The organism is Methanoregula formicica SMSP (genome assembly GCF_000327485.1).
Taxonomy (GTDB): Archaea; Halobacteriota; Methanomicrobia; order Methanomicrobiales; family Methanospirillaceae; genus Methanoregula; species Methanoregula formicica.
In genome coordinates this window covers 1,581,516-2,504,261 of the sequence record NC_019943.1, presented here as the reverse complement: position 1 = coordinate 2,504,261, position 922,746 = coordinate 1,581,516, and the positions used below count along the sequence as shown (strand labels likewise).

Here is a 922,746-nt window from a genome sequence, read left to right as displayed (position 1 = left end):
TGTCTTTACGCCTTCGGGAAGATGAAAAGAGAACACCGTACCTTCATTGCAGCCTGCAATGAGGCAGGTTCCGTCCTGCGTAATTGCGCAACAGGATGGCACCCTGTTGTAGAGCGGAATTTCCACGGTTGGATTATCCCCCTCATGCCAGATACGGAGCACATTCGTATTGGTGCCAACAACAACGGTCCGGCATCCCCGGGAGATTGCTGAGCAGGATACTGTGCCGCTGTGCCTGGCAAAGGCCCGGACCAGGCTCCCGTTCTGCCCGGACAGGCAGACCGGAAGAGCGTGACCACGGATCACGAGGATGCCGCCGCTTTCTTCAGAGAAGGCAAGCGCCCGGACCGGGTCGCCCGTTCCCGTGACGGTCCAGAGCATCACCCCCGTCAGCGCATCGAAGCAACAGACCGTTCCGTCGGCATGGCCCGTTGCCAGTGACTGCCCCCCCGCTATCTGGGCGAGTGCTGTTACGGGAGAGGGGTGGCAAGGCGCAGAGAAGCGGACTGCCCCGGTTTTGCACCCCATGCTGAAGAGGTATCCTTCTCTGTCCCCGGCCAGGATCTCCTCGCCACTGGATGAGAGGATCGCACACCCGACGGGATGAGAAGGATCGTCAAAGACCCATACCGGCTCACCGGAGAGGGTGGTTGCATGCAGTGTGCCCCTGTCCCCCCCGGCTATCAGCAGGGTATTGTCGAGCGTGAACGCAAGGAAATGCGGGGATCCGGTACCGGGAGTACAGGAACCAAGGAGCCGGGCAGACGCAACGTTCCAGGTAGCAATGGTGCCATCGCAGGATCCTGCGCCAAGGAGGGTGCCGTCCCGGGAGAACGAGAGACGCAGCACCTGGCTGTCCTGCACCCCGTTGGAACTGAGCGGCTTTTCCGGCAGGGGACTATTCCAGGATTCCGGCAGGTCAGCGATGAGTTCCTCAAAAACCTGCCGTTCATCGCCTTCGAGATGCCAGCCTGCACTGTTCATGGTCTCGAGCGCTGCACGGGAGAAGGCCGGGGGTGCCATGCGTACGAGTCTCCAGAGCAGATCCCAGGATGCATCGCAGGCAAGCGTTTTCATGACAAGTGCCCATTCCCCGTACGACCAGTCCTTCGCAGCACTGTCCTGCTCTCTTCCCAGAAGGGCATGAGCGAGGACATGCCCCCGGCTTGTGCCTGCATTTTCCGTGGCATAGCGGAGTGCGTGCAACCGGATCCGTGCTTGCGCGTTTGCATATCCCTCTGCAAGCCTGGGATGATGGTCCTCCGGATCGAAGCGGAGGAATGTCTCGTCCTGTCCTGAAAGAAACAGGAACAATGCTTTTGCACCAGGGGGATTCGGAGTATACCCCTTTTCGAGAGCAAGATCCCGCAGGAAAGGATCCTCCCGCAACAATGCCTCGTTACAAAGGGCATCGATGGCTTCCTGGCTCATGAGAGACGCAAGGCTCTCCCGGGCAACCTGCCGTGCTCCTTTGTCCTTTGAGGTTGTTTCAATTTCTGCCAGTTTTCCGATTGCGGACAGATCCCCGTTCCGCAGGTTACGGGAGAGCCTCCGTATCTCGCGCCGGAGGAGCAGGGGGCCGAAAACAGGGAGGGTGGCGGCAGACCTCATGCGTTAACTCTCTTACGGGCGCTCGTGTGCAAACGTTTCCAGTGCAATTGTCTTCCCGTGCATCGGCGCACGGGACGTGGTCACCCGGGATGCCGACTGGGCACGTCCTTCGGCAAGCCAGGTGCGAAGCGCTGCAACCGTCTCCCGCTGAGAAACCGAGAGGGGCACCTGTGCCTGCATGCAGGTGAGGATGTCTTCCGTCGTGACCCTGCGCATATTCTCGCTGAATGCCCGGTACATGGCATCAATGATCGTCTGCTCGATCTCCGCACCGACATACCCGTCGCTCTCCCGCGCTAGAGTCTCGAGATCAAACTCTGCCGGGATGCACTTGCGCTTCCGTAAGTGGACCGAGAAGATCTCGCGCCGCTCCTCGAATGTCGGCAGGTCCAAAAAGAAGATCTCGTCGAACCGGCCTTTCCTGAGGAGTTCCGGCGGAAGCGCTGCGATATTGTTTGCCGTTGCAACGACAAAACAGGGAGAGGTCTTGTCCTGCATCCAGGTCAGCAGGTGGGCAAAGACTCGCTGGCTTGTCCCGGCATCCCCGCTGCCGAACGCAAATGCCTTCTCGATCTCGTCCACCCAGAGGATGCACGGGCTGATGGTCTCGGCGAGGGCAAGGGCACGGCGCGTCCGCTCTTCGGATTCTCCGACAAGGCTCCCGAAAAGCGATCCCACGTCAAGCCGGAGGAGCGGGAGATGCCAGATATCGGCGATCATCTTTGCCGTGAGGCTCTTTCCGGTTCCCGGGATGCCGATAAGGGCAATTCCCTTGGGGGCCGGAAGGCCGAAGTTTTTCGCTTCCTGCGTGAACGCCCGCTCGCGCAGGACCAGCCATTCCTTGAGCACCGCAAGGCCCCCGACATTCTCCGGCGTTTCGGTGTAACTGTAGAACTCCAGGGCGTCTGAAGCGCTGAGGATATCCTTCTTTTCGGCGATGATAGCGTCAATGTCACGGTCATCGAGCCTGCCGTGGGCAACGATCGCCTTCGAGAACGCCCGCCGGGCCTGGTTCAGCGTCATGCCAAGCGCGGCCTGGATGATCTTCTCGCGGCCTCCATCGGTGAGTGAGCAGGTGATCCCGCTCGTTGTGATCAGGGTATCGAGATCTGCCGAGAGTTCGGCTGCATTTGGGGGAGGGAAGTGGACGATCACCGCCTCGTCGCGGATCTCGTCCGGGACGCGTGTTGCCGGGGTCAGGATCACGATTGTCCTGCGGTTGTACCGGAATTCCTGGGAGAAGTTGCGGATCCGTCGTTTCACCTGCGGGTTGTTCCAGTACTCGTGGAAGTCCTTTAAGATGACGACCGCGTCTTCCCCGGTCTTGATCATGTCGTCGAGCGCTGCGAGCGGGTCGCGGGACTGGCCGGGGAAGGTTTTTGGGCCGACAAGCACGGAGAAGCCACCCACGCAGTCCCAGGCAATGCACTGGCGGGACGGATCCCAGGATTCGCATACTTCGCGGATCCCGGACACTGCCCGCTCCTCCTCGGGCGTGATGACAACGATCAGGGTCACGCGGGCGCGCAGCGAGATATTGAGCCTGCGGGAGAAGTCAGGTTCAGCGATCTGCATGGATTTACTGCCACCTCCGGACCACGAGCTGCACCGTCCCGTCCTGTTCGTTCTTCTCCGACACCAGCTCGAAGCCCTCCTTTTTTGCCTGTTCCAGCACCATTTTTTTTGCATACTCCTGCTGGATGGCACCTGCCTGCCGCTTCAGATCTTCTGCAATCTTCTGCTCGCTTGTGCCGGAGACACCCCACCAGTCGGCCACGAGATCGTATGCCCCGTCCGCGTTCTTCACGAACCCGAGGGCATATCCTCTGGTCTTCCGTGCAGCGATATCCACGTTGTGAAGGCCATGGTGCCCTTTGATGGTCGTGTCGGTCTCCACCGAATACCCGAGTTCTTGCATGCACTGCACGAGTGCTTCGCGGTGCCGGAATGTTGTCCTGATACGGCTGAAATGCGACATCCCTCTTACTCTCCTCTGCATCGAGCAGCCATCTGCGTCAACAGGCTGTCGGGTGGAAATCCCGTTGTGGTGACCGTTCCGTCAGGCGCGATGGTAAACTCCACAGTTTTTTCCTGATCCTGTTCGGGAAGGACTGATTTCGGCACGATCCTTCCGGAAAGAGAAATGATCTGCTGGTTTGCCGATCCCCGGTACCTGTCCCTGCAGGCAAGGTCCTCGCGGTACGGGCCGGCAATCAGCAGGTCCGTTGCAGCAAGGAGCCGGCAACAATCCGAATCGTGGCATGAGGCGAGCTGTTCAAAGGTATAACCGGAATAGGTGACGACCGTGAGCCCCGCATCCAGGATCCGTTCTGCCACATCCGCAAGGGGTCCGGCCTGGGCAAAAGGCTCCCCTCCGGAGAAGGTGATGCCATCTATTCCCTTTGTCGTAAGAATGCGGGCTGCGAGTTCCTTAGCTGGAACAATATGCGCAGGAGAAAAGGCCCAGAATGCCTGGTTAAAGCAGCCTTTGCATCGGAGAGGACAACCCTGGACCCACACAACGGCCCGGGTGCCGGGACCGTTTACGGTCGAACGCATGAGATAACCTGAGAGGTTGAGTCTGCTCCTGCTTCGGCATCCGGGGTCGCTGTATTCGTGCACCATTTTTTCCGCCGCTTATTTCTGGCTTTGAAAAAATTTCCGGTGTGGGGACCAGTGTATCCTATAGTATTACCCATGGTTTCCCGGAATGGTGTTCATCCGCGGGGACGTGCAAATAAGCATACTTATGAGATACGATTGGACTCTCAAGGTTGGTTTTTCCCCTTTTTATAGACATTGATTCGCATTTTTGTAATGCATAAGGATTTCGCCCGGATATCGTACTGGTGTTCCTGGTCGCTCGTGGCGCGCGTCAGGCGCCCTTAATACCATCCGGGAGAAATAGATCCGGCAGTGAAAGCGATATTCGACGGATCCATCATCCGCACCGGGCGGGAAGGCCGCCCTCTCTACGAGCAGAGCGGGTACGGCAGGCCGGAGGGAGACGGTCTCCGGCTCTCCCCCCAGGAGGCCCTGTATCTTCTCCATCGCCAGAAGATCGAAGTGCCCGGGTACTCGTTTGACACCCTCTTTGCCGAGTTCTCCGATCAGCCCACGGTCATGCGGAGTTTTCTCGTGTACCGCGATCTGCGGGAACGGGGTTACGTGGTCCAGACCGGGCCGCATGACTTCCGGGTCTTCCGGCGGGGGGAAAAGCCCGGTAAAGGCGAGTCGCTCTATCTTGTCCGAGTGCTCTCCGAGCGTGACCCGATCCTGTTCGAACTCCTGATCGAGGAAGTGATCGCCTCGCGCAATATGCGCAAACAGTACATCCTTGCCGTCGTTGACGACGAACAGGAGCTGACCTATTACGAGATCAAGCTCCAGAAACTGGCAGATGCGTCCTGTACGCTGCCGGATCTCACCCCAACGGATGCAATGCTGACCGGCAAATCGGCAATGGTCAGGGTAACGGCAGATTCAAGCCTTGAGAAGGCCGGGTTCGGCAAGCGGCTTGACCCGGAGCGGCTCATGCTCGCTCCCGTTGAACTCCTCTACCTTATGGACCGGGGAACAATCCGGCTCATGCGGGGGGATGCGGGGATGAGTTTTGCCGAGTACCTTGCTCTCGCAAGCGAGAGCGACAGCGAGCTCACCCTGAAACATACCGTGTACACCGAGCTGCGCCGCCACGGGTTCACGCCCCGGACGGGATACAAATTCGGGCACCACTTCCGTGTCTACTGCGGGACTTCCGTCCATTCCGACCTGCTCGTCCATGCCGTGGAGAAGGAAGCCGCTCTTCCCATGAGTGTTATCTCCCGTTCCGTGCGGATGGCCCACAGTGTCAAAAAGAAGATGTTGTTTGGCGCTGTACATTCTTCAGGAATCCAGTTCGTCGAATTCGCACGGATCAAGCTGTGAGCTTTTATCATGCAGGAACCGCAGATCAACCCCTGGTCAAGCACACCGTCCCTTGACATTGAAAAGACATTTGCCGAGTTTGGTATCGATCCCATTGCACCGGTCCTTCCGGAACTTCCGGAGATCCCCTATTTCATGCGCAGGGGGATCGTGGTCGGTCACCGGGATTATCTTCCCATTGCCCGGGCAATCCGGAACAAATCCCCGTTCCATATCCTGACCGGGTTCATGCCAAGCGGCCACCCGCATCTCGGCCACCTGATGGTGATGAAGGAGGTTGTCTGGCATGTTCAGCAGGGGGGCAGCGGGTATATCACGATCGCCGACCGCGAGGCACATGCGGTCCGCGGCCTCTCCTGGGAGAAGTGCGATGAGTACGGGAAAGAGTACCTCGCCTGCCTGTATGCCCTTGGGTTTGAAGGGCAGACCTATTTCCAGAGCAGGAACAACCGGCTCAAGGACCTTGCCTTCGAGGCGGCGACGAAGGTCAATTTCTCGGAACTCTCGGCAATCTACGGTTTTGGGCCTGACACGGACCTTGCACACGCGGACAGCGTGATCACACAGGTCGCCGACATCCTCTATCCGCAGATCGACCGCGAGCCTGCACCCACGGTGGTCCCGGTGGGCGTAGACCAGGACCCGCACATCCGCCTCACCCGCGGGATCGCGCACAAGATGCGGATGTTCACCGTTGAGGAGCGTGACGGGTATATCAGCGTCAGGTCGAAGAATGCCCCCGAGGCTACAATGGAAGCGGTCAAAAAGGCATTCCCGCACGCAAAGAAGTACGAAGGGCATGTTGACATCAAGGGAGCGCAGTGCACCGACGTCAAGGCAAAGGTGCGTGAGATCGAGCGGGCACACGGGGGTTTTGCGTTTTTTACGCCCTCCTCGACATACCATATCTTCATGCCCGGCCTCACGGGAGGGAAGATGTCGAGCAGCATTCCCGAGAGTTTCATCTCCTTCCATGAGCCCGAAGCAATGGTGAGAAAGAAAGTGATGAGCGCTATCACCGGGGGAAGGATGACCCTGGAGGAGCAGAAGCGGCTGGGCGGAGAACCCGACAAGTGCTCGCTTTATCTTCTCAACCTCTTCCACATGGTGACGGACGATGCAGAACTTGCGGAAATCCGGAGAAAGTGCACTGCCGGGGAGATCACCTGTGGCCAATGCAAGAAAGAGACGGCTGAACGGGTTGTTGCGTTCCTGAATGACTTCCGGGAGAAGATGGACGCAGCAAAGGACAGGATAAGGATATAAGATGGCGGAACTGACGCAGAACGAGAAACGGTTGCTTGCAACCCTTGAAACGGAGAAGAGAGCAGATGCAGGGCACCTTGCCGCGGTCATGGACGCTACCCCCGAAGCGGTTGTCCAGTGGGCCCATCTTGCACAGGACAAGGGTTTTGCCACCGTGGAACGGATTGTGTCCACGGAGTTCACGCTCTCCGACGAAGGAAAAGAATATGCCGCAAATGGCCTGCCCGAGACACAACTCCTCCGCAACATCCTGCCGGGCACAATGCTGGACGATCTCAAGAAACAGCCATCATTCCGGATTGGCTTTGGGCAGCTCAGGAAGAAAGGGCTTATCAAAGTCGAAGGGTCAAACGTCATCAAGACTCCCGGCGCTTCAACCGAAGGCGATGAAGCCGCCCTGAAGAACCCATCACTTACCGATCCGAAGACAAAGGAACTCATCAAGCGCGGGATCCTCCAGCTGTCCGAGACCGTAAAGTACCTCATCGCGGCAACCCCGGAGGGACTTGCGCTGGCAAAAAAAGGCCTCGACCTCCGCGAAGAGACCGGTACCCTGACCCGCGAACAGATCATCTCCGGCTCGTGGAAGAATACAAATCTCCGCCGCTACGACGTCACCAAGCTGCCGAAGAAGGCATATCCCGGCAAGATCCACCCCTACCAGAGAATCATCGGCGAGATGCGGGAGATCCTCCTCGAGATGGGCTTTACCGAGCTCTACGGGGAGATCGTCCAGCAGTCCTTCTGGAACTTCGATGCCCTCTTCCAGCCGCAGGACCACCCGGCCCGCGAGATGCAGGACACGTTCTACCTGAAGGAGACGCTTCCTCTTCCGAAAGGGTTTGAGAACGTCAAGGCGATGCATATCTCGGGGGGCGAGACCTCTTCGACCGGCTGGGGCGGTGTGTGGAAGGAGGAGAAGGCGGAGCAGTGCGTGCTCCGGACTCACACGACAAGCCTCTCCATCCAGCACCTTGCACAAAACACCAGACCTCCGGTCAAGGCATTTGCCGTTGGCCGGGTGTACCGGCGCGAGACGATCGACACAACGCACCTTGCCGAGTTCGAACAGCTTGAAGGCATCGTGATGGATGAGAACGTCTCGTTTGCCAACCTGCTCGGAACGCTCCGCGAGTTCTACAACCGCATGGGTTTTGAGAGCGTGCGGTTCAAGCCCTCGTATTACCCCTACACCGAGCCGAGCCTTGATGCCGAAGTCTACATTGATGGGATCGGGTGGATCGAGATGGGCGGCGCCGGAGTCTTCCGTGAAGAAGTCACCGCGCCTCTCGGTATAATGTATCCCGTCCTGGCCTGGGGCCTTGGTGTGAGCCGGATAGCGATGCTCCGGCTTGGATTAAAAGACCTGCGCCTCCTCCACAAGAGCGATGTTGCCTTCCTCCGGGAGACACCATCGTACCGGCAGATGAAGGGAGGGATCTGACGATGGCGGTCATCACCCTACCCTATAAGTATCTCGAGCGGCTCACCCGGACTGACCGGAAGACGATCATCGAGAAGGTCCCCCTGATCGGTTCCGATGTCGAGCGGATCGAGGAGGATCATGTGGATGTGGAGTTCTTCCCCGACCGGCCCGACCTGTTCAGTCCCGAAGGGGTAGCCCGCGCAATGCGGGGGTATCTCGGGATCGAAACCGGTCTGCCGGAATACCCGGTCAAGCCTTCGGGGATCCGGTTCACCATCGATCCCCAGCTTGCAGCCATCCGCCCGGTTCTCGGTGCGGCGGTCATCCGTGGCGTGAAGTTCGACGATGAATCGATCCAGAGCATCATGTCCCTGCAGGAGTCGCTTCACTGGGCCGTAGGCAGGGGCCGGAGTAAGGTTGCCATCGGGATCCATGACATGGACACTGTCAAGCCGCCATTCCACTATATTGCATCAAGGAGGAGCCGTGGTTTTGTCCCGCTCGACTTCACCGGGAAGATGACGATGGAGGAGATCCTCGAGAAGCACCCGAAAGGCAGGGACTATGCGAAGATCGTAAAAGACTTCCCCCTCTTCCCGCTCATTGTGGATGATGACGATCATGTTCTCTCGTTCCCCCCGATCATCAACGGGGAGCGGACGCGTGTCACCATCGACACCAAGAACATCCTCCTCGACACCACCGGCATCGACAAACGGGCAGTCAGCGTTGCGGTTAATATCATCTGCACAGCGATGGCAGAAGCCGGGGCAACCATCGAGAGCGTTGAGATCGGAGGCGTCCAGACCCCGACCCTTGCCCCTGCCGAGCGTGTCATCAGCGTCAGCGAGTGTTCGCGCCTGCTGGGAGCGGACCTGACCTCGGAATCCATGTGCGGGTACCTGAAGATGATGCGCTTTGGTGCAGAACCGGCCGGTGCCGACAAGGTAACAGTACAGGTCCCCTGCTACCGTGCAGATATCATGCATGACTGGGACCTCTTCGAGGATGTGGCGATTGCGTACGGGTATGACAAGCTGGAATCCGTGCCCCCGAAGACCTTCACTGTCGGAAAACCCCACCCGGTGCAGGTCGGCATGGCCCTGGCCCGGCAGGTGTTTTCCGGCCTAGGGTACCTTGAAGTCATGCCGTTCACGCTGACCAATAAGGATGTGCTGTACAAGCGTATGCAGCGGACGGAGACACCCGGTGTCCTCCATGTCATGCACCCTATCAGCATCGAGAATACCGTGGTCCGGACGGAACTCTTACCCCTGCTCATGGAGTTCCTCACCATCAACCGGCACCGTGAACTGCCCCAGCGCCTTTTTACGGTCGGTGATGTGGTGGTCGATTGTAAGACCCACCAGCAGGCATCTGGTGTCAGCACCCATCCCGAGGCAGACTTCTCAGAAGCCTATGCAACCGCCGATGCCGTGCTCCACGAGCTCTCCATTGAGTATATGGTAAAAGAATCCGCAGATCCCGCATTTATCGAAGGGCGCCGGGGCGATATCATCGTGAACGGGAAAAAGGTAGGAGTCTTTGGCGAGATCCACCCCGCCGTGCTGGTGGCATTCGAGCTCGAACACCCTGTTGCAGCGTTCGAGTTCGACCTCAGAGCCGTACCGGGATACCCCGCCCTCTGAGGTATTCCTTCACTTCTTTTACCGTGAACTCGCCGTAGTGGAAAACACTAGCCGCAAGGCAGGCATCCGCCTTCCCGTTTTTGAACCCGTCATAGAAATGCTCAAGGGTCCCAACTCCCCCGCTGGCAACGACCGGAATGCCGACAGCATCGGAAATAGCCGCTGTAATAGGGATATCGAAGCCGTTCTTCGTACCATCGGTCTCCATGCTTGTCAGGAGGATCTCTCCTGCGCCCCGCTCCTCGGCCTCCTTTGCCCAGGCAACGGCATCGATCCCCGTTGGTTTGCTGCCGCCATAGATAACGACTTCATACCAGCACGTTGATCCGTCCGGGAGGCTGACCGGGATCGCCTTCTCGTTCGGGGTGGTGTTCCGCCGCACATCGATCGCACAGACCATGCACTGGGTGCCGAATGCCTCCGCGCCGCGGGTGAGGAGGGACGGGTCATGGACAGCACTGGTGTTGAGGCTGACCTTGTCGGCACCGGCCCTCAGGATTTGCTGGATGTCGTCCAGGGACTTGAGGCCGCCCCCTACCGTGAGCGGCAGGAAGAGCTGGTCTGCGGCACGCTGGATGACATCGATGATGATGCCCCGTTTCTCTTTGGAAGCGGTAATGTCGAGAAAGACGACTTCGTCAGCGCCCTGTTCATTATACCTGCCGGCCAGCTCCACCGGGTCCCCGGCATCCCGGAGCCCGACAAAATTGGTTCCTTTCACAACCCTGCCATCTTTGAGATCAAGGCAGGGGATGATCCTCCGTGTCAGCACCATAGCACTCATAATTGGATGGAAAAACCTATCATCATTTCGAAAGGCACCTGCACCAGCGCGGAGTTTATGTTGCCTGCCGACTCTATGTATAGGATAGTCAGTTACCCGGGCGGGCCGGTCCACTTCCGGTCCCCCGTTGAGGATATCCATGAGTTCCGGAACGCTGAAGATTGAATGGGCAGGACAGTACATGCCCGTACTTGCTGCCATCAGGAAACAGTTTGTCAAAGAGAGACCGTTCGAGGGCATGACGATCGGCATGGCGCTCCATGTCGAGGCCAAGACCGCGAACCTGGTATCGACCCTCGCCGCAGGTGGTGCAGAGGTGCATATCACCGGCTGCAACCCGCTCTCAACGCAGGATGATGTTGCCGAGGCTCTCGGGAAAGTAAAAAATGTCAACTGCTACGCGAAGCGGTCCTGCACGGTCGATGAGTATTATGCCGCGATCAATGACGTACTGGATGCAAAGCCGGTCATCACCATCGATGACGGCATGGACCTGATCCACTATATCCACACCAAGCGTCGCGACCTCTTAAAGAAGGTCATCGGGGGCTGCGAAGAGACCACCACGGGTATTCACCGGCTCAAGGCAATGGCCGCCGAGGGCAAGCTGGAGTTTCCCGTGGTTGCGGTCAACGATACCCCCATGAAGCATTTCTTCGACAATGTCCACGGCACCGGGGAGAGTGTTCTCTCGTCGATCATGATCACGACGAACACGCTCATTGCCGGGAAATATTTTGTTGTCGCCGGCTACGGCTACTGCGGCCGCGGGCTTGCGCGGAAGGCACATGGGCTTGGTGCAAAGGTCATCGTCACCGAGATCGACCCCCGGCGGGCACTTGAGGCGCACATGGACGGATTCATGGTCATGACCATGGAGGATGCAGCAGTTATCGGGGACATTTTTGTCACCACTACCGGTAACTGTGCTGTCATTGCAAAGAAGCACTTTGCAAAACTCAAGGATGGCGCGATCCTCGCGAACGCTGGCCATTTCAATGTCGAGATCGACCTCGAATATCTTCACAAGAACGCTGCAAAGATCATCCGTCGCGACGGCATCGAGACGTTCGTCCTCGGGAAGAAATCTGTCCATGTGCTTGCAGAAGGCCGGCTCGTGAACCTCGCCACTCCCAAGGGAATGGGACACCCGATTGAGGTCATGGACCTGAGTTTTGCACTCCAGGCGCTCTGCACGCTCCATATCGCAAAGAACGGGAAGAAGATGAAGGGCGGTGTCTATGATGTCCCCAATGAGATTGATGAGCAGGTTGCAAACCTGAAACTCGCGTCTCTCGGGCTATCGATTGATTCGCTCTCCAAAGAACAGAAGAAATATTCCTGCAGCTGGGATATCGGCACGTAAATCCCCCTGCTCTCTTTTTACAGTATCCTTGCCGCGTACAGGTATTCCTGTGCCCAGCCGCAATACTCCCCGAACTGCTCCTTTGCAAACTTCCGTATCCGGTCGTATTCCCTCGTTGTCAGCGGGGCATCCGTAGGAAGATCCGGAAGGTATTGTTCTTTTAAGATCCGACGGATCCAGACATCCACGGGAAACGCATCGTATTTCTGGAACGCAAAGAGGAGGATGCAGTCGGCAGCTTTCGGGCCAACACCCTGTAGTTTCATCAATTCCTTGCGGGCATCCTCGTACGGGAGCCGGCGGATCTTCTTTTCCCACGATCTCACGTCGGTGACGGTGCAGGAGGTGCCGTACACGTATGGCTGGCGGTACCCGAGTTTGCATATCGTGAGGCCTTCGTGCCCCTTACAGGAAATACAGGACGGTTCCGGGAACGTAAAGAAGGTCTGACCCCCGGATTGTATCCGGGTGCCGAACCGCTCTGCAAGCAACCCGATCCTGCGTCGGATGGTCGGGATATTAGAATTCGTCGAGCAGATATAGGAGACGGTGCACTCCCAGGGGAGCTGGCGCACAAGGCGCAGGCCGTTGCACTGTCCGATTGCCCGGTGGATCACGGGATCGTTGTCAATGGACGAAAGAAGAGGGAGCAGGTCGATATCGAGAGAGAAGTATCGGCGGATGAATTCCTCCGGGGCACCCCTGAACCTGAGCCTGGTTCCTTCCTGACGGATACGGATGACGTGGTTATCAACAATCCCCAGCCATGTGCCGTCGGGACTCCGCTCCCAGCGGAAGACCTGGCCGCAGCCGAGTGTCTGGTCGAGCGAGAACGGCTGGCCGGGGGGAAGAGCAATGGAGGGCATGATCGTGATCCAGTAGTGGAGAGCGGGTTATGGAGTACCATTGACCATTCCCCCTCTTATTCGCTGGGGATGGTGCAAACATGACGGGGAGAACCTGGCGTTGTCCCATGCGATTTTTCGCAGCCGGATCGGAACGAATAGCATTTTAATATATAAATGAATAGTTCTTCTTATGGAATTAGCAGAAACCCTCAGGACATTTATCGAAGAAGGCGCGGACTGGGAACGCAAGCAGACATCGGTCAAAGGCGTGTCCATTATCCGGCTTCCCGCAACCAAGAACCGTGCCGCATCCCTTGCTATCGACATCAATCCCCTTGGCCCGAACGGGCTCCCGATGAAGAAGAAGGGCATCATGATCATGAACTCTGCTGAGATTGCCGCTTTCCGGGCAGCGTTCAACAACGAGAAGGTGGACAGTCTCGTAGCCGCGCTGGAAGAGGTGCTCCCGGAGCGGAAGACAGCCGGAACACCGGCGAAATCGGATGTCCTACAGATCTGATTGAACCCGTAAACGCTGTTGCTGATTAGGAGTGACTGCCATCAGAAAAGGGCTTGTACCCCTGCTCATCATCGTTGTCGTTGTCCCGGGAGCTGAACGGAATCACCACATCTTGCAGCACTCCAGACCTTGCCCCGGCATCGCTGGCAAATATGCGAACATAGTCCGGAACGATTCGGTATTACTGTTATCCCTGTGCAGGGGATGATAGGAAAAAAGGTTACTTATTCTCGTACACGCAGGACTGGATGTCGTGGCCGAGCTTGCCGATTGCATCGGCACGGCATCGCTGGCAGTGCCGCATCTGCTTCACGTATTTGCCGCACTCGTCCTGCATCTTCCGCTTCATCTCGGGTGTCGGTGGGGTGATATTGGCGAACTTGTACTGGGCGATGAGCGGGATGAGGTTGAAGGTGTAGACGCCCATCTCTCCCACCTTCTTTGCAATGGCCGGGATGTGGTCCTCGTTGATGCCGGGGATATAGACGGTGTTGATCTTCACGATCATCTTGCGTCTGACTGCCTCTTCGATGCCTTTCATCTGCTGGGAGAGGAGGAGTTTTGCGCCCTCAATGCCTTCGTAGCGTTTTCCCTGGTAATCGACGAACTGGTAGATCTTCGCCCCGATCTCCGGGTCGATGGCGTTCAAGGTGACCGTGATGTTGCCCACGTCATATTTCTGGAGAAGGTCGATCTTGTCCGGAAGGAGGAGGCCGTTGGTGCTGATACACTTGATAACATTCGGGTATTTTTCATGGAGTTGCTTGAGTGTCTCAAAAGTCTCCTCGTTTGCGAGCGGATCCCCGGGCCCCGCGATCCCGACGACCTTGATATAATTGTACTTGTCCACGACTTTCTTGACCATGTCCATGGCCTCGTCCGGCTTGAGCACTTTTGTTGTGACACCGGGGCGGCTCTCGTTGACACAGTCGAAGTCGCGGATGCAGTAGTTGCACTGGATATTGCATTTCGGTGCAACCGGGACGTGGCACCTCCCGAAATTATGGCATGCACCCTCGGAGAAACACGGATGCTCCTTGATCTTGCGCATCTGTGCAGGGTCCCACTGGACTTTACGGCCCTGAACTTCTGCATACTTCACTTCATCCGGCATAATGAACATCACAACATAGGTTCTTGGGGTATTTATACCGTGCAATTGTGATAGCGGGCAGGAATCCGCTGCGTGCATGATGCCTGCCTGAACAACCCGGCTTTTGTTTTCCGGAACAGAATGCAATGCTCTTATGGTCATGAGATCAACGTACTGGAGAGAGCATGAAAAAATCTGAAAAAGTGAAGGGAAAAGAGGCTGTCGCAGCGAAAAAGAAGAAGATGCGGCAGTTTGCGATAGGTGCTATTGTCGCACTCGTTGTTGTTGCCGCTGTTGCGTTCTACTTATTCAATCCGTTCTTTGCAAAGACCGGGGATACGGTATCAGTCTATTACACCGGTTCTCTGGCTGACGGGACTGTCTTTGATTCAAACCGGGACGCATCCCCACTTGTCTTCACCATCGGTCAGGGAAAAGTCATTCCCGGCCTTGAGGAGGCGGTGATCGGAATGGCCCCGAATACCACGAAGACCGTTCACATCCCCATGGTAAAAGCATACGGACCGTACGATTCTTCGCTTGTCTTCACGGTTAACCGGTCGGATATTGCCATCGAGAATCCCGTTGTCGGTGAACGCTATTCAATCCGGAGATCTGCTGATAATGCAGTGGCATATATCAAGATCATCACCATGACTGAAGATACCATTACCATTGACCAGAACCACGATCTTGCGGGAAAAGACCTGGTCTTCACGATCACGCTCGTGAGAATCGCATAACCCTCTTTTTTAAAAAACGATGGGCCCGGCCGGATTCGAACCGGCGACCTCCGCCGTGTAAGGGCGACGTCATAACCGACTAGACCACGAGCCCGACAACCTACTAATGTCATCGCCGGGATTAATAACATTGCTGATTATCGCCCTCTCTCCCTCGCATACCAGCACGCAGGATTCTCCGACGGAGAACCATGGGTTCCCGTTAAACCGGCCATAGCGGCAACCGGTTCGATCCAAACACCCTGCCCCTGGCTAAAACTCGTTTTACCTGCCAATCGGCCAAAAGAATGTGGCAAAAATTTACCTCCCCTCTCCGGCGTAAAAATGAAGACTTTCTCCAGATAATTTCCTCATTTTCCGAAATGTCGAATGCTGAAAGCATGAGACATGAGAAGACGAAGTCTTCGAATTATTCCCGCTGGAGCCGGAAAAGAAGGGAAACGGAGCCCGTAAAGGGCCCGGATTGGCGTATCCCTGAAATGGGGAGCACTCACACCCATTCATAGTGCATGGCTTTTTCATCGTTCGGCTGTGGACTCTGGTTCATGTGCGTTTCAACAGAGCGCCTATGCGGCGAAGCAGCACAGAAAGTTCATGAAAATCATGGGGATTTTCATACCCGCCAAAACATGCCCTCATCCAAAAGAGAATTACCGGCTCGAAAAAAGAAGAGAAGGAATGTTTTTTATTCTTTCCTAGGCGGGAGCTTGATGTCGAGACCGTACTTCTCGGCATTCCGGTCGGCGATGGCCTGGATTGCCGCGATCTCCGCTTCCTGCAGTTTCGGCTTGAAAAGGTGGCGGAACCGTTTCTGGGTCTTTAAGTATTCAGTCACCGGCTTGCGGACAACCTTCTTCACCTTCGTGACCTTGCCATCCACCATCTCGAAGTTCGGCCAGAGCCCGGTCTCGATGGCGAGTTTTGCGATCGCGATGGTCTGCTCGCCCTCGAATCCCCAGCCCGTGCAGCAGGGTGCATGGACCTGCACATAGCACGGCCCCTTGGTGTTGATGGCTTTTTCGACTTTTTGCCGGAGGTCTGCCGGATAGGCGATGGATGCCGTAGCGACATAAGGTGCCCCGTGTGCTGCAAGGATTGCGGGCATGTCCTTCTTGGGCCGCTTGTTGCCAAACGACTGGGAGCCGGCCGGGCTTGTGGTCGTGCTGGCATCGAGGGGTGTGGCACCGGACCGCTGGATGCCGGTGTTCATGTATGCCTCGTTGTCATAGCAGATGTAGGTGAAGTCATGGCCGCGCTCGAATGCGCCGCTGATGCTGATCATACCGATGTCGAAGGTTGCTCCATCGCCTGCCATGATCACGATCTTCTCTTTCCTGCCCTGCTTCTTCAGCGCAGCGTCGATGCCCGATGCAACCGCCGCAGCGTTCTCAAAAAGCGAGTGGATCCACGGGACCTTCCATGCAGTCTCCGGGTACGGGGTGGAGAAAACCTCCATGCACCCGGTGGAGGAGACAACGATCGTCTCGGGCCCAGCCGCTTCCGTCACGAGCCTGGCAGCAAGCGACGCCCCGCAGCCGCCGCAGGCACGGTGGCCGCAGTCGAACAGGTCGCAGGTCTTCTTCTTTTCTGCCATCTCAGATCAACTCCTTGCGCAGCCCGTAGAACTGGTCGCCGATCCCTTTCTCGCAGAGACTCACGATCTCCTTGATGTCCTTCTTGCGGATATCGCGGCCGCCAAGCCCGAGGATGTAGCCTTTTACCGGTATCGTGGAGCCGTACAGTGCATCACGGACCTCGATTGCTGTTGCTCCTCCCCGGGAGCCAAGCGAGACGTTCTTGTCAAGCACTGCAATGCGCTTCACGTGGGTAAGCGCTTTGGCAACCTCTTCAATCGGGAACGGGCGGAAGACCCGGATCCGCAGGAGCCCGACCTTCATACCGTCATCCCGCATCTCGTCAATGGCATCCTTGATCGTCCCGCACATGGAGCCCATCGCTACGATTGCGGTCTCGGCATCATCGAGCCGGTACGATTCGATGAACGCGCTGTAATCCCTGCCAAAGAGCGCACCAAACTCTTTTCCGTACTTTACGATTGCGTCCTTAGCCCGTTTCTGGGCTTCGTTCGTCTCGTAGCGGAATTCGAGATAATATTCCGGTGTCGCATACATGCCGAAACTGATGGGGTCTTTTGCATCCAGCTTCTCGGCCGGAGCAAACGCCGGCAGGAACTTGTCAGCCTGTTCCTGCGTGAGGATGTCCACCGGCTCATAGGTGTGGGAGAGGATGAACCCGTCAAAGCAGACAAAGACCGGCAGCTGGACGGAGGGGTCTTCCGCCACTTTAAAGGCAAGGAAGTGGAGGTCGGTTGCCTCCTGGTTATCCTCAGCATAGAAGTGGAGCCAGCCCGCGTCGCGCAGGGAGATTGAGTCCTGCATGTCGTTCCAGATGGAGAGCGGTGCGCCCATGGCACGGTTCGCGATGGACATGACGATAGGGAGGCGCATGCCCGCAGCATTGAAAACAACCTCGGCCATCAGCATCAGGCCCTGCGATGTTGTTGCCGAGTAGGCACGCGAACCCGCTGCGCTTGCACCAACGCAGGCAGAGAGTGCGGAGAGTTCGTTCTCAACAGTAATGTACTCGGCGTCGAGCTTCCCGTTGGCAACAAAATCCGCGAGAGCTTCGACGATATGGGTCTGGGGGGTGATCGGGTATGCCGAGACCACCTGCGGGCGACAGAGCCGGACTGCTTCAGCCACCGCGTGCGATCCCTCGGTTATCTCCAGCATTTACTTCTCCTCCTGTTTCATGGCAATCGCTTCTTTCGGGCACTCCTCGGCACATATCCCGCATCCTTTGCAGTAATCATAATCGGGATTGAAGAACCCTTCTGCATCTTCGTGGACGCACCCTTCGGGACAGAGGGTCTGGCACATCCCGCATTTCGAGCACTTTTCATGATCGAAGACCGGCTTGAATACCCGCCAGGATCCGGTCTTGTTGTCGCGCGACTTTCCGGGGCGAGCCCTGCATCCTGTCGCAAGCGCCATTAAGCTGCCCCCTTCACGGTGTCATACGCGGTCTTTGCCGCGGCGATGTTCTTCACTGCAAGTTCACCCGGGAAGCGGTGCTTCAGTGCATTTTCGAGTGCCGAGAACTGGATCTCTCCTGATGCAGCGGCAAACGCTCCCATGAGCGTGGTGTTGGTGATGGGGAGGCCGAGCGCCTTGAGGGCGATGGATGTGGCGTCGATGGTTATCAGTTTCACGCCATCAGGCACCTTGAATTCCGGCTTCTTCTCGGTGTTCACGATCACGATCCCGCCGGGCTTTACCCCCAAAAAGACATTCACGTCTTTGATCAGGGTGCTGTCCTGCACGATGATATAGTCGGGTTCGTACACCTGGCTCCTCTTCCGGATTTTCTTGTTGTCAAACCGGACAAATGCCTGGACCGGGGCCCCCCGCCTCTCGACACCGAATGCCGGAAAGGCCTGGGCATAGACGCCGCCCTCGAATGCGGCGACTGCGATCAGTTCGGCAGCAGTGACAGACCCCTGGCCACCCCTGCCGTGGATACGTAGCTCTTTCAAGGAAAAATCCCCAATTATCAGATTTCCATGATAAGGAAGCGACCGGATGTGTAAATTATCATGACTTTACACCCGGCATTCATATGGCGATACCCGAAATTATTGCGCATTAATGTGGTAATTTATCACTATTAATAATGCTGATCCGTTCCCAACGTCGGCCCCGGATCCCCGTTTGTGCTGATAATCCGGTCGTGATGAGGGGGGGGTCTGCTGTGTACCCCCACCCCCTTTTTCTTTTGAATTCAATCATACCCTCCCTGGTGGGGATGGGGGGGTGGTGTCCGGGACACCCCTCCCCGCATTGCCCGATAGAGTCCACCCTCTACAGGATTTGATCAGGGTGGTGCAATCATCTCTCCGCCGGTGCCCGGGTCCGGAAATACCGTGCAACAATGCACGCTTCCCTAACATGAGGTGGGGGGTCTCCAGCAGCATCCCTCCCCCCCTTGTTGCGTTTCAGAGCGATTATACCCCCCCGCCCGGTGCTAGGGGGGTATCATGGAGACCCCCCGCTGCGAACCAAAAGGCTGGTGGCCGGATATTCCCTGCACTATCATGTTACATCGGAAAACAATACGAAATGGCCGGCCGGATGTTGCTCTGGGGGGTGGGGGGTACTTGACACCCCCCCACCGCACGTGGCCTAAGGCAGGGGGGTATGTGGCTGGTTGCGGCCCGGACAAACGAACGGTCGATGCTCCTCGCTGGCGCTTTTTTTGGCTGACCCGGATTTTAGAGATCCGTACCGAGCCCCAGGATTGTTGTTTTGCCGGAAAAGACGTCGCGGGCGATCCGTGCACACCCGCGGGATGCACACCACTCATCGTATACAGCAACCTTCGAGCCGAGCAGCGAACCGACTTCCTGTGCAACTGCCGGTGCAAGGCTGCCCGCGAGCGCAATGGCTGCACCGGGATTGAGGAGCCGGAGTGCCGCACATTCCATGGCAGCGAAGAGGGCAACGGTACGCATCCGTTCCGGTTCCGGCACCGAGAAGTTTGCGCCTGCGTGCTGGAACGCCTCGTTTGCAGTACAGGCCCCTTCATCGATGCGGCGGATCGCGTCGACATCGAGGGCACCGTGGAGTGTCCCCGGGGCAAAGATGCAGGCATCGAATGCCCCGACAATCTTCCCGGCCGAAACAAGGAGCGTCACCGTGTTGGAACTTACGTCGGAGACGATCACATCGTCCCCCAGATCGTGGCAGACCTCGTAGGCAATTCCGATCTTCTCGGGGCTGGTCTGGTGTGAATAGGCTTTGAACCGGGGATCGGTTGGAGACCCGCGGTGAATGCCAGGGATGGCGATTGCCGGGATGCCGCTTGCCGCCACCTCGTCAAAGACCCGCGTACCGCCGCCGATGTGCTTGCCCGCCCCCTCGCGGCTGACCAGCCCCCGGTTCTGTACCTTGTCGATCCGTGTGATCTTCGAGAAGTTGTCGCCCATCGAGTAAGAGACGGCAATACCTTCGATCTCCTCGGGCGGGCAGATGCGGGCAAGGTCGGCGATGACAAAGTCCTTTGCAGCCTCGCGAGAGAGCTTGAATTCCCTTCCCTCTCCGGCGAACCGCATGGCGCTCGTGCCGTGATCGATCCCGATGAACATAGCAGTAATCCTATAGCATGGATGACATATTAGGTATTGATGTTTGATGTGGTGACAGGTGGCGCCGGGTTCATCGGCTCGCATCTGGTGGATGCCCTCGTGGCACAGGGTGACCGCGTTGTGGTGATTGATTCCCTTGTTGCCGGGCGCGAGGAAACGATTGCCGGCCATCTTCGTTCGGGAAACGTACAACTGGTTAAAAAAGACCTTCTTGGTGACGGCTGGCAGGACGCCCTCACAGGAGCGGACCGGGTGTACCATCTTGCAGCTGATCCGGATGTCCGCCAGAGTGCGATGACCCCGGACCCGACCTTCCAGAACAATATCGTCGCCACCTACCGTGTGCTCGAGGCAATGCGGATGCATTCCGTGCCGGAACTGGTCTTCACCTCCACATCAACCGTGTACGGGAATGCATCGGTCATCCCGACACCCGAGACTTACGCCCCCTTCGAACCGGTCTCGGTCTATGGCGCAAGCAAGCTTGCCTGCGAGTCGCTCATCTCGGCATACTGCCACTCGTTCTCGATGCGTTCCTGGCAGTTCCGGTTCGCCAATATCATCGGCTCGCGGAGCGGCCACGGCGTGATCACGGACTTTGTCCGGAAACTTAAAAGAAATCCAAAGGAGCTCGAGATCCTCGGGAACGGCAAGCAGACCAAGTCGTACCTTGAAGTCACGGAATGTATCCGCGCCATGGAGTTTGCCATTGCCCATGCCCGCAATCCGGTGAACACCTTCAACATCGGTTCCGAGGACTGGATCGATGTCGTAGCTATTGCCGATATCGTCACGGAAGCGATGGGCCTGACAGGCGTGCAGTACTGTTTCACGGGAGGGGAACTGGGCTGGGTTGGCGATGTGCCAAAGATGCAGCTCTCCATTGAGAAGCTCAAGGCCCTTGGTTGGAAACCGCAGCTGGGCTCCCGCGAAAGTGTCATGATAGCGGCACAGGCTGCTGTGACGGGGCAGTAAGATGAAGTATATCGTTGTGCTGGGGGATGGCATGGCCGACGAGCCGGTTGCGAAGCTTGGCAATAAGACCCCTCTGGAGTACGCAAAGACCCCGAACATGGACCGGATGGCCCGTGAAGGCGCCTGCGGGATGCTCCATACGATCCCGTACGGCTTTGAGGCCGGCAGCGACATTGCCAACATGGCCGTGCTCGGGTATGCGCCTGAAAATTACTATACCGGCCGCGGCCCGCTCGAAGCACTGAGCATGGGTGTTGAGCTTGCACCGGAGGATGTTGCGTACCGGTGCAACCTCGTGACCGTGGAGCAGGAGACGATGGCTGATTTCTCGGCAGGCCACATCTCAAGCAGCGAGGGAAAAGACCTCTTTGCAGCGCTCGGGCCGGAGATCCCCGGGGTCATGGTCCGGGCCGGTGTTAGTTACCGGAACCTTCTGGTAGTCTCTGGTGGGAACGGATCGACAACAACGCCCCCGCACGATATCGTGGGACAGGGCATCGGACCCTATCTGCCGAAGGGAAAGGACGCGGAGCTTCTCCTGCAGTGTATGGAGAAGAGCCGTGCAGTGTTTGCCGATCATCCGGTGAACCAGGCACGTAGTGCTGCGGGCAAACGCCCGGCAACCCAGATCTGGCCATGGAGCGGCGGTCACAAACCGGCCTTCCCCCCGTTCGAGAAGAAATACGGGATGAAGGGCGGGATCATCTCGGCAGTCGACCTCCTCAATGGCATTGGCCGATGTGCCGGCATGGAGATTATCACGGTACCGGGCGCAACCGGGTATCTCGATACCGATTATGCAGCAAAGGCCCGGTACGCACTGGATGCTATCCAGCGACTTGACTTTGTCTATATCCACATCGAGGCTCCGGACGAAGCGGGGCACCTGGGGAGCATTGAAGAGAAGGTGAAGGCGATCGAGAAGGTCGATGAAGTCGTGGGAACGATCCTGGACGGGTTTGATGGCGTTGTCGCTGTACTGCCCGATCACCCGACGCCGATCCGGGCAAAGACGCATACAAGGGATCCGGTACCGTTCGTTGTCCGGGGCAAAGGAACCGACACAACGACAGAATATTCAGAAAAGGCTGCACGTTCAGGAGGTCTCGGGATGAAAAACGCAGTCGACTTCCTCGACTTCCTGTTTTCCTGAAGCAGTGCGGCATCAGCACCCGTGCATCATCATGGATCAGTGGGGGTAACTTTCATCATCTGCCGCAAAGTAGCACTATTTTTCTCTATGATTGTTTATCAATTCGTCCCTTCCCCGGTTACCAGCATACGAATCCGGATTTTCAAAGGAGAACGAGGAGCCGGAATCTGCCCTCCCTCACACGTACTTCTGGCTGGTATACAGGTTCCGGTCTTTATGATACAGCCATTTCAGCCAAACAATAATAATGTTACAGGTAGCCGGTGAGATCTGGTTATATCAGGGAAAGAGGGACCTGGAGACATGAGTTCCGGAGGAGATTGCCTGTACCGGCCTGTATCGCTGGACGAAGAAAATCTTGCGGCAAAGGGGTTCAGTCGTTATAGTGAACGGTATCCTGAATTATTTTTAAAATCCAGCGATTACGAAAAATCCCTGCTCGATGAACATTTCCGGTCGTATGCAAGGCACCTGCAGGAATCGCTCGCGGTCGATGATGATGCATTCTTCCTTGACTATATCCGCTGGGCCCGGATATTCCGTGAATCGCTTCATTTACCTCCCAGGATCCTTGAAAGAAGCCTTGTTGCGTTCAGCGATGTCCTGCACCAGGAACTACCGGAAGAACAGGGTTCGAAGGCACAGGAGTACATCACGAGAGCCCGCGCCCTCCTCTCTGCCCCCCCGCGGGAAGATCTCTCCTTCATCAGGGATGACAATCCTCTTGGAGCCCAGGCCCGCGCATATCTTTCTGCTCTGGTTGCCGCAAACCGGGAGGATGCCCGGGTCCTCCTCATGGGGATGCTCGATCGGGGTGTTCCTGTCCGCGACCTTTACCGGCATATATTCCAGCCGGTATTGCAGGAGACCGGAAGGCTCTGGCAGATCCACCAGGTCAGTGTGGCGGAGGAACATTATATCACCGATACGACCCGGCTGTTCATTGCACTTCTCTATACCCGGATGAGGGAAGAGAGCAGGAAACAGGCAAGGAAAGGCAGGCGCCTCGTTGCATCGTCCGTCTCCGGCGAATTCCACGATATCGGTATCCGGATGGTTGCAGATTTCTTTGAGATGGACGGGTGGGACACGCTGTATACCGGTGCAAACACCCCCGCGCCCTCGGTTGTTGCGATGATACGGGACCATCATGCGGATGCAATCGCCATTTCAGCCACACTACCCGTCCATGTTTCCCGGGTGTACGAACTGGTCCGGGCAATCAGGGCAGATCCTGGTACTGCGCGAACACCTGTCATCGCAGGCGGGTACCCTTTCAGTCTCGTGCCTAACCTCTGGAAGTGTATTGGAGCTGATGCGGGAGCTGCAAGTGCTGATGAGGCAGTCGGAAAGGCAAACCAGCTTGTCTCTTTGAAATGGGATCCCGGCCGCCCGCCATGAACCGGCCGGGACCCGGATGCGGGAGATGCAGTATGTCCATGATCGAGACAGTCCATTCACGAAACTTTTGTTTTTGCCAGGGACAATAATCAATGCAGTTAATACCGATTGCGTAGAGGTGTAGAGAGATGAAGAAGAACCTGCTGATGTGGGACGAGACGCTGTTCCGGGACCCCGAGGTGCTGGAGATCGATTATGTTCCCGAGCAGTTCGAGTTCCGCGACGACCAGATGCGCGAGCTGGCGTTCCAGATCAAGCCCGGCCTCCGTGGTGGCAGGCCGATGAACAGCGTCTGCAAGGGTCTTCCCGGTACCGGGAAGACCACGAGTATAAGGAAGCTCTTCCAGGAGATCGAGGAGACGACAAAGAAACTGGTGCCGGTCTACATCAACTGCCAGATCGACAATACCAAGTTCGCCATCATCTCCCAGATCTACAAAAAACTCATCGGCCACCTCCCCCCTTCTTCCGGCACCTCGTTCAAGCAGGTCTTCGATGCTGTGGCCCGCCATATCGCAAAAGAAGAGATCGTCCTGCTGGTTGCTCTCGACGATGCAAACTACCTCCTGTACGAGAACGAGATCAACAAGGTTCTCTACACCCTGCTCCGCTCGCACGAGACCTATGAAGGGACCCGCATCGGTGTCATTGTCATCATCAGCGACATGGATGTGGACCTCAGTCGTGCTGTGGATGCCCGGGTTGCCTCGGTATTCCGGCCCACGGAGATCTACTTCGCTCCCTACGGTGATGCCGAAGTGCGGGAGATCATGAAGGCCCGCGTGATGCAGGGCCTCTTCTCGGGCGTCCTTTCCGAGGAACTGCTGGACCTTGTCGTCAGCCAGACCTTGAAGAGCGGTGACCTGCGAGTCGGTATCGACCTCCTCAAGCGTGCAACGCTCTCGGCAGAACGAGCGGCGCGGCGGAGCATCGAGCGGGACGATATCTGCGGTGCGTACGAGATATCCAAGTATCTTCACCTTGCCTTTACGACGAAGACGCTCAAGGGTGAAGAGCGGGAGATCCTGAAACTGATCGCGGAGCGGAGCAACAAGGAGCATGAGATGAATGCCGGGGATGTGTATAAATCCTTCAAGGAGAACGTTCCCATCGGCTATACGCGGTTCTACGAGGTTGTTAAGAAACTGGATGCAATGCGGCTTATCAACCTCCAGTACCGCGAGGGGAAGGGCAGGACCCGGATCATCACGCTCCGGTACGACCCGGCGAAGGTCATCGAATACCTCTCCTGAACCTCACGGTCCCACATTTTCTGCCGTCACGGTGTAAGATTTGAAAAATATTATCTATTTCCAGACCATTGGTAGTATGTACTACAGGGGTTTTCTCTTATGCTGAGTGTTAACGAACTGGCACTGGAAATTTTTGACAATCTGGCAGATCTGGCCGAAGAATTCAACTGCGCCTACCATGAACTTGATAACGGCGCCCGCATCGTCGACTGCGGGGTAAGTGTCCGCGGCGGCTATGCGGCAGGGCGGGCCTTCACCGAGATCTGCATGGGCGGTCTTGGCGAGGTCAACTTCCGCAACGGCGAGATCAAGGGTATCCCGATGCCCTTCATCGATGTGAATACCGACTTCCCGTCTATCTCCTGCCTTGGCGCACAGAAGGCAGGCTGGACTGTCAAGGTCGGCAACTACTTTGCGATGGGCAGCGGCCCGGCCCGGGCGCTCTCCCTCAAGCCGAAGCACACTTTCGAGGTCATCGAGTACGAGGACGACTATGACTGTGCCGTCATCTGCCTTGAGAGCGACCACCTCCCGAACGCTGAGGTCATGAACAAGATCGCCGAGGAGTGCCATGTTGACGTCGCAAACGTCTGCGCTGTTGTCGCACCGACTGCCTCGATGGTCGGATCGATCCAGGTCGCCGGCCGGTGTGTCGAGACCGCAATCTACAAGCTCAACGAGCTCGGGTTCGACACTAGGAAAGTCATTGCAGCAATGGGAACCGCGCCTGTCCCGCCGGTCCGCGGTGCAAAACTCGCCATGGGCGTGACAAACGATGCAACCATTTACCACGGCAGGATATCCCTGACCATGAATGCCCCCGAGATCAAGGACTATCTCGACAAGATCCCCAGCAACAAGTCCAAGGGCTACGGGAAGCCTTTCAATGACATCTTCAAGGAAGCCGGCTATGACTTCTACAAGATCGATACGTCGCTCTTCTCACCGGCTGAGGTCACCATCAATGAGCTTTCCTCGGGTGCTGTCTACCATGTCGGTGCAGTCAACCCGGACGTTGTCATAAAGTCATTCGGGTACGAGTAATTTCACTATACTTTTTTCTCATCAATTTCCGTTACTGCAGGCCTTTCTCATCCTACTTCCCGTTGCCGGGACGGTTTGTGCTCTCCCGCAGGTCGGGAGATCAGTACAAAAAATGAGATGGTGTTTGTATCGCATAAGACCGGGAATGAAAGGTTCATTCCCTGTCTTTTACCAGCCGGATCAGGTTCTCCCTGCCCTTCCTCACCTTCTGGATAATCCCTCTCTGGTGAAGGTCGTTGAGCGTCGTACTTACCGTCGATTTCGGGAGTCCCAAAACTTTGACAATCTCTGACTGGAACACCTCCCCGTTGTGTGATATGAGCAGCTGGAGGATCTTCTCCTCAAGTGTCTCAAGGTCGACTTTTGAAAGGGATATTGGCGGCTCTTCCGCATCATCCGCCTCTGGAAACTCCTCTTCAGGACGGCTCCCTGCATTCCTCCTGCGGTAAAGAATGATTGCGGTCATGATAATGATCACAAGGACCGCTATCCCTCCCATCACCGGGAGGAACGGAAGGGAGGAATCGTTCAGCACAATGGAAGGCTGCCCGGGCCCGAAGGAACGCAGGCCATACCATGTAAGTGCGTCGCTGGTACGGTCCGGTACTGGACTGACGGATGCCACGGTGTAACCCTCGGGATACCTGATGATCAGGGTATTGTCCCGTGCAAGGTACATTCCCCCGACAAAGGCATCACCGACAACAATTCCGTCGTCAATCTGCGCAAAATGCGTCCATTCGAACGTATATGTGACAACGCCGAACCTGCCGGTCGGGGACGTCTGGACAAGGGCATTGCCGGTGAAACCGGTAACCGTCATGTCCCGGGAAGTGCCAAGAGCTGCCTGCTCAGCGGATCGCTGCATCAGGTCGCGGAGTTCCGGCAGGTAGACCGTATTTATCCCCCGCGAGTAGTTCTCAAAACCTGCCAGGTCTTCTTCGGAAAGAAGCGGGGTACGGTACTCGATCTGCCAGTGTGCAGAACCGTCCTTTGTGATAGAAATAGTATAGGTCGTGGAATAGCCCGTATCGGATGCTGCCTGTACTGACGGCAGGATGCAGAGCAGAAGGAGTGCTCCGGTAACGAGCATCCTTGCCGGGAACGGTCTATTCATGGTGCACCTTTCTGTTGATAGGTATCATGGCTGGAATAAAAATATAACCGGGGGTATCTCTCCGGAATTCATTCAGCAGACAGGACCTGGTTATTACCTGCCGGCAGGCCGGGTATTTCCATTACCATTGCCGTTGGCATTCTTGTTGATGGTTTCCACCGGCTTGGGATTATTGTTGTTGGTCCTGGTGTTCTGGGTCTGATCGGGAGTTATTTGCTGGTTATCTCCCGCAGCGTCTTTGTGGTTCCCGGTATTTGTCTGCTGCCCGTTCTGTCCCTGCTGCTCCCTCCCTGTGGCGCTATCCGCCTGCCGGCGATTCAGGTCTCCGGGTGACTGGTTTATCCCCAGCTCATTCCGGTCCTTATTCTGCGTGGTATTTCCCGTGAATTTGTTCCTGTCTTTCAACGCGTTTTCATCCGCGGGCCCGGGTGTCTGGGGTGTCTGGTTATCCTGAAGGTCCGGGCGTAACGACAGGTTCTGCCTTGCCTGTTGCTGAACTGTCCTGATATTCTGTATCTTGTTTTCGAACTTTTGTTCGAGCCGGACACTATTGTTGTAAGCACGCTCGAGGCCGGTATTATTCGGGTGGCTCTGGATGAGATCTCCCAGGACCCGCTGGTGCTTGGCAATCATCTCCCGTGCATGCAGGAGTCCCGTCTCATCGATCTCCGGTACAGGGCCTGTGCCATTGACCGGCACGGGTTCCAGGATGTCGGCGGTCTGGTTGATTTTCAACCGGTAGTGTTCCAGGGCAATGTCGGCAGTATCTGTTTTGTTCTCTGAGAGTTCACGTTTCAGTTCGGCAAGCCGGAGATCCGCGTGCCGGATCTGTTTTTGCAGTCTCTCGCTCTGGTTAACGGTGAATGATTCATCGAGATCTTCAAATGCAAGTTTCAGTCCGTACAACGAATTACCGGGGCCGATAACACCGTTATAGGGCTGGATGGTATCCGCCTGCCCGGCTTCGGCAGGTGCTGCAGCTGCCACTCCCGCACAGCCCGCGAGGGCGAGCAGTGTAAGGCAGAGTATGAATCCATATCGTGTTCTCATCATTGATTCTCCATTGGTATTCTCATGGTTCGGCTCTGTGTGCCGCAATGAGATATGGGAAATTCCCTGCAATAAGGGCCGCGAGCGTTCAGGTACATTCAGGTTGTCCCCAACAGTATCTTCTGCAATGAAACCGTTCAGGAATGTTCGTTTAGTCATTACGGGGATAAAATGAACGATTTTCAATTCATGGATTTACAGGGATATTTTACCGTGCCAGCAGATCCTGATCCCTGCAGAGCGCGGAAAAATCCACGCTCTCTGAAAGGCTGTGGATATCGATGGTAAGTGGCAGACAATTGTCAGGCAGAATACCTGCTCCTGCCGCAGACCATGGGATTAGCATCCGCTGGTAAGAATAAACACTATCCTGAATATGAAGAAAAAAGGTTTCAGATAAGGGCAGCAGTGATGCCGATGACACCGGACTGGATGATCCAAGCAACGGCGATGATCACACCGCCCATCTCGAGTGCAACTGCGACATTGCCTTTCTTGAGTTCTTCGAATTCCTCAACGCCCGAGGTGAGCTTGTCAAGGATGTTCAGGGCAAGGTAGATTGCACCGACTGCAAGGACGATACCAGCGATGAGCTGGAAGAATGCAAGGCCAATCGTAATCATTCCATCGGCTGAGAAGAGGCCGGCTGCAAGTGCCTTGCTGATGCCGGCGGAGAGGCCACTGACCCCGGACTCGACAACCATAGCGATGGCAACGAAGACTGCTGCAACAATGATACCTACGGCAACATTGCCCTTGGCAAGTTCCTTCTCTTCATCCATTCCCTTGCTGATCTTGCCCAGCACCGAAAAACCGATGTAGAGCGCTACCACGGCAAAGACGATAGCAACGACCAGCTGAACGATTCCAACGATTGCATTTTCAAGAAGCATACATTAACCTCTTTTTCTCTATTTCATTACGCATCGGGCTGTATATACGTTTCTTTTCACGTTGTCGTGCCATGAAAACACCAGAGACAAAAAAGAATTGTGGCGGGATTATTCTCCCCTCTTCGTCGAGAGAAGATAGGGGACGACAACGAGGATGAGGGCAAGGATTGCCATGAACTGGAAGAAGAACCAGAGCATGTTTTCGTGCCATTGGTCATAGAACCGGACATTGAACGCAGTGGTCTTATCCCACCGGACAGAAGTGGCGTTGTCAGCATGATGTGTCACATTTGCACCCTGGCTTATCCCGGCAAGGAGCGGGTTTTGCACGGAAAATTCCCCGGGGATTGTCACTGCAACTGAATAAGGACGGATGAATTGTCCCTGGAGGTTATTGTTGGAGAGCGGGGCGAGATAAGAGACGGTATAATTTCCCTTGTCGAACGTGATGACAGAAGGGGCGCCCCAGGGGCGGCTCCAGGTAAAATTACAGGGAGAGCAGGTGCCATTGAGCGTCACATTCCCCACCTGCAGCGGGACTTTCTCTCCCATAAAGCCGACATCAGCAAATTCATAGCGTGAGGCATCCGCTATTTCAATGGTGGCTTGGTACGCCGTGCCATTTGGCAGGACGACATACTCAGCCGAGAGCGCTCCCGCCGCAGGTATTCCCACAAGGGCAATTACAAGTGCAGCGCAGAGAGCAGCGAGGGCAGGTTTGCATCGATCTCTGTCGGGGGTTCGCATTGTTTGATCACCGTGTCCGGGTCTTTCAAGAGGTGGCCGGTGACAACGCAGACGATCCGCTCGTCCCGGTCAATCATACCCATCTCTGCCAGCTTCCTGATACCGGCAACCGACGCAGCCGATGCCGGCTCGACACCGATGCCCTCCTTGCGGGCGAGGTCGCGCTGCATCCGCAGGATTTCTTCGTCCGTAACGGATTCGGCAAGGCCCCCGGTCTTGCGGATGGCTGTGAGGGCTTTCTCGGCATTGACCGGTGCACCGATCCGGATTGCGGTTGCGACGGTCTCGGGCTGCATTTCGGGAACGACTTCAGGGAGGTTCTCGCGGACTGCACGGACCACCGGGCTCGAACCTGCTGCCTGGATCCCGGTCATCATCGGAAGCCTGTCGATGAACCCGAGTTCCTGGAGTTCCAGGAGCCCCTTGTATACCGCGGATATGTTGCCGGCATTTCCTACTGGGAGAACGAACCGGTCCGGGACACCGCCAAGCTGGTCGACTGCCTCGAATCCGATCGTCTTCTGGCCTTCAAGCCGGTAGGGGTTGATGGAGTTCAGCAGGTACAGCCCGTGGGAAAGGCAGAGATCGTGGACCATCTCGAGGGCCCGGTCAAAGTTCCCGCGTATGGATATGACCTTTGCGCCATGCATCAGTGCCTGGGCCACCTTGCCGACGGCCACCTTGCCGGCAGGGAGGAGGACAACGGCGGGGATCCCGGCCTTCGCTGCGTACACCGCGAGACTGGCGGAGGTGTTGCCGGTGCTTGCGCAGGCAACGCTCTTCTTTCCCAGCTGGAGCGCCATCGAAACCCCCACGGTCATGCCCCGGTCCTTGAAGGAACCGGAGGGGTTCATCCCCTCGTGTTTTGCATAGAGATGAGGGATCCCCATTTCCTCACCCAGTCTCTTGAGGTGGTACATCTGTGTCCCCCCTTCCTGGAGGGTCACCGGCTCCCCGTGCACCGGCAGGAGTTCCTTATAACGCCAGACACCGAGAGGCCGCTTGTCCCAGACCGCCTTGTTGATATTCAATGAATCGAGCGGGTATTTTACCGCAAGAAGGTGGCCGCATTTTGTACAATTATAGAGGATCTCGTCAGCGGGATAGGTGGCTCCACAGTTGACGCACACGAGATGGTACATGGTATAGTGTTGGTTACGTGATCACATATAGGCGTGCGGTTATGGAAAGAAAATCCTTAACGGGCAGTGGGTTAATTGTCCCTGTTATTTCCTGCCGTACAAAACAGGATAGAGCTCGCTTTTGCAGTCCTTTGCAACCGGGAAGGCGGTGCGGACGGATGTAACAAGTGCAGGGTCGAGATCGCAGAAGAGCAGCTGTTCTGCCTCGTTTGCCTGTGCTATGATCGTTCCGTTCGGGTCGACAGTCATGGAACCGCCGGAATAGGAATCAACCGGAGTCGTTCCGGTGGTATTGATGCCGGTCACATACATCTGGTTCTCGCAGGCACGTGCGGTAACGAAGAGTTCCCAGTGTTTCCTGCGGCTGGCCGGCCATGCTGACGGGACAAACATGGCCTGGACGCCGTGCCGGGCATAGATGCGGAAGAGTTCCGGGAACCTGAGGTCATAACAGATGGCAAGGCCGCAGGTAAGTTGCCCCAGCCGGAAAATACCCAGATCAGATCCCGGAGAGAACTGCCGGTCTTCACCCCCGGGGCTGAACAGATGGATCTTTGAATACGTTGCAAGAATCTCCCTGTTGTCCCCGATGACCAGTGCGGTGTTCTTTGGGTGCCCTGCACTCTTTTGCCGGAGTGAGCCAAGAATCGCGATCCTGTTCTCTTGTGCCATTACCCGCAGGGCTGATACGATCGTGCTGTTCAGCTCTTCAGTATGGTTCGTGGAACCGGGGTCCCAGCCGGTTGCAAACTGCTCCGGAAAACAGATCAGGCGGGCACCGGATGCCGCTGCATGGTGAACGAGCGGCCGGATCTTCTCCAGTGTCGCTGCTGGATTGTCCCAGATGCCGGCGATCTGGGCGCTGCATATCCGGACCGGTTGCTGCTCATCCATGCAAGGCCTCGCTCAGATGGGAGGGGGACTCCTTGGAACCTTGTAGATGATGAGAACAGCGCTCATGACGATGAGGACAGTCGTTGTAATGAGCAGGAATGATGCCATCGGGATATTCATACCGATCAGCAGTGCAGCGATGATAATCCCGGCAACCGTGATGCTGCTGCCAATCAGCACATGCCCGACCGATGCAATGTCCCAGTCACTCATTTTCTCTTCCCCGTTTGTTTCATGATATAATCTGAATCAGGCATCATATAACCTGTGGTACACGGGCAGAAATGAGTGGTTTAAAAAACCCGGCAGTTCATCACGGTGATCTCCAGCCACGTATGCTTTTACCGGATCGGCAATCATAAGGCGCGGACCCTGCCGTGGTCCTGCAAATCCGGGTTCTGAATAAACGGAACAAAAAAGGATCAGTATTCGTACAACACGGACTCGTCTATCCGCTTGTAGTCGAATACTTCAGTGGTTTTGAAATGGATCCCGATCTCGCGGGCCGCACTCTCCGGTGAATCGGCGGCATGGATAACATTCCTGCCGATGTCGATACCGAAGTCGCCGCGGATTGTTCCCGGCGCGGCTTCCTGGGGGTTAGTGGAGCCGACCACCTTTCTGACGATCGCTGCCACATTCCTCCCCTCCCACACCATGAGGAAGACCGGGCCGCTCATGATATATTCCTTCATCGAAGGGAAGAAGGGTTTTGAAAGGTGTTCCTTGTAATGTTCTGTCACCCGCTGCTCCGGTAACTTCTCGAAGCGGGCTGCCACGAGCTTGAGGCCTTTTGCCTCGAGCCGGGAGACGATCTCGCCCACGAGGCCGCGCTGGACCCCGTCGGGCTTGACCATCACAAAGGTGCGATCCGGCATGGGGATCACTCCTTGCCGAGTGCTTTCCTGCCGGCGTTTGTCCACTGGACACGGCGCGGGACCCGGCCGAGCTTGTGGTTGTTCTGGCACTTGGTGCTGCAGAAGTAAAAGATGGTACCGTCCCTCTTCACAAACATCTTGCCGGTACCGGGCTCGAGCTGGCTGCCGCAGAAACTGCAGACATGCTGTTCTACCATCGTTTACCGCCTCGAGAGTTTCTTTGCTTCGCGCTCGGTCTCAAGGAGCATGATGATGTCTCCTTCACGGATCGGGCCCACGGTGTTGCGGGTGATGATCCGTCCCTTGTTGTTGCCGTCGAGGATACGGCACTTGACCTGCATTGCCTCACCGTGCATGCCGGTTGAGCCAACGACCTCGATTACTTCTGCCGGCGTTGCATCGTCTGCCATGGTAAGAACCTCACGCCTTCAGCGCGGCAAGCTGCTTGGCAAGGTCGTCGATCGTCTCTTTTGCTTTCCCGGGCTTGACGATTGCTGCCGCGGCAGAGCCTACGTCAAGGCCGCTTGCAGCGCCGATGTCGTTCTGCTTGTTGATGAAGATATAAGGGACCTTCTTCTCGTCGCAGAGCGGTCCAAGGTGCATAACGATCTCTTCAGGCTCTACATCGGCACCGATGACCACGAGGGCGGCGATACCGCGTTCGATGGCTTTTGTTGCCTCGTTGGATCCCTTCTTGATCTTTCCGGTGTCTCTTGCAACTTCAAGGGCTTCGAGCGCCTTGTTCTGGAGCTCCTCGGGAGCTTCTGTCTTAACGTAACCTTTTGCCATAACTCACCTCATTCAGGAGTGTATGCTCCTTCATTACTCATCAGTAAGCAATGATGTAGCCATATCAGTTCGACAGGAACGGAAATAAAGGTTTGTGCCACGACGGGTAATGTGCACGCATAGCGGCCTGCTACCCGGAACGTGTACCTGGGGATTATGCAGAAATCCGATATATTGTGGTCGTTCCTTCCGAATAGACCTTTGTTAATCCGGTTCCGGGAAGGGAGACGTCGTATCGTTCGTATTCAGAATCCCCGACATAGAGCAGGGTTGCATTGTATTTTTTCATGAGCGGAACGGTCAGTTCCGGCCGCTCATAGATCTCCCGGATATCGGATTTTCGTTCAGAGAACCAGCCGCTCTCGTCCCCCCTCCACATGTATTCATGGAATGGCTGGCCGATGATTGCCGGAATCCCCGTGAACGAGGACACCCGGGAGGAATACGAATAGTCCCCGTTTTCTGCCTCGACAAGGATCTCGCCCGGTGGAAGCGTACGGAGGAAGGCAACCGCCCCGGCATCGCCCGGGTGCGAAGCAGTGAGATACTCCAGGCCGTCAAGAGTGTTGGTACCGTATCCGGAATTGTAGGATATCATGAACGGGGCAGCAAGGAGGAAAAGAACGATCCCGAGAGTTGCTGCTGTCGTGAGCCGGGCAGAAAAAACCGGGATGCGCCCCCATCTTCCAAGCCACTGTCCGATCATGACAAGTGCAGCGGTACCGAGCATCAGCCATGCGGGGAGATAGCACTTGAAGACCGTGTTCATGCGGAAGAAGGTCTCCCCCATGTTGTCCTTCATGTACACGAGTTCGCAGATCACGAGGATGGCAAGACCGAATGCCGCAAGAATATCGGGAAAATCGCGGTCGGCTTTGGCAATGAGGTAGACGAGGGGGATGATGGCAATCGCTGCAGCGATGTACCCGGTAAGGGCAAAGGGCAGGCAGGCAATGAGGAGCCATGGCCGTTTCCGGAACTCCGGAACAAGCAGCGCGATAAAGATGGCGATGAAGATGCCATTCACCCAGAGGAACTCGACCGGATCCGATGGTGTCCTGACAAATGCTATCGCCCCGGTCTGTGTCTGCAGCTGGAGATAGAAGGGAAGATATAAGAGAATAGAAAGGGGTGGCACGGTGAACAGGAATGCCCAGGTGTCTCTTCCCGGCGATGCCCGGTTTCTCCAGATAAGGAGAAATGCGACAATAAGCACGAGCGGCGCATAGATGAGGACGTCCCAGGTGTTAAAGAGCGGCATCGAACCAAGACTGAGGGAAACCAGGATCGTTACTATGGCTTTTTGAACCTTGTCCAGGGACTCCCAGTTCCGGTAAACAAAAAAGAGGAGCAGGATAAGGAAGAGCTGGTTGAAGATCGAGACAACATGGGCATGGACATCGCCCCAGACAAAGGAGAAGAGGGGATACTCGTTGATGGTGTTGGTGATGGTCCGTGTTCCCAGCCACGAAAGGGATGCATCATAGGCCGGATTCACCGCTGATCCGGTGACGAGCTGGCAAATGAGTGCCGGGTTGGGGAGGATGAGGACAGTAAGCGGGAGCCAGCGGAAACGATCGAGCAGCAGCGAGCCGATGGCATACAGGCTGATCGCGGATAGGGCGAACACGGTAGGAAGGGACAGGTTGAATGCGATCGCAGAAGGAACCCCGCTGATGATGGCAAGGCAGCCGAGCATCCAGTACCCAAGATAGTAATAGACATTGAGGGTGCCCCCGGCAAACCAGGGATCCAGCGGGGGGACAACCGGGTTCAGGATCACTGAGGCAAGGAACCCGTGGTCCATGAACTTCTCGGCATAGGAGATTGTCGGGTTCACAAACCGGACATCCAGCATGATGAGGAAGGTAACCAGGAAGAGGGCTTCCCAGCGCCACTGTTCTTTCAGGTCAGGGATCTGGTAGTTCCGCTGGTAAAGGTGCCATGCTGCAAGAAAGATGAAGGGAATAAGGGCTGAATGGATGGGGATCCGGACGAGTCCGCAATACCAGGACAGGATAGTAAAGGCAAGAAGCGATGCAGGGAATGCAACAGGAAACGCGAAGCGGCCAAAGGTCTTTTTCAGGGACGGATACAGTGAGAGCTGCAGGAATGTAAGGACCGCAAGCCAGCTGAGTACGGCGATGATCTGCTGTTCAGGAGCCGTCAGGTCTCTTACCCCCGTTGAACTTTGTGTTGATTGCCTCTTTGATACTGGGAATGACCCAGTCCCCGAGATAGTAAATCGAAATTATCCCCCCAATCAGGGTTACAAGGTTCTTGATCAGGTGATCGATGACCGCAATCAGTGTTGCAACAGCCGGGCTCACTCCGGCGAGCCCGAATGTCAGGGCAAGGGCGAGTTCGTACGTCCCCATTCCCCCGGGCGTAAGCGGGACTGCTTTTACGAGGTTCCCGATGACGACAGCAAGCACGACAACAGCAAAGGGGATCTGCTGTTCAAACATCATGACAACCGCATAACAGACAAGGATGTCGAGGAGCCAGATGACAATGGATGAGGACCCGAGCAGCACGATAGACCGGGGGGTGAGCGAGGCCCGTTTGATCTCGTGGAGCATGTTGAGGATGATGGCAATGTACTTATTCCCGGAAGAGAACCTGCCGACAACGACCAGGAACGCGAAGAATGCCACCCCGGCAACAAGCGGGACGATGATGAGTGTCAGGAACCATGACGGTGCATTGATGACAAAGAAGATCGAGATAGCCCCAAGCAGGGCAACGGTGAAAATATCAAAGATCCGTTCCACGACAATCGATGAGACGCCTTCAGAATAGGTCGTGTTGTACTCGTGTTTCAGGATGAAGACGCGGATAAAGTCACCGAGCCGTGCAGGCACGACAAGGTTGACCGTCTGGCTGACGAAGATGCATGCCATGGAAACCGTCATCTTCACGGAGTAGTTCAGGCCGGCAAGGATTTTCCGGTACCTCCACCCGCGAAGGACCCATGCCACAAGGCAGATGGCGATTCCAAGGAGGAGAAACTCCGGTATGATGTGCTGGAGTGCAACAAGCAGATCATCCCACACACTATACAGCATGTACCCGATGATGCCCGCAGCAAACAGTGTCGGGACGACGATGGCGCTAATCTTTCGATACATGGATCTGCCACCATAACCGGAGGATCGCCCTGCCCATCGAAAAAATATCTTTAGCCTTTACGGTTGTCCCTTTGCCTGCCCGCCAGCGGACTGCAAATTCCTTTACGCGGAAACCCTTCCGCTGGCCCCTCACAAGGAGCTCCGTGTCCCAGAACCAGTGGGTGTCACGGACAGTCGGGATGATGGTCAGGATGCGTTCCCGGTTGAATGCCTTGAACCCGCACTGGTGGTCGAAGATTGTGCTGGATAAGAACAACCGCACGAGGAAATTGTAGGAACGGCTCGCGATTTCCCGGCCCCCTGTCCGGACAATGTCACTGTCCGGCATGAGCCTTGATCCTGTTGCCATGTCATAGCCATCGCGTATCGCCCCTATTAGTTCCGGAAGGTGCTGCATATCCGTTGCAAGATCAACATCAAAATAGCAGACAATCGATCCCTGAGCTTCCCGTATTGCACGGTTGAGTGCCCTGCCTCGCCCCTGCCTCTTATCGCTGTGGAGGAGCCGGACCCGTGACTCCGTCCTGCTGAATGCTTCAACGATCGCTGCACTCCCATCGGTGCTCCCGTCCTCCGCCACAATGATCTCAAAAGAGGGGGAAATAGTTGAGAGAATTCCGACAGATGCGGGAAGGGCCCTCTCAAGGGATTCCCGGTCATTGTAGACCGGGATGATTGCTGTGACTTCAGGTGGTGCCATGGGTCCTTCTCCTGATGCACTCCGCAACCTCAAGACCCGCCCGCACCGATCCCTCCATGCTCCGTTCGGGATAGTTCGTCCGGGAAAACATTCCTGCCATGAAGAGCCCTGACTGCTCGTATGCCGGCAGGAGGCTCCGGTACCCCACTGTATAGACTGGCCCGGCCCACGGGTCGACAGCCATCCGGTGCCAGTGGATCTCCCGTTCGGGGACAGCAAATCTCCTGCAGAAGTCTGCGAGCATCCGTTCATCGTGCTGGTGGGGGACTGTCCCGGAGAAATAGGAGGCAAGGTAGACGATGTGCTCTCCGTAGCGTTCTTTCGGGATGAAGTTTGTATGCGAGACGACAGCGCCATACGGCGCTGAATCTTTCATATTGAGCCAGTAGACTCCTTCTGTAACCTGGCGATCCAGGGCAAGGGTCATGCAGGCAGCACCCTGGTAGGGGATATGCGGGAGAGCCGGCCCGCCCATCCGTTCCAGTTCATGAGGGGGTATTGTTGAGACGATCGCATCGAAGGGAATGCCATTAAGCGTCCATCTATCCCCCTGTTTTTCGAGGGATGCAGCCGGAACCTGCTTCTGGATCAGTCCGCCTTTTGCCGTTATGGAAGATTCGAGTGCTGAGATTATCTGGTGGAATCCCCCGTTCAGGTAGCCCAGTCTCTCCCCGGAAATGCCGCGGTTCGATCGGATGGCAATACGGCTGATGAGCCATGCGGCCGAGACCTCGTTTCTCCTGTCGCCGAATTTGCTTTTCAGCAGTGGCTCGAAAAATGACGAATAGAGATTGGAACCCAGGTTCTCGATGATATACTGATCTGCAGGGACAGAGTCCAGCCCGGCAAGATCGATTTTTTTTGCCTTAACGGTAAGCAAGGCCAGTTTTGCCTTATCGATGAGAGTGAGTTCCGGGTAGGTGAGGATCTGCCCTGGCGTGTTGAGCGGAAAAATCCTGCCCCTTGCATAATACCCGCTCGTTCCGGTGATCCATTCCAGCTTTTTTGAAAGGCCGAGCCGATCCATAAGTGAGAACAATGCAGTATCGGTGGCAAAGCAGTGATGATAATACCGCTCGATCCAGTAATCGTTCATGTTATAGGAAGAGAGGCATCCCCCGAGATAGGGCAGTTTCTCGAAAAGATGGATCTCGTGGTCTCCGGCAAGAGCGTCCGCTGCAACAAGGCCGGTCAATCCCCCCCCGATAATGCCGATCTTCATGGCTGGCAATCTATAGTACTTTTGGGGGCGAAATGAAAAAGGCTCCGGATAAAGCGCCGGATTTCGTCCAATTACCTCGTAATCTCATAACAAAGTTTTTGAACTGCCGAAATAAAAGGTTCATATCAGCAAAAGGACTTAAAAGAATTAAAAGAAATTAGTTATCTGTTAGCCCATTGGATGGTGTCACCGGATGCGGGTATTTTTCATAGGATTTGGCCAGGCGGGCGGCAAAATTGTTGATATGTTCATCGAGCAGGACAAGAAGCTCGGTGCAAACAGTTTCAGGGGTATTGCCGTCAATACTGCCAGAACCGACCTGATGGGACTGAAAAATATCGAACTGAGGGACCGGATTCTTATTGGCCAGACGATGGTCAAGGGTCATGGGGTAGGCACCGACAACGTGACCGGGGCCCGGGTTACCGCAGATGAGATCGACAGCATCATCAGCGCCATCGACAGCAGGGGCACTCATGATGTGGATGCCTTTGTCATCGTGGCGGGACTTGGTGGAGGGACGGGCTCCGGGGGTTCCCCGGTCCTCGCACGCCACCTCAAGCGGATTTACCGCGAACCGGTATATGCTCTTGGTATCATCCCTGCACCGGAAGAAGGCAGGCTTTACTCCTACAATGCGGCAAGAAGCCTGACAACTCTTGTGAATGAAGCGGACAATACATTCATTTTCGATAACAGCGCCTGGAAAAACGAGGGCGAGAGTGTCAAGACCGCGTTCCAGCGCCTGAACAACGAGGTTGTGAGAAGGTTTGGTGTCCTCTTCCGTGCCGGAGAAGTCGGCAGGATGGGCGTTGGCGAGATGGTCGTTGATTCCAGCGAGATCATCAACACCCTCCGGGGCGGGGGTATCACCTCTGTCGGTTATGCGATAAGCGAGGTGCAGAGCAAGACCACCAAGGAGAGGAAGGGATTTCTCGGGGGCTTAAAAGACAAGTTCGGGGCAAAGAGGGAAGCAAATGAGGAGGTTCTGCTGGGCGAAGACAGGTCTGCAAAGATCGTCGCCCTGGTCCGGCGGGCAATGCTTGGACGGCTGACTCTTCCCTGCGATTATTCCACTGCCGAGCGGGCGCTGGTCCTCCTTGCCGGCCCTCCGGATGAGATGGACAGAAAGGGCGTGGAGAAAGCGAAGAGCTGGGTGGAAGAGAATATTGCCGGTGTCGAAGTTCGTGGCGGCGACTACCCGGTCAATAGCGAATACGTTGCCGCTGTTGTCATGCTGGCAACCGTTGGCAATGCGCCCAGGATAAAGGAACTCCTTGATATCGCCAAGGAAACAAAAGAAGATGTTATAAAGTCAAAGGAGAAAAAAACGAGTATGTTTGAAGAAGGGATTGATCCCTTGTTTGAGTGAGGTTGATGAGGTTGATGATGAAGGTAACAAAAATAATTATCCTTGCAGTAGTTGCTTTGTTTTTTTGCATTCCCGCGGTATCGGCATTCTCAGTTGAAGGAATGACGATCGAACCTTCCGGTTCGCTTACACCGGGTACAACAGTCACTGCTTCCTTTAAGATCGGGTTTTCAGCATCATCGAGTCTGACATTCCCCGAAGGTAGCGACCTTGTGATGACCACGGATCTTAAAGATCCTTCATGGAGTTACACAATCCTTCTGAACGATGTGGAAAATCCCCGTAATCCTGTCGGGGGAAAGACGCTGGAATTAAGCGGCTTTGAACTATCCTATCCTTCCGATGTGAGTGAGGTTATCCGTGTAACCCTCAAGGGGACTGCCCCGAGTGTTGACGCCACCTCGGAAAAGACCATCCTCAATGTAAAAGAAGTGGACTCGAACGGGAATACCGTGGCAAGTTCCGCTGTTACCAAGACAGCCCTTGTCATAAACACGGGTGATGTATCAAAGCAGGTCTCGGAGAAGAACTCCAACCTTCAGGCACTCCAGGCACAGATCGATGAGAAAAGTGCCATGGGCGTTGACACATCTTCCGCCGAGGCATACTTTAACGATGCACAGTCGAAGATCTCAACCGCATCGTCCCGGCCCGCAACGCAATATACCGAGGCGATTGCAGACCTGACCTCTGCCCAGACATCCATTGATGCAGGTAACACCGCAGTCGAACTTGCGTGGGCTGAGATGGAAGTTGCGAGTGCGCAGGTTCCCATCGACCGGGTTGATGGTGTTATTGCATGGTTCAAGGGCAACCAGAGTACCGCAAGCGATACGCAATTATCAGCAATTGTTGCAAAACGTGAATCGGCGGTAACGTATCTCTCCAATGCGAATGATGCGATCAACAGCGGGAACTACCAGCAGGCCCGGACCAAGGCTGCTGAAGCATTCGCCAAAGCAAATGAGTCCTATACCGATGCCCTGGTACGCCAGAAACAATTGTCATCCGGGTTCCAGTTCCCGAACATTCTGCCGAGTAATATTAAATTACCGGGCGGGATTTTCCTTATCATCGGCATAATTGTGGTAGTCCTTGTTGTTGTCGGGGTAATCATTTACCGCAGGCGTTCCAGCTGGGATGAACTCGGATAATTCCAGATACTTCCTTTTTTCCTGACACTTTTTTTGTAATTGAGCTAATGCCTGCGTCACTAGGACTCTGTGATTCACAAAGTGCTACCGTGAGTGTTCGATCTATTCCTAGAAGAAAAGTATAATTTTCTTATCGAATCTCATCACAGATGAGGTATGAGAAAAAGCTGCAAGTTTCTTCGAACTGGATCTTTCGAAAAATGTCAATGGTTATTCTGGCTCTCTGGAGATATCCTTCTCACAACGCACTCGGTGGAATAACGAATGTGACTCCCACTCTCCTCGAAGAACGCTGATGCGTTCAGGAGAAGGTCACCGACTTTCTCCTGCCGCAGGTCTGATGACCTGTGGCATTCTGCGACCTCCCTACGGTCGATCCCCAGAGGGGGAGTCCGAATGGTCCAACAGGATCCGAGGACGCAGAAGAATCCGAAGGATTCTTCGCGGGGCGAGGGTCGGCAGACCCCGAGCACCCGTGGCTCCATCCCTAACTAACATTATCCCACACAGGTTTTCTCCAGAGTAGTATTCTCATCGTTTTGTTTCTCCTGAACCACAAAGAGGCTCAAGGGGGAATGGATCCTGTTTATGAAACGGTTGTTGTCTTGAGAAAATGGCAGGATCCCTTAAAGGACATTTGAAGAAAATTAACTACACCGAAAAAACGAATTGAGTTTTCAAAAGTTTCGAAGCGTAAACACGTCAATGTTGATACTGCCCATCTTTCCGTCACGGAGGAGATAGTATTCGGGCAGACGCTTGTTGTTGTCATAGATGGAGAACCAATAGGATAACTTGTGGGTTTCCTTCTCGTACCCGCTGATGGAAGGCAGGCTTTCTGCGTCATGGAGGATGATAACCTGGGCGTTGTCTTCGGTCAGTACTGATTCCTCCGGGACTGTACTGTATAAGGTGATCTTATCGTTCCAGGTATCGCGGAAATACCAGGGAAGCGGCCAGTAATCCTTGGACGCAATCACAATCGTATCTGACTGTTCCATGATCCGCATGACATCACGCATTTCTTCGGAATTCTGGACTTGGACAATGGGTTCATTGATATCCGCGGGAACAAAGGCAACATGCCATACCATTAGGCAAAGGAATATGCACCCGACAAGGGCAATAACAGTCTTCTGCCAGTTCAGTTTGTATACGGCAACAAAACACATCGGGAGCAACTGGGGGATGATGAGCCAGGGAACTTTCTCCCCGACATAGGCATAGAATGCCATGGTCAGGATCATCCACCAGACACTAAACCGGAAGAACGTATCGGATTTAGGAGTCGTTGCCTGTGCTGCTTTCAGCTGACGGCTGCTTACCTGGGCAAGATCCTCTACTGTCAGCGTGAACCGGCGCAACCGCAGGACATTTTTCAAGCGCCGGTAAACGACGGACAGGGTCGTGCCGGAAATGAGGATCTGGATCGTGCCGATGAGTGCCAGAATGAAGATCGGCAGTTCATAGAGCAGGTTCAGGGGAATATAATAAAACCAGGGCCCGCCAAGGCGCTGCTGCTTGTGCATGTCTGTCCAGTGCTCAACGGCCTGATACCATCCCGTGGTTTTCATGTCGAAATGGAATCCGGCGGGGGAAAGGACAGTATCCTTCCCGATGATTGTGTCCGGGTGTCCGCCGAATCCCGTATAAAGCGTGCAGCAGAGTGCAATCACGAGTAGAATGCAGATGACAAGATCCTTTTTCCACGGTGCCGGGAGTGAGAAACGCCCCTGCCAGAGTGTGATGAAGAAGAACGATCCGATAATGATCAGAAGGATCGGCATCTCCTCCTTGCAGCAGAGGGCACCCGCTGTTGCTATCGCGGCGATGATGGCAAACCGTGATTGTTTCCGCTCGAAATAATAGAATAATGCGACAACGAGCAGAAAGGTAAAGAACAGCATGAAAATGTCATGCCGGAGGAACCGGGAAAAATAGACCATATCGGGAGATATGGCGATGAACAGGCTGGCGAGCAATGTCTGGTTTTTGCTGATATATCCCAGCCGGTAAATACTGTAAACGAGCGGGATTAACAGGAGACCGAACAATGACGGGAGCAGCCTTGCCACGAGGTCGGAAGCCCCGAAAGCCGAGAACATCCCTGCTGTGACGAAATAGAGGAACGGGCCATGGTAACTCGGATCATATGCCCAGGTACTCTCTGTCAGCAGCTGGTACGAGAACCATGAATGGATTGCCTCGTCATGGTGCAACAGCTTGAAGTCAAGCAGCAAGAACCGGAGAACAAATGCGATAATCAGAAGTAAGAGAAAAATTCGCTCGAAGGTAAAAAGAGTTTTGAGTCTTTGAGAAAAAAGAGCGGCCTGCTGCACGCCGCACCTTCAACTCTCTAAGACAATCTCAATGCCGATATCCTTTGGCACCTGGATGCGCATCAGCTGGCGAAGAGCACGCTCATCCGCATCGATATCAATAAGGCGTTTGTGGACACGCAGCTGCCAGCGGTCCCATGTTGCGGTCCCCTCTCCATCAGGGCTCTTGCGGATTGGTACGACCAGTCTTTTGGTCGGGAGCGGTATCGGGCCGGCCAGATTAACACCTGTGCGTTCTGCGATCTCCCTTATCCTGTCACAGACCATCTCTACTTTCTGAAAGTCGGTTCCTGTCAGGCGAATTCTGGCTTTCTGCATGATCCCCACCAAAAAAATTTATCTCATCTGTTTTGGCTGGATTGCGATGCACATACCGGCGGCGATCGTTGAACCCATATCGCGGACGGCGAACCTGCCGAGCTGCGGGAGTTCCTTGACGTTCTCAATGACCATCGGCTTTGTGGGCTTGATGACGACAATGGCTGCGTCACCGGATTTGAGGAAGGTCGGGTTCTCTTCCTTGGTCTGGCCGGAGCGGGGGTCGAGTTTCTTCTTGAGCTCGATGAATGTGCAGGCTGTCTGGGTGGTGTGGCAGTGGAAGACCGGAGTGTAACCGACGGTCAGTGCGCTCGGGTGCTGGAGCACGACGATCTGTGCAGTGAATTCATCTGCAACGGTCGGGGGTGCTTCAACAGGGCCGCAAACATCGCCGCGGCGGATGTCGCCCTTGCCGATACCGCGGACGTTGAACCCTACGTTGTCGCCAGGGAGTGCCTGCGGGATCTCTTCGTGATGCATCTCGATGGACTTGATTTCCCCATCCTTGTTGGCGGGCATGAAGCTGACCTTCATTCCCTTCTTCATGATACCGGTCTCAACGCGGCCGACCGGAACAGTGCCGATACCGCTGATGCTGTACACATCCTGGATCGGGAGCCGGAAGGGCTTGTCGGTCGGTTTGTCGGGCTCCTTGAAGGTGTCGAGTGCCGGAATGAGTGCCGGGCCCTTGTACCAGGGAGTCTCGGGGCTGTTGGCTTTGAAGTTTACGCCCTGCAGGGAACTGATCGGGATGAAAAGGGTTTCTTCGGGCTTGTAACCGACCATCTTGATGAGATCGGAGAGATCCTTCTTGACTTCGTTGAACCGCTTCTCGTCGTACTTGACAGCGTCCATCTTGTTGACGGCGATGATGATCTGGGTAATGCCAAGGGTTCTTGAGAGGAAAACGTGCTCCTTGGTCTGCTCCATGACACCATCAGGAGCTGCGACAACGAGAACTGCTGCATCAGCCTGAGATGCACCGGTGATCATGTTCTTGACGAAGTCCCTGTGCCCGGGGCAGTCCACAACGGTGAAGTAGTACTTGGGGGTGTCGAACCTCTTGTGAGCGATATCGATGGTGATACCTCTCTCACGCTCTTCCTTGAGGTTGTCCATAACCCATGCAAACTCAAAGGTTGCCTTACCCTTGGTCTCAGCCTCCTTGCGGTACCCTTCAATGATGTGGGCCGGTACAGCGCCGGTCTCGAACATCATCCGTCCGACGGTGGTTGACTTTCCGTGGTCGATGTGGCCGATAACGGCCAGATTCATGTGAGGTTTGTCAGATGCCATTTATGTGATCCTCCAAAACATAGAGACTGTCCGCTTACAGTCTGGTTATGCGAGTATTACTTATATGAGACCCAACTATTTAAAATATTTCGATTGGCCGACCTTATTTACGATGGTGATAATTACATCGGCAGCATCATATCAGATCGAAAAAGATCACTTGTCATGAAGTCATTGCCATTCCAGCGTGATGAGAAAAAAAACCGCGTGACTGTTGCCTGTGCCGATGGAGATCTCTCCGTGTACAGCCGATGCGCGTATTGCCGGCACTGTAAAGGGATAAAGGCGGGGAACCGGATTGTTCCAACACCCCAACAGCAAGCTCTGAGTGATGTCCGCAGGGGAGTTGCATCGGATGACAATCTCATGAACGCTGCAATGATGTTCAATACCCTGGTACGGGATGGTTCGGGGATTGAGTGCGATGATGATGGGAACCATGGTTTTCTGGGAATGTTCTAATCCAAAAATCAATCCATATTCGAAAATCCCTGCATGGATGTTCATCGGTTCTCTTTTTCCGGAATAAGTTCCCCGTTGAATTTTTTTAAAAACCTTTCTGACCATCATAATCTCTCTGTTCAGGAAGTTTATGGATGAGGGAATCCGGGCTCGTAGCGGGCTTCGATATCCTATTTTTTGATCAATTTCTGCAAAAACGGATGCAGTTTTACTCAGCGATCCGGAAACACGCTTGCTCCTTCGAATTCGCGCTGAACGGGACGATTTGCGTGGCGCTGTAAAACGCTAATGTACGCTAATGGGAGGTGAAAGTCAGGGATGTGAGAGGGGTAGGATGGTCCGGATGAAAAGAGTGAGAATTTCGTATCGGGTCCGGATCCCGCATAGGGATTAGATTAGTGCAATCCCAACAACTACCAGTGCCCGCGTGATCTCATTGGACGCACCGACAACATCCCCGTTCACGCCACCGAAAAGCCGGCGGGATACTGCGAGCAGCAGCGCCGGGCAGATGATCATCAGGAGAAACGCTCCGAATATTTTTATCGGATCAACCGGAAGAAGGAGAAGCGGCAGGCAGAGCAGGAAAGAAATTGCCGGGAAATATGGCTGCGAATACCCGTGAAGATAACTCTGCATGCCTTCATGGAACGGTGTGCCGTACGCAGTCAGGAATGCCATAGAGAATTTGCCACAGACCTCCCCGATTATTATCGCGGAGATGAGTGAAGCGGATTCCTGAAGGCCTGCGAAGAGGAGTAGTGTAATGATGAGTGCGAGGGCAACCGCACCGGCACCCACGTTCCTGTCGGTCAGTGCACGGATCCGTTTTTCCTTATCCCCGTGTGCCATCAGTCCGTCGCCAAAATCCATCAGGCCATCGAAATGGTGGGCCCCGGTAACAAGGATGAGAAGTGCGACTGCAACTGCCGCGGCAATCGTGGTATTCGTGATGAAAAACACCGGCAGAGCAACCAGGGCACCGATTATATAACCGGCAATCGGGTAAAGATAAGAGTGTCTGGCGAAATGTTCGAGATCCTGCGGTTTTCCGAGAGGAAGTGTTGTGGTGAACTGGAGCAGGGACCGGAGTGTCTTCATAATGATTCGGAATAGAGCCGTGATGTGCACCCGGCGATCAGGCCGGCGATTGCATCATCAAGGAACGGCCCGAGGTGTGCAAGGATACCCGGCTTTTTCTGGTCGTACCGGGTAAACTCAAACCTCGCATACGTGCCCCCGATGCATTCTGCGATTGCCATGCCAAGGATCTCATCGCTGAGCAGGAAAATGGGGTCGTCAGCGATCTCGGAATTTTTCCGTTTCGTGTACAGTTCGTCCTCAAGAAGGATTGCACCAAGAAGCAGGGACGCAACGTTGGGATCTGCAAGGTATTTTTTTATCTTTTTCTTAATCTCCATGGCTGCCTGGTCATCCGGTATCCCATGGGAGACATACAAACCCATTGCCGCAGAGACCATGTCATCGATAGTGATGCCCAGTTTCTGGAGCCGTTGTTCGATCTCAAACATGTCATTAGGTGTTGTGATGACAAGGGTATTATACCATTGTGGATTATCCCGCCAGCGATAAATTCAATGGTTTTTAATGAGAAATCAGTTGCTCTGAGTATCATGGCGTTTATCTCCGGAACAATTCCCATACGGTTTAAAAAACCATTTTTTTGTGGCATTCTTGCAAACACCTTACTATCCACGGTTCCCGGGGTTTCGGGTGCCGGTCCGAGTCCCGAAAAAACACTCCTGACCCCGGTTCTTGATGCAGAGCTGATAGCAACCGGAAAAGTTTCCAGCCATCCCTTCAAGCCGGATACCCCGACCGGCTGTCCCACTCCATCTACCATAACACGGGCGATGATCTCCCTCTGCAGGCTCCAGCCCTTCTTTGTTAACGCAGGCCTGCGGCATACTCCGACGGTTCCCTGCTACGATCTTTACGGTAAGGTTGGAGATGATCCCCGTATCCGGGATGCCGTTCCGGAAGCGCGGGCGCTCTTCAGCCGCGGAGAGACGCTCGGAAAAATTCTTTCGCAGGCATGCGATCTCCTTGTTGTTGCAGAATGTGTGCCGGGGGGAACCACAACGGCACTCTGTGTTTTGCGGGCATTGGGATATGAGGCATCGGTAAGCAGCAGTTTTGTTGAAAACCCCGTATCGATAAAAGAAGAGATCTGTTCAAAAGCGCTTGCACGGATCTCATCCGATAACATAACAGACCCCCTTGACATTGTCCGGTATACTGGAGATCCCATGATGCCAGTGGCTGCAGGAATGATACAAGCATATACCGGAACCCTCCTCCTTGCGGGTGGTACCCAGATGTTATCGGTAGCAGCACTGGCAAAGGCACTCGGCCAGAAACCCCCGGTCGTTGTCACGACTTCTTATGTTCGAGATGATCCGACTGCGAATGTTACGGATCTTGCTGACCGGATCGGTTGCCCGGTGTATTATGTCGATCCCGGGTTCGGGGATCTTGGACATCCCGGCCTTGCACGGTACTGTATCGGGGAGGTTAAGGAAGGATTTGGTGCCGGGGGAGCAATGTATCTTGCCTATCTTATGGGCCACTCCGAAGAAGTGATCCGGGAAAAAATTTTATCTGCTGCACATGTCTGCAGCTAAGCAGGCTTATACGATTCAAGAAAAAAATGAGTACAGCAATGCTTCCCATTTATGTTGTGAATAACCATGGGCAGTTCAACCACCTTATTCACCGAGGTCTGCGGGATCTTGGCATTGATGTGGCCCTGATCCCCAATACCACTCCGGCTGCCGATGTAGGGGCGGACTGTCGGGGGGTCATCCTTGGTGGGGGACCATCGATCGAACGTGCCGGGAACTGTGAGCAGTATCTCGACCTGGGAATACCGGTACTGGGAATATGTCTTGGGCTTCACATCATTGCCAGGAAATACGGGGGAACCGTGACAACCGGCCAGAGCGGCGGGTACGGCCCGGTCGAGATTGAGGTTTGCCGGGACAGCGAGATCCTCGCGGGATATCCTAAAACGATGAATGTCTGGGCATCCCATGCCGATGAAGTATCCCGGGTGCCGGAGGATTTTTGTGTTCTCGCACAATCGTCTATCTGCAACCACGAGGCGATTGCCCATTTGGAAAAACCGGTTTTCGGGCTCCAGTGGCATCCCGAGGTCAGCCATACCTTTGAAGGGAAACGCGTTTTTGAAAATTTCCTCCGGATCATTGCCGATAACCCATAAACACTTTATCCTTATCCGGCAACCTTTCTCTCTGATGAGAAGAGAGGGATGAAAATGGCGGATAATTCCATAGTAGTGTGTTTCATCATGGTAACCGGGCTTTTCCTGATGTTCTGTCCGGTTTCTGCAGCTGATGCGATCAGCACGATCTCAGCCGGAAATACCGTCTTTATCGGTGAGCAGGGACTGGACATCCGTGCTGCAATGGATGGAGATTCAACGCTGGGATGGTGGGCATCCGGAGCCCCCATTGCGTCCGCTTCACCGGATAAGACGATCTCTGTCCCGAATCCGGGGAGTTTCTCGATCTATCCTTCGGATTTCCAGACACATATCGGAAGTTGGTACCATCTTTCCGGTCCGAGTACGCCGAACGGAACAGCGTTCACGGTTGCCGACCCCTATATTGATATCCGGATCGAGGATACGACAGTCAGCACGGACGTTACGAACAAATGGGTACCCTCGGATGACGAACTCCGGTTCAGGATTGATACCAATTTTGTCCAGATGCTCCAGCGGGCAAACGTGAACTCTGTTCCGGTCACCATCAAGGTGCGTGGCCCTGACGGAACATTGTTCAGCGGACTAACGAGTAAATCTGGACAAACCACATCGCTGGTGGATTACCAGTTGACAACCTCTCCCCAGTATACCAATGCTATCTGGGGCACGAGCAACCGGGCAATGTACCCTCCGGGCACATACTCTGTCTGGGTTGAATGCAATGTCAATTCAATAAAAGACAATTATGGCCAGACCGGAAAAGCCGTGAGTTCAACGGTTACGGTTCTCAACCAGGACCAGAACCCGCTCATCGGCAACAAGGGATATGTCACGAACCCGACGACATCAACGCCAGTGGCGACAACCCGGACTCCGACGCCGACTGTTAGCACGGCAGTTACGACAAGCCCTCCCCCCACCACCGTCTCAACCCCGGCCGCAACAGCAACGGCCGAATCCTCGGCAGCAACGACGCTGCCGGCAACTGCGGCCGTCCCTGCAGTCCCGACCACCCATACCCCTGGTTTCGGGACCGGACTGGTTGTTCTTTCTCTTTGTGCCTGTCTTGCGCTCTTCCTGAAAAAGCACTAATTTTTCCTTCGTAAGTTTTTATTACCCGGGTCTCCCATTCCGGTGCATGAATGTTGTTACCACACTGATAAAGTCCCGTCACAGTGTCCGGAAATACAAACCGGATCCTCTCGATGAGCGGGCAATCCAGGACGCTCTCGAATGCGCCGCCCTTGCACCCACGGCGCGGAATGTCCAGCCATGGCTGTTTGGTGTAGTGCGCGACAAACATGTGCTGAAGACTATTGCCGGGCTTGCAGCGAACGGGCCGTTCATTGCTGATTGTGCAGCATGCTTTTTCGTTTTCTGTGAAAGGAAGGAGCTCTACTACCTGGAGGATGGCTGCGCTGCAACCGAGAACCTGATCCTTGCCCTCCAGGCCTATGGTATCTCGTCATGCTGGGTGGCGGGAGACAAGAAAGAGTACGCAGAGCCTGTCAGGAAATTACTGAATGTGCCGGAAACCTATACCCTCGTCTCCCTTGTTGCGGCCGGTATTCCTGCCGAAGTCACGATTGCACCAAAGAAACCCTTGAAAAAACTTGTGTTCTTTGAACAATACAAAAAGGAATAGCCGGGCATTGTCCTTTATTCCCGCTCTTTTTTTGCACTATTATACACCCATAATTACACCCGTTTTGTTCCTCATTGCAGGAACGGGGAATGCATCCCCGGCATAAAACAATACTGCTACCCTGTTCACTTGCATCCGCCCATGATCGGGTAATGCTTAATCTCCGGCGCATCAGATCATTAGTCATGAACCATGGGATCCTGCAGGTGGCGCTTGACCTTCTCGATCTGGATCGTGCTGTGAAGATTGCGCAGGAAGCTGTCGAAGGCGGTGCTGACTGGATCGAAGCAGGAACCCCGCTCATCAAGAGCGAAGGCATGCACGCTGTCCGGACATTGCGCCAGCAGTTTCCTCATGCAGTCATCGTTGCAGACATGAAAGTGGCCGATACCGGGGCTCTTGAGGTGGAGATGGCGGCAAAAGCCGGCGCAGATGTCATCGGGATCCTTGCGGATGCGGATGACGCGGTGATTGCTGAATCTGTCCGGGCTGCTCGGCTCTATGGCGTGAAGATCATGGCAGACCTGATCAACGTGGCAGATCCTCTCGCCCGCGCTCAGCAACTGGAATCTTTTGGCGTCCACATTATCTGCGCCCATGTGGGCATTGATCAGCAGATGACCGGAAAAGAGTCCTTGAACCTCCTCTCCACACTATCCGGTCAGATTAACATCCCCCTGGCAGTTGCCGGGGGAATCGATGCTTCGGGTGCTGGTGACGCTATCCGGAACGGAGCGGAGATTGTGATCGTTGGTGGCAATATTGTGCGTTCTGCTGATGTGATGGGTTCCACAAAGGAGATCCGGCGCGGAATGAACACAGGGAGGGGGGATGTCCGCCGCAGCAGGTCGAAAGAGGAAGAGACACATGACATTTTTATGCAGGTTTCAGCGCCCAATATCACCGATGCAATGCACCGGAAAGGAGCAATGAACGGGATCGTCTCTATTTGCGGTACCGTGAAACTGGTGGGAAAGGCTGTCACCGTGCAGACATTTGCCGGTGACTGGGCAAAACCCGTGGAGGCTATCGATGTTGGAATGCCCGGGGATGTCATCGTCATCAACAACGATGGGGGGACGCATGTAGCCCCGTGGGGGGAGCTTGCCACCCTGAGTTGCATAAAAAAAGGAATTTCAGGTGTAGTCATCGATGGCGCAGTCAGGGATGTTGATGATATCCGTGCGTTGAAGTATCCGGTCTTTGCAAAATCGACCGTGCCCAATGCCGGAGAGCCCAAAGGAATGGGGGAGATCAATGCCGAGATCCGGTGTTGCGGGCAATGGGTCCGTCCCGGTGACTGGATTGTTGGCGATGAGAGCGGGGTTGTCGTGATCCCTGCAGAGCAGGCATACGAGGTGGCACGGAGGGCACTGGAGATCCGGAAAACCGAAGAACGAATCCGCGAAGAGATCCAGCGGGGAAGCACTCTTGCTCAAATCGCGCATCTGGAAAAGTGGGAAAAAAGATAACAGTGACTGGTCAGTGAAAGACCGATCTCTCGATCAGGGTCGCACCTGACTGCTGGATCTTTTTTATTGCATCCTCAACCTGATCGACACGGAGGATGAGGACTGCGCCATCTTTCCCGGAGTATGCGTACGAATACTCAATGTTGATCCCGGAATCCCCGAGAATCTTCGCGACTTCGTAGAGACCGCCGGGCTGGTCTTTCATCTTTACCGCGATCACGTCAGTGAATGCGATGTTGAATCCGAGCGCCTGCAGCGTATCATGGGCTTTCTGCGGGTGATCCACAAGTGCCCTGACAACACCAAAACCATTTGCCTCAGCAATGCTGAATGCAAGAATGTTCACCTTCTCTTCTCCCAGGGCGTGGGCGATAGCCGCGAGGCGGCCCGGGCGATTTTCCGAGAATATCGAGATCTGTTTGATCAGGTATTTTTTCGCGTCCATGTTATAACGACCTCTTATCAATAACTTTCTTGGATTTTCCTTCAAACCTCGGGAGTGAGCCGGGTTCGACAAGCTCCACATCGGCGTTCACGTTCAGGGAGTTCCTGAGCCGGTGTTCAACATTCTGGCGGATCTTCATCAGGTCCGTTATCTTGTCGCTGAATGACTCCTTTTTCAGTTCAACCCTGACAAGCATATCGTCAAGTGCGCCTTTCCGCTCTACGACGATCTGGAAGTGCTGCCCGACTTCGGGAATCGCCATCAGTGCATGTTCTACCTGCGAGGGGAAGACATTGATCCCCCGGATGATCAGCATGTCATCGACGCGGCCCTGGATCCGGTGAATCCGCGGGTTGGTCCTTCCGCAGGCACAGACGGCATCGTCCATTGCTGCGATATCCCCGATCCGGTAGCGAATCATGGGGAGCGCTTCTTTCTGCAGGATGGTGATGGTGACTTCCCCGCTCTCTCCTGGCTCCAGCGGCTCTTCTGTCTTGGGATCGATAATTTCGACGAGAGCAAGATCGGACCAGACATGGAATCCGTTCTGTTCGCTGCATTCAGTGAACATCGGACCGGACAACTCACTGGTACCATAGATATCATATGCCTTGATCCCGAGCCAGTCCTCAATCCTGACCCGCATCTTCTCGGTCCAGGGTTCTGCCCCAAGAATACCCGTTCGCAGCCGGGTATCTTTCCGGATACTCATGCCCATCTTCTCGGCAACTTCGCCCATATGCAGGAGATACGAGGGAGTGCAGGCTATCGCCGTTGCGCCCAGGTCCTGCATCAGTTCGATCTGGCGCTCGGTATTACCAACACTTGTCGGCAGGACCGTTGCACCGATCCGTTCTGCCCCATAATGCATCCCGAGCCCTCCGGTGAAGAGGCCGTACCCGTAACTGACCTGGATGACATCGCCCCGCCCAAGGCCGATGGATGTCAAGCCCCGTGCAAGCGAGGTAGTCCACAGGTCCAGATCCTTCTGCGTGTACCCGACAACCGTTGGTTTCCCGGTGGTCCCGCTTGAGACATGGTACCGGACCAGTTCGTCCTGCGTTGCGGTAAAGATGCGGTCGGGATAATTATCCCTGAGGTCCCGCTTGAACATGAACGGGAGTTTTTTCACATCGGCAAGCTCGCGGATATCATCCGGATGGACATTCTGCTCTTTCATCCGGTCGTGATAGAACGGGGAAAAACTGTACAATCGGTAAGCAAGACTTTTCAGCAGTTTATACTGCATTTTCCGGAGATCCTCTTGGGGCATCTCTTCAATACGGGGATCCCATAAGGCCATTACAATCCCTCTCTTCGATCAATAACTCTTTTGGCTTTTCCTTCAAACCGTGGCAGGGAACCCGGTTCAACCAGTTTTACTGTTGTACGCAACTCAAGTGCATCCCGAAGCTCCTTGACGACTTTTTTCTGGAGCCGGGCAAGATCGGATAGTTCTCCGCTGAAGTGTTCCCTGTTGATCTCCACGTCGACTGTCATCTCATCCAGATGATTGATTCTGTCGATATAGACCATAAATTGATTGCCTACCTCAGGAATCCCGAGGAGCACATGCTCGATCTGGGACGGGAACACATTAATGCCACGGATAACGAGCATATCGTCGCTTCTCCCGGTGATCCGCGTGATCTTTTTCCCTCTCCTGCAGAGACATCCGTCTTCCATGAGCATGGTGACATCCCCTGTCCGGTACCGGAGTAGCGGCATGGCTTCCTTGACAAGCGGAGTAACCACCAGTTCTCCACGTTCTCCATCGGCAACAGGTTCGCCATTGAGAGGATCAATGATCTCTACCAGATAACTGTCATGCCAGATATGGAGGCCGTCACGTTCGGGGCATTCGAAGGCAACTCCCGGGCCGAACAGTTCACTCATTCCATAAGAGTCATATGCGGTAACGCCCAGTCGGTCCTCGAGGGTCTTTCGTGTGCTTTCCGACCAGGGTTCCGCACCAAAGATCGCCGTCTTCAGGGTTTCAAGACCCGCTCCCATCTCCTCTGCAACTTCAGAGAGGTGCATGGCATAACTGGGCGTGCAGTGTATTGTCGTTACGTTAAAATCCTGGATCATCTCGATCTGGCGTTTCGTGTTGCCGGTTGCACTGGGAATGACGGTCATCCCGATCTTCTCGGCGCCGTAGTGGAAACCAAGGCCTCCTGTGAACATCCCGTAATTCACCATATTCTGGAAAACATCATCCTCGGTTATGCCGACCATTGTCATGTTCCGGGCAATGAGGTCTGACCATGCATCCAGGTCATTGCGGGTATATCCCACAACCGTGGGCTTCCCGGTGGTTCCCGAAGTGGTGTGAATCCGCACGATCTTCTTCATGGGGACAGCAAAAAAACCAAAAGGATACCCGCTTCGGAGATCCTGTTTCTTTGTAAACGGGATTTTTCGTATATCCTCCAATGTCTTTATGGACGCTGGTTTGATCCCGGCTCCGGCAAGGAGGTTTTGGTAAAAACCTACGTTATGTGCCTGGTTCAGTGTCTTTTTCAAGCGTTTGAGCTGGAGTTCTTTGAGTTCCGTTGGTTTCAGCGTCTCGATTTTTTTATCCCAGAACATTGTTCGCACCCTGTTATGCTATAACATGACGAGTGTATGTATATCGGTTTGCTGGGGTTTATATCCACCGAAAATTGTTCTCTGCCCACTTGAAAACGTGTTATTTTCCTCTCTTTTGGGATCTGCAGCACCATGTCATTCAAAACGATGAATTAATCCGTCTCACTGTGGTAGTATTTACACAGTCGGACGCGTATGTCCTGGTGCGGAGTATGGTGGATTATCCTTGGGTTTCTGTCAGCGGCTTTGGAGCCCATATCAAGTCAACCCGGAAGCACCTGATTATCCAGAAGAAAACCAGCACGGAACAATACCCTCTCGAAGATATTTCCCACCTTCTTGTTGTTGGCGGGCATACGATCCATTCTGCAACCATCTCTCAGCTGGTGAGGAATGGGGTATATATCACCTTTTTTGATTCGGACGGAACTCCTGTTGGGACGATACGGCCTTTTTCCGCTGACAATGGTGAAGAGAGTTCTGAACACCAGCGTTCCCTTCCCCGCCAGCGGTATGCGATCCGGATTGCACAGGCCTCGATTAAGTCCCGGCTCTTTGCGATCGAACGAATTCAGGAATCCCGGCAATCCAGCCTGTTTTATGAGGGTGAACTGGATTTGCTCCACAAATCCCTGGATGAACTGGAATATCTGATAAAACTGGACGAAATTCGCCGCCTGCACAAACTCTCTTCCGATATGTATTATGAGATCCTCTCACGGAGTCTTCCACCGGAACTGGGATTTCGGAGGAGGACCCTCCGACCACAGGCCGACCCCGTCAATGCGATGCTCTCTTTTGGGTATGCTATGCTCTTTGGCAATTGTACTGTTGCTGTTATCGGAGCTCTCCTCAATCCGGACGTGGGGCTTCTCCATGAGGGAAAAGGTGGTCTCGTCTACGATCTCATCGAACCATTAAAAGCAGGGACGGTTGATCCCATAGTCCTGAACATGGCAGGGGGATCCCTGACAGATTCTGATTTTGAACTTACGAACGACCGGTGTATGCTGTCAGATACCCTGATAAGCGCTATGATTAAGTCATTTTACGCCGCAAATATCTCCGACCGGGTCAATGAACAGGTGTACAATTTTTCCCGGGCCCTTGTGACCGGAACGGATTTTAAAATTCTGTATTGAACCTGTTCTCCAGTTTCAGAACAGAGAACCCATCGAACACTGTCAAGGGCATCTCCGTGATCTGGAGATCCCGTATTACAGCCCGTGGACAGCTGTAAACCATAGAGGTGAATTTCTCAAGCACTATCGCTTCACCCGTTGCATAAACCTGCACCTTTCCGTCTTCAAGATTAAGAACTGTTCCTGTGATATTCAGGTCTGATGCTATTCTCCGGATGCATGCCCGAAAACCGACCTTCTGAACCCTGCCGGTGATGATTATTTTGAGTGTCTTCATCATTACATCCTCTGCATAATTTTAATGGCAAGGCCCAGTTCATCGAATACCTCCTCTCTCAATGTCGACTGCCGGATATTTGTCGCCGCATCGATTGCATAGTCCAGGATTTCCTGCGCGGAATGCTCACAGCCTGCGGCAGAGATTTTCAACGCGATATCGCACATCACAAAAGCCCTCCGGGATAACGGGCGGATGATTCTTGCCTCCTTGATTGAATTCTGGAGCATCTTCCGGGACAGTTTATCCTGACCTTCTTTCTTGAAATACACAGAAAGGTAACAGAAGAATATCGCCTCCTTCCCCCTGTCTGCCACGGCCCTGACCAGTCTCTCCAGTGTTGCAACGGAGCTCGGGTGAATGCCCTCTTTTATCATTCTCTCGGAAACCGACTTGATCTTCACAAACTGGGGCGTGATCTCATACATCTCGGTATATCCCAGCTGCTCCAGCCGGAAGAGACGCACCTCATCCGCATCGATTGTTTTGATCACCTGGATCGCAAGATCCCGCATTTTTCTATCATGCGACTGTTCATACAGACCGCTGTAGATATCAGCGATATTGTTCCTGATGGTATCTGCAATTGAGGGGATGTTGATCTTTTTTGTGAGCGATTCTGCTTTTTTTAAGAGTTTGAGCGTCAGTTCCCCATCCGCATTCTGGAGGGTTAGCCTGACAATGGAGAGGATTACTGAAGCCTTCTCATACGGGGTAATAACGTTATCTGCAGCTGCTTCCATTGCGCGTATCAGGTCCCTGCGCTTTTCAGGATCCCTGCGGACCATGCGATACACTGAAATCAGGGAGCTGGCATACTCTGCTGGATCTTTGATCTTCTGTGCTATCTGCAATGCGGTGGTGAACCAACGGGAATCCGGGTGAATTGTATTGAACCGGACAATGGTTTTTATGACCTGTCGGCGGGCCTGTGAGTCCTTGTCAAATTCGGTTTCATCCAGTTGTTGGATTGCACGTGCGAGGTTCTTTTCCGCAATCGTCTCATCAACCTGAGTGTATGATGATGCAAGGTATGACTGGACAAGGACTTTATGGTAGCCGGAATTGAGGATGATGTCCAGGTTCTTCTCTACCTCCTGAAGGATGTGGCGGGCATCCTCAGTTTTCTGCAATCGCGAAAAGAGGTCAGCCAAATTGCATAACCCCGTGAGCCTGACGTAGGGATCAAATATCAGAAGGAGAACCTTGTGGATCAGCGCTATGACTTCCGGGCTCGAATGGACGAGTTCATTCCTCCGTAAGAGAAATGCCATCGTCTCGTACGGATCTGTTGAATTGGGATGCGTAATCTCATCATTCAGGTTTGAGACTATCCTTGACAGCATGGCATCGCGTTCAAAGGTGTTCTCTATCTCAGTTGCGAACAGGGCGAGTGGTATGATGTAGTCCAGGCTTGCGCTTGTTTTGGAACAGGACAGGATAATGTCGATTATCCCGGCAATTTTCAGCGACGCCTGCTGGGGTTTTACATGGTTCCTGATGATTTCCCTTCCCCGGACAAACGGTGAATATTTCACCCCGAATTCCTGTGTGGAGGAGACAAACGAGGGATCGTTTAATAGAGCGCATCCTATCTTCACAAAACACTCCGCAATGCGTTCGAACAGCTGACCTTTTAATGAGGGATCGTTTATCTCGCCTGCGATGAGATACGCCTCTTCGAGTGCGTCGCAGGATTGCTTATCAATAGCGTATTTTATTACCCCATCGATGATATTGGCCATTGCATAGGAGACCAGGTCTTTTTCAAGAAGGGAATTGCTCCAGGCTTTCATCCTGAGCAGCAGGTCGAGATCGCCCTGCTGGGCTGCAAGGATTGACGCCTCATCGATGATGCTGCTCAGGGCTGCAGACCGGGTGTTCTGACCTTCAATCTCGCATGTCAGCCCGACCGCTCTCTGAAGGAAGTCCCGGTTTTTGATCTTTACCCCGATCTTTGCAATCTTGATAACGATATTCGATATCGCGCGCTCCTTGAGTGCCTGTTCCCGGATGGACTCTGCAAACCGGATAAGGATCCCCGGATCATGGGAGTCTAAAAATCCCCTGTCTACGAGGATGGTTATACTTTCTAGGATAAGGTGGTCCTGTTTTGGATGGAGCAGGATAAGGTTCCGGATCGAAAGGATGTGAAGGATAAGGTCGTGGTAACTGGATTCCCTGCTCAGTTCGATCGTAGCCCGGTATACCGCAGTGCTGACGACATCAGGGTGCAGTTTTGTGAGGATGTTGTTATGGATCAGGGGGATGCTGTCATTTAACACCCCTTCCTTCAGCAGCTGGGTGAGGCAGTCCGTATATTGCGCTGCATTCTCGATCTCATGGTTGATCTTCCCGAATATTCCCAGGGCATAGCTGAAGTTTCCCGAGGCCAGCATAATCTGCGAGAACTGGAGATAGATCCTCGAAAGAATGTCAGGATTGCAGTGGCGTTCAAGGATCGGGATGAGTTCGGTGAGGACCTGCATGTCATTTGCATTGTTCGCCACGGCAACCCCTGCATGGACCATCTCCCGTATCGGGAAGTTCTCCTTGTCAGAGATGTGTTGCTGAAGATCCATTGCCGTGGATAAGAACCACTGGTCTCCGGAGCGCTCCGCTTTTTTGAGCAGATCGATAACCAGCGTTCCCGTGACTTCCGGTTTGTCATGGCATAACTGCTGGAGAATGGTGATAATCTGTTGTTTGTCCTTGACCCGTTCGAGCAACTGTTCGGTTAACGCGCTCACGATCTCAAGGAATGCATCGGGGGGGACTTCGGAAAAACGCTCGAGGAAGCGGGGAATATCCGCCATATCCTTGCCAAACACCGTCTTTGCGCCTTTTCCGACAATCTCGGAGATACAATTTTGTCTCCTTATTTTCTGGTGGATGCTGGTTGCACTGCGGATGCTGTCTAAAAATAAGGGCCTGTCCTTGTCGAGAATGGCAACGGTAGCCAGAGCTTTAGCAAGCTCCGCATGCAATACCGCCCTTTTGGAGATATCTCCTATCTCTTCGATGAGAAGGAGCGATGTGCGGAGCAGGTTCTGGCTGCGTGTGGTAATCGCCCAGACAATCAGCAGCGGGATGATATCGATCATGATATCTGACCGGTATTTCCGGAAACTGATGCGGTCGAGGAGGAGGAGTCCCTGATCGATCAGGTCCGGGGCAGCGTCAGATACTCCGGCATCGATCAGGTCACGGGCAAGCATGGCAAACACCCGGGACTGGTTGCTTTTTTTGCTGATCTTGTCGGACAGGAGGAAAACAGTCTCCAGCCAGCGACGGTCTTTTGTGAGGATATATTGCCTGATTATCCGCGAGAATAATTCTTCATTGTCACTTCGCTCGATCTCCTGGAGGGCCGCAGGAAGGGAGGGCCTGTTCTCCCGGATTGCGGTATCAAGGATAAGCTTGTTGAGATCTATTACAAGGTTTTTCCGTGCCCGCCGGTTCTGGGGATTATCAAAGACTGCGATAACCGGTTCCAGCACCTTCCAGTCTTCTACGGAAAGGCCTTTTTTGATATTGTGCAGTATATCGATGGTCTGGACCATGGCTCATCACACGAACCAGCGGATGATCGGTGATCTGAATTTGACTAACACCTTTAAAAGAATTTCGAAAATGCATTCGCTTGATTTTTGATTATTTTTGTATTATAGGTTACAAAATTGAGTATTTTGCTTAAAACGAGGTGCCCTGTCATCGATTTGGGAAACTCTGGCACAGGGGGCTGTTTTCCACCGCGATCATGACTATAGATGAAGGGAGGCCTCAAGCCCCCCCGAATCAACAGCCTTGCGAATACAGTTCATGATCTCTGTATGAAACGCCTGTCCATCTTCTGGTAATGGGGAATCAATGATTACTCGGATTATAGGTTCGGTTCCGGAAGCGCGGATGAGCGCCCATGACCCATTCCTGAAGATCTTCACCCCGTCGGTCTCATCTATTTTTTCAGAGGAATAGGCATTCTTCAGCCTCCCGATTATCTCCGCTCCTTTTTGTGTGACAATCTTTTCCTTAATAATGGTGCGGGGTGGAAGTTCGTCAACAAGCTCGGAGAGTTTTTTCCCGGTAGATGCTAGGAGGGAGACCATCATCGCAGCGGTCATTCCGCCATCGCGGCAGAACTGGTGTTCCGGAAAGATCAACCCGCCATTTCCTTCGCCGCCGAAAATGACTGGCTTTCCCTGATCAAGGAGCGAGCGCATGGTCCTTGCAACGTAAATGCTCCCGACCGGTGTATATTCAATGGATGAACGCGCCCTGGTTACAACGTCTTCCGCAACCTGCCCGGTACTCACCGGCGTGACAACGATTCCCTGTTTCCGGCGACAGATGTGACTTGCGATAAGGGCAAACTGCAGATTCTCTTCAACAAACCGTCCTTTCTCGTCGATAAAAACGGCCCGGTCGGCATCTCCGTCATGCGCCACGCCAAATGCCGCACCACTCCCTGTGACCAGCGCAGCACAATTCATCAGGCCTTCCAACGAAGGTTCCGGCAACCTGCCGGGAAATGTCCCGTCCATGATCGCATTGATAGTTAATACCCGGCACCCCAGGTCCGTTAAAATCCTCGGGGTGGTGAGGCTTGCCGGCCCCGAGCCGGGATCCACAACAACAGTCATGCCCTCCCCCGGCTTTCCGGAAAACGATCCTGTTATCGCAGTGATATAATTTGTAAGAAGTTCCGGCCCCTGAGTCTCTTTCCCGGTCCGGTCCCATGGCTCAACGGAGAAAGCCCTGCTAAAAATCTTATCTTCGAGTTTCACCGTTTCCTCGTCTCCCATTTCCGTTCCGTCAGGCTCGATAATTTTTACGCCATTATATTCCGGGGGATTGTGGGATGCGGTTATTATGGCGCCAGCCGCAAATCCCTCTTTCACGATGTACTGGAGTGCTGGTGTCGGGAGGATCCCGCAGTCGACAACATCACAACCTACGGAGAGGAGCCCGGCTTTAAGGGCACGGATAAACATTTCTCCGGATGTCCTCGTGTCACGACCTACTGCAATCCGGCCCTTTCTCATGGACCCGAGGGACTGCCCGATCACCATGACCAGATCCGGGGTGAGATCCTTTCCGACTACCCCTCTCACCCCGTTGGTCCCGAATAACCGCTTCTGCATCTTCTTTACTGGCATAGTCCATACCACATGGTGTCGTACCTTTATTTATAATCGTCAAAAAGGTGGAGTGCCCCTATCACTTCAGTTGGAGTGGGGTCTTTGAGGACACACCGGTCGATCTCCAGGGAGCCGATCACGATCTTTGCGTAGGATCGCTGCTTATATCCCTCGATCACGGCGAAATGGATCCCGTGCCCGGCATACATTTTCAGGGTTGAATCCAGATCGGTATGGTGCAGCGTGCATACGGTCTTTTCACTATCAATCCCTGTTGAAATGTCTGCGCCTGCCTCGTAGAAAAACGTCGTGTCTTTCCCGTCTTCAAGGTGATACTCGTGATCGCCGAGATGCTTGATTACTCCAACAGGACCTATCTTCTTCAGTTCCGGAATAAGTTTTCTGATAAAGGTTGTTTTCCCGGAATTGGACCTGCCGGCAACCTGGATGATCTTCATTGAGTATCACGCTCTGTATTCAGATTTTTATTAACCGGAGAAATGTCAGGGATTGGAACGACAGGTACCACCTTATCGGGATCCTCATGAATAGGTGACTTATCAGGGACTCTTACCTGCAGTGATGAGGTATTTTTCGGGAGATTCTCTTCCTGCACCGGTTCAGGGAGATCTGTTGCAGCTGAGGGCTCGGTGGTCCTTTCATCATTGCGTGCTTTTAAGACCGTCTTTGCCGCTTCGCCGACACTCCGCATCACGTTCGTGATGCGGTCTTCAATATCGATCTCTTCATCAATATCGAGAGTTGTGCCTTCAACCTCGAGGAGAAACCGGGAGACCTCGCTTGCCTCGAAGAGGAGGTCGTCAAGTTCGTCCGTGGTAAAGAAGCCGCACATTGCCCCGTAGAAGAATGTGGCGCTTGCCTTTCTCACCTTGCGCTTGAACGAGTTTCTTGCCTGGTTCACCGCCTGGGGAGTATAGGAGTCCTCCATGAATGGGACGAGTTCCGGGAGGTGCCTGCCGATAAACGTCATCTCGGCACCCCCGGATGTGCGGAAGTCGGTGCACAATCGGGCAAGCGCCCATTCGCGGGCTGTAATGTAGGTTCTCTTCCGCAGAAACTGGTTTACTTTACGGTAGGTTGCACCATCGACCTTTTTGAATTTCTTATACTTGTTGATCTCCTGTTGTTCGCTGGTATCGTCCACTGTCAAACACCTGTTCCTGTGGCTGTAAAGGGAAAAACCTGAAAGAAGTGAAGTAATTCTCGTTCTTCTGTATAGCAGTATGTGGTTTATTGTAAAAAATATTGTGGGGAAAAATACCTGATTTCTCCGACGTAAAATGCAGAAAAACAAAAAATAGGGAACCAATGTCTCTGAAGGAAACCTTCTAACAACAGACTCAGCGGAATTACGAGTGTGACCCGCTGTTTTTATTTTCCTTAAGGCCCGCATACGGTCAAGTTACCCTGTCCGAACAGTCGACAGACCGTGAGGATGAGAAGAATCCGAAGGATTCTTCGCGGTGCGAGGGTCGGAAGATCCCGAGCGCCCATGGCTCCATCCGATCTAACACTATCCCATTCAGGTTTTCTGCAGAGCCAAAACGGTGATGTCTTAAAAAAAGATCATGATGATACACGCGCTACGCGTACCCTGGTGGTGTTTTTGAAGGTGAAACGGTCTGTGGGGATTTATTCTTCCGGTGCCTGCTCACCCATGATGTCCCGGAGATACTGTTTCATCCGGGACTGCGGTGAGGTATCGGTATGTTTCTGGTGATCGGTGATGAGGGTGCTCTGTTTCACGGTTGGTGCAGCCTCTTTTTGATCTGGTAAACTTCCTTGGGAGTCTTTCTGCTGTCGGGATCGGATATTACTGTTATTTGAAAGAAAGGTGTCAAGTGCCGATTGTGGTATTCTCCAGGCACGGTAGGAAATCTTGATTCCTTGGAGCCTTCCGGATCGGAGCCAGAGATGAACAGTTTTCTGGTGAACACCAAGAATCTCAGCGACCTGGCGGGGATTCAGCATCTGGGTTTCTTCTTTCATACTCAAGCATTACCAATGGTTCCCAATGGATATAATTGTTCATACGGAAATCTTGCGGGGATTGCCCTGAGGGGAATCTGATTGATGAGGATGTGCAGGGATCGCGTGCTCATCAACGGGTGTTTCCTACCTCTCTGTCGGGGTGCCATCAGATTCGACGCCGTGGCGGTTGTTTTTCGTATGCACCTGTTTTCCACGGATCAACCTGTCAATTCTCCTTAAATATCCGCTCTTATGTATAGCATTATTTGGTTTATAATAAGGATGAACACTTTTCCCAACAGTATAACGATATTGAAAATATGCTCCTTTTTTTGGAATTGGGGTCTGAAATGGCGATTTTTGTGGTTGCCTTATGGCTTTAAGGTTTTCAGCAAACCAAAGGTGATCGTGATCGAAATCGGTCCGAATAGGCCATCACGGTCTGTTTTTTCAGAGTGGATTGGTTCCCGGAATGCTGCAATTTCCCCGTGGGTGTTTCCTGTCGTCAGGATGTTGGGATAGGCGGGCTTTCACATCAGTAGCATCCGAGTCTGACGAAAGAGTGCCTGGGAGAATATTTGGCCGGGATGGATCCTTGGTTATTTCATAAATGCCTAAATTAATAATATGTGGAAATCCAATTTTCTGGATAAAAACAAATTTTTCGTGATATTTCCAATTTATAATAATTACTTCGTAAAATGAAATCCCCAATTATTTCACATATTAATTACATACGGAAATCCTGTTAAAAACAACATTTTTTGGATATTGGGACTTTCACACCTTCGCCGTTGTGTATCAATGATAACGCATTCTTTTCTTTGCGAAGATGAAGTCCCTGGGATAAAGACGTCCTTCAGATGCTCCGTGGATTCGTCAAATTTCCAATCGAATTTTTTCCAAAATATCACATTGTATGACGATAAAATGACAATTTTTTATTGTTTTATAAGTTTAAAAATTAATCAGAAAATTTTCTAAGAGCAACTTTCTCTCTCTGAAAAATTGAAGAATGGAGATAAGTTTCCCATTATTTCATTCGTTTTGTCATGCGAATTTTCCCGTTCGTACTTGTCGGGGAAAATGGATAATAAAAAAAATATTTGGCCTCTTTTCTCTTTAAAATTGAAATAAAATCGATTTTTTTGGAATCTTTTCCGATCTCACCAATTATCGCCGGAAAATGGTATGGAAAAACCTTGGGATTTCCTGCCAAACAGAATTTTTTACCCTGTTTATGTTTATCCTGTTTATGTGTGGGTGCGTTCAAATTAGAATGGATCGGATGCTGGTGTAAATATATCCGTTTCCCGGCGGTGTTCTGAATCAGCAATCCTGCATATCTTCATTTGAATTGCCTAATTTCTTCCTGCCAGTTACATCAACATGACAGGTGCCAGGCGTAATTACTCCGGCTTCTCGAAAAGCTCCCCCTTCTGGCTGCTCATATACGAAAATCAGCGGAATCACAATCCCACTACCCTGACTCCCGAGGCGGTCTTTCCGCGATGGAAACCCATGTGAAAAAACGGTACGGGATAGTGGGCGCCACGGGCGCTGGATGTTTTCAAACCCTCGCCCCGTAAGGAAGCCTTCGGATTCTTCTCATTTTCACGGTGTGTCGATCATTCGGATCGTGGAACTCGGCCGTATCCGGGCCTTAAAATTGAAAAAGGGGGGTCAAGGGGGCTTTCTTCTATGGGCTGCCTCTCTATCAGGTGGAGATGGGTTCATACTGTAATTCAACTGAGCCTTCTATAACGCCCTGAGGCAAAGATACCTGATGGAAAGCCCGAGGATATTCATGCTATCCAAAAAATTCCGCGACTTCTCATTCTATTCTTTAATTCTGAATTATTTCACAGGATCAGTAGTTTGTCATCCATTGCGCTTGATCTGCCACTTTCTTTTTCATCCCGGTCAGGATCAATTATCTTTTTACCACTCTTATATCGCTCCTCATGCCTCCGTGATCCCTGAAAACAGCCATAGTGCGTTTCTGTGGGCGTTTATCGGCACAAGTGGGTCATCGGATGCGGAAAATGAAAAAAACCCCTGTTTTACCCAACAGTTTTCTTCCGTTTTTGGAAACCAGTGGTCTTGCAGTGCATCGAGAATAGTCAAATTGTACGCTCAATGTCAGACAATACTGTTGCCGTGGCCCAAACAAATCGCCCGAAAAACTGCGGAGATCTCGCGATTTCCGGGTTTCGCAGAACAGTTATTCTGCGCAAACCTTTATTTATTTGAGATAAAATAGAATAGAGCATGGAAAGCGGGTATTTTTCGGAATGGCTCAAGAGCTACCGGAACTACCTGCGGATGCGGAACTATTCCCCGCGGACTCTTGACAGTTACGAACAGGTCATCCGGCATTTCGGGTATTATGTCTGGCTCCGGCGGAATATGGATGTGACAAAGCTCGTCTTCCACTGGAAAGACTTCGAAAATGCCCGTCTTGACACTTCTGTTGATGTCACGCCCGTCATGGTGAATGATTTTCTTGCTTTCGTCTCATCGATGCAGACCTACAAGCCCAAGACCTTTCACCGGATCATCTCTACCCTGAGCTCGTTTTACCGGTTTCTCTCAACGCAGGGAGTGGTCAGTATCAACCCCCTGCTGGGAATCGACCGTCCCCGGATCAAGCAGCAGGAGATAAAATATCTTAAGCACAACCAGGTCCTCCGGCTCATCGACTCCATCGATGATCTCCGCGACAAGCTCATCGTCCGGACCATCTATGCCACCGGTGTCCGTGTCTCCGAGCTCTGCAACATGAACATCGAGGACATTGACTTTGATGAGCATACGATCCGAATACGGGGAAAAGGTGACAAGATCCGCCTTGTTTTCGTTGACGAGGACACACTTGCCGAGATCTTATCGTTCATCGGTACCCGTACCAGTGGTCCCCTCTTTGTCGGTCAGCAGGGCAAGCATATCTCCTCCCGTGCCATCCAGCACATCTTCAAGCACTATGCCCCGTCGGGGATTACTCCCCACAAGATCCGCCACAGCTACGCAAGCGAGCTGTACAAACGCTCAAAGAACCTCCGGGTGGTCCAGGAGAACCTCGGCCATACGTCCATCAAGACAACGGAGATCTACCTGCACACCGATATCGAAGAACGCCGGCAGGTCTATCAGCAGTACTTCCCGCTCTCCGGGTCGAACGAATAAGCCTGATTCGGGCTCCTTTTTTGATTTCATTCTTCTTATAAACCATATATTGCTATACATAAAATGGGTCTTTGAGTTTTCCATTCTGCGGGCAAAAATGACCCTGTGGGGAATATCGGGCGGCATAAACGCGATTGCGGGTTGCCGCTGATGGGATTCATTGGTAAGCTTCCCTATGGGGAAGCTGGCAAATGGGGAATAGTATAATTCCATCCGGCCATATGGGGGCGGAGCACTCTATCCAATGGGTGTCATTTTTGCCTGAGCATTATGCAGGATATCAGCCCGGGATATGGTGTTCCTGCCGACACCTGATGCGGGATAACTGGAAGGAACGGTGGCAGCCCGTATCAAAATTATCATACCTTTCTTGATTCAGTCATCAGAACTACTGTCGATTTTTTTAGAAACCTAATTGCTGTTGTGGCGTGGTTGAATTTTCATTGTTTTCCAATTATGAATATTTTCGATGAGAGTTGAAGATTGGAAATTAATTCGAATAATAATCTACTGTGTGAAAAAAGCAACTTTTTAAATATTCTAATCAATTATGTGCTCTGCAGATCCCGACAGTGGGGACAGTACATCCCCTCCATTCGCCGTACTGCTTCTCGAAATGATTGTTGGTTAACCCCTTTGTTTCCCGTGGAAAAATAGAAAATTATTTTTTTCCAATCATTCATTTTTATCTCTTAAAATGGATACATTGGATATTTGTGGGAGTCTCATTAATGGTTTTCCGGAATGGAATCTGCAATCGAACCAGATTTTTGAAATTTTCGAGACCTCTTTAATTTCTGAATGAAACAGATAATGTCTCAATAAATCGAATCTTTCTTTTTTCTCTCATTATAATTATACATTGGAAAAAAATGGAAATTCAATTATCATCGAAATATTGTGCATTGTTTCATCTTTCGTGATTGGACTTTTTATCAGAATTGTCTGAAAACATAAGTTTCGGCCTTTGTTTTTTATTTGACGGCTATCCTGGCATTTTATATGTCGGGGCACTGAAATGAATTGGATGCCAACCACAATTCTTTTTTAGCATCCCTGACGACATACTACGAGAGTACCATGCCCCGTGTCCAGAAACGAAAATACGAAAAGATTGATGATGCTGAGATCGATCTTGTCATCCAGTGCAGTGACAGCCATGAATTCTACGAGCGGTACCGCGAGACTTTTCCTACCCGGAAGAAAGGCATTGACAGCATCAGCAAGATCTGGAAACGGCGCGGAGAGTTCATCAAGAAACAGCAGGCACTCACCCCGGAGCTTGTGACAGACAGCCCATCAGGTCACGAGCTGGCCGCGGCTCTCCAGGCACAGAACAGCATCCTTGCCGAGCTCAGCTCCCTCATGAAGGAGCAGATCAAGGTGAGCAAAGAGATCCTGGCCCGGCTCCCAAAGCAGATCCAGAAGGCTGAAGAATTGGGCCACGCTATGGCGCCGCAGAATGTTACAGAGACTCCGGTAACAATAGAGCACAAGGAGCCGGCAAAGAAACCCCATGAAAAACCCCGTGCGGATATCATGATCGGGTCCTGACCCGGTCCTGTCGTTTTTAACACGCCGTGCTGACTTTAATATCTCCGGCACCAACATCATTAGCACAAATTTTCCGGGCCGGAAAATTTGCCCAACTTCCACCCCCGTAGTGTAGCGGTCAATCATGCAGGACTTTGGATCCGGCGACACCAGTTCGAATCTGGTCGGGGGTATGTAGACCAAAAGTTGGAATCGCATCATAACTCTTTTAGGTAGTCTTGGTCAACCTTCTTTCATGTCTACCCCAACAGCTACACAGTCAGATGTTTTCTCAACTATCAAACCTGAGTATTCGAGCCATACGATCACAGCCGGTCTTGCTTCCGGTCGTTTAACCCAGGATGATGCGGCCCTGATCTCTGAATTCATCGCAGAGAAGCGGGCCGCTGTAGGTATCTGCATCGGCCGGGCCAACATGCTCACCTTCAATCTGGTCGGCTGGCGCCGGTTCATCAAGCCCTTCCGTGAGCTTACCATGGGCGATGTGTATTCGGGAATCGACGCACTCAAGGCGGGGAAGAGCTACAAAGGGAAGCCATTCAAGCAAAACACACTCGCGGACCATGTCGTGATCCTGAAACGGTTCCTGCTCTGGGCTATAGAAAACGGATATAGCAATCTCCCTGAGAAGAAGGTCCGGGCCCTCAAACCCCCGGCCAAAAATAAAGTAACCAAGAAAGCATCTGACCTGCTGACTCCGGATGAGATTAAAACTATCATCCAATCATGCAAGTCTAGCGCGGACCGGGCCCTCATCATGCTTTTGTATGAAGGCGGGTTCCGGATTGGCGAGGTCTGTCAAATGAAATGGGAAGATCTCACGTTCAGTAATGGCGGCGTCGCAACCAGCATCAAATTCAAGACAGAATTCCCGCGGTATGTGCGGGCATACATGTGCACTCAGTACCTGCAGAACTGGAAAGCGGACTATCCGGGCAAACCGGAAGGGTCAGCACTGGTTTTTGTGAACAGCTGGGGCCAGCCCTTCATCCACGCAACGATCGCGAAGCGGATCCAAAGAATCGTCGAGCGGGCCGGGATCACCAAGCACGTTACACCGCACCTGTTCCGGCACTCAAGGATTACGCACATGATAAATGACGGAGTGAGCGAGAGCGTCATCAAGATGATGATGTGGGGAACCGTCAACACCACAATGTTCGAAACCTATGCGCACCTGACCGGAAAAGATATCGATTCCGAGATTTCGCGTGTCTATGGCATTGTGAAGCCGGATGAGAAAAAGAAGGAGCCACAGGTCGCGCCGCGCCAGTGCCCGCACTGCCAGCACATCAACCCGCCGACCACAACCTGGTGTTTCGGTTGCGGGGAATCACTGAGCCCGGACAGCGTCGCGACCGAGGAGACGATCAAGCGTTTCATCATCCGGCATGGCAAGGAACTGAGTGAATTCTTATCAAAAGCAGACAAAACTTCCGAATCGCTTCAAATTCGGTAAGTATATAACGTTCTGTATATCAGTAAAATTGTGCAAGCCAACTACCGTGGGCTGAGGCTCACATAAATCAATTCTTTTAGAAAAGCCTTGCTTGCACAGAGAGGTGAACTTTTATGGACCAACTTTGCGTTACACGTGAAGCTATCGAAGCCTATGAGCGCCGGACAGGATTTGACGGGCTCGGGCAATTTATGATCGACAAAGGACTGTTCGTACTTGCGGAGGAAAAACAATGCAAAACAGCCTGAACCCCTGCCCGCTTAACATGCAAGTCTACCACAACTACACAATGAGACGAACAGGGGGAGTAGATCGCTCTACTCAGATCATATTTAATTTTTTGACGGTTAACCCTGCCGAAATTGACATGACCTGTTGGTGATTTTTACGACGGTAAATCAGGTCATAATACGCAGAAGTAGCGGAGGCAAGGTTAACATCGAGACCCCCGAAGGATTGTACCCTCTTTCCCAGGAGGATATCCGGAATGTCCTCTTCTACGGGCACCGCGTTTCCGTTTTCCGGGACAATTGTGGTCCTGAAAGCGAAGCAACCATTTACGGAAAGCGACCCGGATTCAACGGCCAGAGGAGGATCATTTTCATCACGGCGACCCAGTCATTCTCGATTGCAGATGTCTCGTTTATCTCTGTCGTGAAGGGGAAGTGGGTTGCGGCTTCGATGATCGCGGATTCCCAACAGGTGGCCAATCATGTGGCATGAGTTGGAGGACCCCCTGGAGATGAGCGAGCGGAAGATCTGCCCGATTATGTCGGACTCGGGAGGCCGGATATTGTGCCAGGGGCGCAATTGTTATTCGGCATATCCCCGGGTCCTGATGGGGGAAACCCTCTGGTTCTGTACCATTATTGACGGCCCCGAACCAAAGCAAGCCGGGAACGGGCCGGTTCAGTTACCGGTACCGGGGGAACATGGGGGATGAGGTCCTTGCTGCCACCTGTATTCTTATCGCGCCCGGTCAGATAGTCGAGGTCCGGGCTATCACCGATGACGGGATAGCCTCCGGATATTTCGATTCGCCGGAAGACCTTGCGGAAAAGGTCGGGGCGCTGGATGTACTGCCCTCAGTACAGGGCATTTACATCACGCTCAACCCGGTCAATCCCGCGTTGCTTTCCCGCCGGGCCAACCGGATCAAGATACGGCTTGGCAAGAAGGATGTTACGACATCGGACGCTGATATCGTAAGACGCCGGTGGCTGCCGGTCGATGTGGACCCGGTCCGGCCCTCGGGAGTCTCCTCGACCGGGACGGAGCACGCGGCAGCGATAGCGAAGGCGAGGCGGATAGCTGAGTACCTGACCGGTATGGGCTGGCCGGCCCCGGTACTGGCTGATTCCGGGAACGGTGCACACCTGCTCTACCTCATCGATCTGTCCAATGATGACAGATCGCGGGACCTGGTGAAACACTGCCTCGAGGTCCTCGCCTCCGTGTTCAATGATGCGGTCGCTCAGGTCGATGTCGCGAACTTCAATGCGGCCCGGATCTGGAAGCTTTACGGTACGATGAGCCGGAAGGGTGACAGCACCGCGGACCGGCCCCACCGTCGGGCCGCTATCATCGAGGCACCGGAGGCTCCGGAAATTGTAGAACAAACCCTGCTCGTGCGGTTGGCCGGTGTACTTCCGGAACCTCCGGCCGCGCCAGCCCCGGCCCGACCCGCCGGTAAAGCCGGGAACCCGCCGGCCCGGGCCCCACTGGATCTCCGGCGCTGGCTTTCGGACCATCACATAGCTGTGCAGACCGAGAAACCCTACCAGGGCGGTACGCTGTTCCTCTTCGATCAATGTCCATTCTCCGGTGCGCACAAGGACGGAGCTTATGCGATCCAGTTCGCAAACGGCGCCATCCATGCCGGGTGCCATCACGAGAGTTGCGGAGGCGGGTCGCAGCGGTGGCAGGAATTGCGGGAGCGGTTCGAGCCGGGAAAGAAGCGGGCTGCCCCGAAGCCGGAGAGCCCGCCCCCGGGGATCCCGCCCGGTCCCGCACCGGGACCCGGGGATACATTTACTGAGGAGGCTCTGCTGGTCCTCCGGTCCGGAGATCCACTCCGGGCCATGCTCCGGACCTTCGCCCTCGATCATGAAGGCGATGACACGGTTGCCGAGTGCCTGATCATGTCGCTTGCCTCCCGCTCTGTCCTCAACACGACAGGATTGCACGTCTCCGTATCGGGAGAGAGCGGGAAGGGGAAGTCACACACGTTCTCGACATTGATCCGGCAGGTCCCGGAGCGCCATCAGCTCTCCGGCTCGATGTCGAACAAGGCCCTGTTCTACATCGACAACCTCCAGCCAGGCACAGTGATTGTCCTCGATGACACAAGCCTCTCGGACGATATGTCTGAGATCCTCAAGGGTGTTACGACCTCCTTCCGGAAACCGTTCATGTACCGGACCGTGAACAAGGACCGGAAAGGTTTCGTCTGCACAATCCCGGAGCGGTGCGTCTGGTGGGTGGCGAAGGTCGAAGGGAGCGGCGACGACCAGGTATTCAACCGGATGCTCACCTGCTGGATCGACGACACGATCGAGCAGGACAACCGGGTCCTCACCCGGATTCTCGAAGACAGCGAGGCCCTGCCGGAGCATGCTGAGGGGGAACGGCCCGATGTCCAGCTCTGCCGGGCCATGTGGGAACTGCTCGGGCGCGAGAGGCTGCATGTCGTTATTCCCTTTGCCAAGCGGATCCGGTTCCAGAGCCAGACTAATCGCCGGAATCCGGAGATGTTGCTGGGCCTGGTGAAAGCCCACACACTTCTCTTTTCGCTCCAGCGTGAGCGGCGAGAGGTAAATGGCGTGCCGTGCATCATGGCGACCCGGGCTGACTTCGACGGCGCGGCCCGGCTCTACAGTCTCCTCAATGGATCGGTGGGCGGCCAGACCACGAAACTGACGAAGATGGAGTCTGACCTGATCAACTCCATCGTTACCCTGCACTGGGTCGAGTTCACGATCCCTATGCTGCAGAAAGCCACGGCGCTCTCGAATGCTGTCCTGCACCGGCTGATCCACGGTTACACGAGCCGGGGTGCGGCATACACCGGGCTGCTGGAAAAATGTCCCGCGATCGCGTACACGGACCGCACGATCATCTCCGAAGATGAGATGACCGGGCACTCCACCCGTCGGAGGACGAACGCCTACACGTTCGATCACGACCTGTACGGGAAGTGGATGGCCGGCGGCGCTGTCTGGCTCGATGATGACCCGGGTCCGGACCCGGACGAGCCGGTGGAATCACGGCAGTCCGGCAGCAGGATTACGGAAGGTTCCGTGAGACAGAAAGCCGCTGATTCCGGCGGGGAATTGGATGTACTTTGTACAAACACACATTTAGCTGTACAAAATGGCAAATCCGGTGGAACTGCGGATCACACAAATGACAATGCCTCAGCTGAGCAGTCCGCAAGTACGTACGACGGTGACTCCGGAACTTCCGTGAGATCGGATCCGGATTCAGCACCGGCCCCGCTGAATTGTGAACCGGACGACCGGTCATCTCCGATTGCCTCACGGAAACCGGTGCCGGCCTCAGCTGGGAAGGAAAACAAGCCGGCGGCCGGAAAAATCACGGAACGCCGGTCCGTCCGGGCCTCGGACTACAAAAAGCTCGAGATCTATGAGGGGCGGAGCATCTGCTACTGCTGTGGACGGAAGGGTGCCTTGTATGTCGAGAAACTGACGGCAGAGCGCAAGGCCCGCCCGAAAGCGGAACGGGATGCCCGGTGTCTCTGCAAAGTCTGTTATCTCGCGGCTGCCGAAAAGCAGCGGGCCGGAGCCCCGCCCCTGCCCGGGACAATTGCCCTGGCAGCGATGGAGCGGATCTCCAGCAGCGTGGGCCGGTGTTCGGTCTGCGATCTGGCCCCGGCCGTGTATCTTGATCGCGGGACCGGTGTCCGGCTCTGCGAAGCCTGCTATTCACGGGAGGCAATGGAGCAGACGCAGAAGAAACGGGTGGGTGAGAAGCCATGACGGTCCCGGCAGCACTTCTCTCTCACGCCAGTACTGAGCATTACACCCCTCAGTACATCCTCGATGCCGTAATTGCCTGCATGGAAGCGATCGATCTTGATCCATGCAGCAACAGCCGGAAGATCCCGAATGTGCCGGCAGCGAGGCACTACACAGTTCAGGACAATGGTCTCCTGCGACCCTGGGTGGGCCGGGTATTCCTCAATCCCCCGTTCGGTTACGAAGTCGAGGATTGGTTCTCGAAGTTATTCCTGGAAACGCTGGAAGGCCGGACCACGGAAGCGATCATTCTCTGGAAGTCAGCGACCGAGACCTCCGCTTGGAAGACGCTCACCCGGCTCTCGTGCCGGGTCTGTTTCCCTTCGGCGCGGGTCCGGTTCGGCGGGCCCGGGAGCGATGAGCGGAAAAGCCCGACGTTCTCCCCTGCATTGTTTTACGTTGGCCCCCGTCCCGAGCGGTTCGAAGAAGCGTTTCGGCATATTGGCGATGTCTGGATCACTCCAAAGTCTGCGGGCCGGGATCCTGAGCGAGGTGTTAGTTGAGCGAAGGAAGCCTCAACCTCGGAGAGGCACTGCGGCTGGCCCGCGAGAAGGCGAACCGGGAACGGAACCGGGCGAAGTGCAGGAAGTATTACCGAAAGAAGGTAGAGAGAGGGAAACAGGATTGATTTTTATCCAATTCTATCCTTCACCCTACTATGGACCCGGCCAAAATCAAATTGCTCGAAGATGATCTCGGACATTCCTTCAAGGATAGAAGAGAATTATTCCGGGCTTTAACACACCCGACATTCGCGAAAGAAGAAAAAGAACGGAAAAACGATGCCCGAGACTGTCCTCATCAAGAAACCTACGCAACATTGGGGGATGCAATTTTAAAGGCGGGTTTTGTCTTACTGTTGATGGAGCTGGGTGTAAAAACCAAGGGGGACATCACCATTATCAAATCCGATCTGGAAAAAAATCTGAAATTAGCTGAAGTCGGAGCCCGTCTGAAACTTCTCGAAAATTATCTGATTTATCATCATATGGGGGAAGGCGATCAGCTAAAAACTGGAGAAAATAAATTGTATTCGGATACTGTCGAAGCATTAATCGGGGCAATTTTTATCGATACGGGTTGTTCTTTTACTGAAACGAAGGTCTGTATCTCGAAAATATTCGGTCCTGAATTACATCGGATGGTACATACGGAAAAATAACCTCAATTTGGCCTCCTTTTCTTGATCCCCTTCCCGGAAAACCCCGTAAAATCGAGATTTTCCAACCTCTTAAAAAATACGCTTTAAATGAACCCCGTTTGCCAAAATACGGCAGAATTGCACTTCATTAAAACGGCACCGGGGCCCTTTCTTTAGCCCTGTTTTTTGGCCCCTACTTTTCCCCATCCGGACCTGAAAAAGGCTGCCGGAACGCGAATACGAAGGCCGGGTTTTCCAACGGATGGTATAAAAAAACAGGCGAATGAGGAATATGGATATAAAACCGCGAGTTTCCTATTCGTTCAATCATACCAGACTCCTCGTTTTCCCGGGTATATCACGAGAGGGAACGAGAGAAAATTCCGCGAAACCGGCCGGTGATTACCAGGAACAGGGACCAGATGACGGTAATAGCAACCGGGTACAGGATTGCCCATCCGGCAAACAGGAATATCGCTACCGTCAGGATCAGCGAGATGATACTGACAAGCACCCCGAGCCGGCTGTCGCTCAAGAGGACTATGCCGGCTGCGCAGCCGCCGATATACGTGAGGATGAAGGTGGCGCTCGGGACCTGGATCAGCATGGAGAGCGAGACGATGCGAGTACTGAAAATAAAGAGCAGGATTGCAAAACAAACGGACAGGAAGATGAGCCCTCCCAGCGGGGTACGGTATTTTTCCGATCTGCGGGCCAGATAGCGTGGTGCGAATCCGTTGGTGGCCAGTGAGCATGCGAGACGGGATGCAGCCCCGATATAAGCGATTGCTGGCGCCATACAGACGAACAGGGCCGCAATACCGGCAACCATTGCACCGGCCGGGCCAAACGATGATTTGATGATAGCAATCAGGGAGACGTCGGAAATGGCTGGGCCATAACTCTGGGTTCCGACAACGACGAAAGCAGTAAGGAAATAGAGAATACTGATAATTCCCGCAGCGATCAGGGTTCCCCGGATAGCGTCCCGCTGCGGATCTTCAAAATCACCGGAAATATGTGCGATGGCTTCCCACCCGATGAAACACCAGAATAATACCGCGGATGCATGACCAATACTTTCCCAGCCATTCGGCATGAAGGGTGTGAAGTTTGCCGGGTCGATCGTGGCAATACTCCCGGCAAAAGTAATAATAAGGATGATAATCGTGGTCAGGACCACAGCTACCTGTACCTGTCCGGTCACCTTCATTCCGCGATAATTTACCAGAATGCCCGCTACAAGGATTGCCGTGGCAATCAGGAGACGCGCCCCGTCACCGAGATCCGCTGCTGCACAGATATACCCCGATCCCGTGAGGGCAAGGACCGGGGCACCGACCACAACCGAAAGGAGGAAGAACCAGCCGATAAGGGAACCAATCTGCGGATTGAAGGCCTTCGAAACAAATGCAGAGACCCCGCCGGCATCCGGGTAACGGGCCGACAGGAATGCCATTGCCAGTGACATCGGCACGACAAGAATTGCCATCAGCCCCCATGCTACAAGAGAAGCTGGCCCTGCAAGTTCGGCGGCCAGGCCAGGAAGGATCAGGATTCCTGAGCCGAGGACAGCGCCGGTATAAAGGGCGACAACATGCGGCAATTTGAGGGGGTGCCCGGGATTCACCGGCTCCTGCATGCCGACCCCCCTGTTTCCTGATCTCCAGCCGGTATTTTTCCTGGTTTCATCATTATACCGGTAGCGGCATATCCGTTGCTGTCATCTCTGCTTCCAACTCCCGGATTGTCTTCAGTTTCGCTTTTGTAGACGGCCCGTTCGGTACCGCCTTACAACCCGATGCAGATGATATGGATTCAGTAAATGTCCCGATCTCCCGGGCAATCCGGATTGCATCCTCCTTGTCGAACCCGATCAGGGGGCGGTGGATCGGGATTTCGGATGCCGCATCGGTGAGGACGACAAGGTTGTCGAGCGTCTGGCTCGCTACCTGACCGAGCGACTCACCGGTCACGATCCCCTGTGCGCCGTGCGCTTGTGCAAAGGCCGTCGCCACCCGGTACATCCGGCGCTTGCAGAAGATACAGGTATACTTCTCCTGGTGCAGTTTCACGAGTTCCTGTTTTGCCTCCGCAAGATAGGAATCCCTGATGACCGTCAGGGCAATCCCCGGCTGGTAACGTTCAAGTTCCCGGACAACACGCTCTGCCCGGGCAAGGGTCGTCTCGTCAAGGAACGTATCGAGTGCCACGTAGAGGGGCAGGATCCGGCAGCCGCGCTTCATCATCATCCATGCTGCAACCGGGGAGTCGATCCCCCCGGACACGAGGGCCACGAGCGTGCCCTCGACACCGAGAGGAAGTCCTCCAACCGCCTTTATGACCGTGTCATAGAGATACGCTTCATTCGCCCGGATCTCGATATGGATCTCCTTATCGGGATGGGCGAGGTTCACCTTGAGATGAGGGAATTCGTTTCGCAGGAGATTGCCGTATTCAATCGCCTTGTCGTTCGAGCTGAACGGGTGCTTGCCGACCCGCTTTACCCTGATTGCGAAGGTCTTTGCTGTCCCGATCCCGTGGCGGTGGCAGTAGCCGGGAAGATGTGTCCCGATCTCGTCAAGCCGGATATGCTCGACTTCCGAGAACGAGACGATGCCGAAGATATTTTTCAGGAGCCCTGGTTTCACATCCCCGTCAAGCCAGATCCTGCCCCGTTCGTTCCGGACGTGGATTTCGGGCATGACCTCGCGGATATTGGCGATCAGGGTATTTTCCCACTGTCTTCGGACAGGATCGGATTTTAAGAATATTTCAGAGTAGCGGACAAGCCACTGGTTCTTCATGCTCCTCTCTCTCCAGAATTTACTTCTTCTTTCTCGCTGTTTTCCGGACACGTGTCGTTTCATCGGCATCCTCTACCGCGAGCAGGTATGTGCCATGGCAGGGTTTTGTGTAAGGAAAAATGATCCTGTTGCCGTCGATACCCAGCGCAATGGGCGGCAGTCCGATAAGGTACTCGTCAAAGATCCGATAGCCGGGGTCGACATACCAGAATTCGGAATAATTCTTCTCCACGTACTCGCGGCACTCCTTAAATGATGCCCCGAGCGGCAGGATCATCTCGTACGGGAGGTTCTCTATACAACCCATCCGAACACCTCGTTGATCTTCTTTCTTAGCTGCATCGGGTTGTGCACCGCCTTGTCGACGATCTTCTCGCAGGGGAAATCGATCAGTGCTGCCAGTGCTTCCGGGTCCTTTCCGAAGATTATCACGATAAGACGGGAAGCCGGCAGGAGATGGCGCATCGTTGCTGCATACGAGATCCCGGCATCGCTGTGCGCAAAGACGATGCAGAGCTTGCAGTCCCGCTTCTTCTCTACGAGTTCTTCGATACATTTTTCGAGGACAATCGTTTCCGGCAGGTACAGTTTTTCCGGATCGGATACCTTCAGGAGGTTCAGGACCGCCGGGTTACCCGTGACCGTGAGTGCCGTACCGCGTTTCCTGAGATTGTGGGAGATGTGGAGTGCGAGCGCCTGCTGCACGGGGACTTCCGGGCAACCGGGGACGAGCAGGGCCGTTGATGCGACGGGTTTTTCAACCGGGTCTGTCCCGGGTCTTCTTCCGAAAGTATCGTCTTTCCGGAGACAGGATCCTGATCCGGGACATACAGGGTTCATGTCGCTCTCCCTGACCGGGTGGTGGCAGTAGGGGCAGGTAAAGTCACACTCCGTTCCCTCGTACGGACAGATGGTCATCGAGAGATCGGCGAGCGGGTGCCCCTTCCCCCGGATCTCGAACTCCTTGTACCAGCCAAAAGGTGCCCGCCTGACACTGATGGATTCAGCCCGGAGACTATTTTCAAGGCCTTTGAGAATGCCGAGTGCACACTCCGGTGAACCGAGTGTGCTCGTCAGGTGCGCATAGGGATAGATCATCACCTGGCTGACTTTCAGCTTTGCCAGTCGTGCCGTCACATTCTTCTTTGCGCTCTCGACGACATGCTCGGGATTTTTCTCATCAAGCTTTTCGACGCAGCAGAAGAGCACTACGCACTCCTCCATCCGGTCCTCCAGAATATCCACTGGTTCGGCCAGCTTCGTTTTTTTCGTGACACGGTACCACATGCAGTCGGCGTGGATAGAGAGGATCCTCATGGATTCGCTCTCCCGACCAGCACGCTGATTGCATCCGCCGTGATGAGCCCGATCACGTGCTGTTCCTCGTCAATTACCGGGAGCGCCGAGATGGCGTGCTCTTCCATCCTCTTTGCTGCTGCTTCTATCGGTTCATCCGGAGTTGTCGTCACCACATCCCGGGACATGATCTCGTCCAGCCAGAGAAAGTTGGATGCAACCGCCTTTGCTATGTCCCATGAGGTGACGATCCCTGCGAGCTGACCATTTGCGGAAAGTACCGGCAGGTGGTTCAGGCCCTGGTTGACCATCCGACGTGCCGTAACAGCAATCGTGGTCCCTTCCTCGATGGTATGGACGTCCGTGATCATGACGTCCCGTACCACGGTGCGGGAGAGAAACCTTCCCACAATATAGTTGAGCTGGCCGGATTCGAGGAGGAATGCGTCGTGGCCGTAATTCGAGCGGATCTCGCAGTAATGGATCTCTGCATCGTTTGCTGTCAGGGCCGAGACTATCTCCTGCGACTGGTAAGGTGGGTAGAGCCAGTCGGACGAGACCGAGATGACGAGGAACGCCGCATTCACGCCGGCAAGGCCGGTCGTGAGCGAACCGTCTTTTGTCAGGTCGAAGTAATCGATGGCCTTGGTGATGTAGAGATAGGAGTTCGCATCGAACCTTCTGGTGAAGGTATCGCCCTGGTGGTGGAGGTAACTCTCGATCTTGAAATCGGTGGAGAAGTCAAACCCGATCCGGTCCTTGCCCTGCAGTGCCCGGCCGAACTTCTCGTGCATGGACTCGTTTGAGAGGTATGTGATATGGCCTACCATCCGGGCGAGTGCCAGACCGTGGGTCGGGAGTGTCTTCCCGTAATAATCGCCGCCGTTCCAGTGAGGATCTGATATGATCGCCTTCCTGCCGACTTCGTTGAACGCGATCTGCTGGGGTGTCGAGTAACCGGTTGCGGCTATGACTACTGCCTTTCTCGTGGCATCCGGGTATGAAACGGTCCACTGCAGGACCTGCATGCCGCCCATTGAACCGCCCACCACTGCGTAGAGCTGGCTGATGCCGAGATGATCGATGAGGAGTTTCTGGGCGTTCACCATGTCCCGGATCGTGATGACGGGGAACTTTGCACCGAACGGTTTACCCGTTTCCGGATTAATGGATGACGGGCCGGTTGAGCCCTTGCATCCCCCGAGTACGTTCGAGCATATCACGAAGTACCGGTCCGTGTCGAGTGCCTTGCCGGGCCCGATAACGGAATCCCACCAACCGGGTTTCGTATCACCTTCGTGGAACCCGGCAACATGGGCATCACCGGAGAGTGCGTGGCAGACGAGGATGGCATTGCTCTTCTCGCGGTTGAGTTTCCCATAGGTCTCATACGCAAGCGTAAGGGATGGAAGGGTCTCCCCGCTTTCCAGCACGATTGGGGAGGAATAGTGGTATTCCTGAGTTTTAACAATTCCTGCGGATCCTTTGATCATCTGTACTCTCCATGTTGTTTCCAGCGTTTGTCCTGCAAAACAATCCCGGATATCCTGAAAGGGAGGTGGTTGGGGGCTCTTCCTTACGAACCAGCTTCCAGTGCCTGCTGCAAGTCCGCGATGATATCTTCGATATCCTCGGTACCGATAGAGAGGCGGACTAATTCCGGCGTTACCCCGGTCTTCTTCTGTTCTTCTGTGGTGAGCTGCTGGTGGGTCGTGGATGATGGGTGGATGACGAGACTTTTACTGTCCCCGATGTTGGCAAGCTGGCTGAAGAGTTTCAGGTTGTCGATGAATTTTCTCGATCCTGCTTCCCCGCCCCTGATGCCAACACCGACAATGGGGCCGTATCCTCCGGTGAGATATTTCTTCGTGAGCTCGTGGTTCGGGTTGTCGGGAAGTCCGGGATAGTTCACCCAGGCAACTTTCGGGTGGTCTTTGAGGAACTGCGCCACAGCTAATGCATTCTCCGAATGGCGGGGAACACGCAGGTGAAGAGTTTCAAGGCCGATTAAGAAGAGCCAGGCATTGAACGGGCTGAGCACGGCGCCGGTGTCCCTCATGAGTGAGACGCGGATCTTGAAGACAAAGGCAACGTTCCCGAGGCCCGGGAAGTTCCCGAACGTATCCCAGTACTTCAGACCATGGTAGCTCGGGTCCGGCTCGGTGAACTCGGGAAACTTCCCGTTGTTCCACGAAAATTTTCCGGAATCGACAATAACCCCACCGAGCGAGTTCCCGTGGCCCCCGATATACTTGGTGGCAGAGTGGACTACGATATCCGCACCAAACTCGATGGGGCGGACAAGCCCGACACCGGTCGTGTTGTCCACGATGAGCGGGATACCGGCATCGTGGGCGATCTTCGCGATCTTCTCAAAGTCCACAACATCCAGTTTCGGGTTGCCGATTGTCTCGGCAAAGATCGCTTTGGTCTTTTGCGTGATCGCCGCTTTGAACGCCTCCGGGTTCGTTGAGTCAACGAATACCACATGCCGCCCGAACTTCGGGAGCGTGTAGTGGAAGAACTCATAGGTGCCACCGTACAGGTTGTCGGCCGAAACGATCTCGTCACCGGGACGGGTGATGTTCAGGATCGCATACGTGATGGCTGCGGCTCCTGACGCGGTGGCGATTGCACCGGTTCCTCCTTCGATAGCAGCGATCCGCTTCTCGAAAACGTCCGTGGTCGGGTTCATGAGCCGGGTGTAGATGTTCCCGAGCTCTTTGAGCCCGAACAGATTGGCTGCGTGTTCCGTATTTTTGAACACGTACGACGATGTCTGGTAGAGCGGTACAACCCGGGACCCGGTTGTCGGATCGGGTACCTGCCCGGCATGGAGGGAGGTTGTTCCAAGATGGAATTTCTTTGTTGTCATGGTGGTTCCTCATTTGGTTTCGTATCGGGATTTTCCTTGAATTTTTCTCGGGTTATTTTTCCACCGCAAGGCCGTGTTTTTCTGCAACTTCACAGAAGGCATCCGCAAGGTAGCGGACTTTCTTATCCGAGAGGCCGTAGGTGTTCAGTTTCCAGGTCCGGGTTGCGCCGGCGAATTCGCCAACGATCCCCCGGGACGAGAGCTCGTCACTGAGGTAAAACCCCCGGCGCTTGTGCGTCTGGGCTACCGTGTCGAAGCTGCCAGTTGTGTCGACTTTTGTGAGGGTGTGTTTTCTCGGGTACTCGGAGAGCACCCGGCTGCCCGCGATCTTCAGCAGCCGTCCGATGAAGTAGTTGGAGCGTTGTACTTCCTCCTCCCACTTAAGGGTCCGCGCTTTTACCGTGGGGAACGATGCCATCATGGACAGCAGCGTCCCGCCCATCAGGGTGCAGCCGAGCATCTCGACTTCCTTGATCCCGAACTTGCGTTTGGTAAGATCTCCGACCATTGATGTGGTGCGGAGGGCTTTGGGCAGCCATTCCTCGGTCATCGCCAGTACTCCGGACGGCGCGACCGATGCCATACTCTTGTGTCCGGAGCCGACCACGAAGTCAGCCCCGATTGCCTTGCCATTGACCGGCATCACACCGACCGTGTAGGCGCCGTTATAGAGGAACGGGATGTCGTACTGGTGGGCGACCTTTCCGATCTCTTTTATCTCGTGCTCGTTGGCGAACTGGTAGTCGAAGTGGTCGATCATGACGAGAACGGGGAATTTTCCGGTCTCTGCTTTGACCTCCTCGATCTTCTGTGCCGTTGCTTCGCCGGTAACGATGTTTTTGTCGTTCAGCGGCACTTCTCTTACGACACCCCCGGCGTTCTCGACTGCGAGGAACTCGGTGTAATGGGCGAGAGCGGAAACGATAACCGTGTCACCCTTGTTGACGAGCGTCCCCGTCACTGCCTGGAACCCGCGGCGTGCTCCGGGCACGACCCGGGCATGGTCCATGCCCACAAACTTTGCAAGGTCTGCGTGAAACTCCGCGATGCCGGGCTTTGAGATCTTGTCGAGCCGGAACGGTTTGCGGCAGGCGTCGCACGTTGAGTACCCGTCACCATAGGAGATGAGGGCCTTCCTCGCTTCCGTTGTCAGTCTTCCAGCAGCCTGGATGGGCTGGATGTTGATTGCCTCTTCCTCCCGGGTGCGGAGATCGATGGAGCCGGCAATCTTCGTCACCTTCGGTGTGCCGGTGCCTGCTTCGAGATCCGCAAGGATGGCTTTCACTTCGGCAATTTTCTGCCGGAATGCGGCCTCCTCAGCCGGGTCGAACCCGGTCGGGAGCGACTCGCGGAAGAGCCCCCGGACCTCTTCAAGCGCGAAGAGTGCTTCGAATGTTTTCTGTATACGGATACTCATACTGTGTCACCTGTTTCTGGTACATAATTAAGCCAGCGCCCGGAATTGAACCGGGATGTAGCTGATCTGCAATCAGCCGCGTAACCACTCTGCCACACTGGCACTCTTGTTCACGATTGTGAATCTTACCATACCAAATAACAATTGTGAATATTTATAGGTTCGGTCATCGGCAGGATTTACCTGCTTCCGGAGTAAAAAACGCAATCAGATGTGAAAATATTAAAAGAGTATTTTTCCTCTGTATCATATCTCAGAAAGAAAGGGATCACACCAGCGGGTCAGGCTGGTTTGCATCCAGGGCCGGGAGTTTTGTGGGTTTTATCAGAACCGGTTCATCGGTCTGCCGTATCTTCTCGATGATGATCTCTTTTCCGCGTTTCGTGATAGCGAAGATCGGAACCGAGACACCTGCCTGGAGCAACGCCTTTGCCCCGGCAACATCCCGCACCGTCCCGGATGCACAGGAGGTCATCAGGTCTGCAGCGGCCACCATTGACTCAGCTTCTTCACGGGTGAGACCGGTGACATGGACACCAAAGATGAGCGTGTCAGGGAACGCAATCCGGATCTTCACTGCCACCTCGGGGCGTGCAACAGTCACGGCGACCTTCGTATACCCCACGTCATATGCCCATTCCACACCGGCGAACTGGTCGAGCGACGCATGCTTCTTATCCACAACTATACCGCCATGTTTCTCGATGCGCCGGATGACCTTCGCGATCGGACTCGTCGAGACAAGGCCCGACATCCTTCCCCCGATACCCTGGATCAGGGCAGGGTCCTTCACAATAACTGTTCCGGCACCATCGCATGCCAGCACTGCTGCATCGATCAGACCCGCACGAGACGCGAAACTGAGCAATTCTGTTGCTCCGAATCCCACGAACTCGCGGGTATCGATGACATCACGGTCGGGTGTGCACATGCCGAATGCCTTTATCCGGTGTTCGATGTTTGCCTTCACTGCATCTATGGTAATCACCGGCACCGGGTATGCAAACCGTTTTGCCAGCGGGCATTTCCTGACCTGTGCTTCGCCGATCTCCACGATAACACCATCCCGGATAACGATCCGGGACCGGCCAATCGCCTCGATGATATGTTCGTCACTAACAGAAGATGATTTCATAACCGTCACTGCCTTGGTAAAATGTTCCCGGGCCCTTCACGTGAACTGTTGTCGGAAACCGGACGCGCTGATATGCACTGGATATCAAGCAACGCCATACCAGCAGTATCGCACGTTCAACCGAGGGAATCCTGACCAAATAAATAACAATTGTGAATGCATAAACATTTTGATATAGGCAGTATCTGCCAGAGTTTTTCCCCCGGGAAGGTAAGCAAGAGACAATCCATTGGGGATTTCCACTATGCTGAATTCAACGGAACTCACAGAGAAGATTCAACAAATAAAACAAGATTCACCCGGAATGCAGACCGGAAGTGATTGACCTCGCGGATCCTGTTGCCAGTACATCGGGAGTCATCAGACATGTCTGTACTTCTGTTGATCCCGAGTTCGTCATCGGTACCGAAGTCGGGATCTTACACCGGCTCAAAAAAGAGTGCCCGGATAAACAGTGTTATCCCCTTTCGGACCACGCAATCTGCCGGAATATGAAAAAGACCGACCTCGCGAAGGTATATGCCGCGCTTATCCAAAACAGCTCCCGCATCACCGTCCCTGATAGTGTTGCCATAAAAGCGCGGGCGGCGATAGATCGGATGCTGGCAATCTGAAATTACCCGATATTGGCAAAAAATGGAAGTTCAGGACATGAAAGAGTATGCCTGAAAAAGGATTCACAGATCCCGCTGGGGAGTCAGATCGCAGCCGGTGCATGGCAGGCACATGGTCTGTGCAACCCGGATATCGAGCCCGTGGCGTTCGAGAGCGGATTTGTTGAGCCGTGCAAGGAGCATGAGGCGGTACCCTGACGGGCGGTCCACGGCGATCTCACCTTTCCTTAAGGGATGCGGCGAGATCGGGCGCAGGTTGGGGATGACTCCCATTGAGGTAAGAGTCTCGATTCCCTCCTGAACGCACGCGTCAGTCTCACCAAGGCCGATGATGAAGTTCGAGGATACCCGGTTCTTCCCGAAAACCCGGACTGCGTTTTCAAGAGAAGACAGGATATAATCCAGCGAGAGCCCGGGACAGACCCGTTCAAAGATTGCACGGTCCATTGTCTCGACATTGTACTTTATCTCAATGGCTCCTGCCGCATGGAGATCTTCGGTAGATGTTGCAGTCGGGTAGACCGAGACGCCGATGGGCAAATCGAATTGTGCTGCAAGATGCCGGACGACCTCGGCCATGTACCCGGCCTCTTTTTCCGGGGATTCTGCGACCCCGCTGGTCAGGGAGATGGCCCGTACCGTCCCCCGCGCCAGTGCAGCATCTACGAGCCCGGTGATCTCAGCAATCGTCTTTACATGCCCGTTCAGTTTCGGCACCGGGCAGAATTTGCAGTCAAAAATGCAGCGCTCACTGACCGTAATATAGGCCTGTTCCGGGCAGTGGCAGAGCGGGAGCTCCAATGTACCGTATGCAATGATCCTGCCCTCCTTCTGTACAGCCACCCCCTCGTTCCAGGGGATCACCTTCAGGGAGGAATCCGGTTTTATTGAGAGCCGGACCCGGTGATCGCCCGAACGAAGGAAAAATGAGACTCCGCCGGCCCCCGGTCCTGCGGTAGCCGTTGTCCTGAAATCGGCTGGCAGCAGGCAGGGGTCGATGTCTGCACTGCCGATGTTGATCAGGAGCGCTTTTGTTTCCGCTGTGAGACCCCGGTGCATTGTGAATTCTCCTTGTTACAAGAATGTAATTCTGATACCATATTCCGGTTCAAAGAACTGCTTCGCAGGTCTTCTCGTCCCCGCTGCACTTCGTCCCTCTTCGGAAAGCCAATGCCCGGATTCGAACCGGGTTGTAGCTGATCTGCAGTCAGCCGCGTAGCCACTCCGCCACATTGGCATTGTTTTTTTATCAGCGCAATTGTGCCATACCATGGTAAGCCAGGGATCTATTTAGGGAATGATTTACGGGCATTTTTTGCCGCAAAGTCCGGGGTCGCGGAATTTCCCGGTGCCTGATGGATCAGTTCCGGCAGGGGAAATCGAAATACTTAACAATTGTGAACTCTTACGTTGTTATGGTGATCCACTATGAGGGATCGTTTTTGTCGTAAACACAAACGGGAATAACAACATCCGAAGAATCGGGCACCTGCCGCCATCGGCAAAGCTCGTGTACAAAGTGCTTGAGAATGGTGGCCAGCTGACACAGAAGGATCTCATCCGCGAGACCTCCCTGCCATCCCGGACTGTGCGGTACGCATTGAACCGGCTCAAGGAAGAACAATTCCTCATCGAGCGTCATTATTTCATTGATGCCCGGCAGAGCCTCTACGGCCTTATCCAGCCATCGAAGGAGGTGGTTACGGTATGACGCGACCCCCCATGTGTCATGCTGGTAAGAAAAACCCGGCCTTCCGGGTGCGGTGCTGATACTGGCATCCCGTCCTCATCTCTCTTTATCCGTATTGAAAAAGGGGGAGATCTGGAACCTTTTTATGAGGATTTGATCACAATGACTGGTCCGTAATCGTAATACCGGCTGCTACCATCTTCTCGCGGATCAGATCGGCCACTTCGAACTGCTTTCTGGCCCGCAGCTCTGCACGGATCTCGTGAAGGACACTTAACGGTGCACTTGTCTCCCGGAGAAAATTGATCCCGAGGATCGCACCGTACTCCCGCAATGCCCCGATATCCCCGTTTCCGGCAAGTCGTTGGATTGCTGCCAGAGCCATCGGAGTATTGAGGTCGGCCTCCATGGCATCAGTGAAGGCTTTCCGGCCTTCCACATCGGGGCCATTGTCGTTCCGTGCAATTGCCCGGATATGCTCAAGCCCTTTGGCCGCATTGGCAAATCCCTCATCGGTTGCCTGGAGCGGGGACCGGTAATGAGAGAGCAGGATGAAATACCGCAGGATATCCTTGTTCCATCTTTTCAGGGCATCGCGGATGGTGGTGAAGTTTCCAAGAGACTTGGACATCTTCTCACCCTTGACCGTGAGGAAACCCGTGTGCATCCAGTACCGGACCATCGGGTGTTTCCCTTCCAGTGATTCCATCTGGGCTATCTCTGCCTCGTGGTGAGGGAAGATGAGATCGAGTCCGCCGCCATGGATATCGTACTGCTGCCCGAAGTACTTCTCGGAGATGGCGGTATCTTCGATATGCCAACCGGGCCGTCCCCTGCCCCAGGGGGAATCCCATGTGTACTCTCCGTACTCCCCGGTCTTCCAGAGCGCAAAGTCGAGCGGGTCCTGTTTTGTTGTATCAGTTACGCGGCTGACACGCTTCGTTTTGTCCTGGCCGGACAGTTCCCCGTTGCGCTCGAAGGAATCCACGTTGAAATAGACCCCGGTCTCCGTAACATAGGCCACGCCACGGGCAACCAGGCGCTCCACCTGACTGATGATCTCGGGAATGTGCGTTGTGGCCCGTGCATAGTAACTGACTGCATCGATACCAAGCGCCTGCATATCGCAGAAGTACTCGGTCTCGAACTTCCGGGCAAGCTCGCTCTGGGAGATATTCTCCTCGCGGGCCCGGTTGATGATCTTATCGTCAACGTCCGTGATGTTCTGAAGATAGAACACTTCTTTTCCGGTCCACCGGAGGTACTTTGTCAGTACATCAAAGGCTACATATGTCCGGGCATGCCCGAGATGCGAGTAGTCATAGACCGTAGGACCGCAGACAAACAGGTACACCCGGTCCGGGTGAAGAGTCTCTAACGGTTCAACGGTTCCTGACAATGTACTGTATAATTCCATTATGGTCTTCCTGGTATTGGACGCCGGCGGGTGGAGTCGAACCCCCAGACATTCGCTTTGCAGGCGAAGGCATTAACCGTTCTGCCACACCGGCTTTTTTTATCGGGACAGAGCCTCTGCATCAAAAATTCTATTGGGGGGATTTTTTATGAAAACCCCGGATATCACAGCGGGTGCGTGCTGTACTGCGTGAGGCGATTGTGATCGTTCGGGTATGGCGCTCCTGCGGCTGTGTGAGACCGCAGGTGCATACCCGGATCATGGATGAGGACGTGAGTTCAGGACGAAAGGTTCAGGGACACATACCATCGGCTGCGAATCGTCCGCGGACCCCGCGGTGTGCAGTCATCTGCGTGCCTGTGCATGTCAGCTCCTCTGGACAACAATACTGTCCGGAGCTCCGGATACCGCTGAACCGTTCGACCGGCCTGACCAGCCTGATGCCGGGACGGGCGCGGCCCGCATCACCGGATGCTTCCGGGACTGCTGCGGTTTTTGCGATATTCGCGTGGTATATGTTCATAGCTTTGTTCCTGTTCACGAGTGTGAACACACAGTATGGAACAGGCATGCTGATATAGCCTGATTTTGCGTCAGGTTTTGCCGCAATCTTTATCGCCGTCACAGGCCGGGTGTAATCGCCATGGTATCAGGAATGGTAATTTTTGCCGAGACCAAGGTATTTATCTTCCAATGATAATTAACAATTGTGAAGTCAGGAATGGTCCAACCGGATCCCACGGTCACCCTGCCACCAGACCGGGATTCTTCAATACCTGATCATTCCTGAAACCAGGAAGTATTCCCATGACAAAAATTTACGAAAATATCCTCGCAACCATCGGCGACACCCCGCTCGTGCGGCTGAACCGCATAACCGCCGGGGCCGGGGCAACCGTGCTTGCCAAGCTCGAGTCCTTCAACCCGGGTAGCAGCGTTAAGGACCGGATTGCCATATCCATGATCGATGCCGCGGAAGCGGGAGGGCTATTCAAAGCTGATACCATCATCCTTGAACCCACAAGCGGTAATACCGGCATCGGGCTTGCCATGGTCGCGGCGGCCCGTGGTTATAAGATTACTCTCGTCATGCCGGAGACCATGAGCATCGAACGGCGGAAACTTGCCAAGGCGTTCGGTGCGAAGATTGTGCTCACCCCCGGGGCCGAGGGGATGAAAGGAGCAGTTGCCAAAGCCGAGAAGATGGCTGCGGAGAACCCGGACTACTTCTATATTCCCCAGCAGTTCAAAAATCTGGCAAATCCCGAGATCCACCGGAAGACAACCGCTGAGGAGATTTGGCGCGATACCGACGGAAAAGTCGATATCCTTGTTGCCGGTGTGGGGACCGGCGGGACAATCACCGGCATCGCGGATGTAATCGGGAAGAAAAAACCCTCGTTCCGTGCCATCGCGGTCGAACCTGACGCATCGCCGGTCCTCTCTGGCGGATCTCCCGGCCCACACCGGATCCAGGGGATAGGTGCTGGTTTTGTACCGGACATCTTCCAGCGCGATCTTATTGATGAGATCATCCGGGTGAAGAACGAGGATGCTTTTGACACCGCACGCAGGCTCGCACGCGAGGAGGGCATCCTTGCCGGGATTTCCGGCGGTGCTGCCCTGTATGCTGCACTTAACGTTGCCTGGCGTCCCGTAAACAAGGGAAAGATCATTGTTGTCATACTCCCCGACACCGGTGAACGCTACCTGAGTATCCCCGATCTTTTCCCGGAGTAAGAGGGACCGTTATGGTGTTTGACCACATCCGTGAAGATATATCCGCAATTTATGGGAAGGATCCCGCGGCCCGATCCACACTGGAGATCCTGTTTTGTTACCCGGGACTCCATGCCCTCTGGTTCCACCGAAGGGCCCACTGGCTCTGGCTCCATAACCTGAAGTTCTTTGCCCGGTTCATCTCGCACATCAGCCGGTTCCTGACCGGGATCGAGATCCATCCCGGAGCAACCATGGGTCGCCGCGTGGTCATCGACCATGGCATGGGTGTTGTCATCGGGGAGACTGCTGAAGTGGGGAACGATGTCCTCATCTACATGGGGGTTGTCCTTGGCGGCACGGCCCTTGAGAATGTCAAACGCCATCCGACTATTGAGGCCGATGTGATCCTTGGTTCCGGTGCTACCATCCTTGGACCCATCCGGATTGGCAAAGGGGCAAAAGTGGGTGCGGGATCGGTAGTGGTCCGCACGGTGCCGCCGGGTGCGACCGTGGTAGGGGTCCCTGGCAGGATTGCCGGGCCGGAACACGGCCGGAAAACAGACGAGCAGACCGAAGAAGTGATGCCCGACCCGATGCTCCGGGTCATCAGCCGGCTGCTTGACCGGCAGAACCAGCTGGAGGAACGGCTTCGTACCATCGAACAGACAAAGCCCGACACGGGCCCGGCTGCACTACCGCAGGAAGTTGTCTGTGAAAACGAGATACGGGAGGCATTGAAGGAGGTAATCGATCCTGAGGTGGGCATTGATATTGTGGACCTCGGGCTTATCAAGGAGATCCGGGTTGCCGGAACCCGTGTAGAGATTGACATGGTCCTCACGTGTAAAACCTGCCCTCTCACCGATCATCTTTGCGATCAGGTCCGGCGGAAGGCGCTGGGGGTGTGCGGCATCGGGCAGGTGACGGTGAATGTGCTTGATGAGCCGTGGAACTGGGACCGGTTCGTGAAACAGCGGGGCAACCTCCGCCAGATCTGAAATCACTCAGATACTACCATTTTTACAAAAATTTTCTTTACAAAAGAAAGGAGAATCCAGATGGAATTATCAGAACTCAGGCATGGTACCGAACTCCTCAAACGGGGATTTGCTGCCATGCAGAAAGGCGGCGTGATCATGGATGTCGTGAACGCCGAACAAGCGAAGATAGCAGAAGAAGCCGGTGCCGTTGCGGTGATGTCGCTCGAACGGGTGCCGTCAGATATCCGCAAGGCCGGCGGCGTTGCACGGATGGCGGATCCGGAAAAAGTGATCGAGATTATCGAGGCCGTCACGATTCCCGTGATGGGCAAGGTCCGGATCGGTCATTTTGTCGAGGCACAGTTACTGGAAGTACTTGGCGTGGATATGATCGATGAAAGCGAAGTCCTGACTCCAGCCGATGAAGAGTTCCACATCGAGAAGACAAAATTCACTGTCCCGTTTGTCTGCGGTGCCCGGAACCTCGGCGAAGCGCTCCGAAGAATCAACGAAGGTGCGGCCATGATCCGCACGAAAGGCGAGGCCGGTACCGGCAACGTTGTCGAGGCGGTCCGCCACATGCGGGCGATCCAGGGAGGGATCCGCACGATCCAAAAACTCGAACCACAGGAACTTGTGGCATATGCCCGCGAGATCGAAGCCCCGGTCGAGCTTCTCATCGAGACCGCAAAACGGGGGCGGCTGCCCGTTGTGAACTTCTCGGCCGGTGGTATTGCCACTCCTGCCGATGCCGCCCTTATGATGCAGCTGGGCGCTGACGGTGTCTTTGTAGGGTCCGGGATCTTCAAGTCAGAGAACCCGGCCCGCCGGGCAAAGGCTATTGTCGAAGCCGTGAACCACTTTACCGATGCCACAGTCATTGCAAACGCGAGCAGGAATCTTGGGGAAGCGATGCCCGGGCTGGATGTGCACCTGCTGACAAAAGAAGAGACGCTTGCGACACGCGGGCGGTAATTTTTATCTGGTGAACGATTGACTGAACAAGAAAAGGGATAAAAAATGTGAAAAGGGAGAACTCATGTTCATTCCCCACTTTATCCTGAAAATTCTGAACTAAATAATGGAGCACAAGAAAAGATGCAGGTCATTTCTTCATAGTATCGCCGATCCGTGCCCGTGCTCGCCCGGCACCCACCTCCCTCCGTCTTTGGTCAGTTCCTTCTTCCAGACAGGAACGCTCTTCTTGATCTCTTCGATGATATACCGGGATCCTGCATATGCATCGGGGCGGTGACCGGCACTCACCACGATGATCAGGATATTCTCGCCGACCGCAAGCCGCCCGATACGGTGGATGATATCGACATGCAGGAGCCGGAACTGTTCCATTGCTGCTGTTGCGATCTTCTCCATCTCGGCGACCGCCACCTCCGCGTAGGCTTCCAGTTCCATCTCGGTGATATCGTCATCCCTGACGATCCCGTCAAAGAGGACGATCGCACCGGTCCCGGGCCTCTTTGCCGCTTCGATGAGGGCGCCGATATCCACATCCTCTTTCTGGACCCTGAACACCATGGACCCTATCCTCCTGCAACGGGCGGGAAGACCGCGATCTCGTCGCCATCGGTAACTGTGATTGTCCCGGCCTCGGCAGTCTCCACACGCTTCTTGTTCCGCATCAGGATCACGAACTCGCGGAACGCTCCCTGTTCATCGAAGATCGCAGCATAGCCGTCCGTGTTCTTTTGGGCAACCTCAGCAACAAGGTCCGCAAGCCGGGTGCCGTCATGGGGCTCAACAATAATATCTGTCCCGAGGAGTTCCCGGAACCGTGCAAAAAATCTCAACGTTACCTTCATCGTATCATCCTCGCAGGCGGTTCTGTACCAGCCCCGCTCCCGCAAACCGGGCAGGCCGGGTTCTTCTCAAGTGCAATTTCCTCGGACGTTGCTGCAAGACCGTCCCAGAGGAAGAGCCGGCCGGCCAGCAGCTCGCCCTGTTTTGTGAGATACTTGACAACCTCGGTTGCCTGTATCGTTCCGATGACCCCGGGCGTTGCCCCTACCACCGGGAAAACCTCCTTTGGGGGAGCCCGGGGGAAGATGCAGGCCAGGCATGGGGTTTTTTCCGGGAGGATGGTCGTCGCCTGCCCGTAGAATCCCCGGATGGCCCCGTGGAAGAACGGGATTTTCTTCTCCAGCGCAACACGGTTGAGCAGATAACGGACCGGGTAGTTATCCATCGCGTCAACGATTCCGTCAGCCTGTCCCACCAGCCCGCGGATATTGTCAGCGGTGATGGTGGTATCGATCGCGTTGATGATGATATCCGGGTTATACTCCCGGAGCTTCGCGATGGCCGAGACCGTCTTCTTTTTCCCGATATCCCGGTCCGTATGGAGGATCTGGCGGTTCAGGTTGCTCTGGTCAACGGTATCCATATCGACAATCGTGATCTCCCCGACCCCGGCAACCGCGAGATAGATGGCTGCGGGCGAGCCAAGACCGCCGGCCCCGGCTATGAAGATGTGCGAAGATTTCAACCGTTCCTGCCCTTCGTTCCCGAAAAGCAGGATTTGACGCTTGTAGCGTTCACGTTCGCGTTCTGATAACATTTCTCACCTGGGGTTTGACAGGAAAACCTGTTCACCGGTAAAACCGTCGCATACCGTGATGCGGATCGGGTTGTCCCATGCTCACCTTTGCCGGGGACAAATAAATGAGATGATGTTTCGGCAATTTTTTCCGCATTGCTGCATGGTCCGGGTGCTGACCGCCGTTAATGCTCGCAGGTCACATCCTCATGTTCATGGGAGTGCGGGTTCTTCTCCTCCCATTCGGGAAGTCCCTGTTTCTTCCGGTAATTATTAATCGCTTTGTGGATACCTTCCTCGGCAAGTACCGAACAGTGCATCTTGATCGGTGGCAGACCTTCGAGTGCATCGGCAACCGCCTTGTTGGATACGTCCCACGCTTCCTCAAGGGTCTTGCCTTTCACCAGTTCCGTTGCCATGCTGCTCGATGCGATGGCAGCGCCGCAGCCGAACGTCTTGAACTTTGCATCGGTGATGATGTTATTCTCAATCTTGAGGTAAATGTTCATGATGTCGCCGCAGACCGGGTTGCCGACCTCGCCAACCCCGTCAGGGTTCTCAATCTCGCCCACGTTACGGGGATTTTTGAAATGGTCCATTACCTTGTCGCTATACATTCCTCTTTTCCTCCTTTTCGCCTTTGTACAGGGGGGACATCGCGCGAAGACGGGATACTACCTTCGGCAGCACCTCCAGCACGAAGTCCACGTCCGCTTCCGTGTTTGCATCGCCCAGTGTCAGCCTGAGGGAGCCATGCGCAACTTCGTGCGGAAGGCCGATTGCCAACAGGACGTGCGAGGGTTCGAGCGACCCCGAGGTGCAGGCACTGCCGGTCGATGCACAGATCCCCTCGTCATCGAGCCAGAGAAGCATGGATTCCCCCTCGATGAATTCGAAGCTGATGTTGATATTGCTCGGCAGCCGTTTCTCCGGGTGACCGTTGAGACGGGCATGCGGGATTTTTTCAAGGATCCCGTTCAGGAGCCGGTCCCGGAGAGTCCGGATTTGCGTATTGTGCCATTCAATATCCGCCGTTGCGAGTCCGATAGCTTTTCCCATCCCGACAATCGCGGCAATGTTCTCGGTGCCTGCCCGGCGCCGGTTTTCCTGGCCCCCGCCGTGGATCAGGTTGTCAATCCTTGTGCCCTTCCGGATGTAGAGCGCCCCGCAGCCCTTTGGCCCGTAGAACTTGTGGGCAGAGAGCGAGAGCAGGTCGATGTTCTGCGTCCGCACATCGATTGGCACATTGCCGATTGCCTGCACGGCATCGGTGTGGAAGGGGATCTTGTGCTTCCGGGCAATCGCGCCAAGTTCTGCAACGGGTTCGATAGTGCCGATCTCATTGTTGGCGTACATAATCGAGATCAGGATTGTCTTGTCGGTAATCGCACGTTCAAGGTCTGCTGGATCGATAAGTCCATAGTGATCGACCGGGAGGTACGTTACGGTGAAACCTTCCTTTTCAAGATACTGGCAGGTATGGAGAACGGCATGATGCTCGATTGCCGATGTTATGATATGGTTTCCCTTTTTCCGATTGGCAAAGGCAACACCTTTGATTGCCCAGTTGTCGGACTCGCTCCCTCCGGAAGTAAAAAAAATCTCGCCGGGTTCAGCTCCGACGGCCTTTGCAACCTGTGCCCGTGATGTCTCGATTGCGTTCCTTGATTCACGGGCAATGCGGTAAATCGATGACGGATTGCCGAAATGAGTATTCATGCAGGACCACATGGTATCCGCGACAGAGGGTTTTACCGGTGTGGTTGCAGCATGATCCAGGTAAATGATGCGTTTCTCTCCCATGATTCCTCCCCTAACGTTTTCGAATGAGCGGGCTGATACAATATATTTTTGTAGTTCCAGAACCAATTCACAATTGTGAATGCAATAAGTAATTTCACCCTTGACAAAATAAAAAGGTTGTGATGTGATGGAAGCCCCTTGTCAGAGAATTGTCTGGGATGTGTTGCCCGCGATCCGTGCGGCGATAGCCGTTGAACTGGTGAAATGCGGCGTGTCCCAGGTTGAGTCGGCGCGGATGCTTGAGATCGCTCCCTCCGCAGTATCCCAGTACCTGTCAGGAAAACGCGGGTACCGCATCGAGTTCGAGAACGAAGTGAAACGGTCGATAGAACTTCTTGCTGAGGATTTGAAAGATGGAAAAAAAGTCAACCTTGTGCAGCGCACCTGCGAGATCTGCCGGCAATTGCGCGAGGGGGATGAACAGTGCGGCGGGCCATCCGGATCGGCGTCGGAACGATGCGGGACATAATACCGGAATTAACGACCTTTTCCCCCGTATCCGGTGTTTCATGGACATAACCGATAAGAAAAGCATCCTTGTACAGAGTATCCGGGAGCGGGGATCGATGCTCGTTGCGTTCTCCGGCGGCGTGGACAGCACGCTCCTTGCAATGCTGGCAAAAGAGGTTCTCGGCAACAGAAGCTGGTGCGTCCTGCTCGACAGTCCGGTCGTACCGCGGAAAGCTGTGGAACAGGCACAGAAAATTGCCGCTGACTATGGACTCCAGCTCGAGACGATCTCTATTCCGCAGATGGACCATGAAAAATTCCGGAAAAATCCCCCGGACCGGTGTTATCACTGTAAAAAAATCTCGGCACAGTACCTGAAACAACGGGCCAAGGAGTTGGGCTTTACCTGCATCGCCGATGGTATCAACGTCTCTGACACCCTTGAGCACCGGCCCGGTCTTATAGCATCAAGCGAAGAGGGAATTGTCCATCCATTTATTGAAGCCGGGATCACCAAGCAGGACATACGGGAGATCGCCCGTGAATGCGGACTTCCCGTCTGGCAAAAACCCTCTGCTGCCTGCCTTTCATCACGGATCCCTTATGGCGAAGAAATAACGTTTGACAAACTCCGAATGATCGAACGGGCGGAAGCGTTCCTTTCAGCCCGGGGTTTTTCCCAGCTCCGTGTACGGCTGCACGGCCATGTTGCCCGGATAGAAGTATTGCCGGAAGATATCCCAAACATTCTCTCAATCCGGAATGACGTTGTCAAATCCCTCAGGTCTATCGGGTTTGCCTATATCACCCTCGACCTTGAAGGATACCGGAGCGGAAGTATGGACGAGGTGCTCAGTTCAGCCAGCTTGTAGCAGGTCCAGATGAAAAGGGAGGATTCCAGCACAGGAACACTGCGATAATCTTCACTTTTTCTTCTTCGGTCCGCACACAATAATTTCATCATCGTTGATCATCGGGATCTTCATGTGCTCGATGGCCCAGTCGCAGAGGGCATTGAGGAGCGGGATGATGCTCTTCCCGAGCGGCGTGAGCGAATATTCGACCTTGGGCGGGACCTGGGTGTATACTTTCCTTTTGATAACCCCGTCCTGCTCCAGCTCGCGCAACTGTTTTGCCAGCATCACATCGGTAATACCGGGGATCGCCCGCTTGATCTCGCTGAACCGGAGCACGCGTTTCCGCAGGAACCAGATTTTCCATTCCCTCGAACATTAAAAAAATCTGCATTGTCCCATGTTCCCGTTCCCTGTTTTCACGTAAAAAAATGGCGTCTCATCATATAAATCGCGGAACCGGATTTCAATAAAAATGGAAATCGACTACAATTATCAGCTATTTTTTCCGATAATGTGGGGTATCAGCACCCATCACAGATCGATTCTCTAAAAAATAATTGATCGCATTATCCCGACAAATTGCGGTAATATCTGCCTCGAGGTTTTTATTTATCACGCATAATCCCCAACACAAAACATTCACAATTGTGAATACGCCGGGCAGACCGATTGATTACAATTTCAAAGGTTGAACACCATGAGTGAAATTCAAACGATTATCGACAGTTGTATTGGGTGTGGTATCTGCACAGAAGACTGTGACTTTCTGTCAAAATACGGTGCAGGTCCCAAAGAACTTGCAGAGCATTTCCGGGAAAACAGTTATAGTGATGATCCGATCATTCCCTATTCCTGTAATCTCTGCGGGTTATGTGAAGTCAGATGCCCTGAAGGCCTGAATGTCGGCAAAATGATATTTGAGATACGCGAAGAGATGGTAAACGCCGGTCGTGCTCCCCTCCCCCGGCACACTCCGATCAAAGAGATCCAGCAGTTCTACATATCCGATGAAATCAGAGTCACACTACCGGCCCCCGGGAAAGAAAAAGCACAGTTTCTCTTCTTCCCGGGTTGTGCCCTTTCTGCATATTCTCCGGACCTCGTCCTGCAAACCTATGAGCATATCTGCAAAAGCCTGCCGGAGACCGGTATTATGCTCGGTTGCTGCGGTGGACCGGTATACCTGCTTGGCGATACAGGTACTGCTACGAAAATCGAGGATGGGATCGCTGAGGACTTCCGGCGGATGGGTGCCACTGGGATCATTACTGCCTGCCCGTACTGCTATCAACTCCTTAAAATGAACCGGCCAGAACTGAACCCCATCTCGCTCTATACGATTCTTGAAGAGATAGGAATTCCCGCACAGAAGTCTGCTCATCATGCGCCCTACACGATTCACGATCCCTGCTCGACCAGGAACGAGCGGGGGATCCAGGAAAGTGCCCGTGTACTCCTCCGGCAGAGCGGACACGAATTTATCGAGACCGGGCATAGTGGCAGGACCACGCACTGTTGCGGCATGGGTGGAATGGTCTATGCCGCAAACGCCGAAGTTGGTGCTGCGAAGACCAGGCGGACGATCGAGGAAGCGAAAGGGGAGATCGTCACCTATTGCGCCACATGCCGTGAGACAATTGCCGGCCAGAAAGGGCAGATCGTTCATTTGCTTGACCTGATCTTCAATCCTGCATGGAAGGCAGCCGGTCAGGTACCCCCAAAAGACCCACAGATCGCGAAAGAAAATCTCCGGTCGCTCAAAAAGAAACTTGTTGCGCTGTCAACAAAAAAAGCAGTTCAAAAGAAAACTCCATCAAAGAAAAAGCCGGGAAAAATTCGAGGTAACCTGACATGACACTCAACCAGCAACCCCTTCGCGGGATCATCCCGATTATCTTTGTACTTATAGCATCTGTCCTCTTCATCCTTATGGGAAAAATTTTCTTCGGCCTGGATGCTGCCATGTTGAGCGTGTATGCCCTCTTCTTTGTATGGACTGCATTCCTGATCTCGATGTGCGACCGCTGGCCGGTTCAGAAACTCCGGCAGCCGGTTGCAGGTTTCATTTTTCTTGCAGTAGCCCTGATTATCGGTATCCTGCACCCGGTCATTATGCAGGTTCTCGGTTTTTCACCTGACTTCTACTGGCCACTCATCTCGAACCTTTTTCTCGGTATTGGCATTCTGATCGCATTTGGCAACAAACTCGTTGATGGATTCACCCAGCCAACGGCAATTGCATTAAACGCACTCTTCTGTTATGTGCTGGCTATCCTGCTCATCCAGGTCTTTGGTATGGTTCCTGCGATCTGGTTTGCAATCTTTGTGTTCGTGGTCTTCTGGCTGGAGTTCTGGCCGGTCAATCAGATCCCCCAGCCGGCAAAAGGTATCCTTGCATTTGTCCTTATCGGGGCAATTACGCTCGTCCTTGAGTATGGATTCAAAGCTGCCGGCACAGACTTTTTCAAACCTGAAGCTGGCCTCTGGTTTGTTCTCTTCGTATGGTGGCTGGTCGCCACCTCCTGGCAACTGGAGACCTGGCCGGTCAAACTGGTTGCACAACCGGTAAAAGCGATCGCAGGTCTGGGTGTATCGATAATCCTGACATTTGCATCGTATTATGCGATCGTGTCAGTGTTCCGGTTCGATCCGGGCACTGTCGGAGGATTTGTCTGGGTCTTTGTCGCGTGGCTCTATACTTGGGAGATCGTGCTGGGCAAGTGGCCAGCTGACCGTTCATCTCCGAAAGAAGATCCTTCGGCCACGAAACAATAATCTTCCTTCACTTTTTCTTCTTCGGGCCGCACACTAAAATCTCATCATCGTCAATCATCGGGATCTTCATGTGCTCGATGGCCCAGTCGCAGAGGGCATTGAGGAGCGGGATGATGCTCTTCCCGAGCGGCGTGAGCGAATATTCGACCTTGGGCGGGACCTGGGTGTATACTTTCCTTTTGATAACCCCGTCCTGCTCCAGCTCGCGCAACTGTTTTGCCAGCATCACATCGGTAATACCGGGGATCGCCCGCTTGATCTCGCTGAACCGGAGCACACGTTTCCGCAGGAACCAGATAATCAGCGGCTTCCATTTCCCGCCGATCACATCGAGCGTACCTTCGACCGGGCAGAAATAACACGAGGGATCTTTCATCATGATGTATCACTATGTTTTTGCATAGTATATTAAATCAGAATTAGTATCCTCTATAAATTTAGTGCTGGCTGACATTTCATCATCATTTTATTCCTGACTGGTGAAACCGTGTTTGAAGAACAGCTGACCCTCGCATTCAATGAATTTGTCCACGTTGCCCTCGTACTCGTGATCCTTATCGCCATTATCTCGGTCCTTACCGGTATCATGCGTGAATATGTCCCGCAGGAAAAGATCCAGAAACGCCTTGGAAGCGGTCTCGGGAGGAAAGGACCCATTGTCGGGGCGCTTTTAGGAATACTTACTCCCTTCTGCAGTGCCTCGATGGTACCGGTTTCCATGGGTATGATAGAATCAAAAGTTCCCTTCTCAACCGTATTGGCATTTTTGTTCTCGGCTCCTGTCTGCAACTTCATGGTCGTGGGGATCATCTTCGGCGTCTTCGGCTGGCAAATCGCTCTCGTGTATTTCGTCATAACGCTTGTCATGGCAATTATCGGCGGGGCGTTCCTGGGCAACACCCGGCTGAAACACGAGGTCAAAGAAGTGATGACCTTCGTGCAATCCTGCGGTTGTGCATCGGTACCTGAGACCCCGTCCGCGTGCGGGTGCTCTGCCACGGTATCGCAGCCGGCATGCCGGCCCATACCCTGTTGCGGGTCCCCTGCACCCGAGCCGGTCCCCACGTGCGGAAGTACGGGTACCGCGACAAAGCAGGAGCCGGCATGCGTCTCTGCACCAGTACCGGATCCCGTCCCGACATCCGGGTGTTGTGGAACCGCGGCGCCAGATGTGGAGTATTCATCGGGAAATTTCTGGGAACGCAACCGGCCCCGGCTCATCCGCAGTATGCCGTTTGCCCGGGCATTGTTTGTGCAGATCATCCCGTACGTGCTCATCGGTGCAGCGATCAGTGGTATCTGTGCAGCGTTCCTCCCGGCATCGATTGTTGAAGCCTACGTAGGGAACTCAAACCTGCTCGCGATTCCCATCGCGGCTGCAATCGGTGTCCCGCTCTATCTGAGAATCGAGATGGCGATCCCGCTGCTTTCGGTCCTCCTCACCAAAGGTATGAGCCTCGGTGCGGCCATGGCCCTCCTCATCGGAGGGACCGGTGCAAGCCTGCCGGAGATTGCGATCCTCGGATCTATGCTCAAACCCAAGGCTATTGCTGCCTATGTCCTCTGGGTGTTCGTCACGGCAACGCTGGGAGGGTTTGTCTTCTATGCAGTGTTTGTCGGGATGGCATAGTCAGGGAGGTCGGTCGGGATGGAGAACAGGGAAAACGGGAAAAAACTGGCAGCCGACCCGGCCTACCTGATGATAGCGTTGAAAAACAGGTGAAAGCAGATCATCCAAAATTCTAAAAAAAAGAAGATACAATCAATGACCAAATTTCAAGAACTTACCGTTTATAATGTATTTTAAAGAATTATATGCCGGGAGGGATTATTCCGGACCGTGGCCAGTACATGATAATAAACACGCCGACCAGCGCGATAGCGGCCCCGATGATATCAAACCGGTCCGGCACAACATGATCGATCTGCCAGCCCCAGAGCAGGGCAAGCACAATAAAGATCCCGCCGTATGCTGCATACACTCTTCCGAAATTTTCCGTTTGCAGGGTCGGGATGATCCCGTACAGGATGAGAATAACAGCACCAAGCGCGGCATATTCGATACCTTTCCCTTCCCGTATCCAGAGCCAGACCAGATATCCCCCACCGATCTCACACAGGCCGGCGAGGATGAAGAGAAAAAGTGACTGGAGAACCATGCAGTCAGTACTGCTTTTCCGGATTGGAAAAAAGTTACCGCTTGACTACCCGCTTCACGGTCCCCGCTGACAACAAATTGGCGGCAAGAATTGCCGACACTCGCTCGTTCTTATCGTGATCGGGAAAACCGGTATAAGGAAATACCCTTATGGATAAAGTCATCAAAATTTCAGCACTGTTGTTTGCAGCGATTATTCTTTGCACCGTACTGGCGTTCGTCTTTCCCGGCATGCCTTCCGGTCAGACAATTCCGGAGAGTGCGGGGTCCGATACTCCCGGTAAGGTAATCGTGTACTTTTTCTATGGCCAGGAATGCCCGCACTGTGAAAAGGTCATGCCGTTCATGCAGTCTCTTCCGCAGAAATATCCGGATGTGGATTTCCGCATGCTGGAGACCTGGCATAATGAGACCAACAATAAGCTCTCCGCATCCCTCAATCAGCAACTGGGTGTCAGCAATCCCGGTGTCCCGGAGGTCATTGTGGGCAAGGTGGTACTCGTTGGCTCGAAGGATATTCCCGAAAAACTGGACCAGGTAATTCTCGCCGAACTAAAAAAGCGCTGACAAAAACCCGCAGTCTATCCATAAGGCAGCGTCGGGATCCCTGGATTGGACCTCCGGGGAGATTCCGGGAGAGAGGTCTATTTATCAACATGATGAGAATATATGAAAATGAACGTTAAGGCCCTGAGCGCACCCCTGGTTGAAGGATCTATCTATGGGCTTATCGTTGTAATCCTGCTGATTGCGTTTCATACACCCATAGCATTTGCCATTGTTGTGGGTATTATTATCGGGGCTATTGCGGTTTTTATTCTGAAGGGATCTTCCCTGGAGAATTAAATCCCTGTTCCAATCTTGTATCTGTCTCTCTTTTTTCGCTTCCTTTTTTTTGAATACAGGATCCCCCGGTCAAACCGGTACCTTTCCTGTGAAAACCAGCAGGAGAAGAATAATAATTGGCTGGTGCACCAGGTAGATCACCAGAGAGTGTTTTCCGGCAAATTCCAGTACCGAACTCCATCCCGGCAACGAAAAAGGTAGAGAAAACCTTCGTGTACCGTCAGGGTACAAGAGGGACCCCACACCCATACCGATCAACACCACGCCGAACCAGGGGAAGAGCGGTGTATAATCAACAGACCAGAATGGTGCCGGGTGGATCCCGAGCGGGAGCAGCCAGGCAGGTCCGGGACTGTTCCCGATCGCGAGTCCAATCAAGATACAGATTCCTCCCATCAGCAGGTTGGATAAACCGAACCGGTAAAAAAAGGGTGCCAGGATGATCGAGATCCCAATGAGGTGCAGGATGCCGAAGATGACGTATCCTTCACCAAGATACCACCAGGTTCCCAGCGTGACCAGGATACCGAGTGCAAAGATCCCCGCACCCCGGTACAGGAACTTTCGGTACAGTTGCCAGCCGGATATCGTTTCAGCGGTCCGGGCATAGCTCAGGGAGAACGACACTCCCACAATTAAGAGGAACAACGATGCCGTTGACAGCCCGAAATACCGCCAGAACCCGCTGCTGGTACTGACCGGGAAGATATCAAAATAACCGAGATCAAAGACGAGATGAAAAATCACCATCATCAGGATCGCGATGCCGCGGACACCATCGATTTCCCGGTACCGCGATCCCTGATCCCGTATCCCGTCAGACATTCCTATCCCGGGTCTCCCTTCAGTCTCTCCTGTATCTGATTAATGCCCGGGCTTCGTTGAGGTAAAGATTCACCAGTTCCCGGGTGAAATCAGCAAGTCCCGGGATAACCCTGAGAAGAGCCAGGGTTATAGCGATAAGAACTCCCAGCGACAGGACCTCGGCAAAGACGTTATGCGCCCAGAAGAAACTCGCATACCCTGCCCCGAACTCGGTAGTGCCGGTCGGGTCGGGGATGAAAGCAAACCACTGGTCCGACCATGCAATGATCACACCTGCAACGCGGAGGAGGTTGAGGATATAGATGGTGGGAACTACGAGGAGGAATGCGTACACTCCCTGTCTGATCGAGAGATCCCGGGAACCTGCCGCGACCCCGAGCAGGATTGCCATCGCGGTGATCCCGGTGCAGGCAAGGATGATCTCGGTTGAAAACCCGTTCCGCATGATGATGTTCCATCCTTCAAGCTGTGCATCCCGGCCAAAGATATGAAGCAGCCAGACAACCTGCTGGACGACGATCGCGATAAGCGCATCCCGGAACACGGAGATAAACGCGAACGGGACATAGATGAGTGTGCCGACGGCAGCGGCATTTGACAACTGCATCACGATCGGACTGTCAGTGAGAAGCTCCCGGATGGTGATTGCCAGAAACGGTACCGACAGGACTGCTATTGCCGGGTACAGGAAATTATCCAGCGTGAGATACCCGGGGACTTCGATCAGGAGATTGACTACGATGAGCGTCCAGCCGGCGATGGCAGCATACTTTTTCCCCCGCCCTGCTACGAGAAAAATGATGAACGCGATAAATGCCAGGAGGATCAGAATTTCTGTCATGCCATTATCCTGGTATTCTTTCCGAGACCCGGGTTATCCGGGCCGGCCCGGTGTACGAAATCCAGGGCACCCCGCGGCTTTGTGTTCATGTTATACCGCCCCGCTCAGCATCAGTGCCCCGAGTGCAACCATGACGATACCCATGACCAGGCGTACCCAGCGTTTGCTTCCCGACCGGAATGTTTCCATCCGTTCCGGAGTCCCGCCCCAGTACATCAGGATGAGGATGAGGATCAGGGGGAGCACGAAGATCAGGTTATACAGCAGCAGGTACGGGATCCCTTCGGCAAGCGTCATGCGGTCGCCCAGGAGCCCAAGGATCGCCAGGTAAATCCCGCCGGTACATGGCAGCTCGACCATGCTGACCAGCGCCCCGAGAACGATGGCGGACGGGACGGATGCCCGCTTGATGTACCGGTCGATAGCACCCTTCTGCGAGACCGGGATCGCGAGCGTGAAGATCTCGCGTTTGAGGAGGACCTCGGCAATGTTGATGAGCCCGGTAATAAGTGCGACAATCGCGGCCAGCGTGAAGACGATGCCGGTCAGGCCGATCTGCTGGACAACGGTGAGGAGCCCCAACCCGGCGACGAAATACACGACAAAGACCGTGGTGATATACGTGCAGCCGACAAGAACGATCCGGCGCCGCTCCCCGAGCGATGACAGGTACGCGAGCAGGAGGATCAGGACTGCAAAGGCGCACGGATTGACGCTGTCGATGACTGCGGCGATCACGATCGAAGGGACAGTCAGGTCAACGGGCTTGGCCGGCGAAATGTCGAACGGGAGTCCGACAGACTTCGTATTGGTTGCCGGGCAGACGCTGGGATTTGCGGTGTACCAGACAATCCGCTCTTCAAGTTCCGTGCGGATGGCTGTTTCACCGACAAGTGCCCGGTCCCCGATGAAGAGAGTTGGGACCCCTTTCTCGGTCACCCCGTACCGCTGCTGGAACTCCGCGAACATGGCCTGGTTCGTGGTATTGAAATATACTTCATACGTTTTCAGCTGCACCTGCGGATATTGTGCGGCAAGCGCTTCGATAACAGGTTTTGCCCGTTCGCAGTGCGGGCATCCCTGCCCATAGAACACGTAGATACAGATGGTGTGCTCCTCCCCGCAGGCCGGGTGCAGAGGGCATGCTCCCTCTCCACCTGACGCAGCCGAGACCGGCAATGCAAGAAGGAGCAGGCTCAGGAATACGATTACGGCTCCTGTCAGCACACTGCAATTCTGTTTCATCTCTTTTCTGACCTGCCACAACGGAATTTACGTGAACAATATCATTCGGACCATGTCCCGCACGCCCGGTGCAAATCCCACAATGATCATAGCAAGCAGGACCAGGTGCCAGAAGACCGGGGCTGCTTCCTTCCGGTACTGCTGGAGAATATAAATCGCAGGGAACAGGATTACCAGTTTTAAGGGGAACATCGAGAATGCCGTCCCGGTCCATGCAATCAGGGCTCCCCCGACAACATGGGCTTCGTTGTATGCCATGGAGTGAAGGTCGATACCATAACTCGTGGCACTTGCATCCAACAACTGCCCGAAGATGAGCACGCAATAGAGCGGATCGCTTACATATTCCCATTTGAGCACATACCGCATGAATCCCCAGACACCGGCAGAGATGACAATTGCCAGACCCATGATGATGAGAAGGACACTCACCGCAACCTGCGAATAGGTCAGCCCCCACCATACCAGGAATGCTGCGGAGATCGTGCAGGCGAGTGTTCCGATCCCGGCATACCCGGTATGGTAGGAGGCGATGATCCCGGCACGCTCCAGGGTCCGCGACAGCAGGAGCGCCGCGACGGTGAAGAAGAACAGGACGAAATAAATCAGCGGCGTGATCAGGAGGAAACGAATGTCGGACGTGATGAAACCGGTGTCTTCCACAACCCGCAGGAGTCCCCCAAGGACAATGAACGGGACGGTAGCAAGGACAAATTTCCTATCCACCGAGATTCCTGTACTGTTCAGCCACCGGTAGATGAGGTACACTGCAATGATGAGGATGATTGCATAGGTCAGGGTGTCCACAACATTGTACGGCTGTCCGTACCGGATGGGATCAATGTAATACTTTGTGATGAATTCGGCAATCATGGTTTCAGGTCCTGGTGTGCCGGCAGGAGCCGGCAGAGAGGGAAGATCAGGTTCCGGAATGATTCACAATTGTTATTTTTTATAGGGTATAGTCCTTGGTATCCGGGATTCGTGCTTGTCAGAGATTTTTGCTTAATGCAGACCGATGAGAGAAGTGGAAATGTGAGAATTGCGAGCGGCAGCTATTACCGCTTCGCAACCCGCAGGCCGTTCCCTACCGCGAGGAGTTCGGACGCCTCGTGGAAGATCACCGCAAGGGTCACTCCGAGAACCCCGAGCAGGGCACCGGGGATAAGGATGGCAAGCACGGCAACCGAGAAGACAATGTTCTGGTTAGAGATGGACAGGGCTTTCTTCCCGAATGCAATGGCCTCCGGCACCTTGGACAGGTCGTCGGCCATGAGCGCCACATCGGCCGCCTCGATTGCCGCATCGGTGCCGATCGTCCCCATTGCCACACCGACCGTGGCTTTGGCAAGGGCCGGGGCATCGTTGATGCCGTCGCCGATCATGACGACCGCCCCATACTTCTCTTTGAGCGACTCGATTGCCGCGGTCTTGTCCTCCGGTTTCAGATCGGCCCGGATATCATCGATACCGAGATCCGCTGCCACTGCTTTTGCCGTAACCCCGTTGTCTCCGGTCAGCATGATGGTTGCAACACCCATGGTGTGGAGCTCATCGATCATGGCCTTTGCATTCGGCCGGACCTGGTCCCGCATGGCAATGAGGCCGATGATCTTCTCCTGCGTTCCTACGAATATGACCGTCTTTCCTTCAGCCCGGAGTTTGTCGATGGTACGCTGGGTTTCTGCATTCCTGGTTGGACCGGTGAAATACTCCGGTCTGCCGGCGAACCATGGGGTCCCGCCGATAATTGCCGTAGCGGCCTGACCGGGAAGGGCGCATTCACCCACCGCCTCGTGTGGCTGGAGGTTATCGGTTTCCGCACGCTTTACTATTGCCCGGGCGATTGGGTGATCGGAGCAGCGCTCAACCGTATACGCAATCCGGAGGACTGCGGTTTCATCTCCATTCAGCGCAACGACATCGGTCACAGCCGGGGTCCCGGTCGTAAGCGTCCCGGTCTTGTCGAATGCGACCGCTTTTGTCTTCCCGAGGTTCTCAAGGTGGATACCTCCCTTGATGAGAATGCCGCGTTTCCCGGCCGATCCAATTCCTGCTGCAACCGCGATCGGAGTAGACATGACCAGTGCACATGGTGCTGCTGCAACAAGGAGCACCACGCCCCGTATTGCCAGATCGTTGAACGGGATGCCAAAGAACGGCGGGACAATGATAAGAACGAGGGATATGAAGAAGATCGCCGGGGTATACTTCCGCCCGAACTTCTCGATGAAGGCCTGCGTCTTTCCCTTCTGCTCCTGCGCCTCCTCGACCATATGGATCATCTTCATCAGGGAGTTGTCCTTAAACGTCGCGGTTGCCCGTACCTCCAGGGCGCCATCGACATTCAGGGTTGCTGCGAAGACCTTCATGCCCTCCTGCTTCTCTGCGGGTACGGATTCGCCGGTGACTGCCGCCTCATTGATACTGGACCGGCCTTTTACAATGATCCCATCCGTGGGAATGCCGGCGCCGGGTTTCACCAGGAACATATCCCCGACTTGCAGCTGTTCGGCCGGGATCACCTGTTCGGTCCCGTTCCGGATCAGGACCGCTTCCTTCGGCGCAAGGTCCAGCAGTTTCCGGATCGATGCACGTGTCCGGGCGTACGTGATATGCTCCACGCCTTCGGCTGCAGCGTACAGGATGACCAGCGTTGCTGCCTCGTCCCAGAGCCCGAGGACGATTGCCCCCAGCGCTGCGGCGATCATCAGCATCTCGATGTCGATCGCGTGCTCGTGGATCAGCTCCTCAAATCCTTCCTTCGCCCAGTGATACGCCCCGATCGGGATAGCGATGAGGAAAAACAGGTTCTCAACCTGTCCCGGGATAATACCCAGGTGACCAAGTATGAGTCCGATTCCTGCAATCACTCCGGCAATCAGCGCGTTGCGGAGCGGGGGAAAACCGTACCATTCCCCGTCATAACCTCCATCATCGTCGCCGTCGCATTTTTTTGAACATGCATGACCCATGATATCCTCTCCCGTTACCGGTAATTTCCTGATAGATAGTATCCGTTTAATAGTTGATAAGCAGAAAAGTAACGCACCAGGTAGGTAGTATCCATGAAGAAACCTCCCGTTGTAAATGATGATATCTGTTTCTGCCCGTTGTCCGGGATCCTCGATGTGATCGCGAAGAAATGGGCGCTCCTGATCATTGCTATCCTTGGTAACGAAGGTGAGAAGGGATTCAATGAACTCAAAAAAGATCTCGGTTGCATCAGTCCGAAGCCGCTCTCGGATACGCTGAAAAACCTTGAGCGGATAGGGCTCGTGAGCAAGAAAGTTCTGAAGACCTCGCCGCCGACCGTGAAGTACTCGCTTACGTCCGATGGCCGGGAATTGCGGGAACATCTGATCCCCATGCTTCTTTGGGTTTCGGAACGGGGCGGGCAGGATATGCCGGGGTGCCCGATACGGGCGCGGAATACTTCCCCTGCAACAAGGGAAACGTCAAGGGGAAAATAAAGAGATTACTTTTTCAGCTCTTCGCTCATCCTCTGGAACTGCTCGCTTGTGATCTCCCCTTTCGCATACCGCTCCTTCAGGATGTCTATCGCAGTCTTCCCTTCCGTGATTTTATTCCCACTGCTTTCCCGGAGAATGACGTACAGTATCAGTGCCAGGATCCCAATCATCGGGATGATGATCAGTATCCACCACAGAAGGCCATTCATGCCGCGTTTGTTTGCATCCTGGTACACGAAGTAACCGATTATGAGGAAGATGATGAACCATACAAGCATCATCCACCACATGCCGAAGAACGGGAAACCCCAGCCGCCATAGCCGCCCATGCAGGCGTCTCCGCTCCCCCACCATGAATCCATCATGTATGCCATGAGGGAGGAATGTTCCATTCGTCATGATAAATGTTGGGTATCAGGCAAAATAAGATCACTACTGTGTACCTGATCCAAAATAACCTCAATTTGGCCTCCTTTTCTTGGTCCCCTTCCCGGAAAACCCCGTAAAATCGAGATTTTCCAACCTCTTAAAAAATACGCTTTAAATGAACCCCGTTTGCCAAAATACGGCAGAATTGCACCTCATTAAAACGGCACCGGGGCCCTTTTTACAGGCCCTTTTTTGCCACGATGTTTACCCCTTCCGGCCCTGAGAAAGGCCGTCAGAACGCGAATATGAGCCCCGGTCTTTCTGACGGTGAGATTATAAAAAACGATGAATAAGAAAAAACGGGAATGAAGGGTCTATTTCAGATATGATCTCTGATTTTCTTTACGAGGGTGAGTTGTTTGTTCACCTCGTTTTTCGTATTCTTCTCGATTGCCGCAATAATATCCTTGACAGGCATTGCCAAGGCATAGATCTTATTCGGTCGTCCTTTCCTCACTGATGGGGTATCCCTTCTCGATATCCACCCCTGTTCGGCCATGTATTTGACTGCCAGGCTGACTTCCGGCTGGCGCAGGCCGATTCCGCGTTCGAGTGCCCAGGATGTCGCCTCTTGTGTATTCACGAGGAATACCAGGACCTTTGCAACATTTTTTTTCAATCCGATATCGATCAGCAGATTGGCGAATTCTTCTTCCGTCTCGGTAAAATACTGAATCACTTCTTCTCTCATTAGATCACCATGCTTCTTTGAATTTCATTAAATTACGTTGACAAATGACTGATTTTATCCCTGAACGATTTGAGGAGTGTCGATTTTTTCTCTACCGGTAATTCTGTTAATAAGAGCAACGAGAATTCGATAGGTCTTGTAGAACCTGTATCCGAGGTAGAACGCGAGAAAAGAGAATAAGGCAGAAAAAAAATACCAGCCCGTCCCAAGTTCGCAGGCGTATTCTCCCCCGGTCTCAATGAACATGCGGTTGCAGCGGTAGGGAGCGATGATGAGCAAAACAATCACCGTGTCGAAAGTGACGATGAACATCAGCCACGTAACGACAGCTTCCCAGGTAGGAGTGGTAGACTCTGCCATATTGTATTTGATATAAAAGTAATTGATATTATACCCTTCTTTTTATTGTTTGGCCGGCACGCGGACGCCCGGTCATGTTCACTCGTCCTCGCTGATGCTCTGGCTCGCTTCACATCACCTCGCTGTTTTTCTTCGGTTGATTGTTGGGATGAGGACGCCCCTGGCTTGTCGCGCTGCTCCGGCGCCAGCGGCTGCAAGGGCCCGCTCCTCGCATACCGCTCCCGCGGAATGCTCGTCGCTGATCATTCCCTCTTCTGAAAAAGAATTGTTTCTATTTTTTCATTCAATAATTTAACAGATTCATCAGAAAGCGGCAAATCAACTTCAATCACCGATTCATCAATTTTTGTCGGATTGATGTAATGATAAGACGTGATTTTGAATTTTAAATTACTGTGATAATTTCTTTTTTGACGAGATTTCAATATCGTTAAAATAAGGTCCACAATGGATTTTACCAAAAGAATTGAAGCTGTTCCTAGTCCGAGATAGACTACTATTTCCGGACCGCTTTCGTGGCATTCTAAAACAAATTGCTCGTTGCTCTTTTCAATTAAAACGGCTCCTTCATTTCGAATAGGTCCACAGGGAGAGATGAATTTATTTACTGCGTTCCATGTTTCAGGCCAATGATTGAAACAACAACATCCGCCATCGTCGGGAGTAATTTTCAAAGAAATGTAGTCCTCAAATTTTTCTGGTGTTTTTAATAGTGGAATTGCTATCTTAAGATCACGTTCGAGAGGAATCATATTCTCACTTATAATTACAGAATAGCTCACGTATGACCTGATTAATTGAACCTATTCCGATATCGATTTTCACCCCATTTTTCCAAAGCGTTAAAAAAATTCCGGAAATACACTGTTTGTGGTTCGTAAAACGAACCAGGAGCTACCACAACTATGGCAGATTTCGTACAGAAAACAGTAGTAAAGTCAGCGGTTCGCAATCTCGCGATACCGATTGCAGACGTGGCGGCGTTCAACACGATCGTCCAGTCGATCATCACCGACAACCCGTTTGCCTGCACAGCCTATGAGAGCGGTGGCGTCAACCACGCACCGGTCGAGAAGAGCAAGGAAGCCTACGTAGCGAAAGTCGTGTATCAGGACAATGATGCAAAGACCGTGGGCACGGACTCATCGAAGTTCAACACGATCGCCGGATTCAATGCCGGCGCAACGGCCCTGCTCGGCAACACCGCTCTGGCCGCAGCCCACGGGGGCTCGCCGGTCCGGGACACCCCGAACGAGACCTATTCGGCAACCCTCAAATGCCACGATGCCAGTGGTGAGATGTACATCGTGAACTTCTCCCGTGACCAGATCACCATCTCGTCCTACGAAGACGACGCGATCCGGACCCGGATTGAGACCTGGGCGGATACCGTCGCAGCTCTGGCCTGATCACTTCAGACGAATTAACCCGGAGGGGAGGCGACCCCCCGGTCCCTCTCTTTTTGGTTCTCTCGTCGCTTGCGGAGGACCGTAATTGGATCTTGATACGTTAGGGATTCTGCTGGGAGTCGTACTCCCGATCTATCCCATGCTGTTTGTCATCCACCAGAAGATTGGCAAATATGATGAGATCGTCGAGGAGTTCAAGAAACTCCGGACGGAACACGAAAGTTACAAGGAGAGATACCATGGAACCTGAAAACGCAATGCAGCCGGTTGCAACTGTGACTGGCCTGTACCGGGGAAAGTTTAGCGGGCTCGAGCCGCTGACCCCGGATAAACCGCTCACTCCGGAAGAAGTGCGCCGTAACCCCATTTTCTATGAACTGGCCCTGCACCCCAAGCAGGGAGATGAGAACCTGATTATTGATGTGATCTATGACAACCTCGCGCCCATCCGGCTGCGGGACCTTTACCGGGGAACGGACATTCCGCGGAATGTCCAGTTCTGGCCGGACTGGTTCGACATTCCCCCCTATCAGGAAATGCGGGATATCGATGGCCGCCGGGTCTATCCCCGGGCCCCAGGAAAGCACACGGTCCAGATACGGACCGGTCGCCGGAAGTGGGCACAGATGGGCCGGGTCCGGGATTTCAGCCCGGAGAATGGCGGGTATACCAGCCCGGTCTTCGAGGTCCTGATCGCCCAGGGCGTGGCTGCCGATGACTGACGGGTCGGCGGTCCGCACATTCTGGTGCGGGGTATTGCACGCGATCGGGGCATTCGACCTGTCCGCTCTCACCGATGCGGAGAAGGCCGATATTGCCGGGCGGACAACCTGGTTCTGGCTTGGCGAAGTGAGCATGGCCGGAGTCCTGGCTGGGATCATTGCGGTCCCTGCGGGGATCTGGTTTGCGGGCCGGACCGAGTTGTCCCTGGCATTCATCGGGGCGGCTGTCCTGTTCCTGCCGCTCTTTGTCTTCCTGCCGAAGCTGATCCAGCGCGGCATGAAGGCGGATACTGATGCGGCGATCGATACGTTCGGGAAGAATGGGCAGGTGAAGAAGGTCTTCTGGGCCCTGTTCGTCGCGATGGCGGGGCTGGTGCTGGCCCGGGTCCTGGACCCTGCGACAGCTCAGCAGATTGTCGGGATTATCACGTCGGGGGTGCCGTAAGGGACCGGGTTTTCACCCGGAAAACGAAACTGGCTTGGGTCGGGACGGCGATATTTTAGTGTCCCTTCGGGGATACTAGGGGTAGAAGGGCGGGGAGAGATCCTCGCCCAATCTGTTTTTTTTTATTACGGTGAAACACAATTTTTATTTCTTATCCATCCCGAACTCCCGCATCGCGGCTTCTATCTCTCTGATTCTGTCCTGACTTATTGCCTTGTTATCGGTGATTGAAAAGTTAATATGAATCCGGATTCCCTTGTCATTCTCAATGTCCTTGAGGATCTTTGTGAAAAATGACATCCATTTCTGTTTTGTCAGTTCTCCCTGCCAAATTACCTGTTCGTCCGCATAGGTGCCGTGTTCTGCAATAGGGAATTCCTCACCAGGGATCTGGGTATGGATTTCTCTGACAGAGATTGTGGTATTTGCACAGATTTTTCCCGAATGTGCAGATATCTGATAAACACCGGCAGCGCCCGGGGATGTAAAATTACCCAGGTCATCAATTTCCCCGCCATTTACTTCCCAAACAATTGCCTCCACGTCAATGGGTTGATCATATTGGTCGTATCCTTTCACACTGAAGGTAAACGACTCATTGGGTTTGCATTCACCCTGATGTGAGACGATTTCCAGAGTTGTAAGGCATGCGGGTTTTCTTGTTCTAACAAGGTATTCTTCAGCTTCCTGTGAGGTGATGATGAATATATCATCAGAAATTTCTATTTCAAGGGGACTGACGGATGTTTTGTAGAGGAACGGATCATACTTGGTACCTGCTTTTCCGACATATGCCAATACGCCGTTAGTGACACCTCGAACGATTGCATCCTTGACACGTTCGGGATGAGTGAGCCGGGGGAAGAGCGGAGATGCATAAAAGACATTCTGCACCGAGCGAGTACTCCATTCCTTAAACGCCGGAGGCCAGTTCCGTATCAGGAAGTTTGGACTTACATCGTCAGTGATATCACCATCATTGCGGAGCCGGTCCAGAATTAGGCGGACCATGGAATCAGCAGAACTTGAATGAACAAGGCCAAGGTCAATAACCCTGAGGGTGTTGTCTTTGCCAAGAACAGCAATTTTTTTGTATGTCCTCCAGACGCTCTCTTTTACATCCCGTGCTGCTTTGCCGACATGTTCATCGAGTTGTTTCTTCTGGGTGTCGTCAAGGCCAAGTTCATCTTTTTCACCTTTGATCTCTTCCCATGCAAGAACCTTTTTCGTATCATCTTTCAGCTGATTGATGTCATCTGCTACGGCCCAGATGAGAGCGTTTTTGAATGTCCGGGCGGAAGAACCAGACTCTTTGGTCATCTTGTCGATGCATTCGAGGGTGCGTGAGTCCGTGGCCGGGTAACCCGGAGAAATTATGATAAGCTTGAGTTGTGCGGAATCCGGGATTTGACCACTCTTCGTCGGGAAATAAATCCTTTCGATACCCCCGCCAACAGTGAAGACTTTCCGGATTTCTTCAAGTAACCGCTCGTCGATCTTTTTGGGATCCACACTTGCTTTCCGGTCAGCGAGAACCTTGGACAGGTTCGGCTTCATGCTGAACCAGTACCGGTTTTTGGAGACATCGAGATAGAAACAGGCTCCGTTTGGTGGAGCGAGTGCTTCAAGTACGGTCTCGATGTTACCGATATCCAGGTCCGGCTCCCCGACCGCGAGTCGTATCTCCGAGAGCGTCGCTTCTGCAGTCCTTGCCTGACCCCCATTGGATTCGAAGAAGATGGTTGTTGCTACTTTGCGGTGGAGCCGGGCTTTCCGGATCGGTTCAGTTGCTTCCGCGTCAAGTCGTGTAGCATTCGAGTCACTCTTACCGCAGATATCGGTTGTTACTGCCGCTTCAAGCCTCGATTCCCCAAGCTGTTCAAAGACTGCAGCACGGAAAAGGGATTCATCAAGAGGGGCGGAACCGATCCCGATAAGGATGTCTTTATGCTTACCGAGATAGCCCTCCCGATAAGCCTGAGAGACCCAAAGAGCAAGCATACGCAATACTCCGCGGGTCTGCTGGAACCGGGGGAGTGCCCGCCATTTTCGTTCAAAGACTGATATAACTAGCGGATGAAAAGGATAGGATGCTTTGAACTCTTCACGGGCCCGGTCAACCGGGAACCATGAAGGTACCTGCTGCCGGTGTTCAACAACCCAGTCCGCATATTCCTGGATGATCTTATTTGCCTCGTTCGGAACACCCTCCCATTCAAAGAGGCGGCGGCGGATGATTTCAGCAGTTTCTTTTTCATGAGAGATCTGGACAGGTTTTCCCACACGGTCAAGGAGTTTCTTGATCCTGTCGTAATCCTCCTGGTCGCTCGGTGTCATCTCAAGCTCAGACGCTGGCACTGAAACGACAAGGACAACGCGATCCATTCCCCGCGCGGCTTCTGAGAGGTTATGGAGGAAAGCATAGAATTGATCGGCAAGCCCGCTCTTGCGGGTGCGGGTCACATAATTCATGAGCTCGTCCATGAGGATGAGGGAGGGCGTGTCTTTTGGCAGGAATTTCCGGATTACGTCCCCGGAAGGAGCGGTCAGTTTTTCCTCGTGCTCCTTGAGAATTTTCAGCGCTTTCTCTCCGCCGAGCTGAAATGCGATTTCACCCCACGGAGTTTTCCGCAGCGGCGTCCCGTCATCGCCACCGCGGCCAGACAAAGAATCGAATTCTTTCCCGTCGAAGATGGCAATGGCGGCGTTGGGCACGGTGTCGATCTCTGCACGGTTGAGAATGGTCATGACCCCGGGCAGGTTATTTGCAGCCGGACCTTCCTTTGCCAGATGGTAGAGGAGCGTGAGGGAGTGTGTTTTTCCCCCGCCGAACTGGGTGGCGAGATTGAAGACGGCAGAGGTCTGTGTGCGTTCACCGGAGAGGCGGCGTATCACTTCGGCAGCGAGACCGGTAAGATTCTCAGTGAGGTACGTTCTTTTGAAAAACTGTTTTGGGTCGAGATAATCCTCGCTTGCCTGACCATTTCGGACCAGATCCAGGTTGACTGCGAATTCCGCTGCATCTAGCGGTCGTCCTTCTTTGAGATCATCACGGGGAGTGACGATTTTGTACCAGGGTTTTAGTGCCATGTGCCGCCTTCTCAGTTGAGGAGTATTTGCGCCCCTTGATTAAAAAAGTTATAAGATATGATCGGCTGCTGCTTCGTTAATGAGCGCTTGGAATAGTCTCAACACTATAAATCCTCTTAATCAAAGGAATCGAATCGAAATGGTCGTCAAAACTGATAATTCTTGGAATATCCTGCTGGTCCATTACAATCAAAGATGTCCCATCAACCAGTCCGATTTTGGGCTTTTTTGTTGAATGGTTACAGGAAGGAAGTAATTTTTGATGAATGGCATTATCGATCATCTCTCTCGTGATATGCTGGAGTTTGCAGCCTTCGATGAGACTGCCGTGGATGTCCTTTGTTTTTTTGAAACCAATTTTATTTTGTAGTGTCTGAAAAACTTCGATGAGGATATAATCCGTTACTAAAAAAGAATTCAACCCATCAATCATCTGCTCTTGGATCAGGTGGTTCCAGATTGCTTCTGCGGCATCGTGGTTGTTATCTTTATCATAATGAAGGCCGATAAAAAAACAACTGTCCGCAAAAAAGAGCATTTGGCATCTCCTAGTGCCGATATTTTAATGCCACCCGTGACTTCGAATTCACCGTCATCTCAGGATAAAGTGCATATATTTTATTTAACAGACCCTCTGTTGAAAGATTATTGAAATTGATTTTAATGTATGAAACAAGCCCCTTCACATCGTCGTCCAATACATCCCAGATACTATCGGAAAGTTCTCTTCCCTTTTGCGTTAATTGTATCTGTCGGGACGACCCGATCGTATCGACTCTGATTAAACCTATCGCATTGAGGTCTTCGAGTGCTGCACTAACCGTTTCATCAAACGGACCAAAATTATCCGGTTCGAAATTTAACTCATCAAGTAATTCGTTTCCCAGCTTCGTATTCTTCAGTGCGAATAATTCCTTCACAACATGGGTCACACCGGGAATCGGAGCATATTCGATGTCCTTCTTATTCTTCGCCTTCAGTAATGACAAAATTGCCAGTTGTGTAGTGGATAAATTCTCAATCATTTTTTAAACCACTTTTTCTTTTTACTTGCCTTTTCATTGGCCATTTCAGGGTTTTTAATGTGACCGGCGATATTCTTGATCTCCAGGATCTCCCCTTTAATTTTCTCTTTATTCGATAGATAGGTAACTAATTTTTCACTCTCAATGAACTTCGGATACGACTGAATTTCCCGAATGCTTTTTTCGATATTGTGTGAGTTGCAGACTTTAAGTTTCACACTTGAGGACAAATTATCGAATTCGCCGAGATCATATTTTTTGAAGATGTTCGTGTTCAGCACTTTGTCGGGATCAACCACTTTTGAGAACGATGAAAATCCATAATCTCCATCATTGAATACGAAAAAATCCTTTATATCAGTGCTCGGGGGGATAAATTTAGGAATTATATGGTTAGAACTGAAGGAGTCAAATCCAAAGCCGGATCCAAGAATACTGTTGATACGGCTTGTGTCTCCCTTACCAGTCTTTAATTTTGAATTAAGAGCGTGAATCGCGTATGATTCCTTCGATTCCTTACTGAATTTATCCAATTCTGTATGTGCCTTTTCAATGACGAAACCGAACGCCCCGTATTTTTTGTTTTCACAGTTGAATGCAAATAACCGGCATCCGATATCCCAGTACTGTTTCAGGAGTGTTGGTGCAACAAGTGCATAGGCTGAAGGAATAATCGGCATGATGGGGAGGGGTTTGCGTCCGTTGCTTGACTCCTGGCGTTCATGCAAAGCATTGATCAGATCGAGGTATTGTTTTTCTTCCGGGAAAATCCCCATCAGAGGAGGAACAATAATTGCATTGTTCTGGGTACCCCATAACAAATTAAAAATCAAGTCGAGGATTTTTTTCTCGGGTAACTGATTGTAAGGATTGCCATTCGAATCGACCACTGAAATAACAAGGTAAGGTATCGTTCCGAGATCTCTCAATTGTTCTAATCGTAAGGAGATACTCTTGCTGAATTCCTCGCCTCTTTCATGTCCTTGCTTGCTATCATCTGCAATCCGGGAAAGATCGTCAAGACTGATTCTTGTATATACCTCCCCGAGGGGGGTATTGTTTTGAGTAATCAATGGTTTTGCAACATCTAGTTCGGTTTTTGTTGACTTCGTTACACTAACCGATCTGCTCGGAGTGGTGAACGATTTTCCATTTACTTTTATTTTGCAGGAACGGATAAGGGTCTCCGGTTCCCTTGACAGCTCCTCGACCTCAATGTAACTCATACAGCATCTCTGCTAATAATTAGTGAGATTTATAAACTATTAATCCATTCCCGCGCAGAGTGAAAATACGAATTCTGGGGATTAAAGATCGGTGGAAGTACTAAAGCCGCCTCTGATTTTTAATCACAACCCCAATCCCTTCTTCCTCGCGAGCACCCCATCAACCCACCGCTTCTCTTCACACGATTTCGGGTACAACGCCGACAGTGCCTGTGCCAGCCGCCAGAACCGGGGATCTTTGCCGGCTCCGTTATCGACAAGGAATGTCTTGAGAGCATCGCTCCGTCCGGCACCGAAGAGGAGCATGCTCTGATGAACACTGTCAAGCACGGTCTTCCCGAGCACGAGGTCAAAATCTCCCTCCATGGAGGCTTTTGCTGAAATGACTGCATCATCAGCTCCGTCCCCGGTTGATTCGCCGAGCGTTAACTGCTTGCCTTTCCTCTTCGCAACTATAGGGATTTTTGTAACACCCTGTTTCCCGAAGAGAAATTGTGCCCGCTCCGAGACCGGCAGGAGCCGGGCTGTATCGCCCTTGACATCAACCAGTGTCTTCATCTCATCCGGATGAGCCCCGAGCCCCTGGGCAATTTTACGAGCTGTATCGTAATCAAGGATAAACCCGCTCTTTGCCCCGCTCTTTTTCCCGGTGCTCTTCTCATCCTCATCTACGGTGTCATCATCGTCTTGCTCTGATGCTGCCACCCCGTTTATTTCCCCACTGTTTGCAAAGAGTGTCCAGAGCCACATTGCCGTGAGCCGGGCATCCTCTTCAAACCCGCTCGTATCGACATCTTTGAAGATAACTGTGAGTGCCTCCCGTGCGACCGTTTCCCAGACTTTCTCCAGATATTCGTGAAGCAACACCTGTTCCCCATTTGGCTTCTCCACTCGGGAATATCGAGAATAAATTTCGAGTGCGGGGCCGAGGCAAGCAAAGATCGCATCTGCACCGACAACCCCTTCTGCAGCAAGCCGGGGCATCCATTCATGGATCCGGATCGGGAGTTCGTGGAGTACATCCCGCCAGTCGCCCACATCATCGCTACGAACGGAACCATCAGGAGTCTCGCGTGGACGACAGACGAGGTGGATAGAGGAGGCGAGAACCGACCGGTTCTGTGCTAATATCCGTTGAGCCATTTCTGTATCGATTGGCCAGGATCCGACAATCACCCAGCCGGATTCAACAAGTGATTGAAGCATCGTCTCCCATCCGGACGTTGATGTATTAGCGAAAACGATAACTCCAATCCCATTAGGAGCAAGAATTCGACGCCCCTCTTCCATCGCCACGTGCATTCGTGATTCATAAAATTTTTTATTTTTTCCTTCTGCAGCAAATTCATGCCCAGGGGATTGAACAATAATCTCATCATTTTTGGGAGTGAACTGAGTGGTAAAAAGTTCTGGATAGAGTGCGCCTAAACTACGATGAAGCCATACATAAAAAAAGTCTGAAAGATCCGCATATTGAACTGAGTAGTAATACGGGGGATCGGTTACAAATCCTTGAACTGAATCGCTGGGTAATGGATGAGAAGTTGCAGAAGCTAGTTCTACATGACCTTGATGATCTAGTGATGAACACCCATGTCGTAGCATCTTTTCAAGCCAAACAACTTCGGAATTAATATCTCCTGTTACATCACCGAAAAGATTTGTCTCGCAAAAATCGAAAACCATTGGCAATGCTTGTCTGCTAAATGTATTTCCCGCCATGTATTCCGCGGATGATTTCCAACGACACAACGAACTACTTTTATCTGCTAATTTATCGACGATAAATGCCAAACAAGTCTGTAGTGGAATCTCCACCCCTTTATTTCCAGTGGAAATACTTTTATTTCGTACTTTATTTACCAAATTAACCAAATATGAAAGAGATAACAACTGTCGAGATGTAAAATAATTATCCCAGGTATTCATTCCATAAATTGATCCCCGATTAACAAAAGTATGATAATGCGTCGTGGATTCACTCGGGACAAGACTCAACTCACCTGTCCACGCCTTCTTCCTTCGCTCCAGTTCTTCCTTCGCTCGCCGTACCACATCAAGATCTCTCTGTGTAGGTAACCGATAGAACCGTCCTTGCTCGGAGGTTTTCGTCGTCACTACACAGAACATTCGGGCGTCTTCAGTCCCGCCATGCCGAGCCTTGAGCTGTTTCCGCACTGACGCCACTGGAGTAGTATATCCGCAGCAGGGGCATGTCGCCGAACCCCGCTTCACTGTGCCACTCTTCACCTCAGCGGCCTTTGCATCGCGGATAATTTCAATATCTACTCGCTTCTCAACAGGATTTGGAATAAGCTGGAGGGCGACGGAACGGTTAGACTTCTTTGCAAGCCAAAGCGAACGGATAAGCGGAACCTCCACCCCGCATCCCGGACCCTCGCAGGTGATCGTCCTCGCCCAGAGGTAGGCAATTGGTGTCGCACCGCCTGGATCTTTTGGATAATACTCCGCGAGTTCTTTTTCCGCTTCTACTTTCATCCACTTGCCCCATTTCGCCACCTCGTCGGGGAGTAACTCCCCGTACTTCGGGATATATTCAAGTAATACCTTATTGAGCAGCACCGCAACCGGGTTGAGATCACTCGCATATGCATCGGCCCCAGTGCGAAGTGCTTCGAGTGGGATTGATCCCCCTCCAGCAAACGGGTCTACAACTAGCGGGCGAGAACCTGGCTTCCCACCCAATGCTTCATGCGCTGATTGCGTTAGTGCCCGTGCCGTATTCAAATACCGCATATCAGTTGAGTTGTCCCAGTTCGCAAAATCAGCAATGAAATCAAGAAGTGCTGTACGGAGTTCAAGTGGATGGTTAATGATTCGGGACTCTGTATCTGCTTGGTTCCAGAACTGCATCATCTGTTTCTTTGCTTCTGCTTTGAATGATTCCGGGCAGAGTTGATCAGCTGGGTCTGGCCAGAGAGCTGCACAGATCACTGCCCGACAGGCTGCAAGCGGACGGCGAGCCCACCAGATATGCAGCGTCGAGATGTGGCCGTGACGGATTGCTTTTTCCCGACGGGCGTGCACACTGATTTTCTTGATCGGGAGATCGACTTCGATGAGGCGTTTGGGGTAAGGGGGTGAGGTCATGAGAATTCCTGTCCGTCGTAATTGTCTACAGAGAAATAATTGATCAGAATCATTGTTTTGCCCCCAGTATTTTATCCGCTCCGATATGATAATGTTCGATCTTCACGAGTGGCTGCCATCCGAGCCGGGCGGGGTCCTGCACGATAGTGATCTCCGGGTTTGTTGCACAATTGAATACCACATAGAGCCAGTAATCATTTTTCAAACGGCTGGCGGTCTTGTATTCATTGGATGAGAGAGCAACCTCACCAATCGATGCCCGTCCTTTCACTTCAATAAACCGCACTTCTATTGCAGTGCTGGGATCTTCAGGGTGGGGCTTACGGGAGATGAGATCGAATCCTCGGTCTTCTGTCTCTACACTCTGAACCTTCCAGCCTCTCGCTTCCTCTTGGCGTATAACGGCTTGCACAGCAATTCGTTCTATCTCGTCATCTCTGACCATCATTACCATGCCAGGGGATTTTCGCTCTGGATGGGGGAGCACCCACGCCCGGCCAAGATGCCGGATCTCACCGATGCTACATGTCCGTTCCTGCTCCAGTTCTTTTCTTCTCCGGTCAAGTCGGTTATTCAGCTCATCGAGACGGTCCTGCGTTGTCTTGATATTTGCAGGAAGTAAGGAATCGGACACCCCACTCTGCTGCCGCGCAAAGAGATCAATCAACCGGGTATTCTGACGATTGATTAATTCCTTTAAGCTGATCTCGATGTGTCGCTCAATGGTTGCTGTCTGTCTCAGCCGTTCCTGTCTCACTTCATTCAGGAATGTCTGGAGATTATTGTCGAGGAGATAGGATTCAATCTGTGCAGGCTGGGGCATGATCGCGATATCTGGTACATCTGCTCCGGTTTCTGCAGGCTGGAGATCCAGAAACATAGTGGGCTGACGGATGTTCATCAAACCGCCTTGGAACGTTTCAACAACGAAAAGGCGTTGGTGAATACTGTTACCCAACCCATCCTTTACGGATGCAGAGAAAACATCGAGGAGTGCAGGAAGAGTGCGATTCAGATCATAATAGACCGCCCCCTCCCGAAGATCTTTCTGGACTTGTTCCTGGAGATCCTCTCGGACACATTCGAACAGCGGATGACCGGGTGTCACCCATTCGACCGTACTATCCTTTTTCAGGATATCTTTGCTAAAGGCAATCTTCTGGTACTCTTTTCCCAGCGTTCCGTACCGGGGTTCCAGCCTCTCACCCACAATCTGCAGGCTTCTGGGAATTTTCCCCAACCGATACATATGCGAACCATGGGAAGTCTCCTTGGGAACAACTCCGCATACTGCTCCTGACTGGATGAAGAAGTCCTCGATAACCTCTGGAACAAGCCGGCGCTCTTTTGCTTCTTCGCGTTTCCCGACAATCACGCTCAGGTTCAGTTCACGTTTTGCCAATCCTTCAAGTGCTGAATCGGTTATATGCTTAAACCGCTGGGTATCCACAACCTCCACGATCCGATCAAGTATCATATCGGGACGCAGGTTCTGTGAGTACATATCCCGAAGCATCTTTTCGAGTGAATTCGCCGGGAAAATATCACCGAGAACGTTGAAGATTTTCCCAGTGCGGCCAGGATCAAGATCGTCTTCAATCTGCCGTATCCGATCAAACAATGTTTGAAGAACTCTCCCCTCGCGTGTATTGGTTGCAACAAAATTGAAGATCAGGCAATCTTTTTCTTGCCCGTACCGGTGGATACGTCCCATCCGCTGCTCAAGCCGGACCGGATTCCATGGTATATCATAATTGACCATGAACCAACAGAATTGGAGATTGATACCTTCTCCTGCTGCCTCCGTCGCAACCATAATCTGACAATTCTCTCGGAAATCCTTCTCTGCACAGAGGCGGGTCCCGGGTTCATTGCGGTTACCTACCTTCATTCCTCCATGGATCTGTGTAACGGTGAGCCCCCAGGCCCGTAGCTTTTCAACGAGATAGTCAAGGGTGTCCTTATGCTCAGTGAAGATAAGGAGTTTCATTGACGGATCTTTAAAGATCCCTTGCGTGGTTATTGCCTCACGAAGTTTGGTAAGTTTAGTTTCGATCTCTTTGTTCTCAAGAACCTTGGCCTGCCCGATTAGGAGACCCAATGTGGTTATCTCACTTCGCAAATCAGCGGGATTGTACGAGATTACAGCATTTTCCAGTTCTGCAAGTACCTCTTGTTGCTCTTCATCGGTAAGATCGTAATAATCCTCGGGGACTCTCTTCTCTATCTGCTTCTTCCGGTACGCTTCTGGATCTTTGAGAATAATTTCCCTTTTTTCTTTCATCCGTTCGAGACTACGTCTCACGGCGTACATACTGGATGCAAACCGCCGCTGCAACATTGCCATAGTGAACCCGAGGGCCCTACCTCGGATAGAATTGTCGGCTGCCGCCTTGATTGACTGGTCTTCGACAAACCGCGTGAGTCCATCGTAAAATTCGAGTTCCTCATCATTGATCTCAAACCCGATTGTCCGGACGTTTCGTTTAGTAAACAGACTGATTGTTTTGCCGGTTTCTGGATCTGGGAAAGAGACGAGAGCTTCTTTGACACGGCGAAGATAAAACGGAGCACTCCGGTTCTCGATTGCTTTCTCAAGGCTCTTGATATCTCCATACACATCCTTGTCAAGCAGTTCAAGGAACAATCGGAAATTATCAGGATCACCCTTATGGGGCGTTGCTGTCATTAGCAGAAAATGATCCGTCATCTCCGACAAGTGTTCGCCCAATTGATAGGCGAGGGTCTTTTTATCTTCATTGTAAGCACTCATCTTGTGCGCTTCATCGACGATGATGAGATCCCAATGACTCCGCAGAAGGCTCTGATTCGCATCTTCAATGCGTGAGACCCATGAAATTGACGTCACGGCCTGATCATACTGTTGCCAGGGATTCTGGCCATACATCGAGCGAAGATCCTCAGCATTAACAATTTTAAAGGATTCGCGGAATTTTTCATGCATCTCACGTTGCCATTGGAATGTGAGGTTTGCCGGTGTCACTAAAAGAATTCGTTTTATAAGGCCCCGTATTTTTAATTCTTTAATCAGAAGTCCGGCCATGATGGTTTTACCAGCACCGGGGTCATCGGCCAGGAGAAACCGTATGCGGGGAAGATTCAGAAAATAATCATACACCGCTTCAAGCTGGTGAGGGAGAGGATCGATACGAGCAATAGAGAGGGTAAAATAGGGGTCGTATTCGTATGCAAGTCCTAGACGTATTGCCTCAACCCCGAGACGGAACTTACGGGCATCGCCGGTAAATGAGTCCTGTTCTCCCAAAAAAATCAGAGACGGCAATTGATCATAAGAAAGAGTCCTGCGGTGAACCGATTTTGTTTGAAGACCTTCCCCGATAATCTCAATTGATTTGTCACCTTTGGGTATCGTAGTAATAATCTGGATAGGTTCAGGAAAAAGGGGCCCTTCCAGGCAGGTATTTGGTTTAAGTTTATTGAGCAAATCCCGGATGCCGGTATTCTGATTAGATTCTGTCGTTAATTTCCCTCCGATTACTAATCATGGTCTTTGAATCGAAAAAGGTTTAGGAATTCGATTTTGAAAAAGATATCATCCCTTCAGCAAAATCTAAGTCCCGCCTCCCACAGAGTATTATTATTCAGCTCAAGAGGCCAAGGGCGGGAGTGAAGTATGGTAAATTTTAGATGTACAGAGCCGGTCGCAGAGCGGTGCGAGCACGGCGAAGCTGTGCGAAGCATGCGACGCGGGCGGCGATCTACGGGTGATTATCCTCCGGACCGCCCACCCTGGAGTCCCGCCCACCCTGGAGTCCCGCCCACCACACCGAGGGCGGGAACCATCGTGTCCGGCTGGTAGGAGATCGGTCGGTCATGTTCACTCGTCCTCGCTGATGCTCCGGCTCGCTTCACATCACCTCCCTTGTTTTCCGGATTGTCCTGTTGGTAGGATGACGCCCCTGGCTTGTCGCGATGCTCCGGCGCCAGCGGCTGCCCCGGCCCGCTCCTCACACCATGCTCCGCATCGTGTTCGTCGCTGTGTACTGAGCAAGTGAATAACGCTCAGTGACTCGCTCGCGCGACGCATCAGGGGCTCGGACTCACCGCTGATGCGGCTCGTTACCTTCGCACCCTGAAGCGGCGCTCCCTCGGGCCGCTGGGCCACTACCCACCTCCCGCTTCGCTCCTCCCGCCCAGGGGCGGGCAGTCATAGCGATAGGACGGAGGTCGGTTTCATGTCGGGGGAGGGAGGACAAAGCGACGGTTACCGGACGCATCAGCGGACGGTCGCTCGCTTTGTCGGGCGGGTCCAACCGGGGCGATCGCGTACCAACAGGAAACCGAGAGGGCGGGTGATGGTCACACGGCGCGGTTACGGGACGCATCAGCGGCCTGTCGCGTTGTGTGCCTGGGCGGGCCTTGCGTAAAAATAAAAATTAAATTCTGCGCAATTGCCTTATTTCTCAAATCGGACAACGCACCGCTTTTACTTTCACCCTGCGCACGGCGGAGAGTTATATGCTCTAACGTCGATGAATGTATGGTGAAAATCACCGTGACGCCAAACACAAAAACAGATGTTAAGTTCGAGCACATAGGGGCGGCTCGCCTCTATAACGGCTCGGTCCGTATCGATGTCAAGACCATGCAGGCGGTTATCCCCGCCGGGGAAGTCTGCAGGCTCGAAGACCACTGGCCCGCGCCGGTCTACGATATATCGGATGTAATGAAGAGTGCAGACGCGGCCCCGGTCGGGAAAGCTTGGATCACCCGGTCCGGTAAAGCCGTGATGATCTCGATCAACGATGTGCAGTACGTCGCCCCGCTCGCACAGGTAAAAGGGATGCTCAAGGGCGAGCGGAAATATGCGAACGTCTCGACTATGCAGCCCGTCGGGGTGACCGCATGAAAGCCGCTGACGTAAAAGCACAGATCAACGAGAGGATCATAAAATCCCTCTCGGAGGGAAAGATCCCCTGGCTGAAACCGTGGACGGAGAACGGCCCGCGTAACCTCTTCAGCGGCAGGGCATACACCGGGCTGAACCGGTTGATCCTCGGACTCAGCTCCTACCCTCTCCCTTTTTGGGCAACCTATCGCCAGTATCTCGCCGCAGGGTTACAGGTCCAGTTCGGAGAACACGGGACCGGGATTATCTACGCAGGCCGGACCGTGAAGACCGACACCAAGACCGATGAAAACGGCAAGGAGACCGAGAACAAAAAACAAATCCGTTTCCTGAAAGCCTTTGTAGTTTTCAATATCGCCCAGACTGATTATCAGGAGAAGGGCTACAAGCTCCCGGACCTGAAAGAGAACGCCCACCTTCTCGGATGCGATGCAGTTATTCAGGACTACACGGACCGGCACTCAATACGGGTTACGGCGGGAAACCGTGCCGCCTACTCCCCGCAGATGGATATCATCACCTGCCCGGAGATCGGCCAGTTCAGAACCTCCGAGTACTATTATGCGACGATGTTTCACGAGTGCATCCACTCCACCGGGCCCCGGCTCGACCGGTTCAAGAGGACCGATCCGGTCTGCTTCGGGTCCGACACCTACGGGCGCGAAGAACTGGTCGCCGAGATCGGGAGTGCATACCTGGCTGCGCTCACCGGCATCGACTCAACGGCGATAATTCAGAATCAGGCGGCATACCTCCAGAACTGGGCCACGGCGATCAAGGCTGATGCCGATCTCGTGATGTATGCAGCCGGCAGGGCAGAGAAGGCAGCGGATTTCATGATCGGGGCTTCTGCCCCGGTCCCCACCGGCGCAATCGGGACAGATGCAGCGGAAGAGGTGACGGCATGACCTCGATTTATGATGCCATGCCGATCAAGGTTCTCGAAGAACTCGAACGCATCGAAACCCGGATACCCGTCATAGAGCGCCGGGCATTCATGCTGCAGGCTGAAGCGCAGGATCTCCGCTACCGGCACGATGAGATTATCGCATCGTGGAAAGCCCGGGCCGCGTGGGAGGGCTTAGATAATCTGGTGGAACAGAGGCACCGGGAGGACGCGATCGCGTGGGCCTGCGATCCGCTGCCGAGTGGGATCCCCACTCAGTGATGAGGTATCCCATGATCAGTCGTAAAAAACTCTGGGAGTACCGGAAAAAACGATCAACTATTTTTGGGCTGGTGAAAAGCCTGCGCTGGTGGCTGCACCGGGTGAAGAAGAGGATCATTTTCTGGTACAGGAAAAAGGTGGCCCGGACAGGGACACCGTGACGCCAATCAAAGAGCCCTGCCGGGTTGGTACATAATCGACGCCCGGCATTATCTTTCTTGGCAAAAGTAGGCCCACCCCGAAGGCTCGCGCGACGGGCCCGCCCTGCGGTCCCGTATCCGGCTCGCCTTCTCCCGCCCCCCGCCGCGCTCCCGTGTGCCTGTTTTGTTGGGCTGCTCTGATCTTCCTGGGCCCGCCCGATGCTCGCGCGACACGGCGAAGGTCGCCGTGTTTCGGCTCGCATCCACCCACCCCCAACCGGAAACCTTCCCCCGTGGTTATCGCATCTGACTGCCCGCCCTTTCAAGGGCGGGAGGAGCGAAGCGGGCGGTGGGTCGTGGCCGCAGTGGCCCGAACGAGCACCGCGACAGGGGCGCGAAGGTAATGAGCCGCATCAGCGGCGAGTCCGAGCCCCCTGTGCGTCGTGCGAGTGAGTCACTGAACGTACAGCATATGCCCGATCAACAGCGACGAACACGATGCGGAGCATGGTGTGAGGAGCGGGCCGGAGCAGCCGCTGGTGCCGGAGCAACGCGACAAGCCAGGGGCGTCATCCTATCAACAGGACAACCCCGGAGAACAGGGAGGTGATGTGAGCGGAACGGGCGCAAGCCCGTGGAGACGAACATGACCGAGCGTCTTCATGCCAGCCGCCCAGGAATAGTTTCACAACGCCCTCGCCATCCTCACATAATCTCGCGAGCTAAATTCAGGGCATGGTATTCCTTTGGTGCGGGTTACATCTCACTGATGAAGAGCGCCAGCAGGATCCGTTTGCAAACCCGTTCCTTATTCCCTGTAAAAATATCGAGTGCAGTTTGTTTCGGGAAGAACTTCCCTTCTGCAGTCATCTGATTACTGCGGAGATACAAAAAAAGTAGTTCATTGCCGTGTGGATCGCCGCCCCGCTCCGCACGCTTCGTGCACCTTCGGCGCACTCGCACCTGCTCCGCGGACCGGCTCAACAATGCGCTCTCCCTCCCCTCGGCGTGGTGGGGAGGGGTAGGGGCGGGGCGGTCCGGAAGACTGTAAAACAGCGCGTCACGGTCCCGGATTGTAAAAGATTCTAACTTATTGTCAGGAATCTGGTCGGGGGTACTCTGTTCATACACTCTTTCACAGGATTTCGCTTTGAAAAAAGCGATTCCCCCTCACTATTTCCTGCAATTCCCTGATTTTGTCATATCCCGTACACCCGGAATATCCAGAACAGCAAAAGGATCATTACCGCAACGCCCGCAACAACCACAACAGGTCGAATCCCGATCAGTTCCGGCACCGTCTCGGCCGGGAAAGCGCCGCGGTTCAGGATGGTACTCGCGAGGATCGGGTAAAGGCGTGCGAAGATCCCGGCCCCGATTGCTATCCCGACGGCCCCGAAGAATGCGTCCAGCGCCCCGGTCCCGACTGCACCTGCGGCCGTGCCGGGACAGTACCCGAGCAGGGCAAAACCGGCCCCGAAGATAAGGCCACCGACTACCGTTGAGCCGATTGATCCACTCCGGCAGTGAAGGTGTGCAATTCTCGCCAACTTCATGGCATAGACTCCGATCATGCCGATGAGCACGGCCGAGAGCATCACCTTGACGACCGTAAAGTCCGTGAGGAGGAGCTGCCCGATGATCATGTCATAATTTGTCACTCCGGCTTTCTGGAGCAGGAAGCCGAACGCGATGCCGGTCAGAAGCCCGAGGAGCACCTGGACATTCCTGTTGTTCCTGATGGTTTCAATGGACATCTCTCCACCTCACGGGAACCGGAACCCGAACAGCAGCCCCGCCACCAGGATCCCTCCGATGAAGAAGCAGGCAGCCGCAACCCAGCTTGAGAGGGCGAGCTGGAGTGTTCCCGAGATGCCGTGCCCGGAGGTGCAGCCCCCGGCCCAGCGTGCCCCAAGGCCGACAAGGATCCCCCCGATGAGTGCAGCAGCGAACCGGAATGCCGCATCCGGCCCAACGGCCGCAGCAAAGAACGGGGGCACCGCTACGATTCCGAACGTGCCGGACAAGAATGACGAGAGGAACGCTCCGATCACAATCCCGATAATGAGCACCCAGTACCAGTCAATGCACGGGACGAACTTTTGGTAATACGGCATCTCCCGTGTCTTCCCGCCCGAGAGCCCCGCCTCTACCATGCCGGCCGTGCTCGAGAAGCCCGTTGAGCACCCAAGCGGGTGGTCGGAGAGCACAAATACTGTCCAGATCAGGACCCCGATCCCCGCGCCGGCAAGGTACGGTGACCAGCTTGCCATGGTGAACCATTCGATCATGGTATTCCTGCATGGAACGGGGCGCTCTCCGCACTTATACCCTTTCACGCTGACATCAGGTTCTCCTGCCCGTACCGAACATTTCTTAACCGGCCGCGACAAGTACCCGATCAGCAATGAAACAGATCTCGTTCCGGTTCCGTGTCTATATCATGGTCTTCCTCTCGGTAGTATGCCTCGGAACTCTCGGCATCAGCCTTGCGGAAGGGATGCATCCCTTTGACGCCTTCTATTTTCTCATCGTAACCGTCGCGACCGTGGGCTACGGTGACATCCATCCCGGACGGTCCCGGGCAAGATCCTCACGCTTGCCATCATCACCGGAGTAGGCTGTTTTGTCGGCGTGGCAGCAAACTCCATCGAGTCCATGATCGATGAAAGGGAACGCAGGAGCCAGTTTGAGAAACTGAACATGATCATCGGGCTCTTCTTCTCGGAGGTCGGCACGAATCTTTTGAAGATCATGAGTTCCAGCGACCCGGCCGCAGCCGAAATCCGCTCGGCCCTGGTCGTCTCAAACAACTGGATCGATGCCGATTTTTCCAAAGCGCGTACCCTGATCGAGAAGCACACCTACACCATCGACAGCTGCGCCGTGCCCATGGACGAACTCTACCAGTTCCTCAAAGAGAAGAAGGGCTTTCTCCTGATGATCCTGGATGATGTAGTCGCGATGTTGAATGCCGCGTTCACTTCGGCGTGCGCGACAAAACCGCAGTACGGGCCTCGAAATGCTTCCGTGTCCTCCGCCCGAAGTGCCCGCAGCGGCTGCACCGCTTGGACATATACTCCGGGTTCACGTAGATGACCGGGATCCCGCGATCGAGCGCCTCGGCAAAGGAAACGATCTGACGGCAGATGGTATGGAGTGCCGACTTGAATTTTTTTCGTTTGCGGGTCTTGGCTTTTTTGAGTTTCCAGTGTTTTCCTTCTTTGTAGTGTTTTGTGCAGTTTTTTGTGGAGTGCGAATGGACATAGTGGATGTTTTTCCCGAGTTTCATTACTTTCCCACTCTTCGGGTCGGCGGCAACGGCAATGTGGCCGGTGGTGTTGAGATCAACGCCGATCCAGTGGGTCGTCAGGGATGTGGATGAATGAAATCTGATCTCCTGTTATACCCAAGTCTGGAGTTCAACCACAGTACAAAACAACATTGACTTCATGAACAGATCTGTTTTGTTAACTCTCCTCCGTTACAGGTGAATACTTCTCTCCTCACGAATATAGGCTGTGGTCCTCAGGGGCCCCGGATTCAAAAAAGGGTGATGATCCATGCAGGATTTAAAAAAAGGCTGCAGGGGAACCCAGTACTCTCTGCAATTTCCATGGGCTCCAAAAAAACAGGTTTTCCCCGTTTGCTCAGACCATCACCGCATAGGCGACAAGCGAGAGGAGGAAGGCAAGGAGCAGCATCGCAAGCGAGAGCGGCGCAACGAATACGAGCATCGCGTTTACCGTGCTTGCAAGCTGCGAGATCCGGTTGGAGCCGAAGACCACGATATGCTCGCAGTGCGCCGTTGCAGCAGCGCTTTCGGCAGGGGTGAGATCGTCGATAGCCACCCGGACGGCCTGCATGATGTGGGGGAGGAACTCTTCGACCTGGACATTCAGCCCTATCGGGTTCTTGCCGGTGATGGTGTTCACGACGTGCGAATCAGTGGTCATCACCTCCGCGTTGTCTACGAGAGTGCGGACTTCCTTCAGGATAACCTCACGGACACCGGCTGCCATGTTGTTGCCGTCAATTAAGATGTAGGCGGTCTTCTGGCCGTCTGCCTCCACAAGCATCACCTGAATGCCGAGGTCCCCGAAGCCCTGCTCCCGGGTGTACGGGACCGTGACCTGCGAGACGCCGATCCGGAACGGGTGGAGGGGAGCAGCGCGGCACACCTCCATCGCATCCATGGCTGCCTTCTGGTACTCCTGTGCGGTCAGCGTGGCGAGGAGGACCGGCGACGAAAGATCGGTCATGCAGTTGTGCGCATCCACGACCGCAACATGGGGGAACCAGCGGTGCCCCTCTGCCATGATGGTGGATCCGATCGAGAAGTCCACGTCTTCGGTCCGGTGCGGGAAGCGGGTCGTGACAAGGAGCACCGAGTCCCCGAACTTCTGGCAGAGCACGGTGACCGTCCCGACCGTTACGATCGCAGACCTGCCCGTCCCGGCCGAATAGGCGAGGTTCGTCCGTGACTCTTTCAAAGCCGCGATCACCTTGTTACTCTCGGACTCGGAGACGAGGTTGAAGTCGTGCGTGGCGCACCCGTGTGCCACCAGGGTCTCGTCCTCCATGCTCTCGTGCAGGATTTTGGGGAGGTTTCCCCCGCCGATCTCGCCCATGGGCCCGGGATGGAGGTTGGGGACCGTGAACATGACCGACTTCTTCTTCCCGCGACGGAAGAAGAAACTCACCTGCGGGACAAAGATCTCTTCGCCAATCTCCCGGAAGAAGTCCTCCATGCCCTTCGAGCCGTCCGTCATGTGGGCGATGAACGCGTTGATGAACGCGAGCCCCCGTATTTTGAATGCTTTTTTCAGCGGGCGCTCGATCATCCAGATGAGGATGGCAAAACCCAGCCCAAAGACAAGGTGGAGGACGAGCGCGAAGATGGCAAACGAGGAGGAGAAAAGGAGCATGCCGGCAAGGATCCCGATTCCACTCTGCGTGATGGCCGGAAGCACCATCCACGGCACGCGGTAGTCCGCGATAGCGACCAGCACGAAGAGTCGGAGCCCGAAGATGAACCCGAGCGAGATGGCATAGAAGAGCGGGAGGTGGGTAATCGAGACAGCTATCGAGGCAAGCGTGATGATGACTGCAAAGACCGTGCAGGCAAGCGCAAGCAGGGCCGAGCGGTTCCAGGTCATGGTCTTGCCGCTCCACTCGATGATCGGTTTTGTCAGCACGAATGCGGCAATGGCGGGGATGGTGAACGCGATCGTACCCGAAAAGAGGAACTTCTCCGGCAGGGGGAAGAGGTCGGAGAGGAGGTCCGGGACGGGGAACGCGATGATCCCCGATGAGGGCAGGCTCAGCCATGCCCGGGCGTTCGCTCCGTCGATGATAAGGCCGAGGAGGATGATTAAGATGAGCGACCGCTGCCACGTGGGTGCGGTGAAGATGTATTTCGTGAGCTGCCCGAGCCGTACATCGTGTCCCTGCGACATTTATGCAAAACCTCCGAGGACCAGTTCGTGGCGGTCGTTTTCCGACCGGACGTGTGCGGTCGCGTAGGTGACCGGGCGGGAGTAGAACGGGGCATTGAGTGTGATGCTCTCGTACTCCCCACCCTCGCCGGCAATGTTGATGCGTCGGGTTGCGGCAATACGTTTGAGCCGGCGGATGAGGGCGTCGTCAAACCGTGCGCCGAGGAAGCTGGCATCGAGCCCTTCCGCTGCCGTGACGATGATCCGGGCGTCCAGCCGCTCTGCCACCTCATGGAGGAGGGCCTCCGGATCCATGTGCCAGAGCGGGGTGAATAGTTCCAACTCGAGCCTGTCAGTGATCGCCTTCACGCGGGCAGCCTGGTACTCCGAGGCCACCGCACCGGCTACCACGCCCTCAACATCGAGCGCTGCAAGGCCTGTTTCCAGGTCCTTGAGTTCCTCCTCCTTGTTCCCCTCGGTGGCAATCTCCACGTACTCAATGCCCGCGACCTTCGCGATGACCGGCACAATGTCGAGGTTTGCCGAGTGGAACATGTAGGAGTCGCGGTTCTTTGGCCGGGCGGTTACGAGATACCGGACATCCTTTCCGCTATCAATGGCCTTCTGGCACGAGAGGATCGAGTCTTTTCCTCCGGATGTCAGCGCCGCCCAGCTCATTCTTCTTCTCCTACTGTTTTGGGGCCGGCAGTTCCCCGAAGTTCTTCTTATACCGGGCTTCCATGGTGTCCCACGTGGGCAGGTGGGTCTGGCATCCCACGTGTTCTACGACATGCGATGCGGTAACAGTCCCGATCTTACAGCAGGTAAGCGGGTCGTACTCCCGCACATACGCGGAGAGGAACCCGGCCCGGTACGAATCGCCGGCACCGGTGGGATCGGCAAGAGTGACCGGAACGACCGGGATGAAGTGCTCCTTTCCCTTCGTGTAGAGCGTGCTCCCATCCCCGCTCATGGTGAAGATGGCCATGCCGACCCGGGCAATGAGGGCATCCCTCGTGATCCCGAGCGTTTCGCACATCTGCTTCACTTCGTGCTGGTTGGCGAAGAGGATGTCCGCATTCGAGATGATCGAATCCAGCTGCTCTTTATTGTACCAGAAGACATCCTGCCCCGGGTCGAATGAGACGAATTCGCCCTTGTCGGCAACTCGGCAGTTGAATTCCGGGTCTGCGGTTGCCATGTGGACGAGCGGGAGGGCCGGTGCCTCGGAGGTCCGGAACGCCCTTGACGCACCCCATTCAAAGAAGGTCATCTGGTCGCCCGTTTCGTCGGTGAACATGAAGGCCGTGGGCGTGTGGGCGTCCGGCACAATAAAGAACTGCTGGCCAACGCCGAGTTTTGTCATCCACCGGTCATAGTCGCTGCCTTTAAAGTCGCTCCCCACGCAGGAGTGGAGCGTTACCTTCTCACCGAGCATGGCGATACCGGCCGCGATATTAGCCGCCCCGCCGCCATAATAGATCTGGCGGTCGGTGATATGGGTCGAGCAGTTCTTCTCCGGTAAGTGGGCTACTTTCGATATGTGGTCGATGGCCGTGTGGCCGACGATATGGATCATAGTTCCTGCACATCCACGAGTTTTAAGGGCACGTCGCGGAGAGCCTTGCCGATGGTCGACTTTGCGATCCGCTCGGCATGCTCCTTACTTTCGGCCCTGAAGACTTTCATCTCCAGGACGAGCCCGACGAGCGCGGTGTCGGCGACAACGATCGCGCTCGAGAGCGTCTCCTCGCAGTACGGGCAGGTCAGGAACCCTTCCTCAACTTCAACGAATTTTGCGGCCGGGTTCAGGCGTTTGCCTGCCTCGCTGATCGCGATCCCGATGGCGTCGTCCAGCGTCTTGACATCGCGGACAAGCCATGCCGCTTCCATAGTAACCAGGTAATCTCCCATACTATTTCCTCACCAGTTCTCGTGATGTACGTGCTCCCCGACAGCCATCCGTGGCGGCGACTGTGCGGGCTCTTTTCCCTTCCCCACGACCAGCAGGGCAACAGGCCGGAGGTGTTGCGGCAGGTCCAGGACCTCGCGTACGCCCTCATCGTCGAACGCACCGGTCCAGCAGCTTTCGAGGCCCCGGGCCCGGGCGGCAAGCATCATATACGTGCAGGCGATCGTTGCGTCTTCCAGCGCATAGAGGATCCCCCTCTCCCCGTACCGCGACATGGAGCGGACATAGTTCGAGCAGACAATAAGGATGAGCGGTGCCTGCCCGACATGCTCCTGGTTAAATGCGGCCTCAGCGAGTGCTTCCCGGGTCTCCTCTTCCGTCACCACAACCACGTCCCACGCCTCCAGGTTCCCAGCGCTCGGGGCGGTGCTTGCGCATTTCAGGAGGTAATCGAGATCCTCTCCCGATACGGGCTCGCCCGTAAAGTCCCGGACCGATGCCCGCCCGGCAAGGAACGCGTAAAAATCAGAGGAGTCCATGTTCCGAGAGTACCTGCCATGCTTCCTGCGCCGGCGTTGTCGCGGCGCTGACAGCCGCCCCGATCTTCAGCGATGCCTGGTCCGGCTGGTCGCTCTCGACAAGGGAGATCGCTTCGCTTAAGGAATTGATTGCCTTCTGGAATGACGAATGACCAGTACTGTGGACCGCAAACTGGAGTTCGGCCCTTGTTGCCTCCATCACCATGATGAGCATGCGGCGGGCCCCGGTCTTTTCCGGGTCCTTGAACCCGGTGAGCGCAACACAGAGCTGGGACACCATGATCAGCTCGGATTTTGCCCGTTCGCCGAACTGGTAATTCTTGACTGCAGTTGGAAGATCCATAGTCACCATAGTCATTGGGATAAAAGATAGTTATCCTTGGCGGAATGAAGCGGGTGGTAAGCCTGCAGGAGAAATGTTCAGGAAAAGATTGTTTGAGGTATTTTTAGGGAACCTCAACCCATGATGGGCCCGTTATAAAAAAAGGATTACCGGGAAGACTTGGCCTTTGCACCGAGCGCGGAGACCTTTGCCCGCTTCATGTGCCGGCGGATCATGGGGTTTGCGGTGGACTCATTCATGCCCGAGCCGCCCGAGCGGTCGCCGCCGCGCCTGCCGCCGCGTCCGCCACGTGCACCGCCGCGGCCTCCCTGTGCCTCGGCGATCATGTCAAGCTGCTGTACTTTTGCTCCTGCCTTGAAGCGCTGGTTTGGACCCGGGGTTTTTGCCTCGCCCTCCTTCTTGGGGACGAGCCGGATCTGGCCCTTTACGCCTTTTACCTGAGCCCAGAGGGTTGTGCCTGTCTTGCCCATAATAAACTCCTTACTTTATTCGTCCGTGCCTGTGATAAACCTTTAGGCTCCGAGTGGTTCGAAGAACCACGAGGAGGAGAAGATTTTCCATGAGGAAAATCTTCGACTTCCGAGTGGCCATCAGGCCAGGAGAGTTACTTGGTTCCTGATGCCCGCTCGATCTCCTTTCTCAGGACCTCGCTGACCAGTTTCCCGTCAACGGAGCCCCGCACCTCTGCCATAACCACGCCCATTAAGGGCCCGAGCGCCCCTTTGCCCTTCTGCGCGACAAAGTCCGAGCGTTCGGCAATAATCTTCCGGACAATCGCTTCGAGTTCTTCGCGCGAGACTGCGGGCGCCAGTTTCTTTAAGGACTCCTCAAAGGAGCTGCCGGCCGCAATGCTCCGGAAGATCTCGGGAATTGCCTCGCGTGCGGCCTTCCCTCCCTCAACGGCATGCCAGGTATCAAGATATGCCTGGTCGGGGATTTTCGCGATGTCGATGCCGTCCCTCCGCAACTCTGTTGCGGTCGAGAGGATAGTGAACGCCGCGAGCTTGGCCCTGATGCCTTCTTTCACTGCCCGCTCGAAGAGCGGGAGCTTCTCGGAGCCGGCCAGCTGGAGGGCGTACGGCAGCTCGATCTCGTACTCCTTTGCGTACCGCTCTGCCCGGGCCGTCAGGAGCTCGGGAATCTTCACCGCATTCCAGCGTGCCTCGCTGATGGTAACCGGGAGCACGTCCGTCTCCGGGTACATCCGGGCAGCGCCCGGCAGCGGGCGCATATATGCGGTGCTTCCCGATTCGAGCATCTTCCGCGTCTCTTCGGGAACCGGCTTGTCGGAGAGCGCGATCTGCGCCCTTGTCACGACCTGGGCAATGGCACAGGAAGCCTGTTTCTCGCTTGTGCCGGACGCAATGATGACGCAGTCCCTCTCTCCGGCCTTCAGGTGCGTACGGATCATTGCGACCTCTTCTGCGGTGACGCCGTAGGCCGGCAGCTCGTCCGTGTGGAAAATCCCGCCCACGCCGCACTTCTTGGCGTAATCGGACATCTCGCTCCCGAGCCTCCGCTCCGGCTGGATCTCGCGGCCGACAAGGCCCGCAAAGCCCGGGAGCACGATGGCGTGGATCTTCTTTGCCTTCTTCAGCACTGCGGACTTCGTCTCTTTGAAGAGCTCCGTCACATCAGTCCCGGTTGTTGCACCGATTGTTGCGCCGCGGCCCTTCAGTTCGTCGCGGATAGCGAGCAGGTTCGTCTGCCGCTGCACCTCGCGCCGGACCACTTCGGCAATCAGGTCCAGTTCCTGCACACCCTTGATCTCCACGCGGGCGCCGGCCGCGATCGAGATGTTGACGTCCTGCCGGATCGTCCCGATGCCGCGCTTGACCTTGCCCGTTGAGCGGAGCACCATGCCGATATACTCCGCCACCTTCTGCACATCCTCGGGAGTGTGCATGCAGGGCGATGTGGTGATCTCGATTAAGGGGATGCCGAGCCGGTCCAGGGAAAAGACCTCGTCCTTCACCCGCTGGCAGGCCTCCTCCTCGAGGCAGATCGTCTCGATCTCCCCGCTGTTCGGCAGTTTCCCGTTCAGGGCAACGAGCGCCGTCCGCTGGAACCCGCTGGTGTTGGAGCCGTCGATGACGAGCTTCCTCATCGTGTGCACCTGCGGGACGGGCGTCATGCCAAACATCTTCCCGATGGTGAGGCAAACCGAGAGTGCCTCATCGTTCATCGGTGCCGGGGGCTCCTCGTCATTCTCTACCAGGCAGGTGGTGTCGTACGCATAGTAGAGGAACTTTCGGTCGCTCTTCATCTCCTCTTTTGCCGCCCGGTCGATCTCGCCCATCTCGGAGACGGTCGCCCGCAGGTAGCGCGAGAACTCGCCGTTATGCTCCGCAATCTCGCGGAGCGTTGTGGGGCAGTGGCAGAAGAGCTTCTCCGCTGTGTCGAGCTGCTGGTGGATCTCGATCCCGGCAACCAGGCCGGCCTTCTTATAATCCATGGCCGCTCCTCCGCGTGCACTCGCCTTTGAGAGCGGTCTGCATCATGGCAGCCGCTTTCGTTTTGTCCTTCTCATTGCCCAGCACCCACATCAGCTTGACGAGTGCCGCCTCGGGAAGCATGTCGCCGCCCTCGATGACGCCGGCAGCAAGCAGGTCGCGGCCGGTGTCGTACACCCGGTCGCAGACCCGGCCGTGCATGCACTGCGAGGTCATGACAATGAGCGTCCCGCCCTCTGCGAGGCGTTTCAGCCCGGGGATGAGCGCTGTGCTCGTATGCCCGAGCCCCGTTCCTGCAATGACGAGCCCGTGGTATCCCTCGTACGCCTTCAGGATATCGGGTGACAATCCCGGGAAGAACTGGATGAGGGCGCAGTGCGGGTCGAGCTGGTCGCGGAGGGCCAGTTTGTGCGTCCCGCGTTTGACCGCATCCGGAGCAAGCGTCACCTTCCGTGAAGAGTACTCAATGCTCCCGATGGCGTCAGCACCGAGGCTCCGGAATGCATCGCGCCGGGAGGTGTGCATCTTGCGGACCCGGGTGCCCCGGTGGATAGCGCAGGTGTCGTCGTTCGTGGTCGCGTGCATCACGACTGCGACCTCGCCGAGATCGCTTGTTGCTGCTGCCGCCGCACAGACCGCGTTCATGGCATTGTCGCTCGAAGGCCGGTCGGCCGAGCGCTGCGAACCGACAAAGACGATCGGCACCGGGGTGTCGAGCATGAAGCTGAGCGCTGCAGCGCTGTACGCCATGGTGTCGGTACCGTGGGTGACGATGATGCCCTTTGCGCCCCTTTTGATCTCCTCGTACACCGCCCGGGCCAGCTGCTGCCAGATGGCGGGCGTCATATTCTCCGAGAGGATGGTGGCGAGCGGGATCGTCCGGTAATTGGCAATCGAGGCAAGTTCCGGGATGGCAACAAGGATGTCGCTTGCATTGAACTGGCTCGTGACCGAGCCGGTGCGGTAGTCGATCCGGCTTGCTATCGTGCCGCCCGTCGAGACGATCGAAAGATTGGGGAGGCTGCTGTTCTGCGTAACCTCGTATGGTTTTACTCTGGCAGGTGCCGGGCGCTCCACGAACGTGCAGGCCTGTGGCGGCACGCCGATATTGTAGCCCGATCCGAGCTTGATGACGGCCATGCCGTCCCGCCCGGTGATGTAAATCCCCTCCAGCAGCTTTCCGCCATAGGCACACTGTACGATATCCCCGGATACGAACTCTGTTGTTATGCTACCAGCCTCCGTGCTGTGTCGGTGAGGTCAGTGGATCTCTTTTTTTGGTTCGTGAACTTTTCCCGGATGAGTTCACTGTCCTTTGCTGCCTGTTTCTTCCGGGCGGCAATTGCCTTCTTTGTCGCCTTCGGCGCCGGTCCGCCGATAATGTCCCGGACAGCAACCGAATAGCCTGCATCAAGGACTTCGGTTATCTCTTTCTGGGTGAGCCCCATCTTCTTCAGTGAAATTCCCGGTGCAACTTCGGTGGCTGCCTTTTCGAGGGTTGCAAGCGTGAGGCTGCCCTTCTGCACCGCCCGGCCTACGATCGAGTGTGCCGTGCGGAACGGGATGTCGTACGAGCGCACGAGCGTGTCGGCAAGTTCCGTTGCCGTGGAGAAGCCCTGTCCTGCCTCCTCCCGCATCCGCTTTGTGTCAAATTTCGCGGTCTCGAGCATGCCAAGGAGGATCCACGTGCTGATCCCCGCGCTGTGCACCCCGCGCCAGAGGTTTGGCGTCAGTTCCTGGAGGTCGCGGTTGTAACTCATCGGCAGGCCCTTTGTGATGGTGAACGCGGCTGCAAGAGAACCAAAGACCGTGCCGGTCTTCGCCCGCATGATCTCGGCGGTGTCCGGGTTCTTCTTCTGGGGCATGATGGACGAGGTGGAGCAGTAGGTGTCGTCCATCTCCACGAACTTCACAAACGAGGTGCTCCAGATCACAAGCTCCTCGCAGAGCCGGCTCGTGTTCGCCATGTGGATGGAGAGATCGGCAAGGGTTTCGAGCGCGAAGTCCCGGGTGGCGACAGCGTCCATGCTGTTCTCGACAAGCCCGTCGAACCCGAGGAGAGATGCGGTGTACTCCCGGTCAATGGGGTAGCCGGTGGAGGCGAACGCGGCTGCGCCCAGCGGGCACAGGTTGACGCGGGCGTACGCGTCCTTCAGCCGGTCGAAGTCCCGGCTGAATGCCTGTTCGTAGGCAAGGAGGTGATGGGCAAGGGTAGTTGGCTGGGCGTGCTGGAGGTGGGTGAACCCCGGCATGATATTCTCCGTGTGCTTCTCTGCAAGCTCAAGGAGGATGTCCCGCAGCCCCGCAATGAGGATCATCTGGAAGAGCAGTTTCTCCCGCAGGGCGATCCGGATGCAGGTCGCGACCTCGTCATTTCTCGACCGGGCCATGTGCATCCGTCCCCCGGCTTCCGGCCCCGCAGCTTCGATGACAAGTGACTCGATCCCCGCGTGCACGTCCTCGAACCGATCGTCGAAGACGTCCTCCGGTATCCCCTTGTCGGCGAGCTTCAGCAGCACCTTAAGGATCTGCTTTGTGGTCTTCCGCTCATTGATCTTCTGCCGGTCGAGCATCAGCACGTGGGCAATGTCCACGAGCAGGTCGGCCTCCGCGAGATAGCGGTCCGCGTCCATCGAGGAGAGGAACTCCTGCATGTCGGAGTCCCGCTCTCCGGAGAGGCGCCCCCGCCTCACAACATCCGTTCGCATCCGTTCACCCTTTTTCATTACCGTTATTATTGGTCATAATGCCATTAAAGCCACGCCTTGCGTGCCGCGAGCTCGATCGCCTGCTGCACGGACTCCCGGGGGATGATGGTCGCAACCGGGACGTGCACGAGCTGCTCGATGATGCTCGAGACGATCGGGGCACAGACGATCGCGATCGCCCCTTCCCGCTCAGCCCGGACCGCGGCAACGATTGCGTCCTCCATCGTGTGGACAGGATACTCCCGCACCCGCATGCGGTGGCCGTCGATCTCCGCCATCCGTTCCTCTACGCTCTCGAGCACCGGGCGTGCAGCGATGAGGCCGATGAAGTCCTCGTTCCCTACGTGGTAGAGCTGCCGCAGGGCCCTGACGATCGCCCGCAGGGTCGAGAGGTTGGGCGACCTCCGCCCGTGCAGGATCTTGTAGAGCGAGCTCTGGGCGATCCCGCTCTTCTCCGAGAGTTCCCGCACGCTGATCCGCAGGTCGTGCCTGAGGAGGTCGTTTAAGGCCGTAACGAACTCCTCGTCCGAGACGAGTGCAGCGCGCATGATCCGGTCAATCGGGTCCACCTGTACCATATGATAGACACAAAAGGGCCAATCAAAGAAAAATATTTTCTTTTTGTCCTAAAATGCGCCGGGTGAAAACCGGGGAAAATGGACAGTAATGCCAAAAAACCTCTCTTATTGTAGAACTTTTGCAGACTTTTAAGACAAAAAGAGAGAAATTATGGCTGAATCGGGTAGTTTTTAATAATCCCCGGACAACACTCCCGTATGAAATCTTCCACAATCATGGCAATCGCCTCCCTTGCGGTTGTCCTCCTCCTGCTTGTGGCCGGCTGCACCCAGCCGGCAGGCACTTCTGACACGAAGACCAGCAAAGCACCTGTCGATGAACTCGTCATCGGTTACCAGCCCAGCACCCACCAGATGGCCTTTATCACTGCCATGGAGAAAAGCTGGTGGCAGCAGGACCTCGCTCCGCTCGGCGTTAAAAAGGTCTCCGACAAGGTCTTCCCGAGCGGCCCCTCCGAGATGCAGGCCATGCAGGCCGGCGATCTCGATGTCGCCTATGTCGGCGCAGCCCCGTTCCTGACCGCGGTCAGCACCGGCCTTGACGCAAAGATCGTTGCCGGTGTCAACACCCAGGGATCAGACCTTGTCGTTGCCAACAACATCGAATATACGGGCCCCGAGAGTTTAAAAGGCAAGACCATCGGCACGTTTGCCGTTGGCAGCATCCAGGACACCATCCTCCGCGACTGGCTCAAGAAGAACAACATCGACCCCGACAAGGACCTGACGATCGCCCCCATGTCCCCGGGTGATGCGGTAACGGCCATCCTGGCCGGCAAAGTCGATGCCGTCTTCCTCCCGACCCCGTCCCCGAGCACCATCGTCAACCAGGGCAAGGGCAAAATCGTTGTCCATTCCGGTGAGATGTACCCCAACCACACCTGCTGTGTCCTTGTGGTCAGTGGCAAACTGATCCGCGAACACCCGGAGATCGTAAAGCAGATCATCGCGACAAACGACAAGGCAGTTGCCTGGAACATCCAGAACCGCGACGAGGCTGCCGTCATCTATGCCAACAAGACCAGCGCAAAACTCGAGGATGTCAAGGTCTCCCTTGCAGAGTGGGACGGCAACTGGGCCTCGGACCCGAACATCATCGTGGACCCGGTCTTAAGCTATGCAAAGATCCAGTACGACCTCGGGTACATCAAGAAACCGCTCACAAAGGACGAGATCTTTGACCTCTCGTTCTACCAGAAGAGCTGAATTAACCAACCCTTTTTTTCCCTTGAACTCCTTTACTATACAGGAAAATCCGCACTCTCTTGAGGACACCCATGGGAAAACATGCGAAGAATGGCAGGGACTGGCGGCTTGGTGTGCTTGCCATCGTGTTAGCACTCATCGCCTGGCAATTCATTGCGTCAGTCATCATCCGCTACCCGTTCATCCTCCCGGCGCCGACCGATGTCGCGTCCGCGTTTGTCAACCTTGTCCAAGACGGCGATATCTTCATCGACCTTGGGACAAGTCTCGTCCACTTCGCCATAGGCCTGTTCCTTGCGCTCATCGTCGGCATCCCGCTTGGGATCATCATGGGGTGGAACCGCCGTATCGAGGCGCTGGTAGACCCGTTGATCGAGCTCCTCCGGCCGATCCCCCCGCTTGCCTGGATCCCGTTTGCCATCATCTGGTTTGGGCTCACCTCGTTCTCGGCCGGTTTTATCATCTTTATCGGGGCGCTCTTTCCCATCATCATCAACACCTACAGCGGCTTCCGCGGCGTGCCCCGCGTCTTTGTCGAAGCGGCAAAGATGCTCGGGTGTACAAAAGACCTCCCGCTGATCCGGTACATCGCGTTTCCGGCAGCCCTTCCCTCTGTTGCCGCCGGGATCCGGATCGCAACGGGTGTTGGCTGGATGTGCCTTGTCGCCGCCGAGCTCTTCGGGGTCTCGAACTACGGCCTTGGCCAGAAACTCTGGTTCTACTACTCCCTCCACCAGATGGACAGCGTTGTCGTGTACATGATCCTGCTTGGCCTCATCGGCCTTGCGTTCGACATGGTCTTCCGGCATTATATCGACAAGAAGTTCCTGAAGTGGCGGACCGGGGAGGTGGCGTGAGATGGGCGACTTGGTGATCCGGAACCTGAACCAGTCGTTCCCCCGCGACGACGGGTCGCGGCTCGTGGTGCTGGATGACCTCAGCCTCACGGTACAGGACAAGGAGTTTGTCTGCATCCTTGGCTCCTCGGGCTGCGGCAAGACAACGCTGCTCCGCATGATCGCCGGCCTCGACACGGCGGAGTCCGGCTCGGTCGTGCTCGACGGCGAGGAGATCCGGGGCCCGAACCCGAAGGTCGGGATGGTCTTCCAGGAGTACTCCCTTTTCCCGTGGCGGACGGTCATCGACAACATCGCCTTCGGCCTTGAGATGCGGGGCATGCCAAAGGGGGAGCGGCACCGGGTTGCAGAAGAGTACCTTGAGCTGGTCAACCTCAGCCAGTTCCGTGACAGTTTCCCCTCGGAACTCTCGGGCGGGATGCGGCAGCGGGTGGCCGTTGCCCGGGCGCTGGCGCTCGACCCGGTCCTCCTTTTGATGGACGAGCCGTTCGGGGCGCTCGACGCCCAGACCCGCAACAAGCTCCAGATCGAGCTCCTCGAGATCTGGGAGAAGACGAAAAAGACGGTGGTCTTTATCACCCATAGCGTGGACGAGGCGGTCTTCCTCGCGGACCGGATTGTCGTCATGACGCCACGGCCGGGCCGGATCTGCCAGGTCTTCGAGATCCGGCTCCCGCGTCCCCGTGACCGGACGGACCGGGAGTTTGCAGAGCTCCGGCGCGAGGTCCTCGACCTTATAAACCAGCACTGTAGTATCCAGTAAGGTTTAATACGGCACATATCCATTTTATACAAGCAGTTTGAGGAGCGTACCGGACCGATATCTGTCTCAATACCTGATATTCCGGACCGCTTTTTGAAAAAGTATCCATTTGGAGTTGGACGCGATGGTTAGAAAACCGGCAAAGATGTACAGGGACGTTGCCAAGAAGGCCTACACACGGCGCGAATACATGGGCGGTGTTCCCGGCAACAAGATCGTGCAGTTCGAGATGGGCAACCTCTCGCAGGAATTCCCGACCGAAGTTGACCTGGTTGTTGAAGAGGCCTGCCAGATCCGGCACAGTTCCTTAGAGGCAGCCCGCATCACTATCAACCGCCGGCTCCTAAAGGATGTCGGCCGTTCCAACTTCCATTTCAAGGTCCGCGTCTTCCCCCACCATGTCCTGCGCGAGAACAAGCAGGCAACCGGCGCCGGTGCCGACCGTGTCTCGGAAGGGATGCGCCTCGCCTTTGGCAAGGCAGTCGGTACCGCGGCCCGCGTCATCCCCGGCCAGGCTGTCATGACGGTCTTCTCCACTGCACAGTACCTCGAGAAGGTCAAGGACGCGATGCGCCACGGCGCCCACAAACTCCCGAGCCCGGCACACCTGAAGGTCAAGACCATCAAGGTCAGCGGCAGAGTCGTTGCAGCACCGAAGCTCGTCGGTGAGAAGGTTGTTGCAGCGCCGGTCGTTACCGAAGAGGCGGCAGCTGAGCCGGCAAAGGACGCCAAGGGTGCAGCACCTGCAAAGGGCGGCAAGGAAGCCGCACCGGCCAAGGACGCGAAGGGCGGTGCCCCGGCCAAGGCCGACGACAAGAAGGGTGCAGCCCCGGCAAAGGGCGGCAAGAAGTAATATTTTTCTTTTCTCTTCACCGTTTTTCGTTCATTTTAACCAGTCTTTCTTCCGGTCGGGAGCGGTTGCTGGTTGTCTCGTTGTGAGCCGGCCAGGGAGCGATGACCGGGTTTTTCCGGTACCAGCCCCTCCCCCGGGCGCCTCACCCGTACCCGATAAACCCGGCAATCCCCCGCTTCCGTGCCCCGAAGTAGATCTCCCGCTCGCTCATGGTGGAGACATCCTCGATGGTGAAATGCACGTCAGGATAGCCGGTCTTCAGCACTTCAAGCAACCTGCCGGCCTCTTTCCTGGGCGCCATGCTGATGAGGACGGCAACTGCAGGTACGAACTGGCCCGAGCCGTTGATCCGCGTTGTCCCGTACCCGAGGTTTCCAAGATGGCTGATGAGCGGCGCGGGATCTTGTGTGCAGAAGATCCGGACAATGACGGTGCCAAGACCGATCCAGGACTCGATGGTCATCCCGAGGAGTGTCCCGATCCCATACCCCAGCATATAGGCGAGAATACCGGGAATATTGTTGAGGTTTGTCAGCACAAGACCGGTGGAGAGTACCCAGATCCCGATCTTGAGTGTCCCGATCGCAGAAGCGAGGTATTTGTGGCCTTTTGTCACGTAGACAAGCCGGACAGTCTCCATTGCTGTCTCGACAATCCGTGCAAGGAGGATGATGAGCGGTAAAGCAAGATCCATTGCGCATCCATGACCTGTGTCCGCAACTCACGTACGGTAATCTAGGCGTATACGTCCGGGAGTATGTATGCTTTGTGGGGGCGCCGGTGGAGATGCAAACAAGAAACATTTTATTATAAAACATATGATATTGTTATTGTGAATATTGTCCCCTGCTGATACTTTGTGCCTACATCCCTCGTCCGCAGGAGCCGTGTTCGCGCGCCTTCAAACATATACTCACCTTTGAGCATGCAAGGAGAAATCCGACCGGGCCCGGTATGCAGGCCCGGCAGTTTTTTTTTATGCCTTGGTGAACACCTCTCTCTGTCAGGAACACCCTCATCTGGCTCCAACCCTGCCCCGAAGAACCATTCCGGTCTTTCCCGTGTCTCACCTTAAAAAAGGTTTGACATTTCCCTGGACACTGGTGGAGCAGGAGGGAGGGATTCATCCTCATAACTGAGGAATTCACCTGTGCACAAATAATTATTATTTATATAATTCCGGCCTCAATTGGATTGTTAAAGAGAATGATCTCATCATGGGATCGCAGGAAGGGAAATCACCGGTTGCCCGGCTGGTGTTGTTCATGGTCTGCCTGTCGGTTGCCGGGGCATTCGTTGCCGGGCTGCATTATTACACGGTTGACCTGCCGCAGCAGAATGCGGTGCAGGCACCGGAGAACATCCTGAGTGATGAATACCAGAGGATCTAGGCTGCCTGCAGAGCATCATGCCAGTGTTATGTCGGGGCTTTGTTGGTCCATATATCCATCACGTGCCTGTATGGTTGCGATGATATCCAGGCAGCCTGCAGCGGCCAGACGGGCTCATAACCGGAGTGCTCCGGCAGGGTTTTTCACCGCAGGTCATCGACAAAGACATGGCAGCCCGAGCACCACCAGCCGACAGGTACATTCTTCAGCTTCCCGGCTGGCCCGCGAACCCGGATGTGTGCCCGGTACAGGTGCAGGCACCGGTTGCTGCCGGATTGTGTACGGCAGCCGTTCGGGCAGGGAGGGCTCGTGCACATACGATGCGGTTTGTCACCGGGCGGTCCGATAAAACCTGCGGGTGAGTGGGCGGACTGCGCCGGCCCGGGGCTTTGCAGGGTATCCCGACAAGATCCCTTTTTTATCCACGGCCTCACACGCATGGGTTTCCCCCGGAACGTGGCATTGCCAACAGACCTGCCTGCCGGTTCTGCCATGCAGAATGCTTTGGCAAATTACTATTATCTCACCCCTGATATGCAAGTATATCCAGTAAGAGACTGGATGAGTGTGGAGAAGATGAATGCTGGTGAATTTGCAGAAATCCATGAAGCGTGGGCGGAAGTGATGGCAGCCTTTGAAGAGGCGGAAGTGCCGTTCGAAGCGGAACAGGTGGCAGGCGCTGGGACGTTTACCGCTGGTGCAACACCGGTTGCGACAGCACGGTGACCGGGCTTGCCGGAAAAACTCTTTTTTCTTTTGTTCTCTTGTTGTGTGGCCCGGGGTTTCGGGAAAATTTTGTTTTATTATCTGCTTTTCTGGAACTGGAACGCGGGCACCTTCCGGAAATTCTCGTAATAATTCCCCAAAAGATCGGCTTCCTGTTCCCTGAGGTTATGCGGGAGGACTTTCTGTCCGATGATCTGGTACGAGAACTGTACCTCGTGCCCCTGCCAGTCTTTCCCGCAAAGTTCGGGCAGGCGCCCCGCGATATCCCCTGACTGGCCGATATACAGGATCTCCCTTGATTTGGCGTCCGCGAGCAGGTAGAGGCCGGCACCTTCACCCGCTTCACGGGCATGTTCCGGGCGGAGGGGTTTGTGCTCTGTCCATTCCATGCCCATCCAGTCACTATCGCCCGGGTTCCCCACGGGTTCCAGCGGGGTGATGCCGGGGAATCCTGCCGGATTGTCCTTCTGGTTATTGGCAAGCCTCCCGCCCCGTCGCCCCTCACTCCGGGTCGTGGACTTCCGGTACCGCGGGTGGAACCGGCCGAAGTTGCAGAGCGGGGATTCGCCGGTCTCCTGCCGGTACCGGTAGAGCAGGAAGTTCTCCATTCCTTTCCGTCCGCTCACCGATGCATCGAGCGGGGCGGAGGAGACTTCAAGCATGACCGGTTCCGTATCGTCAGTTTCACCACCGGAAGATGGACGAGGGGGTGCGTTACTCCCTTTGGATGGTGCCACGGGTGTTCCGGTGTCTTTAGCCAGGCCCCACTCTACCCACCAGCTCCAGAGTCCCGGTGCTTCGGCATACGGGTCGCTCCAGGGCATGAGGTCTCCCCGCCGGAGAGTCTGCCGGAGCCCTGAGAGTCTCTTGTGGAGCGACTGACCGGTCTCGCCGATGTACATCAGGAGGTCCTGGTTATTCGGGCGGATGCGATAGATCCCCGGCGCTTTCTGGATATACCAGAATTCCCGCGGTGCATTGAAGGGCACCCACGGCGACCAGTCAAGCTCGAGCCAGTTCTCTTCCAAAAAATCCATACGCGTTCTCTGGTTATTTCGTAGACGTGCGATCAGATGAATGCTTTCAGGGTGGAGGGGAGCCGAAATTGTTTGCTTTATGAAGCTGTCCGGGATGGCTTACCGTCAGCGGCAGGTGTTAAGTATTCCTTAATAGATGCACCTGTATCAAGTTCACTCCCGAATTCGATAGGTTTATGGTCTATCGTAATCCGGAAATCCTGCACATCAAGTGCGACAGCAAAAAACCTGGTGACCAGAGAATTCAGGAGATCCCCGGCTTCTCCCGGTATGCGCCGGCGGGAACCACGATCTCGAACCGTGCACCCTTCCCCGCCTCCCCGGTCTCCCGGATTCCCATGCCCGTCAGGCTGAGGATCTCCTTTGCGAGGAACATCCCAAAGCCAGTGTTTCTCCCGAAGCCCCGGTCGAAGATACGCTCTTTCTCGCCCGGCGGGATACCGACGCCGTTATCTTCCCAGACGATCGTAAGCCCCCCGCCCGTCCGGTGCGAAGAGACCCGGATCTCCGTTACGTGCTCCCCGTGACGCAGGCAGTTGTCCAGGAGGTTTGAGAAGACCCTGTCGAAGAGCGGGTCAGCGTAGACCTCGATGCCCCCGATGTCCGTGACGAACCGGATCCCCTCGGCCGGCAGGAGTGCCCGGGCCTGGAGGACGACTGCCTCCATGTCCTGCCAGGATGGTTCATTTGTCCCGAGGTCCTGGTACGCGTTCATGAATGCGATCTGGCGTTCGATAGCGGCAATCGCGATCTCCTTCTTCGCGATGAACTCCCGGATCTTCTGTGGGTCGTTTAACATCGCTTTTGTGAGCTCCAGCCAGCCCTTCAGGGCCGAGACCTGGTTCGTGAGATCGTGCCGGGTGACATCGGTGAGGAGGCCGAGGTGCCGGTTGGCCTGCCGGAGTGCATCCTCCGCCCGCTTACGGTCGGTGATCTCTTTTGAGGAACAGATGCAGGTGATAACAGAGCCCGTCTCGTCCCTGATGGGCGTGATGGTGGTGATGTAGTACCGGTCGCCGCCGGGATGCGGGACCCGGACCTCGATGACATCGCCCCTGCCCGTGGCAAAGACGCGGGAGAGCGGGCCAAAGCGCTTGTCCGCCTCATCCCTGTCGAAGACATCCCAGATCTTCTTCCCGATGATCTCGTCCACGGTCTTTAGCACGCCGTCGGCAAAGGCCTTGTTAACGTACCGGTAGGTCCCGTCCGGGTAGAACGAGAAGACGGGGTCGGGGGACTCGTGGAGGAGGATGCGGTACTTCTCCTCGCTCTCGCGGAGCGAGATCTCCGCCTTGCGCTGCTCGGTGAGGTCTCGGTAGATGCCGAGGATGGCGGGCTTGCCGTGGAAGTCGATTAAGTCCACGATGAAGTCCCCCTCCCGGAGTTCGCCGCTCTTTGTCACCAGCCGGGCGGTGAAGGTCGGAGGCACAGCCTCCCCGGCAAACCGCCTCCGCGCTGCATCCTGCAGCCGGCCCCGGTCATCCGGGTGGACCAGGTCCCAGAGGTTGATCTGCATGAGCTCGTCAATGGTGTACCCGGTCACCTCAGCCGATCGCCGGTTGACGAACCAGAGCCGGTTGTCCTTGTGAATGTAGACGGCATCGCGGCTGTTCTCGACCACGAGCCGGTATTTCTCCTCGTTCTCCTGCAGGGACTCTTCGGCCCGCTTCCGTTCGGTGATGTCGGTGAGGAATATCATGACGGCCGGGCGTCCTTCCCACGAGATGAGGATCCCGCTTGCGTCCACCCAGCAGGTGCTCTTGTCCTTGCGGCGAAGCCGGAAGGAGTACCGCGGGTCGGCCTCGCCCCGGAGCCTGCGGTTGTACTGCTCCATGACCACGGCCCGGTCGTCTTCGTGGATCAGGGTGCTGATGGAGACGGACGGGAGTTCCTTTTCCCGATACCCGAGGAGTTCTGCCAGCTGCGGGTTGGCCATCCGCAGGAATTCGTCCTGAACCACGCAGATGGCTTCCGAGGCGTTCCGGATGAGGTTCCGGTAGTCCTGCCTGGTCTTCTTTAAGGCCACTTCTGCCTGGCGCCGCGAGACGGCCTGCCGCACCTTGTGGGCCAGTTCGGCAAACTGGGACTTTGGTTCCCCGCCTTTCTGGAGGTAGAAGTCGGCGCCCTCGTTTAAGGCCTGGATCACCACCTCCTCCCGGCCCCGACCGGTGAAGAGGATGAAGGGGATGGTGTCTCCCGATTTCCGTACCTGTTGTAAGAACGCGATGCCATCCATCTCCGGCATCTGGTAGTCGGAGACGATCGCGTCAAAGGCCTGTTCCTGCAAGAGAACGAGAGCCTCCGGCGCCGAGGTGGCGGTCCCGACAGAGAAGTCCCCGGTCCGCTCAAGGTAGATCTTGGCAATGTCGAGAAGCGGAGCCTCGTCGTCGACGTAGAGTACGGAGATCATCGGGCAGAATCCTGTACTTAACTGGTTTTTTCCACGGTTAATTTTTTTCCGGGATGAGGGTGAGGGTTGCAGGGAATAGCGGGAAAACCGGGACCTATCCCGATTGTACCCCCTGGCTGGAATATTTCCTGGTGGGGGTTGAGGTCTCGCTGCACCGGGTGAAAGAGCGTGTGCTGCTGCTTTCGTCTGACGAGCACCGGAAGATCGCCGGGGGACAGGTTGCGCTGTCTGGTCGCCAGATGAAGATCATTGAGTTCATCCATGCGAACAGTTCGGTAAAAACACGTGATCTTGTAGTGATGTTCAAGGTCTCGCGACAAGCAACATGAAAAATAATTCTGGCAAGCCAGAGTGACCGTGTGCTTGAGGCGATTAAGTCTGGCTTACCAGAATATGGTTCTGGCCTCACCGGGGCATTATTGCCCGTGAGCGAAGCCAACAGCCGGACCCGAATATCTCCATCCTGTATCTATAAAAATAGGGACTGTTTCAGAAACTACGTGCTGCATTCTGCGTCCCCTCATGCAGGCCGTGCCCGGCCCGGTCCCCCGCCCATTTTCCTCCCGCGTCCAAAATGTATTTATTCATATAAAATATGATACATGAAACAGGTGACGCCATGAACAAAAAAGCCCTTTTGACCTTCACGAAAAAGGACGAGGAATTCGTCAGTGCGCTGGTGGCGACCGGCACCCCGCGGACGGTTGCCCGGGTTTTGGTCTATCTCTTCAAGAACACGGAGGGGACGATGCGGGAGATCGAGCACGGGACCGACTTGAACGAGCCGCAGGTGAGCATCGCGCTGAAACACATGGAGGACCACGACTGGATCTCGGTTTCGGCAGTTGCGGGTTCCGGGATGGGACGGCCGAGCAAGAAAGTGGCGCTGAAGATCCCGGTCCGTGAGATCGTGGACATGATCGAGGAAGCGCAGAAGAGCGCAATAGAGAACCGGCTTGCCCTCTTGAAAAAAGCAAAGGGGTATGTGGCGTAACCGGGTGGCCGGCGGGAGCGGACCCGGAGCTGATGGCGGGGATCATGCCGGGGTTGTAGTTTTTTGTCCGGTATAATTTGCCATTAGCGGCAGTTGTTACGTAGTGCTTAATAACTGAACCTGCATTGAGTTCCCCGGCCCCTGCAGGAAACAGGTTACATGCTCCCGGCCATGGGCGCACCGTTTCAGGGTTACTGCCGGACGATCGTTTTTTTGCCCGGGTACCTGCCAGGCCGGCTTGCAATGCAGGGAGCATCCTTCCCGGGGTGATCGTGGGTGTAACGGATCCCGCTTCCGGTCGTGTCGGCAACCGGAAGAGTGGTCTTCTTGGAGTTTTCTCTTTCCGTACTCCGTATTTTTGAAAATTCTTCCGGCCCGAGCATCGACTCGATAAGCGAATTGTCAAAGGCCTCAAGGCGCTTTACTAGCGGTGAATCTTCATTGATGGAATACAGCGGGGTCCTGCCGTTTTTCCGGACCTGTATCATGTCCCGGTCTGAGAACTTCCTTATCGCCTTTGCAATCGATTGCCGAGTCAGGCCGCTCTCTTCCACGAGTTCGGCCATCTCAAATTCAATCCCGTACATCGGCAGGAGGAACTGGAGGAGCCGCGTCTCGCAGGTGTCTCCGAGTAATCCTCCGAATGGCTGGTCCATGTAGATACTCCGTTTTTAATATATGCTTTCCCGGGTTAAAATTATTGTTAAAAAAAGTTAACAGAATTGATCAGTCCAGGTGGTGGGTGCGCCCTCCCCCAAGGGGTGTCACGTTCAGGCCATGTTCGTTCAGGACGGACCAGGTCTTGGCAAGATCGCAGATGTAGTACTTCGGGTCGTCCTTTCTTATTGTTGCGACATATCCCCGGTTTTTCAGGGTTGCAATGGCGTTGCTGTAGTCCTGATCGTATTTTTTCCGGAGAATTTTTTTTAGTTTTTTGCTGTGATAGCCGGCACTTGCCTTGAAATTTTTGTTACGGTAGAGGATGTAAAGGATTTGGATCTCCATGCCGGTCAGATCGCAGGGCATGAATACTAGTATGCAATAAAATTATAAAAAGAGATATTTCTCTCCAGCAAGTATTCATCGCTTTCCCGTGGGTTCATTTTGTTCCCCGTGGAACGGAACGTTCCTGAACGTCTCTTCGGTTCAATCCGCTGTGGGCCAGGCCCTCCATGCAGTGAATTTTTCAGAGAGCATCAATCTTTTTGAAAAACTGGTGCGTTTGTAAAAATTCCAGGACCCCGTTCAGGCCTTTTTCGAGATATAGTGCCCCGATGAGCATCTCGAAACGGTCTGCGAGCATGTCTGTTGATTCCTGGTTCCAGATTTTTTTCATCCGCTGGTCCGATCCCCAGAGAATGTATTCCTGCAGGTGCAGGCAGTCCCGGGCATACCGGTGGAGGGTGGTGTTATTGCCGTACTGCTCCCGGAAATCGTTGATCTTTTGCGGGGTGACTGTTTCATTGACGGGGAAATTTGCGATGATTGCGTAATCCAGGACAAAGTCGCCAAGGGTCGCGAGGCTGTGTTCTTCATGAATTGTTTTGAGTTGTTCGAACGGGATTTTTTCATTCAGGAATGCATTGCTGATGATCGCGCTGATCAGGCGCTCTTTATTCTCAACGGGAAACCTGAGGAGGAATGTTTCTGCGGGATAACAGATCCTGTCGCGATAACAAATCCAGTCGCTCATGTCATCCATACGCGATATTGTCATTCTCGTTATAAAAATCCTGTGAATATTTCTTGGGGGGATTCCCGGGAGGATGGGATGGGGGGGTGGAGGGAACCTGTCTGATACCATTGTTGCCGGATTCTTCGTTTCCGGAAGTTCTGTTCCTGCAGAGCTTCTGTCACGCAGGGACTGGTTTTTTTATCTGTACGGACCCTGTCTACTTTTGCGCAATAATGAAAACCGATCTCCTTGAATAATATGCCTGATTTCAAATTGTCTGTTATCCCGGATTAGCGGGGAAAGTCTTGCTGGAAATATTTCAAAAGGGTATTATATTTCAGAAAGCGATTCTCGTTCCTGTGGTACCTGATGGATTATAAGCAGGTTTGGGTAAAACTCAAGCATTTTTTTAATTTTATCACGATTGATGTATTTTTTGTCTTGTTCGGGTTTGTGGCAAGTGTCGTGGCAATCATTACGTTCATCTTCGGCTCATTGAACACGGTTGTCTCTTCCGGGGCTTTCCCGGTGCTGTCCGTCCTGGCCCTGGTGATATCCGTGGTAATAATGTTTATTGGGGCTTTGTGGATTTATCATGGGCGCACGAACCAGATCCCGATAGTCAGGCGATCGTTTTTTACCGATCACGACCTGGAAAAAAGCATCCTGCAGGCAAACAGGAGTGTCCAGTTTGTTTTTATATTCATGCAGCGGCTTGATTTTATCCTTGAGATACTCACCCGGAAACTCCAGAAAGATTCCCATTTTGTCGTTGAGATCTACATGGTCAAGAGAAAAAGGAAAAACTCAGAAACGAGTTACCTCCGGCTGCGCCAGGCAGATGAATACAGCAACACTGCGTCGGTCAGAGGAATGAACCAGAACCTCTTTGAGATCTTCACCTTCCTCCTTGAACATCACCAGAATGTTTCGATCCCCATCAGAAATTTCCAGATCAAGGAATATGATTTCATGCCATCGATCTGCATGTACATCTTTGACAAGAAGAAGCTGGTCTTTGGCCCCTATATCGCCAAACCCTGCGATGACATTCCTCTCATCACTATCGAGGGGAGCGATGATGACTGCTGGCCGAATACTCCGAACAATGATGTAGTCTCCGCGTATAACAATATCCAGTCCCATTTCAGGATTCTCGGAGGTACAGGGTACCCCTATAACAAACCCAGAAAGAACAAACAGTACCCGCGGCGTTTCTCATTCTGGGATGGTGAATTTAATGTTCCGATCCATACCCTCATCAAAACTTGTTCGTATCAACTGGATCTCCAACTGAATTCCCAGAACCTGGTGGCATTTTCCGAGTTCCTCGATGTGGAAAATGAACTGTTCCGCGACCAGATCATGGATGCACTGGGAAAAGACCGTGACGAAGCACGATTCGATGCCGTGATGAGGCACCTTTCCGATGCACTGACCATTGTCCCTGCTATCGAGACCAGCGATAATATCCAGGAGTGCATTGAGGTTGTGATGCACCTTGCGGTCAGAAGTGCCATACATATCAATGCGAACAAAAACCGTCGTCACAATGTCCTGCGGCTTGAACAGGCACGTGGGCGGATCGAATCGTACCAGTTCTGGCTGCAGACAACCCGTCATGGCGATGGCAGTGAGCTGCTGAAAAAATTCTATACCAGCATCGTGGAATACCAGGACCAGATTGCTTCAAGCAACCTGGATCTCACGATGACTCCATTAGAGATAAAAACGCTGGCCAGGTACGTTGACAAAATGCGCAGGAGCCGCCAGGAAGTCATTCACGTGCTGGATAAGGAGTTTATCCGAAAAAAACTATGAACGCCCCGGATTTCGTTTGCCCGGCAGATATATTACCGAGCAATTCTCCGCGGCTCAATCAGTTAACTTCCCGGTTCTGCCAACCCGGCTGCAATCTGCCCGTAAAATTCGTGTCGAACAGCGTTTCGCGCATTATCAAGCACAAGATATATAACATACTCAATGAAACCATAGCTAATCACAACTGCGGCGAATCATTTCTTCCCCGCACGTGTGGGAACCACAAACGCCCCCTGGCAAAACTCCGGATCTTCCGGGGAACAGCTGAAGGGGCTGCGACGACAGCAGTGCGGGACCGTTACGCTGGTTGAGCGTACGCTCTCCCGCCTCTAAAAAACGTGCCGGCCGTGCACAAAAAAACCGGCCCGGGCAGGAGGGTTCGGGATTACCCCCGTTGAATGGATGTGACTGCCCGGAAGAAAACGAACAAGGTCGTAATACTATTGAACCCGTTCACATCGACAAAAGCAGGGCCGCCGGTACTTTTTCCCGGCTGCCGGATCATTTCAGCAGGAGGATCGCAGGCAGGAACCCGGGCCGGAGCCGGGCCGGGTGGGCCAGCCCCGGAGTATAAATCATTGTGAAATCTCCGGCCCCTGCCGGAAGTACTCGAAATATTTCTCGCAACTGTCATCCTGTACCACATAAACAACATCCAGCGACCGTTTGACGCTGCGAAAATATCCCGGCACGTACTTCAGGATATTTCCGAACTCCACACCGCTCCTCGTGTCGGGCATGATGACGAGGCCGCGAAGGAGCCGGATGGCACACTCTTCGTTGATCGTGACGGTGGAATACGAATACGGGATCTTTCTGCAATCTTCTGAACCTTTCGTGCACCCTTTTTCTTCTTCCGTCCAGTGCAGGATATAGAAGCTGGTCTCTTTGTGCTCGTCAACCTTCAGATAAATGTCCGTTCCTTTCGAGATCCGTTTCATGGTGTACGGTGAAAGCTTTCGCGAGCGGAAGAGGGGGATGCCGGTCGCGGGGTCGGTGCCGGGGGTTTTGTCAGGGGTTGTTGTGTCGGGCATAGTGAGGTCATCTCGCGGCATTACATCCATCAACTTGTATATTGATCTCTTTATTGGATATATTTATCCATTGGTATGATGATTACATACTTGGTATATCTGGGCAGAAAAAGTATGCGATGGGCCTTACAACAATCAAAATCCAGACAGAGACACGGGATAAGTTAGCGGATCTGGGAAAGAAGTCAGAGAGTTATGATACCATTCTCAACCGGCTGATCGATTTTTACCGGGACAACGCGAAGAAGGAGTGAATCTTTTTTGACCCCTTACCTGTCATCCCATTCATGGATCCATGTAAACTGCTGTTCCGGGAAGATCATCCCGACTTCGTTGCTCTGGGGAGAGCCCGAGACACGAAAGACTAGGGTAAACGGCTCATCGGTGTCAAAGAACTGTGGATAACGGTAGTCGAGATCGAAATACTTGAAGAAGAAAAAGCTTTTCTTGCTCTCGCTTGTGGAAGGGGAAGGAAATTCTGACTCGATGGGTTCGAGATGTTTATGATGGAACCAGCGTCGCTTGTCGGCACTCAATACTTCGGGATAGATCAGTGCTTCCTTATAGTCTCCAATTTTCATAAGACGGGTTTCTATCCCCAATGTCTGACCAGGAAAGATTATGCCAGAAATTTTTGTGTAAGAATAATATTTCGGATCAGGGTTGAAGATCTTGCAGTAAATACGGAAGCTGTTGTCTTGGGTAATCTCCGGAGTGATCTTTTGTCTCACGGTGTCTTTGTAATAGTGCAGGTGCTCAAAAGGCGGCGTATCTTTTGGGCCACCATGCGATGCCTCAACCCACTTTTTTTTGGGATAGATTGCAATTCCCAGGACACAGGGCCACGGCCCTTCGACAAACATTGGATCTGACATACGGGAACGTATCATCGCATGGAATAAATATATTTTTTCCATTTTTATTTATCAGAACGGGGGAATTTCTTCGCCATTCTGCCAGTATATTCCCGGTACGGACCTGTGCCCAAAGCAGTCACTTTGGGTTATTTTCCGGAAACAAAGACAAAAATTTATAATCTCATACAATATATTCCCCCGTGTAATACATGAGGTGTGGCGCATTATGGCTGAAGGAACCGTATCAAAGGCTAATGAATCAAATGGTATCAGCGATCTGATCAATACATTTCTGGGGATCATCCCCCCATTTATGATCTCAGCATACACCATACTCGATACCGGTTTTAGATCATTAAGCCCAACAACATCCCTCGTCTATCTGTGGTTTGGTGTTTTTATTGCATTGTTGATCTTTGCTTTCTGTGAGGGATACTTCGCGGCAGGCAATCCCCCCATTTCGCGTATAGATTTCCGACGAATTGTCGCTTCAGTGAAACCCGGTGATATTTCCCGATCGGAAAAAACATTGTTCGATGATCTTAAGGTGGAGTGGTCTAAAAATGCCAAACGGGGAAAACAGGGGACTATCAAATCCCTGGCATTTTTCGGGTATGTTGCAGCAATCGGCGGGCCCTTTACATATATCTCTTATCTCTCTGGATTCTCGTGGGTGGGATTCTACGGTACGGTAATTGCCGTGTTCGCCATGCTCGGTATATATGCAATCTCTAACTGGTGGAAATAATTTTTAAAAATTTTTTCCCGAGTGCACGATGAGATGCATGCATCGTTTCGCAGGGGGAAATATCGCATTCAATCCATGAAGGAGATAAAATATGACAGATGCATCCGGTCCGGACAGCATAGACAAAGATGAAAGCGTGATTGTTGTATCTGATCTCCATCTCGGGGGAGAATTCGGTCACGAAACCTCAGGCAGGTTCTGTAATTTCCTTGAGGCAGTCTCACGATTCTCGGGAAAAGCCCCCTTTTCCCGCGAGCAGCAGTTCCGGATCGGCGGTATCGACAAGGTTTTCAAGCCCCCGAAAAAGATCATCCTGCTCGGCGACATCCTTGAATTCTGGGCCAGCCGCTGCCGGAACCGTGATTATGTCACGCTTGATGCCTTGAAGCCGTTTGCACAATTGCAGGAAATGGACTGCGATGTTGTTTACGTCACCGGAAACCATGATGAAGACGTAGAGGAAATCATCGATGCGGCGAATTTTGAGAACAAAAAAAAGACCTCTCCTGAGAAAGATTCAATCGACCTGTTCACGCAGAACACTAAGAAGTTCTCTCTCCACAAGAAGCACTATATTCCGGGCAGGAACGGGGAGGGTCTGGAGGTCGGGGGTGTCCATTATGCCTTCCTTCACGGCCACCAGTTTGACCAGCAGCAGTTGCCTTATTCCATTGGTGAGTGTATCGGGGCCCGGTTCGATCCGATCAGTTATATTGCCGATATTGCCAATACCCAGGCGGCAAAAAAAGTCACACCGGTGATTGCAGGTGCGCTTGTGGTGATCTGGATCGCTCTTGCCGTAGTGCTTGGCAACCGGGAGAATGGCCCTCTTGTCAGCGCGCTGACGCTGATACTCGGTGGGGTGATTGTCGCAAGCCTCGTGAATACTGTTGTATTGTTCGGGAGCGGATGCCAGAAAAAGATTTCAATACTCCAGGTCAGGCCGATACAGATCCTCCAGGGTGTTGCTGCATTTTTCGCGCTTCTGCTTACCGGATTAATCCTGCTGGGCTTTGTTGTCCCTTGGATCCATAATGTCCTGTTCCTGGTCATCTTTGCTATCTTTTCCCTGCTTGTAGCGTTCACCGCGGTTCCGATACTGGTCGTGTCTTTACAAAAGAAGTTCTATTCCTTCTGGCAGAAAACGACCAGTATCAAAGGCTCGGACGTTGAAAAGATCATCCCGAAGGAAAAATCGAGCGCGAGTGATTTCAACCCGGAAAAGTACTCTCTCACCGCTGACGTCGTTGTGTTCGGTCACACACATTGTGCAAATATGCCCGAAAGTAAGCACTTTGTCAGAAAGAAGTCTCAAGAGTATACCGGTCCGGAACGGGTGTTCTTCTGCAATACTGGAGACTGGGAACGGGATCCGGCCATGCCTTTGACGAAAGAATGCCCGTTCAAGGAAACGTTCGTGTATATCGATCACGACGGGCTGTTCCTGATGCGATGGGATGATAAAGGAAAGGAAAAGATTCAGTTCATTAAGCGTATCCCGGCAGCCATGATAACGCATAATGTGATCCCATAAATCTCTTTGTCATGCCGGAAATAACCGAAGTCTGGGGACAGCTATTATACCATATATGGTCCTCTCATTTTTCATGACCGGTAACATTCAGGACGCAGCTCATCATTTAGCCAGCGATGGATTTTCAGAAATCATCCAGTAATCCCCATTGGTTTTTCTGACCGGTAGACACTTGCGTTAGAAACCGTTTATAGAGCAATTTCCTGTCGATAGTGTGGACAATTGAGATCCCGCCTTAAGCCCGTGAACCGGAATCATCAGTGGGGTCGTTGTTCTCAGCAATCAGTTACCTTCACGGACCCCACTCATTGAAACCATTAAACCAGACGAACCAAAGGGCATGAACAGAAATAACCCGACGAAGTGACGACCCCCCGCCGGTGGGTGCACGGGGAGGGATTCAATATCCGGGGGTCTCCCCGTATTTTTTTTAATTTGCCGGGGATTTTTCACCGGGACTTTTTCCGGCGGATGTTTCTTTTGACAAGAGTTGGTGACTGGTGACATTTCCTGGAATATCCGTATTCGGACATGGCTATTGGTGCCGGGGGCGTCCAAGCGGAAGTGATTTTGATCCGGAAACGAAACGAACATTTGGTCACCAGTGCACCGGTATTGATATTTGCGGGCAGGGAGAAAAATATGTCGACTATAGTCTGCGATAGAAATTACCCTCTTTTCATCCGAATCACACTCAGTGAACATGCGCGAGGAAGAAATTTTTGGCAGAATGCTGCAGGAAGAGCGGAAAGCCAAAAATATTTCCCAGGAGAAGCTTGCAAAACTCGCCGGCCTTGACCGGACGTTTATCAGTCTCATCGAAAATGGAAAGCGGAGCCCGACATTTTCGACTATTCTGAAGATCTGTTCATCTCTTGATATTGCTCCATCGGAACTGTTCTCAATTTACGAGAAGAAGGATCCGGATTACCGGATAAGGAAAGGCGGGAAGCAATAGAGATTTTACGCTCATCGGGGCGGGCCCCGGAGTTTTTTAAAATCATTTTGTAACCCCCATTGGTTTTTCCGACCGGTAGACACTTGCGTTAGAAACCGTTTATAGAGCAATTTCCTGTCGATAGTGTGGACAATTGAGATCCCGCCTTAAACCCGTGAACCGGAATCATCGGCAGGGTCGTTGTTCTCAGCAATCAGTTACCTTCACGGACCCCAATCATTGAGACCATTAAACCTGATAAACAAAAGGGCATGAACAGAAATAACCTGACGAAGTGACGACCCCAGCCGGGGTGTGCACGGGGGGGATTCAGTATCCGGGGGGTCTCCCCGTAATTTTTTTGATTTGCCGGGGATTTTTCACCGGGACTTTTTCCGGCGGATGTTTCTTTTGATAAGAGTTGGTGACTGGTGACATTTCCCGGAATATCCGTATTCGGACATGGCTATTGGTGCCGGGGGCGTCCAAGCGGAAGTGATTTTGATCCGGAACGAAACGAACATTTGGTCACCAGTGCACCGGTGGAATATTTGTCGACGTAAAAAATAAATCTATGCACATAATGTGCGTTAATGCCTAAATGTGCATGAGCCATATTGGGATGTAATGACCGAGAAAGAAAACACCGTCAAGTCCCGGCTTCATTACGGTACTAATTCTCTCGATCTTACTATCCCCACAGATATCGCTAAGTCCAAGAAGATTAATCCCGGTGATGTATTTCGTCTAATCGTCAAGGAAGAAGAAGGCAACCTGATTTTGCAATACGAGCGAGTGTATAAGACGAAAGCGTGAGAGGTTTTGACGCTCATCGGGGCTCCGCCCCTCGCCGCGTGGGCTAGCCCCAATTTTTAAATCCCAATCTTTATCGATCAGCCTGGGCTATTCAATCGTAAGACGAGTAGTGTGTAACTAATGGATCTCAATAATCCTTGTGGCTGGTCAGGTACAATACAAAATTTTCTTCGTATACCAAAACAGGATTGGCTCACCTCTCTTCAGAATCATCACCTCCGCTGCATGAATTCCCCCGCTGATCAGAGCCAGATTCTTGCATGGGATCACTCATTCGATATTCTCCAAAGAGAACTCAAACTCATTGTTCAGCAAAAGCCTACGATTGAAAATTTTTCGATCATCTTTGAGTATGAGTTGCCTCGTGAGCGAGGCCGAAGGCCTGATGTTATCATCTTAGGGCCGAGCATCTTTGTTCTTGAATTCAAAGATTATGCAACGCTCTTAGCAGCTCACAGCGATCAGGTTGCAGCATATGCCCGTGACCTCAAGCACTATCACGCAGCATCACAACACTATCCCGTTCATCCAATTCTTGTTCTCGCTCGTGCGAAGGATCTTCTTCGACATGATGAAGAGGTCTTAGTGGTCTCACCGGATCATATTGCGGATATTTTCAAGACTGAAGAGATTGGAGTGAACTGTTCTCTGATCGATCCTCTTACGTGGATTCATGCGGAATATGCTCCCTTACCCTCCCTGATTCAAGCCGCTCGTACGATTTGGGAGAAACAACCGCTTCCTCAGATCAAACGAGCCCAGAGTGCTGGCATCCCTCAGACAATTGCCGAACTAATTTCCATTGCAAAACAGGCACAGACAAACAATGAATTGCATCTCGCTCTGGTGACGGGAGTTCCCGGTGCGGGAAAGACGCTTGTTGGCATTCAATTAGTCTATGAGAATCATATCGATTCATCACCTTCCAGTTCTGCTTCCACATCTGTTGATTCTTCATATCTTACACCATCACAGAACGGACCGGCTCTTGCTGTTGCTGATTCCGGTTCCCTCGTATATGGTAAACAGAAAAGAAAGCAATCGAATAATCTTCGGAACACAGCCGTCTTTCTTTCCGGCAACGGCCCTCTCGTGAAGGTACTCCAACATGCGCTGAAGTACAAAATCTTCGTTCAGGATGTCCACGGTTTTCTCAAAGAGTATGGTGGTTCGACAGCGAAGATTCCGCATGAACATATTTGGGTGTACGATGAAGCACAACGAGCCTGGGATGCCGAACGTGTAGCAGAGAAGCGGGGTCATGCTACGAGTGAGCCGGAAGATTTCCTTCGTCTTGCAGAGCGGATGAACTCATGGGCCTTGATGGTTGCTCTCATCGGTGAAGGCCAAGAGATCCATCTTGGTGAAGAATCCGGCCTTCCGCAATGGAATGATGCTCTTGCATGGATGCAGAAGTCCTGCATCGTCCATTGCCCGAAGAAGATTGCTGACAAATTTCCCGCAGCAAAAAAAATCGTAACGAATGATGTTCTCGATCTTACAATCACACTGCGTTCCCATATTGCCGAAGATGTGGCCACGTGGGTCTCCGCGATTCTCGAAGGCGATCTTGTCACCGCGAAGGATCTCGCGGAGCGTGTTATCAAACAAGGATTTGACGTGTACATCACGCAGGACATCAACGTTGCAACCAATTATGTCAAGGAGCGATACCGGGGCCAAGAGGACAAACGGTTTGGATTGCTTGCCTCATCGAAAGCCAAGAATCTTCCTCGCTGGGGAATTCACAATGAATTCAATTACACGAAAAACATGCGAGAAGGTCCATGGTATAATGATCCCCCAACGTCGTTTTCTTCGTGTTGTGCTCTTCGCGATGTTGCAACGGAATTCTCGTGTCAGGGTTTAGAGTTGGATTTCCCGATCATTTGCTGGGGTGATGATTTCACGTGGGCTGGGGAGTGGAAGAGTCCGCCGGCGAAACGATCGAAGGCACGGGATCCGCATCGGCTACGGGTGAATAGTTATCGGGTGTTATTGACACGAGGTCGGGATGGGTTCTTCATCTATGTGCCTAATGAGGTTGGGATGAAGACGACGTATGAGGCATTGGTGAGGGCGGGGGTGATGGAAATTGATGCGGTTGGAAGTTTTGGCATGAAAGTAATGATTGATGTGTAAATATTATCAATTCGTTGAGGGAATTAAAATCATTAACATAAATGATGACATGAAAAAATCGAGAATTAGACAGAGACATTGAGATACCGTATTAATAAAAGGATACTTATTATTCAATATGAAAAACCGAACTGAACTTTTTTTAAAATATAGCAATTCTGTTATTCCAATTGGTCATATTTTTAATAAAACTGAAAACATTCCAATTAATTCGAAATATCTTATTCCCTGGTGCAGACGTGGAAAAAAGGTATTCATTTTTCCAGCTGCAACGGCGTTTATTCTTAAAATTGACAAAGATATAACTCAGCTGGTTACAGCTAATCATGCATTTCCCGAGATAGAGAAAAATATTGATATTGCTCTCTTTTTAATCCCTCAGGCAGAAACACCTGCTGATCTTCGTCCTTTTCCAGTGAGCGAAATAAAAATTTATTCCGGATTGAGATCTTATAAACGCCTTCCACGTCAGGATATTTGCGTTTTTGAGATCGATACTCCGGAGGTTCTTTTTCACTTAAAACCCAAACCAATTCCTCTGGGTTTAGATTTTTTAATCGGAGACCCTGTATTTACAATGGGATATCCATTCATCGGATTTGAGGGAACTTATCAAAATGGATTACCCAATTATCATTTTGTAAACCGATTAACAAGTGCTCATTTAAGTTCGATATGGGTTGAGAGCAATGAAACCCTCATTATGGAATTCGATAATTATGTTGGCCCAGGTAATTCTGGTGGGCCATTATTTAGTCTTCGGACGGGACAGGTCATTGGAATCGTAACTTCTGTCCGGACCGAACCAATTCCAAATTTCCCGCAATTACAAAATACAACAACTTTTTCTCATGCGACGTATGTTTCAGAATTAAATCGAGCTTGTCAAAAGTTTCCAAATCTCCCAAAATTTGGAGAATGCTTACACTGTTATTCACAAAAAAAATAGTATTGCAAGATAAAATATCATTTTTCGTTAATCCTTACGAGAACTTTTTCTTTTCGTACTATTGTCTTCGTGTAGAATTGGGTGGTTTATTTCACCAATTCGTCGTGGATTTTTCTGATATATTTCCGTTTCATACCAATTAAAAAAATCCGCGCTGTTCTTATATTTCGATTCGGTCCCTTTAGGCATAGGCATACTAAATAAAAATTGACATAATTTCTTTCGGGGAGATGTATTCTTGTCTTGATGGTAATAAAAAAAATAAGGCCAGCCTACTACAGAAAAAATTTGATTAGTACTATTGGAACCGGCATGTCTCGTCAAAGGCACAGGATACTCAAAAATATGGACCTTCCACATTGGAATTAATAATGCATCATCGATGGATTTCTTCATCCCTTCTGATAATGCACCAAGCCAAAAGTGTGTTTTTGGGGAGAAGATAATTCCGAACCAATCAGCAGAATTATACCAGCTACTTGCATCGAATATAGCAGGACCGAGGATAGTCCTATTATTCTCAGCCCATACGTATTCTCCAACCGAAATACAACCACGGAGTGGAATTTTGCGATCTAAACTATTACCTATCAAAGAACTCAACATCATTACGATTGAAAGCATTAATGAGGAATTATGGATGTCCTCTTTTCTGTCAATCGGCCATGCCATGACTAGTGTATCCCCAAATTGTGAGAACCCTACATTTTTTAGAGAATTTGAAACTACCCTAGCCTTTTCTTTATTTTTATGTGTCTCAACCATTGAAAAAATGCTTTTATTTATTTTCTGGAGGTCTGAAATATTTTCATCGAAATTTTGTATGAATTGTTTACATTCTTCAATAGTAAAATTTGAAACGCCGAGAGCATCGAGCATGACAACAATTCCAAACTTTTCTTCTACCGTCATTTAGTTTTCCTCCTGGGCCTTTTCCCAAAGAGTTTTTAAGATTATACTGTTACCAATTGCATTTTCCATTTTTTCATATTATAAATATTCTTGATATCCATCGATTGTATAAGTGTTAAGCATCGTTCAATTGTTATTTATTTGGTTTGAAAGTTGATATCAGATGGTCAATTTTTTCTATGTCTGATCCCGCGGAAGGTATGATATCTTCTCGTTTATTTTGTTGATCGAAACAGAATTGATATTCTTCTTCAATTTCCTTCTCCATTTGTTTGATGAAACTACCCGGTCGTGCAAGTTTTTCTTTAATAATTTGGATTCCACCGTGAGCATATTCTTGCACAATTTTCACTAATTCCTCATGATTTTGTAAGACGTCGAAATTTTTTGTAACGTTTAATGCAATTGATTTGATTATTATCTCGTCCTCATCTCGTAAGTTGTTGGTCCAAAAAAATTCCTGTTTTTTTACAATATGTGGATGTATCCCTTTCTTAAATCCCGTCGAAAGAGCAAACATGAAGAGATCTTTTTTATTTATTTTTTTGATTTCGAGTTCTTTCTCTAAGTTATCATATATGACTCGGTCATCGTTGTCAATGTATATTTTTTCAACGTCTATTGTCATTCTACCACCGTTATCAGGGTCTGTTTTTCATCAGAGGTCATCTCAAAGATAAATTTTGTACTTACCTCCGGTTCAAGGACTTCCATAATGTCTGGAGAATATTCTGCAGGTGTGAATAAAAGAATAATTTGTTTATCCTGACTAATTTTTGCTAAAACGTCCCCAAAATTTACTCTTTGATCGTCGGATACTCGAGCAACAGGAGTATCAATTAAAATTGGAGCATCAAAACCTGATACTTTGTGGAGTGCTAATGTAAAAGAGAGAGCTAACAATTCATTTTCAGCTTTGCTTAAAGATCCTCTCATAGGTAAATTAGTATCACAACTTGTTATCTGAACGTTGTAATTATCATCGATTGTGATTTGGTTGAAAGTTTCTTTCTTCCAAACTAACTTGAAAAAAATTGTGTTAGTTTCTTCCTGAATTTTTTCCCGAATTTCATTTAACCTCTGATTGATTGTTGTTGTAAGGATTTCTTTTGCTTTATCGCAAAATTCGACCTTTTGCATGAATATTTTTGCTTTTGTATTTTTTTTCCCTTCAACAGCAATCTTATCATTTAAATTTTTAACTTCTTCTTGTATTTTATCAATTTTGGCGGTTAAACGACCGATTCGTTCTTTTTGTGCGAGACTTGCTTCTTCAAAAGCTGCTCGTTTTCGTTCTAAATCTCTAATTTTTTCCGTGTCATAATTGGCTAATTTTGATTTAATATCATTTAATATCTCATCGTCATTTTCGATTGAAACTTCAAATTCTTCAATTTCTTGTGAAATTTCATTTAATTCTTCTTTGTTCTCGCTGATACGTGAAATGAGCATATTAATTGGCTGTTCAAGATTTGACAATGTGGTTGCTATTTTTGTAGAAAATGGCAACTTTTCAATAATTTCTTCAATATGTTTTTTTGAATTGAAATCTAGTTCTCTGCCGCAAATCCCACAAAAATTTTCTTTTAGAATATAGTTCAATTTCTCTTTATCCGTGAACGGGGGTATTTCACCTTTTTTCCGTTTTTCATTAATCATCTGTATTGTCGAATTTAGCGCAGTCAAACTGGTGACTAAAACAAATTGTTTATGAAGAATTGACGTCTTTTTACTTTTTTTCTCTTCAAGTTTTCTTGAATTTTCTTCAATTTTCTGATCTAATGAAATTTTATTTGTTTCTAAGTCTCTTACATTCGGAAATTTAAGAAGACCTTCGCTAATTTTTTGTTTTTCCTTTTTTGATATTTCGTATTGAGTGTTCGTTTCTGTTAATTGATAAGAAATAAGTTTGAGAGAACTATTCTCCTCTTCAAGTTGAGATTGAAGAGTATTAATTTCGGTGCTGACTTTTCCTGCTTCTTTCTTATAACTCTTTGAGATTGTCTCTATCCGCTCTCGCATCTGGAACAAGACATCAATTTTTGATATTTGTTTAATTGCATTTTGGATATTTTCACCAGGTACTTTGAAATAATTGTCTAATCGCTCCCCGTCGAAAAAAAAGTACTCCCTGATCGTTTTTGGAACAAAGTTTTCAATAGCTCTTTCAGATTTTTCTTTATCGAGGATTTTGTTATTCAATTTCTTATCCTGGATTATTACTTTGAATTGTTGTTTTTGTGATTGTATGGTATTTTTTCTTACTAAAAAAGGCTCAATTCGAGAAAAGATTGTTGGATTTCCTTTATCAGTGAGTACAGTTAGCTGGACTTCAACTTCTTCAGGAATATTTTCTTTTGCATTTTGAAATGCAATAGTATTCAAGATTGGTAATGATGTCGATTCATCGGATAAATGCGGTTCATCTCCGTATAGGCACCAATTTATTGCATTCAATATGTTAGTTTTTCCGATCCCATTTTTTCCCAAAAAAACCTGTAAATCTGATTTATCCTTTTTTGAAAAATCAATAGTAACGTCACGATATTGCCTATAATTTTTTATTTTGAGACTTTGGATGCGCATGATATCATCTGGTTTTTGGAGCATATTTTTCAATTAATTTTTTCAGATCGTCAGAAAAATATCCAACATACAATTCTTTTTCGATGAAGTCATCGAAAAAACGAAACATCTCATCGTCATTCTTACAATTTGATTTAATTAACTTTTTAATTCGTTCAAGACCTTGTTCCATTTTAACACTTTCCAGGACTATTCTCTTGGTTAGATTATTCTCTATTTATGTTTATTTAGTCGTGTGACGGATTAAATGAATAAATTTCGCTTAAAGCCTGACTACTATTTAGTGCTAATTTCGAGATATATTCGCACCGTCTTAATTGTTTATCGAAGATTTTTCTCTCGATAACTTGAAGCTCTGGAGGCATATCCTTGTTTGTGGGAACAACAATTAGATCATAAATTACAGCTTCCTGTTTCCCCGGAAATTTTCTAATAACTCGGCCAATTCGTTGGATGTATTCTCTAGGATTTCCGCTGCTAGCCATAAGAATTGCAACTCGTGCAGGAGGCACATCAACTCCTTCATCTAAAATCTTCATCGCCACTAGAATTTGATACGTTCCGTTCGCGAATTCCCTTAAAATATACTCTCTCTCACTAATTCCACCATAATCCTTGTTCACACTCGTTTTTTCCTCCATTGTGAATCTATGGGTGATAAATGAGTATTGAGATAAAATTTTCATTATCGAGTCAATTTGTTGTGGTGTACAGTAAATTATCGTCCATTTTTGAGATTGTGAAAAACCATCAAGAATTTTTCTTAATTGCCCTAATTTCTCATCTGCATTTTTTACGATATTTGCGCGCTTATTCAAGAGTTGAGTAAGTATATGTTTTTCCTCAGCAGGATCTTTGGTTTTTGAATATACTAGTGCAATTTTTTTTGTCTGAGATATGTAATCTTCTAAGTTTTCTCTCGAAAGTCTAACAAATATTGGAAAATAGCGGTATTGAGTTAAATAAAAATCATTTGTTGCCGGGTTGATCTTAGTTAATGCATCTTTCAATGTGAATTCATATACTGTTGGCCCGAAATAGTCAAGTAATAAATTTGTTCCATCGTCATCGAAAAATCGTTCTGGGGTTGCACTTAATCCAAGACGATATTTGTAGTATTCATCTAGGCCTCTTTTTTGAAAATCAGACCCTATCCCATGGACTTCATCAGCAATAAGAAAAGAAATTACATTTGTATCTGACTCCAATTGTACGATATTGCGAAAAGAATCAGATGCGAAAGTTCGATGAGTTGTTAAAACAATTATTATTTTCAATCGTTTTAATTTCTGTTCTATAAGTGCATTTGTTAATTCATCTTTCCAATGACTATTGCTACTATCCGAAATAATCAACTTATCATATCGTAATCCAAATTTTTGAATTTCATGACTCCATTGTTGAATCAAATGCTTATATGGGCATGCAATTACGACAAAAATATATTCATTTTCTTCAATAACATATTTCGCACACCCCAATGCTGTAAAAGTCTTACCCGTTCCTGTGGCCATTTCAAAAATGCCTTTATAATCATTCTTTATCCAATTTTTAATCGCGACAGTTTGGTAATCAAAAAGGTTTATTGAGGACTTTTTAGGACTTTCCCACCGTTCTAATATTTTTGATATCTCGGTTTTTTTCTTTGGTGCAATATCTATGAATCCCTTTTTAATTGCCTGAGGTAATTCAAAGATAATTGTACGAGGAGATTGATCATTCCAAAAGCGATCAAATTTTTCAATATCTGATTTTAAATAATCAATCTGACCTGGTTCCCAACTTCGAAAAACTTTTCCTTCCTCAATATTATTTTGCCATCCACTCGCTGATTCGTTAACTGATCCACTAAATGAAATTCGATTTCCTTCCGCATCAGTAAAAATTGCTACTTTCTGATGAAAAATACTTGAAGGGTCATCATCCTTAGAAATCATTTCTTGAGTACTTTTATCAAAAGGAATTGCCACTCGGATTTCTATTTTCTCATTAGCTAACATCCATCCAAGTGCAAAAAAATGGTCGCGTGTAAATTCGTCCTCAATATTTTCTAAGTATGGTAACATTTTAGCTTCGGCAAATTTTTGTGGATCGTTATTGACGGCTTTCATGATTTCAAAATCTTTATAACTAATTTTTGGAGACATTACCATTTTGATAAAGCCGTCATTTTCAATTAGTCCTCCAAAACCTTCAGCAGCAGCTGCCAAACTGGAAGAGGAAAAAAAGCCGGTTAATCTTTTGTAATCCTTCGATTCTTTTAGTACTGGGATAAAAAAGGTACGTAAGATATCATCTACATCAGATGAATATGTTTTTTTTAAATTTAAATCGATAAAAGCCATAAAACACCAAATATCACTTTTGATATTAACTGAATTTTGATCCCTGCTGTAGATAACGATATTCAAAATCAAATGATAGGATCCTTCAAATAAAAGATCTTAAATAAGGGAGATCACTAAACTATCAGTGATGACCAATCATATTCTTCTCGTTGAACCTGCGTATTATTCCAAATTCCCTCCAATTGGTCTCTTAAAGCTCTCTGCATATCATAAGACAAAAGGCGATACTACTGAATTAATTGCTTTTGAAAAAAAGGATCAAAGAATACCAAAAAAGACTCCTCAAAAAATATACGTCACGAGTCTTTTTTCATGGGCATGGAAACCCGTTTGGGAGGCTGTTTCATTTTACAAAAAAGAATTTCCAAAGTCGGAAGTTTGGCTTGGCGGTATATATTCATCCCTTCTTCCCGATCATGCAAATCTTTCCGGTGCGGATAGGATATATCAAGGTCTCTGTTCTCACGCAGAGAACATTTTACCAGATTATGATTTAGTACCAGAATGGGACGGAAGTATAATTTTCTCGTCAAGAGGTTGCTGCAATAAATGCGATTTTTGTGCGGTTCCTCGACTCGAAGGTAAAATGAATTCTCTGAAAAAAAGCATCCAGCCCTTTGTACTGGATCGGCATTCAAAAATTATTTTCTTTGATAACAATTTCCTCGCGAATAAATATCGAATGGATATATTCAAGGAACTTATCGATTTCGATAAAAAAGTAGATTTTAATCAAGGTATTGATGCAAAACTCATCACTGAACCCGTTGCAAAAATGATTGCATCATTAAAACTTGATTCTACTATTCGACTTGCATATGATTCTCATGATCAACAAAAATTTGTAAAAAGAGCAGTTGAGCGTTTACTCGCCGTCGGTATTAAAAAACGGGATATTTTTGTCTATACTCTTTTCAATTACAGAGAGACACCAGATGAATTTCTTAATCGAGTACGTGAAATTCTTAATTGGGGAACTGTTTGTTATCCGATGAGATATGAGTCTCTTTTTACCATTGAGAAAAATTCGTATGTCTCCCCGAATTGGGATGCGCAGAAAATTGAATTAGTCCAACGTGCACGACGTGTAATCGGATATGGTGGAGCTTTTCCTGCATATCAGGGATTAGTAGATAAATTCAATAATGCATCGGGATTTCAAGAAGCTTTTGAGTTATATGAAGAAAAGAAAAATGGAGCAAAAAAATGATTTGTTCTTCCTGTGGTTTTGAGATTAATGGGGAACGCCACGGCCCCTATGATGGTCGATATGTCTGTGACACTTGTTGGAATAATCCGGCACTTTTTTTCCCGGATAAAATGAATGACACTCTTGAAAAAATTGCTCACCATGAAATTTCAAAAGACTTTAACAAACTCAGTATTGTTGAAATCATAGATATTTACCGGAATTACCCTAAAATTCAATCAAAACATCTCGAAGATGTTTGGAAGAAAATCTCACAGGTATCAGTAAAAATTAAAGTAATGAAAATTGTGCAAAAAGGTATGCCTCTATATATTGGGAAGATCGAGGCAAAAGACCTGTTATTACTCGCTACATCAAATCTCTGGCGAGATGAAACATTGGAAGGTTATCAGAGAGAAAAATTTCGGGATAAAACCAATGAAATTCGTAAATATCTCGAAGGATGTTCGATATCAATAGTGCCGGCACTTTTTGCCAGTTTTAGTGAAGCAATAGTTACCCCAATTAGTGATGATATCGAATTATTGGAGTTGCCATTGAAACCAGGATCAATTACAATTTTGGATGGTCAGCAAAGAACCGGTGGTTTCGAAGAGATTTACAAAGAGATAAAACGCCTTCAATCAAGGCATTCGATGATCGATCGTGATGAACAGATAAAAAAATACACAGAGCTCTTATCATTCGAAGTTCCGATCGTTTTTGTCGATACAAAAGCAATAGTTGAAAAATTGAAAAGAGAATCGAAAGGAGCTTTGAAAATAAAACAATCCGACCTTGAAGGTGCCTTCTTTTTCATTATCAATAAAACCCAAAAACCCGTCAGTTCATCATTAAAAGATGAATTAGCATATAAAACGATAAAGGCCGGAATAACTGGCATACCAATTATCGAAAAAGAAAAATGGCGGACAGAAATTGTTCCCGTTGTGAATGAATTAAATAAAGAGTCATCGCCGTTTAAGGGACTAATCAATCTCGGTGGAATCCTGAACAATGGTCATCCGGTTCCTTTATTCTCCTTTGTATCATCATTAAAACCATTATTCGATAATACCCAGTTCAAAGAATTGAGTTTTGATCAAAAGACGACCTTCTTAGTCAATTATTGGGGATGCATTAGAGAAATGTTTCCTGAAACATTTGATCAACAGACATGGAAACAATACCTGATGCTCCGAACAACCTCGATTTATGCTTTTAATTACCTCGCCAGAGATGTTTATTCCTGGTGTCTTGAGGATGGTATCGATCCATTCGATGTTGAATCTGTAAAAAAATTCATCGAGCCCCTCCAGGATTTTGATTGGGATAAAAATACTTCGCCTTTTGCATTTTTAGGTGGGGGGAAAGGTGTGAGGAAAGCCCATGAAGTATTATTAAAACAACTTAGTGAAAAAGGAAATTCAAGGGCACGAATCTTAATTCAAAAAGAATGAAAGGACAAAAATGATATCTTTAATTTTCACTGTCGATCGTTAATTTCTCTTTAAATAAGTTTTCAAAATGTTGAAAATTTTTTCGCCCATTCTCATCACAATTCGCATAAATCCATAAGTCCATCATCTTTAATGCATCATTTCTTGAGAGAATAGCATTATAGAAACAAATCACTCCAAACATAATTGAGAATAATAAAATTATACTCGTGTAATGTGACCAATTCCATTTCTGACAATACATTACGATTATTGTAAGAATCCATGCAAAAAAAATCGCAACAATCTCAGTCATCCCTGCTGCGAAATGTGTCCATCTTCGCTCTATCCATGCGTTCAAATTTTTTGAAGCGAAATTTTGGAAAAAATACCAATAGTATGTCTCTAATGAATACTGTGCAATTTCAGGTTGTACTTCTCGATTGTTATTAAGCCCAAAATCGACAACTCTTTTTCGCATATGTGTTGAATTAAAGTGCTTTTCTTGCTCTGCAGAATATCCTCGTTCATCACTTTTTTGATAATAACGAGGACGGGTTCGACTCCAGAGGGCAAAGAAAAATGAGTTAAAAATGTATCCAAATCCTTCAGATGAGATATACACAGCTAAAAACCCTGATAATGCAATTATTATCGTTCGTGTCTGATCATCCACCGGATGAAAAATTAGGCTACATCCTTCAGGAGTTGATAATAAAATACCAAATACGAGAATATAGAATATAATCCCGCTAAGTTTGAATCTGTAATCTCGATCCATAGATTTTTGTTTTAACTGCCAAACAGTATTATATTATTTGTTTTAACTTTTAGTGAATAAATATTTTCAATACCCCCTCCTCCTCGGCACAACCCCCCGCACCCCGCCTCTCGGTACCGGCACATCCCCGGCATATCGCGGAATTACGTGGCAGTGACAATGAAACACCGTCTGCCCCCCGGCCTCGCCAACATTAAAACCGACATTGTACCCATCCGGTGAAAAGTTCTCCTCAATCAGGCCACGACAGACAACCACAAGATCGCACACGGCCGCCCGCTCTTCCGGAGTCAAAGAAAAGAAATCCGGCGTATGCCTAAACGGGATGACGAGGGCGTGGCCCTTGTTGACCGGAAAATTGTCCCAGAGGGCAAAGCAGAGATTATTGCGGGCAATTACATCCTCATTAATGGGATGGCAGAACGGGCACACATCCATAGCGCGGATTATCCGTCTGAACGGTCTTAAGGATTCGTGTTTGTGTACAGGCTCCGGCCCACTCAGGCGCCGGAAGCGTCAGACCCACACGGTCCCTCATCCACTTTCACCCCGCCAACCGGTCTCCTTATCCCCGGGCATTCCAATTCCCGGATACGAGATACATCAATGAAACACAAAACAGAAATTACCTCTCCCGGGCGGGACCTCCCGGCAGATTATCCTGAGTTTATCGCAATTTTGAAAAACCGGATTCGATCGGCGCAACTGAAAGCCGCCCTGTCAGTAAACCGGGAACTGATCATCCTTTATTGGCAGATTGGCAGGGATTTGGTAGAGAAACAGGACTTCGGGGGCTGGGGTGCGAAAGTCATCGACACGCTTGCCCGGGATCTCCAGAAGGAATTTCCCGGAACGGGAGGTTTTTCCCGTACCAACCTGTACCGTATGCGGGCTTTTTATTCTGCATATTCCATTCCTTTGGAAATTGTCCCACAGGCTGTGGGACAAAGTATCTGCCCGGTGCCAGAGCCAATTCTGAATATTCCGTGGGGTCACATTGTGATCCTTGTCGAGAAAATGAAAGATCCAATACAGCGGGAATGGTATGCCCGGAACATACTCTGTCACGGATGGAGCCGGAACGTGCTTGTTCACCAGATTGAGAGCGGACTCGTGCACCGGGTCGGGACCTCGGTCACCAACTTCTCTGCAACCCTTCCGGCACCGCAGTCAGATCTTGCCCGTGAAATTGTCAGGGATCCGTATATTTTCGATTTTTTGGGACGGAGTGCGGAAATATCCGAGCGTGAACTCCACATCTCTCTTCTTGAAAAACTCCGCAACTTCCTTGTCGAACTCGGGATCGGATTTGCATTTCTCGGGAGCGAGTATCACCTTGAGATCGGGGGCCAGGATTTTTATCTTGATCTGCTATTCTACCATACCCGGCTGCACTGTTACATCATAATCGAGCTGAAGGTCGGAACATTCGTGCCGGAGTTTGCCGGTAAACTGAACTTCTACCTCTCAGCCGCTGATGACCTTCTCCGTGATCCCTCGATAGATCAGCCGAGCATCGGAATTCTCCTGTGCCGGGAAAAGAACCGGGTCATCGCGGAGTATGCACTACGGGATATGACAAAGCCGATGGCCGTTTCAACGTACCAGCTTGGACAACCACTTCCCCCGGGATTCCAGGATCAATTGCCGGATGCGGACCGTTTGAAGGAAATTATCCTTATGTCAACAGTCGATTAACGGGCTTGCCAGCCCCACGCGGCGCCTGAGCGTCAACACCCCCCACTTCCGCCCCCACAAAATCTATTTATTCATATAAAAATATGATAAATTAAAGGTAATACAATGAAAATGAAAGCAGTCCAGGTTTTTCCAAAAAGGACGAAGAGTTCGTGAACGTATTGATCCATTTCGGCACAAAGAAACCGGTCGCACGGACCCTTGTATATCTCCTGAATATTAAAGAAGGCACGATGCAGGCAATTGAACTCGGCACCGGGCTCTCGCAGCCGCAGGTGAGTACGGCCCTGAAATATATGGAAGAACAGCGATGGGTTTTGGTTTCGGCAGCACAGCATGAAGGAAAAGGCCGGCCGAAGAAAATCATCTCGCTTGTCAAATCGGTCAGGAATGACCTTGAGATAATCGGGAAAGGGAAAAAGATTGAGAGGGAGGACTACCTCGCCCGTGTCCGGAAAGCCCGGGTGTTTGCGGTGTGATACGCTCTGTATCGAATAGTATCCGGTACTTTTTTTAACAAAACACTTATCCCCCATCCCGCTCTACCGAGTGATAAGAGAATATGATAACACGACAGGAAGTCATGGTGCGGCTGAAAAGTCTCAAGGGAGAACTTGCGGCCCGCTATGATGTACGGGAGATCGGCATCTTCGGATCCGTTGCACGCGGCGAAAACGATCCCGGCAGTGACATCGATCTCCTTGTCGAATTCGGGTCCCGTGCAGACCTCCTGACCTACATCGGCCTCTGGCAATATCTCGAAGACAGTTTCGGGATGAAGATCGACCTGGTTTCCAAAGGCGGCCTCCGGAGCGAGATGCGCGACGCAGTCATGCAGGATGTCGTGTATGTATGAGGGACGAACGCCTGCTCCTGAAAGATATTATCGGTGCCCTTGACCGGATCGATTCTTTTACCAAAGGAATGTCCTTTATCAAATCTCGAATGAGATGAGATACGAGAAGAATCTGTAAGGATTCTTCGGGTGAATCCTTCTTTGCCGATGAAAAAACCATGAATGCAGTCACCTACAATTTCCTGATCATCGGCGAAGCCGTCAAGATGCTCCCGGAATCCCTTACCCGTGCATACCCGGAGATCCCATGGCGGCAGATAGCCGGCATGCGGGATAAACTCACACATGTCTACTTCTCCGTTGATTACGAGCTTGTGTGGAAGACTATCACGGAGATCCTCCCGCAGTTCAGAGCGGTCATCGAAGAGATCCAAAAGTCCTGAAATCGTCCCGGTCATCCCGTGTGGGGCCGCCCATCCTTCTTGCGGAATGCTCAGCATCGACAGTTATGTCCTGATAACCATGCAATCGTGTATTTTGTTAATACATCCCTCCTGATTCCCCCTCACTCCCCCGCATCCGAATCAACCTTTAATACCTGCAACCGCCCAATGAAGGTACAGGAACACCGGCATATGCGGAAAAAATATAATATTGTCATCGAACCCGGTGAAGACGGCTGGTACGTAGTTACCGTCCCGGCGCTGCCCGGCTGCATCACGCAGGGAAAAACGGTCGAGGAAGCGGAGTCGAACGCAAAGGAAGCGATTGAAGCATACCTGGAATCCTTTATCCGGCATAACAAAAAGGTGCCCGACCAGGACCATGTCAGTATCCGAAAAATCGCTGTCGAAGTATGACCGGGAACAAAAAGGTCCCGCTTCTTCCGGCCCGGAAACTCAATTAACGCCTTATTAAGGCTCGGCTTCTTTATCGATCACCAGAAAGGGAGCCATATTGTCCTGAAAAATACAGAGGACACCAAAACAATTGTTGTCCCCGACCATCCGGAAATTGACCGGAAAACATTGAAATCGATCCTGAAACAGGCGGGAATAGATATCCAGACACTCCTTGAAGTCCTGGTCCTGCTCAGGTAAATTCCTTGTGCATCATGGGGTTCCGGCAAGGGAAAACAGCTCGCCGGGGAGGCTCCTCCTCTCAATCACTCCGCGGCCGGACAGCGTCTTTCGGCGTTTCGTCTTAATCCCGGTTTTATCCCGTGCATGGGGCGGCAATCCACCCTCAACCAAATAATTATTGAAAAATACAACAATACTTTTTCCTGAGGAGAGATTTTTAGTGCATACGCAGGATTTGGTTAAGATCATACTGGCCGTTGTTGTCTGTGCCGGCCTATTAATTGTTTTAGTCACATTTCCCGGGATCCCGGAATCATCGTCAAGTGTTCAGGAACCCGTTCCGGACAACCAGACACAAACCGGATCTCCTGTCCCGTCTCCCGGCAGCCACATGCCTTATGAGACCCACCTGGAAATTTTTGAACCGGACACCGGCACAACATACCGGATATACCCGGATCAGGTCGGCTACGATCCCCTGCTGGATAACCTCACGGCAGTATTCCATGCTATCAGGTTCCAGGCAAAATGTTCGCTCCCCTACCAGGAATTTCAGGCAATGAAAACAGATTATCTCTTTATTTCTGTTGTATCCCCCGGCTCCCTTTCTGCCCGGTATTGCTATAACAACGAATCAGCCCGGTGCAGGAATATTACTTCGGATGAGATCACGGTGCTGCTGAAGAAAAAGGCCGGGAACAGCACAGGTACCGGATGCGCGGAGACCGGATCCATCTTTACTTACCAGAATCATACAGAGGGCGGAATCTGGAGTCCTGGAGAAGAGAATGCTGCACTCCTGGAGGGTCTCGACCGGAATGTACAGGATATCATTGAACATTCAAACAGGGTACCTGCGTAAAACAGAAATGATCCAGGAAAACCGAAGGTGTATTCCGGCCTGCACGACAATTCTGTATGAACTGTATCCGGGATATATAGAGTTTTAAGGTTCTCCTGCAACACTATCCGGGCCCCCTCACCCACATTTCCAATCCCCTCTCAAAATGTTTTTATCAATATAAAAATAACATTTCCTACTCAGTCCGTGGAGGACCACAATGAGAGTGAAGACCATTCCGGTTTTTTGCGAGGAGGACGACGAGTGTATCAGCATATTGGTTTGTTTCGGCATGACGCGCCCGGTCGCACGGACGCTTGTCTACCTTCTGAATATCAAAGAAGGCACGATGCAGGAGATCGAAGTCAGCACCGGCCTCTACGAATCCGAGGTGAGCAAGGCACTAAAATATCTGGAAGAACAGGGATGGGTAAGGGTTACCGGAAAATCCCCGGAAGGAAAAGGCCGGGTGTTAAAAAATTTCTCGCTTGCTCTTCCGGCAGGAAACATTTTGGAGATCATCGCGGACGGGAAGATAGCCGAGATTGAAAACCAGATCTCCTGTATCCGGAAAATGCGGACGTTTATTGCGTTAGGGGGGATCGCCCACTCAGGCGCCGGAAGTGCCTCCCCGAATATTGCCGGTGATCCGCCGGGTTACCGGCGGCAGCCCCAATGAGCGTCAGACCTCCCATCTCTGCCGGGGCCTGATCCTTCAATTATGCAAGTGCTGCCTGCACAAATCCCCGTGCAATCAGGGAGAAACAACAAATGATATCATTATAACACTTGGGTTACAAATTGTATTGTAGTTACTCGATTTGTAAACTAACGATTGTGGTGTGCGAAATGAGCCTGGGAGAGAGCATAAAGCTGAGACGTGACGTTCTGGGAATTTCCTTACGGGATCTCGCCGACAGGATCGGGGTCTCTCACACAACAGTGAACAAATATGAAAAAAATATTCTTATCCCGGATTCAGAATGCCTGATACGGTTGAGCGATATCCTGCAGATTCCCATATCCTCCCTGATCCGGCCGCAAAATGATCAGATCCGGTTAAACCCGGTGGCCTTCCGCTCCAAAAAACTGAAAAAACGGGAAGAGAAGCAGATCACTGCCAAGACAAAGGAGTGGCTTGCCCGGTATCTCCAGATCGAGAGATTATCCGGCAGTCATCGCACCTTTGTGATGCCCAAAGGATTCAGGAGAAAAATCGCATCGTTCGATGAAGCAGAGAAAGCTGCAAAGGATCTCCGGAAAGTATGGGATTTGGGGAGCGATCCGATCGAGAACCTGACAACCCTGCTGGAGGACAAGGGAATCAAAATCGGGATCATCAGCGGTATCACGAAATTCGATGCCCTGTTCACCGAATGCGATGATAATCCTATCATCGTCTTAAAAAAGGATTTGCCCCGGGCACGCCAGCGTTTTTCCCTTGCCCATGAACTCGGGCACTGCCTGCTTGACGTTGAAGGCGGGCTCGATGAGGAGAAGGCAATGCACCGGTTTGCCGGCGCCTTTTTAGTCCCCTCAGAAAAAGTGATTTTTGAATTGGGCGAAAAGCGGCATAAGCTCTCTCTTAAGGAACTTATGCTGTTGAAAGAAAAATACGGCCTGTCGATGGCTGCATGGGTCTACCGTGCAAAGGATCTCGGGATAATTTCCCCGGCATTGTATGTCGAAGTCCAGAAAATATTTTCCCGGCAGGGCTGGAAGAAGGAAGAGCCCGGGGATACCGTCAGCGGTGAAGTGCCAGTATTCATGTCGACACTCGTATTCAAATCCCATGCAGAAGGACTCATTTCCACTTCAAAGGCTGCCGAACTCTTAAACCAGAATATCAGCACGTTCTGTTCGTTCGAAGGTGAATCTGATTTTGAGCAATCCGCAATGCTATGTGGTTGACACAAATACCATTTTTGACCTGCACTATGGAAAGCTGCTCCAGATTACCTTCCGTTTACCCTGTAAATTTCTCATAACCAACTTCATCATTCATGAATTGCGGGATCCCCCGTTCCATGCATTGTCTTCCATGGGATTACTTGTTGAAAAACTCAATTCGGCGGGGGTCAGCGAAATACAAGCGATGATGGCAAAATACGAAGGTCCGTCCTATGAAGACATCTCGGTACTGGTTCTCGCCAAAGCCAGGAATACGGTGTTGATCACGGGAGATGATGCCTTGCGCCGTGCGGCGGCTGATAACAGCGTGGATTGTCATGGGACCTGCTGGCTGATCGATTATCTCGCAAACCAATCCCTGATTTCTTTTTCCAAAGCAATTACAGCGTACGACCTCATACGAAAAAACCGGCGAAATCCACCATCCGATGAATGCAAAGCTCTCCTTGCCGGATGGAAACAACGACAGAAACTGGAATGATGTTCCCTGTCAACGACAGGGAAAATTTTCTGCATTCCGGGGGTCAGCCTGACTCAGGCGCCCGGGCGTCGATACCCCCTCTTCCCCGGCACAACTCCCCGTATCCCCCCCGTTTGCCACCGGTCCATCCCCTTTCCATCAAGTGATGTTACCCGATCAGCCGGAGCACATCCGCTATCGCGATTCGTGCGGCATCCCGGTCCATCCGGCCATACATCTGAACGGCATCCCGGTCATCGGGGATCATTGCGAGGGTTTCTGGAAGGAAAGGATAACGGTGCATCATTTCCCCAAGAAACATCAGATCGAGGTCTGTTCCGCCGGCCCTTGGATCAATCAGCGACAGGATATCCGCCCGGTCTTTCCTGAGCTTCCCCTTTTCCCAATCTTCATTTTCGGAAGTATGTTCCTGGATCCGGTATGCACGATCCCATGCTGCTTTCAGCTTCATGAGCAGGAGGAGTGATCGTTTTGGAATAGTGACAAAAAATCCCGGCGAAATCTCTCGTGATACTGTTCTTCCGTTCAGGAGGCTCATGGGGCAGGTTGCATCCGAGCCCTCGAAACAGTTCCTCTCATTTCTGGGGATGAAATCGATGATGATCTCGCCGTTTGGCAAAACGATCTTCACTACACTGTTCCTGAATGGGGGGTTGCGCCGCCGGATGAAACCGCGGGCAGAAACCATATGTCGCATGAGATGTTGTCTCACTCCGGCATTGGTCACCAGATCGATATCGATGGAACCGTACCACGGATTATAGCAGTACACTGCCCATCCCCCGATCAGGACCGCGACCGGATCCTCCTGTTTTTCCCGGTCGCCAATCCAGCGGGATAGTGCTGCCAGCTCTGCCAGCGATGCCTCGATCACGGAATGCGGGACTTCATAATCGGGCATAATCCTCCACAAGCTTCAGGGTCAGGTCGCGGCCACTGTACCCGAGTCCCGCCAGATCGAGAAGTGCCTGGGCCGGAGATACCAGCCGGATCTCTTCGGCAAGCTGCGCATCGGAGAACACATCGCGGTCCGGTTTGTACACCCGGACTTTTATGCCATGAGCATCCGCTGAATCAAAGGACCTGACGAATGGGTCGAGATTGTCCTTGCGGATATACACGTATATCGCATCATGACGGAACGCGTATTTGGTATACATGGCCCCGGCAGTAAAACTCGTAAATCCGCAATCGATATTCTGGCGGTCGCACATCCGTGTTATGGTCCGGGCCGCAGACAATGCATCATTCTCCGGGAGGGTCACTTCGTTATAAAACAATTTCTCGAAGGGACGCTCCCATGCAATCCCGTTCAGCAGTTTGGGGATATCCTGGAGCGTGACATAATTCCTGACTTCAGCAACGATCCCTTTCGCCAGCAGGCTTTTTACGGTTGCGTGGGTCCAGCCGTACGAAACGTTCGCTTTCATGGCGATGTGCCGGATTGAACTCTCTTTCTCGGTGAGGAGCGCAATCACGATCTTCCATGATTTTGCGGAACTGATCTTTTCGATGCGGCGCACATCGACTTTCCCGCTGTCCGGTATATCTGACCGGTACGGTAACGGGATGATCCGGATATCGCAGGAATGTGCGATCTTCTCCGTTTCGGGCGAGATGAGTTTGCTTGCTATAACGAATTCCGCGTACCGGTTCCTGGATCCGGAACTCTGCATGAGTTTTTTTAAGACCAGCTGCCGCCCGATAGTATCGATGGTCAACCGTGACTTGATCTCGATGATGTATTTTTTTGTATAATCTTCGATAACCAGATCGGCCATGAAGGGTTGCCCCTCCATGACCGGCACTCCCCATGAAACGGAAGCATTGTCACTGATATCCAGCTCACGTTTTATGTGCTCAAGGATCAAATTCCCTTCACCGGTTATCATGATATTACTATATCTCTATAATGCGATACCTTAATAAAGATATCAGTGATAATTGGAATTTCTCCAATTATCGCATTTTGATGATAGGAAGATAAAGGTATCAGTGATAATTGGAATTCCCGATCAACACGGGTTGCATCCGGAGAATCCCGGTGAGCGGATTCCGGTATCCGGCACGTGACCTCTCTGATGTGGTAGTCTGCCAGTCAGGGATCCGGTAGATGACTTGGTCAGAACCGTTATATCCCCCGCATTGGAACCTCTCCGGGTGAATTGTCAGGCAATATCTGAATGGGGTTCATCCGGCTTTGGATGCTTTGGAACCCCCTAATTTTTTTTGGTTTTGGTGTGTCTCATGAAAATAGCAACATTATTCGCATCACATTTTTCAGGTTGCCTGGAAAAAATAAAGGACCAGCCGGTAAAGGCAGACTTAAGAGATACCGTAATCAGATAACTGTTGAAGTAAAGAATCCCGTTGAATGGCTTATGGAGGTGAACGAACATGGAAGCAAAGACACTGAATGAAATCCACAAACAGGGTATCGATGCACTCGTGAAAGAGCTCGGACCCGTCGATGCGGTCAGGTTCCTTCAGATCTATGATTCGGGAAGCGGTGATTATACCAAAGAACGAAAACAGTGGCTGCAAAACGATCCTGATAAATATCTGGCCGCAGTTCTTGCTCACGGGAAGAAAAAGACCCGTGAATAAATTTTTTTGGATTATCCCTCAGTGAAGGAATAATCGTTAATGATATCGCGTTTTTTGAATTGTTCCAGAAAAACCCTGGGCTTAATCCCGCCGGGCAGCGTCACCCCCGGTGCACGTCAACCCCCCACAGTCTCCCCGGGCACCCCTCTCCTATTCCCGGGTGGATGGTATGGTCGGGCGGCAGGTATTTCCGGACAATCGGAACGGCTTCCGGTTTCAATGTATAGCGCATGAACCTGCCCTCCTTCTGCCGGGAAGTGATCTCATCGTGGATAAGGCGGTACATATGCCACGATACGGTGGGGCCGGTAACACCCAGCGCATCCGAGATCTCAAGGCGCGAACGGGCCGTTGATCCCAGGAGGCTGAAAAGAATTTTCGATCGGCAATCGCTTTTCATGTGCCCGATAACCTTTATCTCCAGTTTTGAAAAGTGCTCGTTGTTTTCATAATACATTATTTTGCCGGATACTACGACATAGGTAATTTTCCCGGCGATCTCAAGCCGGGCCAGGTGATACCGGGCCGTGCCCCGGTTCAGGCGGGAAGCTTCCATGAGAAGAGGGAGCTGGATCCCCGGGTTTTTCCGGATAAGCCCATAAATTATCTTGCGGCTTTTATGATCGAGCAGGTGCTTCTTTGTCAGCCTTCGTATGCCAAGCAGGTAATAGATCCTGATAGTGAAGAGCAGCTCGGCGGGATACACGAGGATGGGCGAAATGACCAGAAGGGAAAATAGTATCATGGACCCTGGCGAAAGTTCCCAGAACGAGATCTTGACAACATCATCCGGGGGATTAACCTGCAAAAAACCATACCCGGGTCTGACAATAATCTCATGGCCGGGAAGCGCAGATGCTGCAACCGGCATGAGAAAAAAAAGGGTGACGATGAGAATAACCCGTGACCGGTGGGTATGATTTTCCATTTATTAAGATTATTGTATCGTCACATGAATAATTTTATCAGTTATCTAATATGCAACAAATGTGTAGTCTTCAACCCCGCTGACGCTGTCGCCATAAACCCTGAACTCCCATGTTCCTGCTGGCAGTGACCCCCCGGATCCTGACATCACGAGCGCGATCCTGCCGTTGGAGGATATCCCATCCGATGAATCGTAATAGGGGCCGTACAATCCAACCGGGGTATTGACCCAGAGAGTCAGTGAATTTGATGGAGTCCCCCAGTTGAGATCGAGAGTAAGCTGGGATGTTCCCGATGATACAGATTTTGTGAAGTAATCCGTCTCACCCTGGGTTATCGTGTCATAAGCGCGGGGAGCAAAGCCCATGGATTTGCTGCTATCGCCGGGTACAACGATGATTGTCTGGTCCAAATCGACCTGCTGTGCAGATACTACCGGTGCAAGCAAGAGCGCGGCACCGATGAGGATTAATAATGCGTTCCGGTATACCGACATGGTATTCACCGGATTTGCATTAAGCCCGGGATTATTTACCTGTTCTGTCCAAACCATCTACACGTTCTCACTAAATGTCCGGACGTGTAGAGACTTTGGACAGAAATCGTTTATGAGGGGATAGTCTATTGCACAGTGTGGACAGCCGGGGGCTGTCCCGAAAAGTGAAGGACGGGTTCACCCCAGTTCGAATTGCGGTGGAACCCGGTCCCGCCCGCAGGCATGAAACAGATTGGATTCTAAACGCAAGAAGGTTTTGTTCGTGCCTCCGAGCAAAGCGTATGGAAAAAAGGAGGAAAAGAATGAACATACACAAAACAGTTGTCGTCCTGCTGGCACTGCTGCTGGCGGGAATGGCGGTGATACCAATGGTGAGCGCGTGTGACGGATCCGCTGGATGCGAATCCAATAGATCATCGCAATCTTACCAGACTCCAGAATTTGATTTATTCGCTGAGTTGGGTGTTGAAAAACCCATGCCCTCGGACGGACCAACATGGCAGACGTATGAATCCTCGAAACAAGTTGTTGACGGGATTATCAGTAAATCCGGAAAACAAAATGATGTCAAGAGAGTTATCGGTTATCTGAAAGGGAATGCGGAAAACATCGTTCTGTACAAAGGACCTGATGGAAACCATTATGTTCTGCTGGAAAAAGACGGAACGATCGTAACGAAGTCTGTGAAAGTGACGGTTCTCGGCTCAATTGAAAAAAAGGATATTAACGTAGTTTCGTCGGATAATGCAGTCAATGCAATTGATAAAATCACTCCAACCACCCGTTACGAGCTTCGCAAGATATCATCGTCCGAATTTGATATGAAAACGATCTATGAAACGCAAATCCGGAGGACAGACAGCTGGGTATCAGCTTTTGATCCGAACAAACGGGCAGATCTTTTTACGGAGGGAACTTTTACGTACGATGGAAGCCAGATCCTCGACATTGAAGATATCACAAATTCAATTCAGGATTTCGGGATAGATCGCTGTGAGTTTACCCATTCACCCCGAACAACCTCTCTCCGGGGATATATTGATTCCCATGTTATCTGGGCACTCCTGCTGTTCAATCCACCAAAGCATTCGGTAGATGCGTGGATCAGCTGCAGTGTAACGGGAGTCCCCGGGGGTGGCTCTCAAGTATCGGAGTGGGTTTCATCCGGTTTTGGTTGTTTTGGAACCCCCTAAAATTTTTTTAGTGTTTACGTGAGTCTCATGAAAACAAAAGCATGGTTCGTTTCAAATTTTTCCGGCTATTTGGAAAAAATAACGAAACAATCAATAAGGGCAGATTTTTATTTATTTACCGCCATCCTTCTCGTCGGTTCACTATTGTATCACGTCTCATATCTTATCCAAAAGGTGCATACCTCCCCGGTGGATGTTCTGAATCCAGGGAGTATGATAGTCCTGACACTGATGACGGTCTTCTTGTTCATATATAATGGAATAATTTTCCTCCTCGCCATCAGTCTCGCAGAGCACTTTTTTGTGTTATTTATCTCCGATAAACCGGACTTTGAAAAAACCATGAAATCGGTCATCTATGCATCCTTCTTACCGGTGTTGTTCCTCTGGATTCCATCGGTGTTTCATATTCCCTGTTCTGCATTGGTTCTCGTCGGTGCATATACGATTATCACATTCTATGGGATTCGAATATTTCATGGAGTTACCGTCGACCGGGCAGCTTTTGTTGCAATTTTCACTACGGGCTGTATTCTCATCTTGCTCTATTTCGGCAACGTGAATTTATTGTGAAATGCCAAAAATCAGGATCGGTAGAATTCCTCGATGAGAACCAGAGACGCTATTATTTTTGAGAGGTTATTGAGGATACCGTTGTTTATAAACCACTTTCAATTGCCGGTACTTGGATTGCACTCTGTCAAATAATCGCTCTGTGTTTTGTATGTGGTATTTTGCCGGAATGATAATCGTAATGATTCAATTCTATCTCAACACAGTACAAGGATTCCTGTTTCATTCATTTCAAAAAAATTGTCAGGAAAGTAATCCGGGCCCTTAGCCCACTCTGGCGCCTGAGCGTCAATACCCCCTCTTCCCCGGGTACTCTCCCTGTTTCTACACATACCAGATATCCGGTGTTGGCACTACATCCGGGCATCTGTATAACAATTACAAGTTCGGCACGCTCTATCTCAGGTTCCAGATGGATATCTGGGTAGGTGTTGACGCCTGGCTGAACGGAAGTGACGCGGGCTCAACCAACCAGTGGGTCTCTCTCTACGGAAATGGTTGTACAGGATAATTCTTTTATTTTTTATAAAGAGTTAAATCTGAAAACACTCAAATAAAAATGAGAGGTAAACATGAAACGAAATGAAATGATACTGTTATTCGTCCTGGGTTGTATCGTCAGCATCATCGGATTTTTCCTTGCCCAGTACCTCCTCACGCTGATTATTATTGCGCTCATTCTCTGTGCGTTTCTCTATTCGGATTTTAAGGAGTGGCGCGAATCAAACAAATCGGACCTCAAAAAGATCGAGAACCGGGTGGAGGCTCTTGAGAGAAAACAATAGAAACAAAATTTTCCCAGAGTATCTTTTTTCAATTACCATTCGATAAAAAAATTTGTTGCAGGACTAATGAGGATCAGGATTGAAAACACCGCAGAAAAACCGGGACGGAACTTCCGGGATGGTTTCCTTCAACCAAAATCCCCGTGATCGGATGGCGTGAGAGCCTGTGAGCTCATGATCCTGCTCTGATATGTGCAGATCTTTTCCGGTAATTGATAGTCGGTTTGTAAACCCGTGTATCCACCGGATTGGTAATGAGTACAAGGTGCGTTACGTTTTCTGTCAATAGTCCACACCAGCTACACGAATTCACCTGTGTCCGGACGTGTAGAGACCGTGGACAGAAATCGTTTATGGGGATATGGTCTATTGCACAGTGTGGACAGCCGGGGGCTGTCCCAGGAGAAAACCAAAAGAAAGGACGGGTTCACCAAGCGACGAACCTGTGTTGAACCCGGTCCCGCCCGCAGGCATGAGATTGTTATCTTCCGATCCTATGAAGGTTTTCCCGTGCCGGCGAGCGAAGCGCATGGAAAATGCGAGGAGATGAAAAAAATGAACATACCTAAAACATGGCTGGTCCTGCTGGCATTGTTGCTGGCGGGGATGGCGATCACACCGGTAGTGAGCGCCGAAGAGAAAATAGATTTGAACAAAATTGAGACACCGTCTTTTCAATTTGATGATTCTCAGAAGAATACTGTTATTACCGGACCATTGAGTACCCAACCGATGAAAGATGTCTATACAATTCCCGAGGGCTCAATTATTTACCATTCAGATGACGGGATAACAAGGATCTTCGATTCGAATGGTAAACAAATTCTCATTGCATCAGATGAATCTGCGGAAAAAGTATCAACGCCAAACGGACTCCAGCCAGCGACTCATGTTCACGCGGTCCCTCAAGGGGCACGTATTCTTGATTCGCCCCTTGATGAAAGCAAGACATATATCCTTACTGAAGACGGAGACCTTATACTGACTGTCATTGATGATTCTTCAAAGATAGAATCTTCAGTCGTTCGGGCATCAACAATTTCTGGAAGTAGGTGGCTTGCATGGGCTGATGCAACAGTCAGTCAGATCAGCTATTTACGTTCCCGATGGTACACTCCGACCCCTCCGTCAACCAGTGGAGGGACTCCGGGTTTTGCGCTGGCCATTTTCAATGGTCTTGAAAATTCTGCCACCATTATGCAACCCGTGTTACAGTGGAATTATGGGCTGAACAACCCGGTTTGGAAGATCTCATCCTGGAGATACACAAGCCCGAGCAATTATTATTACAGCCCGATGTTAAGTGTGACCCAGGGAGACCAGATTGAAGGGACACTTCAGTACACAACGGTTGGCGGTGTAACGGGATGGCAGGTCACAACAAGTGATCTCACTGCGGGAACATCCACCTATTACTTCTCGAACGCAATTCCCTCAAACACCAACCTGGAAATCGTAAACACACTGGAACAGGCCCAGGGACTGAATTCAAATCCGTATCATATGTGCGGGGATATTACATTCAATAATGTTAATATCCCGTCGGTAACTCTGAATTCCGGATCAATATCTGCATCGGGATGGAGCGGACTGTTCAACGTCTGGTTCACCCCGAATCCGACACAGGTTACCTTGGACACTCCGTAGGAGTCCAGAGCCGGAGAAGGATAAGGTGATCCGAAAGGATAACCTTCCATCCTTTTTATGTGAAAAATAGTATTCAGATATGGCAGGACAGGAAGGAATAATTAAATAACCGTATCGAGGGCCTTATTGCATGACACCATGGAAAAAACCCGGGATATTCATCCTCCTCGCACTTCTTCTCATCATAGCTCCCGCAGAAGCGGCGGTGACGGGAAACACTACACCCGAATCCTCCGGGCCATCAGATATCCGGGGGTCGCCGGTTCAGACACCGTACTGGATCACCGTTGACACTCTCCCGGTTGGCACGCATTCCACCGGAGATTCTTTTATCGTCTCGGGAAAGACCAGTTTTCCTTCAGGTTATGAGATAGATTTTTGGGCATATCAATCCCAGTATCTCCCGGGCAGTCCGGATCTTCTTCCGCCCACCTATTCCGGATCAACGCTTGTTACTGATGGATTGAGCGGGGAAAACAAGTGGTCGTTTTTTGTCAATACAACCCAGTTCAGGAAAATCCTGAAGAATGGTACAACAATACAATCTGCTGCCCTTTCAGGAGAGTACACCTTGTCCATCGGACCATCCGGTATGGTCATGTATCCATTCACCCTTGTTGAAAAAAATGCATCCCCCGTGGCAGTTTCCGTCCCTGTCAGCTCCGATCACACGGATAATCCTCCGATGTCTCCGCGAACAACACCGGCACCAATTCCGGTAACGATTCCCGTTACCGCATTGCTCATCGGCATTTCCCTGCTTTTACGAAAGCAAGAATAAACCCGGTCGCGATAATGATCCCCTCATGGTAGGGCACCCGCACCAGCTACACGTTCTCACTAAATGTCCGGACGTGTAGAGACTTTGGACAGAAATCGTTTATGGGGGTATGGTCTATTGCACAGTGTGGACAGCCGGGGGCCGTCCCAGGAGAAAACCAAAAGAAAGGACGGGTTCACCAAGCGACGAACCTGTGTTGAACCCGGTCCCGCCCGCAGGCATGAGGATTTCATCTTCCGATCTTATGAAGGTTGGCTTCGTGCCCCCGAGCATAGTAAAAAACGAACGGAGATGAAGAAAAATGCGACTACGCAAAGTTAACGTCATCCTGCTGGCACTGTTGCTGGCAGCGATGGCGATGGTACCGTACGTATGTGCGGAAACTGAACAGAATAATGCATTTTCCAGTGAAATGGAAAGTGTAAGAGCAAATCTGGCTGAATATCAGTTGCCAGATCTGAAGTTCGATAATTCGCAGGAATATACCTTTGTTTCAGCCGAATTAAGCCCGGTAGAAGGAAAGCATGTCCAATCAATTCCCAAAGGATCCATTATCTATCATTCTCAGGATGGAATAACAAGGGTATTTGATTCAACAGGGAAACAAATTCTCGTTGCAGAAGATAAAAAATCTGCACAAATCAAGGATCCGAATGGGGTAAAACCCGCGACATGGGTTCACGAACTTCCATCTGGTTCAACTGTTGATATTATTGGTGACAGGATGTATGCAACGAAAGACGGGAATGTAATTCTGACAATCGTTGATGAAAATGTTAATGCCGGAACGAAAGCGCCATTCGCCCCTCTGGCAACCTGGAACCATTACTGGTTTGAATACTCTGAAGCATATGTTCCGGGAAATATCCGGTACTTTGATGCTTACTGGAGAATTCCTTCTCAACCGCCATCCCCGGGATCAGGTGTTGTGGATTATTTATTTAATGCAATTTCAACAACGGATGGTAATGGCATTGTTCAGCCGGTCCTGGCATGGAACAGGGCACCCTATACGGGTCAATGGTCTATTGTCTCATTTGCATTGCGAACTGGGAGGGACGACATGATAAGTCCGGCAATAAGCGCGAGCCCGAACCATGTTATCCGCGGTACTCTGGAATATAATGCCGGACAAAGCAAGTGGTATGTAAGGACGGAGGATACGACAACAGCACAGGTCACCAGTATTTACAGCGGTACCGGATACGTACCTGATTCAAGCGTCAATGTCCAGACCGTATTCGAAGGATGGCTGATCAATTCGGCCAATGATATTCCGGGAGACACAACATTCTATAACATGGCTTATAAGGATCAATATAATAATAATGTAGCAATAAGCTACGACGATTACTACGATTCGTCAAGTGCCATCACTCCGCTGGGTCTGTCTGTTGATCTGTCGTCAAGCCCTGGGAGGGTCGTCCTGAATACAGCCAACTGAGGGCATTCATGAAAAGAAATTCATTCTTTATCATTCTTTTTTGCCTGGCCCTCTGTTCAGGATGTGTTTCTGATTATGCGTATGGCAACCATGGGACTGATGAAAAATCCCACAATCTTACGCCACATCCTGCCGTAACCGCAGAGAGCAGTCCCGGTTTTGAACAGTGTTTTCCTGAAGAGGCAAGCGGTCTTGAGGACACGTATATCGAATTCCTTCCGGGCGAGACACAAACAACAACACAGTATACGTTTTCCAATACGCTGGCAACGCCGGCAGAAGTCGTCTATACCCTCATTCCGGTCAGTAACTGGGGTGAAAAAGATCCTGTTGTCCTGCCCGACTGGGTGAATGTATCTGTCGAACCACCATCCCAGATCATACCCCCCTGCAGGAATGGAACTTCAACAGTTCGTATAGGGTTGACCCGGAATGCAACTGGTACTTCCGCGTCATCACTTCCCGCAAGCCGGACCGCCTTCTTTTATCTGAAACCGGCAACCAATTCCCCGGTCCATACCGATGCCGGAGACTGGCTTTGTATCCAGGAAAATAACGATTATCGTACACTCCTCCGTCCCCGTTTGCAGGCATCGGTTGAACAGGCAGATCTCGTTGTCCATCCGGGATCCGGAAATAAGACATCCCTTATCGTTAACACGCAGGGCCAGGGCCTGGACTCCCTCCGTCTCGGGATCCTTGCGGAGGATGCACGCTCGGCTGATGTTTTACAAAAGGGTCTGCTTCAGGTAAGTCTCGATCCTCCAGCGTTTTCAACACGATCATTCCGGCAATACAGCTCTACACTGAAGGTCAATGCCAGCGACAGTCTGCCATCCGGAACGTATCTGTTCACGATTACGGTCCATAGTAAATCATTGGCACAACTGCATATCCGTGTTGAAGCTGACAGTCCCCGTCAGTTCCATGGTGGATTGTACAAGGAAGGCCTGGAGAAGGCAGCAGGGTATTCAGCAGAGGCAACCCCGTGCCCAGACTGTCCCCTCCCCCTTGCCACACCAACTCCATAATATACAGCAGGAAGGTATCCCGATACTGATTTGTGAGGAAGAGTGAACCGTGAAAAAAATGTACTGGCTGCTGGGAGTGACAGTCATTGTCATCGTCGTTATTATCTCCATTGTTATCCTGCCCGGAATACATGACGGATCCGTTTCAAACCTTTATCTTATTCCGGTCGGAACATTCAGCTCATTCCATGATGCCAGTGTCCCGGGAGATCTGGCTGCGACAGGTAATAGTTCCAGAAGTATCCGTGAAAATAAAACAAACATTGAATCATGGAACCAGACACAAACAGGCCCCGGGCCTGGGGAGAGTCCCGCATCCCAATGCAATCCCCTGTTTACCGATTCCCGAGTCCCTGTTCCGGCTGATATTTCCGTCGCGATCCGGGACACGGTGCCCGGCATCCGGTATTCCCTTGGCGAGAACGATTCCGGCAAGACGATTATTCTTGGGAAGGGGGATATTGTTGAGATCAACCTCCGGTGGATCCCGGGGCTTGGCTTCCACTGGGTTATCCCAGTCTCCGGGTGTGGGCTTGAACTGGTGAATGCCGGCACCTTTTCCGATGGTGGCGATTTCTGGAACAACACCGGCCATTACCGGGTCAGGTACCGGGCGGTCAGCCCCGGGACATCGATCATTGATGGAAAGTTTATCCTCAGTCACGAAGGAAAAGGGGATCTCGGGTTCAATCTTACCGTGATCGTGAAGTAGACCCGGCAGAACACGACAATATTCAGAAAAATCTACGGGCATCGACAGGGAATGGCAGATGATGGCTGTAACTATCCCATTATTGCGTGGCAGGAACCAGTCTTGGTCCCGGCCGCTGCACAGCCATATGTCAGCGTTGTTCCCTCATGGGATAGCAATGGGAGACTGATAACAGTATCCTATGCTTACTATCCCTAAATTTTTTTTACAAAGAAGGGATACCATTTGAAAAGATATTCTGGATTAACAATAATATTCATCAGATGAAAAAGATCAATCAGATATCAATCTTGTTAAGTGAGGTTACATGAAATTACTGAAAGAAAATTTCACAATTTTAATTCTAATCGGCCTGTTCATTGTTGCCGGCATCATTCTATATTCCCTGATTCCCGGATCAGTTTTTCAGTCACAACTGGAAAATAGTACGAAACCGGGGAACCTGGCCCCTCTGGCACTGCTGAAAACTGATGCAAGTTTTGACATCCAGGAAGCGGATGTGCGGATAGTCAAGTACATCAACAGCACCCGGGTGACGTACGAAGATCTCCAGATGTACCCGGAACTTGAGAGCTACCTGCATGGCGTGAACAATGACCCGGGTGTCTGGCACAGTGGCTGGAGGTACGTGAACTCGTTCGAGGGCAACATGAGCAGGTATAATGCTTTAGTAAAAAAGATCTGCCGGGGGAAAACAATCTTTGAATGCAACCGTGGCACACTCATCGAATATCACGATCAATTCTATCAAGTGAGCGGCAGGGAGTACGGCACGTTAAGACGCACCCTCGTCGGGATCACGACTCTTTCTACTCCGACAGACGACGGGGCCATGGATAACGGATTATCCAATTCTTCGTTCTCTGTGAACAGGACAGGAAACCTGTCGGGTTACAACAGATCTCCACCGGTTCCCCCTATAGCAACAACACCTCAGCGTGTTTAGTGGATCTGATAATTACTATCTGAAAAATTCGTTCGTGTGTGATTGATGCATGAATTTCTCCGATATAAAACAACACAAAATCGCTCTCTCTCTCGCGCTTGTATTCATCGTATTTGCCGGGTGTCTTATCATTTATATCGCGTACTTACAGCCTGAAGAACCCCGAACTCCCGGAGAGATGTATTCGCAAAAAGCAATTCATCTTCAGGAGGGGATTTCCGATTATTCCGTTACGATTGAAGAACAACTGCAGAATGGCGGACCCACGATAAAAAGGGAGATCCTCATCAAACGGCCCTCCATGTACAGGATAAAAGAAGCCACAAATTGCTACTCGCTCTCGAATGGGTGTGTGCTCTGGTCATATTGTAATGAATCTGACAACCTGCGGGCGTTTAGCGATCCCTCTGTCCGGGGTTTTATCGCAGATGTGGACTACCAACAGATGTTCACATGGATGCTGGGTGCAGGTCCGGTAACCATGGCAGGAAATGATACGATGGATGGCACAAGCGCATGGATTCTGGAGACAACGCCTCCCCGGGAAAATCCCTATCACCTGAGATATGATTACAATACCGTCCGGTTGTGGGTCGATGAAAAAACCGGCATGGTTCTCCGGGCTGAAATGATCCCGGCAAATGCAACGAATACCGGGATTATCCGGTTCTCAAACATCACGATCAACCAGGGATTTCCCGATGAGACATTCATGTTCACTCCCCCTGCCGGGATTGCGGTCAAGAACCAACCGGCACAAGGGCTCTACGCGGAGGAGCTGGACAAAGCTGCGGGATACACCAAGGCGGCAACACCTTGTAAGAATTGTCCACTCCCCACCAGTACACCGCACCCTTGATCTGTGACTGATATCTTCAGAAGACCCAAATCCATAAAATCCCCACAATTATTTGTCAACCCCATGGATATCAGCCGCCATGGTAATCCTATAACTGATACCGATCTTTGCCGAGAGAGGGCAGGGAGCAATAAATGGCACCTGTGTGGGGGGGGTAGTGTTTTTCTCTCAGGCATTTTTCCCGAACGAGAATCCGTGTTGAATTCCGTTAAAGTATCACAAGGGCGATTTTACGACCTGTTCACGTATCTTTTTTGTCCAAACCAGCTACACGTTCCCGCCAACCATCCGGACGTGTAGAGACCGTGGACAGAAATCGTTTATGGGGATATGGTCTATTGCACAGTGTGGACAGCCGGGGGCTGTCCCAGGAGAAAACCAAAAGAAAGGACGGGTTCACCAAGCGACGAATCTGTGTAGAACCCGGTCCCGCCCGCAGGCATGAGGATTTCATCTTCCGATCTTATGAAGATTTTCCCGTGCCTTTCGAGCAGAGCGTATGGAAAAATGGAGGAAAAAGAATGAACCTACGAAAAACAATTGCCGTCCTGCTGGCACTGCTGCTGGCAGCGATGGTGATCGCACCGATCGTGAGCGCCACTGAACATCCTGCAAACGCTGTGGACTGGAGTAAAGTCGCTCCAACAAAACCCGTTGAGGAAAAAGATCTGTTAACGATCATATACTCTCAAAAGGAGTTCTCATCTCAATCCGCAACAAAAGACAATTCGTTCATCAGGATACCGACAGATATTGTGAACCAGAAACGCGATTCCGCAATTCAGAACTCCGAGTATTGTATTCTGGGAAATATTTCTGGTACGGAACAAGTTGTCGTGATTCAGCTGCCACGAAAAATGTATGAAAACCTCCTGCGGGACAGCACTGACGGCATCGTACTCGTCCCAAGAGAATTTGCAGCCACATACCCGAGTATTTCTGTATTCAAAAGAACCAGTAATGAAAACCGGGAAAAGATTGAAAGAAGCTATCAGGGGAATTATACAAATACTCAACCCACCATCGTCAGCGTCGGAGCCGGTACACGTGCCCCCTATACAAGGTACCAGCGATGGCAGGTCTTTTCCGCGGATTCGTCGTCGTACTCGCCACGATATGTTACCGGTAAGATCAACCCGTCAGTATTTTCGCGGACAGGTTCCGGGACCATCTTTTGCGAAGAACGTGAGTTCCACATGAACCGGTATGATTCCGATAATGATGGTATTGATGTTATTGAACTGGTAGTTGGCGCATACACGCCGACATATCCCTCAGGATCAACGAGCAACCTGAATCTCTACCCGGTTATCTATAATGGAGATATCAACGGCGATCCCATTTATCTTGGATACATCCCTGTTTCGACATCATCACTCCCTCACAGTTACAACTATTATGTCCAGCTCAGTCCTTCGGGAAGCTCAACGACTTATGACATCTGGATCCAGGATACTTCGTCCCAGTCATGACTCGCCCACTACACGTACACTGACAGTGTGAATCCCAGCAGTTACATCCGCGATTTGCGAGTTTCCGCTGAGTTCACGACAGTCAATTCAGCAAGCACGTTCAATATCCAGACAAACCCGATTACCGATGAGTGGATCAAGGTAGCTGGCGATTCCAGCTGGCACGCTCCATCCTATGCTTTCGGTAGTACCCCGCGAGTGATCGAGAACCACCCCGGGCAAATGCTTTATGTATACACTTCCGGATCTTTCAACAGTAATGGGCAACTTGTAACCAGTTCGAGTATTCAGGGTACCACACCATAAAGAGATGGAAGTGAAAGAAATTCCCAAAAAAACCGTTTCTTTTTTTTCAGCAATCCTGATATTCGTAGTTATTATCACCATTATCGCACTACAGTCATACTCAGCAGATTCTCTCATCACACTACCATCCGGAAAGAATTCAGATTCCTCACAATCACAAAACAAGACCGGGATACTGCAAAAAGTGTCAATTGTATCCGTGTCCCAACAACCTGACGGCAGGATTATCCGTCTTTCAGGCCAGGCAAATCTTACGACCGGTTCAGCAATCTTGTACGAGATTTGGCCTGCCAATATATCTATGCGGAAAAAAACCGCGAGTGAAATCATGGGTTCCGCCGGAAAAACAACCTGTTATCAACAAAACGGATCTGCAGTCTGGTCGGTAACCATGGACATGGGCTCCTGGGACAGAGGTGGATATGTCATGAATGCATGGCCGGAACAAAATGATCCGCGATACGGGGATCGGAAGATTTTTTTCATCCCCATAAATGACACCATCAGCAATGGTGCCGGGACATCTTCCGGGAATGGCGAGATCCTCCTTACCTCACTGTCACCTTCGGAAACGTCGGGCTATCTGGTGTCCGTGACCCCTCATCTGACGCCGGATCGATCCGATGTTCTCCAGCCCCAGGACCAAAAACTCATGGATGCCGAGGTTATAATCAATGAATAGAACATTAGTATTCCTGACCGGTATAAGCGAGACATCACAATAATCCACGTTTCCGATGAGGATTTTAGAGATTATCCGGAATTGAAGAGAACAATGGTGGGTGTAAGGGATGATCCACGACTGGCAGATAGTGGCCGGTCTCGTATTATTGCCAGATTCCGGGCAAACTTGAGTGATTACAATCACTGGCCCCTGGATTCAATTTGCAGGAGTAAATCGCGGATTGCCCTGCTTGTATTCTTTGCGGTACTCAGTGAATGCATCCAGATGCAAGGATCTCCTGCGGGGAATCTCCCGGTAAATGAAACAGAACGTGCAATTGGTATTGCTCTCAATGACTCTGCGGTCATGGCTTCTTTAACGGAACGGTGGACAATCAAAAAGGTCAATCTCGATGCGGCATCACCCGTTCTCCGTGATGGAAAATATGTGACTTTTCGTACACCGAATGTTATGATTGAAACGCAATCAGGGATTGTAAATATGTATGTGGATCTGGATACCAGATCTGTTGTTAATTGTAGAGTGCCATAATTACTGTCCGTTTTGTTGACAGAGTTTATGTCCGCTGGATAGACATTTTCTGTTTTTATTGAAATTGGTTTTGTTGTTGTAAACGGAAGAAGGCGTCATCCAGTTCAGGATCTCCTGTTTACGCCAGTTGTTGTAGAGCTGGTCAAACCTCCAGAGTTCTTTCCTGAAATGGCCCAGCGAACGGAATTGCTTTAAAGCGATGAGTTCCCGGTAGAGAGTCTTGTGGTACCGTTCGATCTTCCCACGGCCACGGGGGTGATAAGGTCTGCCGAAGATCAGTTTGATGTTATGTTTTTGGGCTTCCGCTTTGAACAGTTTTGAGACGAATTGTTTCCCGTTATCGAGATAGATCTCCCAGGGAATCCTGCCGGCCCGAAGTGCCCATTGAAGGGCATTAACCGCTGAGGCAGCATCCTTGTGCAGGTATACTTTGCTTTTCACACGATAGCGAGAACAATCATCAGTGAATCCGGTGACGTAGACTTTACCAACGCCACGGATCCGGAACTGGAAGGTATCCCCCTGCCACATACTGTCGACATGACGACGCTGGAACCGTTTCCCGGACGGTTGGGGTTTAGCTTTGATCCGGATGAGGAGACCATGTTTCTTGAGGATCCGGTGAACCGTTCTCCAGGAACACGAGAGTTCGAACTGGTGTTTGATCCGTCGGGCTCCCCAAGCCGGATACTTTCCCTTGAGCCGGATGATCCGTTGTTCCAACGATTTCGGAATTGCCCAACGGGTCCGTCTCCGCGGTCCGGTCTTCTTCGGTTTCAACCCGTTCTCGGGATCGTTGCGATGGTTTTGTGCCCATCGTCTCACGGTTCTTTCGGAGATGTTGTACGTCTCTCCAATCTCTTTGGCACTGTGTATCTTCTCTTCGTAAAATACTACTGCCTTTGTCCTGATCTCCATTGTCGCTTTCACCCGCAAGCACCTGCACGGTGCTCTTGAAAGCGGACATAAATTATGTCACTATTTTAGGACAGAAACTCTGGCACGCTACAGTTAATATCGATGAATCTCTAAAGAGGTGATCGATACCAATTCATACCAGCGGGGAGAGTGCCATTATGAGTACTGGAATGGAAATGATCACATTATCCTGAGCAATGGTTTTGACTCTGGAGAAAGTGAGCTCTATTCAACCTTGTCCGGTGCAATGACCGCATATTCCACGAACTTCAGCAATGCCATGAGTGGATACTTTAACGGAGACGGACATGTTTATTATATTTAACCAAATCTTTTTTTTAGGAGAAAGTGAAAAAAATGACTGACTTGAAAAAAATTTTCCCCTATGATCAGTCCAGGTTATTGCTTATTTCGGGTTTTGCATTATTCTGCTGTTTTGTTATCTCACCTCTTTTAGGAACCCTTCTCAATTCATGGAAGATCCCATTTGTTTTTGTATACTTTCTTGTAATATCCTGCACGAACATTCTTCCCCTGATTATCATTGCCTGTAGTTTTCGGAACATTCCCCCGGTTACAGGAATCATCGTTATTGTCCTTGCCACGGGTTTTTTCAGAGTAATTGCCGATATAATCCTCTCACCAGTACCTTTCATTCTGGTAACAACTCCCGGCTATCTGATATCTATCTTATTGTACAGCGTTCTCCTGAGTGTCATTTCAGTAGGAGTGTCTCTTTATACTCAGAGGAGAGCTCTATCCATGGGAATCCTCCTTGTGGGAATCGTGATGTATTGCATTTTCATCCGGAATATTTTCTTTACCATGATCGATTTGCTGTTCAAGGGCTGATTTTTTCTCATTGAGCTGATGTGAAAGTGACAAACAATGATCGTTTCCAAATTTTCCTGACCCTTTATGAGCTGTAATGACTGACAGGAAAAAAGTGATTGATGTATGAAATTTTTCGAGATAAAACAGTACAAAAATTTGATTTCGCCCGATTTAGTTTTCCTGGTATGTGCCGGGAGGGTGTTCTGGTCGTGACCTGTCCCCCCCCCTTTTTTCCGGATATCAGCGGTCCCGGATTGTAATTCTCGTCTTGCCCCTCTGATATCCACTGCCGTCATAACCTTGTACCTGTTCTGTCCACACCAGCTACACGTATTCCCCGGCGCCAGGACATGTAGATACTTTGGACAGAAATCGTTTATGAGGGGATAGTCTATTGCACAGTGTGGACAGCCGGGGGCTGTCCCGAAAAGTGAAGGACGGGTTCACCCCAGTTCGAATTGCGGTGGAACCCGGTCCCGCCCGTAGGCATGAGACAGTGTTCTTCATAAGATGATGAAGATTTGGATTGTGCCTCCATGGGAGAAGTGAAAAATGGAGGAAACCTATGAACCTGCACAAGACCTTTTTTGTCCTGCTGGCTCTTCTGCTGGCAGGGATGGCGATCGTACCGATAACGAGCGCCGAAAGCAGCGAAGCCGGAGTAACCACGCAATATCTTCCCCCGCAAGAGGGAGCAAAATTCACCGGTGCTAACCCGGACAAAGACATTGGCGTTGGTGGGATGCTGAAGACGAGGATCGCAGCTCAGCCTGTGAAATCAGCGTTTGCAGCTACTGCAGATGCCCCTCAGTGGAGCGCATATACGGATCTCTGGAGAAACTGGTGGTCAGCAAGCCCCGTATACTGCGATGCATATTCCCGGTCAAGAACCAGTTCGGGTTCAGCATATGACATCAACAAGATAGCCCTTCGGGAACGTGTCTGGAGGGACGGTGCACTCTACAATGACCAGACGGATACCCGGTATAATTCTGCCGATGCCGTTGTGAATTACCAGTATTCGGCTGTATATACCGGTGGCACATGGACTGCCCAGTCTGATCACACGTTCGAACTTTCAGGGTATACTTCCTGGTATCCGGTTACCACCGATACCCTAACCTGACCTTTTTTTATGGTGTAAATATATGAGTAAAACAATGAATTCAACGAACCTTTTTTTCTTTTTAGCTCTTTTTGGATTCTCCTTCACACTTATTGCACTAGGGATCTCGGGTCTCCCCCATATCGAAGGCTCGCCACTCTGGTCGATGTCAGCAAACACCTCGGGCAACAGCACGGTCTATTCGACGACCTATGACAAAAACAAGGTATCGGAAAGTTTTGGCGTCACAATCCTTACTGGCCCAACGAAACAGGATGAGACCAGCCAGACTGCCCTGCGAAGGATTGGTGCGGGAAAGCCGTTCGAGGGGTACCTGTGGGTAAGCAACCAGATGGCACAGGAAAATGATTTTCTTGTTTTCGGCCTTCTCGATTACCAGCAGATCCCCTTTGAATTCAATAATTCGGGCAGGGGAATTCACCACACGATTCATATGGCCCCGTTTGAGGAGTCAGCCTATCCCTTCAGTATTCCTCCCATGACGGAGGGAAGCCATGATTTTGAAATTTTCCTTGTCATGAAGCCTGATATGCATTCCCTCAACGATTCATTCAGGTTCAGCACAGACCAGGCACTTCTCGGAAGCCGCCGGGTGAATATCATCGTGGGAAATGCGCAATCGTTTTTTGCACCCTCCCTGAAGGAGTATGACGGCCCAGCGATATCCTGCGGTTCCGATTACGTTCTCAATGACGGGTTACTTGTCACGACAAAACCCTGTGACACTAAAGCATTGCTGTCGGCCAACGTCATACCTGACAGTTTGTTTGATTATTCCATCAATATCGGAGCGGATAACAATTACCCGGTCTCTGTCGCTGTTGTCCCCCTGCTTGATTTTTACCAGGTCCCCCTTGCGAAAAATACGAATGACCGTACGGCTTTCTTCACTCTCAATGCCGGAGAGAAATTATCGATTCCTGCAAATGTTGTCATCCCAAAGGATGCGGGCATTCATGAACTCATGGTGCTCTGGATACCCCTGCCGTATCATTCCATTGATGACGATGCACGGAATGTTGCGCAACATCACCAGTGGCCCTGGTCTGAACCAAGTATACGGGTCGGTCTTAATGTGCAGTGAGGTTACGGTACACTCATTTTTCCCAAGCGAGAATCCGTGTTGAAAACCGTTAACGTATCGCAGGGGCGGTTTTACGATCCGGCACTTACCTTTTTTGTCCACACCAGCTGTACGCATTTCCTGGCGCCCGGACGTGTAGAGGCCGTGGACAGAAATCGTTTATTCCGACATGGCCAATGCACAGTGTGGACAGCCGGGGGCTGTCCCGAAGGAAATAGCGGGCTTTAAGCAGGCGACGAACCCTGCTTTTGCCCGGTCCGCCTTCCGGCATGGGATAATTATCGTATATTGTTATGGGAATTATCCATGCCCGGGCTGATAAGAAGGGAAGTGTTAGCATAGAATCAGCATACTCAGGAAACGAAGCCGGTATTTCCGGCAGGAAAAGAAACGACTATTCAAAAAATCATTTCATCGCGGACCGGGGGATGCCTGCTGCACGCGAAAGATCCGGGTGCCGGACCGACACTGCCGACATCCTGGCAGCATCGGTTCTTGCCGAGAAGAATCTCGGAGAACTGCTTGCCTGGTTCAGCGATAACCTGCAGCGGGATGCATCGTACATCAACCGTAAGCTCAACCGGCTGGAGCAGAGGATATGCCGGCTTGAAGGTGAGCAAAGGAAATAACATGCCCCGCAGGGCTGCGATCGTTACGCCCGATGTTCCTCTCTTTATCATCCCGCACGTGATCCAGAACGCGATCCGGATACTTGGCGAAGAACTGGAACGGGTAACGATCAAGAAGACCTTCATGCATGTATACACCATGAGCATCCGGACGCGGAGCATAAAGCGTGAACTGCGGCCGGCAATCCCGCATGCGAAGTATCCCGCCCAGCGATCGAAGGGCATGAGGGATCCCGAATGAGCCGGGGACTGCCATCGAAAAAAGCGCTTGAAGCTGCTCTCCCGCTTGCACAGGTGCGGGGACAGGTGATCTTCTTCCGGCAGGATGCTCTGGCACCCGGGGATTTCATAATCATCGGCCCTGGCGGGATCATCGTTGTCCGGGTAAAGCGGACACGGCAGCTCCGTGTACCGCTTACCGCAGTCGAGATCCAGCAGAGGGAAACACTCGCGCTGCTCCGCTCAGCAGACCTGGTTTCGGAGATCCTCCGGGAACTATGGCTCTGGTGCCCGTTTGGATCGATGCGGTTCTTCCGGCTGGAAAACAAGTGTCTCATAGAGCTTGACCGGCACGGGAGGCCGACAGGGTAATCCAGAGATCTCATCCCGCACTGCGAGAGTCATGTTCACAGGGGGTCTGAAAAAACATCCCCCGGCGATCTTCCTCTCAAACATCCCGAAGGGGGATCTCACTTCTGAAGATCCCTCTCCGGAGGGGAATTCCGGGGGTCTTCCCAAATCTCCCCTGTAAGGGCTCCGTTTGGTCGTTGTGGGAGGTTTTACGTGTCTCATTCGCAAAATCGCATGTCTCTTTTTTCCGGAATCCGGAAATTAAGGCCCGGATTGGTATATTCCCGGGCATTCTGAACCCGGATACGTGTCTCTTTATGTCTCTTTGGACGGGCAAACGAGGAGGTATGAGGGTGATAGTATCCCCTAAAACGGGAATGGATCTGCCTGGACCGGCCAGGATCCTGTTCCGGATACCGGAACCCGGGGAATGTGTATTCCCTGAGTCCCCGTCTGGCGGTATTCCGTCCTTCAACCGGCTCTTCACATGATGAAAGGAACATTTTTGTTCCTTGAAAATTCCTGAAAATTATCTTCCGTTTCGTAAGAATCGCCGAATTTTCCCTCTGTTTCTAAAAAAAACCTCTCCATAATCAAAGCCCATGTGATTATACGACGTATAACTGTATGTCAAAGGAACCCGAGACCTCCGACAGGTTTCACAAAACCTGGAGGATGAGAAGGGCAGTGCAAACTGCCCTTCGACCCGGGAGAACATTCTTCCGGTCCGGGAGGTTTGCGCAGATCTCCCGGGAAATTGAAGGGGACGAGCCGGGGGCTTGCCCCTGCTGAAAAAAACAACGAAAGGAGGAAACATAAAATGGCAGATTTCGTACAGAAAACCGTAGTAAAGTCGGCGGTCCGCAAGCTCGCGGCCCCGATCGAGAATGTGACAGCGTTCAACACGATCGTCTTGTCGGTCGTCACCGACAACCCGTTTGCCTGCACAGCCTACGAGAGCGCTGGTGTCAACCACGCGCCGGTGGAGAAGACCAAAGAGAATTACGTGGCAAAGGTCGTGTACCAGGACAACGATGCCAAGTCCGTAGGAAGCGACTCGGCAAAATTCAACACGGTTGCCGGGTTCAATGCCGGCGCAACCGCACTCCTCGACAACACTACCCTCGCAACCGCTCATGGGGGAACACCGGTCCGGGACACGAACAAAGAGACCTACTCGGCTACCCTGAAGTGCCACGATGCCAGCGGAGAGATTTACATGGTTACGTTCGGCCGCGAATCGGTCAGCATCACCTCGTACTCGGATGATGCAATCCGGACCCGTGTCGAGACCTGGGCGGACACCGTCCCGGCGTTAGCCTGAACATTCTTCAGAATCTGATGGCGGAGAGTCGGAGAGGTTTCAAGAATCCTCTTAGTAACAAGGACAACAGCAACCAATCTTCGAATGCCCGGGAGTCATCAGAGCTGAAGATCTCTGACGCTCTCGGGGCTCCGCCCCGCCGCGTGGGCACCCCCGGTTGCGATGCCTCGGCATTACCTGAGTAAATTCGTAAGTGTATTGCGTTAAGGAAATGCGGAGGAATCACAAACGCCCCCGTCCCCTTGGGGGGTGTTGAGGGTCTTCAGACCCGAGACACGAGAAGAACCTGCAAGGTTCTTCGAGTCAGGGCTGGCGTAAGGGGGGAGTCCATTTCGCGGAAGGAACATCAGAGGAGTGAAGGGAAAAAAGGAGGAGGCAAAATCTCCTCTCATCATATTTGAGGCTACACATCATGAACACAGAAATCATCACCATAACCCTCGGCGCCGTCCTCCCCCTCTACCCGCTGCTCTTTGCCATCCACCAGAAGATCGGCAGGTACGACGAGATCGTGGAGGAGTTCAAGGCCCTCCGCGCCGAGCATGAAGAATTCACGGGGGCACAGCATGCCCGGTGAGACAGGGCCGGCCGCAACCGTGACGGGCCTGTACCGCGGCACGTTCTCCGGTCTTGAGCCGCTCACCAAAGAGACGCCGCTCACGCTCGAAGAAGTGCGGAGAAACCCGGTCTTCTACGAGCTCGACCTGGGCGACACCCCGGGCGAAGCGGACCTGATCGTGGATGTCATCTACGACAACATGCAGCCGCAGCGCCTGCCGGACCTCATGCGGGGAACCGACATCCCCCGCGGCGTCCGGTTCTGGCCGGACTGGTTCGAGGTCCCGCCGTACCGGGAGATGCGGGACGTGACCGGGCGCCGGGTGTATCCCCGGGCCATGGGCACCCACACGGTCCGGTTCCGGACCGCGAAACGAAAGCGGCCCGGTCTTGCCCGGGACTTCAGCCCGGCAAATGGCGGGTACGTGAGCCCGGCGTTTGAGATGGTCATCGGAGGCGAGCGAAGCGATGATTTCTGTTGAGGGTCATCAGACCCGAAACAGGAGAAGATTACAAAGTAATCTTCGACTCGATAAGGGCCGTCAGGCCCTGACCACGAGAAGAACGAAGTTCTTCGCGTTTGCTATCATGGCGGACGGGAGCAGCGAGAGGGAATGAGCGACACCGGCGCACCAGAACAACCGGGCCCCCCCGTCGCCTCATCCATCGCCGCGTTCCGGTGCGGGGTCCTTGCACGCGATCGGCGGGTTTGACGCGAACGAACTCAACGGGGAAGAGCAGGCCATAATCACTGAGAAGAAGAGCTGGTTCTTTTTCAGCGAGGCGTTCATGGCCGGCATGATGGCTGCGACTATCGCGGTGCCGGCCGGGGTCTTCTTCGCACAGAAGACTGCTGCCCCGCTCGCGGTGATCGGCGCCGTCCTCCTCTTCCTGCCGCTTTTTGCCTTCCAGAGGGATCATCAGAACCCGAAGGTTGAGAAGAACGCGTTAGCGTTCTTCGAGTCATCCCGAAGATGATCCGGCTTGCCACCAGGACCGACACGGAAGTGATCGCAGAAACGCTGGGAAAGAAAGAACAGGTAAAAAAGGTCTTCTGGACCCTCTTCCTTGCTATTGCCGGCCTCGTGCTGGAGGAGATCGTGGACCCGGGACAGCGGAGAGGATCGTTGGGATCCTGGCGGGAATTCCCTGGTATGGGCCAGGTACTCTTCCTGAAGCACCTGGTGAGAAAGACCGGGGGATAATTCCCCTTTTTTACCCGTACAACCGGCAGGAGACCGTTTCCTGCGTGTTGTTATCTGGTATAACGAATGGATTGTATTCACCAGCATCAATAAAATAGTACGACAATGTCCTCCTCATCCGGTTCCGTTGAAGATAAAATCCGCACCCTGCCTCCTGACCTGAAGGAAGAAGCGGAGCACTATATCGACGAGCTGGTAAAGCGTTCAAAAAAACGTTCCCCGACACAATCCCCGACACAATTCATGTGTGTTGCCGAAGGCTCGCTTGAGGAGCTTGGATCCCAGTATTCATCGGTCGATCTCCGGCACAAGGCCAATGAATGGCGGGATTGAATGATGTATCTTCTGGATACCAATATTTTCCTCGGATACATACTCCGCCGCTCGCGTGTGGAGGAAGACAAGGCATTTTTTAAACGGGCCGATCTCTCGTCTTTGCATGTTACCGATTTCGCCCTGCATACGCTCGGGGTAATATATCTGCGGGAACGAAAACCAAAGGAATTCCAGAAATTTATTGACGGGGATATCCTTGCCAGCGGGGATTTAAGGGAAAAGAAGATGGAAAAAAAGCGGTGAACCTTTTCCAGCCGGAAAAAGCGATCCTTTACGGGACCTCCGGAAGCGTGCCCGGGTACCGCCCCGGGAGGGTGAACCGGAACGTAGTCCCTTCCCCGGGCCCTTCCGACTCCGCCCGGATCGTTCCGCCATGCACCTCGATGATACGCTTCACGATGGCAAGGCCGACCCCGGTGCCCGGTGTCTCTGCGTCCAGTTTCTCGAAGAGGTTGAAGATCCGGTCCAGGTAGGCGCGGTCGATGCCCGCCCCGTTGTCCCGGACAAAGAAGACCGGGTCACCCCCGTCCCGGTCCACGCCGATGGTGATGACCAAATTCTCCTGGCTTCCGCGGAACTTGACCGCGTTCTCGATCAGGTTGAGGTAGACCTCCCGCAGGCGGGCGGGATCGGCCGTGACGACAGGGAGGTCGGGCGCGATCTCGAGCCGGACGCGGTTCTCAGCGAGGGGCCTGAACAGGAGGGCGGTTGCTTCGTCAATGACCGTGGCGAGCGCAACAGGCACCGGCTGCCAGGCGCTCTGTCCCGCCCGGGAGAGCTTGAGAAGGTCGGAGAGGAGCGATGCCAGCGTCTTCACGGCAGCGGAGATCCGTCTCGTATGCTCGAGGAGCTTGGCGGGTTCCGGGGCGCCCCGGGCAAGCTCGTCCTCGATCAGCCCGGCAAAGCCCTGGATGGTGATGAGGGGGTTTTTGAGCTCGTGGGAGACGGTGTACGTGAACCGGGCAAGCTCGTCGTTCTTGTGTTCGAGCGCCCGGATCACCAGTTCGCGCTGCTGCTCGGCAGTCTTCCGCTCGGCGATCTCGGTCTCGAGCTCCTGGATCTTCTTCTCCAGCTTGCGGAAGAGCACCTCGTTGTACTGCCGCAGCACCTCCATTTCGTCGCCTTCCAGCGGCCCTTGGGCGCCGGGCGTTTTGCCCCCGGTCCCGGCAAGGACTTCCTGGATCGCCCGGAGCAGGGCATCCGGCTTCTGCGGCTTTGTCAGGAACCGGTCCGCTCCCAGGCTCAATGCGAACTTCTCGTCCTTTGGATCGGTGTAGGTGGCCGTATAGAAGATGAACGGGATGGTCTTCAGGACCGCATCCGCTTTCCACTGCCGGCAGAGCTCGAATCCGTCCATCACCGGCATCAGGATATCGGTGACGATCAGGTCCGGGGGTGCCTCCCGTGCACGGTCAAGGGCCTCGGCGCCGTTTTGTGCCGGCACCACCTCGTACCCGTTCCCTTTCAGGATGGCCTCGAGCAGGTAGTTGTTCCGCGGGTTGTCGTCTGCAATGAGGACCCGTCTCATGGCCCCTCACCCCATGGGCTTCCGGGGGACAGGTACCGGCTGACCTGGTCGGTGAAGGTCTTCGGGTTGATGGGCTTCTCGATATACGCGGTGCACCCGGCAGCAAGCGCCTTCTCGCGGTCGCCTGCCATGGCATAGGAGGTGACGGCGATAATGGGCGTCATGGAAAGCCCGGGAAGTTTTCGCAGTTCCCGTGCGGTGGCGTACCCGTCCATCACGGGGAGCAGGATGTCGAGCAGGATTACGTCCGGCACCTCCTTTACTGCCAGGTCGATTCCTTCCCTGCCGTTGTTTGCCCGGATCACCGTCCAGCCCTTTGCAGAGAGGATGAAGTTCACAAGATAGAAGTTCTGGTCATTGTCCTCGATATACAGCACGCGTACCGTCATGATGCACTCCGCTTTCGGGGAAGGGTGAAGGAGAAGGTGCTCCCCCTGCCCGGTTCACTCTCCACCGTGATCTCTCCTCCCATCAGGGCGACAAGCCGCTCTGAGATCGAAAGCCCGAGGCCGGTGCCCTCGTACTTCCGTGAAAGGCCGGTCTCGATCTGCGTGAACGGCCTGAACAGCCGCTCCAGGTATTCTTTCTGAATCCCTCTCCCCGTATCCGTGACACTGATGCGGACCATGGCCCCCTCAGCCGTACAGCGGACGCGGACCGAGCCCTTGTCGGTGAACTTGATGGCATTCGAGAGGAGATTCAGGAGCACCTGCTCGAAGCGCCGGCTGTCCGCGATCACCGTCCCCGCCCCCGGGTCGATCTCCAGGTCCAGCGCGAGGTTTTTTCCTTCGGCAAGCGGCTTCACCGTGCGGACGGCCTTCTCAAGCAGCGGGCGGGCCTCCACGGCCCCGGCTTCGACCTTCAGCTGGCCGGCCTCGATCTTCGAGATGTCCAGGACATCGTTGATCAGGGCAAGCAGGTGCTCTGCGCTGTCGGAGATCATGCCAAGCTGCTTCTTCTGTTCGTCATTGAGGGGCCCGGCCAGCTCCTGCCCGAGCACGCCCGAGAAGCCGATGATCGAGTTGAGGGGTGTCCGGAGCTCGTGGGACATCGTGGCAAGGAACGCGGACTTGAGACGGTCGGCCGACTCGGCGGCCTCCTTGGCCTGTGCCAGCTCGCGGGTCCGTTCCGCAACGATCTCTTCGAGGTGATCGCGGTAGGCCTCCAGCTGGAGGAGGGCCCGCTCCCGTCCCGTCTTCTCGCTGTGGATCTTCTCCACCATTGCCCGGAACGACCGGGACAGGGTCGCGATCTCGCCGGTGCCGGTGACCTCGATCTCCTGCTCCGGGTCGCCGGTCTCGGCGATCCTCCGGCTCACTTCGGTCAGGGCGGTAAGCGGCCGGATCACGGTGTAGCGGAGGGCAAGGATCGTGATGACGCTGAGCAGGACGAGAGCCAGGAGCACGAAGAGGAGGATCCGCTGGATGGATGCATTGATCTCCTCCTCGATCGCGGTGAACGGGACGAACGTCCCGATCTTCCAGCCCAGCTCCGGGGACGTGTAATACATCAGGTAGGATCCGTCGAGGACAAGCACACCGTCCTGCGAGGAGAGGAACGCGGGAGTCTTGTCGCCGAGGACATCGCTCACCGGATGGTAGAGCAGCGCCGGGTCCTGTGCGGCAAGGATCGTCCCTTTCCCATCGGTGAGGATCATCTCCCTGCCTCCCACCCGGCCGACCGAGGTGATGTAACTGGTCAGGTTGACGAGCGTGATGTCCACTCCCACGACGCCATAGACGGTCCCGTCCGGGTGCTGGAGCGGGCTTACGATCCCGATGTTCACGTCATCTGTCGTGACGGCCTTGTAGGGCTCCGTCACCGAGACCTCTCCGGGGTGCTCCTTTGCAAGGATGTACCACGGGCGTTCGCGGGGATCGTAGGCCGTGGGCCGCCGGGGGAAGGACCGCACGAAGGCCCCGTTCTCCCGGCCCATGTACACCGAGCTGACGTACGGGTGGGAGACCTGGTAACCCTTCAGGACAGCGATGATCGCGAGTTCCCTGTCACTGTAGGAATACCGGAAGGTCTCCTCGGAGGCATTCAAAAACTGCGTGAATCCCGCGTCCTCCCTGGTACGGACGTCCTCGTTGAGCGCGAGCTCGGCAACGTCGTGCTTTGCCTCATCGATGAAGGTGGTAAGGGCAAAATCGATGTGCCGGAGCTGGCTGATCGAATCGGCGGAGACCGTGTCAAGGTTCTGCTTGTGCAGGGTTGCCGGGAGCACCCCGCCAATGAGGATGAGTACCAGTACAGCGATGCAGAGGTAGAGGATCAGGACGCGGGACTGGAGGCTCATGGATATGAGGGAATACTAATTTATATATAATAACAGTTTCTGTCGGGCCGTTTTCGTAATGGCGGGCAGCAGCGACGGACAAACGACCGGCATCTGCCTCTTACGCCCCGTTCTTCCGCCAGCATTCGCGGGGAACGAGGATCTCGAAGCGTGCTCCCTTACCGGGTGTCCCTGTCTCCCGTATCGTGATCCCCGTGATCGAGAGGATCTCCCGGACTAAAAAGAGACCAAACCCCGTGTTCTTCCCAAACCCCTTCCCGAAGATCTTCTCCTTCTCGTTATCCGGGATCCCAATCCCGTTGTCCTCCACGACGATGGTGAGTTCATCCCCTTTTCTCTCGCAGCGGACAACCACCTCCGTTGCATGCTCCCCGTGGCGGCAGGCATTGTCAAAGAGGTTAAAAAAGACCTTCTCCAGCATCGGGTCGGCGAAGACCCCGGTTCCGGAACAGAGGTTCCGGCAGGGCAGCTCCCTGATGCAGGCCTTTGAAACGACCGTATCCAGCAGGTACCAGGACGGGGAGTTCACGCCCAGTTCGTGGTAGGTCTTCATGAACTCGATCTGCCCGCGGATCATGGTTGCGCAGGAGTCGATCTTCTCCAGGTACCCGGCAATGGCCGGGTCCTGCTCCTTCTTTTTTGCAAACTGGGTGAACCCCTGTAGCGTGATGAGCTGGTTCCTGATGTCGTGCCGGGTCAGGCTGTTTAAGAGCGCGAGTTTCCGCCAGGCCTCCTGGAGGGCAGTCTCGGCGCGTTTCCGCTCCGTGATATCAGTGAGGAGGTTTAAGGTTGCCGGCTTCTGCTGCCAGGTGATGTTTGCAATCGAGATATGGACCCAGAGCAGCTTCCCTTCCGGCGCGGTCATCCGGAAATCGTAGTTTGTCGGGACGTCCTCGCCTGCCATCCTCCGGGTATAGCGGTCCAGGACGAATGCCCGGTCAGCGGGCCAGACATAATCCAGGAACAAGTGTTCGAGAATGTTCCCCACAGGGACACCGAGCAGCTCGGCCATCCGCGGGTTGGCGTAGATCATGCGCCAGTCCTGGTGGATGAAGATTGCCTCGGTCGCGTTCTCGACAAGGTTCCGGTACTTCTCCTCGCTCTCGCGCAGGGCCGCCTCCATCTTTTTCCGTTCCGTGATATCCCGGAATGCCACAAAGACAGAGGGCAGCCCCTCGTACCGGATTGGTTTTGCCACAACTTCCACCGTGAACGGTTCGCCGTTTGTCGCAAGGAAGGTCTCCTCCTGGAGCGGGATCATTTCGCCGTCATCGGCCATGCGGCGGAACTCCTCGCGTGCTTTTTCATGGTAATCCGGGTGGATGAAGGGCAAAACCTCTTTCCCGATGAGGTCCTCGGCACGCCTGCTCTTCAGGAGCTGTACGGCCTCCGGGTTCACATAGACCACCTTTCCGTTACGGTGCACGGCAACGGCAACAGGAGAGACGTCCATGAGAGACCTGTACTTCACCTCGCTCTCCCGGAGTCTCTCCTCCACCTCTTTCCGTTTGGTGATATCTTCGGAAAAGAGAATGATGCCGCCGATCGTGTCGCCGATATTGTACCACGGGCGCACTTCCCAGGTAAACCACTGGACCGCTCCGCTCTCGTTCACGAAGCGGTACTCGCTCGAAGAGACTACCTCCCCGGCAAGGGCGCGGCGGTAGGCATCTTTGAGGTCGTCGGGAAGGTTGGGAAAGATCTCATAATGGGACCGGCCGGCAATGTCGCGGTCGCTGAGGCTGGCATCGGCTAACCACCGGCGGCTGGCAGCAAGGTAGCGCATCTCGTTGTCGAACATAGCGATTGCCACGGGAGCCTGCTGGATGAAGAGCCGGAGGCGTTCCTCGCTTGAACGCAGTGCCTCCTCGGCCTGCTTGCGCGAGGTGATATCCAGCAGGACTCCCGTGTAATACAGTCCGGATGGCTTCCGCACCGGCCGGGCCATCCCCTGGAACCATATCTTCTCTCCCGAAGGCCTGGTGAACCGGCCTTCATACTCCCAGGGCAGCTCATTCTTTACCGCCTGGCTGATTGAACGGGCCAGCGGCTCCTGGTCGTCTTTATCCACCTGCGCAAAGAACCGTTCTGAAAAGCCGTCGGGATCGGCGCTGATCCCAAAAACCTCGGGTCCACGGCTGCTGATGAACGTGAATTTTTCTTTCTCGTCAGGACGGAAGTGTGACTGGTAGATCACGCCCGGTACCGTGTCTGCTATCTCGGTCATCTGCTGCCGGCTTTCCCGCAGTTCTTCCTGGGCAGAAACAAGTTCCCCGAATTGCTGCCTGAGTTCCTCCTCTGAAGCAGCGAGGTTATCGTACGCCTCGCGGAGCCGATCCTCCGCTGCTTTCTCCTGTGTGACGTCCGTTGTCATGATCCCGAGGCCATCGCCAACGCGGAAACATTTCACGCTCAGCCAGCGCGTCCCGGTAGCCGATTCAGTCATTTTCTCGGTTCCGGTGAGCGGGACACCGGTCTTCATGATCTCGCGGTACCGTTCGATCGAACCCCATTCGCCTTCCCCCGAGAGGAATTCGTTTAAGTTCCTGCCGATGATATCTTCCTTTCGTGTCCCCGGGGGGAGGTAGGAAAGTGCGACCCGGTTCATGTCAACGAGGTTGAGGCGGGCATCCCAGATGGAAAATGAGTCCGTTGCCGAATCCATGAAACTCCGGAGCCTCTCCTCGCTCTCCTGGCGCTCCATCTCGGCTTTCTTTCTCCCGGTGATGTCCAGGAACATTGCGGCCATGGAGCCACGCGCCGGGCGGAAGACCGTGACGGCAAAAGCCCCGTGTATCACGCCCTTTTCGTATACCACCTGCTCGGTCTGCCAGGGAGTCCCGGACTCTGCCACCCCGCGGTACCTCATGGGGATCTCCGTTCCTGCAAGACCGGGGAACGCCTCAAGGATGGTCCTGCCGACCAGTTCTTCGTGGCAGATCCCGAGGATCCGGTCGGCAGCGGGATTCGCCCCGGCAAAGACGAGCCCGCGGACCGGATCCAGCTCGTAGAAATGCATGCCATAGGGTGAGTTCTCGATAACGCTCCGGTACCGTTCCTGGCTCTCCCTCACCCGCCGCTCTCCTGCAGCCAGTTCCTCGTACTGGCCGCGGAGTTCCTCTTCGGAAGCCGTGATCTGCTCGTACGCGGCCTTGAGCTCGTCCTGGCTCCTCTTCCGGCTCACGGCCTGGCGGATCTTGTGCGCCAGCTCCGCGAACTGCGCTGTCGGGTCCCCGCCTTTCTGGAGGTAGAAGTCGGCCCCGTTGTTGATGGCGTCGATCACCACCTCCTCGCGCCCCCTCCCCGTGAAGAGAATGAAAGGGATATCGCCGTACTTCTCCCGGACGGCCTTCAAAAACGCGATCCCGTCCATGCCCGGCATCTGGTAGTCGGAGATGATGGCGTCGCAGGAGGCAATAGCGGGAGATTTGAGGGCAGCTTGTGCAGACTCCGCAGTTTCGACAATGAACTCGGGGGACTGCTCAATGAACAGGCGGGCGACTTCAAGGAGACCGGGCTCATCATCAACATAGAGAGCCCGAATCCTGTCCGGCATAGTTCAACCATGTGCGCTTTCTGATATAGCATTTTCTGTAGTAACGGTATCCGGGGTAGGGGGCTAAAAAGAAACAGTGCCTGAAAATCCAGCCTGCTTCAGGCTCTCCGTTCGCTATATTACCCCCCGCCCCCCAGTATATCTGAATGCAGGTTACGGACCCCGATCGTATCCATGCAGCGCTCGCCTCCGCCACGCTCGCGGCGTACCGTGAGGCCGTCATCCACCTGCCGGTGGATGTACTGAAGGTGATCGGGGATGCAGCCCGTGCCGAGACAAACCCGGTTGCGAGGGCTGAGTTTGCCAACATCCTGCACAACATCAAAATCGCCGGGGAACGTGGCGTACCGCTGTGCCAGGACACCGGTGTCCCCGTCATCTATCTCACCATCCCACCCGCTGTCCCGCTCACGCAGGAGCTGTATGATGCAGTTGCGGAAGGTGTACGGAGGGCAACGGAGGAGATCCCCCTCCGTCCCAACGTGGTGGACCCGCTCACCCGGCACAATACCAACGATAATACCGGCGCAGGAATGCCGGCCATCCATGTGAAGCCCGGGAAGAAGTTCACGGTCACGGTACTCCCGAAGGGTGCCGGCGCGGAGAACATGTCGCGGACGATCATGCTCCTCCCGTCGCAGAAGGACCAGGTAGAAAAGTTCGTGGTCGAGACCATGTACCTTGCGGGGGCACGTCCCTGTCCGCCGGTCATCATCGGTGTCGGGATCGGCGGGACGTTCGACGGCGCAGCAGCCCTCGCTAAGGAGGCGCTGCTCGAACCGGTTGACAAAATGACTGACTTCGAACAGTCGCTTCTCTGCGCAGTCAACAAACTCGGCATCGGGCCTATGGGTCTGGGCGGGGACTTCACGGCGCTCGCGGTAAAGGTAAAAACCGCCGGCTGCCACACGGCCTCGCTGCCGGTTGCAGTCAACATCCAGTGCTGGGCCAACCGGCACGCAACCGTGGAGGTGAGGTTGTGACCGCACAGCCCGTCTGGCTCACGACCCCGCTTGGCGACGAGGTGCTGGAACTCAGGGCTGGCGACCATGTCGAGCTCTCGGGCATCGTGTATACCGCACGCGACGAGGCGCACCTCCGGATGCAGGAGGACGGGATCCCGTTCAACCCGGAGGGTGCGGTCATCTACCATTGCGGCCCGGTGATCCAGGACGGCAACGTCATCGCCGCCGGCCCCACGACCTCTGCCCGGATGAACGAGATGGAAGGATTCCTCATCGACAGGGGAGTCCGGGCGTTCATCGGCAAGGGCGGCATGGGAGCAACCGTGCGCAGCCAGCTGAAAGGAAAGGGTGTATACCTCGCGTTCACCGGGGGGTGCGCAGCCCTCGCCTCGACCCGCATGACACTCAAAGGCGTGTACTACGATGACCTCGGGATGGCCGAGGCGGTCTGGGCGATAGCCCTCGACCGGCTTCCGGTTGTGGTCGGGATCGATTCGCACGGGACCGACATCTTCGAGGCGGCCCGGAAGAAGGCGGACGAGGCGTTCCGGAAGTATGTGCCGGGGTCGTGCAAGCCGGGTAAGTAATGGGAAGGGATTGTGCTGCAAGTTCTCTAACCCTCTTTTCATGCTCTTAGTTTGGTGAGAATCATCAGAACCGAGACACGAAAAGAATCAACAAGGTTCTTCGAGCAAGGGGACATTCGAAGTTTTTGTTCTGTTGAAATCATTTGAAGTAATGATGGGGGCTGATGCCCCCATACCCCCATGAAGATGGTTGCCGCCGCCGACTCAAAGAACCTGATGGTTCTTCTCGACTTCGTGGTTCTGATGAACCACTCAATCCCCGAAGGGCGAAGTCGAAGGTTGAAACCTTCTCCAGTCAATCCTCGCTGATGCGATGATTGACTCCCCGCGGCGGCCTCAATTTCAAATTTCATTTTATGAAAACACCTCTTTGTCAGAGTATCCCTTTTAGGTAATACAGCGGCATCGCATGCGCCCCCGCCCCCCTTTGGGGGGCAGGGATGGCGCAAAGGGGGATCAATTATCTGTAATGATCCGAAAGACAGGTTTTTTGTAACAGTTCCCGTATAAGTACTACGATCAGGACTCCGACCCATGAAGCTCGCCATCGACGAGAACCGGTGCAAGGGATGCAACCTCTGCACGAAAGTCTGCCCGTATAAGATCTTCCGGGAGGGAAAGAAGCTGAACCGCAAAGGGGTTGCCGTTCCCGAGCTGGACCGTCCCGAGCGCTGCACCAACTGCCGGCTCCGCAACCTTTATGGCCGGCAGCTCTGCGGGGTCTGCCAGCTCACCTGCCCCGACCAGGCAATCCACTGGGTCGAGGAAGAACCGTACGAACCCCACAAGGTGGCGATTGAATATTGACGCGGACTGAATTCTGGCAGGGCAATACGGCCTGCGCCGAGGGGGCGCTTGCCGCCGGCTGTAACTTCTTCGGCGGGTACCCCATCACGCCTTCGACCGAGGTCGCCGAGCTGATGGCAGCGAAGCTCCCGAAGAAAGGCGGGGTCTTCATCCAGATGGAGGACGAGATCGCGAGCATGGCCTCGATCATCGGGGCATCCTGGACCGGCGCCCGTGCCATGACGGCCACGAGCGGCCCCGGTTTCTCGCTGATGATGGAGAACATCGGGTTTGCCGCCATGACCGAGACGCCCTGCGTTGTCGTCAATGTCCAGCGGGGCGGCCCCTCCACCGGCCAGCCCACGATGTCAGCGCAGGGGGACATGATGCAGGTACGGTTCGGTTCGCATGGCGATTACGCGGTCATCGCTCTCTCGCCTGCCACCGTGCAGGAGATGTTCGAGCTCACGGCAAAGGCCTTCAACCTCGCGGACAAGTACCGCACGCCAGTATTCCTCATGGCAGACGAGACCGTCGGCCACATGCGGGAAAAGATCCTTGTCCCCGATTCTGTAGAAAAGATCGGCAGGAAACCGTTTGTACCGGGCACCCCCCCGTTTAAAGTCACCGACCCGGACCTCATCCCCGGCTTCCCGACGTTCGGCACCGGCCAGCACGTCCACGTGACCGGCCTGACGCACGACGAGCGGGGCTACCCGGCGGCAACGAACCCCCCGCTGCACGCTGCGCTCGTCAAGCGCCTCGTGGACAAGATCGAGAACGCCCGCGACGAGATGGCGGACTACGATATCGTCAACCCGGACGCGGAGCAGGTCTTCGTTGCCTACGGCGGCCCGGTCCGTACGGTCATGCAGGTGATGCACGATAAAAAGGACACAAACATCGGGTTCCTCCGGATCCGGACGGTCTGGCCGTTCCCGGAGAAAGCGCTTGCGAAATTCAAAAACGCACAGCGCTTCCTCGTTCCCGAGATGAACCTCGGGCAGATCGCCCGCGAGATCCAGCGGCACGTGAAGGTGCCGGTCGTCCCCATCCCGAAACTGGGCGGGGAGCTCCACACGCCTGCGGAACTGGTGAAGGTGCTGGAGGGGAAAGCATGAGCTACGACGAGTGGTTCCGCACGGACCGGCTCCCCCACATCTACTGTGCCGGCTGCGGCAACGGGACGATCATCAACTGCACGCTTGCAGCGGTCGACCAGATGGGCTGGAAGAAGGAGGACACCGTGTTCGTCTCCGGCATTGGCTGCTCCTCGCGGGCCCCTGGCTACATCCTCACCGACTCACTCCACACCACCCACGGGCGGGCGCTCGCGTTCGCTACCGGTGTCAAGATGGCAAAACCCGCGTTCAATGTCGTGGTCTTCACGGGCGACGGCGACCTTGCAGCCATCGGCGGCAACCATTTCATCCACGCCTGCCGCCGGAACATCGACATGACGGTTGTCTGCATGAACAACCAGATCTATGGCATGACCGGCGGGCAGGGGAGCCCGACCACCCCGTTAAAGTGCCTCTCCTCGACAACGCCCTACGGCTGCACCGAGCCGCCCTTCGACCTCTGCGAACTCGCAACCGCAGCAGGGGCGAACTACGTTGCCCGCTGGACCTCCTACCACGTGAAGGAGCTCGAGAAGGCCGTGAAGGTCGGCCTCGAGACCCCGGGCTTCTCGTTCATCGAGGTGCTGGTCCAGTGCCCCACGGCGTTCGGGCGCCGGAACAAGTTCCGGCAGGTCATGGATCATGTCGAGTTCTTAAAGTCCCACTCGCTCCTGAAGGCGAAACGGGACCGCCTGCTCGACCAGGGCCAGCCAATCCCGGAGGAGCTGTTCGTGGTCGGCGAGCTCACGAAGCGGAACCGTCCCGCCATGGGGGTGAAGCCATGAGGCACGAGATCCGGTTCTCGGGCTTTGGCGGCCAGGGGATCATTCTTTCAGCGGTCATCATCGGCCGGGCCGCGGTGATGTACGACAACAAGTTCGCCGTCCAGACGCAGGTGTACGGGCCCGAGGCCCGGGGCGGCGCATCGATGAGCCAGGTGGTCATCGATGACGAGCAGATCCTGTACCCCAAGGTCTCGGTCCCTGACATCTTCGTCATCATGTCGCAGGAGGGCTTCGAGAAGTACGGCGCTTCCGCCCGGGAGTCGGCGATCATGCTCATCGATTCAACCCTTGTCCACTCCCGGCCGAAGTGCCGGTGCATCGGGATCCCGGCAACCAGGGAGGCCAAGCAGAACTTAAAGAAAGATATCGTGGCCAATATCGTGATGCTCGGGGCGCTCGTTGCCGCAACGCATGTCGTGAGCGAGGAGTCGCTTAAATCCGCCATCCTCGACTCCGTGCCGAAAGGGACCGGGGACTTGAACCTGAAAGCCATGCAGCTCGGCCTTGAGCTGGGGAAACAGCCATGAAACTCCGTGAATACGAGGCAAAGAATGTCATCAAAGCGGCCGGGATCCCCGTCCCTGCCGGATTCCTGATCCGATCGCCCGACGAACTCACCCCCCACCTTGACGCACTGGGCACTGCATTCGTCCTGAAGGCGCAGGTGGATGTGGGCGGCCGGGGCAAGGCCGGCGGTATCCTGATGGCCGACAAAGCCACGGGCACAAAGGTGGCAAAGGATCTCTTCGCAAAGCAGATCAAGGGCCTGCCGGTAAAGGAAGTCCTTGCCGAACAGAAACTCGACATAAAACACGAGTACTACCTCTCCATCACGGTCGACCGCTCATCCCGGCAGCCGCTCATCCTCTTCACCGAGGCCGGCGGGGTCGAGATCGAGGTAACCGCAAAGGAGCACCCGGAGCTGATCCGGAAGGTCGTGGCAAACCCGCTCATGAAGGACCTGCCCCCGTTCCTGATCCGCGAACTCCTTGGCAGTGCACCTAAGGAGATCGGGCCGGTCATCAACAAGCTGTACAAGGTCTTCATTGAAAAAGATGCACTCCTTGCCGAGATTAACCCGCTTGTTGCCACTCCGAACGGCATCTTTGCCGCAGACGCGAAGATCATCGTGGACGACAATGCCCTGGGCAGGCAGGGGATCACGGTCAACCGCGATCTCTCCGAGCGGGAGCGGGAGGCGGAGAAGCACGGCTTCTCGTACGTGGAGCTGGACGGGAAGATCGGCGTGATCGGCAACGGCGCCGGGCTCACCATGGCAACGCTTGACCTCATCGAGTACTATGGCGGGAAGGCGGCAAACTTCCTCGACGTGGGCGGCGGGGCAGAGAGCGAGCGCGTGAAGAACGCCGTACGGCTTGTCGCAAGCGTCCCGAGCGTAAAGGTTATTGTCGTCAACCTGCTGGGCGGCATCACCAAGTGCGACGAGGTGGCAAAGGGTATCATCGCTGCGGAGATCCCGCAGAAGGTCATTGTCCGGCTCGCGGGCACCAACGAGGCCGAGGGCCGGCGCCTCCTCTCGGAGAAGGGGTACGAGATGCTGGACACGATGGACCTTGTCGTCAAGAAGGCTGTCGAGGTGACATCAGAACAACCACATCAAAAGAAACCCGGTCCGTGGAAAAAACCAAACGGAGGCCAACATTCAGTAGCCGTAATAACTAAGCCAGAATCACAACCTACTTCCGAGATGTATCAGTTGGGTAAGGGAGGGATGTGATTTTATGATCTACGGCGATAAGAAGACCGGCGTGCTCGTGCAGGGCGCCACCGGCAAGCAGGGTGAGTTCCACATCGGGCTGATGAACGCGTACGCACAGCAGGTCGGCGGCCGGGGCGTCGTGGCCGGTGTCACGCCCGGCAAGGGCGGCCAGCAGGTGCACGGCGTGCCGGTGTACAACACCGTGAAGGACGCCATGAAGGAACACGACATCGGCGCTGCCGTCATCTTCGTTCCTGCAGGAGCGGCCGCCGATGCCATCATGGAGGAAGCGAACGCCGGCATCGACACCATCGTCTGCATCACCGAGCACATCCCCGTGCAGGACACCATGAAGGCAGTTGCCTACGCACGGATGGAGGGCGCAAGCGTGATCGGCCCCAACTGTCCCGGGCTCCTCTCGCCCGGCGAGGTGAAGATGGGGATCATGCCGTCAGCCCTCTTCACCCGCGGCCACGTGGGGGTCATCTCCCGCTCGGGAACGCTCACGTACGAGGTCGTGGACGAACTGACCCGGGCCGGCATCGGCCAGAGCACGGTGGTCGGGATCGGCGGCGACCCGGTCATCGGCCAGACGTTCGTTGACGTGATGCAGCGTTTCGAGAAGGACCCGGAGACAAAGGCCGTTGTCCTGATCGGGGAAGTAGGCGGGAACCTCGAGGAAGAAGGAGCGACCTGCACCGACCTCCCGATCGTCTCCTATATTGCCGGCGTCTCGGCCCCCCCCGACAAGCGGATGGGCCACGCAGGTGCCATTGTCGAGGGTGGCGAGGGCGACGCGAAGTCCAAGATCGCCCGGCTTAAAAAGCACGGCGTGCCGGTGGCGTCCCGCGTATCGGAGATCCCGGAGATGGTGCGGGAACTGTTCCGGTGCGGGTGCTGAAAAAAACTATTTTTCCAGCCCGTCTGCTGTTTTTCGTAACGTTTCGGCAAGCATCCTGCGGAACTCACCGGTATCGATCGCCGAGGCCTCGTGCCGGTCGAGCACCATGATACGGTCGGCACGGGCGATCAGCGTGTCCATGGCGCAGGCGGCAAAGACGAGCGCCGTATCGCCCATCTTCGTACGGTCATGGAAAAGGATCTCGGAGAGCGGGGTGATCTCTTCTTTCTGGAGGCAGCTTTTGACGAGCAGGTTCGGGGCTGCCCGGTCCTCGTCGATGATGAGGAGCGGGGCATGGCGGGCGATGGCGGACTGGACCTGCCAGGCCATGGTCATCGACCCGCTCCCCATGCCGTGCACCGAGCGGACCGTACCGCTCACGCCAGGCGGGAGGGTGGAAAAGAACATGCTGATGTCGGCCCCGGCAAGGCCCATGGTGGTCGATTCTGCCGTGCAGGCACCCCGTGCCGTGACAACCAGCTCCCGTCCGTCATGCGGTGCATGGTCGTCCCTGCCGGCAAGGATACCTTCCAGGAACGTGCTCTTGCCCTGGGCGTTCGAACCCGCAATCGCGAGCACCTCCCGCTGGCGTATCCCGAGGCCGGTCACGGTCCCGCCCGAAGCCGGGAGCCCGAGCTCAACCGGATCGAGTTCCACCGGGCAGCAAAAGGGGATGTTCACGCCGGTCTTGGGGCCGGCGACCCGGAAGAAACAGCGGTGGTGCGTCAGCGTCCGGGCAAGTTTCGAACCATCTGCAACAAATGCAACGAGCCCCCGTTCGCGGAGTCCCCGCCGGAGCCGCTTCTGGTCGAGCGACGCGAGCCATGACGCATCCACAACCCGTGCCGGCGTCTTCTCCACAATTGTTCCGACGGCATCTGCAAGGCCGCCGAGGGCGTCTGCAACCTGCCTCCTCCCGTCTCCGTCCGGGCAGGGCATGGCGCCCCGGAGGATCACGTGGATGCCTTCGCAGTCGCAGAAGTTACGGGCATCGGCTTTCCAGAGATGCGAGGCCAGCGTCTCGTCGGAATGGATGACCGTGTAGGGTTCGATCGTGTCGCGGTACCGCTGCGAGCCGGGCACGCCCTTCCCGTACAGCGGGCCGAGGGCCGGTACGCTCTCCGCCTGCCCCTTCACCCGCTCGATGAGGGTAGCAGCAGCACCGTCCGCGCCGGCCGGATCGAGGGCAATCTCGGCTGGAAGGTTCCGCTGCACAACAACGGGGAAACTGAACTGGAGGGCAGCACCGTCAAAAGAGCGGACCAGAAACGCGGTGATCCCCGGCTGGACCCGGGACGAATCGATCTGCGTCCCGTCCCCGGTGTACGAATGCAGGAACGAACCAATGGCTTCGTCCCACCTGCCGGCATCGTCCATAGGTGTTCATGGGACGAACGGCGCAAATACCCTTGCGATCGCATCTCACCTGCACCACCGGCAGGACGCGGGTGCATCATGAGGGGCCCCGGCCGCCGCCCGCAGGAGCAACATCCCTCTTTCGCAGTGTCGTTACCGGCCCAACCGGCAGCACCCGAACGGTTATGGTGATCCCGTGACAATGGATCTGTCGCAAACACCATGTCCTCCCCCCAGTTTCTTCCCATCCCGCCCGAGTTGTTCGCCCATGCCTGTAGTACCGTGACACAGCGTGTCTCGCAGCTCCCGTTTTTACGGGGCGGCGTGCATGTCACGGGCGAGCTGGTCGGCGTGACCATGGAGTGCCTCAATGCCGAACCGACCCGGGCGCTTGCACTCAGCACGCCCCGCGACACGATTGCCGGGAGCGTAGCACCTGGCCTGGACTCCTGTCTCGAAGAGCGCCTGCGGGTCACGGGAAAAGCGGTCGTCCCGGTGATCGCAGAAGTCCTCTGCAGTGCCGGGATCGCGGAGATGACGGAGATTATCGACCGGCAGATGCACCGGCCACGGCGGGCAATCCGCCTGCTCCCCCCATGGACCTGGCACATCGCGTCAGCGCTCGCCCCCTCGCTCCGTCTCGCGGGAGAAGTGGACGGGTCGTCGTTCTCGTGGATGGACCTCTGCCCGGTCTGCCGGACCGGGGTCCTCACAAAGATCGTGGGAAAGCAGCTCTTCGGGATCCCCCGGACGGACTTCATTATCGAGTGCTCGCACTGCGGCGCAAAGTTCATCCCGGTCGGCCCTGCGTTCCGGCTGGTCTCCATTGCCCATATCCGCGACCCGCTCTGGAAAAAGCACCTCGACACAACGCACTCGGCGGAGGAATGGGCTCTCCTTGCACGGGGCACGGCACCGGGGGGAAAGGTCGCCCCCTCGAAAGCCCCCGTGGCGGAAAAGAGGCCTCCTGCCCCCCTGCCTGCTGCACATGTCACGCTCACTGCTATGAAGGACGGGACGCTTGTGGTCCCGGTCCTGGGAAAGACGATCTACTTCCGGCCGGTCGCCCTGAAGGTTGTCGGGAGCGTGAAAGGCGATGCCTTTTTCCGGGTGCAGAGAACCCTTGGCGAGCTCCTTGAACTGCCGGCGTTTCATCACCTCCGGGAACCGGTCAACGCGAAGTACTCCCGCTACCTCTCTCTGAAAGCCGGCCTCTTCCTCTCACAGCTCAAGGAACGGCACGACCCGTTCTACCGCGAGTTCCTCAACGGGTACGGCGATGAGCGGTACGGCACTCTCATGCCGGGGAATTCCGGAGAGACCGGGAAACGTGGCGTGCTGATCGTTGCCGTAAACCGGGGGTTGTATCACGTCCTTGATTTCCCGGAGCCGGTCTCCGAGACAATCACCGGCCGGTTTGCACGGGTCGGGCCGGACGACTGCCTCCTTTCGGGGGATCCGGAGCGCTGCCGGGTCAATGCCCTGCTCTGCACCAGCCGGGACACGGCCGGGCTGTATGTCTGGCCCGCGGAAAAAGAGGCTGAACGGCGCGAGATCGCCACAGCGATCAGTGCCCTTCTCTCTCCCAAATAGCCCTGCAGTTCCTCCTGACGGACCGATCGCTGATCAGAGAATTTTTCATATCTTATGAGAACATTATAGTTATCCAGTCCGTACGATAAATTTGCGGAGTTTCCTTGATGAAGTGCCCTCACTGCGGGATGAACCTTCGGGATGATATCACCGAATGCGGTTATTGCGGCGGCAAAATTACCCGGAAAAAAGAGCGTGCAGCAGCTGACGCGGCGAGGTTCACCGTACCGCGGGCAGGTGCTGCCCCCAAAGGGACTGCAGCCCGCGCACCGGCAGGGGATCCTGAGTCAGAGGACGAGGAGGAGGGGGGGCTCTCTGCGGTCCTCCAGCCCGGTGAACAGGTGCTGATTGGGGCACTCAATGTTGCTGTCAAGAAATTCTCCTTCCACGCCTACCTGACCAACCAGCGTATCTTTTTGATCGACACGCAGGAAAAGAAGATCAAGGTGACGGCAAAAGACGTTTCCCGGGACACGATCGTGGGAAGCATCGTCGAAGTCTCTGAGAGTTCCGACCCCGTACTCGTCCTCTCCCTCAAGTCCGAAGACGACGAGATCAAGACCATGAAACTGGTCTTTGTCCAGGGCGGCACGGACCGGTCCGCGGAGATCGATGAATGGATCACCCTCCTCCTGGGCGAGGAACCGGTACCGGCAAAGAAACCCGGAAAGCGGCCCGCAGCGCCACGGCCAAGGGAGCCTGTCGTGGAGGAGGAGCCTGAAGAAGAACGCCCTCCGGCACGGAAGCCCCAGCGGAGGCCTGCGCCGGCAAAGGTGCAGGAGCCCATAGCTGATGAGGAATATGGTGAAGTGGAAGAGGAGGAGCCTGCACCGATCCGCGTCCCCGAGCGTGCCCGTCCCCGGCCTGAACTCCAGCCGGCGAGACGGCCGGTCAAGAAGGACCACGAGCGGCAGCCCCCGGTAAAGCGGCTGCTCTCGCCCTACCCGGTTCCCGAAGAAGAATCCATTCCGGAAGAGGTGCCAGCGCCGGAACCTGCGGTGGTGACACCCCCCCGGAAAGTGCCGGTCCGGCAGGTTATCGCCACCACCTACGAGCGGGAACCCCCGGCAACCCGCGAGGCAGAGGAACCGGCCGTAGCAAAGCCTGCCGTGCAGTCTGCGATGCGGGTGGCCATGAAGACAGCCATCCGGCAGACCGGCCCGGTCTCTCCCCGTCCGGAACGGAGAACTGTCATCGAGCCCCCGCCCGCCGTTCCGGAAGAAGGACCCGCCCCGGCACCGGCCCGCCGCCCGGTTGTCCAGGAGAGCAGGGCAGCCCCCATCACCGGGAAACCGGAACGCGATGAGCTGAAAGAGGCAACCCCCCAGTACTGCCACAACTGCGGGAAGAAGCTGCCGCACTCCGCAAACTTCTGCCCGGGGTGCGGGACCAAGCTGAACGTGGGCAGGACACTCCCGCACTCCCGCACCAGCCCGACGCTTACACGGAAGATGACAAGGACCGACCCGCCGGGCCACGAGAACCACCGGCCCGTTCCGGTCGATCAGGAGGACTTCGAGGAGGAGAAGCCCGTCCCGACAAAACCCCCGGTCAAGAAGGCCCCGAAGGGCAGCGAGATGACCATCCTCCACAAGTTCCTGCGGCGGTAATACACCAGACTACGTACGGTCCGCTCGTTCTCTCTTCTTTTTTTTGCTTTCTGCACTGCCCCGGGAATCACCAGTGGTTATATCGTGTTGTATGTACAGTGTTTACGACGATCTGTGCCGGTTTCTCGATTACTAACAGTAATAATTTCCCCCCTGTTTCTTGTATAATTGGAAATTGTTATATCAATACCATTCCCATGTATACTAACGAAGCCCACGAGGACACTCATGAAAAGAAACATCCAGATCGAAGCCTTGGACCAGATCCCCCTTGAAAAGCAGCGCATAGAACTTGCCGAGCGCAAGTGCCTTGGCCACCCTGACAGCCTTGCCGACGGCATTGCAGAGTCCATCAGCCAGGCGCTCTGCAAAACCTACCTTGAGGAGTTCGGCGTTGTCCTCCACCACAACACCGACCAGGGCGAAGTCGTTGCCGGCGAATCCGCACCGAAGTTCGGCGGCGGCCGGATGATCCGCCCGATCTACGTGCTCCTGGACGGCCGTGCGACCAAGGAATGGAACGGCGTCAAGGTCCCCGCGGACGCTGTTGCCGTTGAGGCTGCCAACAAGTACATCCACAAGATCCTCCCCGACCTTGACCTGAACCGCGAGATCATGATCGACTGTCGGCTCGGGACCGGTTCCACCGACCTGCGGGATGTCTTCAAGCCCAACCAGGGCAAGGCCCCGCGGTCCAACGACACCTCGTTTGGTGTCGGCCACGCCCCGTTCTCTGACGTGGAGAACATCATCCTCAACAGCGCGAACTACATCGACACAAAACTCCGGAAGAAGTACCCCGCCATCGGCCAGGACATCAAGATCATGGGCCTCCGCGATGGGAACACCATCACCCTCACGATCGCCTGTGCTATCGTTGACCGGTATTGCAAGGACATCCGCGAGTACAGTGAATACATGGACATCCTCCGGGAGGAGATCACAGCGGTCGCAAAGAAGACCTCCAAGAGAAAAGTCGTTGTCCATGTCAACACGGCCGACGATATCAAGAAGAAGAGCGTCTTTTTGACCGTCACCGGTACCTCGGCCGAGATGGGAGACGACGGCTCGGTAGGTCGCGGCAACCGCTGCAACGGGCTCATCACCCCCAACCGCCCGATGTCCATGGAGGCAACGAGCGGCAAGAACCCGATCAACCACATCGGCAAGATTTACAACCTCCTCTCGACCCAGATCGCACAGGACTGCGTGAAGAAGGTCGACGGCATCGAGGAGATGTACATCCGCCTCCTCTCCCAGATAGGAAAGCCGATCGACCAGCCCCTCGTGGCCAGTGTCCAGGTGCTGCCCGCGTCCGGTGTCAAGTTAAAGGACATCAATGCCGAGATCCTTGGCATTGTTGACGACAAGCTGGCCAATGTAACCGAGGTCACCGAAAAGGTAATCGCCGGCAAGCTCAAGACGTTCTGATTGGAAGAGCGATGGCAAAACCTGCACCTGTCACCAAAAAATCCCGTGACACCCCCTCTTTTTCTGCCGTAGTGCGGCTTGCGATCCCCAACAAGGGAAGGATCGCCGCCCCTATCCTCGATCTTGTGGAGAAGAGCGGGCTCCACCTTGCGGAGAGCGGGGCCGAACGGCGTTTGATCACCCGGACCCTGGACCCCCATGTCGAGATCCTCTTTGCCCGTCCCGTGGATATCCCCGAGTACGTTGCAAACGGGGCGGCCGACCTCGGCATCACCGGCCACGACATGGTGATCGAGCGGGAGTCCGATGTCGAGGAGCTCCTCGACCTCCAGTCCGGCAGGGGGAAACTGGTCCTTGCCGTGCACGAGGACTCCGGCATAACCTCGGCTAAGCAGCTGAAGGGGAAGAAGGTGGCGACCGAGTTCCCGGTTATCACCGGCAGGTACTTTGCAAAGAAGAAGGTGGACGTCGAGATCGTGCAGGTTGGCGGGGCCTGCGAGGCAACCCCGCATCTCGGGATCGCGGACGCGATCATCGACCTGTCAAGCTCGGGCACGACGCTGAAGACCAACCGCCTCCGGGTGATCGATGAGGTTCTCACAACCTCCACCCACCTTATCGCAAACCGCGAGTCCCTGAAGCAAAAGCGGGAGAAGATCGACGAGATCCACCTTGCGCTGGAGAGCGTGATCCGGGCACGGGGACAGTGTTACCTGATGATGAACGCCAAACGGTCCTGCCTTGATGCAGTAAAAAAGGTCCTGCCCGGTCTCTCCGGGCCGACCGTGATGGACGTTGCCTCCTCGGAGGGTCTTGTTGCAGTCCACGCGGTGGTCAGCGAGGAGCGGGTGTACACCCTCATCAACCAGCTCCGGCGTGCCGGAGCCCGGGATATTCTCGTGATGGCCATCCAGCGGATGATCCGGTAGGCTGCTAAATGAACATCTTTCCCGCTGTCGACATCCTTGGGGGGAAGTGCGTCCAGCTCGTGCAGGGGAAACGCGAGAGTGCCACGGCATACGGCGACCCGTTTGCCTGTGCAACCCGCTGGCTGGATCTGGGAGCAACAGCGCTCCACGTTGTCAACCTTGATGGGGCGTTTGGGACGGCCTCGAAGAATGCAGGGCTCATTAAAGACCTGATCAAAAAGACCGGTGTCGAGATCGAGCTGGGCGGGGGCATCCGTTCCGTGGATGATGCCAGGAACTGGCTCGAGACCGGCGTGGACCGGGTCATTATCTCGACCCTTGCAACCCGGGATCCGGGGTGCATCCGGACCCTTTCCCGCGAGTTCGGGAAAGAACGGGTGATGCCCGGGGTTGATGCAAAAGGCGGGCAGATCGCCGTGCATGGCTGGCAGGAGACGGCCGGGGACTATATCGGCTGGGCGAAACGGTTCGAAGAGCTGGGTGCCGGCTCGCTGTTGTACACGAACGTGGATGTCGAGGGATTGCAGCAGGGCATACGGATCGATCCGGTGAAGCAGCTGATCGATGCGGTAACAATCCCCGTTGTTGTTGCCGGTGGTGTCTCGGCCCGTTCCGATGTAGCCGCCCTGAAGGCAGCCGGGGCAGCCGGAGCGGTGCTCGGCTCGGCGTTGTACAGCGGGAAGATCAAACTGAAGGATGCACTGGAGGAATGCAGATGAGAGTTGTGGACGTGAAGCGCGAGACAAAGGAAACGAAGATCGTAGTGAAACTGAACCCCGACGGGAAGGGGATGGTGAAGGTGGACAGCGGGGTCCCGTTTTTCGACCATATGCTGACCGCGATGGCCCGGCACGGGGGGTTCGATCTTACCTGCACGGCAAAGGGCGACCTGCATGTGGACTGCCACCACACCATCGAGGACATCGGCATCGTCCTTGGCGATGCGATAAAGCAGGTTATCGGCGAGGGCCGGGGCATCCGGCGGTTTGCCCATGCGGTCATCCCGATGGATGAGTCTCTCGGTGAAGTTGCCCTCGACTGCGGGGGCCGGGGATACCTTGTCTGGAAGGGAACGTTTGGCAACAAGCTGGTTGGCACCATCCCGGCCGACATCTTCGAGCACTTCTTCTACTCGCTCTGCACCCGCGCCGGCATCACGGCCCACATCTCGTTCTCCGGCAAAAACGACCACCACCAGTGCGAAGCAGCGTTCAAGGCATTCGGCATCGCCCTCGGGCAGGCACTTGCGCTGACCGGGGACAAGAAGGTCCGGAGCACCAAGGGGAAGTTCTGAGAAATCTCATTCGATTAATTGTTATTTTTTTAGTCCGTTGAAAACATTTGAAGTAATGATGGGGGCTGATGCCCCCATACCCCCGGTTGTGATTAACGGCCGCCGCCCCGAAGGGCGCCCCGCGGCGGTATCAATTTCTTTTTGATGAAAACGATTCTTTGTTGGAGTATCCCTTTCAGATAATACAGAGGCATCGTCTGTGCCCCCGCTGATGCGATTCGACACCTCCCGTCTGCTGCCACGGGCAGGCAGGAGTTTAGGCGGGGGTGGAATGCTGTCGGAAAAATGCTTTGTTATCGTCCTCTTTTTCCGTGCAGGTAATGCAGAAGCATCATCAGCGCCCCCTGCCCCTTGGGGGTGTTGAGGGTCTTCAGACCCGAGACACGAGAAGAACCTGCAAGGTTCTTCGAGTCAGGGCTTTCGAAGAACGCATCCGCGTTCTTCTCATCCTCCTGGTTTTTCAAACCAGTCGGAGGCGCAAAGGGGGCGATCGTAACAACGAAACAATGAATCGATCCATGTAATGGCTAAAAACAAGCAACAATTTTCAATTTGATTAATTCGAAGAACGCTGATGCGTTCAGGAGAAGGTCTGTCCTTCTCCTGCCGCAAGTCTGATGACTTACGACATTCTCCTCTCTCAGGTCTGATGACCTTCGACAATTCGAAGAACTGCATCCCGCAGTCCTTCTCAACGTTGATAAAAATAGAGTTTAGTTGGACTTGGACGCCAGGTCCACGTCTTCCTTCTTGATGGTCTTCCTGCCAGCGTGCTCGGCAAGCTTGTTGGCTTCTTTAGTCAGCTGGGCGATGTACTTCTCGGCCTTGGCAACCAGTGCCTCGGCTGCATCGCTTCCCACGCGTTCGGCTCCGTTTTTCTTTGCAATCCTTACAACTGCGGCGATTGGTAAATCTGCCATGTTTTTTACCTCAAAAAGAAATCCACTTGGTATATTTAAATACTTTTTGGGGAAATACTCCAATATAGCCCCGCAATATGATATTTGAGGGCGTGTTGCACGGCAAGAGCGAATCGGGCTTCAGAATTTCGCAAAATATTTTTTATTTTGTTTTATTGATTTTTTTGGGGAAAATAAAGCAAAAACGGGGCCTTAAATTATTCCAGCAAAGATGCTGCGAGCAATAACGCATTGGCATAATTTGGAGAGGCGCGCGAACTATCCACGAAAATTCTGCGGATATTTACCACAGGCGCCCCATGCCCGTACCCGTTTCCTAAAAATGTGAGTGTCCGGAAGATAAGGTTCCCCGAGATCCCGTCCGGAGCTATGATGAGGCCGCAGGTCTGGATCGCATCTTCGATCAGGATCTCGCAGTGCACGGAATCCGAGAGTTTTGCAACCAGTTCGGCCTCGGCCATGCTCGCGTCCACCTGCTTATGGCGCCCGATGTCCCCGAGCCTGCCACCGGAGAGGATGCCGGTCTTCTCCGGCAGGCCGAATTTTTTTGCAATGATCTTCCCTTTCTTGATCAGTTCGAGTTTTTCCGGGACGGTCCAGCCTTCGTCCACGCCGACCGGTGTCAGCAGGAATTTCTTCCCGCCGGCCGTCTCAAGGAGGGCGATCCGCTCAAGGTGGTCGACCCCCTCGGCAATCTTCAGCGCTTTCAGTGTCGCGTTTGCGGGTAACGTTCCCCGTACCGCGGCATCGATCGAACCGTTCATGAGGTCGTCGATCATCGCCTGCTCGGGATGTGCAGACTCAAGGATATGGACCGATCGTTCGGAAGGCTTGTCCTTCACGATGCCGGGCCGGCAATAACAGGAAATTTCCATGGAGGTGCAGACGGCGACCGCACTCTCGATAACCTTCTCCGGATCCTCAAAGATCCCGATCCCGACCCGCTTTACCGCGACTGGCATGCAACGTCCTCTTCGGTCAGGTGCATGATCCCGTTTTTGATGAAGTCAAAGACCTCGGTCTCGCTTCCGTCGTACCGGACGGAGAGGGACTTGCTGTTGTTCACCCTGCCGATCACCTTTGCCGTCATGCCGACACCGGCAAACGTCCTGATGAGCTCGGGGACCTTCTCCTCCTTTGCCGTCAGGATGAATCCCATGCCCGGGTACATCCGGACCCACTGCTCGAACGTCATGCCGTTCTTTGCAAGGTCCGGTTTGGGGATCTGCGAAAGGTCGATCTCGCCGCCCTTGCCGCTGATCTCAAGCAGCATTCCGAGCGTCCCGATGAGGCCGGGGTTGCTGATGTCCTTTCCTGCAGTCACGAGGTGTTTTCTGCCAATCTCCTCGAGAACCGCGATCTGCGCCCGGACTTCGGCTGCGGATTTCATCGTCACCGAGTCCCAGTTGAGGGCACAGGAGGGGTGGACCCGCCCGTTCAGGTCGATGGCCATCACGACAATGTCGCCGTCCTGTGCCGTGTGGCTGTAGATGATCGAGTCGAGCCGTGCCGAGCCCAGGATAGAGACATCAATGACACTGTAGGGGGCGTCCGGGTGGAGGTGCCCCCCGACAATCGGGACGCCGAACTGTGCGGATGCGTCGTGCATCCCTTTCACCACCTGCTCCTGGATCATGCCCTTTGACATGGAAAAGACGTCCACCATCGCGATCGGCCGGCCGCCCATGGCCGCGATGTCGTGGATATTGACAAGCACCGAGCAGTACCCCGCCCAGTAGGGGTCCGCCTCCATCAGTTTCGACCAGATGCCGTCTGCCGCAAGGAGGAGCGCCTCGCCGTTGTGCTCGATCACCGCCGCGTCCTCGCCGAACGCGGCCACGACGTGCGGTGCATCGATCCGCAGCGCCTTGACCATCTCGCCGATGGCATGTTTCCTTTTCACGCCCTCGTATTCCCGGACAACCTTTGCGATCGATTCTGTGGAGCAGTTGCGGACCACGACATCACCTGAAAATACAGTCCGTGCACGGAGCACGGATACTCGTGTTATCCTAATTGCGCCTCATCAGAGATAATTCATTTGTTCTTCTGCTGAAACGCCGGCCTGCCACTCGTACAAAAGCGCTTTTATTGGTAGCCCCGCAAATGTAGACTGATTATGGACTGGGCAGAGAAGTACCGCCCTGCACACCTCGCGGATCTTGTGGGAAACAAGACCCCGGTGATGCAGATCGCGGAATGGGCAAAGACCTGGACGAGGAAGTCCCGGCCGCTCCTCCTCTACGGCAAGCCCGGCATCGGCAAGACCTCGGCGGCCTACGCACTCGCAAACGACATGAACTGGGAAGTCGTCGAGCTGAACGCAAGCGACCAGCGGACGGCAGCGGTGATCGAGCGGATCGCCGGCGCCGGGAGCGTGACCGCGAGCCTGACCGGCGCAACGCGGAAACTGATTGTCCTTGACGAAGCGGACAACCTGCAGGGAAATGCCGACCGGGGTGGGGCAAAGGCAATCCTCGAATGCATCCGGCAGGCGCAGCAGCCGATGATCCTGATCGCAAACGACCTGTACGGGATCTCGCCGGAGATCCGGGCCCGCTGCGAGCCGGTCCAGTTCAAGGCAGTGCCCGCCCGGTCCATTGTCCCGCGCCTCAGGTACCTCTGCTCCGCAGAGAAGATCAGCTGCAGCGACGCCGCCCTCCAGTCTATTGCCGAGAGCGCCGGAGGCGACATCCGCTCCGCGGTCAACATGCTCTATGCCTCAGCCCTTGGAAGAGACAGTCTCGATGACGGACAGGTCCATACCTCCCAGAAAGACGAGCGGGTCTCCATCTTCTCGCTCATCACGGCACTGTTCGGCAAGACCCGCGACGACGAGCTGATGCGGCTCTCGTACGATGTTGACGACACCCCGGATACCATCGTGCAGTGGGTCGAGGGGAGTGTCCCCCATCTCGCGGATCCCCGTTCCGTCGAGCGGGCATACCGGTACCTCTCGCGGGCGGACCAGTACCTCGGCTACACGTACCGCCGCCAGTACCATACGCTCTGGCGGTACGCAACGGCGGTGATGCTGCTTGGCGTTGCGGACGCTGCCGGGGGAAAGGGCATCCATGCCCGGATCATGCCACCCGAGCGCTGGCAGAAGATGGCCGCCGCAAAGAAACAGAAGACAATCCGTATTGCGACCTTAAACAAGGTCTCATCGACAATGCACGTCCCGCAGGACACCCTGCGGGAGCACTATCTCGACACCCTCGCCCTTCTCGTTGGGCAGGACCCGGCGGGATTCGCCCGCGAGCTCTCGTTTGACGCGGACCAGCTCAACTTTTTCCTGAATGACCGGGCACGGGCTGCCGAGATTATCCGGGCGATCGTACAGGAAGAGAAAGAGCGGGAGAAAGAGGCAAAGAAGGAAGCTGCCCCGCCAAAGAAGGAGCAAAAGGCGGAGAAACCGCAGAAGAAAGGGGAGCTCCCGTTACCGGAAGCGGAGAGCCCGAAGGCTGCACCGGCAAAAGTGAAGGAAGAGCCGGCTCCCGCAAAAACCCAGTCAACGCTCTTTGACGGATTCTGAGCAGCGGACGTACCGGTGCAGGAGCACCCCGCAGTCGATCTTCTCCCCGCCGCTCCCGTACGTCTCGAACCCGAGGTGGTACACGAGAAGGTCGCAGCCAAGGTTTTCCGCGAGGGCGATGAGGGGCGGGAGCATCTCGATCGCCGGCCGGATTGCGTATACCACGTCAGCATCCCGGTAAAAGGAGAGATCGGGTTCGAACACGTCATCAATGTGGAAGACCACTCCTTCCGGTACGATCCGCTCACGGATGTCCGTGCACCGGACCGGGACCCCGGCCGCATGGATGATTCCCGCCGCGCCCGGGTTGTTTCCCACGCCCACCTCGACCGGGCTCGTGTAGTGCGCGGCAATGTAGTCCCCGACGCATTTCTCAACATGTTTATACGAGCCCATTCCAACAGAATATAGCGATGCATGTCCATATTTTTTGGGATGCCTTATCTCCTTCCGGCTTCCAGGTGCCGGTCTCCCGCATCATCTCCTCTGTTCTTGGTGTCCGGACCACGGTCTCGGAGAACCCTGTCCGGCTGATGGGCTACAATAATGCCCGCCACCAGGTCGACGCGCAGGCCCTGCTCGACAGTGTCCAGGCATACAAGCACCGTCACGGGATCGATGATCCGGTCCTCCTTGTCGTCCATCAGGACCTCTTCCGGAACGGGAACGATTTTGTCTTCGGCCTTGCCCGCGAGCAGGTCGGGGCGGCGGTTGTCTCGACTGCCCGTCTGGGAAACGAATACTATGGGAGGGAGCACCATGACGACGACCTGATCGACCGGATCACCAAGGAAGGCTCCCACGAGATCGGGCACCTGCTGGGCCTGGGGCACTGCGAAAATCCCGAGTGCATCATGTTCCGGCCCAACACGCTCGACGAGCTCGACCGGAAGAGGAAGATGTTCTGCCCGGACTGCGCAAAGCAGCTCGAAGAGATCACCGCCGGGTTCTGATCCTTCACTCTGGCGGTTCTCCCTGCGTTCTTCTGCTGCATTTTCCCCAACTGGTGGCACAACCTGCATATACCGGCAGCGGTAATAGTCCCCTAATCCCGTCAGCCGCGGGTCACCGGGTGAATGACGGTGCACTGCTCTGTGATCACCAGCCCGGCCGGTACCGGGCATGACTGTCCCGCCCATCCCGAGTGTAACGCCCGTCTCCTCGCGGCGTTATCGGGTGTCCCCCCGGGCACGGCGTTCCGTGCTGCGGATCCGGCAAGGGAAGAGGCCGTGCTCCGGGTCCATGCACCCTGGTACCTTGCATGGCTTAAGGAGCGCTCTGCCGCTGCCACGGTCCCCCTGTTCATTGATGCGGATACCTACGTGACCCCTGCCTCGTACAACGCAGCGCTCGGGGCAGCAGGCGCCGCGATCCTTGCGGCGGAGCGGACCCTGGACGGGGAGCATGCGTTTGCCCTGGCCCGGCCCCCCGGCCATCATGCTGAACACGAGCGGGCAATGGGGTTCTGCCTGCTGAACAATGCTGCGATCGCGGCTGCCCGTCTCCTTGAGGATGTTGACCGGGTTGCGATCGTTGACTGGGACGTCCACCATGGCAACGGGACCCAGCAGGCGTTTTACGGGTCCGATAAGGTACTGTACTGCTCCGTTCACCAGGAATACCTCTTCCCGTATACCGGCAGGACGGGCGATACCGGGATCGGTGACGGGACCGGGTACACGGTCAATGCACCGCTCGCGTGCGGGGCGGGTGCCGCGGATTTTTTCGCGGTCTTTGCTGAAGTCTTCGTGCCCGTGATCGATCGCTTCCGGCCCGATGCCCTGATCGTCTCCGCGGGACAGGACACCCTCTTTGACGATCCTCTTGGCGGTCTTGCCCTCCGTCCCGCCGACTTTTCGAACCTTACTGCATTTCTCATGCAGGCTGCGGACCGGCCGCTGGCGCTCGTCCTCGAAGGGGGCTACGGCCCCTCGCACGGGGAAGCGGTTTCCTGCATCTTCTCGGCACTCCGGTCCGGCAGGGGGTCGGTGGAAGGATGTCCCGGTGAGCCGTCCGACAGCACGAAAGAGACTATCGCGGCGCTCCAGTCCACGCTGCACCGGATCAAAAAAGCCTGACTTCCCTCTTCACGATGAGGGGAGGATCTCGATCTCCATGGTGCTGATCTTCTCGAACACCTTCTTCATCTTGACAATGGGCCAGAGCTGGTAGAGCAGGATCGTGACCGGTTCCCACATGGCAACCCAGCCGATGATCAGGAGGGCGTCGGCAAAGATCTGGGCAAGGAGGTGGTCTGCGGCAAGGTACGCGGCAACGACCTGCCGGGCGAGCAGGGCGATCGTGAGGAAGGTGAGGCCGACAAGAAGCGCCCATCTCCCCTGCCGGAATTTCTCCCGGAACTTCAGGTCCTGGACCAGCATCCGGTACCGGAAATGCGAGCGGATGGCCGCGGGGATCTTACCGGCCTGTTCCTTGCAGTGGATGCAGACCGGCAGGTAGATGACAAGGCGGAAGGGGGTTTTCAGGGGAAAATCATCAACGATATCGACAATGTACTGCGCTGCGTCAGGGTCCAGCTCCTTCTCGTGAAACGGGGCATGGTCAAGCGAGTTGAAAATCTGCTCAACCGATTTGAGATCGATCTCGATTAAGATCTTCCCGTTGACTTTCCGGTACAGCGACTCGATCTCAGGCATGCTGTATTCCCGGTGTCCTGTTCACCGTGCCATCCGATAAATGCTCTTTATTCATCACGTCCCCCTCATCTCCCGGCAGGATCGTCCGGCCCCGTTCCGGCCCTGCTGCGACCAATTGCGGCGATCGCTTCACTGATATCTTCGCGGGCTTCTTCCGACTCCATCCGGTACAGGCGCCGGAGCGGGGGAATCGCGCGGTCATCGCCGATCCGCCCGAGCGCCCAGACCGCCTTTGTCCTCACCCGCGGATCTTCGTCCCATAACGCATCGATGAGGTCACCCGTAGCAGCCGGGTCCCCGATCCGGCCCAGCGCTTCCGCTGCTTTCCACCGCGAGGAGACGTCATCGTCCTGGAGGAGGGCAGTGAAATGCGCGAGTCTCTCTCCGTATTCCGGGGACCGGCCTGCCGGGCCGGTATCCTCCGCAGTTCCTTCTCCGGGGTCAGGGGTATCCATGGATCGCTCCGTGCAGGCAGGCCTGCAGGAAAGGGATGCAGGGCCGGCCCGGTCACTCCTTGTCTTTCACGTACAGGATCCCGGCGGGTTCCTTGTAATCGGTCTTGATCACGATGGTGCCCGAGAGCCGGTTGAAGACCCGGAGCTTGGTCTCCGGCATGGCGATCCATCCGATGAGGCAGTCCAGCGGGAGGAGGAATGCCTTGCCGAAACTCTGGATCGCGGCTTCCTTATAATCGATCCTTGTCCCGTCACGGCTGACAACTTTTAAGTTCATCACCATCTTGCCGATGGACTGCCCCCTGCCCTGGAATCCTTCCATGACCGTCCAGTACAGGAAGAAGAAGAGGGTCTGGAATGCAAACTCGAAGGGTTCCCAGTTCCAGGGATCGATATACAGGGGAATGCTCCACCCGAGCGAATCGACGATGCCCCGGATGATGTTGAGGAAGAGGATGACCATGAAGAAGTCGATGAGCCAGGCCCAGAACCGTGTCGTCCACTTGGCAAGGTAGAGCGTGCGGCCTTGTCCGGTTACGGCAGATGCAGGGATATCCGGGCTTCCCGTGACAGCGGGATCCGTTGCGGGAACGGGAGTGACGATGGCGTCATCAGTCATTTCAGGATACCCGTTATACGCTCATATCCATGAAGGTTACTCTTTTTCTGCCGTGATCCGGCCCGGTTCCGGAACAAACTATTTCTCTGGAGACGGGATAACCGTACATCGGGAGAATACTCATAAGAACGGGGTGAGCTGCTGAGATGACCGATTCTGTCATAACCGAGCATGAAGGCTCCCGCAGAGGGCCGGTGGTGCGCTACTACCAGTACGGGAACGGGGGAGTCCGCGTGCTGGATGCAAAGAAATCCGTGCGGAGACAGTACCGCTTCGACCCCTCGTCGGAGATCATGACGGAATGCGATCCGGCCCGGCCGGACCGGACGCTCCGGCGCTTTGTCTTCGACAAGTACGGCATGGTCGAGGAGGTTTTCGCGTTCGGGACACGGCCCCGGACCTTCCGGTTCGAGAATGGTGTGCAGCGGATCGCCATCCGGGAAGGCGGGGACTATGGTGCGGTCGGGAAACTGATCACGTTCGAAGACGAGGGGATCGCGGAGACGGTCTGGGGACGGAACGGGGAGATCGAGCGGGTCCTCGTCTTCGAGCCCGGCAACGGCGTCATCACCGAGCGGTCCGGGGGATGGTTCGGGGATGTCGCGAAGACCTTCCTCTTTGACCGGATCGATGCATCGGTCTTCCGCGGGCCCGATGCGTTCCTCCAGTTCCTGGTTTTCACAGAGTGGAGCGAGGCGGACCGGAATGCCCATATCGAAGACCAGGTGGCGAAGATCCGGAGTGAGAAGAAGGGCAGCCCGTATGCCTTCACCGGCAAGCGCCCGGCCCCGCGGGGTGCCGTGGCTCCCTCATCAGGACGGAGGCCGTCACGCGGTGATGATGATGGCGGCATTGATTTTATTGCCGATGCGGATGTGCCGGCAGAGGCTGCTCCCCGGGGATTCCCGGCACGCCGCGGCAACCACTATGCAGTAGAAGAGAACCGGCAGCAGCGCGAGCGCACCGTCCAGGGCCGGTACAATGAAGTGAGGAGCAACGAGATAGCGCTCCAGGACCGGTTCGAACGCGCCCGGGGCGAACGTGGGGAACTCAGCAAGGGTGCAAGCGTTGATATCCCCCTTGCCGACCGGTTCGAGTACGCCCGGCAGGCACGCGAACCCCTCTCAAAGGGAAAGAGCGTCGAGATCCCCCTTGAGGAACGGTTCGGGGGATCATCGCGGCACGAGCGCGAGCCCCTGCCCCGGGGCGCGAGCGTGGACATTCCCTTGGAAGATCGCTTTGAGAGTGTCAAGCGCGACCGGAAGAAACCCGGCCGTGGCGAGAGCGCCGAGATCCCCTACGAGGAGCGGCGCCGGGGCCGGGGCGGGGATCTGTAAAAAAATTATCTCTTTTTTGCAAGCACAAACGCCGCTGCCGCGATAACCGGAAGGAGACCGAGGGCTGATTTTTGTGTTGTTACCGGTGCCGGTGCGGGAGTTGACGCGGGCCGGGGAGCCGGTGATTGGGGAGGAGCTGCTGCTGAAGCAGTGGTTGCGGCTGGTGCTGCGATGTCCATCACCTTTGTGAGCGAGGGGCCCTGGCTGCAGGTTGCCGTGACGCGGATGGTGTCGCCCTTGTTCAGCGGGAGGGAGCAGGTGTACGTCACACGGTCTCCCGAAGGCTGGCTCGTGTAGTCCCTGTCAACGGAAACGACATCGTTGACCTTGACTTTCACGTTGCGGATGTAATGGGACTGCGGGTCCGGGACCGGGTGCGTGATCACCACGGTCAGTTCTTTTGCAGCGTCATTGTACGAGAGCTGGATGTCCGAAGGGGCGTGGGCTGATGCGGGGAACACGGTGAGAGCGATTGCCGTAAGCAGGACAAGGGCTGCGAGACCGTACCGGAATGGGTCGGGGCTTTCCATGGAAAGTCTGTTGGCATGAGGGGTTATGAAAGGTATGATCGGTGCTGGAAACGAGTGTGGCCGGGCATGTACTCATGATTATCCGAAGCAATGCAGTCAGGACTGATAAGGTTCTCTGATCTGCGATGCTTATCGGTCGGAGCCTTTGTCGGGAGATCTGGTTCCGCGTATCAAGGCATCCTCTGGAAAGTCGACAGGAGGGAAGTCAACAATTTTCATTTAACATTTTTGCGCAACCGGATCTGCCTGAATATTGTACCGATTGTCCCAAAGCATCGGGAAATTGTCCGGATTTCCCGTTTTGGAATTTATTCAGCCAGACCCATACTCTTTCAGGCACCATGCTGTCTGTGTCAGCGGAAACCCTGCAAAAAACCGGAAGAGGTGAACATTGCTTGAATGCTGATGTGCCTTGGGAACAATTTTGTTCCTACAAAAAGAGCAGGACGGGAAGCCCGGATTGCGGTAAAACCAGCGCATCGCACGCAATTTTCTCTTACAACCGGTCCATAATCAAAGCCCATGGTCTTCTGAAACGGATAATGGGTTGTCACAGGGGCCCCGGATGACATGAGGATATTACATGACAGAAAAGCCTGAAAGGAAAACACAAGATCCGCCTGGTGCAGGCTGCACCGGCGGACCGGGTACCGGCCCGGATAATCCGGAAGCACATGAACAAGGGCTGGCACTGCGCCGGAGCTGTAGAGCACATCCTGCTGAGCGGGTGACTGCCCTGAGAGGGCTGGCCATTGCCCGGCCCAGGGCACCGAAGAGCGCTGTCCGGCGCCAGACCCTGCGGGAACTCTATGGAAAGGATCCCGAGATCCCGTACGTGAAGTTCGAGGCAGCGCTTCGCGATCTTGTCTGTTCCTTCATGGAGCGGCAGGACCGGATGAACGAGGAGATCTTCTACCAGATCAATGATCTCCGGTACCGCATTGAAGGCCTTGAAGCGGACCGGCAGGGACCGGGAGGTGTGCCATGACCAAAGGCAGGCGCCCGAAGAACGCACTCGGTGAGGCGGTGGAGATCGCGGAGAGACGCGGGAGTGTCGAACGGATAGCTGCACAACGGTACAACGCGTTCGATTTCATTATCAACGAACCGGACCGGGTCGTGTACGTGAAAGTGAAACGCTCGCAAACGCTCTTCACGTACGAGTTTGAGATCCTGCACAAGTACCAGCGCGAGCTCGCAAGCCTCCACCGTGTTGCCCTGACTCTTGTTACCGCCCGGGAGTTCTGGGTCCGGGCCCCGAACGGCGACTGGCAGTTCTTTCTGGTCCGGCACGATTCGATCCGGGAGGTCCGGGCGGACGGGATGGTTATCCCGCGAGAGGTCCTGCCGGTGAGAACGGTGGATCTGCGGGATGAGCCGGCGGGGGGAGGTTCGCCGGGAGATGGGGAGTAATCCCCTTTTTTCTTTTGTGATGACGACCGTGCATTTTTTAGGGTGGAGATCCATCATCTTTTATCGGAACCATGAAATCGGCTGATGAAATACGAAAAATCCTGCGGGAGTGCCTCCCCGAGATCCAAAAGAAATACGGTGTTACCTCCATTGGTATTTTCGGGTCCTATGCACGAGGGGAAGCTGCTCCAGCGAGCGATATCGACATCATCGTCGAATTTGACAAGCCGATCGGATGGGAGCTCGTGGACCTTGCCGATTACCTGGAATCCCGCCTCCATCATAATGTCGATCTTGTCATACGGAGATCGCTCCACCCGTTGATCCGGGATACCATCCTTGCTGAGGTACAGTACGCATGACCGCACGGTCTCCAGCCCTGTACCTTTCAGAGATCCTTGCCTCCATGGAGAAGATCGAGCGCTACATTGCCGGGATCTCCTATGAGGATTTTATCAGGAACGAGCAACTGATCGATGCCGTTGAACGGAATGTGGAGAAGATCGGTGAAGCCGCTGCTGCGATCCCGGATGAGATCCGGAAGCAACATCCCGAAGTTCCCTGGAAGACCATCGTGGGATTGAGGAACAAGGTTATCCATCATTATTTTGCGGTTGACCACGAAGTGATCTGGCAGATCGCAACGAAGAACATTCCGGCAACCAAAGGGAAGATCGCTGCGATAGTCCGGGAATACCCCCGGTAACTCCATATTTTGTATCCTGTTTCGGGGGGCTCTCAGAATGAGCAATCCGGCCCCTGTACGGGCTCCGATTTCCAATTTTTTGATCAACTTTTGTAAAAATCGGTGCAGTTTTGCTCAGTGATCCGGAGATATGAGTTTTCCTTGGGATACAAGCGAAACAGGGCATTTTACGTGGCGCTGTAAAACGCTAATGTACGCTTTTGGGAGGTGAAAGTCGGGGGTGCGAGGGGGGCAGGATGGGCCAAGTGAAAGAAGAGGGGATATTGGATCGACCTGAACAGGTTTTCTCCTGACGCTCTCGGGGGCGTTGCCCCCGCCGCGTGGGCACCCCCCAGGTTACGATGACCCTGTATTACCCGTTCGGGAAAATGCACGGAGAAATAACCTGGTTACTGCCGCATGATCTCAACAACGCGATCGACAACCGCAATCATCGCGTCGTCCTTCAGATGCCCGGCGGTATACTGGATTATTTTTGTATCAGCAGTAAAAATCCGGGTTGGCCGCACATTGCTCTTCTGGAACTAATCGATAAAAAAAATTTGACGGTAATTTTTGAGCGAAAAACGCCATGACCTGATTAATCGTGCAACCTTCAAGTAATTTTTTTTAAAATCAGCGTAATTAAAAATTATCAACGGGATTAAAAAACATTATCCATAATAAAAAAAATTTCCCCATTTGAAATAAATATGTATCTCGCATTATTTTCTCTACAAGAATGTCGTCTATTATTAAAAATAAAATACTCCCCGTCATTTTTGCCGGGTTACTCTTCGCACTGATCCTTATCTCTGCGTGTACAGACACATCCCAGCCACCGGTATCCCCGACACCCGGGCAGAGTCCGGACGTGCCGGTGACTCCAAGAACCTCCGAAACTCCCGGTGCTTCTGTCACAACTGAAATTCCAGCGACTACGATTACGGCAGGAAAACCATCATGTCCGTCCGGCCAGACTCTCTGTGACGGGTCCTGTATCGATACGCAGAGCGACAGTCAGCATTGTGGGGCATGCGGGCATATATGTAATACCAGTGAACCCTGTTCGGAGGGAAAATGCCTGTCGTGGACGGGATCCTGGTGGATCGATGACGGGCAGAGGACGTTCGAGCTGACACAGACCGGGACATCAGTGAACGGCTTTGACAGTACTTTTAATCAGATAATAATATCCGGATCAACAAGCGGAAATCCTCCGAAACTTACTGGTATCTGGACTTACCCGAAAAGTGGAGATTCTTCTCCCTGTACGTTTGATATGACCTCTGATGGGAAATCGTTCACTGGCGGGTTGCTTGGAAAAAGAGTCCTGACCTGGATCCGGGTACAGGAGTGACTTGTTATCGGGGGACCTTTTTCCCCTGAACTTTTTATCATGCATCCCTAGAGTACGATTTTGAAAATCAGCGTAATTGAAAATTATCAACGATATTAAAAAACCCTTGTCATAATAAAAAAACCCAGACCATTTGAAATAAATATGCATCTCTCATTAATTTATGTACAATTATGTCATATAACGGGGAAAAATTTTACAAAATATCATCCGTCATTTTTGTCGGTTTGCTCTTCGCGTTGGTCCTTGTCACTGCGTGCACAAATACATCCGAACCACCGGCATCACCGGCTCCCGCTCAGACTTCGGCAGTGCCGGTGACTTCCGGAGCTTCCGTCACAACAAAAATTCCAGCGACCACGATTACGGCAGGAAAACCATCATGTCCGTCCGGTCAGATTCTCTGCGAAGGGTTCTGTATTGATACGCAGAGCAACAGTCAGCACTGCGGGGCATGCGGGAATGTATGTAATACCAGTGAACCCTGTTCGGAGGGAAAGTGCCTGTCGTGGACGGGATCCTGGAAGAGGGATGACGGATGGGTATATATGCTGACACAGACCGGGACATCGGTGAGCGGCACCGACTCTTATCAACAGGTAATAATATCTGGTTCAACAAGCGGGAATCCTCCGAGACTTACCGGTACCTGGACAAAAGGTAAAATGTCTTCACCCTTTACGTACGATATGGCCCCGGATGGGAAATCGTTCTCTGGTGCATTGCTCGGAAAAAATACCTTCACCTATACCCGGGAACAGGACTGACTTGTTAATAGCGCATCTTTGGAACAAGATTATACCGGTGAACAACTCGCATCAGTGGGGAAACAGGATATACATTTCAGATTAATTCCACTCTCATGATCTCGTCTATCATGAAAAATAAAATACCCGCCGTCATTTTTGTCGGATTGCTCTTCGCACTGGTCCTTGTCTCTGCGTGCACAGATACCTCCCAGCCACCGGTATCCCCGGTTGCCACGCAGACTACTGCCGTGCCATTAACTCCGGCAACATCAGGGACTTCCAATACTTCTGTCACAACAGAAATTCCAGCGACCACGATTACGTCAGTAAATCCATCCTGTCCGTCCGGCCAGACCCTCTGTGATGGGTCCTGTATTGATACGCAGAGCAACAGTCAGCACTGTGGGGCATGCGGGCATGTATGTAATACCAGTGAACCCTGTTCGGAGGGAACATGCCTATCGTGGACTGGAACATGGTGGAGCGAATTTGGGTGGTATTACACGCTGACACAGACGGGGACATTCGTAAACGGTACTGATACTTATGGTCAGATGATAATTTCCGGTTCAATAAGCGGGAATCCTCCGAGACTGATTTGTACCTGGTCAAAAGGAAAATTATCTTCCCCATGTACGTACGATATGGCCCCGGATGGAAAATCGTTCACTGGTTCATTGCTCGGATGTAATGTCCTCACCTATACCCGGCAACAGGACTGACTTGTAACCGGGGGCGGATACCTCTATTTTGAAGTTGTGCAACATGAAAACCAAAAAGACTCCCCTCCTTGTGGTCGGATTGCTCTTCGCACTGATCCTTGTTGATCAAATCATCATATGGTGGAGATAATCAGGTTTCCTGTCAGGGATGTGCTTGCTTTCTCCATTTCGGCTGTGCATGGGGGCGGGGCGGGCTTGTTGTGAGCGGGCGGACCCGCGAGCCGGTTTAGTGCCGGACCTGTCGTCAGGTGTCGGGACCGGACGGATCAGGACACAAGCGTGAGGTGGATTAGTCCAAAAAAAGATTGAAAGTATCCGTTTCTTATCGGAATCCCTTCTTGAAATCTTCGGCCTCTATCCCGGCCTGTTTGAGGATCCCGATCAATGTTCCTCTCTTTAATTCGCGATGAAGAGTACAGAAAAAACACGCCATTCTTTCTGCACGACAACGTGACTCGAAGTCCGGCGCTTGATCTCGAATCCCTGCTTTGCAAGGTATTTGACCAGTTCTTCCCCGGAAATGACCGGGAGTTTATATGACATCCGCCACTTCGACCTCCGAGTGTTTCTTCAGAATCCGAGGATGAGAAGTCTGCATCAGCAGACTTCGACTTGTGAGATTTCGCGGTGATGTGCTGGTGATCTCTTGTGAAGTTCTTCCCGCTGGACTTCGAGAACCAGTTCTATTGCTTCCTTGATATTGGCGAGCGCTTCTTCCCGGGTCTCACCCTGGCTGATCGCCCCGGGGATCTCGACGCACTGGACTGTGAAACCGCCTTCTTCCTGTGGTTCGAGCACCACCGTATATTTCATAGGTACAGAATATTCGTGGGAGAGTATACAATTTTTCCCTCTGGGATTTAATGGCCGGAAGCCCCCCTTGCGCCAGCCCTGACTCGAAGAACCTTTCAGGTTCTTCTCATGTCTCACCTCTGAAGAGGTTCGACAAGAGGGATTTTTCAAAATCCCTCTGCTTCATTCCTTCGGAATGAAGCTCCCCCAAGGGGGTGCTGAGGGTCTTACGACTCAGGGGCGCTGGCGATGGTGAGGTATTACCTGTACGGGATATTTGATAGAGTTGTGAAAAGGTAATGCAGGGACGGACTTGGGATTGTTGAGGGTCATTATAAATTGCCAGCACCGGAGCAATGAAAATGGCTAGTACGGATGGGTCAAAAATCTTATTGATTAGGCGTCTTGTGCAGATTGTTCGTCATATTAATATATAAAAACACAATAATGGGAATTATGGTAGTAAAAAAAGTATATGTTTGTCCTGTTGATGGCTGTCCAGGTAAATTTAGTACACCTAATCATGTATGCAAAGGATATGGAAATAAGAGACACCCCCCAACAAAATGTGTCGAGTACGAGCCTAGACCTAAATACCCGGGATTCGGAGTTTGAATTTCATTCTGAAAAATATGAGCCAATTAATAACACCTTATGAAGGATTGCAAATCATCCAAGGTTATGTCTGAGATATGTATGCCCCGGACTTTCTTTGATTAATGGTCTTCTTAATGAGTTGGAGAAATTAATTGATATCCCCGGTCTTAAAGGGAATATGGCATGAAATCGGCTGCTTCCAGTCTACAATCTTTTTTACAAAACTGGACACGTAATGGAAAATATCTGGTGGAGAAATGATTGACGAATATTTTGAGATCAACAAATCACTTCGAGAGATTAGGGAAAAATCCGTTGATGCGCTTGTAAAGATCTTATCGGGGGATACAGCTTCTGCGTCGTTAATCAACATCTACATTAAACGAGATCAAGAAAAATTAGAACGTTTATTGAGGGAGCGAAATTTTACTCTTGATACTGCGAAATTAAATCGCCATATCCGGTTTGGAAAAGAACATGATTATCGAGATATTTTATTAGAAGATATTCCTCAAATTGAAGAGATTCTTGACAAAAAACTTCGCGACGAATTAAAGATAGAGAAGTCTGGATTTAAAAATTTTTTACATCCTATAATCCAACGTCATGCATACGATTTATTTCAAAATGGCGATTATCGTAATGCCGTTCTGAATTCGATCATCGGTATTTTTGATCAGATCCGGGAAAAAACTGGACTTGAGGATGACGGGGATAAGCTTATCACTCAAGCCCTTTCAATTCAAAATCCTTTATTAGTGTTAAGTGATCTTAATACAGATTCTGGTAGGAACGATCAAAAAGGGTTTTTATTAATTTTCCAAGGTGCGTATATTGGCATTCGGAATCCCAAAGCTCATACTTTAGAGCATGATTTAACTGAAAAAAAAGCTGCGCAGTATTTGATTTTCGCGAGTTTACTCGCTCGCAGAATTGATGAAGCAACTCTCGTAAAAAAAGAATAATTCATTTATTCGAATGTCGCCTTCGATACTATCATTGCAGCATCGATACTTGAAAAAAAATTGAATATGGATCTTTGTTAATCATAAAAGCATTAATCGTTCACTTTCATGCCCCGAACCTTACCCCTTTATCCATTGGAGCTGTACCAACTGAGCACAGCATGAAAGATATCATCATCAAAGGTGCCCGCCAGCACAACCTCAAAAATATCAGCGTGGAGATCCCCCGCGACAAGTTAGTCGTCATAACCGGCGTCTCCGGCTCCGGCAAATCCACGCTCGCGTTCGACACGCTCTATGCGGAGGGCCAGCGCCGGTACGTGGAGTCGCTCTCCTCGTACGCCCGGCAGTTCCTCGGCATCATGCAGAAGCCGGACGTTGACCTTATCGAAGGGCTCTCGCCGGCCATCTCCATCGAGCAGAAGACCACATCGAAAAATCCGCGGAGCACGGTGGGGACGACCACCGAGATCTACGATTACCTCCGTCTCCTCTATGCCCGGATCGGGACGCCGTACTGTCCCGGGCACAATATCCCGATCGCGTCGCAGACCCCCGACCGGATCGCGGACCAGGTTGCAGCGGAATATCCCGGCATGGTCACGGTCCTTGCTCCCATTGTCCGGCAGAAGAAGGGGACGTACCAGCAGCTCCTCCGGGACCTGAACGCGGAAGGATACACGCGGGTACGGCTCAACGGGCAGATCATCCGGACCGATGAGGAGATCAAGCTCGACCGGTACAAGAAGCACGACATCGAGATCGTCATCGACCGGCTCGAATCGTCCGACCGGTCGCGGCTCACGGAAGCGGTGGAGAACGCTCTCAAGAAATCCGGTGGTCTTGTCATCGCTGCCGGAGAGCTGGAGAAGGAGACGCTGTACTCCTCGCTGATGGCCTGCCCGGTCTGCGGCCTCACCTTCGAGGAACTCCAGCCCCGGATGTTCTCGTTCAACAGCCCGTTCGGTGCCTGCGAGGAGTGCCACGGTCTTGGCGTGAAGATGGAGTTCGACCCCGACCTCATCATCCCGGACAAGGAACGGTGCATTGCCGATGGCGCCGTGGCCCCGTACCGCAACCCGATGGACGGCTTCCGCGGGCAGTACCTTGCAACGGTCGCAAAGCACTTCGGCTTTTCCGTGATGACGCCGATTAAGGACCTGACTGAAGAGCAGTATAATGCTCTGATGTACGGTTCGGACGAGAAGATGCACTTCTCGATGAGCGCCCGGAACGGGGATGCCCAGTGGTCGCACAACGGCCAGTGGGAAGGGCTCCTTCCGCAGACTGCCCGGCTCTATGCCCAGACCAAGTCCGAGTGGCGGAAGCGGGAACTCGAAGGCTACATGCGGGTCTTCGAGTGCCCCTCCTGCCATGGGAAACGGCTCAAGGACAAGGTGCTTGCCGTCAGGATCGGCGGCAGGTCCATCATCGATCTCACGGACCTTTCCATCTCCGCCCACCTTGCCGCGCTCCGGGAGATCCGGCTGACCGAGAAGGAAGCCGAGATCTCGCGCCAGATCCTCAAGGAGATCACCAGCCGGCTGTTATTTTTGGAGAAGGTGGGACTCGGGTACCTCACGCTCTCGCGGAACGCGGGGACGCTCTCCGGCGGGGAGGCGCAGCGTATCCGGCTCGCCACCCAGATCGGGGCGAACCTGGTGGGCGTGCTCTACGTCCTGGACGAGCCCTCCATCGGCCTCCACCAGCGGGACAACCACAAGCTGATCGAGACCTTGAAGACGCTCCGCGACATCGGCAACACGCTGATCGTGGTCGAGCACGACGAGGACATGATCCGCTCGGCCGACCACGTCATCGACATGGGGCCCGGGGCCGGGATGCATGGCGGAGCGGTCATTGCCGAAGGGACCCCGAAGCAGATCGAGAAGAACAAGAAGTCCCTGACCGGCCAGTATCTTGCCGGGACAAAACAGATCGATGTGCCGGGGAGCCGGAGAAATGCGGAGAAGTTCCTCACCGTGAAAGGCTGCCGCGAGAACAACTTAAAGAACATCGACGCAAAGTTCCCGATCGGTCTCCTGACGGTCATCACCGGCGTCTCGGGGAGCGGGAAGTCCACGCTCGTGTACGAGACGCTCTACAAGGGGATGATGCAGCGGCTCTACAAGTCGCGCGACCCGGTCGGGAAGCACGACAAGATCCTCTTCGATACGGCAATCGACAAGGTGATCGTCATCGACCAGTCCCCCATCGGCCGCACCCCGCGGAGCAACCCGGCGACCTACACGAAGGTCTTCGACGATATCCGGAGTATTTTTGCCGAAACGAAGGAGGCAAAGATGCGGGGTTATGGGCCGGGACGGTTCTCGTTCAACATCAAAGGCGGGCGGTGCGAGGCCTGCCAGGGCGACGGCCTGATCCGGATCGAGATGAACTTCCTCCCCGACGTCTTCATCGAATGCGAGGAGTGCAAGGGCAAGCGGTACAACCGCGAGACGCTCGAGGTGAAGTACAAGGGCAAATCGATCGCCGATGTCCTGGACATGAGCGTTGAGGAAGCCCTGGCGCTGTTCTCGAACATCCCGTCGATACGGGGAAAGCTGGAGATGCTCTCCCGCGTCGGCCTTGACTACATCAAGCTCGGCCAGAGCTCGACAACGCTCTCGGGAGGCGAGGCGCAGCGGATCAAGCTCACCCGCGAGCTGGCAAAACGGGCCACCGGAAGGACGCTCTACCTGCTGGACGAACCGACTACCGGACTCCACTTCGACGATACAAAGAAGCTGATCAAAGTCCTCGACGATCTCGTGGCCAAGGGGAACACGGTCGTTGTCATCGAGCACAACCTTGACGTGATCAAGTCAGCCGATTATATCATCGACATAGGCCCGGAGGGCGGCGATGCCGGCGGGACGATCGTGGCCGCCGGGACACCGGAAGACGTTTCCGCAGTCCCCGGCAGCTATACCGGGCAGTTCCTTAAAGAGATGCTCGCCCGGACACCCCCGGCCAAATCCTGATAGTCCCCTGCTGCACCAGAGCGGGCGGGACGATCAGGCATGGGCCGGCACCCGGGGATCGATATGGGTTGCCCGTTCATATTTTTCCCGCGCCTCGTCAAACCGGCCGAGCCGGGCGCAGCAGTTCCCCATCTCGAAGAACGCCTTTGCGTACCCGGGCGCGATGATCACCGACTGCCGGAGATATTTCAGCGCCTCGTCATCCCTGCCGCGCTGCGAATAGTCCAGTGCCTTCCGGTACAGGTACTGGGCCTCGATGGGTATTCCCTTTGCATAGATCCATTCCATATGTCCTCTCCCCCGTTGTTCCCGTGTGGAACCCTGGACAAAGAGAACATCATCACCAGCCGGCTATTTAGGGATTTGCGCAGCAGGACTGCACTGCAGATCCCGGTGCAGTGACGGCAGCAGGAGCGTCATGCAGAATCCCCGCCGTGCATCCCTTCCGGATCCCTTCCCCATCCCCAGACCTTAATAATCCCAAAAAGAGACGCTAGTACAGCACATGTTTGATACTGCGACCCTTCCCTCCGCCCCCGGCTGTTACCAGTTCTTCGACAAAGGCGGGACGATTATCTATGTCGGAAAGGCCAAGAACCTGAAGAAGCGGGTGAGCAGTTACTTCCAGAAGAAGGATCATGACCGGAAGACGCAGAGCCTTGTTGCCTCGATTGCCCGCATCAGCGTCGTGGTGACCAACACCGAGACCGAGGCGTTTCTTTTAGAAAACAACCTGATCAAGAAGCACCAGCCGAAGTACAATATCGATCTCAAGGATGCCAAGCGGTACGCGTACATCGAGCTGACCCGCGAACCGTTCCCGCGGATCGGGATTGCCCGCCGTACCGGGGCCGGCGAATCGGTGTATTTCGGTCCGTTCGTCTCGGCAGCCGAGCGCGATGAACTGGTCCGCATTGTCCGGAAGATCTTTTTGATCCGGTCCTGCCGCAGGCTCCCGAAGCGTGCGTGCCTCCGGCACCACCTGAATACCTGCAGCGCACCCTGTGTCGGCGCCATCACGCAGGAGGAGTACCAGCGGCAGGTGGACCGGGCTGCAGAACTGCTGAAAGGGAAGAGCACGGAACTCCTCCACATGCTCCGCGAGGAGATGGCAGGGTATTCCGCACGCGAGGAGTACGAGAAGGCGCTTTCGGTGCGGAACCAGATCGGTGCCGTCACCCGGCTCTCCGAGCGCCAGCATGTCGAGCGGCCGAAGGAGACGGACCAGGACGTAATCGGGTACACGATCTCCGATGATACGGTCTACCTCATGGTCTTCTCGGTGGAAAAGGGCCTGCTCATGGGAAAGCAGGAGTACTCGTTCGACAACCGCGAGGACTTCTTCGAGGAGTTCCTGGTCCAGTATTATGCAGACCGTGTCCCGCCCTCCGAACTGATCCTGTCCCACGAGGTTGACGAGGCCCTTGCCGGGTATCTCTCCGAGCGCAAGGGAAAGGCAGTCCATATCACGGTGCCGAAGATCGGCGAGAAGAAAAAACTGCTCGACCTTGTCCAGAAGAACCTCGAATACGCGTTCCTGAAAAACGAGATGAAGACAAAGGACCTGCAGGCAAGCCTCGGCCTTGCCGATTCGCCCGAGGTTATCGAGTGCTTCGATATCTCCCATCTCTCCGGCACCGCGATGGTCGGGTCGATGGTGCAGTTCAGGAACGGTGTTCCTGACAAGAAGAACTACCGGCGGTTCCAGATAAAAACCGTTGAAGGCATTGACGACTTTGCCTCCATCGCCGAGATCGTGAAACGGCGGTACGACCGGCTGATCCGCGAGGACCGCGAACTCCCCGACCTGATTATCATCGACGGCGGGAAAGGGCAGCTCTCCGCGGCCGGGGAATCCCTTCGCGATCTCGACCTCACCATTCCGGTCATCGCCCTTGCCAAGCAGGAGGAGGACGTATACCTCCCCGGCGAGGTGCTGCCCCGGAAACTCGATCCGAAGGGTATGGCGCTCCACTACCTCCAGGAGATCCGCGACGAGGCGCACCGGTTCGCGATAACGTACAACCGGCTGTTGCGGAAGAAGACGGCAGTGGGCAGTTCCGGCTCCTCCGGCAGCAAACGAAAGAAGAAGAATGGTGCGTGAACGCAACCTGGTGCGGGGAAAGATCCGGACCTTTCCAGAATGCACCACCAGTGGTAACCAATATCGTGGGGGGACCTCATTCGCACCGTTGGTCGGATCTGTGAACAGAGAATTTATCTTCAAAAACTTACAACTGTGTAAATGCTTACAGTAATGAAAGTGTTGTAAGCGGCCAGAGAGATGAAATAGTTAGCGGCGAAGTGTCTGCACTGCTGATGGCATTACGCGCAAATGAGGAGACGTGCATGGGCGAAGTTGCAAGTAAGAGAATCCCTGTTACGGAAGAGATCTGGGAGTCACTTTCCGACCTCAAGAGGCCGGGCCAGACGTACGATGCTCTGTTGGCTGAGATGATTGCATTGAAACAGGAACACGATTTCCTTACCCATATGGAGGAGATCGCGAAGAACGGCAAGTTCGTACGTCTCGATGAGGCGGCAAAAGAACTCAACATTCCGTATGAGGAGTAGTGTGTATGATCATCAGCGATGATTATGCCCACAGTATTGAGGCAATTGAGCAGATCTTTGGAGGAAAGTAGTGATCGTTCACATCGAAAAGGGTGTGATCAAAACCCTCTCAAAGTATCCCGAAAAGATTCGGGTGCAGATCTTCCGCCACATCCAGAAATTGGCGGACCCGTATAGTGCACCCGACGTAGAATGTCTGTCCCCAAAGAAACATATCTGGAGAATGCACGTCGGGCGAAGTTACACCATAATCTTCCTGATTCGCAAAGAATCCGATGCTGTATTTGTGCTTGAAGTCCCGACTATCGAGCAGGCACATAAGAGGTATGGCCGCTACTACTGACAGTCGTAACATCCCACTCTTACTATTCTTAAAGTCTTTATCGCTTGTTGTCGGGATAACCGACGTGACAAAGATACCTGTTCAGCAGTTCACATAACTGATTTGGTATCCTGCATAGTTGAAAATTCTTGAAACAACTTCGAGAACTGGCCTGTACCAAAAACCGAAAAACACTGATAACATCGTCGGAGCAAGGAAATTTGAAGATTTTGATGAAAAAATATGCTCTGTAGAAAACCTGTGTGGAATAGTGTTAGATAAGGATGGAGCCACGGGTGCTCGGGGGCTGTCGACCCTCGCCCGCGAAGAATCCTTCGGATTCTTCTCATCCCCACGGTCTGTCGACCATTCGGACCGTGGAACTTGGTCGTATGCGAACCTTGAAAAACAATGAAAACGGGGGGTCAAGGGGGCTTGCCCTCTTGGGCTGCCTTCGCAGTTTCGAACTGCGAGACGAGTGCGCAGCATCTTCTCCGCCCTCGTGGTTCTGTTGGACCATTCGGACTCCCCCGCTGGGGACCGACCGTGGGGAGGTCGAGATGAATACGGAGCATTCTTTGAGAAGAGAGGGGGTCATACTCGTAATTCCACTGAGTGCGTTGTGAATAGGATTTTTCCAGAGCAAAAAATAAGGTTGTCTTCACCCGTGTGAAAACTGGTTAATACGTATGGCTAAACCTTAATCGTACTGGCGCCAGGTGTGATCGCACTCGGTGCACTTGAAGAACCGCACCTCGCTCTCATCGGCAGCCCGGAGCTGGCGGAGCCACCAGAACGCAAGGTTGTTGCCGCACTTGGGGCACTTGATCTGGGTCGTGGGGAGGGTCTTGATCTTTTCGCCCTCGTCATCGACGATCATGATCTCCTTTTCCACGCGTTCCCGTTTCTTTGTCATATTGTCGGTGGACTCGATCTTCCTGATATAGCCGCACTTGCGGCACTTGAGCTGGCCACCGGAGGATATCATAAGAGACTTGCATTCAGGACAAAACATCGGTATACTATGCGTGATGATACAAGATTAACTCTCGGGTACTCACGGTACTCCCTGTCATGGCAAGGGCAGGATGGAGATGCGGGGGATCGATGGGGGGGATCGTAATAGACAGGTTCGTCCGGCCGGGGTCTGCCCTATGAGAATCCTTTTTTTGGTACTGCGTGGATAATTCTATAATGATCGAGTATCTGGTCCTTCTTTCCTGTGCCGGTTTTCTGGCATTCCTGATACCCGGTCGCCACCGCAGGTATGCCGCCATACTTGGATGGGTCTTCATTGTCCTGACGCTGTTCGCGTCGCTTCCCGAGTATTTCCGGGAGAACAATTTCATGTACCCGCTGGTTGCGGCCATGTCCGTGCCGTTTCTCGCGATCACGGTCAAATACCTCCTGAACAACGATGAGCGTGCGATGCACCTCTCCCGGGCGGCAGCGGTGGCGTTTCTCATCTATGCACCGTTCGGGTTCTCCCAGGTGCCGCTCTTTGCCTGGCTCGGGGACCAGCTCATCTCCCTTGTTGTCTCGCAGGTCCTCTGGATTCTCGATGTCCTCAACTTCACCGTTTCGCTCACCTGCATGAACCCGGTGACCGAACGGGCTCTCGATCCGTCGGCCTGCGCTGAGCTGCTGCGGGACACCATCACCCGGAACGGGTACAGCGTCCAGATCATCCTTGGCTGCACCGGCATCCAGAGCATCGCGATCCTGCTCGGGGTCGCAGCGGCAGTCCCGACAACGCTCCGGCAGAAGCTGTACGCGTTCCTCATCGTTGCACCGACGATCTACATCCTCAACCTGATGCGCAATGCCTTCGTCATCATGGCCTACACGGACCAGTGGTTCCCGTACTGGCCCGAGGTGGCAGGCAACGGCGAGATGGGATACGAGAGTTTCTTCTGGGCGCACAACGTGATCGCCGAACTGCTCGCTCTCGTCATCCTGGTCATGATCGCCTACTGGCTCTTCACGCTTATTCCCAGCCTGGGAAAATTCGCGGATGACCTTTACCAGATGTATACCGGGGAGTTCAGGAAAGCGTTCTGCAAAAGTAAGTAGATCGTAAGCCCGATGCACGGCTGGTGAATCCTCGTTTTTCTCTCTGTCACTACAGGCAATGGGCGTTCTTTCCTGCATTGCCAGACGGGCTCAAGCAGTTCATAAAAACGAGCTCCGTAGAAAACCTATGTGGGTTGGTTTTAGATTGGAATGGAGCCACGGGCGCTCGGGGGGTATCAAAATAGGAATTAGGTACTCTATAGAGCTAAAAAAGGATTGAAGCGATCTCTGAAACCATCACTCAGGAGAGCGTTTTGTAGAGGTACGTGATCCGCTGCAGGGCCGAGAGGTTCGTACAGACCGCGATGATGATGACCGCAGCCCAGATGAACCCGGTGATGCCCCCGATGATCAGGACCAGGAAGGTCTCGGGACGGCCGAAGAACCCGACGCCTTCGAGGGGGTCGTCGATCTTGCCCTCGACTTTTTCCTTGTACCCGATCTCCGCGTACACCACCGGTTTGATGAACGTGTTCATCAGCGACCCGATGATAGCAAGCGTTACAACCCCGAAGTCGGCAACAGGGGAAACCGCGACGAACTGGCTGATGATGGTAATCCCGGAGAGCCCGATGCCCAGGAGGGCGAGCGCGTCCACGTACTTGTCGACAATCCAGTCGAAGACAGCGCCAAAGTTCGTGTGGGCGCCGGTCTTCCGGGCAACACTGCCATCGATGAGGTCGAATACTGCCGAAAGGAAGAGAGCGAGAGCGCCCAGCAGGAACTCGCGCTGGAAGAAGAGATATGCACAGAGAATGCCGGCGGCAAGCGAAAGGAGCGATATCTGGTTGGGCGTGATTTTCAGCCGCACAAAGAGATCTGCGACCGGCTCCAGGTACCCGATGAACCGGGGCCGGAGTGCAGTAATATTCATACCGGAAATCATGGGAGGAGGAACCATTAAAAGTTGCTTATGCGAGGCCTTCCTCTTGTCCCCACGCAGGTACCGATGGCCGCCATCGCCACGTTATTTATATTGGCCGCCCAATTATTCCGGAGAAAAGAGGAAAGTTATGATCGATCCTACCGACCGTCCGCACGTTCTGATGATGTCAGAGATAACGGCCGACGGCAAACTCACGCTCAAGAAAGGGGCATCCTCAAAGATCCTGATGAAATACATGTCCCACGAGACCGAGATCCTGCTCCACACCACACGGGCAGAATACGATGCGATCATGGTCGGGGCCAATACCATCCGGATCGACAACTCGTTCCTTACTGTACGGTACGTTACGGGGAAGAGCCCGCTCCGGGTCATCCCCTGCAGCATGGGCGACATCCCCCTGGACGCCAACGTGCTGGGCCCCGATGCCCCGACCGTCATCGCGGTTGCGGAGGCAGCGCCGCAGGACCGCGTGGACGCTATCAAAAAGAAAGGTGTCAATGTGGTTGTGGCCGGCAAAAAGCATGTCGAGCTCCCGCTGCTGATGAAGATCCTGCGCGAGAAGTTTGGCGTGAAGAAACTCATGATCGAGGGCGGGCCGACCCTGAACTGGCACATGCTCCACGACAGGCTCGTGGACGAGATCCGGCTTATCCACCTCCCCTTCATCGTTGGGGGCTCCGACACCCCTTCGCTTGTCGGGGGCATGCACATCAATGACGAGAACGAGATGATCCGGCTCACCCTGAAGAACTACTACCTGTGCGGCACCAACCTCGTCTCGGAATTCGATGTGCTGTACGGGCGTGAATAACAGAGGGATCATGGACGAACACCCTGTCGATGGATCCCCCTCGCCCGCCCCTGCAGTCACGGCCGTACCGGAAATCCGGGTGGAAAAGGCGGCACCCGCCTCGCGGAAGCGTCAGGGCAGCCTCATGTGGCTTGCCGTCCTCATTGCCGGCATCCTTCTCGTGCTCGCGGTCCTTGTCGCAGTCTATGTCCTGACGGACACGGACACCCGCGGGGTGACCGTCATCCGGATAGAAGGATCGCTTGCGACGAGCGATATCTCCGATGGGAATATTGCCGGGAGCGAAGCAATCGGTTCGCAGCTCCGCGAGGCGGCGGACGATCCCCTGGTCGAAGCCATCGTGCTCCGGGTGAACAGCCCGGGCGGAACCCCGTCGTCAGCGCAGGAGATCATCCGCGACCTTGAGTACGCGAAGAGCAAAAAACCGGTGGTTGTTTCCATGGGAGACATTGCTACGTCCGCCGCCTACTATATCAGCGCCCATGCCGACCGGATCTATGCCAATCCCGACACCTTCACGGCCGGTGTTGGCGTTATCTGGGAATTCTCCGATGTCAGTTCCTGGATGGAGAACGAGGGGTACAACCTGAGCGTGTACAAGTCCGGCAGCAAGAAGGACATGGGCTCAACGGCACGGTCCCTTACCGAGGAGGAGCAGGCCTATGCAAAGAAGGTTGTCGAGGACAGTTTCGAGACATTCATCAGCGATGTCACGACCCAGCGGGCGATCAACCGTGCCGATATCGAGGACGGGCGGGTCATACGGGGTGCTGAAGCCGTCAGGATGAACATCGTGGACGAGCTCGGGAACCTCAATGACGCCATCGAGGGCGCAAAGCGGCTTGCCGCGTCCCGGCGTTAGACCATCCGCACGGGATCAGCTTTCATGTACTCGCGGCAGACCGTTGTCGCGTAATGGCCGGGCGGGAGCGTGAACTTCAGCGTCACGTCCGTCTCCCCGGTGGAATACTCAATCTCTGTTTTGAGCGAGATGGGGCGGAACGCCCCCTCAAACTTCGTGCCGACAAAGCGCGAGGCCCGGGCAAAGTCATCCGGCGTGATATTCTTCTCCGCAAGAAGTCCGTCCATGACCGGTTCCTTAAGAACCGGGCCGCTGCTGTTTCCGCGACCGGGCATGAAGAGGGCGATGCTGCACCGGCCGCGCCGGATATGGAGGGCGGCGGCCGCGGCGTTTGTGGCGGTTACCGTATCTGTCCGGCCATTGGCAAAGACCAGGTGGTCGCCCGGCACCGGTTCCGTGAGTGCGACCCCGTCGTCGAACCTCCGGCTCAGGGCACAGTTGAAGATGTACGACTGGAATGCAGAGACGAACATGGAGAGGAGCTTGGGCGGGAGCTCGCGGAGGGCCCCGGCATAGTCGCCCGGGTTATTGTGGAGATGCTGGAGCATGGCCCGTTCGTAATTCATCTGGACGGGAAGGTTGCGGAGCGCCGGTGCCGGGTCGCGGGTTTCGAGAAACGCGGTGCGGACGGCCCGGACGTCTTCGTTCTCAGAAGGGAACGGGAGGCCGATGTACGTGAGGACCGCCTGCTCGTAGTTGTCCCGCAATATCCATTCGCCGACCGCGTGGGTGACCGGGCGGATCGCGCCGAAACGCTGGAGTCCGAAAAAGTTGGGGACAGCTTCGCGGACAGTCCCGGTTATCGCCTCTACCCGCCCGGCAAGGTCATTCGGATCGGTGTCCCGGATCACCAGCGCAAACCGGTTCCCTTCCAGCTGGCCGAGGGCGAGGGCCTCGTTGGCATTCCGCAGCGGTTCAAGGACAATGTCTTTGAGCTGCACGCCCCGCACCTGTTCTTCGGTAACGTCATAGATCGAGATCCATTGTGTTGTTATCGCGTTCCGGTCCTTGGTACCGGCCCACCCGATCCGGCGGTGGCTGATCCCGAGCCGTTTTGCGATCTCCCTGACCGCGTGCTGGAGTTCCCAGTTGGTCTTGGTCAGCCGGCAGATGAGGTATGGGCCTGCAGTGCCGCCCTTTCCCTCGATCGGGATCTCCTCCACGATAAAGTCCGAGGGACTGGAGCGGAGCCTGCCGCCGATCCCGTCGCCATCGCTGGCATACCAGCGCATCCCGAGCTCGCGTTCGAGGGGGAAGGTGCTCTCTCTCATAACAGGGTGAGCGTTCCGGTAATCCGGTCAAGGTCCTCGCTCTTTGCCGGACCAAGGCCGAGCGCCGTGATCGTGCCCGGCGGGATTTCGGTCATGCCGGCGTCCTGGATCAGGGATGTCGAGATGCCGTTCCGCTCGGCAAGCACCTTCAGCTCGTACAGGGTCCGCTCATCGTTTGCCTTCAGGACGACCTTCTTCTGCCCCTCGGAGAGCCATGCCTTCTGGAGCGCCTTGTCCGCGGCATTGTAGGCACCGATGGCGGCATGGCCGGCCTGGGCACACCGCTTGCCGCAGCTCATCTTGACATCGTTCCTGATGATCAGGCACTGCTTGTACCGGAATTCGGGCTCTTTAACCATTGGCGTATACTTGGTTCTGGCACGTCAAATAAGTATAGCAGGAAGGCAAACGATCGATAACCATGACCCCCTCTGCCATGCCGGTGAAAGAGCACTACGACCGTTTCCTGGCCGGGCAGTATGCCTGGATGGCCGGGGGTTTCGACAGTAACCTGGAACGGAACCGCAGGTTTTTCGTTCAGGCGGGCATTGTCCCCCGCTCTACCGGTACCGCCATAGACCTTGGGGCGGGCTGCGGTTTTGCGGCAATTCCCCTTGCGGAAGCGGGATTCCGGGTTACGGCCGTGGATTTCTGCCGGCCGCTCCTCCGGGAGCTGGTGCACCGTGCCCCGGGTATCGCCACCGTTGAAGGGGATATCCTTGATTTCCCGCTCTGGGCCGGCAGGGACCCGGAACTCATCGTCTGCATGGGCGACACGCTGGCGCACCTGCCGGGTGCCGGTTCTGTCCGGGACCTGCTCCGGCAGTGTTATACGGAACTCGTGCCGGGCGGGAAGTTTGTTCTCACGCTCCGGGATTATACTCCGGGAGAGATAGGGGAGACTGTTGTCCTTCCGGTACGCCGGGATGCAGATCGAATCTTCCTGTGCAGGCTGGAGTACGATGAAAAGTGTGTCGGCGTGACTGACATTGTCTACTCGCACCAGTCCGGAACGTGGGAGAGAAGTGCAAGTTCGTACGAGAAGATCCGGATCACACTAGCGTTTCTGCTCCGTGAACTGGAACATGCAGGCCTGCGGATAGATGAGCATATGGCAGGCGAAGGGTTGATTGCGATAATCGCGGAAAAGATCCGGGCGTGAATGAGGCGAGCATTTTTCCCTCTGTCCCGCCTACATCCGGTGAAAACCCATGGCCGGCGACACTCCTGTGCACCGTGAGACGAACACGTTTGACGGCAAGGCTGCAACCTGGGATGACAAACCCCGGAGAGCGAAGCTCGCCCGGGATGCTTGCGGTTCTTGAGGAGAAGGTCAGATCGCAGCATCTCATCAATGTAACAACCCGGTGCATCGACCTGGAACACGGCGACCGGTTGGAGGGACAGTATGATCTGGTGATGAGCAGCATGACGGTTCACCACATACGGGATGTGCGCCCAATCCTTGAGATCCTTCTCCGGGTGCTGAAACGCGGCGGCACCCTTGCCATCGCGGACCTTGACTGCGATAACGGGAAGTTTCATGACACTCCGGAGGGGGTGTTCCATAACGGATTTGACCGGTGCATGATGAAAACCCATTTCGAAGCAGCGGGGCTCGCCCATGTCCGTAACCGGACTGCCGCCATCGTGCAGAAAGAGTCACCTTCCGGGGAGATCCGGCCGTTCACGGTCTTTCTCATGACCGGCAGAAAGGAGCAGGAACAATAGCATCGCAAACTACCCCGATCACTGGGTTTATGGAGATCCACCCGGAATATTCCTGCATGGCAGGACCGGTGCCCGCGGGAGATGCTCCGATCATCCTCGTAGAGGCTCTCGAACATACCTACGGGGGCTTCAAAGCGGTGGACGGGATCAGTTTCTCCGTCAAAAAGGGTGAAATCTTCTCGTTTCTGGGGCCGAACGGTGCCGGGAAGAGTACGGCCATCAATGTCCTGATCACGCTTCTTGCCCTCCAGAACGGGAAGGCAACGATAGCCGGGCACGACGTGAAAACCGACCCGCAGAAGATCCGTGAATCCATCGGGATCGTATTCCAGGATATTACGCTCGACCGGGATATGACCGTCTGGGAGATCCTGGAGTTCCACGGGCGGCTGTATGGCATGCCACTTGCGGAGCGCCGGGAACGGATCGAAGAACTGCTGAACCTGGTCCAGCTCGATGCGAAACGGAACGAACTGACCAAGAAACTCTCCGGCGGGATGAAGCGCCGGCTCGAGATCGCCCGCGGGCTGATGACCCGTCCCCTCGTCCTCTTCCTGGACGAACCGACCATCGGGCTTGACCCGCAGACCCGGATGCGGATGTGGGAGTATATCCGTAGCGTGAACCGCGAGGGCACGACCATCTTTTTGACAACGCATTACATGGACGAGGCAGACCAGCTCTCGGACCGGATCAGCATCATTGACCACGGGAAGATCATCATCACGGGGACTCCCTGGCAGCTGAAGAACACGCTCGGGCAGGACCTGATCTACCTTGAGACTAGCGACAACCCGGCCGCCCGCCGGCTGCTCGAATCCCTCCCCTCCGTGCGGGAGATCACGGAGAAGAAACAGGGGATTGTCCTGATGGTGAACGAGGACGGGACCCGGCTCCTGCCCGGTGTCATCGACACGTTGCGGGAAGCGGGCATTGCGATCACCACCATCAACCTGAAGAAACCGACCATGGACGATGTCTTTGTCTTTTACACGGGAAAAGAGATCCGCGACGAGGGGCAGCAGCCGGCGCGGGGCGGGTTTTTGCGGGCAGCGAGGCACTGAACATGCAGGACGGCTTTTTAACCATCTACTGGCGGGACATGATCCGGTTCGTCCGGTTCAAGTCCCTGCTTGTCTCCTCACTCCTCCAGCCGGCGCTCTGGCTCGCCTTCTTTGGCATTGCCATGGCAAGCAACTTCGACGCGGTGATGGCAGGCATGCCCGTTCCGGAGGGGGCAAAAGCTGTGGGGTACCTCACGTTCATGGGCTGCGGCATCATCGCGATGACCACGCTGTTCACAAGCCTCTTCTCGGGGATCGTGATCCTGTTCGACAAGAACTGGGGCCTCATGCGGGAGATCCTGGCAAGCCCGGTGAGCCGGAACCATATCGTTGCCGGCATCGCCCTTTCCGGCGTGACCAAGTCCTTTATCCAGGCCGTCATCATCATGGGCTTCGGTGTCCTGATCGGCGCTGCGTTCTTTGCCGGCTTCACACCCCTCCGGATCGTGATCGGCATTGCCGGGGTCCTTCTGTTTGTCGCCCTGTTCGCTCTCGGTTTCCTCTTCCTCTCGGCAGCGATTGCCATTTCCATGGAAAGCCCGGAGGGGCTCCAGGGTGTCATGACGCTTCTTACCATGCCGATCTTTTTTGCAAGCAATGCCCTCTACCCGATTGACAACTTCCCCGAAGTGCTCCGGATCGTTTCTGCATACAACCCGATGACCCTGCTCATCAACGGTATCCGTTACTTCGCGATCGGCCCGGATTTTTATGCTCTCGGCCACCACTATGCTTTTACGCAGGCGGATATCCTGCTCTCGTTCCTGGGCCTTGTCCTTTTTACTGCAATCATGTTTGCCCTTGCCTGGTGGAGGTTCCGGAACGCGGTAGTGATCTGAGGGTTACAGTTCTCCTTTGGGGAATGCATCAGGGTTTGCCGCTGCTGCCCGCATCCCAGCACTCCATGCCGGCAGTGTCGTCATGGAGCCGGGAATGGCTGGTACCGTAGGCAAAATACATGATGAGGCCGATTGCGAGCCAGAGGACAAACCGGAGATGGGTCACCAGAGGGAGCATGATGATCAGGACTGAGCAGAAGATGATGCACAGAACGGGAATGAGCGGAACAAGGGGGCACCGGAACGGGCGGTCGATCTCCGGCCGCGTCCTCCTCAGGACGATTATCCCCACGGAGACAATGATGAATGCCGCCAGCGTCCCGATGTTGACCAGTTCCGCAATGGCCTGGAGCGGGAGGAAACCCGCGATGAGGGATGTTGCAATGCCGACAAGCAGGGTTGCCCTGACAGGAGTACGGTACACCGGATGCAGGTTCCGGAACATGCCCGGCAGGAGCCCGTCGCGGGACATGGCAAAGAAGATCCGGGTCTGGCCGTACATCAGGACAATGAGCACCGAAGTGATACCGCAGATGGCCCCGACTGCAACAAGGGCAGAGCCCCAGCTGATCCCGATCTCCCCGAGTGCAAATGCAACGGGAGCCGAGGTTCCGGCAAACTGGTAGTACGGGACAATGCCGGTCAGGACGACAGAGACGGCGAGATAGAGAACCGTGGCGATGAGTAAGGACCCGATGATGCCGATGGGGACGTTCCTCTGCGGGTCTTTCACCTCTTCGGCTGCCGTGGATACGGCATCGAACCCGATATAGGCAAAAAAGACGATTGCAGCACCGGTGATAACGCCGCCCCACCCAAAGGGCATGAACGGGCTCCAGTTGGCCGGGTTGATGTGCGAGAACGCGAGGAACAGGAAGAGGAGGATCACGCTGATCTTGATGATGACAACGGCAGTATTGACACGGGCGCTCTCTTTCACACCAAGCACAAGCAGCCCGGTTATCACAAGGATGATGAGGATCGCCGGGAGGTTGAGGATCCCGCCGTCAGTACCGGGCGGACCGGCCAGTGCGGCCGGCAGGGCGATTCCGGCGCTGGACAGGATGTTCTCCATGTACCCGGACCAGCCGACGGCAACTGCTGCAATTGAGACGGAATACTCGAGGATCAGGTCCCAGCCGATGATCCAGGCCCAGATCTCCCCGAGCGAGGCATAGCCGTAGGTATAGGCGCTTCCGGCAACCGGGACCATTGCGGCGAATTCGGCATAGCAGAGCGCTGCAAAAGCGCAGGCAATGCCGGAGATGATGAAGGAGAGCACCAGCGCCGGCCCGGAGTAGTTCGCGGCAACGACTCCCGTGATGACGAATATCCCGGTGCCGATGATCGCCCCGATCCCAAGGAGCGTGAGCTCGAGTGGCGAGAGGACCTTTTTCAGCCCGCCCGGCCCCCGGGTACATTCCATCAGCTTGCTGATGGGTTTGGTCTCTGAGATCGAAGCAAACCGGGCACGGAGGGAGGGGATGTCCATGGTTCTGAACGATGAGTGATTGCCGTGGAAGGTTAAAAGTGCTGACGCTTTTCCTGCTCCGGGCCCATACCGAATGGGTCCTGTTGGTTTTCCCGGGAAGACCTATACTCTTTTCCGCCCTCCGCTCCAATACTGATGACCAGTACACCAGAGCATGCTCCATGAAGGAAGAGTCGCTGATTTCCCGTGAACGATTAACGGAGATCGCCGGCACCACCGGCCTCTCCTCTGATCGTGTCGAAACGATGCGCACAGAGTACGGCGCAAACATGATGACACCCCCGGTGCGGGATCCGCTCTGGAAGCAGTACCTGGAGAAGTTCGACGACCCCATCATCCGCATCCTGCTCTTTGCCGTTGCCATCTCCACGGTCGTTTCGCTCATCCAGGGGAGCGGTCTCCTTGATACCGTGGGCATCATTGCCGCGATCCTCCTCTCCACCGGAATTGCCTTCTTCAACGAGTACCGGAGCAGCCGGGAGTTCGATGTCTTAAATGCCCACCGGGACGAGATCGCGATCAAGGTAGTCCGCGACGGACATCCCGTCCAGGTCGCGTCCCGTGACATCGTTGTCGGCGACCTCATTCTCCTCGAAGCCGGGGACGCGGTCCCTGCCGACGGCTGGGTCCTTGCATCGGATGGCCTGGTTGTTGACGAATCCGCATTCACCGGAGAGAGCGAGCCGGTAAAAAAAGGCGAACGGGAACGGGTATTAAAGGGCACTTTCGTCACGGCCGGTAAAGGCCGGGTCCTCGCGGGCGCGGTTGGCGACCGGGCCGAGATGGGCGTGATCGCCGCGTCCCTCGGGATCGACCATGCCACCCGGACCCCGCTTGAGATAAAACTCGAGGAGCTTGCCGGCGTGATCAGCAAATTCGGGTACGCGATGGCCATCCTCATCTGTGTCACGCTGTTTGCCCGGGGCGTACTGACCGGTGACGTGAGCGGGTTCAACCTCGATACCGCCAACCATATCCTGCATTACTTCATGCTCGCGGTCGTTATCGTGGTCGCGGCCGTTCCCGAAGGCCTGCCGATGAGCGTGGCCCTCTCGCTCTCCCTTGCCATGCGGAAGATGACCCGGGCCAACTGCCTGGTGCGAAGGCTCATTGCCTGCGAGACGATCGGGTCTTCCACCACCATCTGCACCGACAAGACCGGGACGCTGACAAAGAACCAGATGCTCGTTGCCGAATCCTCTGCCGGCAACCCTGTCAAGCCCGAAGCGCTCCCGAAAACCCCCATCGGGTGGATAACCCTCAACGCGGCCATCAACGGGACCGCGTACCTCGACACCCATGACGGGAAAACCATCGTGATCGGCAACTCCACGGAGGGGGCGCTCCTCCGCTGGCTGAAGGAATACGGCCTTGACTATGCGCAGATCCGGGCAGAGATGCACGAGACAAAGCAGTACCTCTTCGATGGAAACCGGAAACGGATGTCAACGGTTGTGGAGATCAACGGGAAGCAGTTTCTCCTGGTCAAGGGTGCACCGGAGATCCTCGCCGGTCTCTGCGTGGAGGCGCCGGACCTTTCCGGGGTCATGGCGCTTGCGAAGCGTGCGATGCGGACGCTGGCCTTTGCCCACAAGGAGATCGTGAACGGTGACGAGAGCGAGACGAACCTTGTCTGGGACGGGTTCGTGGGGATCCGGGACCAGCTCCGCGACAATATCGGGGACTCGGTTGCAACCTGCCAGAATGCGGGGATCCGTGTCCGGATGGTGACCGGGGACAACCCGGAGACCGCCCGTGCCATTGCCGTGGAGTCCGGTATCCACAAGGGCGGGACCGTTGTGACCGGTCCGGCCTTCCGGGCGCTCTCTCCTGACGAGCAGGTCACGGCTGCCCGGAATCTCGACATCATGGCCCGGGCCCAGCCCATGGACAAGCTGCTCCTTGTCCAGGCGCTCCAGAAGTCCGGGGATGTCGTAGCCGTGACCGGTGACGGGACGAACGATGCACCTGCGCTCAAGCATGCCAATGTCGGCTTTGCCATGGGCATTGCGGGGACTGAGGTAGCCCGCGAAGCAAGCGACATCATCCTGCTCGACGACTCGTTTGCCTCCATCACGCAGGCGGTCTGGTGGGGGAGGTCGCTCTATGAGAACATCCAGCGTTTCCTCCTCTTCCAGCTGACCATCAACTTCTGCGCCTGCCTCCTTGTCTTCATCGCCCCGCTTCTCGGGTATCCCGAGCCCTTCACCATCATCCAGATCCTCTGGATCAACATCATCATGGACACCCTTGCCGCGTTCGCCCTCTGCTCGGAAGCCCCGCATGCAGGGCTGCTGAAACGCCAGCCCGTCCCGCAGGATGCAACAATCATCACGCCGTTCATGTGGCTCTCGATCCTTGTCACGGGAGCCTTCCTGATCATCGGGGGTCTCCTCCAGCTGGCAACCGGTTTCCTTGGCGGATCAACGCCGGAAGAGATCACGACGGTCTTCTTCTCGGCCTTCATTGTGGCCGCGATCTGGAATGGCGTTAACTGCCGCGCCCTTGACGGGAAGATGCCGCCCTTTTTCAAGGGAAATCCCCTGTTCTTCCTGATTATGGGAATGGTCCTGCTCCTCCAGATCGTGCTGGTCCAGTTTGGGGGAAGCGTCTTTGCAACCGTGCCGCTGTCGGCAATGCAGTGGCTGACGATCATCATTGCATCGGCATCGGTTCTTGTTGTCGGGTTTTTGCTCCGGGTGGTTTACCAGTACGTGAAAGCCTCCCGGAATGATACATCTGCGTAACCGGGGAGAGTGTGCGGGCAGAAGGGCCCCTCCCGCACTCTTGTCTGGCAGAAACGATCTGCACGGGATGAAAATGGATGGGCACCTGTGCCCGCACAAAAGAGGATTATGCTTTTTTTCCGGCAACGAATTTGATCAGCCGGTGCAGTTCGGCAAATTCCAGGTCGGGATTGCCGCCACGGTGGAGGTAATGATCGGCCCCGCAGTCCAGCGTTGTCCGGATATCGGAACTGAGGGAATAGCCGGTATACAGGATGATGAACGAGGCGCACCCGTCGCTTCTGAGTTTCCTGATAAGATCGGTGCCATTCATCCCGGGCATGCGCCAGTCAGCAATGATCACGTCGTAGGGGGTCCGGGTGACTTTCGTGATGGCTTCGGCAGCGGTACTTGTGGTATCCACCGCATTCGCCGGGTCATCCTCGAGGTCGAGCCGGATTATATCAAGGATGTCCTTATCATCGTCGACAAGCAGGATTCTGGGCATTGCATTTTCCTGACGTAGTATACAGTACATCAGTTGCAGAAAAGTCGTATTTATGCGTTGTTTTTTTATTGCCGGTCGGTTATACGGGGAAAAGGTGGTGTCCGGGTCGGCCGGTCAGGCAGTGCCGGGAACAAAACGGTAATAGGTTTCCGGGACTTTCACCTCAAACCGGGCTCCCTTCCCGAACTCACCATTCTCGGCAAGGGTGATGCCTGTCAGGGAGAGGATCTCGCGTGCGATAAAGAGTTCGCGGCTCCCGGATCCCTCGCTTTTCAGTTCAAAGATACCTTCTTTCTCCTCGGGCCGGTACCCGGGCCCGTTGTTCTCGAAGATGATGAGAAGCTTTCCCTCGCTGACCCGGTAGCTGACCCGGATCTCCAGGTTTTGGTCTTCATTCTCGAGCGACCGTTCGAGGAGCCGGTCGAGAACATGCTCCAACTTGCTGTCTGCATAGATCTCCACGCGGGGCAGGTCTATCCATATCCGGGCAGGGGTTTCTGCGTACTTGCCGGCTACAGCAGAGATCAATGTGGAGACGTCCTGCCATTCGGGGGGATCGATACCCATGTCCTTGAAGTCCCGCGTCAGGTTGATCTCTGTCCTGATCGCCTTTGCGGCCTGCTCCTGGTGACCGAGATAGTCAAGGAGCCTTGGATCGGTTACCGCTTTTTTTGTCCTGCCAAGGTAGGCAAGAAGGACGGTGATCTTGTTCTGGATATCGTGCCTTGCGATGCTTGAGTAGACATTGAGTTTCTTGTTGGCCTCTTTGAGCGCCTGGTCCATCCGGATCCGTTCTGAAAGGTTGCGGGATGAACAGTACACGAATTCCCTGCCCCGGTATTCGAAATACGTGAGCCGCACATCTGCGGGAACGCGTCCCCCGTCCTTTTTCACCAGGTGCGTCTCGCGGGAGACCTGTCCCCCGCTCTTCAGCTCCTGCCAGAGCCGGTCCCATTCTTCCGGTGAGTATCCCCCGACAATATCGCCAAAGAAATTTTCGATGAGCCCGGACTTTTCATAGAGCAGGTCCGTTGCCGCACCATCGTTCGCGTACCGGATCCGCCCGTTCTGGCCGATCCAGAAGACCATGTCGGTTGCCTTGTCCATGGCGAACTGCGCAAGGAGAAGCTGCTCCTCTATCCGCTCCCGCTCGGCAATCTCTGCATAGAGCTGGCGGTTTATGCCCCGCAGTTCTTCTGTCCGCTGGACGATCGATTCTTCGAGCGTCTCATGGGCTTTTTTCAGTTTCTGGGCTGTTATGGCCTGTTCGGTGATGTCAATGCCAAACGAGCTGATGGTGTCCAGCTCGCCGCGGGAGTTGAAGAGAGCACGGTCCTGCCACCGCTGGTGTCGGAGCTCCCCGTTTGCCATGACAGCCTTGTACTCGATCGTCCCTACGGGATATTTCACGCTAAGACTGGCAAGGTGTTCCTGGATCCGCACATTGTCCTCGGGCGATACGAGAGGCTTGAAGGGGCGGCCGACCAGTTCTTCCCGGCTCTTCCCGACGGCACGGCAGTAGGTCTCGTTCACGTAAAGGGTGATGCCTTCTGCGGTTCGCCGGACAACGTATTCCATCTCATCGTCAATCAGTGCCAGGAGATCATCGGGGGGATGGCTTCTCTTCGGGAGTTCATAGTTCTGATTTTCCGGGTCAGCGATGACGGATACGCCGGGCCTGCCATCCTGGAAGACAACCGGAATCATGACAAGGGTTACTGGTACGATCCGGTCACCCTGCCGGATCTGCGCCCGGGCCCGCTGCTCTGAACCTTTCAGGGCGGTTCTGAAAAGATTCTGGAGCGTGGTCCCGTCCGGCAGATTGAGCGGGACCATTTCCGATGACTGCCGTATCAACTGGTCTGCGGTTATACCGGCAAGGGTGCAGAACTCATGGTTTGCATCATTGATCATCCCGTCCATGTCAACGACAAAATAGGGGTGGGAACAGACTTTCTTCAGCGAGAGTGCAGGGATACGTTCGGTCAGATAGAATACCTTGGAGGTTCCCCGCTTCCGCCCGTCAACTGCCCCCTGGATCTGGAGGATCTCCATGTACTTGGCAACGGTATTTCTGTTGATATCCAGCCTGGTGGATATATCCGTGATGCTCATCCCCTCCCTTTTTGTTGCCAGCAGCTCACGGATTCTATGGATATCCTGTTGAAACTCCTCCATCGCACTCCCCGTTAATTATTCTGTTCTTCAAGGTATCGTATAAATCCTTCGAATCCGCCGTGCGTATATGCTATGCAAATAAGATCCTTTATCAAGGTCTTTTAGCACAAATCCCTGTGTTGCACTAAAACGCATGGCAAAATACCGCCCTTCGGACAGGTGCTGAACAAAGGAGTTACGGAATGGAAGACTCGTCTAGGAATCCATCGGAAACAGGATCGCCGACCACAATTGCCGGGCTGAGAAACGGCCTGGAGGAACAGCAGGAGATACTCAACCGGTTGTCCCAGAAACTGGACGACTACTTTGCACTCAGGGGATTTGGGAAGAACGAGTGAAGGATGCGAGGTGAACAGCCATGATGTCAACGGATATGAAGATGCGGAGCCCCGCGGGGTTCTGGCGTGAAATGCCGATCGTGATCGGCGCAGCGTCGTCTGATGCCAACCGCGCCCGTCTCCTGTACGTCTGGCTGCGCTCAACAGGCATGGATGAGATGGATGAGATCAGGGGAATGTGGTGATTAAGATGGAATCAGATGAAGGGAAACACGAGATAAGGATTATTGACACAACGGGAAACCCGGCGCCGCTGGGGCTCCTGGCATTCGGCATGACCACCGTCATGTTGAACCTGCACAATGCAGGACTCTTCGCACTGGGATCGATGATCTTCGCAATGGGCATCTTCTACGGGGGTATTGCCCAGATCATTGCGGGGATCATGGAATGGAAGAAGAACAATACGTTCGGTACCCTGGCCTTCATATCGTACGGGTTCTTCTGGATATCGCTCGTCGGCCTGATCGTGATGCCGAAACTCGGGATGTCGGATGTCTTTGGCAAGATGGACTTCCTGGCATTCCTCGGGATATGGGGGCTGTTCTCGTTCGTGATGTGGATCATCACCTGGAGGATTGGTATGGCGCTGAACGTGGTATTCGGCCTGCTCGTGCTGCTGTTCCTGCTCCTCATCATCGGGAATGCGACTGGCAACATCCTGATCCTCACGATCGCAGGGATTGAGGGGATCATCTGCGGGCTCTCCGCAATGTATGCCGGCCTCGGGCAGGTCATGAACGAAGTCTACAAGGAGAAGGTTATCAACCTCGGGTGATGGAAATGCTGGAATTAAAAGAACTTATGGAAATGTTTGAAGACAATCCGCTGTCGCAGGTGGTTGTTGATGCCGAATTGCGAATTGTCCTGGTAAACACGGCATTCGAAAAGATGGTCGGGTACAGCAAAGATCGGCTTATTGGGATGAAGTTCACGGATTTCAAGGACAAATCCATGGTCAAGTATCTCAAGAACACCGGGGAATCCGTTGGTGAGGCACTTACTACCCGGAAGCGGACTGTTGGCCAGAGCACTCTTGAGACACCTTCCGGCAGTTATGTTGTTGTCCGGACAAACATGCCGTTCCTTGACGAGAAAGGGAATGTCAAGTACATCTACGTTACCTATAACGATATCACGAAGACGGTGAAAAACGGGGAATACGTGGCCAATGAAGTTAATGAGCTGGCTAAGATCTACGAAATTATGGCGCAGGGCGACCTTACACAACGGTATACTCTCACCAAACCTGATGCTGATACCCAGGAGAACTATGAGCTGCTGGTCAAGCTTCGCGATGCAGTCCGCGGTATTGTCGGGGCACTCCAGAAGAACATCGGCGATGTCAACAAGCAGATGCTGAACCTGACTTCAACGGCTGACAACGCGACGAGGAGCGTAGAGGATGCATCCAAGAGTGTGAACCAGATCGCGAAGAATACCGGCATCGTCTCCGAGAATGCCCAGAAATCTTCGGAAGGCATTGAACAGATGTCGAAGGCTATGCAGGACATGAGCGCCGCGGTGGAAGAGATCACCTCGAGCATGGAGAGCGTCTCGGCACAGGCAAACAATGCAAAGGATTCCGCAAAGAGCGGTGCGATCCTCGCTGAGAACGTCAACAAGGATATGATGGAGATCACAACATCTGCAAGCGCAACCTACGAGGTCATCAAGGACATCGAGAAACAGATGACCGATATCGGCAAGATTATCGTGCTGATCCGCGACCTTGCCAGCCAGACGAACCTGCTGGCCCTCAATGCTGCGATCGAGGCGGCGCGGGCGGGAGAGCATGGAAGAGGATTTGCCGTTGTCGCATCGGAAGTGAAATCCCTGGCCCAGGAGTCCCGTTCGAGTGCCGAGAAGATCGAAGAGATGATCACCCAGCTCAACATTGTGACCAAAAAGGCCGCAGATGGCATGGAAAGTGCCCAGAATCTGGTCAAGAAGGGGGCCGCCGGGGCGCAGCAGGCGCTTGAAGCATTCAGGACGATCCAGAAAGCAGCCGAGACCGTTGCCAACAGTGCCTCCGAAGTTGCCGCTGCCACCGAAGAGCAGGCGGCAACCACAGAGGAGATCACGGCAAGCGTTCACGAGGTGGCAGGCCTCATCGAGCGGACGGCCAAGGAAGCAGGCGATACTGCTGCCGCCACGGAGGAATCAGCTGCGGCTATCGACGAGATCACCAGGATGGTCCATACCGTGAACGAAGTTGCCGTCCAGGCAATGGACGCCAACAAGAAATTCAAGGTGTGAAATGGGGGAATTGCCCATGTCAGCAAAGGCAAGCGAACCTGTTGCAGCGGCAAAAAATCCCGTTTCCCCTGAGAAGAGGTATGACTCGATCCAGGTGGTGGAGTTCGTGCTCGGGAACGAGCATTTCGCCATCGATCTGTTCGATGTAAAAGAGGTCGTGGAATACACGACCATAACAAAGCTTCCCAATGTCCCCTCCTATGTGAAGGGGATCATCGACCTGCGGGGCGAGATCACGATGATCATCGACCTGAAGCACCGGCTGAATATCACCGATGAGAATGCCCAGTCCCTGGAATCCTCACGGATTATCGTGCTCGACGACAAAGTGGCCAAATCGAAGATTGGTATCCTTGTCGATGACGTGACCTCGGTCTCGACGTTCGAGGGTAACCAGGTGGATCATACGTCGGCCTCCGTGAGCAAGGAGGAAACCTCCATCATCGGGATCATCAAACGGAAGGTCAAGGTCAAGGAAAAGGAGATCAACGAGTTGATCATCTGGATCGACATCAAACAGCTGCTCGGGGATATCGACGCAACGCTGTAATGCGCAGAAAAATCCGGGTATGCTCTCCTGGCAATCCAGGAGAGATCTTTTTTTCCGGTTTCAGGCCGGGGATGTCAGGATGAGGACATAGATCATCAGGAACGCGAGGATCACTGCCCCGGCAAGGACGATGATGAGCTTGTAATCCGAATTCTTTTCCCCTGCTTTTTTGTTCTTTTCAAATGTTTTCGGTCGTTTCTTATGTATGGCCATTGCCGCTCCTGAATGAATTGCGTGATCAGGGTAAGCGATTCATCGCCATAAACATACCCGGTCGCGACCTGCTGCACGCGTGAAGGGCGGAGACCGCCCCCGTTCTTTAAAATCCGGGTCCGGTTCAGGAAAACCGGTAGCCCTGTGCCTGGACAAGAGCAAGCATCTCTGTTACCTGCTCTTCCTGTTTCCGGGTGAGTCTCCTGCCTTTCTGGACGAGCCGGCCCATCTTCACGATCTGCATCCGCTGCTCCTGCGTGAGCGTTCCCGAGTGGTGGGCCCACTTCAAAAGGTCAAACCACTGGGCGCGGTTGAAGGCGATTCCCGAAAACGGGATACTCCCTCCGTGGCGGCCCGTGGAGGCGGCTGTCATCTCATCGTCATCGGGCAGATCCTCATCGTCCGGTGTCTGCTCCATGGCCCCCTCCTCTTCATCGTCATCGTACGCTGTATCGTCACCGGGCAGGGGCAAGGCAGGACTCTCGTCTTCGTCCTCCTCAGTCTCCCCCGCAACTTCCTGGATGATGGAGACTTTGGGCAGCTCCTCTTCCTCTCCCTTTTCTTCTGGCTCGTCTTCAAAGAGGTCCTCGACATTTTTGATCTGCGGCCCGGGGGGGGTGGCAGTGCCCGGGATTTTTACTGCGCTCAGGGACTGCGGCTGTTTTCCGATGCTGATCGGCAGGTCAGGACCTTTTACAATCAGTTCCCTCTTCTTTGCCTTCTCGGACTCCAGTTCTCCCTCCTGCCGGGAACCGGATCGGGAGGAGCCTGCCGCCGAGCTGGCAACGAGACGCTCCTGTGCGTCCATGTGGCTTTCCCATTCATCGGCAAGTGCCGTCCGGGCATGGTCGATCTCGCTTTCAAGACTGACCACCTTCTCCTCAGCCACCTCTTTTTCCCGCGACAGCGCTGTCACCTGGCTTTTTAGTTCCCGCACCGTTGCCTGCGTCTGGTCAAGCTCCGCCTTCAGCTCCCGGATGGTGTCGGAGAGAGCGGACTCACGGCTCTTCCCGGTTGCCTCTGCCGACGAAAGCAGCCCGAGAAGACGCTCCCGTTCAGATTCGGCTGTGCGATGCTCCTGCTCCTCGTTTGCCAGGGCAGAAGTAAGGGATTCGCGTTCGGCTGCTGCCTGTTCCCGTTCGGCCGCGATCCGTTGCTTCTCTTCTCTCTCTCCCTTAAGGGACGTTTCCAGGCTGTCACGTTCCCTCAGGAGGGATTCCCGCTCCGCTCTCACCTGCACAAGTTCATCCGAAAGTGTGGCGACCTCTGTCCGGGAACTGGCATGTTCAGCACGTGCCGCGGCAAGTCCCGCCTCCATCCCCTTTGTCCCGGTTTCAGCCTGTTCGAGAGCCGCCCTGAGGGATTCCATCTGCCGTGAAGTTTCTGCACGGAGGGAACCGGCCTGGTCGAGCTCCGCCTCAAGGTCCCGTATGCGCAGGGAGGCCTCCTCAAGGGAGTGCTCTGCTGCGGATCGTGTTGCAAGGGCGGCGTCGCGGTCAGCAAGGATCCGGTCCAGTTCTCTTTTGAGGTTGTCCATCTCCACCCGCAACGCCTCATACCGGCCCTGCGCCTCCTTAACGGCTGCATCCCGCTCCTGTGCCCCTTCTGCTATCTGGTCTTCTGCAGCACGGAGTGCTTCGCCGGCCTGCGACAATGTCTCCTTTTGCCCGGCCAGTTCCTGCGTGAGTGCTGTGCTTTCAGCGACTGCCGTGTCGCGTGCGCTGGTCGCCGCGTCGAGTTCGGTCTTTAACCCTGCAATGTCCAGCTCCCGTGCCTCCAGCGTCGAGGTGACCCGGGCAAGCCTCTCCTTGAGAGCAACGATCTCTGCTGCGGAGGTTTCCCTGCTGGTTTGCAGCTCCTCTTCGGCCTTCTGCTTCCTGGTGCCGAGATCTGATACCTGCTGTTCAAGGGCACTGGCACGGCCTTTCTCCGCCTCCAGTTCATTCTCTCTTGTGGTAATGCATTCTTCGAGATTCCGGATGGCCTCCTCCTGCTCCCGGATTTTCCCTGTCAGCTCCTCACCGCTCTTCCTGTTCACATCGGTGAGTTCGGCTATCTCAATGACCAGGTTCTGCACCCGCTCTCTCTCGGAAAGGAGATCGGCCCGCAACTGCTCTCCCTCAAGGGCGAGTTCATGGGCCATCTTCTCTGCCTCCTCTTTTCTGGCAGTTGTTTCAGAGAGGAGCGTCTCTGCATCGGTCTTCTTTGCGGTTTCGAGGGCAAGCGACTCTTCTGCGGCTTTGAGATCGGCGCTCGTTGCCGCGAGATGCTCCGAGATCATGGCAATCTGCCGGCCCAGGTCACCGGTCTCCTCGGTATAGCGCTGTGCAAGCTCGGCCGCTTCACTGGTGAGCCGGTTTATCTCGCCCTCGGCGTCTGCGATATGGGACTTCCCGGCCTCGATCTCCGCTTCCAGTCGCCGGATCTCATCACGGCTCTCCTGGTTCCTCTGGTCTTTCTCCTCTCCCTCTGTCGTGAGCGTACCAATGGCCTGCTCTTTCTGGCGGAGTGTCGCGTTCAGCGCCTCGATGGATCGGGATTGATCACGGACCCGCTCCTCCAGTCTCGCGAGCGATGCCGAGAGGTTCTCCCTCTCACCGGTGATGCGGATGATGTCGCCGGAACGGTTCACCGCAATCTCGAACGAGGAAAGGAGGAACTCCAGCAGCCTGCGCCGGTCTGCGGTCACAACAAACTGGTGGTCGTCATGCTGGATCTTGAACTGGGTCTTGATCTGATCGGGGGTTGGGCGCTCTACGGGAGTAGAAAGCATTCCCCCGACCAGCGCAGCGAAATAGGATGGATCAAAAGGAGAAGAGATGAAATTGTCTGCATTACAGTCGAGAACGTGGAGGAGATCGGAGAGGTTCGATGCACTGGTCACAATAAGGACCGGGACAACCCAGAGGTCGTAATCGGCCTTTAAGGCCCGGCAGAGCTCGTAGGACTCCTGCTGGAACGTTACCGAATCGCAGATCAGGAGGTTGGGTTTTCCTGACCGCAGCGATTCGAACAATTGTTGCGCGTCGGAAAAGAAGGTTGCCCGGTAACCCAGGTTTTCCAGGTCGCGGGCCTGCAGGGGTGAACCGGTTGTACTGGTACTCAGAACGAAAATATCAATCGTATTCTCGTTCCCATCTGACAGGGAGCCGTTCATTACAATCTCTCACACGTGTGACTGGTATCACATCCAATCAGGATGCCTGATTAATAATAATATATACTGTATTATAGCATTTCTGGTCGATTGGGCCCTGCAACTGTCACGAAAATGAAAAATCCGTGCAAAAATGCAGGCGCATGGGCGGGTACGTGAGGGACGGGGCCAGATTCCTTTTCCGGAACTGTTCTGTCACCGGTTTTTTTGCTGTCCGGAATCCTCGTTCTCCCCTGCAAGCCACCAGTCGATGAGTGCCCGGGCGATACTCATCTTCCGGGGGAGTTCCGGCAGGCTGGCCCGGTCAAACCATCCCGCTGAAACGATCTCGTTGTTGTCGATCACGATCTCCCCGCCGGCATAATCCGCAACAAACCCGATCATCAGGGAGTCCGGGAACGGCCAGGGCTCGCTGCCCAGGTAGCGGATGTTCGCAATTTCGATGCCGACCTCCTCGCGGACTTCTCTTCGTACGGCCTCTTCAAGGGTCTCGCCCGGCGCGACAAAACCGGCGATGACGCTGTGGAATTTGGGAGGGAACCGGGGAGACCGGGCAAGAAGAATCTGGTCATCCTTCCGGATCAGGACGATAATTGCAGGCGACATGCGGGGGTACGTGACCTGGCCGCAGGCAGCGCAGACTTTTGCGCGCTCTTCCTTTGACTGCCGCGTCTCGCTGCCGCACAGCCCGCAGAACCGGGTTGTCCGGTCAAACGCGATGATACGCACGGCAAGGGCAGCGACCGCGAGTTCGTTATCGGGAAGGATTGCATGGAGACCGCGGATATCCGGGTAAAATACAGAGCCGGGGACTGCCGTATCCGCAGCCACTTCCATGGCATACCAGGCAACGCCGTTTTGGTGTCCTAAGTACTGTCTGTGCAGGACATCCGGGATCGCCTCTTTTTTGTCGTGGGTGTATAACAGGACGGGAGGTTCTCCGGATTGCAGGTAAACACCATTCTCCCGGACAATCACCCATTCCGCATTCTCTGGAGGCTCTGCCGGTTCCGGGTAAAGCGGTTCGAGAAATGCCGACGAGAAGACTGCGGTATGGGGAAACGATTGTTGAAAGAATCCTGTTGCCATTGCCAGACCTTCCGGAAGATTTGCCCCGGAACCACAAAAACGATCGCACCGATCTCCCCTGTTCCACTGAGAGGTTATTAACCGTCATCCGCGGATACCTTATCACCGCGATCCCCGGAGGCAGGATACTTTTGGCTTATCAGGTAACGCTCATAACTCCCGAAGAGAAAGACCGGCTGGCTGCCCGGTTCATGCCCACTGTACGGTACGAGATCAAGTCCGAGATCTACGGCTGCTGCATCAAGCTCCTTTCCGACGATCCCGTACTGAAAGACACGTGGCAGGAGAACTTTTACTCCATGTCCCAGAATATCCGGTCGCACGGGAGGATGTTCGTATTCCGCGACCCGGAATCTCCTCCCGATTCGGTCTTCTATGATTCCAAGACCCGGACCGTGTTCCTCTTCAATGTCGGGTATTACGGGTGGGTGAAGTCGCTTGCCCTCAGCCTGGCAGGGGATATTCTCGAAGAACAACATGCCATCTTCTCGATGCATGGGGCGCTTGTTGATATCCGCGGAAGCGGGCTCTGTCTCACGGGAACCTCCGGGGCCGGCAAGACAACGCAGACCTATGGCCTGCTGAAGGATCCCACGACGCGCATCGTATCGGACGACTGGTTCTTCTCCCGGGTTTTCGGCCCCGAGATCCTCTCCTACGGGTCCGAGAAGAACTTCTATATCCGGCAGGACCTGGAGACGGTCTGGAAGGAGTACGGCGGGCTTGTCCGGGCAGATGAATATGACCGGAACGGGCGTGCGGTTGCCGACATCCGCTGGGTGATTGGCAAGGGGCGTCTCCTTCCCATGACAACGCTGAGGACCGTGATCGTTCTCAAGCGCGACCCGGACGACCGGAATACCGTACAGTCCCTGAATCCCGATACCGCGCTTGCTCTTTTCACGGCTAACAGTTTTTTCAACCCCCATCACCTGGACTGCTCTCCCTATAAAACGGCAATCCGGACACAGTACCTGAGGGATCTCCTCGACCGTACAACAGTGTACGAGGTGAATACCACCGGAACACCGGCAGAGACCCAGCGGCTGATCCGGTCGCTTGCCGCGATCCCCCAGGATGACCTTCACTAGTTCTCCTTTGGCAGCCGGTTATTCCCTATCCTTTTTCAGGTAGTACCGTCAACGGGTAAAGGCACGGAACGTGGTATACTCATGAACTTTGGAACCATCAGTGGAATCGGCGGGGCTGCAGTGGCATATCTCCAGACCCCCGAAGGACAGGAAGCGGTCAAGAAATTCCTCGCATCGCCCGAGGGCATCTCGCTGATGCAGGATTTTTTTGCATCTGCGGAAGGAAAGAAGGCACTTTCGGGGGCACTCCCCGGCATCCTCACCGGCCTCAACCTGCCGGCAGGAGCCCCGGAGATGATTATTGCTGCCCTGAACCGGTAGGAATCCTCTTTTTTCTTACTGGTGCTCTGTAGAATACCTTATTCCAATTTGGATTGCCCCCCTTGCGCCAGCCCTGACTCGAAGAACCTTTCAGGTTCTTCTCATGTCTCACCTCTGAAGAGGTTCGACACCCCCAAGGGGGTGCTGAGGGTCTTACGACTCGAAGCAGGAGAAGAACGCCTTGCGTTCTTCGACCCGGGGGTGCAGGTGATGCCTCTGTATTACCAGAAAGGGATACTCCAATAAAGAATTGTTTTTATCAAAAGGATATTGATGCCGCCGCGGGGCGTCCTTCGGGGCGGCGGCCGTTCATCATAAAAGGGGGTATGGGGGCATCAGCCCCCATCATTATACCCTTCGCGTTTTTCATGAGAAATCTTTTTTTCCCATTGGCAGTTCTTGCGATCACACCCGTCTCTCAATACCCGGTCGCGTAGTAATACCCGTCATCCTTCCGGATACTAACCGGGACATCAAAGAGCCGGCTGACCGGGCCGTCCGCCAGCAGTTGCTCCTTGGGGCCGTCGCCCACGATACTCCCGTTCTTCATCAGGATGACCCGCACGATCTCCGGTATGATGTCCTGCAGGTTGTGGGTGACAAGAATAATTGCCGTTCCATTGGAGGCGATCTTCCGTATCGTCTGGCGGAACGCATGAAGTGCATGGAGGTCGAGACTGTTCGTAGGCTCGTCAAGGATAAGGACTTCCGGGTCGTGGACCATTGCCCTCCCGATCAGGAACCGGCGAGCCTCTCCTGATGACAGTTCGGTCATCGGCCGGTTGCAGATATGACCCACTTCAAGAAATGCGCTGATCTTGTCTGCCCGCCTCTCCATCTCCGGTGTGATCTCACGGTTGAAGAGCCCGATGCTGGAGAAGAATCCCGAGAGGATAACCTCCCTCCCGGTGATCTCCCGCGTGAAGGCATACTGGAGATCATTCGAGACGATCCCAAACGCCGATCGCAACGCGAAGACATCCCAGGTATCCCTCCCGCAGATCCGGAAGGTGACCGGGCCACGGTCGAGCACCGGGTAGAACTCCCGCATGATCGTCCGGATGAACGTGGATTTCCCTGCACCGTTGGGCCCGAGAATCGCCACGCTCTCGCCCCGCCGGATTGCGAGCGAAAGGGAATCAAGGACCATCTTCTCTCCGTGAAAGACAGTGACATTTTCGAACTCCAGGAAGGGGGGATCGTGTGCGTTCATGTTCAGGCAGGTTCCCTTGGTTTTTCCCGTGAGCCGGTCTTCCGGATTATACAACCCTGTTTGCCTGGATCGTGTAGGTGTTCCGCGTGTCCTCCCCGTGACTTACCGCGAGTGAGGCACCGGCCCGTTCACAGAGCCCGGCGAGGAACCGGTCCGTTTTCCGTGACTCGCACCCCGCTGAAGATGACGGGGTGGTGCCGGAGATAGCGACTGTTGCATAACTCCCGCTGTCGCATATCGCTATCCGGATGGCAGGGGACCCTTTTCCCACGAGGTCTTCGAGAATATAGGTCAGGAGATCGGTAAAATTTTCGCGGTCAATGGTAACGAACAGCGGATCCGGGGCGTTGTCAATCCCCACGTTCACTTCCTCAAGAAGGGGCCGGGTCCCGATGTTCGAGAGCAGGACACGGGCAAATGCCTTCTCATCATCTGCGGAGGAGAACACCGCATCGCTGGAAAGGGGGGGAATGGTCAGGCCCCCGACAAGGGCCCCGATGAGTGATGACAGGTCCACGACAGTGACCTCGCGCGGGGGCGTGAACCCGCGGAAGATGGTGATATAGTCCGCGAGGAGTCGTTCCGTGCGGCGGACAATGCCAGGGTCGATGATATGTGCCAGTTCGTCAGTCCTGAACGTCCGCTGCAGCTTGCCGATCACCTGCCCGGCTTTGAGGGCCAGGTGGACCGAGACACCTTTTTTCTTATGGTGCTCTTCGGAGAATGTCCGGAACGCATCAAGGAGTTCATCGATGTCATCGCCGTTGATAAGGGTGCCGAGTTCCTCTGCCGTTCCTGACTCCTCCAGCTCATCGAGCACATACGAGACATAATAGAGCCGGCCTGCCATGACCGTGAAGAGCTGGTTCACCTGCTCCATGATGTCTTCGGCATAGGTGGCAATCTCTGCGGCGCGGTCCGGGTTGAATTCAGCAATATCGGCAAGGGTGGCGGCGTCCCGCTTCACGAGCGCGAGCATCTTTTGTGCATCGGCAACGGGGATAAGGCGCCCGTGGCCCGGACAGAGGAGCGAGATCTCCTTGGTTTCCAGCAGGGGGCCAATCCCGTCAAGAGACCGGATGAGGTCCTCCTGCGACCACCCGACCAGACCGGCAATCCCCGGGTTTGCCGCAAAGAGAAGGTCGCCAATGAAGAGCAGTTCGCCCATGTGGATACAGATGCTGTCCCTGCTGTGGCCGGGAGTATGGAAGACCTCAAGCGGGGGGCTGTCAGGCCCGAACACGATGGTTTCCCGGTTGAGGCTCATGGACGTTGCACCTGCAGGGAATGCCGTCACCGTAGCCAGCGCGCCATTCGAGAAACAGAGCTCAACGGGCTCCCCGGGATGTTCCCTGCGGTCGCTGGTGACGAGCTGGAACCCGGCCTTTATCGGGACTATTGTTGTATTGAACATCGCGGCCTGCGTCATCGCCGCATCACCGCGTTCGAGGCAGGCGGCGCCTTCCTCCTGCACCATGAGCACCGCTGCCCCGGCAACTGCGAGTGCCGGCGTGTTCTGGATCGCGATGAAGTGATCGACATGGGCATGCGTCAGAAGGATGAAAAACGGGCGCTCCTTTTCGGCCCGGCACTCCGTCACCACCTGCATGAGCTGTTCTGCCTGCACGGGAAGGCCGCCGGGATCGATCAGGATGATGGCATCCGGTGTCTGGATGAGATACGAGTTGGAGGATACAGTGTCGATCTTCCGGATAAGTGGAAAAATTGTTGCCCCGCCTGCTCCGGGCAGGGGCTGCCATTCAAGAGAAACCAGCTGGTCGTTACCAGCCGGCAAGGGTCTCTCCCTCAGATGCGTAGATAGAAAAGATTGAGGTGAACCCTGCAAGCTTGAGGATCTTCAGGACCTCGGGAGTGAGGGCGCAGATCCCGAATTTGTCCCCGGGGTTTTTCAGTTTCTTTGCTGTGGCAAGGAGCACACGGAGGCCGCCGCTGCTGATATAGGTGACACCGGCAAAGTCCAGCAGGACCTTCCGCTGGCCGCCATCGATAACCTTGTTGATTGCCTGTTCCAGTTCCGGTGCAGTGGCAGTGTCTATCCTGCCGTTAAGGGAAAGGGTGGTTGCATTGTCCTTACTGGTAGTTTTTATTTCCATATTTGTTCCCCAAAAGTATCCTGAATTCTTTTGTTATGTCGGCGCTGGAAAATGATAATCCTATCTCCTTTGCAATGTGCAAGCAGGCTTATGAAGAACCGGGGCACATGGGTAATGATAATTCATGGCAACAACCATCCTCTCATCCCTCATCGTCCTTCTTCAGCTGATGTGCGTCATCATCGTTGCCGCCTACCTGCTTACCAGGAGCCGGTTCTTTCCCGAGGTTCTTGAGGGCAGGCCCTCTGTCAAAGTACAGGCAATCCTCATCATTTTCTTTGGGGCGCTCTCGGTCTATGGCACGGTGGCAGGGTTCGAAGTGAACGGGGCATTCATCAATGTCCGCGATCTCGGCCCGATGCTCGCCGGCCTGCTGGGAGGCCCCGTGATCGGGCTCGGTGCCGGCCTGATCGGAGCAATCCACCGCCTGTCAGTCGGGGGATTTACCGTCTATTCCTGCTCCCTTGCCACCGTCCTTGCCGGTCTCTTCGGGGGTCTTATCTGGCTTGCCCGGAAGCGGAAGTTTGCCGGGATCACGATCGCCGTCATCTTTGCCATTGCCATGGAAACGCTCCACATGCTCATGACGCTTGCCATCTGCAGTCCCTTTGAAAAGGCCTTGTCTGTCGTGGAACTGGTCTCGATCCCCATGATCGCGGCCAATGCCGCGGGGATGTTTGTCTTTGCCTTCATCATCGGGAACCTCCAGAACGAGCGGCGGATGCAAAGAGAGCGCGACACCCTGATCAAGGAGATCCAGAGAAAGGACACCGAGCTATCGATCGCAGCCGAGATCCAGCAGAGTTTCCTTCCCGAAACGATGATCCCGCTCGAAGGATTCGACATTGCGGGGCGGAACGTAATGGCAAAGGAAGTGGGGGGGGACTTTTTCGATGTCATCCCGCTGGAGGTGATCCCGATCTCGCAGCACCGGCTCGGACTGATGATTGCCGATGTGTCCGGAAAAGGGATCCCGGCCGCGCTCTTCATGGCCCTGTCACGGATCGTTGTCCGGGTCAATGCCTCGTGGTACCCGGATCAGCCGGCCGAGGCCATCAACACGGCGAACTCGATCATCTCTGCGGACTCCAAATCCGGCATGTTCGTCACCCTCTTTTACGCAACGCTCAATGCAGAGAACCGGGTCCTGACCTACGTGAACGCCGGTCACAATCCCCCACTCCTGTACCATGCCGATGGCTCGTTTGAAGAACTCGAAGCGACGGGCATGGCAATAGGGGCCCTGAAGGAAGCGGAGTACTTTGCGGGAAAAAAGACCCTTGAGAAGGGGGATATCCTTGTCATGTACACCGATGGCATCACCGAAGCAGAGAACAACCGGCAGGAGATGTTCGGGGAAACGCGGCTGCGCGACGTTATTGCCCGGTCTCAGGGGATGGATTCAAAAACGATGATGGCCAAGATCCTTGGTGAGGTCAAGGCATTCTGCGGAGACCATCCCCAGTCAGACGACATCACGCTGATGATTATCAGGACGGAATAACCATGAGTGAACGGCCGGCTGCACTGTCAATCAGATCCGACATCAACGAGATACCCCGGGTCTCGGACCTGATCGAATCGGTCATGCAGGGCCATCAGTTTCCGGACGAGGACATCCTCGATACGCAGCTTGCCGTAGAGGAAGTGGTGACCAATGTCATCATGCACGGGTACGGGGAGGCCGGGGGGGAGATCCTTGTATCCCTGTCCTACCATGCGGACGAGTCTGCCATGGAGATCCGGGTCGAGGACAGCGCTGAACCCTTCGACCCGCTCTCCCTTCCCGAACCGGATATCTCTGCCAGTATCGACGACCGGAAGATCGGCGGTCTTGGGATCTTCCTGACCCGCCAGGTCATGGACGATATCCGGTACCGGTATGAAGACAACAAAAACGTCCTCATCCTGAAGAAAAAGAGATCGGGATAAGCCGCTTCCTGCGCTTTCAGGGCTCCCGGGCAATGTCCTGGATGTAGGCGATCCCGATCTTCGCCTTCCGGAGCCGCGTCGTATCGAGAAGGTGGCGCATATCCACGAACTCGCCATCGGTTACAATCTTTTTTACCTGCGTATTCAGGTCAAGGGTCGCGTCATAGGGGATGTTCCGGAAGACCACGCCGTGGTTGTGGAGGTACATCTCTTTTCCTGCACCCGTGTTCAGGGGGTTTGCATAATAGAGTGCGTCGAGCGCCTCCGGGCGGAACGACGAGAGATCGGCGGTGAGATCGATCCCCACGCCGAAACTGACGAGCGTGTCGCCCTGGTACGAGGTCCCGGCGTCCGATGCCATCCATTCATGGGCCCGCGAAGGAGAGAGGATAGACTCGCCCTTCGGGAGCGACCCGGCAACCGGCGCCTTTTTCAGCCCGGAACTGGCGAATCCCGAGAGGACGCCCCACATGGTCACGGCAACAACGCCCCGGTAGGTCTTCACCCGCTCTTTTGCCGATGAGAAGATGACGCGGTAGGTGTCGGCAACCGAAACGCCCCTGGGATCAGCAGCGTCAAGGGTGAGGTATTCGTTGAACGGGCCGTCCAGCGTGATATTGTACCCGGTGTAGACCGGCAGGTCTCCCCCGGTTGCCGTCCCCGGCGTCAGGAAATCGGGCGTGCTGTGGCCATCGGTGGGGAGCCAGACCATCGAGCCATAGAGCGTGATCATCTCGCCCAGAAGCGGGATCGCGTCTTTGACATCGGCGCCGAGCGCACCAAGGCCCAGCGAGTACGTCACCTCCGAGAACTTCTTCACCTTCACGTCCGGCTCGGTGATGGTTGCATGGAGCACCTTGTCGAGATCGCCTGTGACGCGGAGGACCGGGTTCTTGGTCATCCACCCGGGTTCGATGGTCAGGCTGACATTGCCCTCGATGATCTTCTTGTAGAAGATCTCGTTGAAGAGCGACGGGTTTTTCCGTTTTTTGCGGATGTCATTGACTGCCTCTTCGGTTGTCGGGTACAGGGTAAAGACCGTGGTGAAGCCGGCCATCTCCAGCACCTTGTAAGGATACTCTCCGACCGCTGCAAGCGCGAACTGGCCGTTCCTCCGCTTCAGCTCGCGTTTCAGCCCGTTGAATGTCCGTATGCCGCCGCTGCTCAGGTAGGCCGATCCCGAGAGATCGATCACCAGTTCCTTGTCATCGTCATTGAGTTCTTCCCGCGCCCACTCATCGAGCTGCCGGGCCCCGTGAGCATCGAGTCTCCCGTTGACAAAAAAAACAAGGATCCCGTCCCTTCGTTCGCTTCTGGCTTCCATGAGATTCGCTTCCGTTTATGGAGTTATTACGTAAAGCCACTTATAATGGTGAGGTACCGGGAAAAAACCGGAGGGAAATATTCCAGCATCACTCCTGAAGCGTTTATATTTCCGCGCACCGGAGTACTTCTATGGATCTCTCCTCAGCCCGGCGCATCGTCACCTTCGTGCTCGTCCTTCTCTGCGCCATCCTTGTTTCCAATACCCTTTCGAATATTCTGCTCGCCGCTCTTGGCCTTTCCGGGATCTTCGGGTTCATCGTCGGCTTTGTTATTTATGCGGTCTTCTTTTTCGGGGTTTTATACTTCTTCGAGCGGTTCTTCGGGATCACGATCTTCCGGTTTGGGGGGAGGTGAGGGAAGGAGAGCAACATTTACCGGAACATTCATTCGATTCGGTGTGTTCAAAACCAAATGGGGTCTTCAAAAGAAGATCCTGCTGAAAAACGTAAAGGACATTCAAGGCCGTTATATCGCTCAGCACATTTCACTTTCAGAACTATCAGATGTTAGAGTCTTTGAGGGATTTTGTCAGAGTGAAGTCCTTCAGTTATCAGCGATTGTCTATTCGTATGTGAAAGGCTATTCCGGGGAAAACATTGATCTCAAACTTGCCCGCCCGTGGTGCATCGATTATGGATTTCATGATGTCCGGGATCTTACCTGCATTTCAAGCCGGTCATATCGAAAAAAGGAAGTTAATGCCTTCCTAATGCAAGAACTGAACATTCGTAAAAAAAATTTTCCTCGGGATTTGTTGAAAATGGAAAATTTTTCGTTTATACGTTGGATGAACAATATTGCGGAAGTGCCTGATGTCCCACAATGAGCGATGCAGGGAATGCAAGGTAAGGGTCCGGCAACTTCTTGAAAAAATCTATGGGACGGTCATTCCCAATTACCGGATACAACTCGGGACGCGACCAGAAGAGTTGCGGGAACATCCGAGGTATTCTGTTCTGAACGACATCTACTCTGCCCTGCAGAACCATCGCGGTTTTTCCAAGTTTGTCAGGGCGGCATATGTCGATGTTGATTTTTTCCTGCCTGAACAGAAAATGATTGTTGAGTTCGACGAATCGCAGCATTTCACCGAACCGCGGAAGATTGCTCTCTCTCAGTATCCCTCCGATATTAATCTCGGATTCTCGCGCAGCACCTGGGTGAGGCATTGCGATGAAATCCGTGCATGCGACAACGATCCTCCCTTTCGTGATGAGCAGCGCGCATGGTATGATACTTTGAGGGATTTTATTCCGGAAGCGAACGGGTTCTGTCCAACGGTCCGGTTATTCGCGAGGGATATGGCATGGTGCAGTCTTGACGTAAATAATGCAAATGACATTCAAAAATTTCAGAATCTGATTGAAGCCCAAAACACGGCCGGAGATACGAGTATGAATGGCATATCTCTCAAAATGCCGAGACAAGACTGGATTGCGACGGTTATTCTGAAATCAAATTTGAAAATTGCTGATGAAAAAGATCCCGGCAATAACCCGATACGAATAGCTGAGCTGGACCAAATTCTCCGTTCAACGATCGATAAAACATCGGGGGACGGAGTGGTCCTCTTTCCCGGTGGTTGGGTTCATACACAACACGAGAGGGCAGATACAATGTATCCGGAGATTGAACGATGCGTGAAGGAAGTCCTCTCCGGAACAAGCCGAAATATCAAAGTCTGCATCGGGGTTGATGGATTCTTCGACCGACCTGTCGCTGAAGATGCATACGATCAGGATCAGATAGCAATCACCATCGACAGGACCGGAATAATTTCCATCTGCAGAAAGTTTTACCCGTCTGATGATACCGAAAGGAACAGTATCATACTTGCTAAAAATCACCATGACGGCGAACTCGGCAAACCCCGTATCTTTGAGCTAAATGGGGTCAGGTTTTTCCCCTTCGTCTGCTATGATGTTTATGGCCCATGGCACGAGCCCCGGAAATATCCGAAACCTGACGCCGACATTGGAGTAAATCTGATTCACCGGTTCCGTCCCAAAGGAGAATTTCTGTGTCAGGAAAATTACTTCCCATTAAATGGCTGGTCCGAGGCATCATGCCAATGGAAGATTCCCCTTTTTGGAACTTCTATCTTTTTCCGACGGTCAATCCCGTCCGACTGGCCAACGGGGATTGTCTGGACCGGAGGAGATGTCTGGAAAAAACCGCGATATCCTGATATAACCCTGCCCTGCGATACACCGGCAATTACGATCCCGCTGACCGAGGGATCTGCTGAAGTACGAATTTTCACCAACATTGCGGGGAAAATTCAATCGATGAAAAGGAATCCTTCAGAGATCATTACAAAAAATAATGCCCGGTCACAGAATCGTTCCCTCGCAGTTGAAAGGACGAACATCAGCAGTATCAATCCGAATGGGATTTATGCAAAACTACGAAAAGAATTGGACTCTTTTTTCGGGAAATCCGTCATTGATCAGAAGACCAAGTTCACATACCGGGCAGAAAATGAGATCGGGTATCCGAACAAGAAAGAGCTTGATATGATCTCGCTTTTCAAGCCAACAATATCCGGATCCAACCAGGTGCGGTTCCGTGTCTATCCCCACATTCTTGCAAGTAATATGGGAATACAAAACGCAGCTGAAATCATCAAGATCCTTCCTGAAGGTTCGATGATAAAACAGGAACGGGAGAATCCGCACCCTGGCGATATTTTTATTGACGGCAATTTTTCCAGCGAGGGGGAAATCGAAGAATTCGTGAAGTGGATCGTGTTCGGGAACAGGATGAAGTAGAGATAACGGTGATCCGAATGGACGATGAAATTACCCAACAGTGGATGACAGAAAGGATTGGCGAATCCAACAAACAGGCAGCGAAAAATCGTAATAAGTATCCGATCCAGGAACACGCTACTCGGACGGAACTTTGGGAATATGTAGACTGTACCTGCGATGAATCCTGTACCTGTAAAAAAGATCTGGGATGCACGGGTCACTGGAAGCTGAAAAAGAATGTTCAGTTCGATGACTTCATGTTCGGATTCCTCAGAATGTTCGTCGATCGTTGTGATCATCTCAATGTTATTACCGCTGTTGATGCGGGAGATCCTTCGAACCTGAGACCCCGGGTCAGGGATGCTTACACCGTCTTACGAAATTTAAAGGGAGAATGGAAAACCCTGTCCGAAAAATCTGCCAATTACAACAAGACACTTTTCTGCGATGGCTGGTTTGACAGCTATTTCAAAGAAAAATTCGAAAGTTTCAAAATTAAGGAAAGTGTGTATTTCGCCAAGCAGTTTTGTATTCTTCTTCCCGATATCTGCGCGCCGTACGACACCAAATCCCGGGACAAAATGACAAGTCATCTCAAAATCCCCCGTAATGCGAATTATTTTGAATTCCTCTCTGAGGTCCGAGTGAACTTCCTGAGTGCCTTCAAAAAACAGGGTATCAGGTTACCGGTAATACGAGCTTTGGATTCCCCGGGCAAGGATCTCCCGTTCGATCCGCGCCTGATCTCGTTGCGACAACCAGCGCAGGATTATGGGAAGAACTACCTGCCTGCCAAAGGGCAGATCAGTTTGGTCTTGGACAAATGCTTCTATTTGCCGACAGAAAAACCCACTGACGAAAAACAATCCAACAGTAAATGAGTGTTGCACAAAACGAGATCGTTCATGGAGCATTCAGAGAAATCAAAAGAAGAGTGGTTCGACCTCGGGCAGAAATATCATGAAAATGAAGAATATCAGAAAGCAGTTGCCGCATATCGTCATGTTGTGAAACTCGACAGGTACAATGTTCACGCATGGCATAATCTGGGATTGGCTCTTCGGTTCCTTGGAAAGTTGGATGATGCGCTCAAGGTGTTCAATACCGCAGAATCTCTCGATCCGGGGAATGGCGAGATCAACATACAACAAGGTTTGATCCTAATTGGGCAGGAAAAAAACGAACAGGCAGTAAAGAAATTTGAGAAGGCTTTTAGATCTGGCTTGGGATCCGATAATCAGATGGTTGCACATATCGGAATGGGGATATCGTACCTCAATCTCGACAAACCTGATGATGCAATCAGCAATTTCGATGCGGCCCTGCGAATTGATAATGAAAATCTGCCTGCATTAACGATGAAAGCCGGAGCCTCTCTTAACACAAGGGGATTTTACATTGGCAAAGAATGTCATCGATGAAGCGTTGAGGATTGATCCGGAAGATGAAGAAGCATTGAGAATTCTTGAAATGGTTAAATCCTCATTGGCCTCCACATGATTGAAACATTTTTGCGGCGCATCCCCCCTCCAAAACTTTCAACCACAATATTAAGCATAGGCTTTTTATTTTCCAAAATACCCGCTGCGCATCACAGTTTGATGCAGTAAAATCAGTCAATTGTCTTGTACTTGTGAACATGTAGTACAACTCACCGAAGAATCAGAGATGGTCTCACCGTGCTGAACACGGGAAATCTGACGGTTTGCTTTGTTAACGCGGATGCTTATCCATGTTTGGCCAGAACTTTGGATTAGGCAACAGGCTCTACAGCCCCCTCTTTCTCAGTGTAAATCCCCACAAAATTAATCTCCCCGTAAATCGCTCCTTTTTCGAATCGGAGCGCATTTTGGAAAACCGATTTTTGGAGAGTCGCACTTTTTCGCGAATTACAGCACACCATTTTGAAAAAACGCCCATTGCGTTGATAGTATCCCCATCCAAGGGCATTATAGTCCAGAAAAATCACCTAATTGGTGCCTTTTGGTTGAATGATCGCCATTATTTCTGGGCGGGAGCACGTGAAATGAACCGGAAGGCGCCGGTGATCCGGGGCACACCGTCGGTGAACGAGATATCCCCGTCGTAGATCGATATCTGAAAACAGGTCTTTCCCCCCATTGCCCCACCCCACAGCCCGATCCGTCAGGAAATCGGCCAAAAGAATGTGGCTAAAATTTACCTCTGGTTTTCAGACGTGAAAATGGTCAATGAAACGTCAATTATTCCCTCATTTTCAGAAATGTCGAATGCTGAAAGCATGAGACACGAGAAGACGAAGTCTTCGAATTGTTCCCTCTGGTGCCGGAAAAGAGGGGAATCCGGGGCCGATACGTCCCCGGATCAGATCACCTCTCCGCGAATGCAAGCGCGGACATTCCTCCTTCAAATCAGTCCAGGCCCATTCACCGGAAGAATCATCCCCCCGTCATCCTTCCCGGGCCGGTTCACCCGCTGCGACACGGCATGCACCTCCAGCACATCGTCTGCACAGGGCACGAGAACTTTCTTCAGCTCATCCGGGGAACATGGACCCTGAGACAGCCACTGCTCTTCCCCTTCCCGCGTCAGGACCACCGGCATACGGTCATGGACTTGTGCCATGAGCTCGTTTGCGCTGGTGGTAATGATCGTGTAACTCGCCAGCGTCTCGCCCGCGGGGGACAGCCAGGTATCATACAGGCCGGCAAACGAGAAGAGTGCATTGTCCGGCCGGTGGAAAAAGAACGGGATCTTCCGCGTTCCCTCTTTCTTCCACTCGTAAAACCCGTTTGCCGCGACAAGGCAGCGTTTCTCCTCCAGCAGCTGCCGGAACATCGGCTTTTCTGACAGGGTCTCGGCCCGTGCATTGACCGGGCGGGGCAGCGTCTGATCATCCGCTGACCAGTGCGGCACGAGCCCCCACTGCATCAGCCGGATCCGGTTCCTGCCGTCCGCTGAAACAACCACCGGGTTTTCAGAACGCGGCGCTATGTTGAAGTGGGACCGGAACCCGATGGTCGGGTCCACGCTGAGGAACCGTCCCCCCAGATCGTCCACGGCCCAGAGAGCGTAGCGGCTGCACATCATCCCTCTCATCGCGCCCCGTGTCACATCAATCTTGCGGAACGCACCGGGCACTTTTGCCTCCCGCCAGCCTGAGCCTTATCACATGATGCACAGCAGCGATCCGGTGCTATGCAGATCGAGATCCGTATGGGAATGAGCCTCTACCCGGGCAGCTGCAACGCGGTGGTTGCACCGGTACACGTGATGGTCTCGGCCATCAACAGCAATGCGGATCTCCAGCGTTTCCTCTTTCTCTACATCGGCGGGAACTACACCCGGGTCCTTTCGGGGATCCCCCGGGACAGCACGAACTTCGAGATCCGCCATGCATTCACGGCCCACCAGCCCCTCTCGGTGCTCCGTGAGGCATCGCACACTATCGTCCTTGTCGAGCACGACCCCACGCTCTTCGAGGGCGCGGAGAAGATGCTTGCACCGGTTGCCAGGGCGCTGAAAGATACCGGTCGCGAGTCGCTGGTTATCCTCTATGCCCCGGCCATTGACCGGACGTTTGCCGCGCTGATGCGCCAGGCAGACCGGATCATCGAGATAGCGGCTGCTGAAGTCCTGTCCCCGCGGGTGTTCCTCCGTGCGATCCGGTTGCAGCGGACCGGTCGGCCCGTGCGCTCAAAAAGGAGGACCAGAAATACGGCAGGAAACTTGCGGACCTGGCAAAGGAGCACTCCAGCGAGGCGTTCGTTGCCTGCAACGACCCGCTGGAGGCGGCGACTTTCTCTGTTCTGGTTGAGATCCTCAAACGCCAGGAGCATCTCGATGCTGAGAGGAATGGCGATGTGGATCATTGACTCCGCGTACCGCAATGGGGGTATCGACCTCTGGACAAATGAGGACGGGGCCGTTACCCGGGTCCACCACCCCTATGACCCGCTGTTCTTTGTCCATTTCGCCGACCCGCATGCCAGCCACGAGATGATCGGTACGCTGGAGGAGCGGTACGGGGCAGAAGAGTGCACGATCCGCACGGTCTTTGACAGCCTTTTGGGGTACCGTGTCTTTGCAGACCGCAGGGTGGCCGAGGCCATTGAGGGACAGGCGCAGTACGATGTGCAGCTCTTCAACGTGGATGTGCACCGGGACCAGCGGTTCATGGCGGAGTATGAGTTCTTCCCGTGCAGCGGAAACGGCACTGACCGATTCTCTCAGGAAGGTTCCCATGATCTTGACTCGATCACAATCCGGATCCACGGTGAACCTGAGCGCTCAGCGGCCCTCCCGGAGATCGAGCTGGTCCACGAGCGCACTGAACGCTTTGCCGGGCCCGAAGGAACGGTCCTTTCAGATCTCTTCTCGCGTGTCTCATCCCTCGATCCGGATGTGATCCTGATGCCAGATGCGGATGCATGGATGCCCCGGCTCCGTCGTCTGGCGCAGAGGCATGGCCTTGTCATGCCGTTTTCCCGGAACGGGAAGTACCGGTCAATGGACTCCCGCTCGTACTGGAGTTACGGGAAGATGGAGCATAAGGATGCGGCTCTTGTCCCGGGCGGGAGGGTGCTGATCGATACCGAACGGTCGTTCGTGTACCGCGAGGGCGGCCTCGAAGGAGTCCTGATGTCAGCCCGGCTCTCGGGACTCTCCCCCAATCTTGCGTCGCGCTTTACCCCGGGGACTCTCATCAGCAGTTACGAGACGTACGAGGCCGTCCGGCGGGGCATCGCGGTCCCGTTCCGGAAGAGTGATAGCGAGACAATCCGGCGGATCAGCACGCTCCAGTCGGCTGACCGGGGCGGGATGATGTTCCAGCCCCGGCCAGGGGTCTTTGAGAATGTCGAGGAGATCGATTTCACGTCCATGTATCCTTCCATCATTGTCCAAGGGAATCTCTCCCCGGAGACCATCGGGTACCCGGAACAACCGGGTTTTCTTCCCGCGGTCCTCAACCCCCTTCTCGACCTCCGGATCAGGACAAAGCAGCTGAAGAAAACCGATCCAGCGTTCGACGGGATCGATTCTATCCTGAAGTGGATGCTGGTCACCTGTTTTGGCTACACGGGCTACAAGAACGCGAAGTTCGGGAGGATTGAGGTGCACAAGGGGATAACAAAGCAGTCATGGGAGATCCTCATCAAAACAAAGGATATCTCCGAGAAGATGGGCTTTACCGTCCTGCACGGGATCGTCGATTGTCTCTGGGTGCAGGGCTCCGGGATCGGCCTCCTGAAGGCTCGGGTTGAGCAGGAGATCGGCTTGCCTCTCGAAGTCGAACACTTTGACTGGATTGTGTTTGACCCTCTTGCGGACGGGTTCGGGGCGCACAACCGGTATTTCGGCAGGCATCCGGATGGCAGCGTGAAGGTACGGGGGATCGCAGCCCGCGCCGTCACGACACGCCGGAGTTCGCCCGCTCCATGCAGCGGGAGATGCTGACAGTAATGAGTTCTGCAGAGACCGTGGCGGAACTGCGAGCTGCGCAGGAGGTGGTCCGCATGATATACCGGAACTATGTTGACCAGCAGTATTACCGAGTCCTCCTCGATAGGGCATGGGAGGAGGTAGCATTCGCATTCCGGCAGGAAAAACCGGAAGATTGCCGGGAAAAACTACCTGTAGGCCTGTGTGTTTCGTGATGGGAAATGGTGCTCTGTAGAATGCCAATCTCCCGGCTGTGGGCTCCCCCCCTTGCGCCTCCGGCTGGTTTGAAAAACCAGGAGGATGAGAAGAACGCGGATGCGTTCTTCGACTCGGGAGCGCAGGTGATGCGTCTGTATTACCCGTAAGAAAAGTTCACACTATCTTGAACAGGTAATTGGGGAACATCGCCATGCGCCCCGTCCCCTTGGGGGGACTGGTGGCGCAAGAGGGGGGTTCATATCAATAACAGAGGATTTCTCCAGAGCAGAAAAAATGAAAAAGAAAAAAGTTACGCAGCCTTCACGGAGTCTGCACACTTCTTTGCCATGAACGAGACAAAGATGGAGCAGAGCCCCATGACGATGGCAAAGCCGCCGGCAACAAAGGGCAGGAGGATCGCTGCGACAAGGGAGTTGACGAGCAGCAGGAGACCGAAGATCAGGCTGATGATCCCGATCACGCCGTTGCCCCAGTCCTTCTTCGTGAATGCCTGGAAGATGTGGGCTGCCCCGACAAAACAGGCCCAGAACCCGATGAAGATGATCACGAGTTCCAGGGTGAACAGCGTGGCATAGAACGGGTAGATGAGGATCAGGATGCCGGCGATGATGTTGATGACTGAAAGGAAGATCTTCCAGCCCATGCTGGTCCTGTCGACAGCAAGGCTGGCGAGCGCGAAGATCCCGCCCACGAGCCAGTAGGCTCCCATGAACGTGATGAGGAGGACCGTGGTCATCCCGGGAGTCATGAGGAGAGCGACACCGAGGAGCAGTGCAAGGATCCCCCAGAGAAGGAGGAGCCACCAGGGGAAGAGATGGAGCTCGACCATGTCCTGGGCGGAAAGCGTTACATCGTCAGCCATAGTTGTATTACCGGTTTAGCATAAACGAGGCAAGTATTTACGCTATTCTCTTTTCACCGGGGCGGGAGAGGTGGCAGCGCCCCTCCCCCGTCCCGGTCTTCCCGGATGTACCCTTTGATCGCCGTGAGCGTGGTCGTGTCCATCATAACGGAAAAGTCCGGGTCCACAATACAGACCGGGAATGCGCCGGCAAGAGTGTTGCGCGTGATACGGTAGATGCGGGATTCAAGAAGCCGGGACGTCATCTCGTACCGGCTCTCGATGTCACCGGTGTCATCTCTTCCTTCCGCAATGTCCCGTGCAAGATTCTTCAGGAGCAGCAGCCGGTAATCCATCAGGCGGCCGGCCATGACCCGGCTCCGCTGGCCGTGCAGGGTGCGGACGATGAAGTACTGGCTGACTGCAAGGACTGCCAGTAGTGAAACCCGGTGCGCAAGTTCCTTTAAGCCAGACTCAGTAAGGAAGGTGTTCAGGGTAATCCCCGGCAGGAGAATAATCGACGTGAGGAAGAGAAAGATTACTGCAAGGAAACCGGTGAGGAACAGGAGCGAGATGATTGCCGGGGGCAGGTCGCGGGAGAGCCGGCTTTTGAACCTGTCGAGGTTCTTGGCAAAGCCCGCCGTGAAGGGTTCCACTTTCCAGACAAGCCCGTAAAACGTGATGATGATGAGGGACTGGGCAATGACAAAGAGGGCCGTGCTCCCGGGAACGAGGCCGGCGTACCAGACGACCAGCGTAAAGACGATGTCGATGGAGAAGAGCAATCCCAGCGGGAAGGTCAGGGTACGGCAGTTCATGAAGAATGCGTTGATGAAGATCCGGGTGAACTGCCGCGTACCGGACCGGATGCCGTTCTCCCAGAGCCAGGTATGGAACCGGATGATCTCCGGCTTCTGCAGGGAGACCGCACCCGGGCTCGTCGGGACAAGGAATGTCAGGAAGTAGAACATGTTGAGGTAGAAACTCGCGGCGATGAAGAGAACGATGTAGTCAGGGCGGGCGAGAAAGAGGACGATATTGGTCAGAAAACAGAGAGCAAGGACGATGTGTTGCAGGCTTTGAGGCTCCTTTTGTTCCTGGAACGTGCGGCACTCCCGTTCGGCGGCTGCCCGTTCACCGGCAATGACGCCGGAAAGCAGGGAGGAATCATGGGGGTGTGCGGGATGGGTTGTCATAGGGAAGTTCCGCTTATGTGTTCTACCGGTTATCGTTTCCGGCCATAAGTACACATCGCCCTGCAATCATTTCTCATGAAAGGTGACGGATCTCCACAACCTGCTCCGCCCATTCCCCCTGCGGTATATTCCCGACAGTATGCATTTTGTAGTTGAATCGACAAATACTGTACACGAAAGAGCGGACAGCGGTACTGCCCGGTGAAACCATGGTTGATAAAAAAACTTCGTGCCTTCTGCGGGGATTTGTAGGGATCATCTTCGGTATCCTCGCTCTCCTGCTGCCGGATCCAACGCTTAATACCTTCAAAGTGCTGTTCTGGCTGTTGATCATCCTGGGGATCGCCATACTGGGATTCCTTGCAATCACGGGGAAAGGCGACGAGTCCGGCATCTGGTTCGGCCTTGCCGCGGCCCTGCTGATCGCGGGTGTAATCTCCATCATCTACGCGGACTTTGTCGCGATCCTCTTCCTCCTGATCATTGCAGGGGTGGCTTTCTACAACGGGTTCACCGATATCACGCTTGCCCTTGAGCACCCGCGGACCAAATACATCTTCATCCCTGCCATGGTCCTCTTCGGGTTTGCGCTTCTCGCGGTGCTGTTTTACTACTACCCGGGATTCGCGAACAACCTGTACCTGTCCATTGTCGGAACGCTGGCCTTTGCATTCGGTCTCTTCTCGATCCTGCTCGGGCTCTACCGTCCCGGTGAACCGGGTGACGAGGCAGTCCCGGTCACCGCCAGCACTACCCACAAGCCCGGCCGCAGGTCATAATTCTCTCAATTTTTTAACGAATTCCCGCCATGATTCCGCTGCAGTCCGCGAGGTACGATGTTGTCGTTGTCGGTGCCGGACCTGCCGGCAGTGCGGCAGCCGGTGCCTGTGCGGCAGCGGGCCTCTCGACCCTCTGTATCGAAGAGCATGGAACTATCGGGTACCCGGTCCAGTGCGCCGGTCTTCTCTCGAATGCAGCGTTTACCGAGTGCCGGGTCTCGGAGCATTCGGTCCACAACAAGGTCTCCGGGGCAAGAGTGATCTCCGGAAAGGGTTCCCGGATCCTCATTGATGCAAAGAAGACCATGGCGGTTGTCGTGGACCGCGGGACGCTTGACCGTGAGATGGCGGAGCATGCGGCCGATGCCGGGGCAGAATACCTGCTCCACGCAGGCGTCTGCGGCCTTGGGATCAATACGGTCACGACACGGGGGCCTGGCGGGAGCGCGGAGATCGGGTACAAGGTCCTGATCGCGGCAGACGGTCCCCGGAGCACGATTGCCCGGATGCTGGGGATGGAGCGAGCCCCGGTCTTCCTTGCCGGCATCCAGGCGGATGTTCCCCACGAGATCGATCCCCGGTTTGTAGAGGTATACCCGGATGCATCTCCGGATTTTTTCGGCTGGGTAATTCCCGCGGGGCCTGGCAGGACGCGGATCGGCCTCTGCTCCCGCACAAATGTCCCGTCGCTGTTTGCAGAGTTCCGGAAGAGGTTTTCCCCCTCCGCAGTCCATCTCGTGACCGGCACCATCCCGCTTGGCGTCATGCCACGGACCTACGGGCACCGCACGCTCTTTACCGGTGATGCTGCCGGCTTTGCCAAACCCACGTCGGGCGGGGGGGTGTACACCGGCATCCGCTCGGCCCGTCATGCTGCCGCTGTCGCGATCGAAGCCTGCGAAAAAGACCGGTATGATGACGAGTTCCTCTCCCGCTACGAGCGCTTGTGGAAAGAGGATTTCGGGAACGAGCTTTCCCTCGGTTTCCGGCTCTTTGGGATGCGGGAGCGGCTGTCCCCGGATGACATGGACGAGCTCGTGCGTGCCCTTGACGATCCGGGACTGATACAAACCATCGAGGAGTACGGCGATATGGACCGGCCATCGGAACTGGTAAAGCGGCTGCTCCTGAATCCCGCGACACTCCGGCTTCTCAAGCCACTCGCCCGCACCGGTCTGAAAGCCCTCTTCTAACCTGCATGAGGATTGCACCGGTCCAATCCCGTGATCTGGATGTGGCAACGGTCGCTTGCCTTGTTTTCAGGATACCGGAAGACTCCCCGCGGGACGAAGAGCTCGAAGTGCGCTCCCTTGCGGTACTCGCCGTTCTCGCAGATAGTGATCCCGCTGATGGAGAGGATCTCCCTCACTAAAAAGAGCCCAAGGCCGGTGTTCCTCCCGAATCCCTTGGAGAAGATCTTCTCCTTGTCGGATGACGGTATCCCGGTGCCGTTGTCCTCAACAATAAGGAGGATGCCGCCTACGTGGGCTTTCTTTGCGGAGATCCGGATGGTGGTCACGCTGCCCCCATGTGTAATGGTATTTTCAGCAAGGTTGAAGAACGCCCGTTCCAGGAGAGGATCTGCAAAAATTTCCAGGTCCCCGGTATCCGACTGGACACAGATCTTGCGGATATCCAGCCGGGTACAGGCATGGAAAAAGACATCGTGGACATTCTGCCATGAGGGGGCAATCATGCCAAGGTTCTGGTAGAGTTTTGTGAACTCGATGTTCTCGCTGATGGTATTGACGATGTCATTGACCTTCTTCATGTACATCGTGTAGTCGGGTTCCCGTGGCTTGTCCCGGAGCAGTTGCAGGTACCCGCCCAGGATGGTCAGCTGGCTCCTGATGTCGTGGCGGGTGATGTCCGAGAGCAGGTTGAGCTTTTTGTTGGCCAGCTGGAGCGCGTCATGGGCCATCTGGATCTCAGAAATATCGTGGAGGATGGCGAGCATGTGCGGCCGACCTCCCAGGTCGATGCGGGTAGTACTGGAGATCACGGAAACGTGCCTGCCCTCACGGTCGATGATCGTCAGGGGAAACGATCCGGTCCCGGTCTTTGCCACCAGAGCGAAATGCTGCATGAAGAGGTTGTGGAATTCCTCAGGGCAGATGTCCGTGTAGCGCATCTCCTTCAGATCATCCGGCGACCTGCCGAGCAGGTCCAGCGCCCTCCTGTTGGCATCGGTGAACCGGCCCGAATCCGCATCGATGATGAAGATGGCATCGATGGCGTGGCTCATCAGCCCCCGGTTCTTCTCGTTCTCTGCACGGAGTTCGTCTTCCATCCTGCGACGGGCGGTGATGTCTGAACCCACGCACAGTACCCCCTGCAATGTGCCGTCCTTGTCGAAAATCGGCTTGTTCCACCAATGGATCCAGACCCGGTTGCCCTCTTTTGTTACATTCTCATTCTCATTACTCGCATACCGCTCGGGATCGCGGACAATGTTCTCCAGCAAGGAGGGGAGATTGCGGTCGGTCCCGGATTCATGCTCCGGGACAATGGTGCCCACAACGCACCGGCCCAGGATCTCGTCGCTGGTGAAACCGAAGAACCGCTGTGCATATTCATTGAAGAAGGTGATGGTGCCCGTCCTGTCCAGTTTCAGGATGATGGTGCTTGCGTTCTCGACAAGTTCGCGGTATTTTGCCTCGCTCTCCCGGAGGGTCTGGTCTACCTTTCTCTGTTCTGTGATGTCACGGATGGACTCAATAGCGCCCGAGATGTTGCCGTCCTTGTCGTACAGGCGACTGGCTTTACCCCAGATGTGCGTCCTGCCGTTTTTTGGGTGTTCCAGGACACTCTCGGCAGTGAGGGTTATGCCGCTGTGGCAGGGGTCAAGGTAGTGCTTTGTCTCAAAGGAGTCGTTCGGGGAAAGGACCAGGTCGATGAGCATGGGCCGGCGATCGGAATAAAAGGGGATTGCATATTCGTACTGGTCCCTGCCCAGCATCTCCGCTGCCTTGACCCCGGTCATTGTCTCGATGGCCTTGTTCCAGGCAATCACCCTGCCATCGGTGTTGATGGCAAAGGTAGCATCGGGAAGAAAATCGATGATGCTTGCGAGTTTCTGCTCGGAGTCCTTCAGTGCGGCAAGGGCCCGGCGCCGCTCGAGTGCCGTCAGGATCTTGTGCCGGAGTTCTGCAAACTGGGGGCGGGCGTCTCCCCCTTTCTGGAGGTAGAAATCGGCCCCATTGTTGATCGCCTCGATGACAACATCCTCGCGCCCTTTCCCGGTGAAGAGGATGAAGGGGATGGTGATGTCCCTCTCCCTGACCTGCTTGAGCAGTTCTATCCCGTCCATTACGGGCATCTGGTAATCCGAGATGATGGCATCGAAGGTATTGGTAGAAAGAAGGTTCAGGACTTCCGGTGAGGATGTGGTGGTTGTTACCATGAATTCTCCCTCCCGTTCGAGAAACAGCTTGCCAAGGGTAAGCAGTTCAGGCTCATCGTCAACATAGAGAAGGGAGATCATCAGGGCCAAACTCTCTTAGTGCAGGTATAGTGTACTGTTGTATAGTGTACTGTTGTAAGGTCTATTTTAATGAAAAATGCTATTTATTCTTTTTCCGGGTGCAGGGGAGTATCAGGATAATCCGTACATCGGGGCTCGTGCCCCTCCGCCTCAAGAGCTGCGCGGATCTCATTCTTGAGCGGTCCGGGCAGGTTGAGGTTGTCAAGTGCTTTTATGAGAAGGAGTTTTGCCATGCCCTGGCCTTCCGGTGTTGCCAGGTATGCATTGATGGCCTCCTGCCCTTCGGGAGATGAAAGGAAGCTTCTGACCATCTCCCTCCCCTGTGGGGATGCGATGTAACCGGCGATCAGTCCCTGGATCCCGCTGAAATGAACCATGTTTTGTACCCCTCCTCCGGTGTAGACCGGGATGGCAGATAAAGGATGGGAACAATGATGGAAAAATACGTATTGCCAAAAGAGATATGAGGCATATCTCCTGTAATTGCAGCCATGTGGGTGGGACCCTCAATCTGGTTACATATCATGCACCAACATCATCCACCATTCGCCGTAATTACAAAAAAGGTAAAAATTGGTAATCAAATCGACACATTCTTAATATCTCAAATGTTACTAAAAATTACAATTGTGTTACCCTGGTGAACCCATGCACATTCCTGATGCGTTTATCCCCATCTGGCAGGGAGCGATCTACTGGATCATTGCCCTGGTTTTCGTAGCGCTGGCTCTGAGATGGGCCAGAAACGAGATGAGCGAGGAAAAACTCCCGCTTGTGGCCGTCCTCGCCGCAGGTATCTTTGCCCTCCAGTCCTTCAACCTCCCTGTCTCCATGGGGACGAGTGGTCATCTCGTGGGCGGGGCGCTCGCAGCAATCATCCTCGGCTCGCCGTTTGCAGCAATCTTCATCCTCACACTGGTTTTGATCGTCCAGGCGATCCTCTTTGGCGATGGCGGTATTACTGTTCTTGGCGCAAACATCATCAACATGGGCGTCATCGGAGGCTTTGTCGGGTTCTATACCTTCAGGGGGCTGATGGGCGTGACAAAGAGCATGCCGGTCTCCGTCTTTTTCGCGGCATGGCTTGCCTGCCTCATTCCGGCCCTTGCCTGTGCAGTCGAGATGGCGTTTGCCGGTACGTTCCCGCTGACCGAGGGTCTTGTTGCGATGGGTATCTACCACGCTATCATCGGTGTTATTGAAGGATTCGTCACCATCGCCGTCATCTACCTCATCACCACCGCTAGGCCTGATCTGGTAGACACCGGGGTTAAGGCCCCGGCAGGAGCGTGAGCAGCATGATGGACAATAAGACGTTCATTATTGCCGGGATTGTTATCGCCCTTCTCATCGGGGGTGTGGCAGTCTTCTTCGCATCCGGGGACCCGGACGGTCTCGAGAGCACGGCGCTGGTTGTACAGGGGCAGAAGGAACTGACCGGATCAACACCGGAAGGTGCCGAAATCCACGAAGACCTGAATGGTAAGTTCTCCTATGAATCACCCATGCCCGATTACTCGCTGGGGGAGGCAATGGGATCAACGGGAGGGATTGTGGCAATCGCTGTCGGTACGATCCTTGCATTTCTCGTTGTGCTTGGCCTTGCCTACGGCCTAAAGATGATCAACAAACCGTCAAAACAGAACCAATAGAACTTTACCTTTTTTCACCCCATCTCCTGTACTTATGCACCTGATCGAGACCCGCGATCTCTGTTACACCTATCCTGGCAAAGTCACCGCGCTGAACAACATTAATTTCATCGCTCCGCGGAACTCCCGCATCGCAGTGATTGGGTCAAACGGTGCAGGAAAGAGTACGCTCTTCAAGCATTTCAACGGTATTTTCAAAGCCACCTCGGGTTCGGTCCTCATCCGGGGCGAGCCCATAACAAAACAGAACATCAAGGAGATCCGGAAGTTCGTGGGTATCGTATTCCAGAACCCCGATGACCAGATCTTCTCACCAACGGTCGAGCAGGACGTTGCGTTCGGTCCAACGAACCTTGGACTCGACCCCGAGACCATCCACCACCGGGTTCACGAGGCGCTCCGTGTCGTGGGGATCGAGCACCTTGCCCACCGGGTCCCCCACCACCTGAGCGGGGGCGAGAAGAAGCGGGTGGCCATTGCCGGGGTCATCGCCATGGAACCGGAGGTCCTGGTGCTGGACGAGCCGAACGCGGGGCTCGATCCCCGGGGAGTAACCGATCTCAACGCGTTCATCAACTCGCTCCCGAAGAAGTACGGGATGACCGTCATCTTCTCCACTCACGATGTCGGGCTCGTGCCTGAGGTTGCCGATTATATCTACGTGATGGATAAGGGAAGGATCGTGGCGCAGGGGACAACGGACGAGATCTTCGTCCAGCCGGACATGCTCAGGTCCGTGCGGCTGGACGTTCCCATCATCCCCCGGCTGCTCAAGTCGCTCAAAGAGCATGGTGTTGATGTTTCCATGGCATACACGTACGCGGATGCGGAAGAGTCACTCCTGAAGGCCTTTGGCAAGCGATCATGATCGAAGAACTCTTCCAGATCGAGCGGGACGCGTACAAGGACAGCCCGATCCACCGCCTGGACGCACGCGTGAAGATCGTTATCGCCTTTGCCGCGATCATCGCCCTTGTTGCCGTACCCTATTCCCCCATGATCTACACGGTGGGCGCTGTCTTCTTCCTCTTCTTTTCCCTGCTCTGGTGTTTCACCGGGCTCTCCCCGATCATCTATGCCCGCCGGGCGCTTGCCATCATCCCGCTCTGGGGTGTCATCATCATCTTCCAGATCTTCCTAAAGAACAAGTACTATACCACCTACGACGTGGTCATGAGCCTTCCCTTCGGGATTAACATCTATGCCCAGTCCATCGAGTTCGCGTTCATCCTGCTCGTCAAGTTCGTGGTCTGCATCTCCTTCATCATCCTGCTTTCCTCCACCACGAAGATGCCCGATATGCTTGAAGGCGGGGCCCGGATGGGCCTCCCCGCGGAGTTCGCCCTTGCCCTCGGGATGATGATCCGGTACCTGTTTGTCTTCGGCTACATGTTCCGGAAGATGAACGAGACCTTGAAGACCAAGTGCTTCGATGCCTTTGACCGGAGACTCTCCTACCGGTACCGGCTCCGCCAGCTGGGGTACACCATGGGGACGATGTTCATCCGCTCGTACGAACAGGGCGAGCGGGTGTACACGAGCATGCTCTGCAGGGGATACGGCAGGGAGAGTTACCTTTTTGTTGAAAGGAAACCATTAAAACGGCCGGAATGGGCCGTCCTTTCGCTGTCGCTTGTGTTCATCATCGCGGTTCCGTTCGTCGTCTGGCTGGGCCGTTTCAGCCTCTTCTGACCGCCCCGACCGGAATCTTTTAGCCGTCCCGCCCCCATCATCTCCCTATGGAGCACCAGTTCGGCCACGGTTTTGTCACGAGCATCATGCTGATCGCCATGCACTTTGCCCTCCCCCCGGAGCAGGCATGGCCGGGGGCAGGGGACCATGTTGCAGGGCTCGTCCTCCCGGAGGAGTTCCGGGGTACGGAAGTCGAGGAACTCACGACCCTGCTGCGCAAGAAGGTGGTCTGGCACCAGCCGGGGAATATGGATCGTGAGGATGCCCGGGATGTCATCTTCACGCTGAACCGGCTCGTGGTTGCAATCGATAAGGAACTCGGGATCGCGGACGCGGAGATCGGGGAATTCCGATAGGAATGGGGAAAAACAGACATTTGTCCGTCGGTTTTGAGTAATCTTGTATTTTCATTTGCGTGAGATATAATTAGTATCATTTAATTAGTCAAGTGACAAAAATTTACAATATAATAAAAAATTCATTTGAGATGACGAACTGATGACAAAACAATTAATGCTCACACTCATTGCGATCGCGCTGGTAGTCCTTATTGCAGGCATACCCGCATCGGCAGACTCCGGCTGGTCGGGACCCGAAGGGCCCACCCCTCCGGGAGGGTTTGTTTCTATCGAGCCACTACTCGACCCGGCGCACCTCCCTCCCGGCTGGGACACCCCCTGCTATGGCGAATGCCCGCCCCTCATCATGACATTTTCCCCCGGTGATACGTTCGAGCTTAAGGGTCAGAATACCGCATCCGACACAACCTACCTGTTTATCATCGGACCCGGGCTCGATGAAAATGGGGCACAGATCCAGAACACGGATCCTGCAAATTCACCGGTCGAAAGTGGTAATTCCGCCACGTTTGCAAAATCCGCTGTCAGGAACGACCATGCCTGGTCTTGGGCATGGGATATGACAGGTTCGTTACTGAAAGACGGGACATATGAGGTTATTGCATCTTCCCACCCCAATGGTCTTGATACCGGCCAGGCAGTAACGGCCAGGGGATATTATAAAATCAAGTTCAAAAATTCCTTAAGAACGACCGGTACATCAACAGCTTCAACAACGGCTGCGACCTCTGCACCCACGACAATAACCAAACCCGTTGTTACAGAGACTGCAATGCCGGGCGAAGTAACCATCCTCGTGCGTGGCAGCCAGGACTGCATACTGGGTGACGAGATTAATTTTACTGGCACCAACACGGCTCCCGGATGGAAGACTTACATCTTCATCACCGGTCCCGGCCTTGCCGAAAACGGCTCGCAGATCCAGAGTACCGATCCCAAAAACGCGCCGGTCGTGAACGATAATCCCGTCACCTTCAAGCAGATGGATGTGCAGGGCGATCACACGTGGTCCTGGAGGTGGGGAACTGCTAGTACAAAACTGGATCCCGGGACGTACACGATCTGGGCTGTTGGCGGGCCAAGGGATGCGGGACATCTAGAAAAAATTCCTCACGGCACCGTTTCCATCACGCTGAAAAAACCGGCAGGATCAAAAGCAGCACCGGTATCTCCGGTTCCCACGACCCACGTCCCGTCAGAAACGGCAACAACAACGGCGCCGTCCCCGGGCTTCGTGCTCCCTGCTGCTCTGGCCGGCCTGGGGGCAGTTGCCCTCTTCATGAACCGCCGGCACTGACTTGGAGAAAGAACGAAGAAATGTCCCGGCACGGGCCGGAAGGCTCGGGGTACCTGCTGGACCGTACAGAAAATCGCACCGGCGGGTAGCCTCCATGAAAAAAAATCCTAAAATATATTTTTCTGTCAATCTCTTCAAATATCCCCGTTTTTTCCTGCCGGGAAATTCCTCTTTTACCGCCTGAAAATCGAGCACAGCGCTTATATGCTCACGGCACTAATAGTATATGTGGAAATTCTGCGCAATTTTGATGGTTTTTTTAACGGAGGTTTTTCTTGACAGACACGTACGATGCATCCCATATCACCGTACTCGAAGGGCTCGCCCCGGTCCGCGAACGCCCGGCGATGTACATTGGCAGCACCGACACCCGCGGCCTGCACCACCTGGTGTACGAGGTCGTGGACAACTCTATTGACGAGGCGCTTGCCGGGTACTGCACCCGGATTGCAGTTGTCATCAACAAGGACGGCTCCCTTTCCGTTGAGGACAATGGCCGGGGTATCCCGGTCGACACCATGGAGAAGAACGGCAAGAGCGCCCTCGAGGTTGTCCTGACCGTCCTCCATGCCGGCGGAAAATTCGACAAGGCAACCTACCAGGTCTCCGGCGGCCTGCACGGTGTCGGTGTCTCGGTTGTCAACGCCCTCTCCAACTGGCTCTCCGCCCGCGTCTATCGTGACGGGAACATCTACGAGATGAGGTTTGCCCAAGGCAAGCCAACGATGGCTGTCACGAAGCGCGAGGAGTCCTTAAAAGAACTCATTGACCGTTACAAGCAGTGGTATGGTCCGTCGGCGCAGTTCACTCCCACTGATGAACCGGTCCCGGCCCCGGGCTCAGGCCAGACGGCATTATCCTCAGCATATGTGGTGGACCCTGGCAGGAGCGAAGAGGAGAACCGGCAGGAATTCCTCTCCCAGTTCGGCCAAAAGATGGCCGGTACCCGGATCCACTTTGTCCCGGATGCCACCATCTTCGAGACCACCACGTTCGATTACGATACTCTTGCCCACCGGCTCCGGGAACTTGCGTTCCTCAACGCGGGGCTCACGATCATCATCACCGATGAGCGGACCGGTGACTCGGCCACCTACTGCTATGCAGGCGGCCTCTCCGAGTTCGTGAAATACTTAAACGAGGGCGCGGAGTGCCTCCACCCGACCCCTATCGACATGACCAAGAAAGATCCCGAGAACAAGCTCGAGATCGAGGTCGCGATGCAGTACACGACCGGGTACGACGAGAAGATCTTCTCCTATGTCAACTCGGTCAATACCCGCGAGGGCGGCACCCATCTCGAAGGGTTCCGTAGCGCCATCACCCGGGCCATCAATACCGTAGCAAAGAAGAACGGCGTCATCAAGGAGAATTCGACCATCACCCTCCGCGGGGAGGATGTGAGGGAAGGTCTCACTTCGGTCGTCTCCGTCAAGATGGCGAACCCCCAGTTCGAGGGCCAGACCAAGATGCGTCTCGGCAACAGCAGTGTCAAGGGGATCGTCGACTCCCTTGTCTATGCAGCCCTCTCGGAATATTTCGACGAGAACCCCAATACCCTCAAGATCATTGTCGAGAAGGCGCTCTCGGCGGCAAAGGCCCGCGAGGCGGCACGAAACGCACGTGAGCTGGCGAGGCGCAAGAGCACGCTCGAAAGCGGCGGCCTCCCGGGAAAACTTGCGGACTGCTCGGAACGCGACCCGGCAAAGTCCGAGATCTATATTGTGGAAGGGGATTCAGCAGGCGGTTCGGCAAAAGGCGGCCGGGACCGGAAGTTCCAGGCCATCCTCCCGCTCAGAGGTAAGATCCTAAACGTAGAGAAAGCGGGCGAGCACCAGATCTTAAAGAACGCCGAGATCCAGACCCTCATATCAGCCATCGGGACCGGTATCGGCGAGAAGTTCGATGCCGAGCGGGCCCGTTACCACCACATCGTGATCATGACCGATGCGGATGTGGACGGCGCCCATATCAGGACCCTCCTTTTGACATTTTTCTACCGCTACATGCCCAAGCTCATCGAGCTGGGGTACGTATACATCGCCCAGCCGCCCCTCTTCCGTGTCTGGAAGGGCAAGGACGAGAAGTACGTGTACAAGGAAGAGGAGATGCAGAAGGTTTCCGCTGCCATGGGAGAGAAGGGCGTCTCCGTACAGCGGTACAAGGGTCTTGGTGAGATGAACGCCCAGCAGCTCTGGGACACGACCATGGACCCCGCCCACCGCATCTTCCTGCAGGTGACCATCGAGGACGCCATGGAAGCAAACGAGATCTTCAAGACGCTGATGGGAAAGGACGTGGAGATACGCAAGAATTTCATCATCCGCCATGCCAAGGAGGTGACCAACCTTGACATCTAAAAAGGAAGCGCCCGTGACCGTGCCCGAGACCCATCGTACAGAGCCGATCAGCATAGAACACGAGATGAAGACCTCGTTCATCAACTACGCGATGTCGGTCATCATCAGCCGTGCCATCCCCGATGTCCGGGACGGCCTGAAGCCGGTCCACCGCCGTTCGCTCTACGGCATGTGGGACATGGGCAACACGAGCGACAAGCCCACCCGGAAGAGCGCGAGGGTTGTCGGTGACGTCATGGGTAAGTACCACCCGCACGGCGATGCCTCCATCTACGACACCATCGTCAAGATGGCCCAGCCCTTCTCCTACCGGCACATGCTCGTGCAGGGGCAGGGGAACTTCGGATCAATCGACGGCGACTCTGCGGCAGCGTCCCGTTACACCGAAGTCCGGCTCTATCCCTACGCCGAAGCGCTCCTCGAGGACCTGGACAAGGAGACCGTGGAATTCAAGCCGAACTACGACGAGTCGCTGCAGGAGCCAACCGTTCTCCCGGCAAAGATCCCGAACCTGCTCGTCAACGGGACGGATGGTATCGCCGTCGGTATGGCGACCAAGATGCCCCCGCACAACTTAAAAGAGGTCTGTTCGGCAGTCGAGGCGTATCTCGATAACCCCGAGGTCTCTGTCGAGGACCTTCTGCGGATCATGCCCGGCCCGGACTTCCCGACCGGGGGCATCCTGATGGGTGTCGAGGGCGTCAAGAACATTTACAGCACCGGCCAGGGTCGTGTCATTGTCCGCGGTGTCGCGGAGATCGAGGAATCGGAAGGCGGCAACCGGGGCGACCGGATCATCGTCACCGAACTCCCGTACCAGGTGAACAAGGCCCAGTGGATCGGCGGGATCGCCGAGATGGTCAAGGACAAGAAAATCGACGGCATCTCCGACATCCGTGACGAATCCGACAAAGAGGGCATACGGGTCGTCTTCGAGCTCCGCAAGGGCACGATGGCGCCGGTCATCTTAAACAACCTGTACAAGAACACGGCGCTCGAGTCCAGTTTCTGGACCTCCAACCTTGCCATTGTCGACGGCCAGCCCAAGGTCCTCAACCTCCACGGCCTCCTCGGGCACTTCGTCCAGCACCGGATCGAGGTGATCCGGCGCAGGTCCGAGTTTGACCTGAAGAAGGCGCAGGAGAAGGTCCACATATTAAACGGGCTTCTCATTGCCCTGTCGAAGATCGACGCGATCATCAAAGCCATCCGTGCATCCGACACTGTCGACAATGCCCGGAATGCCCTCATCGCCCAGTTCGGGCTCGACGAGCCGCAGGCGAACGCGATCCTCCAGATGCAGCTCCGCCGTCTCGCTGCCCTTGAGCAGAAGAAGATCACGGACGAGAAGAACGATCTCGAAGCCGAGATCCGGCGTCTTGAAAAGATCCTCGAGAGCGAGGCGAACATCAAGGACGTTATCCGGCAGGAGACCGCCGCAGTTGCGGAGAAGTTCGGCGATAAGCGCCGGACCCAGATTGCGCTCGACACAAGCGAGCTCTCGACCGAGGACCTCATCGAGGACAAGGCAGTGCTGGTCTCGATCACCTCGGCAAACTACATCAAGCGCATGGACATCGACACCTACCGGAAGCAGCGTCGCGGCGGCCATGGCATCACCGGCATGACCACCAAGGAAGAGGATCTCGTGGACTCGGTCTTCACCGCCAGCATGAAGGACTATCTCCTCTGCTTCACGAACAACGGCCGCGTCTACTGGCTCAAGGTGTACCAGATTCCCGAGAGTTCGAGGATCGCAAAGGGCAAACCGATCGTCAACCTCCTCAACCTCAAGGACGAGGTTGTTACGACCGTCATCCCGATCCGCGAGTTCCGGGCCGACCAGTACCTGATCTTCGCAACCAAGCTCGGCCAGACCATCAAGATCCAGCTCGACGAGTTCTCGAACCCCCGGTCCACCGGGACCAATGCCATCAGACTAAAGGATAACGACCGGCTCGTGGACGTTATCCTCACGGGCGGCAACAACGAGCTGATCCTGACCAGCCGGTTCGGCCAGAGCCTTCGGTTTCACGAGGACTTCATCCGTATTGTCGGCAGGAATGCGCAGGGTGTCCGGGGCATGAAACTGAAGGGTGACGATACCATCGTTGCCATCACGCTCCTTGAGAAGGACCATCTCCTCACCATCTCCGATGTCGGCTTTGGCAAGCGGAGCGAGTTCGACGAGTTCCGCGGGCACGGTCGCGGCACGATGGGTGTCCGGAACATGCTGCTCGAACGCGATGCCGTCGTGATCGAGTCGCGGGCTGTTCTGGACACGGACGAGATCATTGCCATGACCGCTTCGGGCATCGTCATCCGCATCCCGGTCAGCGAGTTCCGGATCATCGGCCGTGGTACCAAGGGTGTCCGCGTCATGAAGCTCGATGAGAAGGACAAGGTCGTGGGCATTGCCGTTGTGTCGGCAGAGATGGCGAGTGGCAACGGGAACGGCGATGGCGAAGCCGGGAAACCGGAAGAATAACCGTTTTACCCGTTCCCTGTTTTTTTGGGTATTCATGGCGGGAGAGCATCCTTTATCTCTCCTGCCCCCGACATCCCTGATTAGGATCGTTCATGTACCGGAAAGAACTGAACGTCACTTCGCGGAGCGAAGGTGACATCATTGATATTACCGAAGAGGTGAGGCGGGCAGTAAAAGAGAGCAGGATAAAGGAAGGACTTGTCCACCTGTTTGCCCGGCACTCGACTGCCGCACTCACGACCATTGAATACGAGCCGGGGGTGCTCGCAGACCTGAAACGGGCATTGTCCGTCCTCGCCCCCGACACCATTCCCTATGCCCACAATACCCGGTGGGGTGACGGGAACGGCCGGTCCCATGTCAAGGCTGCACTGGTCGGCCCCACCCTGACGCTGCCGGTCGGGAACGGCGAACTGCTCTGCGGGACCTGGCAGCAGGTTGTCCTCCTTGAACTGGACGTGAATGCAGGGAGAACACGCTCGGTCACCTGCACCATAACGGGTGAATAAGCGTATGGCCGTTGATGACCTGAAGCAGGAGATCCGGCAGAAATGCGCAGCGCTCGATATCCCCCTCGTCGGGTTTGCCCCGGCCGATCGCTGGGATCAGCCGCTTCTCGACCCTTGGGTGCCTGAAGCATTCCGCCCGCTGTCGATCTACCCGGAAACAAAGACCGTGATTGTGTTCGGCCTGCCGGTCAGCCTGCCCATCGTTGATTCCGCCCCGTCAATCTGGTATCACGAATTATATAAGACGGTCAACAGCCTGCTGGACCAGGACGGGTACCGGATTGCATCGTTCCTTGCATCGCGGGGGTTCCCCTCGGTCTGGATCCCGCGGGATGGGTATGGCTCGCTTGAGATTGTAAAAGAGAAACCGGTTGCCTTCTTCTCCCACCGCCATGCCGCATTCCTTGCAGGTCTCGGCAATTTCGGGGTAAATAATGTCCTTCTCACACCGGAGTTCGGCCCCCGGGTCCGGTTTGCCTCCGTATTCACCGCAGCAGAGATCCCTCCTGATACGGTCAGGGAAGAGCCCCTCTGCACCCGGTGCATGCGGTGTGTTGATGCCTGCCCGGTAAATGCCCTTCCCGGGCAGGAATACCCTGACGGCCTTACCGATAAACTGATCTGCACGGCCCGTTCGGAAGCGTTGAACAAACGGGCTCTCTCTCCCTGCGGGATCTGCATCAGGGTCTGCCCGGTTGGCCGCGACCGGATCCTGTACCAGCGGCAGGATTGTGCGATGTACGATGAGGAGAACCCGGATGCGGCCAGTCTCCAGCGGTCCTGGAAACACGTGCGGTCATACGGGAGCCGGTAGGTTGCCAGAAATACCGGACGATCCCTTGCGGCTCTCCCCTTTCCTCTGGGATCTAATCCCCTGTTTTTATATTTAAGAACGTTCAATTCCTACTTCGGTGTCCCTCAATTGAGGGAATCGGTTCAGGGGTACGACAACAAATTTTATATACGTACTTACTAGTGTATTCACGTATCAGGAAGGCCGGCAGATGGAGTCCCACAGCAGGAGGCAGAAGCGCCTTGCAGATCCCGCGCATGGCACCCATCTCATGCCGGAGAACGATGAGCCCGGCACCGGCCTGCCTATCTCTGTCCTGTACGTTGACGATGAGCCTGCCCTCCTTGAACCGACAAAACTCTCTCTTGAGAAGCAGGGTCGGCTTTCTGTGGATACGACAACGAATGTCCGCTCTGCACGGGAGATGATGGAGAAGAACAACTATGATGTCATCGTCTCCGATTACCAGATGCCCGGTACCGATGGCATCGAATTCCTGCGACAGCTGAGAACGGAAGGCAACACGGTCCCCTTCATCATCTTCACCGGGAAAGGCCGTGAGGATGCCGTCATCGAGGCCTACAATTCCGGCGCTGACTTTTACCTTGCCAAGGGCGGCAACCCAAAGGCAATGTTCCTCGACCTCACGCACAAGATCGAGCAGGTCGTGAACCGCCGCCGGACCGAAGAAGCCCTGAGGAAAAGTGAGGAGAAGTACCGCGCCATCTTCGAGACGTTCGATGACCTGTATTACAAGACCGACATGCAGGGGATTATCCAGGCACTCTCTCCATCCTGCCTGAAACTGACCGGGTATGACCCTGCTGAGCTCATCGGCCATTCCGTCCTGGATCTCTACCCGGACCCGGAACAGAGGCAGCAGCTTGTCGAAGAGCTCCTGCTGAACGGCTCGGTCCACGATTACGAGATCATCCTGCAGAACAAGGACGGTGTTCCCCGGGATGTGTCGGTCACAAGCCATATCCTGCGGGACACCGGGGGAAACCCCGTTGCCATCGAGGGGGTGCTCCATGATGTGACGGACCGGAAGCAGATGGAGTCTGCGCTTCTTGCAAGTGAGGAGAAGTACCGGACCCTTGCGGATTTCCTTCCCATCATGGTATTCGAGACCGACCGCGAGGGCCGGGCCACCTTTGCCAACCGCCTCACCTACCCGACATTCGGGATTACAGCTGCCGATATCGTGAACGGCATCAATATTCTGGACTATATCGTTCCCGAGGAGCGTGAGGCTGCAAAGCAGGGTGTCGTGGAACTCTTCCGCGGCAGGGAACGCAGCCCCCATGAATATACCCTGATGAAAAAAGACGGTTCACGATTCCCTGCCATAATCCGCTCGGCTGCCATCCATGACTGGAAGAGCCAGAGCATCACCGGGATCCGCGGTGTTGTTATCGACCTGACAGAACAGAAAAAGCAGGAATCTGCCTTAAAAGAGGCATACTCCGGCCTTGAGCATAAGGTGAAGGAACGGACACGCGAGCTGAGTGAGCTTACCGAGAGCCTTCAGAAGGAGATTGCCGAGAAGAACCGTGTCATGGAAGCGCTTCTTGCAAGCGAGGAGAAGTACCGTACCCTGGTCGAGCAGATCGGCGATATCGTCTTCCATGTTGATCCGTCCGGCCTGATCACGTACATCAGTCCCCACGCGCTTGAGGAGAGTGGCAGGTTGCAGGATACCATCAATATTATTGATGTAGCACCCGCGGAGTACCGCGACCAGATCCGCAGGCTCCTGGATCCATCTGCCCCCACCCATGACCTGATTGCAGGATTTGAGTTCCCGCTCCTTTCACCGGGAAATAGCAAAACCGTCCTCTATGAGATCAATGCAACACCGACCTTTGATAAGGAGAACGCGTACACCGGTTATTCCGGGATTGCCCGGAACATCACGGAGAGAAAGAACCTGCAGAACGCCGTAGCGGCATCCTTAAAGGAGAAGGAGACGCTTTTAAAAGAGATCCACCACCGTGTCAAGAACAACATGCAGGTGATTTCAAGCCTCTTAAACCTCCAGATCAAACTGCTCAAGGACGAAAAGAGCAGGGAGGCGCTCCTGGAGAGCCAGAACCGGGTCATGTCCATTGCCCTCGTCCACGAGAAACTGTACCAGTCAAAAAGTTTTGCCGAGATCGATTTCCATGATTACCTGAAAAAGATCTCCGAAAACCTGTTGCAGTCATACGGAGTGCCGAGAGGCAAGATCAGGGTGGATATCCAAGGCCAGAATGTCATCCTGCCTCTGGAGAAAGCCATCCCTGTCAGCCTGATCATCAACGAGCTCCTCTCCAATGCATTCAAGTATGCCTATCCCGGGGACCGGACCGGGACCATCCTCGTGAGCCTCGGGCAGGACGGCGACCGGTACACGCTTATCGTCAGGGATGACGGGATCGGCCTTCCGGAGACCATCGGCCTTGACAATATCGAGACGCTGGGCCTCCAGCTGGTTATCTCGCTTGTCGGGCAGCTGGTCGGGACGATAGCACTGGACCGAATCGGGGGAACGGAGTTCCGAATCGAGTTCACAAAAGAGATAGCGGGGGAATAGAGAATGAGTGAAGCCAAGATCCTGATTGTCGAAGACGAGGCCGTTACCGGGATGGATATCAGAAAGAGCCTTGTGGAGATGGGGTATTCCGTTGTTGCCGTTGCCACAACCGGAGAGCTTGCCGTACGCAAGGCTGCGGAGCTGCACCCTGACCTTATCCTGATGGACATCATGCTGGCCGGCAGGATGAACGGCATCGAAGCTGCCGACAAGATCCGCCGGCACTGTCACATTCCGGTCGTGTACCTGACAGCGTACAGCGACGACTCGTTCCTCGCCAAAGCCAAGCTGACCGAGCCGTTTGGGTATATTTTAAAACCGTTCCGGGAGCTGGAGCTCAAGACAACCATTGAGATGGCCCTGTACAAGTACGCCATGGAACATGCCCTCAGGATCAGCGAGGAGACCACCCGCGTGATCCTCGATGCAACCGATGACTTCCTCTTCCTGATCGATCCCCGCGGGAAATTCCTTGCCGTCAACCAGGCCCTTGCAAAAAAAGCCGGCAGGGATGTCCGCGACTTCATCGGGACCGATATCGCCCGGCTGGTCACGCAGGGGATCCTCTCGTCCCGCATGGCTGCATGGAACCTCAACACGAACCAGAAGGAGCCGGTCCGGTTCCAGGAGGAGTTCCACAACCGCTGGTTCGATGCAGCGATCTACCCGGTTACATCCCCCGAGGGAGATGTCGTCCTCTTTGCGATATCGATCCGGGACATTACGGCCCAGAAGACGCTGGAAGAGCAATCCCGGCAGAACGAGGAGTTCTTTCGCTCGCTCATCGAGGACACCTCCGATGTGATTGCGGTCCTGGACCGCGACGGGACCCTCCGGCACGAGAGCCCCTCGATCACGCGGTATCTCGGCTATGACCCGGAATGCATCGTAGGAAAGCCGTTCTCCGTCATCCTCACAGAAGAAAGCCTGCCGGTCTTCCGGCAGGTGCTTGAGGAGGTCTTAACGACCCCGGGCATGGTCCGCGCCGTGAACCTTCCCGTGAAGTGCGAGGACGGGTCCCCCCGGATCCTGGAGGGGATCATCAGCAACCTGTACGGGAACCCGGTCATCGACGGGATCGTTGTCAACGGGTGGGTTAAAAAATAATCTTCGGATCCCGCCCCGGCCCGTGAACGGCACCATCCCCTTACCCCCTGCCTGATATCTTCTCTCTCCCATGCGTGAGCCTGTCGCAGGCAGAGAGCAATGACATGGCCCCCTTCATCCGGGTGGATCCCCTCATGCAGTCTTTGCGATCGCCTTAACCGATTTTACATAGAAGAATCCGACGATACCGAAGGTTATGGCCGGGGAGATCCAGAACGGGATGTGAACGCCGAAACTGTCCAGGATCATGATGATGCCGAGGAAGAAGATCGAGTACATCGCCCCGTTCTTGAGATACAGGTACTTCCTGATATTCTCGACGTTCCTGACGGTCAGTTCCCGGACCACGAAGGCCCCGAGGCCGTTGCCGAGAAGGATGAGGGGGACTGCCATCGTGAAGGCGAACGCCCCGATGACGCCGTCGATCGAGAAGGTCGCATCGATCACTTCAAGGTAGAAGATCTTGGACAGATCCGACATGTCTCCATGCAGCATCTTTTGCTCGGCCTGCTCGGCGTTCTGCCGGAACCCGTGGACAATAAAGAATGCAGTCGACCCGACCACCGCACCAAACGCCAGCATCGTGCTCTTCCCGAGGGCGAACCAGACGAGCCCGGTCAGGAGTAACGAGACGACCGCAAAGAACCAGACGCCCTGCCGGACAAAGAACCGCTCACCCCGGAGGCCGAAGTTCTTGTGCTCTAAAAAGAGCCAGTGGAAGAAGAGGAATATGAGGAATGTCCCGCCGAATATCAGGAGCATGGGGGCGGATTCCTCAATGGCCGCGATCACGGCCGGGTCGCTTGAGAAGGTGGCCATGAACGCCCCGACGGGCCCGAGCGCCGGTGACGAGAGCCAGACGATCAGCCAGGGCAGGAGGCCGCGCACGGCAAAGACGGCGATGATGAGGCCCCAGAGGAGGAACCAGCGCTTCGCCCGCTCGCTCATGGTCGAGAGGACCTCGGCATTGATGATGGCGTTGTCAATGCTCGTTATGGTCTCGAAGAGACAGAGACCTGCCACGATGAGGACGATGGAAAGGAGATCCATGGATCAAGGATCATATGGTGAGCGGGAGGTAAAAAAGGATGCCGGAATATCGTAATGCGGAGGACCGGCCTTGTCCGGAAAAGGGGGATTATCCGAGCGCTGCACCGTTTCTGAACAGGTGTTTCCACACCAGTGCCGCGATGATGGCCCCGATGACCGGCGCGACGATATACAACCAGAGCTGGCCAAGGGCAGTGCCCCCGACAAGGAGGGCGGGACCAAGGCTCCGTGCAGGGTTGGCCGATGCCCCGCTGACCATGATACCGAAGAGATGGATGATGAAGAGGCCAAGACCGATGGCAATGCCGGCAAAGCCCGCTGGTGCGGCCTTGCTGGTGGCGGAGAATATGACCATCAGGAAGATGAAGGTAAGGACCAGTTCGGCAATGAAACAGGATACAACCGAATACCCGCCCAGCGAGGCGCTCCCATACCCGCTCTGCCCGAGGCCGTTGGCGGCAATATTGTACGCGGGGTTCCCGGTCAGGATCAGGAGCAGCAGGGCCGATGCAATCACTGCACCAATACACTGTACTACAATATAGATGACGGCATCCTTTGGGGGGGTCTTCCCGTTGGCGAGCATCGCAATTGTCACAGCGGGATTGATATGGCATCCCGATATCGGACCGATTGCATAGTCCATCATTACAAGTACTGCAACCCCAATGCGAATGCAATGCCCCGGACACCAAGGGTTTTTCCGGTGATAACTGCCGCACCGGTGCCGATGAAAACAAGGATAAACGTTCCCAGGAGTTCTGCCAGATACTTTTGGTATTCTCCCATAGACAAGGCCTCAGAAAAGGTTCGCTGAACCGCTGATGAGCAATTGGCCCCGTACCTGATACGTCTATCGGGCGGGAGTTGGACTGGGGAGACCGGTTTTTTTATGCGGTTGCGGTGTCAATGACTGTACAGAAGAGACAGCAATGACCTCATTCATCTCCGAGGAAGAAGAATACAACACTCCGGATCATGTACGGGTGATCGCAGAACGACTCCGCTCCGCCCGCACCAGGGGGGAACTCGGGGAAATCCTGGCATCCGAAGCAGGGAAGTACTCCCTCTTCGACCTCCAGATCATCGGCGGCCGGCTGAATGCCGAGATCGAGAAGCTCCCGTCGCCGTACCGCGAGGCCGTTGCCCCGTATTTCCGGGACCAGCTCTTCAGTGCCCATCACCGCCTCCTCTCCATGTACCGGAGCGGGGCATTCTGCCGGCTCACCGGCCCGATCCGGGACCGGGAGCGGTTCGAGGCGTTCTGCACCATGCTCCCTTCGGGCCTTTATGCGTGGAACGATGCGGGCGAACGGAACCCTTATTTCCAGAATCCCAAGAACCGGTTCTTCTATTACCTGGTTGCCGCGTTCACGATGTTCGTCCTTGAGGAGCCGGGGCACCCGGTGGGCATGCCCTTCCCCGGCGGTTTTACGGTGGAACAGCGGGGAAGCGACTATTACTGCCTGATCCGGGACAAGGAAAAGGATGTCTTTTACTCTATCTGCAACTTCTGCCCGGCCCGGCAGGCTGAGGAGTCCGTCGTGGAGCGGTAATGTGGTTCATGCGCGGGGGTCCCGTACAGCATTCCGCTTTCCCACGGATTGCCGGCTGCGTAGGGGCACCATGTTACCTTGACAAGAAAGGATTTCTTATCCTGCCAAAAAGAAGTATCCATGACAGAGAATCACGGGCTCCTGTACAACCTGGCACTCTTCAAGCAGCGGTACGTGCGGGGAACATCGTGGACCCAGATCGTGCTTAACTTCGGTATCATCACGGCGAACGCCAAGCTCTTCGAGGACTTCTTCTGGATCCACCTTGGGCTGACCATGCCGGAGGTCATCGCACTCTCGATTCCCGGGTATGTCATCATCTGTTACCTCATCGGGCATTACGACGAGAAGATAGGGTTCTGGCAAGTGGAGAACAACCTGAGTTACCGGTTCTCGCCCTACTCTGACGAGATGCGGCGGGATATCCGCGAGATCAAGGATCAGCTCAGGAAAGAGACCTGAGCGTTCCGTTGTTTTGGTAAAGCCTCCGCTCCCCTGAAAGGACGCGGGAAAAACAGTGATGGGGTGTCAGTCCAGCGGGATGGTCTCGAGCTGGGAGACGAGTTCCCAGATGCGGGTCCGCGCGTGAATGGGCATATTGGGGTCGTTGGAGATCTCGTCAATCTTGGAAATGGCTTCTGCTGCGCGCAGCCCCATTGCCTTGTTGTTGTTTAAGAGCATGGCGCGGGTCTCGTCAGCGACCCGCCGGATATTTCTCGGTATTGAACTGTCTTCCTGGATGTGCTGCAGCATCAGGATACAGTTTTCCATTGTCTTGTCAGCATTTGCCATAGTATCGCCTGCTTACCTGTGTACCTGTAGTTAATATGCGGAACCGGCATATATAGTTTAAATAACGACCAGACGGTGATCCTATGGCTCCACGAAAGGAAGACGAGATTATGGCCGGATACCTCCTCAAAGGGGGTAAGATGCTCGAGAAGACCTGCAAAACCTGCGGGTGCCCGCTCTTCGAGGTGAAGGGAAAGACGCTCTGTGTGGTCTGCGCGGAGAATGAGACAGAGAAGGGCGCAGAAAAGAAGCCCGCTGCTGCTGCCCCTCCTGCTGCCGGGCATGTCCATTCCACTACCTGCGGGTGCGGTGTGGATCACGATGCCGAACCCTGCACCTGCGGGGACGAGGAGGGCGGTCTGCTTTTCGAGGAGCTGGCGATGACCATCCACGCGCTCTGCGAGCGGATCCACAACGAGAAGGATCCTGAAAACGTCCTCTCCCTGATGCAGGCCGTGAAGGCAGGGACCGAGGCGCTCGAGATTTTGTGCCGGCTGTAATTTTTTAAGATACCCAATCTCTCTTTTTCAGAACGTTTCCTGCACATTCCCTCCATTTTCTGATAATGTCCGGTGAATACTCCTGCTGATACCAGAATGGCAGCGCTGTCGGGAAATCCCGGGGGACCTTCTCCAAAAAAATGGCGGGGGGGTCAGCTGCATACCCCCCTCTTCCTTAGCAGATGCCAAATTTTTCCCTTACTCTCTGTTGTTCTCCGTAAGATTCTCTTTCGTTGAACGATGGGCACAGGTATATCAGGAAAAAATCCGGTATCAGCAGGGGGATTATGGTATACCCCCCTGATCCATGGGTGGGGGGTATGATCGATTTAGCCTGCAAAGTGGGAGGGGGGTATGCCGGACACCCCCCTCCCCAAAAATGGGATGTACGTACTATTGCACAGATATCCGGGAGGCTGTTTCTGATATATTGCTGACGGAAAAGGAAGTGGGAACACCTACTCAAAAATGATCAGGGGGGGTCTGATCCGGCCAAAGGGGGGGAGGGGTCTCACGGATACCTCCCCCGTCCCCGGACCGGGGGGTCTCCACAGGTTTTTCCGGAAACGGTGGGGGGTCTGCCGGAGACCCCCCCATTGTTACCTGATGAGGTTTCTCCACATCAGAGATGGTTCAAGAAAAACTTCTGTGGCCTTCGAACCGGTGGCAGGCATCGCAATTTCCATGAAGAAAATGTGGGCGGCCCCTCACTTCCGGTATTCCCTCCGGCACACCTCATAGATCCGGCCCGCCGTCTTCTCCCCAATTCCCTGCACCGCCATCAGTTCTTCTAAAGAAGCATTCACAATACCCTGCACCGAACCAAAATGCGCAAGTAGGAGCCGGGCATTCTTCAGCCCGATCTCCGGGAATGCCGAGACAACATACTCCTGTTCCTCTCTCACCGAGCGGTGGGATTTGTGCGGGTGCAGCTTGCGTTCGCCCCGCTCCCCCTCTTCGCGCTTTGCGATAACGTACAGCATCTGGGCGGTGTCCTGTTCGTCCTTCGTGAAGAGCAGGGTGATCCCGAGGTCGATGGTGATTGCGGAGAGGACGCCCCGGATGGCATTCGGGTTGATATCGCGCTGGGTGAAGATATCGCCGCCCTCGACAATCAGGATTGGGCGGGGCACGGTGTCGGCCATGGCCTTGAGCTGGCCGAGGAGGTCACGGTTGATGAGCGTGTCGGCAAAGTCCTTTGCAGTCTTGCGCTCAACAAGGATCCGGTCACCGATGGCATAGTCTCCCTGCGGGAGCCGTTCGAGCCGGATCGCGGCTCCCATGGTGGAGAGCACCTCGACAACTTTCGAGGAGGTCTCGCGATCGTCGATGACGATCTTTATCCCCTGCGGGGTAAACTCTTCGATGCTTGCCTGTTCCACGGCAAGCGGGATCTTCCGTGGCGGGGAGAGCGCTCGATTGAGGGACCGCATGCTCTTGTGCATCATCTTCTCTTTTGCCGTGCTGACGTGCCGGAAGACTTCGTCGGATGTACCTTTAGTGACCAGGACGACGACTCGCCCTGCTCCCGAGCGGCCGGTCCTCCCTTTGCGCTGGATGGACCGGATCTCGGACGGGACTGCCTCGTAGAATATGACGAGGTCGGTTGAGGGGACATCGAGCCCCTCCTCACCAACCGAAGTGGCGACCAGCACCTTGAACACTCCTTCCCGGAACCGGGTCAGGGCCGCGATCTGCATCTTCTGCGAGAGGCCCTTCTCAGCATCTTTTGTTGCCTGCCCCACGAACCGTTCGCTATCGATCCCGTGCTTTGCCAGGTAGTCAACGAGGAGCTGCACGGTATCGCGGTAGGTTGCAAAGATGATGATCCGGCTGTTGGGGGAATCTGTAAGCTGCTGCCGGACAAGGCCGAGGGCAACCTCAGGCTTCGGGTGAAGCTCGCGGGGCCACTCAACCGAGCGCTCGAAGAGTTCGCGGAACGAGCGATCCTGCACGAGCCGCTGGCTGGCCTTGCTCCCTCCTGCCCCTGTTCCCTCTGCGTAGAGTTTTGCGAGGTATCCTTTGAGCACCTCGCTCCCTTGCGATTCCGCGAGCACGACGGCGTGCTTAAGCTTCATCAGTTCCGCGTACACCGAGGCTGCGGAAAAGGCGGCAGAGTCGCGGTTTGCGATCCTCTGCTGGATCTGGGCGTTGATGGCCGAGAGTTCCCGCATGGAGAGTTTCTCCCGCTTCGGTACGGAGAAGTGGAGCGAAGCAAGGACCCCGAGACGGTCTTCGATGAGGGCGTTGATGGTCTGGATCGCAGCCTTCAGATCAGGAGGAAGGTCGATTGTGACATACTCGAGCTCGCGCTCGAAGACATAGGGCCGGACATCCGGATCGTTCTCTGTCCTTGTCTCGACGTGGGCGATCCCGAGGTTGGCGCAGACTTCCTGTACCTTCTCCTGCGCCCCGCCGGGTGAAGCGGTCATGGCGAGGATGAGGGGCTTATCGGCCGTTGCCATATAGCGCTGTGCAAGGAAGACGTAGGCATAGTTCCCCACAGCACGGTGGCATTCGTCCACCACGAGCAGCGTGACATCGGAGAGCGTGTAGCGCCCGGCGATAATGTCGTTTTTTATCACCTGCGGGGTGGCGAGGATAACCGATGCCCGGTTCCAGTCGGCAGTGCGCTCATCGGGAGGCGCCTCGCCCGTGAACATCGCAAACGGGGAGGCGGAGGCATCGTCTCCGGCCGGGCTCTTGGCCAGCAGGTAGCGTTCGAAGTAGCGGAGGTGCTGCTCCACGAGCGGCTTTGTCGGGGCGAGCATCAGCACTCTCCCGCCTTCGTTGTGGATCCGGGATGCCGCCACGAGCAGCGCGACCGCGGTCTTCCCGAGGCCCGTGGGGAGGATCACCATCGTGTTCCCGTCCAGCGCCCGCATCGCGATGGAGAGCTGGTACTCCCGCGACTCGATCGATTCCGGCTTGATTAACGGATGGCTGATGAATGCCATTGGTTGTGAGAGAGTTGGTGGGCCTGGGTAATAAGGGGATTGTGGAGAGAGGGAAAGTTGGACAGCTGAAAGCAGCCGCTCCCGTCTTTACCGTCTAAGTGCCGGTAACGGGGGCATTCTGAAAACTCTTATATTCCCTTCTACTGAAATAATCAGAAAAATAAAACGGGCACACTCATGAAACCGCAGTACCACCGCAACCTGAAGGATATCGCTATTGATGATTTCACGGAGGACCTGAAACTTGCATCGATGATCCCGAGCCGGAAAAACCTTGGCGAAGACGTCCCCGGCAGGCTCAAGTGCCTCAGGGATCACGGTATCAGAACCCTGGATGTTTTGCTTACCGAACTGAAAACACCGAAAAAACTTGCGGCTTTTGCAGAAAAGACCGGCCTGCCGGAAGAATATCTGGCCAATTTCAGGCGCGAGCTCGGCAGCATCCTGCCAAAGCCGGTCAAGCTTGATACAATCCCATCGCTTGGAAAACAGGATATTGAAAGACTCAGAAGCATTGGAATATCCGATACCATGCAGGTGTTCAATGCAGCAGCAACGGGTGCCTTGCGCACCGAACTTGCTAAAACAACCGGAATCCCGCCCGGCCGGATCCTTGAACTGGCAAAGCTTGCCGATGTGTGCCGGATTAAATGGGTTGGAGCGAACTTTGCGCGGGTACTCGTCGATTCAGGGTACGATACCGCTGGTAAGGTTTCGCGCGCCGATTACCGGGAATTATATACAGCCATCCTCACGGCCAACGAGCGCGGGCATTATTACAAGGGGAAGATCGGCCAGAACGATATGAGACTCTGCGTGCTTGCCGCTGCCAGAGTGCCGCCGGGCATCATCCTTTGAACAACCCGGCTAAAAAATTAGTTCGCGTCCTCAAACTTCACGCTGCCATCGATCAGCAGTGACAGCGTCTCGGGGAGTTTATCGATAGCCACCCGGACCTGCTTCATCGAATCCCGGTCCCTGAGGGTGACGGTGTTGTTCTCTTTCGTATCATAATCGACCGTGACCGCAAACGGCGTGCCGATCTCGTCCTGCCGCCGGTAGCGCCGGCCGATTGCGCCGCTGTCGTCGTACTCCGCCTGGATCCCTTTCCGGTGGAACGCGTGCGTGATGTCCAGGGCGATGGTGTCAAGGCCGTCGCGGGTCATCAGCGGGAAGACCGCGACCTGCACCGGTGCCACGCAGGGGGCAAAGCGCATGACCGTCCGGGTCTCGCCGTCCGCGGTGTCCTCGTCGTACGCCTGTTCGAGCACGGCATAGCACATCCGGTCGATGCCGTAACTGGGCTCGACCACGTGCGGGACGATGTCCTCGCCCCGGATGTCCACGATCTCATCCTTCACTTCGTACAGGTCGGGCGGGATGTGGATGATCTCGCCGTCCACGTCCACATCGACGCCGTCCTTTTCGGGTATCGACTCTGCAAGCGCTGCGAAGATCTTCTTTGCCTTGTCCCGGTACTGCTTCCCGAGCACCCCCATGTTCGGGACGATCCGCCGGCGCGGGACTTTCCTCGGCTCGGCATACTGGATGAAGACTGTCATCGGGGTGCCGCTCTCCTTGGCGTGGGCGTTCAGGTCGTAGTTGGTCCGGTCCGCGAGGCCCACGGTCTCGACCCAGCCGAAGCGGTCGGAGCGGATCTCGGCATCCCAGCAGTCGGTTGCATAGTGCGCCCGCTCTTCGGGGAGGTGCTGGCGGAAGCGGAGCCGCTCGGGTTTGATTCCGATCGTGGTGAGCATCTCGTGCGTTAAGGCCACGTAGTAGGCGAGGTACTGGTTCGCGATCACGCCCTTGTCCACTGCCTCCTGCATGGTCATGGTCACTGCCTCTTCTCCCTTCTGCTGCTGCACGTACGTGAGGAGCGGCATGCTGTAGTCCGCGTACCGTGAAAACCGGGGGTGCTTGTTCTTCTCGTCGGGGTGGACGAAAATCTCGGCCTCGGCCTGCGTGAATTCGCGGAGCCGGATCATGCCCTGCCGGGGGGAGATCTCGTTCCGGTAGGACTTGCCGATCTGGACTGCCCCAAACGGGAGCTTGTCGCGGTAGAACCGGAGGAGCCGGGTAAAGTCCACGAACATCCCCTGCGCCGTCTCGGGCCGGAGGTAGCCGACCCGCTGGGAGCCGGGGCCAATAGAGGTCCTGAACATCAGGTTGAACCCGAAGACCTCGACCTTTCCGAGCACTTCCTCGCAGGCAAGGCACTTACAGGTGGCAAGGGCCGCCGCGAGCTCCTCGTTCTTCATCGTGGATGCGTTCTGGACCCCGCCGCCTTCGGCAACATGGTCTGCCCGGAGGTACTCCTTGCAGTGCGGGCATTGGCACATCTTGTCGGCAAAGCCGGCCACGTGGCCCGAGGCGATGAAGACCGCTTCCTGCGCAATCGTCGGGCACTCGATCTCGTAGTAGCCCTCGCGGATCACGTAAAAATCCCGCCAGATATTCTCGATGCGCCGTTTCATCATCGCCCCAAGCGGGCCGTAGTCGATAAAACCTGCCACGGCGCCGTAACACTCGGAGGTCGGCCAGATGAAACCCCGGCGCTTGGCAAGTTCCATCACGTTCTCGAAAACGTCGCTCATAATGATCACGAATACTTGTCTCCCTTTATGTTGACCGGGCGGCGACAAAAAGACTCTGATACTCTCGTACGGGAGGATAACGTACCGCAATCCATGGGACGGAAGGAGAAAAACCTGCACGGATCCGGGAAATTGTGGCACAAACAGCACTACTGCACCAGACCAAACCGAGTCTGATTTATACGTCTTTTGGTCAAACGGGCCGTAAAGATAGCATTAAATAGTTGACGAAGTATTGTATATCCTAATCCCAATACGGGGTATGCAATGACCGAAGACAAACGAAAGGCACACTTGTTGAAACTCTTCAGTTCCATGTCGGGCAAGACCAAGATTGTCGAGCCCATGAAGAATATCCATGGCACGCTGAGGGACAGCGATGCGATCGAACGCGAGGTCGCTCTCGTGATGAGGGAGATCATCGAGCAGGGGATCTTCAAGACCTCCTTAAAGCCGATCCAGCTCGCAAAGCTTGTCACATCGTTCTATGCAGGCAAGAACGACACCGAGATCGCCCGCGAGCTCGGCGACGAGAAGCTCAGTAAGACGGTTGCCCGGGCCCGGGTCCGGCTCAAGCTCTTCCGGGACCTCGACTTCCGGATGCCCTTTGACAAGGAGCAGATGGAGGTGCTCATCGAGTCCGGCAAGACCATGAAGGAGGTCTCCGAGGAACTCGGCGTCAGCCCCTCGACCCTCCGCGAGTACCGGCACGTAATCGAGGAGCAGGAAGACCCGACCATCGATCCTTACATCGACCGGATCCGGGATGTCATGGAAGACCGCGACCTCTCCGAGCAGATGACCCGGAGCGCCACGGCCGACAGCCTCGGCGAGTCCATCGATATCACGGAAGCGGAACTGATAGACGTTACATAACGACCGGATCCCCGGTAAAAACCTTTTTTGTACTGACGGTTCGCACGCACTCTTTTCAGGATTTTTAAGAGCAAGGTTCATTCGTGAGGAGTCCGATCTGCATATATGCAAATCACCTGGCTTGGCCATTCCTGCGTCCTCCTCACCGGCTCCAAAAAAGTCCTCATTGATCCGTTTATCGAAGGGGGCAGTGTTGCCGGCACCAGCCCCGACCTCGTGGCCGTCACCCACGGGCATGACGACCACATGGGGGAAGCGGTGGCGATGGGGAAAAAGACGGTCGCGATCACGGAGATTGCAAAGTACCTGAAGGGGAAGGGGGTCCCGGTCGAGGGCATGAACATCGGCGGCACCCAGGTTGTTGACGGGGTATCGTTCACGATGACCCCGGCACTCCACTCGACCTTTATCGCGGAGGCCGGCGAGGGTTTCTCGGGTGGTGCACCGGCGGGTTTTGTGATCGGCATGGATGGTGTGAAGGTCTACCATGCCGGGGACACCGGCCTCTTCTCAGACATGAAACTGATCGGGGAGTTGTACCATCCCGATGTTGCACTCCTCCCGATCGGGGGACGGTACACGATGGGCGTTGCCGAGGCCATGATGGCGGCAAACTTCATCGGTGCAAAGACTGTCATCCCCATCCATTACAATACCTGGGACCGGATCAAGGCTGATCCGGTGGTCCTGAAGAATGGCATCGAACGGACAACAGACCTCGCTGTCAGGATTCTGGCCCCGAGCGAGAGCATTGAGATCACTCCTGAATAATTCCTTTTTAAAAACGGGTGCCCCCGCACCGTACCCTGTGTGTGGCAGAAGCGGAGCTATTAATAATACCCATACATACTATGACCTATATTTCCCGGGCCGGGTGAGAGATGTCAAACTGCCCGAAGTGCGGTTCCAAGAATACGGAATGGACTGACTGCAAGACGGTCAATGACAAGACCATTGTCGTCTGCGTCTGCTCAGACTGCGGCCATACTTGGGAGCAGCCGCTCTGATCCCTACTGGGGTAAAATCGCAATTTTTTATACCTCTCCCGTTCCCATCTCAATACGGGTCAGAATCATGGTCCTGCAACTGTTGTCCATCCCGTTTGTTAACCTTGTCCTGTGCATTGTCATCGTTATCCTGGGTTTCCTCTGTTTCAAAAAGAGCGGTGAGCGGCTTCCTGCCTTCATCGGCGCAGCATTCGGGCTTTTTGGGATCTCGCATGCAGCAACGATCGCTGGTCTTGCAGCATCGCTGGAACTTCCCCTGATCGTCATCCGGACGCTTGCCTACGTGCTGGTGATCGTGGCCCTCTGGCTCAACCTCAAGAGCACCCTCATGCAGAAAGAGACGCGCCAGGCATGGGTGGATTATTTCAGGGGCGAAACCGCACCGGACGAGAAAAAGTGAGCGGAAATCCGGGCCTCTCCCCCGGATCCGTTGCCAAATAGTTGTTATTCCTTATGGCGGAATACTCCGGGATATCAGGAGATCTTCCGTATCGCTTCATCACGGTTCGCACAGATCGTGAAGATGCTGGTGAACCCTGCCATCTCAAAGACTTTAAGGACCTGAGGACGGATCCCGGCAAGGGCAACTTTTCCCCCTGCTTTCATCTGGTCGCGGGTGACGACGAGGAGGACGCGGAGGCCGGCGCTGGCGATATAGTCCGTTGCAGAGAAGTCCAGCACGACCTTTGCGGGTTTTCCCGCCAGCAGGGTCTTGATCTCCTTTTCACTATCCGGTGCATTGTTTGCATCAAACCGAGAAGGTATCACGATAATGATGGTTTCATTGTCACGGGAGACTTCCAGGGCCATGGGTATCAACGTTTGAATGTGGATGCAGGAACCATATAATTCCGCCGGGACGGAACTCATAAACGCAAGCAGAGAGAATCCGTAGCCAGGCAATAGTTATGGCAACTGCATGGATCACTCTTATTCTTGCCGGCCTGATGGAGACCGGCTGGGCTATCGGCCTCAAGTACACGGAGGGCTGGACGAAGCTTTATCCCTCCCTCGCCACGCTTGCCCTGATGGCGGGAAGTTTTTATCTTCTCTCAAAATCGCTGGAGGATCTGCCTGTCGGAACAGCATATGCGATCTGGACCGGGATCGGTGCAGTAGGGACGATTATCATCGGCATCCTCGTGCTTGGGGAATCGCGGGATGTCGCGAGGGTGCTCTGCCTTCTTTTGATCGTTGCCGGGATCGTAGGTCTCAAAATCCTGACCCCGGACTAAAAAGGTTATTCAGTGGTGCGGATAAAAAGGATAATATTATGTCGCCCTCACCCCGCAACACCCGGTATTTTTTGCTCCTGCCCGCTCTCCTTCTCCTCACTGCCGTTGTATCCGGCATGGGTATCCAGGCCGTATCCGGGGAGACCATCCCGCTCTCGGGATATTCGCCCACGAGCAACCAGGTGTACCTTTTCCTGACCGGCCCCAACCTTCCGGCCAACGGGGTTGCGCTCAACGACATCACGCAACGTGCCGATGAAGGTCACTTCACGGTCGTCCCGGTGATGGGGGACGACAGCTGGAGTTACAAGTGGAACACGGGCCGTGTCAACGGGCGCCTTGATGACGGCACGTATACGATCTGGGTCGTGAACGGGCCAAACGACCGCTCCAATCTCCGGAATGCCGAGTACGGCACCATCTCGGTCACGCTGGGAAAGCCGGGACTCTCGGCCGGCATCTCCGGCGGCATAACGGCCGGAACTGCATCCCCGTCCTGCTCGCTTGTCATCGTGTCCGATCCCGCTGAGTGTTCCGTTGTCGTGAACGGCGAGTATAAGGGGAAAACACCGCTTACCGTCGGGAACCTCTACCCGGGGACCTACACCATCAATGTCACGAAGTTCGGGTACATGCCGTACTCCGTCGCGGTCGAGCTCACCACTGGCGCGGAGGCTACTGTGACGGCATACCTCCCGCCTGAACGGGGAACGCTTACGGTCAACACGACCCCGGAAGGAGCACAGGTCCTGCTGGACGGTGCGGTTGCCGGGATTGCACCGGTCACGCTCATCAACGTGCTGCCGGGCGGGCATAACCTGACGGTCATAAAAGAAGGATATGTCCCCGTGCAGCAGCAGGTCTCTGTTGAAGCGGGGCTGACCACTCCGGTTTCCCTCACCCTGTCACCGGTCTCCCCGCTGCAGGCCCTTCCGATCAAGACACCGGGGCTTGTGGTAGCAACTCTTGCAGGTCTCTCGTGTGCAGCCCTTGCGGTTGTCCGTCTCCGGTCAAGGAACACCTGAATACATCCCCCTTTTTCCCCTTTGTCGTGTGGCAAAGGGTATCCCGCCCGCGCATGGCTGCAACAGGATTAATATCCGTCAACAGGCAACCGGTAAGGAGAGACCATGGAGACGTTCGTGATCCTGAATATTGTCGCCCTTGGCACGCTTGCCGGCACTATTACCGGCCTCATAATCGGTTATGCGGCGAAGCGGCAGAAGCCGGCCTGGTCGGCAATGACGGCAGAGGACAAGCGCGTCAACCTTGCCCTCGTCCTCTTCTTTGCGCTCGTGTATATCGCGCTTCTCACCTGGTTTGCCCTGCAGCCGCCAGCCCCGGCATTCCCCTGATCCTTTTTGGTCCACCGGCTGCATGGCGGTCTCCGATAGCGGGCAATCGAATAGTGCCCACGCGATACTCCCTCCTGTTCGGGAACGGATTTATAGGGATTCATGCTGAATACCTCCTGACGATGCGGCTCAAGGACCTCCTCAAAGGCCGGGTACCCGATGAAGCACTCCGCCGGTTTTCCGGCCGCTTCGATGTGGTGGGGGACGTTGCCATTGTTTCGGTCCCCATGGAGATGGAAGCATACAAGCATGTTGTGGCCGGAACCATCCTTTCCACCCGGAAGAATGTATACACTGTTCTCAACAAGGTGCAGAAGGCTGCATCGGATTCGCGGACTGCATCGTTTGAGGTGCTTGCCGGGGATACCACTATCACCCGGTACCGCGAGTTCGGCTTCCAGTACCGGTTCGATGTCACGAAGGTCTTCTTCACCAGCCGTATGGCCTATGAGCGGAGACGGGTCACGGAACAGGTGGAGCCCGGCGAGACGGTGCTCGTGCCGTTCTGCGGTGTGGGCCCGTATGTTATACCGGCCGCCGCCCGAGGCGGAAGGGTCACCGCAATCGAGAAGAATCCCGAGGCATATGGCTGGCTCCGGGAGAATATCGTGCTGAACCATGTCGAAGGTCCGGTAACGGCAATCCTTGGCGATGCCCGGGACACGGGGCACCTGCAGGGGAAGCGGTTTGACCGGATCATCATCCCCACGCCGTATGGCATGAAGGACAGCCTGGATCTCTTTGCCCCCTTTGCGGCCCGCGACGGCATGATCCATTTCTACACGTTCGGGGCAAGAAACGAGATACCGGCGCTGGTGGATGTGCTAGTCAGCAAGGGATTCGATCTCACGTTCCAGGACGAGTGCGGGAATGTCGCACCGGGGATCAAGCGCTGGGTCTTCGACCTGGTGAAGACGGGGTGACGGTTACTCCCTTCTCCCGTAATGCAGGGTGAAGAGCGTCATGTACTCATCGGCATAGCACGTGGAATCGGAACAGACGGCAAACTCGGGGCACAGGGAGGAACGGAACAGGTCGTGCCACTGGCTCCGGAGCATGTGGTACTCCGTGCGCTCTCCCCGCGGCCGGGTGAGGAGCGAGACAACCTCGGTCATGAGGAATGAGTCGATGCAGTCCGTGACAACGTCGACCGGCGCGTCGTGGGAATAGACAAAGTCCATGATCCTGCCGTACGACTGGTACACCGAGAGCGCAAGTTCCGGCGTGGAGAGTTCGGGGGTGTCGTTGTCGGCGTCCATCTCGAAGAGGAGGAAATGATCGATCCAGGGCTTGAGCCGCAGGAGATGGAGCCGTTTGTCCTCCACCGGCATATGATGGTAGGCAAGGGAGCTCATCGCAATGTCGTACCGGGTGCGGATGGACGCAGAACAGTCCTGTATCCGGGAGTTCTCGGTCACGATCCGTGCATCCGGGAACTGGTCTTTGACGGTCTTTTTGGCAAGGGCGATCATTGCCGGCGAGGCATCGATGAGGAGCACTTCGCTGATGGCATCGGCCTTACCGGTCTCCAACAGCCGGGAGAGGACCATTGCTGTCAGGGACCCGTCGCCGCAGCCGATGTCGATGAACCGCACCGGGTTGTCAAAGGCAGGGAGGCTGTGGGCGAACTGCTTTGCGAGTTGCTGTCGTGCCGCCTTCATCACCGGGACGCTGGCGAAATGGAGGAACGGGCGCGGGTCCTCGAATGCCGTTGCAGGCGGGATGAGGGCACCGTTGTGCCGCGAGAGGAAACTTAAGAGAAATGCCGCGGAGAAGAGGCCGTCTTCCTCGGCAAGCGTTGCGGCCTCCAGCCATTCCACGGCACGACGGCTCTCGCCCCGGCCGGCAAGGTCGACAGCGATATAGTAATCAAATGCCGGGACCAGATTTTTCCTGATCCACCCTTCATACTGTGCCGGGGCTGCGGAGCTGTGGGCGATCTCCTGTGCGTGCCGGCGCCATTCAGTCTTCTCTGTCTCCGAGAGGAATAACATGGTGGTGTGCGTCCTTTTTAGAACGGTCTCTTTGCCATAGTAAATAGCTGGTGATGCATGGGCATGCCCGGGCCCATCAGGGTAATTTCTGATGCGGGCCATATGCTAAGAAACGAGGTTTCCCTGTGCAGATCATCACCCCTTCGGCAATCCTCCGTGGCTGGTCGGCGGCCGATGTACCCTCCCTGGTGCGGTTCGCGAACAATCCCCTCATTGCCACTACCCTGCGGGATGGTTTTCCTTCCCCCTATACTTCTCGCGATGCGGAGCGCTTCATCGCTCTGGCAACCGCACCCGACAGCCGGAACCTTGTCCTTGCCATTGAAGTTGATGGGCAGGCCTGCGGCGGGATCGGCATCCATCCTCTCGAAGATATCTACCGCAGGACAGCGGAGATCGGGTACTGGCTTGCGGAACCGTACTGGGGCAGGGGAATCATGACCGATGCAGTCCGGGCGATTGTACCGGTGGCATTCGACAGGTATGACCTTGCCCGGATCCAGGCCGGAATCTTTTCGAATAATGCAGCATCCATGCGGGTGCTGGAGAAAAGCGGGTTTATCCGCGAGGCAGTCCACAAGGATGCGGTCACGAAAAACGGCGTGACGATGGATGAAGTGATGTTTGCCCGGTTCCGGTAAAAAGGTCAGACCGGGAGGACCCGGCTCCCGAAGATCTCGTTGATGGTCTGCCCCATGCCCATGTAGAGGGCGAGGCCGCCGGCAATCAGGCCGGAGATGCCACTCAGGGTGAGGATGAGCGGGTTGCCTGTCAGGTGCGCGGTCACGAGAAGGGCAACGAGAATCACCACGAAGGCGAGGGTGACCTGGAGGAGGCGGTGCATCTTCAGCGTGCAAATGAACAGGCCAAGGGCGAAGATCCCCCAGACGGCAAGGAATGCCGCCAGTTCCACCGGTGACGGGGCTTTTGCAAGCGAGAGGGCCGGCAGCATCAGGATCGCGGCAAAGGTGATCCAGAAGATCCCGAAACTGCCAAAGGTCAGCATGCCGAAGGTGTTCTTCTTCTTCCATTCCATGACGCCGACAACGGACTGGGCCACGCCGCCGTACAGGAGCGCCATGGCGACAATCGGGCTCGAGACACCGGTGAACCCTGCATTGTGCAGGCTTAAGAGGATGGTCGTCATACCGAAAGCGCACAGCCCGAGCGGCGCCGGGTTGGCGGTGTTGTCCATCATGAAAATATTGTTCCTGTTTACTTCTTCCAGATGTTGCATGATACCCTCATGTGATGACGGAAAATCCCGGAAATGCACCAGATTGCTGGAATGTATTGAGATTAGTGCACCACACCTTACGAAATATGGTGTATATTGTTAAAAATATCATCATTTTATTGCAATGTGGTGCATCAACTTGCCCCGACCGATCGAGTTCTTCCAGAGAGTATGGAGAAAATAGCATCATCGTGTTCTTAACGTGTCTTTATAGTGCACCAGAATGGAAGGGTGGACAAAAAACGGGGTTTTTTTCCGGCCTGTCAGGTGGATGCTGGAACCGGGCAGGCCTTCTTCAGTCGCTCCGGAGTGCCTCGATCGGGTCGAGGTTCGCTGCCCGCCAGGCCGGGTAGACGCCCGAGAAGATGCAGATGGCAATCCCGATTGCCATTGCCATCGGGACATAGATGAGGCTTTGGATGGTGAAGAAATATTTCGTTGTCCCGACCATGGCGAGCACCACGAGCCAGCCGAGAATGAGGCTCATAATGGCGCCGATGGCGGCACCGACAAGCCCGAGGATCACCGCTTCATAGATGAACATCCGGAGCACCTCGTTTTTCCGCGTGCCGATGCTCCGCAGGATGCCGATCTCCCGGATCCGTTCGGTCACCGACATCATCATCACGTTGAAGATCGATGTTGCGGCAACAAGCAGCGAGATGCCGGCAATCGCCATGACAAACGTGGTCAGGGTACTGACCGTCGAGGTGATGCTCTCCATCATCCTGCTGCTGTCCTGGATCGTGATCACATTGTCCTTGCGGTTGAGCTTGTCCTCAATTGAGGTCTTTGTGGCATCTGCATCATTAATGTCATTGAGGATTACATTGACCTGGTCATACTCTTCCTCGCCTCCGAAAAGCCCGACATAGGCCTTTTCCGGCATAATGATGGCATTGTCCGTGTTCATATCCATGGACATCCCCTTCTCCTTGAGGATTCCCACGACACGGTATTTCGATACGGTCTCATTCTGGGTAGCATCCCCGATGGTGATCCGGCTCCCGATCGTGAGCCCCTGTCGTTCTGCAAAGGTGGGACCGATGACAATGGAACTGGATGTCTTGGGAAGTGCCCCCTCTTCAACGGTCAGGATATCCGCCATATCATCGTCGCGCATACCGTAGATGGTGGCCCGCCCGGTATTGCCCCCCACTTCGATCTTGGTGCTGTCCTGGTAGAGCGGGTAGACCGTCCCATAACTGGCAACGGCACGTTCGATATCCTCAAAGTTTGCCCGTGTGAGATAGTCCTTCGTGCTGGCCGATGAGGATGACTTCCTGGTAGTGGTTGTTCCCCCGCCACCTCCCATGGGGCCAAATCCCCCGCCGCCTCCGCCGGTATCTGCTTTGATCACCAACACATTGGCCATGGCCGAGAGTTCCTCGGTGACCGAGAGGGTCATGTTTGCCCCCATCATGCCCATGGAGGAGATGGCCACAACACCGATCACGATCCCGAGAGCCGCAAGCAGCGAACGGAGGAAATTCAGCCGGATACTCCTGATGGAGAGCTGGAGGATGATATCTTTCGTCATGTTTCGTCCACCCTCCCGTCCTTAATCCGGATGATGCGTTCAGCCTGATCGCCAACAGAGGGGTCGTGGGTGACGATGATGACGGTCCTGCCCTGCCGGTGGAGTGCAGTGAGCATCTCCATGATCTGGGCGCCGGTCTTTGTGTCCAGGTTGCCGGTCGGTTCGTCGCAGAGGAGGATATCGGGGTCGTTGACCAGTGCCCGGGCAATCGCGACCCGCTGCTGCTGCCCCCCGGAGAGTTCGGCCGGTTTGTGTTTGGCCATGCGCTTGTTGATCCCCACGTCATTGAGCAGCCGGCTGACCCGGCCGGTGGTATCATTGCACCGGTGCCTGAGGATGTAGGGGTACTCGACGTTCTCGAACGCGGTGAGGAGCGGGATCAGGTTGAATTTCTGGAAGATGTAGCCGATGGCATTGAGCCGGAGGTCGGTGAGTTCGTCATCCGACATCTTCCGGATGTTCCTGCCGGTGATACGCAGGATCCCGGAGGTCGGGACATCCAGTCCCCCGATCTGGTTGAGGAGGGTGGACTTTCCGGATCCCGACGGGCCCATGATGGCAACGAACTCGCCCCGCTCGATCCGGATCGAGAGGCGGTCGAGCGCCAGCACGTCACCGGAAGGGAGGGGGTAGATCTTCGTGACGTCCCGGAGTTCGATGACCGGTACTGCTGTCATACTGATACCAGGGAAGAGCCGGTCTATTTCTCCACCGGCTCTTCGTCATCATCTTCATCCTTTCCTTTCGGGAGGGGGTCTTTCCTGAACCGGTTTCTTAGGGATGTGAGGTACCCTTTTCTCCATGCATAGGCAAGGAGTGCGATTGCTACGAGGATGATGACAATCTCTGTCACCGGGATCTGGCCGAAGCCGGACCCAAAGGACCCGAACATGCCCCTCCGCTGGACGGAGTTCCCACTCCCGGACTGGGCCGGGGAACCTGCCCCCGGCATTGCCATACCATCCGATGCGGCAATGCTGAATGTCTCCCGGAAGGTGTTTCCTTCCCCGTCCTTATAATCGACAATCAGCGGCACGGACTTGTTCCCGGCATAGACGTACGTGATCTCAAAGCTGGAGAAGTCGTCAGGTTCAAGGTTCCCGACGGCATAGACCGGGTTCGGGTTGACGGGCCGGGCCGGATCGCCGACCGTGACGAGGATGGATTTTGCATCGGTAAGGCCGTTGTTCGTTACATCGCCTTTCAGCGTGGTCGTCATCCCGGAAGACGAACTCTCGATATTGTTGACAACAATCTCGGCCCCCGTCTTGTCTTTTTCCAGGGTGACCGGCAGGACAACCTCCGTGGTGTGCTTTGTGTCCCCGCTTAAGAAACTGACATGGAACGTGACATTCGTCTCCTTGTCCGGTGTGATCGAGAAGGGGACCTGCACGGATTGGCCGGCTGCAAGGGTTCCGACATAGGACTCCTGCGGGAAGACCGTGGCGCCATCGTTTTCCGGGACGATGAGGACATTATCCACACCGGCATCGCGCGGATTGGTGATGCTGATATTCACGGTGTCCTTCTTGGATGCTGAGAAAATGTCCGGTTTCTTCGAGATGCTGGCCCTCACATCCGTTGAATCCACCTTGAGCGTGAGTGTTGCATGGATGGGATAGGTATTGATCACGGGTGAGATGCTGAACAGGGGATAATATTTCCCGTCCATGGCATTGGCCTCGACAACGAACGTGTAGGAGACCGTTTGCCCGGGACCGATTGTTGTCTTGGTATTGTATGCCCTCTCACTCAGGATTTTCAGGTGAGGTTCACTAAGGCTTGGTTCCGACAGCACGACCGAAGCATTGGCCGCGTTCGTTACCCGAACGGTGATGGTCCCGGACTCATAGGGATAAAACACGGCCGGTTCCATATCGTAGCCGGATACGTAGACGAGTGCTGCGGCATCTTCCTTGCTGGTTGCCTGGATGGTGTTTCCGGCTGCGCTTACCGATGAGATGACAACGAGCACGAAAAGGATGCCCGTCATGAGGGGTAATGTTTTCATACGTTCACCTGTACTGGGATTGTGGGTTCTGGCTGGTGCCTGCCCTGATGGAATCAGGGGTAATGAATGGTTATCCAAACAGATTGTAATGTATGTTTAACATTTTGTATATTATTGTTTTCCACAATCTTACAGGAGGCCGGGATTACTCAAACGACGGAGCAGGGGCCGGGAGAAGAGAAAACAGGGCTGTGGCGCGCAGCAAAAATGGGAAGCAAACAGCACTGTTCCGGCCCGGAAAAAAGTATCCGTGCCGACTGTCATGGGTATGGAACAGGAACAACCGGTCAGCTCCGGCCCCCAGCTGCCGGGGGCTCGTCCTCGTACGTGAAGACTTCTTCGATATTCACCGCAAAGTGCCGGGCAATGCGGAATGCAAGGTCAAGCGAGGGTACGTACTTTCCCTTTTCGATGGCGAGGATGGTCTGACGGGTCACCCCAATTGCCTGCGCAAGGTCTTCCTGGGTCATATCGTGCATGGCACGGAAGACCTTGATCTTATTCTTCATCGGTCTCCCAGTCCCCGTACTTGCGGGCATAGTATATCCTGAACCCCACATACAGGAAGATCATCAGGCAGAGGAGGGCGAGCTGGAAATACCCCATCATCCTCGGCGACAGGAGCGCCGGCGGTGGCTGGGTGAAGAATACTTTTGGATTCTGCGGAATGTACAGGATTTGCATAACTGCGCCTATCGAGAATGCACAGAAAACAACCCAGAAGACCTGGAAGGTGCGGAGCACAGCCTGTTCCGTGATCTTCGCGCTCCGCTCATCCTCGACAAGATCGGTGACCTTCTTCCGCGCCACGTAGGCAAGAGCGATGCCAGCGAGGAATGCGATCTCGATGAAGAGGGGGTTGTGTATCTCCACAGAGTACCAGAAGATTGCCAGCAGGATGAGCGCGATGCACCCGCACATGAGATAAAAAGTGTTCTTTTTCATCATGGTTTCCCGTTGTTATTGGATTTTAACATCCGCCCGTGATAAATGTGCTGCACACCGGTATTCATGGATGAACCCGCAGTGGCCCGGATGGATACCCTGATATCCGATCAGGAAAAATCCATACACCACGAGGTGTGTGGAGCTGGAATGTGTAACGCTTGGGCTCATCCAGATGGCGATGGGTCCCGATCCCGGCGGGAACATCGAGAAGGCACGCCGGAAGGTCATTGAGGCGGCAGGACGGGGGGCGCAGATCATCTGTCTCCCCGAGCTCTTTCACGTACGGTACTTTCCGCAGCATAGTGGTGCGGAGACCGGGGATCTTGCCGAGACCATTCCCGGACGGTCGACGATCCTCTTTGCCTCCCTTGCCCGCGAGCACAATGTCGTTATCATCCTCCCGGTGTACGAGAAGGCAGCTGACGGGAAATTCTTCAACGCTGCCGTGGTAATAGACGCTGACGGAAATCTCTCGGAGCCCTACCACAAGGTCCATATCCCGCAGGACCCGGGGTTTTACGAGAAGGGGTACTTCTTTCCGGGGGATTCGTTTCGCGTCTTTCCGACACGGTACGGTACGATTGCGGTGCTCATCTGTTTCGACCAGTGGTTCCCTGAGGCCGCACGCTCTGTAGCCCTTGACGGGGCGGACATCATATTCTACCCGACCGCGATCGGCCACCCCGGGCCTGATACCCCGAAGGAAGGGGGATGGCAGGAGGCATGGGAACTGATCCAGAGGAGCCATGCCGTGGCAAACAGCGTCCATGTCGCAGCAGTCAACCGTGTCGGCACCGAAGGCAGCTGCCGGTTCTTTGGCGGCTCCTTTGTTGCCGATGCGTTCGGGAAGGTGCTTGCCCGGGTCGGGGATTCCGAGGAGATCCTGGTTGTCAAAGTCGACTTCTCGATGAATGCTGAAGTCCAGGATTCATGGGGATTCTTCCGCAACCGCCGGCCGGAGACCTATTCCCGAATAACCGTCCCGTTTGCCGGAAAAGACGGGACATTCCCTGACCTGCGGGAAAAAGACACGCCGAGGAACCGCGGGTTCCATATGCCTGCGGAATGGGAGCCGCATGATGCGGTCTGGATCTCGTGGCCCCACAACACGTATACGTTCCCGGATATCCCTGCCGTGGAGCAGGCATACTACGAGTTCATCGCCCATGTCCATACCTCGGAACGCGTCGAGGTCTTTGTTCCCACCGCCGTGGTGTACCGGAAAGTGCGGGCACGGCTGAAGGAGATGGGCATTGATTCTGACCAGGTGACGCTTCATACCACCGGGTACTCGGATGTCTGGATCCGCGACTACGGCCCGACCTTTGTCGTCAGCCGCGCTTTGAAGAAACTCGCCATGGTCAGGTGGGAATTCAATGCCTGGGGCGGCAAGTACGAGGACCAGTTCCGCGACGGAACTATCTCGCTGCATATGAACCGCCGGTTCAACCTGCCGCTCTTCGAGCCGGGGATTGTCATGGAAGGAGGATCGTTCGACACCAATGGCCGGGGAACCGTCCTCACGACACGGGCATGCCTCCTCAATCCCAACCGCAATCCCTCGCTCTCAAAAGGAGAGATCGAAGGGCTGCTCTGCGAGTATCTCGGTGCAGAAAAGGTCATCTGGCTCAACGAGGGTATCGAAGGGGACGACACCGACGGGCATATCGATGATATCGCACGGTTTGTCGGTCCCTCGACGGTTGTCTGCGCGTACGAGGAGGACACATCCGATGCAAACTATGCGCCGCTCCACGAGAACTACGAGATCCTCTCCCGGTCAACCACCGAGGACGGCACACCCCTCACCGTCATCCGGCTCCCGATGCCGGGACGGGTGGAGGATGCAGACGGGCAGCGCTATCCCGCAAGCTACACGAATTTCTATATCGGCAACACGGTCGTGATCGTGCCGGTCTTCAACGATCCCCGGGATGCCGCTGCTCTGGATATCCTGCGCATGATCTTCCCGGACCGAACGGTGATTGGGATTTTAGCCCGCGCCATGGTTGAAGGGTTTGGCACCTTCCATTGTGCCACCCAGCAGCAGCCCCGGATCTGAAACCGGCTGTCACCCCGCGGTTTTAGGTACTGGGGATGCTTTTTTTTAAAGAGAATACTCATACTATCTGCTTCAACCGGTCATCGTCACCGTACCGCTATAAAAAACCCTCCGACACGAACAGGATCACCCATGGACACCCACTCTGCCGATCTTCTCAAGGACCAGCTCATCCTCTTCCGGCAATCGGTCAGCGAGGCAGCGAAAAATCTCTCAGGATCTTCAGGTCCCGGCTCCTGGCATGCGGGAGCCCCGTTTGCTGAGAAATGCAGGATCTTGGACCTGCTGCATTCGTCTTCGCTTCCACCGGAAGAAAAGACAATTTTCGTGCAGGAATATCAACGGATCGTGGAGGAACTGGATGCCTTGCTCGACAGGCACGGGCAGGTGTACTGCAACCTCCTGCTCGTGGAACTGAGGAACCTGGTGCATGCATACCATGCAGAGACCTGCCTTTCCAGTTACTGGCGCGACACCACGTGCGTCCGTTCCGGGAGGGAGAGACGGGAACTGATCGGGGAACTCCTGGAACACCTCAGCAGCCATTACCCCCTCTCTGCCCTGGAAGCGCTGGTTGCCACGATTGATGACAACGCGGTTTTGGATGAGGTGGTCATGACGGACCATGGCACGTCAGAAGATTTCCGGTCACCGGGACTCCTGAAGGGCAGCAGCCCTGAACGTGACGCATACTGTTGTGGTGAGACGAAGCTTTCTGCACGTCACGTCTGATCCGGCCGTTCTGTGAACTGTGTACCCGGAACTACCGGGTGGGCCGCTTGCTTACCTGACTTTGATGAGAATGAACGTGATGTCGTCAGACTGGGGTGCCGATCCTGCAAACAACCGGATATCCTCAAGGAGGGCCTCTCCGATCTCCCGGGCCGGGCGGGAACGGTTCTTTGTTATGACCGCGGTCATCCGCTCCTCACCGTAATACTCGTCGCGCTCATTGAACGCCTCCGTCACCCCATCCGTGTACAGCACGATGAGGTCCCCGTGGTGGAGGGGAAGCATCGAGGTCTTTGCCCGGGTGTCATCGATCACCCCAAGTGCAATCCCCTTGCCTTCGAGCATCTGCGCAACCGGCAGGTCGCCCCGGATCAGCAGCGGGGGGTTGTGACCGGCGTTCACGTAGGAGAGCATCATCTTCCGGGGATCGAGGACTGCATAGAAGACCGTGATGAACATGTTCGACCTGCCCTCGTCATAGATCAGCCGGTTTGCCGGGTCAATTGCCTCCGCGGGCTCCCCGCTCCCTGCCCCGCAGGTGTGGATCTGAGTCCGGCACAGGGCCATGTACAGGGCAGCACTGACGCCCTTGCCGGAGACGTCACCGATAACCAGGCCCATGCTGCCGTCTTTCTGGGGTATGAAGTCATAGAGGTCTCCCCCGATCTCCATTGCCGGGATCGTTGTTGCAGCGATCTCGAATCCCGGGATGTCGGGTATCGTTTCCGGGAGGAAGGTCTGCTGGATCTCCCGCGCGATCTCCATCTCGCTTGCATACCGCTCCTTTTCGGCAGTGGTGCGCTGGAGATCGTCGATGGTATGGCGGAGATCCCCTGCCATCCGGTTAAAGGAATCCGCAAGTTCCTCGAACTCGTCCCCGGTCCTGAGCTCGACACGGTTTGCAAGATCGCCTTTCCCGATAGCCTGCGTTGCCTGCCGCAGGGTATCGACAGGGCGGGTAATGGCTTTGGACAGGGCTACGGAGAGTACGATGACGATGAGGAGGAGGAGGAAGGAGAGCAGGGAGAAGAGGAGCATAACCCGGTCCGACTGTTCGGCGATCCACTCTTCGGTCTCCCGGCCCGATGCCGTTATCCCGTCGCGGGTCCGGTCGATCGGGGCGGTTACTTCGCTCACCGGCAGGCACACGGCAACACTCCAGTTCTGGGACGGGACCGGTGCATAGGCAACAAAGGTATCCACCCCGTTGAACTGCACCCTCTCAACCCCGGTCCGGCCTTCCGTCATGTTCTTCCCGGCAGCAACGAGGGCAGGATCGGAGCTCTTGAACACGTTATCCTGCGGGAACGGCTGGTCCCAGCGGTGATCACCGGCGGCAAGCTGCGGCCGGCTGATGATATCCCCGCTGTTGTCCATGAGGACAGCATAGCCCCGTCCCCCGAGCGTGGTGTTTAAGAATTCGCTGGTGATCACACCCACTCTAACGTCGCTCCCGATGACCCATGTCCCGTAGGGCGTGGCCACGGCTTTTGACGAAGTGACCACCAGCCCATGGCCGAACGAGTCCACGTAGGGCTTGGACCAATAGACGCCGTTTGTGCCCTTTGCTCCGGTGAACCAGGCACGGGTACGGGGATCATAGTTTTCCGCGTCCGTATTCTCCCAGGGATACGACCGCAGGATGCCGGAGTCGGTTGCGAGAAAAACCGAGACAAGGTCTTCATCGGCGTCGTACATCCCCTTCAAGAGGTCGTCCATGCCTGCGGATTTCCGGAACTCCTCCGAATCCGTGGTTACCGTGCTGCCCGGGCTGAAGAGAAACACGGTCGCATCGCGGGGATCTGCCGGGGGAGTATTTCGGCCAAAGGAACGAATGACCGGTAGTACCGGAGGATTGCCCTGAAGGGTGGCAGCCTGCACGGTGAGGAGATCAAGTTCCGTCTCGGTGTCGTTGAAGAGGGTCCCGGCGATTGCTGCCTGGTCTCCTGCTGCCTGGAGGAGGTACTGTTCGGCAGACTGCTGCAGGGCGACGGTGGCCATATCGACGGCCTGCAGCCCCTGCCGGAAACTGCCGGACTCCGCCGTCTCTGCCAGGCTGCCGATGGTAAAGAGCGCTACGTATCCCGTGACGAGGAGCGTGATGAGGGAGAGTGCCAGGAACACGGCCAGGATCTTTGTCCTGACGCTGCATTGTGGCAGGGTTAACCAAGAAGATGTCATGGTAAATCACGGGGATATCGGGCAGGCAGTACCCGGATGTGCCGGGCTTTTGTGTGTGCGTCCTCCCGATGGAAGATGAGTTCCAGGGCCAGGCTGGTGGTGGCCGGAGGAATGCATTCACATCCATGTGCGCCGGTGAGGCTAATAAACATGAGGCAGGGCGATGGCATGGCTGCCGGGCGCCCGTGGGAAAAATCCGCAATCGTACTGTACGCGCCGTCATGCCTTACCGGTATCTTTATGGGTTTTCCGGTCGTTGAAAAACGTATGAATGACTCACCGGTTTATTCCCGCTGTGCTCTTGCCGCCCTTGTCTTTTTCCTGATTGTCATGCCGGTATCGGCATGGACGTTTTCCGGCTGGACCGGCCCTTCCCCGGGTGCTGAACTCCAGCCCGGCAGTAAAGTGAGTGCGGGATATTCCCTGAGTTTTAGTTCATTCGATACCGGAAAGACCTTTGCCTCTGACAATTCCCTTGTCATGTATACCGATCTTGCGGACCCCCGCTGGGTCGTCGTCAAGACTGAAGAAGTGAACGAGGAGCCGCTGATCACGCGGCTTGCCGACCGGCAGTCAGCCCAGGTGCGGCTTGACGGGTGGGACCTGAGTTTTACCCGGAAGCAGTTCACCGTCGATGTTGCCCTGACCGGTACTGTCCCTGATTTCGACCAGACGGGGGAGATTGTCGTGCTCCGGCTGCAGGAGCTGGATCCCGAGGCAAAGACCGTCAACGGGAAACTGGTGAAGAAGACTGCGATAGTCGTGGTTCCAACAACCGTGCCGACCGCTATCCCTACAACGGCGCCCGAAGAGGTTGTGATTGAGATTACCCCGGTGCCAACAGAGAATCCTGTCACGAAAACGACACCTGCAAAAAAACAGACCTATGCTCCCGGGCCGGACCCCCTGCTGATATGCACCATGCTGGCCGGGGGTATTTGCATTGCCGGTCTCTTCCGTCACCGGCATTAATTACTATATTAACTCTCCCCAGCCCGGGGGACGGAATCCTGTCTTTCTTTTTTCCTGTTTCTTCCATGAAAGAGCCCTGCAATCCCTTGTGAAGAGAATTGCGACCCCATTTTTGCGGGAAATTTCTAATGGGGCAAAAAAAATCGAATATTTTTACGATTATTCGCAATAAAACGAAGAATTTTCAATATTTGAAAAAAACATACTTTTATATAGAAAATAGTAACAATAATAGTTATCAGGACATGGGGCCGTGGAGGATCCGTGGCCTGCATGGTACTCAAAACCAGCACATGACCTGAGTGAAAAGAGACCCCTTCGTTTCATTCGGAACCGTTCCTGGATGCATGATCAGCATTTCACCACTCAAGGGACCCCTGGTGAAATATGCCCAGGAACCTGTTTTCAAACTGTTTCTGAACCAGTACAGGCTGTTCCAAACGATAGATCCGGGTGCGGCAAACAGGTGTCTGGGGAAAACCGGGTCGCGACAACACCCCGTATCAGTCATCCTTTTTTCGCGTATGCTCCTCGAACAGGTGCCCGACGCCCAGGAAATCGTTGATCCAGCGCAGGTCATCGGACAGCTGGAGCACCAGCAGGCAGATGAGGGTGCACGGGATTGCAAAGAGCATCCCGACGATCCCGAGCAGCCATCCCCAGAAGATTACCGACAGGATCACGATGAGTGCCGGGATCTCGTATTTTCTCGACGTGAGGTAAGAAAAGATCGGATTCTCCACGATCAAGTTGAGGATGCAGACAACCACGATCACCGCGACCGCCCCGGGGATCCCGAACTGGAGCCAGGCAAAGAAGATGGCAGGGACTGCTGCCATGATAAGGCCGATGTAGGGGATATACCCAAGGAGGAATGTCAGGAGCCCCCAGAGGAGTGCACCATGGACGCCCATAACCGTGAGGAACCCACCAAAGAGGATCCCGTGGATGAAGTTTGTCTCGGTGCGGACAACGATGAAATCGATGATGTACCCGGACATCCGCCCGAACTGCTTCACGGTCTGTGAGTCTTTTCCATACCGTGCCTCGAAGCGCTCCGTGAGACGCGGGGCTTCAAGGAGCATAAAGAACGAGGTCACCGCAACAAAAAAGAGGAACATGAGCCCCTCGGCAATCGTTGTTACCCCGGCTACACCCGCTGAGAAGATCTCTTTAAGGTCGATAGACCGGATGCTGTCGGTCTCAATGGAGATGCCAAAGGTGGAGAGGATCGTCCTGAGTTCGGCAAGCCGCACGGAGAACTCCTGCTGGAACTGCGGCATGTCGTGAAGCAGCAGCTGGAAGGAGAAGACAGAAATGTACAGGATGGCTGCAATGACCAGACATGCGGCAAGGGTGATGACTGCAACAGAAAGCGTGCCTGAAAGCCCCTTCTTTTTCAGCCAGACGAGGGCCGGTACGGTAAGCAGGGTGATGATGAGGGACATCAGGACGAGCGAGATGATGTACGAGGTCATCTTCACGGCGATGATGATGATGAAGACAAGCGCAATAGCAAGAAGCGTCCGTTCGAAGCGGGAAGTTTCCACAGGAACCATGAGATAGTCTTCTATCTGGCGGGAGATGATACAAAGCTTATTGTGAGCGCAGCTTCCCGTCTGGTTTACGGGAAGGGATTCTTATAATCCCCGGCAATCATGAACGCAGGCAAGCGGGGCTGATCCTGGAGGAAAGGTGATTACAGGAGTGTGGATATCGCATATCCGCGAACTCGGGAAAAACGGAGTTGATCTCCCCCGCATCGTAGGAAGCGGGGGAAGGTACAGATGGTGTCTGTCCCGTAGGGACAATTCCTCGGTGTTCGTGCTGTTTGTCTTCCTGGTGTTCATTATGCGATACTGCAATACCGGTGCGCTGCCGCACGGGTATATGTAAACTATATTTTACATTTTGTTTTATATGCTTTCTGGACGGAAATCGTTCCAAGGAGGTGTCCCTGTCTGTCTTTGTGGGAATCGCTCCCGGGTACCGGGACAGTGGCGTCCCTACCGTTTCCCGCCCGCTGATAAAAAAGGTACGTGTTACCCGGATTGCTGGTACCCGATAGCAGCCCCGAGAAGGTTTGCCGTGATACGGAGGGCTTCGATCTCGTCGGGTGAATGGGTCTTTTCCATCAGGTCGAAGAAGCCGATGAACCCAAAGAGGTTGTCGTGGATAAAGATCGGGATGATGACCCCGGCTTTAGCGCCAAGGAGGCTGAAGAGTTTCTGCTCATCGGGAGGGATCGCCGAAACGACTGCGGAGATCTCCTCGCCTTTTCTTAACAGGCTCTCCCACCGTGAGATCCTCATGGTTGCAAAGGTGAACTGCTTAAGTTCCGGTTTGAAGAGGGATGAATGGTACCCCGGGCATCCCCATTCGTAGAGCATGCTGATGGCAGGTGCCGGGCCGGAGGTCCGGACCTGGAAGATCCCGATTGCCCAGGCGTCCAGAGCAAGGCCGATGGGTTCGAGAATGTTGCGGATGTCGGAGGCTGTAAAGTCCGGTACTTTGTCTGAAACCGGGGCACCCTTGCGGGAGACCCGCAGGAGCCATTCCACTGCCGAACTGACGGCAAAGAGGATGGCATCCCGCTTTTTGATCTCGCGCTCGATACGGTGCTTGTATATGGCCATCTCGATGACAGAGTGAAGTTCGCGTTCATCGTACGGTTTGACGACATACCCGTAGGGCTCGGTCACTTTTGCGCGCTCGAGCAGGACTTTATCCGCATATGCGGTCAGGTAGATGACCGGGATCCCGTAGAGTGCGTGGATTTTCCCCGCCGTGTCAACCCCGTCCATCTCCCCGGCAAGGTGGATGTCCATGAGCACAAGGTCCGGCTGGTTCTGCTGGATCTTCTCAAGGGCAAGCTCCCCGGATTTTGCCGTTCCTGCAACGGTATACCCGAGGCTGATTAAGGTCTCTTTGATGTCGCTTGCAACGATTGCCTCATCTTCGACGATAAAAATTGCAGGGCCGCTCACTCATTCACTCTCTGTTGTAGTCTTTCTGGGAAATAGAATATTAAATGTTGTTCCCTTCCCGTTCTTTTTCTCGATGGTTCCTCCCAGCTGGTCGACAAGACTGTTCACGAGGCGGAAACCAAGGGATGTGCTCCCCCGCCAGTCATACGACGGGCTCATGCCGGCCCCGTCGTCCGTGATGATAAGGGAGATCTGGTCTCCTTCGGGATGGCTGCTGATCGTGATCGTACCGGTGCGAGTGTCCGGGAAGGCATGCCTGAGGGCATTGGAGACCAGTTCGTTTACAATGAGCCCGAGCGGGATGGCTGTCTCGATATCCAGCAGGATCTTTTCCATGTCTGTTGCAAGCGCGACCCTGCGGTGGTCCACGCCATAGAATGCAAAGAGCTGGGTTGCCAGGAACCGCGTATAGTCGGAGATGTCGATGGAAGAGATGCTTTTAGACAGGTAGAGTTTTTCATGGACAAGGGACATAGCCTGCACCCGGTTCCTCATCTCGGAAAGGACCTGCTTCATCTCCGGGTCTTCTACGGTCCGCATCTGGAGTTTTATGAGACTGATGATAATCTGAAGGTTGTTGTTTACCCGGTGGTGGATCTCGCGGAGGAGGAGTACTTTCTCGTCAAGGGAAGCACGAATTGTATCCTCTGCCTGCCGGCGCTGCCGGATCTCCTCGTTCAGGGCATGGGTCCTCTCATCGACAATTTTCTCAAGATTGGCGTTCAGCTGCTCCAGCTCCCTGAGTGCCTTCTTCCGGATGGTGATGTCCTGTCCCTGTGCTATGGTGGCAACGGCCGTCTTCCCGTCATCGTCAAAGATGGTGGCCGAGTTCCAGAGAACGGTCCGGACCTCCCCGGATTTTGTGATAACCGGGATCTCGGCAGTCTCCATCCTTACCCCGGTAAGCGTTGACCGGACCCGGTCGAGGGATGACTGGCGATAGGATTCCGGAAACAGGATCGAGAGGTGTTCTCCCAACACTTCGTTCTCGGTCCTCCCGGTCAGGCGCTCGAATGCGTGGTTGAACCGGGTGATCCGGAACTTCGGGTCCCAGACGATGATCGGGGCGTTGGCATAGTCGAAGAGGCTGTTTAAGTAACTGTTGGTCTCCCGGAGTGCTTCCTCTGCCTGCTTCTGGTGGGTTATGTCAAGAACAATCCCCTCGTAGTGGGTGATACCGCCTGCCGTGTCCTTCCGGATATGGGTATAATCTGAGATCCAGTGCAGGCCGTGGTTCTTGTCGAAGATACGGTATTCCTGGATGAAGTCGTTGATCTGGTGGTTGCTGTTGTACGCGACCTCTCTCGCCACACGTTCACGGTCGTCAGGATGGATTATGGAAGGGAAAGCGATCCGGCCTGAGGTAAAGTCATCCGGGACGTACCCGAACCGGGAGATATTCTCACTTACACTTACTACCGGCCACCCCTCCGTGGCTTTCCAGAGAAAGGAAACCGCCGGGCTGGCGTTGATGATACGGAGCTGCTCCTCTTGGACCCGGAGCAGCGCCTCGATCCGCTCCTGGCTCGCCTTCCGCTCGGTGATGTCTTCGAAGACCGCAACGAAGTAATCCTTCTCCGGGCTGAATGCAGAGACTTTCAGCCACCGCTTCAGGGGCTTGAAATCGATCTCGAACGTTTCCGGAACGCCCGTCAGTGCAACACGCCCGTACATGTCGAAGAGTTCCGGTGTGAGGTTTCGGATATCGGGTATCGCTTCGAGCACCCGCTTCCCTTCGATGCCATAGAGCCCCGTCAACTGCCCGAATGCACGGTTGACGGAAAGGTACACCCAATCCGAAGGCCGGCCCACCCTATCGTAGATCATGCGACAGTAGGCAAACCCTTCGAGCATGTTATCAAAGAGCGTGCGGTATTTCTGTTCGCTCTCCCGCAGCGCGTCCTCGGCCCGGGTGCGCTCCGTGATGTCCACCCCCACGGCGATGAACTGAACCTGTTCATTGCTTTCCGGGGGGAGCATCTTCGTATTCCAGAGAATGGTCTTTGTCGACCCGTCACGGCACGAAATGGTGGTCCGGAAATTTTCCAGGTAATCATTTTTTTCAATGATGCCGGCGATCGTTCTGGTGATCTCCTTCCGGTATCCGCTATCGGGGTACAGTTGTTTCCAGATCGTGTTTTTGCCGATGACTTCTCCGGCAGGGTGGCCGCTGATCTCTTCGGCAGCCCGGTTCCATTCACGGATGACGCCATTCTTGTCGAGCACCATCAGCCAGACATTGGCATTCTGGATGATGCCCTGCCGGATATCCCCGGCCTCCTTCAGGTTGTCCCGGGATTGGGCGACAGCCTCGGAAAGGAATGCGATGAGGGCTGCAACGGCTACGAACAGGCAGGCCCGGATGAGTGCCCCTGCTGCCTCAGTGGCACCGGCCCCGGAACCGATGACGAGGGCGCAATATATCCCGCTCAGCAGGACTGCACCAGCAATCCCTTTCTTCCGATAGTGGTAGGCAAGGAGGGTGATGGGAATGTAGTACAGGTGCATGAAGATGATCGTGATGCCATTTGCCAGGCACCACGCAGTAATGACGATGACTACGGCCGATGCTGCCAGAACCAGTGCCTGCCACCGCCGTTCGGTCATACCGATTCCCTGCACCCGGAGAATTGTCATGGTGGAAATTCCTTATTTCTTCTCATGGAGTACCATCGTGAACTTCGTACCGGATGAGCGGTCGAGCTCGATCGTCCCAAAGAGCTGGTCAACAAGGTTTCCGACAAGCCGGAGGCCCAGGGACGGCGTGTTCTGCCAGTCGATATCCGAAGAGATGCCGATCCCGTTATCCTGGACAACGACTGTCAGGATCTCTCCTTCTTCTGTCATCCGGATAGTAAGCTCACCCTTCCTCCCGTCAGGGAACGCATACTTGATGGCGTTCCCCACTAGTTCGTTGAGGATGAGCCCGAGAGGAATTGCCGTATCGATGTTCAGGAGGATCTTCCCAATATCAATGTTGAGGGCAACCTTCTGCCGATCGACTTTGTAATGACCGAAGATCTGGGTGACGAGATATTGGGTATAATCCGCAATATCGATCGAGGAGAGGTCCTCTGTCTGGTAGAGTTTCTCGTGGACAATGGCCATTGCCCGGACACGGCTCTGCATATCGCTTAAGGCCTGCTTCATTCCCGGATCTTCAAGTGTCCGCAGCTGGAGCTTCGTTAAGCTGATGATGATCTGGAGGTTGTTGTTAACCCGGTGGTGGACCTCCCGCAGGAGCAGCACCTTCTCGTCAAGGGATAACCGTATGGCAGCCTCTGCCTGTTTCCGGACTTCAACTTCCTCTTCGAGAGCTTTTGTCCGCTCCTTCACGATCTTTTCAAGACCGGCATTCAGGCGTGCAAGGTCAGCCTCTGCTTTCTTAACCGAGGTTATGTCCCGCAGTGATTCAATCGCACCGACGGTGTTTCCCTGAGAGTCGATCAAGGGGGACGTGACAAGCGAGATGGGGATCTTCCGGCCGTCTGCCTTTGTAATGACAGTCTGGGCGGTCACGGTCCGGCCGACCCAGTGGATATCCGAATAATCCAGCCGGGCCGAGTCCTTGTCAGGGTCCAGGACAAGATCGATGAGAAGCGGCCGCCGCCTGCCATATGCCCAGAGGCTGTATTCATAATTGCCCATTCCGATGATCTCTTCTGCAGGCACTCCGCTCATCACTTCGAGCGCCCGGTTCCATGCCAGCACGGTACCGGTTTTGTCAATAACAAACGTGGGGTCCGGGAGGAAACTGATAATGTCCATGAAGAGTTGCCGGGACTCCCGGAGTTCCTCCTCGACCTTCTTGCGCTCGGTCATATCGTGCGCAACGCAGACAATCGCGCGGACGGCCCCGGTGCTGTCATGCATGACGGATGAAGAAAGGATGATGGGAATCTTCCGGCCCCCCTTCGTCATAAAGATCCGCTCGATTTCCGTAACTGCCCGTGTCCCGGGCAGCATGCCGGTCGCTGCACCGTCCGGACGGGGACTGTCGGGCGAGAGGAGGTGGGAGAACGAACGGCCGACCAGTTCATCCGACCGGTATCCCAGCACATCGCAGGTCCGCCGGTTCACGGACTGGATGGTGGCATCCGGCTCCAAGACAATCAGCATGTCGAACATGCTCTTTAAGATATCGTCGAAATAATCCCGGGAAACCGTTGTCTGGACCAGGTCCGCAGTCATCCTGTTGAATGAGTCCGCAAGCTCCCCGATCTCGTTCATCGAAGAGATCTCAACCCGCGTATCCAGGTTGCCCTTGCTGATCTCGCGGGTGGCATCACGGAGGAGGATCAGGGGTTTTGTGATGAACCGTGATAGGAGGATGCCGGCAATGGACGCTAAGACGAGGCTTGCGAGCAGGATGATGATAGTGCGGTACAATCCTTTATTGAACTCCCGGTAGACCTCATCCACCGGCATCTCAACGACAACCGCCCAGTCCGGTTCTCCCAATGAGACATAATTGGCAATTACAGCATCTCCTTCCATGCCCTGTGTCACTTCTGCATCGTATACCGTATCCCTGCCACTCACAAACCGGCGGACATCCTCAAGGCCAAGAACATTCTCTCCTTTGAGGATCCGGCTGATATCTCTATAGGCGATGAGGTTCCCCTGTCCATCCACGACATATGCAGTACCCCCCTCGCCAATCTTCAGGTTCCCGACAAGGTCCCACATGAACTTCAGGTTCACCTCAGCAGCCAGGACCCCCTTGTAATCCCCGAAGATATCCGTGACCGGTACTGCCATGACCACCATCGGCTCGCTGGATTTTTCATCGATATAGGCCGGCCCGATGAAGGTTTCTCCCTGAACTGCCCGTGCAAAGATATCCGCCCTGACCGGTTCTGAAATCTGGTTTGATTCGGCCCGCGAGACCCGGGATGACCGTGCCAGTTCCTCACCCGTGACATTGAACAGGATGACCTGACGGAATGCCGGATCGAAGTGCAGGAGTTTATCCAGGGTTGCCTTCTGCTGCTCCGGCGGCGAAGTCGCGATGCTTGACAGGTATGCGGTCTCCCGGAGTTTGTCCATCCTGTCAGTGACCATATTTTTCACGGTGTCGGCTGCGCCCTGGGCAATGAGTTTCTGCTCGTAGGATATGGTCCTCTGCTGGTTCTGGTAATTGGAAAAACCCTGGAGGCCGGTGGTGATGAGGACGATGGCGAGGCTCATGGCAACAAACGCGATTGCCAGCGTTACCGTAAGGCTGCGGAACTTCTTTTTATCCGAGGGGGTCTGTGGTGGCATCGGTGTCATCTCCGTGTTCGTCTCACTCGTTCATCCTGATCATACGGGTGATAAACCATGACTACGGGGCACCCCGCTCCGATGGATGGATCCTGCATCGAAATCGTGTTCATCACACCACAGATTTTCATGGCTTGCCCTTCGTCTCAACGGAGGATCTTGTCTGCCCTGCTCAGCAGGCCTTCGCTGACCGGAAGGCCGAGTTGTTGCGCCTGCCGGTAATTCAGCTGGAAATAGTTCTCAGCGGTGACCACCGGGATCCCGCCTGCTGGTGTACCCCGGAAGATTTTGTCTGCCAGGATTGCTGCCTGCCTGCCCTGCGGGACACTCCGGGGTGCCAGGCCAAAGACCGTCTCATGGCCATTAACGGACATGGACGGGCCCCCTGCCGGGATGGCATGCGCATCCGCGAATTCGCCGATAACGGCAAAACTGTTTGGTGTCACGAAGAGCGGCTCGGCAATGGCTAAAATGGCCGTGTCTTTGCCAGTAATGGATGCAGCCTGTTTGTTGAGTTCCGCCTCAAGCTCGGTTGCATTGTCCACAGGGATCTCAACCAGCGTGATGCCGTCGGCGGACGCTGCGGTTCGCAGTGCAATAAGCTGGCTTGTGGTTGTGGGATATCCCCTCTGGTAAGGAATGAGCATACGCTTTGCGCCCGGCGCCAGTTCGCGCATGACCTCGTACCGCTGGAGGGCTAAGTCAGGACCTCCCCAGCGCACACCCGTGATATCCCCGCCGGGCTGCCGTACGCTCTCGATAAGGCCGGTCTCTTCCGTGAAGACATTGGCAAATACCACGGGGATGCCGGTTCCTTTCATGGCGGCTTTTGCCTCCTGCGATGCTTCCGTGGGGAAGACAAGGACCAGGTCAACCTTGTTGTCCCGGAATTCTTGTAAGGCTGACTGGTATGCCGGCTGGTCAAAACCAACCATTTTCCGGGAATCGTAGACTATGTTTTTCCCTTCGGTATATCCCAGTTCGGCCATCTTCTCGCGGAAACCGTCTTCCGTATCGGCAAAAAATGCCATGCCGCTCAAGACCCCGACATGCCAGACCTTTCCGGAGCTGCTGTTCTTTTCCTGCCCCGTGCCTGAACATCCTGCAACCAGTATCGCTCCCACAAGGAGCGTGAGGGAAAGGATCGTGAATATAAAGAATACATTCCGCGTCATGTTCCTCTGCCTTCCATACCGTTTCATAGGACTGTCTTTGTCATGTCTGTTCTTCACCCCTTCTCGTGCAAAACCATCGTGAACCGTGTCCCTTTCGAGCGGTCGAGTTCAATGGTGCCATCGAGCTGGTCCACGAGGGAGTTGACCAGCCGGAGCCCCAGCGACTGCGTGTTCTTCCAGTCAAAGTCTTCGGGAATCCCCGCCCCGTCGTCGCGGACAATCACGGTGAGTGTCTTCTCTTCACGCGTAACGCTGACAAATACTTCCCCGGACTTTCCCTTGGGAAAAGCGTACTTGAATGCGTTCGATATCAGCTCATTGAGGATGAGCCCGAGTGGGATGGCCGTATTGATATCGACACGGACATCGGGGGATTCAAGACTGAACCGTATCCCCCGGCTCTTTGCATCATAGAACTGCGAGAGGCCGGTTCCCAGGAACCGGATATAGTCGTTGAGGTCGATGTGCGCGATGTCCTCTGCCCGGTAGAGTTTTTCGTGGACAAGGGCCATTGCCTTGACCCGGTTCTGGCTCTCGCGGATCGTGGCAAGGACGCTTTCATCCTTCACATACCGTGACTGGAGGTTCAAGAGACTCACGATGATCTGGAGGTTGTTCTTCACCCGGTGGTGGATCTCCTTTAAGAGCATCGTCTTCTCATTGAGAGATTCCTTGAGCTTCCCTTCGGCATCCAGCCGCTGCATGTTCTCTTCCTCAAGCGCCTCGTTTGCCTTCGAGAGCGCCTCGGTCCGGTCCTTCACCCGCTGCTCCAGGACGACATTCAGGGACCGGACCTCGGACTCAAGCAGTCGCCGGTTCGTAATATCGATATTGACACCGGTTATCCGGATCGGGATACCGTTCTCATCCTTTTCAACAACTTTCCCTCTCCCAAGGATCCAGAGCCAGCTGCCATCTTTTATGCGGATCCGGTACTCGATCTCCAGCTGGGATTCACCTTCCCGGATCTGCCGTTCCAGATCCGCGACAACCCTCTTTTTGTCATCCGGGTGCAACAGCGCAGTCCAGGTATCGATGGTTGCCGGAAACTCCCGGGGCTCGTACCCGAGCATGGTGTAGTACCGGTCGCTGAAGACAGCTGTGCCCGAGGGGAGGTGCCAGTCCCAGAACCCGACATCGGCGCCCTCGAGGGCAAGGCGGAGACGCTGTTCGCTTTCACGAATGGCATCCTCTGCCTCCTTCCTCTGCTGGATCAGCCGGGTGGTGACAACGATCCCGTTCACGCCGGGAACGTCGAGCAGGTTATTTGCTCTGGCTTCGACCCAGATGTATCCCCCGTCAGCTTTCCGGATCCGGAACTCGGTAGGAATGCCTGAATTTGTCTGGTCGAAAACACCCTGGAGATCCTGTCTCACCAGTTCGCGATCATCGGGATGGATGTAATCCATGGGGTCCTTTCCGATGAGGGATCCCCTGGGGTATCCGAGTATCCGTTCAGCAGAATCTGATTCATAAGTGATTTTTCCCTCGCGGTCGAGAACACGGATGATATCCGAGGAGTTCTGGATCAGGGCCGAGAACCGCGTCTCGTTTTGCCGGACTGCCTCTTCTGCCTGCTTCTTCTCAGTTACATCCTCGTAAATTGCGACAATCTCTCCGGATTCGAGCCGGTACACGTAGTTGTCCCGCCACCCGGAGATCCGGTTGTCCTTGTATAGTGAAACGGGAAATGCCTCCGCATATCCGGTTTCTGCAACACGCTGGAAGACTGCAAAAAGACCGAACTCCACAACACCCGGGAAGACCGAAAGCACGCTTTTGCCGACAACATTTTCCTTTCGGACGTTCTCAATCCACTCTACGGCGCGGTTGATATCGCGGATGATGAAGTCCTGTCCTTCGGATACCGGTTCATAGATGACCACGCCGCTGCTCATGGTGTTGAAGAGGTCCCGGAATTTTGCCTCGCTTTTCTGCAGGGCAGCTTCGGCCTGTTTCTGTTCGCTGACATCGAGACAGGTTGACTGGTACCCAATCTTGTTTCCTTTATCGTCAATGGTCTGTGTCGCCGTGCCAAACGCGATAAAGGTTGAACCATCGGCTCGCCGTGCAACGAGCTCGCCGCTCCAGCGCCCGGATGTATCCAGTGTTTTCAGAACCTCTGACGCCGCATCCCCCTCGGTGAAGAAATGCCCGAAAGGTTTTCCAATGACCTCCTTCTTGTCCCGGTATCCCCAGATGGCTAAAAATGCCGGGTTTACATCGGTCATGATGCCTTCGATATCAGAAATGCTGTTGGCAGTGATCGACGCTTCAAATACGATGTTCTTTAAGAGGAGTTGCTTCTCACTCTTCCGCATCTCCGTGACATCAGTCAGGACATTCAGTGAGGCAGGACTCCCTTCGAATTCGATCAGGTTGCCCCGTACAATCACCTGCCGTTCCTGGCCGGTGCTTGTCAGTATCCTGACCTCATAGGGGATCAGAGGCTCACCCTTCAGCCGTTTTTCTATCGAGGTGACAACACGTTCCCGGTCTTCTGGCACGATGAAGTCCAGCATGGATCTCCCGATGAGATCCTCATGGACATACCCTGTGCTCTCGGACGCAGCCCGGTTTACGAACAGGAGTTTTCCGTTGCGGTGCACCAGAATGAAATCAGGCACCTCCTCAACCAGCGAGCGGAATTTCCCCTCGCTTGCCCGGACGATCTCCTCGGTCTTTTTCCGCTCGGTGATGTCCCGGATCACCTCAATCGCACCGACGCGGTTTCCCGAAGTATCATACAGGTGAGTGGCAGTCCCCCAGAGATATGCGCCTTTGCCACCGTAGATTCCTGCAACAAATGTTTCGGACATTATGCGGTCACCATCGCGCTGGACAAACGGATACCGGTTCAGGATCTCGGTATCGGGTTCGAGAACAAGGTCGATCAGGAGCGGTCTTCTCTCACCGTAGAAGGGGATGCTGTACTCATGATCGCCCTTCCCCAGCATATCCGCTGCAGGAACCCCCGTCAGGTTTTCCATGGCATTGTTCCAGGCGATCACGGTGCCTGTTGTATCGATCGCCAGTACCGGATCCGGGAGGAAAGCAAGGATGTCGCCCAGGCGTTTCTGTGTCTCCTGTTCGGCATGCTCGGCCCGCACTCTCTCCTGGATGTTCTCCCAGAACCGGATCGCCCTCCGCGAGATGTTCGGGAGGTCCTCGAACACCGTTGCCGACTTGACGATATAATCAACGGCGCCGGACTTCATGATCTCGACGGCCAGGCGCTCGTCCCCATATCCGGTCATGACAATTACCGGGGTGGTAACCCTGCCATCCTCCCGGCTGATGATGTCAATCCCCCTGCCGTCGGGAAGGTTCCAGTCCGCGATGATCAGGTCAGAGCATTCGTGCGCGATAACCTCCCGCGCCTTTTTGAGGGTTGCCGCAGTATCGATGCGGAACTGCCCGGGATCCTGCCGGAATGCCTGGAGGATGAGTTCGATATGGTCGCGGTCGTCCTCGACGATCAGGATGTGGACGATGCGATCTGATGCCTCTTTGGATTCCGGTGGTGCCGTACCCGTCTCCTCCTGATGGTCAGTCCCTAGCCGGTTTTGCGTTCCAGCTCATCCAGTAAGACCCGAGATCTTTCATCAGCCGCGTGAAGGATTTGAAATCCAGGGGTTTGACGATGTAGCTGTTTGCATGGTAGTCATATGACTGGGCAATATCGCTCTCCGCTTCGGAACTGGTGAGGACGACAACCGGTATGCGGAGGAACTCCGGGGTTGACTTGATGGTTCTCAAAACATCGATCCCGTCGACGCGGGGGAGCCGGAGGTCCAGGAGGACGAGGTTGGGTCGGGGATGTTCTGTATTATCGCTGTAAGGGCCCCTGTTGAAGAGATAGTCAAGAGCCTTCTCGCCATCCGAGACATGGTGGATGGAGTTTGCCACCTGCTGGTCCCGCATCCCGCGGATGACCAGTTCAGCATGGTCCTCGTTGTCCTCAACAAGAAGGATATGGAAGGGCGTCCCGGACATATCAGGCATAAAGTTTTCTCTTTTATCTCACTTGTATTAGTATTTTGGGTGGCCCGGATTGTTCGGGCCGTAACAGCGCGGAGGAAGCAATCCCGCCCTGTCGGATTTTCAGGGATTTTCCTTGTGCCGGAACGACCGCATTTCCTTTCGTTACCGCATTTTTTTATTGAACCGTTGTCCGGTCCCGGCAGCACCCGGCAGCCTGCTTGAAAACAGTAACTTTCCTGCGAAAATGTTTCATAGAATAAAAAAGATAATGCAACAATCCAGAAATATCGCTTGAATATATATGTAAAGATATCATACCGGTTATCATCACGTGCCCCACGGTCCCGGATTATGGGATTGCGGCACGGGAAAACGGGAGCCCGGCGGGTTCTTGGGAGGGAGATGCAAAAGGCACCGGGTGCGGTGGCTTTTGGTGTGATCACCCGTGTGACCCTGCGCACAGTTTCCTCAAGTTATCTGCGTATCGCGATATTTCCTGCGAGGTACTATCATGCATGCACACAATCCAGACAATGACGCAGCACCAGGTCCGGCCGGCGGGGATAATCCCTGTCTTTTGGGCACCGGGAGATCTTCAGCGGATCCCGGGAATATCCCCACGTTGCAGGGCAGAGAGCAGCATCTTCCCGATAAAAACCTCCTGTTCCGGCCGGTGCGCAACGTTCTCCGGAATACCGGGCTTCCTGGAACTTCTCCGCAGACATCACAGGAAACGAGCCGGAAAATGTGGGGCCGCGCTTTCCGGAATGTACCAAATCCCGGCTCTGTGGATCGCTCTCATTCACCTGACAGATCGTTCCGGGCTTTTTTCCGCCCGCGTATCCGGCAGCAGGATTCATTCCGCGACAATCGCATGGTCCACATCGAGGATCCCGGCCTGTGGATCAATGAACCCGGAGGCCGGCCCGGGCAGGGTGAATTGCGGATCGAAAATGTCCGGCGCGTGCAGGTTTTCTGGAGAGCCGATTGGCCGGAGACCTCCTGCAACAGGTGGAATACGCGATGACCCGCGGACCTCCGCCTCTCGTCGCGATCCGGCAGGCCACGAAGAATGCTGTATCACGCGGGCAGGTCATGGATCGCGACCTGCTCAAAGAGTCCCGCACCGATTTCGTCCTGTTCTCCGATTTGCTCACGGGATCTTTGTCCGCATCCGGCGAACCCCCATGCACATCCTGTGCCCGGAGGACTGCGCCGCGAAGTATAAAGCAGATGTCCATTTTTTGCGGCGCATCCCTCTCACGTCCGTTACGGGGCGCGAGCTCTGGCTCCTCACACCGTGGAAGACCTGGGAGTACTTCCGGGTGCTCGATGACCGGCTTGTCGAGATAAGAGCCGACGGGATGCCGATCCTGATCGAAAGGCCCGGGTTATCAGGCATTGCTGCCCTTGGCGGGAACCGTCAGGGGGAACCACATCCCCCGGGGAGTCCTCCGTCGGAGAACGACCTGTGAGTTCGCAGTTTTCCTGCATGGGGGGCACCACCCCCTTTTTTGGGGACAAGGGCAATCCGGGCCCGCAGAAGGCTCCGGTTCCCCTTTTTTTACGTTCATCGACCGGAGAGTTTCGGCTTTTTTAGGGGAGGGTTTTCCGGGAAACCGCGCTATTGAGGTACCTGACGAATCCGGCGGTATTGCGCTGAGAATAACCGGAGAGTACAGAATAGTTACGTTTGAGGATGGGAATCAGCCCCGGACTTCTGGGCCGAAAAGGCCGCAAATGTCATCCTGTACCGGGAATATCATCCCTCATAGGCAGGGTGAACCGGATTGTCGTCCCTTTTCCCGTGCCTTCCGATTCCGCCCAGATCCTCCCGCCGTGCATCTCGATGATCCGCTTTGCGATCGGAAGGCCGATGCCGGTCCCGGGGATCACAGGGTCCAGTTTTTCAAAAAGATTGAAGATCCGTGTAAGGTACCGTGGATCAATCCCGCTGCCATTGTCCCTGACAAAAAAGACCGGGTCCGGCCCTCCCGTGTCAGCACCGATCCAGATCCGGGGATCCGGCTGGTTTCCGGAGAACTTGGCAGCGTTCTCGATCAGGCTTACCAGCAGCTCACGGATCCGTACCCGGTCAACCCGGACCCCGGGCAGTCCGGAATCGATCTCAACCGTAACGCAACGCTCTGACAGCAGTCCTTCAAGGAGACCCGCAGCCTCCTTTGCAATCGTTTCAAAGGAAACTAGTGACGGATGACGGATCGCTCTTCCGACACGCGAGAACTCGAGCACATCGCTTAAGAGTGCCTGCATGGTATCCGCTGCGCTTGTGATCCGCTGGATGTCCCGCTTCAGGATGTCGAAGTTTTCGCTCTGCGAATCATTCTCCAGAAGACTTGCGAAACTCCTTATGGTGATGAGCGGTCCTTTGACATCATGCGAAAGGGTGTGCATGATCCGTTCAAGTTCTGCATTCTTTCGTTCGAGTTCCCGGATCAGGGTCTCGCGCTGTTCTTCCGCACGCAGGCGTTCCGAGATATCAGTCATCGTCCAGAAACCAAACGATTGCAGGCTGGTGTACCGGAATTCGATATCCTTTGTGGTCCCGTCCCTGCAGGTTACCCGGGTAACCCGTGGCCTGCCGGTGAGATTTTTTTCAGCCTCGGAAAAGATCTCGGGAAACATTCCCGTGAGACTACGGCGATATTCCGGGTCAGGGTACGCATGGGTGGCCCCGGTATCAAAGGACGTGATCCCCTCCATCGCGTACCCCGTCATTTCCGTGAATCGTTCGTTGAGATAGAGAAGATCCTTCCCGGTTTCTGTCTTCCTTGTTATGGCAATGCCGACCGGTATCTGGTTGACAAGGGTCCGGAAGCGCAGCTCGCTCTCGCGGAGAGCCTCGTCTGCTTTCTTCCTCCCGGTGATGTCGAGAACAGTCCCGATCATGCCGATCAGGTTCCCGGACGTATCGTACCTTCCTTCGAACGTGGAATAATAATAGCCGACACTCCCGTCCGGCCGGAGGAACCGCTGTTCGTACGATCCCGGTGTATGGGATTGTGTTGCCCTGCGGATCAATTCCTTGTCGCGCTCGTGGTCTTCCGGCCACGGGGAGAGCGCCTGGATGGAATCGATCTGCGGGGAAAACGTTGCAGGGGAGAGCCCGAAGATCCGGTACACTTCGTCCGACCATTCGACCGCGCCGGTCGTTATGTCCCAGTTCCAGAATCCCAGGTGGGCGAGCTCCTGTGCTTCCTTAAGCTTCCGGTTGGACTCCCGGATCTCCTGTTCCGCACCCCTGTATACGGTGATATCCTCGACCTGGGCGAGGAAATACATCAGTTTCCCCGAAGTATCCCGGAGCGGCGTGACCATCAGCCGCCCCCAGAGGATGCTCCCATTCTTCCTGATGTACCGCTTTTCTGTCCGGTAGAACGGAATTGCCCCGGATGCGAGGTGTCTCATCTGTTCAAGGTCCCCGGAAACGTGTTCGGGATGGGTGATGTCTCTTACTGTCTGCTGGAGCAGTTCCTCTTCCGTGTATCCGGTCATGGAAATCCATGAGGGATTGACGGAGATGAACCGGAGATCCGGCGTGGTCAGGGCTATTCCGATGGGGCTGTTGTCGAAGATTTTTTTGAACAGCGTTGTATCCGTGTGGCCCTTTTTTCTGGCCGTCCCGTCTTTACCTGCCATCACACCATCAGGTACCTGCCCGGTAAAGGATGATGAGGAGCTGGTTCATAATAAGCATATGGTGCGATCCCCTGTCCGTTCCGGCACAGGGTTTTTTCCAATTTAAAAAGCCACGAACAAATCCGGGTGGGAAATTACTGGAACGCCCGACCAAAATTTTTCAGGAGGGTGTGAAAAAAACGACCGTCTATGCGGTCATGGCAGTGTGTGGACGATAACGGAGAATTTCAGGTAAACCGGTACCCGTCGGGCGGTACGTGGATCTCAAACCGCGCCCCTTTTCCCGGCTCGCCATTCTCGGTAATTGTTATACCGGTGATCGCGAGGATCTCCCGGGAGAGGAAGAGCCCGAGGCCGGTGTTTTTCCCGAATCCTTTCGTGAACAACCGGATCTTGTCTTCCCCTGCAATGCCGGTTCCGTCATCCTCCACCACAATGACAAGTCCCTCTTTGCTCTCCTGGCAAAAAATCCGGATCTCCGTCATCTTCTCGCCGCCATACCGGAGGGCATTGTCGATGAGATTGTAAAAGACCTTGTCAAAAAGCGGGTCGGTAAAAATTTCCAGGCCGCCGGTCTTGAGCGTAACCTGAATCTCCCTCATCGGCAGGGATCCTACCGTGCCCTCGATACTCCGGGCAACGGACTGCCAGGCCGGGTTCTGCCGCCCGAGGCCCTCGTACTCTTTGGTGAAGCTGATCTGTCGCTCGATGGTATCGACAACCTGCGCACCCTTGAGAATGTACTCGAGCCAGGGTGTCCCTTCGAGTTTGATCATCAATATTCCGAAATACCCGTAGAGCGCCTGGATCTGGTTGCGGATATCGTGCCGCGTGATGCTTGAGAGGAGGTTCAGTTTGTGGTTGGAGAGCCGGAGAGCCTCGGCTGCCATCTTCAGTTCCGTGACATCCACGAAGATCGCGACAACATGATCGGGATCATAGGCGGAAATATGCGCCCGCAACCAGAGGTTCTGGTGTCCCTTGAGCCCGTCGATCGATTCCGGGACCCCGGTCTTTGCAACGCGCCGGCACAGCAGGAGAAACCTGCCGGAAGAGTCGCCGGTTAAAAACGGGATTTGGGAAAACCGTGCCCCGGTAAGCGCCGGAGTTTGTGCCATGGCCTGGAATTCCGGGTTTGCGGTAATGACCTCCAGATTGGTCAGTGTTCCGTCTTCACTGCGGATCATGCGGCAGTAACAGAGCGCGTCGGGGATACAATCAAAAAGCGTCCGGAATTTCTCCTCGCTCTCTTTCAAGCGCTTCTCCATCCCGGATTTGTAGATTGCAACCTCGATAGCAGAGTGGAGTTCGCGTTCCCCGAATGGTTTGATGATGTAGCCAAAGGGCAGCGTCTGTTTTGCCCGTTCAATCAGGGCTTCGTCAGCATACGCAGTGAGGAAGATCACCGGAATATGATACTCAGAATGTATCCGGTCTGCGGTATCGATCCCGTCCATCTCCCCCGCAAGATGGATGTCCATGAGGACAATATCAGGAAGGGAAGCCGGAATCCTCTTCAGTGCATCCTCCCCGGTTTTTGCAATCCCTTCCACACGGTAACCAAAACCGGTCAGGACATCCCGTATGTCCAGGGCGACAACAGATTCGTCTTCGACAATGAAGACCGATGGTTTTCCGTTTCCCGCCATCTTATACCAATCATGGATAATTCAAGCATAATAATTTCCGGTTATTTTTCATGAACGTAAATTTCCGATCTGCCGGAACTTGCGGACCAGTCTTCAGGGCCATTACCTGTGTAATACAATACCTACAATACTTTCCGGAGACACACCTGTTATATAACCATGCCGGGGAAGCAGGACTGCCTGCAGTGCGGAAAGTGCTGCGAGAAGTGGGGGTGGGACCAGAAAGGGATACCGGAGGATCTCGTGCCGTGGATCGCGGAGGGACGGAGCGATATCCTGCGGCATGTGGGGATCACCTTTGCAGATGGACGGCATTCAACTGCAGAGAACCTTGCGGCAGCTGACCTCCCCTGTGTCACCCGAATCGATTACTGGGTCAGCCCCAAAGGAAAGAAACTCACGCACTGTCCGTTCTTCTTCCGGGCCGGTGACGGGAAGGTGTACTGCCGCATCCACATGACAAAACCAGCGGTCTGTATTGGTTTTACTCCGTGGAATGAAGCGATCCGCGACTATGCCCTGAGCTGCCCGGCCTGCCGGAATACTGTGCCGTAACAACGGCGCTCACCCGTCATCCCGCAGTTACACGGTTTTTTGTGGCGGATCTGCGAAACGGTACGCCCCTTTTGGTACCAGCAGCTCAAACCGCACGCCTTTTCCCGCTTCACCGGTCTCCGTGATGGTGATCCCGGTGATGGAGAGGATCTCGCGTGCCAGAAAGAGGCCAAGGCCGCTGCTCTTTCCTCCGCCCTGCTCAAAAATCCTGGATTTCTGTTCACTCTCGATCCCGACACCATTGTCGGTCAGGACAATCGTCATTCCGTTCACGGACTCGCGGTACGTGAGCGCGATCTCGGTAACTCCCTGGCCGTGGACGAAACGGTTCTCAACCAGGTTGAAGAAGACCTTCTCCAAAAGCAGGTCAGCATAGATCTCGAGTCCTTCGACCTCCATGCGGCGCCCGATCTTCAGGGAATCAAGGTGGGAGATCGCGTACAGGAAGACCTGACCAACATTCTGCCACTTGGGGGGCTGCATCCCTAGGTCCTGGTAGTTCTTCGTAAAGTTCAGCGAGCTGACGATCTTGCTGATGAGGAAGGCTTCCTTGTCCAGGTAGGCTGTAACCTTTGACCCGTCGCGGCTGCTTCCCGAGAGCTGGATATAGGCGGAAAGGGCAAAGACGGTTGACTGGATATCCTGAAAGATGACGGTGTTTAAAAGCTTCAGTTTCTTCCGTGCCTGGTCCAGTGCCCGCTCTGCCATCTTGGCCTCGCTGATATCGCGGAGGATTGCAAGAACCCTTGGCTCGATCGTCCCGTCATCGCGCACGTGATCGATCCGGCGGAGCCGGATATCGAGCGGGAACTCCTCGCCGTTCTTTCTTTTCCCCACCCATTCGAACTCCGTCTTACCGGTTTTCAGCGCAGCCTGGAAGTAGCCCAGCGCCATCTCGTTGGTATACCCCTTCCCGCTCATGTCCGATGGTACCGCAGAGAGGAGCTCCTCGCGGGAGACAGCGAAGGCTGAAAGGACATTCTCGTTCACATCGATGATATGGCCATCCGAAGAGTGGACGAAGATCATATCCGGCGATCCCTCGTAGATCGCTTCCAGGTAGTGCTTTGCGCTCCGGATCTCCTGCTCCCTTCGGCTCAGTTCATCATAGTTCTGCCGGAGTTCTTCCTCGTTTGATGCCAGCAGCTCGTAGGCCTCGTGAAGCTCCCTGTTCTTTTTTTCGAGTTCGGCAATTTTTTCCCGCAGTTCGGGATAGTAACTCTTCCGGAGGGATGACTCACCAAGGCCGATGATCCGGTCGCGCTGGACCTGCCAGTCTGTCCTTGAATCAGAGTGCTTCTTCATAGATCCGTTCAATATCTGTCGCAGCGGGTTGTCGCGGGTTGGTTGCCATGCAGGGATCGTGAAGGGCGTTTTTCGCCAGTTGCGGGATGTCCGCCTTTGTCACCCCGAGGTCCCCGAGCGTGTCGGTGATACCCAACGCTTCACGCAGGTTCCTGACCGATCCAATGATCCGATCTTTTCTCTCCGCAGGTGAAGGAGAAGCAAGGTCGAGGCCCATCGCCTTCCCTACCGTCTCGTAGCGTTCCGGGCAGGAGTCGTAGTTGAATGCCATCACGTGTTCGAGCAGCAGGGAATTGCATTCCCCGTGCGGGAGATCCGAGAAGCCGCCGAGGCTGTGCGCCATGGCATGGACTGCGCCGAGGCTCGCGTTCGAGAACGCAAGGCCTGCGCCAAGGCTTCCGAGCATGGTCTGGTAGCGGTATTCGAGATTCTCCGGGTTCTGATATGCTTTCAGGAGAAACCCGGTCATAAGCTGGATGGACTCAAACGCATGGACATCCGTAACCGGGGAACTGGCATTCGAAACAAAGGCCTCCACGCTATGGGTGAACGCGTCCATACCGGTATGGGCAGTAAGTTCCGGTGAGAGGGAGGAGAGCGGTTCGGGATCAACGAGAGCAATGTCCGGGACGATCATCTTGCTGATGATGGCGATCTTCACCTTCCGCTGCGTGTCGTTGATGATGGCGAACTGCGAAACATCCGCACCCGTCCCGGCTGTTGTCGGGATGCAGATCATGGGTGGCGGGGGGACCCGTATCTGGTCCACGCCTTCGAAGTCCAGGATGGTTCTTTTATTGGAGGAGACAATACCGATACCCTTGGCGCAGTCGATCGGGCTGCCCCCGCCCACGGCAACGATGGCATCGCAGCCGGCTTCGTCATAGACGTTTGCCCCCGCCATGACCTCGGAGTCCCGGGGGTTCGGGGTAACCCCGGAAAAGACCGTGAACGCGATATCATCCTCTTCAAGACTTGCCGTTACGTCCTTTACCCAGCCGGCGTCGATGATATGCGGGCCGGTGACGACGAGCACGTTTTGGGCGCCGAAGTTCTTCGCATACCTCCCGGTGAGGAAACGGGCATCGGAGCCGATCACAAACTCCGGTGCAACGAATTTCCTGAGTTCGAATTGTTCTTTCGTCATACCAAATTCCCGGCGCTACACTTCTAATCCAGCAATCATCGTATATTAAAATTTGGACGAATCCGGGCAAACCGGGCAATGGCAGGAAGAGGTTACGATGATCCACTCGTGTTAGCGCCCACAAGCCCTGGCGGGAAGCCGATACCGGCTGATCAGGTACGGTCAGCCGGAAGCGTGAGATACCCAAGGACGCGTTCCATGACCACCGGGTTTCGCGGCAGGTGGATGTGGCAGAACTGTCCGGGCGGCAGGGATTCCTCGTCCGTGCCGGGCCCTGCCGTGATGATGTCGAGCGAGATGCCCGGGAGGGCAGATTCGCTGTGCGTGACAAGCCCGTCGCCATGGAAGGTGGGACGATACCTGCCGCCTTCTTCCCGCTCCCAGGTTGCGCCGTGGAACAGGGGGAAGAAGTCCGGTGATTCCCCCGGATTTCCGGTGACGATGATATGGTAGGCCATGTCCTGGCGGATGCCTGCGTTCCTGAGGTTGTGCATGACCGCACTTCCCGGCCGCACATCGTGCACGATCCGGTCAGAGGAGGGATCGTATCCGGGGGGGACGAATACGCCCGTGAGCCGGTTGATGATCTCTGCGCCCTGTACCGGGTCAAAGAAGAGTTCGGCCATGGCGGAGCCGTTGTTGGGCGGGCCAAGGCCGATGAGCTGCCGGACGTGGGCAGTCATCCTCTCCCCGTCAATCACCTCCAGGTAATAGCGGGCAATGCAGGTCCCGACCGAATGGCAGACAACATCGACGTTCCCGTAATAGCCGGTCTCATCCCGCTTGCCCTGAACAAAATCCCCGATCGCGGCTGCGATCTCCGGTATGCTCCTGTCGGCAAGGCCGGTATGGTCAAACACCCACGCAGGTATCAATGCTTCCTGTAACCGCGGCAAGAGTCGGTTCCAGATCCCCGGGTGGCTGTTCCACCCGTGGACCAGGACTGCCGGAATCCTGCCGGAATGCTCCTCGTTCTTCATGATCCGGAAAACACGGGTGCTGTTCACACCCGCCGTTTGTTATGCTGCGTAACACCGGCCACAAATGCGGTGGCAGGGAATGTTATTCTATTGTACACCTTTTTTAGCCAAGATAACCTTTACTACATTACAGGAACTGCTATGGCGATTGACTGGTACAAGGAATTCGTTGACCTGAAGTACGAACCGGCAAAAGATGACCTCGTCTGCCTCTTCTATTTCGAGCCCGCGGCGGGTGTCAGCGGCAGGGAAGCCGCCGGCCGGATCGCATCAGAGAGTTCGACCGGCACGTGGACAACGCTCTTCTCCATGCCCCCCCGGATGAAGGCCCTGCAGGCAACGGCGTTCCACATTGAGGGAAATGTCGTGAAGATCGCATATCCCATCGAGCTCTGGGAAGAGGGCAACACGGTCCAGCTGATGAGCGGGATCGCGGGCAACATCTTCGGGATGAAAGCGGTGAGGAACCTGCGCCTTATCGATGTCGCGCTTCCCCCGGCATACCTGAAGCATTTCCAGGGCCCGCACTTCGGGAACGACGGGATCCGGAAGATGATGGGGATACAAAAGCGCCCCCTCACCGGCGCTGTGCCCAAGCCGAAGATCGGGTTCTCGGCAAAGGAGCATGCCGATATCGGGTACGAGACCTGGATGGGCGGCTTCGATTTCGTCAAGGATGACGAGAACCTCACCTCCACCTCGTTCAACAAATTCGAGGACCGGGTGAAGTATATGACAAAACTCCGGGACAAGGCGGAAAAAGAGACCGGTGAGAAGAAGTCCGCGTTCTTAAATATAACAGCCGACGTCGAAACAATGAAGAAGCGGGCCGACCTCCTTGCTGCTAATGGCTGGAACTACTGCATGATCGATGTCGTGGTTGCCGGTACCGCGGCTGTCATGACCATGCGGGACTACTGTTCTGATCTCGGCCTTGCCATCCACGCCCACCGCGCCATGCATGCTGCGCTCGACCGGAACCGGAAGCATGGGATCAGCATGCAGTTCCTGGCAAAGATCATGCGGCTTATCGGGGTCTCACAGATCCACACCGGTACCGCGGTCGGGAAGCTGACCGGCTCCCGCAAGGAGTCGCTCGCGCTCGCGAACCTGCTGCGCGAAAAGAAGACCGCGGCAGTTGAGGGAATGCTGCTCGAACAGGACTGGGGCAAGATCAAATCAGCGTTCCCGGTCTCGTCAGGCGGCCTGCATCCGGGCCTGGTGCCGGACGTGATGGATATCTACGGCCCCGAGATGGTCCTGCTCGTCTCCGGCGGGATCCACGGCCACCCGAAGGGGACAAGGGCCGGCGCGAAGGCGACCATGCAGGCAATGGAGGCATGGCAGGAAGGAGTATCCCTTGAGGAGAAGGCAAAGAAGGCAAAAGAGCTCAAAGAGGCCCTCGGCAAGTGGGGCCACTATAAACCCATCTGATTTTTCCGTAATCGTTTCGACGGGTGGCAACATTTTTCACGGTCCGCCCGGTGCCACACCCCTTCATTTTCACATCCTGCATGCCATAGTGATAATACTTGAAAACAGGATTCTCCTGTATGCCAGAAACTGGAAAAGTTGCTATTGTTGAGATACCTCCCATGGATGTCCTGGGGACCGAGAAGTCCGGGACCTATGCCCTTATCCCGGAGCTCCTGATGAAGGTGCTCAGTTACATGATGGAACAGAAGATCCCCATCGCCGGCCCGCCCGTCTTCAACTGCCATGAATGCTCTCCGGAAGCGGTACAAGCGGCAGATGCAAACGGTACTGCCCGGGTTGAGGTTGCCTGGCCAGTGGCCGGCCCTGCGTCCGGAAGCGGGGATATCCGGCGGTACACGTTGCCCGGAGGAACGATGGTTCATGTCACGCACAAGGGCCCCTACGAATCCTGCGAATCCACATACCTTTCCGCATTCGCATGGATAGAAAAAAGAGGACTGACGATCAGCGGCCCGATTCGCGAGATCTATCCCAATGATCCGCAGGAAGTCCCTCCGGAAGAGATCCTGACGGAGATCTACATTCCTGTCGCGTGATCCCTCCAGAAGATCGCAGGTGGCAGGGGTACTGTTGTTGGTAAGGTCGTAACATTCATTACCCGTCCCTTCCATCGCAGTGTATGCCAGACATCGTAGCAAGCAAGAAGGTACCGGAAGGAATCGTGGTCATGTGGGGGGAGGGAAGTTCAATAAAGTCCGAGAACTTCAATTACCAGGATTTGATCGACCAGAAAGTGAATGTACTTGACCTGCTCGACCGGCCGATCGCGTACAAGATCGATCCAAAACTCCACAAGATCAGTCCCAAATACTGATCCCTCTTTTTCTGTTCCGGTATTGCACGAAGACCGCAGGTGCTGCCATGCACAACTGATGCAGAGCTAAAAAGATATAAGTGTATAAGCAAACACTTATACAGATTCTATGGAGCCCTGCAAAAAGTGCGCTGAGTGCAACAATCTCTGCGAGATCGTCCCGCAGATGGCCGGGACATTTAAGGCACTCGGTGACTTAACAAGGCTCCAGATCATTTACATCCTTTCAACGGACACGAGTGGGACGCTCGGTGTCAGCGAACTTGCCGCCCGGCTGAAGATCTCCCAGCCAGCGGTCTCGCAGCATTTAAAGACCCTGAAAGCCGAGGGACTTGTCGGGTCGCGCCGGGACGGGTTCTACGTCTATTACACGGTCAACCGTGAACGGATGATGGAGTTCCGGAACCGTTTCGAGCTGATGTACGCAAGCGTGATGCAGCAGTGCAGCCGCGAGATGGTGCGGAAAGCCACGCCCGGCCGGCCGGTCCGCGCCTGCGTTGTCTTCTACTCATATTCAGGGGTTACAAGGCGGGTTGCCGAAGGGATCCGGAACGCGAGCGGCTGCGATCTTGTCGAGGTGCGGACACGGGCTCCCTACTCTTCCTTCACCGCGTACACAACAGGGGTTGTCCGTTCCCGGAAAGGAGCCTGTGACCCGATCGAGCCGGGCGAGATCGATGTATCCGGGTATGACCTCCTGATCATCGGGACGCCGGTCTGGGCCTGGAAGCCCGCACCGGCCATCAACGCCGCGGTACAGGCACTCCGTGGGTGCGAGGGCAAGATGGCCGTGGTCTTTACCACCTGCATCAACCAGCCCGGGGAGGCTCTTCCCCTCCTCAGGAAATCACTGGAGGAGCGGGATGTGACAGTTATGGCTGAGATCAGCCTTAACCAGGATGACGCGAAGAACCCGGATGCCGGCGGGGAACTGCTCCGGCAGATCATTGCGGCGAACCCGCTCAGGGGCATGGCTGACGGAGAAACAGGTGAAGGAAACAGCGAGAATGCGGACGTGTGAGTATGAACCTGACAATTATCTGTGCATCGTATACGGGAACAACCTATGGAATTGCTGAACAGATCCGGAATGCCTGCGGGGGGGAGATCATCGAGATCCAGTCAAAGGATCTCCTGTCCCGGTTTGTTGCGTTCATGGCCCGCCATTCGCCCGGCATGAACGTGCGGGATACCGGATCTCAGCCGGACAATATCGATCTCTCCGAATCTGATCTTGTCGTGATCGGGACGCCTGTCTGGGGCGGCAAACCCGTCCCGGCAATCAGGAAAGCCCTTGTCGCGCTCACGGGATGCAGGGGAAAACGGGCAGTGATTTTTGCCACCTGCGGGGAAAAAGCCGGCACGACACTTCAGGTCCTTGAAAAGGACCTTGCGGCAAAAGGCATGATCATTACCGGACAGTTCTCCCTGAGCAAAAAGGAGATTGAAGATGGTACACTCGTGGCCGCACTTATCGCAAAAGTACAGGAGGAGGCAGACAAAGCATGAAGACGGTCCTCTATTACTTCACCGGCACCGGCAACTCGCTTGCCGCGGCAAAAAAGATCGCGGCGGCACTGGGAGAGACCGAGCTCGTGCCGATCGCATCGCTTCAGGATACTTCAGGCGAGATCGTACCCGCTGCTGAACGTATTGGTATTGTCGCCCCGGTCTATTTCTACGGTCTGCCCGTCATGGTGACCTCATTTGCCAGGCGCATGGACCTTGCAGCAACACAATACGTCTTCTGTGTCATGACCCATGGTGGGGGCGGGGAGTCAGCCGCACTCCGGCAGCTTGACATCATCCTGCGGGAGCGGCAGGGACGGGGGCTTGACGCGGGATTCGGGCTTGCCATGCCCGGGAATTATATCCTGATGTACGAACCTCTGGCGATTGAGAAACAGCGGGAGATCTTACAAAAAGCGGATGGCGTAATCGGAGACATTGCGGGAGCTGTCGGACGGTGCGAGAAACGCACTCTTCCCTCATCCCTCATCAACCGCGTGCTGTATTCTCTCGCGTATCCTTATTTCAGGTCCCATGTTCGTGAAGGAGATAAAAAATTCACCGTAACGGAAAAGTGTACGGCCTGCGGGACCTGCGTTGCCATCTGCCCCTCGAACAATATCGAACTGGTCAATGACCGGCCAGTCTGGAAACACCGGTGCGAGCTCTGTTGCGGCTGCATCCATACCTGCCCGGTGCAGGCAATCCAGGCAGGGCCAAAGACGGAATCGTGGGGGCGGTACCGGAATCCGGATGTCACGATTGCCGACCTGAAAAACCTGCGGGGAGAATCACCATGAAGACAATCATCTATTACTTCACCGGTACCGGCAACTCGCTTGCCGCTGCAAGAACGATAGCCACAATCCTCGGAGACTGCGAGCTTGTGCCGATTGCATCGCAGAAGGACATCCGTGGGGACATTGTCCCGGCCGCTGACCGTGTCGGCATAGTCGCCCCGGTGTATGACTTCGGTCTTCCCGCGATTGTCGTGGGATTTTTAGGAAGGCTCGACCTCAAAAAGGCAGGCTACACCTTCTGCGTCCTGACCCTGGGCGGGATTGGGGCATCGGCCCTCCTCCAGGCAAACGCTATCGCTGAGAAGAAGAATGGCCGGCCATTCGATGCAGCGTGGGTTGTGCGGATGGTCGGGAACTTTGTCCCACTCTATTCCCCGGCTGAGGGGGGAAAGTTGGAGAAAGCCCTTTCTGCCGCGGATAAAAAGGTTCAGGACATTGCCGGTAAAGTCCAGAAGGGCATCACGGTACGGCCGGGGTTTGCCCCTTTCTCGTCGCTCCTGAAACGGCTGATGTATGACGGGTTCATGCGGCAGCTCCACGAGGCGGACCGGCAGTTCGTCTCCGATGAGAAATGCACGCACTGCGGCACCTGCTCGCGGGTCTGCCCGGTCAGGAACATCGAGATGGTGGACGAGAAACCGCAGTGGCAGCACCACTGCGAGCTCTGCATGGCCTGCCTGAACCTCTGCCCGGCAAAAGCAATCCAATGGACAGAGAAGACAAAGAACCGGGGCAGGTACCGGCACCCTGACCTGAAGATCGCGGATATGAAAGCCCAGCGCGGGGAAGCGCTGGAAAACCAACCCTGACTGAGAAAATTACCATGACGGAAAAACCAGAAACCAAACAAGCATCGTCACGCCAGAACATCCGGAAGTGGATCCTGATCCTGTCCTTTATCTTAATCCCGGTCACTATCTTCTACATCTCGCCCATCATCGTCATGATGGGTGCCGGGGAAGGCGTGGCAACGGGCAGCCTGCTGCTGTACATTGCGCTCTTCCTCCTCTCGCTTGTCGTTGCCCGGCTCTGGTGCGGCTGGCTCTGCCCGATGGGGGCATGGCAGGAGATCTGTTCGCCGGTCATTAAGCATACCGTGAAGGAAGGCTGGCGCAACTGGATCAAGTACGGCATCACCGCCATCTGGCTGGGCATGCTCGCGCTCGCCTTTTTCCAGGCCGGCGGGATCCGTTCGGTGGACCCCATCTACGGCACCGTGAACGGCATCTCGATCTCGTCGGTCCAGGTCCTGATGATGGTGGGTATAATCTTCCTGTTCATCATCATCATCGCGTTCATCACCGGAAAGCGCGGGACCTGCCATGTCTTCTGCCCGATAGCCGGTATCATGGTAGCAGGGCGGAAGATCCGGAACCTGATCCACTGGCCGGCGCTGGGTCTCTCTGCAGACGCATCGCGCTGTATCGACTGCCAGAAGTGCTCGAAGGCATGCCCGATGGGCCTTGACGTGAATGGCATGGTCCGGAAGGATGAGATGGAAAATGCCGACTGTATCCTCTGCGCCAGCTGCGCCGACGCATGCCCAAAAGGCGTCATCTCATACGGATGGAAAACGAATGAACAACGGAGGGATTCGTGATGGACGGAATCGGGAGCGGGAAGAAGATCCTTGACGATCTCTCCGACCGGATCATCGCGCTTTCATCCCCTGGCACCATCCTTCTTTCCCTTGCCGGGGTCCTCATCACCGGCTTCCTTGTCAACGGGAGGCCCTTCGGGGTAGTGGAGCTGAAGTCAATTACCGGCGGGGTGGGCATCCTTGACATGGAAGTGTTCTACACGCCGGAACAGGCGTATGCGTTCCTCGCGGCAATGGGTGATGCGGGGCGGGCATTTGAGCTGACGCATATCGTGCCGCTCGATCTTCTCGTCCCGTTCTTCTATGCACTCTTCCTCTCGACGCTCATCACGGGGTTCCTGAAAAAATGGCTTCCTGAAAAAAGCCGGTGGCACCGGCTCAACGTTATCCCGGTTATCGGGGCCCTCTTCGATTACCTGGAGAACATCGGGATCATCGCGATGCTCCTCGCGTGGCCGATGGAGATGTACAGTATTGCCCAGATCACGATGGCTGCGACACTGCTCAAATTTGGTTTCAGTATTCTCGCCTTTGTCATCGTGCTGGGTGCGATTGCCGGCTGGTTCGTGACTGCGGTGCAGCGGTGGAACAGGAAGAGTCCGGTATTACAACCGGAATAATCGGGAGCAGGACATGGATACCGGGAATTTTCGCGACAGGTTTGATACAACCATCAGTGACACGCTGGCACAGGCACTCCGGATAATCGCTCACGATCCCTCTCTTGCTATTTCCGGTACTGTTATCCTCCACCACCAGAAAAAAGCAGCCGCAATGCGGAAGCGTCACGAGAACAATGGCCTGATCGTTCCACCGGTGATGATTACGAGCATCACCTCGCGCTGCAACCTCGCCTGCGCCGGCTGCTACATGCACGGGCGCCACGAGAAACCGGCACCCGAGATGAGCCGGGAGATCCTTGTTGGCGTTGTCGGCCAGGCAGCAGAACTCGGGGTCTCGGTCATCGTAATTGCCGGCGGCGAACCGCTGGTGAGGCTTGATGAGATCCTTGCTCTGGCACAGAGCCATCCGGAAGTCCTCTTCCCGGTCTTCACGAACGGTCTCTTAATCGATGATGCTGTCGCCGCGACCATCGCACAGCACCGGAACATCGTTCCCGTCATCAGTTTCGAAGGATTCCGGGAGGAGACCGATGCACGCCGGGGGGAGGGGGTTTACGACCGGCTGCTTGCGGTCTGTGCCCGGCTGAAGCAGCGCAGTATCTTCTTCGGTGTCTCAGTCACTACGTCACGTGAAAATTTCCCGCAAGTGACGGGCGAAGCCTTCGCCCGGGAGATGCTTTCCGCCGGGGCACGCGTCCTCGCGTTCGTTGAGTATGTGCCGATGGAACCGGGTACAGAACCTCTCGTGCTCACCCACGAGCAGAAGAAGGTCCTGCAGATCGTTCTTGCAGACTTCAACCGGAAGTTCCCGGGGCTCTTCATCGGATTTCCTGGCGATGAGGATGAGTACGGCGGGTGCCTTGCAGCAGGCCGCGGGTTTGTGCACGTGAGCCCGTCAGGAAATCTCGAACCCTGCCCGGCAGCGCCGTACTCTGATGCGAATCTTGTAAAGGTCCCATTACAAGACGCTCTCAGGTCACGGCTGCTTGCCCGGTTGCGCGAGGAACCGTCTCTCCTTTCTGAATCGGAAGGCGGCTGTGCGCTCCGGGCGAACCGTGCGTGGGTGGAAACACTGCTCGCGTCCGATACGTGACTTCAGGAAACAGGTGGCAGGACCTCCGCGGCATGTCCCGGAACCAATAATAATTCAGCGGGATTATTCCGGTTATGAAAAAAAGCATTTCATCAGTCTGCGTTGCATCTCTCCTCATTGCACTCCTTTTCTGTGCGGGATGCACAACAACACCCGCCTCTCCCCCGGCTTCACCGGCCACGCACACATTGTCATCTGCCGCCAGTTATCCGGACATCACCGGTACCTGGAAATCCACAGACGAGGCCGGCTGGAACCTGAACACCACCATCCAGGATGTCACGATCGGGCAGAACACGTGGGTATTTTCATCGCAGGAAGGTGCCGTTGTCAAAGGCTTCAAGCTCTTTCGGCAGCCCTATGGCCCTGATGTAAACCAGACCGTTCTCGGCATTGTTGATCCGGAGGGGAAATCCCTCACGATCATCGACCAGCCGGGTGGCTGGGCAAAGGGCACGCTGATTGATCCGGATACGATGTTTGTTGTGCTGACGTATTCCAGCGGGAAGGACACCGGTGGAAACTCCTTTGCGCTGACCATGATGCTGCACCGGGTAAAGGGCACGGTCTGACGGCAGGGAAGGGCTCTCCCCGGTTGATATCAGCAGCAGAAAAAGCACATCCTGCACCAACGATGCCTCCCGGCGTCTCATAGCATGTGCCGGATGGCAAAATCATAGTTTTTTATAAAAATTTGTTTTCCGGATTTTCTCACCCTCGGTCTGGGTAAAAATTTCGTTCATGGCGGTCGCCGGTTGGCCTCCGGACTCTGGATCGGAGTGCTGGCTGTGCGATTTTTGCGCATTTTTACAGGCCGCTAAAAAGCACGTTTTATTCCTGATTAAAACGCCCCGATTCTGAAAATACTCAAATATCGGAAAAATTTCCGTGGGTGTTGGCACCGTTTCCACTGCCGAATTTTTTGGCCTGCGGCTCCCTCACATTCTCCGTCGTAGGGAAGTATGCCGGGGAGAGTCTCTTTCTTCCCCCGCCCCCACGGGATCCCGGGATCACTTTCCTGCCGCATCCCCATCCCTTTTAATATCCCGTTCCAAGATCCTAAGCACCGTGACAGAATTCCAGCTCGTCTCCAGTTTCGGCCCGGCCGGCTCGCAGCCGGAAGCTATCAAAGAGCTGACAAAAGGACTGGAAGAGCAAAAGCAGTACCAGACCCTGCTCGGGGTCACCGGCTCCGGCAAGACCTTCACGATGGCAAACGTGATCGCGGCAGCGCAGAAGCCTACGCTCGTCCTCGCCCACAACAAGACGCTTGCCGCCCAGCTCTACTCTGAATTCTGCGACTTCTTCCCGAACAACCGTGTGGAATACTTTGTCTCGTACTACGACTACTACCAGCCCGAGTCCTACATCCCGGCAAAGGACCAGTACATCGAGAAAGACTCTGCTATCAACCCGAAGATCGAGCAGCTCCGGCTGTCTGCAACTGCGTCGCTGTCGTTCCGAAAGGACGTGATCGTGGTCGCATCCGTCTCCTGCATCTACGGCCTCGGCAACCCGGAGAACTTCCGGAACATGGGTTTTGAGCTGACCGTGGGCCAGAAGATCTCGCGGAACGACATCATGAGCCGGCTCATCGACATCCTCTTCGAGCGAAACGATCTTGAACTGATGCCGGGCCGGTTCCGGGTCAAGGGCGACACCATCGACTTCATCCCCGGGTACTTCAACAACATCATCCGTATCGAGCTCTTCGGCAACGAGATCGAGCGGATCCGCGAGGTGGACAAGAACACCGGTGCCGTGAACGAGGAGATGAAGTATTTCTATGTCTATCCTGCCCGCCACTTCGTTACTCCCGAGAGCGCCCGGAAATCTGCCATTGCATCAATCCGGAAGGAGCTTGGCGAAGTGCTCCCCATCCACGGCCTGATCGAGGCCCACCGGCTCGAACAGCGGACCCGGTACGATATCGAGATGATCGAGGAGACCGGTTCCTGCAAGGGCATCGAGAACTATTCCCGGCATTTCGATGGCCGGAACGCGGGCGAGAAACCCTACTGCCTGCTTGACTATTTCCCGGACGATTTCCTGATGATCATCGATGAGAGCCACCAGATGATCCCCCAGCTCCACGGGATGTACAACGGTGACCGTTCGCGCAAGAAAGCGCTGATCGACTACGGGTTCCGGCTCCCGAGCGCGTACGACAACCGGCCCCTGAAGTTCCACGAGTTCGAGCAGTACATGAATTCGGTGATTTTCGTTTCGGCAACACCGGGCGATTATGAGCTGAAGAAATCCGGAAAAGCGGTCGAGCAGATCATCCGGCCCACCGGCCTTGTTGACCCGGAGGTCGAGGTCCGTCCCATCGAGGGGCAGACGGATGACGTGATCCGTGAAGTGGAGAAGACCATTGCGCGGGGCGACCGCGTCCTTATCACCACCCTGACCAAGAAGCTCGCCGAGGAACTCTCCGAGTTCCTCTCGAATCGGAAGATCCGGACACGCTACCTCCACTCCGAGATCCAGACGCTGGAGCGGAGCGAGATCATCCGGCAGCTCCGGCTCGGCAAGTTCGATGTCCTGGTCGGGATCAACCTGCTCCGTGAGGGCCTTGATATCCCTGAGGTCGGATTCATCGCGATTCTTGACGCAGACAAAGAGGGTTTCCTCCGCGATGCCCGGAGCCTGATCCAGATCATCGGCCGTGCAGCCCGGAACGTGAACGCGAAGGTTGTTCTGTACGGTGACAACATGACCGATTCCATGAAGCGGGCGATTGCCGAGACAAAACGCCGGCGCACGCTCCAGGTTGCATTCAACAAAAAGCACAACATCGTCCCGCAGACCATCATCAAGCCGATCAAGGAGAAAGAGGTCGAGGTCACCGACACCAAGCACGTGCCGAAAACCGAGATCCCGAACGTTATCATCGATCTCGAGAAGCAGATGCGGGACGCTGCCGAGGGTCTCGATTTCGAGAAGGCGATTGCGCTGCGGGACCAGATCAAGAAGCTGAACGAGCGGCTGAGCGGGAAGTGAATGTCGAATTTAGTGTTTGTTTTTACGGTGCTGTCAAGTTGGCGAGAAGCAGGTTTTATCAGCACAACCTGTCAAAATTCTGGAGGAATGGAATCCCTGTCTACTGTCGGTACCTACATATTTATGTAATAGTAGTTCATAAGTTAGGGATATGATGAGTCCAAGGCAGACCCCGGTTGCATTGTATGTCGGTGAAGAAGATATCCTAGTTGGCGAAGAAGATATTTTATAGAAAATATTATTAAAATCTCTCTCCTTTTTTATAATATGAATCTTTTTATTCGTAGAGCTTGGAAATGGTTAATTGAAAATTTTTTCGCTTATTTCAGATTCATGATGATTCTGATTCTGACCGCAATAATGGTATACCTATTCTCCCTAATTTCAGATGTTACCCTCAAAATTTATTATGTAATTGGTATTTTTTTGGTTGGCGTAATTATCTTAGCAACATTGTATATCAAAGATTTATCCCAATATGATGAAAAGATTCGTCTGTTTGAAAACATTGCTCAAGACTTAAAACTGCAATATTTGATTAGAGAAGTTATTTTTGATGATGAAACTATTACCGACAATACTGCAACGTCATCAATAACGAGGAAAATCCAAAATAAAATGGAAGAGCGATATCAGAAATACCAGATTGTGGTCAAATCTAACCGGTGGGTTCCATCGTACGAAGATATTAATTTTAAATTTAATGGAAGACCCCCGGCAGATCCAATTAAACCAACAATTGCCGAGCCAATAATAAAAAAGGAGACTCCACTATCTGAAACAGAGATCCGAACGCTCACTTCAAGGCCCCCATTGCATTACAATCATAAAAAGAAGGATGATGATTCTGTATATATTTTGAAATTTTTTGTACCGTTAGATCTACGAACAAACGAGTCTAAAGAATTTGAAGTAAGTTATCGAACCACAGCGTACAATGATGCACTTAGTGGGAAAGTAGACTATGTATCTGTCGATATCAATCATGTATCTGAACGCCTCAGTTTTCAAATATTGTTGGTGGGTAAGGCAAGAGAAAAATATAGAATAAAACAATGTGCCGAAATTGATTCTCTACCTCATATGGGGAGTTTGTGTTTCCAAATTACTGATTCATCAGATCAAAGGATGATTCTGAGCGAAAAAGAGCTACAGGATAATCATATAATTCCGTTTTATTCAGATTATAAAGTAGAATGGACGGTTTTAAATCCAAAAATGGGATATAAATATAGGTTGTATTTCACATTAGATACAAAAAAATAAACAATATTTTAATCTCGCCGCATTTTGGATTAAAGTCATCCACTTGTTATTCCCGTTGACAATAATCCGGCTTGTTTTTTTCTATATAATGAGATAATGTCAACTGTATAATTTTGATATAAATTGACACATTTCAGAATTCTAATGCCCAACAATACGATGAATAGGTACGAGGGCTCCCCGCCTCAGGGCCTCTCCGAGGCACGGCGGGGCAAGGAGGTTTTTTATGCGTTTAGTCACTGAACCGCCGCGGGGGCGCACCGCCGGGGGCGGCGGCATCTATCATGAATGGGGGTATGGGGGCATCAGCCCCCATCATATAGTCGGTTTTTTACATCTCATCTCCAACTGCGATTTGATTATGCGTATCTACCCCCCCCACTGCGCCAGTGTCATCTGCGAGGGGTCGACATCGGCCCAGCTCCAGCCGAGCGATTCGATGATCCGGGATCTCGGCTGCTAGTCGTTGTTAAGGAATCACAAAAAAAGTACGAGGAAGAGTTATCCTCTCATCTTACTGGGAGTAAGGTTGTCGTACACCATAACCTTCTGTTCGAACGGGTTATAACCAACGTATTTTATTTCATTAGCATTGTTCGAGAACTCCCATACCGGCATGAACTCCGACATTGTCTGTTCGCAGGGTTTCCATACAAGGCGTGCATTCTCAAGGTCTCCATAGCCCGCATATTCCAAGGCTTTTCTCGCTTCATCCAGATCAGGTTTTATACTGCTGGCACCCTTCTCCAGTGCTGCACCCGCGCTGAACACAGCTGTATCTCCTTTAAGGTCAACCTTGGAAACTACCACAGGAACTCCATCCTTTTCAAACGGAATCAGATAGTAATCCGGATAATTTTTGTTAAGGGAATGAACGAGCACGGTATTTCCCGGACTACTTCCCTTAAGCTCTTCCTGGAACAGGTTCTGTTTATTCATTTGTTCGCGTGCGAAACCGGCAATGTCAATCTCTGCCGTGATGGGTGTACTTACTTCGGATTCATCCATTAACCGGATGTTTTCAATCTCCTTATCGTAATCAGGAGCGCCGCCGCGGCTTCCCCAGTAACCCTGGACCGTTACCCAGTAATTATCCCAAGTTGAAGAAGGGAAATCGACCTGAGTAAATTCATTCTTCCATGAATTAACAGCATAATATATATTAGCTGACATTGTGTACCAGGGATCCTGCACCCAGACACCGTTGATCTGGTAAATCTGGCCCCCGTACAGGGTATAACTCACACCTTTTACTGCATTCCAATGATACCCCTCATGAATCAACGAGGCTGAAGGGATTCCCCGGTTTACAATATCCACAGCCTGACCCATTATTGCAGCGTCAGCTGAACTCCACTTGTGATCGTCAGTGATAAGATTTGTCACATAGTTTCCCACAACGTCTTCGAGTCCCTGAGGATCGGTGGACCATCCGGATTCGATGTTATGGTTTTGGATATATGTATACAACGTGTTCTGACTTACGAAACTATTGTGGAAATCGATCCACATCTGGGCAACTGCAGAGCCGCAATAATAATCGGTTTCCTGCTGGTAATACGGCACTGCAAGATTGGTATCTGTTGCAAGTACTGGTACTGTCAGAAACGACAGAAGTACCAATAGTAAAACAATACTTCGTAAAGAGTTTTTCATGGTTGTTTGTTCTTCTCCATTCATATGATTTCTTAGGCAGGATCAGAATCCCGGTATTCCTGTGTGGGGTAAGGGAGGTGCAAATCGTAGTATCGCGTTTGTCGGAGGACTTTGTTGTGAAGGTTTCTGAAACATGCCTGACAATGTTTAATCCGGAACCTCTCCGGAAAACGGACTGCTTTATCCGTTATCGGAAATATTCCCTTCCAGCAGAATGTGAAAACATCACTTTCTGGGTACAAGAAAATTTTCTGCAATTCTATTTCAATCCCTGAAAAGCGTTCGGTTTTATCCGAACACAGTGAAATATGAAAAAGTGGAACGGTGTGTGCCCTCCGAAATTCAACTTCACGAATTTACCGGACTATATTACAAAGATATCACAAGAACTGTGAAGGTTGATCCAAGGCCTGCGGACGGAATTACAATGGTCGGATCAGGAGGGCTGGAGGGAATCAGCCTTAAATGATGTTCGGATCCTGAATAGCCGGATGAGAACCAGAATCCCGGCTATGAGAAGAAGAATTCCAATACTGGTTGACAAGAGGTCCGGGTATAAATAACCCGGATAACCTCCACCGTGCATGGGCGTTGAAACGAGCGGTTGCTTCACCGAGAACCAGGCAACGACAAATGCAGTTATGGATCCCGCCAGAAAAAGGAATCCGGTTGTTGTAAGAAGAATGGATATTGGAATTGAATTTTCCGGTGCAAGCAAATTTGCACCATTCTGTGTTATTTCATAATATTTCCACTCATGTTCATCGGGAACGGGGGTGATCAACCCCGCACCAGTCATAAGAGCAAGATGTTCGTGTACTGTTGACTTAGCGATCTTTAACTCGCGTGATAATTCACTGATCGTCCTTCTTCGTTGGGCAAGTTTTTTCAGGATTGTAATGCGAGTATCGGAGGAAAGGACCCGGAACAGTTCTTTTGTGAGGATTATTTTTTCTGAGTTCATTGGATCTTATATTTGAATAATTTATATGTTAAATTTTGCATTCATACGAAACAAATATTATTACACCGGCAATTATGCCCATTCTTGCAGAAAAAGGATCGCTCTGAAAATAATTATGCAGGTGATTGCTTCATCATGAAAATTTTGAGGTGTATCGACAGAAACGTGTACGACAAACACAGGTGCAGAGCGAACTTTTCATTGTACTTGTGTGAAGTGAATTCACCTCATACGGGTCTTTTTTACGGGTGTTATTACCCCAGTCCCCACTGCGCCAGCGTAGTCCGCGACGGATCCACATCCGCCCAGCTCCAGCCGAGCGCCTCGATGATCCGGGAGATCGGTTGTCTGATGGTCTTCTCCAGCATCAGTTCGAGGTCCACCACGAACTCGGGAGGCACCTGGTCGGCGTACTCGAAGCAGAGCACGTCCGTCTTGGGATATTTGGCGGTTACCGTCTTGATGTAAATCCTCTTGGGCTTGCTGCCCTTCCCGAACTCCGTGTGCAGGTACTGGTTGGCATACTTTGCGCCCCGCACCTGTGCATCGTCCGTCTCGTAATCGTCGAGGCTCTTCCCGATCCCGCCGGGGATCCCGATCTCATCCAGCGTGTATTTCCCGGCCCGGTATTTTTTGATCACCTCGCCAAGGAATGCCTTGACCTCGTCGAGCCCCTTGCCGTCCAGGATGAGTTCCATCACGGTTTTTTGCACATGCTTTGTTATCTGCGGTGTGTCGCTTCGCTTGATCTCGAAGCCGACAATGTCCGTTTCCTGTACGTCCTTTCCCTCTTTCCAGACAAGCGATCCTGCGTAGCGCTTCTTCTTGCCTGCCTGGAAGAAGCGGGCATAGATCTTCTCGAATTTGATGGAAAAGAAACTGACATCGGCGTTCAGTTCGGTTTTTGCAAAGACCGGGTAACTCGCGTTGAGCTGTTTTTCAATGCTACGTGCAATCTCGATCGTCTTCTCCCGGTCGAGCGGCGGGAGCTGGATCATGCAGGAGTCCGTGTCGCCGTAGATGACCGTATAGCCCATCTTCTCGATCTCGCGCCGCGTGTGCTCGATGATCGCACGGCCCACGGAGGTGACAGCCGCCCCGATCTCCCGGTCGAAGAGCCGGAACCGGGTGTATCCCGAGACGCCGTAATAGGTGTTCATGATCACTTTCAGCACGTTCTGCTGCATGTCGTACATAATGTACTCGGGAGAGCCGAAGGCGAACGTGTTGCGCAACCGCTTCTTCTCGTCCCGCTCCTTGAGCAGGTCCGCGATGATGCTCCGTGTCAGCCCGTTCGGCTGTTTCCGGAACCGGATCCCGTTGGGTGCCCGGAGTTCGCCGGCAGGGTCTTTTGTCTCCATCGAAGCATTGATGGTCATCATTGCCATCGGATAGAGCGATTTCAGGTCGAGTACCACCACGTTCTCCCGCACGCCTTTGCTCGGCTCGAAGACCGTTGCTCCCTCGAACTCTTCCGCATTGGCAAATCCCTTGGAGGGCAGCACGTAGTTCCCGAACGCTTTCCTGAGCACGTACACGTCAATCACGCTTGACGAGTTCAGGGTCTTGTCAAGCGGGCAGCCCACATACCGGGCGATCTCGCGGTAGAACCCGATGATGTTGTCCTTTTTGTTGATCCCCACGCAGAGCTCCACGTCCTTGAAGTTGTACTCGACAAGGAGCGCCGGCTCCTTTTTCCAGAGATCGGAAATCGTGCCCGTGTACCGGACCTTCTGCTGCCCGAGTTCATCCATTGCAATGGCGTCGAGGCGGTAGGACTCCTTCAGCGTGGAGTGCATCTTCTTGTACGCGGTAAGGAGGTCGAAGAGCGCCCGGCCGCGGAGGGCATTTCTTTCGGTCATACCCGGGATGCGGGCAAGCGAATCGGATTTCAGCCCCAGCCGTTCCATCCTGCCGGTGATGTAGGGCATGTCGAAGTCCACGAAGTTCCAGCCCGAGAGGATGTCCGGGTCGCGGGCAATGATGTATGCCGTGAATGCCCGGAGCATCGCGGGTTCATCGGCATACGAGCAGATCGTATGGGTGCCCTCGCGGAAACACCCATTATCAAGGCCGCCTTCCTTCACCTTCACGGCAACGGCGGCCGGAATCTGGCTTCCGGAGAAGAGGAACGTGGTGTAGTCCTCGTCGAACGAGTCATAGCAGGTGATGCAGATGATGGCATCCCGCTGGGGATCGGGGAATCCCCGCTCGTCCTCGCACTCGATATCGATGATGCAGGTCCGGGCCGGGGCATCGATAGCGATCGGCGTTATTTCCTGCCAGTCGATGTTCTCTTTCGGTGCTGCAACGCCTCCGGTCAGGCCGGTGTCGATCATGAACCGGGTGGCAAACGGGATGTCTGCCTCGAAGTGGCGGTACCGCTCGCGGACATCCCGTACATCCGTGGGCCGCTGGGTGAAGAGTCTCCGGAGCTGCTCGCCGCGGATCGAGCGGTAGGTGTTCCCAGTCTCGAGCGTTGCCTGCGGGGGGATTGGTGTGCTTTCGGCCTGGTCGGCCGGAACATAGAAGTAGGGCCTGAAGCCCGTCACATCCAGCCGGACAGCCTTTCCGCGTGTGTCCCTTCCGAAGATGTGGATGACGGGCCCGCCCGGTGAGTTGCTGTACTCCACCTGGTTGATCGCGATCCGGATGTCGCGGGAATAGGAGTCGAGCGTGCAGGCCGCGTCAAGGCAGCTGCCGGTGGACTGCGAGGCCATAGTTAGGTCACCACCTGAGTACAGAGCGACGCAACGAACTGTCCCGCATCGGCCATCTTGTCGAACTCCCATGCGTCGAGGTCCCACTCCGCGATTTCCCGTATACCCTCTTTGCAGACACGGACGGGGACACCAAGCGAGCACCCCTCCAGCCCGTACTCTCCATCCAGTACGGCAGAACAGATAGCCGCTTCTCCCGTATCCTTCAGGATCATCCGGGCAAGCCGGGCAAGGTGAAGCGCCGGCCCAAACACGGTTCCGCCCTTGCCCTTTATGACATCCATGCTCGAGCCCTGCAGCTCGCGGAGGATCTCCTCACGGGTCTGCGTTTCTACGGGCACGTCGAGCCGTGAGAAGACCGGCACCTGGTGCTCGCCATGCTCCCCCATGACCGAGGGCTGGCCGGGGATGTTCCGCTGACGGAGGGCGAGGTCGAACCTGCTGCTGTCGAGCTGGCCCCCGAAACCAATGCAGCGCTCGCGGGGGATGCCCGTTGATCGACAGAGCGTATAATTATTGATGTCCATTGGATTTGTGACCGTGACAAGGATCCCTTCAAACCCTTTGAGCATCCCGGCGCAGGATCTCGTTGCCGGCAGGTTGGCAAGGAGCAGGTCTGCCCGTGTCTTCACTGAGGGGTCCCGGGGCATCCCGGCCGAGAAAATGCAGAGGTCGGCATCCCGGATCTCGTGTTTGTCAGTGCTGATCGCAATATCAAGGCCCGTATGCTTCAGGTCGAGCACCTGCGCCTTTAAAAGGTCAGGGGCAGTGTCGAACAATACCAGTTCGTCGGCAATACCGAGCGATGCTGCAAGGTACGCGACTTCACCGCCGATCCGTCCTACCCCGATCACTGCTAGGCGTGCCATCTGGTACCAATATGGGTTATGCTAATAATAAATAACGACCATTTCCTGATGAATGGTTACCATCAGGCCGGGCCCGGTGAATGTTGGCGGTGTTGAGTTGCAGAATCATCTTCTCCTCGCGGCCGGCGTCCTCGGGACAACCGGCGCATCGTTATCCCGGATGCTCCTGCTCGGTGCGGGGGGCGTTGTGACCAAGTCCATCGGGCCTCTCCCGAAGGAGGGCCATAGCGGCCCGTGCCTTGTGGCACTCGAAGACGGCCTCCTGAACGCGATGGGGCTCCCCAATCCTTCAAAGGAGTTCGTGGACGAACTGGCACCCTTGGCAAAAAAGCCCGTGGTCGCGAGCATCTTTGGCGGCAACCCGGAGGAGTTTGCCGAGGTTGCCGGGTGGTTCTCCGGCAAGGTCGCGGCAGCCGAGCTCAACCTCTCCTGCCCCCACGCGGAAGGGTACGGGGCGGCCATCGGGAGCGACCCTGCGCTTGTTGAGGCCTGTACCCGCGCCGTTGTCAGGACCGGCCTGCCGGCATGGGTGAAACTGACGCCGAATGTCACGGATATCACCGCGATCGGAAAAGCCGCGGAGAAAGGCGGGGCGAGCGCGATTGTTGCGGTCAATACCGTGAAGGCGATGCGTATCTCTACCGGTCTCCGGCGCCCGGTGCTCGGCAACCGCTACGGGGGCCTCTCGGGCACTGCAATCTTTCCCATCGCTGTCCGGTGCGTGTACGAACTGTACGAGGCCGTGAAGGTCCCCATCATCGGGTGCGGGGGTGTCTCGACTGCCGATAATGTGGTGGAACTGATGATGGCCGGTGCATCTGCCGTTGAGATCGGCAGCGCAGTGCACGGGGATATCCAGGTCTTTGAGAAGATCCGGGCCGCCCTGTATGCAAAGGATGGTGTCATGGCGAGTGAGATCGTGGGGTGCGCCCATGGCTGACGGGACACCGGTAACCGTAACGATCACGCGGATCCTGAACGAGACGCCGAATATCCGCTCGTTCTTCTTTGACCAGCCGTTCGTCTTCAATCCGGGGCAGTTTGTCATGGTCTGGGTCCCGGGTGTGGACGAGATCCCGATGGCCCTCTCCTCCCTGAACAGCATCACCGTGCAGAAAGTGGGTGATGCAACATCTGCCCTCTTTTCCATGAAGCGCGGTGACAAACTCGGGATCCGGGGGCCGTTTGGCAACGGATTCACGCACGGGGAAAAAGTGCTCGCGATAGCAGGCGGGGTCGGTGCGGCACCGCTCCTCCCGCTTGTCAAGGCTGACTGTGTCATGACCATGCTCCTTGGGGCAAAGACGGAGTCCGAGCTGCTCTTTTTGGACCAGCTCGACGAATGCACCGATGTCGTCATTGCAACGGACGACGGTTCGCAGGGCAACAAGGGTTTTGTCACGACCTTGCTGGATGACCTGAACCTTGCCTTGTATGACAGGATTGCTGTCTGCGGCCCGGAAGTGATGATGCGTTCCGTGCTCGCCAAAGTGACAGAAAAGGGCGTCCTTCACAAGACCGAGTTCTCGCTCCACCGGTATATGAAATGCGGCATGGGCGTCTGCGGGTCATGCTGTATCGACCCCTCCGGCCTCCGGGTCTGCCGCGACGGCCCGGTCTTTTCAGGAACGATCCTGCAGAAAAGCGAGTTCGGCCACTATATGCGGGACGCAAGCGGCCGGAAGAAAAGCATCTGAACGGCCCGTGATCAGGTTACCCGGCCTCTTGCGGTGCGCCCTGCTCCAATAATCCGAAGCGGAAGGCCCCCGCCGGCACCCGTATCTCGAATCGTGCGCCGCAGCCCGGTTCACCCGTCTCCACGATGGTAATCCCCGTGGTATCCAAAATCTCCTTTGCAAGGAACATCCCGTATCCCGTGTTCCGGTAATATTCCCGGCGGAAGATTTTCTCTTTTGCGCCGGCTGGTATGCCGATCCCATTGTCCTCGTACAGGAGGACGAGATCATCACCGTCCCTGCGGTGTGTCACCCGGCAGGTCGTGACCTTCATACCATGGCGGAGAGAATTCTCGAAAAGATTGTAGAAGACTTTTTCTAAAAGAAGGTCGGCGTAGATCGCAAGGTCGCCCACCTCCTTCTCCACGTGGATGTCCCCCATGTCCAGGTCTTTTACCGCATCGTCGATAGTAACCGAGAGGACCTGCCAGTGGGGCGACCGTGAGCCGATAAACTGGTAGTTGCGGGTGAACCGGATCTGTTTCTGGATCAGCTGGGTGATCTGTCCGATCTTTTTTAAGTGCCCGATGGCCTCGGGGTCGGAGATCTGCTCCTCCGCAAGCGAGAGGTACATGACAATCGCGGTTATCTGGTTGAGGATGTCGTGACGGGTGATGGAGGAGAGCGTGTTGAGTTTCTTGTTTGCCAGCTGGATTGCCTCCTCGAACTGTTTGCGTTCCTCGATCTCGGCAAGGAGGCTCTCGTTTGCCCGCGTCAGTTCCCGCGTGCGATCGATGATCCGTTCCTCGAGTTCGACCCGGGCCTTGTGGATCACCCGCTCGGCAAGTTTCCGTTCGGTGATATCCATGACAGAACAGATGATGATATCGTTCGGGGAGGTTGATGCCGAGAGGATGAACTGACGGATATCCCCGTCACGGGTGGAAAAGTGCAGCTCGATATCGCCGGTCTGTGGGCGGGCCTGGATCTCGCGGGTGAAGGACTGGTATTGTGCGCTGTCCGTGAAGATCTCCCTGAGGTCTTTTCCCACAAGCTCGTTTCTGTCATACCGGAGCATGCGGGCACATTTCGCATTCAGCTCCCCAATCTTCATGGTGTCAAGACCGAATGTGAAGATCCCTGCCTGGGAGTTCTCGAAGATGTCGCGGTACTTCCGCTCCTCTAAAACAAGTCCCTTGGCAAAGGATGATGTGACTACGCCAATTGTCACGAAGATGACGAACCATGCCGTAGACACCGCGACGATTGCCGGGTTGAAACTGGTGAGGGAATAGACCAGCACCAGGTAGATGGTGCTGACAAGGAGCGTGAAGATGACACCGTGGTCGGGATAGACGTAGACAAAGAGGATGATCGGGAGGAAGTAGAGGAACGGGAAGACTTCGTTGATCCCATGCGTGAGGGAGAAGATCGTCGAGGCGATGGCAACTGCGACGCTTGCCACGATGGCGGTGGACCAGAGGCCCCGTGCCGTGCCGGGCAGGATGCGGGGGGCACCACCGGACGGGATGGCGATCATTCCTCGTCCTCCAGGTCCTTCTTGGACCCGGGTTCCGGTGTGAGGATGGTCTTTGTCACCCTGCGCCGTTCGAGGATCTCGGCCTGAAGCTGCGCGTTTATCTTTTCCAGGTGTTCCGTCCGGGCACGGACCTGCACATCGAGTTCTTCCAGGGTCTTCTTGATCTCCTCGTCAGCGACCTTGCTGCCGGTCATATCGATCGCAGAACAGAGCACGCGGTTCCGTGACACAAGTACAGCCGAGACGATGAACCGGTGCTGGGCCCCGTCCCGTGACTGGAAGACCCCTTCAGTCTCCAGGTTCTGCGGACCGTTCCGGATATCTGCGATGAACTGGTCGCGCTCGGACGACCCGGTCCAGGTCTTTGAGAGGTCCTTTCCCACCAGCTCGCTCCGGTCATAGCGGAGCCATTGCGCGAACTTGGCGTTTGCCCCGAGGACCTGGAGGGTCGTGAGATCGAAACAGAAGATTCCGTCCTGGGAATTCACAAGGATGCTCCGGATCCGCATTTGCTCGTCGATGAGTCGCGTTGCGTAGGACGAGGAGACAACCCCGATGGTGATGAAGATGGCAAACCATGCTGTTGCAATCGCAATGTGTTCGGGGTTGGTGAAGTCGTACAGGTAGATCATCCCGATATAGGTGAGACTGACGCCAAGGGAGAAGAGAACTGCGCGCTTCGGGAAGAAGTACACGGAAAGGATGATGGGAAGGATGTAGAGGAACGGGAATATCTCGAAGATCCCGTGAGTTAAGGAGAATACCGTGGTGATAACAGCGCCAATGGTCGCTGCGGTGATGATGAACAGGTGAAGGACTTCCTCGTTCTCAGGGGAGATCTGTTTCATACTCTTCGTGCACCTGCCTGCAGCTCAGCAGGCTGTTTCCCGGCAAATGGTAATGATCTATCGATTGGTTTCATCACATATATTTTAAGGTATTTGTGCTGCCCGTGGTGTATACGGCGAAAAAGACGGACGGCCCGTTACAATGCAGCATTGTCCCCGTTGATCTGTTCGAGGTCCTCGAGCTTGTTGATATTCGTGAAAGACCGGAGTTCCGGGTCGAACTGCCTGAGGTCGTCCACGGGCACATACAGCGTATCGATGGACCGTATCATCGAGCGCAGTGAGTAGGATTCATGGGTCTTGAGGTACTCCAGGATAGTCTCGCGGCGGTATACGGCCATGAGGGGTTCGAGAAGGTCTGTATTCCAGCTGGGAATGGCTGCCTGGTGTTCACCAATAGCGGAGAAGAGGTACGAGACAACCCCTGCATCAATGCAGGGCATGTCGCAGGCAGAGACGAAGAGCAGGTCTCCCTGTGCAGCAAGGGTGCCGGCATGGAGCCCGCCAATGGGACCGATCCCCTGGCGGATGTCAGTGATACACCGGACGCCCTTCAGGTGGTCAAAACGGCGGCACTGTTCCGGGTCACGTGCAACGAGGATAATCTCATCTACGAGCCCCCGCAGCGTATCAACGAGCCGCTCGATGAACGTCCTGCCCTGGTACCGGAAGAAATACTTCTCCTGCCCGTTGGCACGGCGCGCCTCGCCCCCGACCAGTATCACTGCAGATCTCATCTCTCGTGTGCCGCTCCCGTAGCTGTCCAGAATAGTTTAGATCTTCCCTATGTAGTAGTTTACGGACTAGGTTTCAGCAGGACCTTTCTGCCCTTCTTCTCCATCTCCAGCAGCAGTTCCTTGATCCCGATGTCTGGAGAGAACCCCCCGATCCCCGTTGCCGCAACAACCCGGTGGCAGGGGATGACAAGCGGTGTGGGGTTCCGGGCCATTGCCTGCCCGACCACACGGGGGGATGTACCGACATGGCGGGCGATCTCCCCATAGGTCGCGGTTTTCCCGTACGGGATCTCCCGCACGGCGCGGTAGATGCGGCTGTAGGGTGTCTCGCCCTGCATCGCAACAGAGAAAATCCCCCCCAAGTCAATGGGCTTTCCGGCGCAGTACTGCCGGATCAGGAGCGGGACGCTCCCTTCGATTCCCGTCCGCGAGAACCGGATGCGGCTGACTATGTCGCCGTTCCAGTACACATGGACATGCCAGAGCCCGAGCCGGCAGGAGCCGCTCATGGTTTCCATTGCGCAAGCACCTCGCGGAACCGGTCACAGTCGCATGCGATCATCTCTTCCTGGATCCATGCCGGCAGGGCATCTTTGACCTTCTTTTCCAAAAACCGTTTCTCCCCGAGCACCAGCACGCCCCGGTCCTCCGGGGTTCGCAGCACCCGCCCGAGCGCCTGGAGCGAACGGTTGACGGCCGGCAGGGTGTAGCAGAGGAACTCCCCCTCGGGCCCGAACTTGTGCCGGTAATACTCGATCATCATCTTGCGCACCCGGTTGAACGGGGCGAGCGGGAGACCGATCACCATCGCGCCTGCCATCATCTCGCCCCGGTAATCGAGCCCCTCGCTCCACTTTCCCCCGGCAACGGCAAACATAACACCGGATTCGCGCCTAGACGGGAGAGAGAGGAACTCAGTCAGGGCAGCACCTGCCCCGGCAGCATCGCGGGGCTCGATGAAGACTTTCTTGCCCCGGATATCCCGTGCGGTCAAATCCGCGTAGGTCTCGAGGATCTGGTAACTGGGGAAGTAGATGGCACGGTTGCCTTTCAGGGAGGAGAAAGACCGTATGTATCCTGCGATACGGTTTGTGTTCTCCTTGTTCTGCCGCATCGAGTACGCGGTGGTGATGTCGTTTGCGCAGACAATGAGCCGGTTCTCCTTCGGGAATGCATTGGGGAGGGAGAGCGTGGTCACGTTGCCGTTGCCGAAGTAATACTTCCGGAAGCTCTCGACCGGCGAGAGTGTGCCTGAGATCAGGATGGCGCAGGCATGGGAGCCGCACACTTCAGAAAGCGAAGCTGCGGGATCGATGCTGCGGACTTCGAGCGTGATGCCGGACTCCTCTTTACGATATACGGTGAGGAACGCCGGATCGGTTGCGGAGTTTGAAAGCCGAAGAAGGAATTCCGTCAGCCGCTCGATCGCGGTTTCGCGAAACTCCCCTGACTTCTGGTTCTTCTCGCGGATGGTTTCCGACAGGCCCATGAGGTCGTCCACGATCTCGTCCATATCCTTGTAGAGCGATTCGCGGACAATCATCCGGTCGAAGATCGCGGGATCGAACCAGTCCTCGGCCTCGACCGAATTCTGCAAGCCCCGGATGAACTCCGTGAGCCGGGGCAGCACATGCCGGACCGCCTCTGCCCCCTTGTGCCGCCGGGCCATGCCGGAGAGTTCGCGCGAGGCCTGTTCGAGGTCCCGTTCTTCCATGGTCACGCTCTCGATCCCGGTGATCACGTCCCCGCAGTTGTGCGCTTCGTCAATTAAGAGGAGGATGTCCTGTTCCTCGACCCCCAGGTTCGCATACAATTGTTCGCGGATCTGCCGGTCGAAAAGATGGTGGTAGTTAAGGATAACGACGTTTGTGTTCTTTGCGGCATGCATCATCAGCTCGTACGGGCAGAGGCCGGATGAGTATTCAGTGAGATCCCGCGGGGGGACCGGGTTTTGGATCACGCGGTCGGCTTTGTTACGGAGCTCGGTCGAGGGAACCATCCGCACTCCAACGCCTTCAGCGGGAACGAACATCTTGCTGTTGATATAATAGGGGCAGAGAAGCGGGTGTTCCCTGTCCATCCTGCGGATCTGCTGGATGATGAACGGATCCTTTGCCGGAATCATCGCCCCTTTCTCGGCCCGGTCCCGCATCAGCGAGGTACTGAATGCCTTGACCCCTTCGCAGCGCCGGTATACGTCGCCTTCCCCACCCAGTGGGCACATGCTCTTCTTGCCAACGAGATACACGGTTTTGATCTGCGGGGCTTTCTTCTTCACGAGCTCAAGCTCGCGGATGAATGTCGTGAGCTGGCTGACCGTGCGGACAGCAATCACAACCTTCCGGCCTTTGCGCTCGGCAAGGAGCGAAGCAACCACGCTCGATTTCCCGGAGCCGGTCGGGGCATCGATCATCGCAATACCGCCATCGCGGGCAACCGTGGCTGCGACCTCGAGCATGTGGCGCTGGCCGGGCCGGTACTCGCTGTACGGGAAGAAGGTGTCGATGCTGTTCATTTCTTCAGCTATATTGGCTGCTGGAGGTTTTATGGGTGTGGGGCAGGGCGAAAGTGAGTGCAGGAGGAAGTGCCGAAAGAGTGTAACTATGGACGCACCCTGTATTTACCGGTGACAAAAACTCTCCGCCTCACGGAATCTGCGTATCACGCGCTCAAGGCCCATAAGCGGCCCGGCGAGACTTATTCCGATGTGATCCTCCTCCTCACCGGGGGCGGGGAGAAAAGAGCCTGCGATTTTTTACAGACAATCGATGCCGCGGTCAGGAGCGAGATCGCAGGATTTGTGAAAATGAAAACGTCCGAGCTTGATTATGTAAGACCCCGGAAGGATTGCCAGGCAACCCGGCCTAGATTGCATCGTCATTCTCCAGCAGCCACTTCCAGACCGGCCGGATGATGATTGTCCTCCCTTCGACCCGCAGTTCATCATCCTGATCGCTGGTCAGGATCAGGCCACGGTCCAGCCTGAACTCATCCATCGCTTCAGCGAGGCCTCTAATCTCCCGCTCCCGGTTTTCTTCCGTGAATTCATAACAGACCTGGATTGCGCCGGTAATTTTTTTCCGGTCAACGAGGACGAAGTCGCATTCCCGGTTCTTCGTGAAGTAAAAGATCCTGCTTCCCCGCCGCCTCAGTTCGATATAGACGATATTTTCCAGAAGCCTTCCTTTGTCCGGGGAAAGGGAGAAGCCGCTGATGATACTGAAAGCGGTATCGATACAGTAGATCTTGCGGGGCGAGCTCAGCTGTTTTTTCACCGAGTAGTCGAACCGCGCGAGTTCGAAGAACAGGTATGCCCCGCTGAGATAGGATATGTACTCCTTGACTGTGATGGCATTCATCAGCCCGAGACTTTTTTTCAGCGAGTTGTACGTAAACGGGAGTGTCATGGTGGATGCAAGGATCCCGACCAGCTCCCTCACCAGTCTCTGCCTGCGGATGGAATATCGTGCAATGATATCCCGGTACAGGATGTTGTCGTACAGGGTTTTGATATAATCCGTGTCGCGATTTCTGAGGTATTCGGGCATCCCGCCGCATTCCGTGTAGCGCCCAAAAGCCCGGACAATGGTTGCTTTTTCTTCAGCCAGATACAGCGATTCTTTGCGGACTGCGATGCCCTGTAACCGGAGGTATTCGACAAACGAGAACGGGTATATCTCAAAGAGTTTGTACCGGCCGGTCAGTCGGGTCCCGAATTCCTTGCTGAACAGGGCTGCGTTGGAGCCGGTGAGGATCACTTTCTTGCCGCGGTCCTGGAGCCTTCGGACAAACGTTTCAAACTTTTCCACGTTCTGGATCTCGTCAAAGAAGTACGTAGAGGACGGCCCGTATATTTCCATGAGCACTTCATCGAGGATGGAAAAATCCTCTGCACGGAAACTGAGCAGCCGCTCGTCTTCGAAATTGACATAGCAGTAGTTCTTCTTTGTCTCCATGATTTGTTTTATGAGCGTGGACTTCCCGCATCTCCTGATACCGGCAAGGATGATCACCCGGTCGTCATCCAGTGCGGCGAGGACCAGGGGAAGGATCGAGCGTTCGATAAAATCCCCTGGTTGTTCCATCCGGGCTTTCTGCTGGATGACGAGTTGCCGCAGCAGCTCTTTCGAGACCATACTAATTACTAATTAGCAGAAACGATAAAGGTTACTCATTGGTAATTAGCAGAATGAATTTTGCCGGCGTACCTTATGAGTTCTTCACTCCTCTTCGTACTCATCGGAATCTTTTGGCAATCCGGGCCCTGTACGAGCCTGGATTGTCCCTCCAGGTACCCCTTCTCTGGTGGTATCTGCAAAATCAGGTGCACTTTTGCTCAGTGTTTTCGAAATCCATGGATATTGGTCAATTTTAGGCAAACGGGCGATTTTCCGTGGTTTTGTAAAACGCTTTTGTACGCTTTTGGGAGGCAGAAGTAAGGGGGAGGGGTAGTGCTGTACGGTCCGGATGAAAAGAACGCCTGTTTTCCGGCCAGATTTCGGGCTCCCGAAGTGCGGGTCACATTACCTGTCACAGGTCAGATACAATCGAAGAATGCTTGCGCATTCTTCTCCTCCTCCAGATCGGAGGTCCTGTCGGACTGTGGCGGGTATTTTTGAAGAGGCCGGATCTGCACTATCATTAGAGGGGTTTGGGGGGGTTCTACCTTCGGCCAGTATCACTTTCACACCATCAAATCAGCAAGTATATAGATGGTAAAGGTAAATGGAGGATCGTTGAATAATGCAGGGGAGATAATTAGACACGATAAATTTGTGCAGGAATAATTTTCTTTTTGCAATGGGACGATACGATGATTGAAGCGATACGGGAGATTGGGGAGTACGCAAATAAGGGCGCTGGTGATAATCTCTTAGATAACTTCTCAAAAAAAATCCCCCTTGAAATAAAAAAGAAAAAACAACACGTAATTATTTTTAATTTCGACACAACGAATCAGACAATAACCTGTGATTATGAAGAAGTAAAACCGGATTCGGGAAAAAAATATCTCTGGCTGGGAAACAATCCCAGAAATAAGCCGCAAATTTATTTCACATCAGATGTCTTTCCTTTCATTTTTGGCGATGCAATATCAAATATTTTGGAACGAGTTGATAATCCGCTAAAAAATGAACTGCAAATGGTTCTGGAAAAATTTTTCATTGCTATATCTTATAAAGAAAAAAAGGATGAGAGAAAAATTTGGAGAGTTGATTTCACAAAATTCTCCTTACCTACAGATCTAAGACCTACCTTCTCTGAAAAAAATAAGGAGTTATTAAAAGAATTATCCAGTCCGTCACAAAAAAAGGATCAAGCAAAAAAGAATTCAAAAAAATATCTCGAAGCATTAAGTAAAAATATTCTGACTTCATTAAAATCAAAATTAGCTTCTGATGACGTTTCCATATATACAATAAAACTAAACGGCTCTTCACTTGCAGCGCGACAAGAGTATCGAAAAATGTTATCAAATGAAAAAATCGGGTGCCTCTTCGATCCGAAAGATACAAATTATAAAAAATATCTCAATCGTCAAGGCAATTGTTCCTTATGCAATAAGAAGAATATAGCAACAACAAGCACTGCAACAAATTTGAGTTTTAAATATTATATGACGGATAAATTGGGTTTTTCATCAGACCTTGATGGGAAATTCACAAGAAATTTTAACATCTGCGAAACTTGTTACGGGAACCTACTATCTGGAGAGGCATTCATTAAAAATAATTTGAAAATTAAAATCGGGAAACTCAATGGTTATGTGATTCCAACTTTGCTGTTCAAGAATCTTGAATTGGATTATGCAAGATTCGCCCGGTATATTACTCATAAAAACAATGCTGTATCAAATCTAACGGTACTTCATATCTTTGAAAAAGAACTGAAAAATTTCAGAGATTTTGAAGAGAATGAAAAGAATAATTTTGTGATAAATTATCTCTTTTACCGATCAGAACAGGGAAGAGATTTTAAAATTTTAAGGTTGATTAAGGATGTTCCTCCGAGTCGGCTCGATACAATTCTTGATATACAACAAAAAATTGCATTGAAGATCGATAAAGGCTATCCGGTTCAGCAAGGCTTTCTGAAAATTTCCTTAAAGAGTCTCTATTACACAATTCCAATTCGCATTGGAAACAAAGACCGTACATATTCGACAAAGTTTTTAGACATTATCGATGCTGTCTTTGCTTCCAGATCGATCGATTACTCTTTGTTAATCGATCAGTACACAGAACTATTGCGCATCATCTTCCATAATCGGGGAGGTTACAATGTTTCCTCAGAAAGTCATCTTTGGCGGAAAGTACTGCAACAGAATTTTGCATTAGTATTCTTTAGGGAATTAAACTTATTACGAGGATTTACTATGGAAAAGGTTAGTGATATTGGATCTGTTCCGGTTGAGATCAATAAATTCTGGTCTGATATCGGGGTGTACGATGATCCCCGGAAAACATTATTCCTCCTTGGATACCTGATAGGTGGAATTGGCAATAAACAGTGGAAAGCGGGACATAAAAATAAGCCCATACTTAATAAGATCAATTTTGAGGGAATGAATGTCCAGGCAATTATTCGCTTGACAAATGAAGTATTTGAAAAATTGGTCCAATACAAAATTCTGAAACTTCATGAATCGCTGTTTTACGAGTATAAGAAAATGATTGACATATACAGCCAGAGTTGGAATCTGTCCAATCAGGAAAATGTTTTCTACATACTTTCCGGGTATAGTTTTGCAACATACCAAGCGATATCCAGAGGAGAGCAAGAAGCACCGACTGAACAGGAAACCGAAGAAGATGAAGGAGGAGATACCGATGAGTAAAAAGACAACAGATATGAGTGTAACGGCGGCGAATGTTGCACCGTCAGGAAAAACGATGACAGAAAAAGTGACGATCGCGAACAATCATGAAATATTGTTTGTCTACGATGCGAAGATGTGCAATCCAAATGGCGATCCGGATAATGAGAACAAACCCCGGATGGATCCTGACCGGGAAATCAATCTCGTTTCTGATTTACGACTGAAAAGGTATATCCGCGATTATTTCGAGCAATATCTCGGGGAACCAATTTTTGTCTGTAATATCGATGGTAGATCAGTCACATCTACCGGGCGATTAGAAGAACTTGCTCGGGAAAAAAATATGGATAAAGCAGATCTTCTGAACGATGATAAATTCCTCATGGATAATCTGATGGATGTCCGGTTTTTCGGGGCAACAATGACAATAAAAGGATCCTCGGAAAAAGAAGAAAAAGCCGGGTCAAAATCTACCAAATCCGGATCCAAGAAATTCACCGGTCCCGTTCAGTTCAACTGGGGATATTCGTTGAATAAAGTAAATATCATGGAATCTAGTGGCATTACTTCACATTTCAGCTCTGAAGCTGGGAATAAACAAGGGGCGATGGGTAAAGATTACCGGGTAGATTATTCGCTGATTGCTTTTCACGGTATCATCAGCGCGAAGAGAGCTGAACATACATCCCTGACGGATAAGGATATTGAATTATTCGATCAGGCCATCGTTAACAGTATCCCGCTCATGGCAACGAGAACAAAAATCGGGCAATATCCACGACTCTATCTTCGTATCGAATATAACTCACCGGAGTTTTTCCTTGGAGACTTGAGGAAATACATCTCGATCAGCCACGATCCAAAAATCCCGATTCGTTATGTTTCGGATTACACACTTGACGTATCCAAACTCAAGACACTCTTAGAAGATAACAAAGACAAGATTAAATCAATAAAGTGGTGGGTGAGCCCAGAATTCCACGTAAAAGATGGTGAAATCACCAAGCAGTTCGAAAAATTGGGGATGGAGAAATTACATCAAATAACAATCAAACCAATCGAAAAGAAATCTCCTGCTTGAGGAAGAATCGTGAAAGAGATTCTCATTTTTGATCTCAAAGGTCGCTTGGCACATTTCCGGAAGTATTTTACAAATTCTTCTTCATTGAGTTACACATTCCCCCCCAGGACAGTAATTTCCGGATTGGTTGCAGGATTACTGGGTTATGAACGGGATTCATATTATGAGAAATTGAGCGACTCCCATTGTAAAATTGCCCTCGCTCTGAAAACGCCCGTAAGAAAAATGATGCAAACCATGAATTACCGTAATTCGAATAAAAAGTTTTCAATTGAGGATTTACTATCTGATAATCCAGATATCGAACCCGCCCAGATTCCGCTAGAGATTATTTGCCCGGTTGACGATTCAGAAATCTCGTACCGAATATATATATCGTGCGCATCCATTCACGAGAAATTAAAGAATCGACTGGAACAGAAATTGTTCGTATATCCCGCATACTTGGGGATTACAGAATTTTTAGGGGAAATTGAATTTATTTCCGAAGGGACGGTTAATGAAATTCCTTTTGATAAACCCGTGAACCTGAATTCTGTATGCCGGAAGAGTGCAATCGTTGATCGGGGATTAAAATTTGAAGATATAACTGCACAATATCTCCTAGAAAAAATGCCGGCGGACTTCTCCGGGAAACGTGAAGTTACCCGGTATGAAGAATATCTCTTTGAAAAGAATGGGAAAGCTATTGTTGCGGCCTTAAAAGAACCGGCGTACCAGGTATCCTATCAGGGAAAAACTGAAAATATCATGTTCATGTGATATCATGAATTTTTTTTCACATCGGCATCCTGATATTCTTTTAAAAGATCACCTAAAAACAGTTGGTGAGACCGAGCGCAATATTTTGCTCGAAAAACGCATCAACAATCTGGATAAACAATTCTTGTCTGATGTTGCCTATCTGATTGGGATTTCCCATGATTTTGGAAAATTTACAACATTTTTTCAGGAATACCTTGAGAAAAAACGGCGTAGTGAGGGATTAACACATCACGGTTTGATCTCTGCGTTATTCACCTATGAAGTATTATCTGAATTTATTCGGATAAGAAAATATGAAAACCACGCTCTCTTTAAATATATCCCATTTTTCGGATACATCATTGTAAAACACCATCACGGTAATTTGGATGCGATTGAGAAGGATGTAAATTCAGAGCAATTATTACGGGAATTTTCTAATATACGGGAACAACTATCGGATGTCCGAAGAAATGATCCTGATATAAAAGAGATATATTCTGTTCTTTTTCTCAGTACTGACATCCAAGTTCAAATAATTTTCAACAATCTCTCTCATTATGAAAAAGAATGTCAATCTCCGGAGATATTGGACAATGTTATCAAACATCTACGAAAAGATGCATACTTCTTCAAAAAAGAAAGTTCAAATCAAGCAGAACCCCTCCCATTCTTGATCATCCAACTGTTATACTCGGTACTAATTGATTCCGATAAGAAACATGCCGGTCATGTTGAGGAGATACGTCGACCGACATTGCCATCGGATATTGTTGAAAAATATAAGGCAAATCCTGAATTCCAAAAAGCGAACTCGAGTAATATCAACAGAATCCGCAATGAAATATTCGAATCTGTTATACTGACGATTCAACAATCCACGGATAAAAAAATATTTTCAATAACTGCGCCGACAGGAACCGGTAAAACACTTACTTCGTTTTCCGCTGCACTAAAATTGAAAAACATTTCATCAACACCCCAAAGAATTGTTTATGCTTTACCCTTTACCAGCATCATTGATCAAAACTTCAAGGTGTTGGAAGATGTATTGCAGAAAACATTACCGGATTTCAAGACAAATGAATCGCCGTATTTATTGAAACATCATCATCTGGCTGAATTCAAGTATAGATATGAAGGAGAGAATAAACCGGTTGATGAAAGCCTGGCCTTGATTGAATCCTGGGATTCAGAAATCATTGTAACTACATTCATTCAGTTCTTTTATTCAACCATCGGATACGAGAACAAATTCCTGAAAAAATTTCACAACATTGCGGGATCAATCATTATCCTGGACGAAGTGCAAAATATCCCAATAAAATATTGGAGAGTGATCGGAAGTGTATTAGCTGCACTCTCAAAATATTTTGACTGCACGATTATCCTCCTTACGGCTACTCAACCACTGCTTTTTGAGAAAGATGAATGCACAGAGCTAGTAAAAAATCATGAAAAATATTTTTCAAATGCGGATCTTAACCGGGTGTTACTTCGATATGATGAGAATCAAAAAACAATCGAAGATATGATCTCAGAATTGAAGATTTCCCCTGAAAAATCATATTTGTTTGTTCTGAATACAATCAGATCCTCGATAGATTTCTTTACACAAATATCAGAAAAACTGGGATATGAATCACCATCAAAAAATCCCATTGAATATTTATCAACAAACATTATTCCAAAAGAACGTCATGAGAGGATATCAAGAATAAAAAGTGAATTGGATTCTGGTCAAAAAAAGATTATTGTAACTACCCAGTTAATTGAGGCGGGCGTGGACATCGATGTTGATGTAGTCTATAGAGATATTGGACCTTTGGACTCAATTATTCAGGTTGCCGGGAGGTGTAACCGTAAAAAACGGGTGACCCAAGGGGAAGTCCATATCCTGAATCTTGTTGATGTTAAAAACCGCCCATATTCAAAAATTTATGACAAAGTTTTATTAAATATTGTTCATCAAATCTTCAAGGATCATCCAACTATTGAAGAAACACAATTTATTGAAATTATCAATTTGTATTTTAACAAATCTCAAGAAAAAGTAGTTTCTGATGAAAAAATAATGAGCGCCCTTTTTGAATTGAATTATCATGAAAAAAGAGAAGATGTTGATTTCGAGAAACGAGTACCGATTTCAGAGTTTAAATTAATTGATGATGATCTACCTGATTGTGATGTGTTCATAGAAGTTGATAATATTGCATCGAAAACGTGGAATCAGTACCTTGAGATTCAAACGATTCAGGATACATTCGAGAGGAAAAAGCAATTCCTGACAATTAAGAAGGAATTTTATGAATATGTGATTTCAATTCCATCAAAAGATGCGAAATCTATTGTTGACACACAATATGGTATTAGTCGGATACCATATTCTGACGTTGAAAAATATTATGAGATGAAAATAGGATTCAAAAGAGGTAATCCTGTAATTTCGATCTTTGGATAGGAATAACGATGATCCTCCACACCTTCACCCTGACCCTCGGCTCCACCCGGCCCATCCACGGCTCCGCCCACGAACTCCGGGGCTTCTTCGCCACAAAATTCAACGAATACGCAGAACTCCACCAGCACAACGCAGACAAGTTCATTTACCGCTACCCGGTCGTGCAATACAAGATGAGTGGCAATGTCCCGACCGTGATCGGAATCAACGAGGGCGCGGAAGTCCTCAAACAGATCTTCGATGAATACCAGGAGATCCGACTGGGAGAGAATACATACCAAATCGTTGAGCGCGGCATCTCGTTGAAGGACGAGGAGTTCGGGATCTCGGATAAAATCCACTCGTATGAGTTCGCGACCCCGTGGCTCGCGCTGAACCAGGAGAACTACCGGAAGTTCTACACCCTCAAGGGGAAGCCGGAGCGCGACGAGTTCATGCGGAAAATCCTGACCGGCAATATTCTCTCGATGGCCAAGTCGCTCAACTACGATGTGCCCGGCCAAATCAAGTGTGACGCACAGGTGCACTTCCGCAAGGACCGGCTCAAGGATGTCAGCGTCATGGTTTTTACCGGGAAATTCCAGGCAAATTTCCTGATCCCGGACCTGCTTGGCATCGGCAAATCCGTCTCGCGCGGGTTCGGTGCAGTGAGGCAACTGAAAGGAGAGTATGGAGGCGACAGCGCATGCAGCTCGTCATTAACACACGGGGATCGTACCTGAAGAAATCCAACAACTGTTTTCTCGTGAAGAACGATGAGAAGACCTTCGAGGTCTCGGCCGACAAGGTTGACAGCATCCTCATCACCACGTCCGCAACGATCACCACCGATGCGATCCAGTTCGCCATCGAGCACAACATCGACATCATCTTTCTCGATTATCACGGCAATCCGTATGGGCGCGTGTGGCATTCAAAACTCGGGAGCACCACACTCATCCGCCGCCGCCAGCTTGAAGCGGCGAACGAGGATACCGGCTTTTACCTCGCACGCGAATGGATAGCAAAGAAGATCGAGGACCAGGTCGATCTGCTCAAAGACCTGAAGAAGAACCGGCCCGAACAGAAAGAACCGCTCGAACAGTACATCACCCGGCTTGAAGTCCTGCTCGTATCGCTGAAGGAAATGAAAGGAACGCTTGATTTCAAACGCGGATCAATCATGGGCATCGAGGGCATGGCCTCGCAGGCATATTTCGACGCGATCAGCAGTATCATGCCAGAGAAATGGAAGTTCAAGGGCCGGAGCCGGGACCCGGCGCGCGACGGATTCAACTGCCTGCTGAATTACGGGTACGGGGTTCTTTACTCGCAGGTCGAACGCTCCTGTATCATCGCGGGACTCGATCCGTATGTCGGATTCCTGCACACAGATAACTACAACAAGCGGTCGTTCGTTTTCGATCTTATCGAATTATTCCGGGCCAACATCGACCGGACTGTCGTGAACCTCTTCATGAAGCGGCAGGTCTCGGAGGGGTATTTCGATCCTGTTCCCCACGGCCTGTATCTTAACAGGGAGGGAAAGGCGGCCCTCATCGGCGCGATCAACGAGATGTTCGACAAGGAGATCGAATACCGTGGACGAAATATCAAGACGAGGAATACCATTCAGATGGAGTGCCACCACATTGCAAACAAACTGATCAAATAGGTGACGGCACATGACGATGGTCTGGGTGGTGTACGATATCGCGAAAACGACAACGCGGAACCATGTGGTCCGCATCTGCCTGAACAAAGGCCTGTACCGGGTCCAGAAGAGCGTGTTCCTCGGGAACCTGAATTCCAATGAACGCGACTCCCTCGCGCTGGAATGCGAACAGGAGATCGATCCGGAAGTTGATTCCGTATACGTATTCCCTATGGACGATGCCTCGTTCAAGAAGGTAAAACTGCTCGGCCAGGCTTTCGACAAGAAACTGGTGAGCGACGAACTCCTGACGAAGTTTTTCTGATCATGTCTTCCGAAAGCGACACCATCATCACGATCTCCGATGTGCTCGAATACCTGTTCTGTCCCCGGTTCATTTATCACATGCACTGCCTCGATATCCCCCAGCATGAGGAGAAACGGTTCAAGGTGATGAAAGGGCGCGAGGTTCACGAAGAGAAGATGATTACAAATCCTGATTACTTGAGGAAGAAACTCGGGGTAGTCCAAAAAGAGATTAACGTGTTCATCGCATCCAAGCAGAATCATATCAAAGGAATTGTCGATGAAGTCCTCTTCCTTGATGATGGAACGGCCGCCCCGTTCGAATACAAATTTGCTGAGTTCAAGGACACGATCTTCCAGACCTACAAGTATCAGCTCGTCCTTCACGCCATGATGATCCGGGAGAATTACCAGTGCGATGTGAAACGGGGATTCATCTGCTTTACACGGAGCAATCACCACATTGAAACTATCGAATTCACCGGGCCGGATTTCGAGCGGGGTCGAGAGATCATCGGGGAGATCCTTGAGATCATCGACAAAGGATTTTATCCGAACAAGGGTAAATACAAAAACAAGTGCATCGACTGTTGTTATGCAACAATCTGCACCTGATTCTTATCTTTAAATAGGAATCGATAATTCCGCAGGAAGAAATTCATGCAGGAATTTTAAGTGATTTGGTCGCGATTCAGCGGAAAATACGCAAAATTTCGCGGCCTTCGAGCGAAACATCCACGAGAACAAGGATTGAAACTCTTTGATTTTAGTTACTTCTCATTAGAGACTATTCTTCGAGCGAAACATCCACGAGAACAAGGATTGAAACATATATGCTGCCAATGGTAATGGAATAGCAGACTTCTTCGAGCGAAACATCCACGAGAACAAGGATTGAAACTCTGCTCAGGTGTGCGAAGTGGACTTGTAGGCTCCACTTCGAGCGAAACATCCACGAGAACAAGGATTGAAACCTGATACCTCATCAGGAGATCCGAATATCTGGGTCTGGCTTCGAGCGAAACATCCACGAGAACAAGGATTGAAACATGGGCTGCCAATCTCTGTCCAGGTATATACTCCACCCTTCGAGCGAAACATCCACGAGAACAAGGATTGAAACCATCCACCAGGCTTGCCGGTGTTGTCCCGGGCGAACTTCGAGCGAAACATCCACGAGAACAAGGATTGAAACCAATTGGTCATTCGGTGACGATGGATTCTCAACACTTCGAGCGAAACATCCACGAGAACAAGGATTGAAACGAAGAAAGTATTAGTTCGATCTAAAATGTGGTATCCTTCGAGCGAAACATCCACGAGAACAAGGATTGAAACTCCAGCGCCCGATCCAGTGTGACGGTGCAGAAGTACCTTCGAGCGAAACATCCACGAGAACAAGGATTGAAACTCAGCCAAGCGTATCCACCAGGGTATCCTTTGTACTGGCTTCGAGCGAAACATCCACGAGAACAAGGATTGAAACCTCTCCGCTCGTAATAGATCGTCCCGTGATCAGTCTTCGAGCGAAACATCCACGAGAACAAGGATTGAAACTCGATCAGGTATAAGGGTCGTTCAACTACCACCTGCTTCGAGCGAAACATCCACGAGAACAAGGATTGAAACTCCATATCTCGGGTTCCGTGGTCACTGGTAGGATAACTTCGAGCGAAACATCCACGAGAACAAGGATTGAAACCTATGATAACGCATGGTTGTAGAACTGACCTGTTGGCTTCGAGCGAAACATCCACGAGAACAAGGATTGAAACTATTGGAATGTGAATGCGGTGTCGTGACCAGTCCACTTCGAGCGAAACATCCACGAGAACAAGGATTGAAACAGGGCCATGCCACACAAGCAACAGAAAACCTGATACTTCGAGCGAAACATCCACGAGAACAAGGATTGAAACCACCACCGGGCATACCAATATGACATTGATATGACTTCGAGCGAAACATCCACGAGAACAAGGATTGAAACTGCGGATTAAACTGGTTGTGCCATGCATCCCCTAATACCTTCGAGCGAAACATCCACGAGAACAAGGATTGAAACCCTTGACAAACCGCATGCAAAATTCCGCGCACTTTGCCTTCGAGCGAAACATCCACGAGAACAAGGATTGAAACCCTCTCCACGCGTAGAGGATTTTTGAGGAGATGCCTTCGAGCGAAACATCCACGAGAACAAGGATTGAAACCAATCATGTGACAGTATCTTAAATTCTTCGACTTCTTCGAGCGAAACATCCACGAGAACAAGGATTGAAACCCGTGATTATCTGCCGTACATGAAAGAGTTCCGGCTTCGAGCGAAACATCCACGAGAACAAGGATTGAAACTGTTATGTTATGTTATGCAAGTACTCCGGAAGAGAGCTTCGAGCGAAACATCCACGAGAACAAGGATTGAAACATTCATCCCGGGCCGTGATCAGTTTCCCGCAATACCTTCGAGCGAAACATCCACGAGAACAAGGATTGAAACACACCTATTCCAACTACTACAGGAACACCCGTTCCCTTCGAGCGAAACATCCACGAGAACAAGGATTGAAACAAAATGGTAAAGACTGCCTGAAAAGAAATATTCACTTCGAGCGAAACATCCACGAGAACAAGGATTGAAACTTTGAGCCTAATTGTATATTATTAATTAAGAAATACTTCGAGCGAAACATCCACGAGAACAAGGATTGAAACAAACTTACGAGATGTGGAGATCCGAGAACTACTTCTTCGAGCGAAACATCCACGAGAACAAGGATTGAAACTCCAGGAATGTGCCTCGTTCCCCCGCGGTAAGTATGCTTCGAGCGAAACATCCACGAGAACAAGGATTGAAACTTTTTCTTAACGGGCGCCTTGACCGTTCCGGGCGTTTCTTCGAGCGAAACATCCACGAGAACAAGGATTGAAACTGGTGCGATCAACGGAGCCATGATCGCCTCCGGCTGGCTTCGAGCGAAACATCCACGAGAACAAGGATTGAAACCGTGGACGAAAGAAGGGCCCGATTGGGACCCCACACTTCGAGCGAAACATCCACGAGAACAAGGATTGAAACATCAGGAATGATGGATATACCCAACCGATTGTCACTTCGAGCGAAACATCCACGAGAACAAGGATTGAAACCCCCCTCCCCTCCCCTCTTAAGAGAACAGGAACGGCTTCGAGCGAAACATCCACGAGAACAAGGATTGAAACTTCGTTTGATTGTATCGGGTGCTAACATGGTTTCACCTTCGAGCGAAACATCCACGAGAACAAGGATTGAAACAATATACCCCAAGACAACATTAGATTGTAGCAAAGCTTGCTTCGAGCGAAACATCCACGAGAACAAGGATTGAAACTTCGTTTGATTGTATCGGGTGCTAACATGGTTTCACCTTCGAGCGAAACATCCACGAGAACAAGGATTGAAACTCATAGGAAAAGTGTTCTACACAAGAAAAGAAGCACTTCGAGCGAAACATCCACGAGAACAAGGATTGAAACATTCATCTTCTTCTTCGCCTTCGATCCTACAATCATCTTCGAGCGAAACATCCACGAGAACAAGGATTGAAACAACTCTATGAAGAGTATCAAGCGGTTATGCCAGACTTCGAGCGAAACATCCACGAGAACAAGGATTGAAACTCCACATTGATGAAACACTCTCTGTGTTCATTCCCTTCGAGCGAAACATCCACGAGAACAAGGATTGAAACCTGTTGGTTCCGATGTTGGTTCAACAGACATTAAACTTCGAGCGAAACATCCACGAGAACAAGGATTGAAACCACCATGCGCCCGTGCCATAACCAGCCGGTGTATCTTCGAGCGAAACATCCACGAGAACAAGGATTGAAACTCATTTCCGGTATAGTATAGTCTCCATTGATCCCCCTTCGAGCGAAACATCCACGAGAACAAGGATTGAAACTGAAAACCACGGTATCACCCCTCGACAACCCACACGCTTCGAGCGAAACATCCACGAGAACAAGGATTGAAACTCCCGACGGTGGGAAAATGTCGCAGAATTTCCGTACTTCGAGCGAAACATCCACGAGAACAAGGATTGAAACCGCCGGATCTGCGGTAGTGGACGATGTGACGCTTTCCCTTCGAGCGAAACATCCACGAGAACAAGGATTGAAACTTGATAACACCAGATCGGAATTTGGAACCATTACCTTCGAGCGAAACATCCACGAGAACAAGGATTGAAACAACAACGAATTTCATTTCAACATAGACCTTGCCGCACTTCGAGCGAAACATCCACGAGAACAAGGATTGAAACCAAAAACCACTAAAATACCGCTTACCAGGTGGACCTTCGAGCGAAACATCCACGAGAACAAGGATTGAAACCACCTCACAAAAAGATTGTTGTAAGGTATCATACCCTCTTCGAGCGAAACATCCACGAGAACAAGGATTGAAACAAAGATGGCTGAAAAGAAAGAGCGTAAGCCAGACGACTTCGAGCGAAACATCCACGAGAACAAGGATTGAAACTGATAAGGAACATGGTCTGAGATGATTAATATGTACCTTCGAGCGAAACATCCACGAGAACAAGGATTGAAACCGCAGTGCGTCAATTTCTTTTTTTCCATTTCGTCTCTTCGAGCGAAACATCCACGAGAACAAGGATTGAAACAAATCGTGCAGATGAATAATACACCCGCAATACTGTAAACTTCGAGCGAAACATCCACGAGAACAAGGATTGAAACCACCCTTGACGAGCAACCCGCCGTCCTTCTCGATGCTTCGAGCGAAACATCCACGAGAACAAGGATTGAAACTCACCGGCTACAAATGCATAATACTATATTCTGGCTTCGAGCGAAACATCCACGAGAACAAGGATTGAAACTTTTGCTTCGAGTTCTGCAATCTGTTCATTCAATTCTGCTTCGAGCGAAACATCCACGAGAACAAGGATTGAAACCCAAACACTACGACTATCAATGATTTCGAGTACCCTTCGAGCGAAACATCCACGAGAACAAGGATTGAAACCCTTTTGACCCGGGCGCACCGCTCGGATAAAACACTTCGAGCGAAACATCCACGAGAACAAGGATTGAAACAAACCACTTGGAAAAGAAGCCCAAAATGAGAGTTTCTTCGAGCGAAACATCCACGAGAACAAGGATTGAAACCAAGCCGGGCGACAATTACCTATATTACCTATAGGCTTCGAGCGAAACATCCACGAGAACAAGGATTGAAACAGCCATCGTGCGAATGACTGAATACAAGATAATTCCCTTCGAGCGAAACATCCACGAGAACAAGGATTGAAACCCGTCAACCGTGAGGTGTTTGTTTTCCGCCTCTTGCTTCGAGCGAAACATCCACGAGAACAAGGATTGAAACCCCGAAAGACCACTGTTGCGTGCGATGTTATAGGACTTCGAGCGAAACATCCACGAGAACAAGGATTGAAACTCGGACACACCTGCTTGAACCCAGCAAAGTTACCCCTGCTTCGAGCGAAACATCCACGAGAACAAGGATTGAAACTCAAGAACCGCCAGCGAGCGTTTGCCCTGCTCGGTCTTCGAGCGAAACATCCACGAGAACAAGGATTGAAACATGTAAGACCGCAATGCAGTCCCTTCTCCCCCGTAACCTTCGAGCGAAACATCCACGAGAACAAGGATTGAAACCCTATCCGGCGGTTAAGATTGAACAGAACGCCGTAAATACTTCGAGCGAAACATCCACGAGAACAAGGATTGAAACATCGCTAACTGCCAATCAGCCATTGGGTAAATGTCCTTCGAGCGAAACATCCACGAGAACAAGGATTGAAACCCCGATTCATGAGGTTGATCCACCCCTGTTTTTTCTTCGAGCGAAACATCCACGAGAACAAGGATTGAAATATGATGTACTGCGCGCCCTGGTAAGTGTAAGTAATCTTCGAGTGGCACATTCATCAGAACAAGGACGATTTTACATAATCTCCGCGAAAAAGATTCTTGCATTCCAAACAATCCCCCAATCCCTATATTCCCGGACAACAGATCTGTTCACATGGCAGTCCACCCCATCGAGGAGCGCTACGGCACAAAGGAGATGCGTGCCGTCTGGAGTGAGAAAAACCGGTTCGCCTGCATCGTGGCGGCCGAGGTCGCGCTGGCAAAAGCCGAGGCCTACCACGGCATGATCCCTGCAGCGGCAGCAGGAGAGATCGAGAGCACGGCAAAGAACGCGTCGCTCGAGCGGGCGAAGGCGATCGAGCTCGAGATCAGCCACGACATGATGGCAATCGTCAAGTCGATCTCGGAAGTAACAGGCGAGTCCGGGCGGTGGGTGCACTACGGCGCAACGAGCAACGATATCCTCGATACCGCGACCGGCCTCCAGCTCGGGCAGTCGCTCGGCCTGATCGATACAAAACTCCGGAAACTCCTCGCGGTCCTCCTGAAGCGGGCGGAAGAGAACAAGACGCTGGTCTGTATCGGCAGGACCCATGGCCAGCACGGAGTTCCCACAACCTATGGCCTCCGCTTCGCCATCTGGGCAAGCGAGGTTGGCCGGCACATCGAGCGGCTCGAACAGATGCGCCCCCGTGTCGTTGTCGGCCAGATGACCGGTGCTGTCGGGACACAGGCAGCACTCGGGCCAAAGGGGATGGACGTGCAGGCAACCATGATGGCAAACCTGGGGATCGGATCGGTGGACGTCTCCAACCAGGTGATTGCCCGCGACCGGTACGCGGAGTACTTCATGTTCTGCGCGAATGTTGCGACAACGCTTGACAAGATCGGCGTCGAGATCCGCTCGCTCCAGCGGACCGAGATCGGCGAAGTCGAGGAAGCGTTCGGTAAGAACCAGGTCGGCTCCTCCACGATGCCCCACAAGCGCAACCCGATCAAGAGCGAGCAGGTCTGCGGACTTGCCCGGATCATCCGTTCTGCCGTGGAACCGGCGCTCCAGAACAACACCCTCTGGGACGAGCGTGACCTGACCAACTCCTCGTGCGAGCGGGTGCTCTTTCCGGAGTCCTCAATTCTCACCGACCACTGCCTCCGGCTCATGGCCGTGGTCATCGATGGGCTCGTTATCAGGAAAGACGCGATCCGCAGGAACCTCGCGTTCCTGCACGGGATCAACATGGCCGAATCGGTGATGATCGAGCTGACAAAGAAGGGCATGAGCCGGCAGGACTCCCACGAGAAGATCCGGGTCGCAAGCATGCAGGCCTTTTCCGAAGGAAAACCGCTTGCCGATATCCTTGCACAGGATCCCGACGTTGTCCGCTTCTGTTCAAAGGATGAGATTGCGGCCCTGCTCACACCCGATGCCTACCTCGGCACAGCGGTACAGCAGGTGGAGCGGGTAATACAGAAACTCTCCCCGCTTGCAGCCTGATCCGTGGATCCTGTCCCTGAGTTGAATGGCCTTGCGTGCACCCCGCTGCATGAGGAGAAGCGGGCGTCGGCCGGATAGAATATTTATAACCATTCCCGGATAATACGACACTACTCATGGATCGGTATCTCTCAGTAGCGGGGCATACCATTTCGCACACGGAAATCGTGCGGCTTTTCGTCATTGCCTCGCTCACCCTCTCGTGTATCTTCATCACGTCCATCTCGCTCACCAAGCACGTCGAGACGATCTACTCCCAGCTCTTCTATTTCCCGATCCTCTACGCCACGTACTTTTACCCCCGGCGTGGTCTCTTCCTTGCCGGGTTCTGTGCCGTTGTCTACGAAGTCCTGGCCTACATGTACGTATTCCCGGACACCGCCGGCCTGATTTACACGACCGGGCAGGCAATCCTCTTCATCTGTATCGCTGCCGTTGTCGCGTATTTCACCGAGAAAGTCAACACGAGCGAGACGCGGTACCGCAGCATCTTTGAGACCTCGCTTTTGGGGATCGTCCTCTTTGACCAGAACTCATTTGCCATTCGGATGGCAAACTCCCATTTTTCGGCCATGACCGGTTATCGTCCCGAAGAACTGGCGGGAATGAATTTCTCGCTGTTTTTCCATGCCCAAAAAGAGCAACGCCGCTTCTTCGAGTATCTCGGGTCGAGCGAGGACGTGGTCAACTTCGAGACGCAGTTCCTGAAAAAAAGCCAGGACCCATTCTGGGTGAACCTCTCGTGGAGCCGGATCGACGCGAACCTGGTCAGCTGTTCGGTCATCGACATTAACCAGCGGAAGCTTGCCGAACAGGCCGCAGATGAGAACTTGCAGCAGTACCAGCAGGTGACGGACCATGCCCCGACCAGCATCGTTGTCGTGAACGGGGGAAAGATCAGTTATACCAACCCGACGTTCCGGTCGTTCACCGGCTATGATGCTGAAGAACTGGCGGGAAAAGATTTCCGCGACCTCATCCACCCGGACGATCGCGATGCGTTCCCCGCTCTACCGGAGAGTCCCGATGCCGGCACACCCCTGCCCGGGTTGACCGAGGTGCAGTTCCGGACAAAGACCGGAGAGACACGGCTTGGTACCCTCTTCTTTACCTGGATCCACCAGAAGGGCAGCCCTGCGCTCCTGATCAACCTTGTCGATATCACCGAGTACGAACGGCTCAAAGAGTCGGTCGAGACCGAGAGCATCCGACGCCGGGGCATCATCAGCACAGCCGTCCACGAGCTCCATTCCCCGCTCCAGCCGATCACGGGTTATCTCAGCATGTTAACACAGAACCCGGAAAAGTACGGGGTCACGGAAGAGACAAAGGCTATCCTCGACCGGGTTGCAAAGAGTATCGACCATGAGCGTCAGGTCATCGACCAGATGCTGGAGTTGTCCGTTCTCGAAGCAGAGAAGATCCCGATCGAATACTCTTCTGTGCCGGTGCCGGAGCTCCTCCGCTCCATCATTGAGAGTGGGGGTTATGGTGCGCAGGCGGAGATTGCCATCGAAGTCCCCCCGGATCTTGTCATCGACGCTGACCAGGGGAAGATTGCCACCGTCATCGGTTCGATGCTCTCCAATGCGGTGAACTACTCCAAACCCCCGCGGAAGATCCGGATCGCGTATATCTCATCAGCGCAGGACACGATGCACCGGCTGGCGATACGGGATAACGGGATCGGGATCACCAACACCCAGCTGGACGAGATTTTCCGGACGCAGAACCCCGCAGACCTTGCCGGCAATGGAAAAAAATCCGGGCGGATCGGGCTTTCGCTCTCGATTGCCAAGCGCTATGTCCAACTGCATGGCGGGTTCATCAGCGTTGATTCCGTGGTGAATGTCGGGAGCACCTTCACGATCCATATCCCGAAACAACGGCCGGCGGAAGGTGGTGTCCCGTGACGCAGAAGGTCATGCTCGTGGAGGATGACCGCCCCATTCTCGAGATGATGGACCTTTTGATCCGCCGACTCGGCTATGAACCCGTCCTGATGCCCGATGGCAACGCGGCCCTGGAGACGATTCGGCGCGATCCGCCGGCGCTTATCCTTCTCGATATCATGATGGTTCCGATTGACGGCTGGACGTTCCTGAAACGCCTGCGGGAACTTCCGGGCATGGAAAAGCTTCCGGTTGTTCTTTTCACGGCAGCGCCGGAAGTCGAGGAACGGATGCTGCAGATACGTGATCCGCATGTCAGTGTCCTCAACAAACCGGTCTCGCTGGAAGAGCTGAAGGTGGCGGTTGCAAAACATTTACCGCTATAGTGAACTGGCTTCAGCATTTCAATCAAAATTCGAGAATTTTTCAGTATTTTTGCCTCTTCCAGTGCCGGAGCAAGATAACAAACTATAAGATATTTTTCCAGCAGAAGAGCGCGTTTCCGTACATGATACCGAGAATCTCCGTCGTCCCATCGGTTATGTATGGGCTGAAAAATGGTATGGAATGTTCATAATCTGACGGTACGGGCTCATGCGATTGAATAAAAAAATCAGATCTATATAAAATATTTCCTCTTTTCTTATGAGAAAACAGATGAAATATGATATATTTGAGTCATTTCGCGTAAACGGCGACCAAATCAATGAATTTATCGTTCCCGGGGGCGTTCACCCTAGTACACGATTACCCGGTATTGCCACGTGCTATCAGGATCCGTTTTCCGGAGATGACCCCGCACATTGAATACCGTTCCGAACGGGCTGGTGTCTGTTGTGGACAAACCGACAATTCTTGTGGTTGAGGATGAGGCGATCATCAGCAGGGATATCGTAATGACCCTTGAGGCTATGCATTATCATCCCGTCTGCGCCGTCATGACCGCGGATGACGCCATCACCAAAGCTCGCGAACATACACCGGATGTCATTTTGATGGACATCAATATCCACGGGACCATGGACGGGATTGATGCTGCAAGGATTATCCGGGATGAGTTGCATATTCCGGTCGTTTTTGTTACATCCTGTGGTGATGAGGCAACGATTGCCCGGGCTCAGGAGAGCACCCCGTATGGGTTTGTCCTCAAACCCTTTTCTGACCGTGATCTGAAGGTTGCCGTTGATTGCGCCCTTTCCAAAAAGGCTACCGAAACTCCGGTGATCCAGCACGGTGACTGGTACCGGTTCACGGCGAAAGAATCCTGAAGCCCGGATGTTAAAGACGATTAAACCGGTCTTTTTGTACCTGCTTGTTGATCACGGGACATTTTTTTCGGAATGTTGCCATCCCGCGAATACGGTTTGTAAAAAAAGAACTGGAAAATTCTTAGATATATCTCGCCTTTTGCGAGAGTTTCTTCGGGGTATAGAGCGGACGGAACGGTTTCCCCTCAACATCCGACTTCACCGCAGCGATCAGCGCATCGGCAGTGAGCTGCTCCTTGTGCGGCTTGTTAGGCTGCGACTTTTTCCGGATCGTGACGGTCAGTTTCTCTGAGGCAACTTCATCGTCGCCGACAACGATCACGTACGGCACCCAGTCCATACCAGCCTCCCTGACCTTCTTGCCCATGGTCTCGTTCCGGTCGTCCGTGTCGCACCGGATCTGCGCTGCGTTGATCTGGGCCATCAGTTCTTCTGCATAGGCAAGGTGCTTCTCGGTCACCGGCACGACCCGGACCTGCACGGGCGAGAGCCAGGTGGGGAGCGCGGGCACAGCCTGAGTGGAGACATTCTCCAGGATTGCGCACATCACGCGCTCAACGCTGCCCGTGGGCGAGCAGTGGAGGATTGGCGGATGGACCGGGGTGCCGTCCTCCTTGTGGTACTTGATGTTGAACCGGGTCGAGCTCTCGACATCGATCTGGACGGTCGGGTTCTCGATAGGGCGGAGTTGGCCGTCGATTGCGGCAAGGTCGATCTTTGCTATCCAGTAATGGACGCGGTCGGAGAGGATCTCGATGAGCATCGGGCAGTCGGACTCCTTCACGATCTTCTTGACCCATGCCTCGTGCTCGGCATAGAATCCCTTCGTGCACCGGAACGCTGCAACGAGTTTTGTCTCAAAGTCCCGGCCGGTCTGCCACCCCATCGCGAGCTGCTCCTCAAAACATTTAAGGGCTTGCGGCATGTCGAGGCAGAGCGAGTGCATGTCGGGCATGGTGAAGGAGCGGAGGCGCTTTAAGCCGATGACCTCGCCTTTCTGCTCGTGGCGGAACGAGTAGGTGGAGAGCTCGTACATCTTCATCGGGAGGTGGTTGGGGGAGATGTGCATGTCCCGCATGATCGAGAACATGCCAAAGCATGCAGCGAACCGGAGCATCATGTTCCGGTTGTTGGACTTGAAGCGGTACTGCCGCTCGCCAAACTTGTCTGCGTGCTCGAAGATCGCCTTGTCGCCAAGGTCGTACATGACCGGGGTTTCGACCGGGGTGCCGCCGTATTCGAGCACCATCCGGAGCACGTAATCGGCGAGGAGGTCGCGGATGAGTTTGCCTTTTGGCATCCAGCGGAGGCAGCCGACATCGGATGCGGGCTCGTAGTCCACGAGCTCCTTTCCGCGCATCAGGTCCACGTGCGCCGGCTCGCCGCCGACCGGGGTTGCGATGCCGAGTTCCTTCTTCACGAGGCAACCGAACGGGGAGTCGTCAAGGAACTCCTTGTAGTCGTGTTGCTTGCCGTCGGGAGTGAGCACGAACCAGTCGTGGGTAACTTCTTTCTTTGCCGGCTTGACTGTTGTCTCACCGGGGATAATGGTCTTGGAGAGCTCCGAGAGGGGGTGGCCCTTGCAGGAGAGCTTGAAGGACTTGTACCAGCCGAACGGGGCACGCTTGACGGTGAATCCCTCTTTTTCAAGGCCGGCCTTCAGTGCATTGAGCACCGCGACCGCGGTCTCCGGGGAAGAGAGGTCGCTCGAAAGGTGGGCATACGGGTAGACCACGATCTTGTCTACGTTGACCTGTCCTGCGGTCTTCTTGATCTCCTCGATTCCCTGGAGGATGACTCCCTCAAGGTCTTCCTCATCGATCGATTCAACGGCGCAAAAGACCGTGAGCGCCTCGGTCTCCTTGTCGGCAAGGACGGAAGCCTCCTCCGCCATCTTTGTCTTCTTTTTTGCTTCGTATTCTATGTAATCTGAATGAATGAGAAGAAGTCGCATTGATTCATCTCCGATCCGGTAAGATCATCCGTATACCATGGGTTTTCTTGGTATATTAAAGGCGTAACACTGGACGCGGGAGGACATGCGGATCCCGGGGATGCAGGAGCACACCGCCCGACCCCCTACGGGCCGGATGCCCGGCTGAAAGCCGGTCTCCCGTGATAATTATCCGAAAAATTGTAGGATCGCAGGGTGGGGTGAGGGGGGGTCGGGCGGTGTACTTCGGATGGGATGGGATATCAGAATATTGCATAGTGTGGTTCTTACCGACGTAATTTCTCAATGATCAGCCGTCTTGCGGATGTCCGGATAGTACACCATCAGATCCCTGCCTGCCTTGACCAATAACAAAAAGCGGTGACCGATAATCATGCTGAGCGCGATATGAACCGTGTCGGAGGATTACCATATATCAACCGGGTTGTCCGGCGCTTACCGCTTGTATCCTTGGTACCGTAAGATAGGTTACAGTTCTTCCCATCAATGACAACCATTGCAATGAGATGAGAATGGGTGTTGATTGGAGACGAGAGATCGTGCAGCGTTAAAGGAGACCGGTTTTACTCCAGATGATCATCCTCGTCGGAATCAGGGTCACGGAGGTTTCTGGCGCCCGTTTTGTCCCGGTCCAGCAGTTTCGGGTCGATGTGCCATTCGCTCCGGCGCAGTAACCCGTGGAGCGTGCTCGCTTCCCGTACCGTGAGATTGCACCGGCCGAGAATACGGCGGATGAGGATGAGCGTGTTCTCGCGTTTGAATTTCGGGTGGTGGATGCCGTCGAGATACCGGTCGATGTGCTGGTACAGGTACTCCATGTCCTGCGGGGGGCAGAGGGCATAGCCGGGGAGGGGGAGGTTTGCGAGCTCGTAGCAGACCACGCCGACCGCGTGCGAGAGGTTGAGGATCGGGTACTCCTCGCTCGTAGGGATGGAGCAGATCATGTCGCTCCGTTTCACCTCCTCGTTGTTGAGCCCCCAGTTCTCGCGCCCGAAGAGGATGGCGATCCGGCCTTCAATGTCTTTTATCCGTTCACGGAGCTCCTTGGGGGAATAGAACGGCATCCGCATCGAGTGGCAGACAGACTTGCTCACGGTGCCGGTGGTGGCGATAACGATGTTGCTCCGGGCAAAAATGTCCTCGATCGTGCAGACCTCGGCGTTTCTTAATACGTCCTGCGCATGCGAGGCGCGTGCTTTCGCCTCGTCTCCGAGCGGGCAGGGGTCGATGAGCACGAGGCGGGAGAACCCGAAGTTCTTCATTACGCGGGCGGCAAATCCCACGTTTCCTTCATAGATGGGAGCAACGAGGACGATCTCGATCTCGGGCATAAAAAGAGTTACTGGACTGCATCCACCGTTGCTTTCAGGACAGCCGGGCCCTGGTCATAGACAGCATTGCCGACAACGATCGTGTCAGCGTATTTTCCCATCTGTGCTGCCTTTTCCGCGGAGTTGATCCCGCCGCCATAGTAAAGGACTGCCCTGTCAACAGCCTCGGACGCAGCCTTCACAACGACCGGGTCTCCAAACGTGCCGCTGTACTCGATATAGACAATAGGGAAATGGAAGTAATGATCCGCTACGGAAGTATATGCGGCAACCTCCTCGGGCTTCAGGTCACAGACTGCTTTTGTCACCCTGCCAACCGATGAATTAGGATTGAGCACGATATATGCTTCGGGCACGATAGCGTCTTCCCACGGGATTTTACCCTTGTGCATCTGCACCCAAACCTTGTGTTTCCCCACGATCCAGGTGACCTCGGTCGTGTTCATCACGCTCGGGACAAAGACGTAATCGATCCCCTGCATCAGGACAGCCTCAGGCCCGGCAGGCTCCATGACGAGCGGGAGGTTGTAGGCTTTCACTTCCTTTAAGAGTGCGGAAAGGTTCTCCTGCGTGACGTTGAGGGTGCCCGAGAGCATCAGGGCGTCCGTGCCGCTGGAGGCGATCGCTTCAATATCGCCGGCTTTCAGCTGCTTGTCGGGATCGAGTTTTGTCACGTGGACCCAGTCTTTCCATTTCATGATGATCTGGTGTAGTATTGGCGCTCCATCCTCATATACCGGTATCCCTGCATCCCTGAACAGATCCTCCGGGCACAGAACAGTTTATATGCCACCAATAAAAACGGGAGAATGATTGGACGATCACCATGAAACTCCAGGAAAAGACCAGCGTCATTCTGATAACCCTGCTGATCGTCATCCTCGCGTTGATCGTCCTTTTTGTTGCAAACATCTCGCTTACCAGTTACAGCGCCCTGGAGCAGCGCTATGTGACACAGGATGTTGACATGGCGTTGAGCCGTCTGGATGCCGAGTACAACGCCCTGTCCACGGTAACCACTGACTGGGGGCAGTGGGACGATACCTATGAGTTTGTCAATGGCAGGAACCCGGGGTATGTTTCCACCAATATTGTACCGGGAATATTCCGGAACCTGCAGGTCAGTTTCATTGTCATAACCAATGAGAACGGTGAAGTTGTCTATGCCGGTGCCTACGACACCATGAACCACACTATGATACCGGTGACGGAGTCCCTTTTTCCATACCTGGTGCCGGGAAGTCCGCTCCTTAAGACTTCAGAACCGCTCAAAACCACGTCAGGAATCATAATCCTTGATGACCGGCCGGTCATTGTGGCGTCCTGCCCGATCCTCCACTCCGATCTCTCGGGTAATCCGACGGGCAGTGTTGTGATGGGCAGGTACCTGGATCATTCCGTAACCGTTGTCCCGTTAACGTCTGTACAGCAACAGTTCCGTCTCCTTCCGGCAGATGATCCCGGTATTCCCGCGTCTGTACGGGCGTTGCTTGCAGCAGCGGGGGACAACAACGCCCGAACCACGGAGTTCGTAGGCGACAATGAAATTGCCGGGTATGCCCTCATCCGGGACATCACCGGGCAGGGCAGGCTCATCGTGGAGGTCCGTGAACCCCGCACAATTTACCTGCAGGGTGCCACCACCACGATCCAGTATGTCCTCATCGTTCTTGCCGCCGGCCTGATGCTGGGGATCACGTATCTTCTCCTCCTCGACCGCCTTGTACTTTCGCGGATCACATCCCTCAGCACTCAGGTTCAGGGCATCAGCACGAAGTCTCTTCCCTCACGGAGAGTTCACCTTGAAGGCAACGATGAGTTCGCAGCACTAGCGCGAGAGATCAACGGCATGCTGGACTCCCTTGACGAGGCAAGTAAAGGCCTCATACGGAGCGAGGCGCGGTTCCACGAGCTTGCCGACCTGCTCCCGCTCCCCATTTTTGAGATGGACGCCGATTGCCGGGTCCTCTACACCAACAAGGTCGGTGCAGAATTATTCGGGATCTCCGATGAGATGATCAGGAAGGATATCCGGGTCGGCGATTTCCTTATCGAGGGAGAGGGCGAGCGGATGCGTCGCGGCCTGAACGCGGTTCTTTCGGGTGGAACGTCAACCGGAGAGATTTACACCCTCCGTAAAACCGATGGCACATTGATGCGTGCGATCATTTCTCTCGCACCAATTCATCGCGAAGGCCAGGTTATCGGGTTCCGCGGTGTTCTTATCGATGTGACGGAGAGAGTCAATCTCGAAGAGGCATTAATAGAAAGCCAGGAGTACCTGCAGACCCTCCTGATGTCCGTCAGTATCGGGATCCTTGTTATCGATGCCGGGACCCATACGATCATAGATGTCAATCCCGCCGCCCTGGAAATGATCGGGATAACCCGGGACGAGATTATTGGCAGGTCCTGCCATGATGTTGTCTGCCCGGCCGAAGCCGGCAAGTGTCCGGTCACGGACCTTGGCATTCAGGTGGATAATTCCCAGCGCATCCTGGTGAGATCCGACGGGAGCAGGATCTCCATCATCAAACACGTTGTTCCGGTCATGCTCCATGGGCGTTCATGCCTGCTGGAGACCTTTATCGACAACACAGTGCGCCTCCAGATGCAGGAGGAGCTCCAGAAGAGCCAGGAGCGCCTCTCACACCTCCTCCAGACCTCACCTGTCGGAGTATTCGAGAGCAAAGCGAGCGGAGCCCTCACGTACGTCAACGAGCGGTGGGAGGAGATGACCGGCATGACCTTCCAGGACATGCGAAGCCGCCCGTGGAAAGAGATCCAGGAACCCCTGGACCGCATGCGGATCTCCAAAGAGATGTGGAAGAAGTTCCAGTCGCGTCTCCTTCCGGATGCTGAGACCCGGTTCATGCGACCAGACGGATCAGTCATATGGCTCTACGGGCAGTCGGTCCCGGTCTATGACAGCAAGGGCCAGATCCACGGCTACGTTGGTACAATAACCGATATCACCGACCGGAAACGTATCGAGGATGCCATTCACCTGGCAAACAAGAAACTGAACCTCATGAACGATATTACGAGACACGATATCTTAAACACCATCACTGGGATCTTCGGCCTCATCGATATGGCCGTGGCGTCCGGGAACAAGGAGGAACTGGCCCGGCTGCTGGAACAGATCAAGGAAGAGGGAAGACTCATCCAGCGGCAGATCACGTTCACGAGGGATTACCAAGGGGTAGGTGTACATGCCCCGGTCTGGCAGAATGTACGGGATATCGTCTCCCGTGCGATATCCGGCCTCAACAATCCCGGCGTCTCCATTGAGATCGAACTCGAGGAGACGGAGATCTTTGCCGATCCCCTGCTGGAGAAGGTATTCTATAACCTCGCGGACAATGCGGTCCGGTACGGGGAGCGGCTTACGATGATCCGGTTCTATTACCAGATCTCCGATATCGGGCTGACCCTCATCTGCGAGGATGACGGTGTCGGGATCCCCGATAATGCCAAGGCGAGGATATTTGAGCGCGGCGTCGGGAGAAACACCGGGATGGGGCTTTTCCTGACCCGCGAGATCCTCCGGATCACGGGGATCTCGATCCGGGAGACCGGGGTGTACGGGAAGAGAGCCCGCTTTGAACTTATCATACCAAACGGAACATGGCGGTTCGTGAAAAAAGAGAGGAAAGAGTAAACATAAGGAGCACAATACCGGGAACGTAAAGCGGAGGATACTGCATTGGCACCAAAAAAGATTCTCCTTGTTGAGGATGACGATATCATCGCAAAAGTTGAGGATTGGCGGTTGAAGAACCTGGGGTACGAGGTGGCCGGCAGGGCGATCTCCGGTGCCGAGACTATGGAACTCGTGGTGAAGACAAAACCTGATCTTGTCCTCATGGACATCAACATTCAGGGAGAAGTGGACGGGATTGAAACGGCAAAAATGATCAAGAAGGGATTCTCCATCCCGGTTGTCTATGTCACGTCCCATTCTGACGGTCCGACCCTTGACCGTGCGAAGGCTACGCAGCCGGATGGGTTCATTGTCAAACCGTTCGAGGACAATGACCTGCGGGTTGCGATCGAACTTGCGCTGAAAAAAAAGTAAATTTTGCCTACAGCTGAATGATGGCGGTGTCTTTCTTTCTTTTGAGGACCTTCTGGTAATCGCGGATCTTCTGCTCGGGGATTCCCGTAGCGGCAGCAACGGAGACCGGGTCGGTGGCAAGGAGTGCGTCACCATCAACAATTCCTGCCCTGAACAGTTTTTCCACCTGAAGGGTGGAGAGCCCGCTCACCGCGAGTAATTGTTTCTTTCCGCGTTCGATTTGGAGTTTCGAGAATTTCTTCGGGACCGGCTTTTTGAGGTAGGTGCAGACCTTGTCGACGTGCTTCTGGATGGTCGATAAGGACATGCCCGTCTTTTCGCTGAGCGCGGCGGGTGACTGTGCACAGAATGCTTCCGGCTCGATGATTCCTGCAGCAATGTACTTTTTCAGGCTCACGGCAGGGATCCCGATCTCTTTTAAGACCTGGCTGTGGTACACTATCTTTGCATCGGAGATCAACTGTTCTGTCTCCGCGTCGGTGACCCCGGATTTTTTCAGGGTGGCGGGATCTGCCTGTGCAAGGCGCGAGAGATCCGTAATCCCCGCATCCTTGAGCGCCGTAAGGATCTTTGCATAACTCCGTCCTTTGCGGGGGATGAGACGGTCCCGCATGAACTTGCGGCACTCCGAGCGGCGGCGGAGTTTCTCCAGCACGACAGCAGCATCGCGGGTAAGTTCCGTTGCCTTTTCAAGGGAAACGCCAAGTTTCTTTGCAAGGTCTTCCGGAGTGCTGTGCGCAAGATCGGCAACCGTGTAGATATGGCATGCCTGGATCCGGTCGACCAGCCCCTTGTCGGCAGATGGGATCTCTTCGAGCGACTCGCGGTTGGAATTGATCTGGTGGCAGAGCGGGCACCCGATGTCCCATGGGCGGGCCCCCTTCCGCACGAGCCGGACAAAGTTCAGGCCGTGTTTCTCGCACTTCTCGTCGGTCCTGATGGCAAATCCCCACTGCGCTGTTGGCAGGCCGATGTTGAAGCTGCAGTCCGGGTACCGCGAGCAGCCGATGAACTGCGTATTGCCGCGGAGATGCTTGATGGCAAGCGTTCCGCCGCAGACCGGGCATTTCCCGAGGTTCATCTCCTCGGCGGTCCGGTTCCGGATATCATCGCCGATCACCTGTTCATTGGCTTCGAGCTGGTCGAAGGCACGGTGCAGCATGTCGCGGGACTCCCTGATCACGTCCTCGCGCGTCCGCTGGCTCTGCTTGATCAGCTGCATGTGCGATTCGAGCGTCCGGGTCATATCCGGCTTTGTTATGATGTCGGCATGCTGTTCGAGCGACTCCGTGACGACCCTGCCGACCAGCGTTGGCCGCAGAGGTGCACCCTCCACGTACTTCCGGGAGACGAGTTTTGCAATGACCTCGTGCCGCGTGCTCTTTGTCCCAAGGCCCAGTTCCTCCATCCGCTGGATGAGCTTGCTCTGGGTGTACCGTGCGGGTGGCAGTGTCTCCTTCTCGTCGAGCGTTACCTTCCTGATGGGCAGCTTTTCCCCGGTAGCGAATTCGGGGAGGAGCGTCTCCCGCGCCTCCGAGAACGGGTACACCGCATGCCAGCCCTGTTCCATGAGCTGGCCGCCTGTCGTGGTATACTCCTCGCCATTCGCGTCAAAGAGGATCTTTAAGGTCTTCCACTGAGCGTCCGGCGCAAGGGTGGCGAGGAAGCGGCGGAGCACGAGTTCGTACACCCGGAATGCATCGTCCCCGAGCATCTCCCGTGTCGCCGCTCCGGTGGGGTGGATCGGCGGATGGTCGGTCGAGGACTTCTTGCCCCGCGTCGGGACCGGCCGCCGGTGGGCGATCACCCATTCGACATCCTTTTTGAATGGCGAGGTTTTCAGGGTGTTCAGGATCCCGCTGATGTCGAGAGACGGGGGATATACGGTGTTGTCTGTCCTCGGGTACGAGATGAAACCGTTCATGTACAGGTCTTCGGCAATCCGCATCGCGTTTGCCGCCGAGAGCCCGAGCCGTGCTGCCGCCACGATATAGGTCGTGGTGTCGAATGGTGACGGGGCCCGGTCCTGCTTGGTCCCGGTCCTGACCTCCTTCACGACAAGGGGTGACTGCGTCCGGTCGCGGGCCTGTTCGGCAGCGGCCTTCTCGTGGAACCGGCCATTGGTGTGCCGGGCCTCGATCACCTCGCCGCGTTTCTCGAAGTCGAGAGCAAGCTGCCAGTACTTTTCCGGCACGAACGCCACGATCTCTTTCTCCCGGTCGACAATCATACTAAGGGTCGGGGTCTGGACCCGGCCTACCGAGAGGATGTTCTGGCCTCCGCGGCGTGCGGCAAGCGAGATGAACCGTGTCAGGGACGCCCCCCACATCAGGTCGATGGACTGGCGTGCTTCGCCGGCTGCGGCAAGGGCAAAGTCAAGCTCGGTGGTAGTGGAAAACGCGTGCTTCAGTTCCTGTTCCGTGATGGCGGAGAACCGGGCACGGTCGATCGTGACCTTTTTGTTAGCGGCCCTGACCAGCTCGTACGCTTCCTTGCCGATCAGCTCTCCCTCGGTATCAAAGTCCGTAGCGATGGTGACGCGATCGGCTTTTTTCGCCAGTTTCTGGAGGAGGGAAACGATCTTCTTTTCTGTGGGCACCTTGATCGTCTTTGCATCGATGAGGCTTCTTGGGGTTGCGGTCTCGCTCCGCCAGTTCTGGTATCCCGGCTCGAAGTCGATCTCCACGACATGGCCCCGGAGCCCGACCGTGATCGTGTCGCCGAAATGGTACGTGGATACCCCGGCGTCCTTCTGCTCGGCAACCTTTTTTCCCCCGGCAAGGATCTCCGCGATGCGCCGGGCCGAGATGTTCTTCTCTGCAACGATCAGGTGCACGGGTATTACGCCTCCTTCTTTTTCAGCGCTTCAATGAGCATACGGTTCAGCTCGGCAGGGTCGGCTTTGCCCCGCGTCTTCTTCATGACCTGCCCGACAAGGAAGTTGAGCGCCTTGCCCTCGCCGTTCCGGTAATCCTCGAGGGCTTTTGGGTTCTCGCTGATAGCTTCTTCGATGGCGGCTGCAATCGCCCCCGTGTCGCCGGTCGTCCTGGTCAGGCCAAGACGGGCAACGATCGCGTCGGGCGTCTCCGTCTTCTCCTTCTTCAGCCGCTGGTCAAGCATCACCCGGAGTACCTCGACCCCGCTCTTGTCAGTGATGGTCCCTGCCTTCAGCAGCCATATCAGGGCGGCAACACTTTCCGGGTCAACGGGATCCAGTCCCATGTCGCGGTAATTCAGCTCGCCGATGAGCGTGTCTGCAATCCACGTTGATGCAAGCGGGGCGAGTCCTTTGGGATCGGATGATACGACCTTCTCGAAGAAGTTGGCGAGTTTCAGGTCACCGGTCAGGGTCCGGGCATGATTGAGCGAACAGCCATACTGCGCCATGAATCGTTCGCGTCGGGCATCCGGCAATTCGGGGAGGACGATCCCGTCGACCCAGGATTTCACCCGGAGCGGGCGGAGGTCAGGCTCGGGGAAGTACCGGTAGTCGTGCTCCTGCTCTTTGCTGCGGGCGGACTGGGTGACGCCACGGCCTTCGAGGAAGTGCCGGGTCTCGCGCTCGATCCTCAGCCCGCGCCGGATCAGGTTCTTCTGGCGTGTGACCTCGAACGTAAGCGCCTTTTCTACGCCTTTGTAGGACGTGATGTTCTTGACTTCAACGCGCTCGTGCCCTTTGATCGAGATGTTCGCATCGACACGGAGCGACCCCTCCTTCTCGGAGTCGAATACACTCAGGTATTCGAGCGTGGCGCGGAGCTTGTTCAAGAATTTCCGAGCTTCCTTGGGCGAGCGCATGTCCGGCTCAGAGACGATCTCGATGAGCGGGATGCCGGCACGGTTATAGTCAACAAGCGAGTACTTCCCCCGCTCGACATTACCCATGTGGACGAGCCGGCCGGGATCCTCCTCGACATGAATGCGGGTGAGGCGGACCTTCTTCTCCCCGCCGGCATCGCTCTCGATCTCCAAATAGCCGCCTTCGGCAAGGGGCTTGTCGTACTGGGTGATCTGGTAAGCCTTGTCCAGGTCAGGGTAGAAGTAGTTCTTCCGCGAGAACTCGGACTCGTTCACGATCTCGCAGTTGAGGGCTTTTGCCACCTTCATAGCATACTCGATGGCCCGCTTATTCAGCGCCGGCATAGCGCCGGGCAGGCCGAGGCAGATGGGGCAGAGGTGGGTGTTGGGGCCGTCGCTGCGGTAGTCGGTCGAACACCCGCAGAAGAGTTTGCTCTTCGTGTCCAGCTGGCAGTGTACTTCAAGACCGACAATGACCTGCGTCTCTTCTTCCGCCATATCAGTTCACCGCCTGCTCGTAGGCATAGGCAACATCGATCACGCGTTCATCTTCGAAGTGACGGCCCATGATCTGGAGACCGACCGGCATTCCTTCGGACTTCCCGCACGGGACGGATATTGCCGGGATACCGGCAAGGTTCGCCGGCACCGTCAAAATGTCAGCGAGGTACATCGAGAGCGGGTCGCTCTTTTCCTTCAGTCTGAATGCGATAGTCGGCATGGTAGGGCCGGCGATCACGTCAACATCGCTGAAGATCCGCTGGAAATCGTTCCGGACATTCTCGCGGGCGACCTGCGCCTTGGTATAGTACTTCCCGTAATACCCGCTTGAGAGGGCAAACGTGCCGAGCATGATCCGGCGCCGGACCTCGGTGCCGAACGCGGCGCTCCTTACTTCCTGGTACGCATCGTGCCAGGACTTCTTCGTGTCCGCAGCAGGGCCGTACCGGACGCCGTCGAACCGGGCCAGGTTGGAGCTCGCCTCGCAGGTGCAGGTCACGTAGTATGCTGCAAGGGCGTATTCCATGGAGGGGATGCTGCACAGGACCGTGGATGCCCCGAGTTCCTCCAGCCGGCCAATCGCCTTCTTTACAACAGCGGCGACCTGCGGGTCAACGCCCTTGCCGAAATACTCTGCCGGTATACCGATTTTCAGGCCTTTGATGTCGGCACGGGGGATATGGTCGTACGGCTTGTTCTGCGAGGTGGAGTCATGGCGGTCATAGCCTGCGATGACGCTCATGAGGGTGGAGACATCGGAGACGGTCTTTCCCATCGGCCCGATCTGTTCGAGCGAGTTGGCGTAGGCAATGAGGCCGTACCGCGAGACGCGGCCATAGGTGGGTTTCAGGCCGACAATGCCGCAGAATGCTGCGGGACACCGGATCGAACCGCCGGTGTCCGTCCCGAGGGCCATCCGGACCATGCCGGCAGCAACTGCCGCAGCGCTCCCACCGCTGGAGCCGCCCGGGACACGCCCGGTGTCGCAGGGGTTGAGGGTGGGGCCGAACGCGGAGTTTTCGGTGGTGGTCCCCATACCGAACTCGTCCATGTTGGTCTTGCCGGCAATGGCAGCGCCTGCCTGCTTTAAGAGCCCGACAACGTGGGCATCGTACGGGGGAACATAGCCCTTGAGGATTTTCGAGGCACAGGTGGTCTCGATGCCCTGTGTCGAGATATTGTCCTTGACAGCAACCGTGATACCGGCCAGCTTCCCGTTGGTATGCGACGGTTTGTTGCAGACCTTGAGGAATGCATTGTATTTGTCATCGGGCTCGAAGATGATCGTCTGTGCCGGCACTACATCACCCTCGGGGCCTTGATGAATCCGTCTTCCTGTGCCGGTGCATTGCGGAGCACCTCTTCCTGCGGGAGCGAGGGCTCGACCTCGTCCTCGCGCAGGACATTATAGTGATCGCGCGCTCCCTCGCCCTGCCCCTCGACACGGTCGAGGATATCGAAATATTCGAGAATGGCGTTGAACTGGTGGGTAAAATTCTCCAGTTCTCCGGCGCCGATACCGACATCGGCCAGTTCCGCGATATGTTGTACGTCTTGTTCAGTGACCATGTTCCACCCTGCTGATGTGGTCTATGTAATCTTGCATGGACGTTTTATAACCATTTTTACGGGCAAGCTTCCGGAGGGTTGCCCAGACACCGCTCCCGTATTGCATGGCTTTCTTCTCGTACCCTGCGAGATCCGGGGGAATGTGGCGTTCTGCGACCGTTCTTAAGGGGATCTTACGGCGGCCGCCCTGCACCTTCTCCGCGGCAGGGATGGCCCGGGCGGCGCGCACAACACGGAAGTCCATATACGGCATCGAGAAGTACGCCCCGTGCAGTGCCGCCACTGCCTGATCACGCCGCACCTGTGCTTCAAGACCGGTAAAGTCCCGCACGAGATCTTCTTCCAGTGTCTCCGTGGTAAGGTACCGTGAATATCCGCCGAAGAGTTCGTCTGCGCCCTGCCCGGTGATGATGCGCTGGTAGCCATGCTCCCCGGCCCAGTGCGCGACGAAATACAGGGTGAGAGCGATTCCCGCGTTCACCGGATTCTTCTCCGGGATTGCCCTGACAACGATCGGAAGAGCTGAAGCGATCTCCTCCTCATGGATCGTCACGAAGGTGCAGTCAAGCCCCAGAGAGTCCGCGGCAGCTTTCGCCCGTTTCAGGTCATGCGATCCTTCAAGGCCTACGGCAACGCATTCCCGTCGGGCAAGGGCAGCCACGAGCGCCGAGTCCACCCCTCCCGATAATGCCACGACTCCCTCATCGCTGCGGAGGCGAACGGCAGTCACGATTGCATCTTCGAGGGTCATCTCCGGTGCTGTGGGAGCGATAGTCCCGGTGGCTTTCCCGTTGCAGAGAATAGTGCCTTTCGGGCCGGTTCCCTCCATGATCCCGTACAGGTCGCGGGCGCTGCAGGAGTCCCAGGAAAGGAAGAATTCCCCTCCGCACTGCGACAGTTCATCCGGGCGGTCTATTACCAGTCTCTCGATCCCGGGAATGCTGAGCCGGTGGCCGTCCCGCTCCATCCAGCCGTTCAGCGTCAGGGTACTCATGAAAGTCACGTGCGGTTGTTCACACTCAGTACCCCGGCAATCCTATAAAACATAGCTTTTTCCTGCCACCCTTCATGCAACTGCCATCATCCATCATAATAGCAGAACAATCAGGGAATCTTTTTTTTATATCCAGGGGCTAAGTACTGGAGAGCATACGGCACCCGTATGGCGGGTGGCGCCGCGCTCATTATCCCGACAGGACAATCAGGATATCCGTCTGCGGGAGGATAGGAAAGCTGGCCAACTCCGCCGGACTTAAGATCCGGTCCTTAGTGGTTCTTGGGTTCGAATCCCAATCCTCCCATTCTTTCCCGTGCGGTTCTGTGTTTCAGGGGCTCTGCCGGGCACGTGACTTCAGGTATTCCCTCTCTTCTGCCAGGGCCTGCGTTTCCCATCCACGGAGTGACTCATTATATGACTCAAACCGCGGGTTGAAGATAATGCCCGTCACGCCCTCTCCAAGGCCGGCAGTGACATTTCCTCCGGTGAATTCCCCGTCAAGGGTATCCCTGATGCCAGCAGAAACGACCCGGTCCACCCGTTTCACGGCAGATGCAAGAATGATTTCCGGCCCAAGGGGCGACTGGTCTGAATCCGTGCCGATTACGTACCTGCCCGGGGAGTTTTCCGCTGCGCCAAATACACCTGTGTTGGAGTACCCGGCGCAGGCAAAGATCACATCGGTACCATTGCGGTACATTGCCTCCGCACTCTTTTGGGCAGCCGGGGCATTGGTGAACCCCTCTGTTGAATGATGACGGACATAAGCATGGTCAACGGCAAGGGTTGCATTGACTGCCCGGGCACCATCGGTATACCCGTCAAGGAACGTGTCAAGTACATCCGACTCCGTTCCCATGATGATGCCGACATGCTGTGTTCGCGAAGCCGATGCTGCAAGCACTCCGGCAAGGTAACTGTCCCCGTATGAAGTGATCTCGTATGCCCTGAGGTTGTCCGATCCGATCCCTGCCTGGTCGATGGCAAGGAACCTGATATCCTTGTGGAGGTCCGCAAGCCCCTTTGTGAAGCCGGCATACTGGAAACCGACCGTGATGATGAGGGCAGGCCTGTCCGCTCCCGTACTTGCGTTCAGGAATGCCGGAAGCGTGTCGAAGTCCTGCGGCACGAACTCGCGGATTACAAGGGCCTGTTTCTGCTGCGCTGCCAGAAGACCCTGGTATGCGGCGTCAGTATAGGAGAGATCACCTTTCTCCGAACCGTACACGATCCAGACAACCGGGGTGCCTGCGGGTGCGGGCTGAGAACACCCGGCGACGATGAGCAGAAGTGCCAGCAGGGTAAGGACGGCGAGGATGCAGGATCCCGGTTTCATGTGGAAAAAGGTTCTTCCGGATCGGTATTAAACATAAACGATCCTGTTTTTCGGTCGTGTATCGGTAAGGACGCGATGTCGGTAGATTGGGCAGTTTATTGAGAAAAACAGCCCTCCAAAAAACAGGGGTGAGAATAGCGGATTTACCATTCCACCGCGGTCAGCGTCTTGATGAATGTCTCGGCAAAGGCTTTCGAAGCTGACGGGCCGTTCGCGGTAACGATCCTTGTATCGACAACCACCGGCTGATTGACGAGAACCGCGCCACCCGCTTTCATCTCCCGGAATGCCTGGGGATTTTCATTATATGTGGCCTTCCTCCCCTTCAGGATGCCAGCCCGTGCAAGGACGACCGGTGCAAGACAGATTGCCCCGACCACCTTCCCGGACTCCCGGAAGTACCGCACCAGTACCGGCAGGATCTCGTCGTCCCAGAGATGGGCCGGCGTGCCGTTCCCGCCGACAATGATCAGCCCGTCATAGGGTTTGGGTTCGACTTCCTCGAACGAGAGCGTTGCGGTTGCTTTTGCTCCGAGCATGCCCGTGCAGGTGCCGCGCCGCGTGGATGCGATATCGCAGGCGATTCCTGCTTTTGTCAGGGCGGCAACCGGTTCGGCAAGTTCCTCGTCGCGATATTTTTCCGGAGATATTGCAATGAGCACCTTCATGGTATCACGATCATGTTCTGATTGTCGCAGGATAAGGATATTGCGAAGAGCAGGGCGCACTGTGCCGTGCTTCACCGGCCCTCGGGGGCCCTGACCATCTCGTCAAGGCGGTCCTCGATTCTCTTTAACGTGTTGACTTCGAGGAAGATGAGGATGTTGCCGGCAATATTGTGCTCCACGGATTTTAGTTCGACCCGGAAGAGGATGACGTCATCGACATCGATCGTCATCTGGGCAATCAGCGAGGTTATTGCCGCGTGTGCCATGTCAACGATAAGCACGGGCGGGGAGGGGAGCATGTTGAATCCCAGGAGATCGGAGGTCGCGGAGAGGAACGAGGAGATCATGATGTTGCCGACCTCGACAATCGTGCTCTGGTCCATCTCATCGAAGGTATGAACGGCTCCTGCTGAACCCTGCATGATACCGGCGGTCCTGACGGCAGAATCGCGGGGAAAATGCAGGACCAGAAAACCTCCATGAGGGATGTCCCCCTGGAGCTCGAAGATGACCATCGTCGTCAGTTCGTCACTTAAAAACATCCCTGTCCGGGAAATATCCACGATATTGATCTCGGGCACGCTCATCCCGATCTGGGTTTCGAGCATCTGCGAGAGGGTTGTTGCGGAGTGCGCAGCCCCGATATTTGCCATCTCCTTTAATGCGTCCATCTGCCGGGCGGAAAACTCCATGGAAACCAGTCCTCTGCGAGGATACCGTATCAGTGCACGGCCTTTCCTGTGCCTGCCGGACCGCGTTATTGCCCGTGCTGATCCCGGTTATCCTTGCGGATAGTGAAATGGTGGGAATCCAATGACTTATACCTTTGTCCCATGGTTCGGCTCCCCGCCGGAATACTGCCAGGTTAGTCCTGCTGCGGGTTATCCGGGGATAGGATTGTTACGACTCTCCCGACGCGCCCGTCTGTGAGACGGACTTTAATGCCATGCGGGTGAAACGCGGAGTTCGTCAGGATCTCCTGTACTGCGCCCCGCGTCCTCTTCCCGGTGTGCTGGTCGCACTTCTGGATAATCTCGACAGGAAGGCCGGCTCGTATGGCCGATCTGGTAGGGGGGTTTTGAAGAGTGGTCATAATCAGGAAACTGTGGTGCAGCGCTTTGGAAAATATAGTGAAGGGAGCAAAAGGAAAACAGAATGTCAGGAATCCAGGGCGGGGGCATCATAGGCACCGATCCCCTGCTCCAGGTATCCGGCAACCGGCGTCCATCCTTTCTGTTCCCCGAACATCAGAAGGTAGGCCGAAGTGCGGTACTCGTTTGTCCGGGGCTCGAAGATCGTCCACGAATTCTTCCCGGTAAGGTCTGACCTGAACGTTACTGCAGCATTCGGATCGGTTTCGTACTTCGCGTACAGGGTTGTCAGGTAGGTGAAGCACTGTCCGCCTGCTGCCCCCGCTGCCCTGTCATGGCATGCAACCGGTTTTAGACCCTGGGCTGGGCGGAACAACGGAGTTCCGGCAACCGGGTCCCGGGTGTCAATCAGGCGTTTTGATGGGATGTCGGCTGAAAGGGTAATGGTATATGGATCTTTTGTTGTAGTCCCGGCCGGGGGGATGATCTCCGAGGCCGTCACTTTGACAAATGTCCCTTTTCCCGTCTCGTACAGTTCCGTTCTCCAGGTGTCCGGGATACCGGGGATTTGCTGTGCACTCATGCGTTCAATGACCGGGGAGTTGCCGGTGGGATCTGCCGGCACAGGGAGGAAGAGGGTCACGTTCGTGAGCGGGGAATTAGTTGAGAGGGTGCAGGTATACGAATACGTACTGGAAAGCGTTGACCGGTATGCCTGCCCGACATAGCCATTGTACGCCGTTACTGCAACAAACGATACCAGGAGGATAACAAAAAGGCCGAGCGTGAGTTTTATAATTCTGTCCATAGCCAGTCACATCCCCGGTGCACATGGGCAGCAGGGCACCTCATGGGAACTGTCCGCAGCGTGCAGCCGGATTATCATACGGATTATTGATCCATCCTGATTGAATACTTATTGCCTGATTTCCCTCTCGCCCCAAGGAGATCTGCAATCACGACTGGTGCCATCACTATGCCTTTATGTCCGGAAAATGAAGTCTCTTGTATGGCTGCTCCTGCGCTTGTGCTGCGCAATGTCCTGCTTCCCGGGGGCCGGACCGCTGATATCACGATGCAGGAGGGAAAGGTCCTGCATGCCGGGGCAGGAGCCGGCGGGAAGGCCGACAGGACGATCGACTGCACCGGCCTGTATGTCCTTCCGGCAGCCGTTGATATGCATGTCCACATGCGGGGTGGTCCCCAGTCGGCCAAGGAGGACTGGGCAACCGGGAGCAGGAGCGCCCTCGCGGGGGGTGTGACGGTTGTCCTCGACCAGCCCAACACAATCCCGCCTATCATCAGGCCCGACGCACTCAGGGCCCGCGTCCTTGAAGCAAAAACACACTCCCTCTGCAGTTTTGCCATCAACAGCGGGGTTACGCAGGACACGCCGATCCGTTCGATGTGGGATGCCGGGGCGATGGCGTTTGGCGAGACATTCTTTGCCCCGTCAAGCAATGGAGAGGCGATAACACCGGGCGATCTTGAGTCTGCGCTCCGGGAGATATCTGCCTGCGGCGCGCTCGCGACTATCCATGCCGAGGAGGTCGGGCCGGGCGATGACAATGATCTGGCCTCCCATAACCGGATCCGGTCGGTGGAAGGTGAACTCAGGGCAGTCCGCGAGGTGGGCCGGTGCAATACGGCCGGATGCCGGCTTCACTTCTGCCATATGAGCACGCGTAACTCGGTGATTGCGGCCTCCGCTCTCGGGAGTGTTGAGGTGACCCCCCATCATCTTTTCCTCTCACGCGAGCGCTTTGCTGACACCGATGCGCTGGGAAAGGTGAACCCCCCCCTGCGGTCAGGAAAGGAGCAGAATGACCTGTGGGAAGCGTGGGATAAAATCACGGTCATTGCCTCTGACCATGCACCCCATACGCCCGCGGAAAAACGGGCGGCTTTTCCGGATGCCCCCGCCGGCATCCCGGGTGTTGAGACGATGGTTCCCCTTCTAATGGCCGCTGTCCTTGAGAAGAGAGTTACGCTCCCCGATGTGATCCGGAAGACCTCACAGGCACCGGCTGAGATCCTCGGTATCCCGTGCGCGGGATTGGATCCGGGCGACCGGGCGGATGTTGCACTCTACCCGAAGAAGGCGGTCGCGATCGATCCCGATTCCCTTCACAGCCGGTGCGGATTCTCACCCTTTTCCGGCCTGCCTGCGGTCTTCCCGCGCATGGTGATCCTTGGAGGGGAAGTAGTCTGTGAAGAGGGTGAGTTCACCTGCGGTTCTCCGCAATGGTTTGCCGGGAAAGGGTATTGCCCGTAGCGCCATCTCCTTTCCTTTCCACTCCGCCCGGTCTTCATCCCAAACCCTCATTATCCCGCAATGCCGATGTACTGGTGCCGATACCTGCGCATCCATAGGTCCCCGGGTGATCGATTGACAAGCGTCTGGAAGTGATCCATGGGACAACCCGGATGCGCGACAGGCAAACAGCCCGGCATGGGTTTAAACACCGGTGAAGGACGGCAGCAGCCACTGGTGATCCGCGTGCGTTAATGCCGGGCAACATTTCTTCTCAAGACAGGTGTACGGATATGCCGGGGATTACCGATGCCCTCTCTTTAGAAAAGAACGGGATTGTCATTGCCATTGAGGTGACAGCAGGGGGGAAGAAAGATGCGTTTCCTGCCGGTTATAACGAATGGCGGAAGATGATCGGGTGCCGCGTCTCTGCCCCGGCGCTGGAAGGCAGGGCAAACAAGGCCGTGATCGAACTTGTTGCCCGGACTTTTGAACGGCCGGTTGCCGCGGTCAGTCTTTTGTCAGGAGCCACATCGCCCCAGAAACGGATCCGGGTTGAAGGGATATCGGTAAACGAGGCGCTCGCGCTGCTGGAAAAGAGTGGATAACCGGATATATGACATAATAGCTGGTAAATTCCTGGTGTCTTTTCAACCGCACTATACCGGTGCCTGGTGAAAAACGGCCTGATTTCAGGTTTTGTGTACAACCTTAACTTTAAGTAATTAAGCGTGATATATATAATTTATACCTATGATCACGCGTTACATGCAGTGCATGATACATGGGGGTGCGTTTACTTGTATTCACCGGATACTACCAAGTACCTTATTCACATCAGCCTCACCGCAGAGGGGGTGGTCGAGAAACCTGACGTAGTCGGTGCCATATTCGGCCAGACTGAAGGGTTGCTCGGCGAAGACCTTGACCTGCGGGATCTCCAGAGGACAGGGCGTGTCGGACGCATCGACGTCCAGATAGCAAGCAAAAAAGGCGAGACCTCGGGAGAGATCCTGATATCTTCTTCACTCGACCGTGCAGAGACGGCCATCCTTGCCGCTTCCCTTGAGACCATCGACCGCGTAGGCCCGTGCGTTGCCCGCGTGAAGGTGGACACTATAGAGGACATCCGCGTCAGCAAGCGGAAGAAGATCGTTGAACGGGCAAAGGAGATCCTGATCGAACGTTTCGATGACGGGACCATTGATTCCGATGAACTGCTGGACGATGTCCGGCAGACGCTCCGCGTGGAGAAGATCGGGTCCATTGGCGAAGAACGTGTGCCTGCCGGCCCGAACGTCCTGGAATCGGACGCCATCATCATCGTTGAGGGGCGGGCGGATGTCTTGAACCTCCTGCGTTATGGCATCAAGAACGCGGTTGCTGTCGAGGGGACGAACATCCCCGGGAGTGTCGTAGACCTCTGCGCGAAGAAGACCACGACTGCTTTTTTCGATGGCGACCGTGGCGGGGAACTGATCCTGCGGGAACTCATGCAGGTGGCTGACATTGATTTCGTTGCATTCTCCCCCAAGGGAAAGAGCGTCGAAGATATGACCAGAAAAGAGGTCATCAAGACTCTCAGGAACAAGGTGCCGGTCGAGTATGTGCGGGACCAGTACTTTGAGAGTTCCGCAGAACTCCCCCCGGAGTTGCGGATTGGCCGCCCGGTCCCAGACACGGATGAGGGGGCCGAGAAAAAACGGGGGTCGGCAGCGACAAAACGCCCTCGTGATGCTTCCAGTGGCTCCTTAAGCCTCCGGGAGCACATCGAAGATGTGAAAGGGCAGAACACGGCGCGGTTCTTAAGTGATGACCTCTCGGTTGTCCGCGAGACAAGGTCGGACGAGGTGGAGAAGGTGATCGAGACTCTCGATGCTTCGGCAACCGGCCTTGTCCTCGACCGTCCTGTGGACCAGAAACTCCTTGACCGGCTGGTCTGGAAGGGCCTCTCCTGGGTGGCTGCGCGGGACTTCCGGGGGATCATCAAGCGTCCGATCTCCATCCGGCTCCTGAAGATGGGAGCGTGATTTAGAGCAGGTATTTGCGGTAATTTTCCTTTGAATGGGAAATTGGTGCATACCAGCTTCATACAAATTTATTTATCCTGCATAGATCCATTGTTGTGTCTGGAGTGGTAGCATGCACAAAGAGGAACTGATCCATCTCCACCAGATGCTCTCAGAGGTCAAGCAATATTTTGAGGAGATCAATCCCGATCTCAAATTCACCCAGTACAATGCCCTCAAGATAACGCCCTCCCAGCAGCACAAGAGCAAGATGGAGCACAAGTATGCAATCTTCGTGCTCGGTACCGAGATTGCTAACGCCATGAAGGACGTGGACTACAATTCGTCCAGCCGCATTTCAGCCCGGATGAAGGAACTTGCCGACAAGGCATTGAAAGAGATCGATTACCAGTAAACTGTTTTTTCTACTGTGCTGATCCCGGTCCGCACAAGCCTGCTTTCCGCATCCCAACCTTAACGTATTTACGGAGTTCATCTCCGTTCATGGAGTACCTCACCGATACCGATCAGGATCTGGATATCGGGCTCGTCAACCGGGCTGTTGAAGCGGCGTTTGCGGACCATGGAAGAGGGGAGGTTCAGATGCCCCCCAAGGTCTACGTGACCCTTCCCACAGGCGATTTCCGAACCATGCCGGCCTATCTTCCCTCGCTTTCGATTGCCGGCGTGAAGATTGTGAACGTACACCCGGGAAATCCGGAAAATGGCCTCCCGACCGTGATGGCTTTAACAATCATCCTCGACATTGATACCGGTCGTCCGGTTGCCATCCTCAATGCAACGCGTCTTACCGATATGCGCACCGGTTCGGCCGGTGCCGTGGCCGCAAAATACCTGTTCCCGAAACCCGAGGTTGTCCTCGGGGTTGTGGGGACCGGGAGGCAGGCGGAAGCGCAGGTCCTGGCAACCGCGCGGGAACTGAAGATCCGGCAGCTAAAGGTCTGGAGCCGCGATCCCACCCATGCAGAACGGTTCGCGGAACGGTTCAGGGAATTTGACTGCACAGTCAAGAGCCTCGAACGGGTGTGTGACTGCGATGTGCTTGTTACCACAACACCTTCGAGGACTCCGCTCATCAGAAACGAATGGGTCCATGAGGGTATGCACATCAACGCGATCGGTGCCGATGCTCCCGGCAAACAGGAGTTGGATCCAGCCATCTTAGTGAGGGCGCAGGTCTTCGTGGACGACCCTGCCCAGGCAGTCCATTCCGGGGAGATCAACGTGCCGATCAGGAACGGGCTCTTTTTCATGCAGGATATTTCCGGCACAATCGGTGAGGTCGTAATCGGAAGGAAGAAACGCAGGGACAGAAACGCAGTCACGGTCTTCGATTCCACGGGGCTTGCCATCCAGGATCTTGCCATTGCAAAGATTGCCCTGCAGCACGGGAAACGGATCGACCTCTCCTTCCCGTGAATGGTACGCACCCCGGGGGATACGGGCTGGTTTCATGCACGGGATCTGTCGTATACCCCCTGCCCCATGATGGGGAGGTGTCCGGGATACCCCTCCCCACATTTGGCCGGAACAGACCCCCCCATATCATTTTTGGGTAGATACGTGCAACCGTTGCCCGACGGAGACTCCATAGAAAACCGTGAAGGATCCTGTGTGCAGCAGTGTGTACATCCTGGAAGTGGACAGGGGGGTATCCGGCATACCCCCTCCCCCCTCCGCGTTTCACATCGATCATACCCCCCTGCATGCATCCGGGGGGGTATACCTGACACCTCCCTATGACAACGGATGTATGGTGACAGTATGGAAGCTCTGCCATTCAGCAGGAGAACATTCTTCGTCGTGATTGTCAGAGTATGACAAAACGGGCAGGGGCCCGGATGGGGAGGGGGAGTATGCAGCAGACCCCGCACCGCCCGGGTTTCCGGGCGGGGGCCCGCCTCGCAAGAAAAGTTACTGCCAGTTCCGGCCTGATGAAACGACAAGCATCAGGACACCGAATGCGCAGAGGCTGACAAGAACACCTTCCACCTCAGAATAAGTCCTGCTGACGACTACTCCCAAAAACCAGGAAAGGGCAAGGCCGGCGGTAATCAGTGTCAGGCTTAAGAACAGTTCACTCAGTGCAGATGACCTGACAACGCGCAGGGTGAACGGGGCGGTCCACCCCCGGAAGCGGGCATCGAAATAGAGCAGGATGAAGAGGACCACGAGTGCGATGATAACCGCCCAGTGGCCGCCGATGCCCTGGAGCAGCGAGCCGGCAAGAAGGGCAATGAGGATTGAGAGGAGGATAAGAATGCAGTCCGGAATGTGTTCTTTGAATCCCATAAAAACCTGTGATGGGGATATCCAGATAAACGTATGGATGAAAAATGGCAGTCCTTTGTGGTCTGCTGATCACGAAACTGCCGGAGAAAAGAGAATTACTACTCAGGCTGTTTCGCGTACTTCTTCCAGACCTGCTCGCGATAAACCGGCCCGCTGTTGTACGTACAGAACGGGATCAGTTTTCCGTCAGGTGTGGCATAGTGGATACAGCACCGCTGGACCCGTTCGATATCGTAGTTGTAATTGTCCATGAAATGCATAGTCCCGATGAAGAGGGCATTCCAGTGGAACTCGCGGAGTGCATCGAAGTTCTGCCCGATTAAGGACTTGCTGATCAGCTTCCAGAATTCCGTGGTATTGGAATGCTCGCTCTTCTTTACGGAATTGTGCATGTTCTTCACGCCTTCAAGGAGCGCCTTGTACTTGTTGATCGCGCCGCCTTTTTTCAGCGTCTCTGCCATGTGCTGGACAGACTCAAAGAATGCGTCCACGTCCACCATGCGGTTGACCGGGACGATCCCCTCCGGCCGGACAAAGATATACGTCGCTGCCCCGCAGTGCTGGTGGGCGGTGAACCGGACCTGCGGGCGGCCGGTATACGCCTCGACCAGGTCCGAGAATGGCAGGACGCACGGGACCGGGTAGAAGTCGTCCTTCTTTAAGATCCCGCCCATCTGCTGCTCGATCTCTTTGAGGAGGTCGGGAATGGTGATCCGCGATTTCTGGAGGTCCTCGTCGCTTGCCGCACCCGTGAAGGCAACGGGCTGGAAATTGACCCCGCGGACCACGGCGATGTTGTCGATGGCAAACCGGATGATGTCGCCGACCTCCTTGTCATTCCGCCCGCGGATCACGGTCGGCACAAGGACCGTCCCGAGCCCGACTTTTTTCAGGTTCGCGAGCGCCTTCTCGTGGATGGCAAGGAACGGGTTTGTCTCCTTGCTGACACCGTCGAAATGGAGGTAGACCGTGTTCAGCCCGGCGTCCTTGAGCTGCTGGGCAAGGGTCGGGTCTTTTGCCAGCTTGACACCGTTTGTCGCAATCTGGACCTGCGGGAAGCCCATGGACTTGGCTTTTTTGATGATCTCGATGAGGTCGTCCCGCATCGTGGGCTCGCCGCCGGAGAACTGGACTGCCGGTGCCGGCACCGGTTTCTCGTCGCGGAGTACTTGGAGCATCTTCACGACATCATCGAAGCCAGGCTCGTACACGAACCCGCATGCCCGGGCATTGGCAAAGCAGAAGTCGCAGTCCAGGTTGCAGCGGTTGGTGAGGTCGATATTCGCCAGCAGTGTCTGGGAGTGGTGGTTGTTGCAGAGTCCGCATGCCGTCGGGCAGCTTTCTGCTGGTGCAGTGTTCTGGGGATTTGCTATCCCGTTTCCAACAGCATCATACTCCTGGAACCGGTGATACATTTGTGCATCGGACCAGTAGAGGTGCCGGGAACTCCCGTGGGAAGGGCAGGTCCTTTTCAGCCAGACCTTCCCCTCCTCCTCAACGATCTCCGCGTCCACAACAGTTCTGCATGTGGGACAGAGACCCCGTGTCTTCTTTATCAGCATTATTTTCCACCTGAGGATGCTATCGAAAGGTTCCGAAAAGGAATTCCGGTTTTAGTAACCTTAATCTTTCTATCTGCTCTTTATTACAGGTATTGGAGTGCTACATTATTAGCGTTGATTCCTTCATAATACCATTGCTGTCAGCCCTGTGGATCATGCTGCCGGCATACCTCCCGAATCCCGTTGCTGCGCTGTGCGGGGGAGGTGCGCCCATCGATGCCGGCAGGCAGTACCGTGACGGCAGGCGGTTTTTTGGCGATGGGAAGACCTGGAGGGGGCTGTTTGCCGGTATCATGGCCGGGGTCGCGGTGGGAGTCCTCCAGATCTGGGCTTCTGGGGCCTATGATATCAGCATGCTTCCACAGCAGACATTCCTATCAGTGGCACTTCTTTCGGTCGGTGCCCTGCTCGGCGACCTTGCCAAGAGTTTCTTCAAGCGCCGGCTCGGGAAGGAGCGGGGAGCGAAGTGGCCAATTGCCGACCAGTATGACCTTGTTGCAGGTGCATTCCTGCTCCTCCTGGTGTTCAGCCCGGCGTGGCTCTTTTCCGAGGTCACGCTCCTCTCGTTCATCTGCATCCTCATCCTTACGCCGCTGCTTCACCGTGCCACCAATATCATCGGCTATGTTCTGAAAGTCAAGGAGGTTCCATGGTAAACAACGCCCTTGCAGAGATGCTCATCCGGTTCAAGGCGATCGAGTTCGGTGACTTTACCCTCGCGTCCGGTGCAAAGAGCACGTATTATGTTGATGTAAAGACCGCAGTCACCCGGCCAGAACTCCTCTCTGCGGTTGCCGAATCCGTCGCATCTGCATACGATTTCGATGTTGTTGCCGGGGTGGCGGTCGGCGGTGTCCCGCTCTGTGTTGCAACGTCCATTGCCAAAAAGAAACCCTACGCAATCATCCGTGCAGCGGAGAAGGACCACGGGAAGAAGAGCCTTGTCATTGGCGACGTGAAGGATAAGAACGTCCTCCTTGTCGAGGATGTGACCACCTCCGGTGGATCTGCCCTGCACGGGATCAACGTCCTGCGTGCCGCCGGGGCGAGAGCAGACCGCGTGGTGACGGTGGTTGACCGTGAACAGGGTGCCGGGGCCCTGCTTGCCGCGCATGGCGTAACAATCCTCCCTCTTGTCCGGATCTCCGAACTCCTGAACAGATGAAAGAGAAGACATTTTTATTCCGGGCGTAAACTAGGAAGGTACTATGAAGATCCTTGTTGTAGGCGGGGGTGGAAGGGAGCATGCGATAGCTGCTGCCCTTGCCCGCAACACGACCACCGAAGTCTTCTCGGTCATGGCAAAACGCAATCCCGGCATTGAAGCCATTGCAAAGGACATCCTCCCTGCAAAGGAGACCGATGTCGGGCGGATCGTCTCCTATGCACGGGAGAAGGGGCTGGAGTATGCCTTCATCGGCCCCGAGGCACCCCTGGAAGCCGGGATTGTGGACGCTCTCGAAGAGGTGGGGATTCCCTGCGTGGGGCCGGTGAAGTCCGCTGCCCGGATCGAGACGGACAAGGCCTTCTGCCGTGAGATGATGGAACGCAATGCCATCGACGGGTGCCCGAAATACCGGGTTTTCCATAATACGGATGAAGCCGTGGAATTCATCCAGTCCTTCGAAGGCGATCTCGTTGTCAAACCCATCGGGCTGACCGGTGGCAAGGGCGTCCGGATCATGGGAGAACAGGTTGACCGGGACGGCGCCATCGGGTACGTGAAGTCCCTGAATGGCGAGGCCGTGCTGGAGGAACGCCTCCTTGGCGAGGAATTTACCCTCCAGGCATTTGTCGACGGCACCCACCTCGTCCCGATGCCGCTCGTGCAGGATCACAAGCGGGCATTCGAGGGAGACATCGGCCTGAATACCGGGGGCATGGGTTCGTACTCGATGCCGGGCCACATGCTGCCTTTCGTCACGGACACGGACTACCGGAAGGCCATCGGGATCATGAAATCCGCTGTTGCCGCCATGGCACGCACGGGCCGGCCCTACAAGGGGATCCTGTACGGCCAGTTCATGAACACCCGTGACGGCCCCAAGGTGATCGAGTTCAATGCCCGGTTTGGCGATCCCGAGGCGATGAACGTCCTCTCCCTCCTGACATCGGACCTCACGGAGATCGTGCACCACATTGCCGATGGCACCCTTCTCCCCTCGCACGTAACATTCGACCGGCAGGCAACAGTCTGCAAGTACCTTGTCCCGGAAGGATATCCCGAGGCTCCCCAAGCCGGGGATGCCATCACGCTTGAATCCCATGACAATGCCCTCCTCTATTATGCCAATGTCGAGAAGCGGGATGGCGAGCTCGTCACCCTGACCTCCCGTACCCTTGCCTTTGTCGGCATCGGCGAGACCCTGGAACAGGCAGAACAGGCCGCTGAGCAGGCTGCATCAGGTGTCAAAGGTAAAGTCCGGCACCGCAGGGACATCGGGACAAAGGAACTGCTGGAGAAACGCATTGCCCACATGAGGGAACTTCGATGAACAAGGACTTCATATCCATCCTCGATATCAGCGAGCCCGAGCTTGAGCAGCTGCTCTCTGAAGCACACCAGCTCAAGCGCCAGAAGAAGGCCGGCACCACCCACCCCCTTCTTGCGGGAAAGACCCTCGCGATGATCTTCGAGAAGTCCTCGACCCGGACCCATATTTCGTTCGAGGTCGGGATGAACGAACTGGGCGGCCATGCCCTGTTTTTAAATGCCCGCGACATGCAGATCTGGCGGGGCGAGGAGATCCGCGATACTGCACGGGCGGCTTCCCGCTATGTTTCCGCCCTGATGATCCGGGCCTACAAACACAGCACCATCGAAGAGTTCGCACGGTTTGCGACGATCCCGGTCATCAACGGCCTCTCGGATATGGAACACCCATGCCAGCTCCTTGCCGATATCATGACCATGCAGGAGCACTTCGGCTCTACCCGCGACCTGCGGGTCACCTGGGTGGGCGACGGGAACAATGTCTGCCACTCCCTGATCCTCTCAACGGTCCTTACGGGCCTCGAGGTAACGGTATCGACTCCGGTCGGGTACGAACCTGTTCCGGAATACGTGAAAAAAGCACAGGAACTCGGCGGAAAGGTGACACTCATTCGCGAGCCGGAGAAGGCCGTGAAGGATGCAGAGGTCATTGTCACGGATACCTGGGTCTCGATGGGTGACGAGGATGAGCGCGATGAGCGCCTGAAGCTCTTTGGCGATTACACGGTCGACGCCGACCTGATGAAACTGGCATCTCCCGATGCCCGCGTCCTCCACTGCCTTCCCGCCCACCGGGGGGAGGAGATCACGGACGAAGTGATGGAAGGTGGCCAGAGCCTGGTATGGGATGAGGCGGAAAACCGCCTCCATGCGCAGAAAGCGCTGCTGGTTCGGCTGCTGAAAAAATAACCTGCCCTTTCACCATACGCGATACCGATAATGCCTGATATCCATTAATGATACAAGTGCCTGCACTTAAATGCTGCTGCTTCTTTAAGACTGAAAAAGTAAGGCCGAAAAAACAATCGAAATACAAGGTATAAGCGTGTTCTGTTTAACTGGATAAATGAATTTTCAGAAATAGAAAATTATTTTTCAATATATGCCATGAGCTGGTCTTTCATATATTTTTCAACTTCCTGGACAACATCGAGCTTTCCCCGAAACGCCAGAAGATTGCGTTCATCCCCCTCCATGTTTGCAAAGGACAGTCTCTCTTTGCGTTCCACGACCTTTACATCAAACTTTCTCGAAATTTCGATGATAAGTTTTTGCGGTACGCCGGGAGGTACGAGGACATCATACAGTTGTTCGGTGGTATCGTTCTCGGCAGTCATAATGCACCAGTGTTACTTTCCTATTTTGATTCGGCGGCTCATAATACATGGGCCTCCACGGACCCCACCTATTGGGTTTTTGGGCTTTCCGAGTGAGTTCATGCACCTGCCCATGAGGGCCGCGCCCCGGGCAAGACCGTCATCGACAAAGACAACGTGGTCATTCGGTTTATAAAAAAGGTTCCGCTCCGTGATCCCTTCAAGGATATATTCCGGTTTCCTGCCGGAGATGGCAGCCCGGCCGGTAAACCCGATCGAGGAGTTCTTCAAAACCAGCCCCTGCTCAACGGCAACATCGATCAGGCGCAGGGCCATCCGGGTGCAGACCCGGTCCACCACCTCGTTTAAGGTTGCAAGCGAGTGATTCTTGTGGATCTCGGCCCCGATCTCAACCAGTTTTGGGAGGTCGCTGGAATTCTCCCCGCAGTCACAGCCAATCATGGCAACTCCCGATTCATAGGCAACCCGTGCATTGACCGGCACACGCCCGAAACGGTTCCGTTCTGGTGGCACGATGCGGATATCGATGTGCTCGTGGCAGCGGTCCACCAGTTCGTCCACGATCCTGCGGTTGCTCCGGGAGAACAGGCCCCCGGTGATGCTGTGCTCGCCGAAGACGTCAAGCGCCGTGCCCGTGCGCTGGTGGACAAGGCCGGTACCCCGGACGATAGCATCCGGGATCGCCCCGGCAAGGCCGCAGAAGTTCCCCACTGTCTTGGCAAAGGGATTCTCCGCATCAGGGGCGACATCGCTTGTGATCCTCCCGTCCAGGGTTGTCCCAAAGTCTATCGTTACGCAGGGATTGCGGAAGTCGACCGGGGTCCATTTCGCACCTTCCTTGATCCCCGCCATTGCAAGCTCCCCTTCCATCTCGTTTGCCACCATCTCGACACCGGTCGAGCCAACCGGGGGGATAACACCGGCCACTGCCCCGACAAAGACCACCTTGTCGGCAAAACTGTACGGCTGGAGTTTTGGTGCCTGGTTCTCTTTTGACATCGGGGGTGTCATCTTTCGGGGCGGGACGCCGGCAACAAGGCAGCCGTTTGCAAGGGAGATGACAAAGTCCCCGACCTGGTCCGGGGAATCCATCTCAGCAACGACCCCTGTGCTCCTGACAACAAAATCCAGTTCGTTTTTGATATCCAGGTGTGCGTCCCTGTGGCACTTGAGGAGCGTGTCCCGTACGAGTTCCGTCACCGCTTCGCGGGTCAGCTCGGTGCCGTCAAGCGTTGCGCCAAAGATCGCCTCACCGGGTTTCGGGGGACGGATATCCCGGCTCATGCTGACAGTCTTGTTGATCACGTACGACATGCCGGTATCGAGGCTCACGCCGGTGAGGATACATTTTGTCGTGGTATTGCCCATCTCCACGGAGCCGACGATGAAGTAGGGTTTGTTCTTGTATTCAGGGACGTTCATCCCGGCGCCATGGGTGATTGACGGCGGAGGCGGGTTCTCGACAATGTGGGGTTTGGGTCTTGTGAAACGGGAGAAAAAACCGGCGCTCATATACTCCGATTCTTGTCTGTATCTCCATATACATTTCGCTTTTTCCATGCGGGAAGCACCCTCGGGAGAGAGCTGAAAAGAGGGAACGGTTTGTTGCCGATAGCGGAAAAAAGGGTTATCGCTTTTTGTTCTGCATCTGCCTGACCATCCGGGCCTGTATGCCGAAATACTGGGAGACGCCGATCGCATGGCACTGGTCAATCGAGTCGCTGTCAAACGAGACCATATCGCTTGAGTAGAGCGCATCCGGTGACGACCTCCCGAGGATTCTCACGCTGCCCTTGTACAGTTCCAGATCAACGGTTCCGTTGACCCTTTTCTGCGTGGTCTCTACGAACGCATTGAGGGCATGGTACAGGGGTTCGTAGACAAGTCCCTTGTAGGCGAGCTCCGACCACTTGTCGTCCACCATCCGCTTGAAGACGAGCTCCTGGCGTGTCAGGGTCAGGCCTTCGAGATCGCGGTGGGCTGTAAGGATGACCGTTGCTGCCGGGTGCTCATAATTCTCGCGGGCCTTGAGGCCAAGGATGCGGTCCTCAATCATATCATTGCGCCCGATCCCGTGTTTTCCGGCGAGAACGTTGAGTTTCTGGATCAGGTCATACCCGGAGAGTTTCTTCTTGTTCAGGGCGACCGGGACTCCGTTTTTAAAGCTCAGCGTGATCTTCTCTGGTTTAGCCGGAGCCTTTTCCGGTGAGACTGTCCAGAGGTAGATCTCCTCGGGCGGGTGGAATGCCGGGTCTTCGAGGCGGCCCCCTTCAATACTCCTGCTCCAGCAGTTCTCGTCCATGCTCCAGGGCTTGTCTTTCTTCACCGGTACGGGAATGTTATGCTTCTTTGCATAGTCGATCTCCCAGTCCCGGGTAAGATTGAGCTCCCGGATCGGGGCAACGACCTCGAGGCCTGCACTGCGGATAATGAAGTCAAACCGGAGCTGGTCGTTGCCCTTCCCGGTGCACCCGTGGCCGATGGCGGTTGCCTTCTCTTTCTTTGCGATCCGGACAACCTCTTCGGCAATGAGCGGCCGTGCAAGGGACGTCCCCATGGGGTATCCCTCGTAGGAACCATTGGCCCGTATTGCCGGGAAGATGTGGTCGGCAACGAACTTTTCCCGGACATCAATGGTATAGTGGCGGTCGGCGAGTTTTTTGCCCTTTTCTGTGGCAACGTCGATCTCCTCGTCCCGCTGGCCGACATTCACGGCAACCGTGACCACGCGGTCATAGTCATACTTCTCTTTTAGGAGCGGGATGCAGATCGAGGTGTCGAGCCCGCCGGAATATGCAAGGACAATCGTGCCTTTCCCCATTTTACACCTGTTTTCTCATTGATGCTGTACTACTTGGAAGTACCAGAATATATGTTCAGGGGGCAGGCCTGCGGGAATATGCGGGTGCCGTGTGATAAAAAGAGATCACCTAAAGAAGAACAAAAAAGTTGTTCAGGCTGGAATTCCTGAACCCGGGTATCGTGGTTACGCAGTGACTACGATCTTTGCTTCAGTCTGGGGCTGGAAGGGTCCGGTCGTGTAGTCGTAGGAGCCGGCCTTGTCGAAGACTACCGAGTAGCTGCCGCCGTACGGGATCTCGATGGGGTTGGTGCTGCCAAAGTACTGGCCGGTAATTACATCATTTGCCTGGATGGTGTGGGGCTTGTAGGGGTCGGTGTTCTGCCAGATGACCTTCGTGCCTGCCTTGATATAGGCTGTTCCATCGGGGATAATGGTCAGGTCCTGGGTGAATGTGATCGTGTAGGTCGGGACCGGGGCAGGGGTGGCTGTCGCGGTTGCCTCGGGGGTCTTGTTGACAACGACAACAACGACTTCCTTGGTGGGTTCAGCGGTCGGGACTGCAGTTGCAACTACCGTGGGGACGGGCGTGGGGGTCGGGGTGGCGGTCGCAGGTGCTGCCTGCTGGGATGTGCATCCCGCAAGCAGAATCCCGATAAACAGGATCGCAAGAACAACGAATAATTTCTTCATGCATCTTTTTTTGTTATTTCGGTATATAAGGATATTCAATTTTTATGGTTGAAAAATTTCAGGACAGCAAGCCTGCTCCCGGGCAGGTGAAAGAACCGGAAATCGGTAAAATCTTTAAATAATGACGATTTTTCCGATTCAGGCCCAATTATTTGAGATAATGGCTGATGGGTTCAAGCGTTACTTTCTCGCGCTTGATAGCATCGATGGCAAGGGCTGCTGCCCGCGCTGCCTGGAGGGTCGTGATATAGGGGATCTGGAAGTCCACTGCCGCCCGCATGATCTGGTAGTGGTCCTGGCGCGACTGCTTGTCCTGCGGGGTGTTGATGATGAGCCGGATCTCCCCGTGCCGCATCATGTCAAGGACATTGGGTGACCCTTCCTGGACTTTCCGCACAAGGTGTGCCTCAATGCCCGCGTCATGCAGGTAATCGACGGTGCCCTCGGTCCCGTACAACGTAAGGCCGAGTTCCTGCAGTTTACGGGCAATGGGAATAACCTCGTCTTTCTGCTCCATGTTGACCGAGATGAAGATGTTCCCCTTGAGCGGCAGCTCGTTGTCGGCCGAGATGCAGGCCTTGTAGAACGCGAGGCCGAAATCGTAGTCGATGCCCATGACCTCCCCCGTGCTCTTCATCTCGGGCCCGAGCATGGTGTCGACACCGTTGAGCTTGTTGAAGGGGAGCAGTACCTCTTTCACTGCCACATGCCCGATCTCCCTCTCCTTATACCCGAGGTCACGCAGCTTCCTGCCGATCATGACTTTTGCGGCAATCTTGGCAATCGGGATGCCCGTTGCTTTTGACACGAACGGGACGGTCCTGCTCGCGCGGGGGTTTGCTTCGAGAATGTATACCGTATTGTCTTTTACGGCCATCTGGAGGTTGACAAGCCCCACGACCCCAAGGCCGATGGCAAGTTTCCTCGTGTAGTCCCTCACGGTGTTAATGACTTCCGGGGGAAGTGACTGGGTTGGGATTACGCAGGCGGAGTCGCCGGAGTGGATACCGGCCTGTTCGATGTGCTCCATGATACCGCCGATTAGGACATCCTCGCCATCGCAGACAGCGTCGACATCCAGCTCTACGGCATTCTGAAGGTATGAGTCGATGAGGACCGGGTGGTTCCGGCTGACCCGGACCGCCTCCTTCATGTACGTATCGAGTTCCCGCTCATCGTGGACAATCTCCATTGCCCGGCCCCCGAGGACATAGGACGGCCGGACGAGCACCGGGTACCCGATCTGCGCTGCTTTTGCTTTTGCCTCCGCCTCAGAATAGGCTGAGGAATTGGGCGGGCAGGGGATGCTGAGTTTCTTTAAGAGCACGCTGAACCGGTCGCGGTCCTCGGCGATATCCATGGCATCCGGGCTCGTCCCGAGGATCCGTGTGGAGAGGCCCAGCCTGCGGATTTCGTTTTCGATCGGCACGGCAAGGTTGACGGCATTCTGCCCGCCGAATTGGACCATGACGCCATAATAGGTGTCGGATTTGAGGATGTTTGCCACGTCCTCGAGCTGCATGGGTTCGAAGAAGAGCCGGTCCGAGGTATCGAAGTCTGTCGACACGGTCTCCGGGTTGTTGTTGACGATATGGACCCTAACTCCCTCTTCCTCCCGCAGGGCCTGCACGGCATGGACCGTGCAGTAATCGAACTCGATTCCCTGGCCGATACGGATTGGCCCGGATCCGAGGATGAGGACTTTTTTGCCTTCGGTTGGTATGATCTCGGACTGTGGTTCGTACGTTGAGTAGAAATAGGGCGTGTTTGCCGGAAATTCGGCAGCGCACGTGTCCACCATCTTGTAGGCCGGGGGGGCAACAAGGGAATCGATCTCGGCAGGGGACTTTCCACAGATCTGGGCGATCTCGGTATTGGAGAATCCGTACTTCTTGGCTTGGATGATGTCCTCCTTTGCGCAGGCCTTTTCCGCAAGGCGTTTTTCCACGTCAACGATATTCTTGATCTTTTCCAGAAAGAATGGGGTGATGGAGGTCAGCTGGAGGATCTCATCGACCGTGAAGCCCTGACGGAACGCGTCAAAGAGGCAGTGGAACCTCTCATCGGTGGGGCGGGTGAGGATCATCCGGATCTCGCTTGGGCTCGTGTGGCTCTGGACATCGGTATCGAGCGAGCGCTTCGCCTTCATGAGCGCCTCCTCTATCGTCCTCCCGATGGCCATGACCTCTCCGGTGCTCTTCATTGCGGTGGAGAGCGTCCTGTCGGCGCCCTTGAACTTGTCGAACGGCCAGCGAGGCACTTTCACGACGATGTAATCGATAGCGGGTTCAAACGATGCGGGTGTGCAGCCGGTGACGGTGTTGGTGATCTCGTCCAGCCGGAGCCCGATCGCGATCTTTGCCGAAACCCGTGCTATCGGGTAGCCCGTTGCCTTGGATGCCAGGGCAGAGGATCGGGAAACCCTCGGGTTCACTTCGATGACGCGGTAGTCCCCGTTCCGGAACGCGAACTGGATGTTGCAGCCGCCCTGGACATCGAGCGCCCGGATGATCTTGATCGCCGCACTGCGCATCATCTGGAACTCGTCGTCGCGAAGGGTAAGGATGGGGGCAACGACAACGCTCTCCCCGGTGTGGATGCCCATCGGGTCTACGTTCTCCATGCCGCAGATGATGATACACGTGTCGGCAGAGTCCCGCATCACCTCGAACTCGATCTCCTTCCAGCCAAGCACGCTCTCCTCGATCAGGACCTGGTGGATCCGCGAGCGCGAGAGCCCCAGTTCCACGATCCTCGTGAGTTCTTCGCGGGTATGGGCAATGCCACCGCCGGCGCCACCGAGCGTATAAGCCGGCCGGACAACTGCCGGAAGGCCGATGGCGGAGATGGCCTCGTCGATCTGGTTGAGCCCGGTAAGGATGACACTTTTTGGCACCGGCTCGCCGATCTCCTGCATGAGGGACCGGAACTTCTCCCGGTCCTCGCCTTTGTAGATCGCTTCGAGAGGCGTCCCCAGAACTTCGACATCCTTCAGCGCCCCCTTCTCGGCAAGCTCCGCGGTCATGTTGAGCCCGGTCTGCCCGCCCATGCCGGAGAGGATGCCGTCCGGCTTCTCCTTCTCGATGATCTTTGCAATGATGTCGGCGCGGAGCGGTTCGATGTAGATGGCATCGGCCATCCCCGGGTCGGTCTGGATAGTGGCGGGATTGGAGTTGACGAGGACGACCTTGACGCCCTCCTCCTTCATTGCCCGGCAGGCCTGGCTCCCCGAAAAGTCGAACTCTGCGGCCTGCCCGATCTGGATGGGGCCCGACCCGATGATCAGGACTTTTTTGATATGCTGTTTCCGGGGCATTATCCGAGCCTCCTGAAGACCCCGTCAAAATAGTGACATTCCGTGTCCTGGGGACCGGCATGGGCCTCGGGATGGAACTGGACGCAGTTGATCCGCAGGTCCTGGTTTTCGAACCCTTCAACGGAGCCGTCGTTGGCATTGACGAAGGTGACTGCACATCCCTCCGGCAGCGAGTCTGCATCGACAGCGAACCCGTGGTTCTGGGTGGTGATGAAGATCCTGCCGTCATGGTACCGGACCGGCTGGTTGGCCCCGCGGTGCCCGAACTTCATCTTGTAGGTGTCGCCGCCAAGGGCGAGCGCAGAGATCTGGTTGCCCATGCAGATCCCGAAGATGGGGAGTTCCCCGATGCATTTCTTGACAGTGGCAATCGTCTTGGTTGCAACTTTAGGATCACCGGGGCCGTTTGTTATGAAGAGGCAGTCCGGCTCGCACCCGAAGATATCGTCGTAGGAAGCATCATGGGGGAAGATATAGAGATCGCCTTTTCTCCGCGTAAGGCTGGTGAGGATATTGGTCTTGAGGCCAAGATCGATAATGGCTACGCGTTTCCCTTTTCCGGGAATGCGGTACGGAGCCTTGCAGGAGACCTCGGGGATCGGAACACAATCTGATATGGAGGGGGATTTTTGTGCGAGTTTCACAGCATATGTGCCATCATCGCTGCCCACGACCAGTGCGGCACGCATTGTCCCGTGAACGCGGGTCTTGATGGTGAGGCTGCGGGTATCGACACCTGCTATGCCGAGCAGCTTCTTCTGTTCAAAGTATTCGCGGATTGTCGGCCGTGAATCCGGGACATCGCAGATCTCCCGGCAGACAGCCCCAAGGACCTTCGTACTCTGGCTCTGCATGTTCTGCACATCGACACCGTAATTCCCGATTGTCGGGAACGTGAACATCAGGATCTGGCCAAAATAGCTGGGATCGGAGAGCGCCTCCATGTATCCCGTCATAAGGGTGTTGAAGACGAGTTCACCGGAACATTCGCCCTCAACACCGAATCCATCTCCGACAACGAACTGACCATCCTCAAGACCCAGAACTGCCTTCATGTTTTCCCCACCAGGATTTCCATAGTAGATATGCCTGAATGGTTATTAACGATAGTGCAGTGGCAGGCTGTTTCCGGGATCTTATATCTTCCCTGTTACCCCCGGGCAGGAGCCGGCTTCTGGGCTCGTATCATGCCGGTTCGGATACCCATTTAAAGGATGGCTTCCGATATTGGATCGTTACCGCAAAGGAACAGAGGTGAAAGAATATGGGAACACTAGGACAGAAGATTGTCGGAAGCGACGTAAAGGAGATCGTGAACCTGCTCAACAAGGCCTATTGCGATGAATGGCTCGCCTACTACCAGTACTGGATCGGCTCCAAGGTTGTCAAGGGTCCCAACAAGGAAGCGGTCATCAGCGAACTCACGCTCCATGCAACCGAAGAACTGAACCACGCGACACTGCTGACGACCCGCATCATCCAGCTTGGCGGAACACCCATAACCAAGCCGCAGGACTGGTACAAGTTCACCAACTGCGGGTACGATGCCCCGGATGACCCGTTCATCGTGAAGATTTTAGAACAGAACATCAAGGGCGAGCAGTGCGCCATCAAGACGTACAATTCCCTGATGAAGAAGACAAAAGACAAAGACCCGGTCACCTACAATATCCTCCTCACGATCCTCTCGCAGGAAGTCGAACATGAGGAAGACCTTCAGGCACTTCTCGAAGACGTCGAGATCATCATGAAGAAGAAGTGAAGACAGAACCTCAATCATCCACAACTCTTTTTTCCCGGATATCTCTGCGCACTATCCCCGGGTATAAATACTATCTGCCGCAACTTCCCATCATACAACAGAGGGAGACCCGGTTTCATGGAACACGTTGACGGAAAGGACAAGGGAAACGTCGTGCTGTACGCGCTCTCCACATGCGGGTGGTGTGCAAAGACCAAGGATCTCCTCCGCGAGATCGGAGTGGCATTCGATTATACCTTTGTCGATCTTCTGGATGGCAAAGAGCAGGAGGATGCGATTACGCTGGTCGAGAAGTTTAATCCCAGCGGCTCATTCCCCACGCTTGTGATCAACAATAACAAGGTCATCATCGGGTTCCGTGAGCAGGAGATCCGGGAGGCCCTAGCACCATGACGTTTACCGGCATCAGCGAGCAGGACGTTGACCGGGCATATGATGCTCTCAGGAAGGATGCCCTGGACGGGGGATACCTCCTCAACCCGGATGCAGAGTTTGTGAAAAACCTTATCCGAGGTCTCCTGAAGAACGAACAGCGGTACGGGTACCGGGCCTGCCCCTGCCGGCTGGCTTCCGGGAAAAAAGAAGAGGATCTTGACATCATCTGTCCCTGCGATTACCGCGATTCGGACATTGAGGAGCATGGCGCCTGTTACTGCGCCCTGTACGTCAGCGAGGCGATCGCAGACGGTACGCGGAAGGTCGCGCCCGTTCCCGAACGCCGCCCGCCCCGCTCCCAGCGGGGAACGATGAAGGAGCGTGCTGTCCAGACGGTCGCAGTCGGTGGAGGGGCAACCTTCGGGAGCCTCCCGTTCCCGGTCTGGCGCTGCAAGGTATGCGGCTATCTCTGCGCACGCGATCAGCCCCCGGGCATCTGCCCGGTCTGCAAGGCAAAAAAGGACCGGTTCGAGCGGTTCCTGTAATTTTTTTCAGGATTGTTGATACCCTCTTTTTCGGGCGATTGAACAATTGTGTGTTATGGTGAATGCCTATTCCCTGTAATAATCCCCCCTTTGCGCCAGCAAGGATACACTATGCCATTTTGAACATTCTCTTATACTTTTCCCGCAAAGATCATGGGCATGGCTGGAACCGTAACGGTCGAAGTTGTCGGCCTGAAGACCTCGGAGTGCTCCCCTTTTCCCTGTGACGATGACCGTACCTGCGGTCTTGAAGAATGCTTCCATTCCGGAAAACTGGTCGCTGCCTTCCAGGCGCTCACAAATGCCCTGAAAGCAGCGTATGGCGACCGCGTGGAAACGAAACTGACCCTTCTCGATGAGGGAACTCCAAATTATATCAAGGAAATTATCGAGCACGAGCACCCGCCCATCCCCATGATCCTGGTCAATGGCAGGGTAACCAAGATCGGCCGGATCGTCCTTGACCGGACAAAGGCGGAGATTGAGAAAGCGCTGGTATGAAAATCCCCGGGATTTTCATCAGTTTCCTCTGCTGCTTCGCATCATAGCGCGCTCTGATCCCGTCGGTGCCATGGCGCGCACCTGGTAAGATAACTCCACTTTTCCCAGATTTTCGCAATCGGGGCACAATCTTTCATTTTTGTTGTAATTTCCGGTTACCCTGATCTCCCGTACCCTGTCAAATCAGCGTGGTTTTCCTGCCCGGTAACCCCCCAGTTATTTAATGTTTAAGCAATAATCGTGTTAAATTCATATCTGCGATGAGTCATATCCGCGATGATCTCAATGGATCGGTATCAGCAACTTCTTAAAATGTCGGGCGTTTTTTCTGGATCGTGCCTTGCTGTTCACGGCGGGAACGCCACAGCTTCCGGGGTCCCGGTGATCGTATCATGATCGCAGGGCTCTTCATCATCTCCCTCGGTATCTTTGTTGTCGGGGTCTTCCTGCCCCTTGCCGGCGCATGGCAGGACCGCCGTATCTTCCGGGCCGGATCGCAGCTCTGCACCATCGCCGGATCTGTTCTCCTCGGGGCCCTCTCGCTCTTCCTCCTCCTTACCGGCAACGATATTGCCTGGACTGCGTACCAGCCGGTTGCCGGCTTTTCCCTCTCGTTTGCCATCGACCGGCTCTCCGCCTTCTTCCTGCTCCTGATTTCCGTGGTGTCGGTATGCGTTGCCCTCTATGCGGCAGAATACAACGAGCATCTTGAAGGGGGCTTGCGCAGGAATCTCCTCTCTGCCTGCACGAACCTGTTCATCCTCTCCATGGTGCTCGTGGTGGCTTCAGCCAACACCTTCTCCTTCCTGGTCTTCTGGGAACTCATGGCAGGGTGCTCGTTCCTTCTCGTGATGTACGACTATTCCCGTGCCGCGACGCGGAAGGCCGGGCTCTTCTATTTCGTGATGACCCATCTCTCGACGCTCTTTGTCCTGCTGGGTATCGTCCTCCTCGTCCTCTCGACAGGATCCTTTGCCCTGGCACCAGCTGGCGTCTCGCCCGTTTCGGCCATTGCTTTAGTAGCCCTCCTTATCGGTTTCTCCATCAAGGCCGGCATCATCCCGTTCCACAAGTGGCTTCCCTATGCCCATCCCGCGAGCCCGACGCCGATATCGGCCCTCATGTCCGGCGTGATGCTCAAGATCGCGGTGTACGGGCTTCTCCGTTTCCTGCTGGATGTGTTCTCACCGGAACTCTGGTGGGGGCTCCTCATCCTTGTCATGGGCACGGCAACGGCTGTCCTCGGGATCATCTACGCTTTAAAGGAGTACGATATCAAGGCCATGCTCGCGTACAGCAGCATCGAGAATACCGGCATCATCTTCATGGGTATCGGCCTGTATGTAATCTTCTCCAGTTACCAGCTTTTTGATCTTGCCCTGATCAGCCTGCTCTCCGCCCTCTTCCATGCCCTCAACCACGCCATGTTCAAGAGCCTCCTCTTCCTGACGGCCGGTTCCGTTGTCCATGCCACGCATACCCGGGACATCGAGAAGATGGGCGGACTCATCCACCGGATGCCGTTCACTGCCGGGCTGTTCTTTGTCGGTGCGCTTGCCATCGCGGCCCTCCCCCCGCTGAACGGGTTTGCGAGCGAAGTGTTGCTGTTCATCTCGTTCTTCTCTTCCATTGCGGTGGCAGACCCGCTCTTCAAGGTGCTGCTCTTCCTCTGCCTTGGCCTTTTTGCCCTGACAAGCGCGCTCTCGGCAGCCTGTTTTGTCAAGGCGTTCGGATCGGTCTTTTTAGCGCTCCCCCGCTCTCCGGAGAGTGGCAGGGCAGAAGAGGTTCCTTTCCTGATGCTGTTTGGCCCTGCGCTGCTTGCATCGGCCTGTATCCTCCTTGGTCTCTTTGCCGCCCAGATCTTCCTCCTCACCGGTTTCACCGTGCCGATGCCCGACCTGTTCCTTGTCGGCCTGCTCCTGCTCGCCATGCTCGTCCTTACGTTTGCGGCCCTCTTCTTTACAGCATCCCGGGACGTGCGGGTTACCGGAACCTGGGGGTGCGGTACGCTCTCGCAGCAGCCGGCGATGGAGTACTCCGGTCACGGGTTCTCGGAACCCATCGACATCATCTTCTCCACCGTGTACCGGACAAAGATGAAGAACGAACGCATGTTCTTTGACCAGAAGAACTGCATCTTTGCCGGAGGCAATGCCGGGATCCGGCTCATCAAAGTATTCGAGGAATACCTGTACCTGCCCGTTGCGCGGGCCTCGTATGCGACCGCGGAGACGGTCTCCCGGTTCCAGAGCGGGTGCCTTGACACGTACCTTCTCTATGTCTTCTGCGCCGTGATCGCGGTCATCGTCTTCCTGGGGTGGCTGGCATGAACCTTTCCTTTGGCCTGTACCTGGTGCTCAACACATCAGCCGTGCTGCTCGTTGCACCGCTGTTTGTCAGCCTTATCAAAAAAGTGAAAGCCCGGGCACAGGGGAGGAGCGGGCCGTCCGTCTTCCAGACCTACTTCACCCTTGCAAAACTGCTGAAGAAGGAGACGGTGTACTCGTCACACTCCTCGTGGATCATGCGGCTGACGCCCTATGTGAGCATTGCTGCGGTACTGGTCGCCGCACTCTTCGTCCCGCTCGTCTTCGTTCCCGAGCCGGTTGGGGGGATAGGCAATATCATCCTGTTGCTCTACCTCCTCGCGCTTGCCCGGTTCTTCATGGCGCTCGCCGGCCTTGACGCAGGCAGTTCGTTTGGCGGCATGGGCAGCTCACGGGAGATGAGCATCTCGGCCATCATCGAGCCAACGACCATCATCGTCTTTGCCGCGCTGGTCTTTGTCTTCAAATCCTTAAATGTCTTCGACATGTTTGCCGCATCCGCTGCCGCCGGCGCACCCGCCACCCCCACCCTCATCCTGCTGGGGATCTCGCTCTTCATCATCCTCGTGGTCGAGACTTCACGGATCCCGGTCGACAACCCGGAGACCCACCTGGAACTGACCATGATCCACGAGGGGATGATCCTTGAGCAGTCCGGCAAGAACCTGGCGCTCATGGAACTCTCGGCAGCCGTGAAACTCACGCTCCTGATGGCGCTTTTAATCAACCTCATCGTCCCCTTCGGTCTCACCACGACGCTTGCAATCGGCACGATCGCGGTGGCGGCAGTCCTCTTTGTTCTCAAGGCCACGGTCCTTGCCGCGATCATCGGCCTCTTTGAGTCTTCGATGGCGAAGATGCGGTTCTTCCGCCTCCCGAGCCTCTTTGCCATGGCGTTCTTCTTCTCCACGCTCATCATCATCATCGAGGTGTTCGCATGATCGATCCCGCGCTCATCCAGTCAGTAATCCGGATCCTCTTTGCGGTTGTCATAGTCACGGCAGCCTACATCATCTCGACAAGGAACCTCATCTCGTTGGTATCGGTCTACGCCCTCCAGTCGCTCACTCTTGTCCTTATGGCGCTCGCCCTCTGGTCGCTTGAGGGCGCGACCGTCCTCCTTGCCATCGCCGCGGTAACGTTCGTGAGCAAGGTGATCGTCATCCCCTACTTCATCGCCAGCATCCAGGAACGGATCCGGATCCGGCGCGACATCGAGTTCCATTTCCTGAGCCCCACGACCTCGCTCCTCCTCTCCATGGCCCTGATTCTCTTCATCTACATAGCGCTGGCAAATATCCTTGAAGGGACTCCTGCCCGGGAGAGCCTCTTCTTCTTCGGCGCCGTCATCGGCCTCTCCCTGATGCTCATGGGGATGATGGTCACGTTCTCGCGGAAACGGGCTATAACAAAGGTCCTTGGCTACCTCTCAATGGAGAATGGCGTGCTGCTCTTTGGGATGTTTGTCACCGAGCTCCCGTTCATCATCGAGTTCCTGATCATCATCGACCTCATCATCCTCGTGATACTGACTACGATCTTAACCGTCGGCCTCGACTCCACGCTCGAAGAGTACCACCAGCGCCTCCACCGCTTCCATCTTGTGGGTGACACGGAGGACGGGCCATGATCCTCGCAGCTTTTGTCCTCGTCGCGGCAGCGGCGCTTGCCGCCATTGCACTGGGCCGGACCCACCGGCAGATGAACTCGGCCTGTATCGCAGAAGCCGCCATCTTCCTCTGCATCTCGGCCTGGCTCATCCTTTCCGGGCAGATCCCCATGACCTTGCTTACGGTCGGGAACGAATTCTTCTTCATCGACCATCTGGGCATCTACGAAGTGCTCATTGCCACCGTCATCTTCCTTCTCGCCGCGGTCTATGCGAGAGGGTATGTCGAGAACCTGATCGAGGCGCGGGAACTTTCCCGGGGGAGCCTGAAGCTCTTCTATGGTTCCTGGGCCTTCCTCCTGCTGGTCATCGTCCTTGCGTTCTTCTCGGACAACCTTGCCCTCTTCTGGATCTTCACCGAGCTGACAACGGTCATCTCCGCCATGCTGGTCGCGATCCTGTACGCACGGGACAACATCGATGCAGCTATCAAGTACATCTTCATCGCGTCGGTCTCCATGCTCTTCTCGTTCGTCGGCCTCATATTCCTCTTCGAGATCTCGCGGAGCGTCGTGGGTACCGGCACCCTCAACTGGACCGTCCTGATGCAGCAGGCCGGATCCTTCCCGCCCGGCATGGTGATCGCGGCATTCGCCCTCATCTTCATCGGCTTTGCCGCAAAGTCGGGTATATTCCCCTTCCATACCTGGCTTCCCGAAGCCCATGTACGGGCGCCGTCAGCAGTGAGTGCGATCCTATCCGGGGTCCTCCTGAATGTGGGGATCTATGGCATCATCCGCGTCTTTGCCATCGTCCACCAGACAACCGCAGTCTCCACGGTCTCGCTCCTGCTCCTGATCTTCGGCCTCCTGACGGTCTTCATCGCGGCCCTGTCCATGCTTCCCCAGAAGAAACTCAAGAAGCTGATCGCGTTCTCCAGTATCGAGAACATGGGGATCCTTCTCATCGGGCTCGCGGTTGCAACCCCCCTTGCCATCTTCTGGGTGCTCTTCCATGTGATGGCCCATGCGTTCACGAAAGCCGGCCTCTTCTTCTCTGCCGGTATCCTCCACCGCCAGTACCACAGCACACTCTCCCCGGATGCGGTGGACGATATGCGGGATGTCTTCGCCCTCCAGCCGGTTGCGGCATGGGGGATCGTCCTTGGCGGCCTTGCCATCACCGGGATGCCGCTCTTCCCGGTCTTCCTCTCGAAGTTCTTCCTCCTCGTGCAGCTGGCGGGCTTCTCACCTGTTGCCCTGGTCATCCTTCTCGTCCTGCTCTTCATCGCTGCCGGGGCATTCGGGTACTTCGTGCTCCGCACGTTCACGCAGGTATCCGGCCCCGGGGCACACGCAGAGATTGTCCGTTACCAGACCCCCGCCGGTATGAACCTTCCTGTCATTGTCCTCCTTGTCCTGACCCTTATCCTCGGGACGGTCATCACGTCGGGAGAGGTGGCGTTCCTGGATCAGGTCGTTGCGGAGCTGATGTTCTGATGGTTGCAGAGAAGAGCAGGGGGAAAGAGGCGGTACGCGAACTGCTGGGACCGGGTGCGCTTTCAGAACGGATCACGGAAGGATGCAATGGCGAATGGTATCTCCGGCTGAGCGAACCGGAGTTCCTGCCGCTTGTCACATCCCTTGCTGCCCGCGAGTGTGCGCTCATCGGCCTTTTCTGCGCCGAGCACTTCTCGTCCGGCACACCGTTCTCGCTCCTGTATGTTTTTGAAAAGAAAGGTGTCCTCCTTGTCGTTGTCCTGGATACGGAGAACTCTGCCCCATCCATTGCCCGGCTCCTGCCCTCGGCCTGCTGGCCCGAACGGGAATGCCGGGACGGGTTTGGCATTGCATTTGAGGGGTCGTTCGATGAACGAAGGCTCCTTCTCCACGAGACCTATCCTGATGATTACCATCCCTTGAAAAAGAGTGTCGGGAACATTCCTCCCATGATGAAACCTTCCGTGGAACCGTCCAAGGAGTATCCCTTCCGTGGCGTGCAGGGTGATGGCGTGTACCAGATTCCGGTCGGCCCGGTCCATGCCGGTATCATCGAGCCGGGGCATTTCCGGTTCAGCGTTATCGGCGAGAAGATCTTCAATCTCGAGGTCCGGATGTTCTATAAGCACCGCGGGGTCGAGAAGCTGGCGGAAGGAAGACTACCCGTGGACGTAGTCCGCATTGCCGAAGCGGTCAGCGGGGACGAGTCCGTGGCAAACACCGTTGCCTTCTGTATCGCCGTGGAGAGGATTGCAGGAACACACGTGCCGGAACGGGCCTGGGCCCTGCGGACCATCCTCATGGAGCTGGAACGGATCGGTTCGCACCTCGGGGACCAGGCCGGCATGCTCGTGGACGTGGCCTTCCCGCTCGGGGCCAGCCAGTTTGCGGTGATCCGCGAGGAAGTGTTCCGGATGAACGCCCACCTGACCGGCTCGCGGTTCCTGCGGGGGATGATTGTGCCCGGAGGGATCTCCCGCGATATCCGCACCGAAGATCTTGAGGCGCTCGGGCAGTTTGTCCGGCAGGTCCGGAAACGGTACCGTACAGGCCTGAAGATCGTGCTCTCGACCGCATCTGTCATCGACCGGTTCTCGCCGACAGGAGTGGTCCGGAGATCGATCCTCCGGCCGCTCAACATCACCGGGCCGACGGCCCGGGCTTCCGGCGGGAACGGAGATGTCCGGGTCGACCACCCCTATGGCATCTACTCCCGCCATCCCCCGTCCGTCAGGACGCTGCATGACGGCGACGTGCTCTCCCGGTTTACCGTCCGGGCATCCGAGATCCTGGACTCGCTCGACCTGATCGAGCGGCTGCTTGACTCCCTGCCGGAAGGGCCGGTACGGGTGGCATGGGAAGCAAAGGACGGTTATGCTCTCACCCTCGTGGAATCTGCACGGGGCCAGAGCCTCTGCTGGGTCTGGATCCGGAACGGGGTTGTCGAACGCTACAAGGTACGGACCGCCTCGTACTGCAACTGGCTGGCCATCGAACATGCAGTCCAGGGGGAGATTGTTCCGGATTTCCCGCTCATCAACAAGAGCCTGAACCTGTCCTACGCGGGGACAGACCTGTGAGGTGACGTAACAATGGTGAACGTACTATCCTGCCTGCTGAAGAGGAAAGTAACAGCTGACATTCCGGCACGGGATGAAGAGATCGAGACACTGGGCCGGGAGATCCGGCGCGAGGTCGACGCCGTGTTTGGCGGGAGTCTCGCGATCCGCGAACTTGATACGGGGAGCGACAATGCAGCCGAGATCGAGATCAACAATCTCACGAATCCGTATTACGATGTCGAGCGGTTCGGCATCACGTTCGTGGCTTCTCCCCGCCATGCGGACGTGCTCCTGGTGACCGGAGCGGTGACCCACAACATGGCGGCAGCGGCACAAAAGACCTACGATGCCATGCCGTCGCCGAAGTTCGTGGTGGCCGTGGGCGACGATGCCTGCACCGGCGGGATCTTTGCCGGTTCTTACGCCGTGCTCGGCGGGGCAGAGAAGATTGTTCCAGTCGATCTGAAGATCCCGGGCAACCCGCCGGCCCCAAAGGAGATCCTTTCCGGCCTGCTCGCGCTGATGAGACATGCCGGCAGGACACGCTGACCCCCCGCTTTTTTGCATCCCCAAGGACATTTTATTACACCCGCACGATAACCGGTACGTGCAATGAAGCCGGTACGGAAATGGGGGCCCGGGCCCTATACCGTGGCAGTGATCCACGGCGGGCCGGGAGCACCGGGGGAGATGGCACCGGTTGCCCGCGAGCTGTCATCGGTAACGGGGGTGCTCGAACCCTTCCAGACAGAGACAACGCTCGAAGGACAGGTGCAGGAGCTCCGGTCGGTCCTGTCGCAGCATGGCATGCTCCCCGTCACCCTGATCGGCTTCTCGTGGGGTGCGTTCCTCTCGTGGATGCTTGCTGCCCGGTATCCCGATCAGGTGAAGAAACTGATCCTTGTGGGATGCCCCCCGTTTGAGGAGGGGCATGCCGCGTCCATCACCCGGACACGGATGGCCCGCCTCAAAAAAACGGACCGCGACCGGGTGAATATGCTTATCGAAGGGCTTGACGGCACCACCGAAGCCGGCAAGAACGCGCTCCTCGCGGAACTCGGCACCCTCCTTGCCCGTGCCGACGCCTACGACCCGGCCAATGTGCCGGAGGAGGGCTTCCACTGCCAGTACGATGTCTTCCGGGGTGTCTGGGACGAGGCAGCCGAACTGCGGAGGAAGCAGGCGATCCTCCACATGTCCCGGGAGATCCGGTGCCCGGTTGTTGCGATTCACGGCGACTGGGATCCTCACCCTGCCGATGGCGTGAATGGTCCGCTGTCAAAGGCTCTTCCGGATTTCGAGTTCATCCTTTTGGAGAAGTGCGGCCACCGTCCGTGGATCGAGCGGGGCGCCTCCGAGAAGTTCTACAAGGTGCTGGTTGAAGCGATCTGAGGCCTGCGCATTCAGGGTAGATTATTGGATTCTTCGTTTCTTTCTGTCCCGATCCTTGTTTCCAGCTGCTTTCCGTGCGAGCCGTTCCAGTACAGCTTGTGGCACTGCTCGCACCAGTAGAACCTTGTGCTCCTCCAGTCGCGGGGGGCGTAACCGGTCCGTTCGATCTCGCAGGTGTTTGCTTCCCGGAGTTTCGTGTTGCAGAGCGAGCACCGGCTCAGGGTCAGCCGGCGCTCGATGACCCGGTAATCGATCAGCTGCTGGACCTGGTCCATAACATCCTCTGACCGGAGATAAATGGCCTGCCCCTGTGCTCGCCGTGCAAGTTCCGCGTCCCGGGTCAGGAGGATGCGGTGCTGCTCTTTTGCCATCCCGAGAAGGAGGGTGTCCTCTTTTGTATTCCCTTCCTCAAGGGAGTTTGCGCTCTCGGTGTCATAGCCCATGAACCGGAGGTAGCGCGTCAGGGTGCCAAGCATCCTGTCTGCAATGAACCGTGTATCGTTCTGACATTCAACCGGCATGGGTCACGACCGCAATTGTCTCCCCGCAGTTCCTGCACCGGGTCCCGTCAAGGCCGATGGGCTGGCTGGAGAATCCCCGCCGCTCGATAAGCGTGGCCCCGCAGGACGGACAAAAGGTGTTTTCGTACCGGTGATGATAAACATTGCCGAGATACGGGTAGTGGAGCCCAAGCGCTTTTGCCTTCTCGTAGATCTTCTCCAGGGTGGCAACCGGTGTCCCGGCCCGGTCGGTCATCTGGTAGTCCGGGTGGAAGGCCGAGAAGTGCATGGGGGTGTCGGGGCCGAGATGTTCGATCACCCAGCGGATGAGTGCCTCCTGCTCTTCCATGCTGTCGTTCAGGCCCGGGATGACAAGCGTCACGGTCTCGAGATGCATGCCCAGTTCGCGGGCGAGCACTGCCGAATCGAGCACCGGCTGGAGGTGCGCCCCGCAGACCTTTTTGTAAAAATCTTCGGTGAATGCCTTGAGGTCGACCCGGTATGCCCCAAGCATGGGCGCGAGTTCCCGCAGGGCCTCTTCCGTGATGTAGCCGTTGGTGACGTACACCGTGCCCAGCCCCCGGGCACGGGCGAGCGTACCCATGTCGAGCGCGTACTCGTGCCAGATGGTGGGTTCGTTGTAGGTCCAGGAGATGCTTGCACAACCACTGCCAACAGCCCGGCTCACGCCCTCTTCCGGTGACAGGGTGCGGAGGCGTGCCGTCTCAAGGTCAGCACGGGAAATGTGCCAGTTCTGGCAGTGCCTGCAGTGGAAGTTGCAGCCGATGCTCCCGAGGGAATAGGATGTCGTGCCCGGGAAGTAGTGGAAGAGCGGCTTCTTCTCGATCGGGTCGACTGCTTCAGCGCTGATCTTCCCGTAGGTTGCGGCATACAGCGTCCCCTTTTCATTGATCCTGACCCCGCAGATCCCATGCTTCCCTTCGTTGATCGAGCACCGGTGGTTGCAGAGCGAGCACTTCACGGCATTGGTATCGCGTTTTTCATACTGGCGTGCTTCATGCATACCCTGTTATCCTTCTTTTGTGTGTGAGCGAACGGGCTTTTTATGCTTCCGTTCCTCCCTTTCAACATCCTTAATGCCTTCCGGCGAATCGACTTCAAGCACGAACGACCCGCGGTACCCGCAATCCTTGCAGATGTAGATTGAACCGATATACCCTCCTGTTTCCGGGAACACTTCCCGGCTTTTGCAGCGGGGACAGTACAACATAGCAAATAACTCTTTATGAGCACCCGGTACAAAAACTAGTGCAATGAAGAAGGTTGTCATCTCGCTGGGAGGCTCGATCCTCATCCCGTCGCTGGAAAACCACACGATCCGTGAATATGTCCCGGTGCTGCAGAAGATCGCAAAGAAGAGCCGGCTTTTCGTTGTGGTTGGTGGCGGCGGCGAGGCCCGGCGGTACATTGGTATCGCCCGCGAGCTGGGGATCGATGAGGGCACCTCTGACGAGATAGGCATCCTGATCACCCGGCTCAATGCCACCATGCTCATCGCGGCGCTGGGCGATGCTGCGTACCCGAAGGTTGCCGAGAGCCACGCTGAGGCGAAGAAATTTTCCGAGCACGGCAAGATCGTGGTGATGGGGGGCATCACCCCGGGCCAGACCACCGATGCCGTTGCAGCCGTCCTTGCCGAGCGGGTGGGCGCAACGGCGTTTATCAACGCTACTTCCGTTGACGGGATCTATTCCGAAGACCCGAAGAAGAACCCGAAGGCAACCCGGTTCGATGCGATCACGCCACAGAAACTGCTGGAGATCGTGGGCAAGACCGCACTTGGCGCCGGCTCCAACAACGTGCTCGACATTGTAGCGGCCCGCGTAGTGGAGAGGAGCGGGATCCCGCTCATCGTCATCGACGGCCGCAAACCCGAGAATCTTGCCGAGGCGATCCTGAAAGGGAAGTTCCGGGGCACGGTAGTCTCGGACGCAAAGAAGAAGGCGCTGCCGGTGTAATATCCTTTTTAAAAGCGATCTTCAGGTCCCTATTCCTCTTCTGATGCGGGCCCGTCTTTCTCCTCTTCGTACGTGAACACTTCGTTGATGTCCACGTTGAAGATACGGGCGATCCGGTAGCCAAGTTTCAACGAAGGACAGTACTTGTCCTTTTCGATAGAGATGATGGTATTGCGGGTGACCCCGACAAGCTCGGCGAGCTGCTCCTGGGTCATCTCGTGTTCGGCCCGCAGTACCCTGATCCGGTTCTTCATGACAAGCCTTGTGGTTAGTACTTTCTGCCGTAATAAAGATAAAACGCTCCGAAGACTGCGAGCATCACCGCAAGGGTGAAACCAAGCGTCAGTCCGGCAAGACCGCGCTCCTCATTCTCCCGAAATCCTTCCCGTACGTACGTGCAATAGGTTCTTGCCTCGCTCTCGTTCATGGAGTTCAGGTCATCAATGGTTGTTGACCGGACCAGGGTATCCGGGCCCGGGACGCTCCCCGGCTGGTACTCGGCGATGGTCATGGATTGTCTGCCATCGTCATGGATAACCAGTTTTCCGGTAATAACCGGGGCGAGCGGGACGCTTACTACATAGGAATAAAGGATGACCGCGGCGATGGCCCCGCCAATCGTGAGGACCTCAAGCGTGCGGAGTGCGGCTTTGCTCCGGATCCTTGTCTCCCGTTCGTCTGCCATGACAACATCGACTTGGGCCCGGCAGGCAAGAACGACAATAATACCAAGCGGGATGGCGATGACCACAACAAGGAAATTGCCGGCAGCCATCGACCACCCGACCATCGCGGCAACCATGCTGGCCACGATGAGGGATGCGGCAAGATAGGTGGTGCGTTTCATGATGATCGCTCCGTTACGGTGAATACCCGGGAAGAGGAGAGTCCACCGGCAGGTTTTGTCATGTTCGCCTGATTATACTCATTGTTACTGACCTTCATGATGTACTGTCCCGGTGCCAGCAGGTAAGTCTCCAGCTCGAATGTCCAGTAGTCCGGGCCATAACTCCCGTCCGAAACGGACACCATGCCGACTACCGATGAAAAGATCCCGGTCATCTGGGACTGGCTTTTTGGGTCGATGACAAGATCGATTCCCGCGCCGGAAACATACGGCAGGACCTCGACCATCAGTTCCTCGCCCGGCGGGAGACTGGTTGTCCCGGAGAGGGTGTAGACATCATCGGTCTGAATTTCAGGAAAGGTATCGATGGTGATGTAATCCTGCGTTCCCTGATATTCTGTTGCATTGGGTGTATTGATCCGTTTGAAGGGAATATCTGCAATGACGTTCTTTCGCAGGCTCCCGGGACCGGCTCTTTCATCTCCCAGGGTGAACGGGAGCGTGGCGAGAGGTTCGCTCTCCGTCCGTTTCGTGAAGTTTTCCGAATACGTGACTGTCACAAACGTGATGAGATAGTCTCCCGGGTCCAGCGATGAGATATCGGCATATCCCTTCCAGGGATTTCGTTCCCCGGTATCTGACAGCAACCGGGCAAATCCCCGCACTTCTGTAGCCGGTGACCCGGCACCCTGCACCGGCCCCGGGGACCTGCGGACGATAGTGAGGTGAATCTGGTTCATGTCGGACAGGGTGGTCGTGCCCGTCAGGACCAGCCGGTTGTGAGTGTCGATATTTGCGTTCGTTACCGGGTCGATTGCAATGGCCGGCAGAAAGAGCGACGGGAAGAATGCGGTCACGATGATGACAAGGAACATGCCGGTCAGGATAATTGCCGACAGGACCCCGGCAAATAAAAGATACTTCTTTTTGATCATGCGGTGTCTCCCGTGATGGTGATTCGCCGGGAACAGTATGCGTTCCCGTACCGGGTCTCATAGGTCCGGGAATCGATCCGGTCGTTGCTGACATTCACGAGATATTCGTTTGGTGGGAGCCGGGATGGATCCATCTCCAGGGACCAGGTGTTGTTCCCGCCGGATCCCGGAACCACCTCCGTAGTGCCCATCGCCCCGTTCAGTGCCCCTGAAATATTCCCGGTCGCCGGGTTTATACCAATATCAAATTCAACGGGAAGGACCTGCATCAGCAGTTCCGTTCCGGGCTGCAGGCTTGTGGTTCCCGTTATTGTCCAGATCTTGCCGGTCGGAACATTAGGGATGGGATCGATCCTGATGATCTGGCAGGAGCCGGCTGCAGGCCCCGGCAAGGGTGGAAGACTGAGATCCGCTTCCAACACGGTCATGGATGTCGTTCTAAAAGTTCCTTCCTTGCCGATCTTGTCCGAGCTGACCGAGTCCGTTGTTACGATAATCTCGTACTCGTCCTGGATGAACTCCGTGGTGTCGATGGCAAACGACCAGTGGTTGCCTTCGTACGCTCCTGCCAGGACCGGTGTCAGGCCTGATCGTGTGAAACCCTGCTGGACCTCCCGCATTCCGGTCTTCGGGTCGATCTTCAGGACAGAGGTATTGGATCGCGGGATCACGATATACAATAATTCAGTCTCTGCCGGGAGGTTCGTTGTCCCGGTAACAAGGATCTTCTCTCCGCGGAAGATGGTTCCGATATGATCGATTTTTATGAACTCAATCTCATGCTGCTCACCCCGTCGTGTGATCCTGTCCGGATCCGGTGTGGCGTTTGTCAGCGTGAAGCGGGATGTTGCGAGAAGGTCCCCCCTGCTGTAAGAGACATTGACGGTATTCAGGGGATAGGCTTTCACCCGGTATTCCCCCGGCGGGATCGCCGAAGTATCGAGCGCACCCGACCAGGTATTCGTCATCCCGCCGCTCCTGACGATATATGCGTCCGTAGCCCCAACACGCGATTCTCTTTCGGGAAGGGGAGACGCAGAAGTGATCTCCAGTTCCAGCCGGGTATTTTCCTTCAGGTTTGTTGTCCCCGTGATGATGACAAGATCCCCCGCTGCATGGTCCGGAATGGGATCGACAGTTACGGCAGGAAAGATAGTGAAGGATCCGGTCATGAGGATACCTGCGAACATGATCGCCAGTATGATAGCAGAAACAATGCCGGCATATTTCAGGTAACTCTTCCTCATTCGGATCACATGTAATGTTTTTTGTGCATCGGGTTAAAAATTTTTATCATTGTCAATAGATATTGGAAAAGTCCCGTGCCAAGGAAGTCGTTCCCTATCCCCAGCCTCGTAATTCATACGTGAAAAGCAATCCTTCCCCGGGATCATCGATCACAATTTTTACCGGTTCAGGAACAGCTGGGTCAATCCAGTACGTGAGGAGCGTCTCTTTTCCCGGGAAGGACTCATCGATATCCTTCCGGGTATATTTCATTGCGTCCGGGTAGTGCCCTGCCGGGACGGTAACCGGATCCTTCCCTACGAACGTGTACCGGAGAGCGAAGACAGTTCCGGAACAGTCCGGTGTCCCCCTGCTCATATTCACCGGAGGTCTGTCTGCATCTTCAAGAAACTCTCCGTTCCTGATAACCCGACGGTGCATGGAAATCATATTTCCGTACTCATCATAGTACATGTCATCCATCGTTGTATCGGCAAGCTCTTCTGACATGCCTTCTATTAGAAGGAAATACGTATGATTTTCATGGATTGCGGGCCGGCCCTGATGCATCTTTCGGGTTTTTTCCATTCTCGATATTCCCTGTGAATCGGGAAGGCTGCGGATCTTCTGGAAATATGCATATTCTTCCCATTTAAGGGACGGCGTACCGAAAAGGTCTGCCTTGCTGACCATTGCACCGGGTTCAGGTGGAATCTTCGTTGTTGTCACCGGCTCGTACGATTCCGGCACCCACGTCCAGGGGTTCAGCGGAGGGTAGGCGCAGCCGGGCATTGTTGGTACGGGAGTTACTAATATAGTCTGGCGTATTGTAGCCTGGGTCACCTGCTGTGTTGCGGCCATACTTCCTGACCCGGTAATTGGGGGATTCTCACCTGTACACCCGGAGATAAGAACCGTGATAAGGATCGCGATTATTGCAACGATGTTAAATACATCAGGTTTCATTCCCTGGGACTCCTGTTACTTGAGGGCGAATTGTGCTTTTCCGACAATCTCGCGGATCGTAAAATCCTCACTGACCGTTGTGATGTTCACGACATAATCCGTCTTCTCGAACGCACGGGTGTCCAGGGCAAACGACCACGTGTTGAGCCCTCCCGTTCCCCGGACCACGATGGTGTCTCCGGCAGTACCCGAAGGGCCGTTATACACTGTTGCGGGTCTCTTTGATGCGTCGTCAAAGTAGACCGGATGGATGTCGCACAACAGGAGCGTTCCTTCTTCAAGGCCGGACGTGCCGGTGATGAGGAAGATGTCGCCCTGCATATGGTCTGCGATGGGATTCACCGTGATCGCGGGCGTGCCGGTTGATGACTTCTTTGTCCCGGAATAATATATCACGCTCTCTGGGCGGAGCGATGTCCCCGACAGGGTGAACTGTGCGGATCCTTTCACGTCTTTTTCTCCGGTCGTGACCGTCACGGAATACAAGCCCGGATCAAACCCGCTGGAATCGGAAACAAACCTCCACCGGTTAGTTCCGTCCGGTCCGGCAAAGACTTCGCGGTTGGAGACCAGTTTCTCTTCTCCCGTACTCCCGAAGGTCCGGTACAGGTACACTGCGGTCTTCTCCGGCAGGTTCGTTGTGCCGGAGAAGACCAGCAGGTCGCCAATGTTCTTTCCGCTGATGGGATCGAAGGTGATGTACGGGGCGGAAGCATCCGGTGCAGGTGTGTGCTGAACCGTTGTTGCGTGAACCGGAACACCGGCCGCAGTTCCGGTGGTTCCGGCAGCAGCCGTACTCTCCTGCGGTGTTTCTCCGGGAGCCCCGGCCGGGTAAACGGTATCCCGGGAAGCATCCGTGCAACCGGAAATTCCGAGGGCTGCAATCAAAAGGAGAAGGACAAGGGATGCCAGTACGACAGATCTTCGCGATGGTGTGGTCATGGTTTTTCCTGCATCTGGCATTCTCATTCCTGGTTTTCCTGCACAGAGGAGATGCCGGGCAATTCTTTCGCTGCCGGGTTTATTTCAGCGTGAAGTATGCGTACCCGTAATCCTTGTCTATCTCAAAGACCGGCGCGGATCCCGGATCCCCTTTCATCTTTCCCACGATTGCAACATAGTTCCCCGGGATCAGCTGGCCAAGGTCAACTGACAGGGCAATCCGGTTCATGGTCCCCTCCCCTTTCGTTACCCGGTAATTACCCCCGACACTCATCATCGAGTCCGGATCGAGACCCGTTGGCGGTGTTCCGGTGTCCGGCATAATCTGCAGAAATATGTTTGTCTCTTCGGGAAGGCTGGTTGTTCCCGTGAGAGTAAATTTTTCACCGGTGGTTTTCCCGCTGATGGCATCGATCCGTATGACACCGGTGGATGAACCCGGTGTCGGCATCGGCTGAGCGGTTTTCTGCGCTGACGGTGTTTTTACGGTGATGGCTTCTGTCACGGCATGATGATTATCATTCACCCCGGTTGTTGCCGGCGTCCCCTGACCTCCCTGTTCGCCCGCGGAATCCGTGCATCCGGCGAATGCGATGAGTGCGATAACAATAAGCAGCACAAGGCAGGCAATGGACCTGGCGTTCGGAGCCGGGCTCATAACCTCTCCTTTCTGGTTTGCCGGGGATCTTTCTTTCCCGGAGCAGAGAACAACTGCCGGATCCTGTCCCGGATTATGACAAACAGGTACTTTTTCGATGAATCGGTTCCCGCACGCTGCGGATTTTTCGGTGTTTTCCTGCACCCGGCAAAAATTGACGGATGTCTTCGCGTTGTATGCATGATGACCTACTTCACGCTGAACAGGGCAGACCCGGTGATCTCGTAGTTCTCAGCGGAGACAAACAGGATGTACTGTCCCGGTGAGAGGTTTTTTGTCGCTACCTTCACGGAAAAGATACTTGAATCCGTCGAACCCTTGACGGCAGATACCGTTGCGCTGAATTTCGGGTTAGCGATATTCTGCTGTACGGTCGCCTCGTCCAATGATTCCGGAATGACGCTGACAAGGAACTTCGTTCCCGGAGGAACGTTAGTGGTTCCGGAGACCACCATGCCGTCACCCGCCATAACGTCGCCGATGGGATTGATGAAGATACCCGGCGTACTGGCGGGGGAACCGGTGCCCGCCGGAGCTGCGAGGATGTTGAAGATCGCTGAGCTGGTGAGACTTCCGTTCTCCGGGCCGGTGCCGGTTGTCCTGCCTTCTGCCGGGGCAATGATAACGATATGTTCAGCAGGGGAGAGGAGCCGCGTGTCAAGCGATACCGAGAAGAGGTTATTCTCGCCGGTCCCTCTGGTCACGGCTGTCACGGCTGAATTCTCCGTTCTCTGGAAATCGCCGGTCATCTGCCCGCCGGCCATGGAGGCCGGGACGATTCGTACCAGGAGATCCGTACCGGCTGAGAGATTGGTCTTTCCGGAGACTGCAAGGAGCGACCCCCGGGGCGTATCACGGATGGGATCGATAAGGATCCCTCCTGCAACCGCACGGGCCGGGCCCGGGGATGCCGACGTTGCTGGTGCCGGGTGGAGCATGAAGGTTGTCCTGCCGACCGGGCCGCTCGTGGAGAAATCACCTTTGCTTACATCTCCCGTGAATACGGATACGTTCACGAGATATTCCATGGGTACAAATGACGTTGTGTCAAGGTCCATGGACCAGGTATTGATCCCCCCGGTCCCGGCAACAACGTCAACTCCCCCGACAGCGCCGCTGAACTCCCCGGTATCGCTCATATGGCTCTCGAAGGATGAGGCGTAGACCTCCACCTGGAGCTCTTTTCCTGCCGGGAGGCTGGTCGTACCGGTGATGGTGAACTTGTCTCCCTGGTTTTTATCGCTGACCGGGTCAACGCTGATGTACTCCATACCATTTCCGGTCCCCGCGCCTGCGTTCAGGGTGAAGAACCGGGAGGCAGAGAGTTCGCCCGGCCGGAAATCCCCTGCATCGAGATCGCCGGCACTGATCGAAACGGAGACATTGTACTCCGCCGGCTGGAGCGCATAGCTGTCCATGGCAAAGGTGACCCGGTTCGCCATGCCCTGGCCCCGTGTCACCTGAGAATTCGCCATCATGCCCGAGAACGTCCCGGTCTGGTTGGGATCAGTCGAGAGGGCCGTTGGTGTCACCTGCCAGAGGACCTCCGTTCCGACCGGAAGGCTCGTTGTCCCGGTGACAAGGAACAGGTTCCCGGCCGAGCGGTTGACGATTTTGTCCAGGTGGATATAATCGTCCTGCGAGAGTGCCGGCTTCACCGGGGTTTCCGAACCAAGGTAATTGCCCGACAACGTGAAATTCGTGGTTGCCGTGACATCTCCCGGGTGATAGGTTCCCTGAGCCGGATCACCGGTCATCTGGGTGATCGAGATCGTCTTCTTTCCGGGTTTTATGATGGATGTATCAACCGGCACAAAGAACTGGTTGGTGCCATTGCTGCCCCTGCGGACCATGGCATCCCCCGCAGATCCCTGCGTCCGCACCATCAGGATGGTCCCTTCCGGAAGATCGGTCGATCCCGTGATGATCAGGAGGTTCCCGGTTGTCATATCGGCAATGGGGTCGATCCGGATATACTGTCCGGTCCCTGCGGCACTCTTATGCATGACAAACTGCGTTTCCGCGGAAAGACCGCCGGGTTTCCCATTCGCGATGGCTGTTGCCACGACCTTATAATCCCCGCGTACGAATGGCGTGGTGTTGACCGGAAATGACCATGCTGCAATGCCGGTGGGATTGTTTCCTACGGTTAGCACTCCTGTCGTTTCAGCAGTTCCCACCATTGACGCAACGCCGGTCTCCTGATCGAAGATGATACCGATGCTGCGGTCCAGCGAAGCAGGATAGATTTCAATCATTATCTCGCTGCCGGCCGGAAGGCTGGTGTTCCCTGTTATGACGAACTGGTCGCCGATGTTCCTGTCGCTCACCGTGTCAACGGAAATGAACGGCTTTTCAGCCGGGGATCCGGAGACCATGCCGACACAGATGATGACGGCGATTATCCCGACAGCAAGGCTGCTGCCGATGACAAGGGTTTTCTGTTTCATGCTATCACATGCACAATATATTGTGCATTATGTATAAACTTTTTGGCTTATTGCTAAAATATTTTAACCAACATGCAGATGTGCCATGGCCTGCATCTCTCAATGCCGGTATCGGCAGACGCTGTTTGCAGCACAAACAGATCCGGACGCATGCCGGGCAGTGCGCGTGAGCGACCGCATCCCCACCCTTTTTGTACTCCCCCGCCCCATCTATGATGGCACGGGGTAGTAGGGTAGCCTGGTCCATCCTAGAGCGTTTGGGACGCTTTGACGGCGGTTCGAATCCGCCCTACCCCATTTGTCATGAGAAAGCAGGATGCAGCCCGGATCTATGCCGCTCTTTTAAAACGCTATCCGGATGCCCGCGAACCTGCCGGCAAGATCTGTCGCGGCTCCCCGTTCGAGGTCATCGTCCTCACCATCCTCTCGGCCCAGACAACAGACAAGGCTGTCCTGAAGGTAAAGCCCGCCCTCTTCTCACAGTACCCGACGCCCGCGAAACTCGCAAAGGCGAAGGCCGGAGACGTGGAGACGATCATCCACAGCCTCGGGTACTATCACGCGAAAGCAAAGAATATCATCGCCGCATCGCAGACGCTGATCGACCAGTTCGGCGGCAGCGTGCCGGAGACGATGGACGAACTGCTTACGATTCCGGGTGTTGGGCGGAAAACCGCAAACATCGTGCTCTACCATGCGCTGGGGAAGAACGAGGGGATCGCGGTCGACACCCACGTCCGAAGGCTGGCGCAGCGGATTGGGTTTTCAGATACGGACAATGTCGAAGTCATCGAGCGCGATCTCATGGCGATCTTCCCAAAGAAGGACTGGGGCGACCTCACCGATGTCCTGATTGCGCACGGGCGGGTGACCTGCGATGCGAAAAAGCCGCTGTGCGGGGAATGTGTGATCCGGGGGATGTGCCGGTGGAACCGGAATTCTTCATGAGAATTTGCCCGGATATCAATTTTTTTCTGTGATTCATTTTTCAGATCTGGTTAACTTTTTTCAGATCCGGTTTTGATCGGGAAAAAAATGTTCAAACCCAATCATGATCGGACCTATGAAAAGTTAAGTATGTTCCAGAAAAAACCCGGGAAAATACTATTCCTGTGGCAGATTTTCCTTTTTAAAAATATGTTTCCCGGTAACGAAATCTGAAGGGTGACGATAGAGTTTCTTTTATTGTACGTTTACCCGCCGCAGCGTAAACCGTATCGCCGCACCATACCGGCGGCAGCCCCATGATACCCCGCCGCTGTCCGCCTCCACCAGGATCGCGCCTTGGGACGACCATGCAGACCGTTGGGTATCTGTGTGTGCCTTACTGAGTTTGGTTCCCTGCTTACAGCAGCTTCGTCTCTTCCGTGGGCTTGGGCACTTTCACGACCAGCACGCGGAAGACCGCGTTGCTCTCGTTCGTCCATTTGTGCGGGATCTTTGCCGGGCTCTCGACCAGCATGTCTTTTCCCACGCTCTGCTTCTCGCTCCCGATCTCGACAACACCAGTCCCTTCCAGCACGTAGAAGAAGACATCGACAGGGGTGATGTGTTTTTTGAGTGCCTCGCCGGGCTTGAGCGTGATGACGACGGCCATCGCGTGGGGGGAGTCGTATACTTTTCGTGCATCCACATGGTGCGGGTTCGGGCCCGACACGACCTTTGCTACATCCGTGATCTTCATCTCATCTCACCATTTCACCTGGTATACAGGGAAGTAATGATAACAGCTCGGATTTCAGTGTTTCCCTGCCAATGCGTTCCATGAACCGGGCAGTCCGCTCGTTCGGTTGCGCAGTGCGCCGGTAATACTCAGGGAACCGGCCCGCACAGTCCATGGCCTCAGCGGCAATCAGGTCGCCTGTCACGAGATCGCCTGTCCGCGGCAGCAGAATGGAAACGGAAATTACTTCCCGGCACGGGACTTGTGCGGGCCATGCTCGTGCTCGACCAGCAGGTTGATGACCGTTTCCGAGATGTCCCCGGCATATTCCCCTGAACGCCGGATGCTCTCTGCGATATAGCCAAGGTTGATCGCGACCGGCGTGTCCAGTTTCAGGACCATGTTGTTGATGTCCCCGCAGATCTTTTCGAGCGCACTGATGGATTCGATATTCCGGTGAGCCTCTTTCATGTCGGCCTCGAAGAACGAAACAATGCTCCGGTCGAAGGTTTCAAGCGACATGGCGCTGGCCTTGCGGATTGCCGCGAGGACTTTTTTATCAACGTCGGCATCGATGATCGGGAGCGCGTGTTCGGCAATGCGGACCGCGTGGTCGCCGACCCGCTCGATGATCCGGCTCAGCATATAGTAATGCATCACCATGGAGGGCGAGATTGCCATCTTCCGCGAGAGCAACGCGTTCTGCATGATCATGTTTGTCTGCCGGGCAACAAGCCAGTTGAGCCGGTCGGCATCCGTGTCCCGGTTGATAACATCATGGGCAAGGGTCTTGTTCTGTGTCTCAAGCGCCGTGATGGCATCCTCGTGCATGGCTCGTGCAACAACGTACATCCTCCTGATGGTATTCTCAAACGGCATCTCGGCCGGGTTGAGGAGGTCCTTGATGGCGATCGAAGTTGCCGTCTCTTCAACGACCTCCTGGCCGATTGTCATCTGGGTGAAGTCCCGGACAACGGTGCGGACAAAGGGGGGGAACCTGTCCTTTGTGGTGAGCCGGATCGTCGTAAATCCGGTGATGTAGGCGCCAATCAGCATCCGGAAGAGAAATGCCGGGTCCGAGAAAGATTTGCTGTCGATAACCTTCACCCGCTGGACCGGCTCGTCCGTGATCTTCTTTGTTACGAGAAGCGCCCCGTCCGGCTGAACCTCGAGCCCGACCGGATCGTTCTTTTTGATTTTCTGTTCATCAGCCCATGCCTTCGGCAGGGTGACGACAAATGATGCCCCGCCGGTTACCTGCACTCTCCTGATCTCCATTGTTCCCCCCTTTGCGTCCCGGATAATCCGAGTCACCTATATGTCTCTATCTTCCTCTTTAGTGTATATATATCTTTATAGTTTATGTCGAAAATCAGTATATATGCTCCCGTGAAATTGCTGATAGAACATCCATGAATGCGAATCGGAGTTCCATCCTGATTGTTGCCGTAAGCCTCATTGCACTCGTCATGTTTGCAATGGCTGCCGGTTGTACCGCTCCCCGTACTGGTGCGGAAGCAAAGACCGTTGACCCCACCGCAGTTCCTGCTGCGGCCATGGACCAGATCCCGGCAGCGGCCCCTGCTTCGCCCGAAGCAACCGTTGCCGAAACACCGGCAGAAAAGCCCCTCTCTGCCCCCACCGGCCAGAAGCAGACTCTCAGGATCAGCGGCTCGACCACGGTCCTCCCGATCGTCCAGAAGGCTGCCGACCAGTACATGGCAAGCCACCCGGACGCGGACATCCAGATATCCGGCGGCGGATCCGGCGTTGGTATCCAGGCCATCGGTGCAAAGACCGTTGACATCGGCATGTCCTCGCGTGACATCACCAGTGCCGAGATGACCAAGTACCCCTCGTTCGTTGTGACCACGGTTGCACAGGATGGTATCGCCGTTGTCGTCAATCCGGCCAACACGATCGATTACATCACGCTCGACCAGATCAAGAATATCTACCTGGGCAAGACCACCAAGTGGACCGAGATCACCGGAGCCGGTGTCCCCGGCACCAACAACCAGATCGTTGTGATCGGCCGTGACAGCGCCTCGGGCACCCGCGCCTTCTTCGATGAACACCTGCTGGCAAAGAAGACCCCGACGGCAAAGATGCTTGAGAAGAACTCCAACGGCGCCGTTCTCCAGACCGTTGCCCAGACACCCGGTTCAATCGGCTATGTCTCGATTGGTTTCGTGAGCAAGGATGTCACGGCACTTCCGATCTGGTATAATGCCGACAAGGTCATTGCGCCGAACCTTGAGAATGTCAAGTCCCGCGATTACCCGGTCTCCCGTAACCTCTATGTCATAACAAATGGCCAGCCCTCCGGGCTTACCGGCGACTTCATCACCTACATCCTCAGCGCAGACGGCCAGAAGATCGTGGCTGACGAAGGATACGTGACCGTCGGTTGATGTGCGAGGGAAGAAACAACACATTTTCTTGAACGGGGGCTGGTTGCCTTGGACTTCACGGGAAAAACAAACGGTGTCACCCCACGATCCGGGAACACTGTACGCCTCTTTGTTCTTAAGGAACGTTCTGTTAAAACCGTCTTCTTCTTCACCGCCGCTTTTGCCGTAATAGTCGTATCATTCATCCTGCTCTTCTTGTTCCGGGACGCATACCCGATCTTTGCTGACGTTGGTATCGCGAATTTCCTCTTCGGGCCTGTCTGGGCCCCGACCGCAGCAGAGCCGTTGTACGGCATCTGGCCGCTCATTGTCGGGACGCTCCTCGTCACCCTGGGCGCGATGATCTTCTCCGTCCCGCTTTCCCTTGGCTGTGCTATTTACATCTCCGAACTCGCCTCCCCGAAAGTCAGGGCAGTCCTCAAGCCCGCGGTTGAACTTCTGGCCGGGATCCCCTCGGTCGTGTACGGGTTCTTCGGGCTCATCGTTCTCACGAATGTTATCCGGATAACCTTTGACATTCCATCGGGCGAGACCTGGCTTGCCGCATCGGTCCTGCTCGGGATCATGGCCCTCCCCACGATCATCAGCGTCTCGGAGGACGCGATCAGCTCCGTCCCCCACGAGTACAAGGAGGGGTCGCTTGCCATCGGGGCAACCCGGTGGCAGACCATCAGCCAGGTCCTCGTGCCGGCCGCGCTCTCCGGCATCGCCGCCGCGATCATCCTCGGCATCGGCCGGGTGGTCGGCGAGACCATGGCCGTGCTGATGGTTGCCGGGAATGCGGCCATCATCCCGGACCCGATCTGGAACATCCTCTCGCCGCTCCGGACCCTGACCGCAACGCTCGGGATCGAGATGGGTGAGGTCCCGGTGGGCAGCGAACACTACAGCGCCCTCTTCGGGATCGCCGTTGTCCTGCTTGTCATCACGCTCATCATCAACCTCTCTGCGGTCGCGATCCTCCACCGGCTGAAAGAACGGCGGACAACCACGGCCGGGAAACAACCCTTCCTCGCACCGGAGACCCGGCGGAAGGTTGTTTTCATCGCGGAGATGCTCGCGCTCGCGGTGCTGCTGGTCTTCCTGACATCGGTCTCCTGGTGGCTGGCACCGGTCATCCTCATGGCCGGCTGCCTGTGGCTGGCCGGAAGACCGTATCTTTCGGAGAAAAGGATCCAGACCCTGGCTTTCTGCCTGGTCGGCCTTGCAACGATCATCGTGCTTGCCATCCTCTTCATCATCCTCTCCGACATCGTTGTCCACGGTCTGCCGGCCCTTAACTGGGATTTCCTCACCCAGACGCCACGGGACCTGGGCCGCGAAGGCGGGATCTTCCCGGCCATTATCGGGACGCTGTATCTCGTTGCCGGCGCGATCGCCATTGCCCTGCCTTTTGGCGTAGGGGCGGCAGTCTACCTTGTCGAATACACCCGGGAAGGGAAGATCACGAAAGTCATCCGGACCGGTGTCGACCTGCTCAACGGCACGCCCTCCATCGTTTTCGGCCTCTTCGGGTTTGCCTTCATCGTCCTCTACCTGGGCGTCGGGGTCTCGCTCCTGGCCGGGCAGATCACGCTTGCCCTGATGGTCCTGCCGACCGTCATCCGGACAACAGAGGAATCGTTAAAAAACATCCCGCAGTCGCTCCGCGAGGGAAGCCTTGCGCTCGGGGCAACCAAGTGGCAGACCATCAGCCAGGTCGTCATACCCCCGGCCGTGCCGGGGATCGTGACCGGCGCCATCCTCTCCATCGGCCGGGCTGCCGGGGAGACCGCACCGATCATGTTCACGGCGGTTGTCTTCTCAAGCCGGTTCCTGCCCGACTCGGTCTTCGACCCGGTCATGGCGCTGCCGTACCACCTCTTCATCCTGGCAACCAACGTGCCCGGATCGTCGATGAACAAATACGGGACCGCACTCGTCCTGCTCCTGCTCGTTATCGGGTTCTATGCAGTCGCGATCCTGGCAAGAACTCATTTCCAGAACAAAGCACGGGGATAACCCATGTCCGAATCCGCAATTATCACCACAAACAACCTCAACCTCTGGTATAACGGGAAGCACGCCCTCGAGTCTGTCTCGATGAAGATGCCGAAGAACCGGGTCACCGCCCTGATCGGCCCCTCGGGCTGCGGGAAATCGACCCTGCTCCGGTGCTTCAACCGGCTGAACGACCTCATCGACCACGTGAAGATCACGGGCGAGATCACGCTCGATGACGAGAACATCCATGCTCCGTCCACCGATGTCGTGACCCTCCGGAAGAAGGTCGGCATGGTCTTCCAGAAGCCCAACCCGTTCCCGAAGACCATCTACGACAACATCGCGTACGGCCCCCGGGTCCACGGGATCCGCGACAAGTGCGAGCTCGACCGGATCGTGGAGCAGAGCCTCCGCCATGCCGCACTCTGGGATGAAGTGAAGGACCGGCTGAACGACTCGGCTCTCGGCCTCTCGGGCGGCCAGCAGCAGCGGCTCTGCATTGCGCGGACGCTTGCTGTAGAGCCGGAAGTGATCCTGATGGACGAGCCCTGCTCGGCGCTCGACCCGATCGCGACCGCGAAGATCGAGAACCTCATCGAGATGCTCAAGGCGGACTACACGGTCATCATCGTGACCCACAACATGCAGCAGGCAGCGCGGGTCAGCGATTACACGGGGTTCATGTACCTCGGCAAACTGATCGAGTGCGGAAAGACGAAACAGATCTTCGAGCACCCGGCCGAAGAGCTGACCGAGAATTACATTACCGGGCGGTTCGGGTAGGTGAACCATGGCAGAAAAATTCCACACGGAGCTTTCAGAACTCAGGAAGGAAGCAGTGGAGATGGCACACTTCGGGAGGTCCATGCTGCGGGATGCCGTGGATGCCCTCATCCGGCAGGATGAGGACCTTGCCGTCTCCGTTGTCGACAGGAAGGAGGAGATCCACAAAATGGAAGTCCGGCTCGAAGAGCGCTGCTACCAGCTCATTGCGCTCAACCAGCCGATGGCAAAGGACATGCGGATCATTGCCTGCACCCTCAAGGTGATCACGGCATCGCTCCGCATCGGGCGCTACGGGAAGGTGATCGCAAACATTGTCCGGGACCTCTCCGACAACCCGCATATCGCAAACCTCATGAGCCTCCCCCACATGGCCGAGCTCGTCATCGATATGGTAGACGACGCGATCGAGGCCTACGATACCGACAATCTCCGGCTCATCGAGGCATTCACGCAGCGGGACGACACCATCGACGCCCTCCGTCACTCGATCTTCCGCCAGGGGATCACCTACATGATGGAAGATCCGCGGACCATCTCGCGGTGCACGCACTACATCATGGTTGCCCGGTACCTCGAACGCTGCGCCGACCATGCCTGCAAGATCGCCGAGAACGTCCAGTACATGGAGACCGGGGAGAGGGTGGAGATCCACTGAGGGGCGGCAGGGAGGATTTCGGGGAGACTCTTTGCCATAGAATTATCTCTTTAATTTGAGGTTATTTTTAGGATCGGAGGCCATTTTGGAAAACGGGTTTCCGGATAGTCGCGGTTTTTGGCGAATTACAGAGTACCTTTTTGGAAATATCGCTGCATAGGGGAGATTTTGTGGATCGGGTTGGAAAATAGACGCCAAAATCGGATTAATTGTTGCCCTTCTGATCGATCGCGAGGGGGGAATTCGGGGAAGTGTGGGGCTGAAGGAACCGGCAGGGGGAGCCGGACCTCCGGATAACGGATCATCGTTCGTGGAACTTATCAGGATTTTCGACGGAGGTCTTATTAGGGCCCAATAATGCCGGGATTGCCGGAAGGTGACGATAGAGTTCAGTACCCTATCATTATCCGTGTCACCGCAAACGCAACAAACCCGATCAGGGCACTGATAGGGATCGTGAGGATCCACGCCCACATGATGGTCCGTGCAACGCCCCACTTCACCGTGCTCGTCCCCATGGTTGTCCCGACACCCATGATGGAGGTGCAGATGATGTGCGTGGTGCTGACCGGGATGCCGGCAACCGATGCACCGATGATGGTCGAAGCCCCGGCAGTCTCTGCAGCAAACCCGTGGACCGGGCGGAGCTTGGTGATCTTGTAACCCATGGTCCTGACGATCCGCCAGCCGCCCGAGAGCGTGCCAAGCGCAATGGCCGTATGGGCGATGAGGATCACCCAGAGAGGGACCGGAAGGTGGTTCGGGTCGGCGGCTGCCCCGAAGTACCCGATAGAGAAGAGAAGCGGGACGATGATCCCCATGGTCTTCTGCGCATCGTTCGTGCCATGGCTGAAACTGTAGGCGGCCGCGGAAAAGAGCTGGAGCCGCCTGAAATGGGTCTCTGCGGAAAGTTTGTTTGCCGTCTTCGTGATGTTGAGGATGGCTGCCATAAAGAGGAATCCGCAGGCAAGGCCAATCAGGGGTGAGATGATCATGAACAGGGCAACTTCCCCGACCGTTGACCATTTAATCGCGGCAATCCCGGCCGCGGACAGGCCCGCACCGGTCATCCCCCCGATGAGCGCGTGGGACGACGAGGTGGGAATCCCGAAGAACCAGGTGATCAGGTTCCAGGATATGGCGCCGACAAGAGCACAGAGAATGATGTACGGGACGGCAGCAGTATCGACAATATTCAACCGGATGATCTTGCTGATGGTGCTCGCCACCGCGACACCAAAGCCGAATGCGGCAATAAAGTTGAAGAAGGCTGCAAAGAGCACGGCACTCCGGGGAGAGAGGACCTTGGTTGATACAACCGTGGAGATGGAGTTTGCCGAGTCGTGGAAGCCGTTGGTAAAGTCAAAGACCAGTGCAACGCCGATGATGAAGACGATCAGGCCCCACGAAGCTTCGATCATACCATAGTATCCCTTATCACGGGAAGATCTCGTTAAGCTGTCGGTGGGGCGGTTTTTCTACAGGGAATGGTTCTGCTTGACCGTCGTGAGAAAACCCTGAAAGGCTCTTTTAGTCTGGTACTGTTCGAAGAACGCTGAAGCTTCTTCTCTTCCTCAATGTTCTGCTGGACGTTTCAGAGGCGCAAGGTGGGCGATCCTAACAGGATGATTGGTATTCTGCCAAGCAGAAAAATGATGTTAGTACCCAATCACGACCCGGATCACCAAGAACGCGGCAAACCCTATCACGGCGCTGATCGGGATAGTGAGAATCCATGCCCACATTATGGTCCGGGCAACCCCCCACTTCACGGAGTTCGAACCCATAGTTGTCCCTACGCCCATGATGGACGAGCAGATGACATGGGTGGTGCTCACAGGGATGCCGGCAATGGATGCCCCGATGATGGTGGATGCGCTCGCGGCATTGGCGGCAAATCCGTGGACCGGCCGCATTTTGATGATGTTGTAACCCATTGTCTTGACAATCCTCCATCCCCCGGCAAGTGTCCCGAGTGCGATTGCAGTATAAGCAAGTATGATGACCCAGAATGGCACCGGGAGATGGTTTGGATCCACGGATACGCCGTAATATCCGATGGCAAAGAGGAGGGGGAGGATGATCCCGATGGTCTTCTGCGCATCGTTTGTGCCATGGCTGAAACAGTTAGCCGCTGCCGAGACGAGCTGGAGGTTCCGGAAGTTCTTCTCGGCCGACTGTTTGTTTGACTTCCGGGTGAGCCAGAGAACGGCCGCCATGAACAAAAAACCGCAGATGAGCCCGATTATGGGCGAGAGGATCATGAAAGCAACAACCACTTCGACCGTCGACCACTTGATTGCGGCAAGCCCCGCTGCGGAGATGCCGGCACCTGCAAGCCCCCCAATCAGGGCATGGGACGAAGATGTTGGCAGGCCGAAGAACCACGTGATGATATTCCAGGAGATTGCCCCGATGAGTGCCGCAAGGATGATGTAGGGGACGACCGCGGTCTCGACAACGTCGAGGTGGATGATCTTGCTGATGGTGCTTGCAACGGCAACGCCAAAGCCGAACGCCGCGATGAAGTTGAAGAAGGCTGCAAAGACTACGGCTTTCCTAGGGGAGAGGACCTTTGTAGATACAACCGTTGAGATGGAATTTGCTGAATCGTGGAACCCGTTCGTGAAGTCAAAGATCAGTGCAATACCGATGATGATCAGGATCAGTTCCCATGTTGCCTCGATCAATCTGCCGCCACCTCACGTCTCCCGCTACCGTCTCATGAGTGACGGATCGCAATATCGGACAGGACGTTTGCCACGTCCTCGCACCGGTCGGTCGCGGTCTCGAGATGCTCGTAGATGTCCTTGAACTTGATGATCATGATCGCGTCATTGGTCTTGAAAAGGTCCGTGACCGCATGGGCGAGCACGTCGTCGGCAAGGTTCTCGAGCCGGTTGACCTCGATGCAGCGCTCCTCGACATAGCGGGGGTCCTTGATCGACCGGATGCCCTTGACCGCACTCTCGATCTCGAGCGTGGACATATGGATCAGCTTTGCGAGCTCGACCATGTGGGAGTCGGCTGCATCGATCCCGTAATACTGCATCTTCTCCGTCGCACCGTCAATAAAGTCCAGAACGTCATCAAGGCTCGCGGCAAGCCGGGAGATCTCCTCGGGATCGAGCGGCGTGATGAAAGTGGTGTTCAACTGGTTGTAGATATCGTGCGTTAAAAGATCGCCCTTGTGCTCCAGTTTCTCAATGGCGTGGCGCTTATCCTTGACATTCGTGAAATCTTCCGTGAGGGCAACGAGCTGCCATGCAGCCTCCTTCACGATCCCTGCCTGTTTCTCGAACAGGTCGAAAAAAACCTTGTCCTGGGGTATCAGCAATTCCCGCAAACCCATAACAAACCCGTTGGTAAATCGGCCGGAGATGATAAAAATTTAGCGAAACGGGCCGTGTCCTAAAAAAGCCCGGTGACAAACGCGACAACGAAGTATCCGGCCCATGCAATGGCAAGTGCGAGGGGTATCGTAATGATCCACGCGGTCATCATCTCGCGGACCACCTTCCACTGGACCGCACTTTTGCCCCGGGTTGCCCCGACCCCGATGATTGCCCCGTTGATCGCGTGCGTTGAGGAGACCGGGATACCCGCGTGAGTGACCGAGACGAGGATCGCACTGCTCGCGGTTGCCGCACAGAACCCCTGGTACGGCCGGATCTTCGTGATCTCCCTTGCCATCTTGTCCACTACCTGCCAGCCCCCAAAGCAGGTGCCAAGGCCGATAGCAAGGGCGGAGGTGGCGACCACCCAGAACGGGACATCGAAGCTCAGGAGGATCCCGGACGAGACGAGCAGGGCCGTGATGACACCGATGGCATGCTGCCCGTCGTTACCCCCATGGGCAGTCGCCTGGACCAGGCAGGCAAGGACGTGAAGCGGCTGGAAGATCCGTCTCATCCGGTTCCGGCGGGAGTGCCGGAAGAGGTGGATGACCAGCAGGTCGAAGAAGAACGCACCGGTGATCCCAATGATAGGGGAGATGAAGATGAAGAGGACGATGGCAAAGAGGCCGGAGAGTTTCAGGATGCCAATGAACATCAAAAACGGGATGGCGAGCGCTGCCCCGCAGATCGCCCCGAGCAGCGCGCCGAGCCGTACATCCTCGTGGAAGGACGCAACAAAGAGGCCGAGGAGGACTCCCCCGACCGCACCACCGATGAGGGCAGCGCCTATGACCTCCTCAACCTCAAGCGCTGACGGCAGGAGCACCGCAGCCGGCCCCATGACTGCAATGCCGGCACCGAGAAGTCCCCCGACCATGGCATGGCTGCTCGAGATGGGGATACCGGAACGGGTGGCAACGAAGACGAGGATGATCGCTGCTCCCATGGCGACTACGATCGAGAGCGGGGTAAGCCCGTCTGCGTGGACGATGGCCGTCCCGATGGTGGCTGCGACTGCAGTCGTGAAGACGAATGGCCCTGCGATATTACAGAGCCCGGTATAGATGACGGCCTTGAACGGTGAGAGGGCTTTTGTGGCCACAACTGTTGCAATGGAATGCGAAGCATCGTTGAGCCCGTTGACAAAATTGAGAGCCAGGGCCAGGATGATGCCGAAGAGGACGAGGGGCTCCATGACCGTCACGCGTGGGCCATCGCGATGTCGTGGATCACGTGGCCGACATCGTTGCATTTCTCCATGACCTTCGCCATGCCCTCGTAGATATCCTTAAGCTTGATGATCATCAGGAGATCCTGCGTCTTGAAGAGCTCGAGGATTGCCCGCGAGAGGAGCTCGGTCGAGAGGTTGTAGAGCCGGCTGATCTCGCGGGTATGGGTCTTTACCTCCTCGGCGTTCTTCAGCGTCGAGAGGCTCTTTGTTGCATGCCCAATCTCGGTGCCCGCGAGCAGGATAAGGTAGGAGTATTCCTTGAGTACATCATTTGTCGCCGGGATCTCGTAGTTGCAGAGCTGGTGGGTGACCCAGTCGAGCCGGTCAAGGACATCATCAAGCACCGGGGCGAGGCGGGCGATCTCCTCGGGTTCGAGCGGAGTGATGAGCGATTCGTCCAGCTGCTCGAAGATCTTCCGGGTGATCTCGTCCCCGTGGTGCTCGATCTGCCGCACCTTGTGGGCTTTCTCGGTCCCGCCCGGGAGCTCGTGGGTGATCTCGTTGAACGTTGACGCGGCCTCGCCGATCTTCTCGGCCATCTCTAAAAAGAGCGTGAAGAAGACCTTGTCTTCCGGCAGGATCAGGTCACGGATGCGCATAATCTCCGGTCGTACCCTTATTGCCGGACTATAAAAAAGTGAGTTCTCAGGAAGTCTGCGTACCGGCAGCGGTTTGCCGTACAGGATTGTTTCCTACCGTCAGCTGGCCCGGCAGGGATGGAGCCTCTTACTGCGAACCGGCTTTCCTTACTTCTTCCGGCGGGACCGTGATCTCGAACAGGGCACCCTTTCCGGGTACGCCGTTCTCCCGGATCGAGATCCCGGTGAACTCGAGGATCTCCCGCGAAAGGAAGAGACCAAGGCCGGTGTTCCTGCCGAATCCTTTCTCGAAGATTTTTGTCTTTTCGGCTTCGTCCACCCCTCCTCCGTCATCTTCGTACATGATGAGCAGCCCGCCATCGAGGGACCGCTCTGCGGAGATGGTGATCCGTCGGACTTGCTTCCCGTGGCGGATGGAGTTATCAGCCAGGTTCTCGAAGACCCGGGAAAAGAGCGGGTCGGCATAGATCTCGTAGTGGAGATCGCGGGTTACGAGCTCGATGGACTCGCCGACGAGGGTCTGCCGGAGCGGATCGATCGCCGTGGCGAGGTCCTGCCAGCGGGGGGCCTTAACCCCGATGTCCTCGTACTGCTTGGTGAACGCGATCTGCCGCTGGATCTTCTGTGCGGCTGCCTTCGCTTTCCCGATGTATTCAATGACTTTTGCGTCCTGGACCTCCATCTCCGCAAGCTCGATGTAACCATGGAGCGAGAGGATCTGGTTGTTGATGTCGTGCCGGGTTACGCTCGTCATGAGATTGAGCTTCCGGTTGGCATTGGCAAGCGCCCTCTCCACCCGCCCCCGCTCGGCATTCTCCGTTGAAAGGTTCCGGTTTGCCTGCTGGAGGTCCTCGACTGCCGCCATCAGTTCCTCGTTTAAGGCGGTCATGTGCTCGTGTGCCTCCTGCAGCTCGGTGTTCTTTTTGATAGCAAACTCGTACGTGGAGAGAAGGACGTCGAGGATCCGTGATCGGCTGAACGTGATGGTATACAGCTGCCCGTCAAGGATGTACTCAAACGCATCCCGCTGCCCATCCGGGTCGGGTGTATTTTTCGCGTCAAATGCAGAGGCAATCCGGGAATGGACCTGCTCCGGATCATAGGGTTTGACAATGAAGTTCTCTGCTCCGGCCACAAGTCCCTTCAGCACGTCAGAAGGATCATGGAGCTGGGTGACGAGGATGACCGGTATCCCTGCCGTTGTGGGATCAGACTTGATTGTATGACAGAGCTCGTACCCGTCCATGCCCGGCATCACGATGTCGGTGAGTACGATATCGGGAGGATTGTTCCGGATCGCTGCCAGCGCTTCCTCTCCCGCGGATGCTGCTACGACCAGAGCCCCTTCCAGTTCCAGGAGATGGCAGAGGTACTCGGCCTGGGTGCGGCTGTCCTCGACAACAACGATCCTCCTGCCGGAGAACCGGTTCAATCCGACCATACGGGTAACTTCCCTCCTTACGGGTGTATCGTTCCGCACCCATCCCGGAAAAAACGCGGTTGGCGGGGATGTGGTGCAGCTGATGCGACTGTTTCGCCTTCACCTTTCTTATGTATTCCGAAATCGATTCCGGGAGAATCTGCCGGAACGGGGAAAAACCGCAGGAACTGTCTGGCATAATACAAAAAAACGGGAGAAATGGAGAGATTGCGGGAGAAGAAATGGACCGGGCGGGAATTGAACCCGCGGCCTCTTCCATGCCAAGGAAGCGATCTACCACTGATCTACCGGCCCGCTCCTATCTAGTAGGTTGGCATAGGATAAAAGAATTGTTCGTCAACTCCCGGCCCGGGCCCTGGTGCCCGCGTCAGTTCCTCCCCATAATTCGGTATGTATTAGTGCATCGCCGCCAACCTTTCCTTAAGGAAGGAAAGAATTCCATGGCTGTTAGAACTCTTCTGCCACCCGGTATCCCTCCCGGGAGGGGCTGATGCTCGGGATCATCGGGGGCACGAGCCTGCTCTTCTCCACGCTCCCGCAGTTAGCAAAGAAGACGGTGGCAACGCCGTTTGGCCCTGCCGACCTGCTCTGCGGCAGGGATCTCGTCATGCTGATGCGCCACCAGAACAACCGCCCCCCGCACCGGATCAACTACCGGGCGAACCTTGCGGCCATGGCAATCGCGGGCGTTACACGGATCGTGGCATTCGGGTCAACGGGTTCGCTGAAACAGGAGATCGCGCCCGGTTCTCTGCTTATCCCCACAGACTATGTGAGCATGACGGACATCCCCTCCATCCACGACCACGCAATCGAGCACGTCCGCCCCGAGCTCTCGGAACGTCTGGCAAAAAAACTGAAAGAACTGGTCCCTTCGGCCCGGTACGGCGGTGTTTACGTCCAGACGCGGGGTCCGCGGATCGAAACCATTGCGGAGGTGGAAGCGCTCGCGAAGATCGCAGATGTTGTCGGCATGACGGTCGCATCCGAAGCTACCCTTGCCCGCGAACTGGGGATTGAGTTTGCCGCACTCTGCACCATCGAGAACTATGCGAACGGCCTTGGAAAGGAAGTCCTGACGTACGAGCATATGGTCAGCGTTTCGCGGCAGCACAAGGACAGGACAGAAGAGATTATGAACACGATCATTGCACACATGAGCTGAATGGAGCGGGAAGATCAATGACTTCAGATGATATGGACGGGATATTCGGGAAGAATCACTCCCTGCTGATAACAAATGTTGTGGTGGATACCAAAAAGGTCGACATCGTCATCGATGAAAAGGGGATCATCACCTCAGTCGGGGAGATGGCAGGAAAGGCGTGGAAGGGCGACGAGGACTTCCTGATTGACGGGAACGGGGCGCTTGCCCTCCCGGGACTTGTCAACACGCACACCCATGCGGCGATGACCCTCCTGCGGGGCTATGCCGACGACATGATCCTGCAGGACTGGCTTTCCCAGAAGATCTGGCCCTTGGAGGCCCACCTGAAACCCGAGGATATCTACTGGGCGACGAAGCTTGCCTGCATCGAGATGATCCGGTCCGGCACGACTGCGTTCAACGACATGTACTTCATGATGGACCAGGCAGCGAAGGCCGTGAACGAGACCGGCATCCGGGCCGTCCTCTCGTACGGGTTCATCGACCTCTTCAACGCGGAGAAACGGGAGGCCGAGTGCAAGGCAACCGAGAATCTCGCAGCGCACATCAAATCCCTGGACAACCCCCGGATCACCGCAGCCGTCGGGCCGCACGCGATCTACACGGTCTCCCCGGAAGGCCTGAAGTGGTGCGCCGAGTTTGCACAGCAGCAGAAGATCGGCATCCACATCCACCTGTCCGAGACCGAGAAGGAGGTGACCGACTGCGTTGCAACCCATGGGAAACGACCGGCCGCCCATCTCGACTCCTGCGGCATCTTAACACCCCGTACCGTCGCCGCCCACTGCTGCTGGCTGGACGATGCAGAGTGCCGGCTGCTGGGCGAACGCGGCGTCTCGGCTGCCCACAACCCGGTCAGCAACATGAAGCTTGCCACCAACCGGGCCATGCCGTATGCTGACCTGAAGGCAGCCGGTGCGAACACCTGCCTTGGCACGGACGGGTGCGCTTCGAACAACAACCTCGACATGCTCGAAGAGATGAAGGTCGCAGCCATCCTCCAGAAGTTCTTCTGGAACAATCCCACCGTGCTTCCGGCGCCGGAGGCCCTTGCCATGGCCTCAGCAAACGGCGCAAAGGCGCTCGGCCTCCCCACCGGACGGCTCGTTGCCGGTGTACCGGCCGACATCATCCTTGTCAGCAACCGCGATGCCTGCAACATCCCGCTCCACAACGCGACCTCGAATCTCGTCTACTCCACGAACGGCGGTTCGGTCGAGACCACGATCTGCAATGGCCGCGTGCTGATGCTCGACCGCGGTATCCCCGACGAGGCATATGTGCTGAACGGGGCCGCGGAAGCGGCTGTTGCTCTTGTCGAACGGGCACAATCGGGATAAGGAAACCTATGCGGGTGTCTTCTCCGTTTCAACTGCGGGCCGGTGCCTGCCTCACCCTCATCCTTGTTTTTGCACTCCTTCTTGCCGGATGCACCTCCTCGGGCACGCACTCCGGCCCGGTTCTCAACCAGAGCACCACGGGCGACCTCAAGGTATATTTCCTGGATGCCGGGCAGGGCGACTCGTCGGTCATTCTCTTCCGGGACGCGGTGATCCTGATCGATGCCGGTGACACGGACCGGGGCGACACGGTTGTTCGTGCCCTGCAGGATCTTGGTGTCAGGAAGATCGATCTCCTCGTGGCAACGCACCCGCACGCTGACCATATTGGCGGGATGCAGGACGTGCTTGCGAATTTCGAGGTCGGCAAAGTTCTCGACTCCGGTCTCCCCTCCTCATCGTCCCTGTACGAGAAGTTCCTTCTTACGATCGACCGGAAACAGATCCCCTACATTGTCGCGGAACGGGGCCAGACCATCGGGATCGATCCCGCGCTCCGCCTCCTCGTGCTCTCGCCCCCCAAAGAGCGGAATAGCGACGATCTCAACACCAACAGCATCGTCCTCCGGGTCTCGTACGGCACCGTGAACCTGCTTTATATGGGTGATGCGACGATTCCTGCGGAAGAGTCACTGGCGAAATCCGGCTACCCGCTGGACGCACAGGTGCTGAAGGTCGGCCACCACGGGAGTTCCGGCGCAAGCTCGGCAGCGTTCCTTTCCCGTGTTAATCCGCAGGTTGCCATCCTGTCCCTGGGGAAAGGAAATGATTACGGGCATCCCCACAGGGAGACGCTCGAACGGCTGAACGCTGCAGGTCCCACGGTCTTCCGCACGGATACGGACGGGACGATCCGCGTGGAGAGCGACGGGAATACGATCTCGGTTACAACAGAGAACGGGGATGCGGGTTTCTGGAATGCGGCAGTCACGGCAACGCATCCGGTTCCGGCAACCAGCAGTCCGGTACCATCCCAGCCGACAATCTCCCTGGATATGGCTGATCTTGCATCGTCCCTCCCCGCGAATGTCACGATGCCGGTAACGCTCCCTCTGGTCCAGCTCGGGAACGCTTCCGGCGTTTACATCAGCAGGGTGCAGTTCGATGCACCGGGCGATGACCGGGAAAACCTGAACGGGGAATGGGTCACGGTCACGAACCGCGGAGACGAGGCGGTCCTGATCCCCGGCTGGACGCTCTCCGATAAAACCGGCTCGGGCACCTTCACCTTCCCGGCCGTCCTCCTTCTCCCATCATCGTCGGTCACGGTCTTTTCCGGGAGCGGCAGCATGAACGATACGGCGCTCTACATGGGCAGGTCATCCCCTCTCTGGGGCAACAGCGGCGACCTCGCGATCCTGCGGGACGGCACCGGGACGATTATCGACACGCGGGCAGATGAGGCAGAGGCATGAAGGCAACCATCGACCGGATCGAGAATGGGATTGCCATCCTTATCGACCGTGAAGACGGTACCCGGCACATCAGCATCCCGGCGCTGCTCCTCCCCCCGGGCAGCCGGGAGGGGGACGTGATCACCGTCATGCTGGAGCGGGACGAAGAAGCAACTGCCGCGGCAAAGGCCCGGGTATCCGGCCTGGTGGAGAAACTCAGGAAGCGTTCCTGACCGTGCAAAGAACGTATTTTTCGCCGGAAAAGGTCGACAGCGTTTTACCCTTTTACCGACAAATGACGGTACTATGACCCATCATCACGAGGCATTCAATCATCACGATCACTCAGGGCACGGTGAGAATTCGCGGGCATGCCGCATCTGTTCGGAATCGTACGATCAGGGGAAGAATCCCTCGTTCCTCGGTATCTGCGAGACCTGCGGGTACAAGATCCTGATCGTGCTCCTCGTCATTATGATCTCGACGTCGTATATTGCGTTGTTCGGCGTCCTCTGATCCATTTTTCTTATCCTGGAGAAATTTCCCATGAAGATCGCGTTTGTTGTGTACGATAATCTCACCCTGCTCGATTTTGCCGGTGCCTATGATCCCCTGACCCGGCTGAAGACCATGGGATTTGTTCCCGATCTTACGTACGATATCTGCTCCCGCACGGGAGATGTCCGGTCATCGGAAGGGGCCCGGCTTGCAGCCGACAGGGCAGCACCCGATCTCTCAGAATATGATTATGTCATCGTTCCGGGCGGCGACGGGATCCAGCCGCTCATGAAGGACCCGGAATTCCTGCGCTGGATCGCGGTGGCCTCTCCTAGAACAACGGTTGCAGCCCTTTGCGGCGGATCGCTCCTGCTCGGGGCTGCCGGTTTGCTGAAAGGGAAAGCGGGCGACAACGCACCCGCAGTTTGCGGGATTCCTGAATCACTTCGCGGGCGAAGTCCTGCCGGACCGGATCGTTGATGAAGGGAACATCATCACGGCCGGCGGGGTGACAGCAGGCATCGATCTCGGCCTGTACCTGTGCGAAACCATCGCCGGGCCTGAAGTGCGAAAAAAGATTGCGGCGCAGATGGACTACACCGGTTACCGCGTGGGCTAAACGGGAGAGCGCTCTTCCCGGTTACCGGAGAAATACCGGTTCCAGGGTGTACCTGAACGCACCGGCGTCCGAGGGAATATCTGCCGTGAGCGTGAATGGCACGATCTCGTGGTACCCGACACGCCCGGCATACCCGTCGGCCGAAGCGAGTCGTTTTCCGGTAGTGTCATAGAATGTTGCCCGCACCGTGAGCTTGTCCATCGGGATGCTGCAGATGTTGCTGACATGACCGGTGATCGTGATCTCCCGCACCGGCCCGTAATTCATGCTGTGCGCAGAATCATCGACCTGGAAGAAGCAGTCGTTTGCATTGAAGTTCTGCGGTATCGAGGTGATGGTCTCCGGCACCGTTGTCTCAGTCTTCGGCGATATACATCCCGCCATGGTAGATGCAGCAAGGATAATAAGCACAAAGCCAAGAACCGGCATGAGACGATCACCGTTCATATGATGCAGAATGAGTTGTTCTGGAGAAATAGTTTTTCCCTTTGAATCCAAAAAAGAGGTTCTGCTTTATCTGTTTCGGCAGGAAAAAGTCCAAAAGAGAAAACATACTATACTATTCGAAGGATTCCTCCCTCGTGTCTCCCGTTCTATAATTAAAAAATTATCTTGAATTATCAAATAATGTAGGGTTCTGACGGCGCACCGACCGCCGGTGAACAAGGAATGCCCCCATGATGATTGCCGCGACCCCAAGTATTCCGGTTACAACCATTATCGAAATGGGCGTCCCTTCAACAGGTGGCGACAACAGGGATGATGATGCAACCGTTGTTTGTGTTGTTGTGATCGATGCCACCGTTATCCTTGGGGTCGTAGGGTTCATGCCGGAGGACATCTTATCCGAAGACATAGTAACTACTGCAGTGGTAGCTGATGATGTTGATACTGCCGACATGTTTGTGCCATTCTGCTGGTAAGCGATTGCAAAGTAGGAGAAACTCGGGGAGATTGCCTCATACCTCACGGAGTCTGCGTTTTCTGAGATAAACCGGGTCTCGAGTGCTTGCCACTGTCCGTTGACATAGTGCATCATGACGATATCCCCTTTCGTGAGCGCGTTAGCAGAGAGCCATGATTTTGGTACATTGAATGAGAGAATTGCCTGGCTGAGTGTACCGGGGATAGTACTAGTCGTGATTGAGATATATTGGTAAACGGGTGTTGAAAGTGATTTGATGGTCGAGGGCAGGGGGCTCACCGGTCGGGCGGTGATGACAAGATTTTTCCCAAGGTTAGTACCAACTGCCTCCACGCTTGTCACGGCCGAACCGCCTCCGACATTAACCACATCCTTTGTCTTTGAAACTGAGGTCATTCCAGGGGGATCGGAACTGCCGCCATTCCCGCTCGTGGATGATCCGCTGCTGGATCCGCTGCCGGATGACCCCTCGCCGAAATCATATTTGCTGAAGTGTTGGACCGGGAGTCGGATCCAGCCGGAGCCGATCGTTACATCGTCGCCAGTGGCAACAAATCCAGCTTTATCAAGCCATATGCCTTTGTTATAAAGGACATAGGATGTACCAGCATCCGTTGTGGCAGTGATCTTGATGTCATTTCCTGATGCAAAGTTAAATCCCGTTGGGTAGACGGTTAAGATTGCTTTCTTGTTGAATGCTGACATTCCTGCAGAAGATACAATAAGGTCTATGCTGTTTCCCGCAGAAGCGATGTTCAGGTTATTACCGAGGTTTTGAAGGGCGGAACCGGTTGTCGGATCTGTCAGATCAAGGATGTCTGAGAAACTCAGGTTACCGCGGAGTGTGTGTGTTGCTGCATCTTCGGCAACAAAGCGAAGGTTGGATGCGGCAGTGAAGTCCGGGATAGTCGACCAGTTGGTGGTCTGCGTCTCATTGAACTGCATCCCGCTGGGCATGGTGACAGAATGTACAGGATCGAAGTTCAGGACTACAACAGTACCGATTTTGAATTCCTGGTATGAGCTCCCGAATGAGTTGTCACCAAATGTTATATTGACAGGGATCTCTGCAGGGAACTTGTAAAAAACAGTATTCTTGGTATAATTGAACAGGAGTCCTCCGGAATAGCCATTGACCACATCAAGGGATGTATTCGTGTGCTGATCTGTGACAGTGCCCGACATATTGGTGAAATTTGCAGATATTCCCACATTCCCGGCAAGGGGGAGACAATGAGTGACGTTGATAGTCATATTCTGGTTTAATCCGGAGGGTGACCAGCTTTCGTTAAAGAAATACCATGCATATGTGTTTTTTACCGCAGTCCCGTTGTATATGTATACTACCGGCACAAACCCGGTATCTGACAAAGTATTTCCAGATGCAGTGGATTCAAGCCATACTTTCCCCCCGGCTGCCGTGATGTTTGTGGTGTTAAAGGAGATTGTGTTGGAATCTCCGACAAGGTTTATCCCCTTTGCCGCTGCCAGCGAGGATGCTACCGTTGAAGAAGATGAGAGGGTGATCTGGTTCTGGGAACCGGAAACATTGACAATCGGGGAGATTGACGAGCCGGAAATTTCCCAGGCACCGAGATTGTTGCTGTTCCCGCTGACATTAATCCCCGTTTTGCTGAACGATCCGGCTGAAAGGACTGGATTCCCATTAGTGGTAATGGTCATGCTAGTGCCATCCAGCTTAATCAGGCTTGCATCGAGGAACCGATCATTGGTACCATCCGGATCGTACTGGAAGCGTGCAGCATCCGCAAATGTGACTGTTTTACCGACACCGTTGAACCGGAGGGTATTGTTGAGAAGGATCGTATGGCCATTGGATTGGAGGGTAAACGTCTTATCGAATGAGGTTACATTCCCCAATGTCTTCGTTGAATTGACATCGGCGTTCAGGGAACAGTACGTCTTCCCTTCCATGAGTGGGACATCAAGTTCATCATAAGTATAAACACCATCACATGTTATTTTCGTTGCCGCCATAACGGCGGACGGTACCAGGCACAACCCGATCAGAAAAACAAAGCAGATTATCCGTAATTCAAATTTCATCCTCTCTCTCCGGAGTTAACGATTGTACATTAATTTATCGGATACTTAAGTATATGCACCACTTTTCCCCGTTTTCTACCGATGAAAACCAAAATTTTTATATGGATGTAAATCGCGTTGTATAAAATGTCCCGTTTTTTTTACAAAATTATTGGAAAACCCCTGCGCTGGCATGCCCGAACCGGCTTTTCTGCCAAGCCGGAGCCTTTATGAAAAACCCGCGGTGTAAGTTTTCGGTATGATTGTATGTCATCCGTAACTCCGCAACGATTGGGATAAAAAAGGAAAATCCTGATGGATCCGCCATCTCGATGTCCGCAGCTTCTTCAGGTTCCAAGAGGCCATCGGGCCTCGGGGATGAGAAGAACGTACCAGCGATCTCTGATTTCGTGAATGATGAATATCACGAAAAAAAGTTACGCTGTCTGGATATGCGCAGCCTCTTCCAGGCCGAGCACCTTGATTGATTCTTCGCGCATCTTGAACTTCTGGATCTTTCCCGAGATTGTGATCGGGAACTCCTGCACGAACAGCACGTACCGGGGGATCTTGTACCGGGCGATCTTCCCTTTGCAATAGTCCTTGACCTCCTGCTCGGTCATGGTCACGCCCGGTTTCAGTTTCACCCAGGCGCAAAGCTCCTCTCCGTACTTGACATCCGGCACCCCTGTGATGTAGACATCGGAGATCTTCTCGTGGTGGTGCAGGAACTCTTCGATCTCGCGGGGATAGATGTTCTCGCCGCCCCGGATCACCATGTCCTTGAGCCGGCCAACGATCTTGAAATATCCCTCATCGTCCATGGTGCCGAGGTCTCCCGTATGGTTCCAGCGATCCTTGTCGAGCGTTGCATGGGTGGCCGCGGGATTGTTGTAGTAGCACTTCATCACGCAGTAGCCACGAGCGCAGATCTCGCCAATCGCTCCCGTGGGGACGATCTTGCCGGTATTGGGGTCGATGATCTTGAGCTCGGTGTGCGGGAATGCCCGGCCAACGGTCGTGACCCGGCGGTCGAGCGGGTCCTTTGTCGTGGTCATGGTGACGCCGGGAGCAGTCTCGGTCTGGCCGTACACGATCACGATCTCGCTCATATTCATCCGGGTGTTGACTTCTTTCATCACTTCAATGGGGCAGGGAGAACCGGCCATGATGCCGGTCCGGAGGGAACGGAGGTCGTACTTCGCGAAGTTCGGGTGGGCGAGCTCGGCGATGAACATGGTCGGGACGCCGTGGAGAGCCGTGCAGTGCTCCTTCTCGACGGTCTTGAGGACTTCCTCGGCGTCGAAGGTCGGTGCGGGCAGGACCATGGTCGAGCCATGGGTGACGCAGGCGAGGTTGGAGAGGACCATGCCGAAACAGTGGTAGAACGGGACGGGAATGCAGAGCCGGTCCTTGTCGGAAAAGCCCATGCCTTCTCCGATGATGTACCCGTTGTTGAGGACATTGTGGTGCGTCAGGACAACACCTTTCGGGAATCCCGTGGTGCCGCTCGTGTACTGGATGTTGATGGGATCGTCAAAGGTGAGTCCCTCGCCACGCTCTTTCAGTTCGTCAACAGAGATCTCCTCGGATTTTTTCAGGAAATCCCCCCACGTGAACATGCCGTTATAGGGGATGTCACCAAGGAAGATCGCGTGCTTTAAGAACGGGAACTTCTCGCTTGCGATCTTGCCGGGCTTGCATTCATACACCTCGGGGCAGGCCTCGTAGAACATTCCCACGTAGTCCGAGGTCTTGAACCGGCCCTGGACGATCAGGGTCTGGATCTCGGCCTGCTTGAGCACGTACTCGAGCTCGTAGGTCCGGTACGCCGGGTTGATGTTCACCATGATGGCGCCGATCTTGGAGGTGGCAAACTGCACCACGACCCACTCGGCATAGTTCATCGCCCAGATGCCGACGCGGTTGCCCTTCTCTACGCCAAGGCCCATCAGTGCCCGGGCAACGGTGTCCACCTGTTCGAGGAATTCCTTGTAGGTCCACCGGATATTCTGGTGCATGGACACGACCGCATCGGTGTCCGGGTATTTTGCCGCAATACTATCGACCATCTCGCCGATGGTCATGCCCAGCAGGGGGACTGCTGATGTTCCGCACGTGTAACTGCCCTCGACCATTGCACCAGTACTGGGGCATGGGATTTTATATGCGTGATGATCCGTGGCGGAAGTGGTGCACCTGCCCTCTTGCCCGGGCCGGCACGGGAACAAAACTCTTAAGTTTATACAGTGCGATTTTATTGAGTCAGTATGGGAATACCGTCCCTGCTGGCGTGAGGGGTTGTGGCCTAGCCCGGTATGGCGACGGGCTCCAGCGGTCTTTGCGTTCTTTCGTGCTCGCAGATGATGAACAATGGGTCTACTGAGAAACATTCTATGATGACCCGTTGGAGCACTGATGCGCATGTCGGAGAGACCCGTCGATCGTGAGTTCAAATCTCACCAACCCCACGTTTTCTCTTAAGATTTTCTTTTCCCGTGCCCTCTCCCGATCCTTTATTTCCCCCGGCACGCAACCTCTCTTCCATGGAAGCAGAACTGCACCTCGTTGACGCCTTCACGAGTTCACCGTTCCGCGGGAACACGGCGGGTGTCTGTATCCCGGACGGCCCGGCTGACGATACATGGATGCAGCAGGTGGCCGCCGAGCTGAAGCACTCCGAGACCGCGTTCCTCTCCCCTGAGGGGCAGGGCTGGCGGCTGCGGTGGTTCACGCCCGCAAAGGAGATCGAGCTGTGCGGGCATGCAACACTTGCGGCAGCGTCAGTTCTCTACGAGACCCGCCGCGTTCCAGAAGACCGGGAGATCGTTTTCGAAACGCTCTCCGGCAGGCTGACAGCCCGAAAGGACGGCGACTGGATCAGCATGGACTTCCCGGCCGAACCCCCGAAGACCTCCATGGCGATCCCCGGCCTCGGTCAGGCGCTTGGGATCGAGCCGCTCTACACCGGCCGGAACCGGTTCGACATCCTTGTCGAGCTTCCCCTTGCCGATGATGTATGCAGCCTGGAACCGGACATGGAGGCACTCGCCCTCATCAAGGCGCGGGGCATCATTGTTACGGCGGTATCCGATCTGCCGCATTTTGACTTTGTCTCACGGTTCTTTGCGCCGGCCGTTGGCGTGCCCGAGGACCCGGTGACCGGCTCGGCCCACTGCTGCCTTGCGCCGTACTGGGGAGAGAAGCTGAACAAGACGGAGATGACCGGGTTCCAGTGCTCAGTACGGGGAGGATCGGTACGAGTGAGACTTGCGGGCGACCGGATCATCCTTTCGGGCAATGCGGTGCAGGTCTTCTCGGGAAAACTCCTCGTATAATCGTTCATCTGAATAATCGTGGAGCGTCCAGTGCCCTTATTTCCCCCGGCTCGAACAATTAACAAATCCATGGACCTCGTCACCCCCGTTCTCATTGGCATCGCGCTTGCAATGGACTGCCTGGCAGTCTCTCTTGCCATCGGGACATCGACAAAGGCAAATCTTTTGAAAACAGCGCTCATCATTGCGCTCTGCTTTGGGAGTTTCCAGGCCGGCATGACGCTGGTTGGATGGGCTGCCGGCACCGGATTAACGGTGTTTATTGCCGGGTTCGATCACTGGGTGGCGTTCATCCTGCTCGCGGTCATTGGCGCAAAGATGATCCATGAAGGGCTGGAAACCGGGGAAGAAGAAGAGAAGATCAGCAACCTTGCCTTTGTTCCGGTGATGCTTCTCTCTTTTGCAACAAGCATCGATGCTCTTGCGGTGGGTGTGTCCTTTGCATTCCTCCACATGGATGTGCTTATGCCCGCTCTCATCATTGGGATCGTGGCCTTCATTTTTTCGTGTGCGGGTGTTTTATCGGGAATACAGCTCAAGTCCGTTCTCGGGAAACGGATCGAGATCGCGGGTGGCCTTATCCTGATCGCGATCGGGCTGAATATCCTTCTCTCGCACATGATCGCAGGATAGGCACGGCAACGGCCGCCTGCAACGAGTCACAGCCTCGGTGCCTCTCCTCGGTGCCTCTTTGAGCCCGGCGCGGGCCTCATATATTATACCAAACTGTGTGCGGGATGGTGCGATCGTCCCTACGGTTCAGAGCCCGGCTCGTAACTTTATCATAGATAAACGGCAGATAATTAGCAACACGGAGTATTCCATGTATCTTGTCGGAGAAGCACTGATTGGCGATGGCGCGGAACTGGCGCACATCGACCTCCTTATGGGAGATAAGGAAGGCCCGGTCGGGAACGCGTTCGCAAACGCGATCTCGCAGCTTTCCCAGGGGCACACGCCCCTTCTTGCCGTAGTACGCCCGAACCTGCTGACCAAGCCTGCGACTGTCATCATCCCGAAGGTCACCTTGAAGGACATGGACCAGGTCAACGAGATGTTCGGCCCGGTGCAGGCCGCGGTTGCGAAGGCTGTAGCCGACTGCGTTGAGGAGAACGCCTTTGCCGGTCTCGACATCGAGAACACCGTTATCATCTGCTCGGCGTTTGTCCACCCGGATGCAAAGGACTACAACAAGATCTACCGCTACAACTACGGGGCGACGAAGCTTGCGATCCACCGGGCGCTCGAGAAGTTCCCGGACACCAAGACGCTTGTTTTCGAGAAGGACCGTGCAGCCCATGCCATCATGGGCTTCAAGGTTACCCGGCTCTGGGACCCGCCGTACCTGCAGGTGGCAATGGATCTCGTGGACATGGGCAAGGTTGCCCAGGTCCTGAAGAGCGTGCCCGACAACGACCACGTGATCATCGAGGCCGGCACCCCGCTCATCAAGAAGTTCGGCCTCTCGGTGCTTGGCGAGATCCGGAAACTCCGCCCGAACGCGTTCATCATCGCGGACATGAAGATCCTCGACACCGGCAATCTCGAAGCCCGCATGGCGGCCGATGCAACGGCCGACGCGGTCGTGGTCTCGGGCCTTGCCCCGACCTCCACCATCGAGAAGGCGATCTCCGAGGCCCGGAAGGTCGGCATCTACTCGATCATCGATATGCTGAACGTCACGAACCCGGCAAAACTGATCGCGAGCCTGAAAGTAAAACCTGACATCGTGGAGCTCCACCGCGCAATCGATGTGGAAGAGACCGCCCATGCCTGGGGCGACATCCCGGCCATCAAGAAGGCGGCAGGCGGCAAGCTGCTGGTCGCAACCGCCGGCGGTATCCGCGTGGATGTTGTGAAGGAAGCGCTGAAGTCCGGCGCCGACATCCTCGTGGTCGGCCGTGCTATCACTGCGAGCAAGGACATCGGCCATGCTGCCGACGAGTTCTTAGAGCAGCTCAACCGTGATGAGATTGACCAGTTCAGGGTTATGACGGATTTCTAAATCCGCAATCTTTTTTCCAAACGATCTCCTTATTATTTCCCGGGAAGCTTTCATTGAGGCATTTGAAAAGATCTGATGTGGAGTGCGGACCTCTTAAGCAGCGGGTTTTAGTCCACCACTACCTGTCGCGGCAGCCATCCGCCAAAGCATTTTGCCGTGTTAATCTTCCCCGTGAAGGGATGGTCGAAAACCCGGAGTAATATTTGAGATCCCCCCGCCTAGCGGTCGCTCGGGGGGGTCGTCGCTCCCTCGTCGGGCAACGGCCTGTACGCAAGTTCTCGTACAGGTAAGTGAGTTGCGTAATGTCGAGACACGAGATGAACGCCAGTGTGTTCTTCGAGCCGGTGAAGGTTTTCAAACCTGAACTGCGAGAAGTGAGTATCAACACTCTTGGAGTAGTCGGCAGACCTTTCGCGCGTAGGGCATCGCATCGTTTGCGTGAGCTTTACAGTTCATACCTATAGTCCGGCAAAAAATATTCAATCAATGTCTGATTGATCCAAAACACATTCTCAATCGCGATCCCGATCGCGTTTGAAAAATTGTGAGCAGGGTCCGGCAAAAAAAATTCAAGCAGAGTCTGCTGCAAAAATTTTGAGCAAGGACTGCCCGGAAAAAATTGCGCAGGGTCTGCACGAAAATCCGGAAGTCTCCTCGTCGATGATGCACCATGCAGGTTTTCCGTTCATACAGATCCATGGAATATTTCGCAGGCAGGGTCTGCTGAAATTTTTTTGATAAGGGGCCGCTCAAAAATGTTTCACCAGGGTCCGGTTGATCCGGATCAGCAAATCAATCGCAATCGTGGTCGCGCTGAAAGATTTTTGGGCAGGGTCCGGCACAAAAATTTCCGACAGGATTTGCTCAATGCATCATAGCACGTGCATACCCACAAACTCTCCCTACGGGTCCGGTCCACGGAAAACCGGCCTGTCGCAGGTGAGCTCCCTTCCGTACCCCTCGTTGTACGATGCCCGGCTGCCGGAAACAAATCTGCCCGTATAGAGATTCTTTTTCGAATCCGGGCTCATTTTGAAAAACCGACTTTTGGAGGTTCGCACTTTTTACCGAATTACAGTACACCATTTTGAAAAGTCCCATAAATTATCGTTTTTTTGCCCAATAGAGACTGGATTATACGTAAAAAAATGCCAGTATATTCCCTCCCTGTTCATCGATCCTTGTTTTTTCTGGATATGAGCACACAAAACGAACCGGGAGGGGGTTTTAAGCGGGATCGTACCGACGGAGGAGCAATTCTTTTCGTCGGAAATTTCCCGGGAGAGTCACCCTCACACTGGATCCACCGTGATATTCCGTGCCCCTGCTCATCATTCAGCAGACTGCTTCACAATAAAACTGGCACTCATAGTAATTGTATTTCGACGTTGCGTCCAGCCTCCAGCAATGGACCTGTTCATGCAAGAGCCGGTCAACAAATTTTTTAAGCATATTCCTTGTTGTCGTCAAAGGTGAGGACAAATCTGCGTTCGTGGTTTCCCGCACGATTTCTTATGCAGCAAGGACAACCGGTATTGCATGAGCACGGAGATCCCCTGGGCCGAATCGCGGAAGGAGTGGAAACCGGTTGACATGATTGTTACGTACACCGGCAATGGTGCGTTCACTGCCCGCACAGTCTCCGGTGACATTACCTTTCCGATGGAGGCCCCGGTCGGTATGGGCGGGCATGGGAATGCCCCGAATCCCATCCAGTACCTTATCGGCTCGCTCGGGGGATGCATTGGCGTGAAGATCCTGCTGGCTCTTGGAGATAACGGCATCGTACCGTCAGAGATGAAGATTGCGATCCACGGGACGCGGAAGAAGACGATGCCGGCATTTTTCGATCATGTTCATCTGGTGATCACGCTGCGGGCGGATGTGGATGACGCGATGATGAAGCACATTATCGATGAGACGCTTGCCCGGCTCTGCCCGATCGCTGCGATGTTTGCTGAAGTCGGCGAAGTGGCGGCAGAGTGCCGGATCGAAAAGCCCTGATCCGGGCCGGAACCCCCGACTCCGGGTTTTTTACAACCGGGTCGTTTTTGCTGTACGTATCCTGCCGCTCCTGGCAACTCTTATTCGTGTTGACTGAGTATGGGTACTCATTGTGAAACGCTTGCTCCTGATCGTATCGCTTATTGCCTGTCTCGCTGCTGCCGGGTGCACCACCCCCATTGGTACCGGGGCGGGACATCCGGTGAGCGCAACGCCGGCTCCCCAGCCGTGGTACACGCTGAATGAATCCATCCGGCCGGGTGACGACTTTTATACCCATGTGAATGACGCCTGGCAGCGGGAGAATCCGATTCCTGCCGACAAGAAGTATGTCGGGACCCTTACCCTGTTGCGCGACAAGGCTGACGAAGATCTCCATGCCCTCATGAGCCGGGCCGCGAACGCGACCGTAACGACGACAGACCGGAACACCGCCCTCATCGGGCAGTTCTACCGCTCGGGAATGGACACGCAGGCGATCGATGCCGAAGGGCTCGAAACGCTTTCCGCGGACCTTGCTGCGATCGATGCGATTGGTTCCCGGGAGGACCTGGCGAACGTCACCGTCGTCCTGCTGGAGCGCGGGGCAACCCCGCTCTATTTCTACCTGGGCGAGGTCAATACACGGAATACTACCGAAGTGATCGCGACGCTCTGGCAGGGTGGGCTCGGCATGCCCGACCGCGACTATTACACGCGGACGGACAATAAGAGCGTGGCAACGCAGGAGGCCTACCAGGACCACATCAGGAAGGTACTGGTCCTCTCCGGAGAATCCGGGGCACAGGCCGCCGCGGATGCAAAGACGATCTATGCCATGGAGAAGACCCTTGCCCTCGGCCAGTTCACGAACGAGGAGAACCGCGACCCGCAGCGGACAACCAATGTCTACACCCTTGCGGAACTGAAGGAGCGCTGGCCGTCGATCGGATGGGACCGGCTCACGTCCATTCCGGGATCCGGGCAGGTGACGAAGGTGAACGTGTACCAGCCGAAGTACCTGGACACCCTGGAGAAGGAGATCTCGACTGCACCGCTCGCGGACTGGAAACTCTATCTCCGGTACCGGCTGATCGATGAAACCTCACCGTACCTCGGCGCATCCTTCGAGGAGGAACATTTTGCTTTCTATGACCGGACCCTCAACGGCGTGACCGAGATGCTGCCCCGATGGAAACGGGTCGTGCACACCGGCGACTCCCAGCTGGGCGACCTTGTGGGAAAACAGTACGTTGCCGAATACGTCGACCCCCGTACCCACGGCATGGTGACCGGGATGTTCCAAACGATCCGGCAGACGTTCGATGCACGGATGGGGAACCTCACCTGGATGGGCAGCGCCACAAAAGAACGGGCCCGGGAGAAACTCGCTGCCATGCGCCAGAAGATCGCATACCCGGACACATGGATGGATTACGCGGGCCTGGAACTCACCGGCTCCTACAGCGGGAATGTCCGTGCTGCCTCGGCATACAACCTGATCCACGGGCCCTATGGACTCGGACGGATTGGCCGGCCGGTTGACCCGGATGTCTGGTTCATGTCGCCGCAGACCGTGAATGCGTATTACAACCCGTCGACAAACGAGATTGTCTTCCCCGCGGCGATCCTCCAGCCGCCGTTCTTTGACCCGGATGCGGACGCCGCAAGGAACTACGGCGCTCTCGGGGCGGTGGTTGCCCACGAGATGACGCACGGGTTCGATGATCAGGGCCGGCAGTATGACAAGGACGGGAACCTTGCAGACTGGTGGACGGAAGAGGATAGAGCGCAGTTCACCGGCCGCACTGCCCTCCTCGTGAGCGAGTATAACCAGTTCGAGGTCCTTCCCGGCCTCCCCCTCAATGGCAACCTGACCCTGGGGGAGAACATCGCGGACCTCGGGGGCGTAACGATTGCCTACCATGCCTGGAGGAGTGCCGCAGGACCGGCATCCGATCCGGTAAATGAGCGGGAGTTCTTCTATGCATATGCCCAGGTCTGGCGGGAGAACGCCCGGGAGGAGGCGGAGCGGAACTGGGTATACACCGACCCGCATTCGGCATCGAAATACCGGGTCAACGGCGTTGTCTTCAACATCCCCGAGTTCTATGAGACATTCCCGGAGATCCAACCGGGCGATGCCCTGTACCGGAACGAGAGCGAGCGGGCGGTGATCTGGTGATTTTTTTGACATCCTCCTCGGTATGGAAGCACTTAAAAATTGCGATGGCTCCCTCTCCTCGCTATGCTCGGCGTTGCCCGGAGGGCATGTCGTCAAGGGGAAAAGCCCGGGCTTTTGCTACCGGTGTCCTGACCCTCCGGTTGCCGGGCCCTGCATTCCGTAAAGAACAATACCCTGCGGCGCACATTTCCCGGGCAGGAATGTGAATCCTGCATGGACCCGATCAGCAAGGTGAACCTCGAACGGATCACGAACGGCATCTACGCGTTCACGATGACCCTGATGGTAAGGAACATCACGACACCCGTGGCAGGGTCGATAACAACAGACACCTCCTTTGTTCTTTACCTTGTCTCGGTCATCCTGGAGATCATCGACTTTGCCGGCGCATTTCTGATCCTCGGCATGTTCTGGCTTTTTTACTTCCAGATGTTTCACCGGATGAAGACCTTTGATTTCCGGTTCATCTACCTCCACCTGCTCTCGCTGATGATCGTGGTCTTTGTCCCTTTCACCCAGAGTTTCGCTTCCATGAGCGACGAGGTCCCGGCCTCGAACATCCTTTTCCAGGTCAACTATCTCGCCCTCTCCCTTGTCCTTGTCTGGCAGTGGCACCATGCCCGCACGCACATAGAACTCCTTGAGCCGGCGCTTGAGGAGACCGAGGCATCGTTCCTGGCAAAAAAATTCCTCGTGCCGCTTGGCGTGGCGGTGCTCGGGGTTGCTTTCATCTGGGCGGGAATCGGGTACATCGATATTCTGTACCTTGCGCCGTTTGTTGTGCTGGGCCTGTTCTTCCGGAGCGGGCCGGTGAAGGCAGGTTGACCTGCGTTTTCACAAAAACAGGGATAGTGTCGGGCAAGGGAATTTCCTGATCCTGCGATGGTTCAGCACCGTACAATCTTATCCGGCCATGCCCTCCCGGATCTCGTCAATGAATGAGATCAACCGGGCATGGTAATCCTCTGCCAGGATGAGGGCCTGCATCGAGGCATTGCAGGAGCAGTTGAAGAGGGCGAGGGTCCGGAGTTCCTCTACGCGGGGGTCATCAGCCCCGTAGATCCCCTCGACGGTCTGCCAGGTCTTCGAGCACCAGCGGACGAAGTCGTAATAGTCAAGGCCGGCCCCGTCTTTCTTCACCGCGTTCAGTGCCTTGATCCGCTCCTCTAGTAAGAGCACGGCATCTTCCGGTGAACCGTGTATCGTCACCATGCGATCAAAAAATCAGGCAGTCTTGCACTTCTGTTCAAGCCGCATGATGTGGTAGACAACGGCAAGCATGATGAAGCCGATTGCCATCAGGGCGATTCCCTGGATTTCGTCGCCAACGGGCGGCGTAACGATGACCCAGATGCTGGCAACGATGACGCAGAGGGCAAGGATTATCGATCCGTACCTGACAAGCTGGTTTGTTTCCATGGATGATCCTGAAATGTACGAATGATATCCGGTTTAATAAAGAGATCCATTTTTTCTCTCATTCGCCCCCATCCGCTCCTTACCCGAAGGCATGTCCGTGCAGGTACCAGAGCCCGGGCCAAACGTCCCTGAAGCAAATGATTATGTACCACGGCACGCCTTCACTGTTCATTGGGTGTGCACCTTGAACAGCCGATACTACCGCGAGAAGATCGAGACCCTGCCACGGTCCGAGCTCGATGCCCTGATCGATGAGCGGGTCCGTTATACTGTGAAGTATGCGAACGATCACTCACCGTTCTACCGCACCTGGTTCCGCGAACACAAGATCGATCCGGCGAGTATCCGGGAGCACGAAGATCTCCAGGAGCTCCCGATCATCTCCGGCAGCGATGTCCGGGCCAACCAACCCCCGAACCGCCCGGACTTTGGTTTCCTCTCCGTTGCACCGCAGGATATCTTCACCATCCACGAGACGAGCGGGACGAGCGGAGTGCCCAAGAGTTTTTTCCTCTGCTGGGAAGAATGGGAGCGGCTGGCCGAGAAATATGCCCGCATCTTCACATCGCAGGGATTCACCCGGGGCGACCGGGTGGTGATCTGCGCCTCGTATGGCATGAACGTGGGGGCGAACACGATGACGCTTGCCGCCCGGGACCTCGGGATCACGGTCGTTCCGTACGGTAAGTGCACCTTCCCGCTCCGCGTCATCACGAACTACCGGCCGACCGGGATCGTGGGCAGTGTCTTCAAGCTGATCCGGCTTGCACGGCAGATGGAGGCCGAGGGCCTGAACCCGAAGGAGTCCGGGGTGACAAAACTCATCGCGGGCGGCGAGGCCTTTGCGGACGAGTCGCGGGAATACCTTGCCGAACTCTGGGGCTGCGATGTCTTCAACACGTACGGCAGCACCGAGGGATCGATGTGCGGGGAGTGCACGGCAAAACAGGGCCTCCATGTGCCCGAAGACCTCGTCCACATGGACCTCTACGATCCGCAGCTGAAGGATTTCGTGAAGGAAGGCGAGTGCGGGCGGATCGTGCTCACGACACTGCTCCCGGTCGGGGCAAAGTGCGGGATGCTCCTCATCAACTACGACACCGATGACACGACCGTTGTCACCAGCCGGGAGAAGTGCGCCTGCGGCCGGACGCACATGCGGATTTACACGCCCCAGCGGGAGGCCGAGACGTTCTGGGCCCACGGCACGCCCATGAACCGGGTGGATGTGGAACGCGGCGTGTTCCAGCGCGAGAACATGGAATATCTCACGGGGGAGTACGAGGCGTTCCTGTACGCGGGCGACGACCAGGAGAAGACCCTGCTCCGGGTGAGCGTGGAATGCAAAGATCTGTCCTCCTGCGACCGCGAGGGGATTGCAGAACGGTTCAGGCGCTCATTCTACTCGTGGAAACCGACGCTCCAGAAGAAGCAGGAGGAGAACCTGTTCGAGATCGGGTTCAACGTTGTTCCGCCCAAGGGCCTTGAGCTCTCCCGGCTGCCCGGCCGGCCGAAACGGTTTGTCGACCGGAGATAGGGGGACGGCCTCATCACCCCGCCCCTCTTTTGGATGATGACAGGACCTCAATGATTAAGAATGAAAACAAACGGAGAATGAACATGGAATTTTCTTCGCACCTGAAAGGACCGGCGCTACTGAGACTCGTCGCTGCGATCCTCTTCTGTGAAATTGCCGGAAGCCTCGGCTCGGTGGTGACCACACCCGCGCCGGGCTCCTGGTACTCAAGCCTGATCAAGCCCTTCTTTGCCCCGCCGGCCTGGGTCTTTGCGCCGGTCTGGGTCACGCTCTTTGCGCTGATGGGTATTGCACTCTTCCTTGTCTGGGAACTCGGGATTGAGAAGCCAGATGTCCGGTTCGCGGTGGGCATTTTCGGGGTCCAGTTTTTCTTGAACGTCATCTGGTCGTTTCTCTTCTTTGGGCTCCGGTCGCCCCTTCTCGGTCTGATTGACATCATCATCCTGTGGTGGCTGATCCTTGCAACCATCGTGGTTTTTTACCGGGTGCGGAAGGGTGCAGCATATCTCCTCATCCCCTATATCGCCTGGGTGAGCATCGCAACGGTGCTGAATGCATCCATCTACCTGCTGAATCCCTGAGTAAAATACGGCCGGTGCATGATGGCCAAAATTCATCGCGGTGTCTGAATGCGGATCGGGTATCCCTGTATCAACCGGGGGATCGGGTGCAGCGCCAACAAGACCTTCCGTCTTGCCTCGTACTCGGAGGAGCGGCTGGTCGAAACCGTTGCGGGGAACCTTGCATGCCTGAAAAAAATCCTTGTTTGGAACCGGCAAAACGGTATTCTTTTCTTCCGGATCACGTCCGACCTGGTGCCCTTCGCGTCCCACCCGGTCTGCACGTTTCCCTGGCAGGAACATTTCAAAAATGAGCTTGCAGAGACCGGAGAATTCATCCGGAAGGCCGGAATCCGGATATCGATGCACCCGGACCAGTTTATTGTCCTGAATGCGCCGGATATGGAGGTCGCGGGCCGAAGCATCGCCGAGCTTGCGTACCACGCGGGCGTGCTGGACGCGATGGGTCTTGACAGGACAGCGAAGATCCAGCTCCATATTGGAGGTGTGTATGGTGACAAGGAGGCGAGCCTCGCCCGGTTTGCCAGGACCTATGAACAACTCGACCCGGCAATCCGCCGGCGTCTTGTCATCGAGAATGACGACCTGCGGTTCACTGCGGCAGATTGCCTGAATGTCCATGAAGAAACCGGCGTTCCAGTCCTGTTCGATGTCTTCCATCATGCCTGCAACAACGCGGGTGAAGAGATGGCAAAGGCCCTGCTCCTGACGGGAGAGACCTGGAAGAAGTCTGACGGGATCCCGATGATAGATTACAGTTCGCAGCACCCGGGCAAACGCCCGGGAAGCCATGCCGACCATATCGACCCGGCCGGTTTTTCCGCGTTTCTTGATCACTCCCGTCCCTGTGACCGTGACATCATGCTGGAGATCAAGGACAAGGAAGTGAGCGCCCTCGTTGCCTGCGATCTCGCCCGGAACGATCCGCGGTTCTTTCTCCAGCGGGACGATTGAAAGACAAACGCTGTCCGGATCGCGTTTTCGCAACGGCGGACAGTGCGCAACGCTTGTGGGTTCGCGAAGGGAGAATGCGAAAAAACAAACCGGAAAAAAGGTGTAGTGTTGTGTACCAAGATTACTTCTTCTTAGCTGCCGCCTTCTTTGCTGGGGCCTTCTTTGCCGGCGTCTTCTTAGCTGCCGCCTTCTTTGCTGCTGCCATGTTGGTATCCACCTCCTACCGGAAAGGGTTATATTTTCTGTTATTTTGTCCATTAATAAATATTTTGGTCGCAATGGCTTTTTGGGGCATAGAAACAGCATAAACCAGCACTTTTACCCAAAAAAAATTGCTCATTTCTCCAAAAAAAGAGCATATCAGTGTAATACATCAGAAATTGCGCAAACCTTTGCATCGGGCTTCGTTTTCCAATCCGCGGGATTATGAACGATTCGGGGGGCCGGGAAACGGCCGGTTTCCCGGGGAGGAACGCGCATTTTATGGGTGTGGGGTGCCGCATTTTTGAAACGGGAGCCGCATGGCGCCCGCAAAAATACACTTGGGGGCAACCTTTATTCAGCTCAAGAGCAAGGCTACTCCTATGAAGAAACAGTTCATCCTGGGTCTCATCGGGGGAATTTGTGGCATCCTGATCGCCGTGTACGTGATCCTATCAGCGATGAGCAGCGAGCAGACCCTCTCAGGAGTCCAGACCGCATTGTTTTCCAGCCTCGGCCTGATGGGTGCCGCCATCGCCAACAAGGAGACGCGGTTTGCCGGGTGGATGCTCGTATTCGCCGCGGTGTTCATCACCCTTTCCGTCCCGATCGCCGGGTCGTTAAACCTCCTCTTCCTATACATGCCGGCAGTAATCATTCTCGGTATTGCTGGCGTACTCTGTTTCCTTGAACCAGAAGAGATCCGGGAAGAAGAACCGGAATAATCCTTTTTTGCTGAATATCGCAACCCGGCACAATCCGGGCATGCTGTTTTTATTAATCTGGAAAAAACCGGAAAAAATATCTGCAATTTTTTACTGAAAGCTCATTTCTATGCTTCAAGCGGGGGAATTGTCTCAACAATCCTGCGCTTCAGGATCCGCGTCACCACAACGGTGCCGGCACAGAGAACGATGGCGAGGAGGGCCATATGGGCAAGAAGTGTGAAGTAGATTCCCTCACCGGTCTCCCCGTAGACATTGATGCCGTAGATGAAGACGGACGCGATCACGAGCCCCGCAGCGATCAGGCTTGCCCGCAATGCCGTGAACATCCGGCTCCGGATATCCGGGAAGATTAAAAGCCCGAAAAACCCGAGCACACCGAACACGAACGCTCCAAAAAGGAGGATCCAGATGGCGATATCAACCAGGAATGAACTCATGCTCCTGCACCCCCGGTGAACCGTGCTGCCGCAATGAGCAGGGCAAAGCAGAAGATCGAGAGGGTGATCGCGATGTCGAGGACAAGGAGCGTACCCTGCGAGATGCTGAGCGTGAGACCGGCTGCGGATCCGATCGTTATTGCGACCAGCGCTGCAAGGAACCGGTCGTTCCTGCTCTTTGTACGAATAACGCGGAAAACCGCCCCCAGCAGGAGGAGGACAAGGCAGGCTGAGGCAAGGAGCCAGGTATCGATCATATCTGCTGTAAAGATGGGAAAGGAGGGTATTTATCGGTACTCCCTTGCCTCCGCCTCGTGGATTTTTATTCCCAAAAGACGTATGATGAGAGAGAAATGCGTCCATCCTATCTTGGCAGGATCCTGCTCCGCTGGTGCGATACCTGCCACACGCCGGTCATGGCAAAACAGTGCGCCTGCGGTGCCGCAACCCGCGAGGTTCCGGTCACCCCGCCGGGCGATGCTCGGCCGGCGTTTCCGGAAGATGTTGTGCTTATCAACAGGATCTATACCGATCATTTCGGCGCCCCGCTCATTCCCGAAGGACACCTCGCGCTCTTAAACAAGGTTCCCGATCAGGACCGTATGGAAGAGGTGATCGCTGGCGGCGGTGTTGCGGGTATCATCCGGTACTTCCCGGATAAACGTACATGGGAGCCGGTGCCCCGGCCCGAGGCCTGCAATCTCTTCACACCAAAAAAACGCGTTGTCGTAGTGAGCGACGATGCCGTGCCGTTCATCCGCGACCAGGGCATGAGCGTGCTCCGGCCGGGGATGGTCTCGATCGATGACTCAGTCCGGGCCGGGGATGAGGTCTTCATCATGGCCTGCAATGGTACCTGTATCGGGGTCGGGCGGGCAAAAGTGGACGCGGCAACGGCCCGGGCCATGGAGAAAGGCTCCATTGTCCGGACACGGCGGAACATCGCGTCGCAGATCGTGCCCGGCAGGGCCGGCTGGGACGATGCGGTGCGGGCCAATGCCCGGGTGCTTGCGGATGCAGAGGCAGAAGCAGTCGCATTTGTGAAGTCCGTGACGGAGAGGAACCCCGGCCTCGTGGCGAACGTCTCCTACTCCGGGGGGAAAGACAGCCTCGCGACCCTGCTCGTGGTGACAAAGGCGATCGGCAAGATCCCGATGCTCTTTGCCGACACGGGCCTCGAGTTCCCGGAAACCTACGAGAATGTCCGCGAAGTGTCAGAGAAGTACGGCCTTGAAGTGATACGGACTGATGGCAACAACACATTCTGGGAGACCTTTACGAAACAGGGCCCTCCGGCGGTCAATGCCCGCTGGTGCTGCAGGGTCTGCAAGCTGACACCCGTGCTGGACCTTGTCCGGGAGAGGTGGGGCGAATGCCTCTCGTTCATCGGCCAGCGGCGGTACGAGTCTGCGACACGGGCGCAGAGCGACCGGGTCTGGCGGAACCGGAACGTAAAAGTCCAGCTCTCGGCAGCCCCGATCCACAACTGGACCGCAATGCATGTCTGGCTCTACATCTGGCGTGAGGAGGCGCCGTACAATGCCCTGTACGGACACCGGCTGGACCGGATCGGTTGCTTCATGTGTCCGTCAAGCGATATGGCATTACTGCATATGATCGCCGGGGATTACCCGGATCTCTGGAGGGGCTGGACGGAAAAGCTCAGCGAATGGCAGCAGGCACAGGGCCTTCCGGCAGCATGGGTTGCGGACGGGCGATGGAGAATAAAAGAAGGCAGGGCGGAGGACAATGACGCAGATAGCCATTATTGATTATGGTGTGGGAAACCTCCGGAGTGTCATGCGGGGGCTGGAGAAGGCCGGGGCGGCTATTGTTGTTACGTGCGATCCGGAGGAGATCGCGGCTTCGGATGGCATCGTCCTCCCGGGCGTCGGGGCCTTCCGCGAGGCAATGGATAAACTCGGCACGCTGCAGGAGGTCGTGATCCAATCCTCCCGGGAAGTCCCTCTGCTGGGGATCTGCCTTGGCATGCAGATGCTCCTTGAGACCAGTGAGGAGCATGGTTTCCACAAGGGGCTCGGGCTCATCCCGGGCAACGTAAAGCGGTTCCCGAAGATGGCCGGGTTCAAGGTGCCCCACATGGGCTGGAACTCGCTTACACTGGAGAAGCCGGACAACCCGCTCCTTGCCGGAGTCCGGCCGGATGAGAGCGTCTATTTCGTCCATTCCTATTACGCGGACACAACTCCGGAGTACACCCTGACAACGACTGAATACATCTGCCCGTTTGCATCGGCCGTCTTCCGGGGTAATGTCTATGGCGTCCAGTTCCATCCCGAGAAGAGCGGGGCCGCGGGCCTGAAGATGCTTGAAAATTTCACCGGCATGGTCTGAACCCGGGCATTTGGGGCCGCTGCCCGCATACGGTTCATACAGATAAGCATTTAACGCCACACAAAAGATCCTGTAGGCATGAAAAGGATCCTTCTCATCGCACTTTTTCTTCTGGCAATGGCGGGCCCGGTCTCCGCGTACGGGCTCTATCTGAAGTGCAGTGAAGAGGTCGCGGCGGGGGCCTCCCTCAAGTGCAGCGTAGACAGCGACTTCCCGCCCGGGACAACCTTCAACCTTGTCCTGTACCAGTCCGGGTATACCACGACCCAGATCCGGAAACAACCGGTTACCATCCAGTCCGACCAGCGGACGCAGTACGTGATCGTCGATACGACCGGCCTGCCGGGCGGCACGTACAAGGCCGAGATGCAGTACACCGGTGCCGATGAAGCCCGGCTCCGGTCCGACTCAACGACCATGCAGCTGATCAAGGTCATCGACCGGTCGGACGAGATCGAGATCACCTCTCCCGTAACGCAGGACTTAAAGGACGCGCTTCGTATCGAGGGGGAACTCAAGAATGGCGGCAATGATGGCATCGAGCTCGAGGTTAACGGCCCTGACGGACGGATCTACGGGCCCCAGTGGATCCAGACAAAGAACAATATCAAGAACGGCGCCGGTATCTTCACCCAGAAAGTTGCGGTGACAAGCGGCGGCGATTACACGGTCGAGTTCTCGGATGCCGACGGGTATATCGGGAGCAAGTCCTTCACTGTTGTTGCCCCGACCGTTGCCACCACCGTGCCGACAACCACGGTGCCTGTGGTGAAAACCACCCGTACGACTGTCACAACCGTGCCGACCCCGTGGCCCACGGCCACACAGTCCCCGCTCTCCCCGCTGACAGTTGCAGCCGGTATCGCGGCTGCGGGCATTGCTGTGGTGCTCGCTGCACGACGGGTGCAGTAATAAAAGAATTTTTTTTGGCTGCTTTACCCTGTCTGCAGACTGTTTGTGGATTTGGGGTCTCTGTAGAAAACCTGTATTGGATTATATCAGATAGGGATGGAGCCACGGGCGCTCGGGGTCTTCCGACCCTCGCCTCGTGGATCTTAGCCGTTTGCAGGCCTGAAAAAAGTTGAAAATAGGGAGTCAAGGGGGCTTGCTCCCTTGGGCTGTCTTCGCAGCCATCGGACCGCGAGACGAGAAGGTGCGCGGCATCTTCTCGCCCTCGAAGAACCATTCGGGTTCTTCTCTTTCCTCATGGTCCTGATGGACCATTCGGACTCCCCCTTTGGGGGCCGACCGAAGGGAGGTCGAGAAGTGTACATCAGCACTCCTCGAATGAGGGAGGGAGTCACACTCGTAGTTCCACTGAGTGCATTGTAAGAAGGATTTCTACAGAGCAGATATTAAAAAGTAATAAGATTGTCCCGGGCTTTCGCTATCACCGCGTCTTCTTCCAGAGCCATGCTTCGTAGCAGAGCAGAATTACGATGACGAATATGCCCCCGATGAAGAACGCAAGGGCCGGGTCCAGCGTTGCCGGAGCAGTTACTGATGCCGTGTCGAACGTTGCCTGAAGCGCAACAGCCCCCGCTTCCCGTCCCGCCCCGGTAGCAGTGTCAACCGCAGGTGCCGGCGCCGCCTTGAGCGAGACCATCTCGGCGTTCATTACCGGAGCGGAGAACATCGGAAGGATTGTTGAGATTGCCAGTGTCGATACTGCCACAATCCCGAAGAGCGAGGCATATTTCAGGAGCAGAGAACGCACGTCCACCCGGCGCGGGGCAACGATGAGGAGCTGGTCGGTCAGGGAGTAGAGCTTGACCTCCCTCCCCTTGATGCTGTATTTTGTGTCGGCAATCGCGATGACACCTGCATCAAGGAGGTTCTCCACATGGTACTTTGCCGTATTCATCGGGATCTGGAGCTTCTCGGTGATCGCAGTCAGGCTTTTTGGCCCGTCTGCGAGAAACTGGAGGATGTCGCCTGCAAGGGAACTGGCCATTGCTTTGGCTATTTTCTGTGCCCGCTCATCGCCCGGTTCCAGGACAAGGACATTATCAGCCATTCAGCGCCGCAAGGATCCGTTCACGTCCTACTTTCAGGGCAAGGTCGAGTTTGCCGGTTTCGGGGCCGCCGCCCTGCGCAAGGTTGGGTTTTCCCCCGCCCTTGCCCCCGAGGAGCTCGCAGACCTGCCCGATGATCTCACCGGCATTGACCCGGAGGTCACCGGAAGCAAGGACGACCCGCGCGGTGTCGCCGGCACCCCCGACGAGTGCCACTCCGCCCCGTGCTGCAACGGATGAGGCAAGCGCCGAGAGTTCCTTCTGCGGCAGGTCAACCCGCTTGATGACAACGTTGACTCCTCCCACGACCTCTGCGATCAGCGCCTGTGTCTCCAGGTCTACCATCTTCGAGTTCATCCGCTCGACCTCTTTCTTGAGGTCCTTCCACTCGGTAAAGAACCGTGTCACGGTCGCCGGCAGGTTCTCGTACTGGACGGAGAGGGTGTCGGCCGCAGAAGCGACGATCTGCTCGAGGTGCTGCATGTAGTAGACCGCGGCAACGCCAGCAGCAAACTCGATCCGTTCGATGCCATCCTGGATATGCTCGACCCTGATGATCTTGATTACGCCTACCTCTCCGGTGCTCCGGCAGTGGGTGCCGGCGCAGGCTTCGATATCCCCGGCAACCTTCACGATACGGATGTCACGGCCCGGCGGGACGCCGCCCTGGTACAGGCCAAACCCGTATTTTTGCTCTGCCTTGCCGCGGTCCTCAACGGAAATCTCGACCGGCTGGCTTGTCATGATCATCCGGTTTGCGGCGATCTCGATCCTCCGAAGTTCATCACCAGTGATATGCTTGAAGTGCCGGATATCAACGCGGGAACTATCCGCGCCTTTCTGGGCACCGGCCTGGTGGATGTGTGCGCCAAGCACCTCTTTTGCGGCATGGAGGATGATGTGGGTCGCCGTGTGGTGGCGCATTAAGGACCAGCGCCGTTCCTCGTCCACCATGCCCTTCACCCGCTCTCCGCGGCGGAGGACGCCACCCGCGATATGGTGGAGGACGACTTCACCAACCTTGACAACGCCGTCGACCTGGACCATACTGTCAGAGCTGACAAGCGTGCCGGTATCGGCTGGCTGGCCTCCACCCTCCGGGTAGAAGAGGGTCTGGTCGAGCACGGCATATCCGTCAAAGAAGTCGAGCACGACCGCCTCGAACTCGATGTCCGAGGGCTGCTCGTAATAGAGTTTCTTTGTGGGTGGGAGGGCACGGACGCGCTCTGCGTAGTGTGCAGTCTTGTCCTCTTCTTCTACCGGTTTTGACTCGGAGTGCATGTCCGCAACAATGGAGTAGAAGTTGTCGGGGAGGTCCACGACGGCGCCTTCCATTGCCGCGATCTCCTTGACCATTTCCGGCTGGATGCCGTGCGAGTCGTAGAGGGTCATGACCTCGGCAAGGGGCACCCGCTGGCTCTTGGCCTTGTAGGTCTTTGCCACCTTCTGGACGATCCGCGTGCCACGTTCGAGGGTTGCCGCATACTTCTCGGTCTCGCGGTCTAAAATCTCGCGAACCACCGCGATGTCCTGCTCGAACCTCCGGTTGCTCATGATCCGGGTCTGCTGCTCGATCAGGTCCGCAAGAGGTTCTGTGATCTTCAGGTCGTTCATCAGCCGCAGGGTCCGCCGGATGACGAGCCGGGCAAGGTAACCTTCCCGGACGTTCGAGGGCACGATGCAGTCGCCGAGCATGTAGGCAAGGCAGCGGGTGTGGTCACAGATCGCGTAGGCCTTCTCGACCGGGGTGATCATCTTGTCCAGCTTGTCGGGGGAGATATCGATGGCCGCGGCCACTTTCTTTCGTAAGTTGAAGAGGTTCGTGCCCGAGATGTCCATGAGGCCGGCATATTTTGCATTGAGCGCAAGGATCTTGGCATAGTCCTTGTTGCCGAGCATGTGGTCAAGCCCGGCAAGTCCCATGACATGGCTGACCATCTCCGGGAATACTGCGTCGTAGATGGTCGGGGAGCCCTTCGATGCCCAGACAAAGCGTTCGAGGCCGTAGCCGGTGTCGACGATCCGGAGTTTCATCGGGTAATACATCTCGCCGTTGAGCTCGTACCCTTTCTCCTGTGTCTTCTGCCGGCTGAGGCTCATGAATACAAGCGTCGCGACTTCGAGGCCGCCGATTAAGACCTCCACGCTCGGGCCCGCGTTGCCGCCGCCGATCCAGGGGTTTTCCTTGTAGGTGACTTTATTGATGTCCCCGCCAATCGAGGCGATGAACTGGTCGCAGAGCTCGACCGTCCGGTCCTTCCAGTAGATCTCCTCGGTGGGCGTGTTGAAGGCGTGGTGGGCCATCATCTCGAAGGTGGTCAGGTGCCGGCCGGATTTGCCCACGGAGTCCAGGTCGTTCAACCGGATGCAGGGCTGCGAGATGGTGAGCGGGTTTGCCGGAGGGGGGACGACGCCGCTGGTCACGAACGGCTGGAAATCGGCAATGGACGCGATCGTTAAGTAAATGTCGTCCCGCCATCGGGCGGCAACCGGGTACCGGTCGATCCTGGTGTGCCCCTGCCTCTCAAAAAACGAGAGGTACGCCTCGCGCATGGTGTCGAGGGTATGGGGCTTAAAGATCGGGTTGCCGATGAAGGTATAGGGTTCGCAGGGGGCGTCACCGCAGACTTCCCGCGAGGGATCGCGGGTCCAGAACGCCGAGCCGCAGGCCTTGCAGACCTTGCGGATCATCCCCTGGGACTTGAAATAATCGAGCTGGTATTCCTCTTCGAGCATGTCAAAACCACGTATCGTCTGTACTGTTGCTGTTGAACGCTAATCTAGGTTTTGCTCGGGGCGGGTTTATTCTATGATTTTCTTGTTTTCTTGTTTTTCTTGCTCGCGGTCCCTGTGCGCGAATAGGATCCTTTGGGAATATGCATCTCGAACCGGGCACCGTTCCCGGGTTCTCCGGTCTCTGTTATAGTAATTCCGGTGATGGCGAGGATCTCCCGTGCAAGGAAGAGCCCGAGGCCGGTGTTCTTTCCCATGTCCCGTTCAAAGATGATCTCTTTCTCGTTCTCCGGAATACCGATGCCGTTGTCCTCGTACAGGATGATCAACCGGTCAGCGTTTTCAACGGTACTGATCCGGATCTCTGTCACGTTCCCTCCGTGGCGAAGGGAATTGTCAAAGAGGTTATAGAAGACTTTCTCTATGAGCGGATCGGCGAACACGGTATAATCATCATCCGGAAGATGGAGGGCGACCTGTCCAAGGTTCGCTGTCTCTTTCATTCTCCTCGACGTTTCTTCAACACTGATCCAGTCCGGGGGCTTGATTCCGATATCCTTGTAATCCCGGGTAAACGTAATGAGGTTCGCTATTGTATCAGCGATCTCGTCTTCTTTTTTCAGGATCTCTTGTAATGCATCGCTGGTTTCCAGTTGCTTCATACGACCGATATACCCTCTCAGCAGGGTTATCTTGTTCAGGATGTCATGGCGCGTGACACTTGTTAAGAGTGCAACCTGGTTGCTTGCCTGTCGCAATGCATCAGCAGCCCGTTTCCGTTCGGTGATATCGACGATTGTTGCGGTAACCCCGGAGGAGGAATCGTCCGGATTGAACGGGCTTAAGTTAATGATAACATCAATGACTGATCCGTCTTTCCTTAGGATTCGTGATTCTACTATCCTGACGTTTTTCTGACCGGCTTTATTGTATAACTCTTGATTTATGCGGTGATACTCTTCGTCATCAGGGTACAGGATCCTGACACTCTGGCCGGTCAGTTCTGCCTTCGTGTAACCGGTAAGATCGCACATGGAATTATTCACCTTTTGAATAACCCGGTCAACGAGAAGGCCCACTCCGACCGGAGTTGCATTAAGCATGCTTTTGAGGACGGCATCGTTCTCGCGGAGCGCTTTCTCCGTTCTCTTGTGCCGCTCGATCTCGATCTCCAGGTTTTTGGTCCTCTCTTTGATCCGCTCCTCAAGTTCGAGCTGGTACTGCTTCATCTCCGTGATATCTTCCAGAAGTATTCCGACAGCATGGCTTCCATTTTCAAACACCAGGGGGATCAGCTTGATCTTGAAGTACCGGTCATCATTATCAATGTGGAGATGAACTTCAGATGAGAGTTCGGTTCCCTCGACAGCCTTTGTTAGGGAATCAACAAAGTCCTCGGGAAAATACTGTGCAAGGGCTGAATGATCGATCCGTATTCCTTTCAGCTCGTCTTTTGTTACGTGGAAGAAGGAGAGGAACGGATCATTAACTTCCTGGATGAAGAGTTCCCGGTCGAGAATAAGGATGAAGTCTGAAGACAGGCTTAACAGGTTGGTCAGGGGGAGCCGCTGGGAGAGGTAGAAGACTTTTGCACGGCCAAGCTCGCGGAGCTCAGCCTGCCCTGATATCATCATTGAATTGAGGTATTTTGCAGCCGTTGCACGGTTGAGCGAGAGCTTCTTTGAGACATCTTCGATGGTCAGCCCCTTGGGATTGTCCCTGAGCAGGTTCCTGATCCGTGTCTGTTCGTTCACGGGTTCCATGCAACATCAATTATTACCAGAATTTTGTCGGCTAACGATATTTATCATTATTGGTGGTCATTAATAATCAATATCAATAATCATCATTAAACAAAATATTTAAATATTTTATGAGAAAATCGTGATATTGCACTATGTGTGGGTGTTTCAAACATGGTAAACCTGAAAGATTATGAGGCAATATTTGAACAGACGCCTATCGCCCAGTTGCTGGTTGATAAGGACTACAAAAATATCCTGGCAAACCAGGAACTGTGCCGGATTACTGGTGTTTCAAAGGACATCATTCTCTCCATCAAGATTACCGACTTCAAGGACCGGGGAATCCTGAAATACCTCAAGGATACCGGAGAAACATTCGAGGACGCTGTTTCCCGGAAACGCACCGTCCACGGGCAGTCCACTATCGAGACCCCGAAGGGGAAAATTGAAGTACTCCGTACCATCACTCCCCTGCTGGACGAAAAAGGTGAGATCGAGTATGTATACATCGCCTACAATGATGTCACCAAGATGGTCAAGGCCCAGGACTATGTGGTAAACGAAGTCAATGAGATGGCCAGGATATACGGTATCATGGCGCAGGGAGACCTGACGCAACGGTATACTATAACCGAACCCGATGCCGATACAAGAGAAAATTACGAGATACTCACGAAACTTCGGGACGCGGTCCGGGGCATCCTCGTCAGCCTGGAGAACAATATCGGCGATGTCAACAAGCGGATGCAGAACCTGACCACGACGTCCGACAGCGCAACGAGAAGCGTTGAGGATGCATCAAAGAGCGTCAACCAGACTGCAAGGAATGCCGGTCTTGTCTCTGAAAATGCTCAAAAGTCCTCCGAGGGTATTGAACAGATGGCGAAAGCCATGCAAGATATGAGTGCGGCAGTGGAAGAAATTACGTCCAGCATGGAAAGTGTCTCAACACAGGCAAACAATGCAAAGGATTCGGCAAAGACTGGGGCAGGTCTTGCAGAGAATGTCAATAAAGACATGACTGAAATCACAACCTCAGCAGGTACTACCTATGAGGTAATCCAGAACATTGAGAAACAGATGACCGATATCGGCAAGATCATCGTGCTCATCCGCGATATCGCGAGCCAGACAAACTTGCTTGCACTCAATGCCGCGATTGAGGCGGCCCGTGCCGGTGAACACGGGCGGGGTTTTGCCGTTGTGGCCGCTGAGGTCAAGTCGCTTGCGCAGGAGTCCCGTTCGAGCGCAGAGAAGATCGAAGAGATGATCATCCAGCTGAACGTTGCCACCAAGAAGGCCGCGGATGGGATGGAAGGTGCACAGGCTCTTGTCAAGAAAGGTGTAATCGAGGCACAGCAGGCGCTCGAGGCATTCAAGACGATTCAGAAAGCCGCCGAGATGGTCGCAAATAGTGCCAGTGAAGTCGCTGCTGCGACTCAGGAACAGGCTGCAACAACCGAAGAGATCACAGCGAGTGTCAACGAAGTTGCCCATCTCATCGAGCGGACAGCAAAGGAAGCCGGTGATGCAGCTGCGGCAACGGAAGAGTCTGCTGCTGCCATTGATGAGATCTCCCATATGATCAAGACTGTGAACGATGTTGCACTCGGTGCAATGGAAGCGAACCGCAGGTTTAAGGTGGACTAAACCGGGTGGTGGAGCCCATGAGTGCCAAGGCAAGCCAACCGGTAGCAAAGGGTTCGGATCTCCCGGGCCAGCAAAAAGAGCCAGAATCCATCCAAGTCGTTGAGTTCCTGCTCGGGAGCGAGAACTTCGCGATCAACCTCTTCGATGTAAAGGAGGTTGTGGAATATACGACAATTACCAAACTACCCAATGTCCCCTCCCATGTGCGGGGCATCATCGATCTCCGTGGCGAAATCACCATGATTGTTGACCTCAAGCAGCGGCTGAACATCAGGGAAGAAAGCACCAAGTCGATTGAGGCTTCGAGGATCATCGTTCTCGATGACAAGATTGCAGCCTCAAAGATCGGCATCCTTGTCGACGACGTGACTTCTGTCTCGACCTTTGAGGGAAACCAGGTCGATTATACCTCAGCCTCAGTCAATACGCAGGATACTGCCATCATCGGGATCATCAAGCGCAAGGTAAAGGTGAAAGACAAGGAAAAGAACGAGCTGATCATCTGGATTGACTTAAAACAACTCCTGACGGACATCGATACGGCAGTCTGAAGTATCCCCCTGATCATCTCCCGTGGGTACGGAACACCTCCCCATCCCCCACTCTTTTTCATAGCCCATCTTTCCTGAAATAACGGCGGTATTTGGGTGAATACATTCTCGGCGTTATCGGGAAGAATCTCTCATCTGGTCTTGGTACCACCGGTCAACGGACCGGTACGTGCCGGTTGCAAGAGCGATCCGGACCGCCAGCAGGTGCCAGCAGGTCCGGCCCCGGTACAGGAAATCACTGCACGTGCAGAAGTCGTCCTCTACGATATAGCTGGACGTCCGGCCTTCGACGACAAAAAAGTCCAGGTATTTCACGACTTTCCCATCGTCAATCGCGGCCAGTGCCTTTGCTCCCCGGGAACCAAACTGCTCCCGGATTTCCTCCTGCAGATCCGGTTCAAGTTCCTTCTTCTCTGTGAGCCGCTGCCAGATCCCGTTCTCGTTCATAGCACCGTTTTCAGACGGGGTTCGTCCTCGATATAGTGCCAGCCGCGCCGGGCGGCAAGCCGCCGCATGGCCGGGGCCTCAAGCGCATAGTGCGTTGCCTCGATGCAGGGAAGCGGGGCGGAGCGCATGACGGAATGCTTCAGTTCAGCCGAGAGGACAGTATCCGCCCCTTTTTCTTTAGCCTCGCGGAGGAACTCCGGATCGAATCCGCTGCCGGCAATGACCGCGAGACGCCGGAACGATCCGGGATCCCCCCAGATCCGGAGCGGGCAACCGAGGCGCCGGGATATCTCAGCGGGGGTGATGGTACAGGTTCCGACAAGGCCGAGAGTGAGCGGGATGGTATCTGTCAGCGACAACAGTTCTGCCAGCGCATCGTTCACCCCCTCTTCTGCATGGTCGAAGTTGGTGTGCATGACCCAGACGTTCATTCGTGCAGAAAGGATCTCCCGCATCAGGGATGCTGTGGGCCCGGTCAGCGATGTGACTGGCGACCAGAGTGGCGTATGGTGCACAACGAGCATCCCGACCTTCAGCCGTATTGCCTCGTTCACGACAGCAGGCGTTGCGTCGAGCGCACAGCAAATCGTGTCGAACTCCGGTGCTCCTTCGACGATGAGCCCGATCTTTCCTGCATCGAAGTCCTCGGCAATGTCGGGCGGTGCAAGCCGGTCCATCTCCTGAATGAAGGCCTTCACATCCATACAGGATCATCGCCGTTCCGGGATTAAAGAACATTTATTACTAATGGTAATAGCAATCAGTTTAAATATGCATTAAAACATATTTTGAAGCATGTACAAGACTATCGGCCAGATCAATGAACGCATCCGCGAGGGCAGTGCCCGGGTCGTCACCGCTGAGGAGATGCCCGGCATTGTCGCCGAACTCGGGGAGGAAGGGGCACTGAGAGAGGTTGACGTTGTCACAACGGGGACCTTTGGGGCCATGTGCTCATCCGGCGCGTTCCTCAACTTCGGCCATGCCGAACCGCCCATCCGGATGGAGCGGATCTGGCTGAACAATGTCGAAGCGTACGGCGGGCTTGCGGCCGTGGACACCTACATTGGCGCAACGCAGCAGTCCGACACCCTCCAGGCCGAGTACGGCGGGGCGCATGTCATAGAGGATCTGGTTGCCGGAAAAACCGTGGAGCTTCGTGCAAGCTCGCACGGCACGGACTGTTACCCGCGGCGGACGATCACGACCGAGCTGCTGCTCGAGAACCTGAACCAGGCCATCATGTGCAATCCGCGGAACGCGTACCAGCGCTACAACGCGGCTACCAACACCACTGACCGCGTCCTCCATACCTACATGGGAACGCTCCTCCCGGGCTCCGGCAATGTCACGTACTCGGGTGCCGGTGTTTTAAACCCGCTCTCAAACGACCCGAATCTCCGGCTGATCGGCAGCGGCGTTCCGATCTTCCTCTGCGGTGCGCCGGGCATGGTTATCGGGGAAGGTACCCAGCACTCCCCAACGGGGGGGTTCGGGACTCTGATGGTGACCGGAGATATGAAGCAGATGTCGCAGGAATATCTCCGGGCAGCGACGATGACCGGGTACGGCGTGACCCTCTACGTGGGTCTTGGCATCCCGCTCCCGGTGCTCGATCTCGATGTTGTCCGGGCAACTGCCGTCCGCGACGAGGACATCTCGGTCGATATCCAAGATTATGGAGTCCCGAGCCGGTCTCGCCCGACTGTCCGCAAGGCAACATACGCAGAGCTCCGCTCCGGCTCGGTGGAGATCAACGGTGAGGAGATCCGCACTTCCTCTCTTTCGAGTTTCCGCAGGGCACGGGGGGTGGCACTTGAACTGAAAAAGTGGGTCGAGTCCGGAACGATGCAACTGACCCTGCCGACCCGTGCCATTGATCCGAAAAAGCAGAACAAGCCCATGCACCAGTCGAAGAAAGGCCCTCGCGTGCTTGACATCATGGATCGCTCTGTCATCACGATTGGCGAGGATGAGGCGATCCAGACCGCGGCAAAGAAACTTCTCAAGGGAGAGACCAACCACCTGCCGGTAGTCAACGGTCAGGGGATCCTTGTCGGGATCATCACAACCTTCGATGTCTCCAAGGCAGTGGCAAACCCCGGCAAAGCGCATCTTGTCCGGGACATCATGAAGACAAAAGTGATTACGACCGCCCCGGAAGAGTCGGTAGACATCGCCATCCAGAAACTGGAGCAGAACAATATCAGCGCCCTGCCGGTCATTGACCGGGATCGCCGCGTCATCGCGCTCCTCACTGCCATGAACCTTGGGAAGCTGCTGGGCGGGAGGTGGCTGAAATGAAGCTGCTGGTAACATTTTCCCGCGGAAAGGGCAGGAAGCCCATCATCGCCCAGGTGGTCAGGGACACCGGTGTCTTAATCAACGTGGAGCGGGCGAACATCGACTCGTCCGAAGGCGAAGCGCTCATCGACGTTCCGGATGACCAGTGCCAGCTTGTCCGTGATTCGATGTCGGGGCTCGGGGCGAAGGTGCATATCCTCGAGCACGGTATCATCTATAACGAGAGCGAGTGCGTGGACTGCGGAGCGTGCATCAGCATCTGCCCCCGCGAGGTCTTCAGTTTCGATGCGGAATGGAAGCTGCAGTACGCTGACGAGAAATGCATTCTCTGCGGCAAATGCATTGACGCCTGCCCGCACCGGGCGCTGACCCTTCCGCTATGATCCGGGTCCCGTTCCGGTTCCGGCAGACGTTCGCAACAATCCTCGCGGATGATCCGGCTCATGCAGAAGCGGCGAAGGCCGGGATCCTTGCGGCCAGGCAGGATCTTGAGGCATACATTGCCCGCGATCCTTTTTTTACAGCAACATTCGATCCTTATACTCCTGACTGCGAAGACCTGATTATCGTGCGGATGGCAGAGGCCGCCCGAAAAGCCGGTGTCGGCCCGATGGCAGCGGTCGCCGGCGCGATTGCGTGGGCCGGAGTTGAGGCAATGCAGGAAGCCGGAGCCTCCTTTGGCGTGATCGACAATGGCGGTGATATTGCTTTGCTGGCCGACCGGCCGGTCCGCGTTGGCGTCCATGCGGGTGGAGCTGCGCTGTCGAACCGGATTGCATTTGTTGTCCCCCCTCAGGAAACGATCCTCGGGATTTGTACATCTTCTGCAACGGTGGGCCCGTCGATCTCGTTTGGGATGGCTGATGCAGTGACAATTTTCTCGCATGATGTTGCACTGGCGGATGCATGGGCAACATCGGTCTGCAACCAGATCCGGCCGGATGACACATCCGTGCTCAACCGTGTTGAGCCGGCAGAGGTCAGCGGGGTCTTTGCCATCATGGGGGAGAAAACCGTAACGTGGGGGAAGGTGCCCCCCGTTGTGCGGGCCGTGGTGGACGAACAGCTGATCAGTGCGGGGGACCGGTAGGAAAGAAGCGGACAGGAAACCCTTATTGATACTCTGGCCGCAGCATCACGTCCCGCCCCTGTTCGTACGCCGTCTTCCCGGTGAACGTGGCAACCGCCTTATCTCCGTCATGGATAATAATCACCGGCACGGATTCATGAACGACAAAGTACATCTCCAGCAGGTCGGTCTCCTCGATCAACAGGCCGGTTTTCAGCGATGAGGCTGGTTCCAGGTCCATCCGTTCCTTTGTAAGGATATCCGGTTCGGTGTGGAAAAACCAGTAAAAAGCCTGGTATGCATTGAGCAGATCGGAGACGAGCAGCTCATTGCGGCTCGCTTCATCAACCGCGTCCAGTTTTTCTGCAATGCAGGGCACGTCATCGTCACACTCGTCAAGGATTGCATCGACAATATCGACAAGCTCCTCATACGGGCGGCAGGTACCTGCGGGTTCCATGCAGCTCTATTGGTGTGAGGAATTGAAAAAAACGCCGGCGCAGAAAACCCGTCACCTGGCCGTAATCCTTATTCCGATATGGGGTGATGAATACAGGTGAAACAAGAGGACGCCGATTGGCTGGTCTACCACCAGATTCCGCCATCGGAACCGATCACCGTCGCTGATCTGACCGCCCGGTGCGGGCTTGAACTTTCGGTAACGGAGGACTGCCTTGTCCGTCTCGAGCGCTACTGCCTGATTGAACGGGCCGGGCCGGAGGTCAGGATGCTCACGTTTGGCGAAGCCCTTGTCAAGAACCAGTTCAAGTATGAAGAAGATCTCCCGTTTGTCATCGAGAATGGCATTATAAAGGAAAGGAGAATGTAACATGCCGGAAAAAGATGTCGTCATCCTCAGGATCGGCCACCGTCCCGAACGCGACCAGAGGGTCACCACCCATGTCGGCCTCACCGGCCGGGCGCTGGGGGCCCGGGGCATGTATCTTGCAGCATCCGACAAGGGCGTTGTGCAAAGCATCGCGGACGTGACCGAACGCTGGGGCGGGGAGTACTTCTGCGAGGACAACGTGAAGTGGCGCTCGTGCATCAGGGAGTGGAAGGCTGAAGGGGGGATTGTCGTCCACCTCACGATGTACGGCCTGAACCTGCCGGATGTCATCGGAGAGATCCGGCCGAAAAGGAAGATCCTCGTGATCGTCGGGGCCGAGAAGGTGCCGGGTGAGATCTACGGCCTTGCCGATTACAATGTGGCAGTGACCGGCCAGCCCCATTCGGAGATATCGAGCCTTGCCCTCTTCCTCGATCATCTCTTTGCCGGAACGGAACTGCGAAACGAGTTCCCTGGGGCACAGATACGTATCATCCCCTCAAAAGCCGGCAAGCAAACGGAGGAGTTGTGAAAGGGCGGGTGCTTATTGCCGGGTTCGCAACGCGCCACGTCGCCCAGTCCGCGTCCCGTGCAGGGTATGAGGTCTGTACTGTCGACCATTTCTGCGACCAGGACCTCACCTTGTACACGAAAGACCGGGAGAAGTTCGAGGACCTTGCCGATCTCCCGGATGCGATCGACCGGATCTGCCAGCGGAATTCCTTTGACTTTTTTGTTCCCACGTCCGGTGCGGAGACCCTGCCTGTTCCCGTACCGCTGATGGGGACGCCGCATACGGTTATCCGGCGCCTGATGGACAAGCTCGATATACAGCACTTTTTCGAGTCGCTTAACGTTCCGGTACCCCGGATCCTGCCCGATGGTGAATACCCGGCCATGGTCAAGCCCCGGTCCGGTGCCGGCGGCTGGAGGAATGCTGTCATCCGCAATGACACAGAGATGGCCGCGTGGCGGGAGCTGTACGAAGATGTCCCGCACATCCGGCAGGAGATCGTGAAGGGGGATGCTGCAAGCGTCTGCTGCGTTGCCACCGGTTCCGCCGCAATGGCCGTGACCACCAACGAACAGATCCTCCGGGGCGGAGACGGAGAGTCCATGTTCGGGTTCTCCGGGTCTGTCACACCCTGCAACCACCCGCGTGCGGGAGAGATGGCCGCACTTGCGGAGCGCATTGCAGCGGCAAGCGGCGGTGTCGGGACGATTGGGGTTGATTTCGTTATCGGTGATAACGGGCCGGTGGCGATTGAAGTGAATCCCCGGTTCCAGGGAACCGTCGACACCGTGGAGATGGCCTGTGGATGCAGCCTCTTCAACCTCCACATGGACGCCTGCCGGGGCATCCTCCCTCGAGTCCGGTCACAGGCACGGCGGGTGGCCGTCCGGAAGATCCTGTTTGCAGACCGGAATATGACTGTCCGTGCGGACCTTTCCCTCCTGAAGGAATTTGTCTCCGACATACCCTGGCCCGGTACCTTTTTCGAAGAAGAGCAGGCAGTTGTCAGCGTACATGGCTGGGGCCCGGATCGGGAAGCGGCGCTTTCCCTGCTGGATAAACATATTACCACCGTCCGACAATATATGCGCTGATGGATCCAACCGAAGAAACGCTGAACGACCCGGCTGTCCGCGCTTACCTCCACCGTCTTGTCGGCGACGAGGGCCTCGATCTTCTCGAACGATTCCCCTCTGAAGGCGAGCACAGCGACGAGGACCTTGCTGCAAGCACGGGGATCAACTTAAACTCGGTCCGCCACACCCTCTATACCCTGTACGAGCGTAGGCTCGCCGAGTACCACCGGATCAAGAACAATGAAACCGGCTGGCTCACCTATCTCTGGCAGCTCCGGACCGATCATATTTATGATGCAATCCGGGAAGACATGGAAGTCGTGCTGGACAAGCTCTCGCGCCGTGAGAGGTACGAGGAGGAGAACGACTTTTACATCTGCAAGGACTCTCACCAGATCATGACGTTCCCGCAGGCAATGAACACCGATTTCACGTGCCCGGACTGCGATCAGCCGCTGGGGCATTTCGACAACGAAGTCCTCCTCAAGTCGTTAAAGGAACGCATTGATGCGATAAAAAAATCGCTGGGTCATGCCTGACCGGACAAACATACCGCCGGAAGAACTGCTGCGGGAGGCAGGCTGCAGCAGAAAAGTCATTGACCACTGCCGGGCGGTCCGCGATTGCGCGTGCGAATACGCTGCCCGCTGCCCGGATGCAGACTATTCTCTTGTCGAGACCGGTGCATGGCTCCATGACATCGGAAGGAGCATCGATCACTCGGTCCGGCATGCCCAGGCAGGCGCCGACCTGCTCCGCTCATGGGGATTTCCCGAACCCGTTGTCCGGATCGTTGAGTGCCACCTGGGCGCCGGCCTCACGGCCGAAGAGTGCGTTGCTCTCGGCCTCGACGCCCGCGACTGCATGCCCCGGACAATTGAGGAGAAGATCGTGACGCATGCCGACAACCTTATCGCTGGCACCACCCGCGTGACCATTGAAGAGAGCCTCGCATCAGCCATCCACCTTCCTGAGGAAATCCGCCAGCGGATGTACCGGCTTTCGCAGGAAGTAGAGCGGTTGTGTAATACGCAAAAACAACCATGAACCGGCAAGGTGCCGGATTCTTCTCTTTTTTCAGATGATGACCTGCTTCACCTGCGGGAGCGCACGGATCGCCTCTATCGTCCCTACGGGAAGAACATCCTCGATGATGATGACCAGTTTGGGTTCCTCTGAGAACCGGGGATCGGTGACAAAGATCTGCCGGATCGAGAGGTTGTGTTCGGTGAGTACACGGACTGCTGCACCGATAATGCCCTTCTCGTTTGCGTCCCGGGGGAGCACCGTGATGACGGTAAACCCAAGTTTCTCGGCAACCCGGGAGAGGTCCGGTGTTGCCCGCATGTTCAGGAAGATCTCGCGAAGCATCGGCCGGTCGAGAATATGGCGTGCCGTCGAATCAACGACCCGGCGGTCCGAGCCAATAGCTTTAGCCACGGCGGTTGCCGGCACCTCGATCCCGTTGCAGCTGATCCTGCCGTCCTCCCGTACCCCGAACCCGTTCTCGAGCAGGAACCGCACTACGCGGCTCTGCGAGGGTGAGTCTGAAAACTCGTGGATGATATCAGACCACATACGTTAGGACTGGGAACGGCGCGTATAAATATACAGCGATGCTTTTTCTGCGGCACTGGTGAATAGCGCCGGTTACCGGTTTTTCTGCAGGGCATCATCGCACCGGATCCGGCCCGTGGCGCCTGCGTGCTGTTCCTGCGCTTCCCTGCATCATTGGCCGGAAAGAACCGAACTTGCACAAGTTTTTATTAGATAGACAACCTCTTTGTTATGGCACGAGCGAGGGTAGCCAAGCCAGGTCAAAGGCGTTAGGTTGAGGGCCTTGGACAAGGGTTGTTCGCTGCATCGCTGCCAGCAAGATCCCTCAGAGATTTTACCCCCATGCGAGGGTAGCCAAGCCAGGTCAAAGGCGTTAGGTTGAGGGCCTAATCTCGTAGGAGTTCTTGGGTTCGAATCCCATCCCTCGCATACGTTTCTTGGGTAATAGTTATCCCGAAAAAATGCCACTCTTGTAAAACTGGTTCACTCAACAGCGAAGGCTCCGCAAGTGCGGCGCGCTCTTTTTAAAATTGTTGATAATTACAAATTGGTATTATCGGTTTTTAATTATCAAATTCTTGCGTTGATCCACAATCAAGACAAGTTAGAGTCCCATGATTACCTAATTCTCTTTCTGCTAATTCTGCTTCCCCGGCGCCTTCCCAGTCCTCGGCATTGTATTCATCGATAATAAGATTCGAACTTCCACATTCAAAACAGGTATATTCCGGTGTGTTCTGTTTGATTTTCTTCTTCACGTTGATCCTCTTCTAAGCGATTAAATATTAATCGCCTAATCTTAGGTCAACCCACTCCACAATATCAACTTTTCGCCCCCCACTCACCATTTTGAGCTTTTTTCATCTTTTTAATGCATGTACATCTCTTAAACTACTAAACGCGCGATGATTATCGTTTATTGTTAATTTTACACTGTATAATTATGCCATTTCTGAAAATAAGTAAGATTTACAGATTCAAAGATTTTGATTATAACACAGAATTTTTCCTCTCTCAATTTTTGTAATAATGTTTGAATATAGGTATCCCAAAAAAAATGCCACTCTTGTAAAATCGCTTTTATCATCCTATTATACTGCCCGCATAACTGATACCAATTTCTTGAAAATTCGTCATTAATCTCATTCAAACCGGTCTTAATTTTTTAACAAAATTATTCCACAAAAGAAGAGAGAATTATATTATAAACTATTCTTGAGTTTGAGTACGACTAGGGGGAATTTGCATAATCGTTATACATGAAATTTTCTGGATGTGATTTAGGCAATTTTTTCCAAATCCCTTTCACACCTTCCCATAATGTTCTTAATTTAACTGCTGGTGAACCTACAGTTACATTGTAAGATACAAAGGGTAGAATTGGGATGCTAACGAGTATTTGATGTTTTACCGCATAATCAGCAGGGTTATTCTGTAGTTCAATAAATTGTTCAATTCTATCTGAAAATCCTTGCTGATTCTCATGAACATCATTCTTGATTTCGATAAGAATCTCATTAGTTTTTTTCACGATTTGTTTTAATTCAGTCAGATCCTTTTGACTTAATTTCTGCTCTTCAAGGGCAACAAAAATATCATTGGTAATTTGCTTATCGGTCTTACTGAGTTCAGAGATTATTCCTCCGATAATCTTTTGTTCAGTTTTATCAAATCGTGCGAGTATTGTATGTTCGAGTTCATCGATATGCGAATCGACCTTCAGAATAAGTTGTTTGAGTTCATCTAACGAATTGCGAATTTGTTGATGATCTTCCTTAACAATGGAGTCTTGAATAATTGAAAGAAGTGCTTTAATCGCTTTCCCGAGTTCTGGTTGGAGGACGCTTGGGGGTATAAGAGAGATCTTATCATTTATTCCTTGAATTGTCTCTCGTGTCACATTCTTAACATCATTATTTTCTTTAATTTGTTTCACTAGACGGTGAATATCAACACCCAGTTCTTTTATCGGGGGAGATTTTTTTCTTGTAAGTTGACAAATCTCCTCTGCTTGTGCATAAATTTCTGCATTAATTTCATCGATGTCACGTCGGACAATCTGCGCCCCTTTTCTCATTATCCCTGCAGCATACGGTCTTTCGTTTTCAACAGATTCGATCAGTGCCTCTGCCTCGGAACAATATTGACTGCATGCAGATAAACGGGTATTAAGTGTGGGATCATGGATATGTAGACCTTCCACTTCCGTGAGAGCATTCGCAAGTTTTTCGATGATTATGATAAGTTGCTCACGGGCATCTGAACGGATAATGGCATTTTGCGCCTCTAAAATGAATTTTTCTACAGTTTCATTTAATGTTTTTTTCTGAAAAGTAACCGCGTAAAATGCTTTGTATAAAGGATAACAAATTTGAGCGGGATTTTTATCCATTTTTTCTTGTTCAGAGAGTAATTCAGATTCCTGATACGATTGCTCAAAAAAACGCATTGCATTTTCAAGTTCTGATCGAAATAAATTATCATTATCAAGATCGCACGCTATCTGAATAGAAATTGTACCTGCGGTGTGGAATGCGAAAATTCTGACGGTGGGATCAATATCTTGTGTTAACTGTAGAATTGTTTCTTTTGCTAGTTCCTTATTCACTAGGAAGGGATATGCAGATCTTATCGCGTGTAATGCTTCTATTCGAACATGTCCGTTTTTATCCTTGGAAAATTTTTTAAGAGTATTCCAAGCTACTCCTGTTTCTGGAGCATGGGCATAGATTTTCCCAAGTGTTTGTACCACACCTATTCGAACGTTTAAATCCGGATCATGGGATAAGGTTAGAAGAGTATTCCACGCTATTTCCTTGTCAGGGATATCAGCAAAAATCATTCCAAGAGAATGTAATGCTCGCATTTGAATACGTGAGTCTGGATCATTAGTCGATTTCAGGATAGTATCCCATGCTCTTTTCTTGTTGGGGATATCAGAATAGACATTCCCAAGAGCTAGTACTGCCCTCTCTCGAACTCTCGAATCCGAATCACAGGATAAGGTTAGAAGAGTATCCCATGCTGCTTCCTTGTCAGGGATATGCGAAAAGATCTTTCCAAGAGCATCTGCGGTACTCGTTTTAACAAAATAATCCGGAACACTGGATAAGGTTAGAAGAGTATCCCATGCTGCTTCCTTGTCAGGGATATGCGAAAAGATCTTTCCAAGAGCATCTGCGGTACGCATTTTAACAAAATAATCCGGATCATTAGCTAAGGTTAAAAGAATATTCCATGCTGCTTCCTTGTCAGGGATATCCGGATAGATCTTTCCAAGTGACTCTACTAATTTATCTCGTACATCTGAATCTGGATCATTAGACAAGTTCAAGAGAACATTCCACGCAATTGCCTTATCAGGAACATGACGATAGACGCAACCGATATTGTATGCAATAAGTGCTCGTATAGCTGATTCATGATGACTCGATAAGGTTAAAATTGTACTCCATGCAGACTCTTTATCAGGGATATATGCAAAAAATTTTCCAAGAGTATGAAGGGCTACGCTTCCAATAACACTGCCCGGATAGTAGATTATTTTCAAATATGTATTCCATGCTGCTTCCTTGTCAGGAACATGAGCATAGACATCTCCAAGAGCACCAACGGAAATCCATTGTATATTAAAATCCTTATTTTTGCTAAGTCGAACGAATTCATCCCATACCACATTGATATCGGGAAAATAGGAATATGTTAATTTGAGTGCCCTTACTGCATCCTCTCTAACAAATCGATTTTTATCATGAACCAATTTTAAGAGGGTTTTCCACGCTACTTTCTTGTCGGGAATATGTACAAAAGCAAGTCTTATAGCTTTCACGATGCCTTGTCGAACAGGGTACTCTTTATGTTTGCAAATGCGGTGAATATCCTCCCATGCCTTTTTTTTGTTAGGCATATACGCATAGGCAAATCCGAGGGCTTGTGCTGCTCTGCGTCCTATCGCAGAATCCTCATCATTCGTTAAAAGGAGGAGATCATTCCATGCTGCGACCTTATCTGGAAAAATAAAAAAACACGCGGTCAACTGGCCTATTGCGGCTTCTTTGCTTTCTTTTTTCGGACTAAATAATTGCGCATGAAATTCATCTTGGTCAATTGTTGTTAGCATCAATATGTGAAACTTGGTATTAATCTAAATAAATGATTTCTTTTATCATTAACACATCATTACTTTTTTCGTCACACCAAATAGTTTAATATATTTTTAAAAATATAATAACTAACTTGGTACCTAATTGACATAATTCTTTTTTCCACTTCCTTCCATTATTAGCACATCGCCAAGAGCCGCTTAACTGCCCCGGTCTTGATGTTGATCGTCTTTTTATTCTGAATCCGGCTTTTGATCCGCTGAAAGGTCTTACGATCAACACCGGCGTTCTCTGCATCACATTGCCGGATGGTAAGGATCTTCTGGCATATGCTCTTCTTATTCCGGAATATCTGGGCATCGGTCACAAAGAGGGGTTGATCCTCGATCTTGTTGGCTTCCTTACCGATGATCAACACGTCATCCACGTTGATCGACTTCCTGATCAGCAAACCTACATCGCCTTGATATTTGTGCTCGGGATGATCAACGTATTGGAGGATCGTCCTCGATAATGGTTTAAAGAATCGTGATCCCTGCATGATCGTGCCGGTCTCATAGTCAATAAACGGGGCATGAACAATTTTTTGCGGTTCCTTGGAGTATGGTGCAAGGGGCTTAATCCGTTTCCCGTTCTCCTCCCGTGTCTGAAATCCCAGATTGTAGAAATTGAAGGGCTTTATCTGATCACGCCAGTCTTTTTCCGCATTCAGGGACCGGAAGCGATGATAGACATGGTAGGTGCTGATCGTCAACTTCGTGAGGGCGTAGAGACTGCCGTATTTCTGTTCTATATCCATCGGGGATATCTGATCATAGTGCAACATCAGAAGATCTTGCCAGATCTCTTCCTGCCAGTGACCTTTTCGGCGGGGGAATGGGTTGGTGAGATGTCCGAGGCCGTGTAACTTGAAATCAGTAATCGTGATCTTTTCATCCTGATGTTGATACAGAACATAACGTTTGGATGAGACACCATAGAACCAAAGATCAATTTTGTCCTGTTTAAGCAGGGGAATATCAACACGGTACGGATTAAGGGGTTGGAAGAAGTCCGCAATCTCTTTTGCATGCTCGGGCGGGGCAAAAATACTGTCCGTGTCCATATAGGCGTGGTGCGCTCCGAGTCCGAGAGTCCTAGCCTCCGCCATTGCTAAGAACAACCGCGACCCGGCAGTGATGACCACACCCAAGATCGGGTGAAAGTACTGCCCGGGCTCCTCGTAATAACTCTCATCAGTGGAATAGTGATCGAGACCGTAAACCTCGAAGGTGCTTTTGTCGGACTCCTTGTTGAGTTCAATAAATATCCCGTAGCTCATCGCATTAACGAGGATCTTCATCGAATGTTCCCGGCTGGATAACTGAGGGAAGGCGGGGTCGTCCTTTGATGTGCCCTTGAGCTGCTGTTTGATTTTCTGCCGTTCCTCAACGAACACCTGGATGAGATTATCTTTCGCGGGATCGAGGTTGACGCCTAAGATATTAGACGGGATCAAATCATCCTGCACACCCTTTGGGACGAACCGGATTGCCTGAAGGATCTTCGATGCCTTGCCGGTCAGGATCTTTGATGCGATTACGTCCGGGAGGGCATACCATAGCGGGGTCTCGGATGTAATACAATTGATTCCGACGTTGAACATCCGGCCATCGCCTTTGTAATCTGCACGTACCGGGAAAATATCGCCGTCCGGCTGGACTTGCACCAGCACAACCATATCTTTCCAAAGTTCGCGGTCAAGCAACGACGATAAACTGATCTCTGACACCAGAGCGCGGATCTCTTCTGTTACGTCATTCGTCTCAAGGGAGCGGGCGATAATGAACGACCATAACCCCATCAGCATCGTTACGGAGGGGTACATACTGGTAAAATCTAGACCGGTAACGCGAGTTGGGGTCTTTCGGATCTTACATTCCGTCCTCCCGCCATAGTAAGCTGTCATGATGTGGCCGAGGGTTTCCGGGGGGAAATCAGGCTGGCACTCGCAGAACGACCGGATACCTAACTGCCTTAAGACATACTTGCCGAGGGATGCCGAGCTGAAGATCTTAGTCGGCGGAATATCGATCCCGTATCGTTCCAGTTCTGCTATAAGTCGGGTATATGCCTCATAGGTGCAGGCTACATCGCGGATGTTGTACTCGATGTATTTCTCCGTGACATACCCATGCTCCCCGCCATCGATTTTCTTATTTTTGAGGTTCAGGATCTCGCCAAGGCGGGCGAGGGATAGGTGTTCTTCCTTCAGTAAAACCTCGGCAAGGGTCTGCACATCCAAAAAGTACCCGGGGAAATAACCTCGTAGCCTGCTGCCAACCAGTGTTGAGAATTTCATGGTATGGGCGCTGCCGATCTTTTTGATGATAACCGGAGGGTTCCATTGTCGCCAAGACAGGCCGAGAGTAAACCCGCCCTTATTGTTTTTCCGCGACTGCCCCACCTCGAAAGCTAACCGGCTGATATCGAATGGCAGGTTGAACCCGATGCACAACGCCCGGTTCTCGTATACCTCTTTGTAAAATACGCCGTCAATAAACTCGTCCACCTCGAAGAGTTGGATGCGTTCTTTGGCTGCGAAGGTTTCAAGGGTCTGCATCTCTGTATTGTCGAGCGTATAGGGATGGTAGAAAAGGCCGTGGCGCTGTAGATACCCATCCTGATACAGTTTAAAGTAACCAATCTTTAGGTTCTGGTAGTGGTCTGCCGTGGTCTCGGTATCGAACACGAGCACCCTATCATGGGTGATGGGAGTGTAAAGGCGAGAGCCGGTCTTTGGCTTATCACCACCATTGATCCGACGGGTATACCCCCGCAGGGCGATCATGTGGCCACGACTCCGACAATTTCCAGACAAAGATCTTTGAGGTATTTTAGTACCAGTTCGATAAAGTAAATCAGGGTGTAAAGGGCATAGGCCAACCGATCTTTAATGGGTGCCTTGTGACTGCGTGCCCGTGGGGGGAACAGGTTTTGTCCGGCAGTGATCTTGGCGTGGCAATTTTTACAGAGGGGGATAACGTCATCGGAATATGCTTTGCCTAGGGTGTGATGCTCTTCAATGACTAGGGGATCATCCTCGCCACACAGGAAACAGGCAGGGCGGTTAGATCGGATGCTCTGCGGAGTTTTGAGGACTCTTTCATGCGTTGCTTTGTCCATCCCTCTGCCCCCTATGACTGGTAGATCTCCATAAATTCGGGCTCTTCCTGACTCTCTTGCGCTTCGTAGAGGGCTTCGAGATCCGTTTCCGGTTCGTACTGGTCTCCATTAGCACCGGTTATCACGACTTTTTCAAATGGTGCGAGTACTGCCGGATCGCCTGATTTGAGGGCAAGTCCGACCGCTGCCAGATATTTTCCTATCCGGGTCCGGTCTTGTGAGTTGGTTGTGACGATGGTGGTATACCCTTCACCCCGGACAAAGAGGTGCATCTCGGCTTCGATGGTGTCCGAGGGTTTGACCCGCCAGTATCCCCGCACTTTTGCGACATATTTCCCGAGGTGCTGAAGTGCAGTCTCCTTCTTCATGCCGGTGTTGGCAAGAGCGTTTTTCAGTTTTTCCCCCTTCCGCATGACCCTCAGCACCTCTAAAGCAAGGATACGATCACTTTTCTGCTCGGGTGTCAGTGAATCCCATTTTGTGCCACTTATATCGTAATCGCTGACCCGGACCTTCTTCAGCTCCCGCAAATTCATTGATGGGAAGCGTTCGTGCAGTCGGGTTATCCGCTGTGCATACCGTGAACCAGGTGCCTGTCCTTTTAGCCACTGGTTGAAGGTGCGGAAGTCTTTTGAAAAGATTTTTTGGGTCATTGTCACCTCATACCCGCACCGATAAGGCGACATTGACTAGTCTACTGCAATCTAGTGAATACCGCAGGGAATAGAGCCTTTTAATGTCGGTTTCAAATTCCAGCTCGGGATACCCCTCCAAGGAGATTTTTTCGGACTCATACCCCCGAATCCATTCTGGTTTATTATGAGCTAGCGCAAGAACCACGGCTTTCATGTAGTATGCGATTTTCCATCGTGCCTCAGCGGAATTCACAAGGGCGGATACGATCCCCTTACCTTTGACAAAAAGGGTGGTCATTACTTGGATTGTGTCGGTTCCGGTCGAGATCCAGATGTGCCCATTATACCGGATGGCTGATCCAAGGTGGCGGATCGCGCATGATTTTGAGATCCCAGCCTTTTTCACGGCCTTGGTAAAGGGTATGCCCGCTTGCAGGTAATAGAGGGCTTCGAGTGCACGGATGCGGAAATATTTTTCATCGACGGTTAAATCGTCCCAGCGAAGAGCGGATAGGTATACCTCCGGGGGTGTTCGTGCCTTGAGTTCGTCCAAGGTCAGTTCGGGAAACTGTTCATGCAGGGAATTGATCCTCTGAACATACCTCGATTCATATTTCTGGACACTGATCCACTCCCAGAATGTGCGGTATTTCCGAGAGAACCGCTTGCCGTTCATGAATCTGCCTCCACAGCCCGGATAAAAGCATTCCTGAGGACTTCGGCTTGAGAGCAGCCCTGTTTTTCTGCGGTCTGTGCCAGTTTCTCCTTCATGTGAGGAGACATGGTAACGATTGTTCGGGTTTTTTCGGTCATGGTGATAAGTCACCGAAACATTTTCTGACATGCAAAAACGATAGTTAGATTGATATCATAATTGAGAGTATATTTGATAGTATAAACGCTGGAATTTGAGAGTGTGTATGTGATATCATGAGGTTGGAAGATCCGGTAGCTCAAGAAATTACCCGATTCATATCGGAAAATGCACCCGTCCGAACAGGTGTGTTAATTAAAAAAATGCAGGTAGAACATCCAACAACTCCCGGCAAGTATAACGGATACTCCACGGCTCAAATTTACCGTCAGTTGGATTGGTTGAATAAATCCGGGATAGTATCAAAAATTACTGTCGAAGAGGTAAAGGCATACGGCATAAATGAGACCAACCCCAATGCGGTATATCTGGTTCTTACCACGACAGATAAAAGAAAAGTACACCTCGATCATTTATTCAATACATTCGATGAGCAGGACAGTGATGAAAAGAAAGATACCCTCGACGAATTCAACGTCTATGCCTCGTCATTCCTCTTGACCCCGGATCGTCTCGATGCCCTTACTCAATTTTTTACCGATGCTGACGAGGAATTAACGTCCAAGCTGTTGAACATCTTTTACAACCATCAGAGATTCAATAAGATTGAGCCAAGCAACACATGCGATTTTTTGGACATACTCCACGATTTATTGAAAAAATACCCAACAGGATTATCGATAGACCCAAATTTCAGACGTAATCTCATTTTCCTGTTAAGTCACTATCAAGATCCTATCATTATCGAACAAATAAAATTCGACCTGAAACACGGGCTTCTTACACAATACAAAGAGCAATACCTCGAAGCTGCCAGCATCATTGATCAATATAGTGAAGAACTGTTTGAATGTTATCGGGAATTACGACGGAAAGCCAAGCCGGAACAAAGGCAGGCTCTTTTGGAACTCATTAAGTCGGCCGTCAAAAAATCAAGTAATCCCAAAGTACGAGATGATAATTTCGCAGCCCTCAATTCCTCGCCATTACCAAAAAATCTGAAGATTAAGATGCCCAGATTAGGAGGGAGACGATGAGATTCCTTCTCCTGAACGGTCACGGCATCGATATGCACGTTGACGGCGCCAAATTGTTCATAAGAGACGGGCGATTTACGACAAAGGAAGAGCCTAAGCAATATTGTTTCACCCCGCAGCGGATTGACATTAGTAGTATCGTGATTTATGGCCGGAGCGGGAACATCTCGATAGAGGCGATCCGGTGGCTCATCAAACACGGCATCCAGATCACGATCATGAACTGGGACGGGAAATTGCTTACAACAATGCTCCCCCCGGAAAGCGTACAGGTAAAAACCAAGTTCGCTCAGTATCGCGCTTTCGAAGATAAAAAACTCCGTTTGCAGATAGCCCGACAGTTCATCGACGCAAAATTTGAGAGGACGCACCTGGTATTAGACTACTTACACCAGCGATACCCCGACGTTGAAACCGATTTCTCTAGCGAGTCAGCAAAGTTAACTAAGGTAACAACCATCAAGGAATTGATGGGGGTTGAAGGTGTCGTTGCCGTCCATTATTGGGATCAGATCCAGAAGGTAATCCCGGATAGATTGGAGTTTACGAGTCGGTGTGTTGGCAGGACTAATCGCCCTCACGGTGCTGCTGATACTGTCAACTGTATGCTGAATTATGGGTATTCCCTGCTTGAAGCCGAATGTCTGCGAGCGATCAATAGTGTTGGTCTCGATGCTCACGTTGGATACCTTCATGAAATGGCAATTGGGAAAAACAGTCTTGCGTATGACTTCCAAGAGTTATTCCGATTCATTGTTGATCTGGCCGTGATCAATTTGATCGAGGCTGATCGGATGGAGAAGAAGGACTTCATCCGTACTGATAACTACACGTTGAGATTGAGATCAACAGGTGCAAGGAAAATCACCGATGAGATCAACGGATGGCTCAACAAATCCGTTGTTTATCAGGGTAAGGAATCAGCATGGGATTATGTGATCTTCCTCAAGGCGCGGGAGTTGGCACATTTCCTTGTTGATAAACAAAAACACCTTGATCTAGTTAGTCCTGATTATGAGATCAACCGGATGGATGCTGATGAGATCCGGAAAAAGATATTGAGCATCCCCTATACTGAATGGAAGAAACGCGGATTCTCTAAAGGGACTCTGCATTACATGAAGAAAAACGCCGAGGGCGATCAACCATTTACCCTCAATAAGCATGTAATGACACGGCTTGATCGGTGGGATCAACCCGCTGATAAATGTGGATCAACGGTTGATGGGATGGATTGACCACATCATATAATCTAAAACGAGCATCTTTATCTCGAATATTTCCTAACTAACTGATATGACACTTAATTTAGGGCAACCGACAATTGAGAAAATATTAGAATATTCAGAAAGTCTTAATTGGCAAGTTCCAAAATTTCAAAGAGATTTTGTTTGGACTCAAAGTCAAGTTAAGGATCTATTAACTTCAATTTTCAATAACAGGCCTATTGGATTGATTACGTTATGGGAACAACCACAAAGTAAAGCCCATACAGATTTTGAACCAATAAAAATTGAAAAGGACTCCTTTTTTAAAAATACAGATAAAAATCCTGCAAAAATTAGTCTGATATTAGATGGCAAACAAAGAATTACTGCATTAGCTATTGCCTTTGGAAAATTACGACCCCCTGACAGAAGGTATAATTTTCATGGTGATTGGTTTTTAGATCTCAATGAGAGTGAAGACTCTGATGAGATTATCGTTTATAAGAAAGGAACGGAAATCGATGCAAAGGGATGGGATTCTTTAGCAAATTGTGTTCGAGATGGTTTAATTCCTTTACATAGATATGAAGACTTTCCAGAAATTAATCAAAAAATATACGTTGCTGATTTTTATCCCAATGGCACTTTGCCTGAGAAAACTGAGTTAGAAAAGCGAGCAAAGAGATTCAGTAAATATTTTATAATTTTTACAACGTTCCAAATCCCAACTGTGGATTTATCTGAATCTATTGATATGAAAACTGTTTGCGAAATTTTTAATTATTTAAATACAACTGGCACCCGAATTTCAACGTTTGATTTGATTCATACTTTAGTTTACAAGAATACAGATGGGACATTTAATTTACGAGAAAAGGTTCAGGCGTATTCCGATGATTATTATTCATTAAAGTTTTTTATCGATGATGATCGTAGAGATTTCTTTTGTCAAATGGTAACTGGATGCTACTTGAGTACACCTTCCCCGGTATGCAAATCAAAAATTACTGACAAAGTTACCTCGATTAAAGGTGGTGATTTATTAGAAACACCTGAGAGTTTCTATGTTACTATCGATCAAAATATCTCAAAAATTGATGGCTATTGCGCTCAATTCTTTTCAGACATTATCGGATCAGAATATTATCTCAAAGATGTCCCATATCCAACTAGTTTAATTATCTATCTTTCATTACGGTGGCAGCAAGAGCATCACTTATCGCCAGAACAAAAATATTCAATTACTGATTTAAATCGGCTCTTTAAAGCATTTTATTGGCGAAATATTCTTACACAAAGATATGATCAAGGATTTTTAACTCAACTTTCTGCGGATATTAAAAAATTAAAAGAAATTCTCATTACCAATAAAGGCAGCCCGAATTGGATTGAACAGTGTAATTCCGAACTACACACTCACTTCATGAAAAACAATTCTCAAATTTTAACAAAAGAGAATATTGAGGAGATTCTACTAAATCACGAGATTTATGGCGCTATTAGACAAGCCCTCTCCATTTTTATCTACAATACAATTAAAAATGACATAATAAATAAAACATATCTTGATAGATTTACTCAAGAAAAAACACAAAAAGTCGAGTTACATCATTTTTATCCCCAGGATTGGTGTAAAAATAATCGTGGTAGTTATGATATTTTAACAAAAGAAAAGGTATACAATTGTTTTGCGAATTTAATTCCGATGACCGCTGATTCAAATAAAAAATGGAAAGCAAAAAGCCCCGCAACTGCGATTAAAGAATTTGGTCTTTCTACCACCGAAAATAAAGATCTATTTCTGAAAGCATACATTCCAGAAGAGATTTTTAATCAGTTATTACAATCTGATACAGATCCAAAAGAATTGTGGAATAAGCGGGCAAAATTATTAGCCGAAAAAATATTCGAGTTGCAGCTAGTAAAATAAATTAATCTTTTTATGCTTTTTTCAATATGTTTTTGAATATCTATCCGGTAATATGACGCAGAGATCGCAGGTGTTGATTGGAGATCATTTCAACGGATCAAAAGACGGATTCAGATGAAGAAAACAATCAACATCAAGACCATGGCAGTTAGGAGATTGTTAACCGCCATAACTATTACGAATCGCCCGGTTCATTAGAATGTGAGTGAAAAGAAAAATAATTTCCATAATATTATCTTATTATAGCACCTTTTCTCTTTTTGTTGGCAGTAAATGAGATTTGATTTATTTAATGAATACACTCCTGGCGAAATTACCGAGGCCATAAATAACTGGGTAATTCTATGGGAGGAAATTGCATTGAATTTGTCCTATAATCCCTATGAATTATTTTTTACATCCCCTCACATTTTACTTCTCGATATGGTCGAGGAAATAAATTATAACAAATTGCAATTTCAAAATACTTGGAACTCCTTTAAAACTCAATGCAATTATATTATTGAATCGGATCCGGTTATAGAGAAATTCTTTAAACCCGAGTTCATTTTACTATCAAAACAATTGCAAAATCCAAAATTTCCCGATTACATCTTAACGTTATGCAAAGATATTTTGAAGAAGTTTGAAAATGGGGTTTACTTTCAGAAAAATCACGAAATGCTTAAGGTCATTCTATTAAACCCAACATTTTCAGAGCAGAACAAAAAAGAAATTTTGATTCTTTCACAAAATTTAATTTTGGAATTATTCCTTAATGGTTATGATCTAGAGACAATAGCAAAAATGCCATTAAAAATTTTCTCCAAGTACGAAATAATTCAACTCAATTCTGGCAAACAAGGGTCTGCACCTCCGGAAAATGATCCTCAAAAATCAATTGTTCATACAGATTTTCCTGTAACCATAAAAGCAGAAAATTACGAAACTGAGGGAAAATTTGATGATTCTGGCTACTTTTCGGCAGTAAAACAGGAGATGGATCAACTCACAATAGAATCTAGGATTGATGCACTTAAGCCCTTTTTTAATAAGGAGAAAGAAGAGGGAACATTTATTTTTGAGATTGAAGGTTTGATAGATAATATTGATTTAACCATAGGAAATGTAAATTTTTATTCACCGCATCTTAAACAATTTAGTTTTAAGGAAAAGGAAATAACTGAAAAAAATGGCAGTCCAGAACTATTTAATAAAAAACCCGATGATCGATTTATTAATGCGGCAATATCGATATCATGCCGCGACATTCCGTTTGGAAAAACTCAAGCAATAAACCAGATCGATAAAGCATTGAATATTTTAAGATTATACGTTCATTCAGATACGCCGTTTAGAATATTATTTAATTCATTTTTAGTTGTAAAGAATGGCCGTCTCTACAACCAAAGTTTTGGGCTATCTAAAGACCACCATACTTATAAAAAGATACATTCTGCAAATTTGAAGGATTATCCCGGTATTCGTAACAATCCCTATTTTGTAAATAGTTTGAACAAATTGTTTTTTGAAGACCCATTAAAAAATAACGCCGATATAAAAAATATGAATCTATCCCTTTTCTGGTTTAGAAGGGGATCAGAATCAACAAATTTTGAAGATAAACTATTGTATTATTGGATATCAATCGAAAATTTATTTAATTTCTCGTCTGAAATGGTGGTCTCAAATAAAGGGGAGAAACAAAAAAAGATTACAATTATCAAAGAACTAGCACCTTCACTAATCATTTATCATGACCTGGAACAAAACCCAATTAATTTACTTTCTACATTATGGAGTGATTACAATTTTTATCGAGTATTTCCATCAAATCCGTTCTCAAAAATTACTCCTGAGACCCTAAAATTATGCCAACTGGATTTGAAACCTGGAGAACCAATCAACCCAAAAAAATTCATTACTTCATTACCGAGGTTGAAATCTGAGGTATCCGCTTATTCATATGAACATAAAATTGAATATTCTAACCGTCTTTTTAATGACAAAATTTTTGCGAAAAAACAAATTGAGAGGATGGAATCTCAACTTCTTAATGAAATAGATAGAATTTATCGATACCGAAATTTTATTGTTCACAATGCACATTCAGATAGTCTAATTCTACCGTTTTTCACAAAAAAGACTGAAAGAATAGCCACAATTTTACTTGGTTTGATGTTAAATGGAATGATTGCAGAGAATGGTAAAAATTCATTTGATATAATTTTCGATAAAAAATCTCAACTCGATCAGATTCGAGCGAAATTAAACAGTGGAAACAGTGTTGACCTTTTCAGCTTACTGCATCCGTAAAATTTTTCTAGACTTATCCAGACATTTTTTGAAAAAGCGCGCCGCACTTGCGGAGCCTTCGCTGTTGAGTGAACCAGTTTTACAAGAGTGGCATTTTTTCGGGATAACTATTACCCCGCATACGTTTCTTCTGAATCGCCCCTTCAAGTATAATACCATCGGTCGATGCGTATTATCACTCGCCCCTCCGGTATACCGGAATCATGCCGGAATCATGCCGGAATAATTTTGAAAAATTAGCCATATTTTCCGGAAAATCGTCCTTTGCTGGCGTAGAAGCGAGTACCTGCCTAGGCCGGCTATGCCGGAACGTGCCGGAATCATGCCGGAATATTTGGGGTGCCTCTGAAAGGAGTGGAAATAATCCTCATTTTGAAAAAATATCAGAGAAGATTTGTATTTGAAATCGTGTTTTCAATGGCTTGATCCGGTGTCTATCGGGAAGTGGCGGAAGCCTGGATGAATAACGTACCGTGTGAGTTTTCCCAGTCCTTGCTTGACAACCACATTGAGCCCCACGAGCTCCGCTAGGTCCTTACGTGCCGTCCGTTCATGGCAATTAGCCACATGGACATATTGCAATGTCGTGATTGACTCGTGCGTTTTCAAATACTCCATTGCCTTTTTCTGACGGTCGTTCAGCAGCTCAGGCCGCTCAAGAATCGCGTTTACCGATGAGCGCCGGAATGTCACCATGAAATCATCATCCTGTTCGTGGAACTCCGGTTCCGGTGCACCGAGATCCCGACAGACCCGGATCATCTTCGTCGTGCCAGATCCCCATCGCTCAATATACTTGATCCGGAACAGCAGATCCGCGATGAGCCGGTTTCTTGGCTTTGAGCTGTGCCGGCGCTTCAGTGACTCGATCGTGAGTGTTGGAGGGAGCAGCCCGGGATTCAGAATCTCCAGCGAGTTCGCAAAGATGCTGACCTGAACGTTCCCTGCCGATTGATAGTCCCGATGACAGATCGCATTGATCACGGCCTCCCGGAATGCATCAGGAGGATACTCCCAAGACTCCTCCCGTTCGAACTTCTCCTGCGGCATCCATGCGGCTTTAGCGATATTGTCCCGGATGAATAACTCAGTCTGATCAATCTGTGCAACAATCGCACCTCCGATGACCTTCATATTTGTATATGGCTGGGTTACATCATCACCACGGAATTTCGCACAGCGTATCTCTGCAGAAGTTATGAACCTCTGTGGACTTTTACCAAAAAAGAGGATGGCCGCATTCGTCGGAGTGCCATCTTTAAGAAGTTCGAGGGAGTCGAGCGCAGTTTCAACCGGAGTATCTGGATCCAAATCGATCAGCCGGACCTGCCGAGCCCGGGTCAGATAGGCCTTCACTAGGGCCGGATCGATATCACCCAGGGTTGCACCGGTACAGATATCGCGGTCCCATGCGTACCCCTGACGCTCCAGAATAAGGCGGGTGAGTACATCCGGGGGCATCTTCACGCTCTCACTACCGCTTCGGATGTACGGAATGCTATCAACCATATAGGGCTTATGCGTCCCTTCACCGATGGTCACTTCGATGATAGACCGCCCCCCTTCAACTCGTTCGCGGATTTCAGGTATAATGTCGGGTTTGAGTCTCTGTCGAATTTTTTGGGAGATTTTTAGAAGTGTGGAATCGGTGACAGTGAGACCAACTACGCGACCATCGGGTCTAATACCAAAATAAAGACTGCCGCCACGGTGGTTCAGAAATGCACAAACATCGATCAGGGCAGCATCCAGTTCAGCAAGGGAGGCCTTCAGTTCTATAGTCTCTGATTCCTGATATCTCATCGCGGGCAGTTCTGGACTCATGGAATTTCACGAGGTATTCTGATCCGATTGTTTGATGCCGCCCCATAAAAAGGTAGTATCTACGTTATGCTGGAATTTCCTCATCAGATGCACCAACCTTAACATTTATGTTAATTTTGGTGTACTAAAGGGGGAATCTTACCTTCATATCGCGCAATCGTGGTACATATCGCTAGATGGGCGTTAGGGGGGCCTTCAATCTCTCATCCAGTTCTTCCTTGGTAAGTGACTTGAAGTGTTCAAGCTCCTCAGGTGACATTTCATTGACAAGGTGCCATGCAACTTTTGCTGCACCAATGGCCAGGATATCGAGTGTGGTGTCATTTATCGGAAGTTCTTTTGCCGTGGTTATCTTGGGTATTGGATCTGCATTCCGGCTGATTCCTGCGGCTTCATCACGGATCCATTGCGGGATCTCGCAGATATCCGTGAGTTGATATTTTTCTATGAGGAGAATCCGATCCTTTGCATCAAGCTCTTCGACATTTGCTCCTATCACGGCCATCATCCATTCGCGCAGGTTCTTATCGCGATTCATCCCTGAAACCGAGTAGAATTCATCAAGGAAATTCACCCAGCGAGCGGGCAGTTTGACGTTTAACTCAGCCATTTTTTCCCTTGCCATGATCAGGCCTCCGCAACCTCTCCAGATTTCAGGAGTGTGTAGAGTTCGTCAGCTTTCTCCAGATCCTTGCCATAGATCCAGCCATAATCCGCTTCAAGCAGACACTTGATGCTATCCTGAATGTAGCCTGCAACGTTAACCGGCTTGTCATTCCAGCGTTGCCATTTCTCGATGAATTTCACATAGTCGTCCGGAATATCAATTTCGATCTTTGTCATTTTCTTTCACTCCATTAAACCGGAATTTATCCGGAAAGGAGATCTTCGCGCGTGAGGAAATCAACCGGATCAAATGTGGTTTCACCTGCGGAGAAAGCACTATCGGGGCTCTTCGTGACAAGTTTCCTTTCCCTCTTGAAACAACTATTGAACGAAGAGGAGCGTTTACAAATGATTATGTTGCGTTTGTCAAAAACCGAAGAACTGGGAAACCCGTTGCTGAAGTGAGTATGAGTAATGAGGGAATTTTTACAGTAAACCGGGTTGCAATTTCAAAGGATGCTGTTAGTCGAGTAGAATTAGCAAAAACCAAAGATGGATCTGAAGGAATCTTCTCACACAAACGAACCACAGAAACTTATGATATAAAAAACGGGGCGTTAACACATGTAACAAAGATGGAAAAAAGAGGATTGTTCTCTCAAAATTGTGTTGCGGAGACAACCAATAAACGCGAGCCAGGAACAGGAAAAGCCGTTACCCGAATGAAAAAAATTGGAAGTTTCTTTCATTCAATGTCCGAGTATGGCTGTAAATAATAAAATCACTCGCACACTTGTTGTTATTGTATTGCTCTTATCGTCAGTCCTTATCGCAGGATGCACGAGTGTCAGCATCGCCCCAGTGCAGCCAGTGCAAACAGGGCCGATGATAGATGAAAAGGGGCATTGCGTAGTGGTAAACGAGGACCAGATACCGAGACCTTGTACGGGCCGCGAAAGGTATATTGCCAGCGTGGACGAGCTCAACTAAGGCCAGAGACGAAATCTTTTAACCCCCTATCTTTTCTCACCGCTATCGTTGCACAAGTCAGATCTTTTCAAAGACAAGTCAATCACCTTCTTCTGAAGTTGGTGCATACCTTCAACCAGATGGATCATGCATTTATACCAATGAGAACGGCGAGAAATCCCCCTGCACCCCCGAACAGAGAGTAGATGCGTTTTTGAAAGATGCAAAATGATATTTGATGATAATACTACTTTGGTTCCTGTTGATACAATTTTTAATCTTCCATTGTTCCCTGAAATAGGTATCATCCTATTTCACCAGTTTCTAAATGATAATTAGTACATTTTTGTCAGCTGAATTCACCTGATAAATACGGAGAATTACAGACGTTTTGTTCTCTTTCAAACAGTACTCCAAAACTATCATTTTAGTTAATCCTTGACTATCTTCACTTTTTGTTAATATCCTCTCTCGCGCTGTTTCCGATCAAAACCAGCGTGCGAGTAGCTATCGACTGAAAACTTTATTTACTCCAAGTGCAGAAATAGCTGCGTAAAATGGAGGTTTTGTCATGAAAGGCAAGGAAAACAGAGATTTGACCTCCAAAAAAGAGCACCCATCCCCCGCACTTGTTCTGCAGCGTTTTTTAAGAAGCCTTGGCTATCCCGATGTGATTCTCACATCCGCTCAGTCCATCATTGAAGCCAGATCGTCATAAACCCGGTACATCGTGCCGTCTGACATCAGCGCGATGATCTCCACGCGGTCTGTGCCTTTCGATCCATCAAGAATGATCTCGGTGATGCCCTTGAGCGGCAAAATCATGCCTGTTGCCACCGATCCGTCAGGATGGGTGACCTTCACGTCCGCGCTTTTGATGCTCCCGTGCCCGGCGCTGCCGGCAAAGGTCACCAGGATCTTTGCGGTGATCGGGCTCTTCTGGACCTGGAAGTAGAGTTTCTGGCCGGAGGGGATAGTCTGTGTCGGCTGGGGCACGAGTGCGCCGGCCCGGTAGGGAGTAGGCGTTGCCGTGGGCGTACGGGTAAGGGACGGAGTATCTTCGATGATGGTCACGCTGCTCTGGGAACCCGCATTATCCCCGGAGGTGAGGGAGGGGAGCGCAATGAAGATGACCGCTGCAACGATGACTGCTGCCGCCAGCCCGGCCACCAGCAGCCCGGATCTACCTGCCCGCGGCTTTTGTGCCTTTTTCTCCTGCGGCCGGTCCGGGGAGAGGAGCAGGGCATCGTCGACCTTTGCACCGGATCGCTCCGCAGGAGACGTTGGAGCCGTGGTCGATCTCTTTGTCTCCCGCTGTTTCCGTGACACGCCCGGGGACCTGCGATGCGATTCCAGCGTCGCGTCCGGATCGTATTCCTTCCCGTACAGCTCCAGCAGTTCATCGGTGTCCGGCTCTATGATCTCCTGCGAAGACCGTTTCCGTGCCTTCTTCCGTGCCGGGCGTGTCACCTCCGCGGGAGTGTCGTCATACTCTTCTTCCGGTTCCTCTTCTTCATCCAGGTCCGGCACTTCTTCCGATTCCGGCTCCTCAGCCTGTTCTGGTTCTTCTTCCGGTTCTGCGTACCGGTGAGAAACCTTCTTTTTTATTGGGATGACCTCTGCGTCCCCGGCCTCTTCCGGGGAATCATACACAGACTCCTCCGCTGCATCATCCGGGGAAGGTTCCGCTACCGCCCGTTTCACCGTAACGGTCTTCACTTCCTGCGCCAGTTGTGCCGGTGTGCCCGACCCTGATCCGTCCCCCAGCACCAGCGGCCCCCCGCAGAGTTCGCACTGTTCCTTGAAGTGAACGAACTGGGTACCGCATTTCGTGCAGGTGAAGAGCGCCGGTATTTTCGCACCGCAGGCCTCGCAGAATTTATCGCCGGGTTTCACAGGACTACTGCACGCGGGACAGGCGAACTGGTCCTTTCCTGGGGGAGCCGGATCCTGCATGGAACGCAGTTAAACGTATACCCATAAAAAATGGTCGCTTCTCCGGGGGCAGCACCCGGCATTTGGGGGGATTGTTACACCACGGGAGACTGGGGTGGTGTCAAGGTGGGCGCGCCGCACAATCCTTATCAGGAGAAAATCACCATTCACCCGTATGGCATCGCAGGAACGAGGGGGGGCCAAAAAGAGAAGACCCGTTGAAGAAGTCCTGCCGGGGATGCTTGCCCGGGCCCTTGACAAGAGGGAGGACCTTATCCTCACATTCGAAACCGATCCGGATTCCGGTGCAGAACGCATGTACGCCATGACCGGGCAGTTCGTATCGGAGTGCATGCTCCGCAAGCTGATCGGGAAGGCAGAGTCGCAGCGTGACGAGGGGAGTGTCCTGCTGAAGCAGCGGCTGTCAAAACGGCGCTAACATGAAAAGCAGGATGTAATCATCATAATTTAAAATCATGATATTGTATGCCCGAATGTTCCGATGGTATTCTGTCACTTGGAATCAAGCAGAATATTGCAGGGAATTCCATATCCCCTGCAAGGAACAACTCGTATTCTCACACGGAGATGGATGAAGAGATAAAGAAATGGTACAGGACATCTGTTCCCGGAATCCAGAAAGAATACCCGTTAAATTTAATCACTGGTGACATAAGAAACACCAGCAGTACCTGCCATGCAAAAACCGTTATCAGCAGCAGAGGAAGCGGGAGATCAGATATCCAGTCAGCTTTTCGTCCCAGACTATGATAGTATGTTACGATAACGATGGAGAGAATGATCTCTCCTGATACAAGAATGTGAAATAACTTATAATAGTTGAAGGTAAATGTGCTGAAAACTGAAAAGACAAGGATTGATGTAACTATGATCAGAGGGACGAGGATAATACTGAGGCCCGCTGTATTGACTATCAGTTTTTTTGGATGAGCAAGCAGAGCGGTTTTTTTAAGCAGGATCATACTTACAAGAACCAGGGGCAGGTACATAAGAGAAAAATATCGTATATCCGGTGATCCACTTGCCCAGTTTGTATTCATATCATGGAAAATGCGGAAATACGCAAGGAAGATTGCGAATATTGCAACAAGAAGGAACACAGTGATCCTGGTATTGTTACCGGAAATCGAAGTTCCATCCTCTCTCTTCCAGAAAAACAGAACGGGGGCCATAACCAGAGCGATAAGCGCCACCGGACAAACCAGAAAAACACCGCTACTTCCGGTTGCGGGGAAGAACAGGATTCCCAGGATGTCTTCAGGATTTAGATTTATAGTGAAGATGTACTGACCAACCGTAGTGATGAGATCTCCGACTACGACCAAGGGATTTGTGGTTACGATGGTATTACTCGTTACAACTTGGCTGCTGATTATAGTAGAGGGAACTTCCATCGTTTTTATAATGGTACTTCCGGATATCGTCTTGTCATGATACAGCAGAACTGGCATAAGGGGATTTCCGGTTATCAGCAGGTTATTAATAAAAAACGGGATGGCACCAAGTCCCGTAAAAAGGATTGCGCTTATTTGGCTGCATGCATGTTTTACTGACACCTTTGATTGCTGAACCCGGAATAGGATCACAGCGATAAAGAAAATGCCGGTGCACAAGAAGACGGAAAAACCTGCTTCGGGCCGTAACCAGACAAGAACGCCAATGAACAGGAAGCCGCAGGCAGCATCCCGGTACCTGTATGATTGTAAATAACGGATAAAAAAGTAAAGAACAATAGCAAACACAACGGCAGATGCAATATGGTCCTTACCGGTTGTTCCCCAAAAAAAATAGGATGAACATGCCGCCACAGTGAGCGTTACAAAGAGTGCCTGAAGACGTCCATCGAAAATACGGCGCCCGATAAGGTAGGTTATGGTAAGGAGAAATGCAAATAAGACATGGTTGGTGAAGCAAACCGCGGCCACTTCTACCGGAGCATCGGGAGTTGAATAGACAAAGGGGGAATAAACGAACAGGTTCAGCATGAATAACAGGATGCCTGCAACAGCTCCCAGGATAGTGATCCGGATTGATCTTAGTGATGCATATTCAGGAAAGCGATGGGAAACTAAAAAAGCGATCAAGAATGGTATACAGGCCCAGGCGGCAACCAGGGCAAGGCGGAAATTATCTCCCCAAAAATGGATCAGTTTCATTGACGGCAGGGAAATAAGTGGCAGTGCAACCGAGTATTTCAGGAGGTTGTTGAGTTCCGCAAAATACGGTGCAGGAGTGCCGTTCTTATAGACGCCATATTTTCCTTCATTGAACGTGATCTGGTGTCCGATGTCCAACTGGTGAACCTGGTTCACCGGAATCCATTCATCGTTCAGGTACAGACCCGGAGAAGAGAGAGCCGTGATGATGAATAATCCCGTCAAGAAGAGGATAATACAGATTATGGTATCCTGACTTAAACCAGAGAAGAACCTCATTCCCACCGTTCCTCCCCTTTGGGGGACGCCTTCTGGGCCTTCTTCCTTCTTCACTCTATTTTTCTTACTCAAATCCTTCGTATTGGAGCTCACGATCTCACCAGTTCGGGATATTGGCCGTCCGATTGTAAGTGTTCCGAAATGGCCCTATTAAATTCTTGCCATCTGTTACCCTTTGGATTCATGAGAAAGAATGTGTAAGAGCCTCTTTTGTCTCGTTCATGCGGTTAATGGTGAAAAACATAGTTGGACTGCTCGTAACAAGATGACAGCCCGGATGGTTATACTTTCACCCCCCGCCAGCCTTTCCTTAATACGATCCGGTCGCGGTCTTATAGATCATGGAATGCCAGTACACCAGTTGTTATGTTACCTGCCACCGCTGCAGCCATGCCTGGACCTACATGGGAATCCGGCTCCGCTCGCTCCAGCGTTCGAAAAAACCGGTCACAGTGGGCTGCCCGCGCTGCCATGCCAAGGTCGCGATGCAGATAAAAGAGGCCCGGTGATGACGGATAACGGATCGTTACGTCCTTGTCTAAAAGGGACACGGGTGCGGTTATCGCTCAATCAGCCGGATGTGTTCCGCGGTCTTCTCCGCGAGCGCATTCCGTCCCTGCAACCGTGAGACATCGGAGATTGCTTCGAGTACGTGGACCGAGTCCTCCAAAAATGAAAGGATATCCGTAGGGAAGACCTCGATACCGTACTCGTCCTGCAGGTAGGATGCAATCTGCTTGTGGTCGAGCCCGTTCTCGCGGAGCTCGATGACTTTCTCCGCGAATTTCTTCTCCGGGCAGCCGCAGAGCGGCGAGTCCTTGCACGTACAGCGGAGGAAGTCGTTGAAGAAAGCGAGGATCTGTTCCCGGACGCCATAGTCCAGGGCATCGTAATTGAGCCGGGAGCAGAGGGTCTCGAGCATGGTTCCCGAAAAAGCAAGCTCGGGGAGGCGATACCCCGCGAGCCGTTCGAGTTTCTTTGCGTGGCGGAACCGTGCCCGGTCAGCGATCAATCGTCTTCCCCGGTGGACTCATCGAAGTTCTTCAGCGATGTCATTGACTCGTTGATCCGCTCGCACTCGATAAGCCACTCGTCGAAGAGGGTCGGGTTCTCAAGATCGTCCTTGACGTACTTCCCGCAGCAGGCGGCGCCGTCGATGACTGCGGCCGCGATGTTGGATGCGGTCTCAAGGGCAAGTTCCATGTCCTTGTCGATCTGGTCCTTCCCCTTCTTCACGAGCGTCTTGATGTCCTTGTCGAACTCGCCAGAGAGGTATTTCCGGGTGCCGGCAAAGAGCACTAACTTGGGAAGCTGGAGGATCTGGACCAGTTCGCCAAGATTGCCCTCGGGAGGAGTGCACATAACGATCGCTTCAACAGCCGCAAGCTTATCCAGGGCCTCGTCACGGGTGAACCGCTTGTTCTGGTAGAGCTTGATGATCTTCAAGACCTCGATGGTGATGTCGACCGAGAACCCGTCAAGGATCCGGAAACCCTCGGGCATCTCGTCGCTTTTACCGTCATCATCAAAACTTGCCTCCGACAATGTCTTCAGCCAGTTGTCCCACCGCTCCTGGTTGTAAAAGATGTAAAACAACTTGAGCGGCTCTTCTTCAACTTTTTTTGTCGCCTTCTTCGCCATTTCAGTACACTATTCACTCCCGTGATTAAATGATTTCGGCTTAAGGTCGAAGACCTGAAGCCGGAGAAGAACCCTGATGGATTCTTCTCATCCTCATGGTTCTGATGAACCACTCGGATTTCGAAGCATGGCGCCAGCTCCATCCTCATCCACCAGGTCTGATGACCTGTCACCCTTCGAACTAAGATTTTTCGTCGGATAATGCCCCGCGACCAAATGGATACCGCCCCCCCTCTCCCGAACGGTTATCACCCTTCAACAGCAATTATTCCGGGACTATGCCAAAAGCCCGCGATCACCCGGCACAGGAGACCCTCGTCATGGCACGGTACGGGGAACTCTTCTTGAAGAGCGAACCGGTGAAACGCCATTTCATCGGCATGCTGCTGCGCAATATCAGGAAAACCGTTGGCGCCGCCGGCATCGAGTGCCGGTACGAGACACCCCGGGGACGGATCCTGATCTATGGTGGCGAGCCGGAGAAGGTCGCGGGAATCGTGTCGCGGGTCTTTGGGATCATCGATGTGAGCACCTGCCACCGCACATCAGCGGATCTTGAGGATCTGAAGGAGGCTGCACTTTCGCGGGCAAAAAAGCATCTCTCAGCGGGTATGAGTTTTGCCGTCCGTGCAAAGCGCCAGTACAAGACCGGCCTCACGAGCCAGGAACTTGGCACGGAGATCGGGTCGTTCATCTACGACAACATTCCCGGCCTCTCTGTTGACCTTGATGATCCGGACTACGAAGTCTTTGTTGAAGTCCGGGACTTCGGCGGGCTCGTGTATGACAAGCGCATTGCCGGGCCGGGCGGCCTCCCGTGGGGTACGCAGGGGCGGGTGCTCGTCCTCCTCTCTGCAGGGATCGACTCCCCCGTTGCATCCTGGCTCTCGATGAAACGCGGCTGCGAGATCACGCATCTCTATCTCGATGCCGGGCGTTGGGCGGGAACCGATGTGACGGCCGCAGCGATCGAGAACCACCGCAGGCTCTCGCTCTGGTGTTCCGGCAACCCGGTGCCCCTTGTGATCGCAGACAGCGAACCGCTCTTCGATGCCATGAGCCGGCAAAAAGTCCAGCCGCGGTACCGGTGCGTGATCTGCAAGCGGTTCATGCTGCGGGCGGCTGCCCGGCTGATGGCCCATGAAGGCGCCCTCGCGGTGGTTACGGGCGAGAACCTCGGGCAGGTCGCGTCCCAGACGCTTGCGAATCTTGGTGTTGTCGCGGAGGCGGCAACTGTCCCCGTACTCCGGCCGCTCATCACGTACGACAAGGAGGAGACCATCATTGTTGCCCGGAGGATCGGTACGTTCGATGCAAAGCCGGGCGACCTTGCCTGCCGTGCCGTGCCGAAGATGCCGGCAACGAGCGCCGTGCTTGAGGAAGTGAAGGAGATCGAGCAGCGGATGGAGATCGAAGACCTTGCTGCTGCGGCCTGCGACGGCCTCCGGTTCGTGACAGCACTGGACGGAACGATCACGGAAGACTCTGCCGCACCGCGGGAGTGATCGCGGGCCGATCCCGCCGGGTATGAAGCCTGACAAACGAAAACCGGCATATCGTTTTCTTCTTGAGTCCGGCGAACTCCCGGAGCGTGCGGACCGGGCAGATTCCCTCCTCTCTTCCTGCACGGTCTGCTCGCGGAAGTGCGGGGTAAACCGGCTGGATGACGAGAAAGGTTTCTGCCGCACGGGTCTCCTGCCGGTTATCTCCAGTTACGGCCCGCATTTCGGCGAGGAGCCCCCGCTGGTCGGTACCGGCGGTTCCGGCACGATCTTTGCCACGCACTGCAACCTTGCCTGCCGGTTCTGCCAGAACTCTGACATCAGCCAGTGCGGGAGGGGGAGCGAGATCATTCCCTCACAACTGGCCGAAATCATGATCCGGCTCCAGGACGCCGGCTGCCACAACATCAATCTCGTGACGCCCTCGCACATCGTCCCGCAGCTGATCCGGAGCATCAGTAGTGCTGCAGGACAGGGCCTCAGCATCCCGATCGTGTACAATTCCGGGGGATACGATTCCGTTGAGACGCTCCGTCTCCTGGACGGGATCATCGACATCTACATGCCGGATGCCAAGTACGGCAGCAACGCCATAGCTGCGGATCTCTCCCGTGTCCCGGATTACGCGGATGTCATGATGGCGGCAATCCGTGAGATGCACCGGCAGGTGGGCGATCTTGTCATTGAAAACGGCATCGCGGTCCGGGGGCTCCTTGTCCGCCACCTGGTTTTGCCGGAGAACCTTGCCAGAAGCGATCTCGTGCTGCCCTGGATTGCGGATGAGATCTCGCGGGAAACGTACGTGAATATCATGGACCAGTATCATCCGGACTGGCAGGTTTCTGGCCGGACCGAAGCGAAGTACCCTGCACTGCGTCGCGGGATCACCGCAGATGAATTTGCCCGGGCCGTCAGGATTGCCCGGGATGCGGGGCTGCACCGATTCCCCGATCTGTGATCAGAGCAGATTCCGTGCTGTTGCGATTACGGTCTTCATCGCTTTCACCCGGGCAAACCACTTGTCGTCCGATTCGACCACCGTCCAGGGCGCGATATCCGTGCTGGTCCGGGCCAGCATCTCGTCAACAGCCTCGTCGTACTGGTCCCACTTCTCGCGGTTCCGCCAGTCCTCGTCCGTGATCTTGTACACCTTTTTGGGATCGGATGCCCGTTCTTTGAACCGCTTGAGCTGTTCGTCCTTGCTGATCTCGAGCCAGAACTTGACAATCCCGCCGTTTGAGGAAGTGACAAAGTCCTCCTCCATCTCGTTGATCTCCTGGTACGCCCGCTGCCACGCGTGCTCGGGGCAATAGTTCTCCACCCGCTCAACGAGTACCCGCCCGTACCAGCTCCGGTCGAAGACCGCGATGTCGCCGCCGGGAGGGAAATACTTGATGAACCGGCGCAGGTAATGGTACTCCTTCTCGTGGGCCGTGGGCGCCGAGACGGGAACGACGTAATAGCCAAGCGGGTTCATGAACCGCGTGAGCCGGGTGATATTGCCCCCTTTTCCCGCAGCGTCCCAGCCTTCGTACACGATGATGAGCGGGATCTTCCGCTTGAAGAGGACGGAGTGCACGTCCAGCATCTCGGCCTGCAAACTTGCGAACTCTGCCTGGAGGTCGTCTTTCTCAATCCCTTTCTCCGGTGCGGAGCGCCGCCGGGTTGAATTCTTCCGGGTTTTTGCCGGCTCTTTCTGTTTCCCTTTCTTCTGTTTTCCCCCGTTTTCAGCCTCGGCCTCCGCACGTTTCTCCAGCGTTTTTATGATCGTGCCAAAGACTTTCAGGATCGCATACCGTGTGTCAGTCCCCTCGACCAGTGTCCAGGGTGCGTACTCCGTGTCGGTCTTTGCAATGAACTCATCGAAGACGGGGAGCGAATCCTCGTAGTGCCGGTGGAGGTTCCAGGTGGACGGGGTGACAAGCCATGCGGTGCGCGGGTTTCTCTCCCGCTCTTCAAGCCGCACTTTCTGCACGTCCTTTGCAATGTGCAAGAAGAATTTCAGGATGATCGTCCCGTCGTCGGCAAGCATCCGCTCGAACGTATTGATCCGTTTCACCCGCCCCTTGAGGGACTTCTCCCACGCATGTTTCTGCCGCATCTCGGATATCGTGCGGCTGTACCAGGAGCGGGCGAAGATTGCCATCCGCCCCCGGGACGGTGCCCTGAGCCAGAACCGCCAGAGGAACGGCCGGCCCCGCTCCTCCTCGGTCGGTTTTTCGATGGCATGGAGCGTGTACCCGCGGGGATCGAGAGCGTGGACGATCTCGTGGACGACCCTTGTGATGCCCGAGGCGTTCCACCCTTCGATGACAATCACGGTCGGGACTTTCTGGTCGCGGAGGGTTCGCTGGAGGACGGCGAGTCTATCCGTGTACTCCGCGAGTGTTTTCTCGTACTTTGCCTCGTCCGTTGTTTTCGTGAGATCGAGTTTGTCGAGCAGCATGAGTGGTCACCCATTCGCCCTGCGTGCACAGGGCCGGCCGGTTTTTAGTGTCCGTTGGGCATTGGGGGAGATAAGGGTTTGTGGGGAGAGATGGGGAGGTAGTAGTTTGTGTTGGGGGATTTTACCATGTGAATGGTGAAGGTGGTGGCGTGGGGCGCTCTCTCCCGAAATCCGGATAGCACCCGACCCTGAAATATCGCCCATTGTACTCGTATAACGCTGCCTGCAGGGGATTGCATTCCGGCTCGGGACTTTTTATACAGGCCAGGTTCCGGAAATCAGAATACTGGCGCTGGTAATCTTTGAAAGCTGCAATGGATCTGTGGCCACCCCGCCATTTTTGGGTCAGCCGGGATTCATCCATCATCACTTTCTGATATTCGGGAAACGGTTCCAGATCATCGGAAGTCAGGTGGACGATCGTAGCGTTGGGACTGATGAAGTCGGGAATCACTCGAAGATAATCCGGATGCACTTCATCAATCATACAATAATCATAGTGCGGTCGTTCTGTCGGTGAGGCCACGGGACTTTGTTGGGTTGTAGGCTCAGCAGGAGTGGGCTGGAGATTTTTTTGTGGCGGACTCTGCCATTCTTCAGGATGGAAGAATGCGATATAAATGATAAGACTCCCGGCAAATCCGATGAATACAAGCGCGAGAGAAATCGCGATTTTATGTTGTTTGAACTCGGAAAATTTCATAGATCGATCGCTTCTTTTCAACGAGATTTCATTGTATGCTCAACTCTGAATGGGCTGGAGACAGTCCTCATTAATGGATGATACAGTAACCTCTGGAATTCCCAATACACTCACATGGATCCAAAGAAGGCAAATCATAATTACCCGGTAATCTTTTCAATGTACACCGCTACCGGGACCGACTGCCGGAATCCCGCCGGAATCTCTTCCGAAACCTGAGCATTGTAGGTTTTTCCTAAAAATCCCAAGGTTGTCCCCTCGGATACGAAGAATGAAATGTTAAATGATATCGTGCCGTTTTTTTCATCAAAAGCCCGCATTTCTTTCTCAATGTATACTTTCGAAACGTATCCTCCGCCAGTCACATCAGGTGAAACGGTCCGGGTATAGTTTACCTGCGTCAGGTTAATTCTTGGAGAAAGAAGATCCTTTGAACTATCGATTTTCATCGTATTCTTCCGTGATTCCCGGAACCACTGTGCATGGATATTTGTCAGGTTCCGGTCCAGTGACTGGAACGCAATCATTTTTCCCTGGGGTGTTACAACAAGCATCGATTTCCATTGCCCGAACTGCCGGTATTGCAGTTCATCATCACTGAATGCCTGTTCCCCGTTGATCATCGGAAGCGGGACGATAATATCCGTAGCCAGTCCCCCGTTATACCGGTCGAGCCCGTTTACCGATACGGTATATGTGACCGTTCCGGGCATATCATGGATCAGGGCATTCCCAGCAAAGGCTGCCAGTATCAGTACTAATACTGCGGCACCAAATGCAATAACCACCGGTAAAACCAGTTCCCTGAACGAAAATTTCATCTTGGCCATATAGATGAACAGACACAGAAGAACGGCAAATCCGGATAGAATGATAATTCCGGTAATACTAGAAATGCGAAAAATACAGATATCCAGGAAGAACGTGGTCAGTGACAGGAATAACGCAATTCCAATACCATATGAAACAATTTTTTTCTTATCTGGATCAGTCATTAGTCTCTCCATTATTTCATGAGGAAAATATATGTTCACGGACTTTCAGGATTGATCCTCAACCACGTTATATTTCCATCTCTTGGAATTGGTGCCCGAGAATATGCGTGAACCGCCAGAGGAATTTTTCCACTATAATCCTCAGGAATCACGATTGTTCCTTGGAGCTGGTAATCATCAATATAATCGGAACCTGTCCGATCGCCAAAGACGATGTATTCAATGTCAACAGTAATCGGTGGAGAATTTTCTTCATGTATGGATGAAAACTTTCTCGGGATATACACAATGGTTGTTGAATGGGAGAATTGCGACATGCCATTATTATCAGGTTGTTCTATTACCGGGATCAGGGAAAGATCGTTAATTTCCCACCGGGTAGTCCCGATTCTACGGTAATCTGTAACAAACGAAGCAGAAATATCTGAAAGATTATTTCCAGTTGATTGCAGGGCCAGCATTTTACCATCGTCTGTTGCAACAAGGACGGATTTCCAGTTACCAAAAGTCTGACCCTGCATACTTTCATCGAAAAACACGTCTTCATGGTTTAGTTGAGGGATTGGAACGATGATATCTGTGATAAATCCATCCGTCGAATAGTAGGAAAGATTCCTGATGTTGATTGAATATTGAGATTGATAATACCCTGGTTGGTTGACATGGATATACCAATCAGAACCTGCGATAAAGACAACGATAATAATTACAACGCATATTGTAATTTTTGTGAGAAAAAAAAAGAATTTTTTCATATAATCCTCCACGGATTATTATCATTTAACATAGTCAATAAGACCCATGTTATACTTTGCTCCATAGAGTATTGTGTCATGAGTATAATCCCTTAAGAGTGAATCATCCTGCCAGTTGGGATTATTGTTTATCTGATCTTCAAGGTATGTCTGATACCAGTGTGTGACGTCTATAAGATTATCTGCAGCGTCGCTGACATCCGTGACAATATAATAATAGTTATTTCCTGAGACGACATCCCGGTATTTCTCATCGTCATCTCCGGAGGTCCAGTGATCGCTTACATAAATCTCATAATCTTCGTGGGCCAGTAATCCCGAAGGAGTATAATGGAATGGCATTGACATATCAGTCATGAAATGGAGCGAGTAAGAAAGGTTGTATGCTCCTTTTGTCGTATCGCCCTGTTGATAATAAGCGCGAGCGATATTGGCATATTTTTCCGCCTCGCTGGTTGCCCCGGTCAATTTATAATGATTCCATGAACCCCATGAATCCGGGACCGCCGCATTATTTGCGAGTATGTTCCTCTCTGATGTACTCAATGACATTTTCTGGCCGGCAATTAATGCCATATCATTATGAATGAAGCCTGCCCATTTCGGAGCAGGGGATTTATAGATTTTCTCTAGACAATCCGGCCCCATGGAAATGAGGGTCTTCTCAAGTTCTCCTCGGTTGATCGTACTGTCATCATCTACAAATGTGGATAATAGTATGACATTCTGATCCTTGATTTTCTCGTCAAGATTGCATGACTGGATATCTTTGATAATGGTGACAATCATTTCCCGAAGTTCCTCATCTGTCACATCAATACCAACGGGTTCTGGAGACGATTGTGGTTTTTTATCTGTTGATACCAGGTTATCCCCAGCACTCACCATCGGTACTACTACCATCCCCGCCAGCAACAATGCCAGCAGGACGGTGATTATTTTCCGTAGAGACATTTTTCTTTCATCTCCTTCTCTTCTTCACAGTGCTGCACCCGGGGGCACGAAGCCAACCTTCATAAGATCGGAAGATGAAATCCTCATGCCTGCGGGCGGGACCGGGTTCTACACAGGTTCGTCGCTTGGTGAACCCGTCCTCTTCTTTTCCGGGACAACCTACGGTCGCCCCTATCAGGAAATATGTCCGGAGATTTATACGATCTCTCTCACAAGTCTTTACACGTCCGGGTTTTTTTTGAACGTGTAAATGGATGTGAGAGAAAAGGTAAGACCAGCTCGTTTCAACATCTTCCCTGATACCATGAGGGTATTTGGCAGATCATTACTCGCGTTGATCGTTGCAGCACTCGTGCTGGTTCCGATCGTTTATGCACAGGATGTTGAACAAAAAACGGCAGCCTATGAAGTAAGACCTGTTGAGCTGCCCTTTGTCGGCCTTGCATCTCCAAAGGCTTATGATACGATTACAACAGGGGAGACGGACACGTTCTCCAAATATGTCCTGCCCCTGACATCATCGCTTACCGTTGATCTCAACTGGGGAGACGCCTCTGATTCACTGGCACTCACCATACTTGCCCCGGACCAGAATCTCGGAACATTCTACGATAGTTCGGATGGGATTACCGATGGACGGATAGTCCTCCGGATCTCAAATCCCGGTGGATACCTTACCCTGGGAACATGGAAATTCGGTGTTTACGGTGCCAGTGTCAGCGGCGTTGAAGATTATTCGTTCACTGCATATTAGAAAAAGCATAAAACTGATAGTATTGGAAATGATATATCAATGAAGGCATGTTCTCATATCCATCCAGATCAATCCTTGCTATCATTTCCTTTTTTTTCCTGGTAGCCACTTCCACGGCCGCTCCCGTGAATTATGTTGTGGAAAGCGGGTATCCTTACCTGATCGAAAATCCCCCGGATGATGTAAGACAGCTCTCGTGGTGGGAACTGTCCCTGAGAGATATCATCATCTTCTCCCTGGTTGCTGTATCCCCCGCCCTGACATATCCTCTCGAATTGTTTATCCTCGTAAAGATGCTGCTGTATTCCGGATACCGGCACATCACGGATAAAACCGTGCTGGATAACCGGATGCGCCTTGAGATCTATTCGAGAATACGCGATCACCCGGGGACAACCGCACCAATAATTGCAAAGGATCTCGATATGAATCTGGGAACAGTCAGGTATCACCTTGCCATGTTACAGATCACGCGGAAGATCACCTCGATATCGAATCCGGGCTTTATCGCATTTTTTGAAAACCCGGAGAGCCGGTCAATCCTTGAGAGGAAACTCCTCGCGCATATGAGGAATGAGACAAAAGTAAAAATTTTTCAGTACCTTTGGCAAATGCCGGATTCATCGCGGAAGGGTATTGCAGACCACCTTGGTTTATCTGGCCCGGCCGTGACATGGCACATGAACCAGCTCATGGACGACCTGATTATCGTTACCATCCGCGATGGAAAATGTATCCGGCACTCACTAAATCCGGAAGCCGTACCGGTGCTTGAAAAGTACCTGCCCGCAATGATCCCTGGGGATTGATTTGCCCTTTTTGCCGGGAAAATTTCAACCGGACCCTGCCCAAAAAATTTCTGGCAGATCCTGCATGTAAAATGGTAACCAGATCTTCCAGAACGCAAGACCAGAAAAAACTTCTTCGTCGTAAAACAATCCGGGAATTCTACGAGATCCCGCTCACCATGCTTTGAGGCAGACCCTGCCCGAGGTACTTTTGAGCAGATCCTGCGTGAAAAAAAAATTTCCGGACTTTGCTTGAAATTATTCAGGCAAGCCCTCAGCCCCTGCACAAAGTCTGCGAGCTGATCATCCGGACCTTGCTCAAAAATTTCTGCCTTGCTCAAAAATTTCTGTCCTGTAAAAATCATCTTTCGTATAGATGGGGACTGATGTCCCCATACCCCCATCATGATGCTTGCCGCCGCCAAAGTCGAAGGCTGATGCCTTCTCCAGGTAATCCTCGCTGATGCGACGATTACCTCCCCGAAGGGCGCCCCGCAGCGGCCTCAATTACCAGTCATCCCGGGAGCCTGAAAAAATCCATCAGCCCCTCAGCCCCCGCAATAAAGTTTCAAAATCTTTTACAAAAAAATGCCGGGCCTTTGCAATTTTTTTCTTTGCTCTTTCGAAAAAATCTCTGCAATCATGTACCACGCAAAAAAGTACCACGCAAAAAAAATTCGCATCCGCTGCAAAAAAATTCGCTACAAATATTTTTCATGAAGTCTAAGTCAACGCGAAAATATCCCGGCAGATTCATTCGCCCGGAAGAGAACACTACCTCCGCATCACATACCCGAGAATTCCCACCTGCACTATCACCGCCGCGACTGCAACCACGAACATCGGGAGATACGGATCTTCAAGTCCCGGGAATAGCCGGACAGTCAACCGGGGCTGGACAAAAAACGTACAAATCGCAACCAGACCGGTGATAAACGTAAGAACCGTTGACAGTACGATGGACACCTTCATCCTCTTGTCAGGATCGAACAGGGCCTGCCCGAACGGTGTGAGACGGTAATATATCCATTTGTGGCCATCTTCCCGGGATTCAATAAGGCCGGCCTCTTTCAGTTGTTCGAGATGGTGATGGATGGTCGGGGGTTTTAAGTCAAGCTCCTTGGACAGTTCCGCGTTTGTTTTCTGCCGGGCACGGAGCGATGCAAGGATCTGGACCCGTGTTTCAGAGGAGAGGCTTCCGATGGTGGATTTATCAAGGGTATATTCAGCCGGGTCCTCCATGATAAGAGTATAATTAGAGAAAAATATTATATCAAATCTTCGTAGTGACATCAGATATCAAGAGATAGCATACGCACCACCTTTAGGAAATTGTTAGATCAAAATCTTCCATTTTCTTATGCATATTAACCCGGCTTCTCCAAACGTCCCATGAAGATTGGTGTCTTCGAACATAAACGGAAACGTGAGAATCATGAAAAAGTGGATTATTTTTTCAGCGCTTCTCTGCCTTCTTCTCCTGACCGGGAGCGTATCGGCAGAGCAGCTGAGCATATCCGGAGTAATCGTTGATGAGAAAATCTACGCCTCGCAGGCACCATGGTATACGGAAAACCTGATCAAATCGTATGGGCCTGTCCCATCGTATGATAAGGATCACAACGTTGCCTCTAAAGGTGCGATGAAAGATATCACCGGTATCACGGAGCGGGATATCCTGTATAAAAAACTGCATAATCTCTATGAAGCAACTGATGATTCCGTTACGAAACAATATTCCTACCCGGAGGGTCCGGTGCTGTCCTATGGTTACGATGCCCTGGGGACAGTTACCGTAGGGATCTATGAGAACACGACCGTGGATGAAAAAACAATGGATGCTATTTACTCCATTGTTGCCACGGAAGCAAAAAAGCAGGGAATCGATAACGTCCCGGTCATATTCTGCAGGGAACCCATAGCCCATCTTGATCTGGGGAGAAGCGATACCTGGAGACCAATTATCGGCGGGGTTCAGGAAGCAACCAATATCGGCGCGGCAACAACAGGTTTTGCGGCTACACGCGGGGGACAGAGTGGTTTTATTACCGCAGGACATATCGGGGACGTCGGAGATGCGGTTTACCAGCCCGATTTATCAAGTTCAATCGGTTCCCTGACCGTTTCATCGCTTGGCGCGACTTCAGACTCAGCTTGGATCCAGTACAGCAGCACATCAAACCAGATCTTTGAAAGTTCCGGCAGCCAGCCATGGGTGTATGGGACGATGACCCCGTACGTGGGTCTCGGAGTAACCATGTCCGGCATCTCAAGCGGGGTAACAACCGGAACAGTGGTACGGGAAACTTCGATATATAACAGTTTCTTTGACAAGATCATCCAAAATCAGTGGTTGGCAGATTACCCCTCAACAAGTGGTGACAGCGGTGCTCCGGTATACATTAAGGATTCGAACCAGCACATTCAGCTTCTCGGTGTTCAATGGGGTGGGGGAGCAGGGTATTCGTTCTTCTCGCCAATCTCAAATATTATAAACGATTTGAGTTAAGGAATCATTCTCTCTTTTTTTCTGGCGTCTGGTAGTAATTGCCTGTCACCATCCCCCATTCCCACAATTCACAGACCGATCCGAACCGACAAACGCGGCCTAAAGACCGTGGGTCTATCCCCAATGAAAAACATTCAGACAAGAGCGAAATTCTTTTCCCTATTCAAGAATCACATCCACTCATTCCAGAAATCATCGGCAAACGCACTCCCTCATCCATCCGGCCCGCCCCCACCCATGCAACAATCATACTCTGCCCCCAACCGGGAACCATTTCCGGCAACCCTGCCAGGAAAATTTAAACCGGACCCTGGCCAAAAATTTTCAAACACGCCCCTACCCCCTGCTCGAAACCCGCGAGCCGATCAACCAGACCTTGCTCAAAAATTTTTAATCAAACCCTGCTCAAAAAATTTCAGGCAGACCCTGCATGCAAAATGATAACCGGATCTTCCTGAACGCAAAACCGGAAAATCCTTCGCCGTCGTAAAAATATCCGGGAATTCAACCAGACCCTGCTCGAAAAAATATTTCCGGACTTTGCTTAAAATTTTTCAAGCAACTCCTCAGCCCCTGCCCAATGTCCGCGAGCTGATCAACCGGACCTTGCAAGAAAATTTCTGTTCAGTAAAAATCTTATTTCTCAAAGATGGGGGCTGATGTCCCGATACCCCTGAGGGATGCTTGCCGCCGCCAAAGTCGAAGGCTGATGCCTTCGAAGAACTTCGTTCTTCTCATCTCTTAAGTCTGGCGACTTTCGAGATTCTCCAGGTAATCCTCGCTGATGCGACGATTACCTCCCCGAAGGGCGCCCCGCGGCGGCCTCAATTACCAGTCATCACTGGGGCCTGAAAAAATCCATCAGCCCCTCAGCCCCCGCAATAAAGTTTCAAAATCTTTTACAAAAAATTGCCGGGCCTTTGCAGATTTTTTCTTTTGCGCTTTTGAAAAAATTTCTGCAATCATGTAACACGTAAAATTTTTTCACGCATCCGCTGCAAAAAATTCGCTACAAATATTTTTCATGCAGTCTTGGCCAACGCAAAAAAAATCCGGCAGATTCGCCAGCCTGATATATGAAGACATCACCCCTCCCCCTCTCACTCTCCGACGGTGCCCGACGGAAATGGGCCTGAAAGTCCCTACTAAGATAGTGCAGATCCAGCCTCTTCGAAGAACGACTTCCGTTGTCCTTCTCGACTCGGAATTTGCCCTATATTAATAGTGCAAATTCCTCCTCTTCAAAAAATCTGTCACATCCGACAGGTTTTCAGACCTGGTGGATGAGAAGCGGGGAGATTCAGCAGAATTTCCACGGCGAGAAGTGAGGCTGAATGCCGAACTTCGAATAATCCGCAGGGTTCTTCGAGGTAATTTGACCCATATGAGGGTTCCCTAAATCCCGGGATACTCTCACGACGGAGGGGGGCATCTCACCTCTGCTACGGGGTGCTTCCGGGGACTTTCCGTCTCCTAAATCCGATCTCTCCGTAAATCGCGTATTTTTCGAATCGGAGCCCATTTTAAAAAACCGGTTTTCGGCAGGTCGCACTTTTTTGCGAATTAGAGTACAGTGTTTTGAAAATACGCCCGTAGCGCGAATATTTCCCCAATCCTGGCGCAGGATTGCCCTGAAAAAATGTCAATATAGGACCTCCCTGTTGGACGATCGCAGATTTTTCTGGACATGGGCACGCGAAATGAGCCGGGAGGGAGGGTTTGATCCGGAGTGTTCCGTCGGAGAGGAGAATCGCACCGTCGTAGACATCTTCGAAGACCTACGTCTTTGAATTGTAATTGCCGGTTTGGGAAAGCAGGAGCCGGTATTCCCTCATGCGTACACAACATCCCGGTAAATGCCGTCACGTATCTCCGGCCGGTGTGCCCGCGGGGTAGCAAGATCCACATGCCTTCCGATCTTTTCTTCAGGATAGTCCGACAGTTCGATAAGATCAAAAAGATCTGCGCCCTCACAAAAATCGACAAGGAGATCTACGTCGCTGTCTGTCCGTCCTTCCATCCGGGCAAATGAACCAAAAAGGCCAATGCTGCGGACTTTATACCGTGAGGTAAGATCGCTCTTTATTGATTTGAGCAGATCAAGAATTTCGTCACGGCTTGTCATAAGGCTCTCACCTCCCTATCTGATGTACCAGCCATTAATTATTTCTCTCACGGTGTGAACGATGGTCGAATGGATTGTATCTCAGATAAAAATATTTCAAAGGATCTCATGACCGGCGTACCGCTCGGATCATCACAAGCGATATCAGGGAGTACGATCACCACATTACTAAGAACCATTGGAAAAACCGGGAGAGTCTTCATGCACCGCATTATCGAGCAGAACCTTGACGAAATTATCCGGATTTGCTCGCATCGCAGAGTCCGGCGCTTGGCGCTTTTTGGTTCCGCGACAGATGACCGGTTCGATCCCGAAAGGAGCGATCTCGATCTGCTCGTTGAATTCGAGAAGATGCAGCCCGGGGATCATGCGGAACAATATTTTGGCTTGGCAGAGGATCTCGAACACCTGCTCAACCGCCCGGTTGATCTCGTGGAGCCAGGTCCGATCCATAACCCGTATTTCCGCAAATCTCTCGAAGATACGCAGGTCGAGATCTATGCTGCCGCATGAGACGAAAAAATATTTTTTTGATATCGCAGAAGCCTGCGATCTGATTGCACAGTTTACTGCCGGAAAAACGTTCGCCGATTACCAGAATGATCCCTTACTTCGCTCCGCAGTCGAGCGCCAGTTTGAAATTGCCGGTGAAGCACTATGCCAGGCAATTCGGCGTGACGCAAACGTGGCCGAACTGATCAGCAATTCCTCGCGGATCATCTCTTTTCGCAACCGGCTGATTCACGGGTACTCGACAATTTCTGATAATGTCGTATGGGGTGTTGTTGAAACAAATCTTCCCCAGCTCACTCGCGAAGTGAAGGCCCTTCTTGAAAAGTGAGGGATGCGTAAAAATTATTTAAACCAGTTTTCCTGTTTTTTCAATAACAATGACAAACTTATGCAGGGACATATTCCCTCAGACGTACTGGTAAAAATCTTCGACTCCGACCCTGGCCAACCTGAGCACTCCCCGCAATGTCCCCGGCTTTAATTCTTCATGCAGGGGGACAACGGTCCCGATCTTTCCTTCATCGGTCATTTTGGAAAGACGCACATGGCTGCCAGACTGGCCGGATACAGAAAAGCTAAAATGATTGCAGAGGATCTTTATTGCTTCTTCACCGGCTACCGGTCTATGATGTGGCAACCGATGACACTTCAAAGGTTGTAAGAATTGCCCGTTTCTTTTTTGTCAGGGGAAATTCCTCAAGGTATAACTCGGTTGCTTCTTTCAGGTTGCTGACCGCTTCTTCTATGGTTTTTCCCTGGCTGACCGTCCCTACTTCCGGGCATTCGGCCACATAGGTGTCATCCTCCTTGTGAAGCACAGCGGTAAATGTTGACATGGAATACTCCGGAATCAGGTTTGGTTTTCCATTCCTAAATCCTTTGTTAATGCCCGGAAGGATTTATGTCTCTCTTGTGCCGGTTGTCAAAAAAATTTTTCAGGACGTAATGTTCCTCAAGGCCTTTCCTGAGGTTCCGTATCGCATCATTTTCAGATAATCCCTGGTCGGCAACATTCGTGAGAAGATCAACAGCTACGAAATATTTTCCTTTCTGATGGACTTCGATAAGAGTCTTCATGCTCAGGTATACTTTATCCGGCTTTATGATGAGAATAGTATGGTGGTCGCGAGGCTGAGCACCACGCCACACTTTCTAACAAAAATTTTATTTTTATAAAACCAACGGAACAGCAATGAAAATCGTTCCCATCCTGCTCATCCTGGGAATTTTCCTGATCGCGTGCGGATGCAGTTTTCCCGGGGAGGATCCATCCGGTCAGGCCCGGGTTTTTGCGGAAAAAGCCGTCGCCAGCCTGAAGGACGCGGACCGGATGGTGGATGAACACCCGCAGAACGCAACGGCCTGGTGCATCCGGGGAATGTCCTACAACAGTGTTCTCGGCCAGTACGATGTTGCGATCGAGAGTTACAACCGGGGTCTTGCCCTGGAGCCGGACAACGCGATCTGCTGGCTCGGGAAAAGTATCACCCTCCGGAACATGAGACAATATGACGAGGCCGACGCCTGTTTTGAGACCGCCTGCCGCTTGGATCCCTCATTCCAGCAGTACCGGGTGAATGGCCGGGACACCAATGCCAATTATTTCATCATGCTCCGAAGGGGGCCGGCTGTTCCATGACAAGGTAACCGGGAACGAGATCCGGGACGGGGCGGGAAAAGAAAAAAAAATCAAAAAAAAAAAAAATTATCCCTTCACAGCGAGCCCGTTCTCTCTCGCAATTTCCACGAACGCCCGGCCCAGGTGTTCCGCCTGCTTCCGTGTCGTCCCGTACGTGTTGAACTTCCAGACTTTCGTTGCGCCGGGAATAACGCCCGTGATCCCTTTCTCCTCCAGCGCACTCTGGAGATAGTACCCGCGTTTCTTGTGCGACTCTGCGACTTTGTCGAACGACGCGATCGTATCGATGCGGGTCATCGTGTGCTTCCGCGGGAATTCCGAGAGACACTTTGTTCCTTCGATCGAGAGGAGGGCGTCCATGACAATCTTGTGGTTCGCGAGCTCCTTGTCGAAATGTTTCGTCCGCTCCTTCACGTGCGGGAACGATGCCATCATGCCCACGAGCGTCACGCCCATCAGCGTACAGCCCATCATCTCCGGCTCCTTGATCCCGAACTTCCGGTTCGTCACATCGCCGATGATGGCGGTCGTGCGGAAGACCTCCTTCTCGCGTTCTGCCGTTGCCGCGAGGACTCCCGAGGGGGCGGGGGCAGCCATGCTCTTGTGGCCCGAGCCGACCACGAAATCAACGCCCATCGCCTTCCCGTCAACCGGCAGGATGCCGACCGTGTAGGCGCCGTTGTAGACAATGGGGACATCGTACTGGCGGCAGACCTTCGCAATGCCGGCAACGTCGTGCATGTTGCCGTACTGGTAGTCCACGTGATCGATGAAGGCAAGGACGGGCGCCCTGCCGAACTCGCGTTTCACGGCCTCGATCTTCTCCGCAGTTGCATCGGGCGTGACAAGCTTCTGGTCGTTTGCCGGGATCTCCCGGGCGACTCCCCCCGACTCTTCCACCGCGAGGAACTCCGTGTAATGCGAGAGGGAGGTGAGGAGCACCGGGTCGCCCTTGTTCACGTACGTGTGGGCAACGGCCTGGAACCCGCGCCGGGCGCCGGGCACGGTGCGGACCGCGTCCATGTTCAGCCACTTTGCAACGTCCTTGTGGAACTCCGCGATCGGCGGCTTTGCAATGTAGTCGAGCCGGTTGGGCTTCCGGCAGTTGTCGCAGACCGAGTACCCGTCGCCGTACGCCACGACCGCTTTCATCGCATCGGCCGTGAGCCGGCCGCCGGCCTGGATCGGATCGATGTTGATGAAGAGCTCGTCCACCTGCCGGGCCTCGATGCCCTGCCCGCACCTCATTTCAGCATCTCCTGCTTCAGCGAGCCAACCTGCCGCTCGAGGTTTTCAAGCAGGCGTAATGCCTGCTCCTTCTGCTTCGCATCGAGCTCGTGCAATGGCGCGGTCTCGCGGAGGAGGATGCGGAGGTCCGTCAGCGTGTAGATTGCCTGGAAGGTCATGTCGACTGCCCGTTTTGACATGGATTCACCTGATTATTGTATAGACGTCCGGGAAATTAAGTACCTGCGTTCTGTGCCGGGGCCTGAATGGAAGTCCGGATACGTACGTAAGTTTCTTGCTCTTTTGCTCTTTATTTGTCGGGCGCCTTGTCCTATTGCCCTGACACCCCGAAGATTAATTGTTGCATTGACAACATTTATTCGCGACCCCGTCCATTATACCGGGTGCATTCTCCATCGTGTCATTCCACGGAGATCCCGTTTGGTGCAATAGTCTCGATAACCAACCGCGGGAGAACCATGTTCCTGAATGACCGGCTCAGGCCGATGGGCCTCTCTGCCGGCCAGTTCCCCGTCCTCATGCTCCTGGCAAAGGAGCAGAACATCACGCAGGAGACCCTTGTCCGGCATTACCATCTCGACAAGGGAACGATAGCCCGTGCGGTAAAAAAACTCGAAACCGCAGGATATATCCGGCGCATCACCGATCCCGGCAACCGGCGGGCGGTCCGGCTCTTTCTTACGGAAAAAGGAGAACAGGCGCTTCCGGCGCTCCACGCGATCAACCGTGCATGGGAGTCCCTTGCTTTTTGTGGTCTGACAGCGCAGGACAAAAAGACCTGCCGCCACCTGATGCGCACCGTGACCCTGAACGTTTTTTCGTATATGGATACCGAAGGAGGGCATGCCAATGACAGGGAGTAACCCCGTCCCGTCTCCGGAGGTTCCGGAGGATGCAAAACTGAAGGAAGGAGTTGCGCTCCTCATGGGCGATCCCAAGAAGGCGATCCTCAAACTCTCCGGCCCGATGATCGTGGCAATGCTCCTGATGTCAACGTACAACATCGTCAACGCCATCTGGGTTGCCGGCCTTGGCTCCGATGCCCTTGCTGCGGTCGGCTTTGTGACCCCGCTCTTCATGATCCTGATGGGCGCGGCAAGCGGCCTTGGCGCCGGCGTGGCATCGGTAATCTCCCGGAGGATCGGGGCAAAGGACAAGCCCGGTGCCGACAGTGCGGCATCCCACGCGATTATCATAACGCTCCTCCTCTCGGCAGTCCTGACCCTCCCGCTCATCCTTCTCACCGAACCCATCGTCATCCTCTTTGGTGCCGGCGAGACCACGGCCCTTGCAACCCAGTACGGGCAGGTGGTCTTCCTTGGCATGTTCTTCATCTTCTTCACGAACATCGGGTACGCGATCCTGCGGGCTGAAGGAGACACGAAGCGCGCGATGTACGTCATGGCCGCGTCCTCGATCCTGAACATGGTCCTCGATCCCCTGCTCATCTACACTGCCGGCATGGGGATTGCCGGCGCCGCGTGGGGGATGCTCCTCTCGCTTGTGATGGTCTCGTGCGTGATGCTCTACTGGCTGGTCTTCCGCAAGGATACGTATGTCACGATCTCGCTGCGGTCATTTGCGTGGCATGGCAGGACAATCCGCGACATCCTGGGCGTGGGCCTGCCGGCAAGTGTAGAGTTCTTCTTAATGTCGGTTATCGCGATCTTCATCAACGGGCTGCTTGTCATCACGGCCGGTACCGATGCGGTTGCGGTCTATACCGCCGGGTGGCGCGTGGTCTTCTTTGCCATCATCCCGCTGGTCGGTATCAGCACATCCTTAATCTCGGTTGCCGGGGCGGCATACGGTGCCCGGATGTTCGGGAAGATCCGGGTTGCCCACCGGTTCTCGGTCCTGTTCGGCATGGCGATCGCCCTTGTGACAAGCGCCCTGACCTTCATCTTCGCGCACCAGATCGCCCTCATCTTCTCGTACTCTGCCGACAGTGCACACCTTGCACCGGAGATCGCGGCATTCCTTGCAACCATGTGCCTGTTCTATCCGTTTGTACCTCCCGGGATCATGTCCGGGTCGATCTTCCAGGCAACCGGCAAGGGGCTCACCTCGCTCATGATCACCCTGCTGCGGAACCTTGCCTTCATCGCGGTCTTCACGTACCTCTTCGGGATCGTGCTCGGTTTCGGGGAGCACGGCGTCTGGTGGGGCATCGTTGCCGGGGACATCATCGGCGGGACGGTCGCGTTCCTCTGGGCGCGGTACTATATCGAACGGCTGATTGCTACGGGATAGGGAGGGAAGGAGTATGGACCCGGTGATGCAGAAGATACATGATCATGCCCGCACGGTCATGGGCAATGGCGGCTCCCATGGCTTCGACCATGTCGAGCGTGTGACCTCCCTCTGCGAACGGATTGGGAGGGCGGAGGGCGCTGACATGGCGATCCTGGTCCCGGCAGCCCTGCTCCACGATATCGCCCGCCCGCTGGAGAAGGAATGCGGCCTTCCCCATGAGCAGGAGGGGGCAAGAATGGCAGAAGAGTATCTTAATTCCCTCGGGTACGATGCCGGTGCGGTACGTATCATTGCAGCAGCAATCCGCACCCATCGCTTCACCACCGCGGCAGAACCCGAAAGCCTGGAAGCACGGATCCTGTCCGATGCCGACAAGCTGGATGCGCTGGGTGCGGTCGGGATTGCACGGACGTTCATGCGTGCCGGGGAACACAGGACAACGATGCAGGACGGGATCAACCATTTCCACGAGAAACTGCTGAAATTACCGGACCGGATGTACACAAAGACCGCCCGGCAGATTGCCGCGAAACGGCATGCGATCCTTCTCCGGTTCCTTCTGCTCATGGAGGACGAGATCCGGGTCCCCGTTCCCTGAGCGCCTGACCCATACCTTCATTGTTCGCGGCGTCAATAGTACACTATTACGGAGCTGTTTTCATTAATCCTCATGCAAATAAACCTGGAAATTCCGATGGAACCCCTGAATTCAATCCCGACGGGACGCCGGTCGTCCGCGTCAGGCTGCCAAAAAAGCGCTTAAACGAGCAGTTTGCCTGCGCGGAACTGATGATGGGGGCAAACCACATCCGCGTCCGGTGCCAGGACGGCGTTGAGCGGATGGGCAGGATCAAGGGCAAGATCAAGAAGCGGGCATGGATCCGCGAAGGCGACATCCTGATCATCGCCCCGTGGAGTTTCCAGGACGAGAAGTGCGATATCCTGTACCGCTACCTCCCGCCGCAGGCTGACTGGCTGCGCAAGAACAATTACCTCTCCTGACCCCTTTTTGTTTTCCTGCAGGATACCTGCATTTATTATACTCCACTAACTAATACTGTTCAGCAGTTTTCACAAGACTGTTAGAGAAAGAATTATGTACGGATCAAATAATTTTGGTGGAAACAGGGGCCCCAGAGACTTCGGTCCCCGCGAAATGACAAAGACAACCTGTTCGGACTGTGGAAAGGAATGCGAAGTTCCGTTCAAGCCGACTGAGGGCAGGCCGGTTTACTGCCGCGACTGCCTCCCCAAGCACCGGAAACCCCGGTTCTAAATTTTTTTTCTTTTGTGTTCTTCTCCAGCGCTATTCTTCTGCAACGGTTGCTGTCAGGAGCGGATGCTCTATCTTTCTGGTTATTGCCCCGGGGGAGTGCCTGCCGGCATGGTTGCGGACACCGAAACGGTCAATAGGTCAGCCGGGCAAGTACTGGAGCAATCCATAGGAATGGTAGTATCATGGGTATTTTTGACAAGTTAACCGGAAAACCAGCAACGCTCACGCCCAAGTCAGCCCTCGTGCTCTCGGCAATCACCGTCATTGCCGCAGACGGCGTCATCGATGAAGCCGAGATCAACGACCTTGCGAAAATCGTTCGCGGCGACAAGAAGTCCATCCAGACTGCGATGGATGTCTTAAAGGCCAACAAGTTCCCCGGCGTCATCGATATGGTTGCCGCAACTCTTGACGAGAAGCAGAAACTGGCAACGCTTGCAATCCTCTGCGACCTTGCCATGGCAGACGGCGTCCTTGCCGGCGAAGAGAAGGCAGTCCTCCAGATGTACATGGACAAGTTCGGCGTCTCCGAGGCTGCCCTCAAGCCCATCATCGAGGCAATTGCGATCAAGAACGACTTCTCGATCTTCTCATAACCCTTTTTTCACTCCCGGTGCGCCCGTGAACTGGTTCCTTGGGGCGTATATGCCGCGTGCATGGCCGGGTTTGTTGTGCTAGAGTGGTTATTCCTGGCTGGCTAGAGGGGAACCTCGTTGAGCCCCGGTTGTCATAGTGGACAAGGGTTCTTTTACGGTTCTCGTGATACCGGCAGGTGTAAAAACCGCATATCGCTGCATGCAGTGCGTGATCGTTACGCCTTGAGGACAGATTGTAACAAAAGGGTGAGGATCAGGGAAGCAGGACCCGGGAGTCAGGCCGGATATACTTCCCGGCGCCGAGCATCCATGTCCCGTCGACATCCGTCACATAACTGATCTTGAGCGCGGTGGTGTTGGTCAATGGATCCCCCGTGTAATACGCGGTCATGCCGCCGCCGTTTTTTGCCTTGTCGAGGAGTTCGGCAATGTGGTGCTCGCCCACGGCGTCGGTTGCATTCCGGTGGTTCTTCCCGATCATGTCGGGGCGGTACGGCCACGCGAGCACAGTGCCGTTGTAGTCATTGGCAAAGATGTAGAGTTCGCCGCTTTTGAACATGCCATCCGGCTTATTGAACTCGGCAAGGGCTGCCTCCTTCCCGTACTTCCAGTAAAAGTCCTTTGCGCCAAGAACGAACTGCTTCAGCTGCGTATCGATGAGGCGATCCTCGCTTGTGTAGATGCCTGCCCCGATCCAGTAGGTATCGTCTACCGGGCGGACGTAACTGATCTTGAGGGCAGGGGTCAGGTTCGCGGCCGGGTCCGGGTACTGGTACAGGAGATAGCCGCCACCGGCCCGCGCGAGCTGGATCTCGATTGCCGTGTAAGGCTTTCCTGCCGGGTCTTTGACGGGCAGGAAGTCCGTACCGACTTTTTCCGGCTGGAAGGGCAGGGCGAGTGCAGTTCCCGTGTAGTCGAGGGCGTACACGTACGTGTCGGGCCCCTGCACGAACGGGCCGGACCGGTTGTTGAACGCAGCGATGGCGGCGTTCTTCCCGTTTGCCATTGCGTACGCGGCTGCGTTGTCCACGTACTCTTTGAGGGCACGGGAGCTTGCCGGGCCGGTGGCCGATGCGGTTGATTCTGCAGGTGTCGCAGGCCCGTAGTAGATGCCGGATCCCAGCCACCAGGTATCGTCAACCTTCTCGACATACCCTAGCTTCTTCTCTACGGTTTTGTTGTGGACCGGGTTGATGTAGGCATACTCAGCGAACCCGGAGCCGTTGATGGCTGCGGCCCGGAGGTCGTATATGAAGAAGTTGTCCAGCGCATCCCGCTCGTACAGCCGGTTGACGCCGATCTTCTCGGGGTTCACCGGGTGGGCGATCGTGGTGCCGTTGAAATCGTACGCATAGAGGTAGAGATCGCCGCGGACAAACGAGCCGTTCCGGTTGGAGAATTCTGTAAGAGCGGTTTCCTTGTCATGGGAGTGCGCATACGTGATGGCCTCTTTCACGAAAGCGACCATCTGCTCTTTTGTGGACCCGGTTGTGGCGGTTTTTTGGATTGTTTCCTTTTCAGTCGGAGCGGGTGCCTGCATGGCGCAGCCGGAAAAAACAGTGAGTACGGCAAGAATGAGAAGAAATGCGATGATGACACGTTCCGGTAACATGGGGGGAATTATTGAATTTACCTTTATTAAGTATTTTTACAGGTGATCGTTCTCCCCCGCAGTCTTTTTCTATTCTCCTTCGTTATGCAGCGGCAAAAACGAGCAGCGGTTCCCCGGCGGTGTCGTACAACGTCAGGACCCGGTCACGCACGCGAAGCGCCGCGGTGTTTTCCAGGAGTGAGTAATACCGGGACTCCTGGATCATCACGCCATTTTCAGGACAGTTCATCTTGGTGGTCGTGATTTCCGACACAATCATCAGGGTATCCCTCACCAGGTAGCGGGCAGAATACTGGTTACAGCCCCCGGAGCCGGTGACTTTACCATCGGTCGAAAACAGGGCGGTGACGGTTGTGCCGTCCTGGACCGGTACGGTGGCGCCACCGGGGCCGGCATAGGACTCAAGCGACCACCGGTGCTGGGTGATGGCGGTTGAGGCTGTTGCCTCCTGCCCGAAGAGATTCATGAAAAAGACCATGACGATGAGGATGCCCATGAGCACCACGGCAAGGGAGATCATATACCCTTTTGGCGTGTCGGCAGGCGAGGTCTTTTCCGTGCTGTCGTCTGATGGTTCGGGAGAATCCGGCATACCCGGTGTTCACCCGGCAATACGTTAACCGTTTCGTTTCCAGCCCTTGCGTTTGTCGAAATGCGATTGTCCGGATTTTTCTGCTCTGTTGAAATCGTTTGAAGTGATGATGGGCGCTTATGCCCCCATACCCCTGATTGTGATGAATGGCCGCCACCGACTCGATGAACCGGATGGTTCTTCTCGATTTCTTGGTTCTGATGAACCACTCAATCCCCGAAGGGCGAAGTCGAAGGCTGAGACCTTCTCCCGTCAATCCCCACTGATGCGGCGATTGACTCCCCGCGGCGGCTTTGGTTTCTTTTTATGAAATAACTCTTTGTCAGAGTATCCTTTTCAGGTAATGCCGAGGCATCGCCGGCGCCTCCGAGTCGAAGAACGCAGCCGCGTTCTTCTCATCCTCCTGGTTTTTCAAACCCGTCGGAGGCGCAAGGGGGGAATTATCCAGAAGGGGTTTTTCTGCAGAGCAGATTTTTCCGATCGCAATCTTTTACCGTTTCCGGCCGAGTTCTCAGGTATGTCCACATACCTCATTTTCGGTATCTTCCTGCTCTTTTTCCTCAGCATCCTCTTTGCCGGGTGCAGCACGGAGACCCCTGTGAAACCTCCTGTGGTAACCGTGACCGATGTCACGTTATCTGACGTCTCGCTCCGGACCCTGACGGTCAATACAACGGTGAATATCTTCAATCCCCATCCTGTCGGGGCGGACCTCATCAGGACCGCATTTGACCTGTATTATGTGAGCAGCGGATCCGACCAGTATCTCGGCCATGGCGAGCTCGCGCATATCCGCGTGAAGGAAAGTGGCAACACCTCTTTTACTATTCCGGTTAAGATCGGGACCATGCAGGCAGCACAGGCGGTCGGGACGCTGGTGAAAGACGGAGCGCTCACCGTGAAGGTGAACGGGACGGCGGCAATCGACCTGAAGGTGATGTCCTATGAACTGCCGTTTGCGCAGGAACGGGTGTTCTATCTGGAGGAGTTCACAAACCTTCTTCCGGAGATCTCGGTTGCCGGAATATCAGTCAATACATCTGAAGTGATCAGCCAGGGCCGGGAGATCATCCTGGGGACACTCCCTGAATAAGGGAAAGGGGGTCCTAGCAACAGGATCCCGGTCTATTCTTTTTTATGCCTGTGAGTGACATGGGCAAATCCGGCCCGGGTCAGAGCACCTTCAGTACCATGACCGTGATATCGTCATGCTGGGGGTGGGTGCCGGCAAATGCCACCACCTCGTGGACAATGGCATCGATGATCGCCTGCGAGGAGAGGGCTTTTGCATCCTCGACGCATTGCATCAGCCGCTCGATGCCATACTCCTCGTCCTTCTCGTTCGTTGCCTCGGTCACCCCGTCCGTGTACAGGACGACAACATCCCCGGGATGGAGCGGGATGGTGACGGACTTGAGCTCGATCTCGTCCAGCACGCCAAGAGCGATCCCCTCGGCATTCAGGAGCCTGACATTACTGGTGCCGGCGCCAAGGTACAGGGGCGGGTTGTGGCCGGCATTGACAAACATCAGCGACTTCTCCCTACAGTCAAGGACGGCGTAGAAGAGCGTGACAAACATGCTCGTTTTGGAGTCCGCAAAGATGTGCCGGTTAGCCTCGCGGATGGATCGGACCGGGTCGTCCACCGAGGTTGCGCTTGCCCGGATCAGGGTCCGGGAGAGGGCCATGAACAGGGCTGCCGGGACGCCTTTGCCTGAGACGTCTGCGATCACGAGGCCGTAGTGATCGGAATCGAGCGGTATGAAATCATAGAAGTCCCCGCCCACCTCAAGCGCCGGAAGGTTGTACCCGGCAAGATCGAACCCGGGGAGATCGGGCGCGGATTCGGGGAGGAAACTCTGCTGGATTCCCTTTGCAATCTCCAGTTCTTTTAACATCCGCTCCTTTTCGGCCGTGGTCCGTTTCAGGGTGCTGATGTACTCCCTCAGGTCAGATGCCATCCGGTTGAAGGTGTCGGCCAGTGTCCCGAATTCATCCTGCGTAGCGACCTGCACGCGGTACTCGAGGTCTCCCCGGCCAATTGCTTCGGCACCATTCCTGAGTGCGGCAAGGGGCCTTGTGAGGTATTGCGCGAAGAAATACGCGAGGATGCCGACGATTACGATAAGGATGATGGAGAGGATGAGGAAGATGGCCTGCACCGTATTCTGCTGCCGGTCAATGTGCGCTGCAACCGTTGCTGTGTCCGTGTCGATACGTGTGCTCGTTGCACGGGCAGGGGCAGTCACCTCATCGACGGGCATGACCACGCCGACGCTCCAGTTCACGCTGGTGACCGGGGCATAGGCAATAAAGCGGTCCCCGTCCTCGTACGTGACCCGGGCAATACCCGTCTGGCCGGCCACCATCTCCCGGGCAACGGCGACAAGCCCCGGGTTGTCGCTCTGGAGCAGGTTCTCCGTCACGAAGGACGCATCCCACCGCTGGTCCCCGGCAGTTAAGCCCGGGCGGGTGATGATGTTGCCGTTCTCATCGATCAGCATCGCGTACCCGCGGTCACCCACCTGCGTGCTGATGATTTTCTGGTTGATCGTCTCGATGGTGACATCGGCACCGACAACCCAGAGGCGGCCGGTGCTGTTGTCATAGACCGGCCGGGAGCAGGTGATCATGAGGCCGTGGCCGAGCAGGTCGACATAGGGATCGGACCAGGTGATGCCACCATTCTTCTTTGCATCGATGAACCAGCTCCGCAGGCGGGGATCGAACGACGCGTTCAGGCCGGTGGTCCACGGGTAGATGACCGAAACCCCGCTCTCGGTCCCGACAAAAACCGCGGAGGTCTGGGGATCGGTTGCATAAACCGGTATGAAGATCTGGGTCATCATGCCGGCTGCCTGGACTTCTTCTGAAGAGATGGTCTTTTCGGCACCGGGCGAATAAAACACCACGGAGGTTGAGAGCGGATTCTCCGGCCGCTCATCCTGCGTGGGGAGGTGAAGGTCCCGGACCATCCCGGGATTTTTATGGATCTCACCGGCGTAATACGCCATGATGTTCAGGTCGTCGCCGACCTGTTCGATGATGATATTGCTGATATATGCCTGGTCTTTTGCCAGCCTGAGGAGCGATGCCTGTGCATCGCGTTCCAGCGCTGCCGTGCTGTCCGCACTGGCACGGTTTCCGAGACTGATGCTGCTGGTTATGGCATACTGCCCGGTGTCTTCCATCTGCACAAAAGCGATGAACGCCGTGATAAGGAGGGCGCCAAGGGAAAGGGCAAGAAACGCGAGAAGGATCTTTGTCCTGACGGAGAAACTGAACCTGTCTGCACTCTTCCCGCTACTGGCCATTGTATGGAATCGGCGTTCTGTTTAAAAAAAACATTCGTATCCGTACTGCAATGGACTGCCGTTGTCCGGTTGTGATCTCCACCCGGTGTTTCTCCAATAAACCCCGAAACCTCCATTATCCCCTGCAGGCTGGCGGGAGGTAACGGCAGGTAATGGCATCCGAACCAACAATCCTTATCGCGCTTCCGGGTGAATAGTAGACCAGAGAATCATGACAGAACCTCTTGCAGGCGGCGCCCCTTCAGACGACGAACCGTGCGAGCAGTGCGGCCTCTGCTGCCGGATCTTCGGGCCCGGCATTGCCCCCTCTGCCCCCAATGTGTATGTCTGGATCGAGCAGGGGAGGACCGATATCCTGAAATGGTTCATTGCCTTCATGGAGCACGGGGATCCCGTTTCCTGTACGTGCCTGAAGACCGGGGACCTGGGGGATGTTGTCTCGTTTGAGATGCGCAACACGGAGACCGGGGAGTATCCGGCGGTCTGCCCGTTCCTGCGCCGGGTGGCAAAGACCCGGTACCTCTGCGGGATCCACGCGGTAAAGCCCGAGATGTGCTGGAACTACCAGCCGTGGGTATGGGGGGAGACCTATTTCAACCGCTGCCCCTCGCTCAAACGCACCGGCGGGAAATGCCGCTGGCCCCTCTGATCCGGGCCGGTCTCCCGTGTGGATGACCGGGGGATCTCGTCCTGGAAACCGTCGCGGGCAAAAAGTATCTTAAGTTTAAAAATAATGTCCAAGATCAAGATGGTCGGGATCCCCGGACTATCAGGTCTTCGGAAGTGCGCCCTGCCGGCAGCCGGCATTATCCTTGCTCTTATCATCATCGGCATAGCGTTCCATCTCGTTACGGCCCCGTCTCCTGCCACCCTCCCTGACTCCGGCCCTGGTTATCCCGTCTCCCTCACGGACGGGGAACGCCGCTGGATCCGCGATCATCCCGTCATCACGGTCTGCCCGGACCCGAAGTATCCTCCGTTTGAATTCTACGACGAGTCCGGCCGGTACGCCGGGATCTCGGCAGATTACCTGCAGCTCATCAGCGAGAAGACCGGCCTTGCGATAACCGATATAAAAAAAGATAATTTCAATGCCTGTGTCGAGCACCTGCGGGCCACAAACCGCACCATCCTTGGCGCTGTCTATACCTCCCATCTCAGGACGGGATACCTCAACTACACCCGCACGTATTACCAGCCGGCGCTTGTCATCCTCGCGCGGACGTCCGTCACCGGGCCGGTGACAGTCGGGAGCCTCGAAGGAAAAACCGTGGTTGCGGTGGATGGGTACACGGTTCACAAGCTTCTCCGGCACGACTATCCCGGAATCAACCTTACGGTCGTCCCGACCATCCGGGATGCCTTACGTACAGTCTCCCTCGGCAATGTCGATGCCTATGTCGGCGAGGTTGCCACGACCAGCTGGTACGTGGAGAAGGAAGGGCTGACGAACCTCCATATCGTGGGAGAGTACGTTCCGGAAGATCCTGAAACGTTCAACCTTGCCATCGGTGTCAGGAGCGATGAGCCCGAGCTGCTGGCAATCCTCAACAAGGGCCTTGCAGCAATCACCCCTCAGGAAAAGGAAGTGATAGTTGATCGCTGGATCACGGGATCCCTCCAGCCGCCCGGTATCGACAGCCGTCTGTTGCCCGCGATCATCGTGGGTTTCTGCGCACTCCTGCTGGTTGTTTTGGGTATCCTGCTCTGGAACCGGTCGCTTGCGCATGCGGTTGGGGTAAAAACAGAGGAATTATCCCGCGAACTCGATGAGCGGGGGAAGGCCGAAGCCCTTCTGCGCGACAGCGAGGAGAAATACCGGGCAATCATTGAGAACATGAAGGATGTCTTCTACCGCTCCGACGCGGATGGCAGGCTTGTGATGATCTCCCCCTCGGGAGCAAAATTGCTCGGGTATGAAACTCCCAAAGACATGACAGGCCTTGATATCGCCCGGCAGATATACTGCAACCCTGCCGACCGCGAAGCGTTTCTCGATGCCATGAATGCCCATGGTTTTGTGCTGGACTACGAGGTCTGCCTGAAGAGAAAGGACGGGTCTGTACAGTACGTCTCCACGACCAGCCATTTCTATTTCGATGCACAGGGAGAGATTGCCGGCATTGAGGGGATTTTCCGGGACATCACCCAGCGCAGGTGCGCCGAGGAGGAGATGATCCGGAAGAACACCGAGTTAATTGCCGCATACGACCAGCTGTCGCGGGCAAAAGAGGAGCTCCGCCGCAACTATGACGAACTTGCACGGAGCCAGCATGCCCTGGAGCAGGCCCGGACCAAACTCAGCCTCTTAAATACCGTCGCCCTCCAGGATATCCAGAACGCGGTCTTCACCCTCTCCGGGTACCTTGAACTGGAAAAATCCCTGGCAACCGGAGAGAGGCTGAAGTACTTCGTCGCAAAGCAGGCTGAAGTAGTGCGGGGCATCACCGAATCGCTCCAGTTCATCCGGATTTACCAGAACCTCGGGCTTACCCCGCCGCGGTGGCAGAATGTCCAGCAGGCATTCCTGATGGCGATCTCCCACCATGATTTCACCCGTCTTTCCCGCGACCTCCGGGTCAAAGGACTCGAGATTTATGCAGACTCGCTCTTTGAGCAGGTCTTCGTCTCGCTTACCGAGAATGTCCTTGTGCATGCCAAAACGGCAACGGAGATCCGGCTCCACTGGTATGAGACAACGGGAGGTCTTGTGATGGTCTTCGAAGATAACGGCCTCGGAATCGAGAGATCCAAAAAAACCGCGATCTTCGAGAAGCAGGGCACGGGCCAGGAACGGATGAGTCTCTTTCTGGTCCGCGAGATCCTGTCGGTCACGGGGCTATCGATCCGCGAGTGCGGGGAACCGGGAGTGGGTGCCCGGTTCGAGATTTTCGTCCCGCAGGGAGCGTACCGGTTTGCGGACCGGGACGGGGATCCTGCGCCCGGCAGGTGACAGTGCCTTCTGACCCTGCACTTACGAAAAGAGCGGGTGGAGGAAGAACCGGTGCTGGCCGAGCTTCCCGTCAAAGTTCGATGCGCCGATATGGCTTGCCATCCCGGTCTGTGTTGCGGCGGTTATTCCCCTTCTCATGGCATCCCTGATCGCAGTCTCGTCGGTGCCGTTCATCACGATCTCGTATATTGAGCCGACACCGTCAGGGACCAGCGAATCGGAAATCTTTCCCTTCAGCGTGGGACAGAACAGGTGGTTGGTGCTGGCCGGCATCGGGAACCGGTAGTTTTTACTTGCCACTTTCGATCCGCTCTTCACAATCCCCCCGGCAAAACTCATGATGATCCCAGGCATCCCCCGGATGGATGCGGCTGCAGCGGTTGCCGCGGCAAGGGCAGAGGGCTGGTCCTTTCCCATCACGAGGAAATTCCCGCCGGCAATACCTTTTACCGTGCCGTACCGCTCCTCGCCGATATAGTCCCCTTCCATCACCGGGATCTTCCAGCAGCTCCTGCCGCCAATGGTACACCGGTCTTCGTACCTGTCGCCGAAATAGTGCATCCGGATGGCAAACCGGGACGGGGCATCGGGCAGGCCATCGAAGGCACGGGCAGTCGGGGCCGGAAGAACGCACTGCGAGATCCGGGCAGCCACATTGGCTTTCATGTTCTTCTTCTCGGCACAGATCAGGATCGAGACTCCCGGCCTGCCGTCCGGTGTTTCACGGGAAAGGAACTCCCGCTCGATCCCTGCCTCGCAGGGACAGGCGATCTTCGATGTGGCAAAACCGGTTGCAACGGAGGCGGTGGTGTATGCCCATTCTTGTGTCGCTGCCGTAATGATGACCCGCGATAGCCAGACGGGGAACGCTTCGGCAAACGTGTCAAGGATCTCCGTTCCGTTGATCTTCATCGGTTGTCAACCCTTAAGGATATACGATGCCGTTCTCGGTGATAATGTAATCCATGCGGACATCAGTCGGGTCCAGCGGGAGCCGTTCCATCTCCTGGCAGGCAAACGCGATCCCGATCTTGCGCAGCGACGGGAATTTTTCCAGGAACCGGTCGTAATAGCCGGCACCGTACCCGATGCGTGCCCCGGTGCGGTCGAACCCGAGCATGGGGAGGATGATCGTGTCAACGTCCTCGCCCCGGGCCGGGATCTCGCTCCCGATAGGTTCCGGGACTCCGAAGGTGCTTGGCACGAGCGCAGCAAAGTCCCGCAGGTAGGTGAGGCGGAGGCTCACGTCCTCTTTGACAATGATCGGGACAACCACCGGTACGTTCCGGTCGAGAAGGCCCTGGATGATGGGGACGGTATTGACCTCCATCTCCTTGGACGTGTAGGCCATCACGGTCTCGGTGTCCCGGATATGGGGCATCAGGTGGTCGCAGATTGCCCTGCTCCTGATCAGCCGTTCCTCCGGGGTCATGGCACTCTTGCGTTCCCGCAGGATCTGCCGGATTCTGCTTTTTTCTTCCCGCATGGGCAGTAGTAGAGAACGGTGCTATTTATGTCTTTTTGGAGTATGCCCGAATCCAGTCCTGCATGGGGTAATGGTCCCCTGGCCTGCCCGGGAATGCGGGGACTTACCTGCGGGATACCGCACGGAGCGCTGTTTCTTCTGTATCGTACATGCCAAAGATGGATGCGAACCCGGAGACGTCGATGATGTGGCTGACAAACGTAGTGGGTGAGAACAGGCCAAACGGGATCCCGGCGCGTTTTGCCGCCTTTGCTGTCTCAAGAAAGATCCGCAGCGCGGAACTGGAGATGTACTTTGTAGCGGACAGGTCACAGAGAAGGGCATCCGGCTGGCGCGCCACGAACTCCCGGAACTCTTTTTCCATGTTCAGGGCCGCGACATGGTCCACGGATTCAGGAACGGAGACGATGAGTGTTTTGCCCTGTTCCCGTACCGTACACAAACCCATGATACCGGTTCCTCCAGCGTGCTGATTCAAGAATCTTTTTGGACCGTATTAAGAGTGTTGATCTGTGTTTTTAAAAATGTGCTCTCTAGAAATCCTGCGAGGGATTGTGTCGGATAGTGATGGAGCCACGGGCGTTCGGGCTCTGTCGCCCCTCGCCCCGTGAAGAATCCTTCGGATTCTTCTCATCCTCGCAGTCTGACGACGGTTCGGACCGTGGAGCATGATGTGTACAGGAATCTATGGAAGAGTCTTGTTCGAAAGGGGAGTCAGGGGCGCTTGTCCTCTTGGGCGCCCCCCTCTGGGAATCGACCAAAAGGAGGTCGAGAAGAGTGCATCAGCACTCTTCGAGCGAGAGAGGGGATCCCCTTCCTTCACCCACTGAGGGCGGGATACGAACGATTTCTCCAGAGCGCGCTATGATGCGAAGCAACATAGAACGCTGATGAAAATCCCGGGGATTTTCATACCCGCAGAAGATTGTGGAAGGATGTCGGAAACCCTGTCCTGATCCTCAGACCGATATGCGGTAATCCCCATTCCTGCAATCCGATGGCAAAAAATTATCCGGCAGCCGGGTCCGACACCCGGCCGAGGAAGAGGATTTCCCCGCTCCCGTTGTTCCGGATGAGGAAGATGAACGGGTGGTCGGCCCGGAAGACCGGCGTTTTGCCACCGGAAGGCGCCCCCCGGAGTTGCATGACAACCGCGGTTGCCGCTGCAGCCTCGGTGCCTTCTTCGTTCACGTCAATGTACGCCTTGTGGAAGACATTGCTGATGAAAAGCTCGTGCGTCCCGTCCATGCCGGAGAAATCCGCAGATCCCGGGATGAACGCCGTGGGCATCCCCATGGCAGACAGGGGTTTTGCCAGCTCGTATCCTGTCTCCATCCGGAACTTCGGGAAGTACACCTCCACCGTCCGGTGCTGTGCGCTCTCTTTGAGTGCCGAGAGGTTGCTTTCAGAAAGGGCTGCTTCTGCCAGGCGGAGGTCATTTCCTTTCGGCAACAGGACGACCATGGACAGTGATCTCTCTGTCTTCTGGGAATACATGAGTTCGATGTACTGGAGATCGGCGGTCTCCGCATACCAGTATTTCGCGTCTTCCCCACTATCCTGCATCATCCTGACTTTTGTGATCTGTCCGGTGGATGTTGTAAAACCCGCATCCCGCGTGAGATTCGCATCGAACTGCCGGGCCCAGGTTCCCTTGAAGTAGATCGCGTTGGTGATGACGAGACGGGTCAGGGAATTAATGCTTCCCTGCGGCAGGAGGTCGCGGATCTTCTTCTCGGTCTTCTCCAGAACCCACTGGTTGATGGCTGACCGGGATTCCTCCGGTGCTGCTGCAAAGTCCAGGTTTGTGGTATTTGCAGAATAGTACTGGCGGGCAGTTTCGGTAAATGACGGGAGGAACTCATAGGTCTTCTCCGCCCAGAGCGCATTGGCGGTCCGGAGCGTGTAGTCGGCACTGGCATTGTTGATCCTGGCATTCAGCCCGGCAAACCCGGTGCGGCGGGTGGCAGAATCTTTTGGGAGATGGAGGACAGAAAGGATCTCATCAGCGGTTTTCCCGTTCGCCCCTTCACCGGCTATCGCCAGTGCGGTTGAGATGGAGAAGGGGGAACAGAAGAGGTTCCTGTTGGCATTGTCCGGTATTGCTGCAAGGGCCGGGTAGAGATCATAAGCAAACCGGTTGTTTGCTTCGGCAACCGAGCTGGCATCCCCTGACGTTGTGGTCGCGCCGGGTGATGGTGAAGGAGTGACAACTGCGGTCTCCCCGGGGGACGGGGCAGGGGAAACGATCGGGCCGGTGCAGCCGGCCGCGAGAAGGGCGGCAATGATGAGGATCACGAGGATCCCTGCGGGGAGGAATTCTTTTTCCATAGATCCGGTTTTATCTGTGGGGAAAATATATGTGGCGATGAGTGCGGATTATTTCGCAGTTTCCGCTGTCAGCTCATGAGCGGAGGGAGCTGGCCGTGCAAAAGACCACAAAGACTCATGTATCAGACACGCAAAACCAGAGTGTAATCATGACCGGGGAAAAGAAGTGTGCACGGTGCAGGAAGGACGCGATCGGCTTTGAGTCCTTTGGCTGCTGTGCTGCCTATGTCTGCAGCGATCACGCATCTTCCCTTCTCCTGGATCTTGCGCCCGGCACGAAACTGTCATCGGGAGAATGTTACCTTGAACGGTTTTCCCCCTCAAAAGACGTGCCCGGTCACGGGAGCGGGTGATCCGGTTGCATTCTTTGGATCCATCCCTGAAAATCTCCCTGACCCCCTCCCTGCGCTATACCGTGCTTTTCATAGCGCTGCTTGCCGGGTTTATCACCCCCTTTGACGGTTCTGCGGTAAACATCGCGCTCCCGTCCATCAGCGCGGAGTTCCACATGGATGCAGTCTCCCTCTCGTGGATCTCGACTGCGTACCTCCTTGCTGCGGCGGTCTTTCTCGTCCCGTTCGGCAGGATTGCCGACATCTATGGCAGGAAACGGGTTTTTTTGTACGGCATCGGAATCTTCACCATATCTTCATTCCTCGTAACAATGGTTCCCACCACGACTCTCCTCGTCCTGGCCCGGACCCTCCAGGGGTTCGGCGGCGCCCTTATCTATGGCACCAGCATCGCCATCCTCACCTCGGTCTTTCCCACCGGGGAGCGCGGGAAGGCACTGGGGATCTATGTGACGGCGGTCTTTGTTGGTCTCATGGCCGGGCCGCTTCTCGGTGGCCTGCTCACCGATTACTTTGGCTGGCGGAGCATCTTCTTTGTCAACATCCCCCTCGGGATCATGGCCTGTCTCCTCATTGTCACCAAACTTGACGGCGAATGGGCGGAGTGCGCGGGGGAGTCCTTTGATTTCACCGGGTCAGTGCTGTACGCGCTCGCCCTCATTGCCCTGATGTACGGGTTCTCGGAAGTGCCGGGCATGGCAGGCCTTCTCCTTATTCCTGCCGGCCTTGTCATCGGTATGGTCTTTGTCTGGTACGAGACGCGAACCCCCTCCCCCGTCCTTGACATGCACCTCTTCACGACAAACCGCGTTTTCACGTTCTCGAATCTCGCCGCCCTGATCAATTACAGCGCAACCTATGCCGTGACCTTCCTCTTAAGCCTCGATCTCCAGTACACAAAGGGATTCTCCCCGGAATATGCCGGCCTGGTCCTGATCATCCAGCCGGCGGTCATGGCGCTTTTCTCGCCTGTTGCCGGCCGGCTCTCCGACCGGATCGACCCGCAGATCGTTGCATCGGCCGGCATGGGGCTGGGTGCCATCGGTCTCTTCCTGCTCAGTTTCCTGTCCGCGTCAACGCCCCTCTCGTATATCATCATCTGCCTCGTCATCTTCGGCGCCGGCCTGGGCCTCTTCTCGTCCCCGAACATCAACGCCATCATGAGCGCGGTCGAAAAACGGCAGTATGGCGTTGCGTCCGGCATGAACGGCACCATGCGGGTCATCGGGCAGATGCTCTCGATGGGGATTGCGATGATGATCTTTGCGCTCGTTCTCGGGCGCGTGGAGATCACGCCGGAGTTCTACCCGCAGTTCCTCACCAGCCTCCGGTATGCCTTTGTCCTCTTCACCGTCCTCTGCATCATCGGGATCGGCGCTTCGCTGATGCGGGCAAAGAAGCCGGCATGATCCGGCGGGTGCCGCAGGTTGCATTTTCCGGAAACCGGTAGGAGAAAGCTCTTATTCCGGATCAGACTATCCATCCTGTATGATGAAACCTGACACCACAAAGGTGGAGGATTCTGATGCAAACGTGCAGACCTGCATGAAGTACTGCGGTTCCTGCCCGAGCTACCGGCAGAACGCCCTCAGCCGGTACGAGCCCGGCTGGCTCTTCTGTTCCCGGGGGACGTCGGCTGCACCCCGGATGAAAGAAGCCGGCTGCTTCTGCCCGGCCTGTGAGCTCTTTGCCCGGCACAGTCTTGTCATCGGGCATTTTTGCGAACGGCACTGACGGCTTTCGGGAGGGACGGTTCACGCGGGAGGTGGGGGAGAGCGCCCCCGCAGGAGTGACTGGGCTCCCGCGAAGAAAAAAGGGCAGGAACACTATCAGAGGTCCTGGACCGGGACTGCACTGTTTGCGGGATGCCGGCCCAGAGTACGGGAGAGGGTGATCCCGAGCGCCTCCCGGAGCACGTCTTCGACCGACTCCACCGGCACGAACGCGAGGTCTGCGCGCACGTCTTCCGGCACGTCTTCAAGGTCGCGGAGATTCTCCCGCGGGAGGATCACTTTTTTTATCCCTGCCCGGTGGGCTGCGAGCACCTTCTCCTTGATCCCGCCCACCGGCAGGACCGATCCGGAAAGCGTGATCTCCCCGGTCATGGCAAGTTCCGGATCCGCCGTCTTCCCGGTGATGAGCGACGCGAGCGCGGTAAACAGCGTGACCCCTGCTGACGGGCCGTCCTTGGGTGTTGCACCGGAGGGCACGTGGATGTGGATGTCGCTTGTCATGAAGTCAAAGCCGGTCTGCTGCCCTGCAAGCCGGGACCGGATCAGGGAGAGCGAGATGGTCGCCGACTCCTTCATGACGTCCCCGAGCTGGCCGGTGAGGGTGAGCTTGCCGGTGCCCGGCATGAACGTCTCTTCGATAAAGAGGATCTCGCCCCCGACCGGCGTCCAGGCAAGCCCGGTGACAACGCCCGGGACCGGTTCTTTCCGGATTACCTCCTGGCGGATCAGTTCCCTGCCAAGGACCGTGCCCAGGTTCTCCACCGTTATCGTAAAAGGCTTTTCTGTCTCCCCTTCAACGATCTTCTCGGAGACGTACCGTGCGGCTTTCGCCAGCTGTTTCCTGAGCCAGCGGACACCTGCCTCCCGGGTATACTTGTCGATGATCATCTTTGTGGCCTCATCATCGAACCGGAGGGTGTCGGCATCGAGGCCGTGCTCGGCGAGGACTGCCGGGATGAGATGGTCTTTTGCTATGGCGAACTTCTCGTTCTTGGTGTATCCCGAGATGGGGATCTGTTCCATACGGTCGAGGAGCGGTGCCGGGATGGTTGCAAGCGTGTTGGCCGTTGCAATGAAGAGCACGTCCGAGAGGTCGTACGGGACTTCGAGGTAGTGATCCGAGAAGGTGCTGTTCTGCTCGGGGTCAAGGACTTCGAGGAGTGCGCTTGCCGGGTCGCCCGCGTAGGACGAGGCCAGCTTGTCGATCTCGTCCAGCACGAATACCGGGTTTTGGGTCCCGGCTTTCCGGATACCCTGGATGATCCTGCCCGGCAGGGCACCGACATAGGTACGGCGGTGGCCCCGGATCTCGGCCTCGTCCCGCACGCCACCAAGGCTGATCCGGACGTACTTCCGGCCCAGCGCCTCGGCAATACTCTTCCCGAGGCTCGTCTTGCCGGTCCCGGGCGGGCCGGAGAAGAGGAGGATGGATCCCTGCTTCTCCTTTTTGAGTTTCATGACCGCGAGGTGCTGGATGATCCGCTCCTTCACCTTCGCGAGGCCGTTGTGGTGGCTCTCCAAAACCTTTCGTGCCTCTTTGATGTCAATGCTCTTCTTTTCTTCCGTTGTCCAGGGCAGGTCGAGCAGCAGATCGAGCCAGTTCCGGATCACGGAACTCTCATGGTTCTGCGGCCCGCCCGTCTCGAGTTTTCGCAGCTCTGAAAGTGCCTTCTTTTTTACGTCCTCCGGCATTGTCGACTGCCCGATGCGCTCGCGGTACCCGCTGTCTGCCGCCGGGCCGTCCTCTTCGCCCAGTTCCTCCCGGATTACCCGCATCTGCTCGCGGAGCATGGCCTCCCGGTTGGATTTGCCAACCCGGTCGGAGACTTTCTTTGCCATCTCCATCCGGATCGCGATCGTGTCCCGGGTCCGGATGAGGAGTTCGAGGAACGTGATGTACCGCTGCCGGACCGACGAGATCTCGAGAAGCGCCTGCTTCTCCTCAACGCTGACCGGGAGGAAGGGCATGACGAAGCCCAGCACCTGGTCGATCGAGTCCATGCTGTCGATGGGGCGCGTGAAGTGCTCGGAGCCCGAGAACCGGCTGCTCGTCTCGTGGATGGTGAGCTTGATGTCGGCAAGGATCCGTTCCTGCAACTCTTTCTCGATGTCCTGTTCGTCCGGCAGTGACCGGTAGGTGGTATAGAACCGCCCCTCCCGCTCCATTATCGCAAGAGCGGTCACTCTCTCGACGACTTCTGCGCAGATGATATAACCGTCGTCGGATGGCTCTACGTGCACCACCTCCAGCAGGTTTCCGGTCCGGTACAGGGACCCGGCAGTCAGTTCGGATGCCCTGACTCCGCTCCTGACGGTGAGCGCCACCGCGTGGGCGGCTCCGGTTGTTCCTTCTGCTTTCAGGATCAGGTCTCCGGTTGTCCTGTCCACCCCGAATTTTGTCTGTGTCTGGGGGTAGACGACCAGCTCGAAGAGCGGGATGACCAGCGTCTCTCCGGGTGTGTCTTTTGTTGTGGTTTGCATTGTCTCCTCAATCATTTAGTTCGAATTTACCTAACTTTTCTCCCGGCGAAAAAAATTACCGGACCTTCCGCAGGATCCTGACCAGCAGGTCCCGTTCCTGTTCATCGAGCGCATCCAGCATCCGTTCAGCAACCCGTTCAAGGGCCGCCTGTTCGGCCCGGGCGATCATACGGCCCTTGTCCGTGAGCCGGATATACTGGATCCGGCGGTCATCGGGACACGGCTCGCGGTACACGCAGTCCATCCGGACGCAGCGGTTGATCATCTCGGTCACCGTGGGCTTTGATGTCCCGGTGAGCTCGGCAAGCCTGCTGAACGTGACCTCGCCCTGTTCATTGATCACTTTCAGGTACGCGATCTGCTTTACGGTCATATCGGAGAGGCCGCATTCGGAGAAGACAGAGCAGGAACATTCGTTCTTGATCTTCAGCAGCCCGCCTAATGCATTGTACAGCTGCTCCTCTGTCTCGTCCATGCTCCGATCGAAATTAGTTAGGGTGTGCCTAATAATAAAACTGGTGATCCGGGACAGGATCTCCACCCTACCTGCCAAAGGACAGGAAAAAAGGATCAGAGGATCTTTTTGCCGGTATCCGCCCCGGGCCTGATGCTGTAGACCCCGGTCACCTTCAGGACAACAGCGGACTTGGGCTTCAGCTGGGGACGGAGCTCCTTCATTCAGTCAACGTCGTCTGAAAAGACCTTGTCGTCCGTGTGGATGGTCACGGTCCCTTTCACCTGGAATCCTCCCTTGTCCCCCCACCAGGTGACCGCCACGTTCGGGTTTTCTTTCATGTTCGCTAAGGTCTTGTTAAAGAACTGGTCGGAGATGAGGAGCGTTGCCTCGTCAAGGAGCTTGAACGCCCCCACCGGCACCGCGTTGGGGATCCCGCTCTTTGACGCCGTTGCAAAAAAGACAATCTTTGTCCCTTCAAGGGACTCCTTAACCTCGCTGCTGAGTGCAACCGTGATCATTTCACCCTGCCGGGTTACTTCACGGGAATGGCACATAGGTGTTTCCTTCTGCACGACGCCGGATCGCTCCAGGGAGAATAAGCCCCGTACCCATCGCCCCAGGTGAGGACTGATACCCTCCCCTCATGCCGGATGACGGGAGGGAAAAATAAAAAGATCTATTATCCATAAATTCCCACCTTTTCCATCATGTTTGAATCCAGCAAACCTGTCATCGAAGATACCGAAGAGAACCGGAAGATCTGCCGGAACTACTGTACGCGGTGCCCGAATGCCAAGCACCACTGCCTGGACAAGCACCAGCCCACCGAGCTCTTCTGTGCCCGCGGCCCCTCTTCGGCAACATCCATGAAGATGATGGGGTGCTTCTGCCAGGCCTGCGAGATCTACATAAAGAACCACCTCCGTGGCGGGTTCTTCTGTGTGCGGCGATAATCCCTTTTTTTTAATCAGACCTGCTGTTACCTTAACTGATCCGGTATTTGGGCAACCTGCATTATTCCGGCTGCCGGGTTTACGTTTCCCCTCATAGCATCACGAATACCGCGGCAAGCAGAAGTATGCCCAGCGCGATGAGAAGCAGCCGGAACCACAGTCGTTCAGAAAGGGGGACGATCTCGGTCAGGTCCCAGGGACGGGAACGCAGGATCTCCGATCTGCCGAGCAGCCGGTTCCACAGGGATGTCATGGCACACGACCCGGCAGGTGCCGGCCTGCCTGCACCTTCCGCCCGGGGAATGGTTTCTCCGGCCGGCAGGAGAAAAAAGACCTCAGGATACCCTTGGATATCGTATCCATCGCTGGAAAAATGCGGGAGTCTCTGGAAAATGCCGTTAAACCGTCAACCATGTGATACAGGTCTCAATGGCGGTTGAGCTGTTGAATCTATGTATTCAGGACCCGCTCTCAGGATTCCGCCCATCATTGTATTTACCTTGAACACCCAATATTATACAGTCATTATCGGTTTTGACACCCGCGATCCGTGCAGGACTAAAAGAGATCCCCTGCCCGCTCTGTACTCCGCAAGACCTTTTCTGATAACCGTTCCGGGTATCCCTGACATTTGGGAACCGGAGAGAATACTCATCTTTGTTACCTCAAGACTATGGCAATCCAGAAACTGTATCCCGAAATACGGGGCACCCGCACCGGCTATGTTATCCGGTTCACCTGCCCCGCATGTGCAGCCGAAAGCATCATCGTCAACAACTCGCCCCGCGATCATTTCAAGAAGTCCCGGGTCGCCTCCTGCCGTCATTGCAGGACACGCCTGAACATCATGACTCCGGTATAAGCCGGAATGAGGGGCCCATCTCCCCGGTTTTTCCGGTGATCACCCAGCCTCTCCCCTCACGGTTTTTTTAGTCAGGCCCGGCATCCTCGTTTTGTATCGTTACTGTCTTCCAGCTGACCCTGCCCCCCTCGACAGCCCTCCGGACCAGCGACTCCCCGCGGGTCAGTTTCCCTTTCCCCTGTTTCACCTCGACCAGCACAATGCTGACCTCCCCAAAATCTCCGTCTTTTGCTGTTGAGTACCCGTCAAAGACAATGAAATCGACCGGGCTCCCGATGAAGCGGGCGTCCGCAGCAGAGTAGGGGAACCCGGGAAGAAACGGTGCCATCTGTTCCGCGATCTTTCCCTTTAGCGTTGACCGTGACCGGTTAACGGAGTCCTTCCGGATTGCCTCTGTGCATTCCTGCTTCCAGCGATCGAGGTCGTTTCTTGCCCGCTCTTTGAATATGACTACCCGGGCACGAAAGAAAAGGTACGCAACCACGATGCCGGAGAAGAATGCAGCAACTGCGATGAGGATTTCTGACACGGGCATGGATTCTCCTCTCTGTGTCTGCCACGCGGGAGATATAGGTGAGGCACGGGGCGTGAAAATGAACGGAACGGAAAAAGGCAGGAAAACCTGCAATCCCGTGTTGTGTGGGGGTAGCCGGCTCAGGTAACGGAACGGGAGGATGGCAAAGATCCCTTCCGGTACGACTCTTTTGGCACAATAATCTCGAACCGTGCACCGTTCCGGTATGCTCCGGTCTCACGGATGGTGATGCCGGTGATATCAAGGATCTCCCGGGCAAGGAAGAGGCCAAGGCCGGTATTTTTGCCAAAACCCTTCTCGAAAATATACTCCTTGTCTCCGGCAGGGATGCCGGCACCGTCATCCTCGCAGGTGATGTGAAGTTCGCTCCCCACTTCCCGGACAGAGAACGTCATGGTCGTTACGTGTTCCCCGTGCCGGATGGCATTGTCGATGAATGTATCGATCACCTTCTCGAAGAGCGGGTCGGTGAAGACCTCCCAGCCCGGATCCGGGACCCGTATCGTGAGGTCCGGGGCATAATTCACCTCTGCCACATGACGGATGATGGCTGCCGGATCCTGCCAGACCGGCAATCTGATACCGATCTCCTGGTAATCGCGCATGAACTCGACCTGGCGGTTGATGGTTGCAATGATCGCGGTGCACTGCGCAACATAGGCTTTTTTCTCCGGGCCGGACTGGCCCTCGCCGATCAGGTCAAGAAAGGCGGAGAGGGATGTCAGTTTGTTGAGGATATCGTGCCGGGTGATACTGTTGAGGATCCCCAGTTTTTCGATTACCTGCTGCATTGCCTGCCCGGCCTTTTTCTGTTCGGAGATGTCGACAAGGATCCCCCGGATCCCCGTGCAGCGTCCATTCTCGATTACCCGTGTCGTGTATACAAGGAGCGGGAACCGTGTGCCGTCGCGCAGCATACCGGTATACTCGCTCCCGGCTGTTTTACCGCCGCCGGCTATCCTCCCGATGCCCTGCCTGACCCGGTCCCGGTCCTCCGGAACGATATGGTCGAAAAGGTTGAGCCCGCGTTTCAGGTCTTCCTTTGTATATCCGAAGAACTGCAGGCTGTTCTCGTTCACGAGGGTCAGGTTCCCGGCAAGATCGCATTCAAAAACGATCTCCGGAAGGAGGGAGATGAACTCGAGGTATTTCCGCTCGCTTGCAAGGAGTGCGTCATGTGCCTGCTGCAAATTCTTTGTCTGCTGCCGGGTACGGTCTTCGAGACGGGCATATTCCTTCCGGTACTCCCGGTCCAGTTCCGCTTTATAGAGGGCAATCTCGATTACGGTCTGGAGCTCGCGTTCCGTGAACGGTTTGATGATATACCCGTAGGGCCGGGTGATCGTTGCCTCCCGGACAATGTCCGGCTCCGAGTGCGCCGTAAGATAGATGATCGGTATGGCATGGTTCCGGAGGATCTTCACTGCTGCCTCAATACCGGTCATCTTGCCTGCCAGGTGGATGTCCATCAGGATGAGATCCGGTTGCTGTGCGTCTACGGCCGCAATTGCCTTTTCACCCGTAGAGACAATAGCCGCCACCAGGTACCCGAGATTATTAAGGATCTTCGAGAGGTCAAGCGCCGAAACAGCCTCGTCTTCGACAATGAGGATGGACTTTGGTTCCATGGAATTGCGATAGTGATGTATGCAGGTGTACTACTTTGTCTTTTTGCGGGCCTGATGAATGCCTGCGGGATAAAACCACAATGATTATTGTGTCTCCGCTGGTGACGGTATCTGTGTACGGGCAGCGTGGGCTCCGCGAAGGCATCGTCTATGCCATGATTGCAGCGGCAACGTATTTTTTCTTCCAGTCTGTGATCGTTGTCATCCACGAGCATATCCACAGCACGACCGCTTTTCTCCTGGGGAGGATGCAGGATCCGCTCGCGATCGTCTGGGGAAACCCGCTGACCCTTGACGGCTGGGATGAAGGCGTCTCGTATTCCGCACTCTATACCGCCGGGCTTGGTACTAATGCGGCGATCATCGCGGTCATGCCGCTTCTTTTCCATGCCGTTGTCGTAACCGCAGGGATGTACCTCCTCCTCTCCCCGGCACTGGCGAACAACAAATGGTCGTTCCATCTTTTCTTCTGGTTCATTATCGTGAACCTGATGGAGCTTATCGCGTACATGCCGTTACGGGCGTTTGCCGGTAATGGCGACATCGGGAACATCAACCACGGGCTCGGGCTCTCGCCCTGGGTGCTGTTCTTCCCGGGGACACTCCTCATCCTTATCTTCCTGAGATGTCTTTTCTTCCGGATTCTCCCCCGGGCAAATGTGATCATTGCCGGCGATTCCCAGCCGGTCCGGTATGCCATCCTCTTTCTTGCCGCATTCTTTGTCTTTGACTGGCGGAGTATCTTCCGTATCCTCCTCCTGCCACCCTCATCAGCAGGCTGGGAGATCGGGGCCATTGGACTGATCGCGTGTACCGTTGTCATTGTCCTCTGCCGGCCGGGCCTTGCATGGGTCCGCCGTGCCGAAAAACTAGTACAGGGAAAAACAGGGAGCTGACCCCGGTTTTACAACGGGAAAAAAGACGACTGGTCTTCCGGCACCTTACGCGCCGGGAAATGACTGGCCTGTTGACTGGCCGCCAAATGGCAGCGAGAAGTGGAGTTGTGCAATAACCCACCGGCTCCCGGTGTTTTTCAGCACCATCGTCGACCTTCCGGAAAGCGTCTGCTTAGCTGATCCGCCAACGGAAAACGTCATCGTGCTCTTTGACGTTACCCATGCAATCCTGCCATCGCCGATGATCTGCCGGTCCGAGAACGCGACTGCGTGGACGTCCGCCTGGCTCACGTCACGGCGGATCTGGCGGATGAGGTCTGCATGGTTGTGGATCACCTCGTCCGCCCCGCTGCCAAACCCGCTGATCTCCGGCGAGAAGATCGTTGAGAACGCCCGGATGTCCTTCTTCCGGTATGCCGTGGCGTACTGCTCAATGGTTGCAATAATCTCCTCTTCCTGTGCTTTTGTCAATGTCATAGGATCTAGTTGTCGCCCCTTCTCGCTTAAATTCGTTCCGGGCATATCCGGATTCCCCGTTGTTTTCCGGCCGACCCGGTTGTCCGATCAGGGAATTACCGGATGACCTCTCTTTTCATGGCTTTCGGTGGCACACGCCAAAAGAAGTGTCGGCAGGATGTACTGCATCAGGAGTGCCATGCAGCATGGGAGAATGCCAGCTCTTTCCGGTTTATGCGCTCCGGTGCACGATCTCGGTAATTTGCGCTCCGAAGCAGCAAAGCGAAAGGTACCCGGTGATAAAAGGTATATGCCCCCTTCCCGCACGCTCTCCCGTGTACGGTCACCGGGTGAGCGGGACTGAGACCTACTCGTACCAGACCTCGCTCAGTTGAGAGTAAATAAAAAGAATTTTAACGGAATTGTGGTATATTAACGGGATATGATTTTCTGCCGGGGCAGCCTGCACGCCGTTCTGTTCGCGCTTGGCTGCCTCCTTGCTCATCGTCTCTCCCGCAAACGCCCTGCCGGGAGATTACATTGTCGAACCTCTCCCGCCCGGCGCGGAGATGGGGACGCCGGCAGATACCGTGAAGGTGGAACCACCGGCGCCGGCAACGCCGGTAGATCAGTTCCGGCTCTTTACTCTCAACAACTTCCCTGACCTCCTTACGATCCTCAAGATCCTGATCATCGTCAAGCTCGGCCTGTACCTGGGGTACCGGAAGCTGCAAAAGAAGAACGTACTTGGGAATTCATCGAGGAGCGTGATCTATCACTATATCCGGGAGTCCCCCGGTGCGGATGTTACCGAGATCTCGCGGGAGACCGGAGTGCGTGAGAACTCTCTCCGCTACCATCTTACTGTCCTCAAACTGATGAACAAGGTCTCCGTGCTTGAGACTTCCCGGAACACCCGGTATTACGAGAACTCGGAAAAATATCCCCCTATTGAGCAGAAAGCAGAAAGTCATCAGGTATCTCCGCACTGATCCGACACGGAGGCTCCTTCTCATGGTAAAGGAGAACCCCGGCTCTCCCGCCACGAGCTCGAGACAGCGCTCCATATCTCAGGGGCCGGGATCAACTGGCACATGCACCGGTTATCGGGTGACGGGATCCTTGAGGTCCGGAAGGACGGAAGGAATGCCCGGTATGAGCTGAACCCGGACGTTCTCCCCATCCTGGAGAAATACCTGGAGGATGCCGATCCCGTACGGGATCCTCCTGCCTAATCGTGAGGGAAGGAGGGGGATCCTGTTTCTTTCCCGATTGAAATCCAGCCGGTCCTTTCAGAATCGCTTTGCGTCCGTTTCGACATCAACAATGACCGGGCCGGAAAGCCGCATCGCCCGTTCAACTGCCGGCGCGAGTTCCTCCGGCTTGCTTACCCGGATCCCGGTGCCCCCGCAGGTCTCCGCGTACCGGGCAAAGTCCGGGTTGAGCAGGTCGGTTGCGAAGTTCGGGTAATGCTCCATCATCTGCTCGACCTGGATCATGCCCAGCTGCCGGTTGTTCAGGATGATCACTACGACGGGCAGCTTGTACTTGACAGCGGTGACAAAATCCGCCATGGCCATCGAGAAGCCCCCGTCGCCGGTGATGCAGAAGACCGGGCGGTCCGGAAACGCGAGCTTTGCGGCGAGTGCTCCCGGGAACCCGAATCCCATGGTTGCGAGGTATCCCGACATCACGAACCGCTGCTGCTTCATCCGGAAGTTGCGGCCGAACCACCACTGGTTCTCCCCGACGTCGAGCGAGATGACCGCATTGTCGGGGATGAGTCCCGAGAGTACCTTCATGATATACGGCGGGCGGATGGGCACCGCGGTGCTGTCGGCCTCACGGTCACGCTGGAGATCCCACTCGCGCTGCATACGGGAGACCTCCTCTTTCCGGGTGAGGGTCTCCCGCTGCCGGAGAAGGGGCAGGAGGCGGGGCAGGAGATGCGTGCAGTTGGCATAGACCGCGAGGGTCTTGTCGTTCCTGCCCAGTTTCGTGGGATCGATATCGACCTGGACCATCGGTTTGTCCGCTGGCACATTCGTGAACTTCGAGAACCCAACGCCCAGCGTGATGAGGAGGTCCGCTTCCTCCGCGGTCTTCCGGGCAAGCGGCGACCCGACATTCCCGAGGATCCCGAGCACCCAGCCGCTGCCCTCGGGGAGGATACCTTTTGCCCGGAAGGTTGTGAGGACAGGGGCGCCGATTTTCTCTGCCATTTTTTTGACCTCCCTCCCCGCAGGGTACGCCCCCCAGCCGGCAAGGATGACCGGCCGCTCTGCCGCATTGATCCGGTCTGCGGCCTGCCGGATCACGTCTTCCGTGGGGATGATGGAAAATCCCGGGATGCAGGACTCGCGGGAGCAGAACGATGCATCGAGCGGCTGCTTCTGGATGTTGTTTGGTACCGACACCTGCGATACGCCCCGCTCCACGAGAGCGTACTTTAACGCCCGGCTCAACAGCAGCACGGCCCTGCTCTTGTCGGCGACCGTGGTGTTATACACCGTGACCGGCCGGAAGAAAGCGTCCTGGTCGATCTCCTGCACACCCCCGGGGCCGGTGTACTGGACTTCCGACTGCCCGTTCAGCGCGATGACCGGCGCATGGTCTTCCTTTGCATCATAGAGCCCGGTGACAAGATTCGTTGCACCCGGGCCGGCAATGGTGAGGCAGGCGGCCACCTGTCCGGTCAGTTTCGCATACGCCGATGCCGCCATGGCAGCGTTCGCCTCGTGCCGGAACACGATATAGGTGAGGTCCGGGTTTTTGCGGACTGCTTCAACAAGGCCGAGCGAGGATGTGCCCGGGAGCCCGAAGACATACCGGACCCCGAACGCGGCAAGCTCAGCCGCCATCACGTCGGAGACCGTGCTCTCTGCACGGGCATGGATATCGGTCTCCGCCACGAGAGAAAAGACACTTTTTGCCGCACCGCAGACCGGGCAGGTCCAGTCATCCGGAAGGCCGGAGAACGGTGTCCCCGCTGCTATCCCCGCGGACGGGATGCCGGCCGCTTCATCGTACAGGTACCCGCAAACACTGCATCGCCATGTTGTCATGTAGAGTGCCCCGGTAGGGAGTAGATCAACGGGAAATATAAACCTCGGTATCGTGCAGGCCCCCGCCCAATGGGTCGCTGTCCGTATTGCTGGCGTGGCCGGCCGCTGGGGATACAAAAGATATCTCCCTTTTGGCGGTGCACTGTCCCTAGATGATGCAAAAGAAGAGGAGGGCCCGCCCCAGGTCGAAGTGCGGCTGGACCCGGATCCTGCCCGAAGGCAAAGTGATCTCTCTCTTTTTTGATCCCATGAATGTTTTCCTTGTGGCAACCGGGCAACAGGGATTGTGGATGCCGGCTTTTTTGATGCGAAAATCCTTTAATGGCGGTGGATCCAGATAATCTTCCGGTGGACAATTTTGCAGAGATCCCTCTATCTTTCCCTCCCGGCCGCACTCATCCTGATACTCTGCCTGGTATCATCGGGATGCGTTCAGCTGCAACAGCCTTCACCGGCAACATCCGATGCCCGGCAGAACCTCCCACCGGCTTACATCCGTTCCCAGCTCCAGGACCTTAGCGGGAATGCGATCCAGGATGCCGGCATCCCCGGCATGCAGATCGAGGTCCTGACACCCCAGTGGAGATGGAACTCCGCTGCCGGAAATGCATCACCCATTACCGGTGAGCCGGCACAGCCCGGCATGCGGTTTTTGATCGCCAGCGTATCGAAGACCTTCACGAGCGTGGCGGTGTTGAAACTTGCCGAAGAGAAAAAACTCTCGCTTGACGACCCCATCGACCGCTGGCTGGAGCCCGGTCTCGTGGCCCGCATCCCGAACGGCCATGCAATCACTGTCCGCCAGCTCCTCGATCATACGAGCGGCATTGCCGATTACAACGAGACGGCAATCAACCTTCAGGAAGTAAATGACCCTGACACACCGGTCCCGTACCAGGCGGGCCTGGACATGGGACTCAAGGACAGCCCGCTCTATCCCCCGGGCACGAACTACACGTACTCGAACGTGAACTATATCCTCCTCACGCTCATCGTTGACAAGGCCGCCGGTGTCCCGTACGAGGACTATGCCACCCGGAACATCCTTGTCCCGGCCGGCCTCAACGAGACCTTCTTCCAGCACACCAACCATATCCCCGGGCCGCACATGCGGGCAACGATGCCCGCAGGCGATGGGACGTTCCTTGACTATACCGATTGCTATATCCAGTTCGACCGCGGGGCAGGCGATATTGTCAGCACGGCCGCCGACCTGAACCGCTTCCACCGGGCGCTCCGCACCGGCAAGTTGATCAGCAAGCAATCCCTTGCCCTGATGGAGACGCCAACGCCGCAGTCCAAAAAGGCCGGCTATGGTCTTGGTTATGCGAAGGCTGTCATTCCACCAGCCAATGTCACCGTGATTGGCCATACCGGGGGCTATCCCGGGTCGTTCACCTTCTGGTACTACCTGCCGGAACAGGATACGTACGTCACCTGGAACCTGAACGGCATGGGGGGGACGTCGCAGGCGGGAGTGACGGATATCCGCAGTGCGATCACCAGGTACTTGAAGTGAGGGAATCCGGCAGAAAACCTCTTTTTTTCCTGAGAAAAACAAAGAAACGCTTATCCCCGATTCCCGCATCTTCTCGATCTGCAATGGTGCAGAAGAAACGGATCGCGATCACGACTGCTGTCGGCATCCTGACCGGTGCATGGTGTGCCGGGAGCCTGCTTTTTATGGCGCCGCCGGGGATCACGCCCGAGCCGTGGTTCATGCTGATGATCTTCTATGCCCGCGTCCTCCAGGGACTTGTCATCGGGTTTGCCGACGGGATCGCCATCCGTCCCGTCCTCCGTGGCGCCGGCTTTGGCACACTCTTCAGCCTCCTGCTCTGCATCGTCCCGTTCTTCGCTCACAATTATTTCGGCGCTGCGATGCTCCTCATCTTCGGGATCATCTACGGTATCCTTGCCGATGGTCTCGCGAGCTGGGCAGTGAAGCGGGACAACGCTGCCTGAAAAAGGGAACAGGTTTATCGTCCCATGAGCCGATGATGGCTCATGCCCGGATACTCCCTCATCAGACCCTTCGGATTTTTCTACGCCATCATCCTGATCCTTGTCCTGACGTACCTGTGGTATTCCGGACGGTGGAAACAGAAGGCCGGCATCCTCCTCCTGCTGGTCTCCGCTGCGCTGGGATTTTTCATCTTCGCGCCCGTTGCACCGCACCAGTTCCAGGAACTCGTGGTGCGGGACGTATCGGCGCTTGGCGTCTCCCTCATGGTTGCAGCGATCGGGCTTACCGTCATCATCATCCTCACGCTGGTGTCCGGGAGATTTTTCTGCGGGTACTTCTGTCCTGTGGGAGCCCTCCAGGAACTGGCCTCGCTTGTACCGGTGAAAAAATTCCAGCCACGTCAGAAGCACACGTTCATGGCAGTCCACGCGGTCGTCTTTCTTATCTTCCTCATCCTCGCGTTCGTCTTCTCGTCCGCACTGCTGGATTACTTCGGGATCCGGGATTTCTTTGGCCTTGCCCTGACAACGGGGAGCCTTGTCTTCCTTGCCATGCTCCTCGTGTCGGTATTTTTCTACCGGCCATTCTGCCGGCTGGTCTGCCCGTACGGGGTCCTCCTTGCTCTTGCCGGCAGCGCAAGTTTCCTTGCCCTGCAGAGGACCGGCGCATGCATCGAGTGTGGAAACTGCGAGCGTGCCTGCCTGGTCGATGAGGCGAAACGGGATGACCGGAAGGCAGAGTGCTACCTGTGCGGGCGGTGCACGGATGCCTGCCCGGTGAGCGGTGCCCTGAAGTTTGGGCGGCGGAAGCAGGCCTGAGCGGCAGGGATGGGGGTGATCCGTTAAGGATTACGGTGCCCGTGCATCGTCCGCGAGGGCATCGCCGGTACTCCCGCCGCGCTTCCAGACTTCGCCGCCATCGATGACAAAGTCGGAGCCGGTGACAAAGGCAGACTCATCCGATGCAAGGAAGACGACCGGGTACGCAAGGTCAATGGGCTCACCTACGCGGCCCACGAGATTGGATTCTCCGAACATGGCAAGGAGTTCTTCTTTTGTCCTGCCGGTCTCTTCCGCTTTTTTGAAGGCAACGTCGAGGATTGCGGTCCGGACAAACCCGGGGAAGATCGTGTTGACACGGATGCCGTCCCTGGCAAGTTCGATGGCCGCCACCTTCGAGAACGATGCAACCGCACCTTTGCTCGTGCAGTATGCCGCGTTCATGGCGCTGGGCACATACACGATATTCGAGGAGATGTTGATGATGGAGCCGCCGGCTCTGCCATTCCGTTTCATGGCCGGGACCGCAGCCTTTGTGCCCAGAAAGACGCTCTCCACGTTGGTTGCCATGACATTGCGCCACTCGGGGATCGTTGTCTCGACGATCGGCTTTAAAAACCCGATACCGGCATTATTCACGAGCACGTCGAGTTTTGCATAGGTCTTCAGGGTATAGTCGATGATCGCGTTCCAGGACACCTCATCGGCCACGTCGAGCCGGAAGAAGGAGGCCGTGCCACCCTTCTCCGTTATCGCTTTCACGACTTCGGACCCGGCATCGGCCCGACGGGCAGCGATGACCACGCCTGCCCCTTCCTGTGCGAACAGCTCCGCTATGCCCCTGCCGATGCCCGATGTCGATCCGGTCACGATGCAGACTTTTCCCTCCAGTCGTCCCCGTTGTGTCATACAATCTCCCCGTTTGCCCTGTTCGGATTTATTTTTTTATTATCCCGCATGCAGCTGCAAGAATCACGGTTTTATCAGGGGAAGGACGGAACCCGGAGTCCCCCGCCAGACCTGTTCAGTTCACCCAGTGCAGCACGTTCCTTGCAACCGACCAGCGGGGCTCTTCCGTGCCGGGGATCTTGCCCTGCTCGAAGAACTCCTCCTGCGAGTCAATGGGGACGATCGTTGCACAGGGGAGCCGCGTGCGGGCAACATCGACGAGCCCCGTATTATTGAAGACCGCCACCCTGAGCCCGTCCATCTTCTGTACGCTCTCCCGATCCGCAAACTCATTCTTTTTTCCGTCCGGGACAACGAACGCAAGGTGGATGGCAACATAGGGGTCCGTGAACTTCAGCTGCCCGATGCGGTCCTGGTTCACCATGACGGCGCACATGACAATGTCACAGTACCCGCTGTCGTGCTTTCCGGTGTCCGGCGTTCGGGCAAGACCACGCTCCTGTACCAGACCATCAATATGCTCATTACTTCAGGTACCGTGCCGGCAAAAAATATCCTGTTTGTCAATTGCGATGAGCCGGAGATTGCCAGCCGGAAGGGTGCCCTGCTCGAAACCGTTGACACGTACCGCCGGGAGATTGCGACAACGGGCCTCATCTGGCTTGTCTTTGACGAAGTTCAGCCGTGGAGAACTGGGAGCGGGAGGTAAAATCCCTCTATGACAAGAAAACCTGCAGGATCATCATCTCCGGGTCCTCCTCCTGCCTGCTGGACTCGCAGGTATCCACCCTGCTCTCGGGCCGGTACTTCACTGTCTCTGTCTTCCCGCTCGATTTTTCCGAATACCTCCGTTTCCATGGTGTCACCCCGCCACAGGATGCTGCCGGACGGGCAGCACAGAAATACACGATCACCACACACCTGAAGCAGTACCTAAAGGAAGGCGGTTTTCCCATTGTCGTGCTCCAGCAGGATGAGCGCACGAAGCAGGATTACCTCCGGGCCTATTACGACAGCATCGTATACCGCGATATCATCCGGATGAATGTGGTACGGAACCAGAAAGCTCTGGCCGGGCTCCTCCAGTACCTTTTTTCCACCATTGCATCCCCGTACTCGTACCGCCGGCTCCGGGAACTACTCGGGATCGACATCGATACCGTACGGGATTACATCCACTTTGCCGGTATGGCACGGATCCTCTTCGAGGTCCAGGCATTCTCGTACTCGCTTCCGGCACAGGCACGGCAGAACAAGAAGGTCTACTGCATCGACAACGGCCTGCGCAACGCCGTCTCCTTCCGGTTCAGTAAAGACGAAGGAAAGCTTGCCGAGAACCTCGTCTTCATCGAACTCCTGCGGTCCGGTCATATTCCCTACTACTGGAAAGGCGAGAGGGAGGTGGATTTTGTCATCAAATCCGGAGATAACCGCCTTACCGCGATCAATGTCTGCTACAGCGAGATAGTCCCGGAGAGTGAATACGAAGGGCTGCGAGAATTTGCCAGGGAATTTAAGGACCCGGTACACCGGCTCCTGATCCTGACAAAAGATTATGAGGCCAAATCCGGGCCGATAATTAGCATGCCGCTCTGGAAATGGCTCCTGCTGGATCCTGGTCACCGGTGATTTTCACAAGGAAACTGGACCGGGCCGGTGTCCCGGAACCATCCTCCCGCAGGGTTTTTACTCGGGCTCATCCTAGATATGAAGAATGCATGAGCTTGCAGGTGTCTGGACCGACCGGAACGGGCGGATATGGATTGGCGCAACCGCACTCTTTTACGTCCTCGTCCTCATCCCGTTCAATTACCCCGGCATCGATATCTTCGGCATTTCGCTGCGCCCTGCCGCGTTCATGCTTGTCACCCTCGGGATCCTCTTTGGCCCGGCGGCAGCCTGGGGCCTTGGGATCGGAAACATTGCCGGGGATTTCTTTGGTGGCTCGTGGTCCGCGATGAGTATTTTCGGCTTTCTCGTCAATGTCCTCATCCCCTATCTCTCCTACCGCTTCTTTCACCAGCTGATGCGGGGGCAGGCGATCCGCAGGGATTATCATACCATCGCCTGTTTCCTTGCCACAAGCCTTATCGTGGTCTGCTCCTGCATGGTGCTCCTTGCCGCGTGCGGCACCGTCTTCTTTGACCGGCCGTTCCTCGCCAAGGTCCTCAGTTACCTCGGCAACAACCTCTTCTGGGCGATGGTTGTCGGGCCGGCATTTTTCTGGCTGGTCGTCGATGCAGCGCTCCGCAACAACCTGGTGTACGGCCGCGAATGGGCAGAGCGTAACGGGGAGAGCCGGTCCTGAACTCCTCTTTCCTCTGAAACGATCGTCGTGGTAACTGCGGGATTCGTTTTTCCTGGGTTTCATTCCGGTTGATTTTTCCACATGGGGCCCGTGAAAATTTGGAGGAGGGCCAAAAAAGCGGACGTATATAACTACAACGCCGAAGTGCTTGTATTTGGCCATACCCCTATTGCGGATTATTACCTGAACGAGAAGAACAAAGACCAAACGGATACACGGAAACAGCGCGAACCCGCCCTGTTGATCAATGACGGAATGTGGGTGAAGGAGGGGTGTGATACCGATAGTTTTGTCTATATCGATAAAACCGGCGTTGCATTGATGCAATGAGTGGATACCCGTGAGATCCGGTGCATACGACATTTCCCGGTTGAGAAAATTATGGATACCGCTAAAGAGATCCGGGCAAAATCCCTGGAGAAAAATGAGTGATGCAAGAATCGGGTGGAAATTATGGGAAAAGATGGTGAGGAGAGAAGAGCTGCTTTCCTGAACCATCAAAAAAGAAGGCGAAGAATGGGACGGCTGTGATTGCTTATTAAGGGTGGGGAACTGACGGGAGAGGATGATATCCGTGCCCGGGATTTGGTAAACGGCAATGGCATGGGAAAAATGGTTTTTCTGAGATACACAAAACCATCAGGAGGTAGAATGATCCGCAGGATTTGCGCTCACCGGCATAGTCTGGAAAATGTCCATTAGTCTATCTGCATAGTTACGGGAATAGTAATTCCTGATTTCATCGCTCTGGGACTTCACGACCTCGCTCCAATGGTCCCTGTCTGTCAGGAGGCATCTGAGCTCTTTTGCGGTGCCCCGTGGATCTTCCGGGTTGATCGTGATACCGGATTTTAACACTTCTGCAGCTCCGGCATATTTCGGGTACAGTACAGGAACACCCCGTTCCATAGCCTCCAGGATCACCATGCCGAACGGTTCGGAACGGGATGTGACAAGCACGGCTGAAGCAGTACCAAATGCTCCACCCCGTGATTCCCATTCAGTGAATTCTGAAAACGCAATGTCGATACCATGGTGGTTTGCCAGATCCATGACAGCTCGCTTTTCTTCACCTGAACCGTGTATGGCGAAGTGCGCAGATGGCAAAAGCCGGCTCAGTTCCCCGCATGTCTCTACAAAGAGATCCGGGCCCTTCTGACGGGTAAGTCTTCCAATAAAAAGTACCCGCTTGGTCTCGTAGGATCCAAACTCCGGGACGGGAATGATCTCCTCAGATACCAGGTTTGGCACAACGGTTATTTTTGAATCCGGTGCTGTTTTTGGATCCGGTATTTTATAGTGCTTGCTGATTGTTGTCGCAGTACTGTGGCTGGGAGTCAGGATCCTGTCCGCAGACCGGGCGCCGCGTTGTTCGATGGCGACAATAACCTCATCCGGGTCATCGGGACGGCGGTCAAACTCCGTTGAATGGAAGTGAGCGATCCAGGGTTTCCCTGATCTTCTGGACACCTCTTCCGCTGCCCAGAACGTGAGCCAGTCCGCAGCATAAATACTATCGAATTGTGCCGGGTTTTGGCGAAGGTAGTGTAAGGCACCACGCTGGAACTGTCTTACCAGACCACTTATTGGCCCTTCTCTCAAGACAGGGATTTCCCTGCCGGGTTGCGAAGTATGCCGGCCAGTTGTCCGGTCTGATCCCGTGTATGGTGAGAATTGTCCATACGCCGAATACCTTTGCCTTTGGGAGTATGATTCGTAGGGGGAATAGGCATAGTGTTCCGGGAACCTGCTGTAGGGTGAACCATAGGAGAGGTACGGTTGTGGTGATGTACGATCGTGTGCTGCGCCATCGATCGCGGGTGGAACGATCTCCAGGGTGACCAGCTCGACCTCATTCCCGAAAAGGTCCAGGTTAAGGTCCGACCGTTTCCATGGCACCATCACTACGAGATCCGCACCCTGTCTCCGCAGGTTCCTGATGATATGGTATGCGGCAGTCCAGGCCCCCCCGATAGCAAAGGGCGGAAATTCCCAGATCATCATCAGTACTTTTTTTCCGCGCACATCGCCACCGTACTGTGTTACCAGGTGCTCCCTGATGCCCTCAGGCAGGGCCGCATGGCGCCAGTTCTTTGTCAGTCTCCAGGGAAATTCATCCGGATCCAATACAGCCCCGCGAAGATCTGTCTTTTCGAGGTCGAGATTCAGTACCTGCGCATTGTTCAGGTTGCATCCGGGGAGCGCGGCTCCCGCCAGGCTTGCGCCGGCAAGATCGGCATATTCGAGGTTTGTATGAGAAAGGCGGCAGTTGTCGAGCCTGGCACCTTTCAGGTTGGCGGCAGTGAATACAGTGTCAGAGAGATCGCATTCCTGGAAATTGGCGTTTTCCAGGTAAGCATCCCGGAAATCGCATTTACATAACGGGGTTTTTGAAAGGTTGATCCCTTTCAACCGCACACCCTGCCACGAGATCTGATGGAGGATCTCCCATGGTACCTGACGCATCCCCTGCTGGATCGTTGTTGTGAGGACATTTTCGATAACAGGATCCTTTTCAAGGCGGGCTGTCACTGCCAGTGCGGATAAAATGCGGGAATGGTAGTCGAGTTTATCCGGAGTAAAAAAGTGCTGCAGGCCCACAACCGCACCAGCTCTCACCCGGGAATCGGTATTTGCGAGTCCTTCCCACATCGCATTCAGATCGGTTGCTGCCCGGTCAAGCCGTTCTTTCTCCCGGTTCGACCAGTAATCCCGCAGCCCCTGCCAGAGCCCGATCAATGCCGCAAGCACTGCCAAAAATGTTCCTACGCTTCCAAGAAGGCTGGTCCAGAAGAGGGCTTTTGTCTCAGATTCTATTTTGAGGGCAACAACCTCCTGTTTTGTTTTTTCACTGGCAAGCTGGTCCTGCGGAAGCGATCCAATCTGATCCAGGATCTCCCGGGAATGATCAGCGATAGTGACACTCCCAATGATCTGGATCCCGATAATTGCACAAAATGCAAGAATGATACTTATCAGAGCAATACGCGATACATCAGCCATACATCTCTCCTGGTCTGTCTTTTCTGCTCTTGGGGGCGGCACCGTGCAATGAATTTCCCGAAGTGAATGGTGGCGATATGACGAAAGCCCTTAATCGCAGATCCCGTATACAATGAGGATCATTACCTTCGATTAATATAAATTGCCACTATGGTGAGCAGGCAGGGTGAATCGTATGCGGTAGTTCTCTCCATCCGGCTCGGTAATCGGATTATTCTATTGTTCCTATTTCCAAAATCAGGGGGAATACACTAAGCCCTGCGGTCTGCTCATATCTCATAATTCCAGCATTCGAGCTTCCGGAAGACAAAGTATTGTGGTGAGTGCCCAAGAGGATATTTTTCGATCGGCTTTTTCAGGGAATATCAGATATCGGCAGATGTGGTTAGCGGTATATGGAATTATAGCATCATGCGGATTGAGAAATGTTGTCGGCCATTCCTGTTTGCATAATGTCACTCTTTTGGATCAGGTATTTTTCCAGATAATTCCGTACCTCCGGCGGTATTTCATACCTGGCATTTTTTCCAGACTTTTCAAGAGATATTATACCGGCGTCACTGAGTCGTTTCGTATACCATGTAACCATTAATCCGGAAATCCCCAGTCTGTTTCCCAGCTCCTTCCGGTTTAACTCAGGATCATTCATGAGCAACAGCAGGATCCGCCGGTCTGTTGTATTCTGGATGAATTTTAAAACGATCATTTCCCGGCCGGAATATTTTTTGGATTTTTCAAAATATCGTGCGTTTCCTTCAGACTCAAGGATGGAAATTTTTTTGTTTGTGTGCAATAGTATCAGATGGTAGCGGAGTGTTCCTCGTTTCACACCGGTTTTCCGGACGATCTCATTGAAAAAGATACCGGGATTTTCCTGGATGCACTGATAAACCTGTACCCGGGTATCGTTAAAAAAAAGGTTTTTTCTGGCAACTTTCCGATAGCCCAGATACAGGTAGAATTTTGTGAACAGGACCACTTGAGTTACTAGTTCAAGAAGCGGCGAAACGGACAGGGCGAGGGACAGAAGAATAACCTGGAGGGGTAGTTCCCAGAAACTGACCTCTTTTGTCGCAAATGGGGTTCCCGGATCCATTCCTGAAGGAACCGGCGAGACGATATATCCGCCAAAATTCTCTGCGGTGGCATGGCCAACCATGAGTGGGCAGATGGATAAAAGAATGAAAAATACCAGGAATCGTGAAGTATTCATCGACAATAATTTTTCTCCCCCTTATGAAAAAAGGGTTGTGGTCAATACCCGGATGCAGAGTACGAATAGGTCTGTGTTCCGGTTACCGAGCTTCCGTACACCTTCGATGACCAGGTTCCTGATGGAAGGCCACCGGAACGGGTTACCATCAGGTAGATACGACCATCGATGACTCCATCGGCAGGATCGTAATACGGTCCGAGTACCGATGCATCCGGTGTATAGAGGGTTAACGCCAGTGAGTTTGCGGAAGTCCCCCAGTTCAGGTTGGAAAAGAACCTTGTCGCACCCGATGGAACGGATGTCGTGTGCCAGCGGGTCTGGCCCTGGGTAATGGTATACGATGTTAATGCAAAAACATCGGCGAACCGTGACGGTGCATTTTCAACAGTAGTGACAGTATACCCGTCCTTTTCTTCGATTACCTTTGCCGATACCGATGGAATGGACAGTGCCAATCCAACAATGAACAACAGTGCCAGCCAGTGAACCTTCATGGTATCACAGGGTAGCATGAAGCGGGATGGATAATCCCTTTTGTCGGCCAAAACTTAACACGTTTTTTCCAAAGATTAAGTTTTGACCGACAAATCGTTTATAAAAAAACAGGTTATGTGGAATGGCGGTTGTTGTTTTTTCCGCCGATCCGGGGAGAAACCATGGTATCACATCCTTTCTCTCTCCGGGTTGTATTTTTTCAGTTTTTTCATTGCAGTGGATAAGAAACCGGGTTTCCTGTATGCAAGTGTCCGGACGTGTTAAGTTTTGACCGACAAATCGTATTTATAATAAACTATAATTTGAACCCGTGGACAGCCGGAGGTTGTCCCAGAACCTGAGGACGGGCCCGCCCCGGATCGAAGTGCGGCTGGACCCGGATCCTGCCCGAATGCACGTGAAGATAGTCTTCTGATTCTCTGAGGAGTTTTCTTTGTGCCGGTGAGCGGAGCCTCTGGAAAAAATGGAGTTGAAGAAAAATGAACATACCTAAAACATGGGTCGTCCTGCTGGCACTGCTGGTGGCGGCGATGGCGATGGTACCGATGGTGAGTGCGAATGCTTTGAGTGCTACCGATAGTGAAAAAATATCAGAACTGAACGCTGCTTCCCTCAACCAGAGTAATACTCAATTACCTCGGTTACAATACCTCCAGACCCAGAAGAAAGCAATAATCAATGGAGAATTCAGGATGAGCGATAGTACGCAGAGCTCGCAGGTTGCCATGAGGGTAACTGAATCGGCAGTCCCCATTGTGACAAATCTTCCATTTGGTGCTATTGTCGAGCATTCCAACAACGGGGTAACAACGGTATTTGATTCTGACGGGATCCAACTCTTTGCTGTTGACGATGCAACTGCACCACTGATCAATATTGTTGGCGGAGCATTGCCGGCAACATTCGTATTCGAAGTCCCGGATCAATCCCTGATCGTTGACAAAGGCGATATTACCCATGTGTTCTTCAATAATAACCGGATAGTATCGATAGTTGGAAAATCCGGCGGGGTACACGAATTCGTTTCGTCATCATTGCAGACCTGCAGCCCCCAGACACTGTCACCGCAATGGATTGAATACGGTGAAACAGCGCGAATTTCAACGGTTGGACAATTCTCTGCCCGGTGGAATGTCCCAAAAGAACCTGTCCTTGTTTCTCCCTACACTCCGGGAATTTCTATCGATGGATCGCAAAGCACTGTCTGGAATGGTCTAGAAGACACCAATGGGACCTACCTCCTTCAGCCGGTTCTTGAATGGTATGTACGAAGCAAAGCAAGTGATCCTTATCCCACTGAAGCGAACTGGAGCATCGCATCGTGGTGGATTTCTCCCAAGGAGAATAACGGGAATGGGATTCACTCAACTCGGAGATACGGAATCCCTTCGACCGGAGAACTGGTTGAATCGGGAGATCTCATCCAGGGAAATCTTTACCACTCGGGAGCAATCTGGAGTGGCGCGATTACTGACCTGACATTGGGGATCAGTTCGACACTCTTCCTGAATTCATCTCAGTCTTCAGATCTGACCTATCGCAATCTTCAAGCATATACTGTACTCGAGGGATGGAATACCGTTGCCTTAAACCCGCAATCCTACAACTCCAGTTACCTGCCGGGAAACACAACATTTACTAATATTATTATCAATGATATATATGGGAATTCTGTGATACCGGCATCTATGCCCGGATATGTTAATACGGCGAACTGGAGTCCGACTGCTTACGGTTTATCGGTAACGAATTCATCATGGCCTGCATCGATTTCACTGAATACCGGCAACAATTAACCCCCTTCTTTTTTTGGGAGGAATACCAGTGAACGCCCGCCATATTCTGATTATTTCGTTGCTCATTTTTAGTACCGGGATTGTCGGTGCAGAAGAACCTCATACGGGAAACTGGAGTAATGTCGCCATATCCCCTGAATTCGGGCCACGATATGATTTCGGTACGGCAGTATTCCACGACCACATCTGGGTGATTGGCGGTCATACCCGCAATGGATACTTCTGGGGTTGTTCCGGTAATTCGACCTGCGATATGAATGACATCTGGTCATCTCCCGATGGGCAATCATGGGAAAAGGTGACCGATCACGCAGCTTTCAGCCCGCGTTCCGGTCATGGTGTACTGGTATTTCATGAACGGCTCTGGGTCATAGGAGGATCCGGAACGAATGATGTCTGGTCATCTCCCGATGGGGTAACATGGACGCTGGAAACCGGGCATGCCGGGTTCAGTCCGCGCAGCGATATGGGGGTAGCAGATTTTGACAACCGGCTCTGGGTTATCGGCGGAGGCACATTTGACAATCTGAAAAACGACGTCTGGTCGTCTCCTGATGGGATAACATGGACTGAGATCACGAACAGCACGTCATTCAGCCCGAGGTATGGAAAGGGAATTGTGGTATTTAATGACCGGCTCTATTTGGTCGGAGGTACCGGAGACAGTACATACACGGATCCCGTCACGGATTATACGTATATCAGCGAAGGTGGATCGAAAGATGTGTGGTCTTCCAAAAACGGATTAAACTGGACATTGGTCACAGCAGATGCTCCGTTCAAATACCAGGAATTTACTCCAGTAGTTTCCGCGAACCGGAAGATCTGGGTTATCGGCGGGGGAAACTGGGAAACCCTGGCAAAACATACAAAATATGCTTCCCCCCACGCATTCAGCGAAGTCTGGTCTTCGCCCGATGGTAATAACTGGACGCTCGAGAATGAAGACCCCGGGTTCAGCCCACGCTTTTTGCAGGGAGTCGTTGTGTTCAAGGACGGGATCTGGATTCTTGGTGGCACGGACAATTACCGGATAGCTGGCGACATCTGGAGTATGCCACTACCGGGATTGGCTCGGGATATGGAAACCACTCCGACCGTGTCTGGGAATATTTCCCCCATGCAGCCAGTAGCGCTGGCAACAACTGTTCAGAGCGGAATTGATCCGATCTCCTGGGGTCTTCTGCTTCTTACCGGAGCTGCCTTAGGATATTGCCTTAAAAAGCGGAATCATTATTCCGGTAACGCATGAAAGCAGGAGCTGTATTTTCGAAAAGGGTTATACCTTTGGCTGGGCGGCCATCATCCAGATGTCCGCCAATCCGGAGAGACCATGGTATCACATCCTTTCTCTCTCCGGGTTGTATTTTTCAGATTCTTTCATTGCAGCGGATAAGAAACCTCATTTCCTGTATGCATGTGTCCGAACGTGTTAAGTTTTGACCGACAAATCGTATTTATAATAAAATATAATTTGAACCCGTGGACAGCCGGAGGTTGTCCCAGAACCTGAGGACGGGCCCGTCCCGGATCGAAGTGCGGCTGGACCCGGATCCTGCCCGAATGCACGTGAAGATGTTCTTCTGATTCTCTGAGGAGTTTTCTTTGTGCCGGCGAGCGGAGCCTCTGGAAAAAATCTAAGGACGTGATAAAAATGCTACTTGGAAAATTCAACATCCTGCTGCTGGCACTGCTGGTGGCAGCAATGGTGATGATACCGATCGTGAGTGCCGGAGATATTAGTTCTGAACGGATTGCCATTATTCAGAATAATTATATCACAGAAAAGGAAGCATATGGCTCTGCCCAATATGAACTTGCACAGTTTGTCTCAGACGGACTTCTCGGGGAAGAGTTCAGCGGGGCATCTGTTAGTCCGGATCCTGTTTCAGTTTACGATATCAATGGCCTGAAACTCTATTATTCGTTTCCACTGCTGAACGGAAAGAAAAAAGTTGGTGAAGTAAAAATCGCCGCCAGCAAGGTTTTTGGCGCGCCCCTAATTTCTATCGGGAATGGGCCGCAGGCAATTGCTATGGATGAGCTGAATAAAAAAGCAGAGCAGGCACTGAAAAATGCCGGATATTCTCCTGATAAAGCAACCACCCTGCTGGTTTGTTATGCTTACCCGAAGGTCGGTCTTGGAGTGACCGTACCCGCAAAATCCGGTGCAGGAACGACGCTGATTATCGATGCCTACGATTATTCAGTTATACCGGCATCCGGCCAAGGATCGATGTATGAATCCATTTCTCTCGATTCAATGAAATCCGGTGTAGTTTCATGGGAGGCACAAGAGCAGAAGGCCACCAGGCAGTCCCTGACGGTTTCACCGCGTGGAACCGTAAGCAAGACTCTGAGCGGGTTCACGCTGTATGGTCAGGAAGGGACGAACTGGTGCGCCTTTGCCACAGCAAAAATGATCTCAGCATGGTACGGGGTATCTAAATCCCAGTTACAGATTGCCCAGACTGCGGGAGTCAATCCGGACAACGGCGCAACTGAAACTGAGATAACCAATGGTTACTATAAAAAATCCCCGGCACAGGGCGGTCTTGGCAAGTCAGGGTCTTTCATCCGTATCGGATCCCCATCTAACTTGTATGACCTGATCAAATCCGAGATCGATGGTAACCGGCCCGTCGTGATCAACATTGGGATCAAGCCGGGGCAGTCAACCAACTACCATGCCCGGGCCTGTGCGGGATATTCACGTGACACCTCCTCCGGGAATATTTATTTCTACCTTTACGATCCATGGCCGGTTAACTCGGGAGCCCTCAGCTGGGAGAGGTGGTATGGTGGCTCAAGTCCTTATGTGTCGTCAATCTTTGTCAAGAGTTGACCCCACCCCTCTCATTTTTCCATGGAGTGCATCTGAATGAAAGGATCCAAAAGAGTTCGGCTCTCCTGCTGTTCCGGAATGGTCCGGTGCCGGGCCGGCACAGGCATCTCTCTTCTCGCAATCCTTTTACTTGCATGCCTGACAACCCCTGTCCTTGCTATTCTGCCCGAGTGTGGGGGGAGGATAGACACAGGAGAGAGTGATGTGTCTGCGAATTCGTTCCTTGCAATGTCCGCCAATAGCTCGCACCTTGCCAGCATATCCGGTAACCGGATATTCCTCGTGACAGAGGACGGCCGGGTAGCGTGGAATTCCACCCCGGGCGGGGATCTGCGACAGATCAAAATCACCTCCGGTGGTGAACGGATCGCTGCTGCATCCTGGGACCGTGAATTGGTGCTCCTTGACGGGAACGGGACACTCCTCTGGAAAAAGGATCTCCCCGATCATGTTCTGGATCTGGCTGTAACCGGGAACGGAAGTACGATCCTGACTGCCGGAATGGTCGTATGGCCGGGAACCGGGGGCAATGTTACACTGACTGACGGTAATGGGACAATGGTATGGAATTACCGGACCCCGGTTCCGGTGGGGAGTATCGCCCAGTCCGATGATGGAAAATATATTGTTGCGGGTGCCAGCGCATATTCTCGGGCCGAGGTATTGCCGGAAGCAGACCTCTTCTTCCTTGACAATACCGGTCATCTTCTCTGGAGCGTGACGACTCATGGAGGGAATGCCGTGGCCATGGATCGATCCGGTTCATCAGTTGCTGTTGTGACCCTCAATAAAAATATACTGGCACTCTACACATGGGACGGGGCCCGCCTCTTTACCCGTCAGTTACCTGTCGGGTCCAGAAGTGTTGTCTTGTCACCTGACGGGAACTCAGTATATATCGCGGTTACCGCAGGAGAAGGGCCTTCGGAAAATACTCGTGCACTTCCCACAGTTATCTGTCTGGACCGGAAAGGGCAACCTGTATGGAATAACTCTCCTGATGTCAGGATAGAGAACACGTATTATTCCTCCCTGCATGCCTCAGGAAACGGGCATGTTCTTGTAGCCGGATCATCGGGAGGAATTGTCAGTATCCTTGATGAAAACGGTGCCAGGCTTTCTGAATGCAGCGCAGATGGGCCGGTACAGGATGTTGCCCTATCAGACAACGGGAAAACTATTGGTGTACGGACCGGGAATTCCCTGTACCGGATCACTCGGGAAAAACCAGCGGAAGTCAACCTGTCAGAATCCGGCCCTGAACAATCCTTTGGCGTAACGGTATCTCCCGGGCAGCCAGCCCAGCCAACACCTACCCGTCAAAGCCCCCTGATGATAACCGTTGTTGTGGTGGCCACAGGGATTTCTCTGGCGGTATGCAGGCACTCTCGAAAACGGGGGTAATGAGTGACGCAGGATTACACGAGAGGATTGCTTAACAGAAAAGTACAGGAGGAGGGGACGAGGTGTCGGCGTCTCAAATCAAACCAACAACCTGCGCTGTCCGGATTGGATGTAAATATCTTATCGGGGACAGACAGGATGCTACTTCATGTGACTGAAGACCCGGTTGTTTTCAGCAGACCTTAATGAAACAATTTTGAGCAAGGTCTGGTTGATCGGTTCGCGGGAGGGATCGGACGGGAGGTGGGTGTAATGGAAACCCAGTATTTCCGGCGAGAATTTATGACAGATATTTACCGGCATGTGTCCGGACGTGTTAAGTTTTGACCGACAAATCGTATTTATAACAAAATATAATTTGAACCCGTGGACAGCCGGAGGTTGTCCCAGAACCAGAGAACGGGCCCGCCCCGGATCGAAGTGCGGCTGGACCCGGATCCTGCCTGAAGGCACGTGAAGATGTTCTTCTGATTCTTTGAAGATTTTTCTCATGCCGGTGAACGGAGCCTCTGGAAAAAATCTAAGGAGGTGAAAAAAAATGCTACTTGGAAAATTCAACATCCTGCTGCTGGCGCTGCTGGTAGCAGCGATGGCGATGATACTGTTTGTGAGTGCCACAAATGGAGACGACGTATATTACAAAAATATTCTCATCTCATCTTTCGGAAATTTGTCTGGTGATATGCAAAAGAATATCGCTGTAACAAATTCGGTTCCGGATACGTGGGTCGATCAGCTCCAAAAAGTAACTGCTGATGCTGATAAGGATCTTGATAAATATTATTATCCAAATGGACCCGTTATCGGTCATGGTTATGACATGTATGGGACAATGGTTGTCCAGATCAATAAAGACATGAAAGTGGATCCCACCTTGATAAAAGAAATTTATGAAGTAATTAAGAAAAATGGGGAGAGAAATGGGATTAAAGACATTCCTTGTAAATTTCTGTCTATCGGTCTGATGAAAGTTGAGTCAAGGTTCGACAAGATCAGGCCTGTCGTTGGAGGAATTGAATTATCCTCTACTAATGGGTGGGGCACAACGGATTTCCGTGGAAGGAATAGTGCAAACATTTTCATGCGTCGCGAAGCATAAATTTCTGTGGATTGATGGCATGAGATTGGACCCACGGTCAGCCATGAGGATATTGTTCCTGATGGGACTCATTTTTCTCACGATTCCAGCCTGTTGCGAGGCGGTCGATCCTCTCTGGACCATGGACTTTCCTGATGCCGGACTGCATCCGGGAATCGTGGGACGAATCGCAATATCTCCGGATAACCGGTTTCTGGTATCCAGCAATCCCGATAAGACTGAACTTTTTGTCGTTTCGACAAACGGGTCCCTGATGTGGTCATACGTTCCCGAAAGGAGTGCGGGAGGGTGGTCACCATGGATATCCGGGATCACGATATCCCCGGATAGTTCGCGTATCGGAATTTCCGTGATGGTCCCCGGGTGTTGCCGGGGAGTTGTGACGAACACTACATCGAACCGGGTGATCCTGTTCGACCGGCAGGGAAACCTGCTCTGGAATTATTCGACCAATGAACCCCCGGGCACTATTGCGATATCCGGTAACGGTGAGGATACTTTCGTTGGTTATCATACCCGGTCACTGATATGCCTTGATCGTTCCGGGGCACTCCGCTGGAAATACAAGTCAGATTCCCCCATTACTGATATTGCGGTATCTCCTGACGGAAATTATCTGCTGGCAACCGGGGGAAATGTGGAAGGGCAGTATACAAATGATGCGTATTATCTCGCAAAAGATGGCCGGTTGATCTGGAAGCGTCAGGTGCGGGGTATCAATAATCCCGGCATCTCTCCGGACGGACAGGACCTGATTGTTTCCGGCTATCCCGCCCAAAATACGTTCTCTTTCAGTACCGATGGCAGGGTCCGGTGGGAGCATTCGTTATTTTCCGATATCGGGAGGGTATTGTCGCTCACCACCAATGGGAGGTATGTCCTGGCCGGTAGTGAGGATAAGATCCAGCTGCTTGACCATCATGGTGAACAACTCTGGAACTATTCGGTGTCCGCCCCTGTCTACAGTGTTTCCCTCTCGGAGAACGGGGAGACGATCGCTGCAGGGACCGCGACCGGAATCGTTGTTTTCGATGGAAGCGGAAATCTCCTGAAAGAGTACCGGCTCAATCAGACCGTTTGCCCGGTCATGGTATCCCGTGATGGAACCTCTGTTGCCGCACTCTCCGATCGGTTGTTATTTTTTCCGGTCCGTGAAGGCAAACCTGATCGGACGTTATCTGAAAACAATGTATCGGCCGGTAACAATACAACAGATTTGCCCCTAATGCCAACAACCCCCACCCTGCCCGGTTTTACCGGCGTTTTCTGTATTACTGTCCTGATGGGGATTGTCACATTCATGGTCTCTGGAAAACGGAAGGGCAGGACATGATGAAACAGAAGAAATTGTGTCTCATGTTCGGTTTTGTTTTGCTGATTCTGCTCTGAATTCGCTGGGAGCGGTTGCGGATTATTCCCGGCCCACATAATTCTCTCGGAGGGAAACGATGACATCTCACAAACAATACCTTCTTCTTTTTTTCGCAATCATCGTTGTCAGTATAATAATCGCTGTGGGACTATTCGAAGGTCTCAAGACCGATCCGACACCCCCCACGATTCGAACGGGGTGGTACCTCCCACACAATACTATTGTATGGGCCATTGCGGAACCCGGAATGAATCAGGCCCAATCGGAGCGTTTCGTCCTTTCCGGCGAATATGATGGACCAGCACAACAGTTTCCCCCCCTCTCACCATATGCCCGGTACGAGAACTATACCCGGGAAAAAACCGGTGACCGATATATGATCGCAGTCTGGTATTTCACGAAAGAGAGTGCCTTTCTGTCATCGAAAAAAAAGCTTAATGCGTATCTCACTACTTCAGGAACGGTTACACGTGTCTCTCTGAATTATTCCGGATTTGTTTCAACAGATCAATACAACCTTACTCCCATCGGCCCCTCAGCCATACCGCTACCAGAACACCTTGTAACAACCGGGTATGAGAGCAGCAATACTTCGGGATTGTTTTATACGATAGAAATCCCCGGGACCAGGGAACAAAACGGCGGGGTGCAAACCAGTACAGGCAACGAGTACTATATTGTATATTACGGGATTGAAGAACCGTATGCGCTATCACCCCAATTAGATCTTATCAGAGACCTCATCGGGCATACTTTTACCTTCGACCGGATACATTCTGCAGGTCCGCTCCTGATGTGATAATGACGGGTAAAGTGTTAGACGGGATTTAAGGTGAGGTTGAACTTGCTGAAGAGTTACTGAATCTCTCATGAGATCTTGGTACTGTTGAGGAAATATCTCTGCCATCGCTACCATTCGCAGGAACGTGTTAAGTTTTGACCGACAAATCATATTTATAATAAAATATAATTTGAACCCGTGGACAACCGGAGATTGTCCCAGAACCAGAGGACAGGCCCGCCCCGGATCGAAGTGCGGCTGGACCTAGACTCTGCTTTAAGAAACGTGAAGAGGATCTTCTGATTCTTTGAAGATTTTTCTCATGCCGGTGAGCGGAGGCTCTGGAAAAAATCTAAGGACGTGATAAAAAAATGCAACTTGGAAAATTCAACATCCTGCTGCTGGCACTGCTGGTGGCGGCGATGGCAATGGTAACAGTAGTGAATGCTGCTGTGGATGAGACATCCTCAACAAATCCAGCACCTGATATCCGGAATATCCAGTTACCTGAATTGCAATTTGACGATAATCAGACAAAAGTAATCGTGACGAAAGAACTTTTTCTTGATCCTGAAGTGTCTTCCTTGTATGAAAAACAAGCGCGTGAATCGTTTGAGCTAATCGATTCGGAAATTCCCTATGGGTCGATCATTTATCATGCTGATAATGGTGTAACAACAGTATTTGATTCAACAGGACGGCAACTCTTCTCTGCGGTTGATGAGAAAACAACAAAGGTCCGGACTTCGGGAAAGGATCTCCCCGCAACCTATGTCCATGAAGTACCTTCCGGCTCCATGATACTTACTGATCCGGAAGAACCTAATATTACGTACACCTTTGATAAGGGCAACAACCTTGTCCTGACAGTCATCGATCATTCCGGTGCTTCGGACAGGCCAAAAAGCAGCGTCTCCCTTGCAGCGGCACGAGACACTGTCGGGTGCAATCCCGCAGGACGTTGTTCAGGCTGGTTTGAATATGCTGAAGATAACTACATCCCGGAACTGACGCGTTTCGAAGCCTACTGGGCAACACCAGGAACCCCGCTGACAAACAACATGGGGGAAAAAATCGCGATCTTCAACAGTATTCAGCCTTCAGGAAATGGTTTTATCCTACAACCGGTCCTTGAATGGAACGTCAATTCCAACAACTATGCCTGGACTGCAGCACCCTGGTATTATGATGGATCTTCTGACAGTTACTACGGCCGCAGGATAACCGGTGTCCAGACGAATGACGTCATGAAAGGCAGCTTGTATTACAGTACCGTCAACGGGTATCCGGGCTGGTGGGTTTCCATCAGGAGGAACAGCGATCCTGAATCCTCGATCTTCGTAACCGAACTGTCATCAACAAGCGGACTGAATGCACAGGTAGTACTTGAAGCAACAGGTTTAGGCGTAGACAGCAACAATGATCTTCCAGGAGATGTCAGGTTTTATAACATGAATTATCGGAAATCAGGGGGATCAGCAGCATCGGTCTCTCTATCAGGGTATGTGGATCCGGTAGCAAGCTCACATTTCTCCGGTTTGAGCGCAGTTGTTGAACAGAATCCATCAACCGTGAAGTTATGGACCCCCAACTGATTAAGGACCGGTGTATTCCTGCATGAGGTTTATCATACCTTTCTTTCTCTTTTTAGTCTGTCTCGCTGCTGCCTGCATTAGTCCATCTGTACAATCATCTCCCATTGCCACAACTTCGCAGGCTGATAGCAGCAGTATTTTTTCTGTCCCTGTCTATTCCAATGCATCTATCCGGATAATTCCCTATAATCAACTTAGCACACATGGATATGCAGACATTCCAGACAGGATCTCGCCGGAACTTGCACCGGTGATCGCAAATAGTTCATTTTCTGGAAATTCTTCCACGGTTGCCCACATTGCCGTGCAGGATCCCTGTATCCAAAAACTCCTCCGTGAGGGCGGGTTCATCCTTGGTGTTGATTATTACATTCCCTTCCATGGAGAACCGGCTCCACGACTCATCCTGTATGTTCCGGATCACCCAACTGAACGGAGGATTTCAGCATTCGTGAACGAATCAGAGGGGCACGTCAGTTCACTGATGGTCGAGTACCGGTATGTGGCACAATATGACAAACCGGATTTTGATCCGTTCACTACGGAAGGCTGGGCGGGTGGGTATACCTGCACGAGGGACCAGTGCATGGATGTGTGTTGAAGAGTGTGAGATTTATGAAAACATGGGATAGTTAATTGATGGCAGACACAAACTCTCCCTCTGTCTTTCCTGTTGCTGGAATACTGGTGATTCTCCTGGTAATTATCTCCGGATGTTCGTACCCTCAGGGTACTCCAGTCAATATCGTGTCGGTGAATGCTACTTCAGTTACCGGAACCCCGGCAGAGCCTGTACAATCTTCGGTATCTGCTGTTGTGGTGACCAGGATGATTCCAGACCTCGTCGTGAATTACTCGGAGATTGCCTACATCGGTATACAGGATCCCTCCGATCCGGTGGATGAAAACCGGAAGAATGTCGTTGCACAAACGGCCATAGCTGATGAACGTGTCCGTGCCATTCTTCTCGATGGCGGGATGATCGAGGGGGTGCTCCTGCAGTGTCACCCGACCCCGAAAGACAGTGGCGGATCGGCTTGTGCCCTGGCACTACGCGTTCTTCATCAGGGGAGTAACTGGGATTTCCTTGTGGATGAAAAGAGCGGGGAAGTGATCTTCATCCAGCGGGAAGTTCTTCCCGGACGGATCTGACTCCGGGCTATTACCCGAACTGGTCTATTCCCTAAGGGTGATAGGATTGCGCACTCATTTTTCAAATCCGTTTAACTTTTTTCAACTGCGATCACGATCGCGTTGAAAAAGTTTTCAATGCGATCGCGAACGCGCCGAATATTTTTTGCGGAAATTTTTCCTGCAAATATTTGCATCGCACGACGAAGTCAGAGTAAATTTCCCCGGATATTTTTCAGTGTTTCGATCCCGGTTGCGATTGGATTTGAAAAAAATCTTTCCGGTTTCGATTCCGTTTGAAAATTTTTGATCGCGATCATGACCAGACTTGTGAAAAGTTAAGTATGTTACAACGGATTTCCGCGTGAAATAAAATCTCTGGAAGGAAAATCCCCTCATATGAAATATTATTTCCAGTAATGAACGTTCCAATACTTCCGGCCCAATAACAGTTTCACCCTCCCCCTGCCTTTCCTGTATTATCTCAATCACCTCAGAACCGGGATTATGCAATTCCTCTGGTGCGGGATTCACCTATCCTCTGAAGAACGACAACAGGACCCGTTTGAATGCCCGGCGCTCCTTCCCTGTGCAACGATCGAGTGTGCGTTATTCCGCGAGGAGGCCCCGCTGTGCGTTCACCTGGTGAGGGAGGGACCGGGCAAGGGCTGTCGGAACCTGAGCGGGAAAAAACTCATGCATTTTTTGCATACCCGTAAACAACGTTCAATGAACATCCGCCGTCACCCTGGTCACGGTCGGGAAAAAAAGAAAAATTACCGGATCTTTGCAGCTGCAGTAACCGCCATCTGCCGGAGTATCTCGAAATCTGTTTCGTTCCCGTCTGTCTGGAACTGCTCGTACACGTCGTCTTTCACAAAGGCAATCACGTACATCCGGGTATTATCGCTCCGGTCGGAGGCTTTCGTCGAACGGCTGTAATCCCCGATGGTTGGGAGGGAAATCTCTTCAACAGTAACATTGCTGTCTTCAGCCGGCATGGATTTCCAGGTGTTTATCGTATCCTCGACGATGAGCGTGATATTTTCAGTAGAGTACACAGAGATGACCTGTTCAAAGAAAGGTCCCTCTGACACATTCCCTCCGGTTTTCATATAGCCGGTAAAATACCCGCGTTTCCAGCCGTGTTCGACTGCCCAGGAACGCATATCAGAAATATTCCTTTCGCCTTTTGCCAGCAGGGTGAAATTCCCCGGAAGATCCGCCGGCTGCAAAGCCATTTCTGCCGGTGAAACCGTTGAAAGGCCGGGGGTGGGAACCGGAGATGATGCCGGTACCGGAGATGACGGGGCCGGGGATGTGCACCCGGCGACAGCGAGAAGGAAAAAGACAGCCAAGAACAGTATTACGGTTTTGAGGTAATCGTTTGTCATGGGATATTAATGCCCGCCCGAAACGATGAAGGTATGCATGGTTCCGGTTGTTTTTACGGGTGAAAAAATGACCTGGATATATTTCCCGTCAGGGTTTTTCTCGTAAAGGAGAGGAGCGTATTCCCGGCTCACGAAAGGGAGAGAACCGGGAAAAATATCGTTATAGGGTGGAAAACAAATCTGGATCATATGCCCTTGAAAGCGATTATTGACGGGGAAACAATAATCGGGCCAGATCTCTCAAAAGTCGAATGGGCAGAGCTGAAGGCCCGGCATAAAAACGGGCTCCCGGTCAGGATGTGCTGTTGTGGTGCCCCGGGGCATTTACGGACAACAAAAGGAACTCAGCATTTTTACCATGCGGCTGATACCGGATGTCCCCATGACAACGAATCAAAAGAACACCTGGAGATCAAATATCTCATCTACAGGATTTGTCAGGCCGGGCAATGGGAGACCTCGGTAGAATTCCCTTCAGCAGATCGTACATGGATTTGTGATGTTTTTGCACAGAAGGATGGAAGGAAGATCGTTTTTGAAATCCAGTTGAGTCCCATCCCCTCATCAGACCTGCTATCCCGCGATATGAAATACCAGGATGAAGGAATTGAGTCGTACTGGCTTTTAGACAACTACCTTGACCGGGCAAAAGAATTCGAATCCTGGTATGACAGCCACATTTACCCTGATGATGACCGGCACAAGGAGCGAATCCCGTATATCGATCGCTCATTCTTTTTCACCGGGACCGAGAACCACCTTTTCATTGCCAAGAATATCCGGACGGTCGGGCTCCGTGCAAAAAAGCAGACGCTCTTTTCCACCAATAATCCGGAAATTCCGCTTGCAGTCTGGGTGCGGGAAGTCCTGAAAGGAAACTACCGGAACTATCTCTTGGAAAGCGCCGCGATCTTTCAACGGAAGCATGCATTGAGATCCCAGGCCTCTCCTGCGCTGCTCCGGTTACGGGATTTTTATCAGAAGATTATCCGTGATGAAACCTATCAGGAAAAGGTCAGGAAGTATTACCGGAAAATCGCTGGAACGGACCGGTTGAGGAACGATAGTGTCGTGCAACAAAAATTCCGGGAAATTTCTTTTGAAACCGACTGGTTCAAGCGGGAATATGAAACGATTATGTCTGAAAGTTATGGTCTGTTCTCCTGGAAAAAACTCACGGGGCATAGTACATCATACCCGGTTTTCCGGCTTGAATCGGAAGCGAAGATCAAAAAACTGGATGAGTGTGTCCGGAAATTCTCGCAATGGGAACATTCGTTTGATGAGGCCCTTAACAACCTTGACCGGGAGATAGCGGCACGGGGGAAGTGAGGGGTGTCGAGGACAAGGTCGTCCGGTGGATTCTCCGTGGGGGTGTTTAATCCGGGCACGTATGGGGGCCGGATTCCCCTCTTTTCCATTCCCGGCAACCAGGACTCGAAGACTTCGTCTTCTCCGTCTCGAGGTTTGATAACCTCTCGAATCTCGAAGACTTCGTCTTCTCCGTCTCGAGGTTTGATAACCTCTCGAATCTCGAAGACTTCGTCTTCTCCGTCTCGAGGTTTGATAACCTCTCGAATCTCGAAGACTTCGTCTTCTCCGTCTCGAGGTTTGATAACCTCTCGAATCTCGAAGACTTCGTCTTCTCGTGTCTCACGTTTGAAAACGTTCGACATTTCGCGAAAAAGCAGCCATTAACCCCCCGTTTCCCCTCACTTTCCTGTCGAAGATTCCCTTGGAATCTTCTTCTCCTCCAGGTCTTAAGACCTGTCGGACACCGGAGAAAAACAGGCGGGTACGGCACAGTTACAGCAGCCGATTGCGGAAGGGATCGGGCAAGAGGTGGGGGGATGTGGGAAATCTACCTTTTCCCGATCGAGTTTATCGATAGAGAACGAACGTGTATCGACCGAGATTCGCACCCAGGGGTCGGCCAAAACCCCCCATGGTTTGCTCCGGACTTCCCCCGGTTCGACAAAATAGGCGATCATCCAACAGAAAGGCAATATTTTAACGTTTTTAAGGGCAAAAATGGGGCCGGATTGTCTGAATGTCCGCGTATGGAACGTATTTTCAAATCTGTGTACTGTAATCCGTGAAAAAATGCGAGTATCGGAATGACGGTTATTGTTTCAATATCCACAGATCCGGGGAGAAACCATGGTATCACATCCTTTCTCTCTCCGGGTTGTATTTTTTCAGATTCTTTCATTGCAGCGGATAAGAAACCTCATTTCCTGTATGCATGTGTCCGAACGTGTTAAGTTTTGGCCGACAAATCGTATTTATAATAAAATATAATTTGAACCCGTGGACAGCCGGGGGTTGTCCCGGAACCTGAGGACGGGCCCGCCTTGGATCGAAGTGTGGCCGGACCCGGATCTATCCGACGGTACGTGAAGAGTGGCTTCTGATTCTCTGAAGACAATCTTCAGTGCCGGCAAGTGGAGCATAAGAAAATGGAGTTGATGAAAAATGAACATTCCTAAAACATGGGTCGTCCTGCTTGCACTTTTACTGGCGGCGATGGCGATGGTACCGATGGTGAGTGCGGGAGATGGTAATCCTGACGCTGCAGGAAATACATATCTGGATCTAATCAATCCTGTTTCAAATGGTGATATCAACCTGTTTGATAAAATGGGATTACAAAGACCGGAAATCGAGAAAAATTCGATTCCACTGAAGCGGTATGATGAATCGAAGGAGATTGTCGAGAGAATAATGGCAATCGGAAAAGTTACGAATGAAGCAAAATCGGTGATAGGATTATACGATTTTGGATCATCTCAGGTTCTTCTCATTGATAGCGGTGATTCTGTTCTTGCCCTTTCTTACGATGGAAATAAGGTAAAAACAACGAAAATTGTTCCCAAATTGTTAGGAGAAATGAAAGAATCCGGGCCTGCAAAACCGGCATCGCTCCAGCAAAAAACACTTGGGGACTCAGTTACTACAAATATTCTTACACAACTGTATTCTATCTCAATCGCGTCTCCTGAATCTTCATCGGCGGTCAAGACAATTTATCAGGTTACTAAAACACGAACTGATGAGTATAAAAATTATTTTGGGGAAATCAGGGCCAGTCTCACAGTAACGGGAAAATTCTATGTGGATTATGGTATCAGCATTTCTTCAATCATTGATCAATCATCGTATTATGTGAGTTTCCCCTACACGATGTGTTCGTTTACTCATGCTGGTTCAGGCACGGGGTCAACTGCCGGACAGGTAAATGCTCATCTTAAAACAGGAGCGGCATTTGCAAGGGCTCAGATGGATAATTGGGTTGGCGAAAATGCATGGATGAATCTAAATCCATGGCAGGGTGGAAGCCAAAGTACCTGGATGTCTGGAAACGGTGATGGATGCACAGGATAATCCAAATATTTTTTATAATAATTTTGCAAATATTCTTCAGGAGAATGTATTATGGATAGACAGGCTAAAAAGTATCTCTCGCTTCTAGCATTTGTGCTAATCACATTCTATAGTATGATGACCAACTACTGGATCTTGTGGGCGGTGATCACACTCATGATATTTACCGATAATACTCTTGACTCTGTAAAGGAGTGGCTTGATATTCGGCAGGACCGGTATCTTGAAGCGATGAAGAATCTGCAAGCCCCCTCAGTAAAAGATTAGGTCAACCTTGAGTCCATCCGGCAATCGATTCTGAAAATCAGGATTCGATTGAATTCACTGGATGTTGAGAAGAATAGATTGCAAAACGGGATCTAACACTATGAAGAAAAATCACTTGATCATTTTCACGATCGTCTGCGGAATCCTCGTAATCTACGGGGCAATCTCATTTCAGTGGGTGATGACCTGTAGCATTATTGCATTTTTTATCCTGTTCCTGATCGCCGATTATCTGATCGAGACTTTGTCATCGATCCGCCTGAATCTCGAAAAAATCGAGCAACATCTCAATAAAAAAACATGAATGCGATTATTCCCTGACCGGGATACTATCAATGAGGTACCTCGTTCCTAATAGGTGTTCCTACAGGGTACGACGGAGGGAGGAATCCGGGCCCGAAACGGGCTCCGTTTCCCCTCAAAATCAGAAAATTTGTGATAGTTTCGCTAAAAAGCGTGACCGTTTCGCGAATTTTCCTGAGATTTCGGTCTATTTTACGACGGTGGAATGACTCCGGAGCACGGGACAATATGGGACAATTAGCGCGAAGGATTGCGAAGGGGGGCAGGGTAATCTAGGGGGGTGTCGGGGACAAGGTCGTCCGGTGGATTCTCCGTGGGGGTGTTTAATCCGGGCCCGCTACGGCCCCGGATTCTTCCATCCGGCAGGTTTTACATGTCTTATTCGCGATTTTGCATGTCCTTATTTTTGGGAAGAGGTTATACTGTGCGCTATTTGCTGAATACGGTTTGATTCTCGCTTGAAAACATGTCTCTTTAGGCGCTTTCCAGCGGCCGATTTTGCCCTCAGACGGGTTCCAGCACGGGAAAGGCTGGGATCGCTTGAAGGAATGGCTCTGTGAGGGGAAGTCGGAACGGGGGGATTTGCTGGGCCGGATTGGGGAATGGGGAGGAATTGAGGCTCGAATCTAGTACACATTATTCAAAGGCTTTACGAAGAAACCCGCGGGTTGGAGACGGCCTTGACGGGTGGGAATATTCCCGTGCCGTGTTTTTCCTTGCAGGCTGATACCGGGTATTATTCAACGAATGTTCTGCAACGAAATTAGAGGTAAATAATTTTCGCTAATTTGAATCCGCGCCAGGAACAATAACGATCTGACCGTTCGTATACCTGACTTCCCAGACGGGAGCATCCTGGATCCTTCCCGTGAGGATCATGTCGCTGAGTGGTGCAAGAATATATCGTTCGGCTATCCGCTGCAGCTCCCGCACACCAAACTCTTCGCTGTACCCGGTGACCAGAAGAAAACGGAAAACCTCGTCGTCAATCACAAGCCGGACATTCTGTTTTTTTGTCACCCGCGTAACCAGCTCATTCAGGACCTGCTCAAGAATTCTCGATAGATCTTTTTTATTGAGATCGTTGAAGACGATGATCTCATCAATCCGGTTTAAAAATTCTGTCCGGAAGAAGGACGGGGCATCTGGTGTCCTGCGTTTGTCGGAAGGAGTCGATCCTTGAGAACTCTCATCCCTATTAGAGTGTGGTGTTGTCATGGATCCCGACAGGAGAAGAAGCGGATTGACCTGGATATTGGATGTCATAATGATAATGGCATTGGTCGCATCTGCGGTTTGTCTCCGTGAATCTGTAATATGGCCTTCGCCAAAGAGCTGGAGAAAGAGATCCAAGACCTGTGGGTGGGCTTTTTCAATCTCGTCTAACAGGACAACGCAGAAGGGATGGTTCCGGAGAGCATCTACGAGCACCCCTCCGGCCTCGGTTCCTATATATCCGGGTGGCGCCCCGATAAGCCTCGCAATGCTCTCTTTTTCCATGAACTCGGACATGTCAAACCGGATAAAGGAAGCGTCACTGTCAAATAAATACTCGGCAACGGCTTTCGCCATTTCTGTTTTTCCGACGCCACTTGGGCCCATAAAGAGGAAGACGCCCACCGGCCGTTCCCGGGGAAGGAGACCGGCATAGGCAATCTTCAGTCTCCGGCATAGCGTCTCCACGGCGGCATCCTGGCCAACTACCCGGGCCTTGAGGAATTTTTCAAGGTCAAGGATCTTCTCGTGCTGTTGCCCTCTGGAAAAACCGGTGATCAGGGAGAGGGGGATACCGGTCTTTTCCGCCAGGACTTCCGCTATCGTCTCCCCCGTTACCGGGCCCGTGCCGGAAGTACTCCCGCTTAGTACAGGTACTCGTACTCTGACAGCCGCTTTGTCGATGAGGTCGATTGCCTTGTCCGGGAGCTGGTGGTTCTTGTCGAATTGTTCCGACATATCCACAGCAGCCTGGAGCGCTGCGTCGCTGATGGGAATGCCATGGTGTTTCTCAAGATTTGCCCGGAGTCCCCTGAGGATCCCGATGGTATCTTCCCTGCCGGGCTCGGGAACAAGGATCTTTTCAAACCTCCGGGAGAATGCTTCGTCCGACTCGACGTACTGGTTATATTCGGTGAATGTGGTTGCACCGATAATCCGGATGTCTCCCCTGGAGAGTGCCGGCTTGAGAATGTTAGCTGCATCGAGCATGACTCCTTCAGCCCTTCCCGCACCAATCATGGTGTGGAGTTCATCGAAAAACAAAATAACACCCGGATTTAATCGTGCCTCTTCTATCAGTTTTTCGAGTTTTTGTTCGAACTGCCCCCGGTATACGCACCCGGCCAGAAGGGAAGAGATATTTACCTGGAAGATCCGTTTTCCGGCAAGAACCTGAGGATCTTTGCCATCTGCAACCCGGATTGCAAGACCTTCAACAATCGCCGTCTTCCCGACCCCCGGTTCCCCGACAAGGATGGGATTATTCTTGTTTTCCCTGCCCAGGGTCTGGATCACCTGGAGGAGAATATCCCGCCTGCCGATGAGCGGATCCAGTTTTTTTGCAGCAGCCAGCGCTGTCAGGTCCCTGCCATACCGCTCCAGTATTCTGGTTGAACCCTGCTTCGGCTGGTATTCATTGAAGAATTTCTCATCGTCAACGGGTTCTTCGGTTTTTGTGGGATACTGCCGTTTTTCCATTGGCGGGCCGACCTTGTACAGCCGGCAGAAAGAAGCAAGATCAAACGGTGAATAATGGTAGAACTCAACAACGTCTTTTATGAGCGGGGTCGGGTCCAGGAAGATTGCCGCCATAAGGTCGAGACACGTGATCTTCTTTCCCGTGGCGAGCTCGTCGGCCGATTCAAGAATCGCCTTGAAGCGGGGATCGTTCTTCTGGACGGTATCATCTTCGCTCTCTGTTTTTTTTTGTTCTTCCCGTTCCATAAATTGCAGGAGTGAATCACGAAAAATCTGGAGGATTAGGTCAGCCTCCTGGAATGCCCGTTCCATGGCAAAAAGTTCAGCATTGACCTCTTTATAGAAAGGGAGATGGGGGATATCTTCAAGGGAGAGTATCGTAGCAAGCAGAAGCTCCGGTGAAGGTACTGTCATGCCCCTTTTTTGTGCTCTGTCAAACGCCGTAATATCGACAACTGTTGCTCCCCCGGAGAGTTCTTTCATGATATCACCATTGGAAAAAAATCCATTAATAGATTGGGGTTTTCTCCATCACTTATGTCCACGGTTCCGCCTGAAGAGCCGGGAACGAGAGATTGCTTTTGAGTCATCAGGGGGAGGGAAATGCCGGTATGGCCGGAGATATCTCATGGTTTTTTTGTATATCCTGTCAATGACAGATGAGGAGGAACGCTTCGTATCCGGAGTTTCCAGTGAAGATTGGGGGGGATTGGGAGTCAGGGCAGATTCAGGGATTCCATCGTTTTCTCCCCGCTGCATCGATGCATAGTGATCCCATGCCGCTGATCCTTCCGGGAGATCGGGGCTGCCCGTATCCAACGACATCCCTTTCGGTCTTTCACCAGTCCGCCGTCCACCGGATGAATCCCGATCAGGAAGGACAGAAGGGAAGAATGTTTTCAGTATCTCTTCAAATGGCGTATCAAGCAGGTGTGCATAGACCGGGCGGACAACGGGATCCTCAGCCATTTGCACGAAGGCTTCCCAGTACATTTCTCTAAATTCGGGGTCCGTATAGAGATTGGCCATGCCGGGCACGAGGCTTTTCAGCGCTTCATCATGCCTTCCCAGTTTTGCCAGCAGCATCCCCCTGCCATAGAGGAGGCGGGGGTCCTGGTCTCTTTCGTGAAGTTTGTTTTTGTAATACCAGAGGGCTTTGTCCACCAGTCCCAGGCTTGCAAGACAATCCGCTTTTGCTGCGACAAGCTCCGGCGAATAATAACCGGCTTCCTCCGCTTCATCAAATGCTGAAACGGCTTCCTCAAAACGGGAATGCCGGAAGTAGATAAGGCCCCGGACAAAGTCTTTTTCCGGCCGCTGGACCGTCCACGGTTCATCCGTTTCCGGCGGGGGACAATTATGAATGATGATCTGGTCGTTCAGATCCTTCTGAAGATCTTCAAAAGATCCATATCGCTCACTTGGATCCTTGGCAAGACAGGTCTGGATGATGTTGTCGAGGGGAGAGCCCGTCATCGGGGGCAGGGCTTCACCATGAAGCCTCTTCATGTCTGAAATAAACCGGTCTCGTTCCTCACGGGACCTGTCAGAGGGCAGCGTAGCAAGGAACGGCAGCGACCCTCCGGATACCATCTGGTAAAGGACGATCCCGAAACTGTAGATGTCGCTTTGTTCATCGCACAGGTCGGGATTCCGGTAATGTTCCGGGGACATATAGAGATAGGTGCCAACTGCGGAGGTCAGGGCATCATGATTGCGGACACACGAGGGGATGGGATTTTCAGAGTCCTCCTCGGGCATGGGATTGGGATGAACCGATGCGATACCGAAATCGGTAATCTTAAGAAACCCGTTCCGGGTGATCATAATATTCTGGGGTTTGATATCGCGGTGGGCCCTGATTCCTTCGCGGTACGCGTGTTTCATCCCTTCACAAAACTGGTTTGTCCACGTGAGGATACGGCACACGGGCAGTTTCCTCGTTGTACTGAGATACCCTGCAAGACTGCTCTCACCACGCATTTTCGGGGCGATGTATTCCATGATGATGAAGAGATTATCACCATCCCTGACAATGCCGAAGGGGTGGACGATGTTTGGATGGGATTCAATGGATAACCAGATCCTGGCCTCCCGCAGGAACAGCTCCCGGGCTTTTTCTGAACTGATAAGGCCGGGGTTGAGGGCTTTTATCGCAACAATAAATTTTTTCGAGAAATCCTCTGCCAGATATACGGTTCCCACGGAACCCCTGCCAAGGATATCGATGACCGTGTATCCTTTTGCAATGGGGTCGCCAGATCTGAACGGAGTGTCGTTAGGGGGCATGGTATCTGGAGGTTACGATATGATTCCGCACCTGTATTTTCGATTCGCCATGAATATTGAAAAAATGATAGTACCGTAACAGGTTCGGGCAATTCCTTTATCGGGAATAAAAACCAGAATGAAAAATACCAGGACTTGATGCAATGAGCAACGAACCCGTACAGTCACTGACCAGTATTTCTCATAAAAAGAAGGACAGCATCTGGGCAATCGCACGAAAACACATCGAATGGTACATCATTGCCGGGGAGATCATCATTGCGGTTATCGGGGCCCTTATCCTGTTTTTCCCGGAAACGATACCCTATCGTGAAGCCATTGGCGGCGGCCTGTTCATGCTTGGGATCACCATGGTCCTTGAAGAGGTTATCAAGGCGAGGGACAAGGAAGAACATGAACTGGAAGTAATGAGAGAGAGGGAGCTGCACGAAAAAGAGGTGAATGAAGAGCGGGCACGGCAGGTCCAGCTGCAGCAATCCCTTGACAAGGCAAATGCAGACCTCGAAAAGACGAGAAAAGATCTAAGCATAATGCACGATGATGTTCACATGGTGAAAGAACCGATCTATCAGCAATATATCCATGCCTTATGTGTTGGTTTTGGGCACATAATGGATCCTGACACGAAAACGCAATGGTTGTTTCACGCTAAAAAATTGGAGATAGATGATCTCTATATCCCAGAAAACAGTTTTCAGAATTCGAAGATTTTTGAATCACGTCTTGAAAAAAAATTTGGTATTGCAACCAGTTTTGCATTCCAGATGGGCAGTACATGCTGTAAGCTTTCGTATTTTGGAATTGAGAGCAGTAATACAAGTACAATGCCGATATTCAGGACAATACTCAATGTGTTCAATGTAAAAGAAGAGATAATCAGCGGCGTTGAAAAATTTTATAAAATATGGTTCGAAAAAGGTGGAAGCCCTCTTGGGTCAAAAATGTATTTTCTGTTGATCTGGATTTATCTTGTTGATTATACGGGCGGAAGCACTAATGTAGATTTTTTTCAAGAAAAAATTCAGAGTGCAGAATCCCTCTTAATCTGGGGACACAGAAAAATCGATGATCCAGATTTTTGTTCAGCCCTAAAAGCGTGTATTGATGAATCACCCTCACATTTTGAAGGAACTTTTGTCGAGATGTAGTTCCATCTGAATACTCCTTTTTCACCAGTGTTTTTTGAAGCGTAGAGGAAGAATCTGGGGTATAACCGGACTACAGGAGGAATCGGGCGAAAGATGGACACTCAAGGACCCCCCTCCCTTAGAGCGAGTGGGGGGAGGGTGCCGGCATTTTAGCGCTGGGACAATGGAAGGGGTAGGTACCCCCTTGGCCGGGCAGGCATGTGGAGAGGGGAGAATCCGGCTACATGCCGTACCAGAATTGGCTACACCGTGTGTAGCGGATTGATCTGGTCACATTACCGGCTCCTGATGCGGGTAGAGACTCCCGTTGCCAGCCGCTCTAATATTCGCGATGTAATGATCAGGTGAGCGGGCAGTGTATGGTGAGCGGATTGTGCACGCACTGAGTTAATAATTATGATCCGAATTCGGTTGCTGGAATCTTTTAACAATAATCCGGATCACGGAAGTTTTCCGGATTTTGCAGCCAAAAATGCTCCTGTCTGGCTACAACTTCGTTCCCCAATGCCTATCCGGTTACATTCACTGCATATGCAGCGGCATCCCTTAAGATGAGGGACCGGTCCTTTGTCCGCTCAAACTCATCCGGCGTGTAACAGAGATAATCCACGTGTCGGTTGAACGGGACGGATTTCATCACGAGGGCAGCACGGTTAACGAATGGGATATCGCGGAAGAAATCTGCGATGATGATCACATCGATATCGGAATTCTCAAGCGCCGTCCCTTTCACCCGGGAACCGAAGACAAGGACTTTTTCCGGAAAGAAAACCCTCCGAATGACCGGTACCGCTTCAGTATAAAACAAATCAAGGACGCGATCACTGGTCATATCAGCAGCTCCCTCCGAAAATTTCCCTGATACTGTCGGCAACATGGCCGAAGACTTCCCGTGCGGTCTCGACGCGCTGGCGTGCAATTGCTTAGGTATACTGTTCGTACGGGATATCGTCGCTGATATCCGGGTATCGCGAGAACTGATAATCGCCGGACAAATCCATGAGATATCCGAGGATCTCGTCCGGAAAACCGAGTGACCAGCCCAGTTCATCGATGAAATGGGTTTTCTGGACAGGGCGGCCGGAGTACGCGATCAGTCCTTTCAGGAGTTTTTCCACAGCCTGATGCGAGAGGAAGGCAGCGACATCATATCCTCCGATACCGACATTCTTTTCGGCCATATCCAGATCGTGTATCGCCTGTTTTCTCCATTTACGGGCGATCACCATGTTCTCATCGGTCATGGTATTGGATTCCGGGCGGTATTTATAACTGAAGCAGCGGGGAACGTGAATAACTTTGCGTACCCATTCCCGCCGTAGGTTGAGATCCAACCCCCTATGGCACAGTTACAGCGGCGGATCTTGGGATCGCTTGGGCTGTGAGATGGGGGGGACGGGGACCCCTCCGGTTATAAGCTGTTAGCCGGTACCGGGAGTCGTTGTCCCTTTCGCCATGGACCATTGTCGGAAAATCCTCAATCGCTATTCGACGGGGTTCAAAGAGCTCCTGAGGGATTCTTCGTAAACCGATCCCGTTTGCTGAATACCCGTCAAAGTCTCAGACAAGCCTTTGAAACCCTCTTTGATATAATGATGAACGATGGTTCCCTCACGGATTTTTTCAACAATGTTGTCTTTCTCAAGTCTCGATATGTGCCAGCTTACGGAAGGCCCGGAAATACCTGCGATACTGCCAATCTCCTTTCTTGAAATTCCGGGGTTAGATGAGAGAATTGCGATAATCATCCGTTCGGTCGGATTTTTTGAATGCAGGCGCAACATTCTCTCGCTGGACGAATCTGTTGAGGAGTTCCGGAAATATCCTTTGCCATTGGCGGATTTCACATCAACGATGAGATGGTAATCCAGGAGTTTGTTGAGGTGATAGGCGACATTCTTGTTGGTCAGGTTTGTCATCCTTTCGATCTCTGATGGATTAATCCCAGGATTTTCCCGGATTGTACGATATATCAAATTTCTCGATGCATTGACAAGGAGTTCTTTTCGATGTAATTTTACGAGTCCGGAGATCAACGGCAGGTTGCCCGGCACAAATAGTCTGAGCAGGTATGCCTGGAGGGTGCAGGTCCCGGCAATTGCCAGGACCAAGAGAACTGCAAGAGGGAGATCCGAATATGCTATCGGTTGAGGTTCGGGTTCACCGGCGAATGGACTGGTGGAGGATGCGGGAATGAAATCCCGGGAAGTATCGTCCGGTGAAAGGCTATATGCCGGGCGGACTTCATAACCCCCGGTCTCGATCGCCATGACCGGGAGTACCAGGACAAATGCCAGCACCAGGAACGCGAGAGTCCTTGTATTTCCTGCCAGATTCTTCACCCCCATCAATAAAACAATAACCTGAATGCCTGGGGTTTCCCGTACGCGGTGTGTTCTGCTTCCGTGACTGCATACCAGTCCCCACCGGTAAGACCCCCATTCCGGAAAATCCGAAGAAAAATCCTGCCATCTTCTGTTCCATCGGAGGAATCGTAATACGGTCCCATCATGCCGTCGGGACCAAATATCATGATTTTCAACGAACTTTCCGTATCGATCCAGTTCAGGTCGCAGGTGATATTCCTGATACCTTCGGGCACGTTCCTGTGAAATGACACCGGCTCCCCTTCCCTGACGTGCCATTTCAGGTACTCCATTATCCTGTACCCGTTCCCCCCGATAATGGCGTTTTGGATACCGTACCGCTCCCGTTCGGTCCTGTTCAATGCACTCAGGTTAAGGGGGCCGCTTTCTTCCCAGATATCCGCGCCGTAGGGTAATGACGGATTATCGCTACCCCAGTAGACAATCTGGTTGCTGAATACATCGAAATCTTCTTTCGACAACTGAAGCCGCAGGGTCTCAAGCTCTTCGGGATACACGATCGCCATGAATTCCCCCTCAGTCATGTTCGTTCCGTGCAGTTGTTGGATCAAGTCTAACTGTTTATCGCGGGACGGATCGTTTTTTTCTCCGGCAGCGGCAGCACCGGAGATCATGATGCTGATCGCTAACAGGAAGAGAAACACTCTTGCAGCCTGACGATATATTACCTTCAATGAGAAGACTCCCTGCGTTGTTGTATTTTATTAAATTGATGGAGTAATAAAAACCATATTCATGTTGTTCTATATACGTTTTGTTCCGAAAGCGTCTACGCTTAGCATTACCAGATGTAATATCTGATTTGACCGGTTATTGCCGGAAGTGCAGAGAAAAGAAAAAATGGGGGGGTTGTTTCAGGAGCTCATGATCTCCCGGGGCTGGATCAAAATGGCCACAATTGTCCCGTCGACCATGTGTATCCGCTTGTGGTCGGGTTTGTTGACTCGCCTTTGAGTTTGGACTGGTACAATACACCATTCTGGGGATTGTTATATTGACTTCCAATGGTATGCCAGTTATCTCCGTCACTTCCCCAGTATTGCTGGTTATAATCAACCATGCCTCCGTCGCCATACAACTCGGTCCTTAACAATAATGTTGACTCGTATCCTCCTCCACCAACGGATCCTTTCCCCCCATGGGTGATCGAAGAACCGGATCTCCAGAGAGCATTGGCGGACAATACCATCACGGCCATGGGGGCCTTCGCTGTGCGTTGAGTTATCAGGGTACAGAGCTTGTCCAGCATGGCTGTCTTCTCAGAATCCGAACCCTGTATTACATAACCGCTCGGATCGGTCTTCAGGTCTTCGAGTCCGAATTTCTGCTTCTCTTCGGAGCTTATCTCTCTGAGGTTCACCGGGCCCCTCTCGTCCCAGACAGATGCCCCATAAGGAAGTTCGGGGTGGTCATCTCCCCAATAAACAACCATGTTGGAGAATTCCATATACTGCTCTTCGGGAAGATTCTTCTTCATTTCTGCAAGCTGATCAGGAAATACTTTCCCCCAGAATTCCCCGTAGGTCAGTTTCGTTCCGTACATCTCCTTGATCATCTCAAGCTGCTTCTCATCAGCGTGTGCCGAGATGGAATAGGCGCTGGCAATGCCGGACCCTGCCAAAACCAGGAGCAGGAGGCCGGCAATTACCACGAGCTTTATCTTGTTGGTATGTGTCATAGAGCATTCCTTCCTGTTTTCCGCTCTTCCGTGAACATGGGGCGATCGCTCATCGCGTCCCGCATTCCCGTGAGAGGAAAACCATTCATGGTCTGTTTCACCATGCGTGTTCTTCTGTCGATTCCCTGTGAACCGGCTCACCGGGGAGATTAATCCAGAGACTGGTACCAGGATACTTTCGTTCGGGGTCTGCACGACAAATCATCGCTCGTGCCCGCGTTGAGGGTCCACGTTGTTTAATAAGAAATAATATAAAATAATCATTATTCCGAAAGTGTCTACACATTTTTTTGGATATGTGCGTATGTAGACACATTCGGAATAAACGCTAAATAACGTCCAGACATGTGATCAATATGATTGTCCGGAATAATATCCCCTGGTCCGAACACCGGCATCAGAATTCCACAAAATTATCTGTATCATTTTTTTTCGTTGCCGTGATCGTTATCCTGCTCCTGGCACTGCCTGTCTCTGCGGCCGCAGAAGACCGGGTTATGGTCAATTATACGTTTATCGATGAAAACAGCGTCACCCCCCGGGATTTTACTGGGCTGAAGGAGTCCCACTTTGGCCTGAGCAATGGCGTAGTTGCCTATCACAAGGGCCAGACGATTTATACCTGGGACAGCAGGACCAAAGAGACAAGGACACTGGAGATCCCTCCCGTGTCAAATTATCATACAAAGATACAAACCCTCGATATCACAGAGGGAAAAGTGTATTATGTGTTCCATAAAAACAAGGTACGGGCACTCCGCGGATCGGAGGGCGGATTGTATGTTTTTGACGGCAAGAACAATACCCTGATTACACCATTCTCTCACCATGATATCCTCAGCCTTATTGCTGACAATAACCGCATCCTGTTCCTCGATGCAACGAATTATCAGAAGCCCCTGGACGTCATGAAGACGAAAGTATCGGGTGCTGAGTTACTGGTCTATTCCCCGGATCGTGGCGATATCACGAAGATCGATAATCTCTCCGATATAGACGATCCGAGCGGATTTGGCGGCAATACTATTGTCACGGCAACCTACAGCATCGGCTGGGGGAGTTCGTATGAAGTTATCCGGCGTCATCCGGGCGACGGCCTGGCCCTGTTCACCCTGGCCGGATCCCCCGGCAACCTTTCAGTTACACAGATCAGCATCCCCTCCGGGACTAATATCGGATCTTCCGGGGGGATTGTGGGATTTGACCCGGACTGTTTCTCGGAGGATTATTTTGTATGGAAAAAAACCACCGGCATAAGGACTCCCGCGTATCATAGTGTCCTCTATCTTACCGATCTCAGGACCCTGAAGAATGTAGTATTAGCCGAAACTGATGGGGCTTTCAGTGATTATCTCTATGCAGTAGATGGCGATTACGTAATCTATGGCCGGACCCTGTACCATATCCCGACCGGGACGAAAACAGAACTTTCGTTCAACGGCGAACTGGACAAACTGTTTGATGCCGGGCTTGGTGAATTATTGAACAACAAGACATTGGAGATCGACATCATCCGGTTCAATGACGAGGGGCTCCTGATCCGGACCTACCCGAAAGTAGAGGATGCCGGGTATTCAGGGAAATCCCAGCTCTTCTTTGCGGATCTGGGGCCGGTAATCCATGCGGGTGAACATGTTCAGCCGGTGACCCTGTCTCCGGTTATTCCGACAACACAACAGGGGGAAACGACTCCTGCGCCGGTCTCTCTTCTCATACCCGGCTTTGCACTCGTTGTGATCGGGATGATCGTGCTGATGAGGAAAAGGAGGGAGTGAGCGTATCCGCTGATGGATCTCGTAAGTTATTTTTCGAGGAATCATATCCCTTTCTGGTTCATTTCACGTACCCATGCCCAGAAAAAACAGAGATCGGCCAACCGGGAGGTCCTATATTGACATTTTTTCAGGGCAAATGTGCGTCCGGATGGGGGAAATAATCGTGTAAATGGCGTCTTTTTAAAACACTGTACTGTAATTCGCAAAAAAGTGCGATCCTCCAAAAGTCGGTTTTTCAAAATAGGCTCCGATTCGAAAAAGGAGCGATTTTCGGGGAGATTGGTTTTTGGGAGGTTGTTCTCGGAAAGAGTGCCTGATAAAGGGGATGTTCGACAGACGTACTACCTGGAACCATACGAATGCAGGATGTTGATAACTCGGAAGAAAGGCGAAGTATTTTCACAACGGTATCCCACTAAAGAGTATGGCAGAGCTGGATCCATTTTTTCATAAAATAAATTCCTGGTCCTTCACCAGACACCGGGTCTGGAACCGTTGCCAGCGCCAATATTATTTTGAATACATTGCCCCTTACGTGAAGACGAGTCCGGTCGTTCCCCCGGAAAAAATCCGGTGGCTCAAGAATTTCACATCAAAGTTTGTTGTCCAGGGCCAGCTCATCCACGATATCATCGACCAGCAGATCCAGCTCCATTGCGAAGAGCGGCCGATGGAACCGGAAGAGGCGATGAACGCGTTTGTGAAAAAAGTTACAGCGTTCAAAAATATCGGTGGCGAGACCTTCACCGAGTACCACAACGGGGAAAAAAATCCTGCTTCGTTCTTCGCTTCCATGGAAACAAATGGAATCACCTGCCTGCATACATTCTTTGGCAAATGGTCGGAGTATGCGAAACGGGAATGCCTGCGCCACGAGGAGTTCGATCATTTCACCACCAGCAATGTGGGCGTGACGGTCAAGGTGGACTTTATTGGGAAGATGGCGGACGGGACGCTTGTCCTCACGGACTGGAAGACGGGGCGGGACGATGACGAGTACGAGTCGGAACTCCAGATGGCTGCGTATGTTCTCTGGGCACGCAATCATTACATGAAAAGTACCGATGAGATTGCGACCGAGCTGGTTTTCCTGAAGACCGGCGCCGTTAAGCCGTACTCGTTCTACCCGGAAGAGTTGCAGGACAAGGAAGTATTGATCCAGGGGGAGTTTGCGGCGATGAATGCGTCATACGAGTACGGGGATTTCCCGGCAAGTCCTTCTGCACGGGAATGCATGAGTTGTAAATTTGCGGAAGTTTGTCCGGAATCTGTAACCGGATGATCATACGATCAATACCGTGAGCCTTATCTCACTTTCACACTCCTCTCCTTTTCTTTATCTGCATTATAAATGCAGGATTATATTGAATCCGGCTTGTCGTCGTCGGATTTTTGGGGATTGAAACGATGGCAACGATTACTGTACTGGACCGGGATGTTGCTGTAATCTCCCGGAATAATGAGGATTATATCTGTATTACCGATATTGCACGATATAAAAACCCGGACGCTATGGATGATTTAATTCGCAGCTGGATCCGGAACCGCAATACGATCGAGTTTCTCGGCATCTGGGAGCAACTGAATAATCCGGATTTTAATCCCGTCGAATTCGACGGGTTTAGAAAACTGGCCGGCCTCAACAGTTTTACCCTTACGCCCCGTCAGTGGATCGAGAAGACCCGCGCCCGGGGGATCGTCTCGAAATCCGGAAGATACGGCGGAACGTTCGCCCACAAGGATATCGCGTTCGAGTTTGCTTCATGGATCTCCGTTGAATTCAAACTGTATCTCATCAAGGAATTCCAGCGCCTCAAGGAGGATGAACGAAAACAACTCGGCTGGGACATCCGGCGTAACCTTGCGAAGATCAATTACCGGATCCACACAGATGCTGTGCGCGAAAACCTTATCCCGCCCGAACTGACCAAACCGCAGATCAATGCCATTTATGCGTCGGAAGCCGATGTCCTCAACATGGCCCTGTTCGGCATGAGCGCCAAGGAATGGCGGGAGAACAATCCGAAGAAGAACGGCAATATCCGGGATTATGCAGATATTTCCCAGCTGGTCTGCCTCTCAAACCTTGAGAACCTCAACGCCCATTTCATTGGTGATAATCTTCCGCAACCGGACCGGCTGGAAAAACTCAATCGTATTGCCATCCACCAGATGACACTGCTTTCGCAGGATTCCACGATCCGTATGATCAGCGGGGACAGGGAGATCTAAGTTAGGTCGCTGGTGAGTTCTGACTATTAAAAAAAGAAGGGAAGTGATCACTCTTCGAATCTGATTATTGGATTATTCCCTGTTTCTTCAATGCGAAATAACACCGTGCACATGCCTCGACATCAGCCCCGGCATTGGGCTGTCAGTAAATCCCTCGCCGAACAACTGTATGTGCAGCTCGTTTAAGGTCGGCCACTTGTATCCCCGGCCCGACTTTGCCGGCAGTTTGCAGAACTCCACAATCTCCCGGGGTTTCATCGTGCAGCACGGTTCCTTCTTCAGCAGGCCGGTCTCCATTTTGCATCGCGTGAACTCGGTACCAACGATCGGCAGGTCATAATCCAGGTTATGGGCGATGATCCTAGTCGCTTTCATGACATCGGCATTGAACTGCGGGAGGACTTTGTAGAGTGACGTGCCCTCGGCCCGGGCCCGTTCGGTCGTGATGCCATGGATCCGGGCAGCGTCCATGGGGATGGAAAAGTCCGTCGGGTAGATGATGAAACTGTTCTGGCTTTGCCGGGTGCCTTCGGTGTCGTATAATGACCAGGCCAGCTGGACAACCCGTGGCCATTTCTTTACCGGATCGATCTCGAAGTTTTTCGGGAGGCCGGTGGTTTCAGTGTCGAAGAAGAGGAGCATCAGATCCGTTTTTGTATGGCTGGTATTTGGGATTGGTGGTTCGGAGGGGATTGCTACGAGCCGATAATTAACGGGGAGTAGTGGTAAAAAAAGATCTGGATATTGTATGAAACGGGTTGAAATCAGCAGACCCGGTACATGGTTAAAATCGCGCTCGTTCCGGATAACGAGAGTTGCGTCGAGCGATAAAGCCGAGGCTGCGATAACGGCATCGGATAGATGGACCTGTATGTGCGTCTTTTCGAGGATAGCATTAAAAATGTATATTTGTAGAGATTTTTGAGATTAAGTCTTAAAATGATATGAAACCAATTGAATAAAAAATACAAGAAGAAATGAAATCACGTAAATATTAAAAAAATAATACTCGCATCTGGCGAGATTACATGGGAACAGAAGTCGACTGGGCGGAACAAAATTTTCTTTATTTAAATCGCGAATTCACAAAAATTGAAAGTGGAATGGAAGATGAGTTACGAAGAAAAATTGAACCTTGGCTTTCTGCAATTTTTCAAAGTGAACATCTGTCGTTATTAGTAGGGACGGGATTATCAATCGCAACCACAAGGATTGCCAAATCGAATCCTCCTTCAATGAACAGAATCCCCTTTACGATTTTTAATACAGAGATTGATACCTGGTCAAAATCACAAGCAACGGCATTGGAACGAGGTGAGCCAAATTTTGAGGATGATTTACGCTCCGCTCTAGAATTACTTCAAGGATTGAAAATTCTCAAACATAAAGATGTAAAAAAACTAGAAAACGAAACTGATGAGATCATCAAGAATTTTGTGAAAGGGATATTGAAAACTGAACATGATTTTATGAATAAATCTGAAGAAGATCGTGAAAAAGCCTTAATGTACTTAAAATCGTTTTTGATCAGTTTCGCGAGCAGAACTGCTACACGCGACCGTCTCAATATCTTCACTACAAATTATGATCGATTTATCGAATATGGGTGTGATCTAGCAGGGATAATTATTCTCGACCGTTTTATCGGAAAAATTTCACCAGTATTCCGTAGCACTAAAATCGAACTTGATTGTCATTACAATCCCCCAGGAATCCGTGGAGAGCCCCGATATGTTGAAGGAGTTGCTAGATTAACAAAAATCCATGGATCTATCGATTGGAGATTCTCAGAAAGAAAAATTGTAAGAGATCCGGTCGCATTCGGGACAAAAGAATATTCCGAAGAATCGTTGAAGGAAAAAATTGTAATATATCCAAATTCGGCGAAAGGCATTGACACAACATATTATCCGTACTCTGAGTTATTCCGTGATTTTTCATCAGCGGTCTGTAGGCCAAACTCAACAATTGTGACATATGGATACGGATTCGGCGATTCACATATTAATCGGATTCTTGAAGATATGCTGACGATCCCGTCAACTCATATTGTGATCGTTTCATTTGATAGTGCTCAAGGAAGAATTAAAAAATTCTTTGAAAAGTCGAATCCAGCACAGTTCACTTTGTTAATTGGTTCTCAATTAGCAGATTTAGAGAAGTTAGTTGATAATTACCTGCCCAAAGCAGCAATTGACCGTATTACGGAAAGACAACAAAGGTTGATGGAACGAAGAGGAATCCATCAACAAAGTAGAGATATGCCACAAACGGAGAGAGTGGAATGAATGACGAATGTTCTTTCGATTCACTCCGAAATCTCTCAATAGGAACAGTCCAATCTGTTTCACCAAGAGAATGGAGGGTGACGCTCGATCATGATGCCCCGCACAGTACGGCGATAAATACCGGAACTCCTACTCTTTTTCCTAAAATTAATGGTTATGTCTTAATCCCGAATGAATCAGGTGCGTTAATAGGAGTTATATCTTGGATCGGTATTGAAAATGCACAATACCCGAAGAGACAGGGATTCAAAGATTTCGATCTAATAGATCTGCCTTTTCCGCAACGGATAATGTCCATCTCCCCCTTGGGGGAACTTCGATTTCAGAAAGGGAAATATTCCATCGAACGTGGAGTGTTTAATTATCCCTCTGTTGGGGATATTGTCATTCTCCCAACGAAAGAACAACTCCAAGCGATTGTTGAGAATAAAGATGATGAATCATGTTTTCAAATTGGAATAGCTCCAGCAGCGGCGAATGCTCCGGTTTTTGTAAATCCCAATAAGTTATTTGGGCGTCATTTAGCGGTATTAGGCAATACTGGAAGTGGGAAATCATCCTCTGTTTGTGGAATTATTCGATGGTCAATAAAACATGCCCAGGAAAAGATATCAGATGGAAAAATTAACGCCCGTTTCATTATTCTCGATCCAAATGGGGAATATAAAGATGCCTTTGATGATTTCTCCAAAGTCAGAAAATTTAGAGTCCAAATTGATGAAGAAAAAGATGATTTTAAACAGTTACGTGTTCCCGCATGGTTATGGAATAGTTTTGAATGGGATTCGATATCAGAAGCGAGTGCGAAAGCTCAAAGACCATTTTTAAGACAAGCGCTACGAGAATTGAAATGTGGATCACAGCTTCAGTTAAAAACACGTCACTTAGGTATAAATTATTCAAGTTTATTAAAAAAAATTGAGGGGATTTTAGCATCAGGTATATTGTCGGTTAAAGAATTTCCCGGAAAAAATAATTTTGGAACTCTTCTTTTAAGTACATGTGAAGACTTGGAAAAACAATCTCACACCTGCCTTGCTATTCACAATGAACCAATTAAAATTTTGTTGGGAGAACTAGATCAAATTGAAAAGAAACGATTTAGTCACGAGTATCAAGGACGTGGTGGAAATATAGTCCGTGAATATTTTCCGTTCAGTGAAGAAGACCTTGAATTATCAATAAAAGCAATTAACAGCTTTTTGTTATCGATAGGATGGGAGATTATACCTCTTGGCCCAGATGAAGATTCTCCAATTCCTTACAATGTTCAAGATTTGCCGAATTATATCGAACGCATTTCTCAAGAACGAAAAGCGGAACAGTATCTTGATTTTTTGATAATGCGTATTCGAACAATGCTCTCAGATAATCGAATGGCCTCGATTATTGGCTTCGAAAAAGGAGATAACTTACAGAACTGGTTAGAAGACTATATTGGCGGAAGTAATGCAGAAAATGGAGAAATTGTAATCATCGATTTATCGCTTGTTCCATCTGATGTAATTCATTTAGTTGTGGCAGTAATATCTAGAATTATTTTTGAAGCCCTCCAACGTTACCGAAGAATGATTGGTGACACATTACCGACAATTATGGTTTTAGATGAGGCACATGTTTTTATTCGACAAGTTCCGTTTTCCGAAAATGAATATTCCACAGATAGTATGTGTCGTAAAACATTTGAACGGATTGCGCGGGAAGGTAGAAAATTTGGCCTAGGATTACTTCTGTGTTCACAAAGACCTGCTGAATTATCTTCTACAGTTTTATCTCAGTGCAATACATTTTTACTTCACAGAATCGTGAATGACAAAGATCAAGACCTTGTCAGTAAATTCGTTCCAGATAATTTAGGGAACTTATTACGAGAACTTCCAATTTTACCTACTCGAAAAGGAATCCTTCTTGGATATGCAGCACCGATCCCAATTCTTGTCGAAATTAATGAACTGGAAGAAAAATGCCGCCCGAAGTCATCAGACCCATCCTTCTGGAATGTATGGACACATAAAGAAAAACGTAATGTTTCTTGGGATATTATCGCCCAAGAATGGCAAAAATCAAGTGAGGGGGATATCCACCCACCCACTCAATCTTCACAGACTAAGAAACCCTAAATTCATCTCATTTTCTAAATAAATTGAAGAGTGTTTTAAAATTTTACACGTCCCCTAAACTTTACCTCTTCCAAAACATCCCCAACTCCGTAAAATGTACTACCGCCGTTACCGTTCCTCGTATGATCTGACAGGCAGCCTCCACATAAACCGCAATCGAAAAAGCATACCCCTCCGCAACCGCTGCATAATCGGCAGATGTTTCTGACTTATAATCGATCACAACCCACGATCCATCCTCCATCTCACACAACCGGTCGATCTTCCCGGTAACCGGCCCGCCATCAACCGTCACAACAAACGGCACCTCGCAATACGACCGCTTCACCCGCTTCATCAAATCAGAATTGAGAAACGCCGACAGGATCTCCTCACACTGCCGGACATGCTCCTCCGAGTACTCGCCATACTCGCGCAAAACCGTCGCAGCATCCCGGCCCCGGAGCACTTCGTGGATGATCGTTCCCTTCTTTGCGCCTTCGACCCCCGGCAGGTACTTTGATGCGACTTTTTCATGAGGTTCCGGGATTTTTGTTTCTGCCTTCTCCAGTTCGGAAACCGACACCGGCCGGATCCGTCGCTTCCCTACCTTGTACTCCGGTGGCTGCCAGCTCCCGCACATCCCCGCACATTCCTTCGGCACAATAATCAGTTCCGGTTCCACCCGCCCGATTTCGGCCGGGATCGAATCGGAATCGGAGACGATCGATAACCTGATCGATCCGGTCCCGTCCGGCAGTTCGAGATCAAGCCCGCCGGTCGCGATGGCATCCCCGGTCACGCCAAACGCCGTGAAGATCCATTCGATCCGGGACCGGGAAAGATCGTACGACAACCCGGAATCCTCCGGCATGGTCCCGCTCATGATGAGATGGTCGCGGGCCCGGGTGAGGGCAACGTACAGCAGACGCTTCCGTTCGGCCCGCTCCTTCTGCTTCTGCTGCTCGCGCAATGCAAGGAAGACCGGACTCTCGGTCATCTCGAAATTCTCCCGGGGATTCGGGACCTTCACGCCCACCATCAGCGGGTTGTCGCCGATCAGGATCGGCGAAGTAGTGTTCGGGAAGCTCATGCCCATGTCCGGCACGAAGACAATGGGGAACTCCAGCCCCTTTGCCGCATGCACGGTCATGATGTTGACAGCATTCTCGGCAAGGGCATCGAGATGGGCCTCGCCTTCCCGTTCGTCATCCTCCATCGCGAGCCGGAGATCCGTCGTGAAGTCGGCAAGCGAATAATTCCCGGCCTCCTCTCTGGCCCGGGCCATGGCAACCAGTTTCTCGATGTTGGCAAGGATCTGTTCGCCGGCCGGGAGCGCTGCATAGACCGTGTAAACACCGGACTCCGACAAAATCCGGCGCAGCAGGGAGACCAGGCCGGTCCGGCCGGCATATGTCTGCCAGGATGCGAGAAGATCGCGGGCACGGGTTGCCGGCCCAGGGCCGGTCCTCCTCGCGTACTTCCCGAGTTTGTCCCAGAGCGTCCGGCCGTTCTCCTGCGCAATGTGGAAAAGTTCCGTATCCGGCAGGCCGAAGTATGGGGACCGGAGAATGCCGGCAAGGCTGACATTGTCATGCCGGTATTCAAGGAACGAGAGGATGTTCGTAAGATCGTACACTTCCTGCCGGTGGTAAAACCCGGTCCCCCCGTGGACATAGAAGGGAATGCCGTACTCGCCCAGCGCGGAAATGTATTGCGGGAGGTTGGTCCGCTGTTCGAGCAGGATCGCGATATCACCATACCGGGCCGGGCGCCGGGCAAACGAATGGTCCGGCTGTTCCTCGTACACCGTAAGGGGTCGCGAATGGATCGCGGACTGGATCCGCCGGGCAACCATCGCAGCCTCGTTCCGTTTGGTGCCGGCAGCATCGCTTCCTTTCGGCGGCAGGAGGAGTTCAACGGAACCGGTGTGATCCGCACGGTTTCCGGATATTCTGACCGGCTCGTACCCGAACTCCCACGGTTTTTCTGCGGATGCAAGGAGCCGGGAGAAGAGGAAATTCGCAAGGCCGATCACCTCTTTCGTGCTCCGGAAACTGGTATCGAGATCGATCTTCCTTCCCGTGCATGCCTTGGTGATGATCTCCTGTGCCTCCTTGAACCGGGTCACATCTGCATCGCGGAAGAGATAGATCGACTGTTTGGGATCCCCGACAATGAAGAGACAATCCGTGGAAGGGGACGGCGTCCCGATAATAGAGAGGATGATATCGAACTGCGTCAGGTCCGTGTCCTGGAACTCGTCAACAAGGATGTACCGGAACCGGGGCATGAAGTGCGTGGTCACAAGATCGCGCTGCTCAAGAAAAAGCCGGCGGGCATGGAGGATCAGGTCCGAAAAGTCCAGGCCCCCAAGAGAACCCTTGCCGGTCCCTACCAGTTCCAGGTACCGGGAGAACACAAAGGACAGGTCGTGCAGGAACCGGATCGACCCGGTGATCACCGGGTCGGAGGGATCCACCGTCATCCGGAAGAGGGAAATTTTCTGTACGAGAATGTCGTTCAGGCTCTTGCGTGAACTCTTGAACTCAGCAAGATCATTGCCCCTCCAGTTCTTTTTGCTCCCGATATTCCCAAGTCTCTTCCGTTCCAGCTCAAGAGCAGCCGAACAGAATTTTCCTGAATCTTCAGGATCAGAAAGTCGGGAAAGGAGGGGCTGGATCTCCCCCAGGAACTGTGCAGCCTTGTCATCAACACCTGCATACGCGGATGCAAACCCCAGCAGGGTACGAACACATGAGGAGAACGAGGGATCGTTCCGGAGTGCTGCAATCTCCTCGTCCCGGAATTCGGATACTTCTCTCGTCCAGGTTTCCAGCACCTGCGTCTCATCAGCATCAAGAGCCGCAAAGAACTGTGCATAGCGCTCCCGCCGCTCGTAGAGTGCAGAGAGGATCTTCCGGAGGTTGGTCTGGTCCGTGATGGAGAGGACATGCACGAGCGCCTCGTTGACCGGTCCATCCTGCGGGGAGTGAATGAGTTCATCGAATGCCTGGTTGCGGATGCGGCCGGCCTGCTGCTCGTCCAGCACGACAAAGCCGGGTTCCAAGCCGGCTTCGATCGGGAATTCCCGGAGCACCTGCGCACAGAACGAGTGGAACGTCTGGACCGGCGCAATCATGAAATCCTCAGCGGCCTTCTCCCACCGCGGGCCTTCGTGCCGGAGAATCTCGGCCCGGATCCGCTCTTTCATCTCGGCCGCGGCTTTATCGGTGAACGTCAGCGCAAGGATCTGGGGCACGGTGACGGGCCGGGTTTTGAGCAGGTCGATATATTTCTGCACAAGCACGTAGGTCTTACCGGTCCCGGCGCCGGCCGTGACCACCATGCTCCGGTCGTGGGTTGTGATCGCTTCGCCCTGTCGTGGTGTCGCTGCCATATCAGGTCTCCTCCCCCGACTGGAATACCCGGTACGGATCGAAGCGGCAGATCTGTCTGAATTCACAATACGTATTCGGGCATTCCTCTTCGGCCGGTAGCGGGAACCGGCCGTTCCGGATCCCCTCGATATAGGCAAAGGCGCAGTCGCGGGAGTGCCGGATCGTGCCGGCAAAATCCGCGGATGGACGGACACGGGAGATCATCAGGTCTTTTGCAACCGGGTCCGCGAGCACGAGGCTCCGGGCGATCTCGCGCCGTATCTTGTAGTATCCCCCGCCAACGCCGTGATTGCCGGAGATCTTCTCGAAAGCCAGAAGATAGAGCGGCAGCTGCAGGGCAGTCCCGGCCTCGATCTCTTTTGCTTTGGGATGCTGCAGGCCGGACTTGTAATCATAGATCACGAACTGCCCGTCGGGGGTGAGATCGACCCGGTCGATCCGGCCCCGGATGAACATCTTCTGTCCGCCATCCTGCGAAACAAGTTCAACCGGTTCCGGAACAGATGATGGATCATCCGATTCACCCGCCTCCATGCCAAAGGAGAATTCGAATCGCGAGGGAATGAGCGGTGAATTCTCTTCACCCGCTTCATGGATCAAAAATCTCTCAAAGTATCCGGGCCCGGTATGGTTGTCCCCGAGCATCAGGATCCGGGTCGCGTCCCAGAGCGGGCTCTGGAAGGAATACTGTGCCAGTTCTTCCGATGCGATCTTCAGGATCATCTCCGTGGCATCGTTCAGAGAAGCGAGACTGACCTTGTTGTGACCGGCAGAGCGCCACTGCCGGTAAAAGGCACTCAGGATATCGTGGATGGCAGTTCCGCGATCGCTGGCCGAGAGGTTCGACTCCACTTCCGGTAATTCTTTGAGATTGATCACCCGGCCCAGGAAGTAGGCAAAGGGGCAGTTGGCATAAGTCTCAAGGCTTGTCGGGGAATACACGTGATCCGGCCCATAGCGGCCGGCAAGTGCTTCCTGAATTGTCTCATCTCCGGACAGGATGCCATCATACGAGGAATCACACGAGCCGGTCCGGTGATAGCGTTCCATGTTAATGCGTTCGGCAAGATCGCTGATTGGATGAGAGCTAGGTATTGTTCCCCTTGCTTCGCAGATTCGGCCATCCTGGATGGCCGTTCCAGCATTGATCGCACTACAGCGAAGGGAGGCAGAGCAAATATCCACTGGAATTTCCGGCCAGGGAAGATCCCCGGATCTCATGCGGACCCGCTCAAAAAACGCTGACGTAAGGAGCGTTTTCTCTCCATCGGCCAGCGGAGCGCTCAGGTACACGGCTTTCTGTGCGGACAGCAGCGATGCGATAAAATAATACTGCTCTTCTCTGAGGATTTCTGAAAGAGACCGGGTCCCCATCCGGGCATTTTCCAGGGTGTTCATAAATGGGAGGCGTGTTGTCAGCCGGGGGACAACTCCTTCAACAAGACCCCCGATGAATACCACCGGGTAATTCATGTGCTGGGACTCCCAGAGACCCAGTACGGTTACCCCGTCGGCATCCTCAAGTCCGCTCTCATCCGGATCCTCTGCCAGGGATGTTATCATCCGTGCGAATTTCTTCCCGTCGACGGGTGCATTATCCGGGTGCCAGGAGGCATGTTCCAGTGCGGTGAGGAGTTTGCAGAATTTTTCATAAATCTGGATCTCCCGCTCTTTAAGGGCAGCATCCGGTGCGAAAAAGATCTGCGGGAGATCCCATGACGTGAGGAATTCACGGAATGCCCTGATGTGGCTCTGGAGGGATGTGCCATGGCTGATTGCATCAAGATCGTTCTGGAGAATCCGGATTCCTTCCCGGACCCGGTCAACCGTATGGACGCTGATACCCGGGAAATTCTTTGCCTTGTTTGGATCGGCAAGTTCCGTACGCAGCCACTCCAGTTGTCTGCTCCAGGAAGGATGAGGGCCATCAATCCGGGCATAGCGCGAGACAAGATCAACTTCGGACGCATCCAGAGAGGAGGTACTGCCCGGGACATTTCCCCGACGGAAATAGGGACTGCCAATGATCCGGATCATGGTTTCCCGGGTATACCCGCCAGGAGAGAGATCGACAAGATTCGTAAGGAACTGGATGAGGGGGGAAGCGGAGAGCGGCGGGCCGATCCGGCAATTCCATGCAATCCCATAATCCCCGAATATTTCCTCGATGAGCGCACGATTGTCACGCAGGTCGTAAAAAACCACGGCAATATCGGAAAGGGGCATGCCTTCCCGGTTAAGGCGACAGATCTCCGATGCAATGCCGGAAATCTCTGCATATCGTGAGGAAAATGTCCGGGTGTGGAAAAAATCCCCCGCATCGAGAGCGTCCGTTTCCGAGAACAGTCCTGTTATCCGGGACCGGAGGGATGCGGGATCGAAACCGGGCTGTTTTCCGGACCGGGGCCGGCCCCGGAAAACATTCTGATCGATTCCCTCAGGGACAAAGACAAAGGATTTCCCGGCATGTTCGGCTATCGTGTCAACAAGATCCTGTTCGAGGGTCTGGAGATCGTGAAACCCGTACATAACTACGGTTCCTAATCCTGATTCACCGGAACGGTTCAGGTGGTCGATTGTCCATTCGAGAAGAGTATGACTGTCATAAAGATCGGTTTCCCGCAGGTGTCTGGTGTATTCAGTAATAATTGCATCCAGTTGCCGGCTCTTCTCGCTCTCAAGTTCGAGAAGGCATTCCGGGAATACAATCTTTCGCAACCGGATGACTTTCATTAATTCCCTGAGATCCCTGACCGTGCCCGTTGACACATGACCCCGCCGGACAAAGAACCGGAGATCACCGGCATTATCCTCAAGGATCTGTGAGAGCAGCATCTTCGATTCATTCTCCGGGATGATCCGCTCGGTGGTCCGGTGTTCCTCCAGCTGTATCGCACAAAATCCCTCAGGAGTACAGATGCGTGAGGAAAGAAAGGGGATAGTATCAGCCATCAGTCGCTGCTTGACTTCAGAGACCAGCCGCTCTGTAGGAAGAATGAGCCAGGTGGAAAAGGGATCCTCCTTTGCAGCAGTAACAAACCGGGAGATGAACGTGGACAGACAATCCCCGGGAAGCCCGGATTCGTAAGCAATATCCGGAATCAGGTTGCCCGAAGGGGTCTGTGCTGGCATGATAGGTGATTACTCTGCGCACAAGAAAAATGCAGGGATTTATTCCAGGAACTTGTTGAGGGGGATCGTCTCGATCTTCTCTTTTGTCACGGCCGTAACATCGATCTCCCGGGCTTCCGCCTCCTTGGTGATGGCTTTGACATCGTGCTCAAGTTCCTTGATCGGGATAAGTTTCTTGCGTTTCTCCATCGGGGGATTCATCTTCTCGGCTTTTTCATAGTCCACAACTTTCTTGAGGATATCCTCAGGGAGCGATTCGCAGCTCTTGAGAAGTGCGAGGAATTCGTTAAAGAAGTACGTGTCAATCTGCATCCGGCGTTTAGTTGCATGGGCGAACTTGCCGATCACATGACAAATTTTTTCCCGGTCTTCAGGACTTAACTGATCAACAAACTGGTAATCCTCGATCTTTTTGAGGGCGAGAATGATCGGTTCAAGGCTGTCGTGCGTGACAACATAGACCTGGTACTCTGCCATGTCAAGATGGACTTCGTCGAGATAATCCAGGGTATTTGCAGGAACGACAAGGAAAATATCTTTTTTGACATTATCCTCCTTGGTGTATTTTTTTACAGCCTCGGCCTGTGTCTTAATGTATTGACGGAAATTGCCAAGTTCATCGGAATTTTTCGGGCTCTTTGCATCGAAGATAACGTACTGATCGGCAATGAGCAGCGCATTGTCCGGTTTCTTTCCGGATAGTGGAAATTTTTCCTTATCGCAGTACTCTAGGGTATGCCGCTGGCAGATAGAACGCAGGGTCTGTTCAACTGCCTCCTCATGTCTCCTCCATGTCTGTTCCATCTCAGAGAATTCGGCACGGATCGCGTCATCCCGTTCAGCCTGAACACGGAGACGGTCATCCTCAAGCTGCTTCTTTAACGCCATCAGTTCGGTGATCCGGGCGTCATGCGCACGGACACGCTCTTCCTCATTCTGGCGTAATTGTGAAAGTGTCTTCTGCGATTCTGTGTACTGAAGATTCACCTGATCATACCGGGCTGTCAGACCGGCAAAGTCAGCGTTCAGTTTCTGGATAATCTCCCGGTTTTTCCGGTCGGATTCAACAAATCCCCCGGCTTCGTTCTCTCTTTCATTGATCTTCCGCAGCAACTCTTCGTTCCTGGATTTAAGATTGATAACTTCCCCCTTCAGCTGATCAATTATTGCATCATTGTTTGCCTGTGTTTCGGCAAGGGTTGCAGACAGTGTTGCCCGCTCCCTCTCCTTTTCTGTAATCCGCAAATTGAGCGATTGCACGTATGTCTGCTCTGAAGAGAGATCCTGCTTCAACTGGGTTGTCTGCTGTATCTGATACTCCAGATTCTGTACGTTCTCCCGATTCTTTGAAACAAGGGTGGCAATTTCCTTTTCTTTTTCAACAACAAGTCCCTGCAGCTGCTGGTATTCAGAAAACGCATCATAACCCTGTGACACAATACCCTGCCAGGAAAAGAGCCGTTCAAAGAACCCGGCATTCTTGACACGATCAAAGAATCTTCGAAGGTTTTCAAAAGATGAACTATCCATGGATGTGCACCGGTTTTTCTCAGCGATTGTTGAGATGTAGGCGAATAAACCTTATTAAATGCCGGACAGCGGGGTGAAAATAATGCCATTCAGATCATCGGGGACCGCCGAGATCCAGGGTGAATTCGCAAACACGCTCGTTGTCGAGATGGGCACCGACAGCGCGAGCCGGGTGCGGGAAGCGGAGTGATGCCGGCGCTCCGGGAAAAGCGAGTGTCCCAAGGATCGTTACGCGCAATCGCACAGTATCGTGAACGTGAGCCGTCGCGTTCAGAACGCCGTCCACAATAACCCGGCCGCGAATGCCTGCCGGTAATCGTCGGGAGAAAAACCAGGACTCTTCTCTTCAAGTGCACGGAGGGCCGCATCCCCGGCTCCGCTGCCGCTCCCGTATGCCCCGTCCCGGAAGGCATCGCAAATCTCATACGCATCCCGCGAGAGTTTCCGGGCCCGGCTCACCGCGTCCCGGCAGAGTCCGGGGGAAGCCGAAGGGACCTGCCCGCAGAGACGCCGGATGAGCACGGTATCGTCTGCGCCCTCTTCCGCCGGCCCGCCCTGCGACAGGACAATGCTGACGGCTGCCGACAGCAGGGCAGGGTCCGGCACACCATCACCGGGCGGATACATCGTCATCAGGCAGCCGGTGCCGGGGTATTTGCCGACCCCTTGATCCAGTCTGCCATGTTGTTCCATTCAGCATCCTGGCTCTTTGCGAAATAGATCTCCACAAGCCCCTTCTCTTCGAGTTTCTTCAGTGCCGGCAGCTCGATCGTGTAGAAGATCCGGTTGGCTTTCGCGCCCCCGACAAAGCACCAGATCTTCACGGGCTTTCCAGTGGCTTTTGCAACCGGTTCTGCCATCATCGCAAACCTCTCCGAGTACCCGGCCCAGATCGCATTGGCCTGTTCAAACGTGACCGGGTACGGGTCGCGGTACGACTCGCCGAAGATCAAAACGCTCCCGTTCACCGGGAATGCCCGCTCGTACCAGTGCTCGTTCATCATCCGCTCCCACGAGGGGTACGGGTAGTAGCCGTTGATGCCCATTGCCCAGATCGCCCGGTTCGGGGGATTTTCCCTGGCAGCGGGACCTTCGTTCACGGTGTCCAGCAGGCGCAGGAGGCTCCCGTGGTTTCCTTTTGCCGAGTAAAAGCCCATGTGGACCTGCGTGCCCGGCGTTGCGAGCAGCGGTTCGTAGGCAACCGCCTCGGAAAAGATCTGTTGCGTGTAGGCCGGGTCGCGGACCTGCCGGAGTTTCTCTACCGGGTCAACGAATACCGGCTCGTGCGACGAGGCGGCCGGGCAGCTGGCGGGTGCAGTGGAGGATGCCCCCGAAAGCAGGAACGATGCGGCAAGGATGCAGGCGAGAAAGACGATCCCGGCAAGCAGGAGGATGCGGGGATTTTCAAGCGGGCTGTCGGGCGATGGTGCCATGATACAATCTCGCCGTTCAACCGTAAAAAAAGGCTTGATTTGGTGCCCGTGCCGGGAACACACCGGTACGCAAAAAGAGACGGTTTCCCGGGCCCTGCCGTTATACCGGGGCGCGGGCCGGCCCCGTATAGATTCCCGAGCCCAGCCACCAGGTATCGTCCACCTTCTTCACGTACCCGAGTTTCTCCTCGATTGTCCCGTTGCGGGCGGGGTTGCTGTACGGGAACCGCACGAAGCCGGAGCCGTTCTTTGCGGCGTTGATGAACTTATATGAATACAGGTTACCATACGCATCGCGTTCATTGGTACGGTTAGTGCCGATCAGTCCCGGGCTGAACGGGTGGGCAAGGACAACGTCGTCAAAGTCGTACGCATAGATGTAGAGTTCGCCCCGCACAAAGGAACCGTTCGGGTTGGAAAACTCCGCGAGCGCGTGTTCTTTCCCGTGGACCTGCGCATACCGGACCGCTTCATCGACGAATGCGACAAGGGTCTCGTTGGAAATGACGGCAGACTCCGGGCCGGAGACTGCGGCAGGGGGTCCGGCGGGATGGGCCTGCATACAGCCGGCAGAAAGGAGCAGGAGAGCAACAAGAACAGAAGGGACGAGGGCAGGGGACCAGCGGGACATGGTGAAAGGTGCGTTTTCCGGGTAAAAAAAGCGTACGCAAACACCCTTCTCGCGGGGGCCCTGCAGGACGGGTCGGGGATGCCTGCATGAAACCGCAGGATATCGCGTACAACCGTTCTGTCTGTCAGGCATGCCGGAACGGTTGTTCCTCTTCCGCACATTCCAGTAGTTTAATGTATCGAAATGTCGAAACACTTCTTACGAAGGAAAATCAGATAATTCCCTGAAACGTGAGGTTGCTCTTCCGGTATGACCAAACCCCCGCAGCGATCCGGTGACAATAAGCGGAAGGATCAGGGCAAACCCGCCCCGGTCGTATATACCGCTGAGGATGTAGAACGGATCCGGAGGGAGTACGATGCGAAATTCTCGGAACTGGAGCACCGGATCTTAAAGACCATCGAGAAAGCGGTGACTCCAAAACCCGGCGAAGGAACACCGCTCCGCATGACCATGCCGCACTCCAGCCTCTCCTGGATCGAGAAGGCCACGCCCCGGCAGCTGATTGAGTTGTTCGGATCCTCTTTTACCGACGGCCCGAAAAGACCCGATCCGGGGACCCTGTTCATGGCATGGGGGGCCCTCTTCTCCAGCCTCTTTTTGTCCAGTTCGGACCTCCAGAACGATATCGATACGATCAGCCGGGAAGACCGCGAGCTGTTGAGCCGGGTTATCCACGAGGACTGCACCCGGCGCGGGGGAAAGTTTGTCTTCACCATTCTCCAGAAGGGGGCAAACCTTGACCGTGCAGCACTGGTCGTCATTGCTAACCTCAACGACCTTGCCGCGGTCTCGCAGGACGGGGAGCCGGCAATCATCCTTCTTGTCAAGACCTGCGACAAGAGTATCCGCCCGCTGCTTATCAAAAAGGCCGGGAAACGACTGCTCGCCGGGGTGAATGACCGGGACGGGATACCGGTCCTCTTCACGGTCTTTGGCCTCGGTGACCTCAACGTGTACGACATCGAGGCTGTCGAGAACGTCTTCACAAAGGAGGAGCTCAAAAAAGTTGTCCCGAAGACCGGCCTCGGGAGGAGTGCCTTTGACGCCTACACGGAGATTGCGACGCGGCTTAAGGAGAGCCTGGCCCACCAGAGGAAGTCGTTCATGAACGCCCGGGCCGGCGCAGCGGCAGAAACAGGAAACGGGAAAGCCGGCGACGACGCGTCCGCGTCGATGGACGGGAATGGGCACGAGACAGACGAATCCAGGGAGACGTGCGACACGTCCATCCTTATTCTTGTCGTGGACGACAGCAGGGTCCTCCGCAGCCTCCTGATCCAGCACCTGAAGAACCTCGGGTATGAAAACATCATCGAGGCACAGACCGGTGATGAGGCCGTGGTTGTTGCTGCGGAAAAACACCCGTATCTCGTGTTCATGGACATCAACATGCCCGGGAAACGGGACGGGATCGCTGCCGCAGCCGAGATCCGGAAGACGACGGATGCGCGGGTAATCTTCCTCACCAGCTGCTGCAACAAGGAGACCATCGACCGGGCACGGGATATTGATCCGGAGGGCTACATCTTAAAACCGTTCAGCGAACGGAACATCCGCGTTGCCCTGCGACTGCTGATCTGAAGGCGCCGCATCAGCGGGACATACCCGGTAAGCTAATCCCTTTGAGCCTCATACACGGGGACGAGCATCCGGAATATGCCCGTTTTTCTTTCACCCTGCGTTCCCACCCCCTTATATCCCATTACATGCCAAACTAGGATTCAACGGATGAAGGACGAGTACGCGGGTGCAGTGAACGAGGCGGCAGGCCGGATCCGGGCCAGGGTCCCGGGCGATCTCATCGGGAAATTCCGGCAGATCTGCGGCATCACAAAAGACGATTTTATCTCCTGCACACCCCGTTCCTGCGGCGAGGTCTGCGCTGTTGACGGCTCCAATGTCATGCTCTTATGAGTCCGGCAGCATGTCCCTTGCGGTTGTCCGGGCTGCAGAGACAACATTCCGGGACATGGAACGCACGAGACGCTCCGTCACGCCCCTGCATTTCTCCCTCATCGGCCCGGAAGAGGAGAACCCGGACTTTCCCGTGCTCTACGTGGACTGCTTCGGCCAGCCGCCGGGAAAGCCGCTAAAAAATGAGGACCGTGCACGGGCAGCAGAGGTTCTCCGGGACACGGTCGAGTACTGGGTCACGGAGACGATGGCACGGGAGCTGGGGGCAGGCGCCCTCCTCCTCCGTGACGGGCTGGAACGAAACGGGCGTCCGCACCGCCCTTACTGATATCCGGACCGGGGCAATGCCCTGGATCACCGGTGCGAGCGGCGGGCTGGAGTATGACGTAGTGCTGGGTGTTGACCCGGTTATCACGTGGTACTCCCACTGGACCGTGGACAACGGGACGTTTGCGACCATCAAAACCATCAGTTCGGAGAACCTCACGGCAGGATCCAAGAGCGATCAGGAATCCGCGGGAGGGACCCGGGCATCCGAAGCGCTCATGTCGTTATCATCGCATTCCGCTCCCTATTCTGCAACCCGTGAAAGGACGGGATTCAGGGCCGTGATCGTCGGCCCGTCGCAGGGGTGGAGAAATTACCGGCACCAGTCCGATGCCCTCAGTATCTATACTCTGCTCCGGAAGAACGGGGTTGCCGACGAGGATATCATTCTCATGACGTTTGACGATATCCCCACATCCCCGGAAAATCCCCTGAGGGGAGATATCCACAATGTTCCCCGGGGGGAAAATGTCCGCGCAGGAGCGCAGGTGGATTATGCCGGTCCGGCGGTTACCGCAGAGACGTTAAAGAATGTCATGACCGGCAACAGGACTGCATCCACGCCGGTCGTACTGGAGAGCGATGCCGGCACGGACGTGTTTGTGTACATCGCCAGCCACGGGTCGCCGGGCGAGGTTGTATTTGGGTACGGGAACGGGTTTTTCACCACGGACGACTTCACCAGGGTCACCGATGCAATGGCGCGGGACCGCCGGTACCGGCAGATGGTCTTCTTCATTGACACCTGCTTTGGGGAGAGCATCGCTACCGGCGCAACTGCACCGGGCATCTACTACCTGACGGGTGCTGCAAAGAACGAGCCGTCGCTCGGGGCAGTCTACGATATGGAGATCAAACAGTGGCTGTCTGACGAGTTTACGTCCAGCGTTCTTTCAGCAATCAGGGCAAATCCCGATATTACGTTCCGGGAACTGTACCCTGCCACGTACAAGTCTGTCACCGGATCGCATGTCCGCATGGTCGACACCGGGCAGTTTGATCTCGACTCACCGGTCATGGCCTATCTCTCGCCATGAACCCGGGGCGTAAAAAATGCCTCTGGAGAAAGCATACCGGCAGGTTTTGGAGCACCCCGCGGCGGCCTCAATTACCTTATATGAAAACAACTCTGTATCGGATTATCCATTTCAGGTAATACAGAGGCATCACATGCGCCCCCGAGTCGAAGAACGCATCCGCGTTCTTCTCATCCTCCTGGTTTTTCAAACCCGTCGGAGGCGCAAGGGGGGAACTATCTGGAAGGAGTTTTTCTCCAGAGCGCGCTATGATGCGAAGCAACATAGAAAGCTGATGAAAATCCCGGGGATTTTCACACCAGCATCTTTTTTGAATGCGGTGAAAAAAGGATCGGCCCGACTCCCGTATGCCTGTGGATCCGGGATCGGGCACCGGTTCGATCAGGAGACCCGGCTCAGCGCACCCGTGCCAAGGTCATAGTAGAGGCCGTGGACTGCCACGCGGTTCTCTGCAACGGCCTTCTTTAAGAGCGGGTACGTGAACAGGTGCTCGATCTGGAGCCGGACATTCTCCTGCTCGATCATCCGGTACCGCTTTTCCTGCTCCGCAGGTGTGTGCGGCATCTCGATCTTTGAGTCAATCCGGTCTTTTGCTTCGCGCGCATTGTTCAGCCAGAGCGGGATATACGCATCCGTGCTCTCCTTGTCGAGCGCCCGGATTGCACCGCAGTTCGAGTGCCCGCAGATCACGACGTCTTTCACCTTCAGGTGCATGACCGCGTATTCAAGCACGGTTGCAAAGTTCCAGTCATGGACCGGCACGATGTTGCCGATATTTCGCTGGATAAAGAGTTCGCCGGCCCGGGCCTGCGTGATGTGCCCGGTCTGGAGCCGGGAGTCCGAGCATCCGATCCAGAGGGTCTCCGGGTGCTGGCTGCCAGCCAGTTCCTTGTAATAGTCAATGTTCGGGGTGAAATCAGATTCCCGAAACCTCAGGTTCCCTAGTAATAATTTGTCAATCGCCATACACACACCTCTGACAGTGTACATAAACCGGAACACGGGCCGGCGTATGATGTATTGATACTTGTCCGGAATATGAAAGAAGGTTACGGTCTGTAATGCGCGGGGGAAGAGTCTTGATGTGAACTCGGAGCGTGATAGGGGATGCGACAGGATACAGGGCCCGTAGCAGGAGATGAACACGATGTGTTCTCCGACCAAAAAATCAGAAGATCCAAAGAAATACCGTATCCTCCTGCCATCAGCCTTATTGTCATGGAAAAACAACATGTAAAGAACAACGGGCAGAAATACCGGCCCTAAAAGAGTCCCAGACCATGCCAACGATCACCGCACCTGCCGAGTCTGATCGCTATAACGAAGACTTAACCCTCCTCACGCTCTATTCCCTTGCCGGCGAGGAGAGCAGCGGATTTCTTGCCATCCGCCCGCACTTCATCCGTCATCTCGGAAAGGTCATCTTCTCGGAGAAGACCATGCCGTCTGCGGAACGGATGGTCGAGGCTGTCACGGTCCGGGAACTCACGTCGGCAGAGATGGTCCGGGCGGAACGCGAACTCTGGATCCACTACCACCAGCAGAAGGCTGATCCATTGCACGACCGGCTCTTCGCGGTCTTCTCGGGCCAGCGGATTATCGGTGTTGCCCGGTGCTCCCGGCACGAGGATGGCCTTGAAGTGGATGCGGTCTATGTCCTGGAAGAATACCGGCTGCGGGGATTTGCCCGTTCGGTCATGATCCTCCTCATCGAGGAATGCGGGAGGAACGAGACGCTGTACATGCACTCAAAGACCGAGCTCGTCAATTTCTATGGCAGCCTCGGTTTCCGCCTCATCCCCGAAGCGGATCTCCCGACAAGCATCCGCGATCGCTTCGATTTCGTTTTTGGGGACCTCGATAGTATCCAGGTCACACCCATGCGGCGGGAACCGGGAGAGCCTGATACGGTTCCCGCCACTCCCTGACGTTCCCCACGACAACGTTTTCTGGTTTTACGAGGACGGGAAGGCAGGGGTGTCCTTCGTATAATCACGCCTGCTGGATGATGAACTGGCCTTTCCGCAGGTGGGTGACATCCTCAATGGTCTCCATCGCCCCGGTGACCGTTCCCGTGGTATCCCGGATCAGCGAGGCCGTGACGCGGAGCCATCGTCCCCCGCCATGCATGTCCGGGAAGAAGTCCGTGCACTCGAATTTGCCATCAGTCCCGTCACTGCGCGAACACATGCCGCTGAACTGGCGGGCGATCATTTCCACGTTGCCATCCACCACGAAGTCGATCAGGCACGCCCGGGGCAGGGAGTAGAATGCCTTCCAGTGATCGCTTGTACCCACGACATCTTCGGCCCTGACATTAGTGAGGATCTCAAGAGCCCGGTCCCAGTACACAACCTTGTGGTTTTTGTCGATGAAGAACCGGGGAGTTGTCGGGATCTGGAAGAGCGTCCGGAGGAGCCGGTCGCGCTCCTCGGAAGCGCGGCGGGCGATCGTGCGTTCTGTGGTATCTTCAAGGATAAGGGTTATCCCTGAGGACCCGTTCTCCAGGGTTGTCGGGATGAACCGTCCCTCAAAGAAGACTTCTCTCCCGTTACGGACTGCCGTGATCTCCTTTTTCCACAGGGGCCCGCCGGCAAGGAGGGCAACTATTTCGCGCTCGTCTTCCTGCGAGAGCAGGGGGAACGGGAGGGCGCTGAGCCGGGTATGGAGGACTGTTTCCCGTGTGACACCGGCGAACATGCAGAACGAACCGCTGGCCTGGATGATCCGAAGGTCCTTGTCAAGGACGATAATGAGTTCCTTTGCATGGTTGAGCAGGTCCGAGACCGGGACCCGGTGGGAGAGGGTATAGAGTTTGGCGTTTCCGACATGGCGGACGTCAAGCTGCCCGGCAGTTGTCATGACCTCGGCATATTTTGCCACGGAGTTGCGGCTCATGTTCACGGCAGTGGAGATCTCCTTGATGCTCATGCCGAGGGGATGCTCTTTTAACACTGCACGGATCCGTGCGGCTTCGTCGGTACTCTGAATGTCTCCCATCATGTCTCTCCCCTGCACAGACCGGCTGCTATCGTGAAAGATATGTAATAACGCTTATTTAGTGGCTGTGATATACATAGATATCGTGCATAGTGTTTGTGCACTAGCGCACAGCATACCGGTCAGATGGGCAGTACCTGCCTTTTTCATGGATGATATACACACCTCTGAACCATATCACCAGGTACCAGGACTGATCCCATCACTCTTTCTCACCATTCCTTTTTCGCCGTTACAGAGCTGATACGGAAGGTGTGTCCTTTCCGTTACTCCCCGCCCAGGCGCCGCGCAAAGGGGCGGAGCCCGTCCAGGCCCGCCTGGATCTCCTTGTCTGTGCTGCCAAGAGCGATCACGTAGAGCAGGATCAGGGCATTTTCCAGCTGGCGATTGTACATCCTTTCCTTGTCCGTATTGTCAGGCAGGGGAGAGAAAAGCAGGTGCTGTTGTTCAGCAGAAAAGATTGAAAATTCATCAGGAACGAGCCCCTTTTCTCCCATCCGGCCTGCCTGAAAGGATACGATCGCAAATGCCCGCTCCACCAGTCCGGGAGCGGTCCCGTCGGCCAGTTCCGGCACGCCCGAAGCAAGCCTGCAGGACTCTTCGTATTCCCCCTCGGCAAACCGGATGAAAACCCTGCCCGCTGCACGCGCAAGAGCGGGGGAAACCGCGGGCATCTCCGTAAGAATACGGCGCTGGTACTTTCCCAGCGGCTCATCGGGAGAGAGTGGCGCGGGTCCGGACATCTCCTCGCTGAAACGGCGTTTCAGTCGTATAAGGAGGATCGTCAGTCCGGCTGCATAGAGGAGCTGGAGTACGGCCCCGGCTCCCGCCTCGATAGGCGTGGCCAGGAAAACGATGCCGTAGATCGGGGTCGAGAGCGCAACGATATCCTTCCGCGGCCGGATCCAGGCAAGGTAGGCAAGGATGAACGAACTGATCGTGCAGCCGATCGAAACATACTGGAAATCAACCGGGTATCCTGCACTCCAGAGGATGAGTCCCGCACCGGTTACGCCAAACGCAATGAGCGGCACGGCCGCTTCGCAATATCGTCCTGCTCCCTGAGAGGGAGCCCCTGCAGAATCTGTCGTAGACATGGAAAAGTCCCCTGGCTGCCTGACAATCCCGGATTTTTCTAATTCTCCGGTTTCTTTCCCGTCTTCCTGATGGAAACACAGTTGATGATGGGATCACCTGTGACGATATACCGCCGTATGACCTGTCCGAGAACCTCGACAATATCATTGACCTTGATATCTTCTTCGGGATTCGTGAACATCTTGACCGGTATGGCACCGGTACGGTCGGCAACCGAATACTGCGGCCGGTTCAGGAACTGGAAGCGGGCATGCTCAACAACACCCTCGATCCGGACAATCTTGCCGATCATGCTCTCGTTGATGAGTCTTATGCGGACAGTTTTTGCCTGCCGTTCGTATTCCGGCCTGAGATCAGCATACTGCCGCTGGCTCATGTAGTTGAGCGCAACGGGGAGGATAATCAGCATAAAAAGGACCGGTGCAAGCCAGATCAGTTGCGACCTGACGACCGGACTGTATATTGAGGCGATTATTACGAGTATAGTAAAGATTACAAAGACCGCAATTGCGAGAATTGAGACCTTTACATCAACATTTCCGATCTTCATCGAAAAATGTTATGATTAAGGATCTACTTCAGCGCTGCGATCTCTTTCCGGAATGCAACCCAGTAGATCACACCAACGAAGAGCAGGCCTCCGACGATGTTACCGAGTGTAACCGGTATGACGTTCGCTGTCCACATCGTGACCCAGTTGACACTGGCAACGATCTTGGTGGGATCTGTAACAAAACCCTGCGCGAAGATACCCGCGGGGATAAAGTACATGTTCGCGACCGAGTGTTCGAAGCCGCTGGCAACGAAGGCCATGATCGGGAACCAGATACCGAAGAACTTGCCGACCGCATCATCTGCACAGATACCGAGCAGGATGGCGAGGTTGACCAGCCAGTTGCACGCAATGCCCTTGAGGAACGCAGACCAGAAGCCCATAAGGCCAACATACGCGGTCTTGGCCTTGGCAATCGCAATGGCCCGAGTACCGAAGGCTGTCAGGGTACCGACACCTGCTGCATCGAAGCTGACGAACGGCCCGTTTGCCATGATGTAGGCAAAGACAACCGATCCGATGAAGTTCCCGATGTATACCCAGAGCCAAAGGTTCAGGACCTGTGTCCAGGTGACCTTGTGGATGAACGCGGCCATTGGGGCGAGCATTGCGTCGCCCGTGAAGAGCTCAGCACCGGTAAGCACGGTGATAATAAGCCCAACAGGGAACACAGCACCCAGGATTAACTGGGCAAAACCGGCACTTGCCGTGCCGAATGCAAGCGTTGGGTCGCTTGCCTGAATACCGGTTGAACAGACCGTCGCAAGAGCAGCACCCATGGCGATGTACGCACCGGACATGAATCCACGGAGGACCATGTTCCAGGCCGGCAGGCCAACTTTGTACTTCCCGGCATCTCCGGCCTTGGCCGTGATAGCTACCGGTGGATGAAACACCATTTTTTTACACACCTCTGAATCAATCACCTATACCAGCAACTGACATTACGGGTCTCGTATAGGTTAAACAGAATCTCGGGTATGTTGTTATTAATAATTTTCGAATTGTTCGCCGGAATCCGACAGCATTTCCGGCGCAGCTCAGGGAATTCATGTCTGCAAGGAATAACAACCGCACATTACTCGTGGGAAAAAGTAACCATCTTTGATTAATCATGTTCCGGAATTGGCGTGTGTTTTTTTGTGACCTTCAGAGGAAAAATTCCCATTTCGCGCATTCCGCGCGCTTTAAATCGTGAATAGGGAATAAAGGTGTCAACAATTGCCGGTAACGCCAAGCATTGCTGCTTTTCACGGGTTGTTTGCACAGCGCTGTGAGGAGCGGCGCTGTCACAGCAATAAAATTCAAACCAGAACAGGGAGAAGATAGTATCACTCATCCGGTCACGGGAACCTTACCATGAAGTGCTCAGCGATAACCGGGGATATCTTTGCCAACCATGACTGCAAAGGGCACAAGGAATGCCATGACCGGCTGGTCAGTATCCTTGAACGCCTGCCAAAAGGTCTCTCCATCTACCCCCCGGTTCCCGCTACCTTTGAGGAACTTCAGCGGGTGCATGTTCCCGGGTACCTCACCTGGCTTGAGCGGCAGTGCGTGAAACACGTTGACTTCTGTACGCTCGACGAGTACATCTACACCGGCGGGTATTTCGAGAACAACCAGATCAAGCAGGGATACCTTGACCAGAACACGTACATCAATCCCTGTTCCTATGAAGTGGCCACCTACGCGGTCGGGTCCGCCATTGCTGCTGTGGACCGGTCGTTTGACGGGGAGTGCTGTTTTGCTCTCGTGCGCCCCCCGGGCCATCACGCAGAGGCGGACCGGGCAATGGGGTTCTGCCTCCTGAATAACGCCGCGGTGGCTGCCGCCCATGCGCTGCAGCAGGTCGACCGCGTTGCGATCATCGACTGGGATGCCCACCACGGCAACGGAACGCAGAGTATTTTTTACTCCAGCAACAGGGTGCTCTACTGTTCAACACACGAGATGGACAATTTTCCTCATACCGGGACCTTGCAGGAGATTGGCAGTAACGAGGGCCTGGGCTTCAATGTCAATGCCCCTCTTGTCCACAAGTCCGGTATCGCCGATTATTACGCGGTCTTCATGGAAGTGATCCTCCCGGCTGTGGAGCGTTTCCGCCCCGACCTTGTCATCGTGTCCGCGGGACAGGACACCCTGTCCGATGACCCGCAGGAGAGCATGCTCCTTAAGCCTGCAGATATCGGGACGCTCGCAGCACTGGTCCGCGACGGGAGGGATTGTCCCCTGGCGTTCGTGCTCGAAGGGGGCTACGGCCCGTCCCAGCCCGAGGCGATCCGCTCGGTATTCGACACACTGGGATCGACAAATCCGGCCCGGGTCCCGGAGGAGCCGGTCAAAAAGGCCAACCGGAAGACTATTGATCTCTTAAAAAAGCTCCACAACCTCCCGTGAACCCGTCGGGGCGGGCAGACCGTGAATGCCACGGTTACATGAGAACAGGAAACGCGCATCCCGGCAAAAAACCGTTAAACAGATGAAGGGAACGGGACAATGAAGACTATGGACCGGAAATTCCTGTTCCTGGCCGGTGCCGGGATCATCCTTACGATAGTCGCATCCCTCATCAGTATCTATGCTGGCGGTGTTGTCCTTGTCCTTGTTGCAGTCATTGCCATGTCGCTCTTCATCATGCAGGATACAAAGAACCTGCCCGATGTTGTCGTTGAGCTGAAGGAAAATGCAAAAGGGATCATTATCCGGAATTCCGGCAATGCCGATGCTGTGAACGTCCACGTTTCTCTTGTCCCGGTCAATATTGAGTATAGCATCCAGGCGCTTGCCGCCGATCAGGTCAACGAGTACCCGCTGGAGACGATGCTTTCGGAGGCAAAGGCTGTTGCAACATTCGAGAACGTGATGGGGAGCACCTTCTCACGGACCTATGACCTCTCGGCACGGGGTTCGTACGATCCCCTCAAACCAGTGATCCCGCTCTTCCGTCACAAGTAGCCGGGACGATCCGCGACACTTTTTTGAATATCCCTCCGGTCAGAGCCCGGCTTTCCTCCGCATGGGGAGCACCTCGGCCCCCTCGAGATTGCCGGCAGCCCACGTGTATCGTTCGCGGATTTTTTGGGGGAGCAGGATTTCGGATATGGGCTCAAAGCCGTACTGGTGGTAGAATCCCTCAAGATGGCGGACCGCGTACATGAAGAGGTCGTCATTATGGCAGGCCTCCACCAGTGAGCCAACGGCAATGCGGGAGTATCCGTTCTTCCGGAATTTTGCCGGGGTAAAGACACCGTCCACCTCAAGCCCGTCCGGGTGCCGCCGGCAGCGGGCAACGGAGACCAGTTCACCGGACTGGTATACGCCGAAAATACGGTCCACCGCGGGATCGCCGCTGGTATCATGGTACTCCTTCCAGACCTCATCCGCGAGAGGGAATTCATCTGCGTGTAATTCCCGTCCCACCGGGCCCCCCTTCTCCTCCATAATGGGAGAGGTGTGCCGCTGGTGGGGGACCGCGATCCTGGTGGCAGAGTTCTCTATCCGGTACCCTTCGGAGGGGACCAGGATCTCAAATCGCGCACCTTTGCGATATTCGCCCGTCTCGCGAAGGGTCATGCCGGTCAGGGAGACGATCTCCGCGGCAAGGAAAAGCCCCCTGCCGTAACTGTCCTCCCGCTGCACGAACAGGGCGTCTTTCTCATGCTCCGGAATGCCCGTCCCGTTGTCCTCGATGATGATGGCGCAGCCGTCTGACCGGAGCTGGTACGTGATGACGATCTTTGTTGCACGCGTGGACTCCTGGAGCGAGTTATGGAGGATGTGGTAGAAGACCGTGGGCAGGTGCGGGTCCGAGAAGACACAGAGCCGGTCGGTCCATGCATGGAATGTCACGTTCCTGAACTCAAGGCGGTCTTCAGCCGCGGCAATCGCATTCTGCACGGCGATCCATGACGGGGGAGTACCGCCGATGTCGCGGAACTCGCGGGAGATGTCGATCTGCCGTGTTATCCCGTCAGCAGCTACCTTGAGTTCACCAATGTACGCGATGACCTCGGGGTTTGAAAACTTCATAACGCCAAACCGGAGCTGGCCGTAGAGGACAGCAAGCTTCCGGGAAATATCGTGCCGCAGGATGCCGGCAAGCGTATTGAGACGGTGGCTGGTTTTCTCCAGCGCGGATGCAGTCATGACCCGGTCGGTGATGTCCCTGATAGACTCAATGGCCCCGGCAACGTTTCCGTTTGCATCCAGGAGCGGCGAGGCGGAGAAACGGAGGTGCATGCCCCGGTCGCCCTGCATGTGCGGGAGAAATATCTCTGAGACCAGTGTCCCGGATTCGTTTCTTACCTGGGGATATTTTTTCGGGATGTCGCTTCCGTCACCGATGATCAGCCCGGCGAGCATCGGACGGCGATCGCCATAAAACGCAAGCGCGTACTCGTGATTGCCGCGGTTGAGCATCGAGGCTTTCGGCTGTCCCGTCATAAGCTCCAGTGCACGGTTCCAGGCAATGATCTTCCCCTCCTTGTCGATGGCAAAGGTAGCATCGGGCAAAAACTCGATGATGTCCTGGAGCTGCTTTTCAGACTGTGCCAGGTTCCACGACAGGAGCGAGACAACACACCCGACAAGCACGAGGATCGCGCATCGCGTGATGGTGGCGAGGCCGAGCACGAGATCGAGCGGGGCAAAGAGAATTACCTGCAGGGCAAAGAGAGCTGCGACCAGGAGGGAGAAAGAAAGGCCCCGACGGGGATACCAGTAGGAGGCAAGGATGATGGGGAAGTAGAGCAGGTGGGAGAGGACTGCCGTGAGTCCGGCAAGGATACCAAAGAGGTTTACGGCAAGGGTGCATGCAGTGACTGTCGAGAGCAGGAGGATACGGTTTTTCTGGGTGGGATGGGAGATAACGGACAGGTAGGGGATGTTCATGGCAGGGCGTCCTTGATACTCAACTCAGATGCTGGTTCAGATGCAAACGGGCAGACAGTTTTTTTTTCTTGCGGATGCAGCCCCCGTGGGAGGGATTATGCGGATGCGGGATCATGGTTGCGGATGGTTTGTTCCGGGCAGCGGATCTCGAAGCGGGCCCCGGAGCCGCTGGTCCCGGTCTCGTGCAGGGTGATCCCGGTGATGGCCAGGATCTCCCGGGCCAGAAAGAGACCAAGACCCATGGTCATACCGTGTTCGTAGGTGAATATCGACTCCTTTCGCCCATCGGGGATCCCGATGCCATCGTCTTCGCAGACGATTGTTGATCCGGCAGCCGTCTTTTCCAGGCTGACACGGAGCATCGTCACCTTCTCACCATATTTCACCGAATTCTCCATCAGGTTGGAGAATACCTTGCCGATGAGTGGATCGGCATAAATCTCGGTTCCGGCGGGAATTTCGTTTCTGACCTTCAGGTTACCGGGGACTTTCTCTTCGGCTGCGGCATCGACAAGGGAACGGACATCCTGCCACTGGGGTGACTTGACCCCGACTTTCTGGTAGTCCCCGGTGAATTTTATGGAGTTGAGGGTACGGGTTCCGATCTGGGCTGCGGCGGAGACATATTCCCATGCCTTTGATGCGTCGGTATCTTTCAGCCTGAGTGCATATTCGAGGGATTCGTTCTGGGTTGTGAGCTGGTTTACCACGTCATGCCGGGTGATACTTGCCATCAGGTTCAGCTTCTTGTTGGCCTCATCGAGTGCTTTTTCAACCCTCCTCCGCTCGCTGTTCTCTGACTCAAGCCGGCCATTTGACTGCCTCAGGTCATCGATAGCACCATGGAGTTGTTCGTTCATGGCATTGAGCTGCTCGCGTGCCTCTTCAAGTTCAGTGTTTCGATGGACCGCGACTTCATAGGTGGAGAGCAGGATCCGGATGATCCGGAGCCTGCTCGCCGTGATCCTGTGGGTCTTTCCTGCAAGGGAGATGTCGAGGGGGGACGGGACTCCTTCCGGATCCGGCTGGTCGATCGCTTCAAGGATGCCGGTAATCCGGGCCCGGATATAGTCCGGGTCATAGGGTTTGACAATGAAATCATCAGCCCCACATTCGAGGCCGCGGATCACGTCAGCAGGATCGAAGAGCTGGGAGACGAGGATGACCGGGATCCCGCGGGTCTTGTCATCCTGCCTGATTCTTGTGCAGAGTTCATACCCGTCCATCTCGGGCATAACGATATCCGAGAGGATCATGGTGGGAAGGAAGCTTGTGACACTCTCAAGTGCGTCCCTGCCATTCTCGGCCAGCAGGACGCGGTAGCCCTCAGTTTCAAGGATGTGGCGGAGGTATTCTGCCTGGGTGCGGCTGTCTTCCACGATCAGGATCTTTACGATTTTTTTGGCAATCTGTTCCATGATTCAGCGTCCTGCTCCTCAACGACCCTGCGGCCTTTTTGTCCTGATCAGGTTCCTGACAACGGCAAGCAGGGCACTTCTCTCAAAACTGCTTTTGACGATATACGCATCTGCACCGACGGCAACCCCGTGGTTCTGGTCCTCAGCTGAATCCAGCGAGGTCACCAGGACAACCGGAAGGGACTGGAGTTTTGGATCGCTCCGTATCTTCTCGGTCAGCACAAACCCGTTCATGCGGGGCATGTCAACATCCGATACGACAATATCGACCTGATGCTCTTTAAGAATTGCGAAAGCCACCATTCCGTCAGTGGCTGTCATCACCCGGTACCCCTCGCGCTCCAGGAGCATCTGGAGGAACGCCCGCGAGGTCACGGAGTCTTCGACAACAAGGACAACCGGTGCGGGAGCGCCTTTTTGCACCGGGGCTGCCCCGCGGGTGCTGATCCTGAGCGATTCCTGGATCAGTTCGGGAGGATCGAGCACAAGCGCAAGCGTCCCGTCGCCAAGGATCGCCGCTCCGGCAATCCGGCGTATCCGCCGGAGCTGGCTTCCAAGCGGCCGGACAACAATCTCCTGGACATGCACGATCTCGTCCACCTGGCACGCGACCTGGCCGGCACCGTATGCGATAACGATAAGGGAGACCGGGGCATCTTTCCCGGGTGGCAGGCTGGATGTCGGGACATTCAGGATGTCGGACAGTTTTACGATGCCGATGGTCTGATCGTCTACCCGGATGTACGGGCGCCTGCTACGGGTGAAGATGGTATCGGGCTTTATCCTTAAGACCTGCCGTACCTGCTGCATGGGGATGACATAGACCTGGCTCCCGGACCGGACCACGACGCCACGGAAGGTCACCAGGCGGACCGGGACCCGCAGGGTGATCGTTGTTCCCTTCCCGTGCTCGGATGCGATGGTTACGTAACCTCCGAGGCGGGTGATGGTATCTTCCACAATGGCAAGACCGAGTCCCCTTCCGGAGACCTCCGTAATGATGGGGCTGGTCGAGAAGCCGGACCGAAAGATGAGCCAGACCGCTTCGGCATCGGTAAGCCGTGCCTCTTCCTGTTCCGTGATAAGACCGATCCTGACCGCAGCTTTTCTGATCTCGCTGCCATCAATACCTTTCCCGTTATCGGATACCTCGATATCAACTTTTCCGCCGGAGACAAGGACAACGCGGATACGTACTGTTCCCCGTACAGGTTTATTGCGCGGGGCCCGCAAATCCGGGTATTCGATCCCGTGATCGATACTGTTGTAGATCAGGTGCATCAGGGGATCCTTGAGACTGTCAAGGATACGGCGGTCCACCTCTATCTCCCCGCCTTCGATCACCAGCTCAACCTGCTTTCCGGTAGTACGGGAATATTCTCTCACGAGACCATGGAACGGTGCAAGAACGCTTGAAACCGGCAGGAGGACGGCATCATGGATGAGTTCGGAGATCTCCGATGTGCTGGCTTCGAGCGCAGCCCGGTCCCGGTCGGTTGCGCGAATAAATTCGGCAAGATCATGCTGGAGGTAGGTGACGAACTCGCGGTCATAATCCAGGAATTCCACCAGCCGCTGGAGCGGCAGGACGAGATCTGCCGGGAGGTCTGCCTTGCCGGAGCCGAACGACCGCTCGCGGATACGGTGGATATCCGTGGATATGGCTGCCTGGTTCCATCGCCAGATGGTGAACCGTGCCAGCCACTCCTCAAGTTCCCGCATGCGGTGCGTCAGGAAAAGGCGGGTTGTGAGAAGATCGTCCGAACCCGCGATGAGCCGGTCAAGCTTATGTGCCGCAATCCGTACCGTTGCCCCATCCCCTTCTGGTCTGCCCGCGGTTACGGGAAGCACAGGAGGTTTCCGGGTTTCTCCACGATCCTTTTCCAATAATGGGGATGTAACCCCCGGCTTACCCTTAGTGGATCGCGCAGGTATATCCCCCGGGTGTTTTTCCTGTTCGTGTTTCCCGTGAGTCCTGGAATCGCCGGGAGATGATTCTTTCCGGGAAAGAGACCGGAGCGACGAGACAATATCGGTTACCGGGGTAACGGGCTGCCCGCCTCCATCCAGAAGGCACTGGATCACCCTCACTGCCTGGTGGAAGATATCGAAATCATCTGAATCGGGGACATAGGTCCCTTTTTTCATGCGGGAGAAGATATTCTCCAGATTCTGGCAGACGGATTCGATCTCCTTCTGCCCCACCGCCCGTGCCGCACCCTTGAGGCTGTGGGTTGTCCGGTAAATCCGTTCGACCGATGCACTTTCCGGTACGGGTGGCGTTTTTTCCAGCTCAAGGAGTATTGCGACGATAACGTCCAGGTGTTCCCGTGCCTCTTCGCGGAACGTGGCAAGGAGTTTTTTCGTGAATTCAGCATCCGTTCCTTTCATGGAAGGTGCACTTCAGACATGGTACTGGACGGTGAGTTTCTTTAACCGGAGACCCAGCTCGTGGAGGTCTTCTGCCGTTTTCTCTGCTTTCCGGGTGATCTCGAGGTTCTTCTGGGCTGCGTCCCGGATCTTCTCCATGGCAAGGGATATCTGGTCCATGCCGGTCGCCTGTTCATGGATAGATGAGGCGATATCAATGGCCTGCCGTGACGATTCGGCGGTTGACCGCGTGAGGACCTCGATTGCTTCACGGGCATCGCTTGTCAGCCGGACGGCATCGGCTACGGACTTCGTCCCCCGTTCGGTCGATATCACGGTCGATGAAACGCCCCGCTGGATATCTGTTAAGATGGTACGGATATTCGAGGTCGCCTGCTTTGACTGCTCGGCAAGGTTATGGATTTCGTGGGCGACCACGGCAAAGCCTTTCCCGAGTTCTCCGGCCTTTGCCGCTTCAATCGATGCGTTGACGGCAAGCAGGTTGGACTGCTCCGAGATGTCCGTGACGGTTGCGATGATCTCGCCGATTGCCTGGCTCTGCTCGGAGAGCTTGATAACGTTCATGCCGATAACGTCCATCTGGCGCTGGATATGGTTCATACCGTCGAGGATCTCCTGGACCGATTTCTGCCCGTCGCCGGAGACGTTCAGCGCGTTCATGGCCTTTTCAGAGACCTCTTTTGTCTTCTGGTTCATCAGGTCGGTCTTGGTCCGCACGCTCTCGACCGTATCTGAGGTCTCGTTCACCGTAGATGCGGTCTGTGAACTGGTCGAGGAGAGCTGGGTCGTCACGGTCAGCAGTTCGCTCGAAGCCGAGGAGAGAACCGATATTCCTTCGTACAGCTCTTCGTTGATCAGTTTCATGAGCCGCTGCAGCTCGATACCGATGGTGTTGAGGGCATCGCGGTACGCGACGAATTCGCCGGCAACCGGGATCTTCTCATCGAACCGTGCCGTGAAATCACCGGATGCATAGAAGCGCGCAAGGCGCATGGCCTCGTTGACCGGCTCCGTGATCGTCTCGAGCGTCTTGTTGAAACCGGCAATGATCATCCGGTACCCGCCGCGGAATGCCTTCTCGTCACCGCGGACAGAGAGGTCGCCGGCCCGGGCAGCATCGGTCAGCTTGATCGTCTCCTTGTGCAGGTGGTCCAGCGAATCGACCATCATCCTGAGGGCGGGGCGAATCTCATCCCTGTCGTCCACCGGCTCCGAGAACTGCTCGATGTACTCCCCGTTTGCGATCTTCTTGATATCCCCGACAACGTTCGTCTGGAGATCATCGGCAAACTCATCCATGGTTGCAGACATCATGCCGATCTCGTCCTTGCGCTTCAGGTTCAGCCGGGCCGAGAGATGGCCGTTCCTGAGTTCCCGGATCATCAGGACAACCTGCTGGAGGGGTTCAGAGATGGATTTCCCAAAGAGAACCGCGACAGCCGCGCCAATACCCATGGATGCGAGGACCAGGGCGAAGATGGTGTTCCGGATGGTATCGATCGGGCCGCTGAAGTCAGCAAGTTCTGCACGGGAGACAATATACCAGTCCAGCGGTTCGTAATACGTGTAGGCATCGATGACCTGCGTCCCGTCCACATCGTGAGGAATCGCCCCTTCTTTTTTGACGAACATCTCCTGAACATATGCCCTGTCCGCCCAGTTCTGGGCTTCGGCATTCGGGTGAACGAGGACGGTTCCGGTACTGTCGATCACGTACATGTACCCGTGCTCCCCGACAACCGTGTCGCGGATACTCTTCTTGACCACATCAAGTGTCTGACCGGCTTCGGTACCTACGAAAAGGACACCGATGATCTTTCCATTTGGATCCTTGATCGGTTCATATGCAGTGACATAGTCCTTGCCAAACAGGTCCCTCCTGCCATAGTAGGTCTCGCCCTTTTCTACCGCAACCTCATAGACATTGTCGGTCAGGTGAGTGCCAACGGCACGCTGGCCATTGTAGTCCAGCACGTTGGTCGAGATACGCGCTGCATAACTGTTATTATACACCTGAAAGACGGTCGCCGCCCCGCCCACCATCGACTGGACCTTGTCAACGATCTCGAAGTTGTCATTCACAACATATTGCGTGCCGTCGTTGCTGACAAGAGTCATCTGGTCGTTGATGATCTGCGGGGTGCCTTTCCCGTAAAAGTTCTGCTTTGCAACATTCAGATCGCTGTTGACCTTGTTGCGCGTGAGCTTGTACACATCGTTGGTCCAGCCCTTCATGTCCTGGACCTGTGTCTCCAGGAGCGACTGCGTCTGTTCGCTGATGACGCTGCTTGATGTCGTGTAAGCGACAATACCGAGGAGCAGCGTCGGTATGATGGCAAGGAACAGGCAGATGACCAGGATCTTTGTCCCGACTTTCATGTTTGAGAAGAATTCAAGCATAAATTTGTCTCCGGAACGTTCCAGGAATTCCCTGATTGTATATCCTGACCGCATGTTGCATAAACGTAGTGATTCTCACCTGCAACACTACGACCGGACCGCCCCGCGATAACCAGCAGCGATATCGTGCACAAATGGTATCATGCCTCATCGATGATCATTGACGGGTCGGAAAAGAGCGCGCGGGTATCGAGAACAACTAGGGGTCCCTCGGCCACTCCCTTTACATACTTGTTTGTAGTGATGGGAACATGGGGATTTTCCGTGGAGATGCGGTCCAGTTCGATGGTGCCAATACCGGTGATGTGGTCTGCAAGGATCCCAAAGGTCAGCGTCCGGTCGGTTAAGACAATCACCCGGTTCAGGTCGGTAAGCCCTGTCTCGGGAATGGCAAGCAGGACGCGGAGGTCGATAAGGGAGATGATCTCGCCCCGCACAACGCAGATCCCCGAGATGAAATCCGGGGTCCCGGGGACCGGTGTGATCTCCCCGGTAAGGATAACTTCCCTGATATTTCCCATCTCGATCGCATACTCACGGTAGGCGAGACGGAACTTGAGGACTTCAGCAGTCTTCGTTTCAGCCAAAGGTTCTTCCGGGCGGGCAATCCTTGCTGCACGTTCGGCCAGCACCGCGTTGATATACGCATCGTCATCATCCGGTCCTGCCAAAGTCTTCCTGCCGCTGTCCTGTCGCACCGTATCGCAGGCCGGCACCATACTGTCATCGGTACTGTCAGACATAATCCCCCCGGATGCGATCAGTCCGGAAAGATCGTAAATGACCAGGAGCCCTTCTGCGGTTTTTAAGACACCGGATCCTTCAGGAAATGTCTGCTGGGGCATTCCCTTCGCATCCCGGGGAAGAGGGATATCGCGGACACCGGAGGTTGCATCGACCCAGAGTGCCAGGTCCTGGCTTCCGGCCCGGGCAATGATGAGCATATCCGTCAGCCCGGGACCTGCATCCTTCAGTCCGAACAAGCTTCTCATTGAGACTACGGAGAGGGTCCTGCCATGGAGATTGATGGTCCCTGCATCCCAGGGTGGGCCACCCGCCTTTCTCTTCTTCGGCGTGACCATACGGATGACCCGCACGGTCTCCTCCAGGGGTAGAGCACCTCTGACAGATCCGACAGAGAACAGGAGCAGCTGGGCCATGGTCATCACGCAATGATCCAGCATTGGCACTGCTGGCTAAAAAGAATGATGGATTGCGCTCGTTACGGGAGTGGGGGTAAAAAGGAAGTTAGTAAAGTGGTTGTATTCGTGAGAGTGCGCCGGGAACAGTCTTTGAGAACGAGGAGACAGCTCCTACGGCAGGCTGCAGGTTGAAGGTAATCTTCTGGTTTACGCTTGCCGAATCCGGCATCCCGATACTGAGGATCCAGATCTCGTTTGGTTCAAGCAGGCTGTTAGGAGTTCCTACTTCATTGATCTTCTGGGAGACGCACCACTGGATATCATTGTCTGTTGCCGCATTCGCTGAGAGAATGGTTCCGCAGTCCGATGGAATCATAGTGATACTTGCATTCCTTCCACCGTGGGTGTCTGAATAGGAGATGACCATCTGGTTGAGGTCCATCGGCGTTCCCCCGGCCATGAGTATGATGCTTGCATTAATGTAGGTCAGACGTGTGGGATCTTCCCCCAAGGCTACTCCCATCACACTACCGGCAATCTCCACGCTTGAGCTGGCCTGGGCAACACCGGTATGCACTGTCGCCTGGGCGGTCTGGGTTGTATAGAAACCTGCCCCGAGCACCACATAGGAGAATACTGCCGCGACAACGACAAAAGCAATGAGAACAATCGCGGCCTCAAGGCCGGTAAATGCGGTTTCAACAGACTGCGGCAGTTTCATGAATTCACCTGTGGCTCCGTCGTAATTCTATGGGGGTAATATGCTCTGTTAACTTTGCTCTGATCCTATATATATACGCAATCACTTTTACGCCGATGATCTCTGCCCGGAAAATCTGGTGCACGTGAACGAAAATCGTATGGAAAAATGGACAATTATGAAAAACTGTTTTTGTAAAAGAGATACGTTACTAATATTTTACTATCAGTATTTTTTGACGGGAGATCCCGCGCATGCCATTGCAGGACCGGGTGCGTTTCGAGTAACAGGGAACATTGCCGGGATAGTGGGACAGTCACTACCCTGGTGATCAATCGGAATCCCACGGTACAATGCCGTTTGCAGAATCCCCGGGTCCGGTAACTCACCTGTCTCCGTGATTGGGTTCCCGCACCTCAAGGGGGGTGGCATCATACGGGCAGTACCGTTCATTACCGGAAGTCTCCCAGCCACAGGCAGGACAGCGCCGGATGGACGTTTTCCTGCCAAGGAACGGGAGAAGCGGGACAAAGAGGAAGAGGAAGAACAAAGGAAGTCCCCAGTACCACATCAGGAACGTGACTGCAAGCGAGCCGATAAGGAGAATGAGACTTGCCCTCCCTGCATTCATGCTCTGCCGACCTCTCAATTGCGTGGTGTTTTGTCCCGGAGTGCTCTCTCCCGTACCGCGAATGCCGGCAGTGCATCAGCCACCGGCCCCAGTTCGCGGTTCAGGTCCCGTCCCCCAAGTTCCCGGGAAAAGAGCTTTGCCCCGATACCGGCAACAAGAATCTCCTGTGAGTCGTGGCACCTGGCACAGGCCCGGACAGCATCGCAGACAGCCGTCTTCTGCCGCTCATGCGCCTGACGGGCAATCTGCATTGCGCCCTCTTCACCAATCTCGTCAAGATCTGCGCAGACTACGCGTGCCAGTCTCCTGAGCGCAGCGGTCCGGGTTTTCTCCTTATGGTCCGGTGTGTCACAGGTGTATTCATCAGGAGTGATATGCCCCAGCACGAGATGGGCATCGGCGCTTGTTGCAAAATACTCTGAACTGATCGGGGTATGAATCCCATTGCTGTCGACAGATTGCAGGATGGCCGCAATGTTGGTCCGCAGCATTCCGGTATAGAGCAGGAAACCCTTCTGGAGCCGGTTCAGGTCAGTGAGCCCGAGCAGCCCTTCGAAGTTCCCGAGCGGAATGATGTCCGCTGTTGTGCTGCCAATGTCCAGCAGGATGGCACCAGGATACCGTTCCCTGAGATAATCAGCCGATGCAAGCCAGTTCGCCGCCGCAAGCTGCGGGACCGGCCGTTCATGGAATCTTGCATCTGTACCATAGAACCGGGCGCCCGGGAACGCTTTCTGCACTTCGCCCACAATAAAGGAGATACCCTGCAGTTTATTCTCAAAGCAGTCCGCAAGCTCCCCGCTCATGACAACTGCCGCACTGTTTTCACTGTGCTTCACATATGGTTTAAGAGTATCGGCTATCGGCGCTTTTTCCCAGAGCGGGCAGTAATGGATGTGGATGCCAGCCTCATCCACCACCTTCAGGTTGGCTCCGCCGACATCGATACCGATCATAGCCGGGTGACCTTCCCGTTGCAATCGAACCTGGCCCTGCCGTTGAAATGAACGGCATCAGGTCCATTCCCTTTTGATGCAGACACAAGGATGCCGGCAATCTCCTCCGCCATGCATGCAGCGATACCGGTAATACTTGTGGTGATCCGCGGATTGACATCAACGACCCAAACCTTGTCGGCAACAACCACGTCAACACCGCAGTATCCCTGGCAGCCAAGAACGGTCGCCGCTTTTACCGCGGTGTCAACGATCTCCTTTTCCCGGGTGGGATGGACCGGTGTCTCCCCGCCAAGGTACTGGAATGTACCGTCAGGACCTACTGCAATCTCCTGCCGGTTGACAGCAAGGACCACCGGCGGTTTTCCCGAATAGTATGCGCAGGCATCCCCGATCACCCGGTTGATGACCATGCTGACCGAGTAGTTCTCCCCCTCGATATATTCTTGTGCAAACTCGCCCTCCGGGGGAGGATCCAATGAGAGCCGTACCCCCTGCGAACCGCATCCTTTGATGGGTTTGATCACGCGTTTTCCGGAACCGGGAACCGCGGGAACCGGCACACCGTTCTCTGCAAGGATCCTGCCGGACGATACTTTGTTTGCGCAGAGCGCAACAGCCATGAACCCGCAGCCAAGGTTATGGGTTGCCTGCTCCAGCAGGAACGTGTATTTCGAAAGGAGGTGATCGGGAGCAATCACAAGGCCCATGTCGCAGCCGGGAGCAAGGCGCGCGATCTCTTCCCCGAAGTCACCCGGGCCGGGAAGGACAACGCCATGCCCGCATCGCTCAAAACTCGACTTCAGTACCGAGAGCATTGCAGCGCCTTCATGGGCAAGTGCAGGTTCGTGGGCTACCGTATATTCGGCAAGGAGGACCTTCATCCCTCAATTCTTTGCGCTGCAATGAAATTACCCTATCCGATCGGTGAGGTATTTCTGCTTTGCCGGAAACATGAATGCGATGAAACCCTCGATCCTGCTGACCAATGATGACGGCGTGAGCTCCATCGGGCTCTGGGCCGCTTATGATGCCCTTCGACCCATCGCGGATGTCACGGTGGTGGCACCTGCGACCCAGCAGAGTGCCGTCGGCAGGTCAATTTCCATCTTCGAGCCGCTGCGGGCAACGCAGGTCGTGATCAACGGTGAATCCGCCTGGGCCGTTGCCGGCAAGCCTACGGATGCCGTAATCATCGGCCTGTACTCGCTGAAACTGAACCCGACCGTCGTTGTCAGCGGGATCAACATCGGGGAGAACCTCTCGACAGAATCCATTATGACCTCCGGGACCGTCGGAGCTGCGCTCGAAGCTTCCAACCAGGGTACCAAGGGGATTGCATTCTCCCTCCAGGTGGAAGACCAGGGGGACAAGTTCGACGATCCCCGCACCCATGGCCAGAGTTTTGCTGAGGCCAAAAAGGTTGTGCGCGATGTCGTCTCCCGCGTACTCGCATCCGGGTTCCCTCCCGGTGCCGATGTTATCAACGTGAATATCCCGTCAAATGTGACGGGAGGCTATGAGGTGACACACCTTGCCGGCAAGCTTTTCCATACCGGTGTCGAAAAACGTCTCGACCCGCGAGGGAGGCCCTACTTCTGGATCAACGGGCCGCTGGTGGAAGATGCCGGGGAGGGGACTGATGTCCACGCGGTCCGGAAGGGGAATGTTTCAATAACTCCTATCACCCTTGACTGCACGGCCTACGGAACGCAGGACGCAATCCGCAAGGTCTTCCTCCCGTAACCCCCACGTTTCTCCTGGCCCGGCCTGCCACAGAATCACCAGTTTTAATTATCTACCCACTGATACGTATCACTGACATGGACGAGAAGGCACGTGCACTCGCGGCGGCAAAGTCCGCGGCGGGATTCCAGGCAGCGGATATGGTGGAAGACGGTATGGTCATCGGTCTTGGGACCGGATCTACCGTGTATTACATGATCGAACGGCTCTCTGCGCGCGTCCGCGAGGGCCTGCACGTGACCGGCGTCCCGACATCGTTCCAGACTGCCATGAGGGCGCGTGAATATGCTATCCCTCTCACGACGCTTGACGACCACCCGATCATTGATATGGCCATTGATGGAGCGGACGAGGTTGACCCGCACCTTAATCTCATCAAGGGCCGGGGGGCTGCCATGACGCGGGAGAAATGCGTTGCAGCAGCAGCATTCCAGTTCATCGTTGTCGTGGACGAGGCAAAGGTCGTTTCCCGCTTCGCTGCCCCGGTCCCCGTGGAAATCCTGCCGTTTGCGGTAACTCCGGCCATGGCCCAGCTCCGCGGACTCGGGTGCCGCCCGGTGATCCGCGAGGGAGTGAAAAAGGACGGCCCGGTCATCACGGACAACGGAAACTTCATCGTTGACTGTACGTTTCCGTCCATAGCCGATCCAGCAGGGCTCGAAAAGGCGATGGCAGAGATCCCCGGCGTAGTCGAGAGCGGCCTTTTCTGCGGTTACGCAAATAAGATCACCGTGATCGTGGGAAATGAAAAAGGGATTAAAAAGATTACTTCAGCGGATATAGTGCCGTAATTTCTGGACAAGTGCCAGCTGGTTGTTGGCTTCCTTCTTCTTCTCTTTCTCGATGCTGTCCATGATCTCCTGAATGGGTTTTGACAGCTCGTAGATCTTTACCGGGCGGCCTTTGCTCTCGGCCTTGCTCTCGCGGCTGGTGATCCAGTCCTGCTCCATCAGGTAGCGCATCGCAATGCTGACCTCGGGCTGCCGCAGGTCGGTCCCGCGCTCGATGGCCCGGGAGGTTGCCTCGGGAGTGTTGGCAAGGAATACCAGCACCTTGGCAACGTTCCGCTTCGTTCCAATCTCGATGAGGAGGTTTGCAAATTCCTCTTCCTTCTCGGTAAAGTACATAACATTCTCAGTTCTCATGCATCACATCCATCAGATTTTGATCTTACACTTAATAATTATCTAAATTAGGATATATAGGCTCTGTTATTGGCAGGCAACCAGTGTGAACTTTTTATATTATGAGAAACCGGTCTTTCAGGTTTTTTGACCGGACTTATCCCCGATCATCCACAACCGGTGGTGCTTAAAAAAACACAAATCATTGACTTTTCAAAAAAGATAACAAGATTACAGGAGCCCGAGGCTTCGCAGGTCCGAGAGGATCTTGACAACAGCCTTCTTGGCATCTTCCGGTTCCTTGCCACCGGTGATGATCAGTTTGCCTGACCCGAAAAGGAGGACGACGACTTTCGGGTTGTCAAGGCGGTATACGAGCCCGGGGAACTGCTCGGGTTCGTACTCGATCCGGTCGAGGTTGAACCCTACCGCGATCTTGTTGAGGTTTATGGCCGTGGCAAGATCGGCCGATGTGACAATATTCTGGATCTTGTAGTTCAGCTTCTTGGGGATATCGATATCGAGTTTGCGCAGGAGGTTCCCGAGAATATTGAGCCCTTTGCTTAAGCTGTCAATGCTCTTTGCTCCGGTAAGCACAACCTTGCCGGACCCGAAGACCAGTGCGGCTATCTTCGGGTCCTGCATCCGGAGAACTACGCCCGGGAACCGCTTCTTGTTGTATTCGGCATCCTTGATCCTGGAAGCAAGAGCGGGGAGATCAAGATAGTCGGTCACCTTTGCTGAGGCAACGATGTTCTCGATCTTGAGGGAGTCTTCTGGCCGTACCTTCATATTTATAAATGCCACAAAACAGTATTTAAAAAATTGGGTTCATATCCCGGGAAAATTATTCATCCAGCGTAGATATGTCACCGGGGTCCATCCCCATCTCTTTTGCCTTGAGGACGCGGCGCATGATCTTGCCGCTCCGGGTCCTGGGGAGCGAGGTGACGAAATCTATCTCTGAGGGCATGGCAATAGGGCCAAGCGTGATGCGGACATGGTACAGGAGTTCATTCTTCAACCGGTCGCTTGCCGTATGGCCCTGGCGGAGGATGACAAACGCCTTGATGATATTGCCCTTGACCGGGTCCGGCTTACCGATAACCGCGGATTCGGCAACGGCCTGGTGGGAGACCAGCGCGCTCTCGACTTCGGCGGTACCGATATTATGGCCGGCAACAACGATAAGGTCGTCAGACCTCCCGAGCACCATGATATACCCGTTCTTGTTCTTCACGGCAAGGTCCCCGACCGCATAGTATCCGGGGATCGTGTGCCAGTACTTGAGATACCGCTCCTCATCATTGTATACCGAGCGCATCATCGAGGGCCACGGCTCTTTTATTGCAAGGAACCCACCGGTACCCGGGGGCACCGGTTTTCCATCCTTGTCCACGACATCTGCCACAACGCCGGGGATTGGCTTGCCGGCAAACCCGGGCATCATCGGTTCGCCCACCGTTGTCGTGACCATATGCATGCCGGTCTCGGTCTGCCACCAGGTATCGATGAGCGGGCACTTGCCTTTCCCGGCAACACGGTAGAACCACTCAAATGCTTCGGGGTTGAGCGGCTCCCCGACAGAAGCAAGGATGCGGAGTGAGCTGAGGTTGGACTTGTCCGGCCATTCCTCGCCCAGTTTCATGAACATCCGGATCGCTGTCGGCGCCGTGTAAAAGATAGTGACGCCGAACTCCTCGATCATGCGCCAGTACACGCCGGGGTCCGGAAAGTCCGGGGTGCTCTCTGTGACAACCAGGGTTGCCCCGAGTGAGAGCGGGCCGTAGACAACATAGGAATGCCCGGTGATCCAGCCCGGGTCGGCTGTACACCAGTACACGTCATTGTCCTTGATGTCGAGGACATTCTTGCTGGTGTAGTGGGCACCGACCATGTAACCTCCGCAGGTGTGGACAATCCCTTTTGGCGCCCCGGTGGATCCGCTCGTGTACAGGATGAAGAGCGGGTCTTCTGCGTCCATGATCTCGGGCTCGCACTCCGGCCGCACATCCTTGATCATGTCATAGAAATCGATCTCCATCTCGCTGTGGATCTCCACGGGCTGGTGGAGCTCGCGGCGGAGGACGACGACATACTCCACCGTGGGGGCGTTGATAATGGCCTCCTCAATGATGTGCTTTAGGGGAATTGTCTTGCCGCGGCGGAATGTTGCATCGGCAGTGATAACGACCTTTGCTCCGGCACCGGTGATCCGGCTGTTGAGCGCTGCTGCCCCGAAACCCCCGAAGACTACGCTGTGGACCGCGCCGATGCGTGCGCAGGCAAGCATCGAGATGATCTGCTCCGGCACAATGGGCATGTAGATGCAGACGCGATCGCCTTTCTTCACGCCGAGTTTCTTTAAGCCGTTTGCGACCTTCAGCACCTCGCGGAAGAGCTGGCGGTAGGTATAGATCCGCTCGGTATCGTCTTCGCCCCGCCAGATGAGCGCCACCTTGTTCTTGCGGGAACTCATCACGTGGCGGTCAAGGCAGTTGTAGGTGATATTGGTCTTTCCGCCGATGAACCACCGGGCGTACGGGTAGTTCCACTCCTTCACTTTCTTGTAGGGCGTGAACCAGTAGAGTTCCTTTGCGGCCCTGTCCCAGAATGCGTCAGGGTCCTTGAGGAACGCATCGTACGCTTTTGTGTAGTCACCTATCCAGCTGTTCTGCTTGCAGGAGTGATCGGGCGTGTACGTCTTCTCGCTCAGTACGACATCGAATTGTTCTGCCATGAAAAACCCCGATTTTACACTATTAATAATGAGTGATACAAAATAAAGGCTGTCGTTTTCGTTTGGGGGAAAAAAGCCCGGTTTGCTGTTTAATGCTTATTATAAACGCTATTTCTATTTAATGCGGCGCTTATCCGGTATTTTCTGAATCCGGGCTTAATTTATTGTTTTTCCGGGCCGGTTTTGCGCGCGGCATCCTGCCGGTTGCCAATCGCCGCGAATCCGGGCCTGTTTCTCCTGTAGTTTCCCATACCTTTAAAACAGGCCTGTTCCGATTTCTATCCGTTACTGTGAACGACGGTACTGCAATGGGCACCGATTCAGGGATCCTCCTCATTCACCCGCCCGGGCAGGCGGTTCCGGTTATCATAGAACCAGAATAGTGGAAAAGTTTGTGGTGATGTCAATGGAAAGGACCATGTTATCGGAATCCGAGGGTTATGATCTCCTCAAGGGATATGGAGTACCGGTACCCCAGTACCGGATTGTGATGACCCCCCACGATGCCGCGGACGCTGCCGAGACCATCGGCTTCCCGGTCGTGATGAAGATCATTTCCCCGCAGATCGTCCATAAGAGCGACGCGGGCGGCGTTGTCGTCGGTGTCGGCAGCCGCGAGGCTGCTGTCGCAGCGTTCGAGAAGATCATCAGCGGTGCAAAGAAATACAACAACGATGCCGAGATCAAGGGCGTCATTGTCGAGCAGCAGGCCGAGCCCGGCCTCGAACTCATCATCGGCGGGAAGACCGACCCGGCATTCGGCAAGGTCCTGACCTTCGGCATGGGCGGGACACTGGTCGAGCTGATGAAGGATATCACGCTCCGGATCCTCCCGCTTGATGAAGAAACGGTCCGCCAGATGGTCAAAGAGATCAACGGCTACCCGCTCATCACCGGATACCGCGGGATGAAACCAAAGGACGAGGAAGCACTTGTCTCCACGCTGATGGCAGTCAACCGCTTCTTCCTCGAAAACGAGAATGTTGTCGAGTTCGACATCAACCCGCTCCGGCTCTACGAGCAGGGCGCGCTCGCTGTCGACGCCCGCGTCATCGTCACCGATGGCCCCGTACAAGAAGAGGCCCGGCCCGAGCGCCCTCCCGTACCCATGGAATATTTCAACCCCCGCTCGATCGCGGTTGTCGGTGCATCGCAGGACTCCACCAAGATGGGGTACGCCGTCATGCATAACCTCCTCCACTTCCCTGGCCAGTTGTACCCCGTAAACAACAAGCGCTCCGAGATCCAGGGACTCAAGGCCTACCCGAATATCACCGCAATCCCCGCCCCAATCGACCTTGCGGTCATTACCGTCCCGGCAATCCACGTCCCCCGCGTCATCGAGGAATGCGGAGCAAAGGGTGTCCCGATGGCTGTCATCATCACGGCCGGGTTCAAGGAGATGGGCGAGCACGGCAAGGCACTTGAGGACCGGATCGTCTCCATTGCCCGGAACCACGGCACCCGGCTTATCGGCCCGAACTGCCTTGGGATGATCATCCCCCCGCGGGGCATCGACACCACGTACGTCCACCAGTCCCCGCGGCCCGGCAACATCGCCTTCATCTCGCAGAGCGGCGCGATCATCAATACCGTTGTCGACTGGAGCCTGTCCAAGAACATCGGCTTCTCCGCGGTCATCAGCGTCGGCAACCAGGCCGACCTCGACTTCCTCGATTACATCCGGTTTGTCGGCAAGGACGAGAAGACGCGTGCCATCATCCTCTACATCGAACAGGTCACGGACGGCAAGGCATTCATGGAAGTCGCCGCAGAGGTCGCAAAGTGCAAGCCCATCATCGCCATCAAGTCCGGCTCGTCCAGCAGGGGTCAGGCAGCGGCATCCTCCCACACCGGCTCGCTCTCCGGCTCCTATGACGTGTATATGGAAGCGTTCCGGAAGTCCGGTATCATCGCCGTCCACACCCTGACCGGCGCGTTCCTCGCCGCCCAGATGCTCGCCCACCGGAAACGGTATCCGAAGGGCAAGCGTGCCGTAGTCATCACGAACGCCGGTGGCTTCGCGGTCCTGTCATCGGACTATGCGGAACGCTATGGTGTCGAGATGGTTGACCTGCCCAAGGAAGTCATCGACGAGATGAACGAGTTCCTGCCCGAGTTCTGGAACAAGGGTAACCCGATCGACCTCCTCGGCGATGCAAACGAGAAGCGCTTTGAGAAGACCTTTTCGGTGCTCGCAAAGCATGCAGACCTCTGGGATATCGCGTTTATCGTCGGCTTCCCCAACCTTGTCCTGAACTCCGAGCAGATGGCCCGCCAGATCCTCAAGTTCTCTGCAGCAACCGAGAACCGGCTCGTGGCAACGCTCCTTGGTGGCGCATCGATGGACGTGGGCCGCGAGATGTTAAAGGAGCACGATATCCCCAGTTTCGAGGAGCTGGACTATACCTACCGCGTCATGGGACGCGTGCTCTGGCAGAAGTTCCGGGTCAAGGCGCCGGGACTTTTATAACTACGCGTAAAAAAGACGGCCGGTGTTGAGGTTTCACCACCGGTACTTTCTTCTTCTTTTATCCTTCTCCTCAAACGAGACGATGAAGTAACTGTGGATCTTGTTCTCATCGTCCAGCAGGATCTCAAGATACAGTTCCATCATCCGGTGCTCGAATGCAACTGCAATCTGGTCGGCGCCGAGCTCGACAAACCCCAGCGCATGCAGCTCTTTCTCGACTTTGCTCACCGGGTATCTCCGGTTGGTGGAGATGAGACGCTCCACGTGCCGCTTCATCCGTAACTGCCAGCCTGCATTGACCATACCAGTTCTCCTCAATCCGGTAATGGATGGTGGTTCCTGATTAAGATATGGAAGATGGCAGGATTGAAAAAAAGAAAGGGATGATCGTGTTACTTCTTTGCGTATTTCTTCCCGGCCGAGAACGCCTTCTCGAGCTGGGGGCCGACACCGAAGTACAGGGACTGGGCATAGACGATAGGATCGATCTTCGCCAGGTCCGGTTTTCCATCTGTGACGCATGATTTGTTCGCATGGATCTCAACAATCTCACCGATATAGAGCAGGTGGCTCCCGCAGTCAACGGATTTGAACAGTTTGCACTCGATGTTGACCGGGCACTCCTGTGCCATCGGAGCGGTCTTCGCCGTTCCATAGAAGGACGTATAGATCTTTGACTTGTCTTCCTTCTCTCCGGAAACGATACCGCAGTAATCGGCTGCGACCACGTCCTTTGCCGCAGGGACGTTCAGGCTGAAGGTCTTGTTCTTCTCGATCCCCTTGGCGGTGTGCCGGACATGGTTGATGGCAACGCAGACCATCGGCGGTGCCATGCAGGCGACTGTTGCCCACGCGGCGGTCATGTAGTTGGGTTTTCCATTGACGTTTGCGCCCACGAGCAGGGTGGGCATGACACTCATGTACGGCATCGGGCCGAGCGTGACTTTTTCCATGGTAAATCCCGGATGTGGTTGGCAGGGCGGGGGAATAAGCATATCCTTTCCTTCTGGCCCCTGTCGGATGCTGGAAAAATTGTAAAGTATATTTTTCAAAAAGGAATCCGTTTTATACTTATCAACATAACCCTGATGCAGGCCCCTGTCGGTACAGGGACAAAAAATGCGTGGAGCGATGATCCGATCACTGACAGGAACCACCTTGCGGATCCTGTACGGCTCCCGAATCAATGCAGAAACCATTTAACGGAATGTATAAAAACATCATGATACGGGACTCTGCGGGGTGGATACCGTACACTCCAATAACCTCCGCGGAGGACAACGGGCATGAACTGCCCGGGATGCACATAGCCCTGCTCCCGTTCATGTGGCATAAACGGGCCCCGAAAAACGGCCCAAAGAATCAGACAGACACGTGATACCATGAATGCAGAGATTGTCCAGTTGACAAACGAAGCAAAGGCTCATGCCGCAACGCTGGATGCGATCCGGAACGAGATGAAGACGGTCATCGTCGGGCAGAACGCGGTCATCGACCGGCTGCTGATGGCGGTGTGCGCCGACGGCCATGTCCTCCTGGAGGGCGTGCCGGGCATAGCAAAGACCCTGACCATCCGCACGCTCTCGCAGTGCGTTGACTGCAGTTTCACGAGGCTCCAGTTCACCCCCGACCTTCTCCCCGCCGATATCATGGGGACGAAGATCTACAACCAGAAGGACGGGAGTTTCTCGACCGTGAAAGGCCCCGTCTTCTCGCACTTCATCCTGGCCGACGAGATCAACCGTGCGCCACCCAAGGTCCAGTCGGCGCTGCTTGAAGCCATGCAGGAGAAGCAGGTCACCATCCAGGGAGACACGCACGTGCTTGCCCGTCCCTTCTTCGTGCTCGCCACCCAGAACCCGATCGAGTCCGAGGGGACCTATCCCCTCCCCGAGGCGCAGGTCGACCGGTTCATGTTCAAGGTCTTAATGACCTACCCGGAGATGAGCGACGAGGTGACGATCCTTGACCGGTTTACCGAAGGGATCACCCGGGACCCCAAGAAGGTAATCTCGTCGCAGGAGATCCTGAAGATACAGGAGTTCACCCGGAAGGTGTACGCCGATGCTGCCATCAAGCGGTACGTCAGCGCCATCGTGGACGCGACCCGGAAGCCAGCCGACTACAAACTCAGCGAAGCCCGGTGCATCGCGCTCGGCGCCTCCCCGCGTGCATCGATCTTCCTGATCCTGGGCGGCAAAGCCCATGCCCTGCTCGCGGGCCGGGGCTATGTCATCCCCGAGGACATCAAGGCTGTTGCCCACGACGTCCTGCGCCACCGGATCATCCTCAACTACGAAGGCGAGGCCGATGGCATCACCACCGACACGATCATCGACCGCATCCTTTCTGTGGTGAAGGTCCCATGACAGCAACCGTCCTGCTGACAAACAGAGGCTGTACGACACGTCCACGAACCCATACCCGATCGGGAGGGGATGGCATATGGAAGACCGGAACGAACTGATCCGCCAGATCAAAAAGATCGAACTGAAGACCGGCATCCTGGTCGAGGGCCTCCAGTACGGACTCCACCACTCGGTCTTCCGGGGCCGGGGGATCGAGTTTGCCGAGATCCGGGAGTACGTGCCCGGCGACGACATACGCTCGATTGACTGGAAAGTGACCGCCCGGTACAACCATCCGTTCGTCAAGGAGTACACCGAGGAGCGCGACCAGACCTTCTACTTCATGGCCGACATCTCCGGTTCCGGCTCCTTTGGCTCGGAGACAACCAAGCAGAAGAAGATCCTCGAACTCGTGGCAAGCCTCGGCTTTGCAGCACTCAGAAACAACGACCGGGTCGGCCTCCTGCTCTTCTCGGACCGGGTAGAGAAGTTCATCCCGGCCCACCGGGGAAAGAAGCACCTTGCCGGGATCCTCAACACAATGATCGACCACAAGCCGGTCTCGGACAGGACCGACCTCGGGGTTGCCGCCCGCTTCCTCGCAAAGGTGCTCTCCCGAAAGAGTTCGGTCATCATCCTGTCGGACTTCATCTCGCCCGATTTCATGCGGCCCCTCCGGATCCTGCGCCAGCGCCACGAAGTGATCGCGCTCCGGGTCCGGGACGAACGCGAGCGCGAGCTGCCGGACGTGGGGCTCATCGAGCTCGAAGACCCCGAGACCGGCGAACAGGTGCTTGTCGACACCTCGGACCGTGAGTTCCGCGAGCATTACCGGGCCCTGGTTGGCGAGGCCGAGACAACCCTGCACCACGAGCTTGCGCGGCACCGCATCCACGAGATCGCGCTCTCGACAGACGAGCCGTACGAAGTCCCATTGAAGCGGTTCTTCTCCGGCATCGCGGGAAGGAGGGATCACTATGCCGGGATTTTATGATCCGGTCTGGCTCCTCGGCCTCTTCCTCATCCCGGTCCTTGTGGGAATCTACTTCTGGATCCTGCGGCAGAAGAAGACGGAGGCGATCCGGTTCTCCCGGCTCGCGTTCGTGAAATCGACGCTGGGGGATGCGAAGAAATCGAGGCGGACCCACCTCCTCTTTGCAATCGCCCTCGCCGCTATCGCTTTGCTCATCATCGGCCTTGCCGACCCGCACATCCCGCTCGAACAGACGCGGGAAGGAGTGAACGTTGTCCTTGCCATCGATGACTCCGGCAGCATGCAGGCAACGGACTACCGGCCCTCCCGCATCGAGGCGGCCAAGAGCGCCGCAGACACGCTCCTGAAAAATCTCGACACCAAGGACTATGCCGGGGTGGTCATCTTCGAATCCGGCGCATCGACTGTCGCCTACCTGAGCCCGGACAAGGACCGGGTCCGCGAGAAACTTGGCGCGGTCTCCGCACGGTCCGGGCAGACCGCGATCGGCGACGGCCTTGCACTCGCGATCGATATGGCAAAGTCCATCCCCAACCGGAAGGCCGTGGTCATCCTCCTCTCGGACGGGGTGAACAATGCCGGCGTCATCTCGCCCGACGAAGCAGTAACGTTTGCCAAATCCTCCGGCATCCAGGTCTACACGGTCGGCATGGGCTCGTCCCAGAACGTGGTTTTGGGCTATGACTGGCTCGGCAACCCGCAGTACGCGCAGCTGGACGAGGCCACCCTCCAGTCCATTGCCTCGCAGACCGGCGGGAAGTACTTCAAGTCCGTGGATGATCAGACCTTGCAGGAAATCTACGCGAGCCTGAACCAGCAGATCACCCGCGAGAAGGAAGAAACAAGCATCAAGAACATCTTCATCTCCGGGGCCCTGATCCTTCTCGTCCTCGAACTCTGGCTGCGCTACGGAAGGGGGCGAATCATCCAATGAAGTTCTCCCCCCTCGTCCTCCTGCTCGCGGCTGCAGCACTGCTGGTGCTTCCGGTTACTGCCGGTGAAATTGCTTTCACGGCAGAGAGCAGCGATTATTATATTCCGCTCGGAGAACCGGCCGCCATTCCGATCACGGTGACCAGCAGCTTTGACCACGATATTGACGGCACCATCCAGTTCACGACTGTCGAGCAGCTCCAGAACAGCGGTACCGTGATGTACAGTACCAAGAACCGCGTCTATTCGGACACGGTATCCCCGGGCACATCGCAGATCATGCTCGACGGGGGTACGTCATCGGTCGAGAAGAGCCTGAAGGTGCAGGTCACGTATGATTATACGGACAGTTCTCCGGTCCAGGTCATCCTCCCGGAGATCGTCATCCATTTCGTATCGCAGGTCCCGCAACAGTCCGCCCCACAGGCCCCGGTCACCAGCACGAGCGGCCCGGGCACCGGCATGGTGCCATCGGGAAGCTCGGTCCAGATCGTCCAGCAGTCCGTCTCGGTCCAGCAGCAGGCAGGACGTGACGGAACGATCCAGCAGGCGCTCTCAAACGGCCAGCAGGCAGAGGACACGAACGTTCTCAAAGAGCAGCTCCGGCGTGAAGCACAGAAGGCAGAGCAGGACACGGCTGCATTTGAACGTGCGCTGGACCGTGACCCCCTGCTCGTCTCGGTCAACGAGACCCTTTCTGCGGACGGCTTTACCCGGCAGTCCCTCTCATCGAACCCATCCTCCGGCACTTCCGGCTCGTTCTCGATGGAATACCGGAATGCTGCGGGAGAGAGCGTCTCGGTTAGCGGTTCGATGGAGAACGGAAACATCCCCTCCGTGAAGGAACACTCAAAAGCCCCGGTCAACGTGACGGCGCCGCTTGCATCCAATGCAACGTTCAGGGCAATGGAACAGCAGCTCCAGGAACGGGGTTACCAGCGGAACAGCACGGCCCTCGAACTCTCCTTATCCGGTGCAATGGTCAACCTCACGTTCCAGGGCCCGCAGGGGAAGCAGGCGTTCATCAATGCCACGACCAGCAACGGGAACGTGACGCAGCTCAGCCTTGAAACCGAGAAGGAGGGGCCGTTCGACTACCTGCCCATCGTAGCGGGTCTCGTGATCGGCGCGGTAGCCCTTGTTGCAGCCCGGGTCCTGTACCGGAAACACCGTAACCGCCCGCTGCCCGCCCGTCTCGCTGTGACCAGCAAGGACCTGTACGAGGAGCCGTTCAACCACCGCAAGGCCGCACGCGATCTCCTGGCACAAGCCGAATCTGCCTATGGTAAGGGCCAGCCCTCCGATGCCTGCGGCCTTGCCGGGCAGGCGCTCCGCCTCTTCCTCTCGTGCGAGAACGGCGTGAGGCGCGAGCTCACGAACGCCGAGCTGGTCGCGCTGCTGCGGACCAAGGGTCGGGACACCCGGGCCGTTGAGGACGTGCTTTCGCAGTGTGCCGACGTGGAGTTCGCGCGAGGTGTGGTGGATGAACGGGAGTTCTCTCGCATCATAGCGGATATCCGCGATGTCATCGATCGCTCGCCATTACATTAGGCAAAAAAGTGTCGGGAAAAAATCTTTTTTTGACTCTCCCGTTACGTATCCCGCAGTTCCTTCCAGAGGTCCAGTTCAAGGCAGCTGTCCTTCACGTTTTCCTCCATCTCCTGGTAGAGCGCAAACGGCACCGAGAAGGTGAGTACATCCTTGCCGAGCGTGGGACGGACCGCCTTCCGCGCCGAGAGATCGGTGAGGCCGACAACGGCCCGGGGTGTTTCTGAATCCCCTTCCGCATACGTACAGACTCCCATGGCCTGGCAGCCGGCAGCGCCCGCCGCTACGATGATGCCGTTCCGGACATTCCCGGTCACGAAGTTTGCGAGCGTCGAGAGCGCTGCGATCCGGTCGGCGTTGGCAACGAAGACGATGCTTTTGATCTCTTCGTTCGGGTCTGCCTGCGTGACCGGCTTCATGACAACATACCGGTCCTTTGCATCGTACTCCGGCAGGTTCTTCAGCCACTTCTTTACGACTGAGGGGTTCTTTAAGAAGCGCTCCCCTTCCGTGAGCATCTTCTTGTGGTGGCCGTCGAAGCTCCGGTCGATGATCTCCTGGTAGGCTTTCTTGTCTCTGGCCCCTTCGATGCCGTTCGAGAGGAACGAGCAGAACCCTTCCTCGCTCCGGGACGCGTGCTTATCGAACGGCCTTCCGAACCCGAGGCCCATACAGCCGCCGGCGCAGGTCGTGGTATCGCGGGAGAAGACCGCTGTCTTCCCGTCCGTTGCCACTTTGGCAAAGAACCACATGACGCAGCCCCACGTGCCGGGCCGGAACTCAAGAGCTTTCTCCGGTTTCTTGTCAGTCCATACAATGGCGACCGGGTGCGTATTTATCCCGGCCGCCCGGGCAATCTGGCTTGGGTGCAACATGGCAGGATCCTCGGTGACAGGCAGGGCCTCCGTATTCGGAATGCCGGTGATCAACCCATCAGGTAATCGTTGGATCCGCCCTGAGCCGATAAATAATTACTGGATTGAACCCGGATCGCCCGCATTAACATGCAGGATGATCCGTTTCAGGTCCATCGTTTTCCACTGTTTGATTTTCGCTCATTCCACAGTGCGGCCGCAAGGCCGGCCGCGAGTATTGCCGTGAACAGGACAAAGAGAGGGAAGATCCGCTCCGTATGTGCGGTCTCGGTCACCGGATAGGATCGCGTGATCCCCACCAGGGTAAACCCCCCGTCAGGTGTAGCCACGAGGCCCCGGGCAGTCTCCTGCGACCAGCCGCCGTAGGTTGCTGTCCAGAGCTCGGTACCGGACGGATCGAAGCGGACGAGCCAGATGTCCTCGCCCTTGTCGCCCGTCATGGCATACCCGCCATCTGGAGTCTCGACTGCCATCTGCGAGCCCTTCAGGCCGAGGGTCCCGAAATTGAACACATGGTGCCAGAGGACCGTACCCTGTCGATCGGTCTTGACGATCCACGGGCCGACAAGGGCATCCCCCCGGATCGCATACCCGGCCACCAGGAACCCGCCATCCGATGTGGCAAGGACCTGCCGCGGCTCGACCTGCGTATCTTCGGTCAGAGGCTTTGACCATATCCCGGATCCGTCTTCCCCGAGCCGGAGAAGGGTGGCCGAGCTCTTGTAGGTTGCCTGGTCGCCCCCGTTTGTCGATGCCAGTACGGCAACATATCCCCCTCCCGGCACCCGGTCGACCCACGGGATACCATCCTGTCCGCCATCCCCGTACGTCCGTTTCCAGAAGACCGTCCCGTCCGGTCCGGTCTTTACGATGACACCGTCCGGCGAACGGTGTTCAGCCGAGTGGAAACTACCTGAGACAACATAATTGCCATCCGGTGACTGGATGACATGCGCGCCGTTCCCCCGCGGAATAGCAGAAATGTCATTGTCGTATTGGCGCGACCCTGCGGCATCGGTCCGGACGACCCACATCGTCTGTGACTCCCATCCCGACGTGTCGTGGGCTCCCGCAAGGATGAACCCTCCATTCGGCTCCTGCTCCATCGAGTGGATCTCGGCAAGCCCGTCCGATCCGAGCACGACTTGCCCGGTCTGGCGTCCGCTCCCGTCAAAGAGGGTCAGCATGGCATCGGAATGCATTCCGTTGATGACAGCCGACCCGGCCACGGCATATCCCCCGCCATTGGTCATAACAAGGGCAAAGGATTCCTGCATCCGGCCATCGCCAAACGTCGTGTTCCAGAGCTCCTTCCCCTTGCTGTCAGTCCTGACAAGCCAGCCTGATGGTATGAACGGCTCCTGGTAGGTCGACACCGGAACTGAACCAGACTCTGCCGCAGTTCTTTTCACGGCCGGCTCCATGCCGTACAGGTGCCGGTTAGTTGTGTAACCGTCGGCTGCAATTTCGAGAGCCCATGCCCCCCGGAGATTTCCGGCGCCGGTAAGGGCCAGCGATCCGTCACCAGACCGGGACAATCTCCAGCTCCCCGCCATGAGGTTTGGTTCAATGCCGGTATAGGTCTTGTCCGACAGGACCGCGCCGGCATTGTCCAGAGTGAGCAGGTGAATCTCATACTCATCCGCTGTCACGACTTCCCCGACAAGGAACGTGTCGTCCGGACCAGGAGTGATTACCATGCCGCGCTCGATCCCCTTGCCGGCAATCTTTCGGTTCCATATCTCGTTCCCATCCGCATCGGTCTTCACGACCCAGAAGTCGTCAATGGTCAGGCCCGGGGAGAACGAGGATCCGGTAAAGACGATCTCGTCCTGGCGGGTGACCATGACAGACCGGATCTCATCGCTCCCGCTTCCCCCGAATGTCTTCTCCCAGATCGTGTTCCCGGCCGAATCGGTCCGGACAAGAAGGCCCTCCTCAAGCTTGTCCGAATTTGTCATCCGGACGCCGGCCAGTACAAGTCCGCCCTTCGGGAATTCAGCAACAGCAGTTGCATAATCCAGCACCTCGCCGCCATATGTCCGGTTCCAGAGCTCGGTACCGTCCGGGCTGAGCATGACCAGCCATGCCCCCTGCCCTCTGCCGCTGAAGGCATCGGACGTGCCGGCAAGGGCATACTCCCCACCCTTCATCTCGATGGCTGTATTGAAGTCGGACATCCTCCCCCCAAATGTCTGGTTCCAGATCTCCCGGCCTTCCGCGTCCGTCCGGACAACCCATGAGCCCTGGCCAAACGATTGCGTCTGTCCGAAGATGAGAAAACCGCCATCGGAGAGTTGCGTGATCCCCCGGACCTTTTCATCCTGCGTGCCACCGAACCATCGGCTCCAGACAAGCGAGTCGCTCCGGTCCCTCCGTTCGAGGACGATATCTTTGCCGAATCCGGCCTGATCTTCCCTGGGTTCGGCGTTTTTGACAAGGACGAACCCGCCGTCATCCATCCGGATTGCGTCCCGGTACTCCTGCGAAGGGCTCTCTTCGGCAAGGACCGGCCCGGCGCACAAAGAGAGCAGGCCCAGCACCAGGATCGCACCTGCGATGTACGGTTTGATCATGGCAACTCCTCTACAACCGGGACCGGTCCTGCATGGTCGAGCCGGGCAACGAGATAGTTCCCGGCAGCAAATGCAAGCGCTGCAAGGATGATCCCTCCTTCGGCAAAGGTCAGGATTGTGATCGGGTCGGACGTGAGCCGGTCGCCCAGGTCCAGGAGGACCGCGATGGCGGAAAGGGCAAGGTCGGCTGCTGCTGTACCGGTAAAGAGGATGACGGGCTGCCAGGTCTTCGGGATCGTTCTGGAGAAGTACACGAATGGGATGATTGCCGCCAGGGCCATGACGATTGTCGGGATGATGAAAAGACCTACCATCCTTTCAATATCGGGGATTCCCATGAGGAAGCTGCCGCCGGTCCCCACAACAACCATCGCACCCAGCGCCAGCAGTATGGGCACAAGCCTCCCGGAACACTTTGAGCAAAGCGTTGCAAGGTACACCGCCAGCCCCCCGACTGCCGCGGCGGGCAGGGTGACGAGAAGTCCAATGACAACAGCGGCATGGATGCCCCGCTTAGAGCGGTGGCCCGCAGCCAGGGTAGCGGCATAGCGGATGAAGATATACATCCCGAAGACCGCGGACGCTGCAACAAAGATCAGCAGCACTTCTCCGAACTTGCTGATGAGATCATAGTACGGCATCGAGTAAATTGCGGTTGACCTCCCATTCGGCGGCCCGAAGGCGACGAGGAAATTTTTCACGAAGTCGACCCCGATTGCGATCGTCCCGGCAACAAATACCCCGGCCCACGCCCGTTTCAGGCCAAGGTGATCCCGAATGAGCAGGAACGAAACGATGACACCGGTCCCGAGGATGAGGGCCAGAGGGATCATATCGATGAGGCTGAAGAGCGGGCCGAGCAGCATCAGTTCGTTTGCCCCAAGCGACTGGTACGCGAACACGTGGAACGAGCGTTCCCCGACAATGAAAAGGATGCCCACCGCGAGGACAAGGGCGATCTGGACCCGCCGGCTTCTGATCCGGTCGAGCAGGCAGAAGAGCAGGACCGCAAACCCCGCAGCGAGTGCCGACGGGATAAGTATGTACAAAGCGAGCGCCAGGAGGGCAAACAGGAGCAACGGGTCAGGGTAAGGGAAATTCATGGAATCACCGGAGAAGTATCGCTGAGGGAAAGCTCTGCCCGCGTAGTGTCACCCGTGAGACGAAGAGGAGTTCCGCCGGGAGTGAGGATGCAGGATATGCTGTGAAATATACGTTTTGCAATAATGCTTTTAAATTATACTGATTTGATTCTCACCAAAATTCATTCCTGCACGGATTCCGATGAAGATGGTCATAAGGATGAGCGACCCAGATCTTTTCCATGCAGGATCATTCTTCCGGCCGGTCGGCCCCCGCCCGGCTTATTCTGGCTCTGATCGCCCTGACCCTTGCCGGCATCATTCTTGCCGGGGCCTTCATCATGACATCCGCCACACCGGCATCACCCGTTGTCTGTTATCACTCTGCTGACGATTGTATCAAGACCTGCACGGACCAGGGATGGAAGACCGGGCAGGGCGGCTCGTGCGAGACCGCGTGCGCCGGCTGGGAAGAGGCGAAGTGTCCCGCCCGGGATACAACCCAAGCGGCAGTCGCAGGTTACACCCAGTGCACAAGCGGGTGCGTCCGCACTAACGTCGTGTACATCTCACCCACCGGCCCGCAGAACCCGGGCGATGATGTATTCATGCAGGAGTGCCGCGAGAAATCTCTGCAAAAATAATCTTTGTTCCTTTTTTAGCGGCGGAGTACTTGCGCCAGCATCCGGATTTTCATGAGCAGCCGGACAATCTCAAGATAGAGCCAGACCAGCGTGACGAGCAGGGTGAACGCGGCGTACCATTCGTGGCGTTTCGGGAGCCCGTTTGTTACGCCCTGCTCAATGTAGTCGAAGTCAAGGACAAGACTGAGCGAGGCAACGAAAACGATAATGACCGAGATGACGATTCCCGGCCAGCCCCCTTCGTTCACGAACCCGAGCGGCAGGCCGAAAAAGGCCAGTACGATCGCGGCAAGGTAGAAGAGGATGATCGCTCCCATTGCCCCGACCACGATGAGCCGGAACTTTTCCGTTACCCGGATGAGCCGGGCGCGGAAGATCAGGAGGAGCAGGACGAAAACTGCAAAGGTCAGCGCAACCGCCTGCGCAACAATGCCGGGATACAGCGCCTCCGCTGCCCCGGAGAAGGCGCCAAGGAAGATCCCTTCAAAGACTGCAAAGACCGGGCCGGTGACCGGCGACCATGCGGTATAGAACGATGTCACGAACCCGATAACGAACGCAGCCACCACCGACACGAGAATGACCGGGATGGCATCGGCCGGGAGGAACTTCCACGCTGCAACCGCAGACACCATCGCGATGGCGAGCAGGACAAGAGTCTTGTCGATCGTTCCCCTGATGGTCATCGGCTTTGCACCGGCCCGGTCCTCCCCGGGGCCGAAGAGTTCGTCGCGGAGTGCGGGATTGGCGGATCGGTCCATGGTTGCTTTCCTGACAGGGTGACCGTGGTTACGGGCAGTTGTGCTCCGGTGTCACCGTATGATAAAGGAGATTTTTGTGCATAAAAATTATTAAAGTTAGTGAATTAATCTCCGGGGCCGGTTTCCTGTCAGAGAATATAAAAAAATGGTGATGCTATCCCGTCGGCACTTTTATCTGCAACGGGGAATGTCCCTGAAGTTCCGCTTCGGCCGGAGGCCGGGCTCGATGAAATCTTCCCTGAGGTACTCGGGTGCCGGGAAAAATTATTTCACGAGGGCCCGGCCCAGATCCTTTGCTTTCTGCAACGTCTCCGGGAACTGTGCAATATCTTCCGGCAGGAGGCAGTGGTTCTGGCAGATGAATCCCCCGTCCGAAAAACCGAGGAAGCCAAAGACGAACTTGACGTAATCGTTGACCGGCTTCATGGCTTCGGGCTCCATTCCGCCGCACGTGAGTGCAACCGCGAGCTTCTTTCCCTTCGGGAAATCCGTGGTGAAGTCCGCCTTGATCAGGGCATAGAGCCGGTCGATGAACGGGTACGCCTGGGCGTTCAGCCGGCCCCAGTAGATCGGGGAACCCAGCACAACGGCATCCGCGTTTTCCAGTTTTTCGCAGAGTCCGGCCATATCGTCTTCGATGATGCAACCGTCCTCGGTCTTGCACTTGTTGCAGCCAATGCATGGCTGGATGTTCATCATGCAGAGCCGCACGATCTCTGTCTTCGCCCCGGCGTCCTTTGCGCCGGCAAGGATATTCTCGACAAGCGTCTGGCTGTTTGCACCCCTCCGGGGGCTTGTTACAATTCCGAGGACTTTCATGATCGCTCTAGACAGGTGTTTTTGCGCGAAGAGTAATAAAAGGAAGAGGGCCGGTACCACAGGAAACCGCACCAACGGTCTTGTGGCGCTGCATGGCCTCCGCGCAATCCGCTACCGTTTCCGGCAGGTCAGTGCTGCTGCCGCGAGACATCCATGTCGATCGGGATCTGCAGTTCGGTGAGGAGCTCGCTCTCCGCGACAACGTTCGGGTCCGTGAGATACATTTCCCGGCAGATGCCGCTTGTCACGAATCCCTTCTCCTCCGCGTATGCCCCGATCCGGCTCCAGGCTGCCTGGAGATTGGCGTAGGTGCCCTTGTGGATGAGGGAGAGGCACTTTCCGCCTGGCAGGGTCCGGACTTCCATGTCCGGGTCCGTGAGCACGATCCGCCCGGTGATGGGGGCGGCGCACTCCATTGTCGCATCCTTCTCCCGGTACTCGTTGTCGTGATACAGGGTCATGAAGGGCCCGGTCACTTTCAGGTTGTTTCTCTGGTTCTCTTCGGAAAAGATCTGGTCGCAGAGTGCCGGCATGAGCCGCGAGATGGTTTCGCCGTACGGGCCGGTTCCCTTCTTTCCCACGATCCGCTGGGGCGGGATTTCCTTGACAAGAGGTTCGTTCAGTGACATGTAGATCAACTCTAATGAGGCGTCTTCGTCTGCGAGGATCGCCTCGATCTGCTGTAACCGGCTGACTTCGGACCGGATCTCCTGCCGTCTCCTTGCAAAGAGCGTACGGATGATCTCCGTGTCATGCCCCTCTTTTGCGGAGAGGAGATCGCCGATCTCGGCCGGGGAGAACCCGAGCGTGCAGAGCGTCTTGATCGAGACGCCCCGGGAGATCTGGGCCATCGTGTAATACCGGTAGCCGGTGCAGAGGTCTTTTACCTGCGGCACGAGCAGGCCCCGCTCATCATAAAAGCGCAGCGCTTTCTGGCTGAGCCGGGTAATGAGCGAGAACCGGCCGATGGGGATCTGGTCGCCTGCCATTGTTACACTAACCTGTGCGCTGCTAGAGCAAATAGGATGCCGGAGTCTCCTGTGGGGGAAGGTTTCGGAGAGGGGGAATCCATCACAGATAATTTCCCGACAACCGGACGTGTGAATCCTGTTGCAATACACGTCAGTCCGGTGTCATGGATTGATCAAAAGGAGAGCCAAAAAATGATGAACTTTTTATTCCTGTACGATAGTAACACCGGTCTTCCGGAAGTGCCGGTCGAAGGTATAGATCTCATCGATGCCGAGGCGTTCCATGATGATAAGGGCGAGCGCATCGTTGATGCTGATAGAGTATTTCTTTGAAAGACCGATGCTCTCGCGGTAATCGTCAGCGGAAACCGGCTCGATGGATAGTGAGGATTTTATCAGGAGCGCCGAAATAAGGTCGCAGGCAAACGGCAGCGTGGCAGCATCTTCGAGTACATTGGCCACTTCGCTCAGATGGACCGTGGTTGTTATGACCGGCTCGCCATCGTTCACCCGCAAAAAGATCTCACGTGCCGCTTTTTTCTTCTGTTGTACCGCATCCGGCAGAGAACCCTTCGGCTTCAGGACTGCGTAGATGAAGACGTTGGCGTCAATGAACCGCATCTCTCCTCAGGCCCTTGCGGAGCTTATGGTAATTGTCAAAGTGCTCCGCTTCGACTTCCACGGCATCCACAAACCGCGAAAGGTCTGCATCCGCAGGCCGGATCTCGAGACGGTCGTCCTCGTCAACGACAACAACCGAACTGGTCCGGAGCCGGGCCCGCCATGCTTTCGGGAGGATGATCCTTCCCTGGGCATCAACCGGTTTGATCTCCACTTTTGGCATGATTCACCAGAAATTAATTGTTTCACCAGATAATAAAACAATTGCCATTTTTTGAATACCCATGGCGCGAATGTATCGTATCCTTGATCATCAGCGAGGAAATATCTCCCGCCTCTCACACCGGCCCGGCCCACGGTTCGTGGAAGAACCGGTCCCGGTCCGCAACTACGATTACCGCCGCAACCGCGAGCAGCAGCACCGTGACGATGCACTTGGTGAACTGCTCTGCCGGGATATAACTCAACGCGACATTTGCGGAAAGGTGGAAGAGGAAGCAGGCAACGATGCTCCGGTTGTTCCGGTAGAAGAGCCCGTTGACGATGAATGCCATTGCAAGGACGGCAATAAAGAAATTTGCCGTGTACAGCCCGCTCGAAAGCAGGCTGTTGTGGTAGAACCCGGCAAGGAAAAAGAGCGGGATATGCCAGATTGCCCAGAGGAGGGCAAACCAGAGTGTTGCGATGAACAGCGTATACCGGCTCCGCAGGCTGTCCATCCCGTACCCCCGCCATCCCGCCTCTTCAAACGCCGGGGCAAGGAACAGTCCGACAAGGCCCTGGACGGTCAGAAAAACCGCCCCGAGCCGGATGGTGAACTGGTCCGGCGATTTCCCGAAGAGAAGGGAGATCCCGATCGCGACACATATAACAGCCGGGACCAGGAAGAGAATGATCGGCAGCGTCCGGATGTCGATCCTCCGCAGGCTGAACAACCGGTCCTTGTAATCGCGCCAGAGTTCCGGGCTCTTTGCCCGCCAGAACATGATGAGCGCAGCAACGAGCGGCCCGCAGAGTCCGGCAACCATCAGCAGGCCGAGTAGTTCTCCGGATCCGCCATGGTTGCTGAAGTACGCGGCCGCGAACCAGCATGCCCACGTGGCCGCATACGCGATGAGGAAGAAGAGAGCGGGGTGGTATTTATGCGGGGTGCCGGTCATCGGGATTACCTGCAGGGGAGTTGTGCAGGCATGGGGATAAGGGGATCGGGCAATCCTCGTCCCGCTTCCCGGATCCTTCAGGCTTTGTCAGGACAAATCCGTAGCGTGCAAACCTTTTAACATCGGGGGATTTCCCGTCCGGTGCCAGAGCCGGCAGGATGAAGCGGAAGAACCGGCTGCAATACTCTTCGTACCCGAACCCTTCGTCAGCGATTACCTGTTTCCACTTGTCTTCCATGGAGAGGATGCCCATGAAGGAGATCATCAGGTACATGGAGGTGAGGAACGGGTCGAGATCGGCCCGGATCGACCCGTCTTCGATGCCCTGCCGGACCGCGTCCCGCAGGACAAGCCGGCACGACCCGTACCCTTTCCCGATTTCTGCGGTGCACGGGTTTTCTTTCGAGAACCGTTCGGAGCCGTAGAAATGGATCATCCGGAGATATTCCGGGTGTTCCTCTGAGAACCGGTAATAGGCCTGGCCCATCAGGGCGACCTTGACAATGCCCGGCGCGTCCTTTGTCATGCACTCCGTGAATTTCTCCTTCAGGATCGCGATCCCCCGTAGCACGATAGCCGCGTAGAGCGTCTCCTTGTTCTCGAAATAGAGATAGATGGTCGCCTTGTTCAGCTCGACTTCGCGGGCAATCCCGTCCATCGAGACATCTTCGTAATTCTTCGCAAAGAAGAGCCGTTCGGCTGCATCGAGAATCCCGGTCCTCCGCTGCTCCTTCTCCCGCTGCCTCCGTTCGGATATCCCCATGGTTTCCTCTACAAGAAATATTCCGGCTCCTTTCGTTCGTTATACAATGTGTGCAGGCGCAACTGTGCGTCCTTCACGAGCCCGGGCCTCATTGACCGGGCATGCGACGGGCATTGCCGGATGCAGGAGCAGCAGGTGATGCAGAGCTTGGTATCGATCTTCTTGGCATCTGCCGGATCGATCGCACCGGCCGGGCAGCGTTCCGCACAGGTGCCGCACTGCGTGCATGCATCGCTGACTTCGATGAAGTCCACGGTCCAGAGCCGCGAGTCGCCGCGGTACGGGAATTCACCCGGGATTTTTGCTTCCGGAATCTCTGCGACCGCTGAGACGGCCTGCAGTTTTTCCCGGATTTTTCTGCCGAATGTTTCTGCAAGCTGGAGATCGTTTTGATCGGGACGGCCCTGTGCGGTCGGGACCGCAGGGTCCGAGAACGAGTGCTCGCCGATGAATGCACAGCCCGCGATCGCCCGGCACCCGGATTTTGTTACGATGGTTTTCAGTTCGAGCAGGGCGTCTTCGTATGTCCGGTTGCCGTACAGGACAACGCAGACCGCGGGGGTGTTGCGGGCAACGATTGCGTTGAGCCAGTCGCGGACAATGGCCGGGACCCGGCCCATGTACACCGGTACGCCGATGATGAGCAGTTCGGTTTCTGATGTCCGCAACGGCTGCACTCTCGCTGCCGGTTGTGTAATGTCGATCTCTTCCGTGGTGCCTGGGTTTACACCGCGGGCAATGGCCCGGACAACACTCTGCGTTGTGCCGGTGGGTGAGAAATATACGAGTTTTGCTGATTCGATGTTCATGTTCTTTCGTTTCCTGGATGTGCCGGACGGTGCCGGAAATTTTTTGGAATTTTTGAAAATTTTTTCATTCTGCCCCTGCCATGCCGGCTACAGGATCTTTTTCCCGGGCTCGGGGTCTGGCTTGACAATATACCCACCCGTGATCTTCACGAGCACCGCGGACTTTGGTGTGAACTTCGGAAAGCTTTCTTTCATCCACGCAATGTTTTCCCGGAAAATTTCGTCGTTTGTGTGGAGCGTGACAGTCCCCTTGATCTGGAATCCGCCCTTCTCTCCCCACCAGGACAACGCGATCTCCTTGTTCTCCTTCAGGTTCGCAAGCGTCTTGTTGAAGTACTGGTCCGAGATGAGCAGCGTTTCTTCGTCACGGACTTTGAACGCCGCGATCGGGACAACGTTGGGGATGCCGGACTTCGATGCGGTTGCAAGGAACGCGAGCTTCGCGGCCTGCAGGGATTCTTTGATCTCTCCTGTCAGTTGCACCATGGAATTTCCCGGCAGATCGTGTACTTGCGGTTATATTATAACTATCGGTTAGTGAGTAACTGTGAGTTGGGATACACTCCGTCCGGTGCCTGATTATCAGGACCGGTCGCCCTGTTTCCGACGGTGGATCCGAAAACGGCCATAGGCGTGGTCCGGCAGCGTTTGGCAGGGTGGATCGGGCGGGAACCCTTACCGGGAAAAAAAGGCCGCTGAAACGTGGCTGTTTATTCCCTCATCTCTCCGACGTGAAATTCAGGAAAATGCGTGAATTATTCCCTCATTTTGGGGAATTATTCCCTCTGGATTGGTACCTGAGGGGAAACGGAGCCTGTGGAGGGCCCGGATTTGCGCAGGTATCTATGGGGGGCAGGCCGGAGCAGTGGCCCGGGAATTCTTCGACGTGGGACTGGCTATAAAGCCAGGAGCAGAAGAAGGATCCGTATGATCCTTCGACGGAGAAAATCACTCTTCCGTCGGTACGGCCCTGCTCAAAACCCCCTCCCGGTTCGTTTCGCGTGCTCATGTCCAGAAAAAACAGCGATCCTTTGTACCAGAGCGACTATATTGACATTTTTCCGGGTGCACTTCGGCCCCTGTCAGGGAATTAAACGATAATTTTCAGGTATTTCAAAAACGGTGCATCGTAATTCGCGAAAAAGTGCGACCCTCCAAACGTCGGTTTTTCAAAATGAACCCGTATTCGAAAACGGAGCGATTTACGTAGAGATTATTCCCGCAGGGGATAATCTCTGGAGAAGAATGCCCAGGCAGGGCATTCTTGGACGGGAGGGTTCTGTTGCGTTGACGGTTGAAACAGCAAATCTTTCGAGAATAAATTCCGAAATCAACCGTAGTTGCAACAGAACCAGGCAGTATGCGCCGACCGGGACTCGAACCCGGGTTTAGGCGTTGGCAACGCCTAGTGATAACCACTACACTATCGGCGCAGTGTGCTCTACAATGTGGGTATTCATCTGATTTAAGTATATCGAACAAAGGGCGGACGACAACCGAACTGTGAGAAAAATATCGCGTCGGGTCTGTTCAAATGCTATAATAGAGCCACAAGCGCTATCGTCTAAAACAGGGATGTTTGTATTGACGAGACTGATCCCCTGTGCCTGCAATACGAACAAAAGCCGAATAGAATAATGGGGTGCTGGTACTGGATGACATGGTGAACATTCCCGAGAATGCCCGTGTTGAAGTAATAATCCGGGAAACGTTTTTGATATTTGTGAAAAAATTCGGAGAACCGGAAGCAGAAGAGGATGTGGATGCCCTTTTGGCAAGAAACCGGAGACCATCGATTGGCAGATGAAAATATTTCCGGCTTGAGAATTACCGTATGAAGAGTATGATTTCCAGCGAGTCATCAACCCGTACCATGTTGCTGCCGTAGTGCAGAAGCAGGATTATTTATTCAAACCGCAAGATAATATCCCGTAACGAATCCGGCCAGGGAGCCGGGAAAACACCATGACAAACGCCAGGCAGGCAAAAAAGAATACCGGGAAACGAAAGGCTTCCGGTATCGATGGCGATCTCGGAACAATCACCGCAGCCGTACTACGGGAGATTGAAGGTGTCGAAGCAATCTCCCTCTTCGGGAGCCTGGCCCGGGGGGATGCGGATACCGGAGCGATTATGCTATTGCAGCCGTTGTGGGCAGTGTGCCGGAGGCATATACCGAATCAGTCGCCGCAGTGAGACACGCCCTGCTCGGGAAGACCGGGCGGTCGGTTGACCTCATCATTCTTGGCCATGACGAGCTGAAGAGCGATTCACCAATCCTGTACGAGATCTCAAAGCACCACCGGCTCATTCATGGCAGGGACGTTTTGTCCCGGGCAGTTCCCGATGGCCGGAACGTCCGTCCAATTGTTATGGACAGCGCCACAATCGGTTACCATGTCTGATCTCCACGAAGCGCGGGCAGTCCGGTGCTTTGCCGATGCGCTGTTCGACCGCGACACCATCGGCCCGGCCGGCCCTTGGGAATCGGCTCTATCCGGTTGCGGTCTTCCATGCCCAACAGGTATGCGAGAAAGGCGCCAAAGGATGTCTTGCGCTCGTCTCCATTGTCGTAGCCCGCGATCACCCTGCATCGGATCTCTCCACTGCCCATGTCATTCCCGCATCCGGTGAACTGGACAACCGGTTCCGCACATTCCTCCCGGTCATGAGCCGGCTGGAGAGTTATTACATCCCGTCCCGCTAGGGCTTTGATACTGCCGGTCGTGTCCATTACCTGAAATATGATCCGGAAAGGTTACGGAACTGACCAAAACTGCGCTTGAGTTTCTTGAACTCAGTTTTGTATTCTTCGAAGCACAGACCGGAACGTCGCTTCCCCGTTCGCGCGAAGGACTGGAAACGTATTTCCTGAAAACATATTCTCCGTATATCCGCGGGCTTGAGTAGGGTGCGGGCGGGGATTGTATCATCTGTCAAACGAATTCCACAGGATTTTTCTCCAAGATCGCTCTATCTTATAGCAGATGATCCCTCTCTTTGTTGACTGCTCTGATCGTCGCATCGTCATCTTCGGAGGGGGGAATGTGGCTGCACGGAAGGCCGCGTATTTTTCCGGCAAATCGCACCTGACGGTCGTGAGCCGGTCATTTGTCTCCGCATTCGACAGCCTGCAGGCAACCCGGGTCGAGATCGACCTGGAGAAGACAAGCGACCTGAAACTGCTGGACCTGATACGGGACGCATTCCTTGTGATTGGAGCGTTGTCGGACCCGGAGATCAACAACCGGATCGGGCGGCTCTGCCGGGCAAAGGGGATCCTGTTCAACAACGCTGACGGGGAGAGCGGGGACGTTGTACTGCCGGCCGTGACGGGCGGCGACCACTACACGATCGCGATCAGCACGGACGGGGCGAGCCCTGCGGTCTCGCGGTTCATCCGCGAGCAGATCGAGGACGAGTTCCCGGCGCTGGACGCGATGATCGCGCTCCAGGAGCGGCTCCGCGGGGTGCTCAAGGAGAAAGAGCCGGACCAGGCAAAGCGGAATGCGGTGCTCCGGAACGTGCTCAACGATCACGCGATCTGGGAGCAGCTCTTCTCCGACCGCGGGGCTGCCTGGAAGGACGTGGAGCGGAGGTACCTGCATGGCTGAATGCCAGACGGCCCCGCTCGCGATCGCGGGCGTGAGCCACCACACCGCGAACGTGACCATGATCGAGGCGTTCCGTTTCGCGGATGAGCCCGCGTTCCTTGAAGCGGCACGCACCCGGTTCCCGGGTGTGATGCTCCTCCAGACCTGCAACCGTGTCGAGGTCCTGGTTGAAGGCGATGCAGCAGGGCTCCGGGCGTTCCTTGCAGAACAGGGGAGAAAGGACTTCTTCGTGCACGAGGGCCCGGGAGCCCTCCGCCACCTCTTTGCGCTTGCGTCCGGCATCGACTCGATGATCGTGGGCGAAGACCAGATCATCGGGCAGCTCAAAAAATCGCTCTCGGACGCACAGGAGACCGGTACCGCAAGCGAGTTCCTTGAGACCTGCATCAACAAGGCGGTCCACGTGGGCGTGGAAGTGCGGCGCCGGACGCTCATCAACCGGGGCTCGGTCTCGATTGGCTCTGCCGCCGTCACGCTTGCCGAAGCGGAGATCGGGTCCCTTGCGGGGAAGCACATCCTTGTTGTAGGCAGCGGGGAGATGGGACTCCTTGTGGCCCAGGCCCTTGCAGCCAAGCACCTCACGGCGATGTACGTTGCGAACCGGACCTACAAGCGGGCCGAGATCCTGGCCGGCAAGATCGGCGGCAAGGCCGTGAAGTTCAACGAGCTCTACCACTATATCACGCTCTCGGACGTGGTCATCTCCTGCACGGCAGCCCCGCACGCGATCATCCGCAGGGCCGAGCTCGCCCGGGCCATGAAAGACCGGTGCTGGCCGCCTGAAGGTCACCCCCGCCCCCTCATTCTCGTTGACATTGCCCAGCCCCGCGATGTGGAAGAAGGCGCCGGCACGATCGATGGCGTCAGGCTCTACACCATCGATGACCTGCGGTCGGTGAACGAGCAGACCATGAGCACGAGAAAAGCCGAGGCCGACCGGGCGCACGGCTTTGTCGAGGCCGAGCTCTCCCTCTTCCTCCGGCACCTGAACCGCAGGACCGCCGAGTGCTACCTTGCCTCGCTCCACACCTGGGCCGAAGAAGTCCGGGTGCGGGAACGCGAGCGAGCCCTCTCCCGGCTCGGTGCAGCGGACGAGAAGACCATATCAGTCATCGATGACCTGACCCGGGTCCTGACAAAGAAACTCTTAACCGATGCCACGTATTCCGTCCGCACCAGTGCCGAGGAGGGTGATGCAGCGGCTGCCGAAGCGCTCGTCAATGCCATCACAAAAGGCGACCGGATCGAAGGGAAGCCGGAGAAGGAATGACCGGGCAATATCCGTTCGCTCCGGAATTTTAAAATGTGTCCCTGTCCCGGGAGATCCCGGGAAAAGGAACATGCGGAAAAAATGGATTAACCGCTCGATTCATTCGTGGTTTTCATGAGCGTTCCGTTGACGATAAGCCCATCCGGACTCTCAGTAATAAACGACGGAAGATCGCTGGCCGACGTTTTTTCCATTGCTGATAAGGCAAGTGTCTGGGAATTTACCTGGATGATGGTCGGCGTCTGGTCCGTCCCGATACCGGACAGGGATCCATAACTCATTGACAGGCCCATCCAGTTCCTTACGACAACCGTTACCGTATTCATTCCCGGCGTCATCCCTCCCGTCAGTTCGATAATATTATGAACTGTTGCATGGTGGGGCTGGGCATCATAGGTTGCGCCGCTTGGCTGGATCTGAACGGTGAACCCGTCATCCGCCCGTATTCCCGTGAGCGCCCCGGGATCGCCGGATATGTAGACTCGCCCGTTGCCATCCCAGTTACACTGGGAGGTCATGGCGTCGGACTGCGGCCAGTTCTGCGGGTATTTGGTTGCGTCAAATGCAGTCCCCGCAGAGCAGAGTGCGACAATGGGCGGGAGGTTCTTGCTGAATGTTGCGGAGATGGTGTGATCGGCTGTTATTGAAGAGATCGTCTTACTGCTGACAGCTCCTATAGAAGACCCGTCGACTTTGACATCCTCGATCTCATATCCGGCAGCAGGCGTGACAGTGAATGTCAGCGAGCCGCCATAGGGAACGGTATTTTCCCCTGCCGGCGAGATGGATCCCCCGGTTCCTGCTGATGCCGTGACAGTGAGTGTCGGGGCTTTCCCTTCGGTCACATAATAGACGAGACCCCGGGTATTTTTCATGCTCTCGCTGATGCGGTTTTTCGTGATTCCGACAATTGCTGAATTGGTCGAGAAATCTGTATTGTGGGTATTCACGAAGTGCCAGTAGCACTGGTATACGAGCGGGTAGCTCATGCCCCAGGAATACACTGCATGGCTTTTTGCCGAGAATCCCGGTTCGATGATATCATACCGTTCTGTATTCCCGTCATAGAACATCCCCCAGTTCGATGAGACCATGCCCTCATATCTGTTGTGCAGTTCCTCGTAGTTCACGATCATCTGTGAATTCGGGAAGACAACCTGGGAAAATGGCGTATCAATATACTCTAGGGGGATCAGCTGCACCATGGGCGTGTGGAACGGGTTCCCTAGATCCGTCATGAAGTGGCTGGCATAGCCCATGTCCCTGAACGCTCCTTCATAATCATGGGATGAGAACTTGGACTTTGCTGAATTGGCATAATCCCTGAAGTTATCCGGAGCAATGCCGGCGCCGGTAATGGGAGGTGTAATGGAAATGGGAACATATCCATGGTTCATCTGGTGAACCGGAAATGAGTACCAGGAATCGGGCTGAATAGCTGCACCTGCCGCTATTGTTTTCAGATCATCAGGAATATTATCCGCATTTGAAAATGCGGTCAGCATAAACGTAGTATGGGTAGGTTCTGCAAACCACCTGACCGTAGCGGTTTCAGCCTGGACGTTTGCCATATCCTCAGCAATATACCGCTCGATCTCCTGGAATGTCCTGTTCTCCTGGGAAGTCATCGAGAACCTGTAGGGCGTTTTCCCGGGGACTAGTGTTGTGCCATTATCTGTTTTGATGAGCTTGACCGGGTATTTCATCCACGATTTCATCAGGAATAATGACCACTGGATTTTTTTCTTCGCGGTCACGTTTGCAGCTCTGACATAGGAAAGCAGTGCTTTTTGTTCGGTTTTCCCGGCTGCAAGGAAGACCCAGTGCGGGGTTGCGTTCATCAGCGATGCATCGATGGTCAGGTTCTCGATCATTGTATAGGAATCAGGAACCTTGATCGGACACCGGTGTTTCTGGTCGTACCCTTCGTGCGAAAAACGGGAGAATTTCTCTTGTGTCGCATCCAGATCGGCATTGAGTTCTTTTTCCTTACTATCCATGCGTTCTTCTGCTCCCATTACCGGGGATATTATCCCGACGATGAGCAGAATTACCATCAATCCTGTGAAGAAACACTGTTTTTTGTTCATGGTGGTGTTCACTTCCTCTATTCTGCAAGAAAAAAACAGGAAATAAATTTCCTCCGTTATGACCAGTCATATATTTTGCAGAATATGTTGTCTGGTGGAATTAATTAAAAAAATTTAAAGTATTTAGCCATTTCGATTTTATTCTAAAGCTAATAACAAATCGGAATTATTATTTACTCGGATAACAGACTTCAATTCCATTATGGGAGAACGGTTTGCCCAACTCATCATACAAGGCGTTCTTATTGCATTGCTTTTGCTTGCAGCCGGCTGTTCTTCCCATTCCGGACCCCACACGTTCTCCACCCACACCAGTTATATTCTTAATATCCGGACCACGGACCCGCTGACCAATGCGACGTTCTACCTTCCCCTGCCCGTGAAGAATGGTACTCCCAGGGTCGGAACGGTTGCTCTGACTCCGGGCAGCTTCGGGCAATTCGGCGGTTCAACGGATATTGTCCGATTGTCGACTGAGGAGATCGGGAATGTCACGCCCGTAACCGGCAATGAGTCGTCCTGGTATCTCCGTGTTCATGTCGATAATCTTCCAGCATCGGGCACACGAAAAACCCAGTTCCTTGTCGAAATCGACAACTTCACCTTTGTAAAAACCCCTCTGCTGTTTATCGATACGGTGTCTCCGGTCGGAAATGAAGCAGTGTTCCTGCCAGAACCGGTAGTGCCGGCATCACTCCCGGCAACAACCGGGGTCCGGGATTCGCAGTGGAAGAGATCCGCTGGAGTTGTTTCTGTTCGGGAAATCCCCTTTTATGCAGACTATTCCACCGTGCTATCAAACCAGGTGGAGATTTACTCTCTGGTGCTTGGTTCCAATGCCTGGAGAGAATGGGATGACTCCGGCGGATATAATAACTATCAGGACTCCTACGACTGGCACCATACCGGTGAGGCCCATGGCTGGCAGAATGCAACAGGTGAATTCATCTGCGCCAATGGAGTATACCCGAACCTCTCCCACCCGGTCTGGCAGGCAGTAATCAGCCCGACAGCCACGCAATGATCAACATGTGGAACCGCATCGTCTACGTCGCGGTCCCGGTCCTGCTCATCGGATTGCTGGTGCTCGCCGCCGGTTGCTCGGAATTTTCAATAGAGCCACGGATGTTCTCCACAAGTTTTTCCTATGATCTGGGAATTACCTCCACGGAACCACTGTCGAATGTGACCCTGTACCTGCCCCTCCCCGTAAAAAATGGAAAACCCATGGCTGGCCCTGTTATACTGACGCAGCAGTATTTTGAAAACGAGAATTTTTCTGTGGAACTTGTTCAGGCCCCTCCGGGGATTAACCTGAGTGGAATGTACCCGGTTGCGGACAACCAGCCGTGGTTCCTGAAGATCAAGGCAGCGCAGGTTTTCCCGGACAACCATAATGCAATATTCCGTGTCTCAGTTGACAATTTTACCAGAACTAATTCACCCCTTCAGTTCATCGAGACACGATATCCCCTTGACAATGAATCGGTATTCTTACCGAAACGCGATTTCCAGCCGCTCGTGCCCGCCCCGGCTGATTCGCTCTCACTCCATTCCTTACAATATTCTCCAATTCTCATCTCACAGGAGATTCCTATCTATATCGAGTATACAGCATCTCCGGCTGCCCGTGTTAAAGTCTCTTCCAGTATAAGGGGAGGCAATTTCTGGAAGGAGAGATACGATGAATCCGGATATAACTCATATTCCGATTATTATTCCTGGACTAACTGGGATGAATCCCAGGGATGGCAGACAGCCAAAGGGAAATTCGGGTATGCAGATGGACCCTACCCGAACCTCTCCCACCCGGTCTGGCAGGCGGTAATCAGCCCGACAGCCACGCAATGACCAGAATCGCGTGGACCACGGCAAGGATGATCGTTGCGGCCGCCATCCGCATATGCCACGCAAGCGGGATGTTGTGCTTCCCTTTCAGCACAAGGTCCCCAAAGAGTGCCGTGACAAGGAGACAGGAAAAAGAAATAATCCCGAATACAACGGCAAGGGGAATCCCGAACACCGTTGCGGAAGCCAGCAGCAATAACATTTCGCTTGCGTTATTATTCAGATACAATAATGCTTGCGGATTGATCCTGCCAGTGGGAAAAAATGGGTTTATGAGGTCTTCTGGTTCCGACTGGTCATCAGACCGGGAGGAAGAGAAAATCCCCTTTAGGGGATTTTAGAGTACGCTTTCTGTGCGATCGCGATCGCTTCCTTGTCATCGATTGTCGGCCCTGAGATCCGGATCACTTCGAGAATGTTTCCCTTGGTAAAAACAATCTCGACATAGTTCTGCCCGCAGGACCTTGTGCTTGGTTTCTCGTTCGAGACCGCGATATCGGTCAGCGGTCCGGAAGCGGGAACGGATGCCGGGATCGCGACCTGTTCTTTGTCTGGCATGTACCCGATAAATCCCCGGCTGTTCTCACCAAGACCGGTCACGGCAATATCGAAATATTCAAGATCGCTGCAGGACCGGTCAGCGCGGTTGATATACGCGATGACATCCGGCAAACTGCTCTCCTTGTAACCGGCAAGCGAATGGAGGATGACCGTGCCCGGGGCAGCGGACTTCGTGTACTCTGCAACATACCCGGCCTGCCAGCCAAGCGACTGCGCGAGAGGACTTACATCCGCGTCAGTCTTCACGTTGCTCATGGTCAGGACATAGCCTTCGGGAAGATCGGTGCGGTCGAGGGCAATTGAAGGGAGCGAGATCGCGGTTGCGGTAACGGGAGGTGGATTGGCCGTACTGGATGTACACCCCGCCACGGCAAGAACGCTGCAGAGGAGAAGGAAAAGAACAAGAACCTGAGCACTGCGCATTATCGATTATAAAACCGGGTGGAGGAAAAAGATGCCGATACCCTGCGAAACACCCGGACTATTTCTGCTCCTGCTCTTCCTGAGTGCCCCGGATGCAGTAGTAGGCTTTCTTCAGGCCGAGCTCCTTTGTTACCGGGCACGAGGGGCAGATACAGCCTTTCTTTTCAAAGACGCAGTCGGCACTCTTTCCCCCGATACAGAACAGCAGTTCCTCTCCTGCCCGCATGCATTCCGTGTAGCTCGGGCAGGGCCCGCAGATGCACTTCTTTTTGTTCTCGCCAGTTAGAGCCGGGTCTTTTCTGTCCATTTTCTCACCCCGCAATCAACAAGTAGATTATCCCCCTCTCCATGATAATTAAATCATGCCTGCCCCGCTGGTTGGAAGGAAGTTCGGGATCAACATCATTCCGGTTCCGGACAAGGAGGTCTGCAAAAAGATCCGGGTTCTCGGGCTTTCCGGGTCGAGCCGGCAACAGCCAGTCATGAGCAAGTCCGAGGCGCTTCTCGACAAGGCCCTCGCCCAGTACAGGGAATTCGGGTGCACGACCGAATTTATCCGGTTAAAGGACCTGAAGATCTACGAGTGCGAAGGGAATTACTCTGAAAACCCGGCCTACTGCACCTACCCCTGCCAGAGCTCAATGAAGTACGAGGACGATGAGATGCAGAAGGTATACGATGCGGTCCTTGCCTGCGACATCCTCATCCTCGCAACACCCATCCGCTGGAACAACCACTCATCCCTGATCCAGAAGTTCGTGGAACGGATGAACGCCATCGAGAACCAGTACTCGTGGTTTGGCAACCGGCTGATCCGGAACAAGGTCGCAGGACTCATCGTGATCGGTCACGTGGATGGCGTGCAGCACGTTGCCGGCAATCTCTTGAACTTCCTTTCCTGGGTGGGGTTCCACATCCCTGAAGTCGCGATAGCCTCGTGGGTTGGCGAGAACGACGAGGACACCACAAAGGACAAGGACCTGATCGACAACAACCGGTACACACAGGAGGACCTCTCCAACCTTGTGCTCTCCGCCCTCCGGCTCGCGTGCGCCCTGAAACAGCAGTGCGAAAACGAGCAGGAATGCGCCGGCCAGTGACCGGCGCGGTGACCGCCACGGATACTGCAACCATAAATACCATGGACCAAAAAAGTACTCACCAGAAGTAGTGCAGGTGGTGGCAAAAACGAGCATCTTTCCCAAACGCCGGATGCGGAGGACACGGTCCCGGAATATCCAGCCGCTCCTGCGCGAGATCACTCTCTCCAGAAATGACCTGATCGCACCCCTTTTTGTGGACGAGAACATTTCAGAGAAGAAACCCATTTCGGCCATGCCGGGACAGTTCCGGTACCCGGTGAGTGGCATCGCGGGCGAGGCAGCGGACCTCTGGAAGAAAGGGATCCGGGCCATCCTCCTCTTTGGCATCCCGAAGGAAAAAGACGCTGAGGCAAAGTCGGCGTACGACCCGCAGGGCGTTGTCCAGCAGGCAGTACGGAATGTCAAGGGGGCAGTGCCGGGCATGGTGGTCATCACCGACGTCTGCGCCTGCGAGTATACCGACCACGGCCACTGCGGGATCGTAGGCGAGACCCGGGGCGGGACGGACCTCTTAAACGACCCGTCGCTTGTGCTCATGAACCGGATCGCCCTCTCGCACGCGGAGGCGGGCGCGGATATCGTTGCCCCGTCCTGCATGCTGGACGGGATGGTCGGCTCGATCCGGACGGCGCTCGACGAGGCCGGGTACGACGAGGTCCTGATCATGTCGTATTCCACGAAGTTCGCCTCGGCCCTGTACGGCCCGTTCCGCGAGGCGGCCGACTCCGGCTTCTCCTTTGGGGACCGCTCGACCTACCAGATCCATCCCGCGAACAGCCGTGAGGCGCTGCTCGAGTCGCAGATGGATGTTGACGAAGGAGCAGACATCCTGATGGTCAAGCCGGCCGGGTTCTACCTGGACGTGCTCTCGGAGGTCGCGACCCTCGGCCTCCCGGTCGCTGCCTACCAGGTGAGCGGGGAATATTCCATGATAAGGGCCGCAGCACAGAACGGGTGGCTCAGGGAACGGGAGGCCATCATCGAGTCCCTCACCTGCATCAAGCGTGCGGGGGCCGACCTGATTATCACGTACTTTGCCGGTGAAGTTGCAGGGTGGCTCCATGAACACTGAAACAAACAAGAAGAGCAGCGAGCTCTTCGAAGAGGCAAAGATCCTGATGCCCGGCGGCGTCTCAAGCCCGGTAAGGGCGATCAAGCCGTACCCGTTCTACACCACCGGCGCGAAGGGAGCGCACCTGAGGACAGCGGACGGGATAACGCTCATCGACTGCTGCATGGCCTACGGTCCGCTCATTCTCGGCCACGCCCACCCGGAGATCGGCAGCGCCATCGAGGAGCAGCTGGAACGCGGCTGGCTCTACGGGACGCCGTCGCCGTTCGAGCCGGAGTTCGCAAAGATGATAACGGGCGACCACCCGGGCATGGACATGGTCCGGTTCGTTTCGAGCGGTTCGGAAGCAACCATGGCCGCGATCCGGCTCGCACGCGGGTTCACCGGGAAAAAGGACATCGTCAAGATCGAAGGCGGGTTCCACGGGGCGCACGACGCGGTGCTCGTCAAGGCCGGCTCGGGCGCAACAACGATGGGCGTCCCGGACTCGGCCGGCGTGCTTTCCGACCTCGTGGCCCACACCCGGCAGGTCCCCTACAATGATCCTGAGGCACTCGAAGCGGTGCTTGCAAAGAACAGCGATGTCGCAGCCCTCATCATCGAGCCGGTGCTCGGCAATATCGGGCCCGTCCTCCCGCAGGATGGCTATCTCAAGGAGATCCGGAAGATCACGAAGGCGCATGACGTGCTCCTCATCTTTGACGAAGTAATCACGGGATACCGCGTGGGTATCGGCGGGGCACAGAAGAAATTCGGGGTAAAGCCCGATCTCACCACGCTCGGCAAGATCATCGGCGGCGGTCTTCCCATCGGCGCCTTTGGCGGCCGGCGGGAGATCATGGAGCTCGTTGCACCGCAGGGGCCGGTGTACCAGGCGGGGACCTTCTCCGGCAACCCGCTCTCGCTCACCGCGGGCATTGCCACCCTCCGGTACCTGCACGAGAACGCGTCGCTGTATAAGAATCTCGAAGAGAAAGGCCGGGCTCTCGAAGAGGGAATCGGCGATATGGGGGGCGGCTGTTTTGTCCGCCTCGGCTCGATGTTCAAGTATTTCTTCCGGTCATCGCCCCCGAAAGACTATCGCGAGGTGAAGGAATGCGACACTGCGGCCTTCCCGGTCTTCTGGAAGAAGATGCTCGATACCAATATCTTCCTGCCGCCCTCGCAGTTCGAGACCAACTTCCTCTCCGAAGCGCATACCGATCACGATCTCGCCGCACTGGCACAGGCGTACCGGAAATGCCGATAAGGATAGGGACCCGGGGCAGCAAGCTCGCCCTTGTCCAGGCGGAGACAGTCATACAGAAACTCAGCGATCTTGGGATCGAATCCGAGAAGGTTATCATTAACACGCAGGGCGACACTACGACCCATGTCCCGCTCCACGAGATCGGCGGGCAGGGTGTCTTTGTCCGGGCACTGGACGACGCGATCCTCGCGGGAACCATCGACTGCGCCGTCCACAGCATGAAGGATATCCCGGCCATCCGCCCGAGCGGCCTTGTTACCGCCGCCATCCTGAAGCGCGACTCGCCGGCGGATTACCTTGCCCACAAGGGCGAATTTGCCCACGTGCGGGTCATCGGCACATCGAGCACGCGCCGGAAAGCACAGCTCCTCCGGCACGATCCAGGGATCACGATCCGGGATCTCCGCGGGAACGTGGATACCCGGATCCGGAAGATGGCAGCCGGCGAGTACGACGGCATCATGCTCGCCGAGGCAGGCCTCCAGCGGCTCGGCATTAAGATCGACGGCCAGCGGCTCCCTCCGGAAAAGTTCGTCCCGTCCCCCAACCAGGGGACGGTCGCTGTCGTGAGCAGGGCTGACCCCTCGCTCATGGAAGTGCTCTCGGCTCTCGACCACCCGGAGACCCGCACCGACATTGCCATCGAGCGGGCCGTAATGGAACAGCTCGGCGGCGGCTGCTTCACGCCGCTGGGAATCTTCTCCCGCGGCGGGCACCTCATCGCCGAGGTGCTCTCGCTGGACGGGGGCCGGGCCGAGCGGGTCGAGGTTGATGTAAAGGACATCGCCCAGGCACGGGAAGAGGGCGCGAAGCTGAAGGCAAAGGCCCAGGACCTGATAGACGAAGCGTACAAACGACTGGGGATTACCGGATGAAAGGAAAAGTTTACCTCGTAGGATCGGGACCGGGTGCAGAAGGACTTCTCACGCAGCGGGGCCGCGACGTGATTGACAGGGCCGAGGTCGTGCTCTTTGACCAGCTGCCGGGAGAGGAGATCCTCTCGACCCTCCCGGCCGGTGCAGAGAAGATCGACTGCGGCAAGTTCGGCGGGAAGCACAACCTTGAACAGGACGAGATCGAGGCGCTGATGGTGGACCGGGCGCAGAAAGGGAAACGCGTTGTCCGGCTCAAGGGCGGCGACCCCTTCCTCTTTGGGCGGGGCGGCGAAGAGCTCGAGACCGTCCGTGCCGCGGGGATCGAGGTCGAGATGGTGCCGGGGATTACAAGTGCCCTTGCTGTCCCTGCATCGGTCGGAATCCCGCTCACGCACCGGAAGTATGCAAGCCAGGTCACGATCCTGACCGGCAACGAGGACCCGACCAAGGCGGAACCGGCGCTCGACTGGGAGCTGCTGGCAAAGAGCCGGGGCACGATCGTTATCCTTATGGGTGTCGCGAACCTTGCAAAGATTGCGGCAGTGCTGGTGAAGAACGGGAAAGCGGCGGCAACACCGGTTGCCATCATCGAACGCGGCTTGCGGAAGGACCGCCGTGTCACGACCGGCACCCTTGAAACGATCGCGGGTGAGGCACAGAAAGCGGGCGTCAAACCCCCGGCGGTGATTGTCATTGGCGATGTCGTAAACCTGTACGACCCGGCAGAGCCGGACCTCGTTCCCTGGGGGGACTGACCAATCATGGAAATTATCACTACCATAGAAAAGATTGAGAAGGGTATCTACGCGGCCCTGATGGTGATGCTGGTCATCGTCCTTATCACTGCCATGATTGACCTTGCCATGCTCCTTTTTGGTGCGCTCCTCACAACCAGCCCCATCCTGATGGAGTCGTACGAGATGATCAATGTCCTTGGCGCCTTCCTGCTTGTCCTGATCGGTGTAGAACTCCTCGACACCATCAAGGCGTACTTCCGCGAGAACACCATCCATGTCGAGATTGTGATCCTGCTGGCCGTTATTGCCGTGGCGCGGAAGGTCATCCTGATGGACCCCTCGAACATGAACGGTTTTGAGTACGGTTTTGAGATGATGAGCATCGGTGTTATCATTGTCGGTCTCACTGCCGGATACTACCTCATCAAGAAGGCCGGGATAACGATTGGGCCGGGCGGCGTGAAGAAGGGCGGGGAGTGACCGTTTCTTCTGATATTGAATGCGTTTTTCTTAGTAGAAATCATCAAACGAAGAGATGGGGGCTGATGCCCCCATACCCCCCGGGGATGGTTGCCGCAAGGGGGGGACGATCATCAGAATAAGGTTTTCTTCATTATTTTTTCTTCATTATCACCGTAGGCCGTGTGGTTGGAAAAAAGAGAATAGGCTAAAAAAAGTGATGCAGATCCGTGCTCACGCCTTTCCTGTCCCTCTCTTCTCTATCGCCGCATCCTGCTCGTCGAAATACTTCTCCAGCATGACCAGCGATTCGAGGTCCACGTCAGCGAACGCGTCGGGTCCGAACTCGAACGGATTGTCCATGTCGTGGATGAGAAGGAGAAGCCCGATGAGCATCATCGTGATGACCGCAAAGATGATCGCGCCTTCGGCAAGCCCGTCCATCTTGATGAAGAGCAGGAGGAGGATAACACCGCCGGTGGCGATCTCGGCGAGCGCATAGGCTGCCGGGATGAAGTCCGTCCGGATGATCACTTCGATCCGGTTGCAGATGCGGTCGATAGCGCCCATCTCGTTCCGGAGTTTGGCAATCAGCGGCGGGGCGACGTTTGCATAGGCAAGCGCCCGGACATCGTTGTTCAGGAGATCCATGGCCCGGTTGACCTCTTCTATGCTGAACCGGTTTTCGAGCAGGCTGTCCCGGATTGTCCGGTGAACCCCCCGCAAATGCGCCCGGAATGTCTTTGTCATGGACTCGTCCGTGACCGGGAGTACGCGGCTGTCGTTGTACAGGGCCTTGAGCGAGGTGGCAAGTTCGCTTCCGACCTTCTCGCTCTCCTTGAAGTCGGTGAAGGTACCGGTAAAGATGATCGCAATCGTGAAAATGGCGCCCGTGATAAACGCACCCACAACGGGCGTGATCGGGATCACGTCCAGCCCGGCAAGATCGACTGCTGTCCGGACGATGAGGAGGGCGATCATCATGAGGATCGCCTTGAACATGATGCCCCATTTCTTTTTGATCTCTTGCTCCATTGGTACCCGGTACGCTGTCCGGGATTTTAAGATGGCGGTTCATTCCGGCCAACGACCGGTTACGAGTATGAACCGCGTTCAGGACGGTGTGTCCCGCCGTTTCCGGAGCGCCATCGCAGCAGCATATCCGGTCGAGAACGCGGCCTGGAGGTTGTAGCCCCCGGTGTCGCCGTCGATGTCGAGCACTTCGCCGGCAAAGAAGAGACCGGGGACGATCTTCGATTCCATGGTCTTCTGGTTCACGTGCTCCAGTGCAATGCCGCCCCGGGTTGCCATGGCAATGGAGAAGTCCCCGAGCCGGTCGACGACAAACGGGAACTCCGTGCACCGGGTGACGATTTCCTTTCTCTGCGCAGTAGTAAGGTGGGCGCAGGTGAGATCGTCCGGGACGCCCGACAGTTCCAGGATCTTCCGGAGCAGCCGGTCGGGCAGGTGAAGGCCGGCCATCGCGGTCCGGACAAGGCGCGTCCCCTGCGAGAGGAGGAGCCCGGCCAGGTCCCGCTCAAAGGCATCGCGGGGAATCTTCCCGGCAAACGATACCCGGAGCATGTCCCCGGCCGTAAAGTACCGCGATGCATCGAGGATGCCGGGGCCGGAGAGCCCCGTATGCGTGAAGAGGATGTCGCCAGAGAACGAACCGGTTTTCTTCCCGCCATGCCAGAGCGAGAAGGGGATGTCTTCAAACGGGATGCCGGCAAGAGCAGCGAACGGGTAGTCCTGCACCGAGACCGGCGTGAGTGCCGGGGAAAGGTCCGTCACCGGCTGGCCGAGCGCTGCCGCAATCCGTGCGCCGTCGCCCGTGGACCCGGTCTTCGGGTACGAGGCCCCGCCGGCTGTGATGACAACGGAACGTGCAGGGTATGCCCCGGTTCCGGTGGTAATGAGAAAACCGTCTGCGGTCTTCGCCACCGAATGCACCGGCTCCCCGCACCGGACCTCAACACCCCGCGTCCTGCATTCGCCGAGCAGCAGGGAAAGGACATCGGCAGCAGAACGGGTCTTCGGGAAGATTTTGCCGTTCTCCTCCTCCATCATGGCAAGCCCCCGGTCCGAGAAGAACCGGATCAGGTCCGTGTTGGAGAAGCCCATCAGCGCCGGTTTTACAAATTTCCCGTGATCGCCGTACCTCGTAAGGAAATCCCGGATCTCGCCCGCATGGGTGATATTGCACTGCCCGGTCCCCGAGAGCAGGAGCTTTTTTCCGGGCTGTTCGTTCTTCTCGAACAGCACAACGCGGCTTGATGGCGACGCGGCATGGATCGCGCAGAAGAGCCCGGCCGGCCCTCCCCCGATAACAGCAACATCGTACGGATCCATGCCTTTCAGCAGATCAATGTTCTTGTGGCACTTTTTAGTTTGTGCACGCTTATGGTATCGCAGGGGAATACCCTGCGCGCTCTGGCTCGGGAAGGCAGGAACCGTGGCCTGCCACCTGCAGAAACCTCCCGGTAATCATCATCATTTAACGGCCATCACCGCTAATTTCCGGATACTCATGATCGATGCACGCGAGAAGAAGACCATCCTCTTTGTGGCCGCACTCGCAAGTTTCCTCGTCCCCTTCACCGGCTCGTCTATAACCATTGCCCTTCCGGCCATGGCGGCGCAGTTCAACGCGGACGCGGTGATGCTGGGCTGGATCACCTCAGCGTACATCATTTCCGCCGCCATCTTCATCGTGCCGTTCGGGCGGTATGCCGATATTGTCGGGCGGAAGAAGATCTTCTTATCCGGTGTCATCATCTATACCGCCGCATCGCTTGCCTGCGTTTTTGCGCCGTCCGTGGGCTTCCTGATCGCATTGCGGTTCATCCAGGGGATCGGGGGCGCCATGCTCTTTGCCACCTCTCTTGCCATCGTCACCCAGGTCTACGGGACGGGCGAACGGGGATGGGCGCTTGGCGTCACCATCGCAACGGTCTATGCAGGGCTCTCGCTCGGCCCGTTTCTGGGCGGGGTCCTCACCGGTCTCTTCGGCTGGCCGTCCATCTTCCTCGTCAATGTTCCGCTCGGGCTTGTCACCATCGCGTTCACCCTCCGCGGCATCCGGCACGAGTGGGCCGATGCTGCCGGTGAGACGCTTGACCGGGCAGGTGCGGTCATCTATTGCATCATGCTCTTTACGTTTATCAACGGCATGCTCCTCCTGCCGGACCCCGCCAGCCTTGGGTGGATCGGTGCCGCGCTCGTATCCGGGGCAGTCTTTGTCTGGTGGGAGAAACGGGCAGGCCACCCGCTCATCGACTTTTCGGTCTTCTCCGGCAACCGGACATTCGTCTTCTCCAATATCGCCGCGATGATCAACTATGGCGCAACGTTCGGCGTGGGTGTCCTGCTCTCGCTCTATCTCCAGTATGTCCAGGGCTTCACGGCCGCATCTGCCGGCCTCATCCTCGTGGCACAACCCGTCATCCAGATGATCTTCTCACCCATTGCCGGTCGTCTCTCTGACCGTATCGAGCCCCGGATCGTCTCCACGGCCGGGATGGCAATCACGGCGCTCGGCCTCTCCTTCTGCATTCTCCTCTCACCGGAAACACCCCTCTGGGTCATTGTCGGCAGCCTGATGCTGATGGGGCTTGGCTATGGTCTCTTCTCCTCTCCGAACACCAATGCCATCATGAGCTCGGTGGAGAAGCGGCACCTGGCCATCGCCTCGGGCATGAACGCCACCATGCGCTCGATCGGCCAGCTTCTCTCCATGGCAATCGCGATGTTCTGCTTTGCCGTCTTCATCGGGTCGGAGACCATCACGCCCGCAGTCTACCCTGCGCTGATGACCAGCGTCACGGTGGCGTTTATCATCTTCACTGCCCTGTGCGTTGTCGGCATTGCGGCATCCTGGGTGCGGGGAACGATCCATACGGATTCGGACTAACGAACACTAAAATCGAGATCAGTGCACCGGGTGCTGCTGCTGCCTCTGCTTCAGGGCTGTAGTGTAATGGTGCCGAAGCTCTTCCTTCTCCTCGGCCGAAAAGTCCTTCTTCTTGTTTGCGTGGAGGTGCTTTTCCATCTGGCGGACAATGTGCTCTGCCTCGTGGTGGTCCTGGACTTCAAGGTACATCGGCGCCTTGCTCACCTCGTACGCGTGCCCGCAGGTGGGACAGAGTTTCCAGCGCTGGAAATTGTCCACGTACGTGAATGTCACGCACTGCGGGCAGCGTATGATGAGGTACATAATCAGATGGTGATGTACGCGACCATGATATATACATATCGGCATGGTGCGGGGGGGAGAGTTCATACATGGCCTCCCGCAGACAACCCGGACCTGCACCGGCAGGTTCAGCGGTCTGCCGATCCATTCCGAAACCCTGATATCGGCTGTTTGTCTCATAGAGATCTGCATGACTGAACCGATCCAGATCATCGGCGTGCAGGGCCTTCCCCTCATCAAAAAGGGCGACGATGTTGCAGCGCTCATCTGCGACCGCGTCCCGCTGGGCGAGGGCGACATCATCTGCATTGCCTCGACCATCTACTCAAAGGCGAAAGGGTATACCCGGCCCCTGTCGGAGATCACGCCCTCGGAGCGTGCGATCCGGCTGGGCGCTCTGAACGGCGAGGACCCGCGCTTCGTGCAGGCGGTCCTTGATGCGTCAACGGACATCATCATGGAGCACCCGTTCATCCTCTCCGAGCTCTCGTTCGGGCATATCGGTGTCCGGGCGGGCGTGGACCAGAGCAACATCGAGGATGGCATGGTGATCTTCCTCCCCCCCGACCCGATGAAGTCGGCCGACGAGGTCCGCGGGCGGATCCGGGAGATCACGGGAAAGAATACCGGCATCATCATCACCGACACCTGCGGCCGCTCGTTCCGGCGCGGCCAGACCGGCAATGCCATCGGGTGGAGCGGGATGCAGGCGATCCGCGACTTCCGGGGCGATACCGATCTCTTCGGCCACGTCCTCAAGATCACGGAAGAGGCGGTTGTGGACGAGATCGCGGGCTTCTCCAACTTCGTGATGGGCGAGAGCAACAACGGCGTCCCCGCGGTGGTCTTCAGGGGCTGCCCGAAATGGACGGGGCACGACAACCTGTACTTCTCGGGCGAAGAGGATATCACGCGGCGCGTGCTGAAAAAAGAGTGGTCGTAAACGAGGGTTATCCGGGGAACGCGATCTCGAGCGCCATGATGATGATGCCGATCGCAGCTGCGACAACCATCACGGTGATGGGGCTGATATGGATTGCCCGCCGGTCCTCGCTCTCGTAATAGTTGACCAGTCCCGCTGAGGAGAGTAATCTGCCACCTTGCTTCTTTGCCATGCAAATATATTTCATTTTTCGCTATATAAAAGAGAGAGACGCATGACAGACAAAAGCCCGCAGATCATCTCCGGACTGGCGCTGGTGGGAGAGGAGCTCGCGCCCCTGCATGCAGACATCATCGTCGAGCACGGGACGATCACGGCAATTGAGGAGAATCCCCGGGCCCCGCCGCTCTGGATCTGCCCGGCGCTTTTTAATGCCCACACGCACCTTGGCGATACTATTGCCATGGACTGCGGGGCAACCGGCGACCTTGTCTCGCTGGTCACCCCCCCGGACGGCCTGAAGCACCGGCTCCTCCGTGCTGCATCCCGTGACGATCTTGCTGCCGGTATGCGGGCAAGCATCGGGGAGATGATCGGAACCGGAACGGCGGGCTGTGCAGACTTCCGGGAAGGGGGGGAAGAGGGTGTTATCCTGCTGCGGGATGCCAGCAGGGATCTCCCGTTCCATGCCATGGCCTTTGGTCGGGACGGGGGCGAACGTGTTTCCGACGGCACCGGGATCAGCAGCGCCCGGGATGTCGCGGGTGTTGAACGGATTGTCGCGGAAGCGAGAAAGGCGGGGAAGAAGGTGGCGTTCCATGCCGGGGAACGGGATGCAGGGGACGTTGATGCTGCACTCTCATTTGACCCGGACTTCATTGTCCACGGCACCCACGCGACAAAGAAGCAGCTCCGGACCTGTGCGGAGAAGGGGATCCCGGTTGTCATCTGCCCGCGGTCCAACTGGACGCTGGGCGTGACAGATTCGGCAAAGAAACCCCCTGTCATGCTGATGCAGGAACTCGGCTGCACGATCTGGCTCGGGACGGACAATGTCATGTTCGTTCCCCCGGACCTGGGTGGCGAGATGGCGTTCGTCTCGACGCTTTACAAAACCGATCCCGCATCAATCCTGCGATCCGCCATTGCCGGATCGGTGCTGACCGGCTCTCAATTTTTCCTCAGCCCGGGTGCGCGGGCATGCCTGCGGATCATCGACCCGGAACAGAACGCGCTCAAATTCAGCCGCGATCCGGTTACATCCATGGTTAAACGGGCTCCGTTTTCCTGCCGCGGCACAAATGTTTTTAATTCGTAAATTCAATAAAACAGGCATGTTTGTTTTGGGTGATTCCGGTGTTTGCTAATATCCTTGTTGCATTAGACGGCTCACCGGCCGGGCAGAAGGCGCTCGACCGTGCTGTCGAAATGGCCCGGGCAGGAGAAACAAAACTGCACGCGGCCTATGTCGTTGAAACCGGCCTATTTTCTTCCCTTCCTACAGACAATACCGTCGAGATCATGTATAACGTCCTCCAGAAGGAGGGCGAAGCGGTGCTTGACAAGGCAAAGACCGATGCCGCGGCACACGGCATCACCCTCTCCACGCACCTCAAGTTCGGCCACGCGGGCAGCGAGGTCATCGCCCTTGCCGACAAGGTAAAGGCCGACCTCATCATTGTCGGCTCCCACGGCAAGAGCCAGACCGACCGGCTCCTCATCGGGAGCGTTTCCACGTTCATTGTCACCCACAGCAGGGTTTCTACCATGGTGGTGAGATCATAACGGACATGATTGTCAGAGACTACATGACATCGGACGTTGTCCACGTCGAGATCCCGGGCAACCGCGACGATGTCTTAAAGATCCTCAAGCGTACAGGAATTTCCGGCGTCCCGGTCATCAAGAACAAGAAGCTCGTCGGGATCATTACGAGAAAGGACCTCCTCAGTAAGCCCGAGGAGACCCAGCTCGGCCTCCTGATGACGGCAAAACCCGTCACCATCGGACCGGATATGGAGATGAAGGAAGCAGCCCGCATCCTTGTCACAAAGCATATCCGCCGGCTGCCGGTTGTCGAGGACAACCACCTTGTCGGCCTTCTCTCGGTTGCCGATGTGATCCACGCCCTTGCGCAGGTCAAGTGCCGCGAGGAGATCAAGGAGAAGTACACGAGCAAGTCGTTTGCGCTCTGGGAGGAGACCCCTCTGCCGGTCGTGGGCCGGGTCATGGAAATCTCCGGCGTTGACGCAATCCCGATCCTTGATGCCGAGAACCGGCTCAAGGGGATCATCTCCGAGCGTGACCTGATCCGGAACTCCAACATCGAGGACTCCGTCGGCGTCTCCGACTTCTCGAACGGGACTGACGACGACGAGTGGACCTGGGAGAGCATCCGGGACAACCACACCATCAGCTTTGGGATCTCCAAGGTCCAGCTGCCCAACCGCCCGGTCAAGCTTGCCATGGTAAAGAGTGTCGTTTCCGTGCCTCCGAACGCGGAAGTGAGCGAGTGTGCGCTGAAGATGCGGCGTTCCCGCGTAGACCAGTTGCCCGTCGTGAACGGCGACAAGAAACTGGTTGCCATGCTGTACGACCGGGAACTGATCCGGGCGTTCTGTAATGAAGATTCTGAATAAAAACCTTTATCTTTTCACGTAGCCCCAAGTACTTTCAAGCGCTTTTACACCATTTCAGCGTTTATATATTTTTGAGGTATCTCATATGCCTGAACAGTTACCGGAGTCCATGAAGGGGACGACCACGATCGGGATTGTCTTTGCCGACGGGGTGATTCTCGCAACCGAAAAACGGGCGACCATGGGCCTCATGATCGCCAGCAAGAAAGCCAAGAAAGTCTACCAGGTCGCAGACCGTATTGGTATGACCACGGCAGGGGGCGTTGGCGATGCCCAGCAGCTCGCCCGCATCCTGAACGTGGAGTGCAACCTCTACCAGATCCGCCGCTCGCGCCCGATTACCGTCGGGGCAACGGCAACGCTCCTCTCGAACTACCTGAACCAGAACCGTTACTTCCCGTATTACGTCCAGCTGTTAGTCGGCGGCGTTGACGAGAAAGGCCCGAGCGTCTATTCCGTGGACGCGATGGGCGGTGCGACAAAGGAAGAGGAGATCGTTGCCACCGGTTCCGGCTCGCCGATGGCTTATGGTGTCCTCGAGGACCGCTACAAGCCGGGAATGACCGAAGAGATGGCGATCGAGATCGCGGTGCGGGGCCTGAAGTCGGCCATGAAACGCGATGCCGGGTCCGGTGAAGGGATCCACGTCGTAGCCATTACCAAAGACAAATTCCAGACTCTTGGCGAGGATACGATAAAAAAATACCTTGCCAAGACATCAGCCTGAAACCTTTTTTGGGACGTTTAGTATATGCAGATTGAAGAGCGGCTAAAAGAACTCAAAGATAAGATCAATGAGAAGGTGCCCCGCGGCATCAATGTAACGCAGGTCGAGTTTGAAGGTCCGGAGCTGGTCATCTACACGGACGACCCCAAGCGGTTTGCCGATGAGGCCGACCTGATCCGGATCCTGGCCCGCGACCTGCGCAAGCGGATCGTGGTCAGGCCCACCATCCTTGAGGACCCCGAGAAGGCCCACGGCGAGATCAAATCCGTTGTCCCGGAGACAGCCGGCATCACCGATATCTTTTTTGATGCCGACACCGGCGAGGTGCTGATCGAGGCCGAGAAGCCGGGCGTTGTCATCGGCAAGAACGGGGCTACGCTGCGGGAGATCACCAAGCACATCGGCTGGACCCCGAAAGTCGTCCGGACTCCCCCCATCGAGAGCTCTACGGTCAAGCAGGTCCGGCAGTACCTCCGCTCGGTCAACGAGGACCGGAAACAGTTCCTCCGGACCATCGGCCGGCGTATCCACCGCGACCTCCCGGCACGGGGCGACGAGACTGCACGCAAGGACCAGTGGGCCCGGGTCACTACGCTCGGCTGCTGCCGCGAGGTAGGCCGTGCCGCGTTCCTTCTTTCAACCCCCGACAGCAAGGTGCTGATCGATTGCGGGGAAAAGCCCGACAATGCCGGTGCAACCCCCTATATCTATGTCCCCGAGATCTACCCGCTCTCCTCGCTCGATGCCGTTGTCCTGACCCACGCCCACCTCGACCACTGCGCTCTCGTTCCGCTCCTCTACAAATACGGCTACGAGGGCCCGGTCTACTCCACGCCCCCGACCCGGGACCTCTCGGCCATGCTCCAGCTCGATTACCTTGACGTTATCAACAAGGAAGGCCGGAAAGTGCCCTACAGCTCAAACGAGGTCAAGACCTACATCAAGCATTCTGTCACCCTCAACTACGGCAGCGTGACGGACATTGCGCCGGACATCAAGCTCACGTTCCACAATGCCGGCCATATCCTCGGTTCGGCCATCGCCCACTTCCATCTCGGCGACGGTATGTACAACATCGCGTTCACGGGCGACTTCAACTATGCCAAAAGCCGGCTCTTCAACCCGGCCATCAACCAGTTCCCGCGCCTTGAGGCCCTCTTCATGGAAAGCACCTACGGCGGCAGCAACGATTTCCAGCAGGCCCGGGCTGATTGCGAAGGCATGCTTTATGACACCATCAACCGGGTGCTCCAGCGGGGTGGCAAGGTTATCATTCCGGCCTTTTCGGTCGGCCGTTCGCAGGAGGTCATGCTCGCTCTTGAGGAAGGCATGCGGACAAACAAGATCCCGAAAGTAAAGATTTATCTCGATGGCATGATCCGCGAGGCAACCGCGATCCACACCACCTATCCCGAGTATCTCAACACCGACCTGCGCAACCAGATCTTCCGCGAGGGCATGAACCCCTTCCTTGCCGAGTGCTTCCAGCAGGTTGACAGCCAGGACCTCCGCGAGAAAGTCATCGGTGGCGATCCCTGTGTCATCATCTCGACCAGCGGCATGCTCAACGGCGGCCCGGTCATGGAGTACCTCATGAACCTGGCCCAGGACGAGAAGAATGCGCTCGTCTTTGTCGGGTACCAGGCCGACGGGACGTACGGCCGCCGGATCCAGAAGGGCTGGCGCGAGGTCCCGATGGGCAGGAAAGGGACAATCACTATCAATCTCGAGATCGTCACGGTCGACGGCTTCTCCGGCCACTCCGACCGCCGGCAGCTGATGAACTACATCGGCCAGATCTCGCCCCGCCCGGAGAAGATCTTCTGCATCCACGGCGACGAGAACAACACCATCGATCTTGCCAGTTCCATCTACAAGCGCTACCACATCGAGACCCACTCTCCCATGAACCTCGAGACCTACCGCATGGTCTAAAAAAGGGGTTGTGCGGTGAGGGACAACGTCACTCTTTTCTTCGGTGTCTTCTCTGTCATGGCGTTATCCAACGCTATTGTCCCGGTCCTTCCCGCGTTTACCGGCAGCCCGTCCTGGACAGGGGCTGTCTATGCTGCATACTTCCTCGGGGCGTTCATCAGCACGCTGCCGGCCGGCATCCTCTCGGACCGGTTCGGCCCATCCGCCCTCATGCGCACCGGGCTTGCCCTGACCGTTGCCGGCGGGACCGTGCTCTTTCTTTCCGGTAGCGCTCCCGTGACCGTTGCCGGGCGTTTTGCAGAAGGCGTCGGCGCCGGACTTTTCATTGCCCCGGCTATGGCGGCGGTCAACCGGAGGGACGATCACGAGAAGATGAGCGGGTATTTCCTTGCCCTCCTCAACGCCGGCCTCGTCCTCGGGCTCATTGCGGCCGGCGTGCTCTCGACCCTGTCCGGCCTGCCGGCAACCGGCATCCTCCTCTTTTCTGCCCTCTCTGTCATTCCCCTGCTGGCCAGCCTCGCTTCCCGCGAGCGCCCCCTCTCCCCGGCCGGCCATGACCTTGTTCTCTCATGGGATATCTTCCTGAAATACCGGTGGGTGCTGTTTTCATCAGTTGTCCTTATCGGGGCAACCGGCGTTGCAACGGCACTCTTTCCCGATCACTCCTCCCTCACGGCCGATGCTGCAGGGTTCTGGATTGCCGGCATGAGCATCGCCACTATCGTCTCGGTGATGGTGGTATCCCGGTTCCCATTCAGGGAAACCAGGATGATCCGGATCTCGTCCCTGCTGATGGCCGGCGGGATGCTGCTCCTTGCATGGTCGCCGGCCGGTCTCCTGGTGCTCGGGGCGGTTGCCGGTCTCGTGATGATCGCCCAGATGGCACTCCTTGCCGGGGAACGGGAGCACCAGGGTATTGCCATGGGGCTCTTCTCCACGTCCAGTTATCTTGGCATGGCGCTGCTCCCGCTCCTTGCCGGTTTCGTCGCGGACCTGTCCGGGATTATTGCAGCGTTTGCGGTGACCGCAGTCTTGTCATGCACGGTTGCATTCGTGGTTGGCAGGAAATGATCACCGGCCAACCGTCCTCTGGAAAACAGCCCTCCACTCTCCTGAATCAATAGATTCATCAGCCTTCAGGGAAACATTCGTCATGAGAAAATGCGGTACACAATCCTGATCCTTTCACTCCTTGTTCTGCTCCTGTTCATGCCGGCAGTCCAGGCCGAGGACACGAACGAATGGACGGCCCTCGGGAACTCAGCGCTCGATGCCGGGAAATATTCCGATGCGCTTACGTACTTCAACAATGCCCTTGCCCAGGATGCGAAGCATGCCACCGCATTATCGGGGAAGGCCACCGCACTCAATGCGCTGGGAAATTTCACTGCAGCGCTCGAGGCAGCCGATGCAACGCTTGCCCTGCGTTCAAAAGACGAGCGTGCGATGACCGCACGGGCGCTTGCCCTCTACTGTCTCCAGCGGTGGAGCGAGGCTGTCACGGCCTATGACGCCATGTTCGCATTCCAGCCGAACCTCCCGGGGCCCTACTGCAACCAGGGATACGCGTACATGCAGCTGAACAACTCGGCCTCTGCCATCGTATCCTACAAGAAGTGCACCGCTCTTGACACCACCAACCTCATGGAATGGAACAACCTCGGGCTGGCATATATGGCAAACGGCGAGTACCAGAATGCTATATCCGCGTTCGACACGGCGACTGCCATCACCATTTCCAATGCCACGTCATGGAACAACAAGGGAAAAGCCTATGTTGTGCTGGGCATGTATAACGATGCCCTCACCTGTTTCAACAAGGCGCTCGGAATTGATCCGAATTTTGCCGAAGCCCGGGCAAACAAGGAAGAGATGACCGGTAAGATGCAGGCGTTCCACTACTCCGCGACAACGGTTGCAACGCCGCCAACCCTCAACCGGCTTGGGACAACCCCGGTAACGCCGGTCTCACAGGAGACAATTACGGAAGTGACCACTACGGTTCCGGTTGTTATGGACACTGCAACGGTCGCTACCACGGTCCCGGTTGCCAAGAAAACCACATTCTCCCCGCTCTCGCCAGCAATCGTTGTGTTCGCCCTTATCGGAGCAGCAGTTGCGGGAGCTTACCTGGTGGCACGGAAATAATCAGTGCCCTCCTTTTTTGTTGTAGTTCAACGGGAAAGACCAGAAAAAAGGCTATGCCTGCTCTCCGGCATACTGCTGCATCACGTCCCCGTAGATCTCCACGGCTTTCTCAAGTGATGTGATGGTTACGCGTTCGTTTACGGCATGCAGGCTCTCGATCTCGCCGGGCCCGTACTCGATAACCCGGAACCCGGCGCTCCTCAGGTGGCGGGCATCGCTTGCCGCCCACTGCACGAACGGGAACGAGGGCTTGTTCCAGGCGTGTTGTACCGCGTTGCAGGTGACCGTGACGATCCGCGATGACGGGTCGGTGATGGTGGGGACGAAGGCTTCCTGCGGGGTGACAACGGCATTGCCAGCATGCGCCCGGATCTCGGCAATGGTCTCCGGAATCGAGCAGCCCCACGGCACCCGTATCTCGAGTTCGAGAGTGCAGCGCTCAGCCACGACATTGGACTTTTCCCCTCCATGGATTGTCCCGGGGTTGAAGGTCAGCCGTTGCAAGACATCGCTCACGCCATCGATCCTGAACTCTTTTGCGACGACCCCGGCCGAGCGATTGATGATTTCCTGGAGGGAAGCGTCAACCGGGTAATCGCGGTTGTACAGGGTTTTTACCCATTCCAGAAAAGGCACCGCTTCCATGATGGCACTCCGGCCCACGGCAGGGTAGAGCGACCCGTGCGCCGGGATACCGGAGAAGGCTATCTCCATCCGGCAGAGCCCTTTCTGCCCGATGCTGGGATGCAGGGAGGGCGTGGGTTCGGCAATGATGCAGTCGCAGGGCGGCAGTGCTTTTTTTGCAAGAAGGAACCGTGTCCCATTCTCGCCCCCGGTCTCTTCATCACAGACAAAGGCAAGGGTTGCCGGCATGTCTTTCCCGGCGTCGGCAAGGGTCTCGCACGCAGAGAGGATGGCCGCACAGCCGCCTTTCATGTCCGTTGCGCCCCGCCCCCAGACACATCCCTCCGCTATGTCGCCGGAAAAGGGGGGGCGGCTCCAGTTGTCACCGGGTGCCGGGACAACATCAACATGGCCGCAGAGCATCAGCGTAGCGTCCTTTTGTATGGCAACAAGGTTGTCCATGCCCTGGCCGGCACAAAAGACCTCTGATCGGATGCCGATGCCATCCAGAAAACCGCGGATGTACTCAATCACTTCGGCGGTTGTCCCGGGCGGGTTCTCGCTCCGGATCTTCACGAGATCCGAACAGATGCGGCTGACATGCATGGCAGAAATCCTGTGATCTTATGGGTTCTGTGAACAGTACGTTGAGAAGAGCGTGCCAAGCGATGCGCCGGTATAGATGCTCTTTAAGAACTCCGTGTCAAAAAACTCGTCGATGACAGCGAAGAAAAAGTTCGCCGGGAGCGCGCTCTTGCTGTCCGGGTCGATCACGATCCGGAAGCTCCGGTAACTCGCTTCGTCTTCAGTATCATAGATCATTTGCCAGAGCGAGGGGAGATCGTTGAACTTTTCCGGGTACTTCTCCCGAAGCCAGTTCACAAAACCCGCAAACTTTGCCCGGTCGCCTTTCTTCTCTTCGTCAACACGCCAGCGCATGTACTCGGCGCCGATGATGTTCTTTGGCGATCCATAGTTGTAGGCATAGATCCCGGCTGTGTAATCGATGTGGGCGAGAGAGTCGATGAGGTAGAAATACAAGACCTTATTGAAGCCCGACGTGTCCTGCAGCATCAGCGACTTCCCGTACAGGTAATCGAGGACGGTCAGGTATTCGTTCTCTTCCGGCATATCGGTTACATTCGATCTTGGATTGTAAATACGTTCTCTTCGTGTTAAGGACGGAACAAAAAAGGAGGGACGATTAGAACAGGTGCCGGATCTGCTTCTTCCACTCATCCGTCATGAACCCGTAAATGGATCCTGCGGTTACCGGAAGCCAGGCCAGGATCTCCTCGCTGGTGAGTCCCGATGCGGCGCAGTATTTTTTCAGGTATGCCTCGGCAATCTCCCTGTTCCCCATGTAATAGTCCATGTAGGTCCTGCAGGCATCGCCGGCAGGAGCACCGCAGGCCACTTCTGCCCAGTCGATGATTATGTACTTCTCACCGTCAAAGAGGATATTTCCCCCGTGGAAGTCCCCGTGGCAGATTGCAAGCCCGTCCGGGAGTTTTGCGAGCATTGCATTCAGGCGGTCTTTCTCGTCCGGGGTCAGCCCCGGGCTTACGGCAATATTTGCACCAAGCACGTTTTTTAAGGAGCGGAAGACGCCTATCTGCACCTTGTGCATCCCGATCTGCATCTCCACGACCGTGTCAAGGGTCTCTTCAATCCGTGACGGGTCCTCGATCGCTATGTCATAGAGGCTCTTTCCCTTCACCTGGTCCATGACGATGGCCGTCTGGTTCAGGAACGATTCAACGGCATAGATCTTTGGGACGGGAATATTCATCTCACCGACCAGCGCAATGTAGAATGCTTCCATGAATGGCTGGTAGTGCGGCTGGTTCTCCCGGTACACTTTCGCGGCAATGCCATTCCGAGCATACACGGCTGCGGACTGGCCAAGCCCGATCAGGTCGCCATAACGCTTTTTGAATTCTTCGTTGTTCTTTGGTGGTGCATGGGTCGGTGTCTCTGTTTTTTCTTCTGCCATAGGGTCTCACCGTCAGCCCGCAGGTTTCAGGAACCCGGGCTTATCCGGAATGCAGAGATGTTGGCAGGCAATTTTCTAAAGGTTTTGCTAAGAAAGGACCTCTTTCTATCTTTTTCCCGGGCATTGAAACGGCTCAAATAGCGGGGATGCTCTTTATTGTACCGGAATAATTCACAAATACTAAAGGAAAAGAACCCCATAGTAAAGAAATCATGGTACAGGGGCCCGTTTGCCCGGTAATCTCCCGGGCGCCCCGCAATCGATCAAAACGATCCAGGAGCATTCCCTAAATGACTGGCAATATCCCGCAGAACCCGGCACCCGTCCCTTCCTCAAAAAAGGAGTTTGACTTCACGCTCGAAGCAGTCATCCTGCTCGTCCTTGGCATATTCATGTTCATCTTCGGCATACTCCTTCTTTTCATCCATACGGGAGCGCTGCCTTATTCCCCGGACAGCACGTACGGGCTCTTCCTTGTCCTTGTCGCGCTGCAGGTAATCACAATGGGCAAGACCCCGTTTGGAGAAGTCCGGCGCACGTGGCTTGTCATCGTCGTGGGGATCTGCGCCGGGATCTTCGGGATGACGGCCTGCTTTATTCCCGGTGCCCTTTCCGGTGTCATCCACGATCTCGTGGGAGTACTCCTCCTTGTCGGCGGTATCGCTCTCCTCCTCCAGCTGGTCTTAAACAAAGAGAAAGCCGCGCTATGGATCCGGATCCCTGGTATTCTGCGGCACCTCACAGTTGCCTGCGGCCTTGTCTATTTGCTCACGGTACTGTTGGGCCTTGTCACGCTCCTGCCCGGTCTTGTGCACGATTCCGTTACCTCGTTTTTCCTCATTCTGTCCGCCATCAGCCTGTTCTACCTTGCGTGGAGCATCCAGAAAGCATCCGCCCTCTACTCTCCGCAGGCGAAAACGCCTGCTGCGCCTCTTCCACAGGGCTCCGGGGACGTCCCGTTCTTTTTGCGCGATGCGCCCCTCTCGTTCACGATCGCGCTTCTCCTCTTCCTCGGTGTCCTCTTGTCCCTCCTTGCTGTGCTTCTTGTGCCGGTCAACCTCGGCATCATCCCGTTCTCGCCGGACGGCCAGCTCGGGCTCCTGATTGTCATCATGGCCATCCAGTTCCTTGCCATGGGCGAGACCCCGGTTGGCCAGTTCCGGCGCACGTGGCTGATCCTTCTTTCCGGCCTGCTCTTCGTGACGCTTGGTGCGATAGCGAGCATAGTGCCGGGAGTACTGACCCCCGTCCTCGTGGTCCTCCTTGCCGTACTCAACATCCTTGGTGGTATCGTCCCGCTCATGCTGCGGTTCCTTCCGATGCTGCAGGCTATGGGAAAACCCCCGGCCCGGCCGGCAGTGATCCCCCCGCAGCTCAAGAAACTGCTCATCACCCAGACCGTGCTTAACATCGTGGGGATCCTCTTTGGCCTCTCCATGCTCCTCCCCGGATTCATCCCGGGACTGGTCGTGGCCGTCATCCTCTTCGTGAACGGGCTTTTGCTGTTCCTGCTGGCAGGGATCCTCTCGGCTCTGCCGGCACCGGAGTGAATACCTTTTTTCAGGACAGTGGAGATTATTCCCCCTGGAGAAAGCCTTCCCTGCACGCGAAGCCCGCTGAGTAATCTTTACCCTGGTTGGCACGGTTCATGTGATACAATCCCGTACGGGCACCAGTCCCTCATTGTCCGTGCCGAGAAGCGGAACCCCACGTGGGGGGTCGGATGGTGTACTAAAAAACAGCATGATGGGAACGGGCGCTTCTGTTTTGAATCGAAAAATTACAGGTGTCGTCAGGGCACGGAACTGGCAGAAATGGCAGTACGGGGGCCGGTCACAGATTATTTGTAAAACGGCTCGCGGGTGGCCACAGCTTTCACAAAAAGATCTTCGAGTTCCTTTCTGCTCTTCCCGCGGATATCGATGTGGTTGTCGGTCCGGAGGAGGCAGGGCTTCAGTTTCCCATCCGAGGTGACGCGGAGCCGGTTGCAGAACTTACAGAACTCGGAGTTGTGGAGCGGGCGGACCACCTCGACTTCCGCACCGTCAAGGCAGTATTTCTTGCGGTGGTGCATCCGGCGTGTAATGATTGTCTTCGAGCGTGCGGCAAGGGAGTCCTCAAGGTCATTGAGTTTCGTATGGTGCTCGCAGTTGTTGAAATTCATCAGTTCGATCAACTGCAGGACGAGATTGCGGTTGCCCCGGATGTAGGCAAGGAAGTCATCGATCTCGTGGTCGTTGATTCCCTCAAGAACCACCATGTTTATCTTGATTGGTGTAAGGCCTGCATCGAGAGCAGCCTGCACCCCTTCAAGGACTTTTTTGAGTGAATCGTGCCCGGTGATTTTCTTATAGGTTTCAGGAATGATGCTGTCGATACTCACGTTCACCCGCTTCATGCCGGCAGCCTTGAGATCCGTTGCGTACTGCGCAAGCAGGATCCCGTTCGTGGTCATCGAAGACTCCATGCCTTCCGGAACAGACCGGACGATTTCGACAATGTCCTTCCTGAGGAGCGGCTCGCCGCCCGTGAACTTTACACTCCGGATCCCAAACTTTGCCGCAACCCGGAGGATCTCGGCAATCTCCTCTTGTGAGAGCTCCTTCTCCGGCTTCACCTCGCCTTCGCGGTGGCAGTAGATGCACTGTAAGTTGCACCGGGGTGTGAGGCTGATCCGGATGTTGCTGACGGGGCGGTCGTAGGAGTCTTTAAGGAGCATGGCTGGTTGTTTACCCGTAAAAGTTCTTGGCGATAACATATAGTTCTGTGCTTCCTTTCCGGCTCGATTTGGTATTCATGGTCCGGACCGAATGGAAGTGCTGTTTTACATCCTGGTAGAAATCCGGGAAGTCTGTCCCCTGGAACGACTTGACGGCAAAATTCCCGCCCTGCTTGAGGATCCGGCAAGAAAAGAGCAGCGCCTGCTCGTTCAGCTCGATGATCCGGGCCTGGTCATAGCTCTTGTGCCCCGAGAGCTTGGGTGAGGCATCGCAGACAACGACATTGACCACATCCACCATGGACTGCAGTTCGGCGAGGACTTCGGGGTCGTTAATGTCCCCGACAATGGTCTCTACCCCGTCAAGGGTCGCGATCGGGTTGAGGTCGATGCCGATGACTCTCCCCCGGGTCAGGGTCCTCTCCACCTGGAGCCAGCTTCCCGGTGCTGCGCCGAGATCAACGATGTTGTCATCGTCGCGGATGATCCCGGATTTCTTCTGGATCTCCATGAGCTTGTAGGCTGCACGGGAGCGGTATCCCTCCAGTTTTGCCCTCATGTATGCCTTGTCATATCCCCATTGTGAGCCCATGGCGTTGATCGTTCCCCGCAATACGCGAAATTGTGGGTTTAAACCCAAAACACTATAATTATCATATGCCGATATACTGTATTAGAGTTTGTTAAGGGGTAACCGATGTTAAAAGCAACCATTGATGCAGACATGTTCAGGGAAGCTATAGAAGCAATCTCGGCCCTCATCCCTGAGTGCCGGCTGCACACGGACGAGAGCGGTTTCTCCACGCGGGCCGTTGATACGGCGAACGTGGCGATGATCTCCCTCACGCTCAGGAAGGAAGCGTTCGACACCTACAAGGCGACAAAAAGCCAGCTCGGCATCGACTTAATGAAGATGAAGAACATCTTCGGCATGGCCGACAAGGGCGACCTGATCAGCATCGAGATGGCGGACAACGCCCAGAAGATGTCGGTCTCTGTCCATGGCTACCACTACTCGATCACGCTCCTTGACACGAACACGATCCGGAAGGACCCGAACCCGCCGACCATCAACCTGCCCGGCAAGATCGTCATCAAGGGCGAGGATCTCAACAATGCGATGAAGGCTGCGGCCGTGATCTCGGACAAGATCGCACTCGGGATCAATCCCAAGGACCAGACGTTCTACCTTGTTGCGGAAGGCGACACCGATCACATCCGGCGCGAGTTCACCAAGGACGAGCTCGTCTCGCTTACCCCGGCAGAGGCCCGCTCGCTCTTCTCCCTCGATTATTTAAAGGACATGGGCAAGGTCATGAGCAAGGCCGAACAGGTCGAGATCTTCCTTGGCATCGACCACCCGGTCCGGTTCTCCTTCGATATTGCGGGCGGCAACGGCCATGTCGAGTACCTCCTCGCGCCCCGTATCGAGGCTGACTAGATGGAGTATTCCCCATCGGCAAAGGAACTCTCCCATTTCCCTTTTTTAAAAAAAGCCCAGGATCATGTCAAGGGACGCTTTGCCTCGCTTGACGCTGTACTGAAAGACAAGCGCGGTGAAGCCCTGGTTGACCGTGCCCTTGCCCGGGTAAAGGACGCGATCACTCCTAAAAAGACATTCACTCCCAACGTATCCGGGACGCCGGAGGAGGAGATCGCGGCATACGCCCTTGCCCGGATCATCGTTTCCTGCGTCAATGACCGGCAGATGATCGACCGGTTGACCCGGTATGAGGCTGAGCGGGCATATTATTTCCTTGTCCACGAAGAGGACTGGAACCAGAGCTACAGGCAGGAAGACGGCGAATACTCGCGGCTCTGTATCGTGCTTGCAGAAGAACTGGGGATCCGGATCACGCAGGACAAGATGCCTTTTCTCGATTATGTGGAGATGGTGGCACCGCTCCACGAGGACCGGTTCCACCTCGTCAACCGGCGGGTTGAACACGGCTTTGTCACGATCAGGGAAGAGGAGCGGTACGAGCTGGTGCGGGAACGTGTCCGCAGTCTCCTGCGGCGGGATCTTCCCCACAAGGTGCCGGCATCGCTCTGCGAACAGATCTCCCCGAAGGTTGCCCAGATCAAGAAAGCCTACCAGGAGCAGATGCTCGAACAGTTCGGCGCCGTGGAAGAGAGTGCCTTCCCGCCGTGCATGCAGGCGCTCATCAAGGCCCTGACCGGGGGCGTCAACCTGACACATGCGGGCCGGTTCTCGCTCACCTCGTTCCTCCACACCATCGGCTTGGACGTGAACGGGATCGCCGCGATGTATGCCCGCTCGCCGGACTTCGACCCGGAAAAGACGATGTACCAGGTGGAGCACATCACTGGCCGGGGGGGTTCCGGGACAGAATATACCGCACCGGCCTGTGCAGCTATGCGGACGACCGGCCTCTGCGTGCATCAGGATCATCTTTGCGAGAAAGTGAATCACCCGCTCAGTTATTACCGGTCAAAGAAGCGGGATCTCGCAAAGAGCAGACCGAAAAAAGCGGAAGGAAAGACAGCGGACAAACCGCCGCCGCCATCTACGTGATCTTGTCGTTCACCAGGTACCCGGCACCGGACAGGAATACGATGAACCCCACGATTGCTGCAAGGTAGGCGATCGCGGCCGGCAATGCTGTGGGCAGGACAGCCAGCAGGATTACGAGGACAATAAAGGCGGCAAGGCCGATGATCACGTCAAGGAGTCGCGCGTCCATTCATACTCTTTTCGATCCGGGAGGATATAGGCTTATCCACTTTTTCCCGCACGGATGACAATGCGTATATCCTGCGTGCGCCCCATCCCATGCATGGACCGACAGGCTTGTATCGCCCTTATCAGGGGCCATATCAAAGACGAACACCTCGTACGGCACTGTCTTGCAACCGGTGCTGTCATGAAACACGCAGCCCGGCATCTCAGGGAAGACGAAGCCCGATGGGAGCGGATCGGTATCCTGCACGATATCGATTTTGAAGAAATCAGCGGCGACATGCAAAGGCATGGTGCAGCTGGTGCAGAAATCCTTGTGAAAGAAGGAATCAACCCGACAGAAACGGAGATCATCCGCAGGCACAACCACCTGCTGCACCAGGGGTCTTACACCCAGCCGGTGGAGATCGTGCTGCAGGCAGCCGACAGCGTTTCGGGGCTCGTGATTGCGTGCGGGCTTGTCAAGGGTGGCAATCTCTCGGATGTCTCTGCCAAGACCATAACCAAAAAATCAAAAGAGAAGTCGTTTGCAGCCGGGTGCGACCGTGACCGGATCGCGCTTGTTGCACCGGAGATTCCGTTGCCGGAGTTCTACGCGATTGCTCTGGCAGGGCTGATGGAGATCCGGGAAGAACTGGGATTGAGGTGAACGAACGATCCGCCGTGAGTTTTATAGGCCCCGTACCGATATAAGTACCTGATATATGGCCACGGAAGCCGATCTTTTGGCACTCCTTATCCGGGACCGGCAGGAGATCCCCGCTCTTGCAGACCGGAGGGGTGCGAGGAATATCCGGTTATTCGGTTCTGTTGCCCGGAACGAAGCACGGGCTGACCGTGACATCGATCTCCTGATCGATCCGGACCCTGGCAGGAGTCTTCTCGATGCCGGGGGCCTGGCCATGGATCTCTCTGCACTGCTTGGCCACCCGGTGGATGTTGTTACAGAAGCCGGGCTTCGGGATCGGATCCGTCCGCAGGTTTTACAGGAAGCGCGGGCATTATGAGAGACGACATGGGAAGATTGCCGGACATTATCGAGGCAATCGGCCGGATTTTCCGGGTCTCTTGTAAGGGCAGGGATTATTTCTACGATGATGAAATGGCTCAGGTCTGGGTGGTCCATCATCTCCGGATCCTTGGGGAAGCGGTGAGGGGGCTTTCACCGGAATTCAGGAATGCGAACCCGGGTATTCCCTGGTCCGACATCATCGGCATGAGAAACATTCCCGTGCATCACTATTTCGGCATCGACCGGGGGATGCTGTCGGGAAAGTTGTTGAACATGACCTGCCGGTATTAAAAACACCGGTAGGGAATATCCAATCCGGAGATAGGTGAATAAGTTCCTGTCCCGGCTCCGGATCAGGTGCGCCTTCATTCATAAAAACATTCGAAGTAAACCTGCCCGTTGTCCCGGATAAACACTTTGATGTATCCCCTGACGGCCTGGTCATTTATGCATTCCGGGTTCTCCGTACGCAGCTGCCGGACAAGTTCAACCGGATCGGCGGTTATCGTAAAGCCGGCCTTATTAGCTTCATCTGCAATCATGACGATCGCTTCGAAGAGGTTTGCACCCTCTTTTATCGTGCAGAAAAAGCGGGCATCCATGGTATAGAAAGCATCCAGGGTCTTTTTGGCAAGCCGGATATTTTTCTTCGCAGCTCTTTCAACTACGGAGATGGCCGATTCCGAAACATTGAGGATCTGTGCAACCTGCCACTGCGCCAGCCCGTCTCTCCGGTATCGCAATACCTCTTTTTGCCGGTTTGTGAGAATGGAATTTTTCTTCAACATTTTCCTTCCGGATATCCGGGCCGCGGGTCCCTTTGCTGGATATCAATGTATCCGATTGGTTTGTATATATAATAAAAAATAGGGCTTTCGCCCCGCTCTGGTCTTTCCTGTCCCGGCCAATTCTTCCGCCATCCCTCTCCTGCTCCCGGTCAGGCACGGCCCGCGTTCCCGGTTCGCCTGTGTCCCCTCTCCCGCTCCCGTGCGGCTGGCCTGCGTCGGGATTGGTGCTGCCGCCCGGCCGGATCTATGGAAAGGCGGGGCCCGGACCGGGCCGGTCCCGGCCAAACGACGGGATGGCATTGTCGTACTACCTCTTCTTCATCAGGCAGCAGCCGAGGTCGTTCAAGAGAATCTACGAGTCCGGGTTCTCTTTGATGTACCGGATATTGTCCAGCCGACTCATCGAGACCGAACGCGAGCGTATCGCAGAACGGGCACGCGATGCGGAGAAGAATTATTCTCTTGGCCAGGTACGATCCGGTTCCGTACACGATCTCATGAGCGAGCTGAATGATTGACCTCGTTTGGGACGATAAATTCAGGAAAATCTGTCAAAAAAGTTTACTTTTACTCTCATCTTTCAGAAAGCCTGGAGATCTCCCCCGTCGTGTAACAAGGGACAAGTGTCTGCCGCTTCAGGTGGGTATCGTCCGACCAGATCGGGCTTTCAAGGTGGAGGGCCAGTGCCAGAAACGGCGTGTCCTTGGGATCGATTGCAGCCATCTCTTTGTATGCCCGCTGGACCTGATCCTTGTATAACTGCCGGGGAACCGTAGTAACCGAGTCGAGCAGGAACGTTATGGCATAATCGAAGGAAGGAGCAGCAGGGACTTTCCCGCGTTTCGTACTGATATAATCCCGGAATTTTTCGATCTCAATGTGTCCGTAATCAGGGAAGAAAAAATCAAAATGCCGGTCTTTTACTATCCTGGCTTTGAATGAATTGTCCTTAATGAGAGCCCCTATCAGGACGTTGGTATCGATTACAATCCGAATTCTTTCTTTGTCCCGTTCCATGCCTGCTCCCGCACCTTTTCAAACGCGGCCTGGTCCTTGTCGTCAAGTGCAATGGCATCTACGCTCTTTGAGAACAACATCCATTTTAAGTGTTCTTCCTCAATGAGACGCTCCAGTCGTGCAACAAGCCCGGGAAGTGGCAGGTCGTCAGGGACGTTCAGGACAATCTCGGTCATTGATATATCATTCCTCTGTGTGAGGTTATGAATGTTGCCCGGCCCGCGTTCCCGGTTCGCCTGTGTCCCCTCTCCTGCTCCCGTGCGGCTGGCCTGCGTCGGGATTGGTGCTGCCGCCCGACCGGATCTGCGGGAAAGGTGGGGCCCGGACCGGGCTGATCCCCATCCAGAGAAAAGCAATTCCCAGCCGGGCATTCCTGATGCAGTGTGGTGCACCACTCAGTCCGGCAGGTAATCCGGGCCGCTGGCGTGCATGAGTTCCTGGCGCAGCGGGCTTCCCGGCAGACCCCCTCACGTTGGAACACCCCCTCCCAGGAAGGAGACACAATCCCAAAAACCAATCTCCCGTCCAAGAAGGCCCTGTCTGGGCATTCTTCTCCAGAGGTTATTCCCTGCGGGAATAATCTCTACGTAAATCGCTTCGTTTTCGGTTCCGAGCTCATTTTGAAAAACTGACTGGTCGTCAGACCAAGAGGATGAGAAGAATCCGTCAGTATTCTTCGAACACCTCTTTCCGACACTCACATTTTTTCACGAATTACAGCACATCGTTTGGAAATACGCCCATGGCGTTGACATCATCCCTATCCGGGCCCAATATTGCCCCAAAAAACCGTTTAATTGGTGCCTTTTGGATCAACAACCGCCATTTTTTCCGGACATGAGCACGTGAAATAAACCGGGAGGGGGTTTCCGGATATAGCTGACATTGTTCAAACGGGCCGGGATAGCTTGCGTTTATTATCTCATTCACCTATCTTTAATAGAACAGAACTGTACGAAAAGAATCTGCCAGTACAGGAACCCGGTTGCTGAACAACACCCAAAACCAGATCCAGCGTTTGTATCATGAAAAAGACGGTACCGAACTCCCTGACAAAGAGATCCCTGGAAGAGATGAAGGCCCTTCTCCGCCAGAGGTTGCCGGAACTCCGGCAAATGTACGGGATCACCTCCCTTGAGATTTTTGGTTCCTGGGTACGGGGCGAGCAGACCAAAAGAAGCGATCTGGATATTCTTGTGGAGTTCGATCCTGCGCGGAAGATCTCGCTCTTCGATCTTGTTTCCCTTGAGCAGGATTTGTCATCCTATCTTGCTATCCCGATCGATCTGGTTGAAAAAAGTGCTGTCAAGCCGGCCCTCCGCAATCGTATCATCAGTGAGGCAGTCTCTCTATGAAGTCCGCCCGGGATTTTGATGTCTACTGAGAGGATATGCTGCATGCTGCAGAGAAAGCCTGCGAGTTTACCCGGGGGATGGAGCTCTTCCGCATTCCTCAGCAATGATGAGAAGATATTTGCAGTCACCCGGGCACTTGAGATCATCGGCGAGGCGGCAAAACATGTCCCGGAATCTGTCCAGAAAGAATACCCGGAAATACCCTGGCGGGCTATTGCCGGGACCAGGGACAAGCTGATCCATGCCTATTTTGATGTCCATGTCCGGCACTTATGGACTACTGTCGAACAGGATCTTCCTGCCCTGAAGACCGGACTCAAACGGATACTCCGGGACCTTCGGAACAAGGGCTCGCGGGAATAAGTGCCTGTCTGATAACTCCCTCCCGCAGTTCCTCTTCTGTAACTACCCGTCCCCCCTCCTCCATAATGCTCTCCCGGCCCGGGTTCCCGGCTCGCCTGTGTCCCCGGCTCCCGTGCGGCTGGCCTGAACCGGGATCTGTGCCACCGCCCGGGTGGCCGGATCTATGGACAGGCGGGGGCCCGGCCTCCAGCCTGCCTTCCCGTCATCGAAGTCTCCCCGGACCCACTCCGGTTTACCCGCCTCCCTCATGAGTTTAGCCATGCCCCCCTCATGAGTTTAGCCATGCCCCCCTCATCCTGGAAATTCAGGAATTCCCGGATTCATTCCCGTGAATAGAGCCGGTGAACCTGCCTGTTGTATTGTCAGGGAACATCTTTCAGGATCCGATGAAGACCTTCGATTACAACCGGGATTTTCTTGTCAATTGTCTCCCAAAGAAGCTCGTAATCCACACCGATATATCCGTGAATTACTTTATCCCGCAGTCCTGCAATGCTGCGCCACGGGATATCGGGATATTGTGCCCGGACCTGATCCGGTAACAGTTTAGTCGCTTCACCCATGACGGCGAATTTGTACAGAACCGCAGACCGGGTCTTCTCATCTGCGACAAAATGTTCCATGGATATGCCCTGAGTAAAATTTCGGATATCTTCAGCGGCTTTGAGGATATCCTCCAGAAGGAGCCGGTATTCCCTCATGCGTACACGACATCCCGGTAAATTCCGTCACGAATCTCCGGCCGGAGTGCCCGGGGGGTAGCAAGATCCACGTGCCTCCCGATCTTTTCTTCAAGATAATCTGAAAGTCCGATGAGATCGAAGAGATCTGCACCCTCATTAAAATCGACAAGGATGTCCACATCGCTGTCAGAGCGTGCCTCTTTCCGGGCAAATGAGCCGAATACACCGATGCTGCGGACTTTATACCGTACGGTAAGATCGCTTTTTAAGGATTTGAGCAGATCGAGAATTTCGTCCCGGCTTGTCATGCTATTCCTGTCATCCTATCTGCTGTGTCCCACAATAATTATTTCCTTTGTCATATCCACGGCAGGTTCCCCCTTTCTCCTGCATCGTTCTCCCCCGCTCCCGGCCCGCGTTCCCGGTTCGCCTGTGTCCCCTCTCCTGCTCCCGTGCGGCTGGCTTGCGCCGGGACCTGTGCTGCCCGGCATATGATATTTTCTGTGCACCATAATTGTCCGGCATCCGTTTGCTGGTGTTTTATTATTCCGTACTGATCATCTCATACACCGTTCGTGCCGACGCGACGACAATTCCGGCGGACTCGGCATTATAGATGCAACCATAATCGGCCCCCTCACGGAGATCCATGGCAAAGGAAAAATGGTCCAGTACCTCCGGCCCGAGTTCACCCTCATCGACCAGCAGTGCCTCGACCGCGAACCTGAGGCACCGGTGGCTCTTTTCCCGGTAACCTTTGGCAAATACCCGGGATCTCAGCGCGTGGAAGAGTGAATAATATCCCTGGATGATCGCCCACTTCACCTGGTTCTGGCTGAGTGAATGTTCAGCCGCCATAAGATCCGCCGCTGCTTCCTGGCGTTCTTTTTCGACCAGCGCGGGATCGACCGGGATTTTTACGATCTTTCCCCGTTCGAGACATTCCTCAAACCGGTACTTCACGGCATCTCACCTGCAAGAAGTTTTCCTGTACGTATCCTTTCGAAGAACGGGCGGTCGCGGGTGCGGAGCTGCTGCGCCTCTTCCGGCGATACGAGAACCGGAGAGATTTTCCGGGAAATGGTGTCGCCGTACCGGGAGATGAGGTCGGATACTTCCGGGCGGTTGGCAGTTTCGATATAGAGATCGATATCGCTGTCTGCGGTATCTTCCCCGGTAGCGCAACTCCCGAACAGGATCATCCGTGTCACGAGTCCCTCTCCGGCAGCGATGAGAGGTGACAGTTCTATCAGGGTTGCAAGGATCTTTGATTCCCGTACGAGCGGATGGGCGATATCTGCCCGGAACAGGAGCGTTCTTCCTTTCCGTTCGCTTGTCACGAGACCGTGTTCTTCCAGTATCCGGAGATACCCGCTTGCAGCACCAATGCTCAGCGGGAGGATCCTGGCGAGCTCGCGGACATAGTATGCGTTGCGATAATTCCGGCCAAGAAACGTGAGTATTTCAAAAGAGGGAGTTTCCAACATGTTCATTTTTTTGAACATATGTTCATTATTATGAACGATACTATTTAGCAATTGTGCACCTTCTCCGGTGGGAAAGCACCCCTCCTGCTTCCTGTGGTATGGTGCTAATTGATAAATCCCCGGCCCGCTTTCCCGGTTCGCCTGTGTCCCCTCTCCCGCTCCTGTGCGGCTGGCCTGCGCCAGGACCGGTGCTGCCGCCCGGCCGGATCTATGGAAAGGCGGTGCCCGGACCGGGCCGGTCCCGGCCGGGGGTCTGGTATCTGGAGCGGTCCCAATCCGGAGAAAAGCATTTCGCTGCCGGGTATTCGTTCTTCGACTGGCATTTTCCAGGAAGTTATGATAAAAAAGAGACTGGCTGAAATATTCAGAGAGATTTCTGCAATTCGAGAATCTCTTTTCCAATCTGTTTTACTGTCATTTTCTTAAGATATTTTTTCCGGTCCTTGGTGTAATCGCCACTGCCGGGATCAAAACTCCTGATGAACCGAATCGCATCCTCCGGCCCAAGTGCATTAACAAGGGCATCGTATCCTTCACTCTGGATCTTTGCGATCGTTTTACTCCCCATGATGATTCACCTCCATCAACCAGTGCAGCGGATTATCTGCACATACAGATGTACGTGGTGCATTCTTCTTCATAATCTTTAGCAGATCATCACCGGTCCCCCAGCAAGATCGCGAACTCACAGCAGCAGGACGTTCGTGGATGTCCCATATGCCCGGGATCCTGTGGTCTCTTTCCCTCTCTTTTCGTTTTCTTGCAGACAACCGCGACAACAAAGTTCATTGCCCGTGATCGATAATCTATCCGGTTGAGAAAAGATGGCAAATTATCATTTTACGGTCACCATCTGGGAAGAAGATGGTGTGTATGTATCAAAGTGCGTTGAACTGGAAGTGGCGAGCTGTGGCGATACCCCCAAAGAAGCACTCGAAAATATCCGGGAGGCGATCGATCTCTACCTGAAAAATGCACGCGAATACGATATGATCGGGGATATCGAACCTTCCATCTCGTCCCCGGAAAAATTTACCTCCGTTATTGAGGTCGAGGCGTGAAACTCCCCCGGGTCTCCTCGGCTTTCCTGATTAAAAGACTGATGAAGAGAGGATTTTTAGAAGGTCCGCCACCAGGGTAAAGGCAGCCACGCCGGTTACTGACGCTCAAATTCATCGATACATGGTTCAAGCGTTGCGATGAGATGCGGGATGTCCTCTTTAACCGTGTCCCAGATCTCGTCAAGATCCACTTTGCCATAGGAATGAATGAGCATGTCCCGCATCCGTGCCATAGATGACCATTCGATTGACGAGAACCGGCGTATTGTCTCCGGGGAGAGCCGCTTCGATACTTCCCCGATCACTTCGAGGCACCGGATAACTGCGTACTGGCCCTTCCGATCCGAAAGAAAGGATTCCCGGGTCTGGTTCTTCGTGAACTCGTGTGCGTCCTTTGCCATAAGGAGAAGGTCGAGAAGATAGGCATCGTCACGCGACATAGACCGGCACCATTGTTGAAAGGATCGTCTTTTTCCGTATGTGATTCCGGCTTTGTTCTATGGCCTTGCGGGTAATGAGATCGATACGCCTGCCAAAAACCCGTTCAAGTTCTTCCTCCATTTTTGCGAGATGAAGAAGGGTATGCACAGAGCCGGGTTTGAAATCCACGATGATATCAATGTCACTTTCCGGGCGGAAATCAGCCCTTAAGGCAGAGCCGAAGACCAGGAGTTCGCGTACGTTCCACTTTTTACAGAACTCTTCTATCTTTTTTTCCCGGCTCACGATGAGTGGATTCATGATCGTTTCACTCCCGAATTTCCCTGTACCTGATGAATATCGCTGTTGTTTACGGTTTTAGCTGCTGGCTGTTTATAGATTCTTGCTCTGGGGCGGGGGTACCGGCAACTGCAAAAGAATTATTCTCTCATATCATGCCGGAGTATAGATCTCTTTTTCCCTTTCCTTGTGATGGCCGTTCGATCGTTTCCCGCTGATTAGACGGGAGCTGCGTTCCCGGTTCGCCTGTGTTCCGCCCTCTGCTCCCGAGCGGCTGGCCTGCGTCGGGATTGGTGCTGCCGCCCGGGCGCGGCCGGATCTATGGAAAGGCGGGGCCCGGGACCGGGCCGGGATCGCGTCCGCAGGCACGGGATTTTCTCCCAAGACTTCAAACCCCTGAATCCGGATTTCGTTTGGCGTTTTTGCTTCCATGGGCAGTCATTTGATTTGTGCCTGGCAAGGTAACCAGTCGTCTTTGTTAAGAACGATATCCCGGATCTTTTTTGGAAATGATGAAAATTATATCAATTAAGGCCACCAATTAATTTCATTAATTTTTTTAATTTTTGTGGAGAAACGATTACGATGGTTAATCCGTACAGCGCTGAACACCCGGTCCCTCCGGAAAAATTTGCCGGACGGGTACACCAGATTGAGGAGTTTGATCGGTTTCTTGCAGATACTATCGACGGGAATTTTAAAGAATCTGGCCATCCTTGGGGGATGGGGGATCGGAAAGACCTCGCTGTTACGGACATTCAAGCATCGTGCGGAGCACAGGAATTGTGCCGCGACAATCATTGAACTGGGTGAATCTACCGATTCATTCATCGCGCTTTTTGAGACGATAACCCGGAGCCTTGCAAAGGATGCAACCCCGATGAGCGGAGCGGCAGTGAAAATCCGGGAGTTTCTTGAGGGGCTTTCCCTGAGTGTAAACTACGGACCCGTCGGGATATCCTATTCGGATAAGAAGAAAGTAAACCCGGACATGTTCCGGTTCAAAGAAGATCTCATCTCTATATCCGGTACGCTTGATGTTCCCTACCTGATTATGCTGGATAATGCAGAGCAGCTGCTTGCGATCAAGGGCGCCATATTTGAACTGCGGAATATCTTCCAGATGATCCAGTCTGCCGATGGTATACGATGCATGCTGATCCTCTCGGGTAAAGAGACCTTGTTTGCCGATATGCGTTCGGCATCCGAACCGGCGGTGCGTTTTTTCTGGGGGATTGATCTTGGTCCGTTCTCGCGGGAAGAAACTTACGAGGCGATAACCAAACCGCTTACCGGTACCGGTATTGTTTTCGAGGATGCCTGTATGGACAGAATTTTCGAGCTTACCCGGGGACATCCCTATTTTGTGCAGGTTTTTGCCTATAATCTTTTTTCCTCCAAGACCGGGGTCCGGATCACTGTTGCGGATCTGGAACAGAACTTTTCCCGGATTCTTGCATATCTGGGGAAGAGATTATTCGAAAGTATTTATTCCCGGACAAGCCAGAACGAGCGGAAGATCCTCCAGGCTTTTGTTTTGTCCCATAAGGATTTGTTGAGTAATACGGAGATCGCAGAATTGAGCGGTGTGAAAAGCGTGAATATCTACTTAAAGAACCTGAGTGGTTCCCCTGCACCATTGCTGTCCAGGGTTGAGCGGGGAAAATATTCGTTGTTTCACCCGCTTTTTGCGGAATACCTGAAGAATATCCGGAGTTGATTAAAAGACCCGGCTTTTATTCCTCCGTTCCGGTCTTCTCACACTCCTGCATTCGGGGGCAACTTTGCATAAGGGCCCGATCTTTTCGGGCGGGTTTTTACGTGTTCGTCCAGGTATTCCGCTCACAACGAGAAGGCCATCTCCGGTAGAACTGCACAGACCCGGGTTCCCCGTCCCACCTCCTCCTGCATCTTTTCTTGTTCCCGCTCCCGGCCCGCGTTCCCGGTTCGCCTGTGTCCCCTCTCCTGCTCCCGTGCGGCTGGCATGCGCCAGAATTTGTGCTGCCGCCCGGCCGGAATATGTTTTTTAGAAATCCCGGTATGCCTGTTTCCTGTGTTCGATTTCAAGAACATGAATAATCAGGAGGTCATCATGGATTGAGAGCAGTGCACGAACGTCTCTTCTGACACGGAGTGAATACACCGGATGATCCGGGTTTGACGCCTTCATTTTTTTGATGAACTGGTACGGGTCATCCCGTATCTGGTGAATCGCACTGACAACCTTCCGGGCAATCTCCCGGGGTAATTTTTCCAGATCCCGGTCTGCACGATGGGTGTACTGTACTCTGTACGGGCTCATTCAGCACCGTATTTCTTCCGGATTTCCTCTTCAGGGATCAGGTTTCCCGCTTTGATATCATGGAGACCTTCTTCCAGACCCCGGATAGCATCGGCACTGAGCGGTTCATCGTCAACAGCAAGATTCACCAGGCGTTCAATAACGTCATTGTACGATTCTTTCGGGTGACGTTTCAGGGTGTTCAGCTGGGTTTTGAGATCTTCCCGGATGTAAATGGAACTTGCAGCCTGCATAGTAAGACCTATAGGTGACTATAGATATTAAACCAGATCCTTCGGGATTGCCCGCGGCGGAGGTACGGGGGGTGTCATCCCCTGCCAGGTCGCATGCTCACCCAGGCCCCGCCGTCCACCTTGCGTCCGCCCGGGGCCCCCGACAGGTCTCATCACGAATTATATTCCGCGAACCACTACAAGTAACGACAAAAAGAATTTACGTTTGGATGCCAACGGATCAGGTACAAAACCACTCCATCATCTTATTATTATTGGGACGGCGGATGAAGACGGTGTGTTTATTGTCTCTTGTCCTCAGTTCAAAGGCTGTCATACCTACGGCAGGACTATTGAGGAAGCACGTTCCCGGGTCAAGGAGGTTATTGAGACGTGTCGAGAGTGTTGACAGGTTTTTGAATGTTATTTAGAGATCCTGCCGGATTGCGTCATTCCGGCCGGGGATTTCTTTAATAATTCTTCCGGCTCTCTAGAAAACTGTGGATCATCAGCGCCCGTATTTCTTATGGGCCTGCTCGATGGTCATCACAAAATGAACCAGGACCCGTTTTGCTTCTTTGTCAATTGTATAGAATGCCGTATACCTTCTGCCAACGTGTATCCGGTACGAGATGATTCCCCCGGGTAGTACGAGTTTCTCTTTATCGCCGCCTTTCCCCGGCCAGGGACCGGCTGCCAGCCGGTCAAGAGTGGTAACGATGATCTGTTGATCTTTTACGGGCAGGAGATCGATAAACGCCCGGGCTTTTGGCCCGGCAACCACGGTAAAACCCAAGGGTACCAGATCCGGATCGTCTATGCCGGGAGACCCTGGCGTTTGTTCCGGGTAATCTTGGGTGTGGTCCGTTCTCCCGTTGCATATCCTTTATTTTTCCGTGCCTTGATCTCATTGAGAGGAACAAAATCACCTTCTTCAAGGGATTGCCGGATATCTTCCTCAAGCCGCTGTTTCTTCTGGAGGTCGATCATCTCCACGAGGATGTCATCGTAGGTCTGCCCGGCCCTCCGCAGCTCTGCAAGGTCTTTCCAGACCGGTTCGGACACGGGTATCCGCTTGGTAAGTGCGGTCATATACAATATTGTAACTATTGTAAACGGATAAATCCTGCGATAGATTGGATCTTATGTCACCGGGCTCGTGCAGATGTGTCGGAAATCCGGGTTTTTCCGGCACGTTCCCCTGGTTCCCTGCACTATATCCCCGGCCCGCCTATCCTCCCTCGCATCCGCCCGGCCCTCTTCATAATCCTTTCTCCGGTGCACCGCTCCCGGTCCATCCGAGCGTTCACGGCGAAAATTATCGATCCGGCATAATATTCTGCAGGAATTTCAAAAATAAAATATATTCAACCTTTTCATGCAAACGAAAGATATATCGTGTCATATTTTGATCAACGGTTTTATGTTAAAAATTGGTAAATGTAAATTACTAATTTTTAACGCGCGCGGGGCGGTGCCCTGCGCGGAGGTACAGAACATGAAGAAACAAGAACACATGAACAGACAATGGTGGATGGCCTCGGCGGTCGTCCTCCTGTTTGTCGCGCTGGCGGTTGCGCCGGTGGCGGCGGATTATCCGTGAGCTGATTGTCTGCGGATGATTCAGAATATTAAAATTCTTTCATCACAACCATTATCTTTAATTCCCTGCTATTATGATGTGAATTATCCGGTTGTGATGAATTGTGTCTGCGATCAAAACGAATGCCGTGTATAAAGAAGGGACGCTCATACTTGAGGATCGCGTGAACCTTCCGGAACATGCCCGGGTAGAAGTTGTGATCCGGAAAAAATTTTCTGATTTTGTAAAAAAATTCGGTGAACCGGAGGCTAAAGAGGATATTGATACTATCCTTGCGAAGAACCGGAGACGAATACGGGATGCCTGAGTTTTCTTCCTGTGTTATCGATACCTCCGTTATCATCAAGGCACTCTTCTCCCCGTCACGAAAGAATGCGGGCGTTACCTATTCTAGGGAATTAAAAACTCATCACTCTTGTATCGCATTGCTTGCTGCTCTTGATGACCACGGGATAGAAGTGATCCTTCCCCGCTGCGGCCTTATCGAGATTGCTGCGGTATCCATAAGGCTTTCCAATTCTCACAATTCCAAGGATATCTGTAATGAAGTGGAAAACAGCTACACGCTTGTCCCGGAAGATCGTGTTTACGAGACTGCGATGACCATTGCTCTTGATGAAGGATGTCCAGGTTTTGATACCTATTTTCTTGCGCTTGCCGAGCTGAAGTCGGTTCCATTGTTTACTGACGATGCGGGGATGTTCCGGATCTGCCAGCGGAGATCGATTGCTGCCTGGCTGATCCGGGATCTTGATCCGGAATCGCTTTTTACCAGATGAGTCCCCTGACCCGGGGCATGTTCATGGGATGATTGTTCCATCCGGTACCCCCGCCGTATCCCCTTTGCGTCCGCCCGATCTCGCCCATAATCCTTTCGCAGCCGCACCGCTCCCGGTCCATCCGATCGTTCACGGCGAGGATTTTTTATCCGGCCCGATATGCCGCAGGAATCCCTAAAACAAATTATATTCTTATTTTTCACTCAGTTGAAAGATATATCGTGTCATATTTCGATTAACAGTTTGATGTTAAAAATTGGTAAAACCAATTACTAATTTTTAACGCGCGCGCGGGGCGGTGCCCTGCGCGGAGGTACAGACTATGGCAAAAGAAAACAAGGACATGAACAGATTGTGGTGGATGGCCTCTGCGGTCGTCCTCCTGTTCGTCGCTGCGGCAGTGGTGCCGGTGGCGGCGGATAAGATTATTTCCCTACAATGAGTGAATCTATCAGTGTACAATGTAAAGCATGCCGCCGCTGGCACGTACGGGTCCAACATTGGCGGGGATGGGAGCATGTACGGCTGGCTGTCACTCGCATGAAGTAGCGTTCTGCCGCGAACGCTCGTCCAGGAGATCGCGCAATACTTCCCTGCCCTGCGGCTCCGGGATCTCACGTCTCATGCTCCGGGCAGTTGTCAGCCAGAGATCTATCGCGGTCTTGATCTCCCGTAATGCCTGTTCTTCGCTTTCACCATATGCCGAGCAGCCGGGCAATTCCGGTACCACCGCAATATACCCCTCATCATCTTCGCTGTAGAAGATCTCTATTGCATATTTATACACCGGGCTCCTCCTCCAGAAGCGAATATTTTTCAATGATTGTACAAAGCTGTTTTACCTGACATGAGTTTCGCCATTTCTTACCTGGTCCATCAGATCATTTCTTCTTTGAGATCTCATCCCGGAATTGTTCAAGGGGCATCGTTTCCGGTTTGAAGAACCCGGCGTTTTCCAACATAGCCGGAATACGGTACTTGATCAGGTTCTTGTCTGAAGTCAGGAAATAATCTGAATTGTACGCCATCGCATATGCGTGGTTAAGTCCGGTCCGTGGGTTCGCGGATCGTGACATGATTATTCCTGAATCCGCCGGAGATATTCTTCCCGCGTCATGCCGATAGTTTTCATATTATTGAGGATGATCGTAACAGGGACTTCATCATACCGGGGAATCACGACTGCCCGTTTTGCAGAGGGATGGTGGAAGATCAAATGATCGCCGCTCTGGCGAATAAATGTGCATCCTGATTTTTCAAATACCCGTACCTGTGTTTTCCAGTCTGTTGGGGAAATTTTTTTCATCAGGCATCACACGCGACAGACCTGGAGAAGTTGCTGGCGAACAAACGATCTCGTATCGTGGAATATATATATTCCGTATTATTGTATTGAGACCGGGACCCGGATCTCTTCAAAGCAAACGATCTTTTTGCCGGTCTTGATCACATCCCCGTCCCGGGTATACCCGGATTCGCTGAGCAGATCATCAAGAGTTCCCAGTTTTTCCGTTTCTTCCAGCTGAATAGCGATGACTTCCAGTAAGTTCTTACGCGCTTCTTCCGGTGTGTGACCGCAGCTGGCGATATCGAGCTCCGGGCAATAGGACGTATACATGCCCCCCTCTTTCCAGATTTCGGCAGTGGTGATGAGATTCCGCATATGCCCTCTCTCCGGTTACCTGTATGTTTGTACCTGGTAATGAGATATGTGGTGCTGGAACTCAAGGCATTCATTGCATGTCCAGGTATTGTGCCGGATAATGGATGTTCAATGCACGGGAAATACCGGAGTATCGAGAAAAATAGAGGGGTTCATGGACGAAGAGCTTTCAATCGTTTCATATCGGCGTTGTGCTCTTCCTCACTGACTGCAAATGCGATCTTTCCCCGAACAATTCCACCCCCGTACGGGAGCAGGCCTCTCCGGTAGGGTTTCCCGATAACGTCTTCCGGTTTGAATTTTTTTGCCGGCATTTTTTCGAGCACCTTTGTCTCTTATGTTGTATTGTGTATCTGATAAGGATTTGTGAGGGAGTCGCCGGAGTATCATCCCCTGCCGGGTCGCATGCACTCCCCGGCCCGCCTATCCTCCCTCGCATCCGCCCGGCCCTCTTCATAATCCTTTCTCCGGTGCACCGCTCCCGGTCCATCCGATCGTTCACGGCGAGAATTATCGATCCGGCATAATATGCCGCAGGAATCTCAAAAACAAATTATATTCTCATTTTTACTTGGCCGAAAGATATATCGTGTCATATTTTGATCAATGTTTCATTGTTAACAAACCGCCATGATCAATGGTTTTTTGTTGACGCGCGCGGGGCGGTGCCCTGCGCGGAGGTACAGACTATGGAAAAAGGAAACAAAGACATGAACAGACTATGGTGGATGGCCTCTGCGGTCGTCCTCCTGTTCGTCGCGCTGGCGGTTGGGCCGGTGGCGGCGAATTATAATGTAACGCCGTACTCAAACAGTGCGCCGTATACGAACAATCACACGTATATCCCGATGGCAAATCCTCCCATCAGATTCAGTAGCACATATCTGGGTGACCCGTATTATTACGTCAACCTGACGAAACCCACGGGTGGACTGAACGCGCTCCACATTACGAATAACACTGCGGATTTCAAAGGATTCTGCGATCAGACGAATGCCCTTTCTGGTACATTCTATGTATCGGATACTGGCGGAAAAGGTGGTGAGGATGACATTATCCTCCTCATAGCGGTCAACAGTAGTGAACCAACAGATATCAGCAATTTCAGCATTAACATCAAGGAGCGTGGGTATTACTGGATACCAACATCAACTGGGTCTCCCAATCAGACCGTCGTTTACAAAGATCCGTCAATTGACGTGACACTCAACGCAGATAACTACTTGGAAAATAATTCCGTAGATCTATTCCAGAAATGGAAGTTTGCACCAACTGCGGAGTATCCCATCTACTGTGATCAGGATATGGGATCCGGAAGCTTATTATTCAAGTTTATCGTGGTTGATAACAAGATTGGAACAATCAACGGTACCTGGTATAATGCAAAATACGATCCCGACCTGATATATAACAATGGTACAACGAAGATCGAATACAACATCCTGAGTGCTCCCTCAGACAAGGCAAGGATTGCCTTCAATGTCTATGCAGCTAACAACCAGACCTCGCTGGGGAAGGAGTCCCTGGCACCGGGTATCAACTGGCTGAATATGGTGTATTCTTATGATCAACGGACCGATGGATTAATTAAGCCGAATTCCAGCGGATGGTTGGTTATTCCGCCATCTGAGTAGCCTTAACTTGAAATTATTAAAGCCGAGTGATGTCGAATTTCGGCAGTAAATCCCTCTTTTTTTGGATATTTTCAACGAGAAACACCTGATTATTATTTGGGATTTACACGTACTCTTGTCTTATCTTTTTGTAAAAAATAAAATATTAACTTTTTAAAAATGTAAATAGAAATCAATTTACGTAGCCCTTTTCAAAATATGACAATAATGGATATGATTTGCTGTTTCCCTACCCAGTCCTTCTTCCTGTTTGTTCCGGATATTGTTGTTCTAATGATCTCGCGGATGGCAACAAGATTCCTAATACCCCCTGACAATATAACTATGAACCAGATAACCCGTTACGAAGTAGGGTTCTCGTGTTCATTCACCGGGAATATCCGCCGTACATTCTCCCTCCCAGAGGAAGTGTGGGGGATATGAAAATATATGAGTTCAGATTCCGTATAGGAATCCTTATTCTTTTCCTTGCCCTGTTGTTTGTTCCGGTCGCAGCAGAGCTTGCGAATACTGCATGGCCAAAATTCCAGCACGATCTCCAGAACACTGGACGATCTCAGTATACCGGATCACAATCAAATACAACCAAATGGATTTATACGAATGCTGGAGACTTTTGGTACGTTAATCCAGTTATTGGATTTGATGGGACCATTTATATTGGAAGTCAGGATGCGAATCTCCGAGCTTTGGATCCAAACGGAACTCAAAAGTGGCAGGTATCGTTGAGTAGTTCGACATCTTTTATTTATGGTTCGCCTGCAATTGGTGCAGATGGAACCATCTATGTGGAGAGTAACGATTATAAGCTTTTCGCAATTAATCCAAACGGAACCAAAAAGTGGCAATCCGCTACGTTCGGTACTTCCCTATATGGTTCACCTGCGATTGGTGCAGATGGAACGATTTATGTTGGAGCCGATGCATTATATTCGTTCGATCCCCAAGATGGAACCCTGAAATGGAGCAATACGACAGGAACCGCACAATATGCTACCCCGGCGATTGGATCGGATGGCACCATTTACATTGGAAGTGAATCAAAGAATACCCTCTATGCATATAATCCGGATGGAACCCTGAAGTGGAGTAATTCTTCTGCAAATGTGCCTTTCAGGGCCTCACCAGTGATTGGATCAGATGGAACAATCTATATCGGTTCGAGTAGTACTTCCAAATTTTATGCATTTAATTCGGATGGAACCCTGAAATGGAGCAATACGACAGGAGGAAAAATGTATGGTTCAGCTGCAGTTGGTGCGGATGGAACTATTTACGTCGGATGCAATGATAAAAAGGTATATGCATGGAACCCGGATGGAACCCTGAAATGGAGCTACACTACGGGAGGTGTAATATTATGGGCTTCACCTGCAATTGGTGCGGATGGAACCATCTACATCGGAAGTCGTGATGGTAAAATCTATGCTCTCAATCCAACTGGAACTCTGAAATGGTTTTATCTTACTAACGGAGTAAGACCTGATGGTTCTCCCTCAATCGGTTCGGATGGAACACTATATATTACAAGTTATTCCGGCAGTAGGGGATTATATGCATTTACTGGTGTAGTAGACTTTTCCGCAAGTCCAATCAATGGTTCAGCACCTCTTAGCATTAAGTTCATAGGCTCATCGCCTCTCGCGGTAACTACGTGGCACTGGGACTTCGGGGATGGCATGACATCGGACGAACAGAACCCGGAGCATTCCTATGCAAATCCCGGTTCATATACCGTCAAACTGACGATCACTCACGCCAGTGGAACAAACTATGCAATCAAATCTGATTATATCAAGGTTTATTCTCCACCGGCCGCAGGTTTCACATCGGACGTCACCTCCGGGAAAAGCCCGTTTACCGTTCAGTTTACCGACACGTCGACAGGTTCACCAACATTGTGGCACTGGGACTTCGGGGATGGTGTGACATCGGATATTCAGAATCCAACCCATTCTTATTCCACTACAGGAACAGATACGGTAACATATACCGTCAACCTGACGGCAACCAACTTAGCTGGGAGCAACAAGACAAGCAAAACAGGATATATCACGCTCTATTCGACTGCGCCGGTTGTCTCATTTACCGGATCCCCAAGAGTAAGCGGAAAAGCGCCCCTGACCGTGCAGTTCCACGACACCTCGACCCTTCAGCCAACCGCGTGGCTTTGGGACTTCGGGGACGGGAGCAATGAAAATGCGACCATGCAGAATCCGGTCCACACGTATGCAAGTTCAGGCACCTATATGGTAAATCTTACCGCAAAAAATGCCATCGGCTGGGGAACCAATCTTTCAAAACCGGGATTCATCACGGTCGTAACGCCAGGGCCTATAAATATGGACTACCCCTATCTCTACGTAGCCAATGACGAGGGAGTCAAGTACGATATCAACGGCACCAATCTTGTCTATGTCCCCAATACCTACTCTTTCGCCACGATGGGGGGACTGAACGCCCTGCACATCTCATCGGGAAACTCCGTCTCTGATATAACCACCACCACCAACCAGTCCGGTACATTCTATTTCACCCATACCGGAGGACAATCGACCGTGCCCGAGGGGATCCTGATGCTCGCCGTCAACGGGACGATCCCCGATGATTTCCGTGTCCATATCCGGTCGAGCGGGGACAACTGGACGCCTCCCGGTCCTGCCTATTCTAATGGGGGCTTACCGTCAGTGTGGAATTATGTCGAAGGCGCCGTAGACCAGACATTCACGAAGGATGATTTCATCTACGGCCCCCAGAGCTGGAAACCCGATGGATATCCGATCTATTACGGGGAGGACCAGGCCGATCCCATCAACCAGTTCCGGATCATGTTCATCGACCTGAACGCCGGAAAAGCATATGACAATATCAAAATTGAATATGCGTTCACCAACCTGACGAGTTTCGCTGCATTCAATGCGTACGGGTGGTATCTTGCCAGTAATCACGGTACCATGATCATGACCAACGATGTCCTGGGGGGCTCCACCTACGGTGCCAGTGGGTATTCGGTCATCGGGATTCCGGCAGCTCCGGTTGCTGGATTCTCACCAAGTACGACATCGGAATATAATCTTGTTCCCATCCGGTTTACCGACACATCGGCAAATGTCCCGCAATCCTGGCTCTGGGACTTCGGTGACGGTACTACATCGACCCTCCAGAACCCGTCCCACCCATTTGCCTCAGGGGGGACTTACTCAGTAAAACTCACGGCGACGAATATAAAAGGCACAGACTTAACGACCCGGACAATAAACATATCCGTTCCCCCGGTTCCGGTTGCGGACTTCACTGCGGATGTCACCTCAGGTATCTCACCTGTAGCGGTTCAGTTCAACGATACCTCAACCAATTCCCCGGTTGCTTGGTCGTGGGACTTCGGGGATGGAATCACCTCGACCGAACAGAACCCGATCCATTGGTATGCGCCTGGGACATACACGGTTAACCTGACCGTAATGAATGGCGGGGGCAATGACAGTCTCCTGAAAACAAATCTCATCACGGTCACTCCATCAGTGGCAACCAACCGGTTCAGTAACCCCGGATTCGAGACGGGAGATCTGACAGACTGGACCGCAGGCGTTGGGTATACATCCGTCTCCTCAAGTAAAGTACATACTGGAAATTATGCCGTTTTTTTCGATTATATGGGTCACACTACATATGATTACATTGCGCAGCATGTCGATCTGACTGATATTTCCAACATCTCGTTCTGGGGATATGAGGACGGCAGTAGTTCTTATAACCAGTATTTTAAAACCTATATCGATGGTGTCTTGGTCCAGACCGATATATGCGCCCATAGCTGGACACAATATAGAGTCCCGATATCCGGGTACACCGGAGTTCATCTGGTGCAAGTTGCATTCGATGTGAATAGTCTGGGAATGAATGCCAACATCGACGACTTCTGCGCCGGTTCCGCCACCACCTGTGGTGGCAGCGGCACACCCACTCCCTCCCCTGTCGCCTCCTTCACCGCCACCCAGGTCAACGGCGTCGCCCCGCTGGCCGTAACCTTCACCGACACCTCGACCAACAGCCCGACGTCATGGTCCTGGAACTTCGGTGATACTGCGACCTCGACGTACCGGGACCCGACACACACCTACGGCTCGGCCGGGACCTACCCGGTCAAGCTCACGGTAACTAATGCCGGGGGAAGCAGCACCGTTACAAAGGCCGGCCTCGTGTACGTGGTCAACGCCACCGGCCCGGTCCCGGGTAACAACAAGACATACATCCGGACAGCGAACCACGACGGCATCCGGTTCAACGATAACGACAACGGCACGTATTACCTCCCGACGGGATCGGGCGGTCTTGGCGTGCTCCATCTCTCGACCGATCCTGCGGACACGTCCAACAAGATCACGATAACGAACAGCCAGTCCGGGACATTCTATATCACCGGGGATTCGTACGAAGACGAGGTCGTCCTCCTGCTGGCGGTCAACGGCACCATCCCGGACGATTTCACGGCCCGGATCAAGACCAGCGGGTACACGTGGACGCCGGTTTCTGGAAAAGCACCGTCTGCAGGCACGTACACCTACCAGTCCACGGCCCTCGACCAGACGTTCACGAAAGCCGACCTCTTCTACGGCCCGCAGAGCTGGAAACCCACGCAGGGCAACGCGGACTACCCGCTCTTCAAGGGAGAGGAGATGAACAGCCCGGCCAGCCAGTACCGGCTGATGTTCATCGACACGAGATCCGGCCTGCTCAGCAGCAGTCCGGGCCTGAAGAACAACGGCGCGGTCCGGGTCGACTACGCGTTCACAAACCTTCCGGACAACGCCGTCTTCAACGTGTACGGGTACCGTGCCTCGTCCGGCATGGGCTGGACCAACCCCATCGATAGCGGGTACTCCGTCACCGCGAAGGTGATCCCCCCGGTCGCGGACTTCGCCGCCAGCCAGACCGAAGGCATCGCACCGTTCAACCCGAGGTTCAGGGACACCTCGCTCAACACGCCGACCGGCTGGGCATGGGATTTCGGCGATGACGGTACCTCAGCAAAACAGATCCCGGACTACACCTACACGAAAGCCGGCACCTATTCGGTCAAGCTCAACGCAACCAACAGCAAGGGCTCCGATACGAAGATCCGGACAAACTACATCACAGTAATCAACCCGGTCAGCACGAACAAGACCTTCGAACTCCCGGGTATCGTGACAAACGCCACCGGATCGAGCCAGGGCATCAACATCAGCGCCGCCAATGCAACCATCGACAGTACCAATACGAATATCGTCACGGTGGACAATGTCGGCACTGCCTGGGACCACCTGAAGATCACTCTCGATGCTCCTGCCGTGACCGACTCCGGGAACGTGACCGGCACGGTAAAGAGCCTGGAGGCCGTTGCCACCAACGTCAGCGTGAATATCGACTCGCTCGGCAAACCGAATGTGACGCTTACCCTTACGCTCTCGCAGCTCCCGAATAGCTCGGCCGCGATCAACAGCACTATCACCTCCGACCCGGACTCCTCGGTCTGGAGCTCGTTCACCATTCTCGCCGCATCGGAAAAGAAGAACATCATCGCCACCGCGTACACGGTATACTTCTCGAAGTCCGGTATTGACAACTACGGGAGCGGCGGCATCATCAAAAGCGCCAACATCACGATGGCCGTCAACCACACCTGGGTCGAGGACAACGGCGGGACCTCCCGGATCAAAGTCATGCACCGGTCGGACGAAGGCACGGTCACGTTCCTCGCAACCGAATGGACCGGCCTCTGCGCTGCGGACGGCAACGACTACTTCGTCGCCATCTCCCCCACCGGCCTCTCGACATTCGTCCTGACCGCATACGCGCCGGTGACGACAACGACCAGCAGCAGTTCATCATCGTCCTGGTCGTACTATGAGTACGGCGACAGTTATTCCTATTACCCGCCCACCGCGGCAATTCCTGCGGTCACGGCAACGGGGACAGCGACCGCCACGCCGACCGCAACCCCGGTCCAAACCGAACCCACGAAACAGAAGGTGAGGATCACCCCGTGGCCGACCGAAGAGGTGCAGCCCGCACCGCAGCAGGATGTTGCCGGGGTCATTGCCGATACCGCAACCGCACCGGGAAAAGCCGTGGGGCTGTGGAAGAACCCCTGGTTCCTGGTGGCGGAAGCCATCGCCGCAATCGCCATCCTCACGGTAGCGGTTGCCGGGTACATCCGGAAGCGTCGCCGCGACCGCGACCCGCTCAGGTGGGAGTACAAATGACGGCCGGAGCGCCGGCATTGTGAGCTGAGGACATCGGGAACAACGGGATCATCGGCAGCACCGGGAAGACGCCAGTCTGTATCTGTTCCCAGCCCGGCGTCTATGCGGTATAGTATGAGTACCTCGGTAAAGACAGGCTTCATTACGGCGGATTAGCCCGGGGTGGATATGCAGGAGTGGGGGATACCCCCTATTTTTCGGGCGTATCCAAGAGATTCTTTGAGGGAAAATTATCTCTTTAATTTGAGGTTATTTTTCGGAACCGAGGGGTAATCAGACCCAGAGGTAGTGAAGATTTCTCCAGAAATCTTCGAACACGGAGCCCATTTTGAAAAACGGCTTTCCAGACACTCGCCTTTTTTCGTGAATTGCAGCAGGCGGTTTTGGAAATACGGGTGAACCGGGGAGATTTTCAGGATCTGGGTGCCATTTCAGCCTCTAAAAATCGCCTAATTGGTGCCTTTTGGATGGAGGATCGCTATTTTTTCCGGACATGAGCACGCGAAACGAACCGGGATGGCGTTTCCACAACCGTCCCCGCATACTTCCTTCAGAAGAACAGTCCCCCGGTATCGTTCAAAACGAATATCCGGATATGCCCTGGCAGGCGATTGCCGGTAAACCCGGCTTTGCTGAAAGCCTTTATTGCAGCATGACCGGATATTACGGGAAGTTTTACCATCGTTATAGGGAGACTTCGGCAACCTTGCTGCCCTGCCTGCGGTGCGCACGCTCGTTCAGTACGGCAACGCATCCTTGATGTTCTCCAGTGCCTCCTCCATGCTCTCCCCTTCGGAATGACAACCGGGGAGCGCGGGGCAGCTGGCCGTATATCCGCCATCTTCGGTATCCGGCGTTATGACAACTTTGAAGATCATACCAATGGACAATAGTGCTTCTTTGAATCTGATAATAATTTTAAAGGGGAGAAGAGGAGGAATCGCAACAAAATACGGTGGCACCAGCGCCGTTAATAATCTCCCGGGCTCCACTACTTGTAATGGACCCGACCTTCGAGCGCAACGCCGTCATCGCACAGCTGGAGAAAGCCATTGCCCCGCTTGCGGAATCGATCAGCCAAAAGCTCATTCCCCCGACGGGTGCGCAGATCGGTTACGCGATCCGCGGCGCCCGGGACAACGGGGGCGTTGCAGCGGTTGAAGGAAGGATCACGGGCGCTGGAAAACCTGCTGGTGCATGTGCCTTCGGCGCGGACGAGGAGATTGCACGGGTGATCCTTACTGTCATGAAATTCGACCCGCTCCGCAGGAGTGCTGCGATTCTCCGATATTCCGACAGGGCCCTTGATGTCCTGGACGGGAACCTGTTCCTGGAATGTGCCTCTTTTAATGCAGCACGGGCACCGAACGGGATCAACACGATGGACTGGGGAATCGCATCGTGCTGCCGGGAGGAAGTCCCCGACGTGATTTTTACGGAAGACCGCAGTGATAAAAACGCCCCGCTTATCCTCCTTGGCGAGGAGCCGGTCGACGTTGCAAACAATATCATTATCTGCTCAAACCGCATTTAACATATAGAATCCTTGAGGAATCGTTCATGGGAATCAAGCCGTCATATATCAAGACAATGGGAACCGAGCTCCTGAACAAGCAGCGGGAGAACTTCTCGAGCAACTTTGATGAGAACAAGCAGCAGCTGGGCTCCTCCGCGGTCATCGGGAGCAAGCGTGTCCGGAACCGGATCGCCGGATACATTACAAGAAAAATAAATACCAAGAAACGCTCATAACCTGTTCATGTTCGAAGGTGTCCTTCCGGCAATCATAACCCCTTTTAAAAGAACCCCTGCAATGGGCCTGGACATCCCGGGTCTTGAGCGGAACATCAGTTTTCTTCTTTCCCGCGGCATCCACGGGATTGTACCCTGCGGTTCGACTGGAGAGTCTGCGACCCTGACGTTCGATGAACACGAGAAGGTCATCGATATCACGGTCGACAAGGTCAATGGCAGGATCCCCGTACTTGCCGGTACGGGTTCCAACAACACTGCCGAGGCAGTGCGCCTGACGAAGGCGGCGAAGGACATCGGTGCGGACGGCGTGCTCGTCATCAGTCCGTACTACAACAAGCCCAACCGTGCGGGGCTCATCAGGCACTACACGAAACTTGCAGACCTCGACATCCCGGTTGTCATGTACAATGTCCCGGGACGGACCGGCCAGAACCTGGAGCCCGATCTTGTCGCGGAACTGGCGCAGCACCCGAATATCGTCGGGATCAAGGAAGCAAGCGGCAATATCGGCCAGATCTCAAGGGTGATCGAGGAGACGCAGGACGAGGACTTCCACGTTATCTCCGGCGATGATGGTATCACGCTCCCGATCCTTACCCTTGGCGGGTCCGGTGTCATTTCTGTTACGGCAAATGTCGACCCGGCCCGGATGGTGGCGATGTACGAGGCGTTCAGGCAGGGCGATTACCAGAAGGCCCTGGTGATCCACTATGCCATGTCCCCCCTCCACCGTGCTATGTTCATCGACACCAACCCTATCCCGGTCAAGAAGGCGGTCGAGCTGATCGGTCTTGCAGGCGGCCCGGTCCGTCTCCCGCTCGATGAGCTGGATGCAAAGAAGACCGAACAGCTCAAAAAAGTGCTTTCAACCATCCCGATCAAGCGATCTGTACCGAAGGCAAAGGCCGCAGCAAAGAAGCCGGTGAAGGCAGCAGCGGCAAAAAGGAAAACCAAACCCGCTGCACCACGGCGCACGCGGTGATTTGGTCATGGTAAAAGTAGTCATCTGCGGAGCTTCGGGCAGGATGGGCCAGACCCTCGGGAGGATGGTCCATGAATCCGATGACCTGGAACTGGTTGGGGGCATCAACCTCAAACCCAGTTCCTTTTTCGGCGCCGAGATCGTTGAAGCAAAAGATGCCGATGCGCTCCTGAAAAGGACAAAGGCAGATGTTGTCATCGATTTCACGATTGCCAGTGCGGTTGTCGGGAATGTCCAGGTGGCGGCAAGGAACAATTGCGCCCTGATTATCGGCACTACTGGTATATCCCCGGCACAGCGTGCTGAGATGGAGAAAGCGATCCTCGGCCATGTCCCGGCTGTCATCACCACCAACTTCTCGATCGGGGTAGCCATCTTCCAGCAGCTCGTGCGCGAATCGGCACGGCTCTTGAAAGACTATGATATCGAGCTTATCGAGGCACACCACCGGAACAAGAAGGACGCCCCGAGCGGCACGGCAAAAACCCTCCTCCAGATCATCGAGGAGGAGGCCGGCACCCGCGAGAAGCTGTACGGTCGCGAAGGCATGACCGAGCGGAAGAACGAGATCGGTGTGCACGTGATCCGGGGCGGGGACATTGTTGGCGACCATAAGGTCATGTACTCGAAGAACTTCGAGACGATAGAGCTCTCCCACCGGGCCTATGATCGTTCGGTCTTTGCCAGCGGTGCCCTGCGTGCGGCTCGCTGGGTTGTCGGGAAGAAGCCCGGCATTTACGACATGAATGACGTCCTCGGCCTGAAGAAATAACCTCTCCCCTTACCAATCCCGTTTTTTCACTCCGTTTTTTACTCCCTTCTCCGGTCCTGATCGCCCTGCCAGTTCTGTGCCCGGATAGTAACCCTTTTTTTACCCTGAATAGAAACATATATCCCGGAGTGAACGAGTTGGTAGCAATCGTTGACAACGATAAGTGTACCGGATGTGAAACCTGCGTGAGCGAGTGTCCTGCATCGGCAATCGCCATGGAGAACGACAAGGCAAAGGTTGACAAGGACATGTGTGTCGACTGCCAGACCTGCGTGGATGTCTGCCCGTCTGAAGCTATCCACATGGAATAAGGTGTCCGGTTCCTGCCGGCTCTCTTTTTGTTTTTGTGTATTTCCCGTATTGGGATTTTTCCAGGGCTATGGGGCGTATCATACATAACCGTGCCCGTTTTGTTAACGGGCAGGTAGCACCCGGATGTCGTCGCCAGCATATTTCCCGTAATATAAATTATAAAAAACAACGTTTTTATCATCCTAAGTGAAATGGGATTTTACAACCCGCCATTATTCAAGAAGGAACGGGGAAAACAAACATACAGGACCTGTCATCATGATCAATGTTGGAGTGCTCGGTGCTACCGGCGCGGTTGGTCAGCGATTCGTTGAACTTCTTGCGGATCATCCCTGGTTCAAACTTACGACGCTTGCCGCTTCCGATCGCAGTGCGGGAAAACCCTATGGAAAGATTGTGAAATGGCGCCTTGATACGCCATTTCCGGAGAATATCGGGAAGATCAAAGTCGTCCCGACCTCTCCTTCCGCCATGAAGAATGTCGACCTTGTCTTCTCCGCCCTCCCGGCGGACATCGCGACCGCTACGGAGACGGAGTTTGCCGATGCCGGCATCGCGGTGTGCAGCAATGCAAGTTCCCACCGTATGGAGCCCACGATCCCGCTCGTAGTACCGGAAGTCAATCCGGAACACCTGGGCCTGATCGATGTCCAGAAGGATACGGGCCGTGACGGCTTTATCGTCACGAACCCGAACTGCTCAACCATTATGATGGTTACTGCGCTCGCTCCCTTAAGAAAATTCAAGTTCACCGATATCCGGGTTGCGACCATGCAGGCGATCTCCGGAGCAGGATTCGAAGGCGTGGCAGCGATGGCGATCTACGATAACGTGATCCCGTACATCGGCAAGGAAGAGGAGAAGATGGAGACGGAAGCGCTCAAGATCATGGGCACGTTGAAAGGAAAGAAAGTCGTAAACGCTCCGTTCAAAGTCAGCGCAAGCTGCCACCGCGTGCCGGTGATTGACGGTCATACCATGGCCGTATGGGCGGATATCAAAGAGCCGCTTGCCAAAATCCGGAAGGCATACATGGACTACAAGCCCCCGATCAAGGGCCTGCCGACCCAGCCTGCGGAATCGGTACACTTCTTTGACGAGGAGCCCGATCGGCCCCAGCCCCGCCTTGACCGCATGAGAGGGAGAGGCATGACCGTGTCCGTAGGCCGGCTCCGTGAAGGCGTCCGGTTCGTTGCCATGGGTCACAATACCATCCGTGGTGCTGCCGGGGCAAGTGTACTGAATGCAGAACTGATTGTGAAGAAGAAATATCTCTAGAGTACGGGAGGCACCTATGCAGCAGCCGAGAGAGAACACAGTATTCGTCGGCAACAAGCCGGTCATGAACTACGTGCTAGCCGTGGTCACCCAGTTCAACAATGGTGCACCTGAAGTTGCGATAAAGGCCCGGGGAAAGGCAATCTCCCGTGCCGTGGATACTGCAGAAATAGCCTTAAACCGCTTCCTTGAGGGAGTGACCAAGAAAGAGATCCTCACCTCAACGGAGATCATCGATACCGATACCGGCAAAACGAATGTCTCGTCCATCGAGATCATCCTTGCCAACAATAAATAATATATTTTTATATCATATCCGTCGCGCATTTTCACGGTTTTTCGACGATATCCGCGCTCCAATAACCAAAAACGCTTTAAGCGCTCTTCACGAAATGAGTATGTTATGCGAGCCCGTGCCGTGGCACTGATCCTGCTCCTGGCGGTACTCCTGGCAGCACCAGCCCTTGCTGCCGAGGAAGACCGGTACGGGTACATCAAGGTATACGATGTCGATGTCCAGCTGGACAATGGCACGGCAAATATTCACGTGAACTATTCTGTTGACGAGAGCACCAGGATTATCTTCTTTTTCTTCGGAAAACAGGACCTGAAAAACAAGCTGATGAAGATCCTGAACTATGACGACGCAAAGATCCAGCGTATCGATCTCGAAGGTGCCGAGTTCACCGTCAATGAAGCGGCAGTCTCCTATGGCGACGGGATCTACTGGTACCCGGCCCATACCTTCAATGTTGTCATCCCCAACCTTACCGTCCGGTCCCCGCAGGTGACCCGGAATTTCACCATGGTGCGGGAGTTCCCGAGCGGGATCGGGTATTTCTCCCTGGCCGAAGTTCCTGTCCGTCAGGGGTAACGGTCGCGCTGCTTTTTCCCCCTTAACGACTTTTATTACACTCTTCTCCCGTGCACACTATTGCGAGCCCCCCGCTCCTTGGGACAGGGCCCTGCCAGATAGTGGAATCGGGTACACACCAAGTTAGTTTACCCTGTTATGGAGGAAAGACCTGCAGGGTATTTGCAGAAAAAAGTTCTGGAAATACAATTGCTTCAGATCACTTCGATTATCTCTTCGTTCTTCTGCTCGGCCACTTTCTTTGTCACATAGTTCTGGATGAGGACTCCTGCTATTGCGGCGGCTATGCCGGCAATGGTGTCCCAGAGGATATACCGGGATATGGTCTCCTGGGAGAGCGGGAAGTCGGGCACACCCAGGGTGGGGATCAGGTAGATGCTGGCTGCATACAGGAGGAGGCCGATCGCTGTGACAAAGAACGGGAAGACGATTACCTTGCCGAGGTTCTTCCGGTCGTTCTGGTATACGTCGATGATAACTCCTATCGAGAGGACGAGTCCGGCGAAGATGAGCCATTCGATGGCACCGTAGATGAATGTCACAAGGTAGGTGACAAGGCCTAAGCTGCTATCCGCGGAATAATAGTGCAGGATGTTGTAGAACCCCTGGGTGAAACCGATGATCACGAGCAGGATCGTGGTCGTGTAGGTGATGAACGAGAACCGTCCGCGGGAGAGGGAGGCCCGCAGGGCGTCCATGACTCCATGGGCGAGTTCATCGAACCCGAAGCCCTTGTACAGGAGGAAACACCCGATGACCATCACGACGATGATGGTTGCAAGGCCGGGTGCACCAAGCAAAAATGCGCTTGCATAGAGAAGCATGGCAAGGCCTATCGGGATGAAGACCATGCGGGAGATCTTCGGGTCATCGAAGAGTTTTTTCAGGATATAATACGTGCCTTCGAGATTGGGCATCTGGTTGACGATGACCCTGCGGATGCTCGTTACCGGGAGTTTGGACTGGATGACGGGGATGACATACTCGTCTTCGGCACCGTCTGTGACAAGGATACAGTTTGTCGTGCCGGTCTCTTCCACAACCTTCTGGAGCGAGGCTGCAATCCGGCGGTCCCCCTCGATCATGTGCAGGTGGTTGCCAGCAACGACCGCGACTGCCGCGTCCTCTCCTTTTGCCGTCAGCTCGTCATAGATCTTGATCGCAGAGAAGATCGCATTGACATCGGAATCCTCGGGATCGGTGAGTGCCAGGGTGTTGGCCGCTTTCAGGCATGCGGCCCGGCCGATGCACGGGCTTTCGACCTGGGCCTTCCAGCCGATATCGTCGTCCCGGTCAACGCTCAGGACCAGCGTCCGCCCCTCTGTCATTGTACTATAAAAATGCCGTAAATCTATTAAATCATTGCTGACGGCAGAAAAACAGGAAAATGGGGGATGGAAATCAGATAAGTTTTGAGCGCTGGAGGAGCAGGATGTCGTCAGTGGTGAGTTTCTCGCCGGCGCGGAAGTTCTTGAACAGGCTCTCTGCCTCTTTCCTGACCGCCTTCTGTTCCTTGGTGACCTTGACCTTCTTGGTCTTCTTGCGCAGGCCGGAGATGACCTTGTCGTAGTCGCGGAGCTCCTTCTGGCAGGCAATGAAGAACTTGTGTTCGGAGTCAGCGGACTCCTGTGCCTCGACAAAGCTCTTGTGGGCGGCATCGGCAGCTTCCCGGGACTTGTCGGCCTTGCGGTAGGACTCGACCATCAGGTCGTGGTGTTTCTGGGCAAGCTCGGCGACCTCGGTTACCTTCGCGTGCAGGTCCGATGCCTGCTTGCGGAACTCGCGGGCCTCGGTGATCTTGGTCCGCATCTCCTTGTTCTGCTCGAGCTCGGCTTCCTGCTCGCGGACCTGGCCTTTCATCTGCTTGATCTTCTCGATCAGCTCGCGTTCCTTGTCGGTGGTGAAGACCTCGGTCTGCTGGCGGTACTCCATGTACTCGATCTGCTTCTGGAGTTCCTTGACGCCGCGGTTCTTCTGGGTGCCGTGCTCCTTCTTGAAGGACTCAATGTCCTCGAACAGGACGTTTGCCTTGTCGTTGAGCTCGTTTCTCTGGGCCTTGATGTCAAGGACTTCCTGGTTGTACTTGTCCCGGAGGTCCTTGTTCTTCTGCGCCTCTTCTACAAACTCGCGGGTCTGGTTATTTAAGGTGTTCCGCTCGCGGGCGAACTTGCTGGCATTCGCGTTCAGCTCGTTCCGGCGGTTCTTGTGTTCTTCAGACTCAGCAAGGGTTTTCTTTCTCTTTTCCATCAGGTCATTCAACATGCGTTACCAACTCCTCATTTTGATTGTCCCTTCAAGGGAGGCGCACACCCGCTCGTATGAGGCTTCCGGAACCAGGAAGGCCGTGGTATTCCGTCCGGCCTCCCGTCGTGCCAGTGTAAATACTCTGCATACAGGATGCAGGGCGAAAAACATCAGAAAAGATACTTAGCGCAGAATTCAGGGAAGACTCCGCTTTGAAGTCTTTGTTCGACACTCTGTTCATGATGTTCAACTCCCGATACCGGGGCATACCGCTCCTGCGGATTTTGCCCCCATCCTCCCAGCGAAGGATTGGTCGAATGTACTATATTTTAAAGGAAGAGTGTGCTATTAAGTGTTTCGCCGTGATTCCGGCTGAAAAACAAAACAGGTATGTTGTAAAGGATGTTGCAGGTCCCGTTTTTACAACTGCATGCACGTTTCGGGGATATGGGATTATTCCCGGGGAGCGTCTCCCGCCGGTACCTTGCCGTTCAGGATGAATGCTGCCCGCTGTTCTGCGGTCATGGCCGGGAGGCCGCGGGACTGGATTTTCTTCACGTGCTCATGGAGGGCTTCGCGCAGCGCTGTACGCACCGGGATCTTTCGTGCCTGGAGGAATTCCAAGTCGCTTTTAAAGAGTTTTGCGCTCTGCAGGTTCACTTCCCTCACCGGGTTCTCGTTTGTGATGTACCGTCGTGATGCCATGGCGACCATCTTCTGCATTTTGAAAATGACAAAAAGGGTGTTGGTATTAGAGGGACCAACAGTTTTGGATTATGGATTCGGGGTTAGGCTGGAATGGTGATTGATTCAGGTTGTGCGTGGTTTAACCGACCCATTCAAGGACGCCGCCACCGCTGGGCTGGTCCCTGCTGCTGGTCCTGCGCTGGACGGGCATCTCAACTGCCCGGGGGTTGGAGCGCTTGTTGTCAATCTCCTGCACAACGGTCTTGTAGGACTGGCGGGTGCCAAGGATCTGGGCGCTCTTGACGCCGGTCATGATGGCGAGGACACGGATCTTGCCTTCCATATCGGGCCGGACCCGGGCTCCCCAGATGACATCTGCGTGGGGGTCGAGTTCGTAGGTGAGCGAGGTTGCGACTTCTTCTGCATCCTGCAGGGTGAGGTCCGTGCCGCCGGTGATGTGGATCAGGCTTCCGGTTGCGCCGCGGTAGTCGATGTCGAGCATCGGGTTGGACAGGCACTCGCGGACAACGCTCTCTGCCTTGTTCTGCTGCTTGCTCTCGCCAACGAGCATGACGGCGACGCCGCCCTTGGACATGATGGCACGGACATCTGCGTAATCGATATTGATGAGCGAGGGTTCGGTGATGGTCTCGGAGATGCCCTTGACGGTCTCACCGATGAGCTGGTCCATGACGGAGAACGCCTGCCCGAGCGGGAGGTTCGGGACGAAGTTCTTCAGGCGGTTGTTATCGAGGACAATGACAGAGTCTGCGGCGGCGGCGAACGCTTCGAGACCTTCTTCTGCACGGATCAGGCGGGCTTTCTCGACCTGGAACGGGTAGCTGACCATCCCGACGACGATTGCGCCCTGTTCCTTTGCGATCTGTGCGACAACGGGTGCGGAGCCGGTACCGGTACCTCCTCCCATACCTGCCGTGATGAAGACGAGGTCTGCGGATTCGAGGATTGCCTCGAGTGTCGGGCGTGCCATCTCGGCTGCTCTCTTACCGACATCGGGGTAACCCCCGGCACCGAGACCCTTGGTCAGGGACTTGCCGATCAGGATGCGCTTGTCAGCCTGGATCATGTCCAGGTGCTGCTTGTCGGTGTTGATCGCGATGGTCTCTGCACCGGAAACGCCCATGTGGTGGATACGGTTCACGGTGTTGTTTCCTGCACCACCGCAGCCGATGATAACGATCCGCGGCTGGCCGACAAAGTCATCTTCCATTGCATTTGCGCTGCCGGGCTTGTTGATCTCTTTCTCCAGCTCGGCATTTTTTAAAGCGTCGTTGATAATACTCTGCATATCTACCCTCTCAAACCTTGAATGAAACCTGGTCACTTTCCTTAAGGACACGACTCGCTCGCTTTTCTACAAGTTCACGGACTGCTGCCCGGACCGCTTCGGATACATTCGGGTATTCCCCCGAATCTACCATCTGCTGGAGCAGGTTGATCTGCTGTTCGGGCAACCGGAGCGTGATTCTTTGCATCATTGTATCTCACATTTCTGACATATGTCTGGCTCTTGTCATGCATATGTCAGACAAAGAGAACCCTTGTGTCTGACTTAACCAGATGATTCTAACTAACACGTTTGCCTATAAATACTTTTTTCTCTGCCGGTAAACGCGGCTTCACAACGCATTTATGACAGAATAGCCTAGTATTTGAGAAAAGGAGCGGAATTCTTTGGTTGTTGGCTTTCCGAAACGGGTCGTGCATGGGGGATTGGGAAAGCAGCAGCTGGAAAAAACCCATAAATCGGTGCTGGATTTCAGCGCGAGCGTCAACCCCTGCGTCCCTCAGTTCGCGTGGCACCTGGACCCTGAATGCCTGAAATATTATCCGGATGACTCATACTCTGCGCTCAAGGACCAGATAGGGAAGGTCTTCCACCGCAATCCTGAGGAGATTTGCGTGGGGAATGGATCCATCGAAGTGCTCCGGGCATTCTGTGCAGCACGCTATCGCGACCCGGCCATTCCCCGCACCTTCTTTACAGAATCCCCGACATTCGGTGAATACGAGCTCTCCGCCGCCCTTGCCGGGGCATCCCGCGTCACAGATCCCCGCAGCGCTTCCGTGCAGTTCCTCTGCAATCCCAATAATCCCACGGGGCAGCTGCTGTCAAAGGATGAAGTCAGGGTAAAACTCTCCGCCGCAAAAGATTCCGGCTCCATCCTCTTCTGCGATGAGGCGTTCATCGAGCTCTCGGACCCGCTGCAGAGTGTGGCAGACATCCGCGATCCTGCGCTTTTTGTTCTGCGCTCTATCACCAAGTGCTTTGCCGTCCCGGGGATCCGGTTCGGGTACGGTTTTGGCGATCAGGATCTCGTCCTGAAGATCGAGACTGCCCGCTCGCCCTGGTGCGTGAATGCCTATGCCGAGGCCTATGCCATGGAAGCACTCCTTCACCTTGATGAACTGGCTGCGTCCAGAGCGGCCATAGAAAACGAGCGGGAATTCCTGGTGGCAGAGCTGGAAGCGCTCGGCATGAAGTGCACGCCCTCCCGTGCAAACTACATCCTGTTCGATTGCGGACGGAATGCATCCCCGCTCTGTGAGGCGCTTGCGGGCCGTGGCGTTCTTGTCCGTGACTGTACGTCCTTTGGCCTGCCAACCTGTATCCGGGTCGCGGTCATGTCCCGTGAAGAAAACCGGGCCCTTGTTGAGGCATTTGCAGCATGCGTGCACTGATCATGGCCGGGGGTTCCGGCAGCCGGCTCAACAGCGGGGAAAAGCCGCTTGCTCTCATCTGTGGCCAGCCCATGATCGCGTATGTCATCCGGGCTTTCCAGAATGCCGGGTGCGAACCGGTTGTTGCCGGATCCTCAAAGACCCCCATGACCGCAAACTGGTGCCGGGCCAATGGCATTGCCTTCTGCCGGACAGATGGCCGTGGCTATGTTGATGACATGGTCCAGGCCGTTTGCTCGCTTGATGAGGACGGGGCCCTCTTTGTATCGGTTGCAGATATCCCCTGCATCACGGCAGAAATAATCAAAACCATTGAGGATGCATACATGGCCAATGGGAAAGATGCCCTCTCCACCTGGGTGCCCGCAGCAACCATAACCAGCTGCCGGGAGAGCATGCCCTATCGGGAAAAGATCGGGGGCATAGAAGCGTGCCCTGCTGGTATCAATATCATTCGTGGGGATCACGCCGGCGACGAACAGGATGAGTTCCGCCTTCTCTTAAGCGAGCCCCGTCTTTCCCTGAATATCAACACGCAGGGGGACCGTGAGCGGGCTGAAGCCTTCCTCTGGCAGAACCCGCCTCCCTGACCGGGCCGGTAACCGAAAAATATTCCAGTTCTTTCCAAATTGCGGTTATCAAAACAAAATACGGGTAGATCGGGTTTATTCAGGAATGCATATTAAGGATCATCGCCCTAGATCACTGTACTATGGTCGAGACGCAGGAGATCGAGCTCCGGGGCCACATCATCGATTCCGGCATCATGATGCAGCTCATGGACCGGGTCATGGATCTGGGTGGCAACTTCGAGATCCTTGTCTTTGAGGTCGGCAAGAAGAAGACCGACACGAGCTATGCCCGCCTGCGCATCGCGGCTACCGGTAAGGAGAAGCTCAAAGCAATCCTGTCGGAAGTCCACCGGCTCGGCGCCCGCCCGGTCGAGGTCATGGATGTCCACCTGGTCCCGGCTGAAGCCGATCATGTGGTGCCCAAGGGATTCTATACCACCTCGAACCACCCGACCCAGGTGAAGTACAACGGGGAATGGATTCCCGTTGAGGCAATCGAGATGGACTTCCTTATTGTTGTCGATCCGGTGAAGAAGACTGCAAAGGCAGAGGCTCTGGGCAAGATCCGGAAGGGCAACCTTGTCGTTGTCGGCGAGCAGGGAGTCAGCGTCACCTACCCCGAGCGTCCCCGCGAGCAGAGCACGTTTGAGTTCATGCACGGGACCGTCTCTTCGGAGCGCCCCAGCGAGACCCTCATCGCCCAGATCGCAAAGGAGATTATAGAAGTCCGGAAAAACGGTGGAAAGATCGCGGTTGTCGGTGGCCCGGCCATCATCCACACCGGGGCGGCAAAGGCCCTTGCCTCCATGGTCCGTAACGGGTACGTGAATGTGCTCTTTGCCGGCAATGCCCTCGCGACCCATGACATCGAGAACTGCCTGTACGGGACTTCCCTCGGGATGGACATCACCACCGGCAAGCCCGTGATGGGCGGCCACAAGCACCACCTCTATGCCATCAGCGAGATCATGCGGGCCGGCTCGATCCGGAAAGCCGTTGAGAAGGGTGTTATCAAAAGCGGGATCATGTATGAGTGCATTAAAAACAACGTCCCCTATGTCCTTGCCGGCTCCATCCGGGACGACGGCCCGCTGCCAGACGTGATCCAGGACGTGATGGCAGCGCAGGACGCCATGCGCAAGCAGATCGAGGGGTGCAGCATGGTCCTGATGGTGGCAACGCTCCTGCATTCCATTGCCGTGGGCAACTGCCTCCCGTCAAGCGTCAAGACAATCTGCGTGGACATCAATCCCGCCCATGTCACGAAACTGATGGACCGGGGCACCACGCAGGCCATCGGCATTGTCTCCGATGCCGGCACCTTCCTCCCGCTGCTCGCGCAGCAGCTGGAGATCCAAAGCCAGGCAGCTCCCGGAAAAAAGTGATCCTCACCGCGTCAGCGGCATGCAGTACGGGCTCTCATTTCCGAGGACATACTGCCACTCGTTTTTACACGTGCATTCCGTTTCCAACAGAGCCGCAATGAGCTCACGGTCGGCGTTCAGGGAATAATCCCGTATGCCCCTGACGAGTTCGTAGTCGCACTTCCCGCAATTGTGCGGGCCGCGTTTCTGCCCGCCGCCAAGGGGGTCGCAGGTCATATGGACTGGCGCATTCTTCAGCAACATCAGAACACTCCAGAGGTAGGGCGGCCGGAATGCCCTGCGTTTCCAGTAGTATTCCAGTTCCGTGTTCCGCTGGACCGTGCAGGGATTCATAGAGACGAGATCGGCATACGGAAGGATATCCCGAATGGTCGTCTCCATGTCCTTTATTGCTTCCCCTTCCGTCAGGAAGAGCGGTTTGAAGAGAAGGTATGCTTTAACCCCGGCACCGGCAGAACGGGCCACTGAAGAGGCGCTCGTAAAGTCAGAGAAGGAAAAGCCCTTGTTGATGCATTTTTCCCGGATGAAATCATTGCTCGTCTCAAGGCCGATGGCGCAGTAGAGCGGCGTCTTCCAGCTCCCATCATCAAGACCTTCAATGAATGAGACCAGCGTTTCCCGGCTGACATATTCAGGGCGTGTCTCCGCAATGAGCAGTTTTCCCCGGAACGCAGTGGCAACATCGGCAAGAAATGCCGGGGGAACCTCCACGGGATCGAAAAAGCTGCCGGAAGTGAAGATCTTCACCATCCGGTACTCTTCCGGCTTGTTCTCCCGGATCACCCATGCCAGCTGGGCGCGGAGGCGGGAGAGCAGCTCGGCGCAGTCGGTTTTCCCATATCGCTCGTGCCGGTAACTGCACATCCAGCACTTCGACCAGCTGCAGCCTCCGCTTTTGAAGATGATAGTGAGGCAGTCCAGTTGTTCACAGTCATACCTCTCTTTCCCCCGCCAGGATGCGAGGGGTTTTTCCGGTGTTTCCACGTTCATTTCTATCCTATCTGTTGGTCTGGCGGGATGAAATACACTCTGCTGGGAATCCCCGTAGCCAGTTTCCTGTTGTGAAAAAGAATGGGAAAGCAATAGGCCATTTGGAATCCGAAAATAGAATTATCTTGGTTTTTCCGCGAATTTGGCATCAGGAGAATGCTATTATAGCCGGGAGGCTTACCATTGATCGAAACACCCTCCCGGAAGCACGCTTTCGCTCAGGGAGGTGAAATTCCGGGATCAACGGGAGTATCGAATGAAAAAGGCTGTACTACTGATTATGGGACTTCTGTTGTTGTCAGCCCCCGTACTGGCGTACCAGATCAACATCGAAGCACCGGATTCCGTATCAGTAGGTAAACCTCTTATCGTGACCGGCACAACAACGTTTGGGACCGGGACTCCTATTGATGTAGTTCTGTATTACCAGCTGACGACTACCACGGAAGTGCAGCGCAAGATCGCCTATGTCCTTTCCGATAAGAGTTTCCGGACGGTTTTTGACACCACCGGCCTGAAGACCGGGACCTACAAGGTCGAGGTCCCGTCAACGGCAAACAGTGACGATGTCACCATACGCATGGTCACGATCTATGACCGGTCAGCCGACATCCATCTCGACACCCCCTTAACCCAGGAATTCTCCGGCAAGATTTATCTTTCCGGGGACATCCGGGGACTGGAGAATGCCGGCATCCAGGTCGAGGTCATCGATCCCTCGGGAGCCGTGGTGTTCGGGCCGCAGTACGTCCATACGGACAATAATGCCCATTTCGCGTTCGAAGTGACGGTTCCCGCCCCGGGCTCCTATGAGGTGAGTTTCACGGATGCACGCGGGTATGTCGGTTCACGCACCATCACCACTACGACGTCCGGAAGCGGCGTCATCGCCACGCCCGTGCAGACTGTTGTGACAGCGGGTGGCACCTCAGGGATTGTGTCGGCCCAGGCCCGATCCTCGCGGGGATCGCCGGCCTATTTTATTGTCCGGGCCGGAAGCGGCCCCGTTGCCCTGTATACCTCGAAAACCCTTGACTGGGTTGTCGAGTACAGCGATGACAGCGGGATCCTCCACATGGTGAACGGGCAGGGGGACCAGAACCCGGAACGCGTCGAAATCCTCGGGAACGGCCAGACCTTTTATTTCAAGATCTACCCGTACCAGTACTCCGTAACGGATGACGTTTTCCTCTTCGGTGAGAACGTTGGATCGATTGACGTGAGCCGCACGATCCCGGCACCGTTCCGGTCATCCGGGGACATGTCTGCCTCGGAGACGCAACGGGCGTCCCTGCTCCCCCTGCTCGGGGCAGCAGCGCTTGCAGCGGTCGCCCTCTTCCGGAACCGTCCCCGCGACTGACCGGCCGGCACCCGGGCATTCCCCCGGATCACCGTATCTCCGCCATTTTAAAGAAGCCTTTTTTATATCCCGGAACCAACATATGGAGCACTGCCGGGGTAGTCTAGTCCGGGAAGGCGGTAGCCTTGAAAGCTACTGGTGCCCTGCACCTCAAGAGTTCAAATCTCTTCCCCGGCGTTGTCTGTTTTCCCCATGGGGTTGTTTCCCGCTCGCGGTGTATGCCCATTCCCGTTTCAGTGTTTTTATGTAATGGGAACACCCACAGTACTTCTCAGATACCAGAGAGGATCATCGATGTGCGTTGCAATTCCCGCGGAAGTCCTTGAGATCAGGGACGGAAATATCGGACTTGTAGATTATGGGGAACTCAAGCAGGAGGTACGGCTCGATCTCGTGGATGTCAAGGTCGGAGAGTTCGTGCTCGTCCATGTCGGTTTTGCCATCCAGCGCCTCTCCCGCGAAGAGGGTCTTGAGACCCGGGCGCTCTTCAAGGACGTTTTTTCCGCGATGGAGAACTGATGCACGAGTACTCCATCGCCTATGACCTGTACGCCACCGCCCGTACGGCAGCGCTCGGGCACAAGGCGACAAAGGTCATGAAAATAAACGTCGAAGTCGGTAAAATGGCGATGGTGAACCCGGAGCAGGTTGTCTACCTGTTTGACACCATCAAGGAGGACGACCCCCTGTTCCATGAGGCCGTGCTGGACTGTAAGGAGACCGAGCCGCAGACACGGTGCCCGTGCGGGTACGAAGGCACCGAGGTTTATGTCTGCCCGAAGTGCGGGGCGCTGCCTGAGCTGGTAAAAGGTCGGGAGATCGTTGTGACCAATATCGAGATCGACGCAGAGGATGAACCATGAAAGTCAACATGATGCACGGGGCCGGGGGCGAAGTGATGGGCGAGCTTTTGCAGACGCTCACGAAATTTACGCACAACAATGCCGGCGGGATCGGCCTTGAGGCCCTTGACGACGGGGCCGTGATCCCGTTTGCCGGGGAAAACCTTGTCTTCACAACGGACTCGCACGTTGTACGCCCCATCTTCTTCCCCGGCGGGGACATCGGCAGGATTTCGGTCTGCGGGACCGTCAACGACCTTGCCATGATGGGGGGCAGGCCCATTGCGCTCTCCTGCGGTATGATCATAGAGGAAGGGTTCGAGACTGCGAACCTGGAGCGGATTGTCGCCTCCATGGACGAGGCCCTGGGCGAAGCAGGTGCAAGCATTGTCACTGGTGATACCAAGGTCGTCGAACGCGGGGCGCTGGACGGCATCGCGATCAACACGGCCGGTATCGGCATCGCCAAAAGGATTGTCCGGGACAATGGGCTCGTGCCCGGTGACGTGATCATCGTTTCCGGTACGCTTGGCGATCACGGCCTTGCCATCATGGCACACCGTGAGGGCTTTGATCTCGGCGAGCAGATCCACTCGGACGTTGCCCCGCTCTCGAAGATGATGGAGAAGGTCATGGAAGCCGGCACCATCCATGCGATGAAGGATCCGACCCGCGGCGGCTTTGCCAGCGCCATCAACGAGATGGCAAAAAAAGCCGGGGTCTGCGTCCGGATCCGCGAGGATCAGGTCCCGATACGGAAGAGCGTGAAGAGTGCTGCGGCCATGCTCGGTATCGACCCGCTTGAAGTGGCAAACGAGGGTAAGGTCGTCATGGGCGTTCCGGCCATGGATGCCGATGCCATCCTTGCTGCACTCCGGTCGCACAAGTACGGGAAGGACGCGACCGTTATCGGTACGGTCACCACAGGCGCTCACGTAATCATGGAAACGGCAATCGGCGGCGAACGGTTCATCGAACCCCCGATGGGCGACCCGGTGCCCCGGGTCTGCTGAAAGCGACAATTCCCGTCTCCTTTTTTTCGGCCCGGTATACGGTGGACTGTTAAGCCGTTAAAGGACTATTTCTTCTGCGGGGATATCCCGCTGCCATGACCCGGGATGGAACGGAAATGTTCGCGGGGCACCCGGATGACAAAACGCGCCCCTTTTCCCGGAGTCCCGTTCTCGGTGATGACAAGGTTCGTGATGGCAAGAATCTCTCTTGACAGGAAGAGGCCGAATCCGGTGTTCTTGAAGAACTCACGCCGGAAGATCTTCTCCTTGTTTGCCTCGGGAATTCCCACACCATTGTCCTCGACAATGATGTCAAGTGAGTCTGCCCGCTCGACCGTTCGTACCGAGATCTCCGTCACGTGCTCGCCATGGCGGATCGAGTTCTCGATCAAGTTGTAGAACACCTTCTCAAGCAGCGGGTCTGCGTAGATCTCGACCGGGGGGATGTTGACGTTGACTAGGATCGCACGGGGATCGATGCTTGCGGTGGCAAGAGAGACGGTCTCCGCCACATTGTGCCAGAGTGGCGAGTGGACGCCAATGTTCTGGTAGTCGCGGGTGAAGAGGATCTGGTTCCGGATAGCGGTTGCTGCCTGCAGTTCGCGCTCGAAATATTTCTCCATGGACGGATCCTTGTTATCCGCCTTCGAGATCTCCAGGTAACCCAGCAGTGCGGTCAGCTGGTTGAGGATATCGTGCCGGGTGACGTTGTTTAACAGGTTCAGCTTCTTGTTCGCCTGCGTCAGGGCTTCCTGAGCAAGCTTGTTGTCGGTTATGTCAACAACGGTACAGATGACCCCCGGGTCACCGGTCTCGGCCGCCGAGACCAGCGCCCACCGCATGCTGCCGTCCCAGGCCCGGAACTTTACCTCGATATCGCCGACCCTCCGGAGGTCCCGGACCTTTGTTATGAAACTCTCCCGCTCTTCCTTGTCAGGGATAAGGTCCGGCAGGGATTTGGCCATCAGGTCATCGCAATCGTACCGGATCATATTGGCGAACTTCCGGTTTGCATCCCGGATCTTGAACGTCCGCTTGTCGTAACTGAAAACCCCGGCCTGCGAGTTGTAATATGCTCCGCAGCTCTTCTCACCCTCTTTCCGATATACCTGGGAATACGTGGAGATGAGGACACCCAGCGAGACGAAGATGTAGAACCAGATCGTTGCAAGGGCGTAGAGCTTGAGGTCGGGAAGGCCGAGCGTGAAGACCAGAGCCACGTAGATCCAGCCGACGGCAACGGTACTGTAGATGGCGAGGTTCGGCCGGGCGAACGCGATCAGGATGATAGGGATGAGGTAGAAGTACGGGAATACATCATAGATGCCATGGGAGATCGAGAAGAACGTGATGACCATGGCGGCGAGAATGCTGGAGACGATGCAGACGTCAAAGAGCATCTGCCGCTTCCGGGTCAAAGGCCGCATTGTCATAGTTTTCCCTGGAACTACCCCGTCAGGGGCCGGACACTAATGACAAGTGGGGACACAAGATATATAATGATTCTCCGGAAAGCACCCAAAACAGGATTATTCAGGGCGGTTTTCGATAAATCTGCGTAAAATGTCGAGTGCAGCGAGCTCGCGCTTTCCCCCGCACTTACGGACGATCCCGGTGTGGTAATTGATGAGATCTTTCAGTTCCGGGTCGCGGTTCTTCACGTACCGCGTAGCATGCACAGTAGCGTCGATGATGCTGCCAAAGCCCCGGTTGACCGGGTGGATTATCGCGTTCTCAATGATCTCCCGCTGGGGCGTGAGCGAAACGATGAGCGTCCCGGCTGTTGTCCGGTCGACCGTTGCGGTGAAGGCTGCCCAGGCATCCGCTCCGGCAAGGCGCTGCATGGTCATACCGGCAACCGGTTCGCTGACAAACATGTCGCGGGGGAGGTCTTCGAAAGCCGTCCGAACATAGAGGACCGGATCGTGAATAAAATTGGCGACCAGCCATCTCTCCGTCCGCACATTTTCCGCAGTGTGGCTCCCCGAGAAGAGAACCATCGTGGCCTTCCCGTCCCGGTAGTGGATGCCCATCGGTGCGGCATTGAACCCCGTGGTGGCGATGACCTCGTTGATCCCGCCCTTTAAGAGTCCCATGACCAGCCCTCCCCCAGGGCGAGAAAGATTGCCGCGATGGTGATGTCTGCAATGGAGCCCGGGTTGATGTTCCGCCGGATGCATTCCTCATCAAGGTCTTCGATGGAGCGTTTCCCGTCAAGCACATCGCGGGCAGCCATCATCGTCTCCCGCGCAACCTCCATTCCATGCTTCTTTGCAATGAACGTGTCCGGCTCCATGGCGAGCAGGGTGAGGAACGTACGGACAATGGAATCGCGTCCCGGCCCGTTCTCCTTTAAGAGGTCCGCACCCCTGCGGGAGAGCGGAAACCCGGTCACCCATTCCCGCGCAACCATGTCGTTTGCCGCGGAGTGCTGCATGATGTCGAGGAGGTTCATGTCGCGCTCGCGGATGAGGGTGAGCGTGTGGGGATCGTTGACATCGAGATCGTCAGTTGCGTTCATCTTGACGGCCGTCATTGCGAACGCCTTGTAGAAGGCTACTGCATCGGAGGACTCAGTATTTGCGATCGCAGCCATCGCCCCTTCAATCGTTTTACCGTAGACCAGCGGGATGAGGAGGATGAATGCCCCAAAATGCGTGTTGCCCCCGGCATGGCAGTTGGTGTCGCGGACCGCGTGCTTGATGATCTCACCCAGCCTGCCCTTCCCGAGTTCGGCCTCCTCCAGTGCCGGGCGGGCAAAGATGGTGGAAGCAAGGAAATGCTCGAGCCGCGTCTCGGGATAATCGTGACACCGGTCAACGTTCCCCGGCTTCGGGAAGGCCGTGACCTCGAGCATCATTGCCAGTTGGGCCCGTTCAACTGCGCTTAACCGGAGGCACGTCATGAAACACCTGCGCCATTATCGTATCAGAGAGCTCGCGTTTCAGCCGCATATACTCTTTCTTTGCGATCCCGGCCTGTTTTAAGGTCATATCCCGGAACATGCAGGGCGATGAGGTCTTGCAGCACCAGGCAAGGCTGCCAAAACAGGTCTGGCGGCCGGTGTCGAGTGGCGTATCTGCAACGCCGCCCAGCTTCATTTTAACAAAGTCATCATGAGAGATGCCGGTCCGCGAGAGCATCGGTATAAGCGGACACTCCTTGACCGGCATGCAGCAGAAGGTGAGCGACCGGATGTCGCCTCCCCGGCAGAGCTGCTTGGGGGCATTGTACCACCCCTCCTCGTCAGCATACCGCGTGATCGCGGCATCCAGCCCGGCAAGCGTCCGCTCATCGGATTTCCGCGCAACCGAGACCATGTCTGCACCGTGCGAGAGCATGTCCTTCATCCGCTCGAACGTGGTGATGCCATTGTTGGCGATGATCATGAGGGGGCAGCTGTTCCGGATCTGGCGAAGCTTCGCAGTGCCAAAATCCATCAGGTCAATATGCAGGATGTCGGCGCCGGCTTCCCAGAGCTGCTCTGCGAGCGCCCGGTCGTCTCCGGCAACACCGGCGCGGATCTTGACCGAGACCGTGACTCCTTCGTTTTTCAGTGCCCTCACTGCTGCAACAAGTTTTCCCGTGTTCTTCAGGTAAAATTCCCCGCAGCCCGCAGCGACCACTGCCGGCTGCCGGCAGTGGGCATCGATCTCGTAGACAACCTTGTCGCCAAGGGCCTGCGCCACACGGGAGAATGATTCCGGCGAGCTCCCGCGGAGGTTGATCCCGAGGACGACATCACTTCTCTCCATCTTTGCGGCCTGCATTTTCAGTTCAGCAATGGGATCTTCAGTGATGAACTCCTTTCGCCCGTCTTCAGCGGCAACAACCTTCGCCGCTTCCATCGTGGGCGCATCGATCGAGTAGCCCCCGATGAACCCGAGGCCGATGTGGTCTTTCCGTGCAAGGAGGTAATCGGCATCGACAATCCCGGCCATGGACGCCACCGCAACCGGCGTCCTGACCACGCGGTCATTGATCAAAAGGCCGAAACGGTCGAATGCATCCATCATAAGTTCATATTCGTTGCATATACCGGAAGAAAGAGGTTTGGGTTGCCAAGTGGTCGAAGATTTCCGTGGAAATCCTCTCCTTCTCGACCTTCCTTTGAAGGTCTCGGATTCATCAGACCTGAAGCAGGAGAAGACCATCAGGTCTTCGACCGAAAGTAAAGTGTTCTTCGAGTTGCTGAAGGTCATCAGACCTGAAGCAGGAGAAGAACCCTTCAGGGTTCTTCGAGTTGCCGAACCCCGAAGGGATGAGAAAAAAGGAAACTACATAGGCGCACTTCAATCCATGCCCGGCTCTCTCATCACATCCTCTCCAGCACGTACCCCTCCTTGCACTTTGCCAGTGCTATCCCCGAACGGGCGTCGTCGATCGTGATCCCCTTGTTCTCTTTGAAATGCGCAACAACGGTGGCCCATGGGATCAGGAATGCTTCGCTTGGCTTTCCCGGCCCCTGCCGGAACTCGACCGCAAGAAATCCGATCCGGCCGGTCTTTGCAAGGAAGTCCGAGATCGCATCGACCTGGTGCACATTCTTCTTATCGGCATGAAAGTGCTGCGAAAAGTAGAGTTTCTTGTCAATGATCGACTTGCACTCGATTGAGAGGTAATAGGAAGGATTGAGCGAGTCAACCAGCACATCGACGTACTGGCTCGTGAACTTGTGCTGCTTGAGGCGGTACGCAAATCCCTGGATGTGGTGCGTTTTAAAAAAACGGTTCAGGCAGTGGACGATCTCCCGCTCGAAATCACTCATTTATTACCGGTGCGATGGCCAGAGAATAAAACCATTGGGTGGGCAGGCCGAAAGTGATTGCGGACGACCGGGTCTGCCTCCACCCACTCTCCCGATTCAAATACGAAAGTTATTACGATTACAGGTAGATTTTCATACGTAGTATTTTCTTATGCTGGTTTTTTGGCATACGGAAAGACGTTAATCCGGGCGAACGGGCACAGTCCGAGCTTGGATCCAGTGGAGATACCCCCATGAGCAAGAAGGGAATGTTACTTGTCGGGCACGGGAGCACGATGCCCTACAACCAGGAACTTGTTGAGAAGACCGCGGCCATGATACAGGCGAAGAACAATGACTTCATCGTCAAGTGTGGCTTCATGAACATAAACAAGCCAACCATCAGGGAGTCGATGGATGCATTCAGAAAAGAGCAGATCGACGCTCTGGTTGTCGTCCCCCTCTTCCTTGCAAAGGGCGTCCACATCGAAAAGGATATTCCCGGAGAGATCGGCCTGCCCGAGGGTGTCAAGAAGGGTGCGTTCCAGCTGAACGGGAAGAGCATCCCGCTCGTGTACGCCAATCCCATCGGCAGCGACCCGCTGCTTGCCGATCTCATGGTGAAGAACGCGAACAAGGCCCTCACCCTCTGATCCTTTTTTGTATGAATATCCTGGTGCTGGACTCGATCCACGGCGGGCAACCGATCGCCGCTGCGTTCGTCTCCCGCGGCGACCAGGTTGATCTTGTTGATGTATACCGTGGGACCGGCCCGGTCAGCGTTGAAGTGGCCCGCTCCAGGAAATACGATCTCATCGTTGCGCCCGTACACCTGGACCCCGACCACCCCCTGATTAGGACGGCAAAGGCCCCCGTCATCACCCATCACGAGGCAATCCGGCAGCTGCTGGGCAGTTATGTCCCCGGGATCATGGTAGAGATAACCGGTGCCCGGGGCAAGACCACCACAGCACATGCACTTGCCTCGCTCCTGCCAGGCCCCGGCATCCTGCACACCTCATCGGGGACTTTCCGGTATCCCGAAAAAGAATTCATCTCCCGCTCCAGCATCACGCCCGGCTCGGTACTGGAAGCAGTCCGGCTCGCGAAGGAGACCGGTGGCTGGCTGATAGCCGAGGAGTCGCTTGGCCTCACCTGCGCCGGCACGCTTGGCATCATCACCTCCGCTGGCGATTTCCGGTTCGCAGCCGGGAAAAAGTCGGCTCTTTCGGCAAAACTTGCATCAGCCCGGTCCTGCAAAAACCTCCTGCTTGCGGAAGGGATTACGGAGAACCCGCTGAACAACGTCATGCACCTGGAAAACACTGCCTCGTGCACCGGAACGGAATGCACAATCTCGCTCGGCACCACAACCCGCCGGTTCATCAATCCCCTCATTGCCCTGCCGGCGTACCGCGACTCGCTTGCTCTTGCCGCCACGGCCGCGGTGATGCTTGGGATCGACCCGTCTCCCCTCTCCGGGTTCACGGCGCTCACCGGCCGAATGGAGGCCCGGTACGTGGGGGGCATTCTTGTTGTGGACAATGCCAACAGCGGTACGAATTTCCGAACGACCATTGATGCGGCCCAGTATGCCAGGAATGTTGCCGGCAGAAACGAGATCACGCTCGTCATCGGCCAGCAGGAAGGCGACGGGGCGGTCTGCGAAGGGTTTGCCTTCGACCAGATCCTTGCCGCAATGGAGGCGATCCGGCCCTCCAGCCTCATCTGGGTCGGGAGGTTTCCGGAGCCCGGGACGCCAGACCATGCCGCACTCATCCCGCTGGCCCCGGTACGGGCAGCCACATTTGAAGAAGGATATATCCTTGCACGACAAAAAACGGTACAGGGATCGATTGTCCTTGCCGTCAAGACCTGGAGATGAACAGCGCCCATGAAGTACATGCACCCCCGCCCGAGCTCGATCGTTGCCGCCCTTTACACTGCCCGCGACCTCAACGTAGACGTTGCCATCCTCCACGGCCCCTCCGGCTGCTCGTTCAAGCACGCCCGTCTCCTTGAAGAGGACGGGATGCGGACACTCACCACATCGCTTGCCGACAACGAGTTCATCTTCGGCGGACAGAAGCCGCTCGAAGATGTGCTCCGGTACGCGGAGGAGATGTTCCACCCCAAACGCATGGCTGTTATCGGGACCTGTGTTGCCATGATCATCGGCGAGGACCTCCAGTCAGCAATTGACGGCGCCGGTATCACGACGCCGACCATTGCCGTGGACATCCACGCGGGCTACCTGGAAAACATTGCCGGGGTCCTGTCAACGCTCGAAGCCGCTGCGGAGGCCGGCTGGATCACGCAGGAGGAGCTGGCCCGGCAGCGGCAGATGATGCGGGCGGCAAACGAGGTCGAGCGTCTCCGGGGCGCAGCATCCCAGTCGTACATCGAGGCATCGCGGGGCGATCTTAAGCACGTTGCAGCGCAGGAACTTCTCCGTCTTGCCCGGTCCGGTAAAAAGGGTGTCGCGATCCTGAACGCAAAGAAGGAGACCGCATACATGTTCGTGGACGCGCTCATCGCGTTTCACGACAAGTGTCCGGACGCGGACATAACCTATATCGCGAACCTTGAACAGCGAGGGCTTCCGAAGACGCGCGGAGATGCAGAGCGGATCGCAACAGAACTGGCGGAACGGGGCGTGAACGCGGAGCTCATCGGTGCGCTGGACGAGTACGGGGCAAACGGGAACCGGCTCGGTAGGCGGATCCGCGAGATCAGACCGGACTTCGCGCTGATCACCGGCGTCCCCCATGCCATCCCGCCGGAGTACACGAAAGGCGTCGAGTGCTTCTCGATCACGAACGGCCCGCGGCAGGTAGCCCCCCTCCGGGCCATCGGCCACCAGCATGTGATGGTGGAGATTGACCTCCACCCCAAGACACTCGGCGTACGCTCGATTGTCGAGAGCGAGTTCGGGGCGGTCCTCCGGAGCCTCCCATGAAGGCGGTCCTGATCACCGGTGACCGCTCGGGCAGCGGCAAGACCAGCATCACGCTCGCGCTCGCGGCCCTTCTTTCGAAAACGGACAAGGTACAGACCTTCAAGGTGGGGATGGACTACATCGACCCGTCCTATCTTGCGGCAGTCTCGCACCGGCCCTGCCGGAACCTGGACACGTTCACCCTCAACGGGGCGCAGGTGCAGGACATCTTCCGGTTCGGGTGCCGGGGCGCTGACATTGCACTCGTAGAAGGTGTGAGAGGATTATATGAGGGGGCCGAGGCGCTGGGCGACACCGGCAGCACGGCCGCGATCGCAAAAGAGCTCGACCTTCCGGTCGTGCTTGTAGTCTCGGCCCAGAGCATCACGCGGAGCGCAGCTGCGATCGTCAAAGGCTTCCAGTCTTTTGACCCGAAGATCCGGATTGCGGGTGTCATCCTCAACAATATCAAGGGCGGGTCGCACAAGGCCAAGGCCGTGACCGCGATCGAGCACTACTGCGGCGTCCCGGTCCTCGGGGCCATCCCCCGGATGGAAGAGATGCAGCTTGCCATGCGCCACCTCGGGCTCGTGCCCTACCGCGAGGGAGCGGGCCGGGGAGACTTCGATGCCCGGATCGAGACCATCACGAAGATGATCGGCCAGTATGTTGACCTGGACAAACTCCGGTCCCTGATGAAAGAGATCCCGGACAATCCTGCCCCAACACTCTTTGACGCGGTCCCGGCACCGGACGTGAAGATCGGCGTTGCATTCGACGAGGCGTTCAACTTCTATTACGCGGACCTCTTCGACATTCTCAAAACCTGCGGTGCGGAGACGGTGCCGTTCAGCCCGGTCCACGACCGGCTCCCGGAAGCAGACGGCTACATCATTGGCGGCGGTTATCCCGAGCTCTTCACAAAGGAACTCGAAGCCAACGACCGTATGCGGGAGGCGGTGCGGGAGGTATCGCGCAACGGCACGCCCGTTTATGCGGAGTGCGGCGGTCTGATGTACCTTACGGAGCGGATGGTGCTGAAGAAGGGGTGGCAGGGCTCCAACCGTGATCAGTCCACCGCGATGTGCGGGGTATTCTCCGGGGAGACCCGGATGCCGGCCCGGCGGGTCGTAAGCTATGTGGAAGGGAAAAGTTCAGCGGACTCTCCCATGGGCAGTGCGGTGTTCCGGGGCCACGAATTCCATTATTCGGAAGTGGTGCTGGACAAGGCAACCCGCTATGCATATACGCTCTCGCGGGGCGTCGGCATCCGGGATAACTGTGACGGTGCGGTTGTGAAAAATACGCTGGGGAGCTACACGCACCTCCACCCGGTGGGGAGCGCAGGAATGTTCCGGCATTTCGTGGAGAAGTGCCGGCAGAAAATGTAAGCGTCTCTTTTTGGAAATTCACAGCAGGCAGGTTTGTTTCTGCGCCTGTTCATAGTCCATGACGTGGTCCACGAACGCGCTCATCTGGGACATGACCACCGGGTCGAGCCCTTTCTCAACGGAGAGAAAGATCCCGGAGACGTCCGAGAGCTGGAGCTTGTTGACCACGAAGTGGAGGAACTTCGATGCCGTTGCCGACGGGATGTGGATCAAAAGCATGCTCACCGAATCGAAGAGGATGCATTTTTTACCCTCCGGCATCTGCTTCAAGAGTTCAGTGATCGCGATGCCAAGGTCAGTGAGGTTGGACGGGTTGTTGACATATTTCACCCGGGGGCTGGGCGGACACACGCCGCCGGAATACTGGGTGACGGCATCAATGACAAAGTAGGATTCCGGGCCGATGCCCTCTTTTGCATAGATCTTTGTCAGGACTTTGTAGGGCTTGTTCACGGTCACGATGAGTGGTGTGCACCCGCTTGCCAGGATCTTCTTCATGACCATCAGGTTCATGTCCTGGATCTGCTCCGGCTGTGCCACGAGGAGGCAGAGCATGCTTTCCTGCTGCTCCTGATCGGGGGACGGTCCTTCCACGGGAATTTCACTTCCTGAGGAGGAACTCCCGGAATTCCGGGGGAATTTCAGCAGACTTGCCCTTAAGAGCCTTTGCCTGGAGTTCTTCCAGGTTTTTTACGATCTGTGCAAGGTTCTTTGCATGCAAGGCCAGCTGCATCCGGATGTCCTCGGCATCGTAATCACCACTCTCTGCCTTCTTTACGATATCCTGGAAGTCATTCTGCATCAGTTCGAGCGGCTTCTTTGCCCTCAGGATCGATTCCGAGAGGTAGGCAAGGAGCGCGGCCTGGCGCTCCTCGGCCTTTTTATGGGAGGTGATGTCCACATAACTCTCAACCAGGTACTCTTTTCCCCCGAAGTCTGCCTTTGCCACGGTCTTCAGCACCGGTACCCGTTCGCCTTTCGCATTGATGACTTCGCGTTCGATGTTCAGGATATTTTTATGGAGATCCGTGACGGGACACTCGCCGCACTTGGCCGGACAGACGAATCCCTGACAGCCTTTCCCCAGCATCTGGTCTTTTGTGAGTCCGGTGAGTGACTCCATGAGGGGGTTTGCATCAACGATCTCGTGGGCTGCCGGATCCACAATCAGGATCGCGGTCTGGATACGCTCGAATATCGTACGGAAGATGTCCTGAACTGAACCATCCGGTGTCCGGTCTGTCAGACCTGCCTTTTTGCCTGGCATAAAACCGTTATATCCTCCCGTTGTAGAATCCTCAATTCGTTATGGTGTGATACACCCGGATTCTATATCATTCTTGTGCCGTGCCAAGCAGAGCGGTGGTACAGTCTTAGGCCGGCAACTATCGTAGCCGGTCACTCGCTTCGCTCGTGAGCCGGTTACTAACGTGACCAGTCACTCGCTTCGCTCGTGAGATTAAAGAAAAAACTACAAAACCTCGTGCCACCCATACCCTGTCATGATCATTTATTATGATGGGAAATTCCTGCCGGAGGACAAGGCAAGCGTCTCCGTGTTCGACCACGGGTTCCTCTATGGCGATGGCTGCTTTGAAGGGATCCGGGCGTACAATGGCAGGATCTTCCGGCTGAAGGAACATATCGACCGGTTGTACGATTCAGCCAAGACCATCGACATCAAACCCCCGATGACAAAAGAGGAGATGACCGAGGCGATCTGCGAGGTGCTCCGGAGGAACAAGCTGGACAATGCGTACATCCGGCCGATCATCACCCGTGGCAAGGGGGATCTCGGCCTTGACCCGCGCAAGTGCCCGAAGCCTTCGGTCATCATCATTGCCGTGACCTGGGGTGCGATGTACGGCGACCTGTACGAGAAGGGCTTAAAGGCCGTGACCGTGTCGGTCCGGCGCAACCCGGCCGAGTGCATGCCCCCGAATGTCAAGAGCCTGAATTACCTGAATAACATCCTTGCCAAGATCGAGGCAAACTACAAGGGCGGGGACGAGGCGATCTTCTTTGACACGAACGGCTACATCTCCGAGGGCTCGGGTGACAACCTGTACATTGTCAAGAACGGCGAGATCATCACGCCCCCCACACTCAACAACCTCCGGGGCGTCACCCGCCTTGTCGTGCTCGAGATCGCAAAATCGCTGGGAATCACCGTCCGCGAGCAGAACCTCGGGTACTTCGATCTGTACACGGCCGACGAGCTGATCTGCTCGGGTACTGCTGCGGAAGTCGCCCCCATTGTCTGGGTTGACGGACGCACGATCGGGTCCGGTAAGCCCGGCCCGGTTTTCCGGCAGCTGGCAGCCGCATTCGGGCCCCTGACAAAAAAGGAAGGCTATCCCATCCACGGCAAGCCGAAGAAGCTTGCAGTGAAAGCAGCAGGAAAGACCGCGGTGAAGAAAGCAGTGAAAAAGCCGGTGAAAGCAGCAGAAAAATTCAAGTCGAAGGCAAAGAAGCGATAATTTTTTCCGGTTTTTCATGTTTCGGGAGGATCATCCCGTTCATGGCGTGCCCTCCTCCATAACCTATTTATGACGTTGCGAGAAATTAAGTAGGACAATTTGCTGCTATAGTGTAGTCCGGCCAATCATGCGGGCCTTTCACGCCCGCGACTGGGGTTCGAATCCCCATAGCAGCATCTACTCTTCTGGTTAGAATCCCCACCTTCAGGCTGCCGTCTTCCCTGAACCAGACTCCCATGATTCCTGCAAATCCCCTACGGGAACTAAATATAAACCAGCATATAGGAACGTGAGCAAAAGAACGTATCAATAAAAATCTGATGATTTTCACGATATGCAGGAATCCTGCATATTCAGACGTGTACAAGGCGAAACCATGACCACACCATTTGAGGGAAAGATTGCGATTGTGACCGGAGGAACCTCCGGCATTGGCTATGCAGTGTCAGAAGAACTGCTCAAACAGGGCGCGGTTGTCTGGGTGATCGGCAGCCGGGCGGAGAGCGTAGAGAAAGCAAAAGCCACCCTTGCGGCATATCCGCAGGCGAAGTTTGCTGCGGTTGATGTGAAAGATCCTGCTGCGGTCGAAGCCATGGTCAGGGACTGTGTTGCTCTCTCCGGCCATCTCGACTACCTGTTCAACAATGCCGGCATCAGCCAGAAGAACCCGTACGAGGCAAGCACCCTTGCAGACTGGAAGGAGATGATCGACATCAACCTCTGGGGCGTGATCTACGGAGTGAACGCCGCTCTTGAGGTCATGAAAAAGCAGGGCAGCGGCCATATCGTCAACACGTCATCGGTTGCCTCACTCTTTGGCACACCCTACCAGACCCTGTACGTTGCCACCAAGAACGCAGTGATCGGCCTGACCGACTGTCTGTACTACGAGTATGCACCCAGGAACATTTTCTTCACAGTGGTCTGCCCGGGGGATGTGGCCACGCCGATCTTCCGGGGCAGAGTCCCGAAGGATGCGATCCCGGTAGAGGATGCAGCCCGGATCATCCTTGACGGGGTTGCAAAGAAAGAGCCGATGGTCGTCTTCCCGGAGGCCATGAGGGAACTGCTGGAGAAATGCAAAGACCCGGTCTTCCGGGATATGGCGCACAAACAGGCCGAGAAGGAGACCCGCGAGATGTTCGAATCGCCGGAATACCGGAAATTTTTAGCCGGGCAGAAGAAGCGGTGATGGGTGCCGGATTCTTCGAATCGATCGCGAACAAAATTTTTCCAGCGGCGTCCGGAAAAATTTTAAAAAATTCCGGACCGCAATTTAAAAAAAATATTTCAAATCCGTTTTTCACGATCTCGTGTGTGATTGGATTTGCTTCTGCGTTTTACGTTCTTCTGTCGTTCCATGAGACCGTTTTTAATCTCATCGAGGTTTTCCGGCAGCCATTCATGACGTTCTTTGGTATAATCGCCGGATCCGGTCTCGAAACTCTGGATAAACCTGGCCATATCGACGGGTCCGAGGGTCTTGGTAAGTGCCTGGATGCCCTCTTTTCTTACTTCACTTATAGTTTTCATCGGCTGACACCTCCATGAACCAGTGAACCGGGTTATTTACCCGGTGGATAGTGCCGGGATTTTCCTTACGGTAGTAATTACCCTGTTATCTGTGTGAGGAAAATAGTTTCTCCGATCTCTGCACATGCGAGATGGAGTGCATCGAACAATTTGATACCTTCTTTCTGGTATTGTAATGCCCGGTTGAAAATGGATTCATTCAGTTCGATATAATCCCTGACGAGCATGAGTTTCTGTTCCAGTTTTAATCGTTTTTCAATATCTGCAAGGCGTGATATTTCATCGTCAATGATGACGCTTCCGACAAGATCCCAGTCCCTGGAACACCGGTCTAATACTGCCAGGACGGCTTCTGCTTCAAGCCGGATCTTCCGGTTGTTCTGGTCATCAAATGGTCTGCACAAACAGCAGACATCCATGTAGATTTTTACGGTCATGCTCGTACAACAACGCTTCTCATGATGCCACGTAATGGGGGTCCCGTGCGGTGCGAAAATGGGGAGGGGTGTCCCCCCCTCCCAGTGTCCCGGCCCGGAACCGGCAGCAGGGTCCCCCCTCCCACTCAGGGACCCCTACCCACCCCCCATGGCATGGAAGGGGTAGGTACCTCTCTCATCCACTGTCAAAATCTGCCAGCGAAGGCTCGCGCCAGCACCGCCTGCGTCATCCCTCGAAGAACGCCCCAGCATTCTTCTCAAACTGTCGCCCCGGGTGGGTGACGGCATCTCACTTCGCCGGTCCGCCGCCGCAACCTCGTGATCAATGGCATCCGCACGCTCGAATAGCAAGCCGACATGCCGGCTGACTTTTGTTGGGTAAGTCAGGTATAGTATTTTTACAGACGAATCTCGAAAACAAGGAGGAGTAAAGAAGGAATGCTTGAGAACACTCGTTTTGCACGAGTGTCCATCTCCCTGCAGGGGTTTTCCCGGTCTACAAGGGAACGAGTGTATTCGTGGGCACGTGGATTGCTGCTGCCTGCTGGACCGGCAGGTCAATGGCGAAATACCATACGAGCGCAATGATCGTGCCTGCTATCGCAAGGCAGATCATGAATTTCACAAGGCTTTTCACTGCATCGGACCGCTGGTTTTCAGACAGGGGTACATCTCCGGTTATTCGATTTCTCGCACAATGGATAATAAGAGTATTTGTCAGCGGAGAATCCGAACCGGTAAGTGCGCAGGACATCACAACTCAATAAAAAGTACACCAGTTTACCATTTCAGAATCAAAACCTGGCAAAAAAATCCGGCGGATTATTTACCCGCTCCTTCAGCGATCTTGATCTCCTCTTCCGCCAGCCCGTACAGCTCGTACACCTGTTTATCGATCACCGCATCCGTCGTTTCGATCTGCCGCTGAGCAGCGTCTTGTCGTGATCGACGCGGGCGTTCTGTAACTTTTTGTTTAAACAGCGAAGAATCCTTTCAGGATTCTTCTTCAGTCTCATCCCGCAGATACGGGATTCGCCACAGCGAAGAACGCTGAGGCGTTCTTCTCGAATCCATCTTTGTCCTGATGGCCAAAAACGGATTTCCAGCATCCGCGTGACGAGCGAGACCATGCGGTCGTGCCGGGCTTTGTCGGCGAAGTTGATGGTGCGGATGGCCGGGATACCAATAGGAGTGTCTGTGTATTGTTCATATCCCGATAGATGTGATATCTGTCTCATTCATGTCCCCATTATGCCCTCTTCAGATGGATCCACGCAATTTTCGCGCAATACGCGCAATGCCTTAGGCATCGGGAATCTCCATCATGATCCTCCGGTTTGGGTATTCTTTGGTTTGGAAGATAGTGAATACCTGGAGGATTTGCCGGAACCTATCCTAACCAGTACTCCTTTGTTAACTAATGCAGTCAGATCGTAGAGCGCGGTTCTTGTGGAAACCGACACGAGATCCTCGTATTCGCGTTTGGAAATGCTTCCCTGTTTCCTCATAATGGGGATTGCCTGAAGTTGCCGTTCATTCAGTCCCATCTGCGCAAGGTATTCTTCAGTGAAGATATCTTTCTGCATTGTCAGGGTCAATCCCCACGCATCGGTCTGGAATTCCGGCTCGGGAAGTCCTGCGTCCGCAAACGATGTGAGTATTCTCTGGATGCCGGAACCGTACCGCTCGATATACCCGGAGAGATAGAAGATCCTTGCGATCAGCGGATTTCGGGGAATTGACTGGGGCATTGCTTTCAGCTGTGCAATTGACAGCCCCTTGGGAAAACCCCCGGGATTATGGAACCAGATCGCATCGTCATAGATTTTTATCATGATCTGTTCGTTCTTTTTGAAATAATCCCGGTGGACAAGCGCATTCATAAGCGCTTCTCTGAGTGCGGGAAGCGGGTAATCCCAATGTTCTTTACGTTCCGGAGTTTCTCCCGATATTTCGTAGCGTACATTGATAAAATTCCTGAGCGCTTCTTCCCCTTCGCTGAGCTGGCGGAAGAGATTCCCGGCAATCCAGCGGTCACCTATGATGGTTACTCCGTCTTTGAACCGGCCGATGCGAAGCACCGTATCTGAAAGATAGGACTCCTGTTTTTTTCCGAAGAGCAGGAATGCTGCGTTAGTCAGTTGATCCCCGGTCATGAGACCGAGCCGCGTGAGTATCGCTGCAACCGGTTCACGCTCGTCAGCGCCGGGAAGCCTGCCGGCACTTTTTGCCAAGCGAACGAAGAGCCTGACGGTTTCCATATCGATATCCGCAAGTCCGCGCTCTGAAGGAAGGCGATCCCATTCGATTTCGGAAACGAGGAATTCTTTGAGTTCTTCAGTGTCCATCAGTCTTGTTGTGTTTCCCACCCGCGTGTAATACCTGCCTTCGTATGCGACCGGGACTTTGCTCTTCTTTACCTCAATCCGTACAACCGTTTTCCCTTCACATTTGACCGGTTCAATCACAGGATGGATGGCGAGTTTGTTGACGATGGTATCGGATAAATCCTTGAGGTCTGCATTTGAGCAACGGTACCCGGTGATCTCTTTTTTGTCAGATACCCCGATGAGTGCAACGCCCCCATCGGTGTTGGCAAATGCTGATAGCGTCTTGAAGAGTGCGGGATTCGGCTTTTCCTTGAATTCGAGCTCACGGGATTCAATTTCTTTGAGGAAGTGGTCAAGGGTCATGACATCTGGTTCCCGTATTCTGTTTTTTTTGTTCTCCCTCTATGAACTATCAGACATATATGGCAAAGATCTTTCCTTCGTATTCTTTTGCAACATCTCCGCCATTATTGAGGTCCAGTGTTGTTCCTTCAAATGCAGGTTCCAGATCATCCGGTAGTTCTGCAAACAGGGCACCGTTCTTTTCAAAGAAACGGATGTGAAAATCCGGCGTATCAGCAGGAAATATGAATTCATGGTTACCGGCTGCGGGATACGATCCGGGCCCAATACCATAGCCCTCTAAAAGGTCCTGGTCAGAATCTATAAGTTTAATGATTGCCATTTTTCATTTCCCGTTTCCTTCCACCGCCGTGTTCTCCTCTTCCGCCAGCCCGTACAGCTCGTACACCTGTTTATCGATCACCGCATCCGTCGTTTCGATCTGCCGCTGAGCAGCGTCTTGTCGTGATCTAGTTTGGCGTCCGGGTCTCATGCTTATTTTGTCTCTTTTAATATCCGGTCGAAATCGCTTTCAAAAAGCCGGTCCTGAACAATACGGTATTTTTCAAATTCCGTCTCCGCAAACTCTTTTGCCATCTCTGCGGTTACGTTCCCGCCATCTTCCAGAAGGTTCCGGTCATCGGATTCAAGGAACCGGTCGAGACGTTTTGCCCAGTCTTCCATGGTCATGGGAATCTGTCGTCTGGCGCGATCTTCAGCAAGATCAAGCCATGCATTGACGATCCGCCCGAGTGATTCGAGTTCCTGCGATGTCAGATAATTTTTTGCAACCACCACATCGGTCTTCAGGATCTTCCCGTCAGGACTGTTCTCCCAGGTGGTCAGACCCATGTGATCGTTTCTGCTGTCCGCCCGCTGTAGTATCAGTTCGGCTGCGGTATGCCCGTGAATGGCGAAATGCAATTTGTTCTGGACGTTTGCAAAAAAATCGCGGGTCGTCGGGGCATCCCTGTTGTAATCGATGCTTGTGGCATAGATGTCGGTGATCTTCTGGTAGAATCGTCTCTCGCTGAGGCGGATCTCCCGTATCTCTGCAAGCAGACGCTCGAAGTAATCTTCGCCTAAGAACGTACCGTTTTCCATCCGCTTTTTGTCAAGGACATATCCCCTGATGGCGAATTCCCGCAATACCTGCGTTGCCCACTGGCGGAACTGGGTGGCCCTCTTGGAATTGACGCGGTACCCGACCGAGATTATGGCATCGAGACTGTAGTATTCGAGATCCCGCTTTACCTCGCGGTTTCCTTCGGTGCGAACTATTCGGAATTTCCGAATAGTTGCTTTCCGGGTCAGTTCGCCGCTCTCGTAGATGTTTTTTAAGTGTTCGTTTATTGTCGGGGTCTTTACATCGAAGAGCGCAGCCATCATCTTCTGGCTGAGCCAGACTGTTTCATCCTCGTACCTGACTTCGATTGATTCCTCGCCAACGGTTGACGTAAAAATCAGGAATTCTGCTGTGCTGTTTCGTATCAGGTTCTTTTCATGTCCGGTCATTTCCCGCTCCTCGAAGAACCCTGAGGGGTTCTTCTCATGTCAGCCGCTTCCCGTCGGGTCATCGGCCGACACCATCCACAACCGCAATCTCCTCCTCCGTCAGCCCGTACAGCTCGTTCACCAGTTTATCGATGGAAGCATCCGTTGCCTCGATCTGCCGCTGGAGCAGGGTCCTGTCGTGATCAACGCGGGCATCCTGTATTTTCTTATTGAGGTCAAGCATCTGCGTTACGAGCTGAACCATGCGATCATGCCGGGTCTTGTCGGCAGGGTCGGCGAAGTTGATGGTGCGTATGGGGAGTTGCTCTATATATTGCCGGTTCAAGGCGATGTACCCTCCCCTAAATGTGGAACTAATCTTCTTCAGATAGAATGTTGATAATGCTGAGTTGAGGAGACCTAACAGATAGTAATAGGACATTTTCTCTTCGGGTTTTAAAATAATACCATAGCCGCCACCGCCGCCACCGCCACTACCCATGAAGTAAAAGAAATCTTTTGAATCAAAAGTGAAACATGCACCGTTAGCGATACTTGGCGAGAGAATTTTTTCACGATTCATTTCGGTTAAATTTTGATTCCGACCAAATGCATACCATTGTTCGTTTTTCCATTTTCCGTTTTCTCGTGCCTCTAACAAAGATCTATTTTGTTTGAAATATTCCCAGGTGTTTGGATATTTTTCTGCGAGTTCTTTTGTTGAGATAAGAATTGCAGTATTTTCTTCAATTTTATACGGAAAAAGAATCGATTTGGTAATGTTATCGATATAATAACGACGAATGTTTAATGCGCCTTTGCATAATGGATGGAGTAAATCTTTCTCAAGCAAATGTGTCTTTCCCGTTGCATCTGAGTAAAATGATCCATCCTCTTGATTAATGACAAGAAAAACTGGATCAGCACCCGTTACTAATCCTTGGAAAATTTTTGCTGTAACATCTTTCAGTTTTATTCTTTCAGAGTCTAATTTTTTGAAAAGTCCTGAATCATTACCTACAACAAAATTCCACTCATTTTTGGAAACATCTTTACACGAAATATTTCCTTCGATTGCGATATGTGAGGAGCGCCATAAAGTAAGATCCCCGACGTTGATAAATCCGAAATCATCATAGTCTTTCTTTCCGAGAAATAGCAGACACGTATAGGTTGTTGCATTCTCAAAGATTTGCTGATGTCCGAAATGAACAATCTCTTTCAGATGTTTTCCCTTCGCAATTACTGAACGCACTGGCTCGCCATATTTGGCGTTGAAGAATTTATGCGGGAGAATGTACCCAAGTAAGCCATTCTTGTTGAGCAGTGATAGTCCCCTCTCAACAAATACAACATAGATATCGTAGTTTCCCTTGCTTGCGGAAATGAATTTTTTCTTGTAGAATTCTACTTCTTGCGGCGCCCATTCCTTCAAGGTCTGGATCCGGATGTACGGCGGATTCCCGATCACAGCATCGAACCCGCCCGCCTTCATCACATCCGCAAACTCCCGGTCCCAGTCGAACGGGTTGATCCGCTTCACTTCTTCCTGCACCATCTCAGGTGTAATGATGTCGGTACCGATCAGCGAGTTCCCGCACTTGATGTTCTCGTGCAGCGAGGGGAGCGCCCGCTCCGCGAACAGTTTCAGCTGCTTATCGATGTTCTCCTCATTCTCTTCTTCAAGCACTTTTAAGAGGAGCGAGAGTTTCGTCACCTCGACTGCGGCCTGGTCGATGTCCACACCGTAGATGGTGTTCAAGAGAATGCGTTTCTTCTCGGCCGTAGTCAGGCGCCAGTCGCTCCGCGAGCGTGTTGCATCGCCGGTCTTGCCGGCCTTGTACACCGGGAGCTCGACCTGCGTGAGTTTCTTCTTGCCCCGCGGCGTGGGCTCGGGAAGCAGGGCGAGGACGGCCGGGTCGGTCACGGATTTCTTATCGATAAAAACCGGGACAAGGTTTGCGATGTACCAGTCGCGGTGCCAGTCAAGGAGGAACTGGTACGCCCCGATCAAAAACGAACCGGAGCCGCACGCAGGGTCGAGGACGCGGAGCTTTGCCACGTCGCGGGGGGTCTTGTCCATCACGAGTTCGCCGACCGTGTGCGCAACAATGTATTCCACGATGTACTGCGGGGTGTAGAAGACGCCGCCCGCCTTCTTCACCTCCGGCTTGAACTCCACTTTTGCCTGGTGACCTTCCGTAAGCCGGATAACTTTCCCGAGGAACTGCTCGTAAACGTGCCCGAGGATTGCGGGAGGGATGACCGAGAAGAGGTACGGGGTTTCAGGATAGTAAAGCCGTTTGATGATCCCTTTCAAGACCTTATCGTCCACGGAAACGGAGAGGGAGAGGTTGTCCGGCAGTTCATTCCTGCCGGGCTCGTCATCGAAATGGAAGAGGCCGGAGTTGTACTTCGCGTCAGCGTTCCGGAACAGTTCGCAGAGCCGGGCATACACGTTCTCGCCTTCGAGAAGTTTGTGGAGCGTTGTGTACTCCTCGATCCCCCGGTCTTCGCAGATCCGCAGGAAGAGGAGCCGGTCGATCGTGCGCTGGACAACGGTGTTCAGCTCGGCAACCGAGAGTTTGTCGTTCCGGATCGCGATGTTCTTCGCGAGTGCGTCCCGCCATGACTCGATCTCGGAAAGGATATCGTCATCAACCGCAGCCGTCCCTTTCTTCCCTTTGTGCGATGCAGCGTACCGGTCGAACGATCCTTTCAGGATACAGTCCTGCGAGAAGACACTGACCAGATAGTCCCACTTGGCCGGAATATCCTTGTACGTGAAATACTCGATCCGTCCCTTCGCAGCCGTGTCGCCATTCTCCGGCTTGATCGTACAATCATAGATCGCCCACTCCTCGAAGTTCGTCAGGATAGAGAGCGGGAGTTTTGCGTTCCACGCATACCTTCGGAGCTGGAGAGCTGCATCCGCATCATCCCTGATGTGCACGGACGGCTTCTTGGTCTCGACAATGAACTTCCGCACGCCCCCGATCCTGAACGTGTAGTCGAAATATTTGGTAGTCCCCCGGATCCGGACCGGCTCCTCATGCAGCACTTCCCGGTACGCTTCCGAATGTCCCTTGTTGTTGTTCACGTCCCAGCCGAGCGCGTGGAAAAACGGATCAGTGAAATCCTGGCGGAGTTGTGATTCATTGTATTTCTCCTGCCCGCGGATGTAGGCTTCGCGATGGTACGTGTACTTTTCAACAAGTGGCTGGATGGATTCGGGGACTGCCATTGAAGAAGGTGGTGCGCTCAATCGCGTTAAAGATGTTGAAATATATTTTTAGATTTTACGGGAACGGGAATTCAAATTGAAAATACGATTCCACCCCCTCCTCGCTTATGCTCGGAGTCGCTCGGGGGGCTTGCCGCCCCCTCGCTGGGCAACGGCCTGTACGCAAGGCCCCCCCTGAAAACTAATCTCCCCATAAATCGTTTTGTTTTCGAATCCGGGCTCATTTTGAAAAACCGACTTTTGGAGGATCGCACTTTTTCGCGAATTACAGTACCTGGATTTTTAACGAATGAATTTTAGGGGATTTTTTCCCTTAACGGAGCAGGATATACCCCGGAAAAATGCCAATATAGGCACTCCCGGTTCAACGATCACGGGTTTTTCCTGGCATGGGCACGCTAAACAAACTGGCAGGAGGATATTCCGGATGACTTCCGCCAGAGACAATCCCCCTAAGTCCAATCTCTCTTATAATCGCTCCGTTTTCGGATCCGGGTTCATTTTAGGAAACAGGTTTTGGGATAGTCGCATTTTTTTGCGAATTACAGTACCTCATTTGGAAAATACTGATATTTTGCCTGTATTTTTACGAACGGCGTCTATTTCTGGCTTTAAAAATTAACTAAATAGTGCCCTTCCAGCGGCCGATCGCTCTTTTTTCGCATGGGGAGCACGCGAAACGAAAAGAAAGGGGGTTTTCGGGTGCGACAGGTCGCTTGACCTGGAGCAGGAGAACTCGATGGTCATCAGACCTGAGAGATGAGAAGACCAACCGGTCTTCGAAGAGTCCGAAGGGCTCTTCGACCCGGGTCTCCGACGGAGAGATAACTTCCACCGTCGTATCTTTCTGGCGGGCACACTTGCATTCCCGGGTACCCTTACTCCTCGGCCCGTCTCCCGGCATGGAGCGCCTGGCCTTTGATTACGGAAGATCCGGCATCCGAAAATTCTCCGGCAAAGATTTTAGAGAGAAAATTAGTTCCGAAAATTTTTCACGAGCCGGAAATTTTCTTGAAAAAATTTGTTGATCTAAAAAAGAAAAACAAAATCCCAGAAAAAAACCAGAAAAATTTTTCAAAAATTTTCTAAAAATCCCGCAGCGTCACTGCCCCGCAGCACCGGCCGGCCCCGCGAATTTATTCCGGATCCCGTACGCGATTGCGGCCATAACGAGCCCGAAGATCCCGGCCAGCACAAAGACGCCTTCCATGCCCAAGAAGACGAGAACGATCCCGAGGATGACCGGGGCGATGCTCCCGCCAAGGTATTTCCCGCAGGTGTGGATGGAGAGGATGCCGCCCCGGTTTTCCGGCGGGGGGACCTGGACCGTGAGGACATCAACGGACGTCTGGGCAAGACCATACCCGGCCCCGAACAGGATGAGCAGGAGGACGATAGCGGCTAGGAAGGGGAAGAATGCCATGAGCACGAGCGATGCGCCAACGAGCGCGAACCCGAGGGTGATGACCGGGAGCACGGAATATCTCCGCGTAAGGCTGTGCACCCGGGACGCCACAAGAATGACCGCGAGCCCTTCGATCGCGAGCATGATGCCGGAAGAGCCGGAGGAATACGAGAAGAGGCTCTTGAGCAGGAAGGGGACGTAGATGACCATGGCAAACAGCAGGACGTATACGGCAAATCCCATGAAGACCGCAGAGAAAACCCGGATATCCCGGAGCGCACAAAACGCCTCTTTGATCCCGTTGCGGTTACCGGCATGCTCCGCCCCGCGTGTCTCCGGGAGAAATGCCCAGACCACAAGGGCGAACGGGAGCGCGAGCGCGTAGAACAGGAACGGGAGGTTCCACGCCACCATTGCCATGAACCCCCCGATGAGCGGGACCGATATGGCACCGATCGCAAACGAGATACTGATGGTGCTGATCGGCTTCACGCTGTCGTGGCCTTTGAACACGTCCCCAATCATGAGAAGGGGCAGGGTCAGCATCCCCGCAACGCCAATCCCCTGCAGGAACCGGAGGACGAGGAGCGACTGCATGTCGGAGGCAAAGAAACAGAAGAGGCCGGTCAGGCCGTAGACCACGAGGCAGGGGATGAGGACTGTCTTGCGGTTGACCCGGTCAATGTAGTGCGCAATCAGCAGGGTGAAGATGGCAGTCGAGATGGTCAGCACCGACATCAGCAGGGCGACTTCCGCACTGGTCGTGTGCAGGGGCGCTACCATCTCCGGCAGGACCGGGGCAAGATGCGTGCCCCCGGCCATGCCGAAGAATGCCGTGATGCAGAGCATGAACTGGTGGGATTTCCTGAATTCCATGATATCCTCCGTTACTCTCCCGTATCCCGGAAGATGGTGTTGATCATTGTTTCAAACGAGCCACGGACCCCCCCGCGCTCCACCGGATCAAAACCGGAGGGGAGCAGGTCTTCCCATTCCTGCGCAATCGTTGTCATCGCAAGTTGGATCCCCCGGCCTTTTTTTGTGAGAAAGACCCGGCAGGAGCGCCGGTCGGTCTCGTCACGTTTCCGGACAACGTAGCCTTCGTCAACCAGTTTCTGGACCGCCCGGGTGACGGACGCCTTGTCCACCTGGATGATCCGGGTTATCGCGTCCTGGTTGATCCCGTCCTCGCGGAAGAGGGGCATCAGCACGTAAAACTGTCCCGAGCCGATCCCGCAGGGCCGGAGCCGGTCGTCAAGGTTCTTCTGGCTTGCCCGGTAGAGCAACGCAATGTCTTTTCCTAAAAATTCCCGTTCTCTCGTTTCCAAGGATTTCACCGTACCGGCCCGGTCCGGGTGCAGACGCAATCTGCGGGTTTACTCCCGTGATGTGCCGAGTCCGGATCCCGGCTGATGCAACCATCATGATGGGATTTCCACAAATACGTAGTTGATCGCGCAACTAATTTCCGGTTCTCCGGAAAATTACCGGGCAGTGTTTTTTTCTCGCGCGGTTGCCGGCCAGCGGGTGGAACCTTTTATGAAACAGGCCTTCCTGCATTGCGCTGGATCCGGGTTACCGATAAATAGGTACTTCCAATCAAACCGGGTACCATGAAAAAAATGCAGGACGATCCGATCAGGATCCAGAATATCGTTGCCGCCGGACCGGTTGCGGATTCCATTGACCTGACGCATCTCCTCAATGCAGTACCGGAGTGCAGGTTCGACAAGAAGCGGTTTCCCGGCGCCGTGTACTATATGCAGGACCCCAAAGCCGTTGCCCTCATCTTTGGATCCGGGAAGGTTGTCATCACCGGCATTGCCCGGCAGGAAGACCTTGTGCCTGCCACAAAGAACCTTCTTGCAGTGCTCAAAACCGCCAACATCGCCTGCCATGATGAGCCCCGCGTCTCGGTCCGGAACATTGTCTGTACCTGCAGTTTCGGCCGGGAATGCAACCTGGTCCGGATGGTCGCTTCCCTCATGGACAGCGACTGGGTGGAGTACGAACCGGAGAGTTTCCCGGGGCTGGTCTGCCGGCTTACCGACCCCAAAGTCGTCTTCCTCCTCTTCTCTTCCGGGAAAGCCGTCATCACCGGGGGGACAAACCTTGCCGATATCCGGAAAGGGTTAGAAATCTTCCGGGAAAAGCTCGGCCGTACCGGCGTCCTGTAGATCCGGAAATGGGTATGAAACAAAAACCGGGCGGATGTACATCTTCAGTGCCCGGCATACAAAGAAAATATTAATGGTGACGTATAGTCATTCACTGTAAAGCATTTCCGGTGCGTATGTTCCAGGTCCTGTATGTGGATGATGAGCCCGAGTTGCTCCAGATCGGCAAGATCTTTCTTGAGGGGCACGGAAAGTTCCGTGTCGACACAGCGACCTCTGCGCCTGAAGCGATGACTCTCCTTGAGTCCGGCAACTACGAAGCCATCGTCTCCGATTACCAGATGCCGGTCATGGACGGCATAGCATTCTTAAAAAAGATCCGGGCTTCCGGCAATACCATCCCATTTATCATTTTTACCGGAAAAGGCCGGGAGGAGGTTGTCATTCAGGCCCTCAACGAAGGGGCAGATTCCTATCTCCAGAAAGGCGGTGAGGCGAATTCCCAATTTGCGGAACTTGCGCACAAGATCCGGCTGGTTGTCGAGCACCGGAGGGCCGACAAGAAAATATCCGATCAGGAACGGCTCCAGTCGGATATCCTCAACTTCCTGCCCGATGCAACGTTTGCCATCAACACGGAGGGGATCGTGATTGCGTGGAACCGGGCCATGGAGAAGCTGACCGGGACCCCTGCATCTGTGATGATCGGTGAAGGCAAGTACGCATATGCCGTCTCCTTATACGGAGAACGCCGCCCCCTCCTGATCGATCTTGTGCTGAAGAATGATCCGGCCATAAAAACCCGGTATCCTTTCATCAAACGGAACGGGAACATCCTGTATGCCGAGGTCACGGTACCGGGCTTTGCCGGAGTCCGGGATGCCCTATTATGGTTCACCGCCTCACCCCTCTATGATAATGCCGGAACGATGATTGGAGCAATCGAATCGATCCGGGATGTCACGGACCGGAAGATCGTCAGGGACTCCCTCCAGCGGGAGAAAGAGTTCTTCGATGCGGTCATCGACTGCATCCCTAATATCTTCTTTGTCCTGGACCGGGACGGGAAATTTATCCGGACCAACCGGTTTATGGAGGAATCGCTCGGAAAATCCGGGGAAGCGATAGCCGATATGAACGCGCTCGCGTTTGTTGTGGAAGAGGATCGGCATGCTGCTGAGAAGGCTATCAGGGAAGTATTTTCCAGCGGGTCTGGCGAAATACGCGTTCATGTGAGGGGAAAGGATAACGTTGTGAAGGACTATCGCCTGCGCGGCAGCCGGCTGGTTGTCGGGGACGAACGGTATGTTGTCGGGACTGGTGTCGAAGTTAACCCGGACAATCCCTGATGAGAAGAAGATGCGAAAAAAGGGAAGGATTATTCGGCTGCCGCAGTGATTGTTGCGGTTGCGTTGGCAGTTTCGTTTGCCGCTGCAGTGGTCTTTGTCGGGACCGGGATCTTGGTTGACGTGGGGGTTGGCGTGGATGTTGGCCGTAAGTCGGTCTGGATCTCGATTACCCCCTTGGGTGAAACCGTGGATTTCTCCGCAACCCGTTTGCCGTCTTTCCAGATCTCGACGGTCAGCTTGTCACCGGACCCGTCCAGTTTCTGGATCGAGGCAATCACGATCCCCACGTTGACCGGGATCTGGAGGACTTTCTCCCCTTCTCCGGCAATCGTTGTGGACCCTCCGGCAACACCATAGATACCGTTGTATTCGCCGTCATAGATGATGTGGATCCAGACGTTCTGGTCCGGGACGATCATCGTGCCTCCGGACGAGCTGGTTGTACCGGCCGGCGTTTCTGTGGGTTCAACGGCCGGTGTGGTCTCGGTCGGAACATAGGTCATCGTTGGCGTGGACGGGGTGGGGGTTGCGGCGGTCGTGGGCACGGCGGTCGTGACCGGTGTTGTCGTTGCCGGCTGTCCTCCGCCCAGCGGGTTTGCGAAGATGAAGACCGCTGCAATGATGAGAACGAGGACCAGTGCAACAGCACCGATCGCGATGAACTTCTTCTTCCCGCCCGGGACCGGTGGTACGGGTGGTGCAGGCGGGACGGGAGGAGCCTGCGGCGCTGAGGCCGGTGCTGCTTCCGGTTGTGCCGGGATCGAGACCTGCCCTTCAACCGGGCCGCCGGCTGAACCGAGTACCGGCCAGGTCACACCGGGAGTCGGGGATTCCGGCGCGGGCGCTGCGGCTTCGGGTGCCGGGGCGGGTGCAGCTTCCGGTGAGGGCTCTTGCTGCTCCGGTGCGGCCGCCTGCTGTTCACGGGGCTGGAACACCTGTTTGGGCACAATGGGGTAGGGCTGGGTCCGCGGGACCGAGTCCTCGATGAGCGGCTCGATCGAGTGGATGACCTCTTCGATAGGTCGCTCTTTCTTGTCGCCCTGCCCGAATGTTGGCCGGGCCTGCACCTGGATCTGGGGGACTGCGGGCGCAGGGGCGGAGGTCGTGGCGAGGTGTGCGTCAAGGTCTGCATCGGTCACGACCGGTGTCCCGCACTTGTTGCAGAACGCCGAGTCCGGGGGTACGCGGCTGCCGCACTTGTTGCAGAACGAACCCGTGGGAAGGCTTGTTGTCTCCACGGGTTTCGGGATGGCCGGGGGGGCATCGATGATCTTTTTGATCGGGCCCGGGCGGGCGATCTCGATCTTCTTCTTTCCAGAATGAGCCGGGACAGCGGGTGCAGCCCGGGCAGGTGATGGCCGTTCATCGGCACCGGGGGGATAGGCCTCTTCCGGGATTGGCTGGTCGGGCATGATCGGGTGCTGCCCGGCCGATGCCATGTTCTGCCGGAGCGCCTTGATCCATTCGTCGCGTTCCCGCTTGCGGTCCCCGCCGCTTGTTTTCGAGAACGTGAGGATCATCTGGCGGGTGGCGCCAGTCGTCGTGATGATAGAGAGGGTGATGGTGGGGTCGCGGATGGCATTCTCTCCAGCTTCGATGTCCCGCAGGGTTGCCAGCAGGATCTCCTGCGGTGCTATCAGGTGCTTCTTGCTGTCCACGAGAATGAGCCTGCGTGTCGTGAGCACCGCTTCGAACGATACGGACTTCACCTTGACATTCTGTGCATTGAGGACGATCGATTCGTCACTGTAGAGGTTAGGATATGCCATGCGACCACAATCCTGAATATATCTGCGTCCTATGGATAAAAAAAGGATTTGGGCGAAATACCGGAATGGAGTGTGTTCCTGCGTTCAGAGGAACTCCCGCCCGTTCATGTACGGCCGCAGGACTTCCGGTATGAGGACCGAGCCGTCCTCCTGCTGGTTGTTCTCGAGGATCGCCCGCAGCACGCGGGAGGTGGCAATGGCTGTTGAGTTGAGGGTGTGCACGTGCTGCTTTGACTCAAAGTCACTCTTGTCCCGGACCCGGATATTGAGCCGGACTGCCTGGTAACTCGTGCAGTTCGAGCAGGAGACAACCTCCTTGTACGCGTTCTCGCGCGGCATCCAGACCTCGATGTCGTACTTCTTTGCCGCAACCGTACCGATGTCGCCCGTGCAGATGTTCACGACATGGTAGGGAAGGTCAAGCCCCTGGAAGATCTCCTCGGCATTGGCGAGCAGTTCTTCGTGGATCGTCCAGGAGTCCTCCGGCTTGCAGAAGACGAACTGCTCGACCTTGGTGAACTGGTGGACCCGGAAGAGCCCCTTGGTGTCAAGGCCGTGGGCGCCGATCTCGCGCCGGAAGCAGGGAGAGATACCGGCAAGCCGGAGCGGGAGGTCTTTCTCTTCGAAGATCTCGTCCTGGTACATCGCGCCGATGGGGTGCTCGCTGGTCGCGATGAGGTACGCGTCATCCCCGTCGATCTTGTACATCACTTTCTCGAAGTCGCCGAGATCGGTCACGCCCTCGTATGAGGTCCGGTTGATCATGTAGGGCGGGATGACGGGAGTGTAGCCTTTCTTTTCCAGGAGGTCTATCGCGTAGCGCTGGAGCGCCATATCGAGGAGCACGAGGTTCCCTTTCAGGAAATAGAAGCCTGCACCCGAGGTCTTGGCAGCACGCTCGAAGTCAGCCCAGCCTTTCTCTGTCGCGAGCTGGCCGTGGTTCTTCACTTCAAAGGAGAAGGTGCGGGGAGTCCCGACCCGCTTCACCTCTACGTTCTCCGAGTCGTCCTTACCGACCGGGACGCTCTCGTGCAGGATATTGGGCAGGCGCATCTGGATCTCGCGCATCCGTGTCCGGATCTCCTCCTGTTCAGTGTCGTGGTCTTTGATCTTCTTCGGGAGCGAGGCGGCCTCTTCCATCAGCGGTTTTGCATCCTGCCCTGCCTTCTTTGCCGCATTGATGTCGCGGGCAATGGTGTTTCTCCGCTGGCGGAGCTGGTCGGTCTCCACTTTGAGTTCGCGGGAACGGGCGTCCTTTGCGAGCAGCTCATCGACCCATGCGATCTTCTCTAGGTCGTTCCTTTTTGTGAGATCTGCCTTCACCACATCCGGGCTGGCCCGTACGAACTTTATGTCAAGCATCGGGAATTTTCCGCTCCTGCCTTGTTAGTACCAACAGGTTTGTTGCGATCTCATTTATCGGCTTTCCCTTGCGGTCTGCCCGTCCGCTTTATCAGCTCCTGTGTGCAACAGAAGGCTGATACGACATGGGCGATTTTACCTTCATCTGTAAAAACCTGAAAGGGACCGCACCCGGAAAAGGGCAGGAGTCCGGCATCGGCACCTGTGCAAAAAGCCTGGAGACCGGCGAATACTGCATTGCAGGCTCCGCAGAATCGGCAGCGGAGGGAAAGCGTCTCTGCCCGGCTGCGGATTACCTGAAGATCCTCTCGATACGGAAGCGGAAATAATTCCCCGGTTTTTCAGAATGCCAAGCCCGGCATATGATACGAATTACGCGGTCCGGACTTTGTATTCGAATACCCGGTCAATGACCGTGTATTCCTCGCCGGAATAATGCCGGGTCACGACTTCCAGCCGGTCCGCCTGCTCGGTTCCCTGGAGTTCGATCCTGCTGCCGATCTGGATAGGCTTGAAGGAGCCGGTCAGCACCTCGCCATCGGAGCGGGTGAGCCGGACGAAGATTTCGCGCACCCCGTACTGGCCCTTGCCCCCCATGTACTCGACCGAGATCATCCGTGTCCGCGGGTCGCGCTCTGTCTGTAAGACAATGTCCAGGTGCGCGGGGAGTGTCTGGGTAGGGCCAGGCACGAGCGAGATGTTCCTGGTTGGTGCCACTGATACCGCAGGCATCGCCGTGGTTGCCGCCACCGGAACAGGCGAGGGTGTCGTTTCCGGGACCACCCCCGGTGGAACTACCGGCTGGGATGAAACAACGGGGAGGGAGAGGAAACCGGAGAAGATGAGGACCGCCCCGGCGAGGATGAGAACGAGGATTACCGCAATCATCATGGTCCCCTGCCCGAGGCGCGCGGCGAGCCCGTGCGATCGCCCGGGCGGAATGGTTGTTTTTGCGGGAGGCACAGGAGTTTTTTTGGCAGGTCGCGGTTCCGGCTTTTCTTCCGGGGGCTCATGGGCGGGCCCCTTATCGTCCGGCACGTTCTTTGGGGAATCGGGATGCTTCGCGTTCTCCGGTTCATGCGGAGCCGGTGACTCTTCGCTTACCGGCACCCGTGATTTCTTTGCCGGAGTTTTTTTGGGAGATCCTGCATCGGGCTTGTCCTTTGTGCTCCCGATCATTGCCCCGCACGAGGGGCAGAAGCGCGATCCCGGTTCAAGGAGCGTACCGCAGAGCGAGCAGGAGGGGGGAGGGGCGATCCGCGCGCCGCAGGCCTCGCAGAACGGCTTGTCGGACGGTGCCGGTGCATTGCACCGCGGGCAGGATATCAGATTTCCCGGCTCATCCTTCTTGCGCGACCATGGCAGTTTCATGCGGACCCGACCGTTCCTGTTTTAAAACCTGTACTTCCGGTTTCCCGCCCATCAGTTAAAACCATCCGTGTCCGAAACGCGGGGGATGATCGGGAGGCAATAGTCTATGTGGGGGGACACCGTACCCCATGTACCATGAAGATCGCGGTCTGCGGCAAGGGCGGCGTGGGAAAAACCTTCCTTGCCGGGAGCCTTGCTGCTTACTTCGCGTCCATCAGCCGGCCGGTCATTGCCATCGATGCGGATTCTTCCCCGAACCTTGCGCTCACGCTCGGGCTTACCGAGGAAGAGGCCTCGCGGATCCAGCCGGTTGCAGAAAACGAAGAACTGATCCGCGTCAAGACCGCGACCGATCACCCGGGCGTTTTCCGGCTCTCGTTCTCGGTGGACGACATCATCGCGAAGTACGCGGTGCGGACCCCGTCCGGCGCCCATCTGCTGGTGATGGGGACGATCAAGGCTGCGGGATCGGGCTGCACCTGCCCCGCTCACTCGGTTGTCCGTGCCCTGATGCGTCATCTCGTTGTCGAACGGGACGAAGTTGTCATCCTCGATATGGAGGCTGGCATCGAGCATCTCGGACGGGGCACTGCTGCGCGGGTCGATGTACTCCTCGCGGTCTCCGACGCAAACAAAAAATCGCTCCTTGCCGCAGCCACCATCTGCCGGCTTGCGAACGAGGCGGGAATTCCGGTGGCAGGCATTGTCGCGAACCGGAATGCAACGCCGGAAGAGGAGAGGATCGTGCGGGCGTTTGCAGAGCAGCACGGCCTTCACGTAGTGGGCAATGTGCCCTACGATCCGGCAGTCACGGCAGCAGGCATCGCGGGCGAGCCTGCCGGTCCCCGGCAGTCCCTTGCATGGAATGCCGTGCGCGAACTTGCCGGTGCTTTGGAAAAAACAAAGAGGCCGGAAGACAAATCACGGGGAAACCGGAAGAACGGGGTGACCGTATGAAGACAATCGTGACCATGGGACGGGGCGGGACCGGCAAGACGACGTTTGTTGCCCTCATGGCAAAATATCTCATTGAATCGGGCAACGGCCCGATCCTTCTCGTTGACGCTGATCCGGACCAGAACCTTGCCGAGATGGTGGGTGTCGACCTCGAAGCGGCCGGGAAAAAGACCATCGCCGAACTGCTCTCGGAGACCTTCATCCAGCAGGGCGGGACAACAATCGGCATTCCCCCCTCGAAACGGATCGAGAACCGCATCTGGGAAGAGGGGCTCTACGAAGGGGAGCAGTTCGACCTCTTCTCGGTCGGGACAAAGTGGGTTGAGGGGTGTTACTGCCTGCCGGACGCGGCGCTCAAGAACGCGCTCTCCTCAATCACGCGCCAGTACACCTATATCCTCATCGATTCTCCGGGCGGCCTTGAACACCTGAACCGGAAGATCGCAAGCAACGTGGATGTCATCTTCGATGTCATGGGGCCTTCGTCCAAATCTTTCGCCCACGTTAAACGTGCACACCGGGTCATCAGCGAGGTCGGGATCCGGTTCGACCGCTTCTTTGTCATCGGGGGCTATGGCTTCACGGACGCTCCCGATCCTCAAGCGCTGGCGGGACTCGGCCTGCCCTATATCGGGAGGATTGCAGAGGACGAGACCATTGCGCAGATGGTGCTTTCCGGGAAATGCCTGCTTGATGCTCCTGCCGGTTCGCCGGCGTACCGGTCAGTCAGGGAAATTATCGGAAAAGCACTGTCAGAAAAACAGGAAAAGAAAATGGAATGAACACCGGGAAAAAAGGTTTTTTCCCCGTTTTCCCGTCCTCTTTTAATACACCAGCAGGAAATACGCCATCGCCGTTGTGAGAAATGCCCCGACGACGATGATGATAGCTACCGGCACAAGGAATCCTATCATGGCATTGACCGTTGATGCAATCTGGGAGATCCGCTGGGAGCCGAAGACAACAACATCCCGGCACCATGTGGTTGCGCCGGCAGAGCAGGCCGGTGCGGAATCTGCGATTGCTTCCCGCACCGCACGTTCGACATGAGGATAAAATGCATTGACCGGCACTTTCAGCCCCACCTGGTTCCTTCCTGAGATGGTGTTGACCACGTGCGTGTCAGTGGTCATGATCTCGCATTCGTCAACAAGGGAGAGCAGGCGTCTGCGGATCTCGTCGCGGGCGCCCGTGTGCATATTGTTGCCGTCAAAAAGGACATACGCGGTCTTCTGCCCGCCCGCCGTGATGACGAGGACCTGCACACCCAGGTCACCGAACCCGTCTGTCCGCGACCAGGGAAGGGTCTGGTGGGCATAGCCTGCCATGAAGGGGACCTGTTCCTGGTGTGCTGTGCCGGAAAAGGCGTCCTCTGCCGCAGCGAGATATTCCATGCCCAGCGCAGTACCGGAATAAACGCCGTCTGCGAGGGTGTCCATGCAGTTATGGGCGTCGATAAACCCGACGTGCCGGAACTGTTTTTCACCGGCTTTCATGATGGAGAATCCCATGGCAAAATCAAGGTCCTCTGTCACGAGCGGTGAACGGGTTGCGACAGCGATGACCGTGTCGCCGAATGCCTGCGCCATCACATCCACCGATCCGTGACGGTACCTGCCGGCTTTTGTGCAGAGGGTGCTGGTGCAGGATTCCGGCCGGGATGCGAGGACAGCAGCGCCGACCTTTTTCACTTCGGTCTCATCGACCGGGTTGAAGTCATGCGAGGCTGAGCCATGGAAGACCAGCGCAGCGCCGCCGATCTGCCCGTGGAGGATCTTCGGCAGGTTGCTGCCCCCGATCTCGCCCAGCGGACCCGGGTGGACATTCGGGATGGTGACAAAGATCTCCTCGTTACCTTCCCGCTGCAGCACGAGCGAGACCTGGGGCACGACAACGCTCTCCCCGATGCTCCGGAAGAAGTCGTCGAGTTTGTGGCTCCCTTCCGAAAGGTGGAGAAGGAACGCGTTCACCAGTTCCAGGGGGCCGACCTTGAAATTCGCTTTCATCGGGCGCTCGACAACGATGATGAAGACATAGACTCCCACGGCAAAACTGATGTGGAGCAGGATCGAGACCTGCACGAACCACAGGCCAAGGAACGGTGCCGCCCCGAGAATCGCGATGCCGGAGTGGAGGAACGCAGGGACAACCACGTTCCGGAGGTGGAAGTCGACGACGGCTGCTAGGAGGAGCATACGGAACGCGAAGACAAGGGCAAGCGAGATTGCAAAGAAGAGCGGGAACGAGAAGCGGAAGAGGAGGATAGGCGAGAGCGAGACGAAGAGCGAGATGATGAGGCCGAGAGCGGCCGTCAGCCCCGACCAGCCATAGTCGAGTTTCCCGCCAAACCGGCGGGCAAGCCCGGGAGTGAATGCAAGTGCAGCCAGCGCCGGGATGAGGTATACGGCAATCGGGAAGAGATTGGGATTGGTGAAAGACTCCCCGTTTCCGAGAATCGACATGATCTCGACACACCCGGAGAGGAGCAGGATGAGGGCGAGCGACCGTACCCAGGAGGGGCTGGTCACGATATATTTCGAAAGCGCCTCAAGCTTAAGGTCCATCTCACCGGACATTACCCGATCCTCCGGCATAAGCCATGCTGTTCATGGATATCCTGATGGGTCAGTTGGGCGTATGGACATAAAAGAACACAGGATTGACATGCAGCGATAACCAGACCCTTTCGCTGTTTCCCCATGGATGGTCGGGCTGGCATCCGCCAGACCAGCACAGAATGATTTCCCGGCATCGTTATCCCGGCCGGCACCGTTTCATTCCTCACTGGTATATTCCATCTCGCCCGGATGGTGCTGGTACTGGAAAGGATCTCCGCTTCCCTCCCATGGATTGCACTCACCATATTTCATGACCGGAAGAAGGCGGGGTGCTCACCGCCATTCAGGCCACTCCTGTACCGTTCCAATACACTTATTTTGCCCATATCACAATGTATAGTTGAACTTTTGGGGGATTGTTACGGTGAGCCGGAAGAGTGTCAGTTTCAGTATCAAGGAGATCAATTCAGATCTTGCACAGTTCCGCGATCTCACGGTTTCCATCGGCGCGATCACCCGCGAGCGCTGGGACGAACCAATGGGCCCCTCTCCATTCCCGTCGCTCACAACGCTCCGGCCGTGGGACCGCCGGCTCCTCTCCCGGTATAAACCGTTCTACATGCCGTTCTGCGACCTCTGCTGCCTCTGCACGTACGGCAAATGCGACCTGACCGGAAGCAAGAAGGGGGCCTGCGGGATCTCCATGCCCGCCCAGCAGTCCCGGATCGTCCTCCTTGCCGCGTGTGTCGGTGCCGCGACCCATACGAGCCATGCCCGCGAGATCCTCACCCACACGATTGAGACCTTCGGCCGGGAATGCAAAATCAACGTGGGAGGTACCGGAGTCGAGGTGGAAGCCCCGATAACACGGCTTGTCTGCGGGATAAAACCCGAGACGCTCGGCGACCTTGAGCCGGTGCTGGACTACTGCGAGAACCAGCTGACGCAGCTCCTCGCGGTCACCCATACCGGGCAGGAAGGCAGCAGCCTTGATTTCGAGTCCAAGGTCTTCCATACGGGCATGATTGACCATCTCGGCATGGAAGTAGCAGACATTGCACAGGTCTCGGCACTGGGGTTTCCCAAAGCAGACCCTGAGTCCCCTCTCGCGGATCTCGGCCTTGGGACCATTGACGCGAAGAAGCCGGTCATCCTTGTTATCGGCCATAACGTTCCCCCGGCTGCGGCCATCATCGATTACCTCCGCGACCATGGCAATGCCGGCGATGTCGAGGTGACCGGCATCTGCTGCACGGCGCTTGACCTCACCCGGTACGCGCCGAAAGCAAAAGTCGTCGGCCCGATCTCCTGGCAGCTCCGCTATATCCGGAGCGGCGTGCCGGACGTGATTGTTGTTGACGAGCAGTGCATCCGCACAGATACGCTGACAGAGTCAGAGAAGATCCATGCACCTCTCATCGCAACGAGCGAGAAGAACTGCCTGGGCCTGCCGGACATGACTGACGAACCAGCAGAAGCGATCGTTGCTGCCTTCACCCACGGCGATATTACGGGGGCACTTATCCTTGATGCGGAGAAGGTCGGGGAGGTCGCATCCCGCGTTGCCCTCGCGGTCCATCCCAAGCGGAAAAAACGCGGGAGCATCCCGACGAAGCACCAGGTCGCCGAGATGGCAAAGAAGTGCACCCTTTGCATGCAGTGCCGGCGGGCCTGCCCCAATGACCTGCCGGTGGCGCAGGCAGTCAAACTGGCGGCATCGGGGAACCTCTCCGGTTTGGACGAGCTCTATGACGAGTGCCTTGGCTGCGGCCGGTGCGAGTCCGCGTGCAAGCAGAAACTCCCGGTCCATACGCTCATTGTCGCCGCAGCGGAAAAGCAGACCCTTGATGAGACCTACTGTCTCCGGACCGGGCGCGGGGCCATCCAGGACATCGAGATCCGGAAGGTGGGCGGGCCTATCGTGCTCGGGGAGATCCCCGGCGTTGTCGCCTTTGTTGGCTGCGCCAATTTCCCCAAAGGTTCGCGGGAAGTGGCCGAGATGGTTGCCGAATTCGCAAAACGGCGTTACATTGTCTGCACCTCCGGGTGCGCAGCGATGTCGGCCGGTATGTACCGCAACGATGAGGGGAAGACCGTGTACGAGCAGTTCTCCGGCGCGTTCGAGGCCGGCGGGGTCGTCAACGTGGGCTCCTGCGTTTCGAATGCCCACATTGCCGGTGCAGCGATCAAGATTGCCAGTATCTTCGCCAAAAGACCCCTGCGGGGGAACTATGAGGAGATTGCCGATTACGTGTACAACCGTGTCGGTGCCGTTGGCGTTGCGTGGGGTGCCATGTCCCAGAAGGCGGCAGCGATCGCAGCCGGGTTCTGGCGGCTGGGCATCCCGGTTATTGTCGGCCCGCACGGCACGAAATACCGCCGGATGCTGCTTGGCCGTGCAGACCGCGACAGCGACTGGATGGTGCATGATGCCCGGACCGGCGAGAGCGTGTACGGCGGCCCGGTTCCCGAACACCTCTTCATTGCGGCCGAGACCAAGGAGGAGGCGATGGTGCTGATCGCGAAACTTGCCATGCGGCCGAACGATACCGGGAAGGGCCGGGCAAACAAGCTCGCAAATTATATCGACCTCCACAAGCGCCACGTTGGCGGTATGCCGTCGGATGTGTACCGCCTTGTCCGGACGCCGGCCGACATCCCCCTGACGCTGAAAGACGAGGTGGACGCCCACCTCGCGGAGCATGACTGGAAAGAGTCGGCAATTCCCGATCCCACGCTGCTCTCCCGCATGGTGCATTCACGGAAGGTGGCCTGACCATGCCGATGACGGATGCCTGGCAGACCGCGGAAATCGCCGGCCCGAAGAAAGCTTCGCTCATCCTCAAGCCGGATATCGCCGATGCCCTGATCAGCCGCGCCAAGCGCCCGATCATGATCGTGGGCCATGGTATCGTTGAATACGAAGTCAACGGCAAACCGATGATCGAGTGCCTGATCGCCCTTGCACGGAAGGCGGTCATTCCGGTTGTTGTGTCGGCAAGCACCAACCGCGAATTCCTCTCCCGCGAGTTCGAGCCTGCTGCTGTCATGTCCGCAGTCGAAATCAGCAGCCGGCTCACCGACCCGGAGTGGAAGGGCCTTGACGGGAAGGAGCCGTACGATCTTGCCATTTTTGTCGGCCTCCCGTACTCCATGGAGTGGACGATCCTCTCCGGTCTCAAGCATTTTGCGCCGAATGTCAAGACCATGACCTTCGACTGCGTGTACCAGCCCAACGCAAGCTGGTCGTTCCCGAACAGTACTATAAAAGACTGGGCAGCGAACCTGAAGGGTATTGTCGAGAACCTTGAGGACTAGGGCGCGGAGCATACCATGTTTGAGAATATCCCGGTGGAAGTTGGTCTTGTCCATGAAGGGGAGCGTGTCCGGAAGAACGACATGCAGGTGGAACTGGGCGGCCCGCAGGAGCCCGTAAAGTTCGAGATCGTCAGGGTCCGCCCGGCAGATGCCGTAGAAGACGGGAAGATCCTCATCAACGGCCCGGACCTTTCGGATATGGCCGAGGGGAAGCATTACCCGCTGGGCATCATTGTCGAGATTGCCGGTGCAAGACTCGAGCCGGACCTTGAAGGTGTTGTCGAGCGTCGGATCCATGAATATTGCAACTATATCGAGGGCTTCATGCACCTCAACCAGCGCTACGATATCTGGATACGGCTATCGAAGAAGGCATTTAAGAAGGGCCTTGCCTCCCTCCGTTTTATCGGGGAGGTGATGGTCGATCTCTTCCGGAAGGAACTGCCCCTCATCGAGAAGATCCAGGTCACGTTCATCACGGACCCTGCACTCGTCACACCCCTCTATGAAGAGGCCATGAAGACCTACGAGGCCCGTGATGCCCGCGCCCGGGGGCTTTCCGATGACGATGTCGATGTCTTCTATGGCTGCGCACTCTGCCAGTCGTTTGCCCCCACGCATGTCTGCGTCATCACCCCCCAGCGCTATGCCAACTGTGGCGCCATCAGCTGGTTCGACGGGCGTGCTGCAGCAGGAGTTGATCCCAAGGGGCCGATCTATGCGATTGAAAAAGGTTCGTGCATTGATCCTGAGAAGGGAGAGTATTCCGGCGTGAACGAGAGCGCAAAACAGCGCTCCATGGGAGAAGTAAGCCGGGTCCACCTCTACTCTGCGTTCGGCTATCCCCACACGTCCTGCGGGTGTTTCGAAGGCATTGCGTTCTACATCCCGGAAGTGGACGGCTTTGGCATCGTCCTCCGCGGGTTCCGGGACGTGACCGTGAACGGTCTCCCCTTCTCCACGATGGCAGATTCAACGGCCGGGGGACGGCAGGTCGACGGTTTCCACGGCATATCCCTGGAGTACATGCGTTCACAGAAGTTCATGGCGGCGGATGGTGGGTATGATCGCGTTGTCTGGATGCCGCAGGAGACAAAGGAACGGCTAAAGTCGTTTATACCGGAATCCGTGTACGGGGCTATTGCCACCGAGCAGGACGCAAAGACACTTGAGGAGCTGAGATCGTTCCTCCTGTCCCATAATCACCCGGTTACGAAGCGGTGGGAAGAAGATACTCCCGCTGATGCTGGTGATACGACACCCGGGCGACAGGAAGTCAGTCTGTTCTCGGGACGCGACATCCCGCTCAATGCCGGCGGGTTCCGGATCATCCTCAAGAATGCCAGGATCACTGCTGAGAAAGTGATCATCCAGCCGATCCGTCCGGGAGGTGAGCGCCATGGCACGCAGAAACCGTGAGAACAACACCCCGCCCATCGATGCAGCGCAGCTCTTTGCCCTTGCCCCGCAGCTCCGCGAGCTCCTGAAAGGTGTCAGCCAGGTCGAGCTCGAACATTTCTCGATGGAGATTGGCGACCTCGATCTCTTCATCCCCCTGTCGGGAGGCAATCCGGCACCAGCAATCCCCGGTGTGCCTGCTGCACCGGCACAACCTCCGGTAAAACCCGCAGACCTGATCCGCGAGTCCTATGTCCGGACAAGTTCCGATTTCCCCGGCAGGATCCGCGAAGTGCGTCTGGGTGCAACAAAGGCGGAAGGAGGGAGCCGCTGCCGGTCCATTACCATTGGCGGTGCAACAGCCCCGGCCTACTCGGACCCGGCCCGGCCCCCGCTCCATTCCCCGGTCATCTCGCTCGATGTCTTTGACATGCCGGTGACCCTCCCCCGGGTCCTCCGGGAGAATGTTGCTGATGTCATCGAGGACCCTGCCGAATGGGCGAAGATGAACGTGAAGAAGTTCGGCGCTGACGTGGTGACGGTCCACCTGACCAGCACCGACCCGCTCTTCCGCAATGCACCGGCCTCGGCAGCGGTAAAAACAGTCGAAGAGGTCCTCCAGGCTGTCGATGTCCCGCTTATCATCGGCGGGTGCGGCGACCCGAGAAAGGACGCTGAAGTCTTCTCTGCAGTCGCTGAAATGGCGGAAGGCGAACGGCTCCTGATCAACTCGGTGACCCTTGACATGGCCGAGGCCGGGACCCTTGAACGGGTTGCAACCGCGGCACGCGACCACGGGCACGCCCTCCTTGCATTCACCGGCCTTGACCTGAATAATGCGAAGGAGCTCAACCGCCGCCTGTACGAGTATATCCCGCCGGAGCAGATCGTCATGGACCTGACCACGGTCGCTCTCGGGTACGGCCTTGAATATTCCTTCACCATTCATGAGCGGGCCCGGTATGCTGCCCTCATGGGGGACGCTGAACTCGCCCACCCGACCATCTCCGCCGCCACCAATGCCTGGGCTGCCCGGGAAGCATGGATGAAGATGGCCCCTGAATACGGTTCGCGTCAGCTTCGCGGCCCGGTCTGGGAGACCGTCAATGCGCTCACGCTGCTCCTCTCCGGCGTGGACCTCTTCCTGATGATGCATCCCGCAGCAGTCCTCACCATGCGGGAGGTCATCCCTCGGCTTCCGACTGTCGGGACTGCCCAGGCCGGACAGATCGCAAACTGGGTGGGGGTGCGCATATGACCGCAGCACCACCAAAGAAGAAAAAGAGCATCCGCGAGATCAGCCCGATAGATGTGTACAAGCTGCTCCCCCGGACCAACTGCGGGGAATGCGGCGAGGCAAACTGCATGGCCTATGCCACGCGGCTCGTCAACGGGGAACTCCTCCTTACTGACTGCCCCCCGATCCATACGGACGAATACCCGGGTCCGCGGGAGAAACTGGAGATTCTCCTTGCCCCGCCCGTCCGGACGGTCACCATCGGGACCGGCGATTATGCCATGGATGTCGGCGGAAAATACGTGCTGCAGCGCCATGACTTCACGTACCATAACCCGACGCCGATAGCCATTGATGTGAATGACCTGATGCCAGAAGAGGAACTCATCGAGCGTGTCCGCCGGATCGGGGACTTTTCGTACAATTACATTGGCAGGAAGCTGACGCTCAATGCGATTGCCGTCCGCTCGGTCTCGAACGACCCGGAGAAGTTCCGAAGTACTGTAAAGGCGGTTTCCTCGGCCAGCCGCTTCCCGCTCATCCTCTGTGCACTGGACGCACGGGTCATGTCTGCCGGTCTCGATGCTGCAAAAGGCCGGCGCCCCCTCATCTATGCTGCCACGGAGAGCAACTGGAAGGAGATGGCGGATCTTGCCCGTGCCCACAGTGCCCCGCTCGCGGTCTTTGCCCCGGACAACCTTGTACTGCTCCGTTCCCTTGCTGCAACCCTGCTTGCCTGCGGTGTCCGCGACCTTGTTCTCGATCCCGGCACGTTCCCGGACGAAGGGCTGGGCGATACCATTGCCAATTTCACGGCCGTCCGCACCGCAGCCACAAAGCAGTTTGACGATCTCTTCGGCTTCCCGCTCCTCGGTGTCCCGCTCACGGTCTGGGCCGGCAGCGAGCTCTCCGAGGATGTCCTCAAGTGGCGGGAGGCTATCACCGCATCCATGCTCATCTCGCGCTATTCCGACCTTCTCATTATGCACAGCCTTGACGGCTGGGTGCTCCTCCCGCAACTCATCTGGCGGTTCAACCTCTACACCGATCCGCGGAAACCGGTCTCGGTCGAGGCCGGTGTCAGGACATTCGGCCGGCCGGATTCGAGTTCGCCGGTTCTCATAACCACCAACTATGCCCTCACGTATTTCACGGTTGAGTCCGACATCAAGTCGGCGAACCTTGACTGCTATCTCATTGTCGCAGATACCGGGGGGCTCAGTGTCGAGAGCGCGGTTGCCGGCCGGAATTTCACGGCTGAGGGCATTGCGCAGGCACTCCGGGAGAACAATGCTGCCAGCCTTGTCAGCCACACTACCCTCATCATTCCGGGACTTGCCGCACGGCTGAGCGGGGAGACCGAAGAGGCGACCGGCTGGAAGATCCTGGTCGGGCCCAAGGACTCCTCGGGGATCTCGCAGTTCCTCCGCGACCGCTGGCATGTGGAAAGCTGATCGCCATGTTCCCGGCCACCCGAAATCCTGCAATAATGATCGTGATCTATTACCCCCGACGCTACCAGTCGCCACCTTCCCGCGGTGTCTGAGATGACCGGTACTTGCCAGGTCTTCTTCTCTCCAATGGGGAAAACGGTAACGGTAGCGGCGGGTTCAACCGTCCTTGCTGCAATCCGGTCGGCCGGCATCCTCGTTGAGAGCATCTGCGGGGGGAAGGGCGAGTGCAACAAATGCAGGGTGATCCATGTTCGGGGAGACTGCGATGCGGATGCCCCGGCAGCAGTCCGCGGGCTTACCGAACAGGAAGTGCAGAAGCACTACTGCCGGGCCTGCCAGACACATGTCTCTGGCGACTGCGAATTCATCATCCCCATCGAGAGCCGCACGGATTCCCCGAAGATCTTACAAAACCACCATGAATCTATCAGCGAGATCGATCCGGCGGTGACAAAACACCGGATCACCATCACCCGCACGGACAGCCATAACCTTGCCCACCGTTCGATCCAGCTCGAAGGATACCGGGGCCCCCGTCCCCACATGACCCGGGACCAGCTCCAGCGGATTACAACCGCCCATGACACCTGTACTGTGACCATCACGCGGTCCGGAGGATTCCCGGAGGTCATCCGCATTGAGGATGGCGATACCACTTCGCGGAATTACGGGCTTGCAATCGATCTTGGCACAACGACCGTTGTCGGCCTTCTCGTTGACCTGAACACCGGCAGGGTTTGCGCCGGGGCATCTGTCCTCAACCAGCAGATCACGCACGGAGAGGAGCTCCTGACCCGGATCGCCATGGCAAAAACCGAGGCCGGGCGGGTAAAGCTCCAGTCAGCTGCAACCGGGAGCATTAATGCGGTGATCCGGCAACTCACGAAAGCGTCCGGCATCGATACAGGAGACATCTGTGATACCTGCATTGCCGGCAACACGGTCATGGCCTGGCTGCTTCTTGGGCGGGATCCCTCCCCGCTCGAGCTGGCAAATGCCGAGATCCCGCGTGAGCCCGCCATTGTCCTGGCCGGGACGCTGGGCATCTCCATCAATCCCGATGCACGGGTTTTCTGCCTTCCCGACGTGAGCCGGTTTGTCGGGGGCGATGCCGTGGGGGATGCCATCACATCCGGCATGCACCGTTCCGGCGAACTTTCCCTGATTGTCGATCTCGGGACCAATGGCGAGGTGATCCTGGGCAATGCGGACTGGATGGCCTCGGTCTCGTGCGCATCCGGCCCGGCATTCGAAGGTGCCGGTATCTCGTCGGGGATGCGGGCCATGAGCGGGGCAATTGACCACGTGACCATCGACCCTTCCACGGGTGCTGTCGCGTTCACGACCATTGGCGGTGCAAAGCCCCGGGGGATCTGCGGATCCGGGATCATCGATGCGGCTGCGGCCATGGTGGCAGCGGGCATCCTCGATTTTACCGGGCGGATCATTGCCGGCAAACCCGGTGTACGGGATGGGCCTGAGGGTCCGGAGTATGTCCTGGTACCGGGAGAGAAAACTGCCACCGGGCAGGATATCCTGATTACGAAAAACGACATGGCCTACCTCATCGATTCCAAAGCAGCCGCATGCGGGGCAATCGGAGTGCTGATGAATACGTACCGTGTCGGGACCTCCGATGTCCGCCAGGTCTTCCTTGCCGGTGCATTCGGAGCATATGCGGATACAAAGAAGGTTGTGGAATTCGGCATAATCCCGGATTTTATCCATGCTACCATCCACGGTATCGGCAACGGCTCCCTTTCGGGAGCATGTGCAGCGCTCCTCTCGCAAAAGAAGAGAGAAGAGGCAGTGGATATTGCCCGGAGGATGGTCTACATCGATCTGCTGGTGGATGCCGATTTCATTGAGGAGTATGCGGCTGCCGTCTATATCCCGGGCAAACCCGAGTATTTCCCCCGCCGCTGACTGCACGGAACGCTCCGTTATGGCTGGCGGCTAGCAGGAAGCGGTCATTGCCATGATACTGAAGGGGACACAACGATGCCGGTGAACAAGGATTCGCTGCAGGCATCCTGGGAGGCAGATTACCGGACGAAGGGGCGGCTGTACGGTGGTTCGGCGAGAGAGCTGCCACCCTTCCCTTCCGGAACGCGGGTCCTTGATCTCGGTTGCGGCGATGGCAAATCCGTGGTATCCATGCTGGATTCCGGGTGGCACGTGACTGCGACAGATTTCTCTCCCGCGGCGGTGTCTCTTGCCAGAGACGCGGCAGGGAGGAGGGGATCAGCGGTTTTTGTTGTCGGAGATGCCCTGCTGCTCCCGTTCCGCGACACGACGTTCGATGCCGTGACTGCTATCCACCTGCTGGGGCATTGTTATAGCGATACATTGCGTATCGTTTCCCGCGAAATTGACCGCGTACTTCGCCCGGGCGGAAGCATCTATGCAGTGGTCTTCTCGCAGCAGGACTTTCGCTGCGGCACCGGTAAGGAGACCGGCCCTGCAATGTATGTGCGGGGAAACGGCATCATGACACGGTATTTCACGGAACCGGAAGTTTCCCTGGTCTTTCCAGGATATTCTATCCGGTCTATTGAGCGTTGCGAATGGATGCTCCGTGTCCGGGGAAGGGAGTATCTCCGGTCCGAGATCGTTGCCCTGTTCTCAAAGCCCGGATGATGCATTCCGGCGTGGATCATTTTTATGCTATCGGCGCCCATCTTCCCTCACAGGAGAATCCCGATGAAGAAGACATACCTGGTGTTATGGATTGCTCTCCTCACCCTGCTGACCTGCATTCCCGGCGCAGCTGGTCTCGGTGGCGATGAAGGGTGGATAACGGTCTGTTGCAATGTGGATGGCGCTTCCGTGTACTTTGACGGTAAGTACATGGGAGAGACCAGCGGCGGATCGTACACGGCTGTTGTTTATACAACCGGTGCACCCTACTCAATGGCAACCGTGGAAAAAAGCGGGTACACCACTGCAACGGCATCGCTCACTATGCCCGGGAAGGGCCAGACAACAACGGTCTACACAACCTTAAACCCGGTCGTGACCCCGGTCCCGGTGCGGTACGGATCCATCTTCGTGAGTTCCCAGCCCTCCGGTGCGGAGATCTATTTCAATGGCGACTATCGCGGTCTCTCGCCCCTGACCATAGCCGACGTCTGGCCCGGGCGTTATACAATCCGGGCAGAGAAGACCGGCTACCAGGACTATTCAACAACAGCATATGTCTCGTCCGGAACGCAGACAACCGTGCACTGCCCGCTGACTCCCCACGTGGCAACCGGCTCGCTGTACGTGATATCCTCACCCACCGGATCCAACATTTACCTTGACGCTGCATACAAGGGGACCACGCCCCTGACGATCAGCAACATCGCTTCCGGGACCCATATCCTGGAGGTCGACCATGCCGGATATTATGACTGGAAATCAACGGTCAACGTCCCTGCCGGTGGCACACGCACTATCGATGCAACGCTGAACCCGATGCCGTCATCCACAACCGGCTGGGTCTATGTCTCTTCGAGTCCCGGCGGGGCATCGGTAACGCTTGACGGGACCATCATGGGCGAGACCCCGTCCTCGGGCTCGCTGAAACTGAACAACATTGCCACCGGGACCCATGCGGTTGTCTTAAACCGCCCCGGCTACCGGCAGTACTCTGCAACGGTCTCGGTGTTGCCAAATACCGTGACGGAAGTGAGTGCGCTCCTCCAGCCGACCGTGGCGCCCACCGGTTCCGGCGGCCTCACGGTAACGTCAACCCCGGCCGGTGCCAATGTCTTCCTCGATAATGTCTTTGTCGGGATCTCCCCCCTCACCCTGCCGGATGTCACGGCCGGGACTCACACGGTGTCCATGAAGCTGGACGGGTACCAGGAGTACTCTGTTTCAACGCAGGTGAACAGCGGGGCAGTCAGCACAGTCTCCGCAGCTCTCACGAAAGTGACGCCGACACCAAAGTCGTCACCGGCCCCCATCGTTGCCGGCATAGCGATCATCGGTGCAGTTCTGCTCCTCCTCCGGAAGAAGGACTGAACAGCGCTCTTTTTTTAAAGTTTTTCTTGGCTCGCATACGGCCAGGTTCCACGGCCCGAACCGTTGTCAGACTGTGAGGATGAGAAAAATCCGAAAGACTCTTCGCGGTGCGAGGATCGGCAGACACCGAGCGCCCGTGGCTTTCTCCCTGACTAACAATAGCCCACACAGGTTTTCTCCAGAACGTGCTATGACATCCAGTGGCATAGAATGCGGATGAAAATTATGGGGATTTTCATACCCGTCAAAAAACAGGAAAGGAGATTATCTTCTGCGAACTGCCCAGAGCGCAATGCAGAGGGCGATGGCAGCACCCGCGGCAAGCGCGCCAACCGGCGCTTGTGTCGGTGTGGCTTCGACAGGTGCAAGATAGACCGAGAGCCGGATTGTCCCACCATCACTGACGGTAACGTCTTTTGTTACAGATGTATAGCCCTCTTTTTTGAAGGTGAGTGAATGTGCCCCGGCAGGGATATTTCTGAAGACTGCGGGTGTAGTACCGATACTGGCACCGTCAAGCCAGATCTCGATCCCATCCGGTGATGAGGTGACATTGATGGCCCCTGTCTGTGCAGGGACAGCGGGGGTTGCAGGGAGTGTTGCGGTTGTGGTTGCGGCGGCTTTTGCAGAAGCGGCCTTCACCGGATCGATAATCGTATGGGTTATCGAAGGAAGCGATTCGACATCCGAGAAGGTACGGACGTACCCGTCCGAAAAGATCAGGGTTGCTGTTGCCGGTGAAAAATCAGCGGAAATGACGCTGCTCACGGCAGAGTTCTGGAGAGCGATTTCAGCTTTCCGGAAGTCCATGGAACTGGTCTGGTAATCGGTTCCCTGGGGGGTGTCATAGGTACTGGCGAATTTTTTCAGGATAATGGTGGCGCGGGAACGGTCCATCGAGACGAGTGTCGGGGGTTCGGAACTGCTGGAGAGCCCTTTTATGAGCTGCTCCTCAAGCATGGACTGCGGGATGGCATTCTCGATCAGGCCTTCGAGAGTGAACCGGAAGACTGCGGTGGCATCCCCGTTTTTGTCTATCGTGATGTCTAGGGAATCGGCAGTAAATGCCTGGACCGGCACAGTAAGAAAAAGTGCCATACACAGGAGGATAATTGCCATGCGGGAGTGTGAAACGCTGTATCGTGCCATAAGGAAATTCCTTCTGCGCAGGTATCCGGGATTATCCTTTTATCGGAACCAGCCCGGGGCGCAATATCTGGTTATGAGGTTTCTTGGGAAACCCGTTAAGTATTTTCCTTTCGGTAATTTCCTTTGAATAACCACCGACCTTAAGTGGACCAATGACGCATACGTACAAGAGATATGATCGATTCGGTCCTTCAGATTCTCCTGACCATTGACCAGCAGCTTCCTGCAGTTGTCAACGAATACGGGATCTGGACCTATGTCATCCTGTTTGTCATCATCTTTTTTGAAACCGGCCTTGTGATCACACCGTTTCTGCCGGGTGACAGCCTGCTCTTTGTCGGGGGTGCGGCTGCCGCAAGCGGTATCCTGGATCTCTGGTCCCTGATTACCGTGATCATTGCCGGTGCAGTGCTCGGCGACACGCTCAACTACTGGATCGGCAACTGGATCGGCCTCCGTTTTTTCTGCGAACGGTACCCGAACCTTGTCAGGAAAGAGTACATTGACCGGACGAACGGTTTTTTCGAGAAGTACGGGGGGGCAACCATCTTCGTTGCCCGGTTCGTCCCCATGGTGAGGACGTTTGCCCCCTGCCTTGCCGGCATAGGGACCATGCAGTACCGCCGGTTCCTCCTCTGGAATGTCCTCGGTGCAATAGCGTGGTCTTTCAGCCTTGTATTGGCAGGATATTACCTTGGCACCTTCTCTATTGTAAAAGAGAACATGAGTCTTCTCATGATCGGTGTCATTCTCCTCTCCCTGGGAACAATCATTTTTATTATCGGTAATCTTGTCGCAGCATACCTGAAGCGGAAGAAGGAAACCGGCGAGTCCCTCCCGTGAACGCGCGGGGTGTCTTAACCCGCATTTCATCTCTCTTTGTTTTCTCCCACCGGCTTTTTCCCGAAGGAATACGAAGGATTCGTATCTGTTTTTACTGATGTCGGGCAGGGAAAAAGGTGGGTGGATCAGACTTCCTTTCCCGTATGCATCAGTTTAAGCGCTAAGGCAAGGCCGACCATGGAGGCAGGAATAATGAGGGCCTCCCACCGGAGCGATTCGGAGCCGACAACGACGACATATTCGAGCAGGTTCACCGCAAGGATAACGATGATGGCCTGCACAAGGGTTGTCTTGAGCTGGCTGATTGTCTCGATATGCAGCCATTGCGGCAGTTTCAATGTAGCGTCGTCTTCCCGGTTGATGAACAAGGTGTAGACCCCGTACGAGAAGATGAGGAGGACAAGCGCAAAGAGGAATGCATCGACCGCCTGGATGAGGGCAACGGAGGCGGCTGCATTCTCACTCAGGTGACCCGGCAGGGTTATGACGCTGCGGCCGAAAAAGAAGACCTGCCAGGCTTCAAAGGTATGCAATGCACCGGACAAAACATCAGGACAGAGCCGGCAAAGAGTGCGACAACCGCGACGATACTGATATAGTGCAGGGCATAAAACCGGGCAAACATCACCCGGACTTAAACTTCGTGCAATAAACGCCTGGCGAAAAATGATCAGGAAAATTACGGTGACCGGGTGATGATAAGCCCGGTATTGTCAACCTTCGTGGCGATGGCTATCTTCAGGCCGAGGGGGTCGATTAATCTCTTCATCGCGTTTTTGTCAAGGCCGGTCACAACTGCAATGGATGGCCCGACTGAACTCATGCCAACGAACTCGAGTTTCTTCTCGCGCAAAAGATTCATGTAATGGTAGATGCCGTAACTGTGGTGCTCGACTTCAGCCCGCTTCGATCCCCGGAACTCGATCTCCCAGATGACCTCGCCGATCTTTTTGAGATCATCGTGCTCCAGTGCCGGGACGAGGTCCATTAAGAAGAAGTAGGCCTTGAGCTCCCGGTCCCGGTAATCGAGCGTCCGGGCCTTGTTCATCAGGAGGTCGAACTCCTGCGTGCCGGCCGAGGAGATGTCGGTTGGCGGGATGATGATGTAGACATTCTTCCCTTCGGCAAAGGCATGGTGGTACACAAGTGAGAGCTCGTCTCCCATCAGTGCCATACCCCCGTGAACGCTCACGGCAGGGCCGACACCGGTCTCGAACCCGAATGCAATGTTCCCGTCAGCAGTCTCCTCGACATAGTTATGCCCGATGAGGTGCCGGAGCTGGGTGACGGTGAGCGGGGATCCAACGGCTTCGTTGAGGGCCGTGGCAACCGCGATCATGACGGTACTCGTGGAGCCGAGACCCACGTGCTTGTGCTCGTGGTCGGTAACTTTCACCGAGAACCCTCCCTTGTATCCCGTGACTTTCCGGAAGACCTGGATGAAATTCTCGATGATGGGAGCCCGGTTGTAGTCGATATCGATTGCCTTCTTCGTGCACCGGACTTCTGCGGTACAGTAACACTGGATGGCAAACCCGATGCCCCCCCCTCCCGGGTGGTCCGGCGCAAAACGGTTCATGTCAAGAACGGTAAGGTGGATGCGGGCCGGAGCCCTGACATGCACTTTCTCGCGTATGGGGCGAAGAGTGAATTTCTTCTTCTCAAGTCCCAGTGTCTTGAGATTTTTGCCGGGTGCGAAGGTGGAAAACTCGTATTCAACGAGATCGAGATCGCCCCCGCGTATCTTCATAATCGCCATGGGTATCAGATCCCCTTTGTTACATCCGGCGCATAAGGTTTCTTATTCGCATGTGAATTGGTGCACGGGGATGGAACATCTGTTGTTGGAGGACTCTCTGTGCAAGCCATGACGCAAGGGGGCTTCTTATTGTCAAAGGATCTGCCGGGAATCAGCGTGATGATGGCCGGTCAAAGAAGATGTTCTTGCCGGTTGCCGAGAGCGGGATCGCGTAGGCGACCGTGCAGTCCTGTGGCACAATCCCGAGATTGCGGGCTGCAACCCCTCCGGAGTACATGATCCGGTTGTCGGCATTATGGACCTGGGCTGTCTTCACTGCGGAACCGATGGCAATCCCAAGGTCGGCCATGCGGATGACACAGTTCGGGCCGTCAAAGAAGGGACCCCCCTTCTTCTTCGCTTTTCTTGCCTTCTCGAGTGCGGCACAGGTGGGAAAGCCGCATCCCCCGCAGTTGATGCCTGCAATCGTATCTCCGCGCGAGGCAACAACGACACAGGCATCGGACGCAGCAATATTCTTTGCATCGCGGATGAAGAACCCGATGTGCATCTCTTCGCCAATCGTTTCGAGCCGGGCAGCAAGCTTCTTTGTTGCTTTCTTGTCAAGCACGCGGATCTCCAGGGTATCCTCGCCTTTGCCTTTCGGAGCCGTGCGGGCAGAAAGAGCCATCAGGTCAGCAACAGCCAGTATCGCATTCTGTTCCGGGGTCATAAAGGGATATGCGCTGCCAAAAAGAAAAAAGGATGCGTATAATAATACTGCGATGGCGGTTGTCAGTCAACCCGGAATGCGACCCCGGTGAACTCGGCTATGACACGCTCGCCGGCATATACAAGCACCCGGCAGGTGTCGCAGGAGCCGTTGTCACAAACACGTTCTGCAATGGCAACGAGCAAACCTGTCCCCGGGACAAGGTACTGGATATGGATCGAGACGGCAACGCGGTGGATGCCTGCACAGTTCTCGGCAATACCGAATGCCTGGTCGGCAAGGGCGGCTATCGCCCCGCCATGGACTACTCCGGAAGGGTTTGCTTTTCCGGTGCAGTCCATGGTAACCCGCGCGTAACCGTCCCGGGCCTCCTCAATCACCATCCCCAGGAGGCGGGCGAATTCACTGACATTGAATTCCCGGATCTTGGCCTTGATGGGGTCATTTTCCGGCATGGTTTCAGGAATGGAAGTCATGGTAAAATTACAGTCCCGGCAGTTATCCCTTGTAATCTTTCCGGGTATAGGAGTACTTGTCTGTCTCACCGCCATCGGCTACGATATACACCCATTCATACAATGACTGGAGTGTCCCGAACTGCTGGTAGCGGCGCATCGAAAAGCCAACCTTGAGCCGGCCGTCGAACGTTATCTTGCCGAGATCGTTCAACCGCATCGCGATCTCGAGGTCATCGCCTGCGTCAATGCACCGGTATCCTCCAGCCTTGATAAATGCGCCTTTCCGGAACGCCGTGTTGCACCCGAGCGTATAATAAAAGGTCCGGCTGTAATAGCCGATCCGCGAGAAGGTGTTGGCAAGGAAGAGGGAAAATTTGTTCCGGAGCCCCTCCTCGATAGGGTAGACCGGACCGTAGAGCTGGACAAGTCTGGGGTCCGCCGCAAAGTCATCGGCAATCCGCTTGATCCAGCCCGGGGGAAGGATGCAGTCGGCATCGGTTGTTGCAATGATGTCCCCCCTGGCTGCCATCACCCCGTCGTTCCGGGCGCCCCCGACCTTGCGGCTGGTCTGGGTAAAGACCTTGTCTGCGTACTTCCTTGCAATCTCGCAGGTGTTGTCTTTTGAACCGCCGTCAACAACGATGATCTCGTACTCGGTTCTCGGGATTGTCTGGTGCGTGAGCGAGACAAGGCACTGGGCAATATTCTCTTCTTCATTGAACGTCGGGATGACAACTGAGATCATCGGGATGCAGACTCCTGCCTAGGTTTTTGGCACAGCGGATAATAAGGGTGATGCCGGATAGTAGTCAGCCGGTCCTGTCCTTTCCGAGGAAATCGAAGACAGAACGGATGACGCCGTCCATGTTCAGGTACTCGAACTGGGCAAAGCGTCCAACGAGGGGTATGCCGGCGCTGGTGCAATAGTCTTTGACTATGGCGATGTTCTTCTGGTACTCAAGGTCGTACACAACATACGCGAAAGGCTGGCGTTCAACAGCGCTGAACACAACCTGATCCCGCGTGCAGAATCCCATCTCTTCCAGCATACGGGTCGCCTCTCCGATCAGCGCTGCATCGGGCAGCGTTGCGACTTCGTCGCCCGGCTGGTAGGTGATCTCGGCAAGGATGGAACTGCATCCTTCCGGCGCAGCATGACGGCTGAAGTTCGAAGGGAAGGAGAGCCGGTTGGTCATCCCGAGTTTCTTGTCCGGGATGTACATCCAGGAGATGGGGGGCAATGTTCCCTGTATGCCGATAGTGATGCATGCGATGGAATTGTACACCAGGGCTTTACAGGCGGCTTGTACTTCTGCCGGGACATGGTCAAGGCAGGGGAGCAGGTGCTGGACCGGAATCGTGCAGATGATCCGGTCAGCAGGGATCGTTTCGATGCCATTGCTGACCAGCCAGGCCGTGCCCGTCTTCTTAACAGACGTTACGCGGAAGCCGGTGCGGATGAACTTCTCCACGGGCTTTGCGATTGCCCTGACAAGTGCTTCGATGCCCCCGTCGAGCGGGTAGGAGAAGACCGCCTGGTGGGTATAACCCTCGGTCTCGATCCCGATTGCAGATTTGATGATGTCCTCGACCGGGGGGCGGGGGATGCGGCCGTCCACCCAGTGGAGCGACATCTTCTCCGTGGGGTACTTCCAGATCTTCTCGTTATACGGCACCATGTAGCATTCTGCGAGACCGGATCCGAATGTGAAATAGATCCACTCCCGGAAGTTGCCGGGTTCTTTTACCTCTCCTTTCTCGACTGCGATAAGGTTCTGGACAAACCCATTGATGCAGAGGAACCTGTCTTCAGGAGGAAGTTCAGAAAGACCGTTCTCGAAGGGGTACTTGACAAAGGATCCCTTGTAGAAGATCTTGGTATTCCGGTTGTTGCGTTGTTCGTTTCCCGCAATCATCCTTCGCATGAACGCGAGCACTTCGGCGTCGCGGGAGAAGATGATATGGGACCCGCCGATGTCAAAGGTGAAACCGTCCCTTGTCACGGAACGGCAGAGCCCGCCAATCTCCGGCTCCGCTTCAAGGACAATTACCTCTTCTCCCCGCTCGTGCAGGAGCCGGGCAAGGGTAAGCCCGGTCAAGCCTCCGCCAAGAACTGCTGTTGTCACTGCACCATAGGTTAGCCTGCCGGCCATATATTCATAGGGGTGAAAACTCCGGCATGTGAAGAATGACTACAGCGCCCTGTTGATGGTTGTTGGTGGCGGTGCGCACTGGCCTTTTGAACAGACAAGGCCGGCCGGGCAGTTGTTGCTGCAGATGCCGCAATGGTCGGGGTCGGTTTCAAGGTTGAAACACCCTTCGACACACGCAGTCTTCCCGGCCGGGCAGTCCAGCATACAGTGGCCATTGACACAGGCCTGGCCCCGGGGGCATGCATTGCCGCAGTAACCGCAGTTGCTGCTGTCGGTCAGGGTGTCCGTACAGTTTGTACCGCAGAGCCGCCGGTCTGTCGGGCATGTGCTATGCTTTGGGGTCGTCACGGTTGTCGGGATTGCGGTTGGTGACGGCGTTGCAGTAATCAGGGGTGTTGTGGAGATCGCTGGTAATGGTGCTTCGGTCTCAATAATGACATACGATGACGGAGTCCTGTTGGCCGCGACCGGATTTCCGGTTGCATTTCCCTCGCTCTTCAGGAAAATCGCGCCAACAGCAATGGCAATGATGATTCCGGTTGCAAGGATGACAATCAGGACCTTTTTCGAAAAGGCCGGTGCACGGGGGGTTTGTTCATTCCCGTCAATCTCCGTAACTGTCCCGAGTTGTGCACCGCACTGGCCGCAGAACTTGTCAACGGGTTTTGCGGGTGCACCGCAGGAAGGGCAGGAACGCAACAGGGATCACCGGATCTCGCTTTACACTCCTTTCCCGGCAGGAAGAAAAAAGGTTTCTTTGTAGTCCTCTGGCAAAGCGGCAATGATCGCTCCGCTGTAAAAAAATTATCGCCGGATATACCAGCCGGTCATGGTCTCGTCCAGTACCTTCTCCGAGGTCTTCTTTGTCACCATGCTGACAACGATCATCGCAATGAGCGAGATGGCAAAGGCGTAGAACGAGAAGTGCATAGGCATTGCAAAGAGTTTGATTTTGAAGTAGCTCAGGCCACCGAAAAAGAGGGCGGCGATCAGGCCAAGCGCCATTGACGCAAGGGCGCCCTCGCGGGTTGCACCCCGCCAGTACAGCCCGGCAAGAAGGGGAACAGCGAAGGTGGCAAACATGATCCCGATGCCGGCCCAGATGAGCCAGACGAGCATGTCCGGCGGGCTGATGGCCATCAGGAGTGTGAGGACAGCGGCGCCCAGGACCGAGAGCTGGCTGACGAGGAGCACCTGCTTGTCCGGTGCATCGGGTTTTAAGATCATCTTGTAGATGTCCCACGAGAAGTACGTGCCGATGGTGAGCATCAGGCGATCGGTCGTGGACATGACCGCAGCAAGAATGATGACACCGAGAATGCCCCAGAGGAGGACGCTCGGGAGCGCGTACTCGATTCCGGCAACGAAGATGTAGTCTGATGCATTCTTCACATCCGGCAGGACAATGAGGCCTTCCTTGACCATGGACATCCCGGCAAACCCGGCAAACTTCAGGAGGAACATCACGATGCCGTACACGACAAACGCGATGAGCGGGGCCCACTTGAAGTACGAGATGTCTTTTACCGCCAGCACGTTGTTGATCACGTGTGGGGCGCAGGCAAGGCCAATAGTGAGGAGGAGGAAGAACGACACGACATACTCAGGGCAGAAAACGCCTCCGGCAACCCAGGGATCTACGTTTGAGGGGTTGATGGATGCCATCACTTCATTGACATGCGTGAACCCCCCGGCCGCCATAATGACGAAGGGGGCCATGATGAGGACGCCAGCTATGAGGATGACGCCCTGGACGAGCGTAGTCCATGACACCGCGTACAACCCGCCGATGACCGTGTAGATTGTGACAATGGCCGCACCGATCAGGAGTGCCCAGAGATGCGGGATCTTGAAAAGCCACATCAGCACGATGCTGACTGCGGTGTACTGGCCGGCCAGGTAGATCATGGAGACGACAATGCCCGACACGGCGGAAAGTCCGCGGAGCGCCGTATTGCTCTCGAACCGGTGGGCGAGGTAGTCCTGCACGGTCATGTAACCGGACTTCTTTGCCACCGCGTACATCTTGACACCGAAGAAGATGATACAGAACGCGATGGAGAGCGGAACCGCGATCTGCTCCCAGATGGTGGGCCAGGCGAACTTGAATCCCAGTCCTGAGACACCGAGAAGTGACATGCCCGAGCAGACCGACCCGATCATGAGAAGGGTGAAGACCCAGAAGCCGAGAGACCTTCCCGCAACAACATAGTCTTCCATGTTGTGGATCTTCTTTGAGGCCCAGACCCCGATCCCCACCATGGCGAGGAAATAGATTGCCACAAGGACAACGGTCACAATATCGCTCATGATGCGTTCTCCTTAAAGGTGAGTCCCCAGTACAGCAATGCAGCAATGATGACGAGCACAACCCCGCCAACGATAATGACAGTCAAATCCGGTAACCCAAACATTGTACCGTGTTAGGTTGCAGCATGCTAACATATAACAAATTCGAAATGGTTCGGTATGGTGCACGGGTATCTTTTATTATGCTCCATGATAACATATGACATATTTCCGGCTCCGTGATCGTCCATGCTCTCTCTTTCCGGTGTCACCAAGCAGATCGGCGGCCTTACTGCAGTGAACAATGTCGATCTCACGATGAGCACCGGCCAGATCATCGGGCTCGTGGGGCCGAACGGGGCCGGCAAGACAACGCTCCTGAATATCATCTCCGGGATGCTCTCCCCAACAGGGGGGAAAGTCACGTTCCTCAACGAAGATATCACAGGCATGAGCGCTGACCGGATCTGCCGCAGAGGTATTTCCAAGACGTTCCAGATCGCCGAATCATTCCCGAACCTGAGCGCAGAGCAGTGCGTGATGATCGGCGTCCTGTTCGGGAACACCCGGTCTCCAGACATGAGGGATGCCCGGGCTGAGGCCCTAGAGATCCTTTCCTTTGTTAATTTCCCGGGGGAGAAAGCCGGCACCCTGACGCGAAACCTCAATGTTGTCGAGCTCAAGCGTCTCCAGCTTGCCCGGGCACTTGCGAGCCACCCAAAACTCCTCCTCTTAGACGAGCTCACCACCGGGCTCAACCCGAAAGAGAGCAGCGAGGCTGTGGACCTGATCCGGAAGATCCGGGATGGCGGGACCTCAATTTTGATCATCGAGCATGTCATGAGCGTCATCATGGGAGTCTCGAACCGTATTGTTGTCCTCGACCATGGCGAGAAGATTGCTGACGGCTTCCCGCATGACGTAGTGAACAACCAGCGGGTCATCGACACCTATCTCGGTGACATCGACGCGTTTTAAGAAGGTTTTCTTTGCCATGCTCTCAGTCTCCCACCTTAATGTCTTTCACGGTAATCTCCAGGTAGTCTGGGACCTCTCGTTCCATGTCAACAAGGGAGAGCTTGTGACCATGATCGGCCCCAACGGCGCCGGCAAGACGACCACGGTCGAGACCATTGCCGGCCTGAACAAGCGGGCCACCGGATCGGTTGTGTTCGACGGACAGGAGGTGCTTGGCCGTCCGCCGTATGAGCTCTTTACCCGGGGTCTCGCTCTCGTTCCCGAGAAACGCGAGATCTTCCCGTCCATGCCCGTTATCGAAAACCTCCTGCTGGGCGGGACACAGAATCCGCATCGGGAAGGAGCCCTTGACCGCGTATTCCGCCTCTTTCCGGTCCTCCGGGAACGGGAGCGCCAGGAGGCAGGGACGCTCTCCGGCGGTGAACAGCAGATGCTTGCTATCGGCCGGGCGCTCATGTCAGAGCCCCGGCTCCTGATCCTTGATGAGCCTTCCACCGGCCTCTCTCCGCTCCTGACCGGCCAGGTTTTCCGTGCGTTAGAACACCTTGGCCGCGAGGGCATGACCGTCCTCCTCTTAGAGCAGAATGTCCGGAATGCCCTTGCCATGTGCGAACGGGGCTATGTTCTCGAGAATGGCCGGATCGTTGAAGAGGGGAAGTCTAAAATGCTTCTCAACGACCCCCGGATCCAGAAAGCGTACCTGGGGATTTGATCCGGGACAGGAAACGCTCCGGCTACCTGGTACCGGTCTAAACCCGTAAAAACTGGAAATGAGTCCCTGTTATTTTCCAGTCGAAGGAAGTATTTCCGTTTTTCCGTTCTTCCGTGCTTTCCATTCTTTAAGATGTTCCGGCAGGCTGACGAGCCCTTTTGGCAGGAAGATGATCGTCAGGATGAGGATGATGCCGATGATGACATACCGGGCAAAGGTCATGCCAGTCTCTTTGAGCCCTTCCCAGATGACCGTCAGCACGACTGTGCCGATAACAGGGCCTGCGATGGTGCCCAGTCCGCCGAGAATGACATAGGTGATTGGCCAGAACGAGTTGTCGACACCGAATAACTCTGGCGTGATGTACCCGATATGGTGGATCTGGAGCGCCCCGGCGATCCCCGCGATGAACGCGGAGATAGCAAACGCAATGAGCCGGTACCGGACCGGGTTGATCCCGGCAGCCCGCGCCTCAGTCTCGTTCTCGCGGATCGCGAGGAACGCGAGACCGGCCTTCGAGCGCATAATATACCAGATGGCGATGATGGTCGCGATGGTGATGAGGAGGATGGCATAGTATTCGATCAGCTGGTAGCCCGGAATGGCAGGGCTGACAAGCCGGGGCGAAGGTATCCCGTCCCATCCTCCGGTCATGGGCGCAAGCACACTGACCACGAGCGTCTGGACGATGATGGCGAACCCGAATGTGACCATGGCAAGGAACCACTCCTTCAGTCGCACGCAGGTAAGGCCGATGAGGATCCCGATGACTGCAGCCACTCCTGCCCCCATGAAGATGGTAATGAACGGTGTGATCCCGAGCGTCACAGCAACCAGAGTGGATGCGTACGCCCCGATGCCAAAGAACGCTGCGTGGCCCAGTGACCCTTGGCCCGAGCAGGCGAGAAGGTTCCAGGCCGAAGCGAAGATGATGGCGATCATCATCAGGACGGCAAGGTTCACGACAAACATGTTGTCGGTGAGGAAGGGGAGCGTTAATGCGGCGATGAGCGCAAGGGCAGTCACGTACCGGAGCGACGGCGAAATATTCGTCAGCATCTTCACCCCTCCTTCCCGCCAAAGAGCCCGGTCGGCCGTATTGCAAGAACAACGATCAGGACGATGAACGAGACCGCGTCTTTCCAGATCCCCCCCAGCAGGAATGCGGCGCCGTTCTCGGCAAGGCCCATCAGGAGTCCCCCGATGATGGCCCCGGGGATACTCCCGAGGCCGCCAAGGATGATGATGGCAAAGGCCTTGACTGCGGGGATCGCGCCCATGTACGGGTTGAAGACCTGCCCGCTCACCACCCAGAGTGTTCCAGCCGCCGCCGCAAGCGCACAGCCGAGGCCGAAACTGATGACATCGATCCGTTCCACATCGATACCGACCAGCATTGCGCCCTTCCGGTTCTGGCTCGTTGCCCGCATCTGCATGCCAATGGTCGTCTTTTTCAAAAAGAGGTACAGCCCGCAGAGGACCAGAGCTGTCACGACCATGATAATGATATAATCAAGCGGAACGGACAACGGGCCGACTGGTACCGTAATACCGTCATACGGGCTCTTGACGCTCTGCCACGCATCCCCCCAGATCATGGCGGCCCCGTTCTGGAAGATGTAGATGAGGCCGATGGAGAGGAAGATCTCGTTGAGTTTGCCGGTCCCGAGAATGGGGCGGAAGCAGAGCCGTTCGACCACGGCGCCAATTCCGACAAGCGCGAGCATCGAGAGGAGGAGGATGACATATGGGTTGAAGCCGGTTAAAAGGAAGACGGTGAAGGTGATGTATGCGCCCACCATCAGGAACTCGCCATGCGCAAAGTTGACGACCTTCATGACGCCGAAGATCAGGTTCAGCCCCGTGGCAAGCAGGATATAGATACACCCGGCATAGAGTCCCCAGAAAAGGATCTGGAGGATGATGGAGATCTCGTCCATGAGCCGATCAGCACCTGCCTGTGTATAGGGAGATGATCATGATGCCCGGAATAAAAAGGGATGGTATGCTTTATACGCTGCTTCCCGCTTCGTACCAGGACGGCAGGACAAACTCCGTTGTCTTCAGGTTGTCGGGCCAGACGATCTTCGGCCGCGTTTCACCGGCCGCTGCATCCATATAGAGCTGCTCCATCCAGAGGTCGAACGAGGATTCGCGGAAGTCAGACGAGAACGAGATGGTCGAGTCCTTCATTGCTTCAATGACCTGCGGCATCTTCAGGGTCGTGAGTGCCTGCCGGACTGCGGTCTTGTCGGTACTTCCCGCGGATTTGATTGCCTCCGCAGCGATGAACACCCCTTCATACGTGGACGCACCCATCATGTCCGGGTAGGTCCCGAACTTCTTGTAGTACGCCTGCTTGAACCCGTCCTGTGCCGTTGCAACAGCCCCCGCAGGTGCGGTGTAGGGCGAGAACCGGCTTTCGATCACGCCATACTCGCCGTACTGCCCGACGTCCTTGTAGAACTGGGCATTGTCATTGTTTTCGACATTAAGGAAGATGGTGTTCAGGCTGATGTCCCGCCGGGCCTGCACAATGGCCGGGGCGCCCTCGTTCGGGAACGCCGCGATATAGACTGCGTCCGGCTTTGCCGCCTTGATCGCGGTCAGCTGGGTGCGGAAGTCGCTCTCGCCCATCTTGAAACTCTGCTGGGAGACGAGCACGATGTTGAGGTTCTTCTTTGTGATGGTATTGTTTACCGCAGTCTGGACACCTTTGCCAAACGCGGTGTCCTGGTACAGGACCGCAAGCCGGAACGGCCGGTCGGATGCAGTGCCGAGTTTCTTGTTCACGGCCGCCCGGACGACCTCATCGATGAATGTTGTCGTGTATTCCCCGTAGGTGTCGGTAGTCGGGCAGTGGTGGAAGACATAGCTCGTGTCGATGTCGGTCCGGTGCGTGATGATCGGGCTTGATGCGCCTGTCACGATATACGGCACCTTGTACTCGGCAATGGTCTGTTCGTACGCCGAGGTCACGGCGCTCGAGTATCCCCCGACAAGAATGTCGACTTTGTCATCGGTAATGAGTTTGGTTGCAGCCTTCTGGCCGCCGGCCTGGGTTGATTCATCGTCTCCCACAATCAGCTTTACCTGTTTTTTTGCGCCGTCTTTTACTGTAACCCCGCCCGCAGCATTGATTTTTTCAGCAGCAACCTGCGCCGACTGCCACATGTTGGTGCCGACATTGCTTGCAGGCCCGGTCAGAGATGCGATGACGCCGATCTTAATCGTGTCCTGCGATGCAGCGGGCGAGGACTGTGTTGATGCCTGCTGCTGTGTACAACCGGCAATGCATGCGGCCGCGATTAGCAGGGCCGCAATAATGAGAACAGAATATTTCATGGAACTCCCTTCCCTTCTATGCTATGATATAGCATGACAAAGAATTGGTGGTCGCTGGCGTAATAATAATTATCGGTTTATCTCCGGGGTGGTGCACCTCAGGATGTTTGTCGTATCAAAGAAAGGGGGCGCACGGTATCCAAATCAGGGTTATCGAACATCATACCTTCCAAACGCGGCGATGATGTTCCGTTGAACGGATTCCGGTTGTGCCGCACCAAAACGATATGGTTTTCCTTGATCCTGTCCAACAGCTCAGGACAGACTCACCGGGTAGTTCATTGTGGATCTTGCTTTCCTGTTCCTTCTTGCCATCCTTCCCATTATCCTGATCTTCATCGGGCTCGTCTTCCTGAAACAATCGGGTACGCTGATGGCGATCCTGGGCTGGCTCCTGACGGTCGTCATTGCCGTGATCTTCTTCCAGACCTCACTCTCCGTTGCGCTTGCAGCATCCTGGGCCGGTATTCTCTCGTCGTTTGGTATATCACTCATGGTCCTTTTCACCATTCTCCAGGTAACGATGATGGATTTGACCGGGGCGATCAGCCGGATTACCGCATACGTCAAATCAATCGCGGCCGAGCGCTACGAGCAGATCATGATCCTGAACGTGGGATTCGGGTCGTTCCTGGTCTCGATTGGTGCCACGCCGGTCACGATGCTCCCGCCCATCATGATGGCGCTCGGCTTCTCCCCCCTTGCGGCTGTTGCCCTGCCCTGCCTCGGGTATGACCCGCTCACCTCCTTCTCGCTCCTTGCAGTCCCCATCACGATCCCCGCCGCTGCCTTTGGTTTTGACGCAAAAGCGCTTGGCTGCCAGGTGGCACTGTTCCTTCCCGTCATCTCTACCGGTATCGCGCTTGGCATGCTCTGGATTGCCGATGGATTTGAAGGTGTGAAGAAGGGGCTTTTCACGGCACTCCTTGCCGGCCTGACGCTCGGTTTCTCCGCTATCCTCTTTGTAGCTATCCTTCCTGCCTCCGCCATCGGCCTCGTGGGCGTCTTCTCAGGACTCGTGACTATCATCGTCCTCTTCCTCCTCCGGGCCCTGCGGGGAAAACCGATAGACGCTGCCCCGGCCATCCCCCTTCCGGAGGGCAGTATGCCGCTCTGGAAGGCGGCTTTCCCCTGGATCCTCCTTGTTTCGTTTGCCGTCATCATTAGCATCCCGCTCATCCAGTCAGGGCTCTATGCTATACTGGGTCCCGTGCAGAAGGTTCCGGTCATTGCCGACAAGGTCATTGACTTAAAGCTCCTCAACCAGGCCTACTTCTGGGTGGTTGTAAGTACGCTCATCTCCGCCCCGTTCCTTGTCCGGAACCGTACTGAGGCAAAGGACATCCTCTCGCTCTGGGTGAAAAGGGCCTGGAGCCCGACACTCGCTGCCATGGTCTTCTTTGCCATTGCGTATGTTATGGACTGGTCCGGCCGGTCGGTCGTTGGCGGAACCCTCTCGTTCCTGCCCGGTGCAGACGCCTTGAACATGAACGCGGTCATCGGACTCACGCTCGCCCTGACGTTTGGTGTTGGGTTCCCGCTCATCTCCCCACTGCTGGGACTCTTTGGATCGTTCATCTCCGGCAGCGAGGCCTCTTCGAACGTGATGTTCTACGGCATTATCGACAAATCGACAAATGTCCTCTCGCTTGACTTCATGCCCGTATACGCGGCGCATGCAACGGCCGGGGGAGTTGCTTCCGGTGTTGCTGTGGCAAAGATCATCAACGCGGCTGCTGTCATCGACAAGATAGGTATCGAGGGCGAGGTTGTCCGCCGTGTTGCCCCGGTGGCGGTTGCGCTCACCCTCACTATCGGTGTTATGCTCTGTGTGATGCTGGCTCTCTGATGCAGGCCCGTCGTGCCTGACCGTGCACGAGCATCAGCGGAAAAATTCCGTTTAATGAAACGATGCGAAAAGAAAACGCCGGGGCCGGATCAGGCTGAAGAAACCCGGTCATTGCGGTGATAATGGTGGAGCAGGAATCCCACAAAAGGGAGCATCAGGTATACAGCCTGGCTGTAGAGGTTTCCCGTCAGGGCAATAAGAATGCCGAGGAACGAGATCCCGGGGACAACGAGCGTGCCCAAGGCTACGTGCCGGATGAATTCATCCGGAAGCTCAGCCCCTACAAGCCGGTGGCTGCTGGTTGCGTACTTCCACTGGCAGAACATTCCAAGGCCAATAGCAAGGAGATTGGCCTCGAAGACTATCGCGCCAAGAGAAGTATCCGGGAAATCTCCCGCAAATGAAGTGGAGAAAGGAAGGAGGGAGACAAAGAGCAGGGTCCCGAGGTTGAGCCAGATAAAGATACGGTCAAGAGTTTTTACCGGGTGGATCATAATGTGGTGGCTCAGCCAGAATGCTCCGAGGATGAGGAAAGCGAGGACATAGTGGAAGAAATCCGAGTACAGCGAGAGGATGAGGTGCGTTGCATATGCCTGCGACTGCACGATCCGGGACTTATCCGGCAGGTTGATACTGATAACAAGCAGGGTCATCGCGAACGCGAAGATCCCATCGGAGAGCGATTCGAGCCGGCTCTTCGTGAGGTGCATGGTCCCGAATGAAGAGGTTTCTTCTGTCATGGACTGCCGGAGAGTTCAGCGCCCATAAGGAATAATGGTTGCTGCCAGCAAGATCCCTGTTGCATTGCAGGATCCTGCGCGCAGCGGAACCCCGACGGTGGTGGCCAAGCCAGATTTGACTCTTGAAAAAACGGCTGTCTCGCTCACCTTTTACCCATGCTTAAATATTATTCCAGATTACACTTGTCACCATAATTTTTACACAGTGTTGCCGGGGGTATTTCACATGAACACGTCCCCGGGTCCTTCCCCTTTCTGCAGGATGAAAAACTCGATCTGGCAATGCTCTGGCGAGATGCCCATGTTCCGGACCATCCTTGAGACCTGCGCCATTGCTGCCGCTGCGGCGATTGCCGGTGCGCTTGTCGGTGTGCTGGTCAGCTGAAGCGACATATTCTCTCTTATTTTTTAACAACGGGAAGTCGCCCTGTCGCAGCCCGGCTCCCTTTTGCGGGTAACCCTTAACCGTTTTGCCGGGGCATGCATTACCATGAGAAAACTGTCTTTTTACTTCATGATCGTACTCATGTCCATTGCACTTATCCTCTGTGCCGGTATTGCGGGCTGCACGAATACAGCTCCCGCACAGCCCGCACCCGGGCAGAAACTCTCGACCCTCGAACCCGCGAAGATGGCGTTGCAGCTATCCGATCTCCCGGCGAACTTCATGCTGGTGGAGGAATTCCAGCGGAACGCATCAGACATGCGGGAATGGGCGCTGGGAAAGGGCTGGAAGAAAGGATATGGAGTCTCCTTTGAGGTCCGGGGCCCGGATGCCCGCGGGCTCGACCAGCTGATTTCCGTGTACCCAGCGGAAAATATCACGCTCATTGTCCTCGACACCGTGTCGAGCTTCAAGAACTGGACAATCGAAGACAGGAATGTCACGATTGTAGACCTGCCGTCGCCCGGCATCGGTGATGCGAGCAGTGCGCTGAAAGTGACCCAACCCGGCGAACCTTTTGACGTTTACATTATCGCATTCGTGAAGTATGATGTATATGAGGAGTTGTACGCAAACGGCACTGCCAGCGATTATGAGGTGCTGAAGACTGTTGCCGGCAAGGCCGCGGCAAAGATTAAGTAATTTCTCTCTTTTTTTATTCTGGTTTTTGTTTTGTTCCGGGATAGCATTAAAAAATTTCGCTGTGTTGAAATCCTTTGAAGTATCGATGGGGGCTGATGCCCCCATACCCCCATTTGTGATGAACGGCCGCCGCCCCGAAGGGCGCCCCGGGGCGGGCTGGCGCAAGGGGGGCGATCATAACAGGAAGAATTCTATCTTGTTTCGGAAGTTCCGGTTTCAGAGATTTGTTTTAAGATTTGCGCACAATCAGCCCTTTTTTCAGAACGAGCTTCAGCAGAGCATGTAAAAAATGACAGTCCGGTGCCCGGACTCTATTAAAAAAGAAAAAAATCTAACCCGTCACAACCGGCGCCGCTGCCTGCGATTCGCTGTGCTCGTACACCCGGGTCATGTACCGGGCCGAGAATACTGTATAGAATGGGATGAAGACGAGCTGGATGATATCTCCCACGTACGGGATGAGGGAGATGGCACTCAGGGCGAAAAAGAATACGATCCCGATGACGAAGAGGATAACGAGAGCGATGATGTAGTTCACCCAGCCGATGGACTTCAGGGTCTCCGTAATGGCTGTGAAGCGGATACCCTCGCGGATGCTCCCCGTGCGGGCACAGCGGATGATGCCCATCATGCTGTAAAGCAGTGCGATGATGGCAAGGGCGATCGCGAGAATGACAAAGATGATGACAAGGCCGATGCCAAGAGGCCCGGGCAGGGGGCTGTCATGCGATAAGCCAAGGATAGCGAATACAACCATCAGCGCAAAGGCAAGGATTACCGGAATGAACCAGAGGATCCCTGTCACGGCGATCTTAATCCCGTCAATATAAAGCGGGCCCCAGTTGTCGAACTCCGGCGGGGTTGCTGCGCCCCGGTAGATCCGGGCCAGGTAACCCGAGGTGATGAACGAGAGAAGGAAGGCAGCGATCATCAGGGCTGCGATCTCCCTGATCGGGATGAGGTCCCAGCTGAACTTGGTAGCCACTGCGATCTTCTCCGGATCGAAGACGAACGGGAGGAGCGCCATAGGGAGGCCGCAGATGATGAAGGTGAGCCAGCGGGTCCATTTCCCGGCAAGAGTCTCCTTTGCATAGCTGAACGATTCGGTAACGAGGATTCCGTTATCCATATTCATCGGTCATAAGTCCGGGATAATAAGTGCATTGGCCAAAAGGCACGTTTTTCGCAGCGTTCATGGCCCCGGGGCACTCGTGGCAGCGGATCGCGCACCGGCCATATGGTTGAACGAGGGAAGTTCCGACGATTGGTACGCAGCCCGCGACCACAAAGAATGGAAAAGAGCCAGAAAAAACAATCAGGTATGTCAGATACCGTGAAGACAACCCGGTTCTGGTACCGCCATGATACATCTCGTGCCCGCCGGCAGCTCAACAAGGGATTCCGGCTTGAAGAGAAACAGTTTTTCCGAAAATTTGGCGAACTCCTGCGGAAGTACAAATCCCGGGGATGGAAGTCATGGTGACCAGTCTTTCCCTTTTTTGTATGCCCGGCATCCGGTCGTAGGGGAAAATACCTTAACCGAATGCACGATAATAGAGAAGCAGCATGAGTCCTGCTTCCCCTTCCCCCGGCGAGTGTAGAACGAATGTGGTACACCGGTTTCGTGTCGTTGTTACCCTTCTCTCACTCATCCTTGTAGCAGCTCCCGCCCTGGCCGCAGACCCGGGCAGCCTCACGGTCTGGAAGGACACCTGCGCCATCTTCGAGCAGGGCAATGAGACGGCATACACGGAGGATGCAAACGCCCCCTTTGCACCCATTGCAGCGAACATGACGCCTCCTGCGGACTTCACCAACAACACCTGGAGCCACGCATTCTCTTCACTCCATTCCCTGATGAAGGAGCGCTATGCTTTCTCGCAGTGGAAGAACATTGACTGGGACGAGCTCTATACTACCCGGGAGCCTGCGGTGAAGGCAGCTGAAAAGGCACAGGACAAAGCCGCGTATTACCGGGCGATCCGGGGATACCTGTACGCGATCCCGGACGGGCACGTGAATGTCCTCCCGAACGAAGGCGACTTTGGCGCAAAGTATGCGGATATCGGGGGCGGGTACGGGATATCGCTCGTGCAGCTGGACTCCGGCGATGTTGTCGTGGCATACGTGGCAAACGGGAGTGCCGCCGAACAGGCCGGTATCCGGTCCGGTGACGAAGTGACCGGCTGGAACGGCGTTGAGATCCACGACGCCATTAATGCGACCTCGTTCATCTGGGCGTACAAGAAGCCCTCGACCGAAGAGGGCATCCGGGTCCAGAAGACCCGGCTCCTCATCCGTGCCCCGATCGGCACACCTGCTCTGGTGAAAATCACGTACGGTTCCATCCCCCACCCCCGGGTCCTGAACCTGACCGCATATGATGACCGGTACGATACGCTCACACAGGGCACGTTCTATCTCGGAAAGGCAGTCAATGACATTGGCACCGATGACCAGCTCCACGGCATCCGCCCGCAGGTCAGCAACGATATCGTGACGGTGAAGACTCTCCGGAACGGGTACACTTACATTGCCGTGTACGAAGAACGTTATGAAGTGTACCAGCCGTTTAAGGCCGCGATGCTCTCGGCCATCGCGAACAAGTCCCCCGGCATTGTCCTCGACCTCCGGTTCAATGGCGGCGGGGACGACAACCTTGCGGCCTGCATGGCCGGCTGGTTCGTTGACCGGCCGGTCTTCTACGAGTACGGCACGAAGTACGATCCCGGCACAAAACAGTTCCCGGTTCTGACCGAGGCCTGGTCGCAGCCGCAGGCAGTCCGGTACGAAGGCCCGGTCGCGGTCATGGTATCTCCCGATACGATAAGTTCGGGTGAAGGTGTCCCGAACGTGTTTGTCCGCTCAGGTACCGGGGCGATTGTCTCCTTCTACGGGTCCAACGGGGCGTTCGGCATGAACAATTTCCAGGCTGCGCTCCCGCTCGGGATGTATATCCTCTTCCCGGATGGCGCCTCGCTGGACGAGCACGGGACGATCCAGGTTGATAGTAACGCAGTTCTCAAAGGAGGAGTTTCACCTACGGTCCGTGTCCCGCTGAACGAAGCGACTCTTGCCCGGGCCATAGCAGGCGAGGACGTCCAGCTGACATACGTAATGGACTGGCTGGATTCCAAGCAGCCGGTTTCAACCACGGTCCCCACGACCCCGGCAAAAAAGACGCTGCTCGGTGTCCTTGTTGCGGTACTGGCAGTCAGCGGGATTATCCTGTTACGGAAAAAATGATTGTTTCATCGGAAGATATCTCCCTTTGTTTTTCCAGTAACTCACGGTTCTTTGTCTGTCACATCCGTTCCAGGATCTTCGCGACAACCCGTTCGAAGTCATGGCCGGAGCAGTCGACCGTGATGTCGGCATACTGCTCGTACAGCGGCACCCGCTGGTCGTAAACAGCCTGAAGTGTCTGGCCTGTCTCCAGCACGATGCCCCGTGTTCTGATGTTGACCAGTCTTTTCTCGATCTCCGGAAGTGAGACCTTCAGGTACACGATTATCCCATCCGTTTTAAGGTGCTCCATTGCTTTCGGGCTCAGGACAACACTCCCCCCGGTTGCAATCACCGTGTTATGGAACCTGTGCGAGATGATGACATCTTCCTCAATCTTCCGGAATGTTGCTGTGCCGTCTGTATCAAGGATCTCCTGCAGGGCTCGTCCTGTCTCTTCCTGAATGAGGAGGTCCGTATCAACAAACTTCTTTTTCAGCGCCTTGGCAAGGACAACACCGATAGTGCTCTTTCCGGCTCCCGGCATGCCGATCAGGACGATGTTCTTCACGAACTGGCTCTCCTGGTATGACGTATCTCATTCTATCCCTATCAACTATTGCGCCTGCGTGCAGCCGGTTATTCTTGTATTACAATATTCTCGAACTTCAGTTCAAGACTATCTTCAGAGATCGGCAGGGGCAGTGTGCAGGTAACAAGGCTGTCTCGGCTCACGTGACCCCCGACCGCAAGAGTCCCGAGGGACAGAGTGTTCCAGCAGGCCATATGGCCACGGTAGTAAAAATTGGCGGATACACTTACTGCCCGTGCACCTGCCGAGCCAGTATTGAAAGCCTCCGTGTGGACAACCAGCGGAACCGGGTTCTCCGTTGTTACTCTTCCCTGCGGGTACTCCCAGTACCCTTCGACATGGATCTCTGGTGCTGCACGAGGAAACGTTGCGGACACAGCGGTTGTAACCGGCTCGCAGATATTCTGTGCAATGAGATCTGCTGTTATCATCTCGTTCTTGGTACCACCAACAAAAAAAGAACCTGACCAGGATTCGTAGCCGGTCAACGCAAGCCGGACCGTATGATTGCCGGCTGAAATGGCTTCCAGTGTTATCGGCGTGTGGCCCCGGACTATGGTGTCAAGGGATACCTCTGCGCCGGAAGGATGGGACACGATAGTGACAGCCCCGCCCTCCTTCCCGGTCCCCGTCATGGTTGCAGGTGCAGCGGGAGCGATGCAACCGGATGCTGCAACGCAGACAATGATCCATGCAAGAGCAAGGATCAGCAGGGAAAGAACGCGGGACATCTCTTCGTATTCCACGTGGAACCGGAAGAGTATATGAATTGGGCTGATAGTCCTGGTTCAACGGGCTGTGTCAGGAAGATTTGCATTTTGTACCTCTCCCCCAAATCTTTTTTCTTTTATCCCACCCTACAACTCAATCTGAACATCATGGATCTCCAGCTGATTTATCAGACTTTTACGAATCCAAAGGTAGTGACCAGCATGATGCTTGTTGCCATCTGTCTTGGGCTCGTCCTTTCTGCCATGCTGAAGTATCTCTCCCGGGAATGGTACATGCCAACACTTTTCGTTGCCCTCTGTCTTGCAACCGCCCTTGGATACATGGTCTGGCTGGACCGCCAGGACTGGCGGGATTCCTGATTTCCGGATAAAAAAGAAAATTTTGTTTATCCGGATTATTTCTTTCCAGACAATTGTGCCTGTACCTGACTGATGATGCTGTTGATCTGGCTTTCGAGCGACTGCTGTTGTCCGGAGGTGTCGGGGCCATACTGTTTCCTGCAAACCCATGTCCGCCCCGCATCTCATGGGATGACTGGTTGCCCGCGGTCTCATTCCCAAACATCGACGGCATCATGTTGCCGTACTTCCGGGAGGTCTTGTTCCCGAAGTCCGGGGGTGTCATATTTCCCTTTTCATTCATACCGCCCGGTCTCATGGGGGCGGTCATGTTGCCACCTGCACTGTCTGAAGATCGCTCTCTTCCATTATCAGCGCTGTATCCTGCTTCGCTCCTCTGTTGCCCGGGAGTGCCCTTTCCCCCGGATGGCGGTGCCTGCATCTGATTGTTGTTTCCCTGTCATGTAAGTATCTTCATGGTTGTTGTTCCTCCATTCGTGCAACTGTTGTTGTCCAGTTGCCCTGCCCTTCTATCCATGCCAGTAGGAATATATTGCGTACATGGATGACGGGCAATACTTCACGACTACGGAGATTCATAGAACCTGCCGGTTATCCATTCCGGCACGCTCCGCGCTCCCGGGGCGGAGGAGATGTAACGGAGTAATTCGTGCCCGGATGCGAAATAAAATAAGAGACTATTGATAAAATTGATAACTTCAGGCAGTGGATATATCGGTATGAGTGCTGAGGCAAAAGAGATAGCACGACTGCCCCACTTCAAGATGCTTGTTGACATTTTTATCATCGCCATCTTTGCCGTGGTCGTGTATATCGCTGCGTATTTCATGAACCTGCCGGAGGTTCTGATCCGGGCTCTCGAATCGTCCGGTGCACAGCAGACAAGTGCATTTTTCATTGCTGCAATCTTCCTCACGGTGGGCTTTGTCTTCTTTGCCGTCCGTCGCTGGAATGAAGTAACGCAGGTATCAAAAGAGACGGGCCGGCTCCAGGATGCGCTGGAGCGGGCAAACAGCAAGCTCATGTTCCTCAACAATATCACCCGGTACGATATCCTCAACGAGTTGACACAACTCCACCGGAACCTTGAGCAGGCCGAGAAGACGCCCGTTGTCCGGGCCGTTGACGAGGCGATCGACCGGATCCGCCGACAGATCAAGTTCACCAAGGAATACCAGGACATCGGCGCTGTTCCGCCGTCATGGCAGAATGTTGCCGATGCCATCATGCGGGCAAAAGTCGGCGTCGACCTCGGCAATGTCAGCTTCGATATGGAAGTCCATGACATGGAGATCTATGCTGACCCACTTCTTGAGAAGGTCTTCTATTACCTGATCAGCAACTCGCTGAAATATGGCGGCCCCAAGCTTACACAGATCCGGATCTACCGCAAGAAAGCGGATGACAAGATGGTGATCCTATTCGAAGACGATGGTGTCGGGATCTCGCAGGAAAAGAAAGGCTATCTCTTCCCCAAGGAATGGGGCAGCCGGAAGCACGCCGGTTACGGTCTCTTCCTGATCCGGGAAACACTTGGCGTGACCGGCATCACCATCTGGGAATCCGGCACACCCGGCCAGGGTGCCCGGTTCGAGATCGCGGTGCCAAAGGGGGTCTTCCGGCAGATATAATCCGGATATATCATACGGCTCTTTTCTTTTTAAAAACGGGTAAAAAAGTTACCGGAGTTTTCCGTCTATCATGACGGTCTTTTCCTCAAGCGGGATCTTTTTGCCGGCTTTTTCCATGGCTTTCTCAACCACATAGCGTACTCCACCGCAACACGGTACCTCCATGCGGATGACCGTGACCGATTTGATCGTATGCATGGAAAAGATGGCAGCAAGTTTGCTGATGTAGCCTTCAATATCCGCATCGAGTTTCGGGCAGAAGATGATCACGATCTTTCCTTTCAGAATGTCCTCATGGAATCCGGCATAGGCAAACGGGGCACAGTCAGCAGAAACGAGAAGATCTGCATCCTTAAAGTACGCTGCAGCCGGGTTCAGCAGCGCCAGCTGGACCGGCCATTGCCGGAGCTCTGAAGAAGATGAGCCGGGAACCGGCTGCTTTGGTCCCGGATACGGGACTTCTCTCGGGATGTCCCGGTCCGCTGCACCCGGACAACCGGTAAATGGATTGGGTTCATGGGGGCCCGCGTGGCAGACTGCAGGAGGATTTTTCCTGGTTGACCTTGTACCGAATGGTGCCGGCTTCTTTGCCACCGGGGGCTCATGATCGGGAATCGGGATACCATTCTCGATCAGGAACTCGATTGCATCATTATAGTATCCAACCTGCCCATGGCTGGCAAGGTGTTCAAGATGCGCCTTAATGACCGGTTTTCCCTGTTTTGCGATGGTCCCCATCACCACTTTCTCGTTATACAGTTCGGCTTCGCGTTCGATCACGCTGATCGCACCTTCCGGGCAGGTACCAATGCAGGCCCCAAGACCGTCGCAGAAGAGATCGCTCACGAGCCGGGCCTTGCCATCGATGAGCTGGAGCGCTCCCTCTGGGCAGTCGGGGATGCACTGGCCGCAGCCGGTGCATTTCTTCTCATCGATGCTGATAATGTTCCGCTTCATATCTGCACACTCCTGAAACCGAATGGGCAGAAAGATAATATCAAAGTATGGGTGTGGACATAGCCTGCATGAACTATCAGGCAGATAGAAAAAAAGAATTATTTTCCGCCCGCGACATTCTTGGTCCCGCGGAGGATTCCGACGGTTCCGGTCCGGACGAATTCTTTCACACCATACTGGCGGAGTAGTTTTTCCATGGCATCGATCTTTTGCGGGGTACCGATAACCTGGAGGATGAGTGACTTCGGGCTGACATCAACGATCTGCGCCCGGAAGATCTCGGCGATCTGCATGATCTCTGCGCGGGAGCTTCCGACTTCGGCGGTCACCTTGATGAGCGCCAGTTCACGCTCCACCCGTTCGTTGCCGGTAAGGTCTGAGACCTTGATGATGTCGATGAGCTTGTTGAGCTGTTTCATTACCTGTTCGACCTGGGCATCGTCACCAATAACGACAATGGTAATCCGGCTCATGCCCGGCTCTTCGCAGGGGCCGACAGCGAGGCTCTCGATGTTGAATCCGCGCCGGGAGAAGAGCCCGGTGACTCTTGACAAAACACCGGCCTTGTTCTCGACCAGGACGGAGAGCGTGTGCGGTTTCATCGCGGGTGCCCCCCGATCATCTCATTGATCGCAGCACCGGCCGGGACCATCGGGAAGACGTTCTCCTCCCGCTCGACCCGGAAGTCCAGGACGAACGGGCCGTTGCATTCAACGGCAGCCTTCAGTGCGGGCATGACCTCGTCGGGAGACTCAATCCTGATTCCTTCAATGCCGTATGCATTGGCGATCTTCACAAATTCAACGGATGGCAGCTCAGTGTAGGAATACCGCCGGTCATAGAAGAGCTCCTGCCACTGCCGGACCATGCCGAGATACCGGTTGTTGAGGATCGCGACCTTGACCGGGATGTTGTAGTGGGCGATGGTGCCAAACTCCTGGATGTTCATCTGGATGCTGCCATCGCCGGCAATGTCAAAGACCGGGAGATCCGGCCGGGCAAAATGCGCTCCCATCGCAGCCGGGAGACCGTACCCCATCGTGCCAAGACCGCCGCTCGTGATCCAGGTGCGGGGGTGCCGGAAGCAGAAGTGCTGGGCAGTCCACATCTGGTTTTGTCCGACCTCTGAAACGATCACCGCGTCGCCTTTTAGGAGCTCGCTCATCTGCCGGATGATATACTGCGGGTGGAGGCACCCGTCGTCCGGGCACTTGAGCGGGTGGTGCTGCTTCCAGTGTTTGATCTTCTTGATCCAGGCGTCATGGATGCCCTTCTTCTTCATGCAGGCGAGCATGTCCGTAAGGACCGTCTTTGTGTCACCGACTATGGGCACATCGACACGCTTGTTCTTGCCGATCTCCGCCGGGTCGATATCGATATGGATGATCTTTGCATGCGGGGCGAAGGTCTCGGTCTTGCCGGTTACCCGGTCGTCGAACCGGACCCCAATGGCGAAGAGAAGGTCGCATTCGGTGATCGCGAAGTTCGCGTACTCTGTACCGTGCATGCCGAGCATACCGAGGTTAAGCGGGTGATCGCAGGGAATGCAGCCAAGGCCCATAAGCGTTGTCGTCACCGGAATCCCGAGTTCCGTTGCTATGCGAATGAGTTCGGCTGATGCATTTGAGAGGATGACCCCGCCTCCTGCGTAGATGACCGGCCGCTCGGCAGCCATGATCAGCTGGAGTGCCTTCTCTATCTGTCGCTTATGGCCGGAGTAGGTCGGATTGTAGCCGCGGAGCTGGACTTTATCAGGGACGGGAATGTCTTTTACTGAGGTGGTGCTGACATCCTTCGGGATATCGACAAGCACCGGGCCCGGTCGGCCGGTCCCCGCAATATAGAACGCTTCCTTGACAACCCGGCTTAAGTCCTCGGTGCGCTTCACAAGGTAGTTGTGTTTCGTGACCGGCATCGTGATGCCAGTGATGTCAGACTCCTGGAACGCGTCGTTGCCCAGCAGGGTTGTCGGAACCTGCCCGGTAAGGGCGACAATCGGGACCGAGTCCATGTACGCCGTGGCTATGCCGGTGACAAGGTTGCATGCACCGGGGCCGCTCGTTGCGAGGCATACGCCTACACGACCGCTTGCGCGTGCATAGCCGTCTGCGGCATGCGCGGCAGCCTGTTCGTGCCGTACGAGAATGTGCCGAAGTGACGAGTCGTAGAGTTCATCATAGATCGGCAGCACTACACCGCCCGGGTACCCGAAAATGATCTCGGTCCCTTCGCGCTGCAGCGATTCAACGAGGATTTTTGCCCCGGTCTTCATGTTCTGTCCCTCAATAGTCTGTTCATGCCGGCGATCATCGCCTCGACGGATGCCATGATGATGTCGGTGCGGGCGCCGCGTGATGTAATTATCTTCCCGTCCTTACTTAATCTTACTGTTACTTCGACGAGAGCGTCCGTCCCGCCGCTGATCGCGTCCACATGATACTCCTCAAGCCGGATATCGGCAACATCACTCACGCATTTTCTGAGGACTTCCATGGCTGCGTCGACCGGGCCGTCACCGGTGGCCGCGCCGGTCATCTCCTGCCCGTTGACAACAAGCGTTACGGAAGCAGTCGGGATCATGTGGCTGCCGGAGGTTGCGGTGAACTGCCGCATCTTGATGACCGGCTTGCACTCGATCGAGAGCACGGCATCGGCTACGGCCATCAGGTCTGCATCCGTGACACGCTTGCCTTCGTCGCCAAGCTGCTTGACCCGTTTTACGATCTCCTTTACCTGCTTCTCGTCGGCATTGTAATTCATTTCATGCAGGGCAGCCTCGACCGATGCGGTACCCGAATGTTTGCCTAGAACGATCCGCCTTTTGCGGCCCACCATCTCGGGTTTCACCGATTCGTACGTGGAGGGTTCGCGCATGACGCCATGGGCATGGATTCCGCTCTCGTGCGTGAACGCCATTTCGCCCACGATCGCCTTGTTCACGGCAAGCGCAACACCGGTATGCCGGGATACGAGGCTTGCGAGCGGGTAGATCTTCTCCTCGACGATCCGTGTCCGGTAACCGTACAGTACTTCGAGTGCCATCACAACCTCTTCAAAGGGCGTGTTACCTGCCCGCTCTCCAAGGCCATTGATGGTCACGTGGGCACAGCCGGCCCCGGCTTTTAAGGCTGCCATCGTGTTGGCCAGGGCAAAGCCAAGGTCGTCATGGCAATGGATCGAGAGCGGGGCGATCGCGGAAAGCGGCGGGATATATTCCGCGGTCTTCTCTGGTGTCAGGAGACCGACCGTGTCGCAGAAGCAAAGCCGGTCTGCCCCCCGCTCTACTCCCCCGGAGAAAATCTCATGCAGGAATTTCTGGTCAGCCCGCGATGCATCTTCTCCTGAAAGTTCGACAATGAGCCCGCGGCCTTTTGCGTACTCCACTGCATCGTATGCCATTGCCGCAACCTGGTCGCGGTTCTTCCGCAGCTTCTTTGTTATGTGCAGGTCGCTGACCGGAATGACGAGGTGGACCGAATCCGCGCCCAGGTCCGCAGCGTAATCGATATCTTCCCTGAGGGCACGGACATACGTACAGATTTCTGCTTTCAGCCCGGCTTCCGCAATCCGGCGGATTGCTTCACGCTCACCATCCGAGGCAGCAGCAGATCCCGCTTCAATGACATCGATGCCAATGTCCGAGAGCCTGGATGCAATCTCAAATTTCTGTTCGGGATTCAGCGAGACGCCGGGAGTCTGTTCCCCGTCCCGTAATGTTGTGTCGAAAAAGCGCAGATTATCGGCGAATAAAACACTCACTCATGGTATACACCATGAATAATCATTGGAATGGTGCATATAAAAAATCTCGCTGCACCACTCAGCATAACGGGATGTACATGTTCTATCGCCCGGGCAGCATTCAATTGCAACCGGAGAGAATATATCGTCACCGTTCACATGTTCCTGCAGTCAGAAAATCTGTGTATGGGATTATTCGGAAAAAAGCCTGCACCAGAGATTATACCTGATGCCCGTGTTGATCGCCAGTGCAGGGAACTGATGCGGGCAACAACACGAGGGGAACTGGGAGAGCGGATAGCCGGCCTTGTCCTTCTCTATTCCCCTTCAGACATCCAGCAGATGAAGAGAAATTTTGAGACAAAAGTCCGGGACCTCGATCCTGCCTATCGCGAACGGCTGACCGCAAAAATCACCGAGTACCTGCTCGGGACATGCCAGCGGATCCGGCTTGACAACCAGCAGGGCGTGTATAAAACTTTGAAACAACCGGTCTTGCCGGCGCAGAAGAACTACTGGGAGATGGTTGCACGGCAATGCGGTGATGAGGAAGGCGGGGATTTACCGGTAATCCGGTTCCTCAAGTATCTCCTTGCCGGGTATTCCATGCTGGTGCTCGAAGAACCAGGTCATGCCGTGGGAACGCCCTTTCCGGGCGGGGATGAGGTGGAGTACACGGGCGGAGTCTATTATTGTCCTGTGCGGGAAAAAGCCAGTGATGTGGATGCTGCCCTCTGCCCGTTCTGTCCTGCGAAACAGACCCCCTCCATCGGGTACCTCCGTCCCGCAACGAAACCTACGGAACGGAACAAACAGGAGTTTATTGACAACTGTTACCGGTATCACAACTTCAATGGCTGAAGGATGAACCGGATTTTCTATGGTTTTTTGAACGGACCGGGGCAGTGCAGGGATCCTGCCGTCAGAGAAGAGTATATTTTATAGCAGATCCATCACTACTGATGGACACGCCGGGGAGCACCTTTCCGGCGGATTACTCCGGGGGAATATATGGACGCGCAGGAAATGCGGTATGATGATCCGTCTCTCTATATCAACCGCGAACTGAGCTGGATACTGTTCAACCGGCATGTACTGGACGAGGCCCTGGACGAAAGCCACCCCCTGCTTGAACGGGTGAAGTTCCTTTCCATCTTTGCCAACAACCTGGACGAATTCTTCATGATCCGCGTTTCGGGGCTGCAGCGGCAGCTCAGGAAAGGCGTGCTCAAGGCACCACCGGACGGGATGACTGCCGGCCAGCAGCTGGATGCAATCCACACGATGCTCCTCCCTGACCTGCAGGCACAGGACGACTGCTGGCACAAGGAACTCCTGCCCCGGCTTGCCGAACAGGGGATCCTCCTCCGGAAATACCATGCCCTGACCGACCGGCAGAAATCGGCCATGGACCGGTTCTTTGTTGAAGAGATCTTTCCGGTCTTAACCCCGCTTGCATTTGACAGCTCGCACCCGTTCCCGTTTATCTCGAACCTTTCCCTCAACCTCGCCATCATGGTCCGGGACCATACCGGCAAAGAATTCTTTGCACGGGTCAAGGTGCCGACCAAGCTCTTCCCGCGACTGGTCAGGATTCCCGATGCTGATGGAAGTACCCGAAACGATGACTCCCTTGTCCAGTTTGTATATCTCGAAGAGATTATTGCCGCCCACCTTGACATGCTCTTCCCGGGACTCGAAGTTATAGCTTCATTTCCGTTCCGCATCACCCGCGACGCAGATCTGGAGATTGAAGTGGACGAGGCGTCCGACCTGCTCACCACGGTCGAGGAAGTTGTGGAGCAACGTGCACGGGGCAAGCCGGTCCGCATTGAGGTTGAATGTTCCATGCATGACGGGATCTGCCACACGCTTGGCTCAAAACTGGGTGTTCCCAAGTCCATGATCTACCGCGTTGCCCACCCGGTGGGAATGGCCGACCTGATGCAGCTGATGTCTCTTGACCGTCCCGAACTCAAGGATTCTCCGTTCCTCCCCTCAACACCGGAAGACCTTGCTGATGACCAGGATGTCTTTTCCGCGATCCGGCGTCATGACATTCTTCTCTATCACCCGTATGACAGTTTTACACCGGTCGTCAACTTCATCCGGCAGGCTGCCCGTGATCCCGACGTGCTTGCGATCAAGATCACGCTCTACCGCGTGGGCCCGAATTCGCCTATTGTCAATGCCCTGATGGAGGCTCGGGAGAATGGCAAGACCGTTGCAGCGTTGATCGAGCTCAAGGCACGCTTCGATGAGGAGAACAACATCGGCTGGGCGCGGGCACTGGAACGACTTGGCGTTCATGTGGTGTATGGAGTCGTCAACCTCAAGGTCCATGCCAAACTCTGTATGGTGGTGCGGCGCGAGAAAGACGGGATTCGCCGGTACATGCACCTGGGAACCGGCAATTACAATGCCGCAACCGCCCGGATTTATACGGATTTCGGGCTCATGACCTGCGATCCGGGTATTGGCGAGGATGTTGCCAATCTCTTCAACTTCCTTACCGGTTATGCCCGGATCGAACAATACGCCAAGCTGATGGTGGCCCCGGTCACCATCCGGAAGATGATCCTCCAGAAAATCGACCGTGAGATCGCCCGGCAGAGATCGCATGGCGACGGGAACCTGATCTTCAAGATGAATGCCCTTGTCGATGCTGCCTGTATCGCGGCCCTGTACCGTGCTTCAGCGGCCGGTGTCAGGGTGGACCTGCAGGTACGGGGGATCTGCTGCCTCCGCCCGGAATTACCCGGGATCAGCGAGAACATCCGTGTCTCTGCTATTGTCGGACGCTTTCTCGAGCATGCCCGGGTCTATTACTTCCACAATGGCGGGAACGAAGAAGTCTGGCTGGGCAGTGCAGACCTTATGCCACGCAATCTTGATAAGCGCGTGGAAGTCCTCTTCCCGGTGGAAAACGAGTTGCTGAAAAAGGCGGTCATTGCTACCATTCTCCCGGTCCAGCTGGGGGATACTGTCAAAACACGCTGCCTGCATTCCGACGGCACGTACTCCCGCAGGGCGTCCGTTCCCGGCGAGACTCCTATGAACGCCCAGTCATGGCTTATCGAGCACCGGGGTGCCTGGTATGACCAGCACCTTTAAACGGCAGGCGTGCGGCCCCGGCCTTCGCTGGTTCTCGCAGCAGTGTCTGCCCCCGCTCCTTGCAGCATTTGAAAAAGAGATTGCCGGTGTCCGTGATGCAAAAGACCGTGAATACATTCACCGCATGCGGGTTGCATCCCGCCGGCTCCGTGCCGCCCTTCCCCTTTTTGGGACCTGCTTTTCCGAAAGACCGTATGCCCGGTGGATCCGGGAGATTACCGGAATTACCCGTGCTTTGGGTGAAGCGCGGGATATCGATGTCCAGATAGCGTTTCTTACAGAGTACCAAAAGACGGATCCCGGAGCACCGGTTCCTGGCAAAAATCCTGCAACTCCTGACAGGCATGAGCTGGAGCCGGCATTTGCGTATCTTATTGGCGATCTCCATACTCGGCGCACACAGGCACAGGAAGGGGTAGTCTTTGCGCTTGATGCGCTGGAGAAGAGCAGGATTATTCCGGAAATGGAGGAGTTATTTGCACAAAAAACCTCTGGCACCCATAATGCACCGCCTTCATCGATTGCGCGGGGCATCCCGACCATGGCTGCATTCCGGATCAGCTCCCGTCTTGCCGCCATGCAGTCCTATGAACCATGGCTCCATCATACCGACGCAGTTGCTGAACACCATGCCATGCGGATTGCAGCCAAGAAGCTGCGATACACTATGGAAGTCTATGGCCCTGTCTACCGCAACGGGCTGAAAAAACCGCATGCAGCAGCAAAGAACCTCCAGCAGATCCTTGGCGATCTCCATGACTGCGATGTCTGGATCGATCACGTAACGCGGCTGCTCCTTTATGAGCGGGGCCGGATGAGGTCGAAAAAGAAGGGCCCGGATACGGCAACGCTTGCCAGCCTTCGGTTGTTCTTAAAGGACCGCGAACAGGAACGCGAGAGAATCCACCGGCACCTGGTGCAGTACTGGCAGGAACTGAACGACGAGAAGACCTGGAATTTGGTTTCTGGCACGCTTGTCAACGGAAGGAAACGGGAATATCGCTGTGAGCAGATGCTGGACTCAGCAGCCCTTCGTACTGCAAGCGCTGATCTGGCATCGTCATGGCCTGCAGGATTTGCCCATCACCAGAACGTAGCCCGGCTCTCGCTCATGCTCTTTGATGGTCTCGTTCACGTGCACCATCTTTCCGAACAATACCGTGCACTTCTCGAATGCGCCGCGATGCTTCACGACATCGGGATGACCCGTGGGAAGAGAAAGCACCGTGAACGGTCAGCCGCCCGAATCTTTTCTGATGAGTCCCTGCCGCTTGATATGGCTGGTCGTTCTGTTGCAGGCCTCATCGCATCCAGCCATAACGGGAAGGTCCGGATCCGTTCGCACCCGCTCTTCTCCCTTCTCTCAGAAAATGATCAGGATGCTGTTGTCCGGCTTGCCGTCCTCCTCCGCATAGGAAATGCCCTGGATCATTTCCATTCCGGTGCAGTCCGGGAGATCCACTGCATCATCGGAAAAAAAGAGATTCTCTGCGATGTCGTTGCAAGCGGTGACGTCTCGCGGGAAAAGGAGCGTGCCCTGTCGCAGGCCGACCTCTTTCGGGAAGCATTCCAACGGGAGCTGGTTTTCCGGTGAGTGACGGAACTATCGGGCCGGAAGGACGGGTCGTCACGTTCATCGATCTCGGGACAAATTCGTTCCGTATGCTCATTGTCCGGCTCAACCCGAATCATTCGTATACCATTCTCTCGCGCCAGAAGCAGCAGGTGCGTCTCGGGGAGGGAGAGTTCGAAGCAGAGGAGATCACCCTGGCTGCGATGGAACGGGCCGTTATCGTGGCAAAGATGTTTGTGGACCTTGCCCGCACCTTCCATACTGAGGAATTTGTCGCGGTTGCCACGTCGGCTACCCGAGAGGCCTCAAACCAGAACGAGCTGCTGCACCGCATCCGGCAGGAAGCAGGGCTGGACATACGGGTTATCTCCGGCCGCGAAGAGGCCCGCCTTATTTATCTCGGTGTGGCGAGCGCAATCCATCTTGCCGGCCGAAGAATCTTCTGCATCGATATCGGCGGCGGGAGCACCGAGATCGCCATCGGTGATGCACAAGGATATACCCATCTTGACAGTTTCCGTATCGGGGCCATACGGCTCGCCAATACCTATCCCTCCCCGGACGAACGGGGGATTGTCGGACCTGTACAGCAGAAAAAGATCCAGCAGCATGTCCGGAATGCCATTGTCCATGCAACCGCTGCCATCCGTTCGCTGAAACCTGAATGTGCCATCGGGGGATCCGGCACGATCATGAACCTTGCGGAAATTGCCGGGAAGGCACACCATCCTGCATCAGTGACCGAACCCCGGTCAAACGGGCTGACGCTGAAATACAAGGAAGTAAAGAAGCTCATAGAACTCCTTTCACCGCTGACGCTTGAACAGCGAAGGCGGGTGCCGGGGATCAATCCCGAGCGCGCGGATATCATCATTCCCGGCGCTATCATACTCGAAGTCTTCATGAAGGAACTGGGCCTTTTGGAGATCTCTGTTACCAGCCGCGGGTTGCAGGATGGACTGCTTGTCGATTACCTCTCCCGGATGGACAACTTCCCCCTGATGGGAGAACTGACGCCCCGGCAGCGGAGCGTCCTTCAGCTCGGAAGGTCCTGCGGAATCAATGAAATCCATGCCCGTACGGTAACCAATCTCGTGCTCGAAATGTTCGATTCGGCAAAGACAAAGAAGCTCCATGATTTTTCCGATGCTGAACGGGAACTGCTCGAGTATGCAGCGTTCCTCCATGATATCGGTTCGTTCATATCGTTTACCAACCACCATGCGCACTCGTATTACATTATCCGGAATTCCGAACTTCTTGGTTTCAATGACCGGGAAGTGAACCTTATCGCCATGCTGGCACGGTTCCACAGAAAAAAGAGCCCGCGGAAAAAAGACACCTTTGTCACGGACCTGGATCCCCGCGACCAGCGGGCACTCCGTCTCCTCTCCTGTTTCCTGCGTCTGGGAGAGAGCCTGGACCGGAGCCATGCTGCCCTTGTGCAGCATGTCCGTTTCACTGCTGCCAACAAGGATACAGCCCGGCTCGAAATCCAGGCACGGGGGGAATGCCAGCTGGAGATCTGGGGGATCGAGAATGAGAAACGGGCATTTGAGAAAGCATTTGGCCGGAATCTGGTCTTCTCGGTGATGGAAAACCCGTCATCCTGATCGGTAGTGCTCTTCAGTTCCCTGCTACGCGAACTTTTTTAATGCCGCCTCGGCCTCAGCAACGATCTGCGGATCGCGGTTGTTCAGGAATTTCGTCAGGGGTGTGATTGCCCGGCTGTCCCGGATCTCGCCAAGTGCCCAGATGGCTGCCGGGATACGTATCCTGCCTTGTTCAAGCAGGGCGATGAGTGGTTCCGTGGCCTCCTGCGCCTGGAGTGCCCCAAGAGCAAGAGCTGCGGTCGTGACAACCCGCTCATGCGAATCGCCGAGTGCATCGATCAGGTGCGGAACTCCACGGCCACCGGCATCAATTAGTGCATCGAACGCTGCTTCCCGGATGTTCCAGGACGGATTCTCCAGTGCGGTGACCAGGAGATGGAGGGTCTCGTTATCCGGATCCCGCGCCATTGCCTGGATTGCAGCAAGACGGACCGTACTGTCTTTGGAGTCGAGACTGGCAGCCCACTCTGCCCGTTGTTCTGGATCGGTCTCTGACTTTTTATCTTCCGGAAACGTTACCCCCTGCTTACGATCCCCCACCCCGTGTGATAGACCGGATTTTGCGGAATTCTTTATTGTATTGATACCCAGTGCCGTTGCCCAGGTTTCAACAGCCCAAGTGGCGGCCTCATCCGAGAATGCGAGTTCGTCCTGCAAACGCTTTTTGAGAAAACTCCGGAACAGTTCCGGCGTGAGGGAATGACGGGGAGAGAGAAGATCCGCGGGAATCTGCTGGCGTACGGCATTGACAAGAACGAAGATCTCGCGGCGACACCGCGGGCAGGTGTCCCGGAGCAGTGCTTCGCACCGGAGCGGGTCTGATGCAATGGATGTACCGTAGCGGGAGACCAGCGAAAGAAGGATGGTCCTTGCGTCATCGTTCATGGTATCACCGTTGTAGGAGGGGCAACAATAGTAAGAACTACTCCATCGATCGTAATGGTGGTCCCGGGATTCAACGGGACTGCGCGACCCGGAGAGACGATTGCTGCGCTCCCATCCGGAAATTCCGCGTTCCATGGTGTCCTGGTGGTGTTCCGGATCCCGGAAGCACCGGTTATTGAAGGGTGCGGTACAACAATGCCGATAATTGCCCCCCCGTCATCATTGGCCGGGGTCAGGGAGACATGCCTTCGCCGGATCGTGGTGCCGTTTGAGAGAGCAATGGAGATCTCCCCGGATGGACGCTTCACAACAAGGGACGGAGGTGCAGGAAGGGTGATGTGGCAGTACCAGCAGGAACCCGGCCTGCCGGTTTCTTCAAGAAAGTTTTCTGCGCGGCATTTTGGGCAGGCAATGATCCGGTCTTTTATTGCGGAGAACAGGTTCTGCCATTCGCCCTCGGTGACCCTTCTTGATGGATCGTGAAGGCCGTCCGTGAAGGCCCGGAGGAACAGATCCTGCAGGTCAGATGGACAGTATCCCCAGCGTTCGCGTGCAATGGCATAATCAGGGTCCGGGGGCAGGCAGTTTACCGGGTTCTCCGGATCAAAGACAAAGACCGGTGATTCGCCATACACTTTCTTCTTGGCCGGGATGTCCCAGCAGTGAAAACGGTACTCCATCTCCCCATGGAACGGGTGGTGCCAGACCCAGAGGTAGAAGAGGAGGACGGCAAGCGAATGAAGGTCTGTCTGGGTTGAGGGATCGGCCTCCCCCCGGATGATCTCGGGTGCCATGTATTCCATTGTTCCCCAGACCTGGCAGCGGGACTGGCGGTTGACCCCGACATTATCATTGTCGCAGATCAGGACATCACCCGTTACCGGATCAAACATCAGGTTGCCGGCAGAGATATCGCGGTAACAGTGACCGGACAGATGGAGGGCGCGATAACTGTTGGCAAGCTGGTACGAGATCTCGCAAAGGGATGAGAAGTTGGGAACCGGTTTGATATGTGCCCAGATCTCACCAAGTTCTGCAAATTGTTGCGTATCGATCCGCGTCATCAGGTACCCGAACTGGGAAGGGTCCTGTACGGTGACAAGATCGAGGGGCCAGATAAACCTCCGGCCGGCTGCGCCGAACGGGGGGCCGGTCCGGACAAGATACAGCACTGCCGATCGTTGTTCCTTCGTTGCCTGTTCGGGTTTGTACCATTTGACGGCCTGGTACCCCTGCGTTCCTTCGACAAGATAGACCTCTCCCTGGGTCCCTTCACCGAGTTTCCGGATGACGTGCAGTTCCGTGCCTGAAAGTTCGGCCTTTACCCGTTGACCTATAGCAAGGGGCATTACCAGCACTCCGTGAGGCCCGGGGCCTTTTCGTCTGGTTCTGGTTCATGTATGGGTGAGGGGGGGATACTCTCATCAGGATTGATACTCACAAAGACGATTGTCATGTCATCCCCGCTTGCAAGTTCGGAGTACCGGTCAAGCCATCCTGCCATCGAACCGGCAACACTCTCGATCCCAAAATCCTTCACCCGGTCAACAAGGCTTTTGACAAACGTGAAAAATTCCCCGCCTGCCGTACTGTCAAACGAGTCTGAAACGCCGTCAGTTGCGGCAATGAGGACACCGCCATTCTCCCGGTCGAGAGTTGCGGTCCGCCAGAGAAGATGGGCATCCCGGGACGAGAGCGAGTGGGTCTCCTTTCCCACAAGCCGGGTCTCGGGAGGGATCGGGGATTCGATAGTCCCGTCTGGCCGGACCAGGACTATATCCCCGTCACCGATCTGGCCGATAAGGATGGTATCGGCAACGATGAGAGCCGAAATAAGGGTTGATCCATAGCGGATATAGGGATCTGATTCCGGCCTTGCTATCTCATGGGTGGCTGCATCGGCCTGGACATAATCCCTCCAGCGGCGGGTAATTCTCCGGGGAAAATCCGCTTTGAACTCCGAGCGGAGGATATGCGGCGGGACAGTATGGACACGCATACGGTGGAAGCCGGTGAGCTCATCCACCCCGGCCTGTACGGCAAGGGATGCGCCGGTCCCGCTCATATCGTGACGTGGGTCACCATGGCCGTCAGCAATGGCGACTGCGATGCAGGGAATCGCACCAGAAGCTCCGCTATAGATCGCGTAGGCGTCTTCACAGGGTCGGGAAAGCCGGATGTGGGACGCCCCTGTCCGGCTGCACCCGAACGCCCACCCAAGCGATGGGTCGCATGCACAGAGGAATTGTCGGGGCTCAGGCATGAATGGTCTAGAACAAATCGGTATTGGAGGTTATCATCGGGGGTGGCGATTCAAGGGAGACATTTGATGTATCTTCCATGGCGGTGCTCCGGCTCCTGCCCCGGGACGAGGCAACCGATGCCGACACCGAAGCCCACTTGATATAGGTGACCAGTTCCTCCGGAGAATGCGCTTTCAGGAGGCCGATCTGGTCCTGGTTGACAAACTTCAGGAGCTCGGGTTCATTGTAATCCGATTCATCCCCAATAGCGATGGCGAGCCGGACAGCTTTTACGCCCCAGGGGATCTTCGAAAGCTCGGCAATGGCGTTGTCGTATTCATCACGGGGATCGGTACAGAAACCGTCGGAGACAAGGATACAGACCGGGGGGAGTCCGCGGCGGGGCATGTGTTCAACGGAAAGTTCGCCCGTGAGGAGATTGATGGCCTTTGCAGTGGCGGTAAGCCCCGCTGTCTCCAGTTCCGGCCAGGTGAAGTCGGCCAGAGGGATCGGGTCTGGTCCGACATGCCAGGCCGCATCATCGGAGAATCTGATAGCCCGCATGAAGATCTCCACCTGGGGATAGGCAGCGACCGCTTTCTGGACCTCAGGGATTGCCTCGCGGATTGCCTGGTTCAGGGTCGCGATCTTCTTTCCCCGCATGGAGTCGGAACAATCCGCGAGCCAGAAAAAGTGCAGCTTCTTTTTGGCAACCTGCCCATCAGGAATCGGAATTGTATCGTCTATGATAATACCCCCTCGCTTACCATTCAATCTGGCAGATAACCATATAAGTTCACCGTTTCCGGGCCGTTTTTCTGAAGGCAGACACGGTACTGCCCGGTTCGTGAAAACGGGGATGAAAAGAAAAGAAGAGTTGGTGGGGAGTTTTATAATTTCTTGAGGGACTGCACAAGTTTTCCGACGGTTTCCTGTGCGTCGCCATAGAGCATTCTCGTGTTGTCACGGTAGAACAGGTCGTTCTCGATCCCGGCAAAGCCCCGTCCCTGGCCCCGCTTCAGGACAATGACGTTCTTTGCCTGTTCGACATCGAGGACCGGCATCCCAAAGAGCGGGCTGCCCTGGCGGTGCGCTGCGGGGTTGACCGTGTCGTTTGCACCAATCACAAGGACAACATCCGTTGCCGGGAACTCCGGGTTGATCTCGTCCCGGTCAAAGAGCTGGTCGTACGAGACCCCAGCCTCGGCAAGCAGGACATTCATGTGCCCGGGCATCCGTCCTGCTACCGGGTGGATGGCAAATTTTACCGTGATGTCTTTACTTGCGAGCAGGTCGGTGAGCTCCTTGACCTTCTGCTGGGCCTGGGCAACGGCCATGCCGTATCCGGGTGCGATGATTACCTTGTTTGCATAGGCAAGGAGGATCGCAGCATCGTCGGTCTCGATCGCTTTCATGCTGCCCTTCACTTCCCCGCCGCTCTCGTCCTTTGCGCCGAATGCGCCAAAGAAGACATTCGTCAGCGAGCGGTTCATGGCCTTTGCCATCTGGAGAGTGAGGAGTGAACCTGCAGCACCGACAATCACACCGGCAACGATCATGGCATAGTTGGGGGTTGCAAACGAGAACCCGTCAAGTGCCACGGCAAGACCGGTGAAGGCGTTGTACATGGAGATGACGACCGGCATGTCTGCGCCACCGATCGGGAGGGTCATGAGGAGGCCGAAGCCGAGCGCGAGGATAAAGAAGAGTGGCAGGTAGGCTGCTACCGTGAACGGGATGAATGCCGGCTGGAGGATGATGCAGGCCCCGGAGATGACGGCAAGGGCGAGGACTGCCATGTTCAGGATCTGCTGGCCCGGGAAGCTGATCGCCCGTGCCGGCATCAAACCCTGGAGCTTCAGGAACGCGATAATGCTTCCCGAGAACGAGACCGCCCCGATGAGCCCACCAATAACGGCCAACGCACCGGTGACGGGGGTCGTGGTGACGAGGAGCGCAACGGCCGAGATACAGGCAGCTGCACCGCCACCCATGCCATTGTAGAGCGCAATCATCTGGGGCATATCGGTCATGGCAACGCGCTTTGCGGCGATGTACCCGAAACCGCCCCCGATGACGATAGCGATCGCGATCAGGGCAAGGTTGGTGAGGTCAGGAGTGAAGAACGTGACGATGGTTGCAATGAACATCGCGGCGCCGGCCCAGATAATGCCGCTCCGGGCCGTGAGCGGGTGGCTCATCCGCTGGAGGCCTACGATGAAGAAGAAGATCGTGGCGATGTAGATCGGTTCGATGAGGAAGGAAAGGTCGGTCATCTTATGCCTCCTTTCCCGGCTTCTTGCCGCTCTTGTCAAACATCTGGAGGATCCGCTCGGTCACGACATAGCCGCCGGTGACGTTTGCCGCGCCAAGGACAACGGCCACAAAACCAATGGCCTGTTCGAGCGGCGTTGCGGCAAGGCCGAGGGCCACCATGGCGCCGACAAGGACTATCCCGTGGATGAAGTTCGACCCGCTCATCAAGGGCGTGTGCAGGATGACCGGAACCCGGTTGATGACAACATAGCCGGTAAACGCGGCGAGCATTGCGATATAGATGGCAGTCCAGAATGCAGAGATATCGGTCATGGTTTTCCTCCGCCAATGAGGTCACGGGTCGGTGCATGGCGCACCTCGCCTTCATGGACGAGCAGGCTTGCGGCAAGGATTTCGTCGGAATAGTCTTTCACGAGCGAACCGTCTTTTGCAACAACCAGCGAAAGGAAGGACTGGAGGTTCTTTGCGTACATCTGGCTTGCATGGAACGGCACCCGTGCCGGGAGGTTCCTCGGGCCGATGATGGTGACGCCATGCTCGATGAGGGTCTTTCCGGCCTGTGTCAGTTCGCAGTTCCCGCCGGTCTCGGCAGCCAGGTCCACGATGACGGCACCCGGGCGCATCCGGGCAACGGTCTCTTTCGTGATGAGGACCGGGGCTTTACGGCCGGGAATGGCTGCGGTGGTAATGACAATATCGGCCTTTGCAACGGCAGCGGAGACCATCTCCTGCTCCAGTGCCTTCTCCTCGGGAGTGAGCTCGCGGGCGTACCCGCCCTGGCCCTCGGCATTGATCTCGAGCTCGAGGAACTTTGCGCCAAGGCTCCGGACCTGTTCGCCGGCTGCGCGGCGGACATCGTAGGCCTCGACAAGGGCGCCGAGCCTCTTTGCCGTGGCGATGGCCATGAGGCCGGCAACACCAGCACCGAGGATGAGGACGGTTGCAGGACGTATCGTTCCGGCAGCAGTCGTGAGCATCGGGAGGAACTTCGGGCAGTTTGCGGCACCCATGACAACTGCGGCATACCCGCCAGCGGTTGCCTGGGAACTGAGCGCGTCCATACCCTGTGCCCGGGTGATACGCGGCACGAGTTCGAGCGCAAAGGCAGTGACCTTACGGTCCCGCATCTTCCTGATTGCCTCGAGGTTTCCTGCGGGGTTCATGAAGCCGATGACAATGGTTCCTTCGGCAAACTGCTCCGCATCTTCAACGGTCGGGGGCTGGACGCAGAGGACGACCTGGGCCCCTTTCAGGAGCTCTTGCCGGCCGGGTACGATTGTTGCTCCGGCAGCAGCATAGATCTCATCGGGATAGTATGCTCCTGTGCCGGCAGTTTTCTCGACCCGGACTTCATGGCCGGCTTTTGCCAGTTTCTGGACAACCTCAGGCACGGTGGCAACCCGGAGTTCCCCGACAGCAGATTCCTTCACAACGGCAATGATCGCCGGCTTTACCGCAGGGCCTGCACCCTGCCCGTCCTGTGCATGGGCAGGGGCGCTCACTGTGTCCACCCTGCCTGGTCAGCTTTCTCGCAACGTAACAACCTGTTCACTCCATTTCTGGTTGAAATGTATCGTACGAATTTGTTCTACAGTCTCTTTATCTTACGCACCCGCACGGCAACGCCCCGCCGCGAACGGAGCATCTCTCCCGCCGGCAGGGCTGCACGGCCGGTTGCAAGGACGCGCTTTCCGGTGATAAGGACCTCATCGCCATCCCGGATCGCCGGGTCGGCACCGGTCACGCCGGGGATAAGGACATCTCCCTCCGGTACGAAATCGTCGATGGTAACACGATAACCCTCCGGGATAAGGGCCCAGCCATCGAACGTGGGGCGGAGGAGGCCGGTGCCGGTATCGATGGAGAAGAACTGGGTGGTGCCTTTGCTGTAAAAGAGCTCGGGGAAACGACCCCGGGAGACAATGCCTTTGGTATCGACATCCGCCCCGAACTGGTAGGAGAGCATCCCATGGAGATGGTTGTCCTTGATCCTCCGTTCCCCCGCAAGGGCTGCGTCGAGCGCGTTCAGGGCAGCAGGACCTGCCGGATCATCGGTGCAGGAGAATTCCAGCGTGATACCGGCAATCTCCGCCGCCTGACGGGCAACAAGGAGCGCCCCACCTTCGAGATGGGCGATGATCCGCCGGTAGCGGTGGCGTGCGAAATAGCGTGCAAGAATCCCGGAGATGAATGCGCACTCTTCGGCATCCCAGTACCCGGTGACCGGCACATCGTAATGGCCGGCAGGATAGACGCACTCCAGTTCGCGCGGGACCAGGCCGAGCGGGGAGGTGACGATCAGTTCGTGGGCCCTTCCCCCGATAGCCTGTTGGAACCGGCGGTGGCTCTGCGAGAGCGAGTAGGGTTTTCTCGCTGAACAGGGCAGGAGCACGGCAACATCGCATTTTGGTGGCGGGACATAGCGCGAAAGGACCCGTTCGGCAAAGCGCTGCACCTCGGCCCGCTGCATGGTCTCGGCAGAGTTTGCCCGCATCACCCCGCTTCGCGCAATGGGCTGCGCTTGCTCCGTGAATGTATCGTGGCGGTCCAGGTAGCGCATGATGGCAACCTGGTTTGCCTCCATCCGGCACCGGGATTCAACCAGGTCGCGGAGCTGTGCCTGCCGGATGAACCGGGCGACGAGTGCGATCTCCCGGCGCAATGCTTCGCGATTGTGTTCTTTGAGATTGCCGGTTTTGCAGCCGGGGCAGGTGCAGATACCAGATTCCATTGCATTGGCAGGAAACTCTCCTTCTGGAGTGCAGAAGATGCCTTGCGCGGACTTAAGGTCAACAGCTGTGTAATCGAAAAGGTCAAAGCCGGAGTAGCAGAGTATGGCAACAGTCGTTGGCAGGGCCGCAGCAGGGGCATACCAGGCAGTGTCGGCAGGGGTCTTCTCCTTGAGCCCGACAAGCCAGTCCACATAATTCCTCGGATTGGAGAACGCCGTATGCCAGCCTGCAGCCATGACGCAGTCGCCGCTCTCTGCAGTATTTTTCCGTTGCGGGTGGATGATAACCGGGCCGTTTGTGATGGACGGCGGGTATTGTTCCACGAGTTTTGCCGGGGCTGAAAGCGGGATGTTGATGAACGAGGCGGATGCAAGTCCCGGAAAGAGGAACTCCATATCCGTGGCAACCGGTGTCTGCACGGGGCCGGCCCCTGCATCGAACACACCGGTGCGGGCAAGCCCGTCGCGTTTCCGGATATCAAACTTCGTCATCGACAGTCTCCATTTCCGCGAGTTCTTCCCGGATGAGCCCGGCCCATGCCGGGCCGGCCGCGATCACAATCCGGGATTTTGGATGTGATTCTGCGAGTGCCCGGATGCCCCTGCATCCCTGGTGGACCATCGCTGCATCCCAGTCGGGGGTTTCGCATGGCCCGATCGGGAATGTTTCTCTCAGTTCAGCGGGATAGGGGCCGAACGGGGGCCTGAAGAAGAGCGTATCATCGTACCCCCCCTGCACTTTGCCATCGATCACGACAAGCACATTCTTCCCGAGCCGGAGCCGGGCAAGCTGCTGCTGGTACCGCAGCACTTCGGTGCGCTGGCAGCTCTCGTCACCCCGGTAGAAGAAGCGCCGTTTTGATACACGGTCATGGGCTGCAAGTGCAGGTGCGTGGGTAAGGAGTTCCCGGTAACCATCGAGAAGCCGGGGATGACCCCGGCACCGCTCGTCAACGAGTTCCCAGAGCGTGCCATCGACAATGGCCTGACGGACCCGCGAGATCTCGGCCAGGGTCACATACAGGTTGTGGAGTGCGAGCAGGCGTTCCCGGTCCGGTGCTGCCCGGAGTTCCTCGGCTGTATGGGACCGGCAGACGCTGCAGGCACAGGGGAGATCGGCAAGTTCCTCAATGCGGTAACTCCCATGGGCAGTGAGATATCTCCCATCCTTGGCATACAGGGCATATGCGGCCGAGTCGAAGAGGTCGCAGCCCATCGCGGTTGCAAGGGCGAACATCGAGGGGTGGCCTGCACCGAAGAGATGGACGCAGGCAGAGGGGGAGAGTTCCCGTTTCGAAGCCATCACGACTTTCACGAGATCGCGGTACCGGTATGATTCCATCAGGGGGACTACAGCACCGACGGGGCAGAACGTGAAGCCGAGTTCCGTGACTTTCCGTGCCGACAACTCGCGGAGATCGCCAAACGTTCCTCCCTGGACCGGCCCGGCGATCGGCGCATCGGGCCCGAAGACCTCCTTTGCCTCGGCAAGGCGCTGGAGGGTGATGGCCAGCTCGCGTTCGGTTGTCTCGCGGTCTGCTGCCGGGGAGGTGGGGATGTCGAGCGGGACCCAGATATCGCTCCCGATGTCCCGCTGGAACGAGAGGGTCTCGGTGTTGGTGATGGAGACCTCGCCATAGACCGAGAGCTGGAACGACCCGGAATCGGTCATGATGACGCCATCGAAGTCCAGGACTTTGTGCAGCCCTTCGGTGAGTGCCCGCTCGCGGAACTGCCTGCTCTGGGAGAATATGTAGGCATTGGTGATGAGGGCCTCGACTCCCATTGCCTGCATCTCTTTAGGGGTCACGAGCTGGAGGTGGGGGTTGATGACCGGCAGGAGCGCGGGGGTCTTTACCGTTTTCTTCCCGACCGTCAGTTTCCCGCAACGCCCGGCAATGTCGCTGTACAGGCTCTCAAATGCAATGGCCATGGTATACCCTGATCGCCTTGTACATGCGCGCTCCCGGCTGTTAAACGGTTCCCCTCAGTGCTTCTCGGTGAAGATCTGGCCCTCAAAGGTAAGGACTTCAATCGAAGGGTAGGTCCAGCAGTGGTGAGGAAGGCCGGCCTTCATGCAGGTATGGTCGAGGAAGGTCTTTGCATCCCAGCCATATTCGGTTGCCACCTGGGGGAGGAGGAGTCCGCTTGTTCCCATGCCCCGGGCAATGAGCCCGTGCCGTCCCACAACAACCTTTCCCGGCCGGTCTTCCGGGTCGCCTTCTATCGTCACGGGAACGGTCAGGATAGTGACCTCGACTGTAATCTGCGGGAGCTCGGATTTTTCCACCGGCGGAAACCGGGGGTCCTCTGTTGCTGCCGCTGTTGCGGCATGCTCGATTGCCTGCTCCAGCTGCATTACCGGGTAGGGAAGCCCGATACATCCCCGGAGTTGCCCGTTTATTGTAAGGGTGACGAAAACCCCGCGCTTCTCATTGAATATCGGGGTGAGTTTCAGGACAGGTTTTGGCTTCTTTGCGCAGACGTACTCAACGGCGCCGCGTGCAGAGCGGATCGCCATGAGCCCCTCTTCATCGGTGAGCAGTTCCATGGCAGTTCCTTTCTTCTGTTGTGACTGACTTGGTGCATCTGGTATACCAATCTATCGAATCTGCACACTATGCGGGAAATGATCCTGAAATGGCGGCCCTGACGCTGTGCTTATCTCCTCTGCCCGCCCATAGAATACTGAGAGGGAGAGAGCGGCTGACGGTGACAGAAATGTTGCTGAGGAAAGTCCCCCCACCCACCGGGCACGCAGCCGTACGCAAGTACGGGTGGCGAGAGTCACGGCAATGGCACAGAAACGACACGGCCTGCCAACAGTCATGATGCGGTTGAGCCTTACGGCGAGAAGCATGGTCTCCATGCGAGTAACCCGCTGAGCGATCACGGGCAGGAAACGGTGAAACGGCGAATCCCTGCGGGTGCAAGTCAGAACAGGACAGATGGATCGTCCGGTATCCGTCCGGGTATGACGCAGAGCTAAATGCCGCTTGAAACAAAAGGAGGCTTACTCCTCCCACTCACTTTTCATTGTGGAATCCTTTGCACGGGTATCATAGACTAATTCTTGAATACCCCCTGATCATAACGCTTCGTGGATAATGACAACAGGATATTAAACAGGCATTCCCAGAGTATGGTATGAGGATTCCATCATGAACATCCCCGTCATCCCGGGTCGGTCTTTCATGCGTTGTTCGCTTACGCTTATCCTTTTCGTTTTACTGAGCATGCCTGCTACAGCAGTTACCCTGACTCCCGGTGCATCTTCCGGTTCGACAACAATATCCAACGGTGATCCCGTGTATATTAACGGTGTTGCGACCGGTCATCCTCAAAACGGTCTTCAGATCTGGCTCATTGGCAATAACATGGTGAGGATCACCACCGTACAGGTCAACAGCGACAATACCTATACCTATGAGATCACCTCGACCGAGACACAGAACTTTGCTCCCGGCCAGTATCTGGTCATTGTCCAGCACCCCATGATGAACGGGCAGTATGATATTACCTACTCCGCGGCAACTGGACAGGTGATCAATCGCCAGATGCAGGCCAGCGGGGGAAGCGGCAGCGGCACAGCAATTTTTCAGCTGACCCGCGCCGGCAATCTCCAGAGCTCGGATGCGGCGTCAGCGCTCATGCGGGCAATCGGCAGCCAGAATGTCGATGATACCTTTGCCACGGTGTCGTTCTTCATCAATCCTCCGAATGCGTTTGTCAATCCGGTTGGCGACCATGTTGTGGGTGAGAAATTCATGATCTCCGGCACGACAAACCTTGCAGTCGGTGACAAGCTCCAGGTAGATGTCTATTCCTCCTCTTTTTCCCCCACAAAAAAAAGCCAGTCCGGAGCCTATTCCGGAGCAAGCGGTGTTGTGGAAGTGACTGCAGGAACCGGCGGGAAAAACCAGTGGTCTTTTGCCATTGACTCGGCAACATTCAGGCCGGACGAATATATCATTACGGTTGAAGGGATCCTGCAGGACGTGAAAGGTTCGGCCACCTTCAATATCCTTGCAGCAACACCGGCCCCGACAACGACGGTCCAGCTTCCTATGACACCATTACCTGAGACAAAGACCGCCTTTGCAATCGCCACTACCCCGACGGTTCGGACAGTCGAACCTGTAACAACCCATGCTGATGTTCCAGTGTGGGTAATCTTCTCCGGACTCGTTGCCGCCATCCTGCTCCAGATCAGCAGGAGACGATGAGAGAGATCTCACCACCCGAGCAGCAGGGTCTTTGTCCGGGAGTAGCTCTCCAGCGCATGAAGACCATTCTCCCTCCCAAGGCCACTCTCGTTCATTCCGCCGAACGGGATTTCCGGGGGAACGGTAAGGTGCCGGTTCACCCAGATGATGCCGGCGTGGATCTCGTCAAATGCCCGTTTTGCGGTATGGAGGTTGTTCGTCCAGATTGATGCCCCAAGACCATATGATGTACGGTTTGCCTCTGTTATAGCAGTGTCCAGATCGGGCACCGGTACGACAGGCAGGACCGGCCCAAAAACTTCCCCGGTCAGAAGCCCGCTGGTCTTCTCCACATCAGATACTACCGTGGGCCGGAAGAAAAATCCCCGTGAATACTCCGCTCCCTCGGGCCTTGTCCCCCCGGTAAGGATAGTGCCCTGCCCTGCATCCTGGACCTTGTTAATAAGTATTTCGATACGCTCACGCTGGATGGCGCTGTTGAGCGGGCCCATATCCGTTCCGGTATCAAGGCCATTCCCCAGCCTGAGTGCCTCTGCATTCTGTTTGAGTTTGCGGGAGAATTCGGTGGCAATGGATTCATGGACAAAAAGACGTTTAACGGCAGTGCAGGTCTGGCCCGCATTATAGAACCTCCCCCGGATTGCGCCATCAACGGCCTTGTTGATATCCGCATCGGGCATAACGATCATCGGGTCGGATCCCCCGAGTTCGAGCGTAAGTTCCTTAATGCTTCCGGCAGCGCGTTCGCGGATCCGCTGTCCTGTTGCATAGTTCCCCGTAAAGGAGAGTTTTTTTATTGACGGGTGTTCCGCGATAGCTTCACCGACAGTCTCGCCAGGACCGGTGATGATATTCAGGGTTCCGGGGGACAGTCCCACCGTATCGAGGATCTGTGTAAGACGGAGCGTGGTCAGCGGTGTCGAGGATGCAGGTTTGAGGACAAGGGTGTTGCCGGCCAGCAATGCAGGACCGACCTTCCAGCCCATGATAAGGACCGGCATGTTCCAGGGAATGATGGCACCACAAATGCCCAGTGGTTCACGGGTAACAAGGGCATCTCCTGTTGCACCCAGTCGGACCAGTTCGCCGTTCTGGGCTCCGGAGATCCCGGCATAAAATTCAAGGATGTTGGCAAACCCCCGGATCTCGTCAATGGATTCGCGAAGGGGTTTTCCCTGTTCCGTGGTGAGAAGACGTGCCAGGTCCTTGTGCTGTTCCCGAACAATCCCGGCAGCACGAAAGAGGATCATTCCCCGTTCACGCTGCGTTTTTTTCTTCCATACAAAAAAAGCTGCATCTGCAGCGGCCACTGCGCGTTCAACATCGTCTTTTGTCCCTTCTGGAACACGGTCGATCTCATCACCAGTGGCCGGGTTAATTACCGGTATCCAGCTGTCATTGCCAGGTTCTGCATCGACCCCGCCAATCCGCATCAGCATCTGTTATCGCATCCCTTCAGGGACATTCTTCCATCCCGTAGTACTGGTTTACTTTGCGGCTGTGCCCTAAAAATCCACCCATCCGGTTGAATATCTGAATGTAACAAATGAAGTATTGTTATCTGTGATTGAACGGCGATTATTGGTGCCGGGATGATGGAACAGAACGGCTGCACCCGGATGCAACGGCGGCTTTTGCTACCGCTGTTGCAACCCTTTTTGTCACGCTCTTGTCAAGGATACTGGGCAGGATACAATCAGGGCGCGGTTTTGTTACACAACCGGCAATGGCATGTGCGGCTGCGATCTTCATGTCATCGGTGATCCGGGTAGCCCGGGCATCCAGCGCACCCCGAAATATTCCGGGGAACGCCAGTACGTTATTGATCTGGTTGGGATAGTCGCTCCGGCCGGTGCCGACAACGGCTGCACCAGCCTCTTTTGCTTTATCCGGCATAATCTCCGGAACGGGATTTGCCATGGCAAAAACAATGGGATCCCTGTTCATAGACCGGATCATCTCCGGTGTCACAAGACCCGGGGCAGAGACCCCGATGAACACATCGGCTCCGCACAAGGCGTCGGCAAGTGTTCCGCTCAGGGCGATCCGGTTGGTTTCTTCTGATATGATGAATTTGTACTTGTTCTGGTAGAGCCCTTCCCGGCCCCGGAATATCGTGCCCTGCGTATCGCAGACAATAATCTCGTTGACCCGGGTACAGACTTCCGGGCTGTAGCCGATGCATTTCAGCATCCTCGTAATGGCATATCCGGCAGCACCGGCCCCATTGATAACAATGTTCAGATCTTTGTATTTTTTTCCTGTTACTTTACAGGCATTGATAAGTGCTGCGAGAACGACTACTGCAGTTCCGTGCTGGTCGTCGTGCATGACCGGGATCCCGATATCCTGAAGGGCATCTTCTACCTCGAAGCATTTCGGCGCGGCAATGTCTTCAAGGTTGATGCCGCCAAAGACCGGCGCAATGTTTCTGACCTTGTCCACAAAATCCGTCTCGTAACTCTCAAAACAGATCGGGAACGCATCTACTCCGGCAAATTCCTTGAACAGGATCGCTTTTCCCTCCATCACCGGTATCGCTGCATATCCCCCGATATTGCCCAGCCCGAGAACCGCTGAACCATCCGTAACAATCGCGATGGTATTTGCCTTCAGGGTATATTCGTACGCATTGTCCCGGTTACGGATAATCTCACGGCTTACTTCAGCAACTCCTGGTGTATAAGCAAGGGACAGGTCATGTCGTGTTTTTAGAAGGACCTTCGGCCGGATGGCAAGTTTCCCACGGTGTTTTTCATGAAGAACAAGGGATTCCCTGTACAGGGAGTCGCTACCGGGTGAGAACGGCATACAGATATTTCACTATACCTGACAGTGATCGCGTTGGTCATGAATCTGGTGGTCGAAATGGGATTCTCGCTGTATACCACTCCGCCGGGATTCTTGCCTGAATACCAATAATGTGCCCCTTCCAGAAAGCAATATTTAATACATAAATGAACAAATGTATACATCAAGGCATACAAAATTCATTGCGCGGCTCTTGTTCAGTCGCTTGTCATCCTTGTTACCTGGTTATGGTTGTGCAAATCATGAAGTCAAAAGATATTGCTATTGTAGGAATTCTGCTTGCTATCGGTGCCATCCTCCGGTACTTCCTTGCGATGCTCCACACTCCCCTGACACCGAATATGATCATCGCGTTCTACTGTCTTGCGATTATCCTGATACGGCCGAAGATCCTGGAAGCGCTCGGTATCGGTCTTGTTGCCGGTGTCCTTTCGATGCTGATATCGAGTTCGATGTTCCCTCCGGCAAATATCATCAGTGAGCCAATCGGTGCGCTGGTCTGTTTTATTCTCTACGCAGCCCTCAGGGAGCGGACGAAACTCGCCCCGACCGTTACCACGTTTCTTGCAACACTTGCCAGTGGCTTCTCCTTTGCTGCGATAGCAATGATGTTTGTTGGTGCAAGTGTGCTCTCCAGCCCAAAATACGGGGGAGACATCATGGCCTTTGTCGCTGTTTTTGTCCCTATCGTGGTCATAACGGCAGTCTTTAATGCAATCGTAGTCCAGTTCCTCTACATCCCTTCCAGCAGGGTGCTTCTTAGAGGACAGGAATGATCGAACTAACAGATATTACGTACACGTATCCCCACACGGTGCAGCCGGCCCTGCACCGTGTATCCCTCTCTCTTGAGGAAGGCCGGTGCGTTATGGTGACCGGGCCTTCTGGTGCCGGAAAAACATCGCTTTGTCTTGCAGCTTCCGGTATCCTGCATCATGAATATGGCGGGAAAAAGGAGGGCTCCATAGTTGTTGACGGGAAAGATGTGGCAGAGTATACAACCCTCTCGGATCTCGCGCAGAATGTCGGTGTCGTATTCGATGACCCTGAAGCCCAGATGATCTTCACAACGGTTGAAGAGGAAATCCTGTCAGCACTGGAACACCGCGGATTATCGGCTGCCGATATTGAGGAGCGTCTTGCCGGCATCATGAAAACCACCTATCTGGAAAAACTCCGGGACAGGTCCCCGCATCACCTCTCCGGTGGCCAGAAACAGCGTGTTGCCCTTGCCGCAACGCTAGCTCTCGGAAACGATATCCTCATCCTTGACGAGCCGACATCCGAGCTTGACGAGCACGCCACAAAAAGGATCGCTGATATCCTCTCCGATCTCAAACAGCAGGGAAAGACCATTCTGCTGGTGGAGCACAAATACCACCATTTTAAAAATCTCGTGGATACCCTTGTCATCATGGAAGCCGGGACCATCACAACCAAAGGCATACCGGAACAGGTTCTGCAAAATGAACGGATCCGCGCCATGGTTCTGCCGGATTTCACCACAATCCGTAAAGCGGTGCCGCACTCGTCAGCCAATGGCCCTATCATCTCGGTGCAGGATCTCCGCTATTCCTATGGAGATGTCGAAGCCCTTTCCGGGATCAGCCTGACCATCAGGCGGGGTGATTTTGTCGCTATCGTTGGTGAGAACGGATCAGGGAAGACAACACTTGTCAAGCATTTCAACCGGCTCCTTACGCCAACAAGCGGGGATGTCATCATCAATGGGAAAAATACAAAGGATTGCAGTATCGCAACACTCGCCCATGATGTCGGTCTTGTTTTCCAGAACCCGGACCACATGTTCTTTGCCGATACCGTACGGGACGAGATTGCATACGGTGTTCACAACCTTGGAATCGAAAAGAGCGATGAGGTCATCGATGCCGCACTCCGTGACGCGGGACTTTCCGATTCTGGGGGATTCTACCCCCGCTGGCTCTCCCGTGGTGAACGGCAGCGGCTTGCGATAGCCTGCGTTGTTGCCATGCAACCCGGCGTCATCGTTTTGGACGAGCCCACCACCGGCCTTGACGGGAACGAAGCGAGAATGGTCATCGAGATGCTCAAACACCTCCAGGAGAAAGGACATACGATTCTCATTATCACGCATAACAAGGAGATCGCGCAGCATTGCGCCGACCGTGTTATCCTGATGGAAAACGGGAAGATCGTGTCTGACATTGGAGGTGCATGACTATGGCCGAGATCCTCCAGTATGTGCACAAAGATGCGTTCCTGCACCGGCTCCATCCGTATACCAAGATCTTCTTCATCATCCTTGTCTCGCTCATGGCAATTATCGCGACAAGCATCCCGTTCCTTTGCCTCATGGTCTTTGCCATGCTCGTGTTCGCCGCGTATGGTGAACTCTTGAGGGAATCACTCCAGCAGCTCAAGTTCATCCTTGTGATGAGTATCATCTTCATCCTCATAACGGTCGTCACCATGCCCGGGGGAGAAACTCTGGGGTATGTGATCCCGGCAGGGATCCCGTTCATCGGGGGTTTCATCCCAATTACAAGCGGCGGGCTCATGATTGGTATTGTACTCACGCTCCGGTTCATGATCCTCATCTTCGCGTTCCAGCTCTTCCTGATCTCGACGCAGCCACGAGACATTGTCCATGCGCTGGAGAAGGTCCGGCTTCCCATAGATTATATCCTGATGTTCATCATCGCGCTTCGCTTCATCCCGACACTCCAGATTGAGGGGCAGCGTATCCATGAAGCCCAGCTGGCACGGGGATTCAATCCAGGGACGGGAATCACCGGGAAAGTGAAAAGTGTTGCCCCGATTGTCATCCCGCTCGTTTCCAATGCTTTGCTTCGTTCAAATGTTCTCGGCCTTACGATAGATATGCGCGGGTATCGGACAGGCAAGAGAACCCATGTTCGCGAGCGGGTTTTCCTTTCCCGCGATTATGCGGTTATCAGTATTCTTGCAGTCAGTGGCTGTGGATTTATCGCATTGTTCATCGGGCAGATGGTATAGGAAAAATTGTTATTCATTTTTAAAACGCAGATTTCATAGCGATTGCTATCGGTTTTTCAGATGCTGCCGGGAATCCAACCCGAAAAAGGAACGCCCCGGCCGGGACTTGAACCCGGGTCAAAAGCTCCGCAGGCTTCTAGGATGTCCACTACCCCACCGGGACGCGAGGTTATACGCCTGCCTTACTACAATAGTTTTCATCGTTTAAATATCTCACCGTTTTTAAAATATGCTGTGTAAAAATATGTTACCGTTTTATGACATTTCCGGGAGCCCATGTAGGAGTTGTCGTCGCTGTGACAAGAGCATGTGCTGTTACATCGCGGGTCTGCCCCCAGTAAGTACATGTATCAAATGTCATATTCTGTGGATCATCAAAATTGCCGTAGGGTTTTACCCAAAAATTCGTGGTGGCTGTGATCTTGTTACCATTTATTTCAATCAACATATCATCCGCATTTAATACTTTCAGCGTGCGAGAAGGGTAAGTTGTGTATTCAGTACCAAATCCGTCCTCAAGATAAATCTCACCAGTTGATTTGCTCCGCACTGTTATGATGAGATAGGATTGCGGATCATATGTTGAATACTGGTAGACAACGTCTTCTTTTTTCCCAAACCGGGATGTCGCTGGTTTATTGACAGTAATATTCTGGGGAATGACTGAGTAATTAATATACATCGGTGGATTCTTGAGATCAAACGTGAAAGCGGTCCCATTATAAAAGTAAGTCTGGGTTGTTGTGAAAATCCTGCAGCTACGGTCTTCTGGAACCGGGGTCGGGGTTGAGATTGCACGTGAATCGGAAGAATCGGGGCTCTCAATACCAAATAATGTCACATACGGTGTAACTTCAGTTACATAAACGTTAGCTGGAGTCGCTGTTGTACCAGGAATTGTCTTTTCCCCCGTGACAATAGATGATGAACCAGCCGAATCAATTGAACCGGGTGTTTCTTTCGGTGGTGCCACACACCCGGTGAGAATGAGAAGGGCAATTATGAAAAGACTCAGGAGAATTGAACTTCGTTTTATCATTATACCTGATTACTGTAATTAATGGTTTATAAAATTTTCAAAAGATGATACGACATAATCAACAACCGGTTCCATAAATTCTTACGAATTTCTTAGTACCGCAGAAAATGACGAGATACCTGAAGAAAGATACCATGATTCTTCGTTTCATTATCGCAAACATCTCCAAAATTTTTTTTACCGTTGATTATCATTGGATATAGGAACAATCTCGGTTTAAGAAATTTTTCTTTGGGAATACACACATAGAATACACACATAATGTATGTTATCAGATGTTCATGGTAGGTATATATGGCAGTGACTAAAAGCATCATTATTCTCGTATTATTCGTAATGGCTGCCCTTCTTGTCAAACCCGTCATGGGTGGAACACTCTACCTGTCCGGTAGCCCGAATCTTTCGGCATCCATTTCAGGAACCAATGAATTCTCACCAAATTCTGATGTGCAGATCAGCATCACAATCCAGAACACCGGGCAGAGTAAAGACAAACTGGTTCAGTCCGGGATCACTGACAGGGATGACCTGCCAACCACTGCGAAATTCCTTATCTCCACACTCTCCTCGGGCAATGCGCCGGTGTCGATAAAAACCGATCCGGTTATGCTGGGTGACCTGGCCGAATCATCATCCGCCGTTGCACAATACACGGTAAAGATCCTGGAAAATGCAGAAGGGGGAACCTACATCCTTCCTCTGATGTTGAACTATTCCTACCTCTCTTCCGCAAGCCAGTACAATGATGCAACAATGGAATATTTCTACCAGTCAAAAGAGATCACGCTGGATATCCCCATCACAATCAAACCGGAAGTTGTAATAGACGTCCTCTCTGCGGAACCTGAACATATAACCGCGGGGGCCAAAGGATACATTACCATACAGGTAAAAAATTCCGGCACTGCCCATGGATCGCAGGCTATTGTTGTCCTTACCCGTAATGGCGACAGCCCGATTCTTCCGGTAGATGACAGTGTCTACATCGGCGATTTCCCTGCCGGAAGCACTGCAACCGCCCGGTATAAAATCTCGGTTTCGGGCCGTGCGGAACAGCAGTCCTACCCGGTTGATGTTGGTGTCGTGTACCTGAACGCAGAAGGAGACAGTGAATCAACCCGTGAAAAAACCATTGGCGTTCCCGTTGGAGGAAAGGTGAATTTTGCTATTGTCTCTCCACCGGCCGCAATGCACCCGGGGAACAAAAAAGAGATCTTGGTTGAATATAAAAATATAGGGGGGAGTCCGGTTTACAGTGCCCAGGCGAGGATCAGTGCCGTAGATCCGTTCACCAGCGCTTCAGATATCGCCTTTATCGGCGATCTTCAGCCCAATGAATCACGGGTGATAACGTACCCGTTGGGTGTAGACCGCAGTGCCACGATAAAAGAATACGGCCTCGATTCAGAGATCCGGTACCGCGATGCTCTCGACAATACGCATATCTCGGATCCCATGAAAGTCACAGTTGACGTTACCGCAACAGAAGGAATTGCCATCATCCTGACAAATCCCATCTATCTCTCGATTGTTGCTGCTGCGGTTATCGGCATTGCCTACCTGGCATACCATTACCGGAAGAAAAAGGAATAATCCAGTCCTCTTTTTTCAATAAATACATCTTTATCTGCGATACGGCCAGAGTATCATTGCAGTATCATTAATCCGGATCCCAAAAGCATGTTATCACTCCTGGGACCCGGCATATCAAACGAGCCGGTCATCATGATCAATCTGCCAGAAAAAACGGAAACAATCTCATGACAATCCCCCGTATTGTTATTGCCGGAACGCACAGCGGGTGTGGTAAGACTACTGTCGCGGGCGGGCTCATGGGAGCCCTTGTCGCACAAGGATACCGTGTCCAGCCCTTCAAGGTCGGCCCTGACTTCATCGATCCCAGCCACCATTCCCGGATCTGCGGCAGTGAATCCCGCAATCTCGATCCATTCATGATGGGAGATACCGGCTGTCTTGATACGTTTCACCATGCATCGGAAGGATCCGATATAGCGGTCATCGAAGGTGTCATGGGGATGTTCGACGGGGTCGACGGGACAGACCTTGCCAGCACCGCACATGTTGCCCGGATCCTTCATGCTCCGGTGATTCTTGTCGTCGACGCAAAAGGGATGTCACGGAGCATCCATGCCCTCATCCGTGGTTTCCGGGATTTTGATCCAACCGTCACGATTGCCGGTGTGATTGTCAACCGCACCGGCAGCCCGCGTCACCGGGCGATGATCGAACCGTTCCTTGCGCTCCCCGCGCTGGGGTGGATCCCGCGGAGCGATGAAATTTCCGTAAAGAGCCGGCATCTCGGGCTGGTCATGGGCCACGAGCCCGCCCCCCACAACGAGATAACTGCCATGATTGCTGAACATTGCGATCTTGACGCGGTGATGTCAGTAGCCCGGGCAGCCCCCTCTCTTCCTTTCCTGCCACAACCTGATCCTCCGGTGGAGTCCCGTGCGCGAATCGGTGTTGCGTATGACAATGCATTCTGCTTCTATTACCGGGACAACCTCGACCTGCTGGCACGGTCCGGTGCCGAACTTGTCTTCTTCTCCCCGCTTGCCGATGCTCTGCCGCCCGTTGATGCCGTGTACATGGGAGGAGGGTACCCTGAGCTGTTCCTTCCCGGCCTTGCATCAGCGATCTGCACAAAAGAACTCCCGAAAGCTGCGGCCGAAAACCTGCCCATTCTTGGTGAATGCGGAGGACTGATGTACCTTGCAAGAGAAGTCTCCGAAGAAGCAACGCATCGTATGACCGGAATTCTTCCCGTTTCAGCAACCATGACGAAACGCATCCAGGCCCTCGGGTATACAAAAGGCACCGTCACTTCTGCAGGTGCGGCATTTCTCACCCCCGGACAAACCGTTACCGGCCATGAGTTTCATTATTCACAGCTCGAACCCGACCGTGATGCACGGTTCACCATCACGCTCTCAAGGGGAAAGGGAATTTGTGATGGCAGGGACGGGCTCGTGTCCCTGAATGCAGTGGGCCAGTACACCCATGCGTATTTTTCCCCAGCATTTGCCCGGTGCTTTGTAGATGCAGCAGTATCCTTCTCGCGGACCTGATTCTCCCTGCACCACCTCGCACGCAGACACAAGGGATAATCATTCAGGAGCACGAATCTCTTTTTCACAGGTAGTCTGGTTTTTTATGCGCAGTGATAATGCAAAGAAAGGGTATGAGCGGGCACCAAACCGGGCGCTTCTCCGCTCGCTTGGGGTGACCGATCGCGAGATGGGACTCCCGTTCATCGGTATTGCGAATGCATACAACACAATCGTTCCCGGGCATGTCCACCTCAACCAGCTGGCCGGGAAAGTCAGGGAGGGCATTGCAGCGGCCGGCGGTGTGCCCTTTGAGTTTGGCACAATCGGTATCTGCGATGGTATTGCGATGGGTCACGAAGGAATGCGGTATTCCCTCCCGTCGCGTGAGAACATCGCCGACTCGATCGAACTTATGGTTCAGGCGCATTGCTTCGACGGCCTTGTCTGCGTCGGCACCTGCGATAAGATCGTGCCCGGCATGCTGATGGCAGCAGTCCGGTGCAATATCCCCACAGTAGTCCTGACCGGTGGGGCCATGCTCTCCGGCTTCCAGGACGGAAAGGAGCTCTCCCTCATCGATATCTTCGAAGGCGTAGGAAAGGTCGCCGCGGGATCCATGACCGAGAAAGCACTCGGCGAGCTCGAGTGCTGCGCCATGCCGGGATGCGGCTCCTGCCAGGGGCTGTACACCGCGAACACCATGGCCTGCATGACCGAAGCCATGGGGATGTCCCTCCCCGGCTGTGCGGCAACACCCGCGGTCGATGCCGGAAAACTCCGGATCGCCCGCGAGACCGGTGAGGCAATCATCCCGCTCGTAAAAAAACAGGTCCTCCCCCGGGACATTATCACAAAGAAGAGCCTGCGGAATGCCATCCGGGTGGATATGGCACTCGGCGGTTCCACCAACACGGTCCTTCACCTTATGGCAATTGCAACGGAGGCAGGAATCCCGCTTTCCCTGGATGACTTTGCGGAACTTGCCGGAAAAATCCCCCATATCTGCTACATGCAGCCGTCCGGCCCGCACTCCATGCAGACACTCCACCGTGCCGGCGGGATTCCCGCGGTCATGAAACAGCTGGAGAAATTCCTTGACAATACCCCCACGGTCTCCGGCAGGAAAGTCCTTGATATCGCAAAGTCCGCGGTCGTGAGAAACAGCGAAGTGATCCGGCCGGTAAAAAAACCGATCAATGCAGAAGGCGGTCTCCGGATCCTTTCCGGATCGCTTGCGCCTGACGGGGCTGTTGTGAAGAGCGCCGCTGTACCAAAGGAGATGTGGAAGCATACCGGCCCTGCCCGTGTCTTTGATGGTGAAGGACCCGCCATGAAAGCAATCCTTGGCAGGAAGATCCGGGAAGGAGATGTTGTCGTTATCCGGTACGAAGGCCCGCGTGGCGCACCCGGCATGCCGGAGATGCTCTCACCCACCTCCGCACTGATGGGGCTCGGGTTTAAAAAAGTGGTTCTCATAACTGACGGAAGGTTCTCAGGGGGTACCCGAGGTCCCTGTATCGGGCATGTGGCCCCGGAAGCAGCGGCCGGTGGACCAATAGCGCTGGTGAAGGATGGCGACACGATTGCTGTCGATCTCCACAAGAAAGCAATCGATCTTAAGGTCACGGCACAGGAACTCAAAAAGCGGAAGAATACCTGGAAACCTGTCACAAAGAACCTGACCGGTGTCCTTGCCCGGTATGCAAAAACCGTTGAACAGGCCAATCTCGGTGCTGTTCAGCGCTGATCCATTTTTTTACAATACACAATCCCGTTGACCCCCATTCCTGCGCTCATCTTCCTGAATTTCAGAACGTTGGGTTCTTCAGCAACCGTACTCTTGTTGTAAGATGCCGGTCATCCGGATTTTTCCTGCATGTACAGGAATCTCCGTTGGTGAGGGTCAGGAGAAAACAGGGAAAAAAGTGTTGAAGGATTATGCTGCGCTGTCGTAGATCAGGCAGAAATAGCGCGATTGCCAGAGCACGAGGGGCGGGACGATGAGGAACAGGATGAGTGTTCCAACATAGGGGATCGCCATCAGGATGAATTCAATGATACCGATGATGATACCGATGATGATGAGGGCAATGATGTAGTTGACCCACCCGATCTTGCCAATGGTTTCGAGGATTGCCCCGAAGTTGAATGCCTCTCCCATGGATCCTGTCCGTGCAAACCGGATGATACCGATCGTTGCAAGAAGGCCCGTGATGAAGGCAACAATGAAGAAGAGGAGGAAGCCTACGAGCATCCCACCCATGATCCCTATGATTGCAGCAGGGTTTGTAATATAGGAGGTTATCGCTGCACCAAGCATCACAAAGAAGATGATCAGGCACGGGATGGCCCAGATGAGCGAGATGATGAGATACTTGATACCGTCAATGATGAGAGTCCCCCACCCGGTGACTTCAGGGGCAGGTTTCTCACCGCGATAGATCTTCAGGGTATACCCGAGGAGCGGGATACAGAGAAGGATGGTCGCAATCAGGAGCAGAATCCATTGCATCCATTTACCAACAACCCCGTCTTTTGCATAAGCAAAAGACTCGCCAAGCATGTTTCCGAAATCCATTCTTTTCGCCTCAATATAGTCAAATCGTCCATGACCGGAAGCGGCCACAAACGATTTAAAGAAGGTATGGCAACTTCGCAGAATAAATATCTATCGCAGATTTCTGCCTGATTTTTAAAAAAGAGGAAAAATATCAGTGCCTGAAGTACCGTACGCCCGTAAAGACCATTGCCATATGAAGGCGGTTTGCGGCATCGATGACTTCCTTATCGCGGATCGATCCCCCCGGCTGCACAAGTGCCGTGGCACCGGCCTCTGCGGCAACTTCCAGCGTATCCGGGAACGGGAGGAACGCATCGGAGGCAACAGCCGATCCTTTCAGGGAACCGCATGCCTTGCTGATGGCGATCTTTGCCGAATCGACACGGCTCATCTGGCCGGCGCCAATCCCCAGCGTCCTCTTCTGGTCGGCAAAGATGATGGTGTTGCTCTTTGTATGCTTGCAGACCTTCCAGGCAAGCTGGAGTGCCATCATCTCATCTGCAGTCGGGTCGCGGTCCGTGATTACCTGCCAGTGCTCCTGGTAGGCCGGTGTCCTCTGGACAAGGATTCCCCCATCGATTGCCCGCACCTCATCCGCTTCGCAGCGATCCGGCAGAAGAAGGACACGCATGTTCTCCTTCTTCTTCATAACCTTCAAGGCATCTGCGGAGAATTTCGGCGCAACGATTACTTCGACAAAAGTACCGCAGATCTCTTCGGCAAACGCTTTTGTGACCTCGCGATTGACGGAAACGACCGAACCGTACGCGGAGACCGGGTCCACGTCGCGGGCAGTGAGGTAGGCATCGAGAACGTCCGTGCCGGTGGCAACACCGCAGGGATTGTTGTGCTTGACAATCACCGCTGCTGCATCATCAAACTCCCGGAGCAGTGCAACGCCTGCATTCACGTCGAGGTAATTATTATAGGACATCTGCTTTCCCTGGAGAGGTTCTGCGCCGGCAATCCCGCTAGTGCCGTACACTGCCGCCATCTGATGAGGATTCTCCCCATAGCGGAGAGGCCTGCCATGGGTGTATTGCAGCGAGAGGGTGGGGGGGAAAGGTGAATCGAGCCGCTGGAGGTAATTGCTGATTGCTGCATCATAGGCAGCGGTACGGGCGAACACTTTCTTTGCAAGCCCGAGTCGCTGTTCTTCGGAAATCCCGCCGCTTTTGATTGCAGCCAGGACTGCCGGATAGTCCGCGGGATCGACAACGACAGCAACATCACGGTAGTTCTTGGCAGCAGCCCGGATCATCGCCGGCCCGCCGATGTCAATGAACTCGATCAGGTTCTCAAGATCCAGGTCCTTCTGCGACATTGCTTCGAACGGGTAGAGGTTGACAACAAGGAGGTCGATCCTGTTGATCCCGTGCTTGGCCATCACAGCATCATCGATCTGCCTTCTCCCGAGAAGGCCGCCATGGACCCGGGGGTGGAGGGTCTTGACCCTGCCATCCATCATCTCGGGAAAGCCGGTATAACTGGAGACTTCCGTGTAGCGGATCCCGGCGGCGGCAAGAGCCTTGCCGGTACCCCCGGAACTCATGATATTGTATTTCTGTCCGGCAAGTTCCCGTGCCAGATCCACAATCCCGGTCTTATCCCAGACTGAAAGCAGTGCCCACTTCATGGTCATAACGTTGGGCAGGAAGGGAGAAAAAAGGTGTGGAGGAGAACTTCCGGTTCCATCCTCCGGTTGCGCAGGTAACCGGCAGAACATTGCCAAAAAACCTGATTCCGGGAAGATTCTCTCTCAAAATTGACAAACCTGGCCTGTCCGATCTTCATTTCACGCGAATATTGGTCCCAGTTTCTGAAACAGGCCAATAATTGCCGCTCGCTTGGTATCCGCTTACTCAAAGTTTATATAGAACCACAATGCAATAGATATTGGAACATCGAATGGGATGGACTATGAGCAATGCAGAGAACGGGCAGGAGCCCCCGGAACAGGAGACACCGGACATTGCCGCACAGAATGCGGAGATCCCGGCATCCGGAACTGCGGAAGCTGATGCACAGAAGAAAGCCTACGCAGAACTGAACGACCGTTTCCTGCGTCTTGCAGCGGATTTTGAAAATTACAAAAAACGCAGCGAGCGGGACCGGGTCCAGACTATAGCCCTTGCAAACGAGAGGTTTGCCTGTGACATCCTCGAAGTTGCCGACAACATCGAACGGGCACTGAAATCGGACGACGCTCACCTTCGTGAGGGAGTTGTCCGGATTCAGCAGCTCCTTTCAGCCCAGCTGCAGCGTCACGGCGTCTGTCCCATAGAGTCGCTCAACAAAACGTTCAACCCGCAGGAGCATGAGGCGATTGCCCATGTGCCCTCGGACGCCTGCACCGGAACCGTTATTGACGAAGTATGCCGCGGGTACCGGATGCATGACAAAGTTATCAGGTATGCAAAAGTAGCAGTATCCAAGGGAAAAGAAAACAACCACAAGGAGGCTTGAAAACCATGGCAAATGAGAAGGTTCTGGGAATCGATCTGGGAACAACCTATTCCTGTATGTCGATCATGGAGGCCGGGAAGCCCATTGTTATCCCGAACTCCGAGGGAGGGCGGACGACCGCTTCAGTGGTCGCGTTCACCAAAGAAGGCGAACGCCTTGTCGGCAGTCTCGCAAAACGCCAGGCTGTAACCAATCCGTTAAAGACAATCCAGTCCATCAAGCGGAAGATGGGCACAAGTGAGAAGGTAACTATTGACGGCAAGGCGTACACCCCGCAGGAGATCTCTGCAATGATCCTGCAGAAACTCAAGATCGATGCCGAGGCATATCTTGGCGAGAAGATCACCAAAGCTGTCATTACCGTCCCTGCGTACTTCAACGATGCCCAGCGACAGGCAACAAAAGACGCCGGCCAGATCGCCGGCCTCGAAGTGCTCCGTATCATCAACGAGCCGACTGCCAGCGCCCTTGCGTACGGCATCGACAAGGAGACCGATGTCACGGTTCTCGTGTACGATCTTGGCGGCGGGACCTTCGATGTCTCGATCCTGACGCTTGGCGACGGAGTCTTCGAGGTCAAGTCCACGGCCGGCAACAACCACCTTGGCGGCGACGATTTCGACAAGCGGGTGCAGGATTACCTTGTCGAGGAGTTCAGGAAGAAGGAAGGCATCGATCTCCGGAACGATCCCTTCGCCATGCAGCGGTTGCGCGATGCAGCGGAGAATGCAAAGATCGAGCTCTCCCAGCGGCAGACCACCAACATCAACCTGCCCTATATCACAACCGACGCAAGCGGCCCCAAGTTCCTCAACATCGATCTCACAAGGGCAAAGCTCGAACAACTGATCAGCGATCTGGTCGAGTCCACCATGGGCCCGGTCAAGCAGGCGCTCTCGGATGCCAAGCTGGAGCCCAAGGACATCGACCATGTCCTGCTTGTCGGCGGTTCGACCCGTGTCCCGCTCGTGCAGGAAACGGTCAAGAAGCTTCTTGGCAAGGAACCCGACAAGGGAATCAACCCCGATGAATGTGTTGCGCTCGGTGCCGGGATCCAGGGAGCGGTCCTTACCGGTGAGGCAAAGGACATCGTACTGCTGGACGTCACCCCGCTCACGCTCGGTATCGAGACCCTGGGCGGCATTGCTACCAAGCTCATCGAGCGGAACACGACCATCCCGACCCGGAAGAGCCAGATCTTCTCCACGGCAGCCGACGGCCAGACCAGTGTCGAGATCCATGTGGTCCAGGGCGAACGTGCGCTCGCAAAGGACAACTTCACGCTCGGGCGCTTCCAGCTGACCGGCATCCCTCCGGCACCCCGTGGCATCCCGCAGATCGAGGTAACGTTCGATATCGACTCGAACGGTATCATCCATGTCTCGGCTAAGGACATGGGCACCGGAAACCAGCAGGCCATCTCCATCAAGGGCGACCGCAAGCTCTCTGAAGATGACATCAAAAAGGCCATGGACTCTGCCAAACAGTTCGAAGCAGAAGACAAAAAGAAGCGCGAGGAGATCGAGCTCAGGAACCAGGCCGACACGGCGGTCTTCACTGCAGAAAAGATGTTGAAGGAGAGCGGCGACAAGCTTGAGACCGCAGACAAGACGAAGATCGAAGAGGGCATTGCAGAAGTCAGGAAGGTTTTGCCCGGTGAAGATCTCGAAGCCATCAAGAAGGCAATGGAGTCCCTGACCGAGGCAGTCTATGCCGCAACCACCAAGATCTACCAGAAGATGCAGGCCGAGCAGCAGGCAGCAGCCCAGCAGCAGGCCGGCGGCGCTGCGGGCGGGGCCGGACAGGCTCCCGGGCAGGAGCCTAAGACCGACGACAACGTGGTCAACGCAGATTATAAAGTAAAAGACGAGTGAAGTGATCCGTAAATGAGTGCGGGCGACTACTACGACACCTTATGTGTCCCGCGGAATGCCGACGAGAAAGAGATCAAGAAAGCCTACCGCAACCTTGCCCGCAAGTACCACCCCGATGTCTGCAAGGAGCCTGGCGCAGAAGACAAGTTCAAGAAGATCAACGAGGCCTACAGCGTACTCTCCGATGCCCAGAAGAAAGCCCAGTACGACAACATGGGCCACGAGACCTTCACCAATGCGTCGAAAGGCTCCTACACCGGCGGAGGCAGCGGCTTTGGGAACGGCGGGTTCTACTCCGATTTCTCGGGCTTCGGTGACATCTTCGATTTCTTCGGCGGGGGCGGCCACCGGAGGTCCGGCCCGCAGCCCGGCGCCGATCTCCTGATGCGGATCCAGATCCGGCTCGAGGATGCCGTTGCCGGCATTGACCGGGAAATTGAGGTGATGCACTCGGAGCCGTGTGCAACCTGCAGCGGCTCCGGCAGCGAGACAAAACGGCTGAACGTCTGCCCGCGGTGCGGCGGGAGCGGCCAGATGCGGCAGGCAACCAACTCCCCGTTCGGCCAGTTCGTCCGGATGTCCACCTGTACCCAGTGCGGGGGCCGGGGAAAGATCCCGGAGAAGACCTGCCACGAATGCCACGGATCCGGTCACAACCGGGTCAAGCGAAAGGTCTCGGTTCACATCCCGGCCGGGATTGACAGCGGCATGCGGCTCCGCATGGAGGGTTATGGCGAGGCCGGGGATTACGGGGCGCCGAACGGGGACCTGTTCCTTGAAGTCTATGTCATGCCCCACGAACGTTTCATCCGCTCGGGCGACAACCTTGAGACGGTCATTGAAGTCTCACCTGCCCAGGCCGTCCTTGGGACGGATGTTGAGATCGAGACCATCGACAAGCGCCACATCGACCTCAAGATCCCTGCCGGCGTGCAGTACAACATGGCCTTAAAAATTGCCGGCGAGGGCGTCAAACGGCGCGGAAAGCCCGGCGATCTCCTTGTCCGGGTGAAAATTGTCACCCCCAAATCCGTCAGCAGCGAGCAGAAGGAACTGTACCAGAAGATCATTGAGCTCGAAGGAAAGGGTGGCGGGGTCGGGGGCTTCTTCTCCGGTATCATGGGAAAGAAGAAGGGGAAGAAGTAATTCGATAAATCCCCTGTTTTTCCCTCTATTTTCTGGCGCATCTATTTGAGTGGCCGGGTACCATCTGATCAGGATGAAGCTGCTCTTTGAGCTCTCGGGAGAGAACGCGACACTCCCGTTTGCCGAGATCGAATGTATCGGCACGGTCGCCGACAAGAGGCTCCAGGTGGCAGTTGCCGAGTGCCCCGATCCTGATTCTTCACTCCGCCTCGCCATGACCCAGGTTGTCCTGGAATACCTTGGCGAGTGCGAACCGGATTGCGTCTCCTTCCGCGCCCTGCTCAAAGAACTGGCACTTACAACAGACCGTCCCTTTGCCGGCCGGGCAAAGAAAGTCCACGGGGGGTCGCAGGAACGCAATCCGGCATCGCAGCGGGAGTTCGAGCGTCTTATCGGGACCATGATCGATGGCCCGGTTTCCCTGATCCATCCGGAAGTCGAGTACCGGGCCATCCTCTCGGAGGACCGCTGTTATTTCGGAAAGGTGCTGCACCGGATCAACCGTGGGGGCTATGACCACCGGAACCCCGGCAAACGCGACTTTTTCCACCCGGGGGTAATGATGCCCCGGATGGCACGGACCCTTGTCAATATCGCACGTACCCGGGCGGGCGAGACGCTCCTGGATCCGTTCTGCGGGACCGGGGGCATTCTCATTGAGGCGGAACTGCTCGGCATGCACGCGATTGGCAGCGACTTCGATCCTTTCATGATTGGCGGGAGCAGGCTGAATGCAAAGGATTCCGACCTTCTTACTGCTGATGCGACCTGCCTCCCGTTCCCGGATCATTCCATCGACAGCATCGTCACCGATTTTCCCTACGGCCAGTCGGTCTGCATCCTCAAGGCTGACACCATGGACCGATTGTACAGTGACGCCCTGTCAGAGATTTGCCGCGTGCTCCGTCCCGGGCGCAGGGCTGTCGTCGTCACTCACCGTGACATCTCCGCAATCGCCGCACAGCACATGACGGTCCTGCAGCAGCACAGCCAGCGCGTCCACAAGAGCCTCACCCGGAAGGTTCTCGTCCTCACCAGCTGATGCGGGACCTGTCCGGTGGGAACGCTTTTTTCACGGTACGCCAGATAGTATCACACGTTATGAAACACCAGTACCCGTTCCTGATTGTGGTCCTCCTCGCCCTGTTCTTCCTGTCCGTTCCTGCATCCGGCTATTCCCCGGACGCCGTTACCCTGTACGAACAGGGAACAGCATCGGTAGCTGCCGGTAACCTGTCCGACGCAATTGCCGCATTCGACCAGGCCCTCCTGCTTGAGCCGGAGTATTACGAGGCCTGGGACGCCCGTGCCGATGCCCTGAACCGCGACGGGCAGTTTTCCCGTGCACTCGAATCCTCCTCCCGTGCCCTTGCCCTCAATTCCAGTTACCTGCCCGGCTGGATCAACCGGGGCCAGATCCTGTATAATCTCGGGTACGTATACGAGGACCAGAAAAAAGATACGGTGAAAGCAAACGAGTATTACCTCCAGCAGGTCCAGGCATTCGAGAAGGCGATTGCTCTTGATCCGACGAATGCCGATGCCTGGTTCAACAAGGCATATGCGCTCGCCGGCCTGAAACGGTACGACGAAGCAATCGCAGCGTTCGACACGGTAAAGGAGCTCAATCCCGCATATCCCAAGATCGACAAGAACCGGGAGATCGCCCGCCAGCTCCGTGATTCCGTTACGCCGTTCTATGTCACGTATGCACCAGTAATCGTCGGCATTGCCGCGATCATCAGCGGGATCCTGTTCTGGGCCCTGATCCTGAGGGAAAAAGAAGAATAATTTTCCGGGCTCTTTTTTCGGACTGGATTTTTTGTGAAATGATCGGGGTTACCGTCCCTTCTCATAACAGATCCGGGCTTCTTCGTGCTTCCCGATCCTGTCCAGGATGTCCCCGATATCGTTCCAGCATTCTTTGCGGGTCGGATCAATCTCGAGCGCACGCTTGAAGACTGCAAGAGCGTCCTGGTACAGCTCCAGCTCCTGGAGCGCCCGGCCCTTGTGGATATACGCATCCACAAAGTCCGGCTGGATATGGAGCATGGCATCGAATGCCTCGACTGCTTCCTGGTACCGCTTCATCGCAATGAGGGCGCTTCCCCGGGTGAAGTAAGCAATGGAAAACGTCGGATCAATCATAAGGGCGCGGTCGTAGTGCTCCAGCGCCTCCTCAAACTTCTGCTGGGCTGAGAGAACCATACCCTGTCGTGTCCAGGCCTCGGCATTCTCCGGGTCGAGCGCAAGCCCGCGCTCATAGGCCTTTTCGGCATCAGCATACTTGCCGAGGTCGTACTGGACATTCCCCTTGCCCATCCATGCCTCGGCAAGATTCCCGTCATGCTCGATCGCCTTGTCGAATGCCTCGATGGCATCGCGGTACATCCCCAGCTCGGCAAGGGCGATACCCTTGTGGGCAAAGACCCGCGGAAGGGGCTCGATCTCCAGGGCCCGGTCATAGGACTGCACCGCGTCGCGGTATTGTTCAAGGGCCGCATAGGCAAGTCCTTTCTGGTCATGGAGGATTGCCTTCTTTGGCATGATCTCGAGGGCACGGTCGAGCGCCGTGATCGCGCCATCGTAGTTGCCCTGGTACGTCTCGGCCCTTCCCTTGCCGGCTAATGCCTGCCAGCAGGAGGGGTTGATATCGATGGCCCTGTCGAAGGCAGCCGTTGCTCCGGCATGGTTGCCAAGGGCAATCAGGGCCCGGCCCTTCTCGAAATGTGCGTTGGCATTACCGGGAGCAAGGATCAGGACCTGGTCAAAGGAGGCAATGGCTTCCCGGAACATGCCGGTGTGCACGAGCGATCTCCCGCGTTCGAACAGCGCTTCGGCATAGTCGGACCGGATCCCGAGAGCGGCATTGAACGCAGCGATTGCCTCTTCATGCTGCCCGGTGCGGGCAAGGGCAACACCTTTGTTGTGCCATGCCTCGGCATACCGGTTGTTGGCGGCAAGCGCCTGATCGAAGACCGGGATTGCCTCGGTATACAGCTCCTGTTCCAGGAGTGCAAGCCCCTTGTAGAACAGGGCCTCGGGGTACTCCGGCTCCACAGTCAGCGCATGGTTGAACGCTTCCACGGCCTGATCATGACGAGAGAGATGGATGAGAGCGATCCCCCGGAAGAGATGCGCCGGTGCATAATCCGGCCTGAGGCCCAGCGCATGGTCATAGTCCAGGATCGCCCGGTCGTACTGGTCGAGGCTGGCCTGCGAGATCCCGCGGTACAACCAGGCCTCGGCAAAGTTCTCTTTTCCGGCAATCGCCTTGTCATAAGCCGTGATGGCATCGTTATGCATCCCGAGCATCGCAAGCGCACGCCCTTTCTGGTAATTCGCTTCAACGCAGGCTGGCTGCTGTGCCAGGGCGCCCTCAAGATACCGGATTGCCTCATGGTATTTACTGAGCTTTAAGTAGGAAACCCCGAGCTGGTATGCGGCCCGGGCATCCCGGCTGTCGATACCCAGTGCCTTTGTGAAGAAGCTGACCGCATCCTGGTCCCGCCCCAGTGCAGACAGGGCAATGCCTTTTCCGGTCCAGAGGTGTGCATGGTTGGGCCGTATCTTCAGGGCAAGGTCGAATGCCTGGATGGCCTCGTCGTATTGTTCCAGCCGCAGGAGGGAAGTACCCTTGTGGTACAGGGCATCCACGTTCTTCTGCTGGAGGGCCAGCGCATTGTCGAATGCAATGACCGCCTCGCGGAACATGCCCATGTGGAAGAGCGACCGGCCCTTGTCGTTGTATGCAGATACGTAGTCCGGCCGGAACTCCAGTGCCTTGTTGAAGGCCTCGATGGCATCCTCATACCCTCCTGACGCGAAGATGGCGCTTCCCTTGAAATACCATGCCTCGGCATTCGACGGGTCGATGGCAATGGCACGTACATAGGATTCTACCGCATCGTTGTATTTCCCGAGGGCAAAGAGGGACAATCCCCGGTGGACCCACCCCTCGACAGAACCCGGTTCCCGTTCGATCACGCGGTCAAAAGCTTCGATCGCATCCGGGTGCCGGCCGGTCGTGGCAAGCGAGAGCCCCTTGTGATAGGCAGCCTGCGCATTGCCCGGGTCGAGGTCGAGCGCCTTGTTGAATGCAACAATGGCATCATCATGCCGCCCCAGGTGCGCGAGCGCTATCCCTTTATCATAGGACACTTCCGCATTGCCTGCATCAATTCCGAGCAGCTTGTCATAGGTCTTGACCGCCTCGCGGTACATCCCGAGAGCCGAGAGTGCCCTGCCTTTGTCGTAAATCGCATCGGCACAGGCAGGATCGATCTCAAGTGCGCGGTCAAAGACCTTGATGGCTTCCTCGTATCGTTCCAGGCGGATGAGTGCAACTCCCTTGCGGTGCAGCGAGGGTACGTGCATCGGCTGGAGGGCCAGCGCCCGGTTGTACGCATCGATTGTCTCCTTTGGATCGCCAAGGCTGTCAAACGACCGGGCCCGCACCTCGTGGGCATCGAAGTAATCCGGCCGGACCCGGATCGCCTGGTCGAACGCATGGATGGCATCCTTATGGCGCTTCAGGCGCGAAAGGGCGAGACCGTTCTCGTACCACGCGGTTGCGTTGTCGGGCGCCCGGGTGAGAAGAAGCTCAAACGACTCCACTGCTTCGGCATCTTTCCCGATGGCAGCATATGCCAGAGCGCAGTAGTACAGCGCGTCATGGTTTCCTCCGTCTTCCTCCAGCGTCTTATCAAATGCCGCGATTGCCTCTTCGTACCTGCCAAGATCATAGAGCGCCATCCCTTTCTCGTGCCAGGCCGCGGCGTGCTGCGGGAGATAGCCGATGACCCGGTCAAAGGACTCGATGGCCCGGTCAAAGGATTTCAGGGTGTAATATGCCCGGCCCCTGCCGAGGAACGCCTCGGCATCGTCCGGGCGCAGTCCGAGCACTTTGTCAAACGCCGGGACTGCCTCTTCTGCCCTGCCGAGATGGGCCAGGGAGATGGCCTTGTGGTACCAGATGTCCGGGTCCGTTTCATTCAGGGCAAGAGCTTTGTCAAAGGAACGGACAGCATCGTCATACCGCCCGGTCAGCATGAGCGAGAGGCCCCGGAGGAACGGGGGTTCGAACCGGTCCGGCAGCCGCTCTGTGGACTGGCCGAGCACAACCTCCGCTTCCTCATGGCGTTCGAGATGGGCAAGGGCAATACCCTTCTCCAGCAGGAACTCGCCATCGGAAGGCAGCAGGGTGAGGGCGTGATCGTAGATCCGGATCGCCATTTCGAACTGCCCGAGGCGCGACCGGGCCTTCCCCAGCGAAAGGAGAATGGCCGGGTTGTCCGGTTCGGTCCTGCGGGCATGCTCGAAAGCATCTGCAGCATCCTCATCGTTCCCGATGTGCTCCAGGGAAAGGCCCTTGTGGTACCATGCCATCGCATGGTCGGCGATGACGGCGATCGTACGGTCGAACGAAGAGACTGCTTCACGGTACTGTTCAAGATGCTCGGAGGAGAGCCCTTCGTAATAGTGGGCATCGGCATACCCGGGATCGAGGGCGGCTGTTTTTGTGAACGCGTCCCGTGCCTCCCCGAACTGCTCAAGCGCGTGCAGGGCAAGACCGAGAGCATAGTATGCCTCCTTCTTCCCGCCATCGCATTCAATCGCTATGCGGAATTCGGCAACCGCGGCGTCCCACTGCTCCTGCCCGGAAAGGACAAGACCTTTCTCATAGTGTACGGCAAACGAACGGGGGTCGAGGCTGATGGCCTGGTCGAACGATGCAATGGCTTCCGAAACATTCCCGAGATGCCGGTAGGCAAGGCCCTGGTGGTACCATGCTTCGAATATTCCTGAGTTAAGGTCAAGCGCTGCGCCCAGCGATGATGCAGCCTCCTCGTACCGCTGGAGCTGGAAGAGCGAGAGCCCTTTCTGTGTAAGGGCAGGGACAAACGATGCACTGATAGCAAGCACCCCGTCGAATGCCGTTACCGCGTCCTGATGCTCACCGAGCCTTGCAAGGGCAAGCCCCTTGTCGTAAAACGCGTTCATGAACCGGGGGTCGATTGCAGTCGTGTTTTCGAATGCCTGGATGGCGTCGGTATCCCTCCCGAGATGTACGAGGGCAACCCCCTTGTCGTACCATGCATTGGCATACTTCCGGTTGATCGCGATGGCCCGGTCGTACGATGCAACAGCATCTTCGTACTGCTTCAGCTCGGCAAGGGCAATGCCCCGGTCGTACCACCCGTTGGCATTGTCAGGCTGGAGGTCGAGCGACCGGGTAAGGGCCTCGATTGCCGGAGCAAACTTTCCCAGCGAAAGCAGGGAACTTCCTTTCCGCAGCCATGCACCTGCACAGGTTTCGTCAGTCTCAATAACCCGGTCAAAACAGGGGATTGCTTCCTCGTACCGGGCCAGATCGGAAAGCGAACGGCCTTTCAGGTACCAGCAGGTGATACTGTCAGGATTGAGAGCCAGGGACCGGTCATAGGCCTCAAGCGACTCCTCAAACCGTCCCAGCTCATAGAGCGTGCTGCCTTTTTGTTCCCAGACTGCAACGTCATTGTTCTCGATGGCAAGCGAGGCGTCGATGGCCGTGAGCGCCTCCTCGTACCGCATGAGACGGAAGAGCGCCCGGCTTTTATGGAACAGGATATCGGCCCGTTCCGGTAAGGTTTCCAGGACCCGGTCAAACGTCTTTAACGCCTGATCGTTTTTATTGAGGGCTGCATAGCAGAGCCCGGTCTGGTACACGGCATCGGTGATGCTGCCATCGTGCGTGAGCGCCTGCTTGTAGGACCGGATCGCCTTCTCGTATTTCCCCTGCGCCTGCAGGGCAAGACCCCTTCGGTAATGCGACTGGGCGTGATCGGGAGCGTACTGGATGGTGTAATCGAACGACGAGATGGCCTCTGTATACAGTGCAAGCCGGAGATATGCACAACCCCGGAGGTATGCGGCCTCGGCCTGGGTGGAGTCGAGCTCGAGCGTGCGGGTGAACGCGGCAATTGCTTCCTCGTCCCTGTCCAGTTCTGCAAGCGACTGGCCCCGGCCGAACGCTGCAGGAACGGAGGTTGCGTCAAGTGCCGATGTCTTTTCAAATGCCTCGGTTGCAGCTGCGTGGTAGTTCAGTTTCTGGAGGCAAAGCCCCTTGTTGAGCCAGGCCGGGGCATTATCCGGAACAAGCGCGATGGTCTTGTTGAATGATTCGAGTGCCTCCTGCCACCGTGCCAGCTGCATAAGGGAGGTTCCGCGGCAGTACCAGAGTTCACCCTGGTCGAGGCCAAGAGACGCGGCACTGTCGAACGCGGCAACTGCGTCACTGTGCAGGTACTGGGCTGCCAGGGCGAGCCCCTTGCGGTATGCAGCATCCCGCATGTCTGGCTGCAGTTCCAGTGCCCGGTTGAATGCCGCCACTGCTTCCGCATGCCGTGCAAGGGAGCCGAGCGCCCGGCCCTTGTTGTACCAGGCACCGGCGCAGGTCTCCTCAAGCGAGATTGCCGTCTCAAACGCCAAAAGGGCATCCTCGTACAGGTCCTTTGCAAGAAGGGCCTGTCCCTTGTAATACCAGCCCTTTACGTACTTCGGATCGATGGCAGTCAGCTTGTCGAACATCCCGTAAGCATTTTCCCACCGGCCCAGCCGGAGGAATGCCTTCCCGCGGAAGAGCAGGACAGTGCGGTCCTTTGGCCGCCGTTTTACGGCCTTGCCCAGGTACTCCACGGTCTCCTTGTAGCGCGCAAGACGGTAGAGCGAATATCCTTTGCAGGTGAGGAGATCGGCGTTCGTGGCATCGTTCTCGAGCGCATGGTCAAGCTCGATGACTGCATCCTCGTACCGCCCGAGCTGCACAAGGGAGACACCCCGGCCACGGCGGGCCCGGTCGTTCTCCGCGTCCCGTGCGATAACGCCGTCGAATGCTGCGACTGCCTCTTCGTGACGGCCGAGCCGGGCAAGCGACTCGCCCTTTGCGAGAAGCGCCCGGGTCTCGCTGGAATCGAGCGCAAGGGCACGGTCCGCAGACCGGATGACCTCCTCGTCCCGCCCGAGTTTTAAGAAACAGAGCGCCTGTTCCGTGTGGACACCCGGCGTGTTCATACCCTTGTCGATGGCGCTGGTGAACGCAGCCAGCGCGTCTTCGAACCGGTCGAGTTTTACAAGGGACAGGCCTTTCTGGCAGAGGATCACCGGATCGTCCGGCTTCTGCCCGAGATACCCATCAAAAGCCTCCAGCGCCTTTGCATACTTTTCCAGGACAACGAGCGCTTTTCCCTTCTCGTGCCAGGCGTCAGTATTCGCGGGATTGATCTCGACGACCCGGGTAAACGCTGCAACGGCGTCCTCGTATTCGCGGACCTGCAGGTGGGCAAATCCCCTGTACAGGAATGCCCGCTCGCAGTCCGGTGCGATCCGGTTGACTTTTGCATAGGCCGGGATCGCCTCTTTGGCAGACCCGAGCCGGTCCAGGGAACGGGCAAGACCATAGGTTGCGTTCAGGTCGCGTGGCTGCATTGCAAGAACCTGTTCGAACGCTGCTGCGGCTTCCCGGTACCTGCCGAGTGCAAAAAAGGTACGTCCCTTCTCCTGGAACGCTTCGGTGAAGTCCGGCATCAGCCGGTTCGCTTCTTCGAAGGCAACGGCAGCCTCGGCCAGTTTCTTCTGCCGGAAGAGAGCCTGGCCCATGTAATAGAACGCCTCGCCGAAATCGGGGACGATCTTGATGGCCTGCTCGAATGCCAGAACGGCATCGCTGTCGTTCCCGAGGTTCAGGCAGGTCCGGCCCTTGTAGAACCACGTGTGGGGGTTCTGCGTCTCCAGCTCAAGGGCCTTGTCGTACGAGGCGAGCGCATCGGAGTACCGCTCGACAGCAAAGAGGCAGAACCCCTGGATCAGCCAGGCATTGGCAATCTTCGGGTTCCTCTCCACCGTCTTTGCCAGGTCTTCGATTGCCTCGCTGAACCTGCCCAGCTCGGCAAGCGACAGGCCTTTATGGTACAGCGCATCCTGGTTGTCCGGATCCCGTGCGAGTGCTGCAGAGAATGCAGCCTCTGCCTCGTCATGCCTTCCCAGTGCCGCAAGGGCAAGGCCTTTCTGGTAGGGGTACTCGGTCTTCTGCGCATCGATCGCAAGGGCAGCGTCGAATGCGCCGATCGCATCCTCGAAACTCTCCAGCCGCATCAGGGCAAGGCCTTTCTGGTACAGGACGGCAGGATCGTCCGGCAGGATCTCGAGTGCGATGTTGAAGGATAATACCGCCTCTTCATGCATCCCGACTGCCATGAGGGCCAGCCCCTTGTTGTAGAAGGCCGGCACATAGTTCGGGATCAGGGAGAGCGACTGGTCGAAGGCCTGGATGGCTTCGATATGCCGGCCAAGCCTTGCCAGCACGAGCCCGCGCTCGAAATGCGACCGGGCATTGGCAGGATCGATCTCGATGGCACGGTCGAAGGCTGCCAGTGCTTCGGGAACCCGGTCGAGTTCCGCAAGTGCAGTCCCCTTCCGGTGCCAGGCCTGGGCCAGCTCCGGCCGGATAGCAATGGCAACATCTGCCGCCCCGAGAGCGTCGGCATGCCTTCCGAGACTGGCAAGCGCGATCGCTTTCTGGAGGGCTGCATCCGCCAGCTGCGGGTCGGCTGAAAGCGCCCCGTCGAACGATTCCAGCGATTCCCGGTACCGCCCGAGCGAGTTTAAGGCAAGGCCCCGCTGGTACTGGGCCGGCGCGTACCGGGGCGAGAGGGCGATGCTCTGGTCCAGCACCTGGATCGCATCGTTCTCCCGTTCCAGCCGTACCAGTGCAAGGCCGTGCTGGTAGAATGCCATGGCATTTGCGGGCGTGAGTACCTCGGTGCGCTCGAACTCCGGGATGGCTTTCTCAAACTGCGCCAGTTCCATGAGCGAGAATCCCTTGTAGTAATGGATATCCGCGGTGTCGGGATCGAGCCGGAGGGCGAGGTCATACGCACCGACGGCTTCCTCATGCCGCTTCAGGTCAGCGAGGGCCCGGGCCTTATAGTAATGGGCCTGCGAACTGTTCGCGTTCTCGGCAATGGTCTTGTCGAAATCATGGATGGATTCGATGAATTTCCCGAGGTTGTACTCGGCAATCCCCATCCGGAGGCGGGCATCGGTGTACCGCGGCTTCAGCTGCAGGGTCTTGTCGAACGCAAAGGCCGCGTCGGCATGCCGTCCCAGATCCGCGTAGACCTTCCCCTTGTGATAGAATGCGAGGGCATTGCCGGGATCGTAGATGAGGGATTTGTCAAACGATTCGAGTGCCTCTTCGAACCGGCGGCTCTTTTCGAGTGCGATCCCCCGGTTGAAATGTCCCGGGGCATTGCTCCCGTCCCGTGTAAGGTTGCGGTCGAACGCTTCGATGGCACCGGTGTAATCACCGGTTTTTAAGAGCGCATACCCGAGGTAATAGAACGCTTCCGTGTAGGATGTCTCGATCTCGATAGCACGCTTCAGTGCCACGATTGCGTCCGGGTATCTCCCGATCTCGATGAGCGATTTGCCCTTGTTGTACCAGGCCGGGGCGGAGTCCGGGAGGATCTGGAGGGTCTTGTCGAAACTTCCGATGGCATCGCGGTGGTCGCCTAGCACAGCAAGTGCGAGCCCCTTGTGGAACTGCGCATCGCCGTTCTTCGGATCGATCTCCAGCAGGATCTCAAAGACATGGATAGCACCCTCGTGGCGATTGACCTTTTCGAGAGCGAGACCCTTGTACCAGAATGCCTCGATGCTCCGCTGGTTCAACGAGATGGCATTGTCGAAGGCATCGATGGCGTCCTGGTACCGGGTGAGGTCAAAGAATGCTTTGCCCTGCCGGATCCATCCGGGTTCGTTGTCCGGATCGATCTTCAGGGACTTGCCATAGGCAAGGATTGCATCCTCGGTCTTCCCCAGCTGCTGCAGGGCATCGCCTTTCCTCATCCAGATGTCGCAGAGCGCCGGGTTGATCTCAAGCGCCCGCGAGTATGCTCCGACCGCGTCCTGGACCTTGTTAAGGTCCATGAGGGCGTTCCCTTTCCGGATCCACGCCTCGGCAAAACCGGAATTGATCTCAAGCGCCTTGCTGTAGGCCCCGATCGCTTCCTGTTTCAGCAACTGGCTTGCAAGGGCATCGCCTTTCTGCATCCAGGTATCGATGAGCGTCGGGTTGAGGGAGAGGATCCGGTCATCCGTCTCGACAACCTCAGAAAATCGTTCGAGGACCATGAGCGACCGGGCCCGGGCTGTCATCGCATCGATATGTGTCGGGTTTCCGGCAAGACTCTTGTCGAAGAGCGGGACTGCCTCATCGTGCCGGCCAATGGCTGCAAGGGCAATGCCGTGATACAGGTATGCGTCAAGAAGCGATGGATCGAGCTCCGTTGCGCGGGAGAACTCTGGGATCGCGTTTTTAAACTGCTTGTCCTGCAGGTATGCAAGCCCCAGGTAATAGTGGGTAACAGGGTTGTCGGGATCGCGTTTCAGGGCGCTTAAAAACGCCGTGATTGCTTCCGTGTAGCGTTCGCGCTGGACAAGGGCTATCCCCTTGAAGTGGAATGCCTGACCCTGCGTGGGGTCAAGCGCAATTGCATTGTCGAACGCCCGGATCGCGTCATCGTACCGCTCGCGCCCGGCATAGGCCACGCCCAGGTAATAAGCGCCGGAAGCATTCTCCGGTTCAAGGGCCAGGGCGCTCTCGAAGGCCCTGATGGCCTCGTCGAAACGCTCCCGCTGGGTTAAGGCCATGCCTTTCTGGTACAGGATCTTCGGGTCGTCGGGCGAAAGCTCCAGCGCCTGGTCGTACGAGACTACCGCCTCAAGGGGCTTGCCCAGCTTCAGGAGCGCGTTGCCCCGTTCGAAGAATGCCCGGGCGCACCGCCGGTTGATCTCCAGTGCCTTGTCAAAGGAACGGACAGCCTCGTCGAACCTGCCGAGTGCAGAGAGGGCAAGGCCCTTGTAGCACCAGCCGTACACGTCCTTTGCATTCTCGTCCAGCGCACGGTTGAGGGTACTGACAGCCTCTTCGTGCCGCTCAAGGGTGAAGAGGACGATTCCTTTCCGCACGTAAGCCTCGGCAAGTTTCGGGTTCAGCGCGATGGCCTTGTTAAACGCGGGGAGCGCTTCTTCAAGATGGCCGATGTGCGCAAGGGAAATACCCATATACAGCCAGCCGTTGACAAGCGCCGGGTTCTGTTCGAGGGCCTCGTGGAATTCCTGCACGGCCTCCGCGTAGCGCAGGAGGTGGAAGAGGGCAATGCCTTTCTCGTACCGTGCATTGGTGTTCTCGGGCGAGATGGCGAGCACCGCGTCAAACGCAACAACCGCTTCCATGAACCGTTTGAGCTTGCCAAGCGTCAGCCCGCGGTGATAGAGCGAGAGCGTATGCGTCGGGTCGATAACTGCCGCCTGTTCGAATGCCGTGATCGCGTCGGAAAAGCGTTCCAGCTGGACAAGGGTCAGGCCCTTCTGGTAATAGGCATTGACGTATTTCGAATTGGTCACAATTGCCTGGTCGAATGCCTGGAGCGCATCCTCAAATTTCCCGAGACGGATAAGGGCTGCGCCCTTGTCAAACGCTGCCTGGGCAAACCCGGGCTTCAGTGCAAGGCTCTCGTCAAACGCCTCGATTGCTTCGTCGAACCTGCCGATCTTCACCAGCTGCAGGCCTTTCTGGTGGAATGCCTTTGCATTCTTCGGGTCGAACGCAACGGTCCGCTCGAACTCCTGCACGGCATCCTCGGTCCTGCCGAGTTTCGAGAGAGCAAACCCCTTGTGATAGATGGCGTCGGAAAGGCCCGGGTTGATCCGAAGGGCACGGTCGTAAGACGCGACCGCCTCGGAAAACCGGCCCAGGCTCGCGTACGCAACGCCCTGCTGGAACGCGGCAGAAGCGCACGAGGGATCCACCTGCAACGCGGCATCGAAAGACTCGATCGCTTCCTTGTTGCGGCCGAGGCGCGCCTGTGCAATGCCACGGAAATACAGGGACCCGGCATGGTTCTGCCCGAGGCCGAGGCGGCGGTTGAAGGACTCGAGCGCCTCCTCGTACCGGCTCAGGTTGACGCAGGCGATCCCGCGACGGTACCACGCCTCCTTGTTCCCGGGCTCCGGTTCAAGCGTCGAATCAAAGTCCTGCACCGCCTCCCGGTACTGCTTCAGCCGGTAGTGCGCGAGACCGCGGTGGAAGAGAGCACCGGCATTGCCGGGGTGGATCTCAAGGTTACGGGTGAACGCCTCGACTGCATCGTCAAACTGCCGGGTCTCGACACCGGCAAGGCCGAGATAATACCATGCATCGGAAAGATCGGGATTGATCGCGGTGGCCTGCCGGAGGGCATCGAGCGCCTCGTCGTACCTGCCCAGCTTGAAGAGGGACATGCCCCGTATAGCCCAGATATCCGCGTGATCGGGCTCCTGAGCCAGGAACTTCTCCGCGGACTGTGCCGCAAATTCATTCTGGTCCTGCTTGGAGAGGATGAAACTCCGGTAATACCAGACCCAGATGTCGTCAGGATCGAGCTCCGCGGCCCGGTTGAACGCCGACAGCGCATCGTCCAGGTTGCCGAGCTCGTAGAGCGAGATGCCCTTGTTGTAATATGCCCGTGCATATCCCGGCACGATCTCGATGGCCTTGTTGTAGGAGTAGATCGCCTCCTGGTGCCGGCCAAGGTCAGCAAGGGCGATGCCCTTGTTGTAGTAGACCTTTGCATGGCGCGGGTCGATCATCAGGGCGTGATCGTACGCGGAGATGGCGTCCGTAAACCGTCCCAGTTCGTACAGGGCAATGCCTTTTAAGATCCAGGCCTCGGCATTGTCGTACCGGATCGCAAGGAGGCGGTCGCAGGCTTCAAGGGCTTCCTCGTTCTTTCCGACCTGCGCAAGCGTGGCAGCCTTGTTGTACCAGGCGTTGGGATCGGACGGCTCAATGGAGACTGCCATGTCGTAGGCGGCAATTGCGTCCTCGAACTTCCCGAGATCGTATAAAGCGATGCCCTTGAAATAGTGGGCCTTTGCAAGCCGGGGGTAAAGGGCAAGCCCCCGGTCGAACATGACAATGGCCTCCTGGAACCGGCCAAGGTCATAGAGTTCAATGCCCTGCCGCAACAATGCTTCTGCATCACTCTTGTTCATGTACTATTTGCCCCGGATGAAATCTGGCGATCGGTTTTCCGTTATTGTGCGTCTTCTCTGCTGACGCAGATCCTGTTAAAGGTTTTATAAATACCACATATACCCTTTCCGGTATTTACTATGGTACAATACTGTTGGTTTGCCAGAGTTTTTATACTCAATCCGTAATAAAGGGCGGCGGGAACGATCGGGTATGTTCCCCGGCATAGTGTTATGGTATGGACGTGCGACGTGAGGGAAAAAAGGATCAGGGGCGGTCCATGTCCCGGATCACCCGGGCGAGCCGCCCGATGCCGGCCCGGATCTTTTCGGGCGATGAGTTGGAGAAGTTGAGCCGCAGCGTGTCCTTTCCGCCGCCATCCGTGTAGAACGGCGTGCCGGGCAGGACCGCTACATCTTCCTTGAGCACCCGCTCGAAGACCTCCATCGACGAGATCCCCTCCGGCAGCGTAACCCAGACAAACATGCCGCCCTGCGGGGTTGTGAACCGGACTGATGCCGGCATCAGTTCCTTCATGAGGCTGACCATCAGTTCTGCCTGGGCCTTGTACCGCGCCTGGATGACGCGGATCTTTGTATCGATGTCCTCATGCGTGAGGTACTCGTACGCGATCCGCTGCGAGAGGTAATTGGAGTGGAGGTCCGACGCCTGCTTTGCAATGACGAGCTGCTCCATGATGGCCGGCGGTGCGACAACCCATCCCATCCGGATGCCCGGGGCAAGGATCTTGGAGAACGATCCGGTGATGATAGTCTGTTCCGGGAGGTACTGCCGGAATGACGGGAGCGATTTCCCGGCAAAATTGAGTTCGCCATATGCATCGTCCTCGACCAGCAGCGTGTTCTTTCCACGGAGGAGTTCTGCGATATCCTTTCTCCGCTGCTCCGAGTACGTGACACCTGAGGGATTCTGCGAGTTCGGGACGCCATAGAAGAACCGGATCGGGTTTGCTTTCAGTTCATGGGCAAACTGCGCCGGATCGAGGCCGTCCTCATGGAGCAGGACCGGGTGGAAGACCGGTTCATACAGCGAAAATGCCTGGATCGCGCCCAGGTAGCCGGGCCGCTCGATAGCAACATGGTCGCCGGCACTGATGAGGACTTTTCCGATCAGGTCGAGGCACTGCTGCGACCCGTTCGTGATCAGGATCTCGTCCGGAGAGATGTCGAGGCCAAGGCGTTTTTTGTACCGGTCCGCGATGAACTGCCGGAGGGGCCGGTAGCCTTCGGTCGTGGAGTATTGCAATGCCACCCTCCCGTCCTCCGCGAGCACGGCAGCCGTTGCCCGGGCTACGCCATCGACATCGATAAGCTCCGGGTTCGGAAGGCCGCCGGCAAACGAGATGATGCGGGGGTCTTCGGTCACCTTGAGGATCTCACGGATGAAGGACTTGGGCGTCTTTGCCATCCGCGCTGCAAACGTGTACTTATAGCCTGAGGAAGCTTTGGTCCCGGCCTTTGACAGTGTCTGCTGACTCATGGTTCACCTGATTTGTGCGGATAAACTTGGAGAGGATGAAGGATAAAGGGATCCGTAGCGGAGGGCGCTGGAGAAATAGTTCTGAACGTTTTTTTGGGAAAATTTCCGGATTGGTTTTTTTTAAATTTTGTAACAGAAAAATTTTCAAGTTTTTTTTGAAAATTCAGAACAATTTTTCCGGACACATTGCAGGACGTAATCACTTTCACGCTGCGCCCGGCCCGCGTTCAAATATCCATTCGCCAATTTTCTGTTCATGATGATGGATGTGGCAAGACCAGCGATCGCATCGGCCTATGATTACCGGCACCTCGACCGGATCCGGGAAAAATTCCATGAGGTGTTCGGCCGCGAGTGCACGCTCCGGGACGACGTTTTACTGAAGAGGTACAACCTGTCGCCGGATGGCGAGCTGATTATGTTCATCCGGTGAGGTTTCCCCTACTCCCATTCACTGATTCTCCGACGGAGATATCGTATCCTCCGTCGGTAAACCCCGGGTCAAAACCCCCTCCCGGTTCATTTCGCGTGCTCATGTCCAGAAACCCGGGCGATCCTTTGTACAAGAGAGTCTATATTGACATTTTTCCGGCCCCATAATGAGCCATTTCAGGGGATTACGCGATAAATTACGTGTATTTCAAAAAGAGTGTACTGCAATTCGCAAAAAAGTGCGATCCTCCAAAAATCGGTTTTCCAAAATGAGCCCGGATTCGAAAAAGGAGCGTTTTACGTGGAGATCAATTTCGCAGGAATTGTCTCTGGAGAAGAGTGCCCCGGAAGGGCAATCTTCGACGGGAGATTGGTTTTGCCCATTCTGTAACTGCCCCGGGCCGACATTCACCGATGTGGAGGCATCTTCGGGTTTAGGGATCCCTCATACGGGTAACCTTACCCGTCACAGGTATCCGACCTGTCACGGGTATTTTTGAAGAGGTGGATTTTGCACTATTAATATGGGGCAACATCCGAGTGGAGAATGTCGAGGGCCATCAGGTCCGGGACAGGAGAAGACCATACAGTCTTGGACCGAACGACGTATGTCGTTCTTCGACTGGTTCGGAAATGCAGTAATATATAGGGGGATTTGGTGGGGTATCAATGAGATAGATCATGAACCAGGGATATCAGGAGAATCTGCAAATTCGTCCAACAGTGAATGGGGGTTAGGAAAACTATCAGAGTTCACTTAAAAAAATTTTGCCGGACCCTGCTGAAAATTTTTTGAACGCAATAAAGATCGCGATCGCATTTGTGATCCGGATCAACCGGACATTGTGTGAATTTTTTTTGTTGGACTTTGATTGTGAAATGCTAAGCTCGTGCGAATGACAGGAAGCATACGCGCAAAACGAATCAAGCACTGCCTGATTCGCAGAAGTCATCAGGCTTCGAGGTTTCCGAACGACCCCGAACGGGTGGGATGCATCATAATGTCCTGAACAAAGAACAAGTGAGATGTACGAAACTGAATCAACTTCAAAATCAAAAAGAGCCTATGCCGAGATTTGAACTCGGGACTTCCTCCTTACCAAGGAGGCACACTGCCGGGCTGTGTCACATAGGCATACGACATCCGACGGAAGAGACTCCCGCACGGGTTGCCTAACTACGTTGTGGTTACTCCCTATAAAACATTGCGGAGAAGCCGGCGCATAAATTCGGGCATGCACCGCCGTATTCTCCGGTTCGCGGGGGATGATGGCGGGGATTACAGCGCATTGAGCCGGTCGATGCTCTTCTGCACGTCCTCGAACTTCTCGACCTCGATGATCGGTTCGATACCGGACTTCTTCACTGCGTTCATGACAACGGAAAAATCGATCGTCCCGTCGCCAACGGCCCTGTGCGAATCGGCATCGCCCGCATTGTCGTGCAGGTGGTAATGCGCTGCGGGGTATTCCAGGAACCCGTCAAGGCAGTGCATCTGGTGCGCATGCCCGACATCGAGCGCGAACAGGGAGTTGCCGATGAGCGGGAGTTCGTCCGGCACTTTTAAGAGAAAGTATTCCCAGTTTCCCATGTTCTCGATGAAGAACGGGACCGAGAATTCGCGGGAGAGGACAGTCAGGTCATCGATCGAGCGCTCCAGCTGCCGGCAGGCCTTGTCCCGTTCCTCGGCCCACGCAAAATAGCCCGGGTGGACAACAATGCCGGCATTAACTTCAGCCGCGATCTTCATGCACTGCGCCATCACCTCAATGCTTGCCCGCCGGATAGGTTCGAGCAGGCTCGCGATGTTCGTGCCCCGGCAGGGCGTGTGGATGGAGAAGCGGTGGTCGTAGGAGAGCAGCGGTTCAGCGGAGTGCAGGTAATGGAGCCCCTCGTCCATCACCTCAATCCGGTCGGTAAATTCGGAGATCTGTTCCAGCGCGTTTTCGAGCGGGAACTGGTGGAGACAGAATGTTGAAACCCCGAACATAATGAGTGATCACGCGGCAACGGACATAAAACGTGCGGGTTGGAATTTTAAGCCGTGCTGAACGCATTGGGTCCCGGTTCAATGCTACCTGCTCGTGAAAAAGAAGGGACAAAATTTACTCTGTAGAACACCCGTGTGGGATAGTGTCAGATACGGAGGGAGCCACGGGCGCTCGGGGTCTGTCGACCCTCGTCCCGCGAAGATTCCTTTGGATTCTTCTGCGTCCTCGTGGTCCTGTTGGACCATTCGGACTCCCCCTCTGGGGACCGACCGCAGGGAGGTCGGGAAGACTACGGAGCATTCTTTGAGGAGAGAGGGGGTCACACTCGCAATTCCACGGAGTGTGTTGTGAGGAGGATTTTTACAGAGCCAAAAAATTATTTCTTCAAATGCACATCCATCTGCGGGAACGGGATCTCGATTCCTTCCTCCGCGAACCGCTCGGCAATGCGGGTATTGAGTACGTCCTTCACTTCATCCGGGACATTGTACTTCTTCATCCAGACACGGAGGATGAAGTTCAGGCTGGATTCGGCAAACTCAGTGAAGAAGACCGTGGGCTTCGGGTCTTCGAGGAGATATTCCGTGTTGCGGATTGCCTCGCGTGCAATCTCGAGCAGGATTGCCTTGACCCGTTTCGGGTCGGTGCCGTACGCAACCGAGACCGGTATGGTGAGACGGAGTTTCTCGTCCGGCTCCGAGTAGTTCACGATGACGTTTGTCGTTATCTTATTGTTGGGCAGGGTCACGACCTGGTAATCAAGGGTTTTGATCCGGGTGCTGCGGGTACCGACCGATATGACATCCCCGTAATAATCATCGATCTTGACCCGGTCCCCGACCTTGAACGGCTTGTCGACCTTGATAATTGCCCCGCCAAAGAAGTTGGAGATGAAGTCCTGGGCCGCGAGCGCAACGGCGATACCTGCGATACCCGCACCGGCCAGGAACGGGGTGATATCGATGTTGAAGACCTTGAGGACTGCCATGATGGCGGCAAACCAGATGACATACTTGACCACCAGTTCCAAAAGATCGATGAGCCGGTCGTCAAGATCCGTTTCGGATTTCCCGGCAAGGATCCGCCCGTACGTGGCGATGATATCGTGGAGGAGCGAGGAGACGATCCAGGCGCTGATGAGAATATAAAAGGAGGTGACATACGCCGGGTTGAGGAGGAACTTCGCATTCTCCGGGAGGATATCAAACCAGATCACGGCGAAATATATCGAAACTACGACAATGGTGATCTGGACTGGTAGACCGAGGGCGGCAATGAGGATGTCGTCCCACTTGGTATCGGTCTCTTCGGCTTTCGACTCCAGCCACTTGACAAATGCCCGCACAAAAAAAGCGATGATTATTCCGGCGAGGATTGTGAGTGCTGCGTAGATATAGTTCAGTTCGAGTCCTGCGAATTCGAGCACCATATACGTACACTTATGTGATTTTACAGTTAATACTTCCGGGACATTTATGGCGACGGGAAAGGAGATTGCAGACACGCTGCACGACATGGTTGACCGGGAGATGACTTTCATGCATATCTGCGGCACGCACGAGGCCGCGATCGCCCGGACCGGTCTCCGGAGCCTGCTCCCGGAACAGCTGAAGATCGTCATGGGGCCCGGCTGCCCGGTCTGCATCACGCCGCAGGGCGAGATCGATGCAGCGCTCGACCTTGTCGACAAGGACTGCATCATCGCAACGTACGGCGATCTTCTCCGCGTGCCCGGGACCCGGGGCTCGCTTGAGTCCTGCGGCGGCGATGTCCGGGTTGTGCAGGGCGTCCACAAGGCGGTCGAGATCGCGCAGAAGACCGACAGGGAGGTTGTCTTCATCTCGGTGGGCTTTGAGACCACGGCCCCCACCGTTGCTGCAACGATCCTGACAAAACCCCCAAAAAACTTCTCGATCCTTTCCTGTCACCGCATTGTCCCGCCCGCCATGAAATGGCTCCTTGACCAGGGCGAGGCAAAGCTGCACGGGTTCATGCTCCCCGGCCATGTCTGCACGGTGATGGGGTACGAGGAGTACGAGGCGTTTCCCGTGCCGCAGGTCGTTGCCGGCTTCGAGGCCGAGGACATCCTCTTAGGCCTGCTGATGCTCGTGAAGCAGGTGAAAGAGGGGACGCACCGGGTTGACAATGCCTACCCGCGTGCTGTCAGCCGCGAAGGAAACGTCAAGGCGAAGAAGCTGATGTACGAGGTCTTCGAGCCGTCCGATGTTGAGTGGCGGGGCTTCCCGGTTATTCCCGGGTCAGGGCTCCGGCTCAAAAAAGAGTTCGAGCAGTACGATGCGCAGAAGAAGTTCGGCATTGTCTTTAAGCACGTGAGCAAGCACACGGCGTGCATCTGCGACCGGGTGCTCCGTGGGCTTGCCACTCCTTCGGACTGCAAACTGTTTGGGAAGATCTGCTCTCCCCGTACTCCGGTGGGCCCGTGCATGGTCAGCCACGAGGGCGCCTGCAAGATCTGGCACATGTACCAGGCAAAGAAGGCGTGAATTTTTGCTTTACCAGTTTTTGATGAAGAGGAGATATTAGATAATATTTTATATCCGGTTATTGGCAAGAAGTATCAGAAAAATCACGTCTGACATCTATGGGGGGATTTTGCACTCTTAATACCAGTTACTGTCACCCCTAAACAAAACAGATTTATCGCGCCATACACAAGAGTCATGACACGTGTCACCCATCAAAAAAATTCCGGTGAACCCGATAAACAGGTCATTACTCGTGGCAGTTTTTTTCCTTGCAATGGCTCTCGCGATCGCGGCCGGTTGCACAGCACCGGCCGGAACGGACAATGCCAGTGAAGACATATCGTCCGTCCCCGTCACCAGCGCGGCATTGTACCGGGCCACCATCAACCAGCCCGATGCTCTGTCCGGCTTCGTGAAGATGGACACGGACATCTATAACAGCGGAGAAGTGGTTGAGTTCACGGTAATTAATGACGGCAGCGGGACGCTGATCTGTGCCGGGAACCCCCCGGCGTTTTCCGTGATAACGCAGACCCCCGGGGGAACCTGGAGCACGAAGATGGGTTCCGGCCAGCCGGACCGGGCCGCAGGTTCTGCGCTTGCTCCGGGTGCGTCGACCCGCCGGTATACCTTCGTCACCACCGGCTGGGAACCGGGCCGGTACCGGATCGTGCATGACTGCGGGATCGAGCGCGAGTTCCTTGTGCGTGCCCTGCCACCAGCAACGCTCCCGGTGACTTCCTCATTGACACCCGTGCCGGATGCCTGTCCGGAGACCAACACGACAACCACTGCGCCGTGGATCGCAATCGCTGAAATCGGGAGGCCGGTTGCCTACCAGCCTTTCACGATCCGTGGGACAACAAATCTCCCCGCGGGAGAGGAGCTGGTGTACACGATCTTTGCCGTCGGGGAGGGGGATGCCGGCGTCAGCCTTGACAACCAGGGATCGTTCCGGACAACCGTTATCGAAGGAACGTGCGGCACCAACACGTGGGAAGCGCATGGCGAGATCCAGGCAACCGGTGAATTCGCCATCGGGATCATGGGAACAGACAAAACCCCCTCCGCAATCCGGAAATTCACGGTGATTCCGGAATAATTACCGGTTTTTCCCATTTTTCCTATTTTTCCCATTGTGTATCCGGGGAGCAGGTAATCCCTTATTTCCACCTACATCCCTCTTGTATGTGAATACCCGCATGAACCTCCCCACCTTCACGCTGTTTCTTGATCCCGTTCACCCGCCTGAGTTCACCCTCCCGGAGTTCCGGGCATCTCTTGCCCGCGATCTCGCGGAGCACCCGGCATCGGCACCCGGTGCAGCTCATGACGGGCAGATCCTTTACCGGTATCCTGCGATCCTGTGCAAACAGCTCAAAAACAATCTGGCGGTGATCGGAATTTGCCAGGGGGCCCGGTTCCTTCGACAACTGGCTGATAACAATGCGGAAATACTGTCGGAAAATAATTCCTGCAGGATTGTTTCGCGGGATCCGGAGATTCACAATGAAGAGTTCGGGATCACCGGCCGGATGTATGCGTATGAGATCCTCATCCCGTATCTTGCCCTCAACCAGCAGAACGCAAAAAAATTCTATGGCCTGAAAGGGAAGCCTGCACGGGACGCATTCATGCAGAAGATCCTCACCGGTCACCTGAACACCCTGGCAAAATCCCTTGACTATTCCTTAAGCGAGCCCATCACCTGCACAGCCCGTGTCCGCTTCATCCAGGAGCGGATCGATCGCGAGAACAGGATTGTCTTTCTTGGAAAATTCACGACAAATCTCTGCATCCCGGATTACCTGGGGATAGGCCAGTCGGTCTCTTCCGGTTACGGCACGATCCGGAAGATCTGCGCGATGGAAGAACCGCATCAGGACCCTGCAACAATCCCGTGAGCCCGAACCTGGTTGTGATCAGGGCCGCATTCCCACATGATCATGCTCCGCCCGCTCCGGAAGGAAGATATCCCGGCCATCAAATCATGGCCGCCGTATCCCCCGGAATTTGCCTGCTTGACTACTCGCTCCGTGACAGCGGCTGGCTCGATGAATATGGCGGGCGCAAGGGAACGGAGATTCTTGTTGCAGAAGACAGGGACGGGATGATCGGTTTCTCTCTCCTGGCAAGAAAGGACGGTGGCAGCGCAGAGTTCCGGATCGCCCTCCACCCGCACCGGCCCGGTCAGGGTCTGGGAAGGCCTGTCGCGATCCTGGTGCCCGCGCACGGCTTTTCCGATGCGGCCTGTGAGAAGATCATCCTGCTCGTGAGAAAGAATAATCCCCGGGCACAGCGATTGTACGAATCACTCCGGTTCTCTCCCTGCGGCGAATGCACGGAACTGGTGAACGGCGAACAGGTCTCATTCCCGCAAATGGAGATCGACAGGAAAACCTTCGAAGGTGTGATGAAACCATGAGCGAAGCATTGCTGGTCATCGATGTGCAGAACGAATATTTCACCGGAAAACTGCCGGTCACGTACCCGCACGGGAGCATTGTCACCATCCTGCAGGCAATGGATGCTGCGCATGCGGCCCGCATGCCGGTTATCGTTATCCGGCATTCAAACCGGGCAGCCGGTGCTGCAACGTTTGTTCCCGGGACCCCCGGATGGGAGCTCCACCCTGAGGTAAAGAAGCGCCCGCATGATGTCCTGATAGAGAAGACCCTGCCCGGCAGCTTTACCGGGACAAACCTCGAAGCATGGCTGAAGCAGCACAAGATCACCACGGTTACGATTGCCGGCTACATGACGCAGATGTGCTGCGACACGACTGCCCGTCAGGCATTCCACCATGGCTACACGGTAAACTTTTTATCAGATGCAACCGGGACCCTTGCCATCACGAACAGCGCGGGCTCAGTCCGCGCTGAGGAGCTCCACCGCGCAATCCTCGTTACCCAGCAGATGCGGTTCTCGCAGGTGATGAATACCGTGGAATGGATACAGTCGCTCTCGCTCTTCCTATCGTGACCGGCCTATGTTCTGGGCACTTCTCTCCGGTATCGGCGCCTGTGCCGATGCCGGATATTATATTGTCAATAAAAAGTTCCTCCGGTCCGTAGACCCCGATCTGCTTGCAGCATCGGGATTCTTGTTCACCTCTCTCTTTCTTCTTTCCACCTCCTTCTGCCGCGGCATTCCCCCGCTCGGTCCCGACTTTGCCATGGCGGTCACTGCCACGGTCGCCATCAACATCATCGGCACAACACTCGCGTTTCGTGCCCTGAAGTCCACGGACATCTCGCTTGCGGTCCCGATGCTCTCGTTCACCCCGCTCTTCCTGATCGTGACAGCAGCCGTGATGCTTCACGAGATCCCATCCGTTATCGGCATTGGCGGGATCCTCATCCTGGTCTCCGGCTCGTATGTCCTCAACACGGCCGCTGAACACGAGAGTCTCCTTGACCCGTTCCGTTCCATGCTCTCCCATCCCGGGATCTTCTCCATGCTCGTGGTCTCGTTCCTGTATGCGATCTCTCTCGGTTTTGACAAGATGATCGTGCTGAACTCGGACACGATATTCGGGTCCGGGATGGTTTTCCTCCTTCTGGGGAGTGCGTTTTCTGCAATCCATTGCCTGAAACGGTGGCGTGGCCGTTTGCCGGAACACGGTGTCGAAAACAATAGCTCTCAGTTGGGCGGGATTCGGATCTTCAGCGGGTCACGCGGGTTGCTCATAGCCGGGATCATCATCGGGGTTTTACTGACCCTTGAGGCGATGGTCATCAACGCAGCATATCTTGTCCAGATCGTGCCCTATGTGAGCGCAATCAAACGGACGAGCATCCTGATCACGGTGCTGTACGGGACCATGGTCATCCGCGAGGAAGAGGTGTTCCGGAGAGTGGCGGGTGCAGTCCTGATGCTCTGCGGGGTTGTCCTGATCCTCTTCTTCCCGTGATTATGCATCAAACAGCGGGACGTCCCGGAACGCAACGCCATCGAAGACGCCCCTGTCCGTGACCCGGAGGGCAGGGATTACCGTGAGCGCGAGGAACGAGAGGTACATGAACGGGTTGTCGATCCCGCCAATCCTGTCGGTTGTTTTGTGCAGCGCTTTCAGCCGGTCCGCAACCTCATTGTAGGGAAGCGTTGACATCAGGCCTGCACAGTCAAGCGGGAGCACCGTCATCTCGTTTCCACAGGCGGCAACCATGCCGCCCTGTGAACGGACAACCTCGCGTAGTGCCTGCAGGATTGCATCGTCGCTGGTGCCGGTTGCAACGATATTGTGCGCATCATGGGAGATACTGCACGCAATCGCGCCGTCCCAGAACCCGAAGCCATGCACCAGGCCGAGGCCCGGGGGCGCGTTGTGGTACCGGTTGCAGACAACCACCTTCTGGATATCCTGCTTCCGGTCCGGAATGCCTGCGGCACTGCACTGATACGTGAGCGCCTCCGTGACGATCTGGCCAGGCACGAGCCCGATCACCCGTGCCCTGCCGCTGCCGGAAACCTGAATCGCTTCCGGTTGCGGTGGCCTGCAGCGGATGGACGGAGGGAACGGTGCAGCGGGGACCGGTGCGGCGGCTGTCACTGCAGTTCCATTTCGGAAAACTTCTTGTACGACAAACTTCTCCGGATCATCGATCATGCAGAAGTCCGCCCGCCGCCCGGGGGAGAGCGCCCCGCGGTCATGGAGGCCGAAACGCTCAGCAGGCGAGAGCGTGGCCATACGGATGGCTAGTTCCGGCATGAGGCCGCAGACAACAGCCTTCCGGATACACCGGTCAATGTGACCGTCCTCCATGAGCAGGTCGGCGTGGCAGTCGTCGGTGGCAAAGCAGCAGCGCGATACAGTTTTTTCAGTAACGAGCGGGAGGAGAGCCTCGATATTCTTCTCGGTCGAACCTTCCCGGACAAAGATGTACATGCCGTTCCTGAGTTTCTCTTCCGCTTCTGCAAACGTCGTGCACTCGTGGTCGCTCTGGAGACCGGCAAGAATATACGCGTTGAGGTCCTTTCCGGAGAGCATCGGGGCGTGCCCGTCGCGGATGCCTGCAAGCGCGATTTTTTCTCCAACCCCGGGATCAGCAGAAAGGACGCCGGGGAAGTTCATCATCTCGCCAAGGCCGAGAATGCCTTCCCTGCCCACGAACTGCCGGAGGCTTCCGGCATCCAGCACGGCCCCGCCCACATCAGCGGGTGTTGCCGGCACACAGGAAGGGAGCATGTACAGGATGTCAACCGCTGCGCCTTCCCGTGCCGCGAGCATATACTCAAGGCCCTTCTCACCAGCAATGTTTGCGATCTCGTGAGGGTCGGCAATAACCGTACCGGTGCCGTGGAGTGCGACAAGGCGGGCATACTCGGAAGGCCTAAGCAGCGAGCTCTCGATGTGGACATGGGCATCGATCAGGCCGGGGACAAGGTACTTCCCCGAGCAGTTCCGGGTCTTGTTTCCTTCATAATCGCCAGTCCCGAGAACGATCCCGTCCTTCACTGCCAGAGTACCCTCGTCCCACGAACAGGTGAACGGGTTGAAAATCGTTGCGTCCTCAAAGATCACATCCGCAGGTCCCATGCCCCGGGCTGCATCGATAACAGGTTTACAAAAAGGCGTCATGGAAATCACACGGTTATATCACGGATTACGGCTGTCTTCCGGTCATTGTCTCCCAGGACATAGACAAAAAGCTTGTAGGACCCGGGCGGGAGTTCCTTGGAAATGGTGACCAGCGTGTCGCCTTGTGAGAGCGAGACCGGTGTGCTGAGCATCGTATAGAATTCCTGGCTCATGGAGTCGATCCTGTATACGGTGACCTGCACGGTGAGGTCTGCCGGTTCTCCGGTATGGCTGATGGTTGTCCTGAGGGTGTGGTTCTCGTACCAGGTGTTGCCCACCGTTGTTGAGGTGCATCCGGAACAGAAGGAGAGGGAAATTATGAACAGTGCGAAGACTCCTGCTGTTACGAAATGCATTCGTCCGGACATCAAGCAGATGTAACGCGTGCAACCATAAAAACCCTGCCGGAACGGAGATCGGCATCCAGTGACGGCTTGAGGAACGCCATGGCGGGTGTTTTTTTTATCCCCGTACATCATCTGATGGCATCACGTACGAATGGATGAGAATGCCGTTTGTGCCTGTATTGTGTCTGAATCTTTCAATGAAAATGAAAATTCCCGTAATATTCAAAATAAGTGCATTATGTTAATGTACGAACGACCCATCTTATTAAATACTTTAATACACAGAAATTCCATCCAAGGTGATATTATTACCGTAATTGCCTTTTCCCATCATAAGGGCGGTACCGGCAAGACGACAAGCTGTCTGAACATTGCCGGCTTCCTGGTACAGGCCGGGAAAAAGGTGCTTGTTATTGATTGTGACCCCCAGGCAAATGCCACTGTCGGTCTCGGGTTCAGCCCGAAAACCCTTGGGAAGAACATCTATGATGTGTTCTTAAGCGGTTTTGAGGATTTCCCGAAAACGGGTCTTTTTGAGATCATCCAGACAACCCCCTCCGGCATCGATCTTGCGCCTTCCAGCCTCGATCTGGTCGGAGCAGACCCGTTCCTCTACCGCATGGAGCACCGGGCGGAAATCTTAAAGAATGCAATTGCGACGGTGAAAGACCGCTACGATTTCATCCTTGTGGATACGCCCCCGAGTCTGGGACAACTTGTCATCAACGGTCTTTTTGCCGCTGATCATGTTATTGTCACCTTGGATTCCGGAACTTTTGCGCTTGAAGGAGTATCAACGCTCTCGACCATTTTCGGGGACATGAAAGAAGACCTGGGAAGGGAGATTATTCCTGACATGGCTGTAGTGACCCGCTGGGGCGAACAGGGAAACCCTGAAAAGCCCGGCGCCGAACAACCTGATGAGAAGGATATTTTCAGCCGGTTGCGGGATCTTTTTTACAAGAAACCGGAACCAACGCCCGAAGAGATCCGGGCACGGGAAGAACAGGAGACTGAACACGAGCGGCTGCTCTCCATTCGTGCAGAAGTGAAGCGGCTGTTCCGGACTGTGTATATCGTACCGTACTCTCCCCAGATTTACGAGGCGCAGAAGCGGGGACTCCCGATCTCGCAGTATGCGCCGGAGAGTGCTGCCGGTAGTGTTTACAAGAACATCACAGAAGAGGTGATGAGATGGAGTTAGAAGAATTTGAAAGAATACTGACCAAAGCCCGTGACGGGGATTTCTCTGTTCGTGTTGATGAATACAAGGTTTCTTCTGAATACCGTTCCCTTGCCAAGCTGCTGAATGGCACGCTGGAGAAGGCAGAATTCAGTGACACTCTGAGACGCCGTGCTGATCTGATGATCAAGCACAATCCCATGGCTATCGCTATCCTTAAAAAAGATAAGTCGAGGATCGCGATCAACAAGATGTATGAAAAGATGTGGGAAGGAACTCACGATGAGCTGATGAAGAAGAAGCTCTACGATTTTGATATTAAAATCCTTTCCGGGGAAGACTTCTATGCCTGTTTCACGACAAAGAAACTCTCTATCACCGAATGTTTTGTCAAGTTCCCCAATGGGAAGCAGAAATACCTGACGCTCTACGCGCTGCCGGTCCTCGACAAGAACGGGGACATTGACGGAGCTTTCTATATCTGGGCGGACTACACCGAGCTTCACGAAAAAATCGAGGCTGCCCAGGAAGCGGAACGCAGGGTCAACGCGATGATCCAGGACAACCCGCTCGCAATCGCCGTCTTACGAAAGGACAAGAGCCGGATCTCCATCAACAAGCAATACGAGATTGCCTGGTGCGGAACACACGAGGAACTGATGAAGAAGAAGCTGTATGACTTCGATATCACGGTCCTCTCAGGAGAGCACTTCTATGCCTGTTTCGAGACCAAGAAACTCGCGGTTACCGAGGCCCTCGTCAAGTTCCCGGATGGCGTGAAGAAATACCTCACGCTCTATGCAATCCCGATCCTTGACGAAAAGGGTGACATTGATGGTGCGTTCTACGTGTGGGTGGACTACACAGACCTCCACGAGAAGATGGATGCAGTCAAGGCAATGGAGTACCGCGTTGACAGCATGATCCAGAACAACCCGCTCGCAATCGCCGTCTTACGAAAGGACAAGAGCCGGATCTCTATCAACAAGCAGTACGAGATCGCCTGGGAGGGGACCCACGAGGAGCTGATGAAGAAGAAGCTGTATGACTTCGACATCAAGGTCCTCTCCGGGGAAGATTTCTATGCCTGCTTCACCACAAAGAAACTCGCGATCACCGAAGCGCTGGTAACGTTCCCCGGCGGCAAGAAGAAGTACCTGACCCTCAATGCAATCCCGATCCTCGACCAGCAGGGCGAACTGGACGGTGCGTTCTACGTGTGGGTGGACTATACTGATGCGCACACCAAGATGGAGGAGATCCAGAAATTAATGGACAACTCCAAGGAGGCGCAGGAAGCCCTTGCCGCCAGTGCAACCGAGCTGGGTAAGTCACTGACGCTCATGGCCCAGGGAGATCTATGCGTCCGCACAAATATCCTTGAAGGCGATCCGCTTGCACAACTCAAGGATGACTTCAACAAGGCGATCGAGTCCATCCAGCCGGTCATGCTGGAGCTTGAGAAGGCTGCTACCCAGATGAAGGTCACGACCGACGACACGAGCAAGAGCACGCAGGAGATCTCCAAGTCTACCGAACAGGTAGCCATCCAGTCCCAGAAGTCCACGGACGGCGCCAAGAAGCAGATGGAAGAGATCGAGCGGATCAGCAAGGACGTGTCCGACCTCTCGGCATCCATTGAGGAGATTGCCAGCACTTCGCACACCCTCATGGAGCACGCGGGCAAGGCAGCATCTGAAGGCAACACGGCAGCAGAACTCGGCAAGGTAGCGACCGGCAAGATGCAGGTTGTCGAGAAGATCTCCGGTGAGAGCGTGAACGAGATCACGGCGCTCAACGAACAGATGAAGAAGATCTCTGACATCGTCAAGATGATCGCCGACATCTCCAGCCAGACAAACCTGCTTGCCCTCAACGCGGCAATCGAAGCCGCACGTGCGGGCGAACACGGCCGGGGCTTTGCGGTTGTTGCCGGAGAAGTTCGGAACCTTGCGGGCGAGTCCAAGTCTGCAACCGGCAAGATCGAGGAACTGATCAACACCATCCAGGCAAGTTCCAACAAGACCGCTGCGGCCATCAACAGCTCCTACAAGGAGATCCAGGCAGGCATCGAGAGCGTGAACAAGACCGTGGAAGCTCTCAACCGGATCACCGCGGAGTCCAACATTGTGGCGCAGGGTGTCAACGAGATCACGAAGGCGACCGAGGCACAGGCCGAGGCAACGACCCGCGTGATGCAGGGAATGGAAGAGACAAACACCATCACACGGGAGAACCAGGAGCGGATGGAAGATATGGCCGCACTCGCAGAAGAAACCAGCGCGTCAACCGAAGAGATCGCGAGCGCGTCGTCAGAACTGGCCAACATGGCCGAGACCCTGAAGACGAAGATGGGCGCTTTCAAGCTGAGGTAGGACGATGGCATCTACCATCGATATTGTCGAGTTCGAGCTGGGCGGCGAGCGGTACGCACTCGATATCCAGCTGGCTAGGGAGATCGTGGAGATGATCCCTATCACTCCTATTCCCCGGGCACCGGCATACATCTCCGGCGTCATCAACCTCCGTGGTGAAATAACGAACATCATGAACCTGAACACCCTGCTCGGCCTGCCCGACCAGGAGGTCAGGACCAACCAGAAGATCATCGTTCTCGTACCGGAAGCGACCGGAGGGAGCAATGTCGGGATTATTGTGGATGATGTGAGCAGTGTCATCCAGGTATCGGAATCCGATGTCGACAAGGTCGGCGAAGGGTTCGGCTCTGACAGTTCGGCCTTTGTCAAGGGGATCATCAAAATGAAAACAGAGGAAGCGGTAGCTGATACCAAGAAGAACCTGATCATCTGGATTGACATGGAGAAAGTCATAAGGGATCTTGTAGAGAAGTAGAATGTGTTGATGTGCATGCGATCACCGGCGGTTTTTAAAGAATACGCGGAGGAATGAAATTGTCTGAACGACCTGGAAGGAAAGCATTGTTCAGCGGTGCCGGGGCACCGCCGGTACCGGCAGTACCTGCTGCGCCTGTTGCACCTGCAACCACCTCAACGGAGGAGATCGCAGCCCACGTCCGCCAGCTGAACGAGGAGATAGCATCCGCTCTGTCATCAGCGGTTGCCGGCAGGAGAGCAGGCCCGCTGGATGCGATGAAATTCGGTACGGAATATGCCTCGCTGATCGGCGCGATCAATGCAACGTTCGAAAAGCTGGAGACGGCGCGCACAATTCCGGAACCTGTTGTTGTTGAAAAACCTGTTCCGGAAGGGATAAGCAGGGAGGCTGAAGGCATCATCACGGATCTCAAACACCGCCTTGAACTCATGGTCGAGCGCAACCCGGTGCCGATGCTCGTTTCCACCCCGTCGTTCTCGATCACCGAGGCAAACGATGCGTTTCTCCAGATGAGCGGGATGAGGCGGGACGACCTGTTGAATACGAGCCTGTCGCGTTTTACCCTCATCTCCCAGTCCGGCGAAGGTGCCAAGGTTGCCTTACAAGAGCGGCGCCGTTCATTCGGGGAAGTCACGATCGATCTCCCCTCGGGACGACACATCCTCGAACAGTACTGCATCCCGGTTGTTGCGGACGATGGTGCGGTCACCTCCCTTCTCTTCGTCTATAACGAGGTCACTGCCCAGAGGAAGAAGAATACCGAGATCGAGCAGCTCAGGCACCGTTCGGAGACGATCGTCCAGCAGAACCCGATGCCGATCATCCTTGTCGACAAGACATTCCACATTAGGGTTGTCAACGATGCCTATGTGACCCTCAGCGGGATGTCGCGGAGCGATCTTCTGAAAAAGACGCTCCACGACTTCAAGGTGCTGGAGCAGTCGGGCGAGGGACTGAAGCGTGTCATCACCGAACACCACCGCTCGAAAGGCGAGGTGCTGGTGGAGTTCCCCTCAGGGATTAAGAGGCTCCAGCAGTACGGCATACCTATCACGGATGGTTCCGGTGAGATAACGAGCATCCTCATCGTGTACAACGACATCACGGAAGAGCGCAAAAAACTCGACGAGATTCATGCGCTCGTTGCAGAGCAGGAGAAGACAAAGGCGGAGATCCAGAAGAACATGGCGGAGGTCGCTGTCTTACAGCAGCGTTCCGATACCATTGTCCGGCAGAACCCGATGCCCATGATGCTGATGAACCCGGAGTTCAAAATCATCTTGGTCAACGATGCCTATGTCACAATGACCGGAGTTTCAAAGGATGAACTCCTGCGGCTGAATGCCAGGGACTTCAAGATCGACAGCCAGAAAGGCGAAGGGCTGAAGAAAGTCCTCACCGAGAAGAAACGCAGTTTCGGTGAGATCTCGATAAAATTTCCGTCAGGAGCCCATATCCTCGAACAGTACGGTATACCGATCCTTGATGCAAGCGGCAACCTGTCAACCATCCTGTGCGTGTACAATGATGTCACCCGCCAGCGCGAGCAGGAGAAGCAGATCAACAGGATGATGGACGAGGCAAAGTCCAATGCGGAACTCCTGACAGTCAGCGCATCCGAGCTGCAGACCGCACTTGCAAAGATTGCCGACGGGGATCTCACCCACCGGGTCAGCATTGATGAAGCGGATCCGCTCGCCCGGCTCAAAGTTGATTACAACTCATCAGCCGGTGCCATCCAGAGAGTACTTGGAAGCCTTGCCGATGCGGTCAGCAAGCTCGACATCACGATCCGCGACACCATCAAGAGCACCGAAGAGATTGCAAAAGCCACCGAGCAGGTCGCGATCTCCAGCCAGAAGTCCACCGACAGCGCGAAAGCGCAGCTGGGCGGCGTTGAGAAGATCTCAACCGATATCACCGAGATCTCAGCATCCATCGAGCAGATTGCAAGCACCTCTCACGATGTCATGAGCCATGCCGAGAAAGCCTCAAGGGAGGGAGAAGAAGCTGCAGGTATCGGGAAGGTTGCGACCGGCAAGATGCAGATCGTGGAGAAGATCTCCAAGCAGAGTGTCGATGAGATCACCAAACTCAACGAGCAGATGCAGGAGATCTCCAAGATCGTCAACCTCATCACGGACATCGCCAACCAGACGAACCTGCTGGCCCTCAATGCTGCCATCGAGGCTGCCCGGGCCGGGGAACACGGCAGGGGTTTTGCCGTTGTTGCCGGTGAAGTGAAGAACCTTGCCGGGGAGTCCAAGAAGGCGAGCAACCAGATTGAGACCCTCATCCGCTCAATCCAGGCCCAGAGCGAGCAGACCGCAGCATCGATGCAGGAATCCTTCGAGGAGATCAAGGGCGGTATCGAGAGCGTGAACATGACCGTCGAGTCGTTGAACCGGATTGTTTCCGAGGCCTCGATCGTTTCTGCGGGTGTCGGAGAGATCACGCGGGCCACCGAGGACCAGGCAAAGGCAACAAACCAGCTGATGTCCGGCATCGAGTCATTCCGCACCATCACGAGCGAGAACCAGCAGCGCATGGAGGATATGGCTGCCCTTGCCGAAGAGACCAGTGCTTCCACCGAGGAGATTGCCAGCGCATCAGCCGAACTTTCGGCAATGGCAGAGCACTGCAGGACAGAGATGGGGCAGTTCCGGGTCAAGTGACCCGGGCCTCCCACCGTCACCCTGATAATTATTTAACACAGGCAGACACCATTTTACGATACCACAAAGGTACTGAGGAGAACCGATGGATGGCTTTGACCTCTTAAAGCGCTATATCGAGCAAACCCTGAAGATCCAGTGCGGGAACTACAAAGAAGATTACATCAAGCGCCGTCTCCTCTCGCGGATGCGGTCGACCAATGCCGCAGATTACAACGAATACCTCAGGTACCTCAAGGCAAACCCGCCGGAACTGGAGGTTCTCAGGAAGGCGCTCACCATCAATGTGACGGAGTTCTTCCGGGATGGCGATGTGTACGATGTCTTACGTAAGGAAGTTCTCCCGAACCTCTTCGCAAAGCGCAAACGGCTTCGGATCTGGTGTGCCGGGTGCTCGACCGGTGAAGAACCCTACTCGATTGCCATGATCATCCACGAGATGATGGCACAGAACAAGGAACTTTCCGGCCAGATCTTTGCAACGGATATCGACAAAGTTGTGCTCGCGAAAGCGCAGGAAGGAATCTACACTCAGAAGGCGATGGCCAAGTTATCGGAGAGCCAGATCCACCGGCATTTCACGAAGCTCGCTGACGGGAACTACCAGGTGAAGGATCATCTCAAGGAACTCATCCGTTTCCGGCCGCATGACCTGATGAGCGGCACCCCGATATCCCGGTGGCTTGACCTCATCACCTGCAGGAATGTCACCATCTACTTTACCGAGAAACAGAAGGACGATCTGGCCCGGCTCTTCCACGGGGCGCTCGTCAGCGACGGGTATTATATCATGGGCAAGACCGAGTATCTCGGGAGACAGGTGGAGAACCTGTTCGTTGCGAAAAATTCCGTCCAGAAAGTCTTTGTCAAGAAAGAATAATCCCCGGGACAGGGATCATTCTTTCTTCTCTTCTTCTGTTCCCCCTGCTCCTCTCTGGAAACTGCTTGTCAGGCTCCGCTGCAGTTCTTTTCGTGCAGCATGGGTCTTGAGCTGGTTCATCACCGTCACAAAATTCAGGCCGATAATAATGAGGACAAGGAGCAGGCTGACCCAGAGCATCACTCCCTGTGACGAGAGGAACGCTGCCCAGAGAAGGACAACAAAGGAGATGAGGTAAAAGACCACCCATGTGCGAAGCCCGGGCAACTCCATGTACATCCATTTTCCCGGCGAGGATATAATCCATACGGAGTACGGATCCCAAAAATACCGCTGGCAGTGATAGTGTTTTGGCCCACTCCGGGAACATATCTCCAGGACAACTTTCTCCGCATATGTTCCGTCACGTTTTTTTTCTTTTGGGCCCAACAACATCCTGTGGAGAAAGGAGATCTTTTCACCCTTATCGGCGGAGTCATCCTGGTCTTTGTCATCGCCCTGGTCTTAAACCCTCATTACCTCTCGGGTTTGCCCGGGACTGGGGGAAAACAGCCCCTTACTCCTGTCCCGGCTGTGGT

The 922,746-nt window shown here is 54.7% G+C and carries 902 protein-coding genes, 15 tRNA genes, 1 other RNA gene, 3 pseudogenes and 1 CRISPR repeat array (2 of these 922 running past the window's edge); of the genes and pseudogenes, 470 read left to right on the top strand and 451 right to left on the bottom strand.

From position 1 onward, the window contains the following. The 4 genes in view from METFOR_RS12470 to METFOR_RS12455 are tightly spaced (at most 12 nt apart) and all read right to left on the bottom strand, a layout consistent with a single transcriptional unit that may run on beyond the window. Positions 1-1,611 carry the 5' portion of an outer membrane protein assembly factor BamB family protein gene (locus METFOR_RS12470; RefSeq protein WP_015286511.1) on the bottom strand. 1,185 nt of this gene lie to the left of the window's left edge, so the window shows 1,611 of its 2,796 coding nt (coding positions 1-1,611); its start codon is at positions 1,609-1,611; its stop codon lies beyond the left edge, outside the window. A gap of 12 nt (positions 1,612-1,623) precedes the next feature. Then, on the bottom strand, positions 1,624-3,186 hold the full coding sequence (locus METFOR_RS12465; RefSeq protein ID WP_015286510.1) for an AAA family ATPase: 1,563 nt from the start codon (positions 3,184-3,186) through the stop codon (positions 1,624-1,626). A 4-nt stretch (positions 3,187-3,190) separates the two neighbouring features. Then, positions 3,191-3,589, bottom strand: a complete 399-nt coding sequence (locus METFOR_RS12460) for a DUF1257 domain-containing protein (RefSeq protein WP_015286509.1) — start codon at positions 3,587-3,589, stop codon at positions 3,191-3,193. Positions 3,590-3,594: 5 nt separating this feature from the next. Then, on the bottom strand, positions 3,595-4,170 hold the full coding sequence (locus tag METFOR_RS12455) for a 4Fe-4S single cluster domain-containing protein (protein WP_199483993.1): 576 nt from the start codon (positions 4,168-4,170) through the stop codon (positions 3,595-3,597). Between the two features lie 357 nt (positions 4,171-4,527). On the opposite strand from METFOR_RS12455, the gene endA reads away from it, so the two are divergent. The 4 genes from endA to pheT are packed head-to-tail and all read left to right on the top strand — an operon-like array spanning position 4,528 to position 9,879. Continuing rightward, on the top strand, positions 4,528-5,538 hold the full coding sequence (gene endA / locus METFOR_RS12450) for a tRNA-intron lyase (protein WP_015286507.1): 1,011 nt from the start codon (positions 4,528-4,530) through the stop codon (positions 5,536-5,538). Between the two features lie 9 nt (positions 5,539-5,547). Next, positions 5,548-6,804, top strand: coding sequence for a tryptophan--tRNA ligase (locus METFOR_RS12445; RefSeq protein WP_015286506.1), 1,257 nt, complete (start codon positions 5,548-5,550; stop codon positions 6,802-6,804). Between the two features lies 1 nt (position 6,805). Continuing rightward, complete coding sequence (pheS, locus tag METFOR_RS12440; RefSeq protein ID WP_015286505.1) at positions 6,806-8,248, top strand: phenylalanine--tRNA ligase subunit alpha; 1,443 nt, start codon at positions 6,806-6,808, stop codon at positions 8,246-8,248. 2 nt (positions 8,249-8,250) lie between these two features. After that, complete coding sequence (gene pheT / locus METFOR_RS12435) at positions 8,251-9,879, top strand: phenylalanine--tRNA ligase subunit beta (protein WP_015286504.1); 1,629 nt, start codon at positions 8,251-8,253, stop codon at positions 9,877-9,879. Here the strand turns inward: pheT and hisF are convergent. After that, a complete protein-coding gene (hisF, locus tag METFOR_RS12430) occupies positions 9,848-10,654 on the bottom strand; it encodes an imidazole glycerol phosphate synthase subunit HisF (protein WP_015286503.1) in 807 nt (268 codons plus the stop codon). The genes pheT and hisF overlap by 32 nt on opposite strands. Before the next feature lie 148 nt (positions 10,655-10,802). Here hisF and METFOR_RS12425 point away from each other — a divergent pair, with 148 nt between their 5' ends. After that, a complete protein-coding gene (locus METFOR_RS12425; RefSeq protein WP_015286502.1) occupies positions 10,803-12,029 on the top strand; it encodes an adenosylhomocysteinase in 1,227 nt (408 codons plus the stop codon). 17 nt (positions 12,030-12,046) lie between these two features. Here METFOR_RS12425 and METFOR_RS12420 read toward each other — a convergent pair whose 3' ends face one another. Continuing rightward, positions 12,047-12,895, bottom strand: a complete 849-nt coding sequence (locus METFOR_RS12420; RefSeq protein WP_015286501.1) for a DNA-3-methyladenine glycosylase family protein — start codon at positions 12,893-12,895, stop codon at positions 12,047-12,049. 172 nt (positions 12,896-13,067) lie between these two features. Here METFOR_RS12420 and METFOR_RS12415 point away from each other — a divergent pair, with 172 nt between their 5' ends. Beyond that, complete coding sequence (locus tag METFOR_RS12415) at positions 13,068-13,397, top strand: hypothetical protein (RefSeq protein WP_015286500.1); 330 nt, start codon at positions 13,068-13,070, stop codon at positions 13,395-13,397. Positions 13,398-13,617: 220 nt separating this feature from the next. Here METFOR_RS12415 and nifB read toward each other — a convergent pair whose 3' ends face one another. Then, positions 13,618-14,511 (bottom strand): nitrogenase cofactor biosynthesis protein NifB, encoded by an 894-nt coding sequence (gene nifB, locus METFOR_RS12410; RefSeq protein WP_048111399.1) that lies wholly within the window; start codon positions 14,509-14,511, stop codon positions 13,618-13,620. Positions 14,512-14,675: 164 nt separating this feature from the next. Between nifB and METFOR_RS12405 the strand changes: the two genes are divergently transcribed. After that, positions 14,676-15,233, top strand: coding sequence for an FKBP-type peptidyl-prolyl cis-trans isomerase (locus METFOR_RS12405; RefSeq protein ID WP_015286498.1), 558 nt, complete (start codon positions 14,676-14,678; stop codon positions 15,231-15,233). A gap of 20 nt (positions 15,234-15,253) precedes the next feature. On the opposite strand, the gene METFOR_RS12400 is transcribed toward METFOR_RS12405, so the two are convergent. The 6 genes from METFOR_RS12400 to METFOR_RS12375 form a co-directional block, all read right to left on the bottom strand. After that, positions 15,254-15,327, bottom strand: a tRNA-Val gene (locus METFOR_RS12400). A gap of 591 nt (positions 15,328-15,918) precedes the next feature. Then, positions 15,919-16,827 carry a thiamine pyrophosphate-dependent enzyme gene (locus METFOR_RS12395; RefSeq protein WP_015286497.1) on the bottom strand — a complete coding sequence of 303 codons (909 nt, stop codon included), beginning with the start codon at positions 16,825-16,827 and terminating at the stop codon, positions 15,919-15,921. A 1-nt stretch (position 16,828) separates the two neighbouring features. Beyond that, a complete protein-coding gene (locus tag METFOR_RS12390; protein ID WP_015286496.1) occupies positions 16,829-17,986 on the bottom strand; it encodes a transketolase C-terminal domain-containing protein in 1,158 nt (385 codons plus the stop codon). After that, the gene (gene porD, locus METFOR_RS12385; RefSeq protein WP_015286495.1) at positions 17,987-18,247 is read right to left on the bottom strand and encodes a pyruvate synthase subunit PorD; all 261 of its coding nucleotides are present in this window, start codon (positions 18,245-18,247) and stop codon (positions 17,987-17,989) included. It lies immediately after the preceding gene. Continuing rightward, entirely contained in the window at positions 18,247-18,789 is a 543-nt protein-coding gene (locus tag METFOR_RS12380; RefSeq protein ID WP_015286494.1) for a pyruvate ferredoxin oxidoreductase subunit gamma, read from the bottom strand. Before METFOR_RS12380 ends, porD begins: the two co-directional genes overlap by 1 nt. Before the next feature lie 735 nt (positions 18,790-19,524). Then, on the bottom strand, positions 19,525-20,397 hold the full coding sequence (locus METFOR_RS12375) for a methanogenesis marker 12 protein (RefSeq protein ID WP_015286493.1): 873 nt from the start codon (positions 20,395-20,397) through the stop codon (positions 19,525-19,527). A 39-nt stretch (positions 20,398-20,436) separates the two neighbouring features. Between METFOR_RS12375 and METFOR_RS12370 the strand changes: the two genes are divergently transcribed. The 5 genes from METFOR_RS12370 (at position 20,437) to mch (ending at position 26,223) form a co-directional block, all read left to right on the top strand. Beyond that, positions 20,437-21,372, top strand: coding sequence for an NAD-dependent epimerase/dehydratase family protein (locus METFOR_RS12370; protein WP_015286492.1), 936 nt, complete (start codon positions 20,437-20,439; stop codon positions 21,370-21,372). A 1-nt stretch (position 21,373) separates the two neighbouring features. Continuing rightward, entirely contained in the window at positions 21,374-22,525 is a 1,152-nt protein-coding gene (locus METFOR_RS12365; RefSeq protein WP_015286491.1) for a cofactor-independent phosphoglycerate mutase, read from the top strand. Positions 22,526-22,828: 303 nt separating this feature from the next. Continuing rightward, positions 22,829-23,926, top strand: a complete 1,098-nt coding sequence (locus tag METFOR_RS12360) for a cobalamin B12-binding domain-containing protein (protein ID WP_015286490.1) — start codon at positions 22,829-22,831, stop codon at positions 23,924-23,926. 128 nt (positions 23,927-24,054) lie between these two features. Beyond that, positions 24,055-25,179: an ORC1-type DNA replication protein gene (locus tag METFOR_RS12355; RefSeq protein WP_015286489.1), complete on the top strand. Its 1,125-nt coding sequence runs from the start codon at positions 24,055-24,057 to the stop codon at positions 25,177-25,179. Positions 25,180-25,278: 99 nt separating this feature from the next. After that, positions 25,279-26,223, top strand: coding sequence for a methenyltetrahydromethanopterin cyclohydrolase (mch, locus tag METFOR_RS12350; protein ID WP_015286488.1), 945 nt, complete (start codon positions 25,279-25,281; stop codon positions 26,221-26,223). A 154-nt stretch (positions 26,224-26,377) separates the two neighbouring features. Here mch and METFOR_RS12345 read toward each other — a convergent pair whose 3' ends face one another. From METFOR_RS12345 to METFOR_RS12275, 15 genes are all read right to left on the bottom strand, one after another. Then, positions 26,378-27,340 (bottom strand): helix-turn-helix transcriptional regulator, encoded by a 963-nt coding sequence (locus tag METFOR_RS12345; RefSeq protein WP_015286487.1) that lies wholly within the window; start codon positions 27,338-27,340, stop codon positions 26,378-26,380. A 93-nt stretch (positions 27,341-27,433) separates the two neighbouring features. Continuing rightward, entirely contained in the window at positions 27,434-28,393 is a 960-nt protein-coding gene (locus METFOR_RS12340; RefSeq protein ID WP_015286486.1) for a DUF5667 domain-containing protein, read from the bottom strand. A 389-nt stretch (positions 28,394-28,782) separates the two neighbouring features. Next, positions 28,783-29,283, bottom strand: coding sequence for a DUF350 domain-containing protein (locus tag METFOR_RS12335; protein ID WP_015286485.1), 501 nt, complete (start codon positions 29,281-29,283; stop codon positions 28,783-28,785). A 108-nt stretch (positions 29,284-29,391) separates the two neighbouring features. Then, positions 29,392-29,958 (bottom strand): DUF5803 family protein, encoded by a 567-nt coding sequence (locus tag METFOR_RS12330; protein WP_015286484.1) that lies wholly within the window; start codon positions 29,956-29,958, stop codon positions 29,392-29,394. 8 nt (positions 29,959-29,966) lie between these two features. After that, entirely contained in the window at positions 29,967-31,172 is a 1,206-nt protein-coding gene (gene thrC / locus METFOR_RS12325) for a threonine synthase (RefSeq protein WP_015286483.1), read from the bottom strand. Between the two features lie 84 nt (positions 31,173-31,256). Beyond that, positions 31,257-32,066: a nitrilase-related carbon-nitrogen hydrolase gene (locus tag METFOR_RS12320; protein ID WP_015286482.1), complete on the bottom strand. Its 810-nt coding sequence runs from the start codon at positions 32,064-32,066 to the stop codon at positions 31,257-31,259. Positions 32,067-32,078: 12 nt separating this feature from the next. Further along, positions 32,079-32,279: a hypothetical protein gene (locus METFOR_RS12315; protein ID WP_015286481.1), complete on the bottom strand. Its 201-nt coding sequence runs from the start codon at positions 32,277-32,279 to the stop codon at positions 32,079-32,081. A 209-nt stretch (positions 32,280-32,488) separates the two neighbouring features. Next, a complete protein-coding gene (ndk, locus tag METFOR_RS12310) occupies positions 32,489-32,944 on the bottom strand; it encodes a nucleoside-diphosphate kinase (RefSeq protein WP_015286480.1) in 456 nt (151 codons plus the stop codon). A 5-nt stretch (positions 32,945-32,949) separates the two neighbouring features. Next, on the bottom strand, positions 32,950-33,141 hold the full coding sequence (locus METFOR_RS12305; protein ID WP_015286479.1) for a 50S ribosomal protein L24e: 192 nt from the start codon (positions 33,139-33,141) through the stop codon (positions 32,950-32,952). Between the two features lie 3 nt (positions 33,142-33,144). Continuing rightward, complete coding sequence (locus METFOR_RS12300; RefSeq protein ID WP_015286478.1) at positions 33,145-33,354, bottom strand: 30S ribosomal protein S28e; 210 nt, start codon at positions 33,352-33,354, stop codon at positions 33,145-33,147. A gap of 10 nt (positions 33,355-33,364) precedes the next feature. Beyond that, the gene (gene rpl7ae, locus METFOR_RS12295; RefSeq protein WP_015286477.1) at positions 33,365-33,733 is read right to left on the bottom strand and encodes a 50S ribosomal protein L7Ae; all 369 of its coding nucleotides are present in this window, start codon (positions 33,731-33,733) and stop codon (positions 33,365-33,367) included. Positions 33,734-33,887: 154 nt separating this feature from the next. Then, positions 33,888-35,879 (bottom strand): DUF2298 domain-containing protein, encoded by a 1,992-nt coding sequence (locus tag METFOR_RS12290; RefSeq protein ID WP_015286476.1) that lies wholly within the window; start codon positions 35,877-35,879, stop codon positions 33,888-33,890. Between the two features lie 10 nt (positions 35,880-35,889). Then, positions 35,890-36,864, bottom strand: a complete 975-nt coding sequence (locus METFOR_RS12285; RefSeq protein WP_015286475.1) for a lysylphosphatidylglycerol synthase transmembrane domain-containing protein — start codon at positions 36,862-36,864, stop codon at positions 35,890-35,892. Beyond that, entirely contained in the window at positions 36,848-37,564 is a 717-nt protein-coding gene (locus METFOR_RS12280) for a dolichyl-phosphate beta-glucosyltransferase (protein WP_015286474.1), read from the bottom strand. The genes METFOR_RS12285 and METFOR_RS12280 overlap by 17 nt, the downstream gene beginning before the upstream one ends. Beyond that, positions 37,551-38,786: an NAD(P)/FAD-dependent oxidoreductase gene (locus METFOR_RS12275; RefSeq protein WP_015286473.1), complete on the bottom strand. Its 1,236-nt coding sequence runs from the start codon at positions 38,784-38,786 to the stop codon at positions 37,551-37,553. Before METFOR_RS12275 ends, METFOR_RS12280 begins: the two co-directional genes overlap by 14 nt. A 193-nt stretch (positions 38,787-38,979) precedes the next feature. Here METFOR_RS12275 and METFOR_RS12270 point away from each other — a divergent pair, with 193 nt between their 5' ends. Both METFOR_RS12270 and METFOR_RS12265 read left to right on the top strand, forming a co-directional pair. Further along, positions 38,980-40,158 (top strand): tubulin/FtsZ family protein, encoded by a 1,179-nt coding sequence (locus METFOR_RS12270; RefSeq protein WP_015286472.1) that lies wholly within the window; start codon positions 38,980-38,982, stop codon positions 40,156-40,158. Positions 40,159-40,259: 101 nt separating this feature from the next. Next, positions 40,260-41,312, top strand: coding sequence for a hypothetical protein (locus METFOR_RS12265; RefSeq protein WP_048110993.1), 1,053 nt, complete (start codon positions 40,260-40,262; stop codon positions 41,310-41,312). 677 nt (positions 41,313-41,989) lie between these two features. On the opposite strand, the gene METFOR_RS12260 is transcribed toward METFOR_RS12265, so the two are convergent. The 6 genes from METFOR_RS12260 to METFOR_RS12235 form a co-directional block, all read right to left on the bottom strand. Further along, entirely contained in the window at positions 41,990-43,651 is a 1,662-nt protein-coding gene (locus METFOR_RS12260) for a flippase activity-associated protein Agl23 (RefSeq protein WP_015286470.1), read from the bottom strand. 9 nt (positions 43,652-43,660) lie between these two features. Further along, the gene (gene rpsJ / locus METFOR_RS12255) at positions 43,661-43,969 is read right to left on the bottom strand and encodes a 30S ribosomal protein S10 (RefSeq protein WP_015286469.1); all 309 of its coding nucleotides are present in this window, start codon (positions 43,967-43,969) and stop codon (positions 43,661-43,663) included. Between the two features lie 18 nt (positions 43,970-43,987). After that, entirely contained in the window at positions 43,988-45,265 is a 1,278-nt protein-coding gene (gene tuf, locus METFOR_RS12250; protein ID WP_015286468.1) for a translation elongation factor EF-1 subunit alpha, read from the bottom strand. Between the two features lie 171 nt (positions 45,266-45,436). After that, positions 45,437-45,835: a hypothetical protein gene (locus METFOR_RS15670; RefSeq protein WP_048110992.1), complete on the bottom strand. Its 399-nt coding sequence runs from the start codon at positions 45,833-45,835 to the stop codon at positions 45,437-45,439. A 282-nt stretch (positions 45,836-46,117) separates the two neighbouring features. After that, on the bottom strand, positions 46,118-46,828 hold the full coding sequence (cobS, locus tag METFOR_RS12240) for an adenosylcobinamide-GDP ribazoletransferase (RefSeq protein WP_015286465.1): 711 nt from the start codon (positions 46,826-46,828) through the stop codon (positions 46,118-46,120). Next, a complete protein-coding gene (locus METFOR_RS12235; protein ID WP_015286464.1) occupies positions 46,825-47,259 on the bottom strand; it encodes a phosphatidylglycerophosphatase A in 435 nt (144 codons plus the stop codon). The genes cobS and METFOR_RS12235 overlap by 4 nt, the downstream gene beginning before the upstream one ends. A gap of 102 nt (positions 47,260-47,361) precedes the next feature. Here METFOR_RS12235 and cobT point away from each other — a divergent pair, with 102 nt between their 5' ends. The 5 genes from cobT (at position 47,362) to hxlA (ending at position 52,094) form a co-directional block, all read left to right on the top strand. Continuing rightward, complete coding sequence (gene cobT, locus METFOR_RS12230) at positions 47,362-48,372, top strand: nicotinate mononucleotide-dependent phosphoribosyltransferase CobT (RefSeq protein ID WP_015286463.1); 1,011 nt, start codon at positions 47,362-47,364, stop codon at positions 48,370-48,372. 38 nt (positions 48,373-48,410) lie between these two features. Further along, positions 48,411-48,971, top strand: coding sequence for a GMP synthase subunit A (locus tag METFOR_RS12225; RefSeq protein ID WP_015286462.1), 561 nt, complete (start codon positions 48,411-48,413; stop codon positions 48,969-48,971). A gap of 87 nt (positions 48,972-49,058) precedes the next feature. Beyond that, positions 49,059-50,069, top strand: a complete 1,011-nt coding sequence (locus METFOR_RS12220) for a DUF3821 domain-containing protein (RefSeq protein ID WP_158491387.1) — start codon at positions 49,059-49,061, stop codon at positions 50,067-50,069. Positions 50,070-50,115: 46 nt separating this feature from the next. Then, positions 50,116-50,622: a nitroreductase family protein gene (locus METFOR_RS12215; protein WP_015286460.1), complete on the top strand. Its 507-nt coding sequence runs from the start codon at positions 50,116-50,118 to the stop codon at positions 50,620-50,622. Between the two features lie 185 nt (positions 50,623-50,807). Next, entirely contained in the window at positions 50,808-52,094 is a 1,287-nt protein-coding gene (hxlA, locus tag METFOR_RS12210; protein WP_048110991.1) for a 3-hexulose-6-phosphate synthase, read from the top strand. Between the two features lie 10 nt (positions 52,095-52,104). Here hxlA and METFOR_RS12205 read toward each other — a convergent pair whose 3' ends face one another. Genes METFOR_RS12205 through METFOR_RS12195 form a run of 3 tightly spaced genes read right to left on the bottom strand, consistent with a single transcriptional unit; the run spans position 52,105 to position 55,131 of the window. After that, on the bottom strand, positions 52,105-52,539 hold the full coding sequence (locus METFOR_RS12205; protein ID WP_015286458.1) for an ACT domain-containing protein: 435 nt from the start codon (positions 52,537-52,539) through the stop codon (positions 52,105-52,107). A gap of 1 nt (position 52,540) precedes the next feature. After that, positions 52,541-53,842, bottom strand: a complete 1,302-nt coding sequence (locus METFOR_RS12200) for a phenylacetate--CoA ligase family protein (RefSeq protein ID WP_015286457.1) — start codon at positions 53,840-53,842, stop codon at positions 52,541-52,543. Then, on the bottom strand, positions 53,842-55,131 hold the full coding sequence (locus METFOR_RS12195; protein WP_015286456.1) for a phenylacetate--CoA ligase family protein: 1,290 nt from the start codon (positions 55,129-55,131) through the stop codon (positions 53,842-53,844). Before METFOR_RS12195 ends, METFOR_RS12200 begins: the two co-directional genes overlap by 1 nt. Positions 55,132-55,343: 212 nt before the next feature. Between METFOR_RS12195 and cas1 (METFOR_RS12190) the strand changes: the two genes are divergently transcribed. Next, positions 55,344-56,273 carry a CRISPR-associated endonuclease Cas1 gene (gene cas1 / locus METFOR_RS12190; RefSeq protein ID WP_048110990.1) on the top strand — a complete coding sequence of 310 codons (930 nt, stop codon included), beginning with the start codon at positions 55,344-55,346 and terminating at the stop codon, positions 56,271-56,273. Here the strand turns inward: cas1 (METFOR_RS12190) and METFOR_RS12185 are convergent. The 6 genes and pseudogenes from METFOR_RS12185 to METFOR_RS16235 form a co-directional block, all read right to left on the bottom strand. Further along, positions 56,257-56,553, bottom strand: coding sequence for an acylphosphatase (locus METFOR_RS12185; RefSeq protein WP_015286454.1), 297 nt, complete (start codon positions 56,551-56,553; stop codon positions 56,257-56,259). The two genes, cas1 (METFOR_RS12190) and METFOR_RS12185, sit on opposite strands and share 17 nt — an antisense overlap. After that, complete coding sequence (locus METFOR_RS12180) at positions 56,553-60,113, bottom strand: hypothetical protein (RefSeq protein WP_015286453.1); 3,561 nt, start codon at positions 60,111-60,113, stop codon at positions 56,553-56,555. The genes METFOR_RS12185 and METFOR_RS12180 overlap by 1 nt, the downstream gene beginning before the upstream one ends. 201 nt (positions 60,114-60,314) lie before the next feature. Beyond that, complete coding sequence (gene glmM / locus METFOR_RS12175; protein ID WP_015286452.1) at positions 60,315-61,709, bottom strand: phosphoglucosamine mutase; 1,395 nt, start codon at positions 61,707-61,709, stop codon at positions 60,315-60,317. A 26-nt stretch (positions 61,710-61,735) separates the two neighbouring features. Further along, a complete protein-coding gene (mobB, locus tag METFOR_RS12170) occupies positions 61,736-62,149 on the bottom strand; it encodes a molybdopterin-guanine dinucleotide biosynthesis protein B (protein ID WP_015286451.1) in 414 nt (137 codons plus the stop codon). Further along, the gene (locus METFOR_RS12165; protein ID WP_015286450.1) at positions 62,146-62,856 is read right to left on the bottom strand and encodes a DUF5806 family protein; all 711 of its coding nucleotides are present in this window, start codon (positions 62,854-62,856) and stop codon (positions 62,146-62,148) included. Before METFOR_RS12165 ends, mobB begins: the two co-directional genes overlap by 4 nt. 686 nt (positions 62,857-63,542) lie before the next feature. Next, positions 63,543-63,683: pseudogene (locus METFOR_RS16235) on the bottom strand (helix-turn-helix domain-containing protein); the annotation flags it as partial. A gap of 2,271 nt (positions 63,684-65,954) precedes the next feature. On the opposite strand from METFOR_RS16235, the gene xerA reads away from it, so the two are divergent. The 10 genes from xerA to METFOR_RS12115 all read left to right on the top strand — a co-directional run bounded on the left by xerA (position 65,955) and on the right by METFOR_RS12115 (position 75,081). Continuing rightward, positions 65,955-66,869 (top strand): site-specific tyrosine recombinase/integron integrase, encoded by a 915-nt coding sequence (xerA, locus tag METFOR_RS12155; protein ID WP_015286447.1) that lies wholly within the window; start codon positions 65,955-65,957, stop codon positions 66,867-66,869. A 1,023-nt stretch (positions 66,870-67,892) separates the two neighbouring features. Next, positions 67,893-68,423, top strand: a complete 531-nt coding sequence (locus METFOR_RS12150) for a hypothetical protein (RefSeq protein ID WP_148277687.1) — start codon at positions 67,893-67,895, stop codon at positions 68,421-68,423. 100 nt (positions 68,424-68,523) lie between these two features. Next, positions 68,524-68,596 (top strand) — tRNA-Gln (locus METFOR_RS12145). Positions 68,597-68,658: 62 nt separating this feature from the next. Further along, positions 68,659-69,882 carry a tyrosine-type recombinase/integrase gene (locus METFOR_RS12140; protein ID WP_015286444.1) on the top strand — a complete coding sequence of 408 codons (1,224 nt, stop codon included), beginning with the start codon at positions 68,659-68,661 and terminating at the stop codon, positions 69,880-69,882. A gap of 113 nt (positions 69,883-69,995) precedes the next feature. Continuing rightward, complete coding sequence (locus METFOR_RS16090; protein WP_015286443.1) at positions 69,996-70,130, top strand: hypothetical protein; 135 nt, start codon at positions 69,996-69,998, stop codon at positions 70,128-70,130. Between the two features lie 208 nt (positions 70,131-70,338). Then, positions 70,339-70,605, top strand: coding sequence for a hypothetical protein (locus METFOR_RS12135; protein ID WP_048110988.1), 267 nt, complete (start codon positions 70,339-70,341; stop codon positions 70,603-70,605). A gap of 209 nt (positions 70,606-70,814) precedes the next feature. Further along, positions 70,815-73,880: a hypothetical protein gene (locus METFOR_RS12125; protein WP_015286439.1), complete on the top strand. Its 3,066-nt coding sequence runs from the start codon at positions 70,815-70,817 to the stop codon at positions 73,878-73,880. Then, positions 73,877-74,422 (top strand): DNA N-6-adenine-methyltransferase (Dam), encoded by a 546-nt coding sequence (locus METFOR_RS12120; RefSeq protein ID WP_015286438.1) that lies wholly within the window; start codon positions 73,877-73,879, stop codon positions 74,420-74,422. The genes METFOR_RS12125 and METFOR_RS12120 overlap by 4 nt, the downstream gene beginning before the upstream one ends. Then, positions 74,419-74,547 carry a hypothetical protein gene (locus METFOR_RS16085; protein ID WP_267878659.1) on the top strand — a complete coding sequence of 43 codons (129 nt, stop codon included), beginning with the start codon at positions 74,419-74,421 and terminating at the stop codon, positions 74,545-74,547. The genes METFOR_RS12120 and METFOR_RS16085 overlap by 4 nt, the downstream gene beginning before the upstream one ends. 30 nt (positions 74,548-74,577) lie before the next feature. Then, positions 74,578-75,081: a ribonuclease III domain-containing protein gene (locus METFOR_RS12115; RefSeq protein ID WP_015286437.1), complete on the top strand. Its 504-nt coding sequence runs from the start codon at positions 74,578-74,580 to the stop codon at positions 75,079-75,081. Positions 75,082-75,418: 337 nt separating this feature from the next. Here the strand turns inward: METFOR_RS12115 and METFOR_RS12110 are convergent, their stop codons facing one another. The 9 genes from METFOR_RS12110 to METFOR_RS12065 form a co-directional block, all read right to left on the bottom strand. Beyond that, positions 75,419-76,702, bottom strand: a complete 1,284-nt coding sequence (locus METFOR_RS12110; RefSeq protein ID WP_015286436.1) for an APC family permease — start codon at positions 76,700-76,702, stop codon at positions 75,419-75,421. A 52-nt stretch (positions 76,703-76,754) separates the two neighbouring features. After that, positions 76,755-77,867: a tRNA uracil 4-sulfurtransferase ThiI gene (gene thiI / locus METFOR_RS12105; protein WP_015286435.1), complete on the bottom strand. Its 1,113-nt coding sequence runs from the start codon at positions 77,865-77,867 to the stop codon at positions 76,755-76,757. 19 nt (positions 77,868-77,886) lie between these two features. Beyond that, the gene (locus tag METFOR_RS12100; protein ID WP_015286434.1) at positions 77,887-78,174 is read right to left on the bottom strand and encodes a DUF1894 domain-containing protein; all 288 of its coding nucleotides are present in this window, start codon (positions 78,172-78,174) and stop codon (positions 77,887-77,889) included. Then, positions 78,162-79,184, bottom strand: a complete 1,023-nt coding sequence (locus METFOR_RS15855) for a DUF1890 family protein (protein ID WP_015286433.1) — start codon at positions 79,182-79,184, stop codon at positions 78,162-78,164. Before METFOR_RS15855 ends, METFOR_RS12100 begins: the two co-directional genes overlap by 13 nt. Then, the gene (gene metX / locus METFOR_RS12085) at positions 79,181-80,656 is read right to left on the bottom strand and encodes a homoserine O-acetyltransferase MetX (protein ID WP_015286432.1); all 1,476 of its coding nucleotides are present in this window, start codon (positions 80,654-80,656) and stop codon (positions 79,181-79,183) included. Before metX ends, METFOR_RS15855 begins: the two co-directional genes overlap by 4 nt. A gap of 83 nt (positions 80,657-80,739) precedes the next feature. After that, positions 80,740-82,038 carry an O-acetylhomoserine aminocarboxypropyltransferase/cysteine synthase family protein gene (locus METFOR_RS12080; protein ID WP_015286431.1) on the bottom strand — a complete coding sequence of 433 codons (1,299 nt, stop codon included), beginning with the start codon at positions 82,036-82,038 and terminating at the stop codon, positions 80,740-80,742. A gap of 52 nt (positions 82,039-82,090) precedes the next feature. Next, a complete protein-coding gene (gene pscS / locus METFOR_RS12075) occupies positions 82,091-83,455 on the bottom strand; it encodes an O-phospho-L-seryl-tRNA:Cys-tRNA synthase (protein ID WP_015286430.1) in 1,365 nt (454 codons plus the stop codon). A gap of 30 nt (positions 83,456-83,485) precedes the next feature. Further along, positions 83,486-83,557, bottom strand: a tRNA-Cys gene (locus tag METFOR_RS12070). A 166-nt stretch (positions 83,558-83,723) separates the two neighbouring features. Then, on the bottom strand, positions 83,724-84,590 hold the full coding sequence (locus METFOR_RS12065) for a methanogenesis marker 8 protein (RefSeq protein WP_015286429.1): 867 nt from the start codon (positions 84,588-84,590) through the stop codon (positions 83,724-83,726). 293 nt (positions 84,591-84,883) lie between these two features. Here METFOR_RS12065 and nadA point away from each other — a divergent pair, with 293 nt between their 5' ends. After that, positions 84,884-85,204: a quinolinate synthase NadA gene (gene nadA / locus METFOR_RS12060; RefSeq protein WP_083883439.1), complete on the top strand. Its 321-nt coding sequence runs from the start codon at positions 84,884-84,886 to the stop codon at positions 85,202-85,204. A gap of 63 nt (positions 85,205-85,267) precedes the next feature. Here the strand turns inward: nadA and METFOR_RS12055 are convergent, their stop codons facing one another. Together METFOR_RS12055 and METFOR_RS12050 are read right to left on the bottom strand one after the other, a co-directional pair. After that, the gene (locus tag METFOR_RS12055) at positions 85,268-86,263 is read right to left on the bottom strand and encodes a radical SAM protein (RefSeq protein WP_015286428.1); all 996 of its coding nucleotides are present in this window, start codon (positions 86,261-86,263) and stop codon (positions 85,268-85,270) included. A gap of 106 nt (positions 86,264-86,369) precedes the next feature. Beyond that, positions 86,370-86,441, bottom strand: a tRNA-Cys gene (locus METFOR_RS12050). 282 nt (positions 86,442-86,723) lie between these two features. Between METFOR_RS12050 and METFOR_RS12045 the strand changes: the two genes are divergently transcribed. After that, positions 86,724-86,915, top strand: coding sequence for a winged helix-turn-helix transcriptional regulator (locus METFOR_RS12045; protein WP_324602928.1), 192 nt, complete (start codon positions 86,724-86,726; stop codon positions 86,913-86,915). Between the two features lie 136 nt (positions 86,916-87,051). On the opposite strand, the gene cysS is transcribed toward METFOR_RS12045, so the two are convergent. From cysS to METFOR_RS12030, 3 genes are all read right to left on the bottom strand, one after another. Beyond that, positions 87,052-88,311 (bottom strand): cysteine--tRNA ligase, encoded by a 1,260-nt coding sequence (cysS, locus tag METFOR_RS12040; protein ID WP_015286426.1) that lies wholly within the window; start codon positions 88,309-88,311, stop codon positions 87,052-87,054. 21 nt (positions 88,312-88,332) lie between these two features. Next, a tRNA-Cys gene (locus METFOR_RS12035) sits at positions 88,333-88,405 on the bottom strand. Positions 88,406-88,603: 198 nt separating this feature from the next. After that, positions 88,604-88,834: a hypothetical protein gene (locus tag METFOR_RS12030; protein WP_148277686.1), complete on the bottom strand. Its 231-nt coding sequence runs from the start codon at positions 88,832-88,834 to the stop codon at positions 88,604-88,606. A gap of 284 nt (positions 88,835-89,118) precedes the next feature. Between METFOR_RS12030 and cysK the strand changes: the two genes are divergently transcribed. Genes cysK through pdxS form a run of 3 tightly spaced genes read left to right on the top strand, consistent with a single transcriptional unit; the run spans position 89,119 to position 91,988 of the window. Then, positions 89,119-90,051, top strand: a complete 933-nt coding sequence (gene cysK, locus METFOR_RS12025) for a cysteine synthase A (RefSeq protein ID WP_015286424.1) — start codon at positions 89,119-89,121, stop codon at positions 90,049-90,051. A gap of 11 nt (positions 90,052-90,062) precedes the next feature. Further along, a complete protein-coding gene (gene cysE / locus METFOR_RS12020) occupies positions 90,063-91,031 on the top strand; it encodes a serine O-acetyltransferase (RefSeq protein WP_015286423.1) in 969 nt (322 codons plus the stop codon). Positions 91,032-91,091: 60 nt separating this feature from the next. After that, a complete protein-coding gene (gene pdxS, locus METFOR_RS12015; protein ID WP_015286422.1) occupies positions 91,092-91,988 on the top strand; it encodes a pyridoxal 5'-phosphate synthase lyase subunit PdxS in 897 nt (298 codons plus the stop codon). 138 nt (positions 91,989-92,126) lie between these two features. On the opposite strand, the gene METFOR_RS12010 is transcribed toward pdxS, so the two are convergent. The 5 genes from METFOR_RS12010 to nifS form a co-directional block, all read right to left on the bottom strand. Next, positions 92,127-92,549 carry a molybdenum cofactor biosynthesis protein MoaE gene (locus tag METFOR_RS12010; protein WP_015286421.1) on the bottom strand — a complete coding sequence of 141 codons (423 nt, stop codon included), beginning with the start codon at positions 92,547-92,549 and terminating at the stop codon, positions 92,127-92,129. Between the two features lie 5 nt (positions 92,550-92,554). Then, positions 92,555-92,833 (bottom strand): MoaD/ThiS family protein, encoded by a 279-nt coding sequence (locus METFOR_RS12005; RefSeq protein ID WP_015286420.1) that lies wholly within the window; start codon positions 92,831-92,833, stop codon positions 92,555-92,557. Next, positions 92,830-93,588 carry a HesA/MoeB/ThiF family protein gene (locus tag METFOR_RS12000; RefSeq protein WP_015286419.1) on the bottom strand — a complete coding sequence of 253 codons (759 nt, stop codon included), beginning with the start codon at positions 93,586-93,588 and terminating at the stop codon, positions 92,830-92,832. The genes METFOR_RS12005 and METFOR_RS12000 overlap by 4 nt, the downstream gene beginning before the upstream one ends. Positions 93,589-93,752: 164 nt before the next feature. Beyond that, positions 93,753-94,184, bottom strand: coding sequence for a Fe-S cluster assembly scaffold protein NifU (gene nifU / locus METFOR_RS11995; RefSeq protein ID WP_015286418.1), 432 nt, complete (start codon positions 94,182-94,184; stop codon positions 93,753-93,755). Continuing rightward, on the bottom strand, positions 94,177-95,370 hold the full coding sequence (gene nifS / locus METFOR_RS11990) for a cysteine desulfurase NifS (protein WP_015286417.1): 1,194 nt from the start codon (positions 95,368-95,370) through the stop codon (positions 94,177-94,179). The genes nifU and nifS overlap by 8 nt, the downstream gene beginning before the upstream one ends. A gap of 127 nt (positions 95,371-95,497) precedes the next feature. Here nifS and METFOR_RS11985 point away from each other — a divergent pair, with 127 nt between their 5' ends. Further along, positions 95,498-95,839, top strand: coding sequence for a transcriptional regulator (locus METFOR_RS11985; protein WP_015286416.1), 342 nt, complete (start codon positions 95,498-95,500; stop codon positions 95,837-95,839). Between the two features lie 40 nt (positions 95,840-95,879). Beyond that, a complete protein-coding gene (larE, locus tag METFOR_RS11980) occupies positions 95,880-96,692 on the top strand; it encodes an ATP-dependent sacrificial sulfur transferase LarE (RefSeq protein WP_015286415.1) in 813 nt (270 codons plus the stop codon). Positions 96,693-96,743: 51 nt separating this feature from the next. On the opposite strand, the gene METFOR_RS11975 is transcribed toward larE, so the two are convergent. After that, positions 96,744-97,025 (bottom strand): winged helix-turn-helix transcriptional regulator, encoded by a 282-nt coding sequence (locus tag METFOR_RS11975; RefSeq protein WP_267878671.1) that lies wholly within the window; start codon positions 97,023-97,025, stop codon positions 96,744-96,746. Positions 97,026-97,374: 349 nt separating this feature from the next. Here METFOR_RS11975 and METFOR_RS16230 point away from each other — a divergent pair. The 3 genes and pseudogenes from METFOR_RS16230 to METFOR_RS11965 form a co-directional block, all read left to right on the top strand. Further along, a pseudogene (locus METFOR_RS16230) lies at positions 97,375-97,566 on the top strand (4Fe-4S dicluster domain-containing protein); the annotation flags it as partial. Between the two features lie 21 nt (positions 97,567-97,587). Then, on the top strand, positions 97,588-98,532 hold the full coding sequence (locus METFOR_RS11970; RefSeq protein WP_048110986.1) for a (Fe-S)-binding protein: 945 nt from the start codon (positions 97,588-97,590) through the stop codon (positions 98,530-98,532). Further along, positions 98,529-99,452: a hypothetical protein gene (locus tag METFOR_RS11965; RefSeq protein WP_015286413.1), complete on the top strand. Its 924-nt coding sequence runs from the start codon at positions 98,529-98,531 to the stop codon at positions 99,450-99,452. The genes METFOR_RS11970 and METFOR_RS11965 overlap by 4 nt, the downstream gene beginning before the upstream one ends. Before the next feature lie 7 nt (positions 99,453-99,459). Here the strand turns inward: METFOR_RS11965 and METFOR_RS11960 are convergent, their stop codons facing one another. After that, a complete protein-coding gene (locus METFOR_RS11960; protein WP_015286412.1) occupies positions 99,460-99,831 on the bottom strand; it encodes a winged helix-turn-helix transcriptional regulator in 372 nt (123 codons plus the stop codon). A 108-nt stretch (positions 99,832-99,939) separates the two neighbouring features. Here METFOR_RS11960 and METFOR_RS11955 point away from each other — a divergent pair, with 108 nt between their 5' ends. Further along, positions 99,940-101,082, top strand: coding sequence for a permease (locus METFOR_RS11955; protein WP_015286411.1), 1,143 nt, complete (start codon positions 99,940-99,942; stop codon positions 101,080-101,082). Between the two features lie 181 nt (positions 101,083-101,263). On the opposite strand, the gene METFOR_RS11950 is transcribed toward METFOR_RS11955, so the two are convergent. Continuing rightward, positions 101,264-101,611: a YnfA family protein gene (locus METFOR_RS11950; RefSeq protein ID WP_015286410.1), complete on the bottom strand. Its 348-nt coding sequence runs from the start codon at positions 101,609-101,611 to the stop codon at positions 101,264-101,266. 149 nt (positions 101,612-101,760) lie between these two features. On the opposite strand from METFOR_RS11950, the gene METFOR_RS11945 reads away from it, so the two are divergent. Then, entirely contained in the window at positions 101,761-102,177 is a 417-nt protein-coding gene (locus METFOR_RS11945; RefSeq protein ID WP_015286409.1) for a TlpA family protein disulfide reductase, read from the top strand. A 108-nt stretch (positions 102,178-102,285) separates the two neighbouring features. Then, positions 102,286-102,456, top strand: a complete 171-nt coding sequence (locus METFOR_RS15665) for a hypothetical protein (RefSeq protein ID WP_158491386.1) — start codon at positions 102,286-102,288, stop codon at positions 102,454-102,456. Positions 102,457-102,525: 69 nt separating this feature from the next. Here the strand turns inward: METFOR_RS15665 and METFOR_RS11940 are convergent, their stop codons facing one another. From METFOR_RS11940 to METFOR_RS11920, 5 genes are all read right to left on the bottom strand, one after another. Further along, positions 102,526-103,281, bottom strand: a complete 756-nt coding sequence (locus tag METFOR_RS11940; protein WP_015286407.1) for a heparan-alpha-glucosaminide N-acetyltransferase — start codon at positions 103,279-103,281, stop codon at positions 102,526-102,528. A gap of 19 nt (positions 103,282-103,300) precedes the next feature. After that, positions 103,301-104,122 carry an archaeosortase A gene (artA, locus tag METFOR_RS11935; RefSeq protein ID WP_015286406.1) on the bottom strand — a complete coding sequence of 274 codons (822 nt, stop codon included), beginning with the start codon at positions 104,120-104,122 and terminating at the stop codon, positions 103,301-103,303. 90 nt (positions 104,123-104,212) lie between these two features. Then, positions 104,213-105,367: a cytochrome c biogenesis protein CcdA gene (locus tag METFOR_RS11930; protein WP_015286405.1), complete on the bottom strand. Its 1,155-nt coding sequence runs from the start codon at positions 105,365-105,367 to the stop codon at positions 104,213-104,215. A gap of 27 nt (positions 105,368-105,394) precedes the next feature. Then, a complete protein-coding gene (locus METFOR_RS11925; RefSeq protein WP_015286404.1) occupies positions 105,395-106,240 on the bottom strand; it encodes a DUF63 family protein in 846 nt (281 codons plus the stop codon). A 185-nt stretch (positions 106,241-106,425) separates the two neighbouring features. After that, positions 106,426-108,342, bottom strand: coding sequence for a heavy metal translocating P-type ATPase (locus tag METFOR_RS11920; protein WP_015286403.1), 1,917 nt, complete (start codon positions 108,340-108,342; stop codon positions 106,426-106,428). Between the two features lie 93 nt (positions 108,343-108,435). Between METFOR_RS11920 and METFOR_RS11915 the strand changes: the two genes are divergently transcribed. Beyond that, positions 108,436-108,840, top strand: a complete 405-nt coding sequence (locus METFOR_RS11915; protein ID WP_015286402.1) for a winged helix-turn-helix transcriptional regulator — start codon at positions 108,436-108,438, stop codon at positions 108,838-108,840. Positions 108,841-108,845: 5 nt separating this feature from the next. Here METFOR_RS11915 and METFOR_RS11910 read toward each other — a convergent pair whose 3' ends face one another. The 4 genes from METFOR_RS11910 to METFOR_RS11895 form a co-directional block, all read right to left on the bottom strand. After that, entirely contained in the window at positions 108,846-109,232 is a 387-nt protein-coding gene (locus METFOR_RS11910; protein WP_015286401.1) for an SHOCT domain-containing protein, read from the bottom strand. A gap of 356 nt (positions 109,233-109,588) precedes the next feature. Then, positions 109,589-109,960 carry a transcriptional regulator gene (locus METFOR_RS11905; RefSeq protein ID WP_015286400.1) on the bottom strand — a complete coding sequence of 124 codons (372 nt, stop codon included), beginning with the start codon at positions 109,958-109,960 and terminating at the stop codon, positions 109,589-109,591. 54 nt (positions 109,961-110,014) lie between these two features. Continuing rightward, positions 110,015-110,320 (bottom strand): hypothetical protein, encoded by a 306-nt coding sequence (locus METFOR_RS11900; RefSeq protein ID WP_015286399.1) that lies wholly within the window; start codon positions 110,318-110,320, stop codon positions 110,015-110,017. A gap of 242 nt (positions 110,321-110,562) precedes the next feature. Next, on the bottom strand, positions 110,563-111,072 hold the full coding sequence (locus METFOR_RS11895) for a hypothetical protein (RefSeq protein WP_048110985.1): 510 nt from the start codon (positions 111,070-111,072) through the stop codon (positions 110,563-110,565). A gap of 153 nt (positions 111,073-111,225) precedes the next feature. Here METFOR_RS11895 and METFOR_RS11890 point away from each other — a divergent pair, with 153 nt between their 5' ends. The 4 genes from METFOR_RS11890 to METFOR_RS11880 all read left to right on the top strand — a co-directional run bounded on the left by METFOR_RS11890 (position 111,226) and on the right by METFOR_RS11880 (position 112,896). After that, positions 111,226-111,729: a hypothetical protein gene (locus METFOR_RS11890; RefSeq protein WP_015286397.1), complete on the top strand. Its 504-nt coding sequence runs from the start codon at positions 111,226-111,228 to the stop codon at positions 111,727-111,729. A gap of 85 nt (positions 111,730-111,814) precedes the next feature. Then, entirely contained in the window at positions 111,815-111,979 is a 165-nt protein-coding gene (locus METFOR_RS15850; protein WP_199483992.1) for a hypothetical protein, read from the top strand. Next, positions 111,969-112,451, top strand: a complete 483-nt coding sequence (locus tag METFOR_RS11885) for a hypothetical protein (RefSeq protein WP_015286395.1) — start codon at positions 111,969-111,971, stop codon at positions 112,449-112,451. The genes METFOR_RS15850 and METFOR_RS11885 overlap by 11 nt, the downstream gene beginning before the upstream one ends. Then, a complete protein-coding gene (locus METFOR_RS11880; protein WP_015286394.1) occupies positions 112,444-112,896 on the top strand; it encodes a hypothetical protein in 453 nt (150 codons plus the stop codon). Before METFOR_RS11885 ends, METFOR_RS11880 begins: the two co-directional genes overlap by 8 nt. 144 nt (positions 112,897-113,040) lie before the next feature. On the opposite strand, the gene METFOR_RS11875 is transcribed toward METFOR_RS11880, so the two are convergent. From METFOR_RS11875 to METFOR_RS11850, 6 genes are all read right to left on the bottom strand, one after another. Then, positions 113,041-115,644 (bottom strand): ATP-binding protein, encoded by a 2,604-nt coding sequence (locus METFOR_RS11875; protein WP_233504506.1) that lies wholly within the window; start codon positions 115,642-115,644, stop codon positions 113,041-113,043. Between the two features lie 418 nt (positions 115,645-116,062). Continuing rightward, positions 116,063-116,524: a type II toxin-antitoxin system VapC family toxin gene (locus METFOR_RS11870; RefSeq protein ID WP_015286392.1), complete on the bottom strand. Its 462-nt coding sequence runs from the start codon at positions 116,522-116,524 to the stop codon at positions 116,063-116,065. A gap of 10 nt (positions 116,525-116,534) precedes the next feature. Beyond that, on the bottom strand, positions 116,535-117,011 hold the full coding sequence (locus METFOR_RS11865) for a hypothetical protein (protein ID WP_015286391.1): 477 nt from the start codon (positions 117,009-117,011) through the stop codon (positions 116,535-116,537). Next, positions 117,008-118,237: a hypothetical protein gene (locus METFOR_RS11860; RefSeq protein ID WP_015286390.1), complete on the bottom strand. Its 1,230-nt coding sequence runs from the start codon at positions 118,235-118,237 to the stop codon at positions 117,008-117,010. Before METFOR_RS11860 ends, METFOR_RS11865 begins: the two co-directional genes overlap by 4 nt. 123 nt (positions 118,238-118,360) lie before the next feature. Next, positions 118,361-121,348: a DUF1156 domain-containing protein gene (locus METFOR_RS11855; protein WP_015286389.1), complete on the bottom strand. Its 2,988-nt coding sequence runs from the start codon at positions 121,346-121,348 to the stop codon at positions 118,361-118,363. Positions 121,349-121,397: 49 nt separating this feature from the next. Further along, positions 121,398-124,634, bottom strand: coding sequence for a helicase-related protein (locus tag METFOR_RS11850; protein WP_199483991.1), 3,237 nt, complete (start codon positions 124,632-124,634; stop codon positions 121,398-121,400). 1,236 nt (positions 124,635-125,870) lie between these two features. On the opposite strand from METFOR_RS11850, the gene METFOR_RS11845 reads away from it, so the two are divergent. Genes METFOR_RS11845 through METFOR_RS15660 form a run of 4 tightly spaced genes read left to right on the top strand, consistent with a single transcriptional unit; the run spans position 125,871 to position 127,568 of the window. After that, positions 125,871-126,239 carry a hypothetical protein gene (locus METFOR_RS11845; RefSeq protein WP_015286387.1) on the top strand — a complete coding sequence of 123 codons (369 nt, stop codon included), beginning with the start codon at positions 125,871-125,873 and terminating at the stop codon, positions 126,237-126,239. Then, the gene (locus METFOR_RS11840; RefSeq protein WP_015286386.1) at positions 126,236-127,147 is read left to right on the top strand and encodes an ArdC family protein; all 912 of its coding nucleotides are present in this window, start codon (positions 126,236-126,238) and stop codon (positions 127,145-127,147) included. The genes METFOR_RS11845 and METFOR_RS11840 overlap by 4 nt, the downstream gene beginning before the upstream one ends. Further along, positions 127,144-127,407, top strand: coding sequence for a hypothetical protein (locus METFOR_RS11835; RefSeq protein ID WP_015286385.1), 264 nt, complete (start codon positions 127,144-127,146; stop codon positions 127,405-127,407). Before METFOR_RS11840 ends, METFOR_RS11835 begins: the two co-directional genes overlap by 4 nt. An 11-nt stretch (positions 127,408-127,418) precedes the next feature. Next, on the top strand, positions 127,419-127,568 hold the full coding sequence (locus METFOR_RS15660) for a hypothetical protein (protein ID WP_015286384.1): 150 nt from the start codon (positions 127,419-127,421) through the stop codon (positions 127,566-127,568). Between the two features lie 1,178 nt (positions 127,569-128,746). Here METFOR_RS15660 and METFOR_RS11825 read toward each other — a convergent pair. Next, a complete protein-coding gene (locus METFOR_RS11825) occupies positions 128,747-129,304 on the bottom strand; it encodes a YeeE/YedE thiosulfate transporter family protein (protein ID WP_015286383.1) in 558 nt (185 codons plus the stop codon). Positions 129,305-129,313: 9 nt separating this feature from the next. After that, complete coding sequence (locus tag METFOR_RS11820) at positions 129,314-129,838, bottom strand: YeeE/YedE thiosulfate transporter family protein (protein WP_015286382.1); 525 nt, start codon at positions 129,836-129,838, stop codon at positions 129,314-129,316. Between the two features lie 116 nt (positions 129,839-129,954). Here METFOR_RS11820 and METFOR_RS14700 point away from each other — a divergent pair, with 116 nt between their 5' ends. Then, entirely contained in the window at positions 129,955-130,167 is a 213-nt protein-coding gene (locus METFOR_RS14700; protein ID WP_052310797.1) for a potassium channel family protein, read from the top strand. 14 nt (positions 130,168-130,181) lie between these two features. Further along, positions 130,182-130,646: a hypothetical protein gene (locus METFOR_RS15445; protein ID WP_052310796.1), complete on the top strand. Its 465-nt coding sequence runs from the start codon at positions 130,182-130,184 to the stop codon at positions 130,644-130,646. On the opposite strand, the gene METFOR_RS16225 is transcribed toward METFOR_RS15445, so the two are convergent. Next, on the bottom strand, positions 130,528-130,839 hold the full coding sequence (locus METFOR_RS16225) for a zinc ribbon domain-containing protein (RefSeq protein WP_083883436.1): 312 nt from the start codon (positions 130,837-130,839) through the stop codon (positions 130,528-130,530). The genes METFOR_RS15445 and METFOR_RS16225 overlap by 119 nt on opposite strands. Here METFOR_RS16225 and METFOR_RS16080 point away from each other — a divergent pair. Further along, entirely contained in the window at positions 130,807-130,932 is a 126-nt protein-coding gene (locus tag METFOR_RS16080) for a hypothetical protein (protein WP_267878658.1), read from the top strand. The two genes, METFOR_RS16225 and METFOR_RS16080, sit on opposite strands and share 33 nt — an antisense overlap. Positions 130,933-131,197: 265 nt before the next feature. On the opposite strand, the gene METFOR_RS11805 is transcribed toward METFOR_RS16080, so the two are convergent. The 11 genes from METFOR_RS11805 to METFOR_RS11755 form a co-directional block, all read right to left on the bottom strand. After that, complete coding sequence (locus METFOR_RS11805; RefSeq protein ID WP_015286381.1) at positions 131,198-133,006, bottom strand: DUF2070 family protein; 1,809 nt, start codon at positions 133,004-133,006, stop codon at positions 131,198-131,200. Next, positions 133,007-133,663 (bottom strand): diphthine--ammonia ligase, encoded by a 657-nt coding sequence (locus tag METFOR_RS11800; RefSeq protein WP_015286380.1) that lies wholly within the window; start codon positions 133,661-133,663, stop codon positions 133,007-133,009. It abuts the gene before it with no gap. A gap of 10 nt (positions 133,664-133,673) precedes the next feature. Then, positions 133,674-134,564 (bottom strand): carbohydrate kinase family protein, encoded by an 891-nt coding sequence (locus METFOR_RS11795; RefSeq protein WP_015286379.1) that lies wholly within the window; start codon positions 134,562-134,564, stop codon positions 133,674-133,676. After that, the gene (locus tag METFOR_RS11790) at positions 134,561-134,899 is read right to left on the bottom strand and encodes a DUF555 domain-containing protein (protein WP_015286378.1); all 339 of its coding nucleotides are present in this window, start codon (positions 134,897-134,899) and stop codon (positions 134,561-134,563) included. The genes METFOR_RS11795 and METFOR_RS11790 overlap by 4 nt, the downstream gene beginning before the upstream one ends. A 9-nt stretch (positions 134,900-134,908) precedes the next feature. Further along, positions 134,909-135,436 (bottom strand): nitroreductase family protein, encoded by a 528-nt coding sequence (locus tag METFOR_RS11785; protein ID WP_015286377.1) that lies wholly within the window; start codon positions 135,434-135,436, stop codon positions 134,909-134,911. Further along, the gene (locus METFOR_RS11780) at positions 135,423-135,779 is read right to left on the bottom strand and encodes a hypothetical protein (RefSeq protein ID WP_048110982.1); all 357 of its coding nucleotides are present in this window, start codon (positions 135,777-135,779) and stop codon (positions 135,423-135,425) included. Before METFOR_RS11780 ends, METFOR_RS11785 begins: the two co-directional genes overlap by 14 nt. Before the next feature lie 146 nt (positions 135,780-135,925). Continuing rightward, positions 135,926-136,249 (bottom strand): DUF5350 domain-containing protein, encoded by a 324-nt coding sequence (locus METFOR_RS11775; RefSeq protein WP_015286375.1) that lies wholly within the window; start codon positions 136,247-136,249, stop codon positions 135,926-135,928. 134 nt (positions 136,250-136,383) lie between these two features. Then, positions 136,384-138,234 (bottom strand): Glu-tRNA(Gln) amidotransferase subunit GatE, encoded by a 1,851-nt coding sequence (gatE, locus tag METFOR_RS11770; protein ID WP_015286374.1) that lies wholly within the window; start codon positions 138,232-138,234, stop codon positions 136,384-136,386. Beyond that, positions 138,224-139,462 carry a Glu-tRNA(Gln) amidotransferase subunit GatD gene (gene gatD, locus METFOR_RS11765; protein ID WP_048110981.1) on the bottom strand — a complete coding sequence of 413 codons (1,239 nt, stop codon included), beginning with the start codon at positions 139,460-139,462 and terminating at the stop codon, positions 138,224-138,226. The genes gatE and gatD overlap by 11 nt, the downstream gene beginning before the upstream one ends. Further along, positions 139,459-140,940, bottom strand: coding sequence for an argininosuccinate lyase (argH, locus tag METFOR_RS11760; protein ID WP_048111382.1), 1,482 nt, complete (start codon positions 140,938-140,940; stop codon positions 139,459-139,461). The genes gatD and argH overlap by 4 nt, the downstream gene beginning before the upstream one ends. Before the next feature lie 44 nt (positions 140,941-140,984). Then, on the bottom strand, positions 140,985-141,518 hold the full coding sequence (locus tag METFOR_RS11755; protein WP_015286371.1) for a helix-turn-helix domain-containing protein: 534 nt from the start codon (positions 141,516-141,518) through the stop codon (positions 140,985-140,987). A 198-nt stretch (positions 141,519-141,716) separates the two neighbouring features. Between METFOR_RS11755 and METFOR_RS11750 the strand changes: the two genes are divergently transcribed. The 4 genes from METFOR_RS11750 (at position 141,717) to METFOR_RS11735 (ending at position 145,197) form a co-directional block, all read left to right on the top strand. Further along, on the top strand, positions 141,717-142,724 hold the full coding sequence (locus METFOR_RS11750; RefSeq protein WP_015286370.1) for an ABC transporter substrate-binding protein: 1,008 nt from the start codon (positions 141,717-141,719) through the stop codon (positions 142,722-142,724). 71 nt (positions 142,725-142,795) lie between these two features. Further along, a complete protein-coding gene (locus METFOR_RS11745; protein WP_015286369.1) occupies positions 142,796-143,581 on the top strand; it encodes an ABC transporter permease in 786 nt (261 codons plus the stop codon). Between the two features lies 1 nt (position 143,582). Next, positions 143,583-144,344 (top strand): ABC transporter ATP-binding protein, encoded by a 762-nt coding sequence (locus METFOR_RS11740; protein WP_015286368.1) that lies wholly within the window; start codon positions 143,583-143,585, stop codon positions 144,342-144,344. 124 nt (positions 144,345-144,468) lie between these two features. After that, positions 144,469-145,197 (top strand): 50S ribosomal protein L16, encoded by a 729-nt coding sequence (locus METFOR_RS11735; RefSeq protein ID WP_015286367.1) that lies wholly within the window; start codon positions 144,469-144,471, stop codon positions 145,195-145,197. Positions 145,198-145,339: 142 nt separating this feature from the next. Here METFOR_RS11735 and METFOR_RS11730 read toward each other — a convergent pair whose 3' ends face one another. Beyond that, on the bottom strand, positions 145,340-145,891 hold the full coding sequence (locus METFOR_RS11730; RefSeq protein ID WP_015286366.1) for a DUF2179 domain-containing protein: 552 nt from the start codon (positions 145,889-145,891) through the stop codon (positions 145,340-145,342). A gap of 523 nt (positions 145,892-146,414) precedes the next feature. Between METFOR_RS11730 and METFOR_RS15655 the strand changes: the two genes are divergently transcribed. Continuing rightward, the gene (locus METFOR_RS15655; RefSeq protein ID WP_015286365.1) at positions 146,415-146,588 is read left to right on the top strand and encodes a hypothetical protein; all 174 of its coding nucleotides are present in this window, start codon (positions 146,415-146,417) and stop codon (positions 146,586-146,588) included. 143 nt (positions 146,589-146,731) lie between these two features. Here METFOR_RS15655 and METFOR_RS15650 read toward each other — a convergent pair whose 3' ends face one another. Beyond that, positions 146,732-146,905, bottom strand: coding sequence for a hypothetical protein (locus METFOR_RS15650; RefSeq protein WP_158491385.1), 174 nt, complete (start codon positions 146,903-146,905; stop codon positions 146,732-146,734). Between the two features lie 121 nt (positions 146,906-147,026). Between METFOR_RS15650 and METFOR_RS11725 the strand changes: the two genes are divergently transcribed. Continuing rightward, entirely contained in the window at positions 147,027-147,314 is a 288-nt protein-coding gene (locus METFOR_RS11725) for a hypothetical protein (RefSeq protein ID WP_148277684.1), read from the top strand. A 77-nt stretch (positions 147,315-147,391) separates the two neighbouring features. Here METFOR_RS11725 and METFOR_RS11720 read toward each other — a convergent pair whose 3' ends face one another. Both METFOR_RS11720 and METFOR_RS14690 read right to left on the bottom strand, forming a co-directional pair. Next, positions 147,392-148,351: a hypothetical protein gene (locus tag METFOR_RS11720; protein ID WP_015286363.1), complete on the bottom strand. Its 960-nt coding sequence runs from the start codon at positions 148,349-148,351 to the stop codon at positions 147,392-147,394. 244 nt (positions 148,352-148,595) lie between these two features. Continuing rightward, entirely contained in the window at positions 148,596-150,761 is a 2,166-nt protein-coding gene (locus METFOR_RS14690; protein WP_015286362.1) for a response regulator, read from the bottom strand. A gap of 53 nt (positions 150,762-150,814) precedes the next feature. Here METFOR_RS14690 and METFOR_RS11710 point away from each other — a divergent pair, with 53 nt between their 5' ends. Together METFOR_RS11710 and METFOR_RS11705 are read left to right on the top strand one after the other, a co-directional pair. Further along, positions 150,815-151,090 carry a Fic family protein gene (locus METFOR_RS11710; RefSeq protein WP_015286361.1) on the top strand — a complete coding sequence of 92 codons (276 nt, stop codon included), beginning with the start codon at positions 150,815-150,817 and terminating at the stop codon, positions 151,088-151,090. Between the two features lie 290 nt (positions 151,091-151,380). Then, entirely contained in the window at positions 151,381-151,755 is a 375-nt protein-coding gene (locus METFOR_RS11705) for a transcriptional regulator (RefSeq protein WP_015286360.1), read from the top strand. Between the two features lie 191 nt (positions 151,756-151,946). On the opposite strand, the gene METFOR_RS11700 is transcribed toward METFOR_RS11705, so the two are convergent. From METFOR_RS11700 to METFOR_RS15440, 4 genes are all read right to left on the bottom strand, one after another. Continuing rightward, on the bottom strand, positions 151,947-152,411 hold the full coding sequence (locus METFOR_RS11700; RefSeq protein WP_015286359.1) for a hypothetical protein: 465 nt from the start codon (positions 152,409-152,411) through the stop codon (positions 151,947-151,949). Positions 152,412-152,481: 70 nt separating this feature from the next. Continuing rightward, the gene (locus tag METFOR_RS11695) at positions 152,482-152,781 is read right to left on the bottom strand and encodes a hypothetical protein (protein ID WP_015286358.1); all 300 of its coding nucleotides are present in this window, start codon (positions 152,779-152,781) and stop codon (positions 152,482-152,484) included. A gap of 160 nt (positions 152,782-152,941) precedes the next feature. Beyond that, entirely contained in the window at positions 152,942-153,457 is a 516-nt protein-coding gene (locus METFOR_RS11690) for a ribonuclease III domain-containing protein (protein ID WP_048110979.1), read from the bottom strand. Positions 153,458-153,922: 465 nt separating this feature from the next. Beyond that, positions 153,923-154,195, bottom strand: a complete 273-nt coding sequence (locus tag METFOR_RS15440; protein ID WP_148277683.1) for a hypothetical protein — start codon at positions 154,193-154,195, stop codon at positions 153,923-153,925. Between the two features lie 18 nt (positions 154,196-154,213). Here METFOR_RS15440 and METFOR_RS11685 point away from each other — a divergent pair, with 18 nt between their 5' ends. Then, on the top strand, positions 154,214-155,251 hold the full coding sequence (locus tag METFOR_RS11685; RefSeq protein WP_148277682.1) for a hypothetical protein: 1,038 nt from the start codon (positions 154,214-154,216) through the stop codon (positions 155,249-155,251). A 575-nt stretch (positions 155,252-155,826) separates the two neighbouring features. Here the strand turns inward: METFOR_RS11685 and METFOR_RS11680 are convergent. Beyond that, a complete protein-coding gene (locus METFOR_RS11680; RefSeq protein ID WP_148277681.1) occupies positions 155,827-156,306 on the bottom strand; it encodes a hypothetical protein in 480 nt (159 codons plus the stop codon). Between the two features lie 98 nt (positions 156,307-156,404). Here METFOR_RS11680 and METFOR_RS16075 point away from each other — a divergent pair, with 98 nt between their 5' ends. Then, entirely contained in the window at positions 156,405-156,539 is a 135-nt protein-coding gene (locus METFOR_RS16075) for a DUF7557 family protein (RefSeq protein WP_267878657.1), read from the top strand. Positions 156,540-156,554: 15 nt separating this feature from the next. On the opposite strand, the gene METFOR_RS11675 is transcribed toward METFOR_RS16075, so the two are convergent. Continuing rightward, the gene (locus METFOR_RS11675) at positions 156,555-157,160 is read right to left on the bottom strand and encodes a hypothetical protein (protein WP_015286352.1); all 606 of its coding nucleotides are present in this window, start codon (positions 157,158-157,160) and stop codon (positions 156,555-156,557) included. Positions 157,161-157,368: 208 nt separating this feature from the next. Here METFOR_RS11675 and METFOR_RS11670 point away from each other — a divergent pair, with 208 nt between their 5' ends. The 6 genes from METFOR_RS11670 (at position 157,369) to METFOR_RS15065 (ending at position 164,268) form a co-directional block, all read left to right on the top strand. Next, the gene (locus METFOR_RS11670) at positions 157,369-157,890 is read left to right on the top strand and encodes a hypothetical protein (RefSeq protein ID WP_015286351.1); all 522 of its coding nucleotides are present in this window, start codon (positions 157,369-157,371) and stop codon (positions 157,888-157,890) included. A 91-nt stretch (positions 157,891-157,981) separates the two neighbouring features. After that, positions 157,982-159,424: a metallophosphoesterase gene (locus METFOR_RS11665; RefSeq protein WP_015286350.1), complete on the top strand. Its 1,443-nt coding sequence runs from the start codon at positions 157,982-157,984 to the stop codon at positions 159,422-159,424. A gap of 703 nt (positions 159,425-160,127) precedes the next feature. Then, on the top strand, positions 160,128-160,382 hold the full coding sequence (locus METFOR_RS11660) for a helix-turn-helix domain-containing protein (RefSeq protein ID WP_015286349.1): 255 nt from the start codon (positions 160,128-160,130) through the stop codon (positions 160,380-160,382). A 606-nt stretch (positions 160,383-160,988) separates the two neighbouring features. After that, positions 160,989-161,177 (top strand): hypothetical protein, encoded by a 189-nt coding sequence (locus METFOR_RS11655; protein ID WP_015286348.1) that lies wholly within the window; start codon positions 160,989-160,991, stop codon positions 161,175-161,177. A 120-nt stretch (positions 161,178-161,297) separates the two neighbouring features. Beyond that, positions 161,298-163,319, top strand: coding sequence for a DUF2075 domain-containing protein (locus tag METFOR_RS15985; RefSeq protein ID WP_015286347.1), 2,022 nt, complete (start codon positions 161,298-161,300; stop codon positions 163,317-163,319). A gap of 118 nt (positions 163,320-163,437) precedes the next feature. Then, the gene (locus METFOR_RS15065) at positions 163,438-164,268 is read left to right on the top strand and encodes a S1 family peptidase (protein ID WP_015286346.1); all 831 of its coding nucleotides are present in this window, start codon (positions 163,438-163,440) and stop codon (positions 164,266-164,268) included. Between the two features lie 27 nt (positions 164,269-164,295). On the opposite strand, the gene METFOR_RS11645 is transcribed toward METFOR_RS15065, so the two are convergent. The 5 genes from METFOR_RS11645 to METFOR_RS11630 form a co-directional block, all read right to left on the bottom strand. Continuing rightward, positions 164,296-165,180, bottom strand: coding sequence for an immunoglobulin domain-containing family protein (locus METFOR_RS11645; RefSeq protein WP_015286345.1), 885 nt, complete (start codon positions 165,178-165,180; stop codon positions 164,296-164,298). A gap of 133 nt (positions 165,181-165,313) precedes the next feature. After that, complete coding sequence (locus METFOR_RS11640; protein ID WP_015286344.1) at positions 165,314-165,808, bottom strand: hypothetical protein; 495 nt, start codon at positions 165,806-165,808, stop codon at positions 165,314-165,316. Continuing rightward, positions 165,805-167,790, bottom strand: a complete 1,986-nt coding sequence (locus METFOR_RS11635) for an AAA family ATPase (protein WP_083883434.1) — start codon at positions 167,788-167,790, stop codon at positions 165,805-165,807. The genes METFOR_RS11640 and METFOR_RS11635 overlap by 4 nt, the downstream gene beginning before the upstream one ends. Beyond that, the gene (locus METFOR_RS15645; RefSeq protein WP_015286342.1) at positions 167,771-167,938 is read right to left on the bottom strand and encodes a hypothetical protein; all 168 of its coding nucleotides are present in this window, start codon (positions 167,936-167,938) and stop codon (positions 167,771-167,773) included. Before METFOR_RS15645 ends, METFOR_RS11635 begins: the two co-directional genes overlap by 20 nt. Before the next feature lie 55 nt (positions 167,939-167,993). Beyond that, entirely contained in the window at positions 167,994-170,111 is a 2,118-nt protein-coding gene (locus METFOR_RS11630) for a DEAD/DEAH box helicase family protein (RefSeq protein WP_015286341.1), read from the bottom strand. Positions 170,112-170,241: 130 nt separating this feature from the next. Between METFOR_RS11630 and METFOR_RS15435 the strand changes: the two genes are divergently transcribed. Both METFOR_RS15435 and METFOR_RS11615 read left to right on the top strand, forming a co-directional pair. Beyond that, complete coding sequence (locus METFOR_RS15435; RefSeq protein WP_015286340.1) at positions 170,242-171,324, top strand: radical SAM protein; 1,083 nt, start codon at positions 170,242-170,244, stop codon at positions 171,322-171,324. Between the two features lie 110 nt (positions 171,325-171,434). Then, complete coding sequence (locus METFOR_RS11615) at positions 171,435-172,763, top strand: DGQHR domain-containing protein (RefSeq protein WP_048110974.1); 1,329 nt, start codon at positions 171,435-171,437, stop codon at positions 172,761-172,763. A 19-nt stretch (positions 172,764-172,782) separates the two neighbouring features. Here METFOR_RS11615 and METFOR_RS15430 read toward each other — a convergent pair whose 3' ends face one another. After that, positions 172,783-173,523 carry a hypothetical protein gene (locus METFOR_RS15430; RefSeq protein ID WP_015286338.1) on the bottom strand — a complete coding sequence of 247 codons (741 nt, stop codon included), beginning with the start codon at positions 173,521-173,523 and terminating at the stop codon, positions 172,783-172,785. Between the two features lie 66 nt (positions 173,524-173,589). Continuing rightward, positions 173,590-173,961 carry an HIT family protein gene (locus METFOR_RS15060; protein WP_015286337.1) on the bottom strand — a complete coding sequence of 124 codons (372 nt, stop codon included), beginning with the start codon at positions 173,959-173,961 and terminating at the stop codon, positions 173,590-173,592. A gap of 168 nt (positions 173,962-174,129) precedes the next feature. Here METFOR_RS15060 and METFOR_RS11600 point away from each other — a divergent pair, with 168 nt between their 5' ends. The 10 genes from METFOR_RS11600 to METFOR_RS11560 all read left to right on the top strand — a co-directional run bounded on the left by METFOR_RS11600 (position 174,130) and on the right by METFOR_RS11560 (position 180,332). Continuing rightward, entirely contained in the window at positions 174,130-175,221 is a 1,092-nt protein-coding gene (locus tag METFOR_RS11600) for a PDDEXK nuclease domain-containing protein (RefSeq protein WP_015286336.1), read from the top strand. Positions 175,222-175,454: 233 nt separating this feature from the next. Beyond that, positions 175,455-175,700 carry a hypothetical protein gene (locus METFOR_RS11595; RefSeq protein ID WP_148277680.1) on the top strand — a complete coding sequence of 82 codons (246 nt, stop codon included), beginning with the start codon at positions 175,455-175,457 and terminating at the stop codon, positions 175,698-175,700. 83 nt (positions 175,701-175,783) lie between these two features. Next, a complete protein-coding gene (locus tag METFOR_RS11590; protein ID WP_048110971.1) occupies positions 175,784-176,077 on the top strand; it encodes a nucleotidyltransferase family protein in 294 nt (97 codons plus the stop codon). 110 nt (positions 176,078-176,187) lie between these two features. Then, positions 176,188-176,460: a HepT-like ribonuclease domain-containing protein gene (locus METFOR_RS15165; RefSeq protein WP_267878670.1), complete on the top strand. Its 273-nt coding sequence runs from the start codon at positions 176,188-176,190 to the stop codon at positions 176,458-176,460. 192 nt (positions 176,461-176,652) lie between these two features. Continuing rightward, positions 176,653-176,877 (top strand): type II toxin-antitoxin system HicB family antitoxin, encoded by a 225-nt coding sequence (locus METFOR_RS11580; protein WP_015286332.1) that lies wholly within the window; start codon positions 176,653-176,655, stop codon positions 176,875-176,877. A 42-nt stretch (positions 176,878-176,919) separates the two neighbouring features. Continuing rightward, on the top strand, positions 176,920-177,117 hold the full coding sequence (locus METFOR_RS16220; protein ID WP_083883460.1) for a type II toxin-antitoxin system HicA family toxin: 198 nt from the start codon (positions 176,920-176,922) through the stop codon (positions 177,115-177,117). A 217-nt stretch (positions 177,118-177,334) separates the two neighbouring features. Then, positions 177,335-177,961: a hypothetical protein gene (locus tag METFOR_RS11575; RefSeq protein WP_148277679.1), complete on the top strand. Its 627-nt coding sequence runs from the start codon at positions 177,335-177,337 to the stop codon at positions 177,959-177,961. A 199-nt stretch (positions 177,962-178,160) separates the two neighbouring features. Then, positions 178,161-178,619: a MarR family transcriptional regulator gene (locus tag METFOR_RS11570; RefSeq protein ID WP_015286330.1), complete on the top strand. Its 459-nt coding sequence runs from the start codon at positions 178,161-178,163 to the stop codon at positions 178,617-178,619. 170 nt (positions 178,620-178,789) lie between these two features. Then, on the top strand, positions 178,790-179,851 hold the full coding sequence (locus METFOR_RS11565) for a helix-turn-helix domain-containing protein (RefSeq protein ID WP_015286329.1): 1,062 nt from the start codon (positions 178,790-178,792) through the stop codon (positions 179,849-179,851). Further along, positions 179,844-180,332: a PIN domain-containing protein gene (locus tag METFOR_RS11560; RefSeq protein WP_015286328.1), complete on the top strand. Its 489-nt coding sequence runs from the start codon at positions 179,844-179,846 to the stop codon at positions 180,330-180,332. Before METFOR_RS11565 ends, METFOR_RS11560 begins: the two co-directional genes overlap by 8 nt. Before the next feature lie 148 nt (positions 180,333-180,480). On the opposite strand, the gene METFOR_RS11555 is transcribed toward METFOR_RS11560, so the two are convergent. Both METFOR_RS11555 and METFOR_RS11550 read right to left on the bottom strand, forming a co-directional pair. Beyond that, positions 180,481-181,233, bottom strand: coding sequence for a hypothetical protein (locus tag METFOR_RS11555; RefSeq protein ID WP_015286327.1), 753 nt, complete (start codon positions 181,231-181,233; stop codon positions 180,481-180,483). Then, the gene (locus tag METFOR_RS11550) at positions 181,220-182,224 is read right to left on the bottom strand and encodes a hypothetical protein (protein ID WP_015286326.1); all 1,005 of its coding nucleotides are present in this window, start codon (positions 182,222-182,224) and stop codon (positions 181,220-181,222) included. Before METFOR_RS11550 ends, METFOR_RS11555 begins: the two co-directional genes overlap by 14 nt. Positions 182,225-182,729: 505 nt before the next feature. Between METFOR_RS11550 and METFOR_RS11540 the strand changes: the two genes are divergently transcribed. Next, positions 182,730-182,939 carry a hypothetical protein gene (locus METFOR_RS11540; RefSeq protein ID WP_015286325.1) on the top strand — a complete coding sequence of 70 codons (210 nt, stop codon included), beginning with the start codon at positions 182,730-182,732 and terminating at the stop codon, positions 182,937-182,939. A gap of 100 nt (positions 182,940-183,039) precedes the next feature. Here METFOR_RS11540 and METFOR_RS11535 read toward each other — a convergent pair whose 3' ends face one another. Together METFOR_RS11535 and METFOR_RS11530 are read right to left on the bottom strand one after the other, a co-directional pair. Then, positions 183,040-183,867, bottom strand: a complete 828-nt coding sequence (locus tag METFOR_RS11535; RefSeq protein ID WP_015286324.1) for a winged helix-turn-helix transcriptional regulator — start codon at positions 183,865-183,867, stop codon at positions 183,040-183,042. Positions 183,868-183,912: 45 nt separating this feature from the next. Further along, a complete protein-coding gene (locus METFOR_RS11530) occupies positions 183,913-184,362 on the bottom strand; it encodes a hypothetical protein (protein WP_048110968.1) in 450 nt (149 codons plus the stop codon). A 302-nt stretch (positions 184,363-184,664) separates the two neighbouring features. On the opposite strand from METFOR_RS11530, the gene METFOR_RS11525 reads away from it, so the two are divergent. The 12 genes from METFOR_RS11525 to METFOR_RS11470 all read left to right on the top strand — a co-directional run bounded on the left by METFOR_RS11525 (position 184,665) and on the right by METFOR_RS11470 (position 196,793). Beyond that, positions 184,665-185,555: a hypothetical protein gene (locus METFOR_RS11525; protein WP_015286322.1), complete on the top strand. Its 891-nt coding sequence runs from the start codon at positions 184,665-184,667 to the stop codon at positions 185,553-185,555. 27 nt (positions 185,556-185,582) lie between these two features. Further along, a complete protein-coding gene (locus tag METFOR_RS11520) occupies positions 185,583-186,128 on the top strand; it encodes a YIP1 family protein (protein WP_015286321.1) in 546 nt (181 codons plus the stop codon). Between the two features lie 572 nt (positions 186,129-186,700). Then, a complete protein-coding gene (locus METFOR_RS11515; RefSeq protein WP_015286320.1) occupies positions 186,701-186,913 on the top strand; it encodes a hypothetical protein in 213 nt (70 codons plus the stop codon). A gap of 510 nt (positions 186,914-187,423) precedes the next feature. Then, positions 187,424-188,560, top strand: a complete 1,137-nt coding sequence (locus METFOR_RS11510) for a hypothetical protein (protein ID WP_148277677.1) — start codon at positions 187,424-187,426, stop codon at positions 188,558-188,560. Positions 188,561-188,690: 130 nt separating this feature from the next. Next, positions 188,691-189,341, top strand: a complete 651-nt coding sequence (locus METFOR_RS11505) for a hypothetical protein (protein WP_015286318.1) — start codon at positions 188,691-188,693, stop codon at positions 189,339-189,341. Positions 189,342-189,642: 301 nt separating this feature from the next. Further along, positions 189,643-190,785 (top strand): hypothetical protein, encoded by a 1,143-nt coding sequence (locus METFOR_RS11500; protein WP_015286317.1) that lies wholly within the window; start codon positions 189,643-189,645, stop codon positions 190,783-190,785. A gap of 8 nt (positions 190,786-190,793) precedes the next feature. Beyond that, on the top strand, positions 190,794-191,816 hold the full coding sequence (locus METFOR_RS11495) for a hypothetical protein (RefSeq protein ID WP_015286316.1): 1,023 nt from the start codon (positions 190,794-190,796) through the stop codon (positions 191,814-191,816). Positions 191,817-192,207: 391 nt separating this feature from the next. Continuing rightward, complete coding sequence (locus tag METFOR_RS15425; RefSeq protein WP_148277676.1) at positions 192,208-192,528, top strand: protease inhibitor I42 family protein; 321 nt, start codon at positions 192,208-192,210, stop codon at positions 192,526-192,528. Between the two features lie 499 nt (positions 192,529-193,027). Beyond that, positions 193,028-193,474 (top strand): hypothetical protein, encoded by a 447-nt coding sequence (locus METFOR_RS11485; protein ID WP_148277675.1) that lies wholly within the window; start codon positions 193,028-193,030, stop codon positions 193,472-193,474. A 178-nt stretch (positions 193,475-193,652) separates the two neighbouring features. After that, entirely contained in the window at positions 193,653-194,333 is a 681-nt protein-coding gene (locus METFOR_RS11480; protein WP_048110965.1) for a LolA family protein, read from the top strand. Positions 194,334-194,812: 479 nt separating this feature from the next. Next, positions 194,813-195,805, top strand: a complete 993-nt coding sequence (locus METFOR_RS11475; protein ID WP_148277674.1) for a hypothetical protein — start codon at positions 194,813-194,815, stop codon at positions 195,803-195,805. Between the two features lie 310 nt (positions 195,806-196,115). Continuing rightward, positions 196,116-196,793: a hypothetical protein gene (locus METFOR_RS11470; RefSeq protein ID WP_048110963.1), complete on the top strand. Its 678-nt coding sequence runs from the start codon at positions 196,116-196,118 to the stop codon at positions 196,791-196,793. Positions 196,794-197,327: 534 nt separating this feature from the next. Here the strand turns inward: METFOR_RS11470 and METFOR_RS11460 are convergent. The 3 genes from METFOR_RS11460 to METFOR_RS11450 form a co-directional block, all read right to left on the bottom strand. Beyond that, positions 197,328-198,257 carry a DDE-type integrase/transposase/recombinase gene (locus METFOR_RS11460; RefSeq protein ID WP_148277609.1) on the bottom strand — a complete coding sequence of 310 codons (930 nt, stop codon included), beginning with the start codon at positions 198,255-198,257 and terminating at the stop codon, positions 197,328-197,330. Between the two features lie 377 nt (positions 198,258-198,634). Then, positions 198,635-198,901: a hypothetical protein gene (locus METFOR_RS11455; protein WP_048110961.1), complete on the bottom strand. Its 267-nt coding sequence runs from the start codon at positions 198,899-198,901 to the stop codon at positions 198,635-198,637. 87 nt (positions 198,902-198,988) lie between these two features. Then, positions 198,989-199,375, bottom strand: coding sequence for a hypothetical protein (locus tag METFOR_RS11450; protein WP_048110960.1), 387 nt, complete (start codon positions 199,373-199,375; stop codon positions 198,989-198,991). 269 nt (positions 199,376-199,644) lie between these two features. Between METFOR_RS11450 and METFOR_RS11445 the strand changes: the two genes are divergently transcribed. The 12 genes from METFOR_RS11445 to METFOR_RS11400 all read left to right on the top strand — a co-directional run bounded on the left by METFOR_RS11445 (position 199,645) and on the right by METFOR_RS11400 (position 206,154). Beyond that, a complete protein-coding gene (locus tag METFOR_RS11445) occupies positions 199,645-200,205 on the top strand; it encodes a hypothetical protein (RefSeq protein WP_015286308.1) in 561 nt (186 codons plus the stop codon). Between the two features lie 34 nt (positions 200,206-200,239). Then, complete coding sequence (locus METFOR_RS11440) at positions 200,240-201,289, top strand: hypothetical protein (RefSeq protein ID WP_015286307.1); 1,050 nt, start codon at positions 200,240-200,242, stop codon at positions 201,287-201,289. A gap of 293 nt (positions 201,290-201,582) precedes the next feature. After that, on the top strand, positions 201,583-201,918 hold the full coding sequence (locus METFOR_RS11435) for a hypothetical protein (protein ID WP_015286306.1): 336 nt from the start codon (positions 201,583-201,585) through the stop codon (positions 201,916-201,918). 1 nt (position 201,919) lies between these two features. Then, positions 201,920-202,159 carry a hypothetical protein gene (locus METFOR_RS11430; protein WP_048110958.1) on the top strand — a complete coding sequence of 80 codons (240 nt, stop codon included), beginning with the start codon at positions 201,920-201,922 and terminating at the stop codon, positions 202,157-202,159. Next, on the top strand, positions 202,156-202,509 hold the full coding sequence (locus METFOR_RS11425; RefSeq protein ID WP_015286304.1) for a hypothetical protein: 354 nt from the start codon (positions 202,156-202,158) through the stop codon (positions 202,507-202,509). Before METFOR_RS11430 ends, METFOR_RS11425 begins: the two co-directional genes overlap by 4 nt. A 799-nt stretch (positions 202,510-203,308) precedes the next feature. Further along, positions 203,309-203,812 (top strand): hypothetical protein, encoded by a 504-nt coding sequence (locus METFOR_RS11420; RefSeq protein ID WP_015286303.1) that lies wholly within the window; start codon positions 203,309-203,311, stop codon positions 203,810-203,812. A 412-nt stretch (positions 203,813-204,224) separates the two neighbouring features. Next, positions 204,225-204,389: a hypothetical protein gene (locus METFOR_RS15840; RefSeq protein WP_015286302.1), complete on the top strand. Its 165-nt coding sequence runs from the start codon at positions 204,225-204,227 to the stop codon at positions 204,387-204,389. Beyond that, entirely contained in the window at positions 204,379-204,852 is a 474-nt protein-coding gene (locus METFOR_RS11415; protein ID WP_015286301.1) for a hypothetical protein, read from the top strand. The genes METFOR_RS15840 and METFOR_RS11415 overlap by 11 nt, the downstream gene beginning before the upstream one ends. A 208-nt stretch (positions 204,853-205,060) precedes the next feature. After that, positions 205,061-205,348: a hypothetical protein gene (locus METFOR_RS14680; RefSeq protein ID WP_015286300.1), complete on the top strand. Its 288-nt coding sequence runs from the start codon at positions 205,061-205,063 to the stop codon at positions 205,346-205,348. After that, complete coding sequence (locus METFOR_RS14675) at positions 205,345-205,575, top strand: hypothetical protein (RefSeq protein ID WP_015286299.1); 231 nt, start codon at positions 205,345-205,347, stop codon at positions 205,573-205,575. The genes METFOR_RS14680 and METFOR_RS14675 overlap by 4 nt, the downstream gene beginning before the upstream one ends. A 105-nt stretch (positions 205,576-205,680) precedes the next feature. Further along, positions 205,681-205,908: a DUF2281 domain-containing protein gene (locus tag METFOR_RS11405; protein WP_015286298.1), complete on the top strand. Its 228-nt coding sequence runs from the start codon at positions 205,681-205,683 to the stop codon at positions 205,906-205,908. 57 nt (positions 205,909-205,965) lie between these two features. Continuing rightward, positions 205,966-206,154: a hypothetical protein gene (locus tag METFOR_RS11400; RefSeq protein WP_158491384.1), complete on the top strand. Its 189-nt coding sequence runs from the start codon at positions 205,966-205,968 to the stop codon at positions 206,152-206,154. Positions 206,155-206,182: 28 nt separating this feature from the next. On the opposite strand, the gene METFOR_RS11395 is transcribed toward METFOR_RS11400, so the two are convergent. The 4 genes from METFOR_RS11395 to METFOR_RS11380 all read right to left on the bottom strand — a co-directional run bounded on the left by METFOR_RS11395 (position 206,183) and on the right by METFOR_RS11380 (position 213,294). Next, entirely contained in the window at positions 206,183-207,439 is a 1,257-nt protein-coding gene (locus METFOR_RS11395; RefSeq protein ID WP_015286296.1) for an ATP-binding protein, read from the bottom strand. Then, positions 207,436-207,828: a response regulator gene (locus METFOR_RS11390; protein WP_015286295.1), complete on the bottom strand. Its 393-nt coding sequence runs from the start codon at positions 207,826-207,828 to the stop codon at positions 207,436-207,438. The genes METFOR_RS11395 and METFOR_RS11390 overlap by 4 nt, the downstream gene beginning before the upstream one ends. Further along, the gene (locus METFOR_RS11385; protein ID WP_015286294.1) at positions 207,825-209,738 is read right to left on the bottom strand and encodes a sensor histidine kinase; all 1,914 of its coding nucleotides are present in this window, start codon (positions 209,736-209,738) and stop codon (positions 207,825-207,827) included. The genes METFOR_RS11390 and METFOR_RS11385 overlap by 4 nt, the downstream gene beginning before the upstream one ends. Before the next feature lie 100 nt (positions 209,739-209,838). Further along, the gene (locus METFOR_RS11380; protein WP_015286293.1) at positions 209,839-213,294 is read right to left on the bottom strand and encodes a response regulator; all 3,456 of its coding nucleotides are present in this window, start codon (positions 213,292-213,294) and stop codon (positions 209,839-209,841) included. Positions 213,295-213,440: 146 nt separating this feature from the next. Here METFOR_RS11380 and METFOR_RS11375 point away from each other — a divergent pair, with 146 nt between their 5' ends. From METFOR_RS11375 to sucD, 8 genes are all read left to right on the top strand, one after another. Beyond that, entirely contained in the window at positions 213,441-214,277 is an 837-nt protein-coding gene (locus tag METFOR_RS11375; protein ID WP_015286292.1) for a fumarate hydratase, read from the top strand. Beyond that, complete coding sequence (locus tag METFOR_RS11370) at positions 214,274-214,846, top strand: FumA C-terminus/TtdB family hydratase beta subunit (protein ID WP_015286291.1); 573 nt, start codon at positions 214,274-214,276, stop codon at positions 214,844-214,846. Before METFOR_RS11375 ends, METFOR_RS11370 begins: the two co-directional genes overlap by 4 nt. 534 nt (positions 214,847-215,380) lie before the next feature. Continuing rightward, positions 215,381-215,653: a 4Fe-4S dicluster domain-containing protein gene (locus tag METFOR_RS11365; RefSeq protein ID WP_015286290.1), complete on the top strand. Its 273-nt coding sequence runs from the start codon at positions 215,381-215,383 to the stop codon at positions 215,651-215,653. Further along, the gene (locus METFOR_RS11360) at positions 215,650-216,753 is read left to right on the top strand and encodes a 2-oxoacid:acceptor oxidoreductase subunit alpha (protein ID WP_015286289.1); all 1,104 of its coding nucleotides are present in this window, start codon (positions 215,650-215,652) and stop codon (positions 216,751-216,753) included. Before METFOR_RS11365 ends, METFOR_RS11360 begins: the two co-directional genes overlap by 4 nt. Continuing rightward, entirely contained in the window at positions 216,750-217,538 is a 789-nt protein-coding gene (locus tag METFOR_RS11355; protein ID WP_015286288.1) for a thiamine pyrophosphate-dependent enzyme, read from the top strand. The genes METFOR_RS11360 and METFOR_RS11355 overlap by 4 nt, the downstream gene beginning before the upstream one ends. Next, on the top strand, positions 217,535-218,065 hold the full coding sequence (locus METFOR_RS11350; RefSeq protein ID WP_015286287.1) for a 2-oxoacid:acceptor oxidoreductase family protein: 531 nt from the start codon (positions 217,535-217,537) through the stop codon (positions 218,063-218,065). Before METFOR_RS11355 ends, METFOR_RS11350 begins: the two co-directional genes overlap by 4 nt. Continuing rightward, on the top strand, positions 218,062-219,276 hold the full coding sequence (locus METFOR_RS11345) for a succinate--CoA ligase subunit beta (protein ID WP_015286286.1): 1,215 nt from the start codon (positions 218,062-218,064) through the stop codon (positions 219,274-219,276). The genes METFOR_RS11350 and METFOR_RS11345 overlap by 4 nt, the downstream gene beginning before the upstream one ends. Before the next feature lie 4 nt (positions 219,277-219,280). Further along, a complete protein-coding gene (gene sucD, locus METFOR_RS11340) occupies positions 219,281-220,159 on the top strand; it encodes a succinate--CoA ligase subunit alpha (RefSeq protein ID WP_015286285.1) in 879 nt (292 codons plus the stop codon). 6 nt (positions 220,160-220,165) lie between these two features. Here the strand turns inward: sucD and METFOR_RS11335 are convergent, their stop codons facing one another. Then, positions 220,166-221,536: a P-loop domain-containing protein gene (locus METFOR_RS11335; protein ID WP_015286284.1), complete on the bottom strand. Its 1,371-nt coding sequence runs from the start codon at positions 221,534-221,536 to the stop codon at positions 220,166-220,168. A 201-nt stretch (positions 221,537-221,737) separates the two neighbouring features. On the opposite strand from METFOR_RS11335, the gene METFOR_RS14670 reads away from it, so the two are divergent. The 6 genes from METFOR_RS14670 to hisB all read left to right on the top strand — a co-directional run bounded on the left by METFOR_RS14670 (position 221,738) and on the right by hisB (position 228,372). Beyond that, positions 221,738-223,108: a hypothetical protein gene (locus tag METFOR_RS14670; protein ID WP_015286283.1), complete on the top strand. Its 1,371-nt coding sequence runs from the start codon at positions 221,738-221,740 to the stop codon at positions 223,106-223,108. A gap of 107 nt (positions 223,109-223,215) precedes the next feature. Beyond that, positions 223,216-224,718, top strand: a complete 1,503-nt coding sequence (locus METFOR_RS11325; RefSeq protein WP_015286282.1) for a zinc-ribbon domain-containing protein — start codon at positions 223,216-223,218, stop codon at positions 224,716-224,718. Positions 224,719-224,946: 228 nt separating this feature from the next. Next, positions 224,947-226,149 (top strand): methionine adenosyltransferase, encoded by a 1,203-nt coding sequence (locus METFOR_RS11320; protein WP_015286281.1) that lies wholly within the window; start codon positions 224,947-224,949, stop codon positions 226,147-226,149. A gap of 11 nt (positions 226,150-226,160) precedes the next feature. Continuing rightward, entirely contained in the window at positions 226,161-227,078 is a 918-nt protein-coding gene (gene hisG, locus METFOR_RS11315) for an ATP phosphoribosyltransferase (RefSeq protein WP_015286280.1), read from the top strand. 8 nt (positions 227,079-227,086) lie between these two features. After that, positions 227,087-227,797 (top strand): 1-(5-phosphoribosyl)-5-[(5-phosphoribosylamino)methylideneamino]imidazole-4-carboxamide isomerase, encoded by a 711-nt coding sequence (gene hisA / locus METFOR_RS11310; protein WP_015286279.1) that lies wholly within the window; start codon positions 227,087-227,089, stop codon positions 227,795-227,797. Further along, positions 227,794-228,372 carry an imidazoleglycerol-phosphate dehydratase HisB gene (gene hisB / locus METFOR_RS11305; RefSeq protein WP_015286278.1) on the top strand — a complete coding sequence of 193 codons (579 nt, stop codon included), beginning with the start codon at positions 227,794-227,796 and terminating at the stop codon, positions 228,370-228,372. The genes hisA and hisB overlap by 4 nt, the downstream gene beginning before the upstream one ends. Positions 228,373-228,665: 293 nt before the next feature. Here the strand turns inward: hisB and METFOR_RS15640 are convergent, their stop codons facing one another. The 4 genes from METFOR_RS15640 to METFOR_RS11290 form a co-directional block, all read right to left on the bottom strand. Then, positions 228,666-228,836, bottom strand: a complete 171-nt coding sequence (locus tag METFOR_RS15640) for a hypothetical protein (protein ID WP_158491383.1) — start codon at positions 228,834-228,836, stop codon at positions 228,666-228,668. A gap of 249 nt (positions 228,837-229,085) precedes the next feature. Next, entirely contained in the window at positions 229,086-229,292 is a 207-nt protein-coding gene (locus tag METFOR_RS11300) for a histone family protein (protein ID WP_015286277.1), read from the bottom strand. Between the two features lie 197 nt (positions 229,293-229,489). Continuing rightward, positions 229,490-230,254, bottom strand: coding sequence for a methanogenesis marker protein Mmp4/MtxX (gene mtxX / locus METFOR_RS11295; RefSeq protein ID WP_015286276.1), 765 nt, complete (start codon positions 230,252-230,254; stop codon positions 229,490-229,492). Beyond that, complete coding sequence (locus METFOR_RS11290; protein ID WP_048110956.1) at positions 230,239-231,252, bottom strand: methanogenesis marker 2 protein; 1,014 nt, start codon at positions 231,250-231,252, stop codon at positions 230,239-230,241. Before METFOR_RS11290 ends, mtxX begins: the two co-directional genes overlap by 16 nt. Positions 231,253-231,411: 159 nt before the next feature. Here METFOR_RS11290 and METFOR_RS11285 point away from each other — a divergent pair, with 159 nt between their 5' ends. After that, entirely contained in the window at positions 231,412-232,827 is a 1,416-nt protein-coding gene (locus tag METFOR_RS11285; RefSeq protein WP_015286274.1) for a replication factor C large subunit, read from the top strand. On the opposite strand, the gene METFOR_RS11280 is transcribed toward METFOR_RS11285, so the two are convergent. Further along, complete coding sequence (locus tag METFOR_RS11280) at positions 232,804-233,223, bottom strand: UPF0146 family protein (protein ID WP_015286273.1); 420 nt, start codon at positions 233,221-233,223, stop codon at positions 232,804-232,806. The two genes, METFOR_RS11285 and METFOR_RS11280, sit on opposite strands and share 24 nt — an antisense overlap. 17 nt (positions 233,224-233,240) lie before the next feature. Here METFOR_RS11280 and METFOR_RS11275 point away from each other — a divergent pair, with 17 nt between their 5' ends. Then, the gene (locus METFOR_RS11275) at positions 233,241-233,780 is read left to right on the top strand and encodes an archaemetzincin family Zn-dependent metalloprotease (RefSeq protein WP_015286272.1); all 540 of its coding nucleotides are present in this window, start codon (positions 233,241-233,243) and stop codon (positions 233,778-233,780) included. A 123-nt stretch (positions 233,781-233,903) separates the two neighbouring features. Continuing rightward, a complete protein-coding gene (locus tag METFOR_RS11270) occupies positions 233,904-234,905 on the top strand; it encodes a histone deacetylase family protein (protein WP_015286271.1) in 1,002 nt (333 codons plus the stop codon). A gap of 9 nt (positions 234,906-234,914) precedes the next feature. On the opposite strand, the gene METFOR_RS11265 is transcribed toward METFOR_RS11270, so the two are convergent. The 3 genes from METFOR_RS11265 to METFOR_RS11255 all read right to left on the bottom strand — a co-directional run bounded on the left by METFOR_RS11265 (position 234,915) and on the right by METFOR_RS11255 (position 236,558). After that, entirely contained in the window at positions 234,915-235,484 is a 570-nt protein-coding gene (locus METFOR_RS11265) for a hypothetical protein (protein ID WP_015286270.1), read from the bottom strand. A 65-nt stretch (positions 235,485-235,549) separates the two neighbouring features. Beyond that, positions 235,550-235,939, bottom strand: coding sequence for a HEAT repeat domain-containing protein (locus tag METFOR_RS11260; protein WP_015286269.1), 390 nt, complete (start codon positions 235,937-235,939; stop codon positions 235,550-235,552). A gap of 52 nt (positions 235,940-235,991) precedes the next feature. Then, positions 235,992-236,558 carry an RDD family protein gene (locus METFOR_RS11255; RefSeq protein ID WP_015286268.1) on the bottom strand — a complete coding sequence of 189 codons (567 nt, stop codon included), beginning with the start codon at positions 236,556-236,558 and terminating at the stop codon, positions 235,992-235,994. 146 nt (positions 236,559-236,704) lie between these two features. Between METFOR_RS11255 and METFOR_RS11250 the strand changes: the two genes are divergently transcribed. Continuing rightward, positions 236,705-237,895, top strand: coding sequence for a hypothetical protein (locus tag METFOR_RS11250; RefSeq protein ID WP_015286267.1), 1,191 nt, complete (start codon positions 236,705-236,707; stop codon positions 237,893-237,895). Between the two features lie 5 nt (positions 237,896-237,900). Here METFOR_RS11250 and METFOR_RS11245 read toward each other — a convergent pair whose 3' ends face one another. After that, positions 237,901-238,425: a hypothetical protein gene (locus tag METFOR_RS11245; protein ID WP_015286266.1), complete on the bottom strand. Its 525-nt coding sequence runs from the start codon at positions 238,423-238,425 to the stop codon at positions 237,901-237,903. A 583-nt stretch (positions 238,426-239,008) separates the two neighbouring features. Here METFOR_RS11245 and METFOR_RS15420 point away from each other — a divergent pair. The 5 genes from METFOR_RS15420 to METFOR_RS11220 all read left to right on the top strand — a co-directional run bounded on the left by METFOR_RS15420 (position 239,009) and on the right by METFOR_RS11220 (position 241,119). Beyond that, positions 239,009-239,413: a hypothetical protein gene (locus METFOR_RS15420; RefSeq protein WP_015286265.1), complete on the top strand. Its 405-nt coding sequence runs from the start codon at positions 239,009-239,011 to the stop codon at positions 239,411-239,413. Beyond that, the gene (locus METFOR_RS11235; RefSeq protein WP_015286264.1) at positions 239,410-239,838 is read left to right on the top strand and encodes a hypothetical protein; all 429 of its coding nucleotides are present in this window, start codon (positions 239,410-239,412) and stop codon (positions 239,836-239,838) included. The genes METFOR_RS15420 and METFOR_RS11235 overlap by 4 nt, the downstream gene beginning before the upstream one ends. A 71-nt stretch (positions 239,839-239,909) precedes the next feature. After that, positions 239,910-240,200, top strand: coding sequence for a nucleotidyltransferase family protein (locus METFOR_RS11230; RefSeq protein WP_015286263.1), 291 nt, complete (start codon positions 239,910-239,912; stop codon positions 240,198-240,200). Beyond that, on the top strand, positions 240,197-240,544 hold the full coding sequence (locus METFOR_RS11225) for a HepT-like ribonuclease domain-containing protein (protein ID WP_015286262.1): 348 nt from the start codon (positions 240,197-240,199) through the stop codon (positions 240,542-240,544). Before METFOR_RS11230 ends, METFOR_RS11225 begins: the two co-directional genes overlap by 4 nt. Positions 240,545-240,885: 341 nt before the next feature. Continuing rightward, positions 240,886-241,119 carry a hypothetical protein gene (locus METFOR_RS11220; RefSeq protein WP_048110954.1) on the top strand — a complete coding sequence of 78 codons (234 nt, stop codon included), beginning with the start codon at positions 240,886-240,888 and terminating at the stop codon, positions 241,117-241,119. Between the two features lie 49 nt (positions 241,120-241,168). Here the strand turns inward: METFOR_RS11220 and METFOR_RS15980 are convergent, their stop codons facing one another. The 4 genes from METFOR_RS15980 to METFOR_RS11200 all read right to left on the bottom strand — a co-directional run bounded on the left by METFOR_RS15980 (position 241,169) and on the right by METFOR_RS11200 (position 244,167). Continuing rightward, the gene (locus METFOR_RS15980; RefSeq protein WP_233504520.1) at positions 241,169-241,444 is read right to left on the bottom strand and encodes a hypothetical protein; all 276 of its coding nucleotides are present in this window, start codon (positions 241,442-241,444) and stop codon (positions 241,169-241,171) included. Positions 241,445-242,726: 1,282 nt separating this feature from the next. Continuing rightward, complete coding sequence (locus METFOR_RS15975; protein WP_233504519.1) at positions 242,727-242,927, bottom strand: hypothetical protein; 201 nt, start codon at positions 242,925-242,927, stop codon at positions 242,727-242,729. 823 nt (positions 242,928-243,750) lie between these two features. Beyond that, a complete protein-coding gene (locus METFOR_RS11205; protein WP_199483990.1) occupies positions 243,751-243,897 on the bottom strand; it encodes a type II toxin-antitoxin system HicA family toxin in 147 nt (48 codons plus the stop codon). A gap of 54 nt (positions 243,898-243,951) precedes the next feature. Beyond that, positions 243,952-244,167, bottom strand: coding sequence for a type II toxin-antitoxin system HicB family antitoxin (locus tag METFOR_RS11200; RefSeq protein ID WP_015286258.1), 216 nt, complete (start codon positions 244,165-244,167; stop codon positions 243,952-243,954). An 833-nt stretch (positions 244,168-245,000) separates the two neighbouring features. Here METFOR_RS11200 and METFOR_RS11195 point away from each other — a divergent pair. Both METFOR_RS11195 and uvrA read left to right on the top strand, forming a co-directional pair. Beyond that, the gene (locus tag METFOR_RS11195) at positions 245,001-245,708 is read left to right on the top strand and encodes a TIGR02391 family protein (RefSeq protein ID WP_015286257.1); all 708 of its coding nucleotides are present in this window, start codon (positions 245,001-245,003) and stop codon (positions 245,706-245,708) included. Between the two features lie 161 nt (positions 245,709-245,869). Continuing rightward, on the top strand, positions 245,870-248,692 hold the full coding sequence (gene uvrA / locus METFOR_RS11190) for an excinuclease ABC subunit UvrA (RefSeq protein WP_015286256.1): 2,823 nt from the start codon (positions 245,870-245,872) through the stop codon (positions 248,690-248,692). A gap of 33 nt (positions 248,693-248,725) precedes the next feature. On the opposite strand, the gene METFOR_RS11185 is transcribed toward uvrA, so the two are convergent. After that, positions 248,726-248,980: a tetratricopeptide repeat protein gene (locus METFOR_RS11185; RefSeq protein ID WP_015286255.1), complete on the bottom strand. Its 255-nt coding sequence runs from the start codon at positions 248,978-248,980 to the stop codon at positions 248,726-248,728. A 217-nt stretch (positions 248,981-249,197) separates the two neighbouring features. Between METFOR_RS11185 and uvrC the strand changes: the two genes are divergently transcribed. The 3 genes from uvrC (at position 249,198) to METFOR_RS11170 (ending at position 251,609) form a co-directional block, all read left to right on the top strand. Next, positions 249,198-250,796, top strand: coding sequence for an excinuclease ABC subunit UvrC (uvrC, locus tag METFOR_RS11180; protein WP_015286254.1), 1,599 nt, complete (start codon positions 249,198-249,200; stop codon positions 250,794-250,796). 245 nt (positions 250,797-251,041) lie between these two features. Next, positions 251,042-251,266, top strand: coding sequence for a hypothetical protein (locus METFOR_RS11175; RefSeq protein WP_015286253.1), 225 nt, complete (start codon positions 251,042-251,044; stop codon positions 251,264-251,266). 70 nt (positions 251,267-251,336) lie between these two features. Next, positions 251,337-251,609, top strand: coding sequence for a type II toxin-antitoxin system RelE family toxin (locus tag METFOR_RS11170; protein ID WP_015286252.1), 273 nt, complete (start codon positions 251,337-251,339; stop codon positions 251,607-251,609). Between the two features lie 679 nt (positions 251,610-252,288). Here the strand turns inward: METFOR_RS11170 and METFOR_RS11165 are convergent. Continuing rightward, a complete protein-coding gene (locus tag METFOR_RS11165; RefSeq protein ID WP_015286251.1) occupies positions 252,289-252,603 on the bottom strand; it encodes a transcription factor S in 315 nt (104 codons plus the stop codon). A 179-nt stretch (positions 252,604-252,782) separates the two neighbouring features. Here METFOR_RS11165 and artA (METFOR_RS11160) point away from each other — a divergent pair, with 179 nt between their 5' ends. Continuing rightward, positions 252,783-253,661: an archaeosortase A gene (gene artA, locus METFOR_RS11160; RefSeq protein ID WP_015286250.1), complete on the top strand. Its 879-nt coding sequence runs from the start codon at positions 252,783-252,785 to the stop codon at positions 253,659-253,661. A gap of 241 nt (positions 253,662-253,902) precedes the next feature. On the opposite strand, the gene METFOR_RS11155 is transcribed toward artA (METFOR_RS11160), so the two are convergent. Continuing rightward, positions 253,903-254,535 (bottom strand): CDP-alcohol phosphatidyltransferase family protein, encoded by a 633-nt coding sequence (locus METFOR_RS11155; RefSeq protein ID WP_048110951.1) that lies wholly within the window; start codon positions 254,533-254,535, stop codon positions 253,903-253,905. A gap of 139 nt (positions 254,536-254,674) precedes the next feature. Between METFOR_RS11155 and METFOR_RS11150 the strand changes: the two genes are divergently transcribed. Both METFOR_RS11150 and sppA read left to right on the top strand, forming a co-directional pair. Beyond that, a complete protein-coding gene (locus METFOR_RS11150) occupies positions 254,675-255,361 on the top strand; it encodes a dihydrofolate reductase family protein (RefSeq protein WP_015286248.1) in 687 nt (228 codons plus the stop codon). A 10-nt stretch (positions 255,362-255,371) separates the two neighbouring features. Then, on the top strand, positions 255,372-256,223 hold the full coding sequence (sppA, locus tag METFOR_RS11145) for a signal peptide peptidase SppA (RefSeq protein ID WP_233504399.1): 852 nt from the start codon (positions 255,372-255,374) through the stop codon (positions 256,221-256,223). Here the strand turns inward: sppA and truD are convergent. Both truD and pth2 read right to left on the bottom strand, forming a co-directional pair. Next, entirely contained in the window at positions 256,220-257,494 is a 1,275-nt protein-coding gene (gene truD / locus METFOR_RS11140) for a tRNA pseudouridine(13) synthase TruD (protein ID WP_015286246.1), read from the bottom strand. The genes sppA and truD overlap by 4 nt on opposite strands. Beyond that, entirely contained in the window at positions 257,491-257,853 is a 363-nt protein-coding gene (gene pth2 / locus METFOR_RS11135) for a peptidyl-tRNA hydrolase Pth2 (RefSeq protein WP_015286245.1), read from the bottom strand. Before pth2 ends, truD begins: the two co-directional genes overlap by 4 nt. A 62-nt stretch (positions 257,854-257,915) precedes the next feature. On the opposite strand from pth2, the gene METFOR_RS11130 reads away from it, so the two are divergent. From METFOR_RS11130 to METFOR_RS11115, 4 genes are all read left to right on the top strand, one after another. Further along, entirely contained in the window at positions 257,916-258,656 is a 741-nt protein-coding gene (locus METFOR_RS11130; protein WP_015286244.1) for a class I SAM-dependent methyltransferase, read from the top strand. Between the two features lie 113 nt (positions 258,657-258,769). Then, a complete protein-coding gene (locus tag METFOR_RS11125) occupies positions 258,770-259,225 on the top strand; it encodes a class I SAM-dependent methyltransferase (protein WP_083883433.1) in 456 nt (151 codons plus the stop codon). A 56-nt stretch (positions 259,226-259,281) separates the two neighbouring features. Next, a complete protein-coding gene (locus METFOR_RS11120; RefSeq protein WP_048111366.1) occupies positions 259,282-260,289 on the top strand; it encodes an ATP-binding cassette domain-containing protein in 1,008 nt (335 codons plus the stop codon). A gap of 2 nt (positions 260,290-260,291) precedes the next feature. Then, entirely contained in the window at positions 260,292-261,128 is an 837-nt protein-coding gene (locus tag METFOR_RS11115; protein WP_015286241.1) for an ABC transporter permease, read from the top strand. Between the two features lie 28 nt (positions 261,129-261,156). Here METFOR_RS11115 and METFOR_RS11110 read toward each other — a convergent pair whose 3' ends face one another. Continuing rightward, positions 261,157-262,620 (bottom strand): amino acid permease, encoded by a 1,464-nt coding sequence (locus METFOR_RS11110; RefSeq protein ID WP_015286240.1) that lies wholly within the window; start codon positions 262,618-262,620, stop codon positions 261,157-261,159. Between the two features lie 161 nt (positions 262,621-262,781). On the opposite strand from METFOR_RS11110, the gene METFOR_RS11105 reads away from it, so the two are divergent. Next, positions 262,782-265,367: a calcium-translocating P-type ATPase, PMCA-type gene (locus METFOR_RS11105; protein WP_148277672.1), complete on the top strand. Its 2,586-nt coding sequence runs from the start codon at positions 262,782-262,784 to the stop codon at positions 265,365-265,367. A 106-nt stretch (positions 265,368-265,473) separates the two neighbouring features. Here the strand turns inward: METFOR_RS11105 and METFOR_RS11100 are convergent, their stop codons facing one another. Together METFOR_RS11100 and METFOR_RS11095 are read right to left on the bottom strand one after the other, a co-directional pair. After that, on the bottom strand, positions 265,474-265,854 hold the full coding sequence (locus tag METFOR_RS11100; protein WP_015286238.1) for a response regulator: 381 nt from the start codon (positions 265,852-265,854) through the stop codon (positions 265,474-265,476). A 114-nt stretch (positions 265,855-265,968) separates the two neighbouring features. After that, positions 265,969-268,032, bottom strand: coding sequence for a PAS domain S-box protein (locus tag METFOR_RS11095; protein WP_015286237.1), 2,064 nt, complete (start codon positions 268,030-268,032; stop codon positions 265,969-265,971). Positions 268,033-268,214: 182 nt separating this feature from the next. On the opposite strand from METFOR_RS11095, the gene METFOR_RS15635 reads away from it, so the two are divergent. Genes METFOR_RS15635 through METFOR_RS11080 form a run of 5 tightly spaced genes read left to right on the top strand, consistent with a single transcriptional unit; the run spans position 268,215 to position 271,179 of the window. Then, entirely contained in the window at positions 268,215-268,370 is a 156-nt protein-coding gene (locus METFOR_RS15635; RefSeq protein ID WP_015286236.1) for a hypothetical protein, read from the top strand. A 20-nt stretch (positions 268,371-268,390) separates the two neighbouring features. Then, positions 268,391-268,555 carry a hypothetical protein gene (locus METFOR_RS15630; protein ID WP_015286235.1) on the top strand — a complete coding sequence of 55 codons (165 nt, stop codon included), beginning with the start codon at positions 268,391-268,393 and terminating at the stop codon, positions 268,553-268,555. 5 nt (positions 268,556-268,560) lie between these two features. Then, entirely contained in the window at positions 268,561-269,148 is a 588-nt protein-coding gene (locus tag METFOR_RS11090) for an acetate uptake transporter (protein ID WP_015286234.1), read from the top strand. Positions 269,149-269,153: 5 nt separating this feature from the next. Continuing rightward, a complete protein-coding gene (locus METFOR_RS11085) occupies positions 269,154-270,629 on the top strand; it encodes a methyl-accepting chemotaxis protein (protein ID WP_048111362.1) in 1,476 nt (491 codons plus the stop codon). Between the two features lie 16 nt (positions 270,630-270,645). After that, positions 270,646-271,179, top strand: a complete 534-nt coding sequence (locus METFOR_RS11080) for a chemotaxis protein CheW (protein ID WP_015286232.1) — start codon at positions 270,646-270,648, stop codon at positions 271,177-271,179. Between the two features lie 60 nt (positions 271,180-271,239). On the opposite strand, the gene METFOR_RS15625 is transcribed toward METFOR_RS11080, so the two are convergent. The 3 genes from METFOR_RS15625 to nudC form a co-directional block, all read right to left on the bottom strand. Beyond that, the gene (locus tag METFOR_RS15625; RefSeq protein ID WP_015286231.1) at positions 271,240-271,392 is read right to left on the bottom strand and encodes a hypothetical protein; all 153 of its coding nucleotides are present in this window, start codon (positions 271,390-271,392) and stop codon (positions 271,240-271,242) included. A gap of 124 nt (positions 271,393-271,516) precedes the next feature. After that, positions 271,517-274,549 (bottom strand): response regulator, encoded by a 3,033-nt coding sequence (locus METFOR_RS11075; RefSeq protein WP_015286230.1) that lies wholly within the window; start codon positions 274,547-274,549, stop codon positions 271,517-271,519. A gap of 195 nt (positions 274,550-274,744) precedes the next feature. Beyond that, entirely contained in the window at positions 274,745-275,638 is an 894-nt protein-coding gene (nudC, locus tag METFOR_RS11070; protein ID WP_015286229.1) for an NAD(+) diphosphatase, read from the bottom strand. Between the two features lie 131 nt (positions 275,639-275,769). Here nudC and METFOR_RS11065 point away from each other — a divergent pair, with 131 nt between their 5' ends. Both METFOR_RS11065 and METFOR_RS11060 read left to right on the top strand, forming a co-directional pair. Further along, a complete protein-coding gene (locus METFOR_RS11065) occupies positions 275,770-276,729 on the top strand; it encodes an HPr kinase/phosphorylase (RefSeq protein WP_015286228.1) in 960 nt (319 codons plus the stop codon). Positions 276,730-276,810: 81 nt separating this feature from the next. Further along, positions 276,811-277,050 (top strand): hypothetical protein, encoded by a 240-nt coding sequence (locus METFOR_RS11060; protein ID WP_015286227.1) that lies wholly within the window; start codon positions 276,811-276,813, stop codon positions 277,048-277,050. A 418-nt stretch (positions 277,051-277,468) separates the two neighbouring features. Here METFOR_RS11060 and METFOR_RS11055 read toward each other — a convergent pair whose 3' ends face one another. The 3 genes from METFOR_RS11055 to METFOR_RS11045 are packed head-to-tail and all read right to left on the bottom strand — an operon-like array spanning position 277,469 to position 280,377. Further along, positions 277,469-278,263, bottom strand: coding sequence for an ABC transporter ATP-binding protein (locus tag METFOR_RS11055; RefSeq protein WP_015286226.1), 795 nt, complete (start codon positions 278,261-278,263; stop codon positions 277,469-277,471). 46 nt (positions 278,264-278,309) lie between these two features. After that, positions 278,310-280,058 (bottom strand): MBL fold metallo-hydrolase, encoded by a 1,749-nt coding sequence (locus METFOR_RS14665; protein WP_015286225.1) that lies wholly within the window; start codon positions 280,056-280,058, stop codon positions 278,310-278,312. Next, entirely contained in the window at positions 280,045-280,377 is a 333-nt protein-coding gene (locus tag METFOR_RS11045) for an STAS domain-containing protein (RefSeq protein ID WP_015286224.1), read from the bottom strand. The genes METFOR_RS14665 and METFOR_RS11045 overlap by 14 nt, the downstream gene beginning before the upstream one ends. Positions 280,378-280,501: 124 nt before the next feature. Between METFOR_RS11045 and METFOR_RS11040 the strand changes: the two genes are divergently transcribed. Then, complete coding sequence (locus METFOR_RS11040; protein ID WP_015286223.1) at positions 280,502-281,881, top strand: PP2C family protein-serine/threonine phosphatase; 1,380 nt, start codon at positions 280,502-280,504, stop codon at positions 281,879-281,881. A 2-nt stretch (positions 281,882-281,883) separates the two neighbouring features. After that, positions 281,884-282,309: an ATP-binding protein gene (locus tag METFOR_RS11035; RefSeq protein WP_015286222.1), complete on the top strand. Its 426-nt coding sequence runs from the start codon at positions 281,884-281,886 to the stop codon at positions 282,307-282,309. 16 nt (positions 282,310-282,325) lie between these two features. Here METFOR_RS11035 and METFOR_RS11030 read toward each other — a convergent pair whose 3' ends face one another. After that, the gene (locus tag METFOR_RS11030; RefSeq protein WP_015286221.1) at positions 282,326-283,633 is read right to left on the bottom strand and encodes an STAS domain-containing protein; all 1,308 of its coding nucleotides are present in this window, start codon (positions 283,631-283,633) and stop codon (positions 282,326-282,328) included. A 131-nt stretch (positions 283,634-283,764) separates the two neighbouring features. Between METFOR_RS11030 and METFOR_RS11025 the strand changes: the two genes are divergently transcribed. The 5 genes from METFOR_RS11025 to METFOR_RS11005 are packed head-to-tail and all read left to right on the top strand — an operon-like array spanning position 283,765 to position 287,809. Next, positions 283,765-283,989 (top strand): hypothetical protein, encoded by a 225-nt coding sequence (locus tag METFOR_RS11025; protein ID WP_015286220.1) that lies wholly within the window; start codon positions 283,765-283,767, stop codon positions 283,987-283,989. A 43-nt stretch (positions 283,990-284,032) separates the two neighbouring features. After that, a complete protein-coding gene (locus METFOR_RS11020) occupies positions 284,033-284,461 on the top strand; it encodes a hypothetical protein (protein WP_048110950.1) in 429 nt (142 codons plus the stop codon). Beyond that, positions 284,448-286,406, top strand: coding sequence for a carbon-nitrogen hydrolase family protein (locus tag METFOR_RS11015; RefSeq protein ID WP_015286219.1), 1,959 nt, complete (start codon positions 284,448-284,450; stop codon positions 286,404-286,406). The genes METFOR_RS11020 and METFOR_RS11015 overlap by 14 nt, the downstream gene beginning before the upstream one ends. 17 nt (positions 286,407-286,423) lie before the next feature. Next, the gene (locus METFOR_RS11010) at positions 286,424-287,269 is read left to right on the top strand and encodes a hypothetical protein (RefSeq protein WP_015286218.1); all 846 of its coding nucleotides are present in this window, start codon (positions 286,424-286,426) and stop codon (positions 287,267-287,269) included. 24 nt (positions 287,270-287,293) lie between these two features. Beyond that, positions 287,294-287,809, top strand: a complete 516-nt coding sequence (locus METFOR_RS11005; protein WP_015286217.1) for a tetratricopeptide repeat protein — start codon at positions 287,294-287,296, stop codon at positions 287,807-287,809. Positions 287,810-288,773: 964 nt separating this feature from the next. On the opposite strand, the gene METFOR_RS10995 is transcribed toward METFOR_RS11005, so the two are convergent. Then, positions 288,774-289,508, bottom strand: a complete 735-nt coding sequence (locus tag METFOR_RS10995; protein ID WP_015286215.1) for an SOS response-associated peptidase — start codon at positions 289,506-289,508, stop codon at positions 288,774-288,776. Between the two features lie 57 nt (positions 289,509-289,565). On the opposite strand from METFOR_RS10995, the gene METFOR_RS10990 reads away from it, so the two are divergent. Genes METFOR_RS10990 through METFOR_RS16070 form a run of 3 tightly spaced genes read left to right on the top strand, consistent with a single transcriptional unit; the run spans position 289,566 to position 292,174 of the window. Further along, entirely contained in the window at positions 289,566-291,824 is a 2,259-nt protein-coding gene (locus tag METFOR_RS10990; protein ID WP_015286214.1) for a type B DNA-directed DNA polymerase, read from the top strand. Between the two features lie 5 nt (positions 291,825-291,829). Further along, a complete protein-coding gene (locus METFOR_RS15415) occupies positions 291,830-292,024 on the top strand; it encodes a hypothetical protein (protein WP_148277671.1) in 195 nt (64 codons plus the stop codon). Positions 292,025-292,045: 21 nt separating this feature from the next. Then, on the top strand, positions 292,046-292,174 hold the full coding sequence (locus METFOR_RS16070) for a hypothetical protein (protein WP_267878656.1): 129 nt from the start codon (positions 292,046-292,048) through the stop codon (positions 292,172-292,174). Positions 292,175-292,317: 143 nt separating this feature from the next. On the opposite strand, the gene METFOR_RS10985 is transcribed toward METFOR_RS16070, so the two are convergent. Together METFOR_RS10985 and METFOR_RS10980 are read right to left on the bottom strand one after the other, a co-directional pair. Next, on the bottom strand, positions 292,318-292,890 hold the full coding sequence (locus tag METFOR_RS10985; RefSeq protein WP_015286212.1) for an HdeD family acid-resistance protein: 573 nt from the start codon (positions 292,888-292,890) through the stop codon (positions 292,318-292,320). Positions 292,891-292,943: 53 nt separating this feature from the next. Further along, complete coding sequence (locus METFOR_RS10980; RefSeq protein WP_015286211.1) at positions 292,944-294,065, bottom strand: hypothetical protein; 1,122 nt, start codon at positions 294,063-294,065, stop codon at positions 292,944-292,946. 209 nt (positions 294,066-294,274) lie between these two features. On the opposite strand from METFOR_RS10980, the gene METFOR_RS10975 reads away from it, so the two are divergent. After that, positions 294,275-294,844: a hypothetical protein gene (locus METFOR_RS10975; RefSeq protein WP_015286210.1), complete on the top strand. Its 570-nt coding sequence runs from the start codon at positions 294,275-294,277 to the stop codon at positions 294,842-294,844. A 29-nt stretch (positions 294,845-294,873) separates the two neighbouring features. Next, entirely contained in the window at positions 294,874-296,037 is a 1,164-nt protein-coding gene (locus METFOR_RS10970) for an NAD(P)/FAD-dependent oxidoreductase (protein WP_015286209.1), read from the top strand. Here METFOR_RS10970 and METFOR_RS14655 read toward each other — a convergent pair. Beyond that, positions 296,034-298,328, bottom strand: coding sequence for a response regulator (locus METFOR_RS14655; RefSeq protein WP_015286208.1), 2,295 nt, complete (start codon positions 298,326-298,328; stop codon positions 296,034-296,036). The genes METFOR_RS10970 and METFOR_RS14655 overlap by 4 nt on opposite strands. Positions 298,329-298,411: 83 nt before the next feature. After that, complete coding sequence (locus tag METFOR_RS10960) at positions 298,412-298,705, bottom strand: hypothetical protein (RefSeq protein ID WP_015286207.1); 294 nt, start codon at positions 298,703-298,705, stop codon at positions 298,412-298,414. A 271-nt stretch (positions 298,706-298,976) separates the two neighbouring features. On the opposite strand from METFOR_RS10960, the gene cbiM reads away from it, so the two are divergent. The 12 genes from cbiM (at position 298,977) to METFOR_RS14645 (ending at position 313,160) form a co-directional block, all read left to right on the top strand. Further along, positions 298,977-299,621 carry a cobalt transporter CbiM gene (gene cbiM / locus METFOR_RS10955; RefSeq protein ID WP_015286206.1) on the top strand — a complete coding sequence of 215 codons (645 nt, stop codon included), beginning with the start codon at positions 298,977-298,979 and terminating at the stop codon, positions 299,619-299,621. 5 nt (positions 299,622-299,626) lie between these two features. Then, positions 299,627-299,980 carry a PDGLE domain-containing protein gene (locus METFOR_RS10950; RefSeq protein ID WP_015286205.1) on the top strand — a complete coding sequence of 118 codons (354 nt, stop codon included), beginning with the start codon at positions 299,627-299,629 and terminating at the stop codon, positions 299,978-299,980. Between the two features lie 34 nt (positions 299,981-300,014). Continuing rightward, complete coding sequence (locus METFOR_RS10945; RefSeq protein WP_015286204.1) at positions 300,015-300,848, top strand: ATP-binding cassette domain-containing protein; 834 nt, start codon at positions 300,015-300,017, stop codon at positions 300,846-300,848. After that, positions 300,845-301,672: an energy-coupling factor transporter transmembrane component T family protein gene (locus METFOR_RS10940; RefSeq protein ID WP_015286203.1), complete on the top strand. Its 828-nt coding sequence runs from the start codon at positions 300,845-300,847 to the stop codon at positions 301,670-301,672. The genes METFOR_RS10945 and METFOR_RS10940 overlap by 4 nt, the downstream gene beginning before the upstream one ends. 47 nt (positions 301,673-301,719) lie before the next feature. After that, entirely contained in the window at positions 301,720-302,028 is a 309-nt protein-coding gene (locus METFOR_RS10935) for a hypothetical protein (RefSeq protein WP_015286202.1), read from the top strand. A 142-nt stretch (positions 302,029-302,170) separates the two neighbouring features. Beyond that, positions 302,171-303,328, top strand: a complete 1,158-nt coding sequence (locus tag METFOR_RS10930) for a hypothetical protein (protein ID WP_015286201.1) — start codon at positions 302,171-302,173, stop codon at positions 303,326-303,328. Positions 303,329-303,603: 275 nt separating this feature from the next. Continuing rightward, positions 303,604-305,688: a DNA topoisomerase subunit B gene (locus tag METFOR_RS10925; protein ID WP_015286200.1), complete on the top strand. Its 2,085-nt coding sequence runs from the start codon at positions 303,604-303,606 to the stop codon at positions 305,686-305,688. Further along, the gene (gene gyrA / locus METFOR_RS10920; RefSeq protein WP_015286199.1) at positions 305,678-308,176 is read left to right on the top strand and encodes a DNA gyrase subunit A; all 2,499 of its coding nucleotides are present in this window, start codon (positions 305,678-305,680) and stop codon (positions 308,174-308,176) included. Before METFOR_RS10925 ends, gyrA begins: the two co-directional genes overlap by 11 nt. 92 nt (positions 308,177-308,268) lie before the next feature. After that, positions 308,269-308,685 (top strand): secondary thiamine-phosphate synthase enzyme YjbQ, encoded by a 417-nt coding sequence (locus METFOR_RS10915; RefSeq protein WP_015286198.1) that lies wholly within the window; start codon positions 308,269-308,271, stop codon positions 308,683-308,685. A 4-nt stretch (positions 308,686-308,689) separates the two neighbouring features. Further along, the gene (locus METFOR_RS10910; protein ID WP_015286197.1) at positions 308,690-309,499 is read left to right on the top strand and encodes a 4Fe-4S binding protein; all 810 of its coding nucleotides are present in this window, start codon (positions 308,690-308,692) and stop codon (positions 309,497-309,499) included. Positions 309,500-309,689: 190 nt separating this feature from the next. Further along, complete coding sequence (locus METFOR_RS14650; RefSeq protein ID WP_015286196.1) at positions 309,690-312,053, top strand: response regulator; 2,364 nt, start codon at positions 309,690-309,692, stop codon at positions 312,051-312,053. 3 nt (positions 312,054-312,056) lie between these two features. Next, entirely contained in the window at positions 312,057-313,160 is a 1,104-nt protein-coding gene (locus tag METFOR_RS14645; RefSeq protein WP_015286195.1) for a PAS domain S-box protein, read from the top strand. Between the two features lie 132 nt (positions 313,161-313,292). On the opposite strand, the gene METFOR_RS10895 is transcribed toward METFOR_RS14645, so the two are convergent. The 3 genes from METFOR_RS10895 to METFOR_RS15835 all read right to left on the bottom strand — a co-directional run bounded on the left by METFOR_RS10895 (position 313,293) and on the right by METFOR_RS15835 (position 314,999). Beyond that, positions 313,293-314,210 carry a DUF475 domain-containing protein gene (locus tag METFOR_RS10895; protein ID WP_015286194.1) on the bottom strand — a complete coding sequence of 306 codons (918 nt, stop codon included), beginning with the start codon at positions 314,208-314,210 and terminating at the stop codon, positions 313,293-313,295. An 88-nt stretch (positions 314,211-314,298) separates the two neighbouring features. After that, positions 314,299-314,859, bottom strand: coding sequence for an aquaporin (locus METFOR_RS10890; RefSeq protein ID WP_199483989.1), 561 nt, complete (start codon positions 314,857-314,859; stop codon positions 314,299-314,301). Continuing rightward, positions 314,859-314,999 carry a hypothetical protein gene (locus METFOR_RS15835; RefSeq protein ID WP_199483988.1) on the bottom strand — a complete coding sequence of 47 codons (141 nt, stop codon included), beginning with the start codon at positions 314,997-314,999 and terminating at the stop codon, positions 314,859-314,861. Before METFOR_RS15835 ends, METFOR_RS10890 begins: the two co-directional genes overlap by 1 nt. Positions 315,000-315,142: 143 nt before the next feature. Between METFOR_RS15835 and METFOR_RS10885 the strand changes: the two genes are divergently transcribed. Beyond that, positions 315,143-315,766, top strand: a complete 624-nt coding sequence (locus METFOR_RS10885) for a DUF2115 domain-containing protein (RefSeq protein ID WP_015286193.1) — start codon at positions 315,143-315,145, stop codon at positions 315,764-315,766. Between the two features lie 120 nt (positions 315,767-315,886). After that, positions 315,887-316,228, top strand: a complete 342-nt coding sequence (locus METFOR_RS10880) for a hypothetical protein (RefSeq protein ID WP_015286192.1) — start codon at positions 315,887-315,889, stop codon at positions 316,226-316,228. A gap of 66 nt (positions 316,229-316,294) precedes the next feature. On the opposite strand, the gene METFOR_RS10875 is transcribed toward METFOR_RS10880, so the two are convergent. Beyond that, on the bottom strand, positions 316,295-316,558 hold the full coding sequence (locus METFOR_RS10875; protein WP_015286191.1) for a UPF0147 family protein: 264 nt from the start codon (positions 316,556-316,558) through the stop codon (positions 316,295-316,297). Positions 316,559-316,641: 83 nt separating this feature from the next. Here METFOR_RS10875 and METFOR_RS10870 point away from each other — a divergent pair, with 83 nt between their 5' ends. Continuing rightward, entirely contained in the window at positions 316,642-317,058 is a 417-nt protein-coding gene (locus tag METFOR_RS10870) for an Sjogren's syndrome/scleroderma autoantigen 1 family protein (RefSeq protein ID WP_015286190.1), read from the top strand. Between the two features lie 707 nt (positions 317,059-317,765). Here METFOR_RS10870 and METFOR_RS10865 read toward each other — a convergent pair. Next, complete coding sequence (locus METFOR_RS10865) at positions 317,766-320,015, bottom strand: DEAD/DEAH box helicase (RefSeq protein WP_015286189.1); 2,250 nt, start codon at positions 320,013-320,015, stop codon at positions 317,766-317,768. Positions 320,016-320,192: 177 nt separating this feature from the next. Here METFOR_RS10865 and METFOR_RS10860 point away from each other — a divergent pair, with 177 nt between their 5' ends. Continuing rightward, positions 320,193-320,873: a DUF4332 domain-containing protein gene (locus METFOR_RS10860; protein WP_015286188.1), complete on the top strand. Its 681-nt coding sequence runs from the start codon at positions 320,193-320,195 to the stop codon at positions 320,871-320,873. A 17-nt stretch (positions 320,874-320,890) separates the two neighbouring features. Here METFOR_RS10860 and glyS read toward each other — a convergent pair whose 3' ends face one another. Continuing rightward, positions 320,891-322,612 (bottom strand): glycine--tRNA ligase, encoded by a 1,722-nt coding sequence (gene glyS / locus METFOR_RS10855; RefSeq protein WP_015286187.1) that lies wholly within the window; start codon positions 322,610-322,612, stop codon positions 320,891-320,893. A gap of 267 nt (positions 322,613-322,879) precedes the next feature. On the opposite strand from glyS, the gene METFOR_RS10850 reads away from it, so the two are divergent. The 4 genes from METFOR_RS10850 to METFOR_RS10840 all read left to right on the top strand — a co-directional run bounded on the left by METFOR_RS10850 (position 322,880) and on the right by METFOR_RS10840 (position 324,895). After that, on the top strand, positions 322,880-323,488 hold the full coding sequence (locus METFOR_RS10850; RefSeq protein ID WP_015286186.1) for a hypothetical protein: 609 nt from the start codon (positions 322,880-322,882) through the stop codon (positions 323,486-323,488). 105 nt (positions 323,489-323,593) lie between these two features. Then, positions 323,594-324,259 (top strand): metal-dependent hydrolase, encoded by a 666-nt coding sequence (locus tag METFOR_RS10845; RefSeq protein WP_015286185.1) that lies wholly within the window; start codon positions 323,594-323,596, stop codon positions 324,257-324,259. 110 nt (positions 324,260-324,369) lie between these two features. Next, positions 324,370-324,495: a hypothetical protein gene (locus METFOR_RS16065; RefSeq protein ID WP_015286184.1), complete on the top strand. Its 126-nt coding sequence runs from the start codon at positions 324,370-324,372 to the stop codon at positions 324,493-324,495. A 67-nt stretch (positions 324,496-324,562) separates the two neighbouring features. Next, on the top strand, positions 324,563-324,895 hold the full coding sequence (locus METFOR_RS10840; protein WP_015286183.1) for a hypothetical protein: 333 nt from the start codon (positions 324,563-324,565) through the stop codon (positions 324,893-324,895). Positions 324,896-324,969: 74 nt separating this feature from the next. Here the strand turns inward: METFOR_RS10840 and METFOR_RS10835 are convergent, their stop codons facing one another. Then, positions 324,970-325,305: an STAS domain-containing protein gene (locus METFOR_RS10835; RefSeq protein ID WP_015286182.1), complete on the bottom strand. Its 336-nt coding sequence runs from the start codon at positions 325,303-325,305 to the stop codon at positions 324,970-324,972. 98 nt (positions 325,306-325,403) lie between these two features. On the opposite strand from METFOR_RS10835, the gene METFOR_RS10830 reads away from it, so the two are divergent. The 4 genes from METFOR_RS10830 to METFOR_RS10815 all read left to right on the top strand — a co-directional run bounded on the left by METFOR_RS10830 (position 325,404) and on the right by METFOR_RS10815 (position 328,008). Further along, entirely contained in the window at positions 325,404-325,730 is a 327-nt protein-coding gene (locus tag METFOR_RS10830; RefSeq protein ID WP_015286181.1) for a DMT family transporter, read from the top strand. Between the two features lie 38 nt (positions 325,731-325,768). Further along, a complete protein-coding gene (locus METFOR_RS14640) occupies positions 325,769-326,755 on the top strand; it encodes a PEGA domain-containing protein (RefSeq protein ID WP_015286180.1) in 987 nt (328 codons plus the stop codon). A 105-nt stretch (positions 326,756-326,860) separates the two neighbouring features. Then, positions 326,861-327,085 carry a hypothetical protein gene (locus METFOR_RS15620; RefSeq protein WP_015286179.1) on the top strand — a complete coding sequence of 75 codons (225 nt, stop codon included), beginning with the start codon at positions 326,861-326,863 and terminating at the stop codon, positions 327,083-327,085. Between the two features lie 53 nt (positions 327,086-327,138). Continuing rightward, complete coding sequence (locus METFOR_RS10815) at positions 327,139-328,008, top strand: class I SAM-dependent methyltransferase (RefSeq protein ID WP_158491381.1); 870 nt, start codon at positions 327,139-327,141, stop codon at positions 328,006-328,008. A 3-nt stretch (positions 328,009-328,011) separates the two neighbouring features. Here the strand turns inward: METFOR_RS10815 and METFOR_RS10810 are convergent, their stop codons facing one another. Beyond that, positions 328,012-329,181 carry a class I SAM-dependent methyltransferase gene (locus METFOR_RS10810; protein WP_048110947.1) on the bottom strand — a complete coding sequence of 390 codons (1,170 nt, stop codon included), beginning with the start codon at positions 329,179-329,181 and terminating at the stop codon, positions 328,012-328,014. Between the two features lie 23 nt (positions 329,182-329,204). Between METFOR_RS10810 and METFOR_RS10805 the strand changes: the two genes are divergently transcribed. Continuing rightward, positions 329,205-329,720: a GNAT family N-acetyltransferase gene (locus METFOR_RS10805; RefSeq protein ID WP_015286176.1), complete on the top strand. Its 516-nt coding sequence runs from the start codon at positions 329,205-329,207 to the stop codon at positions 329,718-329,720. A gap of 5 nt (positions 329,721-329,725) precedes the next feature. On the opposite strand, the gene METFOR_RS10800 is transcribed toward METFOR_RS10805, so the two are convergent. The 6 genes from METFOR_RS10800 to METFOR_RS10775 all read right to left on the bottom strand — a co-directional run bounded on the left by METFOR_RS10800 (position 329,726) and on the right by METFOR_RS10775 (position 334,815). Continuing rightward, entirely contained in the window at positions 329,726-330,277 is a 552-nt protein-coding gene (locus METFOR_RS10800; RefSeq protein ID WP_233504397.1) for an acetate uptake transporter, read from the bottom strand. 334 nt (positions 330,278-330,611) lie between these two features. Beyond that, positions 330,612-331,856 (bottom strand): ABC transporter permease, encoded by a 1,245-nt coding sequence (locus METFOR_RS10795; protein WP_015286174.1) that lies wholly within the window; start codon positions 331,854-331,856, stop codon positions 330,612-330,614. After that, complete coding sequence (locus METFOR_RS10790) at positions 331,853-332,533, bottom strand: ABC transporter ATP-binding protein (RefSeq protein WP_015286173.1); 681 nt, start codon at positions 332,531-332,533, stop codon at positions 331,853-331,855. The genes METFOR_RS10795 and METFOR_RS10790 overlap by 4 nt, the downstream gene beginning before the upstream one ends. Before the next feature lie 23 nt (positions 332,534-332,556). Further along, positions 332,557-333,867, bottom strand: a complete 1,311-nt coding sequence (locus METFOR_RS10785) for a COG1361 family protein (RefSeq protein WP_015286172.1) — start codon at positions 333,865-333,867, stop codon at positions 332,557-332,559. Between the two features lie 287 nt (positions 333,868-334,154). After that, complete coding sequence (locus METFOR_RS10780) at positions 334,155-334,376, bottom strand: helix-turn-helix transcriptional regulator (protein WP_015286171.1); 222 nt, start codon at positions 334,374-334,376, stop codon at positions 334,155-334,157. Next, on the bottom strand, positions 334,366-334,815 hold the full coding sequence (locus tag METFOR_RS10775; RefSeq protein WP_233504395.1) for a DUF2178 domain-containing protein: 450 nt from the start codon (positions 334,813-334,815) through the stop codon (positions 334,366-334,368). Before METFOR_RS10775 ends, METFOR_RS10780 begins: the two co-directional genes overlap by 11 nt. 136 nt (positions 334,816-334,951) lie before the next feature. On the opposite strand from METFOR_RS10775, the gene METFOR_RS10770 reads away from it, so the two are divergent. Then, positions 334,952-336,877, top strand: a complete 1,926-nt coding sequence (locus tag METFOR_RS10770; RefSeq protein ID WP_015286169.1) for an agmatine deiminase family protein — start codon at positions 334,952-334,954, stop codon at positions 336,875-336,877. Positions 336,878-337,009: 132 nt separating this feature from the next. Next, positions 337,010-337,609 (top strand): hypothetical protein, encoded by a 600-nt coding sequence (locus METFOR_RS10765; RefSeq protein ID WP_015286168.1) that lies wholly within the window; start codon positions 337,010-337,012, stop codon positions 337,607-337,609. 51 nt (positions 337,610-337,660) lie between these two features. Here the strand turns inward: METFOR_RS10765 and METFOR_RS10760 are convergent, their stop codons facing one another. Next, positions 337,661-339,790 (bottom strand): SpoIIE family protein phosphatase, encoded by a 2,130-nt coding sequence (locus METFOR_RS10760; RefSeq protein ID WP_015286167.1) that lies wholly within the window; start codon positions 339,788-339,790, stop codon positions 337,661-337,663. A 150-nt stretch (positions 339,791-339,940) separates the two neighbouring features. On the opposite strand from METFOR_RS10760, the gene METFOR_RS10755 reads away from it, so the two are divergent. Beyond that, entirely contained in the window at positions 339,941-340,762 is an 822-nt protein-coding gene (locus tag METFOR_RS10755) for a hypothetical protein (protein ID WP_015286166.1), read from the top strand. Between the two features lie 503 nt (positions 340,763-341,265). Here the strand turns inward: METFOR_RS10755 and METFOR_RS10750 are convergent. The 8 genes from METFOR_RS10750 to METFOR_RS15410 all read right to left on the bottom strand — a co-directional run bounded on the left by METFOR_RS10750 (position 341,266) and on the right by METFOR_RS15410 (position 355,257). Next, entirely contained in the window at positions 341,266-342,321 is a 1,056-nt protein-coding gene (locus METFOR_RS10750; protein ID WP_015286165.1) for an AI-2E family transporter, read from the bottom strand. Between the two features lie 483 nt (positions 342,322-342,804). Continuing rightward, entirely contained in the window at positions 342,805-343,749 is a 945-nt protein-coding gene (locus METFOR_RS15025; RefSeq protein ID WP_015286164.1) for a response regulator, read from the bottom strand. Then, complete coding sequence (locus METFOR_RS14635) at positions 343,750-346,386, bottom strand: PAS domain S-box protein (RefSeq protein WP_015286163.1); 2,637 nt, start codon at positions 346,384-346,386, stop codon at positions 343,750-343,752. Positions 346,387-346,398: 12 nt separating this feature from the next. Continuing rightward, positions 346,399-349,014, bottom strand: coding sequence for a PAS domain S-box protein (locus tag METFOR_RS10735; protein ID WP_015286162.1), 2,616 nt, complete (start codon positions 349,012-349,014; stop codon positions 346,399-346,401). 146 nt (positions 349,015-349,160) lie between these two features. Continuing rightward, positions 349,161-350,189, bottom strand: coding sequence for an ABC transporter substrate-binding protein (locus METFOR_RS10730; RefSeq protein ID WP_015286161.1), 1,029 nt, complete (start codon positions 350,187-350,189; stop codon positions 349,161-349,163). Positions 350,190-350,242: 53 nt separating this feature from the next. Continuing rightward, positions 350,243-353,635 (bottom strand): PAS domain S-box protein, encoded by a 3,393-nt coding sequence (locus METFOR_RS10725; protein WP_233504502.1) that lies wholly within the window; start codon positions 353,633-353,635, stop codon positions 350,243-350,245. A gap of 103 nt (positions 353,636-353,738) precedes the next feature. Next, a complete protein-coding gene (locus tag METFOR_RS10720; RefSeq protein ID WP_015286159.1) occupies positions 353,739-354,194 on the bottom strand; it encodes a response regulator in 456 nt (151 codons plus the stop codon). Between the two features lie 835 nt (positions 354,195-355,029). Next, complete coding sequence (locus tag METFOR_RS15410; protein ID WP_148277670.1) at positions 355,030-355,257, bottom strand: hypothetical protein; 228 nt, start codon at positions 355,255-355,257, stop codon at positions 355,030-355,032. 103 nt (positions 355,258-355,360) lie between these two features. On the opposite strand from METFOR_RS15410, the gene METFOR_RS10710 reads away from it, so the two are divergent. Continuing rightward, positions 355,361-355,648: a hypothetical protein gene (locus tag METFOR_RS10710; RefSeq protein WP_015286157.1), complete on the top strand. Its 288-nt coding sequence runs from the start codon at positions 355,361-355,363 to the stop codon at positions 355,646-355,648. Positions 355,649-355,916: 268 nt separating this feature from the next. Here METFOR_RS10710 and METFOR_RS14630 read toward each other — a convergent pair whose 3' ends face one another. Continuing rightward, positions 355,917-357,833 (bottom strand): PAS domain-containing sensor histidine kinase, encoded by a 1,917-nt coding sequence (locus METFOR_RS14630; RefSeq protein WP_015286156.1) that lies wholly within the window; start codon positions 357,831-357,833, stop codon positions 355,917-355,919. Positions 357,834-358,060: 227 nt separating this feature from the next. Next, a complete protein-coding gene (locus METFOR_RS14625; protein WP_015286155.1) occupies positions 358,061-359,482 on the bottom strand; it encodes a response regulator in 1,422 nt (473 codons plus the stop codon). A gap of 159 nt (positions 359,483-359,641) precedes the next feature. Here METFOR_RS14625 and METFOR_RS10690 point away from each other — a divergent pair, with 159 nt between their 5' ends. Continuing rightward, positions 359,642-360,037, top strand: a complete 396-nt coding sequence (locus METFOR_RS10690; RefSeq protein ID WP_015286154.1) for an acyl-CoA thioesterase family protein — start codon at positions 359,642-359,644, stop codon at positions 360,035-360,037. A 27-nt stretch (positions 360,038-360,064) separates the two neighbouring features. On the opposite strand, the gene METFOR_RS14620 is transcribed toward METFOR_RS10690, so the two are convergent. The 3 genes from METFOR_RS14620 to METFOR_RS10675 all read right to left on the bottom strand — a co-directional run bounded on the left by METFOR_RS14620 (position 360,065) and on the right by METFOR_RS10675 (position 363,469). Then, positions 360,065-361,342, bottom strand: a complete 1,278-nt coding sequence (locus METFOR_RS14620; RefSeq protein ID WP_015286153.1) for a PAS domain S-box protein — start codon at positions 361,340-361,342, stop codon at positions 360,065-360,067. After that, entirely contained in the window at positions 361,326-362,489 is a 1,164-nt protein-coding gene (gene ercA, locus METFOR_RS10680) for an alcohol dehydrogenase-like regulatory protein ErcA (protein WP_015286152.1), read from the bottom strand. The genes METFOR_RS14620 and ercA overlap by 17 nt, the downstream gene beginning before the upstream one ends. A gap of 152 nt (positions 362,490-362,641) precedes the next feature. Further along, positions 362,642-363,469 carry an esterase/lipase family protein gene (locus tag METFOR_RS10675; protein ID WP_015286151.1) on the bottom strand — a complete coding sequence of 276 codons (828 nt, stop codon included), beginning with the start codon at positions 363,467-363,469 and terminating at the stop codon, positions 362,642-362,644. A 141-nt stretch (positions 363,470-363,610) separates the two neighbouring features. Between METFOR_RS10675 and rbcL the strand changes: the two genes are divergently transcribed. From rbcL to METFOR_RS10610, 13 genes are all read left to right on the top strand, one after another. Beyond that, positions 363,611-364,903 carry a type III ribulose-bisphosphate carboxylase gene (rbcL, locus tag METFOR_RS10670; protein ID WP_015286150.1) on the top strand — a complete coding sequence of 431 codons (1,293 nt, stop codon included), beginning with the start codon at positions 363,611-363,613 and terminating at the stop codon, positions 364,901-364,903. A 119-nt stretch (positions 364,904-365,022) separates the two neighbouring features. Continuing rightward, positions 365,023-365,502, top strand: coding sequence for a GyrI-like domain-containing protein (locus tag METFOR_RS10665; RefSeq protein WP_015286149.1), 480 nt, complete (start codon positions 365,023-365,025; stop codon positions 365,500-365,502). A gap of 83 nt (positions 365,503-365,585) precedes the next feature. Next, positions 365,586-365,780: a hypothetical protein gene (locus tag METFOR_RS10660; protein WP_015286148.1), complete on the top strand. Its 195-nt coding sequence runs from the start codon at positions 365,586-365,588 to the stop codon at positions 365,778-365,780. Between the two features lie 109 nt (positions 365,781-365,889). Then, on the top strand, positions 365,890-366,801 hold the full coding sequence (locus METFOR_RS10655) for a metalloregulator ArsR/SmtB family transcription factor (RefSeq protein ID WP_015286147.1): 912 nt from the start codon (positions 365,890-365,892) through the stop codon (positions 366,799-366,801). Between the two features lie 2 nt (positions 366,802-366,803). Further along, positions 366,804-367,289 carry a flavodoxin family protein gene (locus tag METFOR_RS10650; protein WP_015286146.1) on the top strand — a complete coding sequence of 162 codons (486 nt, stop codon included), beginning with the start codon at positions 366,804-366,806 and terminating at the stop codon, positions 367,287-367,289. Next, the gene (locus tag METFOR_RS10645) at positions 367,286-368,089 is read left to right on the top strand and encodes an EFR1 family ferrodoxin (protein ID WP_015286145.1); all 804 of its coding nucleotides are present in this window, start codon (positions 367,286-367,288) and stop codon (positions 368,087-368,089) included. Before METFOR_RS10650 ends, METFOR_RS10645 begins: the two co-directional genes overlap by 4 nt. Beyond that, complete coding sequence (locus METFOR_RS10640) at positions 368,086-368,898, top strand: EFR1 family ferrodoxin (protein ID WP_015286144.1); 813 nt, start codon at positions 368,086-368,088, stop codon at positions 368,896-368,898. Before METFOR_RS10645 ends, METFOR_RS10640 begins: the two co-directional genes overlap by 4 nt. Before the next feature lie 14 nt (positions 368,899-368,912). After that, a complete protein-coding gene (locus tag METFOR_RS10635) occupies positions 368,913-369,689 on the top strand; it encodes a 4Fe-4S binding protein (protein WP_015286143.1) in 777 nt (258 codons plus the stop codon). Next, positions 369,686-370,309, top strand: a complete 624-nt coding sequence (locus METFOR_RS10630; protein WP_148277669.1) for a hypothetical protein — start codon at positions 369,686-369,688, stop codon at positions 370,307-370,309. Before METFOR_RS10635 ends, METFOR_RS10630 begins: the two co-directional genes overlap by 4 nt. Positions 370,310-370,322: 13 nt before the next feature. Beyond that, entirely contained in the window at positions 370,323-371,405 is a 1,083-nt protein-coding gene (locus METFOR_RS10625; protein ID WP_015286141.1) for a radical SAM/SPASM domain-containing protein, read from the top strand. A 74-nt stretch (positions 371,406-371,479) separates the two neighbouring features. Then, positions 371,480-371,977, top strand: coding sequence for a hypothetical protein (locus METFOR_RS10620; RefSeq protein WP_015286140.1), 498 nt, complete (start codon positions 371,480-371,482; stop codon positions 371,975-371,977). A 496-nt stretch (positions 371,978-372,473) separates the two neighbouring features. Continuing rightward, positions 372,474-374,408, top strand: a complete 1,935-nt coding sequence (uvrB, locus tag METFOR_RS10615) for an excinuclease ABC subunit UvrB (RefSeq protein ID WP_095532064.1) — start codon at positions 372,474-372,476, stop codon at positions 374,406-374,408. Positions 374,409-374,675: 267 nt separating this feature from the next. Beyond that, the gene (locus METFOR_RS10610) at positions 374,676-375,674 is read left to right on the top strand and encodes a hypothetical protein (protein WP_015286138.1); all 999 of its coding nucleotides are present in this window, start codon (positions 374,676-374,678) and stop codon (positions 375,672-375,674) included. Between the two features lie 501 nt (positions 375,675-376,175). Here METFOR_RS10610 and METFOR_RS10600 read toward each other — a convergent pair. From METFOR_RS10600 to METFOR_RS10585, 4 genes are all read right to left on the bottom strand, one after another. After that, a complete protein-coding gene (locus METFOR_RS10600) occupies positions 376,176-377,354 on the bottom strand; it encodes a C39 family peptidase (protein WP_048110941.1) in 1,179 nt (392 codons plus the stop codon). A 412-nt stretch (positions 377,355-377,766) separates the two neighbouring features. Then, positions 377,767-378,294, bottom strand: a complete 528-nt coding sequence (locus METFOR_RS10595) for an ArsR/SmtB family transcription factor (RefSeq protein WP_015286135.1) — start codon at positions 378,292-378,294, stop codon at positions 377,767-377,769. 254 nt (positions 378,295-378,548) lie between these two features. After that, positions 378,549-381,014 (bottom strand): DNA-directed DNA polymerase, encoded by a 2,466-nt coding sequence (locus METFOR_RS10590; protein ID WP_015286134.1) that lies wholly within the window; start codon positions 381,012-381,014, stop codon positions 378,549-378,551. A 2-nt stretch (positions 381,015-381,016) separates the two neighbouring features. Beyond that, positions 381,017-381,883 (bottom strand): malate dehydrogenase, encoded by an 867-nt coding sequence (locus METFOR_RS10585; RefSeq protein ID WP_015286133.1) that lies wholly within the window; start codon positions 381,881-381,883, stop codon positions 381,017-381,019. Positions 381,884-381,935: 52 nt separating this feature from the next. Between METFOR_RS10585 and METFOR_RS10580 the strand changes: the two genes are divergently transcribed. Together METFOR_RS10580 and METFOR_RS10575 are read left to right on the top strand one after the other, a co-directional pair. Beyond that, the gene (locus METFOR_RS10580) at positions 381,936-382,823 is read left to right on the top strand and encodes a dihydroorotate dehydrogenase (protein WP_015286132.1); all 888 of its coding nucleotides are present in this window, start codon (positions 381,936-381,938) and stop codon (positions 382,821-382,823) included. Then, positions 382,816-383,580: a dihydroorotate dehydrogenase electron transfer subunit gene (locus tag METFOR_RS10575; protein WP_015286131.1), complete on the top strand. Its 765-nt coding sequence runs from the start codon at positions 382,816-382,818 to the stop codon at positions 383,578-383,580. Before METFOR_RS10580 ends, METFOR_RS10575 begins: the two co-directional genes overlap by 8 nt. Positions 383,581-383,596: 16 nt before the next feature. Here the strand turns inward: METFOR_RS10575 and METFOR_RS10570 are convergent, their stop codons facing one another. The 5 genes from METFOR_RS10570 to METFOR_RS10550 all read right to left on the bottom strand — a co-directional run bounded on the left by METFOR_RS10570 (position 383,597) and on the right by METFOR_RS10550 (position 389,199). Then, a complete protein-coding gene (locus METFOR_RS10570; RefSeq protein WP_015286130.1) occupies positions 383,597-385,099 on the bottom strand; it encodes an ATP-binding protein in 1,503 nt (500 codons plus the stop codon). Next, the gene (locus METFOR_RS10565; protein ID WP_015286129.1) at positions 385,096-385,947 is read right to left on the bottom strand and encodes a PAS domain-containing protein; all 852 of its coding nucleotides are present in this window, start codon (positions 385,945-385,947) and stop codon (positions 385,096-385,098) included. Before METFOR_RS10565 ends, METFOR_RS10570 begins: the two co-directional genes overlap by 4 nt. A gap of 137 nt (positions 385,948-386,084) precedes the next feature. Beyond that, entirely contained in the window at positions 386,085-386,684 is a 600-nt protein-coding gene (gene mobA / locus METFOR_RS10560; RefSeq protein WP_015286128.1) for a molybdenum cofactor guanylyltransferase, read from the bottom strand. Positions 386,685-386,743: 59 nt separating this feature from the next. Then, positions 386,744-387,202, bottom strand: coding sequence for a methylated-DNA--[protein]-cysteine S-methyltransferase (locus tag METFOR_RS10555; RefSeq protein ID WP_015286127.1), 459 nt, complete (start codon positions 387,200-387,202; stop codon positions 386,744-386,746). Beyond that, entirely contained in the window at positions 387,190-389,199 is a 2,010-nt protein-coding gene (locus METFOR_RS10550; RefSeq protein WP_015286126.1) for an ATP-dependent DNA helicase, read from the bottom strand. Before METFOR_RS10550 ends, METFOR_RS10555 begins: the two co-directional genes overlap by 13 nt. Before the next feature lie 57 nt (positions 389,200-389,256). On the opposite strand from METFOR_RS10550, the gene METFOR_RS16215 reads away from it, so the two are divergent. Then, entirely contained in the window at positions 389,257-389,598 is a 342-nt protein-coding gene (locus METFOR_RS16215; RefSeq protein WP_015286125.1) for an antitoxin VapB family protein, read from the top strand. Here the strand turns inward: METFOR_RS16215 and METFOR_RS10545 are convergent. Then, positions 389,549-390,820: an ATP-binding protein gene (locus tag METFOR_RS10545; protein ID WP_015286124.1), complete on the bottom strand. Its 1,272-nt coding sequence runs from the start codon at positions 390,818-390,820 to the stop codon at positions 389,549-389,551. The genes METFOR_RS16215 and METFOR_RS10545 overlap by 50 nt on opposite strands. Positions 390,821-391,497: 677 nt before the next feature. Here METFOR_RS10545 and METFOR_RS10540 point away from each other — a divergent pair. The 12 genes from METFOR_RS10540 (at position 391,498) to METFOR_RS10485 (ending at position 410,287) form a co-directional block, all read left to right on the top strand. Further along, positions 391,498-393,522 carry a TIGR02556 family CRISPR-associated protein gene (locus METFOR_RS10540; protein WP_015286123.1) on the top strand — a complete coding sequence of 675 codons (2,025 nt, stop codon included), beginning with the start codon at positions 391,498-391,500 and terminating at the stop codon, positions 393,520-393,522. After that, positions 393,497-394,585 (top strand): type I-B CRISPR-associated protein Cas7/Csh2, encoded by a 1,089-nt coding sequence (gene cas7b, locus METFOR_RS10535; protein ID WP_199483986.1) that lies wholly within the window; start codon positions 393,497-393,499, stop codon positions 394,583-394,585. The genes METFOR_RS10540 and cas7b overlap by 26 nt, the downstream gene beginning before the upstream one ends. A 9-nt stretch (positions 394,586-394,594) precedes the next feature. Then, positions 394,595-395,347, top strand: coding sequence for a CRISPR-associated protein Cas5 (gene cas5, locus METFOR_RS10530; RefSeq protein WP_015286121.1), 753 nt, complete (start codon positions 394,595-394,597; stop codon positions 395,345-395,347). Between the two features lie 4 nt (positions 395,348-395,351). Beyond that, a complete protein-coding gene (locus METFOR_RS10525) occupies positions 395,352-397,790 on the top strand; it encodes a CRISPR-associated helicase/endonuclease Cas3 (protein WP_015286120.1) in 2,439 nt (812 codons plus the stop codon). An 8-nt stretch (positions 397,791-397,798) separates the two neighbouring features. Continuing rightward, a complete protein-coding gene (locus tag METFOR_RS10520) occupies positions 397,799-398,512 on the top strand; it encodes a CRISPR-associated endonuclease Cas6 (protein ID WP_015286119.1) in 714 nt (237 codons plus the stop codon). Next, positions 398,476-399,444, top strand: coding sequence for a CRISPR-associated endonuclease Cas1 (cas1, locus tag METFOR_RS10515; protein WP_015286118.1), 969 nt, complete (start codon positions 398,476-398,478; stop codon positions 399,442-399,444). The genes METFOR_RS10520 and cas1 (METFOR_RS10515) overlap by 37 nt, the downstream gene beginning before the upstream one ends. A gap of 10 nt (positions 399,445-399,454) precedes the next feature. Beyond that, positions 399,455-399,748: a CRISPR-associated endonuclease Cas2 gene (gene cas2, locus METFOR_RS10510; RefSeq protein WP_015286117.1), complete on the top strand. Its 294-nt coding sequence runs from the start codon at positions 399,455-399,457 to the stop codon at positions 399,746-399,748. A 2-nt stretch (positions 399,749-399,750) separates the two neighbouring features. Next, the gene (gene cas4, locus METFOR_RS10505) at positions 399,751-400,344 is read left to right on the top strand and encodes a CRISPR-associated protein Cas4 (protein ID WP_015286116.1); all 594 of its coding nucleotides are present in this window, start codon (positions 399,751-399,753) and stop codon (positions 400,342-400,344) included. A gap of 105 nt (positions 400,345-400,449) precedes the next feature. Next, positions 400,450-405,635: a CRISPR direct-repeat array (repeat unit 37 nt; unit sequence CTTCGAGCGAAACATCCACGAGAACAAGGATTGAAAC). Between the two features lie 151 nt (positions 405,636-405,786). Then, positions 405,787-407,127: an adenylosuccinate lyase gene (gene purB / locus METFOR_RS10500; RefSeq protein WP_015286115.1), complete on the top strand. Its 1,341-nt coding sequence runs from the start codon at positions 405,787-405,789 to the stop codon at positions 407,125-407,127. 116 nt (positions 407,128-407,243) lie between these two features. Next, positions 407,244-409,040, top strand: a complete 1,797-nt coding sequence (locus METFOR_RS10495) for a PAS domain-containing sensor histidine kinase (protein WP_015286114.1) — start codon at positions 407,244-407,246, stop codon at positions 409,038-409,040. Continuing rightward, complete coding sequence (locus tag METFOR_RS10490) at positions 409,037-409,405, top strand: response regulator (protein WP_148277668.1); 369 nt, start codon at positions 409,037-409,039, stop codon at positions 409,403-409,405. Before METFOR_RS10495 ends, METFOR_RS10490 begins: the two co-directional genes overlap by 4 nt. A gap of 450 nt (positions 409,406-409,855) precedes the next feature. Next, positions 409,856-410,287 (top strand): response regulator, encoded by a 432-nt coding sequence (locus METFOR_RS10485; protein ID WP_015286112.1) that lies wholly within the window; start codon positions 409,856-409,858, stop codon positions 410,285-410,287. A 121-nt stretch (positions 410,288-410,408) separates the two neighbouring features. Here METFOR_RS10485 and METFOR_RS10480 read toward each other — a convergent pair whose 3' ends face one another. The 3 genes from METFOR_RS10480 to METFOR_RS10470 form a co-directional block, all read right to left on the bottom strand. Next, positions 410,409-412,241: a threonine--tRNA ligase gene (locus METFOR_RS10480; protein WP_015286111.1), complete on the bottom strand. Its 1,833-nt coding sequence runs from the start codon at positions 412,239-412,241 to the stop codon at positions 410,409-410,411. A gap of 563 nt (positions 412,242-412,804) precedes the next feature. Further along, positions 412,805-413,572 carry an RNA methyltransferase gene (locus METFOR_RS10475; protein ID WP_015286110.1) on the bottom strand — a complete coding sequence of 256 codons (768 nt, stop codon included), beginning with the start codon at positions 413,570-413,572 and terminating at the stop codon, positions 412,805-412,807. 8 nt (positions 413,573-413,580) lie between these two features. Further along, positions 413,581-414,270: a phosphoglycerol geranylgeranyltransferase gene (locus METFOR_RS10470; protein WP_015286109.1), complete on the bottom strand. Its 690-nt coding sequence runs from the start codon at positions 414,268-414,270 to the stop codon at positions 413,581-413,583. A 128-nt stretch (positions 414,271-414,398) separates the two neighbouring features. Between METFOR_RS10470 and METFOR_RS14615 the strand changes: the two genes are divergently transcribed. Next, entirely contained in the window at positions 414,399-417,236 is a 2,838-nt protein-coding gene (locus METFOR_RS14615) for a PAS domain S-box protein (protein WP_015286108.1), read from the top strand. 45 nt (positions 417,237-417,281) lie between these two features. Beyond that, the gene (locus tag METFOR_RS10460; RefSeq protein WP_015286107.1) at positions 417,282-417,653 is read left to right on the top strand and encodes a response regulator; all 372 of its coding nucleotides are present in this window, start codon (positions 417,282-417,284) and stop codon (positions 417,651-417,653) included. 7 nt (positions 417,654-417,660) lie between these two features. Here METFOR_RS10460 and METFOR_RS10455 read toward each other — a convergent pair whose 3' ends face one another. Genes METFOR_RS10455 through METFOR_RS10435 form a run of 5 tightly spaced genes read right to left on the bottom strand, consistent with a single transcriptional unit; the run spans position 417,661 to position 424,515 of the window. Beyond that, a complete protein-coding gene (locus METFOR_RS10455; protein WP_015286106.1) occupies positions 417,661-420,489 on the bottom strand; it encodes a DNA topoisomerase I in 2,829 nt (942 codons plus the stop codon). 5 nt (positions 420,490-420,494) lie between these two features. Next, positions 420,495-421,949: an Asp-tRNA(Asn)/Glu-tRNA(Gln) amidotransferase subunit GatB gene (gatB, locus tag METFOR_RS10450; protein WP_015286105.1), complete on the bottom strand. Its 1,455-nt coding sequence runs from the start codon at positions 421,947-421,949 to the stop codon at positions 420,495-420,497. A gap of 1 nt (position 421,950) precedes the next feature. Then, a complete protein-coding gene (gatA, locus tag METFOR_RS10445) occupies positions 421,951-423,252 on the bottom strand; it encodes an Asp-tRNA(Asn)/Glu-tRNA(Gln) amidotransferase subunit GatA (protein WP_015286104.1) in 1,302 nt (433 codons plus the stop codon). Then, positions 423,252-423,521, bottom strand: a complete 270-nt coding sequence (gene gatC, locus METFOR_RS10440) for an Asp-tRNA(Asn)/Glu-tRNA(Gln) amidotransferase subunit GatC (RefSeq protein ID WP_015286103.1) — start codon at positions 423,519-423,521, stop codon at positions 423,252-423,254. The genes gatA and gatC overlap by 1 nt, the downstream gene beginning before the upstream one ends. After that, positions 423,511-424,515, bottom strand: coding sequence for an asparagine synthase C-terminal domain-containing protein (locus METFOR_RS10435; RefSeq protein ID WP_015286102.1), 1,005 nt, complete (start codon positions 424,513-424,515; stop codon positions 423,511-423,513). Before METFOR_RS10435 ends, gatC begins: the two co-directional genes overlap by 11 nt. Before the next feature lie 224 nt (positions 424,516-424,739). On the opposite strand from METFOR_RS10435, the gene METFOR_RS10430 reads away from it, so the two are divergent. Continuing rightward, a tRNA-Leu gene (locus METFOR_RS10430) sits at positions 424,740-424,822 on the top strand. 24 nt (positions 424,823-424,846) lie between these two features. Here the strand turns inward: METFOR_RS10430 and METFOR_RS10425 are convergent. The 5 genes from METFOR_RS10425 to METFOR_RS10405 form a co-directional block, all read right to left on the bottom strand. Beyond that, positions 424,847-425,854 (bottom strand): BMP family lipoprotein, encoded by a 1,008-nt coding sequence (locus METFOR_RS10425; RefSeq protein WP_015286101.1) that lies wholly within the window; start codon positions 425,852-425,854, stop codon positions 424,847-424,849. Positions 425,855-425,997: 143 nt separating this feature from the next. Next, positions 425,998-426,522 carry a DJ-1/PfpI family protein gene (locus METFOR_RS10420; protein ID WP_015286100.1) on the bottom strand — a complete coding sequence of 175 codons (525 nt, stop codon included), beginning with the start codon at positions 426,520-426,522 and terminating at the stop codon, positions 425,998-426,000. A gap of 71 nt (positions 426,523-426,593) precedes the next feature. Next, positions 426,594-427,214, bottom strand: coding sequence for a chemotaxis protein CheC (locus METFOR_RS10415; RefSeq protein WP_015286099.1), 621 nt, complete (start codon positions 427,212-427,214; stop codon positions 426,594-426,596). 173 nt (positions 427,215-427,387) lie between these two features. After that, entirely contained in the window at positions 427,388-427,615 is a 228-nt protein-coding gene (locus METFOR_RS10410; RefSeq protein ID WP_015286098.1) for a YwbE family protein, read from the bottom strand. Positions 427,616-427,680: 65 nt separating this feature from the next. Further along, the gene (locus METFOR_RS10405; RefSeq protein WP_015286097.1) at positions 427,681-428,421 is read right to left on the bottom strand and encodes a hypothetical protein; all 741 of its coding nucleotides are present in this window, start codon (positions 428,419-428,421) and stop codon (positions 427,681-427,683) included. A gap of 201 nt (positions 428,422-428,622) precedes the next feature. Between METFOR_RS10405 and pyrC the strand changes: the two genes are divergently transcribed. From pyrC to METFOR_RS10380, 5 genes are all read left to right on the top strand, one after another. Continuing rightward, positions 428,623-429,888, top strand: coding sequence for a dihydroorotase (pyrC, locus tag METFOR_RS10400; protein ID WP_015286096.1), 1,266 nt, complete (start codon positions 428,623-428,625; stop codon positions 429,886-429,888). A 272-nt stretch (positions 429,889-430,160) separates the two neighbouring features. Beyond that, positions 430,161-430,475, top strand: coding sequence for a DUF167 domain-containing protein (locus METFOR_RS10395; protein ID WP_015286095.1), 315 nt, complete (start codon positions 430,161-430,163; stop codon positions 430,473-430,475). A 192-nt stretch (positions 430,476-430,667) separates the two neighbouring features. After that, positions 430,668-431,897, top strand: coding sequence for a DNA primase DnaG (gene dnaG, locus METFOR_RS10390; protein ID WP_048110939.1), 1,230 nt, complete (start codon positions 430,668-430,670; stop codon positions 431,895-431,897). A gap of 112 nt (positions 431,898-432,009) precedes the next feature. Beyond that, positions 432,010-432,291 carry a UPF0058 family protein gene (locus METFOR_RS10385; RefSeq protein WP_015286093.1) on the top strand — a complete coding sequence of 94 codons (282 nt, stop codon included), beginning with the start codon at positions 432,010-432,012 and terminating at the stop codon, positions 432,289-432,291. Between the two features lie 89 nt (positions 432,292-432,380). Further along, positions 432,381-433,316: an alanine dehydrogenase gene (locus METFOR_RS10380; protein WP_015286092.1), complete on the top strand. Its 936-nt coding sequence runs from the start codon at positions 432,381-432,383 to the stop codon at positions 433,314-433,316. Positions 433,317-433,811: 495 nt separating this feature from the next. On the opposite strand, the gene METFOR_RS10375 is transcribed toward METFOR_RS10380, so the two are convergent. Together METFOR_RS10375 and tes are read right to left on the bottom strand one after the other, a co-directional pair. Continuing rightward, entirely contained in the window at positions 433,812-434,189 is a 378-nt protein-coding gene (locus METFOR_RS10375) for a hypothetical protein (RefSeq protein ID WP_015286091.1), read from the bottom strand. Between the two features lie 98 nt (positions 434,190-434,287). Continuing rightward, the gene (tes, locus tag METFOR_RS10370; RefSeq protein ID WP_015286090.1) at positions 434,288-435,751 is read right to left on the bottom strand and encodes a tetraether lipid synthase Tes; all 1,464 of its coding nucleotides are present in this window, start codon (positions 435,749-435,751) and stop codon (positions 434,288-434,290) included. Positions 435,752-435,906: 155 nt separating this feature from the next. Between tes and METFOR_RS10365 the strand changes: the two genes are divergently transcribed. Genes METFOR_RS10365 through argF form a run of 4 tightly spaced genes read left to right on the top strand, consistent with a single transcriptional unit; the run spans position 435,907 to position 439,154 of the window. Then, positions 435,907-436,407, top strand: a complete 501-nt coding sequence (locus METFOR_RS10365) for a CDP-2,3-bis-(O-geranylgeranyl)-sn-glycerol synthase (RefSeq protein WP_015286089.1) — start codon at positions 435,907-435,909, stop codon at positions 436,405-436,407. Next, positions 436,401-436,916: an orotate phosphoribosyltransferase gene (gene pyrE / locus METFOR_RS10360; RefSeq protein WP_015286088.1), complete on the top strand. Its 516-nt coding sequence runs from the start codon at positions 436,401-436,403 to the stop codon at positions 436,914-436,916. The genes METFOR_RS10365 and pyrE overlap by 7 nt, the downstream gene beginning before the upstream one ends. A gap of 43 nt (positions 436,917-436,959) precedes the next feature. Then, positions 436,960-438,246: a phosphoribosylamine--glycine ligase gene (gene purD / locus METFOR_RS10355; protein ID WP_015286087.1), complete on the top strand. Its 1,287-nt coding sequence runs from the start codon at positions 436,960-436,962 to the stop codon at positions 438,244-438,246. Beyond that, on the top strand, positions 438,243-439,154 hold the full coding sequence (gene argF, locus METFOR_RS10350; protein WP_015286086.1) for an ornithine carbamoyltransferase: 912 nt from the start codon (positions 438,243-438,245) through the stop codon (positions 439,152-439,154). Before purD ends, argF begins: the two co-directional genes overlap by 4 nt. Before the next feature lie 179 nt (positions 439,155-439,333). Here the strand turns inward: argF and METFOR_RS10345 are convergent, their stop codons facing one another. The 6 genes from METFOR_RS10345 to carA all read right to left on the bottom strand — a co-directional run bounded on the left by METFOR_RS10345 (position 439,334) and on the right by carA (position 447,446). Beyond that, positions 439,334-439,582, bottom strand: coding sequence for a hypothetical protein (locus tag METFOR_RS10345; protein WP_015286085.1), 249 nt, complete (start codon positions 439,580-439,582; stop codon positions 439,334-439,336). Positions 439,583-439,594: 12 nt separating this feature from the next. After that, positions 439,595-441,094, bottom strand: a complete 1,500-nt coding sequence (locus METFOR_RS10340) for a methanogenesis marker 14 protein (RefSeq protein ID WP_015286084.1) — start codon at positions 441,092-441,094, stop codon at positions 439,595-439,597. A 115-nt stretch (positions 441,095-441,209) separates the two neighbouring features. Further along, on the bottom strand, positions 441,210-442,403 hold the full coding sequence (locus METFOR_RS10335; RefSeq protein WP_015286083.1) for an argininosuccinate synthase: 1,194 nt from the start codon (positions 442,401-442,403) through the stop codon (positions 441,210-441,212). 165 nt (positions 442,404-442,568) lie between these two features. Then, positions 442,569-443,075 carry a cupredoxin domain-containing protein gene (locus tag METFOR_RS10330; protein WP_015286082.1) on the bottom strand — a complete coding sequence of 169 codons (507 nt, stop codon included), beginning with the start codon at positions 443,073-443,075 and terminating at the stop codon, positions 442,569-442,571. Between the two features lie 148 nt (positions 443,076-443,223). Then, a complete protein-coding gene (gene carB / locus METFOR_RS10325) occupies positions 443,224-446,391 on the bottom strand; it encodes a carbamoyl-phosphate synthase large subunit (protein ID WP_015286081.1) in 3,168 nt (1,055 codons plus the stop codon). Continuing rightward, on the bottom strand, positions 446,391-447,446 hold the full coding sequence (gene carA, locus METFOR_RS10320; protein WP_015286080.1) for a glutamine-hydrolyzing carbamoyl-phosphate synthase small subunit: 1,056 nt from the start codon (positions 447,444-447,446) through the stop codon (positions 446,391-446,393). Before carA ends, carB begins: the two co-directional genes overlap by 1 nt. A gap of 209 nt (positions 447,447-447,655) precedes the next feature. Between carA and METFOR_RS10315 the strand changes: the two genes are divergently transcribed. The 11 genes from METFOR_RS10315 to METFOR_RS10265 all read left to right on the top strand — a co-directional run bounded on the left by METFOR_RS10315 (position 447,656) and on the right by METFOR_RS10265 (position 457,963). Further along, the gene (locus METFOR_RS10315) at positions 447,656-448,153 is read left to right on the top strand and encodes a ferritin-like domain-containing protein (protein WP_015286079.1); all 498 of its coding nucleotides are present in this window, start codon (positions 447,656-447,658) and stop codon (positions 448,151-448,153) included. Positions 448,154-448,270: 117 nt separating this feature from the next. Continuing rightward, complete coding sequence (locus METFOR_RS10310) at positions 448,271-448,546, top strand: glutaredoxin family protein (protein WP_015286078.1); 276 nt, start codon at positions 448,271-448,273, stop codon at positions 448,544-448,546. Further along, positions 448,543-449,073: a ferredoxin-thioredoxin reductase catalytic domain-containing protein gene (locus METFOR_RS10305; protein ID WP_015286077.1), complete on the top strand. Its 531-nt coding sequence runs from the start codon at positions 448,543-448,545 to the stop codon at positions 449,071-449,073. The genes METFOR_RS10310 and METFOR_RS10305 overlap by 4 nt, the downstream gene beginning before the upstream one ends. A gap of 153 nt (positions 449,074-449,226) precedes the next feature. After that, on the top strand, positions 449,227-449,574 hold the full coding sequence (locus tag METFOR_RS10300) for a hypothetical protein (RefSeq protein WP_015286076.1): 348 nt from the start codon (positions 449,227-449,229) through the stop codon (positions 449,572-449,574). Positions 449,575-449,966: 392 nt separating this feature from the next. Then, the gene (locus METFOR_RS10295; protein WP_015286075.1) at positions 449,967-451,904 is read left to right on the top strand and encodes a proton-conducting transporter transmembrane domain-containing protein; all 1,938 of its coding nucleotides are present in this window, start codon (positions 449,967-449,969) and stop codon (positions 451,902-451,904) included. Next, positions 451,901-452,842 (top strand): respiratory chain complex I subunit 1 family protein, encoded by a 942-nt coding sequence (locus METFOR_RS10290; RefSeq protein ID WP_015286074.1) that lies wholly within the window; start codon positions 451,901-451,903, stop codon positions 452,840-452,842. Before METFOR_RS10295 ends, METFOR_RS10290 begins: the two co-directional genes overlap by 4 nt. After that, positions 452,839-453,531, top strand: a complete 693-nt coding sequence (locus METFOR_RS10285) for a hydrogenase 4 membrane component (E) (protein ID WP_015286073.1) — start codon at positions 452,839-452,841, stop codon at positions 453,529-453,531. The genes METFOR_RS10290 and METFOR_RS10285 overlap by 4 nt, the downstream gene beginning before the upstream one ends. Continuing rightward, positions 453,528-455,009 carry a proton-conducting transporter transmembrane domain-containing protein gene (locus tag METFOR_RS10280; RefSeq protein ID WP_015286072.1) on the top strand — a complete coding sequence of 494 codons (1,482 nt, stop codon included), beginning with the start codon at positions 453,528-453,530 and terminating at the stop codon, positions 455,007-455,009. Before METFOR_RS10285 ends, METFOR_RS10280 begins: the two co-directional genes overlap by 4 nt. Then, the gene (locus tag METFOR_RS10275; protein ID WP_015286071.1) at positions 455,009-456,589 is read left to right on the top strand and encodes a hydrogenase large subunit; all 1,581 of its coding nucleotides are present in this window, start codon (positions 455,009-455,011) and stop codon (positions 456,587-456,589) included. The genes METFOR_RS10280 and METFOR_RS10275 overlap by 1 nt, the downstream gene beginning before the upstream one ends. Positions 456,590-456,601: 12 nt before the next feature. Further along, the gene (locus tag METFOR_RS10270; protein ID WP_015286070.1) at positions 456,602-457,120 is read left to right on the top strand and encodes an NADH-quinone oxidoreductase subunit B family protein; all 519 of its coding nucleotides are present in this window, start codon (positions 456,602-456,604) and stop codon (positions 457,118-457,120) included. 63 nt (positions 457,121-457,183) lie between these two features. Further along, positions 457,184-457,963: an alpha/beta fold hydrolase gene (locus METFOR_RS10265; protein ID WP_015286069.1), complete on the top strand. Its 780-nt coding sequence runs from the start codon at positions 457,184-457,186 to the stop codon at positions 457,961-457,963. 11 nt (positions 457,964-457,974) lie between these two features. On the opposite strand, the gene METFOR_RS10260 is transcribed toward METFOR_RS10265, so the two are convergent. After that, on the bottom strand, positions 457,975-458,484 hold the full coding sequence (locus METFOR_RS10260) for a Mut7-C RNAse domain-containing protein (protein ID WP_015286068.1): 510 nt from the start codon (positions 458,482-458,484) through the stop codon (positions 457,975-457,977). Further along, positions 458,474-459,487 (bottom strand): AmmeMemoRadiSam system radical SAM enzyme, encoded by a 1,014-nt coding sequence (gene amrS / locus METFOR_RS10255; protein WP_015286067.1) that lies wholly within the window; start codon positions 459,485-459,487, stop codon positions 458,474-458,476. Before amrS ends, METFOR_RS10260 begins: the two co-directional genes overlap by 11 nt. 250 nt (positions 459,488-459,737) lie before the next feature. Between amrS and pyrH the strand changes: the two genes are divergently transcribed. Further along, positions 459,738-460,442, top strand: coding sequence for a UMP kinase (gene pyrH / locus METFOR_RS10245; RefSeq protein WP_015286065.1), 705 nt, complete (start codon positions 459,738-459,740; stop codon positions 460,440-460,442). A gap of 29 nt (positions 460,443-460,471) precedes the next feature. Here pyrH and METFOR_RS10240 read toward each other — a convergent pair whose 3' ends face one another. The 8 genes from METFOR_RS10240 to METFOR_RS10205 all read right to left on the bottom strand — a co-directional run bounded on the left by METFOR_RS10240 (position 460,472) and on the right by METFOR_RS10205 (position 468,467). Further along, positions 460,472-460,696 carry a helix-turn-helix transcriptional regulator gene (locus tag METFOR_RS10240; RefSeq protein WP_015286064.1) on the bottom strand — a complete coding sequence of 75 codons (225 nt, stop codon included), beginning with the start codon at positions 460,694-460,696 and terminating at the stop codon, positions 460,472-460,474. Positions 460,697-460,710: 14 nt separating this feature from the next. Further along, positions 460,711-461,289 carry a DUF2178 domain-containing protein gene (locus METFOR_RS10235; protein WP_015286063.1) on the bottom strand — a complete coding sequence of 193 codons (579 nt, stop codon included), beginning with the start codon at positions 461,287-461,289 and terminating at the stop codon, positions 460,711-460,713. After that, positions 461,286-462,224 carry a hypothetical protein gene (locus METFOR_RS10230; RefSeq protein ID WP_015286062.1) on the bottom strand — a complete coding sequence of 313 codons (939 nt, stop codon included), beginning with the start codon at positions 462,222-462,224 and terminating at the stop codon, positions 461,286-461,288. The genes METFOR_RS10235 and METFOR_RS10230 overlap by 4 nt, the downstream gene beginning before the upstream one ends. Further along, positions 462,221-463,480, bottom strand: a complete 1,260-nt coding sequence (locus METFOR_RS10225; RefSeq protein ID WP_148277666.1) for a hypothetical protein — start codon at positions 463,478-463,480, stop codon at positions 462,221-462,223. The genes METFOR_RS10230 and METFOR_RS10225 overlap by 4 nt, the downstream gene beginning before the upstream one ends. Positions 463,481-463,565: 85 nt before the next feature. Next, positions 463,566-464,417 (bottom strand): hypothetical protein, encoded by an 852-nt coding sequence (locus METFOR_RS10220; RefSeq protein ID WP_015286060.1) that lies wholly within the window; start codon positions 464,415-464,417, stop codon positions 463,566-463,568. Positions 464,418-464,432: 15 nt separating this feature from the next. Continuing rightward, a complete protein-coding gene (locus METFOR_RS10215) occupies positions 464,433-465,386 on the bottom strand; it encodes a hypothetical protein (protein ID WP_148277665.1) in 954 nt (317 codons plus the stop codon). A gap of 52 nt (positions 465,387-465,438) precedes the next feature. Then, complete coding sequence (locus tag METFOR_RS10210; RefSeq protein ID WP_015286058.1) at positions 465,439-466,017, bottom strand: hypothetical protein; 579 nt, start codon at positions 466,015-466,017, stop codon at positions 465,439-465,441. 188 nt (positions 466,018-466,205) lie between these two features. Next, on the bottom strand, positions 466,206-468,467 hold the full coding sequence (locus tag METFOR_RS10205; RefSeq protein ID WP_015286057.1) for a hypothetical protein: 2,262 nt from the start codon (positions 468,465-468,467) through the stop codon (positions 466,206-466,208). A 222-nt stretch (positions 468,468-468,689) separates the two neighbouring features. Here METFOR_RS10205 and METFOR_RS10200 point away from each other — a divergent pair. Together METFOR_RS10200 and nth are read left to right on the top strand one after the other, a co-directional pair. Further along, positions 468,690-468,764: transfer RNA gene (locus METFOR_RS10200), tRNA-Pro, on the top strand. Positions 468,765-468,770: 6 nt separating this feature from the next. Beyond that, positions 468,771-469,415: an endonuclease III gene (nth, locus tag METFOR_RS10195; RefSeq protein WP_015286056.1), complete on the top strand. Its 645-nt coding sequence runs from the start codon at positions 468,771-468,773 to the stop codon at positions 469,413-469,415. Positions 469,416-469,812: 397 nt separating this feature from the next. On the opposite strand, the gene METFOR_RS10190 is transcribed toward nth, so the two are convergent. Together METFOR_RS10190 and METFOR_RS10185 are read right to left on the bottom strand one after the other, a co-directional pair. Beyond that, positions 469,813-470,151, bottom strand: coding sequence for a cupin domain-containing protein (locus METFOR_RS10190; RefSeq protein ID WP_015286055.1), 339 nt, complete (start codon positions 470,149-470,151; stop codon positions 469,813-469,815). A 222-nt stretch (positions 470,152-470,373) separates the two neighbouring features. Then, complete coding sequence (locus tag METFOR_RS10185) at positions 470,374-471,408, bottom strand: phosphate uptake regulator PhoU (RefSeq protein WP_015286054.1); 1,035 nt, start codon at positions 471,406-471,408, stop codon at positions 470,374-470,376. A 134-nt stretch (positions 471,409-471,542) separates the two neighbouring features. Between METFOR_RS10185 and METFOR_RS10180 the strand changes: the two genes are divergently transcribed. From METFOR_RS10180 to phoU, 4 genes are read left to right on the top strand one after another with little or no spacing between them, the layout of a single operon-like run. Further along, the gene (locus tag METFOR_RS10180; protein ID WP_015286053.1) at positions 471,543-472,544 is read left to right on the top strand and encodes a phosphate ABC transporter substrate-binding protein; all 1,002 of its coding nucleotides are present in this window, start codon (positions 471,543-471,545) and stop codon (positions 472,542-472,544) included. A gap of 48 nt (positions 472,545-472,592) precedes the next feature. Beyond that, positions 472,593-474,545: a phosphate ABC transporter permease PstA gene (gene pstA / locus METFOR_RS10175; RefSeq protein WP_015286052.1), complete on the top strand. Its 1,953-nt coding sequence runs from the start codon at positions 472,593-472,595 to the stop codon at positions 474,543-474,545. Positions 474,546-474,548: 3 nt separating this feature from the next. Continuing rightward, positions 474,549-475,310: a phosphate ABC transporter ATP-binding protein PstB gene (pstB, locus tag METFOR_RS10170; RefSeq protein ID WP_015286051.1), complete on the top strand. Its 762-nt coding sequence runs from the start codon at positions 474,549-474,551 to the stop codon at positions 475,308-475,310. Between the two features lie 7 nt (positions 475,311-475,317). Then, the gene (gene phoU, locus METFOR_RS10165; protein ID WP_015286050.1) at positions 475,318-475,968 is read left to right on the top strand and encodes a phosphate signaling complex protein PhoU; all 651 of its coding nucleotides are present in this window, start codon (positions 475,318-475,320) and stop codon (positions 475,966-475,968) included. Between the two features lie 389 nt (positions 475,969-476,357). Here the strand turns inward: phoU and METFOR_RS10160 are convergent, their stop codons facing one another. The 7 genes from METFOR_RS10160 to METFOR_RS10130 form a co-directional block, all read right to left on the bottom strand. Then, on the bottom strand, positions 476,358-477,389 hold the full coding sequence (locus METFOR_RS10160) for an inorganic phosphate transporter (RefSeq protein ID WP_015286049.1): 1,032 nt from the start codon (positions 477,387-477,389) through the stop codon (positions 476,358-476,360). A gap of 237 nt (positions 477,390-477,626) precedes the next feature. Further along, the gene (locus METFOR_RS10155; RefSeq protein ID WP_015286048.1) at positions 477,627-478,658 is read right to left on the bottom strand and encodes an inorganic phosphate transporter; all 1,032 of its coding nucleotides are present in this window, start codon (positions 478,656-478,658) and stop codon (positions 477,627-477,629) included. A gap of 32 nt (positions 478,659-478,690) precedes the next feature. Continuing rightward, positions 478,691-479,320, bottom strand: a complete 630-nt coding sequence (locus tag METFOR_RS10150) for a DUF47 domain-containing protein (protein WP_015286047.1) — start codon at positions 479,318-479,320, stop codon at positions 478,691-478,693. A gap of 59 nt (positions 479,321-479,379) precedes the next feature. Then, a complete protein-coding gene (locus METFOR_RS10145) occupies positions 479,380-480,561 on the bottom strand; it encodes an inorganic phosphate transporter (RefSeq protein WP_015286046.1) in 1,182 nt (393 codons plus the stop codon). A gap of 5 nt (positions 480,562-480,566) precedes the next feature. After that, positions 480,567-481,196 carry a DUF47 domain-containing protein gene (locus METFOR_RS10140; RefSeq protein WP_015286045.1) on the bottom strand — a complete coding sequence of 210 codons (630 nt, stop codon included), beginning with the start codon at positions 481,194-481,196 and terminating at the stop codon, positions 480,567-480,569. Between the two features lie 127 nt (positions 481,197-481,323). Further along, positions 481,324-482,637 carry a hybrid sensor histidine kinase/response regulator gene (locus tag METFOR_RS10135; protein WP_015286044.1) on the bottom strand — a complete coding sequence of 438 codons (1,314 nt, stop codon included), beginning with the start codon at positions 482,635-482,637 and terminating at the stop codon, positions 481,324-481,326. A 222-nt stretch (positions 482,638-482,859) separates the two neighbouring features. Then, a tRNA-Ala gene (locus tag METFOR_RS10130) sits at positions 482,860-482,931 on the bottom strand. A 196-nt stretch (positions 482,932-483,127) separates the two neighbouring features. On the opposite strand from METFOR_RS10130, the gene METFOR_RS10125 reads away from it, so the two are divergent. The 6 genes from METFOR_RS10125 (at position 483,128) to METFOR_RS10100 (ending at position 487,517) form a co-directional block, all read left to right on the top strand. Continuing rightward, on the top strand, positions 483,128-483,802 hold the full coding sequence (locus METFOR_RS10125) for an MTAP family purine nucleoside phosphorylase (protein ID WP_015286043.1): 675 nt from the start codon (positions 483,128-483,130) through the stop codon (positions 483,800-483,802). Between the two features lie 17 nt (positions 483,803-483,819). Further along, positions 483,820-485,145: an amidohydrolase gene (locus tag METFOR_RS10120; RefSeq protein ID WP_015286042.1), complete on the top strand. Its 1,326-nt coding sequence runs from the start codon at positions 483,820-483,822 to the stop codon at positions 485,143-485,145. An 8-nt stretch (positions 485,146-485,153) separates the two neighbouring features. Continuing rightward, complete coding sequence (locus METFOR_RS10115; protein ID WP_015286041.1) at positions 485,154-486,560, top strand: lamin tail domain-containing protein; 1,407 nt, start codon at positions 485,154-485,156, stop codon at positions 486,558-486,560. Next, positions 486,557-486,772, top strand: a complete 216-nt coding sequence (locus METFOR_RS10110; protein WP_015286040.1) for a DUF3006 domain-containing protein — start codon at positions 486,557-486,559, stop codon at positions 486,770-486,772. Before METFOR_RS10115 ends, METFOR_RS10110 begins: the two co-directional genes overlap by 4 nt. Positions 486,773-486,845: 73 nt before the next feature. Continuing rightward, entirely contained in the window at positions 486,846-487,055 is a 210-nt protein-coding gene (locus METFOR_RS10105) for a hypothetical protein (RefSeq protein ID WP_015286039.1), read from the top strand. A gap of 30 nt (positions 487,056-487,085) precedes the next feature. Continuing rightward, entirely contained in the window at positions 487,086-487,517 is a 432-nt protein-coding gene (locus METFOR_RS10100; RefSeq protein WP_052310785.1) for a DJ-1/PfpI family protein, read from the top strand. 160 nt (positions 487,518-487,677) lie between these two features. Here METFOR_RS10100 and METFOR_RS10095 read toward each other — a convergent pair whose 3' ends face one another. From METFOR_RS10095 to METFOR_RS10085, 3 genes are all read right to left on the bottom strand, one after another. Then, on the bottom strand, positions 487,678-488,103 hold the full coding sequence (locus tag METFOR_RS10095) for an FxLYD domain-containing protein (RefSeq protein WP_015286038.1): 426 nt from the start codon (positions 488,101-488,103) through the stop codon (positions 487,678-487,680). Positions 488,104-488,263: 160 nt separating this feature from the next. Further along, positions 488,264-490,579 (bottom strand): PGF-pre-PGF domain-containing protein, encoded by a 2,316-nt coding sequence (locus METFOR_RS10090; RefSeq protein WP_158491379.1) that lies wholly within the window; start codon positions 490,577-490,579, stop codon positions 488,264-488,266. A 485-nt stretch (positions 490,580-491,064) separates the two neighbouring features. Continuing rightward, on the bottom strand, positions 491,065-492,765 hold the full coding sequence (locus METFOR_RS10085) for an AMP-binding protein (protein ID WP_015286036.1): 1,701 nt from the start codon (positions 492,763-492,765) through the stop codon (positions 491,065-491,067). Between the two features lie 159 nt (positions 492,766-492,924). Between METFOR_RS10085 and METFOR_RS15405 the strand changes: the two genes are divergently transcribed. From METFOR_RS15405 to METFOR_RS10055, 7 genes are all read left to right on the top strand, one after another. Further along, a tRNA-Trp gene (locus METFOR_RS15405) sits at positions 492,925-493,098 on the top strand. A gap of 75 nt (positions 493,099-493,173) precedes the next feature. Then, positions 493,174-493,965 carry a PhzF family phenazine biosynthesis protein gene (locus METFOR_RS10080; RefSeq protein WP_015286035.1) on the top strand — a complete coding sequence of 264 codons (792 nt, stop codon included), beginning with the start codon at positions 493,174-493,176 and terminating at the stop codon, positions 493,963-493,965. A gap of 69 nt (positions 493,966-494,034) precedes the next feature. Beyond that, a complete protein-coding gene (locus METFOR_RS10075; protein WP_015286034.1) occupies positions 494,035-494,598 on the top strand; it encodes a manganese efflux pump MntP in 564 nt (187 codons plus the stop codon). A gap of 190 nt (positions 494,599-494,788) precedes the next feature. Next, positions 494,789-495,970: a bifunctional 5,6,7,8-tetrahydromethanopterin hydro-lyase/3-hexulose-6-phosphate synthase gene (locus METFOR_RS10070; protein ID WP_015286033.1), complete on the top strand. Its 1,182-nt coding sequence runs from the start codon at positions 494,789-494,791 to the stop codon at positions 495,968-495,970. 1,539 nt (positions 495,971-497,509) lie between these two features. Beyond that, a complete protein-coding gene (locus METFOR_RS10065; RefSeq protein WP_015286032.1) occupies positions 497,510-497,974 on the top strand; it encodes an OsmC family protein in 465 nt (154 codons plus the stop codon). A gap of 112 nt (positions 497,975-498,086) precedes the next feature. Further along, positions 498,087-500,138 (top strand): M13 family metallopeptidase, encoded by a 2,052-nt coding sequence (locus METFOR_RS10060; RefSeq protein WP_015286031.1) that lies wholly within the window; start codon positions 498,087-498,089, stop codon positions 500,136-500,138. Positions 500,139-500,351: 213 nt separating this feature from the next. Then, entirely contained in the window at positions 500,352-500,963 is a 612-nt protein-coding gene (locus tag METFOR_RS10055) for a TMEM175 family protein (RefSeq protein ID WP_015286030.1), read from the top strand. 78 nt (positions 500,964-501,041) lie between these two features. On the opposite strand, the gene METFOR_RS10050 is transcribed toward METFOR_RS10055, so the two are convergent. Then, complete coding sequence (locus tag METFOR_RS10050) at positions 501,042-501,350, bottom strand: hypothetical protein (RefSeq protein ID WP_048110934.1); 309 nt, start codon at positions 501,348-501,350, stop codon at positions 501,042-501,044. A 12-nt stretch (positions 501,351-501,362) separates the two neighbouring features. Continuing rightward, positions 501,363-501,557, bottom strand: a complete 195-nt coding sequence (locus tag METFOR_RS10045; protein WP_015286028.1) for a hypothetical protein — start codon at positions 501,555-501,557, stop codon at positions 501,363-501,365. Positions 501,558-501,648: 91 nt separating this feature from the next. Here METFOR_RS10045 and ftsA point away from each other — a divergent pair, with 91 nt between their 5' ends. The 5 genes from ftsA to METFOR_RS10025 all read left to right on the top strand — a co-directional run bounded on the left by ftsA (position 501,649) and on the right by METFOR_RS10025 (position 505,555). Beyond that, a complete protein-coding gene (gene ftsA / locus METFOR_RS10040; protein ID WP_015286027.1) occupies positions 501,649-503,094 on the top strand; it encodes a coenzyme F390 synthetase in 1,446 nt (481 codons plus the stop codon). Between the two features lie 83 nt (positions 503,095-503,177). Next, positions 503,178-503,675: a TspO/MBR family protein gene (locus METFOR_RS10035; protein ID WP_015286026.1), complete on the top strand. Its 498-nt coding sequence runs from the start codon at positions 503,178-503,180 to the stop codon at positions 503,673-503,675. 48 nt (positions 503,676-503,723) lie between these two features. Next, on the top strand, positions 503,724-504,629 hold the full coding sequence (uvsE, locus tag METFOR_RS10030) for a UV DNA damage repair endonuclease UvsE (RefSeq protein WP_015286025.1): 906 nt from the start codon (positions 503,724-503,726) through the stop codon (positions 504,627-504,629). A gap of 110 nt (positions 504,630-504,739) precedes the next feature. Beyond that, positions 504,740-504,937: a hypothetical protein gene (locus METFOR_RS15830; protein ID WP_199483985.1), complete on the top strand. Its 198-nt coding sequence runs from the start codon at positions 504,740-504,742 to the stop codon at positions 504,935-504,937. 213 nt (positions 504,938-505,150) lie between these two features. Further along, complete coding sequence (locus METFOR_RS10025) at positions 505,151-505,555, top strand: hypothetical protein (RefSeq protein WP_015286024.1); 405 nt, start codon at positions 505,151-505,153, stop codon at positions 505,553-505,555. Between the two features lie 107 nt (positions 505,556-505,662). On the opposite strand, the gene METFOR_RS10020 is transcribed toward METFOR_RS10025, so the two are convergent. Continuing rightward, entirely contained in the window at positions 505,663-505,995 is a 333-nt protein-coding gene (locus METFOR_RS10020; protein WP_015286023.1) for a hypothetical protein, read from the bottom strand. Beyond that, positions 505,992-506,252 carry a hypothetical protein gene (locus tag METFOR_RS10015; RefSeq protein WP_015286022.1) on the bottom strand — a complete coding sequence of 87 codons (261 nt, stop codon included), beginning with the start codon at positions 506,250-506,252 and terminating at the stop codon, positions 505,992-505,994. Before METFOR_RS10015 ends, METFOR_RS10020 begins: the two co-directional genes overlap by 4 nt. Before the next feature lie 96 nt (positions 506,253-506,348). Here METFOR_RS10015 and METFOR_RS10010 point away from each other — a divergent pair, with 96 nt between their 5' ends. The 3 genes from METFOR_RS10010 to METFOR_RS10000 all read left to right on the top strand — a co-directional run bounded on the left by METFOR_RS10010 (position 506,349) and on the right by METFOR_RS10000 (position 509,262). Next, positions 506,349-507,767, top strand: a complete 1,419-nt coding sequence (locus METFOR_RS10010; RefSeq protein ID WP_015286021.1) for a phosphoadenosine phosphosulfate reductase domain-containing protein — start codon at positions 506,349-506,351, stop codon at positions 507,765-507,767. Next, positions 507,745-508,350: an imidazole glycerol phosphate synthase subunit HisH gene (gene hisH / locus METFOR_RS10005; protein ID WP_015286020.1), complete on the top strand. Its 606-nt coding sequence runs from the start codon at positions 507,745-507,747 to the stop codon at positions 508,348-508,350. The genes METFOR_RS10010 and hisH overlap by 23 nt, the downstream gene beginning before the upstream one ends. Before the next feature lie 78 nt (positions 508,351-508,428). Next, positions 508,429-509,262, top strand: coding sequence for a hypothetical protein (locus METFOR_RS10000; RefSeq protein WP_015286019.1), 834 nt, complete (start codon positions 508,429-508,431; stop codon positions 509,260-509,262). A 478-nt stretch (positions 509,263-509,740) separates the two neighbouring features. On the opposite strand, the gene METFOR_RS09995 is transcribed toward METFOR_RS10000, so the two are convergent. From METFOR_RS09995 to METFOR_RS14610, 3 genes are all read right to left on the bottom strand, one after another. Then, positions 509,741-510,367 carry an ArsR/SmtB family transcription factor gene (locus tag METFOR_RS09995; protein WP_015286018.1) on the bottom strand — a complete coding sequence of 209 codons (627 nt, stop codon included), beginning with the start codon at positions 510,365-510,367 and terminating at the stop codon, positions 509,741-509,743. Then, entirely contained in the window at positions 510,360-513,101 is a 2,742-nt protein-coding gene (gene alaS, locus METFOR_RS09990) for an alanine--tRNA ligase (RefSeq protein ID WP_015286017.1), read from the bottom strand. Before alaS ends, METFOR_RS09995 begins: the two co-directional genes overlap by 8 nt. Before the next feature lie 71 nt (positions 513,102-513,172). Next, positions 513,173-514,852, bottom strand: coding sequence for a PAS domain S-box protein (locus METFOR_RS14610; RefSeq protein WP_158491378.1), 1,680 nt, complete (start codon positions 514,850-514,852; stop codon positions 513,173-513,175). A 162-nt stretch (positions 514,853-515,014) separates the two neighbouring features. On the opposite strand from METFOR_RS14610, the gene METFOR_RS09980 reads away from it, so the two are divergent. Both METFOR_RS09980 and METFOR_RS09975 read left to right on the top strand, forming a co-directional pair. Continuing rightward, entirely contained in the window at positions 515,015-516,493 is a 1,479-nt protein-coding gene (locus tag METFOR_RS09980) for a methyl-accepting chemotaxis protein (RefSeq protein ID WP_015286015.1), read from the top strand. A gap of 17 nt (positions 516,494-516,510) precedes the next feature. Beyond that, a complete protein-coding gene (locus METFOR_RS09975; RefSeq protein ID WP_015286014.1) occupies positions 516,511-517,044 on the top strand; it encodes a chemotaxis protein CheW in 534 nt (177 codons plus the stop codon). 114 nt (positions 517,045-517,158) lie between these two features. Here the strand turns inward: METFOR_RS09975 and METFOR_RS09970 are convergent, their stop codons facing one another. After that, on the bottom strand, positions 517,159-517,491 hold the full coding sequence (locus METFOR_RS09970; protein WP_015286013.1) for an SWIM zinc finger family protein: 333 nt from the start codon (positions 517,489-517,491) through the stop codon (positions 517,159-517,161). After that, positions 517,488-518,195, bottom strand: coding sequence for a Nif3-like dinuclear metal center hexameric protein (locus METFOR_RS09965; RefSeq protein WP_015286012.1), 708 nt, complete (start codon positions 518,193-518,195; stop codon positions 517,488-517,490). The genes METFOR_RS09970 and METFOR_RS09965 overlap by 4 nt, the downstream gene beginning before the upstream one ends. A gap of 91 nt (positions 518,196-518,286) precedes the next feature. Between METFOR_RS09965 and METFOR_RS09960 the strand changes: the two genes are divergently transcribed. From METFOR_RS09960 to METFOR_RS09950, 3 genes are read left to right on the top strand one after another with little or no spacing between them, the layout of a single operon-like run. Beyond that, positions 518,287-519,795: a homocysteine biosynthesis protein gene (locus METFOR_RS09960; RefSeq protein WP_015286011.1), complete on the top strand. Its 1,509-nt coding sequence runs from the start codon at positions 518,287-518,289 to the stop codon at positions 519,793-519,795. After that, entirely contained in the window at positions 519,792-520,178 is a 387-nt protein-coding gene (locus tag METFOR_RS16150) for a 4Fe-4S binding protein (protein ID WP_015286010.1), read from the top strand. The genes METFOR_RS09960 and METFOR_RS16150 overlap by 4 nt, the downstream gene beginning before the upstream one ends. Beyond that, positions 520,175-520,885, top strand: coding sequence for a UPF0280 family protein (locus METFOR_RS09950; RefSeq protein WP_015286009.1), 711 nt, complete (start codon positions 520,175-520,177; stop codon positions 520,883-520,885). The genes METFOR_RS16150 and METFOR_RS09950 overlap by 4 nt, the downstream gene beginning before the upstream one ends. 22 nt (positions 520,886-520,907) lie before the next feature. Here METFOR_RS09950 and METFOR_RS09945 read toward each other — a convergent pair whose 3' ends face one another. Further along, entirely contained in the window at positions 520,908-521,324 is a 417-nt protein-coding gene (locus METFOR_RS09945) for a hypothetical protein (RefSeq protein WP_015286008.1), read from the bottom strand. A 96-nt stretch (positions 521,325-521,420) separates the two neighbouring features. Here METFOR_RS09945 and METFOR_RS09940 point away from each other — a divergent pair, with 96 nt between their 5' ends. The 5 genes from METFOR_RS09940 to METFOR_RS09920 are packed head-to-tail and all read left to right on the top strand — an operon-like array spanning position 521,421 to position 524,330. Next, positions 521,421-521,693: a hypothetical protein gene (locus METFOR_RS09940; RefSeq protein WP_015286007.1), complete on the top strand. Its 273-nt coding sequence runs from the start codon at positions 521,421-521,423 to the stop codon at positions 521,691-521,693. 1 nt (position 521,694) lies between these two features. Continuing rightward, entirely contained in the window at positions 521,695-522,225 is a 531-nt protein-coding gene (locus METFOR_RS09935; RefSeq protein WP_015286006.1) for a tRNA (cytidine(56)-2'-O)-methyltransferase, read from the top strand. Beyond that, positions 522,222-523,301: an ATP-grasp domain-containing protein gene (locus tag METFOR_RS09930; RefSeq protein ID WP_015286005.1), complete on the top strand. Its 1,080-nt coding sequence runs from the start codon at positions 522,222-522,224 to the stop codon at positions 523,299-523,301. Before METFOR_RS09935 ends, METFOR_RS09930 begins: the two co-directional genes overlap by 4 nt. Continuing rightward, complete coding sequence (locus METFOR_RS09925) at positions 523,301-523,822, top strand: transcription initiation factor IIE, subunit alpha (protein ID WP_015286004.1); 522 nt, start codon at positions 523,301-523,303, stop codon at positions 523,820-523,822. Before METFOR_RS09930 ends, METFOR_RS09925 begins: the two co-directional genes overlap by 1 nt. Beyond that, positions 523,815-524,330 (top strand): HDIG domain-containing metalloprotein, encoded by a 516-nt coding sequence (locus tag METFOR_RS09920; RefSeq protein ID WP_015286003.1) that lies wholly within the window; start codon positions 523,815-523,817, stop codon positions 524,328-524,330. Before METFOR_RS09925 ends, METFOR_RS09920 begins: the two co-directional genes overlap by 8 nt. 30 nt (positions 524,331-524,360) lie before the next feature. Here METFOR_RS09920 and METFOR_RS09915 read toward each other — a convergent pair whose 3' ends face one another. Further along, positions 524,361-524,861, bottom strand: coding sequence for a regulator of amino acid metabolism, contains ACT domain (locus METFOR_RS09915; RefSeq protein ID WP_015286002.1), 501 nt, complete (start codon positions 524,859-524,861; stop codon positions 524,361-524,363). A 323-nt stretch (positions 524,862-525,184) separates the two neighbouring features. Here METFOR_RS09915 and METFOR_RS09910 point away from each other — a divergent pair. Beyond that, positions 525,185-525,269: transfer RNA gene (locus METFOR_RS09910), tRNA-Leu, on the top strand. Between the two features lie 134 nt (positions 525,270-525,403). Here METFOR_RS09910 and METFOR_RS15400 read toward each other — a convergent pair. The 7 genes from METFOR_RS15400 to METFOR_RS15825 form a co-directional block, all read right to left on the bottom strand. Beyond that, a complete protein-coding gene (locus METFOR_RS15400; protein ID WP_148277662.1) occupies positions 525,404-525,598 on the bottom strand; it encodes a hypothetical protein in 195 nt (64 codons plus the stop codon). A gap of 473 nt (positions 525,599-526,071) precedes the next feature. Beyond that, positions 526,072-528,960: a HEAT repeat domain-containing protein gene (locus METFOR_RS09905; protein ID WP_015286001.1), complete on the bottom strand. Its 2,889-nt coding sequence runs from the start codon at positions 528,958-528,960 to the stop codon at positions 526,072-526,074. Between the two features lie 161 nt (positions 528,961-529,121). After that, positions 529,122-531,773: a hypothetical protein gene (locus tag METFOR_RS09900; protein ID WP_015286000.1), complete on the bottom strand. Its 2,652-nt coding sequence runs from the start codon at positions 531,771-531,773 to the stop codon at positions 529,122-529,124. Next, entirely contained in the window at positions 531,770-532,108 is a 339-nt protein-coding gene (locus tag METFOR_RS09895) for a hypothetical protein (RefSeq protein ID WP_015285999.1), read from the bottom strand. Before METFOR_RS09895 ends, METFOR_RS09900 begins: the two co-directional genes overlap by 4 nt. 11 nt (positions 532,109-532,119) lie before the next feature. Continuing rightward, positions 532,120-532,761, bottom strand: a complete 642-nt coding sequence (locus METFOR_RS09890; protein ID WP_015285998.1) for a hypothetical protein — start codon at positions 532,759-532,761, stop codon at positions 532,120-532,122. 7 nt (positions 532,762-532,768) lie between these two features. Then, entirely contained in the window at positions 532,769-533,419 is a 651-nt protein-coding gene (locus METFOR_RS09885) for a hypothetical protein (RefSeq protein WP_015285997.1), read from the bottom strand. Then, positions 533,416-533,556 carry a hypothetical protein gene (locus tag METFOR_RS15825; RefSeq protein WP_015285996.1) on the bottom strand — a complete coding sequence of 47 codons (141 nt, stop codon included), beginning with the start codon at positions 533,554-533,556 and terminating at the stop codon, positions 533,416-533,418. The genes METFOR_RS09885 and METFOR_RS15825 overlap by 4 nt, the downstream gene beginning before the upstream one ends. A 117-nt stretch (positions 533,557-533,673) precedes the next feature. Between METFOR_RS15825 and METFOR_RS09880 the strand changes: the two genes are divergently transcribed. The 4 genes from METFOR_RS09880 (at position 533,674) to METFOR_RS09865 (ending at position 540,027) form a co-directional block, all read left to right on the top strand. After that, positions 533,674-534,594 carry a hypothetical protein gene (locus METFOR_RS09880; RefSeq protein WP_148277661.1) on the top strand — a complete coding sequence of 307 codons (921 nt, stop codon included), beginning with the start codon at positions 533,674-533,676 and terminating at the stop codon, positions 534,592-534,594. Further along, on the top strand, positions 534,591-535,832 hold the full coding sequence (cas1, locus tag METFOR_RS09875; RefSeq protein ID WP_015285994.1) for a CRISPR-associated endonuclease Cas1: 1,242 nt from the start codon (positions 534,591-534,593) through the stop codon (positions 535,830-535,832). The genes METFOR_RS09880 and cas1 (METFOR_RS09875) overlap by 4 nt, the downstream gene beginning before the upstream one ends. Before the next feature lie 58 nt (positions 535,833-535,890). Continuing rightward, positions 535,891-537,732: a DUF262 domain-containing protein gene (locus METFOR_RS09870; RefSeq protein WP_015285993.1), complete on the top strand. Its 1,842-nt coding sequence runs from the start codon at positions 535,891-535,893 to the stop codon at positions 537,730-537,732. Positions 537,733-538,005: 273 nt separating this feature from the next. Then, the gene (locus METFOR_RS09865; protein ID WP_015285992.1) at positions 538,006-540,027 is read left to right on the top strand and encodes a hypothetical protein; all 2,022 of its coding nucleotides are present in this window, start codon (positions 538,006-538,008) and stop codon (positions 540,025-540,027) included. 414 nt (positions 540,028-540,441) lie between these two features. On the opposite strand, the gene METFOR_RS09860 is transcribed toward METFOR_RS09865, so the two are convergent. From METFOR_RS09860 to METFOR_RS09850, 3 genes are all read right to left on the bottom strand, one after another. Further along, a complete protein-coding gene (locus METFOR_RS09860) occupies positions 540,442-541,851 on the bottom strand; it encodes an ATP-binding protein (RefSeq protein WP_015285991.1) in 1,410 nt (469 codons plus the stop codon). 172 nt (positions 541,852-542,023) lie between these two features. Next, positions 542,024-542,476 carry a hypothetical protein gene (locus METFOR_RS09855; RefSeq protein WP_015285990.1) on the bottom strand — a complete coding sequence of 151 codons (453 nt, stop codon included), beginning with the start codon at positions 542,474-542,476 and terminating at the stop codon, positions 542,024-542,026. A gap of 2 nt (positions 542,477-542,478) precedes the next feature. Next, on the bottom strand, positions 542,479-542,694 hold the full coding sequence (locus tag METFOR_RS09850) for a hypothetical protein (RefSeq protein WP_015285989.1): 216 nt from the start codon (positions 542,692-542,694) through the stop codon (positions 542,479-542,481). Here METFOR_RS09850 and METFOR_RS15395 point away from each other — a divergent pair. Next, positions 542,688-543,233: a hypothetical protein gene (locus tag METFOR_RS15395; protein ID WP_148277660.1), complete on the top strand. Its 546-nt coding sequence runs from the start codon at positions 542,688-542,690 to the stop codon at positions 543,231-543,233. The genes METFOR_RS09850 and METFOR_RS15395 overlap by 7 nt on opposite strands. 880 nt (positions 543,234-544,113) lie before the next feature. On the opposite strand, the gene METFOR_RS09845 is transcribed toward METFOR_RS15395, so the two are convergent. Next, positions 544,114-545,382, bottom strand: coding sequence for a zinc ribbon domain-containing protein (locus tag METFOR_RS09845; protein WP_015285987.1), 1,269 nt, complete (start codon positions 545,380-545,382; stop codon positions 544,114-544,116). A 154-nt stretch (positions 545,383-545,536) separates the two neighbouring features. Here METFOR_RS09845 and METFOR_RS09840 point away from each other — a divergent pair, with 154 nt between their 5' ends. Continuing rightward, positions 545,537-545,800, top strand: coding sequence for a hypothetical protein (locus METFOR_RS09840; RefSeq protein ID WP_015285986.1), 264 nt, complete (start codon positions 545,537-545,539; stop codon positions 545,798-545,800). 139 nt (positions 545,801-545,939) lie between these two features. Here METFOR_RS09840 and METFOR_RS09835 read toward each other — a convergent pair whose 3' ends face one another. Continuing rightward, positions 545,940-547,910: a glycosyltransferase family 39 protein gene (locus METFOR_RS09835; protein ID WP_048110930.1), complete on the bottom strand. Its 1,971-nt coding sequence runs from the start codon at positions 547,908-547,910 to the stop codon at positions 545,940-545,942. Between the two features lie 248 nt (positions 547,911-548,158). Between METFOR_RS09835 and METFOR_RS15610 the strand changes: the two genes are divergently transcribed. Then, positions 548,159-548,326, top strand: a complete 168-nt coding sequence (locus METFOR_RS15610; protein WP_015285984.1) for a hypothetical protein — start codon at positions 548,159-548,161, stop codon at positions 548,324-548,326. Between the two features lie 50 nt (positions 548,327-548,376). On the opposite strand, the gene METFOR_RS09830 is transcribed toward METFOR_RS15610, so the two are convergent. Together METFOR_RS09830 and METFOR_RS09825 are read right to left on the bottom strand one after the other, a co-directional pair. After that, positions 548,377-548,829 (bottom strand): DUF5814 domain-containing protein, encoded by a 453-nt coding sequence (locus METFOR_RS09830; RefSeq protein ID WP_015285983.1) that lies wholly within the window; start codon positions 548,827-548,829, stop codon positions 548,377-548,379. Then, positions 548,826-549,458, bottom strand: coding sequence for a DUF2150 family protein (locus tag METFOR_RS09825; RefSeq protein WP_015285982.1), 633 nt, complete (start codon positions 549,456-549,458; stop codon positions 548,826-548,828). The genes METFOR_RS09830 and METFOR_RS09825 overlap by 4 nt, the downstream gene beginning before the upstream one ends. Before the next feature lie 278 nt (positions 549,459-549,736). Between METFOR_RS09825 and thiI (METFOR_RS09820) the strand changes: the two genes are divergently transcribed. Further along, entirely contained in the window at positions 549,737-550,963 is a 1,227-nt protein-coding gene (thiI, locus tag METFOR_RS09820) for a tRNA uracil 4-sulfurtransferase ThiI (RefSeq protein WP_015285981.1), read from the top strand. A gap of 22 nt (positions 550,964-550,985) precedes the next feature. Next, positions 550,986-551,918 carry a radical SAM protein gene (locus METFOR_RS09815; RefSeq protein ID WP_015285980.1) on the top strand — a complete coding sequence of 311 codons (933 nt, stop codon included), beginning with the start codon at positions 550,986-550,988 and terminating at the stop codon, positions 551,916-551,918. Here METFOR_RS09815 and pap read toward each other — a convergent pair whose 3' ends face one another. The 5 genes from pap to METFOR_RS09790 form a co-directional block, all read right to left on the bottom strand. Then, the gene (gene pap / locus METFOR_RS09810) at positions 551,919-553,406 is read right to left on the bottom strand and encodes a polyphosphate:AMP phosphotransferase (protein ID WP_015285979.1); all 1,488 of its coding nucleotides are present in this window, start codon (positions 553,404-553,406) and stop codon (positions 551,919-551,921) included. A 121-nt stretch (positions 553,407-553,527) separates the two neighbouring features. Then, positions 553,528-554,109, bottom strand: a complete 582-nt coding sequence (locus tag METFOR_RS09805) for a hypothetical protein (protein ID WP_015285978.1) — start codon at positions 554,107-554,109, stop codon at positions 553,528-553,530. A gap of 140 nt (positions 554,110-554,249) precedes the next feature. Next, positions 554,250-555,143, bottom strand: a complete 894-nt coding sequence (locus METFOR_RS09800) for a hypothetical protein (protein ID WP_158491377.1) — start codon at positions 555,141-555,143, stop codon at positions 554,250-554,252. Then, a complete protein-coding gene (locus tag METFOR_RS09795; protein WP_015285976.1) occupies positions 555,140-555,859 on the bottom strand; it encodes a hypothetical protein in 720 nt (239 codons plus the stop codon). The genes METFOR_RS09800 and METFOR_RS09795 overlap by 4 nt, the downstream gene beginning before the upstream one ends. A 21-nt stretch (positions 555,860-555,880) precedes the next feature. Continuing rightward, the gene (locus METFOR_RS09790; protein ID WP_048110927.1) at positions 555,881-556,813 is read right to left on the bottom strand and encodes a phospholipase C/P1 nuclease family protein; all 933 of its coding nucleotides are present in this window, start codon (positions 556,811-556,813) and stop codon (positions 555,881-555,883) included. A gap of 250 nt (positions 556,814-557,063) precedes the next feature. Here METFOR_RS09790 and METFOR_RS09785 point away from each other — a divergent pair, with 250 nt between their 5' ends. Then, positions 557,064-557,567 (top strand): hypothetical protein, encoded by a 504-nt coding sequence (locus METFOR_RS09785; RefSeq protein ID WP_233504392.1) that lies wholly within the window; start codon positions 557,064-557,066, stop codon positions 557,565-557,567. 125 nt (positions 557,568-557,692) lie between these two features. Beyond that, positions 557,693-558,376, top strand: a complete 684-nt coding sequence (locus tag METFOR_RS09780; RefSeq protein ID WP_158491376.1) for a winged helix-turn-helix transcriptional regulator — start codon at positions 557,693-557,695, stop codon at positions 558,374-558,376. 753 nt (positions 558,377-559,129) lie between these two features. Here the strand turns inward: METFOR_RS09780 and METFOR_RS09770 are convergent. After that, the gene (locus METFOR_RS09770; protein WP_015285972.1) at positions 559,130-559,597 is read right to left on the bottom strand and encodes a winged helix-turn-helix domain-containing protein; all 468 of its coding nucleotides are present in this window, start codon (positions 559,595-559,597) and stop codon (positions 559,130-559,132) included. A 193-nt stretch (positions 559,598-559,790) separates the two neighbouring features. On the opposite strand from METFOR_RS09770, the gene METFOR_RS09765 reads away from it, so the two are divergent. Next, positions 559,791-560,864, top strand: coding sequence for a chymotrypsin family serine protease (locus METFOR_RS09765; RefSeq protein WP_015285971.1), 1,074 nt, complete (start codon positions 559,791-559,793; stop codon positions 560,862-560,864). Positions 560,865-562,695: 1,831 nt separating this feature from the next. Here the strand turns inward: METFOR_RS09765 and METFOR_RS09760 are convergent. Next, complete coding sequence (locus METFOR_RS09760; protein ID WP_015285970.1) at positions 562,696-562,989, bottom strand: nucleotidyltransferase family protein; 294 nt, start codon at positions 562,987-562,989, stop codon at positions 562,696-562,698. A 201-nt stretch (positions 562,990-563,190) separates the two neighbouring features. Here METFOR_RS09760 and METFOR_RS09755 point away from each other — a divergent pair, with 201 nt between their 5' ends. Both METFOR_RS09755 and METFOR_RS09750 read left to right on the top strand, forming a co-directional pair. Then, positions 563,191-563,502, top strand: coding sequence for a nucleotidyltransferase family protein (locus tag METFOR_RS09755; protein WP_015285969.1), 312 nt, complete (start codon positions 563,191-563,193; stop codon positions 563,500-563,502). Beyond that, positions 563,489-563,830, top strand: a complete 342-nt coding sequence (locus METFOR_RS09750; protein WP_015285968.1) for a HepT-like ribonuclease domain-containing protein — start codon at positions 563,489-563,491, stop codon at positions 563,828-563,830. Before METFOR_RS09755 ends, METFOR_RS09750 begins: the two co-directional genes overlap by 14 nt. 78 nt (positions 563,831-563,908) lie before the next feature. Here METFOR_RS09750 and METFOR_RS09745 read toward each other — a convergent pair whose 3' ends face one another. The 3 genes from METFOR_RS09745 to METFOR_RS09735 are packed head-to-tail and all read right to left on the bottom strand — an operon-like array spanning position 563,909 to position 564,579. Continuing rightward, entirely contained in the window at positions 563,909-564,139 is a 231-nt protein-coding gene (locus METFOR_RS09745) for a type II toxin-antitoxin system HicA family toxin (RefSeq protein WP_048110925.1), read from the bottom strand. Then, on the bottom strand, positions 564,126-564,338 hold the full coding sequence (locus METFOR_RS09740) for a type II toxin-antitoxin system HicB family antitoxin (protein ID WP_015285967.1): 213 nt from the start codon (positions 564,336-564,338) through the stop codon (positions 564,126-564,128). The genes METFOR_RS09745 and METFOR_RS09740 overlap by 14 nt, the downstream gene beginning before the upstream one ends. A 46-nt stretch (positions 564,339-564,384) precedes the next feature. Next, entirely contained in the window at positions 564,385-564,579 is a 195-nt protein-coding gene (locus METFOR_RS09735; RefSeq protein WP_015285966.1) for a hypothetical protein, read from the bottom strand. A gap of 115 nt (positions 564,580-564,694) precedes the next feature. Between METFOR_RS09735 and METFOR_RS09730 the strand changes: the two genes are divergently transcribed. Continuing rightward, entirely contained in the window at positions 564,695-565,141 is a 447-nt protein-coding gene (locus METFOR_RS09730; protein ID WP_015285965.1) for a tetratricopeptide repeat protein, read from the top strand. 66 nt (positions 565,142-565,207) lie between these two features. On the opposite strand, the gene pscS (METFOR_RS09725) is transcribed toward METFOR_RS09730, so the two are convergent. Next, positions 565,208-566,389, bottom strand: coding sequence for an O-phospho-L-seryl-tRNA:Cys-tRNA synthase (pscS, locus tag METFOR_RS09725; protein ID WP_015285964.1), 1,182 nt, complete (start codon positions 566,387-566,389; stop codon positions 565,208-565,210). Further along, positions 566,386-566,568, bottom strand: coding sequence for a hypothetical protein (locus METFOR_RS09720; RefSeq protein WP_015285963.1), 183 nt, complete (start codon positions 566,566-566,568; stop codon positions 566,386-566,388). Before METFOR_RS09720 ends, pscS (METFOR_RS09725) begins: the two co-directional genes overlap by 4 nt. A 279-nt stretch (positions 566,569-566,847) precedes the next feature. On the opposite strand from METFOR_RS09720, the gene METFOR_RS09715 reads away from it, so the two are divergent. From METFOR_RS09715 to METFOR_RS14605, 6 genes are all read left to right on the top strand, one after another. Continuing rightward, positions 566,848-567,252, top strand: a complete 405-nt coding sequence (locus tag METFOR_RS09715) for a MarR family winged helix-turn-helix transcriptional regulator (protein ID WP_148277743.1) — start codon at positions 566,848-566,850, stop codon at positions 567,250-567,252. Continuing rightward, positions 567,239-568,642, top strand: coding sequence for an MATE family efflux transporter (locus tag METFOR_RS09710; protein WP_015285961.1), 1,404 nt, complete (start codon positions 567,239-567,241; stop codon positions 568,640-568,642). Before METFOR_RS09715 ends, METFOR_RS09710 begins: the two co-directional genes overlap by 14 nt. A gap of 25 nt (positions 568,643-568,667) precedes the next feature. Then, complete coding sequence (locus METFOR_RS09705; RefSeq protein WP_233504390.1) at positions 568,668-569,243, top strand: HD domain-containing protein; 576 nt, start codon at positions 568,668-568,670, stop codon at positions 569,241-569,243. Positions 569,244-569,305: 62 nt separating this feature from the next. Continuing rightward, entirely contained in the window at positions 569,306-569,647 is a 342-nt protein-coding gene (eif1A, locus tag METFOR_RS15015) for a translation initiation factor eIF-1A (protein WP_148277742.1), read from the top strand. A gap of 94 nt (positions 569,648-569,741) precedes the next feature. After that, positions 569,742-569,921, top strand: a complete 180-nt coding sequence (locus tag METFOR_RS09695) for a CxxC-x17-CxxC domain-containing protein (RefSeq protein WP_015285958.1) — start codon at positions 569,742-569,744, stop codon at positions 569,919-569,921. Between the two features lie 182 nt (positions 569,922-570,103). Continuing rightward, on the top strand, positions 570,104-570,517 hold the full coding sequence (locus METFOR_RS14605; protein ID WP_015285957.1) for a tellurite resistance TerB family protein: 414 nt from the start codon (positions 570,104-570,106) through the stop codon (positions 570,515-570,517). A gap of 253 nt (positions 570,518-570,770) precedes the next feature. On the opposite strand, the gene METFOR_RS09685 is transcribed toward METFOR_RS14605, so the two are convergent. Then, positions 570,771-572,129 (bottom strand): cache domain-containing protein, encoded by a 1,359-nt coding sequence (locus METFOR_RS09685; protein ID WP_015285956.1) that lies wholly within the window; start codon positions 572,127-572,129, stop codon positions 570,771-570,773. An 82-nt stretch (positions 572,130-572,211) separates the two neighbouring features. Continuing rightward, on the bottom strand, positions 572,212-572,721 hold the full coding sequence (locus METFOR_RS14600) for an META domain-containing protein (RefSeq protein ID WP_015285955.1): 510 nt from the start codon (positions 572,719-572,721) through the stop codon (positions 572,212-572,214). A gap of 517 nt (positions 572,722-573,238) precedes the next feature. On the opposite strand from METFOR_RS14600, the gene METFOR_RS09675 reads away from it, so the two are divergent. Beyond that, entirely contained in the window at positions 573,239-573,814 is a 576-nt protein-coding gene (locus METFOR_RS09675) for an LEA type 2 family protein (RefSeq protein WP_015285954.1), read from the top strand. Positions 573,815-573,893: 79 nt separating this feature from the next. Here METFOR_RS09675 and METFOR_RS09670 read toward each other — a convergent pair whose 3' ends face one another. Next, positions 573,894-576,035, bottom strand: coding sequence for a SpoIIE family protein phosphatase (locus tag METFOR_RS09670; RefSeq protein ID WP_015285953.1), 2,142 nt, complete (start codon positions 576,033-576,035; stop codon positions 573,894-573,896). Positions 576,036-576,246: 211 nt separating this feature from the next. On the opposite strand from METFOR_RS09670, the gene METFOR_RS09665 reads away from it, so the two are divergent. Beyond that, on the top strand, positions 576,247-576,684 hold the full coding sequence (locus tag METFOR_RS09665; protein WP_015285952.1) for a hypothetical protein: 438 nt from the start codon (positions 576,247-576,249) through the stop codon (positions 576,682-576,684). Between the two features lie 84 nt (positions 576,685-576,768). After that, positions 576,769-578,988 carry a transporter substrate-binding domain-containing protein gene (locus METFOR_RS09660; protein ID WP_015285951.1) on the top strand — a complete coding sequence of 740 codons (2,220 nt, stop codon included), beginning with the start codon at positions 576,769-576,771 and terminating at the stop codon, positions 578,986-578,988. Positions 578,989-579,009: 21 nt separating this feature from the next. On the opposite strand, the gene fhcD is transcribed toward METFOR_RS09660, so the two are convergent. The 4 genes from fhcD to METFOR_RS09640 form a co-directional block, all read right to left on the bottom strand. Next, the gene (gene fhcD, locus METFOR_RS09655) at positions 579,010-579,900 is read right to left on the bottom strand and encodes a formylmethanofuran--tetrahydromethanopterin N-formyltransferase (RefSeq protein WP_015285950.1); all 891 of its coding nucleotides are present in this window, start codon (positions 579,898-579,900) and stop codon (positions 579,010-579,012) included. Between the two features lie 13 nt (positions 579,901-579,913). Beyond that, complete coding sequence (locus METFOR_RS09650; RefSeq protein WP_015285949.1) at positions 579,914-580,474, bottom strand: 5-formyltetrahydrofolate cyclo-ligase; 561 nt, start codon at positions 580,472-580,474, stop codon at positions 579,914-579,916. A gap of 103 nt (positions 580,475-580,577) precedes the next feature. Then, positions 580,578-580,922, bottom strand: a complete 345-nt coding sequence (locus METFOR_RS09645) for an STAS domain-containing protein (RefSeq protein ID WP_015285948.1) — start codon at positions 580,920-580,922, stop codon at positions 580,578-580,580. Between the two features lie 560 nt (positions 580,923-581,482). Then, the gene (locus METFOR_RS09640) at positions 581,483-582,805 is read right to left on the bottom strand and encodes a serpin family protein (protein ID WP_015285947.1); all 1,323 of its coding nucleotides are present in this window, start codon (positions 582,803-582,805) and stop codon (positions 581,483-581,485) included. Between the two features lie 149 nt (positions 582,806-582,954). Between METFOR_RS09640 and METFOR_RS09635 the strand changes: the two genes are divergently transcribed. The 3 genes from METFOR_RS09635 to METFOR_RS09625 all read left to right on the top strand — a co-directional run bounded on the left by METFOR_RS09635 (position 582,955) and on the right by METFOR_RS09625 (position 584,892). After that, entirely contained in the window at positions 582,955-583,158 is a 204-nt protein-coding gene (locus tag METFOR_RS09635; protein WP_015285946.1) for a hypothetical protein, read from the top strand. 14 nt (positions 583,159-583,172) lie between these two features. After that, on the top strand, positions 583,173-584,567 hold the full coding sequence (locus tag METFOR_RS09630) for an MFS transporter (RefSeq protein ID WP_199483983.1): 1,395 nt from the start codon (positions 583,173-583,175) through the stop codon (positions 584,565-584,567). Between the two features lie 79 nt (positions 584,568-584,646). Next, positions 584,647-584,892, top strand: a complete 246-nt coding sequence (locus METFOR_RS09625; RefSeq protein ID WP_015285944.1) for a DUF2769 domain-containing protein — start codon at positions 584,647-584,649, stop codon at positions 584,890-584,892. A 95-nt stretch (positions 584,893-584,987) separates the two neighbouring features. On the opposite strand, the gene lon is transcribed toward METFOR_RS09625, so the two are convergent. The 3 genes from lon to METFOR_RS09610 all read right to left on the bottom strand — a co-directional run bounded on the left by lon (position 584,988) and on the right by METFOR_RS09610 (position 588,401). After that, positions 584,988-587,387, bottom strand: a complete 2,400-nt coding sequence (lon, locus tag METFOR_RS09620; protein ID WP_233504388.1) for an endopeptidase La — start codon at positions 587,385-587,387, stop codon at positions 584,988-584,990. A gap of 40 nt (positions 587,388-587,427) precedes the next feature. Beyond that, entirely contained in the window at positions 587,428-587,847 is a 420-nt protein-coding gene (locus tag METFOR_RS09615; RefSeq protein WP_015285942.1) for a MarR family winged helix-turn-helix transcriptional regulator, read from the bottom strand. Positions 587,848-588,050: 203 nt separating this feature from the next. Continuing rightward, a complete protein-coding gene (locus METFOR_RS09610; RefSeq protein ID WP_233504386.1) occupies positions 588,051-588,401 on the bottom strand; it encodes a pyridoxamine 5'-phosphate oxidase family protein in 351 nt (116 codons plus the stop codon). Positions 588,402-588,536: 135 nt separating this feature from the next. Here METFOR_RS09610 and METFOR_RS09605 point away from each other — a divergent pair, with 135 nt between their 5' ends. Further along, positions 588,537-588,782 carry a DUF2769 domain-containing protein gene (locus METFOR_RS09605; RefSeq protein WP_015285941.1) on the top strand — a complete coding sequence of 82 codons (246 nt, stop codon included), beginning with the start codon at positions 588,537-588,539 and terminating at the stop codon, positions 588,780-588,782. Positions 588,783-588,873: 91 nt separating this feature from the next. Here the strand turns inward: METFOR_RS09605 and METFOR_RS15605 are convergent, their stop codons facing one another. Further along, the gene (locus tag METFOR_RS15605) at positions 588,874-589,035 is read right to left on the bottom strand and encodes a hypothetical protein (protein ID WP_015285940.1); all 162 of its coding nucleotides are present in this window, start codon (positions 589,033-589,035) and stop codon (positions 588,874-588,876) included. A gap of 420 nt (positions 589,036-589,455) precedes the next feature. Here METFOR_RS15605 and METFOR_RS09600 point away from each other — a divergent pair, with 420 nt between their 5' ends. Next, a complete protein-coding gene (locus METFOR_RS09600) occupies positions 589,456-589,644 on the top strand; it encodes a hypothetical protein (protein ID WP_015285939.1) in 189 nt (62 codons plus the stop codon). Between the two features lie 67 nt (positions 589,645-589,711). Here METFOR_RS09600 and METFOR_RS09595 read toward each other — a convergent pair whose 3' ends face one another. Together METFOR_RS09595 and METFOR_RS14595 are read right to left on the bottom strand one after the other, a co-directional pair. Continuing rightward, a complete protein-coding gene (locus METFOR_RS09595; RefSeq protein WP_015285938.1) occupies positions 589,712-590,179 on the bottom strand; it encodes a Holliday junction resolvase-like protein in 468 nt (155 codons plus the stop codon). A 119-nt stretch (positions 590,180-590,298) separates the two neighbouring features. Beyond that, positions 590,299-591,807, bottom strand: a complete 1,509-nt coding sequence (locus METFOR_RS14595) for a response regulator (RefSeq protein ID WP_015285937.1) — start codon at positions 591,805-591,807, stop codon at positions 590,299-590,301. 80 nt (positions 591,808-591,887) lie between these two features. On the opposite strand from METFOR_RS14595, the gene METFOR_RS09585 reads away from it, so the two are divergent. Continuing rightward, positions 591,888-592,703: a hypothetical protein gene (locus METFOR_RS09585; protein ID WP_015285936.1), complete on the top strand. Its 816-nt coding sequence runs from the start codon at positions 591,888-591,890 to the stop codon at positions 592,701-592,703. 45 nt (positions 592,704-592,748) lie between these two features. Here METFOR_RS09585 and METFOR_RS09580 read toward each other — a convergent pair whose 3' ends face one another. Continuing rightward, on the bottom strand, positions 592,749-593,180 hold the full coding sequence (locus METFOR_RS09580) for a nuclear transport factor 2 family protein (protein WP_015285935.1): 432 nt from the start codon (positions 593,178-593,180) through the stop codon (positions 592,749-592,751). 185 nt (positions 593,181-593,365) lie between these two features. On the opposite strand from METFOR_RS09580, the gene METFOR_RS15390 reads away from it, so the two are divergent. The 3 genes from METFOR_RS15390 to METFOR_RS15600 all read left to right on the top strand — a co-directional run bounded on the left by METFOR_RS15390 (position 593,366) and on the right by METFOR_RS15600 (position 594,394). Then, entirely contained in the window at positions 593,366-593,554 is a 189-nt protein-coding gene (locus METFOR_RS15390; protein WP_015285934.1) for a hypothetical protein, read from the top strand. A gap of 90 nt (positions 593,555-593,644) precedes the next feature. Further along, positions 593,645-594,151, top strand: coding sequence for a transcriptional regulator (locus tag METFOR_RS09575; RefSeq protein ID WP_048110923.1), 507 nt, complete (start codon positions 593,645-593,647; stop codon positions 594,149-594,151). A 102-nt stretch (positions 594,152-594,253) separates the two neighbouring features. Then, the gene (locus METFOR_RS15600; protein ID WP_015285933.1) at positions 594,254-594,394 is read left to right on the top strand and encodes a hypothetical protein; all 141 of its coding nucleotides are present in this window, start codon (positions 594,254-594,256) and stop codon (positions 594,392-594,394) included. 57 nt (positions 594,395-594,451) lie between these two features. Here the strand turns inward: METFOR_RS15600 and METFOR_RS09570 are convergent, their stop codons facing one another. After that, on the bottom strand, positions 594,452-596,224 hold the full coding sequence (locus tag METFOR_RS09570) for a thiamine pyrophosphate-dependent enzyme (protein WP_015285932.1): 1,773 nt from the start codon (positions 596,222-596,224) through the stop codon (positions 594,452-594,454). Between the two features lie 358 nt (positions 596,225-596,582). Between METFOR_RS09570 and METFOR_RS09565 the strand changes: the two genes are divergently transcribed. From METFOR_RS09565 to METFOR_RS09555, 3 genes are all read left to right on the top strand, one after another. Further along, on the top strand, positions 596,583-597,743 hold the full coding sequence (locus METFOR_RS09565; RefSeq protein ID WP_015285930.1) for a serine hydrolase domain-containing protein: 1,161 nt from the start codon (positions 596,583-596,585) through the stop codon (positions 597,741-597,743). An 83-nt stretch (positions 597,744-597,826) separates the two neighbouring features. After that, positions 597,827-598,189: a hypothetical protein gene (locus tag METFOR_RS09560; RefSeq protein WP_015285929.1), complete on the top strand. Its 363-nt coding sequence runs from the start codon at positions 597,827-597,829 to the stop codon at positions 598,187-598,189. Between the two features lie 42 nt (positions 598,190-598,231). Further along, positions 598,232-599,008, top strand: coding sequence for a 4Fe-4S binding protein (locus METFOR_RS09555; RefSeq protein ID WP_015285928.1), 777 nt, complete (start codon positions 598,232-598,234; stop codon positions 599,006-599,008). A gap of 30 nt (positions 599,009-599,038) precedes the next feature. Here METFOR_RS09555 and METFOR_RS09550 read toward each other — a convergent pair whose 3' ends face one another. Beyond that, entirely contained in the window at positions 599,039-599,878 is an 840-nt protein-coding gene (locus METFOR_RS09550) for an SDR family NAD(P)-dependent oxidoreductase (RefSeq protein ID WP_015285927.1), read from the bottom strand. Between the two features lie 115 nt (positions 599,879-599,993). Then, a complete protein-coding gene (locus tag METFOR_RS14590; protein ID WP_233504384.1) occupies positions 599,994-600,302 on the bottom strand; it encodes a type 2 periplasmic-binding domain-containing protein in 309 nt (102 codons plus the stop codon). On the opposite strand from METFOR_RS14590, the pseudogene METFOR_RS16210 reads away from it, so the two are divergent. From METFOR_RS16210 to METFOR_RS09530, 4 genes and pseudogenes are all read left to right on the top strand, one after another. Beyond that, positions 600,243-600,667 (top strand): annotated as a pseudogene (locus METFOR_RS16210) (ATP-binding protein); the annotation flags it as partial. The gene METFOR_RS14590 and the pseudogene METFOR_RS16210 sit on opposite strands and share 60 nt — an antisense overlap. Before the next feature lie 252 nt (positions 600,668-600,919). Continuing rightward, on the top strand, positions 600,920-601,507 hold the full coding sequence (locus METFOR_RS16205; RefSeq protein WP_394295933.1) for an ATP-binding protein: 588 nt from the start codon (positions 600,920-600,922) through the stop codon (positions 601,505-601,507). A gap of 85 nt (positions 601,508-601,592) precedes the next feature. Further along, positions 601,593-602,186 (top strand): QueT transporter family protein, encoded by a 594-nt coding sequence (locus METFOR_RS09535; protein WP_015285926.1) that lies wholly within the window; start codon positions 601,593-601,595, stop codon positions 602,184-602,186. 81 nt (positions 602,187-602,267) lie between these two features. Then, on the top strand, positions 602,268-602,516 hold the full coding sequence (locus METFOR_RS09530) for a hypothetical protein (protein ID WP_015285925.1): 249 nt from the start codon (positions 602,268-602,270) through the stop codon (positions 602,514-602,516). Between the two features lie 309 nt (positions 602,517-602,825). On the opposite strand, the gene METFOR_RS09525 is transcribed toward METFOR_RS09530, so the two are convergent. From METFOR_RS09525 to METFOR_RS09515, 3 genes are all read right to left on the bottom strand, one after another. Then, on the bottom strand, positions 602,826-605,189 hold the full coding sequence (locus METFOR_RS09525) for a glycosyltransferase (RefSeq protein WP_015285924.1): 2,364 nt from the start codon (positions 605,187-605,189) through the stop codon (positions 602,826-602,828). Positions 605,190-605,598: 409 nt separating this feature from the next. Beyond that, positions 605,599-606,348 (bottom strand): winged helix-turn-helix transcriptional regulator, encoded by a 750-nt coding sequence (locus METFOR_RS09520; protein WP_015285923.1) that lies wholly within the window; start codon positions 606,346-606,348, stop codon positions 605,599-605,601. 95 nt (positions 606,349-606,443) lie between these two features. Further along, positions 606,444-606,899: a hypothetical protein gene (locus METFOR_RS09515; RefSeq protein WP_015285922.1), complete on the bottom strand. Its 456-nt coding sequence runs from the start codon at positions 606,897-606,899 to the stop codon at positions 606,444-606,446. 480 nt (positions 606,900-607,379) lie between these two features. Here METFOR_RS09515 and METFOR_RS09510 point away from each other — a divergent pair, with 480 nt between their 5' ends. The 10 genes from METFOR_RS09510 to METFOR_RS09465 all read left to right on the top strand — a co-directional run bounded on the left by METFOR_RS09510 (position 607,380) and on the right by METFOR_RS09465 (position 618,944). After that, positions 607,380-608,696: a hypothetical protein gene (locus METFOR_RS09510; RefSeq protein WP_015285921.1), complete on the top strand. Its 1,317-nt coding sequence runs from the start codon at positions 607,380-607,382 to the stop codon at positions 608,694-608,696. A 28-nt stretch (positions 608,697-608,724) separates the two neighbouring features. Continuing rightward, positions 608,725-609,948: a Kelch repeat-containing protein gene (locus METFOR_RS15385; protein WP_015285920.1), complete on the top strand. Its 1,224-nt coding sequence runs from the start codon at positions 608,725-608,727 to the stop codon at positions 609,946-609,948. Positions 609,949-610,350: 402 nt separating this feature from the next. Continuing rightward, positions 610,351-611,541, top strand: coding sequence for a C39 family peptidase (locus METFOR_RS09500; RefSeq protein WP_015285919.1), 1,191 nt, complete (start codon positions 610,351-610,353; stop codon positions 611,539-611,541). Positions 611,542-611,745: 204 nt separating this feature from the next. After that, the gene (locus METFOR_RS09495) at positions 611,746-612,945 is read left to right on the top strand and encodes an outer membrane protein assembly factor BamB family protein (RefSeq protein ID WP_158491375.1); all 1,200 of its coding nucleotides are present in this window, start codon (positions 611,746-611,748) and stop codon (positions 612,943-612,945) included. 538 nt (positions 612,946-613,483) lie between these two features. Further along, entirely contained in the window at positions 613,484-614,044 is a 561-nt protein-coding gene (locus tag METFOR_RS09490) for a hypothetical protein (protein WP_015285916.1), read from the top strand. A gap of 379 nt (positions 614,045-614,423) precedes the next feature. Further along, on the top strand, positions 614,424-615,377 hold the full coding sequence (locus tag METFOR_RS09485; protein ID WP_158491374.1) for a WD40 repeat domain-containing protein: 954 nt from the start codon (positions 614,424-614,426) through the stop codon (positions 615,375-615,377). Between the two features lie 115 nt (positions 615,378-615,492). Next, entirely contained in the window at positions 615,493-616,215 is a 723-nt protein-coding gene (locus METFOR_RS09480) for a hypothetical protein (RefSeq protein ID WP_015285914.1), read from the top strand. A 353-nt stretch (positions 616,216-616,568) separates the two neighbouring features. Beyond that, complete coding sequence (locus tag METFOR_RS09475) at positions 616,569-617,792, top strand: hypothetical protein (protein WP_015285913.1); 1,224 nt, start codon at positions 616,569-616,571, stop codon at positions 617,790-617,792. Positions 617,793-618,096: 304 nt separating this feature from the next. Continuing rightward, positions 618,097-618,393 carry a hypothetical protein gene (locus METFOR_RS09470; RefSeq protein WP_148277656.1) on the top strand — a complete coding sequence of 99 codons (297 nt, stop codon included), beginning with the start codon at positions 618,097-618,099 and terminating at the stop codon, positions 618,391-618,393. A gap of 227 nt (positions 618,394-618,620) precedes the next feature. After that, positions 618,621-618,944, top strand: a complete 324-nt coding sequence (locus METFOR_RS09465) for a hypothetical protein (RefSeq protein ID WP_048110917.1) — start codon at positions 618,621-618,623, stop codon at positions 618,942-618,944. A 755-nt stretch (positions 618,945-619,699) separates the two neighbouring features. On the opposite strand, the gene METFOR_RS09460 is transcribed toward METFOR_RS09465, so the two are convergent. Then, positions 619,700-620,317 (bottom strand): hypothetical protein, encoded by a 618-nt coding sequence (locus METFOR_RS09460; protein WP_015285909.1) that lies wholly within the window; start codon positions 620,315-620,317, stop codon positions 619,700-619,702. 189 nt (positions 620,318-620,506) lie between these two features. On the opposite strand from METFOR_RS09460, the gene METFOR_RS09455 reads away from it, so the two are divergent. Next, the gene (locus tag METFOR_RS09455) at positions 620,507-621,649 is read left to right on the top strand and encodes a competence protein CoiA (protein ID WP_015285907.1); all 1,143 of its coding nucleotides are present in this window, start codon (positions 620,507-620,509) and stop codon (positions 621,647-621,649) included. 46 nt (positions 621,650-621,695) lie between these two features. On the opposite strand, the gene METFOR_RS15380 is transcribed toward METFOR_RS09455, so the two are convergent. Together METFOR_RS15380 and METFOR_RS15375 are read right to left on the bottom strand one after the other, a co-directional pair. Beyond that, positions 621,696-621,974 carry a hypothetical protein gene (locus METFOR_RS15380; protein WP_148277655.1) on the bottom strand — a complete coding sequence of 93 codons (279 nt, stop codon included), beginning with the start codon at positions 621,972-621,974 and terminating at the stop codon, positions 621,696-621,698. A 330-nt stretch (positions 621,975-622,304) separates the two neighbouring features. Next, complete coding sequence (locus METFOR_RS15375; RefSeq protein WP_148277654.1) at positions 622,305-622,529, bottom strand: hypothetical protein; 225 nt, start codon at positions 622,527-622,529, stop codon at positions 622,305-622,307. 263 nt (positions 622,530-622,792) lie between these two features. Here METFOR_RS15375 and METFOR_RS09450 point away from each other — a divergent pair, with 263 nt between their 5' ends. Both METFOR_RS09450 and METFOR_RS09445 read left to right on the top strand, forming a co-directional pair. Next, on the top strand, positions 622,793-623,701 hold the full coding sequence (locus METFOR_RS09450) for a hypothetical protein (RefSeq protein ID WP_015285905.1): 909 nt from the start codon (positions 622,793-622,795) through the stop codon (positions 623,699-623,701). Between the two features lie 51 nt (positions 623,702-623,752). Next, positions 623,753-623,968: a hypothetical protein gene (locus METFOR_RS09445; protein ID WP_015285904.1), complete on the top strand. Its 216-nt coding sequence runs from the start codon at positions 623,753-623,755 to the stop codon at positions 623,966-623,968. Positions 623,969-625,054: 1,086 nt separating this feature from the next. Here the strand turns inward: METFOR_RS09445 and METFOR_RS09435 are convergent. Continuing rightward, positions 625,055-627,448 carry an AAA family ATPase gene (locus tag METFOR_RS09435; protein WP_015285902.1) on the bottom strand — a complete coding sequence of 798 codons (2,394 nt, stop codon included), beginning with the start codon at positions 627,446-627,448 and terminating at the stop codon, positions 625,055-625,057. A 48-nt stretch (positions 627,449-627,496) separates the two neighbouring features. Next, positions 627,497-629,254, bottom strand: coding sequence for a protein kinase domain-containing protein (locus METFOR_RS09430; RefSeq protein WP_015285901.1), 1,758 nt, complete (start codon positions 629,252-629,254; stop codon positions 627,497-627,499). Between the two features lie 143 nt (positions 629,255-629,397). Between METFOR_RS09430 and METFOR_RS09425 the strand changes: the two genes are divergently transcribed. Then, on the top strand, positions 629,398-630,402 hold the full coding sequence (locus METFOR_RS09425) for a hypothetical protein (protein ID WP_015285900.1): 1,005 nt from the start codon (positions 629,398-629,400) through the stop codon (positions 630,400-630,402). Positions 630,403-630,910: 508 nt separating this feature from the next. On the opposite strand, the gene METFOR_RS15595 is transcribed toward METFOR_RS09425, so the two are convergent. The 5 genes from METFOR_RS15595 to METFOR_RS09400 all read right to left on the bottom strand — a co-directional run bounded on the left by METFOR_RS15595 (position 630,911) and on the right by METFOR_RS09400 (position 634,467). Further along, positions 630,911-631,234, bottom strand: a complete 324-nt coding sequence (locus METFOR_RS15595; RefSeq protein ID WP_015285899.1) for a nucleotidyltransferase domain-containing protein — start codon at positions 631,232-631,234, stop codon at positions 630,911-630,913. Between the two features lie 91 nt (positions 631,235-631,325). Next, a complete protein-coding gene (locus tag METFOR_RS09415; RefSeq protein WP_015285898.1) occupies positions 631,326-631,646 on the bottom strand; it encodes a HEPN domain-containing protein in 321 nt (106 codons plus the stop codon). A gap of 240 nt (positions 631,647-631,886) precedes the next feature. Beyond that, positions 631,887-632,750 (bottom strand): winged helix-turn-helix transcriptional regulator, encoded by an 864-nt coding sequence (locus tag METFOR_RS09410; RefSeq protein ID WP_015285897.1) that lies wholly within the window; start codon positions 632,748-632,750, stop codon positions 631,887-631,889. Beyond that, the gene (locus METFOR_RS09405; RefSeq protein WP_233504382.1) at positions 632,750-633,313 is read right to left on the bottom strand and encodes a hypothetical protein; all 564 of its coding nucleotides are present in this window, start codon (positions 633,311-633,313) and stop codon (positions 632,750-632,752) included. The genes METFOR_RS09410 and METFOR_RS09405 overlap by 1 nt, the downstream gene beginning before the upstream one ends. 359 nt (positions 633,314-633,672) lie before the next feature. Continuing rightward, positions 633,673-634,467, bottom strand: a complete 795-nt coding sequence (locus tag METFOR_RS09400) for a hypothetical protein (RefSeq protein ID WP_015285895.1) — start codon at positions 634,465-634,467, stop codon at positions 633,673-633,675. Positions 634,468-634,907: 440 nt separating this feature from the next. Between METFOR_RS09400 and METFOR_RS09395 the strand changes: the two genes are divergently transcribed. The 3 genes from METFOR_RS09395 to METFOR_RS09385 all read left to right on the top strand — a co-directional run bounded on the left by METFOR_RS09395 (position 634,908) and on the right by METFOR_RS09385 (position 638,474). Further along, positions 634,908-636,242, top strand: a complete 1,335-nt coding sequence (locus METFOR_RS09395; RefSeq protein ID WP_148277653.1) for a hypothetical protein — start codon at positions 634,908-634,910, stop codon at positions 636,240-636,242. Positions 636,243-636,666: 424 nt separating this feature from the next. Next, positions 636,667-637,524, top strand: coding sequence for a RecB family exonuclease (locus METFOR_RS09390; RefSeq protein WP_015285893.1), 858 nt, complete (start codon positions 636,667-636,669; stop codon positions 637,522-637,524). 125 nt (positions 637,525-637,649) lie between these two features. Then, positions 637,650-638,474: a KilA-N domain-containing protein gene (locus tag METFOR_RS09385; protein ID WP_015285892.1), complete on the top strand. Its 825-nt coding sequence runs from the start codon at positions 637,650-637,652 to the stop codon at positions 638,472-638,474. Between the two features lie 87 nt (positions 638,475-638,561). Here METFOR_RS09385 and METFOR_RS09380 read toward each other — a convergent pair whose 3' ends face one another. Beyond that, positions 638,562-639,116, bottom strand: coding sequence for a 3'-5' exonuclease (locus METFOR_RS09380; protein WP_015285891.1), 555 nt, complete (start codon positions 639,114-639,116; stop codon positions 638,562-638,564). A gap of 386 nt (positions 639,117-639,502) precedes the next feature. Here METFOR_RS09380 and METFOR_RS09375 point away from each other — a divergent pair, with 386 nt between their 5' ends. Both METFOR_RS09375 and METFOR_RS09370 read left to right on the top strand, forming a co-directional pair. Further along, positions 639,503-640,762 carry an SIR2 family protein gene (locus tag METFOR_RS09375; RefSeq protein ID WP_015285890.1) on the top strand — a complete coding sequence of 420 codons (1,260 nt, stop codon included), beginning with the start codon at positions 639,503-639,505 and terminating at the stop codon, positions 640,760-640,762. Then, positions 640,759-642,882, top strand: a complete 2,124-nt coding sequence (locus tag METFOR_RS09370) for an ATP-binding protein (protein ID WP_015285889.1) — start codon at positions 640,759-640,761, stop codon at positions 642,880-642,882. Before METFOR_RS09375 ends, METFOR_RS09370 begins: the two co-directional genes overlap by 4 nt. A gap of 61 nt (positions 642,883-642,943) precedes the next feature. Here the strand turns inward: METFOR_RS09370 and METFOR_RS09365 are convergent, their stop codons facing one another. The 6 genes from METFOR_RS09365 to METFOR_RS09340 all read right to left on the bottom strand — a co-directional run bounded on the left by METFOR_RS09365 (position 642,944) and on the right by METFOR_RS09340 (position 652,988). After that, positions 642,944-646,261, bottom strand: coding sequence for a UvrD-helicase domain-containing protein (locus tag METFOR_RS09365; RefSeq protein ID WP_015285888.1), 3,318 nt, complete (start codon positions 646,259-646,261; stop codon positions 642,944-642,946). Between the two features lies 1 nt (position 646,262). Beyond that, positions 646,263-649,394, bottom strand: coding sequence for a PD-(D/E)XK nuclease family protein (locus METFOR_RS09360; RefSeq protein ID WP_015285887.1), 3,132 nt, complete (start codon positions 649,392-649,394; stop codon positions 646,263-646,265). 39 nt (positions 649,395-649,433) lie between these two features. Further along, a complete protein-coding gene (locus METFOR_RS09355) occupies positions 649,434-650,924 on the bottom strand; it encodes a coiled-coil domain-containing protein (RefSeq protein ID WP_015285886.1) in 1,491 nt (496 codons plus the stop codon). Positions 650,925-651,194: 270 nt separating this feature from the next. Continuing rightward, the gene (locus METFOR_RS09350) at positions 651,195-651,530 is read right to left on the bottom strand and encodes a hypothetical protein (RefSeq protein WP_148277652.1); all 336 of its coding nucleotides are present in this window, start codon (positions 651,528-651,530) and stop codon (positions 651,195-651,197) included. A gap of 26 nt (positions 651,531-651,556) precedes the next feature. Next, a complete protein-coding gene (locus tag METFOR_RS09345) occupies positions 651,557-652,357 on the bottom strand; it encodes a hypothetical protein (protein ID WP_015285883.1) in 801 nt (266 codons plus the stop codon). A 100-nt stretch (positions 652,358-652,457) separates the two neighbouring features. Further along, positions 652,458-652,988, bottom strand: a complete 531-nt coding sequence (locus METFOR_RS09340; RefSeq protein WP_015285882.1) for a cache domain-containing protein — start codon at positions 652,986-652,988, stop codon at positions 652,458-652,460. Positions 652,989-653,237: 249 nt separating this feature from the next. Here METFOR_RS09340 and METFOR_RS09335 point away from each other — a divergent pair, with 249 nt between their 5' ends. From METFOR_RS09335 to METFOR_RS09320, 4 genes are all read left to right on the top strand, one after another. Beyond that, on the top strand, positions 653,238-654,572 hold the full coding sequence (locus METFOR_RS09335) for a response regulator (protein WP_015285881.1): 1,335 nt from the start codon (positions 653,238-653,240) through the stop codon (positions 654,570-654,572). A 147-nt stretch (positions 654,573-654,719) separates the two neighbouring features. Further along, complete coding sequence (locus tag METFOR_RS09330; protein WP_048110914.1) at positions 654,720-654,905, top strand: hypothetical protein; 186 nt, start codon at positions 654,720-654,722, stop codon at positions 654,903-654,905. Next, complete coding sequence (locus METFOR_RS15590; protein ID WP_158491373.1) at positions 654,889-655,233, top strand: hypothetical protein; 345 nt, start codon at positions 654,889-654,891, stop codon at positions 655,231-655,233. The genes METFOR_RS09330 and METFOR_RS15590 overlap by 17 nt, the downstream gene beginning before the upstream one ends. Further along, a complete protein-coding gene (locus METFOR_RS09320; RefSeq protein ID WP_158491372.1) occupies positions 655,190-656,269 on the top strand; it encodes a C13 family peptidase in 1,080 nt (359 codons plus the stop codon). Before METFOR_RS15590 ends, METFOR_RS09320 begins: the two co-directional genes overlap by 44 nt. A gap of 381 nt (positions 656,270-656,650) precedes the next feature. On the opposite strand, the gene METFOR_RS09310 is transcribed toward METFOR_RS09320, so the two are convergent. Further along, positions 656,651-657,235, bottom strand: coding sequence for a carbonic anhydrase (locus METFOR_RS09310; protein ID WP_048110910.1), 585 nt, complete (start codon positions 657,233-657,235; stop codon positions 656,651-656,653). Between the two features lie 314 nt (positions 657,236-657,549). On the opposite strand from METFOR_RS09310, the gene METFOR_RS09305 reads away from it, so the two are divergent. Continuing rightward, the gene (locus METFOR_RS09305; RefSeq protein ID WP_015285878.1) at positions 657,550-658,197 is read left to right on the top strand and encodes a GNAT family N-acetyltransferase; all 648 of its coding nucleotides are present in this window, start codon (positions 657,550-657,552) and stop codon (positions 658,195-658,197) included. Between the two features lie 64 nt (positions 658,198-658,261). Here METFOR_RS09305 and METFOR_RS14580 read toward each other — a convergent pair whose 3' ends face one another. The 5 genes from METFOR_RS14580 to METFOR_RS15370 form a co-directional block, all read right to left on the bottom strand. Continuing rightward, entirely contained in the window at positions 658,262-659,272 is a 1,011-nt protein-coding gene (locus METFOR_RS14580; RefSeq protein WP_052310781.1) for a PAS domain S-box protein, read from the bottom strand. A gap of 263 nt (positions 659,273-659,535) precedes the next feature. Continuing rightward, a complete protein-coding gene (locus METFOR_RS09295) occupies positions 659,536-660,366 on the bottom strand; it encodes a hypothetical protein (protein ID WP_015285876.1) in 831 nt (276 codons plus the stop codon). A gap of 38 nt (positions 660,367-660,404) precedes the next feature. Beyond that, positions 660,405-660,917 (bottom strand): hypothetical protein, encoded by a 513-nt coding sequence (locus METFOR_RS09290; RefSeq protein ID WP_015285875.1) that lies wholly within the window; start codon positions 660,915-660,917, stop codon positions 660,405-660,407. Positions 660,918-660,940: 23 nt separating this feature from the next. Next, entirely contained in the window at positions 660,941-661,819 is an 879-nt protein-coding gene (locus METFOR_RS09285; RefSeq protein ID WP_015285874.1) for a formate/nitrite transporter family protein, read from the bottom strand. A gap of 209 nt (positions 661,820-662,028) precedes the next feature. Beyond that, complete coding sequence (locus METFOR_RS15370; protein WP_148277651.1) at positions 662,029-662,259, bottom strand: hypothetical protein; 231 nt, start codon at positions 662,257-662,259, stop codon at positions 662,029-662,031. A 20-nt stretch (positions 662,260-662,279) separates the two neighbouring features. On the opposite strand from METFOR_RS15370, the gene METFOR_RS09280 reads away from it, so the two are divergent. After that, positions 662,280-663,323: a histone deacetylase family protein gene (locus METFOR_RS09280; RefSeq protein WP_015285873.1), complete on the top strand. Its 1,044-nt coding sequence runs from the start codon at positions 662,280-662,282 to the stop codon at positions 663,321-663,323. A gap of 99 nt (positions 663,324-663,422) precedes the next feature. Beyond that, positions 663,423-663,881: a hypothetical protein gene (locus METFOR_RS09275; RefSeq protein WP_015285872.1), complete on the top strand. Its 459-nt coding sequence runs from the start codon at positions 663,423-663,425 to the stop codon at positions 663,879-663,881. A 39-nt stretch (positions 663,882-663,920) separates the two neighbouring features. Here the strand turns inward: METFOR_RS09275 and METFOR_RS09270 are convergent, their stop codons facing one another. From METFOR_RS09270 to METFOR_RS09230, 9 genes are all read right to left on the bottom strand, one after another. Next, a complete protein-coding gene (locus METFOR_RS09270) occupies positions 663,921-665,816 on the bottom strand; it encodes a PAS domain S-box protein (RefSeq protein ID WP_015285871.1) in 1,896 nt (631 codons plus the stop codon). 95 nt (positions 665,817-665,911) lie between these two features. Next, complete coding sequence (locus METFOR_RS09265) at positions 665,912-667,234, bottom strand: hybrid sensor histidine kinase/response regulator (protein ID WP_015285870.1); 1,323 nt, start codon at positions 667,232-667,234, stop codon at positions 665,912-665,914. An 18-nt stretch (positions 667,235-667,252) separates the two neighbouring features. Further along, positions 667,253-669,625 (bottom strand): hybrid sensor histidine kinase/response regulator, encoded by a 2,373-nt coding sequence (locus METFOR_RS09260; protein WP_015285869.1) that lies wholly within the window; start codon positions 669,623-669,625, stop codon positions 667,253-667,255. Between the two features lie 12 nt (positions 669,626-669,637). Further along, the gene (locus METFOR_RS09255; RefSeq protein WP_015285868.1) at positions 669,638-672,025 is read right to left on the bottom strand and encodes a methyl-accepting chemotaxis protein; all 2,388 of its coding nucleotides are present in this window, start codon (positions 672,023-672,025) and stop codon (positions 669,638-669,640) included. A gap of 140 nt (positions 672,026-672,165) precedes the next feature. Continuing rightward, positions 672,166-673,209 carry a chemotaxis protein CheW gene (locus tag METFOR_RS09250; protein WP_083883423.1) on the bottom strand — a complete coding sequence of 348 codons (1,044 nt, stop codon included), beginning with the start codon at positions 673,207-673,209 and terminating at the stop codon, positions 672,166-672,168. Positions 673,210-673,273: 64 nt separating this feature from the next. Next, positions 673,274-673,888: an archaellin/type IV pilin N-terminal domain-containing protein gene (locus METFOR_RS09245; RefSeq protein ID WP_015285866.1), complete on the bottom strand. Its 615-nt coding sequence runs from the start codon at positions 673,886-673,888 to the stop codon at positions 673,274-673,276. A 364-nt stretch (positions 673,889-674,252) separates the two neighbouring features. After that, entirely contained in the window at positions 674,253-674,498 is a 246-nt protein-coding gene (locus METFOR_RS09240; RefSeq protein WP_015285865.1) for a hypothetical protein, read from the bottom strand. 14 nt (positions 674,499-674,512) lie between these two features. Then, entirely contained in the window at positions 674,513-675,454 is a 942-nt protein-coding gene (locus METFOR_RS09235) for a hydantoinase/oxoprolinase family protein (RefSeq protein ID WP_015285864.1), read from the bottom strand. Further along, complete coding sequence (locus METFOR_RS09230; protein WP_015285863.1) at positions 675,451-676,338, bottom strand: ATP-grasp domain-containing protein; 888 nt, start codon at positions 676,336-676,338, stop codon at positions 675,451-675,453. Before METFOR_RS09230 ends, METFOR_RS09235 begins: the two co-directional genes overlap by 4 nt. Positions 676,339-676,417: 79 nt before the next feature. Here METFOR_RS09230 and surE point away from each other — a divergent pair, with 79 nt between their 5' ends. Both surE and rpiA read left to right on the top strand, forming a co-directional pair. After that, a complete protein-coding gene (surE, locus tag METFOR_RS09225) occupies positions 676,418-677,200 on the top strand; it encodes a 5'/3'-nucleotidase SurE (RefSeq protein WP_015285862.1) in 783 nt (260 codons plus the stop codon). A gap of 77 nt (positions 677,201-677,277) precedes the next feature. After that, the gene (gene rpiA / locus METFOR_RS09220) at positions 677,278-677,991 is read left to right on the top strand and encodes a ribose-5-phosphate isomerase RpiA (RefSeq protein WP_015285861.1); all 714 of its coding nucleotides are present in this window, start codon (positions 677,278-677,280) and stop codon (positions 677,989-677,991) included. Here rpiA and METFOR_RS09215 read toward each other — a convergent pair. From METFOR_RS09215 to acs, 3 genes are all read right to left on the bottom strand, one after another. Next, positions 677,971-678,345: a transcriptional regulator gene (locus METFOR_RS09215; protein ID WP_015285860.1), complete on the bottom strand. Its 375-nt coding sequence runs from the start codon at positions 678,343-678,345 to the stop codon at positions 677,971-677,973. The two genes, rpiA and METFOR_RS09215, sit on opposite strands and share 21 nt — an antisense overlap. Positions 678,346-678,555: 210 nt before the next feature. Next, positions 678,556-679,116: a TATA-box-binding protein gene (locus tag METFOR_RS09210; RefSeq protein WP_015285859.1), complete on the bottom strand. Its 561-nt coding sequence runs from the start codon at positions 679,114-679,116 to the stop codon at positions 678,556-678,558. A gap of 55 nt (positions 679,117-679,171) precedes the next feature. Continuing rightward, complete coding sequence (gene acs, locus METFOR_RS09205; protein ID WP_015285858.1) at positions 679,172-681,064, bottom strand: acetate--CoA ligase; 1,893 nt, start codon at positions 681,062-681,064, stop codon at positions 679,172-679,174. Positions 681,065-681,470: 406 nt separating this feature from the next. Between acs and METFOR_RS09200 the strand changes: the two genes are divergently transcribed. Beyond that, the gene (locus METFOR_RS09200; RefSeq protein ID WP_048111298.1) at positions 681,471-683,537 is read left to right on the top strand and encodes an acetate--CoA ligase family protein; all 2,067 of its coding nucleotides are present in this window, start codon (positions 681,471-681,473) and stop codon (positions 683,535-683,537) included. Positions 683,538-683,570: 33 nt separating this feature from the next. Here the strand turns inward: METFOR_RS09200 and METFOR_RS09195 are convergent, their stop codons facing one another. Together METFOR_RS09195 and METFOR_RS09190 are read right to left on the bottom strand one after the other, a co-directional pair. Then, the gene (locus METFOR_RS09195; protein WP_015285856.1) at positions 683,571-683,840 is read right to left on the bottom strand and encodes a hypothetical protein; all 270 of its coding nucleotides are present in this window, start codon (positions 683,838-683,840) and stop codon (positions 683,571-683,573) included. Positions 683,841-683,929: 89 nt separating this feature from the next. Further along, complete coding sequence (locus tag METFOR_RS09190; RefSeq protein ID WP_048110908.1) at positions 683,930-684,490, bottom strand: flavin reductase family protein; 561 nt, start codon at positions 684,488-684,490, stop codon at positions 683,930-683,932. A 429-nt stretch (positions 684,491-684,919) separates the two neighbouring features. Between METFOR_RS09190 and METFOR_RS09180 the strand changes: the two genes are divergently transcribed. The 4 genes from METFOR_RS09180 (at position 684,920) to METFOR_RS09165 (ending at position 689,363) form a co-directional block, all read left to right on the top strand. Then, on the top strand, positions 684,920-685,906 hold the full coding sequence (locus tag METFOR_RS09180) for an AAA family ATPase (protein ID WP_015285853.1): 987 nt from the start codon (positions 684,920-684,922) through the stop codon (positions 685,904-685,906). Between the two features lie 76 nt (positions 685,907-685,982). After that, on the top strand, positions 685,983-686,879 hold the full coding sequence (locus METFOR_RS09175) for a DUF58 domain-containing protein (RefSeq protein WP_015285852.1): 897 nt from the start codon (positions 685,983-685,985) through the stop codon (positions 686,877-686,879). Further along, complete coding sequence (locus METFOR_RS09170) at positions 686,863-687,813, top strand: vWA domain-containing protein (RefSeq protein ID WP_015285851.1); 951 nt, start codon at positions 686,863-686,865, stop codon at positions 687,811-687,813. The genes METFOR_RS09175 and METFOR_RS09170 overlap by 17 nt, the downstream gene beginning before the upstream one ends. Beyond that, entirely contained in the window at positions 687,810-689,363 is a 1,554-nt protein-coding gene (locus METFOR_RS09165; RefSeq protein WP_015285850.1) for a hypothetical protein, read from the top strand. The genes METFOR_RS09170 and METFOR_RS09165 overlap by 4 nt, the downstream gene beginning before the upstream one ends. A 41-nt stretch (positions 689,364-689,404) precedes the next feature. Here the strand turns inward: METFOR_RS09165 and METFOR_RS09160 are convergent, their stop codons facing one another. The 3 genes from METFOR_RS09160 to METFOR_RS09150 form a co-directional block, all read right to left on the bottom strand. After that, complete coding sequence (locus METFOR_RS09160) at positions 689,405-690,235, bottom strand: DUF169 domain-containing protein (RefSeq protein ID WP_015285849.1); 831 nt, start codon at positions 690,233-690,235, stop codon at positions 689,405-689,407. Positions 690,236-690,381: 146 nt separating this feature from the next. Continuing rightward, positions 690,382-692,811, bottom strand: coding sequence for a hypothetical protein (locus tag METFOR_RS09155; protein WP_015285848.1), 2,430 nt, complete (start codon positions 692,809-692,811; stop codon positions 690,382-690,384). Then, positions 692,808-693,914 (bottom strand): hypothetical protein, encoded by a 1,107-nt coding sequence (locus tag METFOR_RS09150; protein WP_015285847.1) that lies wholly within the window; start codon positions 693,912-693,914, stop codon positions 692,808-692,810. The genes METFOR_RS09155 and METFOR_RS09150 overlap by 4 nt, the downstream gene beginning before the upstream one ends. 221 nt (positions 693,915-694,135) lie before the next feature. Here METFOR_RS09150 and METFOR_RS09145 point away from each other — a divergent pair, with 221 nt between their 5' ends. Beyond that, positions 694,136-694,537, top strand: coding sequence for a hypothetical protein (locus METFOR_RS09145; protein ID WP_015285846.1), 402 nt, complete (start codon positions 694,136-694,138; stop codon positions 694,535-694,537). A 14-nt stretch (positions 694,538-694,551) separates the two neighbouring features. Here the strand turns inward: METFOR_RS09145 and METFOR_RS09140 are convergent, their stop codons facing one another. From METFOR_RS09140 to METFOR_RS09095, 10 genes are all read right to left on the bottom strand, one after another. Next, complete coding sequence (locus METFOR_RS09140) at positions 694,552-695,298, bottom strand: Bax inhibitor-1/YccA family protein (protein ID WP_015285845.1); 747 nt, start codon at positions 695,296-695,298, stop codon at positions 694,552-694,554. A 264-nt stretch (positions 695,299-695,562) separates the two neighbouring features. Continuing rightward, entirely contained in the window at positions 695,563-696,117 is a 555-nt protein-coding gene (locus METFOR_RS09135; RefSeq protein ID WP_015285844.1) for a flavodoxin family protein, read from the bottom strand. Between the two features lie 128 nt (positions 696,118-696,245). After that, a complete protein-coding gene (locus METFOR_RS09130; RefSeq protein WP_015285843.1) occupies positions 696,246-697,106 on the bottom strand; it encodes a MerR family transcriptional regulator in 861 nt (286 codons plus the stop codon). Between the two features lie 186 nt (positions 697,107-697,292). Next, positions 697,293-697,709 carry a type II toxin-antitoxin system VapC family toxin gene (locus METFOR_RS09125; protein ID WP_015285841.1) on the bottom strand — a complete coding sequence of 139 codons (417 nt, stop codon included), beginning with the start codon at positions 697,707-697,709 and terminating at the stop codon, positions 697,293-697,295. Beyond that, positions 697,696-697,932, bottom strand: coding sequence for an AbrB/MazE/SpoVT family DNA-binding domain-containing protein (locus METFOR_RS09120; RefSeq protein ID WP_015285840.1), 237 nt, complete (start codon positions 697,930-697,932; stop codon positions 697,696-697,698). Before METFOR_RS09120 ends, METFOR_RS09125 begins: the two co-directional genes overlap by 14 nt. A 115-nt stretch (positions 697,933-698,047) precedes the next feature. After that, complete coding sequence (locus METFOR_RS09115; RefSeq protein ID WP_015285839.1) at positions 698,048-698,869, bottom strand: CPBP family intramembrane glutamic endopeptidase; 822 nt, start codon at positions 698,867-698,869, stop codon at positions 698,048-698,050. Then, positions 698,850-699,632 (bottom strand): TetR/AcrR family transcriptional regulator, encoded by a 783-nt coding sequence (locus METFOR_RS09110; RefSeq protein ID WP_015285838.1) that lies wholly within the window; start codon positions 699,630-699,632, stop codon positions 698,850-698,852. The genes METFOR_RS09115 and METFOR_RS09110 overlap by 20 nt, the downstream gene beginning before the upstream one ends. An 8-nt stretch (positions 699,633-699,640) precedes the next feature. Beyond that, the gene (locus tag METFOR_RS09105) at positions 699,641-700,441 is read right to left on the bottom strand and encodes an EFR1 family ferrodoxin (protein WP_015285837.1); all 801 of its coding nucleotides are present in this window, start codon (positions 700,439-700,441) and stop codon (positions 699,641-699,643) included. A gap of 87 nt (positions 700,442-700,528) precedes the next feature. After that, on the bottom strand, positions 700,529-700,927 hold the full coding sequence (locus METFOR_RS09100; protein WP_015285836.1) for a pyridoxamine 5'-phosphate oxidase family protein: 399 nt from the start codon (positions 700,925-700,927) through the stop codon (positions 700,529-700,531). A gap of 875 nt (positions 700,928-701,802) precedes the next feature. Beyond that, positions 701,803-701,874 (bottom strand) — tRNA-Gly (locus METFOR_RS09095). 227 nt (positions 701,875-702,101) lie between these two features. On the opposite strand from METFOR_RS09095, the gene METFOR_RS15585 reads away from it, so the two are divergent. From METFOR_RS15585 to hemA, 6 genes are all read left to right on the top strand, one after another. After that, complete coding sequence (locus METFOR_RS15585; RefSeq protein ID WP_158491371.1) at positions 702,102-702,248, top strand: hypothetical protein; 147 nt, start codon at positions 702,102-702,104, stop codon at positions 702,246-702,248. A 158-nt stretch (positions 702,249-702,406) separates the two neighbouring features. Beyond that, entirely contained in the window at positions 702,407-702,637 is a 231-nt protein-coding gene (locus METFOR_RS09090; protein WP_048110907.1) for a nucleotidyltransferase domain-containing protein, read from the top strand. Next, positions 702,601-702,846 carry a hypothetical protein gene (locus METFOR_RS09085; protein ID WP_158491370.1) on the top strand — a complete coding sequence of 82 codons (246 nt, stop codon included), beginning with the start codon at positions 702,601-702,603 and terminating at the stop codon, positions 702,844-702,846. The genes METFOR_RS09090 and METFOR_RS09085 overlap by 37 nt, the downstream gene beginning before the upstream one ends. A gap of 35 nt (positions 702,847-702,881) precedes the next feature. After that, positions 702,882-703,148, top strand: coding sequence for a HEPN domain-containing protein (locus tag METFOR_RS09080; RefSeq protein ID WP_015285835.1), 267 nt, complete (start codon positions 702,882-702,884; stop codon positions 703,146-703,148). A 280-nt stretch (positions 703,149-703,428) separates the two neighbouring features. Next, a complete protein-coding gene (locus METFOR_RS09075; RefSeq protein ID WP_015285834.1) occupies positions 703,429-704,055 on the top strand; it encodes a precorrin-2 dehydrogenase/sirohydrochlorin ferrochelatase family protein in 627 nt (208 codons plus the stop codon). Beyond that, entirely contained in the window at positions 704,048-705,325 is a 1,278-nt protein-coding gene (gene hemA, locus METFOR_RS09070) for a glutamyl-tRNA reductase (RefSeq protein WP_015285833.1), read from the top strand. The genes METFOR_RS09075 and hemA overlap by 8 nt, the downstream gene beginning before the upstream one ends. 86 nt (positions 705,326-705,411) lie before the next feature. On the opposite strand, the gene METFOR_RS09065 is transcribed toward hemA, so the two are convergent. Beyond that, entirely contained in the window at positions 705,412-707,325 is a 1,914-nt protein-coding gene (locus METFOR_RS09065; RefSeq protein ID WP_148277650.1) for an InlB B-repeat-containing protein, read from the bottom strand. A gap of 292 nt (positions 707,326-707,617) precedes the next feature. On the opposite strand from METFOR_RS09065, the gene METFOR_RS09060 reads away from it, so the two are divergent. Together METFOR_RS09060 and METFOR_RS09055 are read left to right on the top strand one after the other, a co-directional pair. After that, positions 707,618-708,439 (top strand): hypothetical protein, encoded by an 822-nt coding sequence (locus METFOR_RS09060; RefSeq protein WP_015285831.1) that lies wholly within the window; start codon positions 707,618-707,620, stop codon positions 708,437-708,439. Between the two features lie 5 nt (positions 708,440-708,444). Continuing rightward, complete coding sequence (locus METFOR_RS09055) at positions 708,445-709,266, top strand: hypothetical protein (protein WP_148277649.1); 822 nt, start codon at positions 708,445-708,447, stop codon at positions 709,264-709,266. On the opposite strand, the gene METFOR_RS09050 is transcribed toward METFOR_RS09055, so the two are convergent. From METFOR_RS09050 to METFOR_RS09040, 3 genes are all read right to left on the bottom strand, one after another. Beyond that, a complete protein-coding gene (locus tag METFOR_RS09050) occupies positions 709,244-709,465 on the bottom strand; it encodes a hypothetical protein (protein ID WP_015285829.1) in 222 nt (73 codons plus the stop codon). The genes METFOR_RS09055 and METFOR_RS09050 overlap by 23 nt on opposite strands. 125 nt (positions 709,466-709,590) lie before the next feature. Continuing rightward, complete coding sequence (locus tag METFOR_RS09045) at positions 709,591-710,247, bottom strand: hypothetical protein (protein ID WP_015285828.1); 657 nt, start codon at positions 710,245-710,247, stop codon at positions 709,591-709,593. Positions 710,248-710,305: 58 nt separating this feature from the next. Continuing rightward, positions 710,306-710,554 carry a DUF2769 domain-containing protein gene (locus METFOR_RS09040; RefSeq protein ID WP_015285827.1) on the bottom strand — a complete coding sequence of 83 codons (249 nt, stop codon included), beginning with the start codon at positions 710,552-710,554 and terminating at the stop codon, positions 710,306-710,308. Between the two features lie 55 nt (positions 710,555-710,609). On the opposite strand from METFOR_RS09040, the gene METFOR_RS09035 reads away from it, so the two are divergent. From METFOR_RS09035 to METFOR_RS09010, 6 genes are all read left to right on the top strand, one after another. Next, positions 710,610-711,347 carry a flavodoxin family protein gene (locus METFOR_RS09035; RefSeq protein ID WP_015285826.1) on the top strand — a complete coding sequence of 246 codons (738 nt, stop codon included), beginning with the start codon at positions 710,610-710,612 and terminating at the stop codon, positions 711,345-711,347. A 94-nt stretch (positions 711,348-711,441) separates the two neighbouring features. Beyond that, entirely contained in the window at positions 711,442-712,422 is a 981-nt protein-coding gene (gene hemB, locus METFOR_RS09030) for a porphobilinogen synthase (protein WP_048111295.1), read from the top strand. Beyond that, complete coding sequence (gene hemL, locus METFOR_RS09025; RefSeq protein ID WP_015285824.1) at positions 712,412-713,671, top strand: glutamate-1-semialdehyde 2,1-aminomutase; 1,260 nt, start codon at positions 712,412-712,414, stop codon at positions 713,669-713,671. The genes hemB and hemL overlap by 11 nt, the downstream gene beginning before the upstream one ends. Then, on the top strand, positions 713,662-714,546 hold the full coding sequence (hemC, locus tag METFOR_RS09020; protein WP_015285823.1) for a hydroxymethylbilane synthase: 885 nt from the start codon (positions 713,662-713,664) through the stop codon (positions 714,544-714,546). Before hemL ends, hemC begins: the two co-directional genes overlap by 10 nt. Continuing rightward, entirely contained in the window at positions 714,543-715,301 is a 759-nt protein-coding gene (gene cobA, locus METFOR_RS09015) for a uroporphyrinogen-III C-methyltransferase (RefSeq protein ID WP_015285822.1), read from the top strand. Before hemC ends, cobA begins: the two co-directional genes overlap by 4 nt. A 6-nt stretch (positions 715,302-715,307) precedes the next feature. Further along, complete coding sequence (locus METFOR_RS09010) at positions 715,308-715,763, top strand: phosphate-starvation-inducible PsiE family protein (protein ID WP_015285821.1); 456 nt, start codon at positions 715,308-715,310, stop codon at positions 715,761-715,763. A gap of 213 nt (positions 715,764-715,976) precedes the next feature. Here METFOR_RS09010 and METFOR_RS09005 read toward each other — a convergent pair whose 3' ends face one another. Next, positions 715,977-716,777 carry a hypothetical protein gene (locus METFOR_RS09005; RefSeq protein WP_015285820.1) on the bottom strand — a complete coding sequence of 267 codons (801 nt, stop codon included), beginning with the start codon at positions 716,775-716,777 and terminating at the stop codon, positions 715,977-715,979. A gap of 78 nt (positions 716,778-716,855) precedes the next feature. After that, positions 716,856-718,094 carry a BaiN/RdsA family NAD(P)/FAD-dependent oxidoreductase gene (locus METFOR_RS09000; RefSeq protein ID WP_015285819.1) on the bottom strand — a complete coding sequence of 413 codons (1,239 nt, stop codon included), beginning with the start codon at positions 718,092-718,094 and terminating at the stop codon, positions 716,856-716,858. A 178-nt stretch (positions 718,095-718,272) separates the two neighbouring features. Here METFOR_RS09000 and METFOR_RS08995 point away from each other — a divergent pair, with 178 nt between their 5' ends. Continuing rightward, on the top strand, positions 718,273-719,655 hold the full coding sequence (locus METFOR_RS08995) for an MFS transporter (RefSeq protein ID WP_015285818.1): 1,383 nt from the start codon (positions 718,273-718,275) through the stop codon (positions 719,653-719,655). Between the two features lie 18 nt (positions 719,656-719,673). Here the strand turns inward: METFOR_RS08995 and METFOR_RS08990 are convergent, their stop codons facing one another. After that, positions 719,674-719,958: a DUF1922 domain-containing protein gene (locus tag METFOR_RS08990; RefSeq protein WP_015285817.1), complete on the bottom strand. Its 285-nt coding sequence runs from the start codon at positions 719,956-719,958 to the stop codon at positions 719,674-719,676. Positions 719,959-720,127: 169 nt separating this feature from the next. Between METFOR_RS08990 and METFOR_RS08985 the strand changes: the two genes are divergently transcribed. After that, complete coding sequence (locus METFOR_RS08985) at positions 720,128-720,880, top strand: coenzyme F420-0:L-glutamate ligase (RefSeq protein ID WP_148277648.1); 753 nt, start codon at positions 720,128-720,130, stop codon at positions 720,878-720,880. Between the two features lie 7 nt (positions 720,881-720,887). Here the strand turns inward: METFOR_RS08985 and METFOR_RS08980 are convergent, their stop codons facing one another. Next, positions 720,888-721,052 (bottom strand): preprotein translocase subunit Sec61beta, encoded by a 165-nt coding sequence (locus METFOR_RS08980; protein ID WP_048110904.1) that lies wholly within the window; start codon positions 721,050-721,052, stop codon positions 720,888-720,890. Between the two features lie 42 nt (positions 721,053-721,094). Here METFOR_RS08980 and METFOR_RS08975 point away from each other — a divergent pair, with 42 nt between their 5' ends. The 7 genes from METFOR_RS08975 (at position 721,095) to METFOR_RS08945 (ending at position 728,269) form a co-directional block, all read left to right on the top strand. Then, the gene (locus tag METFOR_RS08975; RefSeq protein WP_015285814.1) at positions 721,095-722,138 is read left to right on the top strand and encodes an amidohydrolase family protein; all 1,044 of its coding nucleotides are present in this window, start codon (positions 721,095-721,097) and stop codon (positions 722,136-722,138) included. A 38-nt stretch (positions 722,139-722,176) separates the two neighbouring features. Then, positions 722,177-722,605 carry a universal stress protein gene (locus METFOR_RS08970; RefSeq protein ID WP_048111294.1) on the top strand — a complete coding sequence of 143 codons (429 nt, stop codon included), beginning with the start codon at positions 722,177-722,179 and terminating at the stop codon, positions 722,603-722,605. 5 nt (positions 722,606-722,610) lie between these two features. Further along, positions 722,611-723,459, top strand: coding sequence for a CBS domain-containing protein (locus tag METFOR_RS08965; RefSeq protein ID WP_015285812.1), 849 nt, complete (start codon positions 722,611-722,613; stop codon positions 723,457-723,459). Between the two features lie 85 nt (positions 723,460-723,544). Beyond that, on the top strand, positions 723,545-724,186 hold the full coding sequence (gene psmB, locus METFOR_RS08960) for an archaeal proteasome endopeptidase complex subunit beta (RefSeq protein WP_015285811.1): 642 nt from the start codon (positions 723,545-723,547) through the stop codon (positions 724,184-724,186). A 24-nt stretch (positions 724,187-724,210) separates the two neighbouring features. Further along, positions 724,211-726,121, top strand: coding sequence for a beta-CASP ribonuclease aCPSF1 (locus METFOR_RS08955; RefSeq protein WP_015285810.1), 1,911 nt, complete (start codon positions 724,211-724,213; stop codon positions 726,119-726,121). Between the two features lie 15 nt (positions 726,122-726,136). Continuing rightward, positions 726,137-727,192 carry an MFS transporter gene (locus tag METFOR_RS08950; RefSeq protein ID WP_015285809.1) on the top strand — a complete coding sequence of 352 codons (1,056 nt, stop codon included), beginning with the start codon at positions 726,137-726,139 and terminating at the stop codon, positions 727,190-727,192. A gap of 90 nt (positions 727,193-727,282) precedes the next feature. After that, complete coding sequence (locus tag METFOR_RS08945) at positions 727,283-728,269, top strand: tetratricopeptide repeat protein (RefSeq protein ID WP_015285808.1); 987 nt, start codon at positions 727,283-727,285, stop codon at positions 728,267-728,269. 51 nt (positions 728,270-728,320) lie between these two features. Here the strand turns inward: METFOR_RS08945 and METFOR_RS08940 are convergent, their stop codons facing one another. The 3 genes from METFOR_RS08940 to METFOR_RS08930 form a co-directional block, all read right to left on the bottom strand. After that, positions 728,321-729,499, bottom strand: coding sequence for a M20/M25/M40 family metallo-hydrolase (locus METFOR_RS08940; RefSeq protein ID WP_015285807.1), 1,179 nt, complete (start codon positions 729,497-729,499; stop codon positions 728,321-728,323). Between the two features lie 18 nt (positions 729,500-729,517). Next, positions 729,518-730,024, bottom strand: a complete 507-nt coding sequence (locus tag METFOR_RS08935; RefSeq protein ID WP_015285806.1) for a hypothetical protein — start codon at positions 730,022-730,024, stop codon at positions 729,518-729,520. Between the two features lie 73 nt (positions 730,025-730,097). Continuing rightward, a complete protein-coding gene (locus METFOR_RS08930) occupies positions 730,098-730,889 on the bottom strand; it encodes an aminoglycoside phosphotransferase family protein (RefSeq protein ID WP_015285805.1) in 792 nt (263 codons plus the stop codon). 290 nt (positions 730,890-731,179) lie between these two features. Between METFOR_RS08930 and METFOR_RS08925 the strand changes: the two genes are divergently transcribed. After that, positions 731,180-732,439: a hypothetical protein gene (locus METFOR_RS08925; protein WP_015285804.1), complete on the top strand. Its 1,260-nt coding sequence runs from the start codon at positions 731,180-731,182 to the stop codon at positions 732,437-732,439. 290 nt (positions 732,440-732,729) lie between these two features. Here METFOR_RS08925 and moaA read toward each other — a convergent pair whose 3' ends face one another. Then, positions 732,730-733,608: a GTP 3',8-cyclase MoaA gene (gene moaA / locus METFOR_RS08920; RefSeq protein ID WP_015285803.1), complete on the bottom strand. Its 879-nt coding sequence runs from the start codon at positions 733,606-733,608 to the stop codon at positions 732,730-732,732. Between the two features lie 10 nt (positions 733,609-733,618). Beyond that, positions 733,619-734,200: an RlmE family RNA methyltransferase gene (locus tag METFOR_RS08915; RefSeq protein ID WP_015285802.1), complete on the bottom strand. Its 582-nt coding sequence runs from the start codon at positions 734,198-734,200 to the stop codon at positions 733,619-733,621. A gap of 105 nt (positions 734,201-734,305) precedes the next feature. Here METFOR_RS08915 and METFOR_RS08910 point away from each other — a divergent pair, with 105 nt between their 5' ends. After that, entirely contained in the window at positions 734,306-735,049 is a 744-nt protein-coding gene (locus METFOR_RS08910; RefSeq protein ID WP_015285801.1) for a DNA polymerase sliding clamp, read from the top strand. Next, entirely contained in the window at positions 735,050-736,144 is a 1,095-nt protein-coding gene (priL, locus tag METFOR_RS08905) for a DNA primase regulatory subunit PriL (protein ID WP_015285800.1), read from the top strand. On the opposite strand, the gene METFOR_RS15820 is transcribed toward priL, so the two are convergent. Continuing rightward, positions 736,137-736,313 carry a hypothetical protein gene (locus METFOR_RS15820; RefSeq protein ID WP_015285799.1) on the bottom strand — a complete coding sequence of 59 codons (177 nt, stop codon included), beginning with the start codon at positions 736,311-736,313 and terminating at the stop codon, positions 736,137-736,139. The two genes, priL and METFOR_RS15820, sit on opposite strands and share 8 nt — an antisense overlap. Positions 736,314-736,406: 93 nt before the next feature. On the opposite strand from METFOR_RS15820, the gene METFOR_RS08900 reads away from it, so the two are divergent. From METFOR_RS08900 to METFOR_RS08890, 3 genes are read left to right on the top strand one after another with little or no spacing between them, the layout of a single operon-like run. Next, positions 736,407-736,958: an HDIG domain-containing metalloprotein gene (locus METFOR_RS08900; RefSeq protein ID WP_048110903.1), complete on the top strand. Its 552-nt coding sequence runs from the start codon at positions 736,407-736,409 to the stop codon at positions 736,956-736,958. Positions 736,959-737,013: 55 nt separating this feature from the next. Next, the gene (locus METFOR_RS08895) at positions 737,014-737,316 is read left to right on the top strand and encodes a nucleotidyltransferase family protein (RefSeq protein ID WP_015285797.1); all 303 of its coding nucleotides are present in this window, start codon (positions 737,014-737,016) and stop codon (positions 737,314-737,316) included. Further along, the gene (locus METFOR_RS08890) at positions 737,313-737,612 is read left to right on the top strand and encodes a HepT-like ribonuclease domain-containing protein (RefSeq protein WP_015285796.1); all 300 of its coding nucleotides are present in this window, start codon (positions 737,313-737,315) and stop codon (positions 737,610-737,612) included. The genes METFOR_RS08895 and METFOR_RS08890 overlap by 4 nt, the downstream gene beginning before the upstream one ends. Positions 737,613-737,686: 74 nt before the next feature. On the opposite strand, the gene METFOR_RS08885 is transcribed toward METFOR_RS08890, so the two are convergent. After that, positions 737,687-738,109 carry a Tfx family DNA-binding protein gene (locus METFOR_RS08885; RefSeq protein ID WP_015285795.1) on the bottom strand — a complete coding sequence of 141 codons (423 nt, stop codon included), beginning with the start codon at positions 738,107-738,109 and terminating at the stop codon, positions 737,687-737,689. Positions 738,110-738,333: 224 nt separating this feature from the next. On the opposite strand from METFOR_RS08885, the gene METFOR_RS08880 reads away from it, so the two are divergent. Further along, positions 738,334-738,627, top strand: a complete 294-nt coding sequence (locus METFOR_RS08880; RefSeq protein ID WP_048110902.1) for a hypothetical protein — start codon at positions 738,334-738,336, stop codon at positions 738,625-738,627. 55 nt (positions 738,628-738,682) lie between these two features. On the opposite strand, the gene METFOR_RS08875 is transcribed toward METFOR_RS08880, so the two are convergent. From METFOR_RS08875 to METFOR_RS15360, 3 genes are read right to left on the bottom strand one after another with little or no spacing between them, the layout of a single operon-like run. After that, entirely contained in the window at positions 738,683-739,126 is a 444-nt protein-coding gene (locus tag METFOR_RS08875; RefSeq protein ID WP_015285794.1) for a PIN domain-containing protein, read from the bottom strand. Further along, entirely contained in the window at positions 739,093-739,302 is a 210-nt protein-coding gene (locus METFOR_RS08870; RefSeq protein ID WP_015285793.1) for a hypothetical protein, read from the bottom strand. Before METFOR_RS08870 ends, METFOR_RS08875 begins: the two co-directional genes overlap by 34 nt. 25 nt (positions 739,303-739,327) lie before the next feature. Then, a complete protein-coding gene (locus METFOR_RS15360; protein ID WP_148277647.1) occupies positions 739,328-739,597 on the bottom strand; it encodes a hypothetical protein in 270 nt (89 codons plus the stop codon). A gap of 554 nt (positions 739,598-740,151) precedes the next feature. Between METFOR_RS15360 and METFOR_RS08860 the strand changes: the two genes are divergently transcribed. Next, complete coding sequence (locus METFOR_RS08860; RefSeq protein ID WP_015285792.1) at positions 740,152-740,481, top strand: nucleotidyltransferase family protein; 330 nt, start codon at positions 740,152-740,154, stop codon at positions 740,479-740,481. Between the two features lie 42 nt (positions 740,482-740,523). Further along, on the top strand, positions 740,524-740,844 hold the full coding sequence (locus tag METFOR_RS08855) for a HepT-like ribonuclease domain-containing protein (RefSeq protein WP_015285791.1): 321 nt from the start codon (positions 740,524-740,526) through the stop codon (positions 740,842-740,844). A gap of 42 nt (positions 740,845-740,886) precedes the next feature. Here the strand turns inward: METFOR_RS08855 and METFOR_RS08850 are convergent, their stop codons facing one another. From METFOR_RS08850 to METFOR_RS08825, 6 genes are all read right to left on the bottom strand, one after another. Continuing rightward, complete coding sequence (locus METFOR_RS08850; protein WP_015285790.1) at positions 740,887-741,105, bottom strand: hypothetical protein; 219 nt, start codon at positions 741,103-741,105, stop codon at positions 740,887-740,889. Positions 741,106-741,206: 101 nt separating this feature from the next. Continuing rightward, a complete protein-coding gene (locus METFOR_RS08845) occupies positions 741,207-741,545 on the bottom strand; it encodes a HepT-like ribonuclease domain-containing protein (RefSeq protein WP_015285789.1) in 339 nt (112 codons plus the stop codon). Next, positions 741,542-741,835 carry a nucleotidyltransferase family protein gene (locus tag METFOR_RS08840; protein WP_015285788.1) on the bottom strand — a complete coding sequence of 98 codons (294 nt, stop codon included), beginning with the start codon at positions 741,833-741,835 and terminating at the stop codon, positions 741,542-741,544. Before METFOR_RS08840 ends, METFOR_RS08845 begins: the two co-directional genes overlap by 4 nt. Before the next feature lie 235 nt (positions 741,836-742,070). Then, positions 742,071-742,490 carry a HEPN domain-containing protein gene (locus METFOR_RS08835; protein ID WP_015285787.1) on the bottom strand — a complete coding sequence of 140 codons (420 nt, stop codon included), beginning with the start codon at positions 742,488-742,490 and terminating at the stop codon, positions 742,071-742,073. Continuing rightward, the gene (locus METFOR_RS08830; RefSeq protein WP_158491369.1) at positions 742,487-743,020 is read right to left on the bottom strand and encodes a nucleotidyltransferase domain-containing protein; all 534 of its coding nucleotides are present in this window, start codon (positions 743,018-743,020) and stop codon (positions 742,487-742,489) included. Before METFOR_RS08830 ends, METFOR_RS08835 begins: the two co-directional genes overlap by 4 nt. 358 nt (positions 743,021-743,378) lie before the next feature. Continuing rightward, complete coding sequence (locus METFOR_RS08825) at positions 743,379-743,582, bottom strand: hypothetical protein (protein ID WP_015285785.1); 204 nt, start codon at positions 743,580-743,582, stop codon at positions 743,379-743,381. Between the two features lie 256 nt (positions 743,583-743,838). On the opposite strand from METFOR_RS08825, the gene METFOR_RS08820 reads away from it, so the two are divergent. Next, positions 743,839-744,075, top strand: a complete 237-nt coding sequence (locus METFOR_RS08820) for a type II toxin-antitoxin system HicB family antitoxin (protein WP_015285784.1) — start codon at positions 743,839-743,841, stop codon at positions 744,073-744,075. 95 nt (positions 744,076-744,170) lie between these two features. On the opposite strand, the gene METFOR_RS08815 is transcribed toward METFOR_RS08820, so the two are convergent. Beyond that, positions 744,171-744,515 carry a HepT-like ribonuclease domain-containing protein gene (locus METFOR_RS08815; RefSeq protein ID WP_015285783.1) on the bottom strand — a complete coding sequence of 115 codons (345 nt, stop codon included), beginning with the start codon at positions 744,513-744,515 and terminating at the stop codon, positions 744,171-744,173. Continuing rightward, complete coding sequence (locus tag METFOR_RS08810) at positions 744,505-744,816, bottom strand: nucleotidyltransferase family protein (protein WP_015285782.1); 312 nt, start codon at positions 744,814-744,816, stop codon at positions 744,505-744,507. Before METFOR_RS08810 ends, METFOR_RS08815 begins: the two co-directional genes overlap by 11 nt. 652 nt (positions 744,817-745,468) lie before the next feature. Between METFOR_RS08810 and METFOR_RS08800 the strand changes: the two genes are divergently transcribed. Next, complete coding sequence (locus METFOR_RS08800) at positions 745,469-746,515, top strand: ATP-binding protein (protein ID WP_148277646.1); 1,047 nt, start codon at positions 745,469-745,471, stop codon at positions 746,513-746,515. A 306-nt stretch (positions 746,516-746,821) separates the two neighbouring features. On the opposite strand, the gene METFOR_RS08795 is transcribed toward METFOR_RS08800, so the two are convergent. From METFOR_RS08795 to METFOR_RS08780, 4 genes are all read right to left on the bottom strand, one after another. Then, complete coding sequence (locus METFOR_RS08795; RefSeq protein WP_015285779.1) at positions 746,822-747,097, bottom strand: type II toxin-antitoxin system RelE family toxin; 276 nt, start codon at positions 747,095-747,097, stop codon at positions 746,822-746,824. Further along, positions 747,094-747,330 carry a DUF7557 family protein gene (locus METFOR_RS08790; RefSeq protein WP_015285778.1) on the bottom strand — a complete coding sequence of 79 codons (237 nt, stop codon included), beginning with the start codon at positions 747,328-747,330 and terminating at the stop codon, positions 747,094-747,096. The genes METFOR_RS08795 and METFOR_RS08790 overlap by 4 nt, the downstream gene beginning before the upstream one ends. A 487-nt stretch (positions 747,331-747,817) precedes the next feature. After that, positions 747,818-748,105, bottom strand: coding sequence for a type II toxin-antitoxin system RelE family toxin (locus tag METFOR_RS08785; protein ID WP_048110898.1), 288 nt, complete (start codon positions 748,103-748,105; stop codon positions 747,818-747,820). Positions 748,106-748,125: 20 nt separating this feature from the next. Continuing rightward, positions 748,126-748,401 carry a hypothetical protein gene (locus tag METFOR_RS08780; protein ID WP_015285775.1) on the bottom strand — a complete coding sequence of 92 codons (276 nt, stop codon included), beginning with the start codon at positions 748,399-748,401 and terminating at the stop codon, positions 748,126-748,128. A gap of 614 nt (positions 748,402-749,015) precedes the next feature. Between METFOR_RS08780 and METFOR_RS08770 the strand changes: the two genes are divergently transcribed. Further along, entirely contained in the window at positions 749,016-749,219 is a 204-nt protein-coding gene (locus tag METFOR_RS08770; RefSeq protein ID WP_052310779.1) for an antitoxin AF2212-like protein, read from the top strand. Next, positions 749,212-749,691 carry a type II toxin-antitoxin system VapC family toxin gene (locus METFOR_RS08765; protein ID WP_015285773.1) on the top strand — a complete coding sequence of 160 codons (480 nt, stop codon included), beginning with the start codon at positions 749,212-749,214 and terminating at the stop codon, positions 749,689-749,691. The genes METFOR_RS08770 and METFOR_RS08765 overlap by 8 nt, the downstream gene beginning before the upstream one ends. A gap of 532 nt (positions 749,692-750,223) precedes the next feature. Here the strand turns inward: METFOR_RS08765 and METFOR_RS08760 are convergent. The 5 genes from METFOR_RS08760 to METFOR_RS15815 form a co-directional block, all read right to left on the bottom strand. Next, entirely contained in the window at positions 750,224-750,478 is a 255-nt protein-coding gene (locus METFOR_RS08760) for a type II toxin-antitoxin system HicB family antitoxin (protein WP_015285772.1), read from the bottom strand. Between the two features lie 94 nt (positions 750,479-750,572). Further along, positions 750,573-750,767, bottom strand: coding sequence for a hypothetical protein (locus METFOR_RS08755; protein WP_015285771.1), 195 nt, complete (start codon positions 750,765-750,767; stop codon positions 750,573-750,575). Positions 750,768-750,769: 2 nt separating this feature from the next. Beyond that, positions 750,770-750,997 carry a type II toxin-antitoxin system HicA family toxin gene (locus tag METFOR_RS08750; protein ID WP_015285770.1) on the bottom strand — a complete coding sequence of 76 codons (228 nt, stop codon included), beginning with the start codon at positions 750,995-750,997 and terminating at the stop codon, positions 750,770-750,772. A gap of 78 nt (positions 750,998-751,075) precedes the next feature. Continuing rightward, the gene (locus METFOR_RS08745; RefSeq protein ID WP_015285769.1) at positions 751,076-751,354 is read right to left on the bottom strand and encodes a type II toxin-antitoxin system HicB family antitoxin; all 279 of its coding nucleotides are present in this window, start codon (positions 751,352-751,354) and stop codon (positions 751,076-751,078) included. A gap of 152 nt (positions 751,355-751,506) precedes the next feature. Continuing rightward, the gene (locus METFOR_RS15815) at positions 751,507-751,668 is read right to left on the bottom strand and encodes a hypothetical protein (protein ID WP_015285768.1); all 162 of its coding nucleotides are present in this window, start codon (positions 751,666-751,668) and stop codon (positions 751,507-751,509) included. Positions 751,669-752,043: 375 nt separating this feature from the next. On the opposite strand from METFOR_RS15815, the gene METFOR_RS08740 reads away from it, so the two are divergent. After that, a complete protein-coding gene (locus METFOR_RS08740) occupies positions 752,044-752,988 on the top strand; it encodes a hypothetical protein (protein ID WP_015285767.1) in 945 nt (314 codons plus the stop codon). Between the two features lie 419 nt (positions 752,989-753,407). After that, entirely contained in the window at positions 753,408-759,233 is a 5,826-nt protein-coding gene (locus METFOR_RS15355; protein WP_015285765.1) for a PKD domain-containing protein, read from the top strand. A 737-nt stretch (positions 759,234-759,970) separates the two neighbouring features. Here METFOR_RS15355 and METFOR_RS15000 read toward each other — a convergent pair. Then, on the bottom strand, positions 759,971-760,111 hold the full coding sequence (locus METFOR_RS15000) for a type II toxin-antitoxin system HicB family antitoxin (RefSeq protein WP_015285764.1): 141 nt from the start codon (positions 760,109-760,111) through the stop codon (positions 759,971-759,973). Between the two features lie 122 nt (positions 760,112-760,233). Between METFOR_RS15000 and METFOR_RS08725 the strand changes: the two genes are divergently transcribed. From METFOR_RS08725 to METFOR_RS08690, 8 genes are all read left to right on the top strand, one after another. After that, complete coding sequence (locus METFOR_RS08725; protein WP_015285763.1) at positions 760,234-760,767, top strand: thiamine-phosphate synthase family protein; 534 nt, start codon at positions 760,234-760,236, stop codon at positions 760,765-760,767. Between the two features lie 26 nt (positions 760,768-760,793). Continuing rightward, complete coding sequence (locus METFOR_RS08720; protein ID WP_015285762.1) at positions 760,794-760,985, top strand: 30S ribosomal protein S17e; 192 nt, start codon at positions 760,794-760,796, stop codon at positions 760,983-760,985. Positions 760,986-760,992: 7 nt separating this feature from the next. Then, entirely contained in the window at positions 760,993-761,970 is a 978-nt protein-coding gene (dapA, locus tag METFOR_RS08715; RefSeq protein ID WP_015285761.1) for a 4-hydroxy-tetrahydrodipicolinate synthase, read from the top strand. A gap of 7 nt (positions 761,971-761,977) precedes the next feature. Continuing rightward, positions 761,978-762,742: a 4-hydroxy-tetrahydrodipicolinate reductase gene (gene dapB, locus METFOR_RS08710; RefSeq protein ID WP_015285760.1), complete on the top strand. Its 765-nt coding sequence runs from the start codon at positions 761,978-761,980 to the stop codon at positions 762,740-762,742. A 137-nt stretch (positions 762,743-762,879) separates the two neighbouring features. Next, positions 762,880-763,053: a DUF362 domain-containing protein gene (locus METFOR_RS08705; protein WP_015285759.1), complete on the top strand. Its 174-nt coding sequence runs from the start codon at positions 762,880-762,882 to the stop codon at positions 763,051-763,053. Positions 763,054-763,312: 259 nt separating this feature from the next. Beyond that, complete coding sequence (gene asd / locus METFOR_RS08700; RefSeq protein WP_015285758.1) at positions 763,313-764,332, top strand: aspartate-semialdehyde dehydrogenase; 1,020 nt, start codon at positions 763,313-763,315, stop codon at positions 764,330-764,332. 16 nt (positions 764,333-764,348) lie between these two features. Next, positions 764,349-764,630 (top strand): DNA-binding protein Alba, encoded by a 282-nt coding sequence (gene albA / locus METFOR_RS08695; protein WP_015285757.1) that lies wholly within the window; start codon positions 764,349-764,351, stop codon positions 764,628-764,630. 105 nt (positions 764,631-764,735) lie between these two features. Continuing rightward, complete coding sequence (locus METFOR_RS08690; protein ID WP_015285756.1) at positions 764,736-765,206, top strand: hypothetical protein; 471 nt, start codon at positions 764,736-764,738, stop codon at positions 765,204-765,206. Between the two features lie 194 nt (positions 765,207-765,400). Here METFOR_RS08690 and METFOR_RS08685 read toward each other — a convergent pair whose 3' ends face one another. From METFOR_RS08685 to METFOR_RS08665, 5 genes are all read right to left on the bottom strand, one after another. Continuing rightward, on the bottom strand, positions 765,401-766,534 hold the full coding sequence (locus METFOR_RS08685; protein ID WP_015285755.1) for a DUF373 family protein: 1,134 nt from the start codon (positions 766,532-766,534) through the stop codon (positions 765,401-765,403). 73 nt (positions 766,535-766,607) lie between these two features. After that, complete coding sequence (locus METFOR_RS08680) at positions 766,608-767,468, bottom strand: coiled-coil protein (protein WP_015285754.1); 861 nt, start codon at positions 767,466-767,468, stop codon at positions 766,608-766,610. 435 nt (positions 767,469-767,903) lie between these two features. Next, positions 767,904-768,173, bottom strand: coding sequence for a hypothetical protein (locus tag METFOR_RS08675; protein WP_015285753.1), 270 nt, complete (start codon positions 768,171-768,173; stop codon positions 767,904-767,906). A gap of 103 nt (positions 768,174-768,276) precedes the next feature. Beyond that, positions 768,277-769,446, bottom strand: a complete 1,170-nt coding sequence (gene ftsZ / locus METFOR_RS08670) for a cell division protein FtsZ (RefSeq protein WP_015285752.1) — start codon at positions 769,444-769,446, stop codon at positions 768,277-768,279. A 10-nt stretch (positions 769,447-769,456) separates the two neighbouring features. After that, positions 769,457-769,636 (bottom strand): ribbon-helix-helix domain-containing protein, encoded by a 180-nt coding sequence (locus METFOR_RS08665; protein WP_015285751.1) that lies wholly within the window; start codon positions 769,634-769,636, stop codon positions 769,457-769,459. A gap of 196 nt (positions 769,637-769,832) precedes the next feature. Here METFOR_RS08665 and METFOR_RS08660 point away from each other — a divergent pair, with 196 nt between their 5' ends. The 3 genes from METFOR_RS08660 to METFOR_RS08650 all read left to right on the top strand — a co-directional run bounded on the left by METFOR_RS08660 (position 769,833) and on the right by METFOR_RS08650 (position 772,797). Then, positions 769,833-770,840: a pyridoxal phosphate-dependent aminotransferase gene (locus METFOR_RS08660; protein WP_015285750.1), complete on the top strand. Its 1,008-nt coding sequence runs from the start codon at positions 769,833-769,835 to the stop codon at positions 770,838-770,840. Further along, positions 770,828-771,430 carry a GTP--adenosylcobinamide-phosphate guanylyltransferase gene (locus METFOR_RS08655; protein ID WP_015285749.1) on the top strand — a complete coding sequence of 201 codons (603 nt, stop codon included), beginning with the start codon at positions 770,828-770,830 and terminating at the stop codon, positions 771,428-771,430. Before METFOR_RS08660 ends, METFOR_RS08655 begins: the two co-directional genes overlap by 13 nt. A gap of 122 nt (positions 771,431-771,552) precedes the next feature. Continuing rightward, positions 771,553-772,797: an ornithine cyclodeaminase gene (locus METFOR_RS08650; protein ID WP_015285748.1), complete on the top strand. Its 1,245-nt coding sequence runs from the start codon at positions 771,553-771,555 to the stop codon at positions 772,795-772,797. 3 nt (positions 772,798-772,800) lie between these two features. Here METFOR_RS08650 and METFOR_RS08645 read toward each other — a convergent pair whose 3' ends face one another. After that, a complete protein-coding gene (locus METFOR_RS08645) occupies positions 772,801-773,787 on the bottom strand; it encodes an archaeosine biosynthesis radical SAM protein RaSEA (RefSeq protein WP_015285747.1) in 987 nt (328 codons plus the stop codon). Between the two features lie 256 nt (positions 773,788-774,043). On the opposite strand from METFOR_RS08645, the gene METFOR_RS08640 reads away from it, so the two are divergent. From METFOR_RS08640 to hypE, 5 genes are all read left to right on the top strand, one after another. Continuing rightward, entirely contained in the window at positions 774,044-775,147 is a 1,104-nt protein-coding gene (locus tag METFOR_RS08640; RefSeq protein ID WP_015285746.1) for a hypothetical protein, read from the top strand. Positions 775,148-775,239: 92 nt separating this feature from the next. Next, positions 775,240-775,324 (top strand) — tRNA-Ser (locus METFOR_RS08635). 117 nt (positions 775,325-775,441) lie between these two features. Further along, on the top strand, positions 775,442-775,666 hold the full coding sequence (locus METFOR_RS08630; RefSeq protein ID WP_015285745.1) for a HypC/HybG/HupF family hydrogenase formation chaperone: 225 nt from the start codon (positions 775,442-775,444) through the stop codon (positions 775,664-775,666). Further along, positions 775,666-776,010 carry a hydrogenase maturation nickel metallochaperone HypA/HybF gene (locus METFOR_RS08625; RefSeq protein WP_015285744.1) on the top strand — a complete coding sequence of 115 codons (345 nt, stop codon included), beginning with the start codon at positions 775,666-775,668 and terminating at the stop codon, positions 776,008-776,010. The genes METFOR_RS08630 and METFOR_RS08625 overlap by 1 nt, the downstream gene beginning before the upstream one ends. After that, positions 776,007-777,002, top strand: coding sequence for a hydrogenase expression/formation protein HypE (gene hypE / locus METFOR_RS08620; protein WP_015285743.1), 996 nt, complete (start codon positions 776,007-776,009; stop codon positions 777,000-777,002). Before METFOR_RS08625 ends, hypE begins: the two co-directional genes overlap by 4 nt. Before the next feature lie 65 nt (positions 777,003-777,067). Here hypE and METFOR_RS14575 read toward each other — a convergent pair whose 3' ends face one another. The 5 genes from METFOR_RS14575 to METFOR_RS08595 all read right to left on the bottom strand — a co-directional run bounded on the left by METFOR_RS14575 (position 777,068) and on the right by METFOR_RS08595 (position 781,770). After that, complete coding sequence (locus METFOR_RS14575) at positions 777,068-778,435, bottom strand: ATP-binding protein (RefSeq protein ID WP_015285742.1); 1,368 nt, start codon at positions 778,433-778,435, stop codon at positions 777,068-777,070. A gap of 96 nt (positions 778,436-778,531) precedes the next feature. Continuing rightward, positions 778,532-779,098 (bottom strand): DUF447 domain-containing protein, encoded by a 567-nt coding sequence (locus tag METFOR_RS08610; protein ID WP_015285741.1) that lies wholly within the window; start codon positions 779,096-779,098, stop codon positions 778,532-778,534. Next, positions 779,086-779,907 (bottom strand): triphosphoribosyl-dephospho-CoA synthase, encoded by an 822-nt coding sequence (locus METFOR_RS08605; RefSeq protein WP_015285740.1) that lies wholly within the window; start codon positions 779,905-779,907, stop codon positions 779,086-779,088. The genes METFOR_RS08610 and METFOR_RS08605 overlap by 13 nt, the downstream gene beginning before the upstream one ends. Next, complete coding sequence (locus METFOR_RS08600; RefSeq protein ID WP_015285739.1) at positions 779,879-781,018, bottom strand: methanogenesis marker 9 domain-containing protein; 1,140 nt, start codon at positions 781,016-781,018, stop codon at positions 779,879-779,881. The genes METFOR_RS08605 and METFOR_RS08600 overlap by 29 nt, the downstream gene beginning before the upstream one ends. Positions 781,019-781,317: 299 nt before the next feature. Then, positions 781,318-781,770 carry a PDDEXK family nuclease gene (locus METFOR_RS08595; RefSeq protein WP_015285738.1) on the bottom strand — a complete coding sequence of 151 codons (453 nt, stop codon included), beginning with the start codon at positions 781,768-781,770 and terminating at the stop codon, positions 781,318-781,320. Positions 781,771-782,003: 233 nt separating this feature from the next. Between METFOR_RS08595 and cfbA the strand changes: the two genes are divergently transcribed. Genes cfbA through cfbB form a run of 4 tightly spaced genes read left to right on the top strand, consistent with a single transcriptional unit; the run spans position 782,004 to position 786,078 of the window. Continuing rightward, a complete protein-coding gene (cfbA, locus tag METFOR_RS08590; protein ID WP_015285737.1) occupies positions 782,004-782,402 on the top strand; it encodes a sirohydrochlorin nickelochelatase in 399 nt (132 codons plus the stop codon). Between the two features lie 11 nt (positions 782,403-782,413). Continuing rightward, on the top strand, positions 782,414-783,634 hold the full coding sequence (cfbE, locus tag METFOR_RS08585) for a coenzyme F430 synthase (RefSeq protein WP_015285736.1): 1,221 nt from the start codon (positions 782,414-782,416) through the stop codon (positions 783,632-783,634). A 9-nt stretch (positions 783,635-783,643) separates the two neighbouring features. Then, complete coding sequence (gene cfbD, locus METFOR_RS08580; RefSeq protein ID WP_015285735.1) at positions 783,644-784,708, top strand: Ni-sirohydrochlorin a,c-diamide reductive cyclase catalytic subunit; 1,065 nt, start codon at positions 783,644-783,646, stop codon at positions 784,706-784,708. Continuing rightward, positions 784,705-786,078 (top strand): Ni-sirohydrochlorin a,c-diamide synthase, encoded by a 1,374-nt coding sequence (gene cfbB, locus METFOR_RS08575; protein WP_015285734.1) that lies wholly within the window; start codon positions 784,705-784,707, stop codon positions 786,076-786,078. Before cfbD ends, cfbB begins: the two co-directional genes overlap by 4 nt. Positions 786,079-786,096: 18 nt before the next feature. On the opposite strand, the gene METFOR_RS08570 is transcribed toward cfbB, so the two are convergent. After that, positions 786,097-786,672, bottom strand: coding sequence for a DUF7504 family protein (locus tag METFOR_RS08570; RefSeq protein WP_052310777.1), 576 nt, complete (start codon positions 786,670-786,672; stop codon positions 786,097-786,099). A gap of 7 nt (positions 786,673-786,679) precedes the next feature. Continuing rightward, the gene (locus tag METFOR_RS08565; RefSeq protein WP_015285732.1) at positions 786,680-787,345 is read right to left on the bottom strand and encodes a PAS domain S-box protein; all 666 of its coding nucleotides are present in this window, start codon (positions 787,343-787,345) and stop codon (positions 786,680-786,682) included. 235 nt (positions 787,346-787,580) lie between these two features. Between METFOR_RS08565 and ilvE the strand changes: the two genes are divergently transcribed. The 3 genes from ilvE (at position 787,581) to METFOR_RS08550 (ending at position 789,750) form a co-directional block, all read left to right on the top strand. Further along, positions 787,581-788,558 (top strand): branched-chain-amino-acid transaminase, encoded by a 978-nt coding sequence (gene ilvE / locus METFOR_RS08560; RefSeq protein ID WP_015285731.1) that lies wholly within the window; start codon positions 787,581-787,583, stop codon positions 788,556-788,558. A 101-nt stretch (positions 788,559-788,659) separates the two neighbouring features. After that, positions 788,660-788,734 (top strand) — tRNA-Glu (locus tag METFOR_RS08555). 200 nt (positions 788,735-788,934) lie between these two features. After that, on the top strand, positions 788,935-789,750 hold the full coding sequence (locus METFOR_RS08550; protein WP_015285730.1) for an SDR family NAD(P)-dependent oxidoreductase: 816 nt from the start codon (positions 788,935-788,937) through the stop codon (positions 789,748-789,750). A gap of 98 nt (positions 789,751-789,848) precedes the next feature. On the opposite strand, the gene METFOR_RS14995 is transcribed toward METFOR_RS08550, so the two are convergent. The 10 genes from METFOR_RS14995 to METFOR_RS08510 form a co-directional block, all read right to left on the bottom strand. Beyond that, positions 789,849-790,091: a hypothetical protein gene (locus tag METFOR_RS14995; RefSeq protein WP_015285729.1), complete on the bottom strand. Its 243-nt coding sequence runs from the start codon at positions 790,089-790,091 to the stop codon at positions 789,849-789,851. A 77-nt stretch (positions 790,092-790,168) separates the two neighbouring features. Beyond that, complete coding sequence (locus tag METFOR_RS08540) at positions 790,169-790,528, bottom strand: PIN domain-containing protein (RefSeq protein WP_015285728.1); 360 nt, start codon at positions 790,526-790,528, stop codon at positions 790,169-790,171. Positions 790,529-791,024: 496 nt separating this feature from the next. Then, the gene (locus tag METFOR_RS15580) at positions 791,025-791,165 is read right to left on the bottom strand and encodes a hypothetical protein (protein WP_158491367.1); all 141 of its coding nucleotides are present in this window, start codon (positions 791,163-791,165) and stop codon (positions 791,025-791,027) included. 259 nt (positions 791,166-791,424) lie between these two features. Further along, positions 791,425-791,766 carry a hypothetical protein gene (locus METFOR_RS15350; RefSeq protein ID WP_148277645.1) on the bottom strand — a complete coding sequence of 114 codons (342 nt, stop codon included), beginning with the start codon at positions 791,764-791,766 and terminating at the stop codon, positions 791,425-791,427. 84 nt (positions 791,767-791,850) lie between these two features. After that, on the bottom strand, positions 791,851-793,221 hold the full coding sequence (locus tag METFOR_RS08535; RefSeq protein WP_015285726.1) for an ATP-binding protein: 1,371 nt from the start codon (positions 793,219-793,221) through the stop codon (positions 791,851-791,853). 49 nt (positions 793,222-793,270) lie between these two features. Next, positions 793,271-793,543 (bottom strand): hypothetical protein, encoded by a 273-nt coding sequence (locus METFOR_RS08530; RefSeq protein ID WP_015285725.1) that lies wholly within the window; start codon positions 793,541-793,543, stop codon positions 793,271-793,273. A 152-nt stretch (positions 793,544-793,695) separates the two neighbouring features. Continuing rightward, positions 793,696-794,715 carry a virulence RhuM family protein gene (locus METFOR_RS08525; protein ID WP_015285724.1) on the bottom strand — a complete coding sequence of 340 codons (1,020 nt, stop codon included), beginning with the start codon at positions 794,713-794,715 and terminating at the stop codon, positions 793,696-793,698. Positions 794,716-794,773: 58 nt separating this feature from the next. Then, positions 794,774-797,938: an Eco57I restriction-modification methylase domain-containing protein gene (locus METFOR_RS08520; RefSeq protein ID WP_015285723.1), complete on the bottom strand. Its 3,165-nt coding sequence runs from the start codon at positions 797,936-797,938 to the stop codon at positions 794,774-794,776. A 1,102-nt stretch (positions 797,939-799,040) separates the two neighbouring features. Continuing rightward, positions 799,041-800,219 (bottom strand): MFS transporter, encoded by a 1,179-nt coding sequence (locus METFOR_RS08515; RefSeq protein ID WP_015285722.1) that lies wholly within the window; start codon positions 800,217-800,219, stop codon positions 799,041-799,043. Positions 800,220-800,230: 11 nt separating this feature from the next. After that, entirely contained in the window at positions 800,231-800,680 is a 450-nt protein-coding gene (locus METFOR_RS08510; RefSeq protein ID WP_015285721.1) for a MarR family winged helix-turn-helix transcriptional regulator, read from the bottom strand. A gap of 285 nt (positions 800,681-800,965) precedes the next feature. Between METFOR_RS08510 and METFOR_RS08505 the strand changes: the two genes are divergently transcribed. Further along, positions 800,966-801,520 carry a TATA-box-binding protein gene (locus METFOR_RS08505; RefSeq protein ID WP_233504379.1) on the top strand — a complete coding sequence of 185 codons (555 nt, stop codon included), beginning with the start codon at positions 800,966-800,968 and terminating at the stop codon, positions 801,518-801,520. 116 nt (positions 801,521-801,636) lie between these two features. Further along, a complete protein-coding gene (locus METFOR_RS14570) occupies positions 801,637-802,809 on the top strand; it encodes a response regulator (protein ID WP_015285719.1) in 1,173 nt (390 codons plus the stop codon). A 29-nt stretch (positions 802,810-802,838) separates the two neighbouring features. Here METFOR_RS14570 and METFOR_RS08495 read toward each other — a convergent pair whose 3' ends face one another. Then, positions 802,839-804,578: a zinc ribbon domain-containing protein gene (locus METFOR_RS08495; protein WP_015285718.1), complete on the bottom strand. Its 1,740-nt coding sequence runs from the start codon at positions 804,576-804,578 to the stop codon at positions 802,839-802,841. An 84-nt stretch (positions 804,579-804,662) separates the two neighbouring features. Next, positions 804,663-805,940, bottom strand: coding sequence for a serine--tRNA ligase (gene serS / locus METFOR_RS08490; RefSeq protein ID WP_015285717.1), 1,278 nt, complete (start codon positions 805,938-805,940; stop codon positions 804,663-804,665). Between the two features lie 125 nt (positions 805,941-806,065). Between serS and METFOR_RS08485 the strand changes: the two genes are divergently transcribed. Continuing rightward, positions 806,066-806,269, top strand: coding sequence for a hypothetical protein (locus METFOR_RS08485; RefSeq protein ID WP_015285716.1), 204 nt, complete (start codon positions 806,066-806,068; stop codon positions 806,267-806,269). A gap of 43 nt (positions 806,270-806,312) precedes the next feature. On the opposite strand, the gene METFOR_RS14565 is transcribed toward METFOR_RS08485, so the two are convergent. Continuing rightward, positions 806,313-807,311: a zinc ribbon domain-containing protein gene (locus METFOR_RS14565; protein ID WP_015285715.1), complete on the bottom strand. Its 999-nt coding sequence runs from the start codon at positions 807,309-807,311 to the stop codon at positions 806,313-806,315. A gap of 135 nt (positions 807,312-807,446) precedes the next feature. Here METFOR_RS14565 and METFOR_RS08475 point away from each other — a divergent pair, with 135 nt between their 5' ends. Both METFOR_RS08475 and METFOR_RS08470 read left to right on the top strand, forming a co-directional pair. Continuing rightward, entirely contained in the window at positions 807,447-808,268 is an 822-nt protein-coding gene (locus METFOR_RS08475) for an ATP-binding protein (RefSeq protein ID WP_015285714.1), read from the top strand. Further along, on the top strand, positions 808,265-809,050 hold the full coding sequence (locus tag METFOR_RS08470; protein ID WP_015285713.1) for an ATP-binding protein: 786 nt from the start codon (positions 808,265-808,267) through the stop codon (positions 809,048-809,050). Before METFOR_RS08475 ends, METFOR_RS08470 begins: the two co-directional genes overlap by 4 nt. Positions 809,051-809,092: 42 nt before the next feature. Here METFOR_RS08470 and METFOR_RS08465 read toward each other — a convergent pair whose 3' ends face one another. Beyond that, positions 809,093-810,844 carry a DUF2070 family protein gene (locus METFOR_RS08465; protein ID WP_015285712.1) on the bottom strand — a complete coding sequence of 584 codons (1,752 nt, stop codon included), beginning with the start codon at positions 810,842-810,844 and terminating at the stop codon, positions 809,093-809,095. 406 nt (positions 810,845-811,250) lie between these two features. Between METFOR_RS08465 and cdhA the strand changes: the two genes are divergently transcribed. The 8 genes from cdhA (at position 811,251) to METFOR_RS08425 (ending at position 822,244) form a co-directional block, all read left to right on the top strand. After that, positions 811,251-813,602 carry a CO dehydrogenase/acetyl-CoA synthase complex subunit alpha gene (gene cdhA / locus METFOR_RS08460; protein WP_015285711.1) on the top strand — a complete coding sequence of 784 codons (2,352 nt, stop codon included), beginning with the start codon at positions 811,251-811,253 and terminating at the stop codon, positions 813,600-813,602. 2 nt (positions 813,603-813,604) lie between these two features. Then, positions 813,605-814,144, top strand: coding sequence for a CO dehydrogenase/acetyl-CoA synthase complex subunit epsilon (cdhB, locus tag METFOR_RS08455; RefSeq protein ID WP_015285710.1), 540 nt, complete (start codon positions 813,605-813,607; stop codon positions 814,142-814,144). Between the two features lie 15 nt (positions 814,145-814,159). Then, entirely contained in the window at positions 814,160-815,563 is a 1,404-nt protein-coding gene (cdhC, locus tag METFOR_RS08450) for a CO dehydrogenase/CO-methylating acetyl-CoA synthase complex subunit beta (protein WP_015285709.1), read from the top strand. Further along, positions 815,544-816,800, top strand: coding sequence for a CO dehydrogenase/acetyl-CoA synthase subunit delta (cdhD, locus tag METFOR_RS08445; protein ID WP_015285708.1), 1,257 nt, complete (start codon positions 815,544-815,546; stop codon positions 816,798-816,800). The genes cdhC and cdhD overlap by 20 nt, the downstream gene beginning before the upstream one ends. Then, positions 816,797-818,233, top strand: a complete 1,437-nt coding sequence (gene acsC / locus METFOR_RS08440) for an acetyl-CoA decarbonylase/synthase complex subunit gamma (RefSeq protein ID WP_015285707.1) — start codon at positions 816,797-816,799, stop codon at positions 818,231-818,233. The genes cdhD and acsC overlap by 4 nt, the downstream gene beginning before the upstream one ends. Before the next feature lie 93 nt (positions 818,234-818,326). Further along, positions 818,327-820,159, top strand: a complete 1,833-nt coding sequence (locus tag METFOR_RS08435) for an ASKHA domain-containing protein (RefSeq protein WP_015285706.1) — start codon at positions 818,327-818,329, stop codon at positions 820,157-820,159. Positions 820,160-820,234: 75 nt separating this feature from the next. Beyond that, positions 820,235-820,873 (top strand): class I SAM-dependent methyltransferase, encoded by a 639-nt coding sequence (locus tag METFOR_RS08430; RefSeq protein WP_015285705.1) that lies wholly within the window; start codon positions 820,235-820,237, stop codon positions 820,871-820,873. 63 nt (positions 820,874-820,936) lie between these two features. Next, positions 820,937-822,244: a PEGA domain-containing protein gene (locus METFOR_RS08425; RefSeq protein WP_015285704.1), complete on the top strand. Its 1,308-nt coding sequence runs from the start codon at positions 820,937-820,939 to the stop codon at positions 822,242-822,244. 264 nt (positions 822,245-822,508) lie between these two features. Here the strand turns inward: METFOR_RS08425 and METFOR_RS08420 are convergent, their stop codons facing one another. Further along, positions 822,509-823,393, bottom strand: coding sequence for a PEGA domain-containing protein (locus METFOR_RS08420; protein ID WP_015285703.1), 885 nt, complete (start codon positions 823,391-823,393; stop codon positions 822,509-822,511). A 174-nt stretch (positions 823,394-823,567) separates the two neighbouring features. On the opposite strand from METFOR_RS08420, the gene METFOR_RS08415 reads away from it, so the two are divergent. Then, the gene (locus METFOR_RS08415; protein ID WP_015285702.1) at positions 823,568-824,236 is read left to right on the top strand and encodes a VTT domain-containing protein; all 669 of its coding nucleotides are present in this window, start codon (positions 823,568-823,570) and stop codon (positions 824,234-824,236) included. A 125-nt stretch (positions 824,237-824,361) separates the two neighbouring features. Here METFOR_RS08415 and METFOR_RS08410 read toward each other — a convergent pair whose 3' ends face one another. The 8 genes from METFOR_RS08410 to METFOR_RS08375 form a co-directional block, all read right to left on the bottom strand. Continuing rightward, positions 824,362-824,769, bottom strand: a complete 408-nt coding sequence (locus tag METFOR_RS08410; RefSeq protein ID WP_015285701.1) for a YqhA family protein — start codon at positions 824,767-824,769, stop codon at positions 824,362-824,364. Positions 824,770-824,915: 146 nt separating this feature from the next. Then, complete coding sequence (locus tag METFOR_RS08405) at positions 824,916-825,995, bottom strand: GHMP family kinase ATP-binding protein (RefSeq protein WP_015285700.1); 1,080 nt, start codon at positions 825,993-825,995, stop codon at positions 824,916-824,918. 151 nt (positions 825,996-826,146) lie between these two features. Next, positions 826,147-826,707 carry a ferredoxin domain-containing protein gene (locus METFOR_RS08400; protein ID WP_015285699.1) on the bottom strand — a complete coding sequence of 187 codons (561 nt, stop codon included), beginning with the start codon at positions 826,705-826,707 and terminating at the stop codon, positions 826,147-826,149. Between the two features lie 62 nt (positions 826,708-826,769). Beyond that, positions 826,770-827,162, bottom strand: a complete 393-nt coding sequence (locus METFOR_RS08395; protein ID WP_015285698.1) for a PaaI family thioesterase — start codon at positions 827,160-827,162, stop codon at positions 826,770-826,772. Positions 827,163-827,205: 43 nt separating this feature from the next. Continuing rightward, positions 827,206-827,910, bottom strand: coding sequence for a glycosyltransferase (locus tag METFOR_RS08390; RefSeq protein WP_015285697.1), 705 nt, complete (start codon positions 827,908-827,910; stop codon positions 827,206-827,208). Between the two features lie 64 nt (positions 827,911-827,974). Next, positions 827,975-829,318 (bottom strand): protoporphyrinogen/coproporphyrinogen oxidase, encoded by a 1,344-nt coding sequence (locus tag METFOR_RS08385; protein ID WP_015285696.1) that lies wholly within the window; start codon positions 829,316-829,318, stop codon positions 827,975-827,977. A 39-nt stretch (positions 829,319-829,357) separates the two neighbouring features. Further along, positions 829,358-830,017, bottom strand: coding sequence for a zinc-ribbon domain-containing protein (locus tag METFOR_RS08380; RefSeq protein WP_015285695.1), 660 nt, complete (start codon positions 830,015-830,017; stop codon positions 829,358-829,360). 105 nt (positions 830,018-830,122) lie between these two features. Further along, entirely contained in the window at positions 830,123-831,628 is a 1,506-nt protein-coding gene (locus tag METFOR_RS08375; RefSeq protein ID WP_015285694.1) for a sodium:solute symporter family protein, read from the bottom strand. A gap of 228 nt (positions 831,629-831,856) precedes the next feature. Here METFOR_RS08375 and METFOR_RS08370 point away from each other — a divergent pair, with 228 nt between their 5' ends. Together METFOR_RS08370 and METFOR_RS08365 are read left to right on the top strand one after the other, a co-directional pair. Then, positions 831,857-832,585 carry an ABC transporter ATP-binding protein gene (locus tag METFOR_RS08370; protein ID WP_015285692.1) on the top strand — a complete coding sequence of 243 codons (729 nt, stop codon included), beginning with the start codon at positions 831,857-831,859 and terminating at the stop codon, positions 832,583-832,585. Positions 832,586-832,601: 16 nt separating this feature from the next. Beyond that, positions 832,602-833,297 (top strand): ABC transporter ATP-binding protein, encoded by a 696-nt coding sequence (locus METFOR_RS08365; protein WP_015285691.1) that lies wholly within the window; start codon positions 832,602-832,604, stop codon positions 833,295-833,297. A gap of 69 nt (positions 833,298-833,366) precedes the next feature. Here METFOR_RS08365 and METFOR_RS08360 read toward each other — a convergent pair whose 3' ends face one another. The 3 genes from METFOR_RS08360 to METFOR_RS08350 form a co-directional block, all read right to left on the bottom strand. Further along, a complete protein-coding gene (locus tag METFOR_RS08360) occupies positions 833,367-834,356 on the bottom strand; it encodes a branched-chain amino acid ABC transporter permease (RefSeq protein WP_015285690.1) in 990 nt (329 codons plus the stop codon). Between the two features lie 2 nt (positions 834,357-834,358). Then, the gene (locus METFOR_RS08355) at positions 834,359-835,237 is read right to left on the bottom strand and encodes a branched-chain amino acid ABC transporter permease (protein ID WP_015285689.1); all 879 of its coding nucleotides are present in this window, start codon (positions 835,235-835,237) and stop codon (positions 834,359-834,361) included. 70 nt (positions 835,238-835,307) lie between these two features. Beyond that, a complete protein-coding gene (locus METFOR_RS08350) occupies positions 835,308-836,642 on the bottom strand; it encodes an ABC transporter substrate-binding protein (RefSeq protein WP_015285688.1) in 1,335 nt (444 codons plus the stop codon). Between the two features lie 283 nt (positions 836,643-836,925). On the opposite strand from METFOR_RS08350, the gene METFOR_RS08345 reads away from it, so the two are divergent. Beyond that, positions 836,926-838,491, top strand: a complete 1,566-nt coding sequence (locus tag METFOR_RS08345; protein ID WP_015285687.1) for an L-lactate permease — start codon at positions 836,926-836,928, stop codon at positions 838,489-838,491. An 89-nt stretch (positions 838,492-838,580) separates the two neighbouring features. Here the strand turns inward: METFOR_RS08345 and METFOR_RS08340 are convergent, their stop codons facing one another. Continuing rightward, positions 838,581-839,231, bottom strand: coding sequence for a TMEM175 family protein (locus METFOR_RS08340; RefSeq protein WP_015285686.1), 651 nt, complete (start codon positions 839,229-839,231; stop codon positions 838,581-838,583). 490 nt (positions 839,232-839,721) lie between these two features. Here METFOR_RS08340 and METFOR_RS08335 point away from each other — a divergent pair, with 490 nt between their 5' ends. After that, on the top strand, positions 839,722-840,318 hold the full coding sequence (locus tag METFOR_RS08335; protein WP_015285684.1) for a hypothetical protein: 597 nt from the start codon (positions 839,722-839,724) through the stop codon (positions 840,316-840,318). 331 nt (positions 840,319-840,649) lie between these two features. Here METFOR_RS08335 and METFOR_RS08325 read toward each other — a convergent pair whose 3' ends face one another. Next, positions 840,650-841,447, bottom strand: a complete 798-nt coding sequence (locus METFOR_RS08325; RefSeq protein WP_158491366.1) for a DUF4013 domain-containing protein — start codon at positions 841,445-841,447, stop codon at positions 840,650-840,652. Positions 841,448-841,639: 192 nt separating this feature from the next. Here METFOR_RS08325 and METFOR_RS15575 point away from each other — a divergent pair, with 192 nt between their 5' ends. Both METFOR_RS15575 and METFOR_RS08320 read left to right on the top strand, forming a co-directional pair. Then, positions 841,640-841,801 (top strand): hypothetical protein, encoded by a 162-nt coding sequence (locus METFOR_RS15575; RefSeq protein WP_158491365.1) that lies wholly within the window; start codon positions 841,640-841,642, stop codon positions 841,799-841,801. Positions 841,802-841,926: 125 nt separating this feature from the next. Then, positions 841,927-843,564, top strand: a complete 1,638-nt coding sequence (locus METFOR_RS08320; RefSeq protein ID WP_233504376.1) for a S41 family peptidase — start codon at positions 841,927-841,929, stop codon at positions 843,562-843,564. Between the two features lie 58 nt (positions 843,565-843,622). On the opposite strand, the gene METFOR_RS08315 is transcribed toward METFOR_RS08320, so the two are convergent. Together METFOR_RS08315 and METFOR_RS08310 are read right to left on the bottom strand one after the other, a co-directional pair. Beyond that, positions 843,623-844,114 carry a shikimate kinase gene (locus METFOR_RS08315; RefSeq protein ID WP_015285680.1) on the bottom strand — a complete coding sequence of 164 codons (492 nt, stop codon included), beginning with the start codon at positions 844,112-844,114 and terminating at the stop codon, positions 843,623-843,625. A gap of 68 nt (positions 844,115-844,182) precedes the next feature. After that, entirely contained in the window at positions 844,183-844,881 is a 699-nt protein-coding gene (locus METFOR_RS08310) for a PEGA domain-containing protein (RefSeq protein ID WP_048110891.1), read from the bottom strand. A 132-nt stretch (positions 844,882-845,013) separates the two neighbouring features. Here METFOR_RS08310 and METFOR_RS08305 point away from each other — a divergent pair, with 132 nt between their 5' ends. Next, positions 845,014-845,226 carry a hypothetical protein gene (locus tag METFOR_RS08305; protein ID WP_015285678.1) on the top strand — a complete coding sequence of 71 codons (213 nt, stop codon included), beginning with the start codon at positions 845,014-845,016 and terminating at the stop codon, positions 845,224-845,226. 719 nt (positions 845,227-845,945) lie between these two features. After that, the gene (locus METFOR_RS08300; RefSeq protein WP_015285677.1) at positions 845,946-846,857 is read left to right on the top strand and encodes a sensor histidine kinase; all 912 of its coding nucleotides are present in this window, start codon (positions 845,946-845,948) and stop codon (positions 846,855-846,857) included. 48 nt (positions 846,858-846,905) lie between these two features. Here METFOR_RS08300 and METFOR_RS08295 read toward each other — a convergent pair whose 3' ends face one another. The 4 genes from METFOR_RS08295 to METFOR_RS08280 form a co-directional block, all read right to left on the bottom strand. Next, positions 846,906-847,814 (bottom strand): ATP-binding protein, encoded by a 909-nt coding sequence (locus METFOR_RS08295; protein WP_015285676.1) that lies wholly within the window; start codon positions 847,812-847,814, stop codon positions 846,906-846,908. Between the two features lie 98 nt (positions 847,815-847,912). Then, the gene (gene ilvN / locus METFOR_RS08290) at positions 847,913-848,416 is read right to left on the bottom strand and encodes an acetolactate synthase small subunit (protein WP_015285675.1); all 504 of its coding nucleotides are present in this window, start codon (positions 848,414-848,416) and stop codon (positions 847,913-847,915) included. Beyond that, positions 848,413-850,086, bottom strand: coding sequence for a biosynthetic-type acetolactate synthase large subunit (ilvB, locus tag METFOR_RS08285; RefSeq protein ID WP_015285674.1), 1,674 nt, complete (start codon positions 850,084-850,086; stop codon positions 848,413-848,415). Before ilvB ends, ilvN begins: the two co-directional genes overlap by 4 nt. Next, positions 850,083-851,573, bottom strand: coding sequence for a 2-isopropylmalate synthase (locus METFOR_RS08280; RefSeq protein WP_015285673.1), 1,491 nt, complete (start codon positions 851,571-851,573; stop codon positions 850,083-850,085). The genes ilvB and METFOR_RS08280 overlap by 4 nt, the downstream gene beginning before the upstream one ends. A gap of 168 nt (positions 851,574-851,741) precedes the next feature. On the opposite strand from METFOR_RS08280, the gene METFOR_RS08275 reads away from it, so the two are divergent. From METFOR_RS08275 to METFOR_RS08260, 4 genes are all read left to right on the top strand, one after another. Then, positions 851,742-852,416, top strand: a complete 675-nt coding sequence (locus METFOR_RS08275) for a DUF2115 domain-containing protein (protein WP_158491364.1) — start codon at positions 851,742-851,744, stop codon at positions 852,414-852,416. Positions 852,417-852,566: 150 nt separating this feature from the next. Continuing rightward, complete coding sequence (ppk1, locus tag METFOR_RS08270; RefSeq protein ID WP_015285671.1) at positions 852,567-854,669, top strand: polyphosphate kinase 1; 2,103 nt, start codon at positions 852,567-852,569, stop codon at positions 854,667-854,669. Further along, entirely contained in the window at positions 854,653-856,263 is a 1,611-nt protein-coding gene (locus METFOR_RS08265; RefSeq protein WP_015285670.1) for a CHAD domain-containing protein, read from the top strand. Before ppk1 ends, METFOR_RS08265 begins: the two co-directional genes overlap by 17 nt. Further along, positions 856,260-857,855: a Ppx/GppA phosphatase family protein gene (locus tag METFOR_RS08260; protein WP_015285669.1), complete on the top strand. Its 1,596-nt coding sequence runs from the start codon at positions 856,260-856,262 to the stop codon at positions 857,853-857,855. The genes METFOR_RS08265 and METFOR_RS08260 overlap by 4 nt, the downstream gene beginning before the upstream one ends. 24 nt (positions 857,856-857,879) lie before the next feature. Here the strand turns inward: METFOR_RS08260 and METFOR_RS14560 are convergent, their stop codons facing one another. The 10 genes from METFOR_RS14560 to METFOR_RS08210 all read right to left on the bottom strand — a co-directional run bounded on the left by METFOR_RS14560 (position 857,880) and on the right by METFOR_RS08210 (position 868,542). Then, positions 857,880-858,740: a HEAT repeat domain-containing protein gene (locus tag METFOR_RS14560; protein WP_015285668.1), complete on the bottom strand. Its 861-nt coding sequence runs from the start codon at positions 858,738-858,740 to the stop codon at positions 857,880-857,882. Further along, the gene (locus METFOR_RS08250) at positions 858,737-860,089 is read right to left on the bottom strand and encodes a protein kinase domain-containing protein (RefSeq protein WP_015285667.1); all 1,353 of its coding nucleotides are present in this window, start codon (positions 860,087-860,089) and stop codon (positions 858,737-858,739) included. Before METFOR_RS08250 ends, METFOR_RS14560 begins: the two co-directional genes overlap by 4 nt. After that, a complete protein-coding gene (locus tag METFOR_RS08245; RefSeq protein ID WP_015285666.1) occupies positions 860,089-861,003 on the bottom strand; it encodes a PP2C family serine/threonine-protein phosphatase in 915 nt (304 codons plus the stop codon). The genes METFOR_RS08250 and METFOR_RS08245 overlap by 1 nt, the downstream gene beginning before the upstream one ends. A 7-nt stretch (positions 861,004-861,010) precedes the next feature. Next, entirely contained in the window at positions 861,011-861,646 is a 636-nt protein-coding gene (locus tag METFOR_RS08240) for a vWA domain-containing protein (RefSeq protein WP_148277641.1), read from the bottom strand. Positions 861,647-861,873: 227 nt separating this feature from the next. Then, positions 861,874-863,259, bottom strand: coding sequence for an NAD(P)(+) transhydrogenase (Re/Si-specific) subunit beta (locus METFOR_RS08235; protein WP_015285664.1), 1,386 nt, complete (start codon positions 863,257-863,259; stop codon positions 861,874-861,876). A gap of 1 nt (position 863,260) precedes the next feature. Beyond that, positions 863,261-863,572 (bottom strand): NAD(P) transhydrogenase subunit alpha, encoded by a 312-nt coding sequence (locus METFOR_RS08230; protein WP_015285663.1) that lies wholly within the window; start codon positions 863,570-863,572, stop codon positions 863,261-863,263. Beyond that, on the bottom strand, positions 863,569-864,762 hold the full coding sequence (locus tag METFOR_RS08225) for a Re/Si-specific NAD(P)(+) transhydrogenase subunit alpha (RefSeq protein ID WP_015285662.1): 1,194 nt from the start codon (positions 864,760-864,762) through the stop codon (positions 863,569-863,571). The genes METFOR_RS08230 and METFOR_RS08225 overlap by 4 nt, the downstream gene beginning before the upstream one ends. Before the next feature lie 86 nt (positions 864,763-864,848). Continuing rightward, positions 864,849-866,483, bottom strand: a complete 1,635-nt coding sequence (gene arcS, locus METFOR_RS08220; protein ID WP_015285661.1) for an archaeosine synthase subunit alpha — start codon at positions 866,481-866,483, stop codon at positions 864,849-864,851. Beyond that, positions 866,470-867,924: a tRNA guanosine(15) transglycosylase TgtA gene (tgtA, locus tag METFOR_RS08215; RefSeq protein WP_015285660.1), complete on the bottom strand. Its 1,455-nt coding sequence runs from the start codon at positions 867,922-867,924 to the stop codon at positions 866,470-866,472. The genes arcS and tgtA overlap by 14 nt, the downstream gene beginning before the upstream one ends. 54 nt (positions 867,925-867,978) lie before the next feature. Next, entirely contained in the window at positions 867,979-868,542 is a 564-nt protein-coding gene (locus METFOR_RS08210) for a TIGR00296 family protein (protein ID WP_015285659.1), read from the bottom strand. A gap of 139 nt (positions 868,543-868,681) precedes the next feature. Between METFOR_RS08210 and rnpB the strand changes: the two genes are divergently transcribed. Further along, an RNA gene (gene rnpB, locus METFOR_RS14745) (RNase P RNA component) lies at positions 868,682-869,019 on the top strand. A gap of 208 nt (positions 869,020-869,227) precedes the next feature. Next, positions 869,228-870,217 (top strand): hypothetical protein, encoded by a 990-nt coding sequence (locus tag METFOR_RS08205; RefSeq protein ID WP_148277640.1) that lies wholly within the window; start codon positions 869,228-869,230, stop codon positions 870,215-870,217. An 8-nt stretch (positions 870,218-870,225) separates the two neighbouring features. Here METFOR_RS08205 and METFOR_RS08200 read toward each other — a convergent pair whose 3' ends face one another. Continuing rightward, positions 870,226-871,656, bottom strand: coding sequence for an aldehyde dehydrogenase family protein (locus METFOR_RS08200; protein WP_015285657.1), 1,431 nt, complete (start codon positions 871,654-871,656; stop codon positions 870,226-870,228). A 139-nt stretch (positions 871,657-871,795) separates the two neighbouring features. After that, a complete protein-coding gene (locus tag METFOR_RS08195) occupies positions 871,796-873,028 on the bottom strand; it encodes an NAD(P)-dependent malic enzyme (protein ID WP_015285656.1) in 1,233 nt (410 codons plus the stop codon). A 242-nt stretch (positions 873,029-873,270) separates the two neighbouring features. On the opposite strand from METFOR_RS08195, the gene METFOR_RS15950 reads away from it, so the two are divergent. From METFOR_RS15950 to METFOR_RS08180, 3 genes are read left to right on the top strand one after another with little or no spacing between them, the layout of a single operon-like run. After that, positions 873,271-873,804 (top strand): tryptophan transporter, encoded by a 534-nt coding sequence (locus tag METFOR_RS15950; protein WP_015285655.1) that lies wholly within the window; start codon positions 873,271-873,273, stop codon positions 873,802-873,804. Next, on the top strand, positions 873,801-875,228 hold the full coding sequence (locus METFOR_RS14990) for an ABC transporter ATP-binding protein (protein ID WP_015285654.1): 1,428 nt from the start codon (positions 873,801-873,803) through the stop codon (positions 875,226-875,228). The genes METFOR_RS15950 and METFOR_RS14990 overlap by 4 nt, the downstream gene beginning before the upstream one ends. A gap of 2 nt (positions 875,229-875,230) precedes the next feature. Further along, positions 875,231-876,025: an energy-coupling factor transporter transmembrane component T family protein gene (locus tag METFOR_RS08180; protein ID WP_015285653.1), complete on the top strand. Its 795-nt coding sequence runs from the start codon at positions 875,231-875,233 to the stop codon at positions 876,023-876,025. Positions 876,026-876,116: 91 nt separating this feature from the next. Here the strand turns inward: METFOR_RS08180 and METFOR_RS08175 are convergent. Beyond that, positions 876,117-876,188 (bottom strand) — tRNA-Arg (locus METFOR_RS08175). 84 nt (positions 876,189-876,272) lie between these two features. Continuing rightward, positions 876,273-876,998, bottom strand: a complete 726-nt coding sequence (locus METFOR_RS15345) for a hypothetical protein (RefSeq protein WP_148277639.1) — start codon at positions 876,996-876,998, stop codon at positions 876,273-876,275. A 360-nt stretch (positions 876,999-877,358) separates the two neighbouring features. Here METFOR_RS15345 and METFOR_RS08165 point away from each other — a divergent pair, with 360 nt between their 5' ends. The 3 genes from METFOR_RS08165 (at position 877,359) to ilvD (ending at position 881,882) form a co-directional block, all read left to right on the top strand. Beyond that, positions 877,359-878,657 (top strand): COG1361 S-layer family protein, encoded by a 1,299-nt coding sequence (locus METFOR_RS08165; RefSeq protein WP_015285651.1) that lies wholly within the window; start codon positions 877,359-877,361, stop codon positions 878,655-878,657. Between the two features lie 167 nt (positions 878,658-878,824). Continuing rightward, positions 878,825-880,153 carry a cobyrinate a,c-diamide synthase gene (locus METFOR_RS08160; protein ID WP_015285650.1) on the top strand — a complete coding sequence of 443 codons (1,329 nt, stop codon included), beginning with the start codon at positions 878,825-878,827 and terminating at the stop codon, positions 880,151-880,153. An 85-nt stretch (positions 880,154-880,238) separates the two neighbouring features. Continuing rightward, a complete protein-coding gene (gene ilvD / locus METFOR_RS08155; protein WP_015285649.1) occupies positions 880,239-881,882 on the top strand; it encodes a dihydroxy-acid dehydratase in 1,644 nt (547 codons plus the stop codon). A 189-nt stretch (positions 881,883-882,071) separates the two neighbouring features. Here ilvD and METFOR_RS08150 read toward each other — a convergent pair whose 3' ends face one another. Continuing rightward, positions 882,072-882,713 (bottom strand): DUF4013 domain-containing protein, encoded by a 642-nt coding sequence (locus METFOR_RS08150; protein ID WP_015285648.1) that lies wholly within the window; start codon positions 882,711-882,713, stop codon positions 882,072-882,074. A gap of 133 nt (positions 882,714-882,846) precedes the next feature. Continuing rightward, the gene (gene purH, locus METFOR_RS08145; protein ID WP_048111262.1) at positions 882,847-884,331 is read right to left on the bottom strand and encodes a bifunctional phosphoribosylaminoimidazolecarboxamide formyltransferase/IMP cyclohydrolase; all 1,485 of its coding nucleotides are present in this window, start codon (positions 884,329-884,331) and stop codon (positions 882,847-882,849) included. 284 nt (positions 884,332-884,615) lie between these two features. On the opposite strand from purH, the gene METFOR_RS08140 reads away from it, so the two are divergent. From METFOR_RS08140 to METFOR_RS08120, 5 genes are all read left to right on the top strand, one after another. Next, positions 884,616-885,161 carry a nucleotide exchange factor GrpE gene (locus tag METFOR_RS08140; protein WP_015285646.1) on the top strand — a complete coding sequence of 182 codons (546 nt, stop codon included), beginning with the start codon at positions 884,616-884,618 and terminating at the stop codon, positions 885,159-885,161. Between the two features lie 5 nt (positions 885,162-885,166). Next, the gene (gene dnaK / locus METFOR_RS08135; protein ID WP_015285645.1) at positions 885,167-887,035 is read left to right on the top strand and encodes a molecular chaperone DnaK; all 1,869 of its coding nucleotides are present in this window, start codon (positions 885,167-885,169) and stop codon (positions 887,033-887,035) included. A 12-nt stretch (positions 887,036-887,047) separates the two neighbouring features. Next, positions 887,048-888,181, top strand: coding sequence for a molecular chaperone DnaJ (dnaJ, locus tag METFOR_RS08130; protein WP_015285644.1), 1,134 nt, complete (start codon positions 887,048-887,050; stop codon positions 888,179-888,181). A 73-nt stretch (positions 888,182-888,254) separates the two neighbouring features. Further along, complete coding sequence (locus METFOR_RS08125; RefSeq protein WP_015285643.1) at positions 888,255-889,223, top strand: methyltransferase domain-containing protein; 969 nt, start codon at positions 888,255-888,257, stop codon at positions 889,221-889,223. Between the two features lie 59 nt (positions 889,224-889,282). Then, on the top strand, positions 889,283-889,972 hold the full coding sequence (locus METFOR_RS08120; RefSeq protein WP_158491363.1) for a tetratricopeptide repeat protein: 690 nt from the start codon (positions 889,283-889,285) through the stop codon (positions 889,970-889,972). Positions 889,973-890,020: 48 nt separating this feature from the next. Here METFOR_RS08120 and METFOR_RS15135 read toward each other — a convergent pair whose 3' ends face one another. Together METFOR_RS15135 and METFOR_RS08110 are read right to left on the bottom strand one after the other, a co-directional pair. Beyond that, positions 890,021-902,257, bottom strand: a complete 12,237-nt coding sequence (locus METFOR_RS15135; RefSeq protein ID WP_015285641.1) for a tetratricopeptide repeat protein — start codon at positions 902,255-902,257, stop codon at positions 890,021-890,023. A 247-nt stretch (positions 902,258-902,504) separates the two neighbouring features. After that, positions 902,505-903,737: an aminotransferase-like domain-containing protein gene (locus METFOR_RS08110; protein WP_015285640.1), complete on the bottom strand. Its 1,233-nt coding sequence runs from the start codon at positions 903,735-903,737 to the stop codon at positions 902,505-902,507. A 256-nt stretch (positions 903,738-903,993) separates the two neighbouring features. On the opposite strand from METFOR_RS08110, the gene METFOR_RS15570 reads away from it, so the two are divergent. Then, positions 903,994-904,170 (top strand): hypothetical protein, encoded by a 177-nt coding sequence (locus METFOR_RS15570; RefSeq protein WP_015285639.1) that lies wholly within the window; start codon positions 903,994-903,996, stop codon positions 904,168-904,170. A 1,060-nt stretch (positions 904,171-905,230) separates the two neighbouring features. Here the strand turns inward: METFOR_RS15570 and METFOR_RS08105 are convergent. The 3 genes from METFOR_RS08105 to METFOR_RS08095 all read right to left on the bottom strand — a co-directional run bounded on the left by METFOR_RS08105 (position 905,231) and on the right by METFOR_RS08095 (position 907,589). Next, positions 905,231-905,304, bottom strand: a tRNA-Thr gene (locus METFOR_RS08105). Between the two features lie 144 nt (positions 905,305-905,448). Continuing rightward, positions 905,449-906,159: a sugar phosphate isomerase/epimerase family protein gene (locus METFOR_RS08100; protein ID WP_015285638.1), complete on the bottom strand. Its 711-nt coding sequence runs from the start codon at positions 906,157-906,159 to the stop codon at positions 905,449-905,451. Positions 906,160-906,536: 377 nt separating this feature from the next. Then, positions 906,537-907,589 carry a mechanosensitive ion channel family protein gene (locus METFOR_RS08095; RefSeq protein ID WP_015285637.1) on the bottom strand — a complete coding sequence of 351 codons (1,053 nt, stop codon included), beginning with the start codon at positions 907,587-907,589 and terminating at the stop codon, positions 906,537-906,539. 46 nt (positions 907,590-907,635) lie between these two features. Here METFOR_RS08095 and hypD point away from each other — a divergent pair, with 46 nt between their 5' ends. The 6 genes from hypD (at position 907,636) to METFOR_RS08065 (ending at position 912,559) form a co-directional block, all read left to right on the top strand. After that, complete coding sequence (hypD, locus tag METFOR_RS08090; RefSeq protein ID WP_015285636.1) at positions 907,636-908,664, top strand: hydrogenase formation protein HypD; 1,029 nt, start codon at positions 907,636-907,638, stop codon at positions 908,662-908,664. Positions 908,665-908,899: 235 nt separating this feature from the next. Beyond that, entirely contained in the window at positions 908,900-909,748 is an 849-nt protein-coding gene (locus tag METFOR_RS08085) for a hypothetical protein (RefSeq protein ID WP_048110888.1), read from the top strand. Positions 909,749-909,848: 100 nt separating this feature from the next. After that, positions 909,849-910,550: a CRISPR-associated endonuclease Cas6 gene (locus METFOR_RS08080; RefSeq protein ID WP_015285634.1), complete on the top strand. Its 702-nt coding sequence runs from the start codon at positions 909,849-909,851 to the stop codon at positions 910,548-910,550. Between the two features lie 86 nt (positions 910,551-910,636). Then, positions 910,637-911,071, top strand: coding sequence for a GNAT family N-acetyltransferase (locus METFOR_RS08075; protein ID WP_015285633.1), 435 nt, complete (start codon positions 910,637-910,639; stop codon positions 911,069-911,071). Then, complete coding sequence (locus tag METFOR_RS08070) at positions 911,068-911,628, top strand: cysteine hydrolase family protein (protein ID WP_015285632.1); 561 nt, start codon at positions 911,068-911,070, stop codon at positions 911,626-911,628. The genes METFOR_RS08075 and METFOR_RS08070 overlap by 4 nt, the downstream gene beginning before the upstream one ends. A 7-nt stretch (positions 911,629-911,635) precedes the next feature. Beyond that, on the top strand, positions 911,636-912,559 hold the full coding sequence (locus METFOR_RS08065) for a DMT family transporter (protein ID WP_015285631.1): 924 nt from the start codon (positions 911,636-911,638) through the stop codon (positions 912,557-912,559). On the opposite strand, the gene ade is transcribed toward METFOR_RS08065, so the two are convergent. Together ade and METFOR_RS08055 are read right to left on the bottom strand one after the other, a co-directional pair. Further along, the gene (gene ade, locus METFOR_RS08060) at positions 912,560-914,227 is read right to left on the bottom strand and encodes an adenine deaminase (RefSeq protein ID WP_015285630.1); all 1,668 of its coding nucleotides are present in this window, start codon (positions 914,225-914,227) and stop codon (positions 912,560-912,562) included. It lies immediately after the preceding gene. A gap of 5 nt (positions 914,228-914,232) precedes the next feature. Continuing rightward, a complete protein-coding gene (locus METFOR_RS08055) occupies positions 914,233-914,595 on the bottom strand; it encodes a hypothetical protein (RefSeq protein ID WP_148277638.1) in 363 nt (120 codons plus the stop codon). Between the two features lie 217 nt (positions 914,596-914,812). On the opposite strand from METFOR_RS08055, the gene METFOR_RS08050 reads away from it, so the two are divergent. The 5 genes from METFOR_RS08050 to METFOR_RS08030 all read left to right on the top strand — a co-directional run bounded on the left by METFOR_RS08050 (position 914,813) and on the right by METFOR_RS08030 (position 922,168). Next, complete coding sequence (locus METFOR_RS08050; protein WP_394295925.1) at positions 914,813-915,778, top strand: ParA family protein; 966 nt, start codon at positions 914,813-914,815, stop codon at positions 915,776-915,778. After that, positions 915,769-918,132, top strand: a complete 2,364-nt coding sequence (locus METFOR_RS08045) for a methyl-accepting chemotaxis protein (RefSeq protein WP_015285627.1) — start codon at positions 915,769-915,771, stop codon at positions 918,130-918,132. The genes METFOR_RS08050 and METFOR_RS08045 overlap by 10 nt, the downstream gene beginning before the upstream one ends. Before the next feature lie 4 nt (positions 918,133-918,136). Then, positions 918,137-918,610 carry a chemotaxis protein CheW gene (locus METFOR_RS08040; RefSeq protein WP_015285626.1) on the top strand — a complete coding sequence of 158 codons (474 nt, stop codon included), beginning with the start codon at positions 918,137-918,139 and terminating at the stop codon, positions 918,608-918,610. A gap of 59 nt (positions 918,611-918,669) precedes the next feature. Then, positions 918,670-921,288 carry a methyl-accepting chemotaxis protein gene (locus tag METFOR_RS08035; RefSeq protein ID WP_233504374.1) on the top strand — a complete coding sequence of 873 codons (2,619 nt, stop codon included), beginning with the start codon at positions 918,670-918,672 and terminating at the stop codon, positions 921,286-921,288. 85 nt (positions 921,289-921,373) lie between these two features. Beyond that, the gene (locus METFOR_RS08030) at positions 921,374-922,168 is read left to right on the top strand and encodes a CheR family methyltransferase (RefSeq protein WP_015285624.1); all 795 of its coding nucleotides are present in this window, start codon (positions 921,374-921,376) and stop codon (positions 922,166-922,168) included. Positions 922,169-922,183: 15 nt separating this feature from the next. Here the strand turns inward: METFOR_RS08030 and METFOR_RS08025 are convergent, their stop codons facing one another. After that, on the bottom strand, positions 922,184-922,441 hold the full coding sequence (locus METFOR_RS08025; protein WP_148277637.1) for a hypothetical protein: 258 nt from the start codon (positions 922,439-922,441) through the stop codon (positions 922,184-922,186). A gap of 165 nt (positions 922,442-922,606) precedes the next feature. Here METFOR_RS08025 and METFOR_RS08020 point away from each other — a divergent pair, with 165 nt between their 5' ends. Further along, positions 922,607-922,746, top strand: the 5' portion of a protein-coding gene (locus METFOR_RS08020) for a hypothetical protein (RefSeq protein ID WP_015285622.1). The gene runs 529 nt beyond the window's last position; the window shows 140 of its 669 coding nt (coding positions 1-140); the start codon lies at positions 922,607-922,609; its stop codon lies off the right edge, out of view.

Coding starts and splice junctions, on each gene's coding strand:
- METFOR_RS09135 (WP_015285844.1), bottom strand. CDS start 696,117: ATGAAAGTCCTCGGAATTGTAACAAGCCCCCGGAGGGGTGCAAACAGC.
- METFOR_RS08740 (WP_015285767.1), top strand. CDS start 752,044: ATGGAAAAAGGAAACAAAGACATGAACAGACTATGGTGGATGGCCTCT.
- METFOR_RS11480 (WP_048110965.1), top strand. CDS start 193,653: ATGTATTCGCAAAAAGCAATTCATCTTCAGGAGGGGATTTCCGATTAT.
- METFOR_RS11015 (WP_015286219.1), top strand. CDS start 284,448: ATGTCCCACAATGAGCGATGCAGGGAATGCAAGGTAAGGGTCCGGCAA.
- METFOR_RS08075 (WP_015285633.1), top strand. CDS start 910,637: ATGGCCGCCGTATCCCCCGGAATTTGCCTGCTTGACTACTCGCTCCGT.
- METFOR_RS15670 (WP_048110992.1), bottom strand. CDS start 45,835: ATGATGGTCAGAAAGGTTTTTAAAAAAATTCAACGGGGAACTTATTCC.
- METFOR_RS10305 (WP_015286077.1), top strand. CDS start 448,543: ATGACGTTTACCGGCATCAGCGAGCAGGACGTTGACCGGGCATATGAT.
- METFOR_RS11110 (WP_015286240.1), bottom strand. CDS start 262,620: ATGGACATCCCCTCCCTCCGTGCCCGGTTTGCTTCGATCTCAGAGACC.
- METFOR_RS16225 (WP_083883436.1), bottom strand. CDS start 130,839: ATGAAACTCGGGAAAAACATCCACTATGTCCATTCGCACTCCACAAAA.
- METFOR_RS09850 (WP_015285989.1), bottom strand. CDS start 542,694: ATGACAAAGATCGAAATTGATATTCCGGACGACTATGTGAAATTCATC.
- METFOR_RS08325 (WP_158491366.1), bottom strand. CDS start 841,447: ATGGATAACGGAATCCTCGTTACCGAATCGTTCAGCTATGCAAAGGAG.
- METFOR_RS11895 (WP_048110985.1), bottom strand. CDS start 111,072: ATGATTCCTCTCGAACGTGATCTTAAGATAGCAATTCCACTATTAAAA.
- METFOR_RS11910 (WP_015286401.1), bottom strand. CDS start 109,232: ATGGAACATTCCTCCCTCATGGCATACATGATGGATTCATGGTGGGGG.
- METFOR_RS09815 (WP_015285980.1), top strand. CDS start 550,986: ATGAAGCCTGACAAACGAAAACCGGCATATCGTTTTCTTCTTGAGTCC.
- METFOR_RS10990 (WP_015286214.1), top strand. CDS start 289,566: ATGCAGATCGAGATCCGTATGGGAATGAGCCTCTACCCGGGCAGCTGC.
- METFOR_RS08140 (WP_015285646.1), top strand. CDS start 884,616: ATGAGCAATGCAGAGAACGGGCAGGAGCCCCCGGAACAGGAGACACCG.
- METFOR_RS10565 (WP_015286129.1), bottom strand. CDS start 385,947: ATGAAACAGATCTCCCCTGAGAACGAGGAAGTCCTTCACCTGTTCATC.
- METFOR_RS11415 (WP_015286301.1), top strand. CDS start 204,379: ATGCCCGGTGAGACAGGGCCGGCCGCAACCGTGACGGGCCTGTACCGC.
- METFOR_RS09915 (WP_015286002.1), bottom strand. CDS start 524,861: ATGTGGTCTGATATCATCCACGAGTTTTCAGACTCACCCTCGCAGAGC.
- METFOR_RS09335 (WP_015285881.1), top strand. CDS start 653,238: ATGACCAAACCCCCGCAGCGATCCGGTGACAATAAGCGGAAGGATCAG.
- METFOR_RS10420 (WP_015286100.1), bottom strand. CDS start 426,522: ATGAAGGTGCTCATTGCAATATCTCCGGAAAAATATCGCGACGAGGAA.
- METFOR_RS08065 (WP_015285631.1), top strand. CDS start 911,636: ATGTTCTGGGCACTTCTCTCCGGTATCGGCGCCTGTGCCGATGCCGGA.
- ndk (WP_015286480.1), bottom strand. CDS start 32,944: ATGCCGGATCGCACCTTTGTGATGGTCAAGCCCGACGGGGTCCAGCGC.
- METFOR_RS09515 (WP_015285922.1), bottom strand. CDS start 606,899: ATGAAGGTTCACTGGCTGGCACTGTTGTTCATTGTTGGATTGGCACTG.
- METFOR_RS15840 (WP_015286302.1), top strand. CDS start 204,225: ATGAACACAGAAATCATCACCATAACCCTCGGCGCCGTCCTCCCCCTC.
- artA (WP_015286250.1), top strand. CDS start 252,783: ATGATCGAGTATCTGGTCCTTCTTTCCTGTGCCGGTTTTCTGGCATTC.
- METFOR_RS14615 (WP_015286108.1), top strand. CDS start 414,399: ATGAAACTCCAGGAAAAGACCAGCGTCATTCTGATAACCCTGCTGATC.
- METFOR_RS08355 (WP_015285689.1), bottom strand. CDS start 835,237: ATGGACGAGATCTCCATCATCCTCCAGATCCTTTTCTGGGGACTCTAT.
- METFOR_RS12420 (WP_015286501.1), bottom strand. CDS start 12,895: ATGCCCTCCATTGCTCTTCCCCCCGGCCAGCCGTTCTCGCTCGACCAG.
- METFOR_RS11395 (WP_015286296.1), bottom strand. CDS start 207,439: ATGAGACGGGTCCTCATTGCAGACGACAACCCGCGGAACAACTACCTG.
- METFOR_RS15060 (WP_015286337.1), bottom strand. CDS start 173,961: ATGGATGTGTGCCCGTTCTGCCATCCCATTAATGAGGATGTAATTGCC.
- METFOR_RS10085 (WP_015286036.1), bottom strand. CDS start 492,765: ATGGTCGAGGGCAGTTACACGTGCGGAACATCAGCAGTCCCCCTGCTG.
- fhcD (WP_015285950.1), bottom strand. CDS start 579,900: ATGAAGATCAACGGAACGGAGATCCTTGACACGTTTGCCGAAGCGTTC.
- METFOR_RS09355 (WP_015285886.1), bottom strand. CDS start 650,924: ATGGATAGTTCATCTTTTGAAAACCTTCGAAGATTCTTTGATCGTGTC.
- METFOR_RS14630 (WP_015286156.1), bottom strand. CDS start 357,833: ATGGCAGGTAAAGACGGGACGGCCAGAAAAAAGGGCCACACGGATACA.
- uvsE (WP_015286025.1), top strand. CDS start 503,724: ATGCGGATCGGGTATCCCTGTATCAACCGGGGGATCGGGTGCAGCGCC.
- METFOR_RS12335 (WP_015286485.1), bottom strand. CDS start 29,283: ATGCTTCTTGAAAATGCAATCGTTGGAATCGTTCAGCTGGTCGTTGCT.
- METFOR_RS09885 (WP_015285997.1), bottom strand. CDS start 533,419: ATGAACGGCAAGCGGTTCTCTCGGAAATACCGCACATTCTGGGAGTGG.
- METFOR_RS11420 (WP_015286303.1), top strand. CDS start 203,309: ATGGCAGATTTCGTACAGAAAACCGTAGTAAAGTCGGCGGTCCGCAAG.
- METFOR_RS11200 (WP_015286258.1), bottom strand. CDS start 244,167: ATGAAATATACGGTGGTGCTCGAACCACAGGAAGAAGGCGGTTTCACA.
- METFOR_RS11520 (WP_015286321.1), top strand. CDS start 185,583: ATGAAAACAAAAGCATGGTTCGTTTCAAATTTTTCCGGCTATTTGGAA.
- METFOR_RS11205 (WP_199483990.1), bottom strand. CDS start 243,897: ATGTCATATAAACTCCCGGTCATTTCCGGGGAAGAACTGGTCAAATAC.
- METFOR_RS10475 (WP_015286110.1), bottom strand. CDS start 413,572: ATGCCCGAGATCGAGATCGTCCTCGTTGCTCCCATCTATGAAGGAAAC.
- METFOR_RS11970 (WP_048110986.1), top strand. CDS start 97,588: ATGATATTTGAGATACGCGAAGAGATGGTAAACGCCGGTCGTGCTCCC.
- larE (WP_015286415.1), top strand. CDS start 95,880: ATGGACATAACCGATAAGAAAAGCATCCTTGTACAGAGTATCCGGGAG.
- METFOR_RS14580 (WP_052310781.1), bottom strand. CDS start 659,272: ATGATGGGAGACATTCAGAGTACCGACGAAGCCGCACGGATCCGTGCA.
- METFOR_RS10495 (WP_015286114.1), top strand. CDS start 407,244: ATGGATCGGTATCTCTCAGTAGCGGGGCATACCATTTCGCACACGGAA.
- METFOR_RS09210 (WP_015285859.1), bottom strand. CDS start 679,116: ATGAAGGTACGGCCAGAAGACTCCCTCAAGATCGAGAACATCGTTGCC.
- METFOR_RS11750 (WP_015286370.1), top strand. CDS start 141,717: ATGAAATCTTCCACAATCATGGCAATCGCCTCCCTTGCGGTTGTCCTC.
- METFOR_RS14670 (WP_015286283.1), top strand. CDS start 221,738: ATGTCCTCCCCCCAGTTTCTTCCCATCCCGCCCGAGTTGTTCGCCCAT.
- METFOR_RS10870 (WP_015286190.1), top strand. CDS start 316,642: ATGGCTCCACGAAAGGAAGACGAGATTATGGCCGGATACCTCCTCAAA.
- METFOR_RS09480 (WP_015285914.1), top strand. CDS start 615,493: ATGACATCTCACAAACAATACCTTCTTCTTTTTTTCGCAATCATCGTT.
- pyrC (WP_015286096.1), top strand. CDS start 428,623: ATGGCTGCTCCTGCGCTTGTGCTGCGCAATGTCCTGCTTCCCGGGGGC.
- METFOR_RS08745 (WP_015285769.1), bottom strand. CDS start 751,354: ATGCGGAATCTCATCACCACTGCCGAAATCTGGAAAGAGGGGGGCATG.
- METFOR_RS09895 (WP_015285999.1), bottom strand. CDS start 532,108: ATGGACAAAGCAACGCATGAAAGAGTCCTCAAAACTCCGCAGAGCATC.
- METFOR_RS10665 (WP_015286149.1), top strand. CDS start 365,023: ATGCCAGAAACTGGAAAAGTTGCTATTGTTGAGATACCTCCCATGGAT.
- METFOR_RS09405 (WP_233504382.1), bottom strand. CDS start 633,313: ATGACTGAGGGGGAATTCATGGCGATCGTGTATCCCGAAGAGCTTGAG.
- METFOR_RS09280 (WP_015285873.1), top strand. CDS start 662,280: ATGAAGTGCTCAGCGATAACCGGGGATATCTTTGCCAACCATGACTGC.
- METFOR_RS08180 (WP_015285653.1), top strand. CDS start 875,231: ATGGCCGAGATCCTCCAGTATGTGCACAAAGATGCGTTCCTGCACCGG.
- METFOR_RS11940 (WP_015286407.1), bottom strand. CDS start 103,281: ATGTCTGACGGGATACGGGATCAGGGATCGCGGTACCGGGAAATCGAT.
- METFOR_RS09245 (WP_015285866.1), bottom strand. CDS start 673,888: ATGAAACTGCCGCAGTCTGTTGAAACCGCATTTACCGGCCTTGAGGCC.
- METFOR_RS10125 (WP_015286043.1), top strand. CDS start 483,128: ATGCTCGGGATCATCGGGGGCACGAGCCTGCTCTTCTCCACGCTCCCG.
- METFOR_RS12405 (WP_015286498.1), top strand. CDS start 14,676: ATGAAAAAATCTGAAAAAGTGAAGGGAAAAGAGGCTGTCGCAGCGAAA.
- METFOR_RS11155 (WP_048110951.1), bottom strand. CDS start 254,535: ATGAATATTACTGCACTCCGGCCCCGGTTCATCGGGTACCTGGAGCCG.
- METFOR_RS09695 (WP_015285958.1), top strand. CDS start 569,742: ATGTACGGATCAAATAATTTTGGTGGAAACAGGGGCCCCAGAGACTTC.
- METFOR_RS12120 (WP_015286438.1), top strand. CDS start 73,877: ATGACGGTCCCGGCAGCACTTCTCTCTCACGCCAGTACTGAGCATTAC.
- carA (WP_015286080.1), bottom strand. CDS start 447,446: ATGAAGGCAGTTCTGGGTCTTGAGGATGGTCAGTTCGTTGTCGGAGAT.
- hisB (WP_015286278.1), top strand. CDS start 227,794: ATGAGAGTTGTGGACGTGAAGCGCGAGACAAAGGAAACGAAGATCGTA.
- METFOR_RS11270 (WP_015286271.1), top strand. CDS start 233,904: ATGACGGTGCACTGCTCTGTGATCACCAGCCCGGCCGGTACCGGGCAT.
- METFOR_RS11515 (WP_015286320.1), top strand. CDS start 186,701: ATGAAACGAAATGAAATGATACTGTTATTCGTCCTGGGTTGTATCGTC.
- METFOR_RS08680 (WP_015285754.1), bottom strand. CDS start 767,468: ATGTTGAATGACCTGATGGAAAAGAGAAAGAAAACCCTTGCTGAGTCT.
- METFOR_RS10950 (WP_015286205.1), top strand. CDS start 299,627: ATGATGGACAATAAGACGTTCATTATTGCCGGGATTGTTATCGCCCTT.
- METFOR_RS08890 (WP_015285796.1), top strand. CDS start 737,313: ATGAGAGACGACATGGGAAGATTGCCGGACATTATCGAGGCAATCGGC.
- ppk1 (WP_015285671.1), top strand. CDS start 852,567: ATGGACGCGCAGGAAATGCGGTATGATGATCCGTCTCTCTATATCAAC.
- METFOR_RS08025 (WP_148277637.1), bottom strand. CDS start 922,441: ATGGAGTTGCCCGGGCTTCGCACATGGGTGGTCTTTTACCTCATCTCC.
- METFOR_RS08370 (WP_015285692.1), top strand. CDS start 831,857: ATGCTCTCTCTTTCCGGTGTCACCAAGCAGATCGGCGGCCTTACTGCA.
- METFOR_RS11445 (WP_015286308.1), top strand. CDS start 199,645: ATGAACCTGCACAAGACCTTTTTTGTCCTGCTGGCTCTTCTGCTGGCA.
- METFOR_RS08375 (WP_015285694.1), bottom strand. CDS start 831,628: ATGAGCGATATTGTGACCGTTGTCCTTGTGGCAATCTATTTCCTCGCC.
- METFOR_RS11250 (WP_015286267.1), top strand. CDS start 236,705: ATGACCGATTCTGTCATAACCGAGCATGAAGGCTCCCGCAGAGGGCCG.
- amrS (WP_015286067.1), bottom strand. CDS start 459,487: ATGCATGAAGCACGCCAGTATGAAAAACGCGATACCAATGCCGTGAAG.
- METFOR_RS08465 (WP_015285712.1), bottom strand. CDS start 810,844: ATGTCCGGTGAGATGGACCTTAAGCTTGAGGCGCTTTCGAAATATATC.
- METFOR_RS09260 (WP_015285869.1), bottom strand. CDS start 669,625: ATGAAAGGAACGGATGCTGAATTCACGAAAAAACTCCTTGCCACGTTC.
- METFOR_RS09285 (WP_015285874.1), bottom strand. CDS start 661,819: ATGGTGTTTCATCCACCGGTAGCTATCACGGCCAAGGCCGGAGATGCC.
- METFOR_RS15430 (WP_015286338.1), bottom strand. CDS start 173,523: ATGGATCGAGATTACAGATTCAAACTTAGCGGGATTATATTCTATATT.
- METFOR_RS10600 (WP_048110941.1), bottom strand. CDS start 377,354: ATGAATGGAGAAGAACAAACAACCATGAAAAACTCTTTACGAAGTATT.
- METFOR_RS08165 (WP_015285651.1), top strand. CDS start 877,359: ATGGCAGTGACTAAAAGCATCATTATTCTCGTATTATTCGTAATGGCT.
- METFOR_RS11365 (WP_015286290.1), top strand. CDS start 215,381: ATGAAGCTCGCCATCGACGAGAACCGGTGCAAGGGATGCAACCTCTGC.
- METFOR_RS08930 (WP_015285805.1), bottom strand. CDS start 730,889: ATGGCAGAAGAAAAAACAGAGACACCGACCCATGCACCACCAAAGAAC.
- METFOR_RS10180 (WP_015286053.1), top strand. CDS start 471,543: ATGAATGCGAATCGGAGTTCCATCCTGATTGTTGCCGTAAGCCTCATT.
- gatB (WP_015286105.1), bottom strand. CDS start 421,949: ATGGCGGAAGAAGAGACGCAGGTCATTGTCGGTCTTGAAGTACACTGC.
- METFOR_RS11985 (WP_015286416.1), top strand. CDS start 95,498: ATGGAAGCCCCTTGTCAGAGAATTGTCTGGGATGTGTTGCCCGCGATC.
- METFOR_RS09500 (WP_015285919.1), top strand. CDS start 610,351: ATGCTACTTGGAAAATTCAACATCCTGCTGCTGGCACTGCTGGTGGCA.
- METFOR_RS11640 (WP_015286344.1), bottom strand. CDS start 165,808: ATGACAATAGACGTTGAAAAAATATACATTGACAACGATGACCGAGTC.
- METFOR_RS08725 (WP_015285763.1), top strand. CDS start 760,234: ATGGACCCGACCTTCGAGCGCAACGCCGTCATCGCACAGCTGGAGAAA.
- METFOR_RS08120 (WP_158491363.1), top strand. CDS start 889,283: ATGAAACACCAGTACCCGTTCCTGATTGTGGTCCTCCTCGCCCTGTTC.
- pheS (WP_015286505.1), top strand. CDS start 6,806: ATGGCGGAACTGACGCAGAACGAGAAACGGTTGCTTGCAACCCTTGAA.
- METFOR_RS11260 (WP_015286269.1), bottom strand. CDS start 235,939: ATGGATACCCCTGACCCCGGAGAAGGAACTGCGGAGGATACCGGCCCG.
- METFOR_RS12300 (WP_015286478.1), bottom strand. CDS start 33,354: ATGGCAGACGATGCAACGCCGGCAGAAGTAATCGAGGTCGTTGGCTCA.
- METFOR_RS09635 (WP_015285946.1), top strand. CDS start 582,955: ATGACCGGGGAAAAGAAGTGTGCACGGTGCAGGAAGGACGCGATCGGC.
- METFOR_RS10095 (WP_015286038.1), bottom strand. CDS start 488,103: ATGAACGGTGATCGTCTCATGCCGGTTCTTGGCTTTGTGCTTATTATC.
- nifS (WP_015286417.1), bottom strand. CDS start 95,370: ATGGGAGAGAAACGCATCATTTACCTGGATCATGCTGCAACCACACCG.
- METFOR_RS09010 (WP_015285821.1), top strand. CDS start 715,308: ATGGAAATTATCACTACCATAGAAAAGATTGAGAAGGGTATCTACGCG.
- METFOR_RS11680 (WP_148277681.1), bottom strand. CDS start 156,306: ATGCCGCGAGATGACCTCACTATGCCCGACACAACAACCCCTGACAAA.
- METFOR_RS10720 (WP_015286159.1), bottom strand. CDS start 354,194: ATGCCTGATATGTCCGGGACGCCCTTCCATATCCTTCTTGTTGAGGAC.
- METFOR_RS11825 (WP_015286383.1), bottom strand. CDS start 129,304: ATGTCCATTGAAACCATCAGGAACAACAGGAATGTCCAGGTGCTCCTC.
- METFOR_RS09995 (WP_015286018.1), bottom strand. CDS start 510,367: ATGGCTGATAATGTCCTTGTCCTGGAACCGGGCGATGAGCGGGCACAG.
- METFOR_RS10865 (WP_015286189.1), bottom strand. CDS start 320,015: ATGGCATTCATCAGCCATCCGTTAATCAAGCCGGAATCGATCGAGTCG.
- METFOR_RS11130 (WP_015286244.1), top strand. CDS start 257,916: ATGACCCCCTCTGCCATGCCGGTGAAAGAGCACTACGACCGTTTCCTG.
- METFOR_RS10120 (WP_015286042.1), top strand. CDS start 483,820: ATGACTTCAGATGATATGGACGGGATATTCGGGAAGAATCACTCCCTG.
- METFOR_RS11720 (WP_015286363.1), bottom strand. CDS start 148,351: ATGGATTTTTTGGAAGAGAACTGGCTCGAGCTTGACTGGTCGCCGTGG.
- METFOR_RS11690 (WP_048110979.1), bottom strand. CDS start 153,457: ATGGATGACATGAGCGACTGGATTTGTTATCGCGACAGGATCTGTTAT.
- METFOR_RS10140 (WP_015286045.1), bottom strand. CDS start 481,196: ATGCGCATCCGTGACCTGATCCTGCCGGAAGACAAGGTCTTCTTCACG.
- METFOR_RS15825 (WP_015285996.1), bottom strand. CDS start 533,556: ATGACCGAAAAAACCCGAACAATCGTTACCATGTCTCCTCACATGAAG.
- METFOR_RS11095 (WP_015286237.1), bottom strand. CDS start 268,032: ATGGAGGAGTTTCAACAGGATATCCATAGAATCCGTGAGCTGCTGGCA.
- METFOR_RS11885 (WP_015286395.1), top strand. CDS start 111,969: ATGGAACCTGAAAACGCAATGCAGCCGGTTGCAACTGTGACTGGCCTG.
- METFOR_RS08790 (WP_015285778.1), bottom strand. CDS start 747,330: ATGCAGGCTGCAAGTTCCATTTACATCCGGGAAGATCTCAAAACCCAG.
- METFOR_RS12235 (WP_015286464.1), bottom strand. CDS start 47,259: ATGTTTGAGATCGAACAACGGCTCCAGAAACTGGGCATCACTATCGAT.
- METFOR_RS08275 (WP_158491364.1), top strand. CDS start 851,742: ATGGGATTATTCGGAAAAAAGCCTGCACCAGAGATTATACCTGATGCC.
- METFOR_RS10750 (WP_015286165.1), bottom strand. CDS start 342,321: ATGGTTCCTGTGGAAACTTCCCGCTTCGAACGGACGCTTCTTGCTATT.
- METFOR_RS08125 (WP_015285643.1), top strand. CDS start 888,255: ATGAAGCTGCTCTTTGAGCTCTCGGGAGAGAACGCGACACTCCCGTTT.
- METFOR_RS11685 (WP_148277682.1), top strand. CDS start 154,214: ATGGTCAAGAGAAAAAGGAAAAACTCAGAAACGAGTTACCTCCGGCTG.
- METFOR_RS08250 (WP_015285667.1), bottom strand. CDS start 860,089: ATGCCCCTTGCTATAGGTCAACGGGTAAAGGCCGAACTTTCAGGCACG.
- METFOR_RS08850 (WP_015285790.1), bottom strand. CDS start 741,105: ATGGCTAAACTCATGAGGGAGGCGGGTAAACCGGAGTGGGTCCGGGGA.
- METFOR_RS14995 (WP_015285729.1), bottom strand. CDS start 790,091: ATGAAAACTATAAGTGAAGTAAGAAAAGAGGGCATCCAGGCACTTACC.
- acsC (WP_015285707.1), top strand. CDS start 816,797: ATGACCGCAGCACCACCAAAGAAGAAAAAGAGCATCCGCGAGATCAGC.
- METFOR_RS10055 (WP_015286030.1), top strand. CDS start 500,352: ATGGACCCGATCAGCAAGGTGAACCTCGAACGGATCACGAACGGCATC.
- METFOR_RS10940 (WP_015286203.1), top strand. CDS start 300,845: ATGATCGAAGAACTCTTCCAGATCGAGCGGGACGCGTACAAGGACAGC.
- METFOR_RS10205 (WP_015286057.1), bottom strand. CDS start 468,467: ATGAAACAGAAAACCCTTGTCATCGGCAGCAGCCTTGCTGTCGGGATA.
- cas7b (WP_199483986.1), top strand. CDS start 393,497: ATGAAGGAGGAGATACCGATGAGTAAAAAGACAACAGATATGAGTGTA.
- METFOR_RS15660 (WP_015286384.1), top strand. CDS start 127,419: ATGATCAGTCGTAAAAAACTCTGGGAGTACCGGAAAAAACGATCAACT.
- METFOR_RS09130 (WP_015285843.1), bottom strand. CDS start 697,106: ATGGCAGGCGACCAGATCCCCATCGGCCGGTTCTCGCTCATTACCCGG.
- METFOR_RS12425 (WP_015286502.1), top strand. CDS start 10,803: ATGAGTTCCGGAACGCTGAAGATTGAATGGGCAGGACAGTACATGCCC.
- METFOR_RS11040 (WP_015286223.1), top strand. CDS start 280,502: ATGGCAACAACCATCCTCTCATCCCTCATCGTCCTTCTTCAGCTGATG.
- METFOR_RS10230 (WP_015286062.1), bottom strand. CDS start 462,224: ATGATCAAAAAGAAGTATCTTTTATTTGCCGGGGTCCTGTCGGCAATT.
- ade (WP_015285630.1), bottom strand. CDS start 914,227: ATGACGCCTTTTTGTAAACCTGTTATCGATGCAGCCCGGGGCATGGGA.
- METFOR_RS10480 (WP_015286111.1), bottom strand. CDS start 412,241: ATGCGACTTCTTCTCATTCATTCAGATTACATAGAATACGAAGCAAAA.
- METFOR_RS09580 (WP_015285935.1), bottom strand. CDS start 593,180: ATGACATTGACAAAAGCACAGGAAGAGGAGATTATTGCAACCATTGAG.
- serS (WP_015285717.1), bottom strand. CDS start 805,940: ATGCTTGACATAAAGTTCGTACGGGCCAGCCCGGATGTGGTGAAGGCA.
- METFOR_RS08360 (WP_015285690.1), bottom strand. CDS start 834,356: ATGCTGACGAATATTTCGCCGTCGCTCCGGTACGTGACTGCCCTTGCG.
- METFOR_RS09900 (WP_015286000.1), bottom strand. CDS start 531,773: ATGATCGCCCTGCGGGGGTATACCCGTCGGATCAATGGTGGTGATAAG.
- METFOR_RS11035 (WP_015286222.1), top strand. CDS start 281,884: ATGAGTGAACGGCCGGCTGCACTGTCAATCAGATCCGACATCAACGAG.
- METFOR_RS10880 (WP_015286192.1), top strand. CDS start 315,887: ATGACAGAGAATCACGGGCTCCTGTACAACCTGGCACTCTTCAAGCAG.
- METFOR_RS14690 (WP_015286362.1), bottom strand. CDS start 150,761: ATGATCTCCGTACTCTACGTCGACGACGAGGCTCCGCTTCTCGACATT.
- METFOR_RS08305 (WP_015285678.1), top strand. CDS start 845,014: ATGGATCTCCAGCTGATTTATCAGACTTTTACGAATCCAAAGGTAGTG.
- METFOR_RS10780 (WP_015286171.1), bottom strand. CDS start 334,376: ATGAAGAATAAGATCAAGGTCTTCCGTGCCATGCACGATATGACCCAG.
- METFOR_RS10765 (WP_015286168.1), top strand. CDS start 337,010: ATGGACACCCACTCTGCCGATCTTCTCAAGGACCAGCTCATCCTCTTC.
- METFOR_RS09865 (WP_015285992.1), top strand. CDS start 538,006: ATGAGATTTGATTTATTTAATGAATACACTCCTGGCGAAATTACCGAG.
- METFOR_RS10100 (WP_052310785.1), top strand. CDS start 487,086: ATGAAGATCGCGTTTGTTGTGTACGATAATCTCACCCTGCTCGATTTT.
- METFOR_RS11220 (WP_048110954.1), top strand. CDS start 240,886: ATGACCCTGTATTACCCGTTCGGGAAAATGCACGGAGAAATAACCTGG.
- METFOR_RS11785 (WP_015286377.1), bottom strand. CDS start 135,436: ATGGACTCCTCTGATTTTTACGCGTTCCTTGCCGGGCGGGCATCGGTC.
- METFOR_RS11630 (WP_015286341.1), bottom strand. CDS start 170,111: ATGGCTTTTATCGATTTAAATTTAAAAAAAACATATTCATCTGATGTA.
- METFOR_RS10650 (WP_015286146.1), top strand. CDS start 366,804: ATGAACCTGACAATTATCTGTGCATCGTATACGGGAACAACCTATGGA.
- METFOR_RS10580 (WP_015286132.1), top strand. CDS start 381,936: ATGGTTACCATCAGGCCGGGCCCGGTGAATGTTGGCGGTGTTGAGTTG.
- pscS (WP_015285964.1), bottom strand. CDS start 566,389: ATGAGGTGCGGGCAGGGCATCGAGGCCCGGCAGGTGGACGAGCTCTTC.
- METFOR_RS11930 (WP_015286405.1), bottom strand. CDS start 105,367: ATGAAACAGAATTGCAGTGTGCTGACAGGAGCCGTAATCGTATTCCTG.
- surE (WP_015285862.1), top strand. CDS start 676,418: ATGAAACCCTCGATCCTGCTGACCAATGATGACGGCGTGAGCTCCATC.
- METFOR_RS14655 (WP_015286208.1), bottom strand. CDS start 298,328: ATGATCTCCCTTCTCTATGTTGACGATGAGCCTGAACTGCTTACCCTT.
- METFOR_RS12115 (WP_015286437.1), top strand. CDS start 74,578: ATGGACCCGGCCAAAATCAAATTGCTCGAAGATGATCTCGGACATTCC.
- METFOR_RS09105 (WP_015285837.1), bottom strand. CDS start 700,441: ATGAACATCGAATCAGCAAAACTCGTATATTTCTCACCCACCGGCACA.
- METFOR_RS10785 (WP_015286172.1), bottom strand. CDS start 333,867: ATGAAAACATTACCCCTCATGACGGGCATCCTTTTCGTGCTCGTTGTC.
- METFOR_RS11855 (WP_015286389.1), bottom strand. CDS start 121,348: ATGACCTCACCCCCTTACCCCAAACGCCTCATCGAAGTCGATCTCCCG.
- METFOR_RS11005 (WP_015286217.1), top strand. CDS start 287,294: ATGGAGCATTCAGAGAAATCAAAAGAAGAGTGGTTCGACCTCGGGCAG.
- METFOR_RS10150 (WP_015286047.1), bottom strand. CDS start 479,320: ATGGGTTTGCGGGAATTGCTGATACCCCAGGACAAGGTTTTTTTCGAC.
- METFOR_RS09855 (WP_015285990.1), bottom strand. CDS start 542,476: ATGGCAAGGGAAAAAATGGCTGAGTTAAACGTCAAACTGCCCGCTCGC.
- METFOR_RS15835 (WP_199483988.1), bottom strand. CDS start 314,999: ATGGGAGAATACCAAAAGTATCTGGCAGAACTCCTGGGAACGTTTATC.
- METFOR_RS09235 (WP_015285864.1), bottom strand. CDS start 675,454: ATGATCGGTATCGATGTCGGCGGAGCCAACCTGAAGGTGGTGGATGAG.
- METFOR_RS11880 (WP_015286394.1), top strand. CDS start 112,444: ATGACTGACGGGTCGGCGGTCCGCACATTCTGGTGCGGGGTATTGCAC.
- dnaJ (WP_015285644.1), top strand. CDS start 887,048: ATGAGTGCGGGCGACTACTACGACACCTTATGTGTCCCGCGGAATGCC.
- METFOR_RS14605 (WP_015285957.1), top strand. CDS start 570,104: ATGGGTATTTTTGACAAGTTAACCGGAAAACCAGCAACGCTCACGCCC.
- METFOR_RS11425 (WP_015286304.1), top strand. CDS start 202,156: ATGAGCCGGGGACTGCCATCGAAAAAAGCGCTTGAAGCTGCTCTCCCG.
- METFOR_RS11335 (WP_015286284.1), bottom strand. CDS start 221,536: ATGGACGATGCCGGCAGGTGGGACGAAGCCATTGGTTCGTTCCTGCAT.
- METFOR_RS08655 (WP_015285749.1), top strand. CDS start 770,828: ATGCGTGCACTGATCATGGCCGGGGGTTCCGGCAGCCGGCTCAACAGC.
- METFOR_RS11405 (WP_015286298.1), top strand. CDS start 205,681: ATGTCCTCCTCATCCGGTTCCGTTGAAGATAAAATCCGCACCCTGCCT.
- carB (WP_015286081.1), bottom strand. CDS start 446,391: ATGCCCCGGAAACAGCATATCAAAAAAGTCCTGATCATCGGGTCGGGC.
- METFOR_RS09155 (WP_015285848.1), bottom strand. CDS start 692,811: ATGATCAAACCGTACATCGCAGGTGCGATCCTGGTGCTGGGCCTGCTC.
- METFOR_RS12010 (WP_015286421.1), bottom strand. CDS start 92,549: ATGGTGTTCAGGGTCCAGAAAGAGGATGTGGATATCGGCGCCCTCATC.
- METFOR_RS08475 (WP_015285714.1), top strand. CDS start 807,447: ATGAAGATCGCGGTCTGCGGCAAGGGCGGCGTGGGAAAAACCTTCCTT.
- METFOR_RS10135 (WP_015286044.1), bottom strand. CDS start 482,637: ATGGTCGGATTGAACCGGTTCTCCGGCAGGAGGATCGTTGTTGTCGAG.
- METFOR_RS08425 (WP_015285704.1), top strand. CDS start 820,937: ATGAAGAAGACATACCTGGTGTTATGGATTGCTCTCCTCACCCTGCTG.
- METFOR_RS10545 (WP_015286124.1), bottom strand. CDS start 390,820: ATGGTCTCGAAAGAGCTGCTGCGGCAACTCGTCATCCAGCAGAAAGCC.
- METFOR_RS11450 (WP_048110960.1), bottom strand. CDS start 199,375: ATGACGGCAGTGGATATCAGAGGGGCAAGACGAGAATTACAATCCGGG.
- dnaK (WP_015285645.1), top strand. CDS start 885,167: ATGGCAAATGAGAAGGTTCTGGGAATCGATCTGGGAACAACCTATTCC.
- METFOR_RS15435 (WP_015286340.1), top strand. CDS start 170,242: ATGACCAATCATATTCTTCTCGTTGAACCTGCGTATTATTCCAAATTC.
- METFOR_RS09980 (WP_015286015.1), top strand. CDS start 515,015: ATGGTAAACCTGAAAGATTATGAGGCAATATTTGAACAGACGCCTATC.
- METFOR_RS12195 (WP_015286456.1), bottom strand. CDS start 55,131: ATGTTCTGGGATAAAAAAATCGAGACGCTGAAACCAACGGAACTCAAA.
- METFOR_RS08350 (WP_015285688.1), bottom strand. CDS start 836,642: ATGAAATATTCTGTTCTCATTATTGCGGCCCTGCTAATCGCGGCCGCA.
- cfbD (WP_015285735.1), top strand. CDS start 783,644: ATGAAGTACATGCACCCCCGCCCGAGCTCGATCGTTGCCGCCCTTTAC.
- METFOR_RS10520 (WP_015286119.1), top strand. CDS start 397,799: ATGATCCTCCACACCTTCACCCTGACCCTCGGCTCCACCCGGCCCATC.
- METFOR_RS09425 (WP_015285900.1), top strand. CDS start 629,398: ATGAGCAACGAACCCGTACAGTCACTGACCAGTATTTCTCATAAAAAG.
- METFOR_RS10000 (WP_015286019.1), top strand. CDS start 508,429: ATGAAAAGGATCCTTCTCATCGCACTTTTTCTTCTGGCAATGGCGGGC.
- ercA (WP_015286152.1), bottom strand. CDS start 362,489: ATGACGAAAGAACAATTCGAACTCAGGAAATTCGTTGCACCGGAGTTT.
- METFOR_RS08435 (WP_015285706.1), top strand. CDS start 818,327: ATGACCGGTACTTGCCAGGTCTTCTTCTCTCCAATGGGGAAAACGGTA.
- METFOR_RS10885 (WP_015286193.1), top strand. CDS start 315,143: ATGACCTCATTCATCTCCGAGGAAGAAGAATACAACACTCCGGATCAT.
- METFOR_RS09760 (WP_015285970.1), bottom strand. CDS start 562,989: ATGACAAGCCGTGACGAAATTCTTGATCTGCTCAAATCAATAAAGAGC.
- METFOR_RS08525 (WP_015285724.1), bottom strand. CDS start 794,715: ATGACCGGACATGAAAAGAACCTGATACGAAACAGCACAGCAGAATTC.
- METFOR_RS10860 (WP_015286188.1), top strand. CDS start 320,193: ATGAAACCGCAGTACCACCGCAACCTGAAGGATATCGCTATTGATGAT.
- METFOR_RS15630 (WP_015286235.1), top strand. CDS start 268,391: ATGATGTCAACGGATATGAAGATGCGGAGCCCCGCGGGGTTCTGGCGT.
- METFOR_RS15595 (WP_015285899.1), bottom strand. CDS start 631,234: ATGACCAGTGATCGCGTCCTTGATTTGTTTTATACTGAAGCGGTACCG.
- METFOR_RS11055 (WP_015286226.1), bottom strand. CDS start 278,263: ATGAACGCACACGATCCCCCCTTCCTGGAGTTCGAAAATGTCACTGTC.
- METFOR_RS10385 (WP_015286093.1), top strand. CDS start 432,010: ATGCACAAAGAGGAACTGATCCATCTCCACCAGATGCTCTCAGAGGTC.
- METFOR_RS10210 (WP_015286058.1), bottom strand. CDS start 466,017: ATGAGCCCGGCTCCGAACGCCAGGTCCATTGCCTGCCTTGTGCTGCTT.
- METFOR_RS08830 (WP_158491369.1), bottom strand. CDS start 743,020: ATGAACATGTTGGAAACTCCCTCTTTTGAAATACTCACGTTTCTTGGC.
- METFOR_RS12125 (WP_015286439.1), top strand. CDS start 70,815: ATGGGGGATGAGGTCCTTGCTGCCACCTGTATTCTTATCGCGCCCGGT.
- METFOR_RS11925 (WP_015286404.1), bottom strand. CDS start 106,240: ATGATTGCCGAATTCATCACAAAGTATTACATTGATCCCATCCGGTAC.
- cobT (WP_015286463.1), top strand. CDS start 47,362: ATGGCGTTTATCTCCGGAACAATTCCCATACGGTTTAAAAAACCATTT.
- METFOR_RS10080 (WP_015286035.1), top strand. CDS start 493,174: ATGGAAGCAGAACTGCACCTCGTTGACGCCTTCACGAGTTCACCGTTC.
- cfbE (WP_015285736.1), top strand. CDS start 782,414: ATGAATATCCTGGTGCTGGACTCGATCCACGGCGGGCAACCGATCGCC.
- METFOR_RS09600 (WP_015285939.1), top strand. CDS start 589,456: ATGGCAATCCAGAAACTGTATCCCGAAATACGGGGCACCCGCACCGGC.
- METFOR_RS08040 (WP_015285626.1), top strand. CDS start 918,137: ATGGCATCTACCATCGATATTGTCGAGTTCGAGCTGGGCGGCGAGCGG.
- METFOR_RS09660 (WP_015285951.1), top strand. CDS start 576,769: ATGTCCAAGATCAAGATGGTCGGGATCCCCGGACTATCAGGTCTTCGG.
- cfbA (WP_015285737.1), top strand. CDS start 782,004: ATGAGCAAGAAGGGAATGTTACTTGTCGGGCACGGGAGCACGATGCCC.
- METFOR_RS08160 (WP_015285650.1), top strand. CDS start 878,825: ATGACAATCCCCCGTATTGTTATTGCCGGAACGCACAGCGGGTGTGGT.
- METFOR_RS10840 (WP_015286183.1), top strand. CDS start 324,563: ATGGTCCTGCAACTGTTGTCCATCCCGTTTGTTAACCTTGTCCTGTGC.
- METFOR_RS11280 (WP_015286273.1), bottom strand. CDS start 233,223: ATGGGCTCGTATAAACATGTTGAGAAATGCGTCGGGGACTACATTGCC.
- METFOR_RS15135 (WP_015285641.1), bottom strand. CDS start 902,257: ATGAACAAGAGTGATGCAGAAGCATTGTTGCGGCAGGGCATTGAACTC.
- METFOR_RS10090 (WP_158491379.1), bottom strand. CDS start 490,579: ATGGCGGCAACGAAAATAACATGTGATGGTGTTTATACTTATGATGAA.
- METFOR_RS11245 (WP_015286266.1), bottom strand. CDS start 238,425: ATGGAAAGCCCCGACCCATTCCGGTACGGTCTCGCAGCCCTTGTCCTG.
- METFOR_RS14575 (WP_015285742.1), bottom strand. CDS start 778,435: ATGACAATGCGGCCTTTGACCCGGAAGCGGCAGATGCTCTTTGACGTC.
- METFOR_RS08045 (WP_015285627.1), top strand. CDS start 915,769: ATGGAGTTAGAAGAATTTGAAAGAATACTGACCAAAGCCCGTGACGGG.
- METFOR_RS14990 (WP_015285654.1), top strand. CDS start 873,801: ATGATCGAACTAACAGATATTACGTACACGTATCCCCACACGGTGCAG.
- METFOR_RS11755 (WP_015286371.1), bottom strand. CDS start 141,518: ATGGTACAGGTGGACCCGATTGACCGGATCATGCGCGCTGCACTCGTC.
- METFOR_RS12185 (WP_015286454.1), bottom strand. CDS start 56,553: ATGATGAAGACACTCAAAATAATCATCACCGGCAGGGTTCAGAAGGTC.
- METFOR_RS10935 (WP_015286202.1), top strand. CDS start 301,720: ATGGAGCACCAGTTCGGCCACGGTTTTGTCACGAGCATCATGCTGATC.
- METFOR_RS11385 (WP_015286294.1), bottom strand. CDS start 209,738: ATGAGCCTCCAGTCCCGCGTCCTGATCCTCTACCTCTGCATCGCTGTA.
- METFOR_RS11225 (WP_015286262.1), top strand. CDS start 240,197: ATGACCGCACGGTCTCCAGCCCTGTACCTTTCAGAGATCCTTGCCTCC.
- METFOR_RS09050 (WP_015285829.1), bottom strand. CDS start 709,465: ATGTTATTGCTGCTGGCTTCCGCAACGGTGTTCGGGATTCCCCTTGCC.
- METFOR_RS10795 (WP_015286174.1), bottom strand. CDS start 331,856: ATGACGAAAGATATCATCCTCCAGCTCTCCATCAGGAGTATCCGGCTG.
- METFOR_RS10710 (WP_015286157.1), top strand. CDS start 355,361: ATGCACATCCTGTGCCCGGAGGACTGCGCCGCGAAGTATAAAGCAGAT.
- METFOR_RS09330 (WP_048110914.1), top strand. CDS start 654,720: ATGAAGGACGAGTACGCGGGTGCAGTGAACGAGGCGGCAGGCCGGATC.
- METFOR_RS11800 (WP_015286380.1), bottom strand. CDS start 133,663: ATGAGCTGGGCGGCGCTGACATCCGGAGGAAAAGACTCGATCCTCTCG.
- METFOR_RS15375 (WP_148277654.1), bottom strand. CDS start 622,529: ATGAAAGAATCTGAAAAAATACAACCCGGAGAGAGAAAGGATGTGATA.
- hemC (WP_015285823.1), top strand. CDS start 713,662: ATGCCGATAAGGATAGGGACCCGGGGCAGCAAGCTCGCCCTTGTCCAG.
- METFOR_RS10110 (WP_015286040.1), top strand. CDS start 486,557: ATGAAGGCAACCATCGACCGGATCGAGAATGGGATTGCCATCCTTATC.
- mch (WP_015286488.1), top strand. CDS start 25,279: ATGCTGAGTGTTAACGAACTGGCACTGGAAATTTTTGACAATCTGGCA.
- METFOR_RS08810 (WP_015285782.1), bottom strand. CDS start 744,816: ATGAATCCACTCATCGTGAGCCGGGAAAAAAAGATAGAAGAGTTCTGT.
- METFOR_RS09520 (WP_015285923.1), bottom strand. CDS start 606,348: ATGGTTGGCCATGCCACCGCAGAGAATTTTGGCGGATATATCGTCTCG.
- METFOR_RS10280 (WP_015286072.1), top strand. CDS start 453,528: ATGATCCTCGCAGCTTTTGTCCTCGTCGCGGCAGCGGCGCTTGCCGCC.
- METFOR_RS11060 (WP_015286227.1), top strand. CDS start 276,811: ATGAACTTTGGAACCATCAGTGGAATCGGCGGGGCTGCAGTGGCATAT.
- METFOR_RS09410 (WP_015285897.1), bottom strand. CDS start 632,750: ATGGGGGTGAAGAATCTGGCAGGAAATACAAGGACTCTCGCGTTCCTG.
- METFOR_RS08945 (WP_015285808.1), top strand. CDS start 727,283: ATGCGGTACACAATCCTGATCCTTTCACTCCTTGTTCTGCTCCTGTTC.
- METFOR_RS09250 (WP_083883423.1), bottom strand. CDS start 673,209: ATGCTGGATCATTGCGTGATGACCATGGCCCAGCTGCTCCTGTTCTCT.
- METFOR_RS15420 (WP_015286265.1), top strand. CDS start 239,009: ATGACAGAAAAGCCTGAAAGGAAAACACAAGATCCGCCTGGTGCAGGC.
- METFOR_RS10235 (WP_015286063.1), bottom strand. CDS start 461,289: ATGAAACGCACCACCTATCTTGCCGCATCCCTCATCGTGGCCAGCATG.
- METFOR_RS11375 (WP_015286292.1), top strand. CDS start 213,441: ATGCAGGTTACGGACCCCGATCGTATCCATGCAGCGCTCGCCTCCGCC.
- METFOR_RS08840 (WP_015285788.1), bottom strand. CDS start 741,835: ATGACAAGCCGGGACGAAATTCTCGATCTGCTCAAATCCTTAAAAAGC.
- METFOR_RS09825 (WP_015285982.1), bottom strand. CDS start 549,458: ATGGCGAAGAAGGCGACAAAAAAAGTTGAAGAAGAGCCGCTCAAGTTG.
- uvrC (WP_015286254.1), top strand. CDS start 249,198: ATGTTTGATACTGCGACCCTTCCCTCCGCCCCCGGCTGTTACCAGTTC.
- METFOR_RS10290 (WP_015286074.1), top strand. CDS start 451,901: ATGAACCTTTCCTTTGGCCTGTACCTGGTGCTCAACACATCAGCCGTG.
- METFOR_RS09100 (WP_015285836.1), bottom strand. CDS start 700,927: ATGGTGCAACTGACAGGAGAGATCAAAGAATCCCTGCAGGCCGCGAAG.
- METFOR_RS09385 (WP_015285892.1), top strand. CDS start 637,650: ATGGCAACGATTACTGTACTGGACCGGGATGTTGCTGTAATCTCCCGG.
- METFOR_RS11790 (WP_015286378.1), bottom strand. CDS start 134,899: ATGGGAGATTACCTGGTTACTATGGAAGCGGCATGGCTTGTCCGCGAT.
- thiI (WP_015286435.1), bottom strand. CDS start 77,867: ATGAAGAACCAGTGGCTTGTCCGCTACTCTGAAATATTCTTAAAATCC.
- METFOR_RS09965 (WP_015286012.1), bottom strand. CDS start 518,195: ATGGATGTGAAGGCCTTCATTCAGGAGATGGACCGGCTTGCACCGCCC.
- mobB (WP_015286451.1), bottom strand. CDS start 62,149: ATGAAGATCATCCAGGTTGCCGGCAGGTCCAATTCCGGGAAAACAACC.
- METFOR_RS10345 (WP_015286085.1), bottom strand. CDS start 439,582: ATGACTGCCGAGAACGATACCACCGAACAACTGTATGATGTCCTCGTA.
- METFOR_RS08295 (WP_015285676.1), bottom strand. CDS start 847,814: ATGAAGCGGAACATTATCAGCATCGATGAGAAGAAATGCACCGGCTGC.
- rbcL (WP_015286150.1), top strand. CDS start 363,611: ATGGCGATTGACTGGTACAAGGAATTCGTTGACCTGAAGTACGAACCG.
- METFOR_RS10405 (WP_015286097.1), bottom strand. CDS start 428,421: ATGGACAGAATTATAAAACTCACGCTCGGCCTTTTTGTTATCCTCCTG.
- METFOR_RS10285 (WP_015286073.1), top strand. CDS start 452,839: ATGATCGATCCCGCGCTCATCCAGTCAGTAATCCGGATCCTCTTTGCG.
- METFOR_RS08470 (WP_015285713.1), top strand. CDS start 808,265: ATGAAGACAATCGTGACCATGGGACGGGGCGGGACCGGCAAGACGACG.
- METFOR_RS09625 (WP_015285944.1), top strand. CDS start 584,647: ATGATGAAACCTGACACCACAAAGGTGGAGGATTCTGATGCAAACGTG.
- METFOR_RS11645 (WP_015286345.1), bottom strand. CDS start 165,180: ATGACGGTAGAAGAAAAGTTTGGAATTGTTGTCATGCTCGATGCTCTC.
- METFOR_RS08210 (WP_015285659.1), bottom strand. CDS start 868,542: ATGGAACTGCTCACCGATGAAGAGGGGCTCATGGCGATCCGCTCTGCA.
- METFOR_RS12415 (WP_015286500.1), top strand. CDS start 13,068: ATGGAATTAGCAGAAACCCTCAGGACATTTATCGAAGAAGGCGCGGAC.
- psmB (WP_015285811.1), top strand. CDS start 723,545: ATGCCTGAACAGTTACCGGAGTCCATGAAGGGGACGACCACGATCGGG.
- METFOR_RS11550 (WP_015286326.1), bottom strand. CDS start 182,224: ATGATAACCGGTGAAGGGAATTTGATCCTTGAGCACATAAAACGTGAG.
- METFOR_RS08925 (WP_015285804.1), top strand. CDS start 731,180: ATGACTGGCAATATCCCGCAGAACCCGGCACCCGTCCCTTCCTCAAAA.
- METFOR_RS09040 (WP_015285827.1), bottom strand. CDS start 710,554: ATGGACAGAAAAGACCCGGCTCTAACTGGCGAGAACAAAAAGAAGTGC.
- METFOR_RS12365 (WP_015286491.1), top strand. CDS start 21,374: ATGAAGTATATCGTTGTGCTGGGGGATGGCATGGCCGACGAGCCGGTT.
- METFOR_RS11255 (WP_015286268.1), bottom strand. CDS start 236,558: ATGACTGATGACGCCATCGTCACTCCCGTTCCCGCAACGGATCCCGCT.
- METFOR_RS09005 (WP_015285820.1), bottom strand. CDS start 716,777: ATGGAGCAAGAGATCAAAAAGAAATGGGGCATCATGTTCAAGGCGATC.
- METFOR_RS09960 (WP_015286011.1), top strand. CDS start 518,287: ATGTACAAGACTATCGGCCAGATCAATGAACGCATCCGCGAGGGCAGT.
- hypE (WP_015285743.1), top strand. CDS start 776,007: ATGAAAGTCAACATGATGCACGGGGCCGGGGGCGAAGTGATGGGCGAG.
- METFOR_RS09365 (WP_015285888.1), bottom strand. CDS start 646,261: ATGGCAGCGACACCACGACAGGGCGAAGCGATCACAACCCACGACCGG.
- METFOR_RS09265 (WP_015285870.1), bottom strand. CDS start 667,234: ATGGAACAGATTGCCAAAAAAATCGTAAAGATCCTGATCGTGGAAGAC.
- METFOR_RS11285 (WP_015286274.1), top strand. CDS start 231,412: ATGGACTGGGCAGAGAAGTACCGCCCTGCACACCTCGCGGATCTTGTG.
- METFOR_RS15065 (WP_015286346.1), top strand. CDS start 163,438: ATGAAAAACCGAACTGAACTTTTTTTAAAATATAGCAATTCTGTTATT.
- METFOR_RS15390 (WP_015285934.1), top strand. CDS start 593,366: ATGGGAGAATGCCAGCTCTTTCCGGTTTATGCGCTCCGGTGCACGATC.
- METFOR_RS10895 (WP_015286194.1), bottom strand. CDS start 314,210: ATGGATCTCCTTTCCATCGTCCTCATCGTGGCAGGTCTCTGTCTCTTC.
- METFOR_RS10425 (WP_015286101.1), bottom strand. CDS start 425,854: ATGAAACCGGGATCCTGCATCCTCGCCGTCCTTACCCTGCTGGCACTT.
- METFOR_RS11435 (WP_015286306.1), top strand. CDS start 201,583: ATGGGAATTATCCATGCCCGGGCTGATAAGAAGGGAAGTGTTAGCATA.
- METFOR_RS10830 (WP_015286181.1), top strand. CDS start 325,404: ATGGCAACTGCATGGATCACTCTTATTCTTGCCGGCCTGATGGAGACC.
- alaS (WP_015286017.1), bottom strand. CDS start 513,101: ATGCTCGAAGAGGAATACCAGCTCGATTATTTCAAGTCCCAGGGGATG.
- METFOR_RS09765 (WP_015285971.1), top strand. CDS start 559,791: ATGAAAAAGTGGATTATTTTTTCAGCGCTTCTCTGCCTTCTTCTCCTG.
- METFOR_RS08070 (WP_015285632.1), top strand. CDS start 911,068: ATGAGCGAAGCATTGCTGGTCATCGATGTGCAGAACGAATATTTCACC.
- METFOR_RS08720 (WP_015285762.1), top strand. CDS start 760,794: ATGGGAATCAAGCCGTCATATATCAAGACAATGGGAACCGAGCTCCTG.
- METFOR_RS11525 (WP_015286322.1), top strand. CDS start 184,665: ATGAACATACACAAAACAGTTGTCGTCCTGCTGGCACTGCTGCTGGCG.
- METFOR_RS10910 (WP_015286197.1), top strand. CDS start 308,690: ATGGCCGTTGATGACCTGAAGCAGGAGATCCGGCAGAAATGCGCAGCG.
- METFOR_RS15585 (WP_158491371.1), top strand. CDS start 702,102: ATGGTGAACATTCCCGAGAATGCCCGTGTTGAAGTAATAATCCGGGAA.
- METFOR_RS09230 (WP_015285863.1), bottom strand. CDS start 676,338: ATGAAGGTCCTCCTTGCCGAATATACGGTAGCCCACGAACCTGCACTT.
- METFOR_RS09475 (WP_015285913.1), top strand. CDS start 616,569: ATGCAACTTGGAAAATTCAACATCCTGCTGCTGGCACTGCTGGTGGCG.
- METFOR_RS08540 (WP_015285728.1), bottom strand. CDS start 790,528: ATGACCGTAAAAATCTACATGGATGTCTGCTGTTTGTGCAGACCATTT.
- METFOR_RS08405 (WP_015285700.1), bottom strand. CDS start 825,995: ATGGCGATTATGAAGATACGCGGGGGCGATCTCGATCTCGTTGAATAC.
- purB (WP_015286115.1), top strand. CDS start 405,787: ATGGCAGTCCACCCCATCGAGGAGCGCTACGGCACAAAGGAGATGCGT.
- METFOR_RS08870 (WP_015285793.1), bottom strand. CDS start 739,302: ATGACCGAGATTGTCCTGAACGTCCCTGACGACCTGCCACTTCCCGGG.
- METFOR_RS12055 (WP_015286428.1), bottom strand. CDS start 86,263: ATGCACCGGGGTCTCACAGCGGAAACAAAAGCGCTCCTGATCAACATC.
- moaA (WP_015285803.1), bottom strand. CDS start 733,608: ATGCTCCTTAAAGACTCCTACGACCGCCCCGTCAGCAACATCCGGATC.
- METFOR_RS12280 (WP_015286474.1), bottom strand. CDS start 37,564: ATGGCACCACCTGAAGTCACAGCAATCATCCCGGTCTACAATGACCGG.
- METFOR_RS09870 (WP_015285993.1), top strand. CDS start 535,891: ATGACACTTAATTTAGGGCAACCGACAATTGAGAAAATATTAGAATAT.
- METFOR_RS15620 (WP_015286179.1), top strand. CDS start 326,861: ATGGAGACGTTCGTGATCCTGAATATTGTCGCCCTTGGCACGCTTGCC.
- METFOR_RS08150 (WP_015285648.1), bottom strand. CDS start 882,713: ATGGATTTCGGAAACATGCTTGGCGAGTCTTTTGCTTATGCAAAAGAC.
- pheT (WP_015286504.1), top strand. CDS start 8,251: ATGGCGGTCATCACCCTACCCTATAAGTATCTCGAGCGGCTCACCCGG.
- METFOR_RS15000 (WP_015285764.1), bottom strand. CDS start 760,111: ATGATCTTCAAAGTTGTCATAACGCCGGATACCGAAGATGGCGGATAT.
- uvrA (WP_015286256.1), top strand. CDS start 245,870: ATGAAAGATATCATCATCAAAGGTGCCCGCCAGCACAACCTCAAAAAT.
- METFOR_RS10985 (WP_015286212.1), bottom strand. CDS start 292,890: ATGGCTGACGATGTAACGCTTTCCGCCCAGGACATGGTCGAGCTCCAT.
- METFOR_RS10890 (WP_199483989.1), bottom strand. CDS start 314,859: ATGATGGACTATGCAATCGGTCCGATATCGGGATGCCATATCAATCCC.
- METFOR_RS15650 (WP_158491385.1), bottom strand. CDS start 146,905: ATGTGCACGAGCCCTCCCTGCCCGAACGGCTGCCGTACACAATCCGGC.
- METFOR_RS09170 (WP_015285851.1), top strand. CDS start 686,863: ATGCCGGGATTTTATGATCCGGTCTGGCTCCTCGGCCTCTTCCTCATC.
- METFOR_RS11185 (WP_015286255.1), bottom strand. CDS start 248,980: ATGGAATGGATCTATGCAAAGGGAATACCCATCGAGGCCCAGTACCTG.
- METFOR_RS10640 (WP_015286144.1), top strand. CDS start 368,086: ATGAAGACAATCATCTATTACTTCACCGGTACCGGCAACTCGCTTGCC.
- METFOR_RS09340 (WP_015285882.1), bottom strand. CDS start 652,988: ATGTCCCGCTGGTCCCCTGCCCTCGTCCCTTCTGTTCTTGTTGCTCTC.
- METFOR_RS09460 (WP_015285909.1), bottom strand. CDS start 620,317: ATGACAAACGATTACCTCAAAACCGTAATACTGTTCTTGGCTGTCTTT.
- METFOR_RS15440 (WP_148277683.1), bottom strand. CDS start 154,195: ATGGGAATCTTTCTGGAGTTTCCGGGTGAGTATCTCAAGGATAAAATC.
- pscS (WP_015286430.1), bottom strand. CDS start 83,455: ATGAGTATCCGTATACAGAAAACATTCGAAGCACTCTTCGCGCTTGAA.
- cysE (WP_015286423.1), top strand. CDS start 90,063: ATGGTGTTTGACCACATCCGTGAAGATATATCCGCAATTTATGGGAAG.
- METFOR_RS09150 (WP_015285847.1), bottom strand. CDS start 693,914: ATGAATTTCCCTTACCCTGACCCGTTGCTCCTGTTTGCCCTCCTGGCG.
- METFOR_RS09175 (WP_015285852.1), top strand. CDS start 685,983: ATGGAAGACCGGAACGAACTGATCCGCCAGATCAAAAAGATCGAACTG.
- METFOR_RS11655 (WP_015286348.1), top strand. CDS start 160,989: ATGACCGAGAAAGAAAACACCGTCAAGTCCCGGCTTCATTACGGTACT.
- rpsJ (WP_015286469.1), bottom strand. CDS start 43,969: ATGCAGAAAGCCAGAATTCGCCTGACAGGAACCGACTTTCAGAAAGTA.
- METFOR_RS08430 (WP_015285705.1), top strand. CDS start 820,235: ATGCCGGTGAACAAGGATTCGCTGCAGGCATCCTGGGAGGCAGATTAC.
- METFOR_RS08765 (WP_015285773.1), top strand. CDS start 749,212: ATGCCTGAGTTTTCTTCCTGTGTTATCGATACCTCCGTTATCATCAAG.
- METFOR_RS11235 (WP_015286264.1), top strand. CDS start 239,410: ATGACCAAAGGCAGGCGCCCGAAGAACGCACTCGGTGAGGCGGTGGAG.
- METFOR_RS09550 (WP_015285927.1), bottom strand. CDS start 599,878: ATGACACAACGGGGACGACTGGAGGGAAAAGTCTGCATCGTGACCGGA.
- METFOR_RS09945 (WP_015286008.1), bottom strand. CDS start 521,324: ATGGAACCCGCAGGTACCTGCCGCCCGTATGAGGAGCTTGTCGATATT.
- METFOR_RS11080 (WP_015286232.1), top strand. CDS start 270,646: ATGTCAGCAAAGGCAAGCGAACCTGTTGCAGCGGCAAAAAATCCCGTT.
- METFOR_RS11125 (WP_083883433.1), top strand. CDS start 258,770: ATGACAAACCCCGGAGAGCGAAGCTCGCCCGGGATGCTTGCGGTTCTT.
- METFOR_RS11540 (WP_015286325.1), top strand. CDS start 182,730: ATGGAAGCAAAGACACTGAATGAAATCCACAAACAGGGTATCGATGCA.
- METFOR_RS11500 (WP_015286317.1), top strand. CDS start 189,643: ATGCGACTACGCAAAGTTAACGTCATCCTGCTGGCACTGTTGCTGGCA.
- METFOR_RS11845 (WP_015286387.1), top strand. CDS start 125,871: ATGGTGAAAATCACCGTGACGCCAAACACAAAAACAGATGTTAAGTTC.
- cysK (WP_015286424.1), top strand. CDS start 89,119: ATGACAAAAATTTACGAAAATATCCTCGCAACCATCGGCGACACCCCG.
- METFOR_RS10105 (WP_015286039.1), top strand. CDS start 486,846: ATGACCCATCATCACGAGGCATTCAATCATCACGATCACTCAGGGCAC.
- METFOR_RS11660 (WP_015286349.1), top strand. CDS start 160,128: ATGCGCGAGGAAGAAATTTTTGGCAGAATGCTGCAGGAAGAGCGGAAA.
- METFOR_RS08420 (WP_015285703.1), bottom strand. CDS start 823,393: ATGGCACGATACAGCGTTTCACACTCCCGCATGGCAATTATCCTCCTG.
- METFOR_RS14650 (WP_015286196.1), top strand. CDS start 309,690: ATGGAGTCCCACAGCAGGAGGCAGAAGCGCCTTGCAGATCCCGCGCAT.
- METFOR_RS11115 (WP_015286241.1), top strand. CDS start 260,292: ATGCAGGACGGCTTTTTAACCATCTACTGGCGGGACATGATCCGGTTC.
- pdxS (WP_015286422.1), top strand. CDS start 91,092: ATGGAATTATCAGAACTCAGGCATGGTACCGAACTCCTCAAACGGGGA.
- METFOR_RS10070 (WP_015286033.1), top strand. CDS start 494,789: ATGTATCTTGTCGGAGAAGCACTGATTGGCGATGGCGCGGAACTGGCG.
- METFOR_RS09645 (WP_015285948.1), bottom strand. CDS start 580,922: ATGGGTTTGTGTACGGTACGGGAACAGGGCAAAACACTCATCGTCTCC.
- METFOR_RS10540 (WP_015286123.1), top strand. CDS start 391,498: ATGATTGAAGCGATACGGGAGATTGGGGAGTACGCAAATAAGGGCGCT.
- METFOR_RS08485 (WP_015285716.1), top strand. CDS start 806,066: ATGGGCGATTTTACCTTCATCTGTAAAAACCTGAAAGGGACCGCACCC.
- METFOR_RS09045 (WP_015285828.1), bottom strand. CDS start 710,247: ATGCGCAGTGCTCAGGTTCTTGTTCTTTTCCTTCTCCTCTGCAGCGTT.
- METFOR_RS08600 (WP_015285739.1), bottom strand. CDS start 781,018: ATGATGGATGCATTCGACCGTTTCGGCCTTTTGATCAATGACCGCGTG.
- METFOR_RS09805 (WP_015285978.1), bottom strand. CDS start 554,109: ATGAAATTTTCCGAGTTCAAACAACATAAAATCGCGATTTCTCTCGCG.
- METFOR_RS14645 (WP_015286195.1), top strand. CDS start 312,057: ATGAGTGAAGCCAAGATCCTGATTGTCGAAGACGAGGCCGTTACCGGG.
- METFOR_RS09160 (WP_015285849.1), bottom strand. CDS start 690,235: ATGTTGCACCCAAGCCAGATTGCCCGGGCGGCCGGGATAAATACGCAC.
- hemA (WP_015285833.1), top strand. CDS start 704,048: ATGGCTGAATGCCAGACGGCCCCGCTCGCGATCGCGGGCGTGAGCCAC.
- METFOR_RS11675 (WP_015286352.1), bottom strand. CDS start 157,160: ATGTCAGATCCAATGTTTGTCGAAGGGCCGTGGCCCTGTGTCCTGGGA.
- METFOR_RS11025 (WP_015286220.1), top strand. CDS start 283,765: ATGGATCTCTCCTCAGCCCGGCGCATCGTCACCTTCGTGCTCGTCCTT.
- METFOR_RS08340 (WP_015285686.1), bottom strand. CDS start 839,231: ATGACAGAAGAAACCTCTTCATTCGGGACCATGCACCTCACGAAGAGC.
- METFOR_RS15350 (WP_148277645.1), bottom strand. CDS start 791,766: ATGAGACAGATATCACATCTATCGGGATATGAACAATACACAGACACT.
- phoU (WP_015286050.1), top strand. CDS start 475,318: ATGGCAGAAAAATTCCACACGGAGCTTTCAGAACTCAGGAAGGAAGCA.
- METFOR_RS10300 (WP_015286076.1), top strand. CDS start 449,227: ATGGGCATGGCTGGAACCGTAACGGTCGAAGTTGTCGGCCTGAAGACC.
- METFOR_RS09950 (WP_015286009.1), top strand. CDS start 520,175: ATGATCCGGGTCCCGTTCCGGTTCCGGCAGACGTTCGCAACAATCCTC.
- METFOR_RS10775 (WP_233504395.1), bottom strand. CDS start 334,815: ATGATGAAAAAGAACACTTTTTATCTCATGTGCGGGTGCATCGCGCTC.
- METFOR_RS09090 (WP_048110907.1), top strand. CDS start 702,407: ATGACAAACGCCAGGCAGGCAAAAAAGAATACCGGGAAACGAAAGGCT.
- rpiA (WP_015285861.1), top strand. CDS start 677,278: ATGGACGAGAAGGCACGTGCACTCGCGGCGGCAAAGTCCGCGGCGGGA.
- METFOR_RS10975 (WP_015286210.1), top strand. CDS start 294,275: ATGGTTGATAAAAAAACTTCGTGCCTTCTGCGGGGATTTGTAGGGATC.
- METFOR_RS14565 (WP_015285715.1), bottom strand. CDS start 807,311: ATGAAACTGCCATGGTCGCGCAAGAAGGATGAGCCGGGAAATCTGATA.
- METFOR_RS10185 (WP_015286054.1), bottom strand. CDS start 471,408: ATGGAGATCAGGAGAGTGCAGGTAACCGGCGGGGCATCATTTGTCGTC.
- thiI (WP_015285981.1), top strand. CDS start 549,737: ATGCCAAAAGCCCGCGATCACCCGGCACAGGAGACCCTCGTCATGGCA.
- METFOR_RS11615 (WP_048110974.1), top strand. CDS start 171,435: ATGAATGACACTCTTGAAAAAATTGCTCACCATGAAATTTCAAAAGAC.
- cbiM (WP_015286206.1), top strand. CDS start 298,977: ATGCACATTCCTGATGCGTTTATCCCCATCTGGCAGGGAGCGATCTAC.
- METFOR_RS12065 (WP_015286429.1), bottom strand. CDS start 84,590: ATGAAATCATCTTCTGTTAGTGACGAACATATCATCGAGGCGATTGGC.
- METFOR_RS12345 (WP_015286487.1), bottom strand. CDS start 27,340: ATGAATAGACCGTTCCCGGCAAGGATGCTCGTTACCGGAGCACTCCTT.
- METFOR_RS10980 (WP_015286211.1), bottom strand. CDS start 294,065: ATGACAACCCATCCCGCACACCCCCATGATTCCTCCCTGCTTTCCGGC.
- METFOR_RS09115 (WP_015285839.1), bottom strand. CDS start 698,869: ATGACCGGCACCCCGCATAAATACCACCCCGCTCTCTTCTTCCTCATC.
- METFOR_RS14675 (WP_015286299.1), top strand. CDS start 205,345: ATGATCCGGCTTGCCACCAGGACCGACACGGAAGTGATCGCAGAAACG.
- METFOR_RS11905 (WP_015286400.1), bottom strand. CDS start 109,960: ATGAGAGAAGAAGTGATTCAGTATTTTACCGAGACGGAAGAAGAATTC.
- METFOR_RS12270 (WP_015286472.1), top strand. CDS start 38,980: ATGCGGGTATTTTTCATAGGATTTGGCCAGGCGGGCGGCAAAATTGTT.
- METFOR_RS10635 (WP_015286143.1), top strand. CDS start 368,913: ATGACGGAAAAACCAGAAACCAAACAAGCATCGTCACGCCAGAACATC.
- METFOR_RS08895 (WP_015285797.1), top strand. CDS start 737,014: ATGGCCACGGAAGCCGATCTTTTGGCACTCCTTATCCGGGACCGGCAG.
- METFOR_RS11320 (WP_015286281.1), top strand. CDS start 224,947: ATGAAAAGAAACATCCAGATCGAAGCCTTGGACCAGATCCCCCTTGAA.
- METFOR_RS11350 (WP_015286287.1), top strand. CDS start 217,535: ATGAGGCACGAGATCCGGTTCTCGGGCTTTGGCGGCCAGGGGATCATT.
- METFOR_RS15855 (WP_015286433.1), bottom strand. CDS start 79,184: ATGAGGATCCTCTCTATCCACGCCGACTGCATGTGGTACCGTGTCACG.
- METFOR_RS09570 (WP_015285932.1), bottom strand. CDS start 596,224: ATGACAACATGGCGATGCAGTGTTTGCGGGTACCTGTACGATGAAGCG.
- METFOR_RS08645 (WP_015285747.1), bottom strand. CDS start 773,787: ATGAACGTGGAAACACCGGAAAAACCCCTCGCATCCTGGCGGGGGAAA.
- METFOR_RS09685 (WP_015285956.1), bottom strand. CDS start 572,129: ATGTTACCGGAACGTGTCATCATCGCATTTCTTCTCATTCTTGCCGTA.
- METFOR_RS10550 (WP_015286126.1), bottom strand. CDS start 389,199: ATGAACAGCATCGACACCTTCTTCCCGTACAGCGAGTACCGGCCCGGC.
- METFOR_RS16205 (WP_394295933.1), top strand. CDS start 600,920: ATGAATGTGGTACGGAACCAGAAAGCTCTGGCCGGGCTCCTCCAGTAC.
- METFOR_RS10735 (WP_015286162.1), bottom strand. CDS start 349,014: ATGCCACCACAGACCCCCTCGGATAAAAAGAAGTTCCGCAGCCTTACG.
- METFOR_RS16080 (WP_267878658.1), top strand. CDS start 130,807: ATGGACATAGTGGATGTTTTTCCCGAGTTTCATTACTTTCCCACTCTT.
- METFOR_RS15355 (WP_015285765.1), top strand. CDS start 753,408: ATGAAAATATATGAGTTCAGATTCCGTATAGGAATCCTTATTCTTTTC.
- METFOR_RS12360 (WP_015286490.1), top strand. CDS start 22,829: ATGAGTTCCGGAGGAGATTGCCTGTACCGGCCTGTATCGCTGGACGAA.
- METFOR_RS12375 (WP_015286493.1), bottom strand. CDS start 20,397: ATGTTCATCGGGATCGATCACGGCACGAGCGCCATGCGGTTCGCCGGA.
- METFOR_RS10760 (WP_015286167.1), bottom strand. CDS start 339,790: ATGACATCTTCTTGGTTAACCCTGCCACAATGCAGCGTCAGGACAAAG.
- METFOR_RS10655 (WP_015286147.1), top strand. CDS start 365,890: ATGGAGCCCTGCAAAAAGTGCGCTGAGTGCAACAATCTCTGCGAGATC.
- nifU (WP_015286418.1), bottom strand. CDS start 94,184: ATGTATAGCGACAAGGTAATGGACCATTTCAAAAATCCCCGTAACGTG.
- METFOR_RS08495 (WP_015285718.1), bottom strand. CDS start 804,578: ATGGCATATCCTAACCTCTACAGTGACGAATCGATCGTCCTCAATGCA.
- METFOR_RS12445 (WP_015286506.1), top strand. CDS start 5,548: ATGCAGGAACCGCAGATCAACCCCTGGTCAAGCACACCGTCCCTTGAC.
- METFOR_RS09665 (WP_015285952.1), top strand. CDS start 576,247: ATGACAGAACCTCTTGCAGGCGGCGCCCCTTCAGACGACGAACCGTGC.
- METFOR_RS10010 (WP_015286021.1), top strand. CDS start 506,349: ATGCGTCCATCCTATCTTGGCAGGATCCTGCTCCGCTGGTGCGATACC.
- cysS (WP_015286426.1), bottom strand. CDS start 88,311: ATGGAATTATACAGTACATTGTCAGGAACCGTTGAACCGTTAGAGACT.
- METFOR_RS09380 (WP_015285891.1), bottom strand. CDS start 639,116: ATGCTCCTCTTCTTCGACACTGAAACCACCGGCCTCCCGAAAAACTTC.
- METFOR_RS11900 (WP_015286399.1), bottom strand. CDS start 110,320: ATGGCAGAGTCTACCACTCCTACCTGGGAAGCTGTCGTTACGTGGCTG.
- METFOR_RS16065 (WP_015286184.1), top strand. CDS start 324,370: ATGTCAAACTGCCCGAAGTGCGGTTCCAAGAATACGGAATGGACTGAC.
- METFOR_RS08400 (WP_015285699.1), bottom strand. CDS start 826,707: ATGACCCCGGAACAGAATGCGATACTGGCTGTTGCTGACCTGATGGCT.
- METFOR_RS10850 (WP_015286186.1), top strand. CDS start 322,880: ATGACCGAAGACAAACGAAAGGCACACTTGTTGAAACTCTTCAGTTCC.
- mobA (WP_015286128.1), bottom strand. CDS start 386,684: ATGAGATCTGCAGTGATACTGGTCGGGGGCGAGGCGCGCCGTGCCAAC.
- cas1 (WP_015285994.1), top strand. CDS start 534,591: ATGAGATTCCTTCTCCTGAACGGTCACGGCATCGATATGCACGTTGAC.
- METFOR_RS08665 (WP_015285751.1), bottom strand. CDS start 769,636: ATGATGCAAAGAATCACGCTCCGGTTGCCCGAACAGCAGATCAACCTG.
- ftsA (WP_015286027.1), top strand. CDS start 501,649: ATGTCCGTGCAGGTACCAGAGCCCGGGCCAAACGTCCCTGAAGCAAAT.
- METFOR_RS10045 (WP_015286028.1), bottom strand. CDS start 501,557: ATGGAAACAAACCAGCTTGTCAGGTACGGATCGATAATCCTTGCCCTC.
- METFOR_RS09255 (WP_015285868.1), bottom strand. CDS start 672,025: ATGCTTGAATTCTTCTCAAACATGAAAGTCGGGACAAAGATCCTGGTC.
- METFOR_RS09890 (WP_015285998.1), bottom strand. CDS start 532,761: ATGACCCAAAAAATCTTTTCAAAAGACTTCCGCACCTTCAACCAGTGG.
- METFOR_RS11275 (WP_015286272.1), top strand. CDS start 233,241: ATGCATGTCCATATTTTTTGGGATGCCTTATCTCCTTCCGGCTTCCAG.
- METFOR_RS12285 (WP_015286475.1), bottom strand. CDS start 36,864: ATGTATCGAAAGATTAGCGCCATCGTCGTCCCGACACTGTTTGCTGCG.
- METFOR_RS10215 (WP_148277665.1), bottom strand. CDS start 465,386: ATGAGAATGCCAGATGCAGGAAAAACCATGACCACACCATCGCGAAGA.
- METFOR_RS10960 (WP_015286207.1), bottom strand. CDS start 298,705: ATGGTTCATTTCAGCGGGATCCAGGGACTGATCGCCGGTTACATCGCA.
- METFOR_RS11010 (WP_015286218.1), top strand. CDS start 286,424: ATGGACGATGAAATTACCCAACAGTGGATGACAGAAAGGATTGGCGAA.
- hisG (WP_015286280.1), top strand. CDS start 226,161: ATGGCAAAACCTGCACCTGTCACCAAAAAATCCCGTGACACCCCCTCT.
- ilvN (WP_015285675.1), bottom strand. CDS start 848,416: ATGAAACCGCACACGCTCTCCGTCCTGGTCGAGAACAAGGCCGGTGTT.
- METFOR_RS08030 (WP_015285624.1), top strand. CDS start 921,374: ATGGATGGCTTTGACCTCTTAAAGCGCTATATCGAGCAAACCCTGAAG.
- METFOR_RS14595 (WP_015285937.1), bottom strand. CDS start 591,807: ATGGAACCAAAGTCCATCCTCATTGTCGAAGACGAGGCTGTTTCGGCG.
- lon (WP_233504388.1), bottom strand. CDS start 587,387: ATGATTGAGGAGACAATGCAAACCACAACAAAAGACACACCCGGAGAG.
- METFOR_RS09920 (WP_015286003.1), top strand. CDS start 523,815: ATGCCTGACCGGACAAACATACCGCCGGAAGAACTGCTGCGGGAGGCA.
- METFOR_RS09555 (WP_015285928.1), top strand. CDS start 598,232: ATGCCCGGATACTCCCTCATCAGACCCTTCGGATTTTTCTACGCCATC.
- METFOR_RS08965 (WP_015285812.1), top strand. CDS start 722,611: ATGATTGTCAGAGACTACATGACATCGGACGTTGTCCACGTCGAGATC.
- METFOR_RS08995 (WP_015285818.1), top strand. CDS start 718,273: ATGATCGATGCACGCGAGAAGAAGACCATCCTCTTTGTGGCCGCACTC.
- nudC (WP_015286229.1), bottom strand. CDS start 275,638: ATGGCAACAGGATTCTTTCAACAATCGTTTCCCCATACCGCAGTCTTC.
- METFOR_RS11805 (WP_015286381.1), bottom strand. CDS start 133,006: ATGTCGCAGGGACACGATGTACGGCTCGGGCAGCTCACGAAATACATC.
- METFOR_RS10645 (WP_015286145.1), top strand. CDS start 367,286: ATGAAGACGGTCCTCTATTACTTCACCGGCACCGGCAACTCGCTTGCC.
- metX (WP_015286432.1), bottom strand. CDS start 80,656: ATGATCAAAGGATCCGCAGGAATTGTTAAAACTCAGGAATACCACTAT.
- tgtA (WP_015285660.1), bottom strand. CDS start 867,924: ATGGCCATTGCATTTGAGAGCCTGTACAGCGACATTGCCGGGCGTTGC.
- METFOR_RS09415 (WP_015285898.1), bottom strand. CDS start 631,646: ATGACCGATGAGAACATGGTGATCGCCCGTAAATGGAGAAAACAGGCG.
- METFOR_RS09905 (WP_015286001.1), bottom strand. CDS start 528,960: ATGCTAACAACAATTGACCAAGATGAATTTCATGCGCAATTATTTAGT.
- METFOR_RS14570 (WP_015285719.1), top strand. CDS start 801,637: ATGTTCCAGGTCCTGTATGTGGATGATGAGCCCGAGTTGCTCCAGATC.
- METFOR_RS11230 (WP_015286263.1), top strand. CDS start 239,910: ATGAAATCGGCTGATGAAATACGAAAAATCCTGCGGGAGTGCCTCCCC.
- METFOR_RS08625 (WP_015285744.1), top strand. CDS start 775,666: ATGCACGAGTACTCCATCGCCTATGACCTGTACGCCACCGCCCGTACG.
- METFOR_RS08685 (WP_015285755.1), bottom strand. CDS start 766,534: ATGACAGAGGGGCGGACGCTGGTCCTGAGCGTTGACCGGGACGACGAT.
- METFOR_RS11300 (WP_015286277.1), bottom strand. CDS start 229,292: ATGGCAGATTTACCAATCGCCGCAGTTGTAAGGATTGCAAAGAAAAAC.
- METFOR_RS11045 (WP_015286224.1), bottom strand. CDS start 280,377: ATGGAAATAAAAACTACCAGTAAGGACAATGCAACCACCCTTTCCCTT.
- albA (WP_015285757.1), top strand. CDS start 764,349: ATGCAGCAGCCGAGAGAGAACACAGTATTCGTCGGCAACAAGCCGGTC.
- METFOR_RS11105 (WP_148277672.1), top strand. CDS start 262,782: ATGAAGGAAGAGTCGCTGATTTCCCGTGAACGATTAACGGAGATCGCC.
- METFOR_RS15370 (WP_148277651.1), bottom strand. CDS start 662,259: ATGAGTGATACTATCTTCTCCCTGTTCTGGTTTGAATTTTATTGCTGT.
- METFOR_RS08265 (WP_015285670.1), top strand. CDS start 854,653: ATGACCAGCACCTTTAAACGGCAGGCGTGCGGCCCCGGCCTTCGCTGG.
- METFOR_RS08690 (WP_015285756.1), top strand. CDS start 764,736: ATGCGAGCCCGTGCCGTGGCACTGATCCTGCTCCTGGCGGTACTCCTG.
- METFOR_RS09290 (WP_015285875.1), bottom strand. CDS start 660,917: ATGAAGATCGGAAATGTTGATGTAAAGGTCTCAATTCTCGCAATTGCG.
- METFOR_RS09295 (WP_015285876.1), bottom strand. CDS start 660,366: ATGTCTACGACAGATTCTGCAGGGGCTCCCTCTCAGGGAGCAGGACGA.
- METFOR_RS09615 (WP_015285942.1), bottom strand. CDS start 587,847: ATGGACGAGACAGAGGAGCAGCTGTACAATGCATTAGGCGGGCTGCTG.
- METFOR_RS11820 (WP_015286382.1), bottom strand. CDS start 129,838: ATGATCGAATGGTTCACCATGGCAAGCTGGTCACCGTACCTTGCCGGC.
- METFOR_RS09705 (WP_233504390.1), top strand. CDS start 568,668: ATGCAGAAGATACATGATCATGCCCGCACGGTCATGGGCAATGGCGGC.
- METFOR_RS08875 (WP_015285794.1), bottom strand. CDS start 739,126: ATGGAACGGGACAAAGAAAGAATTCGGATTGTAATCGATACCAACGTC.
- METFOR_RS14635 (WP_015286163.1), bottom strand. CDS start 346,386: ATGACAATTCTCCGGGTGCAGGGAATCGGTATGACCGAACGGCGGTGG.
- METFOR_RS09720 (WP_015285963.1), bottom strand. CDS start 566,568: ATGTCAAAACGGGCAGTCGACATGACCTTCCAGGCAATCTACACGCTG.
- METFOR_RS10075 (WP_015286034.1), top strand. CDS start 494,035: ATGGACCTCGTCACCCCCGTTCTCATTGGCATCGCGCTTGCAATGGAC.
- mtxX (WP_015286276.1), bottom strand. CDS start 230,254: ATGCCAGTCGCGGTAAAGCGGGTCGGGATCGGGATCTTTGAGGATCCG.
- METFOR_RS12200 (WP_015286457.1), bottom strand. CDS start 53,842: ATGGCCTTATGGGATCCCCGTATTGAAGAGATGCCCCAAGAGGATCTC.
- METFOR_RS10525 (WP_015286120.1), top strand. CDS start 395,352: ATGAATTTTTTTTCACATCGGCATCCTGATATTCTTTTAAAAGATCAC.
- METFOR_RS08825 (WP_015285785.1), bottom strand. CDS start 743,582: ATGGGGAGTAAAACGATCGCAAAGATCCAGAGTGAAGGATACGATGCC.
- METFOR_RS08520 (WP_015285723.1), bottom strand. CDS start 797,938: ATGGCAGTCCCCGAATCCATCCAGCCACTTGTTGAAAAGTACACGTAC.
- METFOR_RS09755 (WP_015285969.1), top strand. CDS start 563,191: ATGCACCGCATTATCGAGCAGAACCTTGACGAAATTATCCGGATTTGC.
- METFOR_RS08195 (WP_015285656.1), bottom strand. CDS start 873,028: ATGCCGTTCTCACCCGGTAGCGACTCCCTGTACAGGGAATCCCTTGTT.
- hxlA (WP_048110991.1), top strand. CDS start 50,808: ATGAACCATGGGATCCTGCAGGTGGCGCTTGACCTTCTCGATCTGGAT.
- METFOR_RS09270 (WP_015285871.1), bottom strand. CDS start 665,816: ATGAACATCCCCTACCTGTCCGTTATCTCCCATCCCACCCAGAAAAAC.
- METFOR_RS12205 (WP_015286458.1), bottom strand. CDS start 52,539: ATGGACGCGAAAAAATACCTGATCAAACAGATCTCGATATTCTCGGAA.
- METFOR_RS10020 (WP_015286023.1), bottom strand. CDS start 505,995: ATGAGTTCATTCCTGGTTGATATCGCCATCTGGATCCTCCTTTTTGGA.
- METFOR_RS09275 (WP_015285872.1), top strand. CDS start 663,423: ATGAAGACTATGGACCGGAAATTCCTGTTCCTGGCCGGTGCCGGGATC.
- METFOR_RS09715 (WP_148277743.1), top strand. CDS start 566,848: ATGTTCCTGAATGACCGGCTCAGGCCGATGGGCCTCTCTGCCGGCCAG.
- METFOR_RS08565 (WP_015285732.1), bottom strand. CDS start 787,345: ATGCCAGGCAAAAAGGCAGGTCTGACAGACCGGACACCGGATGGTTCA.
- METFOR_RS08815 (WP_015285783.1), bottom strand. CDS start 744,515: ATGTCGCGTGACGATGCCTATCTTCTCGACCTTCTCCTTATGGCAAAG.
- METFOR_RS09640 (WP_015285947.1), bottom strand. CDS start 582,805: ATGGAAAAAGAATTCCTCCCCGCAGGGATCCTCGTGATCCTCATCATT.
- METFOR_RS08795 (WP_015285779.1), bottom strand. CDS start 747,097: ATGAGCCCGTACAGAGTACAGTACACCCATCGTGCAGACCGGGATCTG.
- METFOR_RS11380 (WP_015286293.1), bottom strand. CDS start 213,294: ATGCCGGACAGGATTCGGGCTCTCTATGTTGATGATGAGCCCGGTCTC.
- METFOR_RS14700 (WP_052310797.1), top strand. CDS start 129,955: ATGAAACAGATCTCGTTCCGGTTCCGTGTCTATATCATGGTCTTCCTC.
- METFOR_RS11390 (WP_015286295.1), bottom strand. CDS start 207,828: ATGACGGTACGCGTGCTGTATATCGAGGACAATGACCAGAACTTCTAT.
- METFOR_RS10660 (WP_015286148.1), top strand. CDS start 365,586: ATGCCAGACATCGTAGCAAGCAAGAAGGTACCGGAAGGAATCGTGGTC.
- METFOR_RS09935 (WP_015286006.1), top strand. CDS start 521,695: ATGCCGGAAAAAGATGTCGTCATCCTCAGGATCGGCCACCGTCCCGAA.
- METFOR_RS08915 (WP_015285802.1), bottom strand. CDS start 734,200: ATGGGCTCACAATGGGGATATGACAAGGCATACATGAGGGCAAAACTG.
- METFOR_RS11505 (WP_015286318.1), top strand. CDS start 188,691: ATGACACCATGGAAAAAACCCGGGATATTCATCCTCCTCGCACTTCTT.
- METFOR_RS09165 (WP_015285850.1), top strand. CDS start 687,810: ATGAAGTTCTCCCCCCTCGTCCTCCTGCTCGCGGCTGCAGCACTGCTG.
- METFOR_RS08630 (WP_015285745.1), top strand. CDS start 775,442: ATGTGCGTTGCAATTCCCGCGGAAGTCCTTGAGATCAGGGACGGAAAT.
- METFOR_RS11195 (WP_015286257.1), top strand. CDS start 245,001: ATGATTGACGAATATTTTGAGATCAACAAATCACTTCGAGAGATTAGG.
- METFOR_RS10610 (WP_015286138.1), top strand. CDS start 374,676: ATGAATCTTTTTATTCGTAGAGCTTGGAAATGGTTAATTGAAAATTTT.
- METFOR_RS08505 (WP_233504379.1), top strand. CDS start 800,966: ATGCAGGACGATCCGATCAGGATCCAGAATATCGTTGCCGCCGGACCG.
- METFOR_RS09860 (WP_015285991.1), bottom strand. CDS start 541,851: ATGAGTCCAGAACTGCCCGCGATGAGATATCAGGAATCAGAGACTATA.
- METFOR_RS09510 (WP_015285921.1), top strand. CDS start 607,380: ATGAACATACCTAAAACATGGGTCGTCCTGCTGGCACTGCTGGTGGCG.
- hisF (WP_015286503.1), bottom strand. CDS start 10,654: ATGGTGCTGACACGGAGGATCATCCCCTGCCTTGATCTCAAAGATGGC.
- METFOR_RS09035 (WP_015285826.1), top strand. CDS start 710,610: ATGCCTGCCCCGCTGGTTGGAAGGAAGTTCGGGATCAACATCATTCCG.
- METFOR_RS09390 (WP_015285893.1), top strand. CDS start 636,667: ATGGCAGAGCTGGATCCATTTTTTCATAAAATAAATTCCTGGTCCTTC.
- METFOR_RS10790 (WP_015286173.1), bottom strand. CDS start 332,533: ATGACAGCAGTACCGGTCATCGAACTCCGGGACGTCACGAAGATCTAC.
- METFOR_RS12455 (WP_199483993.1), bottom strand. CDS start 4,170: ATGCGTTCGACCGTAAACGGTCCCGGCACCCGGGCCGTTGTGTGGGTC.
- hisA (WP_015286279.1), top strand. CDS start 227,087: ATGAACATCTTTCCCGCTGTCGACATCCTTGGGGGGAAGTGCGTCCAG.
- METFOR_RS09975 (WP_015286014.1), top strand. CDS start 516,511: ATGAGTGCCAAGGCAAGCCAACCGGTAGCAAAGGGTTCGGATCTCCCG.
- METFOR_RS09345 (WP_015285883.1), bottom strand. CDS start 652,357: ATGGCACCATCGCCCGACAGCCCGCTTGAAAATCCCCGCATCCTCCTG.
- METFOR_RS10395 (WP_015286095.1), top strand. CDS start 430,161: ATGCCGGGGATTACCGATGCCCTCTCTTTAGAAAAGAACGGGATTGTC.
- METFOR_RS10310 (WP_015286078.1), top strand. CDS start 448,271: ATGGAACACGTTGACGGAAAGGACAAGGGAAACGTCGTGCTGTACGCG.
- METFOR_RS11840 (WP_015286386.1), top strand. CDS start 126,236: ATGAAAGCCGCTGACGTAAAAGCACAGATCAACGAGAGGATCATAAAA.
- METFOR_RS15815 (WP_015285768.1), bottom strand. CDS start 751,668: ATGCCGGCAAAAAAATTCAAACCGGAAGACGTTATCGGGAAACCCTAC.
- METFOR_RS10555 (WP_015286127.1), bottom strand. CDS start 387,202: ATGGAAACCATGAGCGGCTCCTGCCGGCTCGGGCTCTGGCATGTCCAT.
- METFOR_RS11870 (WP_015286392.1), bottom strand. CDS start 116,524: ATGCTCTTTTTTGCGGACAGTTGTTTTTTTATCGGCCTTCATTATGAT.
- METFOR_RS08385 (WP_015285696.1), bottom strand. CDS start 829,318: ATGGCCGGCAGGCTAACCTATGGTGCAGTGACAACAGCAGTTCTTGGC.
- glyS (WP_015286187.1), bottom strand. CDS start 322,612: ATGAGCGACGTTTTCGAGAACGTGATGGAACTTGCCAAGCGCCGGGGT.
- cobS (WP_015286465.1), bottom strand. CDS start 46,828: ATGAAGACACTCCGGTCCCTGCTCCAGTTCACCACAACACTTCCTCTC.
- METFOR_RS15600 (WP_015285933.1), top strand. CDS start 594,254: ATGCACCGGTTATCGGGTGACGGGATCCTTGAGGTCCGGAAGGACGGA.
- METFOR_RS11740 (WP_015286368.1), top strand. CDS start 143,583: ATGGGCGACTTGGTGATCCGGAACCTGAACCAGTCGTTCCCCCGCGAC.
- METFOR_RS11860 (WP_015286390.1), bottom strand. CDS start 118,237: ATGAGTTACATTGAGGTCGAGGAGCTGTCAAGGGAACCGGAGACCCTT.
- cdhB (WP_015285710.1), top strand. CDS start 813,605: ATGCCGATGACGGATGCCTGGCAGACCGCGGAAATCGCCGGCCCGAAG.
- METFOR_RS12225 (WP_015286462.1), top strand. CDS start 48,411: ATGCTTCCCATTTATGTTGTGAATAACCATGGGCAGTTCAACCACCTT.
- METFOR_RS11665 (WP_015286350.1), top strand. CDS start 157,982: ATGACAGATGCATCCGGTCCGGACAGCATAGACAAAGATGAAAGCGTG.
- METFOR_RS12215 (WP_015286460.1), top strand. CDS start 50,116: ATGAATGTTGTTACCACACTGATAAAGTCCCGTCACAGTGTCCGGAAA.
- METFOR_RS08100 (WP_015285638.1), bottom strand. CDS start 906,159: ATGTTCGGGGTTTCAACATTCTGTCTCCACCAGTTCCCGCTCGAAAAC.
- ftsZ (WP_015285752.1), bottom strand. CDS start 769,446: ATGCAGAGTATTATCAACGACGCTTTAAAAAATGCCGAGCTGGAGAAA.
- METFOR_RS08845 (WP_015285789.1), bottom strand. CDS start 741,545: ATGAGGGAATACCGGCTCCTTCTGGAGGATATCCTCAAAGCCGCTGAA.
- METFOR_RS10050 (WP_048110934.1), bottom strand. CDS start 501,350: ATGGTGACGATACACGGTTCACCGGAAGATGCCGTGCTCTTACTAGAG.
- hypD (WP_015285636.1), top strand. CDS start 907,636: ATGGCGACGGGAAAGGAGATTGCAGACACGCTGCACGACATGGTTGAC.
- METFOR_RS11555 (WP_015286327.1), bottom strand. CDS start 181,233: ATGCCCGATTATGAAGTCCCGCATTCCGTGATCGAGGCATCGCTGGCA.
- METFOR_RS10800 (WP_233504397.1), bottom strand. CDS start 330,277: ATGATGGACAACACCGCCAACCCGGCGCCGCTCGGGCTGTGCGCTTTC.
- METFOR_RS15645 (WP_015286342.1), bottom strand. CDS start 167,938: ATGGAACAAGGTCTTGAACGAATTAAAAAGTTAATTAAATCAAATTGT.
- METFOR_RS08980 (WP_048110904.1), bottom strand. CDS start 721,052: ATGGCAAAGAAGCAAGGTGGCAGATTACTCTCCTCAGCGGGACTGGTC.
- METFOR_RS08415 (WP_015285702.1), top strand. CDS start 823,568: ATGATCGATTCGGTCCTTCAGATTCTCCTGACCATTGACCAGCAGCTT.
- METFOR_RS10675 (WP_015286151.1), bottom strand. CDS start 363,469: ATGAAGAACGAGGAGCATTCCGGCAGGATTCCGGCAGTCCTGGTCCAC.
- METFOR_RS12100 (WP_015286434.1), bottom strand. CDS start 78,174: ATGGGTTGTATAGAGAACCTCCCGTACGAGATGATCCTGCCGCTCGGG.
- METFOR_RS12140 (WP_015286444.1), top strand. CDS start 68,659: ATGTCTACCCCAACAGCTACACAGTCAGATGTTTTCTCAACTATCAAA.
- METFOR_RS10590 (WP_015286134.1), bottom strand. CDS start 381,014: ATGGCCTCGCAGTCCACCGGCAGCTGCCTTGACGCGGCCTGCACGCTC.
- cdhD (WP_015285708.1), top strand. CDS start 815,544: ATGGCACGCAGAAACCGTGAGAACAACACCCCGCCCATCGATGCAGCG.
- METFOR_RS10970 (WP_015286209.1), top strand. CDS start 294,874: ATGATTCCGCTGCAGTCCGCGAGGTACGATGTTGTCGTTGTCGGTGCC.
- METFOR_RS10315 (WP_015286079.1), top strand. CDS start 447,656: ATGGGAACACTAGGACAGAAGATTGTCGGAAGCGACGTAAAGGAGATC.
- cas1 (WP_015286118.1), top strand. CDS start 398,476: ATGCAGCTCGTCATTAACACACGGGGATCGTACCTGAAGAAATCCAAC.
- METFOR_RS15590 (WP_158491373.1), top strand. CDS start 654,889: ATGTCATGCTCTTATGAGTCCGGCAGCATGTCCCTTGCGGTTGTCCGG.
- METFOR_RS11915 (WP_015286402.1), top strand. CDS start 108,436: ATGAAGAAACCTCCCGTTGTAAATGATGATATCTGTTTCTGCCCGTTG.
- pyrE (WP_015286088.1), top strand. CDS start 436,401: ATGGTAAACAACGCCCTTGCAGAGATGCTCATCCGGTTCAAGGCGATC.
- METFOR_RS11345 (WP_015286286.1), top strand. CDS start 218,062: ATGAAACTCCGTGAATACGAGGCAAAGAATGTCATCAAAGCGGCCGGG.
- METFOR_RS11075 (WP_015286230.1), bottom strand. CDS start 274,549: ATGAACGGCTCCCTGTCAGATGGGAACGAGAATACGATTGATATTTTC.
- METFOR_RS11355 (WP_015286288.1), top strand. CDS start 216,750: ATGAGCTACGACGAGTGGTTCCGCACGGACCGGCTCCCCCACATCTAC.
- METFOR_RS09785 (WP_233504392.1), top strand. CDS start 557,064: ATGGATGTGAGAGAAAAGGTAAGACCAGCTCGTTTCAACATCTTCCCT.
- METFOR_RS09120 (WP_015285840.1), bottom strand. CDS start 697,932: ATGCCAAAAGTGGAGATCAAACCGGTTGATGCCCAGGGAAGGATCATC.
- METFOR_RS12355 (WP_015286489.1), top strand. CDS start 24,055: ATGAAGAAGAACCTGCTGATGTGGGACGAGACGCTGTTCCGGGACCCC.
- METFOR_RS10585 (WP_015286133.1), bottom strand. CDS start 381,883: ATGGCACGCCTAGCAGTGATCGGGGTAGGACGGATCGGCGGTGAAGTC.
- METFOR_RS09730 (WP_015285965.1), top strand. CDS start 564,695: ATGAAAATCGTTCCCATCCTGCTCATCCTGGGAATTTTCCTGATCGCG.
- xerA (WP_015286447.1), top strand. CDS start 65,955: ATGGAAAGCGGGTATTTTTCGGAATGGCTCAAGAGCTACCGGAACTAC.
- METFOR_RS15605 (WP_015285940.1), bottom strand. CDS start 589,035: ATGACATCCCTGTGGAACCGGCTGCTCGGCAGATCGGAGATCCTGCGT.
- METFOR_RS08935 (WP_015285806.1), bottom strand. CDS start 730,024: ATGCCGGAAGAGAACGAATACCTGACCGTCCTCGATTACCTGTACGGG.
- METFOR_RS11590 (WP_048110971.1), top strand. CDS start 175,784: ATGATAACACGACAGGAAGTCATGGTGCGGCTGAAAAGTCTCAAGGGA.
- METFOR_RS15635 (WP_015286236.1), top strand. CDS start 268,215: ATGGAAGACTCGTCTAGGAATCCATCGGAAACAGGATCGCCGACCACA.
- METFOR_RS16150 (WP_015286010.1), top strand. CDS start 519,792: ATGAAGCTGCTGGTAACATTTTCCCGCGGAAAGGGCAGGAAGCCCATC.
- METFOR_RS08365 (WP_015285691.1), top strand. CDS start 832,602: ATGCTCTCAGTCTCCCACCTTAATGTCTTTCACGGTAATCTCCAGGTA.
- METFOR_RS12390 (WP_015286496.1), bottom strand. CDS start 17,986: ATGCTGGAGATAACCGAGGGATCGCACGCGGTGGCTGAAGCAGTCCGG.
- METFOR_RS08050 (WP_394295925.1), top strand. CDS start 914,813: ATGTTAATGTACGAACGACCCATCTTATTAAATACTTTAATACACAGA.
- METFOR_RS11085 (WP_048111362.1), top strand. CDS start 269,154: ATGCTGGAATTAAAAGAACTTATGGAAATGTTTGAAGACAATCCGCTG.
- METFOR_RS09790 (WP_048110927.1), bottom strand. CDS start 556,813: ATGTCTCTACGGAAAATAATCACCGTCCTGCTGGCATTGTTGCTGGCG.
- METFOR_RS10875 (WP_015286191.1), bottom strand. CDS start 316,558: ATGGCAAATGCTGACAAGACAATGGAAAACTGTATCCTGATGCTGCAG.
- METFOR_RS09670 (WP_015285953.1), bottom strand. CDS start 576,035: ATGGCCAGTAGCGGGAAGAGTGCAGACAGGTTCAGTTTCTCCGTCAGG.
- METFOR_RS10145 (WP_015286046.1), bottom strand. CDS start 480,561: ATGGAGCCCCTCGTCCTCTTCGGCATCATCCTGGCCCTGGCTCTCAAT.
- METFOR_RS10260 (WP_015286068.1), bottom strand. CDS start 458,484: ATGCCGGTTGAATGTCAGAACGATACACGGTTCATTGCAGACAGGATG.
- METFOR_RS08205 (WP_148277640.1), top strand. CDS start 869,228: ATGCCTGCTACAGCAGTTACCCTGACTCCCGGTGCATCTTCCGGTTCG.
- METFOR_RS08300 (WP_015285677.1), top strand. CDS start 845,946: ATGAGTGCTGAGGCAAAAGAGATAGCACGACTGCCCCACTTCAAGATG.
- METFOR_RS11745 (WP_015286369.1), top strand. CDS start 142,796: ATGGGAAAACATGCGAAGAATGGCAGGGACTGGCGGCTTGGTGTGCTT.
- METFOR_RS09450 (WP_015285905.1), top strand. CDS start 622,793: ATGAACATTCCTAAAACATGGGTCGTCCTGCTTGCACTTTTACTGGCG.
- cobA (WP_015285822.1), top strand. CDS start 714,543: ATGAAAGGAAAAGTTTACCTCGTAGGATCGGGACCGGGTGCAGAAGGA.
- METFOR_RS09455 (WP_015285907.1), top strand. CDS start 620,507: ATGCCCTTGAAAGCGATTATTGACGGGGAAACAATAATCGGGCCAGAT.
- METFOR_RS10930 (WP_015286201.1), top strand. CDS start 302,171: ATGACAAAACAATTAATGCTCACACTCATTGCGATCGCGCTGGTAGTC.
- METFOR_RS12030 (WP_148277686.1), bottom strand. CDS start 88,834: ATGAACATATACCACGCGAATATCGCAAAAACCGCAGCAGTCCCGGAA.
- METFOR_RS10835 (WP_015286182.1), bottom strand. CDS start 325,305: ATGGCCCTGGAAGTCTCCCGTGACAATGAAACCATCATTATCGTGATA.
- METFOR_RS10415 (WP_015286099.1), bottom strand. CDS start 427,214: ATGGAGTTTTCCGCCCGGCAGATGGACGCATTAAAGGAGATGGCAAAT.
- METFOR_RS12265 (WP_048110993.1), top strand. CDS start 40,260: ATGACGATCGAACCTTCCGGTTCGCTTACACCGGGTACAACAGTCACT.
- METFOR_RS11265 (WP_015286270.1), bottom strand. CDS start 235,484: ATGCCTGAGATCGAGTCGCTGTACCGGAAAGTCAACGGGAAGATCTTA.
- METFOR_RS15610 (WP_015285984.1), top strand. CDS start 548,159: ATGGAATGCCAGTACACCAGTTGTTATGTTACCTGCCACCGCTGCAGC.
- ilvB (WP_015285674.1), bottom strand. CDS start 850,086: ATGAAGACCGGGGCAAAAATCCTCGTTGAATCGCTGCAGCGCGAAGGG.
- METFOR_RS10270 (WP_015286070.1), top strand. CDS start 456,602: ATGGTGAACGTACTATCCTGCCTGCTGAAGAGGAAAGTAACAGCTGAC.
- METFOR_RS10375 (WP_015286091.1), bottom strand. CDS start 434,189: ATGGGATTCAAAGAACACATTCCGGACTGCATTCTTATCCTCCTCTCA.
- glmM (WP_015286452.1), bottom strand. CDS start 61,709: ATGCCAGTAAAGAAGATGCAGAAGCGGTTATTCGGGACCAACGGGGTG.
- METFOR_RS09675 (WP_015285954.1), top strand. CDS start 573,239: ATGTCCACATACCTCATTTTCGGTATCTTCCTGCTCTTTTTCCTCAGC.
- METFOR_RS08885 (WP_015285795.1), bottom strand. CDS start 738,109: ATGTTGAAGAAAAATTCCATTCTCACAAACCGGCAAAAAGAGGTATTG.
- METFOR_RS09080 (WP_015285835.1), top strand. CDS start 702,882: ATGCGCTGTTCGACCGCGACACCATCGGCCCGGCCGGCCCTTGGGAAT.
- METFOR_RS16075 (WP_267878657.1), top strand. CDS start 156,405: ATGGGCCTTACAACAATCAAAATCCAGACAGAGACACGGGATAAGTTA.
- METFOR_RS09445 (WP_015285904.1), top strand. CDS start 623,753: ATGGATAGACAGGCTAAAAAGTATCTCTCGCTTCTAGCATTTGTGCTA.
- METFOR_RS10340 (WP_015286084.1), bottom strand. CDS start 441,094: ATGAGCGCCGGTTTTTTCTCCCGTTTCACAAGACCCAAACCCCACATT.
- METFOR_RS09465 (WP_048110917.1), top strand. CDS start 618,621: ATGATTCCAGACCTCGTCGTGAATTACTCGGAGATTGCCTACATCGGT.
- METFOR_RS09075 (WP_015285834.1), top strand. CDS start 703,429: ATGATCCCTCTCTTTGTTGACTGCTCTGATCGTCGCATCGTCATCTTC.
- cfbB (WP_015285734.1), top strand. CDS start 784,705: ATGAAGGCGGTCCTGATCACCGGTGACCGCTCGGGCAGCGGCAAGACC.
- METFOR_RS15655 (WP_015286365.1), top strand. CDS start 146,415: ATGGGATCGCAGGAAGGGAAATCACCGGTTGCCCGGCTGGTGTTGTTC.
- METFOR_RS14640 (WP_015286180.1), top strand. CDS start 325,769: ATGTCGCCCTCACCCCGCAACACCCGGTATTTTTTGCTCCTGCCCGCT.
- METFOR_RS08860 (WP_015285792.1), top strand. CDS start 740,152: ATGAAAAAGACGGTACCGAACTCCCTGACAAAGAGATCCCTGGAAGAG.
- METFOR_RS15415 (WP_148277671.1), top strand. CDS start 291,830: ATGAGTTCTGCAGAGACCGTGGCGGAACTGCGAGCTGCGCAGGAGGTG.
- METFOR_RS11455 (WP_048110961.1), bottom strand. CDS start 198,901: ATGAAAGGTACTGGTGAGAGGATTATATCGGCAATTACTCTGAAAAAA.
- METFOR_RS10160 (WP_015286049.1), bottom strand. CDS start 477,389: ATGATCGAAGCTTCGTGGGGCCTGATCGTCTTCATCATCGGCGTTGCA.
- METFOR_RS09770 (WP_015285972.1), bottom strand. CDS start 559,597: ATGGAGGACCCGGCTGAATATACCCTTGATAAATCCACCATCGGAAGC.
- METFOR_RS08515 (WP_015285722.1), bottom strand. CDS start 800,219: ATGGAATTCAGGAAATCCCACCAGTTCATGCTCTGCATCACGGCATTC.
- METFOR_RS14620 (WP_015286153.1), bottom strand. CDS start 361,342: ATGAAGAAGCACTCTGATTCAAGGACAGACTGGCAGGTCCAGCGCGAC.
- arcS (WP_015285661.1), bottom strand. CDS start 866,483: ATGACGAAGTTTGATATCCGGAAACGCGACGGGCTTGCCCGCACCGGT.
- METFOR_RS10015 (WP_015286022.1), bottom strand. CDS start 506,252: ATGATCGATACCTGGCTCCTTGCCTCAGCCTGCCTTGTCCTCCTCCTG.
- argH (WP_048111382.1), bottom strand. CDS start 140,940: ATGCGAACGGATGTTGTGAGGCGGGGGCGCCTCTCCGGAGAGCGGGAC.
- METFOR_RS11735 (WP_015286367.1), top strand. CDS start 144,469: ATGGTTAGAAAACCGGCAAAGATGTACAGGGACGTTGCCAAGAAGGCC.
- METFOR_RS10265 (WP_015286069.1), top strand. CDS start 457,184: ATGAAGCCGGTACGGAAATGGGGGCCCGGGCCCTATACCGTGGCAGTG.
- METFOR_RS09710 (WP_015285961.1), top strand. CDS start 567,239: ATGACAGGGAGTAACCCCGTCCCGTCTCCGGAGGTTCCGGAGGATGCA.
- METFOR_RS08820 (WP_015285784.1), top strand. CDS start 743,839: ATGGCAAATTATCATTTTACGGTCACCATCTGGGAAGAAGATGGTGTG.
- METFOR_RS08530 (WP_015285725.1), bottom strand. CDS start 793,543: ATGGCAATCATTAAACTTATAGATTCTGACCAGGACCTTTTAGAGGGC.
- METFOR_RS08755 (WP_015285771.1), bottom strand. CDS start 750,767: ATGTCACGATCCGCGAACCCACGGACCGGACTTAACCACGCATATGCG.
- METFOR_RS11530 (WP_048110968.1), bottom strand. CDS start 184,362: ATGTCGGTATACCGGAACGCATTATTAATCCTCATCGGTGCCGCGCTC.
- METFOR_RS09740 (WP_015285967.1), bottom strand. CDS start 564,338: ATGTCAACATTTACCGCTGTGCTTCACAAGGAGGATGACACCTATGTG.
- METFOR_RS08650 (WP_015285748.1), top strand. CDS start 771,553: ATGGTCGAGACGCAGGAGATCGAGCTCCGGGGCCACATCATCGATTCC.
- nth (WP_015286056.1), top strand. CDS start 468,771: ATGAGAAAGCAGGATGCAGCCCGGATCTATGCCGCTCTTTTAAAACGC.
- METFOR_RS08110 (WP_015285640.1), bottom strand. CDS start 903,737: ATGAGTCAGCAGACACTGTCAAAGGCCGGGACCAAAGCTTCCTCAGGC.
- METFOR_RS09490 (WP_015285916.1), top strand. CDS start 613,484: ATGCTACTTGGAAAATTCAACATCCTGCTGCTGGCGCTGCTGGTAGCA.
- priL (WP_015285800.1), top strand. CDS start 735,050: ATGGAGTATTCCCCATCGGCAAAGGAACTCTCCCATTTCCCTTTTTTA.
- METFOR_RS11100 (WP_015286238.1), bottom strand. CDS start 265,854: ATGCCCAGAATCCTGCTTGTCGACGATGATAAGGACATCCTTGATATA.
- METFOR_RS11710 (WP_015286361.1), top strand. CDS start 150,815: ATGAGGGTGAGGGTTGCAGGGAATAGCGGGAAAACCGGGACCTATCCC.
- METFOR_RS09110 (WP_015285838.1), bottom strand. CDS start 699,632: ATGGGGATATCCGAACGGAGGCAGCGGGAGAAGGAGCAGCGGAGGACC.
- METFOR_RS12340 (WP_015286486.1), bottom strand. CDS start 28,393: ATGATGAGAACACGATATGGATTCATACTCTGCCTTACACTGCTCGCC.
- METFOR_RS12000 (WP_015286419.1), bottom strand. CDS start 93,588: ATGTTATCAGAACGCGAACGTGAACGCTACAAGCGTCAAATCCTGCTT.
- METFOR_RS09140 (WP_015285845.1), bottom strand. CDS start 695,298: ATGGACCGATCCGCCAATCCCGCACTCCGCGACGAACTCTTCGGCCCC.
- METFOR_RS09055 (WP_148277649.1), top strand. CDS start 708,445: ATGTGGAACCGCATCGTCTACGTCGCGGTCCCGGTCCTGCTCATCGGA.
- METFOR_RS11470 (WP_048110963.1), top strand. CDS start 196,116: ATGGAAGTGAAAGAAATTCCCAAAAAAACCGTTTCTTTTTTTTCAGCA.
- METFOR_RS10115 (WP_015286041.1), top strand. CDS start 485,154: ATGCGGGTGTCTTCTCCGTTTCAACTGCGGGCCGGTGCCTGCCTCACC.
- METFOR_RS08605 (WP_015285740.1), bottom strand. CDS start 779,907: ATGACGTGCCTCCGGTTAAGCGCAGTTGAACGGGCCCAACTGGCAATG.
- purH (WP_048111262.1), bottom strand. CDS start 884,331: ATGAAGTGGGCACTGCTTTCAGTCTGGGATAAGACCGGGATTGTGGAT.
- METFOR_RS11670 (WP_015286351.1), top strand. CDS start 157,369: ATGGCTGAAGGAACCGTATCAAAGGCTAATGAATCAAATGGTATCAGC.
- METFOR_RS09200 (WP_048111298.1), top strand. CDS start 681,471: ATGGAAAGGACCATGTTATCGGAATCCGAGGGTTATGATCTCCTCAAG.
- METFOR_RS08230 (WP_015285663.1), bottom strand. CDS start 863,572: ATGACCGATATCTCTGCATTCTGGACTGCCATCTATATCGCAATGCTC.
- METFOR_RS09000 (WP_015285819.1), bottom strand. CDS start 718,094: ATGGATCCGTACGATGTTGCTGTTATCGGGGGAGGGCCGGCCGGGCTC.
- rpl7ae (WP_015286477.1), bottom strand. CDS start 33,733: ATGGCAAAAGGTTACGTTAAGACAGAAGCTCCCGAGGAGCTCCAGAAC.
- METFOR_RS08610 (WP_015285741.1), bottom strand. CDS start 779,098: ATGGGACTCTTAAAGGGCGGGATCAACGAGGTCATCGCCACCACGGGG.
- argF (WP_015286086.1), top strand. CDS start 438,243: ATGAACAAGGACTTCATATCCATCCTCGATATCAGCGAGCCCGAGCTT.
- METFOR_RS11440 (WP_015286307.1), top strand. CDS start 200,240: ATGAATTCAACGAACCTTTTTTTCTTTTTAGCTCTTTTTGGATTCTCC.
- METFOR_RS10330 (WP_015286082.1), bottom strand. CDS start 443,075: ATGAAGAAATTATTCGTTGTTCTTGCGATCCTGTTTATCGGGATTCTG.
- METFOR_RS10845 (WP_015286185.1), top strand. CDS start 323,594: ATGCAAATCACCTGGCTTGGCCATTCCTGCGTCCTCCTCACCGGCTCC.
- METFOR_RS09065 (WP_148277650.1), bottom strand. CDS start 707,325: ATGGATAGTAAGGAAAAAGAACTCAATGCCGATCTGGATGCGACACAA.
- METFOR_RS09360 (WP_015285887.1), bottom strand. CDS start 649,394: ATGCCAGCACAGACCCCTTCGGGCAACCTGATTCCGGATATTGCTTAC.
- METFOR_RS08975 (WP_015285814.1), top strand. CDS start 721,095: ATGACAGACAAAAGCCCGCAGATCATCTCCGGACTGGCGCTGGTGGGA.
- METFOR_RS11695 (WP_015286358.1), bottom strand. CDS start 152,781: ATGCCCTGCGATCTGACCGGCATGGAGATCCAAATCCTTTACATCCTC.
- METFOR_RS09650 (WP_015285949.1), bottom strand. CDS start 580,474: ATGCGGGAAGAAAAAAGCAGAATCCGGCAGATCCTGCGGGAACGCAAG.
- METFOR_RS08855 (WP_015285791.1), top strand. CDS start 740,524: ATGCTGCAGAGAAAGCCTGCGAGTTTACCCGGGGGATGGAGCTCTTCC.
- METFOR_RS12180 (WP_015286453.1), bottom strand. CDS start 60,113: ATGGTCCAGACCATCGATATACTGCACAATATCAAAAAAGGCCTTTCC.
- METFOR_RS09535 (WP_015285926.1), top strand. CDS start 601,593: ATGCATGAGCTTGCAGGTGTCTGGACCGACCGGAACGGGCGGATATGG.
- METFOR_RS15570 (WP_015285639.1), top strand. CDS start 903,994: ATGATGATGGATGTGGCAAGACCAGCGATCGCATCGGCCTATGATTAC.
- METFOR_RS09145 (WP_015285846.1), top strand. CDS start 694,136: ATGCAGGATCATTCTTCCGGCCGGTCGGCCCCCGCCCGGCTTATTCTG.
- METFOR_RS10595 (WP_015286135.1), bottom strand. CDS start 378,294: ATGAACTCAGAAAAAATAATCCTCACAAAAGAACTGTTCCGGGTCCTT.
- METFOR_RS10035 (WP_015286026.1), top strand. CDS start 503,178: ATGGAATTTTCTTCGCACCTGAAAGGACCGGCGCTACTGAGACTCGTC.
- pth2 (WP_015286245.1), bottom strand. CDS start 257,853: ATGGTTAAAGAGCCCGAATTCCGGTACAAGCAGTGCCTGATCATCAGG.
- METFOR_RS09530 (WP_015285925.1), top strand. CDS start 602,268: ATGGGGCCCGTGAAAATTTGGAGGAGGGCCAAAAAAGCGGACGTATAT.
- METFOR_RS11150 (WP_015286248.1), top strand. CDS start 254,675: ATGATCGATCCTACCGACCGTCCGCACGTTCTGATGATGTCAGAGATA.
- METFOR_RS09435 (WP_015285902.1), bottom strand. CDS start 627,448: ATGAAAGAACTCTCCGGGGGAGCAACAGTTGTCGATATTACGGCGTTT.
- METFOR_RS10435 (WP_015286102.1), bottom strand. CDS start 424,515: ATGAGTACCCTGACGCTGAACGGCTGGATGGAGCGGGACGGCCACCGG.
- METFOR_RS14590 (WP_233504384.1), bottom strand. CDS start 600,302: ATGGTGAACCAGGACCGCATCGGGCAGCTGAAGTTCACGGACCCCTAT.
- METFOR_RS12465 (WP_015286510.1), bottom strand. CDS start 3,186: ATGCAGATCGCTGAACCTGACTTCTCCCGCAGGCTCAATATCTCGCTG.
- METFOR_RS10380 (WP_015286092.1), top strand. CDS start 432,381: ATGGAGTACCTCACCGATACCGATCAGGATCTGGATATCGGGCTCGTC.
- METFOR_RS10365 (WP_015286089.1), top strand. CDS start 435,907: ATGCTGCCGGCATACCTCCCGAATCCCGTTGCTGCGCTGTGCGGGGGA.
- METFOR_RS08750 (WP_015285770.1), bottom strand. CDS start 750,997: ATGAAAAAAATTTCCCCAACAGACTGGAAAACACAGGTACGGGTATTT.
- METFOR_RS12275 (WP_015286473.1), bottom strand. CDS start 38,786: ATGAAGATCGGCATTATCGGGGGGGGATTGACCGGCCTTGTTGCAGCG.
- METFOR_RS09190 (WP_048110908.1), bottom strand. CDS start 684,490: ATGGAAAAAGTCACGCTCGGCCCGATGCCGTACATGAGTGTCATGCCC.
- cas4 (WP_015286116.1), top strand. CDS start 399,751: ATGTCTTCCGAAAGCGACACCATCATCACGATCTCCGATGTGCTCGAA.
- METFOR_RS08535 (WP_015285726.1), bottom strand. CDS start 793,221: ATGACCCTTGACCACTTCCTCAAAGAAATTGAATCCCGTGAGCTCGAA.
- METFOR_RS08095 (WP_015285637.1), bottom strand. CDS start 907,589: ATGGTGCTCGAATTCGCAGGACTCGAACTGAACTATATCTACGCAGCA.
- METFOR_RS10025 (WP_015286024.1), top strand. CDS start 505,151: ATGGCGCCCGCAAAAATACACTTGGGGGCAACCTTTATTCAGCTCAAG.
- METFOR_RS08955 (WP_015285810.1), top strand. CDS start 724,211: ATGCAGATTGAAGAGCGGCTAAAAGAACTCAAAGATAAGATCAATGAG.
- METFOR_RS08990 (WP_015285817.1), bottom strand. CDS start 719,958: ATGTACCTCATCATACGCTGCCCGCAGTGCGTGACATTCACGTACGTG.
- METFOR_RS08395 (WP_015285698.1), bottom strand. CDS start 827,162: ATGCCGGAAAATGACCCCATCAAGGCCAAGATCCGGGAATTCAATGTC.
- METFOR_RS08595 (WP_015285738.1), bottom strand. CDS start 781,770: ATGAGTGATTTCGAGCGGGAGATCGTCCACTGCCTGAACCGTTTTTTT.
- acs (WP_015285858.1), bottom strand. CDS start 681,064: ATGGCAGAACAATTCGATGTCGTACTGAGCGAGAAGACGTACACGCCC.
- METFOR_RS11030 (WP_015286221.1), bottom strand. CDS start 283,633: ATGGAAGCCAGAAGCGAACGAAGGGACGGGATCCTTGTTTTTTTTGTC.
- METFOR_RS11495 (WP_015286316.1), top strand. CDS start 190,794: ATGAAAAGAAATTCATTCTTTATCATTCTTTTTTGCCTGGCCCTCTGT.
- METFOR_RS12320 (WP_015286482.1), bottom strand. CDS start 32,066: ATGGATGAGCAGCAACCGGTCCGGATATGCAGCGCCCAGATCGCCGGC.
- METFOR_RS09845 (WP_015285987.1), bottom strand. CDS start 545,382: ATGCAGGATCCGGCTCCCCCAGGAAAGGACCAGTTCGCCTGTCCCGCG.
- METFOR_RS12220 (WP_158491387.1), top strand. CDS start 49,059: ATGGTAACCGGGCTTTTCCTGATGTTCTGTCCGGTTTCTGCAGCTGAT.
- ilvE (WP_015285731.1), top strand. CDS start 787,581: ATGATCATTTATTATGATGGGAAATTCCTGCCGGAGGACAAGGCAAGC.
- METFOR_RS08240 (WP_148277641.1), bottom strand. CDS start 861,646: ATGCGGGGAAAGAAGATCGCGACCCTGAACCAGGCAATCCGCGAGGCA.
- gatC (WP_015286103.1), bottom strand. CDS start 423,521: ATGGTCACTGAACAAGACGTACAACATATCGCGGAACTGGCCGATGTC.
- tes (WP_015286090.1), bottom strand. CDS start 435,751: ATGCTGATAAAGAAGACACGGGGTCTCTGTCCCACATGCAGAACTGTT.
- pstB (WP_015286051.1), top strand. CDS start 474,549: ATGTCCGAATCCGCAATTATCACCACAAACAACCTCAACCTCTGGTAT.
- sucD (WP_015286285.1), top strand. CDS start 219,281: ATGATCTACGGCGATAAGAAGACCGGCGTGCTCGTGCAGGGCGCCACC.
- METFOR_RS08550 (WP_015285730.1), top strand. CDS start 788,935: ATGACCACACCATTTGAGGGAAAGATTGCGATTGTGACCGGAGGAACC.
- METFOR_RS11965 (WP_015286413.1), top strand. CDS start 98,529: ATGACACTCAACCAGCAACCCCTTCGCGGGATCATCCCGATTATCTTT.
- METFOR_RS09735 (WP_015285966.1), bottom strand. CDS start 564,579: ATGAAGACTCTTATCGAAGTCCATCAGAAAGGAAAATATTTCGTAGCT.
- METFOR_RS09430 (WP_015285901.1), bottom strand. CDS start 629,254: ATGCCCCCTAACGACACTCCGTTCAGATCTGGCGACCCCATTGCAAAA.
- METFOR_RS09400 (WP_015285895.1), bottom strand. CDS start 634,467: ATGACACATACCAACAAGATAAAGCTCGTGGTAATTGCCGGCCTCCTG.
- METFOR_RS10470 (WP_015286109.1), bottom strand. CDS start 414,270: ATGAAATGGAAAGACTGGGTCCACGTGACAAAACTCGATCCCGACAAG.
- METFOR_RS11875 (WP_233504506.1), bottom strand. CDS start 115,644: ATGACCATTCTCAACCGTGCAGAGATCGACACCGTGCCCAACGCCGCC.
- METFOR_RS08335 (WP_015285684.1), top strand. CDS start 839,722: ATGAGAAAACTGTCTTTTTACTTCATGATCGTACTCATGTCCATTGCA.
- purD (WP_015286087.1), top strand. CDS start 436,960: ATGAAGATCCTTGTTGTAGGCGGGGGTGGAAGGGAGCATGCGATAGCT.
- METFOR_RS10220 (WP_015286060.1), bottom strand. CDS start 464,417: ATGAAACCTGATGTATTTAACATCGTTGCAATAATCGCGATCCTTATC.
- METFOR_RS12110 (WP_015286436.1), bottom strand. CDS start 76,702: ATGCAGGAGCCGGTGAATCCCGGGCACCCCCTCAAATTGCCGCATGTT.
- METFOR_RS11165 (WP_015286251.1), bottom strand. CDS start 252,603: ATGTTTTGTCCTGAATGCAAGTCTCTTATGATATCCTCCGGTGGCCAG.
- METFOR_RS09925 (WP_015286004.1), top strand. CDS start 523,301: ATGGATCCAACCGAAGAAACGCTGAACGACCCGGCTGTCCGCGCTTAC.
- METFOR_RS09305 (WP_015285878.1), top strand. CDS start 657,550: ATGCCAACGATCACCGCACCTGCCGAGTCTGATCGCTATAACGAAGAC.
- nifB (WP_048111399.1), bottom strand. CDS start 14,511: ATGCCGGATGAAGTGAAGTATGCAGAAGTTCAGGGCCGTAAAGTCCAG.
- METFOR_RS09370 (WP_015285889.1), top strand. CDS start 640,759: ATGAATGACGAATGTTCTTTCGATTCACTCCGAAATCTCTCAATAGGA.
- METFOR_RS11960 (WP_015286412.1), bottom strand. CDS start 99,831: ATGATGAAAGATCCCTCGTGTTATTTCTGCCCGGTCGAAGGTACGCTC.
- METFOR_RS09840 (WP_015285986.1), top strand. CDS start 545,537: ATGGCATCGCAGGAACGAGGGGGGGCCAAAAAGAGAAGACCCGTTGAA.
- dapA (WP_015285761.1), top strand. CDS start 760,993: ATGTTCGAAGGTGTCCTTCCGGCAATCATAACCCCTTTTAAAAGAACC.
- sppA (WP_233504399.1), top strand. CDS start 255,372: ATGGACGAACACCCTGTCGATGGATCCCCCTCGCCCGCCCCTGCAGTC.
- METFOR_RS10625 (WP_015286141.1), top strand. CDS start 370,323: ATGGATACCGGGAATTTTCGCGACAGGTTTGATACAACCATCAGTGAC.
- METFOR_RS09310 (WP_048110910.1), bottom strand. CDS start 657,235: ATGGCGATTGACAAATTATTACTAGGGAACCTGAGGTTTCGGGAATCT.
- METFOR_RS11570 (WP_015286330.1), top strand. CDS start 178,161: ATGAGAGTGAAGACCATTCCGGTTTTTTGCGAGGAGGACGACGAGTGT.
- METFOR_RS11890 (WP_015286397.1), top strand. CDS start 111,226: ATGGCAGATTTCGTACAGAAAACAGTAGTAAAGTCAGCGGTTCGCAAT.
- METFOR_RS08080 (WP_015285634.1), top strand. CDS start 909,849: ATGAACCTCCCCACCTTCACGCTGTTTCTTGATCCCGTTCACCCGCCT.
- METFOR_RS09240 (WP_015285865.1), bottom strand. CDS start 674,498: ATGAATGCAGGGAGGGCAAGTCTCATTCTCCTTATCGGCTCGCTTGCA.
- METFOR_RS11595 (WP_148277680.1), top strand. CDS start 175,455: ATGCAGGCAATTGAACTCGGCACCGGGCTCTCGCAGCCGCAGGTGAGT.
- METFOR_RS08940 (WP_015285807.1), bottom strand. CDS start 729,499: ATGCATGTCAGCCGCATCTGTTCGGATCTCGTGAAGATCCGGAGCGAG.
- METFOR_RS11730 (WP_015286366.1), bottom strand. CDS start 145,891: ATGGATCTTGCTTTACCGCTCATCATCCTCCTTGCACGGATTGTCGAG.
- METFOR_RS11705 (WP_015286360.1), top strand. CDS start 151,381: ATGAACAAAAAAGCCCTTTTGACCTTCACGAAAAAGGACGAGGAATTC.
- METFOR_RS11600 (WP_015286336.1), top strand. CDS start 174,130: ATGAAACACAAAACAGAAATTACCTCTCCCGGGCGGGACCTCCCGGCA.
- METFOR_RS08910 (WP_015285801.1), top strand. CDS start 734,306: ATGTTAAAAGCAACCATTGATGCAGACATGTTCAGGGAAGCTATAGAA.
- METFOR_RS11950 (WP_015286410.1), bottom strand. CDS start 101,611: ATGGTTCTCCAGTCACTTTTTCTCTTCATCCTCGCCGGCCTGTGTGAG.
- METFOR_RS11725 (WP_148277684.1), top strand. CDS start 147,027: ATGGGTTTCCCCCGGAACGTGGCATTGCCAACAGACCTGCCTGCCGGT.
- METFOR_RS11945 (WP_015286409.1), top strand. CDS start 101,761: ATGGATAAAGTCATCAAAATTTCAGCACTGTTGTTTGCAGCGATTATT.
- METFOR_RS08245 (WP_015285666.1), bottom strand. CDS start 861,003: ATGCCTGAGCCCCGACAATTCCTCTGTGCATGCGACCCATCGCTTGGG.
- tuf (WP_015286468.1), bottom strand. CDS start 45,265: ATGGCATCTGACAAACCTCACATGAATCTGGCCGTTATCGGCCACATC.
- pap (WP_015285979.1), bottom strand. CDS start 553,406: ATGCTGCTCGACAAACTCGATCTCACGAAAACAACGGACGAGGCAAAG.
- METFOR_RS15625 (WP_015286231.1), bottom strand. CDS start 271,392: ATGGCCATACATAAGAAACGACCGAAAACATTTGAAAAGAACAAAAAA.
- dapB (WP_015285760.1), top strand. CDS start 761,978: ATGGTAAAAGTAGTCATCTGCGGAGCTTCGGGCAGGATGGGCCAGACC.
- METFOR_RS10275 (WP_015286071.1), top strand. CDS start 455,009: ATGGTTGCAGAGAAGAGCAGGGGGAAAGAGGCGGTACGCGAACTGCTG.
- METFOR_RS10620 (WP_015286140.1), top strand. CDS start 371,480: ATGAAAAAAAGCATTTCATCAGTCTGCGTTGCATCTCTCCTCATTGCA.
- METFOR_RS08390 (WP_015285697.1), bottom strand. CDS start 827,910: ATGATCTCAGTTGTCATCCCGACGTTCAATGAAGAAGAGAATATTGCC.
- METFOR_RS09880 (WP_148277661.1), top strand. CDS start 533,674: ATGAGGTTGGAAGATCCGGTAGCTCAAGAAATTACCCGATTCATATCG.
- METFOR_RS10570 (WP_015286130.1), bottom strand. CDS start 385,099: ATGATCGCCATCCCGTCCGGTGGTGCCCCCCGCATCCTGCCCGGCACG.
- cdhC (WP_015285709.1), top strand. CDS start 814,160: ATGTTTGAGAATATCCCGGTGGAAGTTGGTCTTGTCCATGAAGGGGAG.
- METFOR_RS10575 (WP_015286131.1), top strand. CDS start 382,816: ATGGCTGACGGGACACCGGTAACCGTAACGATCACGCGGATCCTGAAC.
- METFOR_RS09970 (WP_015286013.1), bottom strand. CDS start 517,491: ATGAACGAGAACGGGATCTGGCAGCGGCTCACAGAGAAGAAGGAACTT.
- porD (WP_015286495.1), bottom strand. CDS start 18,247: ATGGCGCTTGCGACAGGATGCAGGGCTCGCCCCGGAAAGTCGCGCGAC.
- METFOR_RS10190 (WP_015286055.1), bottom strand. CDS start 470,151: ATGAAGATCACGGATGTAGCAAAGGTCGTGTCGGGCCCGAACCCGCAC.
- METFOR_RS11175 (WP_015286253.1), top strand. CDS start 251,042: ATGGGCGAAGTTGCAAGTAAGAGAATCCCTGTTACGGAAGAGATCTGG.
- METFOR_RS15820 (WP_015285799.1), bottom strand. CDS start 736,313: ATGGACGCGCGACTCCTTGACGTGATCATCGGCCTTGCCGCCTTTATT.
- METFOR_RS12315 (WP_015286481.1), bottom strand. CDS start 32,279: ATGAGTGACTGGGACATTGCATCGGTCGGGCATGTGCTGATTGGCAGC.
- METFOR_RS09595 (WP_015285938.1), bottom strand. CDS start 590,179: ATGCCCGTGTCAGAAATCCTCATCGCAGTTGCTGCATTCTTCTCCGGC.
- METFOR_RS15985 (WP_015286347.1), top strand. CDS start 161,298: ATGGATCTCAATAATCCTTGTGGCTGGTCAGGTACAATACAAAATTTT.
- hemL (WP_015285824.1), top strand. CDS start 712,412: ATGAACACTGAAACAAACAAGAAGAGCAGCGAGCTCTTCGAAGAGGCA.
- METFOR_RS10810 (WP_048110947.1), bottom strand. CDS start 329,181: ATGGCCCGCATCAGAAATTACCCTGATGGGCCCGGGCATGCCCATGCA.
- METFOR_RS10915 (WP_015286198.1), top strand. CDS start 308,269: ATGTACCGGAAAGAACTGAACGTCACTTCGCGGAGCGAAGGTGACATC.
- METFOR_RS09525 (WP_015285924.1), bottom strand. CDS start 605,189: ATGGCTGATGTATCGCGTATTGCTCTGATAAGTATCATTCTTGCATTT.
- artA (WP_015286406.1), bottom strand. CDS start 104,122: ATGACAGAAATTCTGATCCTCCTGGCATTTATCGCGTTCATCATTTTT.
- METFOR_RS12005 (WP_015286420.1), bottom strand. CDS start 92,833: ATGAAGGTAACGTTGAGATTTTTTGCACGGTTCCGGGAACTCCTCGGG.
- METFOR_RS11565 (WP_015286329.1), top strand. CDS start 178,790: ATGAGCCTGGGAGAGAGCATAAAGCTGAGACGTGACGTTCTGGGAATT.
- truD (WP_015286246.1), bottom strand. CDS start 257,494: ATGAGAGAGAGCACCTTCCCCCTCGAACGCGAGCTCGGGATGCGCTGG.
- METFOR_RS16090 (WP_015286443.1), top strand. CDS start 69,996: ATGGACCAACTTTGCGTTACACGTGAAGCTATCGAAGCCTATGAGCGC.
- METFOR_RS10065 (WP_015286032.1), top strand. CDS start 497,510: ATGAGCACGGAGATCCCCTGGGCCGAATCGCGGAAGGAGTGGAAACCG.
- METFOR_RS09215 (WP_015285860.1), bottom strand. CDS start 678,345: ATGAGAACTGAGAATGTTATGTACTTTACCGAGAAGGAAGAGGAATTT.
- METFOR_RS11700 (WP_015286359.1), bottom strand. CDS start 152,411: ATGGACCAGCCATTCGGAGGATTACTCGGAGACACCTGCGAGACGCGG.
- METFOR_RS11865 (WP_015286391.1), bottom strand. CDS start 117,011: ATGATTGAGAATTTATCCACTACACAACTGGCAATTTTGTCATTACTG.
- METFOR_RS08640 (WP_015285746.1), top strand. CDS start 774,044: ATGAAAAAGGCTGTACTACTGATTATGGGACTTCTGTTGTTGTCAGCC.
- METFOR_RS11120 (WP_048111366.1), top strand. CDS start 259,282: ATGGCAGGACCGGTGCCCGCGGGAGATGCTCCGATCATCCTCGTAGAG.
- METFOR_RS08055 (WP_148277638.1), bottom strand. CDS start 914,595: ATGTCCGGACGAATGCATTTCGTAACAGCAGGAGTCTTCGCACTGTTC.
- gatE (WP_015286374.1), bottom strand. CDS start 138,234: ATGGATTATAAGAAGGCCGGCCTGGTTGCCGGGATCGAGATCCACCAG.
- METFOR_RS12460 (WP_015286509.1), bottom strand. CDS start 3,589: ATGTCGCATTTCAGCCGTATCAGGACAACATTCCGGCACCGCGAAGCA.
- METFOR_RS10755 (WP_015286166.1), top strand. CDS start 339,941: ATGAGGCAGGGCGATGGCATGGCTGCCGGGCGCCCGTGGGAAAAATCC.
- METFOR_RS09180 (WP_015285853.1), top strand. CDS start 684,920: ATGAATGCAGAGATTGTCCAGTTGACAAACGAAGCAAAGGCTCATGCC.
- METFOR_RS09750 (WP_015285968.1), top strand. CDS start 563,489: ATGCTGCCGCATGAGACGAAAAAATATTTTTTTGATATCGCAGAAGCC.
- METFOR_RS10730 (WP_015286161.1), bottom strand. CDS start 350,189: ATGACGCGGAATGTATTCTTTATATTCACGATCCTTTCCCTCACGCTC.
- METFOR_RS16070 (WP_267878656.1), top strand. CDS start 292,046: ATGCCAATCTCCCGGCTGTGGGCTCCCCCCCTTGCGCCTCCGGCTGGT.
- METFOR_RS11775 (WP_015286375.1), bottom strand. CDS start 136,249: ATGGGCAAGACAGGCACAACCCTCTGGGCTCAGGTAAAAGGCGTAAAG.
- METFOR_RS10335 (WP_015286083.1), bottom strand. CDS start 442,403: ATGGGGAAAGGCACGATTGTCCTTGCATATTCCGGCGGGCTCGACACC.
- METFOR_RS11780 (WP_048110982.1), bottom strand. CDS start 135,779: ATGGATCTTCCAACTGCAGTCAAGAATTACCAGTTCGGCGAACGGGCA.
- METFOR_RS11835 (WP_015286385.1), top strand. CDS start 127,144: ATGACCTCGATTTATGATGCCATGCCGATCAAGGTTCTCGAAGAACTC.
- METFOR_RS09795 (WP_015285976.1), bottom strand. CDS start 555,859: ATGAAAAAATTCTTTTTTTTTCTCACAAAAATTACAATATGCGTTGTA.
- METFOR_RS09605 (WP_015285941.1), top strand. CDS start 588,537: ATGTTTGAATCCAGCAAACCTGTCATCGAAGATACCGAAGAGAACCGG.
- pyrH (WP_015286065.1), top strand. CDS start 459,738: ATGAAGAAGGTTGTCATCTCGCTGGGAGGCTCGATCCTCATCCCGTCG.
- METFOR_RS15575 (WP_158491365.1), top strand. CDS start 841,640: ATGTCAGATACCGTGAAGACAACCCGGTTCTGGTACCGCCATGATACA.
- METFOR_RS10690 (WP_015286154.1), top strand. CDS start 359,642: ATGCCGGGGAAGCAGGACTGCCTGCAGTGCGGAAAGTGCTGCGAGAAG.
- METFOR_RS11535 (WP_015286324.1), bottom strand. CDS start 183,867: ATGGAAAATCATACCCACCGGTCACGGGTTATTCTCATCGTCACCCTT.
- METFOR_RS10240 (WP_015286064.1), bottom strand. CDS start 460,696: ATGAAGAACCGGATCAGGGTACTGCGGGCCGAACACGAGATGACCCAG.
- METFOR_RS10295 (WP_015286075.1), top strand. CDS start 449,967: ATGATCGCAGGGCTCTTCATCATCTCCCTCGGTATCTTTGTTGTCGGG.
- METFOR_RS09585 (WP_015285936.1), top strand. CDS start 591,888: ATGATTATTGTGTCTCCGCTGGTGACGGTATCTGTGTACGGGCAGCGT.
- METFOR_RS11795 (WP_015286379.1), bottom strand. CDS start 134,564: ATGATCCATATCGTCGGCCACACGGCCATCGACCACATATCGAAAGTA.
- METFOR_RS11580 (WP_015286332.1), top strand. CDS start 176,653: ATGCGGAAAAAATATAATATTGTCATCGAACCCGGTGAAGACGGCTGG.
- METFOR_RS08985 (WP_148277648.1), top strand. CDS start 720,128: ATGACTGAACCGATCCAGATCATCGGCGTGCAGGGCCTTCCCCTCATC.
- asd (WP_015285758.1), top strand. CDS start 763,313: ATGATCAATGTTGGAGTGCTCGGTGCTACCGGCGCGGTTGGTCAGCGA.
- METFOR_RS12305 (WP_015286479.1), bottom strand. CDS start 33,141: ATGGTAGAACAGCATGTCTGCAGTTTCTGCGGCAGCCAGCTCGAGCCC.
- METFOR_RS11090 (WP_015286234.1), top strand. CDS start 268,561: ATGGAATCAGATGAAGGGAAACACGAGATAAGGATTATTGACACAACG.
- METFOR_RS15950 (WP_015285655.1), top strand. CDS start 873,271: ATGAAGTCAAAAGATATTGCTATTGTAGGAATTCTGCTTGCTATCGGT.
- METFOR_RS12080 (WP_015286431.1), bottom strand. CDS start 82,038: ATGACAACAAAGAAATTCCATCTTGGAACAACCTCCCTCCATGCCGGG.
- METFOR_RS08675 (WP_015285753.1), bottom strand. CDS start 768,173: ATGCAGAAGATGGTCGCCATGGCATCACGACGGTACATCACAAACGAG.
- METFOR_RS15665 (WP_158491386.1), top strand. CDS start 102,286: ATGAACGTTAAGGCCCTGAGCGCACCCCTGGTTGAAGGATCTATCTAT.
- cas1 (WP_048110990.1), top strand. CDS start 55,344: ATGGTGGATTATCCTTGGGTTTCTGTCAGCGGCTTTGGAGCCCATATC.
- METFOR_RS09060 (WP_015285831.1), top strand. CDS start 707,618: ATGGGAGAACGGTTTGCCCAACTCATCATACAAGGCGTTCTTATTGCA.
- METFOR_RS09375 (WP_015285890.1), top strand. CDS start 639,503: ATGGGAACAGAAGTCGACTGGGCGGAACAAAATTTTCTTTATTTAAAT.
- METFOR_RS09125 (WP_015285841.1), bottom strand. CDS start 697,709: ATGCGGTTCATTGACGCCAACGTCTTCATCTACGCAGTCCTGAAGCCG.
- METFOR_RS11430 (WP_048110958.1), top strand. CDS start 201,920: ATGCCCCGCAGGGCTGCGATCGTTACGCCCGATGTTCCTCTCTTTATC.
- METFOR_RS14560 (WP_015285668.1), bottom strand. CDS start 858,740: ATGAACGATGACGCAAGGACCATCCTTCTTTCGCTGGTCTCCCGCTAC.
- METFOR_RS14600 (WP_015285955.1), bottom strand. CDS start 572,721: ATGCCGGATTCTCCCGAACCATCAGACGACAGCACGGAAAAGACCTCG.
- hisH (WP_015286020.1), top strand. CDS start 507,745: ATGACGCAGATAGCCATTATTGATTATGGTGTGGGAAACCTCCGGAGT.
- METFOR_RS10410 (WP_015286098.1), bottom strand. CDS start 427,615: ATGACCACTCTTCAAAACCCCCCTACCAGATCGGCCATACGAGCCGGC.
- METFOR_RS11325 (WP_015286282.1), top strand. CDS start 223,216: ATGAAGTGCCCTCACTGCGGGATGAACCTTCGGGATGATATCACCGAA.
- METFOR_RS09195 (WP_015285856.1), bottom strand. CDS start 683,840: ATGGTCAATGCAGGCTGGCAGTTACGGATGAAGCGGCACGTGGAGCGT.
- METFOR_RS14625 (WP_015286155.1), bottom strand. CDS start 359,482: ATGGCGGGAAACGGAAAACCATCGGTCTTCATTGTCGAAGACGAATCT.
- thrC (WP_015286483.1), bottom strand. CDS start 31,172: ATGTACCATCTCGTGTGCGTCAACTGTGGAGCCACCTATCCCGCTGAC.
- METFOR_RS09560 (WP_015285929.1), top strand. CDS start 597,827: ATGGTGCAGAAGAAACGGATCGCGATCACGACTGCTGTCGGCATCCTG.
- METFOR_RS12395 (WP_015286497.1), bottom strand. CDS start 16,827: ATGGCAGAAAAGAAGAAGACCTGCGACCTGTTCGACTGCGGCCACCGT.
- cas2 (WP_015286117.1), top strand. CDS start 399,455: ATGACGATGGTCTGGGTGGTGTACGATATCGCGAAAACGACAACGCGG.
- METFOR_RS11920 (WP_015286403.1), bottom strand. CDS start 108,342: ATGGGTCATGCATGTTCAAAAAAATGCGACGGCGACGATGATGGAGGT.
- METFOR_RS08780 (WP_015285775.1), bottom strand. CDS start 748,401: ATGACCGCACTTACCAAGCGGATACCCGTGTCCGAACCGGTCTGGAAA.
- METFOR_RS12370 (WP_015286492.1), top strand. CDS start 20,437: ATGTTTGATGTGGTGACAGGTGGCGCCGGGTTCATCGGCTCGCATCTG.
- METFOR_RS11635 (WP_083883434.1), bottom strand. CDS start 167,790: ATGCTCCAAAAACCAGATGATATCATGCGCATCCAAAGTCTCAAAATA.
- METFOR_RS08200 (WP_015285657.1), bottom strand. CDS start 871,656: ATGCTGATGCGGATTGGCGGGGTCGATGCAGAACCTGGCAATGACAGC.
- ilvD (WP_015285649.1), top strand. CDS start 880,239: ATGCGCAGTGATAATGCAAAGAAAGGGTATGAGCGGGCACCAAACCGG.
- METFOR_RS08235 (WP_015285664.1), bottom strand. CDS start 863,259: ATGACCGACCTTTCCTTCCTCATCGAACCGATCTACATCGCCACGATC.
- METFOR_RS08900 (WP_048110903.1), top strand. CDS start 736,407: ATGGACCGACAGGCTTGTATCGCCCTTATCAGGGGCCATATCAAAGAC.
- METFOR_RS10945 (WP_015286204.1), top strand. CDS start 300,015: ATGCACCTGATCGAGACCCGCGATCTCTGTTACACCTATCCTGGCAAA.